The organism is Candidatus Defluviibacterium haderslevense, from assembly GCA_016712225.1.
Lineage (GTDB): Bacteria > Bacteroidota > Bacteroidia > Chitinophagales > Saprospiraceae > Vicinibacter > Vicinibacter haderslevensis.
In genome coordinates this window covers 3,511,344-4,434,089 of sequence record JADJRL010000003.1, presented here as the reverse complement: position 1 = coordinate 4,434,089, position 922,746 = coordinate 3,511,344, and the positions used below count along the sequence as shown (strand labels likewise).

Sequence of the window (922,746 nt, the reverse complement as noted above, 5' to 3'; positions counted from 1 at the left end):
AGTTCATTTCAAAATTGCTTTCCATTAATAGTAGAAGTAAGTGCTGGGAACGAATGATGAATACGAATAGTGAATCATCAAACAAACATGTGCAATTGCTTCTGTTACGCTGCAATATGCATACATGTGTCAAGAATAACCAAAATATAATTTACATATTTATATTGGTAATGCTTAAGTAAGGCGGTGACAAATGATAATACATATACACCCCTAAAAGTTTTTTAATATGAAAAAGTAATATATTAAATATGTACGTAATGAAAGATGTACCTATAGCTAGGTAGATTTACGTCAATTTGTAAAGTGGAGATTTTATTCTTTGTAACAGAAGCAATGATAGATTATTTCTCCGCTAATAGATAGAGTAAAAACTGTGCCAATTCTTAAGAATTCAATAATGATTCACTGTTATATGAAGGATATTTTTAAATGAATATATATAATATAGGTGGTGAATTGATTACAAATTTCAGATATATTTAATATATTCATTGCATTCTTGTATTTTTGCGAACTTATGCGGAATAGCTACTTTTTAAATAAGGATCAAACTCAATTATTGATATTGGCATTGCCTATTATTTTTGGTAATTTGTCTCAGATGATGCTTAATATCATTGATGCGTTAATGGTTGGTCAATTGGGTTATAAGGAACTTGCTGCATCTTCCTTAGTGAATAATATATTAGGCATTCCATTTGTAGCTTGCATTGGATTGACAACGGCTATTTCTCCAATTATTGCCGAATATAGGGGAAATATGAATCACAGTGCTAGTGGTCGATTTTTAAATAATGCTGTTTTTTCTGTGATTGTTATAAGTGTTTGTATAATATTTGGAATTCTTATTTTTGGAAATATTATATATGGATTAAGGCAAGATCCTGAAGTTGCTAGTTTAGGTAAGCCCTTTTTGAATTGGATGACCTGGTCTATACTACCTATGATTATCTATCTTTCAGTTAAACAATTTTATGATGGACTTGAACAAAATAGGTTTCCAATGATCGTTTCACTGGGTTCCATTTTTTTAAATACATTTTTAAATTATATTTTGGTATTTGGGCACTGGGGATTTCCGGCAATGGGCTTGGAGGGAAGTGGTATTGCGACTTTTATTACACGTTTAATCATGGTAATCGTATTACTGGTACATTTTTATCAATTTGTTCCATTTAAATCTTATGATATTTTTAATTGTAAATTATCAATTATGTTGATAAAAAAATTTTTAAAAATTTCTTTGCCGAGTAGTTGGCAATATACGAGTGAGATTGGAGCATTTGTTATTTTAGCAATTATTGTAGGTTGGTTTGGTGCTATTCAGCAAGCCGCACATCATATTGCAATTTCTATTGCTGCAGCTGCATTTATGATTTCTATGGGATTGTCAACGGCTGGTAGTATAAAAGTTGGACAGGCAATGGGGAGTGGTGATATATCATCGGCAAGGAAATTTGGTTTTAATGCATTGTTATTGGCTTTTTATTATGCAATATTTGTAGGGATTCTATTTGTTTTATTTCGAAATGTAATCCCTCAAGCTTTTACAAAAGAGCATGAAGTCATATGGATTGCTGGTCAGTTATTATTATTTGCAGCTGCATTCCAAATTTCTGATGCATTACAAGCTGTTGGTATTGGAATATTACGTGGAATGCAAGATGTTAAGCTACCTACTTTATATACCACACTAGCTTATTGGGGCATAGGGATTCCATTGGGTTACTTTTTGGCAAATACTTTGAAGTGGGAGGTATATGGTGTTTGGACGGGATTTATTGTATGCCTTACGGTTATGGCATTTTTACTTATAGCGCGGTTTAATAAAATTACACTCGGTTAAATAATGGAAGATTCCATTTGTAAAAATTTATTCTATGATTACTTTGTCAATATGCAAATCATTTCCATTTTTAGTCTGTAAAAAATAGATCCCTTTAGATAGAAATGTAAGATCAATATTTATGGATGTTTGATAAGTAGGATTAATGATCTTGTATTTAAGTTCTCCCAATACATTGAAGAAAAAAATTTCATGAATATTTTTGATATTACTTATTGTGAATTTTCCATGTGAAGGATTTGGTAAGATTGAAATTATTTTAGTTGCTGAATTTTTATTTGTATTTGTAGGAATGTGTCCAGATTTTCGTAATAGGAAAGCGCCAAAAGTTGGAAATGAAATAATTGGTTTTTGTTTTGAGCCAATTGCTTGAACAGCTGTATGGCCAATCATTGGAATAGTAATAGTTCCACTTCCATCATATGTTTTTGTAATTACGTCGTTATAATAATCTAAAGTATTTATAAGTTCGTATTGGTCCCCATTTTGAAGACCTGTGTTAGTAATGTTTACGGTTACTGAATTAGAGTTATCCCAATTATAAATGACAATATGTGATCGATCGGATTCATATTTATTTGGTAAAACAAAATAGCTTAATCCTGAAGTTGGTACAATGGGAATAAAATTATTTTGAGGATAATCTGCTTGTGTAAATCCCCATAGATATATGCCATAAACTGGTGGTATGCCTCCGATAATTTGATTGCCTTTTACTGAAGCATCAAAAATGGGTGTATTGTTGTGCCCTAGTCGGGTTTGACACATTAAGACATTACTATCCAATGTCATGTTTAATACACCATAATTGAGGCCAAAAGCATTAACCGATGGTCGGGGCATGGTTTGGTCAGCATAGGTGTAATTGTGCTTGATTACTGTGTTTCTTACTGGGTTGTTTTCACCATTTGCTACTACAAAAAAATTATGTGTTCTTGAATTATTGCCAACGCCACCTAAATTTTCAGAAGCAGCTCCACTATTAAATACGATGTTTCTTTGTATATCAAAATTACCTAAAGCTGCAGTTGTGGTTGTTTGCCAAACTTTTATTCCATAGCCGTAAGTATTAAAGATAATATTGTTGTGGATTAATTTGGTGCCGAAAGTATCATTTTGTAAATACATACCATGTCCATGGCCCTCTAAGTTTGTGCCGTTGAGCAGATTGTTTCCAATATGATAAATAATGCAACCATACGTCTCACTATTTTTTGCAGTCTTCCAACAATCTATGCCAGTACCTGTATCATGGATTATCATGTTAATGAATTTAATATTTTCAGCAGTGCATGTTATTCCACCGGGGATGTCATGGTTTCGGTCAGTCGAAGCTGTATTGGTTATTTCTAATCCCCAAAACCAAGTATAGCTACTATTTCCAAGGCCCACGTAAAGGCTATATAATAATTGGCCATCGATGGTTACACGTTCATTATTGTAATTTCTAAAAATAATGGGTGCATTTGCAGTGCCATTTGTTTTACAGTTAAAAGATGTTTGCGCATCATAGGTATTTGTATAAATGCCTCCTTTAAGCCAAACCGTATCTCCTGGATGTAATGCTGATGGATGATTTAAAGCAGTCTGGAAAGTCCAAGGATTACTGAAGCTACCGGTTCCAGTTATTTTTGCATTTGATGAAACATAAAAGCTTGAAGCTAGGAGCGGTGTTAGGCACATTGAAGTAGTAATAAGCAGGTATACTATTTTTGTCATATCAGGTTCAATATTTGTATGCATTTTTTAATTAGGCGCACCTCAGATTAATTTTAAACTAAGGTAATGAATACTTACTAAAAGTTTGAAAATACTATTGATTTTGTTTTATCATTACTTAAAAGGATGCAAAGTATAGTGTATTTTAAAGTTGTTATATTGATGAAATTTATTGGTCCTTAAAGTTAATGTAACCATAAAACAATAAAATAGTAAGAAAAAAAATTATGAAACAACTTTTAACTAAAGTTTAATCAATTATAACAAGTTTGTTGTTTGTGGAAATAATTTTATTGTCTTGTTTTAGGAGAATAAAATACAATCCAGTTTGTAAATTATCTCTATGAAAAGTAAATGTATGTCCAGAAATATGATTTATTTCCTTTACTTCTTGCCCATAAATATTGTTTATGCTTAAGGAAGCGTCGATTAATATTTCGTCTGAATGAATAGTTGTAATTGTAGAAAGAGGATTTGGGTAAATTTTTATTTCTGAATGTTTTACTGCTTTAGTACTTAATACAAAAGTGATACTGTTTTTAAATCTTGCTAAAACTATATTCCCCTGTGAGCTTGTTCCAAGACCAACAATTTTCTCATCATTTTGTTTAATAGTCAAAAATTTTCCATTTGATACTAATGTTGAAAGAAGAATGCCGTCATTATCAAATGTACTATCTAGGCTTCCATCTTTATTGTAACGTAGTAAGGAAATAAAACTTATTCCATAAGTGGAATTGTAACTATTACCTGACAAAATAATTTTATCGTCACTTAATATTGTCATTGAGTATGCATTATCATTACTCATACTTAGGTCTGTATATACCTTTCCATTGATGCCAAATGTGCTATCTAAGTTTCCATTTGAATTATACCGGACTAAAGCAAAATCATTATATGTATCAGGAGAAATAGTACAGCCTGCTACCAAAATTTTACCATCGTTTAAATAAACTACTGACTCTGTACCATCTCTATCATTTCCGATAGATGTAATAACTATTCCATTAATCCCAAAACTCTTGTCTAATGCACCATTAGTATTGAGACGAATTAATGTAAAATCAGAATGTAAACCAAAGGTAGTTCCTGCCACTAAAATTTTATTATCATCTTGAATAGTTAAAGAAGTAGTAAATGCAAATTCCATATTGAATAAAACAATTCCATCCTTTCCAAAAGTACTATCGAGGCTGCCATTCGTTTTATATCGTACTAATCCAATAAAATGATAGGGATTATTTGAAAGTAAACCGGTTATTACTATTTTACCATCATTTTGTATTCCTAAAGATTGTCCATATAAATTGTCCCCATTAATAGAAGTAATTACTTTCCCATTTATACCAAAGGTCGGATCCTGAATTCCATTTGTGTCATACCTGAAAATAATAATATGTGCTTCTGCAAAATCATTAATGTCAGTACCAACTGATATAATTTTACCATCCTTTTGAATTGCTAGAGAATTTGAAGATCCATGGGAATGCCATATTCTACCATCCTTTCCAAAAGTACTATCTATGGTGCCATTTGCATTGTATCGCAAAAGTACAAATCCACTAGTAAACTGATTATTTCCTGCCACTACAAATTTACCGTCGTTTTGTTTAACAATTGATGAACCAGCAAATTCTGTATTAATATATGTATAAACAACCCCATTTACACCAAAAGTAGAATCCAATGAACCATCCTGAGCTATTAAAGTAAATGGAAAGGCATAATGACAGGTAAGTATCAATATTGTTGCAAATAGTTGAATACTTGTTTTCATATTAGGCTTTGAAAAATGTACAGCTAAGATACCATTTATTTATGAGTATTTAACTTTATAATTTCACAGAATACAAACGCTTTTATAAACTGTTTTAGTTCAATCATAATAATATAAAAGTTAGGCCTTTAATGCCGCGGGACTTGATGCAACAAAAATCAAAAATATTTTAATCTAAACTAAAAATATAAACAATAAAGAGTGAAAAATGAAGTGACAATTTAATTTAAAATACTGAAAATCAATAATTTAATCAGGTCAAAGTGATCGGGGAAGGAATCGAACCCTCACCATCAGAGCCGAAATCTGATATTCTAATCCGTTGAACTACCCGACCAAATTCTTTTATTTTTCGAGGCTTTTTCACTAAATGAGTTAATAAAAATGCCTAACGTGCGGCAAAAGTAAGCATTCTTTATTAAATTTTCAAAAAAGATAAAATTCTTTATGATTTGATTTAATAAATAAAGTGTTTCGAGAGTATTCATCAAAAGTAATATTCTTGATTCAGGATATTGAATTTCATCATTTTGAATGTGAAGTATTAAACTTGTATTTATTGTATTAAAATAATGATTTTATTAATTAAAATGATTTGAATTAATTGAAATCTGATATAATTTTTTTTAAATGTTTCAGGTAAAATTTTAATCATCTATGTTATTTAGAGATAATAGTTTTCAAAACTTAAAATAGGATGATTTATTAATTAAATTTATTTCTTTTAAGTAATTTATTTTTTTGAATTTTAGACATGGAAGATTATATGAGAAAACCATTTTTAATGCTTTAAAAGTAGTTTGGATATTATATCGCACTAAATTTTATGCATTGGTTCTTTTGGCTTTTGTTGGTATCTTTTTTTGTTGGCTAAAGCCAAGTTACCAAGCAACTCGTGTTCATAAATGTCATTTGATTTTTTTTTCTTAAATTTGCAAAAAAATTAGGGAAGATGGAGTTTAAGCATCATGAAGTAGAAGAGCGGTGGAAGGCATACTGGATCCAGCATGGCACCAATAAAGTTGATAATGATTATTCAAAGCCCAAATATTATATTTTAGATATGTTTCCATACCCATCTGGATCTGGTCTGCATGTAGGGCATCCATTGGGTTATATTGCTTCGGATATTTTAGCACGATATTGGAAAATGAAAGGATATAATGTGTTGCATCCCATGGGTTTTGATGCATTTGGATTGCCTGCAGAACAATATGCTATACAGACAGGAATGCATCCTCGTCTATCAACAGAACTAAACATAGATCGATATCGGAAGCAACTCAACAATATTGGTATTAATTATGATTGGTCTAGAGAAGTAATTACCAGCGACCCTAATTATTATAAATGGACCCAATGGATTTTTATTCAATTGTTTAAATCTTATTATTGTACCATAGATCATAAAGCCAAACCAATTGAACAACTTATTTTACATTTTGAAAAATGGGGTAGTGAATCTTTGAACGCATTTACAAATGAACCTGTTCAATTTACTGCTAATGATTGGAAAAATAAATCAAATAAGGAGAGGGATGATATACTCATGAATTTTAGATTGGTATATCGCAAAAAAGGATTTGTGAATTGGTGTGAAGCATTAGGTACAGTACTTGCAAATGATGAGATCAAAGATGGTGTTTCTGAACGTGGTGGTCATCCTGTTGAGAAGAAGCCTATGATGCAATGGGCTATGAGAATTACGGCTTATGCTGAGCGATTATTAGCAGATTTAGATCATTTGCAATGGTCCGATTCATTAAAAGCTATGCAAAGAAATTGGATAGGAAAATCAGTTGGTGCACAAGTCCATTTCCAAGTCGAACATTTGAATGATTCCATTGAAGTATTTACAACAAGACCTGATACTATTTTTGGTGTTAGTTTTATTGTCCTGGCTCCTGAACATGAATTGGTCAAACGTATTACCACTTCAGAACAATTTGATGAGGTTGAACAATATCTATTATCTGTAACAAAAAAAACAGATCTCGAGCGACTTGCAGAAACTAAAATAGTAAATGGTGTTTTTTCCGGGTCTTATTGTATTCATCCTTTTTCTGGTAAGAGGATTCCAATCTGGATTGCAGAATATGTACTCATCGATTATGGGTCTGGAGCTATTATGGCTGTCCCAAGTCATGATTTAAGGGATCAGGCTTTTGCTTTAAAATTTGGCTTGCCATTATTACCAGTTTTAGATCAATCTGAATTTCCAAATGCTTCACCTGAAGAAAAAATGGGTATAATCATAAATTCTGATTTCTTGAATCAAATGAATGTTGCAGACGCAATTGATGCAGCCATTCTTCTAATTGAAGCCAAAAAAATAGGTAATCGAAAGTTGCAATATCGAATGCGAGATGCTAATTTTAGCCGCCAACGATATTGGGGAGAGCCATTTCCAGTTTATTTTGATTCGGAAGGTGTTTGTCACACTATTGATGAGTCTGAATTGCCATTGACACTACCAGAAATTGAAACCATAAAACCAGGCACTAATGGAAAATCTCCTATCGCAGATTGTGAAGAATGGGTGAATTATAGTCCAAATAAAATACGTGAAACAGACACCATGCCAGGATATGCTGGATCGAGTTGGTATTTTTTAAGATACATGGATCCGCATAATCAAGAAGCATTTGCAAGTAAAGAATCTTTGAATTATTGGCAAGATGTCGACTTCTATATTGGAGGAACAGAGCATGCTGTTGGCCATCTGATGTACTCCCGTTTTTGGCATAAATTTTTATATGATAGCGGTTATGTTCCAACAACAGAACCGTTTAAGAAATTGGTCAATCAAGGTATGATTCAAGGTGTTATTGAATCTATTTGTTTAATTAAAAATAGCCACCCACCTCATTTTATATCATCTGACATGTGTTCTGAATTTGAAATTGAGCAATTGGCTTTTATTCCGGTTCATGTCGATTTCGTTAGTAATTACGGCTCACCGGATTCACATCTTAGCGTTCAAGGGATACATAAATTTTGTTCTTGGTTAAGCGATTATAAAGATGCCATTTTTCAAAATACTTCCTTCCAAGGTAACCAAGATGTTTTGCCATCCGATTTTAAATTGAGCACTAAAAGTGAAGTAGGAAAAATGTCTAAACGATACCACAACGTTGTCAATCCTGATGATGTGGTTGACATGTATGGTGCAGATGTTTTTCGAATGTATGAAATGTTTCTTGGGCCTTTAGAAGATTCAAAACCTTGGGATACAAAAGGAATTACAGGTGTATCCGGATTTATTAAAAAATATTTTTCGTTGGTAGAAACGGTCATGCAAAATAATCATTCTAATTCCTCAGATCCAACTAAAGAAGAATTGATGGTATTACATACTTGTATTAAAAAGGTAAGTGCAGATATCGAACAAGTTTCATTTAATACTTCTGTAAGTGCCTTTATGATTTGTGTGAATGAGTTGCGCCGATTGAATTGCTCTAATAGACAAATATTAAAAACATTAAACGAATTATTGGCTCCATTCGCTCCTTTTATTACGGAAGAAGTTAATGCGATGTTAGGTGAACAAAGTTCTGTTCATCATTCGTCATATCCTATTGCAAATGAAGCCTATTTAGTTCGAGATACAGCCATGTACCCTGTGAGCGTCAATGGAAAAAAGAGATATGAATGGACTGTATCTAAATCCATTAGTGATGATGAGTTGAAGCAACAAGTATTGGAATTGGAGGAAATTAAAAAATGGATTGAAGGGCATGATATTAAGAAATTAATTTTTGTTCCGGGAGAGCGATCAATATTGTGATTTAGCTTTATCTAGTTTAGAAAACAAAAAACTCTTTGTTTTTGCATGCCACTTAACAATAAAAAAATTATACAAATGATCTGACGTTCTTTAAAGGTTTAATCCTACGTTTCTAGGAATGACTTTTTGTTCTTTTTTCATAAAAAAAAAGAACCAAAAATTCTAGCCTGAAAAGTCTAAGCTTTTTTAAATCCAACCCACCATCTTTCGATGTTCCTTCGCTTAATGAACTGTCGTTCATTACTTTGATAAATAATCAAAGTTCGCTCAGTCATACAGTTTTGAATTTTTACAATTTGATTACATTGTAACTTCCTCCATGCCTAAATATTTGGCTTCGAGGACTTCGCCAATTATTTAGGTTCACTTCACCAAATAACATCTCTATGTTATTTGGATCGTTCATCTTAAGGTCGATCCAAATTTCTATAACTACTTAATATTATATATTTTTCATCTAATTTAATTTGCGAACTTGCTCTGTGAATGATCATATTTTATTGAATTGTGCAAGAAGTTCTGATTTTAGTATTAATTATAACTTAGATGTAAAGTAGAAATTATAGAACTTGCTATATTAACAGTTTAATAGTGCAATATTTTCAATGCATATAGTGATAAGTTCATTACATCTTCCAAGTCAATCTGGCGCTTATATTTCTTGGTCCTTCCATTAATCCTGGTCTGATAGAGTAATCTTCATTCGTCAGATTATTGATGTTTATTTGGGCGGTTATTTTGCTGAATTGATATCCAATTCTAGTATCATATATTCTGTATCCAGTGTTGTGTTCATCGCGATATGATTTGATGCCTTTAAAGAAAGCTTCGCGTTCAAAAAGTTGATCTACAGCTATTGTATGGCTTGCATAATTGAAATTCACCCCTACAAAAAAGGAATGGTAATTGTATTCTATATCCATGCGGAATAGGTGCTTATTTCTATATTTCAAAATATTAATATTTGATGAAGATGCAAATGCATTCAGCTGAGCCCTTGTTGCACCAGAAGTTGCATTGATGGATAATTCTTTTCCAGTTAAATCCCATTCTTGAAAAAGGGGAATCAAATAGGTATATCCACCATTTACCAAAAATTTATGATGATTAACTTCTACAACTCCTTGTAAACTTAATTCAAGGCCTCTGATATAAGTATCACCAACATTTTGAGATTGAAATTTAGGAGCGAAGTTGACAAATATGAGTGAAAATTCCATCATGTCTTGATATTTTGAAGCAAACACGGATAGGTCTAATATGCCCTTGTAAAAGCCTAATTTAAATCCTTGCTTTATGCCTAATTCGTACGACTCTCCAAATTCAGATTTGAGATCAGGATTTGGAGTGATTTTTATAACACCAGCATTGGTTTCAATATATTTTTCTGCCAGCGTTGGGAATCTAAATCCTTGGCCCCAAGAACAACGTAAAAAGGTACTTTGTGCTAATTTTAAATTCGCTCCTAACCGATACACTGGACGATAATCAATACTTGGATTTTCTATAAGTTTATTGCCGACGAGTTGTGGCCCATTTAAACGATAATATTCGAATCGAATACCACCGCTAATGGTCAATCTATTAAATAATTTTTTTTCAACTTGCATATATGGTGCTAAATTCAAACTTCTGATTATGGTATCACTAAATAGTTTTGAATTGGTGTAGGAATAATTGCAAACCATCCCTGCAGAAAAATTGAATTGACTATGTTCAAATAGTTTATGAATTTGATAATCTAGAAACAAGTTTTCACTCTTATTGGATTGATTGTTGTCAGAACCATTTTCGATATGCATCCAACGGCTTAATAATTTGTGTTTGTAATGTTTTGAAGTAAAATATTGTAAACTTGGATCAACAGTAAATCTAAGTTTTTTAGAATGGCTAAAAGATGTGGTATCTCCTTCAAATAAACCTTTGTCTTTCCAGTAAAAATAACTGGAACTCATTCCTTGATTTAAATTAAGTCCTAATGAGACTAAAAAGCGGTCGTTTATCCTTCTGCGCACCAATGCATTGAATCTACCGAATTCATTATTGTGACCTTTGTTGTATCCCGTTTTATTGATGTAATATCCACCCAAATTATAATCCCAATTTCCAATTTTTTGTCGTCGAATGAAGGAGATGGCCAATTCACCCGGAGTGGTGTGTTCTGATCCTTCTTTTCCCCACCATTCGTTATTTGACTTAGGTTTGAAATAAATTTTTGGCATTAAACTGATAGCGGTATAGGGTTCAATGGATGGGTTTATTGTGCGAAAATGGATGACACCATTCATGGCTGCAGATCCATATAATGAAGATGCTGCTCCCTTCAAGATTTCTATTTGGCCAACTTGTTCCAATGGAATGTCATCCCAATTTGGAAAGCCTGCGTCAGGTTGTAAATAAGGCAAATCATCCATAATGAGCATCACCCGACTTCCTGCCCCATAACTAAATCCAGAACCACCTCTTATGTTAGCCTGACCATCGATGATTTGAACCCCTGGAACACGATCTAAGACTTGTTGTATTGAAGTGCTATTTAGTTTTTCCGGCGTATTAGGTTTAAGTACATCAATCGATATGGTTGATTCGCTTATGGGTACTTCATATTTGGAAGTACTGATGACAGCCGTTTGTAATATAATATTGGTTTCTTTTAGAGAAATATTGAGTATGATTTTGTCAGAGTCTAATACAGCAATTTTTTTTCTTACGATTTCATAGCCGGGATAAGTAAATAAGATTTCATGTGACCCTGAGGAAATTTCAAGCAGATAAGAGCCATCTGGTAAAGATGAAGTTCCTTGACTATTGATTTGTATGATCACACCACTCAGAGGCATACCATTAGCTGCATCGTTGATCATTCCTTGAATTGTTGCTTGTCCTTGTAGTTGTATCAAAAAAGAGCAAATAATAATGATGCAAATAAATATTTTTGTAGTTTTCATATGAATACTTCGATTGAATTCTCAATAAGCAGTAACTTGCGGTACAAAATAAATGATTTATGCGACAATTATACTGCTTTTTAATACTTTGTATCAGTTTTAATTTAAGTTATAGCCAAGTTTGCGTGCCTGATTCTATATACAGGGATTCTTCCGCTGGTGTCTATCCAAAGCCAATTACAGCAGACAGACCAAACGGTGGAATTTCAAAAAAGGCATGTATAAACAAACCTTATGATTTTACTATGACCGTAATTATTCCAGATACTTTAACTATACCTGGTATTCCTTTTCTAATCAATCTGGAATATGCTAAAATCAATCCAACTGGTGCTATTAGTAATTTGCCAGTAGGTATTAGTTATGAATGCAACCCCCCTGATTGTAAATTTCTTAAAAAAACCCAAGGATGTATTATATTAAAAGGGACGCCAACCAGTGCCAATACGCCCAAGGATTATAAGCCCATCATTATGCTTACCATGGGCACCTCCTTTGGTCCAATTGATATCAGTTATCCAGGTGCACAGTTTCCCGGCGAATATATCTTGACTTTATTAGATGAGTCCTGTAGTGTAGCTTCAAAAGATATATACTTAAAGAATAATGCTTGGTATCCAAATCCATGTGAAGGATTTTTATTCAATCCATCTAATCGTGTGGAACAGGTAAAATTAATTAATAGTCAGGGACAATTAGTTCAGCTAGAACATCAAATCAATGGTGGATTAGAATTTAATCATGCATTGCCAAATGGAGTATATTTATTAATGTGGCAAGATGGAGATTTAAAATTGTCACAAAGGATTATGTTGATTAGATAATCTCAAATAAATAGTAATCAGTTAATCCTTAATTAATTTATTTTACTATCTAAATTCTAATTCTTCAATGACGAATTCTTTCAGGTTGGCATTCATTTGATCAAGGATTTTATTTTTATTTAAGAGTAGCTCTTTTTTTAATACGGATGAGTTTATGTAGATACTTACTTTATTTTGTTTTACATAAATTTTAGTGGTGTGATCTTTGACCAATGAGCTGTAAAGTTGAAGCCAAACGGTTTCAATTTTCTTCATGGCCAATTTATCTTTAAAGGCAGTTTGTTCTGAAAATGCCTTGAGCACCTCTGAAATGGGTTGATCGTTATTTCGTTTCATGTAAAGCTAAATTACCATCATTGATTTGAAAAATTTGACTTTCTACAGATATTTTTTTGATCAATTGTTGGGCTCGATCTAAATGGGTGTCTGTGATAAAACATTGTCCTGTATGTTCTGCTTCAAGCAAAAATAGTAATTGTTGAACTCTAGCGCTATCCATTTTTGAAAATAAATCATCTAATATTAATATGGGTTTCTTTCCGGAGAATTGGAACAGAAATTTATATTGAGCTAATCTTAAAGCAAGCAAAAACGTTTTAATTTGGCCTTGTGAACCAAATTGTCTTAATGGCTTTTCATTGAAAAAGGGTTCTAATTGATCTTTATGGATCCCAGCATTAGTTCGTTGGGTATAAAAGTCTTTGTCCCTTTGTGTGGCCCATAAGATACCAAGATCCTGGCTGGCGTCAGATTCAAATGTTATAGTTGAACCTTGTTTGTTTTGACTGATTTTGTTAGAATAGGAAGCAAGCATTGGGCCAATGTCTTCAATAAATTGTTTTCGTTTGTTGTAAATGTATTGTGCTGCAATCAACAGACCTTGTTCATAAATTTCTAATAATTGATCATCTCGGCGGTTGGATTGTTTCATCAATTTCAAAGCAGCATTTCTTTGCTTTAAAATTCTATTATAAGTGTTTAAATGTTGAAGATATTCTGAATCAATTTGGACCAATGTTTGATCCATAAATTTTCTTCGATCATCGGAATGATGGATAAATGTAAAAACATCATCCGGCACTATCATTACTACTGGAATTTTACCAATATGTTCAGATGCCTTGGTATAAATTTTATCATCCCAACTCAGTTCTTTTATGGATTGAGGTTTGTATTTAATAATAAGTTGATGCGTTTTATCTTGGTTTATGAAATCGGCTTCCAATCTAAAAAAATCAGTATTGTGCTGAACTACTAATTTATCTGATGCCTGAAAAAAACTTTTGCTCAGACAGGCATAATAGATGGCGTCCATAATATTTGTTTTGCCAACACCATTATTTCCAATAATAAAGTTGAATCCTGGCCCAATGGTCAAGGAAAGATCAGAGATATTCTTGAATTGTAAAAGTTTTAGTCGACTTAAGTACATGATGATTTTAGAGAAGCTCAAATGTACAAGAATTGAGCTTTAATAGTTCAAAGAAATGCGCGTTTCTAATTCAGAATCAATACTTAGAAATATTTATTTGATTTCAGTCATAACATGATGTATTTTTGGGCTAAAATTGAGTTATGGCATCAACAGTAACGGCTAAGTCTCCAAAAATTAAGGCATCTATTGAATCTCAATACAGTAAAGAAACCTGGTTGAAATGGTATGAGACCATGCTGAGAATCAGAAAATTCGAAGAAAAAACCTTAATGATGTATTCATTGCAAAAAATAAGAGGTTTTTGTCATGTTTACATAGGTCAGGAAGCTATTGCTGCAGGATTGGTCACTGGGATTAAAACAGAAGATGCCTTGGTAACAGCGTATAGACAACATGGAATAGCTTTATCCAGAGGGCTTTCAGCTGCATCTTGTATGGCTGAATTATTCGGTAAAGAAACCGGATGTGTTAAAGGAAAAGGCGGATCAATGCATTTCTTTTCAAAGGAACACCGTTTTTTTGGTGGAAATGGAATAGTTGGAGCTCAGATACCTATTGGAACCGGTATTGCTTTTGCGGAAAAATATAGGGAAACCGGACTTTTATGCGTTACCATGTTTGGTGATGGTGCAGCACGACAAGGCGCTCTTTATGAATCATTTAACATGGCTATGCTATGGAAACTACCGGTGATTTATATCGTTGAAAATAATGGATATGCCATGGGGACTAGTGTGGATCGCACCAGTAATGTACACGAGTTATATAAGATTGGATTGGCTTTCGACATGCCTTCAGAATCGGTAGATGGAATGGATCCGGTTGCGGTTCATGAAGCTGTTTCAAAGGCAGCTTCTCATTGCAGGTCTGGATCTGGACCCTATTTCTTAGAAATTAAGACCTACAGGTATCGTGGGCACTCAGTATCAGATCCAGGCAATTATAGATCTAAAGAAGAGGTGGAGCATTACAAAACGCTGGATCCTGTATTGGTAACGGAATCACGTATTTTGGCACATAAAATCGCAACTCAGGATGAAATAGTAGCTATTCAAGAGGCTATTCAGCATGAAATAGATGATGCTGTTAAGTTTGCTGAAGAATCGGCATTTCCGGCACCTGAATCATTATATGATGATAATTATGTGCAGAAGGACTACCCGTATATCAAGGATTAATAAGACTAAGTACCAAATTAAAGGCTTATTTTATTAATATATGATGAAAACTAGTATATTATTGATGTTTTCATATTATTTTTGCACGGTTTTTTAAAAAAAGCATCAAATGGCAAAAGGATATAGACAAAGTACTCAAAGGAAAGGATCTGTTAATACGTCTACAAGTGGTGGAGATGATACCATTATAGATATTGCGGAAGTTAAGCACCAAGCAGAGAATTATTATGATAAACACAAAATGCTTATTTTAGGTGTTTTAGGAGGATTGGCTTTGGTTTTAGGTGGTTATATCGCGTATAAATATTTGTATATTGAACCTCAACAAAAAGAAGCATTAGAGCAAATGTATCAGGCAGAAATGATGTTTGAAAAAGATTCTTTCGAATTGGCTCTTAATAACCCGGGAGGAGGATTTTCCGGATTTAAGGACATCGTAGAGAATTTTGGTGCAACACCTGCCGGAAATTTAGCTCGATATTATGCAGGAATGTGTAATTTAAACATGGGCAATATGCCTGAAGCAAAAGCTTATTTTGAAGAATTTAAAGCCAGCGGAGAAGTAATGCCTATATTAAAGAATGGTGCATTAGGTGATATAAGTGCAGATTTAGCAGAGTTTGGTGCCGCCATTTCTTATTATGAAAAGGCTATTTCCGTGCGTAAAAATGATTTTTTGACTCCGGTTTATCTAAAGAAAATAGGTGTACTAAAAGAACAACAAGGTGATAAAGCTGGGGCACTTAAGGCTTATACTGAGATTAAAGAGAATTATCCTAACTCTCCGGACGGATCAAATATTGATCGGTTTATTATACGGGTCAAATAGAGACAAAGATGGCAGGTATACTTCCTTCTGCCAATTCAGAACTGGCTGTAATTCAGACTGGACATTTTGAAAAAACCAAGATAGGTATAGTGGTTTCTGAATGGAATAGCCCTATAACCAATGCATTGCAAGATGCATGTATGACCACATTAATCAACTTAGGCATACAGCAAAAGCATATTAAGCTACATAAAGTTCCAGGAGCTTACGAATTGCCATTAGCTGCAAAATGGTTGTTGGATCAATCCTATGTCCAAGGGGTAATTTGTCTGGGTTGTGTAATCAAGGGAGATACCAAACACGATGAATACATTAACCATGCTATTGCCAGTGGCATAATGAATTTATCCTTAAGCTATTCCAAACCGGTTGTTTTTGGGGTTTTGACAACTAAAAATAGAAAACAAGCAGAGGAACGCTCGGGTGGGAAATTAGGTAATAAGGGCGAAGAATCAGCTCTTGCTTTAATTAAGATGCTTCAATTGCATGAAAATATTGGAACCCCTTCTAACAAAAAAGCATAATATTTTTTCATAGTAGCATAATAGTATAGTACCTTTCAGATTATTCTAATGATATCCATATGATTCAATCGATACATATAATTGATGCGGGTAAATTTAAATTAGACGGTGGTGCAATGTTTGGTGTCGTACCAAAATCCATGTGGGGCAAGATGAATCCCCCGGATGAGAATAATATGTGTACATGGGGTTTGAGCTGTTTGTTGATCAGAACCCAAGATAGGAACATATTGGTTGACACCGGAATGGGAAATAAACAGGATGAGCGTTTTAGATCCCATTTTTCACCTCATGGTGATGGATCCATAGAAAAGTCACTAACTAACTTAGGACTTACTGTATCGGATATTACGGATGTCTTTTTAACGCATTTGCATTTTGATCATTGTGGAGGAGCAGTGGAGCGAACGATAGATGGTGTATTGCAACCAGCCTTTCCGAATGCAGTTTATTGGACCAATGAAAAACATTGGAATTGGGCCATGCAACCCAATGATCGGGAAAAAGCATCTTTTCTTAAAGAAAATTTTGTTCCCCTGTTAGAACACAACAAATTAAAATATATCGACTTTAGTCAGGATGTGATCGACTGGATAGAAGGAATAAAAATCCATTTTTTTTACGGACACACAGAAGCATTGATGGGGCTTGAATTTGAATATGTTGGCCAAACCTATTGGTATACTGCGGATTTAATTCCATCTTCTTATCATATTTCTTTACCATTTGTAATGGCTTATGATGTTAGACCATTGTTGACCTTGAAAGAAAAAGAATTTGTCCTTAATCAACTGGTTTCTAAAAATGGAATTTTAATTCTCGAGCACGATCCTCTGCATGATGCTTGCACAGTGAAGGTCAATGAATCTAAGAGGATCGTTTTGGATGATTATGTGGGGATAGGGTAGGCTATTATAATTTACTTATCAATTTGTTAAGCTTTAATTTATTTTTAGTAGAATACAATTCTAATTTCCAGTCATCATGAAATTCTTATCTACCTCGATTAATTAATTAAATAATTGAAACGTCAAATAGTATTCTTATTTTTGATTTTACAGGTTTTCCCTTTGCTCTTGCTGGCTTGAAAATCATTTTTTTAATTAAAGATGTACTTTCCAATCCAATAGTCATGAATCCTTCATTGGGTGTTATTTTTTTGACCTTCCCTTTTTTTGATATAGTCAATTGAAATTGCTCAAATCGGTCAGAATTAGGATTGTCTTTTATGAATTTAGGAGTAATATAACTTCTGGATAATTCGAGTTCATTAATACAAATAGGATAGGTTTGATTTTGAGGTAAACTATCTTTGTATATGAATTTATCAATATAAAAGTACTTAAACTTAACAATGCATTTAACAGAATCTGAGATTGTATAATTTTTAATAAACACTAATGTATCCATATCAAATAACATATCTGCTCGAATTTCTCCATTGGGATATCTAATTATAGACCTTCCATTAATTCTGCCATCCTTATATTCACTTTCATCGCCAAGTATTCCATTAATATATGTTTTTTGTATTCCATTCATCCGACAATTTGTATATGAATATTCATATTTCCACTTTCGGAATCCAATTTCGTTTTCATAATGCTTAAATCCATTTCCATTAATAATAGTTTGAATCCCTAATTCATTCCAATAGTTTAATATACAATCAATTTTTCTACTATAATCTTTTTGCTCTTTTATTTTTTCATCATTATAATACTTTTCAAATATTCCTGTTCTTTCAAAATCAATATTGTAATAGCCTTTTTCTTCTACTTTGCCATTCTTAAAATAGGATAAATAATTGAATACTTTTAATGCGTCGTCCCAGGTAAAGCATTGTTCAATTTGGCCATTGGAATAGTAATTATTTTCACTATTAAAAATATGATCATTTTCACGCTTAATGGTTTCGATTTTCATGCCATGCTCTATAAAAGAATAAGGAATGGAGTCTAAACAGGTTAACGATTGGCTATTTAATTTTTGAATGTGATAAGAAATTATTAATGCGCATATTGTTAAAATCTGTTTTAAATAGGTTAAAACAAGGTGTGTTGAATTTCGGAACTTAATGTTTTGCTTTTTATATGAAAAATTAAATTCATCAAAATTATCAATAGAATTGTATATGCCGAAATGCAATGTGTTATGCCCATAAGTGGCAGAGATATTGGATAATTGGCGTTGCATTTAATAATATTTTTTGGTTATTGTAAAGTATATATTATTAACTTAAAAAACCAAAATTAATACTTCAAAGACTTATTTCAACTTCAAATTTTCACTAATAATGACAAAGCAATAGGGCTAATTAAATCTTTTTATTGGCCTTATTTTATTATATTTTTCTAATAATTAAAATATAAATATATAATATTCAATATATTATATATTTAATATTAAACATATGTAAATAATTTTAAATATGTTTTTGGTAAGTTGTAAAATTGCACTGTTGTTTTTAGTGAAGTAAGTGCAGTTGAATCTAATACCATCATATGCATAATTTATTAAATAACTTTTATAATTCTGCTATTAAATCGATTAGGAAAATCGGTTTTGACATTATTTTTCAAGTTTATTTAATATTTAGTATCGAATTTCAAATTAGTTTTCCAAAAGCATATAATGTTGGTTTAAATACAGTAAAAATTTATAAAATCATTACTTTAAATTTGATCTGTTTGAACTCAAAAACATTATTAAAACACATTTATTTTACCCGAATTGAAGTTGTATACAACTTTGATAATGCTGAACAATTTATTTTAAGAAATCCTTCTAATTCGTATCTAAATAGTTTATGGAAGTATCAAATTTTAAAATATAAATGAGAGTGAGTAGAAAAGTCTGATTGTAATTTAGTATTCAGAATGATATATAATTATTAATCAAATGTTGAAGAAATGTTTAAGATAACGCAAAATTTTATACTAATTCAAGTAATATTTAAATTTTTATTATATGTCAAAAATAGCACATTTATTCACTTTTTTAATAATACCTTTTGTTAGTTTTGGTATTGCTTTTGAAGGACAATTAATAGTTGAAAACCATAATGAAATAAAGCCTGTCGATGCCTCAATTGTATGTATTGAGGGTTTGAAATTTATTGAAAATAAAGAGAAATTGGACCATAGTGGTGAAGTCGAAAATTCCAAAAGTAGTCTGATAGCCATTTCAGCACCATGTAATAAAAAGTCTGCTCTGGTCAATGGATTGTTTTATGATAATTTATCACCTACAAGAAATACTTCAGGTATATTATGCGGATTTACAACCACTGGAGCAACAGGTAATTTAACTGATGCAGACACTACAAATTTTGCAGGATTTACTATAACAGGTCTTGATTGTGCATTAGAGTATAGTGTCAAAGACTTAGATATTCCTGATACTTATCCAGCAGGATATTTTGCTGGATTCAAAGTTTCGTCTTTGAATTTGGTTTCTGGTTCAATTGATTCAAAAGTTAGAATAGAAACATATAATGATGGGTCATTTGTTGAAGGCAGGGATGTGGTAACTAGTTTATTAGGAATAGAAGCGAGTTTGATTGATGGCGCAGGTAATGCTACTTTGGGATTTGTCACAACTGGAGCTTTTGACGAAATAAGAATTAAATACACAACTTTAGTGGGTGTGCTTTTTTCAGGACAAGTGTATCATGCAGTAATAGAAAAATTCTGTCCAGGTCCTGCATTGAATTGCAATATCCAAAAACAATTAAACAATGACCAATTCCCAACAATAATAGAATTGGCGAGGACTGGCATATCAGGAGCGGTTTGCATTGGATGTTCAATAAATAATTCCGAGAATGTAATTTCTATGAGTACTAGTGATTCCGCTACAATCACTTTAACAGCTGCATTTGGAACCATAGCTTCGATTTCTGTAAAAGACGTGTTAAGAAATTACCCAGCTGGGACATTTGCAGGATTTAACATCAGAAATTTGAAATTGGTAGGTTTAGATGTGTTATCAGGAATAACTATTAGTACATATAAGGATAGCGTATTCCAGGAGAATTCAACGGTTGGTGGCACTTTGCTGTCTTTGAATTCAAGTTTATTAAATGGAACAGGTGAACAATTGGTTGGATTTGTAACCACTATGTCATTTGACGAGATTAAGTTTGAAATTACAAATTTATTAGGTGTTGCTAATGTAACACAAGTTTTCAGTGCTGTTGTTGATAGTTTTTGTGTAGGGCCTGTTCTGCCTTGTAATGAACCAGTGGCACTAACAGTTCCGGAATATCCTGTTTATGTTAATGGTGCACAAACTGGTATTTATGGAGGAGTATGCGTTGGCTGTAGTATAAACAATACAAATAATCTACTGGATAGTGATACCAGTAATTATGCAAGTATTGTTTTGTTATTGAATTCTGGAATTTCAGGAAGCATATCAGTTAAGGATGCATTAACTGATTATTCAGCTGGACATTTTGCTGGATTTGATATTTTAAATACAAATTTCTTAAGTGCATCCCTTTTAGATGCAATTAAAATCAAAACTTATTTGAATGGAGTTCCACGTGAATCCAAAACTGGTTTAACACAATTGTTATCAGTAAATAATTCATTGCTAACTAATGATGGCCGTCGCACTGTAGGCTTTATAACAAGTTTGTCCTTTGATGAGGTCACCATTGAACTAGATGCTGATATTTTAGGATTGGCTTTAGGCACAACCCGTGTTTATGGTGGAATATTTGAAGGCTTTTGTAATGTTGATTTAGAATGTAATAAAACGTACTGGTTGACGAGTCCAGAATTTCCAGTAATAATAGATGGGCAATTGACTGGAGTGAGTGGAGGAGTTTGCGTTGGATGTTCCGTTTCAGATGCTCCAAATGTAATATCAACTAGTAATTTGGATTATGGAAAAATAGTAACAACAGTAGGCGCATTAGGTGTGGGTTCAATAGCAGTTTTGGATGCGATAAAGACTTATCCACAAGGAAGTAGTGTAGGATTTACTATAGAAGATGAAAATGCCTTAGTGCAATTGGATTTATTTAATTCATTAACAATCTGTACGTACAATAATGGAATGCCGCAAGAGTGTAAGAGTGGGACAAATTTATTGGAACTAAGCTTGTTAGGAATATTTATAGGTCCGGGTCCTGGGATACATAACGTTGGTTTTAAGACTACTTTGCCTTATGATGAGATAAGAATATCTGCAGGAAGTTTGGTCAGTTTGATCAATAGAATAAGAGTTTATGGTGCCTTTGTAGATACTCGAGCTTCAAATGGAGACAGTTTAGTATGCTGTTATGCAGGTGAAGATATTTTTAATATTTGTGCAGGTCAGGATGTGTTGGTTACAGGAACACCAAATGGAGGAACATGGAGTCAACAAGTGGGAAATCCAGTTGGGGCAATAGTTGGACCAACTGTAAATGGGGTAGCTAGTGTAAGCTTTACAGGAATAGCAGTTGGAGTGTATAAATTTATATATGCAACAAGCACGTGTACAGATACGATGAGTATCACAGTAAATGCTAAACCCAATGCTGGTCCAGATCAAGATCTCAATTGTATCACTATTTTGCCTGGATTAATTGCATTTATGAATGCAAGTGGAACAGGATCTTGGTCTCCACAAGCAGGGAATCCAGGAACTGCTATAATTGTATTACCAAATTCACCTACGACAACAATAATTGCTTTTACCGCTTTTGGCACTTACCATTTTATTTGGACTAATTCTAATGGATGTAAAGATACAGTAGCCATAAATATAACCTCATTCTCCAGTGCAGGAATCGACATAGTTTTAAATTGCGTACCTATATTGGAAGATGCTATTGCAATTACTTCCACAGTAGGCCTAGGAATGTGGAGTGAACAAGCTGGCAACCCAGGTACTTCTACGATTACCTTACCCAATCTACCAATTACAACGATTACAGATTTTAGTGCAGAAGGCATTTACCATTATATTTGGACAAACATAACAGGATGTAAAGATACCATATCCATTACGATAACAAAACAAGCTACAGCAGGAATCGATATCACATTAAATTGTGTTCCAATAATTGAAGATGCCATTGCAATTACTGCAGCTGTAGGCATAGGAAGCTGGAGTGAGCAAGCAGGAAATCCTGGCACTTCGACCATTTTATTACCAAATTTACCAGTTACAACAATCACTGATTTTAGTGCTGAAGGAATGTATCATTACATCTGGACAACAGTTGGAGGATGCAAGGATACTATAACTATTACGATTACAAAACAAGCTATAGGAGGAATTGATATTACATTAAATTGTGTACCGATCTTGGAAGATGCCATTGCAATAACAGCAGCAGTAGGCATTGGAACATGGACTGCACAGGCTGGAAATCCTGGTACATCAACAATCACTTTACCAAATCTACCTGTAACAACGATAACTGATTTTAGTGCTGAAGGCACCTACTATTACATCTGGACAACAGTTGGCGGATGTAAGGATACGATATCTATTACGATAACAAAACAAGCCATCGCAGGAATCGATATCACATTAAATTGTGTTCCAATAATTGAAGATGCCATTGCTATAACAGCAGCGGTAGGCATAGGCACATGGACTGCACAGGCTGGAAATCCTGGCACATCAATAATCACTTTACCAAATCTACCCGTAACAACGATAACTGATTTTAGTGCTGAAGGTACCTACCATTACATCTGGACAACAGTTGGCGGATGCAAGGATACGATATCAATTACGATTACAAAACAAGCAATCGCAGGAATCGATATCATATTAAATTGTGTTCCAATAATTGAAGATGCTATTGCAATAACAGCAGCAGTAGGCATTGGAACATGGACTGCACAGGCTGGAAATCCTGGAACATCAACAATCACTTTACCAAATCTACCGGTTACAACGATAACCGATTTTAGTGCTGAAGGCACCTATCATTACATCTGGACAACAATTGGTGGATGCAAGGATACGATATCAATTACGATTACAAAACAAGCAATCGCAGGAATCGATATCACATTAAATTGTGTTCCAATAATTGAAGATGCCATTGCAATAACAGCTGCAATCGGCATAGGAACCTGGACTGCACAAGCTGGAAATCCCGGAACCTCAACAATCACATTACCAAATCTACCTGTTACAACGATTACCGATTTTAGTGCTGAAGGGATATATCATTACATCTGGACAACCGTTGGCGGATGCAAGGATACAATTAGTATAACAATTAGCCGCGCTGTTACCGGAATATCAGATGACTCGAATGTATGTGGAGGGCAATCTGCAAATTTAATTGGAACACCTGTCGGTGGCATCTGGAGTGAGCTTATTACAAATCCTTCAGGAGCGACATTAGGCGCTACCATTGGTGGAGTCGCGAATGTAAGTTTTGCTACAAGTGCAAATGGATTATACAATTTTAAATATACTTTTGGAACATGTTCTGACACAGTTGGAATTATTGCAACACCAAAGTCGAATGCTGGGAATGATCAGAATATTGGCACTCCAGTATTTCCTGGTGGAGTTGCATTAATGAATGGAAGTGGCATTGGAACTTGGAGTGCCTTAATTGGGAATCCCGGCACAGCCACAATTACAGATATAAATTCACCAACAACAACGATAACCAATTTTAGTGTCGCAGGAAGCTATGGATTTGTGTTTACGAATTCAGAGATCTGCTCAGACACTGCCATGGTTGTTGTATCATTAAAATTAATAGTGGAGATATGTAATAAAAAGTCTGCCTTGGTCAATGGATTAATTTATGATAATTTAGTACCGACTAGGCATAATTCAGGCATAGTTTGTGTTTTTACAACTACAGGAGCAACAAGTAATTTAACAGATCCGGATTCCACAAATTTTGCGGGATTTACCATAACTGGCCTTGGCTGTGCTGTTGAATACAGCGTTAAAGATATCGATATACCGGATACTTATCCTGCCGGATATTTTGCAGGATTTAAAATTTCATCTTTGAATTTGGTATCAGGATCAATTGGATCTAAAGTAAGAATAGAAACATACAATGATGGTGTATTTGTTGAAGGTCGTGATGTAGTAACAAGTCTAATTGGTATTGAAGCTAGTATTATTGATGGAGCAGGCAATGCAACTTTGGGTTTTATTACAACAGGTGATTTTGATGAAATAAGAATACAATATACAACTTTGGTTGGTGTATTATTTTCAGGACAAGTATACCATGCTGTTATAGAAAAATTTTGTCCTGGACCAGCACCAGATTGTAATATACAAACACAATTAAACAATGATGAATTTCCATCTGTAATTGAATTAGCTAGGACAGGGATTTCTGGAATTGCATGTATTGGTTGTTCGATCAACAATTCCGAGCATGTAATATCAATGAATACTAGTGATTTTGCAACAATCAACTTAACAGCTGCAATTGGTACAGTAGCATCTATTTCTGTAAAAGATGTACTCACGAATTATCCTGCTGGAACATTTGCAGGGTTCAACATCAAAAATTTGAAATTGGTGGGACTCGATTTATTATCTGGTATAACTATTAGAACATATAAAGATAGTGTATTGCAGGAAAGTTCTTCTGTTAGTACCTTGTTATCTTTGAATTCTAGTTTATTGAATGGTACTGGAGAGCAATTGGTAGGATTTGTAACAACTCAGTCATTTGACGAAATTAAGTTTGAGATTACAAATTTATTAGGTGTTTTGAATGTAACCCAAGTATACAGTGCTGTGATTGAAAAATTCTGCCCTGGACCGATGTTACCATGTAATGAACCAGTGGCTATAACAAGTCCTGTATATCCTGTATTTGTGAATGGGGTTCACACTGGGATAAATGGAATAGCTTGTATTGGATGCAGTGTGAACAATACAAATCATTTATTGGATAGTGATACGACCAACTATGCAAGTATAATTATGGTAGTAAATGTTGGAACTACAGGAAGCATATCGGTGAAAGATCAACTCACAGATTATAGTGCAGGGAATTTTGCAGGTTTTGATATTTTGAATACCAATATTCTAAATGCAACTTTGTTGGATGCAATAACTGTGCGAACTTATTTGGATGGTGTCTTGCGTGAAACAAAGACTGGTTTAACTCAATTGGTTTCCGTGAACAGTTCACTGATAACAAATGATGGTAGACGTACTGTAGGATTTGTAACTAATTTGACTTTTGATGAAGTGACGCTTGAATTAGATGCAGATATTTTAGGTGTTGAATTGGGAGTTACGAGAGTATATTCGGGAATATTGGAAGGCTTCTGTCCAGTTGATTTAGAATGTAATCAGACATATTGGTTGACGAGTCCAGAATTCCCGGTAATAATAGATGGACAATTGACAGGAATAAGTGGCGGAGTATGCGTAGGGTGCTCAGTTGCAAATGCACCAAATGTAATTACAGGAAGTAATACTGATTTTGGTAAGATAACAACAACAGTAGGAGCAATTGGAAAGGGATCCATTGCAGTTTTGAATCCTGTAATGACTTTTCCACAAGGAAGCAGTGTAGGATTTACTATAGAAGATGAAAATGCTTTAATACAATTAGATTTATTTAATTCACTAACTATCTGTACTTACAATAATGGGGTTCAACAAGAATGTAAGAGTGGAACAAATTTATTGGAACTAAGCTTATTAGGAATATTTATAGGTCCTGGTCCTGGAATCCATAATGTTGGCTTCAAGACTAGCTTGCCATATGATGAGGTAAGAATCTCAGCAGGAAGTTTAGTTAGTTTGATTAACAGGATCAGAGTATATGGAGCATTTGTTGATACCAGAGGCTCAAATGGTGATAGTTTAGTATGTTGTTTTGCAGGTGAAGATATAGTGAATGTTTGTGGTGGAGAAAATGTAGTCATTACAGGAACCCCAAATGGAGGAACGTGGAGTCAACAAATTGGAAATCCCGCTGGTGCGATTGTAGGTACTACCGTAAACGGAGTTTCTACGATCATTTTTACAGGAATTGCAATTGGTGTTTATCATTTCATTTATGCAACAAGTACATGTTCTGATACAATGAACATAACAGTAGATCCTAAACCAAATGCTGGTGTTAATCAAAATTTATCATGTATAACATTACCAGGAGGACTTGCAACGGTCATTGCAAATATCGCTGGAGTGTGGACAGCACAATCAGGTAATCCAGGTGCTGCTACAATAACAACAGTTAATTCTACTACAGCCAATATCACAAATTTCAATGCAGCTGGAGTCTATAATTTCATTTTTACTACTGCACTTGGATGTTCAGATACCTTAAGTGTTACAATAACTTCTAAACCTAGTGCGGGTATAGATATTAGCAATATTTGTGGTGGTCAAAATGTGACTTTGACAGGTTCACCATCTGGTGGAACTTGGACAGAACAAATTGGAAATCCACCAGGAGTAATACTTGATGGACTAGGTAACGGGGTTGCAAACGCTCATTTTGGAACAACTGCTTTTGGTACATATAATTTTATTTTTGAATTTGGCTCTTGCACGGATACATTAATAGTATCTGTGAATGCAAAACCAAATGCAGGATTAGATCAAACTATTTGTGCTATTATTCCCGGAGGTGCTGCTACTTTGAATAGCACGGGTGTAGGAACTTGGACTGCACAAACGGGCAATCCAGGAACAGCAAATATTGTTTCTCCATCATCAGCAATGACACAGGTTAATAATTTTAGTGCTCTTGGCATTTATCATTTTATTTATACTACCATAAATAATTGTTCTGATACTGTCACTATTACAGTGAATCAACAACCCGTTGGTTCAGGAAATTCACAAACAATTTGTAGTGGACTTAGTATAAACATAGTTTTAAATACTACAATACCTGGTACTACATTTACTTGGACTGCAATGCAATTATTTGGAGCTACAATCAACGGATATAGTAATTGTGGTGGGGCATGTAGTAACTCCATTGTACAGGCATTGACTAATACAAGTAATTCATCGCTTGGTGTTGTCAGATATACCGTTATTCCCACAGCGCCAAATGGCTGTGTTGGAAATTCATTCATAGTAGATGTGACGGTTAATCCTATACCAATAGTAAGTATTTCTAATACAGCTTCATGTATAGGATTAAACAATGGTACAGCACATGCCGAAGCAATTTTAGGTACTCCTGCATATACTTATTTGTGGAGTAATGGGTTGACAACAGCTGATGTAAATGGTTTGGCCCCTACGTCATACACAGTGACTGTGTCTGACGCAAATGGGTGCAGCAATACGGCATCCACGACCATTGTACAGCAAGGTATATCGTCCTTAACTGCAGTGGCCGGATCATGTAATTCGCAATCAAATAATTATGTTTTAAATGGATCCATTTCAATGTTGAATCCACCATCTACAGGTACATTGACAGTTAATGTTGGAGCCAACCAACAAGTATTTTTGCCGCCATTTACAAGTCCTCAAGCATATAGCCTTAATGGATTAATTGCTGATGGATTGAATCATGTAGTAACCGCAACTTTTAGTGATGGCTCTCAATGTAGTACATCAACTAATTTTATTGCTCCGGAAAATTGTATTTCTGGAATATCGCATATTAAATCATTCGTGTCGGCTACTCAGACCAATCCGTTTGAATATAACTTAGTATATAAAATTACGGTCAATAACAATGGTGCAGCAGGATCTTATGATTTGTCAGATTTCCCTGGATTTGATAATGATGTAATTATAAACAGTGCCTCATTTATTAGTGATGCAGCTGGTAATCCTGGTAATGCAATAATTGGTAATGGTCCTTGGATATTAGCTAATGATCAATTGATTGCTGCTAACAGCTCACAGATGTATACCATAACGATAAATGTAACGATTGATTTGACAGCAGGATCAGGAGGCGATGATGTTTACACAGCATGTGGTTCAACAATTCCTGGTACGCCTTCTCCTGGAGAAGGTTTGTATAACGCTTCATTTTTAGATTCAGATAATGATGGAATATCAGATGATACATTCTTTGTTTGTTCTGATCTTCCATATGTTGTCCATAATAAAACAATAGCCAGTATCATTCCACTTGGAAGCAATATGTATATTGTAAATTATAACATTGTGGTAAACAATCTTGGAGGAACTGTTACACATTATGACTTAATTGATCAACCAGGATTTGATGATGACTTTGTAATCAATACAAGCTCATATACCAGTGATGCTGCAGGAAATCCAGGTGGCAACTTACTTGGAAATGGTCCATGGGTATTAACGAATAATCAAAGTATTGGCATTGGGTCCATTCATACTTACAACTTAGCAGTTAAGCTTACATTAAACCTTACTGTTGGATCTGGAGGAAATAATATTTATACGCCTTGCGAAACATCCATTCCCGGAGATCCAAGTTCTGGTGAAGGTTTGTTTAATCAATCTTATATAACTACCGACAATGATGGAATAATCGACCAGACAGAAAAGGTTTGCGCAGATGTGCCTTATGTTATTAGTAGTAAATCTGTTTCTGGAATTACACCTTTAGGCGGTAATATGTATATGGTAAATTATGCTTTAAACGTAACTAATATTGGTGGAGCAATGGGTCAATATGATTTGGTTGATCAACCCGGTTTTGATGATGATATTACTATTGGTTCTGCAAATTATACTTCGGATGTACCTGGTAATCTTGGATCTGCATTAGTAGGATCAGGACCTTGGATACTTGCTAATAATCAGACAATACTATCTGGAATCACGCACCATTATAACATAATTGTTAAACTTACTTTTGATCTGAGTCCAATTAGTGGTGGAGATAATGTCTATACAAGTTGTGGATCTACTAATCCTGGTGGTGGCAATAATCATGTTGGATTATTTAATAAAATAGGTATTGATTTAAACAACGATGGAATTGCAGAAGATTCATCAACAACGTGCGCCGATTTACCTTACATAAGAAGTACAAAAATTGTAAACAGCATAAGCCCATTAGGTGGAAATATGTACAATGTGGTTTATAAAATAGTTGTTACAAATGTTGGTGGAGCCAATGGTCAATATGATCTTATGGATACTCCTGGATTTGATGATGACATTGCAATTGGAAATGCTTTTTATACTTCTAATGCACCTGGAAATGCAGGTAATATTCTTGCTCCGGTAGGTCCTTGGATTTTAGCAAATGATCAAACAATTAATGCAAATGTCGTACATACCTATTTTGTAACAGTAAAACTTACACTTGATCTAAGTGCTAATAGTGGTGGAAATAATATATATACTGCTTGTGGTCAACTTTCAATTCCAGGAGACTTATCATCTGGAGAAGGGATTTATAACAGAGCTAGCATAGATTCAAATAATGATGGTATTCCAGAAGAATCTGTAGAGACATGTGGTGATCTTCCTTATATTAAATCAAGTAAAGTCATTACAAGTATTACTCCGCTAGGAGGAGGAATGCATGCCATAAATTATCAAGTGAAAGTTCAAAATCTTGGTGGAGCAATTGGACAATATGACTTAAATGATGATCCAGGTTTAGATGATGATTTAATGATAAATACAGCATCCTACACTTCAAGTGTACCGGGAAATCCTGGAGGTGCATTAGCAGGTGCTGGTCCTTGGATCCTTGCAAATAATCAAACCATTGCAATTGGTGCAGTGCATGTTTATGATCTTACTATAAAAACTACCTTAGATCTTAGCCCAGGATCTGGCGGTGACAATGTTTATACGGCATGCGGTTCATCAAATCCAGCTGTTCCGCAATCAGGTGAAGGATTATATAATAAAGCAATCATAGATATCAATGATGATGGTGTCCCTGATGACACCAGTGTGGTTTGTAGCGATATAGATATCAATGTGACTGGACTTTTTGAAGGACGTGTATTTAATGATATCAATGGTAATGGAATTCAAAATATGGGTGACCCAGGTATAAATGGTGTGATCGTTTCTTTATATAATTGTAATGGCGTATTGATTAAAAAGGACACCACAGATATCAAAGGTGAATATCAGTTTGATGGATTAATCAGTGGTGATTATTTCTTGCGTTTTGATTATAGTCTAACGCCATACGCAGCAAACTATGCCTGGACTTTCCGTGACATTGGAGTAAATGATCTCATTGATAGTGATGTTGATGCATCTGGGATTACTATTTGTACGCATTTGGATATAGGTGAAAGAGAAGCCACAATAGATGCTGGTTTAGTTGAATTGGCATCTTATGGTGATTTTGTTTGGCACGATAGAAATGGTGATGGTATGCAATCATTTGGAGAAGAAGGAGTAAAGGGTGTGAATGTAATACTTTATGATGCCTCAACTCATCTAGTTGTAAAAACTACAAGCACAGATAATAATGGATTGTATTTATTTAATAAGTTAATGCCAATAGATTATTATGCAAAACTTACGCTTCCAAACGGTTGGATTGTTACAGATCCAAATCTAGGTCCAGATTTTAAAGACAGCGATGTAGATCATAGCAATGGAGTTGGAACTACTGCAACGACACATTTGAATCCTGGGGAAGATGATAGAACTTGGGACATTGGATTGCTTAAGTGTTCTATGATTAGTGGAAGGGTTTTCTTTGATGTAGATCTAGATGGCGTATTTGATCCAAATGAAAATGGAATTAACGGCTTGGATGTATTTTTAATCAATGCAATGACCGGTGCTACTGTATCGTCTACCCGTACACAAGTTACTCCAGGTACTCCTTCAGATGATGGCTTTTATAAATTTAGCTGTGTTAAACCAGGAATGTATTATGTGCGATTTGAAAGACCTGGACATTTAGCAGCTAGTGAAGCATATAGAGGTGGTAATCCAGATAAAGACTCTGATATTACTCATGAGTTTGGAATAAATACAACAAGTAAAATATCGATAAGCAGTGATAATATGTTCTTGAATATAGGTGCAGGATTCCAAATTAAAGCTACTATGGGTGATTATGTATGGTTAGATGGAAATAGTAATGGGCTACAGGATTCTGGCGAGCAGCCAATCGAAGGAGTCAAAGTTTATGCATATAAGCCAGATGGTACTTTAGTCTCTGAATCAAAAACTGAAAGCAATGGACAATACACTTTAGATGGAATAGCTCAAGGCGATTACTTTATTAAATTTGATGCGCCAACAAGTTACGGATTTACAGGGCCTCATGCAGGAAATGATGAAATTGACAATGATGTAGATGGAACAAATGGTTCTGGAACAACAAGAACATATCGAATACTTGCTGGTGACAACCAACCATCCATTGATGCAGGATTAATTTATCAAGTGCTTTCGTTAGAATGGTTAGGATTTGATGGTAAATACAATGGTGCTTTCACAGAATTAAATTGGAAAACAGGAGTTGAACTGAATAATGATTATTTTGAAGTGGAGCGAAGGCATGAATCTGAGAATAAATTTACTGTAATAGCAAAAGTAAGTGCAGATAAAGATCCAAGTCATACATCTCATGAATATACGCTTGATGATTATGATATCAATAAATCCCAAGTGTATTACTACAGGATTAAACAAGTGGATAGAAATGGAATCGGCGTTTACAGTAAAACAATCAGCGTTCGAGTTAATTCTAATAAAGACATGTACTTGAATATTTATCCTAATCCAACGGATGATTTATTGTACGTTGAATTAAGTATAGTGGCGGACAGTGAATTTGAAATCAAGATATTTGATGAATCGGGTAAAAATGTAATGACCATTCCCAATTTTGAATTTAGTAAAGATGGATTTTACAAGGAAACAATAAATACGAGTTTACTCATTCCTGGTCACTATAATTTACAAGTTAAAGATTCAAAAAATATTGTGAATAGACGATTTACCATTACGAGATAAAAATTGCATTTCTTTTTATTATACTATTAATTAGATTAAAAAACGCCAGTAGATAAAAGTATATACTGGCGTTTTATTTTTTATCCCAGAATTGTCATTAGGAATCAAAAATAAATGGAGCTTTTAAGTTAGTAATAAAACAACTGTAGCGATATCTCTTGTAAATTTCTTCTGCTTTATATAGACTTAAGGTACTTGATGTAGCCTTCTGCCTAGTGGGTAAGAATGGTAGGATAAATATCATTCTATTTGAAACTTGCCAATTTGGACTATTGCAGCTTGTGTCTGCAATTTCAATTCCAATATCGATATTTAAACAATTATATTGAATATTTCTAATGGCCGTCATTAGAAATTTATCCCATTGACGATTTTGAATTAAATAATTTTTAAAAAATAATAATAGATTTCTTATATTTACTGTAAATACCTGCCACTATGCAGCATTTTCACTTTAACAAACCAACATTCGTTACCTTAATCTATTTGCTTACTGTTATGTTAAGCAATCATTTGGCTTCGCAGCCCCGCCCATGTCGAAATGTATATGCAAGTCCCAACTGTGAAGATGCGCCTTTATTTTGTTCGCTTGATGAATTGAATGGGTTTTGGTGCAATACATTAAATGGCAATGGCTCTCTACCATGTGCAGACAATTGTTCCACTGGCAACCAAACTTCAGAAATAATAAGTTGGGTATCTTTCGTTTCCCAAGGGGGCGTTCAATCATTTACAGTGACAATTGGAAATTGTGCTTTTGCCTCGAATTTACCATATCCAACCGTTCGATGGGGGATTTGGGGTGATTGTTTATGTGGAGATCAAACTTTTTGTAGTAAGCCATGCATGGTAAGTACCTGGCCTCCAACAAACGTTAGTCAAACCTTTAAGGTGAATTTAAAACCATGCAAAAGATACTATTTATGGATTACCGGTTGCGATGGACAATATAACAATGATGGAGCGTGCAATTATACTATTAATACTTCTCCAGGAGGACGACCCGTTCTTCCGACTATAGATGATATTAATAACATAGCAAGTGGTATCATTGAACCCGTTTGTGAAGGAACATGCGATTATAGATTATTTGTAAACCCAAAAGGCTGTGAACCAAACTATGAATGGACACTCAATGATGTTGATCTTGGAAAGAATAGCAGTGAGATCATGTTGGATTTTCCAACGGAAGGTGATTTTAAAATCTGTGTCTCCACTTATATAGGAGATAAAAAAAATGGAACCATATGTTCTCGACAAGGACCGAAATGCGCTATTGTAAAAGTCAGACGTCTGTTGGATAGAGTAGGACCCAAAAGATATCTTTGTTACGAAATCATGAATGGAGGTAACTATAAATGGCATACTCAAACCATTATTGCTCCAGGGATTTACCGGGAAAGCTTAGCTGATAAAAATTGCTGCCCATTCGATTCAATAGTTGAATTTATTGGATTGCCGGAACCAACTACAGGTAAACATAATTTCATAAGCTGCGATAACCAGCCTTATATTGACTTGTTGGGTCGGAGTCATTCTCTTTGTAAGGATCATTTGTATGTTTTATTAAAAAAGACTACTGATCCTTTTAAATGCGATAGCTTCATTACGCTGACTGCTGTGGGAGTGTATGACTCCATTCATTGGGAAAGTAAATGTGTTGGCGGAAAAGTAGAATTGTCACCCAATTTCAACATTGCCAAAAAATGCCAATTTGGCGAAAGCTATTTATTTGAATACAAATGGTATAAGAAAAATGACAGTTTGAGAACTCCAATATCCACAAATGAACGGCTTATAGTTGATGCCGTTAATGAAGATTATTGTTTCGAAGTTAAAATAAAAGTATTCCTTGAAGATGACTCTGTTGTTTGTGTTAAAACATATTGCGATTCTATAAATGAAGCTGAATTTATAGACAATACAGAAGATATTAAATTGTCTTTTTGTGATTCTGCAATCATAAATGGACAGACCTATAAGCAATCTACCATTTTTACCCAGCAATTAAAAAATGTATTTGGCTGTGATAGTGTAATAGTTACAGATCTGAATATTATGAAAAGCAATTTGACAAACTTGAATTTTAGTGGCTGTGATTCAGTAACTGTAAATAATCAGTTATACACAAATAAGGGCATTTACAAGCAGAGACTAACGAATACATCAGGATGTGATAGCATCTTGAATCTGGATATCAGCATTGGGAAAAGCAGTCAAACAAATATTGTGCTAAGCAATTGCGATTCCATTGTGGTTGCTGGAAAAACATATACTATATCTGGAAACTATAATCTACTGTTACAAGGTTCCAGTGGTTGTGACAGTACAGTTAATTTAAATTTAAGTATTCCAAAAGGAAGCAGTGAGCGCTTTTCTTTCGATGCATGCGATTCTGTAAACTTCAATGGACAAACGTATAAGATAAGTGGTGACTACATTCAAGCCTTCAATAGTAGGAATGGCTGCGATAGTTTACTTCTGGTTCATGTCAACATTACTAAGAGTAATAATGCTCCATACATTTTGTCTTTATGCGATTCTGCTAATATTAATGGAACGAAATATTTTAAATCCGGCAACTATACTCAATTGCTTACAAGTGCCAATGGATGCGATAGTTTACTGAATATTGAATTAACTATTACTAAAAGTAATTCATCATTTTATAAATTTACTTCCTGTGACTCTGCTTTAATAAATGGTCAATGGTATTTGCAATCTGGAAACTATACTCAATTACTTCAAAATGCAAATCAATGCGATAGCACATTGAACATAGATTTAAATATTACAAAAAGTAGCACTGGAAATACGCTCAGTAGATCCTGTGATTCAGTAAAGATAAATGGTATAGGCTACAATCAAACCGGCATTTATCAACAAACTCTGACAAATTCAAATCAATGTGATAGTATATTAGTCATTGATTTTACACGCTTAAGTAAAAGTTATTCTGCTTTAAAATACAAATCTTGCGATTCAATTCTGGTTAATAATCAAGTTTATAAAAAGTCTGGTCAATACACTCAAATTCTTGCGAATACAAATCAATGTGATAGCGTATTGAATCTTGATATCACAATAGATAAAAGCAGAACAAGGGATATCAATGAAACGGCTTGTGATTCGGTTTTGGTGAATGGAAAAATGTATAATCAATCCGGAAAATTCACTCAAACACTTTCAAGTTCGGAAGGATGTGATAGCATATTAAATATTGATATTATAATACAGAAAAGCAGTCAAGCAGAAATCAGTCAAACGGATTGTGATGCCATTGTTATAAATAATCAAACGTATTCACAAACAGGGGACTACACACAACTTCTGAGAAATGCGAATCTCTGCGATAGTTTACTGACTATTCATTTTACACGATTGAACGCAAGTACATCTGAGCTGGCATTTACTTCTTGTGATTCTGCTTTGGTCAATGGAAAAACCTATTATCAATCCGGCAAATATTCACAATTACTAATTAATTCGAATGGATGTGATAGCACTCTAGGATTGGATTTAATCATTAAACCTGGCAATCCATCAACATTAGAAGCAGGAATTGATACCAGCATCTGCGAAGGTCAGATCATTCAACTGAATGGAATATTTTCGGGAGCTGCAAAATTTACATGGCAATCAAGTCATGGTAGTTTTGATAATCCAAATGGTATTACTACAAATTATTATCCAAATAGCATTGGCAATGAACGAATCTATTTAAGTGCTACTGATGATTGCAAGCAATGGTTAGATAGTCTTGCCATTCATGTTTTTCCAAGACAAATTGTTCATGTAACAGGAGATACAATTATTGATCCATGTAAAGAAATTACTTTTTCAGCTTCAGGTGGATCAAACTACATTTGGACTCCAGCATCATTGATTGATTGTCTCGATCCTCCCTGTAGCAAAGTAAAATTAAAATCCTTCGAGGAGACCCGTTTCACAATTACAACTGTAGGGCCTTGCGTAGTTCCTGCAAATTTAAATCTATCTTTATCACAAATTCAATCGGATATTTATATACCAAATGTATTTTCTCCAAATGGAGACAACATCAATGATTTATTCCTGCCTATTTTTAATTGCGATGCGGTTACTTTTTTCAATTTGCAAATTTATGATCGATGGGGCAACCTTTTATTCGAATCCCAAAACAAAGAAAAAGGCTGGAATGGTAAGTGTCAGGATGTGAATTTGAATCCGGGGGTTTATCCTTTTGTCATTCAATATGCATTACATGGTTCAGAGCGGAAGTTGAAGACAGGGGATATTACCTTAGTAAGATAGGGAAGTATACTTTGTCATATTTTTTTTATTGAAGTTATTGGATTTATGAATTTAAATTGTAAAATAAATATCAATTATATTGACTGGTCTGTAATTTTAGAATATCCCGGAATATTAAATAGGGTCTAATAAATTGGATAAAGAGTTCAACATCCACCATTCAAAGGTATAGCATAAATTATTTTACCTGAAACCGACAAATTGTATACCTTATTTTTTATTGTAGGAAGTACCAGTTTCCATGTTTTGCCTTTATCTGAAGATAATAGAATACCATCAGGATGACCACATATAAAGTTTTTTCCAACTTGTTTGATTGAAGCAATGAATGGGGTAGGAGTAAGGCCACTACCATCAATAGCTTGCCATGATACTCCTGCATCAGTAGATATTCTAACTCGTCTTGTTTTTGATGTGGTATTATAGGTGATGGCTGCAAATCCACCATCTATAACTTCAGTGGAAATCCCTACACCACCTTCCCTTATTACCCAATCCCAACTTTCGCCACCATTGATCGAACGTAAGATGCCTTGTTGTCCGCCAGCAATGATTATTCCGTTTGACTCTACCATGTTTAGCGCTATTCCATCTTCAAAAACATGTTTCCATGATTTACCTTTGTCTGTAGATTTGAAAATACCATTATCGCAACCAACGAATAAAGTTCCGGTTTGAGTTTCCAAAACAGTCCGAACCATTGAATTTGGCATTTGAATTGGAAGCCATAAACTTGAGCCATTTATTTTTTGAAAAAAATCACCTTCACTACTGCGACCATAGACTCTGGATTTACAAGTATAGATATCCTTAATATTGATCCCTAGGGAATATTCTTTTTCCCAATTTACTGGTGTAGAACCATTTTTGAAGTTATATAATTGGTAATTTGACAATAGAGATAAGGTTCCATTGTTGACAAAGAACGCTTTGTTTTTCAAATTACTGGGTAGACTGGCACTGATGTCATGCCAAGTTAATCCGTTATCTGTAGATTGATAGACGCTATTTGAACCTAGGTCAAAGTTCTTTTCGGTCGAGTTTTTTTTGGATTGAAAATCGGAGTTAAATAATGAATCTTGTGCCTGAATGTATTGACAAGTAACGAGAGATTGAAGTAATACTAACATTAGAATTTGGATTTTCATGTCTTTTTATTTTCTTGTGTGAATGAATAGTCACAAAATTAAGGGACTTCCAATTCGGTGCAGTAAATTAACTGTAAAAGGATGTAACAAAAATGTAAAAGTATGTATAATGCAAACAATGATTTGTCATATGAATCAAATCTTAGTTTAGTTTAACGCTATGTAGACTAAATCTATAGGATGAAATTAAATAAACTCATTTAATTTTTAAAACTAGACCAATCTTCCCCATTAGTATTTTCTAATGCCAAATCTAAACAAATTATTTATTACCCTTAATTAAATTGAATAATAAAACATCCAGTGGAATAATTTAATGCACTTCTATGGTTTTTTTCCTTTTATTATATTATAACTTGCCAGAAAGTAACCACGTCTATTCCACGTCTATTCCACGGCTTATCCACGTCTATTCCTCGGATATTGTCTTGTCCTAAAATAGCTATACAGGTTAATAAATAAATCTTAAAATGACTATGCAAATATAATTTTTAATCCTAAGTAAGGTATACAAGGTTTAAAAATAGTATTTATTATAGTTTTTCCACCTTTTGGGTAATGTTTCAAATTGTAGATGAGCTTGATCAGGAGTCAAATAATCACAACTTCCATGAGGCCTTAATTCATTGTAGGCTTTAATGGAATGTTTAACAAGATTATAAGTTTGATCAAATCCCAAATGAGTTTGATGAAGATTAAATTCAGTTTTGATAATACCATTTACTCTTTCTGCTAATGCATTTTCATAAGGATCTCCATTGTCAGTCATACTAATTTTAATATTATGTTGATAAAGTAAATGAACATATTGATGTGAACAATATTGAGAACCTCTATCCGAATGATGAATAATGGGATGGTCATAAATTCTATTATTTAATGCCATTCGTAAGGCCTCAACACACCCTTCTGCCTGTAAATCATTGCGAAAACAGTAACCAATAATTTTTCTGGAAAAAGCATCTGTAATCAAACTAAGATAGCCCCAATAGTTAGTTAATCTAATATAGGTAATATCACTTACCCAAACTTGTTCGGGTTTAGTTATAGTAATGTCTTTAATGAGATTGCAGTATTTTTTCATCCAGTGTTTTGAATCCGTAGTAATGGCTTTTCTTTTTCGTTGTCTAATCATTAATTTATATTCTGAAAGTAAATCAAAAAGATAATCTCTACCAATTTTTATATTGTGAGATTGAAGAGTTGGTTTTAGTAAATGAAATAATTTTCTTGTGCCCAGTCTGGGAAGTTGTTTTCTAATGGAAATAACTTCTTGAAGAATTATGTCATCACGGATACTAATTTTTTGCTTAGTCCATAAATGGTCATAAAAAGCATGTCTAGTTTTGCCAAACAGTTTGCAAAGCCTTCCGATCCCTATTTTAGGATTGTCTTGTTTTGTTTTAAGGACTGCTTGGCACCAGACTTTTTTCTAATATCAATGTTGAGTTGTTCTTCTGCAAGATCAATAAGTGTATTAAGAGCCTTGATTTTAAGCTCAGCTTCTTCTAAAGCCTTTTCCAAAGCTAGTTCGTTTGATCCAATATTTTTAGTTAGATTTTTAGACATCACTTGTCCATTTAACTCACAAAGTTGGTCATTTTCATTTTTAAATTGAATAATCCAATCTCTAATTAATTTACTGTTTTTAATCCCATATGCATCTTGAACTTCTTGGATGCTCATTCTTCCTTGCTCAATGGCACTTACAATAGTACGTTTTTGGAGCTTCGAATAGCTTTTCCGCTTGATATTGTTCTTGTAGTGAATTGATCCGTAATCTTTCATCCATCTATCAATAGATCTCTTTCCTAATCCATATTGGTCTTGCAATTCCTTCCGTGGGTGTCCGGATTCAATATCGCTAACGATCTTTAAGATTAAACGCTTGTCATATCGACCTTGCTTTTTCCTGGTTTGTGCATTAAATTCCTGATCCTTTTGTACCATAAACAGTTTTTTTGTGTATAGTTTTTTTAGGACGGGTCATATTTTTCAGTTAATCTCATTTTCGAGCTTTCCCAAGAATCTGACAAAGACACAAAGTATTGCTTACTGCATAAGTTTTTGAAATCTTATTTTATGAGTTTAGTTTATAGATTCGGGACCTATTGATTCTATAATAAAATGCTCAATTCTCTGCGTTTTAACTTATGCTATGGCATATTCTTCCTTTAATTTACTTAATTTTGACCAAATTTATAATTCATGAAAAAGGGTTTCATTTTTATTTATATTTGTATATTTTGTAATATGTCTTTTGCTCAAGTTCAGCAGTTAAGAGAATTTAAGGCAGAAGGACATACATTCAAAGAACTTTATCAAAAAGCCGATCAATTGATTCCAAAACATAAATTGGACAATCCAGAATTCCGCAAAGCCTTTAGAGAAGGAAAGCTGGATGGGGTTTTTCTTGATGATAAACGAGTTTCTCTGGAACGTTGGGCCTGGTACTGGCGCGATAGACTTAATGAAGATGGTTCTTTTGGTGACTTATCCAAACAATCAGAACTATATAATGCAATTGCAAATGGTCCTGGGAATTTGAGCCCACGTAATGCATTGGTCTGGAAACACGAAGGTCCAGTGCGCAATAGCGGAGGCTATTGGGGTATGGGTAGAACGACTCATATAGCCTTTCATCCCACACAACCGAATACTTGGTTCGTAGCCGCACCTAATGGTGGTGTATGGAAAACAACAAATAATGGAACTTCTTTTACCAGTTTAGGCGAAGCATTACCCATACAAAGAGTTGGAATTATACTTGTAGATCCTAAAAGTCCAAATACCATCTATATTTCATTAGGAGAGAAAGAGGGCTGGTGGCAGTATGGTATGGGTATTTATAAATCAACTAATGGTGGCGCTACCTGGACGCCAACAGGTCTGAATTGGAAATTAACAGACAATAAAGTGCTCTATGCTTTAGAAATGGATCCAGTTAATACAAATATACTGATTGCTGCAACCAATAATGGTATTTATAGAACAACAAATGGTGGTACTTCATGGGATAAATCCAGGACCGAAGATTTTTCAGATGTAAAATTTAAACCCAATAATTCAAATATAGTGTACGCAGCACGTAATGATTATTGGGGATCATGCGAGGTGTTTAAATCCTTGGATGGGGGAGTTACGTTTAATCAAATTTCAAATTTTGTAGAAGTAAAATCATCGATGCGGTTGGCTGTTACTCCTGCTGATCCCGAATTTCTAGGTGTTAATCGCTCCGTGGATGGTGTGCGTAAATTTGATTTATCGAAAAATTCAGGGTCAAGTTTTGAATTCATTGCTAACCTGCCCGAAAATGCAGTCATGGAATTTTCCCCAAATAATACGAATCTAATGTATTGTGGTGGTGTAGATATTCATAAATCTACAGATGGTGGGAGAACATGGAACCAGGCAACCATCTGGTACAATCGCGGTGATCTTCCTGAAGTGCATGCAGATCACCATTCGGTAGTGTATAATCCTTACAATAAAGATGAAATTTTTATTTGCTGTGATGGTGGTATTTATAAATACACCGAATCCACTAAATCATGGAAGGAGTTTCAAAATGGATTGCCCATCACTCAGTTTTATAAAATGGCTATTTCCACTACCAACCCTCCAGTATTAATTGGAGGTAGTCAAGACAATGGCGGATTTATTAGACGCGCTAATGGTTCATGGGGCAACACCAATGGTGGTGACGCAATGTGGCAATTGATTGATCCAACCAATGCAGCAATAGGCTATTCTGAATATTGGGGAGGTACTGCAGTTTATAGAACAACAAATGGATTTAATAATTTGACAGAAATCAATGGCAATATCCCTGGAAATCCACAAGGTCAATGGGTAACACCATTTACATTAAATCCAAAAAATCCAAGGACATTTATGATTGGTTATCATGAAGTTTTTATGAGTCCTGATCGGGGTAATACATTCAAGGCATTGAGTAATAATTTAACAGGAAGTGCGGATAATGATTTAAGAAATGTTGTAATTAATCCGGTTGATACGAATACCATTGCAGCCACTATTGGTAGTACTATTTATCTAACAAAAGATTATGGAGTAAATTGGGGCCGAATCAATATGATCACCAGTGCCGAAGTTACAGATCTTGAATTTCATCCTAAAGATACGAATCGACTTTGGGTAACTCGTGGTGGTTTTGGTGTATTGAAAGTAATGGAGTCCAAAGATCGTGGTAAGACCTGGACAAATATTACAAAGAATTTTGTAAACACACCTGTGCTGTGTATCAAATATGATGAAGCTTCTAATACTTTATTTGTAGGTACAGATATAGGTTTGTTTTATAGTGATGCCACCACAGTTAGCTGGCAATATTATGGTACTGGATTGCCCAATACTTCGGTAACAGATATTGAATTACATCAGACTTCTAGAAAAATGTATGTGTCTACATATGGAAGGGGATTCTATTCTATAGATTTACCAGATTGCTATCCTTCTACTTTAGCATTACAAACTAAAATTAATAATTCCTCTTTTATCTTGAAAGATAGTTTTAATGTTTGCTTTGGAGATCAAATCACAATAAAGAATCAAATTGATGGTATAAAAGGTACCTATAGATGGCGAGGTCCACAAGGGTTAGATACGACAATGACCAATATCAATGGCATTTCATTGGGGGTATTTAATTCGTTTTTGAAAACAGGCAATTATTCCTTACAATTTACTTCAGAGTTGGGATGCAGCAGAATAGATACAGTATATATTCGAGTTATTCAATTACCAACTACGGATATTAAATCTGATTTTGCGGAAATAGACTGTTCTCATCCCGAATTAAAATTGTCAAACGCTACCAGTTATCCCGGTTACCAATTTGAATGGTCATCCAATAACAAAAGTCTTAGTACTGATCCGGAATTGTTGATCAAAGATTCGGGAACTTATTTTTTAATAATAATTAACCCATTAGCAGCATGTATCAATTCAGATTCTATAGTCATCAAAAAAATTGATCCACCATCAATAAAAATTGAAACACAAGATGTGAAATGTTTTGGTGATTCATCGGGAGTGGTTTCAATTAATATAAAGGATGGTACACCCCCGTTTTCCATTAAGTCAAAATTTGATTTTATAAATCAATCCAATCAGGTTCCTAGTGGAAGCTATATCATTGAAATTGTAGATTCCAGAAAATGTACTTTTACAGATACAGTGGTCATAAATGAACCAACAGATTTTAATGTTTTAGCTTCCGTTTCTAATGCTCTGAATAACGATGGAGCGATTTCGTTAGTAGTGTCTGGGGCAACACCGCCTTACCGTTTTGAATGGTATCTCAACCAAGTTTTAATTAGTAAACAACAAGATTTAAAGGATCTCATACCAGGTACCTATCATTTGATTTTGAAGGATAGTGTAGATTGTGTGTATGAATTAGATGTAGAAGTAAAAAAATTAACTTCAGTAGTGGAATCCAAAATCGAATCCATACAGGTTTACCCAAATCCTAGTGAAGATTATTTTATTATCAATACGCATGATATTTCTCAAGACCAATTGGAGGTTGATTTGTTTAGTATAGATGGCCTAAAACAAAAAGTTGTATGTCAAAAGCAATCAGATCATGAAGTTAAATTACTTATGTCACATTTGAATAGTGGAACTTATGTGCTGGAAATTAAATTGGATTCACAGAGAAGAAAAATTCTTCTTGTATTGATCAAATAAATAATCTGTTCTAATTTAACGCAAGCATTTTTAGCAAAAACATTAATAGAAACATAATGAGGATATCTGCTGTAGTTTTGATTTTATTGGTTTGGTGCCAATCCATTTTTGCAGGAGAAGGCATGTGGTTGCCCATATTACTTCAATCCATGAATGAAAGTGAAATGCAATCCATGGGAATGAAAATTAAAGCTGAAGATATTTATAGTGTTAATAAGGGTTCATTAAAAGATGCGATCGTTCAATTTGGAGGAGGATGTACAGCAGAGATTATTTCATCGAAAGGGTTGTTATTAACAAATCATCATTGTGGTTATGGGTATATTCAATCTTATTCTTCTGTAGAACATAATTATATAAAGTATGGCTATTGGGCAATTAATGAAAAAAAAGAATGGCGTTGTAATGGTCTAACGGTAACGATGATTGTTAGAATGGAAGATGTTACCTTGGCTATGTTAGATGGAGTATTGCCAACTATGAATGAATCTGAACGTAAAATTAAAGTTGACCAAAATTTAATTAAAGTCAAATCTAGTATTTCCAAAGCAAGCTATGAAGATGTGATGATTAGACCTTTCTATAATGGAAATCAATATTTTGCTTTTGTTACGTTGACTTATAAGGATATTCGATTTGTTGGAAAGCCACCTGAATCTATAGGTGATTTTGGTGCAAATACGGATAATTTGGAATGGCCAAGACATACCGGGGATTTTTCTCTGTATCGCATTTATGCAGGTAAGGATAATTTACCGGCAGCGTATAGTGAAGATAATATTCCATATACTCCAAAATATTTTTTACCTATTTCTTTAGATGGCGTTGAAGAGGGAGATTTTACAATGCTCTTTGGGTTTCCAGGACGTACTAATGAATATTTAACAAAGGAGGGCGTTCGTCAAATAGCTAATATTCAGAATCCGGTTAGAATAGCTCTAAGAGATAGGGTCTTGAAAATTTTAGATAAATACATGCGCAGTAATGAAAAAACTAAAATTCAATACGCATCCAAATATGCTGGTAGTGCTAATGTTTGGAAAAAATGGAAAGGAGAAAGTCAAGGGATTAAAAATAAAAATGCGCTGGAAAAAAAAGATCAATGGGATAAATTATTTCAAGAGCGTGTAAACAATAATGAGACGTTTCAACCTTATAGAAATATTATCGGAGACTTAGAAGCATATTATACTCAATTGCAACCCATGACCTTAGCAAAAGAGTATTATGCAGAAGGGTTTCAAAGAAATACAGACTTGTACGCCGCTTATTCCAGAATAAAAAAATTAGCTGATACTTATGAAGGTAGAGGAAATGATTTGTTTGTTTCAGGGCGTGATGAAATGAAGAAGAATGCAGCTGTTTATTTTAAAGATGTAGATATTAACATTGAAAAGGAGGTATTATCAGGATTAATAGAGTTGGTAGTAAAAGGTGTAGAGCCTGAAGTTAGATTTCCTTATTTAATTCAACAACTGAAAACGTACAATAATAATTATGAAGCGTATGTAAATGATTTATATAATAAAAGTTGTTTTGCAACACCCGATAGTTTGGTAGTTTTATCAGAATTAGAATTTGTGCCCTGGATAACAAGAGTAAAGGCCGACCCTGTATGGAATCTTTATGAGGAACTGAATTATTTTTTAGTTTATGGTATTCAAAATCAAGCAGGACCTATTGAAGATGCCATTACTGCATTGCGAAGAAGGCATATGGAAGCAATTATTAAAGTATTTCCAGAAAAGAAATTTTATCCAGATGCAAATTCTACCTTAAGGGTATCCTACGGAAAAATTGAGGGCTATAGCCCGAAGGATGGAGTAAAGTATAATGCAAAAACATATTTAGATGGTGTCATGGAAAAATATATTCCTGGAGATTATGAATTCGATGTTGAACCAAAATTGATTAAGCTATATAAAGAAAAGGATTATGGTGTTTATGGTGAAAACGGCAAGATGCCGCTCGCTTTTATTTCATCTAGCCATACCACAGGAGGTAGTTCAGGCAGTCCGGCAATTGATGCTCATGGTAATCTCATCGGATTGAATTTTGATCGAAATTGGGAAGGAATGATGAGTGATATCAATTATGATGTTACGCTTTGTAGAAATATAATGGTTGATGCCAGGTATATTTTATTTATTATTGATAAGTTTGCTGGTGCAGGACAATTAATTCAAGAAATGAAATTAGCTCATCCTAAAGAAATGACTAAAGGTAAAAGGAAAAGGGGATAGTATTTTAATATGCAAAATATATTGTGTTAGATAAAACTAAAGAATAAAATATAGGCAAATTATGAAATCATGATTAAAGGGAGAGCAATTATCCTAGCGTTATTTTTTATTTTTTTGTTGGATGAAAATCCTGTTGTCTCGCAATGTGTTGGGCTAGATGCTGATGCAGGTGTTGACATGTTTACTTGCGATCCGAATTTACCGGTACAACTCAATGGCTCAGTTAGGGGCACAGCTATAAGAAACTATTGGACTCCTATGAATGGTGTGAGTGACCCTTATATACTTGATCCAGTTGTTACATTTAAAACACCAGGTATTTATAAATTCAAACTTACTTCTGAAGGGTTGAATGCTAAGAATTTAGTTGTCAATGGCGACTTTGAATCTGGTAATTCAGGATTTTCAAGTAATTATTCGTTTTTTAAATTGCCAGGATGGATTCCAACGGGAGCCTATGGGATTGACAATGATCCGGCACCATATTATGTTCCTGAGTTTGTTTCTTGTAGTGATCATACAACGGGATCTGGTAGAATGATGATTTTAAATGGATCAATGGTCGGAGGACTTAATTTTTGGTGTCAAATAATTATTGTAAAGCCTAACACTGACTATTATTTTGAATCTTTTTTTACCTCTATTTATCCTGAGGATCCCTCCACAATTCGAATTTCATTTAATGGAAATCCTATTCATACTGTTCAATTAGAAACTAATACTTGTGATTGGATGCAATATGCTACCTATTGGAATTCAGGAGCCGCTACAACTCTTACCATTTGTATGCAGGATATGAATGTTATTGGATGGGGAAATGATTTTGCAATGGATGATATTTCTTTGTATGAAAAGTGTATTGATGAAGATGAGGTATCCATCGAAGTTGTTGATTTAAAAGCTGTACTTGATATTCCAAACCCACCTAAATGTTCATCCCAGCCGTTTGACTTAAAAGGGATAGGATCATCTGTTGGACCTAAAATTAAATATGAATGGTCTAGTCTTGGAGGGAAAATTTTATTTAATAATGGAATTTCTGCTCAAGGCCTGGGCTCAGGTATTTACATACTTAAAGTAATTTATTCTAATGGTTTAACTTATTGTGAGAAGGAAGAGAGTATTGACTATATGAGTCCATATGTATTAGCTGGTAAAGTGTTTGGAGACAGTCTTTCAAATTGTCGATTGGATACGATACAATTGGATGCTAAAGTATTAACCGGAAATGGAGATTATACGTATCGATGGAGTCCGGATTCATTAATCCTATTGGGTCAAAATACGGAACGAATAAGAGTAGTTCAACCAGGTACTTATACGGTAACAGTAACTGATAAAACAACAGGTTGCGAATTGTTATTGGATTATGAAGTGAAGCAAGATACCTTGCATCCAATAGCAAGTGTACAGGGCGATACTTTAATCGATTGCACAAAGAATGCAGTGGCTTTAAATTCATTATTAACAGATACTTCCAGATATCAGCTTATTTGGACTAAACCCGATCAAACACAAATTAAAGATTCTGTAAAAATCAAAAGTAATTTATCTGGAAAATATACACTTACAGTAATAGATAAAAAGAATTATTGTCAGGATACCAGGGACTGGAATGTTAAAGTAGATTCCTTGTTTCCACAAATAGATTTGGGAACTGACCTCGTTATAGACTGTAAAAATAATGGTGTAAATATTATACCTACAGAAACATCCCAGACAGGAATGTTTGGATACTATTGGAATCTACCATCGGGGGCATTAGGGAAAGAGACTAATTTGCTTGATAAAATGAGTGTTCAATCAGGTCAGGTAATACTCAAAGTGATTAATGAACAAAACGGATGTGCTAGCTCAGATACTTTAGAGATTAAGGATGTAAGACAATTGCCAATCATAGATGCAGGAGTGAATGATTTATTGACATGCAAAATCAATTCCATCAATCTACAAGGAAGTGGACCAACAAATGCAAATACCATAATTCAGTGGTCAACAAATGGAGGAAATATAACATCGAATCCAAATAGTTATACACCCATCATAAATAAATCAGGTTGGTATATCATGACAGTGACCGATACCAGTAATTCCTGTAGTAGTTTGGATTCAGTATTTATTGATGAAAACAGAATTGCACCAGTAGCACAATTAGGCCCGGATTTAGTATTCAAATGTTCAGATACTTTGATCACGATAAACGCATCAGGATCAAGTCAGGGAAGTAACATCCAATACAACTGGACGAGTATAAACGGAACGATTAAACAAGGTCAGGGGACACAAAAAATTGAAGTATCATCATCAGGAGATTACAAATTGGAAGTCATAGACACAATCAATGGATGTAGAGATACAGCTTACATCAAAGTGACACCGGATCAAAACAGTCCGATAGCCAGTATTAGTAAACCAGATACCTTGACGTGTAAAGTGATAGAGATTACATTAAATGCAATGGCCCAATCACAAAGCGGCAACGCATTAAGTTATCAGTGGAAGGGTAGTGGTGGCGTAATACAAAATCCAACAACATTAAATCCTAAAGTAAACCAACCAGGAACGTATATCCTGGAAGTATTCGATCAGGTCAATGGATGTAGTACGCAGGTAGTGACTAATGTGATTTTGGATAATGAAATGCCCATGCCTAATGCAGGAAAAGATGAACTGTTGAATTGTAAGGTGACCCAAATCAATTTAGATGCATCGCAGTCCACAGCAAAGCATGGAATGAACTTCCAATGGTCGACAACTAATGGAAGTATAATAAGTAATCCAAATCAATCAAAAATAAATATACAATCACCGGGAATGTACATCATAGAAGTAACAGATTCTTATACAGGATGCTTGTCTACGGATACTGTTGAAGTCAAATCCGATGTACAAAAGCCAATAGCGAATATCTTAAATTCAGATACTGTGAATTGTCGAAATGCAACAGTCCAAATAAATGGAGTTGGATCAAGTATTGGAACCAGGATGCAATATCAATGGTCCAGTACTAATGGAAATATTCTATCAGACCCAAAACAATTAATCATTGATGTAGATCGAGCAGGAATGTATATTATTGAAGTATTGGATAGCGTAAATGGATGTGTATCTTATGATACCACACAAGTCTTCGAAGATAAATTGAAGCCCAATATTAGAATCGATAATCCAAAATTATTAACTTGCAAAACATTAAGTACAGATCTATCGTCCCAATTGAGTAATTTAAGTCCAAATCACACCATACAATGGTATACGAATAATGGACAAATTGTTAGTGGACCAAACACCCTAAATCCTAAAGTAAATCTCAAGGGAATCTATTTTATAAAAATAATAAATACAGAAAATGGATGTGAGACAATAGATTCCGTAACTGTAAGTCAAAATACAAATTACCCAACACAAGTTAATGCAGATGTGATTCAGCCTAAATGTCCGAATGAATCGGGAGCGCTGCAGATCAATGGTATCATTGGAGGCGAACCACCATTGAGTTATAATGTAGATTCAAAAATAAATGCCAATACATTTATAACCGGTCTTGGAGCAGGAAAACATGCATTGAAAATTGTAGATGTCAATGGCTGTGAATTGGATTACGATTTTGATATAGTAACGACCACTCCTATATCAGTAGATTTGATTCCAAGTGTAAAAATAAATGAAGGTGAAAGCTATGACATCATCCCAGTGTATTCAATACCAGATGATTCAATCCAATCTGTGAATTGGTCACCTTCGATACACTTAACATGTTCAGATTGTTTGTATCCAAAAGTCAATGGATTGAATACGACCACAACGTATGTAGTGACGTATACAAACAAAAATGGATGCTCTGCATCGGATCAAATCACTATAAGTGTCATCAAAAAAGGAATCTGGATACCGAATGTATTTAGTCCTAATGGGGATCAGGTGAACGATCATTTTTATCCGGTATTATCAGATGATTCTTATAAAGAAATAAAAAGCATGTCGATATATAATCGTTGGGGAGAACGGATATTTCTTAAAGAACATTTCCAATCGAATAATACTTTGGAAGGATGGGATGGCACAAATAGAGGAATCAAACTTAATCCAGATGTATTCATTTATGCTATCGAAGTAATTTGGAATTCCGGAGAAAGTGAAAAATTTGAAGGTGATTTTACACTAATAAAGTAACACTAGATTGAATTTTTCTTTTAGGTATTTTAGCAGGAGTATATGTTTTTTCGGTAATATTTTTGTAATATTGTAACCTATTGATTAATGTAGTTAGATATGCGGTTTAATAGAATTATTTATATCATTTTCTTATTTCATATATCAAGGTCAACATGTATTAGTCAATGTGTTGGATTAGATGCTGACGCAGGTCCAGATTTATTTACTTGCGATCCTAATATAATGGTTCAATTAAATGGGTCTGTTCAAGGAACTTATAAGAAATTTATGTGGGCCCCTTCAGTAGGATTAAGTAATGCCCAAGTTCTTGATCCAATGGTTACACTGAAAACTCCGGGCATATATAAATTTAAATTAATCGCTGAAGGTCTTTCTTCTAATAATTTAGTGGTTAATGGTGATTTTGAATCTCGTAATACAGGTTTTACATCAGGATATATTTATGGATTTCCTGGTTTTTTTGGATATGGTTATTATGGGGTAGGAACGAATCCTAATTTATATTGGAGTGGCTTTACTTCTTGTGGAGATCACACAACGGGAAGTAGTAATATGTTGATAGTAGATGGTTCTCAAACTGCCGGCACTAATGTTTGGTGCCAAACAATTCCTGTAACCATTGGTAAGACCTATCAATTTGAGTTTTATGTTCAGAGTATATATCCGCCTTCACCTTGTCAATTAAATATGACTATGAATGGGGTCAGTTTTGGAAATATTACTGGTGGTGCAGTTTGTGATTGGTTGAAATTTGAAGGATGTTTTACAGCAACAAGTGCTAGTGCTAAAATTTGTATCAGTGAAATGTCTGGTGTTGCCTCCGGTAATGACTTTGCAATCGATGATATCGCATTGTATGAAAAATGTATAGACGAAGATGAAGTGATTGTCGAGATTGTAGATTTAAAAGCTGTGCTTAATATTCCTATACGACCGAAGTGTTCATCGGAAGTATTCGATCTTGCAGGAATTGGATCCAGTACTGGTCCTAAAATCAGATATGAATGGTCTACTGATATTGGAAAAATCATATCGCAAAATGGGTTTAATGCCAAGGCAAAAGGATCAGGAACTTACACTTTAAAAGTGATCTACACCAATGGAACAGTAATATGTGAGAAAGAAGTAAGTGTGGATTATATGGCACCGGATGAATTGTTTGGCGAATTGAAAGGTTTGGGCATTTCAAATTGTCGATTGGATACCATACAATTGGATGCGAATGTGTTAACAGGAAGCGGAGATTATACCTATCGATGGAGTCCCGATTCATTAATCCTAATAGGTCAAAATACAGATCACGTAAAAGTAATCCAATCGGGTACCTATAACGTAACAGTTACTGATAAAACCACAGGATGCGAATTGATACTGGATTATGAAGTCATTCAAGATACCTTGCATCCAATAGCAAGTGTACAGGGCGATACCTTAATCGATTGCACAAAGAATGCAGTAGCCTTAAATTCCTTATTAACAGATACTTCCAGATACCAAGTCATATGGACTAAACCAGATCAAACACAAGTAAAAGATTCTGTAAAAATCAAAAGTAATTTATCTGGAAAATATACACTTACAGTAATTGATAAAAAGAATTATTGTCAGGATACCAGGGACTGGAATGTTACAGTAGACTCATTGTTTCCACAAATAGATTTGGGAACTGACTTAGTTATTGACTGTAAAAATAATGGTGTAAATATTATACCTACAGAAACATCCCAGACAGGAATGTTTGGATACTATTGGAATCTACCATCGGGGGCATTAAGGAAAGAGACTAATTTGCTTGATAAAATGAGTGTTCAATCAGGTCAGGTAATACTCAAAGTGATTAATGAAAAAAACGGATGTGCTAGCTCAGATACTTTAGAGATTAAGGATGTAAGACAATTGCCAATCATAGATGCAGGAGTGAATGATTTATTGACATGCAAAATCAATTCCTTCAATCTACAAGGAAGTGGACCAACAAATGCAAATACCATAATTCAGTGGACAACAAATGGAGGCAATATAACATCGAATCCAAAGAGTTATACACCCATCATAAATAAATCAGGTTGGTATATCATGACAGTGACCGATACCAGTAATTCCTGTAGTAGTTTGGATTCAGTATTTATAGATGAAAACAGAATTGCACCAGTAGCACAATTAGGCCCGGATTTAGTATTCAAATGTTCAGATACATTAATTACTATAAATGCAAATGGATCAAGTCAAGGAAACAATATACAATACAATTGGACGAGTATAAATGGAGCGATCAAAAAAGGTCAGGGAACCCAACAAATTGAAGTATCATCATCAGGAGATTACAAATTGGAAGTCATAGACACAATCAATGGATGCAGAGATACAGCCTCCATCAAAGTAACACCGGATCAAAACAGTCCGATAGCAAGTATTAGTAAGCCTGATACATTGACATGTAAAGTGATAGAGATAACATTAAACGCAATGGCCCAATCACAAAGTGGTAATTCATTAAGTTATCAGTGGAAGGGTAGTGGTGGCGCAATACAAAATCCCACTACATTGAATCCAAAAGTTACGCAACCAGGAACCTATACGTTGTATGTGTTAGATCAAGTGAATGGATGCAGTACACAAGTAGTAACTAATGTATTTTTGGATAATGTAGTGCCTATATCAAATGCAGGAAAAGATGAACTATTGAATTGTAAAATCACACAAATCGATTTGGATGCATCGCAGTTGACAGCAAAGCATGGAATGAACTTCCAATGGTCGACAACTAATGGAAGTATAATAAGTAATCCAAATCAATCAAAAATAAATATACAATCACCGGGAATGTACATCATAGAAGTAACAGATTCTTATACAGGATGCTTGTCTACTGATACTGTTGAAGTCAAATCCGATGTACAAAAACCAATAGCGAATATCAGTAATTCAGATACTTTGAATTGTCGAAATTCAACAGTCCAAATAAATGGAGTTGGATCAAGTATTGGAACTAGGATGCAATATAAATGGTCCAGTACTAATGGAAATATTCTATCAGACCCAAAACAATTAATCATTGATGTAGATCGAGCAGGAATGTATATCATAGAAGTTTTAGATAGTGTTAATGGTTGTGTGTCGTATGATACGATCCAAGTTATAGAAAATAAATTGAAACCCAATATCACAATCGATAATCCAAAATTATTAACGTGCAAAACATTAAGTACAGATCTATCGGCACAATTGAGTAATGTAAGTCCAAATCACACCATACAATGGTATACAAATAATGGACAAATTGTTAGCGGGCAAAACACCCTAAATCCTAAAGTAAATCTCAAGGGAATCTATTTTATAAAAATAATAAATACAGAAAATGGATGTGAGTCTATAGATTCCGTCACAGTAAGTCAAAATACAAATTACCCAACGCAAGTTAATGCAGAAGTGATTCAGCCTAAATGTCCGAATGAATCAGGAGCGTTGCAGATCAATGGTATCATTGGAGGCGAACCACCATTGAGTTATTATGTAGATTCAAAAATAAATGCCAATACATTTATAACCGGTCTTGTAGCAGGAAAACATGCATTAAAAATAGTAGATGCCAACGGTTGTGAATTGGACTATGATTTTGATATAGTAACGACCACTCCTATATCAGTAGATTTGATACCTAGTGTAAAAATAAATGAGGGTGAAAGTTATAACATCATTCCTGTGTATTCCATTCCAGATGATTCGATCCAATCTGTGAATTGGTCACCATCGATACACTTATCATGTTCAGATTGTTTATATCCGAAAGTTAATGGATTGAATACGACCACAACATATGTAGTTACTTACACCAACAAAAATGGATGCTCTGCATCGGATCAAATCACCATAAGTGTGATTAAAAAAGGGATCTGGATACCGAATGTATTTAGTCCTAATGGGGATCAGGTGAACGATCATTTTTATCCGGTATTATCAGATGATTCTTATAAAGAAATAAAAAGCATGTCTATATATAATCGTTGGGGAGAACGAATATTTCTAAAAGAACATTTCCAACCGAATAATACTTTGGAAGGGTGGGATGGAACCAGTAGAGGCCTTAAATTGAATCCGGATGTGTTTATTTATTCTATAGAGGTACTTTGGAATTCAGGTGAGACTGAAAAATTTCATGGGGATGTTACTTTAATAAAGTAGTTGGTTTAGTAACCATAATTTTCATCGAAACGATACAATTTGATATTTTCATAAATTCCTAATCATTAATGGATTGTGTTTTGTAATATTGTACCACATTTTTCAATATTACTCGATTATGCGTATTAAAATCCAGGTTTTTATATATATCATTTTATTCTTAAGTGTAAATAAGAGTAATTTATTTTCACAATGTGCGGGGTTAGACGCAGATGCCGGACCAGATTTGTTTACTTGTGATCCTAACATGATGGTTCAATTGATGGGATCAATTCAAGGAACTTATAAGAAATTTATGTGGACCCCTTCAGTAGGATTAAGTAATGCTCAAGTTCTTGATCCAATGGTCACTCAGAAATCTCCAGGTATTTATAAATTTAAATTGACAGCTGAAGGATTAACTTCAACCAACTTAGTAACTAATGGTGATTTTGAAAATGGAAATAGTGGATTTTCGTCTGAATATAATTTCGGAATCCCAGGAAGTCCTTTTGGACCTGATTGGTACGGCGTTGGGACTAATCCTCAAGCTTATAACTCTGGCTTTACTAATTGTGGTGATAATACTTCAGGGGGTGGCAATATGCTAATTGTTGATGGTTCTACAACACCAGGAAAAAAAGTTTGGTGTCAAACAGTTCCAGTAACTGTTGGAAAAACCTACCAATTGGAATTTTATAGCATGAGTGTATTTCCAGTAGCACCTGGTGTTATAAGTATTGTTGTTAATGGGACTAATATTGGAACAACCACTGTAAGTGGAATGTGTGATTGGGTAAAATTTGAAGCTTGTTTTGTCGCTACTTCAGGCTCAGCACAAATATGTTTAACAGAAGTTAGTGGAATTGGTTATGGTAATGATTTTGCAATCGATGACATCGCCTTATACGAAAAATGTATAGACGAAGATGAAGTGATCGTAGAGATCGTCGATTTGAAAGCAGTACTAAATATTCCGAAGCGCCCGAAGTGTTCATCGGAAGTATTCGATCTTGCAGGAATTGGATCCAGTACGGGCGCTAAAATCAGATATGAATGGTCTACTGATATTGGAAAAATCATATCGCAAAATGGGTTTAATGCCAAGGCAAAAGGGTCAGGAACTTACACTTTAAAAGTGATCTACACCAATGGAACAGTAATATGTGAGAAAGAAATAAGTGTAGATTATATGGCACCGGATGAATTGTTTGGCGAATTGAAAGGTTTAGGCATTTCAAATTGTCGATTGGATACGATTAATTTAGATGCGAATATATTAACCGGAAGTGGAGATTATACGTATCGATGGAGTCCAGATTCATTAATATTAATGGGTCAAAATACGGAACGAATAAAAGTAGTTCAACCGGGTACTTATACGGTAACGGTAACTGATAAAACAACAGGTTGTGAATTGTTATTGGATTATGAAGTGAAACAAGATACCTTGCATCCAATCGCAAGTGTACAAGGCGATACCTTAATCGATTGCACAAAGAATGCAGTGGCTTTAAATTCATTATTAACAGATACTTCCAGATATCAGTTTATTTGGACTAAACCAGATCAAACACAAATTAAAGATTCTGTAAAAATCAAAAGTAATTTATCTGGAAAATATACACTTACAGTAATCGATAAAAAGAATTATTGTCAGGACACCCGAGAATGGAATGTTACAGTGGACTCCTTGTTTCCACAAATAGATTTGGGAACTGACTTAGTCATTGACTGTAAAAATAATGGTGTAAATATTATACCTAAAGAAACATCTCAGATAGGTATGTTTGGTTATTACTGGAATCTGCCAACAGGTGCATTAAACAAAGAAACCAAACTACTTGATAAAATAAGTACACAATCAGGTCAGGTAATACTGAAAGTGATTAATGAACAAAACGGATGTGCTACCTCGGATACTTTAGAGATTAAGGATGTAAGGCAATTGCCAATCATAGATGCAGGAGTAAATGATTTATTGACTTGCAAGATAAATGCCAAAGTGCTAAACGGAAATGGACCAACCAATTCAAACACCATAATTCAATGGACAACGAATGGAGGAAATATAAGCTCGAATCCAAATATTTATACACCCATCATAAATAAATCAGGTTGGTATATCATGACAGTGACTGATACCAGTAATTCCTGTAGTAGTATAGATTCAGTATTTATTGATGAAAACAAAATAGCACCAGTAGCACAATTAGGCCCGGATTTAGTATTCAAATGTTCAGATACTTTGATCACGATAAACGCATCAGGATCAAGTCAGGGAAGTAACATCCAATACAACTGGTCGAGTATAAACGGAACGATCAAAAAAGGTCAGGGAACCCAACAAATCGATGTAACATCGTCTGGGAATTATACTTTAGAGGTGATCGATACAATCAATGGATGTAGAGATACCGCATCCATCAAAGTGACACCGGATCAAAACAGTCCGATAGCAAGTATTAGTAAACCAGATACCTTGACGTGTAAAGTGATAGAGATAACCTTAAACGCAATGGCCCAATCACAAAGCGGCAATGCATTAAGTTATCAATGGAAGAGTAGTGGTGGCGTAATACAAAATCCAACAACCTTAAATCCCAAAGTAAGTCAACCTGGAATGTATATCCTGGAAGTATTAGATCAGGTCAATGGTTGTAGTACTCAGGTAGTGACTAATGTGATTTTGGATAATGAACTGCCCATGCCTAATGCTGGAAAAGATGAACTGTTGAATTGTAAGGTGACCCAAATCAATTTAGATGCATCGAAGTCCACTGCAAAACACGGGACGATATTCAAATGGTCAACCACCAATGGAATCATAACTGGTAATCCAAATCAACCGAAAATAAATATACAATCACCGGGAATGTACATCATAGAAGTAACAGATAATTATACAGGATGCATATCAACAGATACCGTAGAAGTAAAATCCGATGTACAAAAGCCAATAGCGAATATCAGTAATTCTGATACTTTGAATTGTCGAAATGCAACAGTACAAATAAATGGATTGGGTTCCAGTATTGGGAATAGGATGCAATATAATTGGACAAGTACCAATGGAAATATTCTATCAGATCCAAAACAATTAATCATTGATGTAGATCGAGCAGGAATGTATATCATAGAAGTTTTAGATAGTGTTAATGGTTGTGTGTCGTATGATACGATCCAAGTAATAGAAAATAAATTGAAACCCATTATTACAATTGACAATCCAAAATTATTAACATGCAAAATATTAAGTACAGATCTATCGGCACAATTGAATAATGTAAGTCCAAATCATACCATACAATGGCATACAAATATTGGACAAATTGTTAGCGGGAAAAACACCCTAAATCCTAAAGTAAATCTCAAGGGAATCTATTATATAAAAATAATAAATACTGAAAATGGATGTGAGTCTACAGATTCGGTAACAGTAAGTCAAAATACAAATTACCCTACGCAAGTTAATGCAGATGTGATTCAACCTAAATGTCCGAATGAATCAGGAGCGTTGCAGATCAATGGTATAATTGGAGGCGAACCACCATTGAGTTATTATGTAGATTCAAAAATAAATGCCAATACATTTATAACCGGTCTTGTAGCAGGAAAACATGCATTGAAAATAGTAGATGCCAATGGCTGTGAATTGGATTATGATTTTGATATAGTAACAACCACGCACATATCAGTAGATTTGATCCCTAGTGTAAAAATAAATGAGGGTGAAAGTTATAACATCATTCCTGTGTATTCCATTCCTGATGATTCGATCCAATCTGTGAATTGGTCACCTTCGATACACTTATCATGTTCAGATTGTTTATATCCGAAAGTCAATGGATTAAATACCACTACAACGTATGTAGTGACTTACACCAACAAAAATGGATGTTCTGCTTCAGATCAAATCACTATAAGCGTCATCAAAAAAGGAATCTGGATACCGAATGTATTTAGTCCAAATGGGGATCAGGTGAACGATCATTTTTATCCGGTATTATCGGATGATTCTTATAAAGAAATAAAAAGCATGTCGATATATAATCGTTGGGGAGAACGGATATTTCTAAAAGAACATTTCCAGCCGAATAATACTTTGGAAGGGTGGGATGGAACCAATAGAGGTCTTAAATTGAATCCGGATGTATTTATTTATTCTATAGAAGTACTTTGGAATTCAGGTGAAACTGAAAAATTTCATGGTGATGTTACATTAATAAAGTAAAATTTGATTTAATTATATTTTTATTATTACGACGATGTTTAATTTATTAATTGCAATGATTTTAATAAATTTTTAAATTGATTAATACATTTAGATATGCAATTTAAAGTTATTGTTTTTATCATTTTATTGATAAGTATCACAAGGTCAGAATCATTTGGTCAATGTATTGGCTTAGATGCAGATGCTGGGCCTGATTTGTTTACTTGTGATCCAACAATGATGGTTCAATTGATGGGATCAATTCTAGGAACTTATAATAGATTGATGTGGACTCCTTCAGCAGGATTAAGCGATTCGAAGATCCTAGATCCAATGGTCACCCTTAAAACACCCGGCATTTATAAATTCAAATTAACTGCAGAAGGTCTTTCTACGAATAATTTAATTATAAACGGGGATTTTGAATCTGGAAATACAGGATTTAGTACAGGATATAATTTTTCTCCAGTAAATACAACTGAAGGTGAATATATCGTAACAGCTAATCCATCTACATGGAATGGTGGATTTTCACCATGTGGTGATCATACTTCCGGCGGTGGAAATATGCTTTTGTTGAATGGGCATCCGAATGCTGGAACCAATTGTTGGTGTCAAACTATTGCAACTGTACCAGGAAGAACTTATGAATTTTCTTTCTGGAGTCAATCCGTTGTGGCTTCTAATATTGCACAATTAGGTGTTAAACTAAATGGAAATGCAATTGGGTCTACAATAGCTGGTGGTCTATGTGCATGGGAACTTTTTACAGTAACATTCGTTGCTACATCTGCTTCTTCTCAACTGTGTATCGCTGAAACTTCAGGAATTAGAGGTGGAAATGACTTTGCACTTGATGATATCACATTATTTGAAAAATGTATAGATGAAGATGAAGTGATTGTAGAGATCGTCGATTTAAAAGCAGTACTAGATATTCCGAAGCGTCCGAAGTGTTCATCAGAAGTATTCGACCTTGCAGGAATTGGATCCAGTACGGGCCCTAAAATCAGATATGAATGGTCTACAGATATAGGAAAAATTATTTCACAAAATGGATTCAATGCAAAAGCAAAAGGGTCTGGAACATATACTTTGAAAGTAATCTATACCAATGGAACAATAATATGTGAGAAAGAAGTAAGTATAGATTACATGGCGCCAGATGAATTGTTTGGTGAAATGAAAGGAGTAGGAATTGCAAATTGTCGATTGGATACGATTAATTTAGATGCGAATGTATTAACCGGAAGTGGAGATTATACGTATCGATGGAGTCCTGATTCTTTAATCCTAATAGGTCAAAATACAGATCGCGTAAAAGTAATCCAACCGGGTATCTATAACGTAACAGTTACAGATAAAACCACAGGATGCGAATTGATACTGGATTATGAAGTCACGCAAGATACTTTGCACCCAAATGCAAGTGTAAAAGGCGATACCTTAATCGATTGCACAAAGAATGCAGTGGCTTTAAATTCATTGTTAACAGATACTTCCAGATATCAGTTCATATGGACTAAACCCGATCAAACACAAATAAAAGATTCTGTAAAAATCAAAAGTAATTTATCAGGAAAATATACACTTACAGTAATCGATAAAAAGAATTATTGTCAGGATACCAGAGACTGGTATGTTACAGTGGACTCCTTGGTTCCACAAATAGATTTGGGAACTGACTTAGTTATTGACTGTAAAAATAATGGTGTAAATATTATACCTACAGAAACATCCCAGACAGGAATGTTTGGATACTATTGGAATCTACCATCGGGGGCATTAGGGAAAGAGACTAATTTGCTTGATAAAATGAGTGTTCAATCAGGTCAGGTAATACTCAAAGTGATTAATGAACAAAACGGATGCGCTAGCTCAGATACTTTATTGATCAATGATGTCAGACAATTGCCAATCATTGATGCAGGAGTGAATGATTTATTGACATGCAAAATCAATTCGATAAATCTCCAAGGAAGTGGACCAACCAATGCAAATACTAAAATCAATTGGACAACGAATGGAGGAAATATAAGCTCGAATCCAAATAGTTATACACCCATCATAAATAAATCAGGTTGGTATATCATGACAGTGACTGATACCAGTAATTCCTGTAGTAGTATAGATTCAGTATTTATTGATGAAAACAGAATTGCGCCAGTAGCACAATTAGGCCCAGACTTAGTATTCAAATGTTCAGATACATTAATTACTATTAATGCAAATGGATCAAGTCAAGGAAACAATATCCAATACAACTGGTCGAGTATAAACGGAACGATCAAAAAAGGTCAAGGAACCCGACAAATTGAAGTATCATCATCAGGAGATTACAAATTGGAAGTCATTGATACAATTAATGGATGTAGAGATACCGCATCCATCAAAGTGACACCGGATCAAAACAGTCCGATAGCAAGTATTAATAAACCAGATACCTTGACGTGTAAAGTTATAGAGATTACCTTAAACGCAATGGCCCAATCACAAAGCGGCAATGCATTAAGTTATCAATGGAAGGGTAGTGGTGGCGTGATACAAAATCCAACAACATTAAATCCCAAAGTAGACCAACCAGGAACGTATATCCTGGAAGTATTCGATCAGGTCAATGGATGTAGTACGCAGGTAGTGACTAATGTGATTTTGGATAATGAAATGCCCATGCCTAATGCAGGAAAAGATGAACTGTTGAATTGTAAGGTGACCCAAATCAGTTTAGATGCATCGAAGTCCACTGCAAAGCATGGAATGAACTTCCAATGGTCGACTACTAATGGAAGTGTAATAAGTAATCCCAATCAAACAAAAATAAATATACAATCTCCTGGATTGTATATCATGGAAGTAACAGATTCTTATACAGGATGCTTGTCTACTGATACTGTTGAAGTTAAATCCGATGTACAAAAGCCAATTGCGAATATCTTGAATTCAGATACTTTGAATTGTCGAAATGCAACAGTACAAATAAATGGATTGGGTTCCAGTATTGGGAATAGGATGCAATATAATTGGACAAGTACCAATGGAAATATTCTATCAGATCCAAAACAATTAATCATTGATGTAGATCGAGCAGGAATGTATATCATAGAAGTTTTAGATAGTGTTAATGGTTGTGTGTCGTATGATACGATCCAAGTAATAGAAAATAAATTGAAACCCATTATTACAATTGACAATCCAAAATTATTAACATGCAAAATATTAAGTACAGATCTATCGGCACAATTGAATAATGTAAGTCCAAATTATACCATACAATGGCATACAAATAATGGACAAATTGTTAGCGGGCAAAACACCCTAAATCCTAAAGTAAATCTCAAGGGAATCTATTATTTAAAAATAATAAATACAGAAAATGGATGTGAGTCTATAGATTCGGTAACAGTAAGTCAAAATACAAATTACCCAACACAAGTTAATGCAGATGTGATTCAGCCTAAATGTCCAAATGAATCAGGAGTGCTGCAGATCAATGGAATTATTGGTGGCGAACCACCATTGAGTTATTATGTAGATTCAAAAATAAATGCCAATACATTTATAACCGGTCTTGTAGCAGGAAAACATGCATTAAAAATAGTAGATGCCAACGGTTGTGAATTGGACTATGATTTTGATATAGTAACGACCACTCCTATATCAGTAGATTTGATTCCTAGTGTAAAAATAAATGAGGGTGAAAGTTATAACATCATTCCTGTGTATTCCATTCCTGATGATTCGATCCAATCTGTGAATTGGTCACCTTCGATACACTTATCATGTTCAGATTGTTTATATCCGAAAGTCAATGGATTAAATACCACGACAACGTATGTAGTGACTTACACCAACAAAAATGGATGTTCTGCTTCAGATCAAATCACTATAAGCGTCATCAAAAAAGGAATCTGGATACCGAATATATTTAGCCCTAATGGGGATCAGGTGAACGATCATTTTTATCCGGTATTATCAGATGATTCTTACAAAGAAATAAAAAGCATGTCGATTTATAATCGTTGGGGAGAACGGATATTTTTAAAAGAACATTTCCAACCGAATAATACTTTGGAAGGATGGGATGGAACAAGTAGAGGTCTTAAATTGAATCCGGATGTGTTCATTTATTCAATTGAAGTTCTTTGGAATTCAGGTGAAACTGAAAAATTTCATGGGGATGTTACCTTGATCAAATAAACTTAAAATTATTTTATTTTGTTCGAAGTTGTATTTGAAGATCCATATATATTGATTGTAAACAAGCCGGCAGGACTCCAGGTGGAACCAGACAAAATGGGACATCCCAATTTATTTGATGAAGTATCCATTTACATCAATTCAAATAGTAAATCAAAACAAATTTTTCTTGCTCATAGGTTAGATAGATTAACGTGTGGATTGGTCATGTTCGCAAAGAAAAAGCAGGCCTTGCTTCTTTTGCAGGAACAATTTGTTTCAAGATCTATTGTTAAGAAATATTTCGCTTTCGTTGAAGGGCAATTAATACCTGAGATTTGTCATTGTGAACATTATATGATTAAAGATCTTAAAGAGTTCAGATCTCATGTCTTTAATGAAAACAGGAAAGGAACAAAGAAAGTGTCATTGTCTTATCAGGTTCTTGGATTTAGAAATAATTTATCTACTTTGGATATTGTACTTCATACAGGATTTTATCACCAAATAAGGGCTCAGCTGTCTCATTTAGGTTATCCCATATGGAATGATGTTCACTATGGCGGCAAAGTCCAAAGTAAGGAAGTTGCAATTGGCTTACAAGCATATGCTATTACATTTAAACATCCAATAAGTAATGAACAAATGACGATTGAGATTGAAAAAACTTATTTATTTTAATGCGGAAATATATTCAATGTTTTTAATCCATTTATTGAAAATAAAATACATAATTATTCTATGTCCATGTCCCATAGAAACAACCCATTTGTAACCGGATTTTATCCGGCGAAATAATTTATATTAGTTTGTACTTTTGCCAGGATTATCCATAATAATTGGAATTAAAATTATCTAAACAATCATTATATTAAATGTCAAAAAACAAATTAGAATACATCCATGGTTTTTCTGAAATAGAACAAGAACGATTGTTATTTCAAAATCAAGTATTAAGTCCTTTGATTTATGAAAACATTGATTTGAATCCATATAACAGAATTCTAGAAATAGGTTGCGGGGTGGGGGCCCAGATGATTGAAATGTTGAATCGATTTCCTCATATTCACATTACGGGTGTTGATATATCTGATGTACAAGTTGGCAAAGCTAGGTTGAATTTGCAACATTCAAATATTGATCCTTCAAAGTATGAATTGCATTGTATGGATATAACTCAAGCTCATGCATTGTCAAAAGAATTTGAAGCAGTCGTAATGATATGGGTTTTAGAACATGTTTCCAATGACCTAGAAATTTTGTCAGCGGCAAAGGATCATTTAATTCCCAATGGTCAGTTATTTTTAACCGAAGTTTATAACGACAGTCTTGGTTTTTTTCCACCACAGGATGACATCTTATTGCATTGGAATAAAATGAATGCGTTTCAAAAATCAATTGGAGGTAATGGAAATATAGGTATTGAATTGGGAAGCACGCTTAAGAAACTTAATTTTCGAAATATTGAAATTAAACCATATCCAATACTTTACGATACTACTAAACTTGAGCTTAGAACCGAATTTTTCGAATACTGGATTTCATTAATGGAAAGTGGTAGTAAGACCATGATAGAACTTAATAAAATCCAGTCATCTGAATGGGAAAATGTCAAAAATCAATTAATTCAAGTTTCCAGGAATGAAGAAGCAGTTTTCTTTTATAACTTTATCCAGGCATTTGCCTTCAAATAATGCTTCATTTTATTCTTCTTGTTTTTGTCTTACTAAAAGCACCCTTCCGTCTTCCAAAAAAGCATATCCTTCATCATAACAAAAGTAATAGGTTCTTCCTGTTTTTGTGGTGAAGCTATGGGTGTAATATTGCATATCGAAACCTTTTTTAAGTAATTGATCTTCGAACAATGTTATTTTTCCTGTTGTGTTGAGTTTTATTAGTAAGTCTCGATTTTTTTTAAGAATGGTGTTGATTTGTTTAATGATGGGGGCTTGTTTTTGTTTTTCAGCTTGATGGGATATGGCTCTGCAGTTGTCTGAACAAAATTTTTTGTCTCGACGACCCAGGAATGAGGTTCCGCAGATTGGGCAAAGCGTTTTTTTAGCGTGAAGCATAGTGTTTAATTGTGTTTACAAATTTACACCTAAAATGAATTATTTAGTCTGAATGTAAGGAATATTTAGTGGTGTAAAAATTAATTATCATGTTAAAGGATAGTAATTACGAGACTTGAATCAATTATTAATGTAAATATTCCACAATTTTATTTAATTTTACTTGAGTCATTCGTTTGGTTTTAAATCATTATTTTAGAATATGAATTTTATGAGATTACAAAAATACTTGGTTTTAATTTTCTTTTCTAGTATTAGCTTTCTAATGGCTCAAGGAGAACCTGAGGTATGGGTAGAAGTTGCCAGTTTACCCGCTTCTGCATCTAAACGTGCTGAATCAGGATCATTTACGATTAATGGCAAAGGATATATATTTGGTGGTACTGCAGCATATCCCAATTGGTTAAGTGATTGTTGGGAATATGATCCTGTGAATGATTCTTGGCGACAGATGGCAAGTATTCCGCTTATCGGTCCCAGAGAACCAGCTTTTTTTACAATTGGGAATAAAGGATATGCAGTTAGTGGATATTACGGTTCAGGTTCAAATTCTGCTATTTCAAAAAATGTGTTCGAATTTGATCCTGTTGCCAATACATGGACTAAAAAAGCTGATTTCGCAGGAAATGCCAGACGTGATGCTATAGGATTTTCAATTGGAAGTAAAGGATATGTTGGCACTGGAGCTATTTCAGGTGGCCAGATATCAGATCTTTGGGAATATGATCCAAGTGTAGATAAATGGACTAAAAAAGCAAATTTTCCTGGTAATATAAGGGATGCTGCATCCGCTTTTTCTATAGGTACTAAAGGTTATATTACACTAGGTAGATCGGCAACTATTACTTATAATGATTTATGGGAGTATGATCCTTCACTAGATGTTTGGACAAAGAAAGCAAATTTTCCTGGGGTGACGAGGTCTGAAGCAGTTTCATTCGTTATTTATAATGAAGCATATGTTGGTTCTGGTCATACGGGTGGGAAAAATGATTTTTGGGCATACAATCAATTCAGTGATACTTGGAGGCCCGTCACATCTTTACCTGGTCTTGAAAGGGTAGAAGCAGTTGGATTTGCAATTGGGGAATATGGTTATCTGGCCCAAGGTTATTCTGGCAGTTTGGGAACTCAAAAGGATTTTTGGAAATTTGTTGCATATCCTGTGAATAATCATGATGTAAAAGAATCCATTCATTTTATTGCTTACCCCAATCCTACGACTGGTAGAATGATTGTGGATCTTCAGTGTAAAGCTTGTAAGGAATATTCTGTTGATGTTTTGAATAATATTGGAGAACGTGTTTTGAGTTTGAGTGATCAACATACTTATGCCGATCTTGATCTGTCTTTTTTACCGGCTGGAATTTATTTTGTGCGGGTATATTATGATGGAGTTACAAATAGGTATGGTGAGGGTTTGAAAAAAATTATACTCAAATAGTATTATTTATTTTAAGTTCGGCTGAGGCAATATGCAGTAAGGGAGTGCGGTCTGCTTTCTTGTCCAACTAGGCCGAAGTTTAAGCTGTGCAGAATGCTTGATTTGCCAATGAAACGCTTATTGCATATAGCCTTTGTTTTGCTATCTTGTTTTATTTTCCAATAGTTCTAGACTCAGTTTAATGTGTCTGCCAATTCCTTCTTTAATTATTCCTATGATGGCTCACGTTTCCCGACGCCCCAATGCTGGAGCAAGTTTCCCGACGCTCCGGTCGGGATATTTGCAACTTGTGCCAATTACTATATAAAATTTTAATATTCATTTTTATTCCTAATTCATTGACTGTAGCCGTTATCTTACGTTTACTTACGGATCTTTTCGGATCTATACGGATAACATACGACTCTTTTTTGCACTGCCCCACATCTTTGCATCGACAATGTTGTCAATATCAAATTTTTTGTTTCACGTTTTAAATTTTAATCTTATGAACTCTTTAAGAAATTCAGTACAACTCATTGGACACTTAGGTAAGGATCCAGAAATAATAACCCTTGAGAAAGGTAAAAAATTAGCGCGGGTATCTATTGCAACAAATGAATCCTACACTTCGTCAAATGGCGAAAAAGTAAAAAACACTTCCTGGCACAATGTAGTGGCATGGGATAATAAAGCTGAATTCATGGACAAGTTCTTGAAGAAAGGAAACGAAGTAGCTCTCAAAGGTCGTTTGGCTCATCGCAGTTACGAAGACAAAACAGGAGTAACTAAATACATATCTGAGATTATCGTCAACGAAATCGTTAAGTTGGGCAAAGACGCTTAGAACTATTCTTTGAGTTTTATATGCTATCCAATCTTGTAGTCCGTTGTATTGCAGGATTGGTTAGATATTTGTAAATTTTGTTTAATTGAACTTTTATATAATAATGAGTAATTGATTAATCGCTAATCTGAGATAAATCAGCTTAGAAATACTATTTTCCAAATATCATGTTTACATATTTCAAAAAATAGTTATATTTGCGAAATTATTCAATTAAGTAAGTTGAAGAATTTGCGAAATTATTCAATTAAGTAAGTTGAAGAATTTGCGAAATATTATTTAGTAAACAATTAAAACAAATCATATGAAAAATTCAATTTTTGGTCTTTTCGTTTTTGCCTTATTCTTAACTCTAGGATCTTGTAAAAATGAAAGTAAACCTACTGAAACTCCAGCAGCTACAACAGAAACTCCAGCAGCTACTCCAGCAGCTACTCCTGCAGAGACACCAGCGACTACTCCAGCAGCAGGAGAAGTAACTCCACCACCTGCGGCTACAACACCTGAACCAGCTCAAAATGCAAAAGGCGTTTGGCACTTTACCTGTGCTAAAGGATGCGAAGGAGGAGCCGGTGCAGCAGGAAATTGTGCAAAATGCAATGGCCCTTTAAGTCACAACCAAGCATACCACCAACAATAAGATCATATCTTATCGATAATAAAAAGTCCAATCATTCATTTTGATTGGACTTTTTTTATTAATTTCATTTATGAAATATTATTTGTTTTGTTCAATCGTTATTTTAACCTCAATAGGACTGAGTTTTTCCGAATCGAATGCCCAAGATTTAATCCCTAATGGGAATTTTGAAGAACATTCAAAGTATAAAATTGATGAAAGAATAAAAGATCCATACTATCCTTGGACGATTCACTTATTAAGTCATTGGAAAAATAACTCATGGCAAGTTACTTATTGTAATGATTCAATAGGCACAACAATAAGTAAAAAAGATTACAATACAATAGGCAAAAATGACCAATGCAAACCTAGCGAGGGGAATGGGATGGTTCAATTTTTATACCAAAATCACTTACCTAGAAGTTCAGATAGATTTATTGGTGGTCAAAATTGGGGTTGGGGTGCTTACTTGACAAATTTACTCACCAATCCAATGAAAATCGGTTCTATTTATAAATTCAGCATGAAAGTTTATCTTCAGAAAAATGCCCAAAATCCTATCAATCTCGAGTCCCATATTGGGGTGTATTTTTCATTGGATCCTCCTGAGGAAATTAAAAATGATCTCATGCGCGTTCCTAAATTTTTTTATGATACGGTAAAAGTTAACGAATGGACAGAAATTGTTTTTTATCTGAAGGCTCAATGTCCATTAAAGTATGTAACGATTGGTGCATTTAAAGATGATAGGTTTCCTCAGAAACATAATATTAAGAATTTTTCTCATGATGATTATCCTTATTATTATATTGATGAAGTGTCTTTGATAGAATTGGATTCCAATGCAAAGTTAGATAGTATTGAAGTAACGCCATTCTGTAAATATTATAAGGAATTTGCAAAAAGAAATATCAGTGAAAGTAAATGGACATTTCATTTCGAATCCAATAAGAAGGAATTATCTAATGATGACCACCATAAATTGGATGCAATCTTTCAAGATAATCCATTGAATGCAACTTATTGCTATTTGATCAATGGGCATACAGATAATTCTGGAAATGAAAATGAATTGTTGTCTCAAGATAGAGCAATGAGTGTCAAGTATTATTTAATGGATAAATTTCAAATTCCTGAATTCAATTTATTTATTAATGCTTATGGAAGTAATAAACCCATTTCTGACAATAATACTAATGTTGGAAGAAAAGCTAACAGAAGGGTTGAACTGGTTAGATTAAATTTAGATGTAAGTTCAGCAATATATAGAAAAGCACTGATGAGTTTGAACCAAAATGATATTCCTACAGCAGTTTCATATTTTAATAAATGGTTAATTAGTGTTAATGATGAACGCGCTATTTTATTTTTATTTGATCCTCACCTTGAGAAGTTGAAGTATCATTCAAGTTATCAAGACATATTGAAAAAAATTAAGAAGAAATATTCAATATACAATAAATCAGATGAGGCTTTTTACTTAGATTCTATTTATTGCTTAGATCAAAAATACAGGACTTTGTGCTTTGACCTAAAGGAAAATATTGGATATGTAGAGAATGATGATACTTTGTATAAATGCTCTTATAATCTTAAGCTAGATTATTTTGAAACTTATGATGCTCAAGTGAAGAAATTAGTATTTCCTAAAGGAAATCAAGATACAAATTTTCCAAAAATCAGGGATGTCGGATCCAGAGCAGTTCAAGGACTTATTAATATTTTATCACATTCTAATGACACTTTGTTTATAGAAAAGTATCTTCCTTTAATTGAACAGAATTGTATGATCGGTGAGTCATATTGGCATAATTATGCTCTATTATATGATAAAGTATTAATGCTTAAAAATTTGCCTCAACTATATGGGACGCAATATACTTTTATTGACAAGGAGAAGAGAAAATTAAAATTGTATCCCGTCTTAGATTTAGATGAGACCAATCGATTGAGATCGAATTTCGGAATGGGAATAATTAATAATGCAGATGAAATTTATTATTTAAGGGAAGTTAAAGAGTAGATGGATTAGGCCAAATGATGTGGTTAGGTTCTCAATGTAACTTTTGAGATACGTATAGAATTGGATATTTTCAAATTTATAAATTATATTTTATAGATTAATTATTTTTATGTATTTTTACTTAAAGATATTAAGTTTAGAAAAATTTTACATTTGAAATCCTAAAATTAAAATTATTGCTTATGAAAACTGTAAATCTAAAAATTAGACATTTGGTTCTTTTCGTTGCTTTATTGTCATTTAGCGATGTAGTTCATAGTCAAGATTTTATAACCGAATGGACGTTTGATAAAGCGACGAATCAAATACATTTTAATGCTGAAACGACAGATACGGTGACCTATACCTGGAGCGCATTGCCTTCTGGTAATAAAGGAAGTGGAAGTTTTATTCAGACCACGCCCGGAGCCGTTACATTAATTAATGCAGATATCTTGCCAGGGGATACTGTAAATCTAATTATGAATCCTAATAAACTACGTCGTTTTTATATTGATAATGGTCCTGATACAGCAAATCTAATAAATGTAATTCAATGGGGTAGCGTATCTTGGACTAGCATGAATAGTGCTTTTAAAGGATGCGCTCATTTGAAAATTGACGCTAAAGATAACCCGGATTTATCGAATGTTGTTGATTTATCATTTATGTTTTCAGGGGCATCTTCATTTAATCAGGATATTGGCAACTGGAACACTGAAAACATAGAAATTATGGCCTGGATGTTCAATGGTGCAAGTTCTTTTAATCAAGAAATTGGAAGTTGGAATACATCGCATGTTCAAGATATGTCTTATATGTTCCATAGAGCCATCTCGTTTAATCAAAATATCGGAAATTGGAATACATTTATAGTCAGAGATATGTCCTACATGTTTTCAAATGCCAGTTCGTTTAATCAAGATATTGGAAATTGGAATACGTATACTGTGAAGTTAATGCATAGTATGTTTTCAAATGCAATATCCTTTAATAAAAATATTGGAAATTGGAATACTTCAAATGTCGAAAGAATGTCTGGAATGTTTTCCAATGCTAAAGCATTTAATCAAGATATTGGAAATTGGAATACAACTAATGTAATAACCATGCATTCTATGTTCGCGGATGCAATTAATTTTAATCAAGATATTGGAAGGTGGAATACCACAAATGTCATTGATATGACGAATTTGTTTTTGAGAGCAAGTTCTTTTAACCAAGATATAGGAAACTGGAACACAGAAAATGTAAATAAAATGATAAATATGTTTAATTCTGCCAGTTCATTTAATCAGGATATAGGTGGTTGGAATATTGTACAAGTGAGCACTATGGCATCTATGTTTAGACATGCAAAATCATTTAATCAAGATATTAGTAACTGGAATACTTCCAATGTAAAAGATATGTATGCCATGTTTTCTGGAGCCAGTGCTTTTAATCAAAATATTGGAAATTGGATTTTGCATCCTAAGGCGTCTTTATTATACTTATTTGATTCAACAAATTTGGATTGTATAAACTATTCAGCTACTCTTATTGGTTGGAGAACAAATAATCCGAATGTAAATCAAATGAACCTGGGAGTAAACGGTTTACTATATGGAAAAAATGCTGAAGATGCAAGAAATGCGCTCATCAATTCACAAGGATGGTACATAAAGGGCGACGCCCCAAGTGGTAATGATTGTGAGATTGTTGGTACGCATAATGAGGAAAGTATAACTAACATTTTTATTTATCCTAATCCTACATCTGGAATATTGAACATCGAAGATCACAATGGATCTATTTATTCAATTTCTGATTTAACAGGAAAGGTTGTTAACAGTGGAATAATTGCATTGAATACTGTATCGTTAGAATCCTTACCATCTGGTATGTATTATGTTACTTTAATCAATTCTAATTTTAAAAAAACAAACAAAGTTTTTAAGTATTAGAGATCATTTATAAGGGTATTCCCTAAGCTAGGCAAGTTTCCAACTTGTGCTGGTAACAAATTTATATTTTATATTTAATTGAAATAAGTTTTTATTAATATTAGTATCTTTACTAAAAGATTCAAGACATTTAAATTTTCATAATTAAATTACTTCATTTAAAGCAATGCTCATGAAAGCAGTAACTCTAAAAATTGGACATTTGGTTTTTCTTATTACTTTTTTATCACATAGCAATATTGTTCAAAGTCAGGACTTTATAACTCAATGGACTTTTGATAAAGCAACAAATCAAATACATTTTAATGCTGAAACCACAGATACTGTAACCTATACTTGGAGCGCATTGCCTTCTGGCAAAAATGGAAGTGGAATTTTTATTCAGACTACGGCAGGTCCTGTTACATTAAGCAATATAGATATATTAACTGGAGATACTATAAAGCTAAGTATGAATCCTTCTAAGCTAAGAAGGTTTTATATCGATAATGGACCAGATCAAACAAATCTGATAAATGTAATTCAATGGGGAAGTGTGCCATGGACAAGTATGAATAGTGTATTTAAGGGGTGTAGAAATTTGAATATTACTGCAAAGGATAAGCCAAATTTATTCAATGTGACTGATATGTCATATATGTTTGCAGTTGCAAATTCCTTTAATTCAGATATTGGCAATTGGAATGTAGAAAGTGTAACAGATATGTCTAATTTGTTCTTGGGAGCAATCTCATTTAACCAAAATATAGGAAACTGGAATACATCGAATGTAACTAATATGGTTTCTATGTTTGATGGAGCAAGCGCTTTTAATCAAGAAATTGGAAGCTGGAATACAGCAAATGTATTACAGATGAAATATATGTTCTATAATGCAAAATCATTTAATAAAGATATTGGAAGTTGGAATATAATAAAGGTGTCAAGTATGAGTAACATGTTCGTTAATGCAATCACATTTAATAAAGATATTGGAGCGTGGAATACTTCGAATGTGATTTCAATGGACCACATGTTTTCAGGGGCAAAATCATTTAATCAAGATATTCGTAATTGGAATATTTCTAATGTGACAACTATGGATCATATGTTCTATGGTGCTAAATCATTTAACCAAGATATTGGCAAATGGAAATTCAATTCTAATGTTTTTTTAAATAATATGCTTGATTCAACTGATATAGACTGTGAGAATTATTCTGCAATTCTAATTAATTGGCAATCCAATAATCCAAGTATCCAAAACAAACGATTAGGTGCAATTGGCTTAGAATATGGTATAAATGCAATTAATGCAAGAAAATTTATAATAGATTCACTTGGATGGACAATAAAGGGTGATTTACCTAGCGGTAGGGAATGTTTCGATAATATTAGTCAATATTTTACAACAAAATGGACATTTGCAAATGCATCGTCACAGATCAAATTTAATAGCTTATCAACACATTCTGTTAGATATACATGGGTTGCATCACCATCAGGCAATCATGGAAGTGGAAGTTTTAACCCTGAATTAAGTGGAGCTGTTACTCTAAATAACTTGAAAATAGAAGCTGGAGATACTGTAACTGTAAGTTTGCAACCTACATATTTGCAACGATTTTATTTTGTTAATAGTACTGACAATTTGAAATTAATAAGTGTAATTCAATGGGGAAATGTTCAATGGACAAGTATGGAAAATGCTTTTTATGGATGTTCTAATTTAATTTCTCTACCAAGTAATAGCCCAAATTTATCAAATGTTAAAAATTTGTCAAGGATGTTTTATAAAGCTAGCCTGTTTAATCAGGATATAGGAAAATGGAATACATCGAATGTGACAGACATGAGTTATATGTTTGCAGAAGTAGGTTCATATAATCAAAATATAGAAGGCTGGAATACATCGAATGTGACAGACATGGGATATATGTTTGCTGGAGCAAGTTCATTTAATGGAAATATAGGAGGCTGGAATACATCGAATGTTAAACATATGGGGTCTATGTTTGCTGGAGCTACCTCATTTAATCAAGATATCGGAAACTGGAATACAGAGAATTTACAAAATGCTCAATATATGTTTGCTAATGCAAGATCATTTAATCAAGATATCGGAAATTGGAATATTTCAAAATTGGCTTTTGTGAGTTCAATGTTTATGGGAGCAAGTTTATTTAATCAGGATATTGGAAGGTGGAATACAGAAAAGGTCCAGTGGATGGATAGGATGTTTTGGGGAGCAATCTCATTTAATCAGGATATCGGAAATTGGAATACTTCAAATGTAAATTATGTGAGTTATATGTTTGCAGGCGCTACATCTTTTAATAAGGATATTGGAAGATGGAATACAAAAAAAATCACGAAGATGGATCATATGTTTTCATGGGCTTCCTCATTTAATCAAGATATCGGACACTGGAATACAGAAAATTCGCAAGATATGAGTTATATGTTTGCTGGAGCTACCTCTTTTAATCAAGATATCGGAGATTGGAATACGGAAAATGTGCAAGATATGAGTTATATGTTTGAGGGAGCTAGCACATTTAACAAACATATTGGAGGTTGGAATACAATGCACGTTAAAAGTATGCAATCTATGTTTCAAAATGCAACTTTGTTTAATAAATTTATTGGTGGCTGGAATATTGAAAATGTTGTAAATTTGAGTTATATGTTTGAATTTGCTGACAAATTTAATCAAAATATCAGCACTTGGAAAACCGATAGTGTAACAAATATGTCATTTATGTTCAGCTATGCAAACAATTTTAACCAAGATATTGGGAAATGGAATACATCAACTGTAACAGATATGTCTGAAATGTTTTTTGGTGCAAGCTCATTTAATCAAGATATAGGTTACTGGAATACAGCTTTTGTAAAAGATATGTCTTATATGTTCAGCTATGCAGACCAATTTAATCAAGATATTGGTAAATGGATTTTAAGTCCAAATGTGAACTTAAGTAATATGCTTGACTCCTCTGGTCTGGATTGTTTCCACTACTCAGCTACATTAAATGGTTGGCAATCAAATAACCCAACGGTTAAAAACAGATTCCTTGGTGCAAGCGGCTTACAATATGGCGCAAATGCAGAAATTGCAAGGAATACTCTTGTTAATTCACAAGGGTGGACTATAAATGGCGACTCACCGAGTGGTAATGATTGTGCAACTGTAGGAACACATAATGAAGAAAGTATTTCACAAATATTTCTTTATCCTAATCCTACTTCTGGAATATTGAATATCGAAGATCACAATGGATCTTTTTATTCGATTTCTGATTTAACAGGAAAGGTTATTGTCAAAGGAATAATCACAATGAATACCATTTCATTAGAAATGTTACCTCTTGGGATATATTATCTTATTATAAACAATTCAGATTCTCCACAAACAATTAAAGTTTTTAAGTATTAGAAAGTGGAATAATTCTTTACAAGAAAATAATTCGTTTGTGAATTGATCTGATGAGGCATGAAACAGATTATTCACCAAAAGACTTGTTTTAAGATATACTAAGGTAGTTCTTATTACTCACCAATCACAGAATGGTATTGGTGCGAATGGTAAGAAATCGAACTTGAATGCGTAGAAATTAATTTGCTTTAATGACTTTAAAGACTTTGTGAAAATAATTCTTGTCAGTGTATTCAATAAAGTATATTCCATTGATCAAATGATCTACATTAATAAATATGTTGTTTCCTATTTTATCTAAAATATTGACGTTTTGAATTCTTCCAAGGTTATCAAAGATTCTAATCTTAGAATTAATGTTTACATTTTTTAGAGTTATACTTGAATGAATTGGGTTAGGGAAAATATTAACTAATTGATCTTCATTAATAGCATTAGAATTTACAACAGGCTTAACTGTAAATTTGGCTAATGTAATTGTATCATTGTAGGTTCCTATCGAATATATGGTATATGGTTCTGAATAAATAATATTATCAATATTTATGGGATAAAATTCTGGGTTTAATTTTTCAAAATCAGTATCAATAGTTCCATTTTTTGAATATTTGACAATTTTATTCCCCATAGGATAGGATATGTTTGTATAGATATTGTCATTTTTATCTATTGTTAAACATTGATTTGATGAATAATTATAATTAAAAATGGATCCATTGTTACCAAATGTATTATCAATCAAACCATTTTTAGTTACTTTATAAACATATGTAGATTTGGGTATGGATTCATTTGAAAAAGAAACAATTATTGAATTATCATGAAGAATTTTAATATTTCTCACTTGATATTGTTGTATCATTGAAGGATTAAATGAAAATAAATTTACAATTCCATTTGAACCAAAATTTGAATTGATTAAACCATCAAATTTTATATTTAGCAAGGAAATTGAATTTTCCAAATGAAGAACACCATAAATATTTTCCCCATCGCTTTCAACTGCTGCAATTGAACCAGTTCTTAAGAATTGAGTTGAATTTACAAAATTATTATGAAAAGTGGAATCAATTACCCCTTGTTCATTAATTTTTACAAATATGCTATTGGAGCCATTCTGTCCTGATAATATGTAATTATCATCTTTAAGGCGTTTAAAGCTTTGAAGTGAAAAACCAAAACTTTCTTTTAAAATCCCAATTCCCTTATTCAAAGTATCGAGTTCAGAATTTTCAAGTATTTTAATTATTTGTATATAGTGCTTTTTATCTTTTCCAATCAAAGATCTCATAAAATAAATATTGTTATTAGAATCAATGTCCATGCGTGGGTACTCACTAAAAATATCAAAAGGAGGCTTTATAATTACTGGATTATTGTGTAAGTTATTTTTTAGTATGCCATTTTGATCAAGATAGTTTATTGAATTATTAACTAAGTAAGCACCTGCATTTAAAACAATTGGCTCATTATTAGAATTTACTTTTAGATATCCAAATCCATAATCCGTAATAAAATTAACAATTCCATTTGTCCCAAAAGCTGAATCAAGTTGTATTTTTTGTGAATACAATGAATTCAAGGATGTTTGAATAACAACCAATAGTATTATATATTTCATAAAAATGATTTAGAAGTTAAAACTAACAGGATATATTATTATTTCCAAATTTTAATAATTAATCTTTACATTTATATAAAAATGTATTGCTATTTAAAATTTGAAATTTATTTGAAAAGGCACGAACTTAGCTTTTTGTAAATAATAAAAAATCATGTCAAAACACTCATATTCCTTCTACAACTTCCCAATCATTCCAATAATCTGCTCATTCATTTTTTCAATAGCCTCCGGAATTTTCCAGGATGATTTATCTCTGGGTTGGACATAATTGGATATACCTCGAATAGAAATAAATGGAATGTCCCACATTCGACAAGCATAGAATAGGGTAGCACCTTCCATGCTTTCTACATCAGCGGCATATTTATTTTTAATAGCGTCAATGGTTTTTTGTGTACCGGATACTTTATTGACAGTTAATCCAGTGCATTGTTTAAGTCCGGTTGTGTACTTGGTTTGTTTGTTGAGAATCCATCCTTCCGAAAATGGTATTCTGTTGCCATCCATCAATTCCATCTCCACGAGATCTGTGAACCCTCCATCTTGTTCTTCTACACCTAAGTCAGCCCAGCGTTCTTTAACAACTTCTACGACATCCCCAAGATTGAATTGATGATTATACGCCCCACTAAGGCCTCCATGGATCACCAAATCGTAAGTGGGAGCATCATGCAATTTGCCCATGCCAAAAGCCATCAAGGGACTCCCTACACCTGTTACAAAGGGATGAATACTATGTATCCCATTTGTAAATTCTGAAAAGGACTTGGTCTCGAAATGTTTTTCAAGATATTCCAAAGTAGGCATGAGTTCAAAGACTGTCGCTGAAACGAGTAAGATTTTCATAGACCTTAATTATTGTGGTTTAAAATAATCCTCCAATTTGGGCTTTTACAGATTCTATGATGCTTCCTAAGTCTTCCGGGGAATTGATAAAGTCTAGTTTGTCTCCATCTATAATGACAATAGGGCTGTGTTTGTATTCACTAATCCACTGATCGTACCGGGCATTTAATTTTTTCAAATAATCAAGACTCATGTTGCCTTCATAGTCTCGGCCTCGGGATTGAATATGGCCCACTAAGGTGGGTATGGATGCCTTGATATAGATCAGTAAATCGGGTGGTTGAATGGTGCTCATCATGATCGTGAAAAGTGTGAAGTAGTTTTCAAAATCACGACTGGTCATCAATCCCATTTCATGTAAGTTAGGAGCGAAAATATGGGCATCTTCATAAATGGTCCGATCCTGAATGACCGTTTTAGATCCTGAATGTATCGAAACCAATTGTTGAAATCTGGAATTCAAAAAATAAACCTGAAGATTGAATGCCCATCGCTGCATATCATAGTAGAAATCATTTAAATAGGGATTGTTGCTGGTATCTTCATAATGTACTTCCCAGTTGAAGTGTTTGGCTAAGGCCTCACATAAACTGGTTTTTCCGGCACCTATGTTTCCCGCTATGGCAATATGTTTTATCATGAGTTCCTAATTGTGGTATTTAAATGGCTGATTAACTTACCATTCAATCAACTACAAAACTTTGAGCTTTGTTATAATTTTGTCAAATATCTAAAATATCCGCTTACTTGCAGCTAAAGAACTAATTTTACTTTTATTTACGATGTATCATGGATGAAATTATTGAAGTAAAGAAACTCCAAAAGCGCTACCTGATGGGCGATGAAGTCATTGATGCCCTCAAATCAATTGATCTGAAAGTGCAGAAAAATGAATATCTCGCTTTAATGGGGCCTTCAGGTAGTGGGAAGTCAACCTTGATGAACCTCATCGGTTGCCTGGATAGTCCAACCTCTGGAGAATATATACTGCATGGAATTGATGTCAGCAAAATGAGTGATGGCGAATTAGCCGACGTTCGAAATAAAGAGATTGGCTTCGTATTTCAAACATTTAATCTTTTACCCAGAATGACAGCTCTGGAAAATGTCGCCTTACCTCTAGTCTACGCAGGGGTAAGTAAGGCTGATCGGGAGGAAAGGGCGAAAAAAGTATTGTTGGAAGTTGGCTTGGCCGACCGCATGACACATAAACCGAATGAACTTTCCGGGGGTCAACGTCAACGTGTGGCTATAGCCAGGGCATTAATTAATAATCCAGCAATTATTCTTGCTGATGAACCTACCGGAAACCTGGACTCAAAGACTTCCGAAGAAATTATGAATATTTTTAAGGAGATTCATAAGCGGGGCAATACCATAATTGTTGTAACGCACGAGCCTGACATAGCTGCTTTTGCTGATCGTATTGTGCGGCTGAAGGATGGATATATTGAGTCGGACCAAATTACCAAACCATCATGAAGATATATACCAAAACCGGAGATTCAGGTTCTACTTCACTCTTTGGCGGGAAACGGGTTTCTAAAGATGATTTAAGGATTTCAGCTTACGGAACTATTGATGAATTGAATGCCCATTTGGGACTACTGAATGCCCAAATAAGTGATCAACAAGTTCATAAAGAAGTTTTAAAGATCCAAAATGAACTGTTTGTTATTGGCTCCTACTTAGCTGCTGATCCTGCTAAACCGGGTCTGAAATTGCCCGTTTTTTCTGCTGAGGACATCGTTTTTTTGGAGCTCGCTATAGATCGTATGGAATCGATGTTGCCTCCACTACAGCACTTTATTTTGCCAGGTGGGTCCGTTTTAGTGGCTCAGGCTCATGTCTGTAGGACAGTTTGCCGTCGTGCGGAGCGATGTATGGTAGAACTTCATCATGCTGAACCCATTAATGATCAGTTAATGATTTATATCAATAGGCTTTCAGATTATTTATTTGTTTTGTCCCGTTACCTAGGTTTAGGATCAGATACTAAAGAAATTCCTTGGATTCCTAAGTCAATTAAATAGTTGGAATGTAGGCGCATTAGTCTTTTATTATACCCACAATATCAAAACTTCTTGCAATATTCAAGAAAATATGATCATTCATGGAGCTACCTCACAAATTAAACTCGGGAAAAATATATAATTTTAAGTAGTCATAGAAATTTGGATTGACCTTAAGGGATAAGCCGTAAAAAAAAGATGTAATGAAACCGTTAAAAATTCAAAACTGTATGAGCTCAACATAATGCTATAAAAAGAACAATAATGCTAGCTGGGCAAGTGTTAAGCTAAACAAATGAAAGAAGGCCAATAGCGAGTTTTTTGAATTTAGGTTTCATGGAATTATTTTAGGCTTAGACCTTACAGTCTAGAATTTTTGGTTCTTTTTTTTCATGAAAAAAGAACAAAAAGCTGCTAATTAAAACGAAATTAATATTTTAGAAGAATTTCATACTACCAAAATAATTTTTCAACCTCTTTTCTTCTGCGTATAGGTCAAGGAATTCAGAATATAGTGTAAGGCTTAAATTTCAAGGCTGTTACTCAGGCATCATTTGTTAGAAGTTTGCTCTTTGGATTGATCCTTATACGGACAATTCCTGCATCCTGAATGGCAACAATATCCTCTCTTGAGGTGAAAAGCTCTTGTAAACACAATAAATCCATCTTCAAGATAATAATCTTCAGATTCATTGATTTTATCTGAATCCATGTCTTTGATTATAGTCTAACAGATCTGGTTTTGCTATAAGATTCACTAAGCCAATATATCCCAAAATATAAACTGGTATAAAATAGTGTTCCCGCAAGTTCATTGCCAAAAAAAGGAATGGCTGCCCAATAGCAAGTCAATAATCCCATCAGATCTTTAGCGTATAAAGTATCAACAGTCCAAACCCCAAAATTACTGATTAGGAAAAATAACATGGAACTTAACAGACTCATGTTGATGATTTTAAATGGCTGGGATTCTAGTTGTGTAAATCTATTGGCTAGCAGAAATACAAGGATTAAGGGTACATATATCCATAGTGAACTGAGTTTAAACCAAATCATCGTCCCACTAAAAGGATTTAGGATGAAATTATTTAACAGCAAATCTGCAAAAAAATAGCATATCAGTAATAATGAACCAAATTTTATTTGTTTTAGGACAACTCCTCCGAATATAAACCCAGCTATGGCAGCCGTAAAATTAGGAGCGTGAGGCAGTAATCGTGAAATGATGATTCCGGACACGATAGCAATAATAATGGAGATTTCTTTTTTTGACATCATTTTGATTGAATTCAAATTAGCTAGACAAATAATACTGAAAAGCATTTACCTGCGTTTTCATACTTTTGTCGCTCAAATATAGGTGTAATCTCTAACATGTTTTTAGAAAAAGCGAAACAAGGAAATACAGGCTTGTTTTTTTATATATTGACGATATTGATCTGCTATCTTTCAGGGGTCACAGGAGCGGTCTTGGTTTATGGACTCATTGAAGTAGATACTGTGGATCGCAATCAGACTTTAATAGGATTGCTTTTTCCATTTGTTACTATCTTGGCTGGATTGTTATTATGTACCTTTTATCTGCATAAACGACCAATCCATTCATTGTTTAATGCTTTCAATGGATTTAGAACCAGTAGATTGTTTTTTGGATTTTTTACTTGGCTGGTTTTATGTGGTTTGTCAGATTTAGTGTACTATTATTTTTTAGGTGGGGCGTATCATTTACAATGGAATCCTACTGCTTTTTTGGTATTGTTGTTTGTTGCCTTAACCATGATATCCATTCAGTCATTGACTGAGGAAGTTTTATTCCGGTCTTATTTATTGTCTGGTTTAGCCTTGATCTTAAAGTATAGATATCTTGCTATAACGGTTTCTTCTTTGATGTTTGCTTTAATGCACATCGGTAATCCGGAGAACGAAAAATTTGGTTATGTTTTGATGTTCTTTTTTTATTTTGGTACAGCATTGATATTAGGTGTTATTGCAGTATTGGATGAGGGAATAGAGCAAACTATTGGCATACACATAGCTACTAATATTTATGGCGCGCTGTTCGTTAATTTTAATGATGCTGCACTTAAAACAGACTCACTTTTTATCATTGATAATCCAATGGGGATAAACATGGTGATACTAAATTTTATAAGTTTTTTTATCTATCTGATTTTATCTAAATTGTGTTTTAAACTCAAACCAATTTCTTTTATTTTTAAAAAAATAATATGATTTTTTCTTGCTTCAAACATCTTAACCTTGCTATATTTTTTTGTAGTTTTATATTGTTAGGCCAATCGCAATCTTATCGATGGCAACAAAGTGTAAAATATGAAATGAATATTGATTTTGATGACGCTAAACATCAATTCGACGGTTCACAAAAACTGCTTCTTCGAAACAATAGCCCAGATACCTTAACTACTTTGTATTATCATCTTTATTTTAATGCATTTCAACCGGGTAGCGATATGGATGTTAGATTTAGTAATCTTCCAGATCCGGATCCACGAGTAGCCAATCGTATTGGTAAATTGCAAGAATCTGAAATTGGATTTCATGAAATTAAATCTTTGAAGCAAGATAATAAGTCTGTTGATTGGACAATTATTGGATCAATTTTGAAGGTTGAATTGCATCATCCTATTTTTCCATTTGATTCTTCTGAAATGACTATGAAATTTTTCGCTCAGGTTCCTGTACAGATTCGCAGATCAGGTCGGATGAACAAAGAAGGTATAGATTATTCTATGTCACAATGGTATCCCCAATTATGCAATTATGATGAACACGGTTGGCATGCCAATCAATACTTGGGCGGAGAGTTTTATGCCCCATGGGGTGATTTTTTGGTTCGTATTCGAATGAATAAAAAATATACCATTGCTGCAACTGGTTATGCATTGAGTAGCTCAGATCCTCAGTATGTAAAATCAACTTTAAAAAATAATTCGCCGGACACGATATGGCAGTTTTATGCTCCAAAAGTTCATGATTTTGTATGGGCTGCGGATCCCGATTATGTTCATGATACGGTTCAGATTTCAAATAACAGAGTATTGCATTTTTATCACCAAGCGAATGAAAAATTTGATGAGGCTTGGAAATCTTTTCCATCCATAATGCGAGAAGCATTAACATTTATTGAAATGAAATTCGGACCTTATCCTTACAAATCGTATTCCTTTATTCAGGGTGGTGATGGAGGTATGGAATATCCTATGGCAACATTAATTACTGGCAACAGGCCCTTAATTAGTTTAGTTGGTGTTGGGGTTCACGAATTAATGCATACCTGGTTTCAAATGTTATTGGCGTCTAATGAAGGATTCTATCCATGGATGGATGAAGGATTCACTTCTTATGCACAACAGGAAGTTATGAATTATCTTTTTTCATTAAATCTGATTCCTGGATCTGTCAAGGTGGAAGATTCTCATTTAGTAACGGTTAAGAATTATATTAAATTTGTAACGGAAGAAGTTGAAGAACCACTTTCTACGCACGCTGATTTTTTTCAAACCACCAAAGCCTATCAATTTGCAGCATATTCCAAAGGCGCTATGTGTTTGCATCAATTGAGATATATTATTGGAGATCGATTGTTTGAACAAGGCATGTTGGATTATTATTATGCATGGCGTTTTAAACATCCCAATCCGGATGATTTTTTTAGAGTGATGGAAATGACCTCTGGACTGGAATTAGATTGGTTCAAAGATTATTTTGTGAATACGACTTATAAAATGGATTTTGCTGTCGATTCCGTATTGACCATTAAGGAAGGTAAATCAATCATTGTTTTATCCAGATTGGAGCCTTTTCCCATGCCGATAGACCTGGTTGTCACTTTGAAAAATGGCAAATTACTACATTTCAATATTCCCATAGATTTAATGCTTGGGCATAAAGAATTGGACAAGGGGGTAAAGATTTTGGATCCCTGGCATTGGGTAAGTCCTAAATATGCTTTTACAGTTAATGAGTCTCTTGAAGATATTCTTTCCGTTCAAATTGATCCCAAGCAAAAAATGCTGGATATCGATATTTCAAATAATAAATGGATGCCGGTAAAATGAAAATTTTGGATTAATTTAATGTCTTTTCAACTGGTTTATAGTATTGCACATATATAAAAATAAATTATATAAAAAAAATTAAGAAAATTATAAAATCAGGGTAAACCCTGACTATATTGTGCCTTCAAATCAAGCAAACGAAAAATAAATCATGTTAATTTTCAGTATCGTCATAGCTGTATTGACGTTCAGTGCAGCTTGTTCCGTGTGGCAAGGTAAAAGCTTCTATCGAAGAGGTTGAAAAGCCACTATTAACCAAAACTCAACTCAAAATGAACTCAAGGCAGCTTTCAATGGTTTACCTTGAGTTTTTTTATATAAAGCATGAAGTTAAATTCCAATTCCGCCCGATTGCCTACAAATTTTGGTTTGTTTGAAATCCATAGTTACTTGTTTAATCTTGCTGATCAACCCGATTTGGCTTTAGTTACCCATGATTTTAATCAAACGGAAAACGTTTTGATTCGTATACATTCAGAATGTCTTACTGGCGATGTATTTGGTTCTACAAGATGTGATTGTGGTTTTCAGCTGAACCAAAGCCTTATTGAAATTCAAAAAGCAGGTGGTATGCTGATTTATTTGCGCCAAGAAGGTAGAGGTATAGGTTTACATCATAAAATTTCAGCTTACAGATACCAAGATGATGGGATGGATACAGTAGAGGCTAATCAAGTTCTGGGTTATGAAGCAGATTTAAGAGATTATAGTCATGCAGTAAATATTCTAAATGAATTTAATATTAAAAGTGTCCGATTAATAACAAATAACCCTAACAAATCAAGCTTCCTAAAAAAACATGGAATTCTGGTATCTGAAATGATACCCATGATTAAGCCTAAGGATATTGAAAATGAATACTATTTGGATACGAAACGCGATAAACTAGGGCACATCTTACCAAAATCTCAGTTATGACGAAAGAAGCACTATCGGATGGATTTCTTTCATTAGTCAAAATCATGGATGAATTGCGGGAACAATGTCCCTGGGACAAAAAGCAAACTTTTCAGTCTTTGAGTTTATTGACCATAGAAGAAACCTATGAGTTGACCGATGCCATTTTAAGCAATAATCCGGAAGCAATAAAAGAGGAGTTGGGTGATGTTTTGCTTCATATTCTGTTTTATGCCCGGATGGCCAAAGAACAACAATGGTTCACCCTTGAAGAGGTCATGTCAACGATTTCAAAAAAATTGATCCATCGCCACCCTCATATTTATGGCGATGTCAAAGTAGTTGATGAAGAAGAGGTAAAGCGAAATTGGGAACAACTTAAACTTAAGGAGGGCAAAAAGGGTTTGTTGTCAGGCGTTCCCAAATCCCTTCCGGCCATGGTTAAGTCCTACCGATTGCAGGAAAAGACCAAGCAAGTTGGTTTTGAATGGGATCATATTGATCAGGTTTGGGCAAAAGTTGAGGAAGAAATTGCAGAACTAAAGTCTAATATTGACCAGGGAAGACCACAGGATGAAATAGAAGATGAATTTGGAGATGTTATTTTTTCATTAATCAATTATGGCAGATTTTTGAAGATCGATCCGGAAGCTGCTCTTGAGAAAGTCAACCGGAAGTTTATCTCACGTTTTGAATATATCGAAGCGAAAGCTCCTAAACCTTTGAATGACATGAGTTTAGAAGAAATGGATGCATTGTGGAATGAAGCTAAGCGCGTTAAAAAGGAAGAGAACCTTTAGATTTACTGTGTATTTTTTGATCCGAGCCCTGTAGGGGCGATATATTTTTTGTGACTGATAAAATCCGTCGATTAGAGAAAATTTTTATGCTTTTTTGCAACATTTTTGCCCGATTTTGCAAAAATGATGACAAAAAGAAAACGTTTTGTTATCAATGGAGTAGTTGAATTACTAATGCTACTAATTTTGGTAAAAATAATTAGTTATAAAAGAATAATTTGTTTGGAATCAAATAATTAGCTACTTTTGCGGCGCTAAAACTGATCTTAGTGATCACATTTGGTAAACTAACAACATATTTATGGCAAATTATTTAACAAAAGAAAAGACTTCTGAAATTTTTAATCAATACGGAGGTTCAGAAAAAAACACAGGATCAACTGAGGGTCAAATAGCCTTATTTACACACAGAATCCTTGCATTATCTGAACATTTAAGATCTAACCGTAAAGATTTTTCCTGTAAACGAACACTTCTTAATTTAGTAGGTAAACGTAAGCAATTATTGAATTATCTACACCGTAAGAACCTATCCCGTTATAAAGAGTTAATTGAACAATTAGGCTTAAGAAAGTAATTGCACTTCTGAATCTGATTTGATTTCATTCAATTTTACTTTTTGGCATATCAATTTCGATGCTTATTCCTTTTATTGGTTTTTTGCATAGAGTATTGACATTTTAAACATATTAAGAAAAAGTATTATATGGGTTTACAAACTCCGTTTTCCACTTCATTTTTACTTCCTGATGGTCGTGAAGTAACACTTGAGACTGGTAAATTAGGCACGCAGGCAGATGGTTCTGCAGTTGTTCGACTTGGCGATACAATGCTATTCGCCAGTGTGGTATCTGCTAAAGAAGCCAAACCAGGACAAAATTTCTTCCCCCTATCGGTAGATTATCAAGAAAAATTTGCTGCGGCTGGAAAAATTCCGGGCAATTTTTTTAGAAGAGAATCTAAATTGTCAGATTATGAGGTGTTGATATCAAGATTAGTGGATAGACCGATTCGACCTTTGTTTCCTGACCATTATCTGAATGAAACTCAAATCGTTATTTATTTATATTCCGGTGATGCTGAGACCATGCCGGATACTTTGGCAGCTTTAGCAGCATCTACAGCTTTAAGTTGTTCTAATATATTTTGGGAAGGTCCAATCTCTGAAGTCAGAGTTGCAAAAATAAATGGTGTTTTCAAGGTTAATCCAAACCGCTCTGAATTAGCAACTGCTGAGTTGAATATTATTGTCGCAGCTACCATGAAAAATTTAATGATGGTGGAAGGGGAAGGAGCTGAATGTTCTGAAGCGGATATGATCGAAGCCATTAAAATTGGTCATGAAGCTATAAAGGTGCAGTGTCAGGCACAATTAGATTTAGCGGCACAATTAGGCCCGAATGTACTGACAAAAAGAGTAATTACACCAGTTGAAGTTGATGAAGAATTAAAAGCTTTCGTTGCGAATTTTTGCACAGAAAGAATCAATCAAATAGCAAATCAATCTTTGGACAAGCATTCTCGAAAAGATGCTTTCGAATTAATTAATAAAGACTGTCAGGCTGCATTATTGGCTGAAAAAGGGGAAGAATATTTTGCTGAAAAAGGTAGTTCTGTAGCAACATATTTTGACAAATTAAAGAAATCATTGATTCGTCAAATGATGGTTAATACAGGTCATCGTCTTGATGGAAGGGCAACAACTGAAGTTAGACCTATCTGGACAGAAATTGATTATTTGCCAGCCACGCATGGATCTGCGATTTTCAATAGGGGTGAAACACAATCATTGACTTCAGTTACTTTAGGTACTAAAGATAATGAGATGATGATAGACAATGCCCTCGAGTTTTATAACGAGAAGTTTATTTTACATTATAATTTCCCGCCATTCTCTGTAGGTGAAGCAAAACCCATGAGAGGTCCGGGTCGTAGAGAAATTGGTCATGCTAATTTAGCAGGTCGCTCTATCAAAAAAATCATGCCAGTTAATTTTCCATACACAGTAAGAATTGTATCTGATATTCTAGAATCTAATGGTTCTTCGTCTATGGCTACGGTTTGTGCAGCCTCATTAGCACTCATGGATGCAGGTATTCCGATTAAGGCTGCTGCTTCAGGAATTGCGATGGGATTGATTGCTGAAGGTGGCAAAACAGCCATATTATCTGATATTCTAGGTGATGAAGACGCTTTGGGGGATATGGACTTCAAGATCACAGGTACGCGAAATGGTATTTGTGGTACACAAATGGATATGAAAATTGATGGTCTTTCTTATGAATTATTGGAACAAGCTTTCGAACAAGCTCGTTTGGGTAGAATTCATATTTTGGATCGTATGGATGCTACAATTAACACGGCAAGACCTGACTTTAAACCACATGCACCTAGAATAGTAGAAGTTATTATTGAAAAGAGTTTTATTGGTGCGATTATTGGTCCTGGTGGAAAAATCATCCAGGAAATGCAAGCGAAAACTGGAACCAAAATCAATATCGAAGAAGTTGGCGATAAAGGTGTAATCAACATTGCTAGTAATAATAAAGAAGCAATCGATGCTGCCGTGGCAATGATCAGCGCTATAGCATTTACGCCACAAGTTGGTGATGTTTATGATGCGAAAGTAGTTTCTATTTTTCCATATGGAGTTTTCGTAGATTTTATGGGCAAGAGTGGTTTGCTTCACGTAAGTGAAATTTCCAACACCAGAATAGAAAATATCGAAGACGTACTCAAGATTGGTGATATGGTCAAGGTAAAATTGATAGGTACCGATCCGAAAACGGGTAAATTTAGATTGTCCAGAAAGGTATTGTTGGATAAATAGATTTCACTTATCTGCTTACATTTCCAGGTATTGATCTAATTAGGTCTATTCTGAACTTTTTGATATCGTTCAGCATTATATTAGCACGTAAATCCAATTGTCGTGCGCCAGCTCAAAATCTCACAAAAAATAACGAATCGCGAAAGTGAAGCCTTGGAGCGTTATTTGTCTGATGTATCTCGTGAGCCCACCATAACTGCAGATGAAGAAGTTGCATTAGCCAAACAAATAAAACTAGGAAGTACAGTAGCTTTTGATCGCTTAGTTAAAGCGAATCTACGCTTTGTAGTTTCTGTTGCCAAACAATATCAGAACAATGGATTGACCTTGAATGACTTAATCAATGAAGGGAATATAGGCTTGCTGAAAGCCGCCAAAAGATTTGATGAGACTAAAGGATTTAAATTTATAACCTATGCTGTGTGGTGGATTCGACAATCCATTTTGCAAGCTGTTGTAGAAAATAGTAGGATGATTCGCCTTCCTCATAATAAGAGTCAATTAATCAAACAAATCAACCACGCCTTTCAAACTTTTCTTCAGGAAAATGACCGCGAGCCTACTAATGAAGAGTTGGCTGAATTATTCAATGTTGATGTTGATACTATAGCTTATGTGATTCAATCGGGATTGAGACATACCTCTTTGGATGAACCTATAGGGGATGAAGGAAATAGCGGTGTTGCCATTGATTTGATCGTAGATGAACACCAGCAAAGCCCTGATTTTCATCTCATGGATGAATCTCTGAAAAACGAGTTCAAAATCATCATGCGATCGCTAGCACCAAGAGAACGGGAAGTGATTTCAAAGTTGTATGGGATTAATGGGGAAGTGCCCAAGTCACTTGAAGAGGTAGCCTATGATTATTCTCTTTCCATAGAACGAACAAGACAGATTAGAGATTTAGCGATTAGAAGACTAAGACAAGCATTTAAGCGTTCTGATTTCAAACCAGACTATTAAATACAGTTAATATTTTAGATCATTGCCCAGTATGGGCAACCTTTTTTTGACGAATATTATTCGTCGTAAAATAAAATCTAATTTATTTTTGACGGAATTTTTGGTTCTTTTCAAAAATTATGAAAAAAATAATCTGTACATTATTTGAAATAAAGAGTTGAAAAATCTATACATTATATTTATTTTTAATGATTATAAATAACTTACATATCTTAGCCCTATGACAATGAGAAATTGTATTAGACTAATCGTCTATAGAATCCACGAAAAAGGCTTAGAAGTGTTCTTGCTTAAGCCTCAACAATCTAATGATAAATGGAGTTTGGTTGAATCTACAGTTCCGGTTGATCTGAGTATTCTGGAACTCTTGGATCAGGGAATTGAAATGGATATTCAGGATGCGGACGGCAGATATGTCCAGACCATAGCTATTGATGGAGATCGCCATGATATTCCTAGAATTCGGACCTTGATTCGTCAGGATGTAGGCATCGTTAAAGAAAAAATAAAACACTTAATTCCTGAAATAGCGGATGGAAGTTATGTAGCAGTAAAAGAGGCATTTAAAAAATTACTTCCACATGAATATGCTGCATTAAAAGAGTTGAAAGATATCGTCTTGGATAGAAACCTATTACAGAATATTTGATTGGATATTTGATTAAACTATGAATGCTCCTGAATCCTATTGCTTAGGTCACACACAATTTAAATTTAAGAATCAACAATCATTTTATCAAGGTAAAGTCAGGGATCGGTATGATTTAAATGATAAAATCATCATGATTACTTCTGATCGTATTTCGGCATTCGACGTAATACTTCCCAGACCCATCCCTTATAAAGGACAAGTGCTCAATCAGATAGCAGCACATTGCCTGAATGCAGTTCGGGACATATGTCCTGTGTGGTTAGAATCTTCACCGGATCCCAATGTGGCGATTGGAAAAAAATGTACGCCCATACCACTTGAAATTGTAGTTCGCGGTTATTTATCAGGTCATGCCTGGAGAACTTACAAATCGGGAAAACGAAGCTTGTGTGGTATAGAAATGCCATCCGGCTTAAGTGAGAGTGATCCTTTTCCAAAGCCTATTATTACCCCTACAACAAAGGCTGATGCCGGCCACGATCAGGACATCTCTTATGAAGAAATACTGGCCTCTCAATCTATAGAAAAAAGCGTTTTAGATCAGTTGTATGATTACGCATATAAACTCTTTCAACGAGGAAGCGATATGGCCGATGCCCATGGATTGATTTTGGTCGACACCAAATACGAATTTGGAATGATAGATGGAGTTATTTATTTAATGGACGAAATTCATACACCAGATAGTTCCCGTTATTTTATAAAAGAAGGTTATCAATCCCGACAAGATACCCATCAATCCCAAATTCAATTATCCAAAGAATTCGTCCGTGAATGGTTAATGAAACATGGATTTCAAGGCTTGGAAGATCAGATCATGCCAGAAATGCCCGATGCCTTCGTGTGGGAAATCAGCAATCGCTATATCCAGTTATATGAAAAAATCACTGGATTGGAATTTGTGAAACACCATGACATGGATGTAGCATCGAGAATTAAAAAGAATTTAGCGGAATACTTGATATGAACCTGAAACTCTAGAAAATTTCTGCCAGTTAATCACAAATTACTTGATTAAGGAATAGGAATTTAAGCAAGCTCCATCGCATATACATTAATCTTCCGCCCTGCCTCCAGATTGTCTTAGTTGGTATCAAACCTACCCAATGGCCGTAGATACGTGTGGGATACTTGTGCCTAACGTCATGGAAGGGAATTGTTATAATCTGCGGAATCCAAAATTTTTTATAATTCGCGATACGGATGCATAAAGTGTAATGGACGAATGTGAAGAGTAAAAATATTGGATTTTTGAGATTGATCTCCATTATTAAATATATTTATTAGGATTAATTATTTAAACCCAGAATTGTCAATAGGATTAATTTCTAATGACGGCCATTAGGAATATTGATAAATATATGATTGAATATCAATAACATATATAATAATTTGATTAATAAAAAAGTGTTAATTTGCGGTAAGAAAAAGTTACATTAAAACATGGATTTAAAAATTGATTTTACAGATAAAGAAATCAGCCCATGGTCTGGAGTATATCTACTAAAAAAGATGCTAGATAGAATGGAATTTGATGAGATCTTAAGTGCATTGAATTTACCAGAAACTGGATCAAATAGAGGGTATCACCCCCATCAATTAATCAAGCAATTTATTACAAGTGTTTGGTGTGGTGCAAATAAATTTGAGCATACAGAAGTCACACGTCAGGATGAAGTAATAAGGCAATTTTGGGGTTTTGATAAAATGGCTGGCCATAAATCATTTCAGCGATTTTTTTCAAAATTCGATCTGAGTAAAAATCAACAAGTATTTACACCACTTTATCAATGGTTTTTTAATAAATTACAATTTGACAATTTCACACTAGATGTAGACAGTACAATACACACAAGATATGGATCTCAAGAAGGGGCCAAAAAAGGATACAATCCAAAAAAAACCAGGCCGTTTGTCCCACCATCCATTAATGGCTTTTATAGCGGATTGCAAAATGGTAGCCAATTATTGGCAACGCAGCGGAGATGCCTATACTTCAAATAATATAGAATCTTTTTTAGATGATACGTTCGAAAAATTAGGAAAGAAGAAGATCGGATTATTTAGAGCTGACAGCGGCTTTTATGATAAAAAAGTATTTAACTATTTGGAGAAGAAGTCCATCAACTACATTATCGCAGCAAGAATGTATGCTCCTATCCAACATAACATTGCATCACATCATAATTGGTTAAAAATGGCCGATGGATTAGAAATAGCAGATACAAACTACAAGAGTCCAAATTGGCAAGATTCAAAAAGAATGATAATTATTCGACAGTATGTACCCACCAGGCCTAAAGCTACAGGAAGAACCCTAAGTCTATTTAAGGATGAAGGAATTTACAGGAAATATCGATACAGTTGTTTCATTACAAATTTGAATTTACCTGCTGAACAAATTTGGACACTGTATAGACAAAGAGCTGATGCAGAAAATAGAATAAAGGAATTAAAGTATGATTTTGGATCATCAAGTTTTAATGTAAATGGGTTTTACGCAACAGAAGCAGCTTTAAACTTTGTTATGATAGCTTACAATTTTATAAGTTTATTCAGGCAAGTTGTTCTTAATACAAAGGTGCACGAACAGATGAAAACCTTGCGATATAAAATATTTGCAATAGGAGGTTACATAATTCAAAAAGGAAATCAAAGAATTCTTAAACTTTCTTTAGCTATGAAAAGAAGAGAATGGTTTACAGGCCTTTGGATGAATACTAACAACTTAAAAGCTCCTTTCATTTTTGATTCCTAATGACAATTCTGGGTTAAATATAAATTAATTTCGAAAGATATAAATGAATCACATAAATCCCTTTCATCTTACAAATTCCAGTTAAGACCGCTTTTTAATTCGTAACTTCACATATGGATTGATAACTATGAAAGCACATTGGATTTTTTTTGTTATATTTTTAATTTATACTAATTTGCATTGCCAACGGTATGATTTTAATTGGGTATTTGGTTATGCTGGCGGGCAGGGAGACACCCGTTGGGGAACAAGCATCGTAGATTTTAATTCGGGAAACCCAATTGTTACATACCAAGACAAAGGGAGAATGTATATCTATGAAGCCAATGCATCAATTTCAAATAAATCTGGTGAATTACAATACTATACTAATGGATATGATGTTGAAGATGCTAGCTTTAAGAAAATCCAAGGAGCAACAGATTTAGGGATTAGATATTGGGATGGACTTCATGAACCGCAAGGCGTGATGTTTGTAAATAATCCTAATTCAGAATTTAGTGAATATTTATTTTACATTAATATTGTATTGAAGTCTCCTTATTTTTATGTTATGGATTTGAATTACTTACTTATTGATAATATTTCAAAAAAAACCATTAAGAAGGGCAATGTAATCCACGACACATTAAATAGTGGGTGTTTAACTGCATGTAAGCATGCAAATGGCAAGGATTATTGGATAATATTAAATAAGGAAAATACAAATTTATTTTATAAATTTATTTTAACTTCTGAAGGTATAATGTTAAAAGACACACAAAGTGTTGGTCCAAAAATAAAAGAAGGCTATGGGCAAGCTGTGTTTTCTCCTAATGGGGAATATTTTGCTTTGTTAGATGCTATAACATTTTCAGAAGGATTATACATAAATCTTTATAAATTTAATAGATGTAATGGTGAACTTGAATTTTTAAGAAGGGACAATTATCCAACTTCTAGTTTTTCTGGAATTAGCTTTTCACCAAATTCAAGATATTTGTATTATAGCGAACAAAAAAATTTATACCAAATTGATTTACAAAAGCAGGAATCTTTCATTAACTTAAATTTAATAGACACAATTGAAAGCCAAACGCAATGGGGTTCCCAATATAATCTTCATCAGCTAGGTCCAGACGGCAGAATTTATATATCAAATGCGTATAGTAATTTTGTAATGCATGTAATTAATAAACCTGATGAAAGTGGTAAAAATAGTTTGCCACGATCTAATAGTTTTGCTTTAAAAACACTTGGAGGGTATGGCATTCCTAATATGCCAAATTACCGTCTAGGACCGATAGACGGAAGTTTATGTGATACTTTAGGAATTGACAATATCCCATGGGCATGGTGGCGTCATGATCAGGATACCATAGATTATCTGAACTTCGAATTCACAGATCTAAGTGCATATGAAGTAACAGAATGGATTTGGAGCTTTGGAGATGGTATTTCATCTACAATTAAAAGTCCTATGCATAGATATACTAAGAATGGGATATATGAAGTATGCTTAATCGCTAAGAATTTGAATGGAGCGGATACATTGTGTAAAATATTAAAAGTCGGAACAACTTCTTCTAGGGATGAAATGGAAAACATAAAGATTGAAATTTTTCCAAACCCAAGCATGGATTATTTTGCAGTCAATGTAATCGATTATAATCCAGAAAAAATGTATCTCGAACTTGATGATTTAAATGGAACAAAAGTATTGTCACAAAGAATATATGAGGGTAGTAATGGGCTTGAAATTAAATTTCTTCCAAAAGGACTTTATTTTATAAGAATTATGGAACAAGGACATATTATTAAGAGTGAGAAGTTGGTGAAGATGTAGAACCCATCCCCGACCCTTCCCTTGGAAAGGGAAGGGAGTACTTCAGTACTAAAGTTACATTTTTTTAACTCATGATAGCAGAATAAAGGCTAAGGATATTATTCATTTAATAAAAGAATGAAAACAATGTTAATACTAACGTGAGCGGGTCCTCCCTTTTCAAGCTTGTTTAACTCAAAAAGGTGGGGCAGGATTTAGGTGGGTTATATTAGTACACTTTAATTGTTCAATCAGCTAACAAAGGGAGGGGAGTGCCTCAGTACTAAATTTTTATTTTTTCAACTCATGATAGCAGAATAAAAGCTAAGTCTATTATGCACTTATTAAAAGGATGAAAATAATTTTATATTAACGTGAGTGGGTCCTCCCTTTTCAAGGGAGGATTTAGGTGGGTTTTCTTTTCAACTAATAAATCTCGTTTATTCCCCAATCAACGAAATCCACCAATCAGCTTAATCTGTGGTCCCACAATGATTTTCTTAATGCTCCAATAAATTCTTGTCCTTGATGGATTCGGTGGCTTCTTTTGAAATGGCAGATTTAAGTAATTTCATGAATGATTTAGAATCGATTTGAAGTTCTACAGCAAGTTCTTCTACTTTAGTAATTCTACCGATGATACCTGATCCGGTTACTACTTGATCCCCTTTTTTTAAATTGTTTTGAAAGTTGGTTTGTTCCTTTTGTTTTTTGATTTGGGGTCTCAGAAAAAACAAATACATGATTCCGAAAATCAGTATCCAAGGGAGCAATTGCATGACTATATTCATAATATTTCTTTTTGAGTCTAGTGACTGTTTGATTTTAAATTGGGCTCAAAAATAGAACAAATCTAGGATAAAAACTTATTTCTTTCTTTTTTGAACATATCCATATATCTCCAATATGGTTTCAGTTGGAACTGTGTTGGCGACTATGGTTATGGGCTTTCTTTGTTCTCCCAGTTTCTCATGGGAATCAAATAGGATATTGATGATGCCTTTTTCTCCGGGTGAAATAAAGCCCTTAGGCCATGAAGGAAAGGTGCAGCCACAGGTAGAATGTACTTGATTGATAAGTAATCTTGTGGTTCCGGTATTGGTAAAATGGAAGTTATAGCTCACGGTATCACCTTCATAGATAGCACCAAAATGATAACTAAGCGTATCGAAGCTTATTTTAGCTTGAAGGCTTGTGTCATTCGGATGTTCTGCTGTTGCAGAGATGCGAATGGCGTCCATATATGGATTATCTTTGGGCTTTATAGGTTCTTCCTTTTTTGTATTGCAATTGGAGAGGACTAATAATAGAAAAAGATATCGGAGCTGTAACATATACCAAAATTATAACAATATTTCGACTTCATGCTGCCATCATATAAACTCTTAAACCATGTATTTATTATAGGAATGCCGGGCTCTGGAAAATCTACCCTGGCAAATCAGCTTTCATCAAGCTTTGGTCTTCCCATTATAGATATCGATGCGCTTATCGTTCAGGAAGAATCCCAATCCATTACTGAGCTTTGGAAAAATCAAGGAGCATTCTATTTTAGGCTTAAAGAGCGAATGGCATTGTTAAATGTACTTGCATCTGAACCCAAGATAGTAGCCACAGGAGGAGGCTTGCCATGCCATTTCAATAATTCCTTTTTAATAAGTAATTGTTTTTCAGTTTTATTGAGTGTGGAGGTGAATGAATTGGTACATAGGAATACCAAAACGAAAAATCCCTTATTCACAACGGAGCCGATGGAAGGACAAATATCAACTTTACTCAACAGACGGATGGTGTATTATGAAAGAGCTAATCACGTTTTGGTGGCAGAAGATAATTTGGATGTCCTCGCGAACAATTTTCTGAATTTATTATTAATAGATGGTATTCTACAATCAAACGTTTAATTTAAGTCTTTATGCATATTCATCATTGTGTTATCATCGGTTCTGGACCTGCGGGCTATACTGCAGCTATTTATGCTGCCAGAGCTAATATGAAGCCCTTATTGTTTACTGGAAGTGACCCAGGTGGTCAATTAATGATTACCACAGAAGTAGAGAATTACCCTGGATATCCCAATGGAGTTCAAGGACCTCAAATGATGGATGATTTTCTGAATCAGGCTAAAAGATTTGAGACGGAGATTAGAAATGAGATGATCACTGGAGTTGATTTTACCGGTCCTGTACATAAATTATGGACAGAATCAGGTGAAGTAATTCATACGCATACCGTGATTATTTCCTCAGGAGCTAGTGCGAAATGGTTAGGACTCCCAGCTGAAAAAAGACTCATGAATCTGGGTGTATCCGCATGTGCAGTTTGTGACGGATTTTTCTTCCGAGGAAAAGATGTAGCTATTGTTGGAGGAGGTGACACAGCAGCTGAGGAAGCCAGTTATTTGGCAAAATTATGCACTAAAGTTCATCTTTTAGTGCGCAAGGATCAAATGCGGGCTTCCAAAATTATGCAAGAAAGGGTGCTGAATAATCCAGTTATAGAGGTGCATTGGAATTCAGAAACCATAGATATCATTGGCGAGGATGCTGTAAAGCAAGTTTTGATTTCTAACGTAAAGACAGGTGAACAAACCACTCTGAATGTAGAGGCTTTTTTTGTTGCCATCGGTCACAAACCAAATTCTGATCCTTTCGTGGGATGGCTTGACTTAGATGATCAGGCATACATAAAAACTATACCAGGGACCACAAGGACTAATAGAGAGGGCGTTTTTGCTTCCGGTGATGTACAAGACAGAACGTATCGTCAAGCGGTTACAGCTGCAGGTTCTGGTTGTATGGCAGCATTAGATGCCGAACGATATCTAACGGATAAAGGAATCATCTAAAAAGAAACAATTCCTGTGTTTCTTTCTTGGTATTTGGATTTTTTATCATGGATTTGAGTTAAAACATATAAACCTATTTTTTTAAAATTGAACCCCATGAAAAAAATACCAATATTGAGAATTCTTGTTTTTTTAATAGTAAATTTTTGTGCACTTGGCTTAGGTGGAATGTTTACCGGAAGTGGTGTGGTTTCTGATTGGTATCAACAATTAAATCAAGCACCATGGACGCCGCCAGGTTGGGTCTTCGGGGTAGCGTGGACTTCGATCATGATTTGTTTTTCATTTTATATGGCTTTGCTTTGGGATGATTTAGCTAATCGTAAGATAAATATGGGTCTGTATTTAGCGCAATGGGTTTTGAATGTAATCTGGAATCCTATATTTTTTTATTATCATTTTACAGTTTTTGCACTGTTCATTATTTTGCTACTAACATTATTAATTGCTTTGATTTTGTACAAAAACATGGCTTTTATGAAATTGAAATCGATTTTAATCATGCCCTATTTAATTTGGTTGATTATTGCTACTTCATTGAATGCATATATTGTGTTCAATAATTGATGGCAAGATATATTTTTAATAAAGAGAATATTTATTTTAAGTATTTATATTTTTTAAACTTAAATATAACTATTCAAATACTAGTCCTGTAGGGACGATCAATGTTGCCGCGACGGATAAAATCCGTCGTATAAAGAAAATGCAATCAGTTTTTGGCGACATTTTTGCCTGATCTTTGCAAAAATGATGACAAAAACATACCGTAATTATTGTGATCTGAAAAGTTATATAAATTTTATAAAATATAAAAAAATAAAAATGAAATTTGAATCAATTGTAATGATATTCACCTTTAATGTATTAATGATGATGGGCCTTAGTGCTCAGTTAAATAAAGTTTCATATTCGGATTCTAAACAAAAATTAAATGGTTTGTCCGGAGTCCCAAAAAGTAATGGCAAGTCAAAGTCAGGAGTACTGATATTACCAGCCTGGATGGGAATTGATGATCATGCTCGTGATGTTGCCAAGCAATTATCGGATTTAGGATATTACACTTTTGTTGCAGATATTTATGGAGAGGGAAACTATCCGCAGAATCAAAAAGAAGCTGGCGAACGTGCTGGTTATTATAAAAATAATGTAGATGCATATATTAACAGAATACAGTTGGCTTTAGATCAATTGGTAAAATCTGGTGCGGATGCTTTTCAAATTGTTATAATAGGTTATTGCTTTGGAGGAACCGGAGCATTAAATGCCGCGCGAGAGAATCTAAAGGTAAAAGGTGTGGTAAGTTTTCATGGAGGACTTGGTAGAGATTTATCAAGAGTTGTGCATCCAATAAAACCAAAAGTATTGGTATGTCATGGTGCAAATGATTCCTTTGTCCCCGATGAACAAATTAAACAGTTTCAAAATGAAATGAAACAAGCAAATGCGGACTGGCAAATGATTTATTACGCAGATGCCGTTCATGCATTCACAGATCCTACCGCTGGAAGTGATCCATCGAAGGGTGTTGCTTATAATGAAAAAGCGGACAAAAGAAGTTGGAAGTTAATGTTACAATTTCTTGCTGAACTCTTCAATAAGTAGGTATCCATTTACATTTAACATCGTATAATTATTCCGTAAGTGAATATCTGAGAATGATCCCATCAGTTTAGCTCAGTGCAATTCAGTGTAATTTTCTCAGTGCAACTCTGTGTGATATTTTCTCAGCGCAACTCAGTGTAAAATTTCCTCAGTGTAACTCTGTGTGATATTTTCTCAGTGTAACTCTGTGTAATATATTCTCAGTATAACTCTGTGTAAAATTTCCCCAGTGTAACTCTGTGTTATATTTCCTCAGTGTTTCACTCTGTGATATTTCCTCAGTAACCTGTGTAATATTTTATCAGCGTAACGCTGTGTAATATTCCTATTAAAACGAATTGCCTAAAGTCACCTTAATAATGAATCATAACAGGCAATCTCATTTGAAGACCCTTATAGGATTTAATATCCTGCATCGATTTATAGTATGGATAATAACTTCCAAGTTGCTCTTTAATAATTGAATTACTAATGGAAGATTGAATTTCATCTTCATCTCCTTTAAATTTTTGTAAAATCTTTTGTATACCTTCCAACTGACTTGGAAATTCAGTAGTGCGATATTTATCTAATGATGCTAATCTAGCAGCGCATGCAATAGCATCTTCTAATTCTCCAATTTCATTGACCAAGCCCAATTCCTTGGCTTTGATACCATTCCATATTCGGCCTCTTGCTATTTTATGCACATCTTCTTTAGACATGTTACGACCAGATGAAACTACCTTAAGAAAAGCATCATAAGTATGATCTACATTTTCCTGTAGTACTCTGGCTTCTTCTGCTCCCCAATCTGTAGCAACGCTGAACATAGTGGATTTAGGCCCCGTGCCGACGGTATCGAAATCGATCCCAAATTTATCTTCTAATAGATTATTGAAATTGGGAATCATTGCAAATACACCAATAGAACCAGTCAATGTATGTTGACTCGCGAAAATAGAATCAGCATGGCAGGAAATATAATATCCTCCTGATGCTGCATAATCTCCCATACTGACAACAACGGGTTTGCCTTCAGCTTTAGCAAGATCTAATTCTTTTAGGATATCATCTGACATAAGTGCACTTCCTCCCGGAGAATTCACCCGAAGAACGATAGCTTTAATACTTTTATTCGCTCTGATATCACGAATGATTTTCAAATATTTTCTTCCAATGACACCTTCTTCGCCTTGTCCATCAGTGATATTTCCTTCAGCATAAATAACGGCAACTTTATTCTTAGCCGTATAATCTTTTTTCGGTCCACCTGTAGTGGAATAATAATCTTCTGGAGTTATATAATTAATTTTATCATCATTATTAAGACCCATTTTGTTCGACATATAGTTGATAACATCAATTTCATAAGCAAGGGAGTCGACCAACTTGTTGTCATAAGCTTTTTGGGGTGAATAAGATAGAAATTGGTTGAAATTATTTTTCAATACCTGATAATCTATATGCCTGCTTATGGCCACTTGTTGAGTATATAAATCGAATTGTTCATTTAAATATTCAGATAACTGCAATCTGTTTTCAGGACTCATTTTATTTAATCTAAATGGTTCTGTAGCTGATTTGAATTCACCTGCATAGTAGATATTGAATTTTACACCAATCTTATCCAACATATCTTTATAAAAAGGGATGGTGGCGCCAAAGCCTTTTAAATCTAAAAATCCTAGTGGATGTAAGTAAATTTTATCTGCAGTAGAAAGTAGGAAATAATTTTTGTGATCTATGTAATTAGAATAGGAAATAATGAATTTGCCGGATTGTTGAAATGCGACTAATGCGTCTCTGATGATTTTAAGTGTGGCATATCCATGGTTATTGATGTTGGACATCAAGTATATGCCTTTGATATTTGGATCCGTTATAGCTTGTCTAATAGTGTGTGCATAATCATGTACGCCTAAAACTTTTTTATCATCAAAGCTAAAACTTTGCATGGGTACATTATTGGTTTGTTCTGGAAGATTAGCCGGAATATTAATTTTTAGAACGGTATTATTAGTAACATGTACGCTCTTGCCCTGATCAAAATTGTTCATGGTCATGGACGAACCAATTAAGATTAATATCAGAATCCCGAAAATAACGGCTAGTAATGTTCCTAGACATGAAGCAAACATGAATTTGAAAAATGTTCTCATGATAATAGCTTGATTTTTAAATTAGAATAATATGCGTTGATGATGTAATCCAGGTTGGAATTTTTGAGTTAAGATTCTTTTGATTTCTTCATAATGCCTTGGATTATTGATGAAATCCAAATGTTCAGCATCAAGTACTAACACAGGAATAATGGTTTGGGTTTTGAAAAAATCAAAATAACTATTCTGGACTGCTTCCAGGTAATTAACATCCATATTCATCTCATATGAACGCCCTCTATCCGTTATATGTTGCTTTAAATTGTCAATGGGTCTGTGTAAATATAAAATTAAATCTGGTCTGGGGATTTGTTGACTTAGTGTATTAAATATTTTTTGGAACAGTTTGAATTCTTCAGCTTGTAGATTTTGTCTGGCAAACAACATGCTTTTGATTAATGAGTAATCAGCCAGGGAGAAGTCACTAAATAATTCATTTTGGGTCACTGTAGCTTGCAATTGTTTCTGCCTTTCAGTCAAAAAAAACAATTCAACGGTAAATGCATATCTGGCTGGATCCTTATAGAAGTATTCCAAAAATGGATTTTCAGCAAATTCTTCAAGTATCAAATTACAGGAAAAATCATTAGCAAGCATTTCGCATAAACTTGTTTTGCCGGCTCCTATATTACCTTCAACACAGATATATTTATATGGTATTTTAATCTTCATCGATAATGAATACGTCTAATGGGTCTTGACTTTCGTCATATAATTCTTCAATGGTTTTCTTAAATAGGGGATGTATTTTGTCGCTTGCTATTTCCATGAGTGGAATAAGGGCGAAATTACGCAAATGAAGTCGAGGATGAGGTATTTCGAGATGTGAATTTTTTATTGTTTTTCCTCCCCACATTAATATGTCTATATCGATCAGTCGAGGACCATTGATAATGCTATCTGTACGTCCCAATTGCTTTTCAATTCCCTTTAATTGTTCGAGCATCGTATTAGGCTCCAGGTTACTTGTGATGGCAACGGCTTGATTGATGAATGAATCTTGATCAGTATTTCCCCATGGTTCGGTCTCATAGCGGGATGATTTTCGCAATATTTTACCAATCTTCTGGTCTATCTGTAATAATGCTAAATCTAAATTTTTATGCTTGTCACCTAGATTTGAGCCAATAAGTAAATATATAGTTTCCTGAGCCATGAATGTTAAGGAGTAATGATGAATTTGAAAGTGTTGATGGCACCATCCTGATTGATATACAAATAGTAAACACCCGGTGGGATATGATTTAAATCAATATGAACAGGATCATTTCCCGAATGATTGTCCTTAATAAGATGCCCTTCAGTATTATAAATGTTCCAGTTTAAATGATTCGATTCCCGAATGTTTTGAATGGATAATACTTTTTGAAATAGCTTAATTTTTGGACTTTCATTTTTTGGTGCTTGGTTTGAATTGGGATTTTGATAGGTTAAATCAATGGAAGTAGCGTGTTCTGCACCAGCCAAATCAATCAAAGTAGCAATACTAGCTTTAATCACTGCTGACATAAAGTTTAGGTCAAGGTATTGGATTGAATCCCTTACGGTATGGTAATTCTTATTTCTAAAATTGGCCCCGTCCGTAATCATTAAAGCCGGAATATTCTTATCCCAAAAATTAGCATGATCACTGCGTCTTAAATCAGGGACGATGGTTCCTGTGCCTGGTACTTCCAGGGAAATTACTTTTAGGGAATTAACATGCGTTTGAGCAGCATTTTTAAAACTTGCAATCAGACTACTGGAATTCGTATTTCCAACATTGGTAATAAAATCACCTCTCCGTTGATTGTTAATGACTTCATTGTAAGCATCTGGAAATAATAGATTAAATCCTGCAGGCAAATCTTGAGTATTCGGTTTTTCGGTATAATATCCTATCATTTCAAAATTAATAACTGATTTAATAATATCTGATTTTCCAATTTGGTTATTCAGATAAATATTGGAACCAATGAGTCCGGCTTCTTCAAGATCAAAAAACAAATAGCGGATACTTCTTTTACATTCATAGGTTGAAAGTATTCTCAAAATTTCTAATACCCCGACGACACCTGAACCATTATCATCAGCTCCTGGTGCTTGATTATAGGTATCATAATGAGCATCCACAATATGAATTTGTTCAGGGTTTTGGTAACCCCACTTTGTTGCTTCAAAATTGATGCAAGAATATTGTGGAGTAGAGAATGCCAGTTCATTGGTTTGTAAATAAGCTTTAGATTGTGATTTAATATAGTCTCTGGATTTATTTAAAAAAATGGGGTCTGTTGTAACATTTCTTTTTCCTTGTAGCACATTCAATGTGCTATCTATTCTCTGTACATTGACTTGGTTTAATATATCGGCTATATTTAAAATCTCGCGATCGGATGCAGTTAAGTGGACTATGATTTCACTTGGCAATACATTCGGATCTACAAAATGTATCGTTAATTTTTTATTGTTTCCTATTGAAACTGGAAATCCAATGTCCCCTGTGATCATTTGGATGGGAATCTCAGCATATTTATTGGTGGTCGAGTTTGAGAACACCTTGCACTTAATCTCTAATTGAGCATTGTCAGTGTCTGAAACATCATATTGAACTTCCAATCCATCTCCGGATTTTATAACCAGACATTGGTTTAATTCTGGTAATTGATTTTGTGCGATAATATTCGACCAACAGATCGGTGCAAAGAAAAATAAAATATACTTTTTCATAAAAAAGCTTTTACAATGAATGAATTCTAATATGTTTTGGAAGATAATTTTTATACTTCCCTTGAATACATTTTACCCAACCAAGATTTGCATGCTGATAATGTACTATTTGCCAAATATCATCATTTATAGCTGCAGAGAAATGGTTATTCGCTCTAAGATAATCAATCGCTTCAAGTTTATTTAAAATTAAGGTAGGAATATTTTTTTTCAGCAAATAACTCATTGCTAATCCGTGATTTGGGAACCAATCCTTACCCTTATAATGTCCTAAAGGTATTCCGGCAAATAGGATTTTGACCTGAGATTGAGCCAAGCGGAAATATAGATCAGATATAGGAACAGGTAGGAGCCAATCATGTTCATGATTTTTAATGATATGATAGGGATCTGAAAAATCAATATAAGTTTGTACTATGTCGTTCTGATCGTGATTTAATAGATCTCTGGTGGTTAGTTTTTTATCTTCGATAGGCGACATCGTATTTTGAAGTATGCTAAAGGAAAAACCTTCACCTTTTATTCGATGCGGAAAACATTTGTAAGTAAATCCCTGATTGTATTCAAAGATTTTAATATCTGAAATAGCGTCCGTATTTATTGAGATTGATTTGTAATTTGGGTCTTTTAAAACTTCTTGAATCATCTCTTCATTCTCTAGCGTATTGTAGGTGCAAGTTGAATAGATAATATAACCACCAGGCTTAACTAATGATTTGGCTAAATTCAAAATTTCTCTTTGGCTGGTGGTGCATTGGTCAATTTTTTTTTCATTCCATTGTTTAATGGCATCGGGCTCTTTTCTAAACATTCCTTCTCCACTGCATGGCGCATCGATTAAAATGAGATCATATTGAATATGTGTTCTTAATAAATGATGTAGTTTGCCTGAAGTTACTATCGTGTTTGGGGATCCCCATCGTTCTATATTTTGTCTTAATATTTCACTTCTGAATGGATGAAATTCATGAGCATGAATGGTACAACTTGATGGAAGCAAGCCGCACAATAAGGTTGTTTTTCCGCCAGGCGCAGCACATAAATCAAGGACTTTGCTATCCTCATGAATAGGCAATTGTTTGATGATGTATTCCAACATCATAGATGATGATTCTTGGGCATAATAGTGTCCCGCATGAAAGTATGGGTCTAAGGTAAAAATGGGTTTAGTATCAAGATAATAGCCCATTTTGGTCCATGGGATGGGATTTTGAAGGTCGAATTCATGCTCTGGTTTATTAGGGTTCAACCGAATGCTGATAGGTGGTTTTTCTTGCATTGAAGCTGCAAAATCTTCATATTCTGCACCTAAAATGTCTTGCATTTGTTTAATGAACGGAAGTGGCAATTGAATCATTATCTAAACCTTTTTAATTCCGAAACGGTATTAAATAATGCATCAACTTTAGAATTTATTTGAGGATCACATTCCAGGGTGGGGGCGTGATGAGGTTTTATTCTGGCATCTATAATTAGGGATCCACGACATCCCCAATGTTTATATTCTGTAAATGAGTTTATACCATAAGTATCATGCGAAGGATTGCTGCGTGTAAAAGTTACCCACAAGAAATTATTTAAATCAGCAGTAGTAAATTGCGCATCATCTACTATCACAAGAAGTGGAAATTTTTTTAAATCCAGGTTTTCAATCTGTGAGATTAATTGATCTATTTCGGTTTTTGCAGAACGAGAATCCACAAATGATTTCATTTCTAATGCAAGTATTCCAGGTTGAACCAATTTTATTTTTTTGATTAATGTATTTACTTCACTAAATACAGAAAAATCAGAACTTAATTCTCTTTGAACATTTCGATTGCAGGCAACAACAAGCTTCGAACCTGCATTCCAGGTTCCACCTGAATAATCCAAAGTATCCATTGTGGTGTTGGTATAAAAATGTAGATCAAAACGCCAATCCACACGCCGCAAACAATAATCCAGAAAATCACTGATTTGATGAGTGGATAATGGTCTATCTGGTTCTTCAGTAGCGATAAATAAATACTTGGCTAGAGAAGTTTGACCTTTGCCTAAAATATGGTTTGCGAGGGTTAGAATTTCTTCAGGTTTTCGATCTCTAAACGGCATATAGCGTTCAGATCCAATAGCTAATAATAGGGGATGAACCCCAGCTGCATCAACAGCATGAATTTCTTTAATGCCAGGAAACTCTGCTTTCGTTATTTCATGAACCATTTTATGAATCAAATATCCGAAACCTGAATCTTCTTGAGGTGGTCGTCCTACTGCAGTAAAATGCCAGATGGCATCAGATTTGTGGTAAACGTTTTGAACATTCATCACTGGAAAGTCATGTGCCAGACTATAATACCCCAGATGATCTCCGAATGGGCCTTCAGATTTTAATTGTTGTTTGTTTACAATTCCTGTTATACAAAAATCAACTTCGCTTGGAATGAAAAAGCCATTTTTCCATGAATATTTGTAGGAACGATTTCCTAATAATCCTGAAAATAATATTTCGCTGAGACCTTCAGGAAGTGGGAATATAGATGCTAAAGTATATGCGGGCGGTCCACCTACACCAATACTAATTTTAAAAGGTTCATCACTATTTAAATACGCAGTATGATGTATGCCAATGCCACGATGCAATTGATAATGTAAGCCTATTTCTTCATTTTGGAGATAATCGTTTCCGGACAATTGTATTCTATACATGCCTACATTGGCTTCGGATAGTTTTTGAGAATTGGGAGGAAAACTAATGACTTGTGGTAAAGTAATAAAAGCGCCACCATCTTTAGGCCAGGAAATGATTTGAGGTAATTGAGATATTTGGCATTCATTAGAAATAACTGGATTTCGCAGAAAGGAAGTTTTTGGTAAGGCTTTTAGAATGTATGGAACACTACGAAGTGATTTAAATGGTGATTTAAAAAATTGAGTAGGGTCTATTTTTAATTGAATGAGATGTTCCATTTTTTTTAAAGCATCTCTAAAAATATACTCGCATCGTTCATTAGTTCCAAAAAGATTAGAACAAGCTTTAAATGGACTGTCCTTAACTCTTTCAAATAAAATTGCAGGACCCTTTTTTTGATATATCCTTCTATGAATTTCTGCCATTTCAAGATTAGGATCCACTTCTTGAGAAATTCTAAGAAGCATTCCTTTGGATTCTAAGTCATCAATACAAGATTTAAGATTTTTATAGGACATATTTTTTTTCGGTAGAATAATTTATTGACCGTTTCTTCCGTTTCGGTTAACCAGTGTTGCAGAGCCTTGTTGAGTCGACATCATAACGATATCTTGAATGTTAATATGTGCAGGTTGGCTTGCAATGAAATAAATGCTTGCAGCAACGTCGGCAGCTTTTAATGGAATAAAGTCATTGTAAATGGCAGCTTTGTTTTTATCTCCTTCGAATCGATTTATAGCAAATTCAGTTTCTTCTACATGTCCCGGACTAACCTGACTAACTCTAATATTATGGGTATATAAATCTTGTCTGATAGCTTTAGTTAGCGTGTCTACAGCAAATTTCGTTGCACAGTAAACATTCCCTTTGGGATAAACTTCTTTACCAGCTGTGGAACAAATATTTATAATATGTCCTGATTGAGATTTGACCATTTTTTTTGAAATCAATTTGGTCATATACAAAAGCCCTTTTACATTGGTGTCAATCATCGTATCCCAATGCGTAATGTTTCCATCCTGTATTGAATCTAAACCCAAAGCTAATCCGGCATTGTTAATGAGGATATCGATGTTATCAAAAGGACTGGGTATGGATGCTATGGCTTGTGAACAAGCTTCAAATTGTCTGATATCAAAATTTAATAACAATATTGGGATATGATATTGATCTTCCAACTCTTGTTTAAGTTGCGTTAATCGGTCCATTCTTCTACCACATAATATCAGTTGATATAATTGTGTCGAAGCAAAGTGTCTTGCAGTGGCTTTTCCTATTCCTGATGTTGCACCGGTAATTAGAATGGTTTTCACGATTTTTTATTTTTTAATTGTTGAATAGTCATTTTAAAATCTTCAACAAATGATGTGTACTGGCTTGTTGCAGGTCCATCAAATCCGGTATGAATTTTATAAATGACATTGTTTCGATCCAAAAATAGTAAAGTAGGGAAGCTCTTAATGCCATTTAATTGAGGTAAAGCTGCAGAAGCAGAATCTATATTTGCAACTCCGGCATGCAATATTTCATACGGAATATTCATGTTCTTTTTATAATGATCCAGTCTTTGATTTATTAATGTTTGTGTCGATTTACGTTCGAATGCTAAACATATAACAGCTATTTCCGGATCAGGATTTTTGGTCAAATAATCAACAATAAAATGGCTTTCATCTCTACAGTTGGGACACCACGTGCCTGTGATTTGAATTAATTTAATTTTATTTTTATAATTTGGATCAGTATTACTGATCAGTTCGTTTTTAGTATTTGGAAAGCTAAAAATAAATGGAACATTTGCTTTGGCTTGAGTTAGACTATCGGCATTTACAAGTTGAGCTTGATTTGTTTTTTTAGATGTAAATGTTGTTTTATAGTGTTTTCCTGAATAAAAATGACCGTTTATTTGATCATTATCTACCATGCCTTCAAACAAAAAAGCATGTGCTCCATCAAAAATCGAAAGCGATAATTTATGATCGCTCAATTCACCTGCTAAATATCCATAATCTCCTGTCTCTGTCCTAAAAGTTCCTTCGACTATATTTCCATGTTGAACGAATTCGCCGATTGCATTGTACTGATCACTGGAATCTTTAGCAAAAACGGTTTGCCATTGACCCGATATATCAATATTGGTTTTAACCGGAAGTTTTTCAAATCTATAATTGTGTCCGAATTTGGCACTAAATGGAATCGAATAATTTATTTTGTCATTAACGATAAAATGCCCATCCATTCTATTGTGTTCATAAATACCTTTTAAGACAGCATCGTATGGCGTCAAATGGATAACAAAAGTATCATTCCCTGTTTTAATATCGTGCCCAAATTCAATCTGATCAAATTTTATTTTATTCTGTCCATTGATGACTTCTATATAAAATTGATGTTCATTAACCATAGTTAATTCAAAAGTAAATGGAACTATCCTTTTTTTAGATTCCGGATAGGGATCTCTGGTTATTACTTCATCTATTCCTCTAGTTACAAAAGATTCTCTGGCATCTTCAAGAATAATCGTGCCACGCCAAACCCCGGGAGCAATGGTGTGGTTTTGTTGAGGAACACTTATACAAGAAGATATAATAATATGAATCCAAATTAGGAACATGAATTTCAATAATATAAAATTATTTTTGGTTGGCATTTGCTTTTTAATTGTAAAGTTAAAGGCTTATTGAATTGGAATTAATTATGGATTGTTCCCAAGGCTAACAAATGTTATATTGGCTTTGTTTCAAAGATTTTTTTTGAATTTAATATAGCGGTAGCTTGGAATGGCCAGGAATTTATGATGGTTTCATCCAGTTCTTCAAATTGAAAATGCCATTTTTTTAGTATAGATTTTGAAATAGTGGCTAATTGCTCAAGGGTTTGTATACCTTGATCATTTAACAGTAATGCTCTTGAATGATCAATGCCTTCAATGTAATATAATGGATTAAATGATTGATTTTTTTTCTGTATGGTTCCAAGCTTTTCATCTCCAATGACACTACCTATGATTTGTAGATGTTGATCTAAAATGGATTTCAATTCATTAAGAATTTCTTTTCCATAAAGTTCGCCAGGCAGACTTGTTTTAACTTGAGTTAGGTTTTCAGGCTGCTGATTAGAGATATCGGAAAGTTTTGAATTTGATGTAATTATTTTTTCATTTGAAGTAGGCGAAATGCTTGGTAATTCAAACTGGTTGACTAATTCATTAGCTTTGATTGGTTTAGATTCTAGATCATGTTTGAGTTGTTGATATCGGAGGTCTAACCATTCATATTTAGCTTTCCAATCCTCATAAGCTACTTTATACGTCTTTTCCTGAATTACCAGATTTTGAATATGTTCATCCAGACCCAATTTGTCTAGTCTGATTTGATCAAATTGAGTCTTTAATAGATTCTTTTCTGCAATAGCATTATTAAGCTCATTTGATTTCCTCCTTATATAAAAATAAGTTATTAAACCAGTGATGAGTACTAAAATAATAAATAGCACTTGCACGAATAAAATACCTTGTCCCATATATTGAGATTTATAGGACAAATCTACATATTATTTAATATATAATAAAATAATATATATAAATTAATGTAAATCTTTAGCCTCTTGGGTATTCTTTGTGATATTCGTACTTCAATATATCAAAACTTGTTACAATACCAACTAGTTCTCCGTTGTCCACCACAGGAATTGCATGAAATAAATGTTCCATAAATACTTCAGCAGCCGTTCCAATATGAAAATTTGATTCTACAGTGGCTATTCTTTTGGTCATTACATTACCAACTCTTGTATTAGGATAATCCTTGTGCTCTACATTAAGTTTAAAAAGATCATATGTCGTAACTAATCCGACTAATTTTTTTCCATCCACAACAGGTACGTGGTGTATTCTGTTATTGATCAGAATGTCTTTTACCTTTTGCAAGCTATCATCCTGATTAACAGTGATTAATTCCCTCGTCATGATTGAGGCGACCCTTTCATTCATCATAAATTTTCGTTTTTATTTGTTTTCAACATTAAGGTACAACTATTCTTAATAATCCATAGAAAAAATTATTTTTTCTAATATTTTTTCATCCACTATTGTGGGCATCGTTATTTTTAATTCAGGGCACGTAGCCATAGCTTTTTCTGCTGTTTTTAAAGCTCCTTCGTTCCTTGCCCATGCTCTTCTTGCTATCCCATTCATAACATCCCAATAGAGCATTTCTTGAATATTCGTTTCTGATTGGCTAGATCCATCAATGACCATGCCAAACCCACCATTTATGACATCCCCCCAACCAACTCCACCGCCATTATGGATAGACACCCATGTAGCGCCTCTAAAACTGTCACCAATGACATTCTGTATAGCCATATCTGCAGTAAATTTAGAGCCATCATATATATTGGATGTTTCCCGATAAGGGGAATCGGTACCCGAGACATCATGGTGATCCCGACCCAACACTATGGGGGCAGAAATTTGACCACTTTTTATGGATTCGTTAAATGCTTTTGCAATTTCAATTCTACCTGTAGTGTCAGCGTATAGGATTCTTGATTTGCTGCCTACAATGGGAAGATTTGATTCTGCAGTTTGAATCCATTTAAGATTGTCTTCATATTGAGCTTTTGTGTTTCCTTCTGATTTGAGTATTAATTGTTTTATTACACTTGCTGCAATATGGTCTGATTTCTGCAAATCGTCCAAATTACCTGACGTACAGACCCATCTAAAAGGTCCAAATCCGTAATCAAAACATAATGGCCCCATAATATCTTCTACGTATGATGGATACTTAAATGTTTCTTTCTGATCATCAAGCCATACGTCGGCACCAGCCAAAGAAGCTTCTTTTAAAAAAGCATTGCCGTAATCCCAGAAATACATCCCTTGTTGTGAAAGAAAATTGATCGCCCTTACATGCCTTCGTAATGAATGTTGAACTTCGCTAATAAATTTTATTTTATCAGCAATCATTAATGATTTAGCTTCTTCAAAAGTATAACCAACAGGACAGTATCCTAAATCATCAATGTTATGCAGCGAAGTCTGATCTGATCCCAATGCAATTTTTATATTTTTTTCTGCGGCATATTCCCAGACTTCAATGATATTACCATAATAAACATAACAGATTCCAGTGTCACTTATTGGGTAGGAAAGAGCAACTTTAAAGAGCTGTTCCAAATCGGTAAAGACATGTTCTTTTAAGATATATCCGTCCTGAATTCTTTGATTAATGGCATCTGGATCTACTTCCGCTATTATGCAACAAATTCCAGTGATCACAGCGGCAATAGCCTGTGCCCCTGACATGCCACCTAGTCCGGAAGTAATAAATAGGTTTCCATGCTGATCACCTATTTTTGACTGTAGTCTTCGCATGGCATTGAGTAAAGTAATTGTAGTGCCATGCACAATTCCTTGAGGGCCAATGTACATAAACGAGCCAGCAGTCATCTGACCATATTGGGTTACACCTAATGCATTGTATTTGTTCCAATCTGATTTTTTGCTATTATTTGGAATCATCATTCCATTTGTGATGACAACTCTGGGAGCATTCTTATGAGATGGGAAAAGACCCATTGCATGTCCTGAATATAAAACCAAGGTTTGATCTTCAGTCATCTCTGATAAATATTGCATACAAATCAGATATTGAGCCCAATTTTGGAACACAGCACCATTTCCTCCGTAGGTGATCAATTCATGTGGATACTTAGCAACTAAAGGATCTAGATTATTTTGAATCATGAGCATTATTGCTGCTGCCTGATTTGTTTGAACAGGATATTCAGAAATGGGTCTGGCATGCATAGCATATGTTGGTCTAAATCTGTACATATAGATCCTTCCAAACTTATTCAACTCGTCTAAAAATTCTGATGCAAGTTCTTCATGCCAATGATGAGGAAAATAGCGCAATGCATTTTTAATAGCAAGCTTTATTTCTTCATGGTTGAGTACACCCTTTAAGTTGCGTTTAGGAGCGTGTGGTACGAGGGTATCGTAGTTAGGTAATGGAGGAAATTCATTAGGAATCCCGTTTTTGATCTGTTCTTGAAAAGTTATTTCTCTTGTCATGGATTTATCTCTAAAAAATCATACAAACTTTTAATGGTCATTTGCTCAAGTGTAATTTTTTTAAGTTCTGTTTTTACCATAATTTCTTGTTCTTGATTTGGAAGTAAGTCAACAAAGTTTGGAAAAAAATCTACAGATGGACCGAGGTCAAAGAAAACTGATTTACAGAATGTATTAGCTGAAATAGTAAATTTATATTCATCATCTTTAAAGCTTGATGACTTAATTTGGTAATCTGGTTTTGTTAGTTTTAATTCTTTAAATTTTGCAAAGAAATGAACGGCTTGTCCGGTGGTTTTATTATATATCCACCGCATACTCAATAAGCTATTAAATTCATTATTTGGTGCTTGTATTTGTCGTTTGTCAAAGGTAAAAATCCGTTTCGATTGGTTGGTTTTAAGATTTACAGTAAAGGTGTCTTTTGTGAGGAATTTTCCCATAAAATCAATATGACTAATTTCGATTTGAGAAGTAATCGGAAATAGTAAATCAGAAGTAATAAAAACCTCTATTAAATCACCAGATTCTCTAGTGGTCATAATCACAGGTTGGTAGAGTTCTTTTACTTTGTGTTGCATGGCTTTCCAATGTCCGTAATAATCAATACCTGACCAACTAATTCCCGGCCAACAATCATTCAATTGCCAGTATAAAGTGCCCATGCAATAAGGCTTTGTTCTCCGATGAGCCTTAATAGCCAAGCCGATTCCTTCAGCTTGATTGATTTGGTTTAAATAAATTAAGTCTTCAAAAGATTTTGGTTTTGGTAAATCACGTTCTAAATATTTTTGAATTAATTGATTACCTCTTGGATGTTTTTGATGAGATAAAATCGATGGATTTTCCAGTGATAATTCACCCGACTCAACAAAGGTATGAATCGTGTGAATATTCGGTAAACTTTGAAATCCCATTTCACTCATAAACCGGGGAATTCTTTGTTCAAAAGATTCAAATGGCATTTCATCATGCCAAACCCCCCAATCATGTGCATCTCCTTCGTGTTTAAATCTTTTATCCCCTCGGCCAAATAAAGGTGAAGATTCCCAATAAGATTGATGATTGCTATAGGTTGTTACAATATTTGGTAATACTTGGTTAAAGATTTTTTGATAATGCTCCCAAAGCGTGGTTTTGGTTTGATGAGAAAGACCAGTTTGCCATCCCCAACGATGCCAGGCTTCATTGTTTTCATTATTTCCACACCAAAGTGCAAGACAAGGATATTTAGATAGTCTTCGAACCTGTTCTTCAGCTTCAATCTTTATGTTTTCTATAAATAATGCATCACCCGGGTACATCGCACAAGCATACATAAAATCCTGCCAAACCATGATGCCTAATTGATCACAGGTACTGTAAAAAGTATCTGATTCATAATTGCCACCACCCCAAATTCTAATCATATTGAAATGACATTCTTTGATATCATTTAATAGTCGGGTATGATCTTGATTTCGGGTTTGAAAAATATCCTGTGGAATATAATTTGATCCTTTTATAAAAATAGGTTTTCCATTGACTTGAAAATAAAAACCCTGACCCCATTTATCCTTTTTAGAAATGAGCTTAATTGTTCGAATTCCGGTACTATTTTCTTTATGAGTTAGGATGTTTTTTTGTTGGTTTTTTATTTGTACTTTTAATGCATAAAGATAAGATTCACCACTGCCGTTGGGCCACCACAACTTAGGATTGGGAATTTGGTGTTTTAGTTTAATATAGAAGGAACCTGCAGGAATATTTATTTTTTGACTAAATGATAATTGATCCAAAGTCCATTCTACTTGGTAGGTTTCTTCACGGTCTGAAATCCCGGTAAGACAAAGGTCAACGTCTGCATTTTGATGATGAATTGCCCGGGTCTGAATGGCGATATCCTCTAATTTAATGTGATTCCAAAATTGAATCGTTGGCGTTGACATGATTCCGCAACCAGGATATTTTGGTCCAAAGTCCCAGCCGAAATGGTATTGTGGTTTGCGGCTTGTAACGCGCATGTCGCCAGGTAAAGCAGCATCTAAATTTCTGTACAATGAATCAGCAATGACAGGTGCGGATTGAAAAACTATTTTTAATTCATTCTCAATGGGTTTGACGATTTTTTTAATGTCAAAAGTCCATGTTCTAAAGGCATTGTCAGTTTTTCCTAATAGGCTGTCATTCAGATATACTTCTGCATAAATATCAAGATCTTTGAATTGAATTTCGATGTGTTCATGTTGAATATCTTGAGGATTTAGATCGAAGGTATTCTTGAATACCCAGTTTTTTTTGCTGATCCAATCTAATTTGGCTTCGGCATTACCAAGAAATGGACTTTGAATGATATTTGATTGTTCGAGAATGGTGTAAATGCTATTAGGAATTTGACATTTAAGCCATGATTCATCATTAACAGATTGGTAGGTCCAATTTTTAGAAATAGGTATTGATAATTGAGCTTTAAGAGTATCCAAAACAAGCATGATCAGGAGTATTCGTATATAAATCTTACTTTGCTTCAATCTGGTGTGAATTTGACCTAAATCTGTTGACGGATCAAAGATAGTATTTAGAGTCGGTCTTTAAATTAAAAAGGCCTCCCAAATTGGAAAGCCTTTTGATATCATATTTTAAATATTAATTATTTGGTAGGTGCTACTACAGAGTTAGCATCACTTGAACCAGCGTTTGCTTGACCTTTAGCGCAAGATTTAGCTCCTTTTGAGCAACAAGCTTTACCACTTTTTGATGAACAAGATTTAGCAGTTGCGCTATTTTCAGAAGGTACATAATTTACGAATTTAGCAGTTGCTTCATCATAAGTAACAGCAGTTGAAGTACCATCTGCTGATTTTTTCATAAAACAAACTTTACCTGATTCTGCGCATACCTTTTTTTCTATTGAAGGATCTGCATCTGCAGCTTTTATTGCTGCTTCACTCATGTCACTAGATTTAACACATTGTTTCGAAGCAGAACCTTTTTTGCAACAAGATTGAGCATTAGATTGAGCAACAGTGAAAAGCAAGCCAAATGTTAAGAAAAGAAATAATTTTTTCATTTTTTATAGATTTTTAGTTAAGAATTCAAAGGTAGAACGTTTTTTTTGAATATTTTGTTTCTAATCTATATATTTAACGTATTTTTAAGACAGAATTAGTACGTATGAAATTGATTTACTGGGTTTTACCCATTTTAGGGTTGATTCTGGCACCATTTTTTAATTGTAAAAGCACCAAATCAAAAGTTAATTCTGGTATGGATTGGATTAAAATAGGAGATGGAGGTGGTTTTACAGGCAAGGAAACGGTTTATACGATTAGTACCCAAAATGGATCCATCGAAAGTGAAGGAAGATCTTTTAAAAAATTAAAATCTTCAGATATAAACCAGTGGATTAAGAATTTTTATTCCCTGGGAGTGGGCCAATTAAGCCTAAACGAACCTGGGAATAGATATCAATTTATAGAGGTAAATTTACAAGGAAAAACCCAAAAATTAGTTTGGAATCCTTCTGATCAAAATGTGCCAAAAGATATTCATTTAATTTATGACCATTTAAATCATTTAGTTCAAAAAGCATCAAAATGAAAAACCGATTATTATATTTTATTTTATTCATCAGTTTTGGATCAATAGCATATTCACAGTCACTTAAGGAAAAGATTGTTTTTTTCAATTATGATGTGCCAAAGAATCTTAATAAGCTAAATAAAGGATCATTTGACAGAAACTTGTATTCAAGACAGTTTCAGGATAATGCCACTTTAAATCATTTTAGTTTGCCAGCTCAAAAATTGAATGAATTCCGATATCAATTCAAGTCGATTGATGTCGATCAGGAGTCCGGTATTCCAACTCAGTTCGAAGGTATTGGACATTGGATTTCAAGATCTGCTGAAGTCAACAATGAAGCATCTTGTCAAATGTTAAAAGAATATTTGGGATTGACCCATATAGAATATTTGGGTTTTAATGTTTTGAATTCTGAAAAGGATGAATTGAATATTCAACATGTTTCATTGGTGCAAACTGCTTATGGTATCCCTATTCATGGAGCAGAATACCGTATGCACTTCTATCCTGATCAACGTGTGTTTGGTCATGGACGTGCATTTAATTTAGCACCTGGTAATCGAAATCCGGCGCTATCTGAAGACGATGCTGTTGAAATCATGAATCAATATTTTATAAAGAATGAAATTCATCAGGTGAATTCCAAAGCAATAAGTAATGTGCTAAAAGGGGGAATTTTAAAAAAAGAGATGTGCTATAAATTCAATGCAAAAACTGCGAAATGGGCATTGTGTTATTTTATCAATGTAATACCTAACCCTTCGCAACATTGGGATTTATATATCGATGCCATGACTGGCAAAGTCATTGAGTCGTATTCTAAAATTTGTAATGTTATGTCAGATGCATGTGGTGATTTGGCAAAATGTGTAAGCCCTATGGGTGCAGAAGTGGCTAATGCAACTGATTTGTCTAATACCACAAGAACCATAAATACCTGGAAGGAAGGAAATACGTATTACATGATTGATGGGTCTAGAGCTATGTTCAAACTCAGCGCTTCAAGTATGCCGGATGATCCCAATGGGGGAATCATGACCGTAAATGGTCAAAACAGATCGCCATCAAGTTCTAGTTTTGTTTTATCTCATATCAGTTCTTCGAATAACACTTGGTCTGATAAAACGGCTGTCTCCGCGCATTTCAATTCAGGAAAAGCATATGAATATTTTTTGAATACACATTCGAGGAATTCCATAAATGGCAGTGGTGGGACTATTTTATCTATAATTAATGTTGCTGATGATAATGGAAAGAGTATGGATAATGCTTTTTGGAATGGAGAAGCAATGTTCTATGGTAATGGAGCTCAGGCATTTACACCTTTAGCCAAGGCTTTGGATGTCGGTGGACATGAAATGTCTCATGGTGTTATTCAAAATACCGCTAACCTTATGTATCAAGGCGAATCCGGAGCACTGAATGAATCTTTTGCAGATATATTTGGAGCCATGATCGATCGGGATGATTGGAAAATGGGAGAGGATGTTGTAGTCAAAAGTTTTTTTCCTTCAGGTGCATTAAGGGATTTAAGTAATCCAAATAATGGCGGAACAAGTATCAATCAACCTTATTGGCAGCCTAAGCATGTCAATGAGAAGTATAAGGGCACACAAGATAATGGTGGGGTACATATCAATAGTGGAATTCCGAATTTTGCATTTTATTTATTTGTTCAAGAATTGAGGAAGAATAATCGAAGTGAAGAAGATGCAAAAAAAATCGCTGAAAAAGTTTTTTTTCATACACTTAAAAACTATTTGACCAGGTCTTCCCAATTTGTTGATTTGAGAATAGGCGTTGAGAAATGTGCCACAGATTTATTTGGTAATGTTCCGGATGTGTTGGCTTCAGCAAAAACTGCTTTTGACCAAGTAGGTATTCCGGGAACACCAAATGGTGGAGGTGGTACACAACCCAAAAAGGACCTGAGTATAAATCCAGGAAAGGAATTTTTAGTTTGTACAGATGCGAACAAAGATGGGGTCTATCTCTATGACTTTGTTAATACACCAACTCAAATATCTAGTACATCAATTATTTCAAAACCAAGTGTAACAGATGATGGTTCCGAAATTTATTTTGTTGCTAAAACCAACAAACTGCATATGTTGACATTTAATAAATCTACAGGTAAATATGTAGAAAGCATTTTAGATAATACAGCGGTGTATCGAAATGCCATTATATCCAAGGATGGCACTTTATTAGCCGCTTTATTAACCAAGGAGGAAAACATTATCCACGTTTATGATTTCTTATCAGATGAATGGAAGGATTTCACATTATATAATCCAACCTCAACTAGTTCAACAACCTCTGATGTCAGATACGCAGATTTTATGGATTTTGATCATTCCGGTCAAAATATTATATATGATGCATTTAATGTCATTAAAAGAGCAAATGGAAATGATTATGAATATTGGGATATTGGATCAATCAATGTTTTTAATTTGCCATTAGATAAATTCGGAACGGGTCAAGTAGATAAATTATTTACAGATTTACCTGAGAACACGAGCATTGGAAATCCTGTTTATTCTAAAAACAGTTTGGATGTCATCGCCTTTGATTACATTGAATCTGATTTATTTTCTTCGACTTATGCTCTTTTAGGTGCTAATATTGAAAAAGGGGATGTGGACGCTATTGCTGAAGATAGAAGTCAATTGGCATATCCAAGCTTTAGTGTTAAAGATAATCAAGTAGCTTTTGATAGTGAAGATAATCAAGGCGATCAGTCCATCAACACTAAGGGTTTAGCGGCTTCTAAAATTGTATCTTCTGGCAGTGAAAAAATACTATTAACAGGTGCTAAATGGGGAACTTGGTTCGCAAACGGGAAAAGAAATTTAATTAGAACTGCAGACATAAAGAGTCTTAATGAAATGAGCATTTATCCAAATCCTTTTGACCACGAATTTACACTTGGAATTAATTCTACAAAAGCTCAATGGATCCATGTGAACATATTAAGCCAGATGGGACAATTAATAGATTCTAAGAAAATACAATTGAAGGAAGGATTAAATGAAGAACGATTAGATTTATCTCGTTGTATTCAAGGAATATATCACCTTCAAATCGTCAACGCAGAAGGAAGTGTTAGTGCTAAATTGTTAAAACAGTAGTTTTGTGAATGGTTTTATGATTAAAAATAGATGATGCGGTAAATGGAATAATTTTTATGGAAGTCAATACCTAGGTACTATGAAAAAATATTATTTTTTTATTTGTCTTGTTTTGTGGATTGATCAAGTGGGTTCGTCACAAGCTTTTAAGGAGCCTGTTCAATTTTCGACTAATACTGTTTCTTTCCAACTTAAGAAGTTAACTAAAGGAAAGAAAGCAGTTAATGATTTGGTTCGTTCTTCAGAAACTATTTATAGAAATAATATTTTTTCAATAGATCAAAAAAAACTTAGTGAAGCAACATCTTCAGTAAAAATAATTTCCATAGATGCTGAATCAGGCATGCCAAGTCAGTTCGAAACGATTCTTCCATTCCAGATAAGAACCAATGATGATAAGGCAGCAAAATATGTTTCAATAATAAAAAACAGCGTTGGATTTGAAGATCAATCACCAAATGGATTTCAATTGATTAAAAATCAAATGGATGAATTGAAAACGGAGCACATTTCACTGATTCAAACATGGAATGGAATTCCGATGCATGGGGCAGAATATACTATGCATGTTTACCAAAACCAAACCGTCTATTGTCACGGTAGAGGTTCTACAAAAGGAGTTCGGCCAATAGAAATAGGGATATCGGAAGATGAAGCTATTGAACTCATTAGTTTGTTTTTTAAATCCAGACAAATTCATATAGACCAAATAAGTTCTGAACAGAAAGATCTGGCGGGTGAAATCTTAAAAAAGGAATTGTGTTTTTATTTTAATGTGAAGTGTCAAAAATGGGAACTCAGTTATTTTTTTGATATCATACCCAATCAAGGACATCATTGGGAAATTTATGTTGATGCATTAAATGGAAGTATTAAGGAATCCATTTCGAGAATTTGCTCTTTTTCAAATGCTAACCATTCAAGCTGTGAAGATGTTTCACCATGTGGATCAGAAATTGCAAGTGCCAATGATTTGTCAAGTATTCCCAGAGTTATTAATACTTGGAAGGAGGGGAGTTTATACTATTTGATTGATGCTTCGAAGCCCATGTTTAATGTTGTTGCTTCTCAAATGCCTGCAAAACCTATAGGCGCCATTGTTACCCAAAATGGCAATTTTAAACATCCTGAAAATCTAGGATTTAAATCCAGTGAAATCACTTCATTGAATAACAGTTGGTTGGATAAAGCAGCGGTCTCAGCCCATTATCACACTGGTATAGTTTATGATTATTATTTAAATATCCATAGTAGAAATTCATTAAATGATGACGGTGGAACCATAGTATCCTATGTCAATATATCCGATCAAGGTGGCCAACCCTTGGAGGATGCTTTTTGGAATGGTAAGGCTATGTATTATGGTAATGGAGGAACAGTATTAGCGGCTTTGGCAAAAGCCTTGGATGTATGTGGTCATGAAATTACACATGGTGTTATTCAATACACTGCCGGTCTGATCAATAAAGATGAGTCAGGCGCCATTAATGAATCCTTTGCAGATATTTTTGGAGTGATGATTGATCGTGAAGATTGGAAAATTGGTGAAGACATAGTAAAAAGTAGAGGAACTCCAACTGGGGCATTGCGGGATTTAAGTAACCCCAATAACGGAGGATCTAACTCCAATCAATTTTACTGGCAGCCTAAACACATGAATGAAAAAGTTCAAAATGATACCATAGACAACGGGCGGATTCATACCAATAGTGGTATACCAAGCTATGCTTTTTATTTGTTTGTACAGGAATTGAAAAAAAATAATCGATCTGAAGAAGAAGCAAAAGCTATAGCAGAAAAAATCTATTACAAAACATTAAAACATTATTTATCAAGATCAGCAAAATTTACCGATTTAAGAATTGCCCTGGAACGTTGTGTTTTTGATTTTTATGGAACAGTTCCTGATGTTTTAGCTTCAGTAAGAAAGGCTTTTGATATGGTCGGAATCTATAATCCGATTATTCCACCTAAAAAAGATCTGCCATTTAATCCGGGAAAAGAATTTGTAGTTTATACCAATGCAAATCAACAAGGAATTTATTTATATGACTTTAGTGGCGCGCCAAAGGAATTATCAACAACAGAAATAATTTCTAAACCAAGTGTTACGGATGATGGATCTGAAATTTATTTCGTGACAAAGAACAATACTTTAAATTTGTTGGAATTAGACAAACTATCAGGAAATTATCTAGAATACGTTATTGATGATCAACCCATGTATCGAAATGCTGTTATATCCAAGGATGGCTCTTTGTTGGCTGCTTTGAGCAATAAAGATGATCATATAATAAGAGTTTATGATTATATTAATAATAAATGGAATGAGTTTGATGTCATTCAAGCCACACCAAACACGAGCAACGTAATTGCACAATATGCTGATGCCATGGATTTTGATCACTCAGGTCAGTATATTATTTATGATGCATTAAATAAAGTTAGAAATGGAAATATTGAAACAGAATTTTGGGATATAAATACCATACATGTATTTGATCTGAGTTTAAATCATTTTGCAAATGGACAAATTGTAAAATTGTTTTCAAATCTTGAGGATAATACAAGTATTGGAAATCCAATATTTTCTAAAAACAATACCAGTGTTATAGCTTTTGATTACATGAAATCAACTGGAATAGGTTCATATCACTATTTGTATGCAGTTAACACAGCCTTAAGTGATGTAGGGATTATTTCAAAAATCAGAACCCGTGCTTGCATTCCTAGTTTTAGTATTAAAGATGACCAGATGCTTTATAATACTGATTTGGATCAAGAACTTCAATCCTTGTCAGTTGTGGCGTTAAATGATTCTAAATTGACTTCCAATGGATCTGAAAAGATATTATTGCCTAACGCAAAATGGGGTAGCTGGTTTGCTGTTGGAACTCGAAATTTAATAGTAAACAAGGATATTCAAAACTTGAGTAATTTAGAAATTAGTCCTAATCCATTTAATTCCAATGTAAGAATTCAAGTCAATTCAAATCAGGAACAAAAAATTCAAATACAAGTACTCAATCCACTTGGAGCCTTGGTATTTAAGCAAAACATAAAACTTAAGGAAGGATTGAATTCCAATTGGATTGATTTAAGTACACTTCATAGTGGTTTATATTCAATTCAGTTGGTTAATTCTATGGGTCAAATGAGTTCCAAGCTATTTAAATATTAATAGCGTTGCTTGAGGTGACATTTGATTAATCATACATTGACTGGCTAATTGATTTCAGTTGAATAGGGGTTCTGTCAGAAGTTCTTTTAAACCATCAGTCGCTTTTTTGGGAATGATTTTTAAGCTTTTAAATCTTGCTAATTCCGGTGTTAAAACGGGTTTTGGATCAATATAATAAATTGGCATAATGGATGGTAAATAGGCTACAAAACCTGCTGCGGGATATACTTGAAGCGAGCTGCCTACGATAACGCAAATATCAGCATCGATTGCGCTTTGGATGGCTAACTCCATCATCGGAACTTCTTCACCAAACCAAACTATATGAGGTCTCAATTGATGACCGAATTCATTGGTGTCTCCAAGTCGGATATCAGTTTTACAAGTATAAGTTTTAAAGTGATTATGTACACTTCTTGATTTAAGCAGTTCACCGTGTAAATGAATAACCTGTGTGCTTCCCGCTCGCTCATGAAGATCGTCTACATTCTGGGTGATGATTTGAATATTAAAACGGTCCTGGAGATTAGCAATGTCAATATGGGCTTGGTTAGGAAATGATTCCAATAATTGCCTTCTTCTTTGATTATAAAAATCTAGTACTAATTCGGGGTCAGCATGCCAACCTTGAATGGATGCTACCTTCATAACGTCATGGCCTTCCCATAGTCCATCTGCGTCTCTGAAGGTTTTTATACCACTTTCAGCACTCATGCCGGCTCCAGTAAAAAAGATAATTTTTTTTGGCATGAATTTTTTTGTAAATTGAAAAGGTTCTTACTAATGTAAATAGGCTAATGTATTATTGTTTCTTTTTGACCAAAATTATTCAACAAATTTAAGTGTTTTTGGATGAAAAGTTTGCCAGCTATGCCAATATTCTTGATAACATTTAATAGGTATAAGATTTGGAACAGAATCGGTAAGTGATTTTCCGGAAAAAAGATATTTTCTTTGCCCAAGTAATAAAGTATCCTGTTGAATGGATAGTAGTTGATTTTTAGTATTTAATATATAACTGGCAAAGCTATTTTTATCATCTGATAATACTAATGCAATTGGAATGTTGTTGAGATCATCTTGAATAATTTGTTTAGCTTGTAATTCGTTCCAATCATAGGCTTTAGACATTCCATTTATTTCAAGGCCTATGATCCATGATTTTTTTTCCCATGATTGACTGTCTCTTCGGGTTAATTTGCCTTTACGTGTTCCATTTTCATAATTACTTAAACTGTCATATTCTGCCTGGAATAAAGTATCGGGCTGCATGATCAGTGTTTGTGGATGAATAGTTATCCATTGATTCAAGGTCATTTGTTGACTTGGATATTCAGGCAAAAGCTTATGAATAGATGGGCCTGCAATAGCCTCACCTGTTGATTGACGCCACCAACTTTTGGTTCGACTGTCTTCAAACATAGCATTAAAATGGTCCATCCCAACCAATCTAAATTGATCATATTGTTGATCAACCATCGGCTCATAAACTCTACCTGTTCTGCAAACAGTACAATAAGTAATCATGAACTGCTTATCAGATAAAGTATCCCTAACTTGGTGGTGATACCCAAGGAATTGAATAGGGTATGCTTTGGCTATGTCCTTGTAAACTATTCCAATTATCAAGCGGTCTGATGGAATTTTATTATCTTCAACGGTCTTGAATTGAAGATTTTCAACTGGTAAAAACATATGATCTGCGGACATTTCAAAGTTGGTATAATAGATCATTGTACCAATAAGTAAGATTGATGCAAGCAATAAAATTTTTGATTGATTAAATGAATTATAAAGCCCAATGATGATCAATAATGAAAATAGGATTCTAAACCACCATCGCCATGAAAAAAGAAAATAAGCTACTTGAATGCTGTTGATTTCCTGGCTACCGGGAATTGGCATTATAAAATAAACATTTGCTATTTCAAACATTATAAGACCCAGGCATGCCCAATAAAATAATTTTTTCATGAATTTTGGTAGAATTTTTTGCTTTGTAAATATAGTATTTTTTTATTGAAAATGAATTGGGATTGACCTATTATAAATTTTGTCTTTTAGCTTGTGTTTAATTTTGCAAATGTCAGTAAGCTATTACTTGTTAGTGAGTAAATTATTTTAATTGACATTTAATGATGTGATTATTTTACAGCTAAAGAAATTTGTGGCATTATTATTGAACGATTAAATGATTCATCTTATTTGGGTTTGATTTTTAATTTATAAATATATACTAAATTCTCAATTATGAAATGGTTAACTTTTTTAATGTTTGTTTCCTTTATTGCGGAAAATGTAATATCACAAGATGTATGGAATATCAAGGCGATTGACCCACACGGTCGATTTATTGATGTGAAAGCTTTAGATAAGGCTGGCAAAATTTATGATGTCAAAGCCTTTGAAATGGATAATAGCTCGCAGTTCATGGATGTTAAAGCGATCAAAGATGGAAAAAAAATGGCCATCAAAGTACTAGTAAGTACTGATGTATTCGCTCCAGTTAAAGCTATTGGTGATAATGGTGAGATCTTTGATATCAAAGCGATTACAAAGGATAATATTCATTTGGATGTAAAAGGTGTGAGTTCTAATGGTAGTATTGTAAACATTAAAGCAGTAAGTCCTGATGGTGACTTTTATGGTATTAAAGCAATCTCAAAAGATGGTATACTTCATGATGTAAAGGGTATTAAATTTTCTAGTAATGACGTAGAATCGGTGCTTCATGGTGTAGAAATCAAGGCAAATATTAAAGCCCTTCCGCAAGCTCCAGGTCAAAGTGATGATTTTATTTGGCATATAAAAGCAGTGCATCCTGATGGGCAATTATGGGATATCAAAGCTATAGATGAAGCGGGAAAAATTTATGATGTAAAATCCCTAGAAGAGAATGGTAATATGCATGTAATGGATATCAAAGCTTTTGTTGGAAATAAAAAATTTCCAGTTAAAGTATTGGTGAGCTCAGACAAATATGCTCCTGTGAAAGCTATTGGTACTGATGGAAAAATTTATGATATAAAAGCCATATCTCCTGATAAAAAATTACTAGATGTGAAAGGTGTATCACAAGCCGGAAATTTGATCAGTATAAAAGCAATCAATGCGGATGGTTCATTTTTTGGTATAAAAGCTATTTCGCCTTCTGGTCAAATGTATGATGTGAAGGGAATCGCAATGGACGATGCATTTATGGTCAATGGTGTAAAAGTTAAAGCCCATGTTAAAGCATTGCCGCAAGAATAATTCAATTTATTGCTATTATAAAAAATGCTATACATTGTGTAGCATTTTTTTATTAACATACTAATAAAATGATATTGAATAATTAATGTTCGTTTTTTCCAATTTCTGTGAGTAAAAATAAATCATTTATTTTAGACAAAGTAGATATATCTGATTCTTTCTTTCAATAAAAGTATAGTGCAATACTTAAGCTGGTTTTGGTTTGCACATTTGGCCTTTTAAATTTGCTTTTTTGAAATCAAAACTTTTTAAATGTTTTGTTTTAATTTCATTATTTCCTTCAGTAATGATGAGAAATTGATTTGGTTTTATATTTTTAAATATTTGTTTTTTGCCCGTTTTTTGCCAAGTTATTTCTAATTCGTCGATGATTTCTGCCTGACCTAAACCTATTTCTCTTCGCAATGAAGTGGAACCAAAACTTCCACCAGAATTTACTGTGGAATAAATATTTCTTACAACGCCCTCATCTCTAAAACTAAATTTAAGTCTAGACCCGATAGCTGCTCGATTGGTCTCTGTACCGATCAATTGTATATTAATCCAATGATTGTTGTTTTGTCCTGGATTGAGGTAAAGAGAAGTATTAAATACATCACCAATATAGGCTCCTCCCATTTTAATAAAAATATCTTGGTCGCCGTCGTTGTCTAAATCGGATAATGCTACTGCATGTCCTTTTTGTAAATTTCCTACGCGACCTGCAACTGTTACATCTGCGAATGTACCATTACCCATATTTCTAAAAAGCCGATTTGGAGTCAATGCTCCATAATCTGGATTTCCAGTACCTAAATACATATCTAAATAACCATCATTATCTATATCTCCAAAATTTGCACCCATTGCAAATACAGATTTATTCAGATTTGCTGCTTTACTCTCATTTGTAAAAGTGCCGTCTTTATTGTTTTTATATAAATACATGACACTGGCTTGATTTGGAATATGCAAAGATTCAGTAGCAGCTGAATGTCCAACACTTTCGCCAAAATCATAACCACATACAAACAAATCCTCCCAGCCATCATTATTATAATCCCAAAACCAAGTTGGAAAAGTTTTTTTGAAATTATCTTCCAAGCCGGCAGTAGCTGTTGATTTAATGAACATTGGAATTCCATTTTTGGTGGCAATATTTTGTAATAGGATCTTCGCACCTCCGCAGGTAGAAATAAAAATATCTTCCCTGCCATCATTATTGTAATCTGCTGAACTTACACCTTTTACCATCGCACTAATTCTGCTTCCAGATATGAAACCAACTTCTTTAAAAGTACCATCTTGATTGTTTAGATATAATTCACTTGGGATTTGGCCAGTCTCATTTGTTGATTCATTTCCTATATATAAATCCAACCACCCATCTTTATTGAAGTCTCGCCAAACTCCTGTTTGGGTGGGATATTCTGAAGTTATTCCACTTTCAAAAGTTACATCGGTAAATGTATCATCACCATTATTGCGTATTAATGAATTGATTTGTCGACCAAACGGTCCCATCCAGCCTCCTCTAAGAACAAATATATCTAAGTAACCATCATTGTTATAATCTGTTTGTATTAGATTTAGTCCCCCGGAGAATCTAGCTAAATCTGATTTTTCAGAAAGATCTATAAAGCCCCCTTGGGTATCATTTTGAAAATAATGCATTTTGCGGTGAATATTCCAATCTGAAGTTATAATATCTAGATATCCATCATTATTAAAATCATCTATAATTTCTCCGCCCGCCATATCTCGAAGTGAAATACCCAAGTTTTGAGCTACATCATCAAATGGATTAATACTATAACCCGAATTGTCTTTATCAAGACCTGGAACCAACCATTCTTTGGGCACTCCAAATGGGTATTCTCCAATGGTCATATAGGCTAAGTTCATTAACCACATGGATTCATAATCTTTTGGATTCCTCTTTAGTAATGTTGCGTATATTTCAATTGCTTTTTTTGATCCTTGTTTATCCAAATGAATGCCATTGCCTTGAATCGGAACAATACATGATTCAGTAGAATGATTAGTGATGCAATTTTTTCTTTCACCTAATCTTAAATAGGAGAGTGCATAATTCTTGTAGAAAGCTTCTATGCCTGGTGCATTTAAATCTGGTATTTGTCGGTAAACATTTTCAAAGACCGCACATGCTTGTTCATCTTTTCCTAACTTCATCAAAATGTATCCAAGAATAAAAATAGATTGAAGTTGTCTTGCTGGATTCGATGGATCATTAGCTAATTGATTATAATATTCATATTCAGCTTCAGGACAAAAGTTATTGTCTTTACTGTATATTCTTTTACTTGTTTCTGTCAAATGTGCAATCATTTTGTCATTAATTGCTTTATTATCAGCACATGATCCACCGATCAAGAAGATAGTGATACAGAATAAACATATTTTATAATCAATTAACATACTGATTGTTTTATTTTATTTAATAAAATAAGTATCACTTATTTCGAATTTATCAGTATTCGAAATTATCCAACAGACTTATAAGTGCAAGTCTTTAAATAAAAATTAAGTGAAAATTGTTAATTGTAAATAATGGCATTGCAAAAGTATATTCAAGTATGCAGTTATTTATTTAAAGTATTTGAAGGAGTTGAATAAACTGATGAAAAGGACTAATTACTTGACGAATTAAGATTAGGGAAGGATCCAAATAAACATTGATTTGCCTTGAAATTTATATTTGTCTAACTATTTATTTAATGAATAGTTTTTTTAAAATATCAATGCAAATATCAATTTCAGCAATTGTATTCAAGTGAGAAAAAGAAAAACGAACGGATTTTCCTAAACTTCCTGGTCGAATGTATTCTATAACATGTGAAGATTTTTCAGTGCCTGAAGAGCATGCAGATCCTGCGGATACCGCAATGCCATGGATGTCAAGATTCATTAAAATAAGTTCTAAACCGGGTTGATTTTCAAAATAGACATTAAGTATTTTTGGATTGAATTGATGCTCATGTGTATTGAAAGAAATATTTAAATTGGAAGCTAATAATGATGTTCTGAAATATTGATTTAATTGCATTAAATGATTAAAGCGCTGATCTCTTTCGATTATACTTAATTCAAGTGCTTTTGCTAAGGCAGCAATTCCAATAATGTTTTCTGTGCCTGCCCGCAAATTTCTTTCTTGACTTCCTCCATAGAGTAAAGGCTTGGTAGCGACCGGATTTTTAATATAGACAAATCCTATTCCCTTGGGTCCAAAAAATTTATGCGCAGATCCTGAAATAAAATCAATTTGTAGGGTTTCTACATCAAGGTCATACAATCCAATACTTTGAACAGTATCTGAATGGAACAAGGCATTTTTAGATTTACATATGGTGCTGATTTCTTCTAATGATATAGTAGATCCAAGTTCATTATTTGTATGCATTAAACTCACCAGTACCGGATGTTGACATTGATCCAATTGGCGCTCAAGTTCTTGGATATCAATTAGGCCATGACCATTGGGTTTTAAATAAATGACTTGGACGTTATTTTCAGTGGCGTATTGGTTTATAGCATTTAAAACACATGAATGCTCAATGGGTGAACTAATGATTGTTTTAACGTGGTGATCCTTAATCGCAGATTTTATAATCATGTTGTTGGATTCTGTTCCACATGATGTAAAAAATACTTGCGCTGGAGAAGTATGTAAATAGTTACTTAGTATTCTTCTGCTTTCTTCAATTAAATTTTTTGCTGTCACCCCTTCACGATGTATAGAAGATGGGTTGCCATAGATGGTTCCTGCTATTTCATGAATGGTTTGTATGACTTCGGGAAGTAAAGGAGTTGTAGCTGCATTGTCAAAATAAATTCTTTGAGACACAATGAATATTTTATTGGATCAAATGATGAATGTGATGTTTGAGTTGGTTTGTTAATTTTTCAGCCTCCGAAATGGACTTAGCTTCACAATATATTCTAATTATCGGTTCTGTATTGGATTTTCTTAAATGGATCCATGCATGATCAAAATCTATTTTCAATCCATCGATGGTATTTAGTTCTTCATTTTTGTAATTCGATTTCAATAATTGCAAAACTTCATCATATGGCGTGTCTTGTTTTAATTGGATCTTATCTTTTATCATAGCATATTTAGGATAGCCAGATTTGAGTTCAGATAATGTTTTATTTTTCGTAACACAATTAGCCAGAACTAATGCAATGCCAACAAGTGAGTCCCTGCCATAATGTAAATCTGGAAGGATTACACCACCATTTCCTTCTCCGCCAATAATGGCATGTACTTCTTTCATTTTTTGAACTACATGTGCTTCTCCAACTGCTGATGCAAAATATTGACCTCCTTTCATAAGGGTCAAATCTCGTAATGCTCTTGAAGATGAAAGATTAGAAACCGTATTGCCTGCTTTTAAATCAAGCATGTAATCAGCAACGGTTACTAAAGTATACTCCTCTCCAAAATATTGACCTTTTTCGTCAACCAATGCAAGTCTGTCTACATCCGGGTCAACTGCAATTCCAATAGCTGAACTGTTAGCACATGCTGATAGTAGGTCTTGTAAATGTTCTGGCAAAGGTTCAGGATTATGATTGAAGTTTCCATCAGGTATTTCATTGATTAATTCATAGGTACAACCCAGAGCTTCAAAAAGTATGGGTAATGCAATAGCGCCACTAGAATTGATACAATCGGCCACTATATGAAAAGATCTTGATTTTATGGATTGAATTGGTAGAAAGGGAAGTTTTAAAATGGCAGTTACATGATCCTGAATAGCATTTTCGTAATGGCTTAATTGGCCCAGAGAGTCAACAGAAGCATAGTCTATTTGATCTTGTTGAATGATGTGCAACAACTGTTCGCCATCAGCAGCTGATAAAAACTCTCCTTTTTGGTTAAGCAGTTTTAAGGCATTCCATTGTTTTGGGTTGTGGCTTGCGGTTAAGATAATGCCTCCTTGAGCGCGGAGATGCACCACAGCCATTTCTACCGTTGGGGTAGTTGATAAATCTAAATCGATCACATGGACACCCATACTTTGCAAACAGGAACTAACCAATTTGGAAACCAATTGTCCGGATATTCGAGCATCCCTTCCTATGACGACTGTTGGCTGAGGGTATTGATTTTTAATCCATTGGCTGTATGCTGAACTGAACTTAACTATATCAGGCGGTGTCAAATTGTCTCCACTTACCCCACCAATAGTGCCCCTAACGCCTGAAACAGAAACAATTAAACTCATGTCGAATGCCTGATTAACCGCACAAATATATTAATTTCGCCATTTAATCTTTAATCAAATAGGATTATTATCAGAATATGGGTGAATGGTTTAAAACATGGTTCGATACTACGTATTATGATATATTATACGATGATCGAGATGAACTTGAAGCAGAGGAATTTATACAATATTTATTGAGGTATTTGAACCTTGATCAACAGGCTTTTGTATTAGATATTGGTTGTGGTACAGGAAGGCACGCTCTGGCTTTAGCTGAATACAGATTCGATGTTACGGGTATAGATCTTTCTCTGAATCGAATTGAAAAAGCACTAGTATATCAAAATGAACATTTGAATTTTTATCAACATGATATGCGTCATTTGTTTAGAATTAATTACTATGATGTAGTTTTTAATTTATTTACAAGTTTTGGATATTTTGAGTCCCCCAATGATGACCAAAAAGCTGCATTGAGTATGGCTTTAAATGTTAAAAATGGAGGTATTTTTGTTTTGGATTATTTGAATTCACATTATGTTGTAGATGGTTTGATTCATGAAGAGCATATAACCAAACAGAATATTCATTTTGATATTACAAAAAAACTTGTAAACAAAAGAGTAATTAAACAAATAGCTGTTTGTGATCATGATTCTTGTCAAATGTTTGAAGAGAGTGTTCGCTTGTATTCACTTGCTGAAATTGAGTTATTATTTGCGCCATGTCGACTTAAATTGACCCAAGTATTTGGGAATCATCAATTAGAGCCATATGATGCATTGAAATCGGAACGCATGATTTGTATATTTAAAAAAGATATCATTGACCTATGATCCAATATTTAAATTATTTGGATCATTCGTTATTTGAATGGATTCAATTAAATCTCAGAAATGAAACGCTAGATCCTGTTATTGCTTTATTTCGGGATAAATATTTTTGGTTTCCGTTGTATATATTTTTTTTTACATGGATTTTTTTTCATTATAGAGCCAATTTTTGGTACTGGATTTTTGCATTTGTTTTAACCATTGTAATTAGTGATCAGTTATGTAGTACCGTTTTAAAAAAATCATTTAAAAGGATTCGACCATGTAATGAAATTTATTTCAAAGAACATTTTAATCAGCCCATCGGTTGTGGTAGTGGATTTAGTATGCCTTCTTCACATGCTTCGAATCATATGGCCATAGCTATTTTATTTACTTTAGGTTTTGCAGATAGTATGAGACGAGTGAGATGGGTTTTGCCTTTATGGGCGTTGATTATAGGTTTTGCTCAAGTCTATGTTGGGGTGCATTTTCCATTTGATGTGATGGTTGGATTTACCATAGGATTGGTAATTGGTATAATGGTATATCTCCTGTTTAAAAGTAAATTGGGTAATGAAAAATCACTGGTGGATTAATCAATAAATTTTGATACTTTTTAGAGTATTAATTTTTGATGTTATAAGCCAATATTTATTTTGAAAATACGCTTATTCTGAATTATTCATAGTTTCTTTCTGAAATTATCAATTGGTCGAGGAGATTTGAATTATAAGTGTTGATTCCAATTTTATCAGATGAATATTTTACTTTAGAATGATTTAAAAACCGATGCATTATTGATTAATGTTTCATGACGGTTTTTACAAGCTATTAAAATGTATTCCTATTCCAGGTGAAATACCCAATACTGGATGCACTTCCATGGAAGCATCCAGATTAATTTTACTTCTCAAAATATAACCTAAGCCAAAGCTATATTGTCCATTATTCATAAACCCTGCCCGTATAAATAGATCATGAATAGGTCGGTATTCTAAGCCAAAATGACCTGTGATGGGTAATTGATTTATTTTATGCACTTCTGTTAAAACATTGAGTTGCGGGGATATTTCGTAATTAAATCCTAACTTAAATACACTTGGGAATGATTTCAATTTTGGCGATTGAATGGGAATCGGATTTTTGATAACTGTAGCTACGATCAATTTTGAAAACAATACAGATTGGATGCCTATTTCAGGAATGATGGTCCAGGAGTTTCCATGTTCCGGAAGATGTTGGTTCAAATAATGTAATCCAAGCCCAACTATTGAAGAGCCTGACAATTTTCTACCATAAGAAAATCCAATTAATAAATCATTTAAATCTGTTGATCCGTCATAGAGTATACTGGCACCGAATCCATCTTTTTGCGAGGTTTTATAATAAGCTGAAATTGAACCATAGTGAAGCTGGTCCACTAAAAAGTAAGATCTGTATTGGAGATCTGTGCCTTTTTTATGGAGTAATGCAAGATGGGCAGGGTTGTTATTAAATCCATACGGATTGACACTAGTAATACCTGTTTGGGACATCCCCCTTGATCTGGAATTTTGAGAATTGACAAAAACACTATGTTGTGCTTGGGTTTCTAGCACATAAAATACTAGAATAAAAAAGAGTAGATACCGGAATTGCAATGATTTAATTTTAAGGACTCAATATAGAACTTTTTAACATACAATCTAGTTTGATTTAACGTATTAATTGAATTAAATTTGCGCATACTAACTATACATGAAAGAAGCATTTATTGAACAAATCTCCAAAGCATATACATTTCAAGGATCTTCCATAATTCTTGGGTGCGGTATGTATGAGGGGCAAGTTGTTAAAGAGACTATTATCAAATTGCCTTTGCGAATGATGAATAGACACGGGCTTATAGCAGGAGCTACAGGTACCGGAAAAACAAAATCGCTGCAACTTATTGCGGAACAATTATCAAAACAAGGTATCCCAAGTGTACTATTGGATATTAAAGGCGATTTGAGTGGTATTGCTGAAGCCGGCACAGTGAATAGTAAAATCTCTGACCGACATGCTGCATTGGATATTCCTTGGAATCCGCAAGATAATTTTGTGGAGCTATTATCCATTTCGGATCAACCGGGAGTTCGGCTCAGAGCTACCATTTCTGAATTTGGACCAGTGCTTTTAGCTAAAATTTTGGGTTTGAATGATACCCAGGAAGGGGTAGTATCTCTGGTATTTAAATTCGCTGATGATAATGGCTTATTGTTGTTGGATCTTGAAGATTTCAAGAAAGTTCTATTATATGTAACCAATGAAGGTAAGGAAGCCATAGAAAAAGAGTTTGGGACAGTTTCTTCTGCATCAGTTGGAACCATATTGAGGAAGGTGATTGAATTGGAACAACAGGGAGCAGATCGTTTTTTTGGAGAACGAAGCTTTGAAGTAGAAGATTTGTGTAGGATCAATCGGCAGGGGCAAGGCGTAATCAGTATTTTAAGAGCAAGTGATATTCAAGACAAACCCAAGTTTTTTTCAACATTTATGCTTCAAATGTTGGCTGAGATTTATTCCAAATTTCCTGAAGCAGGTGATATTGAAAAGCCAAAACTGGTGTTTTTTATTGATGAAGCACACTTATTGTTTGAAGAAGCTACATCTGCTTTAGTTAACCAATTAGAAACGATTATCAAATTAATTCGGTCCAAAGGTGTAGGCTTGATTTTTGTGACTCAGAATCCAGGAGATATACCTGAAAGTATTTTAGGGCAATTAGGAATGAAAGTTCAGCATGCTTTAAGAGCTTTCACTGCAAATGACCGAAAAGCCATTAAATCTGCATCAGAGAATTATCCTGAATCGAATTTTTATAATACCAGCCAATTATTGACGGAATTAGGAATTGGAGAGGCCTTTGTCACAGCCTTGAATGAAAAAGGTATTCCTACAGCATTAGTTCAAGTTATGATGTGTGCACCGGCATCTCGAATGGATGTTTTGAAGGAAGGAGAGATGGCGAAAATTACCAAAGCTTCTGAAATTTATGAATATTATAATGAAGAAATAAACAGGGATAGTGCTGCCGAAATTTTAACCAAAAAAATCGAAGAAGCCATACAAGATGAAGAACAGATTGAAACCCGATCAGACACCAGTTCAAGACGACAAGAAAAAAGTACGATCGAAAAAATGATGAACAGCAGTGTGACCAGACAAGTTGGACGCACAGTGGCACGTGAACTTACTAGGGGATTATTGGGTATGTTCGGTATTAAAACCTCAACGCCGAGAAGGAAAAAAACGGGTTGGTTCTAAGATAAAACAAAAAAAGGCTAATCATTTGATTAGCCTTTTTAAATATCAATTTCTAAATGAGTATTACAATCTTAAAGTTACCCCAAGTCTAGCAGCAGACAATCCAACACCACCTTCTACGAAAGCTGCGAATTTGTCGCTGAAATACCATCTTGCTCCAACTTGTCCACCAAGTATTAAGCCACCATAGTCTTCTCCATCAATTCCAGTGTAACCGTCATAATCCACTTTTACCACATCGAATCCTAAAAATGCTCCTGCATATAAGTCAAGTTTTTCAGGAAGCGCACTAATGTGTTTACCCCAGTGATAATTACCTCTTGCACCAAATAAAATATGGGTATATCTCCATTTATAAAGGGAAGAATAACTGTATGTGTTTGTTCCAAAGCCAAAAATGGCACCTACTGAAATTTTTTCATGAATTCCAAGATCAAAAGATACAGAAACAGGTGGAATTGCCTGTGATCCATAATAATTAGTTCCGAAACCGATTCCAAAGCCCAATGCTTTGTCACCTTTTTCGAAATTCTGAGCAAATGAAGTCGTATTTAATAATACTACGAGCAACAGGGATGTAAGAATTTTAAATTTCATATACGTTAGTTTATTGAGTGAATTAAAAGCCAAAAATAGATAAAAAAATGATATTCAAACTTTTTCTATATGATTTTCCAATCGATTGGAGCAATTTTCTTGCTCTCGAGATAAATATTAGTAGCTGAAAAGTGATTATTTCCATAAAAACCACCCCGTGCCAATGGGGAAGGATGAGGACTCTCTAAAATAGCGTGTTTTTGAGGGTCAATTAAGTCTCTCTTAGATCGGGCATGGTTTCCCCATAAAAGAAATACTATGTTAGACTTTTGGTCATTGAGTAGGGTAATGACATGATTTGTAAAGTCCTTCCAGCCAATGTTTTGATGTGAATTGGGTTGGTTTTTCAAAACACTCAAACTGGTATTTAGTAACAGGACACCCTGTTTGGCCCAAGTGCTTAGGTCACCATGACTTGGAATAGGGATGTGTAAGTCCCGGTTAAGTTCTTTATAAATATTTCTTAGCGACGGTGGAATTTTTTGACCAATGGGGACTGAAAAAGCTAGGCCCATGGCCTGACCTGGTTGATGATAGGGGTCTTGACCAAGGATTACAACTTTAAGCTTATCGAATGGACACAAATTGAAAGCATTAAACATCAATTCTGATGGGGGATAAACCTCCAAGCCTTTTTGTCGGTCAACTTCTAATTGTATTAAGAGTCTTTTATAATAATCTTTTTCGAATTCATGGGCCAAGAATAAATTCCATTTAGGGTCAATGTGTGGTTTCATTTCTTATTTTTGCACAATATTTTGAAAAATTCATACAATTATCGTAATTTCAATGTTTAAAACAGTTAAACCATGTATAATAAAAAGATATTAGTCGTATTATGTTCCTTATTGAGTCTTGAATTCCTGACAGCCCAGCCTGTTACCATTTGGAACAAAATTTTTGGAGCCCCTCAGGCAGAATACAGTAACAATATTGGAATATTCGAAGATAGTTTATTGATATGTGTTGGAAAATCGAATTCAGCAGCTTTAGTCAATAAAGGGCTTAATGATGCAGCTATTGCAGTTATTAGACAAGACGGTACTTTAAAACATATCAAAACTTACGGTTCACCATCGGATGAATTTTTTACTTCATTTGTAACCATTCCTAATGGTTCCCAAATGTGTGCAGCGACCATTAGTGGTAAAGGAGGAGATGTTACTAATATAAATGGCTTTACAGATGTTTGGTTAGTAAATTACAATTCCAAAACGAATACTAAAAATTGGGAAAAGAATATCGGAGGCTCGAATAATGATCAGGTGAATGATATTTTTTACTTAGAGACTGGTAAGGTCATTTTTGCAGGAGCTACAAAGTCATTGGACAAAGACATTCCTGCAAATAAAGGAGGATTTGATGTTTTAGTTGGTACAGTAGATGAAGCAGGTGCAATTAATAAAATCCGAAATTTAGGCGGTAGCAAGGACGAATTTGCAAGGAGAATTTTAAGAGCAGATGGAGCTAATTTTTTTGTAGGAGGTGAATCGCTTTCATCTAATGAAGGTGATTTTATTGGATTAACGAATAAAGGAATGCGCGATATCTTTTTGTTTAAATTCAATCGCAATACCAATCAGGTTTTTACAGCCATGTACGGAGGGCCAGGTGACGATCTTTTTGGAGATATGGTTGCTCTGCCTGACGGAAGTGCTATCCTTTTCTTAAATGTAAATACTAAAGGTGGAGACATTGATACCATCAAAGGTGGTAAAGACATATTAATGTTGAATATAAAACCAGATGGAAAAATACTATCAAAACGAATCATTGGAGGAACTAAAGATGATGTTGCGGTTAAAGCCAGGCTCAATTCAAAAAATGAAATTATCTTGATGAGTACTTCTGGTTCATCTGATGGTGATTATAATGCCAATTACGGGGCAAATGATGTTGTGATCATGAAATTGGACCTGAGTGGTAATATATTATGGCAACAAAACTATGGTGGTAAAGGAGCTGAAACGGCATCTTCATTATGTTTAGATGCAGATGGTAGTATTTACTTTATGGCTACTAGCTTTAGTGTAACGAATGATTTGCCGACTACAAATGTTAATGCACCAGATTTCTGGACCATGAAAATATACGATTGCAGCCCTTTGGTAACTGATTATACAGCGAATGCTTGTTTGGGAGACACCTTAACCATTCGTGGTAAAAAATACTACAGCGGTTTTCAAAATGGAAGCGATACTTTGATAGCTGGTTCTTTCAGGGGATGTGATTCCATAGTTAATATATTTGTAAATTTCAATCTATTCAGTACGTTTGAGTTTCGGGATACTTTGTGTAACGAAGGCACCATTACGATTGAAGGACAGATTTTTGATAGAAACAAGCCTATTGGCCATATTGACTTAAAAAATGCTAATGTAAATGGATGTGACAGTATTATTAATGTGAATATACTCTTTGGAGATCCTATAGACATTCAAGATACGGTTTTGATATTAGACAATGGTAATGGGGTAGGTAGTATTAGATTGGTTCCTAAGGGCGGATTTCCACCTTACACTTATGTGTGGAGTAATGGCAAGGTTTCTAATCAAATCATCAATCTTAAATCTGCCGTGTACCGTGTCACGGTTACGGATAGTCGTTCTTGTGTACAGCAATTCGAATTCAAATTAGGTTCGACAGTAGCTACTTCGGATATATATTCAACTGAAACTATCGTGAATACAGATCAAAAGCACATCTATGTCGAAAGTAAGGAAAATATTGACCAGATAGAAGTCATGAATGCTGATGGAATAAGCTTATATAAGGTTAGACCAAATCAAACAAAATGTATTCTGAATAGAGATCAATACCCAGCGCAGATCCTTTTATTGCGAATTACGAATCATTCTGGTAAAACCAACGTGCATAAACTTATGAATTATTGATAGAATTCACTAAAAAAGTTATCTTTGCGCCTCGATTTTGAGATTAGGCACTAGTTATCTGATTATTCTCAGTTAAATAGGACGTATTTATCCTCAATATCGAAATAACAAAAAATGGTCTCGTAGCTCAGCTGGATAGAGCATCTGCCTTCTAAGCAGAGGGTCACAGGTTCGAATCCTGTCGGGATCACTTGAATATCAAGGAGTTATGAATTCATTTTCATGGCTCCTTTTTTATTTGCAAGCCATTTGCAAGCAAAACTTAGGAAATATTATTTATTTCCACTCTAATAAAATTTATTAATTTTGGCTTCATGGAAGTCATTTGTTTGTCTGATGAAGCTTTTTACGCTCTTATTGAGACAGTCATTGCTCGAATAAAAGAAAAGGAAAGTATCAAAGGAGATAAATGGATTTCTGATGAGGAAGCCATGTCAAAGCTTCGGATTAAAAGCAAGACAACTCTTCAAAAATTAAGAGATGAAGGAAAGATTCGATTCTCTCAACCTGAAAAGAAAATAATTCTCTATGATACCGATTCAATCGATGTATATTTGGAAAAACATTCAAAAGATACTTTCTGATGGAAATTAATGAAAAACAATTTATTGCTGGATTTAATAGTGGTTATCTCCTTACAAAATATGAACTCGACTTGCTAAATTCAATTCTAAAAAACATTAACCATGTTAATTCCTATATTTCTGGAATGACTTATGGGCAGAAGGAATATAAATTGGACTTTGATTCAGAAAAGTTAAAAGATTTAAAGCAATTAAGAATAACTAATAGGGATGAAAGAAGTTTATAGTATAACAATTATTGAGTTATTAACTTAAGTTAAATTTGATATTAACTTTTAATAAAAAATGAATAAGGAATATAATAGCCCAAATGAAGATAAAAGAAATATAAAATCTCCAATAAAGAGTTTTATTTCTAAAACTTCTATTACTATTGTTGGATCAGTTGTCGCAACAATAATTTTATATCTTCTTAAATTGCATCCACGTGTTTCAGATGACGCAAGTACGATTAATTATAACCAATTTGATGGTATAGTTAATAATTTTATTGATATTAAGACCATGGTCGATACTGGTTCTTTGATTAGGAGGCAAGTTGATAATAATAATTCTAAACCAATAAATGAAAGCTCAAAACAAAATTTTTCTAAAAAAGAATTTACAACAAATCTCGAGAAAAGTCCTGTTATTCATCAATACAATAAAAACATTCAGGCAAACAACAATAGTATTGGACCTGTCGAGAATTATGAAAAATATGTAAATGGCAATAGGGCTAAAGCATCGATAGCTGTGATCATTGTTGACGATACTAACAAGTTTTTATTATCACCATCAGAACAAATTGAGAATCTCTATAAGACTAAAAGTTATACCGTTTATACAAGGTTATTCAATAGTTCGTTCTTTGCAATTCCTGATTTTTCGGATTTGATAGGAGGTAATTATAAGGTGCTTGATAAATTTAATCTTTCGCGGTATACAAATTATATAGTAATTGGAAGTTTGCATTCAATATACCAACCAGGTCAATTAAATAGTTCAACCTTAATTTGCAATATTTCTATGAATGTAACAATTATTGATACATCGAATAACTCCATTTATCGAAATTTTCAAGTGCCAACAGTAATTGGAAATGGTGTTACTTCCGATCAAGCGTATGAGAAGGCACTTTTTAAATTGCTAAATATATACAATAGTGATTATTCAATAATTTAATAATAAAATATGTCAAAATTATTAATATTCTTAATTTTTATTTCACTTGCGTTGCCAAGTTTTGCCCAAAACAAATTTGATAATGCATTAAATGAAACAAGTATCGATTTGGCAACCAAACTAGCTTCAAAAGAAAAGAAGCGAGTAGTTGTTTTATATGTTACTGACATAAACAAAGCTAATACAATTGCGGGTAAATATATTGCGGACATTCTTTCAATCGGGATCGTAAACAATGTCGAAAATTTCCAAGTTTTTGATAGAGAGAATTTAAACAGCATTGTTGATGCTAATAAATTGATTGCAGAAGGTTATATTGATGTAGACAGAGCCAAAGAATTAGGTAAATTACTTGCCGTTGATGCAATTATAATTGGGAACTACACCGTATTAAGCAACACATTAAAGCTTACAGTAAAAGCTCTTGATGCTAATTCTGGCTTCGTTATAGCAGCTACAATGAAAGATTTACCTTTAAATGAGGATGCTGGCTCAATTTTGGGTATTAATATTAACTCATTGGATAATAACCAAAATCTAAATCTTGAAAATCGTGGCTTCAACAGACCACTTAATTCAAATGAACGGATTAATAATCCTGAAACTGTTTCAAAAGATTGCTATAGAATGAATTACGGAGACTTTTGTTTTGAAAATAAAACAGCAAAGAAATATACAGTTTTAATTTCGACAACAGGGCTAAGTGAAAGGGACATGAACAATGCCCCACAGATTACGTTAAATTCAGGCGAAACTCAATGTTTTTATAGCCTTCAAAGCGGTATATTTTATTATAGCGCTGAAAGAATGATGATTACACAAGACGATTTCACTTATGAGAACGCTAATAATAGATTTTCGACTGGACAGATTAATGTTGAAAAATGCAAATCAAAAACGTTTACAATTAAATAGTCTAGTGTGTAAATGCTCAACATCAAAGTCAAAAGTAAAATGCATAAATTACGCGATAAAGGCAGAATCAAATATACTCAACCTAAAAAGAAAATTATCCTTTATGAGCTAGAATCGATCTATGAATATCCTCAAAACATTCTAAAATACATTATAATGAAAATTGAAGAAAAGAAGTTAATTGAGGGGTTTAATGCTGGTAATTTGTTTAAACTTTATAAACAATCACTTATTATAAAGGTAATCAGGAACATATCTGAGCTAAATGGTTTTAGTATAGGTTTTATAAAGGAGAGGGATCTTAATAATTTTGATCTTCAATCATCAATAATTAATACTCTTAAGAAGAACATTATTCGGTCAAGTGACTGAAAGAAATAAAATAATTATATATTAATTCTCTAATTCATAAATAATTTTCAAATCAAACTTGTAAAATTCATCAACTAAAAAATAATAATAGAATAGAAATTATTTAATAAATATATACGTCTAATAAAGATAAATAAATTTTAGGTATGTCTGATGCACTTAAATATGTTGATAAACGTGGTGATTATTGGGGTTATTTGCCTGAACAAGTAGTTGATCTTAAAAATTTTTTTGAGATTCTTACCAGCTTGTATGGATTGCCAGAGATTTCGGAGGAACTTGTAATATTTTTTAAAGAGAACATTGGTGATGTACGATTAAGATTAACTAATGATTCACTTAAACTTATCAGAAAGCATAAACCACATGAATTTCAAGAAATAAACTTTGATAATGATGAATATTCAGCATCAATTAGTCTTAGAGATGCAGAAAATTTTATAAGAATTCTGGACAAATTAAATTTTTCAAAAGGTTTATTCTCAATTGGACAGAAACTTACATTTTCTGACAAAACAAGCATATTTCGAATAAGGCTTAATTCAGAGTTTGGCGATTTTTTCCAAATAAAATCTCTCATAGATGATCAGCCTCATTTGGATGCTTTAATTTATGTTTTAGAAAAATTAAATATCATTCCATGGACCAATGAAGAATACAACGAATATATTAATAAAACTTGGAAAAATAAGGAGAAGGAAAGTTTAATTAATGAAAATGGTTCTCTAAATTCTAAGATTAAAAATTTGTTAATAAAATATGAATATTCTAGTAGTAGTTCGAAATTTTTATTTGAGGAATCAATACAGGGGTTGGTTAGAATAAAAAGTAATGATTATTCTGATCTTGAAAGAATATTCAAAAAGATAACTAATGAAGAATTAGTTTCAGAACAACCTATCAACTATTCAAATGCTTTCACGATTAGTGCAAGTATTATAATACCACTTTATAAAAATATTCCATTAATAGTTCAGTGTCTGAATTCGATTTGCAGACAAGACTTAACTCCTAAGCAATTTAAGGCTATTGAAGTAATTATTGTAGATGATGGATCCCCAAGTTTAGACAATGAATTCGTTTTACAAGAATCTAAAAAAAGATTGGAAGATAAAGGTGTTGATGTTTTATTTCTTAGACATTCAAAAAATAAAGGTAGATCATTTGCCAGAAATGTCGGAGCAAAAGCAGCCAGAAATCAGGTTCTTATATTTATTGATTCAGATATCTGCTTAGATATAAATTTTATTAAAGAAACACTTGTCAGACATCAATTTATAGAAAACATTGCATTAGTATCATTTAAAGAGAATATAAATTTATTTGATTTGAGCTCAGCTGTTGGAAAACCAGATTTCAAAAAAGATTTTAGATATTCTATATTTCCTAAAAGAGATTGGGTTGGTCTATATCCAGTAATGGAGCAAAATGAAGTTAGATGTTTAGAGGCGACGGACAACTTTAAATCATTTGGATTTGGTAAAATTTTAGGTCCTTATGATCTGCCTTGCATGGTAGTTACCCATAACTTAAGTATAAATAAAAGTCATTTTATTAAAATTGGTGGCTTTGAGGAACAATTTGGTGTAAAATGGGGTTATGAAGATACTCTTTTTGGAGCTTGTCTTATTGCAATTGGTATTTATATTGTTCCTTTGCTTTCTACAGGAGTATTCCATATGGAGACAGAAAGTGAACGAATTAATGAAGTTAGAGAACGTAAAATTTCTGAATTACATGAAACAGTTAATATTTATAATAAAATAATACATCAAAAAGGTTATTTATATGCTTTTGAAAAATTACGACAAAAATAAATTAAATTTAATTACAGATAAATTATTTTCTAGAATTATTTATGATAAGTTTGATTTTATAGGAAATTTAAAATTGAAAAACATTGAAAGTTCACATATAAATTGTGTTAGAATGTTCGTTAAAAACGATATTACATATTATATAAAAATAGCAGATCCAAGATTTCCAGAGAATCATTATTATTCGGAAGTTTTAGGAATGAATCTTGCTAAAACTATAGGTGTTAAGGTTCCTAAGATTGTTTGTAAAGGCATATATTCTATTAACCCCAAAGAAAAGGTTTCATTTTTAATTACTGAAGCATTAAATGGAATTCCGCTAAAGTATTTTACTGATTTGAATATCGTAGATATATATAAAACCATTAAAATTATTTCCCTTTTGCACACAAACATGTCTCCAAATTTTGGTGTAATTAATAAAATTGATCAAGGATATATTAAACATAAAGACTACTTTCAATTTATTGAGGATGTATTCACATATGCTCTTAGTAAAAATAAATTTGAAGACTATAAAGATTTACGAAATGAAATTCACAGTTTACATAATATTGTTGGGAATATTATTTTCTTAAATCAAAATAATTTTCATTTTTCGCACAAAGATCTAAATGTTAAAAACATTTTGAAAGAAAATAGTGAAATTAGAATTATTGACTGGGAATGGGCATTGTATTTAGATAATGAAACTGATTATGCTGTATTTCTAAAATCTATATACTTTAATACTAAAAATAATTATTTATTTAAGTTGGGATTAAATCATATACTAAAACAAAATATTTGTTCTAAAGATAAATTATTTTTCCATATCGCTCGAGAAATAATATTTCAATTAGCCTTTACTGATATTATTCATAAATGTGAATTTCATAAATATTTAAGAATGAGTATAAAATTTTTTAAATTTAGCATAAAATACCATGAAGCAAATTGAAGTTGAATTAAGAGGTGAGCTCCCTAATAACAAAAATGATTTGATTCAGCGACTTTTGGCGCACTATCAATCAAGTTTTAAATCAAATGAATTAGTTATTTTTTTTAAATATAATCACGACTTTAGATTTAAAATTATAAACAATTCAGCTGAGTTTATTCTTAAAAGAAAAACCATAAAGAGTATTTCAAATCAGGAAGAATTAATTACTAAAATTAATATTGAAGAAAGTAAAGCATTTTTACAACAGTTATATTATTTAGGTTATGAAGAAGGTTTAATTTCCATTAGCAAAAGGATAATATTCAGAAATTTAGAAAGTGAATTTTGCCTAAAATTGGATACGCCAATAGGAGATTTTTTTGAAATTGAAAAAGTAATATCCAATAATGAATCAATTCAGAAAACTGAAGAATATTTAAAAAATCTTTTGAATAAATTTGGGTTATATAGTTGGAATGAAAATGAATATAATGCTATTCGCTCAAAATCTTTAGTGTCAATGGTTAAAGAAAAATTAATAAGTAATAATGAACTCAATCCTAAAATATCTCTTTTTATAGATAACCAAAAAATATATTTAGATAACTGATTTTAGTTTCTCTTAAATCATGTCATACTAAAAACTGAATTTCATCTAATATTATAGAATTTTTCATTACTCTGGCAACTGAATTGTATCTCCTATATTTAAAAAATTCAATTAAGAAATGGAATAAAGTTAACTTTAAAAGTTATAAATGTAGAGCCTGGAACTGGGTCATTTAAAGAATTCACATTAATTAAATATGATATTAAAAAGAGGATATAAAGAACAAATGAATTTAGTACAAATCTTGGTGACAATGTGTTAATCCAGTTTTATTCACAACTAATCCAAATGATTGAACAATAAAGCACTTTGTCATCTGCATTAATCTTACAGAAAAATCTAAACCTGAAGTGAGAATTAACGGAATTATTTCACTTGGAGCCACTACAATTTTTACACGTCAACCAACTGTTTTCAACAACAAAGATATTGAGCATTCAAATTTGTCGAGTACAGATAAAATTACAGAAAAGATTAAATAATCTGTTCTTGGGATTACAATTTTATAATATTGTCTTTAACCAAAGTTTATTTTAATCTGAGGGTTGATAAATTAAGACATATTAATTGATAATAATTTTTTACATAATTAATCTGATAAATAATACCAAACCAAAGCTAATGACAAAGCATCAAATATCGGCATATTATGACTCTCACTTTCCCATGTTTTCCGTTTTTTAGGTTTCCGCAATTCCAATTCCTTAAATTCAGTTAAAAGCACTTTTGATATCTCATATTTGGTGACCGCACCAAATTGCTCAAAAACATCTCTAACTTGATCCCTTGAATATTGAACAACCTTGAGTTTCTCTTCCGATGCAAGGACTATAATTTTATCAATCAGTCTCCGAACTCTCCTTCCTACTCGGGAAGCCTTTCCTTCTGGATCTTGGATTATTACAATAGATGGCCTAAGATATTCAAAAGACCTCTTAATTCGCTCAAGTACCTTTCTATTACTTATTGGATTAATCCGAACAGATCCATAATCTAGGAGTTTCCTAGGATTCTCTAAATATACAAAACCAAAACCATTAGCATTAGGGTACAATGCATAAACTATATTCTTCCTCTGTGTTGATTGAGTCATTGATTTATATAATTATTTAGTCTAATAATAATTTGTTCAAGAAATTTTATTCTAGGGGTATTCTTTAATGTGTTATTGCTTTTTTTTATCTCCAATATGAGCATTTGTATCCTTTCAGTGAGATGCTCCTTAATGAGTTCTGATTGTGGTTCATAGAATGATTCAATTGATAATTCAAATATGTGATGGTAATTCAGTAGGAATTCTATGTTTGGTTGTCTTTGACCTTTTTCATATCTGGAAATATTTGAGATTTCTTTTAGGCCAATTAGAAAACCCATATCGTTTTGAGTTAATGGCGATTTTTTGCGATACATCCTTAAATAATTTGATGGATGGGACATAAAATTAATGATTAGAAAATGATGAGCTTTCTAATGTTCTAACTTTAGTCTATATTGATTTCTATTCGTAGAGGGCAGAAATTGCCAAATTGGCAATTTTTTTTCGCCAGCTTCGATTTTAGTATGGATTCCAAGTGTTCGATTAGAACATTTCAGGAAACTTATTAGGTTGTATTATGCCAATATTATATCACTTTCATTTCCATTTGAGATATGGATTTTGACGCAAATTTGAAAGGGATTGCTAAAAGCAATCAAATGTAATGAAAGGGAAATTTGTTGTTGATTTTATTGGGTATTTTAGGATTGGTGGTTTAGTTACTCGATTTTGAAATTTTGAGTTATCCACAAGTGACTGTCTATTTCGCTATTTTCATGTATTTTTTACTTTTTTATATTAGAAAGATTATCTTAATTGGATTATTTATTTAAATTTGCAAATTAACTTTATAAAGAATGAATTATGCCTACAATAGCTAATATTAAATTAAAGAATCCAACATTTACAGGGATCAATAATCAATCAGTGAATTTTGACATTAATTTCACGAATGATGATCTTGACAAAGAATTTCTAATTTAAATATTGTATCAGTTGACAGAAAGTCATTCGGAAAAACCTTATTGGCAAGTACTTGAAGAAAAATCAATTGTTGCAACCGTACCAGTTCAGCATATGGAGATTCCGTCGAATATTAGCAAGAAAACACAATTTCATGCAGATCTTATTATTAAAGTTGAAGCGTTTATCAAAGTTATTGTTGCTACATCGGAAAAAATTATACTTCAATAAATTTAATGAAGTAAGTTCATTCTTTGTTAATATAATATCTCCGCAACAGACTTCAAAGAATTTGTCCTAAAAGGACTTGTATTTAATTTTGTTTCTTTTATTTTTGAATTCTTAGTTTTGTTATATGCACTATTTTGCCCAGGTGCTTGTCGCCAAGTGCACTGGTTGTTGTCATCATGTGCACAGGTTAGGGAAAAGAGCATTGTGTATTTGCCTTTTCTATCTTCCGACTTATGGAGGGAATTGCCATTTTGGCAAGAAATACATATTAATCCTTTGTTTACAAGCTTACTAATTGTACTTGATACAATTCTTCTAGATAAATTTGTTTTAAAGATGAATTGAATGATAGAGAGCCTGGCCTTACTTTTCCTAAATCCAGTCTTTAAATTGACCCACCCTGCTGTTTGGCGAAATTATTATGTGAACTATTTTTAGTAATGACAATTATAGGTTTGGTAAGTGTTTATCAAACAAGATATTTGGTACTTGTGTTGTTTGTTGATATATCATTGGATTGAGTCTTTGTTGAATTTTTCTAAGTATTCGATTTTGTCTGATATTCATTGCCCTATTTAGATTAATAATTCCATTTTAGCAATTTATATTTCATTTAATATTTTCTAAAGTGAAGCAAATATTATACAGTGAGTCTGTTGCGCAGTATATTAATTGACGTGCTTGAATAACAAATGGTTGTGTTTCATCAAGATTGCAGTTCTTGTATGCATCACTCAGATCATCTGAAGCTAAATGTGCATCAGAGATTCTAAGAGTATATATCCCCCATAGTGGACTCAGTAAATCGTGAGCAGTTTGGGGATCAATTTTAAGTGAAAGTAACTTTTCTAAGGAAATTAATTGACCCCATTTCTCCTCTTTAGTTGGCTTCACAATTTTTTTAATTTGTGCGGTGTCGATCCTTTCTCCTATAAAAAGATAAATGTCTTTGGCAAGTTGAAATAAACTGTTTTTATCATTCACACGAAATCGATGTATTCTTCCTATTAATGTTGTAACATCGGAATATTCTTTAAAGACCTTTATTCCGTAAAGTTTGAATAAGAATTCATTTACACATTCAGTTGCTTTATGTAAATAAGCTTCTGGAGGCAAGGTCTGGGCAGGTCTAGCTTCCATTTGAGACATAAGTAATTCAGCACTAACACCTCCTTCAGGAGAAATATTGTATCCTACCCAAATATTTTGTTGCCAATCAGGCAGTCTAGCCATATCAACTGCGAGAACATTTATTAATCCAATGGAATTTATACCAAAATGTATTTGACTACTTAAAAAACCAACTCTTCCAGTATCTTGCGTATACCATATAAGTTTTGAGCCTCTAACTCCAAGAATTGCATTTATGATGTTGGGCTTAAACCAGAGCCATCTACTGGTATTATCATCTAGAGTTTTTCTACTTTCCTTTTTTCCAGAATTATCAGTGATAAAAAATGCTGTTGGTTCTATTTCTTCATCTAGTACAATTGTACTTTTTTCTGCAGGTTCAATCCATTCGCGGCGCCAAAGTTCTCCTTCAATAATGAACAATTTTTTACCTTCAAATTTTCCCTCATATTCGCTTGTCTTTGTGCTATTCTCAGAAGGAAATTCAAGATTTGGAACATCTTCTTTGTAATCCACATCTGTCCGAGATATGTTTAACACTGCAAAACCTGAATCGAATAGATGACCGCCTTCATGAATTGTATTAACACTACCTTCCCATTTATCTAGTTCAAATACTTTAATACTTTCATCATTCCATTTTATATGATCTACATTCTCTAAAATCTGTTTTCTCGAGCGGTATGAACAAATATAAAGTGCCATTCCTCTTGCACTCAGGTAATCTTTAAGGTATTGAGCTTTTATTAAAATTTCTTGAACATACCCTTTCTCATCTCGATTAATTTTTATTACTTCGTCAAAACCAAAATCAATAGCTTTCCAAATATCTCCTTCTTGTTTTAATCCTAAAGCCACAAGTAAGTCAGGATTCAGAAACCAATCTGAACATACTTCAGTATTACCTCTTCCTTCCGTTACAAGATTTTCACCAACTATTCCATAATCTTTATTCCGATAAATATAACCAGGTGAGTAATTATCTCTAGCTCTGTCAGAATTATCAAAATATTCAGCATCGCTCCAGTCAAGGTTTTCTGCATTAACTTTTTGTGAAATTGGAACGGCAATTGTACGAAATGCAAAATATTCCTCTGTATAATCAACAAACCCAAAAACACCCTTTTTTACATCCATACTTTGAAATAGTGGTATCCATACCATCTTGTCGAAATAGCGCTTCTTTAGATCTGTCATTTCAAACCAATCTTGAGTCATTTTTTCCATATTACCTAAAGTTAAAAATAAATAGCGTAAATTACGATAATCTGCCAAAATAATTTAATTCCATTAATGGAATTAAAAGAATTCAAAATAGCAAATAGCAGGCTACTAATACAAGTCAAGCAAATTAAGTAAACTTACTTAGTATCTCCCCAACAGATTTCAATGAATTTGTCCTAAAAGGACTTTCCTTTAGTTTTGTTTTATTTAGTTTTGTATAGTTAGTTTTGTTATATGCAATATTTGCACAAGGTGTGATACTTTTCTGCATATGTTCTGGTACATTTTTGCACAAGTTAAGTGAGTATTTCAGGATAGGTTTACCTTGTCTTTCAGTATTTGAATTTAAGATATTGCCATTATGACAAGTTATGTTTATCAAGTTTTTCTTTTTGAGAATATCGAGAGCACTTGATACAGCTCTACGAGACAATCCAGTTTTTTGAATGAATTGAGAATGCGATATTCTATCAACTTCCTTACGAAGTCCAGTATATTTATCTCTCCATCCAAATGTTTGCCGAATTATTATCAATATCACTTTTAATTCTGCTCCAGAAAGTTCAGGAATTAGCCTGCCAAATACTTCATTTGGAACCTGAGTTGTATTACGATAGTACATCATTATTTAATTCTTGATTAATATCTGGTAAATCTTCGACCAATTTTAATATTAAGTCAAGCAATGATTGCATATTTGCTTTAAGCAATTCTAAATTTTCTTTTGAGGATTTAATTCTTGGATTATGGCTTTTACTGAGTTTATTATTCACATTTGCCATTTTGGCAATATTTATTCGAGGGGTGTATCGAGTTGGGTCACCATCAATAAAATTGTACCTTTTAGCCATCTCATAAAACGGAGATCGTATTGTAATCATTAGTTTTTTTTGATTAATTGATAATTTCGAGGTGATAATATTTAGTAATTTCTTTTTTTCTTCATGAATTCCAATTGAATATGTTTTTGTAAGGCTTTTAGCCAGTTCGATGTAATTTTTCGCTTTCTTAAAAATTAGCTCTTTTTCACCTAATATATTGCCTCTATTAATATTTATTGCCTTAGATTCAAGAAGTATTTTCTCTTTTTTTTCTTCAAACTGTATCTGATCAATAACACTTTCAATATAGGCATCAGTTAGTTTATCTAGTTTTTGAGATATTTTTGAATGTTGCATATTCAATGATTCTTCAATTCCAGTATGTACCTCTGACCAATTATTTTGCGCATTTAATAATAATTCATCCAGTATTGAATATTCTTCTGGTAATAATTGAATTTGATTGATGGTATTTTTAATTTCTTTTTCTACTATTTCTTCTCTAATTGATTTAGTTGAGCAATTCTTTGAATGACAGCGATAATAGATATTTCCTTTCTGTAATTCACCAATTAACGAATATGAACATTCTTCACATTTAATACTTCTTCGAAAGAGGAATTCGTGTTTAATGGTTCTTGAATTGGTTTTACCAGTCAGTACATTTTGTACTTGGGTAAATAGTGCTGGAGATATTAATGATTCATGATTTCCAGTATATGTCTTATCTTTTACTTTAATGATTCCAGCATAAAATGGGTTATTTAATATCTTTGACAATGTTGTAATTGAGATATTATGCCCAATTGGATTTTTAAGGCCTAGTTGTATCATTTTCTGGGTTAAAGTATGCAAACTGTATTTATTACTCGCATAAAGTAAAAATGCTTGTTTAATGAGTGGTCCTACAACCTTGTCGATAGTCTTTAACTTACCACCTCCATTATCATTGTATCCCATGGGTGCACGGAAAGGATAAAGTCCTTGTTTAAGTCGTCCATTAATTCCTTTCAAAGTTTCTTCTCTTAGATTTCTAATATAATCACTTGCAATTACGGCTTGTATATCGGCAGCCAATCTTCCACCTCTTGCATTCATATCTAAACTCTCATGAGCGAAGTGAATTTCAAATCCTTCATCAATCAAATCACCTAACAATCCCCAATCTTTTAAATTTCTTGCTCCTCTGTCTATTTTATGAATTATCACACCTCTTGATTTACCAGAGCGAATTAATTTCATCATTTTAGTAAATAGCGGTCTACCTTGTTTAGCAGCCGTTTCCTGTTCTTCAAACCATTCAATAATTTCCAATTGCTGTTTATCTGCATATCGAACTATCGCTTCTTTTTGTTCTTGAAGCGATACTCCTGTCCCTTGTTTAACTGTTGATACCCTTATATATCCAAATACTTTTTTCATAGCTAGATTAATATTAATCCATTCAATGGGAAAGGTCAAAGCCCCTTCCACCATTACTTTCTAATTCCAACCTATCAGCTATCTGTTTTACGACTATTAGATAGTCCAAGAAGTTTTGTTCTGCTTCTTCTAATTCGACCTTTGTTTTTCCTTTGCATAAATTACTAATAAATTGACTCACACTTTTTTCCTTTTTTTCTTCTAACATAATTTCAAGAATATATTTTTCCTCGAATTATCGTAGAGAGCATTTAATGTCATTTTGGCAATATCTACCCTCTACGATTTATATAATCAATCTCGTATCATTAAATAGTGAACAAAGACATTACATATTTTGCAAAAGTTGGATGGAGAAATGATCAAAGATTATTTGGTATAAAACAAGCTGATCGATTAATGCATACTTACATGATTGGCAAAACTGGTACTGGTAAATCAACATGTTTGGAGACTATGATCATGCAGGATATTGAACATGGTCGTGGTTGTTGTTTGCTTGATCCTCATGGCGATTTAGTAGAAAAAATTGCAAGGAATATTCCTGAACATCGAAAGAAGGATATAATTTATTTCAATATCCCTGATACAAATTTAAATTTGAGATATAATCCATTTAAGAAAGTTTCTTATGAAAAAAGGTCATTAGTTGCTTCAGGTATCTTAGATGTATTTTCAAAGTTATGGGATAGTGCGTGGGGAGTTAAACTAGAACATATCTTAAGGCATGCAATACTTACTTTACTGGATCAACCAGAAGCTACTATTGCAGACATATCAGAATTATTGCTTGATAAGGAATTTAGAAAAAATGCACTTAAGCATGTTAAAAGTGAAAGCGTTAAAAAGTTCTGGAAAAGAGAATTTCCTGAATATCAAAAATATGATCTATTACCAGTTATGAACAAGATAGGTGGAATGTTAGTCCATCCAGTTATTAAAAGAGTCTTGATTGAGAATACAGAGGAGGTTTCCCTTCGCAAAGCTATGGACGAAAAGAAAATTATTCTAGTCAATTTATCAAAAGGTCATGTAGGTGCGGATGTTGCTCACATCCTTGGTGCCCTTTTTATTACCTCTATAGCTTCGGCTGCATTTAGTCGTGTTGATATTGATGAAGAAAACAGAGTTCCTTTTATGGTTTACATGGATGAATTTCATAATTTCACTACTTTGTCTTTGGTAAACATGTTTTCCGAATTACGAAAGTTTAAAGTTGGTATGATACTCGCTCACCAATACATGCATCAACTTGATGAGGATATTAGACAAGCTGTACTTGGGAATATAGGCACAGTTATTTCCTTTAGAATTGGAACTGAAGATGCAAAACATATGGCGGAGGAAATGTTTCCTGAATTTGATGTTCAAGATTTTATTAATCTTCCTAATTACAAGATATATTTGAAGTTAATGATTGATGGACGGCCTAGTCGGCCTTTTAGTGCTCATACTATATCTATGTAAAAGTATCTACAATGAATGAAATATTATTAAAAGAAATTATAAAATCTCATTAAAATTGTGTAAATTTAAATTAAGTGCTTAATTCAAAAAACCAGTTTGAACCACAGAATTAAACTGAAACTAATTTTTTACTTGTGCAAAAGATTAACCGTAATTGTTAAATTTATTTTTTCGAATTAAAATCAGGACAATTACTCTTTTTTTTAATTTTAAATCCATTTAAAATTTTGAAATTATAACTCAACTCTAATCCGAAAGAAGATATGCCATCCAAAAATTGGTAATAAGTATTATTGTAAGAGTTCGTAAATGTTCGTTTATAATAATAAATTCCAAGATCAAAATTTTGGTATTTAAACCCAGTAGAAATTTTTAAACCTTTTTCATTAATTTTATTAGGAGGTGATTCTTCATTAAAATTGTCATTAATATTTATTATTTTCATATTCAAAATAAGGCTATATGACCTGGCGAAATTAACATACACTCTATTCCTCCACAAATAGCCAATTCCAATAGAATTTTCAAAATAATGATATTTAAAAATCAAATCGTGGAAACAACATGCACCAAGAAAATTCCCATGAATCTTTTTATTGTATGCAAACTTACTCATGTAGTTGAACAATACAGATTTGTATAATTTATGTTCGACTTTGATTCCGATGAAAGGATTTATGTGTGAGTATCCCTTTTTTTCAAATTTAATTATAAGTCCTCCTTGTGATGAAATAACTTTTTGAAAATCATAGCCCAAAATAGGACTAATATAAGTTTGAGCCCAATTATTATTAAGTGCTGTGGAAATATATATTAAAATTACCTTAATAATTTTTATAAAGAAGTTATTTATCATCGCCCTAAATTATAAACTTAATCCACTTTTATATACAAAAATTCAAATTAATGTATATATTTTTTTATTGTTTTAGATATTACTCCATGTTCATTTAAATAAATTATAAAACACCATCCAGAATACTCAATTTGATTTATATCAATTTCATTATTGAATGAATCATAAATTTGCCTACCTAATATATCAAATATTTTTACTCTATTTGTTTCATTTAATAATTGGTTAAAGGCTGTAGTATTTCTATAAAAATCATTACTCCCATTTGAATTAATAATTGTTTCATTATATGGATAATCACAATGTGGATCGTGTCCATCACAATCATTTATTTTTATTATTTGTTCGATATAACATGGTTTAATGCCGATGTTACACATAGTTGGGCAATGCAACCTTAACTTCAAATATTGGGGATAAAATGGATATTTAGGGATATCGGTGATTGATAAACATTGTCCTCCAATTTGACTATTTCCTTGCATTCCAACTGAACTACTATATTCTGTACTTTTTGGTCCAACAATTGTCCAATTATAAATTGCATTTAAAGGACCAGATCCACAAACACAGAATTCAAATTCATCAGATTCTTCACAAATTGGAATAATAGAATTTGCACACATTCCTAATGAACATTCAGGAATAATTCCGTTGTTATCTGCTAATCCGGTATGAATACATATTAGTTCCCAGGCTTGTGATACTGCTTTAAATTCATTAGAACATCTACCATATTTTTCCAAAACGTAACTTAATGTTGATTTCATTAGATCTTTATAGTCACTATTGTCATTTAGGTTCTTTAAAGATGAAAGTACAATTTTAATTGCCAAATCAATTCCTAACCCAGGTATAGTAGGATTTGTTTTTCCATGAGAAATGAGATAAAACCAATAACCTAAAGGTACTCCTCTATCGTGTGTATCACTTGCGTTTTCAACTTCTGTAAAACAATCCAAATTTGTATGTGGATGTGAAAGATCCCGATCAAAAACATTTCCTGCAGTATTGTCGTCATCTGCAATTATCCAATCAATATAACCTTGAGTCTTAGATTCAATGTATGTTCCAATCATATCGCTAATTCCTTCATGTAATGTACTACCTCCAGGTTTATTACTTGATAAAAATCTTCTTAAATAAATATGACACATTTCATGTGCAATAACATCAGGTGTTGCAGTTGTTCCTCCAATTCCACCTGTATTTCCTCCAACCAAAATTAATGTTAAGAATGGAAAACCAGGAAAGTTCTGAGCTGTAGCATCTTTGTATGCCTGTAATGTTCCTATTGTAAGAGAAGGAAAAAATGAGGACAATCCAAGATTGTCAAATTCTGGTAAGACTTTATTTCCAACATACAAAGCTTGATAGGCCAAGGATGTTGATGTTGATCCCCAACTAGTTTCAGTTGTAGTAATATAAGGTGCGGGGTTACCCCAACTGCGTGGATCGCCACTATTCCCGCTTGCAGGATTATCAAAATCTATGATTTTCAATTTCCGATCAGAACTCTCCAAAGAATTAAAAGTACCTGAAGTATAGTTATATAATTCTACATCGTGACCATAATTTATTGTATTCCCTGTTAAGTATTCATCGGTAAGAACTGATAATAATACTTGCCCTGAATGTGCGTCAATATATTCTCTTCTATTTCCAGAGTGATTGTAATCAATCCTCCAGACAAGTTTAAATTCACATTGACTGTCCAAATTATGTGTAATAATAAGCTCTGAATAATAAATAGTGTCAGCATTTATATTTTCAATTGCAGAAGATAATGATATTGTAGGATTTGTGTTTATACTAAACCCAGATAATATTCTAGGCGCTAATGAATATAATATATCACAAGGATTTGAAGGATCACCATTTTTATTTCGAATATAATTAACAGTAATTCCACCACCTACTACCAAAAGCCCTTTATAATATTCTTGGAATCTTGAATAATATCTAGAACTATCTTTATATTCGTCTTCAGAAAATTGTAATTGAAAACTAATATCTTCATCCAGTCCAAAAGTTGATATTATAGCGTCTAAACTGTCCATTTTAACTAAATCAGTGTATAGCGTTCCAAATTCAAAAGGAGCTATCAAATGACTATTGGTGAATAACATTGAGTCATTAATGAAAGAATTATAGTTTGGGCAATCGGATGAAATTGTAAAACTTGGGTCTTGTGCCTTAATTATATTACCTATCAAACATAATAATAGACAAAGTTTAGTTTTCATAAGTTTTAAATTTTAATTAGTGTTAATAAAAATATTTATATTGACAAAAATATTTAATTAATTAGATTAATTAAATATTTAGTAATTTTTAACAAAACTTTAACATTTAGTTTTAATTTTTTGCAATTGTATGTATTTTATTTAATTTTAAATTATTTTTTTTATGATATGAAAGGCATTAAAAGGATTACATTCCTAAATTAGAAGCGAATTAATAATTAATTTGAATTCTGCATAACTTTGAAGTAATAAACAAGATAAACGATATTTTCTAATTTGGATTTAAGTTCACTTCAATACCAAATCTTAGTTCTTGACTATCAATAACTAATATATAATTTCCTGGTTTAATATTTTTATCAAATAGTATTACTTCCTTATTCATTCCCAATTGTCTTACGTTAGAATCAACAAAACTTTGAATTTTTATACCACCTAAATCAAATAAGGAGATATTTAATATTTGATCTTTTGTTAAACAATATTCTAATATTGCTCTATTCTTACTTGGGTTCGGATAAAAATGAACATCATTCAATTGTACTTTTGTTTCAATTGTATTCACAATTTCTAACCCAGACATATATCTTGAGGTAGCAATTTCTCCTACTTTTGAACTATTTATTGAATTTCCAGCTACTAATATTTTGTTGTCTTTTTGTAATGTTATATCAAAACCTGCATCATCACCTCCAAAATCTGTTACAACTTTTCCATTATTTCCAAAACTCAAATCCAGTGAACCTGATGCATTATACCTTGCGAGTGCAAAATTATGATTAGGAGAATCTCCAACAAAACCGGCAATTACAATTTTCTGATCCTCTTGAATAGCTATAGAGTTAGAAACATTATTAAACAACGAGAAGTCGGTAACTACTTTTCCATTAAAGCCAAAAGTGTTGTCTAATGATCCGTCTGTGTTATATCTTAAAATACCAAAATCACTTCCTGTTGCATTTCTTATTCCAGCAACAATAAGTATTTTGTTATCCGATTGTAATGCTATCTTGTAGGCATATTCATCTTCACTATTGAAATCTGTTTGAACTTTACCATTTATTCCAAAGGAGTTGTCTAATGTACCATCAGAATTAAATCTTAACATATATACATCTGTGTTATTTCCTAATAAATAGCCACCTGAAATAATTTTGTTGTCAAACTGTTGAATAGCAAAACTTGGGTAATATCCATTTGGAACCTTTGCTGTAGCAATTCCTGAAGTGCCGAAACTTTGATCAATTGTCCCATCAGAATTATATCTAAATAAAGCACATTCAGTAGTAAAGGAAGGAGTACTAAAACTTATGCTTCCAGAAATAATAATTTTACCGTCTTTTTGAACAAGGATAGCTCTTGAGTCTTCACCTTTATGGATAAAACTACTTATTGATATCCCATTTGTTCCAAATGTAGAATCTAACGTACCATTTGTATTTAGTCTTACAATTCCAGCTTTGCGTTCGAAATTAGGCAAACTAACAATACCAGTCATAAGGATTTTACCATCTGGTTGCTGTGCTAAATCATAACAGAAATCATCTTTTCCATAGAAATCAATAATTAGTTTGCCATTTTGATTAAAACTTTCATCAAGTTCACCATTGTTCTTGCATCGAATGACAAAATAATCCCTTTTCGTCTTCGTTGATGTTGCAATACCTGAAATTAATATTTTTCCATCAGTTTGTGTTATAATAGAATTTGCCTCTAAACTCTGATTATCAATTGGAAAAATTGCTTTACCTGATCTATTAAAAGTTAAATCCAATTGCCCATGCTGAGAAAAAACTCTATAAATACTAAATATTATGATAAAAGAAGAGAATAAGTATTTCATAAAAAAAATAAATTGTTTACTTATATTAAATGTATAAATTATTGTTCTACAAATCTAATAAATAGTGCGATAATATCAAAATTTATTAACATTTTTCAAAGTAAATGGCTATGATATTCATTAAAACCCTTAATTGATTTAAAAATAAACAGAATTTTACCTCCATAAATTTAATGTAGGCACATCATGTATTATTTAAACCTTTGAAGGATTATTCTTTAATAATCCAATCTATGACTTCCGTTTTGCATCTATTTACAATTAACCAAAGGTTAAAGAATCGATTTTGTCTTTCAGCTCAAGTCATATAAAATATTAAGCCAAAGGTCAAATATTAACTTGAAAATGGCAAGACCTTTCGTACTAACGTAGGGAACTTTTAAACGAGCGTATGATTTTGACCCAAAATTTGAAGAAAAGCTCCAAATATTTTTGGCCAAAAAGGATCAAATTATGAGTATACAACTAACCAGAAATTGCCATTTTGGCAATTTCTGCCCTCTACATCAACATTCATTCATAAAATATAATGGTTTAGAAATATTCTTTAACAATCTAAACCAGTTTAAAATCAAAAATCTGAATGAATTCAATCCAACAAAGCAATCTTTGCAAGTTGCAGAAGTTAAAATCTCTTACCACAATCAATCCAAAGTATCGGATTATCCAAAAAAAATCAACAATTCCAAAGATGCGGAATTGATCCTTCGCAATAATTGGAGTGATGATATGGAACTACTCGAAGAATTTATGCCTAATTCCTAAACAGGGCCAACTCTATTTTGGCTGCAAAAGCTTCGACTAATATTAAGGTTTTTAAATTGATAAAGCTTAAAGTATGGTTGATACTCGTTCATCAATATATGCATCAACTTGATGAAGATATTAGGCAAGCTGTGCTATTGAATATTGGGACAGTTATTTCCTTTAGAATTGGAACCGAAGATGCAAAGCATATTGCTGAAGAAATGTTTCCTGAATTTGATGTTCAGGATCTTATTTATCTTCCAAATTACAAGATTTATTTGAAGTTAATGATTGATGGACGGTCTAGTCGGTCTTTTAGTGGGTTACAATTAGTTTAAATGATTTTTATACTCATGTTAATAATTCAATATAACAAAATTGAATCTTTTGTAATTTAAATAAATAAATTACCATTTCTTTCCAATATAATGATAATTATCATAACCTTAAAATTCTATTAATCGAATACCCATTTTCAAATTTAACTTTTAAAATAAATACTCCAGTATTAGGAATATATATCTTACCATTTATTGTAGTTCCATTTGATACTTTTTCTCCTTGCGTATTAAATAATTCAAAAGGTAAATCTTTTTCAATTCCTAGTATCTGTATTATATCTAATGTCGGATTTGGAACAATGCTCAATTTATTATCACCCAAATTAGTAGTATTAGTATATTGCCAAGTACTATCACAAGGATACGATTGAAAATTAATGACTTTATTAATTGATTTAAAACACCTCAGTTTTGTTACTAATCTTACTGGATCCTGAAGTCCATATCCTAAATGCAATCTTATTTCATATTCTGAAGCTCCAATATTTTTATAAACTATAAAATTTGCATCGTCTGGAAAAGAACCATTGTTTGCAATATGCAATATTTGTGTTGGAATAGTATCCGAATTTATGATGGTGTTATATACAGAGTCAACACTTACTTTAGCTATTTGTACATTTTTCCTAGATATATCATAATATTTAATTTCATATTCAGACGTAGATTTAAAATCATAATACATTTCAAAAGATTTTAAATATGCATCCCAAAAAAACATTTTACCATTTTCCTGATACATAGAATCTTGATTGTAGAAAACATAAATTTTCTTCCCATTTGAATTCAAAGTATCCATTATTTGACGGTTTGTAAATCTTATATAGGGTTCCCATGGATTACCCGAAGGCTCAACTGTTTCAAACGTCCATTGGTCTCCAATATTAAATTGATGTGAATCAAAAGGAATTGAAGGCCGTATTCTAATAATGGTATCACATGGATAATCATCAAGACAACCTGAAGAATCTACACGAATAAGCCATAAATGGTCTATTTCATTTTTTGTTGGATCAATAGCTGAGTTCTGCAAATTATTATAATAAACATCCCCACAAGCAATAAAATCTCCTGATTCAAGCTCAACTATTTTATTCAAACTTGATTCTCTAAATTGTCCATAAATAGAAATATCTAATAGTTCTTGTGGCATGCGGTAAATTCTTAACCATACGAGATTCCCCTCAGAATTTAAACGTACAATAAATCCATTATAAGTTGTTGAAATATCTCCTCCAAAAATCTTGCTATCAGAATTCTCTTTAACATTTCCAATTGCAACGATATCTCCATTTTTAGCTTCAATATAGTCTTGAATAGAGTATCTACGACCATCTGTATAAGGATTATTTGGAAGTACAATATTCCAATCCAATTCATCCATACTACTGTTTAATTTATTAATTCTACCTGTATTTTTAAAATCCCATCCTTTGGTAGGATGATCAACAGAACTAAAGTAATAACTATTTTCTTTGCTTACTAACAATCTATTGCCATGCTCCTTATAATCAAAAAATTGGAACGAATCTAATACTTCTCCATCAGGATTTATTTTAAGAATTTTAAAAGCTGGATCAGGTCCTATTCCTGCAGGAGGACTAAAATATAGAATAAAAGCAAGATTTCCATCTGGAGTAGATTGTAAGTCATTGCATACCAAATTAAAATTTCCCAAAGTAAAGGATTTTTCCCAAATGATCTCTTTAGTTTTTACTTTCATTTTAACTATCCTTGCTTCAGTTGTTGATTTTGATCCATTTTTAGGTAATAAAATTCCATTGAAATAAATTATTTCATCTTTAATTAAATAACCGTAATTAGTATAATACATATCAGGAGGTCCTGTTAACTTAAATTTTGAGATTAAATTTAAATCCATATCATATGTTAAAATGTCACACGTATTAGATATTGGATACATATTCCCTGAAACTATTAGATTAGAATCTAAAAATGAGATACATTCATTTCTACTATATGTAGAGAATGAGTCAATTACTGTTGCGTCTAATTTGATACCATCCAAGTTGAAAGTTGCCAACTTAGAGCAGTCTGAATATTCAGTAATGTAGTCACATAAAGTTGTGCTTCCTATTACTATTTTATTACCCAAGACCTTCATATCATTGGGAACATTAAATGGAGATTCTGGATCTAAATCAAATAATTTGCAATATGTTTTTTGTCCCCAATTTACATTTGAAAGGCTAATATTAAATATTAAAATAAGGAGTAATTTCATTTTATTAAATTTAAATTGTGCAACCAAAATTATCTTATTAATACAACTTTCTTTTTGGCTATTACTTCTTTGTCTCTAAATGCTTTAATGATATAAACTCCATTTTGCCAATCTCTTGTATCTAAAATAATTAAATTCGATTTTACTAAACTTGAATATACGATTTTATTATTTATATCTTGAATATTTATATTAAAATCTGATGCACCATTAATTTCTATTCTTAATTCTTGATTAAATGGACTTGGAATGCAATTAATTATTACTTCATTATTACCTGAATTATTTGAATGAGGATTTAGATATTGAGATGAATATATTGGAATCTCAGAACTTATAACTTCACCAGTAAGTGCATAATACAAAGCTTTAGCAAATGTTGAATTGGGGTGAGACTTAAGTGCAATTAATCTTACTGCATTAAGTTCAGATGAAGATGAATGATAAAATGGCCCGTATGGTATTCTATTTAAGTTAATATTTTGAATTATTTTGAAATCTTGCATCGCCTCAGAATTGATAGGTATTTGATTTATGTAATACCTTGCTGAATCAATATAATTTTGTTGAACATATGAACTAAACACAGAAATAATAGCATTGTCGCTTGCATTTCCATTATACAAATTTCTTGCATTTGTGTAATTTCCAGATTTTATATATCCTTCAAAGAGGCTTATTGTGACTCTATCTAAGCATCTACGATAAATTGCCAATTCGAATTCTTTCTGTTGCAAAGGCAAATTTGAATTTTGCAATATTTCTGCTATTTTATTATTTAGTGAATTAAATGAATTTAAATTTGAACTTGAATTTGATATCGGATAGCATTCATCTTGATATAAAGTATCTGGATTTCCTCCAAAATATAGTATTCCGCATGATGATAATGGAATACTTGATCCTCTATACTCTCGAATTACATTTGGATGTGCTAGAATAGCATCACGACAATCAATAAAATTATCATTGGGTTCAACATATTTAAATGCAAATGGACTTCCTCCTAATTCTTGAATAGGTGATGATGTATTTCCATGATGTGTAAAACAATTATTAGCAGGATTTACCCCATTGCTAATTATAGGAGAAACAGATCCATTTATGTATACATCCTTAAAAGTAGTACTAAAACAATTTTGAATAAAATTTAAATTAGAATTTGAACCAGATGTGAGTGTGCCTATGAAATTATCTGAAAATTTATTCATATTGATAATACCAGATCCAGGTCCATTTTCAAAACTAACCGAACCAATTGGTCCGTAGAATTCATTATTTAACATATTATAATTATTATTTCCATCATTTAGGGCATCTATATAATTTGTATGAAATGAATTTTCAAAAATTTTATTTATACCTAATATTGTTCCACGAGCATTGTACCCAATATTACTTCCATAAAAATCATTATGTTCAATTTGTGATGGTAATCCAGCAGATACATTATTAAATAGTATATCGTTTTCATTGCTTTTGAAAAAATTATTTATAATTTCAAAAGATCCAGCTTCTGAAACAATGCAACTACTAGACATCCCATTAAATATATTATCTGTTACTTCAATTCCTTGACAATTCCAATTTGTTATTCCCCATTTACCACCGTTCTGAACACATCCTCGTATATAACTAGTATTTGGCATAGGGCTCCAGGACATAAATTCAACCATTCGTCGACAATTATTAAATGTTGAATTTTCAGCATGTAAAATTCCATTGCCATAGTTGCCTGCTAAAGGCCAAGATTCAGGAGAAAACATGGAGACTGCTGCTTTAGATGTATTGTATATTCTTGCACTATTTTTTATTTCAACATCAAAATCAGTATTCCCGCCATAAACTATTATTCCTTTCCAAAAGTCACCACAGCCATTTGTTAAAGTACCGCCATCAACTATTAATTTAGCATGTGGTTTTACAATTATACTAGAATATTCACTGAAATAAACATCTGATGTTATCGTTAATGAAATTCCATCTTCAATAATTAAATCTCCAAATACACTAATTGGACCAGATATCGTTGCATTGCTTGAGACTCTTATTGCACATCCTTCATCTGATAATGCGTTACAATCTACAGCATTATGCAAATCTGTTGTAGCTAAATTTTTATGAATTGCATTTAATTTATCCTTAGGTATGAAATTTGAACGAGTAAATAGGGTCGACATTAATTGATTGCATGTGTTATCATGTAAAAAATCCATAAGATTATGACACATTTCATGCAATAACATTAATTTGTTTATATCAAAAGACCATCCCCACACTGTAGAAGGTGGCAAATGTGCATACTGTGGCCACCAAATGGCATGAAACTTTTGTCTAATTAAGTAATCCGAATATCTATTGGCTATAATATATGAGTTTTTACTTGCTTGACTATAATACGGCTTTGGATATGTGGAGCACCCTGTTGCAATTGGACCACATCCTGTTGTGCACGCAGGGTGATCGAGGTAATATTTTTCAAATCTATCAATGTAAGGAGCACTTGGTGTTGTTCCATTTGCAATATGAGTTTCAAGTAAACTAACTAATTCTCCATTTTCAATAAAGAAAAAATTGATTTCACCAAAATGACTTTGTTCAAAGGTTGTCATTGCCTCTTCTAATGAACTCCATGTGGTTCCAACTCTAGGACAAATATAACGATTTGGTTGAATTGAGCTTGAAAGTTGATCATCATTAGCTTTATCATACCAGTCATATGCTGAAGTATTAGGTAAAGTATGAGTGGTAAATTTAACTCTTATTTTTGAATCAAGAGGATAACCTACTGTAAAACAATTTGGATCTTGAATATTTGCTAAACTTAAATTCATGGCATTTTCCCAATCTGTCCATACTGTATTTGTGGGTGAAAATCCACCTGTCCCATCATCTCGAGTTAAAATGACAATATTGCATTTCAAAATTAAAGGTTCACAAACTGACTCACTAAAGAAATCAATTCCTGTAAAACTGGGCGAATTGGAAGCACCAATAGATGATAAAGCACAATCACTCTGACTATAACTTAGTGTATAGAAACTTAGAGTAATGAAGAATAAAATTAGAAATTTTTTCATATAAGTTATTTTAAATTGTTATATCTTTAAAATAGGAGACAAAATCAATATATAATATCGACTTAATTACCTAGAATGAAAATTCTTTATGATTATGGGGTTGTTCTAGTTCAAAGTTAAATAGATAATTTCAAACTGCCTAATTTTTCTTAATATATTTAAAATATTTTAAGAAGCATTTAAAATGTTAACAATTCAGACAAATTCAATAAATCAATTTAACTAAAGACCTTACTTAATATAAATATGCTGCTTTAAGAATTTAATAATTTTCATTTTTTAGATAAAAAAGATTTGAATTCTGAAATTAGTATTCCCAAATATACAATTAAATTTTGAGTTTGAGCCTTCACTCTAAGAAAATTCAGTGTAAACACCTATGAAATTCAGTGAAAACCCTTAGTCGATTTTTGAAGGACAAGAGTTTTCAAACACAAATTCAATTATTAATACATTAATGTAATATTCAAACCTTAAAAGGATTATTCTTTAATATTCCATTTTTTGGCTTTCTTTTTACATCTATTTACAATTTACTAAACGTTTAAGAATCTATTTTGTCTTTCAGCTCAGGTCATTTAAAATATTACGCCAAAGGTTAAATATTAACTTGAAAATGGCAAGACCTTTCGTACTAACGTAGGGAACTTTTAAACGAGCGTATGATTTTGACCCAAAATTTGAAGAAAAGCTCCAAATATTTTTGGCCAAAAAGTATCAAATTATGAGTATACAACTAACCAGAAATTGCCATTTTGGCAATTTCTGCCCTCTACGACAACATTCAATCTTAAAATATACTGGTTTGAAATATTCTTTAAAAATCTAAATCAGTTTAAAATGAAAAATTTGAAGGAATTAAGTCAACCAAAGCGATCTTGGTTAGTAGCTGAGGTTAAAATCTCCTACCACAACAAATCCAAAGCATCCGATTATCCAAAAATCAACACTTCAACTGAAGCTGAATTAATCCTCCGTAAAAATTGGAGTGATGATATGGAACTACTTGAAGAATTTAATGCCCTATTTCTCAACAGAGCAAATGGAGTAAAAGGATTCTTTCACCTGTCTCGAGGTGGAGTCTCAAACACTTATGTCGATCTCAAGATTCTTTTTTCCGCTGGATTAAAAGCATTAGCATCTGGTATCATCCTAGCTCACAACCACCCATCACGAAACTTAAAACCAAGTAAAGCAGATCTTGATTTAACCAAAAAGGTACTTGAAGCAGGAAAACTGCTTGATATCCAAATCATTGACCATTTGATATTAATACCCAATTCTGGTTATTATTCCTTCGCCGATGAAGGAACCCTGTAGTCCTATTTCTTAACCATTTAATTTAAGAATATGAAAACGGAACTAGAATCTGCTAGAAGCTCTGCTATTTCAAAAAATTTTGACCTTTACCGAGAAGTGACAAACAAAATCATTTCAATGCTTGAGCAAGGAGTAGCACCATGGAGAAGGACATGGAGTACGTATGGATTAGCGAAGAATTACATAACAGGACATTTATATACCGGTATTAACTTTATCCTAATGAATAATACCTTAGATCTAATCCCATATTTCCTAACTTTTAACCAAGTTCGAGAAATTGGTGGCAAATTGAAGAAAGGAGCTAAGGCAGAAAAAGTTATTTACTTTAATGTGTTGTATAAGGATAAAGATAATAGATCGATGAGTAGTGATGAAGCAACACACCTATATAATATAGGAGCAGAAGTTAAAGTATTGAAGTTCATTAAGTATTACAATGTGTTTAATATCTCCAATGTAGAAGGTATTGAATTAGAAATCTCGAAAATTCAGTTAAAGCCAAATGAGAAGATAGATAAGTGTGAATCCATTGTAGAGAATATGCCTAAATGCCCTGAGATAAAGCATATTGATAGTAAAGGTGCTTTCTATTCTTCTGGCCTGGATATCGTCAATATGCCTCAAATTGAACAGTTTGAATCAGCAGAAGCATATTACGCTACTTTATTTCATGAACTCATTCATTCAACTGGGCATGCTACAAGGTTAGCTAGAGTAGAAGTTATGAATCCTAATACTTTTGGAAGTAAAGCATATAGCAAAGAGGAGCTAGTTGCAGAAATGGGAGCTTCGTTTCTCAGTTCAAGTGTCCAGATTGACTTTGATAAAATCTTTGAAAACAATGTCGCTTATTTAGCTGGATGGCTTAAAGTACTGAAGGAGGACAGTAAATTCATTTTCAAGGTAGCCTCAGAGGCTCAAAAAGGCGTTGATTTCATTTTAAATCTGTAATTTGAGTTTTAAGTCATTTGTAAGTCCCTGCTTAGCTTTTTTAGCTTTGTAGGGATTTTTTATTTGGCTTAAAATTGGCATAATATTCTGCCAAAATAAAGTACATTATGTATTATAACTTGTTAATATATGACAATATGTCCTAAGCTTTTGAATGGCATATATTTTGAGTTGTTATATATAAATAATTTGTTTGGATGTAAGCCAAACTTTGAAACTATTTTGACTAACAAAGACTATTATGTAATTATTGGAATTATATTTCCAAAACCCACCATATAATTGAAGGATACATTTATATGGTTAAAAGGATTTTATTGTTATTTGGCTTTTCGACAATTGGGCTTGTCTACCCAATTTCAGATCCTTTTTTAAGAAGGTGCAAATGTATAGCATTTATATAAATATCAATAATTTATTTGAATGAATTTTTTTTGTTTATCCCGGCATTAATTATCTCTTGTCGTAAGAATTTATCGTTGAGATACATTTATTAATTTGTAAATTTTTATAATGGAAAACAAAATTTCATTTCCAAAGTATCAAATTCTGCATAGTAATAACAACCAGTATTATTGGTTGTTATGGGCAGTTAATGGTAGGGTTATTTTAAAAAGCAGTGAAACTTATGTAAGTAAGGCAAATTGCTTAGTGGGAATTGAAAGCAGTAAGAAAAATACTGCTGACAATAATTTCCAAAAAGATGTCGCTACCAATGGGCAATTCTATTTTCGACAAATTTCATCAGGAAATTATAAGGAATTAGGGAATAGTGAAATGTACAACACATCAACTGAAAGAAATGAAGGGATTCTTGCAGTTCAAAGGGATGCTCCTATTGCTAACGTTGAAGACAAAACACTTTAATTATGGCTAAAAATGGTAAAGTTGGTGATGGCCATAGAAATGGTCAAGTCAAGAACCGCACGCAAGTTTTGAATCCTAAAACAGATTTGATGGTCAAAAGAGACACAACGTCTGGTAAATTTATGGATGTTAAGACAACTGGGGGTAAATTCAAAGGAGTTAAAAAAGAATATCAATGAATTGTACCTACTTATTTTATAGCCAAACTGTCAGGCTTGAATTGATAGATTATTAACTTTAAAAATATTATAATGAAAAGAATTCAACCATTAAAGAATTCAATTGAATTTTGCAAAAGTGACTTTTGTGTAAAAGCAACTGGCACAAGTGCAGAGTTATTAACTGATGTTTTTATTTTTACTTTAGTTTGTATAAGTATTTCTAAACTTGCAAAACTAAACTAAACTAAGTCATTCTAGTTGGGGTGCATGTAAAATGCACCCCATATTTTGTTTTGAAGCAACAATAAAATGTATTTAGCTTCTATTATTAACTACTAAAAGTAACTCTTGGTTCAATATTAAAATTTCCATCGATTGCGTTTTCTAAAATAGTTTTCATCGAATAAACATATTCCGCTTCGCCAAATTCATTTGGTTTGTGATATATTTTCTGAAGTGTATTTAAATCCTCAATAGATAGCTTGATCTTTTTTGTTTCAGAGTGTGTTCCTTTATGGAGGATTGCTATTGGATTTGTTTGATATATCCTGACAGACTCTGGGGATAGACGATATATTGCCATTTCATGATACTTGAAAAAATGACATATAGTTAGCATTGACCCTACAAATCTTTCGAATTTTAACGGCCTAACCTCTTCATCGAGAAAAGCGCTTGAGCCGCTATAATAAATTTGCAAATAATCTTCATAACTACATTTATAATGTACACTAAAGAATCTTGCAACATAATAATCAGCTTCTATATCAATATGGAGCATCATTTGATTTTGATAGAAATCTCTTACTCTAACCGCATCTCGTTTATTAGGAATTCCATTAATATATACATGATAAGCTTCGTGAAGTAGTATCGTTACAAAATATTTAACTGAACACAGCTTTAAATAACTTAGATTAAAATGGAGTAATCCATCTTTATCAACTTGAAGAGTCTCGTCTAAAGAAATAGATTCAAAAGATATTTCAGGCAATTGTACAATACCTCTTAACTTCAAGGAGTCAAGCCAATTCAAAAATGCCTTAAACGCTGATGAAATTAATAACTGATCATCCTCAGTCACCTTATATTTCTTTATAATTGTTCAATCTCTCCTTTAAAAACATAGGAATTAATTTGTTTAAGCTGAAATTAACGATATATTATAGATCAAATTTAATAAATTTTTTACTTTTGGACAATAATTTTTGCTTTTAAACATTATATTTAAATAAATTATATATATAAGTGTCACAATTTTTGCTTTCTATGTGAAATTATAGTATATTTGTAGATGATATTTCTTCTTTGTAAATCTTTTAAACTCGTTAAAAAATGGAATCTTATGCTAAATTCCTTTCAATCCCAAAATTTGAAGTATTAAAAAATCGTAATGCTTCAAAGGACTTTGTTGAAAATCTACAAGACAGGTTTAAACACTTAATTGATGTTTCGAATGAGGAACTGGAAATTAATTGTCAATATTTTAATGGTGTAAACCATCGGCTTAAACCAATCAATACGGAATCTGGCGTTTTGTTTTCAGTTGAAAAAAATTCTAAGGTTTTGAAAAAATACGGTAAAATTGAAATTATAGTCGATGACAATGATTCTGTGACATTATCTTTTTTTTATTACAAAGACATTTATCACCCAACTCATTATGTGATAAGTCATTCACCTGTAGGCTTAGCTATTGTAGATATTATAGAAAATTTTTTATGGTATAGATTACTACCAAATAATAAGTTATCTAAAACTAAACAATTTCACGAAAGTGAGTGGTCAAATGATTCTGTAGAATATGCAAAATCAAATTCTATGGTATAAGTTAGTATCAGATTCCTTTTGTAATTTAATGATTGATATTTAATAATATTCCTGTTAAGTTCAAACTTTTCAGGAATTTTTTATTTCTTATTAAATAAATCTAACTTTATTTTTCCGGTATTGACTATTATAACCTTATCATCTGGCAAAATACCTAGTTCATCTTTTAGTTGAAAAAACATAGCAAGTCCACTTATACCACTTGGTTCATGTTTTATTTTGTGTTCAGTTGCAATCATAGATGCCAATTCTAAATAGGTAATTTTTTCACTTATATTATTTGGATTTACAATTTTTTCATTTTCATTTAATAATGCAATTTTGGAATTTTTTGAACAGACACCATGATCAAAATAAAAATCAAAATCGGAATTTGTAAATTTGTTATACTTTGCATAAAGCATCTTGTAATTGGTATTACTTTCGGCTGCTTTTGCTCCAATAAAACAGCATTTGCTTAGAATGTTCTTATTGCCGAAAAATCTTTTAGATGTTTTTGGTGACCGTAGTTCCATTTTATTTATCTCCAAAATATTTCTTAAGACTTCCCCTGAGCCAAATGGAACAAAACAATATGTTGGATTTAGATTCAATATTTCATAACTTAACCAATCATAAAATGTGTTTTTCTCAATCTCCTCACCATAAGTTAAATCAACACCTCCAGTTTGATTTTTTGTTAATTCAAGTATATTATCCGTACGCAATAAATTACTTTGCAAATCAGTCGGCCATAATTCGCAATTTGCATTTCTCATTGCTTCAACGATCTGTGAATCAACTAAATTTGGATCATAAAGTACTTTAAGGTTCGGAAACCCAAACTCACTCAATAGATTTTGAATACTCAGAGCTGCATTTCCATTTGAAATTAATGATAATCTAGGCAATCTTATTTTCTCACCTTTTTTCAGAGCATCCTCTAATTTGTTTTTGTAAAATAAATAGACTTCCCAAGCCATTCTATCTTTATGCACACCAGTAGGATTGATACTTTCATCCTTAATCCATACATTATTATATCCTTCAATTTGAACTGGAATTACATGTGTAGCTGGGAATGAAGGGTTGTTCCATGGAAATTCAGGAATTTCGGAATCATCTTCAAAGACTTGAATATATTTCTCTGTATACTCAGTATTATAAACATACTTAGAAAGTCCATTTAGTATATCTAATGATATTCCGATTGTTGGTTTTTCCCAAGTTTTAAGTCTTATAAATACTTGTTTATATAATGTAGAACTGTTTAATTGAATTCCAACAGTAGCAAAAATGTCAGTGCATAGCTTTTCGAAAAAAACTGGATATTTAGTGTTTTCAATGGTTAAGTTTGATTTTAATTCAAAATTGTAGGATGCCGAATGTAGAAGTTGCCTTAAATCAGCTGTTTGCACTTTCATATTATATTTAATTTATATGTAAAGTTAGAAAATTCTAAGCTAAATTAGAATTAATAATTTACAATTAAAAAAATATTTCTAAAAAAAATGTACAAAAAAATTGACAATTGTAAAATTTATGTTAATTTTGCTGTTGTGTAATCTCAATCAGTAATGTTCTGGTTACGAATCTAATCATAATAGAAAAAGAGCTTGGAAAAGTCCAAGCTCAATTATTATGCTTCGTAAAAATAAAGTTGTCACACCGTGGAAAGTATTGGCAACACACCAGAACGAAGCAGTTTATTTTAGCACAAATCTATGTTCATTAGCAACTAATTACTTTTAAGGTATTAAGTTGAGCTAAACTTTTTGCTTCATATTGATCGAATTATTTATATAAATTATTGTTTTAAATCACTAAATCAATATTAATATGAAAAAAATTATCGTTCAGAAGCTTTTCCGAAAGTTAGATCCTATTTTGTTAGCAACGCTACTTTGCCTACCCTCTAGCCAATTTATCAAATTCCATGCCACAGATCTATTTCCAAATTTTTTTCTTTTACCATTTTTTATTTGCTTTGTTTATATTAATAAATATTGGGGAGTTTCCCAAGAAATTTATCCAGAAATCTCAATAGATAATTTAAATTTTGATAATAACTATAATAAGGATTGTCCACAGCCCAGACTAGAAAAAATCTACCAACAATATTTTAACCTTGAATATCTGGTTAAGAATAAACCTTCACAGGAAAAACTCGATTGGATAAAATCTGAAATAAGCACTTCACTCGAAATAATACAAAATTTTATTGATATCAATCCATCTGACGTTGATTTCAATGAATTGCTTACAATATTCCTCGAACTGAGAAATAAAATATAACAGAATTAATTAATGGTTTGATATTGATTCATTGTGAGTCAATATCTATTCTTATTAAACCTATTACTATTCAGTAAACTTGAATTAAAAATTTTTTTATTACATCAAATAAATATATCTTATGACCACAAACAACTCTTTTCAATTTGGCATTCGTGTAAACGCACTTGAGAGCCATATTAAATCAGAAATCTCTAGAATTGGAGATAGAGCAAAACAAGACATGGATATTGCAGTATCCCAAAACTTAAATGACACATCTGTAATACTGAATTCAGTATCCACAGAGACAGAAGTACTAAAACAAGAAGTTAACAAAAACATTGATCCTGAAGTTGACAAAATTACTGAAGACATAAAGCAAACAAACTTAGAAGCTTTACAAAATGCAACTGACGAGCAGGTTGAGCAGACAAATAAGAAAATAAGTAGTGTCGAAGTAGATATACAGAGAACAAGACTTACTTATGATTGGAAAAAATACATATGGGTATTAGTTTCAATTGTAGCTTTATGTTCTATTGATGCGGGCTTAAACTATTCAAGTTTTCAAGTAATCATAGGCAGTCTACTTGGTGCAATTTTTTTATCCATAATCATAGCCAGTGGTCTTGCTGTTGCTTCACATACTATTGGTATGAAAATCCAAACTGCAAAGACTCCAAAACAAAAACGGTTTTGGTTCATAGGTGGATTAATTGGCGCTGGAATTGTTTTTCTTTTCCTAGGCATATTGAGACAAACATATATGGATGATTCAAGCTCATTTGGAAATAATCCGATCCTTTGGATGCTTTTCAATTTATTCTTCTATTGCATTGCCCTGTTGTTCGCTTCAACAAAACTTCCAACTAAAGAGCAATCAATGGAACATAGCCAATTAGAAGAAAAGAAAAATCAATTAATGCTTTTAAAGAATCAAAAAGAAGGACTGCTTACATTTTTACGATTAGAAGAAGAAAGAATTAATGAGCGAAAACAAATGCTAGAAGCTTTTAATAAATATAGAGATTCAATGATAATTCTGATTGATAAAGAAACAGAACGAATCCATGCTATGGCTATGAAAGAATTTGTATTGAAAAGTGGATCACATAAAATAAAGACATTGATTAACCCAATAAATCAAACCTCATGAAAATAGACAAATACATTTATGCACTGCTGATAATTTCAGCAGTGCTCTTTCTCTCCTGTAATCCAAAGCCAATCTCACAGGATATATCGATAGTTTTGGATCTAACCTCAGCAAATTTTTCACATATTTTGTTGAATGATTTTAATAAGAAATCAATTATTTCAAAAAATGTGAATAATTCAGAGACAGTGAGAATTCAAGGCATTACTGAGTTTGGATTCAATGAAGTAAAGTCCTTCATGCTTGATTCAGTATCGAGTGCTTTATTATCAAATGACTATGAAAGGAAGCATGATATTAAAAAATATTATTTCAATATAGATTCCGCATTATTAGAATTAAGCAAGAACAAGAAAGAAAGAGTTGGCTCTGTGATATTTAAAATAATTTCCGAAGAATTAAATATTCTTAGCAAATCAAAAGCTGATAAGAAAATGCTTATCATTAATACCGACCTCATGGAAAAATCATTCATTGATTACTATGATCAAGATATTTTCAATGAAATAGTAAATCAGCCAAAGCATATTCAAAATCTACTGATTGAAAAATATCATCTGAATAAATTAAACGGAATAGAAATTTACATAATATATAAGCCAATTGATAAAATGGACAGCGAAAGATTTGAAATTGTTTCTGACTTCTATAAATTATTCCTAGAATCATATGGTGCCCATGTAAGTATAGGTAGTAATTTATAGTGCTTGATATTAATCTAATCCTAAATACCTGAATATGAATAGAACTTCTACCCAAACAATATTTAATCTAATACGAACACTTGTAGTCACTTTTTTCAAATTGATGACAATGGCCTTTGCCCTATTATGTAAAGTTTCTGGAATGCTTTTACTTAAAACGGGAGAAACTATTGAAAAATTGATGACAAGATGATGAAGATAATAGGTGTAATATTTGAAGTCATATATTGGCTTTGTGCTGAAATAGCAACAGGACTGTTTGATTTTATTTCTTCTCTTGTTCAAATGAGTCGTAAAACAGAATTCAATGCTGACTTTATTTCTGTTGATAAAGTTTTACAAAATTCAGATACTGGATTTTGTCTTGATGGTGAAAATTGTCTTTCAATTTCTGAGAGCTATAAAAATGCAATTATTTTAGGTGGAAGCGGTTCAGGCAAAAGCTCTACTGTACTTATCAATAGCGCACTATTTATGGCTAAAGGAAATTCATCACTCATTTTCAATGATCCATCTCATGAAATCAGAATACTTGTAAGTGGCGCATTACAAAGTTATGGATATACCATTAAAGTAATAGACTATAGCAATGAAGCCTCAGAATGCTTTAATCCACTTCAAAGATGTATAACAATTTCGGATATTCAAAAATTAGCAACACTGCTAGTTCGCAATGCACTGGGTGAAGCCAAAGATCCATTTTGGAACAAGTCTGCTGAGAGTCTTTTATCCCTATTTATTCGATATCTGATATTCTATGGTGAACCAGAACATAGAAACTTATACAATGTCCTTCATCTGATAAATGTATTTGCTGGAAATCCTGAAAAAATAGACAAACTCATTGTTAAAACTCGAGATGATAAATTGTTATCCGAATATAAAGCATTTGTTGCATATGGCGACAAGACTCTCCTGTCTATTGTAGCTACAGCCAAAGCTTCTCTATCACTTTTCGCAGATGAAACAATAGCTAAGATTACATCCATTGATACAATTGATTTTGCAGAATTCCGCACTAAAAAGATTGCTTTGTTTATCAATAACTCCATTCCAACTATGCAATATTATAGCGGAATTTCATCACTGTTTTTCCAACAATTTATGAATAAAATATTAATTAGAATTCCAGATAAGCATGAAAATAATATTTTCTTTCTTTTAGATGAAGCAGGATCGATGTTTTTGCCTTCACTATCAACAATCATTTCTAATATCCGTAAATACAATAGTGGTATACTTTTGATCTATCAAGACTACCACATACTTGAACATATCTATGGTTCGTATGAAGCAAAAAACATTTCAGCCAATTGCTATGCAAAAGTGTATTTGCCAGGTCAACCGATTGAAACATGCAAGATTTTAGAAATGACGCTAGGTAAATTTGAATATGTGGATGAAAATGAGGTTCGCCATACTCGTCAATTAATGACCTCAGATGAAATTCGAATGAGCAATAAGGCAATTATTCTAATTGGCAACAAACCACCAATTCATGCAAAATTGTTTCCATATTACAAGAACCAAAAGTTGAAATTATTAACTGAAATTCTTCCATATATTCCAGACAATGTTCTTCCATATGATATTCCTCCTTTAATTCAATTTGAAGATGAAAAGAAAGGTTAACAAGGAGAATTCAATATACTCATATTTGCAAACAAATGGAGTTCTTGAAAAAGGAACGCATGAAGAAATTCAAAAGGTTCGGAGTGAATATTGGAGGGAGTATAAAAGAAAGTGGAGAGTTGCGAAAAGAAAAAAAGAAAAAGAATTCACCATCTCCTTTAATCCAGATGAATTAAAAGTTTTAACCTTCGAGTCTAAAAAGCATAAGTTAAGTAGAACTCAGTTTATCAAAGAAACGACATTCGCTTATATTAATAACTCTTTTATAGTTCCTGATTTGTTGGAAGTAAAAAGAATATCACAGATTCTTGCAATGACATACAATACAGTACAGGACATGTTTGATGCTAACAAATTAAATTTTGATTTGGGCCGAGATATAATGGACTCAATTAATAGACTGGAGCGAGAAATATTACCCTTACTTCACCATCCTAAAAACTTGGAAGAATATATTAAATTGCATATTGCTAAGGATGAAGTTAAGAAAGCTCAATTATTGGAATTCATAAACTCTCTATGATCCGTGATATTAAAAAATCTAACTCGTCGAAATAAAATTGGCCAATTAGTAAATTATATCCTTAAGCCTGAAAAGGATGAAAAATCAGAACCAATATTAAAGCATAATCTTCGATCTTGTTCTGCTATTGGCTGGACAAAGGAATTTGAATCCAATGATTCTTTACGATTATACAAAAGAAGTGATAATATTAAGCTCAATCATACGATTTTGTCTTTCTCAAACAAAGACATAGAACATATCAGTAAAGACCTACTTAAAGACATTTCGAAAAAATTCATTGAATTAAGAGGCAACGACAATTTATATCTAGCTTCGTCTCATCATGACAAGGATCATATTCATTTACATATTTTAATGTCTTCAACAAAATATATGACCGGAGAATCAAATAGAATTTCCAAAAAGGAATTCCATGAATTCAAACTTGCTTTAGATGCTTATCAAAAACAGAAATATCCTGAGCTTGTCCATAGCTTGCCTGAACATGGAAAACGATCTAAAGTCCAAAACCCAACAAAAGAATATCCGATTCAAATCGATAATGCTAAATTGTCTCAAAAAAACCAGATTTCAGATACAATTACAGAAATCTATAGCAAAGCCAATTCTAGTCAAGAATTCCTGTCTCAGCTCAAATTTGAAGGTTTAGAGCCCTATTATAGAGGTGGCTCACTGTATGGAGTTGAGGATCAAGGAAGGCACTACAGATTTAAGACTTTGGGGTTTGACATTAACAAACTGGATGAATTGGACAGGAAACAAAGTAAGGAGGATTCTGAATTACAAGAGCTTAGCGATCTTCGTGAATCCAAAAATTTAGAAAAAGAGGTTGAAGATGAACGAAGTATTGAAATTGAGAATGATGAGGAAACTGAGGATAATTCCGAAGATGATGAATATGATGGATTAGGTATTTAAGGGGTTCGGGTCTCCCGACAAGATAGCCTCTCGACATAGGCAGATTATAAATCGCCATGGCGATAGGCAATCTTGCAATCTTTACAACTCCACTTACTTGAACTTAGACTCCAAATTATAAATGAATATAATTTTTCAATTTAAATACACTAAATTAAGTATTATGAATTATTTAATTAGTATTGTTTTGAAAAACGATAAATGTTATATCTTTGGAAAATGAAAATCAAAAAATTAATTTTAGAAAATTTTAAACAATTTTCAAGTATTGAAATAGATTTTCCCGATTCTAATGTTGTGGTCTTGATTGGGAACAACGGTGCGGGAAAGACCACTTTACTTGATGCAATTTCCTTATGTTTTACGCATTTTACAGGCGAACTAATTTCAAATACTGAAGCATATGATATAGATTCTTGGTTTTTAACGGATTATATAACATTTGGCGCAAATTATAGTAAAGCAACTGTATTATTCAATCTTAACTTTCCACCAGAATCCCAGTTCTATGCATCTGAAGAACAGATCAATAGAATTTCGATAACTAAGGAAAGAAATAGCCCAGGTTTCAATTTTGAAAAAACACCAAAAAATTTTGTAAACAGGATAAAAGAAAGAATAATTAAAAGCAAACTATCAAATATCCCTATTTTAGCAAATTACAACGTTAACAGAACTTGCACTATTGAATTTTCTAAAAAAGCAGAAAAGAAAACATATGATGAAAAGTTAAATGCCTATCAAGGAGCTATGAATATTATTTTGCCTAGTTTTGATAGTTTTGAAAAATGGTTTATTAAGCAAGTTATTTCAGAAAATGCAACTAAAGTTGCAAAAAAGAATTTGGATTATAAACTGCAATCTCTTGAAAATGTCCGAAATGCATTTAACCGATTTATGAAAGAAATTGCACCAGAAATTTTTAGTGAATTGAGAATTGAAAGTGATTCAAATAATATAATTGATTTTTCTCAAGATATAATTGAAAATCTATACATAAATAAAAATTCGACTTCAATGAAAGTTAATTTGCTTTCATCGGGGGAACGAATGATTATTGGATTAGTTTGTGATATAGCACGAAGGTTGACTATTGCAAATGAAAATAGTGAAAATGCATTGGATGGACAAGGAATTGTACTAATAGATGAATTGGAATTGCATTTACACCCAAATTGGCAACGAACTATAGTATCAGCATTAACTTCAACTTTTATTAATATTCAATTTATTTTTACATCACATTCCCCATTAGTACTTTCTGGAATGAAAAGAGAGAATATAATAATGCTCAACAACGGTGAAATTATTCCATATGAAGAGCTACCAGATATTTACAGCGCAACTGCCGATGAAATTCTTGAGAAAATATTATTAGCAGAAAATGCTATAGATGATTATAGAATTCAAAAAAAAGAAATTGATGCCCTATTCAATAAATTAGATTTTATTAGTGCTGAAAAAAAATTAAATGAATTGAAATCAATAGTTAAATCTCTACCTCAATGGTTAAAAGATTATGAACAAAGAATTTCATTTGTAAAGTAATGAGAAACTTGGTTTTTGATTTGAATAAAGAGCCTGATTGTCTTAAAATATTAAGAAATAACAATTCATCATATGACGATTTAAAAGATGATTGTAGAGGTGAAGTATTAAGTATTTTGAAAAAATCCCAACAAAGCTATTGTGCTTATTGTGAAAAACAACTACAATATAATATTAATATTGAACACATAATTCCACAGTCTGTTGATCGAAGCAAAGTTTTAATGCTAGAAAATTATTTGGGAGTTTGTTCAGGGCATTTTTATCTTAACAAGATGCGTGGAACTAAAATTGATCATTGTGATAAGTCTAGACAAAGAGCAACGTTGCTTCACTTGAACCCAAAGATAAAGGCTGATATTGATCAAATATATTACGATGATGATGCTTCGATAATGTCAGCAAATATTAATTTTAATAATGATTTGAATACTCAATTAAATTTAAATTTTGATCAACTCAAACTCCAAAGACAAGATGTGTTTAATAATAATTTAAAGCAATTAATAAGTGTCAGCAGTACTATAAAGATGTCAAAGACTAAAGCATATTGTAGAGCTTTACGCAGTGCAAAATTAAGAACGACAGAATTTTCTGGATATCTTATTTTTAGATATAAAAAATTACTTATGAATTCAGTATCAGATAGTATAGGCAAAAGAATTTATGCATCGATTTTCTGTTTGTTAAATCGAATTTAAAAATGATATTTATTTTATTCTTTGTTAGATGAAAAACCAAAATTTAAGGTCAATAGAAGAAGTTCTTAATATTGAAACTGGTGAGTATATTGATGCTAATATTTTTTTCGGTTTGCCGATTGATGAGGTAAACCTTTTTCGTTCCGAATTGGATAGATCAATCCAGAACAAAAGAGAAAAATTATTCATTTGTCCGTTTTGTAGAGAAAAAATCAGAATCAGAGGAAAAAAATCATCTTTGGATAAAAAAAGAAGAAACATTCTACACTTTGCACATTTAAGAGATAGTCCAGAATGCCATATTAAGACAAATAATGGACTAACTAAGGAAGAAGTAGATATACATAAATATTATCTAGTTAAAGAAAGTTTGTTGCATAAGGATTTAAAGAAAAAAATTGCTGAATGTTTGGAATTAAATAAATCAATAAATAAAGGAGTATCTTCAATAGATATTGAAAGAGTAACCAAAAGTGAAATATCAAAAGAATGGAAGAGACCTGATGTACAAGCTCAGTATTTTAATAAAAAAATTGCAATTGAATTGCAACTTTCTACAACTTGGATAAGTGTAATTACTAAACGCCAAGAATTTTATCGAAATGAAGAAACATTCATTTTTTGGCTATTTCATAAATTTGATGAAAATGATAAAACAAGGTGGCAAACATACAACGATATAATTTTTACAAATCACCAAAATGCATTTATTTTTGACCTTGAGACATATGAATTATCAAAATTACATAATGATTTGATTTTTAAATGTTACTTCAAGGAATATTACATTGAAGCATCAAAATTAAGAGTTAAGTGGAGTAATAAAATAATTAATCTTTCAGATCTAACTTTCAATACTGACTTGCATAAAATTTATTACCATGATGCTAATACACAGAAGATTAAACTTAATCAAGAAATAGAAGAACTTGAGAAAAGCAAGGCAATTAAAATAGCTGAGTTAAGTGATGCAATTCAATTATTGGAAAATCAATTAATTGAATTTAGAAAAATTGAACTTGATATTACAGTACGAAGAATTAAACATGAAGATAAATTAAACCACTTGAATAGTATTGTTGGTTCTTTATCTAACTATACTAAAAGGGTAATAGATCATTTTGTTTATAATTCCAATTATAATCCATTTTCTGAATTCACAAATATTTATAACGATATAAAATTAGTTTTTTCCGATAATTGTTTAGAGTATTTTAAATCTTTAGATAATAGTAAAAATAAGCTTAAAAAAACACTCGAAGAATTGAATTTGATTAACTCCTTTGAAAAAATTGAGATTTCAAACAAAGTATATCAGTCTATTGATAATAAGAGTGATTGGAAATTTATAATTGACAATTTTGATCAAATTTCAATTCTCCACAAAAAATCTAGATCTGATTTATATGCCGAATTGGAGTTCAAGAAGTTTTTTAATAAATTTGAATTAGAGCCATATAAATGTTCTAAGAATTTTTTATTTTTAGTAACCATATCTGAAAATATAATAATCTAATAACTTATAAAGAGGATTTAGATATTTCAATTTCGGATCAAGAACAAAATATTAAGTCACTCAAATTAAAATTATCAAAAGATATCAATGACTTCATTCAAATTGAACTTATAACTACAAAGCACCAATTTCAAGAACTTTGTCTTGAATTGAAGATTATTGAAAATAATATTATTATGAAAACGTATGAAATAAATAGTATAAGGGAAAAAATCGGTTTAATAAAATTCTATAATTAAATTGAGCATATAAAATTATACTGAAATGTTATATATATGAATAATATAATTTCTTTTAATTTTAGAATGATGAGTGGATTTAAGTATACTATTTTTCATATAGAATATAAAATTTTCTACTAAATTATGAAAAAAAATCCAATTGTATTGATTAGTTACAGCCACGACAATCAAGTATACTCAACCAATTTATGTGCTTCATATGCATCTTTATTAATAAAATTAGATTGCTAACCACTATTGTGGTTAGCAAAGAATGTCTACATATCTTTTGAGCATAGTTCTAACTTATATCAAATAAACTTTTATTTTATAAATCAATAACCATTTCATGGTATTTATCAACTACATCATTTTCAAATGAATCCAAATATATTTGAGTAGTTTTTTCTGTATTATGGCCAAGTGACTCACTTATTACCGAAATAGGCACTCCAAGTTTTTTAGCACTTGTTGCATATGAATGTCTTGCTACATAGCTTGAGATCGAAGATTCAATTTCACATATTTTTCCTATTTCTTTTAGGCTTTTATTATATCGTCTAAGTTCATCACTTATTTGTTTTAGCTGGATTTTTGGATCAATTGACTTTACTACATTTAATATATATTCGTTATCTTTCTTTCCATTTCTATACTTGTCTATAATCTCAATTAATGGCTTTGATAGCGGAATAGAGTGAAGCTTTCCAGTCTTTTGCCTTTTATATTCAATCCTATCTTGAATTATGTTTTTGATTTTAAGCATAGCAATATCCACAAAAGAAGCTCCCATCAAATAGAAACTAATTAAAAAATAGTCTTTTGCTCTAGTTTGCCTCTGGGTTTTTGGTTCAAAATGGAGAATCTTTATTAAGTCTTCTCTACTAATAGCTCTTTTTCTTGTTTCTTCATGTTTAATAGGATAGTCCTTAAATGCATACATATCTTGAGTTAGTTTTTCAGTTTTAATTGCTTGATTAATTACTGCTCGTAATGTTCTTAATTTTATACCTAGTCCATTAATTGAATTACCTTTTGATAAATACCAGATTTCATACTTCTTTAGCCATCTATAATTGATTTGATTTAAAGGAAATTCCTTTTTTGAAACAAAATCAGAAATACTTCGAAGTAGAGTAGTGTAGACCTTTGCATTTCCAAATTTTTTAGCATCCTCCAAGTCCTTAATAATTAATGAAATGTAATGCAAAGTCAATGTTTCAGCACTTTTTTGAAGAATTAATTGTTTAATAACTGGAAATGATAATCGATCTAGTTTACCAGATTCTTGAAGTTCTAAAAGTTTATCAAGAATTCTACTTTTTTCTCTTTGTAAAAAGTTATTTAATCTAGTAACATTCCCCAATAATGTATATCTTGTCGAAATTTGTTGTTTCACTTCCAACCAATATGAAGCTTCAACATTAAATCCCGCTGATATATGAAAAGACTTTCTGTTAATGATTATCCTAAATTTAATAGGGTGTGCATTATTTGTCTTTATGCTTCTAGTATCCAGTACTATGGAAACACTATATTTGCTTTTACTCATATTAAAATTTGCAAGCCATTTGCAAGCAAATATACTATAAATATGGTTTATTTTGATGCTAACTAAACAATTTATTATTGATAACCAACTGTTTAAGATTATATTGATACATATTAACCCAATATTGTTAAGCCTTCTAAGCAGAGGGTCTCAGGTTCGAATCCTGACGGGATCACTTTTAAGCCTTGTAAGTCTTTGATTTACGGGGCTTTTTTCTTTTTGGGTCTCATTAGGGTCTCACTTTTGTAGAACTTTAATGAACTATAATAAACTGTATTTCAAAGGTAGGCATTGATTTTTTATTTTTTTTATATTTTCTAACACCTTTTTTTTCCTCTTTTCAATTTCTTTTGAGAATCTCCCCCTAGCTATTCCCCAACCCTACACCCCCTTGTTATCCTTGCAGTGAAAGTTTCCCTGCCCCTTTATTCAAAAGGTGATCTTTTAATTTCTTAATTTATTTTAAAATGGTAACAGTTTCAACTAATTCCATCAAGAAGAATGCTGTTGGAGAAGTTTTCATTGTTCTAGTTCTACTAGGGGATTTAGAATTCATTCATTCCAAAGAAGGTAGGCTATATGCTACAGTCAAAAAAGCTAACATTGCTTCTACGTTTTCTGAAGATGTAGCTAAAACCATGATCGGTAAGCAACTTCCTGGGTCTATAGACAAAAAGGAATATGAGCCTTATGATTATGTGGTTCCAGAGACAGGTAAGATCCTAGAGCTTAATTACAGGTGGGTTTATATCCCAGATAACAGGCAAGATGAGAACACTGTTATTTCTAACGCTGTGAGAGCAGATGTCAATTTATTTAGTACAAATGGTAGCTTGGTAGAAGCTTAACTGTTACCATTATTTGGAGGGTGTATTCAGTGATGTACGCCTTACTTTTTTTATGTTTGATTTACTTATACAGTGTTTCTTGCTTATGTCATTTTATTCTAAACAAGATCTTTATAGTATGTATTTAATCTTTTTTAATTAATCTGTTTAATATCAGCATTAGTGTAAGCCATTCAAATTCTCCACTAACTTTTATAATAGGGGAAGTTCCGGTTTCTTTATTTAATACAACACCATTGTCAATGGATTCAATAAATAATAATTTTGATAATGGTATTGATTTATTGCCAATAGTTCCAACAAAAATAACTTTACTATTAGTTACAAACAGTTGGCCTGAATCAATTAGTTTTATTTCATCCTTTGAAATGCTTTTTGGGCTTATACTTCCAACTTTGTACTTTAACCCTTTAAATACAGGTATGCTTAAACTTGGTCCATGATAATCAATTCTCTTGGTGATTTTTCTGTATTCATACCATTCTACTTTAGAAGTATAATAGCAGACTTCCTTACTTGCCAAATTAAGATCAACTTCTATTTTAGGTATTTCACTATTCTCTAGAGTCCAAAGATATTTCATCTTTTCAGTTGCTTCTTTAGATGCTTCACTCATCTGAATAGTGATATTTAAATTTCTGCTTAATGATTCAAATTCCTTGACTTCATCTGGAGATAATCTGTCATCACTAGTAATTTCTTTCCATTTATCTGTTAAATTTTTTGTTTTTATTTCCTCAGTTATTTTAAGTGATATTTCTTCAGGCAATTCTAAGTTCTTTATTATTGAATCTAAAAAAGATGCTTTTGAGTCTGTTAAGTTATCCTCTTTTAAAACAGTTTCCAATTTGATTCTGTATATATCTGCTGTTAATTCTAAATGTACATCTTTTACATCAGTCTCAATTAGGTTGAATAATGTTTTTATACTTCTTAGATCTCCTTTTTCTTGGTCAGAAAGTATTGAGTCATTTAGGTAAAATTTTAACAAATTTGTATATATACCAATCAATTCCTTTTTGTAATTTCGAGATAAGCTTAAACTATATTCACTTTCAATTCTATTTATATCTCCAATGCTAATGGCTGAAATAGGTTTACTAGCTAATAAGTTATTTAATTCTATCAAGGCATTGTTTGGACTTTTTGTCTTTAATAATTTTTGAAACAAATTATCTTTCTTTAATGGTTGTATTGTAAATGGATTGGTCATTGTATCAGTTATTTTATGTTAAAGATAATCCATTATTTAATTCCTACATATATGTTTAATATAATAGTTAGTATTTTTATATCTCCATGTTTCTTGTGTGTTCTTTTCCTGCAGGTGGCTCACATTTCCACTCATAGCACATCTGTTATATGGCATTCCTCAACTTCACTTACACAAAAACGTGTGCCATCTCGTTTGCAACGAGACCATGTCCTATAAGCCTCTCCTAAGCCAACGCATTTATAGAACATTTGTCACAGATTTTTGTAGGTAAGCTTGTTTCGTCATCCACAGCTTTCCTGTCTTTATAAGAGTTTTCATTCTTTCTTTCATGGTCTAGATTAGCTATACACATGCCTACCCATTTTATCTAGCCTCATTCTCTCTTTCATTTCAAACACTTATAAATCCACCGCTGCTTACTTGTTTTGGAGCTGGCAGCTGGGAGCCTCCCGCTGCACATAAGCTTATCTATTTAACCACCTCTGGTGGTATTTCTTTAAAGGTATGCTTGCTGATCACAGTGGCCAATGCTTTCTACCGTCAGTAGACGGTATCTCAGCCTTGACAGAAGGCTCCACCAGCTCTGTAGCCAGCTCTATTGCTGGGATAACAAATAAAATTGAGAAAGTGATTTCTTCTTTTATTAGGTTGCAAGTAACTGAGAACTCATTGTTTCGTACTCAACTAGTACTTATGTATTAGCTGTGGTTTATTCAATTTCTAGTACAATATCTGTTTGTCCACCTGCATCATCCCCTGGACAATTCCAATTAATATTTTCAAAAATAATTGTTGAACCTTTGGTTATCTTTTGAAGGGCAGTTTTAGAATTAGATGAGAGTTGCCATCCAGTTATTTCCTCTACATAAATTATTTCTTTATTACGCTCAATTCTGAAATTAAAGCCAAGAATTACACAAGCTTCACGCAACCAAGGACAATTTACTATTGGTTTGACGCCTCTTAATTGTTTAGCAACTTCTTTTTTAATCACTTTAGTGTCTGTTGGGACTAGTGTGTTAGCTAGACATTTGATATCAAGAGTGATTCGCTGAGAATAAAGTGTAAATACAATTGGTGCGTTTTTGCCATTGTAAATTGAAAGTCTATACTTTTTTTGCGAAGAAGGTAGAATGTTAAGTACACTATCTTTATACTTTGATGTGACCTCTGGAACTATATCATATTTCAAAGGATTACAATTGATATTGTTAAATCTAATCAGGTTATCAGTGCCTATATAAATGGTATCCCAATTAAATCCACAAATTGTGAAAGTTTGGGCATGTATACCTAAAGGAACAAGTATATATAGTAATAATAATTTTTTCATAATCTTTATATAATTTCAATAATTTCTAGTCTGTATAAATACTAGTAATTTCAATCTTGAACTTATGAGGTATTGCATAAAGTCATTTAACGCTATACTATTAGATTTAAGTATGGCATAAATTATTCTGGATTTAATAATCAGAATATTGTCCTGTATAAAAAAAAGGAGAATCTTGTATAGCAATATGTTAGTAATATTTTGAATTAGCCCTATATGAGCTTTATTTAGGCTACAATATATTAGCATATCTGTGAGATTAAATGAGCATATATACAAGTCTCAAAGTGGGTGTTTTTACTTCTCCTTAAGGTTAATTTTAAACTCATCAGAAGGCTTCTGTAGGCTTTCCAGAGCCATTTAAAGCTGGTTGTTTTGTTCTATTTTACTTCTCTAGAAGAAGGTGCTTCCAATTTATTATGCTCTGTTTCATGTTTGATTCTGGAGATATGATTTGTTATTAATTGATAACTTTAACTGTAGTTATTCCAATCACATCTGCAGAATCAAAGTATAACTGTAATCGTTTTCTTCTGTAGATACAGTTTTTGAGCTTTGGCCAACCAGTATTTATTTTTCATGCTTATATTCTATCTGCAGAACAAGCATTACTAAATTGATGGTGAGCGCAAGCGCAAGTTTATATATAGGTAAATTGCGTTTGAGGTCATGTTTTCAAGATTAGATGCTGTTAATGATATTATTTATGAAGCAATCAATCTATTCTCCTATTCCTTTTCTTGGAAGTAATTTTTTTATGTTTGATAGACATCATGCCCATCATAGAATTGTTTCATCATTACCTAATATGGAGTCGAATTCATAACTTAATATATTTAATAATTGTTTTGAAGCTTCTAAACTAAAATAGTATTTAAAGAAAGGAAGACTCGTTCCATTAGCTTTCCTTAATGGAGTTGGTTCATCCTTAATCATACTATATACAAAATCAAATTGTTTCATATTTCTACATATATTATCTATAGAACTATACCAATCTATATTATTTCCCAGAAATATAAAATTTTCTAATCCTTTTAATATATCTGGAGCTATTGACATATTATTTCGACTCAAAATAAATTTTATATTATTTGATAAAGAAATTATAGTTTTATAATATTGCACATAAACCTTTTCTCCACTTATTACATTGAGCATAGAAGGATTAAATAAATTGAATAACTTGTTATAATTTATGGTATAATTATTAATCCGTAATTTTTCCTTTTCAAATTCAATTATCTCAGGTACACTCATAGTGGAAGCATAAATACAATATTTTAAAAATTTTAGGTCGCCAAATAATAACGTTTTTATAAATAATGTATCTTTATATAATAGCTCATTTTTTATTTTTTTTTCAAATTCTGTTATTTTTGTTAAAAAATCTTCTGCCTCCAAATTTGGTAGATTCGTCCCACATAATTTTGAAATACGCATACATAATTTCTCAAAACATTCTGTACTATTTATTTCTGCTCCTTGATAAAAACTGATTGGTGAAGGCAATTGACCTGGTTTTAACCCTGAATGGCACAATGGAATCACTGGAATTCCTCTAATCCATCCTGCACCAGCTTCAAAATTAATCCAATGTCTTGTTATTGAAATGGGGCTGCAAATTAATAATATTAGATCTGCTGTTTCCATTGATTCTTTTATATTTTCTAACCATTTATCCCCAAGTTCAATACATCCCTTATGTGTTGATGAAAAAAAATTGATTTTGTCTTTAAATCTTTCTTTTAATATTTCAAGTATGGAGGTTGCAACAAATTCTTCTTCTGAAATATGTGATACAAATATGTTTTTTTTCACAATTCTTATTTTTTATTTTATGGGATCACTATACTTTCATTAGAATTACATTCTGCCTCTATAATATATGTTGTGTCAGTTTGTGGTCCACCATTGGTTCCTACCTGTAACACCCTTACATTTACAGCTCCTATAGGCATACTGTTGCTAAATAAACGGCTTTGCATGCTTTCTATGAAAAATCCATCTTTACCGTTAAAATAGATTGAGTACTTATTTTTAGTATTATTTGTTATAGATACATTTGCAGTTTGTTGCATTTGTATGGTAATAGCTGTAGTTATTCCTGCTTTCATAGTTGCTGATCGTATATCCAAATAATTGTTTGAACAACCGTCTATTGCACTAAAATAATACTTAATGCTATCTAAATTATTGAAGCTAACAATTCCTTTTTCATTTGTTTTATCTTTTGCAATTTCTGAAACATTTTCTAAATAATTTTGAATAAATTTATAAAGTTTAACATTAATTCCTGCTGCTGGAAAACCGTGTATATTCAGTACTGTTAATTCCAGTTTAGTCTTGTTCTCTTCCTCCTTGTTGCAACCTAGAAATCCAAGCATTATTATTAATCCATAGAGCACTCTCATAATTCAATATTTTAGCAGTTAGTTAATAAGCCAAAGTTATTTAAATTTTAATCATCTGAGTCACTTTAATAAAAGTCAATTTATTTTTATGGCATAATTCCAGTATTTTCTCATATTAAGGATTTAAAGGCAATAATTGAAAATATGGCTACTCAATGACAAAGAGCAATGACCCTTAGTCGCAGATGAATATTGACTGTACTTATTGGAAAATTAATGTTTCAGGGATTTGTCACCAGTTTGGGAGTCTTTATTTAAGGAATTTGGATTTGAAAGTGATGACATTTTACCGTTTTTCCATAATCTAGATCAAAAATTTAATTTGTCCTCAGTTTGGGAAGCTCTTTATAGGGAATTTAAAGTTGAAAGTGAGGACAATAGCTAGAACTGATGTATCTGGAGGAAAAAATCAAAATTTATAGTCTATGCCTTTTCCTGAAATATTCTGAAATTGAGACTTAAATATTGATTTAGGCAGGTTTAGGGCGAGAGAATACATGATTACTGTACTATACATAATGTTAGTAATATTTTAAAGTAGGAATTTGTTTTTATTAACTGGATAGCTTCAATCTTAATGTGAAAATTTCAATTCTGAAGCTAAAATTGAAGACCAAGAAGAATATACATTATTTTGGGTATTCAGGAATGCTCAATTTACATAATTCATAGCTTTATATAGCTATTTAAGTATTTTAAAGCTCTTGATGGTGCATTTATTTTAAATGGGTTTAATATGAATGGGTTGCATTTTATCCTTAATAATTGGCTTCTGTTAAGCTTTGTGATTTACGGGTTATTGGTATAAATTCATTCAATTTTAGTGAGGAGTTAATATATTTCCTGTTTCCAAGTATTGATTTTCTTCATAAATTTATTTTTTTTATACAATTTTTGGAGATTGACTTATATTTGGATTCAAAACTAATCAATCATGGGAAAATTTGTTATTTCAACTCGTAAAAATGGTGAATTCCAATTTAATTTAAAGGCTGGCAATGGTGAAGTTATCCTTACCAGTGAAGGCTATAAGGCAAAAAAAAGCTGTTTAAATGGCATTGAATCTGTAAGGAAGAATTCTCAGTTAGAAGCTAGATTTGATCTTAAGGCTGCTAAGAACGGTAAGCTGTACTTTAACCTTAAGGCTTCTAATGGCCAGATTATTGGTACTAGTGAGATGTATAATGATGAATCAGGGAGAAAGAATGGTATGTCTTCAGTAATGAAGAATGCACCTGGAGCTGATATTGAAAGTTAGTGTTCGATTATAGCGATTTTGCATCTGCTTCCTCATATTTGGATCATTTCTAGCTTAGAAATTTGATATGCAATAACTAGGACTGATACGATGATCCCACGGTTGCGGTATGCTTAGTTGGGGAAAACGTGGAAGCGAAACTATCCGTCGATAAAAACTAGCCAGCGAGAAAGACGCTTGCCTAACCAATTAAACCCCAATTTTGTATGACCGCGTGTTGGCACTTGTAATTTATTTTAACTTATATCCGATAGTGAAGCTAATTGAATATGTTTTTGAAGTTATCTTGCTTCCTCCTGTCGGAGCCACATCTGTCCAATCAACAACTTTTGTAAAATCCAAATAATAATCTGAACGTAATCCAAGCTGAAATTTAGATCTATTATACTTTATTCCACCTCCAACCAACAATCCATATGATTTATTCTCCAACCTATCATCTTTCTTAATAGGGTCAAATAGTTTACTATTATTTATTAAATAGCCAAATTGAGGACCAATCCCAACAAATGGAGTAAAAGTTTCTTTTATTTCATATTTTATGTCAACCATAGTATTTATTGAGAAATAGTCAAGAGTAGCTTTATCAATTAATGTTCCACTTGTCAATACTCCATTTTGGTCGTAAAGTTGAACTTCATCTTTACCTCCTTTTCTTATGAAACCAATATTACTTGAAAGATTAAAATATTTTTTGTCTAAATAATCTATTCCAGCTAAAATTGAATAGCCAATCAAAGTCTTATTATAAAGTGAACCAAAATTGGTTCCATTAAATTTCCAATCAAGCTGTGACAAAGAAGTGCCCGCTTGAAAATTGACAGTTTGTCCAAATGTAAAACTTGCAAAAAATAGTCCTGTTAAAATTAATCCTGTCTTTTTCATAGTGTATTTTAGTTTTATTATTAGTGCCAACATTTCGATTTAAGCATGTTTTACTTAAATCTTGCGTTTATTTCAATTATATAATTTACAGGGCAATTCATTATTGGTCCCATCAATATATTAAAAAAAATTTATATTTATACTCATTTACAAACTATCAAAAATTGATTTTGTATTGGATTGCAAGCAATTTCTATTGAATTACAAGCATTTCTAATTTCAACTCAAATTATTATAAATGTTAAGCCAAAGGTCAAATATTAACTTGAATTTGTCAAGACCTTTCGTACTAACGCAGGGAACTTTTAAACGAGCGTAAGATTTTGACCCAAAATTTGAAGAAAAGCCCCTAATAGTTTAGACCAAAAAGGATCAAATTATGAGTATACCCCTAACCTGAAATTGCAATTTTGGTAATTTCAAATGTTAATGCTGAAAGAATTCAGTCCAATAAAACAATCTTTTGAGAGTAAAATTTCTTTCATATCCAATGCAAAGCATCGGAATATCCATAAATCAGCACTTCAACTGAAGCTGAATTAAATTTTAGTTATATTATGGAACTACTTGAAGAATTTAATGCTAGATTCCTAAACAGTGATAATTGAATTAATTGATTCTTTCACTTGTCTAAGGGTAGGGGGTCTTACGCATATGTTGATCTTAAGATTCTTTTATCAGGGGTACTAAAAGTATAAGCTCCTGCCATGTTTCATTTCTAAAAATACTTTGACTTATATCAAGAAGTGACCAACAAAATCATTTCAACGCTTGATTATGGAGTTGCTCCCGGCGAGGGACATGGAGTGTCTTGAATTGGCTAAAAACTATGCAACTTAACAGCATTTGGATATTAAACAATCAAGAGGTCCACTAATTCCTGAGTAAGTTTGGGTAAAATTGCTATAAATTGAACTTTTGATTTGCTTGCTTATCAAGTTTTTGAATCTTATAATAATATTTATTAATTGCAAGCTGAATCGAATCCAAATAATCTTTAAGTTTAAAACACTTTATTTTAATGCCATCTGTATGCTTTCAAACGAATATTTTTCAACAGCATTTTTTTTACAATTGAATTTTTTACAATATTCTCAAACATTGTGCTTTCCTAGAACGCAAAAGGTTAAATAAAAGTTTTATAAAGCAATATTTAATAACAGACTGGATTTTGTGGTGATTGTCTTTCAGTACAATGTACTCAAAAGTATTTTACTTCACAAGAAATAGGAATTGTAACAATTTGTTATCTATTTTTTTAATCTTAAATTTGGTGAGTCTTTAATATTTATTTTTTTTGGATGATATATATTTATTGGAATGCCCAATCCGATTTCAAAGTTCCTCCGATGGTGAGGTTTAGTTGTATTCAAAGTATAATTTGGTCGGATGCTTAGCACTAAGTACTTTAGTAATTTAATTTCAAAGCCGAAGCCAAAATTTACTCCCATACTTACACTTTGAATTGTTTCTCTTGGCTTTTCGATAAATCTATGTATGTCTTCATATCCTATGAAAGTGTATTCTGTCCATTTATTAAGAGTAAGTCCAGAGCTAAAATAAAATTGACTATTTTTATCATGAACTAAATAATAGTTCCCTCTCAAAGTGTAAAACTCAAGATATCTGCTCAATATAGTATTATCCGGATAGATGATGTCTTGATAACTATTATCCGCTAAATTTAAATAATTATAAAATTCTCTACCCATTCCAAAGTCTAAAGAAAAATTTTCATTTTTGTTATATTTAACAATGAAATGGTACAAAATTTTACCTCTTTTATTTGACAAATCATTCGCTCGAAACCTCAAATAGTTATCATCTGTTTCATCTTCAAATAAACTTCCAATACTCTTTCCAATATATATATTTAAATTCCCAAATTGAGCGAATCCTTGAATGTTATAGATCAAAAGTAGATGTATAAAAATGACTAATTTCATGCAATTATTTTTTATTTCGTTTGAATATGGACTTTATTTTAACTTTATAAGTTGATGGAATATCTAAAGGCACACCCAATCCTACATACATACTTAAATTGTGTCGAGGTTCTTTATTAAAATAAAAATAAGAAATGGATGTTTTTGCATAAAGATATTTAAAAACTAACACCTTATATTCCAATCCAGTAATCAAGCTATAGTTTGATGTTTTGTTCTCACGCCAGATAGGTTCCCAAAAGTTTCCAGGCACTGCATAACCAATAAATTCAAGCTCTTCCATTTTTCTTTTTATAGGTCCAATAGATACAATATAATTAGATTTACGCTGTGTTTTAAAATGGTAATTCAATGTTAAGTATTCGTATTTACAAAACCTATATCCAATCAAACCTAGTTTATAAACAGATAATTTTGACCCCGCCCCTTTCGGATAATCATAATAAACAAATTTTGCTTCAAATTTTGAATAGGAAGTCGAAAGTCGTTTAATTGGATTTATTGTAATTGAATAGTTACTAATCAAATGATCTTTAATCCAAAAAGACTCGTTATGAATAGATACTTGATCTTTAGTAATTGATGTATTGACAGACCATCCAGCTTCAATATTTAAAATACCAAATTGGGCTGTCAAAGTATTGACACCCAATTTGGTAATAAATGTTAATAAAATTAAATATTTTATTTTCATCTTATAATTTTAAACGTCTCCTTAGTTTGATTATTAACCAGTATATAAATTCCATTTGGGAGATCATTAGAAATAGTTTCATTTACTTTTCCTTTTTCTATTGACTTGAATGATCTTATTAATTTGCCTTGTAGATTATAAAGCTCATAATGATTTGTAACTGCAACTTTTTCATTTTCAAGTTCAAATATAGAACTATAAGGATTATTAGAAATTACTTTGTTATCAATTTTTATTTCTTGACCTGGAATTCCCAGTCGTCTTTTTGGGCAACGAGGATCTCCATAACATTCTTCAAAGGATATTTGATGTGTATCACATTCTCCATTAGGTGTACATGCTCTTATACTTACAACATAAGGATTAAATGGTGGCACCCAAGAACCTAAATTATTAATACTGAAAAATTGATTCCTGTTGCCTGATATTGTATAATTCCATTCTATTGGAAAATTACTCCATGTTATATTTACCAACGGATCGTTACAATGGGCTGTAAAGGTAAGTGGTAAATCTAAATCATCAGTACATATTAATGAGCTTCCAGTAATATTAACACATGTAGGGGTAGGCGCTGGAAGGCCACAAGCAGACCATGCTAAAATGCATTGTCTTTCTTCATGAGAACATCTACCAAAAATTAACCTAGCTGCGAGATTTTCAAAATCTCTTGCTTCTGGATATGTGGTATTAACACCTATGAAATTAAATAAAGAAAACTGAGCAATTCTTGAAGCCGAACCAGTTCCAATTCCCTGCACATTAAATCCTAATTGAGTCCCACCTTGAGAAAGGAGAAAAAACCAAAAATTTTGCACTCCTGAATTGACATGTTGATCAAACCTTGTGTCAGTAGTCCAAAACGGGCCCAGATAAATAGATGGATGGCCTAAAGCATTTGGATTCGACATATTACGTACAATAAAATTACAATCTTCTCCAACTGTCCAAACTAGTGGCTGAACGCTCTGTTCTACCATATTTCCAAATATATCACTAAATGATTCATTCAAGGCTCCAGATTCTCCTTCATTTCCTTGTAATCCCGAGACTGCTTCAGTTACACCATGTGTGAATTCGTGACCAGCCACATCATTCGAAATAAGAATAGGTCCATTTTCTGAAACACTTCCGATTAATAATCTTTGTGTGCCTGGTATAAATGCTGCATTAATTCTGACCCATTCAGTTCTTACTTCTGTCCAATCACCTTGCCCATTCATTCCTCGATGTCCCCATGAATTTTGCCAATAATCCCATGCATTTGATACACACCAATGAGCTGTTGTCCCTCTTATATCAGATGCATCCCAATTATCGTCATTGTCTTTAAATAAATCGCCAAAGTTAGTTTGATCACCATTCCTTGTTTGGACAGATCTTCGATTATCTGATGCAACCGTCTCATGATACTGTTTAAATCCACCTCTCCATCGAGTATCAATTGTTCTAGTTCCATAGCCACTGGACAAAACTGCAGGACCATTGTGTGTAATTATATCTCTTTCTTTCAGCATACTACCTGTAAATGCATCAATATATATGTATTTATAAAAGGAAGGAAATAAAGATTCAATTCTTACTTTCCACACTAACTTATAGTTCTCAGGTACCTCATCTTCTGTGTCATTTTTAGCAATTAAAAGCTCAGGAACTGGAAAAGTTGTGTAGTTAGGATCTTCGTAAATTTCTCTGGCTTTTGACAAGAATTGTTCATCATAAAAACTAGGCATAATCGATCCAGAAAGCAGAATTGCCTGTTGAATTGAATTTTCAGAAGAAATTGTAGGGCTAGTATTAATATTTAAATTAGCAATAATTGTTGAGCTTAGCATTTGTAATCTACAATCCAAATAATGTTCTAAATATTCAGCATTTTCAACTTTGACCTCATTGTAATATTGCTCATATCGTTTATGAACCATACCTAGCACTTCATCTACATTAAATTTAGAAATCCTTAATTGATCTAGGACTCCCAATCCAATTGCATTTCTTTGTTGCTCCAGTATAAAACCCTCTCTTATATCTGAATTTTCACTAAAAATCACAATTCCCTGTTCAGTAACTGATTCTGAATTGTTTCTAATAAATGAATTTGTTAAACTAGTCAAGTTTGGATTTCTTTGATTTACATTTTGACAATTAATAGTGTGAATAAAGATTAATTGAAACAAAAATGGAAAACAGAGGAATTTCAATAATTTTGATCTAGTATTAGAGGAAATAAACTTTTTCATATTAAATCATTTTTTAAGAATTTCGTTGAAGAAGTTTTTGCAACTTCGAGCACAGTTCAACTCTGTGGCCTTCTTTCGCCTTTAGGCATTGGGTGCATTGTCTCATAATTTAGGTGGCGATTTCCGCATTAGTCCACCGCTATCTATTATCTCTATGAAAAACACTTCATCCAAAGTTCGATCTTTTAATTTTAACATTCATTTTTTATCAATATAATCATTATTGTTATATTTTGTTATGAATGTCAATGTGTAGATCACCTTTCCATATTTATAATTGATAGCATTTAGATTTATTCATATTTTGATTAAATCTTGCGTTTAATTCATGTGTTTTTTATTTGGACAGTTCTTCATTAATTCCTTCGATAAATTCGAGAAATATTATATTTATACTCTATAAAAATTGATTAAAAATTTATTTTTTTTATTTGATTATAATCATTTCTAATTTCAATTCAAATTATTTTAAAATATTAATCCAAAGGTCAAATATTAGGGTGAATTTGGCAAGGACTTTCGTACTAACGCAGGGAACTTTTAAACGAGCGTAGGATTTTGACCCAGAATTTGTAGAAAAGCTCCAAATTTTTTTGGCCTAGCTGGATCAAACTCTGAGTAAACTCCTAAACTAAATTTGTCATTTTGGCAAATTCTGCCTTCTGCAATTAGCTTCATTTATAAAATGCTGTGGTTTAGAATTATTCTTTAATCTTCTAAATCAATTTCAAATGTAAATGCTGAAAGAATTCAGCCCAATAAAACAATCTTGGCTAAGGGTTGAGATTAAAATTTCTTTCATATTCAATCCAAAGCATGGGAATATCCAAAAATCAGCACTTCAACTGAATCTGAATTAAAATTTAGTGATAATATGGAACTACTTGAAGAATTTAATGCCAAATACCTAAACACTGATAATTGAATTAATTGATTCTTTCACTTGTCTAAGGGTAGGGCATCTAACCCATATGTCGATCTTAAGATACATTTTTCAGGTGTACTAAAAGTATAAGCTCCTGCCATGTTCCTTTTCTAAAATAAAACTTTGGCTTATATCAAGAAGTGACCAACAATATCATTTAAATGCTAAAATAAGAAGGAGCTTTATGAAGAAGTGCTTTGTGTACATATTAATTATCTAAAAACCGCATAACAGGATTTGTATATACCTGAATTAGCTTTATACTAATGAACTAACCCACAAATGGGATAGAATCCATTAAATATGACCATTCGTATGGAGATATCCACTAGCATTAGTCCACGGCTATTCCACGGCTTATCCACGGCTATCCGACGGGCTTTGTCTTGTCCTAAAATAGCTATACAGGTTAATAAATAAATCCTAAAATGACTATGCAAATATAATTTTTAATCCTAAGTAAGGTATACAAGGTTTAAAAATAGTATTTATTATAGTTTTTCCACCTTTTGGGTAATGTTTCAAATTGCAGATGAGCTTGATCAGGAGTCAAATAATCATAACTTCCATGAGGCCTTAATTCATTGTAGGCTTTAATGGAATGTTTAACAAGATTATAAGTTTGATCAAATCCCAAATGAGTTTGATGAAGATTAAATTCAGTTTTGATAATACCATTTACTCTTTCCGCTAATGCATTTTCATAAGGATCTCCATTGTCAGTCATACTAATTTTAATATTATGTTGATTAAGTAAATGGACATATTGATGTGAACAATATTGAGAACCTCTATCCGAATGATGAATAATGGGATGGTCATAAATTCTATTATTTAATGCCATTCGTAAGGCCTCAACACACCCTTCTGCCTGTAAATCATTACGAAAACAGTAACCAATAATTTTTCTGGAAAAAGCATCTGTAATCAAACTGAGATAGCCCCAATAGTTAGTTAATCTAATATAGGTAATATCACTTACCCAAACTTGTTCGGGTTTAGTTATAGTAATGTCTTTAATGAGATTGCAGTATTTTTTCATCCAGTGTTTTGAATCCGTAGTAATGGCTTTTCTTTTTCGTTGTCTTATCATTAATTTGCATTCTGAAAGTAAATCAAATAGATAATCTCTACCAATTTTTATATTGTGAGATTGAAGAGTTGGTTTTAATAAATGAAATAATTTTCTTGTACCTAGCCTAGGAAGTTGTTTCCTAATGGAAATAACTTCTTGAAGAATTATATCATCACGAATACTAATTTTTTGCTTAGTCCACAAATGGTCATAAAAAGCATGTCTAGTTTTGCCAAACAGTTTGCAAAGCCTTCCGATCCCTATTTTAGGATTGTCTTGTTTTGTTTTAAGGACTGCTTGGCACCAGACTTTTTTCTAATATCAATGTTGAGTTGTTCTTCTGCAAGATCAATAAGTGTATTAAGAGCCTTGATTTTAAGCTCAGCTTCTTCTAGAGCCTTTTCCAAAGCTAGTTCGTTTGAGCCTATGTCTTGTCCTAAAATAGCTATACAGATTAATAAATAAATCCTAAAATAGCTAAACAGATTAATCAATAAATTCTAAGATTGCTTTATAAGTATATTGTCTATTCCAAGTCAAAACAGTTTCAAATGTTATCACTAGACCTAATATTCCTCTTTCGCGCTTGCCTGTCAAACCCAGTCAGGGAGGGTTTCTGTGTATTAAGTATTATCGAGCTTCACGACTTCATTACCCGGAAAAGCAGCAGTTACTTTCACTATAAGGATAGATATGGCTTGTTAAAATATCTTTGATGTGCGATTACTATTTCAACCTGTTAAACACGCTGGCAGGTTGGCCTTTTACCTTTCATTGCGAAATCCGAATGTACAATCTGGGATGATAAAATATTTTTTCTTGGGTGGCGACGAAATCTACAAGTCACTTGAATCGTGGCTTTATAATTTTTGGATAAGCACAAATGCCAAAAAACGTGTTATCACTGCTCTGATTTGGAGTTTCTCAATTTAACTCCATTAATTTTAAGCTCTCTAAATGAGAACAAATATTAGAAATGGGGATTTGCTCAGCTTTTATCCATTTTTAAATAATGGTGGACGTTTATTGATTGTCTAATCATTGTGGAACACACTTGACCCGCTTTGAGTATTCCAATAAATCTTCTGGAACTATTGGTATTTTGTTTTGATAGTAGATTTTGGAGTTGAATAAAATATAAAGAAAAGACAAAGTGATTTCTAGCTAAGCTGCAATTCAAAGCTTGAGATTAAAATCAAAACTGTTTTTTATTCTCCTTTCATTTTTTTACTTCAATATACCTGTTTTTTATTTCAATTCCATTGAGCCAAGCTTGTTTTAGAATGGTGTTATTCTTGCTTAGGTCAAATTCACAAATCAAAGTGTCAGTAATTGTTGAATTTAATTCGATTAATGTTGTTGATCTATTTTGTTCATAATAATTCGAAGGAAATACAGTTAGTATTTCCTTCGAATTTATATTTACGACAGAGAAAAAATTGGGATTATCAAGATTGCTTTTAAATGCATATTCATATTGATCACCATTTTTGAAATAAATCTTGATGTTTGATGAGTTAAATGATGCACTGGTGTTGATCAAATTATTTCCACTCGTGTCTTGATAATGTATTTTTACATCAATGTCAATTAAATCACAACAAACTTTTTGTTTATTGCAAGAAAATAAATATAGTCCTATAATTATAGGAATAACTAATTTAAGTTGATAAATTCTTCTTATCACTATATTAAGCATCAAATTTATTATGCGATTACACATGAGTATGTTAGCATTACGCTTTTCTAATTGATTAAATTGATATCAACTATTTTTATTCGAATTGATTAGTTGGTTCGTAAATTGGAATCAAATTTATTTCCAATGGGTTAAAATGACTGCAACTAATATTAATGACGCTAAATGATATCCTGTGTTAATTGCAAAGAGCTTCCATGATTTTTTTTCCCATACAGTTGCTCCTAATTCTCCGGGTAAATAAAATCCCAGCCAAGTGAAGATAGCAGCACTCATGGTATTTGCAATTATGCCTTGCTCTTTCATGCCGGGTACAAAATCCCAGGCTGCGATATTATGAGCAAAAACCCATGCAAATAGTATGTTTCCAATAAGCATAAAAGCCATGCCTTTGATCATTACTGAGTTATCCGGTTTTTCATTCGGGTCGTAGCCCATTTCATTGCCCCAAGCTTTGCCAAACAACGGCATGTACCAAAGAGCACCTAAAATAAAATTGGCCACTACTGCAATGGCAATGGCTGTCATGTTAATTTGTAATTCCATATAAAGTTGATTTTCGTCCTACTCATTTGGCTTTTCGGATTCGCCCCGCTTTTAAAATGGTCTCTGGACCCCATTTGTCATGACAATAATAATAAATTTGTATTAATTTAAGATTAATTTTTTTAGAGGGCCATCTATGTAATTCTGAATAACAATATTTGAGTAATTGAATCGATAGACTTGAATTTGATTTTCCTGATTATTATGTTGAGTTGGTTATATCTGGAAAAAAACCTAAAACAAATTGCCTAATTGTATTTTTATTATGCAGAATGAAAATATATATATTCCATTAGTTATACCAATGGTAAATCAATGCCTGAAGAATTGTGCTCTAATGATTGAATGATTTGTTCAAATATTTATAATTTTGGAATATGTGTATTCTTAGAATTTATTACCTCTATTTTTATAGGATTATTTTTCTAAGATTACTATTTTTCTAATAATTTCGGTTTGTTTTTCAGTTCTGATTTTTACATAATAAATGCCAGGAGACAAGTGACTATTTTTATTAATTAAATATCTTGATTTGCTGCCTGAAATAAATTCAGGTTGAATTACCTCTATATGTTGGCTAGTTAGATTGCCTATTTCAATTGGGTGTGCTTTAGGTCCAAAATGAATCATTTCAAGATATACTTCTGATGAAGATGGATTGGGATAAATAGTAACAACACCTTCATCAAGTAGGTCTTTCGAAGATGTCAAAGATTCGTCAGTAATATTTATTTCATCAATAAATAAATTGTTAGAACCTGCAACTTTCGGGTCACTCTTAAATAAGAACCTGAATTTGACACTTGGCTGGTTTTTAAAAATGGATTCAAAAGTATTCATCAGGATTAATTTTCTCCAATGTTGATTTGTAGTAGGGTAGAATGCTGTAGAATTAACTCCTCCGGTAAGTGAAGCCATGATTTGAGTATTATGCAGACCTAGGAAAATGTTCCATGTTTTACCGCAATCAAGGGTGTATTCCATTCTGAAAGAATCTGCTTGGTTTGCGTATTTTTTTGCATAGGCATAATAGAATGACATTCGTGGTTTATTATTCTGAGATAAATCATAAAAGGGTGTTTCTAAATAGGCTCTTTGGTCCGGATAAGTGCCACCAGCATGATTTAGAAAAACGCAATGATTCGTATTTTCTGCACCTATACTTGGTAATACTTCCCATCGAACATCGGATGCTTGATTTTGAAATCTGATAAAATCTGAAGGCATGATGCCATCTTCGAAGGAATACATTTGTGGTGCTTTCTTGCCGTTATTTCCATAGAAAACACGAATGAATTTTGAAATGCTGTCGATATTTTGAATTCCTGAAACGATAAGTTTAACTTCAAAGATCCCGGTATCAAGAAATCTTACGTTTATTATTGAATCTTTTGAAAATGAAGGTATGCCACCTTTGATAATCCAACTCAGGTCATTGATATTGTTTCCAGATTGGCTATTATTTTTGAAAGTGATGGACTCATCTTTACAAATGGATGAATAAGATGACAAAAAATCAGCTTTTGTCAAACAGGATAATTCTTCTTTAACGCCAGTTAATTTTAAATTGGCTTCACTAACCAATCGATTTCTTTTATTTAATCCTAATTCAATAGTCTTCTTCATGTAGGCAGCCTGACCGTTGGTAAACATTAATTTGCAGGGTGAATAATCCATGTAATTTTGAACGTTTTCTTCAATATTCGGATCACAAATTTTGGAATTATTGATGTTGCAACTCACAAAGCCTTTGGTGTCTGGAGTATCTTCTACATAATCATCACCACACGCCACCCCTGGTGCATTACTGATCCCCCAAATGTGAGGTAATCCAAACCAATGTCCAACCTCATGTGTCAACACTCTCGAGTTTGCAGAAGTGGCAGTTCCAATGCTGCCTACTAATCTGGATTCACATACTATGGCATCTGCATATTCAGGAATTCCAATGTCAGGTAAAAAGGTATATGCAGGTGCGATATTGATGCTTTTAACAATATAGAAATTCAAATATTTGTCAGGGGGCCATGTGTAAGTAAAATGATCTATGCTATCTGCATTCCAAAATGTTTTACTGGTTAAATGTCTTATGATTCCATTGGTGCAACGACCATCTGGATCAATCTTAGCCAGCACGAATTTAAATCCAACATTAGCAATATTATTTTGAAAGGCTGTAACAACATTTGAAGTGTCTTCATTTTGTTTTTGATAATCGCGATTCAAAATTCTGATTTGATCATATATTTGTTCATTACTTATATTTTCCGATCCGCCCAAATGTAGAATATGAAACACTACGGGGATAGTGATTGGCTCTGATAAGATCTTATCCTGATTTGAATTTTTGTTAAATTTTATGGACTCTTTGATTCGCTTGACTGACTCCTCGTATTTAAGTTTCATTTCAGGGTGATTAGAAAACCAGTTTGATAACACATGCTCCTGCCCACAAGGAAGTGGTGATTGTGCATTCAATGAAGTTGAATGGCATATTAACCATAAAGCTGTTATCCTCAATATAAAAAATCTGATCTTCATATTATTTATTTAGATTGCAAATTTAGATGCTATGCCCATGAACTATTTGTCCAATCCTGCTATTTTAAAATGCCTTTTATGTATTGCAAATAGAATCAGTTGTTTCGTAGACTTTGTTTATTGTAATTATTCAAGTCTGTTTTTGAGTATCTGTCATTTAATTAACTCGTTTATATTTATTCACCGAGAATTATCGATTATTCTTATAGGATTATCTACAGCAAGAGGGAAGTTTGGTAGGCATAATTCAGGTTAATGGTTTTTACTTTCTGTTATCAAAGTATCTACTAAAATAGAGATTCAAGTTTATATGTTATTCCGATTTATTGGTTTTATATCATCCCATCCAAATGTTAAATATTTGCCATTTTACCTTAAATCTTGAAGATCCTTTAATTTTAGTATTACTTTTAATATGAATTTAATTTTTATTTACTCAAAACCTATCATTATGACATCAAAATGGATACAATGTATTGTTTTATTTCTATTTATTTCTTTGAATGCTTTTAGTCAAATTACCTCTACTGAAGGATTTGAATCTAATAATTATCCCCCGGCAGGATGGAGTATTAAGGTAAATATTCCTGTTCCTGGTACTAATGTCTGGATAAGACAACCAGCCCCAACGACCAACCCAGTTACTACAGCTCATGGGGGTTCAGTGGTCTCTCGTTTTAGAAGTAGAAACGTAGCTGCCGGAACTAAACAATATTTAATTTCAAGACCAATCGATTATACCTCAAGAGATACACATTCAGCGAAGTTAGAATTTTATATGTATCGAGATAGTCTTTTCAAAGCCAATGTTGATAGTTTAACAGTTTGGGTGAGTCTTTTGGATTCTATTAATGCTGATGCAGTAAAACTAGGGACTGTAGCACGTAACCGTGGCATTGCAATACCTGATACCCAATCAGTAAATGCTTGGTATCATTTTTCTTATGATGTTCCTGATACTTTTACAGGAGCGCCCATTTACTTTATTTTTGAGGGAACCAGCCAAACGATTGTAGCTGGTCAGGGTTCAAACATGTATATTGACGATGTTTCTTTTGACGAATTTCCCCCTCTTTGTACTGGTCTCCCTGATGTTGGAGTAATAATTAACAATAATTCACTCATCTGTAATGGTGGTGGAAAAGCTACATTGCATCTCAGTAACCCAATTGATAGTTTTTCTGGTATAATCTATACCTGGGAAGAAACCAATGACACAACAGGTACCTGGACCTCAGTTGGTACCAATTCCAGTACATTGAACATACCGTCGATAACAGCTACGACATATTACAGATGTAATGTGCTGTGTACTAACTCTTCACTGTCTTATACAACACCGATTGATAGCATTATTGTGTTGGCTAATTTGTCTCCTGTTGTTTCTGTTACTCCTCGGACAGCATTCTTTTGTGCGGGCGGAAACGGCGTGCAATTAATTGCTACGGGAGCTCAATTCTATACTTGGTCTCCAACGACTGGACTAAGTGATTTTAACAAAGACACGGTAAATGCTGCACCTGCAATGAGTACACAGTATATTGTAACGGGTATTGATTCCTTTGGATGTAAAGATACTGCTGTTGCGAATGTTGCTGTAAATCCACTTCCTACCACCAATATTACTGCAAATCCAAATGACACTGTTTGTTTTGGAACCAAAGTAATCTTAACTGCTATTCCTTTTGGTGGTGGAGGAAATATTTATATGTGGAGCAATGGAGTAACTTCCAGAACGGATACTTTAATCGCTAGTCAAGATTCAATTTTATCAGTGAATGTAACGAGCGCAGCAGGATGTAGTAAAGCAGATACTATATCCATAGTTGTTTTGCCGCTTACAGTTTCAAATTTTGGATATTCGAATACCGTAAATACGTTTGATTTTCAAGATAGCTCAGTTGCTGTTGCAACTTGGAGCTGGGATTTTGGGGATGGAGATACCAGTAATTTACAAAATCCAACACACACTTATGATACACCTGGTATTTATAAAGTTACTCTGGTGATTAAAGGGCTTTATTGTAATAATGATACCATTTCTAAATTAGTAATGAGTGGACCTATTTGTCTTGATATTCCTGATGTTGGCCATATACTGAATTCAAATCCTATCGTATGTGAGGGTTCAAATATTACTTTGAATTTATCGGCACCCATTATTGGTTTGTCAGGTATTACCTATTCTTGGGAAAGGTCAGATACGGATTCCGGACCATGGCTCCCTATTGGTACGAATTCAATAAGCCTAGATGTTAGTTCATTATCAGCTACAACTTATTTTAGATGCCACACCAGTTGTGCATTTTCATCATTATCCTATACCACTCCGATTGATAGTATTATTGTTCTGCCAAATCCAATGGTTAGTACAAGTCCTTCAAGTGGATCCTTTTGTAAAGGTTCAGCAGGATTGACAGTGATTGCTTCTGGTGCAAATAGCTACTCGTGGACGCCATCCTCAGGATTGAGTGCAACAGTAGGAGATACAGTAGTTGCTACACCGGATTCAAGTATGATTTACATCATCACCGGAACTGGATTAAATGGATGTGTTGACACAGCTCATGTAAATATTACTGTGAGTCCGCTGCCGGCAACCAACATTACAGCATTTCCTAATGATACGATTTGTAATGGAACTCAAATCATTCTATCTGCACTTCCAGTTGGAGGTAATGGAAACACTTATTTATGGAGTAATGGAATTAGGTCTCGGAGAGATACAATTACACCCATATCAGCCGATACTACTTTTTCGGTTGTTGTAACGAATAATGCGGGTTGTACCAAGGCGGATACTATTTCTATTAGTACTTTAATTGCTGATTTTACTTATACCAATGTATTAAATACGTTTACTTTTACAGATGTTACGGTCCATGGAATTACATGGAGTTGGGAATTTGGAGATGGCAATATGAGTGCTTTGCAAAATCCTGTACATACTTTTCTTGTTCCAGGTACCTATACTGTGAAATTAATTGTAGCTAATGGTATTTGTAATGACACCATATCAAAAATGATTCGCGTTTCCCTTGATGGTGCTCATGATATCACAGGTAGCTTAAAACTGAAGTATTATCCGAATCCAGTGCATCATCAATTATACATTGAAGTAGAAGATCAGTTAATTGATAAAGTTATAATTAATAATCACATAGGTCAAAAAGTATTGAGTTATTCAAACGTAACAAAGAAAAATATGATTTCCTTTTCTACGGAATCACTTTCTAATGGAATGTATTTTACGGAATTATTGGTAAATGGCAATCGTTATATTTTTAAATTTGTAAAAGAATAGTAAGTTATAATTACACTTCAAAAGCAATTTTAAACTGAAATTCAAAAGTATCAAATTAGGCTAATTTTTTAAGCATCGCAGTTGACTTCTGCGATGCTTTTTTATTTTTATGCGAGAGCTATTCAAATTCCCGTCAGAAATACAATTTCTTTGCAGCAAGAATTATTATTTTTACTTAATATGATTTAGTGTTGCTAACTTTTAAAGAGTAATGATCCCAATGAATCATTAATTTTTGAATCGTTGTGACTGAATTAAGCATAATTCAGTCAATTGGTTGACGCAATTTTAATGAATTCCGTCAATTTAGTGACGGAATTCATTAAAAACACCTATTTATTGATCTTAACATCATTTCATTTGGTAATCGAAAGAGCATTTGAACAACCATAGCAAATCGAAATAGCTCATTCATAATTATTACAAGAGAAAATTATTTGGATTTTATAATTTAGTCGATTGATGTTTTAACTTTTATCTATTTATGCTTATATGTTTGTGCCGAATTAGTTATTTATGAATTTGATGATTAATATTTAATATCAGCGCAAATTATTTACTATGTGTGAATCTTACAATTCTCTTCCCGAATTATGTATGGTTTTCTCAAAATTCAAAAGGTATGTTTGCAGGATAATGATAAAATAGTAAAAGGTTTCCATCTAAATAGTTTTAAAAATTGTCATTAATATATGGGAAAACATATTCTAAAAATAGTTTCAATAAATAATGTTACACACGATGTGTTGCGAATGACCACCGACAAACCAGTAGGATTTGATTTTGTTCCGGGGCAGGCTGCCAATATTTCAATTAATAAAAGTGGTTGGTTAAATGAAGTAAGACCCTTTACATTTACGAACTTGCCAAATAAACATACTTTAGAGTTTACAATTAAGATTTATCCCAAACATAAAGGCGTTACTCAAGAGTTATTGAATTTACGAAGTGATGATGAGTTGGTTTTGCATAATGTTTTTGGGGCAATTACTTATAAAGGCGAAGGTGTATTTATAGCTGGAGGGGCAGGTGTTACTCCTTTTATTTCCATTTTTAGAAACCTTAAAGATATAAATGAGATCGGAAATAATAGGCTAGTATTTGCTAACAAAACCAAAGATGATATTATTCTTGAGGATCAATTTAAAGTTTTGCTTGGTGATGCTTTTATAAATATTTTGTCTGATGAACATGTTGATGGCTACTCCTTTGGAAGAATTACGGAAGAATTTCTGAAAGAGCGTGTGAATCATTTCAATCAATATTTTTATATATGTGGTCCCCCTAAAATGATTGAAGATGTAGAACATCAATTAATTCATTTGGGTGTGACAAGGAAACACATTTTAAAAGAAAAATTCTAAATTTAATAAATCATGTTAATAGAAAGAAGAGGTTTCAATTTAAACACTACGGTGAATGATTTTAATTTATTTTATGATGATTTAGGGGAGGGTCACATACCAATTATTTTTTTGCATGGTTATCCATTTGATAAATCAATGTGGCAAGCACAGCTCGAATTTTTTAAACCTTCAAATCGAGTAATTGCCTGTGACATTAGAGGGTTTGGTAAATCTAAAGATGAAAATTCACATTTAAGTATAGATTTGTTTACCGAAGATTTAATGGAGTTTATGAATCATTTAAGTATTGATAAAGCGATACTTTGTGGTTTGTCTATGGGGGGATATATTGCCTTGAATGCCATGAAAAAGTTTCCTGATCGCTTTGAAGCTTTAATATTATGTGACACGCAGTGTATTGCAGATACTGTAGATGTAAAAGAAAAAAGATATAAGCTTATTGATGAAATATTAGTTCAGGGAGCGACTAAATTCAATGACGCATTTATTAAGAGTGTTTTTCATACTGATTCTTTAAGCAATAAAAAAGAATTGGTTGATAGCTTAAGTACTGTAGTTAAATCCAATTCACAACACATTATAACGATGGGACTTACGGCTCTTGCTGAGCGTTCTGAGACATGTTCCGAGCTACATAAGATCATTGTTCCGACCTTAATAATTTGCGGTCGTGAAGATGCTGTAACTCCGTTAACTCAATCTGAATTTATGAATGAACATATTAAAGGATCAATACTTAAGATTATTGAAAGCGCTGGGCATGTATCTAATCTTGAACAACCTGTTGAATTTAACAAAAATATTCATGACTTCATGATGACTTTATAAGATCTCAAAGATCCACACTAAATGGAATTCCGGTGGGTGGTTCTTTTTAAGTACTCAATATCGTTGCTTATTGGAATTTGTTGAGGACATACATTTTCAAATGCAATTCTAAGCAGTTGTATTCAAAAAAATCTATTTTACTAAGGTTACATTTCCACGTTCAACATGCTTGTTTTTCAAAAGATCTGTCCATTCTACGATATAAACAAAAACATCTGGATTTAATGGTAGATTTCGAGAATATCCATTCCATCCAAAAGTTGGATCATTAGGTGGAAAATGGGATTTCTGAAAAAGTTTTTCGCCCCAGCGATCATAAATGCTAAATTGATCTATAATTTTTATTTCTGGACTAGAAAAGATGATTTCAAGGTCATTAATTCCATCTCCGTTTGGTGAAAAAACATTAGGGATAAATACATTTCCACTTCGTTTGATATTTAAAAGTAAAATTCTTATGGAATCACAACCTTCAATGGTTGTGAAGAATTCCTCATGTATTCCAGATTCATAATAAGTTTCCTTATTAACCGGCCAAATATAATTTTCTATAGCCTCGATGGTATCATATAACACGAACGATTGATCAATCTTTAGATATAATTGATCAATAGAATCACATCCGAATTGTGTTTGTAAATATCTTGTGAAAAGACCGCTATGAGTATATGTTATTCCATTAACCGGCCAAATATAAGAATCACAATTTTGAGTAGTGTCAATATTCAAATAGCTAGGATGAATGTATAGATATAAGGTCAGTATAGAATCACATCCTTCTGTAGTTGTGTTCTGAATATAGTAAGTGCCACTCTTTGTGTAAGTTATACCATTGATCCATTCATAACGATCACAAGCAGTCATGGTTTGTGAATGAAATGATCCTTTGTGAATGCTTAAGTTTAATATAAAAACAGAATCACAACCGGATATACTTTTTAAATGTTTCGAGTAGATACCGCTTTGCGTATAGGTCTGACCATCAATGGGCCAAGTGTATCGATCACAAGTTGTAATGTCTGAAGAAAATTGGTAAGTCTTATTTAAGGTTAATTGCAATGATAGTATTGAATCACAACCTAAGCTATTGGAAAGGGTATCAGAATAAAAACCACTTTCAATATATGTTTGTTTATTAACAGGCCATAAATATGAATTGCATTGTACTATGTTTGTATGTTGAAAATGTGTAGGAATGATAGTCAACCTGATAGTCAGAATGGAATCACAACCCAATACATTGACAAGTGTATCTGAATAAATGCCATTTTGTGTGTATGTTATACCATTTACAGGCCAAAAATATGAATCACAAGTTTGGATGATTGATTCTGTATTTTGTACAGTTGAAATATTTAGGTCAAGTGAGTATATGGAATCACAACCAAAGATATTAGAAAAAGTGTCATTATATATTCCGCTTTGTGTGTATGTCCTGCCATTAACCGGCCAGGTATATGATTCACACATTTGTATTTTTTCAACATGAAAGAAAGAAGGTGTTATCTTTAAATCCAAATTAAGTATAGAGTCACAACCAACGGAATTAATTAATGTATCAGAATATAGACCACTATAAATATAACTTTTTCCGGTAACCGGCCATATATACATTTCACAAGATTGGATTTGTTGTATTTGTGTGGTGCTCGATAAAATATTGAGATTGAGTTGAATGAACGAGTCACATCCATATACATTTTGTAAATGGGAAAAGTATAATCCATTTTTAGTGTAGGTTTGTCCATTTGCTGACCAGGTATAGGCATTGCAAATCGTTTTTGAAATGTATGTGGTGTCTTGATATTGTTTGGGTATCAAAGAAATTGAAAAGACTTCACTACAGCCGTAAAAATCAGATATTTCTACATTGTAAGTTCCTTCTGAAAGTCCAGTTACTATGGAATCAAAACTTTGAATAGGAGGTAGCCAATTGAATTTATAAGGTCCCATGCCTCCTCTTACTTGAAGATAAATGCTCCCATTTAAAGCATTAGGACAATCGGGTTGATTTATAACAAGACTGATATCCGGTTTTTGTAAATTAATGGAAATAGCATCAAGAAAGTTACCTACTGTGGCACCTCCGGCCGCGCTTACTGATTTAAATCGGAGCGTATAGTCGGTACTTCCTGTTTTTGGAAAAGTATAATTTACGGTATTATAAACCCAAGCATTGTTATCTGCAGTAAAGTTACCTAGATTTTGATAAGGCCCTCCAATAGGACCTATTTCAACACTCATAACATCAATCCCGGCTCTGCCGCGATGCGCGAATTTAATTTCAACGCTGCTTCCCAATGATGCTGAAAAATTTTGAAAAAGCGTAGACACCATATTGGCATTTAATTCTGCGAATTGATTTCCGGAAAAGGCAGGCACACCACCAAATCCGCTTCCCCAAATTTCAATTTGTTGATCAGAAGCTGTTGTGTTCCAGCATGAGACTAAATCTTGATGAAAAAAACCAAATTGTCCTGCATTTACAAATTTGTCATCTTCAAAGTCAGTGTTACATAAAAACGTACAAGGATTCAATGAAGGAGTAATATGGTTAGCATTTGCCACGTTCACAATCACCAAGGCAAAACATGAATAACTGATAAAATAACAAAAGATAATAGTTTTGATATTCATTTACTTCAATGTCCAATTGAAAGGATAAAAATACTCAAAAATTGAACTAATTAAGATATATAAATTTCCTATTTAATATTGGATTTCCATCAGCAAACCCAACTTACATTTGAATTATCACGGATCTGAGTTCTTTTGGTATCTAGTTATTTGAATATGCCTTAATTTATTGAAGCATCATTGTTATGTAAAACAATGATTCGAAATTCGAATTTTTATCTATTTTGGCATGTAAATATAGTCATATTCTAAATATAGAATTATAATTAAGTTAGCGATCAAATACAGTGAACTAGAGAATATTTTTCAATATTTCGGTCGATTTTCTGTCAGTAGTGAGATTAAGCACAAGTGGCTTATCTATCCTTAGACTCGTTACGAATTGCAGTTTGAGTGATTAAAGCTTTTGTAACAAATATGAATGATTGAAATTAATGAAGGGAATTTTATGACATATAAGGTATTGCGGGTATAACTTAATTTAATTTTTTCTAAAAATTTTATAATCTGCAATAAAGGTTCCAAAAGGTATTAACGAAGCGAATAGCGCCCAAAAGGTTATAGAGAGATGCCACTGGCGTTCCGATTTGACTATTAAAACCCAAATGCAGTACGCAATGAATAATATTCCATGAATAGTACCAATAATTAAGTTAGGCATGGGTAGGCTGTATATATATTTTAATGGCATTCCTATGCCAAGCAGTGCAATGTAACTAAGACCCTCCGAGAACCCAAGTAATCGAAGTCGAGTTAATTGTGTTTGATTCATATTGATTTTGATAATGTTGATATTAAATATGTTGATTACAACATGTAACTAGTTTTAATGTTTAATTGGAAGGATAGATCGGGTTTTAACTAGTGATGCTTTTGGTGCATTATTTTTTCAGTATATGCTAGTGCTATTGATGAAATTAGGAATACAACATGTATGATAATTTGTAAGGTAACTTGTTCCAAGTTTTTATTTTCAATGTTAATAAAGATTTGTAGTAAATGAATCCCAGAAACACCGACTAAAGAACCTGATAGTTTAACTTTTAATGTACCTGCATCAACTTTATTTAACCACTCTGGTTTATCAACTTCTTTTTCTAAATCCAGCCTGCTTACAAAAGTAGCATATCCCCCGATGATCACCATAATTAATAAATTGGCCACCATGGTTATGTCAACTAATGTTAAGATGCCTAGCATTAATGCGGTTTCTGTGATTTCTTCAATATGAACTATCAGATGAATTAATTCAACAAGAAACTTGTAAGTGTATAAGATACCACCAATGATGAGTCCAGCATAAAGGGGTGCTTGAAGCCATCTACTTGCAAAAATTATTTTTTCTAATGTGGTTTCGAGTTTGTTGCTCATGATGTTTTTGGTTTTAATTGATGATATGCTTTAATTAATATAATGCTTGTTAATATTACAATTGCGATTATAATATATTCTATATATTCAATAAGTTGTGGAAATTGATTGCCAAGGAAATAGCCCAAAGGAATTAACGTCCATACCCAAAGCACTGCACCCAGAATATTGTAGCCATTGAATTTCCAAAAGGGAATCTCTATGATTCCCGCAAATATTGGGGCAAATGTTCTGACTATTGGAAGAAATCTGCCGGTAACTAATGATAATCCGCCATATTTATTATAGAAATTTCTAGTAGTTTCTAAATGTTGTTGTTTGAAGAAGATGGAGTTGTTCTTCGTGAATAATTTTTTTCCTACATATTTTCCTGTACTATAACCAATAACATTACCAATAAAAGCTGCTAGGGTTGCAGATATAAGCAGTATAAACAGATTTACATCCAAATCTTTAGTTCCGCACAGCAGTCCTGCAGTAAATAACAGTGGATCTCCGGGAAGGAAAAACCCGAAAAAGAAACCAGTTTCAATGGTTATAATAATTAATAGTATACTAAGTCCACCATAATGGATTAGCTTTTCAGTGTCTGTTAATAAACTTAAATATTCAAGCATAGTTAGGCGTTTGGTGTTGATGTTTTATTATTGTTGGCTGGTATGAGCAATGACGCAAGAACACTTATTACTAATATACTAAGCACTGAAATAAGCGCATACATAATAGGAATTTTATAAACATCAGCTAACACCATTTTAAGTCCTATGAAGATGAGAATGCCGGCCAAGCCGTAATGGAGGAATCGAAACAATTTGATGATTCCTGCTAATGAAAAAAACAAGGATCTCAATCCTAGAATTGCAAAGGCATTTGATGTGAAGACTATAAAAGTATCTGTTGTAATTGCGAGAATGGCAGGAACAGAATCTACTGCAAAAATCACATCCGTGGTTTCGACTAAAATAAGAACCAAAAATAGGGGCGTAGCAAACCATTTTCCTGCTTGTTTTATAAAGAATTTACTACCTTCATTGTGATGAGCCACAGGAAAAAAGCGTTTGAAGAGATTGAGTATGGGATTTTTTTCTGGTTCTAATTTTTTATCGGATTGAAATAACATTTTTATTCCAGAAATGACCAATATACCTCCGAATAAATAAATCATCCAATGAAATTGATTGAGTAGAGCCACACCTGCAAAAATGAAGATAGCACGAAATATTAACGCACCTATTATACCCCAAAACAAAATTTTGTGTTGATATTTTGTAGGGACATGGAAATAGCCAAATATAAGAATAAACACAAATAAGTTATCTACACTTAAGGAAAGCTCAATGAGATAGCCTGTGAGAAATTCAACAGCCTTATCGGGTCCTTTCCATTGGTAGACGATCAGGTTGAAAATCATGGCTAATCCAATCCAAACTGTTGTCCAGAGTAATGATTTTTTAAAAGAAACATCTTGTGATTTTTTATTGAATAGTCCTAAGTCAAGGGCTAACATAGCTGCCATAAAGAGGAGAAAAAGTATCCAAAATATTGGTTCTGTGGTCATGTAAAGTTGATTATATCTTAATAATGTCGCAAAGATAGTAATATTATCTCAAATAATAGTATTACTATTACGTTAAATATTTATACTTTTGTAAAAATTTAACAAAAAAGCCTTATAGTACTTATGGATCTATCCATTCAAATTAAACTTAACAATAAACTTTTCCTGAGGAATCCGGAAGATACTGAGTTAGGAAGAGATATTCTAAAATTCAGTATAGTTCTTATTCATAGATTGGGTGTAGAGCATTTTACTTTTAAAAAGCTTGCTGAAGAAATAGGAACTACTGAAGCCAGTGTATATCGGTATTTTGAAAACAAGCATTTGCTTTTAGTGTATTTGGTCTCATGGTATTGGACATGGCTGGAATATCAAATCGTTTTTCAAACCAATAATATCATAAATCCTCACCAAAAGTTAAAAAAAATGATCCAAATTATTGGGTCTCATGTTGTTGATGACCAAAGTACAGCACATATCAATGAGTATTTATTGTACGAAATAGTCATGTCTGAAGGAATTAAAGCTTATATGACAAAGCACGTGAAAAGCGATAACGCGCACCAATTTTTTAAACCGTATAAAGATTTATGCAATCGAATTGCTGAGGTCATGTTATCATGCAACCCAAATTACAAATATCCTCATTCTTTGACAAGTACACTCATTGAATCAGCACATATTCAAAATTATTTTAGAATAAACCTGCCTTCATTAACTGATTTTGATCAACCAAATGATGCAACTCTAGTTATTGATTTTTTGGAAGATTTAGTGTTTAGAGCATTATTTGGATAAGTTTCATGACAAGCGTGTAAAGGAATCTTAGATACTTGAATATCTAAATATTATCTAAATTTGATGTAATGCAAACCAAACTTTATGAATTTCTTATATTATAGAATGAATTCCTTGATGTTTAAAACAAAGATTTTAATATTAGTATTTTTTTTTATTAGTATTCATATTGATTTGTTGCTTTCTCAGTCTCATTTTCTAGGTAGAATAGTTGATGATGCCAATCAATTTATTCCTTATGCTAAAGTTTCTTGGTTGGGTACAAATGTTCAGGAGGTAACGGATGTTAAGGGTGTGTTTTCTATTTCATATCCACCCGATACTTCGATGCTTTCGTATGTAATTGTTGTTTCTTATTTGGATCTTTTGGATACATTTGAATTTGATGATCTGCATTCATTTTGGACATTTCATTTAAATGCAAATGTGACCTTACAAGAAGTTACTATTTATGATAATAAAATTGGAGCTTATGTTTCTAGTCTTCAGCCTATCAAAACCGAAGTTATCAATAGAAATGAATTGAGAAAGGCTGCATGCTGTGATTTGGCCGGATGTTTTGAAACACAAAGTACGGTACAACCCCAAACCACGAACATCTTAACTAATACGAAAGAGCTTCGCATTCTTGGATTAAGTGGAGTGTATAATCAAGTTTTGGTAGATGGAATTCCAACTATACTTGGTTTAACTTATACTTATGGCATAAGTGCAATTCCTGGAAGCATAGTTGAAAATATTTGGGTTGTTAAAGGTGCCAATAGTGTGTTGCAAGGGTATGAGAATATGGTTGGACAAATTACGATATTTCCTCGTGAAGGCGGCACCGCTGAGCCGTTTACTGCTGATCTTTTAATCAATAGTTTTGGTGAGAAACATGTTAATGTCGGAGTTTCCATTTCAAATAACAGTTGGACAAATTATCTGGCAATCCATAGTTCTCAACCAGCTAATAAGATAGATAAAGATGATAATGATTTTTTAGATTTACCCTTACTAACTAGATATTCAATATATAATAAGTGGCGTTTTAGAAAGGAAAATGAAAATGGCTTTAGTACGTTTGTAGGATTTAGATTGGTAGATGAAAAACGTATTGGTGGACAATTATTCTATGACCCTGAATTAGATAGAGGAAGTACCAAGGCTTATGGTTTAATTACTCAATTTTTACAAACAGATATTTATACAAAGTCCGGTTATCGATTCAATGAGAATAAAAAAATTGTTTTGTACTTGAGTAGGGTTGTACATAATCAACAATCTTGGTTTGGGGTCGTGCGGTATCAGCCAAAACAAATTCATCAATATGCAAACCTGCAATATGAATATTTTTATGGCTCAAATAAGCGACAAGATTTAAAAGTAGGCACATCATTTAGATACATTGATGCAAAAGAAATCATATCTTTTTCATCGGATACAATTGATCGATCGTATAATGGTGTATATATTAAAAAGGAAATAATTCCTGGGGTATTTATTGAAAATATATTCAATTCAAAAAATTCAAAATTTACGGCAATTACAGGAATTAGAATGGATCATCTCAATCACAGGACATGGTATTTAACACCTCGAATTTTGCTCAAATATACTCCTGATAATAAGACAGATATTCGAGCATCTATAGGGACTGGATGGCGAACAGTAAGTTTGTTTGCGGAAAATATTAATGTATTAACCAGTAATCGAAATATTGTATTCAAAGAAACATTGAACCCTGAAAAATCAGTGAATTTGGGTTTGAGTGTTAATCAAAAATGGAAGATTGGAAAACTTGACTTTTCAGGTTCTGTTGATTTTTATCATACACAATTTCAAAATCAATTTTTTCCTGATTATGATACTAAACCTGACGTTGTCACCATTGCTAATTTTACGGGACCTTCAATTTCAAACGCTTTTCAAAGTGAAATATCATCAGAGCTAAATGATATGTTAAGTTTTAAGATTGCATACAACGCATTAGATGTTTATAGAAAAATCGAAGATCAGAAATTTGTATTGCCTTTTAATGCAAAACATCGTTTTTTATTAGTGTTGAGTTTCAAATCCAAATTACCACTGTGGCAAGTTGACTTAAATGTTCATACCTATGGTAAACAAAGATTACCTGAATCCAAATCTTTGCCATTTGAATTTCAGCAAATGGAATACTCTGATCCATTTTCAATTGTCAGTATACAGTACACACATAGTTTTAAAAATATTGAGGGTTTTGTTGGTTGTGAAAATATATTTGACTTCCGACAACAACATCCTATTATTGATCACCAAAGACCTTTTGGAAAATATTTTGATACTTCATTTGCATGGGGACCAACACGAGGAAGAGAGTTATATGTTGGCCTTAGGTTCAAAATTTTGAAGTAAGTGGGTTGATTAAATAAAAGTGTAACTTAATATTACTGATTTTTTGCAATCCAAAAATAATTTTTTAAATACAAAAAGCAAACAATTCAAACCTAACTGTCTGACAAATAAGTACACACAAAATGAGCTCTATTTTTTTGAGGGAGAACATTTAACTAATGTATCTAACAGAAATTATTTTTTCATTCTGTTACAGACATTAAGTTATTGACAAGTTATTGAACTTTTATTCTTGTTCAACGGTTTTAAGTTGAATTAGAAACCAAGAACAAATAAAGCAAACCGTACAAATTGAAGCGATTACCATAATTTCTTATTTTGAGTTAACGATACAAAGATATACATATTATTAATAATTGTAATATGTTTTTTTGAACTTTTTTTATTTTTATTTATTATTGGTATGATTTTAGTTGCTATTATTTTATAAACTCATATAAATCAAATTGTTATGAATAAGTTAATTTTTTTATTTTCTTTTTTGATGGTCATTAGTTTGACTGCACAAATCCAAACTCCTGCCCCAAGTCCAAGTTGTAAATTGGAACAAAAGCTTGGATTGGGTACTGTAACTGTAGAATATTCTAGACCAAGTGTTAAGAATAGAAAGATTTTTGGGGAGGTAGTTCCTTTTGATAAAATGTGGCGCACTGGCGCGAACGCAGCTACAAAAATTACTTTTTCGGATGATATGATCGTAGAAGGTAAGCAACTGTTAATGGGTACTTATGCATTATATACAGTTCCAGGTGAAGTGAGTTGGCAAGTAATATTTTATAAAGATTTTGCTCAATCTGGATTACCAAAAACCTACGATCCTACTAAAGTAGCTTTAACTGTTGATGTGGTTCCTGAATTATTAACGACCACGGTTGAATCATTTACAATAGACATTAACGATTTAAAACCGGATATGGCTTCACTAAATTTGTCATGGGAAAACACCTTAGTATCTGTTAAAATGAAAACAGAGATCGACATGAAAGTCCAAAAAAACATAGAGAAAGTTTTAGCTGGACCTACCTCAGACGACTACTATAGAGCTGCAAGTTATTACTCAGACAATAACAAAGATTTAAATCAGGCATTAGTGTGGATTCAAAAAGCAAATGCTATGGATGCTAAATTTTGGAAATTAAGAGTTGAATCTCTTATTTTAGGAAAGCTAGGAAGAAAAGCAGAGGCTATTGAGGCTGCTACGAAATCTAAAACACTTGCTGCGGCAGATGGTAACGAAGAATATGTCAAAATGAACAATGAGGCCATTGCCGAATGGAGTAGGTAACGGGTCAATATCAATGTAAGAAAAAATGGTCAAATAATCCAATGGATGCTTTGACCATTTTTTTTATATTTAATTTTATGATATAGACCAAATTCCAACATGGAATTCAATCTTGAAATTCAAATTAACTTATTTGGACAAATAACCTCTTAATGCGATTGCACCTCCAGATGTAAGTAATTCAACGCCTATATTTCCCTGGTTCAATGCAGTTATGGTCGAATCCGTAATAGTTATTTTAGTATTAAAAGGAGAATTTGGATTGTCAGCTATATTTTGAATTCGAATCGCACCATTATTATGTTCAATCAAATATGCCCGTACAATGGGAATACCTGAAAAATTGATGTTTAGATCCAGTTCATGATTTGATAAATTGGCCCTTATCTGTCCTGTTCCGGTAAATCCAACAAGTGGAGTTAAATCTCCTTGATAGGTATAGCTTTCATTGCCAGAATCATCTTTGTTACAAGAAATAAGCACTGCAGAAAGAGTTGTTACTGCTAAAACGAAATAAATCGTTTTAGTTAAAAATAGCTTTAACATAAATTAAATTTTTAAAGGGTTAAATAAAAGTGCTTGTAGAAATTGTAGAATGGAAATACAAATATAATTATTATAAAGCATTAAATGCCTTTTCATTGAATTTTTTATTTCAATGCTCTTAAGTAAAGATTAAACTTCCAATCCGAACCATAGTAGAACCCTCTTCTATGGCTAATTGAAAATCGCCTGACATACCCATAGATATTTCTGTAAATTCAGGATCTAATAAGTATGAAGCCTTGAGTATATTGAAATATTGTTTTAAAGTCTTGAATTCTTGTCTGGTAATGGATTGATTTTCTGTCAAAGATCCCATGCCCATAATGCCTTTAATTCGAATATGGGGTAATTCTTGCCAAAGGTGTAAATCCAACTCAGTTATTAACTGTTTGTAATCTAATCCAAATTTGCTTTCTTCCTGTGATAATTTAATCTGAATAAGGATGTCAATGCTTTTATTTAATTTAGAGGCTTCTTTACTTATTTGTTGAGCTAATGCTAAAGAATCTACAGATTGAATCAGAAATACAAAAGGTACAATGTCCTGAACTTTATTTTTTTGTAAATGACCAATAACGTGCCACCTGATATCTTTAGGTAATTGATCTTTTTTTATCAAGAGCTCTTGGATTCTGTTTTCACCAAAATCACGTTGTCCTTGATCGTAAATTTTGTTTATATTTTCTACAGTTTGAAATTTACTAACTACAATGAGTTTTACAGGAGCTGCTTGAGTCTTTTCAAGAATTTTTAGATAGGAATTCATTTAAATTTAAAAACAGATTTATTTAAGGTATGAAACATATGGTTCAATTAATAGTTCAATAGGATATGGATAGGCGCTTTCTAAAGTATTCAGTGCATTGATGAGTTTAAAATGGGTAAACAAATGTAATGTGCTGATTGAAACATAACTCTGTATGATTTTATGTTTGTTTATCAAATGTGCCCGCATAGTTCCTGCATGCAAAGGTGTTTTGGGTGTGATCCAATGTTTGCCATTCGTAAATACCAGATTGCTGAAATGGGAATCAGTCAATAAATTGTTCTTAATAATTATAAATTGTGAGTGAGGTTCTATCTGTCGGCGCCAGTAATCTAATTGATTTCGATCTGTGTATTTAAAATCGTAATTTATTTGATCATCGTTTATAAAATAGAATTGATCAAATTGAATAGGATTGTAATGTGAAATGTTTATCTCATAATTGTTTGAATTATAGTTTAATTTGAGTTTTTGTAATTGATCAAAATTGAATTCATCAGGAATTAAAATACTTCTCAATTCAATCGGTTTGGTACTTGGGTAATATTTTGCAAATGTGCGATTGATTCTATTTTGATGAAATGCTATTCGTTGAATGCTGCCATCTATCAGCGCCATGGATTCAAAAAATGGGTACATAAATTTTTTTTATTAATTCATGATATTCTTTTTCAGGATCTGACAGGGCAGTAATGCCTCCACCAGATTTGAAATACAATTGACCATTTTTAGATTCAATGTATCGAATCATTACAGCAGAATCGAATATTCCATGTTGAAAGGTTCCAAATATTCCAGTATAGTAACCCCGTGAATAGTTTTCTACCCTGTGGATAATATCAATGGTACTTTGTTTAGGTGCCCCGCAAATTGAACCTGCAGGGAGTAAGGCATCGATCAGGTCACCATAACAAGTTCGATACCTTTCTCTGACTAGACCGGTAATTTCTGAACTCATCTGGTAAATAGCACCCTTATTTGTTTTAATTAAATCCAAATATTTGAATCTGGATACGGTAACTTGATTTGCAATAATGCTCAGATCATTGCGCAGTAAATCAACAATAGTATGGTGTTCTGCATTTTCCTTTAAGTCATTTAAAAGAACTTCTTCGGCATGTTCAATTTCAGCATTGATGGTGCCTTTCATTGGATTGGTCTTAATCACATTATTTTCAATGTGTACAAATCGTTCCGGGGAGAACACTACAAAAGTATTGTTGACCCATAATTTATATTTCGCATCACTGTATTGGAATAGATCATTAAGTCCTAATGAACAATTTACTTGAGAAGCAAAGGTAAGATTGGTCAGAAACGTATTTCCGGCCTTTAATTCTTTTTGAATGGCTTCAAATGCAAGACAATAGGTTTCATAAGAGGGTGGTGTAAAATCGAATTTAAAAGGGATCTTTTCCTGATGTGTGGTATTTATTTCGTGAATACTGTATTGAATATAATTAGGATCTAATTCTGATAGCGGAATACAAAAACCCAATGTCTTGTCAAAATCCACCATAAACAGGTAATCTTCACCTTTTTTCTGAAGATAATTCATGGTTTTGATAACATTCAGATAGGGTTCCAACAAATGCATAGAACAAAAGTAATTTTTTGGTATTAATTTTCGCCTTTTAATCCATAATTCTTTTAACTAAGCAATGCACCAAAGGGTATTAATAATAGATCATCAAGATTCGTTTACTTATAACTTAGTGCAGTTGTTAGAAGAGTGTGGGGCAGAAGTGCGCGTTATTCATGACAAGCTAGACCTATTTGAAGTTTGTAAAGATTATACTAAAATTCTTTTTTCACCCGGTCCTGGCTTGCCACAAGATTATACTTTAATGCCACTTATTCTCAAGCATTTTGAACATAATAAACATATTTTAGGGATATGTCTTGGGCATCAGGCTATTGGATCATATTATGGCGCGGAACTTTATAATTTGAAACAGGTTCAACATGGGCAGTCTACACTTATCAATGTCTTAGATAGCAATACCCAATCTTTATATCAAGGATTGGAGCAACCTTTCTCAGGAGGATTGTATCACTCGTGGGCATTGACTTTGAAAGGTTCTGTGAATGATCTAATGATTACATGTTTATCCAACGACGGTGTAATAATGGGTATCAAGCACAAAAGGTTTGCTGTGGAAGGAATTCAGTTCCATCCTGAATCTTATAATACGCCGGGGGGTAAAAAAATAATTCACAATTGGTTGAAAATCTGATTAGGATCATGAGAAAAAGCGTTTTTTATTTCATATTTGGATTGATTTTATTCCAACAGCAATCCTCTTTAGCTCAATTATATGGTAGCATAAAAGATGCTGATGGTCAGGCTTTACCCTATGCTAGTATTTACATTCAAGGAACTACTATAGGAACTTTGGCCAATGAGAAAGGGCAGTATGAATTAGCCTTAAAGACCGGTTCAATTAAAATTGTCTATCAATATACTGGTTTTGAAAAATTAGTAAGAGAGGTCCAATATAATACAACTCCAGTGAAGCTTGATGTTGTCCTGAATGAAGCGATTTACAAATTAGGAGAAATTACGTTTTCTTCAAAGAAAGAAGATCCAGCATATGACATTATTCGTCGAACCATTGCTAATCGAAAGAAGTATGAACAATGGGATCATTCTTATACCTGCGAATCTTATACTAAGGGCTCGATGAGAATATTGAATGCACCAAATAAAATTTTGGGACAAAACATTGGGAATATGGATGGTAATTTGGATTCAAACCGCCAGGGAATTGTCTATTTATCAGAATCCATATCTGAAATTTCTTTTGAAAAGCCCAATACGATTAAAGAGGTTATGATCAGTTCAAAAGTTTCCGGAGATGATAATGGATTTTCGTTTAATCGGGCAGGAGCCTTGAATTTTAATTTGTATCAAAATGTCACACCCTTTTCAAAAGATATAATCTCTCCAATTTCAGATTATGCATTGAATCATTACAAATATAAATTGCTAGGTACTTATACCAATGAAAACAATCAATCAGTTCATAAAATTAGAATGATTCCTAAAATCAGAGAAGATGCTGTGTGGTCCGGAGATCTTTATATATTAGATCAAGCCTTTGTGATCTATAGTTTTAATGGATTTATTCGGGGCGCCCAAATTAAGCAAGCTTTGTTTGATACTATTTTTCTAAACCAAAATCACTTTTCAATTGGGAAGGATAGTTTTTGGAGGGTCCAAAATCAATTGTTTAAGTTTAAGGCTGAATTACTAGGAATAAGTCTTGAAGGGAATTTTAGTATCTTTTATAAGAATATACAAATAAATGATACACTTAGGATACAGAATAAAAATGAAACACTAGAGATACTTAAAGGCTCTAACTTTAAAAGTCAATTGTATTGGGATTCTATAAGGCCCATGCCTTTAACTAGCGATGAACAACTCGATTATTTAAAAAAAGATAGTTTAAAATTGATCAAAGCCTCAAAGCATTACTTGGATTCTACAGATCGGATATCCAATCAATTTAAATGGCTCAACCTGTTGATGGGTTATACTTATTCCAAAAGTTACAAACAACGATTTATAACCTATAAAAGCCCAATCAACTCACTTGCATTTAATCCGGTGCAAGGGACCAATCTCATGATTGCTTTAAGGCTATCTCAATATTTAGATAAAGATTTATGGTATCATAAATGGACTGGTGATCTTGATTTGAGTTATGGATTTGCTAATAAACGATTGAATGCTAAAGCATCTATTTATTATCGTTTTAATCCGTTCAAAAATATACAATTGCGGTGGGCTGGAGGTTCAGAATTATCAGAATTTAATTCTTATCAGAATGTTTCGAATTTGTATAATACTTTTTCATCATTGCTTAATAAAAAAAATGCCTTAAAATTATATCAACAAGATTTTATTCAATTTGACGCATCCAGAGATATAAATTATAGTATTCGAAGTCATTTTTCACTTTTTTATATAAACAGATCTTCAGTCTCGAATCAAAGTCAATACAGTTGGCTAAAAAAAGATGTAACTTATTCAACAAACCAAACCACTGAATATGGTCAAGAATTGTTGAAGATTAGTCATCGAAATCTAATTAAAGCTATCATCCGTTTTGACATCCAGCCTTATTCAAAAGTATGGAAAACACCAAATGGAATAACCAATTTGGGATCTGATTGGCCAAAAATCAATTTAAAGGCAACTTTAGGCTACTATGTGACGACTAAAGAACATTTTTTGAAATATGACATGAGTATAAGTCAACAAATTTCATGGAATAGATGGGGTGCGAGTTTGCTGACCTTAGCAGGATCTTTATTAGATTCCAAATCACCAATGGATGTTGTCGACCAATTGTATATAAATGGGAATGCCTTTGCTGTTTATTCGCTACCAGAATTGAATAATTACTTTTTAGGATGGGGTTTATACAGAATTATAGAACCTAAATATTTATTGACCTTTCATATAGAGCACGATTTTAAAGGAATATTGTTGGATCGGATACCTGGAATTAACCGATTAGGATGGGTTGAACACATTCGTTTTTCTGGCTTGGTCAGTAGTCATGAAAGCGGATTGCAAGAATTGAGTATAGGATTTGGTAATATAGGTTATGGGGCATTTAGATTTTTTCGATTGGATTGGGTCCAGGTTTTTGAAAATTTTAAAAATGGACCTTCTTATTTGAGATTTGGGATAAACCAGACCCTATCTGTAGGGAGATAATGTACTTTGAAATTTTTCAAAAAATGGCCTAATTTAGCATGGATTGAATATTAGAATTTGAAAATTTTTTCATGTCGGTTTGAAATAATGTTACTAAAAGGTTGATTATTAATATTTTACACTTAATAATTCAGTCACTTATTTAAACACATCATTTATAAAATTTTCGTACAACAGTCCATTATATTCCCTTATATTTGCGGAGTTTTTGCAAAAAATATATAAATAAAGAATTATGAGTGAGAAGGGAATTGTCAAGTTTGTTTTAATCGCGCTTGTTGCGGTATGTCTGTTCCAATTTATTTTTTACATACCGACCATGAAGTATGAAAGACAAGCTGATAGCTATGCCATTGAAAAGAGTGCCGGCATAGTTGATTTAGATTTGCGCTATACGGAGGAGAAAGCGGCTCGGGCGTATTTTTTGGATTCCATTTCTAGCGAGAAGATTTTCAGTATTCCCATGTTGAAGGAATATACTTATAATGACCTTAAAAAACAGCAACTTGGTCTAGGTTTGGACTTGAAAGGTGGTATGAGTAGTATGCTCCAAATTGATTTACAGGATTTTATGATTTCATTAGCAGGTAAGAGTCAAGATCCTGTTTTTAAAACAGCGTTAGCAGCAGCTAGTGAACGACAAAAGACCAGTCAATTGGATTTTATCAACTTATTTGCCGAAGAATTTAAAAAAGCAGGAAATGGCAAGAGTATGGCTTCCGTTTTTTCTAGGAGCCCTACATTAAAAGATAGAATTACCATTCAATCTTCTGATGCTGATGTTACTAGAATTATCAGAGAATTGGCAGATGAAACGGTTAATTTGACATTCAAACGTATTAAAGATCGTATTGATAAATTCGGTGCGACTCAACCAAATATATCTTTAGATAAAAAACGGGATATGATCCTGGTTGAATTGCCGGGTATTGACAATCCAGCTCGTGCCCGTAAATACCTTCAGGCAAGTGCCAAATTGGAGTTTTGGGACCTGTTCAGAATTAATGACCCGGGACTTATTGATGCCTTTGTAACAGCTGACAAGAAACTTAAATCTCTTGAATCCGGTGACACATCTGCAGTTAATAAAGAAGCATATACATTAAAAAATAGATATGATATAACCAGAGATAGTTTAGGAAATGCTATAGACTCTACATTAGCTGGTGTTGATACCATCAGAAATGCAGATCCATTTGCCGACAGAGGTCCATTGTTATCCCTGTTAAGTCTTAATGGAGGCTCTACAGCTAGTTATTCTCCTTCGGTTTTGGGTGTAGTTGAAAAAGGAAATAAAGACAAAGTTTTAGAATTATTGAGAAAACCCGAATTAAAATCTATATTTCCGAGTGATTTAGATTTTAGATTGTCAGCAGAACCATACTCTAATTATGAAACCAAGGAGGTAACCAATTCCTATGAACTTTATGGAATTAGAACTAAAGTGGGTTCAGATGGAGCAACCTTGGACGGCGCACGGATAATCAGATCTTCAGTCAGTCCTGATCCGGTAACAGGTCAAGTTACAGTTAATTTGGCTATGGACAATAGAGGATCTAAAATATGGGGTGAAATGACAACCCGTGCTGCTAATGATAACAATCGGCAAATTGCTATTGCATTGGATGACGAGATTGTATCTAGTCCACGTGTAATTAACCCAATTTTAGGAGGAAATACTCAAATTTCAGGTAATTTTACCATAGACGAAGCCAAGGATTTATCCAATATCCTACAGGTTGGTAAACTACCTGCAAAAACGCATATTGTACAAGAATCATTGATAGGGCCTTCATTAGGAAAGGAAAATATTGACAGATCATTATATTCCATTCTTGGGGGGTTCTTCTTAGTTCTCTTATTTATGGTGCTTTACTATACAGGAGGAGGATTTATTTCCATTTTAGCTTTAGGATTAAACATTGTATTTATACTTGCAACATTGGCATCATTTGGAACGGTATTAACGTTGCCAGGTATTGCCGGGGTTGTATTAACTATGGGTATGGCGGTTGATGCCAACATCATTATTTATGAACGTATTAAAGAGGAATTAGCTGAAGGACGAACTTATCTTCAGGCTATTGCTGAGGGATTTAAGCATTCACTTTCAGCTATTATAGATTCGCACGTTACGGCTTTACTATCTTCAATTGTGTTATTTTATTATGGTATTGGACCAGTAAAAGGATTTGCCTTGGTGTTAATTATAGGTATTATATTTTCTGTATTTACATCAGTTTTGGTTTCCAGGTTAATCATTGATTGGTGGATGAATAAAGGTAAGTCTATTTCGTTCGCATCTGAAATGACAAAAAGAGCATTTAAGAATTTTCATTTTGATTGGGTTGGAAATAGAAAGTATGCATATATTTTCTCTACCATTTTGACTATAATAGGATTTGTATCATTCTTTACCAGAGGATTCGAGTTGGGTGTAGAATTTAAAGGAGGATATTCTATTAACGTAGCCTTTGATCAGGATGTAGATCCGGAATTGCTCCGAAACGAATTAACCACTTCTTTTGAAGGTAACCCTATCGTAAAGAGTGTTGACACACGAAATACTTATAACATTACGACTTCATATTTAATTAATGATATATCACCCGATGTCAATGAAAAAGTTAAAGCAAAATTATTAGAAGGTATAAATAAGGCATTAAACAAGCAAGTTGAGTATGCTGATTTCACGAATCATGATGGCAAAGGAATTCATATAACTTCTTATTCTCAAGTAGGGCCTGTGATTGCAGATGATATCAAAAGCAGCTCATATAAAGCTTTAATATTGTCATTGCTTGTAATTTTTATTTATATTTTGCTCCGATTTAGAAAATGGCAATACAGTGCGGGAGCTATTATTGCATTGGTCCATGACACATTAGTCGTTTTAGCTTGTTTTTCACTATTTCATGGAATATTACCGTTCCCAATGGAAATTGATCAGGCTTTCATAGCTGCCTTGCTTACTGTTATAGGATATTCAATGAATGACACCGTTATCGTATTTGATAGAATCAGGGATTATCTGTCTAAAGATTCGCAAAAAAGTGAAAGGGAATTGATCAATGATGCTATTAATACAACCTTATCCAGAACAATTAATACTTCATTGGTTACCTTATTGACGATCATAATATTGTTCTTTTTCGGTGGAGCATCCATTAAAGGATTCGCTTTTGCATTAATCGTCGGAATAACTATTGGTACCTATTCTTCAATATTTGTTGCCACTCCGGTTATCGTCGATTTTGCAAAGAGTATGAGAATTAGGACTAAAAAAACTAAGGAAGCCATAACAAATAAACTTTCAAAATCTAAAGCAGTTTAGAAATTGTATATTTTTATATAAAAATGCTTTAAAAGAGTAATTCTTTTAAAGCATTTTTTATTAAAAGGTAACTATTCAGGTAAAAGTCCTGTAGGTACGATGAATTTTTTGCGACGGATAAAATCCGTTGTAAAATGAAAATATTTTTAGTTTTTGGCGGCTTGTGCCGTTCGAAGCAACGGTACATTTTTGCCTGATTTTTGCAAAAATGATGACAAAAACTTACAGTTCAAATTGGGAACTGAATAGTTACATTAAAAGACATTTTTTTGCGTTATAGTATAATGACTAAACGGCATTTTATTTGGGTCTCGTTAATTGCCTTGGTGTCTTGTATGAGTCAGAAAAAACTCAAATCAGGACAAGAAGCGTATGATGTGAAGCAATATTCACTCGCTATTTCTTTTTATAACAATGAATTTGAAACCGCCATTACTAAAAAATCCAAAGCAGGTATAGCTTTTCAATTAGGACAATGTTATTCCAAAATCAGTGATTCAGAGAACGAATTAATATGGTACAAGCGGGCTTATGATCTGGGATACGGTCTTCCGGCACTCGAAAAATATGCCTTCGCCTTAAAGCAGAATGAACAATACGATTATGCTATTGATGTCTTTAATGATTTAGCAGAAGAAGCTCAAGGTGGTTTAATATACAGGCGCGAAATTTCTATTTGCAAATTAGCTCAAAGTTGGAAAGAAAATAAGTCCAATCCTTTTATTTATAGAGTAAGGCCATTTGAATCATTAAATGAAACTGCTAATGATTTTGCAGCTGTTTATAGTCCTGCAGGTGACATCTATTTTAGTTCTGATCGATTTGGAACCAAAGGCAAAAAAAAATACAACTGGTCTGGTCAATTTTTTTCTGACCTCTTTATTCTGAATCGTGAATCTGAATCAGCCGATTTGGTTTCAATAAATAACATCAATACTCCTGATAATGAAGGTAGTTGTTCCCTTGTGAATAATGGTGAGAAATTATATTTTACCAGATGTAGTGATCCAGGAACGGGGGATTATTATTGCCAAATTTATTCTGCATTATTGCCTCAGAATGAAGAACCACAATTAATAGATTTAGGTAATTTTAAATGTAATAATGTAAATCCTGCAATTTATAAATCAGATTCCATTTTGATCTTTAGCTCCGATCGAGAAGGGGGTGAAGGTAAGTATGATTTGTATTTAGCCCAATGGATGGATGAACAATGGAGTAAGCCAGTAAATTTGGGATCATTGATTAATTCACAGGGTAATGAGAAATTCCCAACCTGGGATCATGATACCTTATATTTTTCTTCAGATTATTTAGCCGGTATGGGTGGTTTAGATCTATTTAAAACATGGAGAACCAAAGATGGTAAGTGGTCATCTCCGCAACATTTAGATTATCCAGTGAATAGTGGAGCGGACGATTTTAATTTTTCTAAAGATCCATTATTTAAATCTAATGATACCATTGTTCAATCAGGTATTTTTACCAGTAACAGAAATCAATCTCAAGGTGATGATATTTATAGTTTTCAGTATATAAAAAATCCAAATAGTGTATTCAATGTCCCCAATAAAAAGCTTGGTAAAATTAATATTGTTGCAACAATAACTTTTCTAAAAATCGAAACATACAAGACTGAAAACCTAAATAAAGAATTAGATTCGGTCCAATTGGAAATGACCAAGGATATGAAGGATTTCGTTTATTCTGGAAATAAAACTAAAATGATTTTTTATTTAAATCCGAATACCGATTACCAAATTAAGTGTTCACGACGTGGATATTTGAATCAAATATTGAGTTTTAGAACTCCTTTCTTGGATTCACTGGAGCGAGATACAACCATTAATTTAGATTATAAAGTAGTTTTGGTTCCTTTGATTATCGATAAAGAATTTGTTCTGGATAATGTATATTATGATTACGATAAATGGGATATAAGAGAAGATGCTAAGTTTGCCTTAGATCATCTATATGAGATACTTATTTCAAATCCAAAAATTAATATTGTAGTTGTGTCACATACAGATTGTCGAGGTGAAGATCAATATAATTTAAATTTAAGTCAAAAAAGAGCTCATTCTGTCGTTTCCTATTTGATCAGCAAAGGAATTCCCTCAAATAGACTTCAATCCAATGGAGTAGGTGAACTTGATCCAGCTATAAATTGCAATTGTAGTACCTGTACCGAAGAAGAACATCAAAAAAATAGAAGGACAACTTTTAGAATAAAATTATAGAAATTTTAAGTTTAGATTGTTTGATTTGTCTTTTGATACTTTCTGTAATTAAAGTGAAGCGGAAGATAGGCCCCTATAAACAAAAGAACCATTATGATTTGGCCGGTGAATAGATACCATGGCCAAGGTCCAAGATAGTCAAGTAAAGAAGCTGTTCTTGGTTTGTGCATGGTAAAGAAGTAATTCCCTCCGGATAGATAATTGGCAATAAAAGAAAAAACAACATAAACGTTTGCACCAATTATTGCATTGCGAATATCTTTCCAGTATACTTTCCATTTGAAAACCAACAAGCCATAGAATATCAGCATAACAAGGCCACAATGAACGGTCCAATATCTAAAATAAATAAAATGAGGAAAGGGTTCTTTTAATTCCGGAGTTAAAATAGCCTGCATGGTACCTACGAGTACCCAGAAATAGAGTATGCCAAAAAACCATCGTGACTTATAATATAATGCGAAAGGTAATACCAGTGTTAAAATATTACATAAGTGAAAAGGAAAATCTTCGGCAGGGTCAAATTGATTATTCCACATTTTGAAAAACATCCAGAATAGGACAAGTCCAGCCAGTACAAATGAAAAGTACAAAGCACTTTTATATTGTTTTTGATCATCCCATTTTTTGGCTAAATAGATCCAAATGCATGTTAGAATGGTGTAGAAGATTACAGGAATTAAATGGGCCGAGCCAAAAGCCTGAAATCCTTCCATATTGCCAAAATATCGGTCCATATCTGTAAACGTTGCTTGAATGGGTAGGTAAAAATAGGAATTATTATAAATATTTATAAAATTCTATTTTAAGGTCAAAGGTTTTACCAAGTCTTTAATTCTTGATTATTATCGTTTGCATATTTATATTAATGAGTTCGGGAAATGTAAGTTATAAACTAATGATTTTCATTTTGATAATAAACAGTTATTCAGGACTATTGAATATTTGTGTTTTATAAGTTTAATATTTGAGGTCCTTTTGGTTGAGGTTTCAATTCTTGATGCAAAATAGCTTGTACAATAGAGTTTAACCAACTTTTAACTATATTTGGCCGAATTATAGGGTATTTTTGGGTCTAATCCTTAAATTGTGATATGCAAAAATTGATCGTATTTTCTGTGTTTTTTTTGATGGTGGTACACAGTAATGCTAGTACAGATCCAAAGGCTTTAAAGATATTAACTCATGTTGATAAAAAGTATACACAATATAAAAGTTTAAAAATAGAATTTGATCTGGAAACTAAAGTTGCAGAAAGCAAACCAAAAAATGAAAAAGGCTCATTTGTTTATCAAGGAGATGCCTTCAAGATGATACTTCCACAACAGGAAATTTATTTTAATGGGTCAGTTCAATGGACTTATTTGGTTTCCCAAAAAGAAGTTCAAATTTCTAAGATTGAATCGGCAGAGAATCCTTTTCATCCTAAATATCTTGTCAAATTATATAAATCTGATCAGTACGAGTACCAGTTGATTTCAACAACCAAATCTGAAGCTGTTTTTGATTTTAAACCACTAGATAGAAAGGAGAGCGTTTTTAAAATAAAATTATATATTAATACCACTACAAATCAAATTACAAAAGTTCAATGGTTCGAAAAAAATGGATCAAATTCAACCATTAAAGTCAAGAGTAATACGGTGAATACTAAAATTCCCAATTCAGATTTTGAAATGAAAACTGATCAATTAAAAGGTATTCATATAGAAGATCTGAGGGAAGAATAAATCGATTTGTTATTAGTTATAAAGTGATTATTGAATTATGAGTATAAAATCAAATTTGATTCGAACAACAGCCAAAGTTGTTTGTAAACGTGAAGAGGTAATCGCAAATGCTCCGCAACGTTACCAACAAGAGATATTTAATAAATTAATGCTCAATGGTAAAAAAACAGTATTTGGTAAAGACCACTCTTTTTCAAAGATTAAATCAATAAAGGATTATCAAGAAGCTGTTCCTGTAAGAGATTATGAAGGACTGAGAACTTATTTTGATCGTGCTGCACATGGAGAAATGAATGTTTTATGGCCCGGTAAACCTAAATATTTAGCAAAAACGTCAGGAACAACATCTGGAACTAAATATATTCCAATAACTCAAGTGAGTGTTTCTAATCATATTAATAGCGCTAGAAACGCATTATTCTCTTACGTGTATCATGTACCTGAAACCAAAATTTTTGATGGAAAAATGTTATTTTTATCAGGGTCACCGGAATTGGAATTTACAAATGGAATAGCTACAGGTAGATTATCAGGTATCGTAAATCATGAAATTCCCGCTTGGTTTAAAGGAGCTAAACTGCCTGATTATAAATTGAATTGTATTGAACCCTGGGAATTGAAAGTAGAGAAAATAATTGAAGATTTATTGCCAAGAGATTTGCGCGCGATTAGTGGAATTCCGCCTTGGGTTCAAATGCTCTTTGAAAAATTGTTAGAGAAAACGGGTAAGAAAAATGTGTTAGAAGTTTTTCCAAATTTAGAATTATATATTCATGGTGGGGTTAATTATCAACCCTATGAAAGTCGGATGAATGATCTTATTGGAAAAAAAATTGCATTAATTGAAACGTATCCGGCGAGTGAAGGATTTATTGCCTATCAGGATAATCCATTTGTCGATGAAATGAGGCTGATCATTCAATCAGGTATTTTTTATGAGTTCATTCCTTTAAGTGAAGTTGGTTCGTCAAAACCATCGCGGCTTTTATTAAATGAAGTAGAACTTAATACTGATTATGCCATAGTATTAAGTAGTAACGCAGGTCTTTGGTCCTATATGCTTGGGGATTTGGTCAAATTCACATCATTAAAGCCTTATAAATTAAAAGTTTCCGGACGTGTGTCACAATACATTTCTGCTTTTGGTGAACATGTTATTGCTTCTGAGATAGAGGCTGCAATGGCTCATGCCCAAAAAATACATGGATTCTCTATAACTGAATTTTGCGTTGCCCCACACGTTAACCCTGACGATCAGGCTTTGGCGTATCATGAATGGTTTATTGAATTTGAGCATTTAGAAAATGAGATTTCAAAAATTGAAGAAACATTAAATGATGCATTGTGTAAGCGTAATTCTTATTATAAAGATTTAATTGTGGGTAAAATTCTCGACCGATTAAAAATAAGAGTGGTTAGAAAAGATGGATTTAAAGAATACATGATGTCTATAAATAAATACGGTGAACAATTCAAAGTTCAGCGTTTGAGTAATGATCGAAAAGTAGCTGTTGAGATGAAAAAAAAGTTACTATAAAATAATCAAGTTTTAAAAGATCAGATCCATTAAAACTGAGGACAAACAAATCCTTCATTGTCATAATCTCCAACCAACGAAAGACTAATCTCAAATGAATGTGAAGGTCGGCCATACTTGATGGCATCTCTTAATCCTATGTCATAATGCAAGCCTATTATGAAATTTTTGATTTCATATCCGGCCAATAATCCTAAATCTACAGGTAATATTGCAGAGGGTGTGTTGACGATTCTTAATGATACTCCTGCATGAATTGCTGTTTGTTTTACTGAATAATCGGCATGTCTGTAAGATGTGCCCACTTGTATGATTTGATGGGGTCCTTGACTGCTGATAAATAATTTTGGATATATCGTATTGTATTTATCGTAGATATAAGAAAGATTAGTAATGAAATTTAATTCTAAGGGTGCATTACTTTTTGTAGAGCCGTTGTAATTAATGTCTTCTATACTTTTAAATAAGGACCAATTCGGATTCAGCAAATACTGAGTGGATAGCCCTGTCTGAAGTATCCAATTGGGTTTAAGATTGGTATTGTATTGTATGCCGATTTTTAAATCCGAATAGGCATAAATATTTGGTGGAAGAATCTCATTAGTAGGTCTGTTATATAAGTTTAGACCATCAAATTGGTCCTCAAAATAAATGTTGTCATAACTTAAAGAGCGTTGTTGTACTCCAATGCCAAGGCCGCCTGTTAAGTAAGAATTTTTTATTTTATTGAGTCTTTTGTGATAAGCCAATGTGATATTGATTTCATTGGTATTCCAATCTACAATTTGTGCTCTATCGGTAATAAAATAGGCTCCCAGTCCTAGGTAGTCTGTATTTATATTTTTGTTTTTAATTCTAAATTTAATATCACCGGCTATGGCAAATGATCTGTAAGATTTATCACTAAAACCAATCCATTGATTTCTGTTGATGAGTCGAACCCGATAACTTCCGTTAAATGCTCCAGTAAAAGCCGGATTGTAGTAGGGTAGGAGGACCTGATATTGGGAAAAGGAAACATCTTGGGAATAACTATACTTCGTTAGAGCTATGAAAATACAAACAAAGAAAATTTTGGTAAATGTATGATAGCGTGACATGTTATTCTATTTTTAAAGTTGCAAGATAAGTGAATTTAACTCAGATTAAATGTGGTTTTTCATATTTTTGCATGGATGAAAATATATCGTGTTGTTTTGGCTACGGTTCAAGTGAGAAAAGAACCTTCGCATCGATCAGAATTGGTAAACCAATTATTATATGGTGAGTCTGTTCGTATTCTTCAGCATGAAAATGAATGGGCATATGTCGAATCCATACACGACGGGTATCAAGGATGGGTTGAAGATAAATATTCCTTAATCGAACATGCCAAAGAAAATATTGATTTTGTCATTTCACCATTTACCTATTTGGATACAGATTTGGAATCCAGTTATTTGCCTTTTGGGGCGTTAGTAAACCCTGAATTGATCAAAGACGAAGATGAATGGACCTACAGAATATCGAAGGAAAATCTAAGTATTGATGAAGCTTTAGCGCTGATTCAGACTGTTTTTTATGGGTGTCCATATTTGTGGGGTGGACGAACTATTTTCGGAATAGATTGCTCCGGACTAACCCAATTATTTGGCCGAATTATGGGCTATAAATGGCCTCGTGATGCCAGACAACAAGCTGAGATAGGTCATACTGAAGTATCATTAAATGAGTCTCTGCCGGGAGATTTGGCCTTTTTCTCAAATAGGGAAGGTCACATTACGCACGTAGGTATACTATTATCAACTGAAAGTATACTTCATGCCTCAGGTAAAGTTCGGATAGACTTTATTGATGAAAAAGGCATTTATAACATGGATACGGATACTATGACACACCCATTGCATTCCATTAAAAGATGGCAATAATTATAATGCTTTTATGATATCATATTTGGTTAAAACATGATATTGTCCTGAGGTGTCCTTTGTAATAACACCTGGGGTTTTTTCAGAAAAACATTTGTTGAGGAGATTTAATGGAAGATCCATAGAAACATTTGGCAAAGGTTCTGACATGATATGTCTAGCTTCTTTGTCAGCATTCTGCATCGGATTCTCTAAAATATAGGCAAGTATGGAGTTTTCAGATACGGTACCTATGACTTCACCGTTTTCCATGACCGGTAATTGAGAAATATCCCTTTGTTTCATAATATTCAGTACATCGCGAACTTTATCAGTTGCGTTTACGGAATAAAAAGACTTATCGTTTTTTGCTTCTACTAAATCCTGGACTTTCAATTCTCCTTCTAGAAAGCCACGTTCTCTCATCCAGTCATCATTGTAAATTTTAGCTAGATAGCGGCTTCCGTGATCGTGAAATATAATAACGACCACATCATCTTTGGTCAATTGGGCTTTTAATTGCAATAAACCAGCCATAGCTGAACCACCTGAAAATCCCAGCATAATGCCCTCTTCTTTGGCCAACCTTCTGGCTGTAAGGGCGGCATCTTTATCAGTTACTTTTTCAAATAAATCGATAAGAGACATATCTACATTTAAAGGAATGTTTTCTTTACCTATACCTTCTGTGAGGTAAGGGTAGATTTCATTTGGATCTATGACCCCAGTCTCTTTGAATTTTTTAAATACGGAGCCATAAGTATCAATACCCCAGATTTTAATATTTGGGTTTTGTTCTTTTAAATATTTTGCCGTTCCAGAAATAGTTCCTCCAGTGCCTACACCTACGACAAGGTGAGTGATTTTACCCTCAGTTTGTTTCCAGATTTCAGGTCCGGTACTTTCATAATGCGCTTGACTGTTCGATAAATTCCCATATTGATTGAACCAGAATGAGTTATTTATTTCTTTGCTTAATTTTTCAGCTACAGAATAATAGGACCTTGGGTCTTTAGATTCTACATTGGTAGGACAAACGATTACTTCAGCTCCCATTGCTTTAAGCATGTCTATTTTTTCTTTAGACTGCTTGTCATTGGTTGTAAATATGCATTTATAACCTCGGACACATCCTACTAGGGCCAATCCCATTCCGGTATTTCCACTTGTGCTCTCTATGATGGTTCCACCAGGTCTTAGAAATCCCTTAGCCTCTGCATCATCTACCATTTTTACAGCCATTCTATCCTTTATAGAGTGACCTGGATTAAAGGTTTCTACTTTCGCTAAAATAGTACCGGGAACACCTGACACTATTCGATTAAGTTTAATTAATGGGGTATTTCCTATGGTTTCTAAGATATTGTTGTAGTAGCTCATGTAGAATTTTGCGCAAATTTAACTAAATTTACTTGAGTCCGTAACGTATCTGAACAAAGAACCTTGAATTATTAGCCAATAATACATTGGCTACATCTTTAGATACCAGAACTTGAACATCTTTTGGGATGTTTTTGGGGATTCTGCCTATAACTTTTGCCATTACGGTTCGACCCAATATAGGGTTCGTAATCTCGATTAATGAGTTTCTCTTGGCTTTGGCGTGAAGAGCGAAATATCCACTTTCTCCTAGGTCTACTTCCGGGCACCAGGCTACTCCTCTTGAAGTTTTGGTTAAATCTATAGCTTTTCCGGTTGCCTCAGCAGGTATAGTCCCTTTATCTTCCAGTTGTGTTGAAATGGTGTCATTAAGGGTTTCATTCTCGCTTGGAAGCATTGTTGCTGTGGTTGTTTTAGTCGTATTGAGCCAACCAATTTGTACCATTTGGTCCTGGTGAATGTTATTGAGGTTAATATTATTTAAAGATTGAAGCTGCGATGGATGTATTTTAAGTTTGTTTTTCGCTAAGGCATAGACCGTTTCACCTTTTTGCATTTTATAAAAAATGGGAACTAGATTAGACGAAAGCCCGGTATTATTCAATTGGATCGTATTTGTTAGCGGAATTTTCAACCAAATGGACTCGGGTAAAGAATTTCGATTTAAATCCGGATTGGCTGCTAACAATTCTTGTTCTGTGATTTGATAATATTTGCATATTGCGTAAATGGATTGTTTTTTTATAACTTGATGCAGACTATATACTTTGTTTTGACTATCAAATGAGGCTAAGATAGGGGTTTGAGCTGTTAAAGATGCAGTAATAAGTAGACCTAGAATTAAGGGGGATAAAGCTTTCATAAGCATAATTTACTGCAAATATATTACATTTTTATTTAATATGTAATAAATAACCATTCTAACCTTTTATTATTAAAAAAATGGTCCTTTAAGACCTAATTACATTTTATTTCACTTTGTGATCGATTGATGGGTTTTTTAATTTGTTTTTGATTAGCTAAGTATTAGAACATCTTAACTCCCGCTGTTCATTTTTACATAGTTGAACGAATTAAAAAAGTATGTTATTGGCTAAGAAATATAAAATCAATTTCAAAATTTTATTTTTATATGTTTTTGGAGGTATTTTTGCTATAATATTAATAATTCTAAGGTGGTGTATTTCAATGCAAATGTATGTCACATCAGAAATTTTAAAAAATGAACCATAGACTATAAAAATATTCAGAATATGACAAAGCAAGTAATTACTGTAAAAATTCAAATACATGCTCCCGTTGAAAAAGTATGGTCCCATTGGACAGATCCTGAATGTATCAAATGCTGGAATCAAGCATCGGATGATTGGCATACCACCAAAGCTGAAAATGATTTAACGGTCGGTGGAAAATTTCTATCTCGAATGGAAGCTAAAGATGGAAGTTTTGGATTCGATTTTGAAGGCATTTATAATAGTATTGAGCCATTAAAGAAGATTGAATATACTTTATCGGATGGGCGGAAAGTGTTTATCAGTTTTGTGGGTGATCAGAAGTCAACGACCATTTTTGAATCTTTTGAAGCCGAAAATGAAAATTCTTTAGAATTGCAAGAGCTTGGATGGCAAGCTATCTTGAATCATTTTAAGCATTACACAGAAACGAATTAAATCAGCAATCATTGAGCTCAATAGGCTTAATTTATTTTCAAAATCAAGAAAGTAATTTAAATTGACAATTGTGGGAATATATCATCTTTTTAGATTTGTGAACTGTCTTAACTAGATAAGTCATAGGTCTGTAGGGGCGATCAATTTATTGCGACGGATAACATCCGTCGCGAAAAGGAAATTCATAAGGTTTTTGGCGACTTGTGCCGTTCGAAGCAACGGTACATTTTTGCTTGATTTTTGCAAAAATGATGAAAAAACTTAACGTACTTATTGTGATCTGAGTAGTTGTGATTTATATTAAATTTTTGAATTGATATTATTATAATTTTCAGGTTTTGTAAATAGCTAAAATCTAAAATTTCGAAATGGATAGTGTAACATTGTATATCAAAAGTTTCCCGGCTGAAGTTCAGGAAATTCTTACTGAAATTAGAGCACTAATAAAACATAAAGTGCCAGATGTGGTTGAAAGTATCTCCTATGGCATTCCTGCATATAAGACTAATGGGAAACCACTCATTTATTTTGCAGCATTTAAAAATCATATTGGATTGTATGCTACACCTCAGGGTCATGAACATTTCAAAAATGAATTATCAATCTATAAACAGGGAAAAGGTTCTGTTCAGTTTCCGCTTAACAAACCAATGCCTATGGATTTGATTGAGCGAATTATAGATTTTAAAGTATTGGCTAATCAAGAAATTGCAAAGCAAGTTAAGCGCAAGAAATCTTAAGTGTTTTATTGTGTTTTACTGTATTTTTAATAGCTTAAAATTGCTTCAAAACATGTTATTTCTAAAGTTTCCTCAAACACCTTTCGAGGTTTAGAAATTCATAACTCTTTGCACTATGCAAATTAGAAGAGTGATTTAAAATTATTTTGTTTTAGATATATTTCTGAAATATTAATTTCGGTATAATTAATAACTTTATGTTCTTTTTTCATGAAAAAAAAGAACCAAAAATTCTAGCCTGCCTGACTGACGTCAGTCAGGCAGGGCTGTAAGGTCTAAGCCTAAAATGATTTCATGAAACCTAAATTCAAAAAACTCGCATTTGTCTTTCTTTCTTTTTTTTGGCCTTACACTTGCTCAGCTCGCTTTTTCGTTCTTTTGTTTAATATTTTGTTGAGCTCATACAGTTTTGAATTTTTAACGGTTTCATTGCATCATTTTTTCACGGCTTATCCCTTAAGGCCGACTCAAATTTCTATGACTACTTTTAATTATCTATTTTTACTCGAATTTAATTTGCGAACTTAAACAACGGAAGAGTATATTTTCTTGAAAGAGCAAAGAGTTCTGTAATAAAAGATTTGAGTTTGTATTGAAAGGATTATGTAATAGTTAAAATAATTACTTATTTCATGACAAGGATATTACTTTTGTTTTGTTTAACGTAATTACTGATTTGTATATATGAAAATCCTAGCCATCATTCCAGCACGTCTCAATTCCAGCAGACTTCCTGAAAAATTGCTTAAAGACATTAACGGTAAATCGGTTATTGAACGCGTTTATAACCAAGTAATACAATGCCCTGAATTGAATGAAGTAATTGTTGCAGTAGATGATCATATAGTGTTTGATCATGTAGAGCGATTTGGTGGAAAGGCAATAATGACAGGGCTTCATCACGAATCAGGAACTGATCGTTGCGCTGAAGTAGCGCAACATTTGGATGATTTCACACATGTCATTAATATACAAGGGGATGAGCCATTTATTAATCCCAAAGATATTTCTACTTTAGCTCAATTGTTGCTTGACTCAACTATTCAAATTGGTACCTTGGTTTCTGCAATAGTTGATTTAGATGATTTAACCAATCCTAATGTGGTCAAAGTAATCAAAGATCTTCATGGAAAAGCTTTGTATTTTAGCAGAGCAGCTATACCTTATCAAAGAGACATTTCGACTAATAAAGTAAGTGTATTAAATGCGGCATTTAGACACATTGGAATTTATGGTTTTCAAAGAAATGTACTTATTGAAGTCTCGAAATTGAAGCCTAGTGCCTTGGAACAAATTGAAAAACTAGAGCAATTGAGATGGTTGGAAAATGCTTATTCCATATACACAGCAATTGTTGAAAAACGAAGTGGATTTAATTCGGGAATAGATACTTTAGAAGATCTGGAGCGTGCTCGATTATATGCAGAATTGAATGCATTGTAATTTTATATTAAACTACTTGGAGTAAAAGCTAATGGTAATAGGTCAGCACAAGAATTAAAGACCCATGTTTTTCTATCTGGATGTCCTAGAATGATTTGAATGGGTTGATGGTTATTGAATTCGAATTCTGACAATACCTGGCGACAGAGCCCGCATGGAGTAGGAGGTGTGTTATTGTCTTTTGATTGGTTTTGCACAACAATGGCAATACTTTTTATTTTTTCATTTGGGTGTAGTGCTCCTTTAGAAAAAAGTACATTTCGCTCAGCACAAATACCGCAAGGATAGGATGCATTTTCTTGATTGCATCCTACAATAGTGATGTTGTTTTCCAAAAGTAATGCAGCTCCAACTTTGAATTTTGAATAAGGTGCGTAAGCAAAATTCGTTACATCAAGTGCCTGAGCTAATAATTTTGACTGGTGACTTTCTAAATCTTTGCCCTGATCAAATGATTGGAAATGAATTTGCAAAATATGATCCATCATTAGATATTATTTTTTAACGATAAATTTTTGCATGATAGATTCTTTTGCTGTATTTAATTGGAGGTAGTAAATACCATTGTTTAAATCGGATGAAACACAAGGTATAAAATTGAGTCCATCTCCTAATGTAGCGGAAAATTGTTTAACTGTTAATCCTTGTAAGTCATTGACCTTAATGAGTATTGTGCCCTTCAACTGATTTAGATTATTGTATTCAATGGTAAAGTTCGAACTGGTTGCTGGATTGGGATAGATGTTTAAATTTACGGTACTTAAATACGGTGAACTCAATGATGTGACTGGTGAAATCGATTTTTGACCATTGGTATTTACATAAACAATTCTGTAATAAACTTCTGAAGTCGTATAATAGGAATCTACCAAAGAATAAAATTTGGCAGTAGCACTATTTTTGCTTGCGATTTTCATTCCAATGGAATCAAACTTGATAGCATTTAATGATCGCTCAATGATAAAATAATTTAAATTGGTTTCTGTTTTGGTGCTCCATTCTATGAGATTTGATTTTCCTATTCTTTTTGCTTTTAGATAGGATAATACTGTTGGAGGTTCCAAGCTAGCCAATTGAGTATTCATACCAACACCAATTCCTGAAAGTGTGGTGGTTTCAAATTCTCCTGAGAATACATCTGGTGAAATATTGTTGATGCTCCATTTGTCGGGTTCAATGGTTGTACTTTTTTGAAATTCTTTATATAAAGTTGAGCTTACACCATTGTGATTGGATTCAGGATTTGGGTTTCCAGGTTTGGCTATTGTGAAGAGTTTTACTAAATCTATGTTGTAATTTGGATTGGCTCCTTTTAAGTCTGCAAGGTCTATGGCGTTAAAATAAATTTTAAGTTTAACTGGATTGGTCACTGGTTTTGATGGTGTAATGGTCCAATATTTATTGATAACTGCAAAGGGATTTTTTGGATCGACATAAGCTGCAGTAATAATTGTTGGAGTGTTCGATCCAAATTTATTTGATGTATTTTCTGTTATCGTTAGACTGCCATCTAGTATTGATCCAATTTCCTGATTGTTTTTTTGAATAGATAGGAGTAAGATATCATCTGTTTCATCGATGGTATTATTATCAAAATAGTAATGGGTGTATATGCCATCAAAACATTCGACATTGGCTTTAATATTCATGTTTTTTGTTGCCAAAGATTTATTATTGGGTACATATTGTGTCAGACAAGTTGAGGCTTTTATTTTTTCACGGATTAGATTACCGGGCTCTATTCCAAAACCAAGTAGAAAGTCTATTCCAGGTTTACCAGCTTGGTGGCAGTAACTCATGATCGTACCTTTGATGGGTGCTGGACCAGGGCTGCAACTGCCTTCTACAGCATTGCAATTATCTATTGCTGTATTTTTGTTTGGCCCCCACACACATGCATGAGTATGTCGTGATCCGAAGATGTGTCCCAATTCATGAGTGATTGAAAATACATCCCAGGAATAGTTGGGGGAATCAGAATAAGTGCCATTAACATTGGTATATCCATAAGCGTAGGATTTATTGCAAAGTGTATTGATATATGCAATGCCACCTAACACTGCTTTGCCGCCTCTGGCGAATCCAGAAATGCAAAGTGCAATATTTCCTTTATTGTTCTTATACTTGTATCTGAAATGATCTAAATCTTCATTGGAACTTGTATGTGGAAATAAATCAGGACTTGTGTGTATGATGATTTCTGCAAGACTAATCTGAATGTCTTCTCTTTTGTATAATGAATGAACATTGTTGAAGACACCAATAATGTAATTGCTTACAAGTTGTGTGTTGCTATTGAATTTAAGATACAAATCATAATCTGCATGCAAGCTTATTGAAATTCTTTTGCAACTTTCTTTGGATCTGGAACTGATATTGATTTGATCTGCAATATAGTGTTTGATGTCATCTGTATTGCATAGATTGACGGCATCGTCATAAGCCATCTTGGATTCTTCTGAAATCGTGCATTCAATATTTTTTGACGATGAATTTAATTTAGGGATGATGGAGTAATTCACTTGATTCTCCATAAAGACAGTACCATAGATTTGATTTTTGAAAAGACTTATGCTTACAATTGACTGATTGGGATGATCTAATTTTCCTTTGTAATGGATTCCATGATCCAATTGGAGTGGGATTAAATTTTGATCATTTAAACTATAAATTTCAAAATTCGATTCTAAAAAATTGTATTCAGTCAACAATAATGTTTCGGAATGATTTGCGCTGAGAGGCAATGTTGTTTTAATTAATGGATCAAATTGATTGAGCCATTTATTTAATTGTTGGTTTGTAACTTTGACTTGGATTGAATTTTCAATAGGTCTTAACGATTGATCAGCTTCCACATATTTGAACAAAGATTTAGAGACGATTTTTTCTGATTGTTGCAATTGACCAATACCAAAAGGGTCTTGAATATTTTGAGCATTGAATGTTACTGCGAAACTCGTAAAAATGAAAATCAGAATTAGTTTTTTCATAAAATAAGTTTGTTTAAGGGGATATAATTTTTGATAGTTGGTGCGTAATTCTATTGTTACCTTTGCAAAAACAGTTATTTACACATTATATAAATATTTAATATGAATGATGTCAAACAAAAAGTATGCCAATTTCTGAAATTGGAGCTAGCAGTGAGATATAATGATAGTGAGATTGAAGAATTGACTAATTATATATTGAAAAGTGATGTTTTTAAGAGTAAATATTTGGTTTATTTGATAAATGATCGACCCATTCAAACAATATTTTCTCCAATAGTTTCTGAGATGTTAAAAGGAATACCCATTCAATACATTTTACATGAGGCCTATTTTATGGATTTGGTATTATATGTTGATGAATCCGTGCTTATTCCTAGACCGGAAACTGAAGAGCTGGTTTATTGGATCCAATCTGATCATAAGTATAAGACCAAAATGAACTTATGGGATGTTGGTACAGGAAGTGGTTGTATAGCTATACATTTAAAAAAATGCTTCCCGGAGTGGAGTATCACGGGTTTAGATATAGATTTTGACGCATTAAATGTAGCAAAAGGTAATGCCAATAAGTATGAAACGCAGATTGAATTTTTGGAGCTAGATTTTCTGAATTTCGACGCTACTGAATACCCGGAAATTAATATACTTGTTTCTAATCCTCCTTACATCGGACAGCACGAAAAGCATTGGATGTCAACAGGAACTTTATCATTCGAACCCTCTAAAGCTTTGTTTCCTATAGGCGATGATCATCTTGTTTTTTATAAACATTTAGCTGACTATGGTCAGAAAAAATTATCCCAATTTGGATACATCTATTGTGAACTCAATGAGTTTTATTCAGATCAGATTTATGAAATATTTAAACAATCAGGCTACCAAGATATTGAAGTAAAAATGGACCTGCAAGGTAAAGCCAGAATGTTGCGTTGTCGAAAAGTACGGAGTCATTAAATATTTATTATTTTGTATCGATGGGTTGTTGTTATAAAATAATAAATTCCTTTTGGTTTATTCAATAAAACATTATAAACTTCTTTAGCATACGCCATAGAAACTTGGCCTTGTAAATTGAATATCCTTCCATAATCATTTCCCATTAAAAATGTTTTGTTATACGCACATTCAAAAAGAAACATTTGCAATATTTTATTTTCTTTTATTTCTGTATTTGTTTGCGTTGGAGGTGTATTGATGAAATCAACTTTGAAAGCCCCATGTCCATGAGTAAACAGACCCATACGATGCTCTATTGGAATGTAAACGATATCATATACTTGAACTGCATCATAATCATCTGTATTGTAAGAATACCATTTTGCTCCTTCATCAAACGAAACAAATAATCCTAAATCGCATCCGACATAAATTTGATTGGTATTGGAAGGGTTGATGAAAATGGAATGAAAGGGAACATCCGGTAATTCATTACCAAGTGGTTGCCAATTTAATCCGCCGTTTATACTCTTATATACATGAGCATTACCAAACCCGGCAAGACAAGTATAAATAATGTGTTCGTCTTTTGGATTGATGGCAATATCTGTAATGTATTTATTAGGCAAATTCGATGTGATATTTCTCAATGTTTTTCCGCCATCGAAACTTTCTAAAAGTTCAACATGCTCATTATTATTTGGACCTGTCGATAGTAAAATATGCTGATCATTTGTTGGCGATATTTCAATAGTAAGTATTTGTGATTCATTTATGTTTGAAAGATATCGAACCCATTGATTTCCGTTATCTACACTTTTATAAATTTGGGTAGAAGCAGTATATATTAAGTTTTCATTGGTAGCGCTCATTTTTAGGGGAACAACAAAAGGGCCATTTGCACGATCATCTAATGCTGTATTCCAATTGATTCCGAAGTCTGTAGATTTTGAGAGAAATAAGTTTTGAGCGGAACAAAACATGATATTTGTGTCTGAATGATTGATAGCATTGGCAACTCCATCACCAAAATGAGTATTCCTCCATTCCTTTGAGCCTGTATAAATTGAACTGTGATTATCTTGTAATCCACCTATGGCTATATTCTTAAATTGTGAAGCAAAAGTTCCTGCATAAAATTGACTGCATGTATATCCACCGTTACTTGAATAAAAGGAATGGCTAAAATGATCAGATCTGTAGATTCCGCCGTCTGTTGCTAGATATATTTTATTCGGGTCTAAAGGATTCGAAACGATATCATGGAAATCAACATGCAGGTCCAATTTCTGCATATCCATTCGATTGAAATTATTTCCAGTGCCTCTTTCATCAAAAAACAAATCTACGCCACCAGCTAAAATTTGACTTGAGTCCGTGTCTTTAATATATAATCCTTTGGCATACCATCCTTGATAGGAGCTGATGCTGGGTATTCCGTTTATAAAAAGGGAATCAAAACTATTTCTACTTCGAAGAAAATAATGACTGTCGTAAGTGTCTGATAACAGAGCATACACCCTCTTAGGGTTGCTTTTATACATACCTAACATGATACGGCCCTTATAGGAATTAACAGAAGTTTCAAGTACTATTTTTGACCAACTGATTCCACCATCATGAGATTTATAAATGCCATAATCATCACAACCAAATCCGCCAACACCAACATAAACATTAAGTGGATCATGTGGATCTACCAACATATCCATACACATTTTCTTATCTAAAATCAATTGCCAGTTTGATCCGCCATTTATAGATTGATATACACCTTGTGTAGTTGCTGCATAAATAATGTTCGGATTTAATGGATCAAAATTAATTTTCCAAATACCTTGATTTTCTTGAGATGACCAATTTAATGTATGAGACCAGGTGTTTCCACCATCTACTGATTTTAAAATTCCAATACCCCATGATCCTCTCAATGTTCGTTCTTTTTTGCCGCCATCGGTTCCAACATAATTATATATTTCTCCGGTGCCTATTAATATTGTACTTGACTCTTTAGGATGCAGTGCTATGCAACTTACTGCAAGCACAGGGAAACCAGTTTTTATATGTTGCCAGGCATTTTTACCAAGTCCTCCTGAATTGGATTTCCAAAGTCCTCCTGAAGCTGACCCGGCCCAAATTTGATTGGTATCATGTGGATTTATGGCTAAGCATAATGTTCTACCACCAATATTATCAGGCCCAATGGATTCCCATTGTGCAACATTTCTAAAGGTTTGATTTATTTTCGGTAATAATTGGCTCTGTCTAAAGCCTTTATTATAAGCATCTTCTGGGAAATTATGATCGGGAAATGTATTGGATGTATTTTGAAAAATGAAACTTTTAAGTGCGCCTTTTATAATGTCTTTTTCGGGTTGTTTCGAACAACTCGATAGTAATAAAATAATCATTACAAAGAGAAAGGGTGATATGTTAGTATGTAAATACTTCATGATGGTCTAACCGCCTGTTCTTTTTGTGTTTTTGTAACCCATTTCTATCAGCATGCCAATAATTTTATTTACATGATCTCCTTGTATAATGATTTGGCCCTCTTTAACTGAGCCACCAACACCACACTTTTGTTTTAATTGTTTGGCTAAGTCATTCATTTTTTCTTCTGATAAATTTAATCCCATAATTTTTGTCGCAGACTTTCCGGCTTTAAGCTTGGTATCCAATTGCACCCTTACTACCTGTGCTTTTGGAGCAATTTCAGTTGCATCTTGTTCTTCTTCAAAAAAGGATTTAAAGGAATCATGAGTTGAGAAAATAAATCCCAGGTCATTGGTTATTTTTCTATTCTTGCTCATGTGTGTAGTGATTAAATAGTTTTTCCTTGTAAGGCGTCTTGGATGATTTGATCCATGGCAATATGTGCGATAGGTGTAGCAAATTCATTGAGTTGATTTAAGGCTGTCTGAATTTTATTTTTATCTTTCAAAGTGATCGTATCTTCAAGTGCGGCAATGAATAGCTTCATTTGTTCGATTTGATCTTCGCTCATTAAAGCTGCGTGATTTTTAATGAATTTTTGTGAATTGAGAATAATGGAATTGGCCTCATTAGTCACATCAATTAAGCCTTTCAACGCTTGATCTGATTGGGCGAATATGATCGATTCTTTAAGCATTTGTGCCATTTCTGCTTCAGGAATAGCAAATTGTGACTTGATGTCAATCGATTGAGTTAATCCTGATCGTAATTCTAGTGCTTTAACGGTTAAAATGCCATCTGCATCTATTAAAAACCGGACTTCAATTTTTGGAAAACCAGCTGGCATTGGAGGAATATTATTCAAAATGAATTCTGCCAATTTTCGATTATTTGCAACAAGTTCGCGTTCTCCCTGGTAGACAGCAATTTTTAAGTTGATCTGTCCATCTTTTGAAGTGGTATATTGTCTTGCCTGACTTATTGGAATTTTAGAATTTCTGGGAATGATTACGTCCATTAATCCTCCAAGGGTTTCAATTCCTAACGAAAGTGGATTGATGTCCAGTAGTAACAAGTCTTTTCTATTGCCTGCAAGGATATCTGCTTGGATGGCTGCACCCAAAGCAACCACTTCATCGGGGTTGATGGTATCATTGACTTTCATTTCAAAAAAATCAGCAACCCTTTTTTTAATATAAGGCATTTTTGTTGATCCGCCAACCATCAACACATCAGATAAATCGCTCTTTGAAAGTCCACTGTCCTTTAATGCTGCTATACACCCGTTTATTGTTTTGTCAATGATTTCAGAACAAGATTCCATGAGCTCCTGATTGGATAACTCCAAAGTAACATCATTCCACAATGAACTTGTTTGATTTTTGTTGGACAATTCAATTTTTGAATGTTCTGCGATAAGTCGCAATTCATTTATAAGTGATGGATCAGTAGGTATTGGAAAATCATATTTTTCAGACCAAAGCTTTATAATTTTTTGATCGATATCGTCACCACCTAAATAGGTATCGCCGTGTGTGGATAAAACTTCGAAAATGCCATTTTCAATTCTTAAAATAGAAATATCGAAAGTTCCTCCCCCTAAATCATAAACAACAATATTTTTTGTTTCATCCTTATTTAAGCCAATGCCATAGGCCAGACTCGCTGCTGTAGGTTCATTGACTATTCTTAAAACTTCAAGGCCCGCCAGTTTGCCTGCGTCTCTTGTAGCTTGCCTTTGAGCATCATTAAAATAGGCTGGGACTGTAATAACAGCTTTAGAAATGGGTTGATTGAGTTTTTTTTCGGCACGAGATTTTAGATAGCTCAAAATATAGGAGGATAATTCTATGGGCGAATAGAATTTGTCATTAACCTTGACTTTTATTACCTGGTCTTGTGACTGATCTGAAAGAGTATATCCAAAATTTTGTTTTCTATCATTCAGATCTAAATAGGATTTGCCAAGCAATCGTTTTACAGAATAAATTGTTGCCTGAGGATCTGATATGAGATTTTCTTTGGCCTTGTCTCCAATGACTAAATGACCGTTTTGATCGATATGAATAATGGAAGGCACCAATAAATGGCTGTTGTTGTCGTCTGTAAGTACTTCAGCCTGACCATTCTTTACTATGGCAATTAAACTGTTTGTGGTGCCTAAATCTATGCCCACGATGAGGTCATGTTCCTTTTTAACGGTTCCGGTTTTGAAATCAATGGCTATTTTACCCATGGTTAAGAGTAAACTAAAATTTCTGTTTATTGTTCTATGCCTATGTTAAACTGGAGTAAAAATAAGTCCAATTTATTATTTATTGTTTTGGCGGGTATTTTTATTACTAATGCGCTTATAGCAGAATTCATTGGAGTTAAAATTTTTTCGTTAGAGCGCACCTTGGGATTCGATCCATTAAATTTTACTATATTTGGTTCTAAAGGATTGTCTTTCAACCTAACAGCCGGTGTTTTGCTTTGGCCTGTTGTATTTGTAATGACGGATATAATCAATGAGTATTTTGGTACTAAGGGGGTTAAATTTTTATCTTATTTGACCTGTATTTTAATCTCTTATGCTTTTTTAATGGTGTTTTTTACGATTCATTTGGTGCCGGCTGATTTTTGGCCAAGTTCGCATTTGAAGCCTGGAGGTGAAGTTATAAATCCCGATGTTCTGAATTTGAATACTGCATTTCGTTTGATTTTTGGGCAGGGATTATGGATTGTAATAGGTTCATTAACAGCATTTTTATTAGGTCAGGTTATTGATGTTTATATTTTTCATCGAATTAAAGAACAAACAGGAGAACATAATATTTGGTTTAGGTCCACAGGTTCAACATTAATTTCACAATTTATTGATAGTTATGTAGTACTTTTTATTGCATTTTATATAGGAGCTGGTTGGTCACTGGCCCAGGTTTTAGCTATTGGCACGGTGAATTATATTTATAAATTTTGTGTCGCTATTGGTATGACGCCCATTATATATCTCATTCATGGTTGGATTGATCGTTTTCTAGGGCATGAATTGGCTGCAGAACTTAAACAAAAAGCAATGAGAATTAAATAATTCAATTTCATGAAAACAAAACAACTCACTGACACCATATTGATGATACGTCCAGCCCATTTTGGATATAATGAAGAGACAGCATTGAATAATACCTTCCAAAAGAAATCTGATGCAACATACGAACACATTTCTAATCTTGCCAAGGAAGAGTTTGATCGAATGGTGGGTGTATTAAGGAATGAAGGGATAGAGGTTGTGGTCATTGACGATACACCTAAGCCCATTAAACCTGATGCTGTGTTTCCAAATAATTGGATCAGCTTTCATGATGATGGTACCATTATGACTTATCCAATGAACGCTGTATCAAGAAGATTGGAAAGACGTGAAGATATCGTAGACTATTTCAATAAACACTTTAAGGTTTCAAGAAGACTTAGTTTGGAAATTTTTGAACCAAAAAATCAATTTTTGGAGGGAACTGGAAGCATGATATTAGATCGTTTAAACAAAATCGTTTATGCATGTTTAAGTCCAAGGACTAATATAGAAATGCTACAACATTTTTCATTGCTGATGGATTACAAAGTGTGTTTTTTTAAAGCTACAGACCAAAATGGAATAGATATTTATCATACTAATGTTTTAATGGCTTTAGGTGTTGATTTTGTAGTTTGTTGTATGCAAGCCATTGAACCTTCTAAAAAGGAAGAATTAGAATCTTTGTTTGAGGCGACCGGTAAAGAATTGGTAGATATTACGTTTGACCAGATGAATTCCTTTGCCGGGAATATGCTTCAATTATGTAATCATAAAGGTGATCCGATTTTGGTACTGTCCAGGACTGCTTATAATTCTTTAACCAAGGAACAATTGAGAATACTTAGTTCTAAAACCAAATTACTTCCCGTTGAAATACCTACCATAGAATCGATTGGAGGTGGAAGTGCCAGATGCATGATTGCAGAGGTTTTTCTGAAGAAATAAGTTTAATCCGGCTTTAAGTTTCAAATTGGCTCATATTTGTAATTAAACCTTGTTGTCTTTCAAGCTGAACTACCATTATATATCCATGCACCAGCGTGGTCATAGTTAAAATTGTATTTTATGGGATATTAAATTCTATGATCAAATGACTGTTTTTTATCATATTATTAAATTGTAAAATCTTATATTGCAACATAATTCATATATAAATTATTTTAATTTTGCCAACTATTATTCACTTACTATTTAAAAATCAATGATTTATGTTTAAACTAGTTTTACAAAAAAAATTACTAACAACTTGTTTTGTTATGTTGTTATTATGTTCCAATGTGATCTTGCAGGCTCAGGGAATCACTTCAAGTCAATTGTTGGGTCAAATTCTGGACAGCAAGGGCGAACCATTAGTAGCAGCATCTGTCAAAGCCATTCATGAGCCATCTGGAACCATTTATGGGGTTTATACTCGCGACGATGGGAGATATAACATCCCTAATATGCGAATTGGCGGTCCGTACAAGATCACCATCAGTTATATAGGATACCAAACTAAAACTGAAACCATTCAACAACTTTCTTTAGGTCAAAATTTTAGGCTTAATGCTACTTTGATTGAAGAAGCCATTTCATTAGGAGAAGTGGTCATTTCTGGTGCTAAAGATGAGTTGATGAATTCAGATCGCACTGGGGCAGCAACAAATATCAATAAAGCTGCTTTGGAATCGATGCCTACTATTGGTCGAAGCATCAATGATTTTGTTAGATTAACACCACAATCAAGATCTTCTTCTGTGGCATCTACTACAGGTTCAGGTGTTTCATTCGGTGGCCAGGATTCGAGATATAATAATTTAACTATAGATGGTTCTATATTCAATAACAATTTTGGGTTGTCTTCATCACCTGGTGGGCAAACCAATTCTACGCCTATATCACTAGATGCGATAGCTGAAATTCAAGTAAATTTAGCACCTTATGATGTAAGACAGGCAGGGTTTACAGGCGCAGGTATCAATGCCGTAACACGTTCAGGTACCAATAAAGTAGAAGGATCAGTTTTCTATAATTTCAGAAATCAAAGTATGGTTGGTAAAAATGCCGGAGCGAACCCTTTGATCATTACTGATTTTGATGTAAAACAAATAGGACTCAGACTTGGCGGTCCAATTATTAAAGATAAATTGTTTTGGTTTGTTAATTGGGAATCTGAACGAAGAGCCGACCCTACAACACTAACAGCATTTAGAGATAGTGCTTCAAGAAATTCTAATACTACGCGAGTTACTGCGAAAGACCTGGATGATATTTCTAAACTTGTAAAAGAGAAATGGGGTTATGAGACAGGTGGTTATGATAATTATGTGAATGAAACAAAAAGTGATAAAGGCTTATTCAAGTTAGATTATAATATTTCTAACGGGCATCGATTATCCTTTAGATATAATTTCTTAAAATCTACTAGAGATGTATTTATTAGTAATTCCGGTACAGTAACCAGTGGAAGTAATAGAAATAGTATTAATGCATTGAGTTATAAAAATTCAAATTACATTATCAATAATGATGTTCATTCATACATAGCTGAGTTAAACAGTATTTTTTCGAGTAGAGTTTCGAATTCATTTAGTGTAGGTTATACAGCTAATAGAGATTATAGATCGAGTAACAGTAGTGTTATTCCATTAATCGATATTTTAGATGGCAGTAACAATCAATACATAAGTTTGGGATATGAGCCATTTACTCCAAACAATACTTTGAATACTGATGTATCCCAGTTCCAGGATAATTTGACTTTTTATTTAAATAATCACACATTAACTGCAGGAGTTAATTACGAAACATTTGCATTCGATAATTTATTCACACCTACTTTTTATGGTCAATATGTATTTAACAATATTAATGATTTTAAAAATGCGCTTAACGGGGATAGTGTTGCATTAAGAAGATATGCATTGAATTATTCTGCATTGCCGAATCAGGAATTGCCATGGGCTACAACTAAAGTTCAAATGCCGGGCGCTTATCTTCAGGATGAAATATCTTTATTGAATAACAAACTTTCTTTGACAGTTGGAGTAAGAATAGATGTTCCAATTTTTGCGGAAACGGCATTGCGAAATGTGTTGGTGGATACGATGAAATTTAAAGATGAGAATGGTAATATTGTTAATTATGGAACAAATAAATTACCAAACAAACAATACATGTTCTCACCAAGATTAGGTTTTAATTACGATGTAATGGGTAATCGTAAATTACAAGTTCGTGGTGGAACAGGCGTATTTACAGGTCGTCCTCCTTTCGTATGGATTTCCAATGTTGTAGGGAATAATGGTGTTTTACAAGGAAGTATTACCCAGGATAATACCAATACCAGAAAATATAAATTTTCAAATGATGTCACAGCAAATATTCCTGCCAATGCAACGGCTTCACCATCTTACAACTTAGCATTAATTGATCAGGGCTTCAAGTTTCCTCAAGTGTGGCGAAATGATTTAGCATTTGATTTTTCACTTCCTCAAGGATTGATTTTAACCGTAGAAGGTATTTATTCAAAAACATTGAATAATATCTATTACATCAATGCTAATCAAGAATTATCAACAGGTAATTTTAGTGGTGATGATTCAAGACCTTATTTTCCTGGAATAGATAAATCATCTACTGCAAAAACAAATGCTTCCAGAATTTATGATAATATTTCTGATGCTACAGTATTAAAAAATACAGATAAAGGTTATTCATACAGTTTTACCACTAAACTTGAGAAACCTTTAACAAAGAATTGGTCAGCAATGGTTGCTTATAATTTAGCAGAAGCTAAAGATCTTACCTCTGCTGGATCCATTGCCTTAAATTCCTGGAGAGATAATAAATCGGTGAATGGAAATAATTTACCCGATTTGGCTTATTCAGAATTTGATCAAAAACACAGAATTATTGCAGGTCTATCTTATAAAGTAAATTATTTGAAAATTGCTTCTACTCAAATTTCATTATTTTTACAATCTGGAAATCAAAGCAGATTTAGTTTGTTTTATAGTGGTGATCAAAATGGAGATAATCAAAGTGGTAATGATTTAATGTATGTTCCAAACAAAGCTTCCGATTTAAGTTTCAATGATTTGATCAAAAAAATTGGATCTAAAGATTCTGTAATAGCTACTAAACAACAGCAAATTGACGCGTTCGAAAATTACATCAGCAATAACCCTTTCTTAAATGATAATAGAGGGAAAATAGTAGAAAGAAATGCCTTGTTATTGAAATGGTTGACAACGATCGATTTGTCTATAGTGCAAGAATTTGGAGTAAAAATTAGTGGAAGAGAACACAAGTTTCAAATTCGCGGTGATATATACAATTTTGGAAATTTGTTAAGCAAAGAATGGGGTGTAGGATATAGGATTAATACGAACTCACCTTTGAATGCTACTAATGTTAAAGATGCTGCAGGTAAACCGGTTTACACTTTTGGATCTGTTAGTTCCGCTAATGTATGGCAAAAACCATTGCCAATTGTTGAAAAAAGAGCAACATTAGATGATGTGTGGCAAGCACAAATTGGTTTAAGATATACTTTTTAGATAACTGCCTATAAATCTAAATATAAAAAGCTGGTCTAGAAATAGATCAGCTTTTTTTATTAGCGTAGCCAATATAATTTTGTGGAGTCAGGGATTTAAGTTCTAGTTTGATAGCATCATTTATTTCTAAGGTGTCAATGAATTGATGAAGTACATCCTTGGTTATACTACTGTTCCCGCGGGTTAAATGCTTTAGTGCTTCATACGGATTCGGATAAGATTCTCTTCGCAATATAGTTTGTATTGGTTCAGCTAAAACGATCCAATGATGGTTTAATTCATCATCAATCTTTGATTGGTTAACATCAAGTTTTTTTAGTCCGGATAGCATCGATTTAAGAGCAAGAAAAGTATGCCCAAATGGAATACCTATGTTGCGCAATACCGTGCTGTCAGTAAGATCCCGCTGTAACCTTGAGATGGGAAGTTTTTCTGCAAAATGAGAACACAAAGCTGATGATATTCCTAAATTGCCCTCTGCGTTTTCAAAATCTATAGGATTGACTTTGTGTGGCATAGCAGAAGACCCAATCTCTCCTTCCACTGGAATTTGTTTAAAATATTCCATGGAGATATACATCCAAATGTCTTTACAAAAATCTAATAATATGGTATTGATTCTGATGAGTTGATGAAACCACACAGCTAATTCATCATAATGGGCAATTTGCGTTGTGGTCTGTTGTCTAATGATCCCAAGTTTGTTTTTGAGAAAGTTGTCTGCCCATTGTGGCCAAGTTATTTGAGGATAAGCAGCATGGTGTGCATTAAAGTTTCCTGTTGCGCCACCAAATTTTCCTGAATAAGTACAATGTTCCAAAGTTTGGAATTGTAATTCAAGGCGTTCAACAAACACTAAAATTTCCTTGCCTAATGTTGTGGGACTGGCAGGTTGACCATGTGTTCGTGCAAGCATAGATAAACCGAGGGATTGTGTGCCAATGTCTTTAACCTTTGTTATGAGTTCTTTTAATATGGGTATTAATTCATTGGAGGTAGCATCTTTTAATAACATGGGAATCGCTGTGTTATTGATATCCTGCGATGTTAATGCAAAATGTATGTATTCTTTATATTGTCCCAAGCCTAATGATTCAATCTTTTCCTTTATAAAGTATTCTACTGCTTTGATATCATGTTTGGTTGTTCGTTCAATGTGTTGTATATGTTGTGCATCTTCTATGGTAAATTTTTCGTAAATAAGTTTAAGCTTTTCTACTTGTTCTACATTCAATTTTATAGGAAGTGAATCAATGGTTGATAGTTCAATGAAATATAATATTTCTACTTTAACTCGATATTGGAATAGTGCAAATTCCGAAAAATAGTTTCCTAATTCTTGTAACTTATTATGGTATCTACCATCAAGTGGGGAAATAGCTTTTAACATGATTTAATTTTATAATTGTTTTTGGAACTTAACAAAATAAGTTCTAAAAAACCAATAGATGAGAAGAATGTGTAAAATTCCAAAAACATCAAATCCAATCAGGTGATATGGAAAACCACCAGTTATAAATATATTATTTGCCTTTGGAGGGGTACAAATGTATATGTAATTTGAATTTAGAAAGTAATTGATAATACCTACAAAAAATAATAAAATATTACTGGCGACAAAAATAGTTTTCCAGGAATGTATTCTTGGAATTTCATTTAAAACAAAAACACCATAGAGTGGTGCAAATACAATAGCGCCATGGCTAACATAATAATCGATTAAAAAATAATTAGATAAACCATGAGTTAATTCAGGAGTGATCAGGCTGTAAAAAGCAGTAGGAAGGCCTAACATCAACAAGTACTCAAATAATATGGCTTTTGGATTGTAGAAATACAATATGACGATGAAGTAAGAAATATTGCAAAGTTGTAATGGCAATGAATCTACAAAAGTAAATTTTCCGGTAGCAATGATGAACGAATAATAAACGATTTCTCGAATCAAAAAAAAGTAAAACAGGATTGATCTGTATTTGTTTTCTCTTAATTTTAAACGAAAATTTAAACCAAGTTTGATTAAAAAAATAATGGCAAGGACGCTACCAATAAGTCCTGTCCACCATAGATTGGATAAAACCGGGATTACATAATGTTCATGCATATTGGAATATTCTTTTCATATCAAATTTTAGGAATCACTCTTGTCTCCGACAAAATAATGTTCTTTGTATCTAAACAGCACATTAAATGTAGTTAAACTTCCATAGATACGAGTTATATATTGTTGAAGGTTCACTTTTTCTTCATCAGTCAATTTGCTGGCATTTATTCTTTGTTCCATCACCCGAAGTCGATCACGGGTCATTACGATCTTATGAAAAAATGCATCTATCGGAATTTCTTTATCTTTAAGAGTAGGATCACCTGATCTCAAAATCATAACACCTTCTTTCCATTTGTCACCCAGAGGAACAACTTCAGTTACATCAGACCATGCACGTAAAATTTTAGCCAGTGATTTTTCAGCTTCATTGAAAGAGACCGTTTCAGTAGGTTGAATGCGATCAATAATTTCCCATAATGAATAATCCTTACCTACTAATTTAATTCCAAACTGGATAAAGCACACTCGATAAGCGACTACATCTATTTCAATAATAACTCCATCTCCAAATGCCGGATGCTTAACCCGAGAGCCGACACCCAATAATTGTTCTAATCCCATGTTTAAATATTTTTCTCAAATATAGTAATTCTTTAATTTATGGCAAGGGTATAAGCCATTTTAGCTTAAAGTTAGGATAGGGGCTGAAGAGAAAAATCCTAGGAAGGTTATTTTTATTGATTTTCCTGGCCGCATTTTAAATTATAGGAATCATTTAATGGCTCTAGTGATTTCTCTTTTACCGGGAGGCCCCTTTAAACTTTCTACTTGAAATCCAACCGATTTTAGTCTGCGTTTGAAGATCCCTTTGGCACAATAGGTTAGTAATAATCCTCCTGGTTTTAAAAGGTCATAGAGTTTCTTCAAAGAGTCTTCGAGCCATAATTCTGCTTGTGATTCGGGGGCGAATGCATCGAAGTATATGAGGTCAAACTTTGAAGAAGTATTGAATTCGCGCCAATCTAATTTCCTTTTTTCAATATTGAAAGAGTCTGATAATGTACTTCTTTGATTCCATTGAGCATGATGGAGTTGGTCAAAATAATATTTGCCATTGGGAAATGGGTGAATAATTGGATAATTCAATTGCGACCATGTGGATTCGGTAATTGGGTCAATCTCAATAACGGTATATTCTATAGCTATTTTTTCAGTTAGAGCAAACTCCAGGCTAAGCCATGCATTCAGGCCAGTGCCAAAGCCGAATTCGAAGACTGAAATAGGAATTCCATTTTTATTTATTGCTTGCAATCCATTTTCAATAAATACAACCTGGCTTTCTTTTAAAGCGCCATGGATGGAATGATAGGTAGTTTTTAGTATTGGATGAAGAAGGGTATGCGAGCCATCAGCGGTAATCGTTATTTCAGGTGATATCATTTAAGCTGGTTTCGTAGGCTTTATACTATTTGGACTTATTGGATAGCGATAATTCAGTGATACAAAAGGTTTGAGTACATTCTTCTTTGGCTATAAGTTTTTGATCAATACATTCAGGCTAAATTGAAATGGACTAGAGCATTCTATAAAATAAAAAACCAGCTTCAATTACTGAAGCCGGTTGTATTTTTATGCTATTTGTTTAGTCTTTCTTAGAAAATTAAAGCTATCACTTTTACAACAGCCACCACAATAGTGCTCATTGTATCTGCAATGCTGAAATCGTAAGGACAACCGTAACCACGATTGCATGAACTTAAGCCAATAAGTGCTACCAACACCAACATAAGTCCCGGAATAGATCTTTTTTGATTTTTCATATTATGCAGTTTAGATGTTAAAAAACAATATAACAACAAAACGAGACGCAAAAGTAATTTATTTTGCGAATTTAACCTATGTTTGAGTCAATTAATTGTTAATTATTATATGCCTTCAAAAATTCATTTAATTGCTATCGGCGGGAGTGTGATGCATAATATGGCTTTAGCCTTGGTTCGACAAGGTCATCAAATAACCGGATCTGATGATCAGATATTTGAACCGGCCAAATCCAGACTCGACAGAGTGGGCATTTTGCCTGATAAGGAAGGCTGGGATTCAAGTAAGATATGCTCAGATCTGGATGCAGTCATTCTCGGGATGCATGCCAAATCAGATAATCCTGAACTTATACACGCATTAGAACTTAAAATACCTGTTTATTCATTTCCGGCATATGTCAGCGAAATGTTCCACGGTAAATTAAAGGTCGTTGTTGCCGGGAGCCATGGAAAGACAACTACGACATCAATGATCATGCACGTATTAAAATCCTTGAATTTATCTTTTGACTTTTTAGTAGGAGCACAATTAGAAGGTTTTGATGAAATGGTTGCTTTTTCAGATGCGCCGTTGGCCATAATTGAAGGCGATGAATATTTGAGTTCGTGTTTGGATTTAAGACCTAAATTTCTTCACTATGCTCCTCAGATATTGATTATAACAGGGATCGCCTGGGATCATTATAACGTGTTTCCAACCTTGGAAAGCTATATCAAGTCTTTTTCAGATTTAATTCAGACCATGCCTGAAGGTGGTGCTTTAATTTATTTTCAAGGCGATCCTGAATTAGTCAAAATAGTAAAATTGTATGGTGGGCATTTGCGAACTTTCCCATATGGTGAAGCCAATCATATCAACAAAAATGGAACTACATTTTTAGTGTCGGAAACGGCATGTTATCCTTTGGAAATTTTTGGCAGACATAATTTGCAAAACATAGAAGCGGTTCGCCTGGTTTGTAATCTTTTAGAACAAAATGATGACCAGGTTTTTGCTGCAATGAGTTCATTTAAAGGAGCAAAAAGACGGCTTGAATTACTAGCACAATCTAAATCAAAAATAATTTATCAGGATTTTGCACATGCCCCCTCCAAAGTAAAGGCAACAGTTGAAGCAGTTCGTGAAAAATATCCTGATATAAGAATATTAGTGATACAGGAATTGCATACTTATAGCAGTTTAAATGAAATCTTTTTACCGCAATATATAGGAACTGCGAATGCTGCAGATGCTGTCTTAATTTATTTTGATCAGCGTGCACTGGAAATCAAAAGAATGCCACCATTATCATCGCAAATCATTAAAGATGCGTTCTCGCATCCCCAACTTTTTGTAGTGGATTCCAGCGATCAATTGGAAGTTGATATCTTGAAATTATCAAAAGATTATGAAGTGATTTTATTTTTGGGATCTGGAAATTTTGGAGGATTATCATTGAAAGATATTTCACAAAAAATAATTTCTGCAGTTTAATGTGTTTTTCTGGCTTCACCATTTACTGATTTATTGAGCCCTTTTAGACAAAGGGCCACATCCATTTCTGATAAATAGCGCCCTTTCAGGGCTTAGGATAGTATTAAGGATGTATTAAAGGGTTGCAAAATTGAAAGTTTTTATTGTTTGTTTAGAGGGCTTTCAATCCTAGATTATGGGATAATGGACATTAGTGGTGTTAAATTGTGTGAAAAAGCTTGATGGCATTAGCTTTAGGTTCTTTGCAAGATCATGTAAAAATAATTTGCTATTACAGTCCTAAAAGGGCTAAATATACTAACGAAGGGTGTCAGTCCATCAAACACAATGCGAAAATAGAAACAGCCCTGAAAGGGCGAATTATACTAATTAGTGCCCATGGAAAAAAAAGACTTTATGAACAAACTATAACTTCTGAAATTAAAATAACCCGGTTATATGTCCATCTTTATCAATATCGATGGATTCAGCTGCAGGGGTATCCGGTAAGCCCGGCATTCGCATCATTTCACCGGTAATAGGAACAATAAATCCAGCTCCTGCGGCTATTTCAATATCCCGAACAGTTAAAGTAAAATCTTTAGGTCGACCAATTAAATCTGGATTATCTGATAATGATTTTTGTGTTTTTGCCATACAAACAGGCAATTTATTTAAGCCCAGATTATTGATTCGTTTAATATCAGATTTTGCTTCAACAGAATATTCTAAACGCTTTGCACCATAAATTTTTGTAGCAATGGCATTGATTTTTTCTTCTACAGTGCTGTTCCAATCATAAGTAGGAATGAATGGGTTTGACCATTGATCTGCTATTTTAGCTACTTTTTCTGCTAACTCTATAGCTCCTTCGCCTCCTTTGGCCCATACTTCGGAGAAGACGGCCTCTACACCTAATGCTTCACATCGGTTCTTAATGACTGCAAGTTCTTCGTCTGTGTCTTTTACGAATCTGTTTATAGCAACTATTGCAGGGATTCCAAATTGTTGTGCATTCTCCAAGTGCTTTTCTAAATTAGCGCAACCTTTCTCTACTGCTTTTGCGTTTGGTTCGTTTAATAATTTCAATGATTGACCACCGTGATATTTTAATGCACGCACTGTAGCAACGATGACAACTGCGTTTGGTGAAAGACCTGCAGTTCGACATTTAATATTTAGAAATTTTTCTGCTCCCAGGTCAAATCCGAATCCCGCTTCAGTAACAACGTAATCTGATAAGGACATACCCATTTTGGTTGCAATGATGGAATTTGTTCCTTGTGCAATATTTGCAAACGGACCTCCATGAATTATGGCTGGATTGCCTTCAATGGTTTGAACTAAATTCGGGCGAATGGCATCTTTCATGAGGGTAGCCATAGCACCGTTAGCTTTAATATCTCTTGCATATATAGGTTTGCGATCCATGGTATATCCAATGAAAATATTACCCATTCTGGTTTTTAAATCCTCCAGATCTTTAGAAAGACATAGAATGGCCATGATTTCAGAAGCTGCGGTTATATCAAATCCTGTTTCTCTGGGGATTCCATTTCCAGTACCACCTAGACCGATGGTAATTTTTCTTAATGATCGGTCGTTCATATCCATTACCCGTTTCCAGGCTATGGTCCGCGGGTCTAGACCCAATCCGAATTTTTTATTTTGAATATTATTGTCAATTAGTGCGGCCAGCAAATTGTGGGCTTTTTCAATAGCGCCAAAATCGCCTGTGAAGTGTAGGTTGATGTCCTCCATGGGTAAGACCTGAGACCAACCTCCGCCTGTAGCTCCGCCTTTGATTCCAAATACCGGACCCAGAGAAGGTTCTCTTAGCACAACGGTCGTTTTTTTGCCAATTCTATTGAGACCTTCTGAAAGGCCTATCGATGTCGTCGTTTTTCCTTCACCTGCTGGAGTAGGGGAAATGGCTGAAACCAGAATGAGTTTGCATTGCTTGACTTTTTCCTCATTTATTAGTGATAAAGGCAATTTTGCTTTAAATTTGCCAAATAAATGAAGGTCATTCTCATCTATATTTAATTTGTTAGCAATTTTTACGATGTGCTGGGGTTGTACCGATTGGGCAATTTCTATATCTGAATTCATGGTTTAAACTAATTTTAAAGATATGTTACTTACAAAAATGACACCAATATTGATTTTGATATTTTTCATTTTCGATAATTGTAAAAATAAGGATGCAAATAACGTAAAAAGTACGCAATCCTCAATCCCATTTGTGGATTCTTTGAATTTAAAATATCCTGACGAAATCCATTTTAAGGATGTTAGACAATTGACCTTTGGTGGAAATAATGCCGAAGCTTATTGGAGTTCTGATGGTCAAAGGCTTTGTTTTCAATCAGATTATGCCAAATGGGGGGCGAGCTGTGATCAGATTTATTACTTTAACCCCTTTGTAGACGACTTAAAAGTTAATGCGCCTAATTATGTGTCTAAACGCGGTGGTAGAACGACTTGTTCCTATTTTTTGCCGGGTGATACTAGTATCATTTTTGCCTCTACACAAAATCAAGGTTCAGATTGTCCGGCAGCTCCTGAAAGAAAAAAGGGAGGAAAATACGTGTGGGCGGTTTTTGGTTCTTTTGATCTATTTGTTGCTGATTTAAAGGGCAACACCCGAATGCAGTTGACCAATAACGAGTATTATGATGCAGAAGCTACTGTGTCTCCTAAGGGTGACAAGATGGTATTTACCTCAGATAGGTCTGGAGATCTGGAATTGTATATTATGGATATAGATGGACGACATCAAAAGCAAATCACACATGAATTGGGTTATGATGGGGGAGCCTTCTTTTCTCCGGATGGCACCAAACTGGTGTTTCGGGCTTCAAGACCACAAACTGAAGAAGAAAAGAAAGAGTATAGAGATTTGTTGAGTCATGGTTTAGTACAGCCTACCAATATGGAAATATTTGTTTGCAATATAGATGGTTCGGATATGAAGCAAATTACGCATCTGGGTAAAGCAAACTGGGCACCCTTTTTTCATCCTTCCGGGCAAAAAATTATATTCTCATCCAATCATGCAGGAACACGAGGCTATGAATTCAATTTATATATGATCAACCTTGATGGTACGGGCTTAGAGCGGATTAGTCATGATAGTGTATTTGATGCATTTCCAATGTTTTCACCGGATGGAAAGCATCTTGTGTTTTCATCAAATAGAAACAATAATGGAACGCACGACACTAATTTATTTGTAGCGACTTGGCAGGATTAGTATTAGTTAACTGAGTAAATTGTCACCAAATAGTATGCCTTTCTTAGCATCATAGCTAGCAACGCCTGAATGGAGGTATAGTTCTTTTTTATAAGGATAGGCTCTGGCATCGACGATATATACTTTACAGCCAAGGGCTTTAGATAATTCTTTATTGGTATTCCGCCAGCAATGAGCCATTTCTTCTGTGGTCTCTTCGTAGGACTTCTTCCATTTTTTGGTAAACATAACTTCGAGGTAGATGATTCCGTTTTTGAAGTTTACCAATCGACTGCAAAGTCCATGATTGATTCGGTATACGACATCTGCACTTAATAAGTGCTTTCTATTGATTTCTGCTATGTTAAGATTCATGCCTTAGTTAGGGCATAAACTGTGCCATTTTCGAAAATCGAGCCTAAGTCACAAGATATAGAATTTATAAATATACAAATATAGTTTTGTAAATTATGTATTTTTTAAATATTTAGATTAAAAAATTATAATAATGCCAAATATTGAATTATTTTATTTCTTGAACTTGCAAACAAAAAAAATTATTTTACATATTAAAAATAAATTTAATATGTATATGATATCAGCATAAGATCTGAGATTTAATTCACCAGCATTTTACCAAAATATGATCTCTTAGAATTAGAGATTTGGTAGATGAGCAAGCCACTTGGAATTTCATGGATTCTAGAAGAAACTAGAATCCCATATTGACTTGGATTTTTCGAAATTATAGTACCTTGATAGCATAATGTTCCATTTAGAGTATAAAAATAAATTTGAGCATCATTTAGGTCGACTTCAGAATTAAATCTGAGCGAACCTAATTGATCCCCGTTGATCGGATTAGGTTGTGTAGTAATTTGGTTATAGTTTTGAATGCCAATGATATTGGTGTTTAGTTCGGGATCCACTGGGACATCATAAAACGTTAATGTGCCAACACCATTTAGATTTGTGATATAAGGTCCCTGGTAAACTAAAGCTGTATCTAAGTAATTGATCTCAGGTAAATAGGAAATGGTTTTTACTAAAGCGGGTGTGGTGAGTTTCGCAAAAAGTGTATCCTTATTAATTCTTAGCGATTTGATTTTTTTAGGTAAATGATCAAGGTACAAATAATCTTTAACGGAAATGTTATAAAGGCCAATTATGCTATCATTTTGAATCTTTAAGCCTTGATTATTGGGAGCAAACAAGAGTGCAATTTCGTCAAATTGTTTAGATGTATAATAGGCTTTTTGAATATTGGGAGCATCAATTTCAATACTTGGAGACATTCCATAAAAATCTCTGGCTACTAAATAATACATACGATCACCTAATGTTGCATACCCATCAAGGTTGTAATGACACCCATCATGCCCAGGCAAGGCCATTGTACTCATTAGGGAAATAAGGGGAAAAGATTCAGGTAGTTTTCTTTGAATATCGCGCACTTTATTATGATCTCCTGCGCCACATCCATGATGAATTTGGATTACATACACTTTTTTTATATTCGGATAATCCTGAAGCCAATCTTGATACAATGCCCTGAAGTTCTCAAAATATAAATTGGAACTATTGGATTCGCCTTGATACCAAAATATACCTTTTACATATTTTGATAAACCGGAGATCAACATCCTGTAATTCAAACTTCCATAAATGGAATTAGGCTCATAAGGTGTGATATCATTTCTTTGATGTTGTTCTATAGCAGTTCCACCAACACCACCATTCATAATGCAAATTGGAATTTGGAATGAATCAATGAGTTGATTCGCCATGAACATGCCCCATGCGCCAATATCTGGTCCACCGCCATATCCAGCGGCAGATGCAATTCTCCAAGCAGTGTCTGCTTTATTGAAAGAATAATTTTTTCCGAAAGTTCTGCAGTAAGTATTGTTAAGATTTGTGCCACCGAATATCGAATTGGATTGTCCTGTAATTATAAATACATCGCCACAAACGATGTGGTCAACGATTTTAATTAATGAGTCTTTTTTTTGTTGTAGTAAATGAATTTCCAATTTGTATTCATGTAGACCTGCTTCAATCATTGGATTAAAAATAATAGAAGCTTTGCCATTTAAGAATTGTAATGATTTTGTTGAATTAAAATAGGGGAGATTGTTTTTATAAATAGTACATTTTACGGAATCAAAGGGTATTTTATTTATAATGCCAGCGATTTTAATTATAGCTTGATTGTTTTGGTCCCTTGGTAATAACTCATAATTTTTTGGAATGATTGAAAAAGTAGAATCAACAAAACCTGGTTTATTGATTTTGTATTTGTTGAATAATTCATTTTCTAATGCTATACGTTCTTGACTTGAAATGATTCGATCGTATATCATAATTTCTGAAATATCGCCATTGAAAAAACAACATTTTTGATATGCAGAAAGAAAAATACTTGAGTCTAAGTTTTGGGGACAGTAGGCAGAGTCTGCAAATAGACTATTGACATAAAATTGACCTTGTTGATTTTGATTTCGATATTGTGCAATGATAATACTGGGTTCAATACCTGGATCAATAGATGATTTTACCTGGTTTGCAAAATCTCCATTATGTAACATCGTAGGTGTAGTTGTTCCAGCCATCCAAATGGTCCTTGAATTTCCGCCTACGATATTCTGTGATGGTCCAAATGCTTGACTAACGATTACAACGGTATAATCCTTAGAAACAGGAAATACAGAAGAAGCCTCCATGAAGGAATTAGATCCATTGAACCTTACAGCAGGCAGATTTCCTATTGAAGAAGGAATGTAAGTCGCTTGATTAGCTGCAACGTCCTGAAATGCTTTATATTGATTGTTTTTACTTTTCCATTCTGATATTTGATTTGCTGCATTTTGAGATATACCTACAGCCGCATCCAACCACAATATTGGATTCGGAGGGACTTGAGCTCCTATATGAGTGTTACTTAATAGAATTAATGATAGAATTTGGACCAAATAGGACTTCATGTATTCAATTTAGGCAACAAATTAATGATTTGTTGTAACTTTTGGTACAAGATTCCTTGTCAAATGGCTTTTCTGCTGGGTTAGATTCCAAGAAATGATTGAAATTCTAAAAAATCATATAGTTTAGCATGAACACCCAAATTCTTCCATGCACTCCGTATGAAGCTTCCCACAACTATCCCACAAGTATCCCACAAGTATGGGTAGGTTTGATACCAAGCATCCTGCAATCATCTACGATGTTAGGGTAGGCTTGATACCTATTATTTGCCAAGTTTCGCATAAGTTTATTCTACGTATCTCGTTATGAGGAGTTGATAAGTTGGGCTAGTACTCATCACCCAAGTCATCATGTTCAGGAAAGTGATAATAAAAAAAAGCTTCCCGAATATTTGGATTGCAATCATATTAATAAACGATTTTTCTTAGGTGAAAGTTGTTCAACCATTCTATTTTCGACTGATATTTTGTAGGCTGAGACTCCAGTATGCCAACGAAAATTAAACATATGTACTCTAGATTGTTACTTTTATTCGATAATTGAGTCCTCGTTGTTCAATGGACACCAACCTCTGCGGATTAGCACAGTTTGGCAGGGAATAGAAGTTTTCCAAGGTTTTGATACAGGTTCCTTGTCCGACTGCTATTTCGCAGGCGGAGATTCCAATAATCCTAGGAAATTAATCAAACTTAATTACTATAGATTGTTACTTTTGTTCGATAATTGAGTCTTCGTAGTTCAATAGATACCAGCCTGTGCGAAATAGCACAGTTTGTCAGGGAATAGAAGTTTCCTAAACTTTTGAAAGATAAATAAATTGTCCTCGTAGTTCAATGGATAGAATAGAAGTTTCCTAAACTTTTGATACAGGTTCGATTCCTGTCGAGGATACCATTAAGATATTAGCTCTTATCCAGGCAACACATAACTGGCAACAGTTTGCCTACTTTTTGGTCAGCCCATTACATTTATTAAGCATAATTTAGTGATTTCATTTTAAAAATTAGGCCTAATTTTCGTATTTAAATATTAATAATCGGTATAATTGTATATGATATTCATTAAAAGAATAGGAAAAACTAACGAATAATAAGGAGCAGTATTTTGGTTTTTCTCAAGAGAAATTAAAATATTGGCAATTGAGTAAGTTGAGCAAATTATTGCCTTGCATAAGTCGAAGGAATCATTCCTAATTTATCAAATAAATTTTGCTCACCAATAGTATCTTGAGTTGTTTCAAATCGTAACATTACTTTTTCTACAAGTACTGTTTTTGTTCTTAGGTATTTATTTTGAATTGGAAATATACTTATCAATTCATCTCGACTGAAATAATTCTCTATATATTTATTCATTAATATTGAAATATATGTTAAATTACTTGATTTACTTGAACTTAAAGAATCAGCCATCATATACAAATTTTCAAATTTATTCTTTTCGATTAACTGACTTCCATAGAATCTTGCTTGAATGTAATATCGTAAATAACAGCATATATTCATTTCAGCGTGCATGTCACTATAATCAGGCACACAATTATTCATGCAGTAATGTGAAAGTTTGACAAGTTTAAGTGAATCGCCGATTGAAAGCTTCTCAAACATATTAATGTCTAAATGATTAAGTTCATTTTTTAATTGATCTTGGCTGTAATTAGGTTTTTCATCGCAAGATGACATTCTAAAAGAAACAATTAATGCAAATTTAATTATAGATATATGCGCTTTCATTTTATATATTTTTTTTTCAAGGAGTACATTTAGTTGGTGCAGTAAGCTTCGCGTAATATCAAACGGACAAATTATCTTATCTTTTGTCATACATGTCAAGTAACGCTTCTATTTTATCAATTGAAGTTTGTAAAGTATTTAATGTCGGATTTGAGTTTTTAATCTCTAATTCTTTTAATTTTATTATTTCTTCTTTCAAAATATTTATGCCTTCCGAACATCTTTTATTCATTCTTTCATCGTAATTAATGCAATAATCTACGAAACTGATTAATATTATATAATAAAAAGAGTTCGGACTGCTTCTTAATTGATCGAGAATAAAATGTACAAGGTCTACTTTGTCATTATCTGATTTGCATGATCTTATTATGTTTTTAACTATAAATACCCCGTTTATTGTATCATTTTTATGTCGAGCAAATATTTCGTACCTATGTTTATTTGATGCATAGCATAAAGCTTGTTTTAATAAATTTTCTAGTTCATCATTTTTAGAAATTAAATCTTTATTATTCAATTCTAAAAGTAAAATTTCAATTCTCAAACTATCAGTATATATTGAATATTTTGAAGAAGCAATTAGTGAATGTAAAGCAGATTCAACTAAAATGCAAGAATTTCCTCCATGAGAAGTTGTAAAGGATTTGGCATCAGATAAAATTTGATTTTTTTGAGAAAAATTTTTAATATTTGTTAACAAGTTTTCTGATAAATCCTTTTTGAAGAAAAGTTTTTTAGATTCTTTTTGAATTTGAGCACATATATCATAATTCAAAGAATCAATTGTAAGCAAATCATTTAAAGTCTTTTCATAGGAATTTAAGCTATTTTTTGGAGTAATGCAAAATTGCAGTAGCGTACACAGCATGAGATAAATACATAATTTTTTCATTATTTCAAATTGTAGTCTAAATGAAATTTTGAAGAATTAACTGACCGATCTTTGTGATTAATTGACGTGGTTGGTAATTGATCAAGATATAACTTACGGTTTTGTTTTTATTTAAAGTTAGTATACTTCAAATTATCTTATTTAATCCTTAAAATCAGCATCATTTACTACATTGTTAGAAATTTTATCTAAAAATCAAGCACTTGTATCCAATTCCATTATTTATCCCTTCACAAACACCCTCCGCCAAATTTTGTTATCCACTGTTCGGATAACCAGAATATAGCAACCAGAAGGAAGTCCATTGGTGTCAATATTTAATTTGGTATCTGATAATATTGGATTGAAAGTATATGATGTTACGCCAGTGATGTCAGTAATTTGAATCGAATGAAGGTTTAAAGAGAAATCACTTATTTGAATTTGCAGTTCATCATGCACGGGATTGGTCAATAATTGAATTTGTGATTCAGTTAATTCAATATTTGCTGAGGGAGTACAGCTGGGATTTAAATTACAGAAAGTGCGTCTTGCTAAGGAGCAATCTAAAACAAAGGGGTTAGGCTTATTGTCCTGGTATTTAGCAATCATGTACGTTCTTGTCCATTCCAAGGAATCTACAGGATCCAATTGATGCCAATTGCACAAAGTGGGTCTCATGGATTCAAAAAAAACAGCATCAGATTGTAATTGATACATCGTGAAGAAATAAAAGATGGCTCGGGCTACATTTCCCTTATGATCTTCCCGTGGTTCGAATACAGAATTGATGCTCTCACTGTATTCATCAACGTCTTTGCTTGGTTTTAAGGTTAGATCTTGTGTTTTATAAAACCAATGATTTGTTTTTTTGTCATCGATGTCGCCAAATGGATAATTTAAACGAGCCTCATTAACTGCCGCTCGTGCCGGATACAAATGATGCATATCAGAACGAGCATTGCCTGTTTCTGCTCCTTTGCTTTGAGGAAAAGTATGTTCACAGTTGATACCATTAGCACTTCCGCTCTTAAAAATATAACCGATAGGGTCTGAACTGGAAGGGTCAACATAAAGACTGTGTTTGGAATAAACACAGGAAACGGTATCATGAACATTATAAATTTCAGTATACATTTTAACTCTGGCATTGGTATAATCAAGAACTACTGATGGTTTGTAATTGTCTATGAGTTTTGAAGTCAATATAAAGGAAGAGTCACCTGGAAAAAGAAACTGTGTTTTCCATTGTCCAATAATGGAATTGAAACTGACCAAGACTAAAAGGAAAATCAAGCACCTGTTTTTCATGTAGGCAAAGTTACTCATCTTCATAATATCTTATGTATTTTTGATCTTTATACTGATTTATGAATATTGAACAGTTTCTTGATTATGGTATGGGTAAGCCTTTTGTGACCCAGGACTTTCCTTTTGGTCCGGAAACTTTGGTGCTTAGAGTTCATGGCAAAATTTTTGCATTGACTGGCTTAGATGATGCAGAATTTAAAGTTAATTTGAAATGTGATCCGGATTGGGCGTTAGAATTGAGAAGTGAACACGATGAAATTCAACCTGGATACCATATGAATAAAAAACATTGGAATACCGTTCATTTTGATGGAACACTGGGAAATAAATTGCTGAAGGAACTGATTGATAAATCATATGATTTGGTCTATCAAAGTCTTCCAAAGTCATTAAAAGTTCCTCAATTATAATTGCATGGAGTCTTTTGATAGTATTGTGGTAGGCGGAGGACTTGCAGGGGCATTGCTGGCATTTAGTTTGGAACAGAAAGGTCATAAAGTGGTTTTGTATTCATTCCAACAAGAAGGTGAATCCACCCGAGTCAGTTCTGGATTGGTCAATCCTGTGACAGGAATGCGGTTTGTTAAAACCTGGAATATTGAAGTACTTCTGGATGAATTGGTTTCATTCTATCGCAATATAGAATCCATACTTGGTATTGAAATTCTATTTGAGACCGACATTGTGGTTCGGCTTGAGACAGCAGCTGAAGAAAATGCATGGCTTTCTCGTTCAGGTGAAGATGATTATAAGCAATGGATTAGTTCAGAAGATGTATCTGAAGAATTTAAACATGTTATGATTGATTCACTCAGCCATGGGATGGTAAGAAATGCATGGCGCGTAGATATCCAAGGTCTTATGAATGCTGTGAATCATTATCTTGAAGCTAAAGGAATCATAAGAAATGAAAAGTTCAATTACACGGAACTTCTAGCACATAATACAGGTTGGCTATATCAGAAATCTACTTATGGAGAGCACATTGTATTCTGTGAGGGTTTTAGAATTAATGAAAACCCTTTTTTTAATTGGCTACCTGTTTATCCCTTAAAGGGTGAGCATATCACTGTAACCATTAATGAGTTCGCCATAAAAGATGTTATACTTGGTCACTATACACTGATTCCATGGAAGAATGGAAGCTATTGGCTCGGTGCAAATTATCAGGTAAACGATATCCAAATGGGTGTAACATCTGCTGAAAAACAACTCCAAGAGGAATTTCTGCAACAAACCTTGACCAAACCATTCCGAACTATGCATCATGATTATGGCATTAGGCCTGCTTCCAGAGATCGTAGACCCATGGTAGGTGAACATCCCAGCTGGAAACAAATGTATGTCATGAATGGATTCGGAACCAAGGGAACTTCTTTGACCCCATATTGTGTTAGCCAACTTATTAATTCTATAATAGATCATTCGACCATTTCAACTGATATCGATATCAAACGTTTTGTTAAAAAAGGATACTATAAAAATAATTAGTCCACCTTATTATGTTTACTCTCAAAAGATCAACTCATGAAGATTTCTTTGCTATTGTCTTACTTTGCTTTTTTAGCTTTTTCAGTTTTTAATATGACCCCTAAACAAACCATCACAGACCGCAATTATCCTGAATATTTAAGTTATTGGAAAGAAGTCGAACAGTTTCATGCACAAGGCTTGATTGATGATGCTTTACTGAAAATAGAATTTATCTATAAGTTGGCTATACAAGATGTGAACCATCCACAGATTTATAAATGTTTGTTGAGTATAGAAGCACTACAGTTTCAAAAAGATGAAGCGGGACAGCAGGGAATTATTTTGAGATTGGAAAAAAGTCTAAAAGATTTAAAAGAACCTTCAGCGTCATTATTAAAATCTGTTTTAGGTCAATTGTATTTCAATTTCAATCAATATGGATATGGCAGAAATGCAAAAACAAACATAGTTGGTGAAGAACAAGACACTGCTGATATAAATACCTGGTCACCATCAAAGATGATTGCTAAAGCGAATGATTATTATCTCCAATCTATTCAAAATACGAGTTTAGACAAAGAGTCAATAAAAGATTATGACGCAATTTTACATTATCAAAAAGATAGTTTAATTCGTCCCAGTTTATATGATTTGTTATTGTATAGAGCGATTGATCATTTCAAAAATTCAACTACTCAATTAAGTGATTTTAATGTAAGTATACCCAAGGAGATTCAATTTGCAAATTTGAATGATTTCCTAAAGGCTGATGTCAAATCACACCAAGTATTTCTGTTGTATCAGGATGTCTTGAAAAAGAATAAAACGAACAATAATATCGAAGCATTAATAGATGCGAATTTGAATCGATTGAAATATGCTCATTCATTGAATGTTTCTAATTTAGATCAAGCATTGTATTTAAATGCATTGATGGATTGCTTTCAGGAACATAAAAAAAATGATGAAGCTGCACAGGTGCTCATTGAGATAGCTAATTATTATATGAGCATGGGTGTTCAAGAAATGAATAACTCATTAGGTGATCAAAAAACGAATTTATTAAAAGTAGATTCTATATGTAACGAATTAATTAAGCGTTATCCAAAATCAAATTGGCTCAGCCAGGCAAATTTGTTGATACAGAATATCCGAACTCAAAACCTAAAAGTATCCATTGAGGATGTTTATCTGATTCAAAAGCCCATTAAGTTTTTGTTGGCACATCGCAATATCTCTAAAGCCTTTTTTCGACTTTACAAAATGCCATTTCATAGTGTAAATGATTCCTATGAAGTTAATCAGGATAATTTGGAAGAACAATTGAAAAAATTTTCATTGGTTAAAGAATGGGAAGAAACTTGGCCTGGATCTAGTGATTTTATGGAGCACAGTGTGGAATTAAAAATGGATGGCCTTAAGTCAGGTCAATATTATTTGATGGTTAATAATTCGAAGGATATCACTTCGGCGAATATTTTACAGGGTGGGGCATTTCAAGTATCCAACTTAGCATCAATTAAATATCAAATGGATAATCAATTTGATAAAATCATTGTTGTCAATCGTGACAAAGGTGCTCCGATTAAAGGAGCTAAAGTTGTCTTTTTCGAATCGACCAATAGGGGGTACCGTTCTAGTCCTGATTACAAAATATTTGAAACAAAAATTACCGATGCAGATGGCATGGTACTGATACCTAGAAGAGAGCAATTGAGTTATTATGTTTCATTGAAAGATGATCTTTTGCTAACACAGGATTGGCTGTATAACATGAGATATCCCAATGATTCAAAGCCTACCGTCCAATATCAATTTTTCACGGACCGAAGTATTTATCGTCCAGGGCAAATTGTATATTTTAAAATATTGGCAACGATTAATGACAAGGATCAATTGCCCAAAATTAAAACAGCACAAAAATTTGTAGTTCAATTAATCAATCCCAATGGTCAGGAAGTTAGTAAAGTTAACTTGGTCACCAATGCATTTGGTAGTGCACAAGGAAGTTTTGTCTTGCCCAATTCCGGATTAAATGGATCTTTTAATTTGGTAGCAGATCAATACAGAGGGTCACAATCCATTCAGGTTGAAGAATACAAACGCCCCAATTTTGAAATCCTATTTGATACTTTGAAATCTGAACTCAAGTTGGGCCAAGTCCTTCATGTTACTGGAAAAGTTCAATCATACAATGGAATTCCTGTGGCTAATGCTGTAATAAAATATAGAATCAACAAGAGTTTATTTATGCCCTATTATCCATGTTGGAGCTATTATATGAGATTTCCTGAAGCTAAGGAACAAATTGATTTTGGACAAATAGTTGCAGATGAAGAAGGAAGGTTTGAAGTTTCATTTATTCCTAAAAATGATGACAATCCAAATCAATTGAAACCCATTCATCATTACAGTGTCGAAGTTGATGCCACAGATTTAAATGGTGAGACGCACAGTCAAAGTAAAGGGTTCGATATATCAGAACAGAGTATTTTTATTTCTACGAATTTGAAGCCCTATTTTTTAGATTCCAACTTGAAATCTATAGAAATTAAATTAAACAATATTGAACATATACCTATAACTGCAGACATCCATGTTAAATTATTTGCTTTGCAAGTGCCAAAAAATCATTTGCGATCTAGATATTGGGCAAAACCGGATGTAATGAAATATTCACAAGCAGAATTTAAGTCTTTTTTTCCAAATGATATTTATGATAAGGAAGATCAGATGGATCAATGGAAAGAAATAAGTACTGTTTTGGACCAAAATTTTAGTTCAGCATCTGTTTTCAAAATTGATTTCTTGAAGTTATTGAAACAAGGGGCTTATAAGATTATTATTGAAGCGACAAAAGAAAATGGAGCTATTGAAAAACTAACTGAATACACCATTGTGTATGATAAAAATTCAAAAAACAGTTCGTTGAAACCCTATGTGTTAAGCCAGCAAGAAATCTTAGAGCCCAATTCTAAAGCCCTGTTTACTGCTCTTTCAATGGATGAAGATTATCACATGTTAATCCAATATTCATCAAGATCTCACAATGAATTGAATTGGAAAAAGATCAGTAAAAATACTATGTATGAATATCCGATACAAGAAACAGATCGTGGAGGGGTTTTCTTAAATTCTGTATGTGTTTTTCAAAATCGAATCTATGAACAAAGCCTTCAAGTTAAAGTGCCTTGGTCTAATAAAGAATTAAACATCAAAAGTATTTCATTCAGAGATAAATTATTGCCTGGTCAACCTGAGGAATGGACTTTTGAAATTATGGATCGCAATAATAAAGCAAATCCAACTGAGTTTTTAGCATCTATGTATGATGCTTCATTGGATCAGATATTACCACACCAGTGGGGTGCGTATTATTGGCCAGATTTTTATATGAGATCTAATTTTGTGAGTTCGTCATTTCATGCATTAGACTTAAATTACCTGCGTTTTCAATTCAATCCTTCGGACCAAGGATCTTATATACATGGTTACAGCAGTTTGAATTTTTTTGGATTACCAATGTCTGATTTTTCACTAGTCATGATGGGAACTACAATGTATATGGATGGAGTACGTGCTAGTGGAGGAAAGCAGGCGTCCAGAAGCAAAGCTTCAGAAGCTGCACCTCAAGCAGAAGGTTCAACTATTCAATCAGATAAACTAAATAAAGATGTAGAACAAAATAATTCAACATCGGAAAAAGATCAAAATAGTTCTGAAGTTCAAATTAGAAAAAATTTAAACGAAACTGTTTTCTTTTATCCTCAATTGTATACCAAAGATGAGGGAAAAATAAGCTTTTCGTTTACCATGAATGAAGCCATGACCAAATGGAAGTTACAAATGTTTGCGCATACCGTTGATTTAAAATATGGTATTAAAACCTTGGATGTTATCACCCGGAAACCCATTCAGATTAAACCTTTCTATCCTCGTTTTTTTAGACAAGGCGATCAATTGGAATTGTCAGCAACGGTAAGTAATTTATCAGAAGAAGCTCAAAAGGGACAAACTCAAATCATGATATTGGATCCCAATACTATGGCCGATATTACATCTTCGTTTGTTAAATCAAATGTGAGTCAAAACTTCGATTTAAAAACCAATCAAACATCATCCTATAAATGGATCATTCAAATTCCAAAAGACGAATTACGTCCTCTTCTAGTTCGTTTTATAGCCAAAGGCAATACCCATTCTGATGGGGAAGAAACGATTATTCCTGTGATAACTAATCGAAAATTGATTACTGAATCATTACCACTCCCAGTTGGTTCTAAAGAACATAAATCATTTGTCTTCTTGCCATTACAAAAATTGAATTCAAGTTCTTCTGCTAGTCCTCATTCACTAACATTAGAATTTACTTCTCATCCGGTTTGGTATGCTATTCAGAACTTACCTTATATCATGGAGTATCCACTTGAATGCAGTGAGCAATTGATGAGTCGAATTTATGCCAATGCCATCGGTTCATATGTAATGCATCAATATCCTAAAGTGGCTTCTACGCTGAAACAAATTCAATTAGAAGGATCCAATAAATCTCCTTTGTTAAAAAATGAAGAACTTAAATCGGCATTAATTGAAGAAACACCTTGGGTACTTGCTGCACAAAGTGAATCTGAACAAATGAAGCGAGTGAGTTTGTTAATGGATTTAAATACAATGTCTCAGGGACTTGAATCAGCGCTGAGCAAGTTGGAATCTCGTCAAGAAGCAAATGGAAGCTGGAGTTGGTTTCCAGGAGGTAGATACGATTGGTATATTACACAACATATAGTTTTAGAAATAGCACATTTACAAAAGCTGGGTGCAATCCAAAAAAACAAAGAGCGATATGATGCTATGGTAAATCGTGCGAAACCTTTTTTAGAAACCATGATTAAACAACAATATGAACTTTTAGCAAAAGAAGTTAAAGCAGGTCGGACCACATGGGAAGACAATCATTTGGGGTATATGGAGTTGATGTTCTTATATTGTAAATCCTATTTTACAGATTGGAAATCAGATGATACTTTTCAAGCCATTCAAAATTATTATTTATTACAAATGAATAATTATTGGCATAGTAGTAATATTTATCATGAGGGAATTTGTGCATTGATTGCATCAAGAAATAATAAAAAAGATTTGGCCCAATTGATCACTAAATCATTATCACAACGTGCCATAAAAAATCCTGAGCTAGGCATGTATTGGAAAAATTCATGGTCCTATAATTGGTATGAGCTTCCGATAGAAACCCAATCCTTAATGGTAGAAGTATTTTATGAAATCACTAAAAATCAAAAGGAAGTTGATGCTCTTAAAGTGTGGTTGCTCAAAAATAAACAAACCCAGCATTGGGGTACTACAAAAGCTACAACTGCAGCTATTTATGCATTATTGGGATTTGGTCCAAATACTATAGAAGAAGCTACTCCAGTTGATGTTGTTATTGGAAATAAAAAAATAGAAGTCAGCAAAGTAGAATCAGGTAGTGGATATTTCAAAAAGCAATGGAATCCATCAGAGATCAATGCTTCAATGGCATCCATCCAAGTAAATAATCCAAACAAATCGATAGCTTGGGGAGCAGTATATTACCAGTATTTCGAAGACTTAGACAAAGTCAAAGTTTACAAAGAAACACCTTTGATTTTAGACAAGCAATTGTTTATTAAAGAAGATTCGAAAAAAGGTCCAGTATTAAAACCCATTATAGATCAAACCAAGATAAAAATAGGTGATAAAGTTACGGCCAGGATAATTATTAAAGTGGATCGTCCCATGGATTATGTTCATCTGAAAGTCATGCGAGCATCAGGTTTAGAACCCATAGTTCAACTGTCAGGATATCAGTGGGATGGAGGACTTGGGTATTACCGATCACCAAGAGATCTTGCAACAGATTTTTTCTTTAGCTATTTGCCTAAGGGCACGCATGTGTTGGAATACGATTTAAGGGCTTCCTTCAAGGGTGATTTTTCTGATGGGGTTTCTACAATTCAAAGTATGTATGCCCCTGAATTTGGATCACATAGTAAAGGGATAAGAATAATTATAGGAGAGTAAAATCCGTAATTTAATATTAACTAGATTACTCTAATGCCCAAACTTCGCTGTACAGCATGTTTTTGGTCTTCTTAAGGTCTTCGCGTGCTTTAATGATTTCCATTTGTTCGCCGAGGTCTAAGGTATCTTTAATTTGTTGATCTAAGCGTTTAATGACTTTATCGAATTTGCGGTATTTAAGATGCTTGATGAGTTTTTCAATTTCATTTGCTGAGAACGTTTGATCGGTGGCAGTTGTTGTAAGAAAAATACCATGTTTAGCAGCCCAGTTTTCACTGTAGACATAAGGTGAACTGGAAAGTTCTATAGCTAGGTGACTAACTTGTTTAGTGGGGTGGTTGATAAAATATTCAAGATTTATCGTAATGCCATCATTCAGTTTTTGATGCGTTTCATTAATGAGTAATGCATAAAATGAATTGTCAAAATATTCCAATACATCACTGATGTTTTCAATTAAAAAATGAGCTACAGTAAAATTTGTATCGCGCCATGGCGTGCCACCTTCGAGGACTAATATTTTTACAATCTCACGTTCTTGAATTTCGTCACCAGACGAAAAACTGAGTTGTAGTTCATCCTTAAATGAAATGACATGGTCCTGCTCCTGTACGATCATTTCATCACGATCCAGTGCTTGTCGTTTTTGTTGAAAAGCCTTTTGTTTAAGGTCTTCCTTAATGAGTTTATTGCAACTACTGATTAATGTTAATTCCGAAATGTCTAAAATTTGTGCAGCTTGTTGCATGTATAAACTTCGCTTTACGCCATCTTCTATTTTGGAGATTGTACCTACTATATCATTGATAGCTGTAGCTTTGGCAATAGGGTCATTTTTGGCTTCCTGTCGAAGTAAATTAATTTTGAAAATAATAAAATCTTTAACTTCTTTTTTTAGAAATTCTTGAAATCCATCATATCCTACTTTCCGAATAAAACTATCTGGATCATCTTGATCAGGTATCATTCCAATTTGAACATTGAGTCCTTCTTTGATGATAATATCAATACCTCTGACCGCTGCTTTAATTCCTGCAGAATCACCATCATAAAGTATTAGAATATTGTTGGTGTGTCGTTTTAAAATATGTGCCTGATCTTCTGTCAATGATGTACCCGAAGAAGCGACTACGTTTTCAATACCGGATTGAACCAAAGACATAACATCGGTATATCCTTCTACAAGTATACACTGATCGTTTTTGCGAATGGCATTTTTTGCAATGTTTAAACCAAATAATGTTTTGCTTTTTTTATATACTTCGCTTTCAGGGGAATTGATGTATTTTGCTACTTTGATCTCGGAGGACATAATTCGTCCAGCGAATCCCACTACTTTTCCACTTTGATTATGGATGGGGAACATCACCCGATTTCTAAAAAAATCTTTGTCTGAAGTAGAGGTAAGACCCAGTTTTTTGAGGAGGTCAGCGGAATACCCTTGAGCTATACAATGGTCTGTAAAGGCGCGGTAACCTTCACCAGCATAACCGATATTAAATTTTCTTAAAGTGGTCTCTAAAAATCCTCTTTCTTTAAAATAAGATAAGCCAATGCTCTTACCTAGTTCTGTGTTCCAAAGTTGGTCTTCATAATATTTAGCTGCAAATTCATTGATGATGTTTAAACCCTGAACCTCAAGCATTTCTTCCTTTGCTTCTTGGGAAATGGCCGTTTCTTCCAGTTCGATTTGGTATCTTTTAGCTAATTGTCGAATCGCTTCCGGAAAACTGTATTGTTCCGATTCCATAACAAATTGGACTGGTCCACCAGCCTTTCCGCAGCCAAAGCACTTATATATATTTTTACTGGGCGATACCGAAAAGGATGGTGTTTTTTCTTTGTGAAAAGGGCATAATCCGGTAAGATTGGAGCCTCTAGGCTTAAGATCTACATAGTCCCTGACCACATCCTCTATACGAGCTGCATCTAGTACTTTTTGGACAGAACTGTTTAATATCATATTTAGGCCTTGCGCTTAGCAAAGGTAATCGGTTTGAATGGTAATCAGGTAATCGGTTTGCATGGTTATCAGGTAAACGGTCTGAATGGTAATCGGTTTGGGAGGTAATCGGTTTGAATGGTAATCAGGTAATCGGTTTGAATGGTAATCATTTTAAAAGGTAATCGGTTTGCATGGTTATCAGGTAATCGGTCTGAATGGTAATCGGTTTGGGAGGTAATCGGTTTGAGAGGTATTCAGGAACTCGGTTTTGGAGAGAATCGGGCCAATGATAATCAAGGCTGTAATCTTTTAAGAGGGAATCGGTCAGAATGGTAATCTAATTCACTTTTCTAACCTTTGCCACTTTAATGTATAAAATTTCATAAATAAATTTAGTAAATTGCTAATTATTTATATCCTATTGGTATTAAATTATCAAAAAGCCAATTTGAACTTGATTGAGATAACTTGATCAGATTTTTTATTTTAATCAATATAATAAAAATTTAGATATTTGGGACTAAATAAACAGATTTTTGAATAGTTCTAAGTCCCAATTTGAAGTTGATCAAGAGATTTTTCACGCATTGCGGTCAGGAAATATGGAGGCTTTCGATCGAATTTATGATATGTATAGAAATGACTTTCTGAAATCTGCATCCTACAAATTTAAATTTGTCCCAAAGGAGGATATAATTGACGCATGGCAAGATACAGTTATTTCATTTTTTGAACAGATTAGATCTGATAGGTTAAGTTCGCTGAGTTGTAGTCTAAGGAGTTTTTTATTTCTGCTTGGTTTTAGATATATCATCAAGTATAAAAGACATTATGTCAAAGAATCTCCTACAGAGGATTTTGATGATATCTCAACAAAGGAAGTTTTACAAATCTCTATGGAAGGGGATGAACAATTTTTAGAAGAAAAGGAATTACTTCAAAAAGCAGTTGAGGAATTACCAGATCAAAGTCGAAGGATATTAAAACTAAGATATATTGAAGGTAAGACAATAGAAGAAATCATGAAACTAATGCAATACACTTCTGTGAATGCAGTAAGTGTAACATTGTCGAGAAATTTAAAGCGGCTTAAAGAAATTATTGATAATAAACAAGCCAGAGTATAAATGAATATAGATAAAATCGAACGGTATCTGGCGAAGAAAATGACTCCTGATGAGATTATTGAGTTTGAACTCAGAATGAGTGAGAATCCTCAGCTTAGGCAGGAGGTAAAAGAACTTGAAAAGGCTATTGAGGCACTCAGGTTCCATGAAAAATCAGTATTGAAATCAAGATTAAAACAATGGGAGCAACAAAAATTTGAAAATACTTCATCTGGTAGGCCTGTCAAATTATACATATATTTATTAGCTGGTCTTTTGCTTGTTTTGCTTGCACTAATTTGGAATTTCGTTGGAAATTATTATACAAATCATTCGCAAAATGTGATTCCAAATTATTATGAAGATTCCGTTTCAAAAGCTAGACCAGAAGAGATACATGATACAATGCAATTTAGAGAGAGGGCTATTCCTTTAGATTCTAACCTCCAAAACAAAAAGAACATACAAAGCACTGATGAATTATATGCTATGTATTTTGTGCCTTATACGGACGAATTACTGGAATCTGAATTTCGCGGCCAGGACGACGAAAAAACCGCTTTCGAAATGTTTCAGTTTTTGTATATTAATAAAAAATATCAGGAAGCGATTAATATATTTGATTCATTAGATCCGTCAGTGAAAGAGAATGACAATGTTTTATTTCTGAAGGCAAATGCTTTAATGGCAATCAATAAAATAGATGAAGCCACACTTCTGCTAGAAACAATAATTAAAAATAAGGAATCGAGAAATATCAAAGAGGCTTTATGGTTTTTGGGATTATGTTCCATATACAAAGGTGATCTGCAACTTGCAAAACATTATTTAAGTAATTCATTGCTTAAAGAAAATAAAACTGCAATCGAAGTATTGAAGAAAATTTCACATTAGATTTGTAAATTTGGTAAGTATGTATTTTGGAATTAAAAGTGTTATGATTCTATTCTTATTTTGTTTGTCTATCGCATTGCAAAGTCAGGTGAAAGATAATCTTGTATTCAAGAAAGAATTTGATAGTACTTGTGCTTTAGTTAAAACTTATTTAAGTAAAAAGGACTTTTCTAATGCAAACAAATTGTTGATTGAAAATGAATCTGCCGTAATATTAAAATTAGGTGATCTATCTGATTCTTATGGTGAACTTTGTTATTTGAGGGGAAAGTCAGAGATGTCATTAAATAACTATAAAAGCGCTCAAGAGTATTTCTTTAAAGCATTACCAATTGTCAGAAATGGAAAAGATTCATTAAGTTTTCAAGCCGTTCAATGTTTGAGTCTATTGGGGCAGGTTCTATTATTTGATGGACAAATAAACAAAGCAGAACCATATATAGTAGAGGCTTTAAATGTTTGTAAAAAAACATTTGGGGATAGTAATATTGAATATGGCAAATCCTTGAATAATCTAGCTACTTTTTATGCAAAAACGCAGAATTTTTCGAATGCAGAAAAGTACTATAATGAAAGTTTGAATTTTAGAGAAAAAATAGAAGGAAAGAATTCATTAGGTTATGCAGTTACACTCCGAAATTTAGGAGAGTTGTATTCAGAAACAGATAAGTTCGATCAGGCCTTAAATGCATTATTAGTTTCAAAAATGACTTTTGAATCATTGAATGCGAGTAATAAAATAGAGTATATTCTGACCTTGGCAGTATTGGCAAAAGTTTATGAAAGATCTGGCCAATATGATAAAGATGAATATTATTTATTAGAAGCATATGCGATTTATCAAAAAAATGAAGCTTTAAAAAAGAATAGAATGTATGGAAATACGTTAAACCAAATTGGTGTTTATTATTATAAAATTGGTTCTTTTGAAAAATCTTTGTTTTATTATAATGAAGCGATAAATTTTTATAAGAACAATTTTGGTCAGGAGAGTATTGAATATATGGGTGTTCTAAATAATATTGCTAGAATACATTCTGATTTGGGAAGATATGATTTGGCTGAAGAACAGTTTGCAGTTGTCTTGAATTTTTATGATAAACTATTAGGTACTGAAAATATATATTCTTTGGAAGCGCTTCAAAATCTTATTTTGGTAAAATTGAGACAAGGGAAAATTGATATACCAGATAGTGTCTTTCTAAATATTATTGAAGCTAATATTAAAATAAAAGGTAAAGATCATCATGAAATCGCGCAGTATTTAAGATTATATTCTGAGTTCAAATTGCTTAATGGTCATCATAAACAAGCTATTCATTTAGACACACAAGCTCTTAATTTGGTCACGAAATCTTTTGGATTAGGTAATCCAACCAGTAAGAGTATACTTATCAATTTGGCAAAATCATATTATGAAATTGATAGCTTTGAAAGGGCCGCATATTATTATTCGTCTGCAAGTAGCATTTATAAAAGGGAAATTGTTAATGCCTTGAGTTATATGTCAGATAGAGAGGCGTATGAGTTTACTAATAATCTGCGGAAAGATGATTTTAATTTTATGGATGCATTTGGAAAATATCAAACTCTGGATTATTTAATTGGAGAAGCATTTGATGATGCATTATTTTATAAAGGCAATTTGCTTAATGCTAGAATTCAAAAAAACCGAATTATATCAAGAGATTCATCAGCTAGCTCATTAAATGATGTTTATAAATCATTCAAAAGGTTACTTGCTGCAGAATATTCAAAGCCTTTGGCTGAGCGTAGAGATCTTGCTAGTTTAGAAAACAAAGCTAATGTTTCTGAAAAGGAATTAAGTAAACATCTCAATTTGAAAAACGATGCTTCTATTGACGTACATTGGAGCCAATTGCTTCGTAATCTAAAGCAAAATGAAGTGATTATTGAATTTATTGCCTATCCTTTGTACAATGATGGAAAAATATCTAATACTATCTGTTATGCTGCATTACTTATTAGACCTGATGACAAATTTCCTGTCTTCATTCCATTGTGTTCCGAAGAAAAATTAGAAGCGCAATTTGTAGTAAATTCTAAAAGAAGAATGGAGTACGTTTCAAAACTATACCAAAAACCTGATAATTTGTCAAGGCAACATGATAAGTATCTGTATAATCTGATTTGGAAGCCAATTGAGTCTTTGATAAAACCATATTCGACAGTATATTATTCTCCTATTGGTTTAATGCATAGGATAAATCTAAATGCAATTACACTTCCGGATAATTCATCTGTAATGGACCAATATAAGTTGGTGTTGTTAACTAGCACGCGTGAATTATTATCGCAAAGCGATGAATACGTTAGTAATACTAATGAAAGTATTCTATTTGGAGGTTTGCAGTATGATCTTAATGTCAACTCAACTAGTATTTCGGATACTATAGTTTATCAAATTGATTTAAGTACAAGAGGAGATTTTTCCTTTTTCCAAAATGATTCGAGTTTAAGAGTTGGGAAATGGAAATATCTTGAGGGAACTATTAATGAAGTTCAGAAAATTTCAACTGTGTTTGAAATGAATAACTTAAAATCTAATATTATTTCAGAGTTAAATGCCACTGAAGATTTCTTTAAATCTTTAGGTAGATCAACAACAAGAGCCAGCTCGCCAAGATTGATTCATTTAGCCACTCATGGATTTTTCTTCCCTGATCCAAAGAATATTAATCAATTTTCAATAGTCAATAATTCGAAACAAATAGTCTTTCAAAATGCAACTGATCCTATGATAAGATCAGGTTTAATAATGGCTGGGGCAAATTATGCTTGGCAAAATGGAAAGCCAGCATATCCAAACACAGATGATGGCATTTTGACAGCATATGAAATCAGCTTAATGGATCTCAGCAATACTGAGCTGGTTGTTCTCTCAGCTTGTGAAACAGGACTAGGTGATATAGCAGGAAATGAAGGTGTCTACGGATTACAGCGAGCATTTAAAATCGCTGGTGTAAAAAATATAATGATGTCGCTCTGGCAAGTTCCAGACAAACAAACATCCGAATTAATGCAACTTTTTTATATAAATTGGATCAAAGATAAACTTCCAATTTGTGATGCCTTATTAGAAGCACAAAACTCTTTGCGTAAAAAAGGCCTAGAACCATACTATTGGGCTGGATTTGTATTGGTAAATTAGAATTCCTTACTTTATGATATGCCACTCTATTTGATCAGCTCAGTAGCAACTGCTGTTAAAAATGGAATTGTTGATTTCCTTTTTCTCGAAATATTTCCTATTCATTGCTAAGATTGTTCTCCTCACAGGTATTTATTATTAAGAACGTAAAAGAGCCCAGATATAGCTTAAGGTTGTTTTCGAATGCAGAAAAGAACACAAATTTCATTGTTGGTCTCTTAAAATACTTAATTTATTATAAACTTAAATTTTTAAAATCATGAAACAAATTTCAGTAATATTCATTTTAGTGCTCTTGTTTGTTTATTCCGGGTTCTCTCAAGTGAAGAAAAAAGTAAGCACTAATCACCAAAAAGATATTAAAGCAAGCTCTACGTCGACTACTTCTGTATCTCAAGTGATTAATCTCAAAGAAATGGATTTTTCAAAAAATGCATTAGGAGTAATTCAAATTCCTGGTCTCAAAGATGGAAAATACAGACTTACCTATGCATCGGGAGGAGTTGCCTCTTTTTTAATTTCAAAAGGACAAATTTCATCACCTATAATGGAGAAAACTGACCCCAATCATGTTCCAAAGAAAACAAGTAGCTTACTTAAGCAGCAGGGAACATTTTCATACAGTTGTGATGGTCCTCTTTGTTCATGCCAAGGTGATGCTGATTGTAATAGAATGTTTACAGACAAAGATTGTATATTATCCTTTTGTGATACCGATAGGGGTACCTGTTATTGTCTTAAATAATTTTATTAATTATTAACCAAAGAAAAGTTATAGATATTAATATTGCTTCAAATCGATATAATTTGCACAAAATATTTTGACTGGAAAAGTCATAGATGTTTATTGATATAACGGATTTGTTCTGAAGGAATAAACTATTATTATATTTAACTTAATTATAATGTTTGAAGTGTTCGTTTTTGCTTTAATTATTTGGTGACTATGATTAAAATACTTTCGTAAGCAAACAGTTTTAATATAGAATTTTAGTTATAAAATATTTACTTGTAAGAAAGTAAATTGAAAATTTATCTAATATTTCATTTTACATGCTAAGATTATTCATCATTCTAGTATAATATATTAAAGAAAAGTGTTTGAATCCTTGTTAAATATATGCATATTAATAACCAACAGTATTTGTCCTAATTTTGTTTGAAAAATTCAATTCAATTAATCTATTTTATAACTTAATTTTTATTAATGATGTCTAGATTACTAATTTTTATTTTTGTTCTCATGTGTGGATTTGCTATTTCTGCACAAAACAAGAAAACACTCAGCTTTACCTATGATCCAAAAACAATGAAAGGGCAGAATAGTCTTGTCTATGCAGATGCAGATGTCAATATTTTTGCTAATGTTAAAAGCAATAAAATGGTTGACTTTTATGGATTCAATTTGAAGTCAAAAAGTAAATTTTCTATGGATATAGACGCTATGGATGAATCGGATAATGCAAAGAAAATGGGTAGATCTGTAGGAGGTATAAATTCAGCAGTAAAGACTTGTGTAGAATGTCCAATGGAACTTTGTCCTAATACTTGTACAGATCCAAGTGGAAAAAGTGTCAATTGCTGGTGTCAATCTGGACCGTGTAAACCTGTTATCTGTAAAGGTGGACTTAAAAAACAATAAATTGAAAATTAATAAAACTTTAATAAACAATAGTATGAAAGCAAATAATTTTATTTTCATTTTCATTTTTCAAATTGCTGTAACTCATATTGGAATTTCACAGAATAAATCTATCGAGTATAGCATAAATGATTCTCAATTTGAAGAGGGACAGAATTTGGTTACAAATTCCGAAAATATTAATTTCTATCTAACAGTAAAGAATAATAAGGTATCAAAAATTACTGGTTACAATTTGAAAACACTCAAAAGTATCAATGTGAGTTTTAAAGCAACTGATTTTATGGATGTTAGTTTGCCTGCTGCAAACGGTAGTACTGCAAAAACAAATAATGGGAGCGGAACAACTAAAAAGAGTGCCAAAAAAATAAGTAAACCAATGTGTATTGTTTGCGAGACATATCCTTGTGCTGAAGGAGGTAGCACTGGAGGACAGAGTGTTAATTTTTGTGTTAGGAACTGTGAATTGAAACCATGTACTAATTCTCAAAGGTAATATTTCTGATAGAATGTCGTAATAAATCTCAAATTAATTATTGAATAATGAAACATAAAATTGTATATTTTGCTATGATTTTTGGAATTCTGTTTCCATCCTTTAAAATTTCAAGTCAGCAAACCATTCGAGATAATATAAATTCACTTCCAACAAAAGACGGAACTTATCCTGTTTTCAGTGATAAGGGAAAAACAATGACTATTAGTGTGATTCTGCAGCAGGGTAAAATCAAATCTTTTGTCGCATTTGATATAAAAGGAAATGCATTACCAATTGAACTTATCCAAGGGAATATTATTAGCAATGGTGGTACTTTGGCAAAGCCTGTAAGTCCTGCGCCTAAAAAGAAAAAGCCATCTAAAAAGCCACCTCCGCCACCAACTGAAGATTATTGTGAGATCTGTGTGACCTTTACAGATGGTAAGAAAGCTTGTGAACCGATTGATTGTGCAACCATTGATTCCAAATGAATCTAAGAATAAACTATTTTTTATATGCTTTATCTTGCTTAATTATGAATCAAAATGTAATTGCTTTAGTTCTTTGTTTGTACATGTGTTTGGCAAATTTGAGTCTGCAAGCTCAGACTTTAACTAAATCAATCCTATATACAAAATCTTGCGATACTGTTTCAGTTGATAGCATGGTTTGTATAAAATGCAGTAATCCTGAACTGACTTTGAATTGTAAGAGATATGTTTGTGATTTTCAAAATCACTGTATTGAGTATCCGATAATTTTAGTCAATAAGCAAAAAAATATTAAAACACCTAAAATAGTACATACAAAGAAACTTTAATTTTTAATATTCTAAACAATTGATCCAATTAATTGAATTGTTTTATTCAAGTAATTAATTATATATTTTCAATTCAAATTTTTAAAAAACAAATCAAGTATTATGAAATTTACTTATTTATTTATTTTTATTTTTATTTCGCTTAATGCAAATTCACAAGTGGATAATTCAATTACACGATCTGGAAAAAAACTCAATTTGGTATCAAAAAAAGCAGTTGGATCAAATGCTACTATAGCAAAATATTGTGATACAAAAGGTGGAAATTGTCAAGAGATGTTGGTGACAAATAATAAAAAAAGTATTGCAATTCCTGTTACATCTGGACCAATATATAATTTACTTACAACTGGAAAAACAGCAAACTTCACTGGAATGACTAAGCATGTATCAACTAATAAAAAATTGACACAGTATTATACCATTTCTGGCAATACACAAACTATTGTTACCCCAATAAAAAAGTCATTTGTAATAAGTATATATCAATTTGGTGGAACTGGAAAAGGTAATGTTGGAATTGGAAATGTATTTAAACCCATTGGCCCAAACCAAGGTGCAGATGACTGTAAGTGTCTGCAATTATATGAAGAGTGTTATATAGATACCTCAATTGAACCAAAATCGTCAGAAAAAGATATAGATTATTTGTTGAGGGAAGTTTGTGATGATGCTTTTAAATATTGTAAAAATGAATGTGATAAAATTGTTATAGAAAATGTTCAAGTTATTGTTGTGGGTTTGAATGGTTCAACTCCAAATAGCTTTCAGATTGGGATAAAATAAGTGATCCTAATTAGGTATTTTTAGTTTACTAAATGGATTCATTTTAACTTGAATCTTTATTTTTATATTTAGATTTTTGTTTTAATGTGAAACAATTTAAAGTAAAATTTAAGCCAAAATTCTTTTAATTTATGCGAATTTATTTAGTAATTGTGAAAAAATTTGATTTGCATTTTTCAAATATTTTACTAATAGTAGTTATTGGATTGTGCAATAATTTTATTTTAAATGCACAATATCAACAAAATTTAGAAGCAAAAGGAGATGGTATCTTAATGCACGCTTTAGAATTTTCAATTCCAGTGTCTCCTGCTTTTGATTTGTTAGGCGTTAATCCTTGCTTAGTTCCAAAGCCATCCTTGGTTAGGAATTTTAAAGTGGATTGGTCTTTTAAGAGTTATGGTCTTTCTCCAAATTTAGCTTTGCAAACACAACCAATCAATGAATTGTATTTCAATACGCCAAAAAAATTGAAAGAATACCATAAAAAGTCAAGATTCGTAAAATTTATATCCACATTGGATCTTTCAATAGGTACTGTAGAGGGAAATAATAATTTGGAAACAAAACAAGTGAAATTGACAGATTCAGAAGGAAATGATTCTACAATATTTCTTGAGAGCAACTGGAAGATTAGAAGTTTTGCATATGCAATGAAAATTAACTTGTATAGAGAACAGGATCCATTAAATGAAAAGAAATTATTTTCAAGAATCCTTAAAGAATATGATGAGCACAAAGTTGATCTAAAGAATCAATTGAGAGAGCAGCAATCATTGATAAAGCAAGAAAAAGATTTTGAAAAGAAATTAGTCCTTCGTGAAGAAGTTAGAACATTAGAAGTGGAGTTGAATTCATTAGATAATGTTTATCTTGAGAGAATGCGAAATGTAGCAGATTTATATAGAGCTGAAAAATGGAATTCCAGCTATGTGGATATAGCATTTGGTCATTTGCTTGACTATGATAGCAGAGACTCCAGTTTATTTATGTTTAAAGATCTTAGGATAGTAAATACAAAATGGGCATTATGGTTAAATGCTAGTAAGGGAATTGGGAAAAACATATTAACTTCTGGAATATTACGATTTAGTAGTTCTGTTAATGAATTAGTGAATGAGCATATTGTTAGTTTAGACGTAGGTGCAAATTTAAGATATGGTAATCATCGCACCAATTTTTTCATAGAAGGATTTGTTCCCTTTTATTTTCAAGACCAAGAGTTTATTGATAATTTTAATATTTCGATTGGTGGTGATTGGAGATTTAGCAGAAACGTAATAATTAATTATGGAATGCGCACTTTGTTTAACAGTGCTTATAAATTAGAGAATATTATTCCAGTCGTAAGTATATCTTGCATGATGCGATAAATTTCTTTGACTCATTATTTAGTTCTAGACAAATTTTGATTAATTTTTAAATTACGCCAATTACCTTATGACCTTTTACCGATTTCCTTTTAGACTGATTAAATAATCACCCGATTACCTGCTCAACGATTACCTGACTCACTGACGTCTAACGACTGATGACTGAAATTTATTTCTTTTTCAAATTAAAGGTGTATCCGGTACCTATTTGAATATTAGTATTAAATTGAGCTGCTTTAGATATTTGATTGCCATCCCGATCTGTAAACATTAAGTTTGAGATATTAGTTAATCCGTAGTTATATCTCATGAAAAGGTTAAAGCCTCTGAAGTGGCCCTTAATGGAACCCAATAATCCAAAATCAAAAGTTTTGGTTAAATCCAATTCATTTGTAGATAACCATTCCAAATTCTTGTAATTCTGTGCCTCATTAATTTTAAATCCAAAATTTAAACCTAAGCCAACGCTAATATGTCTTTGAATTCTGTATTCTATCTGAGGTAGTAAATCAATATAGGTGTACCTATACTTATAATACGCCCCATTGCCATTATAGGTTACTGTATAACCTTTTTGAGAAAATTGGATATCAGTCAAAATTGATATTTTGGAATTTAGATGATATTCAGGTGTAATTCCAACAAAATAAAATAATGCTCTTGAAGGTGTGCTTGCATTAACTTTCACAAATCTTGTTGAAGGTAAGTTAATGCCACCGGAAAATCCTAAGGAAATTTGACCATCCACTTCTCGAAAAACAATAATAAATAATAGAATAATTAGGCATGCTTTGTTCATATAATTACTTTATTTTATTAGTGTTTGTGTTAAATCTTGATGAAGTTCTGTAAAATCCTAAACATCAAATACAGTAACTATACGACAATTTTAAAATTTTATTTTTAAAAGATAAAAATATTTATTAGCATTTTATTGATCAGTAAAATTGGACTATGTCTTTTGTATAATGAATATTGTCCTTGCATCTTTGGCTCCGATCGGCCATTATTTTATGATTAACTGCAAACAAAAGTTTTCTGTTTTACCCGATCACCCGATTACTCGATTACCCGATCACCCGATAACCATTCAAACCGATTACCCGATTACCTAATCACCGATTACTTACCAAATCGATCACCCAAATTCATTTCCACAAAATAGATAATTGACCAGATGCTTTGAGATAGTCTAGCCAATGCACCCACAATTGTTTTTTGCTCGTTTCATATTTAGCTTCAAGGGCTTGTAGATTTGCTTCTTCTAAATTTAGGTTTGAAGTAGATTCTTGTCCTTCTTCAACACGAGCTTGAAAGATAGCAATGGATTCTGAGAGCAATGTTATATTTTCCTTTTGGGTTACTAATTGTGTTTTAATATTTTCGATTTGTAGATTAGCTGTAATTAGATCCTTTGTATATTGTAAGGTTTTATTTTCTTTTTGTAGTTCGTATTGTTTGGATTGTAATTTTAATTGTTGTGTTTTGTTCTTTAAGTTTTCACCAAAAAGCAAAGGAACCATTACATCTAAACCTAAATAGCTTAGTCCAAACCAAGAATTTGCTGCTAGAGGATTGAATACATTTGTATATTGATTAGCGCCTAAGTATCCTTTAAAATTGACAGTTGGAATGTGTTTTGATTTTTCTGAATTGACTTGTAAATGGGTTAGTTGACTTTGTAATGTTAGCTGTTGCATTTCTGGTAATTGGTCAATTTGTATTGGCATGACTTTGGGTGAAATTGAATAATTAGTCGTGAATAATGTATCAATTTCAAAATCCCACTTATCCATATCTGTTGTGCCCATTAGAAAAAGTAAGTACACTTTATCTTCAATTAATTGTGAAATTCCATCTGATAATGATTGAACTGTATTGTTATGATTGACTTTGGATGTATTCAAGTCAGATTTCAATAAACGTTTTTCATCAAACTTATTTTTAAGTAATTTGTAGCTTACATAAGTTCTGCCTGTGTCTGCAATACATGATTTTATTTTTGCTTCCTGTAAGTAAATATCTATATAAGTTTGGGCTATATTATACGCTAATTCATATTCGGTTTGTTCTTGGGATAATACTGCAATTCGTTCTTTTAGTTTTGCTTCGTGGATTTGTTTTTGGATGGATACATTTATTAATGGTTGCAATGCTATTAGTCCTGCGGATTGTGTCCATTTAGTTCCAAATTGTACACTTTTGGTCGCATCAATAGGATAGTTGGGATTAAATATACCAATGGGTAAAATGGATGTTTGTAATATTGGATTATACATATATGTATATTCTGCTGATACTTGTGGCCAGTATTTTCGATACATGGCTTGTGTTTGTAAGTTACTAATATTAGCATCTAATTTTCCTGCACTAATATTTTTTTTGTTTGCAATTCCATTTTGAATGGCTTGAGGTAAGGTTATAATTCGTTGAGCGTGTACATTTAGGTTAGGCAACAACATGATTAGAATCATGAAAATTCCAATATTATGTTCAATTTTATTTAATTTAAATTTCATTCTATTTAAAAATACAAAGTGTTTATAAGTTAATATTTATATTTTTTCAAGTCTTCTATTCTTATGCTTTCATCTGAATACAGCTGCTGGTTCAACACTTCTGATTCTACTTAATGCAAATGAAGCACCGCTAAGCGAAATGAGACCAATTGTAACAACCATGGTTAATAATACTAATGGAGAAAATGAAAATATTAATCCTGAATTGGCAACCCCAATTCTAAATCCTTCTAATAATGCCAAGCCTATTAGAAATCCAACTACTGTAAATAACATAGCTTGAGTTAGAATTAGTTTGCTGATATATAGATTACCTGCTCCAATTGCTTTTAAAGTACCATAATCTTTTAAACGGTCTAGGGCGGAAGAATACATGGTTAATCCAATAATAAAAAATCCCGCAATCAAGGCAAAGATGATTAGTGTGCCAGTGCTTAATGCAATGCCGCTGCTAGCCAAGATCTTTTTTACAGAAGATGAAGCCAGTTTTTTAGATGTCCAGGCGCGTACTCCGAAAATATTTTGATTGATACTCGCTACCACTTGATCTAAATCTTTAAGATTTTCTACATTTACCAATACTGCGCTAATGTTTGTTGTGGCTTGATTTGAAAAAAATCTTGCTCTTTCTATGGTAGTTACACAAAAACTACTGCCAAATCCTCTGAATCCTTTCGTTTGTAAAACAAAAAAAGCGCGCTTACCATTGATCTCTAAATTTGTTCTCAAATCAATGTTGCCTCCTAAGTTTTTCTTTTCAAAATATTCAGCACTTACAGCGCCATCTAGTTGTAAATCGGATATATTTCCAGCCATTATTTTATCTTGACCAATCAATGCATTCATGTGATGTTCATCTACTCCCAATAAAGTTATTGCACCACTGGTCCCATTTTCATAATTGCAAGAGGCTCCTGTAATTAATAGTGGAAATGCTTCCTTGACTCCAGGTATACCTTGCACTGCCCTTAAGTTTCTAATGTCTAATTTTCCTAATTGATTCACATCATTGGTCTTACTGTCTACAACCCAAATATCAGCTTTAACATCAGTTGCGAGTGCTCCCATAAGACCTGATAGAAAAAAGAAAACACCTAATTGCTGGCCAATTAAAAAAGTACTGATGAGTATGCCAACAATGACACCAATACTTTTAGCTTTGTCAAACTTGATGAATTTCCAGGCAATCTTTAACATGGCTTATTTATTATTATTACTGGAAATATCAATAACACATTCCACTCTTGCGTTCAACAATAAATGATCAGGTTGATTCAGGAACATTTTTATGGTTCTAACTCTTCTGTCTTCCTTTTCCCCAGATTGGTCAGTAAACAAAGATTTCTTTTTTAAAAATGCATAAGTAAGATATATGGTTCCCGTTGATAAGGTATCTGATGAACCAACACTTCTGATCCACGCTTTTTGTCCAACAAATATTTTATCTGCATTTGATTCATCAATTTCACAAATTGCAATAGTTTTGCCTTCTGGACTAATTTGAGCTATGGATTCTTGAATGGATACAGATCCCCCAATCAAAACAGTTAACTCTAATATTCTTCCATTGATTGGAGACTTGATTATTTTTTGATCCCTTTCGAGTTGTGCAGTGTTTAATGCAGTTTTAGTTTCTTGCCATTTACTTTTAGAAACATTTACAGTAGCTTCTAATTTTTTTAGGTTGGCGATTAATGTTTTTAAATTTGTTGTAGCATCATCTACTGTTTGTTGTGTTTCTGCTCCCTTTGATAAAAGATTTTCTAGGCGTAGCAATTCTGATTTTGCATTACTGAGCTTTGTCTCAAATTCAGCAACACCGGCTTGATCAACTTTTATCTGTGAAGCTTGAGTGTTACGTTCATTATTCAATAATCTGATTTTTCCATCTTCTAATTGATGCTCCAATTCTAATATCATGCTTCCAACGCGAACCGTATCATTTTCTTTTTTATATATTTTTTGAACTATACCATTTACAGGCGATGACAATTGGATAATATCATTTTCAGGAATAATTTTTCCAACACCAACAACATAATTTGTGGTAGTGGTTTCTTTTATATTTAACATTACTTGTTGCTCTTGCTCAGATTTATTTTTGCAAGATGCAAGCAAAAGCATTATAATTATTGAAAATAAGATGTGTTTCATTGATTCATTTTATGTTAAAGCTATTTCTTCTTCCACGGGTTGGTCAGAAATTCCACCGTCCAACACATAAACTATTCTATCAGCAAAAGGTCGTAATCTGGTATCATGTGTAACTACAGCTACTGCTTTGCCTTGATTTGCCAATGCTTTCAATTCTCTCATAACTATGCCTGCACTAGCAAGGTCTAAAGACGCAGTGGGTTCGTCGCAAAGCATCATCTCCGGATTTGTGACTAAAGCACGTGCTATAGCAACACGTTGTTGTTGGCCACCACTAAGGTCGTTCGATAGATTCTTCATTCGATCACCCATTCCTACTTTCTCTAATGCAGTTATGGCTTTTGCTTTTAAATCCTTTTCACTAATGCCTTGAAGTATCAAGGGCATCATTACATTTTCTAAAGCAGTAAGTGGTGCTATCAAATTGAACCGTTGAAAAATAAATCCAATTTTATTTAATCGTAATTTAGCTAATTTACTTTCAGATAAATCGTTCACTTTTATGTCGTCTATCCATACTTCTCCAAAACTGGGATATATCACGCAACCGAATAGAGAAAGAAGTGTTGTTTTTCCAGAACCAGATGGACCGATAATAAGTAAAAGTTCGCCAGACATTAATTCAACTGAGCTTGCTTTTAAGGCTGTTATTGTTGTGTCACCTGCTTTGTATTCTTTACCAGCATTTATGACTTTAGCAACAATTTTGCCTTTTGGATAGGCATTATGAGATACTTGTGATATGGATTTAGTTGTCATTAGGTTAATTTATCCATTCGTATAGTAATATCGAAACATGTTTACTGTAAAAGTAACAATGCAGTAAACATTCGGTTCTTTAAATAATTTAATATTTAATGAATTTGGAGTAATACTGGTATTTTGAAATTGGGATAATCTGTATAGCCTTTTTCGTCATTAGAGTAGAATAACTCTGGTTTAAGATTTTGAGATAATTCATGATTATTTTCTAGCCTTTCTACCAAATCTGGATTATTAATAAATGGACGGCCAAAACCTACTAAATCACATAAGCCACTTTCAATATCAGCTTCTGCACTTTCTTTGTCATATCCTCCGCAAATTATGAGTGAGTTTTTAAAATTATTCCGGATTAATTTTTTAATTTCAATCGGTACAGTAGGCGCTCCCATAGCAGAATGATCTACAAGATGGATATAAGCTATTCCCATTTTATTGAGTTCTTTTGAAAGATAATCATAAGTGGCATCAATTTCAGGATAATTAGGCATATCACCTGCAACGCCATATGGTGATAAACGAATTCCTGTTTTATGTTTGCCTATGGCAAAGGATACAGCTGCTGCAACTTCTATAACAAATCGACAACGATTTTCTATATTGCCATCGTATTTGTCCGTGCGAACGTTGGTGTGAGGTGACAAAAATTCTTCAAGTAAATATCCATTGGCGCCATGCAGTTCAACACCATCAAATCCTGCTGACATTGCATTTTCTGCTGCTGTAACGTATTCTGCCTGAGTTGATAATATGTCTTCAGCGGTCATTTCTTTTGGAATAGGGTAGTCTTGCATTTGTTTGCTGTCAGTCCACATTTTGCCTTCAGCTTTTATGGCAGAAGGCGCCATGATTTGTGCTCCTGCTTGCATATTCAGAATATGGCTTATTCTTCCTGTGTGCATCAATTGTACGAATATTTTACCACCAGTATTATGGACTGCTGATGTCACTTTTTGCCAACCCAGAATTTGTTCTTCATTAAATATGCCAGGAATTCGGGCATAGCCTAAGCCATTTGGCGAAGGTGATGTCCCTTCAGTAATAATTAATCCAGCAGTGGCCCGTTGCTGATAATATTTTGCCATTAAATCATTAGGGATATTTCCGATGGCTCGGCAACGAGTCATAGGAGCCATTATGATTTTGTTTTTTAATGTTAATTCACCAACTTTTCCAAAAGTAAATAATTTGTATTTTTTCATTATATTTTTTTTATTAACCAAATATTTTGGTGAACAGTTTTATTTTTTATATGGCTTGACTTTAATCATTTTTATTTATATTCAAGTTCCTTCATTGTATTATATAATAAATCAGCAACAATCTTGATTGAAATTTGAAGGAAATGCTTCATAAATTGATCTCAATGATGAATAAATGTACGTGTTGGCACAAATGTGACAATCTTTTAATACTAAAACTTTATACAATAATTGATAAGCGTTATATCATTCACACTCGACCCAATTTAGGATAGCGTTTAGTTGCTAAATATTCTAAAATTAAATGTATTAAAATTAATCTAATCACCTGATCACCGATTACTGATCACCGATTACTGATCACCGATTACCTGATCACCGATTACCTGAATACGGATTACCTGAATACGGATTACCTGATCACCGATTACCTGATCACCGATTACCCAATCCCCAAAACATCCTTCATCCCATAACACCCTGTTTTACCTTGTAGCCATTCAGCAGCTAGAATGGCGCCCGAAGCAAATCCTTCTCTGGAATATGCATTGTGAGAAATTTCAATAATATCTTGTTTGCTTTCATAGGATACTTTGTGATAGCCTACAACATCTTCAGTCCTCTTTGCATCAATGTACAACGCTGAGTTTTGATTTGAATCTAAGGACCAAGAAGATAGATCAGTTCGAGTGGCCAAAATGTCTTTAGAGAGACTCAAAGCAGTTCCACTTGGTGAATCCTTCTTGTGAATATGATGAATTTCTGCAACTTTGGGTTTGTAATCGATTAGGGGGCTCATTAGGGTGGCAAGGTATCGATTAACAGCGAATAGTATATTTACTCCAATGCTAAAATTGGAGGCCCACAGGATCGCTCCATCGGTCATTCCGCGCAAAGTGAGCATTTCATCCCATTGATCTAACCATCCAGTCGTACCACACACTATGGGTACCTGATGTTCGAAACATATAGTAATATGCTCTAGGGCACAATCTGGACTAGAGAATTCAATGGCAACATCGCTATCTGACAGATAATCAGCTAGTTGGTTTCTATTTTTTGAACTAATTCGCCCTGTTATTATGTGCCCTTTCTGTATAGCTAAGGATTCTATGATTTGTCCCATTTTGCCATATCCAATTAAACATATTCTCATAATTTGTTGATATATAGTATTTTATATATTATTATTGCTTTTTGCAAAAATACTTATTTATGTTTACTTAATATTAATTAAAATAGATCTAAATTTGCGGCAACCCATGGACATAATCATTAACTAATAAATGATTGTGATATGGGATGGTTTACTCGCCTGAAAAAGGGCATTTCAACAACAACTAAGTCGAAAAAAGAAGCACCGGACGGATTATGGTATAAATGTCCGGAGTGTAATGAAACAACTACAAACATGAAGTTGGCTGATAATCTATACAAATGCCCAAAGTGTAATTATCATTCTAGAATTAGTTCAGATCAATATTTTGAGATCTTGTTCAATGGCAAATATGAATTATTGTTTGAAGAATTGACTTCTTATGATTTTTTGGAATTTACAGATCTCCAACCTTACAGTGATCGACTCATTGATGCTAAAAAGAAATCTGAAAAAAACGATTCTATTGCAGTCGCAATAGGTCAATTAAATAAAAAGCCTCTGGTTGTGGCTGCTATGGATTTTACCTTTATCGGTGGATCAATGGGAAGTGTAATGGGGGAGAAAATCAGTCGTGCCATAGATGTGGCCATTGAAGAACGTGCTGGATTTATGATTATTTCTAAATCTGGTGGCGCTCGTATGATGGAATCTGCATTTTCATTAATGCAAATGGCTAAAACATCTGCCAAATTGACCCTATTGGCTAAGAACAAATTACCTTATTTCTCATTTCTAACCGATCCCACAACAGGTGGTGTGACAGCTTCATTTGCTATGTTGGGTGATATTAATTTCTCAGAGCCTAAAGCCTTAATTGGTTTTGCAGGACCTAGGGTTGTTAAGGAAACCATTAAACGTGATTTGCCAGAAGGATTTCAGCGTTCGGAGTTTTTATTGGAAAACGGATTTCTTGATTTTATCATTGATCGAAAAGACCTACAGGAAACAATAGGTAATCTATTGGATATTTTTCCGGTAGAAGTTGAAGCATAGATGAATTGAATCCTTATTGGATGTAGTTTTTGTATTCTGTGAATAAGCTTATTGTATTTCACAATGCTTTTTTAAACAGGAGTGTCCTATTTCGCAGTTATTGCACACGATAAAAATGTTTTCTGCGAATTTTTGACTTACACTAGATCTTTTACCATTCACTTCAATTTCTATTAAATGGTCATAATTGTTTTTATCGATGACTTTAATACTACTGCTGATGCCTAAGCCCAATTTAACCACATATTGTAAAAAAGGGGCTGAAGTATCTTTTACAGCAATCATCTTACAGTAATGACCGATTTCAACTTCGGATAATCTTTTTTTAAACAGCGTTCGCATTTCTCCTTTAGCATTTGGAATGACTTCGCCGTGCGGATCAAACTCAGGAAAATTTAAAAATTCATCTAATTTGTTAATTAATTTATGAGATTTGATGTGTTCCAATTGTTCTGAAACTTCCTGAACTTCATCCCAGGTAAAGTCTAATTTTTCATATAGAAAGGTTTCCCAAAGTCTTTGTTTTCGCAAAACTTCAAGAGCATATTTTTTTCCTATTGCGCTCAGAGTTATTTTTCCATATTTTTCATAATGGATCATTTCCTTGTCTTTTAACTTTTTCAGCATGTCATTGACTGTGGCTGGTTTTAAGTTTAAGAATGATGCTAAATTATTAGTACCAACCTCAGATACTGCGTTGCCGTCCGTTGAAATAAGAAAGATAGACTTCAGATAATTTTCCTCTGTAAATGATAACATAAGGCAAAAATAAGAATATTTTTTAAAATATTGTTAGATTAGCCAAACTTTATTAATTTTGCGTCTATAAATAATATAGTTTGGTAACCAATATAACTCGTGTCATGCAATTTTATAGACTTTTAGTTGCTTGTTTACTGTGGACATGTTCACTTGCAGCACAGGATGATACTTTGAATCAAGCTCCATCACGACGTTTTGCACAAACTTCTATAAATGGTTATGGTGCCATGAATTATTATTATTTTAATTGGGATACAGATTCTTTGAAAAGGAATTCGATTGATAATGAACGTTTTATAATAGAACTTAGACACCAATGGTTGAATAAGATAGCGCTGAATGCTGAAATAGAATTTGAACATGGAGGAACGGGAGCTGAATTGGAATTCGATCGGTTTGAAGAGTTCGGTGAATTTGAGTTTGATATTACTAAAGGGGGAGAAGTCTTGTTGGAACAATTAAATCTTGAATTTTCGCTTAAAGAAAATTTTAAATTGAACATAGGAAGAATTAAAGTTCCATTTAGCTTGATGTTTAAAAAAGATGAACCTACAGATTATTTGACAGCCATCAATTCAGAAATGGAATCTCAGATCTTACCGGAGAATTGGACAGAAAATGGAATCGGTGTAACTGGAATATTAGGAAAGAGAAATAATCTTAAATATCATGTGAGTCTGGTAAATGGTTTGGATGGTAGTGCATTTAATTCTGCGAATTGGATCAAACGAGGTAATCAAAAACGTTTTGAGATGGTAAACGCTGAAAACTTTGCCCTTTGTCTTCGGTTGGATAATCAGGTTAATAAGAATTTGTTATATGGTTTTTCAATTTATGGTAGTAGAAGTACATCGGACAATAGACCAAAACCTGATTTAAAGCTTTCTACACCACTTCTAATTTATGAAGCTCATTTTTCTTATGATAAGCAGCCATTTTATTTAAGTTCTATGGTGCTTCATGGTTATTTAGGAAATTCCGAAGCATTGACCAATCAAAATAGGAATTTATCCAATAACTTAAATGTAAAAAGAACAGCTGTTGGTTCATCTGCTTTCGCTGTTTTTGGTGAATTTGGTATTACTATTTTTAACAAAAAGAATAATTGGATCAAAGAATCATCATCTCTTGTTGCTTATGGCCGATATGATTATTATGATACCATGTTTAAGACACAGGGAATGGTTTTTAATAATCCTAGATGGGAACGTCAATCTGCTACGATAGGAGTCGTGTATAAATTAATTCCTGAAGTTCAATTTAAATCACAATACACACTGCGCAAAGTTGGAGCCCCGCCAACATCCAATATAAATGGAGGTACGCTTGAACAAACAGTTGTTATTGGCTTTGCCTTTGAATTTTAACACATATATAATATTAATAAATCATGAAACGAATAAAAAATATTTTTCTCCTATTTTTAGTTGTTCTTATCGGAGTTAGTTGTGATGATAATGGGACATCTAATGTAAGTGCTGATTACAAACCTGTTTTGACCAATATTTCAAATGACGTAATTGTAAGTACATATTTAGAATTGTACAACACATCAAAAGCATTAGTGAATACTTTAAGTGTGTTGGAAACAAATCCTAACATTGCTAATTTAGAAGCAACACGTCAAGCATGGAGGGATGCACGCAGACCTTGGGAGCAATCTGAAGGTTTTCTATTTGGACCAGTAGATCAAAAAGGGATAGATCCATCAATTGACAGTTGGCCTGTTAATGAAACAGATCTCAATGCTGTTTTGAATAGTACCAATGTACTTACCAAATCTTATCTTGATGGTCTGGATGGTACACTCAAAGGATTCCATACGATTGAATATTTATTGTTTGGTTCCAATGGAAATAAAACTTTGAATGAATTTAATGCCAGACAATTTAATTATTTATTAGCAAGTGCGCAAAGTCTGCTCGGTTCTACAGAAGAACTTTATTTTAGTTGGGAAGAAAATCACGAAAATTTTGTTGCAAATCTGATTAATGCAGGAAGATCAAGTATTTATCCTTCACAAAAATCAGCATTACAAGAAATGGTCAATGGGATGATAGCTATAGCAGATGAAGTAGCAAATGGAAAAATTAATGATCCTTACAGTCAAAAAGATTTAACGCTGGAAGAAAGTCGATTTAGTGCCAATTCCAAAGCTGATTTTTCAGATAATATCAGGAGTATAAAGAATGCTTATTTGGGAACCTATAAAAATGCCATTGGAATAGGAATCAGTTCAATTGTAAAAGAAAAAAATAGTGCATTGGATATTAAAATGAAGCAACAATTAGAAGATGCAATTCATGGAATTGAATCCATTCAAGGAACGTTCACTTCAGCCATTTTTAATGCACCTCAAAGCGTCATTGATGCTCAACAAAAAGTAAGAAGTCTTCAGGAAGTTTTAGAAGCGGAAGTATTACCTTTAATATCTGGATTATAATTGAAAATTAAAATGAAGTATTTATTTGTATTTTTATTATTGACTTTTGTTTGGTCTGGTTGTACAGAAATTGAACCGGTTGAACCTGAACCAGATGAAGATATTCAATTAGGCGGAGAAACCAGTATCAATAATGTATTTATAAAAATATTTGAGCAACCAGCTCCGAATTTAAGCGCCACCGAAAAGGATTTGCATTTTAAAGCGGATGCGGCATTTGGTGCGATCTATGTCACAGCTCCTTCAACAATCCAATCCGGATTAGGTCCATTATTCAATCAAAACTCATGTGAAAGTTGTCATTTAGGTAATGGGAGATCCGCATTTCCAAATTCGGGAAATGACTTAAAGGGATTATTGTTCCGAGTCAGTATACCTGGAAAGGATGGTTTTGGAGGAAATTTACCGGTACCTCATTTTGGATTACAATTGCAAACCAAGGCAAGTTTTGGAAAACAAGTTGAAGTCCAAATGACGATACAGGAAGTAGAGGAGATTCAGCAATTCATTGATGGTTCTACCGTTAATTTGCGAAAACCTATTTATAAGATTGAAAGTTCATATTTACCTATTGATCCATCTATAGAAATATCACCTAGAATTGCTAATCCAATCATTGGTTTGGGCTTATTAGAAGCCATTAAAGAATCTGATATTCTTAAATTATCCGATGAAATGGATGTTGATCAAGATGGTATTTCGGGTAAAGCAAATTACGTTTGGGATATTCGAAAAAAAGAAAAAGCAATTGGACGGTTTGGCTGGAAAGCATCACAGCCTAATCTTTACCAACAGACGGCAGCAGCTTTTTCGGGAGATATGGGAATAACAAGTCCTGCATTTCCTGTTGAGAATTCTTTTGGGCAAATTCAATATGATAGTTTGTTTGATGACCATGAAATTGATGAAACTGTTTTGACTACAACTACTTTTTATACCCAATCTTTGGGAGTTCCAAGTCGAAGAAATTGGAACATGGAACAAGTGAAACAAGGCAAGAAATTGTTTTACGAAATCAAATGTACTGCTTGTCATCATCCCCAATTTTTTACAGGCGCTCATGAATTTCAATTTTTATCCAACCAAACCATTTTTCCTTATACGGATATGTTGTTGCATGATATGGGCGAAGGATTAGCAGACTACCGACCGGATTTTGAAGCTTCTGGAAGAGAGTGGCGAACACCTCCATTATGGGGTATAGGCTTAACTCAAATTGTTGGTGGACATACTCATTTTTTACATGATGGACGAGCTAGAAATTTACTTGAAGCTATCATGTGGCATGGTGGTGAGGCTGAGAAGAGTAAGAATCAATTTAAAGCACTTTCCAAATCAGAAAGAGATGCAGTCGTTGAATTTTTGAAAAGTTTGTAATTTTTGAATTGACCCAGCTTATAATTGTTCTTTATTAGTACTTAAGATCTTTATTTTACACTACTTATTTGGATTACACTTGGGTTTAAGAAGATTTAAACAATTGCCGATTGTTTATTATTTTTGAGCTTTATTAATCACTCTAGTAAATCTAAACATGAAGCATTTAGCATCTTTATTATTTCTATGTTTATTGAATATAGGCGTTAACCAAGCACAGGAATTGAATTTTAATTTTGAAAGGTGGCAGGAATTCTATTTATATGATGAACCGAAAGGTTATGAAACCTATAATTTTCAGAGCTATTTTGTAACTTTTGCGCCCAATGTAACAAAGATTCCCGGACCCATAGGATCTGCTATTCGATTAGAAAATAAAAGAGCCTTATTGGATTCTGCTGTTGTGCCGGGTGTTTTATATATAGGGGATCTGGCTCAGTTTCCTGCAGGTGGGATACCATTCAATGAAATTGCAGATAGTCTAACAGGTTATATCAGATTTGATATCAAGCCCGGAGATACAGCAATAATTGTTTTTGCCTATAAAAGATTAGGAATAACTCTTGGTTTTGATTTAATCCCGATCGCAGGGACCTTGGCTAATTTTACTAAGTTTACTGTTCCATTGACCAAGCCATTTTTTGCACCGGATTCCATAGTCTTTTTAATGACTTCAGGTAATACGAACAACCCCATTGAGGGGTCATTTGTAGAAGTGGATGAATTAAAATTTACTAATACGATTAAACAAGTACCAAATTCGAGTTTTGAAGATTGGGAATCCATTAGTTTTGAAGAACCTGAAGAATGGGCCACTGCTAATTTATTAACTACTTTATTGCGAACTAAAAATTCTGTTGTAAAAAGTACCGATGCTTCTGAAGGAGATTACAGTTTGTTATTGCAACCTGTTTATGTAAATAAATTGGGTTTAAATCGATTTTTTGGAGCTACTTATTTTGGCGAAACAGGAAGTGGGGTTCCGACTCCGATTCCTTATAAATCCAATAAATTTAATTACACATTTAGTTATAAATATTTACCTGAAGCAAATGATAGTGCATTAGTTATATTTAGAGGTTTTAGATTTAATACTCAAACACAAACACGTGAAACGCTTTTTGTAAAATTAGATCTATTGGCTGGTTCTCCTACTTTTAAAACAGTTTCTGGAAATGTCGGATTACTACCAGCTGAAATGGATTCTTTAATGATTGAAATTTATTCCGGAAATTATGTGAATGGATTGACTCCTAAATTGGGTAGTCAATTATGGATTGATAATATTAAAATTAATGAAGTAACCAATACATTCAATGGCAATAAGGAAAGTGGGATAAAAATATTGACAAATCCTGTATCATCAACTTTATCACTCCAAAACAACTCAGAAGATAATCCTGTGAGTCAAATAGAAATTTATAATCAACAATTCCAGAAGATAAAATCATCACAAATAAGTGAATCACAATCAAGCACTGTTGAAATTACCGTTCAATCACTTCCAGCATCCAATTATTTTTTGATGATCAAGCAAAAATCTGGCATTACAGTAAAAACATTTACTAAAATATAATAGGCATCAATGTTAAGTACAAAAATTGCAGGACTTGGGTATTATGTTCCAGAGCGAATCGTGACAAATGCCGATCTAGAGGGTGTTATGGATACCACTGATGCATGGATTCAAGAACGTACAGGCATACAGGAACGAAGGTATGGTAATCCACATACTGAGACTACGACTACCATGGGAGCAAGGGCAGCTGAAATTGCAATTGAACGTGCTGGCATTCAAAAGTCTGATATAGATTTTATAATATTTGCCACGCTGAGCCCGGATTATTTTTTTCCAGGTTGTGGTGTATTACTTCAAAGGGAAATGGGTATGACTTCACAAGAAGCCCCGGCTTTGGATATTAGAAATCAATGTTCAGGATTTTTGTATGGTTTATCTGTTGCAGATCAATTTATAAAAACGGGTCAATACAAAAATATTTTGTTGGTTGGTGCAGAAATGCATTCTATGGGATTAGATTTTACAACTCGTGGACGAAATGTCACCGTAATATTTGGAGACGGAGCAGGAGCTGCAATTTTGCAACCGTCTGAAGAATCAGGAAAGGGGATACTTACTACACATTTGCATGCCGATGGAACACATGCGGAAGAATTGGCATTTGTAAATCCCGGATGTCATGGAGGACATCATTTAGGCACAGAGCGATTTGGTTATCCTGATCAACCTTATGGCGGAATTTTTATGACGCAAAAAATGTGGGACGATCAGGATATTTTTCCCAATATGAATGGTCAGCTGGTTTTTAAAACAGCAGTTACAAAATTTCCACAAGTCATTCACGAAGCATTGGCAAAAACTAATTTAAAAACGAGTGATATTTCAATGTTAATTCCGCATCAGGCGAATCTTCGTATCAGTCAGTTTGTTCAAAGGCAATTGGGCTTAAATGATGATCAAGTTTGGAATAATATACAACGGTACGGCAATACAACAGCAGCCTCAATTCCCATTGCACTCACAGAAGCATGGGAAGCAGGCAAAGTGAATGAAGGTGACTTAATTTGTCTTGCAGCTTTTGGTAGTGGATTTACATGGGGATCAGCATTAATCAGATGGTAACAGCAGTAACTAAAGTAGATATTTTAGCCATTGGGGTGCATCCTGATGATGTTGAGCTTTCATGTTCAGGGACAATCCTTAAACACATTCAACTGGGATATACTGTTGGATTATTGGATTTGACTTTGGGAGAATTGGGTACACGTGGTACTAAAGAAATCAGGACTGCTGAAGCCAAATCCGCAGCTGAAAAAATGGGTGTTCAATTCAGATATCAACTTGATTTAGGAGATGCATTTATGCAATGGAATGAAGATACGCTTAGGCAAATCATTCCAATAATTAGAGCCGCAAGACCACGAATTGTACTTCTGAATGCAATTCACGATCGTCACCCGGATCACGGGAAATCATCTAAAATTGCTGCTGACGCTTGTTTCTTTTCAGGTTTGCGCATGATTAAAACCACTTTTCAAAATGCAGACCAAGAAGCCCACCGTCCCGAAGTTGTATATCATTATATTCAGGATCAGTATATTAAGCCTGATGTGATAGTCGATATCAGTGAATTTATTGACCAAAAAATGGAAGTCATAAAATGCTTTAAATCGCAATTTTATAATCCGGAATCTACTGAACCGGAATCAGCTATTTCAGGGGTAGATTTTTTGGAAGTCGTTTTATCTAAAGCTAGATTAGAAGGAAGGGCTATTGGTGTTTCATTTGGCGAAGGCTTTACTGTTGATAGGCCAATTGGTGCGGAACATTTATTTTTAGTGAAATAATTTACGAGTTAAACCATATCTCTGTTGCCCCATCATGATTGACACTAATTTGTAATTTTATTTTTGGTTCCAAGCTTATCATGTGTCTTATCTCTTGACGCAAAACACCTTCTCCTTTGCCGTGAATAATAAGAGCATTAGGTAATCTATTTCGAATACAATCATCTATAAATTGAGTAAAGCGTTCTTTTTGATATTGTAGGATTCGTGCAGGAATTGCATTGCTAAGATGAGGCGCTAAAACTTCAATATGTAAATCTATTTTTGCATTTTTATGATGAACGTTTACCTGTTTAGATTTATTTTTTAGATCTTCCTCAAAGGTCATTTGTTGAACAAATTCTTCTTCAGGTGCAAGTTCAAATTCGCTAATATGTTTTGTAAAAACTTGATTGTTGTATTTAAAAAGTATTCGCTCATTATCTTTTCTACCTTCAAAAGTACCAATTAAGTGGCCCTCAATTGTCATAATTCGTTCACCTATCCATAAGTCTTTAAGGTCTAACATATTTGATTTTAGATCTTGCAATATTAGTTTAATTTATTTAGAGTTAAAATTTAAACATCATAAGGAATTGATGTATTCTGTATTCTTTTATTATTGAATTACAAATGAACCTATTCCCAACCCTAATATCCGCTAACGCGTTCCATCACTTAAAGTGTTGTCACACTATATCGATCTCGAGTGAAGAACGAGAGGTTGAATAAAAGGTTAGAACCCATCCCCAACCCTAATATACGCTAACGCGTTCAATCACTTAAAGTGTTGACACACTTTATCCATCTCGAGTGAAGTCGAGATGGAATCGTTCATTCATCTTGAAAAGGGAAGGGAGTTAAATCATTACTAAAATTTTAACTACGTATACAAGTTATCCCAATCCTCTATGTAAAAAGTCCTCCCATTTCAAGCCTGTCCAGCTTGAAAAGATGGGAGAGAATTTAGGATATTTCTTTTTATTCGACCTCTGCATAAAAAGTCCTCCCTTTCCAAGGGAGGATTTAGGTGGGTTCTAATCTTTCGACCACCGAATAAAAAGTCCTCCCTTTTCAAGCTCGCCCAGCTTGAAAAGATGGGGCTTGTCCAGCTCATAGAGATGGAGGCCTGTCCAGCTCGTAGAGATGGAGGATTTAGGTGGTTTCTCCAAGGGAGCATTTAGGATATTTCTTTTTATTCGACCTCTGCATAAAAAGTCCTCCCTTTCCAAGGGAGGATTTAGGTGGGTTCAATCTTATAAAGTCCTCCCATTTCAAGCCTGTCCAGCTTGAAAAGATGGGAGAGCATTTAGGATATTTCTTTTTATTCGACCTCTGCATAAAAAGTCCTCCCTTTCCAAGGGAGGATTTAGGTGGGTTCAATCTTATAACGTCCTCCATTTTCAAGCCTGTCCAGCCTAAAAAGATGGGGCTTGTCCAGCTCATAGAGATGGAGGCCTGTCCAGCTCGTAGAGATGGAGGATTCAGGTGGGTTCTATTTATACAACACCAACTTATAAAGTCCACACTTTCCAAATAGTCATTATCCCAAGAAAATCCCTTTACTAAATATTGGTCTCTAATTTCTCCAATTTTTCTATCTTCGCAGCTTCAAATCGAAAATACATTGAAATTAGCAGTAATAAAAGAAACAAGGGAAGGCGAAAAGAGGGTTTCTCTTACTCCTCAGATTGTTAAGCAATTAGTGGGCAAAGGCTATGAAATTCTAGTAGAATCAGGAGCTGGTGACCTATCTTCATTTCAAGATAAGGATTATGTAACAGCTGGGGCTTCAATAGAACCTTCTAAGGCCACTCTTTTTGCTCAGGCAGATGTGGTGGTAAAGATTAACCCATTGACTCCAGAGGAAATCAAATCTTGCAAGCCATCAACCATTACTATGAGTTTGATGTACCATTTGACCAATACAGAAATGGTTGGTATGCTTGCTGCTCAGGGAGTTACATCATTCTCGATGGACGCCATTCCCAGGATTTCAAGAGCACAAAGCATGGACGTATTGAGTTCTCAATCCAATCTTGCTGGTTATAAGGCAGTTATTCTTGGTGCGGAGCATATGACCCGGATATTTCCACTGATGATGACCTCGGCTGGGACTATTACTCCTTCTAAAGTACTGATATTTGGAATAGGTGTGGCAGGGTTACAAGCCATTGCTACGGCCAAGAGATTAGGTGCTGTAGTTGAGGCTACAGATGTTAGACCTGAGACCAAAGAACAAGCTGAATCACTTGGAGCCAAGTTTATAACTGTTGCGGATGATGGAATTAAAACAGAAGGGGGATATGCCAAAGAAGTTACTCCTGAGTACCTGGCAAAGCAAAAAGAAGCAGTCAATAAATCATTGTTTCAAGCAGATCTGGTTATTACAACTGCCTTAGTTATGGGCAGAAAAGCACCTATTTTAATAACTGAGGAACAAGTGAAGCAAATGAAATTTGGTGCAGTGATTGTAGATATGGCTGTGGAACAAGGTGGAAATTGCGAATTAAGTGAATTGAATAAAGTGGTGGTAAAACATGGTGTTAAAATAGTTGGTATTGAAAATTTACCGTCATCATTAGCAACCAATGCTAGTGAGTTGTATGCTAAAAATGTAATGAACCTTTTGGTTCATCTTTCTGATAAATCCGGATTTAAATGGGATGTGGAAGAGGAAATTACAAAGGGTACTTTAATTGTTCATAATGGAAAAAATCTAAAATAAATCCAAGATGTTAGAATTTATTAGTGCAAATATTCAGATGATCTATCTCGTGATTCTGATGATTTTTGTAGGAATTGAATTGATATCGCATGTGCCATCGGTATTGCATACCCCCTTAATGTCAGGGGCCAATGCAATACATGGTGTGGTGATCATTGGAGCGATTATCGTAATGGGTCAAGCTGAAGGAACATTTAGCTTGGTCATGGGCTTTCTTGCTGTAGTGTTTGGAATGCTCAATGTTGTCGGAGGATTTGTCGTGACGGACAGAATGTTAGAAATGTTTAAGAAAAAGAAATGATGGCACATTTGCTTGAATTAATATATCTCATTGGGTCAGTAACCTTTATGGTTGGCCTTAAAATGTTGAGTAAACCGGATACGGCACGTCGCGGTAATCTGATCGCTGCTTTTGGAATGGGTATTGCCATTTTAGGCACAATATTTCTGTATAAGACGGCTGAAGGTGGTAATCTTGGAAACCTGATCTGGATTTTTGCTGCGTTAGTTGTTGGTGCGATAATTGGGGTAACGATGGCCAAGCGCGTGCAGATGACCGCTATGCCACAGATGGTTTCATTTTTCAATGGTATGGGTGGTGCTTGCGCTGCACTAATATCAATTATTGAATTTCAACATGTTGTGCATATGGGCTCAGCTCCTACGGCCAATCACATGTTGATTATATTAGCTGGATTAATAATAGGTTCTGTTTCCTTTTCAGGGAGTGTTGTGGCCTATGGAAAATTAGAAGGAAAAATAGACGATTTTAATATAAAGGGCCAACAGTTTTTAAACGTTGGTTTGGTTTTGGGAATTATAGTCTTAGCAGCGCTTATAATAATGGGCACGTTAAACGGAATTCCTTGGTTTTACATAGTATTGGCACTTTCAATTCTATATGGGCTTATTTTTGTTTTGCCCATCGGTGGAGCTGATATGCCTGTGGTCATTTCTCTGTTAAACTCATTTACAGGGGTTGCAGCTGCTTGTGGTGGATTCCTTTATGGTAATTATGTGATGTTAATAGGCGGTATCCTGGTTGGTTCTGCTGGGACTCTTTTAACAGTCGCAATGTGTAACGCCATGAATCGATCATTACTCAATGTATTGGTAGGTAATTTTGGTGGTGGTGCGACAGGAGATGCTGCAACTTCGGGTTCATTTGCTGGAAGTATTAAAGAAGTTAGTTTATCAGATGCCGCTATTTTATTAAAATATGCCAAAAAGGCTGTAATCGTGCCTGGGTACGGTCTTGCAGTGGCTCAGGCACAATATATATGTCACGAGTTAGAAGCTGTACTTGAAGAAGGTGGTGTCGTTGTAAAATATGCCATACACCCTGTTGCAGGTAGAATGCCTGGGCACATGAATGTCTTATTAGCAGAATCTAATGTAAGTTATGATAAATTGGTTGAAATGGAAGACATCAATCCGGAGTTTGGAACAACAGATGTAGTACTTGTTGTCGGAGCCAATGATGTTGTTAATCCTGCTGCTAAAACTGATCCTAACTCTCCAATCTATGGCATGCCTATACTTGAAGTTGAAGATGCCAAGAGCATTATTATCATGAAACGATCCATGAAGGCTGGTTATGCCGGTATTGAAAATGAATTATTTTACAAGCCAAAATCTTATATGCTTTTTGGTGATGCTAAAGATTCGTTGACCAAGTTGGTTAGTGAAGTGAAGAGTTTGTAAATGGGGCATTGGTGTAATTAATTAAGATTCACATTCAGAATCTTAAATTCATGTCAATGAACAACTAAATAAATAGTCATATTGCAAAATTATTGTTGATCATTTAGGATGTTAGACTTTTAAAATTAAACTATTTTCAATTTTACAAGATGTCTAATTTCAATAAATCAACCTTCGAAATTAGAATCTTATTTGGGCAGCTATTTATTATATTATTCCTCAACTTATATGCTTCAAAACTATTTGGTCAATATAAAATTGATACTTTTTCTTATCAATCCATGTCGTTTAGTGAGCGCTTAAATTACATTCATCAAATTCCATTTGGAAAAATGGATTCTGCTACTATAAGAACTATAACATCAACATTAATTCCTTGGAGTATTAGGAGTCATGATGCTAGAAGTTATTTTGCATCAAAATATTATTATTTTCAAGCCAGAGGCAAACTAAATTTGGATAAAGCTGAAATTTTGGCAGTTTTAGCTGAAATGGAAAATAAAGCAACAGACTTCAACTTGAAAATGGAAGAGGCTATTGCCAATCATTATTTTATTTTTGAAGCCTTTAATTTAAAACAGATTTCTCCTGAAGAAATGTATTCTGAAGCAATATTAGATGGATATTCTATTGAGCGAATTGGCATAGAAAATTTTAAAGATTATGATGTCGCTAGAATATGTTTTCACCTGGGTAAAATAATGTACAGTTTTGAGGATTTTGATAGATCTCTGAAATATTTATTAATTTCAGAAGAGTGGATGAAACCTAACATTGGTGCAACAGAAATTTATATATTGGTTCTCAATTATATTCAATCGATCTATCAAAAAAGAGAAGAATTTGAAAAAGCGATCAACTATGCTCAAAGAATTATAGAATTTTGTAAGTCTCATTATTCGGAAGATAGTTCATACGCAAGAGCTTGGCTGGGATTAGCATCCATAGATATGGCTGCTATGTGTATCAAACAAAATAAATATCAAGAAGCTGAAGTCTACGCAAATCAAGGGTATTCATGTGTATTTGATAATAAATTGCAATCCAATTTAATAGTAAGTGCTGAGTTTAGTGCTTTAATGGTACTTATTGATATCAATTTGGAAACTAGAGCTTTGGCTCAATCAAAAAGATTTTTGGAAAGGGCGCATTATTTGGATTGCTATTTGGATAATAGTGAAACCAGATATTTTGATCGAATTCGATTATTTGAACTAAATGCTAAGTATTGCGAATTGGTAAGAAATTTCGAATGTGCGGTGCACTATAATAATTTGGCAAAACCTTATAAGGACAGCTTAGAAAAGAGAAATAATATTCGTACTTTTAAGAATATTGAATTGCGATTGCTTTCGAATGATTTTCAAGAAAAAATTGATCTCATCCAGTCTGAAAAAAAATTGCAAAAATGGTTGATGTATTCAGTGTTTTGTATTCTAATCCTAATTTGTAGTTTATTTTATTTGAATTTTTTACGAAAAAACGCACATTTAAAGCAAATTGTTTCTTCATTTAATTCCACAAAAGCTGAATTAAGTCATTTTGTAAGCTTGGTTAAAGAAAAGTCAGAATTGACAGATGTTTTAAACTCGGAGCTAGAAAAGTATATTTCAGCTGACGAACGTAAAATAATAATTGAGACCTTATCCAGAAGTACCATCTTAAAGGATCAAGACTGGACTGAATTTCGTATACTTTTTGAAAGGGTGTATCCTGATTTTATTAAAGAAATTCAAGATCAGTATCCGGGGATCACCTTAGCCGAAACAAGAATTCTAGTATTGGATAAATTAAATATGACTACTCAGGAAATGGCGAATACACTTGGTGTGCAGAAGAATACCATTAATCAAACCTGGCTACGATTGAGAAAAAAGGACACCAAAAGCAATCATTTTGATTCTGAATTAGTTTAAATCATCTATTAAGGTTGGCCTTTCTAAATAAATTGCATATCATTTTATTAGAAGGCAAAAGCGATTATATTGAAATAATTCAAATATATTATTTCATAATATGTTGATGTGCAGTATTTTAAAGTAAAATAATTTTTTGTCACTTTATTGTCACCGCCCGTTTCGCTTGATAAAAGTATTTAATATGTAGTTTTAACCCATTAGATTTCAATTCTAGTTTTTAGAACATCAATTATGCAAATCTCAATTTTGCTGAAGCCAATTAAAACTTTTCTAATTTGAGTGCGTCTATAGATTTTCTTTTAGAATTTAGTTTTATAAGTCTATACTTATTAATTCACTTTCATGTTCCCCTTCATTTTTTAATGTTTTACCAATTTTCATTGAGCACACTAATATTGAAATTTGGTGATTGCTTTTACTTTCTAAATACATTTTAAACCAATCTCATAATGAAATCAATTTTATTTTATTCGCTTTGTATTATGTTTTTTATATGTGATTTTCATGCGGTTAGAGCAAACACATATGAGGTTATTAATGTAAATAACACGGGAGCCGGTTCATTTCGACAAGCTATTACTGATGCTAATGCTAATGCAGGCCCTGATAGTATAAATTTCAACATAGCAGGTACAGGACCATTTAGTATCGTACTTGCCTCAGCGTTGCCAAATATATCCGGACCCATAATCATAAATGGAACGACCCAACCTGGTTTTGTATCGGGAACACAAGCTACCTATGTTAAAGTTGGTTCAGCCTATACAGGTACTATTTTCTCGGCTATTAATGTAACCGGAATCACAATTAAAGGTCTTGATATTTCTTATCAAAGTGTGCGGAGCGGTGCGGGAATCAGCTTTAATACTTGTAGCCAAACTTTAATCATAGACAATTTTATAAGAAACCGGAATTCTGGAATTTCAATCAATGGCGGTCAGGATCATACCGTACAAAACAATGACCTATTAGCCACGAGTTCTGATTTTAATAATCCGGCTTTGTCTTTTTTGAATATTACGCCTGGAAATATTGCAAGTGGATTGGCGGTCAGTGGTAATAAGTTTGGAGGGAATGGTTTAACAGCTCTTAGGATCCAGAATATGAATAATGTATTGGTTGGTGATACCTCCGTAGTTGGAGCTAATGTTGTTCTTGAAGATAATAGCGGATTGACAGCAATGGGTGCAGCCGGTCATTACGTTTTATATTTTATAAACGTAAATAACATAACTGTTGACAATGTGGATGTTTCCTATTTGAGTGGAGGTCAAAATCAATCCATTGGTATTTACTTCCAAAATAATGTAACAAACTCCACGATTACAATTAAAAACTGTGATGTCAAAAATCGATGGGCAGGAATTCTTTGTGGCAATGGCAAAGACTATACCATAAAAAATAACAATGTTAAAGGTTCAGGAGAAGGTGGACAATATGCTATAGAATTAAGCAATCTGTCTGCAGCAGCGATACCTGGAGGAATATTGATGAGTGGAAATCAGTTTGGCTTTGGTACTGTGCATAGTCAAGGTGGATTAAAAATTTCCAATATGAATGATTTAATCATTGGAGATTCGATTACAGGTGTCCAAATAAAAATTGAAGACAATAGTGGCTTCAATACCGTTTTAGGAAATACTCCCAGTAACCGTGGCGCATTGTTTTTGAATCAGGTTTCCAATATTACCATTGACAATATTGATGCTTCATATTCATTGGGCGGTGCTGCAAATTCTTTTGGAATAAGAATAGATAATGGTGCTTCACATGGAAACATAGTCATAAAAAATTGTCTGATCAGGAACAGATATGCTGGCTTATACTGCAATGATGGAAAAGATTATACAGTGACAGGTAATGATCTCCGTGGCTCAGGATGGGATGATAATTATGCCTTAGTACTGAGCAGTATTGCTGAAGGTGCCATCTCAGGAGGTGTATTAGTACACACCAATTTATATGGTTATTATGCACCAACTAATGTACTTCAGACAGGTATTGGTTTGTATGTAGGCGGCATGAGTAATCTGACAATAGGAGATGCGAATACTGGAGTTCAAATTAAGATTGAAGACAACAGTGGTATGAATACATTCGGAAGCAATAGTGGAGATCGCAGAGGATTATTGTATCTCGACGATGTAAGTAATATAATCGTAGATGATCTAGATCTGTCCTATACCTTAGGTGGAATACAAAATGGCTTTGGTATTTTTGTCGAAAATGAATCATCACGTTCAAGTGGAATTTCAACGGCACACAAAAATGTGACTATAAAAAATTGTCTCATTAAAAACCGTGGAGCAGGAATCAGAGTTAGAGGCGGAAAGGATTATACCATTATTAATAATGACCTTCGTGGTTCAGGACATAATAATTATTGGGCTTTAGAATTGGGCAATATTCAACCAGGTAATATTCCTGGTGGTGTTTTGGTGCATTCCAATTTATTTGGTACTAATGTGGCTCAGGTAAGTAATGCCGGTGTTTACATAAATGCTATGAATGACCTTACCATTGGCGATGCTACAACTGGGGTCAACATAAAACTTGAGGATAATAGCGGATTAAATCAAATAGCTGGTTCTGATGTTGCTAATACTGGAGCACTATATCTGAATACTGTAAATAATATATTGGTGAATAGTTTAGACTGTTCCAAAGTTCCTACTGGTCAGGGTATTTCATGGGGAATTCGAGTTGCCAATAGCGCAACACTTGGAAACATTACCATTACGAATTGTCTTGCCGGCAATAGACAAAGAGGCATTTGGGTCGATAATGGGAAGGACTATACCATTACAAATAACAACATGATAGGTAGCGGAGGTGGAACTGCTGCATTTGAATTATCTAATATCATTCCTGGCACTATTCCTACAGGAATTATAGCTTCAGGTAATACTTTCGGTACACCAAACTTTAACAAAGGTGTTGTTATTTCCAATATTAGAAATCTGATCATTGGAGATGCTTCTATAACGGGTGCCAACATCGTTCTTGAAGATATCTGTGGATTGAATCAGTGTGTTGGTACAGATTATAATTCAAATGGCGCACTACTTCTATCTAATGTGGATAGTCTTACCATTGATAATGTTGATTGTTCCAAGGTAACGGCTGGTGCAAGTAATTCTTATGGTATTTATGTGAGCAATGGAGTAATGAATCAATCCGTTATTATTAAAAATTGCAAAGCAGATAATCGATATCGAGGAATTAATTGCAGAGGAGGGAAAGACTATACAGTACAGAATAATACCATTACAAATAGTGGATGGGATGGAGAAGCTAATGCCCTTGATTTTAGAGATGTTACTGCTGGTACACTTACTGGTGGTGTGCTGGTTAGTGGAAATACCTTCGGTAATGTTCCTATCACGAATTCGTTTGCCCGTGCAGCAGTCCGCTTTGATAATATGAGTGATCTAACCATTGGCGATGCTACTACTGGTGGAAACGTAAAACTGGAAGATGGAAATGGAATGACTGCTGTGGGATTCGATCAGAGTAGTACTTATTATGTGATGTATTTGAATAGTATAAAAAATTCTATAATTGACAATATTGAAATTTCATCTGCTTACACTTCGCCGGCACAACGTAATGGTGGAATCAGGATTTCAGGTAGTTATGGTAATGGATTTATAACTGTTAAAGATTGCAATATCCAAAATCGTCGACTTGGTCTTCTCATAGGTAACGGAAATGATTACACGGTAACAGGAAATAATTTTACTGGATCCGGTATTAGTAATAGTGAACCAGCAGTATACCTCGCCCACCTTCAAAAGTCTATGCTGGACGCTGGTATTGCTATGAGTAATAATACATTTGGAGGAACAAATGCCAATACTGCTCTCCGTGTAGAAAACATGTCAGATTTTACCATTGGAGATAATTCTGTAAGTGGTGCAGATATTGTTTTTGCAGATGGCGTTCTTTCTACTGTAGGGAATATTGCAAGCAGTGGCGAATATGTAATCTATGGAGCTCAATTGAATAATGTTACCATTGATAATGTGAATCTTAGCAGAAATGGCGCAACCCCATTTGGTCTAGGAATTGGAATGATTAATGGGATTGGAAATAAGAATAACAGTATCTTAAATTGTGGTATTGCTAATCGACGCACAGGAATTTATTGTTCTGGAGGTACGGATTATACCATACAGAATGATACCTTGACATCAAGCGGTATAGCTGCCACTGAACCAGCAATATATCTTAATGGTGTTACGGAAGGAAGTCTTCCTGGTGGAGTGGTAATGAGTGGAAATATTTTTGGAGGAACGAATACCAATGCTGCTATTCGTTTTGAAACCATGAAAAATGTAGTTGTAGGGGATGCAAGTGTTACTAACCGTACGGTAACAATTGAAGATGGAGCACTAGCAACAGTAGGAAATAATGCGAATAGTAATGAATCTGTAATCTATTTCTCTAATGTTTCCAATTCAACGGTTGATAATGTAGATTTCACCAGAACAGGATCAACCCAATATGGAATTGGATTACGAGTAGATAACAATATTAATTTTTATCCGTTTACTATTAAAAATAATACTTTTGGTACTAGACGAACCGGTATTTATGCAAATGTTGTTACAGGACTAACTATTGATAGTAATTTGGTAAATTCATGTGGAGCCGCTGCAACAGAACTTGCCATGTATTTATTGAATACAACTTTCTCAACTGGTAAGTCAATTCATCATAACACATTCAGCGGAACATTCACTCATGGATTGAGATTGGAGAATGTTAATGACGTAATCATTGGTGATAGCAGCGTGGTAAATGTGGAATTGCAGTTAGAGCCTTATTGTGGAATTAATAAAGCATCCACACGAGCGATTCATCTTGAAAATACCAACAGAGTTGACATCGAACAAGTGTCATTGTCACTGACTGGTACCACTTCTGGTACAGGATTGTATGTTGTCGGTGGATCTTATATGCGCGCTAGATCATTGACTGTACAAAAAAGAGTTGATGGTATTGATCTCGTTTCTGGAAATAATCATACCATTCAATGTAGTGATCTTTCACTCAACACTGATGCCCTACAACTTGCTGCTCCAGTTAGTAGTATGACCATTGAACAAAATAGTTTCACAGGCAATACGGCTTATGCTATCAATTCAGCAGCAACTGTAAAAGCAGAAAACAATTACTTCGGTGGTGCTGCCCCACCGGTGGGCACTCCCAATGGTGTCACCGCTTCTGTAGATGTTACACCTTATCTAACCACACCACCATCAGGGTGTCCGAGTTCAAGTTTCGCTGAAATTGAGCTTACGGGTAATCTTAATTTAATTGAGGATGGATCCTTGATTCCTTCAACGGCTAATTTCACCGATTTCAATTCCACAAAAATATCTGTTCCTGTAGTTAGGATATTTACAATTAACAATCGTGGAGTATTGCCGCTCAATATCACATCAATCAGTTTTAGCGGATCGGAGGCTATGGAATTTGTTGCAGGCGCATTAACACCTGTCAGCCCTATTCCAGCAGGAGATTCTGCAACTTTTACGGTTACATTTACTCCTACGGCAACGGGTGCGCGCAATGCCACCATGAATATTGCAAATGATGATTCAGATGAAGGTACATTCGATGTTGCAATAAAAGGAACTGGAAAAGCCGCATTGGTTGTAACAAAAATTGCAGATACAAATGATGGTGTTTGTGATGCTGATTGTTCACTGAGAGAAGCTATAACAGCTGCTAATAGCAATGCTGATGCAGATGTAATTGAATTTAATATTGGAGGTGGTGGAGCACAAACTATTGTTCAAACTCTTGGTGTATTTCCAACTATTACACAACCTCTGATGATCGATGGTTCAACCCAACCAGGTTGGGTTAGTGCTCCATTAATTACGATAAATCCAAACTCTAATATTACTAGTTTTAATGCAAGCAATGTCACAGGCCTAACCATAAAATATCTGGATATTTCCCGACCAGATGCAAATTACGATGGTACTGGAGTTGACCTAACAAGTTGTAATGAAGTTTTTATTCTCAATAATATTTTTAAAAACAGACATCGTGGAGTTTATTCAAATGGTGGCCGTGACCATACCATTAAAAATAATGATTTTAGAAGGACAGGTGTAAATAGTAATTTGCCTATAATTCATCTTAATGCTGTGAGTTCTAGGTTGTTGCCAAATTCCGTGGATATTAGTGGAAATTTGTATGGAGATGCTACAGGTAATAATAGAAGTGCTTTTGGGATTCGAATTGATAACATGAGTAACCTAATTATTGGCGATGCTTCAGTGGTTGCTGCGAATATTAAAATTGAGGATGGAAGCGGTTTTAATGCTACAAGTACAGGCGATAATTACGCGCTTTGGTTAAATAGTGTATCAAATATTACTATAGACAATCTGGACCTTACAGCTACGACTTACGGTTACCAAGGCTGGGGAATTAGAATTGATAATACAAGTGCAAACAAAAATATCACAATTAAAAATTGTAAAATCAACAATCGTTACAGTGCAATTTATTGTGGTTCTGGTAAGGATTACACGATACAGAATAATGATCTCCAGAATTGTGGAAATGATCAAACCAGACCAGCATTATGGTTGAATGGAATAACAGAAGATATTATACCTAAAGGTATCATTGCTAGTGGTAATTTATTTGGAACAGGTGTTTCTAGAATTGGCTTGCGGATTGATAATATGAGCAATTTATTGATTGGAAACCAAACCGTTGTAGGGGCAAATATCACACTTGAAGATGCAAGCGGAATGCGGGCGACTGGCAGAGATGGTGATTATTATTGTATCTATTTAATTGGTGTATCTAATACTACGATTGATAAAGTGGATTTGAATTCAACAATTGGATTTACTGGCTGGGGAATAAGGATTGAAAATACCTATAATCACAGCAACATCACTGTCAAAAATTGTAAAATAAACAACAGGTATTGTGCTATTTATTGTGGTTCAGGAAAAGATTATACCATAATAAATAATGATCTGACCAATTCAGGGAATGACAATTCGCGTCCAGCAATTTGGTTTAATAGTGTGCGGCCATTGAATATTCCTAAGGGAATGATAGCGAGCGGGAACCTCTTTGGTGGTACAAACGCGAGAACAGCATTGAGAGTAGATGGTGTAGATGGACTGGTGGTTGGTGATGCCTCAGTGGTTGGGGCTAACATTAAAATAGAAGATAACAGCGGAGCAAATAATATGAATTGTACTGATTTAACTGCTGTGTTGTACTTTTCCGGAGTCTCCAATTTGACTGTTGATAATGTGGATGTATCCAGAAGTTTCAGCGGAAGAGAGGGTACAGGTATTTATCTTGATAATAGTGGTAATGCCACCTATAAAAACTTTACCATAAAGAACTGTTTACTAAAACAACATCATGTTGGAATTTGGGTCAACGGTGGAAAAGATCTAACACTGACGAATAATGATTTTAGGTATTCCGGATATTATGAAGACCGACCAGCCCTTTATATCAATAGTGTTTCTGCTGGTTCACTTACTGGTGGCATATTAATGAGTGGTAATCTTTTTGGTGGATCATTTAATAGTTCTACATCCGAATTTGGAATTCGTTTCGACAACATGAGAGATCTCACTATTGGTGATGCTTCAGTTATGGGATGTAATATTACCATAGAAGATGGTAGTGGTTTGAATGAAGTCGGAGGTACTGATGTAAGCAACAGAGGTTGCATGAAAATGAATTCGGTTAGGAATATTATTATCGACAACGTAGATTTTTCAAAAGCTACCGGGGGACAAGCCAATTCATTTGGTTTGTATTTGAATGGTTGTTTGAATTCAGTTGTAAAAAACTGTAAAGGAGGTAATCGCTTTAAAGGTTTTCATTTTAATTCTGGAAGAGATTATACCGTATTTAATAATAATCTGACAGGATCTGGTCAATCCATATCCTACCCGGGATTATTTTTTGCAAATGTGCAAGGGCAAGCTATTCCAATTGGAATTAGCGCATATGGCAATACATTCGGAGGCTCTGCAGTGCGTACAGCATTGCGTGTTGATAATATGAAAGATTTAATTGTTGGTGACGCTTCAGTTAGTGGAGCACATATTGTTCTTGAAGATAATTGTGGTGTAAATAACTGTACCGCCACGGAAGGTAATAGTAACAGTCCTGTATTATATTTTACGGTAGTTTCAAATACGATCATAGATAATGTGGATGCTTCACGACCAAGTGGAAAAGACCGCAGTGGAATTTATATAAATAACAGTTCTATAAATTCAAATGTGACCGTCAGAAATTGTAATTTCAACAATTACTATCGTGGTATGTATATTACTGGAGGAAGAGATTATACGATTACAAATAATTCATTTCTTAATTCAGGTTATATTGCTGATCAACCTGCTATTTACTTATCGTATATTCAATCCAATAGTTTGCCAGGTGGCATCCTCATGAGTGGTAATACATTTGGTGGAACTAATGCATTAAGTGGTGTGCGTTTTGAACATATGCGCGATCTTATTATAGGTGATACTTCTGTAGTTGGCAGAAATATTACATTCGAAGATAATTGTGGACTCAACAACCATGCATATAATTCCAGTAGTAATGGTTATAATCTCATCCATCTGGTAAATGTTAATAATGCAACGATCGATAATGTTGATGTATCTCGTCCTGTTGGTGCAACGCCGGCTCAGGATTTAACAGGTATTAGAGTAGATAATAGTTCAGATTATGGTCCTGTAACTATAAAAAATTGTGATGCAAGAAGACATCGTTCAGGTATAATTTTATCGGGAGGACAAAATTATACAGTAAATAATAATGATCTCCGAGGTTGTGGATTTAATTCAGATGAACCAGCATTTTACATTAATAGTATTTCGCAACTTGATGCGTCTATTCCTATGGGATTGACAGCTAGTGGAAATAAGTTTGGTTCGGTAAATAGTATTAATATGAATTGTGGTATCCGACTTGAAAATATCGGTGGAATTAAGATTACCAACATTGCAGGTCCGGGAAATCACATAGTGGTAACAGCTGCAGATAGTCTTTACAGAGCTCTTGGAATTGCTGGTAATTTCCCTTCGACAATTATGCTTAGAAATACATCCGGAATAGTCATTGATAGTCTTAACTTAAATTTTACTGGTACTCAATCAGGAACTGGAATTTATTGTCATAATGATGGCGCTGGTCACTATGGAAATATCTTCAGTAATAATTTGATTAAGAATAGACGAATGGGAATTCGAATTAATAATGGATCAGATTATACCATCACAGGAAATGATTTTCAAACAACAGGAATTGCAGATGACGAACCCGCAATACGTTTGGAACATGTCGTTGAAGGTAACTTATCAGGTGGTGTTTCCATTAGTGGAAATAAATTCGGAGGTACCAATGCATTATATGGTTTGAAATTTGTAAACATGTCTAATCTAAAAATTTCTGACGGAACTTTTGGTGGTACAAATGTCAATCTTGGATTGTATGGTACGAATGGATTAAGCGAAGTTGCTGCTGGAACAGGTTATGTGTTGCATTTATCAAGCGTGTGTAATGCAGAAGTAAATTCATTAGATCTTTCACGCTCTGGTTCAACAAGACAGGGTACTGGTTTACGGTTGACAAGTGGAATGGGAAATACCATTCAAAAAATTTATGCGCAAGGTAGAGATAATGGATTGCAGGTAAGTGGAAGTGTTTCTGAAACGATCAAATGCAATACTTTTTATGATAATAATTTTGGTATGGATTTTATCAATTCAACGATTACAGGTTTAAGTTTAATCAATAATAGTATGATGTGTAATACTACTGCAATAAAATCTGCTGTTACAGGAACATTAAATGCAACAAGTAATTATTGGGGCGCTGCAAATGGTCCTACAAATCTAGGTGGTACTGGAAATGGATATACGGGAACAGTTAATGCAAATAGCTTTTTGACAGCACCGGATGCATGTGCTAACATAGTACCGAATACAGATGCATTTGGAAATAATGTACTCATTGAAGATGGTGATATAACACCTTCGATAAATGATGGAACACTGGTCTGTGGTATTCCAATTGGTCAAAATATCGTAACAAATTATACTATAAAAAATAATGGGGGAGGTATTATGAGATTGATAGGACCTAATCCGGTTACTGTCGTTCCTGTTACACATTTTACTGTAGATAGTCAGCCATCAGATTTGGAATTAGCACCAGGTGAATCGACAATTATTGGAATTAAGTTTGCGCCAACTGCTATTGGCCAACAAAATGCCGTAGTCAATGTAGCCAATAAATCATGTGACAATAATCCATATAATTTTACCATTCAAGGTAATGGTTGTAATCCATCCACTGCGGTTATGAGCAGAGATACTGCTATATGCATTGGCAAACCGGGTAGTGTAAAATTAACGATTACTGGAGGTACGGCACCATTTACAGTGACCTTATCAGATGGCAGCGTTCACACTTTAAATGCTAATGGTGTAAATTACATAACTAGGACGCCAGTCACTACAACTACATATTCCGTGACTAAAATATATGATGCTAATAATTGTTGTGCTGATTTCAGTGGTACATCAACAATTACAGTAAATACGTTACCAACTACTACCATTACTGTTGCTGAAACATCAGGCAATACAAACAACGATGGCATTTTATGTGCTGGTGCTTCTGCAACTTTAGATGCTGGAATATTTTCGTCATGGTTGTGGAATACTTCTGCAACGGACCAGTCCATCAGTGCAAATACAACGGGCACTTATACAGTAACTGTCACAGATGTTAATGGATGCACGGCTACTGATGATCAATTGATCACAGTAAATCCAAATCCAACTCCTAATATTTTGGTTACAGAAACTTCAGGTACAAATAATAATGATGGAATACTTTGCAGTGGTGATATGGCAACATTGGATGCAGGAACTTATACTGCTTATTTGTGGAGCACTAATGCTACAACACAAACCATTACTTCTACCTCTACTCAAAATTATATTGTTACGGTAACCAATACAAATGGATGTATAGGAACTGACAATCAAATGATCCAGGTTAATCCTTTACCAGCGGCATCTTTTAACAATGCTTTAATAGTGTGCCCGGGGACAACTACAGTTCAATTAGATATTAATATAACGGCTGGTAACGCACCATTTACAGTAATTCTTTCAGATGCAAGTTCACATACAGTTGTGAGTTCAGGGATTTCACAATTAGCTGTTTCCGTAAATGGAGGCCCTGGACAAAATACCTTTACCATTAGTTCAATTGTGGATGTTAACGGCTGTTCAGGTACAAGTAGTGGTGTTTCCACAGTTGATTTTGAATCTCTTGGTGAAATTGAACTCAGAGGAAATAACATAATAATTGTAGATGGAGATCCAAGTCCGGATCCTGATGACCACACTGATTTTGGTCAAACAACCTCAGCACCAATAACTCGAACATTTAAGATCAAAAATATTGGTAATTTAGATTTAGCATTGCAGTCTGGTGCTATTACGATCACAGGTACCAATGCTAGTTTGTTCACTTTAGGTAATATCACTTTGCCGGCAACTATTAATGGGCCTAATGGAATGCTAACATTTGATGTGACCTACACCCCAATCACCCCAGGTATACATACAGCAACAATAAATATTGTAAGTAGTGATTGTGATGAAAGCCCATTTGATTTTGCAATAAAAGGAGAATTTGTTTGCTCACCACCTTCAATTACTTCATGTCCAAATTCTACCATTATTGTTCCTAATGATGCAGGACTATGTAATGCAATTGTAAGTTATATTGTTACCGCAAATGGAACGCCTGCCCCAACTTATTCTTATGTATTTACAGGTGCTACAACGGGCAGTGGAAGTGGAACGGGTAGCAATTCTACATTTCTTAAAGGCAATACCTTAGTTACAGTTACTGCAACAAATCCGTGCGGAGCGCCAACTTGTATGTTTGCCATTACAGTTAATGATGCAGAAAAACCGGTTATAACTAGATTAGGAGCAGCGACTATTGAACTATGTAAAAATGATTCATACACAGATGCTGGAGCCACTGCATTTGACAATTGTGATGGTAACCTTACTTCGAATATATCAACAGTTAATCCAGTGAACACAGCCAATCCTGGTTAGGAAAAAATGGAGATGGTGTTGCCATAGATTCATGTCAATTGACAGTTAGATATACGAATAATTTTGTTCGGTTGACCGGAGGATGTAATAGGAATACAGGTAGTGCATTAGTTACTTTCACGGCTTCTGATGCCTGCGGAAATTCCGTTACGGCTCAAGCAACTGTTGCTGTTAGAGACATTGTTGCTCCTCAAATTACCTCACCTGCGAAGGATACAACCATTTTCTGTTCAGTAGCAAATGGTTCACCTGCTAATATTACTACTGCTAGAACGGCTTGGTTAAATGCAATGGGCAGATCTGTTTCTTTTGATCAGTGTGATGGCAAGACTAGAAATGCTGTTATTTTGCCACCGGCTCCTGACTTTACAAGTTCTACTTTAATGCGAACTATACAAGGCTGTGCAGCACCGCTTGTAACAGAAACTTGGATGTTCCAATATAGAGATTCATGCGGTAATCTAAGTGCCGGTACTATTGCTGAATTTAGAGTGCGTGATACCACTGCACCTGTTTGGTCTGTTAATCCTGCCAACATGATTGCTGAATGTGATAGAAACGGAAATCCACCTAATTTAAATGCATGGTTAGCTATAAATGGCGGCGGTGTATTGTTAGTGGATGATTGTAATGGAACAACTCGAATTGAACATGACTTAGTTAGACATTATGATAAATGTAGTAATACCGATAGTATGATTTATCGATTTACAGCATTTGACTGTTCAGGTAATTCAAGTTTTAGAGAAGCAACATTCTATATCAGAGATATCACAGCTCCGGTCATAGATCCAGCAAGCGGATATAATAAATTAACTTCATGTGATCAAAGTAATGCTGGCAATGATGATGATATTGTAGCGTGGTTAGATAGTTTTGGTGGTTTAAGAGCTACCGATGCATGTTCAGATGTCATTAACTGGAGACATAATTTTAGTGATACAAGATGGGTGAAAGGTTGTGGAGATACTAGAACACAGGCTGTAACTTTTACAGCAACTGATGATTGTGGTAATTTCGCCAATAGGACATTAACTGTTGGAACAGTGGATACCACTAAACCGGTATTCTTTAATTGCCCTAGACCTCCAATTGTAATAGCTGCTGAAACTTTCCATTGCGATGCTTATGTGAATTTCTCACCAATGGCAGCTTTCGATAATTGCAGTGTTCCAACAATAACCCAAATTGATAAAACGGGTTTAAAATCAGGTGATCGATTCCCTGTTGGAACTACCATTTTGGTTTTTGAAGCTAAAGATCCATGTGACAACAGAGACACTTGCTCTTTAAAAATTATAGTGAATGATTACTGGGATGTTCCTTCAATTACTTGTCCGGCAGCGTTGACTGTAAATACAGCAATTGATTCATGTGGAATATCGGTGATTTCTCCAAGCTTAAAGCCTACTAATGTTACAGATAATTGCCCATATACAACAGTTACCTATCAAATAAAAGATAGCACTGGTAAAGTGTTGAGTAGAGGATTTACAGATGCTTCAGGATCATTCTTCCCAGTTGGAAAAAATACAATAGATTATTGTGTTTATGATCAACCAATATTGCTCATATCTGAAGTAACGCAAATGTTTGGTGGAGCAACAACAGTGGGTAGAACCAATCCAGTTCCTGCATTTATTTCTGCTAATGTGGCACCTGCTGAACTTATTGACGGTGATTTTATTGAAATTACAAATTATGGTCCAACGGTAATTGATCTTACTTGTTTGTCTATTGAAATCGTTGATGCTGCCGGTACTGTTTGTACCTATGTATTGCCTCCGAAATTCCCATTAATGCCTATGCATTTCTTGGCTCCTGGAAGAGTGGCTACATTCCACGTGGGTGCTGGTACAGATTCTCCGGCTAATTTATTCTTTAACATGAATTGTACTCAAGTGGGTCCTAATGTGGGCAGAGGATATTCTTTGAAATTGAATGATAGAAATATTGATGTTGTAGCTACTAATGGATTCAATCCAGTTGGAAAAGGTTCTGCAGATCCAATTACATTGAACGATTGGAAAGGTGCATTAGGTCAACAATTATGTAGAGGTAGTTATTACAGAATCAGCCATTTTGATTCAAATTTATCTTCTGATTGGGAGTTAGCAACAAGTTGCATACCAGCTACGATCGGATCTTTGAATAAAGATCATAAGTTTGTTCCTTCAAATGGAGACACTGTAGCATTACAAAGTATTTTGGCTAATGTCAGATGTTGTTCATCTACAGTTACGGTATTAGATGTTCAGGCTCCTGAATGTGCTAAGTATGATACATTAACTTTCATTAACCCGACTAATCTAAATGTTCCATTTAATCAAGGCACTTGCTTTAAATCTACAATTACAGTTCCGAACAACTGTCTAGTTGGTGATTTTAGATTATTAAATTTAACTGGAAATTCCAGTGAGAATTTAGGAGATTGGAAAGTGACCCTGGTAAGTCCAAGTGGGACCAGAATTTTAATTTGGGATAACATTTGTCCTGCTGCAACAAGCTTTAATTTAAATGTAAGCGAATTAGCTGCAAAAGGTGGTGCAAATGGAAATATTACATCCGCACCTTGTGTACCAAATTTTGGAAATGGCGGTTTCTATAAAGCTCAAGAAACAATGAACTCTGTATACCATGAAAGATCAAATGGTATTTGGACTTTAGAATTAGAGGACAATTCTTGTTCAGCATCATTAATAACTAATGTATTGTCTAATTGGAGATTACAAATTTTATGTATTTCTCCTGCAGTACTTAGAGATACCATAGTGAATGCTGATTTTAGACAATGTCATAAAAAATTCTTGTGGTATCACCCTGTATTCAATGATAACTGTAAGGGAGGTACTATGGATGTTTCTTTTACAGGAATTACTCAGACTACCCCATGTGGAACTACATTAACGCCTTCAGATATTCCGGCAAATAAAAAGAATGTTCCAGCTGGTTCATGTGATTCCGTTTTATTATCTATTGGTACAACTAAGTTTACCTATATCTTAACGGACCGAAGTGGTAATACAGGAATGTGTATGTTCAGTGTTACAGTGAGAGATGTAAATGCCCCAGTTGTAACTGCTAATAAAGATATCACGATATCTTCTGATCCAGGAGATTGCGGTAAATTCTTTAACTTCCCAATCGATGCAAATGATAGTTGCGGTATAGATTCTATCTGGTCTGTTCCTGCTAATGGTTCATACTTCAAAGGAACAACTCGGGTTTGTGTTTATGCACGTGATAAGAGTTGTAATATTGATTCTTCTTGTTTCAATGTGACGGTGAATCCATACATACCTTCATCAGCTGAGTTGGTTTGTAATGATCAACTTAATTTGTCATTGGATCAAAACTGTTCTGCAGTGTTGAATGCAGATATGATTTTAGAAGGAGGAAATCATTATTGCTACAATGACTATATCATTACAGTTAAAGATGCAAGCACCAACGTGCCGCATCCTAATCGTTTCAACTATTCTGATGTTGGTAAGTGTTTTATTGTAACAGTCACAGATCCTAGATCAGGTAATTCATGTTGGGGCAAAGTATGCATTGAAGATAAACAAAAACCAAACATAGCTTGTCCTAGAGATACTATTGTTACATGTATTTCAACGATAGATCCTGATGATTTAGGAAGACCAACCTTGTTGACTTGTGAACAATCATATACATTTGAATATCACGATGACTTTACAGAATATGGTGAATGCGCATCGCCTTATGTAGCTGAAATTCAAAGAAATTGGATTGTAGTTGATGAATCAGGAAATTCGGATACTTGCATACAATATATCTACATCAGAAGATTAGATTTAGCGGATATCAAGTTTCCGAAAAATTATGATGATATAACTTATCCAAGTCTTGAATGTCAGGATAAAAAGTATGATAAGGATGTTTCACAACACATCACACCATATCCGGAATGTGTAGATGGTTATTTATTAGATTCTGCAATTTGGAAATCCTCAGGAGGTTTAATTCGCGTACCTAGAAAACTAGGTTGGAATTTCTTAACTTCTGGACCAAATGTTGGTCATCCATCACCATACCCAATCTATTATGATGCTCATCCACAATATTCTGGAAACAGATTGTGTTGGGGACCTGATCAAATCGTTAAGTGGGAGGGCACTGGTTATCCAACTATTGATGGTATTGATTTATCATTGAGAGGCAGATGCGCTATTTCCATGAAATATGTGGATGAAGTATATGAGGTATGTGAAAATAGTACGGATATCTTAAGAGAATGGAGTGTTAGAAATATGTGCTTACCAGTAATAGCTGGCGTGAATCCATTTAAGTTTATTCAAAATATTAAAGTATTGGATAAACGAGGTCCTGAAATTTCATACCCAGATACCTTGGTAATCACTACTGATAATAGCAGTACATGCAAAGCAACTTGGGTGGTTTCTCCACCATGGATTAAAGATAATTGTTCTGATTCGACTTATATCATTGTAAGAGCATGGGCAGGTACTGCAGTTCAATATCCGAATGGAACTTGGGCTGTGTTTAATTTACCTGTTGGAGTTCATAGAATGGAAATTGTTGCTAAAGACAAATGTGGAAATTCTACTGTTAAGAAAATTAGCTTATCCGTAGTTGATGGATTGCCTCCAGTTCCAATTTGCAGAACAAAAACTGTTGTTTCAGTTAATGGTAATTTGTCTCCGTCAGAAAATGGTGCAAAAATTTATGCTGAATCATTTGATGAAGGTTCATACGATAATTGCAGCCCACATGTATTCTTCAAAACCATACGTATGGCTGATTTACTAGGTACTAACAATGGAAGTACTCGTGATAATACAGTTTCTTGTGGTGGATCGAATGGTGATGATGACGCAACTCTTGTTGGTAATCAAGTTTATTTTGATGACTATACCAGATTCTGCTGCGAAGATGTTGGAAAAACAATAATGGTTGTATTGAGAGTTTTTGATGTAGATCCTGGAGCTGGTCCAATTAACCCAACATTAATGAATGCTGGCAGACCATTATTTGGTCACTTCTCAGATTGTATGATTGAGGTTGAAGTTCAAAATAAAGGAGTGCCTACTGTAATAGCACCACCAAATATGGTCGTTAGCTGTTGGTATTGGTTTGACATTGCTAAAGCTTCAGATCCAAATGATAGACAATTCGGACGTGTAGTGACTGACTTGAATACAAGAGAAAAAGTTAAAACTTCTGATATTGTTTGTCATAAATTCTGTGAAAGAAATCAATTAACAGGATATCCTGGATTCTTACAAACCAATCAAGTGCCTATGCCGGCACCAAATCAAGCCTGCGTATACTATAATCAATTGTTTGATTCTGCACATTGGGATCGTAAATATGAATTAGTATGGGGATTTGATGGTTATGCTTTAAGTGCTTGTGGAACTACACCGACTATAGTTGTAAATGATTTACGTGAATGTGGCCAAGGTCAAATCCAACGTATCATTACGGCGGTAGGACCGAACAACAGTAGGGTAAATGCGATTCAAACAATTTGGGTGGTAGATTGTGATCCATTCTTTATTGATCCATTAAATTGCAACGATCCAAGATATTCTGATATTCAGTGGCCAAATGGTGTTTGTAACCAAAATCCAATTGTGATTGATGGTTGTGGAGCGGACATTAGCCCTGAAAATCCACAACTGGGTAAACCAACAGTTGTGAATAATGCAGATGATAATTGTTCTTTGATTTCCATTGAACATTTTGATGAAACGTTTACTATTGAACCTGATGCATGCTTCAAAGTATTGCGTAAATGGGTTGTTATTGACTGGTGTCAGTATGATCCATTTATTGATCCGAATATTGGAAGATGGGAAGCTTTACAAATTATAAAAGTTCGTGATCAAGATAAACCTGTTGTAACATGCAATGTAGGTCCTTGTGAACCAGCATCTATAGATCCAACACTAAAAGTTTGTGTAGGTCATATTAGTTTAACTGCAACCGCTACAGATAACTGTACTCCTCTTGATTGGTTGTTCTGGGAATACAAAATAGATGCTTACAATGATGGTAAAGGTGTTCATGGTGGTTACGACTTTAGAGTGGGTACTTTAACTCAACGACAATATAATGCCGGAGATACTGTAGAATATAGCCATAATCCATTCGCTGATGATAATCACAATCCATTCAATGCAAGTGGTACTTATCCAATAGGTATTCATAAGATCAGATGGAACGTAGAAGATGGTTGTGGAAATATTGGTGTATGTGAGACCTTATTTGAAATAAAAGATTGTAAGGCACCAACTCCATATTGTATTACCGGGGTAATTACGGTTCCAATGCCTTCTTCCGGATGTGTAGATATTTGGGCTAAAGACTTAAATCTTGGGAGCTATGACAATTGCACACCAAAAGATAGTTTGAAATTCTATTTTGATGGTGATGAAAACAAACCAAGTATTAGGGTTTGTTGTGATGATTTTGTTAAAGCAGGACAAAATGATGAGTTAAGAGTCAATGTTGAAATGTGGGTTCAGGATGAGGAAGGCAACAAAGATTATTGTAAAACAGTAGTCATTGTTCAGGATAATCTAGACAGCTGTCTCAACACAGGATCTTTTGCAAGAATTGTAGGTAATTTAATGACAGAAGGAAATGAAGAGACTAAATCTGTTAAAGTACAATTAGAACGTAATGCCACTATGATGCGTGAAGTTTCTGGTAGTCCGTATAAGTTTGGTGATTTGGTTCTTAATGAAGCGTATACAGTTAAACCAATCCGAAATGATGATCATCTAAACGGTGTGAGTACTGCTGATATAGTTAAAATTCAAAAACATATCTTAGGTCAGGCACTCATTACAAGTCCATATAAGATGATTGCTGCAGATGTTAATGCATCAGGTACAGTAACTGCTTCCGATATTTCTGAAATCAGAAAACTAATCTTAGGTGTTATTCCTGATTTTGGCAAAGTACAATCATGGACCTTTGTTCCTGAAACATACACCTTTGTTGATCCAACCAAACCATTTAATGCACCTAGGACTGCTATTATAACTCCTGCTCTAGTTAAAGATTACAATCAAAACTTCATGGCTATTAAGATGGGTGATTTGACGGGTAATGCTAAAGCTGGATTAATAACCCCAACCATTAGGACTACAGGTGTCGTAAATCTTGAAATTGATGAAGCAGAAGTTGTTGCTGGAAACTATTATAAAATGGCCATCAGATCAAATGATTTTGCTAATATTGCCGGCTATCAATTTACTATGAACTTTGATCATGAAAGTCTCATTTTTGAAAAAGTTGAATCTGGAGTTCTCAATATGAACGAAACGAATGTAGCGAATATCCGTGATGGTATTTTAACAACAAGCTGGAACTCAAATACCGGTGTTACACACTCAAACGATGAAGTGTTATACACTGTTGTCTTTAAAGCAGTTCAAACTGGTAACATCAGTAAAATGATCACCATAACAAGTGATGTAACTCATGCTGAAGCTTATGACCAATTAGATCAGTTAAAAGATGTGAAGTTAGTTGTCAGAACAGATGAAGGAATTGTAGAAACTGGTATTTTCGAGTTATACCAAAATGAACCAAATCCATTTAGAACTGAATCTGTTATCGGGTATCGTTTACCTGAAGCAGCTGCTGTTAAATTAACCATTTATGATGTAGCTGGTAAAGTAGTTCGAGTTTATGAATTACAAGGTCAGAAGGGCTTAAATCATTTCAAAATACTTAAGAGTGAATTGAGTACATCTTCAATACTGTATTATCAACTTGATGCTGCTGATCATACTGCAACTAAACGTATGTTATTGGTGGATTAAACAAAAAATGAATATAATAGCAAATAAAGCCCTTCAGTAATTTATTGAAGGGCTTTATTTGTTTATTAGGCTTAGTGCAAAATATTTCGTCTTTGATTTGTTATTTTATAGTAACTTATTGATATGATTATCAAACTGAGCAGAATTTCATCTTATCCGGAATGCGGTTGATTAGTCCATCTTCCAAGAGTTTATCAGAAATAATTGTTAATAGAAGTAAATTAAATGTATTATCTATTATAAAAAATTAAATATGTTCTTAAATTTGAGCTTCAATTTTCAAACAAACTAATGGAAGCGTATCAGAATTTATTGCGGCATGTATACCAAAATGGTGTCGTGAAATCTGATAGAACAGGAGTGGGTACAAAAAGTGTATTTGGGTATCAAATGAAATTTGATCTAGCTCAAGGATTTCCTTTGGTCACCACAAAAAAACTACATCTAAAGTCCATTATTTATGAACTCCTATGGTTTTTAAAAGGAGATACCAATATTAGTTATTTGAATCAGAATGGGGTTACTATTTGGGATGAATGGGCTGATGACAATGGTGATTTAGGACCAGTCTATGGGCATCAATGGAGATCTTGGACGACTTCAACTGGAGCAGCAATAGATCAGATAAGTCAGGCAATCCAGCTCATTAAAACACAGCCTGATTCTCGTAGAATCATTATTTCAGCTTGGAATGTAGGTGATTTGCCAGAAATGGCATTAAGTCCTTGCCATTGTTTATTTCAATTTTATGTGAGTGAGGGCAAGTTGTCTTGCCAGTTATATCAACGTAGTGCCGATGTATTTTTAGGAGTTCCTTTTAATATTGCTTCTTATGCTCTTTTAACCATGATGATGGCTCATGTTTGCAACTTAGAACCAGGGGATTTTATACATTCTTTTGGAGACGTACATTTATATTTAAATCATTTGGAGCAAGCTGAAATTCAATTAAGCAGAAAACCTTATGCATTACCAAATTTAATTATAAACAAAGATAAAAAAGATATATTTAATTTTACTATTGAAGACTTTAACTTGATAAATTATACTTTTCATCCTTCAATAAAAGCACCTATTGCAGTTTAAACTTTAAGAAGATTTTAACTGTTTTGGATATATTGATTGGAATTTCGTTAAAATATTATTAAAATTTATTATAAATGATACGTAATAAAGTTTTGAAATTTAATTATTCAGGCTACTTTTGCACCGAAAGCGAGTATAAAAACTCTCAATCAAACGAAACAAATTTATATCCATCTATTTTTCAATACTTTATGAGCTGCAAAAGCGTTTTTAACATCATTGTTATCCTCTTATTACAGTCATTGGTTTTAATAGCTGCACCAAGTATTGATGCAGGTAAAGCCTCCTTCAAAAATAATTGTGCCAGCTGTCACAATAAAAATATGAAAGATAATCTAACTGGGCCTGCTCTAGCGGGAGTTGAAGCTAGATGGTCTGCTTTTCCAAAAACTGATTTGTATAGTTGGATTAGAAATTCTCAGGGTTTGATTGCAAAAGGACACCCAAGAGCCGTTGAACTCTATAATACTTATAACAAATTAGTAATGACAGCCTTTCCAGCTATTTCTGATGAAGAAATAGAAAGTATACTCTTATATATAGATTGTACTGCTAAAGGTACCTGTGGTCCAAAAGATGTGGCTGGAGCACCTGGCGCTGCAAACGCCAATGCATCAAACGGTTCTAGTTCTAATTTTTGGATGTATATGGTATTTGCAATACTTGCCATTTTAGCCATCTTTTTATGGAATATCATTACAGATTTAAATCATACTAGAAATAGGGTTGAAGGAGATACTGATTCCATTAGACCAAATTTTTGGAATATTTTAACTAATAAATCAGTAATAACTTTTGTATTATTTGGATTGGTATTATTTGGTGGTTATACAACCGTAAATAATGCTATTTCATTAGGAAGACAACAGAATTATGCACCAGATCAACCTATAAAATTTAGTCATCAAACTCATGCGGGTCTTCATAAGATTGACTGTAATTATTGCCATGATGGTGCACGCAGAAGTAAACAAAGTGTAATTCCAGGAGTAAGTACATGTATGAATTGTCATAAAGCAATTAAGAAAGGAACTAAATATGGTACAGCGGAAATAACAAAAATATTTGCTGCTATCGGATTTGATCCTTCTACGGATAAGTACATTGATAATTATGAAAAATTATCTAACGAAGACATCGAGAAAATCTATAAAAAATGGATGTCTGATGAAGCTAAAAAAGATACCAAAAGTGTAGTAGATGTTGATCAACAATGGAGTGATGTTGTCGGTTCATTAACCAACGAAAGCAAAAAAACAATCGCGGGACCAATAGAATGGATAAGAATACACAATCTTCCTGACCATGTTTATTTCAACCATTCACAACATGTGACTATTGGAAAAATAGAATGCCAAAAATGCCATGGTAAGGTTGAAGAAATGGATGTGTTAAGACAGTATTCGCCGTTGTCAATGGGTTGGTGTATCAATTGCCATCGCCAGACCGATGTTAAATTTCAAGATAATAAGTATTATGATAGTTATAAAACTTATCATGATGAGTTAAAAGCTGGAACGAGAAAATCAGTTAAAGTTTCAGATATAGGTGGTTTAGAATGTCAAAAGTGTCATTATTGATTTCAAGTGAAAGAAAATATGAAAACAAATAATAATCAAACCTGGATTAGCGATCGGGATTTATTAAACGATCCATTGTTGGTTGCAGAAGCGAATGCCGAAGTTTCACCAATTGCCTTAGAAGAAGTATTGGAAGACAATCGAATTTCAGAGTTGGCGACAAACCGACGAGACTTTCTCAAAGTATTAGGCTTTGGAATCAGTGCAGCAACAATAGCATCTTGCGAAATACCAGTAAAAAGAGCTATTCCTTATGTTATAGCACCGGATACTATAGTACAAGGTATTGCCAATTACTATGCATCATCAATAGTTAATGGTGGAGATTACTGTTCTGTCTTAGTCAAAACACGTGAAGGTAGACCAATAAAAATAGAAGGGAATGCTAGTTCTTCTGTTACTCGAGGCGGTACTTCAGCACGGGCTCAGGCTTCTGTATTGAGTTTATATGATATTAATAGAATTAAAAATCCTGCAAAGATAGTTGGAGGTAAATTAGAGGATATTTCTTGGCCAGAATTGGATAAAGAAGTGAGTAGTAATTTATCTGCAACTTCTAATATCCGAATCGTAAGCGGTACCATCATGAGCCCGACCATTAAAAGGGCAATTCAAGAATTTTGTGTTAAATTTCCATCTACAAAACACATCTCTTATGATGCTGTTTCCAGTGCAGCTTTACTTTTAGCTTCTGAACAATGTTTTGGGGAAAGAATTCTCCCAGATTATCGATTTGATATAGCGGAAATTATTGTTAGTTTCAATGCAGATTTTCTAGGTACTTGGATTTCGCCAATCGAATATGCGTCACAATATGCCAAGAGAAGAACTATCGATATGGCTAATCCATCCATGTCTAAGCATATTCAAGTCGAATCGCATATGTCATTATCTGGTTCAAATGCTGATAATAGAATCTTGGTTAAACCGTCTGAACAAGGAGCTGCCATAGCAAACTTATATAATTTTGTTGCAAGTAAAACTGGAGGAAGCGCTATTTCTGCTCCCAATATAAACGAAAAAGCTAAATCTGCATTGATGAAATTGGCAGACGCTTTAGTGGCGGCTAAAGGAAAATCCTTAATCGTTTGTGGAACTAATAATACGGCAGAACAATCCCTTGTATTCGGAATAAACCAATTACTTGGTAACATAGGAACTACAGTTAACTTTACAAATGGATCATATCAAAGACAAGGAAATGAAGCAGATTTGCTTCAATTAACTAAAGATATGTCAGCGGGTTCAGTTGATGCAGTCCTGTTCTGGAACGCTAACCCTTGTTATGATTTTCCAATGGCGAAAGAATTTACTGAAGGTTTAGCAAAGGTTAAATTGAAAGTAAGTCTTAATGCAATCTTGGATGAAACAACTGCACTGTGTACACATGCTGCTCCCGAACACCATAATTTAGAATCTTGGGGTGATGTTGAACCAAAAAGAGGAATGTACTCATTAATTCAACCAACAATAACACCTATTTTTAATACCAGACAAGGTGGCCATTCGTTGCTTGTTTGGTCGGATTCTGTAAATTTAAATAAATCGGCAGAACAGCCATTTTATGAATATTTGAAATCAACTTGGCAATCTACAATAATGCCAAAAACATCAAGTACCAATTTTCAAGAATTTTGGGATAAATCATTACATGATGGTATACTAGAAGTTAATTCTACTGCTGTTAATGCGCCATCTTATAAGTTAAATCCAGCTGATTTAGTAAACAATATTACTAAACCATCTTCTTCACCTTTAGAAATTTCATTTATCGAAAATCTAGGAGTAGGAGCGGGTCAATATGCTAACAATCCATGGTTACAGGAAATGGCTGATCCAATAACCCGTTGTTCTTGGGGAAATTATGTAGCTGTACCCGTAAGTTTCGATGGTGACAGAAGATTTACTGCTGCAAATAAAGTGAAGGAAAATGGTGAGTTGGTCAAAATAAACTTTGGTGGACAAAGTATAGAAGTTGGCGCAATCAAACAATTTGGTCAGATGAATGGAACTGCTTCCATTCCATTGGGCTACGGACGCACACAGTCAGGTGTTTGTGGTACAGGTATTGGGACTGATGTTTTTCCATTTATGAAATTAGATCAAAGCGGTTTGATTCAATATCATTCTGCCGAAGTAGAAATTTCTGATAGTTTAGGTGATATAGAAAAGCATTTCGCTTGTGTACAGCATCACCATACCCTTGGTGTAACAGCTATTGAAAAGAGTTCAGGTAACATGATTAATGCTGATGAAGCTGCACTAGTTGACGACGCATTTAAAGGCATGACTAAAGGATATCAGGGATCTTTAACAAAAAGATCCATCTTGCGTCATAGCAATTTAAAAGATATAAAAGAAAATGTTGAACACTTAAAAGAAGAGCGAGCAGAATTCCAAAAATTGAATTCCCATACTTTATATCCTGGGCATGATTATAAATATAATTCAGGTCATCACTGGGGAATGCACATTGATTTAAATGCATGCATTGGTTGTGGTTCTTGTGCTGTTGCTTGTATGGCAGAAAATAATGTGCCTGTTGTCGGTAAACATGAAGTATCAAGACATCATGAAATGACTTGGTTGAGAATCGATCGATATTATTATGGTGATGTTGAAAATCCAAATGTGGTATACCAACCATTAATGTGTCAACATTGTAATAATGCACCTTGTGAGAATGTTTGTCCAGTTAATGCCACGAACCATTCATCTGATGGGTTAAATCAGATGGCCTACAATAGATGTGTTGGAACTAGATATTGCGCAAATAACTGCCCTTATAAAGTTAGAAGATTTAACTGGTTTGATTTTACAGCAGCAGATTTATTTCCTGTTAACCAACACAATTTAGCTGGAGAAACAGACAAACCATATTACGCTGAAAATTTAGTACGTATGGTATTAAATCCTGATGTAACCGTTAGATCCCGTGGGGTTATAGAAAAATGTTCTTTCTGTATTCAAAGAATACAAGAAGGAAAATTATCAGCTAAAAAAGAACAACGTAGCTTAAATGATAATGATGTTAAAACAGCTTGTCAAACTGCATGTCCTACGGGTGCAATTACCTTTGGTGATATGAATAACAAATCAGGTAAGCTTGCTAATAAATTGGAAAATCCTTTGAATTACATAGTATTAGAAGAAATCAATGTTAAATCCGTGGTTAATTATACCATGAAAGTTAATAACAGAGACGAAACTCTAGACGCTTAAAATTAAATTGTATTACGAATGGCAGGAGGAATTGTTGCACCAGTTAGAAGACCTTTAGTAGAAGGTCACAAAACTTATCACCAGATAACGGAGGATTTGTGTTCACCCACAGAAAGAACGCCCACCAGAGCCTGGGTTATTGCCTTTATTGCGGCTGTTTCATTATTGGCTTATGGATTGTTTTGTATTTGTTGGACAATATGGATGGGGACAGGTACTTGGAATCTTAATCGTACGATAGGCTGGGGATATGATATCACCAATTTCGTTTGGTGGATTGGTATTGGTCATGCGGGAACACTTATTTCTGCGATTTTGATGCTTTTTCGCCAAAGATGGCGTACAGGTGTTAATAGAGCAGCAGAAGCGATGACCATATTTGCAGTAATTTGTGCAGCATTGTTTCCATTAATTCACGTAGGGCGTATTTGGGTGGTATTTTATTTTTTCCCTTACCCAAATACCAGAGGAGCTTTATGGCCTAATTTTAACTCTCCTTTATTGTGGGACGTGTTTGCAATATCTACATACTTTTCGGTTTCATTGTTGTTTTGGTATACTGGTTTAGTACCAGATTTTGCAACCATAAGAAATAGAGCAACTGGTCTTAGAAAAAGGATTTATAATTCATTGTCTTTTGGATGGACCGGATCTGCAAAACATTGGCAAAGATGGGAAGCTCTATCTTTAGTTTTGGCAGGTTTGTCAACACCACTTGTACTTTCAGTTCATACAATAGTTAGTTTTGACTTCGCTACTTCAGTAATACCTGGATGGCATACCACCATTTTTCCACCATATTTTGTTGCGGGGGCGATTTTTTCAGGATTTGCTATGGTTCAAACGCTTATGATCATGACTCGGAAAATATTAAAATTGGAAGAGTACATTACTTTAGAGCATATAGAATCAATGAATAAAGTTATTCTAGTAACAGGAACTATAGTTGGAGTTGCTTATTTAACAGAATTATTTATTGCTTGGTATTCTGGCTATGTTTACGAACAATTTGCATTCTTTAATAGAGCAATGGGTGTTTATTGGTGGGCCTATTTTGGAATGATGGCATGTAATGTTTTATCTCCTCAAATATTTTGGGTTAAACGTTTTAGACGTAGTGTATTAATTACATTTATTATGTCCATTTTTGTAAATATTGGAATGTGGTTCGAACGTTTTGTAATTATTGCAACTACATTAGCTCGTGATTATTTGCCTTCATCATGGTCCTATTATTATCCATCATGGGTTGAAATTGGAATTTTTGCAGGGACTATTGGATTGTTTTTTACTTTATACATGATTTTCACTAGGGTAGCTCCAGTGGTTGCAATTGCTGAAGTAAAACATATATTAAAAGTAGGAGGGGATCAATATATTGGTAAAAACGCTACTCATAAAGCTAGTAGTCACACGCATTCTGAAACGGACATTATTCACGAACATTAATTCATTTATTTAGGTATACAATATTTCCAATGAGACAATATAATAAAGAAGTTATTTACGGTATATACGGTGATGAAGAAGATTTACTTCACGCTGTCAGGAATGCTAAGAATAAACATCTAGAAATTATGGATGTATTTAGTCCTTTTCCGGTTCATGGAATGGATCAAGCTTTAGGATTAAGCGAATCTAGATTGCATTATGCAGGTTTTGTATATGGCATGATAGGAACTTTAACTGCTTTCCTGGGCATGAGTTGGATATTTACAAGAGATTGGCCCATTATTTTTGGTGGAAAACCACATTGGCCGGTACCAGCATTTATTCCGATCACATTTGAGCTTACGGTTTTATTTGCAGCATGGGGAATGACCATTACATTTTATACCATTTGTGGACTATGGCCAGGTGTAAGCAATCCTCAATTAGATTTAAGAACTACTGATGATAAATTTTGTCTGGCTTTTGATAAATCTGAAGTGTCAGAAAGCGAAGCAAAATCTTTCTTTCATGAAACTGGTGCTGAAGAAGTTAATAGTAAATCGATTTAAGCATGAAAACAATATTCTATATCATTTTTTCTCTCATGTTAGTTGTAGCAGCGATTTCATGCTCACCAGCAGATGGAAATAATTCCGGACATGAGTATATGCCAGATATGGCACATTCAGTTGCTTATGAAGCTAATGTAGATAATTATTACTACTATCATACTTGGGATAGTAAAGAAACGTATCATGAATTTAGTAAAGCGAGACAACCTGTTAATGGTACCATACCTAGAGGTATGAATAGTTATGCACCTTTAGATTCGATAAAGAATGCTGCCTATAATACAATGATGACAGGCGATGCTAGTAATATAGCCATCCGTACTCCAGTTAATGGACATGTCAATTATTACTATACAGATACTGAACCTGAGCGTATTCGTGCAACAAATGAAATAACCACTAACCCAGTTCCAATTTCAAGAGTTGGATTAGAAAGCGGAAAACAACTTTATGATATCTATTGTGCTACTTGTCATGGAACAGCAGGGGATGGAGCAGGATATTTAGTTAGAGATGATGGTGGAGTTTATCCAGCTCAACCAGCTAATTTTATAAAAGATGAATTTATTGCAACCACAGAAGGACGCTTTTATCATGCCATTATGTATGGTAGAAACGTAATGGGAGGATATTCTTCAAAGTTATCTTACAATGAACGTTGGAATGTAATACATTATATAAGATCATTACAGGCCAAGTCAAAAAATTTAGTCTATTCAGAAAAGGAAAATACATTTAGTGGTTCACAAGCAATTGCAGACGCAAAGAAAGCATTTGCAGCTTCAACTGCAGTGCCGGCAGTTCCTAAAACTAAATAAATGAATTTGATTTTTAAAAGAAAAATTTGAAACAAAGACATGAGTTCAATTCAATTACCATCAAGAGATAGATTAATCCTAAGCATAATGGGCGGGATTGGGATATTATCTTTCATCATTATTTTTATGAATGATGATGCAAACCATACCCGGGTATGGACTAATTTATTGCATAATACTGTATTTTTTACGTTAATTGCTTTGATGGCCATATTTTTTATCTGCATCAGTGTTACTGCATATGCCGGATGGAATGTGGTGTTTAGAAGAGTTTGGGATGCTATGTCGCAATTCTTGATAATAGGTTTAGTTTTAATGACAGTCATAGCTTTAGGTGTGTATTTTGGGTGGCATCATTTATACCACTGGGCTGATGATAAAGTGGTTGCAACTGATGAAATATTAAAAGGAAAATCAGGATTTTTAAATAAAAATTTCTACACTATTGGTGGGTTGGGAATTTTAGCTACATGGTTATTTTTTGCTCGAAAAATGAGAGCTTTAACCATAAGCGAAGATGATCATGGAAATGATAATTGGGCACACTATAATTCAATGAAAAAATATGCTGCAGCATTTTTACCTATAGCTGGTTTTTCAAGTGCCGCAGTTATTTGGTTGTGGGTCATGTCACTTGATGCACATTGGTACAGCACAATGTTCGCCTGGTATACAGCAGCGAGTTGTTTTGTAAGTATGATTGCATTGACTATTTTGTTTTTAATTTATTTAAAAAGTAAAGGTTATTACCAAAATGTTACGGCAGAACATTTTCATGATTTGGGTAAATTCATGTTTGCCTTTTCCATATTCTGGACCTACTTATGGTTTTCTCAATACATGTTAATTTGGTATGGTAATATTGGTGAAGAAACGGTTTATTTTCAAACGCGTATTCGGGATTATCCGGTATTGTTTTATGGAAATCTTGTAATGAATTTTGTATTACCATTTCTTATTCTTATGAGAAATGATACTAAACGAAAATATGGTTCATTGATTGTTGTTGCCATTATTGTTGTGCTAGGTCATTGGATGGATTTATTTCAAATGATCAAACCAGGTGTATTAGAAACGGCTGCTCATGAAATGGTCTCTCATGTAAGTGAAGGTGCAGCTCAAGCTACTACTGAAGGTCATCAAGCGGCTGCAGCAGTAGTTGAGCACGGAGGACACGAATCAACTTTTAAAGTTGGAAATAATATCCCTGGACTTCCAGAACTTGGATTACTTATTGGATTTTTAGCTTTGTTTTTTGGCAGTGCTTTACACTTTTTATCTAAAGCATCTTTAACTCCTAAGCGGGATCCTTTTTTGCAAGAAAGTTTACACCATCACGTATAATTTGATTTTAAAAATAGAAGAATGACAAGTTTAATTATCATATTATCTATAATCTTATTATTTGTAGTTTTAGTTCAAATCGCTAAAATCAATGAGATTACTACAGAATTACAAGGCGTTGAAGAGTCCTTGGTCAAAAGTTCCTTAATCAATTCACGTTGGTTGCTGATCTTTTGTGTTTTGTTTTTAGCTGGATTTACCTGGTGTTGTTTGCATTATGCAAATAAAATGTTAGGGTATGGTCCTCATACTTCTGCAAGTTTGCATGGTGGAAAAATTGATTCCATGTTTAATGTTACTGCATTTTTTACCATTATCGTTTTTGTGTTATGTCACATCGCACTCTTTTGGTTTGCTTACAAATACAGATATCAAAAAGGAAGAAAGACTTTATTTATTCCTCATGACAATCGTTTAGAAATGATCTGGACTGCAATACCAGCTTTTGTAATGGTTATCTTAGTAGTAAAAGGTTTGGTAGCGTGGAATGATATTATGGCCGATGTTACAACAGGAGAAGACTATATAGAAATAGAAGCAACTGCATCACAGTTTGCATGGAATTTAAGATATCCTGGTGCTGATAATAAGTTAGGTGTTAAAGATTTTAGATTAATTAAACCGGGTATCAATGACTTAGGTCAGGATTGGAATGATGAAAGAAATTTGGATGACTTTAATTCAGATGAATTGGTTATACCTAAAGGTAAAAAAATTAGAATTCGGATTATTGGAAAGGATGTATTGCATAATTTTTATTTACCTCACTTTAGAGTGAAGATGGATGCAGTTCCAGGAATTCCTACATACTTTGTTTTTACACCAATTAAATCTACGGAAGATTATCGTCAAGAATTAAGAAAGTATCCTGAATACAATGTGCCTTCTGATCCAACTGATCCAAACAGTGAACCTAAATGGAAAGTTTTCAATTACGAATTAGCTTGCGCTGAATTATGTGGAAAAGGACATTATAGTATGCGTCGTTTAGTGAAGGTAGTATCGCAAGAAGAATTTGACATTTGGAATAAAAAACAAAAGTCTTACTATCTTGGATCAATTAGAAATACTGATGAAGATCCATTCAAGGGTAAAGCAATAAGTTTAGAATTAAAATCTAAAGCTGCTGATTTGCAATTAGCTTTAAATAAAGCATTGGATACAACAAATCACAATGTTGCAGATCGCACATTGGCATTAGATAATATATATTTTGAATCTGGTTCTGCCAAATTGGATACTAATTCAAATTATGCACTTAATGTTTTAAAAGAGGCCTTCGTGAATTATCCAAATTTAAAAGTTGAAGTTAGCGGACACACAGATAATACAGGAGACCCAAATGCAAACTTAACACTTTCAATCCAAAGGGCTAATGCTGTTAAAGATTACTTAGTCACTATGGGTGTACAAGCTGATCGAATGGCATCATTAGGATTTGGAATTACAAAGCCTGTTGCAACAAATGAAACAGAGGAAGGTAAAGCAAAGAATAGACGAATCGAATTTAAGATTTTATCATTTTAAATAATCACTCATTATGTCATCACATAATACACATAGTACAGAAACAGATATCCTCATAGAAACAAAAGGATTTGATGATCACTTTCATGAACATCATGAAGGAGATAAATATCAAATGAATTTTATTTCTAAGTGGATCTTTAGTATGGATCACAAAATAATAGCCAGACAATTCCTTATGACTGGTATTTTTTGGGCTATAATTGGTGCAGGTATGTCTATTATCTTTAGACTACAACTTGGATTTCCAGATGCAAGTATCACTTGGTTAAAACCATTACTTGGACAATGGATTACAGTAAATGATGCCGGTGTTGGATCACTAGATCCAGAATTTTATTATGCTCTCGTGACAATGCACGGTACGATTATCGTATTTTTTGTGTTAACTGCAGGATTGAGTGGAACATTCAGTAATTTGTTAATACCTCTTCAAGTTGGAGCTCGGGATATGGCATCGCCATTCCTAAATATGCTTTCATATTGGTTCTTTTTTATGTCAAGTGTGGTGATGTTTTATTCATTGTTTTTGAGCACGGGTCCATTTTCTGGTGGTTGGACTGCTTATCCACCTTTAAGTGCATTGCCTCAGGCTTCTATTGGTTCTGGTACAGGTATGACTTTGTGGCTGGTTTCATTAGCACTTTTTGTTGTTTCAGTCTTACTTGGTGGGATTAATTATGTGACTACCGTTCTAAATCTTAGAACAAAGGGTATGAGTCTTTGGAGAATGCCTTTAACCATTTGGGCATTTTTGGTAACCGCTATTTTAGGGATACTATCATTTCCCGTTTTATTTTCAGGTTTTTTATTATTAATTTTTGATAGATCATTTGGAACTAGTTTTTATATTTCAGATATATTCATAAATGGACAGGCTTTGGATAGAATTGGAGGAAGCCCAATATTGTATCAACATATTTTTTGGTTTCTAGGACATCCAGAAGTTTATATTATCATCTTACCAGCTATGGGTATTGTTTCGGAAGTACTTTCAGTACATGCGAGGAAACCAATTTTTGGATATAAAGCGATGGTGTTTTCTATTTTGGCAATTGCGTTTTTGTCTTTTATTGTATGGGCGCACCATATGTTTATGTCAGGGGTCAATCCTTTTATTTCTAATTTCTTTGTCATATTTACACTGATAATTGCTGTTCCATCAGCCGTAAAAGTATTCAATTGGATTAGTACTTTATACGGTGGTAATGTTCGCTTAAATACTCCTATGTTGTTTTGCATTGGGTTTGTATCCATGTTTATATCTGGTGGTCTTACGGGTATCTTTTTAGGTAATTCTGCAATTGATATCCAACAACATGATACCTACTTCGTAGTAGCGCATTTTCATATAGTGATGGGAGTAGCTGCATTTTTTGGAATGTTTGCCGGTGTTTATAACTGGTTTCCTAGAATGTTTGGTCGATTTATGAATGAGACCTTGGGTAAAATCCATTTTTGGGTGACTTTAATAGGTGCATATGCTGTGTTTGGCCCGATGCACTTTTTAGGAATGGCAGGTGTTCCAAGGAGATATTATCGTTTTGATAATTTTGACGCCTTTTCAGATTTTGCAACTATGAATCAATTTATTACAGTTGCAGCAATTATTACTTTTTTAGCTCAGATTTTATTTGTTGTTAACTTTTTTTGGAGCATGTATAGAGGTAAAAAAATGACCACTCAAAATCCATATGGATCTAATGCTCTTGAATGGACTACACCTATTGAAGCTGGTCACGGGAACTGGCCAGGTAAAATTCCTACTGTAGAAAGATGGGCTTATGATTATGGTAAAGATGAACGTGAATTTGTTCAACAACACATTCCGTTAAGAGAAGGAGAAGAACATAGTAGTCATTAATATAATAATTTTATTATAATACAAATACAATTCATTTTAGATCTTATAAGTTAAAAGATATTAATTAAAAAAAAGGTGAATCAAATTAAATTAAGTGCTTTAGGATTAAAAGATGTTTTTCGGGACATCGGCATACTCGTTAAGTTTAAATTAAGCTTGATGGTAGTTTTTTCTAGTGTGGCTAGTTATTTGATTTTTGCTAAAGGTGATTTTCAATGGTCCGTGTTTAGTCTATTATTTGTAGGTGGATTATTCGTCACCTTTGCAGCAAATGCATTGAATCAAGGATTAGAAAGAGATTATGATAAATTGATGGAGCGTACGGTTAATAGGCCTATTGCAGATGGCAGAATGAGTCTTTCCATGGGCGTTTTAATTTCCGGAATCTTTTGTACATTAGGTGTTATTGCTTTGGCAGCAATAAGTACTGCCGCTGCAGCCCTTGGTATGTTTTCTTTTGTTCTATATGCATTCGTTTATACGCCATTAAAACGGTATTCTACTTTAGCAGTGCCTGTGGGAGCGATCCCTGGTGCACTTCCTACATTAATAGCAGGAGTAGCTGCACAGAACGGATTCACTATTGAAGCATTATGCCTTTTTGGGATTCAATATTTATGGCAATTTCCTCATTTTTGGGCGATTGCTTGGTTAGGGCATAAGGATTATATGGCTGCTGGTTTTAAGTTGGTAAAAGAAAACGCAGGCAAACCTGATCCATCCTATGGATTGTATTCTGCAGTTTATTCACTTGTAAGTATCGTTTTTTTATTACCTGGTCTTATTAATGGTAGCATACACTTGGCTATTTTAGGATTACTTGTTTTAACCATGATTGTTTATGCTTGGTTTGGATATCGATTATATATGAATAATGATCGCAATCATGCTCGGGCACTTATGTTTTGTTCCATATTTTATTTACCAATTGTTTTAATATTATTCATCATCAATAATATCGTTATATAACTTATGCCAGTTGTACAAATGTTTGACAAGACCCTTCCTCCAAATCGAATGCAGGCCATGCGTTTCGGATTATGGATTGCAATGGCTTCTATTTGTATGATGTTTGGTGCATTTACAAGTGCATATCTGGTTAGAAAACCTGTAGGAAATTGGTATGAATTTAAATTGCCGGTTGAATTTTTTTATAGTACTGTTTTGATTATGGTATCGTCCATTTTTATGGAGCTTTGCTATAGGAATTTTAAATCCGCACATGAAGCTAAATTCAAGAGTTATCTGATATTTACAACAATAACTGGTATTGGTTTTGTGGTGATGCAGATCATTGCATGGAAAACATTATTTGCTCAGGGTTTATCGATTGATTTAAATGTATCATGTTCCTTTTTATATCTAATCTCCGGAATGCATGCACTTCATGTTTTGGGAGGCTTAGCTGCTTTGATTATCGTATTTATAAATGCATTTTTAATACCATTTTCAGCTAATCCTTTACGTACTTTAAAAATAGATTTAGTTAGACAATATTGGCACTTTGTTGATTTTCTTTGGATTTATTTATTGGTTTTTTTAATCTTACAATAAGAAATATTAGAAGATAATGGCTTCAGATCATACTTTACAACACGACACACATGCACATGATATCGATCACCAAGGAGGTGATTGGTCAGGAGGAAAGGAACCTTTCAAAGCAAGTTATGGCAAACTCATGATGTGGTATTTTTTACTATCAGATGCGTTTACATTTTCTGCTTTTTTAATTGCTTATGGGACACTTAGATTCAGTATGCCTACTTGGCCTGTTCCAGATTTTGTGTTCTCTGGATTGCCTGGAGGGATTGAGCACCAACCCCTGATATTTGTGACGATTATGACTTTCGTATTGATTGTCAGCTCAGTTACAATGGTTAGAGCTGTACAGGAAGGTCATCGAGAAAATAAAAAAGGAATTATTTTTTGGATGTTTTTAACCATTTTGGGCGGATTAAGTTTTTTAGGTTGTCAGGCATGGGAATGGACGACTTTAATTAAGGGGGAGAATATGTCCATACATCATAATCCTTTTGGAACTCATACTGAAAATGGAGTATATTTAGAAGGTGATGGTCACGATATTAAAGCTGGTGATCCTGTAATTGCTGGAAAAACGTATTTAATACATACACATGACGGGCATTATAATCCATTAAAATATAAAACTGAAAGTGGTGAAGAGAAAGTGCAGCACATGGGACCAAAAGCGTTTGGAGCATTGTTCTTTTTTATTACCGGTTTTCATGGATTTCACGTTTTCAGCGGGGTTGTTTTTCTATTAATTATAATGTTGAATGTAGCTAGTGGCTTATATGTTAAAAGAAAGAATGGCTATGAAATGGTTGAGAAAATAGGACTCTATTGGCATTTTGTGGACCTAGTGTGGGTATTTGTATTTTTAGTATTTTATTTATTGTAAACTGTATTGAATTAGAGATCATGGGACATTTAAGTTACGAAGAAGGTAAAAAAGTTGTTTTTAAAGGACTTATTTTATTAGGTGTTATTACACTGATAGAAGTTTTTATTGCACTACTTGGAAAAGGATATATCGTTGATGGATTTCATTTGCCAGTTTGGTTGATGTACTTTTCAATGATCAGTTTAAGTTTGTATAAGGCTTATTTTATTGTGTATGAGTTCATGCATATGAAATATGAAGCACCTGGTTTGGTAAAAAGTGTTTTATTACCCACATTATTATTGATTTGGGCAGTTATTGCGTTTTTCTCTGAAGGCCGATTCTGGAAGAGAGAAAGAGCAATGATAAATGACAGACCTATAGCTGTATTCTCTGCTCCTATGAAACATGCTGATACGAAATCTGAAGAAACGCATATTAAAAAGGATGAACCTGAGATGCAAAGTAAGTTAGACACCACTTCATCTGAGATTATTAAAGAAGAACCAAAAACTCAAGAACAATCACAACATCATTAATGTTACTTGAGCATGTCTAACGTGTTTAAATTTGCTCTTGTTTTTATAATATTAATCGGGCTACCTACATTCGCGTATTATTATCTTCAAAAAGGTACTACCATGCGAAAAGAAGCCATGTTGGCCTTGAAACCAAAACAAGAAATAGGTCATTTTCAAGCAACAACAGAAACGGATTCCGTATTTTATTCTAACTCATTAGCCGGTAAGCGATGGTTGATTGCTGTTATTCCAACAGGTAATAATCGTGAGGTTCTAACGAATAAAATTCTTAATATTTATAAACAAACTGAAAAAGAATTCGATTTTAATCTTTTTACAATTGTCGGAATTCAGGAAGGTGAGTTGATGTATGAATTAAGTAAAAAATTCAAATGGCCTGATTCAAAGAAATGGATCAGAACTTATATGGCAAGTCAGCATGTTTTCCCGTTTGTAAATAGTGGGTTTAACATTCCCGAATCCTATCAAAACAAAGCATGTGTCCTATTAATAGATGAGCATAGTATGATTCGGAATTTCTATGACTTAAATGATGAAAAAGAGGTTAAACACCTGATCCAACAATTACCCGTTTTTTTAAGTTTAAAATAATAAATATGACAGATCAAGAATTAAGAATTAAACGACTTAATATCTTAGTTTACATTGTAAGTGCTGTTGTGCTCTTGCTGGTTATATTTATGCGAAAAATTCATTTGGATTTCGGTATTAGCTTTAAGTTTTTACCACCTTTATATTCTTTTATTAATGCTATTTGTGCAATTTGTTTGGTCATTGCATTTGTACATATTAAAAATCGAAGAATAGAACAACATCAATTTATGATGAAGATTGCGCTCACTTTGTCTACATTATTTTTAGCGGCCTATGTTTTGTATCATATAACTACACCAGATACTCACTATTGCAAAGAAGGAAATATTCGATATCTCTATTTTTTTATTTTAATAACTCATGTTGTTTTAGCTGCAGTTAGTTTTCCATTTGTATTGTTAACATTTGTAAGAGGGTTAACCGATCAGGTGGTCAATCATAAGAAATTAGCTAAATGGGTATTTCCAGTTTGGCTGTATGTATGTATTACTGGCCCTATCTGTTACTTAATGTTATATACCTGTTACACTTAAAATATTATAGGATGAAAATTTACAACCCAATTATTGTAATCATATTTCTTTTAGTTGTAGTTTTAATAACTCCAATGGATGCCCAATGTCCAATGTGTAAAATGGCTGCCGAATCCAATATGAAAAGTGGAGGTATGGCAGGACAAGGCTTGAATCAAGGGATACTTTATTTGCTTGCATTGCCATACCTCATTGTTGGAACGATGATTTATTTGTATCGTAAAAATAAAAAGGTGCTCAATCAAGATTAGAATTTATAGCTTAGACCAACACCAAAATTTAAAGCATAAGGTTTAGTTTGTATATTTAAAATGGGTTCATCAGATAAGTCGGTCAGTCCATGTTGATAGCTTGTATTTAAATGAATATTCATCTTATCCATTGGAATATCCAATCCTGCTTTAGCAATTAATCCAACGTCCCATCTATTAAATAAATCATTGTTCATATTCAAATCATACGTTCCTAAATTGAAGTCAATAAGGAAACGACCTCGAGTCTTGATATCTCCATCCAATGCATATGCTGCATAAGCACCAGCACTGAAAGATGCTTTAATGCGATCATTTCCAATCGAATAATTGGCCATTAAGGGCACTTCAACAAATTTAAATACGGGTATTGCAGTAACGCTTGCACCAAAATCAAGTCCATAGATTTTAAAACTTTCTTCAACTCGAACTTTGAAACCCGATGTCCTATAGTAAGCACCACTTTCAATTCCAAGTCCAGCATTACCATTGTACTTAAGATCTATACCTGCTTTAATCCCTGTGTATACTTTTGTGTTGGGAATTAGATTTCCATCACCTTGAATACCCATGTTAGAAATGGAAGGTCCTATTTCGCCTCCAATTTGTAATTGAGAATAAATGAATGGTATAGAACTCAAGAAAGAAAAAATAAAAACAAATGTCTTTTTCATAATTAAGGATTTTTATGATAAGACTTACTTTGCAAAATAAAATTAAATGGAGTATAGTTAAATTTGGGTTAATACCTAAAAAAACTAATTCAAAATTGTAATGCGATTTGTCATAACGAAAATAAATAGAATAAATGTTGATTGATGTGTGATTATTGTTTGCATCTTTAAAGGACTAAATAATCATAGATTTGTCTTAATTTGCAGCCTAGTTTTACTTTTATGCAAGTATTTAAATTTGGAGGTGCATCTGTGAAGGATGATGCGGGAATTAGAAATGTGGTTCAAATTATAAAAGATAAAGGAGGTGCAACACCTTTGGTCATTGTTGTTTCAGCAACTGGGAAAACCACCAACCAATTAGAGAAAGTCGTTGAAGCCAAGTTTATTGATATTTCTTTAGCGAATAGGCTGCTTCAAGAAATAAAAAGATCACATGAGAATATTGCTGAACAATTATTTGGGTCTACTCCAAACAATGTATTCCAAGAGATTAATGATCATATTGTCGAAGCAGAATGGATCATTGAGGAAACTCGAGAAATGGAATACGAGTATGTTTATGACCAAATTGTAAGCATTGGGGAACTTATATCGAGCAGACTTCTAGCTGCCTGGATGAGTCATCAAGAAATTGATGTAGAGTGGATCGATGCTCGAAACGTCGTTCAAACTGATGATACCTATCAGGAAGGTAGAATTGCATGGAATGAAACGACTTCAAAAATCAATGCTCAAATCAACCCAATCTTATCATCCGGTAAAATGGTTGTATCCCAGGGTTTTATTGGGTCTACAAAAGAAAACAATACAACCACCCTAGGTCGGGAAGGGTCAGATTATACGGCGGCCATTTTCTCAGCTGCTTTAAAAGCTGAAGCAATGGTCATTTGGAAAGATGTACCTGGGATATTAACTGCTGATCCGAATAAATTCGATAATGTTACAAAGTTGGATCGATTGTCCTATTCAGAAGCTATTGAAATGACTTATTATGGTGCAAAGGTTATTCATCCTAAAACCATACAACCACTGCAACAAAACAGTATTCCATTGTATGTCAAATCTTTTATAGATCCATCTGGAGAAGGAAGTCTCATTTCAGGCGATATAGATTTAGAATATCCACCCATTGTAGTATTAGAACCTAATCAAGCTTTAGTACATTTTGCCACTAGAGACTTGTCCTTTGTTGCTGAACACCACCTTGCTCATTTATTTGATTTGTTTCAAAAGCATCGTATTAAAGTGAATATGATGCGAAATACAGCAATTTCATTCTCTGTTTGTGTGACCAATGACAAACAACGAATTTCAAATCTTATTCAAGAAGTCCAACATGAATTCAAGGTTATCGTCGATCATGACTTAGAATTAATCACTGTGAGGCATTATCTAGATGCTATGCTTCCTAAATTACTAGCTGAAAAAATTGTTCTGTTAGAAGAGCGGATTCGCAAGACCCTTCAAATGGTGGTTAAAAGTGCACCTAATATTATTCCTAAATCTTTATGATTCCAACCCCTTGGACTATTAAGGGAATCGAGTAATACTCATTCAATAAATGTTACGAGTTCCAGTATTGATAAACAATCATTTATACGAATATGGTAGGTTGATGAGTATTAAATCAATCCAATTTAGTTCCCTAAAAAGGATTTTTTCAAAATAATTAAGATAATATTAAATATTTATTAAACCTTTGGTAAGATATGTAGTCCATTCATGGATTACTTTATTGATTAACAAATAATTCTAATTCTTATGGATAGAAGAAGTCTTCTGACAAGTTTTACTAGATTGGGTCAAACTGGAAATCTAGAAAAAAACACGGCGCTTCCCATCAATGGTGGTTTAAGCCCATATACTGGAACATGGAATTATGCTACGGCTGCACACCTTCTTCGCCGTGCAACATTCGGTCCTACACATGAAATGATCAATCAAGCCGTTTCTGACGGGTTGAACTTGACGATGACAAAATTATTTACCAAGACAGCTGAACCGGCACCTCCAGTTATTTATACTGATACTCCAGTGGATCCACACACTGCAAAAGGTGAGACTTGGGTTGATAAACCCTTTACACCAGGAGTTCAGGGCCTACAACAATTGTGGGATAATTCACTAAGAGCATGGATCTTAGAAAATATTTTCACTGAAGGGGTAAGTATAACTGAAAAAATGATGCTGTTCTGGCATAATCACTTTGTTATATCTGAAGTCTTTGATCCGCGATATAGTTATAATTATTTAAAGACCCTTCGTAAAAACGTCATTGGAGATTTTAGGCAAATGGCTAAAGATATAACTATTGATGCAGGCATGCTTGTTTATCTAAATGGTAATGTTAGTAATAAAAAGGCTCCTAATGAGAATTATGGGCGTGAGCTTATGGAGTTATTCACATTAGGCAAAGGAGCGTTAGCTGGACCTGGGGATTATACTACATATACTGAACAAGACGTATTGGCTATGGCAAAGGCATTGACTGGATGGACGATACGAGTAACTAGAAATGCAGACACAAGTGCTACCTATCAGGTTCAATATGTTGATAATTTGCATGATGTGTCCGATAAACAATTATCCGCAAGATTTTCCAATAAAGTCATTAAAAATGCAGGAATTAAAGAGTATGAAAATGTCATTGACATTTTATTCCAAAGACGAGAAACAGCAACCTTTATTTGTCGTAAATTATATCGATATTTTGTTTATTATAAAGTAGATGCAACAATAGAGAATGATATCGTCAATGGATTAGCTGATATTTTAATTGCAAATAATTTCGATATTTCAACTGCATTAAAAGCCTTGCTTGCAAGTGATCATTTTTATTCTATAGAAGCATTAGGATGTATGATTCGACCACCTTATGAATTTATTTTTAATACATTGAAGGGCATGCATTTTAAGACTTCAGCAGATTTGGAAACAAGATATCGACTTTTTCTTTCTGTTTTTAATAGCACAACCGGAATGCAACAAGTGTACTTTGATATTCCGAGTGTAGCTGGATGGACGCCTTATTATCAAGAACCTGGATTTCATGAGATCTGGATTAATTCTGTAACCTATCCATTGAGAGTGGCTTTTACCAATCAAGGTGTGAACAAACAAATAAGACCTAGAGGAGTAGCGGGAACTTATGGCTTGGATTTGGTAGAATACATATCTGGATTTTCAGATCCTGGAAATGTAACTAAATTATTAGCAGAAATAGTCGCTCACTTATTACCTCAACCTATTTATCAGAATCAATTAGATTACTTAAAAACCAAATTATTAGCAAATACCACAGAAGCCCAATGGACAGCTAGTTGGAATAATTATAAAGCCAATCCGAATAATGCTGCTGCCAGAACAGTCATTGATACCAGACTAAAACCTTTGTTTTTATCACTTTTGGCAATGCCAGAATATTATTTAAGTTAATCACCTTCTAAAATTTATTAAAAATGAAAAGGAGAACGTTTCTTCAAGCAACATCCCTGGCAACTGTGCCAGTACTTATAAATGGTATTCCTGTGAATGCTGTAGCTAGAAATTCATTTCTTGATTTTGTAAGTCCAGAAAATGATAAAATTTTAGTTCTGATACAAATGACGGGTGGTAATGATGGTTTAAATATGGTATTACCTTTGGACCAATATGCCAATTTGGATATTCAAAGAAATAAAATATTAATCAAAGAGTCTTTAGGTTTGAAATTAAGAGATGATTTAGCTTTGCATCCATCCATGACTGGCCTTCAATCTTTGTATTCAGATGGTAAGATGAAATTAATTCAATCCGTTGGCTATCCTAACCAAAACAGATCTCATTTTAGATCAACAGATATTTGGACTTCAGGGTCTCCAGCTGACCAAAATGTAACTACAGGATGGTTAGGCAGATACTATCAAGATAATCATAATGCATATCCTACTGGCTATCCTAATGGACAATATCCAGATCCTTTAGCTTTGACTATCGGTTCTTTGGTGTCCCAAACTTGTCAAGGTACAGTAGCTAATTTTAGTTTAGCCATTAATGATCCTGCAACATTAGCACAATTGCCGGAAGGGGCATTTGCTAGTACCATTCCAAATACAAATTATGGTAATGAATTGCGTTATGTCATGGAGACATTAAAACAAACTAATGATTATTCTGATGTAATTAAAGCAGCTAACGATAAAGCGGGGGGCAGTTTAGCTGCAACAGGTAATGCACTTTTAGATCGATTGAATGTAGTAGCTCAATTAATCAAAGGAGGAATGAAAACTAAAGTCTATGTGGTTACAATTGGTGGTTTTGATACACATTCCAACCAGTGTGATCCGGATGATCATGAATTAGGAGTTCAGGCAGATGTATTAAAACAATTATCAGATGCCATTAAATCTTTTCAGGATACAATGGACACTGCAGGGTTAGGCAAAAGGGTGTTGGGTATGACTTTTTCAGAATTTGGACGTCGGATAAAAGCAAATGATAGTACAGGAACTGATCATGGAACGGCAGCCCCACTATTCGTCTTTGGAAATTGCGTCAATAGCAACATATTGGGCAATAATCCTACGATCAATGCCACCGTTGGTAATGATGAAGGTGTAGCTATGCAATATGATTTCAGGTCTATTTATGCCTCGATATTAATAGATTGGTTTGATATTCCATCTACAACTGTGAGCCAATTTTTATTTAATGATTTTCAAAAATTACCCATCATTGAAGGATGTGCACCAACGGCAACAGAAGACTATGACAGAGATTTTTCATTATCATTTATGACTACTCCGAATCCAGCAGTTGATTTCACAGAGATTCAGTTTAATTCAAAAAATGAATATTTAAGAATTAGCCTTTTTGATGCTATTGGCTCTGAGATTAAGGTCATATATAATGGTAAAATTTCAGAAGGAAATCATAAATTAAGTATTGATACCCATCAATTGACTTCAGGGAACTATTTTGTGAGAATAGCCTCAAATTATGCTCAAAAGACAAAGTCATTTATGAAAATGTAATTATTGATTTAATTCAGTTCACATATACCTCAGCAATTATATGCTGAGGTTTTTTATTTTTGCAACCTAATTCAATATTATGGAGACACACAAAGCAAGTTTATTAATTTTAGCTGCAGGAATGGGGAGTCGTTACGGGGCGTTAAAGCAAATGGATGCTTTTGGACCTAATGGCGAAACCATTATTGATTATTCAATCTATGATGCTATTCAAGCTGGATTTACCAAAATTGTGTTTGTCATTAGGTCTTCATTTCAAGATGAATTTAAGGAACGAATGGAACAAAGATGGTTGGGTAAAATTGAAATGAATTATGTATGTCAGGAATTAGACAACATTCCAGAGCCATTTCAAGTTCCTGCAGATCGTGCCAAACCTTGGGGAACAGGGCATGCTGTTTGGGTTGCAAAAGATGTAATTGATGAGCCATTTGGTGTAATTAACGCGGACGATTATTATGGGCGTGAAGCATTAAAGTCACTTTATGATTTTTTGATTAGTAGTTCAGCAGGCGAATCTGTTTATGTAGTTATAGCCTATTTATTGAAGAATACCCTGTCTGACTTTGGAAAAGTAAATCGAGGTGTTTGTACTGTTGATGAAGATGGTTTTTTAAAATTTATAAAAGAATGCAAAGGCATTAGTATTAATGATCAAAATGAAATCTTTTATTCAGAATATGATAAAGTCATCCAATTATCGCCAGATACACCAGTATCAATGAATATGTGGGGCTTTCATCCGAATTATTTTCAGTGGGCAGAAGACTATTTTATAAAATTTCTATCAGACCGAATCTTTGAAGAAAATGCTGAATTTTATATTCCCGAATTAATTCAAGAATTAATGGATCGGGGTGAACTCAAGGTTGGTGTTTTGAAATCGCCATCAAAATGGTTTGGAGTAACTTATCAGGAAGACAAACCCATGGTACAGGAAGCATTTCGCCAAATGATTGCATCAAATTACTACCCTGAACAACTTAATTAATATATAATCAATAATTTGCCCTTTTTGAATTTGTTATTAACCAAGATTTTTAGACAGATTGACTTTTAAATTTAGTTTATAGTGTTAGTAGTAAATTATTAACTTACCTTTGTGTCCCGTAGCAATACTAAGTTAATCAATGGCAAAATATATTTTCGTTACGGGTGGCGTAACATCTTCATTAGGAAAAGGAATCGTTGGCGCCTCATTGGCCAAATTACTTCAAGCAAGAGGTTATAGAGTTACCATCCAAAAATTTGATCCTTACATCAATATCGATCCCGGTACCTTAAATCCATATGAACACGGGGAATGCTTTGTAACTGATGATGGAGCAGAGACCGATTTAGATTTAGGGCATTACGAACGTTTTTTGAATATTCCAACTTCTCAAGCCAATAATGTTACGACGGGTAGAATTTACCAAACAGTTATTAATAAAGAGAGGGCGGGGGACTATCTAGGAAAAACGGTCCAAGTCATCCCTCACATTACAGATGAAATAAAAAGAAGAATATCATTATTGGCAACAGATCAGTTTGATATCATTATTACTGAATTAGGAGGCACTGTGGGCGATATTGAGTCATTGCCTTACCTTGAGGCATTGAGGCAATATAAAATGGAGAAAGGGCCTGAAAACTGTGCTGTAGTGCATCTTACCTTAATTCCTTATCTGTCGGCAGCAAAAGAGTTAAAAACGAAGCCAACGCAACATTCTGTAAAAGAACTTCAAGAAGCAGGAATTCAACCAGATGTTCTGGTATGTAGAACAGAAAAACCGATAGGAGACGAAATTAGATCTAAACTTGCCTTGTTTTGCAATTTAAGACAGGAACAGGTCATTGAAGCTATTGATGCTGAGACCATTTACGATGTTCCATTGTTGATGCTCAAAGAAAGATTGGATTTAAGGGTAATGGAAAAACTCAATCTGAAGTCCAAAAACGAACCCGATCTTAAATCATGGAAAGTATTTCTAGGTCATTTAAAAAATCCAAGTGAAGAGGTTAGAATAGGACTTATAGGCAAATACAATGAATTACAAGACGCTTATAAATCTATATATGAATCTTTTGTACATGCAGGTGCTGCCAATGAATGTAAAATAGAAGTTGTTGCTATACATTCTGAAGATGTAGAGGATGAAAAAGATGTGAGCAAATTATTTAAAGAACTTGATGGTTTATTAGTTGCACCTGGATTTGGTGAACGAGGCATTGAAGGTAAAATTCAAGCAATTAGATACGCAAGAGAAAATAACATACCTTTTTTTGGGATTTGTTTAGGAATGCAGTGCGCGGTTGTCGAATTTGCAAGAAATGTACTCAAATTAAAAGAGGCGTCATCTTATGAGGTCAATCCTAAAACACCTTATCCGGTTATTGATATGATGCCTGATCAGAAGAAAATAAAAAACAAAGGAGGAACTATGAGATTAGGAGCCTATGCATGTGATTTAAAAGAACATACATTGGCCTATAAAGCTTATGGCAAACAGGTTATATCAGAGCGGCATCGTCATCGGTATGAATTTAATAATGAATATCTGACTCGAATGCAAGAAAAAGGCATGGTTGTTTCTGGAATGAATGTTGAAAAGAATTTAGTAGAAATTGTAGAACTGCCTAAGCATCCATGGTTTGTTGGAGTTCAATTTCATCCTGAATTAAAGAGTACGGTTGAAAATCCGCATCCGCTCTTTGTTGATTTTACCAAAGCATGTATCATCTACAAACATAAAAATGCTAATAAATAGTAGTGACTAAGCGTTGGAAAGTTATACTATCCGGAATTCTTGTAGCACTAGGATTTAAACATAAAACCAGTGCCCAGGAAATCTTACAAATCAAAGATCCGGTTCATCTAACGCGCTATATAAATTTTCCATCTCAATTTGTAACTGAAAGGAATTTAGACATATGGCTACCCCAATCTTATAATGGTAATGTAGATCAAAAGTATCCTGTGATTTATATGCAAGACGGCCAAAACTTATTTGACCCAAATGTATCCTATCATTCCAATCCATTGAGTTGTGATCAGGCATTGAATCGTCTTGTTTCTGAAAAAAAAATTAAGGAATGTATCGTGGTGGGAATTTGGAATACTGATTATCGTTATCGCGAATACAATCCGACTAAACCTTTTGAAATACTTGATAAAAAGTATAAAAGAAGAATAAGAAGAGAATATAATGGCAAGCCATTATCAGATGAATACTTAAAATTTATTGTATTTGAATTGAAACCCTATATTGACAGTACATATAGAACACTGTCAAGTGTTCAAAATACATTTATTGGTGGTGCAAGCATGGGTGGACTTATTTCGTTTTATGCATTAATGGAATATCCTGACGTGTTTGGAGGTGCCATGTGCATGTCCACACATTGGCCGTTAAGTGTCATGTTCGACAATAAACATTTTTTTAAGGGTATGATGCAATATGTACCTGAAAAAATGCCCATACTTAAAGATAAAAAAATTTATTTCGATCATGGTACAGAAAATCTGGATTCGTGGTATGCCCCATATCAAAAACAGATTGATCAGATGTTCGAATTATATCATAAAGATTCTGTGAATTATAAGTCTCTTGTTTTTCCTAAGGCTAGTCATAGTGAATTGGATTGGAGGAAGAGACTCGATATCCCATTGGAATTCCTCTTGAAATAATTAAAGGGTCTGATATATTAGATAAACCTGAATATACGATAATTCTTTGTTGAATACACGACTTCTAACACTTCTGTATGCCAATCTGCATCAATAGGTAAAATAATAAAATCAACCATTTGATTTTTATTTAAATACAATAATGTTTCATCGGATATTTTTTTAAATTGATTATTGGCTTTATTTTGTAAATCGATATGATTCCTTCGATCCGATAAATCAATATTATAAATTCGATGAATTCGGTCATACCAAGGAAATAAATATTGCGGGTGATGTGCTATAGCTTTGAAATCAACCCAACCGCTTCTTTCTGAATTCGTTTTAAAATAGGTAAAATCCGGCGGAACTACAAACAATGCATCTATTGGAGTATGTTCTTTGGCCCATAATCCTAAAAGTCTCTCTTCAGTTATTCTTGGATTATTAGCGTTGAATTTAAAAAATGCCATGATAATAATAATACTGTATAATCCTACAGTTAATCCAGGTAAAAAACGGAAGTAATGTTTTTTTGAATAGTAATTTTCAATCCATGCTCCTATTGAAATTAGTGAAAACCATTCAATCCAAATAGTAGATTTTAACCATTGAAATTTAAGTATGAATTCCGAATGAAATACAGTGGTTCCTATACAATATAAGATTAATAAAATTCCTTGTAATAGATAAAAATAAAATAGGACTTTATGTTTAGGATTCCAATACCACAAACCAAAAGCAACTAAAACAATATAAATCAATATGTCTAATATACCACAATATTCAATTAAAAAATGGTGACCAATTCTAAATTCGAGTATATCAAATAAAAAATGATCATGCGCATGGGGAGCTTGGGTGTAATAAAGTAGGATTAGATAAAATGGAAAGGTGACTATCGAATAAAGTAAAAAGGATTTATAAATAATCTTTGCTTTCGATTTAGTTTTTAGATGATGAATAAGTTTTGAACCAAACCACAAAATACTTAATTGCAAACCTACAATAGGATGGAAATAACTAGATGCAATTAGACAAATGGCAAACCAATAAAATTGATTGCTTAGTAGAAAATAAATAGCCCAAACACCAAAAGTCTTTGCAAATAGGGATGCTACTGGCATATTGTAGTAAATCTCATTATTACCTACAGAAGTATAAGGGCACACAAAAAATAGTGCTATTAAAACCCAAACTACAATCCAATTATGGGAAATAAATAATTTTACTACGTTATAGACACCGATGATCAAAAAACAAGTAAATAATGCATGAATGAGGAACATTATCCAGGGTGTTTTTGCACCTAAACTAGACAAAAATAATAGGCTGACTGTGCGTTCATGTAAAGGAATGGATTTGATATAATTCAAAAAAAAATCTTTGGGATAGAGCTCTGGTTGGTTCCATTGCTTGAGTGTTGGCAATATTTCTATTAAATCATTGCCGTCTCCTATATAATTCCAATATAATAATACCAATGGATAGATTAAGAATACTATCTTCAAATGGTCTAATAATTTTACTTTTGTGATCATTCTATATATATAGCTATTATGAAAAAATTATCGCTTCAAGAATTGAATAGGTTAAGTCCTGATGCTTTCAAAATAGCTCCAAAAATACCATTAATTTTGGCAGCAGACCAAATTCGTTCTGGACATAATGTAGGTTCATTATTTAGAATAGGCGACGCTTTTGGCATTGAACAAATCATTCTTGGAGGTTATACAGTCCAACCACCACATCCTGAAATTCAAAAAACAGCTATTGGCGCATCTGAAACGGTTGCCTGGTGTCATTTTGAAAGATTAGAAGAATTTTTAATGAACATGAAATTGCAGGGCTACATCATTATTGGTATTGAACAAACTTCGGATAGCATATCATTAAATCACTTTGAAGTTGAAATAGATAAAGCGTATATTCTCATTTTTGGAAATGAAGTTAATGGGATCTCTGAATCCGTATTGCAATGTGTAGATTATTGCATTGAAATTCCACAAAGAGGAACCAAGCATTCCATCAATGTTAGTGTAGCGGCAGGAATTGTTACCTGGCACTTTGCTAAGCGATTTTTGTGAAATCGAATAAATGGATTGACCAAAGATGGACTTGTTGTCGAATTTAATCATTATATTAAACTTAAAAAAAAAGGCTAGCATCCGCCTTGAAGATACTAGCCTTACATCGTAGTTTTAATATTCTATTCCTCTAAAAACAATTTGCCTGTATCAAAATAGGAACCATCTGAAATTTTAAAAAATATCATTCCAGCATGAATGTTACCTATTTTTTGTGGATCTATCTCCCATGATTGTAGTCCACTTTCAAAATGTTTTATAGTGCGATACATTTCTAGGCCTTGAAGATTTGAAAACTCTAAAATAACATCTGAGGCTATTGGTAAATTAAAATCAAAACGTAGTTTTTCATGTTTAATTGGATTTGGATAAACCCGTAATAAGTCAAGATGCCCAATAGTTTTATTTGACATAACAACAAATTTTACAATTTCTTGATTTTGAGCATGTATTATAGTTGCGTTAATATCTTTTAAGATTACGGATAAATCAATCGTTTGTAGTGCTTTGATTTTAATTACAATTTGTGTTGTTGATTGATTCGATTTATTAAAATAAATAATTCCATCCCTTACTGGATAACTTTGATAAGGATCCGATATTTCCAATAGCTCAAAATTTGAATTCGACTTAAAGGTTCCACCTGATATAGGTTTCTCAAATGTAATAGGTATGTTATAAGTCTTGTCATTTAAAAGCTTTTGATCTGTTACATAAGCAATTGCTGTAGATAGATTTCTAGAAACAACAGTTTCTGAATTGAAATTTTTATAAGTTTTGGACCCATCCAATTCTCCTATGCGTATTGCAATAAAATCAAGATTATTCATGGATTGATTCATGGATGATAGAGCAACTGATTCCGGATATGCGGGTTTTGAAGGATTGATTGGATCGGGAAAGATATATGATTTCGGTACAAAGCGCCAAAGTTTAGGAATGGCGTTTATGGTATTTGATCCATTCACCACACTATATAATAAATCAAAATCAGCATTGGAAATGATTCCATCACCGTTGATATCAGCAGCAATTCTCTTATAAGGTGAATTCCATTTTTCTACGCCCATAATATATCGAAGCAACACAATAACATCATTGATATCAATACCTTGAAAAGATTGATTTGTTTTGCTGGGTTGGAGAATATAAGGTCGATTTTTTTTCAAATCTAAAAAAGCATAAGAACCATCAGACCTATTCATCTTTTCATCATATATGGGTTGATGAATGGTGTCATATCTGACTGAAATTAAAGTATCTTTTTTCTGAATATAATAAACGGTGCCACTTGGGACTTTCAGTGTATCATATTTAATTTTAAAGACAGTATCTCTCTTCGTTACCACTGTAAATGAACTCATGTCAGCCAACTGTAATTTGACTTCTTCGATAAATTCTAAATTTTCCCGGTGTATAGTACCATTGACAGATAATGAACTTGGGTTTGTTGTTATACTATCTTTTCTTTTACAATTTGGGATTCTGGCATTATTGTTTTGAATTTCAATCATTGTTCTACAAAACGATTGATTGCCAAAGCTATCTGTTACCCACATTTCAATATCATTTTTCCCGAGTTGATCACAAGTAAATATTCTCGATCGATCATTCACATCTTTTGAAAATGAAAATCTAAGGTTTTTGTATCCACAAGGATGATATGATCCATGATCAACATCTTTTGCCCATACTTCAATCATCCCAACATCTACAGTCCCATCGCGATTGGTATCAATGGGCATTAAAGCAACGATAACACCAGTTAAACAATATGGGGTAGGAGGGATCTTGTTTTTTACTGTAACAGTAACTAAACATTTTAATTCTTTGCCACAACCATATTCTGCTATAAAATAAAATTGAGTTGTTCCCAATGGGTAAGTACCAGAAGCATTTGCTCCGCTAGATTTAGCGTATGGGGATGTATTTGTAATTTTATAAATGGCACCACATTTTGAAAAGGCTGTAGCTGAATCCAATTTAACAAAAGCTCCTTTACAATCCTGATTTGCATCAACAATAGTGTCTTTGGGACAATTTAATTTTGCGGTCGAGTCTTTTAAGACTAATTTGATGACCTGTGTATAAGTCCAAACACCTAACTGTGGTTTAGCATTTGGAACATATTGGCACCAATCGATGACTTTCCAGTCTCTCAGAATCTTCATGCAGCCATCTCCAACAGTAAACTTCATATCTTTATATGAATACATAGGTTGGCTACAAGACTTCTTATTAAAAGTAGGCACATTGTAATACTTTGGTAAAAGACTTGGATCCGCATTAGGATTACAACCTTCCAGTTCAAGCGAAAGAGGCCAATTAATATCGGCAAGACTAAAAGGTAATCCGTTGGATATAACTTTGATGGTCTGGGTACAAGTATGCATGATCCAATGAGGATCTTCATATTCCCACGTTCGTGTAATGGTGCCAATACCACAGGAATTGGTATTATAAATTACCGATTTAGGTGCGAGGGTATACTTTTTAATATAATTTTCCCACACCCAAGCCTTACCCCATTTGTCAAGATCTGACAAATCATCGTTACAATATACAGTTACAGAAGGAGGGCACTCCAAATTGTAACTCAATACAGTAGCGTGTAAGGTAAAAGTAATGCTTAAAAACAATACAATAGCAAAGTAAGCCCTTTGAAGAGCGGTAAACGTAGTTTTCATGTGCAGTTGTTTTAAAAATTAAACAATAACTGCGTTTGGGAATTTCTTTTGTGTAGTAGTCGAGCACAAATATATGAATATTTGTAATATGTAATGTATTATTTATAAATATTTTTTAAAAAATCCTACCATACATCTCCAAAAAAAATTGAATTAGAATACAAATCCAGTGATATCCCAATCTTCAATTTATCGATTGATTAATGTGATAATGGAATTGAATACATGTTTTAAATGATTCCTAAATCCAACTTGGGCACACTAAAAAGGATAATTCAATGCAAGATGGATGTTTTTATCTTTCCAAAGCCCTTTAATGCTTACTGGATTTGTAGGATAGTACAATCCATAATTACCGTTTTCATCTGGATATGGGTTGCGAAGTTTAAAGCCTATATCAATTCTAAAGAGAAAGTAAGATAAATCCATTCTTAGCCCGAATCCCGAACCCACGGCAATTTGTTTGTAGGCATATTTGCTCAAAGTCCCCAATTCTGAATCCTGGTTTTTATGAGGAAGCAACCAGATATTTCCGGCGTCCACAAAAAAAGCCCCTTTAAATATCCAAACCAAATCAAATCTAAATTCAATGTTCGCTTCTACTTTTACATCTCCGGCTGAATAATAGGTACCTGTCTGGTCAACTGTTCTAGAAATTGGATCTGCTCCTGGGCCTGGTTCTCGGATTCCCCAGGCTCTTAGACTTTGCGGTCCTCCAAGATAGAATTGTTTAATATAGGGTGTCGTTTTACTATTGCCATATGGAAAAACAACTCCTGCATTAAATCTTCCATTAATGGACGCACCACCTTTCAATGAATAATACCATCGTTGATCACCTTCCAGTTTGATAAACCTTGAAAACTCCAATTTCGACTCTGTATCAATTGGTGCGTTTTTCTTAAAAAGATTAGATATAGATTTAATTAAACTTACTTCCAATCCACTGGTCTCAATGCTGCCGATAAAAGTTGTATTATATCTCGGACTCTTTTTACTTTGGTAATAATATCTCAGATCGCCTAAAAAAAATGAGGTAAAAAGTCTTTGCCCAACAAAACTTTTTTGAAGAAATTGATTTTTTGAAATAATTGAATCAAATGCAGCAAATACTTTAGGAATATAATAGCTGACAATAAAAGTATTCATCGTAATTCGCTTTCTTCTATTGATATTAAAGTCATATGAGATTTTTGAATTAAGGGAATTGTAAGAATATAAAGAAGTTAAATTGACATAATCAAATCCAATGCTAAAGGCAGTTTTAGTTTCTGGTTCTAAAGGCATTTTAACCCATGGTTTTAAAAGAAATCTACTCCATTTATAGGTACGCGTGACTTCTAAAAAATCGGGTAAGGTTAATTCATTCGAATAACTAAAATTGACAGAATTGAATCGATTGATATTTAAAAAACTAATTTCTGTTCCAGCTTCCAATTTAGTATCAAAATTTTCTGCACCATGAAAAATATTTCTGTTTTTTAAATTGATAAAACCAGATATTCCAAATAGGTTTTGACCTGTAGTTTTTAAAGTAGTGTAACTTACATCAGTACCATAATCAAAAACCCAAAGTTTATGAGGTGTGAGATAAACGGATTGGTTTAATTTACTTGGGTCTGTACTGTCAACTTTTGACTCAATATTAATAAATTTAAAAAATCCCAATTTCGCAATTTTGGCATAAGACTCTTCTATATTTGATTTATTGTAAAGCTTACCGGGTCTAGCTCCAATTCTTTTGGCTATTACACTATTTCTAATGTAAAAAGGACTATTACGATCTAAAAATAATATAGAGTCATACAAAGTTGCATTAATGGCCTCATAATTTACGGGATAATAATCATTTAGTATTTGAATATTTTGGATCGTGTATTTTTTGTGTTCCGTTTTGTTTTCAGGATTAATAATATTTAAGTTAACATCTGCAAAATTTCCCATTGTATCAATGTCTAAATTTTGGATATACACAGGATTGAATTCTGCATAACCATGATTTAATAACAATTCGGAAATTCTTGATTTTTCACTTTGAAAAACATTAAAATCTAAAGGTGATCCTGGTTTTAGTAATGATTGATCGATGGTACTTTGAACTAAGGATAGCAAACTTGTGTCATCCGCACCAACTACCAAAGATTTTACATAATACCTGTTTTTAGGTTCTACCAAATACTGAACATTAGCTCTTTTTTTCTTGGTTTTAACAGTATTAGATACTTTAACATTAAAATAGCCTTTATTAAATAAGTAGTTATACATATTTTTCTCTGTGGCTTGTATGAGCAAAGTGTCCAATATTGCTGGTGGTTCAGATTGTTTTTGTAACGTTTTTCGAAGCCAAATTTTTTTATTTTTTCGAGCATTTAAATAGTAATAAAACCATTCCCGGTCAATAAAAAACAAATAATTCCTGTTGGGTTTTTGTTTATACAATGTACTCAATTCTTGAGTTAACGTAAGACGATCTTCAGATGATTGATACGCTTTTAAATCAATCTTGTTTTCCGCTAAAAGGACTTCATTAGCTTGCAAAAATTTTACTGAATTGCAAGAGCACAATATTCCTAGGAGCCCAAGAGAAAATATTAACTTAAATTTGAACCTTAAAATATACAAGAATTGATTAGCTATATGGATCATTATGCTTTCTAAAAATGAAATAAAGTGGATAAAGTCCCTTCATGACAAACAACAAAGATATAATGATCAAATGTTTGTTGCAGAAGGATCTAGGTTGGTGCTTGATTTGATTCGTTCAAAACCTAATGATTTGGTAAACTTATTGGCTACCAAATCCTGGATATTGAAAAATCAATCAAAAATAGCACCATTTTTGGACATAATCAAAGAAATTACTGAAAGTCAGTTCCAACAAATTTCAAAGTTAAGTTCTACAGAAGAGGTACTTGCTATCATGAAATTTCCTTCCTGGTCTGCATCTCATAGTCCAAATCCTGAAATTTCCTTGTTTTTAGATCAAATTCGTGATCCAGGAAATATGGGTACGATTATAAGGACAGCTGATTGGTTTGGAATAAGTACCATATATCTATCTCCAGGATGCGTAGATCCATTGAATAACAAAGTTATTCAGGCATCCATGTCCAGTGTCGTTAGGGTTAAAACCATAGAAATTGAAATCCAAAACCTAAAACAAAGTTTCGCTGAACATCAATTTCTAGGCGCTTCACTAAATGGCATATCTTACTTAGAAGTAGATTTAAAATTCCCAAAAATTATCTGCCTTGGAAATGAAGCTAATGGACTGTCATCTAATGTATTAGATCAATGCAATCAACTGATTAATATCCCTTCTAAAACACTGGGTGCAGAATCTTTAAATGTTGGTATTGCTGCAGGTATACTGATGGCCCATTTCATATGATTTCAATGGAGTAAAAGTTCGATTTCTTCAATTTGCTTAACTTTGATTCAATTATAATATATGAAAGCTTTGGTTTTAGAAGGAATCAATCAACCGATTGAGATTAGAAACATTGATAAACCCAATGTAGAAAAGGATTTTAGCCTAATAACCGTTAAAACAACAGGTTTGAATCACAGAGACCTGTGGATTACCAAGGGGCAATATGCTGGGCTTAAATTTCCAATTGTACTAGGTTCAGATGTCTGCGGGTTGCACCTTAATAATCGGGTGGTCATCAATCCAGCTTTTTTTTGGGGTGAAAATCTAAATGTACAATCCAAGCAATTCGAAATATTGGGCTTACCCCGTAACGGATCACTTTCTGAGTTTGTTTGTGTCCCAAATTCATCAATTTACCAAGCACCAAATCACCTAACCGATGAACAAGTAGCCGCCATTCCTTTAGCTGGATTGACGGCTTTCCGGGCCCTTGTTACTAAGACAAAACCGATCAAAGGAGAAAAAATTCTAATTACAGGAATAGGTGGCGGGGTAGCGTTATTTGTCTTACAATATGCTATCGCACTTGGACTCGAAGTGTATGTCAATTCTTCCAGTGATGAAAAAATACAAAAGGCTTTAAGCATAGGAGCTAAAGGCGGGGTCAATTATACTTCAATGGATTGGGATAAAAAACTCCAGGAAATGTGCAATGGAGTGGATATCATCGTTGATGGAGCTGCAGGCTCAGATTTCAATAAATTAGTTAAGGTGTGTAACCCTGCCGCAAGGATTTGTATTTACGGTGGAACTCAAGGTTTAATAGGAAACTTAATGCCTCAACAAATATTTTGGAAACAAATTTCAATATTTGGCTCTACCATGGGCAGTGATCAGGAATTTAGAGACATGTTAGATGTTATCAATACGTATAAAATTGTTCCGATAGTTGATTCTGTATATGCTTTTGAAGATGTAAATCAGGCACTATTGCGGATGTCAAAAGGTGATCAATTTGGTAAAATTATAATCAAAATTGCTGAATGATAAAAATTGGTATTTTATCAGACACGCATAGTTATTTGGATGATAAAATTTTTGAATATTTCAAAACATGTGACGAAATTTGGCATGCAGGTGATGTAGGTTCCTTACACATTGTCGATCAGCTAACAGCATTCAAACCTTGCAGAATGGTATTTGGTAATATCGATAATAAAGATATTCGAATATCAATACCAGAGTTCGAAATATTTCATATTGAAGAGGTCAAAGTAATGATTATTCATATTGCAGGTAAATTCGGGACCTATTCTCCTCAGGTCCAAGCTTTGCTTAAGGAACACAAACCACAACTTCTAGTCTGTGGGCATTCTCATATTTTAAAAATCGCTTACGACACCAAATGGCAATTACTATATTTGAATCCTGGAGCATTCGGGATTCATGGAATTCATACCGTTAGAACCTTATTGAGATTTAATATTCATGCAAAAGATATAAATGGTATGGAAATTATCGAGCGTCCAAGATCTATAAAAGTCTAATATGATCTTATTCATAAAACTATTAAATTGTTTATATCATACGTTGATTCGTTTTTTAAAACCAATGTGCGATCAAGATAATCGTTTAATCATTAAAAATGTTTAAATTTGGTGGACCAATTGGTAGAATGAAAAGTATTTAATGATATAAAATGTATGTTATATTTATTTGAATCTATCTTGCGATTTTAATCAACAAGCCTATTTATGAAATGCATTTTTTTACTTTTACTTTTATTTGTAGGTAACATGGCATTGAGTCAAATTCAACAAATAGAAAGATTAGACGGCAGTAATATTTCAACATTTAAAATTGACCAAATTGTTAAACGATTATTGGACAGTGCTAATGTGCATGGATTAAATCTTGCCATATTGAATCAAAACAAAAGGGTATACATTAAATCATATGGTTACAAAAACAAACCTAATAATGCCTTGTTGGACACCTCAACTATAGTTTATGGAGCTTCCTTCAGTAAGGGAGTCTTTGGTTTTCTTGTTATGAAACTTGTAGAAGAAAAGACACTTGATTTAGATATACCGTTGTATAAATATTTAAAAAAGCCCATTGCCGATTATGAATATTTTTCTGATTTGAAAAACGATGAGAGGTGGAAGTTAATAACAGCGCGAATGTGTTTAAGTCATACTACCGGTCTACCCAATGTTAGATGGTTTAACCCAATAACCGGAGAACAAGATACACTTGGTGTCATTAAAATTTACTTTACTCCAGGATTAAAATATGCCTATTCCGGTGAAGGATTCAAACTATTACAACTTGTGATCGAAGAAATTCATCAAAAGAATATTGAAGAGTTGGCACAAGAAATAATCTTTAAACCTTTCGAAATGACAAGAACGGGATATATTTGGCATACCTCCTTTGGTGATGATAATGTAGCAGTGGGACATTTGAATAATGGAGAAATAGATCTAAAAAGGAAACGCACTGAACCTGTAGCAGGTGGTTCTATGGTCACTACCATTTCGGATTATTCTAAATTTATTGAATCTTTGATGCAACATAAAGGACTTAACCATGACAGTTATGAAGAAATGTTTTCTCCTCAGATTGCCATCCATTCAAAGAGTCAATTTCCGCCTATATCTTATGATACAAATTCAGAAAATGATGCAATACACCTATCATATGGATTGGGCTGGGGTTTGCTTAAATGCCAATATGGTTTAGCATTTTTTAAAGAGGGTAATGGTGGTTCATGGAGAAATTATAATATTAATTTTATTGAGAAGGGTATATCCATTATTATTATGACCAATAGCGAAAATGGAGAGCATATTTTTCAAGAAATTATAGAGAACATAATAGCTGATACATGCATACCTTGGAAGTGGCATGGGTTTATTCCATATGATTCAACTCCAAGGTAAGTATATTTTTGTAAATAAATTTGTTTTATATTATTTAGTATTCTATGGCTATATTTATAAATGTGGTGGTATTTAAAATTATTTAATAACTTTCTGATTATAGAGCTATGTAAAACAAAAAGGTATTTTATATGTATTGGCATCATTTATTATTGATTGACATTGTATCATAATAAGGGTTTTATTTTATCCTATTCCAAGCTAATGGTTATTAGGCAGGTGCTTTATCAAATCGGGTTTAAGCAATAAAATTGATCTTATGATTCAGATCAATTATTTAACCCATTAAACTTTATAATTTTAATGATTAATAAATAATTTTTTAGCAAAAATATTTGGTTTCTAACTTTAGTCCTATTTTTGTATGGTTATTTTATCTTAAATCTATCTGATTCAATTTTCATAATAAAATAAAGAAATGAATAAGTCTCAAGCAATAGCTAATCGATTTCGAGAAGTCACATTAAATGGCACATGGATTGCCAATACAAATTTTAAACATCAACTGTCAAATTTGAATTGGGAAATTGCAACCACAAAATATGGATCATTAAATTCAATAGCCTTACTGGCACAACATATTCACTATTACATTAATGGCATAAAAAATGTTTTCCTAGGAGGTGATCTTGAAATCAAAGATAAGTTTAGTTTTGATTTCAAACCGATGGAATCTCAACTTGAATGGGAGGTATTTTTGAATAACTTTTGGCAAGATTCTGAAGAATTTGCTAGTTTAATTGAGCAAATGCCTGAGACAAAATTGGATGAGGTATTCATTGAAGCGAAATACGGATCATATCAAAGAAATATTGATGCTATGATTGAGCATAGTTATTATCATTTAGGACAAATCGTATTACTGCGAAAGTTGATTGATCCCGCTTTTAATAATACTAATTGAATATACGGTATAATTTTAATGATACGTTACAACAGATTTGTCATATAAAAATTATTCCTATAGGTTCATAGCCGAATGTAGGGCGAAGATTATTAGTTTATTCAGATACATAGTAGGATAATATGCATTGAATAATTCAAGCAACTATGGGTTGGATAAATTCATATATGCAATTGATTAATTATAGAATAATCCATTATGCACCTATAAAATTTGAAGAGGCCTAAATTTCAAGAACATTAAATTCACAAGCTATATTGAAAAATCCAGCATCAAATTTGAATATAATTTAGGAAATAGGTGTCGCATTAATTATGGTTAGAAGTCATGGTAAATGATGATGTATCTGGTCAAATTCCAAAATGCATTTCAGAAAAATCCATTAGTCTACCTGAAGACTGTGGTGACATTTATGGGTATACAGAGTTCCTAGGCAACATTTCAAATCCAAAACATGAAGAGTATGAATCTATTATTGATTGGCTTAAAGATGATTTCGATCCGAATTATTTTGATATGATAGAGATTAATTTGGCTTTGAGTTTAAAAGATTATGGTAGTAAGTGGAATGAATAATCTGATCGACATATTGTAACAAGTCCTATCATTATTACTTTTTTCTTTATCGTAGTCATCTTTAATTACCAAACCGCTCAATTAGTCAAATGCTCTTACAATAATTGCAATATAAATATAAAACTGAATGATATATATATTTAGGCAATCTGTTTGTTACAATTTGATTTATAGCTTCACAATACCATCTTTTTGGATTAATAAAATGTCTTATTTGTACATATAATTTAGACTTTTTCAATTTAATAAATATGGACTTTTACTTCCTAAGTCAAATGTCAATTTAAAAATATAAAATATGATGCAATGTATTTATTAACAACCAATGAATAAAAGCACAAAGAACTATTTATCTCTTATACAGCGACATTGCAATCCATTTTTTACGTGCCATTGTAGTCCTGTAAAAATGTTTGTGCCTGCATTAACCATTAGTATTCCATAATATGTATTTGTATCCGCTGCTTTAGTTGAAGTCCAGAAATGAGCAATCTCTCCTGCATAGATACTAGCACCATCTGTCTGTCTCCTGCCTCCTGGTTCTGCTGAAAATAAGCTAGGAGCAATTGAATCAAGTGTATTAGGACTTTTCCAATGAAGTGAATTGCTTTTTAATTTACCTCCTGCAATTGCATCACCTCCTAAATAATCAATTAACGTTTGCCATTCTCCTAAAGAAGGTATATGCCAACCATTAGGACATAGTTTACCAGTTTTTACTGCATTTCCATTATAAAGTGTAGTTATCTTGGAGCCTTTGTCATCATAGGCGTAACAAAATCCAGGTTCATCTTTTATCAAGTTCCAATTAAAATTATCTGGATAATATTTAACTTCAGGCAGTTTAACTTCTAAATCTGGGAACAACCAACATTGTGTGCCGATTACGATAATGCCATATTCTGAAGAATCTTGAGCTTTAACACTTCCAAAATTATCACATGGAATAACAGAGCCAAAAATGTATATGACTCCAGTTTTTTTGCATCCAGAAAAATCTGTAACATCAATATAGTAATATCCATTCAATCTAGTTCCTGAATATATACTGTCGGAAGAATTGCTATTTTGCCATTTATAACTATATGGTGGTAAACCACCGCTGGCATTTGCAAATAGAGTTGTGGTATCAGCAGAAACTCTAATACTTACTTCCAAATCACTAGTTAAACAAAGGTCTACTTTTTCTTTGCGACAATGAAAAAAACCTAATAAGAGTATTGCAAATAGTAAGCCTAATGGACTTGAAGATTTCATATTATTTATTTTTATTATCAAAAATAAATAAATAATATTAAAATATCCAAATTATTAGTGTATTATTTCAGCTTGGACAGAATTTTTGCTAGTTTAATAATAGACTAAGTAGACAACTAGAGATACACTTCACCTAAATGGTCTGATCAATTTCTAATTGATTAATTTATTAAGATATCGTTAAATGCGACTTAAACTTCTTGCATTAAGAATTAAATAAACCATCATACTGATTGTCATCCTTTTTGTTTTCTTCACGTACTGGTCTTGGTGAATCTAAATTAAACTTATTGGAGCGATCACCCATTAAGAGCAATTTACTTTTTTCATCATAGGATTGTAGCATCTTTAATCCTTCCTCTTCAAATACACCATTTTGCAAATCAACTGAATTCATAAAATTCTCAGACAATTCCATAAATCGTTCCATTTCGCCGACCTTACTTGCCACATCATCTGCAATATGTTCTAGGGCTTGGTCAAACATCATACGCTGATCAGCATTTCCGGTGATTACATTCATAGCTGATTTCATAGCACTATGAGAAGCCCTGATAGCCTTCCGCTCTTCCTCTTTAAGTTTTACCTGATCCTTAGTATCTTCTAACAAAATTTCAGAATTTTGATACATTTTAGTCAGCACCTTACTTAAGATGTCCATTTTACTCAATAAGTGAGTATATTTTTCATTGGTTTCCTGAAGTCTTGCTGCTTTACGGGTAGCCAATACCATCTGAGGTTCCAAATTCTGGTTTTTAGCTACCTGAGCCATTTTTAGATTGGTTTCTATTTCCTTTGAATTTTCAGTCACATTGGTTTGTAATTTGCGTATTTGTCCTTTTAATACACCAATTTGTTCACTCATTTTAGATAGATTATCCTGAAGGTCTTCGATATAGTTTTTTAATATCCCAATTGGATCAATAGTTACAAAAATTCCAGTGACCCATCGCATAATACTTTTATACATATAGCCTATCAAGGTTCTCATTTTTGGATCTAGCACCATATAAATGATGGCACCTAGCACAATTAACATTCCTGACAAATAGATCATATTTCCAGCTAAAGAAATGAGGTAGGGTAGGTATTTATATAAGATAGCGCCACCACCAATAAGTAAGCCAGCTAAAACTACGGTTCCAGTTACACCTTCGGGTTTACTCCAGAAAGATTTTGGTTTTTCTAAACCAGATCCAGGATTGATTATTGTTGACATAATTTATTTTTTTTATTTGAATGATCTATTTTGAAGTAAAGAAATATCATTTAAAATGTAGGATTTTATACGATTTATGGTATTGGTAAATTTGAGTTTTTTATTAGAATTTTTCAATTCATTTGATTCAATTTCACTTTGCATTAAGTCTATGCTTTTCCTGAGTTCTTGAAGTTCTAATTCAATATTTTTAACTTGTTCCTCGAGTTCTACAATTCGCTTAGAAGTTTGGCCTATTTCATGTTTCTTAGCTTCTACTTTTTCTTGATAATGATGAATAGTGGCTTGCCCAAATTTTTGCGCTTCTTCATCTAGTAATTGACTGAAAAATTGTGCAGAATTCCTTATATCATCTACAGTAACATTCATGGTTGAAGCCGTCATTAAAGTTGATTGAATTGCAGTTTCTTCATCAATTTTCAATGCGGTCATGCCTTTAATTGCCTGGCGATATTTAATATAATCGAATTTTTGAGAGCTCAATTTATTCAATTCCTCACTTATGATTTTGGCACTTTGGCTATCAATATCAGTACCTTCAAGGGAAAACATTTGATCAAGCATAATAGATTTCAGTATTAAATCGGGTGAAAGATAAGGACTAACTCTATTTTAGTGAATATATTATATATAAATTCTTAATCAACTGACTAAATGGGCTAAAAATCAGATAAAATCAACATCTGGTCCGAATGGATAGCGCATGAGGAACTGGATTGCTTTATCCAATTCAAACGATTCGAATATAACACTATAAATCATCTGGATAATGGGGACTCTTAATTGATAGGATTTTGCTAATTGGTATGCAATTCTAACGGTTCTAACACCTTCTACGACTTCGTCCATCGAATCAATGATATCCTTCATTTTTTCTCCACGTCCAAACCTCATCCCAAATGTAAAATTTCTACTTTTGTCACTTGTGGCAGTGGCTATCAGGTCCCCAATACCTGCTGTTCCTAAAAATGACCTGTGTGTAGCTCCAACGCATCTTCCGAGCTCTATCATTTCCCGGAGACCTCTAGTAATGAGCATAGCTTGAATATTCTTACCGAGACCTCTTCCTGCTAACATGCCAGAAGCTAAGGCAATTATATTTTTTAAAGCGCCTGCCATTTCGGCCCCAACTAAATCATATGAGCCAAAAACAAAAAAATATTTGCTGGTTAGGTATTCTGACCCAATTTTTATGACTTCATCATATTCACTTGCTATAACGCAAGCAGTTGGTTGGCCATCTAAAATTTCTTTATATAAATTTGGGCCAGCTAAACACCCAACCCTAACCACTTGAGACTCAGCACGAATAACTTCGCTCATAGTGTGTATATGCTTTCTGGAAATTTGGGTTTTACTTAATTCATTTAGTGATATATCAGAAATATCAAGTCCCTTTGTTCCATGTATCAATATATGTCCCGGAGTAAGATAAGGACTCATGGCTTGGATGGTTGATCTAAAAGATTCTGATGGCACCACCGGAAATATTAAACCACACTCGTGAATCAATTCATCAATGTGATCGGTAGCCTTTATTTTAGGGGATAATTTTATGTTGAGGTGGACATTTTCGTTGTTAATTCGGTCTACAACTTCCTTTTTTCTGGAAAATAAAAGGACCTCGCTATTATGTGCCAATAATGTGGCAATAGTAGTTCCAAAACTACCGGCACCTACTACTCCGACTTTAGCTTTTTTGTAATTCATAAGAAATGGGTTGCAAATGTACACTTTTAATGGCATTGAATCATTATTAAGTTGAATCTAAATGACGCACTTTCAGTAAATTACATTAAAATTGTTCGAATTAATTAAAATCTTCTATCTTAGCATCAATTAGTATTATTTTAATTTTAATTCAACTATGAGACCATTGGAGAACGATCACAATATTATTGTCAAGATATTTGTAAAAAGCAATTTACGAATTTTATACTTTGCTTGTTTGTTTCTATCAATTCTATTTTCCTGTCGAAAATCAGAACTTAGTTGGAATACTGAATTATTAACTCCGCTCTTAAAATCAAGTTTGTCATTTAAGGATATTGTTCAGGATTCTATTTTATCTATTGATTCTAGTCAGAACTTGACTTATGTTTTTGATAAAAAGTTGTATCATCTTTCTGTAGATTCACTATTTACATTTAGAGATACGGGATTAACGAAGTCTTATTCCCTTGATTCGCTTTCACTTTATAATGCAAACATTTCTTATCCGATTACATTAGGAGCCATTTGTTTGCAAGCTGGACTATTAGGTTTTCTTATTATTTCTCAGAATGGACAAAATATCGCAATTCCATCGATCCCGTCATTCAGTGCGCCAGTAGTACCTATTAGTGCTGACTCAATCTTTACAACAATGACATTAGCTACGGGTCAAATGGATATTTCATTTACAAATGGTTTACCCATTGATATTACCAATGTTGTTTTTGAATTAAGAAATCAATCAACCAATGAATTAATTGTTCAAGGAAATTTTCCACTTATTGCTTCCAATACCACGGAGACCAAATCCTACAATTTGGATGGTAAAACCCTGGAGGGAAAGCTTAATGCGCAATTAATCAGTTTTGGTTCACCTGGAAGTAATGGCATTCCTGTTTTAGTTGACACCTCAAATGCTATTCTTGCTAATATTAAAGTGTATAATCTCCATCCATCTATAGCAACTGCTCGCTGGCCACAACAAAATATAATTAACAAAACTCAGAATTTTTATTTAAAAACGATTGGAGTTGAATTAAAAGAATCCCGAATTAAATCTGGAAAACTCAGATTGAATTTAAAAAGCACTTTACAAGACTCAGTTAGATTTGCATATAAATTGCCCAGTGCAACAAAAAATGGTATTCCCTTTGAAGTTTACAAGACATTGGAACCAGCGCCACCTGGAGGACTGAGCATTTATTCCCGTGAATTTGATTTTTCAGGTTATCATCTTGATTTATCAGGACCCAATAATGATACATTTAATACTGCATCAAATACGTTTATCGCGGCAATCGATAGTACCGGACAATTAAAAACGCTCTCTTTAAGTGATAATTTTTTTGCTGAAATAGCTTTACTGGACATTAAACCGGAGTATGCTAGAGGATACTTAAATCAAACTAACTTTAATTATGGCCCGGCAAAAGTTGCATTGGAAGAATTTAATTCATTGAATGGAATGATTCAGTTTGACCAATTACAAATGGATATTACGGTTGAGAATAATATTGGTGCTTCTGCAGTTTTTAACATTGATCAATTGACATCTATTAATACTAAACAAAATAATGTTATAGATTTAACAAGTGCAATTATCAAAAATCCTTTATATATTAATAGAGCAAAGGATAACAACAAGTATCCACCAATAATTCCAGCCATTGAACGATTTAAGATCAATAGTCAAAATTCGAATATCAATGCATTCATCAATAATCTTCCGGATCAAATAGAATATGCCATTAGATTGCAAACCAATCCAAATGGGAATGAATTGGTACACAATGATTTTATTTACGATGGGAAACTACTTAATATAGATTTTCATTTGGAGGCGCCGTTGAATCTATCCATTAAAGGTTTACAATTATTAGATACTATAGATATCAATTTGAATCAAGTGGATTTGAGTCAAGTAGAAAAAGGCACTTTGAATTTAATTGCGAAAAATGGATTTCCGATAGATGCACGTATCATAATGTCTCTTTTGGATGAACATGGTATAAGCAAGTATATCCTTTTGGATGGAAATCAAATTATTAAAGCAGCCCCGATAAATTCAAATGGCAAGGTAGATCAAAAATTACAATCCATTATCCGAATTCCGATAGATCAGAAAGTCATTGAGCAATTGACTACATATAAACATATTAAAATCGATGCTATATTTGATACAAAACCAACATCAAGCAATGTAAAATTGTATTCTACCTATGACATTGATTTTATTTTAACTGGTGATTTTATATATCGTATAAAATGAGATATTTACTAATAACATTATTGTTTATTTACGCATATTCAACCTCAACTTCTCAGAATTTGAGTTTGTTGAATTACCAAACAAATGCCTTTAAAAATGTCATTGGAATCAAGACCGATTTTGCGGTTGGATCTAGTGACGTTTCTTGGGGTTTTACTAAAAAATTAATACAAGGAGGTGAAATATCAAAAGAGTTAAAGGATCGGGCATTTAATCAATTGTTAGATCTAAATTCAGGAGGGGGTTTATGGACTACTGGACTGTATTTTGGAAAACAGCGCAGTAATTATTTTGGTATTAAAAATTCTGATTGGCGCATTGGGATTAATCATATTGAGTATGCAGATGCAGTATTTTCTAAAGATTATTTTGGTTTGTTGTTTTTTGGAAATAAAAAATATGAAAATCAAGCTGCCAAATTAGATCAATTAAATTATAATTATTTAAGCTATAGTACTTTAGAAACAGGATTCATCAAAACCTGTCATAAGATTCGATTTGGAATAGACCTGGGTTTGGCAATTGGTCATAAGTCCATAGAAGTAGTTGGAAATAAAGGGTCCATTTTTACCGCTCAGGATGGGGAATTTGTGGATGTGGATTTGGATTTTACAACCAGCGTTACACCGAATCCTTTTACTTCAAAATCTATTAACGGAATTGGTGCAACATCAAATTTTTTATTGGGATTTCAACTATTAAACAATGGCTGGATTGATTTTCACATCAATAGATTAGGATTTGTTCGTTGGAATAAAAACACGATTCAATCCAAATTAGATACAACTACAAGAATTGAAGGAATTGAAGTTCAAAATCTTTTTGATTCCATTTATATAAACTTAAAATCATTTGAGGCGTATCAATCTGAATTTATACACAAATCTAACCAGCCTAGAACTGAAAAATTGCCATTGCAATTGGGAATTAAATTTACAAAAATTTTCTGGAATGATAAAATGTTATTTTTAGGAGAAGTAAATTATTTACCTTATTCAAATATATCGCCTTCATATGACTTGTATTTACATTTGAAGTTGAATTCACATTTTAGTGTTGGTGCCTCAACCGGAATTGGTGGATATAATACATTTAGAATGGGCTTAACTTCAGACCTATTAATTAATAAATCTTTTTTAATTCAATTATATACGCGATCCTTTTTCTGGGCAATACAAGAAAAAAACCCAACTTCATTTATAGTTGGAGCATCTATTCGCAAGTACTTTTAATAATTCTGTACATAAATCTTATTTTTATGTAACTTTTTAGAAATTGCATACAGGCATCTTTGTGTCGCTGTAAAAATTCAATGACTTTTTGAATTTACAGTAATAATACATGCGACTAATTTTAATTACTTTATTGTTGTTGATTACTATCTTAGAAGGAATTACTCAAGGAAATAGGGTTTTTTCTGGAGGAGAATTAGCAAATTACAGCATAATTGACATTTCATCCGTAAATGGAATTGCATGGTCCACTGAACGATCATCCCTACCTGGATATTTTAGTGCCTTTGATACGGCTAATTATATTGGATGTACAGATAGTGCAAATATCAACGGTTACATAAAAAAATATGGAAATCAATCCTTTATTTTTCCAATCGGAAGTGGAAATGATCTTAGAACTTTGGAAATGTCAAGTCCTTCAGTCTCAACAGACGCTTATGCATCTGCATGGATACTAGGGAATCCAAGTTTATATCTTGATCCAACCCAACCCAATGCTGGGCCACATAATATTAATTCTTTTGTTGCACCAATTGTAGTGGTAAGTCCAGATGGTCAATGGGATTGGCAAGTAGGTGCTTCTAGCAATTTAGGTCAAGGAACAACTGGGACAGGGATTGGACTTCGCATTACAGTTAGTATCCCCAATATGGTGTTATTTGCACAAACTTCATCTTTAAGATTAGTAGGATGGAACGGTATAGCATGGATAGATTTGAGTGGCGGGCCAACTGCAAGTAATAATATAGAAAATAGCACTTTGAGCGGCATTATGGTTGGAGGCATTACTGCAATTGCAATAGGAAGTGTCGAATTATTTCCTCCTTTAGCATTGAAATTAGTAGACTTTAGTTCTTCATCCAAACAATGTCAAACGGTCTTAAGTTGGACCACATTTAATGAAACGAATACTGAGCTTTTTAATGTTGAACAAAGTTTTGATGGTATTCATTTTACAAGAATTGAAACTGTCTTAGCTGCAAGAGGACCAAATGACAATTTTTACGAAATTACGATTGATCAACCAGCATATTTAGCATATTATCGATTGCATATAAAGGATACGGATGGTTCATTTTTTTATTCAGAAGTGATATCATCGCGTCGAGATTGCAATCTAAGAGAATATTTGTTGGTTTATCCAAATCCTATTGCACAACATGAGCGCCTCGTTTTAGATTTTGAAACGTATTACAGAGGCAAAGCTGAAGTTACTATATTTAATGCAATAGGGCAAAAAATTATAGTTACCCCAATTCAAATTATAAAGGCACACAACTTAATATGGACTGATTGTCAAAATCTATCCGCTGGTACTTATTTGCTTATTGTACTTACTTCGAGTGGAAACCAAATTGGTAAAACTCAAAAATTTATAGTACAATAATACTCAAAAAAATTGAATCAATGAAAGTATTAAAAATATTTATAACATCCGGTTTTATTGTTTTTTGCTTTGGAACTACATTGCTTTCTCAGATAAAAATAGGAGATAATCCTTCGTCAATAAATCGGAATTCAGTTTTAGAGATGGAGTCAAGAAACAAAGGATTGCGGTTGCCAAGAATCTCATTGATTGAAACTACAAATTCAATTCCACTAACGGAATTTGTAGAAGGAATGTTCATTTATAATGTAGCAACGCTCAACGATGTTTCCCCAGGTATATATTATTGTGATGGTTCTAAATGGCTTAAAGTCACCGCGTTGGGAAATGCCAACGATTCATGGAAACTAGATGGAAATATTGGAACGGATTCACTTAAACATTTTCTAGGAACTAAGGATCTAGCACCGTTGATTTTGAAGTCAAATAATACAGAACGAATGCGGATAACGGAAAATGGTTGGGTAGGAATTGGCACTGCTACTCCAAAAAGTGCATTACAAATACATGGTCAACTAATGATTGATAGTATATCAATCGGCGATATTAGAACTGATCAAATATTAGTAACCAGCGCCAGTGATGGGCGAATTAAAATGATCCCATCGAATTCTTTTCTTACGGGTATGCTCAAAAGTATCGAAACAGTATTGGCACAAAGTCAATCTGTATTCTATACTCCGGATACCATTTATGATCAAAGTAGAATTCAATTATTTAGAAATGGCGTTATGATTTCTTTTACTGTAAATAGCACCAATTCCATTATTTCAGAAGTCCCATGTACACAGGGAGATGAAGTTAGAATTCTACAATTAAAATAAGTATCAATTAATTAAAAAAACAAATAAATTAAAACAAAAAATTATGAAGAAGATTTTATTTTTCACCCTTTTTGCAATGACATTTAGCAGCGCCATTATGGCCCAAAAAGTTGCTACTAAAGTAATCGACAATAAAGGAACCATTAAATGGGTATTGGATAGTTCTACTGCAGTTATTACAAAATCTGATAGTACCATCTTGTATGTGACTCCAAGTCAGATGCGTGATACATTGGGTAAATTTGTTCGGTATACAGATACAGCATTAATTCTTTCATCCTATTTAAATGCTGCAAATAATGGATTAACTAAAACGGGTCATCTGGTACAATTAGGTGGAACTTTAATTCAACCTACTACAATTGCAACATCTGCGGCCAATTTCCTTGCAATTACGGGATTACAACCCGGCTCCAATACAACGGATAGTGTTATGGTTGTAAATCCAACAACTGGGCAAGTTAGATTTATTTCTGCTTCATCTCTTTTTAATTCACTAACATTTAGTAATGGTTTAACCAAAACGGGAAATCTTGTTGAACTGGGAGGCGCTTTGACGAAGCCAACAACGATTGCAACTGATGCAACAAATAATTTGAAAATTACAGGTTTGCAAAGTGGCAATTTAGCAACTGATAGTTTAGTTGTTTCAGCTGCAGATGGCACATTGAAAAGAGTGACTGCTGAATCTATTTTGCAAAGTGGAGATCAAAACTATACTGCAACAACTGGACAAGCAGTTTACGCTGTAACCAATATGCCTGGAACCGTTTCTAAAGTATGGGTATTTAGAAATGGAGCTAAACTTATTGTAACAACTGATTATACTACTTTGCCTGGAACTTGTACATTAACTCCGGCAATGTCAACTTTGGTTGTTGCTGGTGATATTATTGAAGTCCAATGGGTTAAATAATTCATAGATTTAAATTGCATTTTTGAATTTAATATAAACACCTTTAAATATTCAAGTTCAGCAACATATTTTGCAATAAAATATGTTGCTGAATTTACAATTAAAAGAAAATGAAAAATAAATATTTAATACTCATATTCCTTCTATTTATTGTAAAAACTAATGCCCAAATAGTCATCAATCCAAAAGGAACTAAGATATTAGTGGACACCAGCAAATGGGCCTTAAATGGAAATAAAATTTACAATAAAAATAGTGGAAATGTAGGAATTGGTACGACTAATCCCTTAACTCAATTTCATACTACCTTAGACGTGCGATTTGAAGGTATAGGTATTAATACAACGAATACAAAGGTCTTAACATCTGATGCTTTAGGCAATGTTACTACTAGAACATTTTCAAGTTTGTTAACTGGCAATGCAATAACTTCGATTAATGGATTAACCAATTCTGTACAAACTTTTGCAATAGGAACTGCTGGGAGTAATTTTAATATTTCATCCTCTGGTTCAATACATACATTTAATTTGCCGGATGCAAGCTCAATAAATAGAGGCGCATTGACTTTCGCAGATTGGAATACATTTAATGGAAAAGAAAATTCATTGACTTTTTCAACTGGTCTAACAAGAACTGCCAACACCATTACTGTTAATACCAGTCAAAACATAAATAGACTTTCCAATCTTACCACGAATGGTTTGATTAAAACTTCTGGAAGTATAGGAGATATATCGATTGCAACTGCAGGTACAGATTATTCAGCTGGTACAGCAGGTTTAGCTACTGGGATATTAAAATCTACGACTGGTACCGGCGCTTTAAGTATTGCAGTGGCTGCAGATTTTCCTATATTAAATCAAAATACTACGGGTAGTGCAGCGACACTAGCTACTCCTAGAAATATTCATGGTGGAAGTTTTAATGGAAGCGCAGACGTTACTAATATCATCAACTCTAACTTTGGTGGAACAGGCAATGGATTTACTAAATTTACTGGGCCCAATACAACAGAAAAAACATTTACATTACCTAATGCCAATGCATTAATTCTAACAGATAATGCAGCAGTAACTGCACCTCAAGGAGGAACAGGAATTACAAGTTATGTTATTGGTGATATCTTATATGCGAATAGTTCTACGAGTCTAAGTAGATTAGCAGATATAGCTACAGGAAATGTGTTATTGTCTGGCGGTGTATCAACTGCTCCGAGCTATGGTAAAGTAGGATTGACTACTCATATAAGCGGCGTTTTACCAATTATTAATGGTGGTACTAATTCTTCAACAGCATTAAATAATAATAGAATCATGGTTTCCTCAGGCGGTAGTATTGTGGAAGCTGCAGCTTTAACTAATGGCCAATTATTAATAGGTTCTACTGGTGCTTCTCCTATTGCAGCTACGTTATCAGCTGGTACTGGCATTGCGATTACAAATGCAGCCGGCTCAATTACTATTGCTAGTTCGATTTCAGTTATTAATCAAGCGACATCATTAGTAGATGCTATTACCACAAGTGCAACTGAAGTATTAATCCCTGGTATGACTATCACTCCAGGTGCTGGTGATTATTTAATTTTCTTTACTGGAGCAGTTGAAAATACTGGTTTTGGAGATCCAGTCACCATTTCAATTTATAGCAACGGAAGTCAAATAGCAGCTTCAGTAATTAAGTGCGAATCATTTGGTGGAATGTCAAACCCAATTGGTTCGAATGCTTATTTAACCAACTTAGGTGCAGGGCAGGCTATAGAAGTCAAGTGGAAAGTTTCTGGTGGGACAGGAACTTGTCATCAACGAACACTAATCGTCCAAAAAGTTAAATAGTTTTTCAAAACTCTACTTGAGGTATTGAGCTTTAAAAAGGAATTTAGAACAGATTATTTTTTAAAATCTGTTAACTTTATATCTTTCAATTTTTTATCTAATACTATTTCAAAATTTTTCAATTCTGCTGGACTGTGATGATTATCTGAAATGAATTTTCTTTTACCATATTCCTTTATCAAAATATTGGTATTGGGTAAGTCTGGAATGTTTTCTTTTATATCAATTGGGTAGTGATCGGATAAATTAAAAAAATCAATCTGATTCGCCGAAGATAATACTTCTGACCACCAAGTTTCAGATACTAGAGCATACCAAGTCCCTAATGGCTCTATATTATTATAACCCGTATAAATAACTATGCCATTAGTAAATAGGGTATAGGTAAATGAAGGACAAAATCCAAAACATGGGGCACGTTGATAATACAATAATGTATCTGTATTCATTGACATGGTATCATTAATTGTTAGCGAAGTTAGAAAGCGAGGAAGGGGTTTTGCTTTTTCTATAACTTCACTGTCATTTGCTGATTTAATAACTTTGGTTTTATTGTTGCAAAATACAAAAAATGAACATGATATCAAGATGAATATTATATTTTTCATAGATGTAATTATTTCTTGTTTTTAGCTTTTTCTTGTTGGATGCGTTGTTGCTCCTTCATCATCGTTTCCAATTTAGCTTGAAATCCACCTTTCTTTTTCGGTTTTGATTTATTCAATTCCAGCGTATCCCGAATTTTATCACTATCGAACAGATAATTTTTTCCAACAATAGTTTGAGCTATATTTAGCAAATTACTAAAAAACATATAACAAGTTAAACCAGCTGCAGTTTTATTAAACATGAACCAAAAAATGAATGGCATTAAATATTGCATGTACAACATTGCTGGATTTGCAGAGAAGTCCATAGTCTTCGAAGAATAATAAGTAAATATAACCGTGGAAATAACCCATAAAAATGCAAAAAGACTTAATGTATTACCAAAGAATGGTATGCTAAATGGAAGATATAGAAATTCATCATAAGACGTTAAATCAGCTGCCCATAGAAAAGATGCTTGCCTAAAGTCAATGGTCGCCGGGAAAAATCTATAAAGTGCAATCCATATTGGCATTTGTAATAATAATGGAAAACAGCCACCCAATGGATTTACGCCAAACTCATTATACATCTTCATGGTTTCCACTTGTTGCTGTTGTGCATCATCTTTATGCTTAGATTTCAGCTTTTCAATTTCAGGCTTTAATGCAGCCATTTTAGCTTGAGATTTCAGCATTTTATAAGCTAGTGGAAATACAAATAGTTTGACAATTAGGGTCATCAATAAGATGATCAAACCCATGCTACCAAAAAAGTTTTTCAAAAACAAAAACAAGGGTAGAATTAAATATCTGTTTATTGTTCCAAAAATGCTCCATCCATAAGGTATGATATCTTGAAGATTATTATTATATGCTTTTAATCTTGGATATTCATTGGGGCCAATATAGAATTGCATTTCGAAATTCTTAGCATTCAAATCATTAAATGGAATTGCGACCGTTGATTTTAATAATTTTAAGTCATCGCTATTTTCTGGTAGCATAACTGTTTCAAAAGTTCCTTGTTTGAATCCAGTTTTAGGAATCAATGAAGAATTAAAAAATTGATTGGAATGAGAGAACCATTCGATTGGTTTACCACTTAGTTCTTTTTTATCATCTTTTCTACATGAACAATAATCTGAATTTGTTTCTTTTGCTTTATAATATATAGAAGTATAAAACTTCTCATATTCATAATTTTTTTCTAATTTATCAAGATAATTTTCCCAATATAAAACCACATCATTATTGTTATTTAATCCTTCTAACCGAATGGAATAATTTAAATTGTAATTATCCGCAGACAAGGTATAATCTTGAGTAAATGCACCACCACCTGGAAGTTGAGCAGTTAAAGTTAGTTTAGTATCCGTATTTTGGATAACATCGAAATTCAAAGTGCTGGTGTGAATTTTTCCTTGATTACCTGATATTTCATAATCAAATTTATTTTTAGCATCTTCTAATAAGAACAAATCAATTTTTTCCTCTTTATGATTTTCCCCAACTTTAATTTTATGATAGTTATTTAACTTAACTCGCTTTATGGATCCACCTTTGTTGCTAAATGTAAACTCAGCTAGACTATTTTTTAAATAAATTTCTTTTTCAGGTACAACGATTTGGGCTGTACTATCAGTAGTTCTAATGGTATCTGTTGAATTCAAAACACTAGGTGCATCCTTGATTTGTTCTACCGGATTAACTGTTTTTACCAGTGCCATAGAATCTGCAAATCTTTTTTCATTAGCTTTCTCAACCATGGATGGTTTAAAGAAAAATTCACTCCAAAGCATGAGTATGGCAAAAATGAGTACAAAGCCTATGATATGATTACGTTCCATATTGATTCTATTCCATTTTATAGGCCGCAAATCTACAATATCCTTAGTGGATTGAGAAGATTATAAGTTTAGCAAAATGCTAATAATTGTTAAGATTAGACGAATTGAAATCTATAGTAATGAGATGGCTTCACAACTATCTACTAAATACTTGAATTTCAGAAATGTATATATATAATATAAATTTGAAGTATAAATTAAAATTAGACAAATGCATAATTAACTATGAAAAGCAGCTTGTAAAAGCTTTATTTATAGATTATGTATTTGAATATAAAGTGATAATAAATTAAATTAATTTATATATGAATAGATAAAATAAAATAAGGAACTTATCCACCCGTTAGCGGCAAGTTCCTCGACAGTAGTAGGTAAAATATTAAATTTTTGTAGTCGACTTTGATCATTGAACAAGTTAGTGCAAAAACTCCGACACCCGGGTATCGGAGCTAACCTTACCTATCACTACCTTAGGTTAATAACAGGTTGGCTTTTAAAATCCACACTTAAACAAATCAATTTTTTAACAACCCTAATGGTTATACTATATAGATCCATGTATCCTCTAAATTGCTGCCTGAGAAAAAAGATTTTTTTAGATTTTTTCTTGAATAATTATATATTTATTATATCAATTTATAATCACCTATAAATAAGTTAATTATGTAATTTTCTATTTGAGCCACCATTTAATACCTATATAAGGTTTTATTCCATTTAATGGAGCATAAACCTCAGAAGTCTCAAAATAGGCTGATGAGGTATTTTTACTATCTATAATAGCATGGTGTTGGGTGTAATTGGTCATATTTTCACATCCAAGATAAATCTCCCAATGCGGCTTCACATAATTGATCTGTGATTGTAAATGAAAAAATGGATTTGAAGTTTCTGAATAAAAAGCGCTCAATTGGCTTGGCAAGTACGTTTTATCGGGTAATCGCATTTTTCCAACAAAGTGGCCAGTAATATTAACGGACCAAATTTTATTATTTGACTCCCAATCTAACGAACCAAGTGCTCTCCAAGTGGGTACAAAAGGTTGAGTTCTATATCCTAGGTGGTAATTTGTTTTGGAGTTTATCCATTTACCTCCAAGTTTCAAACTAATACTTTTGATGATTGGAATTTTTATAGTTGCACCAATATGTGATGTTTTGGAATTGCCAGATAATTCATAAAAGCTGATATACTGTTTTTCAGGACGGTTATCATCTAAATCAAAAATAAGTTGCTTTTGAAAAGTAGTAATGTATGCATCTAGATTAATTTCAATTTCAGAATTGTTAATTAATGGCTTTCCAACGAGGTTAAGCCCATAATTCCATGAGGATTCATAGTTGGGTAAATCAGCTATATCAATGATTCTATTGTTTGCTAAATAATTCATATGATCAGAAAATATTCTATAGTGGCGATAACCACGGCCACCCGAAATTCTGCCTGTCCACCGGGTATTGAAATTAAATCTTGTACTGATCCGCGGCGACCAAAAAATGGTATTAGTGCTGATTTGTTCAATTCGTTGACTCAAAATGACGATCCACTTTTTTAATTCACTGTTTTCTATATCTCCATATTGAAATTGGTATTCAGCAAATAAACCTGGGATGATTTCCTTATAGTTGATTTTTTTATATTCCGATGAAAACAATTCTTCTGAAGCAATATTAATGGCTAGGGTAGGACCAATATTTAATTTGTGCATGCCTGTTTGATAAATATTCGTATACAACATTTGATACATAAATCGAGACTCTTTAGCGTTAAGTGATTTATGCTCTCCATAAGTATTATTCAAAGTTGAGTATGCCATATCGAAAATATTACCAATACTCTTATCTGGATTTGTAAATCCCAAATACCCCAAATTTCCACTAAAATTAAAATGATTCAACTTTTGTGTTACTTTATATGGATTGGGATTCGTTTTTAACTCACCACTACTTTTTTGATCCAGGATGCCCTGTACATTTAATTGGCATTCCCAATTTTTACTATAGAAGGTATTTCTCCATAATCCATTCAATCTCTTTTGATTGGGCTCGTCATAAAAATGGTCGTGATTATGATCCTTATTACTCGATGTTTGAGAACCATGCAGATAAAGACCAATGTGACTTTTTTTCGACCATGATTTATTAAGATGCAGATTTGATTCTATTCTACCGTGATAATCAGCATAGGCATTCGCATAGATTCTATGATCTTCATCAGGTTTTTTTAAGCTAATATTAATAGCGCCGGTCATACTTTGTGCACCATAAATAGCGGAACTCGCTCCTTTCAATATGTTTATTTGATTAAGCCAAGTCCCTGGAATTAAATCGTAACCTAATGAAGAAAGAATTCCAGTAAAAACGGGTCTATTTTCAACTAATTGCTGTGTATATAATCCTCTAAGTCCTAGGAATTGTATTTCTCTGTTTCCTGTTACTGCACTTGTAAAACTTAGATCTACTGCATTGCTTGTTTGAAAGCTTTCTGCGAGACTGCAACAAGCTGCCTTTCTAAACTCAGATGAATTCAGTGTTTCAACATTGGCAGGATTTAATAATGAAAAATGGTTAGAACTTCTATTTTGTGATATGGTAACTTCATTTAAAGTAATACCTTCAGTCAAAACCAGCTTAATGAAATTCTCATTTTTTGATAAGATGAATGTATCAGTAACAATTCCGGGATAAAATAACAAAAGAGTATCCTGATTAACAGTCCTATATAATACAAAAGAGCCATCTTCCTCAGTGGTTGTCCCATTATTTGTATTCAAAAAATAGATGGAGACCCCTTCTAAAGGATTGTTTTTTTGATTGTAAATAAAACCTGATAAAACTTGAGCATTGATATTAAAATGGATAGACAAAATAATACCTAAAAGAATAATACGTAACATTTAAAAAAAATTTAATGTAAATTAAATAAAAAATATAGATTAAAATTTCTTAAATGATCCTAACACAAAAATGAGGACATACGTATCCTACGTTCAAAACCAGAAATACTAAGGTTAATAGGGTTTAAACTAATTAATGTATTTTTTTCGACAACTTTGTTGAGTAAAAAAAATGGAGTTTGCCATGAAATGATTGCAATATCCAATTTAAGATGATCTTGTGGATTCGTAAAACCAATAGCTTTTGAAGAACTAAATGTTATTTCTTGTTTACTGCAAGTGCCTTTTTTAATTTTGGAGCTTTTAAGGCAAGATATTCCAATTTGTTTTGAGTTACCTACTTTATACCTTGTAAAGCATTTGTCTTTTTTTGGCAAAAAAGAAACAGTCGTTTTCTTTAAACAGCAGCAATAAGAACTAAATAGATTAACACCGATCTGAGCAACGAGAAGTTGAAAGATGACCAGAAAGATGAATGGTTTAGATTGCATAATTAACAATACATTTCATACGACCTCTTTAAAACGAAATTTAAAGCAAATTGTTCATTGTCATTAATTCTCTTTGTGCTAAACATTTCGCTATCTTTACTAGTATTAATTGGGTTTATGAAAAACATTCAAGTTGTTGATATTGAGGCTATTGAAAAAATGATCTATAATTGGAATCAAAATCACTCGAAGCAGTTTAGAAATGATAAAAGTATGATATCAAAGGATGTTCAAGAGTGTTTTCAAAATTGGATTGGATTAGAACCTTTTGAATTCTTCCAATATATTACCGCAGAAAAAATTATGGATAATTTGGGCTTGATTAATCAAGGACTTTTTCAAAATTCTAAAGAAAATTCTTCTCAAGCCCTATTGAATGAAACTTATTTTAGCTTAAAAAAAAATTCTAATCCGGTAAGTATTAAAAAAGGTATACAATTTGAACTTTCTTTTGAATTTTTTGATAGTCCTTTTGGTCGGATGCTTATAGTTTCATCTCTTGAAGGTATTTGCTATTTGCATTTTGTCCGTTCTGAAAAAAATTCACTTGAACAATTGAAATTGCAATTTCCAATGGCTCAATTTAAGGAACAGTCCAATAAATGGCATCATGATGTACAGCTGTTTATTTTCCTAAATCAAACACCAGAGAATATTATCCCATTACACATTCAAGGAACTCCTTTTCAATTTCAAGTGTGGAACCATTTACTTAAGATTCCTTTTGGGGCATTAAAGACCTATGGCATGATTTCAAACGAACTTAATAATCCCATGTCATCAAGAGCTGTTGGAAAGGCCGTTGGTTCTAATCCCATTGCCTTTATTATTCCATGTCATAGGGTAGTTCCGGCTTCGGGTATTATTGGCCATTATATGTGGGGCAAGGAGAAGAAACAGGCAATCATTGGATGGGAAATGCACCATTCTCAGATTCTTTCATAATTGTTAATACTATTTATTTTGGTTGTTTAATAGTTTCCTGATTATAGCATAAAATGAAGTTAATGACCTTGTTTGATACAGATCCACAATTTAATTTATTACCTAGCGATGGACTAGTGCGTTATTTTGGTAAAATTATTGATCAACAGCTATCTGATGGCTTTTATCATTATCTTTTAAATAAGATAGACTGGAAACAAGATGAAGCTATCATATTTGGCAAACACTTGTACACAAAAAGAAAAGCTGCCTGGTATGGTGACAAACCCTATGCTTATACGTATTCTAAAACTACCAAAGTAGCCTTGCCTTGGACTGCCGAATTACTTGAACTTAAACAGTTTGCAGAAAAAATTACAGGAATTAACTCTAATTCATGTTTATTAAACCTTTACCATAATGGAACTGAAGGTATGGCTTATCATAGTGATGACGAAGTTGCACTTGGACCAAGACCAGAAATTGCATCTTTCAGCTTTGGTGCCGAACGTAAATTTCTGTTCAAGCATAAACAAAATGGAGAACTTGTTTCAATGGTTTTAGAACATGGAAGTTTACTAACAATGGAAGGTGAAACTCAGAAATATTGGTTGCACCGATTACCACAGACCAAGAAAATAACAACACCTAGAATCAATTTAACCTTTAGAAAAATTTTTGATTAACCGTTCACTATTATTTATTTTAAAATAGTATTTCTCTTGTAACTAGTCAGGTAACAATAAGATAGGTTTGTTTTTGTCATCATTTTTGCAAAAAAATCAGGCAAAAATTTACCGTTGCTTCGAACGGCACAAGCCGCCAAAAACATTAAACTTTTAACCTATACGACGGATTTTATCCGTCACAAAAAATGGTTCGCCCATACTGGCTTATGACCTGAATAGTTACTTGCTGTTAAATATTTATTGCTTAATGAAGCTTTGTGTATGGACAATGCCATTTACTTTAGCTTGAATGAGATAAGTTCCGTTTGGTAAATTTCTGATATTGATGGAATTAGAAATGGTTCCATCTATTTTGGATTCTTTTAAAATGTTTCGAAGAACCTTGCCCTCCAAAGAAACGAGTTGCAATGAAACTTCACTTTTTTTGTCTAATTCAATTTGCATATAGAGTATGTCATTTGTTGGATTAGGAAATAATGAAAATGAAATTTTATATTCTGAACTTGTTAACTTAACATCTGATATTGTTTTTTGAATTGACCATGTCACTGTACTAAAATGTTTGGTAGAATGTTTATCTATGTTCAAAAAGTTTGTTGTGTCTTCACAAACCACACTTAAAGCATGAAGGCCAGGAGTAAGATTTTTTTGCTTGATTTGAATGGATTCTACATTGCTTTGTAGTGGTATCCCATCTAGTTTCCAATCTAATTTGAGTGTGTTAACATTAGGCTTCATCAACTTTAATAAATCGAAATGAAGTATCGAATCAGAACTATTGACCGTCAAATTTTCAGGAGCATAACTAACTATAGGATTAACAAGCCCATGAATTCGTTCTATTAATGCTTCTTTACAAACACTACAATACGAATAACCTAAACTTTGCATTTTACAATTTGTGCTAGGTTTGTACCATTGAGCAGAATTGCCTCCACAACAATGTTGGTAAATTCCAATACCATTAATGTTCATCCAATTTTTCCATTTAACCAATAAGGGATTGGTCTCTTTGGTCATATTTACACGTTCCCCTGCATACCCATCTCCTGCATAATATTCATCAGAAAGTGCAGCAAAGGAATGTCCAATTTCATGCGCATAAATTTCATTGCTGGCAGTATTTAAAGTTGTAGTCGCATAAGAACCTCCACTGCCACCATAATATGACGTATTGGCTAGAATACAAACTTGATCATAATTCGGGAAATTTTTTGATAACGTCATAGCAATATTAGTATAATTGGTTGGAACCACTAATCTATGGATGCTATTTGCATCAAAAGTGCAACCAAAATAGGTGTTTGGGTTTGTAATAGGAACTGAATTACCACAGTCAGGGGCCGTATTCGGATGCTTAGTACCAGTCTCTTGGGAAATTACTTTTATGGCAAATACATTGAAGTAGTTGTTATAGTTGGACCACGGAGATTGGCTAAATAAGTAATTGGATAATTTTTTTGCATCAAAAATAAAAGTATCGAGTTGGTTAGCGGTATAGCCATCACCTAAAATAACTATATTTATAAATTTAGAAATATCACCATTGTATTGTAAAGTATCGACTTTGAAATTTTGAGCATTGTTTGTTGAAAATATAGAATTAAATATGATCGAAAGTAAAATAATTTTTTTCATAATGATAATTTAATCGTGGAGAGTAATTTTTTGGATGATTGATTATGGTACTCACTTATTTTCAAAGTAGCATTTTGACCTATCCATTGTAATCTAATAAAAAATTCAGCTGTGTTTAATTTCAATTGTTTAGATTTTAATTGGTCATGTTCATCTACATATTCTATGTTTTTATATAAAGGATGTTCTATGAATATAGACTTGACTGATGTGTTCTGATCAAATAATTCAAATTGAAGTTTGGAATTCCAATTCGTAAATTCTTGAGTTTCTGGTTTAAATGAACCTGCTGAAAAGGTCTGATTTAGTAATTCAATCTTATTGCTATTACTCATTGAATCTTTGGATATTCTAAATGTAAGGAAACAAATGTTCGGGCTACTATTGTTAATTGTAATTTCCTTTTGGTGGCTTAACTTGTGCTGACAACAAACTGATGATAAAAGTAGAAAAGTAAGTAAAACAAAACTTCTAGCTAACATAAAATGATATCATCCAATAGCGTTCAAAATTGAACTAAATTTATGTAAATTTAATAGGAAAATTTCAGGTATGTTAGATTTGAATAATGTTTTTAGATAAAATTTGTTGATTGAAACAATTTACTAACTACAAAGCCAGAAAATGAATTAACCAAAGCCTTGATATTTCAATCTGTTAATTGGCTATCAATCAACTGATTCAAATCATCCATGAAAGTGATTTAAATCAGATCTTTCTATCAGAAACATTCTACCTTAGCCTAAAATTATGAATAACATGGATTATCAAGGAAAAAAAGTTGTTGGAGTTTGGATTGACCACAAACATGCTTATGTGATTGGAAACGCTGACAGTCAGCATGATGGAACGTATGATGTCTTACATAAAATAGAGGCCCCTCATATGACCGATCACAATAATAGTGAGAAAACACACCATACTAAGGAGACGATTCAACTGCATCATTTGTACAAAGATGTATCAAAGCATCTCGAATCCGCAGATGCGATTTACATCATTGGACCAGGTACGGCACAAGAAGAATTAAAGAACTATTTAAAAGAGAGCCAACATTTCAAAAATAAAGAAATTCAATTGGGGACAGCAGATCATTTAACAATGAACCAAATGGTGGCTCAAGTTCGCACACATTTCTATCATAATTAAAAGAATTAGTTAAAGAGACATCTAATCTTTTACTAATTCTCTTGAGATGACCAGTTTTTGAATTTCAGAGGTGCCTTCTCCGATGGTACACAATTTGGAGTCTCTGAAGAATTTTTCAACTGGGAAGTCCTTAGTGTATCCATATCCGCCAAACACTTGTATGGCATCAGTTGCGATTTGGACACAAATCTCAGAAGCATATAATTTGGCCATTGCAGATTCCTTCGACATTTTCTGATGGTTGTCTTTCATTTTACCTGCTTGGCGCGTCAAAAGCTCTGCGGCTTCAATTTTAACGGCCATATCTGCTAGTTTAAAACCAATGCCTTGAAATTGAGCGATGGGTTGACCAAATTGTTGCCTTTCTTTAGAATACTTAACTGCCGCTTCATAGGAGCCTTTTGCAATTCCTAAAGCTAAAGCCGCAATACTAATTCTTCCACCATCTAAAATTTTCATAGCTTGAATAAAACCATCTCCGACATTACCCAGAACTTGAGATTTAGGAATTCTACATTGATCAAAAATCATTTCGGCTGTCTCTGAGGCTCTCATTCCCAATTTGTTTTCTTTCTTGCCTCCAGAAAACCCGGGTGTGCCACGTTCTACTATAAATGCAGTCATTCCTCTACTGTCCAATAAATCACCCGTTCTAGCTATCACTACCGCAACATGACCTGAAATACCGTGTGTAATCCAGTTTTTTGTACCATTCAATATCCAAGAATCTCCATCCTCCTTGGCTACACATTGCATTCTGATGGCATCTGATCCCGTATTGGCTTCTGTAAGTCCCCAGGCTCCAATCCATTGTCCGCTAGCTAACAGTGGTAAATATTTTTGTTTCTGTTCTTCATTTCCAAAAGTCATAATATGGCCAGTACATAGGGAATTGTGTGCTGCTACCGATAATCCAATGGAACTGCATACTTTTGTAATCTCTTCAATTACAGTTATATATTCCTGATAGCCCAAACCCGATCCACCATATTTTTCAGGAACTAAAACGCCAAGGAAACCTTGTTTTCCTAAGTTGTGCATTAAATCCATTGGAAAATGCTGGGATTCATCCCATTCCATGACATGTGGTCTGATATTCGCTTCTGCAAATTGAGATGCACTTTGTCGGATTAGCTCTAGATTATCGGTCGAATGTATTGGCATTAGTATAGTTTGTGCAAATCTACAAAAACATTTTGTTTTCAAAAGCCTATACTAACAGTGCTCCAATACAAGACCAATCAAGTCATTCCAACTTTCTACTTTTCGATTCGATTGACTGAGCCTGATCCCATTTTGGAAGTATTCAATTTAGGGTCACCTATATAGTCAACATCTCCACTTCCTAATAATTGAACATTTAATTGTTCACTTACAGACAATCGAACATTACCTGATCCCATTAAGACAACGGTTGCATTCTTCGAAGAAGTATGTTCACAAGTAACGTCACCAGAGCCATTTAAATTGATATTCATGGATTCGCTACTACCTTCATTGATAATGTTTCCTGAGCCTAATAAATCAACATTAATATGGGATGAGTTAAATTTGGTAGAAATATCACCTGAACCTGTTAATTTGATGGCAACATTTGATTCTGCAAATTCATTTTGCATAACTACATTTCCGCTACCTAAGTATTCTATGCTACGTAATGTTGGACATTGGATAATAATTTTCACACTGTTATGGGAGTGATTTGTAATATTCTCTTTAGGTTCAATGACTAAAACAGAATCGATTACTTCGATTTTTGTTAAAGAAATTATTTGAGAATCCCCCTCCATAGTTAGGTTATTAGCACCATTAGTTATTTGTATTTCATAATCACCTAAAGCTTTTATACTGTGGTAATCAGCAAGGTTAATTGTTTTATTAATATCAGGTGCATTATGTTGTATTCTAATTAATGGGTTATTATAAATCTGGTTCTTACCATAAATCATAACGATAAGAATAGAAATTAAAATGGAGGCTAATCCTACTAATAATATTTTATTACTAATTTTCATTTGAATTGTTTTAATGGATAATTGAATAGTTGATTATATTTTTAATTGGAAATGGAAGTATACAATGCTTGCCATTCGGCTTCTGTAATACCTAACATCTTCATTTGGCGAATAGTTTCTGGTAATACTTCTCTTACAAATTCATTCTTTTTGATCTGCAGTGTTTTTTCAAAAGATTGCTCACAAAGAAAGAAACCAATGCCTCTTTTTTGGAATATAATTTCTTCATCTTGCAACCATTGATAGGTGCGTTGAACTGTATTTGGATTGACTTGCACTGTGGTAGCCATTTCTCTAACAGAAGGAATTCGATCACCATCGACAACTCTTTTTTTGAGTATATCTTCAAGTAAGACTTCGGCAATCTGCATATATATGGGTTGATGTTTTCTAAAGTCCATTATAGTTCTTTTTCTTTTAATTTAAAATACGAAACCGTTATAAAAAATACATATGTAACTAGGTATACTATCGATTTTACATAAACTGAATTGAATGCCTCAAACATTGGAAAATCCACATCTACATTTCTGCTGTTAAAACTCCAACCATCTATAACATCATAAAAAATGATCTTCATAGCGAACAATGAAAAAATACAAATTGCAAAGAATACAGCAACTAAGCCTGCACCCGTTTTTAAAATTGAATTTTTTGGCATCCAAACTGATCCTGCGAAAAATATGGATTGTGCTAAAGATAAACTCAATATAAATTTTACAATATCATTGATTGGAAAGTATGCATATGTTAGATTTTTGGTGCTTAATGCATTAATTACAAAAGTAAATGCATAGGAGTACAGTATATAGCATACGATAAAGAAAATGGGAATTAAGATTGAGACAATAGACCATTTCGAGAGAATTTTCTCTAATGTAGATGCGGGTAATGCTAAATATTGTTGTTTACTTGCCGGATTGATTAACTCAGAAAAGCTTATACTAGACCATATAATTCCCATAATGGCTACGGACATTACTAAAGAATCAATATTGATTGTATTATGCAAATTTGAGTTTGAAAACAATTGGACCAAGACACCGATACTCAAACCTCCAAATACACCTCCAATAGCATATAAAAAGGGTCTTTTGGCATGGTTGATTTCACGTTTTAATAAGATCATAAAACGTTTAGATGAAAAAATTATGGATTGATTAGACATGATTATTTTTTTTAATAATGGTAATAATTTATTTAGATAAACGACGCTTTAGAACTGTTTGAATTTCTTTTTTATTGATAAGTATAGCATTAAAAAGTATTTCAATATCAACATCGGATAATTCACCAGTTGTATTTTCTTTGATGGTTTGATAACCACCAGCTACACGTTCACAATAAATGAATCCTGTAGGTTCTGAAGATGTGTACTGCATTTCAAATACAAAAGCACTGGCTATTTCTTCAATAGAATATTGAAAAATCACCTGACCATTTTCAACGATGATTATAGGATCAATAAGATTAACCATATCTCGAACTTGGTGTGTTGATATGATGATCATCCGTTCATCTAGCATGGCTTCTGTCATAATTTTTCTAAATTGACTTTTAGATGGAATATCCAATCCATTAGTAGGCTCATCTAAAATTAAAATTTTAGAATTGGTTGCAACTGCAAAACACAAAAGCACTTTTTTCTTTTGACCGAATGAAAGTTTTTCCATGTTTAAACCACCTTCCAAACCAAAGTCGGTCAACATTTTAAAAAAACTGTCGTAATCAAATTTTGGATAAAATGGGGCATAAGTGTACAAATAGGTGAGGATACTCATATTTGGAATATTGGGCTCCTCCTGGACAAAATAGATGTCCGATAACATGTAAGGATGTCGATCTTCAGGATTATAACCCAACACATCGCAAGTACCCGATTTTGGATATACCAATCCATTGATGAGACGGAGTAGGGTAGTTTTACCAGCTCCATTTCGTCCTAATAAACCATAAATGTTACCCGGATGAAGCTCTAAATTTAGGTCTTCAAATAATGGTTTCTTTTTGTTGTAGTGAAAACTAACGTCTTGTAATTGTATCATTTTATATTGTTTTAGTGTATTACATAACTAATACAGTGCAAATGTAATATGCTAATTTTGAATTATGCAAACTATTTTTAATAAAAGTTAAACATATATATTTATAATATGCATAATAATATGTAATACAATTACTTAATTGTAATTTTATTTTAAAAATAATTTAATTTTTTTGAGGATTTAGATGATTTATATATGAAATAATGAAAATGAAATGTATTGTTGGTTAATAATTAAGCCCATTGTTGCAAAAACTCAGTAACCCGTTCATCAGTCCGGATGTCTTTCCAACTTAACTTTTGAGTGAGGTAAATACCATCCAGTGTTTTGCAACGACTTAACGCAACATAAACCTGTCCATTTTCAAATGCTCCTTTGCCAAGATCTATTATAACATGTTCGAATGTTTTGCCCTGACTCTTATGTATGGTAACAGCCCATGCTAATTTAACCGGTAATTGAGTAAAGGATCCAATGACATCTGTTTTTATTTCAGTGCCTTCCATAGTGTACCTTATAATTTCCCAAATTACAGGATGAATTTCTATTGCTTTATCTTGATTTTCAATTCTAACGATGATACTATTCTCCTTTAATTCCTCTATAATTCCTAAACTCCCATTTACAAAATTTTTCCCAGGATCGTTGCGCATCGTCATGATTTGTGCTCCTTGTTTCAACAACAAATGTTGATCGAGTGGATATTGGCTAGGTTTAATTAAACCTTCAATTTTTGCTGTATATATTTTCGAAGGGTGGTCTATTTCTTCTAATTTCTTCAGATTGATTTGTTGTGCAGCAGCATTAGTAGATGTAAGTGTAATGATTACATTGGATTGATCCGATGGGATGGGTACACAACGTTCATTGATTTCATCCAAAGTTTCATGATCCGCATCATTTAATCGTATTTCATTAAGAAGTTTAATAAATCGTTTGTCTTGTTGTCTGAAAATGTGACTGAGTTCTACCAATTGAAATGATTTTAATTCTTTCATAACATGGGCAGAAAAGAAATAGGGAGACTCATATTCTGTTTTAAAATAGCTTCTTTCTTCAGGACTACTGACTATGGGTGGAAGTTGATATAAATCGCCAATCCATAACATCGGAATACCACCAAATGGAATATTTTTATGTGTAGACAAACGCAGTATATGATCTATATGATCCAGCATGTCAGCTCGAACCATACTTATTTCGTCGATAATGATGCGATCGATTTTTTTCACCATAGATGAAGAAATAAGCTTATAATCCTTGGCTTGGATCCATCCTGGCGGAAATCTAAAAAAGGAATGTATCGTCTGTCCTCGAACATTTATAGCAGCAACTCCGGTCGGCGCCAAAATGATTAAATTATTCTGATGGAGCCTTTTATAAATATTCAACAAGGTCGACTTACCAGTTCCTGCTTTTCCGGTAAGAAACAAAACACCTGCATGGGTATGAATCTGATCTAGTACATCATGTTGTTCAGGATTCAGACTAAACACCAATTTATCCTCCAAACTATTTAGGTCATTATTTATGGGTATCGAGTCAGTTTGGTTCATACTAATTGCACAACTTGCTTTTGATCTACAATAATAAGACTATTTATTTCATATAAAGTTCATCAAAAATAAAAATGCATTTATTTACCACTGTACTACTTAATAAAATGACTCAAATTAATTCATCAAATAAATACATATAGAGATTACAGGTTGTATCTTTAGACTATGAGAAAATTAATATTTACAACAACAATAGCATTAGTATTCATGAATGTTACGATGACACAGATTACTGATTGGGAATCGCGTGGTATAGGTGGTGGAGGCGCCTTGTATAATCCATCATTTAATCCAATTGACCCCAGTGAGATATTTACTGTGTGTGATTTGGGAGCTGTATTTAAAACAACTAACAATGGTAATCTTTGGACTAATATTCCCTTTACGCAATTGGTAGGGTGGCATGAAAGTCAAATGATTTATTCCAATAATCAAACACGCTATATGATCAGTTCAGTTAATGAAGAGAATACTGCATTAACAAGCTTAGATGGGGGAGTTAGTTGGAAACCATTGAACAATTATCCACAAGCTAATACTGCCGTTTATTATATTAATTGCGATTATAATAAACCAAACAGATTGGTCATTTCTCACTATGATGGGCTCTATTTTTCATCTAATGGTGGGATGAGCTATACTACGATTAAATCAGCCAATGATTTATTTATAGGTGGTAGTGTTTTCTTTGGAGATACGATTATTGTTGCCACAGCAATTGGTCTGCAAGTATCTCAAAATGGGGGAAATAACTGGAAAGAAGTTTCATTAACTGGTCTACCATCGGGAGAACGAATCAAATCTTTTGCAGCTGCCCGGATCAATAATCAAATTCGATGTGCTATATTAACTTTTAATCAAGGTGATATTTATCCTGGTTACACACCTTCCGATGGATACCAAGGTTATGCAAAAGGAATTTACACTTTGGAAGGCATTTCTGGAACTTGGAAAAATGTAACCAACAACGTCAATTTATCATCTAATGATCCTATTTTTATAGGTATGGCGGAAAACGACCTTAATGTAATATATGCGGCTGGAGGAAGTGCATCAGGAGAACCTACAGTTTTGAAAAGCATTAATGCTGGACAATCCTGGACTAACACATTTATGACAAGCCAAAATAAAAACATCTCTACAGGTTGGTCTGGTGCTCAAGGTGACCGCGCATGGACCTATGGTGAGGCTGCATGGGGATTCAGTGTTGCTAAATGGAATAGCAACATAGCTGCAATGACTGACTTAGGATACATTCATACCACACAGAACGGTGGGTTAACCTGGGAGGCTAAATATGTTAATCCAAACTCATTGAATCCAATAAATATCAATACACCTAAACTTAAAAACTATAAAGGATGTGGTCTTGAAAATACAACCAGCTGGCAAATATTATGGGCGGATAGCAACACGATGCATGTTGGATTTTCTGATATTAACGGCATTTCGAGTAAAGACAAAGGTGAAACCTGGAGCATCATTAATGGCTTAAATTCAAATAGTGTTTACCGCCTTGTGAAACATACCAATGGAATTATTTATGCTGCGACTAGTAGTATTCATGATATGTATCAGACCACAAGAATTCAAGACGGAACCTTAGACAATGGGCGTGGAACTATTGCCATGAGCGCAGATAATGGCATTTCATTTACCCTAATGCATGATTTTAATAATCCGGTGGTATGGATTGCAACAGATCCAACTGATGATAACAGAATGTATGCTTCAGTTATTGATGGCTCAATTGGCGGTATTTATACCACAACTAACCTGAAGGCAGGAACTTCAAGCACCTGGACAAAACTACCCAATCCTCCAAGAACTCAAGGTCATCCATTTAACATAGTCGTTTTAAAAAATGGTGATTTAGTAGTTACATTTAGTGCGCATGCGAATTCAAATCGCAGTACATTTTATAATCGCAGTGGCGTGTTTTATAGCAAAGACAAGGGTCAGACCTGGATGGACAGAACGGATGTAAACATGCAATACTATACCAAAGACATCACCATTGATCCTTCTGATCCATCAGAAAGTACTTGGTATGCTACAGCATTTCAAGGATGGGCCAATACGCCAAGGGGCACCAATGGGCTATATAAAACCAAAGATAAAGGCATCACATGGACTCCTATTTTGAAGGATATGAATATTAATTCATGTACTATAAACCCTAAAAATACCAAAGAAATGTATGTCTGTTCAGAATCCAATGGATTGTTGGTATCATCAGACCACGCTGCTTTCAGTCCAATATTTAATCCGGTAAATTCCTACGTCTATCAGCATCCGGAGCGTATTTTTTTTAACCCCTATAATAATGAAATTTGGGCAACATCTTTCGGAAATGGGATTCGTAAAGGAATAGAAAAGATACAAACCGGAGTGTTTCAAAATGATGACAAATCTATTTCACTTAGTCTTTATCCTAATCCGGCACAAGATCAATTGAGCTTAACAAATTTAGGATCAGAAATAAATTATCGGATTATTGATTTATATGGGCATCTTTTGATTACAGGTTTTACGGTAAATCATTCATTATCAATATCCATGATTCCACCTGGCCTTTACTTTTTGCTAATAGACCATAAGGTCTTACGATTTGTTAAAAAATAATTTAAAAAGCAAAGATTAAATGAGCGAACAATCACTTAACTTGTCCCAAAATAAGGAATATGTCCAAGCATAATAAACCAAGTAAGTTTGCTGATAAACAACAAGAACGCAAATTTTTTATGATTCTAATAGGAGTAGCTGTTGTACTCATGGTATTGATGTATTTGTTGTATAAAAGTTCGAATTAAGAATAGCACTTCTTGAAATTAAACTTAGATTTAAAATATCCCAGTCCAACAGCATGGATTGATGCTGTTTTGGCTGATTTTAATGCCTTTCTACAAGATCATGCAGATTGTGAGCGCAAAGCTTCAGCAATGGCGATGAGCCTCGTTGCTAAATATCCGGATCGATTGGAAATTTTACCCGACCTGATTGATACCGCAATTGAAGAGTTGGAACATTTTAAATTGGTCTATGAGCTCATGCAATCCAGATCCATAGGACTGCAGCATCAAATCAAAGAGGATCCCTATATCAAAGCTTTAATGCAAAAGTTACACAGTGGTCGTGAAGAACGATTCTTGGATCATTTGCTCATAGGTTCCGTCTTTGAAACACGTGGTGCTGAAAGATTCAGACTTATTGAAGAGCATCTAACTGATCCAGAATATAAAAAATTCTACAAGATGCTATGGGTATCTGAAGCCAAACACGGCCATCTTTATGTAAAAATGGCTTTGAATTATTACCCTGAGTCCCAAGTTTACAAAAGATTGGAATGGTGGATGGAACAAGAGGCTGAGGTTGTAAAAAATTTAGAGATTAGAGCGGCACTGCATTAATTACTTAACTTTTTTGTCTACTATTTAAAGGCATTGTTTTGTCTTTTTTGGTATGGCGCTTACTACTTTACATCTGAAAAAAAAGCTCGCTTATTTGATGGAATGAGTTTAATTGATGAAGATATTTATCCATATTTATCAAAACAAATCCAACGTTTTTTTTAGGATTATTTTCTATTGAATCGATATTTTTTGCGAGTAGATTTTATTGCCTGCAATAATTTTAATACAATAAACTCCTCTAGCTAGATTCTTTAAGGCAATTTCTGTTTTATCGGCAATTAATTTTTGTTCAAATATTTTTTCTCCAAGCAAATTATAAATTTCCAAATCTCCTTTCGACACAATAATAAAATCTCCATTTGAAGGATTAGGATAAATGTAAATTTCTGAAAAAATATTATTATTTATTCCGGATACTGTTCCGTATTCATATTTCCCCATGTCGGGACTTAACCCATTAAAGCCATCACTAAATCCGGGAACGACCATTGCTTTATCGATTGCGGGGCTAGATGAAGAAAGATGAAAATCTAAATTCGGAATTGAAACAAATGCTGGATTTGTTACTACGGCATTCGCTTCTTGGGAAGTAGCAGCTGTAAAGGCAGATAATGAACTATAAGTTGTGCCATTCCAATAAAATAATTTCGAGGAATGTGTTGTGAATAAATTATCATAATCAAAGCTTACTGGATTAATGTTGCTTTGATTGTTAAGTGCATAATTAGCACCCATATAAATATTGTTGAGCGAAATAATATTATTCCAATTAGAATAATTCTTAAATAAGAATCCATCGCAAGCCGGAATATCAGAAAAACTGGTATTATGATAAAGAAATACCCAATCGGTAGTGAAAGATGAATTTACATTGAATTTAAAAGGATAGGGCGTATAAATACTGTTGGATTTCCATCCACTGGAATTTGAATTGACCAATAAATTTCTGAAGATATAAGAAGGGCCAATGGATAGTGGTGCTGCAGATATTCCGGCTAAATAATTAGTGATGACATTGTTATATACTCTAATATTTATTGCAACGCCATCTAATGAAATACCATCATCTCCAATTTCGTTCATGACATTATCATAAATATCTGTATTGCTCGAATATCCAGCATAATCTTCCGATCCAGGAGCCATAGCATCAAACATATCGGTAAAGGTATTATACCTATATACGTTTCCTTGATTTGGTAAATTACTAGTATAAACAGAAACTCCTCCGGCTTCATAATCTACGCCACCAGATTTCACGGCATCCCAGTTCATTTGTGATTTTGGAGATTCATTAAATGTGCAATGTTGAACGGTATTAAAATCAGCATTTCTTTTTAGGGCTACACCTATGTGTGTATGGTGAAAATCGCAAGAATCAACCATAACATAACTAGATGCATGAATATATAAAGCTCGAGGATAATCTCCATATCCATAATAACAAAATGATATACCTTTAATTACAATGTTTGATTGTTGATACATTTCAATTGCTTGAGTATATTTTGGAATAGTTACGTTATTACTGCCTGGATTAGAACCATCAGGAAAACGAACATAAAATGTTGTTCCATCATGATAAAAACCATTGGGTTCATTCCATTTTTTGTTTACTAAATCGTTTAAGTTTAAATAATGAAACATGTGTTTTCCATTTTGGTAGGCATGCAAAGGTTGTGCAGAGGAACTTGTCTTATAGACATTACTGGTAGCATTGTGAAGCACCCACCTAGGATTAAAAGCTGTATCAGTTCCATTTATAATAGGGTGGTGTCCAGGATAATTTCGAAGAGTGATAGGATTGTTTGTTGCACCCGATTTGCTCAAACTATAATCTCCTTCATAATACGTTCCATTTAATAAATAAACTGTTGTTCCTGCAACGTTTAATGTATTTAATGCTTTACCCAAAGTTCTAAAAGGAGCAGTAATGGTTGTTCCTGCATTGTTATCATTTCCGGCAACTGAATCAACATAATATACCAGAGTATTGACTTGAGTGTAAAAGCTATTTTTAGTTGTAGCTGTTGTTATTACATCTGCAAAATGATTCGATGTAATTTTAATATCATAAGCTGTGTTTTCTTCTAACTGAACAAGGCTTCCGCCAAACATCGTATTTGAAATTCGGACCAAAGGGTGGGCAAGAATATAGTTTGTGGCACTTTGTTTTTTAACATAAAGATTTGCAGTAGTGCCAGATAAAGGCGGTATTGAAAAAGACAGACTAACTCCAATATTATGGTAAGTGCTTATTGTTGAAACGGTTTGTGCAAACAAGCTCTTAATAATGATCAGAGGAAGTAAGAACAAACATTTTTTCATTTGATTTTAGATTTTGGGTTTACTAGCTTATAAATATAAAGAAAAAAGGCTCCTTCATCAAAACACTTGTTAGCGGTTTGTTGTTTTCTTACTGTTCAAAAATATTTGAATCAATTATGAATATTCATTCTAGTAATTATACTATCTAATGCCTTATTGAATCTGTCTGGTGCTTCAATCATAGGATAATGCCCAGTAGGTCCAACAAGGTATAATTTATAGGATATTTTAGACTCCATAAATTTGATTGTGTCTGTAGGATATTCACTGCTGTTGATAAGAAATAAGCTCCTGCTTACTGCCTTTAATTTTTCATTTAAAGGATACTCATCATTTCTTTCTGCGGTTTCGGCAGCGATAGCTGAATCGGCACTAATAAAATTATTAATTACTTTGGCTTTAATAGTGCTATCTGTTGATGGTGAAAACAAATATTTATGAGCTAACTCCCGAACAAATATTGTATAATTTGTTCTCAATTTTTTATACGTTTCTCTGAAACGTTCTTTGTCTGCTTCGGTATGAACGACCCCAAAATCTTTAAAATTGTCAACACCAACTATTCCTATAATTTTATCCGGATTTTTGAGAGCAGTTTCTACTATAATTGCTCCGCTCATTGAATGCCCAATCAGAATTACATTTTTGAGCTTTAATTCAGTCAAAATTTTTGAAATATCCTCCCCATATTTTTCAACTGACCAATCAGTTCTATTTCTGCCTGATTTTCCAAACCCTGGTAAATCAATGGTTACTACCCGACACCTTTTTTGAAAATATTCTACTTGGTCTTGCCAATATTCTTTATTTATTGCCCAGCCGTGTATAAATAGCAGGCAAGTGTCGCCATCTCCCAAATCCTGATAGGCAATCTTTACGCCTTCATTCTCTATCTCAATGTGCTCCTCTACTTTTTCTTTCTTAGAAACGTTCTTTCTACAGGAAAAAAGTATAAAAGTTAAAAGAGTCAAACTGGAAATTACAATTATTCGTTTCATAATTTATGTCATTTTGTTTCTTCTTTTGTCGTATTATAACCGATAATGTTTTTTCTCAAAAGGAAGGAAGTGAGTAGAAAGCAAATCAGATTAATGTCTTTCGAAAGATGAAGATAATAAAAAAGTTGAAAGCTTGCACTAAAGCCCTTATTTCTTTATAAAACATATTAGGCGTTCGTTGTTTTGTCCGCATATATTTGTCTTAATATTTTGGGTCAAAGTCAACCAACCATTCAATTCCAATCTTTAGAATTACACTATTAGAATTTAGGGCATTAATTCGCCATCTTTTCAATGATCAATTTTCTAAATCCTCCTAAGAGTGTGTGAAACAAATTACACTAAATTTTGTGTATTGGGTCTTTAGGCTCTAGTTTGTATCTTTGTTTTGTTGGCTAAAGCCAAGTTACCAAAAATACTCACAACTGCCATTTGATATACAAAAATTCAAGGCAATTCAATGAGTTATTCGGAATTTTGCTTATCTTCGATATTTCATAGAACCCACTATTATGAAGAATACGTTTTGTAGCAGAAGTCAGATATTGATCTTTATTCTATTGATAACATCTAAACCAATTGATATTTCTTCTCAAGGAATGTGGGAACCCATAACCAGTCCAGTTGCTTCTAATATTACGAATATGATAGGCACCAAAATTGGTGTTTTATTTATTGCTATGCCATATTCTGGAATTCAATATTCGCTTGACCATGGTGAGAGCTGGCAATTCAAAAACGAAGGTTTGAATGAATTTACGAAGACCATATTGATGGCTGCAGCAGAACAATCTGAAGTATATCTGGCCAATGAAAATAAGTTATATAAACTAAGTGACATCAAAGATGATTGGAAATTAACCAACTACTCTGGACCTAAAATCAGTAAATTGTATGCCGGAGTTCAAAACAAGCTTTTTTGTGTATCTGGCAAGCAAGTTTTTATGTCCAGTGATGGTGGAAGTTCATTTTCTTTGTATTTAACTTCTCCCATAATGTACGGAGAAATTACTGATTTTTCATACAATGGAAATGACCAGAATTTCTTTGTAGATGGAATGAACAAATCAACACTTTACAAGTTTAATGACTCTGGAATTCAACTGGATAGTTTAGCTCATTATACTAACACATTAACAAATTTAGTGTGGCACCCAAATGGAACCTTGTTTGTAAAGTCTGACTCTAAGAATAAAATATATAATGAATTGACTCATCAATTGGAAGATTACTTTCAATTTCCTCCTTCCACACAAAGAAGTTCAGGATATCTGCTTAAAGATGAGTATGATAACTTATTGAGTCAAAGTACACCCCCATATTTGTCAATAGATGGAGGCAATACATGGAGAGCTTTAGCTAATATTAAATGGCCACAAACATATTACGAATATAATTTTAATAAAAATATTTGCTTTTTAGATAAACAAATATTTATTAGTTCAAACGATTGTCAACTTCCTACTCTAGATAGATATGACCATTTTGATGCGGATCAAAATGATTTATCTGGTATAATTTCTTTGCCATCTGTTTTTTCTATAATCTCAGATACAACGGGAAATTTAATTGTATCAAAATGCCAATATCAGTATAACAAATTCAGTTTTTTTAATATTTTTAATCCTAAAATTAATAAATGGAATCCTTTAAAAGTAAATGGTGAAGATGTATTAGCCATTAAAAAAAGTTCTTTCAATAGATATTATGCAATTTGTATAAATAAGACCTACTATTCTGATGATTTTGGAACAACATGGGATACACTCAAAACTAAATTAAAAGGCTATCAATTAGATATAGTAATCTCTCCTTTAAAAGAATTGTTTTTTGTTGGTGCTCATGATGCAATTGGAAAATCTAATTCAGAGGGCTCGGATTTCAAATGGATTCAGACTGTTACTTGTTGTGATGGAATTATTACTCAAATGTTTTTCCATCCAAATGGTAGAATTTACTTAGTTTACAGTAATGAATATATGCTCTTTTCAGATGATCGAGGAGAAACTTTCAACAGTTATATTTCATTTGATTATTTTTCAGGCCCTAAAGAAATGAATGCAATAGGCGATATTTTTACTTTAGGACCAAGTCTTTATACTATTGACTATGATCTTAAAAAGCAAATTTACATTGATACTTTTGGTGTAGGATCAAAAATAGTTGGCATTGACAAAACAGACAAAGTTTTTGTTTACGATCCCAAAAAAGGACTTTTCCAATGCAATAAACAAGGTTGCAAACCTTTTGATATGACAGGATTACCATACCCGCATAGTTTTGTTAGAACCATTTACGAAGATGACCAACACTTTCTTTATGCGGGCATGTTAAATGATCAGATCTATAAATACTCCAAACCTTTTGCAACACAAACTGATCACATTGTACATTCTGATCAATCATATATAGTATATCCCAATCCGTTTTCTGGAAATGTACATTTAGCATTTGATGCATCAAGAGAAAAAAACAATCATATCATTATTGAAAATTTATCCGGTGTAGTTATTTTTGAAGCAATTTCCTTAAATTCAAATCTTAATATTGAAACCTCACTTTGGCCATCAGGAATTTATATTGTGCAAGTCAATAATAAGGAATTTAAGAAATTGGTAAAACTTTAATCATAAAAAGTTAAACGCATGAAAGCACTAATGATTATTCAACAGATATTTAACATTGCTATTTTTACATGTATAGGCATAATAAATACTCATGCACAAATCGTAGATGGTGGAAATGGCCATGCCATAGTTTTAGATTCGCTTGGTCAAGTTTGGACCATAGGTAGAAATGATTATGGCCAATTAGGGGATGGTTCATTAATCAATTCGAATATCCCACTAAAAGTAAAATATCTAAAATCTATTCAAGCCATTTCAAGAGGTTACGATCACAGTATAGCATTAGATTCTTCAGGGCAACTTTACTTATGGGGAAGAAATAATTATGGACAGTTAGGTTGTTCAGATGTATATGATCATTCAACACCTCAAAAGTTACAAAATCATGATCATTTTGTAGCTATAGAAGGTGGACATTGGCATACATTAGGATTAAAAGATGATGGCCTTGTATGGGCTTGGGGGCACAACTATTTTGGTGAGTTAGGCAATGGCAACAGAGAACATTGTCAATGGCCTGTCAATGTACTCCAAATTGAGGATTTTAAAATATCTCCATTGAATCATGTAAAAAAAATTGCAACCGTAGGTTATCATGGGTTAGCACTAAAAGAGGATGGTAGCGTATGGTCATGGGGGCCTAATGACTTCAATGAATTAGGCCATCCTTGCAAAGGAATTCAAACCTATGCCAATAAAATTGAATCTTTACCAACGATTGTTGACATTGCAGTTGGATGGCATCATTCTGTTGCCTTAGACAATTCAGGTAACATATGGGTTTGGGGCTCGGATCCAGCATTTCAATTTAAAGAAGAAACCAAAAAAATGTATGATCATCCGGTACCATTTACTGGACTTCCAAAAATGAAAAAAATTGCTTGCGGAAGTTGGCATTCCCTTGCCATTGATGAGCATGATCGACTTTGGACATGGGGAAAGAATCATTTTGGCATGTTAGGCACTGGCGATACCATCAGTTCATCTACTCCGGTTTTGGTTCCAGGCTTAAAAGATATTGTTGAAATTGGAGGCGGTTGTTTTCAATCCATCGCTATAGATAAGGCAAAACAAATATTTACCTTTGGAGATAATCCATCAGGACAATTAGGGAATGGAACCAATCGCAGATGTTTGAGTCCAATCTCTTTAGACATTATTGATGCATCACCGATCCAACATTTGACTTCAGCTACAATTAATGAGTCTAAGCATCAATTGAATAAGATTCAGCAATTATTCCAAAACTCAGCTTTATTTTTTCTGTTGTTAGGAAGTCTTATTTTAAATTTCTATTTTATTTTTAAAACTTGGAAAATACAAATTAGTTTAAGTCGACGTTAATGTAGCGTACAATTATGCTTCTAGAGCAATGCATACATTTCAATAGCAATATCAATATCAGAATTCCTTACTTAATGAAAGCTAAAAAATAGATATTAAAGTCATTTTTGCTTTTTGACATTGGGCTAAAATTGCTGTTATTTCAGATTATGCACAAAACATTAAAAGTTTACCTTGTAATAAATTGGATCTTACCGACTATTCTTGATCGAAGAATCTGGAATACATTTGTTTATAACGAAGCAAGCTGCCCATCCTAACTTATCCAAATGCATTAAAATAGTCAAGGATTAGAAAGCCTTCTTGAATACAAACAGTGACATACTGCAAACGATAAAGCTATATTTCTGAATCCATTCAAATTTGAATTAAAGAACTTAATAAATTCAAAACCAAAACAAATTACTATCTATGAAATATCAATCCAAAATTCTACATAACAAATATATCCAAAGTTATATGAATTTGAAACTTTATCAGGATTGACACATAATTTGCTCTGCTTTTTTAGATCTCAAGTTAGCCTGTGTTTTTATTTTAAATGTCTCTTTAAGTCTCTAGCGCTATGATGTATCATTAAGATATGAACTTCCTTTTCGCTAACTATCCTGTATAAAATTCTATAATTTCCTTCTTGCAATTCTCTTATTCTAGGGTTACCTAATTCTTCAACAATTATACCTAGCAATATTTGCTTTTTTAGAACTTGTGTACGCCTTTGAATTCTTTCAATCTGTAAATTAGTGTATCGTTTAGAGTCAATATTGATATAATTATAAATGTCCTTAAGATCATCTTTAGCTAATCTTAACCATTTTATTCGGACCATTTTGAGATGATAGTTTTAAGTTCTTCTTCGCTTATAGTAGCTTCTTTTTCCGACTCCAATATTCTATTTTCGAGCTTCTCTATAAAAATTAACCTATCAATTAGTTCGTCTATTGAAATATTTTCTGGAAAGGATTCTATCTGTGCTAACAATTTTTCCTTAGTAATCATAAAAATACTTTTATCTTCCGAAGATACAACTTTTATTAAATGGGAGTTAATTAGTATTTAACGCATGTATTAATAGCTATAATCTTGTTTAGTTAAAATGATTTCCATATTTAAATTCAATAAAATCATCATTTAAACATCTACTAAAAATAATGGTCACCTTCTAAAAACAGATTTTTTATTGTAGTTAATCCAAGTTTTCAAAATACTCATATTATATTAGTAATCCATAGCCCAAATTCACCATAAATGTACTAAATAGTAAAATTTAGATAATATTTACTCCTCTTTAGGCATAATAACATTGACTGCTTTTTCTCTTATCAATTGATTCAACAACATGAGTTCATTCGTCTTAATGGCTTCGAACTTTTTAATCTGAACATCCACCAATGCACTTGCTTCAATTCTGTATGCTTCAGCCTGATCTGTAGGCGGATATGATCCACTGTCATATAAAGCAATTAAATGGGCTAATTTATTGGTCAATTTTATGGGATAATTGATGGGATCCTGACCGCTTTTATTTTTTGTTTGGTAGAGTTCATTTTCGATTTTAGTCAATTGAATATTGATGGAATCTTTTAATTTAAATAATGTATCAGTAGCGGTAGTTTTTTCAACTCTGGATAATACATCATTCATTTGAGATCTGACATCTCGAATTTGGTAAATCGTCTTATGGGCATCATTGATTTTATCACGGACATTTTTTATAAAATCAAATTGTTTTTTTACATCAGCATCGGTAACTGGGTAAGACATATCTCGTTTGATTTCACAAACTGTTGAATCAAACAATTGCTTGGATTTAAAAATGATTTTGTATTGTCCTGGTGCTGCTTTAGGACCACTTAATGAAGACCACCATAATATCATATTGTCCAAAGATTTTGCAGCCGGATATTTATAATTTAATAGGACCAAATTACTGCCCGAAGTTAATTCTATAGAAGTAGATTTTTCATCAGGATAATTGGAAAAACGATTTACCGTATCTCTATTTTGATCCATCAGAAAAATACTTACAGTGTCCGTATCCATTACTGAATCTAAAAAGCAATACAACATAATTTCTGTGGGATGATTGATGCCTGAATTAGAAATTTTTTTATTCATACTTCCTTCAATACGATAAGTTGGTTTAGGAGGTAGAATAAAATTCTTTTTGACATTGACTTCAGGCAATCCATGACGCAGAGGTGTCAAATCATCCAGGGTCCAAATACTTCGTCCTTGTGTTGCTGCAATCAGTATGTCATCTTTAATACATAAATCTGTAATCGGAACTATGGGAAGATTCAATTGAAACGGAACCCAATTTTTACCATCACTCCAAGATACATACAAAGCACGTTCAGTACCGCAATACAGCAGACCTTTTTTCTTTGGATCGGCCCGTAATACTCTGGTAAAATGTTCCTCAGAAATTCCATTGGTTATTTTAGTCCACGTATTACCATAATCTTCAGTTTTGAATAAATAGGGTTTATAATCACCTGATTTATAGCTCGTAGCTGCTAGATAACATCCACCATCAATGAATGGATCCGGTTCGATGGAATTGATCATAGACCAATTGGGCAAAGTAGGGGGAGTAACTTGACTCCATGTTTTACCCCCATTTTTACTGACATGAACCAAGCCATCATCTGAACCAACCCAAAGCAAATCCTTTACTCTTGGCGATTCTGCTGCTGCGAAAATCGTACAATAGTATTCTACCGATGTATTGTCTTTGGTGATAGGACCTCCTGAAGCCATCAATTTACTGGAATCATTTTTTGTCAAATCAGGACTGATGACTTCCCACGATTGTCCTTCATTATGACTAACGTGTAAGTGATTTGATGCACAATACAATTTTTTTGGATCGTGAGGGGAGAAGAATATAGGGAAATTCCATTGAAATCTGTATTTCTGATCAATGGCTCCATAACCTATTGGATTATCAGGCCAGACATTAATATTTCGCTCCAAATCTCTTCTGTGATCGTATCTGGTTAACAAGCCACCATAACTTCCACCATAAACGATATCCGGGTCATTGGGATCTACTGCCATATGTCCGGATTCACCTCCGGCAGTACTTTCCCAATCTCTTGAGCTGATTTGATTTCCTTGCGTCCGATGTCGAATTCGAATGGTGCTATTATCTTGTTGCGCCGCATATATTCTAAAAGGAAAAGCATTATCTGTTGTTACTCTATAAAATTGCGCAGTAGGTTGATTGTTTAATGTAGACCAAGTGGTTCCTCCATTTTCAGAAATTTGTGCGCCACCATCATTTCCAACGATCATTCGTGATGAATTATTTGGATCTATCCATAAATCGTGATTATCACCATGATGATTTGAAATCGTTTTAAAACTTGCACCGGCATCAGAAGATTTGTGGAATGAAACATTTAATACATAAACAACATCTTCATTTTTAGGATCTGCATAAATTCGAGTGAAATACCAAGCACGTTGACGCAAGTCGCGACTATCATTAATTTTTTTCCATGTTAATCCTGCATCATCAGAGCGAAAAAGTCCACCCGATTCATGTTCAATCATTGCATATAATCGGTCATTATGGCTAGGGCAAACTGCGATACAAGAAATACCCCAAATTCCTTTCGGCAATCCCTTGTTTTTTCTTAAATCAACCCAGGAATCTCCACCATCCGTACTTTTCCAAATGGTTGAATGCCTACCTCCACTTGAAAGAGAGTAGGGTGTGCGTTGAATATTCCAGGATGTGGTATATATTATTTTGGGATTGACAGGATCTAGTATGAGATCAACGCAACCGGCACTGTCAGAAGGAAAGAGTACTCTCTTCCAATTGTTTCCACCATCAATAGATTTATAAATTCCTCTTTCTTGATTGGGTTTAAATAAATCTCCGATTGCAGCTAAATACACAATATCAGGATTTTTAGGATGAATTCTAATTCTTGAAATGTGTCTTGTATTTTTTAAACCTTTGAATTGCCATGTTTTTCCGGCATCATCACTTTTCCAAACGCCTTCACCGGGTGATACATTACCTCGCAATGTTTCTTCGCCGGTTCCGACATAAATAACATTAGGATCTGAATCTGACACTGAAACTGTCCCAATTGAACCACCAAAATATCCATCAGATATATTGTTCCAATTAACTCCTTTGTCAATCGTCTTCCATACACCTCCACCCGTTGAACCAAAATAATAAACATTGGGGTTACTTGGAACGCCTATGCTAGCACAAGATCTTCCGCCTCTAAAAGGTCCAATCAGTCTCCATTCCAATGCTTTGAAATAAGTTTCTATGGATGATTTCTTAATCTCGTTTTGTTGAGAATAAATTAAATGACAGCTTAAATAAAAAAATAGAATCGTAAACTTTTTCATAAAACAATTTAATGCGTAAAATATAATACTAGCCAACCTCCCAGATATCCTAATAAAGCGATCCAGCTTATCTTTTTCAAATACCAAATGAAATTTATTTTTTCCATACCCATAGCAGCTACTCCTGCAGCTGAACCAATAACAAGTATGCTACCACCAGTGCCTGCAGCGAAAGCGATTTCATGCCAAAACGCATGGTCTATTTCAAAAGAATACATCCCTAAACTAGCAGCAACTAAGGGTACATTATCTACAATTGCAGAAAGTAGACCCAATATAAAAGCTACAATTCCCGTATTACCAAACCACTGATCTAAATATAGAGCCATATGACTCAAGTGACCTAAAACTTCAAGCGCAGAAACGGCTGCAAGTATTCCAAAAAAGAATAAAATGCTCGGCATTTCAATTCTGGACAATGCATTTTTAATTGATAATTTTTTACCTAATTCTTCAGGAGGATATGTGCGATAATTTATTAAATCTGAAACTAACCAAATGACAGCTAAAGAAAACATCATCCCTAAATAAGGTGGCAAATGAGTTAACTGTTTAAATATGGGTACAAATATTAATCCTCCAATTCCAAAAAATAAAATGATCCTGCTGGATGGTAAATGCGGATGATCGCTTGGGTTTTGAGTAGCCTTCACTTTGCCTTTGAATACAGGCAAGAAATAGGCTATAGCCAAAGGAATTAAAATACAAATTAATGAAGGAACAATCAGATATTCAATTAACAATAATGTACTCACCTTATTATCAATCCACAACATGGTAGTAGTAACATCTCCAATAGGGGACCATGCTCCCCCAGCATTTGCAGCTATAATAACAAATGATGCATAATACAATCGGTCTTCTTGCGAAGAAACCAATTTGCGTATTATAGTTATCATTACAATAGTTGTCGTCAAATTATCTAAAATAGCGGACAAGAAAAAAGCAAAAAAAGAAATAATAACTAATAAGGAATATTTCGAAGTAGCTTTTATAAGGTCTGAAAGAATTTTAAATCCATGGTGTAAATCAATGAGCTCAACAATAGTCATAGCTCCAATTAAAAACAACAATATTTCAGCTATTTTACTTAAACTATGTGAGAGTCCGTTTTCTAGTGATGTGCCTCCCTCAAGGGGAAGATCTGAAATAGCTATTATACTCCAACACACGACACCAGCCATAAGGGCAGGAACCGATTTATCTAATTTTAATGGATGTTCGAATACAATTAAAATATAAGCAACTATAAAACAAATAATTACAGCTAATGACATGAGCAAAATTTAAGCCCGTAAAGTAGGAATAAAAAAGGAAGTTTTAAAATGGATTAATGACCTAATCAAATGGTAAGTATTAACATCAATTAGAATTTGAAAAATGTTAAAGCATGATCTTTTTAAGTTAATTTTGCACCTAGAAATGAAAAATATTAAAATTGGACACCTGGTTTTGCCTGAATTCCCTATACTCTTGGCACCAATGGAAGATGTCAGTGACCCGCCATTTAGAGCTTTATGTAAGAAGCAAGGCTGTGATTTGCTCTATACAGAGTTCATTTCTGTGGAAGGATTGATTCGCGATGCTGAAAAAAGTCTTCAAAAACTGGATATCTATGATGAAGAAAGGCCAATAGGGGTACAAATCTTCGGTGCAGAATTGGATTCAATGATGAAGGCAGCTGAAATCGTAGAGAAAGCAAATCCCGAAATATTGGACATCAATTATGGTTGTCCAGTCCAGAAAGTGGTTTGCAAATTAGCCGGTGCCGGGATTTTGAAGGATATTCCAAAAATGGTGAAATTGACCGAGGCCGTTGTAAAATCTACCCATTTACCAGTGACTGTTAAAACTAGACTCGGCTGGGATGAAAACAGTATTTTCATTGAAGATGTAGCAGAGAGATTACAAGATATAGGAATAAAGGCCCTAACCATTCATGCCCGGACAAGAGCCCAAATGTACAAAGGTCACTCTGATTGGTCATGGATTTCAAAAGTCAAGAACAATCCCAGAATCCATATTCCTATTTTTGGAAATGGCGACATAGATTCTCCACAAAAAGCCCTTGAATTCAAAAACAGGTATGATGTAGATGGCATTATGATTGGACGAGCCAGTATAGGCTATCCATGGATTTTCAGAGAAATTAAACATTACTTTTCAACGGGCGAATTATTACCACCACCAACCATACAGGAAAGAATGGAAGCAACTCGTCAGCATTTAAAACAATCTATAATTTGGAAAGGCGAAAAATTGGGTGTTCTCGAAATGCGCAGACACTATACCAATTACTTCAAAGCTTTACCAGGAATAAAAGAACATAGAGCAAAATTAGTAACTGAATCTAATCCTGAGGTTTTATTTGAATTGTTAGATATCATGGAAGAAGAATACACGAACATGACAATCCCAATTTTGGCATGAATCCACATGCACTGATTTTTGATCTTAATCCTTCAGAAAGGAAAATTTTCGAAATTGTATCTGATGCCGGAGATCGATTGGGAATACCTGTATATGCGATTGGCGGATTTGTTAGAGATCGCATAATTGGTCGGCCAAGTAAAGATATTGACATTGTTTGTCAGGGAGATGGGATCCTTTTGGCTCAAGAAGTAGCTGGTCAATTCAGACCTGTAGCTCGGGTTAATTTTTTCGAAAGATTTGGAACCGCAATGATCAAATATGAAGATATAGAGTTGGAATTTGTAGGCGCTCGTAAGGAATCCTACTCCCACGATTCAAGAAAACCACTTGTATCTCCAGGAACACTTCAGGATGATCAACTTCGTAGAGATTTTACGATAAATGCCATTTCCATAAGTCTTAATAAATCGAATTATGGCGAAATCATAGATCCCTTTCAAGGCTTGGATGATTTGGAGAAAAAAATATTAAGAACGCCTACTGATCCTGATATGACGTTCTCTGATGATCCATTAAGAATGTTGCGGGCCATTCGTTTTGCTTCACAACTACTTTATGAAATTGATGATCGAACATGGCAGGGTATTATTGATAATAAGGATCGTATCCGAATTGTATCTCAGGAACGAATAACGAATGAATTTGAAAAGATCATTTTAAGTCCGATTCCATCCATTGGATTTGATTTATTGTTTAAATCAGGATTATTGGATATCATATTTCCTGAATTCACGCTGCTGCATGGAGTAGCATATCAGGATGGCAAAGGCCATAAAGATAATTTTTATCATACCTTACAAGTCTTAGATAATTTAAGTGAGAAAACCGCTAATTTATGGTTGAGATGGTCTGCTATTTTGCATGATATCGCTAAACCACAAACGAAGCGATTTGACCCGGAAATAGGATGGACCTTTCATGGCCATGAAGCTCTTGGAGCTATAATGGTACCAAGAATTTTTAAGAAAATGCGATTACCACTGGATCATAAAATGAAATATGTTCAGAAGTTGGTCAGATTGCATTTAAGACCTATTGCTTTGACTCAAGAAGAAATTACGGATTCGGCATTAAGGCGATTGCTCTTTGATGCTGGTGAAGATATAGATGATTTGTTGATGTTGTGTGAGGCTGATATTACTTCTAAGAATCCAGAAAAAGTTAAAAAGTTTAGAAATAATTATAGTAAGGTTAGAGAAAAACTAGCTGAGGTAGAAGAAAATGATCGCATTAGAAATTGGCAACCCCCAATTACAGGAGAAATGATTATGACCCTTTTCAAGCTCAAACCGGGAAGGGAAGTGGGGATCCTAAAAAATACCATAAGAGAAGCCATTTTGGATGGTCTCATTCCAAATGATTATGATGCTGCATTAAATTTGCTTAAAGAAAAAGCTACTGAACTTGGTATCGTACAAGTTCACTCTTAATAACTATAAAATATCTAATTATTTAAGCGCTTTGTTCAGGTCCTTCGTTTTTTTGCTCTGGAGCTTTGGCTTTCTCACCATCTATTACATTTTGAACTTTATCCACAGTAGAAGCATATACTTCCTGGGCTTTATCAGCTACTTGTTCCATTTTTTCTTCTGCTTTAGCTGCTAAATCTGCAGTTTTTTCTGCAACTGTATGTCCTAAGTCTTTAGCTGCTTCCCAGCCTTCTTTAGCCATGTTTGTAGCAGTATGGTATGCCTCAGATTCTTTAACTTTTACTAGCGTTTCTTGAGCAGTTTCTTTAACTTCTTCAACGGCTTCCTCAGTCCATGCTTTAGCTTTCACTATTCCTTCAGCAGCTTTTTCACGCAACTCCGTTGTACTTTCTTTGATTTCCTCTTTAGCTTTGGTTGCTAATTCTTCTGCTTTATCCATTGCATTTTCAGTAGCATGTTTTGCAACACCAAAAATACTCGTAAACAACCTTCTTAAACTACCCATAATAAAAATTTATTTAATGTTAAATGATTTAATGCTTGACCCTTTTGTAACACTATTCCTCAGTTGGGAGTTCCAAAGGAGTAATGGTTTTTGATGATTGATTTGGAAGGTTTTCTGTTGGCTTCGTTAATGATTCTTGTTTTTTCAACCAAGCTTCTGCTTTATCAAAAAGTTCACCATGCTGTTCGCTTAGAGGCTTTCCAAAATCTACAGGTTGATCTGCTATACCATCCTGATCTTGATCTATTTTTTTTTCTTCTTGTTCGAGTATCTTAGCTTTTTCTACAGTAGTATTAACATAGTTCTCAATTTTTTCAAGTGTTTCACTTGCTTTTTCCTTTATTTGATCTCTGAATTCTTGGGTGTTTTCATCCAAAATATGAACTTTCTCTTTGACTGCATCCCAAATTGCGGTTCCTTGTTCAACTATTTCTTCGGAAGTGCCTTGAACAAAATCTTTCACCTTCTCTATAGTCTCATTAGGTCTAAATGAAGGTTCTTTATCATTAATACTTGTTTGATTTGTAGCATTATCATTTAATGAATTTGAATTTTCATTGTTGAATATCAACGATTTAGGTTCAGATTCTTGCATTTCAAAAGAATCTTTAGATTTAAATAAGGACTTGAGTTTATCCAAAAAATTTGACATCCGACAATTATTTACACAAAGATAGCTTAAGATAAATTAATAGTGCTTAGCATATATAAGAATATATTAAATTCATAATACGACAGAGTATGTAGAGCTTATAAATTGGGATTGAAAGATTAATATATAAAGGAACATCTTCATTGTGACTATATTTGCTCCAAATTAAAAACATATTGTAGTGGTGGAATTTAATAACAGACATTCTTTTTTTAAAGATCAAAACGATCATGCATTTACAGCTTTGGAGAAGGCGCACTTTATATCATTTGCACCCTATGCTTTTCAGGCATCCGTTTTATTGAGGGATTTTGATATTCTTAAAAAATTATATAAAAGTGATAAGGGATTGAGTTTTGCTGAGTTAATGCAAGATCTCAATATCAGTCACTATGGATTACGTGTATTAGTAGAAGCTGGAATAGGAATTGGTTTAATTCAAATTACTGATGATGTCTATACCATTACAAAAACGGGTGTCATGTTTATCAATGATCCAATGGTAAGAGTAAATACCAATTTTATGAGGGATATTTGTTACGAGGGATCATCAAAGTTGAAAGAAAGTATATTAAATGGCAAACCGGAAGGCTTGCCATATCTAGGAGAATGGAACACCATTTACGAAGGATTATCAAAATTGAATCCGCAACAAAAAACCAGTTGGTTTGAATTCGACAACTATTATTCGGATCTGGTTTTTCCGATTATCATGCCGTATCTATTTTCTTACCAACCCAAACATATACTAGATATTGGATGCAATACCGGAAAATTTTCAATAGAATGTTTGAAGCATAATGCTGAGGTCAATATGCATTTAATAGATTTGCCTGGACAAATTAAAATTGTAAAAAAAATATTAGAAGATCAGAACATATCAACAAGATATGAATTAATTGAACACAACATTCTAGATCAATCGCTTGATATTCCTGGAAAATATGATATCATATGGATGAGTCAATTTCTTGATTGCTTTTCGGATGATGAAATCATTGGCATACTTAAAAAATGTAAACTAGCACTAAATCCTAATGGAAAAATTATTATCAATGAGACTTTTTGGGATCAACAAAAATTTCATGCTGCCATGTATTCACTTCAAATGACTTCACTTTATTTTACGACTATGGCCAATGGAAACAGTCAGATGTATGACAGTCGGGTATTCATTAAGCTCATTGAAGAAGCAGGATTAAAATTGATAAAAGAAGAACATCAAATTGCTACGACACATTCGTTGTTAACGCTAAGCTTGTAATTCTTTTATTGCATTATTTTTGACTGAATAGTTGTCGTCAAAGAACTCCTTTTCAGAAGTAAACAAGAATAAATTATTATAGTTTGACTTTCTACTAAAATTTTAATTCACATCTTTAATATTAACTTTTTGTTCTTTTTTCTTGAAAAAAAAGAACCAAAAATTCAAGACTGTAAGGTCTAAGCCTAAAATGATTCCATGAAACCTAAATTCAAAAAACTCGCCATTGGCCTTGTTTCATTTCTTTAACTTAACACTTGCCCAGCTCGCATTATTGTTCTTTTTATAGCATTATGTTGTGCTCATACAGTTTTGAATTTTTAACGGTTTCATTACATCATTTTTTTACGGCTTATCCCTTAAGGTCAATCCAAATTTCTATGACTACTTCAAATTATATATTTTTCCCATAGTTTAATTTGCGAACTTGTTCCATGAATAATTATAATTTCTTGAATTGAGCAAGGAGTTCTGATCTTATTCTTTCATAAATTTAACTTTATCTCCAAGAAATGACACAATATAGATTCCAGATGATAAATGTTGAATATCTATGCTCTCATTTATAAAATTATAAATAGGTTTTGACAATACAACTTTCCCGGTCATATCCTGAATTTGCAGCATGCCGGAGAGTCCATTTTTGAGGCAATAAATATTTATATCATTTTTTCCAGGATTGGGATAAACATAAATTAAAGATGGTTTTGAATATAGATCTGTTGTATTTACATTTGGATTTGCTATATATTCGATCATATATTGTCCTTTAATATCAGCAATATTATTAAACTGTATAGATTGATCTAATAGATTCACCTTACTGGCATTCGCTATAAATTTCCAATTGTTCAGATGTTCGTTGGTGAGATCCCTTTGATATAGTTTTAAATATTGAGGTGCAAAACGATAGTCATTTAATGGAATTCCCGTATTGGTAAATATCATATTGCTGGCACTTTCTTTGGTTGTATTTCCAAAACTTCGGACAATATAATACTTTGAGTTCCACATACCTGTTGATTGCAGTACTGAATCTGGAGTGTTTAATAATTGAAAAGCATGCCACGTTGAATTTTGTTTGTTGACTGTAGATTGCTCAAGAGATAATTGAGGATAAGTAAAAAGATTTGTTCCTGTTTTTAATATTAATTGACTGCTATTTCCAGTACCAATCGGAGCAGTAGAAATCGATTTCGTTCCATCACTGTTTGAACCATGATATCCGCCAACCCGATTGTAAATCTCATTGTTGTTCGATTCATTAAATTGGTAATATCCAACTAATCCAGCTTCACCTTCAGGATGAATCAGATGCATGTTATCTCTAATTTCCACTTGGGAAAGTGATCGATTATAAATTTTCAATTCATCCATTTGTCCTTGAAAATTACCACACTGACCGCGAACTCCCGTTCCTACTTCCCAAGGTGTTTCTGAAAGATCAAAGTTTTTAAAATTTCCTTTGTAAGTCCATGATTCACCATCGCGATACAATCTAACAGAATCCGGATAAACGACCATGGCGACATGGATCCATTTCAGTGTGTCTAGATTAAAGCTTGAGGTTAATTGATATGGGACATCTTTCCAGAAAAAAGTTAGATTTCGAGTGCGCACATATCCTTGAAATGCAAATCCAAATCCAAAACCAACATTGCTATCCCAATTGGATAAAATTTGTGTAAAACAATCTTGTGGACTATTTAATTTTATCCATGCCATACAGGTGAAACCAGTTGCATTTTTTAATTCTGGAATGACTTTGAGTGTGGCATAATCATTAGATTTAGATAAATCCAATGATTTATTTGCAAAAGAATCTATGCTACATTCATTAGCAGAGATTTGAATCATTTTTGAAACTGTTTTTGTGGATTCACCCAATTTGTTTTTTATGGTTAATGCCACATCAAACGTTCCTTGTTTGCCAAAAACAACTTTAGGATTGCGAATGGTGGCGTCAGATACGTATTGCGCATTTTGAAAATTCCATTTCCAACTGCTCGCACTGTCTTTTGTAAAAACAGAATAATCATCAAAATAAAAGGTATCACGCACACAGCTACTCGTTAATCGATCGACAGTCGGTTGAGCAAGTGGTTTTGAATCTTCAAAAAATGGCACTTCCCAAACACCCATATTGCCACCGTTTAACAAAATTCCATCTCTATAAAAAGGTTTTAATGCCCTGGTGAAATGATTTACACCCAATCCTGAATTAAAATCCTCCCAATCCGCCATATTATTATTTCGATAATACATATGTCCATCATCAGCTGCCAAATAAATTCCACCATCAGTTCCATATTGCCAACACAAGTCATTGATACTTGCATTCATGATTTTAGATGTCGTCAGATTAATCCACGTCTTTCCGCCATCTTTACTTCTGAATACTTTATTGGCCGTATTACCTGTACGCAAACCTAAGACTAGATCGTTTTCATCAGTAGGACTCAGAACTATCTTATGCACTCTTCTTTGTCCTCCTGTGGTACCGTTTGGATGAGTAAGTACAGTGAATGATTTTCCACCATTTGTAGATTTATAAACCAAACCTTCACCTAACGAATTATTTCTGGTAGTTATATAAATAACATCCGGATTTGATCTTGAAATTTCAATCCATTCTACTTCATCATTCACATTTGGAGCGGTGTAAATCGTCTCATAACTGGCCCCGTTATTGTAACTCTTCATTAATTTGTTACCATTTCCGATATAAACGATTTCATAACAAATGGGAGACCATACCATTTGACTGTGTTCCATGGCATAATAAGATTCATTGGGCCATACTGAAGTTGGCAGGCCTGACCATTTCCAATTTGGACTATACTTTTCAGGCATTTGATAAGCTCCGATATCAGAAAAAAATACTTGTCTGCTGTTGATTGGATTTACATAACCTGTTGCAGATTCTGCGCCACCCATTCTGATGAATTTATTTTGATAGTTTTCATGCCATATGGTATTCCCATTATGATATCTACCTCCGACGAAAACCTTTTCATTCCATCCTGCATCGAATCCCCAAAAATCTGATCCATATAATCCTTTATTGAGTGAAACCGCATTTTTTGTATCGGTAAAAAAATCTGTAGAATAAGTCAGTCCACCGTCTGTTGCAATCCAGGCATCATTTCCAATTGAAATACAGGATTGTAAATCTGGATGTAAATTAAAAGAACCTCCATAACCACCGATTACTTTGAATGTTTTTCCACCATCACTAGATTTGTAAGTACTTCCTGTTCCAGTAATCAATTGGTCCGCATTGGTTTGCGAAGCCATTAATGCAAGGTCATAATAGCCCTGCCAATTATCCATTGGAAATTCTGGAGAATCAAAGCCAGTATAAGATCCTTTAGCCTGAATGGTCCAGGATTCGCCTTCATCATTGCTTCGCATTAAATAGGGTCCTTGAGTTTGGGTTAAAGAAATAGCATAAACTCTTTTAGGATCAGCTGCAGTTATTGCTAATCTTGCACCTCCATCAGCAAGGCCATGCCAACCGGAAACTCTACTTGTAAAACTTTGTCCAGAATTGGTGGACTTCCATACTTGGTATTGTTTTTTTGTTGGATCGTATTTCAAACAATAAACAATATTTGGTTTAGTAGGGTGTACTTTAATATCACAACTGGCATCCGTAAAAACTTGGGTCCACATAAGGCCATTGTCAATAGAACGAAACAAACCTTTAGTACTTGCTGCTAAAATGATATTGGTATTATTTTGTAGAACTAGAATTTCATAAAATTCAATGCCAGCATTGACATACACATTATTCCAAGTAGTCCCACCATCTGTTGTCCTTCTGATAGCACCGTTTGTACCAATGTAAATGGTATCAACAGATCTTGGATGAACTGCAATGGCTTCTGTTCCTAAAACATAAGGTAAGCCTATCTGTTGCCATTGCTTTCCTTTATTAAATGATTTAAAAATCCCCCCTGTTTCTGAAGATGCTACCAGAAAATTAGGATTGGATTTACACACATCAATACGATACACATTCACTTGCCAAGGGCAGGCCACTTGATTATTCTCCAAAAAATACGTTTCCATATCATAGGGTCGCCAAATGTTTGGAGCCTTTCTGGAATTAAATGCATGATTAAATTGGTGCTCTACAGATACAACATCTTTACCGACGATGAAGCCATCAGAATTGGTGTTCATTCGATTATTCATGATCAACCTTTTGTAAAATCTGGTATAATGATTTTTTTCAAACGGGTGACTTTGATAATATACTTTATATGCAGAATCAATTTGCAATAAGTTTAATGGCTCATTATAAAGTAAATGAGCCCATGAAGGCATATTGGGATCCTTTAAAGGTGTGTTTAATGGAAGTACATTTTGTCCATGTAATATTTGTAACACACCAAAGCAAAAACTAAGGATAGTCAATTTAAAAGAAAGCAAACTATTTCTGAAGATCATATGAATGGAATAAACTTTGAATGATGGCACAAAGGTAAGCTTTTCATGAATATCAAGGAATTCAATGCGCCCTGACCAATTGATTCTGCCAAGATAATCTAATTAGTATAAAAGCTTATGAATTAATGACTTAAAGTTTAGCAATAGTAAGTTGGAATACGTGGCATAAGATAGACATTATTAAATTTAAAATTATATAATATAAAAAAAGACCATATAATCATAAAAATTCAAAAAGAAACATCTACATTTGGGTAAACAAAACTTAAAATTATGGAAATGAATTGGTTAATTACTTTTATCGCTGCCCTGGTGCCGCTGGTAATTGGATTTGTGTGGTACAATCCCAAAGTTTTTGGAAATGCCTGGATGGCAGGATCCGGAATGACGGAAGAAAGTATGAAAGGGAATAACATGACCCTCGTTATGATCTTGTCCTTTGTATTTAGTTTCATGTTGGCTATTATTATGCATCCTATAGCCATTCATCAATTTGGTTTATTTTCTCTTTTAGAAAACCAACCAGGAATGCATGACAATCCGATTACGAATCCGGATTGGAATGCATTAATGCCAAAGTATGCAGACAATTTCAGAACGTTTAAACATGGTGTGTTACATGGAGTAATAGCTGCATTATTCTTTTTCTTGCCTACCTACGGCACGATGGCCTTATATGAGAGAAGAGGATTTAAGTATATTGCTATTAATGTAGGTTACTGGGCAGTAAGTCTTGGAATTATGGGTGGTTTAATCAGCCAGTTCAAATAGAATTATAATCCTGTTATATATTTAAAGCGGTCGTTCATTCAGTTGGCGGCCGCTTTTTTTTATCATAATGGAATTTAATATTGGACTTATTCACAATAAATATACCTATTGAATAATATTTTGTATTTTGAGAACCAAAACACATTTAATTTAAATAAATTATTTTGAAAATAATTGCTTCTATATTATTCTCTTTTGTATTTGCGAAGATACTATTGGGGCAAGGAATCTTTAATAAATATCAATATGATAATTATTGGAATCCAACATTTACAGGTATAAATACTTATAAAAATCAAATATGGACATTTGGATCTTTAACTAGAACCACTGATCATGTAAACGATTTGATGGTTAGTCAATTGGATAATAAGGGCAATTTGCTGGAATTTAATGTATTAAAAGATGATAGTACTTACCATTGGTTCAATGTTGGAATGGAAAGAATAAATAATGACTTATATACTATTACAAATGAACCTTATATTTCATCATGTTTAGTTAAATACAATACCATTTCATCAAGTTTTGAAAAATTGGCCACATATAAAAGTAAGGAAAAGGAAAATACATTCTATACTTGTCATGACTTTATTAAATTTGGAAATGAACACTTTATTATGAGCTCCGTAGACAACTCCAAATTAATTAATAATGGACTATCTTCGATACAAATTTCAAAAATCAGTACTTCTGGTATTAAATTATGGGAATTCCAATATAAAATTAATTATTTTAGTTGTTATCCAACTAAAATTAGAATATTAAAGGATTCTCAACTTATTATTTCATGTGTTGGGAATAAAGATGCTGAATTTAATCAAAATGATCGTAAATCAATAATCTCTTTTTTTATTCATTTAACTAAAGATGGGAAATTAATTAAAATAGTCACCGCACATAAAGTATATGCTAATATTAATGATTTTGTTTATCAAAGTGATGGAAGTTATATTTGTGCTGGAGCAGATACCGTTCATATCAGTTTAAAAAATTGGTATGCCGTTTGTCCAATTATTTTTAAATTAGATAGTTTAGGATATGAAATATGGAGTAAAGATATATCCGATAGAAAAATTAGTTCTCCAGGTCTTGAACAAATGGATTATGTCGAATATGATTCAGCTTCTGAGTTATTTGTAAGTGCTGGAATTGGCAAGTATCTAAATGATTATGGTCCTCAGAAAAGAATTAGGTTATTGAGTTGTATTGGGTTTAATAACAATGGGGATATTGTTTGGAATAGGGTCCTGAAGAACAATATAGGACAACTTCAGGATATTTGTTTTGGAATGGAATTATTAAATGGCAATGTCTGGGTAGTTGGGATTACTGGAATTTTTGATGAGGAAATTAATAATTATTACAATAGTGCTGTTCTTATTAAACTTAATATGGATGGTTGTGTAGAAGAAAATTGCATTGATACAAAAATTGATACAAGCATGTTGAGATTTACTTTTGGTCCCAATCCAATAAATAATGAAATGATTGTATATTCTAATGAGTTCGATGATATTAATTTTAAAATATATAGTCTTGAGGGAAAATTGAAATTAACCTATTTAATTCCTCCTTTTTCTTACCACAGAAGTATATCTACCACAGAACTGGATAACGGAATTTATATAATTGAAGCAATAAATACAAAAACAAATAGAAGGTTTATTGACAAGTTAATTGTACAAAATCAATAATCATTACATTAATTTGTAAATGATTTCATTTCTAATGCCAAAGCGAAGAGGCTAACAAAAGTGATAATATAATTATGAAATATATAATATCTGCTGTTCTATTATTGCTAATCTATTCATGCGTTAAGGATGCTACATTTGATGAGAATGGATTTTTTGGCGAAGGGCAAGCAAAATTAAATGGTAATGATTGGAAAGGAAAAACTGGTGTATTTAAATCTAGAAAATATTGTACACCCGATACATGTATTGGCATTTTAATATATAAATATAATGAATTTGGTGAACTTAGAGGCAAAATATTAATTGACTATGTTTCATTAAAAATTGGTAAATTTCAATTGAATCCAATAGAACCTTTTTATTTGGATACATTTAATAGAATTTCTTATTGTGAATTTACATCGGATGGAGATGTTGTAACAGGAACTTACATATTAAAAAATCCTAAACCGGATTATTATATTGAAATTACTGAACTCAATAAACAAAACGGTGATATTCGAGGAAGTTTTAGAGCTCAGGTTGTAAGGGATACCTCTTTTATAGGTAAATTTCCAGACACGATTAATATAGAAGATGGCAGTTTTTATGGTAGAATAAATTGGAGATAAATTCAAGTATTATAGTTTTTGAAAGTGTTATTCCAACTATCTTATTCTTTACAAGGGGTAGGTGAATACTAAATACAAATTGGTAGGAAAGTAAAAGTAGGATATGTGACTTTAATTCATTTATCAGAATATTCTCATATAAGAATTTTTAAATTAGATTAAAGAGCTTTATTTAAAGACTTAAAGAATATCCACCGCGTTACAGCTCAAGTTATCCATCAATAATTATTATCATAAACGTAGATTCTTTATGGGGGAGCAAATTCTTAATTAGTACGCTAGTGACTATAATATGCCAAACCCAATACTACTTTTTCCCAGCTAGTTTTCAGGACTATTCCACGACTATTCCACGAATTATCCAGGTCTGTGCGCTTCATACTGTCTTATCCTAAAATAGCTATACAGGTTAATAAATAAATTCTAAAATTCAGATGAAAATTTAATTTGTAATCCTAATTAAGGAATACAAGGATTTGTGCAAATATTCATGTAAACCTATAATATTTTGAAATTGCCTAAAAATTAGGCAATTATCTGGCATTGAACTCAATATTTAAGTATAAACTTGCGTTTAAAATAATACTGGAATTAACTTATTGTTAATAAATAGTTAAATGAGCTGAGTACCGAAATAAAATTCTATTTTAGCGGCGTTTTAATAACAAATACCATTTTTAATTTTAAAAATTTCAAAATGACAGATAAATTAGACAAAATCGATGTAAAAATCCTAAACATACTTCAGGAGAATAGTAAAATAACCAATCTGGAATTATCTAAAAAAATAGGACTTTCTCCGGCTCCAACCTTAGAACGGGTTAAAAAATTAGAACAAACTGGTGTCATCGAAAGCTATCACGCCAAAATCAATGCCCATAAAGTGAATTTAGCTATTAGTACCTTTATCCTGGTTAACATTGCCTGGAATAAGCCTAAAGCGCTGGATAATTTTATGGAGAAAATCAAAAAAATAGAAGAAATCGTTGAGTGCTTTATAATTACTGGTGATGCAGACGTACTCATGAAAGTGGTCACTAAGGATATGCAAACTTATGAGGCGCTTTTATTCAAAAAATTGTCCCAAATTGAAGAGGTTGAACGATTGAAGACTTTAATGAACTTATCTACAATCAAACAAAACAATCGCCTTCCTATTGAAGTAGGATAGTTCGTTTGGTCATAGAATAACTTCCCTTAAGATGCCAATGCCAAAAAGTGTTCTTTGGGAAATAGCAGGAGATCAGCACTATACCTCTTATTTATTAGGTACAATACATATTGAAGATATTGGCTTGGCGAGTATTAAACTTGCTATTGACCAATATTTATCTCAGGCAGACATCATTGGAACTGAAATTCATTTGTTGGAAGCCAAACAATTTAATTTACAAGATTATATCTTAATTGATCCTATTACAGATCAATCCATTTCTGATATTCATTGGGAAAAATTGGAACAACGATGCCTCAAATATTTAGGATTGGATATTTCGGGTTACAAACAGTATAAACCCTTAGTAATATTAAACATCATCTCCATTCATATACTGGCAAATAATGCCACGCACCAAGGACTTGATGAATGGATTTGGGAACAAGGTGAACGCAATCATAAAATTTGTATTGGACTGGAAGATCTTGTAACCCATTATAATTATTTGAATCAAATTCCTCTTCCGATACAGTATAAAATGTTATTGGATGCCAGTAAAAATATCACCAAACTAAAAAAACAATCCAAACAATTACTTGCTTCATATTTAAAACAAGACCTAACTACCATTTACAAGAAAAGTAAAAAAATGTTAGGCCAATACAGGCATTCATTTCTTTATGAACGCAATCAATCCATAACAGAACAAATCATCCATTGGAGCAAAACCGGATCTTTATTTGCAAGCTGTGGTGCGGGCCATTTGGGAGGTCATTACGGTATTATCAGTTTATTAAAACGATAGGGATTTAAAATAAAGCCCATTCAGATAAACTAATCTTTTTCTTTGCGGTTCTATTGGGGTTAACATTTCAATCCAATGAGACTTATTCTTATAAGTTTATTTTTAATTTTATCTTACTTTTCTTCTGCACAGTCTTTGATAACCATCAACGGTTATATCACCGAACAAAAATCTGGCGAAACATTAATCGGTGCTAATGTATATTTAAAAAGTGATCAAAGCGTAGGTACCATTTCCAATTATTATGGATTCTATTCTATTAAAATTCCAAAAGGCATTCACAAACTAGTGTATTCCTATGTTGGCTACACAACAAAAGAATTGGATTTAAATTTAACTCAGGATACAACGATAGATATGAAATTGTCTACTGGAGTATTAATGGAAGAAATTGTAATAACAGATGAGGAATTAAAAAAGAATGTTCAAAGCACAGAAATGGGTACCATTGAACTTGGCTTAGATAAAATCAAGAAATTACCCAGCCTCATGGGTGAAGTAGATCTTCTAAAATCGCTGCAATTATTACCTGGAGTTTCTTCAGCTACTGAAGGCACCGCGGGTCTATATATTCGAGGTGGCGGACCTGATCAAAATCTGGTACTGCTTGATGAAGCTGTAGTCTACAATACGGGACATATGTTAGGTTTTTTCAGCGTATTTAATTCTGATGCTATCAAAAATGTAACCCTAATCAAAGGCAGCATGCCCGCAGACTATGGAAGCAGAATTTCTTCGGTAATAGATGTTCAGATGAAGGAAGGTAATGATCAGGATTATGTTGTGGAAGGTGGAATCGGAATCATCTCTTCAAGATTAACTGTACAGGGTCCAATAAAAAAAGAGCAGGCTTCATTTATTTTTTCTGCCAGAAGAACTTATGCATTGGATATCGCCCAACCCTTTATAAATAAAACAAAATATGCAGGCACCAATTATTATTTTTATGATCTCAATGCTAAATTAAATTATAGAATATCACATAAGGATCGAATTTATTTAAGTGGCTATTTCGGAAGAGATGTTTTTACATTTTCAAGTCAAGAAAGAGGATTTTCCATATCATTACCTTATGGAAATGCTACTGGAACTGTAAGATGGAATCATATCATTAAAAATAACCTTTTTGCAAATGTTGCTTTCATTTCGAACAATTATAATTTCAACATCAATGGTGGGCAAGAAGAATTCGTTTTTAAATTAAATTCAGGCGTCAAAGATTATTCTGCTAAAATCGATTTTGATTATTACCCCAATACTAAACATCATATTAAAACAGGACTTAGGTATACTTATCATCAATTGCAACCCAATATCATTTATGGTACCAATGGCGAAGAAACCTTCACCTCAAAAGTTGAAACCAAATTCGGACATGAAAATGAAATTTACGTTTTAGATGATTGGAAAATCCGAAGACAATTGAGTCTTAATGTGGGTGTTCGATTATCTAATTTTATTCAAACCGGTCCCTATACTGATGAAGCCACTCAAAAAAAATATAATACAAATGATATCGTAACATCGTATATCGTCCCTGAGCCCAGGATTACATTCAACAAAGGCATCAATGAACAATCATCCATTAAGGGCGGTGTGAGTCTATCCAGTCAATATTTACACCTCGTAAGCAATTCAGGAAGTACACTACCTACGGATATTTGGGTGCCCAGTACGAAGAAAGTAAAACCGCAGATCGGCATTCAATATGCCATTGGATATTATATCAATTTATTCAATGACCAAGTTGAAACCTCCGTTGAAACCTATTATAAAGATCTGAGGAATCAATTGGATTATAGAGAAAGTTATGTTGAATCTTTTTCCTCAGAGATTGAAAATGAATTTGTCTTTGGAAAGGGGAGAGCATATGGCATTGAATTGTTTTTGAAAAAAAAGCGCGGCGATTTTAATGGATGGATCAGTTACACATTGTCCAGATCAGAAAGATGGTTTGATCAAATAGAACAGGGTCGAATATTTCCAACTGTATATGATCGACCTCATGATTTAGTTATAGTTGCAAATTATAATTTAAGTAAATACTGGCAAGTATCCGGTGCTTTTATTTATGCCACCGGACGGCGATATACGCCAATACAAAGTTTATTTATCATTGACAATAAACCCAATATTGAATACGGTCCAAGAAATAGTGCACGAATTGAAGACTATCACCGACTAGATGTTTCTTTTGTTTATGACAATGTAAGTAATCATAAAAAATCGTTTCATTCCAGTTGGGCAATCTCTATTTACAATATTTACAATCACAAGAATCCATTTTTCAGCTATACTGATTTTAGTTCCAATATATTGAATGGAAATGGTTCTGCAAAAGCAGTCAATGTTTCTATTTTTACCATAATTCCTTCGGTTACCTGGAATTTTTATTGGGATAGTAAATCAAAAAGTAAAAAGTATGAAGAAGAAAGTAAAAAGTGAAAAGTAAAAAGTAAAAAATGAAACGATATCTTTATATACTTCTGTTGTTGAATATGTCTTGTGAAGAAACCTTTATTCCGGTAACGAATGTAGAAGATGAAAAATATGTTGTAGAATCTTATCTTGAACTCAATGATCAAGCGATATTTCCGTATTTGATTTTGACTAAGTCTTTAGGGTTTTATTCTAATATAAATGCCAGTATACTCGAAAATTTATTCATTCATAATGCCATAGTTAATATTGAAACCAACCAACTTCAGTATCCATTGCAAGAAATCTGTCTAAACGATATTCCAAAAGCATTACAACAACAAATTGCTGATCGATTTGGATTAAACCTGGATAGCATAAGTGTCAATTTTTGTGTTTATATTGATATCAATGGACAAATACCATTACAGGTTGGAAATCAATACAAATTATCTGTAATAACCGGAACTGATACCCTTAGATCTACGACAACGATTCCTGGTTTTATTAAAATAGATTCTGTATGGTTTGATAAAATCCCAGGAACCCCAAATGATACTTTCCGCCAAATGTTTTGTTTCATTTCGGATAATCCATTAGTTATAGATTATTACCGATATTTTACCGGAACCCAACATGAGCCATTGATTCCCAATTTTTCTTCGGTTACAGATGATGCATTATTCAATGGTCAACAATTTAAATTTACGTTACAAAAAGCCCAAGCACCCGGAAGTGAATTCACAGCGACATCTGGATATTATAGAGTAGGGGACACAGTAATCGTTAAATGGTGTAATCTGGACAAGGAACATTTTGATTTTTGGAACACCCTGGAAGTCAGCAGGACGCGCCAAGGACCATTTGCTTCATATGTTCGGATTGATGGTAATATTACCAATGGATTAGGTATCTTTGGCGGTCAAATTTGTAAGAATTATCAACTTATTGTAAAATAATTATGTCAAAAACTTCAGATATTCATATTAAAGTACAACTTGATGCACAAAATGTACCGGAGGATATACAATGGATTGCAAAGGATGGTGGTGTAGATTCTTATTCCCAAGCTAAAGGCATCCTGATTTCTTTTTTTGAAAAAGAAAGTATGGATACTTTGAAACTAGATCTATGGACCAAGGAAATGCAAGTTCAGGAAATGGATCGCTTTATGTTTCAAACCTTGAAAGCCTTAAGTGAGACTTATTTAAAAGCAACTAATAATACTAAATTAGCAAGTGATTTTGGACATTTTGCCAATTATTTTGGAGAACAGACTCAAATTTTGCCCCCAACCAACTAAAAGTATATCTTCATAGAATCCGATTTAATGAAATTCGACGTTTTATGGTTTTGGGATGAAATCATTTACCCAAAATTAGAGGTTTAAATATTGTTCTTGTTTCCATTTTTCATATTCTTCCGGAGTGTTGATTCCATTCAAATTGATTTTATGATGTATTAACTTAATATCCTTATTTTTCAATACCGATATAGCAGATTTTTTGGAATTTAGATACTCTTGCTTAAGATCATCAAATATTTTTGGTTCATAGATGGTACACAATGGAAATGGAAAATCTGTCCCTAAAGTCAAGTAAGCTGTACCGTAAGAAGTCGGATCTCTTTGAGTTATGAGTGCTTCAATGTCTTCTTTTGTAATGTAAACCAAATCACATGCCACGACTAATAAGGCATGGTCAGGATGTTTAAGTATCGCACTATAGATTCCGCCCAATGGACCTTGATGAGATTCGACATCGATTAAAGTATTTGGCAGCTTATATTGATCTGCCTGGTGTGAATTGCAGGATATATAAATATTAGAACAATGTTTTTCCAAAACCCCCAACCACCAATTATAGACTGGAACAGTATCTTTAATAACACTAAGTTTGTCAAAACCCAATCGACTGCTTTTTCCGCCACATAAAATAAGTCCGGTTAGAGGAAGATATGAATTCATATCAAATGTTAAATCGTTGAATTCCAGAATAAATATTCACACTACCATCTTTTAAAAATCCTCCTAAACTCATACCAAAACTGTTTGCTAAATCTATAGCAAGGCTACTAGGAGCCCCAATAGCCAAGAGAGCCGGAACCCCAATCGTTAGGGCTTTTTGAATGAGTTCAAAACTTGCCCTGCCACTAACTAATAGGATATGTTCAGATGCAGGAACTAAATGATTTTCTAAGCAATACCCAATAAGTTTGTCCATCGCATTATGTCTACCAACATCCTCAGCAATAGTAATTAAATGACCACCAAAATCAAATAAAGCACATGCATGGATTCCGCCCGTTTGATCAAATAATTTCTGATTGCTTTTTAATACACTTGGTAATTTATAAATAGTATCTAAAGATATTTGCTTTTCTAAGCTTTTTAACAAAAAATGGCAATGAGTAACGGCTAAGTCAATGGTTGTTTTACCACAGACACCACAACTGGAGCTGGTATAGAAATGTCGGTTTAAATCTTTTACCCTATGGATTAAATGGGGTTTGATATGAACCACCACAGTTTGTTCTATAGTCTCTTCAGGAGTGCATGAAAATTTAAACTGAATATCATGAATGTCTGATACTGAGTCAATAATACCCTCTGAAAACAAAAATCCCAGGACTAAATATTTATCATGTCCTGGCGTTCTCATGGTAATGGAAATCGTTTTTAAGGTAGTATGATCTTTCTCATTATATTTGATAGCTATTTCCATTGGCTCTTCAATAGCCACGACATCCATTTTTTCAACAGAATGATTGCTATTTATTTTGAATATCTTTCGTTCGGTAAGGCCATCTAAAATTTCCATAAATTGTTACTTTATCTTAAAAATTGGGTTTGAAAAATTTTAATAAATGATCAAATATAAAAGCAAATAGAAAGTAAAAATAATCACAGTCTGTAATACCATCTATATCGTTAGTAGTACATTGAATCTTATTTAATACGATTTAGATTTCACCCATTAAAGTATCAAAATTACATGAATCAACATTAAATTTCATATGAATACTTAATCAGGAGTAAGTTCATAACAACTAATGACAGTCAAGGTTTTTAGTGCTGATTATGAACTAATTGTATGGATAATCAGAAATGCAATTAAAAATTAAACCGCATTTGAAATATGTTAACACATTCTATAGCCAACATAATGAAAAATTTTAAAAAGTATAATTAATTGAATATCAGCTAATAATTGTACTAATTAACCTTTATTATAACATCAATGAATAAATATTTATTTTTTATATATGTCAAATATTCATAAAAATACATATCTTTGACCTGAGGAACAATGCTTCCGTAACCAGATATCCCTGACCTACCCAATTTTCAATTCTAAGTCTATTTTTTTCATTAGCTGATAAACATGAAAACTATGTTTAAGAGATTTACTTTTTTTATTGCGATTGGTATTTGGGCAAATTTATCTGCCCAAGACTTACATTTTTCGCAGTTCTATTATAATACCCTAAATCTATCACCTGCCTTATCGGGCCAGTTTGATGGTAATCATCGGGTCACATTGAATGTAAGGAACCAGTGGTTGGCCGTGCCTGTCCCATATACTACGTTTAGTTTCCTCTATGATGCGAATACGGTATTGAGCAAGAATAAAGATGTTATAGGTTATGGAATTGGATTGGATTATGATCGTGCTGGAGATTCAAAATTGAGTTTGGCAAAATTAGTTGGTACAGTAAGTTATGCCATGACTGTGGGAAAAAGACATACGGTTGGCATAGGATTTAATCCGGCAATAGCACAAAGGCGATTAAGTGAAGGTGAATTGCGCTGGGATAATCAATGGACTGGTGACAAGTACGATCCCTCGATCAGTTCAAAAGAAACTTATACGCCAACCGGTACCTTCTTTTTTGATTTAGGAACATCTGTGATGTATCAATATACACTAAAACCGAGAACAAAAATTGGTGTGAATGGCTCACTTTACCATATTAATAGACCAAACCAGAGTTTTTATAGCAATTCCGGGATTAAAGAACAATTACCAATTCGATATTTGGGATTCATTGATTTAAGTGTTGGCGTTGGACAATATTTTGATGTACTCCTAGCAGGGATTTACCAAAGCCAGGATAAATATCAAGAGTTGGTTGGATCTGGTAGAATTAGACTATATCTAAATAAAACACCTGGAGCTGTTTTGAATTTGTTGCTTGGGTGTAATTGGCGTAGGGATGATGCACTAATACCTAACCTGGGTTTTGAGTGGAGAAACTGGTTAATAAGTGGAAGTTATGATATGAATACATCGCCATTTAAAAGTGTTACAACGAAAAGAGGTGGACCAGAATTGGCATTGCAGTACAATTACAAAGCTGTGAAAGCTTTAAAAATTAACAAAAAATGCCCTATTTATTAAATATTAAATGCGTTTTTGTGAAAAGAAATTATAAACTATTTTTTGTTCTAATGATCTTGGTACATCAGATTGGCATGGCCCAAAACTACCCAGGATTTTCAAAATATTGGGGACCTATCCATGAAGAATTCAACAAACAAAACTATTATGCAGCTTATGATCTAATATTACAAGCATTACCATACAAGCAACAGACGGATTCACTAACCTATCTTGCAGCTACTGCAACTAGAAAATTGAATGCCTATTCAAAATCAGAATCTTATTATAAAAGTTTACTAAAAACTGAATTAGAACAAAGACATCCTGATATTAATTTTTATTTAGCTGAAGTTCTTTATAGTCTAGGACGATATAGTGATGCTGAAGTTTATTACAATTCATACTTAGCTGCTGCAGAGGATACATCACCTGAAGTTGAAATTGCAAAAAAAAGATTGGTGCAACTCAAGTGGGCGAAAGAACATATAAAAATCAAAAATCCATTGCTTAAATTAAAAAAACTTGAAGAAGGAATAAACACTAAAGACAATGAATCAAGCCCAAAAATCATTGATGGCTCCGTTTATTATTCATCATTGAAATCAAGTGAATTTGAAAAAGGCAAACTCAAAAGTGAAATTTTAAAATTCAATGAGACGACAGTAGTTAAGGAACCCATAGATAGTGGAATCTTAGACCAAAATGTATTAATGGCTAATCCAAGTTTTTCTGAAGATCGAAAAATGTTTGTTTATAATATTTGTCGAGAAATGGAAGGCACGAGTGAATTGATATGCGATATTTATTTGAAAGTCAAAGAAGACTCATCTTGGAGTAAAGGCATTAAATTACCAGCAACGGTCAATTCCCCAAATTATACTTCTACTCATCCATTTATAACCAAAGAACCCGTAACAGAATTATATAAATTATATTTTACTAGCAATAGACCAAATGGAAAAGGGGGCTATGACATTTGGTCAACCTATGTAGATGAAAATGGGCAAACCACGGAATTGGAAAATGTGGATTTTGCCAATACGGAAGAAAACGAATTCGCACCTTTCTATTCTTCAAAAACTAAAACATTGTACTTTAGCAGTAATGGTTTTAATGGATTTGGTGGTCAGGATATTTTCAAATACAGTTGGAAGGGACAGGATTCATTAAAAGTAGTTAATTTAGGAGCATCAATAAACAGTAGTTATGATGATATACATTACTCAACGAACAATTTAGACACCAAAGCCTATATGGTTTCTAACAGGCCCGGATCTATTTATTTAGATGATGTAATGCAAGCTTGTTGTTATGACATTTATAAAGTAGGTATTACACCTGCGACGATAGAACTTTTTGTAACTACAAAGGATGCGTATGATTCGACTATGTTAGGTCAAGTCAAATTAAATTTATACGATATTACTGAAGGCGACAGTTTAGTTCAAGTAGTCACCGTAGACGAAAAATCAATTTCAAATTTCAAATTGATTGAAGGAAGGATGTATAAAATTATTGCTACCAAGGAAGCATACATTGGAGATTCTATAAACATTAGTACTATTGATTTACCTGATTTCAAACCCATTAAACGCGATGTATATTTAATTCAGAAAAAACAATTAAATGTATTGACTTTTGAAAGAACTACGAATGTGAATTTAAAAGGTGTCACGGTCCAACTGTGGAATACAGATCGCAATCAATTGATCAGAGAAGTCACAAACCCGGACAGTAATTTTTTTAATTTCGAATTACTTAAAGGAGTTAATTACAAATTAATTGCAACTAAAAACAAGTATGAATCTGCAGAAGCTATACTTTTAGCAAAAGACATTTCCGGTGAACTCATTATTAATAGAAAATTATTCTTAGAATTAACAGCGATCGCAGAATTGAGAAGATTACTCCCTATTAAATTATTTTTTGATAATGATCTTCCTGATCCTAGATCATCTTCTGATACAACAAATGTTTTATTTTCAAAAATCTACAATGATTATGTTGCCAAAAAAGGCAAATACATGTCTGAGTTTACGAGTAATCTAAAAGGACCGAAAAAGGATAAGGCAATTTTAGAAATTGACACTTTCTTCGAAAAAGATGTAAAACTAAATGGAGATAAATTACATCTATTTATGGACAAATTGTTAATTGTAGTCCAAGAAGGTCATTCGATAGATATTTTTCTAAAAGGTTATGCTTCTCCAAGAGCCAAATCGGACTATAATCAGTTGTTATCTTCGCGGAGGGTGAGTTCTATTCGCAATGAATTTAATGTATATCAAAATGCCGCATTTCAACCTTTTATCGTAAGTGAAAATTTAAAGATCAAACAAATTCCATTTGGTGAATCCCAATCAGGATCAGATGTTAGTGATAATCTGGAGGACGTAAGAAATTCGATTTATAATCTTAAGGCGGCATATGAACGGAGGGTTGAAATATTAGAAATTTTAAAAGGTGTAGATGATAAATAAAAAGGATAATATTCTTAAAGTGATGAATATGAAAAAGACATATAAATTTTTATTTCAGTTAATTTTATTTACTTTCTTTGTTTTTAGCTCTAAATCAGTCTACAGCAGTCATATTGTAGGTGGCGAAATGACTTATCGATGTTTAGGAATTACTAAAGATCAAGTAAAGATTCAGGTAAGATTTACTTTACGGCGGGATTGTTTCAATGGAAGTCCAGAAGCAGAATTTGACAGTATCGCTCATGTAGGAATATTTAATTCGAGTGGTAAAATACTACGTGAATTAGGTAAATATGGCGTAATACAAATGCCTTTTAACAAAGACGACACTTTAAATGAAATTCTAAAGACAGAATGCGAAGTGGTAGGAGGTGATGTATGCGTTCATACGACCACATACTTTGCTACTATTACTTTACCATTTAGATCAGGGGGGTATATATTTGCTTATCAGAGATGTTGCAGAAATAAAACCATTACTAATATTGTTGAACCAGAACTTCAAGGGGCTACATATTCACTTGTAGTTACTGAAGATGCACTTCGTTATTGTAACAGCAGTCCAACATTCGGGGAATGGCCTGCTATATATGTTTGCGGTGATAGGCCTATATCCTTTAATCATGCTTCAAAAGACTTAGAAGGTGATTCTCTAGTTTATACGCTATGTGAACCCTATTCAGGAGCTGATACGGCCAATGCTAAACCATCCACACCTCCAGGTCCACCTTATGCCCCAATAGTTTACAAAGCCCCATACAGTTTATTGAACTTACTCGGAGGATTTCCTGAATTAAGAATTGATCGATTTACAGGTTTATTAACCGGCCAACCAGATAAAGGCACCACTGGACAATTCCTTGTTGGTGTTTGTGTCAGTGAATATAGAAATGGAAGATTATTGTCACAAACTAGAAGGGATTTCCAGTATAATGTACGAATCTGCACTACAAATCCTGTTTCTACTTTTGAACCCGATCAAGATGTTTTGTGTCAAGGAGATCGAACCGTATTGTTTACAAACAAAAGTATAAATGCAAAAGAATTTACATGGTTTTTTGATTACCCTAATACCACTCCATTTGCTAAAGATACGAATCCAAGTTTTACTTTTCCAAAATCTGGTAAGTATACTGTAGCCTTAGTGTCAAGAAGGGCTAAGGATTGTATAGATACGTCATACAAAGATATTTATGTGTTTGATTCGACTCAATTAGGAGCTAATTTCGATATAGCATATGGTTCATGTGATGATTCTATAAACATTAGTTTGAAGAATAAATCATTTGATTCATTACTCAATATAGTCAAATGGGATTGGAATGCAACAGTGGGCGGAAAAGATTATCAATCAAATGATGTAGATCCAATTTTTAATTTTCCGGATACAGGTAAGTTGCATATCAAATTAATTGTGACATCTTCCGGAGGATGTTTAGATTCATTAGAAAAAGAAGTCTATGTCAATAGATTGAAACCTAATTTTCCAGCCTCATCAATACCCATTTGCATCGGAGAAAAAACGAAAATTATTTCAAATCCAGATAATCGGTTTAAATATACCTGGTCTCCGGGTGAAGGTTTAAGTTGTGTGGACTGCCCTGATCCTATAGCTAATCCAGACAGCACCAGGATGTATTATGTAACGGTTACGGATGGCCAATGTACTGAAATAGATTCTGTTACTATTAAGGTTTCAAAATTACTCGATATCGATATTCAAGCAGATTCAATTATTTGTAAAGATTCTGTTTCTTTAAGAGGAATAGGTGGTGTAGAACAAACCATTGAATGGTCCAATTTAAATGATTTTTCAAATATAATTCAGAGTGGGTCTTTTAATTTAAATACAGTAGTATTAGATAAACAAACATTCTATATCAGAGCGAAAAGTCAATTTAATTGCCCTGGAAATGATAGCATTACCATTACCAATAAAAAAGTAAAAACAAAATTAATCACCACGGATGTTAAGGCTTGTGAACAAGACACCTTTACATTAATTATAAATAATGAAGTACCAGAGCAAATGCTTGATTATCGTTGGACCCCGAGTACTTATATATTGTCTGGTCAAGGCACTACAACGATCAAAGGCTTAGTTCAAAAATGTGAAGACCAAACTTTTTATATTAATACTGAAAACGAATTCCAATGCAGAGCGAATGATACGGTACATGTCGATATCATTTGCAAACCTTTAGTGGATTTCGCAGTAGATAAAAACTGTGATAAAACACTAGTTAGTTTCATTAATCAAAGTGATAAGGGAAGTTATTTTTGGGATTTTGGAGACAACAATACAAGCACTGACAAAGATCCACTTCACGATTTTAAAAAAACGGGTAGATATCTTGTTACACTGAAAATTAAAGGTGAGTGTACCAACGAGATTACAAAAGTTATAGATGTTGGATTTATTAAAGTCAACCTTAATGATACCATTTTAAGTTGTAATGGTGAACCGGTCCACATCAATCCTAATCCAGATTTAAACTACAAGTATCAATGGTTTCCAGCCACAAATTTGGATGATGCCAATATTCCCAATCCTTTGGCTGATGTAGACACTACAACAACTTATAAAGTAAGAATCTCTGATCCTATTTTTTCGGACTGTTTTATTGAACGTGCAGTAACCATATTTGTACCACCAGCAATAGATTTAAAAATCAATAGTGATACCGTACTATGTTATTCAGATACGATAAACCTTCAGGCTACTACCAAATTTTCAACAAAAGTAGAATGGTATAATCGTGTTTTACAATTTTTAGGCGATGGATATCAATTAAAAAGACAAGTTTCTGATTCAGGATATATTTATGCTTATGCTACAGATCGGTATGGATGTTCAGAAAATGATTCATTTAAAGTGATTCCAATTAAAACCAAATATGATCCATTACTCCCTTTTGATTTGTGTCCAGGAGCCGATCGTACCATAGAATTTAAGACACTTAATAGCCACAGATACACTTTTAATTGGAGTCCAACAAAATACATTGTAACCGGTGAAAAAACCAATCGTATCATTGTAAAACCCGTTGACACGACTGTATTTTATGTTGATTTTGTGAATGAATATGGCTGCGCATACCGGGATAGTGTTCAAATTAATATCAGTAAATTTGATCCGCCACTCGTCGCATATGCAGAAGAAGATACCATTTATTTGGGACAATCTACTGTATTACACGTAAATAGAGATTACAAAAATTATAATTGGATTATTCCATATGGATTGAGTTGTACGGATTGTACAGATCCTATTGCAACTCCAGAAAATTCAATACTTTATTCTGTCGAGGCCGTCAACGAAGATGGTTGCGTAGAACGGACTGATGTAAGAGTCATTGTTATTAGACCTAAATGTGATGAATCTGACGTTTATATTTCAAACATCTTTTCACCTAACGGAGATAGACTTAATGATGAATTTAGAATTCGAAGTAACTTCCTCAAGGAAGTTGAAATGGTCATTTATGATCGGTGGGGTGAAAAAATATTTGAAACATTTGACCTTAATCATTGGTGGGATGGAACCTATAAAGGATCTCAATTACCTCCGGATGTGTATGCATATTACTTTAAAGTCAGGTGTGTAGACGACCAAACCTATTCTAAAAAGGGCAATGTTACAATAGTGAGATAATTTTGTAATAGAATGAGTTTTGTTTAATATATTTGTGATACCAAACTCATGAAATCAGACCTAATTTAGCAGGCCTGAAAACCGAAATATTAAGAACCTAATTCCTGCTGGAATGGTTTAGTTTTTATGTTTAACTTATGGTATTGACTGATATTCAGTCGATTGTATTTTGTTAACCTAAAACGACAACCTGTGATTAATCAAATTCGCTCTATTTTAGCATGTTGTATTGCTTATCTCTTCTTATTTGATACAACTAATGGTCAAGATATCCATCATTCCCAATTCTATACATCGCCTCTAAACGTAAATCCTGCTCTTACAGGGGTTTTCAATGGAGATTGGAGGGCAGCAGGTAATTTTCGAAGCCAATGGTTTGTTGATGATTTAGTTCAATACATGACTTTTACAGGATCTTTTGATAAACGTTTCTATCCTAAAAAATGGACCACTAAGGGTATGTGGAATGGGGGAGTCCTCTTCAATTATGACCAAGCAGGAGATTCAAAATTAAGTTTAGGTCATTTAGGGGTTAGTGTCTCCTATGCTTATCCAATCAATGTAAATAACATCCTTTCAATTGGTGGTTTAATTGGATTATCCCAACGAAAATTTGATCAGGAAAAACTAACATGGGATTCTCAATGGTCAGGAACTGGATTTGATCCAAGCAGGACGACTAATGAAAATTTCGACAATACATCTAACACCTTCGCCGATTTATCAGGTGGAATCAATTATCGATGGCAAAAATCACGCAGAACTAAAGTTGATTTAGGGGTTGCTGCTTATCATTTGAATAGACCAGATCAAAAGTTTTTTAATCAATCCGATGCTTCCAAACTTCCTATTAGACTAAACATAAACCTAACTCCAAGTATTAAACTGAGTTCAAAATTTGATTTATTGTTACATGGTCAATATCAAAATCAAAAACCATATCAAGAAACAGTAGTTGGCGGATATGGTAAATTCTATTTATCAACACAAAGAGGTAAAGAAGTTGCGCTACTCTTGGGAATTGCTGATAGATTAGGTGACGCTTTGATACCTAAAATTGCCGTGGAATATAATAGTTGGTATGCCGGAGTCAGTTTTGACATCAACACTTCTTCATTTAAAGAAGCAACCAATGGTCGTGGAGGACCTGAGTTTTCATTAATCTACACTTTTGCTAAATCTCGTCCTTTATCTCAATTAAAGGCTTGCCCTATTTTTTAATTTTTAGATCATAATCTCATGAAAAGAATTATAATACCTTTCATCATATTTTTTATAGTTGCAAGTTTATCGGCTCAAAACCCTAGTTTAAAATCCGTTTTAAGTACCGCAGAAAAATCCATGGCAGCAAAAAATTATTATGATGCTTTGGATAAATATCAGGAAGCTTTAAAATTTAATGCCGAGCAAATTGATTATCTATATAAGGCTGCCGAAGCCGCGCGATTACACGGAGCTTATAAAATTTCAAGCCAGTATTATGATCTGGTTTTAAAACATAGTGAAAATGGAAAATATCCATTGGCTGGTTTTTGGTTGGGTCAAGTCAAGCAATTTCAAGGAGACTACGAAAATGCTCAATTAGCTTATACCAGCTACAAAACAGAACATTCAGGAGAGGATCCATATTATACTGCACTTGCTGAAAAAGAAATCAAAGCGTGTGAATGGGCAAAGCAACAGGTTAAAAACCCTGTTAAAGGAACTACATTAACCAATATGGGCGAAAAGATCAATTCTCAATTTTCTGATTTTGCCCCTACACCTTTTATGGATGAGCTCTATTATTCTTCACTACGATTTGAAAACAAAGTAAATGTTAGCTTGCCAAAACGTAATTTGGGTGGACTTCTTCGCTCCAAGAAAGGGGAGGAGGGATTTCGATTTGCTGAAGAACAATTAAAATTCCCAGGAAAAACCGTAGCCAATTCCTCACTCAATTATAAAAATAACAAAGTATGTTTTACAGTTTGTGAAGATATCAATTACCATGACAAAAGATGCGATCTATACATGGCAACTGTTGACAAATCAGGTCTATGGCTAGACCCAATAAAACTACCAGAATTTATTAATATAGCTACTTCATCCCAAACACAACCTAACCTTACATATAACCCGGATTTAAAAAAAGAAATCCTTTATTATGCATCAAACAGAGAAGGTGGTAAAGGTGGATTTGATATTTGGTTTTCCATTATAGATGATGCTGGAAATTATTCTGAACCTGTAAATTTAACAGAAATAAATACAGCGCAAGATGATGTTACACCATTCTATTTTGCGAGTACCAAAACATTTTATTACAGTTCAAAAGGACATCTTGGACTTGGGGGATTGGATGTTTATAGTGCCAAGGCAACGGTTGATGGATGGACTATAAAAAATATGGGCGCTCCATTAAATTCAAGTTTTGATGATCTATATTTTATTAAAGCTCAAAATGGAACTGACAATTATCTTGCATCAAACAGAACAGGATCCATCTTTTTAGATGATGCCAATGAAGCTTGTTGTCTAGATGTTTACAAAGTGAGCATTTTACCATGTGAAATTAAGCTTATATCCATGGTATTCGATGCAGCTACTTTAGATACATTAAATGGAGCAACATTAAAACTTTATGATGTTAAAGAACCCAATTCCAATCCGGTCATCATTACGAAAGACACGTCCAATTTATTTGATTTTCCAATCAGTTGCGAAAAAGAATACAGAATTGAAGCATCTAAGCCTGGATATACGACTGAATCAATAACATTTCTAAGTGGCCGACCAGGTGAATTTACAGAAATTCTTAAAAAAATATATCTAAAGAGAGCTAAAATCCAATTAGATGCACTCACCTTTGACAAACAATCAGGAGATGAATTAAATGGAACAACGGTCATTTTATATGATCTTACAGATCCAAAAATTCCACCTGTTTCATTAACTAATCTCAGCACAAATTTATCCCAATTTGAAGTTGTCAATTGTCATGAATACAGATTAGTCGCTACAAAAACAGGTTATGCCAGTGTCATAAAAGATTTTAAAATTGATTGCAACCAGATTGATAAAGTAATTCAGAAATTGTATTTGGATAGAGAACTATATAGCATGTTGCCCTTAGCGCTATATTTTGATAATGACAGGCCAAACCCTTCCTCTTTATCTAAAACAACTTCTTTAACTTATACTCAAACCTATAATTCTTATTATTTAAGAAAAGGAATTTTCACACTTAAATTCAAAAAATTATTCAATAAACAAGAACAAGATAGTGCTGTAACAGCAATGGATAAATTCTTTGAAAAAGATGTAAAAGGCGGTAAAGAAAAACTAGATTTATTTTTAGGTATACTTGAATTAGAATTGGCAAAAGGAAAAAAATATGAAATTTTCTTAAAAGGATATGCTAGTCCTTTAGCCAATAGCGAATACAATTATATTTTAGGGCAAAGAAGAATTTATAGTGTTAAAAATGAATTTTCTAAATATAAAAATGGAAAATTGAAAAAGTATATCAAGACTGGCCAACTTAAAGTTACAGAAAAGTCGTTTGGCGAAGCTACCGCACCAGTTAACATCAGTGACAAAGTAAATGATGTTAAGTCTATTTATCACATAAATGCTTCAAAAGAGCGAAGAGTTGAAATCATAGAAATTAAAGAGTAAAATTTTTGAATGCTAAATTTATTAAAATTATGAATCATTTATTCCATAAAGTAAAAGTTAATTCAGCCAAAGTATTCAATCTTTTTACACTAATTATACTTTGCTGCTTTTCATCAACAGAAATTAGTGCCACCCATATTGTTGGAGGACAAATAAATTATAAATGTTTGGGTCATAATAATTACGAGATTACACTAACTATTCGTAGAGATTGTAAAAATGGTGCAGATAGTGTGTACTTTGACAATCCTGCAGTTTTCGGTGTATTTACAGGGGACAATCAACGAGCAATTCGTGTAGAAGATGAAGGGATCTTTAATATGGTATTTTCTAAAGATGACACCTTGAATGAACAAATCGATAATGTTTGTTTTGGAAAAAATTATGAAGTATGTGTTCATCAATCTGTTTATAAAAAAATTATTCATTTGCCTTTTGATGAACGTGGTTATATCATTGCATACCAAAGATGTTGTAGAAACGTTTCGCTTCAAAATATTATAGACCCTTTAGAAACCGGTGCTACTTATTCATTGAATATAACAGCTTCAGATATGCAAGTCTGTAATTCTAATCCAGTTTTTGGAAACTTTCCTCCTATTTATGCATGTGCAAATAAAAACTTTGAATTTGACCACAGCGCTATTGATATTGATGGTGATTCTTTAGTTTATTCCTTATGCAGACCAAATCTAGGTAAAACCAAACCTAATCCCCAAGGAATACCAGATAATCCTCCTTATGATTCCATTAATTGGCGATCACCATATTCAATAGATGATTTACTAAATGGAAATTCGGGTGGTGTACCCTTAAGAATTGATTCACGCACTGGAAAATTGACTGCAGTTCCAAATACATTAGGGCAATTTCTAGTAGGTATATGCGTCAGTGAATATAGAAATGGAAAGCTGCTATCATCTACAAAAAGAGATTTTGAAATGAACATCGTGCCATGTGGTGTCAGACCCATTGCATCATTTGAACGAACTACGGATAAATGTTCTGGGCTAAATCAATCTTTTAAAAACACAAGCACAAATGGAACCTCATTTGAATGGTATTTTGATTGGCCGAGAACCCAATTAAAATCTACATTGGAAAATCCTAATATCGTCTTCCCAAATAAAGGTACTTATGAAATTGTTTTTATTATAACTGATGGTTCTTGTACCGATACTGCCAGAGAAATTATTACTATAATTGATCCAGGATTAAAGGCAGATTTTACTTATAAAGTAAATTGTGCGAGTGGTTTATCGATTGAAATTAGTGATCAATCAAAAGCAAACGGCACTATTGTAAGTTATAATTATACCTTGAATGGCAGTATCCATAATTTGAGTTCAAATCAAAAAAATCCAGTATTTAATTTAACTGGAGATGATCAGATAACTATTAAATTAACTGTTACAGATGATAATGGGTGTACTGCAACAATTAGTAAAAACATTACAGTTAAGCAAATTGATGTGAAGCTTATTGGTAATGATACTACCATTTGTCTAGGTAATTCTATAAAATTAGTTAAGAACCCGGATCCCAGATTTACATATACTTGGAGTCCAACCACCGATTTAGATTTAACTATTCCAAGTAATCCGATCGCAAGTCCAAAAACAACGACAACCTATAAAGTCACTATAACAGATGGCTTGTGTAGTGTCGAACTTGAGATAACTGTGCATGTTCGCAATCTAGTAAATATCAAAGTAGTAGGAGATACTACAACTTGTGATGGAAAAATAATTCTTGTTGCATCATCTGATTCTACAAAACAATTTGAATGGTCATTAAATAGTAATTTTAATCCAATATTATCAACTAAGGATACATTAATTACAACAATTAAAGGCAACACGACCGTTTATGTTAGAGCAGGTAATAATTCTCAATGTAAAATTATTAAAGCAATACAGCTCATAGATCATAGTCTCAATTTAATTTATAATAGAGAGTTGACCATTTGTGCATTAGATACTTTTGAAGTTGAAATTCGTAATTCTGATCCCAATGACCAAATTGTAATTGCCTGGGACATTGATCCAATTATCATTCGTGGTGGCAACTCTTTGAAACCAATCATTTATTGTCCAACACCTGGTAGGTATGTATTGAGATTCACAGCTAGAAATCAATTCAATTGCATTCTTTCAGATTCAATAGTAATTACAGCAGTGACACCTCCGGATCCAGATTTTTCAATAGAATATGACTGTGGCAGTCTAACGGTCAAGGTAAAAACTTCCGGAAATAGAAAATTGGTATGGGACTTTGGAGATGGTAAAGGTAAGTCTACACAGGCGATGACAAGTTATACTTATGAAAAATCCGGGGTGTACAAAATTATGCTTACTATCGACAGTATTTGCATCAAATCTGCTATGAAAGAAATTACCGTCGCTGAAATAAATATTAGCCTCAAGGATAAAATTACGGCTTGTCATGGAATGCCTGTAAAATTAAATGAAGGTGGAAATCCAAATTATTCTTATAATTGGACACCAATAGATGGATTAGATGATCCTAAATCATATAACCCGACTGCAACAGTTAACAAAACAACAATTTACTATGTGGATGTGTCTGATCCTCGATTCCCGGGTTGCTCTAAAAAAGATAGTATCATAGTATTTGTACCTGATGAAATTGGTTTAACAGTTAATCCAGATACTATTTTATGTCAAATATCAAAAATAACTTTAACAGCGACTTCGAACTTTAACAATATCAAATATCAATGGTGTGATCAGGAAGGAAAACCAATTGGAGCAGGGCCAGTAGTCATTGTAGAACCTAAGTCAACGACTATTTATGTAGTTAAGGCCGTTGACACCAGTGAATGTGAAAGCAGAGATACGGTACACGTCACTTTATTTGAGTTAAAATCGACCCTGGAAGGTCCACAAATTATTTGTTTAGGTGATACCGGTATGATTATGGTTATCAATTCGTCAGGCTTTACTTATACCTATGATTGGGAACCTAAAGAAAAAATACTTGGTCCTACAAATGGTCCCATCATTAAAGTTAGTCCGAGTATTAATACGACATATACTGTTAAAATATCAAATGGTTTAGGTTGTGAATGGACGCTTTCACATACTATATTGGTTAACGACCCATCGAAAGATATATTTGCAACTGCTGATCCTGTTATGATTGTTCCTGGAGCTAAAACTCAATTAACTACAGTACAAAAACCTGGGTACAAATATAATTGGGCACCTGAACAATCCCTTTCTGATAAAACGATTTACAATCCGATAGCCATGCCAAACGAGACAACAACTTATACCGTTACAGTAACGGATGAGGCCGGTTGTACTGCAACTGCTAGTGTTACGGTCATGGTTAAAACTTGTGAAGAATCAGTCTTCATTCCTAATGCTTTTAGTCCAAATGGAGATCCTCATAACGCCACCTTTATGGTGCGGAGCAATTTTATAACAAAAATGGAATTGTTCATTTACAATAGATGGGGACAGGAAGTATTTCGAAGCAAGCAGCAAGAACCTGGATGGGATGGAACTTATAATGGTGATCGCTTAGGTCCAGATGTTTTTGGCTATTATGTCAAGTTTCAATGTTTTGAAAATATGGAATATCATAAAAAAGGAAACGTAACCATAGTTAAGTAATATTTGATTTTAACAAAAAAAATACATCGCCTCAATGAACAGTAGTATGATTCATTACGCGATGTATTTAATTGAAAAACTTTTGCTTCAAAAGTCTTTTACTTAAATTTCGTTAAGTTATCAACTTAACTTTTTGGTCATTGTAAATCCAATGAAAAGACCACATCCAGATAATAGAAATATTGTACCAGGAAAGGCAACATCATCATCCACCCCTAAAGAATAATGTAGAAATGAGGCTAAAAATATACCCAACCCAATAGCCATAAATAACAGTGCAATATTGATGATAAATATTTTCCACAATGGGGTAATTCGCTCTGAATTAGCTTTTGTGCTAGAATAAAAGATAGATGCATCAGCACCTTTTTCAATCAAGGCTATTCTCTCTTTATGCCTTGATGAAATAAACAAATAGAAAACCCCAAATATTACTAAGAGTAGTATTGGCATGATAATAACTTCTGATCCCATGATAAATTTGTTTGATTTTGTTAAAAATAAAAATGGTTGATACTTTCCAGAATAAGACTATAAATTGTATATCTTGGTTACACATGTTGGATAAAATAATATATTTTTTGTAACCAAATGATATCTTTAAGCGTCTAATTAACAAATGGAGCGAGAAATAGAAAAAATTTATATTCGACGAATTTTAGAAGGAGATATTGAAGTATTTTCGCTTTTGGTATCCAAATACCAAAATTTAGTTTTCACCATTTGTTCTAGAGTATTTGATAATAAAGAAGAAGCCGAAGACATTGCTCAGGAGTCCTTTATTAAATGTTATCAATCCTTGAAACAATTTAAAGGTGAATCCAAATTTAGTTCTTGGCTCTATACCATAACTTATAATACTTGTATGAATCATTTAAAGTATAAGAAAAGGCAAACATCCGTTGAAGATATAGCTAATGTTGCAGATCAAGATATCATCGAACAAGATCATATATTTGCAAAGTTGGAACAAAAAGAACAAACCAATCTAATTCAACAAGCCCTTTCTAAACTCGAACTAGATGAACAAATGATCATTCAATTATATTACTATGAGGAATTACCTATAAAAGAAATTTCAAATATTTTATCTTTGAAGATTGAAAACATTAAAATCAAACTTTTTAGGAGCCGAAAAAAACTATTTAATATTCTTAGTCTTCATTCACAATGTTCAACTTTGATTTATGAATAATAATATTCCAGACCCTTTAGATTCTTGGACCAGACAAACTATTAAAAAAGTAGCTTTGGAAAAACCATCTGCTGATTTTAATCAAAAAGTCATGTCAAAAGTCCTAAATCTGTCGACTAAATCTAATAAACCATTAATCAGCAATACATTATGGCTTATTCTTTCGGTTACTCTTACCATTATTATATATTTGGGTTCTCTATTAAAAACCACTAATTTGTTTTTCGGATCCCATTTTACAAATAATCATATCTCAAGATGGGTATTACAATTGTTTAATGATTGGAATTTATCCTCGACTTTAACATCCATTGTGGTATCCACAGGAATCATTCTAATTGTACAAATTATATATTTGAAACAATGGCACTCCAAAAAGTGGAATACTTTGACCTAAATATGAATGTTAAATATAAATCAACTGGTGAATTAGGTGTTAAAATAAATTTCTTTTAATTGATTAATTTGATAATAGAAGCCGAGTACAAATACCTTCGAATCTGGTATAATCTTCATATCCATTGAAGGGTTAATGTTATATTCCCCATTATCATCTTTAAACCCTATTATATTCGCTCCCGTATTTCCAAAAATATCTAGTTCATGCATAGATTTGTTTTTGTATTGATCTTTCAATTGATTAAAATTGATCTCTTCTATTCGGATATCTAAATTACCTGAGATGTAATCTATAAACTCCAAAACATCAGGTTTAGTCAATAAAATGGCCATATGTGTACCTCCAATTTTATCAGGAGATATCACATTATTTGCTCCGGCACGCTTTAATTTAGTGACTGCACTATCATTAGATGCTCTACTTACAATTTTTAATTTAGAATTTAACTCACGAGACGTAAGCACAACAAATACATTATCTGCATCCTCAGGCAACGTTGAAATCAATCCATATGCACGATGAATGCCAGCAGCTTCTAATACGCTATCTTCCGTTGAATCACCTTCTACAAAAAGTATATTATCAGACAGACTAAATTGCTCAATAATATTTTTGTCTTTTTCTACAACGACAAATTTTCGGTGACTTGATGCAAGTTGTTTACAAGCCTGTCGACCGTTTCGCCCAAAACCACAAATAATAACATGGTCAGATAATAAGCTAATTTCCTTTTTCACACGCAGATGTTTAAAATATATTCTAAATTCTCCTTCGATTATAAATGAAGTAACAACAGATAATGCGTAAACGTAAGTAATAACGCTTACAAAAATTAAAATAACTGTAAAGATTTTACCACTTTCGGTCAATGGTTTTACCTCACTGAATCCAACTGTAGTAATGGTGATCATGGTCATGTAAATAGCATCCAAAAAAGAATAATCTTCAATACAAACAAAGCCCCAGACGCCAATGATATAAACAATACTCAATAGTAGAATACCAATAACTAACCTTTTTAATACTCCATAAGATTTTAGCAATAAAATTAAATTATTCATATCGCACAAATTTATACTTTAAATTAGGGATTTCAAAATCGCTAACTAAAAATATCCCAAAACTAATTATTAGATTGAATCAAAATAAAATAATATATTATAATGAAATTGACAAATATCTATAATGCTTGACTCAAAAAGTCCTTTTCATAACATAAGACCTGAGCAATAATCTCAAAAAATAAGCAATAAATGATCTTTAACTTCATCCTATTGCTTCTATTCTTATATACTTTTAGTATTTTTACCAAATGAAACCTAATTCAAATTCTAGCTTTAAAACTTCCCTTCATTTATCAGAAAAACTTAATGAATTGGGGTTTGTTAAATCATTTAAGGAGGGTGATGTCATTTTAAATGAAAATGCATATATCAGATCCATACCTATAGTTCGTCAAGGCAATATTAAGGTAATGAGAACAGATGATGATGGCAGAGAATTACTATTATACTACATTAAACCCGGTGAAAGTTGCATCATGTCATTTTTAGGTGGTATACACCAAGATACCAGTAAAATCAAGGCAATTGCAGAAGAGGATTCTGAAATTTTGTTTATTCCAATTGAGAAAGTTAGCCTCCTGATAAAGGAATATCCAGAGTGGCTCGACTATATATTTCATTTATATCATAAAAGATTTGAGGAACTTTTGGACGTAGTTAATGCCGTCGCATTTCACAAATTAGATCAAAGACTATTTGACTACATACAAAATAAAAGCCAACTTTCAAAAAACAAAACATTATCCATTACACATGAACAATTAGCCCAAGAACTTGGAACGGCAAGAGTCGTGATCTCCCGACTCCTTAAACAAATGGAAAACGAAGGCATTATAACACTCGGAAGAAATAAAATTACCCTTGTGTAACAAAAGTTACAAATTTCAAAATTTAGAATATTTAATATTGTCTTATTATTAATTTCAAACAATATAACTATTTTAATTTTATGAAAGCAAACATGGGAAATTTGGATAAAGGGATTCGCATTACAATTGCGATAGTAATAGCCATTTTATATTTCACAAATATGATTTCTGGTTTAACCGCCACCATTTTATTGGGAATTGCCTTAATTTTTATTCTGACAAGTTTTATCAGTTTCTGCCCATTGTATTATCCTTTTGGTATTTCAACTAAGAAAAAGGAATAATTGCTGTATTTTTTAACGAAATCATAGTAGCATTTCAATCTACATCTTCTGATATAGATTGAAATGCTATTTTAATCAACTGACATTTAAGATATTATCCCTAAACTAGAGGAAAGAGGATTGTAGTCAGGTTATACTGGTTAGTAAATTTTTATAATCTTTAGACTGACCCACACTAGAATATCAACATTTTTATGGGATCTTCAAAAAAGTAAAAATAAATGTATGATATTATTCACACTACGTAACAAAAGTAGCAGAATCCGAATACATTGAATGATACCTTTGCATAACAAATGATTAAAAGTTATGAAAATCAAGCAGTTTGAAGATAAAAATTTAGCTCATTTTTCTTATGCTATATCTAATAATGGTTCAATGGCTATCATTGATCCTAGTAGAAACCCTGAAGAATACTTTGAATATGCAAAACAAAATAATGCAACAATTACTGCGGTAATTGAAACGCATCCTCATGCTGATTTTGTAAGTAGCCATTTGGAAATTTACAAATCTACAGGTGCTACCATATTTGTAAGTAAATTATTAGGTGCAGAATACCCTCATCAAACATTCGATGATGGGGATGTAATTCATTTAGGATCCATTCAATTAATTGCCATGAATACACCTGGACATTCTCCAGACAGTATTAGTATTTTAGCTAAAGATGAAAAGGGTAGGGAACATGCTATTTTTACCGGTGATACTTTGTTTATAGGGGATTGCGGAAGGCCAGACTTAAGAGAACAAGTTGGCAACATAACTGCAGCGCGCAAGCAACTAGCTGAACAAATGTATGAATCATTAAGACATAAAATAGTACCACTTCACAATGATGTAATCGTTTACCCTGCACATGGTTCCGGGAGTTTGTGCGGAAAGGCACTTAGCTCAGATAAGACAAGTACCATTGGTTTAGAAAAATTCACGAACTGGAGCTTACAAGACATGTCAAAAGAAACATTTATTGACACCTTGTTGGCCAACCAGCCTTTTATTCCAAAATATTTTCAATACAATGTAACTTTAAATAAAAAAGGTGCACCTGATTATCAATCAGGAATCTTAAATGTTAAAATTAGCAAGGTGGACACAAATCAAATTCCACATATCCATCTTGATCCAAACATTTTGATCATAGATACAAGACATCAGGTTGAGTTTAAAAAATCACATTTACAAAATGCCATAAATTTAATGAATGATGTGAAATTTGAAACATGGCTAGGAAGCATTGTAAATCCAATGGAACCCTTTTATTTAATAGGTGAAACAGAAGCTGATATCATTGAATTAATTGATAGAATAGCAAAAATTGGTTATGAAAACCAAATTCAAGAGGCCATAATTTTAAATTCTGGAAATTCCCAAATGCCGCTTTTTGAAAGTGACCGTTTAAAATCCAATGAAGATTCATTTACCATTGTTGATGTTCGGAATCAGGATGAAGTTATATCTAAAAAAATATTTACCAACGCAATCCATATTCCGCTCCATGAACTTAGAGAAAGGACCAATGAATTACCGACTCATAAACCCATCCTTGTACATTGTGCTGGAGGATATCGTAGTGCCGCAGGAAGCAGTATAATTGATTCAAACTTAGAATTACCATTTGGTGTATATGATTTAAGTGATGCTGTAAAATCTTATTAATATGAATTTTATCATTGAAAATAAAAACTCAATTATAGGCATATGTTGTGGTGCTGTCGTTGGCTTTCTATATTACTATTATATTGGTTGCGTCAGCGGTACATGTGCAATAACTTCAAAGCCATTAAACAGCTCCATATATGGCGCCGTAATGGGTGGATTATTTGTAAATATTTTTAAAAAAGAAAAATAAAAAATTGTATTATGAATATAGAAAAAATTATTTTAGAAAATCAGGGAACCATAGTTGACGTTAGATCCCCGGAGGAATTTTTAGGTGGTCATGTAGTAGGATCGATAAATATTCCCCTACAAGAGATTCCACAGAGAATCACTGAACTACAAGTTCTTTCTAAACCCTTAGTGCTTTGCTGCGCTTCAGGCAACCGAAGTGGTCAGGCCAATCGTTTTCTGGGTGAAGTAGGAATAGAGTGCTACAATGGAGGATCCTGGATGGATGTTAATTTTATTAAATCTAAAACAATCTAAACAAATTCTATGGAAGCTCAAGAACAAATCATTGCAATGCCAAGAATAGGGGATAAGGCTCCTGAATTTAGGGCAGTAACAACACAGGGCGAAATCAACTTTCCGATAGATTACAATGGTAAATGGGTTATACTTTTCAGTCATCCCGCGGATTTTACTCCTGTTTGCACTTCAGAATTTATGACCTTTGCAAAAATGGAACCAGAGTTTAATGCATTGAATTGTCAGCTAGTTGGACTATCTGTGGATGGTTTATATAGTCATATTGCATGGCTACGTACTATTAAAGAAAAAATTGAATACAAGGGAATGAAAAATATCGAAGTTAATTTTCCTTTGATTGAAGACATAACCATGAATATTTCTAGAAAATATGGAATGATTCAACCTGGAGAAAGTTCAACTAAAGCGGTTAGGGCAGTATTCTTTATTGATCCAAAAGGAATGATTAGAGCTCTAATCTATTATCCCTTATCATTAGGGAGAAATTTCGATGAGATAAAACGCGCCTTAATAGCCATGCAAACAGCGGATAAACATAGCATTGCTACACCAGCGGACTGGCGACCAGGCGATGATGTAATAATCCCTACAGCTGGGTCATGTGGTGTAGCCAAAGATCGAATGGAAAATCATAAAGAATTAACATGTCAGGATTGGTTTTTTTGTACAAAACCATTATTAAAAGAAAATATTTAAAACAAGAATATGATAAATACGATTAAAAAAATTCTAGGTATAGGACCAAAAGTTGATTATGCAGAGATGGTTAGAAATGGTGCCATCATTATAGATGTTAGAAGCAAAGGTGAATATGCACATGGTCATATTAAAGATTCGTTAAACATTCCAATAGATACACTATCAAGCCACTTAACCAAATTAAAGGCAAAAAATAAGCCGGTTATAACTTGTTGTGCATCCGGAACACGAAGTGCGTTTGCAAAAACATTATTGCAATCAAATGGATTCGCTCACGTATATAATGGTGGCAGCTGGAGTTCATTACAAAATAAGATAAGATGATTAAGCAATACTTATTTAGAAATTGGCATTTAATGCGTTGGCTTAGACTAAGTCTTGGTATTTTTATTGGAGTGCAAGCTTTTCAAACTCATGATTTATTATCTGGTGCAATAGCCCTATTTTTTTTATTTCAAGCGGTAACAAATACAGGATGCTGTGGTGTTAATCAGTGTAATATTCAAGATCAGACCAATTCATCACACCAAGAAGAAAAAATCATTTTCGAAGAAATAAAAAACAAATAAATATGGACAATCATAAATATAATACACAATTGAATTGGATAGCTGATCGACGAGGCATAATGTCATCGCCTGAATTAAATGAAAGCTTTGAAGTCGCAACCCCTCCCCAATTTCCAAAGGGAATGGAAGGCATTTGGTCTCCAGAACACTTATTAACAGCTGCTGTTAGTAGTTGTTTTATGACTACGTTTTTAGCCATAGCAGAAAATTCAAAACTTGCATTTGATCAATTTTCTTGTTCTGCATCTGGTAAATTAGAGCAAATAGAAGGCAAATATCTGATGACAGAAATTGTCCTTGAACCTATTTTAACGATTCCAATTGATACTAGTATTGAAAAAGCAGAAAGAATATTAATAAAATCAGAAGCTGCTTGCCTAATTTCAAATTCTATTAAATCTAAAGTCACATTAAAAATAAATATTAAACACTCTTAAATGTCAGTAAAATTTTCAGAAATTATTCAGAGCGAAACACCAACCTTGGTTGATTTTTTTGCGGAATGGTGTGGGCCGTGTAAAACATTAAAACCAATTCTTGAAGAGCTAAAATCAAAAATAGGAGACAAAGCAAGAATCATCAAAATTGATGTTGACAAGAATCAACACATTGCAAATTCATACAAAATCCAAGGTGTTCCTACTATGATACTCTTCCAAAATGGTGAAATTAAATGGAGACAATCTGGAGTTATTTCCGCCTATCAATTAAGCCAGATCATTGAAAAACACACTAACTAAGTTAAAACTTAATAAAAGTCTTTGCGAGATGTGAAGGAAATTTTTTTTAAATATTTATACTTTGGTATTTTCAAAAGTTATTAATAGTTGGACATTCTTTTGAACTATTTAATAATTTTAAGTTCATTTTTTGTAGTTTTACTTGATTTTTATTTCTATTCATTTGAGAAAAAGGGCCTTTTAAGTACCTGGTCTTATTAATAATTCTGAAATATTTGATCTAAATTAATGAATTAAAACATGCCCGAAAGTGTTCATCGTTACTTTATCATCAATAAACCTTCAAATGTTGTCTCTCAATTCATCAGTTCACACGATGTCAATTTGTTGGATAAAATTGATTATAAATTTCCTGTAGGAATTCACGCTATTGGCAGATTAGATAAACAATCAGAAGGATTACTCATCTTGACAACCAATAAAAAGGTTACTAAATTACTTTTCCAAGGTCCAATTCCCCATAAAAGAGTTTATTTAGTTCAAGTTAGAAATATAATGACTGATTCTAGCTTAGACAAATTAAGAAATGGAGTAGAAATACGCGTCAAAGGCGATCAGAAGTATACAACATCGAAATGTGAGGTAAATATTATTAAGGATCCTGAAAAAATATCCAAATTAGCTACCCCTATAGCTTCCTACATCCCTATAACCTGGCTAACCATTACTTTAACGGAGGGAAAGTTTCATCAAGTTAGAAAAATGATGAGCTCGATAGGGCATAGATGCAAAAGATTAATAAGGATATCCATTGAAGATCTATTAATGGATGATCTAGACCCGGGAGGTGTGCATGAATTCAATGAGGTCGATTTTTTTGAAAAATTAAAGATATTAGATTGGCAAAACCATTAATATGAATAGGCTAATCTACATAAAATCGATTAAATCATAACATAAAATTTCGTTTATCTTATGATAAAGCACATTTTCTACTCTATCAATACAAAATAATTAAACACTTTATCAAGAATATTACATTTGTACATAAATTTGCAGATGTACTTTTCGATTAATAGGGTTTATATATTTATCATTTTAGGGTTTTTGATTTCTTACAAAAGTATAGGGCAGGAAGTCTATAGACCGATACGTATTTCCGATGACATCCAATTTGATGGCCGTTTGGATGAAGACATTTGGAAACAAGTTACTCCATTGACAGACTTTATGCAAACTACTCCTACACCAGGTGCACCTCCAACTGAGAAAACGGAAGTGAGAATGGTTTATAATAATTTCTACTTATATGTTGGCTTTCGTTGCTATGATAGTTTTCCTACTCAATTAGTTCGATTCCTTATGAATCGGGATTTTGAATTGGGAAAGGATGACGGTATATCTGTACAGTTAGACACCTACAATGATAAATCCAATGCTGTACTGTTTGTTTCTAATTCACTTAATGGTAGATTTGATTCAGAAGTAACCAACAATGGAAATAGCATGAATAATGACTATAATAATTTTTGGGACGTCATATCAAAAATTGATAGTTTAGGTTATACCTGCGAATTTAAAATTCCATTTTCTTCACTTAGGTTTCAACAAAAGGATAATACAATCATGGGATTTCGTTTTGCAAGACTCATTAAGAGAAAAAATGAATTAATAACTTATCCAAAATGCGATTCTTCGCTAAAAAACCAATGGAATAATTGTAGTCAAGCGGCAACATTAATTTTTTCTAATTTAAAAACAAAGAAACCAGTTTACATAACACCTTATATTATTGCCAATTTTAATCAAGACCATACCCTAAATGAAGCAGGGACTAAATATGTTGCAAAAAATACTTTTTTTACTTCCAAAAAATATATTAAAAATGATGCAATTGATAAAATTTTAAGTAATATTGGTGCAGATCTCAAGTATGGAATAACAAAAAATTTTACATTAAATCTTACAATAAATACTGATTTTTCTCAAGCAGAAGTGGATAATCGCATTATCAATTTAAGCAAATATGCTGTCAACTTTCCTGAAAAAAGAAGTTTCTTTTTGGAATCGAAAAACCTGTTAAGCTATTCCATTGGGTCAAGCACTGCATTATTTAATTCACGTACAATCGGACTTCAAAATGGCACTATCATTCCTATAATTGCTGGCATTCGATTTACCGGAAAACAAAATGGATGGGCGATTGGTGCTTTAAATATGCAAACAAGTGAAGTTAGAGATCTAAATATTCCCGCCCAAAATTTTAGCGTTGCAAGATTAAGAAAATATTATGGAAGCAATGGTAGTTTTTGGGGTGGTATAATAACAAATCGAATATCGACTCAAAACTCAACAATATCAAACCAAACCCTTGCTGTAGATGCGGTTCATTTTTTTAATGACAAATGGTTACTCGGTTTTGGAGCTGTAAGTACATATGATTCTCTAGTCACTAAAGCCATTGACAAAAATACTTTTTTTAATATTTTCGCTTTTAAAAATGTTAATGTAGGATTTACCCACAGTTTAAATTTTGACCTTGTGGGAAATAAATTTTATCCAGCATTAGGCTTCAATCCCGAAAATGATTACGGTTCTATTTCAATCAGTAATGGCAGACGGTATAAAATTAGTGGAAATAAAAAAATTACATTTTGGTCTGTCAACTCAGATCTTCATTACAGATGGAAACAACTTTCACAATTAACAGAAACAAAATCTGCAAACATATCTCTTAGCTTAACTGGGAACAAAGGTTCTACTTTTGAATTCACACCAGCTGCTTATACAGAAGACCGATTGTTTAACAGTTGGCAATTGAACGATTACATTACAGTCCCATCCGGATATTATAAAATGTACACCTTGTATTCAGATTTATTTTTTGATCAATCTAAAGGTTATACTTTCGGATTATATACAAAATTTGGTGGATTCTACGGAGGAGCTTTAACTACGATTAATCCTTACTTTGATTATATAATAAATCGCTATCTTAGAGTTGGTTTAAAATATGAATATAATCATATTAAATTTCCTGAAAATTTTTCAACTTCAGATCATTCAATTTTTAATAGTAATTTGTTTTCATTAGATTTAAGTATTGTAAAATCCACCAAATTGTCCGTCAAAATGCTCGCCCAATATGATGACCAAAGTGCAACTTTCGGTGGAAATATAAGAGTCCGTTACAATCCAAAAGAGGGCACAGATTTATATATCGTTTACAACTCAACATTTAACGCAAATCGTCTGGAATCGAAGCCTATTTTGCCTTATATAGAACAACAAGGGGTTATTGTTAAATATTCACTTACATTTGGCTTATAAACACTGATCCTTGTAATTTTTTCTTTAATATTAGCTAGCCACCATGACGCCTAAAACTAATGAGCAAAAAGCCGTAAAATCCACCTATTTCAGTATAATTGGAAATACTTGTCTGGCCATAGTTAAAGGTTTGGCTGGGTATTTTGGAAATTCTTTTGCCTTAATAGCTGATGCCATAGAATCGACCACAGATATTTTTGCTTCCTTTTTAGTTTTATTTGGTATAAAATATTCCAATAGACCTGCAGATGAAAACCATCCGTATGGACATGGAAGAGCTGAGCCCTTAATAACTTTCTTAGTCGTTGGTTTCCTAATAACTTCAGCAACAGTAATTGCTTATGAGAGCATACTCAATATTAGAACTCCTCATGATTTACCTAAAGCATGGACGCTTATAGTCCTTGGATTCATTATTATTTGGAAAGAAATTTCATATAGAATAGTGATCAAAAACAGTAATGAAACCAATAGCTCTTCACTTAAGGCTGATGCCTGGCATCACAGAAGTGATGCCATAACTTCCGTAGCCGCATTCATTGGCATTTCAATAGCGCTTATACTAGGAAAAGGATATGAATCCGCTGATGATTGGGCTGCTTTATTTGCTTCCGGATTTATTTTTTATAATAGTTTCCTAATATTTAGACCAGCCTTAGGTGAAATCATGGATGAACATGTATATGATGATCTCATTTTTGAAATTAGAGAAGTATCACTTAAAGTTGATGGGATTATTAATACTGAAAAATGTTTTATTCGAAAAGCTGGTATGCAATATCATGTAGACCTTCATGCCATTGTAGATGCAAGAATAACAGTTAAAGAGGGACATGATATTGCACACAAACTTAAAGACCTATTGCGCGAAGAAATTCCTCAAATAGGGCATGTGTTAATACATATTGAGCCGAGTGAATAGGAGCGCAATATTCAACCCCCATTTTATTCAAACAACATATATTCATATTTTTGTAAAAAGCTTGAATTGTAAGTAAAAATCAAACCAAGCTGAAAAATTTAAAACTAATCTATTTATAATACTCAAAAGAAGGATTAGGTCTACCTATAAAACAAGATTTGGTATAACCATTTCGCTTAATTATCTGTAGTGCATTTCCGGCTTCTTCCATGGTAGAAAACATCTTCATCAAATGATTCCCTGATTCAATTCTAAACTGATTGGAACTCAATTTCTTTATCACTAATTTATTAGGATCGAAACTGAGACAATCTTCATCTTTATAGAAAAAAGATCCGTTGATCGGGTTAGTCATAAAAACATTTACTCCCTTTATTCCAGCAACAATATTGGTTAAGTCATTATTTGGCAAATAATTGTATGTTGTGCTACTTTGATAATTTTTACGATAATCATAAACACCAAACGGATCGATTAAATAGTATCTTTCCGGAACCATAACTTTTCCAACAAAACCACCATCAACTCTTACTGCAACAGCAAAATGTAAATGAGTATAACCGCCTTCCTGTAAAAATCCTAATTTATCACCTCGTTTAATAGTATCACCATCATTTAAATGGCTTTTAGAAGATGGATTTAAGTGTTGGTATATTGTAATAAACACTTTTCCTTTTGGTGTAGTGTGCAATAAAACTATTGGTTGTCCATCACTTGGATTACTTAACACAATCCCATCTGCTGCAGCTATAATATCAAAACCTTTTGACAAATCATCGGTTCTATCGAAATCAATAGCTGTATGATAATCTGATCCAGGTCCATCATTTCCCAAACGGATAAAAGCACTACGATCAGAAAGCGCTACTCTTTTGTCAGTGAATGGCAATGTTAGGTCAAATTTTTCACCTTGCAATGGATCAGAAAGAAATTGAGATAATTTTGATCCAATTGGGAGATTCTTCATTCTAGAATTTCCAGATTCTCTGTATACAAAAGGCTGTAAGTTAAAATTTACACCTCCCATTGTTAGGTTTACTGGATCGATAAGACTTTGACCCGGCGCTAAATGTGTTGTTGGATTGTCTCCTAATAATGTTGCTAATAAATTATAATTATCAGCTGCTTTAATTCTGCCAAATGCACTACCTGTAGAAATTGCTAAAACTTGATCCCTGCCTTCAATGTCTGTGACAAAATAATTTTGACTATAACAATATTGTATTGTTAATGAACAAATAAAAATTAGAACACTGTTTTTCATAAATTTATTTTTAATAATTAATTGGATTTTGTTTAATTTTTTCAAATTAAAAAGCTCGTTAGAAATTTCATAATATTTAAGATACTTACTAAATTTCTTACCTAAATTAAATGATTTAATAATCACAAGTGCTTCTATTTGTTTTTATTATTTTCTTTAAATAAAAATTCGGAAGCGTCATTGGATTAGGATTTTCTAATATGGTTACCTTTAAAAAAGGACATAAACCAGAAGTGGGTTCTAAGTCTCCACTATCTACTGTAATGTTAACAGTCAAAGTTTGTCGAGGAATTATTATAAGTGGTTTGTTACTAATTTTATAGTGATCATCTGATAAAAGCCCACTAAATATTTCGCTATATTCACTTGTCGATCTGTTAAAATCTGTTGTAGCTTGTGAAATAATTTCCTTTTCTGTTGTAATATAAATTTCGTCCAAATTCACTGAATTCTTCGTTTGATTTTGAACCTTAAAACGATAAGTTAATTTTAATCCTGAGATTTTGACTATTTGCAGATCCTTAAGTAGAATGTTAGGATAAATTCCTTGACCCCCGGAAAATGTTTCCTGGGCTTTTGCAAATGAATTATAAAATAAAAACATCAAACTTATTAAATAAAATGAAAATTTATTTTGCATAATATTATTAAACCTATTCATTAAAAAAAAAGAGCTAAAGACAATCTTTTGAACATACTTTATTAATTTAACAATTCATCTGATTGCACAACTTAATAATACAAAATGATGTGTGTTAAAATTTCCATCTATTCTAACACACATCATAATTTTAAAAAAAAATTAGTCCGCTTTCATAAAATTAATGGCTTCATTTGAAGACATGCTTCCAATAGTCATAGGAGACACTTTGCCATTGCTAATCAACATCGTTGATGGATAAGCAGAAATCTTATAGTCACGTATAACTTCAGGTGCCAAAGTACCATCGATGACCAGAATATTAACGTTTGCTGCAGCACTTTGCACCTCAGGCGACTTCAAGGTATAACTCATGGTTTTACAGGAAGGACAGTCGGGGTCCATAAAGACTACCATGGTTTTCTTGGTAGAACTTTTCAAATTGCTGGATAATTCTGTGCTACTGCCCATCACTTTTACTGAGGTATTGTTGAAAACCGTGCTAAAATCACCACGTGCCGGATTGACTACATTGGGATCTACTACTGGAGGTAATGAGGGTTGTATTCCCCCTTTAGATTTACAAAAAGTACCTCCAGATATAGTTGATGCAATCATTCCCCTTTTTGCACACTCTTTTCTTGCCAAATCCTCAGCTGACAAGGTTTGGGGACAGCCCACACTACTAACATTACCATCACCTGCTACATACATCTCACGAATATCACCTTTACACCCACCCCAAAGTCTAGCTGCATCCTCACAATCACTTGTTTTCCACCCATTATCATCACAATATTGTTTAAATCGCTTTAATCGTTCACAACCATTTTCCGAACCCATACCTGGAGGCATTGGTGTCGATTTGCCACCACCAGTCTTTGGTGGTGGATTTGCATTCTTTGCTGATCTGTTTGCGTCTTCAAGCGCTTTTTGTTGTGCCCTTAATTCTTTTAATGCAGCATCAGCTTGAGCCCCAACTGCATCTGAAGCTTCAGCTTCTTTTCCGGCTTCATATGACTTAACTCCTTCATAAAGAATTGCTCCAACTAAAACAGCTCCAACAATGACGAGTCCTGCAGCCGCAACTGTAGTTGCAACTCCTGCTCCAACAGTGGTGCCAGCTGTAGTTCCAGCAGCGCCAGCAGTGGTTCCTGCAGCTCCAGCTGTGGTTCCTGCAGCTCCAGCTGTAGCTCCAGTAGTTGTTCCAGCAGCTCCAGCAGTTGCACCCGCTGTGGAATTCGATACAGCAGCAGCTAAAGGTCTAAAAACTTTCATAGTAGTTTCAGCTGCTTTTGCAAGCCTTACTGGTAATGAAGAATGCATTCCCGCAGCACCTGCAGATTCAAATCCGGCAGCTGTTGCCTCAAGAGCTTCGCCAGATTGTATAACCTCAGCAACAGCTTCACCTGATGTAGCAGCATCATAAACCAAATTAACCATTGTTGCACCACCAGAAAATGGATCCATGGATACCAAACCACCAGAATTCAAATTTGAACCATTTGATCCACAGTTTTCAATCGCCTGGTCCAGCATAGATCTAGCTTTATCAATTCTTCCGGCACGCGCTGCATCACCAGTTTTGCCATTAAAAGGAGCTGTGAGGTCAGCATTTCTTGATGAAGAACATGCATTTAATACTGCTGCACCAGCATCAGCAGATTTTTTTTGACCAGCTGCATCTGTACTCTTAAAATCAGCACCTAAGTCATTTATTACGGCTACTTTGCTACCACATCCCCCAACAACCGCATTTTTTCCAGATACATCTTTTCCATCATACAATGCTGAAATATCTGCCAAAGCTTGTGTTAGATCTTCAGGAACCATAAATTTTCTAAAAATATCTACAAATGATTTTTTATCAAAAAACATAAATTTCTTATCATCAATTACATGATAGAATTTGCTCCATCTAATATCTACAGTTTTTCCATTATGTATGATCTTGTTCCGATCAGCAGAAATCTGACAATTAACCTTTCCATCAATATAGTATATGTATGACTCCATAAGATTATTCTTAAATACGATGTCTTTTATTAATGTTTCGTTGTCATATACCTTGGTAGGACCACATCTATTGCCTTTTTGAAAGTCTTCCTTTTTGATGATCCTTCCTTTGAAATCATAAGTTGTAATTTGTATGACTGGACCACATTGTAAATTGGTAATCAATTTACCCTCTTGATAAACTAAGCCGTTGGGATATTTAATTTTGAATTCTTTATCCTGAGCATGTAATACATTGCCCAAAATGAAAAATAAAAATGGATACAATAACTTAAGTAAGTTCATTGAGTTGTTTTTAAAAATTAAAGCATTTGTCTTCATTGGAAATTATTTATAACGATTTTAAAAATATTAATTGACAGAGGTTTTTTTAATGTGGATAACTAATAATTCATTTATACCTTCTCGCTTAAAAGAATGGATGTCGCCACTTGATGCCAAGTACTTATATAGCTGTCCATTTAAAGTGATGAACCCGGGAGTAGGTGCTGGATTGCGTCCTACGCCAAATTGTCCACTAATCGTTACCAATTGTGAAACACAAGTCACCGGGTTTCTAAGTGAAATATTTTTTTCTTTTAAACAACTGTTTCCTACTCGATCTGAAAGTATAAAAGATACATTTCCGGTAGCGGTCAAATTGTGTGTGTTTGTGAGAATTGCAGATGCAGTTAAGGGCATACTCCCAAGATTGTATTTCTGCAAACTGAATACCAGACCATTGGTCACAGGCGCAGTAGGTTTTATCCAATCCATATAAGTAGTCCATCTTGCACCAGGTGATTCATTACAAATAGCCGGAATCAATACTTGTCCAAAAAGTTTACTTTCAAAACTTGTCAGTAAAACCAAATGGAAACTAATCGCAAATAAATAAGTAATCCTTCTTCTAAATAATTTTTTCATAATTTTTTGTTTTACAATTTTTTATAAATCACTCTTTTAAATAGAATGGATTCAGGAATACCTTTCTATTTGAATTAAATTTCAATTTGTCTTTTTGAAACAAAAATTAATATTCTTTTATATTATTTGCTTCATCGGTTTCAAGCACTTTTTGAAATGCATCAATCACAATAGTATATTTTAAAGGGTCTGACCACATATATGGCTCCATTCTTACAAGATCAGCCTCTGATCTGGGTGTTATGATATTAATAAAAACATCCTGGTCTGGATTACAACCGAGTTTTCTATATAAACTTTTTTTAGATTTAGGTCGTATGTAAGTAAATAATTTCTCTTCCCCAGATGCTAAACCACTTAAAGTCTGACTCTGAAGTAGGGTATTGCTATCCTTCAATTGGATGGTAAAAGAAGTTGTAGTTGATTCCCCAATATTTTTAACACCCCATCTGATATCGGGCCAATTTACTTCTTGATATACCACAGGATTAGCAGTAGTGGGTGAAGCAATTTGTGCACGAACTAAATCAAGAGTGGTTCTGTTGGTACTAACTTTAGTAACATTATTACCTGAACAAACAGCAGCCACTCCTCCAAATTTTCTATTCAATCCGGCATCAACTAAATCTGGTCCAACAAAAGACAAAATTTTAAACGGCTGTGCAAATTTAAAGATTATTGGGTTGACTTGACAATGAGGTAATAAGTATTTTGTATTTAATTCATTCAAAGTAGATGTCGCCCCTTTTTTAAATTGAACCCGATATAAGGTAGATACTATGTAATTATTTACAATACTTCTATTATGAAAAGAGTCTACAAATTCAATATTTGAATTAGCAATGCTCAACATTTCAGTACCTTCTCCTGTAAGAAGCATTTGATAAATATTCCCTTCATATAGTGCATAATCAGAGACAGGGTTTCCATGATCCATTATATCTATCTTCCGAATAGTTGGTATAAGTGGAATTAGATTAAATGCAAAACTAAAAGTCTTAGTTTCCTGACCGAGTACATTTTTTCCAAAAAGGGTTATCGTGATATTATTTACGCTATGAAACATAGTACCAATTCTTATATGAATATCAACATAGGATTCACAGGGATTAAAAGTCATACCTTTTTTCGAACCTATTCTCAACTCTCTATTAGAATACAATTGATCAATTGGGGAACATGTTGCTTTTTCAACTAGATCTGCATATTTGCCATAAACCCTAATTGTAAATGAATCACGGTCAATTAAATTTGGCCTGTCATTTGGACCATAAGTCTTCCCACACATAGTCATCTTACAGATTACTTCTTCGGCAATCCCACTTTGTAAATATCCATAAAATGCAATTATAAAAAAACAGAGTCTATATAATCTAGAAGATTTTATCATAAATATTTTATTTTATAGAATTATTATTACATGTTAAATCAAAATCGGAGTATACACAAAAAATATCTACCAAATTATTCAACCCATATTTGGAATAATTACAATAGTTTTCAAAATACAATTGCTATTAAAGCCAAAATATAAATCTAATTCTATTCAAGGCTTTTGCTTCAAGCTTTTTCATCTCAAATTTAAATCAATCACATCTACACATGGATACAACTATATTTTTTACCCTTCCAACAGCACGCCCAGGCAATCCAACAGTAGCTTCTACATGTGATGCAGCCTCAAACAGAATCTCCAATTCATCTTCTGATCTAACCCTAATTATTTTACTGACCTTAAGTGAATATAATTCATTCTCGTCAACGACAATAGGTGCTTCAACTCTAGTTCTAATTGATCCAAACCCAGCAGAAAGTCTCCCTGTATATAATTCACCATTCGACATAAAATTGCCCGGTAACCCAATCCGTTTGACTTTTACTCTAGCTATTGATTCAGCGTCGGCTCCTATGAAAGAAATGCCAAAGACCTCTTCTTTGGTTTCCAAACGGCATGTTATTTTCAAATCAGCACAAGAAAATTCCTTAGGCACTTTCACTTTTAACAACTTAGAGAATCCTTGACCAAAACGTCCATTTGATACCTTTGTATCGACAATTATATTCCTACCTGACAAATCATTTCCACTTCTATCAAGTTCCATATTGTCCACCCCAATGGCAGTATTGCCAAAAAGAATTCCCATACTGGGTGGACCTGTGTATGATCCCAATACTAACTCATTAGCTTCATAATCTATGCACTTAGCTGGCTCATATGCTACAATATCATTAATATCAACCAAACCTTTTGATATAAGAAATGCTCCATTACCTATATCTATATTATAACCAAAACCCTTCAAGTAATCTGCCATTTTACCTGCGATCGCCTTCTCATTATAATTAGATTCAATTTTAGCTTGCTCAATTTGATTTTTGTATTTTGTATAAAATTCTTTAAGCAATTTCTCTACTTTAGACGGATCAGACTTAACTATATTTTCCCAACTAGCATTCATTTCTTTAAAAGATTTTGATTTTTGAATGGCTTTGTTCAATTTTGCATTCATTGAATTAGCATATTCTTGCGCCAACTTCAACTGTTCAAACATTTTTACTTCATCCACATCTTCTTTTTGGGCATAAACAAAAGAATTGCTCATAAAACAAAAACAAGCTAGCACAGTGCTAAAAATCCTTACATAAAATAGTAGATTCATTTTTAATAATTTAAATTTATTTTTAAAATAAAATACGATCCATAAGTACTATAAAAAAGTATTTATTGAAATTCAATTCATTCAAGCCATTAACACATTAAAATCATCTCATCATACAAGCTATTCCCGCTATGGGAGTAATTCTCTGAAATTTAATGGTCTCACTATAATCAACACGAATTCCATAAGACAGCATCACATTCCTGCTTAATCGCCAATCTCCTCCATAAGAAGTCGACAGGGCGTTAGCTTGGCTTAAATTAATGGTCTTGTTATCAAATATGGAATTATTATTAGATTTAGAATAAACTCCTTCTGCAAAAAAATTAAACTTAGGAGAACCATATCTAAAATTAATTCCGGCACTCAGAATATTTGTATTAAAGCCTGTAAAATCATCAGATATCATAACCGCTTTAATTAAAGAGGTGAGTAATATTTTTGGCCCGATTCCTATACTAAAATTGGCCCATCCTGCAATGCCCCTTCCCTTAAGATTAAGCTTAGAAAGCGTATCATTTGTATATGAATAAATTCTTCCAAAAGCTACATCAATAAAAGAAGCATTCCAATTTTTCTTGGCAAACGCTGAGGCAATATCCAAATTGTTGCGTTTCTGTTCGATATCCAAAAGATCAGATTCAAAATCTACTTCTTCAATCAGCGCTTTAATAGAATCTCTCTTTTCTTTTACTTTTTGTTTTTTTAAATCATTTTTAAGTACTTCAAGTTTTTCAGTTATTAGAACTCTTCGTTCATTAAATAAACTATCCGTTTTTTGAAAAAGAGAAGGATTTAATAAAGCATCTTTTTGCCGATATAAAGTAATCTTTGTAGCCCAAGATAATCTTCTCACAAGAGTCTCATCTTCTATTGTTCCCGCTGAAACATCTACTGTTGAAAGCATTTGCATCAGCTTAGATGCTTTTCGATATTTATCCAAGGAACTTCGATTATACAAGATTTCCCAAATTGGCTGAGCCTGAAGTGCGATGTTAGGTTTTAAGCGCCATGATTTAAATGACCAATCCACTTTAAAATCGCGAATGTTTCCAGGTCTAGCAACAAGTGCATTATTGACTCCAATAAGATCAAACGCAGGTGAAATGGGGATAGCAAATTCAGAGGCAATAGGAATATCTGAGGTAGTCCCCATTTGTGCCTTTGCAGTACCAATTATACACATTGTAAAAATAGCCCAACTAATTCTCAACTTATTCATTTCAGTCAATTCCAATTACCTAATAAAATGGTTTAATAATTTAAAAAGCCGATTAATCATGCTTTCTATAGAGATATTGTAGATTACTTTAAAAAATGTAAAGCATGAATCAAGTTTTTTTTAAAAAAAATAAATAGAATCAATGACAAACTTGATTTAAACACCATTATAAAGCATAATTAGGTTGATAATCAATCTATTAAGATGAGCATAATGTATCTAAATTGCTCTGAAAAAAAAACTAGGTATATACCCCAAATGATTGAATAAGTATAAAAGAAATATAATAAATGGACTAATCTTGGAATATTGAGAGCTGACTAAGTAAAAACCTTAAGTCATTATTTAGTTTAGGAAAAAAATTATTACCAAAAAATCTAAACAATAAAAGGATAGGGAATAGGGGATACAAACAAAAAAACAAACTAAGCTAAGCTAATCTCAATTTAAGTTTTGTTGCATCAATATAATGTTTGTGATTTTTATTATTTAAAATCCTTAGTAAGTTTTCATCAAATTGAACCTTACACGAAATACCACAGGCCAGTTGATTAAGCAATAGATACCATTCTATATGCTCTTTTTTTTCTATGTTTATTTCTCTTGCTAATGTATTTAAATAAAATTGACTAGACTTAGAATACTGAGCCATTCTAAAATATACATGAGCCTTAAAATAATCAACTTCACGATCTGGTGTTAATTTATTTAATATTGTAAGTGCTTTTCCAAATTCTTCATTATTGTATAGGAATTTGACTGAATCCATTGGGGCAACTATATCTTCACCCCTTAAATAAGCCATTTCCATTGGTTCAAAATAAAACTCCATGGCTATTTCTTCATAATTCAATCTCTTAACTGGGTGAGTGTTTGATGCTATTGGTTGCTCTGACTTTTCTGGTTTGCCTTCTCTTTGTATTGGCTCGATATTGGTTGGTTGTGAAGTATCTAAATTAATATTTTTTTGATTTTGAATAGAATCTGGGGTCGTATTAAAGTTTTGTGGTACAGTTGGAGCTATTTTATCTGTTGTCTTTTGATATAAAAAGTATAACAGTCCAAGAATAACTAAAATAATTCCTACAACTGAAATTTGGATTAATTTATTTGTATATCTATTGTTGTTTTGAACTTGTTTAATTTTATTTGAAAGACCAATATGTTTTAAATTAGAAATTAAAAGGGAAACACGATTAACTTCCTCTTGTAGTTGGGTATCATTTTGAAGTTTGGATTCAAAATCTCTACGTTCATCAACTTCCATTTCCCCGTTTATATATCTTTCAATATCTTCCATTTTCATATATTGATTTATATTTTAAAGACATCGTTACGAGTTTTTTCATACATTGGCTGCGGCTAACTCTCAGAGAATCTAAATTTGAAAAATGGGTTAATTTTTGTTCCACTTGTTCAACATCACTATAACCATCAATGTACTTAAATTGAATCAGTTGAGAACATGGCATCCCTAAATCATTGAGCATCTGTTGAACCAATAAACTCGTTTCCTTAAAATGAATACTTAAGTTGATTTCATCCTCAAACCATTGCATGGATTCTTCAAGTTCTATAGCTTTTATTGATTTCTTTGACCTGGACATGTTTAATATAAGGTTTTTACATATTCCAATCATATAAGTTTGAGGCGAAGCTTGGGCGGAGTCAAATTTACCTGACTGAATTTTGTCAATAAGCAATATCAAACCATCATGCAATACATCTGGTAAACTTTCATCACTTAAACCGATTTTTTTTATATAGTAAGCACAATTTTTTTCAACTTTCTTCAAAATATATTCAATTGCTGCAGTCTTTTCAAGTCTTAAGGCCTCAATAAGTATATCTGTATCATTATACTTATTTAGCAATAATTTGAAATTCAACATATATACTTGTGCTTAGAGCAATGCTCAGTCTTAATCAAGCATAAATGTACAACAATTAAATATTGTCGATATTTCAAAAATTGTAAAGAATAGCAACTTATAAATTCAGCTTACTTTCAATTAGCCAAGCCATTAAATAATTAATTTTTAAGTATAATATATTGCAAATGTAATAAAATACAAACTATGATATAAACAATAATTACATTTTACATAATTATAATAAAGTTAATTAATTATTTCCTTACAAGCATTTAAAGAAATTACTCACAAACCGCCTAAATTATTGGAACTCTTAATTGATCAGACAGTTCTTTATCATAATACATTACTCAACAAGGATAAACCCTGCCCATTGGTAAGGATCGAATCCCATTTCTCGCAATTCCTTTTGAGCACCTTGAAATGCCAGAGGAATGGATAATTTATCGACCAGCCATTTTTTATAGAACGTTGTCATAAGCAAGGATGTTTGTTTGTCAGGGACCTGCCATAAACTCATAATCAAATACTTGGCACCAGCAATTTTAAAGGCACGCTGCAAGCCATAAACACCTTCATTTCCTTGGATATCACCTAATCCTGTTTCACAAGCAGACAAAACAACTAATTCCGTATTGGATAGATCCATTTGACTTATTTCGTAAGCCGTCAATATTCCATCTTCTTTATCATTAGATGAATTCATTTTATTCCATGCAGCATTTCCTCCAGACATAATTAAGCCTGACCTCATCATGGGATGGTCTGAGGTTTTAAATACATTCGATTCTTGATTATTTAAAGATCCAAAAACCGTATTAACTTTTGGATCTGGAAAGAAATAACCGTGAGTAGCTATATGTAGCATTCTTGGTGAAGGCATTTTGTTCTTGCCAATACTTTTAATACTTTCTTCAGTAGCCGCAAATCCCTTAACTAATTTTACAGATACTTTTGCACTCTGCATAATTTTTTCAAGTGCATTCACTTCTCTTTCAGTCCCTAAAAGGTAAGCCCATGATCCCCCTCGCAAGGTAGATTCAATAGAATTAAAAGAAAACTCAGAAACAGATCGAGAAGCCATTGCCACATCATTCGATGTGGATTCCATTTTAGATAAAGTCGTATCTTTTTCAAAGTTAATTCCTCCATACAAAACAGCATCATTATTATTTATAATAATTTCGTTATCGTCCAATAACTTTCGAGTACTATTCAACTCAATATATTGATATCGGTCAGCTAATGTTTCTTCATTTGAAATAGGAACAGCATTTAAGTTAATGCGGTGAAGCAATCCACTAGGCGAAAAATAAATTTTATTTATTCCTTTCAATAGACCCTCTAATGGCTTCCAGATCAACTCATACATTGGCATTTGGTTACTTTCCTGATTAACTATTCCTCGATCTTGCATAGTATAAATCGCATTAACATAATCTGTCTTATTCTCACCTTTTGTTAAAAAAAATGAATTCAATTTACTTTCTTCAAACAATGGAAGAAAATAGGGCTTAGCTATATCTTTTGTAAGGATCATTGCTGCATAATAATTGCTATCTGATAATCCTTTAAGGGAATAATTGTAATAAATATATTCGATGCAGGCTTCATTTTGCCTAAGTTTATTTTGTATATCTTTCCAATTTAATTGTTGGAATCTATTTTGATAAGGTTGAACTGTTCTTCTCAAATCTTTCTCAAGTGCATTTGCTTTCATTTCTAAATCGACAACATAATTGCTATCTCGATCTGATTTTATTTTAGAATATTGTTGAGCCAAGCTTCGCAAATAGGATCTATGTAAATTAAATTTTTCAAAGGCACTTGAGTCTAAAGCAGCTAAAATTTTAGTATTTTCAACCATATCTGATAAAATTCCTTTATAGAATAAAATACTATTATAACATGTTTGAGAGATTGTATTTTCAGTAAAATTTCGAATTTCATTACTAATAGAAATATTATGAGCAATTGAAAACATAAAATTTTGTCTTCTGGAAAAAATACTTATATATTTTTGAAGTTCATTTTCAGATAGATGTTGAGTAGCCATCTTCACTAATGCTCGATCCAAGGTATCAAGTTCATTAAGATAAAAATTGCACCTATTAAAATCTTCTTTTAAAAAATACAAGTTAGCCAAATTAAATATTGCCTGAGTATATTCCAGATGTTGCTTCCCAAAAGCTCCTTCAATTTTATTTTTAGCCTTTTCAATTAATGGTTCGGCTTTTGAATATTCACCCAACTTCATGTATAAATTAGCCAAATTTTCTAATGCAGAGGCAAATTCTGGTCGATCAGCATTAAAAAGTTTTTCATGCAACTCAATAGACATTAAATAATGACTTTCTGCCTCATTATATCTCTTCAAATAGTAATAAACAGAACCTAAATTATTTAATAAATCTGCATAATCAGGATGATTTGTTTGTTTTACCGAATCTAATAAATATTTAGTTTCTAAATAATATTCTTCTGATTTAATAAAATCGCCCATTTTAGAATAAAGGATTGCTAAATTTTGAATCGTAGATACATAATTGACAGTAGTAATTCCAACAATTTTCTGTTTAATTGCTTTAGCTTCCAAAAAGTATTTTTCCGATTTTTCATAATTACCCAAATCCATATGTAGCATTGCCATGTTATTTAAATTTGCTGCATATTTTTCATTATCAACCCCAATATTTTTTTCAATTAAACTCAAATTTTCAAGAAAAAGCTGCTCAGCTTTATTAAATTTTCCTAATTTGTTATACATTAATGACAACTGCGTCAATGAATTGGAATAAAAGGGATGGTTAAGTGTCTTTATATTTACTTTGAAAATTTGAATTGCTTCTAATAGCAAAGGCTCGGCTTTCTCATAATAAGCCATATTGAAATAGAGTTTCGCCAGATTTATAAGATTTCCACAATATTCAACTGTTAATTTTCCACTTAGCTTCTCTCTAATGTCTTTAGCTTCCAAATAGTAGCGTTCCGCAACATCATACTTTCTGTTTTCCATATTAATTATCCCCAAATTATTGAGACAAAAGGTATAAAGTTTGTGATCTTTATTATTTGATAACTCTAAATTGTTCTTAGCTTCAATAATAAGCGGTTCAGCCAAAGTAAAATTATTCATTTTTCCATAAACAGTACCCAAATTGACGAGACTTATACAATAATCAATATGACTTTTTCCAAGTGCAACTTCACGAATGGATATTGCTAATTTATACCATCTTATGGTTTCATCTATATCTTTACTAAATAACTCTAATACTACAGCATGATTATTGCAACAAGCTCCATACTCTTTTGAATTTTTTCCAAATTTATCAAGTGCGATACTTTCGGCCAAGACAATAGTTTCAAATGCACTTTTTCCATCTTGCTTATCTCTATAAACCTTACAAAGCTTAATTAAACTATCCACTTGATTCATTGCAATTGAATCAATATTTTGTCCATTTGCCGAATTAATCAAGCACATTATCACAAATAGCAATATAATATTTGTTTTCATTAGGATATGATTTTAAGAAATAAAATTAATCTAAGTTACTTTACATGCAAACTTAACATATTCTCCTTAAGTATCTATTCCAAAATATTTATTTATAAAACTAGACGTGAATGTCATAGTATATCATACATTTCCCATCTTAAATTAGATCAGTCACCTATAGGAAAAATTGGAAAGTCAATCAATTACGTCTATACAGAGGTCTTGTCCCGTTGTAAAACGGGATCTCGCTGCCTTGTCCCGACCGCAGCATTGGGACTTGTCCCGACCGAAGCGTCGGGTAGGCTATTTTGTTAATCTTTTATCAGATTTCTTGAACTTCATGTCTTTGGCTTGGTGTGGCTTTTGTATATATGGCTTAATATTGTGAGTTCGTTCATTTTATTTACACCATTGCTCTTCCAAAGCCAACTGTATCTCTGTATGCTTGTGGTGAAATGTCGGCATTGTTTTTAAAAAATCTACTAAAATAATATTCGTCTATGTAGCCCAACTCATTGGCAATTTCTTTTACTGCTTTGTTGGTTAAATACAATTCTCTTTTGGCTTCAATAATTATTCTTTCGGAAATTAAATCGGTTAGTGTTTTATTAAAATGTGTTTTAGTAAGTTTTGCTAAAGCCTTTGCAGATATATTCAACAAGTCGGCATAATCACTAGCTGAATGCTTGGTCTTGAAATGAGTTTCAATATAATTTTTAAGGTTTTGAAGAATAAAAGGTTCTTTGTTTTCTGCAGGATTAATTTGAATTTCTGTTTGTTGTTCTGCTTTCAGTCGGGATGCAGTGATTAAAAATATTTTTAAATATGAAACCAATAATTCATATTGAGCCAATGCAGGATTTTGCATTTCAACTGTTATTTGTTCTAACAACATCTTAAAAGTACTGTTTGCATTTTCTTCAACAGTAACAAATGGTGGATTGTATATATTATTAAACAACACACCATTACAAGCTACCTCTTGATGATGCTTGTGTATGCAAAAAAAATCGGGATGAAAATTTATGACAATTCCATGTATTTGCTCATCTGCTTGGAACATAAAAGGCTGATAGGGCGAAAATGCGAATAAAGTATTTTGAACAAAATCGTATTCAGAAAAATCTGCCTTTGCTGTTCCTTTCCCATTTCTTATCCAAATCAATGAGTAATAATTCAGTCGCTGAATGTGATCGAAATGGCTGTTGTTGTTGAACGAAAAAACTTTAAAGGCTAAATTTCCTGTTTGAGGATTAATCAAAGTATAGGTCTCTGAACTCATCATTTATTTATAAGATTATTTCAATTTCCTATCTTTTTCATCAATAGCCAAATCATTGATACTTGCATATCTTTTTTGCATTAATCCATTCTCATTAAACTCCCAATTTTCATTGCCATATGCACGCCACCATTGCCCGTTTACATCTTGATACTCATATTCAAAACGTACCGCCATTCTGTTTTCACGAAATCCCCACAATTCTTTTTTGAGTTTGTAATGCAATTCTTTTTGCCATTTTCTTTTCAAAAAAGCTACGACTTCATCTCTGCCATTTATAAATTCTGTGCGATTTCGCCATTCGGTATTTATGGTATATGCTTTAGAAATTCTTTCTGGGTCTTGACTATTCCACGCATCTTCTGCCAATTGTACTTTTTGCAATGCGGTTTCCAATGTGAAGGGCGGAAGTGGTAATTTTTGTTCTATATTTTCCATTTTATCTATCTTTTTTTAAAAATGCGAACCAGCATAAATGCTGATTTGCAAAAGTATTAATTAAATTGATTGTGCTAAAGGGAAATCTACAGGAACTTTGGTAAGGTTGTGTAAATAATTCATAGCAGTTTTGTCGCTGACTTGTAGTATTAAATCCGCTAAATTTTCATTGGTATAGCCAGCTGCAAAAAATGCATCAATAATTACTTCACTTGCGTTACCTCTGTTTTTGGTAATATCAGAAGCCAATCCAACTAATGCGTTCAATTTGTTGTCCGATGATTTTCCATGTCTAATTTCGGATAATTGCTCATCGTTAAAACCATTCATTTTGCCCAAAACCAAATGGGCACTTTGGCAGTAAATACAACCATTTTCTTGGCTTACAATTAAGTTTACGGCTTCTTTTTCTTTGTTTGAAAGTGATGTTTTGGCATTTTGATAAGCCAAAAATCTTTCTAAACCATTTTTTGAGTAGGCAATAGTTGCATACAAATTTGGTACAAAGCCCAAAGCTTTGTTCAAATTGTCAAAAATAGCTTGATTGTTTTCTGAAACTTGTTCTCTTGTCGGAACTGTGAATGTTGTCATTTTTAATTTTTTTAAATTGCTTGTCGTTATTGACGATGCAAAGATGCGACAGCATTAAATCTTATAAAATGGATAAACAACGCAAATAGATGGACATTTTTTTGTTTTTTCTTAGTCCATTATTTTGAATGTACAACATCCTGGAATAAGTTGACTTATCTACTTTTTTGGAGTCAAGCCATATAAGGACTATGAAACGTTTGGCTTTACGAATGTGCCGCCCTGCGTTAGCTTTGAGCGTTGGCTTTTGGGCGGCATTATCGTAAAGCAGTTGATGGGGAGTATTATTTGTGTCAATGGGTTATCCAAATTCTACCATTTATCAATAATGCTAAACATGATGGGCATATATGAGAGGGATAGATTTCGTTTCGAATCATACAATGTTCACATCACATGAGTAAAACAGCATCAGCCTACATATTTATTCAATTGGACGGATATTCAAAAGATTGACCATGCAATTCTCCATATTACCAATGGTCAAAACAAAGTTTTGTTTGACTTTTAAACCGTTAGAAAACTCAGCTGGCTTCCAATTAGGCATTTTTGAAATTGCCGTAACCAGCATTTCGTCAATTTTTGTATCTTTTGATGGCAGTGCAACTTGAATATCCGTAATATGCCCCTGTTCGGTAATGGTAAATTTAATGGCAGTCAAATCATAACCCGTAAAACTTCCTGCTTCAATATTTACAATGCTATTTTTTTGCAGATATTGAATCAATTGCTTTGCGCCTGTGCTATAAACAGCATTTTTATCTGGCATGATAGTAACCTTGAAATCGTATTGCTTCACTGTGTTGTTTTTTAACGAATTGTTAGGTAGATACATTACGTTTACTGTAATATCGCTACGACGGTCTGCCAATCGTATCAGTTCTTTTTGCTCTTGATTCAAGACATCACTGATACCCGAAACCTTTGTTTGAGTGCCATTTTTATAGGCTGAAATTTCCACGAAAATATATTCTTTTACCCATGATGTGGGGTATCGTTTGTCCAAATCCGTAAGTGTGTTTATTTTATCCAATTTATTTTCTTGGATCGAAAAGAATGGTAGAACTTTGTTTATTTCAAATTTCAGATCATTCTGGGCAAAACTGTTGAAAGCGCATCCGATAGAGAGAAGCACTATGAGTAAAATCTGGTTCTTTTTCATATCTGAGTTTTTTAAAAGCATTAAGTGAACAAATTTATTCTGAAAAGTCAGTAATTCAGAGTGATTAATTGGTATTTTGATTGCTATTTTATTCATGTTTCGATAATTTATTAATTTATAGTTCTTAGTTACCGCCATCGTTTGTGTTTCTTCAGTGGTGCCTTCTCGAAGCCGCGTCCTGTCCCACGAAACTAAACGTTGAACGAGGATAAAACTTTATGTCAACTCGTCACAGCACCATTGCAGAAAGATTTTGTTGGCAGTAGTAGAGCCTTCTCCTTACTTGATTCGTAGCCCAATCCTTTGTCCCTCGTTAATAACCATCTTGAAGTTGGTCCGCTTTAGTCACTTCTTTCTTCTTTGTCAAGTAATTACGTTTTTGCAATTTGTCGTTATACTATTACTTGCGCCCCTCTTTACCTTTGAAGCCCGTGATGGTCTTTCCATCATAACGGTACACTCCACTCTCAGGTCCCATAGTTCCAAGCCAAATACTTCCATCGGTAGCTTCCAGAAGCCCTAATAGCGCTCCTTCTTTTACTAACATTATTTCAGTTACAGTAGGATTTTTATCGTACAAGAATTTTTGATCATAACGGGAAAGTGCCCAACCCCCATTGAATTTCACCTCACCAGTAGTCCAGATATTTCCCTTTTTATCTTCGATGATAGCATAAGCACCTCGCTGAGATACCTTCGTAAAGGTTCTGCCGTCATAGCGCCAAAGTCCATCAGCACCAAACCAAATATTGCCTTTTTTATCTTCAATTATTGACCAAACGTTGTTAAACTCTTTGCCATCGTTGTTCTTTAAAATGGTAAATTTTTTTCCCTTTTCTAATTCCCCATTCATGCGGGCATCATAAACGAACATATTTTCGCCTTGTCCACAAAACCAAAGCTTGCCAGTTTTGTCTTCAAGCAGTAAACGAATATTATTACTAGGAAATCCGTCTTTTGTGGTAAAGGTCCGAAAAAATTTCCCATTGTAACGGCTTGCTCCGAACCAGATATTACCGGCTCTTTCTTCATAAATATGAAGCGCTGAACTAAGGCCAGTACCATCCTTTGTTTTAAAAAGCTTAAAGTCTGTTTGTCCGGCAGGCTGGAAGTAAACTCCCGAATCCTGTGAAGCCAACCAGAGGTTTCCTTTTCTATCTTCCAACACATCCCAGAAGGTTGGCCACTCTATTTCACTTGTCATATTGGTAAAAGATGTTCCATCGTACTGATAAACACCAACATAAGAAGCAATTAATATATCCCCGTTTTTTGCTTGCCTTACCTTCCGAACCATACTCATCGGTACCTTCGAAGCAGCCGCCTCTTTAAGTTGAGGCTCGGTTAATCCTGATCTATGACTTCTGTTATTTTGTTTTGTTACGCTTGTTTGATTTTGTCCACAGAAAGTTGAGAGGATAAATATAAAGAGGAAACCAGGTATATTATTCATCATGATGGATTTAGTATTAACTCCAACAAAGATACCCATCAAAGCGCGCTGCTTTGGTAAAGCGACTGTAAAAAAATGTAACCGAAATGTAAAAATTGCTTAGAAATATTAATTCTCGGATATTGAAACTATGTCAAGGGTTGAACTTTAATTCTCACTTGTCCAGTGTTAACTTACTTTCTAGTCTAAGTTGTCCCGGAGCATTTAGTTGTTCCTTGTGAAAATATTTGTTAGTAGATGTTACTCGTTAGATGACCAAATTGTATTGGGCTCTATTACCGCCATCACAAAGGAAAGTTGATGCCGAACCTAAAAGCTAAGCTTTTAAAACATAAATTTGCAGCCATCAACTTTTGCCGATATTTCTTTATTTTTTGCATCGGCGAATCTTCGATGTTCTCGTCTGCCAGGCGAGAAAGCCGGTACTTGGAACAGGTATATAGGGAAAGGCTGTCATTTATTATTTCCAATTGATTGTTATTTATAATGCAATATTCTCTGGAAAGCCTAAAAATAATACTTAGCTTTTTGAATGCCCAATATTTTTTCAAAATAATCATATTTTGATGCATTTACTTGCATTTAGCAGACATGAGTATTCGGATTTAATGCTCCGAATATTAATTCTTTAGCATCGAATTTTTGCTTTATTAAGGGGTGGATCACATTGATCTGGATTAAGCAAGATGTGCAACAAAGTATTCATTGTTTCTCATAGAACGAGACAAGCTATCCTCCGGACGCAACGAATACTTAGCTGTTGTGTGCCGTTTTTTAGTCCGATATAATGTTTATATAAAAAAGGGTGATTCCTTGTCAATTTATTCGATTCATCCCTTTGATTATTCTATAGGGGGTTTTAAGAAAATTTTCTACAGTATTATTGAATTTATTTTTATAGTTAATTAAAGTTGAATGCCCTGAATTTGGCAATATCCATAAATTAGATTTTGGAATATTGTCTGCTATCTGCACAGTGTGTGAGGGGAGAATTATATCATGGTCGCCGCCTATTACAAGTGTCTGACATTTTATTGAATTCAATTGTGGTAATGTAATATTTGGCTCCTGGTAAACCAACTTCCAAACTTTTATCGCATTTTTTACTTCTGAGGTTTGGGGCAATTTGGATAATGAATCGAGTAGCACATCGGGAATTTCAAGCATATCAGGAGGAAAGGCTCTTGCGTCTATCCAGATATTGGCGCCTGTTACTACTAATTTATTTACTTTATCTGGATGATGAATGGCTAACAATAATCCATTGTTTCCGCCATCACTCCAGCCAATTACGTTACACGATTTGATATGAAGTTCATCCAATAGTCCATTGAAATCTTCAGCCATCATTTCATAACTTAAAGAATCACCGTTATCTACTGATTTTCCCTGTGCCCTGCTGTCAACTGCAATTACCTGGTAGCTTTTTGCGAAAAAGGGTATTTGACCAGAAAAATTATTTATTGAACCTCCATTTCCATGAATTAATAATAGCGGCTCACCTTTTCCATAGATCTCATAATACATTTTAAAACCTCGCACATTAGCATAATGTCCAGCTTTAGGGTTGTTTCCATAAATACTATTTTTAAATACGGGAGGATATTGTGAATAGCCTGAAAAAACTAACATAATTGCGAAGATGATCAATAATAGTTTCTTTGTCATTTGTTAATTGTTTAATTTATATTAAGCCATCTTTCTGTTTCGCTGTCAAAATTTTTACTATTGAGGTAAGACAGGGTTTAAAATGGCACACAACACAAAGGAAAGTTGATGCCGACCCCTAAAACCAAGCATTTGGAAAATAAATTTGCAGGCATCAACTTTTGCCGATATTTCTTTATTTTTTGCATCGGCGAATCTTCGATGTTCTCGTCCGCCAGGCGAGAAAGCCGGTAATTGGAACAGGCATATAGGGAAAGGCTGTCATTTATTATTTCCAATTGATCGTTATTTTTAAAGTAATGTTCTCTGGAAAGCCTAAAAATAATACTTTGTTTTTTGAATGATCAATATTTTTTCAAATAATCATATTTTGATGCATTTGCTTGCATTTAGCAGACATGAGTATTTGGATTTAATGCTCCAAATGCAAATTCTTTAGCATCAATTTTTTGCTCACTTTAAGGGGTGGGTCACCTTGCTCCGGATTTTGGCATCATTGACCACTCTAATTCCACTTTTTTATCAAAATTAGGGTGGGGCAGTTTACTCCGGATTTGTTGGGTCAATCTACTCCGGATTATGCATCCGAAGCAAGTCGATGAAGTGGAAGCATTAATGATTGATAATCTGGTATCATAATTTGTATATTGTTTCGTTACCTCAGTGCAATGACTTCAATTTTCATATATGGATAATAAGGTAGCGTTGAAAGTTTTTTGTCCACGTCCGCTTTGTCATTGGCCAATAATACCAAGTAAATTCCTGCGGTTTCGCCTTTTATGTATGAAGCCAAAAGTGTCCCATTGTCTTCCAATTCCTTTATTATTTCTTGCTCTCTTGGTAATAATTTCATTCTAGTTTCATTGTCTATGCCTTGTAAAAGGATGTCAATCATAAATTTATTCATTGTATCGTTTTTTATTTGTTGGCTTACTCTAATCGGTTTTCAGCTTTCTCCGTTTTTTAATTTGTCAAAGTTATTATTTTGCAGTCAATTTCAAGTTTGCACTTTCGTTTTTAAGCTGACGCATAACGTTTAGCACTGGCGACGGACGACCGCTAGGGAGTCTGTACGTCCAGTGCATTGTTATGTAATGTATTTTAATTTTATGAAGTAATTCATTTGCTTTAAGCTTCATCCAACATCATTACACTTAATTTCAAATGGATAGCATCCAATTTCTTTAAATCTTGGCAAAATTAAATTCAAATAATAAGAAAAATCAGTATTTCTCTCATATTCTTTGAGCTTATGTGCACCACCCGGACTTATCCAAATTTCATACATTTTATCATCGTTAAATGTGTTTTCTAGATTGTTAATTGACAGAATTATTCCTTCATCTAAAGTATCAACTGAGAAGGAAATTATGTTTACCTTATTCAGAATTTCTCTTTTATTAAATATTGGTTCAAGTTTATCAAACTCAATTTCTTTTGGAAGTATGTCAATATCTGTTTCATCTTCATAGAATGTATTAACAACACAGGAGTTAGATTTAATCCAGAATCCAATAAGAAATTTCTGAATCAGTTCATGTGATGTTTCAATATTGGTATATACTATTATGGTAATGTTTCTTGAGACTCCCATATTGTTTTATTTATATTACATAACACAAAGGAAAGTTGATGCCGACCCCTAAAACCAAGCATTTGGAAAATAAATTTGCAGGCATCAACTTTTTAAGTTGAATAGCTTGTCTCGTCAGTAAGGCGAGAAAGTCGTTACTTGGAACAGGTATATAGGGAAAGGCTGTCATTTATTATTTCCAATTGATTGTTATTTTTAAAGCAATATTCTCTGGAAAGCCTAAAAATAATACTTAGGTAGTTAAATTTTAAATATTTAAATGTAAAAATACTGTTGGCAACCATTTTTTAAGCCCTTAGGGGATAATAGGGATGATTCTGGACAATTATATTGCGATGTACTGTTTGTACAGTATGAGATGAAATGGGGGATATGGAGATGATTGTGTTGGAGATTTAAGACTGCAAGGAGATATAAACTTTAATATGAAATTATAATCTGGTTTAAAATCCTCATTAATAAATTCTATTGAACCACACTGCTCACACTTTAAAGAATCTAATTGAAGTAGTTGTGTAACAATTTCAAATATGGTTCTGATGGTTATACCATTTCGTTTCAATTTTAATGTTGTCTGTTTTTGTACAATTATATGAATGACTAATTCTGGTTTTATTTAATACTAAAGCACCTATTTAGAGATATCGCTGACTTGCCCTGACCAAAAGCGTCTTGACTTCTCCCGACCGAAGCGTCGGGATAGATCAGAAAGCCTATTTTGTTAATCTTTTACCAGAGTTCTTGATCTTCATGGCTTTGACTTGGCGCGTCTTTTGTATATACGGCTTAATTTTGGGCGCGGTTATTGATTTTGTTTTACTAATTCGATATTTTCATTATCAGTAATAACTATTGTATCGCCACCTGGAAACAATCTACTACCCTTTACACAACCTTCTTTATACACTAAAGTTATTGGATCAACAAATGTATATAGAATCGATTTGTAATTGTAATTGTATAATCCATCCGAACTTTTTGGGTAATTCTGGAATAATTTATCATTGTATTTAGGATTCATGGCATTAATTAAAGCTTTTTCAGCGTCTAAATAAATAGTTTCTTTATGCGGCATAGTTTTCCCCATGAAAAAATCCATCATTTCCTGACCCGAAGAGTCTTCACCGAATGACTTAATTTGTATATTATCTTCAAAAGTAAATAGTAATATTATCACTTCATGAGTCGGTAATGATCCAAATGTAAAAGGATATTCAAGCGAAAGAATGTCTTGTAGTTTTTCGTGTCCGGTAAGGCGTTTCCAAACACTTTGTTTTGTGGATTGCCCTACATAATGGACTCTATATTCTGTAAATTTATTTATATCTCCTTCTATTACTGCGTTTATTTGACGTGTCCAAAAATTATAGAGAAATTTATCAGGAGAAAACCAAATTAAAAAGTTATCATCAATATACTTATCTTCATATAATTTTATGCAATGAATATTACTTTTAGGTAGCGTTTTTGAATCAGTTATTTCAGAATTAGATCCCAAATAAATTAAGACTTCTTTATTTTTATTCGTCGCTATATTATTTTGAAATAATGGCAACTTGCATTGAAGTGAGATTGGATTATCAAATTGTCGTATTTCAAATTCCATTTCTAATTTATCATAATTAAAATTTATGTTATCAAAACGGATTTCAGGTCTTTGTGCTATAATATATAGACTACTACTTTCTATAATACTTTGAATGATTGGATCTTTCTTCAAAACTGCAAAATCATAATTACAGATTGGACAATATGCAAGTTTTAATTGATTTAAAATTGTTTTATTTTCCATTATAGATTATTCTGTTCACTATAAAATAATTTTTTTTAATTACGCCCAACACAAAGGAAAGTTGATGCCGACCCCTAAAACCAAGCACTTGGAAATTGGATTTACAGGCACCAACGTTTGTCGATAATTCTTTATTTTTTGCATCGGCGAATCTTCGATGTCAAGTCTCGTCCCCCAGGCGAGAAAGCAGTTACTTGAAACAGGTATACAGGGAAAGGCTGTCATTTATTATTTCCAATTGATTGTTATTTTTAGAGTAATATTCTCTGGAAAGCCTAAAAATAATACTTAGGTAGTTAAATTTTCAAAATTTAAATGTAAAAATACTGTTGGTAACCATTTTTTAAGCCATTATGGGATAAAGGGGATGATTCCGGACAATATTTTGTCATGAACTGTTTGCACAGTATGAGATGAAATGACAGAATATGGAGCTGATTGTTGTGGAGATTTAAGGCTGTAAGGAGATATAAACTTTAATATATAATTATAATCTAGTTTAAAATCCTCATTTGCAAATTCTATTGAACCACACCGCTCACACTTTAAAGAATCTAATTCGAGTAGGCGTGTAACAATTTCAAATATGGTCCTGATTGTTATATCATTTCGTTTCAATTTTAATGGTGTCTGTTTTTGTACAATTATATGAATGACTAATCTGGTTTTATTTAATACCAAATCACCTATACAGAGGTCTCGCTGACTGGTCTCGACTTAAGCGTCGGGACTTATCCTGACCAATAGTGTCGAGTGACTAGTCCCGACCGAAGCGTCAGGATAGATCAGGAAGCCTATTTTGTTAATCTTTTATTTGAGTCCTTGATCTTCATGTCTTTGACTTGGAGTGGCTTTTGTATATACTGATTAATTTTAGCAGTTGGGCATTTATTCATCATACTCTCTATTTGGCAAATTACTGTCGTCTATTTTAATTACTTGTGACATACTAGGTTTAGCACCTCCAAAATGATGTTTAGCAAGTCCAAGTTTTACTAAATATTTAATGCTTTTTAATTCGTCTTGGTTTACAAAATCAAAACGGTATTTTGTTCTTAATGCGTTTACTGTGTCGTACAAATAATAGGAATTCTTGTTGATAGAAGTTATATAGTTTTCAATTTGGATTTTCCAACCATTAGGTCTTTTGAAAATAATTAATAATGCTTGTTGATGTTTCATAAGTTCGTTTTTCTCGTCATTGAAGCAGTCATAAAACAAAGGTCCAATTTTAGGAGAATATAAGTCATCTTGAAAATAGCCAACGACATTTGTCGGCAATACTTGAACTATTGTATTCAATCGCTCTTCAAATGTTTCTCCAAAATTACCATCTAATTCAAAAGCTGCTCCTTGAAATGCCGCTTTACCTTTTATCGCCATAATTGGAGACAAAGCAAATAATACTTTCGCTAATTGCTTCCAAGAACTATAAATTTCAATTAGCAACTGCTTCTTTAATGCAGGATTTGAATAATCACTATTTCTTAATGCTGTCGATGATGCCTTTATTTGTTGCATTAAATTAACAAGAGAATAATCTTCAAATATTTTTTGAATAGATTGATTATAAGGTCGGATTTGATTATAAGATTTATCTAAAAATTGGTCTTTTACAGAATCAGGCAAATTTGAGGATAACACATTTTCCCCTATTTCATTTTGTATTTTTTCTATTTCATTTTCTGAAGGCTTCCATTTAGCATTGTTTAAAGGATTTATTTCACCTTTTATTCCAAGTTTCTCCTCAACAATTATTCTAGTTGAGACTATGTCTTCAAGGAGGATTTTCAATGCGTCATCTCTATTTCTATCTATGCCAGTGTAAAATTCAATTATTTCAGGGTAGGAAGAGTATTTCTTTGAACCAAAAATGTAGTTTTTGAAATCTTTGTCTATATGCATTCTTTTTGCACCGAAGTAATAAATCCAAAAAGTTGATTTAAACCGATACCTGTCGTAATCAAAAATAATAATATTGTTGTTGCTTAAAATTTCAAAAACTACTTCTATGTCCAGGTCAATATATTTTTCCTTGCAGAATTTTTTTAACTCTAAAATAAATTCATCTTTTTTGAATGTATAAATTTCACTCTTCAACATTATTTCACAATATCTACCCAAAACATATTCACAATCTTTTAAGTCAGGCATAGTTTTATACCTAGGAATTTCGCCTAAATCAAATAGAACAAATAATATCATTTCAATCATTTTTGTTCTATTTACTGGACTGTCGTCAAAATATTTTTCTGAAACTTTAAGAATAGTAATGATGTTGTAAGGAGTTCTATGTAGATTTAAACACTCCAATTCCTTGGTTATTTTATTTAAAACAGCATTCTCTTCCCCTATATTTTTTTCGGAATTATATTGCTTAACAATGTTTCTAATCTGATTTCTCGGTAGTGCAATTAGATGAAGCACATCAAAATCTTTGTCAATGAGTATTTCTTTCTCGTCTATAGTTTCATTCTCTTTTTTATTGATATATAATTGCTCGTCAATTGTATTTAAAACTATTATTCTAAGATTAGGATTAGCACCAATCAATCCTTTTAATTTTTTAAGAGATACTTTGTCGGTATTTAAAAATGAATCAAAAATGATACATTTTACATCTTCAATTTTTGGTCTAAAGAATTTACTTCATTTAATACAGATTTGTGAATAGTATGCGGTTTAGTTGATGAGTTGTCTAGGTAAATCCAAAGTTCATTGTTCTCCCAAGCTTCGCTTACAAGATGATGTCCTAAAGTTGTCAACCCAAATTGTGCTGGAGCATTTATAAAGTAGGACTTTTCTGAAAGTAGGATTTCTTCAATTAATACCCTATGACTAAAATTCTCATCAGGATTTTGGGAAAGTGTTCCTGTTCGACTGATAATTGGCTCAATCCAAATTTGAGGTTGCTCATCAAAACCTTTAAGTGAGTCATTAAAACGTTTTTTAAATACTTTCCTTAAAGCTTCTTTATTTATAAGTTGTTTTGCATTAGAAGGGGTTGCAGATTCCTTTTTATACTCCTCAATAAAATAACGTGTTATGTGCTTTCTTAATTTTTCTTCAAATTCAGAAACGCCATTGTAAAAACCATAGATTCCTTTTGGTTGTAATTTTTTTCTAAATTCTTCTATTTTTAGTAATTCAGAAGCATTTATTTCGCTCATTGATTGTGGTGGTTCCTCGTTGAAATAGAAAATTATTTCTAAATCATTTTTTTCTTTATACCTTTTAAATGCTTCATTAAATTCCTCTTCAGTACCTGAACCAGCTCTTGGTGTTGGTGAGCCAAATTTCTTGTTCATAATACCTATAAAGATTTCAAAACTTTCGCCAATTTGGTCAAATATTATTAACTGTCCATCTTTGTCTTTAATTGTTGGTCTTACGTCCTTTTCCCATTTTAGACTTTCAATTCTGAATTTATAAATTTCACCCAATCCAGAATTGATTTCCTCGAATATTTTGTCACACAATATTCTTTCTCTACCTGTGTCACTTGGCGATGCAATAAATGCTTTAAATATTTTTACGTCCATAGTTTATTTTGTCTGTTGTGATGTGTCGTTGCCTTGCTGCCAACGTATTTGAGATTGATGCAGGCAGAGCATTTTCGATAACTGCCAAAGGCAAAAACCTTAAGTCAAATTTACAACATTTTCTGGAATGAAAAATGAATTGCTCTGCTTGCATTAATCTCATGTTATGCCTTGTATTCTTTCAACCTACAGTAAGGCTGATAGAATTTAATTTCAAACTTACCTCCTTTATTGCTTTCATAACTTTTTCAGTTTGTGCTTCTGATGCTTTTTTTGTACCTGAAACATATTGTCTGAGTAAACCAGGATTTAGGTTTCCTGTTTTAGCCAATTGACTGATGTTTACTTCTGGAATCAAATCAAATACAGACTCTAAATCAACTTCAAATTTAAATTTATATCCTTTACTCAATATTTTTTTAAGGTCCGTATCTTCTTTTTGTGCAATATGGAGCATTTTTTCTAAATTTATTTTGACTTCTTGATATGTTTTACCACCAGCAACACAGCCATCTATCTCTTTAATATATGCAAAAAATGCATCTTTATTTCTTTCTATTATTGCTGTTAATTGTTTCATATTATTTTTTTAATCTTGCTTTTTTCAAAATACTAATTTCTGTACCCTTTGGTAAATCTCTAGATCCATGAAATGGAATTACTATGATTCCGGATATTGTTTCGTGTTTGTATATTTTATGACTACCAGTTTGTCTAACAAAATACCAACCTTTCGTTCCAATAAGCTTTTCAAGATCTAGGGCTTTCATAATACGAAGGTAGCATATTAGCTACTTATTTTCAAATATTATTATAATTTATTTTCTTTAAATATGAGGCATAACGTTTTGCGGCTTGGCGTAGTGGCGGATTTTTAGCACAAAAGTTCAATCGAAGAACTGCACTTGAACCTACCACAAAACTGTCATACGAAGCACTGAACCCGCCATTACGCCAAACCGCTGTTACCGGCTGGTGTTCTGTCGTCCGTCCGTTCAAACCATTGTCCCTGTTGAGTTTTGCCGTCATTGTCTGAGTCGTGTCGGGTTGTGCGGTTGCGTATTTTTTATTTTCAGAAGGGGAGGAGATTTTTTTTAATTACTCACTTAATAATTTTTTTTATTGGTGTTCGTGAATGCTTCGCATTTCAATTTTGTCTGGGCTGGAAAGGTGGAAGCTCTTTTGCAAGCTTTGGACTGTGCTTGGGCTTGTGCGGCTTGCAAATGTGCTTACACCTGTGCGTTGGCTTTTCATCTTTCTATTATTTCTTCGTTTGTTGAATCGTATTTGTAATAAATAATGTCGCCCGAAATTATGTAGTGAATTGCTTGTTCAATAATTGCTAACGGAGCAATAAACCATTCTCTTGGCGTGTGTCTGTTGCCGTCTTTGTCAAACACGTCAATGTTTAAGCAAGAGTTACCAAAGAAATTATGAAGCAGTTGTTCCAATTTCTGTGGGTTCATGTTGTAGCATTTATAAGCCATTACAATTCGCACGTCTGCCATTAAATAGGTCGGCTCTTGAAAAGCATTTTTCACTCTGTCCTCAACTGTTGTCTTGGAAAAACCAATTTTAAAAAGGTTGTGAATCTCTTTTATCTCTTTCTTGTCCGACTTTGATTTGAGTATGTAAATAAATCCTGCTTCTTCGTCTTCGTCTGTAATGTTGTTGAATTTATTGGTAAAGTCTTCGTTTGTTTGGTCTGCGTTTTCCGTTACAACTTGTCCATTGGCATAAAGTAATTTTTCAATTGAACGTTTCAGCATATTTGATTCTGTTCCGTTCTCGAAAATACATCTTGTCCGTCCGTCTTCTCTTACTCTTGTTCCGTCTGGTTTGTAATGTTCCTTTTTTGTGATTTCAATTTTCTCTACAAAAAATAAAATTCCGTTGTGAACGTAATATGCACCTTGTCTAAGGTTGCCAAGTTTAAATTCAATCAGTTTTCGTTTTCCTTCTTTCAGGTCTTTTTGAACTGCTTTAAAAATCTGTTCGTATTTGCCAAAGTCTTTGCAAGGTTTTCGTCTTGCAACAAAATCAGTTTCTGCTCTGCTTTTGTCGGTTGGCTTTATGTTTTTCAAGTCAAACAAACCTTCGGTTTCATCATCTAATAAACCCAAAGGGTCATTATCCATAATGTTGTCAATAGAAATGGGTTCTTTGGGTTCAATGCTTAATAGCCCATGAATGTCATGGCTTTTCAGCATTTCCGATTTGGTGGCGTTTACACGAATGGAGTTTAAACGTGAATACAATTGATGTTCCTGAATACCGTTGTCGTCTTTTGGTTCTCGTTTGTTTTGTTCAAAAAACTCGTTTATTTCTTGGAAAGAAGCCACAAGCCTTTCATCTTCATTCCTTGCAGGAGAAGTCGAAGGCTTTACGTTCAACAATCCTAACGGGTCGTTGTCCAATAATTCTTGTAGCTTTTTATCCTTGTCCACTTTGCTTTTTTCGTTTTAAATCTTTTAAATAAATGATGGCTTCTGCCATTCGTTTCTCCAATGGGTCAGATGATGTTACACTTGGTTCTCTTTTTTCTTTATCCATAAACGCTTTTACTTTATCAGGATATAAAAGCAAGGCTTCATCTAAAGTCATTTGAATTCTTGTAGATGCTATTACGTCTTGAATCACTTTCAAAACTTTCGTTGTAACATCTTTTGAAATTATTTCAAATGCTTTTTGGAATGGATTGATGCGGTCAATCAAATCAATGTGCAAATCATCAATATTTACAAACTTGTCTGCCATACGGATAAAGCGTTTGTCGCCTACTTCTTTTAATTCTCCGCTTTTCATAATAGAATCAACCACTACATGCTGACGAACTTCTTCCACTTCTTCGGCTGATAGTTCAGGATATTTTATTTGAATGATTTTCGGAATCAATACTTTGTTTATCACTTCGGGGTCAAGATTTCCCGGAATGGCTTTCAATACGGTATCGTCTTGTAAAATGGTTGCTTTTAAATCGTTCAAGTCTGATTCAATAATGTCTTTTACACGTTTTGAACTTGGTAATTTAAACCCTCTGATTTTTACTTCTCCTGCACCTGCTTTGTCGTCATCCGAAAGTTTTGTTTTGAATTTAAAATTGGGTGCAAGCACTTGTTCCATCAATAGCGAAGCGGTAATTGCTTTCAACATATTGTTTACTGAAAGTTTCACCAAATCGTCTGCTGCATCAGGTTGAGCAATCAGATTGGTAAATTGTGCATGAGTTTTATTGTTGCTGTCACGGGTGCATCGACCAATAATTTGAATTACTTCGGTCAATGAACCTCTGTAACCTACGGTTAAAGCATGTTCGCAAAAAGGCCAATCAAAACCTTCTTTTGCCATACCTAAAGCAATTATCAAATCCATGTCGTCCACGGTTTTGATGTTTCGCAAATAGGTAATTACTTTCTCTCGGTCTTTTGGATTATCATTTACTAAGTCGGCAACTTTGATTATTTTTTTATCGCTGTGCCGTTTTAAATGGATGATACCTGTGTCACTATCTACTTTTTTCACTTCACCAATGGCATCTAAAATCGTGTCCACTTCATTGTGTTTGTCTTTGGTGGATTCGCCTGAATTTACATTAGGAATATGAAGAATAGTTTTTTTCTTGGTGTCTAAAATTTCAAGAATGGCAGAAGTGTATTTGCCTTGATAAAAATGGTAGCCAATGCCCAACGATTTTAAATAGTTGTAGCCGTTTAATTGCTCGTAATAGTTGTAAGTTACTTTAGTAAACTTGGCTTCATCCGCTGGCAATAAAACTGGAACGCTGTCGCCTCTGAAATACGAGCCTGTCATGGCTACAATATGAGCCGTTGACTTTTCCATAATGCTGCGGAGCAATTCACCCAAACGGCTGTCGTTGTCTGCCGAAACATGGTGAAATTCATCTATGGCCAATAACACATTGTTAAATTTACTTTCGTCCAATTCTTCAAATGCAAAACGAAGTGTGGCATGGGTGCAAATCAAAATTTCTTCTTTGTTGTCAATGAATTTTTTGAAAGCCTGAACTTTACTTTTGCTTCCGTCCATGCCTGGGGTGCAAAGGTTGTAATCGTCATTGGGTTCCCAATTGGCGAAAAAGTTGTTTTCTTTTTTTAGGTCTGCTTTGGCAAACGAACCTGCAATAGACCTTTCGGGAACGGCAACAATTACTTTTTTTAAACCTTGTTTTCGGATTTTATCTAAAGCCAAAAACATCAATGCTCTTGATTTACCCGATGCTGGTGGAGCTTTAATCAATAAGTATTGACTTTTGCGTTCTTCGTAAGCTCTGGCTGCCATTGGTCGCATTCCGTTGGCTGTGTTTTTTACACTGTCGCCTGTTTGGTGATATTCTATTTTTACTATGTCAGGCATATTTATTTCTTTTTCTTTTTGGGTTTAGCTTCAATTTCAAACAAAGTGCCTTTGCTTTTTTCGTCTTCTATCATTTGCTCATATAGTTTGAATAAATACTCCAAACGTTCTTCGTCTGTTTCAAATGGTTTGGCTCGGTAGCAACTTTCAACAGCAAGGTCTAATTGATGGTGGGCTTCACGCAAACCATCAGGCATTTTGTCGGGGTCGTAAAGTTGTGCTAAGGTTTTTTCAGAATGATTTTCTCTTTCCTCTAATACTTTGTAAACATATTTTTCTAATTCCTTTTTTTGATTTTCTGTAATGTAAGGAAAAGGAAAGCTAAACCAGCACATGCCCACAGAGTAACGAATCCTTGTTTCTAAACGCCCTGCAAATATTTTGACCCAAAGCAGATGTATTTTAGAATTCAAAATACCAAAAATGTATGTATCTGGGTCGTATATAACTAATGCTGAATTTAGTATGATGTAGGTGTCATCAACGAAGCTAATCGGTATATATGTTCTTCGTTCTGAAGAAACAATAGGAATAACTATTTGGGTGCTTTTTGCTGTATTGAGCATGCAAAATTGATGCGGTCTATCAAGGCAAGCTTGTGCATTTTCTGCACCCTGCTTTCGAAATTCAATAACTTTATCGATTCTTTTTTTTATTGGAGGTATTGATAAAGCTAAAGGCTTATCTGCATTTGTTATCCATACACACCAATTTTGAATATCATTTATGAGTTCATCAGAGCCACTGACTTTCTTGAACAATTTACTTGAATTTGGATAGGTATTTACAATTTCAGTTTTTTCTATATCAGTGAATCGCAGATAGCCACTCTCTAATGGAATATTACCTTGATTCATGTCAGGGAGTTTACTTAATGGGTTTGTCCTTTTTTCAACAAAAATGTTTGGAGCATCAATTAAGTAAGCATTTATATTTAAAGCAGAATATTTTAATTCTTTTTCAAACAGATATTTAGGTTTATTACTCTTTTTTCTTAATCCAATAATTGAACAGTAAACACCTGCTTTGTCTTTGGCATTATTTGTCCAAGGGAAGTCTTTGTGGGCAAAGAAAATTTCAACATCATCAACTAAAAGAAATGGCCAAATATCATTTACTTGAGTTCCTTGACAAATGGAATTAGTAGAAACAAACGCAACATAAATATTGTCATCTAAATACTTCTTGGCTAAGTAAAACCAACAAGCTATATAATCTAAATTATTATACTTTTTAAACCCAGCAAAAACTGTTTTTGTATCCTCTTTTTGTTGTGCACTTTGAAGTTTACCTCCTAAGTAAGGTGGATTTCCCAAAATATAAATTTCATCCCCTTTCTCTTTCGGGCAAACTATTTCCCAATCCAAACGAGTTGCGTTGCCATGCACTATATTTCCTGTTTCGGTTAATGGCAAAGCAGGCTTGGTGCGTCCAAACTCTTTAAAGAAAACTTGGTTCATTTGGTGTTCTGCCAGCCACAAAGAAAGTATGGCAACTTCATGAGCAAAGTCGTCTAACTCTATTCCGTAAAAATTACCCAAACTAATATTGCTAAAAGCCAAACTGCCCATTGCTTTGAAAATATTCATTTCCAACTTTCGCAATTCCTTGTAAGCAATAATTAAAAAATTGCCACTGCCGCAGGCAGGGTCAAATATTTTAATGTTCCAAATTCGATGCAGTAATGCGTTTAGTTTTTTGTTGTTGCCTTTGGCTGCTTCAAATTCTTCGTAGAGTTCGTTCAAAAAAAGTGGTTCAATCACTTTCATAATGTTAGGCACACTCGTATAGTGCATTCCTAAACCGCCACGGTGTTCAGGCGTTATCACCGCCTGAATCATTGAACCAAAAATATCGGGATTGATGGCACTCCAATCCAATTCGCCACTGTCAATTACAGATTGTCGGCTTTTACGAGTAAATTTTGGTGCGGTGTGTTTGTTTCTAAAAAGTCCACCGTTTACATACGGAAAAGCAGTTAGGTAATTTGGTAAATTCTTTCTTTTGCTTTGCTCCGTATTCATTACCTCAAACAACTTGTCGAGGTAAGTATTTAGGTCGCTGCCGTCTTGTTGGGTGTGGCTTCCAACGCCCAATGTAAATTGCCCTTTGTCTAAAATGCCTGTGTCTTCTGCAAAAAAGCAAAACAACAAACGTGAAAGAAACACATTCAGATTATGAACTTCGGCTTGTGTTTTTATTGGGTTGTCTTTCTTAATGTCGTCATAGAGTTTTGCCATTTTTTCGGCAGCTCTAACATCAGCAGGATTTTCATTTTGGTGTTGTGCTTTCTCCATGCCCGCCCAAGGCAAAAAGAAATCAAAGTGTTTGGCAATGTCAGTGATAGCAATGTCTAAAGTGTCTTGCGTTTTGGTGTCAACCGCCAAAAGATTTTTGTAATCAGTTACTACCACAAAACGAGGTTCGTGTTTCACGGCTTTATTGTCTGCGGTTAGGTCGGCAATGAGTTCATGCAAGTCAACGCCTTTAACGGATTTAAAAAATAGTTTCTTTTTCCAAGCAATTTCACCGTCCACTTTAGAAAGGTTCAGTCCACCGTCTTTGATGCGTTTTATAGTTGCTTTCGGTTGTCCGTAAGCCAATAACAAATCATAAATGAAACTCTCTTTTTTAAAAGTCTTTATGAGTTGTTGTAAGTTATTTTCTATCTGGGCTATGTTCATTTATTTATGTCTTTTCGCTAAACAATTTAGCTCGTAAAGTTAATATTTAAGAGTCCGATTGTTGTCGGTGCGTTGGCAAAATTGGCTCTTTTGCAAGCTTGGGTTTGTGTGTCGGCTTGTGCGGCTTGCAAATGTGCCAATGTGCGGCTGGCTAAAATTGAATTAAAAAAAATGTGCGGTGGGGAAAATAAAAAATACAGAAGGGTCGGCAATGAGTGTCGGCTTACTCGTTGTCCGTTTGAAATATGGTCTGTATGTCTTTGGTCACCTGTCAAAATGGTTTACTTTTTTCTTGTTTATGTTGGTCTTTGTCTGCTGTGTCGTATCGTTTTACGCTTGCTGGTAACGGTTTGGCCCAACCCCCCCCTTTTGGGTAGGTGCTGTTAGGCGTCTGGCCTTCTTGTCCTGCTTGGTTAAAAGTCGTTGCGTAATACATTGTCAAGCTTGATTAATAAATTTGTTTCAATTTCTGAATGGTCTACCGAAGACCAAAATGGCACATCAACAATTTTGATTTTTATTTCCTCATTTTGATTTGATTTCTGAATTTTGAAAACGTAATCTTCTGCTAATTTTTCAGAAGTGTTCGGATAAATTAGAATTACTTTTTCTGTTCCTCTTCGATATGCATAACTAATCATTTGATACATATCTGTCTGAGAAACGCCTTTTTTATTGTCAGATGATTTTAAATCCCATCTAGGCTTATACTTTGTGTCGATAATTATTTTCTCTTTAGTCTTTTTATTTGTCAATAAAATGTCGTGTTGTAAGTTAAATGTTTTCGGATTTTGATGAAGATATAGTTCCGATTTTTGGGATTCAATTTCAAAGTCCTTGCTAAAATGGTCTTTTAGAAAACCCGAAATGAAATCTTCAAAAACATATTCCATCGGAAATAGCAAACTCCAATTTTTCATTTCATATTCAGCATGAGAATAAATCTGATTTTCAAGAATCATTCTACAGCATTGCATCACATCTTCATACTCGTCAAATAAAGTCGGTACTCTTATTTGATTCAGTTGATTTATTGTACAGGTTTGGTCTTCAACCTCGTCAAGTATATGAATGATTTCATGAAGTATTCTTTGCGTTTCAGGTATTGTCGTTTGTGTTAGTAGCAGTCGAACGCAATGTTTAATAATTCTATTGACTTTATTGTCGTAAACGAAAGGCTCATAATCACAATCAATAAATTGATGTCTGCCATAAGTTAGGCTTGTTGTGTATCTATTGAAATTAATTTTACCTCTTGGAGTCAATAACGCCTCTTCTACTTCCTCATAAGCAGAATAAGGCTTTGCGCTAACAGTTTCGTTGATTTGTTTCCCGATTAAATAAATAATCAATTCAGGGAATCGGTCGATTTCAAAGTTGTCTAGGAAAGATTGGTTAAAGGGGAATTTTATTTTTTTACAATAACTAAACCAAAAGAACAAATGCCTATGCATTAAATCCTTATTTGGATATTGCATATTTTGAAAAACCTTTGGATATATTTCTAAAGAATCATCATTGCAATTAATGAAGCCAACAAAATTATTTGCTTTAGCTTTTTCGCCATCAAAAGAAATAAAAGGTTGATAATTTGAGTTATTTACAATTTCTGTTTCTTGATTTTCATCAACCCAGAGGTTTTTATAATCTTGCCATAGAAAACGCAAGTAACCCTCAAGACCTTTTCTGTCTTTTACGGTAATCTCTTCGCCATATTCAAATAGAGTAAACATTAACTTATCGGTTGAATAATCCAATCGTATTTCTCAATGTCATATTTGATGCTCCACGAACTATTTTTAAATATTTCTTCGACTACTTCAGTTTTACCTGAAAAATATTCCATCAGAAGCGGAATAATTTTGTTCTTGATTATTTTGAATGTATCGAGACCCGTCATAAAATAGGCATGCCCAATTAGATAATCTGCTGATTTTTTACGAGAATATATTTCCTTGTTTATGTGTTTGAGAAAAACGCCATCACTCTCTTCCAACTTACTATAATCAGGGAAATATCCAATAAACTCAAAACGTCTTCTAAGTGCAATGTCGATAAGAGCAATTGATTTATCAGCGGTATTCATAGTACCAACAAGATATAGATTTGGCGGTACGCCAAATTCTTTATCTCCGTTTGGTAATGTAAGTCGTAATTCGTTTTTTGCATCAATTCTTTTGTCTTCTTCCAAAAGAGTGATTAATTCTCCAAAAACCTTAGAAATATTAGCACGATTAATTTCATCAATGATTAATACGAAATTTTTGAGTTTCTCTGTTTGTCCGTTCCCCACTGGCTTTCTTTTTTCTCGGATAAGCTTCGCTAGGGGATTATAATAAACGGAAAGTCCAGATGTAACCTCTTTAATACCTTCAACTACATCTTGAAGTGTTTGAATACTTAAAGTGTGTTGAGTACCGCCTGATGGCTTTGTAAAATGAATAGTTGTGTCGCTTACATCGGTGATTTTATATTTAAGACCAGAAACCATTGTGATTTCAATGCTTTCATTTTTTTCTTCAATTGGTTTAATGATTTCACTGAAAACTTGGTCAAAGGACTTGGCCAAGGCTGTTTGTTCTTTTGAAGCAAAATAATTCTCTCTTGCTTTTTTTGCTATCTCATAAAAAATTCCTCTGTAAGGTTTGAAGCGCAAATGTTCGAATTCAATATCAGGTCGTATTCCAACCATAAAGTCTTCGTAGGAATAGTTTTGATGAAATGTAACGAATTCTATTTGCCCTTCTTTTTTTAATTTGTCGAAGATTACTTTACTGTCTTCATGATTACTTTTAATTCCAGTAACAATTTCAACTGCTTTGTCAATGCTGTTGTAAGTCTTACCTGTTCCTGGAGGGCCAAATAAGATAATATTGTTCGGATGCTTTTGTAATTCCCCTTGCACCTTAATTTTTGTAGCACCTTCGGAAATAAACTCTACTCCAAAATGAGGCTCAAAAATATTTGTGTTTGCCTCTTCTATTTTATCAATCGTAATTTCTGTAAACGTGCTGTTGCCACTTGGATAAATAAACTCTTTGAATGATTTTAAAGGAGAAGGGTCAGGGTTTGTCGCTGATTTAATGTATTCAACTTCTCTATATATCCATCCATTTTCATCAGTTATATCTTCGGGAACATAGCCCCAAGAACCTGCTTTTACTTTTGCAATCGTAAATAACTCATTTCCGCCTATTGTAATGTAAACATAGTCGCCTTCTGTTAAATCATTTTTAAAGGCTTCGGCTTGTCCTTTTCCGGTGTTTTCATGAATTACTATCCATTGATTCTCTTTAAATACATCTCTTATACTTTCATTAGCTTTTGTTTTAAAGGAGCCATGCGATATTTTGTAAAGTCTTTTTTGATTAAGAGGAATAGTCAGTAATTTATCCTTTATCGGCTCATCATCGATTATCAAGTTTTTGTTGTCCGAATACAACTTTATCATCTCTTCAAAATCAAAATTTTCAGGAGACACTTCAATCGGACCTTTTAAATATGATTCGTCTGAATGTCTGTAAACACCGTACTTAATTGTTCCGTGATGAAAGTCAGCAAAAATTTGTAAGCCTGTCGATTGAGTTGCCTGTTTGTTATTGAATATTGCAAACCACAGTCTATCGCTTCCTTGTTGTCTTGCTCCTTGAAAGTCAAAGTATATGTGCTTTACTTTTCCATTTAAGTCAAGGCGATTGATTATTTCAGAAATAAAATCATCAATAAATTTCCTTATTGGATTGTGGCCGTAGAAAGTGATGATTGGAAAGAAAATCGAAAAATAGTTTTTGTAGGCACGATATTGATTCTCTTTTCCTGTCTTATGTTTAATAATGAAGCCTTCAAGTGTCGACAAGTCAAGTTTATTACCTTCTTTAAGAAATTTTAAAACGTCTTTTCTTAAGTCAACAATAACACCTGAACGTGAAGCGTAATAATCGGAAGCCTTTTGTAGTTCGTCCTGTGGGACTGAATTTAATTTTACTACTAAAGCATTATTGTCGGCATAAAGAGTTGCTATTTCTGTCGAAATTTCACAAACCTCCTTAACTCCTTTTTTAATTTCTTGTTCTGTCATATTGTCGGTTTATTTTCTGTCGTTGTCGGTCTCACAGGCTTGCGCCTAACATTTGGGTTCCCGAAAGTTCATTCGTGAGTTTCGTGAATATCGCTTATATGTTTTGGTACTTAAATCATTCATAATGAAATAGTTAATTTGCCATCTTGATCATTTATTTATTTAATATTAATAATATGACTATTCTAAATTAATAAGAAAATTCAATCTATTTAAAATATATCTATTGACATTCATAACATACATTGGATAGAATTGTATTTATAAATCCTTCTAAGCTTCAGAAACATGACCAACAAGATCAATACTAAATTACAATATATTTATAAATATCAGTTCTACCTTCTACATGACAAATATATCAAAACTTATCTGAATATATTGACATTCTTACAAAATAAATTTTTGTAAACTAATTAAGTGGGTAACTTATCTTTTGCTTCAACGCAAAAATGGGTTCCGAATCCAAAGTATACATTGGAATTCAAATTCTTATAGTGTGCTGTTTGTCTTTCTATTTAATTGGTTCATCTATAATAAGAACCAGTAATTCCCAACCCACCGCTGCTCTGCAGGTACTAATTCTTCCTTGGGTCATTTTTGTATTGCTGAATCAAGGGGTTTGTACATGTCTATCATACTTTTTTTACTCAAGAATTAAACTTTTTTTGGATTTTTTTAAAGAATATTTTGCCACGAGTACTCCACGAATATTCCACGAGTTATCCTAGTATAATTCGCATGCTTTCCACTTCTGGGATCTCTTCCTGATAATAATATTTACATATTCAAATTCGTTTTAGCACTGAGAGCAATATGTTTTTTGATCCTGATCAAAAAACATGGTATTTATTTTAACACTAAAAGTTTTTAAGTATGGGACGCCAAATCGGATTAATTAAAATCTCAGGTAAATTCAATGATTTGAGTTTTTACAAAAGCAAGGATGGGTACATCGTTCGCACCAAAGGAGGGGCCAGTAAGGCCCGTATCAAAAAAGATCCTGCATTCGCAAGAACTCGGGAGAATAATCAGGAGTTTGCAGAAATAAATCATTCGGGCAAATGGATTCGTACCTCATTTAGGAACATTACTGGCAATGAATCCGACGCTTTAGTGGTGAGTCGAATGGTGACGCAACTTTCTAAAGTGATAAAGTTGGATACCATTAATTTACGTGGATCTAGAAAAGTAGGGATGGGCTTATCTACTAATGAGGGTAAGAAATTATTGAAGGGATTTAATTTCAATATTGCATCCTTATTGAGTAAAGTGCTTAAAGCCAATTATCAAGTGGATAGTGCAAGTGGGGTGGTGCGTATTCCAGATTTCATACCGCAGCAGGATTTGGTTTGTCCAGCTTCTGCTACACATTGCAGGATTGAAAGTGCTTGGTCTGAAATTGATTTTGCATCGGGTGTGATTCATTCATCCATCAGTTCTGCGGTAACATTAGTCTTGGATCAAACTAAAACTAATGTGGTGTTAACTCCAGCGCAGGCACCGATAGGGTCAGGCATTTTATTTGTTGTATTAAAGGTGAGCTTTTTTCAGGAGATCAATGGGCAGGTGTATTCTTTGAATAATGGATCTCTCAATGCTATTGAAATCGTATCGGTGAGTTAGAGGGATTGATTTAAGATGGGTGAGGACTGGCAATTGGTTCGTATTTAATTTTACCTATTTGAATACCATTTGTTTTATAGATTCCTAAACATACACTTTGATCATTTCAATTAAGTCAGACAGCTAAAAGAAAAATTGAAATTCATTCATTTACATGACTTACGACCATTTTATAGGGTTGAAAATTAGGGCTTTTAATTAAATAAATACCGAAGCTCAAATCCGATATGTCAATATGTTGATAATAATGATATATCATTTCCTTACCATGAAGTATACCGTTTAAATCATATATTTCAATTGGAATAGGTAATTGAACACTTGGATCCAATTTCAAAAAGTGTTGCTTGGATTTGGATAGAACAACAATTTCTTGACAATAGAAATATTTTCAATAGCTGTCACATCACATTTACAAGGTATAGACTGTGTGCTGATGACAAGGTTGTCAAAATAACGTTCTTGTTGCACAGGAGAACCAGCATTCCAATAATTTTCAAAGAATACAGCATTAATATGCATATTAGCAGGATTGGAATTCCATGTGCTATGCCAATCCAGGGTAGTAGCTGATGCTTGTAAGGTGTCATTGATCCAAAATTCAAACACCCCGTTTTTTTGTCCGGGTGTATTCAATTTAACATGACCGACCACACAGAACCATCTACCTGCATTTCTTGTACTAAACATATCAATATTACCCGCTTTAAATCCCAACCATCGCAAATTATTGAAGTCATTGTATTTCGTAGATTTAAGTACACCATCAGTTCCAATGCCGCTAGCTGGATCCATTCCTAGGTATTCATCTTTAGTTCCACCGGACCAGAGATGAGCCATCATTCCTTGAGCCCAATTGCTATTTGCTAAACATAATGCTCTACTTAATTTTGCAGGACCTCCACCAATCCAACCTGCTTGAGCCATTACATCCATCCGCCAATAGATTTCATCAAAGTTTTGAGTAGGTTGTGCAGCATATTTGCCTATATAAGTATCGGGAGTTTTGCCAAAAGATTTAGATAAGGATCCAGCTCCGACCTCACCTTGTTGCCATTTCACACGCATACCCCTAGAATGATCTCGACCCACCTGATCCATTTTAATAAAATCTCCTGATTGTCATTATATTCAAAATACTTTTGATTTAATGGTGTAGCATCTTCAAAATCATCACACCAAATAGTACCTTTTGGCGCGTTTTTACAATTAAAGCATTGACTATGGCCTGGAATTATTTGCAAACCAAAAGCAATGATCAAGACCAAACTTATTATGAATAAGAAATTCAATTTAAACATAATGTATTTATTTAGCTTATTGCGTAACTTAATAAACAAAGATAGTTAATATCGCCTTGATAGTTGACCAAAATTAATATAAGTTCACATCTAAAAATAAATTTGAATAATGAAGCAACAACTTTGCAGCATCCGTAATCAACATACTATATTGCATTTAATAAATACTAGTATGATAGATTCATTTTAATTACAAATGAAAATAATTAAAAAATGAATTGCCACTAAAGTATAATTAAACAATGTATTAATCCAGCAAATTCATCATTAATGTAATCCATAAAAGCATTGAAATTATTACAATTACATCAAATAACCACTTGACCATAATTCAAAATGAAATCATCATCAATTCTATTTTTTGATCACCATTTTCTCATTCATTGAAGCATCTTATGCTCAACAAAATAAATGGCAATTATGGACCACTGGCTTACCTCAGGGTACTTTTCCTAAATTAGCCATTGCAAAAAATCATGATATATATTACGGACTTGTTGGGACATCATCACCTAAAGGTATTATCTATAAATCCAACACCTTACTTGCAAGTGGTCATTTTGAAGCACTGCCTATAATCCCAATTCAAAAAGCATTACAAATAATATTCAGGAAATCATCTGCAATGATAATAATGAACCAATAGTAGGAATATTCAGAAGCGGTATCTCTGAACCGTTTATTTTTAAATATAATTTTTCTAATAATTCATGGTTGCCTGTTAATGTAGATTATCCTCCTGTCCTAGGTGCATTCTGTATGGCAAAATCACCTAATGGAAATATATGGGTTGGTGCGAAATGGTCCTATATATACAAGAGCACAGATCAAGGAAATTCTTTTAAGAAAATTGATGAAACGGCTATCGTCAAAAATAATTATCCCTGCTATTATCCAACTTGGGGTGGGGCACCTTCAGATGGTGCCATCTATAGTGTTAACGTAGATCAAAAAAGGAAGATTATACGCAGGAACCGAAGGCGCTGGAATTATATATTCAGATGATGATGGAACGAGTTTTCATCCTGCAGATTATTTTGCCTGCCAATCACAAGATGCTACCCTAAAGGATAGTTTGAGCCCCATGAAAGCATTATCTTATACTGGAAATCTTGGCGCATTGGGCTTCACAAAAAACGACGACTTGATATTTAATGGCACCAATTTATGGGCGTTCAATTGGAAACAATCTTTAGGTTTTGCTGATATGGATCAACACAAAGTTTATGAAGTGAATGGCTTTTTACCATATCTTATCACTGCAGGATTGCAAGTAACCAAAATAGTAACCACAGATAACGGACATATTTATCTTCACTCAGGCAGTAATTCATCAACTCCTAAGGATAGTGTTGGCATTTACACTTCATTAGATGGAATCAACTGGCATCTTTTTAATGATGGAATATCAAGTGTAATTAATGGTCAATCTCAAGGCGCCCTTGCTGTCGATGGAAATACTGTATTTTTGCTACACTGATGGAAAAATTTGGAAATATGAATCTTCTACAACAACGTCTATTCACCATCAAACAATAGAAAATAATATCAAAATATTCCCAAATCCTGCCAGTACAAAATTATACTTTGATAACCCATTCGATCACAAAGTGATTTCGATTTACAATTCTAATGCTAGTTTGGCACAAGTGTCGACTATTAACAATCAACAAATAGATATCAGTACTTTGTCAAATGGTTTATTTTATTTTAAAATCAATAGTGAAAATAAAATATGGGTTGGCAAATTTATAAAACAGAATTTATAAAATTAGCCATATCTAAACCACAAAAATGAATCATTAATTTATTATAGTAAAGCAAGTTTATGGGAATGTTAAAATTATATTCAGGACCTTTTGGAAAATCAGAAGTATTACACTTACTTCGCAGAACAATGTTTGGTGTAAGCAAAGCCGATCTCCATTTTTTCATGAGTAAAACGCTTAGTGAATCACTTGATATTCTCATCAATACCAAACCCACGACTCCAAATCCACCACTTAGAACTTATTACAATAATACAGATCCATCAAAAGATACTTTTGATAAAATTAATAATAACGGTACTATTGAAACTATTGTAAACTGGGGCGAAACCTGGGTTGACAAACCTGTACAAACTAATTTTTTAGCCAGTTCCAATAGTGCGCGAAGACTCAATTTAAAACAATGGTGGACCGGCTTACAGATACATCAAGACAGAAGTGTCTATGAAAAATGATTATGTTCTATCAAACCCTGTTGGTAACGGAAGATGCAACTCTTGAAAATGCACATATGATGTATGCTACTCAATCGCTCTACAGAAAATATGCATTCGGAAATTACAAACAACTCGTAAAAGATATTACGCTTGATCCCGGTATGCTCCGATATTTAAATGGTGAAAAAAATACTAAAGCTGCACCAGATGAAAATTTTGCTAGAGAATTACAAGAACTTTTTTGTGTTGGCAAGGGCCAAGGTTCTGGATATACGGAGGAAGATGTCAAATCAGCAGCAAGAGTATTGACAGGTTGGTATGTTATTGAACGAGGAAATGTCAATGGTGTCCAAATGAATATTTTACCTAAAAAAGGCATTTAATAAAAATAATCATGACAATGGCGTAAAAACGTTTTCACCATTCTATAATAACCTTACCATTTCACCGGATAGATCTATAACAGATCCAACGCCCTTTGATACCATAGAAGAAAAGCTAGCTTTTTGGAAATCGATCAAATGATTGAAATGATTTTTGCTACTGATGAAGTATCCAAATATGTTTGTCGAAGATTATGGAACTATTTTGGATATTACGACATCACACCTGAAATTGAAGCTGAACTTATCGAACCACTAGCAGAAATCTTTAGACAAAATGTCAATGATCCAGATCAAATGCGGTATGTCATTCACGCCCTTTTTAGTTCAGAAGTATTCTTTAAAAATGAGCACAAAGGTTGCATGGTTAAAAGTCCTATAGAGTTTACAGTCGGCATGATCAGACAACTGGATTATCCAACACCTAAATCCATCCAATTAGAGGCACAATATTATTTTTGGAATATCATTCGTACTCATATTTTCAATCAAGGCCAAGATATTAATGACCCACCAAATGTTGCAGGATGGCCGGCCTATTATCAATCACCATCGTTTCATGAAATATGGATAGATACATCAACTTATCCAATTCGGTTAGGATCCATATCTGCCATATCAAGATCTAATTTTGCATTACCAAAAACAAATACTTACGATGGTGCTAATAGTCCATCTTATGGATACATTACCAAAATGGATTATATTAATAAGGAATTTATAGCTGATCCGAATACAACGGATCCGGTATCCAGAAAGGTGCCTTCCATGCTTCAAGACTTAATACAATATTTAATGAGTTCTGCAGAATTTCAATTATGTTAATCCCAATATATTAATTCAATTATTCCAAATATATGAAAAGAAGATCTTTTATCCAATCCGTACCCATTGCTATTGGAGGAATGACTGTGAATGCATATGCCAACAGTCCATTGTTGTCTGTCTTAAATTCATCATTAGAAGAAACTGATCGGATTTTGTTAATTGTACAAATGATTGGAGGGAATGATGGTCTTAATACTGTAATTCCACTAGATCAATATAGTGCTTTGTCAAAATCAACAGTCCGTCAAAATATATTAATACCTGAAGATAAAGTTCTTAAATTAAAAGGAACCAATAATGCTACTGGATTGCATCCTTCTTTAAACCGATTATACGATTTGTTTAACAACAACAAATTAAGCATCATACAAAGTGTGGGCTATCCTAAATTTAGTTATTCCCATTTCAGAGCCACAGATATTTGGATGACTGGAGCTGATACGAATGAATATTTAAATTCGGGTTGGGCTGGAAGATACTTAGCTAATGAATTTCCTAATTATCCCGTTGGATTTCCAAATCCCTCAATTCCTGATCCATTAGCTATAAGAATAGGAGGCAATGTCGTATTAGCATTACAAAATCAAGGAGTCCCAATGGGAATATCAATATTCAATACCAATGACCCTTTTAATCTTACAAACAGCATACTTTCAGATCCAACACCAAATAACTATTTAGGAAAAGAACTAGCTTATGTAAGAGAAGTACAGCGCCAAACAGACAAATTTGGAGACGCCGTACAAGCGGCAGGATTTAAAGGTAAAAATGCATCTTCTATATATCCAAAATTATCTACAGATCCAGGATACGCTCTTGGAAATCAATTAGCCATAATCGCTCGATTAATTCATGGTGGTATTAAGACTAGAATTTTCTTTGTACACACAGATGGTTTTGATACACATTCTGGACAAGTGAGTTCTTCTGATCATACCATAGGTACACATGCGAATTTATTAAAAGGTGTTTCTGATGCTATTGGTGCATTTATGGACGATGCCAAATTATTGGGATTTGAAGATAGAATAGCTGGAATGACATTTTCAGAATTCGGAAGAAGAATCATTTCCAATGCTTCTGGAGGAACAGATCATGGTGCTGCACAACCGATTTTCTTATTTGGAGGTAAAGTTGTACCCGGAGTTGTTGGATCGAACCCAATCATAGACCCAAATTCTAATGTCAATTCTAATTTGCCTATGCAATATGATTTTCGTTCTGTTTATGCATCCATTTTAGCTGATTGGTTTTGTGTGCAGCAACCCGATTTGGATCAAATACAATTACGAAATTATCAACGATTGCCTGTTTTTGATCCTGGTAATTGCATACCGACATCTATACACGAAGAACACAGAAAGTTAGGTGAAAATTTAGTGTATGCTTATCCCAATCCATTTGTTCAATCTACTAAAATCAAATTTGAAACAAAAGGTGGACATACTTTAGTACAAATAATAAATAACAGTGGTTCCGTAATTAAGACATTAATTGATCAGAATCTTGATGCGGAAAATATGATGTGGATTGTAATCTTGAAGATTCACCATCTGGAATTTATTATGTTCGGCTACAAAACATGGTATTGCAACAAGTGAAATCTATAATGAAAGTTAATGGTTAATGCTAATTGCAAATATTATTATTTATAAAATTCTGATTTTAAACTGAGATACACTGAGCCCTCACTGAGTTACACAGAGTTTTAATAGATAAATTTCTCAGTGTAGCTCAGTGCGGCCTCCTCTTCCTCAGTGTAATTTATATTTCTTACACAGAGATTCACTGAGTTCACAAGGAGTTACACAGAGTTTTAAGAGATAAATTTCTCAGTGCAACTCTGTGTGGCCTCTTATTCCTCCGTTAAATAAATTGCTTACACTGAGATACGCTGAGCTCTCACCGAGTTACACAGCGTTTTAAGAGATAAATTTCTCAGTGGAACTCTGTGTGGCCTCTTCTTCCTCAGTGTAATAAATTGCTTACACTGAGATACACAGACTCTCTCTGAGTTACACAGAGTTTAAGAGATAAATTTCTCAGTGCAACTCTGTGTGGACTCTTCTTCCTCTGTGTAATGTAAATTACTTACACAGAGATACACTGAGCGCTCACAGAGTTTCAAGAGATAAATTTCTCAGTGCAACTCTGTGTGGCCTCTTCTTCCGCAGTGTAAAAAAAAATTAAATTGAGATTCTCTGAGGCTTATTATTCCTTAGTGCGTTATAAATTCAATCCTTCCTACACTACCTAAGTATATAGAAATTCAAAAAATAAGTAAACTTATTCTATTCTTTTTACTTTTGTAAATGAATACTGCGAACAAGTACTATTTATCAACACTAGGAATACTCCTATTACTTCTGATATTTTATTTCATAAATCCTTTAAACCTTGAAATAAAAGCATTAAAAGTAATTGTAGTTGGGCTCTTCATGATTAGCTTATGGATTTTGGAATGGATTCCAATGCCTGTGGTTGCATTAATTCCATTATTTGTTTTTCCAATTTGGAATATTGAAAGTATTCAAGATATTTCAAAACACTATGCAGATCCCATTATATTTTTATTCATGGGCGGATTTTTTCTGGCCTTAGCCATTGAAAAATGGAATCTACACCAAAGAATTGCATTGAATATTCTAAAAAAAACAGGAGGCAATGGAAATCAAATCTTGTTAGGTTTTATGATTTCCACTTTTGTAATAAGTATGTGGATTAGTAATACTGCTACAACAATGATGATGTTCCCCATTGCATTATCAGTACTAAAAGTGATGAGTAGAAATTATGATAAATCAACACTAGGTAATTTCTCAACAGCCATCTTGTTGAGTATTGCATATGCTTCGAATATAGGTGGCCTTTCTACAATTATTGGAACTCCTCCAAATACAGCCTATGTGGGATTTATGGCTGATCATATGAATATTAATATTTCATTTTTCCAATGGTTTCTTTTTTTGTTTTCCTTTAGCTGTGCTTATTTTAATAGCACTTTATCTTGCCTTTACCAAATGGCTATTTCCAAATGATATTAAAGCAAATGCCAAAACAGATTCATTTATAAGCTCGAAATTATTGGATTTAGGTCCATGGACAAAAGCTGAAAAGAGAGTTTTTATTGTTTTTATATGTACCGCAACATTATGGATGACTAAAGATTTAATCGTAAATCTTTTATCCATTCCGATTAATGATACAATAATTGCAATTATGGGGGCATTTGCATTATTTTGTTTACCGTCAGGAATGAAACCAAATACAAATTCAGAAATTAATGTAGATGAAGAAGAAAATGTAAATCATTTTAATAATATTCTGAACTGGAAAGATACTAGTAAAATGGCCTGGGGGATCTTGCTTATGTTCGGTGGAGGATTGGCATTAGCTAAAGCCATGGAGAACGCTGGTGTAATGAAAATGATAGGAGAGGGTATATCCAATTATGCGCCAGACAACCGATTCCTACTTATCATGTTGGTTGCTACGGTTTCGATCTTTTAAGTGAAGTCATGAGCAATATCGCTCAGGTCATTGTAATGGCGCCCATCTTAGCATCATTAGCCATAGCATTACAAATTCCTCCCATTATACTGGGAATTCCAATGACTCTTGCAGCCAGTTGCGCAGGGATGTTGCCTATGGGGACACCACCAAATGCGATAGCCTATTCAAGTGGCTTGATCCCATTAAAATCAATGCTCCGTGCTGGATTAGTTTTAAATTTGTTTAGTATTGTAATCATAAGTCTATTCAGCTATTTTATTATGGACTTTATTTTTTTAAAGTAAAATTCCATTGTAGCGCATCATTCGTTTTACTTCTATATTAAATTCTTTTCTTTTCAATCATTACCTCGATTTCATCTTTGTAATTTTTACCAATTGGCAATTGTTTAATTTGGTCTTTTTCCAAGACTTCTATGGTATTACCTATGATGGCTTTAATGCGATTCAGATTTACAATATAGGACCGATGAGCTCTGATAAAAAGCTCCACAGGTAATTTTTCTTCAAGACTTTTCATGGTTTGAAGCGTTATGATTCTACTTTGATCCGTATGAATTAGCACATAATCTTTCAAGCCTTCAATGTAAATAATTTCAGAAAAATTAATTTTAATGAGTTTCTTATCTGCTTTTACAAAAATATAATCCAGTGATTTTGAATATTCCTTTGAAGACATGGAAGGTTCATATCTAACAACAACTTTATTCACGGCTTTAATAAATCGATCCAATGAAATGGGTTTCAATAAATAATCCAAAGCATTAAGTTCAAACCCCTGAACAGCAAATTCTGGATATGCAGTAGTGAAAATGATTTGTGGAGGATCCTTAAGCGATTTTAAGAAATCAGTTCCAAGCATCATGGGCATTTCAATATCCAAAAACATGAGATCTATATCTTCAGTTCTCAGTACTTCATTTGCCTCTAGTGCATTTGAACATTTGGCTATCAAATTCATATTGGGCATTTTCATGATATAAGCCTCTAGAATTTCGATCGCCAAGGGTTCATCATCAACAATAATGGTTCGGATCATAAAGTTTATTTATTTGTTGTAATATTTAATTGAATTTCATAAGCATCAGGCAAACTATTTATCTCTAATTGGTGCGTTTTTGGATAAATAAGTTCAAGTCTTTTTTTAACATTAACTAAACCTATTCCTCCTACTTTTCTGGCATGTCCATGCCCGGGCAAGTGATCAGACTTTGAATTTTTAACGATGAACTGAATTTCCTGATCTGTAATCAAAAATTGAATATCAATAAAAGCATTGTTCAAACTTGTTTTAATACCATGTTTAAAACTATTTTCTATAAATGGAATAAATAACAATGGAGCTACTCGTGTACTTTGACATTCGCCTTCTATAGAAATATTGATTTCTGCATTTTTACTTAAACGAATTTTCTCTAATTCAATATAATTTTTTATGTATTGAATCTCTTTTTCTAATGGCACTTCCTTTTCATTACACTCGTATAGCATATATCGCATCATGTCAGATAATTTCAACACGACATCGGGAGCATCATCAGATTTTTTTAGTGTTAGTGCATATAAATTATTTAAGGTATTAAACAGAAAATGTGGGTTGATTTGATTTTTTAAAAATTGCAATTCAGTTTGTACATTTTTTGTAATGAGTTCCTTTTTTTCTTTTTGCACGGTCAACCAATCCAAAGGAATTCTAACCAATGATGAAATAGCAGCTAAAACAATCATACTGATGTAGTGGAATTTAGCGTCTGTAATCCAATTTGGACACAAAAGATCCCCGTAACAAAAATGTGTATTAAACCAAATTTTTATGGGTGTAAGCACAATCCCAAGTCCTAACAATGAAGACGTATAGATAATCATGGATTGACTTTGCATGAGCCAGGGCAACAAAAATCTCAGATTGACATTGACTAAAACTATATAAAAACAAGTGTTGATTAAGGTCCAAGAAACGTCTTTGGAATAGCTCCATTCTTTTGGACTAAAATACAACCAAATGGAAATAAAAATCAACCAAAACAGAACTTGAGCTGAAATCCAGCTAATGCTGTTCGTTGGTAATAATTCAATCGATTTCTTATTCTTAAACACGGACGAAAAATAAGCCTAAAAATTACAAAATCTATAGTTTTTCGATATAATGCGAATTTACATGGACTAAAATATATTTCTATCTAATATTGTTAAACATATTGAATTGGAATATCGTTTGCTTAGTGAAATTGGATACTGACGCAAAATGAAAGAAAACCAAACATTAAAAAATGAAGCCTTATCTTCTTACTTTGAGTTGATTATCAAAGGAGTAGGCGAGGATTCAACTAGAGAAGGGCTTGAAAAAACACCACTAAGAGCTGCTAAGGCCTTGGAATTTTTTACACAAGGTTATAGCCAGGATGCTATAGAAGTTTTGAATTCCGCCATTTTTAAAGAAAAATTTAATGAAATGGTTTTAGTCAAGGATATTGAGCTCTATTCATTGTGTGAACATCATATGTTACCATTTTTTGGAAAAGCTCACATTGCATATATTCCGAATGGCAAAATCGTTGGACTGAGTAAATTGCCCCGTGTGGTGGACATCTTCGCTCGCCGACTTCAAGTTCAGGAGCGACTTACTCATGAAATCATCAATTGTATCCAAAATACCCTAAATCCTTATGGCGTAGCCGTTGTAATTGAAGCCAGACATATGTGTATGATGATGCGTGGCGTCCAAAAACAAAATAGTATGACTACAACCTCTGCTTTTACCGGAGTTTTTAAGACCTTTGAGACTCGGAATGAATTTTTGAACTTAATCAAGTAGCCAATTTTATGAAACATATAGCTTATATATTCCCAGGTCAGGCTAGTCAATTTGTGGGAATGGGTAAAGACTTGTATATTAAAAGTGATGAAGCAGCAGCGTTATTCGAGAAAGCCAATGAGATTTTAGGCTTTAGAATCAGTGATATCATGATTGAAGGTACTGAAGAAGAACTTAAACAAACAAACATCACACAACCATCAGTATTCCTTCACTCCATCATCAAATTTAAAACTACTTCTATTGACCAACCTCCATTTGCGATAGCTGGTCATTCATTAGGTGAATTTTCGGCATTGGTTGCAGCCGAAGTCTTAAGTTTTGAAGATGGTCTAAACTTAGTACAAATAAGAGCTTCTGCCATGCAAGAGGCTTGTGAAAACAATCCTGGATCTATGGCAGCCATTGTAGGTCTTGATGATGCACAAATAGAACAAGTTTGTCATTCCATTACAGATCATGTGGTCATTCCTGCAAATTATAATTGTCCGGGTCAATTGGTCATTTCAGGAAGTTTGGAAGGATTGAAAATAGCTGAACAAAAATTAATAGAAGCTGGTGCTAAACGAGTGATTGTCTTAAATGTTGGAGGTGCTTTTCATTCACCATTAATGGAATCAGCAAGAGTTAACCTTGAAGAAGCCATTTCAAAAACGACTTTCAATACTCCTATTTGTCCCATTTATCAAAATGTAGATGCCAAACCACACACTCATCCTGACATGATTAAAATGAATTTAATCAGACAACTTACCGCGCCAGTACTTTGGACACAAACCATGAATCATATGATTCAAGATGGAACTTTATCTTTCATCGAGGTTGGTGGAAATGGTACCGTATTATCCGGATTTTTGAAGCGAATTGATCGCAATTTTCCAATAATCAGTTTATGAGCTCAGATCAACCAGACCAAATACAAATTGAAAATGGTTCCCTTCTAGTCGCGGAGCCCTTTATGTTAGATCCCAATTTCAAAAGGGCAGTGGTTTTGATCGTAGATTACTCTCCGACTGATGGATCCATTGGATTCATTTTAAACCGGTCTACTCCATTAAAACTAAGTGAATTAATTGAAGATATCGATGATTTTGATGCACCGGTTTTTTATGGTGGTCCGGTAGCTGAGAACACCTTACATTTTCTGCATAATGTTGGGTCATTAATAGAAGAATCCGTGAAAATTGCTCCTGGAGTATACTGGGGTGGACATTTTGAGTCATTGAAATTTTTAATCAATCAAAAATTAATTCAAATAGAAAACATAAGATTTTTCATGGGTTATAGTGGCTGGGACAGCCAACAATTACAACAAGAAATTAAAGAACCTTCATGGTTTATTGATCAAATTGATCCAAATTATATTTTTAAATCCAAGCCTGAACATTTGTGGAAGGAAATCCTTGAAAAAAAAGGAGATCATTACAGCGCCATAAGTCAAATGGATGGCGATTATATTTTTAATTAACATTATATTTATATATTTTGATTCGAGTACAAAACCTAGTATTAAGATTTGGAGAAAGAGCTATCTTCAATAATATTTCATTTACGGTAACTCCTGGTGAAAAACTTGCCATTACTGGTAGAAATGGATCAGGAAAATCAACTTTGCTTAAAGTGCTTTCCGAAGCCATTAAACCGGATGAAGGGCTTGTAGAAAAACCTAAGGATGTAAAAGTAGGTTATCTTGAACAAGAGCTACCCACTGACAAAGGATTTACAGTTCGTGAAGAAATCATGTCATCTTTGGTAGAAATCAATGCCCTCCATGAGGAACTAAAACATTGCGAAGATCAACTTTCGAATCCAAACTTGGAAGAGAAAAAGTTAATGTACTATATTGAACTCATGGAAGACATCCATCATAGAATGGATTACATGAATGCTGATAAAATCGAAGGTGAAATTGAAAAAATTCTAATTGGCCTTGGTTTTAAAAGTACTGACTTCGAAAGAAAAACACATGAATTCTCTGGTGGCTGGAGAATGCGGCTTGAATTAGCAAAACTATTGTTGTCAAGACCAAATGTAATGTTACTCGATGAGCCAAATAACCATTTGGACATCTTATCCATTCAATGGTTAGAGAAGTATTTATTAACCTATGAAGGTAGTGTCATATTGATTTCTCACGATTTAATGTTTGTAGATCGTATCGCTAAGCGAATCATTGAAGTAGATCGTGGTAAATTGTATGATTTTGTCGGAAGCTATTCCGCTTTCATAGATTACAAAAAAGAAAGACGTGACATTGAACTCAGTGAATTCAAATCACAACAGAAATTAATCCAACACAAAGAAGTCCTTATTGATAAATTTCGTGCTAAGGCGAGCAAAGCAAGTTTCGCTAAATCATTGCAGTCTGAATTGGCCCGTATGGATGTCATAGAAGCACCAGATGAAGAACAATCATCTATAAGGCTTAGATTCCAACCTTCACATCCTGGTGGAAGAATGGTCATAGAAGCTCGCGAATTAACAAAATCGTATGGCGATTTAATGGTATTGAACAATATCGAATTCTTTATTGAGCGCGGGGAGAAATTAAGTTTTATTGGTCAAAATGGTCAAGGTAAAAGTACTTTAGTTAAACTTATAAGTCAGGTTGAACCACCAACACATGGCGTCATTAATTTAGGTCATCAAGTGAAAATTGGATATTTCGCACAAGAACATACCGAATTAATGGATCCAAATCAGACCATACTTGAAGTCATAGAAAGTGTAAGTCTTCCTTCTGTAAGACCATTGATCAGAAATATTCTTGGGGGCCTTGCCTTCGGAGGAGACGATGTTGAAAAACGTATCAGAGTTCTAAGTGGGGGAGAAAAGTCTCGAGTTCGACTTGCTTCACTGTTGGTTCAAGAACATAATTTTTTAATTCTGGATGAGCCCACTCACCATCTGGATATCTCTTCCAAAGAATCATTAAAAGAAGCTATAAAAAACTATAAAGGAACCGTTATAGTTGTTTCCCATGATCGTGAATTTTTAAGAGGCCTGGCTGAAAAAACTTGTTTCTTTGCAGATCAAAAAGTTCGAATATTTGAAGGTGATATCGATTATTTTTTAGAAAAAACGAATACCGAATCGTTATTGCAATCATTTGAAAAATCCAATAACACTGCAACAGTTGCTGCTGTTAAGCAATCAGAACCAGCACCAAATATCGATCCGGAAGAGAAGAAAAAAGCTGCAAAAAAATCGGCATTCTTGAGAAAGACATTGAAAGGTTAGAGACTAAAAAGAAAGAAATAGAAATACAAATGGGTGTTCCCGGATTTTTCGAACAATCAAATAGTTCAAATATTTTAAAGGAATACGAACTCCTCAAAAGCCAAATAGCTACTCACGTAAAAGAATGGGAACAATTAGTTGAAATGGTATAGCCTTAGAAATGGTATAACTAAGCTTCGACATTCATAAAAATAAAAAAGACTTCTTACAAATGTAGGAAGTCTTTCTTTTAGAGGAATTAAGATAAACCTAAATAAAAATATATTTTCAAACGAAAAACCAAATTTAGTCCTAAAAATTAATTTCCATGAAGGACTACCAGCAATATTCATTGTTAGAACAAATTAATGTTTATTACTTTTTTAGAAAGTGCAAACAACCAAGTGTTCAAAATTCAAAATAGTATAAAAAATCCCTTTTTTATTAACCAAAACCTATTCTCATGCTGGTAGTCCTACAATGGATCCCATTTTTCAATATTCAAATCAAGCTGCCAAATTTTTTAACGTTTTAATCAATTTGACCTTACAAAGATGAGACCTTTTATTAGGCTGTACATCGTAGAAAACACCCATTTTTATAAATTAGGGGTTTTCCCTGAGTTTTGGAATGTTACCAAATTGAAATTTCATGCCCTTAATGTTTGATATCGGTGCATTTTCTATATAAAATAGACTCAAATAATGCAACAAATACAATGCTTTCAAGCTAATTGGCCTAAAATCCAAAAGACGCTTTTACAACTCTGAATAAAGCTTTGTCAGTTAAGTACAACATCAAAATTCACGTAGAATTTGAGATCAAATTTTAGTTAAAATGGAATTGCCTGATTTAAATATTTGACAATATTACCAGAACTTGGACTGGGGCCATCACGACTCACTAGTTGGCCTTTTTGGTTAAAAATTAAGTAGGTAGGAAATTTCAAAATTTTATATTCTTTAAATAAACGGGAAGACTGTTTTTGGTTTAAAAAATAATGATCGCCACCAAGTAGAAGATCTTGAATCACTTTTTGCCAATTCTCAGGTTTAGAATTACAACATAGGTATACGAAAGCAATATTCTTTTGAGCCATATTTTGCTGTAATGACTTTGAATAAGGAATTTCCGCAATACAACCATAACAAGCCGTTGCCCAAACATCAACATAAACCAATCTGCCTTCGTACTTATTATAAATTAAGCAAGGTAATAATTCATCATTCGTATCCAAGGATACATCATGCATCGTTAATTTGCCTGCAGAAGACTTGCTAGCAGAACTATCGATGGAATTTATGGTATTTCCAGCCAAAGTAGGGATCGAGATATTCTTATGGTCATGATTGTTACAATAACAAAAAAACAAAACACATAATAAACATATAAGTCGGATTCTTCTCATTCGCATAATTCCAAATTATACCAAGCTATTTCTAATCTAATATACGTTCCAAATGATGATGGTCAATCCCAAAATATGATTTGATATCAATAATTTTTTGTTTGATCGCAGCTTGGTTGGATTCCTTTTGTACATTTTTTTTACCAACTATCATAACATTTTTATGGGTATGTGCATCAGAAATAAATTCAATAACTTTAGTAGTATACCCAAAATATTCTAAAATCAATGCACGAATTCCATCAGTCACCATTTCTGCTTCGCGCTCCATAAATATTCCATGTTTCAAAAGGAAATCAAGGTCATTACTCACATTATTTTTATTAATTTCTTTGCGAATCTGTTTGTGACAACAAGGCGCTACAACTATTAGATCGGCATGAGCTTTTATTCCCTTTGCAATCGCATCATCAGTTGCCGTATCACAAGCATGCAGGGCGATTAAAACATTTATCTCAGGGATATCAAACGCCTCGATAGACCCTTGTTTAAATTGCAATCCAGTATAAGTTGAATCATGTGCAATTTGATTACAGAGATCTACCAGATCCTTCCTCAGTTCTACGCCAACAACTTCAGATGGTCTTTTTAGGATATGATTTAAATAATCATAAATGGCAAAAGTTAAATAACCTTTGCCGCAACCCATATCTACAACTTGAATTACTTCATGATTTGGAAGTTCTTTCAACAAAGTGCTTAAGATTTCAATGTAATGATTGATTTGCTTGTATTTATCCTGAGCTGACTTATAAACATGACCATTCTGGTCCGTAATATTTAATTGTTTTAAATACAATTGCTGGCTTGCTTCAATGATCCTTTTTTTCGACTTATCATGGTTCATGCTAGGCAATGTATTTTGACTGGGATTGGTCTTTTCCAAATCCCAACGCCCACCTTTCATAAAACTAAGCTGGATATCAAAATCGAGTGTTAATACCCGTATCAGCCTAAACCCTTCTACTTTTACCAGACCTTCGATCCATTGGATAGATTCAGCTAGCGTATAATTTTTTACTATATCTTTAGTTGCATATTGATACGTAAAACTAAGAACATATTCATTTTTAACTAAAGCCTTTCTTATATTTATTCGCTTGAGATTAGCCTCCGTTCCTTTATAATGACTAAGATGAATGGCAATTAATGAGTGCTTGTTAAAACTCTGCTGAATATATTGTAAAATTTGATCTAAATTTTGAATCATATTTATAATTGATAGTAACACCTTTTAAGTAATAGGGTAACACTTAATTTTTGACTAAGTTAATTAAAAACGCATATTTCAGAAAATTAAAAAATATCTAAATCACCAAAGAAAAACTGAAATTTAGTTTCATACAATGATATGTCTTCCGCTAAAGACTTTGACTTAATCATGAAATTCAGTTTATGTTTAAAGGAAAATTCAAATAATGGAGTTGATGGTTCATCATTTATTTGAATTCTAAATAAGCCGAAAAACAATTGCTGCGAACAATACCTTTTACAATGTTTAATCATTTGTGGGAAATGCTTTCTATCGATTGTTATCAAATCCATCAAAATCATAAATGAAAAGCCATATTTTTTTATTGGCTTTAAAAATGCATACCCCAAGAGTTCACCACGATCTTCAATCTCAAGTATGCGAAGTTCTTTTTTAGTATAGCATTTGTAACGCCATAACAAATAATCCATTGATTTGTCTAAAGCATAGTCCAATTGTGTGAATTGCAATTTTTGAATTAAAGAAACATGATCCAAAATTTTGTAAGTCTGCTTTGAAAAGAAATTGGACAAGCTAAACAAACTTAATATAATTACAGGATTGTCACACTTCCTATAACCGAATTTTTGTTCAAATATTGGAGCGCTCCTTTTATTTGGGAAAGCAAATAAGTATTGAACATTATATTTATCTAAACTAATCTCTTCTGTTTTCCAATACAAATCACGAAAGTAGCCTTTGCCCCTTGATGAAAGTGCAATATACTCATTTTGCGGCATCCCTATGAGTAATCGTTTACGATTAAACCAAAAATGGTAATGATTGATTGTCGCAAATCCTTGTAATTGTTCATTTATAGTTACTTTCCAAAAAGTATAACTACTTGTTGGATTTTCAAAATACCAATGCTTTATGAATGCCTTAGATAAGCGGGGATTTCCATCAATCTCTTGAGCTAAATGACTAATGGTATCCAGATCAGATGCTGCTATTTCCGCAAATTCAATATTGTCTTTCAAAGCATTCATTTATTGTTGTGAACGAGCACATTCTGCCATAGTACAACTAGAAAATTGGTATGTAACATTTAAATACTGATAATGCTTTAAGATGGATTCTAAAAATTTAAAATTAGCTTGCTGATGAATTCCAAAATTATGCGGATGCCACCATAGATGAAAGGTCAAATTGTTTTTAGCTGCATGAGTCATAGAAGATAATATTCTTTGAAGACGCATGGATTCAATCCAAGATAAAGATGGGGTATAGGGTCTAAGAAAACGGCTAGCCTGAATATTCTTTATCGAGTCATGCTTTGACCTAATTCTTTCATAACAATGATGCCCTGTAATATTTATATAATGGTCCAATAGACGAATTCCCTTTTTAATCCAAAGAAATGTTTTATTTACATCAGCTTGATAAATCCAATGATTAGGATTTCCTCTATAACATTGTATCCCTAATTCTTCACATAGATTTACGTATGCCTTATTATATTGGTTTCTGGGAAACACAATAGATGTAATGTTGACTTGATATTCCGATGCTATTTTTAAAGCAGCTTCCAGATCATAAAAAAAATCTGTAGCTTGTTGCCCAGGTTCTAAACAGTAATAATGCGAAAAGGTATGCGTAGCAATTTCATGTTGTGAATGATTTTTAATAAGTTGGATCAATTCCGGAGCAAAATAGTATGCCTGTGTCAAATCATCATCCTTCATTTTTTCAATTTGATTTATATATGGAGACAGCTTCTTGTTTTTATATTGAGGCAATGTCTTTGGAAGATGTTCTAATAATTCTTTTTTATTGTGACAAAAAAGAAATCCAACTATTGCAAAAGTAGCTTTAATTTGATATTGGTCAAATAAATACAATAGTTTTGGAATTACAGATTGTACACCCAATATATTACTTTGATAAGCATCAATTGATTTAGAATCTGTGACACCCCAATAAAGTTCAAAGTCCAGTGATATAACCATCTTTCCGCCTCCCATCTTTCTTGAAATTAATTATCGAAACTTTATTGTTAAATGGTTTGATTGTCTTTGAGAATAAATTTTAGCAAACTTAAAATGAACAAAATAAAAATGGTCATCTAATTTTAGAAAATGTTGCAATCCAATATTAGAAATGTAATCATTCATCTGTTTTAATTATCTAAATCCTTCCTTAAGCATAAAAATAGATATCGCAAGGGTAGGAATTACGTGAAAAACAGCAAGCAGCATACTGGACATAAGATTTGCTGATGTCATTTGTCCTTGACTATTTAGCATAATACTGTCTAATACAATTCTCCCCACTGAATAACTGGCCCACACTATAAATATCCAATTGATCCAAAAATTAAATTTCAATAATATACCTGGCATCTCAGTTGCACTAATCTCGAAATATAAAAACACGCCGATAATAAAACACATAAAACCAAAACTAATGAAATTCATAAATACAATTTTAATAATAACATAAACGCTCTATATTTATCTAATGCCAATTGGTACTTTTACCACTAAACAATACAACCCCTAGCCATAGTAAATAGGGTAGTGCAATGAGCAATGGAATCGAACAGACCATAATAGCCATGGTGCCTTTTTCATGATTCTTCAAATATAAACTTATAATGATTATCAACAACATGACCATTAACAAAGATGCCCAAATTCCAATCTGCCTTGTTCCCGGACTGGAATTTCTTCCAAACATCATTAAAAGAAATTCTTGGTGTCCAAAAAGCAAAATAAGGATATCTACAAGCCAGATGATCCAAAATAAAATAAGTGAAGTTTTAGACATAGAATTTACTTTTTATCTTGGTATGAATTAATGAATTGAACACGAGTGCATGGTCTGCTAAAAGCATATTTAATTTCTCCAAAAAATATTAGTTTACAATTTGAATTTTCTTGATTTCATTTCCTTTAGCGCTTTCCAATCTTATGAAATAGGTTCCTGATTTGAGTGGAATTCCATTATTGCCTTTAGCATTCCACTTGATATCCACATCACCTTGTTTCAATAACCCTTGATATATTTCAAAAATTTTATTTCCTGAGAGATCATACAATGATAAATTTCCTTTTTGAGTTTCATTTATCTTCAAGTTTATAATAGCTTTATCATGTATTGGATTTGGATAAATCTGCATAACCCCCGAATTATTACCAACATCTTCAAGATAAGTAGGAATACCAAGATCGAATTTGTACATTGACCTACCATATGTTGCAGCCACAAGCATTCGAGTTGGATGATGAAGTGTGAGGTCTGTAATGGGTACGTTAGGTAGTGAATCGCCCAAAATAGACCATATTCCGGTACTTGAACCTTTATATACTCCAACATCACTAGCAACATAAAGCGTTGAATGATCAATCGGATCAATAACAATATCATTCAGTGGGGCTTCAGGCAGATTCCCTGATAAATCCATCCAGTTTATACCACCATCTATGGTTTTATAAAGATGTGATAGGTATTCGTTTTTTCTAAAACCTGATAATGTAATATATGCAATGGAAGGATTCTGAAAATCCACAGCAATTCTTGTTACCCATCTGACGGGTAAATTGGTTGATATTTTTTTCCAATTCAAACCTCCATCTGTTGTTTTCCAAACATTGCCATCATCTGTTCCAGCGTAAATAACTGAACTATTTCCAGGAGCTACTGCTATACAAGTCAATGTACCAATATTATTGCCTCCATTGCCATTGGTCAAATCAGGGCTGATTACATTCCAAGTCACAGCACGATCTATAGATTTATACATTTTATTCGTTCCATAATAAAGTATCTGAGGATTACTTGGATCAAACACTACAGGTGTATTCCAATTGGTTCGGTCAGAAGTATTAATCCCTGTTTTAGCTTTTTTAAAATTAGTTCCTCCGTCAACAGATTTAGACAATTCACCATACTGACTTTCTGCATAGATATATGAATTATTTATGGGATCAACAAGCACAACAAGACCATCTCCACCAATGATGTCATACCAATCATTAGATTTTCCTGTTGTCGTTCTAATGACATTATTGTCCTGAGCACCTCCGTAATACCGATTTGGATTTTTAAAATCAACATCGCAGGTATAAAATTGGGTAATTGGTAATTGATTCATATGGGTCCAATTGATCCCTGCATTTTGGGAAATAAAAAGCCCGCCATCGTTGCCTAATACTACAAAATTTGAATTTTTTGGATGAACATAAATACTGTGATGATCCACATGGATATTAGCCCCAATTTCCCGCCAAGTCAACCCACCATCAGTAGACTTATGCAACTCATAACCTATGGCAAAAATAATATTTGGATCTTTTGGATCCACACTAATTCTTCCGAACCACCAACCATAGGATGCAAACAAATTACTCAGGCTTGAATCATTAACTCGGGCCCAACTGGTTCCCCCGTTAATTGTTTTATATATCCCTGTAAAATATCCTATTTTATCAGAATAAATGGCATAAAGCACATCCGGATTAGATTCAGAAATAGCCAATCCGATTCTACCTGAGTTGGTGGTTGAAATGGGCAAACCATTGTTGTGTAATTTCCAAGTAGTCCCTCCATCTAAAGATTGATATATATTACAAGATTTTCCTCCATAAGTTCTCCTATTTAATGTCCGCACTCGCTCCCACATGGCAGCATACAAAATATTTGGATTCTTAGGGTTTATTACAAGATCAATTCCTCCTGTTGAATCAGAAACATAAAGTACTTTTTCCCAATGTGCACCACCATCAATAGTTCTAAAAACACCTCGTTCAGAAGAATTTCCATATAGATCACCCATCCCGGCCACAAATACATTTTGCACATTTTTAGGATTGATTACAATACGACCCGTATTTCTAATCTTCTCTAAGCCAACATAAGTCCAAGAGTTACCTGCATCTATCGACTTAAAAACACCTGAGCCATCATAAGTAGTTGAACCACCACCCGCATTGGCTTCACCTGTGCCCACATAAATAACTTTAGGATCTGAAGACGCAACGGCTAAATCACCAATCGAAAGACTGGATTCATTATCAAATATAGGTAACCAACTGGTTCCTGCATTGGAGCTCTTGAATACACCACCAGTTGCTGTTCCAGCATAAATGGTTTGTACATCAGAAGCATGCATTTCAACATCCGTAATTCTACCACCAATATTAACAGGCCCAATAAACTCCCAACTTTTAAGCGGACTGTTGGCTCTATAGTTTTGTCTAAATTGTTTAGCCTGAGTTAATGCTACTTTATAAGCCTCGTAATTGATGTTATCAAATGGGAATGCCCGTTGTTGATAAAACCAATCGGCAGGGTAGTGTTCTGCGGTATTTTCTTTAGGTTTAGAAATCGTTCTTGCAAACCAAAAAATGCCTACTGAAACAATAATTACAAAAAAGCAAAGATAATATTGAGAATAATTGAATTTCATGAGTCAAATTTAGCCAAATATATAAGATATATTGTTATAATTATTTTGAAGCGTATGAGTAAATATTGAATAAATGCACTCAATCCATGAAATTATCAATTCCAAATAATATATTGCACGAAAATTTGAATAACATTTGAACCCATTTTAAATAATATTATAATTAAGTGGCCAAAAAAATCAGTATAATGAATAAAACCTTCTCCATAATTGGCTTCATTTTATTCAGCTACACATGCTATGGTCAGGAGTTAACCTTGTCAAGTTGCAATGATTTAAAATTATTTAAATCAGGATCAATCTATGAAGTGGTACTTGCCGAAAGTCGAAAAACTAAAGCTAGGAGTTCTAGAACATTAATTGGAACATTAAATTCAGTAAACTCTGATAGCATAAAATTTGATGTAATACAATTAAAAACAAAAACAATCTCAGAAAATACAAATATCATAGGAGTCATTCAATATAATAATAACGATTTACAAATGACTATATCTCCAAATGAAATTTATTATTTAAAAAATTATAAATCACATCATAATAGAACCCAGAAAAATACACTTAGAATAGTTGGTAGTTTGTTTATGATATCCAGCATGGCCACCTTTCTAAATTCGATAATCGTCAGTCATGATGCAAGTAGAAATAAATTATTTATATCAGGGGGCATCCAAAGTGGAATAGGTTTGAGTTTAATTATTTTAGGTACTTCCAAGCGATACTTATTTAAGGACACAAAAAAAACTTGGACGATTTACCAATAAATGTATTGCATACCTTAATGATTATAGACTATGAGTAATCCTAAAAAAGAGGAAGGTTTAAAACGCGAAGTTGATGTAGCTGGGCTTACTTTAACCATAGTCAACGGTACTATCGGCGCTGGGATCTTTGCATTACCTGCTATTATAAGTATAGCATTAGGTGCTTTTGGTATTTTTAGTTATTTGTTTTGCAGTATCATGATGGCCGCTATCCTGTTGTGTTATGCTGAAATAGGAAGTCGTATAACAACAAGTGGAGGCTCATATGCTTATGTTGAGGCTGCGTTCGGAACATTTCCAGGTTATATCATTAATTGGTTATATTTTTTTGGTTGGAGTGTCTTGGGAAGTGCTGCGTTGATGAATATAATTGCTGATTCTATGGCTACCATGTTTCCCATTTTTTATAATTCACTGGCACGAGCTTGTTTCTTTTTTATCATCATAGGATTCATAGTATTGGTCAATATTCGTGGCGTCAAACAAGGCGTTAATTTTATTAAATGGATCACGATCATTAAACTATTTCCATTATTCGCTATTATTCTATTTGGTTTTAGTAAGGTGGAGGCAAGTAATCTATATTGGAACGAATTACCATCATTAAAAACCTTTAGTAACACTGCGCTCTTATTATTTTTTGCATTCGCAGGTTTTGAAACATCACTCAGTGTTAGTGGCGAAATAAAAAATCCAACAAGAACCGTACCCTTAGGTATTTTATTTGGAGGTTCAATAGTTTTCATTATTTATGTGTTGATTCAAACAGTGGCACAAGGTGTAATAGGGTTACAAATGGAAGCATTTAAAGCAGCTCCACTAGCAGCAGTTGCGGGACAGTTGATTGGTCCGATAGGCGGAACAATCTTATTGATAACTGCCATCATATCGACTTTTGGAAATGTCAGTGCCGATGTGTTATCAACACCTAGGTTATTATTTGCTGGTGCGAATGATGGTATATTTCCAAAATTCCTAACTAAAATTCACGCCAAATTTTTCACACCACATATTGCTGTAATTACATATGCAAGTTTGATTTTCCTTTTCTCTATAACTGGTGGATTCAAACAATTGGCCAGTCTGGCGAGTGGCGCTATTTTAATTGTATATCTTTCTGTTATATTAGCGGCTATTAAGTTAAGGAGTAATCCAAATGAAGATAATAATAAAAAATTTAAAACACCCGGAGGGCTCATCATACCCTTTATTGGTATTGCCAGTATTATTTGGTTGTTGACAAGTTTAAGTACAATAGAGATGATATCCATCGCGATTTTCATAGCATTAACTTGTGTGAGCTTTCTAATGATTAAACAAATTCAAAAGAAATAAATTAAATTTTAAAATTATGGGGTTTTAAAATTACAAAAAACTTAATGCTTGATATAAAATTAAAAGGAATGATCATTAGGGAAGCACGTGTAGATGATATCGACCAATATATGCTAGTAAGGATGGCCGTAAAGGAGAACATCTTAAGCAATCCTACATTGGTCACTCGGAAAGATAATGAAGATTATTTAACACAATTTGGCAAGGGCTGGGTTTGTGAAATAGATCAGCGAATTGTTGGATTTGCCATTGTTGGTTTAAAACAACACAATATTTGGGCCTTATTTGTGCATCCGGACTTTGAAGGTCAAGGAATAGGTAGACAGCTTCACGACATTATGCTCGACTGGTATTTTGATCAAACGCAAGAAGCTGTTTGGTTAGGAACCTCGCCCAATACAAGAGCCGAACAATTTTATAGAAAATCCGGCTGGGAAGAAATTGGAGTGCATGGGAAAGGGGAGATTAAGTTTGAAATGACTTATGATCGTTGGATTAATAGAATATGATTAATTCTTTTCCTAAAATAAATTAATTAACTTTGAAGAACAATTTGTTTATACATTCTTGATTCCAGTTTTATTCAAATGAATTTATGACCTTATACGATCCAAATATTAAAGAAATTTCATGGCAATCTGTAGTCCGTCAATTATTTATTATGGGATTAATGATCATGATTTATTACTTAACTGGATTTTCTAAGCCATTTATTTATGGCTGTGCCACATACACTCTATTATCTTTTATACTTAGAACCGTTGTTCCTCAAAGTCATAATAAAGGAGTGAGACTTATTAAAAAAGAAAAATATGATGATGCTATTCAATGCTTTCAAATGAGCATCAATTTTTTTAATAAAAATAAATTACTTGACAAATTTGGCTTCATATTTTTGTTAAATTCATCAACAATGACCTACGAAGAAATGGGAGTTTGCAATATAATATATTGTTTGTGTCAGTCAGGTGAGAGAACAAGAGGTGCTGAAATGTATCGGCAATTAATTAAAGATTTACCCAATATAAAGAAATATATATCCTCTAATTTGACTGCAACTAAAGTTAATCTTGAATTATATCAATCTGATTCAATTGAAATTATAGATTCTTTGAATAATACTATCAATGAATCCATTGAAAGAAAAATAGAAGGTGATCTATTTGACACTATTGACGAAGCGCTACAAGTAAGGCCTGAAATTTCGAAAGTAGATTTTTACAGACTCCATGCCATGGAATTTAATTGGATCATTTTAGAACCAATATCGCAGATGGTAACTGACTATAATGAAAGACATACGAAAATATTAATAGATTCAATTAAAATAATTTCAGCTGAACAAAAGTTATTATACTTTTGGTGGTATCTGGATGGCCAAGTAGGTAATGGCGGATTCAGTCAATTTATATATAATGGATATGACCGCTACTTTCCAACAATATTAAATGGTTTAAAATTATTACCTAACCAAAGTTATTACAATTTAGTTAAAAGCGTATATAATTACTATTTAAATTCTGATTTACACAATTTCGATAGAAACAACTTAAACTATTTTGAAGATAAATTTTATGAAAATAGTATATTATCATTGGCAGATTCTAAGTACTACAAACTTAGTAAACAATTATATTCAGACATTGAAGAATTCATTAGACTCAATCAATCAAAATTTATTCAGCCAATTGATGAAGATTTTTCAGGCATTGCTGAATATAGAAAGGGAGAAATTTATGAAACTTTAGAAGTAAAAAATGGAATTGCTAATGGGCAATATAATAAATATGAGAATGGAATTATTATTGAAGATATCACATATGCCGATGGTCAAATAAAAAGGGAAAAAATGTATATCAATGGATTGCTTTCAACTGATTATTATATGGATGAAACAGATTTAAATTTAAAGCATTCTTTTGAATATTATCCGAATGGCAATTTAAAACAATATAGAAAGCAATTAGTATCTGACGAACATAATAGTAATCTTATTTTTGAAGATGTATATCATGAAAATAAAATTATAAAATCTGAACATCGATTAGATAATAATAATGTCATTCACATTAAAAAATATTTTACATCCGGAAAAATTAGAAGTTATAGAAAACTGTATAATAGATATGATCCAAACGTAGAAAGATATGATGAATTTATAATATGCTATAATGAAAATGGAAAACAAATACTATTTGAAGGAAATGGAATTTTCGAAGATTTACATGAATATGAATATGGCAAAACTTTCTATAAACATATATATGTATGCAAAAATTATTTAGCACATGGAAAATCTAAACTCTATAAAAATGGAAAATTAAGTTTAGTATCAAACTATATAAATGGCTTTGAAGATGGAATAACCATTGATTATAATGAAGATGGAAAAGAAGAACAAAGAAGGGTCATGAAAAATGGAAAAATGATAAAAAGAATTGAAAGTTAAAAGCAAAATATTTAAGAAAAAATGATACCACCCATGTTGAACTTTAAATATTTAATTATAAATTTCCTTGTTCTTTTGTCATATTCCGTATTTGGTCAAGAACAAAGCAGAATCTATGTCATGCTTAACTCATATATTGAAAAATTAAAGGCCAACAACATAACAGATATAGGGTATTTTAATGAATCTTGTGCTGGATATTATAGAAACAGAAGAGATTGTGACGATTATGTTATCTATGAAGAAACATTTTTATTTTGGCGAACAGGTAATCAAACTTTTGTGAAGAAATTTGATAGTTGCTTTGAATATGATGACCTATTAGTTACAGATACCTGTTTTTTTGAATATTACAATGCCAATAGAATTGATATTAAGAATGATGCAATAAAACAAATGGAAACTATGATCATTGAAGGGAAGGATACTTTGTATTACATTTCGCTTGTAGATCATACTTGCAAAAGAATTATTTCTATTTTCGATCAATTGGATAATATTGTAAAATACTCAAATGACTATGATTTGGAAAAGAAAAATATTCACTACATATACAATCATAATCTAAAACTAGTGACTTGGGAAAAACAAATTAAAAGATTGACATCAAAATTAAATAGTGAATTCAAAAGAATTAATTAATCAAATGCCTCAGATATTTTATATGATTTAGTAATTATCTGTTGAAGTACACAAGTCGATTTTTCAACATTCAAAGGATAGGGACTGGCTTGAAAATAGTATGTTAACAACAAAAATGTCTCTTTTCAACTCTTTATAAAACAAAGACCTAATATTATATAGCAGCTTAATTATAGCAGTAATCCTAAAAATCTCTAAATTGATATTAATTTTTATGTTTTATTAATATCCATTTGTATATTGTGGTTCATTCATTACCATATTATAAATCAAGCCAAATAAAATCAAGCCAATATGAAAAATAAGAAAATTAAATTCATCCCATCCGCATCCATTTATGCCCTAATTCTACTTTTAATAGTCGTTTGTTCCACTGGACTTTTAGCTCAATCAGGTAATACCTTTGTTGGCTCAAATGTCTTTACTGGCGGTGTAGGTCTTGGAACGGTTATAGCCGTCATTCTATCTTGGTCAAGAAATCAATCCATTTTATGGGCGATATTTCATGGCATTTTGAACTGGATATATGTCATATATTACGCTATTACTCGAGAAAAGAACTAATTTTGACTTAGTCAAGTTTCGATATTAAATTAAAGGAGGTTTACAAGATTTAAAATCACAATAACATGGAACAAAACAACAACCCCACTCAAGAAACCTTAGACCAATGGCACAGTGATCCTGCAAATTGGAAATTAGGCATTTTCTATTATAATAAACAGGACAAAAGACTCTTTCCACCCAAGAGAATCAAGCAACTGGGTTCTACCGTCAATTTCGCCAATCCTAAGTCTATCATGGCACTAATGGTATTAGTGGCTGTTATTTGGATGGTGATCAAATTTTATAAATCAATGTGAATATAATGAAAAATTTCTTGACTTTAATATTAACAACATTCCTATGGAGTGCTTGTGAAAAAACAATTGAACCAAAAGTTATTCCTCCAGATTACTTGATTGGATCCTGGATCAATCCTATTGAATCGGATTCAACCTATACATTTACCAAAGCCAATGAGTTAAAAAACCAAGAATATGGGATTACTTTTAATCCAAAACCATCCTTTATTGAAAGAAAAAATGTAAGTTGGTGTGCCACTCATCCAATTTACTATGGAGATTTTAACGGATCCTGGTCTAAATTGGGAACAACTATAGATATAAAAGTCCCTTTTTGGGGAGGTATTGCTGAATATCAATGGGAATTAGTCTCGGTTGATCAAAATACTTTGACCATTCATGTATTGAAAGAAGATTATCATCGATAATTCAAATCACTTATTAGTATCATTTTTCTTCATGTAACAACCCTAATGCAAAGGAAAATACCAATAATATATTCCATACTGATATTTTTTGCCAATCAGTTTTTGTTTGCACAAGAAATCAAAGTGGTGATTGTTGATTCCTCCGGACAAAGAGATTCAGTTGTATTTGGTTTCAATCCAAATTCAAAAATAGGGGAGGACCCTAATTTAGGAGAAATTAACTTGCATGGCACACCCATGAAACCATTTGAGATTAGAATAATCCAAAGAGATTCTTCAAGTTATTTTAACTGTGATTCAAATTACATTCCCAGAAGAGAAATTTATGCCAGCAATTTCGATTCTAAAATTAATATCAAACCCTTTGACCTTAACAATATTCAATCAAGAACTTTTGAAATAATAATTAAAAGTAAAAACTTAGCGAAAATATCATTTTCAAGTGAGTTGATAGATTTGGGCCTAGGAACAGATTATGAATTATGCCATGATACTTGCAGTGCATGTGTAATCATGGAAATACTTCAATCCACAAAAGAATTTGATCTAATGTCGTTTAACCCTAGATTAATACAATTGCAAAAAATCAAACTCATTTCACAGAACATTAATACAGCTACTAAACTTGAAAAAATTTCTAACAATTACAAGGTGTATCCAATTCCTGCAAAGAATTACTTTTGGGTAGATAATCCTGAATTGGATATTTTGCAAATTGAGGTCTTTGATCTTTTTGGGAGAAGTGTTATAAGAAAAGTTAGCAATAACAATGAGTCTGCTATTAAAATTGCAATTAATGATATTATTAATGGGTCCTATTTAATTAAAATACGAACCAGAAAAGAAACTATAATCAGACAATTAATAGTAGCGAATTAATTATATCAATAATGTTTTTAGAAAATATATAAAATTTGAGGAAATGACTCATTAAATGCAGTTTGTTATACAATGGATGAAAAACAACTAGAAACATTTCTATTTAATTATTTTAAGATAAGTATAGCCACACATCACTGTATCAACATATCTTTTATCATTTGGCTCTTTTTCAAAACCGGTTAATTGGAGTATTCTAATATTCAGTATACCAACAGGCACAGAATATTTCATTGTCTTTTCAGCTCCTCCATTGATTGTAAAAGGAATATTTCCAGTTACTTCAACGTAATAAGAATCTTTTGTCATGTTGCTAAAAGAATAATGTGTTGTTTCGCTTAATTGTGTCGTAATATAGTACTAAACTCCAATTTTCAATGGCCCTGAAGAAATAACCCCCAATTTATTACTTAGGCACTCTGAAATAATAGTAAAAAAATATTCATGATCTGATAAATTCTCAATGTTCACAGTTCCATTTGAATCAGTAAAATAAATAGTAGCATTACTTTCATTTTTCCAATTTTCAATTGATGAATAAAAAAATACAAAAGCGTGAGGTATATTAGCACCGAATGGATCAACCGTCGTAATGGTCAATTTAGTAGGGTTTGTTATATAATCTTCACTATCATTATTACATGACAAGAGGAATAATAATATTAGACAAATACCTGTAATTTTTATTATATTAAATATATTTCTATTGTTTTCGAACATTCCACTCAATAAAATAATTAACGAAAATCTACTGTTGTTATTTCACCACATTTAACAATTGCATAAATTGTCGTATCCCTAGGCACTATTTTAATACCAGTTTTTTGCACAAATCTTAGTTTATGTTCTCCTACACTAACAGTATTTAGAAATTTTACAGAATATCCTTTAGGCAAAAATTCAAAACCTAAACCATATGATTCAAAATAATACTGATCTTTTGTTAAATTATTAACTATTAGTGTGGATTGCTCAAACATTGTAATCCCAATGTTTATTGTATTAATAGTTACATCAGTAAGATCAATAAAATTTTGCCTTCCATAATTATTTAAACATCCTGAATTTATCAATACAAAATACCTTCTTTGTGACAAATCCTGAATTAATAATTGACCGTAAGTATCAGTTTTGCCTTCATATACAGCATTCAAATCATAATGTTGATCGTAATAATTTAAATACAATTTCACTTTCGCGTCAGAAACTGGCACAAGCCTGTTTATTGCTAAAGAGGTGATAGGATCAATTGCTGTTATTTTCAAATTTATAGTATTTGAATTATCATCTTTGTTACAAGATGTTAAGGCAATAAAAAAGAATAAATTGAATAAGTATTTCATATGTTATATTAATCCAACATTGACATCAATACAAATATAGCAATAAAAGATTCAAAATAGCTTACAATTACTATTTATTTAATAAATATTTCGAAAATCCAAAATAATATCCATACAAAGCTTCTCAGAAAATATTTTATCAAAAACGTTGTGTCAATCGAATAATAATCTGGAGGGCTACAAGACCCAAGAATATAATAACTAATATACATGTAACTAAACTTTGATTCTCCTTTGAGATCCAATCTTACAACGAACAAAAATAAGATCTATCCTAATTATAAAATAACAAATGACCCATCATAAATAGGGTCAAAGGGGGAGAATCAAGTCATAATTTTGGTACCGTCATCGATGTGGTCCCTATTATAAATGGTAATGCAGACTGGAATACTGACTGGAATATCATAGCCAAAATAGGGAAGGAGTTAGGGTTCTCCTGTGGAGGGGATTGGAAATTCCTCAAAGATAAACCACATTTTGAAATGAATTTTGGCCACAGCTTAGCCGAACTAAGATCTAGATATAATCAAGGGCTTATAAGAGACAGATACGTCATTCTAACAGCCTAAAGGAAGCGATTTTTGTAGTTTAGTCATCCACTTAAGGCCTTGGTAGAAATACCAGGTTTTTTTTTATTTGGAAAATGTTTATATTGTGACTTGCAAAATAAAATCTTTATATGGTCCAAGATGTAATTGATTCTTTTAAAAGTAACTTTAAACAAAAAGTCACAAATCCTTTTTTTGGAACTTTAATATTGATTTGGATTTTTAAACATTGGGTAGTTTTTTATGCAATTTTTAACTTCGACCAAGACTATACACTTGAAAATAAAATCAATTATATAAATAGTAATTTAAAAATTGATGATTTAGCAATTAATATTTTATTAGATGTTGGTTTGACTTTTCTTGTTATTTTCGTTTCATATGTATTGATCAATATTTCCAGATTAATAGTTAACTTTTTTGAAAAAATAATCACACCATGGATTTACAAGTTAACCGATAAGTCAAGTATTGTTTTAAAAAGTGAATATGATAAACAAGTATCTTTATTTTCTGATTTTAAAGAAAGATTTAATACTGAAAGAGATAAACGATTAAAAGCCGAAATCCATATTCAAGAATTAGAAAAAGGCTTACTTGATTTAAATATTCAAATTAATCAAATGCATGATTCCCAAATTCAAATAAACCAAGAAAAAAGTAAGTTTCAATTAATTGTAAAACAAATTAATCAACAAGGTTTATTTAGTGAAATTGATTCAATGATAGATATTATTGAAAGCAAAACAGATATAGCAACAATTAATGATTCTTTAAAATTTTTTACCAAATTAAATTTAATAAGAAAGTTACCTTCCGCCAAACCAAATTCAACTCGCATTGAATTTACGGAAACAGGACGAAAATTCAAAGAATACTATATTGACAATTATATATTAAATAAACCTTCAGAAATTCAATCTTAATAACTAAGTGTAAGCCATTTATTTACGATCTAAATTTAGATTCATTAGTTAATTTAGCAATTATGCTTTAAAATGAAGATAGTTATACCATAGTTTAACATCATCCTTAAATTGCGGAGCTTTCAGAATAATTTCATTTACAAATTCTTCATTTGTATAAGCAATATTTTGATGAGATCTAGAAATAACTATGAGATTATTTAATTGATGCACATTAATATCATAATTATTGTGTTTATTTATTTCAATCTTCAACGTCTCAATAAGCAATTCTAGATATTCATCCTTTGATTTAAAAATTTCATAAAATGGTCTTCGTTGAGTTACTTTTGAATTGGGTAAAGATAAAGATTTTAGTGTTCTAAGTTTTGGCATAATTTTGTCTTGTTGTAACACAAAGTTAGTAATATTTTCATTAATTAATTTAAGAAGCCAATTAACGTTTACAAAATGTAAACGCTTTGTTTTGGGATATTATTAGATCATAAATATTAATATATATTTAATACTTTCATACGTTAATATATCAAGAATAGTGTAACCAAATTCCCTTTCTATATATCAAAACGCAAATTGACTATTTCGACTAGTTACCCCCAATTCAAAACAGAAGCTCTTGAAAATCTTACAGAAATGTATGTATCGAGCTGTACTAATTCTATAGAAGTTTTGGCCCCAGAGCAGGAGTGCAAAGCGAAATTTTACCTTTATTTGTGCAAACTCCTTCAGAAATCGTACAAATAACACTACGACGACCTTCTACCTATAGAGTTTTTTTTTATCCTTTGAAATAGGTTAGGATCTCATGTTGAGAGTACTATTTTAACCTCTTTGAATTGCACTTAAGTCTAACCTTACTTGTGATTAAGTTTTTCTCGAATTCTTTCAAATTCTTAAACTCCACGATAAGTAATGGTTATCAGATATCAGATTGGTTAATAATTTTTTGGAAATCCCATAATTAAGAACTGGTATATTACAAGAGCCTTCCTTGGAGTATAAGTTGCTATTTAACATCGATAAATTTCGATACTCTTGTCCCATAATTTATATTATGTTAAGTTGCGTTTAGACCATCTGTAGGGCCTTTCCTTACATTATAGTCAAAACTAAACGTTCATTAACTGAATCCTTAGTTCTCATTTGCCCTATCAGATGTGGCTCTATTTGGTTTTCATTTAATATCGTTTCAAATGTCTGTTTTGATAATGGATCTATTGCAATCAACAATCCTCCGCTGGTTTGTGGGTCAGCTAAAAGTTTAAACCATTCAGAATTTCCAAGTGCCACTTTATGACCATATGATTTCCAGTTTCGATGAGTTCCGCCTGGAACAGCTCCCTGCTGTATATAGTCCAAAACACAAGGATCCAAAACGGGCAACTTAACATAATGTAATAAAGCATTTAAATTCGAGGCTTCACACATTTCTATAAGATGTCCACACAAACCAAAACCTGTGACGTCTGTAATGGAATGAACAAAAGGTTTGCTGCCCAATATTGCACCTATGGAATTGAGTTTCAGCATGGATGTTTTTGCAATATCCTCATGCCCTTCAGATAATAATGATTTTTTTTCTGCGGTAGTTAAAACTCCAACACCAAGTCCTTTGGTCAAGTAAATCAAATCTCCATCTTTGGCCCCTGCATTCGTTTTTAAATCTGAAATCTTAACTTTACCTGTGACTGCTAATCCAAATATCGGTTCGCCAGTATCAATACTGTGTCCGCCAGCCAATGGAATTCCTGCTTCTTTGCAGATAGATCGAGCTCCTTCAATAACTTGTGCCGCAATTTCGGGTCCTAACTTATCTACCGGCCATCCTAGAATTGCAACAGCTAAAATAGGTGTTCCACCCATCGCATAAACATCACTGATGGCATTGACTGAAGCTATCCTTCCAAAATCAAATGGATCATCTACTATGGGCATAAAAAAATCAGTGGTACTAATGATAGCCGTACCATCTTTTAAGTCCAAAACCGCGGCATCATCTTTATGTTCATATCCCACTAATAAATCGGGATGATGTGGATGATTCTTTGAAGCCAGAATTTGATCTAAGATGGCGGGTGAAATCTTACATCCACAACCAGCACCATGACTATATTGGGTAAGTCTAATTGTTTCTTTGTTCATATTCTTTTGAATTGATAAATTGTATTAATTCGTCTGCAATATCCTCATTTGTTTTAGATTTCAAATTAAAAACAATGGGTGGTACAAGCTTTGGCAACTTAAAACTGTAATCATAACACGAATCATAATATTTTAGTGCAATGGCTGCAGCATCACGGTACTTAAGTTCATGAATAAAATCCAGAGCTTTTTTTGTATCGGCAGGACCTATTCTTTTTTGAATTTTATTAAATGATAATATCAATTGATCATTGTTATTCAACTGGTAATTTTTTATCAGATGATCAAGTCTGGTTTCAAAATCTATATCAATATGAATGATTATGGATGCTTTCATTTTACTCCACATAGATTCCGGAATAAAATTTTTTCCAATATTCTTACTTTCATTCTCTATCCAAATGGGTTTTGAAATATCCATTTTTAATACTTCAAAAAATATATCATTCTCAAATTGCTCATTTACTTTTTGGTCACGCTCCCCTATCCATCCGAATGCTGATCCTTTATGATGTGCCAAAGCTTCAAGGTCAATGACTTGTTGTCCTTTGTCTTTTAAATGTGATAATATAGCTGTTTTTGCAGATCCTGTGCGCCCTCCTAAAATAATGAATTGCATAGCGGGATTTGAACACAATGAATTGGCATACTGCCTGAATGCTTTATATCCACCACTTAACAATTGCACATGAAATCCAGCTAAATCCAATAACCACGCTAAACTATTGCTTCGTTTTCCACCGCGCCAACAATAGATGCCGACTTTTCTTGAAGGGGCTATTTTCTTTACCGCCACAACCATGTCATGCATCTTAGGTCCAATAATTTGAAGACCTCTAAGGAGTGCCTGTTCCGGATTTATTTTTTTATAAATGGTACCAACTTCACTGCGCTCTTCGTCATTAAATAATGGAAAAGAAATTGCACCTTCAATGTGACCTTTTTTATACTCAGATGGCGATCGTACATCCAGCAATGGAATGTTTGATTCCAAAACTGCAATTAATTCTTCCGGTTTAAAATAACTTATAGACATCTTGGCTTTCAAAAATTAATACGACCACTCATCAATATAACGAACAATTATTTTTGATAAATTATAAGCGTCAGACAATGCTCGATGAGCTTCTCCTTCAAATTCAAGATTTAATAATTTAAGGGTTTTAGCTAAGCCATTAGGTTTTGAAATATTACGTCTCGAATGATACTGAGATTTTACATCTACATAAGGTCTAAACCATGAAACATCATACCTGTGAATATCACTATCTGATTCTATCATCATAAGATCTTTACTACCCCAAGCACAAAAAACATAATCCTGATCCGGAATTTCTGCCCATTCCATAAATTCATCGAATACTTTCGGAAAAGATTTAGCAATATCAACATCTGATTGTTGTATTGAAGTTAAATGCCTACAATATACACTCAGCGTAGGATTCAATACAGGCTTTATAAATTTTGAAAAAGTTTTTTCAATTTCTCCATAAGGATTAACAATGCATGCACCAATTTCAATAATTTCACTTCTATGCTGTTGTGGATTAATATCCCAACAGGTGGCTTCTAAATCAAATACTAAAAATTTCATGAGTGTATTTAGGTATTAATCGGCAAGTTCTTCTTGAACCAATGAGATATGATCCCAAATAATCATGTCCTCTAATTTAAGATGGCTTAATTTATTATGATAAAATAATAAACTTAAAAAATCTTCACTGATAAGTCGTTTGAATTGATCAATAACTAAAGGACGTTTTATATGATAAATTCCTAAATTCCTGATCCCATCTTCTATGACCACATCCAAATCTTGAGTTAACAATTCAGGAAGGATCAATTTTTCTTCTTGATTAAGTTTTATTAATAACGCTATCACTTCTTTACACAATTGTTTAAAGGCACGTTTCGGGAAAGCAAATTCTTCTTCAGGTAATTGAACTAAACTGTAAATATCTTGCCCTGGATTCATTCGAATGAGTAATTGAAATGCACAATAAGCTACTAAATGCGCTGGAAGTATATAATTAGATTTATTAAATTGCTCAACAATTTTTTCGCCCAATTCTTTAGTATAAATACTTTCACGTTGAGAATCAATTACAAAATCACCCTGCCGAATAAAGTAATCTTTCAAATCTATAATTTTACCGCTATGGCCTATGCTTTCTGCTTTATCTGTCAAATAATTTCCGAACACATCCATAGGTTTTCCAAAACTCATATAAACATGTGATCCTTTAGTAAGGAATCTGCGAATGAAACTAAAATATTGTCCTATTGAACTTGCACGATCACGAGCTGTGTATTTCTCTTGACCCGTTGATTTTAAGTGCTGCAAAATCAAAGATCTGGCTTCTAAAACACTTTCATAAGTTAATACCACTGGGACTAAAACAATTTTTCTGGATTCATTATTTTCAATTAATTGCCTTTGAGCTAACAATAAGGAATTCAATAATCCCAATTTTAATTTGTTTTCTATTTCGCCAGATCGTGAACGTGTGCCACCTGGAAAAAATATAGTGTGCACACCGCGCATTACAGATAATTTGGAATAACTAGAGAGTGTTTGTAAATAAATGAGATTCTTCTTTCTTCTATCGACTCGATAAGCACCAAGACGATTCATAAAAAAACCAAAAAATTCCGAATCATACAAGTTCAATCCAGCGCCGTATGAAAAAGCCGGAAGTCCCGTAATCGAATCTATCATATACCCTACAAGAATGGAATCTAAATTACTGGAATGGGTAGGCACCATGACTATGGTATGATCTTTAGATAATAATCTCAATTGATCAATTTCTCCATTAATTCGCATTACAGAGAGCAACTGTTCTCTTTTCTTCGCCGTAGACTTAAAGAATGATTTACCCAGTGGATAAAACATGGTATGAAAAAATAATGTAAGCAATTTGCGTGCGAACAAAAAGGTTTTATGATTGAATTGCCCTGTAATCTCAATAGTATAGCGTTTAATTAATCTCGATACGGATTCCATGTTGCGATCCGTCTTATTTGAGAATTGATGATTATCATTGTATTCATTTTGCAATTTCCTAAAAAACTGCATTTCATTTGGAGGATCCGCCTTCCAGGGATTTGATTTGATTCTTTGTTTTTCTTGATATATGGTTTTAGCTAATGTTTGATCTAAATCTTCCGGTGAATATTTACTAAAAAACTGAATGACATCGTTGCTTACTTTCTTTATAAATGAATCGCGATCTTGACTGAATTTATAAATAGGCCAATCTTCCAGATTTGGCAACAAATGTGGATATTTCTTGATATTGGGTTCATTGGACATGCCTATTGAATTTTGATTAACGCACCAAATTTATAAAAAATAAATCATATGAATCTTGCCAAGTCTATAATACAAAACCAACTTAAGACAATTATACTTAATTATACTACAATTACAAATTATAATATATAAAATTTAAATTTCAAACAAACTTATACAAATAGAATTATTGATTTATACAAATATCCAATACTTCAAATATAGCCTCCTTCCCTATTGTTTTTTCGACGCTGGTTAGGATTATTGGTGGTAAATTATCCCAGGTCTCGAGTAATTTTTTTTGATAGGTGTCTAGATTTTTTTGGAGTTCCATTTTTTTACATTTATCAGATTTAGTAAAAAGTATAGTAAATGGAATTTCATGTTCTCCGAAGTATCCAATTTTCTCAAGATCAATCACTTGTGGCGGTACTGAAATATCTACCAATAGAAAAACATTCATTAAGTTCTCTCGCTGAACTAAATATTTATTTATTTGACCTTGCCACTTTTCATGAATGGATTTAGATACTTTAGCATATCCGTACCCAGGCAAATCCATAATATTATAGCTTTTATTATTGACCTGGAACAAATTAAATTGCTGAGTTTTACCCGGCATGGATGATATTCTAGCTAAATCCTTACGGTTCATAAGGTAATTGATCATAGAACTTTTTCCTACGTTCGATCTCCCCCAAAAACAAAATTCAGGAACGGCTGACTTTGGAACTTGGTCAAACTTAGGAAATGATCCATAAAATTCGACATCATGTATGACCATAGGAACGTTAAGCTAATCTTAATATGATAAAAAAATAGAATATAACTTGCTGAATAACCGTTATTTTACATAAAAGTTCTAATTATGGTTCGATTTCTTTTAACCTCAGCTGTTTGTTTATGCTTGTTAATGCCTTTGAGCGCTCAACTTTCAGGCGGGCTATTATTGGGTATTTCAAGCGTTTCCATCAAGCCTAAAACCTTTATTTATAAAGACGAATTAGGCAAAGACGCTGTTAGTTTTGGCTTCAAAAAGGCCAATTATGGATACCATTTTGGAGGATTCCTCAGATATCAGGCTAAAAGCTTTTTTATTCAACCCGAAGTCGTTTTCAATTCAAATACAACAACATTTACCTATAAAGTTCTTCAAGCGCCATTCAATGCTGATTCACTTCTTACAGAACGATATCAACGATTGGATATTCCCGTATTGCTAGGTATTAAAGTTGGGATATTAAGAATTGGAGCTGGACCTGTAGCCCATATTTTTATTAATAACAAATCGGAACTAAGAGATATTAAAGGCTATGATGACAAATTTAAATCGGCCACTTTTGGATATCAGATAGGCATTGGTTTTGACATCCAACGTATTTCTTTTGATCTTCGCCATGAAGGAAATTTTACGCATTTTGGCGACCATATCACCATTGACAATCACACCTTTGATTTTGATAAAGGCGAGTCTAGATTAATGGCTACACTCGGATTTAAATTTTAAGAAGGCAATTTAATTCTTGGATCGAACCACCGATATAATATATCCGTGATCATGTTAATTCCTACAAAAATAATGATCGCAAATATACATGTTCCCAATATTAAAGGGACATCATATTGATTGATTGCTGTAATCGTCAACATTCCCAGTCCTTTGTAATTGAACACATATTCCACAAAAAATGCTCCGGTTAATAAGGACGCAAACCAACTACTAATTGTAGTCAAAATTGGATTGATTGCATTCGGCAATATGTGTTTAATCATCAACAACCATGGTCTGATCCCTTTAGAACGTGCGGTTCTAATATAATCAGCACTGATCACATCCAATAAAGAGGCTCGAGTCATTTGACAAATCATAGCCACGGGTCTAATGCCCAATGCCAGAGCAGGTAAAATAACATTCGCCCACCTTAATTCAACATTGCCAAAATCATCAAATTCATATAAACTGCCTTGAATGGGCAAATGAGTAAAATGCCCTAAAACAAATGCAAAGATTACGCTTACTACTATAGCGGAAATATAACTTGGTATCGCATATCCCAAAGTACAAAACGCAAGTATATAACGATCTATAGCTGTATTGTAATTAAATGAACAAACGGCTCCTAAACTCATGCCAATCAAAACAGAGAGGACTATTGCAATAAAAGATAAAATTAATGTTGATGGCAATGCATCAGTAATTAAATTCCATACAGATACTGAAGAAGCATAGGATTTCCTGAAATATGGTTTCTTCAATATAACAAGTTTTTCCTGTCCCTTATATACGCTTACATAGCTATAATCTTCTAAGCGTAGGTCGCTAATGTTCAAAAATTGAATCGGGGACAAATCTTCGAAATATTTAAAGACTTGGACGGATAAAGGTTGATCTAAAAAATATTTCTTCTTATATAATGAAACGGTAGTTTCATCTGAACGCTGTCCAAAACTTAATCGAGCAGGATCCACTGGTGCCATATAAATAATGGTACAAATAATACCAGATATCACCAATATAGCAATTAAACCAAGAAAAAGCCGCTTTAATATGAAAACAACCAAGAATATGAATTTTGATACAATGATATTTAAATTTATTGATATCATACCATTAATAAATGCAAACAATAGCTCCTATCTTTGCAAAAAACCGGAAATTCTTAGTGAAACCATTTAATGTAAAAATAGAACACCTTAATCCCACTCAATTTCAAGAATTTAGGAAATCGGATTTAGAATATTGGCAGTCGCCAGAATTGTTTATTAACTGGATAAACAATCTTCCTGACCTAGATCATATACTCGAACAGATTGAATTGAAAAAAACGAATTTCAAAAACAGATCTCAACTCGTTGATATGCTCCTTCAGCAATATTCTGGTTTTTCTGACACAGACCCAATTTTTAATCAAATAAACAGGTTGTCATCAAACAACACCTACACCATCTTGTGCGCGCATCAGCCTTGCCTATTAGGTGGTCCATTATTTTGGTGGTATAAAATTGCGAATACGATTAAATTAGCTTCGATCCTCAAGAATAAATTTCCAGAATACTCCTTCGTACCCATTTATTATTCAGGAAATGAAGATCATGATTTTGAAGAAGTCAATCATTTTTCTGTATTTCAACAAAATATTCAATGGGTTTCTGAGGAGACTGGCGCAGTAGGCAGATTTAAAACAGATGGCTTAAAATCAGTTTTTGAAACTTTAAAGAATTTATTTGGAAACGACCCCGAATCACTGCACATAATTAATCAATTTACTTTACAAGCAGCAGACTGTAAAACTTACAAAGATTTTTACAGACATTTTGTACATCAGATTTTTGGAGCTCAGGGTCTGATTTATTTTGATCCAGATGATGCATCTGCCAAATCATTGATTAAAGATATTTTGAAAGCAGAATGCTTGAATCAATTGATCGTAAAACATACAGAACAAACGATACAGGAATTAACTAAAATCAATTACCCAATTCAAGCAGCACCACGTCCTATTAATTTATTTTACTTAAAAGATCAATACAGAGAAAGACTCCTCTTTGAAAATGATTTATATGTTACTGTAGATTCTAAATACAAATGGTCTAAGGAAGAATTGATTAAGGAGATAGACCATCATCCGGAATATTTTAGCCCTAATGTATTGGTACGTCCTTTGTACCAAGAAACCCTTTTTCCAAATATCATGTTTGTTGGAGGTGGCGCTGAAATTTCTTATTGGATGGAATTGAAGCAAGTTTTTAATTCTATGAATCTGACCTATCCATTATTACATCGCAGAATCTCAGGATGGATCATTCCCGCAAATATTCAATCAAAAATTAATAAATCCATTTTAAAATATTCTGATTTTACTCAATCTGCTATCGCCTTAGAAAAACAATATTTAGAATCGACCTCTACCCTACCTTCAGCAATAAAAAATGTAGAAAATGAATTACACAAAGTACTCCAACAGTATGCTGTTTTAAGTAATACCATCAACGATTCTACCCATGCTTCGACCCTCGCAGAAATAGCTCGTATAGAAAAACTAACTGAAGGACTAAAGCATAAAATAATTAAGGCTGAAAAACAAAAATTTGATGAACAACTCCAAAAAATAATTAAAATTAAAGAACAACTATTTCCAAACAACGGACTACAAGAAAGAAATCAGTCAGGTATTCAATATTATTTACAATATGGAAAATCTTTCATTGATGAACTTATTGATGCAATAGAATTCAACAATAAAGAAGTTATAATTTTTTTGGAAGATTAGATTAATAATTCATTGCACGAATCAAAAATAATGGAACATATGCTAGAGCTTGTTTTCAAACTAAATTCAGGTAATATGTGATCTTAATGAGTTGACATTGAAATTTTGATCGGCCTTAAGATGAACGAACCATAAGACATAGAGATGTCTTATGGTGAAGTGAACCTAAATAATTGGCGAAGTCCTCGAAGCCAATTATTTAGGCATGGAGGAAGTTACAATGCAATCAAATTGTAAAAATTCAAAACTGTTTGAGCTCAACATAACGATTAAAAAAAGAACAGAAATGCTAGCTGAGCAAGTGTGATGACAAGCAAAAAAAACAAGGTAATTGGCGAGTTTTTTGAATTTAGGTTTCATGCAATCATTTTAGGCTTAGACCTTACAGCCTAGAATTTTTGGTTCTTTTTTTTCATGAAAAAAGAACAAAAAGTTGATCTTAGAAACGGATAATTAAAACAATAAGTGAATATGTATCAACCAAAACGCCTTTTTGGTCACTTATTTATTTTGCATAGAAAAAGGATTTATGAAATTGTTTCTAATGTGTTAAAATATCAAACAAAATCAAGTCTTCCTTTCTTTCTTTTTAGCTGCAGGAAACAAAATATTATTAAGTATCAATCGGTAGCCGGGAGAATTGGGATGCAGATTTAAATCTGTCGGAGGATCTCCAACATGATGTTGGTAATCTTCAGGATCATGTCCAGCATAAAACGTCCAGGTACCAAAGCCTAAAGTTCCATGAATATAACGCACTTCATCAGCTGCCTTGTTATCTCCAAGAATGAGCACATCAGATTTTACATTTTCTCGTCTAAAAGCTGTGGTCTGACCCATAAATCCCTTAACAGTTCTCGTATGATTTTGGGTTAACATCGTGGGAATTGGATCCCATTTAGCTGAAAAATCAAATAAATTAAAATAGTCTTGCTCAGGAAGTACTTTTCTTCCCGAACTATTATCTATAGTTGAGAATTCATAAACCATTGGATCTCTGATTAAACTAAAATCTTTAAAAGCAAAAGTATTTGAAAAATTCAATTTGCTATTCGCATTAGGATCATCTGCATCTCCATCAAAATAATTAGCACAAATATCAACACCTTCTGCCGCTAAAGCTATATCATAGGAATCTGTTGCAGAACACATGGCAAACATAAAACCTCCTCCAGATACGAAGTTTTTTATGGCTTTACTTACAGCTAATTTCAATTGAGATACTTTACTGAATCCCAGCTCTTTCGCCAATCTCTCCTGTCTTGATTGATTCTCCTTATACCACGCCTGGCCACTATACCCTGCATAAAACCGCCCATACTGTCCTGTAAAATCCTCATGATGAAGGTGTAACCAATCATACTTTGCTAACAGTCCATTTACGATTTCCTTATCATATATTTTATCAAATGGTATTTCAGCATAAGTCAAGGCCATAGTTACAGCATCGTCCCAAGGCTGAATCCGCTCCCCCTTTTCATTGAACTCAGGGGTGTATACAGCTAATCGGGGGGCTTTCTCCAACTTCATAACTTCCTGATTGATCTCAGGGTTATTAATCTCGGCTCTAATGCGATTAAATTCACCATCAGAAATGAGTTCATACGTTATACCTCTGGTAAGACACTCTTTTTCAAAAGTTTTGGTATAAATAAAAGCGAATGACCCACCCCTGTAATTAAGTAGCCAAAATGCCTCAATGTTTTGATTTATAACCCAATATGTCATACCATAAGCCTTCAAATGATTAATCTGCTTCAAATCCATTGGTAGTAGTAAATAGGATGATTTTGCAGACAAAGCCATGATGAGGAAGCTAAATAGTAAGATTATTTTTTTCATTGTTAGGTAACTAATTCGTTATATGAATGGAGTGCGAATATATAATTTTTTATAAGTCCCCTAAAACTTGAACTAAGTTGAATAAAATGCATTTAATTTGAGACTCAATAGCAATTTTATGATATTTGCACGACTCTATAACGAAAAATGAATCAAATTAGTTTTCAATATCCGACCTATTACTTGTTGTTTTGCTTATTAGTAGCCATTGTAGCAGTAGCTAATTTATATTACAAAACTACTTTATTTTCTGACCGACCTTATTGGTATAAAGTGACTTTGGCCCTTCTAAGAGGCCTCAGCGTTTTTATGTTGTGCTTTTTATTATTAAATCCACTTTTCAGAAAGTATGAGACCGAAATAAAAAAACCAATTTTAGCTATAGCTGTAGATCATTCTGAATCTATGGTTTTTAGAGATAGTACATGGACAAAGACGTTTGAAGCAGATAGAACAAAACTCATTTCTGATTTATCAGATAAATACGAAGTTATGAGCTATCAATTTGGAGATCAAGTTCTTAATAAAGATTTCCCTGTTAATTATTCTGGAAAAAGAACCAATGTGAATGATGTGCTTGATGTCATTCAAGACCAAACAGATCCGCAATATCTAAAAGGGATTGTAATCGCATCTGATGGCATCTTCAATTCAGGCAAAAATCCCTTATATCATTCAATAGTTAAAACGATTCCTTTTTATACTGTTTTACATGGGGACACCACTCAGGAGAAAGATTTATCCATTCAAAGAGAATATCATAATGACATTATTTATAGTGGTGATAAATTTTCGATGGAAATAGACTTACAAGCTTGGCAGTGTGCTTCTAATTCCAATACCCTTACCATACAAAAACTAGAAAACGAAACATGGAGATCTGTATATGAGTCAAATGACAAAATAGATAATGATCAATATTTTCTAACCAAAGAAATTATATTAGATGCACCAACTCCTGGAATTTTTAAATATCGGATAAATTGTAAACCTATATCGGGAGAGCGCAACTTAAAAAACAATTCTAAAGAATTTTATATTGAAGTTTTAGATGCTAAGAAAAAAGTACTTATCTATGCTCTATCACCGCACCCTGATATTTCTGCAATCAAAGATGCTTTGCAATCCAATAAAAACTATGAAGTAAAAATAGCATTTAATGGAGAAACCATACAAAATATTGAATCCTATAGTTTTGTAATATTCCATCAATTACCTGGCCCAGGATCCAACATAACAGGCATGATTTCCAAGCTAGATGCATTAAAATTACCGCGCATGTTTATCATCGGGAATCAAACAGATATAATTACATTCAATAATTCTCAAAATATAATAAAAATACTGGGAAACAACAAAAACTTGAACGATGCACAGGCACTCGTAGTACCTAATTTTAATGCATTTATATTATCTGAAAATTTAATCAACCACTTATCCCAATATCCTCCCCTATCTGTTCCTTTTGGTAATTATAATGTAGATCCTACTGCCAACTATTTATTATATCAAAAAATTGGAAAAATCGATACTAAATATCCCTTATGGATATTTAATGAAGCCTCCGGGATTAAAACCTCCGTTTTATGCGGAGAAGGCATTTGGAAATGGCGTCTAAATGAATACGTACAATCCAATTCATTTGAACCCTTCAATGAATTGATTTCAAAATCATTTCAATACGCTTCTATAAAAGAAGATAAGCGAAAATTTAAGGTTAATCAAAGCAAAAGACTATTTGACGAATCAGAGCCTATAATCTTTAATGCTGATTTATACAACGATAATTACGAACGAATCAATACGCCCGACATTGCTATGAAAATCCTTTCTAATGATAAAAAATCATATGAATTTGTATTTGGCAAAAAGGACAATTATTATGAACTAAATGCTGGATCCTTGCCATCGGGTGAATATAAATATATCGCTTCAGTTACCTGGAATGGAAAGCCTTTGACAGCAGAAGGAAAATTCGGCATTCAACAAACGAATATAGAGACCTCAAACCTTGTAGCTAATCATAATGTTCTGCGTAATCTTGCAGAAAAAATGGAAGGGATTAGTGTTTATAAAAACCAATTGCAACAATTAACTGACCATCTGTTAAATAAATCTCAAAACAAACCTATACTTTTTCAAACTATTGAAACCAAACCATTAATTGATCGCAAATGGTATTTAGTAATCTTGTTCTTATGTTTGAGTTTAGAATGGTTTCTTAGAAGATATTGGGGTAGTTATTAAAAAAATATAAACAATTATTTTTTTAGAATCTTAGGAGTTCCAAAATCTTGTACCCAGTAATCGCCTTTTTTAGTAATTGCCATTTCGCTATAATTTCCCATAAGATTCTGACAATGCGAGGGGCTTTCTATCCATGCTTGCAAGACTTCAGCTGGCGTGTCATACCCTTGGGCCACATTCTCTGCAAAAGACCTCCACGAATATCCTGCTTTTTCTAATCGCTGTTGTGTCCTGGCCCCATTTTTACTCCGATGTGTTAAAATTTTATTTTTATAAATGTATTCAGCGTGGGCTTGACTGGCTATTTCTAATTGTTTATTCCATACCAATGGAGGTAATTTAGAATATTTCACACCATTGCACTTGCATCCAATTCTCCTTTTTTCATTAATGAGATTCAAAAATTCGGATTGATAATTTTGTAATCCTAAATTTGAAGGATCTGAAAATACTAATATGACGAACAAAAACAAATGGGACATTTACATATTTTGAATACTAACGAAACAAATTATTTTATCCATATGAAGTTGGATTAATGCTTCATTAATCATTTGTTAAAATTTAAAAATAACGGGACATCTCAGTCACAAAATTTTGAGCAGCCTGAAACACATCATCTTTGAAAGATTTTTTTAATTCGGGGTAAATGATTGATCTAGATACGTTGATTAATAAACCTTCATTGTGATTCCTTCCGGCTTGAATAACTTGATGTAAATCACCTCCCTGGCTACCTATTCCAGGTATTAGTAGAAAATGATCCGGACAAATTTTTCTTATTTTTGTCAAATATTCAGGATGCGTTGCCCCCACCACAAACATAATTTGATTGGACTGTTTGATTTTTACAAAGGTTTGTAAAACCGATTCAAATAACAATTCACCCGTACTAAGTTCTTTCAATTCGAAATCAGCACTTCCAGGATTAGAAGTTAAGGCTAAAACAACTGACCATTTATTATGATAACTAAGAAAGGGTTCCAGCGAATCTACACCCATGTAGGGATGCAATGTAACTGCATCAACTTGTAACCGGTCAAAATAATATTCTGCATACTTTTTTGATGTATTTCCAATATCTGCACGCTTAGCATCTGCGATTAATAAGCATTCATTTGGAATTATATTAACCAATTGTTCCAATTGTTCCCAACCGCTTGGCCCTAAAGCTTCAAAAAATGCAATATTAATTTTGTAAGCCACAGCCAAATGATGGGTAACTTCAATGATGTCTTTACAAAACTCGAGAAAAGGTTGCTTACCATTTAAATAATGATTTGGCAATTTTTCCAAATCAGGATCCAATCCAACACATAGAAAAGATTTCTTTTGTCGAATCTGCTCACATAAATAGGCACTATCTTTTACTAACATGAATGATATGATTATGCTTGTTCTACTTTTTTTGTAGGCGCCAACGTCAGGTTACGCAATTCCACTTTCTTGTGAAGGGCAATGGCCATGGATTCAAACAATGCAGGATAAATGTCATGTTCATCCAACTCAAAAGCAAGGCCTTCATCCGATCGTTGTCTCATTTTTTCTATCAATGGAACTTGACCTATGAGTGAAGAATGTGTAATATGAGCCAATCGCTGCCCCCCATTTTGTCCAAAAATAAAATACTTCTTATCTGGTTGGTCCAGTGGTTGAAACCATGACATATTCTCAATAACTCCCAAGATGGGCACTTTAATTTGCTCCATTGAAAACATATTAGCCGCTTTTATCGCATCAATGATAGCTACTTCCTGTGGCGTGGTTACCATTACGACCCCAGTTAAAGGAACTGTTTGAACTAAAGTCAATTGAACATCCCCTGTGCCAGGCGGTAAATCTATGATCAGATAATCCAATTCCGGCCACTGGGCATCTTGAAAAAACTGCTTGATAATTGCAGCTAACCTGGGACCTCTCAACACTACTGCCTGATCCGCTTCAATAATATTACCCAATGATAATACCGGCAAACCCTGAACTAATATAGGGATTAATTGATGTTTTCCATCAATGAGTTGAACCTGAGGTTTATCCTTTTTAATTCCAAACATCGTGGGCAAAGATGGTCCGTACAGATCAGCATCAAGGATCCCCGTTTTATAACCTAATCTGCTTAAAGCTATGGCCAAGTTAACAGCGACCGTAGATTTTCCCACGCCACCTTTCCCTGAAGCTACGGCTACAAAATTTTTTATTTGTGGCAGTAATGCATTAGGGGCTTCACTATAGGCTGTTTGATTAACAAAATGAGCATGGATCTCATGATCTGCAAAATTTTTAGTAAGACTATCTTGAATATCTTGAAATAAAATATCTTTTTTGTCGTAATTATTGGCTGGGAGATATACTTTTAAATGGATGTTTTTACCCTCCACATGGATATCCCGAATCATTCGGAGATGAATTAAATCTTTACCGGTATTGGGCTCAATGACCTTTGACAAAATTTCTATAATTTGTTCTACTATATTATCCATCAACTTGTTAATTAATGCACAAATGTAATCTCATCGGCTCATAAAGAGTGGAAGGAACGAAAAATTATTAATTTTGTCCAATTATTTTATGAGAGTACTTAGACTAAATGTTGATACTTTACCTGATTTCGATCATAGCGTCATAACCGTTGGGGCTTTTGATGGCATGCACTTAGGACATCAGGATCTTATATTAAGACTATGCCATGAAGCGAAAAAGGTAAATGGTCCATCCATTTTGATTACTTTCGACCCACATCCAAGGCAAATTCTAGATACCAGTGATACTAGAATCAAATTACTAACTACCCTTGACGAAAAAATCGAAATATTAAAAGAAACAGAATTAGATTATTTAGTAATCATTCCATTTACCTATGATTTTTCCCAATTATTACCTGAAGAATATATTGAAAATATTTTAATCAAGAAATTTAAACCTCATAGTTTCATCATTGGATATGATCATACATTTGGCATCAATGGAACTGGTAATATTGATTTGTTGAAACAATATCACAAAAATGGTTTATTTAATTTAATCGAAATTCCTAAAAAAGAGATCGACGACATTAAAATAAGCTCAACATTGGTTAGACAATCCATTTCAAATAATGATTACAAGGAAGCTTTAAATTTATTGGGTCATCCTTTTTGGTTTAATGGAAAAGTAGGCACCGGACAACAATTAGGCACAAAAATTGGATTTCCAACCGCCAATCTCATTTTAAATGATCCTGACAAAATAATACCCAATCCTGGAATATATTCAGCAATTGCAACTGTTGAGGACCGCAGGTATGACGGCATGCTTTACATTGGAAACCGACCAACTATTGGAGACCATTTAAAACAAACCATTGAAATACATCTTTTAGATTTTAGAGAAAATGTTTATTCTCTTCAATTAAAAATTGAAGTTATCGAATTCATTAGAAAAGATCAAAAATTTGATTCTATAGATGAAATGATTTGGCAAATTAAAGAAGATGAAAAACAAATAAAAAAAAGCTTAACCTTATTCCATTTAACAGAAGCCAATTTTAAAAAAAATCCTTCAGTTGCTGTTGTCATTTTAAATTATAATGGGGCTCATTTTTTGAATAATTATCTCCAATCCATTATTACCCATACACCCAACTATGCCACAATTTATGTGATTGATAATGCATCTACTGATGATAGCATCCTACTTTTAAAACAAAAATATCCTGAAATTAAAAGGATTATTCTACATAAAAACTACGGATATGCTGAAGGATATAATAAAGGCTTGGCCCAAATCACAGCAGATTATTTCGTTTTAATCAATTCAGATATTCAAGTTTCTGATGATTGGTTAAGTCCACTCATTCAACGAATTCAATCTGATCCTTTTAACATGGCTGTCCAACCGAAAATATTAGCATTGAATGATCCTCAATCATTCGAATATGCCGGTGCAGCAGGTGGTCTTATGGATGCATTAGGCTATACTTTTTCTTACGGTAGAATGTTAAATAAAGTTGAAAAGGATTTAGGGCAATATCAAAAAGCTACGCCAATTTTTTGGGCAAGCGGTGCGGCATTTATCATCAATGCCAATATGTTCAAGTCCATTGGCGGTTTTGATGGTGACTATTTTGCACATCAGGAAGAAATTGATTTATGTTGGCGAATTCAAAGGGCAGGTGGAAAAATATGGTACGAACCCAATTCTAAAGTTTACCATCTTGGTGGTGGCACCTTGGATTATAATAACCCAAGAAAATTATTTCTCAATTTTAGAAACAATTTGGCTACTATTTTTAAAAATAGTTCATGGCCAATATTAATTATATTACTTCCTGTTAGGTTTGTCATTGACTTTTTGATCAGTTTGAAGTATTTATTATCAGGGAATATTATGTTATTTCTTAAAGTCTTAGAGGCTTATATCATTTCTATTCTGTCTACTTTATATCTTCTTCATAAAAAAGATCATTACAATAGTAAGATAATCAGGTCTACTGTAAATGAAGTTAAATTATCAGGAAGATTAAAGGGATCTTTATTTATTCACTATTACTTATTTGGAAATCAGAAATCATCAGACATTCCAAAACATTACATTGACTAAATTTATTAATGGCAATACCTGTAATATACGAAGATGATCACTTTATAGTGATCAATAAAAATGCTGGTTTATTAAGCATTCCAGATCGTTTTGATGCTTTAAAAGAAAATGCATATGACTTATTATCAAAACACTATGAATCGCTTTATACCGTACATCGCATTGATAAAGATACCAGTGGACTAATGATTTTTGCAAAGGAGGCAGACTCACATAAAATCCTTAATGATGCTTTCGAACAACACCAAATACAAAAAACTTATTTGGCATTAACCGAATCTCAACCTTTAGAAGATTCAGGTCGAATTGAATTAGCTATAGCTCATTCCATCTCCCACCCTGGCAAAATGGTAATTCACAATAAAGGAAAACAATCGACAACGGATTTCAAAGTTATAACCAGATGGAAACAATTTAGCTTGTTGGAACTGAGTCCATTAACTGGTAGAACCCATCAAATTAGAATTCATTTGATGCACATAGGTTGTCCCATTATTTGTGACCCAATATATGGCATCAGAAATCAATTCAGTATTGCTGACATTAAACGTCACTCCAAATTGGCAAAAAATGATGAACAATTCAGACCATTAATTGAAAGAACCGCCCTACATGCTTTTGGACTCAAGTTTAATTTATTTGGCAAATCACATCAATTTGAAATCGAACCTCCAAAAGACTTTAGGGCCTGTATTCAGCAGCTGAATAAATGGCAATCCATATAAAAATACGTATTTGTTTTTTTTATATAAATAAATTGCTTAATCTTGCACCATCATCCTATGACTTCTCCGAAGATTCCTGCACTACATTTTACTTAATACTAATTGATTTATGATAAAAGTTGTTATCGCAGATGATCATACTATGTTCGTTGACGGAATAGAATCCATCCTAAAAAATGAAACAAATATTAAGGTGGTAGATCGTTGTTTTAATGGAAAGAAAGTTTTTGATATTTTAAAAAAGAAGGCTGTAGATGTGTTATTACTCGACATAAACCTTCCAGAACTTAATGGAATTCAAGTCGCTCAGCGGATCCAAAAAGAGTATCCTCAAGTCAAAATTCTCGCTTTATCCATGTACAACGAAGAAAGTTTTGTAACTGAAATTTTAAAAAGTGGCGCTCTTGGGTATGTTTTAAAAAATACTGATCGAATTGAATTAATTAAAGCTATTGAAACAGTGGCTTCGGGCCAAACCTATTTCAGTGCAGAAGTCACTGAAACCATAATGGGTCGTCTTCGCAAGAAAAACACCCAAAAGAAAAAAAACAATATCCTTTTACCAAAAATATCCAGAAGGGAACGCGAAGTCTTAACTTTAATAGTCAAAGAACACACAACACAAGAAATTGCTGAACGACTTTTTATCAGTCTAAAAACGGTTGAATCCCACCGCAGTAGCTTAATATCCAAATTAAATGTTCGAAATACAGCAGGATTAGTCCGGGCAACCATAGAATATCACTTATTGGACTAAAAAATCAAGGTTTACCCTGATGTTTTGCCAAAAAGTACGTTGTACTTTTGGCTTTATAATCCATGAATAAGAAGAACTTTATAAAGGGTCTGGTATTTAGTCTTGCCATTTTTGTAGTAAAATTGCATGGTCAGGGCAATTTTTTTTCAATCAATAGCCCGCAAGAAGAAGCTAACGCCATTATTGATTCTACATTAAGCCAAATTGATACATGCATTAAATTGCATCAATACGCCCAGGCTATTATTCCGATTTTTCAGTTAATCGAATATTATAATGATACTGAGGATTATCTGCACATGCATCAGTATCGATTTTTACTTGCAAGAATATATTTTATCTTAGGTTGGTACCAAAAAGCATTAGCCAACCTTGAATATTGCCAGGTTTATTTTCGCCAAAATGAACGCAAAGTAGACTTGGTTAGAACCTACCATTTCTTGTCATTGGTTTATTATAAATTACAAAATCAAGAGATGGCAAGTTATTTCTTGGGTCAATGTGAATTAGAAAACCCTGACAAAAACAATCCATTATGTGTCCATGAACACATGATGCTTAATGCAGTAATAAAAATTGGATTGAATGATAGTCTTAGCAAATTTGATTTATCAAAAGTTATAAAATTTGCTAAAACAAATGCCATTGTTGATCTTCAATTTCAATCTTATATGTTTCTGGGCGACTATTATAAAGCCAGAAACAACCCCATTCAAGCTTGTATTGCATATAGCAAAAGTCATGAACTGACCTTAGAAATGGGCTATCTGGAAGATATTAAAAAACTCGATATGAGTTTATATGATTGTCTTAAAGCCCAAGACAAACATGAGGAATCTTCCAATTATCTGCTTCATTATATTGCAGTCAATGATTCATTAAACACCCTTAAACATAATGAAAATCTAAATAAGAATATTGCAAAATATGAACAAAAAGAGTTGCGTGAAGAGCGAATTGATCTGGCCAAAAACCAAAGATTATTTGAGTTAAAATCCAGAAGATCCAATTTTACACTATATAGCCTTTTGTTTAGTATTGGCGCAATTCTTATTGGTGGATATTTGGTTATTTTATTTTACCAACAAAAATTAAATGCCACTAATATCATTCATAAACAAAATGAACAAATCAACCAACAAAAAATAAAAGAGCTTGAAAGTACGCTTCATCTGCAAACCATGGAATCGATGATTACAGGTCAAGAAGATGAACGTGAACGGATTGCAAAAGATCTGCACGACAGCCTTGGCGGCCTATTATCAACCATCAAACTCCGATTTGATAAACTTGAATCAGATGCAAAATACAATGGTGAAAACAATGAATTTAATAAGGTTCATGAACTCATTGACATCGCTTGTAGTGAAGTAAGAAATATAGCGCATGATCTAAAACCAGGAGCATTGGAAGAGCTCGGATTAATCGAAGCCGTGAGCGACTTGCTGAATAGAAACAACCGAGAGAAAGGTCCTGAAATTATCTTTCAACATTATGGATTTGACTTTGGAAAAAACATAGATTCCTCAGCCGCTCTACAAATTTATAGGATCATACAGGAGTTAATTAATAATTCTATTAAACACGCAAACGCTCAAGAAATACTCGTCCAATTAAGCCTTTCTGATGATATCTTAGAAATCATTGTTGAAGATGATGGTCATGGCTATAATGAATTAAATATAAAAAAAGGTATGGGACTTGAAAATATTAAATCAAGGGTCAAATATCTCAAGGGCGATATTTCAGTAAGTTCAGATGCCGATAAAGGCACTTCTACATTAATTCATATTCCGATTGGCTAATTGGAATCAAGCATTAACCATCATTCAATTAGTTGACAAATCTAATTCTAATAATAAGGAAGTTATAGATTCTAACTCAATAATTTTGCAATTATACCAATGCAATTAAGCCAATTCGAATGAATTAATATAAAAACAAAATTGTAAGCAAATTTAAATCAAAGGCCAAGTTCATATAATTGAACTATTGGTCAACTACTCTTCTTCATTATCATCATAAAAAATCGGATCCAACATAGGCAAGCCAATCCAAATACTCTCCTCTTGACTTACTGACATCATGCGCATGAATCCACCTGATGATTTTGCTATTTGTTCAGCATAAGATATGTAACTATTATATAACTGAGATGCTACTGAAATGGGTAACTTTGGAAGTATGTAATTTAATTTACTTAATTCCCCGCTTAAAACCTTGTTCCGGGCTTCAGTTTCTTTAGGTAAAGAAGCAATAAGTGCATCCAGTTTCATTCTAAAATCCTGTTCCAACTGCTGAAACAATGGTTTTAGATCAAAATGATGCGCATAGGCTCTTATTTTGACAATTTTTTCAGCCCATTCTTTTTCGGTTAGATCAATTGTTCCATCAGCACCTGAAATCAGTACAGCTATGGCTGGAAAGGCATCTATAATAAGTTGCAACTCTTGCGAACTCAATGACTTAAATACAGAACTAACATTCATTGTGTAATCATTTAGAACTCAAATGTACTAAAAGCTTTGTTTTGTACCAATCAAAAATTAAAAAAACAAATATAAAATATACTCATACGACGAAGCTGCTAATATCTTTGTGGCAAAACCAGCTTGTGTCTGAACAACATTTATTATTTGAGACTACTACAGTTACGCCCTTAATGGAACAATACAATTCATTAAAGGCCAAACACCCCGACGCTATTTTACTATATAGAGTGGGTGATTTTTATGAAACATTTGGGAGTGATGCTATTACCACTTCCGAAGTATTAGGAATAGTGCTTACAAAACGAAATAATGGTGGCTCAACCATTGAACTAGCAGGTTTTCCTTTCCATGCTTTAGATGCCTATTTACCTAAATTAGTTAAAGCTGGATATCGAGTTGCCATTTGTGAGCAACTTGAGAAACCAAGTAAAGGTAAAAAAATTGTAAAAAGAGGCATTACAGATGTAATAACTCCAGGAGTTACCCTCGACAATAAATTATTAGACCAAAAAAGGAATAATTTTCTTGGAGCCGTTTTTGTTGGCGACATGAATCATATAGGTGTTTCATTTGTAGATATTTCAACAGGGGAATTCTATCTTGCAGAAGGCCAACAAGAGTATATAAATAAACTGCTCCAAAATTTTCAGCCATCAGAGATACTTTATTCACGGTCCAAAAAATTGATATTTGATCAATTGTTTTCAGAACAATATTATGCCTATGCTTTGGAAGATTGGATATTTACATCTGAATATACTACAAAAAAATTACTACACCATTTTCAGGTTAGCAATTTAAAAGGATTCGGAATTGAAAATCAAATATTTGGACAAATTGCTGCTGGCGCCATTTTACATTATCTCGAATCCACTGAAAATCACAATCCAAAACATCTATCGCAAATTAGTAGACTGATCAATGAAGATTTTGTTTGGATGGATCGGTTTACCATTAGAAATTTAGAATTGGTTGAACCTTTACACCTTGAAGGAAAATCATTAATCCAAGTCTTGGATGAGACGTTCACAGCTATGGGTTCTAGATTACTTAGAAAATGGATACTTATGCCTTTGTTGGATATTAAAAAAATCCAACAAAGACTGGATGCCGTAAGCACCATTAATTCAAATCAAGACCTAAGTGATTTAATAAAAGAAAAATTAAAATCATTTGGCGATCTGGAACGATTGGTTTCAAAAATTCCGTTACGTAGAATCAACCCAAGAGAGCTGATTCATATTCAAAATACTTTAAGTCGTATCAATCCAATTAAAACGACTCTGTACCACCAAACCGATCCTTTATTGAAAGGATTGGCTGATAGATTAGATTTGTGTTCCGATTTATACGCTAAAATTGAATCCCAATTATTGCCTGAAGCCCCTAATGCTATAAATAAAGGTGGAATTTTTAAAGATGGGTGGAACTCAGAATTGGATGAGTTAAGATATGTCCTAAAAAACAGTAAAGACTTATTACTGGATATCCAAAAACAAGAAGTGATCAATACAGGAATTACGAACTTAAAAATAGGATATAATTCAGTATTTGGTTACTTCCTTGAGGTCACCAATAAATATAAAAATCAAGGATTAATTCCTGATCACTGGGTTCGCAAACAAACCATGTCCACTGGCGAACGATATGTGACTGATGAATTAAAGAAATTAGAATCAAAAATACTTGGAGCCGAAGAACGAATCCTCACCATAGAAGAAGAATTATTCAACCAATTAGTTAATGACCTTCAAGAATACATGCTTCCATTACAACAAAATGCACATGTCATTGCAAGTTTGGATTGTTTATTAAGTTTCTCAATTACTGCTACAAAATACAATTACAACAAGCCTGAAATTCATGATGGTTTTAGTATAGAAATTATTGAAGGGCGCCATCCTGTTATCGAACGACAGTTGCCCGAAGGAGAATTTTATATTCCCAATGATTTATATCTAGATCAAGACACACAACAGATACTGATGATTACCGGTCCAAATATGTCAGGGAAATCAGCCATCCTCAGACAAACTGCGGTGATTTGTCTCATGACTCAAATAGGTTCTTTTGTTCCTGTATCAAAAGCTTCCATTGGATTAATAGATAGATTATATACTCGTGTAGGAGCTAGCGACAATATTTCATCCGGCGAATCAACCTTCATGGTTGAAATGAATGAAACAGCCTCAATATTGAATAACTTATCTGAAAGATCATTGATTCTTCTTGACGAAATCGGAAGAGGCACAAGCACTTACGATGGAATATCTATTGCCTGGTCCATTGCAGAATATATTCATCAACATCAGAACAAAAGAGCAAAAACACTTTTTGCAACGCACTATCATGAATTGAATGAATTATCTACATTATATCCAAGAATAAAAAACTTTCATGTTGCAACACAAGAAATTAATAAGAAAGTTATTTTTTTACGAAAATTAATTCCGGGTGGAAGTGAGCATTCATTTGGAATTCATGTGGCAAAAATGGCAGGCATGCCGGAAGAAATTATTCGAAGAGCAGAAATGATCTTAATTGAATTGGAGGCACAACGTTCCCAAAGTTCTTCTGAGGCAAATATAAAATCCAACTTGACAACATTTGAAATCAAATCCACCACATCCCAAAGTGAACAAGAACATTGGATTTTAGATCAACTTAAACACATCGACATACAAACCATGTCTCCTGTTGAATGCTTGATGAAGCTTTTGGAATGGAAAGCAAAATTGTAAATAAATTTTAATATTACACAAAAAAAAAAGGAAGTGCTTCATAATGAAGCACTTCCTAGCTAAACCGATTAATTAACAATGATTATTTTGATAGGATCATCTTCTTGGTACTTACTAATGAAGATGTTTCTAAAGTATAATAGAATACACCATTTCCACTAGCAAAATCATTTTTATCTAATGCGATGACATTCAAACCTGAATGGGCATCAATTTGCTTGATCAACAATAATTTTCCTGATATGTCATGAATTTTCAAGAAAACACGCTCAGAAGCAGGAGATTGAAACGCAATGTTTGTTTTCTCAGAGAATGGATTTGGTGTATTTTGATATAATTCAAACTTAGCCAAACTTTGATGTGAGGTTCTTTCTCGCAATTGTATATTCAATACATCCAATTCTTGAGTATAAGCTTCAGTAGCTAAAAATTCTGAAGACAAATTAAATACTTCGCTAGCATTCACTGCTCCCATTTTAGATTTCACAACGATATAAAATAAAGGTGCTGAACTAGTTGTAACTCCTTGATTTGAATTCCAACTCATATGTATCATTCCTTTTTGAACATCTGTCAATCCAAGATTGGATTCATTCATGGTCATTGCTCCAGAAGTAATTTTAATAAACTCTACTTGATTTTGATTAAAAGTCCAACTCATTTGAAATCCAACAATGGTATTATTCCATTTACCATATACCGGAATGGCAATTTCTGAAGCAGCTTCTAGGTCTTTATTTTCCAATTCGAAGAAAATATTTCCAGCTGTACGGGTTTGAGAAGCTAGTGCTAAGTTTGTTTTTGCAGAAGCATTTAAGTCACCAATTTTAACAGCTATAAAATCATTTTCTTTCATTTCACCTTGCAAATTATCAATGTGAATTTTTTCATCCCAACCATTATTCATCCAAGGATTATTATTATCTTGAAATTCAAATTTCTTATTAATAAATCTCCAAGATTTTTGTTCGTTTTTAAATGTATTGGTAACACCTAATATTAATTTTCGCAATTCTACAATATCTGCAGCGGTTATTGATTTTGAATTATTCACATCTGCAGCTATATATTTAAGCGGAGTATTAAACTTACTTAATCCAAGTATATGTTTTTGAATAACAACGATATCTGCTGTTGTAATACCATTTAAAGCATCATCATTTTTTGCTGGCACCAAGTCATAAGCCTCCCCTTCTGCAAGATCAATAAATGAATAATTTCCTTCGTCCGGTGTATTCAAATCCCCTAGTTTACTTGTAGTCTTTATTAAATCAATTGTAGCATTTTTCAAAGGCGCATTAGTAGGTGCATAAACCAATCCAGATACCATTCCTCCACTTAATTTGTTAGGACAAATATTTCCTGAATTGTCTTGAAGTGTTAGCTTAGTTATACAAAAATCTTGCAATCCTTCTTCATCTGTTACATACATCCTTATCGTGGTATCCCTTGAAACACCATTAGGTATATCTGAACACTTAAATGTTCTTGTTGTATCATTTACATTTGATGTAAATGAGAATCTAAGTTTTGATCTAGGAGTACAATTATCTGAACTTGCACTATTTGGATTTGTATTTTCATCAAAATCCTTAGCTTTAACTGTAACCATACCATTCGTTGCCATAACAACAGTGATTAATCCAGTTCTACATACCGGACTAGGTACTTTACAATCTCTGATTTGGAATATTTGGTCTCCGGTAGCTGTGTTACCACAAGCATCCGTCACGGACCAACGAACTCTATGAGTACCCGTTCTATAAGTTCCTGATGCTACTTTACCAGTACCATTAACATCAATTGAATTATTATTATCAAAATCAATCGCAAATGTCCATTTTAATAAAGTCGAATCAGTACAATCATCAGTTGCCTCCCCAAATAGACTTACATAAGCACTACATGTATTATCATCTGCACACAAATCTTTTCGTGTAGTTGTAGCAGTTGTTAATGTCGGTTTAACCTTATTTTCAACTTTTATTAATTGATCTTTGGTCCACACACCATTTGAATTATTTGAATTCACATCATAAAGACACCAATCTATAACTCTCCAGTGACGGATTATCTTTATACAAAATCCTTCAACACTAAAGAATTTCTCATCATCGTATCCTGCAATAATGTTTGCACATGGTTTTGCTGGCCAGGTTGGTTTACCCGTAATATCCGGATTAGCATCAGCCAAAATACATCCATTTATAGTAATTTCATTTGGAAATGTAATCTGATTTAATGTCAACGGATTTGGGTCAATTATAGTTATAATTTGGTCACAAAGATCAAATCGTCCACCTGCATCTTGCGCTCTCCAATGTCTGGTGATGATTCCTGTTTTGCATCTAAATCCAGTAGAATCATCTTTGTAATTAATGGTTACATTAGAACAGTTATCTGTAGCTGTAGCTCTGCCCATAATTGTCAAATCATAAATATCAGTGGTACAACCAACTGTTTTATTAGATGGACAAGTAATTTTTGGTGCAATTTTATCTTGAACAGTAACAGACACCATACACTCATTATAATTACCTGATTTATCTATAACTCTAAGAACGACCATGATAGGACTTAGATTAACATCTTCACAACAGAATGTTACTGAATTTCCAAAACTTGTACTACCCAAAACATTACAGTTATCAGACACTCTTCTAACTATTATAGAATCTAAAGCACAATTATCAAAACTTCCTTCATTAAATGAATTCGCAAAAACTTTCGCAGTTCCGCTATCACCAAGAGTTACAACTGTGTGTTCATCACAAACAGCAACTGGATCCAAATTATCTTCTATAATAACTTCAACTGTACATTTTGTTGAATTACCACAAGCATCTGTTACTGTATATCTTACCCAAGATGTATCCGCTGGCAATCCTGAAATTCTTACTTTGCCATTTGCTAGATAAGTCACCCCTTCTGTTCTAAAATCACCATCTTCAGGTGTACCATCAGGTCCAGCCTTCTTATAGGATACAGCAAGCGTTGTACTAGAACAATCAAAAATATTAGTAGGACCATTTACAACAGCGGTACCACTACATGAATAATAATCCATTGGGAAAACAATATAGTTTTCAGAACATGAAATAACAGGAGCTTTAGTATCCTCTACTTTTATTAACTGGTTGCATTCAATATATCTACCAGAACACCAATCAAAAATTTTCCAATTTCTAAATATTTTAAATGAACTTCCACAAACTGGAATTTTTAAATCTCTATAAGTCACAGCTAAATGATCGCAATTCACATTTGTTGGGAATCCAGTACCCTTCCAAATTAAAACACCATTTGAATTGTAGTAATCATAAGGTGATGGATTACCATTATCTAAAGCATTCCATCCAGCAGGATATGGTCCTGAAGCAGGTTCAATGGAATCACATTTTAAATATGGATTTTGGATTCCATCATAACTTAATGGGCATCTTACGCTATCCAAACTTCCTTGTTGTACAATGATTGTTTCATTGCAATTTGTTGCATTCCCTTTACAATCTTTAGCAGTCCAATATCTTACAGTTGATGCATAAACAGGCTGGTTACATCCAAATTTAGTATACACATCAGTATAACATAATTCAACTGCACAACATAAGTCAAAGCCAGTTACAGAATAACAATTTTCTTTCCCAGGGATAGCGACAACTGTTGCAGTAATAGGCACAGGAAATCCAATTCTTGGATTCAATGGAGATGCATCTTCATCACATCTTACAGTATCAGGTATGGTACTACATAATAATGAAGGAATATATTTATCTTCGATATTAATATATCCCCAACAAGCAATACCAGAACATAAATGCTTTACATAAACACGTAATTTTTTTCCAAGATGTGAATAATTAACAATATCATTTGGCACAACGGAACCATCTACATTGTATACTATAACATCATAAGAATCATCAGGATATTCATTACCTTCTATCATAGTAGATGGAGTAATTAACGCCTGACAATTGCCATCCAGTGATACGTTTACCAAATCATCACAAGCTAATGATAGGTCACCTTCGATAACAACTTGTCTTATTAATGAAGTGTTCGTTAGGATATCTAATGCACGAATAAAAAATATTCCTGCGGAACTACCCCAATTAACTGTAACAGAAGTTGTTGTAGAAGAAGCAATAGTTCCACCTCCTAATACAGTAAAGGTCCATGGATTAGCTCCTGGTGTTGTGACATCATAGATAACACTTGTAGCACTTCTACAAACACTGGTGTCAGTGCCAAAACGTGCAACTAAAGTTTGGGCGGACATTACATTGCCCATGAATAAACAAACCAACACTAATATTATGTTTGAATTTGTTTTTGAAATCATCTTATTCATAAGATATTTTTTAATTTGTATTAATTGTCTCATGTTAATTCTATTTTCTTGATGCTAATTAATTTAGTTTAAAATCGGTTTAGTAAGGGATTAAACCGGAAACTCAAGAGTTTCCGGTTATGCCCAATTATCCAAGAACCGTTTATCGTATAACTACCATTTTACGTGTAGCAATAAATTCCTTTGTATCTAATTGATAATACAATACACCCGATTGAGATGGATTAATATTAACCTCTGCAGAATTAACTCCTTTCTTTCCAGTCAAATAATTCGATTCAATGAGCTTACCAGACAAATCAAAAATGCTTAATTTAACTGATTCATCGGCTGGCAATCGATAATAAATCGTTGTTTTACCACTGAAAGGATTTGGAATATTTTGATATAATTCATAAGTAGCACTGCTTGCTTTTTTATTTCTAAGCAATAATGTAATGTTAGCATCGGTACTGTTAGTATAGAATTCAGGAGCCATGTTTTGTGCATGTAACTGAATTACATTTGGATTTAACTCACCATTTATTTTACCAGTAAACACCAAATAGAATAAAGGCTCAGTATGTACTATATTGGTTTCTACATTTGTGCTCCATGACATTCTGATACTTCCATTATTAGCTTTGTAATTCGATTGATCCATAACAATTTGACTAGATTCAATTCTTTCAAATGATAATACATTCGCATCAAAACCTAATTCAAGTTGCATCCCTTCAACTTCATTCCAAGAAGTAGAAGTATAAAATGGAATTCTTATTTCTTGATCTAATTGAACTGGAGATAATTCCATTTCAAATCCACAAATTTCGTTTGTACGCTGACCAGCATGATTCAATGAACCTGTATTAGCCTCTCCTGTCACATCACCAATCTTTACCGCTACAAAATTATTTTCAAGCATTGGTTTAGACATTTGATTTATTTTAATAAAATTCGGAAAATCAAATGGGTTAGAAGGATCAAATTTAAATCCAGCATCTACAAATGTCCATGATGGGCTATTTTGAAAAGTTGGAGTTACGCCTAAAATTAATTTTCTAATATCAGAAATATCTTTAGCGGTAATAGATTTTGAAATATTTACATCAGCCGCTATTAATTTATATGGATCTGTTAAAGACTCAATTCCTAAGATATGTTTTTGAATTTTTACAATATCTTTTGTTGAAACACCTTTTAAATGATCTGTATTTAATAAAGGTTTGATGACATAATCAGTTTGCATTGTCAAATTTTCAAAAGCATAAGTTCCATTATTGGTAGTCACGCTTTCTCGCATTTCACTGTTCACAAGGTTTTGGCATTGTACAGGTACTAAATCTGCAATATTATTATTTGAGACATAGATTAAACCTGACACCATACCACTTGATAAATTGTCCGGACAAGCATTCTGATTATCTTGAACAATTAGTTTCGTATGACACAAATCAAAATTATTTTCCTTATCAAATACATACATATCAACATCAAATGTATCAACCCGGCCATTATCCAAATCAGCACAACGAATAACCTTGAAGCTATCTGCTATATTTGAAGTAAATGAATATCTCAATAATTCATTTGGAGTGCAATTATCTGTACTTGCAAGGTTAAAATCTTTAGCCCAAATAGTTACTTGTCCATTATTTGGCATGATAACCGTTACAATTCCTGTTAAACAATATGGCGTAGGTAATTTACAATCATGAACGGTTTGCAAATAAGTACAGGTAGATTTATTTCCACATTGATCGCTTACTGTAAATGTTATTCTATGAGTTCCAGCTGTTAAATTTGTATTTGGTAAAAATGATCTGCTAGAACCGGTTTGATCTATCGTTCCATTATTATCTCGATCTAATTGATACGTCCATATCAATTCATCCTGCATAGTACAATCATCAGTTGCTGATGCAGTAAATCGAATTTGTACATTACAATTTTCTCTTATACATGAATCACGATCTGCACATGAACTTGTAAAAGTTGGCGCTTGGGTATTGTTTATTTTAATCACTTGTGTATGATACCATAATCCAACTCCTTCGACTGGATTTCGCACATCATATGTGCACCAATCTATAACAGTCCACTTTCTTAATATTTTAAAACAAACTCCTTCAACATAATTAAAAGTCAAATCTGTTGAATTAGCTATAATTTGATTACAATGATCTTGGTTTGCAAAAACCGGCTTACCAGTTATACTTGTTGAAGTAGAATTGTTACATCCTACAAGGGTGATATCTGCTGGCCAAGTTATATCTGCACCTTTAAATGGTCTAATATCACGAACTGTAATGACTTGGAAACATGAGTCTTTTCGACCTCCTGGATCTGTAGCAATAAACCATCTTTTGATTGTTCCTACATTACATGCAGTCAAATTATTTTCTACTCTTGTAGAGATCACAACTGAACAGTTGTCTGTTGCAGTAGCATTTCCAAAAACATTTAAATTACTTATATCTGTTTCACAATTTACAACAGTATCTCTTGGGCATGAAATATGTGGTGGTAATTTATCTTGAACAATTACATCTACCATACACTCGCTTGAATTATTTGCCTTATCAATAACTTGTAATACGATTCGAATTGGACTAGCCAAGACATCTTCACAACAGAAAGAAACACTATCAGCAAAATTTGTACTACCACAAGAACTTGGATTCATACGTCTTGCTCTAAATCTTCCCATAGCACAATTATCAAAACTTCCTTGATCAAAAGTTGATGCAGGAACAGTAGCTCTAACTGATCCACTTCCACCGTTAGTTGTTAATGCTACAACAGTCTTTTGTTGACAAACAGCATTAGGAGGTGTTTTATCTTCTACTTTAATGTCAAATGAACCTTCCGTACAATTTCCACAACCGTCACAAACTCTGTAATAAATCCAGTTACAACCCAATGGCATATTATCAACTCGATATCGACCATCTGCTAATTTGGTTACATTGTGGGTATCCCCTGCACCAAATGCAGGATTGCAATTATTTGGATCTGTTGCAGCTAAATGTCTTACTGTATATGTCCATCCGGAGCAATTCTCCAAAACATAGGGTGTATTAACATTATTTACAGTATTTGGCAATAAGTTTTCCGGAACAGGGACAATATATGATCCCGCACAACTGTGCGTTTCTGTACTAATTGTAATTGTAGCAGGCGGAATGAAAGCCGGAGCTCTATCATCAACCACTTTAATTAATTGTATAAAATTCAGACGATTATTTGGGTCACACCAATCGATAATCAACCATCTACGTAATAATTTAAATGTACCAGGACAAACTCTTAATGTATCATCACTAAAATCATATTGAATATTACCACAAAGTATACCACTAGGCTTACCAGTACCTGTTGCTGTTGTATCCGGATTTCCATTTGGAAATTTAGTCCAACTGCCATTGCATTGAAGTGCAGGTAAATTTCCTGGCTGTCCATCATAATGTCTAGGTAAAACTATATCAGCAATAGTTCCTCTTTGAAGATCTATGGTATCAATACAACACGTTTCGTATCCACCAGGATCTTTAGCGCACCATTTTCTGTATACGGTAGCACTTAAAACGCTGTTGGAACAATCATACTTAACTATACTATCCTTGAAGGTTAATGTTACACTACCACAAGCATCTAATCCTGTAACTACATATGGATAAACTGAAAGATTAATAAATGCTGGATTAACAGGAAATCCAAATGAAACAGGATTTAAATTGGTAGCACAACTAAAAGTATCCCTAACCTTACAATTTAAAACTGGTGGCGTTTTATCTTCTAATAAGATATTACCCCAACATGAATTATTACAAACAATATTACGAACGTTAACTTTTAATTTTTTACCTATAAAACTTTTGTTCAAAGGCATAGTAACTAATACATTGTTATAATACAACGTAACTTGAAAGAATCCAAGATTAGCACAAACAGAAGACTCTCCTTCCAATATCATTGCAGAAAGAATTTCAGCTTCACAAAAACTGTTAACTGATACTTGAACTTGGTTGTTACAAGCCAACTGACAATTACTCCAACAATCAGGTAATGCAACAGCATTTGAATTAGAAGGAGGTGTAGCCACAGGTAGTATATTAGTTACAATTGCTGTGTTGTTTAGCACACCTGGTGCTCCAGCAGCTCTAGGATTAACCTGCACTGTTAAATGGTAAATCACAGTATCGTTTTGAAAAAGTACTGCACCCCCAATTGCCGTTAGTAAATTAGGATCAACGGCCGTACCTGTGTATCCTGTGTTGACAATTCCACCATTTGCAGTCGGCGAAACATATGCAATCACTGGAAATCCAACAACAGAAACAAATGCTGTACCTAGATTAGCAACTGAGGCTAAATCTTCTGATACATTTACACCTGTTGCAATAGCACAATTGCTGTTCACAACCATGATACGGTAAGTGACATCAATATTACCAGGAATATTACTGGTTGCAGGCGCCACACCAAGTAAAGATTTAGTCACAGTAAAACACTGTGCATTTAAACTTCCATGAAGTGGTAGAAAAAGTAAAACTAAAGCAAGTAACTTGATACTTGATAGCACATTTATGCTATTTTGAGATCGAGTAAGTTGCTTTTTTTGTAATAAATTGCTCATCTTGAATAATTTAATATTTGTAATAATTATGTTCATTTCTTGAGTTTTTAAATTGACAATTTCTGAGATCCTCAAACGGTTCTTTTGAGTAATCACAATGGATAATTTTAACTACGGGGGGTAGATTTATATAAGGGGATATCAAATGGATCCAATACTGAGTCGAAATATTTCAACTCAGTATTAGATCCCAATCTCTACTCAATTAATATCATTTTGCGAATGGCCCTATGATTATTGGTTTCTAAGCGATAATAAAGTATGCCACTAGCTTGTAATTCTTTCTTACTGATTTCAATATTATTCAAACCAGCTTTGTATTGTTTCGATAATTCCTTCAAGATCTTTCCATTCACATCGTAAACTCTAAGATTAGCTACAGCGTCTTCAGGTAATTGGAATGAAATTTTTGTAACGGAACTAAAAGGATTTGGCTCATTTTGATATAAATAGAATCCATTATTTGAATTCGTTGCATTCCCACCATAAGATGCCCTAATATTCATCTCATTTCCTTCTATATCATATGCTTCAGATTTGTAACTATCTGTTCCTAAAGCTAAATGCTCACTTACTATTCCTTTCTTAAGTCCATTGAATACAAGACTAAATAATGGTTTATTACACAACACTCCTGTGGCATAATCCCAACTCAATCTAATTTTACCTTGAGAAACATAAGTATAATTAACATTCTGTTCATGGATATTAAGTTGTCCTGATTTTATTTCAACAAAATGCAATACCTCTGGGTCAAAAACAATTTCCATTTGCAAACCAGAAATAGTATTTGCTTCTAAATCACTGAATGGAACTTCTATTAATTGTCCTTCAACAAAAGACAGATCTTTTAGGTCAATAAACATATCTGCATTAGTTCTTGAAGTACTAACTGTTAATTGATTAGCTTTAGCATTACCATTTACATCACCCACTTTCACAGCTATAAAATTGTTCTCTAACATATCAGAACTCAATTTATCTATTTGCACAACCTCTTGTAAAGGCCAAGGAGATTTTTGATCTTGAAATTGTTGAGAAGCATTAATAAATCTCCATGATTTTTTTAATGGCAATTCATTGGTTACTCCTAAGATCAGCTTTCTTAAATCCGAAATATCCTTAGCTGTTATTGTTTTAGAGTCGTTTACATCTGCAGCTATAATTTTGTAAGCTGAATTCAAGGTAGATATTCCTAAAATATGCTTTTGTATTAATACTATGTCTTGCGTAGAAACACCATTTAAAGGATCATCATTCTTCTCAGCGTTTATCGTATAGTTTTCACTTAAAGGAATAGCAGGAAATGCATATTTACCATCTTTTTGAGTCATGTGATATTTCGGCATTGATGGCATATTTCCATTAATTGAAACCATAGCTTGTTCAAGATTAGCATTGTTTGATGTTGATAATGTACCTGCAACTAAACTAGAAGTTCCACCTCCAGTAATATTATCAGGACATGCATTTCCCAATCCATCTTGTATTGTTATTTTTGTATCACAGTAATCTTGATTTCCTTCTAAGTCAGTAACGTATATTCTAACATCGAACGTTTTAGAAATACCATCAGTAATCTGGGAGCATACATAAGTTTGTGATGTGTTAAAAACATTTGAAGAGAATGAATATCTCAATTGATTACTTGGTGTACAATTATCCTTACTGTCAAGGTTTAAATCACTTGCCCAAACAGTCACCGATCCACTTGATGGCATTATTACTGTAATAATACCAGTTCTACAATATGGCGTTGGCTGTTTTGCATCTCTGATCTTGAAGGTATATGTACAAGATGTTTCATTTCCACATTGATCTGCTACAGTCCAGGTAATTTTATGTGTTCCACCAGGATAAGTTCCAGTAGCATTATTTGTGAAGCCGTTAATATCTATCGAATTATTATTAAATAAATCAATTTTATAAGACCAAACCAAATCTTCTGGATGGGTACAATCATCTGTAGCAGTTGCAACTAAAGCAGCAAATCCATTACATTCAGGTGATTGGCTATCGAATACCTGATTACTACATGAACTTGTGATCGTTGGTGCAACAGAATTTTTAACTTTAATAATCTGAGTATATGTCCAACGTCCAGCACCTGTATTAATGTTAAAGTTACACCAGTCAACTACGGTCCATTTACGCAATATTTTATAACAAACTCCTTCTACTATATTAAAGGTTTGATCTTCAAAAGTTGAAAGGATGTTTGAACAAGGAACATTAGATGGCCATCTAGGTGCACCAGTTCGAGCCGTATCAGAAGATGTTAAACAACCTTCAATAATGACATCACCAGGCCAGACTATTGACAACCCTTTGTAAGGAGTAAAGTTTATTACAGAAATATTTTGGACACATGTTTGGGTAGGATTAAATTCATCTCTAAAGGTATATACTCTGGATATATTTCCTACTCCACATGCATTTACAGTATTAGATATTGATGAATCAACAGTTAGGGTACAATCTTCTATAACTAAACCATCCAATCCCCATAAATAAGGTTGAGGCACGTTTAAAGTATTCCTGATATCGTTCAATAAAATTTGTTTCCGATCAGATTGATTACGTCTGTATGTTCCAAATACATTTAAGTTTGAATAATCAAATCCACAACTTACTGTTATATTTGGAAGACAAGTAATTACTGGTGGCTTTTTATCTTGTACCGTAACTTGTACCATACATTCATTTGTATTTCCAGCTTTATCTCTAACTTGTAGAATTACAACTATTGGGTTGTTCGGAATATCTGTACAACAGAATTTCACAAAATTTCCAAACACTGAATTTCCTTCAGGACCAAAACAGTTTGAAGTTGGATTCATACGTCTAACTTTGAATGAATCTAATGCACAATTATCATGTGATCCATCATCAAAGGATGAAGCAAATACTTTAGCTATTCCTTCATCAGAAAGCGTTACTACAGTTTCAAAATGACATACTGGAGTAGGTTTGGTTTTTTCAGCAACAAATATCTCTGTTGAACATTCTGTTGAATTTCCACAAGCATCTGTTCCAATAAACAAAACCCAAGAAAGACCAACCGGTAAATTTGCAACATGATACGATCCATCCGCATTTAATGTTATTCCATCGCGAACAGCAGCAATAGAAGTGGGTCTTACTGTAGTATCTTCTACTCCTCTCTTTACTAAGACATCCCATGTCACACTAGAACATTCTCCTGCCAATATAGTAGGCACTTTGATATCAGCCCATCCTTCACATGAATTTATAGCAGTAGAAACTGTTTGTCTGGAGGCACATACTAACAATGGACCTCTCTTATCCAAAATTTTTAATATTTGGGTACATGTCGCAGTCGTTCCTGTACACCAGTCAGCAATTAACCATTCTCTAAGAATTTTATAACTACCTTGACATACATTCAATCTAAGATCTGTATAAGTATAATTAATATTCCTACAACCTATTCCAGTAGGATAACCCGTTACGTTTGGATGTGGGTAACCATTCGCATCTCTCTCAATAGTGGTATCACATGGTATTGCAAAATGAGATATATCATCCCAATTAGGTGGACAGATTAAACCTAGAGTTGTACCAGCTCGAACCAATATAGTATCAGAACATGTGATCTGATTACCATATGAATCATTAGCTGTCCAATCCCGGAAAATCGTATCAATATACGTTACTGCAGGAGGACAAACAACTTGAATTTTTCTATCATTGTATTTAAATGTGGTTGGTCCACAATTATCATAAAAAGATGAATTACTAGTATAAGTCCTTGGTTGACCAACAACTGGAGTTGGATTTGGAGCTCCAACTGGTTTAGGAAATCCAAGTACTTCTGGGGTTGTAGGCGTTCCACAATCTACAATATAAGTCTTACAATTCAATATAGGTTTCAATTTGTCCTCTATACGAAGTACACCCCAACAAGAATTTCCTGAACATCTGTGAATTGCAGAAACTTCAAGAAACTTACCAAGATAAGCTCTTGACACTAAAGGACTACCTGGAATGGTAACCTTAGTTATTTGGTCTCTGATGACTACATCATAATCCAAATAATTATAGGTATTTCCCTCTAGAACCATATCTGGCGTAACTCTTGCCACACATAGTTCGTCTAATGATACATTGATGGTATCATTACAATTAGCTTGTGGTGCAAAAAGGGCCCCTACGCGCACATTAAAAGTTTGTGTGGCACACGGGATTGCAGCAGATACTGGAATCAATACCAAATTAAAACTTACATCTCCCGGTGTAGAATAAGTAATAGTTAAGTTTGCACCTACTAAATTGTAATTAGCTGTTCCTGTTAATGGAACAATCGAATAATTATAACCCGTAATAGCGGTGTTATCATAATTCGTAATAAAATAGGTACTCACCTGACCCTGACAAGCAATTGTAGGGATAGGTGTAGAGAAATTCGCAGGACATTGTGCCTGGAGTTTTCCGAGCACAAGTGCAAAGGAAAAAACAATCAAGGATAGAGCTCCTCGAATAGCTTTGTGTTTGGTTAATTGTGTAAAACTTAGTTTCTTCATAAAACGCTTAGTTTAAAAAATTCGTTTATGCCAAAATCATCTACACCCTTTGCTGGCAACAAAGAATCAGGGGGGGTATGAATACTTTGGGGAGTATTAATGACTATGATATACACTAGAATTACTTAAAATATTCTGATGAATACCACAATGCATCTTGGCATATAAAGGCAACTTATGTTCCAAAAAAAAATCAAAAAATGGTAAAAATGATTGAAAATTACAATATGAACAGATTATATATTTTCATCATACATTATCACATGAATTTAAGTAAAATACAATTTAGCTTTTATCAGTATTAATAAAAAAAATTTATGTAAGAAATTTTAACCCAATTTCAAATGATCAAAAAAACATTCAAATTTTCATACATTTCTTAAAATTTTAGACATTTTTACCCTATCCCCGACTCAAATATTACGCTAAGGACATAAATCCACTCAATGAATCCACTGCATGTTATATTACAAAATTAACAAATATTAAAATAAATCAAATAGCTCATTATCAATAGCTTATATTAAATTGCTTTCAAAAGGTTTCTTTTCCTAATAATTCCAATCATCCAATTGGATAAGAAATCAATTATATTAAAATATAAAATTTGGAATTTTAGGTGTATTTTGACTCATTTCAGAATGATATTTTGTTTTACAACTAAAACTATTTGAATTTTAAGGCGTTAATTGAAGGTTTTATAAAGCAAAAAAATCATCTTGATGAAAAATGTTATTTCGATTACCCTGTTTATCTTATTAACCATCGTTGGAGCATGCAAAAAGCCAGAAACCACCGTTGATCCAAAAGAAAAATTACAACAACTTAAAGCTCAAATTCAAGAGCTCAATACCCAAGTTAAACAATTAGAAATTGAAATTTCTAAAACAGATACTAGTTTTGTCAAAACCTCCAAGGCAAAGAAAGTAACTATAGATTCAGCTAGAAAACAAGATTTCAAACACTTCATTGAAACTCAAGGCATTGTTGATGCCGCTCAGAATGTCTTAGCAGCACCTCAAATGCCCGGTCTGATAACAAAAATTTATGTGAAAGAAGGTGACCGTGTTCTTGCAGGTCAAATATTAGCTCAAATGGATGGTGCTACTATGAAACAAGGTATTGAAGAAATAAAAACAGCAATAGCCATGGCCAATACCATGTTTGATAAACAAAAATCACTATGGGAACAAAACATAGGAAGTGAATCACAATTTTTACAAGCTAAAAATCAAAAAGAACAACTAGAACAAAAATTAAAAACACTTCAAAGTCAATTGTCCATGACTAACATTAAGTCACCAGTCAATGGTATTGTTGATGAAATCAAAGTAAAAATTGGTGAAATCGCATCTCCAGGTTTTGCAGGGATCCGTGTGGTTAATAATTCCAATTTAATGATTAAAGCTAGACTAAGTGATCAGTTTGCGAGTAAAGTAAAAAAAGGAGATAAAGTTTCATTGTACTTTCCTGACTTAGACAAAGAACTCTCCAGTGCATTAAGTTATGTAGGTCAAACCGTTAATGCAAGTAGTCGCACAATAAATGTCGAAGCGAAACTTCCTCCTGCAAAGGAAAAATTTATTACCAATCAAATAGTCAAACTTAAAATTAATGATGGCATTCAAAAATCTGTAATTGTAGTACCGTCAAATGTTATTCAAAAAAGTATTAATGGCGAAGATTACATATTGGTTGTTGAAAACAAAAATGGTATTATGTATGCCAGAAAACAAATCATCAAAACAGGTCAACAATACAATGGCCAAACGGTGATATTAGAAGGATTAAAATCAGGTGACAATTATATTACTTTAGGATATACTGAAATTGTAGATGGACAGACCATACAGAATTAAGTTTATTTTCCTCAATTGATTACAAAAAAAAGTTATGGATCTCAAAAATATTAAGGAATTAAGATTCACTTCATGGTGTATCAAAAATTCAACAGCAATTTATATTTTCACCGCGATTATCTGTATTGCTGGTTTAGTTGCATATAATAAGACTCCCAAAGAATTATTTCCAGATATTGTAATTCCTACAGTATCCGTTGCAACGATTTATCCAGGCGCAACCCCACAGGATATAGAAAACTTAATTTCTAAACCCATTGAAAAACAAATAAAATCAATCAATGGTGTTAAAAAAGTTACCAGTAATTCTATCTCCGATTTTTCAATGGTTATTGCAGAATTCAATACAGATATTGATCCTAAATTATGCAAACAGAGAGTTTCAGATGCCGTTGATAAAGCAAAAAAAGATTTACCTACAGATTTAAAACAAGATCCTCAAGTTCAAGAATTTGATTTTAGTGAGCTCCCCATAATGAACATCAATATTGCAGGCGATTTTCCACTAGACCGCATAAAGAATTTTGCAGAACAACTCAAGGATAAAATTGAATCCAATAAAGAAATAACCAGAGTAGATATTGTCGGAGGTGTTGATCGAGAAATTCAAGTCAATGTTGATTTATATCGAATGAATGCAATTGGAATTACATTTAATGATATCGAAGGTGCCATTCAAAGGCAAAATTTAAATATTTCAGGTGGAGAATTAAACATCCAAAATCTGCGTAGAAATATTAGAATAACGGGTGAATTCCAGAATCCAAAAGACATTGAAAACATTATAGTTAGATCATTCTTAGGTAATCAGATTTACATTAAAGATATTGCTGAAGTCAAAGATGACTTTAAAGAAAAACAAGATTTTGCACGACTAGATAATAAAGCGGTTGTCACATTAAATGTTGTGAAACGAAGTGGTGAAAATCTAATCCATGCCACTGACAAAATTTATGAAATCATTGAAGATTTCAAACAAAATAAATTTCCCGATGGATTAACTATAAAAGTAACTGGCGACACCTCAGATAACACTAGGGTCCAATTACACGACTTAATAAATACTGTAATTCTAGGTTTTATTTTTGTTGTATTTGTTCTCATGTTTTTCATGGGTTTTACAAATGCTTTTTTTGTTGGATTAGCAGTCCCACTATCTTGTTTAGTCGCTTTTTTAATAATGCCTATTCTGGGTATGTCTATGAACGTTATCGTATTGTTTTCCTTGTTATTAGCACTTGGGATTATCGTAGATGACGCTATTGTAGTTATTGAGAATACCCATCGTATTTACAACAAATATAAACAATTCACCATTCAACAAGCTGCTAAATATGCAGCTGGAGAAGTATTTATTCCCGTTTTAACTGGTACTTTAACATCTTTAATGCCATTTGTACCTCTTTTGTTTTGGCCCGGAATTATAGGTAAATTCATGAGCAATCTTCCTGTTACTCTTATTATTACCTTGGGTGCTTCAATGTTTGTTGCTTTTGTTATGAATCCAGTTTTTGCAGTCAGTTTTATGAAGCGGGATGATGAAACCAAAAAATCACAACTTCAGGATTATACTAAAATTTTTATATTTTTTATATGTCTTGCAATTCTAGGGTACTTTAAAATTGGAAACGGCCTAGGAAATTTTGCTATCTTAGCTATTGTGTTAATCCTACTATATCATTTTCTTTTCGAAAAATTAATTCACCTATTTCAAACCAAAATTTGGCCGAGAGTTATTAATGCTTATAAAAAAATCTTACGTTTCTTTATTAAAGGATACAGACCTATTTTTATTGTTATTTCTGTGTTTTTGTTATTAATTGTCACTTGGGTAATTTATATAGCAACTAATCCATCTATAGAAACGTTTCCAGATGGCGAACCAAATTTTGCTTTTGTCTATTGTAAAATGCCAATGGGTACTGATGCAACAATGACCGATTCAATTACACGCGTTATTGAAGATCGTGTATACAAAGTCATTGGTAAAGACAATCCAATTGTAACATCCGTTATTACAAATGTGGGATTAGGTGCGGGAGATCCTCAAAATCCAGATCGTGTTCCAACTCCTCATAAGAGTAAAGTTACTGTAGCATTCAAAAGATTTGCTGAACGTAATGGTAAGTCAACAGCACAAGTTTTAAAAGATATTAAAACAGAATTTGAAGATGGAATCGCAGGCGCTGAATTAAAAATAGAAAAGGAAAATGGTGGACCACCAGTAGGAAAACCAGTTAATATGGAAATCTCTGGAGATGATTTTGATGTACTTGATAAATTATCCAAACAAATAAAATCTAAAATAGAAGAAGAGAATATTTTTGGCTTAGATGGCTTAAGTTCAGACTTCCAAATTAGCAAACCTGAAATAATTGTTGACTTAGATGAAGAGAAAGCTCAACGCGAAGGCATTAGTTTGGCCCAAATTGCAACCGAAATAAGAACAGCACTATTCGGCAAAGAGGTTTCAAAATTTAGAGATAAAAACGATGATGCTCCAATTCAATTAAGACTCAAAGAAGTAGATCGAAACCAAATCGAAAAACTACTTCAAATGAATATTTCCTTTATGGATATGGCATCTGGACAGTTTAAACAAGTACCAATTTCAACTTTAGCCAGCATTCGTTATGGAAATTCAATAAGCAGCATCAATCGAAAAAATCAAAAAAGATTAATCACATTATCTTCTGATGTCGTGCCAGGCAGTAATCCCAATGGTGTAGTTGCTTCTGTTCAAGAAGTGGTTAAGCAGATGGATATTCCAGAAGGATATGAAGTTTCTTTTACAGGCGAATTGGAGCAACAAAAGGAAACCATGGATTTCTTAAGCACGGCATTTGGAGCAGCGTTAGCATTAATGTTCCTAATACTTGTTACTCAATTTAACTCTTTTGTAAAACCATTCATAATTTTTAGTACGGTTCTATTCTCTTTAATAGGCATAGCAATGGGTTTTGGGTTATTCAAAATGACATTAAGTGTTGTTATGACGGGTGTTGGTGTTTTTGCTTTAGCAGGTATTGTTGTAAGAAATGGTATTCTTTTACTTGAATTCATTGATGAGCTCAGAGAGCGCGGTCTATCGGTGGAAGAAGCTGTAATAGAAGGCGGTACAACTCGTATGACACCCGTGATTCTAACCGCTATCTCTGCCATTCTGGGCTTGATTCCTCTGGCTATAGGTGTAAACATGGATTTTGGCACTTTACTCTCAGAATTTGATCCGAAATTTTATTTAGGAGGTGACAATGTTGCATTTTGGGGACCATTAGCCTGGACTATAATTTATGGTCTAATCGTTTCTACATTCCTAACATTATTAATTGTTCCAACAATGTATATTTTAGGATATAAAACAAGAAATTGGTTTCGTCGTAAATTTGGTATTACTGTTTAATTGATTTGTAGTTTCAATGAATCGAAATTTATATTTTTCAAAATGGATAGTTTCAATATTCTTTTTGGCTAGTACGTTATATTTTTTTAAAACCTCTCTTGAAAGAAAAGAGGGTATTAAATCAGAAAATATTATAACGACTTTACCACATAGGGATACATTAAGTTCAAAGATTCAACCAGAAGAAAACCCAAATAACATTCCAGATGAAGTATATAGCACTTTAGAATATATTTTAAAATACCAAAAACCACCTGATGGGTATGTTGGGGGAAGAAAATTTTATAATCGGGAAAAGAAATTGCCTCTTAAAGATTTTACTGGACAAATATTGAGTTATAAAGAATGGGATATCCATCCTAAGTCTTCTCATAAAAACAGAGGTGCTGAAAGAATCATTACAGACTCTAACTTAAACGCCTATTATACTAAAGACCATTACAAAACATTTATTAAAATCAAAATATGAACCCACGATTTATACTCGTTCCTTCCATAGATGACATCCCGAAAATCAGACCTAAAAATGCTTTCTATGCACATTTGGATGGTGCCGACTGCCCCACTAGTTTAGCACTCCATCAACAACTCAAACAAATATTCGAATTACCAGAATATTTTGGAGATAATATGGACGCACTCTACGATTGTTTATTAGATTTGGAATGGATCGTTGAAGATAATGTTATTCTAGTTATCGAACATCCTGATCAACTCTTAATCGAACATGAAGAAAATGATCCGGATTTAATCTCTGATGTCTTGATTTTATTTGATGAAGTGGCCGAAGGTTGGCAACTATATGATGGAGAAGAATTTACTCCAAAAAATTTTAAAATCATAATGGTAGCCTCTAGCAAAATGAAACTACTTTTGGAGGAAAATGAAATAGAATATGAACTTGTTTCCTCAACCAAATGATGTTTATTAGTTGATCGAATCAAATATTATAGTCAATCCAAATGAAACCTAAAATCCTAATTATATATTACAGTCAAACAGGTCAAACAAAACGAATTGCTACCGAATTATTTAAAGATTCAGATCACTTATTTGAAATTGAATATGAAGAAATCAGACCTCTGAAACCCTTTCCCTTCCCATGGAATAGCTATGCTTTTTTTGATTGTATGCCGGAAACGGTATTAATGGAGCCCTGTACTTTGAATTTGCCGTCACTATTGGATAAACATTATGATATAGTGATAATAGCTTATCAACCTTGGTTTTTATCACCATCACTACCCGTATCTTCTTTTCTTCAACTCCCTGAAGTAAAAAAGTTTTTAATTAACAAAAAAGTGATAACATTAATTGGATGTCGCAATATGTGGATCAACGCACAAGAAAAAATGAAACAATTACTAATTACTTCCAATGCTCAATTAATAGGAAACATAGTATTGGAAGATAAATCTCCGAATTTAATTTCCGTATTAACCATTATGCGTTGGATGTTTAAGGGACAAAAAGAAGCCTCTGGACTGCTACCTGTAGCTGGTATAAGAGAATATGAATTCAATAACTTAAAAAGATTTCAATCCATCATCCATCGTGCAGTTACAACATCAAATTACACTCATTTACAAAATGATATTATAGCAAATGATGGTGTAAACATTAAACCGTCACTCATTTTATTGGAAAAAAGGGGTAATAAATCTTTCAATTTTTTTGCTCGTTTTATCAAACAAAAAGGAAACATGGGTGATATTCAACGAAAACCCAGAGTTATACTTTATAAGTACTTATTGATTATCATTCTGTTTATCTTATCACCTATCAGTTCATTAATCGCTAAGATAGTCTCTATAATCAATAAAAAAAGTTTAAATACTGAAATAAAATATTTTCAACATGTATCTGCTAAATAATTATATTTTTGTAAATTATTACAAAATATGTGATTAGCAAAATTTAAATATTTAAAAAATTTAGAATTGGTGAACCAAAACGTCTATATAACAAGAGCATCCAAATTTTTACCAAATTTGCCGATAAGTAATGACCAAATGGAACTTTACCTTGGCATGATCGAAGGAAAACCCTCTAAAGCTCGACCTATTGTATTAAGAAGCAATGGCATTATAAATAGATATTATGCAATAACTAAAGACGGAATAAGCACTCACACCAATGCCCAACTCTCCTCGGCAGCTATAAAAAATCTGTTTACAGAAACCAACGACTGGGCCGAAGTAGAATTATTAGCCGCTGGCACCACAAGTCCTGATCAATTACTCCCCTCCCATGCAGCCATGGTCCATGGTGAATTGAATCATAACTCAATGGAAATCCATTCCGTAACCGGCGCTTGTTGTGCAGGGATTCAAGCTCTTAAATATGCTTATTTATCTATCCTTTCAGGGCAAATAAATTGTGCAGTTTCTTGCGGATCAGAAAAATTATCGACCTGGATGTTGTTTTCAAAATTTCAAGCAGAACATGACAAACATCACGAATTACACAACAATCCAATTCTGGCCTTTGAAAAAGAGTTTCTGCGATGGATGTTGAGTGATGGAGCTTCAGCTTTTCTACTAAAAAATAAACCTGAACCCAATAAAATTAATTTAAAAATTGATTGGATCGATATACGATCATATGCTAACGAAATGGAAACATGTATGTTTGCCGGAGCAACAAAAAATGCAGATGGTTCACTTACTGGATTTAGTGATTTAAATCCAAATAATTGGCATGAAGATCATGTCTTTTCACTTAAACAAGATGTTAGATTATTAGGCATGAACATTGTCAAATATGGTGGACAGTTTTTAGAAGAAATAATAAAAAGAAGACAAATCAATATCCAGGATTATCATTATTTCTTGCCACATCTTTCCTCTGAATTTTTTAGAGATAAAATAAAACAAAATCTAGCCGAACACCAAATTGATATTCCAAATTCAAAATGGTTTACAAATTTAAGTCAAGTTGGAAATGTGGGTTCCGCTTCAATGTATTTAATGATTGAAGAATTACTTAATACCAATAAGCTTAAAATTGGTGAAAAAATATTAATCATGGTACCTGAAAGTGCAAGATTTTCATATGCTTTTGCTTCATTAACAGTTGTTTAATTGAATGAAAAAAAATGACGTTCCACAAGATGATGAAAATTTACTTGAAGGTAAATTCGGCAAGGTAAATTATGCACTCGATGATCAAGGAAATTATATTCAGGTTACAAGTAAAGGTTGGGAACCGGAAAACATTGCATTAAAACAAGCTTGGCAAGAAATAAACAGCGAACTTGAAGATATTCACAATAAAATTAAAACCGGAGCATTAAGTCCTATTGCTTATTTTATGAACAAAAACATGATGGATATTAATATCCTCGCATCTGCATTGAATAAATGGCAGTGGCAAGTAAAAAGACATTTGAAACCCGATCATTTTAAATCATTAGATCAAGCCATGTTAGCCAAATATGCTAAAGTTTTTAATATTACGATTGATGAACTTAAAAATTTTAAATAAGCAAGTTTATCATAATGAATGAAATAAATATTCCCTTCCACCATCATCAATCAGCACATTGCGAAAGTGGAGTAACATCCAATCTATTATATCATTATGGCTTAAACGTTTCAGAACCTCTTACCTTTGGCATTGGTTCAGGTTTGTTTTTTGCCCACATCCCATTCATAAAAGTCAACGGTATTCCCGCTACAACCTATCGGGTCTGGCCTGGACAAATTTTTAAAAAATGCATGAGTCGGCTTGATATTAGTTATACTATGAAAAGCTTTAGGACTGAAAAAGATGCATTTGACACACTTGATCAACTATTAGAACAACAAATTCCAGTTGGGATGCTTACAAGTGTATTTTATTTACCATACTTACCTCAAGCATTTAGGTTTAGATTTAATGCGCACAATATTGTGGTTTTTGGAAAAGTAGGCAATTCGTATTTGGTTAGTGATCCGGTAATGGATTATACCACTACAATTTCTAAAGAAGACCTCACTTTAGCAAGATTTGCAAAAGGTGTTCCAGAACCTAATGGTAAGATTTATTATATCAATAAAATACCTTCTCAAATTAATATTGAATCTGCTATATTTAAAGGTATTAAACAAACATCTTCATGGATGACGAAAATTGTCATCCCAATATTTGGAGCAAAAGGAATTTCATATTTGGCCAATAAACTCATACAATATCCAAATAAATATGATCAAAGAAAAACAATCCAATATTTAGGCAACATCATTAGAATGCAAGAAGAAATTGGAACAGGTGGTGCAGGTTTTCGATTTATGTATGCTGCCTTTTTGCAAGAAGCATCTAAAATTTTGAATCGAACTGAATTATCAGACACTTCAAAGCGATTAACTGCAATTGGCGATTTATGGAGAAATTTTGCGTATGAGAGTGGCAAGATATGTAAACAAAGAAGTACAGAACTTGCTACTTTTAATGAATTAGCTGCTCTTCTAAAAGATATTTCAAAGCAGGAGTTAACATTATTCAATGAACTTTTCAAATTTAAATTAAAGTGACTCCTGCAATTCATGTCAATCAACTTTGCAAACGATTTAATGGTCAAACCCTAAATGCCGTTGATCATATCTCTTTTGATATACAACAAGGGGAAATTTTTGGACTCCTAGGACCGAATGGAGCAGGTAAAACTACAACCATTAACATGTTATGTGGATTGATCCATATGGATTCAGGTGATATTATAATCAATGGCTACAACTTATCTCAATTGGATCAGATAAAATTGCAAACAGGATTTGTTCCACAACAAAATGCCTTATTCCCGAAATTGACCGCCTTCGAAAATTTATATTATTTTGCAGCATTATATAATATTAAAAAAAATCAAGCTATCGAAAGAATTAATGATTTGCTTAAGTGTTTTGAACTTCATCAACATGCTGCAAAATTGACTAATACTTTTTCAGGTGGAATGAAAAGAAGACTTAATTTGATTGCTGCCCTAATACATAATCCAAAAATATTAATTCTCGACGAACCAACCTCTGGTGTAGATGTCCAATCAAGATCCATGATTATTGACTATTTAAAATCATATGCCCGTCAAGGCAATACGGTATTATACACTTCACATTTACTCGACGAAGCTCAACAATTATGCTCCTATATTGGCATCATTGATCATGGCCGAATGGTGATTCAGGGTCAACCTGAACAGTTGATTTCAGATCTTGGTAATTCGTCAAGATTAGATGATTTATTTATTCATTATACCGGCCATCAAGTACGGGATTGAAGTACAGACAAAAATATAAAATATTGATTAGGAGGATTTTTGTTACAATGATTAAAGAATGGATCTTACTTTCTAGAGATCGGGTTGGATTATTATTTTTATTTCTAATGCCGTTAATATTGGTTGTGGTAATGGCTCTTTTACAAGATGCTCCCTTCAAGGACTATCAGGATTTAAAATTTGAGGTTTTATTTTTAGATCATGACAAAGACTTACTTGGTGATCAAATAAAAAAAGGATTAATTGCAAATAAACAATTTATCATCGTAGATTCACTTCATCAAAAATCATTAACTGAGGAACAACTATCAAAACAAATCAATTCAGGATCTTATAAAATTGGAATAATCATTCCTACACAAGCAAGTCTTAGTATTAAAAAAATGGCTTCAAAATCTGCTACAAAAATCATGGAAGGCCTTGGCGTAAGTATAGAAGCTGAAGATTTATCCAATATACCCGATAGCGCAAATGTTGAATTGTTATTTGATCCGGCAACAAAACAGTCCTTTAGATCAGCATTAACCTATGCATTGGAAAAAATAATTAATCAAAGTCAAATGCAGATGATGATAAATTATCTAACTCAATCTGAAGACACTACTTCTAATATCGTAGATGTGAAAGCTATGCAAGCCATTCGTATTACAACTTTTGAAAAAGATAATTCTAGTAAAAATTTGACCATTTCCAATTCAGTTCAACATAATGTTCCAGCATGGAGCATTTTTGCGATATTTTTTATCCTCATACCAATTGCAGGGTCCATGATTGAAGAACGTGAGAATGGTATAAAATTAAGGATGCATCTTATTCCAGGCAATTATACTCATTTGTTGATTGGCAAAATCACAGCATTCATGGTAGTGAATGTCCTACAATTTACGAGTATGTTATGGGTAGGCATATACTTAATGCCCTATTTTGGTTTACCTTCACTCCAACTTGGTTTTTTTGCCCCAACCATGATGCTATTGGTAGCAATTTCTTTTGCTGCCTCTTCTTTTGCTGTTTTAATAGGCAATTTGTTCCATACCCAGAACCAGGCTTTATCTTTTGGAGCAATTATCATCGTATTAATGTCCGCGATTGGGGGCATTTGGATACCAGTGGAAGTGATGCCACCCTTTTTACAAAAGTTGTCCTATTTATCACCCTTACAATGGTCACTAAATGGCATTAATGATATATTTTTGCGCCACGGCTCTTGGAGTGATGTTATGTTAGAAGTCATTTTATTAATGGGATTTTCAATAATTTGCTTAATAATTACATTTTTTTTCAGATCAAAATATATTTCATAATTCTTAAAATAATTCAATGGCTACCGAAACTTTCAAAACACAATTAAAGCAAGATATTATTACTGCATTAAATTTACCAGATATTGCACCTGAAGATATTAAAAATGATGAAGCTCTATTTGGAGAAGGCTTAGGATTAGACAGTATTGATTCATTAGAATTGGTTGTCATGTTGGAACGCAAATATGAAATCAAATTTGAAGATCCCAGAGAAGCTAGAAAAGTTTTAATTTCTGTAAATGCAATCGCAGATTATATTGATTTGATTAAGCATAAATAAATGATACCTCGTGTTGCCATAACCGGTTATGGTATAATTTCAAGTATTGGAAATAATAAAGCAATTACTGAAAATTCATTAATCAATTCTAATTCAGGATTAAGACAAACTCAGTATATAGATACTATATATCAAAATGTTTTCCCATTTGGAGAAGTACCCTATACCAATGAAGAATTATTCCAATTAGCCCAAATAAAAAAACAAATACATTTAGATCGCACGAGTCTTTTAGGAATTATTGCCTTTAATGAATGCATTCAACATGCTAATATATCTACCTTTAACAACAATGCAGTCTTCTATAATGCAACGACCGTTAGTGGATTGTGTGAAGTAGAAAACCAGTATTTAGATCTAATAGATCACAATCAAACTTCAAAATTAGCTACCGATCAATTCAATTTGGAATGTGCAATTTGTACAGAAAGAATCATAGAAGAAGTTGAATTCCCTGGTTTAGCTACAACTTTAAGCACTGCATGTTCTTCCTCTGCGAATGCTATTATTATGGGAGCAAGAAATATAGAACTTGAAATTTCTGAAATGGCAATATGTGGAGGAACTGATGCACTTTCAAAGTTTACAATTAATGGTTTCAATTCTCTGAAAAACATGGACCCCAATCCTTGTGCACCATTCGATGAAAATCGCAATGGGTTGAACCTGGGAGAAGGAGCCGCATATCTTGTTCTTGAATCAGAATTCGCTGCCCTAAAACGGAATGCAACAATTTATGGCTATCTTAAAGGTTATGCAAACATCAGTGAATCTTATCACGCTACCGCACCATCTCCACAAGGAATTGGAGCCCAAATGGCTATGCAAAAAGCATTAGAAAAAGCTAAATTGCAACCTAAAGAAATACATTACATAAATGCTCACGGGACAGCGACAATAAACAATGATTTGGCAGAAGCAAATGCAATTAATAACTTATTTCATAACGTCCCGGTGAGTTCAACAAAACCTTATACCGGTCATACTTTAGCAGCGGCGGGAAGTATTGAAGCAGTTATTTCATTAATGAGTATCAAATTACAAACTCTGTTTCCAACTTTGAACTTCAAAACGCCCATGCAGGATGTGGATTTTATACCTATACAAAACCTTATTACTAAAAAAATCGAACATGTTATGAGCAATTCTTTTGGATTTAGTGGCAGCAATTCAACATTAATTTTTAGCAAATCTTAATGAAAGCTTACATTAAATCTATTTCTTGTATCTCAGCTCAAAATTCATTTCCAAATAGTGAATTGGATATGTTAATTCTTAATTCTACAGCTATAAAACATGCCATAGAGCCAAATTATAAAGACTACGTTAATGCTGGTAATATCCGAAGATTAAATCGCATAATTAAAATGGCATTCGTTACAGCAATCGATGCAGTATCACGAGCCAATATTTTGAAGCCAGATGCCATCATTAGTGGGACAGGAAAAGGCAGTTTAACAGATACTGAAAAATTCTTAATGAATTTATTTCAAGACCACGAACGTTTATTAAATCCAGTGAATTTTATCAATGCAACTTATAATGCCCTGAATGGTCTCATCGGGGTTCAGTATCAATTAAGTTCCTATTGCAATATGTTTGTTCATCGCGGATTGTCATGTTATTCTGCAATAAGTGACGCCATGCTTTTATTGAATGAAGATCAAAGTCAAAATATTCTCATCAATGTCTATGATGAAATCACTCCCGATCATTATTTTATAAAGAGCAGACTTGAATATTGGAAGTCTGACCCTTGTGAAGATCGTGAATTATTAAAATCAACCTCTCATGGAACTACGGCAGGTGAAGGCGCTACATCCATGATTTTATCATCAAATAAAGATGTGACAACCAATCAGGTTTGCTTTGAATTACTCGGAGCAGATAATAAAGCATCCACTACAACCATTTCAAAAGATTTGTTAACTTTTATCCAAACGCATAAACCTGACTTAATTCTTTGTGGGTATAATGGAGACATCAGATTTAAAGAATATGTTTCAACATTACAAGAGGAATACAAAATTCCAGTTTTAAGTTGGAAACCCCTCTCTGGTGAATTTGAGACCGCAGATGGTTTTGGAATTTGGTTTGGACACAGCATATTAAAAAAAGGTTTTCTGGATGATAAATATGGTTTTCTACAGGTAAATCAAACCCACTCTCAAGCAGAATTCAAGAAAAAAATAGAGCGCATTTTAATTTACAATCATTTTTTTGGAAAAGATCATGTCTTGTATTTTATGACACTGGAAACCATCTATTGAAATTCTATTTCTTATCAAATCTTTTCTCATACTTTGAATTTCAAAATATAAAAAACGATCATAAAGATGATTGAAGTAGATACACCAATAAAAGTACATATGTCTATTTATGGTTATTAAATTAAGAACACGCTCAATTCACAAATACTACACCTTTCTTTAATATCTCAAATAAAATCAAAAACTCTAATTGGACTGAACAATATTATTGAATCGAAATTATTACACTATGCATTATTTTGTAATTTACAAACCTTTTGGCTACTTATCACAATTCACTCCAGAAAAAGATGGGGATCTTACCTTAAAAGATTTATATCCTTTTCCCACAGATGTATATCCTGTAGGTCGGTTAGATAAAGACAGTGAAGGCTTATTACTCTTAACCGATGATGTAACCATGAATCATTTAATCTTAAGTCCTGATCAAAAATGGTCCAAAGTTTATTGGGTTCAATTAGAAGGATCCATTACGGACTCAGCCATCAACAAATTATCAACATCTGTTTCCATTCGCATAAATGGGAAAATATATAATACTAAGCCAAGTATCGTTCATTCTATAAACGGGGAACCGAATTTGCCAGAACGATTCCCTCCAATACGATTTCGTAAGTCTTTGCCTACGTCTTGGATTGAGATTACTATAACTGAAGGAAAAAATCGCCAAATTCGTAAGATGTGTGCTTCGGTAGGTTTTCCTGTTTTACGAATAGTAAGGGTTAAAATAGGGAAAATTAAACTCAACGGAATGGCACCAGGTGAGGTTATTCTCTTAAAAAATAAATTTTTGTAAGATTTTTGGCTTCCAGATATATGCTTTTTGTCTATGAATGATCATACTTCATCCAATTTGAAGGTTCGACCTCACATTTTGGTTTATCTTTGTGACTAATTAAAAATCTAAACGTGTCTATACTCATATTTTTTATTGCTAGTTATTTATTCCTTTGTCTGACTTTAAGTTGGTTGTTTCCAAAAATGGGTATTGAAGCCATAAAAGCTTGGATCCCGGGTGTGAATTTCGCAGAATGGTGTCAAGCTGTTGGCCTTAAAAAATCACATGCCCTTTGGCTTTTATTCCCAATAGTAAATATTTTTATCATTGCTGGCATGAGTGTTGATTTAGTGCGGTCTTTCAGAAAAATGGATTTTTGGCACTCAGCACTTGCTGTAATTTATCCGCCAGCAATGTTTGCATTAATTGCAAAAAATCCTCAAGATCATTTTGTGGAACCCGCCAATTCTAAGGAAAAAGAATATTTAGCCCAACTTCATGCTGCACAAAAAGCAAATGAGGTTTCCAAGGTTGAACGTCTTCAGAAAAACAGTCCTTATGCTAAGTCGATCGGCCGAGAATGGATAGAATCTATTGTTTTTGCAGTTTTTGCTGCTGCTTTCCTACGTATGTTTATTTTAGAAGCCTATGTTATTCCTACACCTTCAATGGAAGGCTCATTAAAAGTTGGTGATTTCTTATTGGTCAGCAAGGTTCATTATGGTATAAGAACACCCATGACGGTTGCAATGCTGCCTTTGTTACACAATACGGTCCCTGTAATTGGTGGAGAATCATATTTTTCTAAACCATCTCTACCCTATTATCGTTTGCCTGCCCTGACCCCTGTCAAAAGAAATGATCCCTTTGTATTCAATTGGCCCGTTGGGGACAGCGTCTATTTAGGCAAAACAAGATCTTGGGCTGCATTTCAAATTGTTACTAGCGAATATGCAAAAAATGACTGTAAAGGCGCAAAGTTGATCGTTAGACCTGTTGACAAAAAAGATCATTATATCAAACGCTGTGTTGGAATGCCCGGTGATAGTGTTCAAGTAATTGATAGACAATTATATATCAATGGAAAACCAGGAGAAAACCCTACGCATATGGAATATATGTATGCAGTAAGATCAACGAGTACCAAAATCAATTTAAAAAAACTTGCAGACTGGGGTATAAATATTTACGATCCTTCTGCAAATTCTGGATACTTTTTTCTAGATCAAGACCAGTATAATAAAGTAAAATCCATGGGTAGTGATATAGAAATTACTCCAGTACCAATGACTGACCCTTCAGTTTTCCCATCCAATCAAACAAAATGGAATTTTGATAATTATGGTCCCATTTGGATTCCTGCTAAAGGAGCAACAGTAGCCTTAAATTTGGAAAATCTACCTTTGTTTTCACGTTGTATCAGCGTATACGAACATAATACTTTAGTAGTTGAAAATGGCCAAATTATAATTAATGGTCAGCCTTCAACAACTTATACCTTCCAACAAAATTATTATTGGGCTATGGGTGATAATAGACATAATTCTGAAGATTCACGTGCTTGGGGTTATGTTCCAGAAGATCACATAGTAGGAAAACCTTTAGTAATTTGGTTTAGTTTGAAAAATGCCAGCTTAAAAGAAGGAATCAATTGGAAGAGAATATTCACTTCTGCAAATGCAAATTAATTCTGTTTATCGATGAATAAGTTAATCCACTATTTGACATTATCGTTTGTATTTATTTTGGCATTTGGAATGAACTTATCGAGTCAAGTACCAATAACCCAAATGTATAGTGCTTATATAGAAAACCCCAGAGATACAGTTTGGGAAATTCGCAATATAAATTATCTCACTGCTTTTAATCCAAAAAATTACAACAGCCAACCATTCCAGCTTTCAGAGTCTACTTTTCTAGCTAGCATCAGAACAGGCAAATCGGATAAAAACCAGATTTATGAATTTCATTTAAACGATTCGACATACAACAAGTTAATTGAAAACAAAGGATATAATTATTCTCCAAGAATCCATCCAAAAAACAATAATCAAATCACCTGTGTGCATGTTCCGGAATCGGATAGCACAATTCAACAATTAATTGCATATAATAAAATCACTGGAAAGGAAGAGAAAAAAATTCTTCAGCAACAAGGAAAAATAGGATATTACAGATATTGGAAAGATACTAAATGGATTTGTTTTATTGTTGATGATATCAATGTCTTAGCTATTTGCGATGAGAATTCAACAAGTCGAAAAGTATTTGCTTCAAACATAGGTAGGGCATTTGAACTTCTCAACCAAGATGAATTGCTTTTTGTTCATAAAATATTGGATGATACATGGTTATTAAAAAAATATAATATCACACAGGAGAAATTAACGATGATTGCACTTATGCCTAAAGGAGTTGAGGATTTTTATTTGATGAATTCTGGACAAATCATTTGTGCTCAAAATTCCAAATTATTGATGTTATCACCAACTGATAAAAGATGGATTGAAATAGCAGATTTAAAAAGCTTGGGCATACAGAACATCAATCGGTTAACCATTAATAATCATCAACTTATTTTTGTTTCTACTAAACCATAATGGAATATTGTGAATATATTCATAGATCAATTAGGTAGAAAAGTCAAAATCAAATCAAATCCGAAACGTATTATTTCTCTTGTTCCATCTATTACTCATTTGCTTTATGATTTAAACCTTGAAAGCGAGGTTGTCGGAATTACAAAATTTTGCATCGAACCTGAACATTTCTTATCAACAAAAAAAATCATTGGTGGTACAAAAAATCCAAAAATAGACAGCATACTTGCACTCAACCCTGACCTGATCATTGCAAATAAAGAAGAAAATCGCATTGAAGACATTATTACTTTGGAAAGCAAGGTGCCCGTTTGGGTCAGTGATGTGAAATGCATGTCAGATAATTTGGATTTTATTTCAAAGATCGGATTGTGTTGTAATCGAGAATCTGAGGCATTCCATTTAATACAAAAAATTCAACTAGGTATCAATGATTTAAAATGTAATCAATCTCATTCAAAAAGACCTTCCATCGTATATTTAATTTGGAAGAATCCTTATATGTCAGTCGGTCAAAATACATTTATTCATGACATGCTTGAATTAACGGGTTTTAAAAATACATTTATTAATAAGTTAAGGTACCCGGTAACCTCAAAAGATGAAATCCATAAACTTAACCCTGATTTTATTTTTCTTTCTTCAGAACCGTACCCTTTTAAACAGTCAGAATTTGAAGAATTTAAGCCATTTAAAACAATTTTAGTTGATGGGATGGCGTTTTCCTGGTTTGGCAGTTACGTAATCAAATCTTTTTCGTATTTTGGAGCCCTTAATAAACAGATTAACCCCGCTTTATGAATAAATTTGGAATACTATTTCTATTAGCTTTGTGGTCCAATATTTTACTCATTGCCCAGATACCACATGAGTACATAGTCAAATGTCATAATTTAGCTTCCCTTGAATTTGGATTCGATATTTCAAGATCTAAACACGATTGGACTATCCAAAAAATATCTAGTCTTGATCCTATCTATCTAGTTCGATTTGCAGATTACTTTTCAACTCAAGAAGAAGATCAAATCCTTAAAAACAATAAAGCGATTACCATCTATCAAAAAAATTTCAAATTGAATGAAAGATCATGTAAACCAAATGATCCTGAATATTCCAAACAATGGAATTTAGTCAAAATGCAAATAGAAGATATTTGGTGCTTCAAAAATGATGGTGTTAGCCCTTTAGGTGATACCATTGTTATTGGCGTTATAGATGAAGGGTTTGACTATACCCTAACAGATTTAAAACGAAATATTTTTATTAATAAATTTGAAATTCCTGATAACGGAATTGATGATGACAATAATGATTATATTGATGATTATTATGGATTCAACCCATTATCCTTTAATCCTGGAGATGAACATAATTTAAAAAATCATGGAACAAATATTGCTGGTTTGGTTGGCGCAATTGGGAACAATAAAATAGGTGTCTCCGGAACGAATCAAAATATTAAAATGCTAATTTGTGATGCAGCAAATGATGCCTCTTTGATTACTTGCTATTCCTATTTCTATAAAATGAAAGATGAATATCTCAAATCCGAAGGAAAAAAAGGTGCTTATGTTATTGCTTCTACAATTTCATTAGGTTATGATACCGACTTTGTGGATGATCATCCTCTTATTTGTCCCCTTTATGATAAATTGGGAAATATAGGAATTCTAAACGTTTGTGCCACTGTAAACAGACCTGATCATGATGTAAGCATACTAGGTGATATCCCCTCTCTTTGCCCTAGTCTTCACTTAATAGCTGTTACCAATACGGATAAAAACGATCAAAAAGTGCTTGACGCTGGCTTTAGCAAAGAATTTATAGATATCGGAGCAAGCGGAGAAAATGTTACAGTTATGGGTTTGGGAGGAACGATACGAGAAGAAAGTGGTTGTTCCTTGTCTGCACCTCAGGTTGGTGGTACCATTGCATTATTAAATCAGTTTTGTCCAAAATTCAATGCCCTTTCTAAATCAAACCCAAAACAAGCATCCTTATTAATGAGACAGTTTATTTTGGAATGCGGTGATGAGAATGCCAGTCTCAATGGTATTACTACCAGTGGACGCAGGATGAACGCATTAAAATCATTAAAATGCCTGGATGCATATTGCCAGGATAGTAAACGGGATACATTTGCACTAACCATTAAACCTAATCCAGTTTATGATGATCTCAATTTGGATATACAACTCGAAGCTTTTGGAAATTATTCAATTAAAGTCTGTAATATACTCGGGCAATGGATTTTTGATCAAAGTTATGTCAATCAACCGGGTCAATCATCTGGTTTAAAAATCAATACAAATGGCTGGATTTCAGGAGTTTACTTTGTTGTTTTAGAATTTGAGGAGAAAAAAATAAGCCAGGCTATATTAAAATTATAAATATCTCATACAATTTTTGTTAAAAGCTTGTATCTTTGCGGACTCAAATTTTTGAGGCTCCGTAGCTTAACTGAATAGAGCACCTGACTACGGATCAGGAGGTTTCAGGTTTGAATCCTGACGGAGTCACGAAGGTGTTATAAAAAAAAGAAGAATTATGTCTAAAGTATGTGAATTATCTGGAACAAGACCAATGTTTGGGAACAAAGTATCCCACTCAAATCATAAGACAAAAAGAAGATTTAATCCGAATCTTCAGAAGAAAACATTCTTCATGCCAGAAACAAATGAATGGATTGAATTAAAAATCACAGCTAAAACCCTTAGGACTATTGACAAACTAGGGCTTTACGATTACATGAAGAAAATAGCCAAAAAGGCAAATGCTTAATTAGTTAAATTAAAATCAAATGGCAAAGAAAAGTAAAGGTAATAGAAACCAAATTATACTGGAATGCACAGAGCACAAAGCTTCTGGTATGCCTGGAACTTCAAGGTATATTACCGAAAAAAATCGAAAAAATACTCCTGATCGTCTTGAACTTAAAAAATTCAATGCTGTTCTTAGAAAATATACAATTCACAAAGAAATTAAATAATCATGGCTAAAATATCTAAAAACGCGAAAGTTGCGCAACGGGGAGCAAATGCAGGTTCTGGTCGTGACTTTGTAAAAGTCATCAAATCAATAAAAGATCCGGTAACCGGAAAGTATACTTACAAGCAATTAATGGTTCATAAAGATAAGGTGAAAGACTTTTTTGAGCAATCAAAATAAAGATCTTAAAAATATAAAACTTTTAATGAGAAGTTCATTTAACGGGCTTCTCATTTTTTATTTATGTAAGCAACTTCAATATGGGTTTTTTTGATCGATTTTTCAATAAAGAAAAAAAACAAGATCTGGACAAAGGTCTTGAAAAAACTAAAACAGGTTTTTTTGAAAAAATATCAAAAGCCATAGCAGGAAAATCAACAGTGGATGTTGAAATTCTTGATGACCTCGAACAAATTTTAATCACATCTGATGTAGGACTTGAAACTACAATTAAAATTATTAACCGAATTGAAGCTAGAGTTGCTGTTGATAAATATCTAAATGCAGCTGAATTAAGCACTATCCTGAGGGATGAGATCAGCAACTTGCTTTTAGAAAACAATACGCAAGATTTAGAAGACTTTGACACTGATGGACACAAGCCTCAAATCATCTTAGTTGTTGGGGTCAATGGTGTAGGAAAGACTACTTCCATTGGAAAATTAGCATATCAATTCACCTTAAAAGGTAAAAAAGTTATGATAGCAGCTGGTGACACATTTAGAGCAGCTGCTGAAGATCAATTAAAAATTTGGGCCGATCGAGTTGGTTGTTCGTTTTTTACAAAAGGTATGGGCGCTGATCCTTCAGCTGTAGCTTATGAAGCAACCCAAAAAGCGATTCAGGAGCAGGTTGATGTTTGCATAATTGATACAGCAGGGCGATTGCATACCAAATTAAATTTAATGAATGAATTAAGTAAAATTAATCGTTCAATCGATAAATCACTTCCAGGAGCACCACATGAAGTTCTTTTAGTTCTTGATGCCACAACAGGGCAAAATGCATTTGAACAGTGTAGACATTTTACTGAAACATCCCATGTTACTGGATTAATTCTAACTAAACTAGATGGGACTGCTCGTGGTGGAGTTGCACTTGGGATTTCAGACCAATTCAAAATCCCAATTAAGTACATCGGCGTGGGCGAATCTATTGACAAGCTTCAAGTTTTTAATAGAAAAGCATTTATCGATTCTTTGTTTACGAAATCTGATTCGTCACTCTGATTTTTTATTTACATTTCTATCAACAAAAGTTGCAGATATTCGTCTATCATTTTTTGAATTTCAACATATTAATCGCACCTAGATTAAATGTGTAACTCGTTTTAACTTACTAAGTGAAGTATTGCTGTTTCTCAAGTACTATGACTTAGCATTCATTACATTTTAAATGTATTTAAAAGTCAATTTTGTCATCCTACAAATAATGACCGTATCAAAATCTTAGAATTACCAATTGTTAAAATTTATAGATAATAAAGGAATTTATATACCTTTACTTCAATGTGTTTAAATCGCAAAAATTAACAGTTTTAACATGGGTAAAATTTACTATTTTTTTATTATTTTATTTATCGGAGTTCTTTTTTTAAATAATGCATCCAATCCACCAAATGGATATACCGGAGCTCCTGGTGATGGATTGTGTTCTAATTGTCATACTCAAGGTTCAAGTGGTAATTTAAGCGGTAGTGTCGATATTATAGGCTTGCCCTCAACGATTACACCCAACACGGATTATTCAATTACTCTAAGGATTAACAATACTACTTCCCCACTTACGGATGCAGATCGGGGCGGGTTCCAATTAGTAGTCCTAGATCAGAACAATACAAAAGTCGGTACTTTAAAAACCCCTGGGAGTAGCACTACTATAACACCATCTGGGGGCCGTGATTACTGGGAGCATAATCCAGCAGTATTATTTAATGGGAATTCAAGCATTACCTATACAGTTGTATGGAGGTCCCCGGGTGCAACTGGACAAACCGTTACCATGTATGCCGCATCTATGATGGCCGATAAAAATGGCACCACAAATGACAATGACTTATTGTTGACAAGTCAAGCTTCTGGAACCCTTCCTCAGGCACCTAACGTAACAGCCACCATCACTCAAATGAAAAACCCTACTTGTTATGGTTTTACAAATGGCACAATGACTGTAACAGCCTCTAATGGCACTCCTCCATATGCTTATGCATGGACTAATGGCCAGACAACAGCTATGGCAACCAATTTAGGAGCCGGTGTACATACTGTAACCGTTTCAGATGCCAACTTAACGATGATGGTTGTTAGCGGCACATTGACAGAACCTAAAATAATAGAAATAACAGGAACAGGTAAATTTTTAACGACCTGCCCGAAAGGTAGTGATGGAAATATTACTGTTAGTGTAACAGGTGGAACTGCACCATACACATACAAATGGTTTAACGGAAACACAACTAAAACGATATCCAATTTAAGAGCTGGGGACTATGTGGTAACCATTACCGATATGGCTATGTGCACACAAACTCAATCATTCACCATTACAGAACCTTTTGATTTTGTCATTTTTAGCAATATTTTGAAATCGCCAGCTTGTATTTTAGACAACACCGGTTCAATCAAATTAGAAGCTACAGGTGCAACAGCACCATATACTTATTTATGGTCATCCGGAGAAACTACTTTTCAAATAAATAATAAAAAAGCAGCTAGCTACACCTGTACAATTACAGATAACTTAGGGTGCAAAATAAACAACACAACTAAATTGACAGTTAAAGACAGTATTTTTCCTACTATTGACACCACCCCATTGACTTTATATTTAAACACAGCTGGAAAAACTGTTTTGACACAATCCAAAATAAAATTGAGGGTTTTTGATAATTGCGATACAGGGTTGGTAATCATTACTTCACAGGATAGTTTCACTTGTTCACAATTAGGAACTCAACTGATTAATACTCAAGTGACTGATTTATTTGGAAATAAAACAATAGGACAATTAAAGGTAAATATTATGGATACGATTGCACCAGTAATTATTACTTGGCGTGATTCATTCAGTTATCGATGCAATATTATTGTACCACAAGTTATCGCTACTGACAATTGTGGGTTTGCAGAATTAAAACAAATTTCTGGTCCAACAAAAGATGATTATTTTCCAAATGGTAGAAGCGAATCCATCTTTAATGCGAAAGATTTAAGCAATAATTCCAGCACTAAGTCATATACTGTAACTATAGAAAATCCACTTAGTTTATCTTATGATAGTATTCTATTTGATTACTGTACAGGCAAAAATGCAAATTTTAATTTACTACTTAAATCAAAATTGAAGGATACCTTTTCATTGATCAAAAATAATATTTGGCAAGGAGTTTATGACACTACGACTACATTGCATTTTGATCATTTTCAACCATCAGATAGTATTATATTCATTCAAGACGCGTTTAGATGCAAAGCTGAACAAATTATACGTTTTGAATATCCAGACCCAGTTATAAGTCTTCTTAAAGCGAATATCACGAATGCTACATCTTGCAATGCTAATGATGGAAAAATCGAATTGGAATTCAAAGGAAATCCGGTATCAGGTGCTTGGTATGATGCAGCAAAAAATAAATTATCAAACCAATCAAACAACCAATTTAAAGTTGGTGATTACTTTTTCATAGCATCAGACAAACCAGAGGGCGATACCACAGCTTGTACTTTTGAATTTGGCCCATTTTCAGTAAACTGTATTGTTTCAAACAATAATTATATTCAAAACGATATTCAAGTCTATCCTAATCCAATCAGAGAATTGCTGCGTATTAAATCAGACCATAAATTATTTGGATATGAAATATATAATATTTCAGGCTTGTCTTTGATCAAGGATAATTTTATAAATAATGAGTATCTAATATCTACTGAAATGTTTCCAAATGGAGTATATCTACTTAAAATCAATACACTCAATGGATTTATTATGAAACGAATATTGATTTACAAATAAGAATAAGTAAATATTTTTCAGAAAAAGATTCTCATCTTTGCATTTTAAAATGCAAAGATGAATGATAATCTGTATATGATATAAATGTATTTTCGTCTGAATACTTAGCTCTTGGCAATCTTTTTTTATTTTTAATTGTATACAATTAAATGTACTTAATTTCAGTTATTTGACATTTGCTAAATCCTGCAAATGATATACTAAATTTGATCATTTTACGAGACAATAAATAGGAAACTGATCACTGAACTTCTATTTTAAATATTGAGCATATTTGTATAACGCTTCATCAGCTTATCAACCTTTCCTGCTGTTTACAAAAAAAACAAATTAACTTTGGATTGATAATAAATATTCTCTCCTACTCAAACTTGAAATTTTTTAAATAAAATTAATCTACCAATTTATACTATATTTGGTTGTCATTTATTCAATAATTCTAAAAAATCAATAATATGTCCACTTCACTTCGCGATCTAGAACCAAAAGAACTATGGAATCATTTTGCCGATTTAAATGCTGTTCCCCGACCATCAAAAAAGGAAGAGCGGGTTATTGAATTTATGATACAATTTGGCAAAAAATTGGGCCTTGAAACTTTCAAAGATGAAATAGGGAATGTCATTATTAAAAAACCTGCCACCAAAGGCCTGGAGCATAAGAAAACAATAGTATTACAAAGCCATTTAGACATGGTGCATCAAAAAAATGCTAATACGATTTTCGATTTTAATACCCAGGGAATTGAAATGATCGTGGATGGCGATTGGGTGAAAGCTAAAGGAACAACTCTAGGCGCAGACAATGGCATTGGTGTGGCAACAATAATGAGCCTACTTGAATCGGAAAAAATTCCACATCCAGCTATTGAAGCTTTATTTACTATTGATGAAGAGACCGGAATGACAGGAGCTTTGAATTTGAAGGGAGGTATATTAAAAGGAAGTATCTTGTTAAATCTAGACACTGAGGATGACAATGAATTAACGATAGGTTGCGCAGGGGGAATCGATGTTACTGCTTCTGGCAAATATGAACAAATACCTCCAAGTCCAAATGGTATCTCTTTGATACTTCATATCAAGGGTTTGACAGGTGGCCATTCAGGAATGGATATCTATAAAGGCAGAGGCAATGCAAATAAATTAATGAATCGCATTTTATCATCAGCTTGGGATCAATTCGGGGTTCAAATTAATTTTATCGATGGTGGCAGTTTAAGGAACGCAATACCCCGTGAATCAACTGCTGGAATTGTGGTATCAAAAAATAACGAAACCGAATTTAAAAATTTCATACTGTTTATAGAAAAAGAATTACAAGCTGAACACCAAACCACAGATCCAAACCTTTGCCTCCAAATTGAAAATTCAGCTGATTTGACTTTAGTATTTAAGGAAGATTTCCAATCTAAATTGCTGAATAGTCTATATGCCTGTCCTAACGGTATTTATCGTATGAGTCCTGATATACTCCATCTCGTACAATCCTCAAATAATCTGGCCAGAGTTTTGGTTAAAGATGGACTATATACAATACAATGCTTAACTCGAAGTTCAGTAGATACAGAAAAAATGGACTTAGCAATGGCCTTAAAATATACTTTTAAGCTTATGGATGCTAAAATTGATTTTAGCGGCTCATATCCTGGGTGGACACCTAAACCAGAAGCTACAATTGTTCAATTGATGAGTACGTTATACAAGGAGATGAATGCTGATAATGCATTGGTTAGTGCTTGTCATGCTGGCTTAGAATGTGGTATTTTAGGATCCAATTATCCGAACATGGAAATGATATCTTTCGGACCCAATATTCGTGGAGCCCATTCGCCTGATGAAAAAGTGCAGATAAGTTCAGTTCAAAAATTTTGGAACTTTTTTCTTGAAGTGTTAAATAGAATCCCGGACAATCCTCATATCATTAATTCCTGATTATTTTAGAAAAACTTACTGGTTCGTTTAGTGTTTATTAATGTATAAATCAAGATCACAAAATCCGACAAATGGAAAAAACATACGAAAAAGCCGAAGAACTCATCACAAATATAAAATCTTATATCAATCTTAGAATAGATGGATTGAAATTAGAGATTGCAGAGAAAACTGCTGAAATTGTTACCAATTTAATTGTTAGTTCTGTTGTTTTTATCGTATTTTTATTGTTCATAGTATTTGCTAGCATTGCATTAGCATTTGGCTTGGGCGAATGGTTAGAAAAACCATGGCTGGGCTTTTTAATAGTTTCATGTGGATACATGTTCATTGGCATAATTACCATGTTGCTTAAGGACAAATTAATCAAATTCCCTTTAATGAATGGTTTAATAAAACAATTTTATAAAAATGAAGAGGCAGATTAATAATTTATCTGAATTGCTAATTGAAAAATCAAGAATAAGCCAACAGCAAAATGAATTAGAAAAGCTTATTTCCACCAATTGGAATGAATTAAAAGTAAACTTGCGACCAGAAAATCTAATTATGGATTCCATTCATTCCCTGATAAAAACCAAAACAGAAGAAGATCAAAAATCCGATCTTTTTCTTAAAACACTTCTTAAATATAGCCTAAGCGGCGCAGTCAAATGGATTGTAGAACTGGTTGGTGAAAAATTAATTCATTTATTTAATAAAAAACCAACTGATTCTAATGATAAGAACGCAGAGTAGAATTCATTTATATTTGGAATAATTATTATATCCATTAAGCACTTAAACTATTTTCCCTTATCAAGGTCTAATGCGATAAATTTACTTAAATGAAAAATAAATTAACAATACTATACTTTCTCATTTCATCCTTATCATATGTTTATGCCCAAAAGATCTATTTTCCACCCATAAGCAACAATGCCTTTTGGGACACGATATCGCCAACCTCACTTGGTTGGTGTGTCGACGAAATTGAACCTTTATATAGTTTCCTATCGCGAGAAAACACAAAAGGATTTATAGTCTTGAAAGATGGAAAAATTGTTTTAGAAAAGTATTTTGGATCTTTTACAAAAGATAGCATTTGGTATTGGGCTTCAGCAGGTAAAACTATTACTTCATTTCTTGTTGGTAAAGCTCAGGAAGAAAAATTTTTATCTATAGATGACCCGTCTTCAAAATTTCAAGGATTATCATGGACCACATGTAGCCCTGAACAAGAAGCTAAAATTAAGATCCGAAATCAATTAACAATGACTACAGGATTAGATGATGGCATACCGGACAACCATTGTTTAATGGATACTTGCCTACAATGTTTAACTGATGCGGGCTCCAGATGGGCATATCATAATGCACCGTATACATTATTAGAAAAAGTTCTAGTAAATGCAACCAAACAAAATATTAATACCTATACCCAATCTAGACTTTTGACAAAAACGGGAATGACTGGTCTTTGGTATACAATTGATTTTGATAATGTGTTTTTTAGTAAAGTTAGAAGTATGGCAAGATTTGGTCTATTAATTCAGAATAAATGCATTTGGAACAATGATACATTGCTTTATGACAGTGAATATCTGAATCAAATGGTTAACACATCTCAAAATATTAATCTTTCGTACGGATATCTTTGGTGGCTCAATGGTAAAGCATCCTACATGGTTCCAACTTTACAAACCAAATTCAAGGGTTCTTATGCACCAAATGCTCCCTCTGATATGTATGCAGGTATAGGAAAAAATGGACAATTGGTATGCATATCTCCATCTCAAGGCATCGTCTTGGTCCGAATGGGAAATACTCCAAGCACACTTGGTGAAGTGCCTACCATATTCTGTAATCAAATATGGCAAAAATTAAATGCCGTAATGTGCAGTACAACATATACTAAAAATGAAAACTTAAACAATTCATTAAGTATTTTTCCAAATCCTGCACACACAGAAATCAATATTCTAAATCAAGTTGATCATAAAAATGAAATTGATATTTTTGACTTGCTAGGAAATTTTAAATTGAAAATATTGAATCAAAATAAAATTGATGTTTCATCTTTAGCATCAGGCACCTATTTAATTAAAATAAAAACGCCCCAACAAACGATCACACAAAAATGGATTAAAATATAGATTGCTAAATTCTGCTTGAATTAAACCCATTTACACGGTTATTTAACATTCACCCAATTTTACTCATGCAACCATGCTTCTCACGTAAAAGATATTTCTCAATAAAGAATACCTAATTTTTTATATATAAAATGCAGTAACCAGGCTGGACCAATTAACAAGAATTGAATATCTTTTAAAAAAGATGGTTTTTTTCCTTCAATGTGATGCCCAATAAACTGTCCAATCCAAGCAAGTGTAAAAACAATTAAATAAATAAATAAAGAATTCCAACCTTTAAATTCACAATATTGAATTAATATCGAGTTTCCATAAATCATCACACCTGCAACAATAATAAATCCTAAGGCCAATGGTATAGAAAGCCTAAAATAATAGCTTATAGCAATTATCATAACTATGTAAGACCAGTTATCTAATGCAAGGAATGAAAATGGATATGGTATCAATCCGACTATTCCTAATAATGTAAAAAATATGATAGGCACACAAAACCAATGTATCCATTTATTGGTTTGATTCTGATGGCTTTCGCCATATTGATTTAATAATTGATCAATTCGACGCATTGGATTTGGATTAAAGTTCTAAAAGCTAAGTTAAGCTTTATCTTGAATTTTACTCCAACTATCTTTTAAAGAAATGGTACGATTAAATATGAGTTGTTCAGGAGTAGACGAGGTGTCTAAACAAAAATATCCCTTTCTCATAAATTGATAGCGATCTTCTTTTTGTGCAAATTTCATATCCGGTTCCATTCGTACATGATCTAATACGATTAACGAATTTGGATTTATATAATCTTTAAAATCACCTTCCTCACTTAATGGATTGGGTACCGTGAATAATCGATCATAAAGATTGACCTTCGCAGTAATGGAATGACTAACTTCAACCCAGTGTATTGTTGTTTTAACTTTTAATCCGGATTGATCATGTCCACTTTTACTCTCCGGGAAATAAGAGCATTTTAAATAATCAATTTGACCTGAAGAATTTTTGATAACTTCATCACAACGAATAATATATGCTGACTTCAACCTAACCATTGACCCTGGACTTAATCTAAAATATTTTGGAATGGGCACCTCCATAAAATCCTCTGATTCAATGTATAATTCGGCACCAAAAGGGATCTTTCGAGTACCCAATTCAGGTTTTTCCGGATTTATTTCTAATTCCAACCATTCTATTTCATTCTTAGGGTAATTCGACAATACAATTTTAATTGGATCCAAAACAGCCATCACACGATTTGACTTTTTATTCAAATCTTCACGAATTACATTTTCCAATCTTGAAAATTCAATGACGTGTTCTCTTCTTGCGACACCAACATCAATTGCAAAATTCCTGATAGCTTCAGCCGTATATCCTCTCCTTCTCATCCCACTAATCGTTGACATCCTTGGATCATCCCAAGCAGACACAAATCCCTCATTTACAAGTTGCATAAGTTTACGCTTACTCATCACAGTATACTCCAAATTTAATCTTGCAAACTCAATTTGTTGTGAAGGAAAAATAGAAAGCGATTCAATAAACCAATTATACAATGGCCGGTGATTTTCAAATTCCAATGTACAAATTGAATGGGTTATTCCTTCAATTGCATCACTTTGACCATGCGCAAAATCATACATTGGATAAATACACCATGTATTTCCGGTCCTGTGATGTGGTGTATACAATATACGATATAGGATAGGATCTCTCATGTGCATATTTGGAGACGACATATCAATTTTAGCTCTCAACACTTTTTCTCCTTCTTTAAATTTTCCACCTCTCATTCCCTCAAACAATTCTAAATTTTCACTTACAGAACGACTACGGAATGGACTTAGAGTTCCTGGTTCGGTTGGTGTGCCTTTCATTTGACTGATCACATCAGCACTTGAATCATCAACATAAGCTTTTCCTGCTTTTATCAATTGAATCGCAAAATCATAGAGTTGAGGAAAATAATCTGAGGCATAGTACTCTCTTGATTCCCAATCAAATCCCAACCATTTAATGTCATATTTAATGGAATCAATGTATTCAATTTCTTCTGTAACTGGATTGGTATCATCAAAGCGCAAATTGGTCTTCCCATTATATTTTTGAGCCAAACCAAAATTCAAACAAATGGATTTTGCATGTCCTATATGCAAGTAACCATTTGGTTCAGGTGGAAATCTTGTTAAAATCCTACCACTGTGCTTGCCATTTTTGATATCCTCTTCTACTATTTCTTCGATGAAATTTAAATGTTTAATTACTTCTTCTGACATTGGAATAATTTTTAGTTTACATACGTTCAGGCATTTCTATTCCTAAACACAACATACCATGTTCTAAATATTTACTTATTAATTCACATAAAGCTAAACGCCAAACGATTAAATTTTGACTTTCAGCTTTTAGTATGCGATAATCATGATAATATCGGTGAAAATCTTTTGCTAAGGTGTAGAGAAAATTAGCTAAGTGTGATGGATCAAATTGCCTAGCTGACTCTTGTAGTATATCCGGATAACTCATACATAAAATCAACAAATCCTTCTCGGAAGTATTAATTTCATCAGGTATCTGAAGTACAGGAACTGCCCCGGACTTTCTTAATATGGATTTAATCCTAACAAATGCATTAACAATATAAGGACCCGTATGACCTTGCATATCTACGGATTCTTTTGGATCAAAAATCATTCTCTTCTTAGGATGCACTTTAAGAATAAAATATTTGAGTGCCGCCATTCCAATTTTAGAAATCAATTGATTTAATTCCTCCTTTGATAAATCCACAAGCTCTCCCCTTTCTTCTGCTGATTGACTTGCTTCAAGAATAACTTCATCAATGAGATCATCAGCATCAACTACAGTTCCTTCGCGGGATTTCATTTTACCTGTTGGCAAGTCCACCATTCCATAAGACAAATGATACATCCCTGATGCATATGGAACTTCAAGTTTTTTTAAGGTCTCAAAAAGTGCTTTAAAATGATAGTCCTGCTCATCAGCAACAACATGCAAATAGTGATCAGCATGATATGCCTCATGCCTTAACGCAGCGGTACCTAGGTCTTGAGTAATATAAACTGAAGTTCCATCAGCCCTCAATAATAGCTTTTTGTCAAGACCTCGATCTGAAAGATCTACCCAAATTGAATGATCATCTTCTTTATAAAAAACGTTTTTGTTTAGTCCTAATTGCAAGATATCTTTCCCTAATAGATAGGTTTGCGATTCATAATAATAACTATCAAATGAAATATTTAATTTTTTAAAAGTCTCTTCAAATCCCTTATAAACCCATTGGTTCATTTTATTCCATAATTGAATGACATCATGATCATTGGCTTCCCAACCAATTAATAATTTTTTGGCAGCACTTCCTAAGGAACTATACGTATTAAAATATTCGTTTTTAAATCTAACAAAAAAATCTACTTTAGATTCATCTACTTTCTTTTTGCTGTCATAAATAGTAATTGCCGTATCTGTTGCTTGCCAATTTTGATATTCCGCTTTAAATTTTGTCTCGAATAAAACATAATAATCCCCAACAAAGTGATCGCTTTTTATATGTGTTGATTCTGGTGTTGCCCCATTAGCAAATGTTGACCAGGCCAACATACTTTTACAGATAGCAATTCCCCGATCATTTACAATCTGCGTAGTATTTACATGATGACCTATTGCATTCAATATTTTATAAACTGACCACCCCAATAAGATGTTCCTAATGTGACCTAAATGCAACGGCTTATTTGTATTTGGAGAACAATATTCAATTAAGTATTTTTCTGTTTCCTTTACTTTAATTTGATTAGAAATGGTTTGTGCTCCCAAATTGGACATAACATCTATCCAAAATTCATTGGGAAGAGAAAAATTAAAAAATCCCTTAATGATATTATATGATGATATGACCTTTTTCTGAATCAATCCGGCTCCAATGATTTCACCTAATTCCTCAGGTTTTGATCCTGTTTTTTTTATTAGTGGAAATAGAACAAATGTAAAATCTCCTTCAAACTCTTTTTTGCATGGCGTTAAATGAATATCTTGAACTTGAAGTTCAATAGAAAATTGTTCATTAACTATTTGTGCAATTAACTTAGATATATGGTTTGTGTGTAACATGATTTAATTTAAGAAAAAATAAATCCGATTTAATGAAGTTCGCTTTTTTAATCATCCAATTTAAGAACCTCCAAAAATGCTTTTTGGGGCACCTCAACGGAACCAATTTGACGCATCTTTTTCTTGCCTTCTTTCTGTTTCTCCAATAACTTTCTTTTTCTAGAAATATCTCCACCATAACATTTAGCAGTCACGTCTTTTCTAAGTGCAGAAATAGTTTCACGGGAAATAATTTTAGCTCCAATTGCTGCTTGAATAGCAATTACAAATTGATGTGGAGGTAATAGTTCTTTTAACTTCTTACACATTTTGCGTCCCACGGCATCCGCCTTAGAACGATGCACCAATGATGTTAGAGCGTCCACATTATCTCCATTCAATTTAACATCTAATTTTATTAAATCAGATTTGCGGTAATCGATCGGATGATAATCAAAAGATGCATATCCTTTTGTGGTTGATTTTAATCGATCATAAAAATCAAAAACGATTTCAGCCAGTGGCATTTCAAAACTTAATTCAACACGTTCTGTAGTTAGATAATGTTGTTTAGTTAGTACCCCTCTTTTATCCATACATAACTTGATTATCGTTCCTATATAATCAGGCTTTGTAATAATTTGAGCCTTGATGTAAGGTTCTTCGACATATTCTAAAAGATTAGGTTCTGGCAAATCGTTTGGCGTATTTATTTTTAAAACTACTCCAGCTGTGGTTTTAGCAATGTAAGACACGTTTGGAATAGTAGTAATTACCTCTTGATTGAATTCTCTTGATAATCGCTCTTGAATAATTTCTAAATGGAGCATACCTAAAAATCCACATCTAAACCCAAAACCCAAAGCTATAGATGTCTCTGGTTCATAAACCAAAGAAGAGTCGTTTAATTGCAATTTCTCTAAACTATCCCTTAGATCTTCAAAATGCTCATTTTCTATCGGGTAAATACCCGCAAATACCATAGGTTTCACATCTTCAAAACCATGTATTGCTTCTGCACATGGAGCAGATGCAAGTGTAACAGTATCTCCTACTTTAACTTCTTTAGCATCTTTAATTCCAGTAATTAGGTATCCAACATCACCACATTGGGCCAATGGCTGAGGAATTAAAGTCATTTGTAAATACCCAACCTCTTCTGCAGTATATTCTTTACCTGTATTAAAGAATCTAATTTTATCTCCTTTCTTAAGCTTACCATTTAATATTCTAAAATAAACAATAATACCTCTGAATGAATTAAATACTGAATCAAATACTAATGCCTGCAGTGGGGCATCCGGATCACCTTTAGGTGGCGGGATTTTACTAACGATGGCATCCATAATATTTTGAACGCCTTGTCCGGTTTTGCCACTAGCCAATATAATATCTTGTCTGTCACATCCTATTAGATCGATAATTTGATCCGATACTTCATCGATCATGGCATTATCCATATCTATTTTATTTAAAATAGGTATGATTTCCAAATTGTGATCTATAGCTAAATACAAATTAGATATGGTTTGAGCTTGAATGCCTTGTGTGGCATCGACAAGCAAAAGAGCACCTTCACAAGCTGCAATAGAACGGCTAACTTCATATGAAAAATCGACATGGCCGGGAGTATCAATTAAATTAAATATGTATTTTTGACCGTCAGGTGCATTATATCTTAGTTGAATAGCATGAGCCTTTATCGTAATTCCCCGTTCCCGCTCCAAATCCATATCATCTAAAGCTTGACTTTGCATATCTCTTTCAGCTATGGTTTTTGTAAATTCCAATAATCGATCAGACAAAGTACTTTTACCATGATCGATATGTGCTATTACACAAAAGTTCCTTATATTTTGCATGTATTCTTTTCCTGTTTAAAGTGCAAAAATACCTAAGCTACAACGCTTAGCGTAATTTAGTTTAAGATTTATTCAATTTATTAAAATTCAGAAAAATGAAAAGCCCTAATTATGCTTGACTTTTTCAAGGAATTCCTCAAGTAAAACAGATTGTTTGTTGACTATTTCTTTTAACTGTTCAAACTCATCTGGCAAGCTACTTGATTTATGATTAACCGGGTCTAAAGATGTAGACACCTTGGCTCTAACTTGCCATATTTCTTTAATATCTGCTACCCTTACTGCATAAGACAAAAATTCTGCATTATCTGAATGTAATAGTAACATTCTTTCTGTTCTCAATTTATTGCTTATTCGTTTAACAACCACATCATGTGTTGTAACGATTACATAAATGTTATTTTCTTTCAAATGGGATTCCCATAAACATTGATGTAAATAACTACTGATGACCATATCGTTGGGATTAATTACAGGCATCATACTCTCACCTGAAATATCGAATGACCGCATGGTACCATCCGTTTTAAACTTAAGGTTAGGCAATGAATAATAAGGCAACTGGCTTACAAAAACAGGATCACTAAAACCAGAACAATACCCAGCTTGTGCAGAAACAGGCACATGAACAATCTGTTCCACCTGCTCGACATCTGTAACAATAGTCAATATATTGGAATCTGCCATTTGATTTTGTATTAAAAACATTGGACCGTTTCCAGTAAATAAAAAACCAGGATTAATATGATATTCCGCTATGGCTTTTTGGATGAGGTCTATTCCCACTTCTCTTTTTTGTTGAACAATTTGATTAAAAGATTGGGCCAAATAATCCAGAGAATTAGCAAATTGCCTAGCTGATCTAACTCGCTTACTATCAATTAAACTAGTAAAGCATTGCATAAATCTTTGTGTTACAACGCTATTCATATTATCGTATATTCTATTTATTAATATGTAAAGATATACATATTATTATATATATAGATATTTATAATATTAATTTTTATAAAAAAAGTGCGAAATATTAATATTTCGCACTTTTCAATTTGCCCATTTGGTCAAACTAATTCTTAATAAACCTTTCGTTGGTTATTATCCTTTTGCTTGGATCAACAATAATGATATTATATATCCCAGCTCCCAATTCATGAACTGGTAATTGAATGGATTGGTTACTATTTAGAGCTTTTGTAATTGACTTCACTAATTGTCCTGACTCATTATAAAGTAATATAGAATAGTTTCCTTCCCATATCTCAATGGTTTGTAAACTCAAAATGTTATTTACCGGATTAGCAAGAATTTGTATTTGATGACTGATATCATTGACATCCTTAGACTTTACACCAAGGTCATTTGGCTTATATTGGATTTGGGAAATCTTGTTAGTTGAGTCAACCGATGCTATGGCTATGTATCCCTTCGCATCATTGCTTCTAAATCCATAAGAAATAGTATTTGTATTTTGGACAAAATCACCTAATTGGTTTCCTATCAATTGTGTAATATCAATCCAAGTAAATACCTTAGCTTCAATAGTTGTTTTTGTTGAGGTTGTCAACTTTTCTCGCAATACATTCCACGACTTGGCTGGTAGGTTCAATGTCCCTGTGCCATCCACTAATACATTTACTGTGGTAGTTGTTTTGATTCTAATAGAATCGACTGGCAAACCCATTAATAATGAATCTGGAATAAAGTCAGCTGGCAAAGTAATAACTGCATCAGTTTTGTATGTAGATACGTCCAAAAAATTTAAAGGAGTTTTTAAAAGAATGGCTGGTTTAGAATATGCTGAAGAACCACCTATAGGAAAAGGACCGCCTAATTGCAGATTATAACCCAATTCCTCTACCCTGTCTAATGAAATCTTTAAAAAAACTTCTCGTTGACCTTGACGTATATAGGCGTTTGCAGTTGGAAAATCAGACGCACCCGTACTAGTGTTGACATTTCTGTACACTTCCGATCTTCGTCCATTGGATTGTACATTTGTAAAATCCCATGTTTGATTTACACCGCCGGGACTCATGTTGGTATTCTCAATGAATGTGTCAATCGCATATGCAAATGAATCACCCACTACAGGTAATACCCTATTGGTCACTGTGTTTTGGGCTTGAACTGAAAAAGAAAATAAAATAAAAAATAGGTAGATTTTATTCATAATTAAAATTACATTTTAATGATTAATAGATTGTAAAGATACAAAGTTAAAGTATTCTCCTTGTTTATTAATTAATTCATCATGAGTGCCTTGCTCAACAATTCTTCCATCCTGAATAACTATAATTTTATCTACTTTTTTAATAGTAGATAATCTGTGAGCAATAATAATAGCTGTACGGTTTTCTAAAACATGTTCCATCGCCTCTTGGACTATCATTTCAGATGCAGAATCAAGTGCTGAAGTAGCTTCATCCAAAATTAAAATGGCAGGATTTCTTAAGATAGCACGTGCCAAGGTTAATCGTTGTCTTTGACCACCACTCAATTTGGAGCCTCTATCACCAATATTATAATCCAATCCTCTGTTCCCTTCACGTACAAAATCAGAAGCATAAGCTGTATCCAATATAGTCCAAATCATTTCGTCTGAATATGTTTTAGACCCGAATTCAATATTTCTTCTGATACTGTCATTAAATAATATGGGCTCTTGGGTAACCATACCCATCAACGATCTAAGATCACTGATTTTTATATCTTTTATATCGACTCCATCAATTGTAATTGATCCTTTTGAAACATCATAAAATCGAGCTAACAAATCTACTAGAGTTGATTTACCTGAACCTGACGAACCTACAATTGCAATTTTCTCACCTTTCTTCAAACTAAAATGGATATCATCTAAAACCTTTATATTCGAATTAGCATATTGAAATGAAACTCCTTTAAATTCAATTTGATTATCAAAACTTACCTTGCTTATTGCATTCGGTTTGTCATAAATACTAACTTTCATGTTCAACACTTCATTGATCCGATCAAGTGCAGCAACACCTTTTTGAACATTGAAATAGGAGGCTGAAATTCCTTTAGAAGGTTCGATAACATTGAAAAAAGCATAAAGGAATGCAAGAAATGTTGAAGCTTGAATCTGTGATGAAAACACCAAACTGGCCCCATATGCTAAAAGTATGCAAACGATCACAATCCCTAAGAATTCAGACATTGGTGGTGCCAATTCCCTTCGACGATTAATTTCTATCAGTAATTTTCTATATTTCTCCAGTATTGCATTAAATCGATCTTTGATATATGATTCTGCTCCAAAAACTTTTACCACTCTTAGCCCACCAAGACTTTCTTCTTGCAATGATATTAGATCACCAAATTCTTCTTGGGCATTTAATGATTTCTTTTTTAAAGTTCTGGAAATTCCACCTATTACAAATGAAGTCCCAATTAATAATAACACGACAAATAAAGTCAAAGATGGACTCGTGTATAACATAAAACTAATGCTACCTACGATAATCAAAGGATCTTTTACCCACGACTCCAATGTAGATAATAAAGTCCATTCTACTTCATGTACATCCGCTGTCATTCTTGCAATTAAATCTCCTTTACGTTCATCTGAAAAATAAGACATTGGAAGATCAATCATTTTTGCAAATAACTTGCTTCTCGTATCACGAACTAATGAAGCTCTGACAGGAGTCATAAAGTATATCGCAAAATATCTGAAAACATTTTTAAAAAAAAATACAGCAGCAATTCCCACACAAATCCACATAACAGCAGTAGATTTATCTTGACCTGCTATCCATGAACTAAAATGATATTTTAGTTCGTCTATCATACCACTTATACCATTAACATTCAAAGGCTTTTCGACGACTTTGTATTCTTGTTGAAATAGCATTTCAAACAATGGAATAATCGCAGGAATTGAAATAATTGTAAAAAGTGCTGTAAAAATATAACAAACAAAATGTAAAATTACATTTGTTCTATATTGCTTTAGTTGAGTTACGTATAACAAAAATTGCTTCATAAATTAATTCATATACAATTTGTGTTACCTAAAATTAATGATTTCAATTCACGTTCCCAGAATTAACTTTCTGGTTCTAGTTTAAAAGTATTCAAAAATCCAGTGTGAAAATCGCCCCTTCTAAAAGCTTCATTGCGCATCAATTGCTTGTGAAACGGCAGGGTTGTTTTTATTCCCTCAATGATAAATTCATCTAATGCACGTTCCATTTTAGTAATACATTCCTCACGTGTCTGTGCTTTACAAATTAATTTAGCAATCATTGAATCATAATAAGGCGGAACCGTGTATCCTGAATATACATGTGTATCTACACGAACTCCATGACCTTTTGATGTATGCAAAGTTGTTATTTTTCCTGGACTTGGTCTGAAATCATTATAAGGATCTTCGGCATTAATTCTCACTTCTATGGCATGCATGGTAGGAACATAATTTTTTCCAGAAATTGGAATACCTGCTGCAACTTTAATTTGTTCCTTTATTAAATCGTGGTCTATAACTTCTTCTGTTACCGGATGTTCAACCTGAATTCTTGTATTCATTTCCATGAAATAAAAATTACGATATTTATCCACTAAAAATTCTACAGTTCCCACTCCTTCATAATTGATAGAAGTCCCAGCCTTAATTGCTGCTGCTCCCATTTTTTCTCTCAATTCAGGAGTCATGAATGGCGAGGGACTCTCTTCTACAAGTTTTTGATGTCTCCTTTGAATGGAACAATCTCTTTCAGATAAATGGGCGACTTTACCAAACTGGTCACCCACTAATTGAAATTCAATATGTCTAGGTTCCTCAATATACTTCTCCATATACATCCCATCATTCCCAAAAGCTGCTTTTGCCTCTTGACGTGCATTATTCCACATGTCTTCGAAATCCTCCTCCTTTGAAACAATTCTCATCCCCTTACCACCACCACCGGCGGTTGCTTTTAGAATAACAGGATATCCAATATCAGATGCTATTTTCTTACCTTGTTTAATATCTTTTAATAAACCATCAGATCCGGGAACTACCGGTACACCTGCTTTGATCATAGTCTCTTTAGCTGTAACCTTATCACCCATACTCCGAATTTGGTCTGGTGTTGGGCCAATAAACTTTATACCATATTGTGTACAAATTTCTGCAAATTCTGCATTTTCCGCTAAAAACCCATAACCTGGATGCACCGCATCAGCATTGGTTATTTCCAATGCAGCCATAATTCTTGGAATACTTAAATAGGATAATGAAGATGCCGGAGGACCTATACAAACCGCCTCATCAGCAAATCTAACATGTAAGCTCTCTCTATCAGCTGTAGAATAAATAGCTACAGTTTTTATTCCCATTTCCTTGCAGGTACGAATGATGCGTAATGCAATTTCACCTCGATTGGCAATCAATATTTTTTGGAACATTCGAAATTGGTATTTTATTGATTAGACTATGGCTCAACTAAAAATAATACTTGGTCATATTCCACAGGCGAAGCATCTTCAACCATTATTTTAACGATAGTACCAGAAATTTCACTTTCAATCTCATTAAATAATTTCATAGCTTCTATAATGCATACTGGATTACCAGAAGAAACCTGATCTCCAATTTTAACATAAGGCCCTTTATCTGGACCTGAAGATCTGTAGAATGTCCCAACCATTGGAGATCTAATTTCCAATAGTTTTTTTGCAGTATCTACTGACACAACAGCAGCTTGTGGCTCTTCAAAAGATTGATTTTTTTGAACTACAGGTGCTTGTATAGGAGGCGGTGGCAAGGGATGTCCGTAATTTGGGACTTTCATCTCAACATGTTGCACCGCTTTGCCTGTTTTAATATTTAATTCGAAATCTCCATTCTTTACTTTGAATGATGCAAGATCAGATTTACTGATCATCCGAATGAGTTCTTGGATCTCTTTAAAGTTCATTGGCCTATTTTTTTACGCGTTCAATATACTCTCTTGTTCTTGTATCAACTTTGATTAATTCACCCTGTTCAATAAATAAAGGTACTTTAATTTCTGCACCTGTTTCAATTGTGGCTAATTTTAATGCATTAGTTGCCGTATTTCCTTTAGCACCCGGCTCAGTATAGGTCACCTCAACTACCATATGTTGTGGTAATTCAGCCATTAAAGGTAAATTTTTGGCTGCATGATATAAGACTTCAATTTCCATCCCTTCTTTTAAAAACTCTGGATTTTCGATCAGACTTTCATTAATGGATTCTTGCTCGAAATTTTCTGTATTCATAAAGTTATACCCAGCATCATCTTTGTAAAGATATTGAACTTTTCGTCTTTCCACACGAACTTCATTAATGGTATGTCCAGCAACAAAAGTATTCTCAATTACCTTTCCAGATGTCATACTTTTTAACCTAGTTCTAACAAAAGCGTTCCCCTTTCCAGGTTTTACATGTTGAAATTCAACAATGACAAAAATATCATTATTATAATCCATGCACATTCCATTTCTAATATCTGAAGTATTTGCCATTCTATTTTTATTTCCTGTTTTCTAAAATTTAGTGCAAATATAGAAACTAACACCCAAAAAAAAAGGAATCCAATTCGTATTGGATTCCTTTTTCTCAATTCACTATTATTTATCTTGGTATTAAATTAAACTCTGTTCTCCGATTTAGAAAACGCCCATTTTCAGTTTTATTATCTGCTATGGGTTGAGTTGCACCATATCCGGTGTAACTTAATCTATTCGCCAACATACCTTTAGATATAATGTATTCATAACATACCTTTGCCCTTTTTTCGGATAATTCGAGGTTAAACGGTGCACTTCCTGTATTATCCGTATGACCTCCAATTGCTAAATTGTAGTCAGGATATTTCTTTAATATTATTGTGATCTTGTCTAAAATTTTAAAAGATTCTTCCTTCAGCGTAGACCTTCCCAAGTCAAACTGGACGGCTCTCATTGCAAAATCTAATACTTCTTTATCCTTTTTTTCAATGACTGGACAGCCTTTATTCGACTTAGGGCCCGCAGCATTCGGACAATCATCTAGTTTATCTTGAACACCATCCCCATCTGTATCAGGACAACCTTTAAATTGTGATAAACCAGCTGTAAATGGACACTCATCTTGCTCATCAATAATTCCGTCATTGTCAGCATCTTTCTTTGTTTCCGGACAGCCCCCTTTAGCTTTTAAACCTGGAACATCAGGGCATCTATCGTCTTTATCAGAAACGCCATCTCCATCACTATCAGGACATCCATTTAAATTGGTTAATCCAGCTTTATCTGGACAATGATCTTCTTTGTCTGGTATCCCGTCTCCATCTCTATCAGATTCAGGGCAACCCTTATTAGAAACTAGACCTTTTAAATTAGGACATTCATCTTTATTATCGGGAACATTATCTTCATCCGTATCTGGGCACCCGTTAAATAACTTTAAACCAAAAATTTCAGGACATTCATCTTCAAGGTCCGAAATTCCATCCTTATCCGTATCAGGGCAACCAGAAAATATTGCCAAACCAGCTATACTTGGACATAAATCTAGATCATCTGTAATACCGTCCCCATCAGAATCCATGATTTCTTTTTCAATTTTTGGTGCTTGACCCTTTATATTTCCAAACATGTAAATAAATCCAACGCTATGTTGAAAATGATTTTCCCAATTAATCACCGGCAGTCTATAATCGGATTGCCAATTCATATAGACTTGTGGATGTACCATAAAGTTTACTCCAAGTCCCATTGGAACTTGTAATGCAATTTCTTTGTCTTTTGGCAACAAAACTTGAATTCCAGCAATTACATAAGGGTTAATCCATTTGGGCCCTTTAAACAAGTGATAATGAACCTGCCCTCCAAATGAAAATAATGGAAATTTTAATGCATTAATGGTACTATCCTGATAAACACTTATTCCAATTGGTGTCAATAAAGATAGTTTAGTTCCAAAGTTTCTAATATAACCAATTTCAAAACCATCTCTATAACTTTTAAAACCAGCAAAGTCCCCTTCTCTAAAAGTATTGTAATCAATAAATGTTTTTCTAGCAAACACACCTTGTTTCAATGATGTTACTTGCGCATCTGAACGCAGTTGTATAACAACCAACAAGCCAAAAATCACTATTAAATGTTTCATATACTGCTACTTATAAATTAATAGTTACAAAGATAAGTCAAATTTTTAAATATACATTAAGAATTTTTACTATGTAATAGGCCATTTTCCAGCATTCAATTATTCTCTAATCATAAATATTAATTGGATATAAGCCTTGTTAGTTGTATAAAAAGTTATAACCCATTTTTCATTGATGTCATGAGTTACAAGAAATTTGTCAGATAGAAAATAAAAAACGACTTCTCTGTGTAGTTATAAAAATGAGAGAATAATCATAAATAAAGTCATTGTTACTTGGAATAGAAAAACATATAACTAAAAGAACATTCTATTTAATGGAAGAACTTTTACAATGCACAAAATACTTTTCAATCAAAGAGCGCTAATCGTTAATCACCTGCTTCGAACTCGGGAAATATGATCTTTTGTCTTTAATCATGGAATCCAATTTCATAATCTATTAAACATGCATACAGCTCTGGAAAAGGATTAGATAATTCGTAATGGAGTTAAAAAAAATGGAGTTACTAATTAGCAACTCCATTTTATTATGTTTTAAAGAAATTGAAAGTTTATACTTCAACTACTTCATTCTTTTTTGGCACTGATTTGACGAGCATTTCTTTATAAATTTTTTGTCCTGTACCTGCTGGTATTTTCTTACCGATAATAACATTCTCTTTAAGTCCTGATAAATCATCAGATTTAGCTGCTATTGCTGCAGAACTTAATACTTTGGTTGTTTCCTGGAATGACGCAGCTGAAATCCAACTGCTTGTTCCTAATGAAGCTCTTGTAATACCAAGCAACAATGAACTTGAAGTTGCTGCTATTGCATCTCTAAATTCAACTAGTTTTTTATCATTTCTCTTTAAGAATGAGTTTTCTTCTTTGAGTTGACGAACCGTTACAACTTGACCACGTTTGAGTTTAACCGAATCTCCAGCTTCTGTAACAACTTTTTTGTCAAAAATCTGATCATTTTCTAACACAAAAGTCCATTTATCAACTGGTTCTCCTTCAAGTAATGTAGTATCACCTGGATCTTCAATTTGAACCCATCGCATCATTTGCCTAACGATTACCTCAATATGTTTATCATTAATATTGATACCTTGAGATCGATACACCTCCTGAACTCCATTCACTAAGTAAGACTGTACTGCAAACAAACCTTTAATTTGAAGTATATCCCGTGGTGCAATCGTACCATCTGATAGAGGAATACCAGCTCTTACAAAATCTCCTTCCTGAACTAAAATATGTTTAGATAAACCAATTAGATATTTTCTACGTTGGCCTGTTTTTTCATCTTCAACAAAAATTTCACGGTTTCCACGTTTGATTTTACCATAGATAACGATACCATCTATTTCAGAAACTACAGCTGGGTTAGAAGGATTACGTGCTTCAAATAATTCTGTTACACGCGGTAAACCACCTGTGATATCCGAAACTTTACTTACATTTCTTGGTATTTTTCCAATTTTCTGACCTGCAGATATCTCACTATTGTCTTCAATACTTATATAAGCTCCTACCGGCAATGCATAATTTTTAAGCTCTTCTCCCGAAGCACTCAAAATGGACATTGTAGGCATTTTCTTCTTATTCTTACTTTCTATAATAATTTTTTCAGAATAACCCGTTTGATCATCTCTTTCTACTCGATATGTAACACCTTCTTCGATGGAATCAAACTTAACGATACCCGAAAATTCAGAAATAATCAATGCATTAAATGGATCCCAAGTACAGAAAATTTCTCCTTTGGTTACTTTCTGTCCTTCCTTAACCAGTAGCGTTGAACCATATGGAACGTGTGCACTTGTAAGTAATTTTTTAGTGTCTGAATCCAACACCCTAATTTCACCAGATCGTGACAATACAATGAATGATTTTACACCACCCTCGTTAGATTCAGCATATTTAACACCATCAAATTCAATAATTCCATCAAATTTAGCATTCACCTCTGATTCGGCTTTAGATACAGCGGCAACCCCACCCACGTGGAATGTACGTAAGGTTAATTGAGTTCCTGGTTCCCCGATACTTTGAGCAGAAATGATTCCAACTGCATCACCCGTCTCAGCAATACGCCCTGTTGCTAAATTCTTACCATAACATTTAGTGCATACACCTTTGCGTGATTCACAGGTAAGTACTGAACGGATTGTTACCGCTTCAACACCTGCTTTTTCAATATAATTTGCAATTCTATCATCGATATATTCACCAGCTGCAATGATAATTTCATCAGTGTTTGGATCCAATACATTGTGTAATGTAAAACGGCTTTGGATTCTGGAAGCAAGATTTTCAATTACCTTATCATTATCAACCAAAGCTGTAGTATCAATACCTCTCAAAGTATTGCAATCTAATTCAGATATGACTACATCCTGAGATACATCCACCAATCTTCTTGTTAAATAACCTGCATCAGCTGTTTTTAAGGCAGTATCGGCAAGACCTTTTCGCGCACCGTGAGTGGATATGAAATATTCCAATACTGAAAGTCCATCCTGAAAATTTGACAAGATTGGGTTTTCAATAATTGCACTTCCAGTATCTCCTGATTTTCTTGGTTTCGCCATCAAGCCCCTAAGTCCACATAACTGTTTAATTTGTTGTTTTGAACCACGTGCTCCAGAGTGTAGCATCATATATACTGAATTGAAGCCACCTTTATGTGCAGCCAATTCTTTCATCAAATTATCTGTAATACGATTATCGGCATATGTCCAACGGTCAATGATCTGGTTATAACGCTCATTGTTTGTAATTAAACCCATGTTGTAATTATCCCAAATCTCATCAACTTCTTTTTGGGCATCAACCAACGTTTTTTGCTTTATTGAAGGCGTAATTAGATCTCCCAAATTGAATGATAAACCTGCCTTAAATGCATAATAAAAACCCATATCCTTAATATCATCCAAAAATTTTGCAGTTACTGCAAAATTGGTCCGGAGAATAGTTTCCGCAATAAATTGCTTAAGGTTTTTCTTGGTCATTAATTCGTTAACGAATGGCACGCTAACAGGTACTGCTTCATTAAATAATACCCGACCAACAGTTGTTTTAATAATCTTTTGCTCAAGATCTCCGGCCTCATTCTCTACTCTTGCTTTTACTTTTAATGGATCGTGTAATCCAATTTTACCTTCATTAAAAGCAATGATAACTTCTTCAGCACTATAAAATGTAGCTAATTTGACCTCTTTCTCAGTGATTCTTTCTTTAGTTAAATAATACAATCCCAAAACCATGTCTTGTGACGGCAGAGTAACTGGTGATCCATCCTGAGGATTCAACATGTTATGTGGAGCTAACATCAGAAGTTGAGCCTCCAATATGGAAGCATTGGACAATGGTACATGCACTGCCATTTGGTCACCGTCAAAATCCGCATTAAACGCACCACAAACAAGTGGATGCAATTGTATCGCTTTACCTTCGACAAGTGTTGGCTGGAAAGCCTGAATTGATAGTCTGTGTAATGTTGGGGCACGGTTAAGAAGAACCGGATGTCCTTTTAATATATTTTCTAAGATATCCCAAATGATCGGATCCTTTCTGTCTACTAGTTTTTTAGCAGATTTTACAGTTTTGACTACCCCTCTTTCGATTAATTTTCGAATGATGAAAGGTTTGAACAATTCTGCTGCCATTCCTTTAGGTAATCCACACTCATGCAATTTCAATGTAGGACCAACTACGATAACTGACCGTCCACTATAATCGACACGTTTACCCAATAGATTTTGTCTAAAACGTCCTTGCTTTCCTTTTAGGATATCACTTAAAGACTTTAATGCTCTACCACCTTCAGCTTTAACAGCATTTGATTTTCTGGAATTATCAAACAATGAATCAACAGCTTCTTGAAGCATCCGCTTTTCATTTCTAAGGATTACTTCAGGGGCTTTAATTTCTAATAATCGTTTTAATCTATTATTTCTAATAATTACTCTACGATATAAATCATTCAAATCCGAGCTTGCAAATCGACCACCATCTAATGGGACCAACGGTCTTAATTCAGGTGGAATTACTGGAAGATATTGAATAATCATCCATTCTGGTTTCGAATTCTTATTAGATACCCCATCTCTGAATGCTTCAACGACACGAAGACGTTTTAAAGCCTCAGATTTTCTTTGTTGGGAAGATTCATTAGATGCTTGATGTCGTAATTCAAATGATAAATCATCTAACTGTATTCGTTGCAATAAATCAAAAATGGATTCTGCACCCATCTTCGCAACAAATTTATTTGGATCTTTATCATCCAACATTTGATTTTCCTTAGGAAGCGTTTCTAAAACTTCAAAATACTCTTCCTCAGTTAATAAATCCAAAACATTTCTTCCTTGAGCCAATCCGGGTTGTATGACAACAAAACGCTCATAGTATATGATCGATTCAAGTTTTTTTGATGACAAGCCTAATAAATATCCTATTTTGTTGGGCAAGGATTTAAAAAACCAAATATGAACTACAGGAACAACTAATTTAATGTGTCCCATTCGCTCTCTACGAACTTTCTTCTCTGTTACTTCAACACCACATCGATCACAAACGATTCCCTTGTATCGGATACGTTTATATTTTCCACAATAACATTCATAATCTTTTACTGGACCAAATATTCTTTCGCAAAATAAACCGTCTCTTTCTGGTTTATAAGAACGATAGTTAATGGTTTCAGGCTTTAATATTTCACCAAAAGAACGTTCAAGAATTTCATCCGGAGATGATAAACTTATAGTGATTCTTTCAAATTCTTGATCTTGTTTAAATATTTTATTTTTGAATGACATGGGCTTTCTTTTTTTAGTTAAGATTCAAATTTAACATCTAATACTAATCCTCTAAGTTCGTGTATTAATACATTAAATGATTCAGGAATATTTGGTTCAGGTAAATTATCACCTTTCACAATGGCTTCGTACGTCTTAGCACGACCAATAATATCATCTGATTTCAATGTTAATAATTCACGTAAAATATTCGCAGCACCAAATGCTTCTAGTGCCCATACTTCCATCTCACCAAAACGTTGACCTCCAAATTGAGCTTTACCTCCGAGTGGTTGTTGTGTAATTAATGAATATGGTCCTATTGACCTAGCGTGCATTTTATCATCTACCATGTGTGACAATTTCAACATGTAAATAACACCTACAGTCGCTTGTTGATGAAAACGATCTCCACTCTCACCATCAACCAAATAGGATTGCCCAAATGCTGGCAACTCTGCTTGTTTAACATAAGCATCGATATCCTGGATAGTTGCACCATCAAAAATTGGAGTAGCAAATTTCATCCCCAATTTTTTACCTGCCCATCCTAATACAGTTTCGAAAATTTGTCCTAAGTTCATCCGTGAAGGCACACCCAATGGATTCAACACAATATCAACTGGTGTTCCATCCTCTAAGAAAGGCATGTCTTCTACTCTAACTATTCTGGAAACAATTCCTTTATTACCATGACGACCTGCAAGCTTATCTCCAACTTTAAGTTTTCTCTTTTTAGCAATATACACTTTTGCTAATTTCAATACACCAGATGGTAATTCATCACCAATACTAATGTTGAATTTTTCACGCTTGAACTTTCCTACTTCTTCACTTACTTTAATATTATAGTTATGAAGTAGTAATGCGATTAATTTATTCTTTTCCTCGTCTTTAGTCCAATTCGCATAATCAACTTTTACAAAATCGACTTTCTTCAATGAAGCGTTAGTATATTTGGTACCTTTTCCGATGAGTTCTTCACCATAGATACTCTTAACTCCGGCACTTACTTGATCTTTAATTATTTTCAATAATTTATCAATCAAAATAATTCTCAACTCATTGAGTGATACGTTGTGCTTATCATCTAATCGTTGTAATAAATCCTTTTCTTGAACTTTTTGGAATTTATCTTTTTTCGCACGAGCATAAAGTTGCTTATCAATTACAACACCTTCTATAGATGGTGGAACTTTAAGTGAAGCATCCTTTACATCACCTGCCTTATCTCCGAATATTGCACGTAATAATTTTTCTTCAGGAGTTGGATCGGTTTCACCCTTAGGTGTAATTTTACCAATAAGAATATCTCCCTCTGCAACATTTGCACCTATTCGAATGATACCATTTTCATCCAAATCTTTTGTAGCTTCTTCACTAACGTTTGGTATATCATTGGTTAATTCTTCTTCACCAAGTTTAGTATCTCTAACTTCTAATTCAAAGCTTTCAATATGTATAGATGTAAAAACATCTTCTTGCAATACACGTTCTGACAATACAATCGCATCTTCGAAGTTATAACCTTTCCAAGGCATGAATGCAACTTGCAAATTGGTACCTAATGCCAATTCCCCTGATTCGGTAGCATAACCTTCACTCAAAATGGTACCTAATGAAACTCGATCGCCTTTCATGACGATTGGTTTCAAATTAATACATGTTGCCTGGTTGGTACGTGCAAACTTTGTTAACGGATATTCTTTGATATTATCTTCAAAAGATACGAGTTGATCTTCTTCAGTTCTATCATATCTAATAACTATTTTTTTAGCATCAACATATTCAACTACACCATCTCCCTCTGCGTTAATCAACATCCGAGAATCTAATGCCACTTTGCCTTCCAACCCGGTTCCTACAATTGGTGATTGTGGTCGAATTAAAGGAACAGCTTGACGCTGCATGTTAGATCCCATCAAAGCACGGTTAGCATCATCATTTTCCAAGAATGGAATTAATGAAGCTGAAACCCCTACAATTTGGTTAGGCGCAACATCCATGAACTCAAGTTCATTAGGTTCAAGAACCGGAAATTCTCCATGTTCTCTTCCTTTTAATTTATCAATTTGGAATTCACCTTTTGTGTTTAAAGGGACATTTGCTTGTGCAATTTTTGCATAATCTTCTTCTTCTGCAGACAAAAATCTAATACCTGCATTGATATTTACTTTTCCGCTATCTACTTTCCAATAAGGAGTTTCTAAGAAACCCATCCCATTTACCCTAGCGTGAACACATAATGTTGATATCAATCCAATATTAGGACCTTCCGGTGTTTCAATAGTACAAAGCCTTCCATAATGTGAGTAATGTACGTCCCTTACCTCAAATCCTGCACGCTCTCTAGATAAACCACCTGGCCCTAGCGCTGAAATTCTTCGCTTGTGTGTAATTTCAGATAAAGGATTGGTTTGATCTAAGAATTGTGAAAGTTGACTTGTACCAAAAAACGAATTAATAACAGAAGAAAGCGTTCTTGCATTAATTAAATCAATGGGTGTAAAAACTTCGTTATCACGAACGTTCATTCTTTCACGAATGGTTCTTGCCATTCTTGCAAGTCCAACCCCAAATTGAGCAAACAACTGTTCTCCAACAGTCTTTACACGTCTATTAGATAAGTGATCAATATCGTCTAACTCTGCTTTTTGATTGATCAAAGAAACCAGATATTTAACAATTGCAATGATGTCTTCTTTGGTTAAGACCAAAACAGAATCTGGAGTACCTTGATTCAATTTCTTATTGATCTTATATCGACCAACATTTCCTAAATTATATCTCTTGTCCGAGAAAAATAATTTATCAATGATCCCTCTCGCTGTTTCTTCATCTGGAGGATCACTTCCTCTTAATTGTCGATAAATATGTGTAACCGCTTCGATTTCTGAACTAGAAGGATCTTTTTGTAAAGTATTATATATAATGGAGTAATCCTCCTCTATGTCTTCTTTTTGTAAAATAATGGTATCAACTCCTGAACTTTGTACATGCTGAATATTTTCTTCATCAAGCATAGTATCCCGCTCAAGGATGATTTCATTACGCTCAAGAGTTACTAATTCACCAGTATCTTCATCAACAAAGTCTTCAGTCCATCTACGTAATACTCGAGCTGCAAGTTTTCGTCCTATGGCTTTCTTTAATTCTTTAGCAGTTGCTTTAATTTCTTCAGATAAGTTAAATAAATTTAGAATTTCTTTATCTGTATCAAAGCCTATGGCTCTTAATAATGTTGTAACCGGGAATTTCTTTTTTCTATCAATGTAAGCATACATGACCATATTAATGTCTGTAGCAAATTCCATCCAGGCTCCTTTGAAAGGTATTACCCGGGCTGAAAAAATCTTAGTTCCATTAGGGTGATAAGATTGACTAAAAAATACTCCTGGAGATCTATGCAATTGAGAAACCACAACACGTTCAGCTCCATTGATTACGAATGTACCTTTTGTAGTCATATAAGGTATATTCCCTAGGAATACATCTTGCTCTATAGTTTTAAAATCTACGTGTTCTACATCATTACACGATAATCTTAAACGAGCTTTTAATGGAACACTATAAGTCAATCCACGTTGAACGCATTCACTTATATCATAACGTGGTGGGTCAACATAATAATCCAAAAATTCCAAAACAAAAATGCTTCTGGCATCTGATATTGGAAAATTTTCCTTAAATACTTTAAATAAACCTTCATTTGCTCTTTTATCAGGTGTAGTTTCAAGCTGAAAAAATTCAATGAATGACTTAAGTTGAATCTCCAAAAAATCTGGGTAATCAGTTTTGAGAGGAGCTTTAGCAAAACTGTGTCGAGTAATTGTCTTTTTGTTTATTATACTAGAAGCCATGTATTTATAAATTTAAACAGAGCATATGCTCGTTGTAAAATTCAAATTTCACCTAAAACACTAAAAGGCTTAGATCATATATCTTGATATATGACCTAAGCCAAAGAATATGATTTCTTTCTTTATCGAAAGGCATATTCAAAATTCGGATATTCGTTATTTGATTTCTATTTCTGCTCCAGCAGCAGTTAATGCATCTTTTAACGAATTTGCTTCCTCTTTTGAAACACCTTGTTTTAATACAGCTGGTGCACCATCCACTAAGTCTTTAGCTTCTTTCAAACCTAAATTAAGAATGTTTTTAACTTCTTTAATGACATTTAGCTTATTAGCGCCTCCTGACTTTAAGAATACATCAAACTCAGTTTTTTCAGCAGCAGCAGCTCCACCACCATCATTTGAAGGGGCAGCAGCAACAGCTACAGCAGCAGCAGCTGGTTCAATTCCGTATTGATCTTTTAAAACTGAAGCTAGTTCGTTAACCTCTTTGATTGTTAAGTTTACTAGTTGTTCAGCTAAAGCATTTACATCAACCATGATTTTAAATTTTTTTTTGTCGTTGTGATTAAATAATATTTATTGCGTAAAGCTTGGAAGCCATATTTATGCTTGTGCTTCCCCTCTTTCTTGAAGGGTTTTAACCAATCCTGCGATCGTAGATCCTCCGGATTTCAATGCACCGATTACTCGAGTTGCAGGAGATTGTAATATCATAATAACCTCTCCAAGTAACTCCTCTTTTGATTTTAATTTAACCAAGATCTTAATTTGGTCATCACCAAAAAATACATCAGAATCTATGTAAGCCGCTTTTAATATCGGTCTTTCATTGGTTTTTCTAAATTCTTCCAACAAATGAGCAGGAGCCTTTGCATTGTCAGTGAATAATATCGAAGTTGGTCCAACTAAAGATTTATATATTGGCGCATAGACGCTATCATTTTCTAATCCTTCTAAGGCTTTTTTTGCAAGGGTATTTTTAACCACATGCATCTCAATTCCTTTATCAAAACAAAGTCTTCTAAATTGGTTGATTTTCTCAACACTTAATGTAGAAGAATCAGTAATATAAAAAAACTGTGAGTTAGAAAATTTATCTTTTAGTGTTTGTATTTGTATTGTTTTTTCTTCGCGAGTCATCTTAATAATTTTTAAAAATTAACGAACTACTTTAGGATCTATCTTAATTCCAGGACTCATTGTTGATGCCATAGAAATAGATTTAAAATAAGCACCTTTTGCAGATGAAGGCTTTAACTTATTGATAGCATGTAAAAATTCTTCAGCGTTCTCTTTTAATTTGATTGCAGAAAATGAAACACGACCAACTGAAGCATGGATTATACCAAATTTATCAACCCTGAATGCAATTTTACCACCCTTAACCTCATTCACAGCAGAAGCTATATCCATAGTTACTGTACCTGTTTTAGGGTTAGGCATGAGTCCTCTTGGCCCTAGTATACGACCAATTTTTCCAAGTTTAGCCATTACAGTAGGCATTGCTATTATGACATCTATATCAGTCCATCCACCTTCTATCTTTTGGATATATTCATCAAGACCTACATAATCTGCACCAACATTTTTTGCTTCCGCTTCTTTTTCAGGAGTACATAGGACCAGTACTCGTTTTGTTTTTCCTGTACCGTTTGGTAAGGTTACAGTTCCTCTGATAGCTTGATCAGGTTTTCTTGGATCTACACCAAGTCGAACATGTAAATCAACTGAAGCGTCAAATTTAGTTGTATTGGCTTCTTTTACAACTGAACAAGCTTCTTCCAACAAATAATATTTGGTCGATGTGACCAATTCATTTGCTTTCTTTCTTTTTTTAGATACTTTTGACATATAAAAAAATTTTAGGTTCTAACGCCAAATGTTTTTTTTGGCTCCCTGTATGAAATAATAATTATGCCCAAGGGGCTGTACCTGAAACGGTTAGTCCCATACTTCTTGCAGTACCGGCAACCATTTTCATTGCAGATTCCAATGTAAATGCATTTAAATCTACCATTTTAATTTTTGCAATTTCTTCTATTTGAGACCAACTCACTGATCCAACTTTTTTTCTATTTGGTTCAGGTGAGCCTTTTGCTACTTTTGACAATTCCAATAATTGGATCGCAGCAGGTGGCGTTTTAACAACAAATTCAAAAGACTTATCTTTATAAACGGTAATAACTACTGGAAGCAATTTTCCAGGAGTATCTTGTGTTTTAGCATTAAATCGTTTACAAAACTCCATGATGTTAACACCTTTGGAACCAAGTGCTGGACCAACAGGCGGAGCTGGATTTGCTGCACCACCCTTCACTTGTAATTTGATAAACGTTTCGATTTCCTTAGCCATATCCTAATATTTAATTATTTTTTTCGACTTGCATGAAGTTCAATTCAACTTCAGTGCCTCGTCCAAATATTTTTACAATTACTTTTAATTTTTTCTTTTCTTCATTTACTTCTTTCACATCGCCGATAAAATCATTGAAAGGACCATCAATTATTTTTACTGTTTCACCAGCTATAAATGGTTCAATCATGGTCTCTCCGGCATCTTGAGAATCGTCCACTTTTCCAAGCATTCTATTAGCTTCTACTTGGGTCATTGGGATTGGATTGTTTTTTCCCAAAAAATGGATGACATCTGGCATATTACTTAAGTGTTGAACGATTTCACCACTAAATTTGGATGGAAATGCTTCAACTAACAAATAACCAGGGAGGATATTTCGCTCCATGATTACTTTTTTGCTGTTCCTGATTTTGTACACCTTTTCAGAAGGTACAATTATTTGTGGAACTATATCAGCCCATCCAGATCTCAAGATGTCCGCAATTAGTCGTTCACGAATTTTCTTTTCCTTTCCGCTAATTACTCTTAATGAGTACCATCTTGTTTCATCTGCCATAATTCAAATGGATATTTATTATAGATTATAAATGAATCCCAAAGCAGTATTGGCAATCAAATCCATTGCTAATATCACCAAAGCTATAATTACAGATGCAATAATTACCACTCTCGCGCTATCAAGTAAATTAGGCCAAGTAGGCCAGGTTACTTTTTCGAGAAGTTCACTGTAACTCTCTTTTAAATATAATAAGAATTTATCCATAGTTAATCATTTGCACGGGCAGAAGGACTTGAACCCTCAGCCTACGGTTTTGGAGACCGTCGCTCTGCCAGTTGAGCTATGCCCGTAAATCACGCAGTTAGTATTAACCAACTGCGTGATAAACAAGATTTTTAATTATTCAATTATTTCTGTTACTTGTCCCGCACCTACTGTACGACCACCTTCACGAATCGCGAAACGAAGACCTTTCTCCATTGCTATTGGATTCAATAAAGCTACTGTTAAAGAAGTATTATCACCAGGCATGATCATCTCAACGCCATCAGGTAATTGACACTCTCCAGTTACGTCAGTTGTACGGAAATAAAATTGTGGTCGGTAACCTTTAAAGAAAGGTGTGTGACGTCCACCTTCATCTTTAGAAAGTACGTAAACTTCGCATTTGAATTTCATGTGAGGTTTAACGGAGTTTGGTGCACAGATAACCATACCTCTCTTAATATCATCTTTTTCAAGACCTCTTAATAAGATACCAGCGTTATCACCTGCTTCTCCACGATCCAATAATTTACGGAACATCTCAACTCCAGTACAAGTCGAAGTCAATGGTTTTTCTCCTGGTTTCATCATACCAACAAGTTCAACACTTTCTCCTACTTTGATTACTCCTCTTTCAATTCTACCTGTTGCTACTGTACCACGACCTGTAATCGAGAATACGTCTTCAACCGGCATTAAGAAAGGTTTGTCAATCAACCTTACTGGTTCAGGTATTTGTTCGTCTACTGCATCCATTAATGCTTGAATTGAAGCTTTTCCTGTAGCATCTCCTTCAAGTGCTTTTAAGGCAGAACCTCTAATTACAGCAGCATTATTGCCATCGAATTGATATTTATCCAATAATTCACGAACTTCCATTTCTACAAGTTCTAGCATTTCCGGATCATCAACTAAATCCACTTTATTCATAAAAACGACTACCTTAGGCACACCAACCTGACGAGCCAAAAGTATATGCTCTCTAGTTTGTGGCATAGGTCCATCAGTAGCAGCAACCACAAGAATTGCACCATCCATTTGTGCAGCTCCCGTAACCATGTTCTTAACATAGTCAGCGTGACCTGGACAGTCTACGTGTGCATAATGTCTTTTTTGCGTTTCATACTCTACGTGAGCCGTGTTAATCGTGATACCTCTCTCTTTTTCTTCAGGAGCGTTATCAATTGAATCATAATCTTTCTTCTTAGCCAATCCCTGATCTGCAAGAACAGAAGTGATAGCTGAAGTTAAAGTTGTTTTACCATGGTCAACGTGGCCGATTGTACCAATGTTGACGTGGGGTTTTGCCCGGTTGTATGTTTCCTTTGCCATAGGTAACTATGTTTAAAAATTTGTTTATTAGTTATTGAATAAAAAAAATCTGTGTTGAGCCAATGAAGGGAATTGAACCCTTGACCCCTTCCTTACCATGGAAGTGCTCTACCCCTGAGCTACATCGGCTTATGAGCTAGGCAAATTGGAATGTACCAATTTTTGTTCCCTTCATTTTATGTTAGAATGATTACGTTTAATCGTTCTATTTGTAATTCTTAAAGATATAAAACATTCTATGCTCTAAAATTTAGAGCGGGAGACGAGACTCGAACCCGCGACCCTCAGCTTGGAAGGCTGATGCTCTACCAACTGAGCTACTCCCGCATATTTCATTTTATGCTGATCGATATCACTTCATAAATTGTTTTTGACAATCAATTTTGCAATATCATCCTTTGGCAGAATTTATATCTTTTCAATTTCAACGTTTTGAAATTACTTTACTTTCTACGTGTTCCTTCAATCTAAATTGTAAGGCTTTGGATCTTCGAAACTAAGATTCGAAAACTCCCTCTGTGGGGGTAATTGGATTCGAACCCATTCAGTCAAAGACACCAGATTTACAGTCTGGCCCGGCTCTCCCACTCCGGCGTACCCCCTCACAAAAAAGAAATTACTCTTTTAAGAGCCAGTGGACGGACTCGAACCCCCGACCGGCTGATTACAAGTCAGCTGCTCTACCAACTGAGCTACACTGGCTTTTGGCTCTCTTAAAAACTAGGCACACTTCTCTACCCCTTTTAAAACGAGCTGCAAAGATATAATTAATTTTTATTCTAAGATAAAAAAAATTAAAAATAACAAATTATTGCTTTTCCTGAATTTTACTTTTATACTTAAGTATCTGTCTTTTAATACTTTGTAATGTTTCAAATAATGCTCTTTCAAAACTTTTGTTTCTGCTTTTTGCAACAACAGCTCGTCCGGGGAGGTTTATTAGGATTTCAACGATCTTATCCTGGATCTTACCGACTTTTTCTAAGGTGAGCACAACCTTGGCTTCAATAGTGCTTTTAGCCAAAAAATGATCAAGCGTGCTTAATTTTTCTTCAATAAACTGAATTAACTTTAAATCAGCGTCAAAATGTACAGATTGAATTCTAGTCACCATATGTTGAAGTTTTTAGTTACTATTAATAAAATCATGATTGGATGGATTTAGGATGTGCTTTGATGTAGATATCCCGAAGCTGTTCTATAGCATTATGAGTATAAATTTGAGTAGCGGTTAATGTTGAATGACCTAAAAGGGATTTGATAGCAAAGATATCTGCGCCATGATCCATCATATGAGTAGCGAAACTGTGCCTTAAAACGTGGGGGCTTTTCTTTTTTGAAACACTTACAGTAGATAGATATTTGTGTACGATTCTATGAATCAATCTTGGGTATGCGGGTTTGCCTTCTTTAGTTAAAATAAGTTGACTCTTGTCGTTTGCCCCTAAGCCTTTACACATATCTAAATAACGCACAATTAGCAATTGTAGTTCTTTTCCTATCGGAATTATTCGTTCTTTTTTACCTTTTCCGATGACCTTAATTTGTTGTTTGGCAAGATTGATCCGATTATAGCTTAGTTCGAGCAACTCTGCCCTTCTCATTCCTGTCTGATACAACAGAAAAACAACCAATTGATCGCGTACTAATTCAAATGTCTGGTCTTGATCTTTTGATTCAAATGATAATGCATTAATTTCTTTCTCCTGAATGATTACCGGTAAGCGCTTTTTTATTTTAGGAGAAATGATCTTGCGCATTGGATTGGGAAGTCCGGCGTTTATTTTTTGACTAAACTTAAAAAAGGACTTTAGGGTCGCAATCTTTCGACAAATAGTTTTTGTTGATAACTGGCTTTCTGATAATGAGGCTAGCCAAGATCTAATATGCAAATGAGATATTTTTGCAAGATCTTTTAGATCGTAAGTATTCAATATGAATTGTTGGAATTGACTTAAGTCTAATGCATAAGAACTAACCGTATGAGGTGAGTATCTTTTTTCACTTGAAATATAACGTAAAAACGATTGTATCTCTAACATAGCACAAGATTGGTGCTAAGATACAACGAACAAACAAATTATATATTATAAAATATTATAATTCGTTTTTAGCAACATATAACTCGCGGTATTGTGCTTTAAGAACTTCAGAACGTCTTTCGATCGATGGCTTAGTAAAATGTTTTCTACGACGTAACTCTTTTAAAGTACCAGTTTGTTCGAATTTCTTCTTGTACTTTTTAAGTGCTCTATCTATTGATTCTGAATCTCTTACATCAATTATTAGCATATAATATTTAAAATTTTGAGCCGCAAAGATAAGTAATAATATGATATTAGCTCATCTAGATTTAATTTATATTTAAAAAAACCAATTAAATAGCCCAAAATAGATCGTTTTGCTTAAAAAACTCACTGCAGTTGTTTCAAATACATCGGAATGACATTCTCTAATCCATAATAAAGTGCATCGCAGATTATGGCATGTCCTATAGAGACTTCCAATAAATTCGATATGCCATTCTTATAAAATTTTAAATTGTCTAAGTTTAAATCGTGACCTGCATTAACGCCCAATTTGTATTGATCGGCCATTGCGGCTGTTTCAATGTGATTTTGTATAGCTCCAACAGGATCAAGATAAAAATCATGGGCAAAGCTACCTGTATAAAGTTCTATTCGATCAGTTCCTGTTTCTGCAGCAGATTCAACCATACTCGGATCCGGATTGAGAAAAAGGGATACTCTAATTCCTTCACTTTTAAGTTGCCGAACTATACCTTTTAAAAACTGAGTTTCTAATTTCGTGTTCCATCCGGAATTAGATGTTAATACACCTGGAGGATCTGGTACCAAAGTACATTGATCCGGATGATTATCCAATACCAATCGCATGAATTCAGCTGATGGATACCCTTCTATATTAAATTCGGTAGTTACTACTTTTTTTAAAAGAGGAATATCCGCGAATTTAACATGCCTTTCATCCGGTCTTGGATGTACAGTTATGCCTTGAGCACCAAATGCTTCACAATCTTTGGCTACTTGCAATAAATCAGGTAAATTCGCCCCTCGGGAATTTCGAATCAATGCAATTTTATTAATATTTACGCTTAATCTGGTCATTTTACAAATAATGAACAAAAGTACACTTTATCAATTAATCCTGCTCTTGCTATTCTTTTTAACAGGTTTAGTTGCTTTTAATTTGTTACTTTTTGTTGTGGCTCTATTTCATGGGCATTCATTCGAACAATTGATGTCACACCCAGACTTACTCATAAAATCCTTTAAAGGCCAACAACTTCTGGTCATCCAATTATTAAGTCATGTTTTTTCATTAATACTTCCTGCTTTTCTAATGACGAGGTTTGTTCCAGATATTCGAAATCAGTTGACTACTGGTCTTATACAAAGTCAAACCTTTTGGAAAACTGTATTGTTTTTTATATGTCTGCTACCATTGGTGTCATGGTCAGCTCAACTCAATCAAATGATACCCTTACCAGAATGGATGACGAAGACAGAATCTCAGCTAACTGATTTAATTAAAGACATGTTGGCCATGAATTCTATAGGTGATTTTATTCTTGCCCTCATTACTATTGCTATTATTCCTGCCATCAGCGAGGAATGGATTTTTCGAGGTATCATACAAAAGATGGCACTAAAAATAAGCCCTAATAAAATATATGGAATTGTTTTAACAGCCATTATATTTTCATCTTTTCATATGCAGTTTGAAGGTTTTTTACCGCGTTTCTTTTTAGGTTTGGGCCTTGGTTATGTTTACTATATAACGGGTCATTTATTTTATTCCATGTTTCTACATTTCTTATTTAATGGTGCAAATGTTTTGATGGTATATATCAATGGCCCAGAAACATTAGATCAACTAGACCATGTTCCAAATTCTCCTTTGTTATGGATATCCGGATTAGTTTCGTTATTCATTTCATTATATCTTGGATATAAAATGTATGCACAAAAAGCCTTAGTCAATGCTTAAAAGAACTATTACAGGATTAAGCATGGCTGCTGTTATGATCTATGCACTTTTGACTTCAATAACAACTGCCTTATTGTTATTAAGTGTTATTTTAGTTTTTAGTGCTGTAGAATGGAACCGTCATTTTAACTTTTCAGCTCCTAAACTAAAGGGTCTTTACTTTTTTATTACGATCATTCTATTGTGTACTGTTCTTGGTATAATAGTATACAGCAACCCATTCCTTCCAATTCATTCCCTTTATGGAATATTAAGTCATGCTGCAAGTGTATTCATTCTGTATGTTTGTTACCAAATATTTATAAAAAACAAATCTCCTTTATCCTTTTGCAACAGCATTTTTGCGTACGCCTACTTATTATTACCGATAGTCATAGCAGCTTTATTTCTTGTAGATCAATTTGAGCTTCATCGATGGTGGATATTTACATTAATATTTATGAATTGGGGTAATGACACCATGGCTTATTTGATTGGTCGTCCTTTTGGAAAAACACCTTTAGCTCCCAAAATATCACCTAAAAAAACAGTTGAAGGCACTATCGGAGGGGTATTCGGTTGTCTTTTAGGTGCATGGATTATGAACACTTATTTTGTGGCCAATCCCCTACCTCTAAGTTTATTGATTTTACTTGCAGTAATGATTAGTATTGTTGGATCTTTAGGCGATCTTTTTGAATCTGCATTGAAACGGAGTATTGATATTAAAGATAGTGGTTCGATATTACCTGGCCATGGTGGTTTTCTAGACAGATTTGATAGTTTTTATTTTATAATACCTGTTGGTGTTTTACTTTTATATATTTTTGAAACCTATTATTTATGATACACAAAGAAGGATATTCCTGGATACTGATTTCTCTGATTGCCTATATCGTTATTGTAATTGGATTAAATTATACTGGCACTTGGTTGGTCTGGCCAATAAGTATTATACTTGGTATTTTGTTTCTGATTATTGTGAATTTTTTTAGAAATCCAAATCGTAAATTACTTGAAATTAATGATCAAAAAATCATTGCTCCTGCCGATGGCAAAGTCGTTGTCATTGAAAAAACCTTTGAATCAGAATATTTCAAAGATGAACGTATTCAGGTTTCTATTTTTATGAATCCACTTAATGTTCATGTGAATCGATATCCTATATCCGGAGTGGTTTCCTATTCACAATATCATAAGGGCAAATATTTGGTAGCATGGCACCCAAAAGCCTCTACAGAAAATGAACGTACTACAGTGGTTATAAAACGCAAAGACGGAACAGAAATCTTAATGCGACAAATAGCCGGTGCTCTGGCCAAGCGCATCTGTTGTTATTCAAAAGCTGGCGATACGGCCACACAAGGAGATGACATGGGCTTTATAAAATTTGGATCAAGAGTAGATTTATATCTTCCATTAGGCACCAACATCAGTGTAAGTTTGGAACAAAAAGTACAGGGCAATATTGATGTTATTGGAATTCTAAATTCATAAAAAAAGATTTGAGTTTTGTCAACTCAAATCTTTTTACTCATTAGTTAATCAGCAACTGAAGATTAAAAAGGATCTACATTATCTTCAATGACCATAACAAAGGTACCTGATGTACAGGTGACATAGGCCTTATTAATCATTCCTTCTAACACCACAGATATTGACCCGCTGTCTCCACCTGATACACTAAAAGTATAGGATCGGTCAGCTATCTTAACCACTGTAATGTTGGCACTCATCACATTATAATGGGCAGCTAATCCTGAGCGGATAGGTTCTCCAAATCCTAATACTTTAGCCACGCTAGTGGGTTGATCAAAAGTGCTATAGGAAGCGTCAACAGTAGTCATTCCAAATCCAAGGAACAACACGAATAAAAAAAATAATTTGTACATATAAACAATTTTAAAAGTAAAAAAATCATTTTAGTTGGTTTTTCAAAATGATTAATTCCATATACAAAAGAACAAAAATAAATTACTAAAATTTCACAAATTGATTAATTTTTTTAATTAAATACTAAAAATGGGTGTTTACCCTTACTTTTATAATGGTTTACCCTGATACGGCAATATTTTAATTTATAAGGGTTTTCCACTAATTTTAGAACACTTTACTAATTCAAGAAAACAGGATCACGCAATTGCTAATTAATTAGACTTCGACAAAGCTTCATTTACACCTTTACAAATTCAATCCTGGATTATTGAACAAACGCTGACTATTCTCCAAAGAATTGAACGTCAGTTCATTAATTAATAGAACACTAAAGCTGGAAGAAATTTAAGATGTATAGTTATTTTAGGATTTATTTAGTGACCTGTATAGCTATTTTAGGACAAGACAAAATCGTGGAGTAGTCGTGGATAATCCGTGGAAAAGTCGTGATGAAGTCGTGGGATTATCCTCATCCATAACGAGATGAGTTGTAGAATTTGTCTCGTCCCAGACGAGATGAATTGAACTTTAAATATCGGGTAACTTATAATGAATCTAACACCCCAAAATGAACGTTAGACCCAAACTGCAAGACGCCAATTTCAGAATTCTTTGCCATTTGATTAAAAAGGTTCATCCTTCAACTTAGCTCGTTAATTAAATTTGAGGTGAACGAACCTAATAATGTCGTCTTACCGAAGAGATCATTTGGTGAAGTAAACCTAAATAATTAGCGGAGTTTTTGAAGCTAATTATTTGGGCATGTAGGAAGATGCTATGAAAATTGAATGAAAAACTCAAAACTGTATGCCTGAAACAACTTTGATTATTTATCAAAGTAATGAACGAACGTTCATTAAGTAATGGAACGCTAAAGCTAGAAGAAATTTAAGCTGTATAGCTCTTTTAGGACAAGGTAAAAATAAATAAGCCGCTTTGTGGCGGCTCATTTATCTAACAATAATCAGAATAAAACTGGTTATATATAAAAAACAGGGATTATTTCATGATTTCGATCTTCTTCGTAATAGGTCCTAGTATGGTTTCGGCCTTAATGAGATAAAGTCCGTTATTCAAACCTTCCAGAGAAATCATATTATGCTTAGGATCGATATTTTTATTCGATTGGATTAATCTGCCGTCCATAGACAGAATACTGTAACTCACGAGAGAATTCCTACCATTAAGGTGTAAATTAATCATATCTGAAGTTGGATTCGGATACACCAATAATTTAGATGCATCGAGCACCGGCTTTTGATTTTTATGGGCTCTCTTCAACTTAATAATTGCAGTCTTGTCTTCAAGTTGCTGCATCTCTCCTGCGCCATTCTGAATCACTATATTCTTAAAGTAGAACGGAACTTCATAGATGCCATCATCATCTCTAAAAATATCAAGATTATCTTCAATTACAAATACAATTACTTCAGTTCCACCTTGTCCACTAGCTTTAAGGGCATTGGCCCGGGCAAAGCCTGATTCCAAACGTCCAACCCAAGGAATTTTATACATATTCAAGGTAGCGGCATTATTCGCAAACCATCCACGTTCGTAAAAATCTATACCCAAAGTACCTTCAACCACTGCATTCGTGTTATAATCCAGATTGTAGGTATATCCACTTAAGTTGATGACAGGATATTGGCTATCTCCTAATTGCACTTCAATCATGGCGACATCACCTGATTCTGCTTCAGGGGTTAACACTTCTAAATTAAAAGGAAAATCTCCTCTGGAGTAGACCCCTTGAGGTACTAGGGAATGGGTTTGATGATAATTTTCTGATATGGCTAAAGTATCAGCGGAACTGATGGTGCTATCTCCATTGGTATCAGCATTCTTAAGATTTACCGATCTGCCAGATAATTGTTCAGACCAGTTATTGGCTTTGTGGGAACGAAAATCACTATTCTGGTAAGTTCTAGATGGTCCGGTTTTACCAATTTGGTAAGCAACATGAAGCATATCTTTCATATCAACTATCCCATCATAATCCACGTCTCCTGGCCAAACACAATCGCCAACACACTGTTTGTCACAATTTTTAGTCTCATAAAACACATCCACTTCACATTTCAAAGTGAAACATCTATTGCTCCCGGCAATACAGTAATTGACTTCAAAAGTATCTAGATACGTCGTATTGTATTTGGGATAAAATATCAGTTGATTAAAGCCTATAACATCTTGCGTACAAGAGTTGTTATACTTGACGTGCACCGTATCCCATCCTGGATAAAATTTAACAGAATCACTGGAAGCCGAGAAATTATACACATCGACCGGCACGGCATAACTTAAAACCAAAGGGGTATTTTTTGGGGTAGCAAATTTATAGTCCAAATCCCTCGGTTGTTGATCACCTATAAAAAGGGTCACTTTTGCTTTCTCACAGATACCTTGTGGACATACCTTATAAGTAAAAGACTGCTCGCCGGAATAATTATTTTCAGGTGTAAATTTAAACAAACCATGATTATCCAACTTCACCAAAGTACCCTTATTAGGTCCTAAATCAAGTAATATATTATACTTCTCAACGATACTTTGAACATCATTCAAGGACACATTGAAAGTAATCTCTTTATTGACTGGTGTAAAAAATACATCCGGAACTATGATAGAATTGGGTTCTGCTTGGGCATAAACACTCATACATACCAATCGGGTCATCCCATTCAGGCTCAAGAGAAACGTATCTTTACCGTTATAATTGCTGAAAGGCTTATAGACCACTGAAGCTGCTTCAATTTCTACATAACCATGATCCGCATTATTGGAGATGGTGAATCCTGAATACGGGAGGGTAATCTGAACAGATACATCCTCAGGTGTTCCTATATTAATAGTATCCGAATTGGGAATATTCGTAGTATCAACTATGTACACTTTTATACTTGCGGTCTGACACAATCCAAAACTATCACATACTTTGTATTGAATACTAGCCGGTCCATCATAACCCGGTTTAGCACTAAACTGTATAATGGAATCATTCAACTTCGATACATTGATTAAGGAATTCACTAAAGCACACTCACCACTTAGATGAATAGGATTAGGACCAGTAACTGAAGTATAATCATTTAACAGGGGATTAATGGTCTGATTCGTTTGATCTTTGTAAATACTAATAAAATCGTTAACCGGCTCAAGATAGGAATTAGCCATCGTGTATACATACGACTTATATTTGATCAATCCGGAAACATCAGAAGCCGTTTTGTATTCCACAACAACCGTATCATTTCCAAGAAATCCATTATCAGGAGTATATAAAATATCGTATTTGGAGGATCCTATTTTAGTAAAAGTTAAGGTTCCATGTGAAGCAGAATCGATAACTGTAGGAAAATAGCAAGGATCGACCCTTTTAGTAACAGTGGCGTCCTTCAGAATTTTGACACTTTCGTAAATCCCCTGCCCTTGAACATCATAGCCCAAAGCAATACAAAAACAGCAAACGAGGAAAGACAATATTCTCAAAATTCCATTGTTTAACATGTGCAAATTTAGAACAACAAAACGTATTTGAGAAATATATATTCATATTTTTTTATTTAATATAACAACTATTTTCAATATGTTATGTAAAGTATTTATAATAAATAGTATATATATTACGTATATTTATAATATCATTAAAAATGGGGGTAAACCCTGAGTTTTTGTTTGTCCAAATTCTAGTTGACACCTAAAATGCCTTTATATGTTTCGTATATTAACTAAACCTATTATCTAAAACGTCTATAATCAACACTTTTTGAATAAAACAAGGAATAAAACAACATTTCAACACACATTTGATCCTAACTTCCTACATTTGTAGGTTTCAATGACATCAAATGAAAGATACCAAAGTATATCATTTTCTTAGCGGTTTAACTAAAACGGAGCTCAATCGACTTTCTAAATATTTGGAATCTCCATATTTTAACCGAAATGAAATACTCCTAACCATCTATTACCAATTGGAACAACATTTTAGAAACAACTCTTCCACTGAGTTGACAACAACCGGTATTTGGAATCAGATCTATCCTCAAACACCCTACCATGGTGATCGATTTCGAAAACTATGCTCTGAATTGATGGATCTTTGTGAGTCTTTTTTAGCTCAACAAGTATACGATAACAATCCTTTACATAAAGCAAATTATCTACTTCAAGCTATCCACCACAAACAAATTGAACGCATGTATACCAGCGCAACTAATAGCGCGAGAAATCTTTCTAAAAGACAATTTTTTAAACCGGCCTCATATTATTACTATCTCTATGAAATCGAAAAAAACCTGTATAAATTAGAAAATGTTGAGTTAAACAGAGCGAGTAAAAAAAACATTGAGAAAATTAATCTGGAGAAAATCGTATCCAATCTGGATTATTTTTACATTTCCGAAAAGCTTAAATATTATTGCTCTTTGCTTAGTTGGAATAAGATAATTGCACTTGATAAAAATTTGCTCTTCATCCAAGAAATTATCCAAATAGCGCGATCTGCAGAATTCATTGATATCCCTCCCATTGCTATCTATCTTAAAATTCAAGATACTTTAATCGATTCTGAAAATGAAAATCACTATTTTGAACTTAAGCATTTGATTGAGAAATACATTGATTTATTTCCTTTAGATGAGGCTAAAGATATTATGGATAATGCTATAAATTATTCAATTCAACGAATAAATAAGAAAGATTCAACCTACTTAAAAGAGCTATTTGAATTATATCAAAAATCAATTGATTCTGAAATAATAATTGTTAACGATGAGATAACTCCTTGGACTTTTAAAAATATTATTTCAACTGCATTAAGACTAAATGAATATAACTGGACACAAAATTTTATTAACCAATACGGCGATAAAATAAATAAATTATATCAACAAAATGCTGTAAATTTTGGACTTGCAATGGTGTTCTTTTCTAAAAAGGAATTTGGAAAGACAATTTCATTATTGAATAAACTCGAATATGATGAGATCTATTTTAGTTTAGATGCAAAAGTACTAATATTATCCACATATTATGAACTAGATGAATTCATGGTCTTAAGTTCATTTTTTGAAAGTTTTAAAAACTATTTAACCAGAAACAAAAATGTCTCACAATCGAATAAAATACGGTATCTCAATTTAATTAAATACACTAAGAAGTTAGTTGAATCTTCACAATATTCTAAGATAAAATTGCTAAAACTTAAAGAAGATATTAAAGCCGATTCATCCTATGGAAAAAATTGGTTATTGGAAAAAGTGGATGAATTAATTGCAATAGCTAAACCTGAAAAAGTTAAGAATTAAGTTAGTAATAGTTAGTAAAAATTCTTGCTGAAATCGATGCCAAAACACTAACTCAAAGTTCCAAAATAAAACAATTTGAATTTTTAAATGTCTTTAGAGTAAATACTCCGTAATATTTAAACTTGTATTATGATCCATAACCATCCAGAAAGCAGAATTAGAGTTCGTTTTAAAGACTGTGACCCATTGGGACATTTATACAATACCCGATTTCTGGAGTATATGTTGGAAGCTCGGGAGGACCATATTATGGAATACTACAGCTTAAATCTTGAAGATTATGCCATTCAGCATGGACGTGCTTGGGTCGTTGCTGCACATCAGATAGCTTATTACAAGGAAGCCAAACGCAATGAATATGTAAGAATCAAATCGGCCATGGTGTACTATGATGAAAAATCGATCATCAATGAATATCAGATGTGGGATGACAACATGGAACAACTTAAAGCACTCATGTGGACCACGTTTTTGCACATTGACCTAAAACTAAAAAAAGTAAGTCCTCACGATGCTAAAATGATGGAACAATTGAAAGATATACACTTAGAAATTGAGGAAACCGATTTCGCAAAACGATCTCTTTCTTTACGTAATAAAAAAACTATTGAGATCGAAAAGACTTAAAATATTTATCTGCATCCTGGCTTAACCGATCTTGATAAGAAGAAAAATATTGCAGTGTAACCAAATGATTTCGAAATGGAATCACCGCCATCTTAACTATAGAACTATCTTCGCCATACCTCAATAAAAAAAGCTTTGAAGAAATGTTCGAGAATGAAGTCTCAGAACTATACATGAGTGTTCCTTGCAATTGTGATAAGATCTGATCCTGAATGGTTTGGCTAATATATAAACCAGTAGAATCAGCCGCATCATCGAAATTAAATTCTGATGGGTATTCTGTGTGATTTACAATAAAAATTTGTGAATGCGCTCCTTCCCCTTGACTGTAGGTATAAGATTTAATTTTGATTTGGCCTATATCCGTCATGGCACTGTCAAACTTGAACAAAGGCTTATTGGGAATGGCCACTGTAAAATGTGCAGTCTTATCTTCGATAATATACCACTCAAAACTACTCCAAAGACCAATTAACAAAACCAAGAAGAATTTCATGCCTAATAAACGACAAAATATCAACTTAAGTATCTTGAAGTTGATTCAGTTTTGTTTGATTCAGGCTTCCATGTATTAAATCCCTTAGGCTTTCCCTTGCATTATAACACATTCAATTCATCCATTTAAACCCTAAAAAAGACCATAACATTTTAAAATATTTCAAATCAACAAGCGGTTGATTATCTTTGCACAAAATCTGTACATATGAAATTTGATATCTTGGTAATCGGCTCAGGTCCTGGAGGTTATGTTGCGGCCATTCGAGCAGCTCAATTAGGTAAACAAGTTGGAATCATCGAACGGGAATCCTTAGGTGGCATCTGTTTAAATTGGGGTTGTATTCCTACCAAGGCACTATTAAAATCAGCTCAGGTTTTTGAATATATCAATCATGCTGGGGATTATGGTATCACAGTTGGTGATGCTAAAGCTGATTTTGGCCAGATCATAAAACGCAGTAGAGGTGTTGCCGATGGCATGAGCAAAGGCATACAATTCTTAATGAAAAAGAATAAGATTCAGGTCATCATGGGATCAGCAAAATTAACAAAAAACAAATCTGTTGATGTGACAGATGCAGAAGGAAAAGTCACCAACTATACAGCTGATCATATCATCCTAGCCACTGGTGGAAGAGCTAAACAATTACCTAATTTACCAATAGATGGGGTCCAGGTTATAGAATATCGTAAAGCTATGAGTATGGATCATTTACCTAAGCGCATGGTTGTAGTTGGTGCGGGCGCTATTGGTGTTGAATTTGCCTATTTTTATAAAAGCCTGGGCACAGAAGTAACATTAATAGAATTCATGGAACAAGGGTTGGTACCTAGAGAAGATGCTGATATCAGTAAAGAATTAACAAAAATATTTAAAAAGAAAGGCATAGCCGTATATGGCAATACAGCCGTAGAAAAAATAGAAAAAACTAAAACAGGAATTCAGGTATTTGCAAAAGATCGAAAAGACGGTAAGGAAGTTCTGGTTGAATGTGATGTGGTCTTATCCGCTGCAGGCGTTGCACCAAATCTTGAAAATTTAGGTCTTGAAGAATTGGGTATACAATTAGAAAAAGGGCTCGTTAAAGTAGATCCCTATTATAAAACCAACGTTGCCGGTATTTATGCAATTGGTGATATTGTTCCCGGGCCTGCTCTAGCGCATGTCGCCAGTGCTGAAGGAATAACTTGTGTTGAAGCAATATGCAATCACAACCCTGAACCTATTGATTATGACAACATCCCGGGTTGTACCTATTGCTCTCCTGAAATAGCTTCTGTAGGTTATACAGAAGCCGCTGCATTAGCCGCAGGATATGAATTAAAAATAGGAAAATTTCCATTTTCTGCATCAGGAAAAGCCAGCGCCGCAGGAGCAAAAGATGGTTTTGTAAAAGTAATCTTTGACAAAAAATATGGTGCATTTCTTGGTGCGCATATGATAGGCATGAATGTTACTGAAATGATTGCAGAAGTAGTGGTGGCTCGAAAATTAGAAACCACAGGGCATGAGATCATTAAATCCATTCATCCCCACCCTACTATGTCAGAAGCTATTATGGAAGCAGCTGCAGCAGCATATGGAGAAGTCATACATTTATAATTATCTCATCACAGTAACGTCACCTGATAAAACAAAAGCCTTTCCGGATAAGTCTTTAAATTTAATGAGATAAACATAAACGCCAGGATTAACCGGCTGGTTTTTGGAATACCCATTCCAGGCACCATTCTGAGAATTAGGCTCTCCATGAGTACTCTCAAAAATCCTGCCGCCCCAACGATCATAAATTTGCAGTACATCAATAACCCGAACACTGGAATCGCTGATTAAATTAAAATAATCATTGATTTGATCTCCATTTGGTGAAAAAACATTGGGCACATTGAAATGTTGTTTGGCAATGACAACGACAGCATATTGATAAATACACCCTTCTTTTGTCACGAGTTGTGCCACATATTCATTTGTTCCAGCCTGGGCTACAATTTTAGTACTAGGACATACATTACATGAATTATCCGATACTGGAGTCCATTGAAATTGAGAAGAAGTATCTATTGACAACTGATCAAAATGCAATAAAATGGAATCTCCAACAGTAGCGTAAATGGTATCAGATGGATAAATTATTTCTCCATCATTTACATTATTTAGATTAAATTCTTTTGAATATTTACAGAGATTGGCATCGAATATTTCCAACAAATATTTTCCTGAAGACAGTGCAGTGGATTTACTTAATTCCAAAGGAGTTGATACACCATTTAAAAAGAAATTTAAAGGATCTTTTCCTCCACTAAGCTTATTTATTTGGACCATATTCGTTGTTCCACGCGAACAAATGCCATCCTCTGTTAAAATATTAAAGCAAAAACATTCAGGTGAAGCAAGACTAAACTGTTTAGTTATAACACATGAATGTGCATCTGTTATGGTAACAGAATATTGCCCGCTTTTCAATTGATTCAATTCAGAATTTATAGATCCAGTATTCCAATGATAGCGATATGGCGCAGTACCCCCATTAATAACTAGATTGATTTTGCCTGTGCTATCTCCTTCACATAAAATTCCTTGTATGCTATCCTGAACTTGTAATGATTTATAAAAATCTAACTTGATTTGAACTGTTGAATCACAATTATACTTATTTTTTAATTGTAACTGATAATTTCCTGCTTGATTGAACTGATTACCATTTACCATTAAAATTCCTCCAGGACACAAGACCGTATCCAATGTTGTATTCGATGTTTTATTAACCGTTAAATCCAATTGTATCAGACTATCGCATCCATTCTTATTCAATAAATTCGCGAAATAAGTTCCAGACCTGGTGTAACTATTTCCATTAAAAAAATAGGCATCACCTTCACATATTTGTTGAATTAACTGATTTGTTGTTTTAGGTAAAACACTAAGATTCAGTAAGACCAAACTATCACACCGATGATGATTGGTTAGTAAAACCTGATACTTTCCCGTTTGAGAAAAGGTTTGTTTTTCTACTTGAAACATTTCACCTTCACAAATCGAAGTGTCAATTATTGTAGTTGATGCATTATAAAATTTAAGATTTAAAAAATAAACACTATCACAGCCATTTATTGTTGATAAATTAACTACATAACTGCCACTTGTATTAAAAGATTCATTTCCGATGTTATAGGTACTTCCAATACAGAGTGCAGTATCTATGTAGGTAAAATAATCAGGATAGTGGTACAATGACAAGTAAATGATACTATCACAACCATCAGATTTAGCAAGAGTGATTTGATAATTTCCATCTTTAAAATATGCATTTCCTTGAATCCAGAGCGAATCACTTTGACAAATACCGATATTCATGTCCTGTTGAACCGCTTGATTTACGATTAAATGAATATTCAATATACTATCGCAGCCTTTGGATGATTTATTGTAAATCGAAAAGCGACCCGGTTGGTCAAATACTTGTGAACCGATGATTAATTGTTGTCCTTCACAAATGCTTGTATCGAGTTGTTGAATTACATTTTTAATTACCGATAAATTGATTTCGTAAATACTGTCACAACCTTCTGTAGAAACAAGATTCACCCGATACATACCGGATTGAGTTAAACTTTGACCCAATAGATCCAATGTTTGACCTTCACAAATTGAAGTATCAAGAAATCCAAATTTAGGAGTCACAACCTGCAAATTCAATTCAACTAATGAATCACATCCTTCTTCATTTTTGAAAGGGATCAAATAAACACCTGATGTATTGAATTGCTGATTACCAATGGCAACAGAACTCCCTTCACAAATGATACTATCTATATGCATCATGGTAGTATCAACCCGATAATTATATCGATTACTGAGTTCACAATCTTTTCCATCAAAAGCTCTAACCATATATTCACCCTCCTGCCCTTTTGGAATTTGATAATTTAGACTGGTTGCTCCAATAATGGCAACTCCATCTTTATACCATTGATACGTAATTCGTTTCACCGCAGATGCAGGTGTGACCAATTGAACCGTATCTTTGCAAGGATTTCCATTTATATCTATAGTTAGAGCATCAAATTTTGAAGACTCTTCAAGGATCAATTCATCTAGCCAATAGTAATAATTTCCATCCGTAACGGCACAAGCTGGTCCTAGTGCAATGGCCTCAACTTTTACATTGGGTCTTAATTTAACAACCGTTTTAATCCATTTATTCGTGCCGGAAACACTTATTCTTGTCATTTCAAACCAACCAGGGTATTGGGTAGGACACTGGCGTCCATTCATACCTCCGAAAGGTAGACTTGCGCAATTTGAAGTTCCAAAAATTGCCATATTCAATGTTCTTCGGGGCCCCCAAGTATTTCCTCTAGTTCCAAATCCCACCCAAAAAGTCAGCGTATAATCAACACCCGGTAACAAGGGCGAATTAAAACAAGCTCCAATGTATTCTTTATAGATCCCAAAACCGGGATAATCTCTAATATCCAAAAACCCAACATATCCATTTCCAGCTGGTAATGGTTGTGGGGGCTTACCTCTTTGCGGATCATCTTTATAGCCACAGGTATTATAATAATCGGAGGTAGCAACAGAAGCTTGAATCCAATTCTTGGAACAATTCAATTGTGCCAAACCAGTCGGGCAACAAACATATTCTTCAAAGGAAGGATTTGGGATTAATGATGAAGGGATCAGTAAAGTATCTTTAATTCCCTTACATTTACAATCGGGATCAATTAAATCTATCAATCCATCGCCATCATCATCCAAAGCGTTATCACAGATTTCCGGAGCCATATAACAACTTGGACTTGTTAATGATGTTAATACACTTAAGAAACAGGTATAGAAAAAAAGCACTGAAGTATAAATTTGTTTTGACTAAATTATGGTGAATATAGGAAGATAATGCCGATAAAGTTCTATTTTGCATAATTATATACATATTATAAAAATTATAATTATATATATAATTACTAAACAATTATTTATATATTATGAAACCTATATATACAATTGGCTTACTTGTAGTATCCAATCTCTTTATGACTTTAGCTTGGTATGGTCATTTGAAAATAAAATCATTGGGCTGGTTTTCTTCTTTAGGACTTTTTTCCATCATTATTTTATCTTGGGGTCTAGCCTTTTTTGAATATTTAGCTCAAGTTCCAGCCAATAAATATGGTTATATAGAAAATGGTGGAACATTTAACCTATTCCAATTAAAAATCATTCAAGAGGTAATAACATTAATTACTTTTACTGCATTCACCCTTATTTTTTTTAAAACAGAGCAATTTAAACTAAATCATGTCTTAAGTTTTATTTGCTTAGTGTTTGCTGTATATTTTGCATTTAAAAAATAACCCATTGGAATTGCCTATTTCACAATTTGCAGAAGTCATTATTCCTTTATTTACTGAAGGCACTTTCAGCTATTCGATTCCTGAGCATTTCAAGGATAAAATCAAACCTGGAATGCGCGTGGAAGTTGAATTTGGTAAAAGCAAACATTACAGTGCCATTGTAAAAAAATTATCTGATACAACAACCTGGGAAAAAACAAAGCCCATCTTAGATATACTCGATCAAGACATCATTATTTCACCACAACAATTTGCATTCTGGGACTGGATCAGTTCCTACTATTTGTGTAGTTTAGGAGATGTCATGGCAGCTGCTCTCCCTTCAAGTCTGAAACTAGCCAGTGAAACAAAAATCCTAGGCATTTCAGAATTAAATTATTCAGAACACGAATTATCAGATGAAGAATATTTAATTTTAGAAGCACTTGAGATCAGACATGAATTAACTATACAAGATATTCGGAACATACTGCAAAAAAAAACAATCCTAAAAATTGTCAAAAAAATGTTAGACAGAGGTCTTCTTGTCTTACATGAACAGTTGCAAGTACAAGCTGAAATTCCAATGATCAAATGGATTAAACTTCATGATAACTTAAATACTGACCCGAATAAATTAAATGAAGTTTTATTACAAGTTCAAAAAAACGTCCAGCAATCAAGAGCGTTGTTGACTTATATAAAAGAAAGAAAAAACCGAACCTGGATCAAGCAAAAAGAACTCCAGCAAATTAGTGGTTGTGCATCTCAGGTATTCACATCTTTAGTTGTTAAAAACATTTTCGAAGAAAAAGTCTTGGAAAAATATCAATATCCGGAATTAGAATCTATTGAAGACACACTTTTATTATCGGATATTCAAAAAGAAACCATCAGTGAAATAAAAAATCAATGGAATGATAAGAATATCGTATTGTTGAAAGGCATTACTGGCAGTGGCAAAACACAAATCTATTTACAACTTATAAAAGAAACCATAGCTTCAGGAAAACAAGTACTTTATTTGGTACCTGAAATTGCTTTAACTACACAATTGGTAATGCGGCTTAGACAATTTTTAGGAGATCAGTTAGTAGAATATCATTCCGGACTCAGTCCAAAAAATCGACTGGCCATTTGGGATGCAACTCAAAAAGGTCATCCGATTATTATAGGAGCCAGAAGTGCTATCTTCTTACCATTTAAACAACTTGGACTTATAGTTATTGATGAAGAGCATGATTCTTCATTCAAGCAGAATGATCCGAACCCGCGATACAATGCCAGAGACGCTGCGTTGATATTGGCTCAAGATCACAATGCTAAAATCATTCTAGGATCAGCAACACCTTCAGTAGAATCATATTATAACGCACTGCAAGGCAGATATGGATTAGTACAAATAAATCAACGATATGGAGATAGTCAACTTCCCCTAATCAAATTGATTTCACTTAAAGAAGCTAGCCAATTTGGAAGAATGAAAGAAAATTTCTCAGAAGAAATGATTGTAGAAATGAAATCTCAATTAGAACATGGCAAACAAATCATTATTTTTAGAAACAGAAGAGGTTATAGTCCATTAATCAAATGCACCAATTGTCAATGGGAGGCCATGTGTGATCAGTGTGATATTCATCTTACCTTACATAAATACCAAAACAGATTAAAATGTCACGTTTGTGGAATAAAAAAACCAATTCCAACTAAATGTCCACAATGCGATCAATTCACCATACAATCCGTGGGTTTTGGAACAGAAAAAATTGAAGAAGAAATTAAAGAACTTTTTCCAGACCATATTGTAAAAAGATTTGATGCAGACACTGCCAGATCAAAAAACCTTCAAAGAGAAATTATTGAAGCGTTCCAAGATAAAGAAATACATATTCTGATAGGAACTCAAATGATAACAAAAGGTTTTGATTTTGATCATGTTGGGTTAGTGGGTATACTTCAAGCTGATCAAATGTTATTCTATCCAAATTTTAGGGCTCAGGAAAGAACTTTTCAACTACTAACTCAGGTTAGTGGAAGATCAGGAAGAAGAGATGAAATCGGAAAAGTATTAATTCAAGGATATTCATTGCATCATGAGGTCATCAAAGACGTAGTGAATCATGATTACGAACGCTTTTATTCAAGAGAAATCGAAGAGCGCAGGCATTTCTTCTACCCTCCTATTGTCCGATTCATAAGAATAGAAATTAGACATGCTAAAATAATCATTGTAGAACAGGCTGCAGAGAAATTATGCAACAAATTGAGAATTACTCTTGGCAAAAGAATCCTTGGTCCTGCAGAACCCATTGTATCTCGAATAAAAGGTGCTTATGCCAGAGAACTTTATGTAAAATTGGAACGAAAACAAAAAATGATTGAAAATGCTAAATTTCTTATCAAAAAATACAGTCAAGAATTGAAAAATGAAACCGGGTGGAGTGCACTGAGGATCATTATAGATGTTGATCCTTATTGATGAGTGTGATTATTCAGATTATTCTTTAACAATTCTAAGTTTAGTAATATTTGATCTTTAGTACTTTCTATGCGCAATATTTCTTCTTGTTCTTTTATTAAAAGTTGATCAAAAGCACTAAAATTTAGGTCTATTTTTTGCTTAATATTCATTACATATGCTTCTAACTTAGAACGAATTTCATGTTCCAATTTAATTCTAGCTGAATCAATTTCCTGATCGAATTGATTCATGATTTTTCTTTTATTAAATCCGAGGGTTACCCCAGCAAATAAAAAACCAATAGTGGTTAAAACACCACCAGTAATATCAAATATTGCACCATGCGTCAACGCTGTAATCATGGTACCAACGATGGCAATACCTGTACCAGTTGTAACATTGGGACCCAAGCTCGAACTTTCTTTGATTAAGCCTTTGCTATAATAATTTTCAGAATTATTCAAGAAGGACTGAAAAGTTTCTTGAAGATCTCTCATAACATCAGCTCTACGATCGGCTATATCGGTAAAAATTTCAAGATCATTTTTAAGTATGGTTTTACTATTCCTAATCTTTAATGAAACGATTTGTCCCATTTGCTGTATTGAATCTGAAATATCCTTTACCGTATGCTGTAACTTAGATTCAAGAGCTTGATTTAAGGAAATTTCAAAGTGTTGATTAAATTCTTGAAGCCATTTTTGTAAAGAAAGAGATTTATTAAATAATCCGCTTATTCCTCTTTTCAAAACGGATAAAAATGCAAGTCCTTTGTCTAATTCTAAACGTTTTAACCCAGTTGCTTTATCATATGCTCCAATTGTATTTTCAATAAGTACATTTATATTATTCTTTGAAATACGCTCATGTTCATCTAATGTTTTTTGAATATCTTTTCGAAACTCAACATCGTATTCATATTGATCTTTTCTAATTAAAATTCCTTTGGATAATTTCTCAATTATTTGATGACAAGTATCAATATTATTTAATAATTTCAGTAATGCTGCTTTACCACCGGTAATATGATTTCTAATATATTCTCTTAATGGCGCAAAACCACTTTCATTATGTAATCCTTCTTGCTCGAGCTTTGCAGAAACACAAAATATTAAAGCATCATCTAAACCTTGGGATTTTGCAAAATCTCTTAATCCTTTTACGTTAATCGTCAAATCATTTTCATTCAATAAATCTTTTTGTTGCAAAACAAAAATTATTTTTTTTCGCCATTCTTCATTAATAAACTTAAATAAATCCCAGGCTGATTGTCGGTAGGGATTTTTGGCTTCAAATACAAAAACAATTAAGTCTGAAACAGGAATGAATTTTTCAGTAATTTCTTGGTGATGGCCAATTATGGTGTTGGTCCCTGGAGTATCCACAATTGCAATCTCCTTCAGGATTTCTTCATTGTATGTAATCCGCTTTAAAACTGGACTAAGCGCAACTTCGGTATGCTCAGGTCCGTAAATTATTTGCTGGATGGTATCTGTCATGGGCGAAGGTGCCACTTTACAAATATCTGTCTTGGAATTTAATAGTGCATTAATAAAACTACTTTTACCAACCTTAACCTCACCCACTACCACAAACATAAATGGTTCTTGAACTCTTAATCTCAAATCACTTACGATTTGATCTAATCCTTCATGTTTGATTTCAATAGTTAATTCATGTAAACTCTTTATTATTTCATCCAATCGGGCCTTAGGAACTTGAAAATCATTGACAAGTAAAGAATTGAGCATTTCAAAACAAGTTAAGTGCGATTAAAATAATGGTAACTAGGACTACCAAAGCATCCAAAAAAACTACATATAACGCATTTGCATAATTAGTTTTTCAGTCCATTCAGGCAAATATTGATGTTCCAAATCCTGGACTTTTTTAGCTAATTTTTCGGCAGTGTCCTTTTTTTCAACATTGCATTTAGCTTGAAAAATGATCTTACCTTTATCAAACATTTCATTTACATAATGAATTGTAATACCCGATTCGCTTTCCCCAGCAGATAAAACGGCCTGGTGGACTTGAAGACCATACATGCCTTTTCCACCAAACTTAGGAAGTAGAGCAGGATGAATATTGATCATTTTATAATCATAAAGCTTCACCAAAAAAGGCGGCATTAATAGTAGAAATCCAGCTAAAACGATAAAATCAATATCGTATAAATTCATCAAAGAAGTCATGTAGCTATTATTCGCAAGGAGGGACTTATTCACTACAGAAAATGGAATGTCATTCTCTTCTGCCAAACTAATTACATTCGCCTTAGACGAATTAGTAATTATAAGTGCGACTTGAATATGCTCATTATTTTTAAAATATTTAATTAATTGAGCTGCATTGGTGCCATTACCTGAGGCAAAAATGGCAATTTTCTTTTTCTTCATAACATCAATTGGTGTCTAAATGATTGAATTATTTTAAAACATTATATGAACTTGAATTTGCCGGATCCAAATTAGTCATTGCGATATATACCCGCGATTTTTCATTGGATGGGCTTGGCACAAATATATCTCTAATTTCACCTGATTTAGCATTAATAAATAATTGAACTAAATAAGAATTTGGCAGTTGGCGCTCCACTTCAACAATCGTTTCCAATAACTCAATCATTTTTGGACGTTGAACGAGTACATCTTTTGAAAATTTGTCCAAACACAATCGATGATACTCATAATATGCTCTTCTAAATGGTTTTAAGGTCGGGTTTGTTAGATTATCCATTAAAGAATAGCGATTATTTTTTTTCTTAGATTGGAGGGTCCAACTTTTATCATAAGATTTCACATTTTGGGGCATTTTGTCAATCATATTTCTAAGAATGTTAATATATGGGTCACCTCCCTCTAAGGCAAAACTATCATAATCCAAAGCCAAGATAAAATAAGCGTAAAAAGTTAATATGCTAGACAAATTATCAAAATAATTTTCTTTACTATTCTCTAAAGGTTTAAAGGGATCAAAAGTGATTGGCACATCTTTTTCAACAAGAACAAATAATTGGGTTTCATAAGCTGATTGAAATACAGGCCTGGAAGCTTGTACAGAAAAATCACATGAAAAAACATTCCCTCCTTTGTCTTCCCTAATTGTTATTTGAAAATTACATTTGATCCTTTCGTTAAATTCAAAGCGATCGTTGGTCCATTTTGTGTTATTGAGGAACTCTTTAACCCCATTTTCTAATTTTTGAACCACAGATTTGTCACTTGTAGTAAGATTGGGTGCTTGTACTTTTACTATGGCATTTAATTCTTGTGCTTGATTTTTGTAACTAATCAAACTAGAAATAAAAATAAAGAGTACTCTTAGGTTCATTCTCATGTTAATGTTTTAATTTAAGCATTTCATTCAATATATCTTTAGCCGCATCTCTTTTTGATTTCAGCTCGAAAGATATTAATTCTCCAGCTTTTTTTAATATAGAAATTTTGTTTGTGTCATGACCAAAAGCTGCCCCTGGATCTTTAGGCGAATTGATAACGATCATATCCATATTTTTCTTATCCAATTTGATCTGAGCATTTTCGATAATATTCGTTGTTTCTAAAGCAAATCCAATCAATTTTTGGTCGCTCTTTTTATTTTTACCTATAAAAGAAGCAATATCAGGTGTTGGGACCAATTTCAACTGATTATTGAAGTTGGATTTTTTAATTTTTTCATCAGCAATGAATTCTGGTTTAAAGTCAGCAACTGCCGCAGCTAGAATAAAATAATCCATGGATTTATATAGTTTTTCGACTTCGAGCATCATATTGTCTGCTGATATAATTCTATGGATATGTAGATTAGTCGAAGACGTAACTGGCTCTTCGCTGGGACCTAATATTAACCAAACTTCGGCGCCTCTTTTAACTGCTTCTTCAGCAAGGCGAATCCCCATTTTTCCGGAAGATGCGTTTGAAATAAATCGAACTGGATCAATAGCTTCGTGAGTTGGTCCGGCCGTAATCAAAATTTTTTGGCCTGATAATTCATAATTTTGATCAAAAAAAGAAATGACATGAGAGTGTATCTGGTCAGGTTCAGCCAGTCGTCCGGGTCCAGACAAACCAGAGGCTAATGGGCCATCTTCTACCGGAATGATAAAATGACCGCGGTTTACTAAAACTTGTAAATTATCTTGAGTTGCTGGATGTTGCCACATATCTAAATCCATAGCCGGAGAAATCATAACAGGGCATTTGGCAGATAAATAAATGGCTGTTAATAAATTATCGACCATACCACATCTAAATTTGGCGATGGTATGAGCACTTGCTGGAGCAATTAAAATAAGATCTGCCCAAAGTCCCAATTCAACGTGATTCTGCCATTCTTGATCATTCTGTAAATCTGTATAAACTGGTTTATTAGAGAGGGTTGAGAAACTCAACTCACCAACAAAATCATGTGCATTTTTAGTAAGAATAACTTGAACTTCAGCACCTGCCTTAGTTAATAATCGTAAAAGCAATAAGGATTTATAAGCTGCAATACTTCCAGTTACCCCTAATAATATTTTCCGCCCTTGCAGTGTATTCATAATCAGAGGCACGACTTTTGAAATTACTAATTATTCGGCATCTTCTTGTTCAGGATCAATAATAGTATGTTCAATTTGACCATTAAGAAATTCATCTATGGCAATAAGAACAGGATTTGGAAGCTTTTCATAGAATTTTGAAATTTCTATTTGCTCTTTATTCTCATGAACCTCTTCAATTGTATCAGAATGAGAGGCAAATTCTTCTAGTTTGTCGTGAAGTTCAACTTTTAAGTCATTAGACAGTTGATTAGCTCGTTTAGCAATCACATTGATCGTTTCGTAAATGTTATGCGTCATTTCGGCCAAAGCTTTTACATCTCTTGCCTGGACATTTGGATTAATTCCCTGAACTTGCGTTTTGATATCTGTCATATAATGGATTATTAGATTTTGATAATGCTTGTTTTCTTATTTCTTTAATGTCTTGTACAAATTTTCCAGAGGGGTATTTCTTTAAAAATTGATTGGTAAGTTCAACTGTACTTAAAAATCGCTCTTTTTGTTTTTCAAAAATACTGTTTACTGCCCATTCATAATTAGCTTTTGCCTTTAAAAATCGAATTTCTCTGTGATTTTTAGTTTCTGGAAAATCGACCATTAAGTTATCTAAAGTTGTCAAACAGGCTTGATAACTTTTTACATTATAATACAATTTGCCTTGCTCAAATGCTTTTGTCTCAAGCTTACTGCGCAGTTCGTCAATCTTCTCATTACAATCCTTAACCCGAGAGGATTCGGGAAATTCATTAACAAAGCTCTGGAAACCTTCAATAGCTTTTTCCGTACCACTCTGATCCAGTTTATAATTTGGAGATGTCTTGTATATCGCATAATTCGACATAAAAAGCGCCTCTTCCCTCTTCGGACTATTGACAAAAGTATTGGAGAAATTCTTAAATAAATGAGACGACAGCTCAAATTCGGAAAGATAATAATGGCAATAAGCAAAGTTAAAATAAATATCTTCAGATTCTTTTTGACCTTTAAATGAGCTTATAATCAATTCATATAAGGTTTGAGCCTTAAGATAGTTTTTCTTGGCATAATACTGATTAGCGGCTTTTAATACCAATGGGGCATCACCACTTGTCCTGATTTTGTCATAAGACGACTTACAACTTTGGCTAAATAAAGCTAAAACAAGGAGGAACTTTAGTAAATTATTCATTTTGAAGTGCAAAGATACGGTGAAATAACGAGTTTTTGTAAAACTTGTTGTTATAATGGTGTCAAGTCACTAAAATCATAAATAATTCAAAAGAATGTAGTATTCCCGTTCCGTTTGGAGCAAAAAATCCTATATATCCTTAATGAAAGTCTACTTTTTTAAAGATTCTAACCTTGCTTTAATTTCATTGGATTTATCGAACTTGCCTTTTTTAGCATAAATCTCTTTGAGGGCAATTAAAGTGTTCACATCCTTATTGTCGAATTTATCTGCTTGTTCAAAATAGGGCAAGGCTTTATCAAAATAAGCTTCCATTTCAGCTTGTTTTTCCTTGTATTTCTTGGTGCCTGCGCTAGAATAATCATTAGATAATTTATTTGCTTCTTTGGAAACAATGGCAGCATAATTATAATAAAGCGCTCCTATACTATAAAGAGCTACAACATTCGAAGGTTCCTTATCCAAAGCTTCCTGATAATACTTTAAACTTTCATTAAAATATTCCTGAGCTTTAACCATATCGCCTTTTTCCCACTCCTTTTGACACATGTTATCATAAACATTACCCAGGGTCGTTTTAATGGACATATTATTTGGCTCTTTAGCAACAGCCAATTTGAGCTTATCGATAAGTTCATTCAGTTTACCTTTCTTTAAGAAACTATTGATTTCCGCAAACAGTAAATTGGAATCATCTGGATATAATGTTCTACCCTTTTGCAAATAAGATTCAGCTTGTACTGTATCTGATGTGGAAAATATCTTATAGAGACTTTCATAAATTACAGGACCAGCTCCAGAAGAATCGGTATAATTTGCCTTTTCCAAATCAACTAGATATGATTTGGCTTCATCGTATTTTTTATCGGTAAGGGCACAAACAGCAATAATATATTTTTGCTTATTGATATCATCCTGAGATTCGAAAATTGGTTTCTCATTTGCTTCTTTCAACAAGGTATTTATTTTTAAAACGGCAGCAAATTGTTTAAATGCTGAATAAAATTCCTGATTATTATAAGCTCCGGACGCAAAATTGTTAAGGTATTGTGATGTTTCTCTTAAGCTATTAAGAACGTCTTTTATTTCATATGATTTAACGGCCAATGATTTGGCTTTGGACAATGATTCAAAAGCAGTTAAAGCTGCATCAGGATTTTCAAGTTTTGCTTTAGCACTAAGCACCAACTTGATATTATCTATTGAAGCTAATTCGTTATAAATATTTCCTTTAGTATAATGTGTTTTAAAGAGATTAGAAACTGATGTATCTTCTGCAACAGCATCTATTAATTTTCTTGCTTCAATTAATTTCTCTTTATTTGATTTTGTATCGAGTAGGTATAAACCTAATAAGCGGTCTGCTTTTTTTACATCCTTGGCTGGATCTTGCGCATTGATCATTGATAATGTCATTACGCCTAAAATAAAACTACAAATTATGTTTTTCATTTTTTATGAATTTATTGAACTAAACTTTAAAATTTCATAAATAATTCCATCATGATAGATTCTTAACGTTAAGTATACCTTAAAATTATTCCTCTTCATGCAATCCTTCTCCATTATCAGTAATATCTGAATCTAATAGATTTTCATCAATGATCGGCTCGATAACTTCGGCTTCTTCCTCTTTCTTTACAATGGCTACATCACCTATTTGGTCATTTTCATCTAATCTAATGAGTCTTACTCCTTGGGTTGCCCGACCCATAATTCTGAGGCTGTCAATATGCATCCGAATGGTTACACCATTATTTGTGGTGATCATTAAATCATCAGAATCGTGAACTAATTTAATAGCTATCAATTGACCCGTTTTATCAGTTACTTGGATCGTTTTAACACCTTTACCACCCCTGTTTGTGACACGATAGTCATTAATTTCAGAACGCTTTCCATTACCTTTCTCAGAAACAACTAAAATGTTAGCATCCTTATCATTTGGATCTACACAGACCATACCTACTACATAATCATTACCTGATGCATCTAAGGTTATTCCCCTAACACCAGCTGCATTTCTACCCATGGCACGAACCGTAGATTCTGGAAAACGGATGGCTCTTCCCGTTCTGTTGGCAATAATTATTTCATTCTTCCCATTAGTCAATCTTGCCTCCATGAGTTGATCATTTTCATTAATACTTATGGCAATAATACCATTGGTTCTTGGCCGGCTAAAATCCTTTACACTACTTTTTTTAATGGTTCCTTTTTTGGTACATAAGACGATGAAGTTATTGTTCTGATATTCTTCATCTGATAAATTTTCAATATTAATATATGCCCTTACTTTATCTTCTTTCGGCAGCATGATAATATTTTGGATGGCTCTACCTAATGATGTTTTATTAGCTTCTGGAATTTCATAGACTCTCAACCAAAAACATTTACCCAATTCTGTAAATAGCAATAAATAATTATGGTTGCTTGCAATAAACATGTGTTCGATGAAGTCTTCATCCTTAGTTTTGCTACCAATTGAACCACGACCACCTCTGGTTTGAGTTCTATATTCAGAAGTTTTTGTTCGTTTAATATAACCTTGATGTGAAATGGTTACAACCACTTCATCATTTGCGATCATATCTTCCATATTAATCTCCCCCTCAGCTATAGTAATTTCTGTACGACGATCGTCACCAAATCTTTGTTTGATCTCTGTAAGTTCATTGACAATAATTTCTCTTTGTAATAATTCATCACCTAAAATAGCATCTAAGCGCTTGATTTCAAGCATCAATTCATCATATTCCTCTTTGATTTTATCCCTTTCCAGTCCGGTTAATTTTTGGAGTCGCATATCCAAAATAGCCTTAGATTGAATTTCGCTTAACTGAAAAGTAGACATTAAACCTTGTTTTGCATCTTCAACCGTTCGAGAAGCTCTAATTAAAGCTATAACCTCATCTAAGTGATCCAGTGCAATCAATAAACCTTCAAGTATGTGCGCTTTTTCTCTTGCTTGTTTAAGAAGATATTGTGTTTTTCTTACAATTACCTCAAGTCTGAATTTGATAAATTCACGCAATATATCCTTAAGACCTAAGGTCATTGGTCTTCCTCTTACCAAGGCTATATTATTAATTCCATATGAATTTTGAAGTAAGGTATATTTATATAAATTACTTAATACAACATTGGAAATTGCATCCTTTTTAATCTCAATAACAATCCGCATTCCGGTTCTATCCGATTCATCACGCACATCATGAATTCCGGTAATACGCTCTTCATTGACTAATTCAGCAATTTTTTCAATTAAAAATGCTTTATTTACCTGATAAGGTATTTCTGTGATAATGATGGCTTCTCTATTATCAATAATTTCTATTTCCGCTCTACCGCGGACTACTACTTTTCCTCTCCCAGTCTCATAAGCTTCTCTAATTCCACCAACGCCGTAAATAATTCCACCCGTTGGCATATCAGGAGCTGGTATATGAGTCATCAATTCATCCAAAGAAATTTCAGGGTTATTTACCATTGCAACGGTAGCATCAACAACTTCGCGTAAATTATGGGGCAACATATTGGTGGCCATCCCAACAGCGATTCCTGATGAGCCGTTTAATAACAAATTAGGCAATCTCGCAGGTAGAACAACTGGTTCTTCCAGAGAATCATCAAAATTCAATCTAAAATCGACTGTATCTTTATCAATGTCTTCTAACATTTCGTCAGAAATCCTTGCCAAACGCACCTCAGTATAGCGCATTGCTGCCGGGCTGTCTCCATCCATTGAGCCAAAGTTACCCTGTCCATCAACTAGTGGATATCGCATGGACCAATCCTGAGCCATACGAACCATTGCATCATAAACAGAACTATCCCCATGCGGATGATACTTACCCAACACCTCCCCTACAATTCTTGCAGACTTTTTGTAGGCCTTGTTATAGCGCATACCCAACTCATGCATCCCAAACATTACTCTCCTATGAACGGGTTTCAATCCATCCCTAACATCAGGTAAAGCTCTCGCAACAATAACAGACATAGAATAATCTATATAAGCAGTCTGTAACTGTTGTTCAATATTAATTGGGATAATTTTATCTAGCTCTTCCATAGTTTCTATAAGTCAAATTAAGCCCGCAAAAGTAAACAAAATATGTCGTAAAAAATAAAAAAAATCTAAATATAAATATTATATTAAATACTGATATACAAATCATTATACATATATATTTTTAATAATTATAACTTATTCATTTTAAATCAAATTGAGCCAATTATCTTTGCATTTAAATTTAAATTTTGAATCAAGTAAAACCCTATACCAATACGCCTGACTCCAAAAAATTACAGGTGACTAAGATGTTTAATAAGATTGCTCCTGTTTATGATTTTATGAATCGATTTCTATCTTTAGGAATAGATGCCAGTTGGCGTAAGAAAACGATTCTCGAAATACCAAAATCTCAAGAACCACTGAATCTTCTGGACGTTGCAACCGGAACAGGTGCATTAGCATTCCAAATTAGTAACCAATACCCAAATTATAATATCAAGGGAATTGATATTTCAGAAGGTATGTTAGCCCTTGGTCAGGCAAGAATTATTAAGGAGGGTTTGAGTAAAAATATTGAATTTCTGGTGGGTGATGCGGAACAAATACCTTTTCCAAACGATTTTTTCGACGTAGTTACGGCAGCTTTTGGGGTTCGAAATTTCGAGCATTTAGAGTTGGGATTAAAGGAGATACACCGAATTTTAAAGTCAAATGGTAAAATGGTCATTTTGGAATTTACAAAACCTAGAGGTTTTATTTTTAAGCCATTATTTCAACTTTATTTTAGATATATTTTACCCGTAGTCGGTAAATATTTTTCAAAAGATCCTGATGCTTATAAGTATTTATTTGAATCGGTACAACAGTTTCCGGATTATGAACGTTTTACTGCCAAACTACAAGAAGCTGGTTTTAAAAATTGTAATTTTCAAGTTTTGACTTTTGGAATATGTTGTATATACACTGCAGAAAAATAATATTTAATATTTTATTCACTTTGAGTTTTCTTTCGCTCTACGGCCAAGGAAGAATGAACAATATCAATTATGATGGTCTCAAGAAAAAAAATCATTATTTTGGATTGACATTAGGATATAACTATTCAAGTTTTAAAATTGAGCATTCTAAAAGATTAATTGATAATTCAACATTTAAAATAAATGAAGGCATTGGAAATCCCGGACTTACATTAAGTGTTATCACTAATTTTAAACTAGGTGAATACTTTGATTATAGATTATTGCCATCTATCTCGCTTGGGTATCGAAAATTAACATATGCGCCAACAAATGGTGGCCCTCTACAAGAAGATTTATTAGAATCCGTATTTGGCGAAATCCCAATGTTGATTCGATATACTTCTGCACCGTATAGAGATAAAAAAATGTTTATTTTGGGTGGAGTGAAATATGCTTATGATTTTGCTTCGAACAGTCGTTCAGATAAATCCAGATTTGATATCGTACGCATATCTCCCCATGATTTTCAATTTGAAATTGGTGCTGGATTACAATTCTTTCTTCCTTTTTTCATCTTCACTCCAGAGATTAAGTTTTCACATGGTTTGAACAATTTGCTCATATATGACGGCAAGCTCATTGAGTCGACTATAATCGATAAATTATATTCTAAAACCTGGACTATTTCATTTCACTTTGAAGGTTAGTCCATTGTTGAGCCGCTATAAACATATCATCAAAAAAACTTAAAAAATGATGTTCGAAAATTTCGAACTGGTCTGTAAACACTTGAACTGATTGGTTAAAATCAACTTCAAATGTTGCTTTTCGATTCATTCTTGTCATGACATCTTGAATTCCTTCAATCGATTTATATTGATTCAGCCACAATCCATTAACCATTCGTTCCGTAATAAATTTTGCTTTGTCAGGAAAAAAATTCAATTGAGAAAGTAGTAATTGATAAATGTGATCTGCAAATTCATCATAATCTTTATCAACATATCTATTCCAATTTTTAAAAAGCAAATGATCTAATAAAATATCAGCTGCCACCGGAGCATATTTATGAACCGCAGGTCTTAACATCGAAACTATTTTTTTTTACATGTGGATGTTCATCTGTAGATTTATCAATCCACAAATGCATTTTGACACCATCTATAAAAGTAGCATGCAATAACTTTTCTTCCTTTTTAGTAATTAAATCTAAAATATAATTGCCCACCATTAACTCTCTATTCGGATAAGACAATACAAAATGAGCCAAAAAATTCATAACACAAAATAACACAAATCAAAGCAATTGAGAGCAATTTCATTAGAATGTATACCTTTGCGCCTCGAAAAAATACGAATATGGGACTTCAATGTGGAATTGTAGGTTTACCAAATGTAGGTAAATCAACTTTATTTAATGCACTAACCTCGGCAGGGGCCTTAGCAGCTAATTACCCATTTGCTACTAAAGATCCCAATATTGGGGTAATCACAGTACCTGATAGCCGATTAGACGCATTGGCAGCCATAGTAAACCCTCAAAGAGTACAACCCACGACGGTGGATATTGTAGATATAGCTGGATTGATTAAAGGAGCTTCAAAAGGGGAAGGACTAGGGAACCAATTTTTAGCTAATATTCGAGAAGTTGATGCCATCATTCACGTAGTAAGAGCTTTTGATGATGATAATGTCGTTCATGTTGATGGCTCAATTGATCCAGTCAGAGACAAAGAAATTGTGGATACTGAATTAATATTAAAAGACATTGAGACCGTAGAAAAAAGACTTGATCGATTAAGAAAACAATCTAAGACGGGTGATAAAGAAATTTTGAGAGAATTAGAGTTTGGTGATCAATTGTTGAAGCATTTAGAATCTGGAAAAACCGCACGTTCATTTATTCGAGATGAAGAAACGGCATTATATATCAAAAACAGCCTAATCTTAACTGGAAAACCAGTACTATATGTGTGTAATGTTGATGAATCCTCTATTCATACCGGCAATCATCATACTCAGAAATTCATTGAATTTGTTAAACCAGAAAACGCCCAGGTATTGTTAATTTCAGCAGGAATAGAAGCTGAGATTACAGAATTACCAGAAGAGGACAGAGCTGGTTTTTTTAGCGATCTTGGACTTACAGAACCGGGTACTTTTAAAATTAGCCGTGCAGCCTACAATTTATTAGAACTCATCACATATTTCACTGCCGGTGTTAAAGAAGTTCGTGCTTGGACGATTAAAAAAGGTATGAAAGCCCCTCAAGCAGCTGGAGTGATACATACTGATTTTGAAAAAGGTTTTATTCGTGCGGAAGTTATTCATTATGATGATTACATACACTATAAATCCGAGTCAGCAGTAAAATCAGCAGGCAAAATGAATACAGAAGGCAAAGAATACATCGTCCAAGATGGGGATGTTATGCACTTCTTGTTTAACGTATAATGGACTTCCCATAAATATTAAACAAAAAACCGAATCCATAATCAAATGAATTCGGTTTTTTATTTTTACAAATAGCAGGAATAAGCCTATGGGAATATTCCTAGACTAGCATAATCATTAGATATTTTTTCAAGGGCAACAACGAAAGCAGCGTTACGCAAACTGCCAATATTGTCTCGTTGGCTATATGTATGCCAGATTTCTTTAAATGACATAACCATTGTTTCTTCTAAGCCAGATCGAACTAAATCAATTTCATCAGCGCCTTGTGTCAATATTTCTTTCTCTCTGTCCCCTATTGTCTTACCGGTTAATTGCTCTATAGTACCTACCAATTTAGCATACATGTTTGAATCAAATCGTTTCTCCATTCGTCCAAAACGCATATGCGAAAGATTTTTCAACCATTCAAAATAGGACACTGTTACCCCACCCGCATTTAGATACATATCGGGAACAACCATAACTCCATTCTTTAGTAAAATCTCTTCAGCACCAGCAGATACTGGTCCATTTGCTGCTTCTCCAATTATTTTGGCTTTAATTTTAGCTGCATTTTCAACTGTAATTTGATTTTCTAATGCTGCAGGGATAAGGATATCACAATCTAAATAGAGGGCCGCATCTCTAGCTTCAAGTGTAGTTGACCCAGGAAAGTTAAGAATTGAGCCCGTTTCCTTTCTAAAAGCTAAAAGTTGCTCCATATCTATACCATCAGCTTTATATATAGATCCTTCAAATTCCGCAACACCAACTATGGTAATGCCGCCTTCTTTTTGCATAATAGTGCCCGTAAAAGAACCAACATTTCCAAGACCTTGAATCACAACTTTTTTACCCGCCAATCCAACGGTTAATCCCAGTTTATCCATTGCTGCTTTCGTATCACAAAGCTCTCTAAGTCCGTAAAACACACCTCTACCTGTTGCTTCATTGCGTCCCTGGATTCCATTTTGATTAACCGGTTTACCTGTAACACAGCCCGCAGCATCAATTTCGCCACCCTTAAAAGTCACATAAGTATCTAATATCCAAGCCATTTCTCTAGGTCCTGTCCCATAATCCGGTGCAGGTACATCTATACCGGGACCTATAAAATTTTTACGGATCAATTCAGTAGTATATCTTCTTGTAATTCGTTCCAATTGGTCTTCCTTATACTCCCAAGGATTGATTTTAACTCCTCCTTTAGCACCTCCAAATGGTACATCAACGATGGCACATTTGTAAGTCATTAATGCCGCTAGTGCTTCAACTTCTTCTCTATTGACATGCTGACTGTATCTTATACCGCCTTTAGTTGGAAGTCGATGATGGCTATGTTGCGCCCTATAAGCTTCTATTACATGAATTTCATTATCGATTCTGACTGGAAAACGAATTTCATAAACAGCATTACACGCCTTTATTTGCGCTAATATTCCTTTTGGAATAGTTGTGCAAGCAGCTGCTTTATCAAAATTTCTATTTACGCTATCTAAAAAAGAGCCTTCTGATTCTTTACTCATTATTAATTTTATTTTCTAGGTTAATTATTTTTCGTTGAAGAAATATCAAAAATAGTACAATACCAATAAAAACAACCAAAATGACGCCAAAAACCACATTGATCTTACCCGAATTTCGCATAAAGTCAAGATTTTCAGCATTAACGATAAATGGCGTAAACACTAAAATAAGTAGATAAAATAAAATTTGTTTTGACTTCATATATTCGAGGTGTAAAGTTGAATTGAAATTTTAGAATTCAGAAATATTTTAAGAATTATTATCTTTTTCATCGAATTTTAATTGAATACGATCCAATCTATACAACAAACTGGCCATCCAACAGCCAAGGCATATAAACCCAATGACTGAAGGATAAAAAACAAGTCTAAGAGCGTTATCCATATCTTCTGCTCCAAATGCAGGATTACCGCCATTTCCAGGATGAAGACTATCTGTTAGTCTTGGCAATACAAAAATCAAAGGAACTACAGCTACCAAAGCAAAAATATTATAAGCTCCTGATATTCTGGCTTTTCTATCTTCATCATCTATTGAAGCTCGAAGTATTAAGTAGGCAAAATATATTAAAAGACTAATAGCAGCCATATTTAATTTTATATCCTTTGTCCACCATGTGCCCCAAGTATATCTTGCCCACAATGCTCCGGTTAAACATCCAAGAACTCCAAAAAAAATGGCAGTACGCACCAATGCAAATGCTTTTAAGTCATAGTCTTTAACATTGGTTTTCAGATATTTAAATGAGAAATATACACTCATAAATAATAACCAAAACATGGTAAACCATAAAGAAACATGAAAAAAAGTATTTCTAATTGTTTCGTGTAGAATGTTACGGTAAGGAAACCAATATTTATGCAAATTGCTAAATACAGGTTTTTGTGCCAATGTCCAAGATAATACTCCAGCCTGATAGTCTATACTGTCCTGGTGAATAATAATCCTGGATGGTAAAACTGTCGTTCCATCATGGTCGGAAGTTAAAATAAAGGTAAATTGGGCTAATTTATTGGAATCCGGAAAGTATTTAGGTATATTAAAAATTACATTTAGACTATTATCGGAAGTCACATTGATCTTTGAACTTGGGATTAAGAATTGGTCTGAGTGTTTAATATAAGCTAAAAGATTACCCTTGGTGTAAAACGTATTATAACCTTCAACATGAATATTAATTTCATTACCCGATTCAAATCGAGATGGTGAAATTTCAAAAATACCTGGCTTTAATGGTGTTAATATACCTCTAACCAAAACATAGATAATAAATACGACACCTAATATTTTCCACCAATTATGATAAACAGTCATGAATCTTTAATTTTTCCAAGTGTAAGGTAATAATATAATGACCAATGCCAATGAGATCAAATCAATAGCTAGCATGGGTTGAAAATTTGAAATACAATCCTTTATTGCATTACCTTCTAAAAATCTAAGTCCGATACTATAAGATAGACCAAATGAGGGAAATGATAAAGGCAAAGTTAATATGGTCAATAAAATGGTTCTGTTTTGTCCTAAAGCTGCTAAAAAAGCACCAAAAGTCATAATTACAGCCAATCCAAAATTTAATATGATAAACAGAACCATCCAGTTAAACCAGGAATGTATAGTAACAGGGATTAATATTAAGAAAATACAAAAAAGCAATACAGATAGCACTGTCAGCAGAAAAAAACTAAAAATTACTTTGGCCAAAAATAACTGAACAGGGCTTACCATTTGATGTAAATAGGACTTATACCTAATGGCATCTTCTTCGAATAAACGAGATCCGATAAAAAAGCTTAAAAAAAGTAATACAAGCCAAAATAACAAATTCCAAGTCTCTAAAATAGGACTGCCAACAAAAAAATAGATCAAATAGGCCACCCCTAATAAAAAAGCCAATAGCCCGGATATCTGATATAGGCTCCGCCATTCAAAAAGAAGGTCTTTACGGATAAGTGCAATTAATATTTTCATTTAATGCCGCAAAGTTAAACATTGAAAATCAATTAAATACATTAAATAAAATCTTAATTTATAAAATTATGTTTAACTTCATATTACATATTACGAAATAATGTTATATTTGCACTAAAATGAATTCAAATGCATGTGATCAAAGTGTGTTTAGCTTTTACTTTTAGCCTTTGGCTATTCTCTCTAACGGCTCAAAAGCAAAAAACCAGTTATATCGAAGTAGCAGCTCAAAAAGGACAAGGGGTCTTTGCATTACTTCGATCCTATCAGTTATTGGGTCAAAGCTCAAATATTGATTTATTCTATGAAATAAATGGTCTTCAAAAAAATACACCATTAACAAAAGGTAAAAAATATTATTTACCGCTGGTCCAAATTGAGTTTGATAAAAAAAGTATAAGATCAAGTACTAAAATAAAAGATTATGACCTTGCTAAAGAAATCGAAAGTTATAATGAAGATTTAGTTAAATCGGGGCTTAAAAAGAAAAGCTATAAGCAAGATTTTGAATTATGGGTCCCACAGTTTTATTTGGATCAGCCAAACACAATTAATTTGGTTAATCAAAAACCAACTCAACTGAAATCTGAATTTTCTTCGAAGAAGACTACATCACATATAGATACCATTGCAAATATTGCCGTAAAAAGTAAAAAAATTACTGAAGACAAATTAGTCTCAGACACTAAATTAAAAGATAAGGAGGATTCTGATACTAAGATGACTGATTATGATCAATTTGCAAAAAAAGTATCCAATAAGTCAGTTGATGTTGCTCTATTTGGTCCTAATAAAAGGAATGTTCCTATCGAATCAAATAAACTACACAATCAAATATTCTACATAGTCCCCGGACATGGAGGACCGGACCCGGGTGCAATAGCAAAGGATGTATTTGGAGATCATGATATTTGTGAAGATGAATATGCATATGATGTTAGTCTACGTCTAGCGAGAAATTTAATCTCTGAAGGCGCTACTGTTTATGTCATCGTTCAAGATAAAAATGATGGAATCAGAGACGATAAATATTTAGAATGTGATACTGATGAAAAAGCTATGGGCACTTATGAAATGCCAATTAGTCAAAAAAAGAGATTACGTCAAGGCATGCAATATGTTAACCAATTGTACCTCAAACACAAATTAGAGGGTATTCAAAATCAATGGATGATATCTATTCATATTGACTCACAACCTGAAGAATCTCGTCAAGATGTATTCTTCTATTATCAATCTGAAAGTAAAAAAAGCAAAAAAAAGGCTAAAAAACTCCAAGAAGTCTTTTCTGAGAAATATGGAAAGTATCAAGGGCGAGATTACAATGGCACCGTTAGTTCAAGGCCACTATTTGTAATGCGAGCTTCGGACCCAGAACCCGTTTATGTTGAATTAGCTAATATAAGAAACAAAAAAGACAGAGAACGAATCATACTTCCACAAAATCGCCAAATTCTTGCAGACTGGCTGATGGAAGGTTTTCTAAAATAGAAAAGTCGCCTTTAAATAACAAGCATTTATTTCTTTTTAAAGGGATTCCAATCTTTTACTTTTTCTTTAATTTGATCAGTTTCTTTCTTTCCACCGTCTTTTAAGATCTTATCAGCATTTTTGCCTAGCTTATCATTTAAAACTTCTTTGCCTTTGTTCACCAAATTTGAATCTATATGTTTAGATGCTTCAGTTCCCAATTTGTCTAAGGCTTTTTGTTTTTCCTCATCAGCTTTTCGAATGGCAATATTGCGCAAACTGTCTTCAAGTTTTTTTGCTTCTTCCAAGGCCTTTTGTTTAGCCTTATCCAATTCTTGATCGGCTCGTTTTATGATTGAATCTTTGGCTTTATCAACTGCTTGGTTAACCAGTTCCGAACCACTATTTTCAATACTTTCCCCATCCGCATTCAATAATTTAAAACTAAATTTAGGATCAGTGTATAAGCCACTCAGGTTCACCAAAACATTTATATGAGATCCTGTTTCGATATTAACGCCTGCCTTATTAGCCAGGCTTTTTAAATAGGATAATCCTGTTTCTGCAGAAGCACCAATTGCATTATTATTAATTTTATTTCGAGGTATCCGAAATTTAAAATCGAAATCCATAGGTCCAGAAAGTTTTGAAGTTCCCAGGACTTTCATATCTATGTCATTCCATGTTTTACTCATCTCTTTCAAGCTAACGACACCATTTTCAATGGAGAACCAATTTTTAGTATTTTTTAAATTTAAACTTTTAAGATCATCAAATTTTAATTTTTGGGCAATGAGTTCAATTGGTTTGTAATTCTTTATTGCACCTTCTAAGGTTTCAATAATTCCAGATAGATTAAGCTGGTCTAAATTCGGACTTAAATCCTTATTCAAAGATCCTGAACACACAAAAGAAGAATTAAAAAAGCCTTCAATAAATTTTATGACTGGAGCCAGTTTTTGAACACTTACGATAGACTCAAAGGCTTTACCAAATTGAATTTTTTTCAAATCATATTTTAAGTCAAATTTTGGTTTGTTGGAATCCTCCGTATTAAATATACCTGCCAAATTCATTTGACCTCCCAAAGCACTAGATGTTAGATCTCTAAATTGAATTTCATCTTGTACAATTTGCAGATTCCCTTTAAAATTATTGAGTACTAACTTGTCATAACTTAATGTTCCAAAAGAAAAATTGATTCCAAAATCCATTGCATCCGGCACTTTAAATGGAGCAGTATCAACAACTGCTGTTTGATTTTTTGAATCAACAATAGAAGAACCAGAATCCATAAATTTAGTCAGATTAAATTGCTCACCTGTAATTCGAATATCCCCTTTTAAGGTTTTATTTTGATATACCCATGACATTGGCCCATCAATTATTCCATTGCATTGAATTACATTTTGGTTGATGGTCATTTTTAACTGATTTAAATTCAACTTATCTTTTATATAATCAAGCTGAACATTTGAATCATCCATTACGTACGTATCATAAATTATTCTTTGGTAAGAACCCAATGCACTAATATTTAATCTTTTACATAAATTAAGCACAAAAAAAGAACTATCAACAAGTTCCGAATTAGAGGCACTTGAAGCCTCAGGTTCTAACCATTCATTTGCATCAAAAACATTTCCTTTTAATTGAACATTACTTTTAATTTCCCCTTCACCCATCAACAAAGTCAAGGGATTTTCGATATATCCTTTCAAATTAATATCTGATCTACCTAATTCAATTTGAGCATTGCTGATATTGCATAGTTTTGGATTAAATTCAAGATTCATCGTTGGAATCGCCACTCTTGGCATAGTTAAATCTTTGTAAATCAAATTTGAAATGACAAAATCACCCTTTAGAGCGATATTTTCAAAATCACCTGCTTCAACTTGTTTTTTTCTAAAATCAAATGAAAGATCAGTACTAATCAATCCAGACAAATCAACACCCTTATCCAAAGGCATAAATTGTTTATAATCATTTAAATCTATATTGGCTTTAATATTGCCCATCACATGAGCATTGTCGACGATATCTTCAAAATGCAAAGTCCCTTTTACAGGTTTGTCATTAAGCAATAGACTAAATGGATTCAAATCAACGGTTAATTTGGAAAGATCAGGACCAATATTTTTAGAACTCATATTTAAGTTAAATGATGAAAGCTTAACTGGCATACTAGGGTACTGAATTCCGCCGTTGGTCACACTACATACAAAATCCCAAGAAGGAAAAATATTTGAATTCTGGTTTAATATACCATTTATATTGGCATTGATCAAGAAACTACCCTCAGACTTAACATCTTGATAATTTTTTATAAATGCTTTAGGAATTAATGAGAAAAGGTCTTTAAATTGAGTTCCAGGGCTATTAAGTTTTAAATCCATTTCAATACTTTGCTCCTCCTTAACTTGAATATATCCTAGTAATGATAATTTGAGCGCATTCAAAGCCAACTCATTCTCTTTAAGATCAATCCGATTCTTTGAAGCATCATATATTAAGTTCAAATTTGAATTCAAATTAACATGATTTAAAAATGCAATTCCAGTTGAAACGAAATCTAAACTATCAATAGTTGTTTTAGCATTGATATCAAATATGTCATTCATTATTGAACATTTCCCATCATTGTTGAGGCCAACAATTTTCAAAGACATATCCATTTGCTTATCAATATAAATGATCCTTGAATTTTTAACTTCATATCGATCCAATTTAAAATTTACTGGTTTTGTATCTGAATTATTGGAAGCAGGTTGTTTGTTTTTTAAAATATCATAATTGGCTACTCCGTTTGCATCAATATAACCTTGAATATCAGCATCATACAAATACAACGATTTAACAACTAGGGATTCAGACTTAGATATAATATTCCAAAAGTCGAAAGAAAGACTTAATTCACTTGCTTTAAACACGTTTAATGTATCCCCAGTAGCATAAGACACAACGCTTGGTTTTTTAAGACTTAGGGTTAGCCTAGGGAAATGGGTAAAAATGGATAAAGATGCGTCTTCAAAATCAAATAAACCATTTAGGTTCTGATTTATTGAAGTTTTAATTTTAGAACTTATTTCCTTTTTAAACAAGACGGGGACCAGAAAGCCAAGGATTAAAAGAATTAATAATAGTCCTCCAAGTAACTTTAGGCCGGTTTTTAGGTTAAATGTCATTTTTCGAAATTTGATTTTTAAACGAAAATAAAAGTAAAATATTGATCTTCTTAACTATATAAAGTCAAATTTCAACAAATTGGTTTAATTTTCGGCGATGAATCTACTACAGGTAAAAGATTTAAGCATATCATTCTTACAAGAAGGAAATCGCATAGACGCTGTACGGCATGTAAATTTTGAAATCCTCAAAGGTGAAACTATAGGATTGGTTGGAGAATCAGGCTCAGGCAAAACAGTTACTGCCATGAGTATAATGAAGCTTTTATCCCCTAATGCCCAATACCTTTCCGGACAAATATTATGGCAGGGAGAAGATAAAGATTTTATGCTGATGAGTGAGCCGGAAATTAGGCCTTACCGTGGTGCCGAAGTATCCATTATATTTCAGGAACCGATGTCCGCCCTTAACCCGGTATTGACTTGTGGGTATCAACTTGGAGAAGCATTGTTAGCTCATAACAAATGTAATAAGGGAGACATTCAATCTATTGCAGAATCATGGTTTACTAAAGTGGGTTTGCAAGACCCTACAAGGATTTTTCGCTCATATCCTCATCAACTTTCGGGTGGTCAATTGCAAAGAATTTTAATTGCTATTGCTTTATGTTGTCATCCAAAACTTGTAATTGCTGATGAGCCAACTACCGCTTTAGATGTCAGTATTCAAAAATTGATCCTAGACTTATTAAAGAAGTTAAAGGACGAAATGGACTTAACCTTACTTTTTATATCACATGACCTTGGTCTTGTAAAAAGTATTTGCGACCGAGTTATTGTAATGCAAAATGGAAAAATAGTTGAACAAAATTCGAGCGCCCAAATATTTTCAAATCCTCAACAACCATATACTCAAGGATTAATCAATTGCAGACCACCCTTAAAACTAAAATTAAAGAGATTACCAACGGTACAAGATTTTTTGGATGGCAAAACTAAAGAATTTTGGTTTGACCAAACTAAGTTGATCCATTCAGTCGATCAAGATAGACACATGGATGAATTACATAATCAAGTTCCTTTGCTTACCGTAGATCAATTAAGCACTCGTTTTGTAAAATCAAGAACATGGTTAGGAAAACCAAAAACATGGTTTGAGGCCGTTAAAAAAGCTCAATTTGAAATCTATCCCGGGGAAGTGCTAGGTCTAGTTGGGGAGTCTGGTAGTGGAAAATCTAGTCTAGGTAAAAGTATATTAGGGTTATTAGAAACACATGAAGGATCCGTAACATATAAAGAAAAAAACCTCTTAACATTGAGCCCATCTGATTGGCGCCCTTTAAGGAAAGATTTGCAAATCATTTTCCAAGACCCCTACTCTGCTTTAAACCCTAGAAAAAAAATTGGATCGGCTATTATTGAACCCATGCAAGTCCATCAAATACATAATAACTCGAAAACAAGAAAAGAAAAAGCAATTGAAATTCTTGAAATAGTAGGCTTGAAGGCAGATCATTATGAAAGATATCCGCATCAGTTTTCAGGAGGACAAAAACAAAGGATTTGTATAGCAAGAGCATTAACCTTATCACCGAAATTTATTGTTTGTGATGAATCGGTATCTGCTCTTGATGTTTCTATTCAGGCACAAATTCTTAATTTATTTCAAGATTTAAAAGAAAGATTTAAACTAAGCTATTTATTTATAAGTCATGATTTCTCTGTTGTAAATTTTATGGCAGACCGAATATTGGTAATGAAAGATGGATTAATTATCGAGGAAGGAAAATCTTATGAAGTAATTAATCAACCTAAAACAGCATATACACAAAAGCTAATAGAAGCAATACCTAAATAAGTTAAGACATTATTACAAACTTTGAAGATATAATTAACATTCTGAATACAACGAATAGTAATTACATCAATACATTTCAAACTAACATTTAAGAAATGTAATTATTAACTTAATTTCGTTTCACTTATATGAAGCATTCGATCTTCTAATTCCTGAACTAGGGAAATATATTTGTCGGAACGTTTCAACTCTCGATTTCTGATCAATGGAAGATCGACAACCATTTTGTGAGCAATATTTGAAGGTTGCGATTTAAGAATATAAATTTCATCAGACAAATAAACTGCCTCATTGATATCGTGTGTAACAAAAACTATGGTGGAATGAAATTTATTCCAAAGAGCAAGTAGCAATTCTTGCATTTGCAACCTCGTTTTAATATCCAACGCTCCAAATGGTTCATCCATAAGAAGAATTTCCGGATTGGTTAACAAACTTCTAGCGATGGCAATTCTTTGTAATTGTCCACCTGACAAATTTGGATACTGTGCAAATTTTTTTTCATGGCCAGCAAGACCAACCAATTCAATCATCTCCATCGCCTTTTCATTCCGAATTTTTTCGGAAAGACCTTTATATTGTAAACCAATGGCAACATTATCAATAACGGTCATCCAAGGAAATGAGGAATACTGTTGGAATACCATACCAACATGATCTTGGTCTGTTCTTAATTTTTCGTGAACGAAAACTTCGCCTGAAGTAGGCTGTTGCAATCCAGCTATATATCTTAAAATGGTAGATTTCCCACAACCCGACATACCCAATAAAGAAATGAATTGACCTTGAGCTGGTTTATCGACAATAACTAAATTAAAATCTTTTATAGTCATAGTCTTACCACCATCATATGTTTGATTTATATTTCTTAATTCAATTATTTTAGGTAAATCCGATTTAGAAAATAAACTCATAGAATTTAAGCTTGCTTTAATTTAAAATAGCTGTAAAGGATTATTAAAAATCCAATGGCAGTCAAGGTAATAGCCACATTCAATAAAAATGATAAACCCAATACATTAGTTGAGATAAGACCTAAACAAATGGACCCAAGAATCATAAACAAACCTAATTTGGCTTCGAAAGTACCAGGTAATTCCATACTTGTATATTTATTAGGGTGAAGAATTCTATCTATCCATCCAAATATTTTATCTTGCAGCAAACCGATTAATGTAATCACCACCAACAAGGCAAAAACTCTATCAATTTGTCCTTGTCTAGCTTTGGTATAAATCAAAGAACCAATTCCAGATTCTTTATTAAGCAATTCAGCTATAATAATATAGGTCCAAGAAATCGCAGTCAATACTCTAATATCATCAATGAGTTTACTCATCACTGCCGGAAAAAAAACATGTTTTATCTGTTGGAACCTAGAAGCGCCCAAGGTAAATGCTGTCTGAGCATAGACATCTTCGACTTCAGAAATCCTTTGCACAACTACAGGTATTAAATAAACCAAAATTCCTACAGTCAGAAAACCAATTTTCATTAAATCTCCAAGACCAAACCAAATAATAAACAAACCTGTCAAAGCTGATAATGGCAAATATCTTAATGCATCTACTTGCTTACTGAACAAACCCTTAAAAATTGGAAAAAGTCCGATAATAAATCCAATGGGGATGGCTAAAAATATAGCCCAAAAATAGCCTTGAATATTGAGCCAAACAGAATGTGTTGTGTTCAGGACTAATTTGTCCTTAAAATATAAATCCTTAAATGCGAAAAGCACTTTATCAGGTCTTGGCAAAATCGGATATACTTTTTCAAATCTCGTGGCCGAGACATAATTTATAGAATCTAATTTTAAAATAGAATCCCTAGATACAGCTTGAATAGAATCTAAAGAAGATGGTAATATCGAATGATAATTTTCTACAATTGGCTTGTTAGTTGAAAACAACTCTGCCAAAATCCACCAAAATGTTATGGTAATAAATAATCCCAAAATGGTAAAAACCCAAGATGATTGTTCATCTAAATTACCTCTCAATTTAAACCATTGTTTTATCATTAAACTTATTCTCCAATTAATTCAAAATCGGTTCGGCGATTTTTTGCCCTACCTTCTTCTGTATCATTAGTTGCAATGGACTTATTGGGACCATTTCCTATAACCACAAATCTATTACGTGACATTTTATGGGTATTCACTAAATAATCTACCACGGATTGAGCTCTTTTTTTAGAAAGCAAAATATTAGATGCTTCGCTACCAACATTATCTGTATTTCCTTCAATACGTATTCTTGAATTTGAGAAACCTTTAGCTATCTCAACAAATTCTTTATCAATTATATATTTTGAATTTTCATCCAATAAGAATTCTCCGGTTCTGAAACTAATGGATACATGCTTAGTTGCAATGGCTTCTTTTGTTTTAGCTTCATTCTCATTTGCTTTGGTGAAAACTTTTTGACCTTCTCCTGCATGTTCCGTACCAGTTAACGCCGTAGCACTTTTTATAGCATCTGAATAGAATATGGTTCGCCAAGATGGAATTTTTCCTTCTGCATATCCTAAACCTTTATATAAACTGGTCATTCTAGAATACAATTGTTCTGCTGAAACACCTTTATAATCAGCATTTAAGCCAAAGAAGTTTAAATTATCTCCGTGGGTACATAATCTAACATTATTGATAGCACCTAAAGCGTCCTCTTCAGAAAAACCTGTTAGCCCTTCCGCCAATATTTTAGCTGCTTTTTTCTTATTTGTTTCGCTAGCATTAATTTCAGCTGCTCCAATCATCCAACCTTGATATAATTTTTGAACTTTCTCTTGATTTTTTTCAAGCCAAGCCCGTTTTGCAATAAACGCGTCAGCAATTATATTAGAAGCCGAACGTGTACTCTCTAAAATGCGTGCCCCTGGCACGTCTTTTAGACAGGCCACATCATCTGGACTCCAAACTACTGCTGCATCAACTTGTTGAGATTTAAAGACTTGTGCTGCATCAATGGCACTACCCTGTTTAATAATTTCTACATCACTCGCCTTCAACCCTCCAGCTTCAAGCATCCAAAGTAAAAATGAATGAGATGGTGTCATTTCAGCAACAGCAATTTTTTTTCCTTTTAGGTCTGCGACTGAATTTATACCACGACGGACTACAATCGCATCTCCACCTCTGGACCAATCTGCTTGAAAAACAACAACAGGATCATAATCAGCCAAACCTGCTATCTCAGTTGGCAAGGCATCAATCGTACACCATAATAAATTTACGGCATCTTTCTTCCATGCTTCACGAGAGACCGGCACATCATCCAGAATTTTGAATTCGACCGGAAATCCATATTCCTTCAGAAATCGAGATTGGCTATTAGCCTTGAAGCCTTCATTAAAATATTGGCCGCCAATATATCCGCCCCAAGTAACTACACCAACATTTATAGCCTCCTTAGACAAAGGTCCTGAAGACTCTTCATCACGAGTAGGATTTGAATTATTTGAACCTACTTCCTGACTTTTTTCTTTTAAACCCTTACCAAATGAAGTATTATTCAACACATATCTGCCCAAAAAGAAAATACCAGCTAAAATGGCCAAAGTCATTAAAAACTTAGAAAAGGGAGTCAATCTTGAGGTCATATTTTTATTAGTTTAGAAACAAATGGAAATGTACATAAAAAATCATTACTTGTCATTAAAGAAATCATCGTATGGATTTTGTCGGTCCACACTTTGACGTTCAGGAACTACTTCTTGTAAATCTAATGGTTTATCATCTTTTATTAGGAGGGCTTTATCACTTCCCAGTAATTTTGAAACACCTTGTTTTTCCCATTGTTCAAGCATTTTTATCCCTTCTTCTTCAAAAACTCCATTTTGTAAATCAACCGAAGACATGAAATTTTCAGATAATTCCATAAACTGTTCCATTTCACCAACTTTTAAACTAACATCGTCAGCCATTGCTTCCAAGGCTTCATCAAAAAGCGCCCGTTGGTCTTTATCTCCAGAAATAACGCTCATTGCTGATCTCATTGCTGAATGACTGGCGTGAATAGCTGCTCTTTCCTGACCCTTAATTTTAACTTGATCAGAAATATCCTCTGCCATTATTTCAGAATTTTCATACATTCTGTTCAACACTTTATATAGAATTTCCATTTTTCTATACAAATCCTCTAATTTAAAATTAGATTCTTTTAATCTCCCAGCTTGTCTAGATTTTAGAACCATAACCGATTCTTGCTGAACCTGTTGGGCCTGTTTCGCTTGATCAAGACTTGTATTAATCTGTTTACTATTATTATAAATTTGCTCTTTAAGTAAATGCATTTGAGATCTCAACTTTGTAATTTGTTTGTTCATTTTACCCAAGTTATCTTTTAAGTCCTCAACATAAGATTTAAGAATACCAATAGGATCAATCTTTACAAACAAACTCGTAATCCAACGCATAGCACTCTTGTACATATACCATATTAGGGTCCTGGCTTTTGGATCCAAAGCAATATAAATCAAAGCTCCTAAAATGATCAGCATCCCAGCTAAATATAAAGTGTTAGATAGCATGCCAATTAAAACGGGCAAAAACTTATACAATAAAAAGCCCCCACCAGCAATTATCCCACTTAAGATTAATCCACCCGTAACTCCCTCTGGCCTTGACCAAAAACTTTTCTGCTTAAACTGTGATTCCATATACTACAACAAATGTGATATTTATTTTAAATACGATTCCATTTTTTCGACATCCTTCCGAATTTGGTCGACAACCGTTAAATAACTTTGCTTAAAATGTGCTTTGTTGGTGTCAACTTTAGATTTTGATTGTTCCAATTCCATTTTTATCTTACCCAATCTTGTTTCATGTTGACTAAGCTCATTTTCTAGTGATTTCAATTGAGCTGATTTTTGCTCAATCAGTAAAACTAATTGTTTAGATTCGGCTTCTTTGGAAGCAACTTGCTGACTTAAATAATTATTTGCAGATTGATTGAAATTTGTTTCTTCAACCTCCAAAATGGATAAATACTTTTTTGCAGAATCAATTAAGGTATTTGGTTGAACATTCATGGCTTGAGCTGCAGCAAAAGCTGTTTTAAATTGTGTTGGCTCATCCATTGATTGTAATTTTGCAACGGATTGAACAGCCTTTCGATATTCCAGATAATCAAAGCCCGACTGATTGTTTTTCTCTAGGACTTGAGACAGTAATTCAATAAATTTTTCTGAAGAAGAACCAATTACACTAGGATTCGAAGATAAATCAGAATTGACAGAGTTCGGTGCTGAACCTGGAACAGATGGATTTAATGAATCATCTTGATTACTCTCCGTTTTGTCGGGGACAATGAATATAGATTTAAGTTTGTCAAATATAGGCATAATAAGCTTATTTTATGATTAAGAACTGGATTGTTAACCCAACACAAAAGTGCAAGTAAAATATGATATTTTAGTTAAGCAATTCTAAATATTTACCAGCTATTGATAAAGCTTAATATCTAAATGATTATAACCACATGGCAATTTATCCTTATTCCAAAGATAGAGTTTCAATTTATGGGCCCCACCTTGAATCGGAAGGCTAGGAACCTTAACACTAAAAGTTTGTCTTGTCTCCTCTGGCTTCATTTGAAGCCCTTCCCAATATAGCGTACTGTCCTTTGAATCAACTGCCTGAACAACAAACAAGCATGATGAATTCATTACATTAGACAACTCTAAATCAAGCTGTATTAAAATGGATTGATGATTTATCTCTATATCTTTTGAAATTTCAACAAATTCATCGTTACTCACATGCTTAGAATCATTATATAATACTTTATAATCTTTCTTACCTATTCCATTAAAATAATCCTTTGGTGGCAATATTTTATTAAATTGGCATGTATACCGGCACATTAATTGGAAACAATTTAGTTTATTTATCATTGAATCCTTTACAACTGCATCATCAAAAGGAATTAAATTGAAATTTGAATCTACTTTTGCTAATTGAGATTTGTTAGCCAAGAATATACCATTATCAAATAAGTCAATTATTTCCCTGTTGTCATTCATAAAGGCTATTGTTTTATGATCTTTGTACCTGGGTTCAAAGCGTAATTTATGACCAATTGCGGCACTATTTTCAGGTATATTAATACCATAATCGCGAGACAGATAACTCAATAATGTTTCATAAAGATCAAGGTGTGATCCAACTTCATGAAAAGTTTGGGGTTGCTTTAACAAGGGTGAATACATCAATAAAGGAACGTGATACCTCCACAAAGAATTCTCAATTGGGATTTCTGTCATGGGGTGATCTCCTGTAAGAATAAAAATCGTATTAGCAAACTCTGGTAATTGCTGATAAGCATAAATAAAATTTCTCAATGCATCATCCAAAAACATTAATGACAAATATTGTTGTTTATATTTTTCAAAATGCAACTTGTACGGTGAATTCACTGGAATCAAATCCATAAATCGCTGTTGATATGTTGATTCATCTGCAATCTGAAATGGCGCATGCGAAGAACCTGTAAAATAAACGTCCAATCGGGTATTATAACCTTGCTTCTTAACTACTTGAATGGATTGTTCAAATAGATCTTTATCATTATAACCCCAAAAGAATTTATCCTGGCCTACTATAATTTTTTGGAATCTCTGATCAAAACTATCTTTATCAAAAATGCACTTGGCATTACTGTATTTAAATAATGCGTCTGTGTTATGAAACCATGCACCTTGCCCAATAAAATATGTGCTTGAATAATGATTGGGATTCAACACATTCATTAAAGTATGATGCAATGGCAATTGATCCAAAAACATAAATCCACGCTCCCCGTATGGAAGCGATCCAGTCAAACTTGGAACTGCCGCAAAAGATCGTTCTCCCACTGTAAAAAATCGATCCCAATATAAACTTTGAAATTTCAAACTATCCAAAAATGGCATTAGATTAATTCCTTTATAGTTTGAAATAAATTTATCACCCAATCCTTCGATTATTAGAATACAAATATTTGGCGATTTACCTGAATGTATAAAATATTTACCCATGGTATTGAAAGTATCCATTTTATGCAAAAGAGGATAAGAATTGGTGATGTTATCAGGTCTCGGAAAAATGGCCTGGAATGTTGATCCTATCCCAACCATCTTTGATAATTCATCAGATCCATTTAAAAAGTAAGAGAATGAATTCCGGTAAAAAAACACAGATTTATTCATAGAAATCTGATGCTTAAAAAGCTTTCCTTTATATACAATCAAAAAAGAAATTCCAATTAAACTTAAAATTAATATCCATTTAACATTCAATATAGAGTTGAAAAAAATTCGTTTTTTCTTAAAATATAAAATAAGCAAGATCGGTAATAAAAATTGAATGAATACTAATACTACAGATTGATTGGATGAACTTATTGCTGAAAATATTTCTTTCTTCGGGTAACTATAAACAAATGTATCTAAAGGTCGCAATCCATAGAAAAAATATTGCAAAATAAGTACATTAAGAATTGAGTAACACCCTACTATTAGAGAGATTATTAGATCCAATGACTTATTTCCAATAAAATAAACTATTAGTAAGAAAAATATTAAAGGAGAAGCAAGCATAATATCTTTAAAACTTCCGGACCATTCTTTACTGGCCAAATCAGGAACATCATGCAATTGATTTAAAAGAATAAACTCGTTCAACCTAAAATACAACAACAGAGCTAAAATCATCCATACAGTCCATACCCCTTGTTGTATCTTACTAAAAACAGGATCCATTCCAAAATATTTGACTAAAGATAATTAAGAAATATCAAAGTTAAATATTCAATTTTCAAATGAATTTCAAGAACCAAATATTATTTTATCATTCCAATTGGGAATAAAATAAAATATAGAAATTAAGGTTGATCATGGGATAATCAGTTGTATTTGATATTAAAAGTTCTTATAAGCACGTCTTATTTTAACGAGAGCCACTGTTCTGCCCATCGCCTTCTTCTTTCTTCAAGTCATCATTTAGATTACCTTTTCTCTTTTTCTTTTGAGGGCCACCAAATTCCATCTTTCCAAAGCGATAGTCCAAACTAGCGCGAATACCCCACCCTTCGACCTTATTATCAGCTACATAGGAAAATTGAGAAGAAGAAAATTCGGTTTTTAAATTCATTTTGGGGTGAAAAGGGTTATCAATACCAATACTAATGCCGCCCTTTTTCTTCCACAAATCTCTTCGCACCCCCACATTATACACAAACCAAGTAGCTTGCTTTCCCTGAGTGGTTAATTTCGGTGAATTAATTAATCCGAATAAAGTAATACCCCAAACTGGAGTTACATTAACATTAGCAAATCCATTTAAACTAAAATTATAGGCACTGCTTTTCACTCCAACAAATTGTTCACTAACAATTTTCTGATAATAAATATTAAGTGTTGAGTTTAAAATAATCTTTCCAAGTTTAAAAATACCTCCATTTATACTCACTCCACTAGAATAATTCGTTGCCAAATTATTGTAGGTCGAATTAATGATTCCCAATGAATCTATATACCTATAATTGTCAATTAAATCATTAGTAATTTTGTGATAAACACTAATATTAACGTTATTGAAATTTTTTGAATAACCATAAGTTGCTTCAAAGGATTCAGTAATTTCAGGTTTTAATTCAGGATTTCCAAAACTAATATTAGTAGGGTCATTATAATTTATGTAAGGATTTAAATAAAACATACTTGGCCGTTGAATTCTTCTTGAATAGGAAAGCTTCATCGTAGTATTTTTCTTTAACACATAAGATAAAAGTCCTGAAGGTACCCAAGTAGCATAATCATTACCAAAACTTGTTTCATTCTGAACATCACCATCTATAAATGTATGTTCATATCTTATTCCTGCTCGACCCGTTAAATTTTTAATTATTGGAAATGTAATCTGAGTATAACCTGCAGCAACATTCTGTCCATAAATAAAATAATTATTCCTGGTGTTATCTCTTAATAATAGATCGGTACCAATATTCAATGTATCATAGTAAATATCACTATCCACATTTCTTAAAATGGTTTTCGCACCAATTTCTAAGTTAATATCTTTTTTTACAGGATGCAAATAATCGGCAGCAAAAATAAGTTCTCGATTGTTGCTTAGATTTGGACTTAATTCCCGGTAAGTAAGAATACTATTTTCATTAAATTCGTCTGAAGTATAGTCATTTTTTCTATTGCTATAGGAATATTGTGATGACAATGAAAATTCTCGGTCTGAATCTTTACTAAAGGTCTTTTTATAATCTAAATTCACATCCGCACCAACCGTTCTATTTAAAGCATCGCTCACTCTTCTAAAATCAAAAGGAACCGAATCCTTCGAAACGCCAGTGAAGGTAGTTAAGGTATTATCATTGGCAAATAAATTAATGGGAGTTCGTAATGAAAGTGTCAAGCTATTTTTATCATTAATGTCATAATCCATTCCAACTTGAGTATATAATCCACCACCAATATTACTTGATTCGCCTTCCTGCCTCACTACAGAATTAATTGCAGACAACTGATTGGTTCGATCAATAATTGAAGTTCCTTTACCTCGCCACATATGCCCTCCAATATTGGCACTAAAACCAATGTTATTAGCTCGTGAAGATAAATTCAATCCTAAAAAATTACTTCTTGTTCCTGCGCTCAAATTAAAAGAGCCACTAGTTCCACGTACTTTTTTAGTCTTGGTTATAATATTAATGATACCGGCTGAACCTTCTGCATCATATTTTGCACCTGGCTGAGTGATTACTTCTACTTTTTGAATAACATCTGCAGGAATCATTTTCATCGCGTCCGGAACACTGCCAGCCATAATGGAAGAAGGCTTCCCATTAATTAATATTTTAATGTTGGTACTACCTCGCAATGAGACATTACCTTCCATATCAACTGTAAGCAATGGAGTTTTACGAAGCACATCAGCTGCATTTCCACCTTTAGAAGTTATATCTCGCTCTGCATTGTATACTATACGATCAATTTTATTTTCAATAAGTTCTTTTTCGCCAGTTACAATAACTTCATCTAAATTTAAACTTAAAGAACTCAATTCAATCTTACCTAAATTATGATCAATGGTTTCCTTATTTATTTTGTATGGCCCAAGAATTTTAGATCGATAGCCCAAAAAACTTACCACTACTTCATACTTCATACCTTTTAATTCCTTAAAAATGAATTTTCCATTGTCAGAAGTTAGTTGTCCATCCTTTTCTATATCCTCAAGCGCTTCTCTTAGAACAATATTAGCATAGGCTAATGGTTCTTTTGAAATGGAATCTATGACTTGACCGTAAATTTTGCCAATACCAGGAACTTGATTCATTCCTATACCTCCAACTTGTGCATTTGAAGAAAAACCTAAGCAATACAATATAATAAAAACAGAAATAGATCTCATGAATATAATATTTATATTTATTTGCAAAGATCTAATAATAAACTATTGTCGATTATCATATTCTATAAATAGGTTACAATAATCGACAAATAGTCATTAAATCATCTTCAATTAAATGCCACTCCCCCGTTTAAGAACAAAATATGAACTATTTTTTTGGATAAGCTGGTGGAGGTGGTTCTTTATAAGACTTATTTTTCATTGCTGCTAAAATCACTTCAATAGCTTTATCAAGCTGTGCATCTTCTCCATTGAATGTTTTATAAGGGTCAAGATCTACAACTATATCCGGATCAACACCATGACCTTCTATTTCCCATTTGGTACCATCAGTATTGTATCTAGCAAATTCCGGTCTATTTAAATATCCTCCATCAACTAAAGGCAAACTTCCTCTAATTCCAACTACTCCACCCCAAGTTCTTTTTCCAATGATTGGACCTAAATTATGTTTTCTAAACCTATATGCAAAGATGTCACCATCACTAGCGGACCACTCATCAACTAGGGCAACCTTAGGTCCAATAATTTGTTCATTTGGTTCAAAAGCAGGCATACTGTTTCTCATCAATGTAACTTGAACCGGCTCTCTTCTAAGACGTTCAATAATATGCGGAGAGACATTACCTCCTCCATTTCCACGGTCATCAACGATTAAAGCCTCTTTACTTAATTGAGCATAAAAATGTTTTACGAATTCATTAAGACCTTCACTCCCCATATTAGGAATATGAAGATAGCCTACCCTCCCATTGGTGGCTTTATTTACTTTTTCATAATTTTCTTCTACCCAATTATAATAAATTAACTTTTGTTCATCATTAGTTGGCACTACGGTTACAACTCTGGATCCATCTTCGGAAGGTTTGGAATTCAAAGTCAACTTAACTTGTTTGTCAGCCGTTGCGATCAATAACTGATTGATGTTGACAACATCACTTGTTTTTGTGCCATTAATTGCAATGATATAATCACCTTCTTTAGCATTAACTCCTATTTCAGTCAATGGCGATCTAGTAACTCGATCCCAATTTTGTCCTTTAAAAATTTTTGTAATTTTATAATAGCCGGAAGGATCTTTAGCTAAACGGGCACCCAAAAGGCCCATATTTACACGATCAGCTTTAACATAATCTCCACCACCTACATATGCGTGACCAATATTAAGCTCTCCTATAAGTTCACCAATAATGTAGGTTAAATCTTGTCTTTGATTAACAAATGGGAGCAATGTTGCATAATTTTTTTTGAGGCCTTCCCAATCTACTCCATGCATATTTGGATCATAGAAAAAATCACGCATTTGTCGCCAACATTCATAATAAATCTGATTCCATTCTGCTTTACGATCTACCATGACTTTCATATCTGATAGATTCAATGGTGTCTCAAGATTTACTTTTCCAGTTGGAATATCTAAAATATAATAATTGCTGTTTGATGAGGTCATCATCTTTTTATTATCTGCACTAAATGAGTAACCAGACAAGTCTCCTATTTCAGTTTCTTTTTGTGCCACTAAATCATAGAAATACATTTTATTTTTATTTCCCATTGAAGATTTAAAATAATAAATTTTATCTCCTATGGAGGAAATTCCAAAATAATTTCCTGCACTTCCTGGAATTTCACCAATTCGTCCTGCAATTTGGTCAAAGTCTATATTTTTTGAAGATTCTACAGTCTTTTTATCTTCTGTTTTTTTAGAATCATCTTTTTTATCTTCTTTCTTTTCTTCCTTCTTTTCTTCTTTAACCGCAACTTCATCTGATTTTGGTTCAAATGGATTCTTTACATCATTTCTTAAAGTCAAATAATAAATCTTTGCTAAATCAAAATAAGCATAATTCCACTCGACAAAATTGTAAGATGGTGCAAAAGTTCGTTGGGACACAAAATATAAATATTTACCATCAGAACTAAAGCTCGGGCTATAAGAATCAAACCATGAATCAGTTACCGGATAATTTTTCTTTTCAGCTAATGAATAAACATTAATCACTGAATTTCCTTTACGAATTGGATTGGTGTAAGTTAAATATTTACTGTCCGGAGACCAGTTAAAATCTGTAATCTCACCAACTGGATTTGCAATAACCAATGTAGATTCTTTAGAAGTAATATCAACATAATAAACTTCTTGTTTTCGATTACTATAAGCTACTTTTTTAGAATCCGGCGACCAACTTAGTCCGTACTTGTAATTATCACTTTTGCGAGTTAATTGTGCAGGCTTTGAGTTTCCCATTGGATCAACAATATATACTTCATCTTCACCTGTTGCATCAGAAATATAAGCGATATTTTTTCCATCAGGAGACCAAGTAGCTGAGCGTTCGTGTACTCCAGATGTGTTGGTCAAATTTCTGATAACACCATTTTTTACAGGAACTGTAAATATATCACCACGAGCAATAAACACGGCTCTATTTCCATCCGAACCTAATTCCCAATTTTCAATATTTTCTTTAGCAGAAACATATTTATTTCTACCTATAGCAAAATCTTCTTGCAGGGTAATGTTTACTTTTTCAAATTTATCTGTCTTAAGATCCAGTTTATAAATGTAACCACCATTTTCAAAAACAAGGTATTGATCTCCGATAGAAGGAAATTTAACATCAAAATCTTTAAATGTTGTTATTTTTTTTGTTGTTTTTGAAATTAAATCATAACAAAAAATATTCATTCGAGCATCTCTATCAGATATATAATAAATTTTGTTTCCTGACCACATTGGAATGATATCTTGTGCATCATTATCTGTTATTTTAATCGTTTGGTGGGTATTAAAATCATATATCCAAATTTCATCAGCTTGACCACCGCGATAACGTTTCCAGGTTCTAAATTCACGAAAAACTCTGTTATAGGCAATTTTTGATTTATCGGGTGAATAACTACAAAAACCGCCTTGAGGAAATGGCAATTGCTCGAGGGGAGCACCATTTGTTTTTGCTAAAAATAATTGTCCTTTCCAATCATTCCAATCGGTGCTGCGTGTTCTCAAAACGAGAGATTCATTATCTCTCCAAGTCATGCATATATTATTGGGCCCCATCCGATCAGAAACATCATCTCTATTTAAAGTAGGAGTATAAGTAATTCTTGAAGGAATTCCTCCTTCGGAAGGGATGGTATAAATTTCACTATTTCCATCATACTGTCCTGTAAATGCAATCGTTTTTCCATCCGGTGAGAATCTTGCAAAAATTTCCTGACCATTATGATTGGTAAGCTTCCTAGCTACACCACCTGAAGTATTTACGGTATATAAATCTCCAGTATAAGAGAAAACTATCCGATTATCGTGGCTTGTAGGAAACCTCAAAAGCCTTGCTTCCTGAGCTAAAAGATTGAATGTCAATGACAAAAAGAAAAGAATGGTTATTTGTTTCATATTTTTTTGTTTATAAGACGCAATTCTACGGATCTTTTGGAATATTTAGAAATTTTCTACGAACTATTTCGTACAATAATCATTTTAAATGATTCAATTACGGTATAAATCTTTCTTCTATCTTTGGATTTTTAATGATAAAATAACAATATTTAGATCATGGATTTATTTAGTAAGATTATTGATAACATGGGACCGTTGGGTAAATATGCCGATGACTCTAATGGATATTTCATGTTTCCCAAACTAGAAGGTGAAATTTCTAATCGCATGAGATTCAACGGAAAAGAAATGATTATTTGGAGTTTAAATAATTATTTAGGCCTAGCCAATCACCCTGAGGTCAGAAAAGCCGATACTGAAGCAGCCGCTCAATATGGGTTGGCCTACCCTATGGGTGCCAGAATGATGAGTGGAGATACTAAATATCATGAACAATTAGAACAAGAATTGGCATCATTCGTAAATAAGAAAGCAGGATATCTCCTTAATTTTGGATATCAAGGTATTCAATCCATCATCGATGCTTTACTTGATCGCCACGATGTTGTAGTCTATGATAGTGAAAGTCATGCGAGTATTATAGATGGTGTCCGATTACATTTAGGTAAGCGTTTTGCTTTTGTTCACAACGACATCAGTAGTTTAGAAAAAAATCTTGAGCGAGCGACTCGATTAGTATCAGAAACTGGTGGTTCCATTTTAGTGATTACCGAAGGTGTGTTTGGAATGCGTGGAGATCAAGGCAAACTTAAAGAAATAGTTGCATTGAAATCAAAATATGAATTCAGATTACTTGTTGATGATGCGCATGGATTTGGAACTTTAGGCAAAACTGGTGCTGGTGCTGGTGAAGAACAAGGTGTGCAAAACGACATCGATCTTTACTTTTCTACATTTGCAAAATCAATGGCTAGCATTGGGGCATTTATCGCTTCTGACGAAGCTGTAATTAAATATTTAAAATACAATATGCGTTCTCAGATATTTGCAAAATCCTTACCTATGCCAATAGTCTTAGGCAATATCAAGCGATTAGAATTATTAAGAACAAAACCTGAATTAAAAGAAAAGTTATGGAGTAATGTCACCCAACTTCAAAATGGTCTAAAAGCGAATGGATTTGAAATAGGAGAAACAAATACCTGTGTAACTCCAGTTTATTTAAAAGGAAGTGTTGAAGAGGCCACTCAAATTGTAATGGATTTACGCAAAAACTACAGTGTATTTTGTTCCATAGTCGTATATCCTGTAATTCCTAAAGGCATGATAATTCTTAGGCTAATACCTACAGCTATGCATACTTCAGAAGATATACAACAAAGTTTAAAAGCATTTGCTGAGGTACGAGATAAATTGGTTACCGGACAATATCAATCCCAATTTGCGGTTGCCCATTAATTTTTTGTAAACAGTTATTCAAATAGAACCATTGTCTAAATACTTCAATAATAAAATAGTTTGGATCACTGGAGCTTCATCAGGTATTGGTCAAGCACTTGCTATTGAGCTATCTAAAAAAGATACATTTTTAATTTTGACAGGGCGAGATCAAGAAAGATTAGAATCCACACAAAGACAATTAAAGGATCCCAATAAATCCAAAATTATCATCCTAGATCTGGTTAATACCTGGCAATTGGAAATTTGCACACAATCAATTCTTAAGGAGTTTGGCCATATAGATATCCTGATTAATAATGCGGGCGTTTCACAGCGATCAAAAATTGTGGATACATCTATGAATGTTTACAGAGAATTAATGGAAGTCAATTATTTCGGATTAATCAATTTGACAAAACTCCTATTGCCCAACATGTTAACCAAAGGATCTGGTCAAATTGTTGTCATAAGCAGTGTAGCTGGAAAAATAGGAGCCCCTTTAAGATCCGGATATAGTGCCGCAAAACATGCACTACATGGTTTTTTTGATTGCTTACGAGCTGAACATTCTAAGGACAATATAAAGGTAAATATAATTTGCCCGGGTTATACAAAAACCAATATCGCTTCAAACGCTTTGATTGGAAATGGTGCTAAATTCACTCAAACGGATGACGAAATTTCAAAAGGCATGGATCCAAACATATTAGCAGCTAAGATCATTAAAGCTGTTGAACATAATACCTTTGAAAGTTATTTTGGAGGAAAAGAGATAAAAGCTATCTATTTAAAAAGGTTTTTTCCAAAATTATTACAAAAGTTATTAATCAAAAGAAATCAATAACTTAAATATAAAATCATAAATGGATTCATATTATATTAGTGGAATTCAACAAATAGGTTGTGGTAACCAATCCGTATATGACACCTGGGAGTGGTATCGTAAACATTTAGGTATGGACATACCTGTCTTTAATGATGCTGGTCCTGCAAAATTAATGACAAAATATACCGGGGGTGAGGTATGTGACCGCCACGCTATACTAGCTATGAATTTTGCTGGTGGAGGAGGATTTGAGTTTTGGCAGTTTACGTCTAGGACACCTCAAGATTCTAGCTTTAATATTCAATTTGGTGATCTTGGTATTATGTGTCCCAAAATAAAAACACCATCTATTCAAGATTCATATGATTATTTTAAAAAAAATCAGCTTAATATAGTTTCTGAAATCCATACCAAACCATTTGGAATTCCACATTTTTTTGCAAAGGACCCATGGGGCAACTGGATCGAAATATCTGAATCCAAAGATATGTATTCATCGCCAATTGGACATACAGGTGGAATCGTTGGTGTAACATTAGGCGTTAAAGATATTGCTTCTCAACTCGTATTATTCAGAGATATATTAGGATACGATACCATATTAAGTGAGACTTTTGATTACAATGAAGATGTAAAGTCATTTAATGATGAATCCAATCAATTTCACAGAGTATTGTTAACCCATAGTAAAAAACGTATAGGACCATTTAGTGAACTTTTAGGACCTTCGATTATCGAACTTGTTTCCAATACTTCAAGATCTGGTAAACGAATTTTTGAAAATCGATATTGGGGTGATTTAGGATATATACATTTATGTTTTGACAATATAAATATGGATGAATTGCAGCAGAAATGCAATGCATTAAATTATCCATTTACGGTTGACACATCCGGAGCTTTTGATATGGGTGAGGCAGCAGGCCGTTTTGCTTACATTGAAACTGAAGATGGGATATTAATAGAATTTGTAGAAACATTTAAAATTCCTATTCTTAAAAAAATAGGCTGGTATTTGAATTTGAAAAATTTCAATAGAGCAAAAGCCTTACCAAAATTTCTCCTTAAAACATTAACCTGGAGTAGGAAAACAAAAGATGTAACAAAATAATTTGCTTATTTTAAAACACCTAACTCCTTTCCTACTTTAGTGAATGCAGCAACAGCCTGATCCAAGTGTGAAATTTCATGAGCTGCAGATACCTGTACACGAATTCTAGCCTTTCCTTGGGCAACAACAGGATAAAAGAAACCTATCACATAAATTCCTTCTTTCAAAAGAGATGCTGCAAATTGTTGAGCAAGCGGAGCTTCATATAACATAACAGGTACTATAGGATGATCACCTGGAATGATATTAAAACCAGCTTCTGTCATTTTATTACGGAAGTATTTGGTATTGGACTCTAATTTATCTCGCAAAGTTGATGAATTGCTCAATAAATCAATAACTCTAATGGATGCTCCAACTATAGAAGGCGCCACTGTATTCGAAAACAAATAAGGCCTGGATCTTTGTCTTAATAAATCTATAATTTCTTTACGCGCAGCTGTAAAACCACCTGATGCACCACCAAGCGCTTTACCTAATGTTCCAGTTATAATATCAACACGCCCCATAACATTCCGATACTCATGAGTTCCCCTACCGGTAGCTCCTAAAAAACCAGTTGCATGACATTCATCAATCATAACCATAGCCTGATATTGATCCGCTAGATCACATATTTTATCTAATTGTGCAATGGTCCCATCCATTGAAAAGGCTCCGTCTGTAACTATGAGTATTCTTCTCGAACCGGAAGCATCTTTTAATTGTTGCTCCAAATCAGACATATCATTGTGTTTATACCGAAAGCGTTTGGCTTTACAAAGACGAATGCCATCTATAATGGAAGCGTGGTTCAATTCATCAGAAATGATAGCATCATCCTCTTGAAGTAATGGTTCAAAAATGCCACCATTAGCATCAAAGGCAGCTGCATACAATATGGTATCCTCCATTCCTAAAAATGTGGAAATTTTTTGTTCCAACTCTTTATGGATATCTTGAGTACCACAAATAAAACGGACGGATGACATTCCATATCCATGTGAGTCAATGGCAGCTTTTGCAGCCTCAATTACTTCCGGATGAGATGATAAACCCAAATAATTATTGGCACAAAAATTTAAAACTTCAGCAGTTTCGGTGGTTCTGATAACAGGACCTTGTGGAGATATAATGATTCGTTCTTTCTTAAATAAACCTGCATCCTTTATAGCTTGCAATTCACTTTGCAATGATTCTTGAGTTTTGCCGTACATAACTTTTTCAATTAGAACGCAAAGGTAAATAAATATTAAACTTCACACTACACAATCCCAAAATGCTTAGGACTAATTCTTTGACCTGTATAATACTTTTTTGTCCAATAATGCCTGAGTAAGTGTACTCATTTTTGGGTCGTAATATAATTTCATTCCATTTAAAGGATTTGAATCATCAAACAAGATTTGATTTACATCATAAATTAAAGGCTTGGTCCCACTAATCTTATTTGTAGACTTAGACACTATTTTATTTAATACCATACATTGATTGCCAGAATCCTTTCTAAAATAAAATTGGAAATTATCCTTTGAATTTCTTGAAGTTTTCATTTTTCCATTAAACATACTTTTATGTTTACGTACATAACGATTAAAATTAATAAAATCGACTTTAGGTTTTTGTAAAGAATCTCGACCCTCAGACACAAAATAGTAAATCCTGGCACGTTCGTATTCCCAAGAAGAAGCGTATGTAGGATTAAATTTTTCAGACAATTTTTCAGACAAAAAAAAGTAAAGTGTATCTAAACTGATATCGTTTTCTTTTCCAACCATAATTTCAAAAAATCTAAATCTTTGATACCCTATAGGATACTCCAAACAAGAATCGCAATGGTAATTCAATGCAATGGACTGAATATTCTGTGTTTCCATTAAACATTCTGAATATATGGCTACATATGCTCTTACATCATAAATTTTTTTACCTATTAACTCTGATTTTTCATCTAATATTTGATTTATAGGTGTTCTGTCACTTAAGGTATTGTCTTCTACTAATCCAATAGGATTGTATTCTGAATCATTAAAATATCTAATCGCACAATTAGAACAAAAGATACTTAAGGCAAGCAGTAAAACGAAATGAAAATTAATCTTTAACATATATACTGGTATTATAAGTTGCTCCAAAAAACAATCGAGTATCATCTCTGTTTGGGTGTAATATATACCCACCTGACGCATGAATTAAGTCTTGAAATCCAAATATTCTTCTTGATTTTTTAGTGCGTTCTACTAAAGAACCGATCACTCCAAATTCTAATGAAACCGGATATAATTCAGCCCAAGAGAATCGCATGGTGTAAGCCGAAGAATTATAACTTGAAGGTAGTGTTTGCTTAGTTGTTGGCGATTTGGATAATGAATATTCAGGAATATTTGCGCCTAGAATATTTGACAATTCATAAACTAAAGGTGAATAACCCGTGAATTGATCAAATGTAAATTCAAAATAATTAAATCCCAGATTTGCCCGATTTGTTTTCTTAGCATGAACATAAATGCCGCCACTACCGGTCCACCAACGATCAAAATTATCTCCCGAACCAATGTGTTCAATACCAGGACCACCATCGTTGCAATAATTTAGAGTCAATGCGTCAAATAGTGTTACATTAATTGCACCGACCGATTGGTTACGATGATGATTATTGATCAAAAAATTTCCGCTTAGCGACAAAGCATAATTAAAATCATGACGTAAATCATAGGCAGGAGAATTCCCCAAGGTTCGCAAATACTTCATATGATCTGTATGTTTTAATCCAACACCGGCAGTAAAACTATTTAAAAAATCTATTTGGATGTCGTTTTCTAAAGGATCCTGACTATTTCCGAGACTCTTGTTATAAATACTGATGGTTGGTCCATAGGCTAATATCCAGTTCGGACTATTTACATTGAGCATTCCTGAAACAAATACTTTAATACCTGTCTGACCTTTGAATTGATTCTTGACAAAATCCCTATTACTTAACAGTCCTCTATACAGATCGATATTTGCTCCAATTCGGACTTCATAATTGAAAATATCTTTAACTGAATTTTCTTGAGCAAATAATAATCCCGAATTCAGTCCTGATAGAACAAAAATTATAGGTATTAACCAAGTTGTTCTATTTCTCTTATAACAATATAATTTCATACGGTTGTTTTTTGATCCATAAAAGCCATCAATACAAATATTTACAATACATCCAATCTTTTACAAGATATAAATTTAATTCAAAAGATTATCAAGTTGAACCTTTCAATCTAGATTAAATTAAAATTTAGGCACAAATATGCTCATGTATTTACATATCCAACAAGGGTGTTTTTCCCTATTTATTAAGTGATTTCACCCTTTGTACTAAAGATGAATTCGAACTTAATAATGGAATTATTTATCGGGTTTTAGTTGGGCGCAAGTTGCACCTGTGTAAATCGGAGTATCGGAAAACTTGACCAACAAGGAAAAATAAATCAAACAAACAGTTTACAATTGTAAATTCTACAACTTATTGCCAATCCTTATCAAAAAGCTTAACTTTGCATCAACGGTTCAGCAAGTGCTAAATCTTAAAGCACTCGTAAGATCAGTCATTTATATAAACAATTCAGAAATATGTACACATACAAAATTCATTTACACAAGGAGCCTGAAGGTGGGTATACTGTTTTAGTCCCTGCATTGCCTGGCTGTATCACTTATGGTGAAGATGTGGACGAAGCTATCTCTATGGCTAAAGAAGCTATTGAATTGTATATTGAAGAGTTGCAGGAAAGAGGCGTAGCTATACCTGACGATAGCAAGAAATATTTATTGAATTTTCGTTGGGCACAAGTTAGCAACTTGACGCCAGCAGGGGCCAGCAGGGGAACCCTAAACACCTAATTAAAATTTTAGAACAACATGGCTATATTTTCAAACGTTCCAAAGGCTCTCACCATTTGTTTTACAATCCTATTACTAACATAACCGTTATTGTACCTTTACACGGTGGCAAAGACATGAAAAAAGGAACATTCCTTGCCATACTTAAACAGGCAGGACTAGATAAAAATGATTTTGCCTAAAATATATTTTGCTTATTTAGAAACTGATTTTTAGATTTTTTTTGATGACTACAATTGAAAATGTTAAACTTAAATTATTTGCAATCCTTAATGAAGAATACTTTATGTCATGGTTGAGCATTCATTTGGATCGAATTGAAAATTTACTGAAATAAATTTAAATTTTATATTTGTTGGGCACAAGTTGGAGACTTGATACCAGCTAGTGGAAATAAATTTAACTTATATATTTTCGTTGGGCACAAGTTGCAAACTGACGCTACCAGGGAAAAATACCAGGAAAAAATTGGAAGAAAAAATGAAATATCTATTTTTATTACTTAGCATAATTGTAAATATTAGATTGAACTGTCAAGAAAACATTAACTTAATAAAAAAATTAAAAGCTGAATTAAACGTATCTAATTCTTTTGAAGATTTAAAATATTTTTATGGAATTTCAGATGTTTCAATAAACGGTAAATTGGATTCTATCTTTGCAAAAAAGAATCATCCAGATCCAATAATAATAAATCAAATTTGTCAAGAAATTAGAATTAAATGCAATTATTCCGATTTTACAGAGTTGAAAATAATTTTATCAATTTATGATAGTTTATTTAGATTAGATTGGAATCGGGACATTTCTGGTCAATATAGAAATCTACATGGCTCAGAGAATGTTCTTCAAAATTTAATTAAAAATTTATTTGTTATACAACTTAAAGAATTGTATCCCGAGACAAATAAACAATATGAATTTTTGAAGTATGCATATCATTTACAAATATATAATAAAATATACAAAAACGATTCAGCATTAATAAAACTATCAATGGGCAATACCTATTATTCATTAATAGAAAGTTTTAAAGACTATGGAAATTATTATTCATTCAATAAGTTAGACATTAAATCCATTTTAAATGAAAATATGGAAACATATGAACCATTTTATGTAAATGATATAGTAAATAGCAAAGGAGTTGCATATGATTCTCTATTTCTTTATGATAATCAAACTAACATTACACTTTTTTCTTTTTTTGTTGATGCAGGAGATTATTTTAATTTTAATAAGTCTAGTCGATACAAGTCAGCAATATTTACCAATATCGATAATTTTAATTGTTATAATTTTAGTTGGATAACTCTTGGGTTTCAGCTTGACACAATTGATGTTGCATTTTTAGAGTATTTATTCAAAAGAGATGGTATTAAAAAATATTGCTGTGACTTAAATAATTTAAATTGGTTTTCAGCTCTTACCCTTACGCCCAACGGCAAAAACATTGGATTACTTTTTTTAATTCAGGAATATTATAATAAAAAAAATACTAAAGTTAAAAAATTATTTTACATTGAATTGTGCAAGTTAGTTCCAAGCAAATCCACTATTGATTTTTTAAAAGAAATTTTAAAAAAAAGCAAAGATATGGATATATTAAAAATGACAAAACATGTTTTGCTAGAATTATATAGTAATGGAAATACTTATAATTATGAAATGCTAAAAAAAATGCAAAAAGAATTAGGTATTACTACTGATAAATAATTATCAAGATATACATCTTTATTCATTTTTAATTATAGTTTTGATACTGATAGTTAGCTGATCAAAATGTTATTATTTGCAAATTTGTTTCCACGTAATTTTTATCAATACTATAGGGGAGACTTGATGCCAGCTAGGAAATATTTATTGAATTTTCATTGGGCACAAGTTAGAAACTTGACGCCAGCAAGGGAAATATTTATTGAATTTTCGTTGGGCACAAGTTAGAAACTTGACGCCAGCAGGGCCAACTAGGAATAAAATTATTACCAGATTCACTAGAAGTTCAACAATTAAGTCTTGAGCTCACTATATATTCCAATACTATTAAAATAATGTATACCCTCAAGAACTTCACTTTCTCTAAAAGATATAAATTGGCACTTTATTTTTGAATTTTTATCTTCGATAGCAAAATAGCTCCTTTCTCTTGAATACCTAGACCGGTAAATTATAATTGATTTGATTTCATTGAGTGGATAAGTTGTGCTTGGCAAAATTGCATAATCAAAAATAAGCTTATCATTGCTCACATAGCACCTATATGCAATTTCTTCCAGCATAACAAACCCAATAACTCCAGCAAAAATCAAAATTATTGACATTATTATACTAGAATCATATATTGCATATATTAGAAACACAGCAAATAAAAGATAAATAATCCAACTTACTGTTACAGCATTTTTACTTTCAAATATTGCTATTTCTTCATTCATGCTTTTAATATTTATAAATATAAAATAGTTTAACTTCTTCTCTTCAAATTTCTAAATAATCTTATCATAAACATATTTTAGATCATTAAAGCGAGCTGGTAAATTTAAAAGATTTTCTCTGATGAAAATATTAAAACTAACCCAGTTATGAACATTAATATTGCAGCTCCAATTGATCTTATGTTTGTAATATAATCATTACCTCCATCCCTAGAATTTATACCCAATTTAAAAAGTTTGAAACTAAAATACATTAGGATTATACCTATAATTTTTTCAAATATAATACAATTCATTTCCTTTCTTTTCTTCAATTAGTTTTTCTATTGTGAACTCAGAAATTTTATTTATTTTACTCATTTCACTTGATACTAAAGTAATTGTTAATTACAGATTCAATTCCTAGACCATCATTTCTTGTAGTATTCTGAACAGCTTTAGTTTATTTTTATTATTCAAATTTGGAGCTTGGTTATCGGAAAGTTGACAAGAGCATAAATTATAAGTTAAGTCAGTCACAATATACTGCCTTGTTGGTAGCAAAAGTAATATTTATCGGATTTTCGTAAGGCACAAGTTAGAAAATTGACGCCATCAGAGATATAAAACTTGCATATTCAATGTATTTGCTTTAAACTATCAAGTCCTATTTTTATCATTTGTTTTAAAAGGTATTCTTTGTCTTCTCCATCAATATTCTTTTTAATTAAGTTGTATGAGCTTGGATTATTAGGATTAAAAGTAATGTTTTTATCCTTAGTCGAATCTGAAAATACCTCAGCAAAATAATAAGTTCCTTGCATATCATAATAGTACCTTGTTTTTAAAATGCCTGATCTTTCATAAAACTCCTCACCCACACCAATTTTAATACCTGATTTATAAGTAATTATTGATTTAAGAATATTACTCGGATAAAAATAATAACATTTGCCATCTAATTGACCTTTATCGTTAAACATTAATTTCGAATCAATCGTCCCAGAATCTGTAAAATAAATTATATCTGTTCTATTATTATTAAGCATTGTCTTTAAAGCTAATAATCGCTGGAGACTATCAAATACTATTTCTTGATATTTATTTTTTCCAACATTTTTAATATAATGAATTTCTGAATTAATAAATTTTGTTTTAAGAATATTATTATTAGTATCCTTTAAACATCCAGAGATTAAAATTAACAAAACTAATTTTTTCATAAATTATTTCTTTTTTATTTCATCAGAATTAAAACTAATTTTTCTACCTCTGCCATCTGCTTCAAAAATTAATCTAGAAGAATTTGTATCTCTTATTGGATAAAAAAGTGTTATTTCTAATTTATCTAACTTCTTCGCATTTTTATTTTGCTACCCAATCCAGAAAAACTACCACTAGCTTCAGAAACATAAGTTCTATAATCTAGAATTTCTTCACTTTGCCTTCCCAACTCATTTAGATCCTTAGGATCCAACCACCTCCAAACAGAAGCCAGCAGGTTAGTTATTCCTACTCCTACAATTCCTTTTCTTCTTGATTTTTCAATAGCGCAAATCATTTGTAGTATTCGACATGATGATTTATTTGAATTTTTAGAAATATTAGTAACGTTTTATTATCAAATTCATAAAGTTAGTACAAATCCTCATCCTACAAATATCATAATAATTGGTAATATCTTCTGAGATTAATAATTTGTTTACATTTGATTTTCATTAATCAATCAATATCTACAAAATGGATAATGTTAATAAACCGGAACTAAGTTTTTGGCAAATTTGGAATATGAGTTTTGGATTTCTAGGAATTCAATTCGGTTGGGGACTTCAGATGGCAAATATGAGTTCCATATATCGATACCTAGGCGCTTCAGGGGATCAGATACCATTGCTTTGGCTGGCAGCACCAATGACTGGATTGCTAGTGCAACCCATCATTGGCTATATGTCAGACCATACCTGGAATAGATTTGGAAGAAGAAAACCCTATTTTTTAGTTGGAGCCATTTTATCAAGTTTAGCTTTACTTGCAATGCCCAATTGTTCTGCATTATGGATGGCTGCTGGGTTATTATGGATTTTAGATGCATCGATAAACATAAGCATGGAACCGTTCAGAGCCTTCGTCTCAGATATGTTGCCTAAAAAACAACAAGCTGCAGGATTCACCATGCAAAGTTTTTTCATTGGTTTAGGCGCTGTTATAGCATCCTCCATGCCTTGGATTTTTACTCATGTTATGGGTTTAACCGACACCAATGACCAAGCTATTCCTGAGACCGTTAGATATTCTTTTTATATCGGGGCATTAGTTTTTATTGGGGCCATACTTTATACCATTTTAACAACCAAGGAATATCCACCAATAGAATCTTCAATTCAAAGCCCAGAAAAAAAATCTGCCTTACAAAAAACCATAGATGGATTTATTGATATTATAAATAATATTAAGACCATGCCTTCAGTCATGTCTAAAATTGCGTTGGTTCAATTTTTTTCATGGATGGGTTTATTTCTCATGTGGTTCTATTTTGGAGACGCTGTGGCAACTCATGTATTTGGGGCACAAAGTCCTCAAGATCCATTATATAAAGAAGGTGCTGCTTGGGGTGGACTTATGTTTGGATTCTATTCATTAATAACTTTTTTATTTGCCTTTATATTGAACCAATTGGCAAAGAAAATTTCAAATTCAAAAGCTCACATGATTTGTTTGTTAGCAGGAGGCATTGGATTAATGTCTGTGCTTTTTATTCAAAATAAATATGGCTTGCTTATTACTATGACGGGAGTAGGTATAGCATGGACCAGTATATTATCAATGCCATATGCGATTTTTGCACCACATTTACCGAATAATAAAATTGGTGTATACATGGGTATTTTTAATTTCTTTATTGTCATTCCTGAAATCATTGCTGCTCTTGGTTTCGGTTGGTTTATGAAACATGTTCTAGATTCCAATAGTCTTTATGCTGTTGTTTTAGGCGGAGCTTTTATGTGCGTTGCTGCATTACTTTGCTTGAGAATAAAGGCTGAATAGTATACAAATTACAAAAAAAAAGCGAACCCATTTTAGGTTCGCTTTTTTATTAATTCTTTAATAATTTATTACTCATTAATTTACACTACCTGTATTAGCTTTAAAGTCCAAAGTAATGGTATGACTTCCAGCAGTCACATTTACTCTAGTTTGATCATTACCAGTTCCTCTATATTCTATCTTTCCATTAAGAACCATAAATTCAGATTGCCACCAGTCACATTTCAATGTTGAAGCTGCAACATGAAATCTTAAATCACCAGCTAATAAAGCTTTAGTAAGGCTCACTGAAGATGCATCTGAATTGAATTTATTTTCTGCTTTAGCAGGGTCATATCCTCCAAAACAATCACCAATTCCATAGACAGCGGCAGGAACCACTTCAATAGTTTCATCCTTTAGATTGACCACAACTAAATAAAAGCCAGCTGCAGCAGGAACATCTACGTTATCACTACCTTTTGCAAAAACACCATTGGTGGCGGAACCTGTTTTACCAAAATCGCCTTTCCATTCTCTGCCAGGAGCAAATTTGAATGCACCAGTTCCTTCCGTTTTAACAATTTTCCAAAATAATTCTGGGTGACTATGCACAGGCACCATTGGCAAATCGATTGTTGCCCAATCCCAACCACCTACTCCATCACCAATCATATACAGTTTTTCAGGATACTGAGCTAAAGTAGGTCCTTCACCAGTTTTTTCTTGAGTAGCTGTAAATCCTTTACCTACTTCATATGTTAATGTGAATTTGTAAATAGCATATACGGTATTAGAAATATTATCTCCACCTGCAACTAATGCATTAACAGCACCACCTAAATTAGTATTTACAGAAACTCCTTTTTTATTAAATCCAACATCTGTGGTTTTGTCAAAGAAAATTTTCCAACCATTAGAATATCTAAACTTCCAGTCATTTTTTAACATCAACACATCACTTACTTCAAAAACCATTTTGTTCAAATTAAATGCAGCAATCATAGGTGTATTAGTAGACCAACCTCCAGGAGTAGCACCTCCAATCACACCATACTTCACTCTAGCAATGGCAACTTTTTTAAGAACTAAGTCGACAATAACATGATACAATCCATCTTCCGGCACAACGAAAGGAGCTGTTGTCTCCACAAGATTACCTTTCCATAATCCTTCTTTTGGTTCATCGACATCTAAATTAGCAGAATCGACTTTTGCAAAATCTGTTCCAGCGCCATAAGTTGTTTTGGTTGCACCAGAAACTTGCACAATATTAAATCCGCCTGAGCCAGCTTTTACGGGAATGTAAAGTTCTAAAAGCGATTCACGTGGCACAGCAACTTCCGCGTTAAGCACTTCATTTCGTGTTTTCACCATCAATGCAGCAGTTTTAAAATCAGTAAAGCCGGTAGCGGGTCCCTTTACATAAATACCATCTTCTGTAGTTGGTGTAACAGTTCCATCATCATCTTTATCACAACTTATTGTAAAGAGAGAGGTCATAATTAAAGCAATGAACAATAATGTTCTAAATTTTGATTCTAAGAAAAACAATTTCATCATTTAAAAATTTTATAGTTATGAATAATTTTATAAACCTAAATTAGGATTAGCATCAATGGCCCATTGTGGAATTGGAAATGTACTTTGATCTGTTGAACTCGCTTTTTTCTCCCACCACGGATCGTTGAATTTCTTAAATCGAATTAAATCTTGTCTTCTATGTCCCTCGCAAAACATTTCTCTTCCGCGTTCTGCTAGTATCATAGTCAAATTAGTTCCAGACCAAGATGAAACACCTGACCTAACACGTACCATATTGACAAATTGATCCCCATTAAGTCCTTGACGTATTCTCGCTTCTGCTTTCATTAATAAAATGTCAGCATATCTAAATAATGGAAAATCATTATTTAAATTTTCATCAGTGCCTGGTTCAATTTCATATTTACCCACGCGCGCTCCTGACATTCTAATTTCATCTAATTTATAAGATGCATCCATTACAAGAGCAGGAATTCTGGGTTTTATAATGAGATTAGAACCTGCCGTCAAATCTACTAGAATCTGACCTCCGGAGGTATATTGTTGTCCTACTATAAATCCCTTCTTTCGCAGATCATCATCCGTAAATGTATTATAATGTTGTTCTGTTACTGCACAACCATTCCATGGACCTACAAGCATATCAAACGTCTGATTGCTTAAATAATGTAAGGTCCTCATATGCAATCGAAAGCCTTTCAAACTTTTTGAATCAAAAGGAATGGTAAAAATATTTTCAATTGAATTTTCATTCTTTGCTATAAACGGTAATAATGGTTTTGATTCCAAATTATAAACTCCCAATTGGATGATACTGTCACAATAATTCTCTGCTAAATTCCATTGAGGTTTACCTGTATATATCTCTGCATTCAAATATAATTTTGCTAATATAGAATAAGCCAAACCTTTTGAAACAGCATACTTTTTGGTACTTACTGCCAGATACGGTACGCTTTCCTTAAGATCAGCAATTAGATTATTATAAATGGTTTCTCGTGGTGTTTTTTTGGGTTGAGATTCTGCCGTGTAAAAAGAAGTGACGTAAGGAACATTTCCATAATTATCAATCAATAAATAATAATAAAACGCTCTTAGAGTTTTTAACTTCGCAATATTAATTTTTGCAGCTTCAACTGTGGCAAAAGGTAATAATTCATCTATTGCTTTGTTGGCTTCAAATACGCCATCATACATATGCGCCCACATTGAATTTACCGCATCAACATTATTATTCCAGTCATGTTGATACAATACACGCCATTTACCACCATCTTCCCAATCGGTTAACCTTACTGGAAAAACCAACTCGTCACTTGTAACTTCTTGGGCTAAAAACCACCATCCCGCATCATCAATTAAATCAGCCAACTCCTTATATGTAGGAATAATATTTAATGCTGCCTGAGCTTCGTTTTCAGGAAATTCACTCTCAGGAATTTTATCAAATATTTTTTCATCCAATTTTGTGCAAGACAAAAGAAAAAATATGGATAAACAAAAGAATATTTTTTTCATAAACATTTTATTTCAAAAATAACACTGATATAAATTTTTTAAAAAGTAGCATTTAATCCCAAAGTAATACTTCTAGTTTTAGGATAAACATCATATTGATCTCTTCCAAATTCTACACCACCATAACTCAACTCCGGATCAAGTCCTTTATATCGGGTAAGTGTTAATAAATTGGAACCCGCAACATAAATCCTGAATCCTTTGAGATATTTGGATTTACTTAATCCAAAATTATAACCCACAGTTACATTATCTATTTTAAGAAAAGTCCCGTCCTCCAAATAATAATCACTTAGTATAGGGGAACTTGTCAACCCTCTATCATATTCATCTAAAGCTTCTTCTAAAACATTCAAAGTAGGCAAATCAGAAGGATTACTAAATACCAATCTCGTAACATTTAATACATCAAATCCAACTACTGCACGCATAGCAATACTTGCATCTAAATGCGCTCCGAATTTTAAATAGTTTGACCAACCTAAACTAAAATCAGGCTGAGCATGGCCTACTTCACGTCTTTCCGCCTTAGACACATCACGTGTTACACCTCCAGCCTTAGTATAAAATAAAAATTTTCCATCATCCGAAAGTCCTGCATATTCAGGTAGAAAGAATGTACCAATTTCAAATCCCGGTCGAATGACTTGTGAATAATTTTCTCCGCCTACTAATCCGCGACCTGAAACATAAAGTGTTTTAATTTCATCCAAATCATACTTGTCGTTTGCTAATTTTTTGGTCTTTTGATTGTTTTTTGAAAAAGTAAACGTTGTTTTCCAATCCAATTTTTTTCGATCTATCACAATACCAAAAAGTGAAACTTCTACCCCATTATTTGTTATTTGACCTGCGTTGGCATAAATGAACCTATTTTTATTTGGAGGCACTGGTAATTCATAATTGTATATTAAATCAGATGTGGTCTTTCGATAATATTCCAATGAACCTGAAAGTCTGTTTTTCAAAATTCCAAAATCTAAGCCAATATTAAACTCTGCATTTTCCTCCCATTTTAAGTCAGGATTGGCATTAACACCACCATTATTTTGAAATGATATCACTTTATTACCTGATTCAGGGTCTATCGCCGTACCTGCCGGGATATAAAATATAGCGTCTACATTTGTAGGAATATTCTGATTTCCTGCAATACCGTATCCAATTCTTAATTTCAAGTCATCAAAAAAGTGCACAGAATTCATAAAGGATTCCCCCATAATATTCCAAGCTATTGATGCAGATGGAAACCATCCCCATTCATTATTTTTTCCAAATTTAGACGATCCATCTCGACGCATTGTCGCTGTTAAATAATACTTTTTATTGAAATCATAAACGAGTCTTCCAAAAAATGAGGCTTGTAAAAATTCATTTTTATAAGACCCAATACTTCCAGGTTCTAAATTAATTAATGCTCCTAAATTATATGATTTAAGATAATCAGAAAGTGCTTCTTTCCCTTGTGCAAAAAAACCATCATAAGAATCTTTTTGATAGGAATGTCCACCTAGGATATTGAAACTATGTTTGTTTCTATAATTCAAGTCATAATTCAAGGTCGTTTCAATCAACTGGCTACTTCCATTATTATATGTCCTTTTTGCAAAACCTTTAGTGGTATTTGAAGCTGCATAACTTGGTTCGAAATAAAAACTTGTAGAGTCATTCCTAGTATATGCACCATTAACTCCTAAAACCAAATGATCTAAAAGTTTTAATCTAACATTCAAATTACCAAAAAATCGTTTTGCATCCCGTTCATTTTGAGTCTCATTAATGATTGCCACAGGATTAAAATATTGAAATGAACGATCTGTTTCAAAGTAAGTTCCATCTGCATTATAAATTGGATCTGTAGGACTTCTTCTGAAAGCTTGATACAGTACATTTGTGGGAGAAATTCCATTACCATAATTTACAAAATCACTATGCTCTATTGCGCCACCAATTCCAGCAAAAACGGTAAGTCTATCTTTCAATCCGCTCTGAGTAAATTGCAAACGACCAATTGTTCTCTGTTTACCTGATCCATCCAAAACACCTTTGATATTTAAATTTGACAATGAAGCTCTGTAACTAGAATGATGATCTGAACCAGAAAAAGCTAATGAATGGTCTTGGGTAAATCCCGTACGAAATATGGCATCTTGCCAGTCAATATTCGCTCCATTATCAATATAGGTTTTACCCGTTTTTGTTGCAAAATCTCTCATTTGACCGCTGTTCAGGAAATTAAGTTTTTTAGATACCTGATCATATGCATATTGGCCACTATACTCTACTTTATGAACCTTCTCATCACTTTTAGATAATCCACTGTTTTTTGTTTTGATTATAATGACTCCATTTGAACCCCTTGAACCATAAATAGCTGTCGATGAAGCATCTTTTAATACATTGTAAGATTCGATATCATTACTTGCGATGGTTGTAGGGTCAACACCAGGCACTCCATCAATAACATACAATGGACCAGTCCCTGAAGTCAGTCCAGCTGCACCCCGAATGTTTACAGTAAAGCCTGAATTAGGATCACCTCCTTGTTTTGAAATGGTAACACCAGCTACTTTTCCCTGAAGTCCTTGAATGGGGTCGCTAAGACCACCAATATTCAACTCATTTGAATTGACAGACATTACCGCGCCTGTTTTATCTGATTTTTTCTGTGAACCGTACCCAATTAATATTACCTCATCCAACAATTTCCCAGGAATTAAATGAATACTAAAAAAGCTTTGACTAACAACTGGCATTTGTATGGTTTCATATCCAGTATATGAAAATAGTATTTCATCTGATTCATTTGTAGACTGAATCGTAAAATTTCCTTCGAAATCTGTTACGACAACTGCATTGGATTTAACCAACTTAACGATTGTTCCAACTAATGCTTCTTGCGTTTTTGAATCCATCACTTTCCCGCTCAGCAATTTCTGCGAGTGAATGGTAGAAAAACTAAGAAATATTAAAAATAAAAAGGATAAGATGGTAGGTCTTTGATTCATCTGGCAGCACATTAAAATCAACAATAAAATAATATAAAAGTAACAAAATTTTAACAAATAACAAGGCAAAAGGTTAGCCTCAACGAAATTAAATATTCTCGATGATTATAATTTACATTTCAATAATTACAACTAATTGAATATCAATTTTTTAGAAATAACTTTATCATTCTCCAATAAGATTTTAATAAAATATATTCCTCTTGGATATCCATGATTTATTAGTATTCTGTGATCAATAATTTCATTGCGGTCTTTAGAACACAATATTCGACCTTGAACATCATATAAAAATACTTTTATTATCGGAGTAATGGTATTTATATAGATAAAATCTTCTACCGGGTTAGGGAATATACCAATTTGATCAATATTCGGATGTGGTTCTATCGAAATAAAACTTCTATTATCAATATAATATTTAAATTGACCTGGATTAAATTTCACTTGAATATTGGTATCAGAAATGTTCAAACTGTCTCCAGTAACAAGATCATACCAAGTCCCAAGGTGTTGAAAATTACCAGATGCGGTAGTTGTATTAACATCAAAGTTTCCTATCAAATTAACGTTCAATGAATCAGACGTAAATTGTAATCGTTTAAGTAATCCTTCCCCAATTTGAGTAGTAAATTTTGCTTTAGTCACTATTTGACTCTTACTTTTAAATTGATTAATGAGTTGGATTAATTTATAAATAGCAAGTCGATTTTCTATAGTTGTATATTCCCACATGATAGGCTTTGGATCTAGGCGACAATTTGTATTGACTGATCCATTGGTACAAGTATTAATCGAAAAGTCATAGCCCAGTTCACCAAATTGCCAGACCATTTTTGGACCTGGTATGGAAAAATAAAATGCATTGACTAACAATTGCCGATTGAGTGCTGTATTCAATTCTTTAATTTGGTATTGCCCTGAGCCATTTCCATATTGCAAATTTTTATACATCAATCGTTCCTCATCATGACTTTCCATATATGAAACCAAATGGTTTTTACTCCATCCCCTACTAGTGTGAAGACTTGAACTTAAATCATTTTGGTCATAACCCATTGTTACTTGATTAAAAACATAATTCGCATTACCCCATAACAACATACCATATTCTGCTAATTCTTTTTCTTCCTGGTTTGCAGCAAAATGTTCAAGTATCACATAAGCTTTGGAATCTATAAACCAAATCCAATCCGCATAATTTTTTAATATACTAATTCTTGATGCATCATATTGCCCCCAAAGATCTACATTTGAACCTGAATTTTTTTGAGTAAACCCCTTAGATAAATCAAATCTAAATCCATCGATTTTAAATTCTTCCATCCAATATTTCAATACTTGCTTTACAAAGTTTTGAGTATAAATACTTTCATGATTAAAATCATACCCAACATTATAAGGGTGCTTAGCTATCGAATTTAAATAAGGACTATTTTGAGTTGGTGTATTATTGCTTTTATCCCAGTACATTGTTGCTAATGGACTTTGACCAAAGGCATGATTAAATACCACATCTAATACAACAGTAATCCCAAGACTATGTGCTGAATCAATCATTGTTTTAAAAGATTGTTTGGAACCATAGTATTTATCCAAAGCCATATGAAATGAAGGATTATATCCCCATGATTGATTTCCTTCAAATTCATTAACCGGCATTAATTCTATTGCATTTACACCTAATTCCTTTAAATATAATAATCGTTCTGTGATCGCATTAAAGGTATGCTTTTGATCAAAATCCCGAATTAATAACTCATATACAAAAAGCTGGTCATTTGCAGGACGTTTAATATCATTATGAGTCCAATTAAAATCCGATGAAGTAGAATTTAATACACTTACAAAACCTGTAGTTTTTCCATATGGATATTTGGGAATGCTAGGATAAATTGTTGAATCAATTCCTGAATCATTATTAGGGTCTAAGACTAAAGTACTTAAAGGATCTGCAATGCGAATATGACCATCAATTAGATATTGAATCATATGATCAAATCCAGGTTTTACTGGCAAAATATCTATCCAATACAAGTCTCCTTTAATGTTTCGCTTCATTAAATATTTCTGATCCATTAAAAAATTAATAAAATCTCCCAGAACAAAAACACTATTTTTATACGGCGCAACTAAGGCAAGTCTTATTGAATTTTCAGTTAAAAAAGTAATACCTGGTTGTGTTCCGATAGGAGGATCTTCAATTGGAGTATTGACATCAACAATAAATCGAAATCGATGAATTCTACTTTCAGTTCCACTGATACATTCTATTCTAATATCGTACTGTCCATTTGACTGTGCAGTAATATCGAAGTTTAGTTTATTAATGTTTGAACTGTCGACTAATAAAATATCGTTTTGAAATATTTTAATTTCCGCATTCTTGGAACATGCTATTTGAATTGGAATTAAATCATTTTTCTGAACCAATAAAAATGGAACATCAGGATTAATTAATATACTTTCAAATCCTGAATCGACTTTTGACAAGTCGTAATAAATATCTGCTCCACTTGCATCTCTACCAACAATGCTTCCACTTACATTACGAAAAACAAAAGCCAGTTTATTGACTTTTTCTCCATCCGGGATTTTATAAAATGACTTTATGTGCAATCTAATTTGATAGCGGTTATTTCCCAGTGACTGCATCAGAAGCCTTGGGTCATTTGTTGCCCAAGCACCTTGTACGAACTTCCAATCCGTTCCACTTACACTTTGATCGGCAATAAGACCTGTGTGTACATACACCGGACCATTAAAGTTTTTCAATGCTGCGTTTCCCTGACTTGCATCAAATAGTATTACTACCGTATCATTTACAGTTGGAAAAACAGGATCAACTAATATAACTTGACTGTTTCCTAAAAAAGGTACGAATATGCAGGCAAGAACTAATGCAATAAAATTGCAAATTAACTTATGTTTACTTAAACAGTTTACAAAAATCAATTGGATTTTTATCCCAATCTTGTTTAGCCCCATTTCATTAAATAAAGTATAACAGTCCATTTATTTAAGACCTAATAAAAATCCTATGGTGAAATTTGCATCCCAATCAAATACGAAATTTTTACAAGATGTTTCATCATATATAGCCTTATAAATATTCAATCCAGCTTTTTGTTTTTCTCCTGTAGATTTATAATCTAATGGCGCTTTTAAAACAGTGTATCTTTCTTTTCCATTTCTGCTTTGTTTGGCTAATTCAAACGGGATACCACCCATAATGAAACAAGTGCCTCTATTATTTCCTGACACCTTGCCTACTGTTTTTCTTACATCATCATATACTTGCTGATCAGAAATAGACTTCTGAAAATATTTGGCTCCATGAGATTCAAGAGCTTGAATGGCACTTCCAGTTTTCCACGAAATTTTAGTATTTCCAGAGCCTATATCAACCATGAAAGAATTTTGTTCAAAAGACGGAGGCATAATGCAATTTAATCCGTAAGTGCCCTCTTGTTGAGGCGTAACTTCATTTACATAATAATTTAAAGCTTTGAGTCCATTAGATATTTTAACGACGCTAGGTTCTGATTTAGCACCAGAACTCACCACAAAATGAATATCTTTTCCTGGCACACCAAAATCCAACATTCCTCTTATATAATTTTTAAGTCCTGTCCTTATATCATCGTCTGTTGCCATATTTTCATAAACTAAACTAGATCCAAACTCAGCTTTTTCCAATTTCCAATTTTTCTGTTGATCAACCCGTATAATAAAAGAATTGAAACCTGAGGCACCCAATTCAACAACTCCTTTTAGTTTTCCATTCATAGGTTCAGCAGGAACATAGCTAAAAGTACTGGCAGCATTAGATAAAGGAACGTTAGAAGCATTTGGATCTGATGAAGTGGTAGCTCCACCTTTATTTTCATTCATTTGTTCACCACCAACTTGACCTTCAGCAGGTGTTGTATTTTCAGTAGGCTCTACCTTATTCCCAAATTTTTCTTCGAGCTGAGGCTTGCATTGTCGATATCCAAAAAACAAAGCAGCCAAAATAAACATCACAATTAAGAATCTAGAAAAAGCTGTTAATTTCATATATAAAGATTTTAATAATAAGTTAAAATATAAAGGAATTAATTAATCTGTAAAAATAGATTTTTTTTTAATAGTAAGTGGTTAAAACTTGGATTCAATGACTGTGCTAGGCATAAATTTATAATATGAATACTATATTTATTATATGATCATTTATAAGCATATATTAAAACAATAGTTCCCTGAACTTGTTTTAAGGTCAAAATCTAGACATGAGAGTCATTACGATATTAAGTTGTTTTTTACTCAATTATTATGCAACGGCTCAATTTGGCAAAATCCAAGGGTATGTGTTAAATAGTACTGATAATGAGGCTATTCCATTTGCAAATGTACAAATTCAAGGTACAGAAATAGGTACAATGACCAATGAACTTGGTTATTTTGAAATAAATAATTTACAATCGACTATTTATAACATTAAAATCTGGGCTTTGGGGTATAATGAAATGATTCTATCAGAGATCCAGGTCACCAATAACAAGCCGGTTAAACTTAATATCCAATTAACGGAGTCCATATTAAATTTACAAGAAATTCTTATCCAATCTAATGCTTTTCAAAAATCAGAAGAAAGCCCTCTTTCACTTAGAGTAATTAGTGTAACTGAGATTAATAGAAATCCAGGATCCAATAGAGATATTTCAAAAGTGGTACAATCACTCCCTGGAGTTACAAGCACAGCGGCATTTAGGAATGATCTGATCATTCGTGGTGGAGCGCCAAATGAAAATCGTTTTTACCTGGATGATGTGGAGGTACCCAATATAAACCATTTTGCAACCCAAGGCTCCTCAGGTGGTCCTGTGGGCATGATCAATGTTGCTTTTATCCGTGAAGTAGAATTTCTAAGTAGTGCCTTTCCTGCTAACAGAGGAAATGCGCTATCATCTGTTTTTGATTTTAAACAAAGAGATGGTCGTGATGACCGTATGGGATTTTCTGGAACTTTGGGAGCAAGCGACATTGGTTTAAGTTTAGAAGGTCCCATAGGCAAGAAAACAACTTACCTCATTTCTGCAAGAAGATCCTATTTACAATTTTTATTTAAAGTTTTAGAATTACCATTTTTACCCATTTACAATGATTTTCAAATAAAATTAAAACATAAATTCAATAAAAAAAATGAAATAACTTTCATTGGCCTAGGAGCTTATGATGATTTTGAACTCAATGAAGAAGCCAACCAAACTGAAAGTCAACAATACATCCTTAATTATCTACCCATAAGCAAACAATGGAATTATACCAATGGCATTGTTTATAAACATTACAATAAAAATGGATACTATACCTTTGTCATAAGTAGAAATATGCTCAACAATCATGCTCAAAAATTTCAAAACAATGATGAGTCGAAATTAGAAAATAAAATACTGGATTACACTTCTCAGGAGATTGAAAATAAATTAAGGATAGAAAAAACACAAAGAAATGGAACCCATAAAATTACTTATGGTTTTACTGCTGAACAAATCAAATACAATAATCAAACGTACAACAGAATATATTCATCTCAACAAGTCGTTGAATTAAATTATGATTCAAAAATAGTATTTTACAAATATGGAATATTTGGGCAATACAGTAAAAAATCACTACACGAAAAATTAACTTCTTCTATTGGTTTAAGATTTGATGGTAATTCATATAGTAAAGAAATGTCTAACCCATTCACACAAATTTCACCTCGAATATCATTCTCTTACCAAATCAAAAAAAATATAGATCTCAATGCAAATACTGGAATATACTACCAACTTCCTCCATATACAATACTTGGTTACAAAGACAACAATGCAATATTTGTAAATCGTCAAAATGGAATTAAATACATCAGAGCCAATCATTATGTTCTGGGATTGGCATATAGGCCTTCTTCAAAGTCACAATTAACAGTTGAAGGATTTCTAAAGCAATATCATAATTATCCCATACTGTTAAAGGATAGTATAACACTAGCAAATCTCGGTGGTGATTTTGGTATCATTGGAAATGAACCGGCCTCACCTTTTGCTAAAGGAAAAAGTTATGGATTGGAATTAATGTATCAACAAAAATTAATCAAAGGATTTTATGGAATCATGTCTCTTACTTTTGCCATGAGTCAATTTGAAGATAAAAATCATTCATACATTCCTTCGGCATGGGACAGCCGCTCGATATTTAATATGACTGCTGGAAAAAGATTTAGGAGAAATTGGGAAATAGGTATTAATTGGAGATTCCAATCCGGACTCCCCTATACGCCCAATTTGACTGAATCTAATTTAAAGCTAGCGTGGGACATTAATGGAAAGGCATTGTTAGATTATAATCAAATCAATTCATTAAGAAACCAAGCTATAAATCAAATAGATTTCCGCGTTGATAAAAAATGGTTTTTCAAACAATGGAATTTAAATTTATATTTGGATGTAGAAAATGTAACCGGAAGTTCCATCTCTAGCAAAACACTTATTTTAGATCGACCTTTAGACAATAACAATCAACCTATAGGTGGCCCAATCATTGAAAACCCAAATGATCCCTTATCAGAACAAAGATACAAAGTAAAAGAAATCAAAGACAATATTGGAGTTAGATTACCAAGCATTGGTATCACTATTGAATTCTAATAAATTATCATACCTTTGTTGAAATATTTTTAGCAAAAAAATCCTAATGAAGTACCGAAACATTTTATATAATAATTACTACTCAACTCAAGCCGGACAATTAACCACCAAATCTATCCAATTAAAATTTGAAGAAGAAACCAAAGTTTTTATTGCAGAAATAATTCCCATAATAAACAAAAATAAATCCATCAAAATATTAGACTTAGGCTGTGGTACGGGCTCATTTATAAAGGCACTTAAAATAAGTGGTTACGAACGAATAGAAGGTATTGATATTTCAAGTGAGCAAGTATCTATTGCAAATCAAATGGGCTTAACAGAGGTAAAAATCGGTGACATCGTAGCCTTTTTAAAACTTTCAAAATCAAAATATGATTTAATTTCTTGCATGGATATTATTGAGCACTTTACAAAAGATGAATTGGTAGAACTTCTTGATTTAATAAAACTAAATTTAAATGATACTGGAACAATCATTGCCAGAACACCTAATATGGATGCTCCTTATGCTAGTCTATATGCGAATGGTGATTTTACCCATGAGAATTATTTGAATACCCAATCAGCTGTTCAATTATTTAAAAGCATCGGATATCATAACATAAAAATTTATCCAAGTTATATTCTTGTCAATGGTTTCCTGAAAGAATTTATTAGAAAAATAATATGGAGTATAATAAAACTAAAAATCAAAATAATGATATTTTCTACAGGGCGCTCATCAAAACATATGTCATTGACTCCAAATTTAATTATAGTTGCTCAGAACTAATTTCTAGATTGGTTCTATTGATATTCTTAATATCATAACTGATTATTATACTAATCAAAATCCAAAATATAACTGCTGCCTTATCTGTATCCAAATAATTATTCATAAAGCCATGTACAAAATAGGTAATCAATCCACATCCTGCTGTTGAAATAATGATTTTGGATGACTTTTCATGAGCTAATAGATAAACCTTAAAGAGGTAATAAAAAACCATTATAAACATCATTAAAAATATCAACAAACCAATAACGCCTGTTTCTGCAAGGGGCCCTAAATACTCACTATGAGCATTACCTACATCCCCAAAATTAGTACTTATTTCAGTATAATTGGCACTAAGCTGGAATGGAGCATAATTAAACATATAGGTCCCAGGCCCCCATCCAAAAAAAGGTTTTTCTTGCCACATATCGATAGCACATGACCATCTATTAATTCGTTCCAAATTGGAAGCATCTGAGCTAATATTTGTTATCGATTCTACATTTTCAACTAGATCATCTGAACTAGCAACTTTATTTTGACCTAAACTATCAAGAATGGAACTAAGATTAAAAAGTCCAATTACTATGAGTCCTACTATGATACCAAACAAAGTAGAAAACCTAAATTTGAATTTTAATAATAAATACAATAAAACGGCAGGTACAACACTAACCCAAGCAGCTCTTGAATAGGTAAATATTAAACAAATGATTAAAATCACAGAAATAATGATAAAAACATTCTTACGAATTACATCTAAATTAAAATAACTTCTTAAACCAAAAGAAATGGGTATAGCTAAGGCTAAAATAGCACCTAAGATAGCATGATCCTTAAAAAAGGGTTGCATAGTCCATTGAGATGGTTTATCTTCAAAATTGAATCCAGCTAAATGAATAATATTATAAAGTGCAACAATGGCTATTCCACAAATAAATAAAGTAAGAAACGAAACAATGTTTTGTTCTTTTTTGAAATAAAAATGTGCTAAAAAATACGATGGTACGATAAACCAAATTTTCGCAATGACAAACTTAAGTGAAACGATCATGTCAACACTCGTAATCGTAGTTATCATCAACCAAAAAATATAAAAATAAATAAGAATCGAAAAAGGATGTGTAAATATTTTAGTATTAATGTTTTTTTCAGACACTAAATAATATACAAATATTAATACCAACAAAAACAACATGGGTTCTGTTGGAATTGATAAACTAAGATGACCTAAATCGACATCATTAGGATTAATGGACAAAGGCACTAGAAAAGCCAAACTATAAAAGACTACGTCAGGCTTAAATAAAAACACTATTGAAGCAAATAAAATAATAGGAAATAAAAAGAAATAGTAGACATCAAAATAAACTAGCCCAACAGATAAGCATGTAAAAAAAATACAAATCCAAAAGACTATTCTATTCTTTTTATCAAATAGCAATTCTATCACAAGTCAAGTTGTTTTTTTATTTCTGGCATTTTTTCTTTCAATATTAACATGCTGATTGAAAGAAACATGGCTGAAATTAAACTTACCAAAACCAATAACCATCTCACCGGAAAATACTTTCGTTCTGCGGGAACAGCAGCATCAACAATAAACTTCTGAGAAAACTGTGTTTCTGCATCTGCCCTAGCCTGAGTAAGGAATTTATTAATCAGCATGAGCGTACCATCTTCATTGTCAAAATTGCGTTCCGTACGGTCAAAATCCTCACCAAATCTTATATTAGCATCAACTAATTGTTTCAAGTGTACTCTTTCGCTGGGACTAGATTGTGCATATGCTTGAATTAAGTACCCTCTTTGAAATTGACTCATGACGCCTTTGATAGAAAAGGTATCCATTAATTTTTTTAAAGAGTCAATAACCAAATTTTGTTTTCTTTGACTAAGCTCCAAATTATTGATTAAATCATTTGCCCTATTTTTTACAACTTCATACTTAATAGTATCGAAATATGCGGTGATCGAATTAGCAATATCTGCAGCCATTTTAGGGTCCCTATCTACTACTGTAATATCTATGGAATTAAATTTATTTCGTTTGATAGAAACATTGGAAGAATACATTTTCAAAACAAAGGTTCTAGCCTGAGCATCCTTTTTATCAAACTTGTAATGTTTGTAAAGATCATGTTTCTCTATAACCCGATCACTCAATCGATCAGAATTCAATATTTCAATAGCTTGCTCTGCTTCACCTGTTTCTCCAAAATCCGCAATTGTACCTCTACGTAATGCAGTCTCATTAACCGGAGCCTGCGATAATTTTACCGGGAAGATTGTAGTTTTTGATTTGTAATACTCGGGAATAATATAAGAAACCAATGAAGCACTAATAATAGTCCCTATAGCTATAAGACTCAACAACTTACGATTTATCCAAGTAATCTTAATCAATTCATTAAAACGAAGTAACTCCATTGTTCTATTTATAGATGATAAATATTGAAACGCTCTTTGACCAGCTTTATTCTGTATAGTTCGAAAAAACGCTGCAAAGCTAAAAAATATTTCATACTTGAACTAATGAGCAGGAATTGCCAACAAAATAAGGACTTTTAATTCTTTTGGAGGTCATTAAATAGCTGCTCTAATTCAGGATAGTGCTGATATGTATGACTTGGCTTAATGTTAGCTTCAATGATCTGAATACGCTCCTCAGTCAATGGATGAGTGCTAAAAAAAGAGGATTGAAGTTGATTATCTGTATGTGTACTTTTCAAAATATTGAATAGATCCAGTAGTCCTTGAGGATTAATATTTCTCTCTAGCATTAGCCTTAATCCTTCTTGATCGGACTCTAATTCAAATGACCTGGAATAACTCAGGTTCTTAATATTATTAGCCTGTTCTACAAAAATTGCAGCTATTCCAGTTAAATCACCAAATATCAATGAGATCATAAGATAAGAAGAAACGGTCTGATAGATCGTTTTTAAACTATGTTGCTTTTCGATGTGAGCTAATTCATGGCCTAGTAATCCAACCAATTCTTGATATGAACACATGCGATCCAAAATTCCCTTATAAACAACGATATGCCCACCTGGCATAGCGAATGCATTAATGATTGAGTCATTCACAACGTACAATTTGATGGGATAGACTGAAGAAATATTTAAGGAATCAAAGAATTGATTTAAAATAATGGATTTATTTACATCTTCCTGTTCATTTGCTAAGAATTGCTGTATAGCGCTGTCTCCCATTTTAATTTCCCATTCCTTAGGTGTTCGATTGGCTGCCCATTGGTTCAATGAAGGTAATGCGTAAAAATAACTGAACCCCAGCAGAAGAACAAAACCTATTAATATCGAAAAGATACCCAACAAAGAAGTATTACTTTTTAAATTAGATTTTTGATTAAATAGCGATGATGCTGAGACCTTAGACCTTATGCATTCAATATCTTCACTTTGATTACACTCCAGATATTCAAATGGATCTTTATTTCCATATCGAAGAATTAAATGATCCTCTTTATACGTAGCTAATTGAACTTTTGAAACATCCCAAATAATTGCCTCAAAGGTATCAGGATGTAAAAATGAAATTTGATGATCCTGAATATTAAGATTAATGATTCGAGGTGAAGGTTTTATTCCAAAATAATATTTTGCACTAACTGTAACCGGATTTCCATTCATGACTTCAGAACTATTTAGAAATGAATATTTTTATTCATTATGGGGCTTTTTGGTTCGAGTTATTGTTTGAACTACTTTAGCTTTTTTCTTTTTTTCAATATTTTCCTGCTTTCTAAGATCAATGTATTTTTGAATTAATTTCTCTTCTTCTAGGGGTTGTTTAACTATAGTCCGGTAAAAAGATCTAATTAATAAATCAATCATATCATCAGTGTAAGTAACTCCTTTTGTCCTATAATAATGACTCAACCTACTACCTTCATCAAAGCCCCAATTAATCTGCATCCACCTGCCTAAACTAAAATGCAATTTACTGGCTATGGTATCTTCTTTGGTCGTTTTGATTTTTTCTCTTGCTACAGAGTCTGATAGTCTTAATAGCTCATTCATCGCATCATTGGTGTTCATTGGTATATAAACATCAGCAATTCGGGTCTTTTGAATTCTTTCATTATAGATCTTGCGTTGAAGTGCAGTATCTGTAGCCTGAGACCACAAATTTTTACAACTGAATAGGAGTAACAAAACAATAATACCTCTTACCATGTTTTTTTATTGTTGAACGAATGACTATACGAATCTATTATTTGATCATGAAAGAACCCAAATCCTTCCCTTTTGTTGAAATCTGCTTAATATATGGGTTAATTCTTGCATTCTTGTTTGTATTTAATGATTATGTTGCTTTTTTTCTAAGTGTTTTGATCATATTAGTTAATTTCTCCATAATAGTTATTAGTTGGATTGCAGAAAAACTGGATCGATCTAAAATTCCTTCCTGGTACTTTCCGCTATTATGGACTTTGATCATGATCTCCATCGTCAGCTTGGTAGTTTTTGGAAGTATATATGGATTTCATTTTGACTGGATGAAATAAATATATTAATATTTAAAAATTTTACACTTATTTAGGCAGACTCCCCGTGGGGATAAATTTCAAAGAAACTGAATTCATGCAATACCTCAGACCCGTGGGCGCCGGACCATCATCAAATACATGGCCTAAATGACCTTTGCACCGACTACAAACAATTTCTTTTCTAATCATACCGTATGTATCATCCACGATTTCTGAAACTAAGTCATTTCGTATAGGTTTAAAAAAACTTGGCCAGCCGGTTCCAGATTCAAATTTTGTAGCTGAGCTGAACAGAGGTAATTGACAAGCGTTACATAGATATATACCTGTCTGATGATTATCCCAAAGCTTACCCGTAAAAGACCTTTCCGTACCTTTTTCACGCATAACGTAATAACTTTCTTCAGATAATTTTTTTCGCCATTCTTCATCTGTCAACGTGATGGGTTCAATATGTTGTGGAATTACAATTGTAGTGTCAATATTGGCATCGTCCTTTACCGATTTCTGAACGGACGATTTCTGACAAGAACAAGAACATCCACTTAAAAATAATCCCACAATGTAAAGCAAATAATTAATCCTCATTTTGTAATTTTTTATCTTGTTTTATAGCTAGTGAAACAATTTTTTTAATTAATCCAAGAACGGTCATAAAAATTAAATATACGATTGAAAATACAACCAATATCCATGAATACGTTTTGGCATCAAAAACAGATACTTTGGTAATCCATTGGCTTAATAAACAAGTTGCCACTACTAATACAATATAACTGTATATGGAGTTCCTAAAGTATGTGGTGATATTTTCATTGTTAAAACCAAAAATACAATTAAATAATATATAGAATAGCATCATTGCCGTACCGACCAACCAAATATCCATTGGATCAAATGCATACCACCTAAGCAAGTGACCAAAATACAATCCAAAAAAAATGACCAGTATCAATCCAAACACAATAGCAGCCTGCACCATTGGTGTCACTTCTCGTTGATAAATGGATGTTTTACTCATTTAATTCAAACTACTTCTCCAATTAAATCAAAATGTGTTGAGTCGCGAATAATCACATCAACAAAATCCCCTATTCTAACGTATTGCTTTGCGGAAATCAATACTTCATTGTCGACTTCCGGACTATCTCCTTCTGTTCGTCCAATAAAATATTCTCCTTCAACCCGATCTATGATTATTTTATACTTTTTACCTCGTTTTTTTTCATTTAATTCATAAGAAATGTCTTCCTGAATTTGCATTAATCGTTGAGCCCGATATTCCTTAAGTTCTGCAGATACTGAATCTACAAGATCATGTGCTGATGTATCCTCTTCATGGGAATATTGAAAAACACCTAAACGATCAAACTTGTGTTCTTTAATAAACTCACATAACTCTTCGAAATCCTCTTCTGTTTCACCCGGAAAACCTACCAACATGGTAGTTCTCAAACTTATATCAGGGATGATTTGTCGGATGGATTGTATTAATTCAACAGTTTCTTTTTTATTTATTTGGCGCTTCATTGCTAATAACATCCGATCAGTAGCATGTTGAAGTGGGATATCTAAATAATTACACACCTTAGATTGTTTGTTCATGGTATGAATAACATCTAGTGGAAATTTAGAGGGATAAGAATAATGCAAACGAATCCATTCAATCCCCTCTACTTCACAAAGTTGGTCCAACAATTCTGACAAAGCCCTTCTTTTATACAAATCTAAACCATAATATGTTAATTCCTGAGCTATAAGAATCAGCTCTTTTACTCCGTTTTTAGCAAAGTTCTGAGCTTGTTTAACCAATTGATCTATTTCTACTGAAACATGTTTGCCCCGCATCAAGGGTATGGCACAAAAAGAACAAGTTCTATTACAACCTTCTGAAATTTTCAAATAAGCAAAATGACTAGGGGTACTGGTTAATCTTTCACCGATAAGCTCATACTTATAATCAGCATTTAATCGTGCCAAAAGTGTGGGCATTTCCATAGTTCCAAAATAACCATCAACTTCAGGGATTTCTACTTCCAGGTTGTCTTTGTATCTATGTGACAGACACCCAGTCACCAATAATTTAGAAATCTTTCCTTCTTTCCTCAAAGCTGCATAATGGAGAATTGTATCTATGGATTCTTCCTTAGCCCGATCGATGAATCCACACGTATTTATAATGATAATGTCCGCCAGTTTGCTATGATCCGGATTGTGCTCTACATGATATTCATTGTGATCAAGCTGGGTCATTAATTGTTCTGAATCAACTAGATTTTTGGAACATCCTAATGTAATCAATTGTACTTTTTCCTTTCGGTAATTCTTAGCCTTCAATATAAAAATTATTGTGCAAAGATAATGAAGCTTCGTAGCTTGCGTTAATAAGTTATGAAACAATTCTCCATATTAGCCTTAACACTCCTATTCATTCAAACATCGTCTGGTCAAATTGGCCTCGAATTAGCTACTACTCACCATAATTTGAATAGTGAAGCATCGAATCCTGTTTCTGGAAATAATTTAGATGATGCCTATCAATCTTTTGAATTGGGGATTAATTATTGGTTGAGACTTAAAAATTATCGCCTGGAGTTTTTACCTGGTGTCAAACTTGGCTTTGGTCAAAATAAAGTTGCAATTGACAATATCCAAGACCTTAAGTTTAATGAATTAACGGCTCAAATTAATGTAACTACCCAGATTTACCCATTTAGCTTTAAAGATGATTGCAACTGCCCAACCTTTAAAAAGACGGGTAATTTCTTCACAAAGGGCTTCCATTTCATTATTCAGCCTGCTTACATATTTTCACATCGTTCATTTACCCCTGAAACGGAGGCCTATTTAAACAATCAGCACCTCTTTGCCATCGGCCTTGGTGCTGGTATAGATTTTGGATTATCCAAATTATGGACGCTTTCTCCATCTGTAATATTTGCTCCTGTTTTTGGCGACCATTATTTATCACAGGAAGTTGATGGTTCCCGAACAAACTTTACACACCACGCATTATCCATCGGACTTAAACTCATGTACCGCCGAGATTATAAAAAACGATATTAGTTGGGGGCAAATATTTATAATTTATTAGATTTAAAATTCGTATAACACATTCTCTTTCAAATTATTACAATAATATTTTCCTGGAACTTTATAAGGTTGAATCCAAATTTGAAGTAAATATTAAATTTGTAAAAAAAAATCGGAGTAAGCTTGCAAACATCTTGCCCTAAATGGAGCTTTTTAGATTAGAGATTGAAGCTAACCCAACGATTGTTGATTTATATTTTTGAACACCCCTAAAAAGGTATAAATTTAATTTAAATGGGATAAACAGATAAATGAGTACAAACTTACATTTAGCCCTGAAAGGGCTCTATATCCTAGCGATGGGTGCAAACCCATCGATTGTAATTTTTATTTCTAAACAGCCCTGAAAGGGCGTAATTTAATCTATATAGAACAAACAGATAAATGAGTACAAATTTACATTTAGCCCTGAAAGGGCTAAATGTATTAGCGATGGATGTAAACCCATCACTTGTAATTTTTATTTTAAAACAGCCCTGGAAGGGCGTAATTTAATTCATATGGGCCAGTCACTCGTAAAAAACTACTTACATATCATTTTTAGCACAAAGCACAGACAAGCTTTAATTCACCCACCATTTAATGTAGAACTTCATGCTTATTTAGGAGGAATTTGCAATGCATTAGAGTCTCAGGTTATAATCAGTGGGGGCTATACCGATCATGTTCATATACTTTGTTTGTTGTCAAAAAAAATTGCTCTAACTAAGCTGATTGAAAATTTAAAATCCAATTCTTCAAAATGGATGAAAACTAAAGATGTTTCCTTGAAAAATTTTTATTGGCAAGATGGGTATGGCGCTTTTTCAGTGAATCCTTATGAAGTTGATCATGTAATTGCATACATTAAGAACCAGTATGAACATCATGAAAAAATTACTTTTCAGGATGAATATAGATTATTTCTTACTAAATATAAAGTTGAATATGATGAACGTTACATTTGGGACTAACTATTTCGCCCTTTCAGGGCTTAAAAATCCGACGCTACTGATTTCAAAGGGCTGCACCCTTTGTTGATTAATTTCGCCCTTTCAGGGCTATTCGCCATTTAAACTAAGAAATTCGTTACACACTAAATTGATTTTTGACCTTATCTTTCAGGTCTATACGCTATTTAAACTAAGGAATTCGCTACCCATTTTAGGCAATTTTAAACCTTACCTTTCAGGGCTATCCGCGATTTAAACTAAGAAATTCGTTACCCATTAAGTTGATTTTTGAAGTTATCTTTCAAGTCTATACGATATTTAAAATAAGGAATCACATATCCATCTTAGGCGATTTTAGACCTTTCCTTTCAGGGCTATCCGCGATTTAAACTAAGAAATTCGTCACCCACTAAGTTGATTTTTGACCTTATCTTTCAGGTCTATACGCTATTTAAACTAAGGAATTCGCTACCCATTTTAGGCGATTTTAGACCTTACCTTTCAGGGCTATCCGCGATTTAAACTAAGAAATTCGTCACCCACTAAATTGATTTTTGACCTTATCTTTTAGGTCTATACGCTATTTAAACTAAGGAATTCGCTACCCATTTTAGGCAATTGTAAACCTTACCTTTCAGGGCTATGCGCGATTTAAACTAAGAAATTCGTTACCCAGTAAGTTGATTTTTGACCTTATCTTTCCGGGATATACGCTATTTAAACTAAGGAATCCCATACCCATCTTAGGCGATTTTAGATCTTACCTTTCAAGGCTATGCGCGATTTTAACTAAGAAATTCGTTACCCACTAAGTTGATTTTTGACCTTATCTTTCAGGGATATTTATATTTTAAACAAAATAAGGAGAAGATTAGCAATTCATGTGCTTTATTAATCAATAATTTGGGATTAATGAATTATTATCCTTTTGTAAAAATCATTGAAAGTTGATGGACATTATTGATTTTCCAGTTTTTTAGATAAAACCGTATCTCGCATTCCATTCTTAAAATCTACTAATATCTGATCCAATATAGGATCTGAAATAGCGAGAATCTCAGCTGCTAAAATGCCGGCATTTTTGGCACCATTAAGTGCTACAGTAGCGACTGGCACGCCATTTGGCATTTGCAATATGGATAAAAGCGAATCCCACCCATCTATAGAATTAGATGATTTAATAGGAACTCCTATCACGGGTAATGTAGTCAAGGAGGCAATCATCCCAGGCAAATGCGCTGCGCCACCCGCTCCGGCTATTATAATTTTAATACCTCGTGATTTGGCTGATTTTGCATAGTCCACCATATACTCAGGAGTTCTATGAGCAGATACCACTTTCAATTCAAACGGGACATTACATTCCTTTAAAAAATGAGCGGCTTCCTGCATGATCCCAAAATCACTATCTGAACCCATTATAATCCCTACTATCGGTGTTATCATGAAATTACTTTTATTGTATTTGATACAAAATTTGCCTTTCGTCTACATTCATCCAAATCTATGCCAGTTACAGTTATATGTCCCATTTTTCGAAATGGCTTGGTTTCTAATTTGCCATACAAGTGTATATGTACTCCATCTAATTCTAAACAAGATTCCATACCTTGATACCTTACCGGGCCACTATAGTCCTTTTCACCAATAAGGTTGATCATTATTGCTGCCCGATCCCCATAAGTGCAGCCTAAAGGCAATCCGGAAATAGCTCTGATGTGATTTGCAAATTGACTTGTTGCACCATTATCCAAAGTGTGATGTCCACTATTATGTGGTCTTGGAGCCATTTCATTAATCCAGATGGTTCCATCTTTATTCACAAACATTTCCACTGCCAATAAACCAACTATTCCTAATTCATTGGCTAACCGAAATGCGAGGGATTCAGCTTGTGACTCCAATTCAGCGCTTAATCCAGCGGGACAATTAAGAAATTCAACTAAATTGGCTGTTGGGTGAAAATCCATGGAAACCCCAGGATAAGTTTTACAATCTCCTTGACTATTCCGGATAGCTATAATGCTGATCTCAGTCTGTATATCAGCAAGTTGTTCAATCACAGAAGGTCCTGGAAGCAAAAGATCTAAATTGGATTTGTTTTTAATAATAGAAACCCCTTTACCATCATAACCTCCTGTTCGAGTTTTTTGAACAAAAGGATAATTGATCGAACCCTCATCCATTTTAAGCTGGATCTCCTGAGCGTCATGGATTAACAAAAAAGGTGCAGTAGGATATCCATGTTCTAAAAAGTATTGCTTTTGCAAGCCTTTATCTTGAATCATTTGCAAAATATGTGGCTGCGGAAATACCTTTTTTCCAGACCGTTCTAAATCAAAAAGTGCCTGAAGATTAACATGTTCTAATTCAATGGTAATGATGTCATAGTTTTTCCCGAATCGCATTACCGTATCGTAATCGTTAAAATCACCTTCGACAAATAAAGGTGAAACTTTTCCTGCTGGAAAATCCTTACTTTTGTCAAGAAATGTTAATTCAATGTCTAATTTGGAGGCTTCCTGTGCCAACATTTTGCCAAGTTGGCCACCACCCAAAACACCAATTCGTAAGTCAGAAGGCTTAAAAGACATAGTTAATTTTTTGAATAATGATCATTAAAATTCAATGCAAAACTAATCACAATGCTAAATCGGACGATAATAAAAAACAGCATTCTCGTAAATGAAGGAAAAAGCTTTGAATCTGACCTTTTGATATGTGAGGGTCGAATTGAAAGAATTGACCGAGATATAAGTCATCCGGAAGCCTATATTATAGAGGCTGATGGATTAAATTTGATACCAGGATGTATCGATGATCAGGTTCATTTCAGAGATCCCGGATTGACCCATAAAGCAGATATTGCAACTGAATCAAGAGCTGCAGTGGCTGGAGGGATAACATCTTTTATGGAAATGCCTAATACGATACCAAATACTTTAACAAAAGCACTTCTTGAAGCTAAATATCTGATAGCAGAAAAAAAATCTGTTGCCAATTATTCCTTCTATATGGGTGTCTCGCATGACAATTTAGACGAAATATTGAGCGTGAATTATTCCAATGTCTGTGGGATTAAAGTATTTATGGGCTCTTCAACAGGAGGCATGTTGGTAGACGATCCTCACATCCTTGAATCCCTGTTTTCCAAGGCACCTACATTGATTGCCACACATTGCGAAGATGAAAAAACTATTAAACATAACTTAGCTCTTTTTGAAAAACAATTTAATGGGAGTCTCACTGCTGATCAACACCCTAACATTAGAAGCAGGGAGGCTTGTCTACTGTCTTCTTCCTTTGCAGTTTCATTGGCTAAAAAGCACAATACGAGACTTCATATTTTGCACATTAGCACTGCTGATGAATTAAGTTTATTTGAAAATATAACAGCATTAGCAGATAAGAAGATAACCTCAGAAGCATGTGTTCATCATTTATTTTTTGATGATACCAGCTATCCTACTTTAGGAAATAAAATCAAATGCAATCCTGCTATTAAAACACCAGTAGATCGAAAAGCACTATGCCAAGGATTAACAGACGGAATACTGGATGTGGTTGCCACTGACCATGCACCCCATACTTTGGACGAAAAATCACAACCTTACCTTTCTGCTCCTTCAGGATTACCCTTAGTTCAACATGCATTGCCTATGATGATAACCCTAGGTGTTGAAAATCATTGGGACCTGCCCTTTATAGTGCAAAAAATGGCACACAATCCCGCTATTTGCTTCCAAATAGCAAATCGCGGATTTCTTCGTGAAGGATATTTTGCGGATCTTGTAATTTTGGATCCACATCAGGTTCAAAACATTAAGGCAGCGCAATTGTATTATAAATGTGGTTGGTCACCTTTGGAAACTTATGATCTCAGAGGAAAGATTGTTAAAACTTTTGTCAATGGACATTTGGTATACGACAATGATCACATTGTTGCTGAACAAACAGGAATGAGAATGAATTTTGACAGAAAATAAATTTCATGATCACTAGGATGCAATAAAGATTAAAATATTCAATGCATGTGGACTATTAAATCCAAACAAGCGTTATTTGTTTACTTAACACCATGAATTAATGAGATTTTATACTATATACTTTTCTTTAATTTTATCAACCATAGGCACAAGCTTACACAGTCAACCTTTGGAACGAAAAGACATACCCTTTTTTGTCAATAGTCGCCAACTTAAATATCCGATGACCGGAGGCATCAATAATGCCCAAGTAAATCAAGGTGATTTAAATTTTGATGGCATTTTAGATCTTTTGGTTTTTGACAAAAATGGAAATGTATTAATGCCATTCATTTTTAATGGAAAAACGGGAAAATATAATTTCCAACCCGAAATGGGAAGGCAATTTCCTAGAGTACTTGATTGGGTGATCCTAAAAGATTACAACAAGGATGGTATCATCGACATGTTTTCAAGTTCATTTAATACACAAGGACCGGCAGGCATTGAAGTTTATAAAGGCACTAATGTAAATGGTTTCTTGCAATTTCAAATAGCAAGTATTGGCAAGGAAAAATACAATATCTTATACTGGCCTACAGGTGGAAATCAGTATACTCAAATACCTGTAGATTATATTGATTATCCATCCATTGATGATATCGACCAGGATGGTGATCTGGACATCCTTACTTTTACAAGTGGTGGAAGTTACGTTCAATGGTTTAAAAATATTTCAAAGGAAAGAGGCTGGTCATTAGATTCACTTCAATTTATTTTACAAGATGAATGTTATGGCCGCTTTGTTGAGAATGGATTGTCGTCTGAAATCAAATTAAGTCCTACTTCAGATTCTTGTGCCAGTTACTTTACAATACCAAACAATCAAATCCGACATAGTGGATCGACTATTTTAAGTTGTGATTTAAATGGTGACCCGTTGCGAGATTTATTGATTGGCGACGTGTCCAATAATGCGATGATCGGACTTTTCAATGGAGGTTCATCTACAACAGCCTGGATGAACAAAGAGGATAACACATGGCCTTCCAATAGCACACCCATTAATATGAATAAATTTAATTCAGCTTTCGAAGTTGATTTTAATTTAGATGGCCATTTGGATATACTTGTCGCCCCTAACCAAAGATATCAATCAGAGAATATTAATAATCTTTGGTATTATCAAAACAAACCTATCAATACCAAACCAAACTTCACTTTAACTCAAAAGAATTTACTCATTGAGGATATGTTGGATTTTGGATCTGCTGCTCATCCATGTTTTGTAGATTACAATCAAGATGGTTTGACTGATTTATTAATCGGAACCGAAGGATTTTATTCACTCAACAATAGCAGAGATCCAAGACTTGTGTTATTCAAAAACATTGGTTCAATTAAATCACCACAATATGAATTGGTGGATAGCAATTATATAAATTTCAAACAGTTCGGAGAAGGCATTAACGGAACTTCAAATTTTACTCCAAGTTTTGGGGATTTAGATGGAGATGGCGATCTGGATATGCTCACAGGTGAATCGCAGGGTGGATTTTTCTATTCTGAAAACATCGCGGGACCAGGAAAAGAATTTGTATTTAAACAAGCCATTTACGATTATTTTCAATTGTCTGCACGCTCTTATAGTGTTCCCTATTTAGTAGATCTGAATCGGGATGGATTAACGGACATTGTAGCAGGATCTTTGTTGAGTAACAATGATATCAACCGGGTACCATGTGGAAGTTTTTATTACTTTCAAAATCAAGGAACTAAAAACTCACCATTATTTGATCCGGATTATTATAACAGTCCAAACACCAATTGCCTGGGAAATATTATTTTACAAGGAGTTGGATCCAAGGTTTATTCCGCCCCAATGTTTTACGATGCTAATGGAAAGTACCTAATGTTCTCAGGTGGCTTATTAGGTGAGACTTCTGTATTTAGTCACATTGAAGGAAATTTATATAATAAGTTTACAATAGAATATTTAAATTATGGTCAATTACGTGAAGGTGAAAACACTCATTTGAGCGTTGCAGATATAGATGATGATGGTGTTTTGGACATGGTTGTGGGCAATCAGCGTGGTGGCTTTTCTATATTCTCTACTACTTATAAAACGGATGGCACCATAGTTAGTTCTAACGATGTTCATAACAATGAATTTAAAATATACCCTAATCCTGCTCAACATACGATAACATTTGAATGTGATCAAAATACTACTAGCGGAATATTAAAGATTATAGACTTAAATGGCGCAGTGATATCCTCCATTGCTATCAATGACTTAAATAAAAAAACGCTAGATGTAAGCAATTTTAAAAGTGGGTGTTATGTGATAAAATTTCAAAGTGGAACGCAATTTTTAGTTTCTAAATTTATTAAAATTTAGTTCACGTCAGTGAATTCAGAACTCCTATACCCTTTACAAAATTGACAAGCATTAAAAAGATCACTTTGGTTACTTGACATTTTTCTAAAATATTTATTTTCATTTTAATTAGAAACTTTTTGTTCTTTTTTCATGAAAAAAAAGAACCAAAAATTCTAGACTGTAAGGTCTAAGCCTAAAATGATTCCATGAAACCTAAATTCAAAAAACTCGCCAATGGCCATGTTTCTTTTGTTTAGCATAACACTTGCCCAGCTCGCATTATTGTTCTTTTTTTAGCATTATGTTGGGCTCATACAGTTTTGAATTTTTAACGGTTTCATTACATCATTTTTTAACGGCTTACCCCTTAAGGTCGATCCAAATTTCTATGACTACATATTATTAGCTACTGCCCTTCAAAATTAATTTGTGAATTATCTCTACACATGTTAATATATTCTTGATCAAGTTCAGTAGTTCTCCAACTTTAAATCAAATTAAACATAAGCAAACAACTTTCATCAACAAAATAGTATCGTAGGTGATTTTATACTTTCGAATACCTTTAACGGAACCCAATAAAAAATAAATCAGAAGTAGATTAATCAATAATTGAGAAACCATTTTATTTCTATCCAGGCACAGAAACTTCCACATCAAAACATCCAAAATAATTATTATAGAACTGCCCACCAAAATGATAAAAGTGGAATGTTGTTTTGACAAAATCGTTGAAGCCGTTATATGTTTCGACTTCAAATCTACATCATAGTCAATTTCATCAAATCGCATGGAGATTAAAAAAATAAACACAAAAACTTCCATGGTCAGTATTACCAATATGGGATTAACATCCTTGAATGAAATGAAAATCCATGGCATCAATACCCATACCAGAGCTACTAAAACATTTTTAAGAAATGGAATCTGACGGAGATTCAAATACTGATGTGGAATACCATACAATAATGCTAAAGTAAATTCCAACATAAGCAAGTTTGAATTTAAATCTGCCCATTTAAAATTCCAATATATCAGAACACAAATACATACACCAATAACCAATGGTAAGGATAAAAAGAATGAGTTAAATTTCCTGACATTGGGATTATATATTTGGAGGTAATAATAGTAGCTAAAAACCAGAAAAAAAATAAAAAGCAATTGTTCCTTGCCAAGAAATCCTTTTTGTGTGGAATAATAAATCCCATAACACAATAACAGACCAATCAAACCATAAAATAATACAAGACCAACAGAGCCAATAATTCTCATGAAACTATTTGTATGTTGATGGATTGAAAATGATATTCAATCAATGTACAAAAAACTCAAAAGTGGAAATTCAAACCCATAGAAATCAAATCATCTTCCTGTTTGAACAGATCATTAGAAAGGTTGAAACTATGCATAACCTGCAATTGAAATTTGATTTTTTCAGATCCTACTCGAACTGTCAGTGCAGGTTCAATTAAAAAATTAATTCGATTGGCTTTTAAATACTCAGTTTGATCTGCATTGTCAAAAATCAAACTTCCTTTATAATTGCCATAATTCAAACTGCTAAATCTGGATGAAAAAATGACAGAATAATATTTTTCATTAAAGCCTAATATGGGTTGTATAGTATATCGATTTAATAAAGCAGAAATTTTACCGGTTGTGTTCGGATTTGCAGTCAAAGTCGTCGGAAAGTGATTCTCCATTCCGCCAATACCAAATAGCGCATAGGTTTCAAAAATAATTCGCTCTCTAATGGGTTTATAATAGCCCAAACCCAACTCAAATAATTTGCCTCCTCCTCCATTGCCATTATCCAAATCTCTTGGAACATAAAAAGCTGTATTGGCTTGAAGCGTAAATTTTGAACTTAAACCGTATGCACCTTGAATTTCAACTTGATTTGCATTACCAGCAATACTTAGATTGACCTGACCTTTTTCCCCAATCATGGGAACATTTTGTGTATTTGGAACATAAAAAGTAGGATTGCAAGACATCCCAAAAACAAAAATAAAAACCAAAATCGAAAGACTATAGATATTTTTCATATGTATAAATTATTATCAAATATACATAACAATTCAAGTATGAGCCATTTAAGGGAGATTAATTTGTAGGAACAGATATAATCCTTTGCATTTGGTAACTTTTTACGGTTCTTGACCGCTAATATCGATCTACATTATCAAATTTAATTTCTTTACACTAAAACTTTTTTTAGAAACAGAGCATCATTCTTAGCCCTGAAAGGGCGAAATAAAACAACAAAGGGTGAAGCCCTTTGAACCAACCTCAAACTCATCTTTTAGCCCTGAAAGGGCGAAATCATTAACCCTATAGAACCTCCATTTTCCTACCCCAATGGTTTAAAAGTAATAATGAAAAATCACCTTGAAAAGTCATTCTTTGTATTAACAGGCATTATATCTAAAGTGGCACATAGCAAATTACACCCTTTCAGGGCTTATCCATAAATTCTATTACTTACCGATGGGTTGGCACCCATCATTGATTTATTTGACCCCTTCAGGGCCATAAGTTTGTATTTATTTATAAGCAAAGAATAGATATCTAAAAGTATTTCAAACTTTTCTTTGGATCAATGGCCAAGAGCACCTCATAGATGAGCTTTATCACATGCTCGATATCTGCCTTATGAGCTGATTCTACAGTCGTATGCATATATCTCAATGGAAGTGAAATCAAAACCGAAGGCACACCACCATTCGAATATGCAAATGCATCAGTGTCTGTACCTGTGCTTCTTGAAGCTGCTGATCTTTGGATTGGAATTTCTTTTTCTGCAGCAGTTTTAACAACTAGTTTTTGTAAGGTATTATGTACTGCAGGGGCATAACAAATCACCGGACCACTACCACATTTAATACTACCCTGCTCTTTGGTTTTCACCATGGGTGTGTGGGTATCATGGGTAACATCGGTTACAATGGCTATATTGGGCTTGATGGTCTCAGCAATCATCTCTGCACCTCTGAGTCCAATTTCTTCCTGTACAGAATTGACTATATATAAAGAAAATGGAAGCTTGACTTTGTTTTTCTTTAAGAGTCTGGCTACTTCTGCAATACAAAAACCACCCATTCTATTGTCCAAAGCCCGACCAACATAAAAGGTATCGTTTAATTTCATTAAAGTATCTTCATAGGTGATTACTTGACCGACATGGATCCCCATTTTTTCTACTTCTTCTTTGTCCTTCGCACCTACATCAATAAAAATATTTTCAATCGTAGCTGTCATGTTGGTATCAATGCCTTTACGCATATGAATGGCTGGCCAACCAAATATCCCTTTCACAAAACCTTTTTCGGTATGTATATTGACTCTTTTTGAAGGTGCGATAGACTGATCCGATCCGCCATTTCTGATAACATAAATATATCCGTCATCTGTGATGTAATTTACCATCCATGAAATTTCATCTGAATGGCCTTCTATGATGACTTTGAAATCCTTCCCAGGATTTACGACAGAATATAACGTACCGTAGTAATCTAAATGCCATTCATCAACATAATCTTTGATGTAATCCAGCCAAATTTTTTGACCTGAAGCCTCATGACCAGTTGGAGAAGCATTATTTAAATATTCAAAGAGAAACTCTTCTGACTTTTTATTAATAATTGACATAATTTAAAGTATTAATTATGGTTAAGAAATTGATCTGACCATAATTTCGGATTAATGTTCCAAGAACTTAATTGATCATATTCAAGGGAAGTAATGTCATTCCTATACAAAGCTCGTTCCAAAAGTGTCGGAAAGTCCGTTAAAGTGCGAAATGGGATATTATTTTCTTTAAATTTTTCATTCGCAGATAAAAAACCGTACTGAAAAATGGCTAAAACGCCTGCTACTTTGATTTCATTCTCCTGAAGCGCATGAACGGCTTCTAAAGAACTTCCACCCGTAGATATGAGATCTTCAATAACTAAAACAGTACTATTTTCAGGCAATTTACCTTCGATTAGGTTTTTCATACCATGTTCCTTGGGTTTATTTCGAACATAACAATAGGGCAAATCTAATCGATCAGCTAAATAGGCACCCCAGGCAATACCTGCTGTAGCAACACCTGCAATAGCATTGATACCGTCAAAACAACTACTTTCCCGAACCAAGGCCAATATCAACTCCTTTCTGGCTGCAGGATATGATAAAATAAGCCTATTATCACAATAAATGGGACTTCTTAACCCAGATGCCCAAGTAAAAGGATTAGGTGCATTTAATTTAATTGCGTTTATTTGCAGCAATCTATCAGCGATGTTTTTAGCCAAACTCATTTAAATCTATGTCAAAAGAGCGTCAAAAGTACGAAATTTATATAAATGACCGACTTCTAATCTTAATGTCTGAAACAGAATTATCGACCATTTCAACTGATCAAAAAAGCTTGATCATGCCTTACAAGGGCCTTAAAAAAAGTCTTTTTCAATATATGGAAATACTCGAAAAATCAAGCAGATTCGAACAAGTCATCCTTTTTGCGGCCGATTTGGGTTTAATGTATGATGATCTAAAGAGCTTGTTGAACTGGGTGCCAGCAGCAGGAGGAATCATCCATAATCAGGAAAAAAAAATTCTGATGATTTTTCGTAAGGGTCTTTGGGATCTTCCTAAAGGTAAGTTAGATCCTAATGAAGATTTCCCAACTGCAGGATTGAGGGAATGTCAGGAAGAAACAGGTCTTAATGCACTCCAACTCAAATCCAAAGCTGGAACCACATGGCATATCTATAGGGACAAAAAAGGAATCAGATGTCTTAAAAAAACCAAATGGTATCATTTGAATTTGGTTAAAGACCAAATTCCTGTTCCCCAAGCAGAAGAAAACATAACCGACATTCAATGGTTTACTATTGAAGATGCCAGACGATTAAGTCCGATACACAAAAGTGTAACTGTCTTATTAAATAAAATCTAAGTTTGATTTGAAATGAAACCAAAGGTCATCCCGTTTGAAAAATTTGAAGGTGCTGGAAATGATTTTATCATTTTTGATTTTTTTGAATTTGAATTTATTGATCTTAATGAACAAGCAGTATTAGAACGTATGTGTGATCGACATTTTGGTATTGGTGCGGATGGCATCATTGCTGTTTGTCAAGATCCGAAATTTGATTTCAGAATGAAATACTTAAATTCAGACGGCCGATTTTCGACTTTTTGTGGAAATGGGAGTCGTTGTGCAGTATTATATGTATGCACCAAACTAAACAAAACTAAACTTCATTTTATTGCTGCTGATGGCGAGCATACAGGTGAACTCAAAGGCAATGAAGTAAGAATAAAAATGTCAGATATAGATCAATTGACATCAACACCATTCGGACCATTTGTCCAAAGTGGTTCCCCTCATATCATGGTTGAAGTCAATGATCCTTTCCATTACAACATCTACGAAGAGGGAAAAAAAATAAGAAATGCATTCTCTCCTGAAGGTTCCAATGTGAATTTTATAGAATGGAAGGACGATCAACTTTGGATTGCCACCTATGAACGCGGCGTCGAAAATGAAACTCTGGCTTGCGGGACCGGAATTACCGCGGCAGCCTACTATCAGGCCATACAATTGAAACTGCAAGGTTATGTTTCTATTCCTGTTATTTCAAAAGGAGGACAGTTAAAAGTTGAGTTAAATCTACAGGGTCAAAAAGCAACAGATATTTATCTTACGGGACCAGCTCATGAGGTATTTTCAGGGTTTTATAAAATATAAGACAATTCATATTTAAACCCAATGCAAATCAAATTTTTATTATATGGATTGAATGATTTGATGCCAAATATTTCATTTATCTAATTTCAGAGTATTTGGGTCAATTAAGTAATTCAAGACCTTGGATCTAATTTGATCATTTAAATCTTGAAACAATTCATTAAATAAAATAACACCTGAATGAGTTCTAAGTCCTGCATCGACTGTTCTGTTTCCATGACCATTTTTAGTATCCTCATTTTTTAATTGACTCAAACACTTCACAATGGAATTAAAAGGTAATGAAGTGGGCATGTTTTTTTTCTTCAGAAAATAATAGATTTCTTTACTAGATTTAATGACTTTAATAAATTCATTAATGTGCTCTCTTGTTTTTTGAAAGCATGGATCATTATGAATTTTTTCTGGAGCAGTTCCTGATTTACGTCGAAACAAATCACCGTCCTGAGTTTTATAAAAAATGATGTTACCTACAGCTCCTGTAACCCGAATGAGTCCAGTTTGATATCCCATAATATTTAATGTTATTGATATAATAACGAAAAAAGTCTAATATTTATTGGAATATAAGACTTGAAAAAAAAGAAATTGATGCATTAGAACTGCACTTTATTGAAGAATGCAAGGTCCAATCATCATGAATAGAATCGTTGTACCAAAAGAGTTGATAGAGGATACCAAACCTACCCCATAGTCGTGGTTACTTGTGGGTAAGGTGTGCCTAACTTCATGGAAGATTTTGGGACAATGATCAATAATGATTAATGGTTAATGATCAATGGTTAATCAAATAATGATAAATGGTTAATGAATTAAAAATTAACCATTAATAATTATCACTAAAATATCTCCGTACCAGCAAAATGAAACGCACCCTCAATGGCTGCATTTTCATTAGAATCAGATCCGTGGATGGCGTTCTCTCCTATACTTTTAGCATAAAGCGCTCTGATTGTTCCAGGAGCAGCTTGGGCCGGGTTGGTCGCACCAATTAAGGTTCTGAAGCTTTCTACGGCATTTTCTTTCTCTAGGATTGCAGCTACTATTGGACCTCGGGACATAAATTCAACCAATTCGCCATAAAAGGGACGCTCGCTATGCACGGCATAGAATTCTTTGGCCTTTTCAATAGATAATTTGGTATATTTCATGGCAACAATTTTAAATCCTGCTGCACAGATCTTATCTAAAATTGCACCTATGTGTCCGGCTTCAACACCATCAGGCTTGATCATTGTAAATGTTCTATTATTGGTCATATTTCTTAAATTATTCGCAAAACTAATGATTGAATAGTTCATATCTACTCACCTTAACAAACCATTCAATATTATTTTGAAGAATTTTTTAGACTTTTGCAGAATTATATGGAAGGAATCTCAGAATTAAGCGCTTTACTTGAATTTCCAAAACAAATAGCCATCATTTCACATAGAAATCCTGATGGTGATGCTCTGGGTTCCAGCCTGGCTCTGAGTCTGTATTTACAATCTGCAGGACATTCGGTGAGAGTTCTCATGCCAAGTGACTACCCTATTAATTTCGAATGGATGCCTCAATCCGAAGAAATCATCATTTTCGATACCAACCAGGTTCTTGCCGAAAAATCAGTTAAAGAAGCCGAAATCATATTTTGCCTGGATTTCAATTCTTTAGAACGCATAGATAAGTTAGGACTAATTGTACTTTCCTCTACAGCAGCAAAAATCATGGTGGATCATCATCTGGATCCGGAACCTTTCGCTGATATCATTTTTAGCCGTGAATCTTCCAGTTCAACTGCTGAAATCATTTATGAAATTCTAATTGCCTTAGGGGCTAAAAAACCATTATCAAAATTGGTGATTGACTGCCTCTATACAGGTATTATGACGGATACAGGGTCTTTTCATCATGCTACTTCCACTAATGTTTTCAAAATTTGTGGTGAATTAAAAGAGCAAGGCTTAGACGACACTAGAATACAAGAATTAGTTCACAACAGCCAACCCGATAAATATTTAAAATTATTAGGGCATTGTTTACACAATCGCCTGGAATTATATCCTGAATCAAAATTTGGCCTTATTTATTTGACTCGGGAAGATTATAGAAATTATGATATTCAGCGGGGTGACACTGAAGGTATCATTAATTATTTGATGATGCTAAAAAGTGTTCATGTAGGCGCTTTAGTAACAAATCAACCTTCCATCATAAAATTGTCATTGCGTTCTAAAGGTGATTTTTCTGTTCAACGCATATGTAAAGAACATTTCAATGGTGGCGGGCATCGCAATGCATCAGGAGGATCTTCAAAACAAACTTTAGAAGAAACCATAAACAAACTTAAGGAAGTAGTTCCTAAATATATGTTCGTAAATCAATAATTTATTAATAAACAAAAAAATGAAAGCAAATTTTTTTTACATGTTGTGTTTCCTCATCGTAGGAACTTGGGCTTGCAAAAATGCAGGTTCATCAAAAATATCTATCAATGGACATAAATATACCCTCACTAAAGATGAGCCGGGTGTAAATGCCAAAGAGGGAGATTATGTTTATTTCAAATACAAAGTAAGAGCTAAGGATTCTGTTGTATTTAACTCTGAGGTACAAACTCCAGTTGTGAAATTCAAGATGCCAAAAATTGAAAAATCAGATCCAAAAGCATCTCAACCTATTATGGAGATTTTGGCCAATATGTCTAAAGGCGATGAAGGTACCATTACACATGTAATTGACGAAGAGTTAAAAAAACAAATTGGTATGCCAGGTGTCAATGAATTGTTTTATGATGTAGTATTGGTAGATGTTAAGAGTGAAGAAGAATTCAATAAGGAAAAAGCGGAAGAAGATAAAGTGCTTCAAGAAAAAATAGCAAGTTCTCAAGCTTTGGTTGCAGATATCGATAAAAATATTAAACAAACCATCCTTGATTTTAAAACAGGAAAAAATAAAGCAGATGTAGTAACTACTGCTTCCGGATTAAAATACATCATTCACCAAGCTGGTACAGGTGAGAAACCAAATTCAGGACAAATGGTCGGAGTGAATTATTATGGTACGCTTATGGATGGAACCAGATTTGATGATTCATGGTCTAGAGGACAAGATTTCAGTTTCCCTGTTGGACAAAGTCAAGTTATTAAAGGTTGGGATGAAGGTGTTATGAATTTCCCAGTTGGAACAAAAGCTACATTGTTCATTCCTTATGCATTAGCATACGGAGAAGCTGGTTCCCCTCCTACTATTCCGGCTAAATCGGATTTAGTATTCTATATAGAAGTCAATAGCATTAAGTAATATTTCAAATTTACAATCCTCCAAAATAGTGATATTTTGGAGGACTTTTTTTTTATTATCATTTTAAAATCACCATTTAATGACATTAGATCAGTTAAAAGAGCTTAAAGATCGGCTCGGTGAATTAAGGAGGTTTCTTTGACATCGATAACCGACTTTTAGACTTACAAGAAAAAGAACAACAAACCCTAAATCCTGAATTTTGGGCTAGTGGCCATCTTGCTGAAATGGTCATGAAGGATATTAAATCTCACAAAAACTGGATTTCTTCCTTCCTAAAAACACAATCCGCTTTAGATGATTTAGATGTACTTCTGGAATTCTTCGATCTGGGAGAAGCTACTGAAACCGAATTGGATCAAAAATATGCTGAATGCCTTCAATTAATTGAAGATCTAGAATTTCACTCTACCTTAAATAAACCTGAAGATGAATTAAGCTGTCTGGTTGAAATCAATTCAGGTGCTGGCGGAACGGAATCCTGTGATTGGTCCGCTATGCTCTATCGAATGTATCAAATGTGGGCAGAAAAAAGTGGCTATAAAGTCACTGTATTAAATTACCAACAAGGAGATATCGCAGGTATTAAGTCTGCAGAAATTGAAATTGCCGGAGATTTTGCATACGGTATGCTGAAAGGTGAGAATGGCGTTCACCGCCTGGTTCGTATTAGTCCATTTAATGCTCAAGGTAAAAGAATGACTTCATTCTCTTCCGTATTTGTCCATCCATTAGTAGACGATCGCATTGAAATCGTTATCAATCCTGCTGATCTTGATTGGGATACTTTTAGATCAAGTGGCGCCGGTGGCCAACACGTTAATAAAACGGAATCTGCAGTTCGCGTAAGACACCTACCCAGTGGGCTGGTTGTAGAATGCCAACAAGAAAGATCACAACATATGAATCGGGAAAAAGCACTGCAAATGCTGAAGTCGCGACTTTATGAACGTGAACTCCAAAGACAATTTGAGGAAAAAGAAAAAGTAGAATCCACTAAAATGAAAAATGAATGGGGTTCCCAAATACGGAGTTATGTACTCGATGATCGGCGGGTCAAGGACCACAGAACCGGATATCAAACAGGCAATACAGATGCTGTTCTTAATGGCAATCTGGATGATTTTTTGAAAGCTTATTTGATGCATAAAACGGTTGGAACTTCTGAAATTAATGAGGAATAATAGCAATAGCTTGTGGTCAATTTTGTTTGATGTTTACAATATCCAACTCCACCATTTTTATTCCTAAAAATGAATAACTTTTAAATTCAGAACTCCAGTGCAGTTCAAAAATTTATTTGTATTCGATTACTTTGATCGAAATTAAATTCAAAGAATTAGTAATAACATTTAGTAGTCATAGAAATTTGGACTGGCCTTAAGATGAACGAACAGAATGATCTCGTCATACCGACGAGATCATTCTGTGAAGTGAACCTAAATAATTGGCGAAGTCCTTGTAGCCAATAATTTAGGCATGGAGGAAGATGCATTGAAAACAAATTAGAATTTTTGGTTTCCCTCAGCCTGATACAGGCTTCAGTTCATTCGTTAATTTGTGATTTTGGATCACAAATTTCTTGCTTGGGCAAGATCACTCAATCATGTTTCATGAAAAAGAACAAAAAGTTTATAATTAAAACGAAAATAAAATTTTTAGATGGATGTCAAACTTAATTATTTAACCAGTTTTTCTATTTTATGTTGGACAAGGCACTCTGAACATCAAATATTCTCATTATTTGATTTTATAAAATTTGCTATAACCATACTTATACTAGTATTTCTTACGTTTAATCAATAATTTTCAGGAAAAGAAATCCATTATATTAGACGTTCTATATGGAGATCTAATTACCTCTAACATTAGATATTAGAGCCTATTCAAAGGTTATTTTAAGGATTTTAACCAAAATGGACGCTCTATTTGGACTTAAGTTTATGTTATAGCATACATATTACATTAATTAATCATATATTTGCTAACTATTTAATTAGGTATGAAGCACTACTTTCAAATAAGCATTTTTATACTCATTGCAAGTCAAGTTTTTGGTCAAGCTCCAAAGTTTAGTAACGACTTTCTAAATATTGGGGTTGGTTCACGTGGAATGGCAATGGCAGGCGCTGTGACTGCATCTACGGATCATATTAATGCAGCTTATTGGAATCCTGCAGGCCTGGTTAACATATCTGCAAATTTTCAAGTAGGCGCTCAACATGCGGAATGGTATTCCGGGATTGGCAATTATGATTATATAGGATTTGGTAAAAAATTAGATGCTGAAGGGAAGTCGTTTGGAGCAATTAGCGCCATTAGAATGGGTATAGACAATATTCCCAATACCCTCCGATTAATTGGCCCTGATGGAAGTGTGGATTATTCCAGAATACAATCTTTTAGTGTGGTTGATTATGGTTTCTTGGTGTCATATGGAAGAAAACTTAAAAATGAAGCTTGGAATGTGGGATTAAATGCCAAAATCATTCATCGGTCTTTTGGTTCTTTCGCTAAAGCATGGGGCGTTGGATTCGATGTAGGTGTTTTGTATCACAAAAACAAAATCAGATTTAGTATCGTCGGCAAGGATATTACAAGTACCTATAATGCTTATAAATTTACTTTTTCTGATGAGGAGAAAGCTGTATTACAAGCTACTGATAATACTATTCCAGTCAGTTCAGTGGAATATACACTACCCAAACTAAATTTTGGTTTTAACTATACATTTACACTGACTCCAAAAATCGGATTAAGCACTGAACTGGATTTGGATTGTTCAACAAATGGAACGAAAGCATCCTTAATAGGCTCTGACAAATTTAATGCAGAACCAAAAATCGGAATTGAATTGGATTATAACAAAAAAATATTTTTGAGATTAGGATCTAATAATTTTCAAAGTGAATTATTAAATGATGGAACAGGAAAAGAACAATTTACGTTCCAACCGACCGGAGGATTAGGTCTCCGTATAGGAAAAATAGGATTAGATTATGCCTTAACCAATATCGGAAATGTAGGTGTTGGTTTGTATTCGCATTTTTTCTCTGTTAGTTTAGATTTTTAAGTGTTTTAAATTATATTTAGGAGTTAGGTAAAATAATCCATATGTCTTCTCATCCGAAGTTTATTATATCTTAATTGTGTCGAGTAAAATTATTTTTGTTCTAATTTATATTGTTTTACTATTTCATTTTACACATTGCAAATCCCCGGACACAGCTAATCCATGTTCCAATTTTGAACTCCAGGAATTAATAAAGCAGGTATCCAAATCAAAATCACTGGAAGAATTTATACTCCCCGAATCATCTGATTTTGAAAACATTCCACAAGACACTAGCAATCCCATTTCAGTACAAAAAATTAAATTAGGGCAATTTCTTTTTTTTGATCCTGCCATTTCTTTTAACCCTAAATGCACTCCAGCTGCAGGGACTTTTTCTTGTGCAACCTGTCATTTTGCAGAAGCCGGATTTCAGGCAGGTATTCGACAATCTATTGCAGGAGGTGGCAGAGGATTCGGATTTAATAGGCAAAAACATCCACTCTGCGACTCTTCTGAAATGGATGTTCAAATGATACGAACCCCAAGTATAGTCAATTGCGCTTATCAGGAAGTCCAATTATGGAGCGGTAAGTTTGGCGCAACAGGTCCTAATTTTGGAACAGATTCATTATGGCCAAAAGGTAGTTTTATCGAATTGAATCGCTTGGGAATGCAAGGTGTCGAAACACAAGCAAGAGTAGCATTAGAAGCTCATGGAATGCGCATGAGCCCCAAATTAGTCAGCGAAACAGAATATCAAGCCCTGTTTGATTCTGCTTTTATTAGAACCGATGCTAATCTAAAATACCGAAGAATAAGTATGGCTAAAGCTATTGCCGCTTATGAAAGGATCGTGCTTACGAATAAAGCACCCTTTCAATATTGGTTAAGAGGCGATACTAATACACTTACAGCACAACAAGTAAATGGAGCGGCCCTTTTTTTTGGAAAAGGGAAATGTGTACAATGCCATAATGGCCCAGCATTGAACTCAATGAATTTTTATGCCTTGGGAATGAATGACATGGAAGGCAAAGATGTCGTTCAAAAAGATTCCATCAATGATATTCCCTTAGGGAGGGGCGCTTTTACTAAAAAAGAAGACGACATGTATTGTTTTAAAGTGCCACAATTATATAATCTTAAAGATGTTCGTTTCTTAGGACATGGAGGTAATTTTTCCAATGTTCGTGAAGTCATTGAATATAAAAACAAAGCAATCTCACAAAATATTAAAGTACCCCAAAAGCAGATTTCCAATTTATTTGTTGAACTCAAACTTACAGTTAAAGAGATAAATGCATTAACCGATTTTATCGAAAATGCACTCCACGATCCGGATCTTAAAAGATATCAACCAACATATGTTCCTTCAGGATTTTGTTTTCCGAATAACGATAAGTTAAGTAAAGAACAAATGAATTGCAATGCTAAACAAAAAATATTTGAATAGTCTATGAGGGACAAAAAAATAGTCATTGTTGCCACATCAGAGTTTGTTTTTGACCAACGTCTCATTCGTATAGCCCAGTCATTTTATAATAAAAATTTTCATGTTACTTTAATTACACAAAACAAATCCAATCAGAAATATGATTCATTGCCTTATGAATTCAAATTGATAAATACTTTTTTCAAAAGATCATTTTTATTCTATGCTGAATACAATCTTCGGATATTCATCAAGATGTTATTTTTAAAATTTGACTCCATTTATACATGCGACGCAGATACTTTATTGGCATCTTCAATCCTTAAATCCATAAAAGGAAAAAAATTAATCTTCGATGCCCACGAATATTTTGAGGAGAGTCCTGAAATTATAGGTCATACTTATAAGCAATGGTTTTGGACTCAAATATTAAAATTCGGAATCAAACGTGCTGATGTATGCATTACCGTTTCGAAAAGTCTTGGCAAGATTTACGAACAAAAATATAAAAAACCTTTCATCATAATAAGGAATTTGCCATATCCTACCCTACCCTCCAATAAAGTAATGAATATCAATAACATCATTTGGTACCAAGGTGTATTGAATGTGGGAAGAGGTTTAGAACACATGATAGAAGCCATGATTCATTTACCAGAATATAGATTTTATCTGGCAGGAGATGGGGACATTAGTTCTAAACTCAAAAAGCTAGTTGTTGATTTAAATCTCACAGATCGTGTAATATTCCTCGGTAAATTAAGTCCAAGTCAATTAAATATTGAAAACCAAAAAGTATGGATCGGAATAAATCTACTGGATCACACAAGTCTGAATTACTATTATTCCTTGGCCAACAAAACCTTTGATTATATACAAGCTGAAATACCTGCCATTCATATGTCATTTCCTGAATATGAAGATGTAATGAATCAATATCATGTTGGAATATGTATACCGGATTTAAATATTCCGACGATTGTAAATGCCGTCCGCTTTTTTGAATCAAAAGATAATTACGCAGCCACGCTGCACGCTATCAGAAAAGCTAAAGCAGAACTTATTTGGGTCAAAGAAGAACCTAAATTAATTGCATTATTACAATAATTTCTATTTAGTATCCAGTTCTAAAACATAATGTATAAACTAATGTAAAAATAATACTGGTGTCATTTATTCTTTAATGAATTCAACTGTTTTTATTAACAAAGAATAATTAAGGTTCCGCTTATTCCTTTATCCATTTTCCTGAACTAATAAGTACTTTTTCTCTGTATAAACTATAAGTGTACATTCCAGAAGGTAAGAAATTCAAATTTATCGAATTGTGATTAGATTGATTCTGAGATGAAAATACAGTCTTTCCTTGAAGATCAATGATGTCGACTCTGTAATCACTTCCTGAGTCATCAATGACATCGAATTTAAAGCTCCCAGGCGATGGATTAGGATAGATCATAGCCTCCCAATTAATATGCTTCTCATCACCTGTACTCGTGACATTTCCATCAGCATCTACTTTTAGAAGATAAGCCTCATATTTTGGGTACACATGCGGTGTAATAGTGCTAAACCAACCACCAACCAAACAGCCATCATCTGCAGTGGGCAAAATTTTAAATAAAGAATAGTAATTATCTAATGCAAATACTTTCTTCCATTTAACATTCAGATTTGAATCCAGTTTAGTAATGAATATCGCACTAGAATCAAAAGGAAATAATGAAGTGCCGGAAGTGCCGGCCGTATAAATACTGTTTCTGTTAAAATAGGCTATAGATCCATTCCAGGCACAAAAATCATCCGTAGTGTCATTTCTGTCTAACACGCTTTTAATTGCTTTGAAATTCTTATCAATAAACCACAAATGAAGATCTGCGGTAAATTCCCATGAGATTGAAGCCATTAAATACTTTTTTTCCGACCATTTAAGCAAAGTAGTAGAATTAGTTGAAATATAATATCTAGGAGGATCGCTAATAAAACTGTCAATACTCAAAACATTTAAATTCCGATCTAAAATATATAAATTATCTCCAAATGCCATATATTTAGAGTTATCAAGTGAACTTGAAATAGTATGTGGACCAATACCCTGTGTTCTTTCTCGTTGTCTAGTTGTTTTTATCAAGTCTCCATTACTATTGATCATCACATATTCTGTAGCTGAGGTTTTTTTATCTTGATGATCTAATGTTAACATTACAATCAAAGTATCATTGATCAATTGCGAATAACTATTTGGGATAGCAAATTCAGGATAATTCAAACTAAAACTGTCTACAATATTAAAGTTAAGATCACATTTCAATAAAATAAAATCCATATTATAAAACACTGGCTTGCTGTAATGAAAACTAGTTATGAAATAATTATCCTTGACTCTAAAAATATTTTTTGCATAATAGTTATATTGCGATGATATAAGTATTTTTTCAGTTATTTTTTTTCCATAAGGGTCAATTTTCATTATTTTAATTTGAGCATATTCTGAACTATCGTAAAAATGTAGATCATCATAAGATTCAACTAGTGCATTATAATTTCCATCGGAGTCTAATACAATATCATATAAAAGATCGCAACGATTTGAATGATTTATGAATTCCCATGAAGTGTTTTGAGTGAAACTATTTTGAATAAAACTAAACAAAAAAATTGAAATGTATATTAAATTATTCATATGTATATAATAAAATATCAAGAGTACAAAGTAATTGTACTCTTGATATGAGTTAATAAAAATTAAATTATCTAGGAAAAGCTACCTCATCTTTTTCACCATAATACACCTTTCCATACCATTCTTGAATAAAATGTATATTATATTGGTCTAAATTATAAAATCGACCTCTATAATCAAATGTAATATGTCCAAAAAACTTGCCCATAGGAACAACTGTTGGTACTATATCATTTTCCAATCTGGATAGATAATAAGCCATCTCATATGCACTAGTATTGGAATCATAATAATCAATACAATATACTGTTTGATCCGTAAATTGTGGGCAATCTGGAGTCGAACCTTGATTTAAACATTGATTTGAAAAACAACATTCAACATACCATAGATAATAATCTAGAATAAAGTCTCCTGTCGGTGTGGGATCACTTGGATTATAAGCATAAGGTGAATGCAAATCATAAAAACTAATATTATATAGATAATAACCTGGACCCTCATTTAAATTCCAATTGGCATATTTCGCAAGTTGTTTTGGAGCACTTGAACTATTTGAACTGGCACATTTATTTATCCTGGCATCCCAATCATCCCCAGATCCAAAGGCTTTAGGTGAGAATGGATAGGATCCTAGTGTGGTGGATACTACGCTGGTAACAATATATTCTACAGATCCAGAACTTAAATTGTATTCCTCCAGATCATATAGCTTGGGTACATGAGTTACATATTCGCCAATACTTTCATTATGCTCATCAATAAACTCTAAAACAGCATTATAAAAGTCAGTCGCATCGGATTCGGTTATTACATGATTCGTTATTGGTACTGAAAATGTGTCCACCCATACACTAGCATCATCCGCCACTCGACCTGGGTCTGTGTAATCATAATTTAGCGTTAGTTCTACATCGTCAAGCAACTCTTCTGGTGTGAATTCTTCATCATCTCTGTCCTGCAGAGCGCCTGAGTTGCTTTTCATTTTCTCTTTAAAATTTTCTACAATCATCTTATGATCTTTCTTATCACCTTTGTTTAAAGAAATATCAGTTTGTGGTTTTTGACATCCAGTAATGCCAATGAGAAGGGCTAATATTACCCCCCCCTAGTAAATTCCTAAAACATTTAAAATTACTCATAACTTTGCGATTTTAGTTAATAACATCATTAACTACTACAAACATACGAATAATATTCTCTAATTCACAAACTTTAACATATTAAAATTTTAATTATATTTTACTTCGGAAAAAAAATAAGACTTTGCAAAAAAATCAAATCTCATCACCAACGTCTTTATAAATTAGACAATAGATACTTTGGTGAATGTACTCAGAATCAATACTCCTCAAATGGCAACCCACAATATAATAACTTTATCTTAAAGTCAATGTTAGCCTAGAATTAAGTTCATAATTCTTATAAATCCATGGAATTCAAATTAAATGTGGAGAATTACATATAGTTTTTAATAAGTATTTAACAGAAGAATCATTACATCAGAATATAATCATTTAGTGTATCTTTGATCAGCTATGCCTAAATCATTTATAATTAAATTCAAAAACAGAATACATTAAGCCAATAATCACTTCCTAAGATCTAATTTAGAAACTAAATTATTGGACTTATTAAAATTGATGTTAGAAGAAATTGATCAATTGTCAATGAAATACTGACACAATACTTGCAAACTCTTCAGGATCCAAACTGGCTCCACCTACTAGAAAACCGTCAATGTCATTTTGAAAAGCTAGAATTCCAGCGTTTTTGGCTTTAACACTTCCGCCATACAAAATAGACATTGAATGTGCTAAGTCAGACCCAAATTGCTGGAAAATCGTATTTCGTATAAAGAGATGCATAGCCTGGGCCTCTTCTGGAGATGCAGTCTTTCCAGTTCCTATAGCCCAAATCGGTTCATAGGCAATAGATAATTTGGTTAATTCTGATAATTCAAAATCAAATAAATCAGAACTCAATTGCTTTAAAACATAATCCTCATGGTTTCCAGCCTCCCTCATTGAATCCGGCTCCCCACAACAATAAACTACTTGTAATCCGGCATTAAATGCAGCCCTAATTTTAGCTTTAATGGATAGATTTTCATAGGGACCCAATTCCCGGCGTTCACTATGCCCTAATATAACATAGGAAACGCCCAAATCTGCAAGCATTAAGGCTGAAATCTCACCTGTATAAGCTCCTGAGGTTTTGTCATGACAATTCTGGGCTCCAAGGAAAATATTATCTTTTATTAAATCCCTTAAGGGGTATAAGTGAGTATAAGGTGGGCATATAATAATGTCAGAAGAGGCTTTAGGGCACAAATCAATTATTTTTTCAACTACATCATGTGCCTGATGTGGCATGAGGTTCATTTTCCAGTTAGCAATTACCTTTGGGGTTTTAATATTCATGTAACTTAATGTATTTTTGTAAATCCAAAAGTAATACGTTCCATGTTTTAATCGCATTATTTACGAATAAATATCTACTCATATGGCAAAACATGCTAAAGTAATTTTAATCCAACATAAAAACGGTCATTGCTATATATTAAGTTTAGCGTACAGATGAAAAAATAAGTTTCATTTCAACCGCATCGATTTACATTTTATATAATTACCTATCACATGCCAAATACAACCATACCAAACGAATATATAGATCGAGATATAAGCTGGTTAGATTTCAACTATCGTGTTTTGCAAGAAGCAAAAGACAATAACGTTCCGCTAATGGAACGTATTAAATTTCTAGCCATCTATTCCTCCAATCTGGGTGAGTTTTTTAGGATCAGAGTAGCCCACCATCGTAATATCAAACGACTTGGAAAAAAGACAAAAAGTGAATTAGACTATGACCCCAATCGATTATTGAAAAAATTATACAAAATTGCGAATGATCAGCTAAAGGAATTCAATAATATCTTTGATGAACAGATCATTCCACAATTAAAAAAAGAAAACATCTTCATCTTATCCCACAGAGAACTCAACAAATCACAAGAAATATTCCTGGACGACTATTTTAAAGAGAATTTATTACCGTATGTACAACCCGTACTATTAGTCGAAAAACGCATAAAGCCGTTTCTCAATAATTCGGAACTCTATCTGACTATAATTCTAAAGCCAAAAGATCAGGTTGACTCTGCAACCCAATATGGTATTGTTAAAATTCCATCCGATCATTTAAGCAGATTTATTGAGATCCCATCAGAACCCAACCACCACAACATTATTTTATTGGATGAAATCGTAAGATATTCTTTGAAATGGTTATTTCCAGGATACACCATTATACATTCTTATTCGATTAAAGTAACTCGTGATGCAGAATTATATATTGAAGATGAATTTAGTGGTGACTTAATGGCTAAAATTAAAAAGAGTCTTTCTAAAAGAAACATCGGACCGGCATCAAGATTGGTTTATGACGATGCTATGCCTAAAGAAATGCTTAATTATTTTCTTTCATTATTAGAAATTCAAAAAACCGACCTTACCCCTGAAGGGCGTTATCATAATAATTTTGATTTTTTCTATTTTCCGGATTTTAGATTAAAACATTTAAGAAACAAACACCTAAAAGCCCTTCCCTACTTACCCTTCAAAAAACATGAATCAATATTTGATGCACTGGATGAACAAGATCACTTATTGTATTTTCCATATCATGAATACGAACCGGTGATTCGCTTTTTTGAAGATGCTGTAAAAGATCAAAATGTAACTCAAATTAAGATAACACAATATAGAGTTGCTAAGAAATCAAGAATCATGGAAGCTCTGATTGCTGCAGCAGCTCAGGGAAAAAGTGTTTTTGTATTTATAGAAGTTAAAGCAAGATTTGACGAAGCCGCTAATTTAGCTTGGGGTGAAGAAATGGAAAAAAAAGGTGTCAAAGTTCGATACAGTTTTCCGGGTCTTAAGGTTCACGCCAAAACAGCCATAGTCACCAGAAGAGTTGATGGGGAAACTAAACATTATGCCTACTTAAGTACCGGAAATTTTCATGAACAAACGGCCAAAATATATTGTGATTTTGGATTTTTTACATCAGAAGATAAATTAACGCTTGAAATTAACCGGGTCTTTAGCTTTCTTGAAAACACCAAACTACCACATAGTTCATTTAAGCATTTATTAGTTGGTCAATTTAATATGAATGATGAATTAAAAGGACTGATTGAATTTGAAAAAGAACAGGCCCTAGCCAACAAAAAAGCTAAAATAATATTGAAATTAAACAATCTTCAGGATACTGAAATGATTGATTTACTCTACGATGCAAGTCAAGCCGGAGTAGAAATACAACTCATTACCAGAGGTATAAATTGTTTAATCCCCAAAAAACCTGGACTCAGTGATAACATCACAGGTATAAGCATTGTAGATAGATATTTGGAACATGGCAGGGTCTATTATTTCTACCATGATGGTGAAGAAAAAATATTTCTATCTTCAGCAGATTGGATGGTTAGAAATTTGCATTTTCGAATTGAAATTGCATTTCCCATATATGCAGAACCATTAAAAAAACAAGTCATGGATATTCTTGAATTACAATTAAATGATAATGTCAAATCTAGATCCATCAATTACCTAGAGACCAATCAATACATCAGTAACGTCCATAGAAAAAAAATCAGATCACAAATAGAAACTTACAAATATTTTAAAGAACTCAACGAATCACCAAATGAAAAATAAAATCATCCTGTTCTATGTTCCTTGTGATCTAAAAAAAACAGCCCAAAATCTAGCAAAAAAAACACTGCATGCGAAACTTGCAGCATGTGCACAAATATTCCCGGTTCAATCCCTTTATTTATGGGACAACAAAGTAACCGACACTAGTGAATTTGTATTGATTTTAAAAACTTTAAAATCCAAGGTGAAACCATTAAAAAAACTTCTTGAATCTATACACCCATATGAAACTCCGGCGATTTTAACTACCGTCATGGATGTCAACAAAGCTTACTATCAATGGATGATGGAAAGTTTGGAAAGTGAATAACATCAATTACGAATTACGGGAACAATTACGAATTACGAAAAACAATTACGAATTTTCAATTACGAATTACGGGCGTGAAATCAATTACGAATTACGGGATGAAAAACAATTTCGAATTTTCAATTACGAATTACGAGCGTGAAATCAATTACGAATTACGGGATGAAAAACAATTTCGAATTACTTACTAAAATAGATTTACCATTAAAATACTATTAAAGATCTTTCGCTGTATATGTAGCTTATAGAATAAAGTGTATCTTTGTATAAAATATTTAAAATGAGTACAATTATTATCAAATCTGATAAGCAAAGCAGTAAAATATTGGCTGAGTTGGCAATAAAATTGGGTGGAAATGTTGTGGGCATTAATGATTCACAGTTTGAAGACATTAAATTGGGAATTCTAATGAATAAGGAAAAAACAGGAAAATTAGTCTCAAGAGATCTCGTTTTTAAAAAATTAAAAAGCAAATGATTGTTGAATTTGATAAATCGTTTGTTAAATGGTTGGCTAAAATAAAAGATAATGATACACTCCAAAGATTTGAAAATGCAATATTGAAAATATATCAAAACTTAAAAGGGGTTGAAAAAAATAATAGGATTCAAAAAATATTTTCGAATTCGCTTTGGAGATTATCGAATAGGATTTGAAAAAAAAGTGAAAATTAAATAATTTTAATAATCATTGTCCATCGAAGTGAAATATATAAAATATTTCCATAAAAATGAACAAACTATTGTCTTATACGATCATCCCATCTCGCATGGTATAAATCAGTTCTGTTCTATTGGCAATCGCAGGATCATGTGTAACGATTAACATGGTCATTTGAAATTCTTTTTTTAGTTCCAACAACATGCTTAAAATCTCTTGTGCATTGTCATGATCCAGATTCCCTGTTGGTTCATCTGCAAACAGAATTTTAGGTTGATTAATTAATGCCCTGGCTAATGCTACTCTTTGTTGCTCGCCACCGGACAATTGACTGGGTTTATGATCCAATCTGCTTCCCAATCCCAAAAAATCCAATAAAGACTTACCCTTCTCCATAACTCTGGACTCAGACTTCTTCGCGATCAATCCGGGTAAAATAGCATTTTCCAAAGCCGTAAGTTCAGGCAAAAGATGGTGAAATTGAAAAATAAAGCCAATATGTTCATTTCTAAATTTGGCTAAGCCGGATTCATTCAGACTAAAAACATCTACACCATCTAATATGACTCGTCCCTTATCGGGCTTATCAAGTGTGCCCAGAATATGCAATAAGGTACTTTTTCCGGCTCCTGACGAACCTACGATGCTGACCAGACTGCCTTTTTCAATCCTTAGGCTAACACCTTTAAGAATTTGTAAATTTTGATACTTTTTATCTATTTGATCACAATAAATCATCTACTTTAATCGTATTTTAAGAAAATATTAACAATTTGGGTTTAGGAACACAAATATTGGTTTTGATTTTGATAGACTAGAATAAATGGCTAATTTTGCGTCCTTTAGAAGTTTTCTTCTAAAAAACGATGCAATTTAGGTCTTGAAAACGTTATTTTATGGATAAGTTTAGGTTTTTAAGTTTTAAAACAAAAAATTCAAGACTTAGATAAGCTTTAGTAAGTGAATTTATGAAGATACTTCAGTTGTGTAAAAAATTTCCCTATCCGTTAAAAGACGGTGAAGCTATAGCAATTAATCAAATGAGTCTGGCATTGCATAATCTGGGATGCGAAATGAGCTTATTGACTATGAACACCAGCAGACATCACTTTAACTTTTCAGGTGAATTACCTACTGAGTGTTTGCATTATAAATTTATTAAATCTGTAGAGGTTGACAATCAAATCAATGCCTTTGGGGCTTTAAAAAACCTTTTTAGTAGTGATTCTTACCATATTTCCAGATTTATATCTACATCTTTTGCCAACCAACTCATCCAAATACTTAAGGAAAACAAATACGATATCATTCAATTGGAAACTTTATATCTAGCTCCTTACCTAGATATAATTAAGGAACATTCAAATGCTTTGATCGTCATGCGAGCTCATAATATTGAGCATGAAATTTGGGATAGAATTACAGATCAGATTAAGTTTATTCCAAAAAAAATCTATTTGTCTTATCTAGCCAAAAAATTAAAGCGCTTCGAAGTTGAAACATTAAACAACTATGATTTTCTCGTTGCAATTACTGATCGTGATCTTAAAAAATTTAGAGAGCTGGGCTACAAAAATGGGTGTATCTCATCTCCTGTTGGCCTTGATTTGAATCAATATAATATAACACCTCAGCCAAATAACCAATTGAGTTTATGCTTTATTGGATCCTTAGATTGGATGCCTAATAGCTCCGGTTTAAATTGGTTTATATCTGAGGCATGGCCAGAAATTAATCAGTTATTCCCAAATCTTAAATTTCATTTTACCGGACGTGGTGCCGATGAAAGTTATTCCAAATTAAATCAACCGAATATCATTTTCCATCAAAATACAAATGACGCCAAAGCATTTATCAATAGTCATCCCATTATGATAGTCCCTCTGTTTGCCGGATCCGGTATTAGAGTTAAAATATTGGAAGGCATGGCATTGGGAAAGGTAATTATTACAACACGAATTGGATTAGAAGGCATACCGGCTATAGACCGAAAACATGTATTAATAGCTGATACTAAAGAAGAAATGATTGAAGCTATACAATACTGTTATGCACATTATGATGAATTACATGAGATTGGTCAGGCTGCAAGATCCTTGGTGAAAAATAAATTCGACGGTACTGTTCTAGCAGGTCAATTGATATCTGCGTTTCAACAAGCTATTAAGCAACATGCATCATAAGCTGTACTTGATAAGTATTAATTTTTAAGATGACTGATCTTCTAGAAGTCATTTTTTGGCTTAGCATGTTACTTTTTTTACATAGTTACTTCTTCTACCCTATTAGTTTAATTTTGATCCATTTTTTTATACGGAGAAAATCAAACGCGTCTAATGATTCATACTTCCCAATGGTATCAAGTATTACCAGTGTATATAATGAGGCGTCCGTCATTCAAAAAAAAATAGAAACCCTTTTATCATCCAATTACCCAAAAGACAAATTAACTATTTATATCGGTTCTGATGCTTCGTCAGATGAATCCAACGCGGTTATAGCAGAATTGGCTAAAGACAATCCACAAATTAAGTTTTTTCCTTATACAGAAAGACGAGGCAAGTCTTCTGTAATTAATGATTTAATGAAAGAAGCCTTCCTTTCAAATCCAAAAGCTCCAAACCACATTGTATTATTTACAGATGCTAATGTGATGTTGCAAGAAAATACAATATTCAATTTATGCCAACACTATATAGACCCAAGCATTAGTTTGGTAGACAGCTGTATTGTACCTATTGGCATCAAAGATGATGGCATTTCAAGATCTGAAAAAGCTTACATGAATTATGAAATTTTTATCAAACATAAAGAAAGTTCTATTTGGGGAAATATGATGGGTGCTTTTGGTGGTTGTTTTACCATTAGGTCGACGGAAGTGGTTGACGTTCCACCCAATTTTATAGTTGATGATTTCTTCTTAAGCATGATCGTACTGGAAAAAAATAAAAAATCAATCAATGATTTAAAAGCAATATGCACCGAAGGAATTCCTAATATTTTGCCCGAAGAATTCAAGCGAAAAGTTAGAATTTCCTCGGGAAATTATCAAAACCTGGTACGCTTCAGGAAATTTTTATACTCACCACCTTTCAGCAGATGGTACTGCTTTTTATCTCATAAAGTATTAAGATGGATTGGTCCCTTTATACTCATTGCTGCACTGGGAAGTTGCCTTTTGCTCAGTTTAAGCCATAATTATTTATATCAAGTTATAAGCTGGATCTTATGTTTCATTGTGATAGGCATACCAAGCATAGATCTGATATTACAAAAAAATAATTTGCATGTTAAGCCCATAAGGAATGTAAGATATTTCATCAGCATGAACATTGCTCTGTTAAAAGGGTTTTTTATATATTTAAAAGGCATTCGCAAAAGTTCGTGGGAGCCGCCAAAACGAAGTTTATAATATATGTTAAGTTCTATCGAATCAGCTATAAAAGACATCAAAGAAGGAAAATTAATCATTGTAGTGGATAATGAAGATCGCGAGAATGAAGGAGATTTTATCTGTGCTGCAGAAACCATAACTCCGGATATAGTCAATTTCATGGCAACCCAAGGTCGTGGGTTGATCTGTGCGCCTTTGGAGGAAACCAGAGCTGATGAACTCAATTTACCCTTAATGGTAAGGTCCAATACGGCTTTACATGAGACTGCATTTACCGTTTCAATCGATCTTATCGGCCATGGATGTTCTACCGGTATTTCTACATATGATAGAGCTTTGACTATAAAAGCATTAACTGATCAGAATATGGTTGGCAGTGATTTTGCAAGACCCGGACATATATTTCCGCTTAGGGCTAAATCAGGTGGCGTCCTCCAACGAACCGGACACACAGAGGCAACCATTGACTTGGCCAGAATGGCTGGTTTAAAGCCGGTTGGAGCCCTCGTTGAGATTTTAAATGAGGATGGTAGCATGGCCAGAATGCCCCAACTCCTCCAAAAAGCAAAACAATTCGATCTGAAAATCATATCCATTAGTGATTTGGTAGCTTACCGATTACAAAGCGAACGTCTTGTAAAATTAGACCAACAATGGACTCATATGATGAGTTTTGGTCCAATCGAAATCATCCAATACAGTCAGTATAACTCCAACGACAAACATATTGCATTCGTAAAAGGAAATATCAATTCAAATAATAAAACACAAGTCCGGGTCCAGTATTGTGATGCCATGTCAGAACTTATTGATCTATTTATTCATGGTTCTTCATCCAAATTAAAAAGAGCCTTGGATATTATATCAAAAGCGGAATCAGGTGTATTGCTTTTAATAACCAATAACCAAAAAGAGCCACAAGCGCTTGACAACATCATACATTCTAAAATTGAAATTCCAAAACAAGAACAAGACCTTAGAGAAATTGGTATTGGTGCACAGATACTGAAAGATCTGGGCATTCGGACGATGAGCTTAATAACCAATAACCCCAGGAAAAATATAGCTTTGAATGGGTATGGCTTGGATGTGGAAGATTATATTGCTTTTTAAGTTCAATGCAGTTTTAGTTTTAAATATTTACTAATTGTATATTCTACTTTAACATGAGTAGATGAATTAACATTCTGTCTATTTGTTTCAATTCAAATCACGCTTTTAAACAACTAATTATTAAAACCCTAAGAATTTAAAATCTGGGTGATATGGTATTTTTCTAAGGTTCGAAATAAATTCAACTTCTTTTTCCAATTACCAACTTTTAGATTCTAACGAGGATATTTTAATCTTATAAAGACTTTATCAATTAACTTTTAATATTGAAAGCAGCCCTGAATACCTTGGGAATTAAAGACCACAACCAATTTGAACCTTACCAAAAAACTATGGAGTTAAATCTTTAATAAAAGATCCTAATTGTTTTCATTAAAAAAAAGTATTATCTTGCAAACTAAACACCTAAAATTAATTCATATGAAAAAGTTTGCCCTTATTTCAATTCTAAGTTTATGCTTTTTATACAGTCTTAAATCCCAAGAATGGGAAAAATTCCCAGGCCCAAGTGCATCAGACATCGTTTCAGCCAAAATCAATAATACTGGGATGATAGTCTTAGTTTCATACTATAAGGAAGTTTGGCTATCGATTGATGAAGGGGTGAATTGGGAAAACATAAGCGCTGGACTCAATTCCAATATTGTTTGGAGAAATCGCAAAATCTATACTTCAGCTTCTGGGGATTTCTATATTATTCTTAATGATGAGCTCTACGCTTTAGATTTAACAACGAAAGTATGGAAAAAACTAAATATTGGATCCAGCCCAGTTGAACATATTTTGTTTGCGACTTCAGGTGATATTTACTATTCTAGCGGTAAAAAATTATACAGATCAACTGACAAAGGGTTAAATTTTTATACCTTATTTACTACTTCAGACAATATCACAAATATTGTTGATGGCGGCGCTAACAAAAAGTATTATACTACTAAAACAAGTTCAAGTAAAACAGAATTATATAGCTGCAAAGATGACGGCACAACTAGAACACAAATCCATTCTACTATGCCAGGCAATTTGCTCTATTATCAATTATCATCCGGCGTATTTTTATCCATAAGAGAAAATGGATTTTTCCGTTCTTTAGATGGAAAAAGTTGGACTTATATCTCAATTATCAACTCTGGCACTTTCGACCTCATGGAAATTATCTTTCCAAAAGATAATAGTATATTATGCATTACCAATCTTGGAATATTTAAATCAATTGATAATGGCATCAATTGGAATATTGTGCCATTGAATCTTGGTAATTTTTCTAAATATGATGAACTGGTAACATCAATTTCTGAAACTAATACACTTCTTGTTCAGCATGTTTATAACATGCGATTAATAAAAAATTTGTCATCTTTAAAATACATAACTTATCCGGGAAACAATGCAAGTCTTGATATCATACAATCATCCACTAAAGGTGATTTATTAATCAATAACTACGATGGAGATTTTATCAGTAAAGATCTTGGAAAAACCTGGGAGCGATTGGCAGACATTGCAGATTCTAGATATATACTCACTAAAGAGGGCACATACTTTATTTTAGGGCCAGTTATCAAGTACAGTGATGACCAAACCGTAAGCTGGAAGACTATAAAATCTCCCAAGACTAAAGAGTCTACAATCTCTGTAAATGATAAAAATCACTTAATGATTAAAACTATTGATCAATTATACATTTCGTTAGACCTTGGAATAAACTGGTTGACAATCCGTCTACCAGTGGGTATGAACATCATCAATTTATCAAATAATGACATTATTTATGGCCTTTCTGATGATCTTAACATTTGGTATTCTATGGACTTTGGCATAACATGGAACAAAGTGACTACCTCACCAAATTCGAATATAAATCAAGTTAGTTTATCCAATAATAATGTGCTATATTGGAATGAAGGTCAAAATGCTTTTTATAGTTTTGATTTTGGCAATACAAAATTCAGAATAGTTGATAGCTATTACAAACCTGACTTAGAAGACTATTTGATTAGATTAAAAGACAAGAAGGTTTTTATTTTTAATATTTTTAATAATAATTCTTTGGAAATATCAACATCAGAAATACCAGATAGAAACAGGAATTCTTTGTTTTATGGCCAAAGAAGTGAAGATGGTTACATTTATTTAACTGGAGATAACAGTGGCGTTTTTAAAAGCAGAAGACAAAGATTATTAACTAATGCCGTTTGTTATTCAAGCACGTATAAAGATGTAGACAATAATTGTCAACTCAACAATAATTTGGATACTGTATCTTCAATGTCCTTAAAATTCATCAATACCCAAACAGCAGATGAATGGAGTACCCGTTCTAATGAACGTGGCCAATTTCATATTGGCTTAGACAGTGGAACGTATAATATAAAACTAAATGAAAATATAAATTTATGGGAAGAATGTAATTTCCCCTCAAGCTTTACAGTTAGAGCAAATGAAAAACTTCTGCTCAGTGAATTACTGATTAGACCTAAAGCCTTATGCACTATTCTAAATCTCGATATTGCCGCAGGAAGGTACCGAAGATGCTTTGATAATAATTCCCTAATTATAACCATTAAAAATTCTGGAACAATAGATGCAATCAACCAAATCCTGGACATTGAAGTTGATCCGTTTTGGGAAAATATAAGATCATCTATACCCATTTCTTCCAAAGTGAATAATAATATTCAATTTATTATTCCCAAAATAACATCAAATGGCGAAGTTCAGATTGAATTAATCTTTACCATTGCTTGTAATTCCAGATTAGGCCAAACACATTGCATTAATGCTACTCTTCAAGAAACTAAAAACTGTGAATCCCTTCAGCAGAATACCATTAAAAATACCTTCTGCCAACAAAACAGGGGGTCTTATGACCCCAATGACAAACAAGCATTTGTTAAAGGTCAAACGTTAACTGACTTTACCACGCCTAATTCTGTTTTAGAATATTTAATTAGATTTCAAAACACAGGAACTGATACAGCATTCAACGTAACTATTAAAGACCAATTAGATCCAAATCTTGATTGGAAAAGTTTTAAAATAACTTCTTCAAGTCATCGCTATACATATGATTTGGATAAGAATGGTCAACTCACTTTTTCATTTAGAAATATATTTTTACCGGACAGTAATATTCATGAAATGGGTTCTCATGGATTTATCAAGTACCAAATCCAACAGAAGAATAACCTTCCAGCCAATTCGATTATTAAAAACACAGCTTCCATTTATTTTGATTTCAATGAACCCGTTTTAACCAATACAGTAAACTTAAAACTTTTAATTTCTACTCAATCGAATGATATAGATAATAAAATATTTTTAACGGCTGTTCCCAATCCATTCATGGAATCAACAACCATTGTTTTTCCCAAGCAAATCGAAAATGAAAACAAAACCATTTGGGTTTATAATTTAGACGGGAAACTTTTATCTAAATTATATTCAAATAATAGTACCTTATTAATTAAAAAGGACAATTTAAATTCTCAAATACTTCTTGTTAAAGTTATTTCAGAATCTGGCAAATCCGGAATAATCAAATTGATTCCAATGAATTAGGTAAATTATATAAGTTTAGATTTTTGGATTTTTATTAAACCGGAGATAATGCACAAATACAATGATCAAGGCAATTTAACTTTTAACTGCATTTTTGTTTCATTTTGTTGTATTGTCTTCATAAAGGGTGATATTCAATTCAAACAAGATAAATACATGCTAACAATGAGTTAAAAATATCCTCAATTCACCATTCAAATATAATACTATGAGATTGATTTTAGTCTTAACGATCATATTCTTTAACCTAATCCAAGAATTACCTGGTCAACTTTATATTAATGAGGTCTGCTCAAAAAATTCGAATAATTTAAAAGATGAAAATGGTGAATACTCCGATTGGATTGAACTTCATAACGCTGGAAATGATGAAATAGACTTACAGGAATATTATGTTTCTGATGATAAAAATGATTTATATAAATGGAATTTTCCAAATCAAACCATACTTAAATCAAAATCGTTTATTATCCTCTATGCGGATTCAAAAAACAATACTAACATCCTATTTCATACCAATTTTAAACTGAGTTCTACCGGAGAGACGCTTTATCTGACCAAGAACCAATCTTTAGTACAAACATTTCCATTTCCTGAAATTCCGGAGAATCAATCTTACGGCAATGCATCAGACAATCCTAATATTACAAGCTGTTTTCGAACCGTATCTCCAGGTAATACCAATGAATACAGCGACCAAAATCCTTCGTGTTCTGTGAGTAAAATTAACTTAAACTACCCTTCAGGATTCTATGACCATCCATTGATATTGAGCATAGTAGAACATTCAATTCAAGACTCCATTTTTTATACCACTGATGGCACTATTCCAAATCTACTTTCCAATGTGTACCATGAAAATATCCACGTATCAAAAACAAGTGTGTTAACATTAATTATAAAATATAAAAATCAAAGCTGGTCTAAGCCAAGTTTTCATTCGTATTTTATTAGTGAGCAGAAACATTTGCCTGTAATTTCTATCATCATCGATCCAAAAGATTTATTTAGTGATTCCATAGGCATTTATGTCAATGGCCCGAATGCTTCAACGGAATATCCATATTATGGTGCGAATTTTTGGCAAAACTGGACACGCCCCATGCATGTTTATTTTTTTGATAGCTCAAATGCATTAACAATTGAAGGTGATTTTAATACTGAGATTCATGGTGGAAAAGCTACCAGAACTCAACCTATGAAAGCCTTGCGAATTCTGGATATACCCGATAATGACATAAAATATCTAGATTATTCTTTTTTTAGAAACAAACCTGCTACTGCATTTAAACATTTGGTGTTGAGAAATTTCGGCAGTGATTTTAATCATGGTATGATGCGAGATGGATTGGTTCACACCATTGGACTCGATGCTGGTTTGAACATTGACATGAATGGGTTTCAACCTGTGCTGGTATACATTAATGGTGAATTCTGGGGAATACACGAGTTGAGAGAAAAAATTGATAATACCTATTTGTTATCCAATTATAAGTTAGATGAAGGCTGCTGCGATTTTCTTGAAGAGCATAATGCAATTATTTCTGGAGACAGTCTTGCATTTAATGCATTACATTCTTACATCATGTCCAATGACCTTACTCAATCCGAGACCTATGATTACGTCAAATCCCAATTCGATGTCCTTAGTTTTTGCGATTATACCATCCTGGAAACTTATTTTAATAATGCTGATTGGCCTAATAATAATATCAAATACTGGAAACCTAGAACAAGCGGAAAATGGCGATACGTCATGTTTGACCTAGACGCTTCATTACACGCTTATGGTTGGACTGCACCAGAACAGGATTACCTTCAGTTATTATTAAATGCTGATAAGTATTCAGAAAATATTCATGTACAAATCTTAAAAAAATTATTGACCAATCCCGAGTTTAAAAAATATTTTATAAACAGATATGCTGATCTAATAAATACCACTTTATTGCCTGATCAAGTCAATTCCAAAATAGATTATATCACTCAATTGGAATTGCCATATCTACAAGATCATTTTAATAAGTGGCCAACAGGGAACATCAATCAATGGAAATCTGAAATAGAACAATCTATAAAACCCTATATCGAAGATAAACCTAAGATCCAACGAACAGGAATATTGAATGAATTTAAATTAAATAAACTAGCCCGGATAACCCTAGATGCTAATCCACAGGATCACATTGAAATCCTCTTAAACTCATTGAAATTAAATCATTTCCCATGGGAAGGAATTTATTTTGATGGCAATCCGATAACAATAGAAGTTGATGCTTCAAATCGTTTTGAATTTGATCATTGGGAAATTAATGACACCCTGATAAGTTATCAGTATCCATTGGACATCAATATGAATTCAGATCTCAAAATAAAATTAATCACAAAACCAAAAAAATCCGCTACTCCATTTGTGGTTTACCCAAATCCAGTAATAGATGCAATGAATCTTGAACTATATTCTGAAAAGAATGGATTCATTGATATTGAAATTACAAATGTGTTGGGTCAATTGGTCTATCAAAGATTGAACTTTCCAATTTTGAAGTATTGGAATTATATTCAGATTCGAGACTTTCCAAAGCATTCAAAAATATACTTTATAAAATCATCAGGAGCCATCAATGCATCTCAAATGATATTTCAGGCTCATTAAAAATAAATCTTCTTGAGACTGGGATGCTTTTTTATATATTGATTGATAATTCCATTCGTCTCTATATTACCACGGAACGATTTAAGCGATTCTTTTAATACTTCAGGTTGTTCATAAGAAATATCTTTATCTAAATATCCAATTGCATTACAAAATCCGTTTTCAATAACAAATACAGACACTTCGGATTCACTGCGTCCTTTATCATATAAAATAAAATTGCGTTGAAAAAATCGGTTGATTTTTTGGTGCATGATTTCAAATCTTTCATTATACGATTCCTTTGTCTCTTGTCCGGCACAGGCACCCAAACAAATTCCAATCTGGTATCGATAACATGGCAATTGTTCATTTTTTTTCAATGAATTAACCTGTTCACATAGATGATATTCATGAATAAGATAATCTAAATATTCAGAAGCTTTTTTTTGACTTGAAAACAATTGTACAACGTCAGCTTTTTCATCCAGCCACTCTTTGTGTTTAATAAGATATTGAAAATACCCTAAATCATTCAGTGTTCTATACATTGCATACTGATCCTTACTTGATCTTTGGGCGCGATTGATCTCCGGGCCGTATTTTTTTATTTCACTGGATTCTAATAATTGCGCCATTAATTCACTTCCAGTTAACGTATATTCTATACGATGCACTTGCCGTAACATTTTGGACACTTTATATCCGGTCTCACTAAAATGCTGATAAATTCGCTCTCGAATATTGATACTTTTTCCAATGTAAACATAGTCACCTGCTTCATTGCACATGTAGTACACCCCCACTTCATCCGGTATAGCATCTACATCTTCCCGCTTCAGACTTCCAGGCAATTTTGCATCTTTAACATTACTCACCAATTGATTCATAAAATCTGTCGCATGATCATTGGCGTGCAAGATTAAATGAAATAATTTACTAGTGGCCATTGCATCCTGGTATGCCCTGTGGCGATCTGTAACTTCAATATTGAAATGCTTAATTAAATTGCCTAAAGCATAAGATTTTAATCCTGGAAAATGTTTGCGGCTCAATTGAACCGTGCACAGTTTTTTTCTTGAAAATGAATATCCCAATGCACTAAATTCTTCTTTGACAAAAGAATAATCGAATTGAACATTATGAGCTACAAAAATAGCGTCATGTGTTATTTCAAGAATTTTTTTTGCAACTTCATAAAATTTAGGTGCTTGTTCCACCATCTCATTGGTGATCCCTGTAATTCGGGTAATTTCAAATGGAATTGAAGTTTCCGGATTGATTAAACTCTCAAACTGATCTACTATTTGACCATTTTGATAAATTAGAATTGCAATTTCAGTAATTTTGCCCTGTTTAAACTGAATGCCAGTTGTCTCAATATCTATAATTGCAAATCGTGTCATGATCTATAAAATAATGCTCATCCCTTTACTCCAATTGCTTGTTTTACCACCATTTTATGGTTGTTCGCCCAAAGTTAATACAGTGTCTACTATTCCTTCTGATAATGCAAGTTTTTCAATAAAAGACACTACTATTTTACCCGGGGCTTATCAAATCAAGGAATATTTACCCCTCCTTCAACGCAAGCGTGTCGGATTGGTGATTAATCAAACTTCCATGATTGGCAATACTTCATTATTAGATAGTTTGCTTCATTTAGGAGTAGATGTTAAGAAAATATTTATACCAGAACATGGCTTCAGGGGAACCGATTCCAATGGTGCTACTATATCTAATTCTACCGATCAAAAAACGGGTTTACCGCTCATTTCATTATATGGAAAAAACAAAAAACCAAAATCTACAGACCTTGAAGGTTTAGACCTCATTATATTTGATATCCAGGATGTTGGTGTTAGGTTTTACACTTACATCAGCACATTACATTATATCCTTGAATCTTGTGCTGAAAACAATATGGAAATATTGGTCTTAGACCGACCAAACCCAAATGGATTTTATATCGATGGCCCGGTGTTAGATACTCAATTCAGATCCTTTATTGGGATGCACCCAATACCAATAGTATATGGACTAACGATTGGGGAATTAAGTAAAATGATTCAAGGAGAAGAATGGATAAACAAGGCTAAATCACTAAAGTTAAAAGTCATTCAATGTCAAAACTACAGCCATAGTTCTCATTATATATTACCCATAGCCCCATCACCGAATTTACCGAATCAATTATCAATACTTTTGTACCCAAGTCTTTGTCTATTGGAAGGAACTACGGTAAGTTTAGGACGAGGGACACCATATCCCTTTCAATTATATGGACATCCAGAATTTACTAAGGGAGACACTGCATTTACTCCCAAAGAAAATATAGGTGCCAAAGATCCACCATTCAATGGAATTTCTTGTATAGGATTTAGTTTGACAACCACTTCAATAACATCATGCTATCAATCAAAAAAAATAAACCTAAAACCTATATTGAATGCTAAGCAATGTTTAAAAGGAGGGTCATTGTTTTTTCTAAAAAATAATTTCATCCATAAACTTGCCGGAACACAAGATTTAAAAAATCAAATAGAAGAAAACTGGTCTGAAGAAAAAATCAGACAATCATGGCGGGAAAAATTAAATCAATATAAAGCTAAACGAATGAAGTATCTAATTTATCCAGAGTAACCTTACCAAAGCAAAATCCTAAAACTCAAATTTGAATCGCATATTAATTTCTAATTTAATCTTTGTTGCACCCCACCGGATTCAATCGTTACGTTGCCACATTCTTTCTTGGTGGCATTCGGATTAGGCTTAAATTTAAATTGCTTCATAAGTTCACTGGCTTCGCGCACAAACTTTATCTCTTTTGTAGTGGACTTTGCTGAATTGAATGATTGGTATGTGATTTCGCCCTCACGGTTGATACAAACAAGAAATACAACTTTCTGTTGAGTGGCACTGGCTAATTTTTTTAGGTCAGGTGAATATATTCTAGCTCTTTTTAAATCACCTATTTCTTCTTGGTTTACTCCAATTCCTTCGTCAGCACCTGTGCCTGCACTTTCACCTCCTCCTGTTCCTCCACCACCGCCAATTCCTAATCCCCCTGTTGCACCTATATTCGTGTTTCCTGCACCCTGACCTGCTCCTGTTCCTATACCAGATCCTCCAGATCCTGGTTGGTCATTATCTTCGGATGACGTATATGTTGTCGAGGTAGAGGAGGTAGGCGTAGATTTAGCTTCTTGAAAACTAGTACTTGTTGTATTTTGTCTTGTTGTAAAATTTATTTTTGGTGGTGATGGTAATTTCACGACATCTGGTTCAGAATTCGTAAGAATAGGTGTAGCCGCTAGTGAAGAAGGAATTTTTTCTACTTGAACAGGTTCAACTTTATTATCAGCGATTTCTTCTGATTGATGTGATTGATCTCCATTTCCCAATGATCCCCCTGCTTTAGTTTCCAAACCTTCCTGCCCTTTACTTCCACTAGCGTTTTCATATTTTTTAATACTTTCTCGTGGAATAAATTCTACCAAACTCAGGTATGGTGGTGATTCAGGGTTTTCAGGAACTGCAATTTCAAATTTGTAGTAAACGACGAGTAGCAGCAATAAAGTTATGATAATCGCTGAATAAATTTTGGATTTAATGCTATTTCTTTGTTCGGTTAAATAATAGCTAAATGATATTGTTCTCATCTATTAATTAATTTATTACTCAAAGTACGTATAAATATGTCGAATTATTATGATACTCCTTTTTAATATTAATATTTATTCCTGACTTATCTACTTTGGCAACATTACTAAAGTTGAAAGTTGGAAATCGAAGATATAAGTTGGAAAAAATACATACTTATTGCACTTAATAGGGTAAGTCATCAGACAAGTTTAAAAAATGAAACTTTATTTTTTATAAAAAATGACTTCACCCATAAACTGGCAGGAACATAAGGTTTAAAAAATCAAATAGAACAATTCTGGCCCGAAGAAAATTTTAGACATTTCTGGAAAGAAAAAATAATCTGTACAAAGCCAAACACAAGAAACACTAAATATATCTGGATTAACTTAAAAAAAGCAAATCACAAATTCAATTTTGTATTGCTAAACCATTTCTATTTTAATTTTTGCAAGACTCCACCTGATGCAATAGTTACAGTACCACATTCTTTTCTAGCTGCACTTGGATTAGGCTTGAATTTGAATTGCTTCATGAGTCCCATGGCCTCGCGAACAAACTTGATCTCCTTGGTTGAAGATAATTTAGAATTGAATCCATTATAAGTTATATCTCCCTCACGATTGATACAAATATTAAACACTACTTTTTGTTGGGTAGCACTAGCTAATTTTTTTAAGTCTGGAGAGTATATCCTAGCTCTTTTTAAGACCCCGATAGCTTCAAAGTCTACCCCAGTTCCTTCTCCTGTACCAGCTCCAGTTCCAGCACCTGCTCCTCCTCCTGTTCCGCCGCCTCCTCCTGTTCCAGATCCGCCACCTGCGCCATCTCCAGCACCTGTGTTCGCATCTCCAGCACCTTGACCCGCTCCAGATCCAGTACCTGAACCTCCAGATCCTGGATGGTCATCATCACCGGATGAAGTATGAGTTGTGGTTGTAGATGGGGTTGGAGTAGATTTTGTTTCAGGGACACTCGTTGTAGTTGTACTTGGCGAAGTTGGTTTTGTTGTAGGATTTATTTTTGGTGGTGATGGTAATTTTACGATATCGGGTTCAGAATTGGTTAGAATTGGGGTTGATGCTGGTGAAGAAGGAATTTTTTCAACAGGCGTGGTTTCTACTTTCTTTTCAGCAACAGGTTCTGATTCAGGTTCTGGTGTCTGTTCCGCATTGCCCTGGGATCCACCCTCTAAAGTTTCCAATCCCTCTTGTCCTTTACTACCACCTGCATTTTCATATTTTTTGATGCTTTCCTGAGGTATGAACTCAATCAAACTCAGGTAAGGTGGTGCCTCAAGATCTTCGGGAACGACAATGTCAAATTTGTAAAAAAAGACAAGTAACAGTAATAGTGATATGATAATTGCCGAATAAATTTTGGCCTTTATGCTGTTTCTTTGCTCTGTTAAGTGATAGCTAAATGAAATTGGTCTCATCAGTCAAATGAATTATTAGTCAAAGTACGTATAAAAAGCTCGAATTATTATGATATCCCATTTAAAATATTAATAATTTTTATTATTTGTTTGCAAAATATATACCAAAATGATACCTCCAAACAGCATCAGACCCTTAACTGTTGTCGAAAAGAGAAATCCCAAATCATCCAAAGGCTTTAAAAAGGTCAAAGAAACACCCACCAGGCTCAGTATAATCGACAATAAAGAAATGACAAACAACAAAAAACCCAATAATAAACCTGCAGCTCGCTTATCCATATTATTCTTTTGTGCAAAATTACTTTAATATTGCCATCTACTTAAAAGAATAACGCCCTACCTTTAGGATTCCATATATGATTCCCAAAATTAAAATCATAGAGTGCCCAAGAGATGCCATGCAAGGCATCCATCGTTTTATTGATACCAGTATTAAACTTAAGTATTTAGACCAATTGCTGAATGTTGGGTTTGATACCATAGACTTTGGAAGCTTTGTTTCACCTAAGGCTATTCCCCAAATGCGGGATACTCATGAGCTCATTCAAAAATTAAATTTGAACAAACGCCCAACATCGCTTCTAGCCATTATAGCCAATCTTCGAGGAGCTATAGAAGCCTCAAAATATGATACCATTTCTTATTTAGGTTACCCATTTAGCGTATCAGAAACCTTTCAAGTGCGCAATACCAATAGTTCTATTGAAGAGTCTTTTGAAACCGTTAAACATATTCAGGATATTGCTGTAAAGTCAGACAAGAAACTGATTGTCTATCTTTCTATGGCTTTTGGAAATCCTTATGGCGATCCATGGAATGCAGAAATAGTGTCCTATTGGGCTGATCAATTGATTCCCATTGGCTGTAATATCATAGCTTTATCAGATACTATCGGAATAGCAACACCTGAAAGTATTCATTATTTATTTTCTCACCTCATTCCAGCTTATCCGCAAATTGAATTTGGAGCCCATTTGCATACTGTTCCTTCTCTATGGCAAGAAAAAATTGAAGCCGCCTACAAAGCTGGATGTATTAGATACGATGGCGCTATTAAGGGGTATGGCGGTTGCCCTATGGCCAAGGATGATTTGACAGGAAATATGCCTACTGAACACTTAATTTCATTTTTCAACGAATTAGGTGCTGATACAGGAATCAACATGAATCAATTTGAAAAAGCAATGCTTTATAGTAATGAAGTCTTCTTATGAAAAGTACAACTCTTGCATTTTGTCAAATAGAATATGCGTCTCCGGAATATGATGATAGTCTGCGATTAAGATATCGAATTTTAAGAGCCCCTTTAGGTTTGGATTATACTGAAGAACAAATTATTGAAGAATGGGACTCTTACCATTTTGGACTTTACGATCAAAATCAGTTCTTAAAAGCCTGCCTTACTTTTAAAGCTATTGATGAACATACCTTAAAAATGCGGCAAGTGGTTGTAGATCAAGACGTTCAAGGTCAGGGTTTAGGCAAAATATTAGTAAGCCAAGCAGAACATTGGGCTCTAATTCAAGGATTTAAGAACATAGAATTACATGCCAGAGACACTGCAGTTCCATTTTATCTTTCAATGAATTATTTGGCTGCAGGAGCTCCATTTGTTGAAGTTGGAATAGCACATCAAAAAATGGAAAAACATATTTCTCAGCAGATAGCACTTTAAAAAAAAATCCCATCTTACGAATAAGACAGGATTTTCAATAGTTTGGTTTTAACAGATACTTTTAGTATTCGGTTTTGTTTTCTACAGGATAAATTACTATTTGCAAATGCTGTGCCAGAAATTCAAAATTCAAAACACTAAATCCTATTTTTTACCATTTGAATTGCCTTAATAATGATACTTTTGTCCCAGCCAAAGCTTTTCAATTAATGATAAATCGCTATGATTCACTGGGTGTGTCCGCATCGAAAGATGAAATTCACGATGCTATAAAAGAACTTGACAAAGGCCTCTTTCCAAATGCATTTTGTAAAATTTTACCTGATTTAGTTGCCAAAGATTCTTCGTATTGCAATATTATTCATGCGGATACAGCTGGATCCAAAACCAGTCTGGCTTATTTGTATTGGAAAGAAACGGGCGACCTATCCGTCTGGAAAAATATTGCTCAGGATGCATTGGTCATGAATATAGATGATATGGCCTGCGTAGGCGCTTACACTGATATTGTTATCTCATCAACAATTGGTAGAAACAAACATCTCATACCTAAAGAAATAATAAAAACACTGATCGCTTCAAGTAATGATATTCTACAACAATTAACCTCGTATGGTATTTCTATAATCTCAGGTGGTGGAGAGACTGCAGATGTTGGAGATATAGTAAGAACTATTGATGTTGGCATTACAGCTTTTTCAAGAATGCCTCAAGAAAAAGTTATTCCAATCAATATCAAGCCCGGATCGGTTATTGTAGGTTTCGCATCTTTTGGCCAAACAACTTATGAAAACAAATACAATAGCGGTATCGGCTCCAATGGACTAACGGCCGCAAGACATGATGTACTTAATAAACACTATCTTCAACATTATCCGGAATCATGTTCCCCTGAAACTTTAGACGAATATAAATATACAGGGCGATATAGACTAACAGATCAATATCTACACAAAGACAAAAATTATATCGTAGGTGATCTTCTCTTATCCCCTACTCGTACCTATTTACCCATTCTAAAAGAAATTATAGATCAACACCGATCGCAAATTCAGGGAATTATACATTGCACCGGGGGCGCTCAAACCAAAGTGAAAAAATTCATTAATAAAGTAAAAATTATAAAAAATACTCTATTTGAATTACCACCCGTCTTTGAGTTAATTCGAGAATGTACTTTATGCTCAGATCATGAAATGTATCAAGTTTATAACATGGGACATCGATTGGAAATATACACTGACGAAAAAACAGCTATTCAAATGACTGACATTGCAGCCAAATTTAATTTGGATGCAAAAATAATTGGACATGTAGAATCCTCTGAAAACGAAGATATCCAGATTGAATCATTTATGGGAACATTCAACTATTAGTCATGGCAACTGGTCCCAACAAAGCAGTATTACTCAAATATGTACTCCAAGATTGTACACCTGAAGAAATTATCTTTGTAGAATCCTGGATCAAGAATGATGCTGAAATAAAAAAACAAGTAGATCAATTAAAACTATTATACCAAACTGATAAAGAAACAAATCAAGCAGCATATCAAGAACATGCTCCCACAAATAGTGAAACGGATTCAAAATCATTTATTGGTTGGATTGGAATCATCGGTGTATTTATTTTAATTTTTATATTGTTATTTCTGTTTTATTTTTTAAAACGATAAATTATTGTGTTTAGCATACTTGAAAAAAAAGTAATGCAAGTGAATCCAAATACATTTGAAGATCTTGCACTAGAAGTATTCCGTTTTCAAGCTAGAGAAAATCTAATCTTCCATAAATACTTGCAATTATTAAAAATAAAAGTTGCGGACATTAATACTATTTCACAAATCCCTTTTCTTCCGGTCTCATGTTACAAATATCACAGGATTACAAGTGGTAATTGGAAAGAAGAAGATACTTTTTATTCCTCTGGAACAACAGGAATGCTCAAGTCTAAGCATTTGGTAAAATCACTTGCTTGGTATGAAAACGTCATTTTAAAAGATTTTAATGAAGCTTTTAATCATTCATCAAACTATCAGTTCTTTGGCTTGCTGCCCGGATATGTAGACAATCCGAATTCTTCATTAATTTGTATGATCCATCTGCTTATGAAGAAAAGTAAACAAAATGCCGGTAACTCTTTTTATAAAGATGATTTTCAAAAACTCTTTGTTGATTTGACACATGCGGTTCAATCTCAACAGCAAGTCATACTTTTTGGTGTAAGCTTTGCATTATATGACTTTGCAAAACAATATGTACTAAATGCTCCAAATTTAATCATCATAGAGACCGGAGGTCTTAAGTCTTCGAAACGACAATTTACAAAAATTGAAATTATTGAAACCTTGAATAAATCATTTCCAAGCTCCAAGATATTTTCAGAATATGGCATGACAGAAATGATGTCTCAGGCATATAGTCCAAACGGAATACATTATAATCGATCAACAACTATGGATGTCATCATTTCTGCTCCGGATGATCACAAAGAAATTATGAATGCTAATAAACGTGGACGAGTCAATATCATAGATCTGGGGAATCTTCACACTTGCTCTTTTCTCCAAACCGGAGACCTGGGTATAAAGTTAAATGCATCCCAATTTCAAATATTAGGAAGATTAGATGATGAAGAAATCAGAGGTTGTAATATGTTATTGGAATAAAATATTTACCATTAATTTCCGTGAGCATTACGTTGTTCCGTGAATTTTTGGAGTAAAGATCTCGTTTGCGTTCTTATTTTATTCTTCATCATAGGCGTCCAACCCAATAAATATCCAGGCAATCCAAATGCCTGTTGGGTCCATGTCCATAAATTAAAAACATCGTGATGTTCAAGAATCAATCCATCCTTAAACTTAAATGATGCTTGAATTTTATTGATTATTTTTCGAGGAGGATTCCCAAACATATAGCTAGCTTGCCAATTCACGGAACCTGAAGTTTCGTTTGCTTTTACATCAGTATATTGAATATGGATACCACTCTTATTGCGACTCAGTAACATCCGCCACATATTTCGAACTTCTTCCCCTTGCAATGTTCCAAATGCCGGATCACTAAATGTAACTTGATCGTGGTATAAAGATGCCATAGTTTCTGCATCACCAACAGCGAAAGCATTGTAAAAAGATGCAATGATTTGTTCATTTGAAGGGTTCATCCTATATGCATTTTTAATTTGACAAATTATTTCTTAGAATTAAATTGTATGCTTTACCGAAATTTCAATAAATATTATAAATTTTATTTCTCTTTAAAAAAAGGATGCTTCATCTGTTCCCAAAAGCTTGTTGGATATTTTTCAATTTCATCAAAACCCAATACAACATCTGCATTTCGTTTTGGTATATAGTTCGTCTTGAATAAATAATCCCATAAACTTAAACTTATGCCATAATTTACACCATAGGTTCCGGCAGGTAATTGTTTGGCATGATGCCATAAATGCATAACTGGATTATTGAGTAAATATTTGAAGGGCCCATAAGTTAGATTCAAATTAGCATGATTCAAATGACCAATACTCAAAGCGATCATATGGACTATAAAGAAATCTTCAATACTGACACCGATCATCGCCAATGGAATGTATTGACAGGTTTTATATATTATGGTTTCCATCCAGTGAAATCTCAGATGAGCAGCAAATCCCATTTCTTCAACACTGTGGTGTACTTTGTGAAATTTCCACATCCAGGGAACTCTATGTAACATACGATGAACATTCCATTGTATAAAATCAGCAATGATAAAAATAATGACATACTGAACCCATTTTGGAAATTCATACAATTGTACTGCAACCATATTAGTCAAACCGAATGCATGTAAAACTTGATTCCAAAGTTCAACACCGACATTGGATAATGCATTATATAACACTAATGAAAAAAGGAAAAAATTAAAAAAAACATAAAATAAATCCAACCAAAAATCTTTGCGAAATAAAGCCTGATTTTTGCGCCAAGGAAAAATAATCTCTAATAACCATGTAAATAAAGAAAGCAACACCAAGCCATAAAAATAATTTTCATACCAAGGCTTGTATTCGTATGAAAATAATATTTCGTTTTTTAGGTAATTCCAATAACCAATATAGGATTCTTGAATCAGGTGAAAAATGGAGTTTAGATCCATGGTACTAATAATTTAATAATTCTTCAATACTCAACTTCACTTTATCAACATTCAAAATCATCTCTTGTTCTAAAATGCTATTCAAAGGAATGGCTGGTAAATTCTTTGATCCAATGGTTTTAACAGGAGCATCCAAATATTCAAAACAATGTTCGCTAATCAATCCGGCTAGAGCCAATGCGAAACTATTATCAATGGTTTCTTCAGTAACAACGAGGCATCTTCCCAATTTCTTTACCTCATTAAAAATGGTATTCCTATCTAAAGGCACTAAGGTCCTTAGATCTACAATAGTAATTCTCCCGACATATGATTTAGATGCATTCAATGCCCAATGCACACCCATACCGTAAGTAATAATACATAAACTAGATGCTTCTTTATCAGTAGCTTCTAACACCACTTTAGCACTTCCCAATGGCACTATATAATCTTCATCAGGCATAACTACTTTCGCAGCTTCAGTTCCAGGTACTTTGCTCCAATACAAACCCTTATGTTCGAAAACTACGACCGGATTAGGGTCATAATATGCTGCTTTCATCAATCCTTTAAGATCAGCACCATTTGATGGATAGACTACTTTAATTCCTTTGATATTACAAACTACGGATTCGACACTGGATGAATGATAAGGTCCTCCACTTCCATAAGCACCTATCGGCACTCTTAATATCATACTCACAGGATATTTCCCATTCGTAAGATAACATGAGCGAGCAACCTCAGTAAACAATTGGTTCAATCCCGGCCAAATATAATCTGCAAACTGTACCTCTACAATCGGTTTTAAACCCACAGCAGACATACCAACCGTACTACCCACAATGAAAGCTTCCTGGATGGGTGTGTTGAATACCCTATGATCGCCAAATTTTTGAGCCAAGGTTGCTGCCTCTCTAAATACTCCACCCAATCGCTTCCCAACATCCTGGCCATAAAAAATACATTCAGGATGTTTTCTCATCAATTCTTCAACAGCAAATAAAGCACAATCAACCATAACTTTCTCTTCAGAAGTATCCGGATGCCTTATTCCACTTTCTTCAACAATGTGGGTTGGAGCAAAATCATGAGTATACAAATCCTCAGGTCTTGGATCTTCAGCATTTCGGGCTCGATCAAAATCAAGTTCAACTAATTTATTCGCATCAGATTCTATACTTAAAATATGATCATTTGAAATATTATTTTTAGCAAGTAAACTTATTAATTTTTCATATGGATCACGTTGCATTTGACTTTCCAAATCATCTCTGTACCATTCCTTTCTTACACCTGATGTGTGATGATTCAATAAAGGAACTTTTGCATGAAGAAGAAAAGGTTTCCGATCTTTCCTCATTTTATTGATAATATGCTCTATGGTTTGGTATGATAATTCGAAATCAGTTCCATCAATAGATGCACTTTCAATACCTGGAAAACCCTTGATATAATCGATTGCATTTCCACTACGAATTTCACTACTATGAGCGGAAATATCCCAGTCGTTATCTTGAACTAAATAAAGAATTGGCAATTGCTTCAATGAAGCCATATGAAATGCTTCAGCGACCTCACCTTCTGTAATGGATGCATCTCCTAGTGAACATACAACGATTGGCTTGAGATCTTGAACAGTTTCAAAATTCATCAACTCCTTATACTGAATTCCCATGGCAATTCCAGTAGTAGGGATAGCTTGCATACCTGTTGCAGAAGATTGGTGCGGAATTTTTGGCTTGTCTGTATCTCTCAGACTTGGATGACTGTAATAAGTTCTCCCGCCTGAAAATGGATCATCCCGCTTGGCCATAAGTTGCAACATCAGATCATAGGGCTTCATTCCTATAGCAAGCAAAAGGCTATCGTCCCTATAATATGCTGACAAATAATCCTGTGGTAAAAGTTGGAGACCCATTGCAATCTGAACTGCTTCATGACCTCTTGATGTAGCATGAACATATTTTGAAGCAAACTTAAAATTCGCTTCATATATTTCAGTCATTGCCTTAGCTGTTGCAATCAATGAGAAGGCTTTAGTTAAGGTTTTATGATTCATATGACATTCTTTAAAAGATGTTGGATTAAGCGCGCAAAGTTCACTATAATTATTGACTTATAAGTGTAAAATATGTGCATGAGACAAAAGACTATTTTGCACCTCCATTCATATTGTTTTACTTTATAATACTATTCAAACACTACAAATAACCATGGAAATGGAAAAGAAATAGCAAAATGTAATAAAATAAAAATGGCTCAATGATAATACCTCAATTTCCAATATAAAATCAAAAATTGCACATTAACAATACTCAAAATCCTTGATCGTTGGATTAAATTAAACAACCACTAACATTTAGAATAAATTTTGATATTTATCTAAAACAATTGATCCGATTTACCATTTAAAAGGATGAATTCAAATAAATGTCAAAATTAAATGCTCCATTTACGATAATTTAACAACTTATTTGCCTATCCAGAAAAATTTAGAAAAAAATGCTCAATTAAATGACTACCTTGCATCATATTTCTAAAAGAACCTACCCATTCATTTCTATTATTTTCAAAATTATTTTTTATTTACATGCAATTTCAAGATCTACACATCATTGATCCTATTCTTAAATCATTAGAAGAAGAAGGCTACTCGATTCCAACACCCATTCAATTAAAAGCTATTCCAATTGGACTTCAAGGCACCGATTTATTGGCATGTGCCCAAACAGGAACCGGTAAAACTGCAGCATTTGCTATACCGATTTTACAGTTGTTAAGTCAATCTCCCCATAATTTAAAAAAACGTTCCATCAGAAGCCTTATCATTACTCCAACTCGTGAATTGGCGATACAGATCAATGAAAGTTTCAAATCATATGGCAGACATTTGCCATTAAGAAGTACTGTAATATTTGGCGGTGTTAATCAGGGCCAACAAACAGAAGCATTGAGAAATGGAGTTGATATTTTAATAGCTACTCCTGGACGACTTATAGACCTAATGAATCAAGGACATCTGACCTTACAACATGTAGAAATCTTAGTCTTAGATGAAGCAGACCGTATGTTAGATATGGGTTTTATCAACGATGTAAAAAAAATCATAGCCAGTGTACCTAAAAAAAGACAAACTTTGTTTTTTTCTGCAACCATGCCTGATGAAATTGTTAAATTATCATCAAACATATTACATAAACCTATAAAAATAGAAGTCACACCGGTTTCTTCAACTGCTGACACCATTCAACAATTTATTTATTTTGTTGATAAAGGAAATAAAAATAAGCTGCTCATTGAAATACTAAAAAACAAAGACATCAAGACTGTATTGGTTTTCACCAGAACGAAACATGGTGCTGACAAAGTGGTCAAAGTTTTACATACGAACAATATTAAAGCTGAAGCCATTCATGGTAATAAAGCCCAAAACGCCAGACAACGGGCATTAACTAATTTCAAAGCTCAAACAACCAGAGTGTTAGTTGCAACAGACATTGCTGCAAGAGGAATCGATGTCGATGATTTAGAATATGTAATCAATTATGAAATTCCTAACATATCAGAAACTTATGTACATAGAATTGGAAGAACCGGTAGAGCAGGAGCTAAAGGAACGGCATATTCGTTTTGTGACGCAGAAGAAAAACCTTTTTTAAAAGATATTGAAAAATTAATTTCTAAAAAACTTCCAGTTATCGAAAATCATCCTTTTCCTTTATTAATTCATAATCCGGTAAAAGCTGCACCTGTACAAAGACCCCCACGTAAAAAAGTTGACGAACAAGGAAAACCCATAGATCGCAGACTGAATCGTCAAAAAAGAGATAAAAGGAGATATGGAAATTCGATAGTTGCCAATAAATAAAACAGGCAATTTTCAATAAATTTCATAAATACACTGGATTAATGCATACTACCGGCACGCAGTCCAATGTCTGCCATGACTTGAGCTTCATAATCCAGAAATTCTTGCCAGCGCTTCCATGTTTTTTCTTTACCCAAGTAGCGTTCTGCTAAATTTAAAAATAAACGATAATGTCCCGCCTCAGAAATGACAAACTGATGATAGAAATCTCTTAGATTTTGTTCTTTTAATTCGAGTGAAAGCAATCTAAATCTTTCGCAACTTCTAGCTTCAATGACTGCACTTAATAATAACAAATCTAATAAACGCTCATCGCGACTTCCACCCTTTTTAACAAATTTCAAAAGCTCTGTTACATAAATATCTTTTCTTTGAAATCCAAGCTTCAAATTCCTATTCTCTAGTTCTTTTACAACCATTTTGAAATGTTCCCATTCCTCCGCAACCACTTCAGAAACTTGTTGCACTAATTCCTTTTTGTCAGGAAACAATTGAATTAAACTAATACCTGCACTTGCAGCTTTTTGTTCACAAAATGCATGATCCGTCAAAATTTCTTCTAGGGACATTGCAGCTAAATTAGCCCACCTTGGATCAGTAGGTAAGTGCAATCCAAGGGTTGTTAATTCTTTTTCCTGATGCATGCCATTAATTTTTGAAAAGCGTCTATATGATAAATGTCATATGTTTCAATTCCAGCATCCCAAATGAAAGTAATGTTATTCAGATCTTTTGATTTCAATTTTTTAATTTGCTCCTTATTTAACGCACATTGAATTTTGTAAATTGTATTTCCAGATTTTGCTTCCAATTGACCATTTGAAGTGGCATTGCTATTTAAATAAATGTACTCATCATTTAAAAAACTCAATTTAATGGGATTGCCTGAATCCATATTTCCATATATCTTTAATGCTTGTGGGGAAGTGAATATTAATCGCATTTCTAGATAGTACGTTTTTCTGGACTTGAGCATTCGGGCATCTATTGTTAGAAATTCTTTGTCTTTAAAAAAACGTTCCAATTTACTATCTGTATAACTTAAAAGATTTATGTATTTAGTAGCAAAGACAGAACCATCCTGATTGGCTTCCAATTCGCATTGAAAAGCTTCTGAATAATCATAAACATCAACATTCAAACTTCTGGGAATATTTAAATTCTCTTTTTTAGAAATTTTATATTCAGCATGATCCAGCTTTTTAATTCTTTGTTGCGCATTTTTTTGAAATTTCAATTGATCTTCAATAGATTGATAAGGCAATTGATGTACTTCTGTCAACAATAATTTAAAATCATTTAATCGAGAAAGTTCTTGATCATTTGCTGATTTCAATTGCTCTATTTGCTTGTTTAGTTTTCTAGTTTCCTTTTGATCTGAAGTATATCTTTTTTTTTCTTCTTCGATATATTCCATTTTATCTTTTCCATCCTGAATTCTGGTATTAATTTCAAGAATTTTAGCATTAACTAGCTTATTAAAATCCGGTATAGTATCCTTAAACTCTCTTATTAACTGTATGCAATTATGGGCATAATTGTCACGTTGACAACAAAAGCAAATCAATAAAAATATAAATAACCGCATGAATTACCCTAAATAGATGAAAAAGGTCGGCAAAAATACAAAATTTAACTAACATAAAAGCCTACAATCCCAGTCATTACCTACCCCATGCTTCAGACTGGAGGGCTTGATATTATCCTTTTGAATCAAAATCAAAGGATTTTCAAAACCTTAACAATTCCCATATAGTATGACTATATTAAAAACCGTTTAAAAGATGCAATTATATATTATCGACAAAGGCAATAATTCAATACGCTCAATCGTTCGCCTCATTTAATAATAAATTGAAATAATATTAGTTCAAAACATTATTTTTGCGGCGATTTCAAGCTTGTGAGGTCAATTGTACCAAGCCTGGATACCCCTGAATTCGTTATTTTTTTTCCTGCTAAATACACAAAAACATATGATAGACTATATCCATTCAAACAAACAAAGATTTCTAGATGAACTCATTGAATTATTAAAGATTCCATCTGTTAGTGCGGATACCAAACACAATGAGGACACGGCCCGCTGTGCAGAGGCTGTCAAAACAGCTTTATTAAAGGCTGGCTGCACCCATGCTGAAATTTGCCCAACTAAGGGTCACCCCATAGTATATGCACACAAAATATTAGATCCCAACCTACCGACCATCCTGACTTATGGACATTACGATGTCCAGCCTCCTGATCCATTGGATTTATGGACTAGTGGTCCTTTTGAACCAGTAGTGAAGGATGATAAAATTTACGCCAGAGGAGCTTGTGATGACAAAGGTCAAGTCTACATGCATGTTAAAGCTTTAGAAACCATGTTGGCTACTAATAACTTGTGCTGTAATGTCAAGTATATCATTGAGGGAGAAGAAGAGGTAGGAAGTTCTAATTTGGGAAGCTTTTTGGAAGAAAATAAAGAAAAACTTAAAGCGGATATCGTATTGGTAAGTGATACATCCATGATTAGTATGGAAAACCCATCCATAGAAACAGGACTAAGGGGATTGGCATATATGGAAGTAGAAGTAACTGGCCCTAATCGGGATTTGCATTCCGGAGTTTATGGAGGAGCTGTAGCTAATCCAATTACTATTTTGGCTCAGATGATCTCAGGCATGCATGACGAGAATAATCATATCACCATTCCGGGGTTCTATGATAGTGTAATAGAACTTACAGAAGCCGAAAGAACTGATTTAAATAAAGCACCTTTCGTTTTAGATCAGTATAAAAAAGATCTTGAAATCAATGAAGTTTGGGGTGAGAAAAATTTCACTACATTGGAAAGGACTGGAATTCGTCCAACCCTGGAGCTAAATGGCATATGGGGTGGATATACTGGGGAAGGCGCAAAAACAGTTTTGCCTTCTAAAGCCTATGCCAAAATTTCAATGCGCTTGGTTCCTAATCAAAAATCACACGAAACGGCTCAATTATTTACTAAATATATAGAGCAAATAGCTCCACCATATGTAAAGGTAAAAGTTACCGAACTTCATGGAGGGGAACCAGTTGTTACTCCAACCAATAGTGCCGCTTATCAAGCTGCTGCTGATGCCATAGAAACGACATTTGGTAAAAAACCGATTCCTACCCGAGGCGGCGGTAGTATTCCTATTATAGCATTATTCGAAAGGATATTAGGCTTAAAAACAGTTCTCATGGGTTTTGGCTTGGATTCAGACAACATTCATTCACCAAACGAACATTTTGGTTTATTTAATTTCTATAAAGGAATAGAGACGATTCCAATTTTTCATAAAAACTTTTCAACCATTAAAAACAATCATTAACATGTTAAAACATTTTATTTTATTCACCTGTGGATGCTTTTTAATCAATACTGCATCTGCACAAAATCAACAATTAAAGATGGATTCATTGAGTTACAGCATTGGCGTATTATTTGGAACTACACTTAAACAACAAGGATTTACTAAAATCTCTGCACCAGATGTAGTTGAGGCATTAGAAGCCATTTTTGCAGATAAGAAAACTAGCATTTCAATAAAAGATGCATCAGAAATTTATTCTAAAGCTGCACAAGAAAACGCTATCAAAGCAGAAGCTGAGAATGCAAAATTGGCAGGTCCAATAAAAGAAGAAGGTGAAGCTTTTCTTCTTGCTAATAGTAAAAAACCCGGAGTCACTACCCTTCCTAGTGGTTTACAATACGAAGTTATAAAAATGGGAACTGGTCCAAAACCAACAGCTTCAAGTACCGTAAAAACACATTATCATGGAACACTGATTAATGGTAAAGTATTTGATAGTTCAGTAGAAAGAAATGAACCCATTTCCTTTCCATTAAACGGTGTCATCAAAGGCTGGACCGAAGGATTACAACTTATGCCGGTAGGATCAAAATTCAGATTTTTCATACCCTACTCTTTAGCCTATGGAGAACGTGGTGCAGGTGCAGACATCAAGCCGTTTTCAGCTTTAATATTTGAAGTAGAGTTACTAGGAATAGAATAATACAAAGTAAATTTAAATTTTCAATAAAAATATCTGACCTTGTAACTCTTGGTCAGATATTTTTATATTAGTGTAAGACTTATATCTTGATTTTAAAATTGGAATGAAAATAGATATCATATCGTTATTGCCTGCCCTACTTGAAGGACCTTTAAATCATTCAATAATTCAAAGAGCTCAGACCAAGGGATTATTAGAAATAAATATTATTGATCTTAAATCTTTTGGGCTTAACGCTTATAGACAAGTTGATGATTACGCTTTCGGAGGCGGTGCAGGAATGGTCATGTTAATAGAGCCATTGGTCAACTGCATAGAAGCATTACAAAAAACTACCCAATATGATGAAGTCATATATTTAAGTCCAGATGGTCAGACCTTAAATCAACAAATGGCTAATTCCTTAAGCCTTAAACAAAATTTACTTTTAATATGCGGTCATTATAAGGGCATTGATCAAAGAGTTCGCGACCATTGGATTACCATCGAAATCAGCATCGGTGATTATGTACTCAGTGGTGGTGAATTAGCTGCTATGGTATTAACAGATGCAATTGGAAGATTGATTCCCGGTGTACTCAATGATGAAACGTCAGCATTGACAGATTCATTTCAAGATGATATGTTAGCACCACCAGTTTACAGTCGCCCCGCTTCCTTCAGAGGTTATGAAGTGCCTGACATATTGTTGAGCGGTCATCAGGCTAAAATTGATGAGTGGCGATTCGAACAAGCCTTGGAACGCACCAAAAATCGCAGACCGGATCTTTTAAAAGATTAAACTTTGGACAATATCTTAATACACTCTTCTCGTATCTTCCATATTTCTTCCATTGAATAAGAAATTTCCCGATGTTCATTTAACCAATTCGATAAAAAGTTCTGATGTCTTGCTATTTTATAATCTGAAATTTGATGAGGAGCGATCTCAAATTCATCTAGTAGGTCAACTATAAATTTCTTTTCTAAAAATGAAACACCTGTAAAGTCTAATATTTTATGATTGTATTTAAGATAACAATGGGCTTCAGGGATATAACTTAAATGGTAGTTTTCTAAACATGAACTTATCTGTGGCGTATTGAATGGATTCATTCGAAAGATACCTACGATTAATTGCAATTCATTTACGTTGTTTTCAATAGCTAAGGTCTTCAATAATGCGTGTTTAGTGCTACATGTACCACCACCATCCTCAAATACACAAAGTACATTATCTTTAAATACATTACGTTTATATGGTAAATTACAAATATATTGAGCAGCTTCCTGGAAAGTTAATATCCCTAAATGTCTAAATGAAGAGGATATCAGTGCATCTGAAAGGATTTTAAAGTTCAATTCATGCATTTCAAAATGATTAATACAAGTAGAAATCAATAAGCATATAAACATTCTTCAAATTGGATTTGTTTAAAGGTCATCATTTAATCCTTGTAAAACATCGACCATGAATAATAATTATCTAGATAGTGTTAGACAACAATTCGAATACTACAAATTACTTGGAGAGAAAACATTTGAACAAGTCACTGACGAGGCATTATTTTGGCAATACAACGAAGAAAGCAACAGCATAGCCACTATAGTTCACCATTTAAATGGTAACATGCTATCACGCTGGACTGATTTCTTGGAATCTGATGGGGAAAAAACATGGCGAAACAGAGATGAGGAATTTGAAAACAATATTCATACTCGGCAAGAAATGCAAGACTTATGGGACAAAGGATGGTCCTGTTTATTTAATGCGTTAAATTCGCTCACGGAAGCTGATCTGGATCGGATCATCTACATTAGAAATCAAGGGCATACCGTACTTGAAGCGTTAAATCGACAATTGGCTCACTACCCGTATCATATAGGTCAAATCATATATATTGGTAAAATGGCAGCAAATGAACATTGGAATTCATTATCAATTCCGAGAAGCCAATCTGGGTCATACAATCAAAACAAATTTTCGCACGATAAAAAAATAGAACATTTTACCAAAGAAGTGCTTGACCAAAAATAAATCTAACAATGATATCACATTTGTAATTAACTTTATAACCATGATTTATTAAGAAAATTCTTCCATTGTATAACTGATTTTTTATCTTTCAAATATTTTTAAGAATCAAAAGACGAATTTATATCTTTGAAAAAACCAATCCATCCAAAGAAATTTTTACCCACTTTAACTTACGAAGGTGGTGATAAAAAATTATTTCAATTCATCACCAATCATTTAAAGTATCCTCTTGAAGCCATCGAAAATAAAATCGAAGGTACTGTCATTGTAAAATATGAAATCAACTACAAAGGACATATTACACAAACTAAAGTCATTTCTGGAATTGGTTATGGTTGTGATGAAGAAGCAGAGCGCGTCGTTCGTTTATTAGAATTTAAAGTTAGCAAAAGTAGGGATTTGAAATTCAAATTTTATAAAACGATACAGATCCATTTTAAATCACCAAATACCCCAATCGAACAGTCCATTCAAACAACATATACTTACACCATTGAACCTAGCAAAACAACAAACGAACCTCCATCCTATCATTATACGATTATAACATAATAAATTTAAGCATTTACCAATTATTCAAAGAAATAAAGTAAAACTTTGAGTTTCTTTTTGAACTAAATAAAATGCTTGCACTTTAACCATTTTACAAACTAGAGTCCTTTAAATTTAATTGGTTTTTCCGAATATAAAATTCAGTTGCCCATATCGCTAAAACAAGAACCAAAATTTGGGTTAACAAACCTACCTGATCTGTACGTGCGATTGCTTCAGCTGATGATCCTTCAGGTTGTTTTAATATCCAAATGGCGTTGGAATTTTCTCCTTGCATACCAAACACCTGTTGTCCAATATTAAGTGCAACATGTATGCCAGTTGGCAATGCAATCCCACGAGAAACGATAGCCCCTAATCCAAAAACAAAAGCCCATATTGCAGGTCCAAGAAAAGCAATGGAAATATTCCATCCTTGAACAATATGATAGGATGCAAAAGCAATAGCAACAAACCACTGTGTCAATCTAAATCCATACCGATGATTCAGTTCCAAAAATGGATAAGATCTGAATGCGATTTCCTCCATAAGAGCCAATGGAATAATAGCTAACATCCAAAATAATTGAGCGATATTCCATTTATTAATTGAAGCAACCAATTCAATGTCCGAAAACAAAACCAAAAGTCCAATTATGAATAATAATAAAATAACTCCGATAACCAAACCCATAGAAAAATTCAATAGTGTATTTCGTTTCCAAACTAAATTATAATCTCGAAAAGACTTTCCTTCCCACTTAACAAACACCCAGGTAATTCCAATTGCTGCAATAGTTCCAAAAATACCATATATAAAGCGTTCCCATTGAGTCGGAAATATTGGACAAATAAATACGCCGATTAGAAAAAGAGAAAACAAAAATAGAATCCAAAAAAGTAGACTTTTCAGGATTGGACTAAAATGGATCCATTTTATTTGATTAAATTTTAAAGTCATTTTTCCATTTAAAATGTAAATTAGATAGTCAATTTTCTTAAAATGATACAAATTTAACTCAAAAGTTGGAATAATTTAACCAATCCTCAAAGTTACTTTCAGATAACTACCAATAGCAAATACTTACACAATAAATAAGGACAAACAATATGTACACACGTACCAAAAAATACTAAAATACCATGTCAATAAAAGTAGAATCGACAATCAAAGTTTGGTAAAAGTCAAATGGCATTAAATGCAAATCTGTTTGAAGCCTAAATTCAATTAATCGACCTCTATAAAAATCCAATCTATAATTTGGCAAGAAAGTGTCAATATCTGAAAGCTTCAAATTAGGCAAAATTGGTAAATGGATGATTTTATTCACTAGTGTATTTAAATTACTAGAATCTTTAATTGTTTTTAATTCTGAATCATAAACAAGGTTAACAATTTTACCCTTAAGTTTATAAGGCTTAATTGTACTAATTTTAACAGAATCCATATTTAAAATCCTTGAAACATGCAATAGTTTGTTTGTATTATATGTATTCCATTCGTGAGATTTCACATATTCTAAATATTTATTCTTAATATTCACTAGTTCCTTACAATTAGGCTCCATTCCATAAAAGCTACAAGATTTAATTATGCTATCCCTTAAAAGGAAAGCCATTTTTGATGGAGAATCTCCATCCAACCTGATCTTAGCTTCTTGAATAAAAGTATCGTTCAATACAACTTTTATCTCCTCTTTTATATCTTGAAATAAAACTTCATTCTTTAAATAATTTGTTGCTAATCTATATTCCATTTTCTTGAAAGGCGGGTAGAATTCTTGGGATCCAATGACTTGAAAAATGATTATTGAGTCGGATTTGATAAATAATTCAATCCTTGAAGAATCAGTGTATGCTTGTATTTGAATTTCATCAAAATTATTTATTTGCTTCGTAAAACATGATTGCAAGATTAAAAGTAAAAACCAATACTTCATAATATATTTAACATTTAGTTATTGCAGAAATCATTATCACAAACCATTTTACAACAAATAAAAAACTTCTTGTAAATAAATAGTACAGTGCAAACAAGATAAAATAAATAAAAATAATTCTATTGAAGGTAGCCATATTGCTATCAAAATCATTGTCAAATAATCATAAAATAAGTATTTCGACGAACATCATTCGTCGATATACTATGTAAAAATATCAAAATTTGGTAATCATATCCATTATTTTATTTATAACTTGATATTATTCATGTTGTTCTTATTATAACTACATAAATTAGAACTTCATCATTGAGCATTTTTATGACTTATTAAAATTAGTTAAGATTTAAAGCAGCGTTTCTAATTATTCGAGTGTCTCATCATTAATAAAATACTTAATTATGAAACATTTTTACTGCATTATCCTTTTTGGTCTCTTATTTACAAATACATTAAAAGCCCAATGTTTTATTCCAGGTTCTGAGGATTGTCCAACGGCAACTTTGCTCATGTCACCAGAAGAATTGAACGGGAATTGGTGTTCTACTTATTCTTCAAAAGCTTCAGGAGCAATACCATTATGTCCACACGGTGGAGGACCTCATAATACCTTGTGGTGGTCATTTGTTTCAGGTGGAGGACCTGTCACGATAACGATTGATCTTAATAATCTCACAGTCAACGGTACAGGGATCCAATTTGGCATATGGACCAATTGTGAATTCAATCAATCTGTACACTGTGAACCTAATTGTGTTGGACCAGTTCATAGAGTTATTAATTTAGTTACAGAACCTTGCCAAACATATTATTTATTTACAGATGGCTGCTCAGGGGATGAAGGAGATGTGATTTTTTCAGTTGAAGGAGGCAATGGCACATGTGAAACTGGTGAGATTTCTGAAATCAATGCAGAACCAAGTAAAAAAATTAATGTTTGTGCCAATGTGTCGAATGAATTTTTTGCATCAGAAATTAAACGTCCCAATTTACATTATGAATGGACTTTAAATAAACAAAAACTACAAAGTAAGACTCGAAAAATAAATCATAAGTTTGTAACTCCAGGGACCTATACACTCTGTGTAGAAGCCGTTCTTGAAGCTTCAAATGGACAAAGCTATGCAAGGTCTAATCAGCAATGTAGCCAGGTTATTGTCAATCCATCTGGTGATGTTCGAGATAATAATAATTTCTTATGTCATGAACAAGTGGACCCAAATCCTTATAAGTGGTATGATCAAGACATAACGCAAAGTGGGTTATACCGAAGCAAACAAATCAGTCCTGAAGGCTGTGAAATCGTCAAGGTTGCTTCAATACAAGTAAGCGATAAGCCAGATGCTATTGCTCAATTTTACATTGGCAATCATGATAAAGATTATTATAAAAACACAGAAGGAAAATTAATCAAAGAGTGCAATAATTATTACGAATATCATTCACGAGGCAAGCAACAATGCGATGATTATTACAACGTATATCAATTCATTCCTTCATTCTCAACAAAATTAGAACGCACATGTAAGAATAATAAATTATTTTATAAAGTAATTGTTGAAAATAACTCTTGCTCCCCTAATAAAGATTATTCCATTAAATATAATTACATTCTTAAGGATCTAATCAATACATCAGCACCTACAATTAAATCTGATGACTTATTGGAGATAAAAATTAAGTCTGATTATGAATTATTTCTGGAATGTGAAATTGTTTATGGAACAGAATATAAATTGTTGACCTTCGATATGGGTAAAGAATTAATAGATGAGAGTTTGTACTTACCGAATGCAGGTAAAGACGTCTCAACAAGTCGCTTATTTACCAATTTAAATGCAACCAATGGGCCAAGTGGAACATGGAAAAAAATATCAGGACCAGGTAATCTAAGTTTTGAGAATGTAAATAATCCTCAATCCAAAGTTACCGCTTCTGTAAAAGGTACTTATCTGGCCGAATGGAGCATACAAATTGCAGATTGCAAATATGCTGATGAAATTAAATTAAATTTTGGTCAATTGGAAACTGAGAGACCGAAGACCAAACCAAAGATTATAAAAATGGATGGTGGCCAACAAATACGTGTAGTGCCCTCAGGTAGCACATTTCAACTTGATGAATCAATTAAACTTCTTCCTCCTTATAATTGTCAATGGATAAGCGTAGATGGTCGCATTATAGGTCGATTTACTGTTCAGCAATTGAAATCTGAAATACAGGCTCCACAAACTTCAGGCATGTATATTCTTCTTATTGATTCGAATGGCAATTCTGAAAAAATAAAATATCAGGTTACGAAATAATGAGATACCAATAAAACCAACACAAGCCAAATATGAATTTTCAATCTTTATGTTTGATTATTTATATTTGGCTTACTATTTTTAATTGAGTTATGTTATAAATTCTTCAAACATAAATGATGATTTATAGTAACTATAACAGAACAAACAATGATATTAAATTGAACATAATGTCCATTACTATCCAATATTATCATTTCATTTTCTCTGGAAAATATTTAGCTATCAATGCTTCCCATTCGGGCAGGCTTCGTAGATAAGCAAGATCAGGGTCTTCCTGAAGTCCGTTGTAATCCTTGAATCCATTTTTGAAAGCTTCATACAAATATTCAAATGCTTTATCTTTCTTCTTTTGAATGGACAACAAGCAAACCATGTTGATTTGTGCGTTGAGGTTACGTGAATCATTTTTTATTGCTTTATCAAACGCCATTTCAGCATCTTCATATTGATTAAGAATAGCATAAACCAACCCTAAAGTCCCCCAAACATTTGATTGTAAAGGGTCTAGTTTTAAAGATTTTTTTAAGATGATTTCAGCCTCAGCAAATCTTTTCATTTTCTTTAACAACAAACCATAATTTCCATAAACTTCCGGTTGCGTTGAATCTAATGTTAAAGCCTTATTAATCATTAATTCAGCATCGTCATATCTATTTAATTTTTGATAAAGTGAAGAAATATTTAAATAAGGTACTGACTGAATCGAATCAGCTAGGATCGCCTTTTTATAACACTGCTCAGCTTTTACTAACTCATTTTTTAAATTCCAATAATCTCCATAGGCTTGCCATACCATTACGGAATTAGAATCTATACTTACTGCTTCTTCCAAAAAAGGAACTGCATTATCTATAGATTTTGGAATTCTACTAAAAAGTACCGCAGTAGTATAGCAAGGTAATAGCCATGAGCGCTGTAGTTCCATAGCTTTACGCGCATAAAAAATGGCAGAGTCGAGTTGCAAATAGCAATACCCATATATTAAACTTTTCTGCCAATATACGTGAGGCAAATCTGATTGCCATTGAAGTGAAAGATCAAACAAAGCCATAGCCTTTTGACCTTCCACTTTATTAGCATTGCGATTAGATAAATTGGAAAGGTAACCTTCAAAAAAATACTTTCTTGATTGTAAGGACTTATACATATAATGATTACTCCCTAAAAGCTCCATAGCTCGTTCAAGATAACGTGGATAAACTCCATATTTATTAACTCTTGATTTAACAGATAGACTCATTTGTTTGATATCCATTCCAATCCAATTATTCATAACCTGTTGGGATTCGTCTTGTAAGACTGCAGCATAATTTCTTCGCATGGTAGAATGTAATCTGTCTAATTCTGCCACTTTAATTAATTGCTCATAATAGAAATCAGCACAATCATTTTTAGGTTCTAATAGTGTTTTATTTTTTAAAGCGCTTTTGAAATGTTGATACATTACCAATATTGAAGAATCCAATCCTTTAAGCACTTCTTCTTCGATTCCTTTTGAATCAATTGAACTAAACAATTGATATTGATTGCCTTTTCCTGACTTTATGGAGGACAATAATTCTGAATCAACAGTTGCCAATCTTTCTGTACGATTACCAATAATCATGGGCACTTGACTTATGGGCACAACTTCATTGGTAACATGGTCTTCTAAGTATCGCCCCATTTCCTGAAGCGTAACTAATTGATCATTATTGCTATCTGCGAAACCATATAATCCTTCAACCAAATGAAAAGAAAATGCGCCACGGCCACCACCCCATTGTTCTCCTTCAATGCTGTATTCATTAGGTTGACAAGACATAATTTTTACTTCATTGGCATATTGCTTAGCAAGATTAGAGGCTGTAGCATGAGCACCTCCAACTGAACTGCCTGCTAAAACTCCCGAATGACACGCATCCGTAATAACAACCACTTTAGCTTTGTTCTGTATAGATAGCGTAGAAATAACTTCTTGAAGCATGGGTAAGGCAAATGCCCCTCCTGCCATATATACATGTGCCGGAGAATCCCAACATAAGAGAAACCCGGGCTGGGTCAAACTTTTTTTCTCCACATCCCCATGACCTGAGAAATAGATTATGGCCTGATCACCTTCCTTACAAACTTCCCATAACCAGTCTAAGGCATTGGCAAATTGAGCCATTGTTGCCTGTTGATTAATCAACACTTTTAGGTGGTCTTCATCAAGCCTCCCTCCGGCATTTGATCTTAGGTAGTTCGCAAATACTTCGGCATCCTTATCTGCATATCGCAAATCGGGTATGGAGGGGTTTTGATAATCCGAAATGCCAATAACTACGGCATATGTAGATGAATTTAGAGTGGATGATTTTGAAGATAGTATGGGAGACGCACCTTTAGCTTGTGCATCGAGTTTGCTAACAATTCCAATTGATAAAACAAATAAAAACAATTGTTTAATTCCCATAAATATTTCATTATTGACTTCAGATGAGTTCTTGTCGATTTAAGTAGGACTAAAGGCATCCTACCAAACATTTCATCGCCAATTTTCACCAGTTGACCACTATTTACTAAAAAGACCCTTTATAACCGATGACTTTCGACTGACGACTAATAAGTGGAGCTGCAGGGATACTGACACACATTTCATGTGGTCACTATGCCGCCTAAAGCCAATGGCATGCTGACGTGCATTCCATGCGGTCACCATGCCGACCATTAGCGTCGGCATTCGAACCATTAACCAGTGGAGCTGCAGGGATGCTGACGCGCATTCCATGCGGTCATCATGCCGACCGTTAGCGTCGGCATTCGCACCATTAACCAGTGGAGCTGCAGGGATTCGAACCCTGGTCCAGAGAAAGTACCAAACCGCTTTCTACATGCTTAGTGATATCTTTGATTGTCGGAACTTGAGGAGGTAATATCACGACCTTTCAAGTTCGTATTCCCTTAATTTCGTTCGCCGCCCGGGACTTACTTTGAACTAGACCGAAGTTTTATGATGTGCAGCCAGTACCTATCGGACGTCAATTCTGGGGCACAAAGGCGTCTTAATCTCTAAGATTAGGCAGCCAAGGCAAAAGATGTATTGCCAGTTGTAATTCGATATCCATTTTTAACGTAGTGAGCTATCATCCTACGGCATGCTTACTGAATGACCGCGTTTCCTGTCGATTCCATTCAGCCCCTATACTTTTATAAGTTGAACGATATAACTATTCTGAGTGCTATAAAGTTTCACAAATTGGAAAAACTTTTTCACAACCCTAATTGCCTCTATCAAAAGCTCTTGAATAAAACGGCCCTAATCATAAAAAAATAGCTGTAATGTTTTTAAAAATAAAATAGATCTTTAGACAAATTTTAGATTTATGTGGCGAGTTGCCTTATTATTGATTTTCGCACTTATTATCATTCCTATTTTTAGCTATTACTTTGATGCACCGATTGTTGAGCCTCAATTAAGCAGTTTAAAATATTTATTCTGTTCAATGCTTATTGTGGCCGGCATTTGCTTTTTAGTCGGTGAGTTGACCGGTAATGTTAGTCAGGTCGATAAAATCTGGAGCATAGTACCCATATTTTATGCCTTTAAAGTTTTCATGGACTCGGGTTATCACCCAAGATTGGGCCTGATGTTTATCTTGGTATTAATTTGGGGCGTACGACTTACTTACAACTTTTCCAGACGGGGTGCCTACCACTGGATTCCATGGAAAGGGGAAGAAGACTATCGATGGCGTGTTTTGCGACAAAAACCAGGCTTGAATACGACTTGGGGATGGCGGCTTTTTAATTTATTCTTTATATGCTTGTATCAGAATACTTTGATACTCTTATTTACGCTTCCAACGATAGTGGCGTGGCAAGGTGATAATACTTTAAATTGGATTGATATTATTGCAGCTATTGGGATGTTTACTTTTATTATAATCGAAACTATTGCAGACCAGCAGCAGTATAACTTTCAAACCACAAAACATCAATTCATAAATAACAATCAGATTGTTCCAAGTCCTTATGATGATGGCTTCTGCAAACAAGGCTTATGGGCTAAAATGAGACACCCCAATTATTTATCAGAACAAGTTATCTGGATTTGCTTTTATTTATTTTCTGTGGCAGCTACAGACAGGTGGTTGAATTGGTCTGCTGTAGGGTGTATTTTGTTGTTACTTTTATTTAAAGGAAGCTCAGACTTTAGTGAAGATATTTCGTTAACTAAATATCCAAAATATAAAGATTATCAAAAAAGTACACCGCGTTTTATTCCGAAATTTTGGTAAAATTAGAATTCTTTGCCTTACTCCAACCAGATAATTGTTAAAAAAAGAGATTGTAATTATCTGAAATTTTCCTAAAGATTAAAATTCGATTCTAATAAAAACTTTTTGTTCTTTTTTCATGAAACATGATTGAGTGATCTTGCCTCAGCAAGAAATTTGTGATCCAAAATCACAAATTAACGAATGAACCGAAGCCTGTATCAGGCTGAGGGAAACCAAAAATTCTAATTTGTTTCTAATGCAGCTTCCTCCATGCCTAAATAATTGGCTTCGAAGACTACGCCAATTATTTAGGTTCACTTCACCAAAAGACATATTTAAGTCTTTTGGTTCGTTCATCCTTTAAGGCCGGTTAAAATTTCTACTACTACTTATAATTATCGATTATTACTTGAATTAATTTTAGAATCTTCTCTATCGCATTTCTAATAATCTTGAACAAGGCGAGGAGCTGTTAAACTTAAATAAGGAATTTATCCAATATAGATTGACTTTGAATATCACATGATTGTTTGCGGCCAAATAATTTATATCTGTTTCTTGCTACCCATTTATAAATAGCATCCCGAATGGTTAGTGGCATAGCCAGTAATATTTTTCCCATTACAGCATAAGTACCACCAAGCTGTAATAATACCTGCCCTGCCCCATCGCTGTACATGTAATATTCATGATCTTTTACATAAATAAAGGAATCGTGGAGGATTGAATCTATTCCAAATTTATTAAGCATTTTACTTCCAGTTTGACTTGTAATGTGAGCGAATTTAAAGTCATTCTTTTTATCAACTCGAATCAAAAATTGAACGATTGCATCGCAGTAATTGCACACTCCATCATATAAAATAACATGTTTTAATTCTTCAGTGTCTGCAATCATAAATAAGGAACAGACGAACTGAGCATTGGTTTAATTCATCATATATGGAAAACATTAAAACTTGGTACTCACGCCTAAATGCAAACTGATGGGTTTAAATGTAATTGCACTCAAATTGTTCCCATTAGTATATATACCATTGCCATAAATGGATTTATTATTAAATAAATTCACGAAATCATAACTTAAGCTTCCATCTAAATAGGTATTTTTAAATAATTTATATCGTCCTCCTAATGCCATTGATAGTTTTGGTTGAGAATAATTATAGCTTGTTCTATAGTTCTTTTGAAATTCAATAAAATTTGTTTTGCGGCCATTGATAACCTTAGTTTCTTTCAAATGCCCTTCAACACTTAATTGCTCTTGGTTGATAATAAATCCTAATGCCAAATTTCCAAATAGTTCAAATTTTTGAGTCAAACTAAATCCAAACTCAAGCGGCAATTGAATGGCGTATTGTCGGTAAGTATTATAAGTATCATATGTTTGGCTACCTAAGAATACTGTAGAGTCATATAAGGTAGGATCGCTTTTGATTATTGTCATGGTATCAGAACGAATAAATTTACCTTTTGTAAAATTTGAAACTCCATTCCTATATTTAATTTTATAAAAGTTTAAATAGGTACCATAGCCAATGTAAAATTTATTATGAATACTAACTTGATTCATTAATCCAATATCATAACCTATTGAATATTTATAATCTGTATTTACCTTATAAGTACTCTCATATCGTTTGTAAACAGAGAATGTATCACTTTCAAAATCGAACTCAGAAATCTCACCAGCAACTACCCTGTTTTTATTTAAAGCATGCTGAAGATTACCTCCAAAATAAACCTGTGTCTTCCTTTGTCCCACCACAATGTTGGGCATGAAGACAGAAGAAGAAAAAATTACAAAAAGAATTAAAAAAGCGGACGTTGTGTAGAATCTAGGGTTCATCATATTAAAAGTTTGGTGTTAAATAATAAAAGTTCAATTCAAATATAACAGTAAAATATTGTATTTATTATTTTAACATTAAATATTTTTACTCAGTCTCCAATTTGGTTATATCACTTATATCATGGCAAACCTCAATAATATCAATCTCGAATTTGTCTATTTAACCAAAACGTTTAAGCTAGAAACCGAATAAGCCCCAAAATACCCCAAAGCATTGTCTGACCAATTGGAAATGGGATTAGCAGGAGCCGCACTGCTGTTGCCATCACTCACTATCAACAACAAAGTGTTAAAGTAATCGAAGGTTTTTTTGTCAATGGATAATAGGTATACTTCTACAACATCACCCAATTTAAATTCTCTGGTAAAAATAGGGATTCGAATTTTATTACCATTGGTTAAGCGATCGTCAAAGACTAATATTTGATTACCTTCGGAAGATGGGATACCATTGACCACACTTTTAATTTGATAATAATTGACTTCATCTTTAGGATCCGTAAAATTACAAAACAAGGTAAATAAACTATCCTTGTCCTCGCCACCAAAAGGATTAGGCGGATTTTTTTCAACGGAAACAGAATCTAATACTACCGACTTAGGCAAGTAACTTGATGCCGTAAATGTTTTACCTTCAGTTTGTATGGTAAGTTTATAATCGGTATTATTTAGTGCAGCATATTGGTTAAGTGTATAATAACCATTATTCTCATTATTTAATAACAATTCACCGCCCTGTTCTGTAGATAATTTAATGATTGCATCTTTAATGGGTGTTGGAGCTTCAGTGCTAAAATAATTTCCGGTCTTGGTAGCCCGAACTTTAAAATCATGAGTACCTTCTTCAAGGGCAGCTTCAAAAACAAATTGTGGTGCCGATTCATTCAAATTTATATCGATAACTTGTTGACAAGAAAACATTCCAACCATCGCAATTGCGAAAAATAAATATCTATTGATCATGATTATTTGAATTTAAAATTATAAGTCACAGAAGGAATGATTTTAAATAAAGCCGTTCTTAAAGCTTCTGTTTTTTCAGGATTATCTTCGTTCTGTTGAAAGGTGATCGTGTATGCATTTTCTCTGGCATAAGCATTATAAACGGATACATTCCAACTTCCTTCATATCGTTTGCGTGGTTTCCCTAAAAAGGTAACTCCAACATCTAAGCGATGATAATTAGGATATCTGTAGCCATTTCTTTCTGTATAATAGGGAACCTGGATCTGATCAATGGTATATTTTCCGGATGGAAATGTTGCGGCATCACCGGTATTAAAAACCCAGTTTGCAGAAACCGTAATCCGATTGGTTAAATTATAAATACCAACAATGGCTACATCATGAATTCGATCCTGACGTGCCGGATAATAATCACCATGATTAATATCGCTGAATTTTCTAAGTGATCGCGACAAGGTATAACTAATCCAACCGGTAAGTTTTCCTTTAGATTTCTTTACATAAAATTCTGCACCATAAGCGATACCTTTTCCATAGGTTAATGCGCCTTCATACTCTGCATTAAATATTAGATCAGCTCCGTTACGATAATCGATTTGATTGCCTAAGTTCTTGTAGTAAGTTTCGAATGAACATTCATACTTATTATCTAGAAAATTTCTAAAATATCCTAATGATACCTGATCAACTACTTGTGGTTTCACATTATTACTGCTCGGCACCCAAAGATCTGTTGGCGAAGATGTTGTGGAATTCGACAACAAATGCATGTATTGATTATTTCGAGTATATCCTGCTTTAATGGATTGTGCGGGATCAATTTCATACTTCACAGAAAGACGTGGTTCTAGTCCACCATAATATTTAATGGTTTTTCCTTTTGCATATTTAGTTTCAGAAGTTTTATTTCCAAGCTCATCAAAAGTGTATGCTGTGCCTTTTCCAACATAATCAAACAGCGAATATCTTAAGCCATATTGGACACCAATGCGTTCATTCACTTTCCAATCATTTTGAACATAAAGCCCTCCTTCGTATGCGAATTTATTTTCAGTAGTTGAATTATCAAAACTGCTATTGACACCTGCTTCAAGTGAAGTAGGAAGAAAAGTATGATGTATTGCATTAAAACCATACTTGATGGTATTTTTTGAATTCGGAAAATAACTAAAATCTTGTTTCAAGTTCCAATCCTGAATAGAAGCTTTTACTTTAAACTCTACATCATCGGTACCAATTTTAAATTGATAATCGAAATTGCTAAATATAAGTGAAGTGTTGGAAAACAATTGATCACTGAATAAATGATTCCAACGCAAAGTCCCTGTATAATTTCCCCAGTCCAAACCAAAGCCAGTTACACCCAAAACATCTCTACCAAAATATCCAGATAAAAACAATCGGTCTTTATTACTGATTTTATAATTTGCTTTTGCATTTAAATCATAGAAATACAATCTTGCATCATTGATGGTTGTATCTTTTGATAATTTGAGAAATAAATCTGCATAAGTCCTGCGACCCGAAACGATGAAAGAGCCTTCATCTTTTTGTATAGGTGCTTCAACGGTAAGACGTGAAGAAATTAATCCAATACCACCAGATGCATTTAATTTTTTATTATTTCCATCTTTCATTTTTATATCCAGTACAGAGGAACCACGACCGCCGTATTCTGCGGGCATCGAACCCTTATAAAGAGTTACATCCTTTAATGCATCAGAATTAAACACGGAGAAGAATCCCAGAAGATGCGATGCATTATAGACAGGAGCCTCATCTAACAATATTAGATTCTGATCAATGGCACCACCGCGAACATAGAAGCCTGCATTCCCATCTCCTGCGGATTTAACACCGGGCGTTAGTTGTAAGGTTTTGATGATATCTTTTTCACCAAATATTACTGGAATATTTTCAATGGCTTTAGGATCCAACTTAACTACGGACATTTCATTCTTGGAAACATTTTTATTTTCCTTTTCAGATTTAACAACCACCTCTTCCAATAATTTAGATTCAGGTGTTAACTCTTTACTTATTTTTAGATCATGATCGAGTACGATCGTTTCTTCCACTGTCAAATATCCAATATATTGAAACCTTATTACATAGTTTCCTTTTGGCAAAGTCAAAGAATAAAAACCATAGGTATTTGTTGACGCACCAATGGTCGTTTTATCTTTCAAAAGCACTGACGCACCAATTAAATCTTCACCATTGGATGCATCTTTCAGTGTACCACTAATCGTAAAGTTTTGTGCATGGACCAAAGTGAATTGAAACAACAATAAACAAAAAATGAGAATAGCTTTAACAAATTTAATTTTCATATACATTACAGGATTAGAAATAAGGATGCATATAGTAAGTTAGCAAAACGATTGAATCAAGATAATGTTTCATGAATGTTAAAAAATAAAATATTTTTATTAATTTTTTAACATGATGTTTGTGGTGTTCATTTAACTTTATGACGCTTGGTAAAGACTTAGATAATTATCACCCTATTTTTTTTATAAAATCACACTATCTTTAAACTTTAAATCAACATATGAATTTTAAAAACGCTTTTTCCACTGCAGCAGAACGATTTATGAGTTACTGTAGGATAGACACACAATCCGATCCTTTTTCTTCTACATTTCCATCTTCTGACAATCAAAAAGATCTATCCAATGCCTTATTGGAAGAATTAATAGCAGCAGACATCCAATGCGAACTTGACGAATGGGGTTATGTCTATGCTTCATTACCTTCCAATACGACCAAAGAAGTCCCAGCAATATGTTTTTGCTCACATGTGGATACCGCTCCCGATTGTAGTGGAAAAGATGTTAAACCCATCCTGCATAAAAACTATTCCGGTCAAGATATCGTTCTACCGGATGACCCAAGTATTATCATTTCAACTTCTGATTTTCCAATTCTCAATACAAAATTAGGTGAGGACATCATTACCGCTTCCGGTTTAACGCTTTTGGGAGCTGACGACAAGGCAGGAGTATGTGCGATTATGGAAGCTGCCATCTACTTAAAACAACATCCCGAAATCTTGCATGGGGAAATCTCGCTACTGTTTACACCAGATGAAGAAATCGGTCATGGCGTAGACAAGGTGAATTTAGAAAAAGTGAGCGCTAAGGCTGCCTATACCCTTGATGGTGGAGAATTAGGAAGCCTGGAAGACGAGACCTTCTCAGCGGATGCCTGCACCATTCACATAACGGGTGTTTCCAGTCACCCAGGGTACGCCAAAGGAAAAATGGAAAATGCGATTAAAATAGCGAGTGAGATCGTAGCTCAATTACCCAAAGATCGCTTGAGTCCCGAATCCACAAGTTCTTACGAAGGCTTCGTTCATCCCACGAAAATCGAAGGTAATCTGGAGTCCGCCAAACTTGAATTCATCATCAGAGATTTTGAAACTGCCAAATTAAATCAGCACGTTGCTGAATTGAATTCGATATGCTCTAAAGTCTTAACCCAATACCCTAATTCCAAATATGAACTCACCCAAAAAGAACAATATCGAAACATGAAGGAAATTCTTGCCCTTCGACCCGAAATCGCAGATTATGCCGCCCAAGCTATTGAAGAAGCCGGCATCCCATTATTGCGAGGCAAAATTCGAGGTGGTACAGACGGCAGCAGATTATCTTTCATGGGTCTACCCTGCCCGAATCTATTCGCCGGCGAACATGGCATTCATTCCAAAAAAGAATGGGTCTCCGTACAGGATATGCATAAGGCGGCAGAGGTTATCGTGCGACTTTGTACGATATGGGAACAACGGAGTTGATTGGTAATAGTTCTTTTTTAGGACACTAAGACTAAACACGAAACGATAAATCACCGAATTACTTGAATTGCGAAAGAAAGATTTTATTTTATAATTTTTGAAGGGATCAACTTATCTTTGAGTAATACCATAGAAAACATAAAATAAATCACACTATTGTAAAATACAAAATTTAATAAAATGACCCGAGCTAAGTTACTAAACAATCTAAGTAATCTAATTAATTCTATTGAAGATGTGGAGTTATTGCAATCATTATATGATATGTTGAAAAGACACAAATCATCCAAACCTGGAGAATTGTGGAATTCTCTTACTCAAGAACAAAAAGATGAAGTTCTTAAGGCATATGATGAATCGGATGATGAAGAATCTTTGATACCAATGGATGAAATTTTCAAGCCTAAATGTTCTTATCTTCAAAAAACAGATCCAAACTTTGATCTATGGAATTTCAACGTATCAAAGAGAAGCGGACTAAACTTTTAGAATAACAAGAAAAAGAAAACCTCAACATATTGGTTTGTGTTGACATAACTAGAATATATAAGAAGTGTGTATAAGATGACGCTTTGCAGCTACAAGCAGTTGGCGATTTCGGAGACGAAAACTGTCTGCCAGTAGCGAACTTGATGCGCAGCACAAATGTGTATTTAACCACTAAACAGCCAACTTCTTGCAAATGCTGTACTGCGTAGTATTTTTTGACTTATCATTCTTTTTTATGTTTAGTCACCACCACAACCACCACAGCTACTGCAGGAACTGCCACAGCTACTGCCACATGAAGCACCACAGTTACCACTATTGTTATTGTTTTTGTCTATGTAGTTTACTAATGGCACAAATGATGTTGTCAAAACTGCTGTGCCCAATAAAAAATATGTCCATTGCCAATTGTCATCAATTTGTCTTGTTGGTAAAATATCGTATTTGTATAAGTTTGGAATTGTAGTTGTTGAAATTTGTTTTGTTAGTCTTTGTAAAAAAACAAATGTGATAATTGCTAAAACAAGTGTCACTATTACAATTTGAATTACAGGCTTGTCTCTTAAAATTCCTGTTACAATTCTTGTAAAACAAAGTAAAATAAGAAAGTTCAAGATTGCAAAATTTGCATAGAATAAAAAGCCAAACATCTTAGACTTGTTGAAATACTTTCCAAAAGCGTCCATACTGTTTGGAATGTTCCAAAAGACTGGTTTTGTTGATAATTTTCTCAAAAGTTTAGGGTAATACGTTGTTCCTAATTCCGCCAATGCAGAAGTTACTTGAAGTTGTGAATTATTAATATTAGCATTACCTTTTGCAACTTCAATACTATCGTTTTCATTTATTTTGATCGTACCATTATCAACTAATTCATTTACTGTTCCATTTATAACGTTTGAAAGTTTTTGTGTTTTCAAATACACAAGTTCAAATGGTTGTAGATTATAAATAAAGGATGTTTCGTCAAAACCTGAAACAATATTTTTGAGTTTTGATCTGTTGTAAAATTCAAGTACTAAAAATGTAACAAGTGTCAAAGCACTAAAACCGTAAATAAAATAGGGATTGTTTATTTGAACATAAATTGGTTTTAATAAAAAGTAAGCTGGAACTGTTAAACAAATAAAGGCAAGTACTCCAAAGATTAGAAATGTTCTCAACTTGAACTTTGCCTTTTCAAGATTTAAACTTTCAAACATATCATTGTATGTCCAAATGTTTTTAGGTTGTTTGCCAAAATCTCTTTCGTAAAACTTTATTGTTCTTTCTTTTGCTTTTTTAAACTTTTCAAATTCTTCTCTGGTGTGAGTAGAAGGAATATGTTGAATTTGTTTACCAAGTATGTTGCAAAAGTCTTGATAAGATTGAGTGAAAATCAAATGTTGATGCCAAACATTATCAATTATTTTAGAAGGCGAAACCATAAATTCTGAAGTTGCCGCTAAATACATAAATTTCTTATATTCTATAATTGCTTGGTCTGCAAATTCTCTTGTCCAAAAATTCTCGTTTGCAAGTCTTGTTGAAAATCCATATTCACTTGGTGGATTGTCAAAGTCAAATGCTAATATTTTGTTCCAAAGTTCTTGGTTCATATTGTCTTATTGATAGTCTCTGAATATTACGCTCAGCAGTTGGCACTGGAAATGGAAGACTTTTAGGAAGTCTCTTCGCTATTCCAGTGTTAATGGCAGTCCTTTTTCTGTGTATTTTTAAAGTCTTCCAATGTTTTTTTTAGATAGTCCAAATAATTTTGTTTATCTTTCAAATACATTTCTGTTAATTCATTTCGAACTTCTCTCATGAATTCAACTGCATGAAATTCTTTAACTATGTGTTCACTCTTTTCCATAGGTAAGTTCTTTAGGTCATATTGTTTCAATTATGGAATATCCATATTTTAGGTTTATTGAGTAATATTGCCTTATTCTTAAAAAATTTACCATATAATTTAAATTCTAACTTACTCAGCTGTCAACTTTTAAAACAGTTACAAAACAAATATGTTGAGCATCAGTAGAAAGTTTCCATGTCTAATGATGTAAAAGCAGTTAGTTCTTGGTCATGTCTATAATCATTAATCATTGATAAAGCTGCTTTCTCTAATTTATCCTCCTCAGTATCATAAAGTGTGTTAATAACCATCTCAATAATTTTTAGCCTACTCTATTTTGGTAGTTTTTTAAAACTGGTAACAATTTCTGATGTTAACATCATTCAAAGATATATTTAATTAATAAACTAAACAATCTTTTGATTTAAAAATTGTGCTATACACTACCCTTTTTATGCAACTTTTGAATGGCTTAAATGGCATTAAATATATTGCACCTTAAATTTTAAGCCTATATGGGGAATATATCGAATCGAACTCAGAGACATCAACGATCGTGGTATTTGTCAATAATTAGTAGAATTAGAAATTAGGATCGACCTTAAGGGATAAGCCGTTAAAAAATGATGGAATGAAACCGTTAAAAATTCAAAACTGTATGAGCTCAACACAATGCTAAAAAAAGGAACATAAATGCGAGCTGGGCAAGTGTTAAGCTAAACAAAAGAAATATGGCCTAAAGCGAGTTTTTTGAATTTAGGTTTCATGCAATCATTTTAGGCTTAGACCTTACAGTCTTGAATTTTTGGTTCTTTTTTTTCAAGAAAAAAGAACAAAGAATTATTAATTATAACGAAAATTAATATTTGAGAATAATGTAAAACCATTAAAAGGAAGTTGCATTGAAAACAAAATGTAAAAATTCAAAACTGTTTGAGCCCAACACAATGCAAAAAACAAGAACATAAATGCGAGCTGGGCAAGTGTCAGGCTAAATAAAAGACAGAAGGCCAAAGGCGAGTTTTTTGAATTTAGGTTTCATGAAATCATTTTAGGCTTAGACCTTACAGTCCTGCCTGACTGAAATCAGTCAGGCAGGCTAGAATTTTGGTTTCCCTCAGCCTGATACAGGCTTCGGTTCATTCGTTAATTTGTGATTTTGGATCACAAATTTCTTGCTAAGGCAAGATCACTCAATCATGTTTCAAGAAAAAAGAACAAAGAATTAGTCCCAGGAACGTGTATATAAAACCTTCGCCCCACAATGAAATTTTAACTCACTGACACAATTTCAATAGCATTCAACCCTCCATTATTCAAAGAATACACCACCCCATTGATCTCCTGAAAAAAGCTCACTTTTAATACAACAAATAAAATACCTACCCCTGTCGGTACCTGCACAGGAGATAACACCACATTACTTATAGTTTGATCCATGACTAATGAAACTATAGGACTAATGGATGAATGTATCGCTCCAGATGCAAAATCAATTTCAGACCAGGCACTTTCAATCCTGCAATGAGTCGCTGAAGCAGGACAAACCAAATCTTGCTTAGGTATGAAATCCGGAATACGCACCACCCCACTTGCACTATCCACTAGATATTTGGATTTAAAAACTTTACTCAATAAGGACTCTTTATTGAAATTAAATCCCTTCAATAATTTCTTACCCTCCATTGTAGATAAACCCATCCCAACTTTTCTAGATCCACGCAGATTAATGGTATCCAACTTTATCACTTTAGAAAGCTGCGTCACCATTCGACTTACAACTAAAGCATCTGATTCATTAGCTGTAATGTTTCTAAAGGATGTGCGAATCCATTTACCTGAATGATTTACTTCTGCAAACTCTTGATTATTCTCCCGAGTTCTAGCGAAGGCAGGATCTGTTTTGATTCGGGCTTTACTGGATCCTCCTTTGGTGCGAACGATGTACCCATCTTTACTTTTGTAAAAACTCAGATCATTGAATTTACCTGAGATTTTGATTAATCCGATTTGGCGTCCCATACTTAAAAAATTATAGTGTTAAAATAATTACCATGTTTTTTGATCAGGATCAAAAAACATTTTGCTCTCATTACTTAAACGAATTTGAATATGTAAATATTATTGTCAGGGAGAAATCCCAGTAGCGGAACATATGCGAATTATACGAGGATAAGTCGTGGAATAGTCGTGGAGTAATCGTGGTGAAATATTCTTTAAAAAATACAAAAAATGTTTAATTACTTGGTAAAAAAGAATAATTGTCCTATACAAAACCCTGGATTCAGCAATTCAAAAATGACCCTAGGAAGAATTAGAACATTCTGATCTGAGTTGGCTGGGAATTATTGGTTTCTATTATAGATCATTTCTTTTAAAAGGAAGCTATTCAGTCCGCTAGAAGAATTTGAATTCCAATTCATACAATAGATTCGGAACCAATTCTTGGCTTGATACAAAAGATTAGTTACCCACTGAATTAGTTTACAAAAATTTATTTTGTAAGAATGTCTTTACCTATAGATAAGTTTTGATATATTTGTCATGTAAAAGGTAGAACTGCAATTTATACATAGAAGGTAATTTATTTTAGATCATGTTTCTGAAGGTTAGAAGGATTTAAAAAATACAATTCTATCATTCGTATGTGATGAATGTCATGGATATATCTTAAATAGATTGAATTTTCTAATTAATTTAGAATAGTCAAACTATTTAAATTAAAAAATAAAAGATCAAGATTGTAAATTAACTATTTCATTATGAATGATTTAATTACCAAATTATATAAGCGATATTCAAGAAACTCTCAAATGAACTTTTGGGAACCCAAATGTTATAAGCAATTTTGAGAACTGATGTTCTGGAGAACTGAAAATAAAATAGAACCTAAGAAAAATTTCCACTTGGAAATTGAAGAGTATTATAATGGAGTTTCAAATAATGAAATTCCAAAAGAACTTTTGACTGAAATAATTGAGAAAGTAACGGACAAAATTTATGATGATTATAAAAGGTTTTGGGAGCAATATCCAAAATCAAGAAAGCGATATTCAAAATTAAAGTTATAGGATTTAAAGCATCCTTTTGTTTATTATTTGATAACTGATTTATTGAGAAAAAAGAAGTTAGTCGAATATAGACACTTTTCAAAAATATTGTTTGGAAAGAATGACGCCGAATTAGACGAATATGAAAAAGGAAAGTATGATTACGAAACAAAATAAAACTGCTTACAACAGCCGTTTCTCGCAATTGCGAATTTTGTTGTAAGTTCATGTTTGCGTTTCGCAAGAATTTTTATCTTTAACGGAAAATAAAAAGTTCCGAGGTTCGCAACTGACGAGAAGCGACGGAACGTTATCAGGTATGAAAAAGAAAAGAATATTTTTAATCCTTGTTTTAGTAATCATTCTCAATCATGTTCAGGCTGCGATATTTCCAACATTGTCTATTGTGGAATTGTCCATAAAATCAGATAAAGTAATGGAGGTAAAATACTTGTCGAACTCCAATGGCATTTATAAGTTTTGTGGTCATGAAATAAACTCCAACAAACCTTTCTTGGATACATTTGAAATAAATGGTCTTGAGAGAATATATTCCACAGGAACAGATGAATTTCAAAGGAAAACCGTTGGTTTTGAGCAGGCCGAGTCCATAATGGTTTATATTAGTGTTGATAAAGAAGGAAAATACAATGCTACTTTCTCTGGATTTCGCCTATTGGTAAGCGGTAAAATATTAGTACCATTTCAGTATAAAATTCCTGGAAAGTTTACTTTTTCTCCACTAAATGATACGATGTCATGGAGTAATTTGAAGCAAAGAATTGAATCTGTGGATAATAGAATTCGTGCTATACAAGAAATTAGAAATCTCCACGATTCTGTTGTTCGAAATCAATTGCTTTTTCAATGGCTAGCCGCAAATAGACAGGAGTTTGGTAAACGATGTGGATTAAATGAGGATTGCGGTTGGGGCTCCATAGAATATGACATTTTCAAGAGGATCACTGAAGCGAATATTTCCAAAGACACATGGCTCGCAAGCAAACTCTTCCGAGAAGTTAGGTTTCCAATTGAAGTAGACTGGATTGGGTATACCGGCATTTTGGATGACTATGGTAGAAAATCCTTTGCTACCTATTCTGATATCGATTTCTTAACATCTACTGCTCTCAATGAATTAAACTTAACAATAGATCGAAAGCAGGCACTTTCCTTTTTAGTTGGAGCTTGTAGGAAAGTATATGAAAATAACTACCCAATTCCTTCAGCATCTATACTTAAATTTCAAAAAGCAAAGCAAAAGGAAATTAGAGATAAAATTATACCTCTACTGTCAAATGAAAACTTTAAATTATTTGCATTTAAAATTGTGAGTGCGCTTTCAAACCCAATGGATGGTATTCTAGAGCATCGTATTGATCTCGAGGCCCTGCAGTTAATAAAGAGAATTTACTTAAATGAAGTTCCATCGGAATATAGGAGTAATCTGGCATATTTTATTGTACATAATTCCACGCAAGAAGAATGGAAAGAATTTGTGGGTAACGATTTAAGAATATTCATGGATTTATATCAAGTATATGTTGATACAACAAAGCTGACCTTGTCATTTGGAATTAATTATAATTATGGAAAAGAGACAATCAAAGAGGTCCCTCTTATAATCATTGAGAACATGGTTAATGGAAATGGAGTATATAAGGAATTGGCATTAAATATAAGGTTGCCATATGAATCATGGAAAGGGGTTGAGTATTTGAAAGTAGATATCTCCGGTTTTAAGGCCGGTACATACAAAGTGTATTTAATTGGAAAAGCAGGTGAAAATAGTGAGGGATTCTGGAAATCTGAATATGGAACATTCCAATTGAATTGAACAAATCCTGATAACATAAGCTACCCACTAGCAGGTTCACGAATATAAAGAATGAAAGATGTATCTTTGAAATCTAGTTACCTGGAACAAGACCATTACTCAATGATCCTGCCAGTGGGTAGCCTAGACCGTTAGTCACATTATGAAAATACTTATTTTTTGTTTGTTATCCTTAAATAGTTGCTTAATTAAAGCGAATTTCCAACTTGGAGATACACTATATAATTGGAATTATTCAGGAGCGTACTTGAGAAATGATCCAACATTAAACTCAAAAATATTATGTAAAATTCCTTTTGGTAAATTTATCATTTTAGATAGTATAACTATTGCAAAATCTAACATTAAAATATTGGACACAGGAATTTACAATAAAATTCAATTGGTTTATAATGAAAGATGGTACAAGATAAAGTATGATTCTATTTCAGGATATGTAAATAAAATAAACTTTTTAAAATTAGAACCAGACACCACATTTAAAGACGGATTCGAATACTTTTTATATAAAAACAGATCATCAGATATTTTTGATACAATTTGTATTCAAAATAAGTTTAAGGATTATAAAAATTGTTTATTTGAACCTAGATTATTAAATAATTATAGATATAAATATACAAGTGGTGAGTTTTTTAATATTGAAGTATTTATACCAAACATAGATTTATATGAAGTATTTACAATTATAAAATTCTATACTCAAAAATTTGCTATAAAGGATAACTCAAACTTGCAAGATCTGATTTCTGTTTGGAAATCAACAGATAAAAATCTAAACTTTGACATAGAGGGATCTTGCCACTACTTTCTTTTAAAAGTTAAAGAAGGAGTAAAAATATCTTATTATTGTGCTTGTTAGATCACACTGTGCATAACATGAGTACTCTCCATATCGATTAAGGCTTATTTTTGATCTAAAGCTTAATTCTTAAAAAATGTCTTATATTTGGCATTCGTCAGAAACGTTATGGGAAGAATCTCCAGACGTTGTGCGCCAAAAAAACTTTATGAAATCATTTATAATGTTTTCATTATTCTTATTAAAGCCAACAATGCCGTTTGGACTATCACTTCTATAATAATAAAAGAACTGCATACTTTTCATATTTTAAAATATGGCTTGCTGCACATTTATTTTACCTTACCGCGCCTGCTCCGATTGAAGCATAGTGCTTACAACAGATCTCACACAATCCTCCCCTTTATCGCTTTCACCACCGCTTCCGATTTGGAATGAACCTGCAACTTTTTATAAATGTTTTTGATGTGACCATTTACCGTTTCGGGACTGATAAAACAGGTTGCACCAATCAACTTATAGCTCATTCCTTGTACGAGATATTTTAAAACTTCTTTCTCCCTATCCGAAAGGTCAAAATCATTCAGTATTTCTGCCGATGGTTTATGTTTTACCATCTTCAAGACTTTCCTTGCTATGCTTGGTGTCATTGGAGAACCGCCTTCATAAACTTCTTTAATCGCATCAAGCATTAGTACTGGTGGAGTGCTTTTTAAAATATACCCTTCTGCCCCGTTACAAATGGACTGAAATATTTTATCGTTGTCATCAAAAATGGTCTCCATCAGGATCTTGACTTCAGGAAATTTTTCTTTCGCGATGAGAACCGCCTCAATACCAGATATGCCTGGCATTTCAATATCCATAAGAATAACGTCAGGGTTTGTTTGCCTGATATCATTTACAATGTTGGTGCAGTTGGCAAACGCTCCGGCACATTCAAATCCCGGAGTTCCATTTATAAGCTGGAACAATCCCTCACGTAAATTTCGGTTATCTTCAAAAATAATTACCCTCAATGTTTTCATGCTTTAAAAATTAGTTCAATGTTTGTTCCGCTTCCCTTTTCTGATTCTATTTTCAATTGCGCCTTCATTTCTTCAGCACGGGCTTTCATGTTGAGCAATCCGTTTCCTTTTGAAGTTTGTGCAACATCAAACCCGATTCCGTTATCCCGAACGGCTAATTTTACTAAGGCGTTTTCACTTGTTAGGGTAATAGATGCACGCGTAGCTTGTGAGTATTTTACAAGATTGTTAAGCGTTTCTTTAAAAATCAGGTAAAAATTTCTTCTTGATTCCAGGGAAAGTTTTGTCTCATCTAAACTTTCATCTGCCTGAAAAGTGTGTTCAATATTTTTTGCCTTTAGCAAGTTGTAAGCAAGTGTGCCCATGCGTGAAATGATATTTTCAAAGGTGTCATTCTTTGGATTGATAGTCCAGACAATATCGCTCATCACCTCAATTATTTTTCTTGATGCCTCTCCAATCTGTTCCAGTTCATCAACCACAGCCGGAGATTTTTGTTTTGCCACTTCGCTGTAAACCGAAATACTGTTTAAGGTAGAGCCGACATCATCGTGAAGGTCGCTTGCAATTTTGTTACGGATGTTTTGTAGCTTCAACTTGCTCGCTGCTCGGAAGTTGTTATAAATGAAATAAGAAAGCAGCAACAACATAACAAGACCCCCAATCAAAAAGTTCTTAAGTAGTTTTTGTCTTTTAATTTCTACATCTGCTACGGCCATTTGCTTGTCATATTCGGCTTTCGTGGCAGATTCCTTTTTTTCAAACTCATAATTCATTTCATTACGGGTTATTTCCTTGCTTTTCTCAATATTAAAAAGGGTATCCTTTAATACCATTGCTTTTTTGTAATGCTCCAGTGCGAGCTTGTATCTGCCAGTGGTATCGTAAAGATGAGATAGTGATTCTTCAGATTGCCTTAAAAAATCCATATCGCCAATGCTGTCATATATAGCAATTGCTTTTTTCAGATACTCTTCTGCTTCTGCGAACTTTCCTGTTTCAGTATAAACACATCCGATGCGGCTTAGATGTATTGCAATTCCATTTTTATCTCCGAGTTCTTCCGCAATCTTCAATGCGTTGAAAGAATAGTCCAGTGCTTTGGGATAATTCTTCTGTACATGATAGACAAATCCAATGTTGCCGAGATGTGCTGAAATTCCATTTCTATTTCCAAGTTCTTCCGCAATCTTCAATGCCTTGAAAAAATAATCCAGTGCTTTGGGTTTATCGCCTTGTTCAGAATAGACACTTCCGATGTTGGCGAGACATGTTTCAATTCCTTGTTTATTTCCGAATTCTTCATGCATTTTTAATGCCTTGAAATAATTGTCCAATGCTTTGGGATATTCCTTTTGTTTCCAATAGACAACTCCGATGTTGCCGAGCCACATTGCAATTCCATTTTTATTTCCGATTTTTTCATTCATTTTCAATGCCTCGAAATAATAATCCAGTGCTTTGGTATAATTGCTTTGGTAATAATAGGCATTTCCAATGTTGCCGAGATGTATGGCAATTCCCATTTTATCGGCAAGTTCTTCAAGCATTTTCAATCCCTTGAAATAATAATCCAATGCTTTGGGATAATCGGCTTGGTGCATATAGCTATTTCCGATGTTGCCGAGAGATTTTGCAACTCCTGATTTATCGGCAAGTTCTTCTCTGAGTGCTAATGCTTTAAAATTGTTTTCCAGGGAAGAAGGATAATTTCCCTTTAAAAAATACGCCAGCGCAATTATGTGATAAGAATCAGCAATGTGTTTTTTGCTTGTTGCTTTTTCGGAAAGTGATAATGCTTGATTGCCAAGTATCATGGCAGTATCGGGGTTGGAATACATCAGCTCCCGGCCGAGGTTGTAGAGGTGATTTACTTTGTTCGTGTCCTCCTTTGCCGTTTTCAAAAGATTCATCAACGAGTCAATTTTCTGTTGTTTCTGCGCCTGAGCAGCATTAAATAAAACTCCGCACAGTAATAAGACGGAAATAAGACGGAGAAAATTTTTCATATCCTTTGCTTCAATTAATAGAGGGCTTAAAAATTTTGTAATAAAAACATTGCAAATGTAAGCTATTCAAATTTCATCTGTAACCCCTTGAATATGGTGTTTTATTCTATTTGCATCAGCAAAACACCTAGTTTCTGGCATTGCTATGCTATATTTTTTGCTTCACCTTTGTCCCGATCAAATAAACAATAATTTATTCTAACAATTTTAAAAAACAAATTAATATGAAAAAGCAATTACAAATTTGGATTAGGCAACAAAAATCCATTTTCCTCATGCTGGCATTTTTGTTGGCTGGAGGTCTGAAGCTGACCGCTCAGAATGAGGCGTATTATGAAATCCATGATACGCGATTCAATAAAAGCATTATAGCCGGCAATACCAATAATGTCTACGATGCTTATGTCTATCATTACAATGCTATTGGTAGGGATAACGCTCTATGGACGTTTGTTTCCCAAGGCGGGGGTTATTATCAGATCATCGATAAAAAATTTGGTAAAGCACTTAAAGGGCAACCCAACGGGTACAATGCACGTCATGAAGATAAAACAAATACGGATGAGTTTTTATGGAAACTGGAGGATGTAAGCGGACGAGGTGTTGAATTCACGATATTTAACAAAAAGTATAACAATTATCTGACGGTTACTTTGGATGAGGCGTATTATAATGAAAATATTTATAATCAAAGTGATATGAGTCAATGGAAGGTTTGGCGTCTTGTAAGGCGAAGTGGTTTGGGACCTATTCCAAAAGATAAAAATGGTAAGGAAATTCAAAGCGAGTCAGAAACTGTTTTTTCAACTAATAATAATGTATCTAAGTTTACCATCTATGGACTACCAAAAAGGCTATGTGATGAGCATTTAGGAATAGGAAATACAGTGTATCAAGGAATTCCTACTAATCCGGCCCGGCCTACTGACAAGGTGTTTATGAACAGCTTCCCTCAGATAGAGTATGGGGCAATGAATCAAACACAGGATCTTTCTGGAAAAAGTAAAGCCTACAAGCTTACTATCTATGCCAGATCAAGCGCTAAACTAAACAACACCAACAATTTCGTTGACCTGGTAGATCCTTTCAATAATGTCTGGCAAGGGAAGAAGGAAAGAGATTCACTCAAACTTACTTCAATCAATTCAACCTTATATCGCGGGGAATATATTATGAGTACTGGTGATTCACTCCAATATGGAACAACAACCATGTTGGCCAGATTTTTTTTCCAAGAACAAAATATTAATAATGGAACTCCTATTAATAATGTTTATCTACAGATGCCATTTGTGGTTTCCGGTATTGTTGATTACGCTGTACCCATACTTGGATATACCACTGAACCCCAAATTCCTTACCTTGTCTTGCATGACCCTCCAGGCGATGGCAGTACCAGTTCCTTCAGCCAAACTAAAACGATATGCAGAGAATTTGAAAACTCTTATTCAACTGATCAATCACATGAAGCACATGCCAAGGTTAAGATAGGTGTTGCAGGTAGTGTGGGACTTATTGTGACCACAAATTTTGAATTTTCTGTCGAATTTGGTGTTGGCTTAACTGCAGGTGACCTTGTAGTCAAAACGAATGATCATGGAACTTGTGTAAGCACCAACGAAGGATTTTCCACTTCCGATCTCGATCCAAGTATTGCGGATAGGGCAGATGTTTTTATAGGCTATGGGTATGACTTGAATTATGGAAAATATAGAGTGGTAGATTTTATTCCTGATTCCTGTAAAGCAGTCACGCATGAAAGACTTATTTATTCACTTAAAGGTTCAGGCCAGAATGCATACAGAAAATTTGTGCTAACGGAGGGTGGCATACAGAATGATATAGACATTCAAAAATCTATAATGGATAATGTCAACTTGGATCAGAGAACCAGGGCCAATGCGCTACACCAGTATAACGCATGGAAACGAGTGCTGGCCGCCAATGACAGTATCATCGCAAATGCAACGGAAGTCATCGGCAGTCCTCTAATTTTTAACGGGGGTGGACAAGGAACAGATTGGTCTGAAGCCATTTCAGTCACGCAATCAAGCACATTAAATACAGAGCATTATCTCTCAGCCACTGCTGGGTTGGAAACTGTTCTCGAATTCGGTGGAGGCGGAGTTTCCTTTGGATATAATTTCAATACTGAAAAACGCTATGGCGCCACTCAAACACAGTCAGGTGAAGAGGCGAAGGTTGTCGCTTACCACTTAAGTGATAACGAAAGCGGTGACTTCTTTAAAATGGATGTATTGAGGGACGGGAGATATGGAACACCCTTGTTTAGAGTGGCGGATGGTTCAAAAACCAGTTGTCCTTACCAAGGTGGATATCAGCGAGATCAGCCAAATTTGAAAATCGATGGTCAAACAAAAAATAACATTCTGCTGGAGAATATACCTGTCGGAACTTTAGCATCATTCAAAGTTGATTTATGCAATGATTCAAATGAACCACGCACCTATGCAATAAGCCTGGGAGGAATGAACCCAGGTGGGGCAACTATTAGAATAGGCGGAGTCAATATAGGTCAGAGTTCATATAACCAATCAGTGCCTGCAAAGAGTTGTCTCGAAGATTATGTGGTCACAGTAGAGATGAATCCTAGTGTATTCAAATACCCGAATCTGCAAATTGATATGGGTCCTGAATGCGATGGAGCTATCAGTTCCAGTATTTTCGCTTCAGTCTATTTTGGTACCACTTCAGTCAATGAAGAAAATAGCCCTGTTAAACAATTAAGTGTTTTTCCAAATCCAACATCAGGAGAATTAAATGTTGCTTTCATGTTGAAACAATCTGCAGATATTCATTTTGAATTAATTGATATGTTAGGCAACCGATCCATATTAGCAGCAGATGAAAATTATGCAGCGGGTGAAAGACAAAAGACATTCAATGTGGCTGCATTGCCTTCTGGAATCTATCAACTGGTCATCAAAACGGATCAAACTGTCATCAGTAGAAAAGTGATCGTTCAGCATTGATCAGCGGATCAAAAGTGAGCATGAAAAATCAATAAAGGAATAATTGATTTAATGTTCCTAAACTAAGCACCTTTTCGGGGAGACCCGTGAAGGTGCTTTTTTTATTAAATAAGTTACATGAACTTTTCCTAGGTGTTTTTTGCATTTAGAAACAAAAAAAATGGTATTTTCACACTCTGACATTATGTGTAACTTTATGAGACAACTGCTAACAATATTAATCGGACTCTTTTGGACAGTTTCTTCTTATGCTGACTGTCGAGGAGAAAGGTTAAATGTTTTTCCTGCGGGACAAACAACTAAACAAAACTCAATACTTGTTCTTGACGGTACTTTTGGACAGGAGAAAGAATTAAATTTACTAAACCAATAGACAAATATAAAATGAATCAAAAATAAAAGATATCCTAAACGAAGTTCAAGCAAACCAGTTAAAATCCTTAGTTTTATACATGGCGGTGATTAATGAATTTCCGTCTGAAATTTTGACCTTTCACTAACGCGGTGCCTGATACACAAGCTTGTGCTAAATAACAATTCGCCACCTAAATACTATAATACTTATGAAATTCAGATTATTTACCATCTGCCTGCTGCTAGTCAGCTTCAATTCAAACACCTTTTCCCAAATCAATTGGCAACACACCAACGGCCCTGAAGGCGGAGTTATCTTGACCATTTACGATGATGGAGAATACGCCTTTGTTGCCGATGAAAATCATTTTTTCAGAACCCGCGATGGGTTAAGCTGGGAACAACTACCCTTTGGAAACATTTGGCCCCTGGCTACTTCGCCCACCAAACTAGCTGGCGGGCAAGGATACGGGTATAATTATGGCCCCGGTTCGGACATCAAGTTTATCGTAAGTTATGATCACGGCAGCAGCTGGATTGAAGGAGCCATGCCCCCCAGCACCCATACCTCTTTTTCCAGCATCGCGGTTTGCTCGCATGGCGTTTACGTGCCCGATGGTTACAGCGGCAACATATTCAGAACGCAGGACGATGGACTCACATGGGACTCAATACCTGCTCCCGGTTTGTATTGTTACGATGCATGGGCCTTTGAAGATAGATTGTATGTCGAATGGCATTCCAAGTACTGGCGGCTGTCTTTGAACGGAACCGATTGGGAATTGGTGTCGCCTGCATTTGGCAATGGCGATTACCCTTTTACTATGTTCGCTTCCGATTCCCTCTTGTTTTTTGCTACCGAAAACAACCTTTGGTGTACCAGTAATTCCGGAGGCACTTGGACCAAAACGCCAATACAGTATCACAACAGCTCGGACAAATTTTGCAAAATCGGAGATCGGGTGTATAAAAGCGGCGGGCAAACAGGCATTATGTACACGGATGATTTTGGACATAGTTGGCATGATTTGCCCATCCCCAATGGTTATTACTCCTTTGACCTGGCGACAGCAGGAGGACAATTGTTGTGCGGCACTTACAATCAGGGAGTGTTGCGGTATGATGCCCCCAACCAAAAGCTTATTCCATCAAATAAAGGGCTTACTTCAGCCGCAGTGTATAACCTGGATTCCGGCAACGGGCAATTATGGGCTGCTTGTGGCACCGGCGTGTTCGCCTACGATCTGGCTCAGGAAATATGGGTTGACAAAGCACCTTTACCGATGCCTGGTAATTATTTTGAAAACGTAGCAGTCAGTCCAGCTGGAAAAATAATGGCCAGCGAAATAAACGAAAACCGTATTTACCTGTCTGTAAATGAAGGCGCTTCCTGGGATACCATTTTACCCTCCAATCCGGCAAATGGGACGATTATCCATATTGATAAATTATTTTGGATAGGAGAAAATATATTGATCAAGGCTGAATGGGATGAGGATGCCTTGTCTACCGACCTTGGCAAAACCTGGAAATTTGGTAATTTTCCCGATGAAATTGTCTTTTTCGCCGGCCGGTATTATGGGCTTACCTGGCGCGGCGAGCTCGTTTCAAGCGACGACTTTGGCCAAAGCTGGCAACCGGAGATTGGCCCTAAAGTTTCTTACCCAAGGTCACTTTATGCCACCGATGATAAACTATTTGTACTGAGTGAAGACGCCGCATATAGAAACCAAATCCACAGCACCTCCAATGTAGTCAACTGGACCTATTCCAGTGAAGGGCTCCCACAGATGGATATTAATGGACCTACTGACAATCACTATAGTGGTAAGATTTGGCACAAAGGCGACAGATACTATCTGCATCAACCCTCCATAGGTTTTTTCACCTCCCTCGATACCTGCAAAACCTGGCTCCCAGTAGAACGATATACCTATGGCGTCATGCATGTTGCAGACACCACCTTTTTTCGCGGCAGTTTTGGCGGCGGAGTTTCCAAAACGGGTTTGCCGCAAAACTATGGCGCAAGCTCTACGGGCCATGTGTACAAAGACGATAACAACAATGGCATATGGGAACCCAATGAAGCCGCATTGCCCAATCTACAGGTGGGCATCAAAGAACCAGGTGCCTGGTATCCATATTGGTTTGTCTACACTGCATCAGATGGCAGGTATTCGATTGGCAGTACGGCCGGCAGCATCGATACAATTCGGTTGCGAGTTCCGTCAGCCTATGTAGAAAACATCAATCCACCGCAACACGTGATAAGCAATTCGGGCAATGACCGCAATTTTGGCGTTCATTTCACAGCAGACATCACCGATGTTTCCATTACCGGCTATTTTGCAGGACGGCCGAGGCCTGGGTTTCCACTTGGCGCTTATATAATCTACAATAATGAAGGAACCATAACTGCCGGCGGCGCAATCTCTGTCAAACTCGACCCGAAATTCAAGTTCATCAGTTCCGACCCGCCTCCTTCCGCTATCATTGGAAGCGATAGCCTGATTTGGGATATCAGCTCCATCTCCCTTTGGAGCCAGGAGTCGATTCATATCAACGGAAAGGTGGATTCGACCGCAGTTATTGGCAGTCTCTTTAAAATGAGCGGGCACATCGAGCCAAATTTGTCCGATTTTATGTCTGTTAATAACCATTTCATGCGCTCGGACACCGTGGTTGGCTCTTATGATCCGAATGAAAAACGAGTTGAACCGGCAAGTGGACTTACCTCAACCGAAATCGCAGAAGGAAAAGAGCTGGTATACACCGTTCAGTTTCAAAACACAGGCAATTTCCAGGCCGACCGTGTCCGTATCACGGATCAGCTGGATACGGCTTTTGATGCCAGTACACTGCGCCTGGTGGCGTCAAGCCACCCGATCTCCTCATTTCGCCTGCTCCCCGGCAATTTACTGGAAGTCATCTTCGAACCAATCGCATTACCGGATAGCAACAGCAACGAATCGGCTAGCCACGGTTTTGTTTCCTTTGGTATCCAACGCAATAAAGCATTCAATGCGAGCTATAAAATCCGAAACACAGCCTCTATTTATTTCGATTTCAACGAGCCGGTGATTACCAATACGGTTATTACACTACTAGCAATGCCCATTGTATCCAGCTATGAGCCTAAAACAATGGATACTAAATATCCTAGTCTTATGATTTCGCCCAATCCAACGACAAAGGATTTTGTTGTAGATACCCGTGGAAGGTTGTCGGGTCATGGAGATATTGTGCTGATCAACGCGCAAGGAAAAATTTGTCTTTCCCTGCAAGCCACCGACTTGTCAAACCCTATAAATTTGACAATCAGCGGCTTAATCGATGGAGCTTACATAGTTCGTGCTTCAGGCAAACAAGGGATTTTATTTGGGAAGCTGGTGATTTCGCGCTAATAAGTAGCATGATCTGTCAGCGCCAATTATTTACTTTTGGCTGCTGAGTGTTTGGCGAGGCCAATCCGTTGACTATAATAATATTCTATACTTAGTTTAAAGAATCTGGAAGAATCTGGAAGAAAATGAAAGAGAGCTTAGATACTACTATTGAATCTTTTGATCCTACTGACCACACCTTCTTGGAGCAAAAACTTATAACCGAGAAAAGGAAACTTAATAATGTTGTCTTGCCTACAATACTTATTTCGTTTATACTACCTATTATACCAAGAAATAGAAAAACAATGATTGAAACTATGGATTATTCAACTGCAGTTTTATCAATACTTATTGTGTTTTCTTTGATTTTTGCTCACCTATATTACGACACAATCGTTAAACTAAAGAGGGAACTTCAATCAAAGAGAAAGGTCGTGTACTTGGCTGTAGTTAAAAAGAAGGAAAAATCTCTTTTAAAGAAGAAAACCCATTCTGTAGTAGCACCAATAGCCGATAATGTATACAATAAAGTAATCATTAGAGAGAATGACTACGAACGTTTACAAGTTGGAGATAAAATATTACTTGAATATTCACTTCTAACAAAAACATTTATAAAATATAGGCTTATTTAATAACGATCATTAAAAGTACTACAGCCAACAGCTAAGTATTCGTTGCGTCCGGAGGACGAACAATGAATACTTAGTTGTTAGGGGTTGTAATTTAAGACACCTAAACTGACATTAAAACAACTTTTTAAAAATTTATAAAATGAACAAAAGATCCTATTTACTTTTCCAAGGTTGGAGTTATGCAGTAGTGGTAATCGTTCTTATATTAATATTTTCATTTCAAAAAATTGACAATTTTGGTATCATTTTCGGAATTGCCTTCCTTTCTTTTCTATCATACAGGTCTTATTCTTGTTTTAAAGAACTTAAAGTTACAAGTGAAGGTGAAAGAGTTTTTGCACCTTCCATAGACTCAACGACAAATGAAAAAATATCATTTTATCAAAGAATGCTTTTGCTAGGTATTCCTGCATTTATAATTTTATCAATTTGGATATACTTTGACTTGAGTAAAATAGAAAATGGAACAGTTCAGTCAGTTAGCTTATGGGAACCAATTTCTATGCTTTATAACTTAGGGGGATATTGGCCCGCAGTATTAGGGACACCTTTACTTGGATTATTAACAGTGACGTTACTTATAAAAAAACTAATAGAGCTTAAAAATATCGAATAAAAAAATTTAAGATGAATATATAATGTTAAAATTAAACAATTGAAAATACTATTTACAATTTTATTAAGCATCCTTATTATTAAATCAGTGGATTGTCAAAGTTCGCCTGTCATTTTTAACTATGATTCAATTTTAAGTAATAATTCGGAGCTATATTACAAACTTACTATGATCAACACCTATAATAGATTGGCTAAATTATTTGGATATTTTGACACGATTTCGATCATACAAATTAAAAATGAATTTATTTACCTTTATAAGGATGTATCAATATCTGATTTTAAATCAAGTAATTCCAATAAACAAACACCATTAACAATAGACTACAGCGTTTCTCATGGATCTACATTTCTTTTTACAAAAAGCATAATTTCACCTATTGAAACCAGAGAAATAACATACCATCATGATTTAGGTAATGCATCAATTGGATTCATAAAATTAAGTAATTATAAATTTGAAGTTCTGAATGGAAGATATGAAGAAAGAAAAGCCGATGGCACAAAAGTCATGGAGGGTAGTTATTGCCAAATAGATAGTATCTATTCAATAATACAAGAAGAATTTGATCCAGAAACATATGAGTCTACACTAATAGAATACAAGAGAATTAAATATCCTATTAAAATAGGGGTTTGGAAATTGTATAATGATGATGGCAAGATAATTAAAAAAGAAGAATTTGAATTTTGCAAAAAATAGTGTTCTCGACTAGGCTAATAAAATCTAGGTTGTATTTTGATAAAAGAGTGGAATTAGAATGATTAATGATTCCAATATCAGGATCAAGGTGGCCCACCCCTTAAAGTGAGCAAAAAATTGATGCTAAAGTATTTGAAATTGGAGCATTAAATCCAAATACTCATGTCTGCTAAATGCAAGCAAATGCATCAAAACAAGATTATTTTTAAAATATATTAATAATTTCAAAAACAAAGTATTACTTTTAGATTTCACATGAAAGCAAGTATCCATAACTACAGCACACTAACAGCAAACTAAGCAAATACTAATGAAAGTTTCTTCAATTATTTATATTCAATTTACCAACTTTATCATCTGGCGGACGAGACAAGCTGTTCAAATTGACATCGAAGATTCGCTAATTCAAAAAATAAAGAAATATCTTCAAAATTTAATACATCCATTTTATTTTTAATTTATGTAAGAATCGACTTTCCTTTAAGCAGAACAAGGATATGAAAAACACGATAATTCTCTTAATTTTTAGTATTCAACTAATTGGATGTGTTAAAAAGCAATTTATACCAGATATAACATTTATTAAAATCGGTCGGTCTGAAACTTTAACTACATCTGATTCTTTAAAATTTGGTTCCGCATTTTATATACAAACAGATTTTCAACAGGATTCAATGTACATCAAAATAAACGTTCAACCTCAGGATATTGATTCCATAGACTTTATATGGCCCTTGATTACTCTAAAGGCAAAAATGATGGATAAGTTGAAGAATGCCTGCCTAAAATTTGTAGATTATTCTATACAATTGCCCAATGGAAATCTTCCTAATGCATACTTCGAAGAACCTGTAATTTATAATGGAGGCGCTTACCTCATATATTATAAAGACAGTATTGGAGTTGAACATTATTTTTGCTATGTTTTGAAAGATCTTAGTCCTGAAACTCAACATCTTCATTATTTATTTATGGATTATTGTCAACTAATTGGATTGAGCAAGAGTTATGAAAGGAAATTTACTATAAATTCAGATTCAATTGCTAGAACTTTAAGTTTTAAAAAAAACATGAAATGTTTTACACCTCTGGCTGAAATAAAAAAACATCACCCTATTTACAAATTTATACCTAAAGCCGATTAATTTCATATTCTAGTGCTTATTGACCTACCAAATCCGGAGTAAAAAGACCCACCCTAATTTTGTTAAAAAAGAGGAATTAGAATGGTCAATGATACTAAAATCCAGAGCATGGTGACCCACGCCTTAAAGTTAGCAAAAATTAATGCTAAAAGATTTGTATTTGAAGCATTAATTCCAAATACTCTTGTCATCTAAACGAAAGCAAATGCATCAAATTTAGATTATTTTTAAAAAACATTGATCATTCAAAAACAAAGTATTATTTTTAGGTTCCATTTGGAAATAAGTGTCAATAAATACAGCAAACTAATAAATTAATAATGAAAGTCTTTTCATTTATTTATGCTTCTTTATCCTGCTTTCTCGCCTTGCGGTTAAGGCGAGTTGTTCAACTTGGCATCAAAGATTCGCCGATTCAAAAAATAAAAACATATCTGCAAAAGTTGATGCCTGCAATATTATGTTTCAGAAGCTTAGCCTTTAGGGTCGACATCAACTTTCCTTTGTGTTAAGTGCAAGTGGCGGACATTATGCATGACAAAAAATTATTGGCAATTTTATGGATGACAAATTCAAAATAGACCTTAGACCATCTCTAAACAGAGCTAAAAAATTTACCAAGAGGGTTGCTCTTGACAATGTGACAATTAATTTACCTTTTGTAAGTCTTGTTTTATCGCCAACAAAACAAGACAAAAAATCGCTAAAAGCGTATATTTTTTGTTTTGATAAGTTTTACGAAGCTAATTCATAAAAATTAAATGAATACATTACGATATAGTTTTCTGCTAATACTGCTCATGTTAAGATTAAAGACATTTTGTCAAAATACGGTTCCGCAACACTTAAATGTGAAGGAAAAAATAGGTTGGATACCATTTGATAAAAGCCTAGACAATTCAAACTTCAAGGTATGCGATGAATTGAATATTGAGGAGTATTACCAGGTCAACCCATCATACGGAGAAGGGATGCCTAGTATCAGGAAATACATCTCTTCCCACCAAAAGGAACTGGAAGAACTCTGTGAAAAAGACGGGTATGTAATTTCACGATTTGTGATTAATTGCCAGGGGCAAACCGATCGTTACAGGACTAAATTCATGTCATTGAATTATACAGATGAAAATTCCGTAAACGCTGAGTTGCAGAAAAAAATTATCCAATTGACGCGTAACATGGGGAATTGGTCCCCCGGTAAATACGAAGGTAAAACGTACGATTGTTATCAGCATCTTAAATTTCTTTTTAAAAATTCCCAACTAGTTGATATTTTGTTTTAAATGATTAAAAAATATTACATAACGTGGGTAAACCTTTTTGCAATGAGTATATCTTTTATGATATCCTGTAAAGGGCCAGCACAAAATAAACAGACTATAGAAATAACACAGAAGTTACTGGACTCTCTGTCCGCATACCCTCAAGTTTCAATTCAAAGCGATTTGTATTATAAATTGGTTTTGGAAAAATATCCCAATACGCAAGAAGCATATATGAGCCGTTCGGTTGCTTATAACAAAGGGGGCGAACATGCAACCGGTTTTGCTATGCTAAATAGGGCTGTGGAATTAGCCCCCATTGAAAACCTTGGCTATCGTGCTTTTGTAAAACTGTATATGATGCACGATTATGAAGGAGCCTTGCAGGATTGCCTGCGATTTGATTCATTAAGCTCTTATTCCAAACCTGGAGTATGGGGCGAGGATATGGACATGGTGATCGGTTTGTGCTACCTGCAATTAAATGATTTTCAGAATGCCCGCATACGGTTCACAAATTCAATAAACTGGGTCACACAAAAAATTGGAAAAGAATGGAATTCGCCACGAGTTTTTTTGTATCTCGGAATTAACCTTAATAAAGAAAAAGAATATTCACAAGCCACTCAGGTTTTCGATGAATTAATTCGACTCAACCCAAATTATTCTGAAGCTTATTATTATAAAGCGAAATGTTATAGCTTGCGAAAAGATTTAAAAAATGCCGCCGCAACTTTAGAAAAATGCAAACAAGTTTTTAAAAAGTATAGTGCTGAAAAAAATGTTTATTTTGAATTGCCCTATCAAATCTATCCATCCATGCTATCCGATTTATCTAAACCTTTTTGAATCATCCACAGATATTTAAAAAATTTAATAATGAAAGTCTTTTCCTTTATTTATGTTCCATTTACCAAGTTTCTTACCTTTAGAACTATACTAACTGTTCACCTTTAATTAGAATATTCGCAATGCAAATCATAAATAAAAATCAAGTTGCCCTTTCAAGGATAGCAACCGTAATTATTTTCCTTGCTTTAATTCGGTGTAACTCCGAACCATTTAGGTTGGACTATTACGGCACAACTGTATTAACTTTTGAAGCAATTAAACCATTTCTGATAGGTGCCTTGATAACTGCAGTGGCTCTATTCTCAATGACCATTCTTTCATACTTTGCCAAGCACAAATTAATTATTGCCATTTCAATTTTGACCACTATTTTATTGTTGGTCATGAAAAAAATCTATCTTTGACAATCCTAAATTTTGGTCACACTTCACAAGTTCGTTAGAGATTTTATGCGGTCACTGGTCATTTAATAATAAACTCTTCAACAAAAATTAAATGGAAGTTATCATCATTTCAGTTACGGCTTTTATCGTAGCCATTCTCACATTCTTTTCGGGCTTCGGACTAGGAACAATTCTCACTCCGGTATTTATGATTTTCTTTCCGGTTGACTTGGCAATCGGGCTGACAGGTATTGTTCACTTCTTTAACAACATGTTCAAATTGTTTTTAGTCGGACGGAAATCTAATAAAGAAGTTTTATTGCGTTTTGGTATCCCTGCTGTTATCGCAGCCATTGTTGGTTCATGGCTGCTGCTCAACATTACCGACCTCAAACCGCTTTTCGTTTACGAGGCCTTTGGAAAAACTTTTGAAGTGTATCCAATAAAGTTTATCATCTCCATTTTGCTTATCATCTTCGCAAGCATTGACCTCATTCCATATTTCAACAAGTTGCAATTCGGCAAAGACAAACTTCCCATCGGTGGCGCATTGAGTGGTTTCTTCGGAGGACTTTCAGGAAATCAGGGAGCATTGCGAAGTGCATTTCTAATCAAAGCTGGACTTTCCAAAGAAGCATTTATTGCAACAGCAGTTGTAGTTTCTACTTTTGTTGACTTCACACGTTTGAGTGTATACGCAACACGATTTACCAAAGCAGGACTTAGCGATAATTTGACTTTGGTAGTTTGTGCGACACTCTCTGCAATTGCAGGGGCATACATCGGCAACAAACTTTTGAAGAAAGTAACCTTGAGATTTTTGCAAGTAACCATTGCTATAATGCTAATCATAATTTCACTTGCTTTGGGTGCAGGACTAATATGACAACGACAAACACGGTGCCCAGAAAAAGAACAGTTGTAACAAATAAGAATTCCTATTCAAATAGCCGAGGCAAGCTTTTGGGTCCGGCGGATAGTCTGTCTTGTCCTAAGAGAAACAATGAATACTTTGGTGCAAAGCTTGACTTGTAAAGAAGATAAGGACATCTGTATGGACACTGTAAAATCCGGAGGATATTGACCCACTTTGATTTTGATAAAAGAGAAGAAATCAATTGAGCAATATTTCTAAAATAAAGAGGCATAGTGCCCCTCCCTTTATAGAAAGTAAAATTGATGTAAATGAAATTATATTTGGGAAATTAAATGCAAAAACTCCTACCAGCAATCCTATTGCAAATTCAACAAACTAAGAATATTTTCAAAAATATTTAGGATTTATCCGACAAAGTATTATTTTTAGCCTTCACATGGAAAAACACTATAAATATTTCACTAAATTGGACATAAACCATAAAAGACTTTCACTATTTACCATTTATATATATATTCACTTGCTCGTGTGTCGGGTTAGACAGGTCGTACAACATAGGAAGTTGATGGCAGCAATTATATGTTTCAGGAGCTTGGCTTTAAAGAAAGCAATCACCTTACCTTTTTGGTAGTCACCTTGAACTTAATATGAAAGTAATTATCAACATACTGTCTTCAATAATATTCTTTTATTGTTTTATTATCTTAATTTATTCGGCTGGATTTAACATTAAAGAACTCGTATTACAAATAAATATATTTACTTTAATACTTTTAATAATTTTGTTCTTTCCAATTGTTACTTCTTTGATCTTATTTCTATTTAAGAGAAATGATTCGACCTTTCAAAAATTCACAATATTAAATTTAATTCTATCATTAATTTTAGTATTTATTATTGACAGGCAATGGAATTTTAAATATTTAAATGATGATATTAAGATTGTTTCAAGTTATAGGAGCGGCATGCCTAAAGAAATTAAATATTTTAATTATCGCCATTATAGCGATCAAATAGTTTTGAAATATTATGAAAATGGGAACATTAGCTACAAAGTAAACTTTCTAAACGGAGTAAAATCAGGGATAGAAACTTATATAAATGAAAACACTTCATTAAATAAAATTAATGATTACACCAATGGTGTATTGATCAGAACAATCGAATATGAAAATCAAAATTATGGTTTGTCTACCGAATTAAAAAGTGATTTAGAAAACTTAAATGTCGGAATTGATACTAAGATATTAAATGATCTAATTAATTCTCTTAATGTATGTACACTCCCAAATAGAACAGAGATAAAATATTTCGAAAATGGAAAAGTGAAGAGCAAGCAATTTTATAATAGAACATCAGAAGTTAGTAAATATCATGAATATTACAATAATGGAACATTAAAAGAAGAAGGAATAAAAAGCAAATTTGATAAATTTGGGGAGTGGAAATATTACAATCATAAGGGTAAAATTGACTCTATTGAGAAATATGACACCACAGGTATTCTTATAAAGAAAATAATCAATTGACCAGTTTGTGGTAATCGTCAAAAAAATTCGCTATAATATTCATTTTAAAATTTGCACCTTTGTAATGAAAAAATAATGAAAAGATAACATCAGAATTACTAAAAACTTTGAAGAGTTATTAGACATTAAATATGGAAAAATCGGTACTGAAAAACGTGCTAATTTTGAAGAAAAAGCATAGTATTTTGTGATTAGCGAAATGCAAAAAGAGGCACAAAAAGAAGCAAATTTGACATAGGTTACACTTGAAAATAATTGTCTCTTAACACAGCACACTAAGAAATTAATCATGAATAAACATTTAATATTATTGCTATTTCTATATACTACATTAACGGCGGTATCTCAACCTACAAAGTTGATAACCAATAAATATAGTGGAATTAATCAGATATCTGAGAACTATAGTGTTTTAAAGTCAGATCGAATAACAAAGCATGGACCTTATATCACCTATTTTCGAGCCACAAAAGAGGAAATAAATGATATTAAAAAGGGATACATAAAATTACACCATTTCATTAAAATGAAAGGAAATTACATCAACGGCAAAAAGGATGGCGAATGGATTGAGTATTCCAAACCATCTGTTTTTAAATCTCAAGGAAACTATAATGATGACAAAAAGGTCGGAATCTGGCTTTCATCAAAGGAAGGAGGAAGTGTCATTGAAAAATATGATTATGATCATCAAATAAAAATCAAACCCATTATAAAAGTAGAAATACGCTATCCAGCAAAAGCAAGAGATGCTGGTATTGAGGGCCATGTAAAAATATTATATCATGTAAATAGTGATTGTTCCATTTCTAATTTTGAAATTATACAATCAGTATCCAATGAATGCGATAAGGAAGCTCTTTCCAAGCTCATTAAATTTGGAGAGCTATCAAAAAAATACAGTATAGAGCCAATTTGTAAAGAATCCATCGATACATTTAAAGTAAATTTTAGACTCAAAGAATGAACATAAAACTCGCAAAGCAAAAAACATTGAATCCAAAGCAATCCCGCCAGGAAGTTCAACCATTTTCTTATGGTTTTACTATTTAAATTCAATTAATTCATTACTTTTGGCAGTAACAAAATACGGGTACTTCTTAGATGCCTGACCCTTGAATGTAATTTTATTTGACGAAACAATAACATTGAAACAATGAATGATAGCACGATAGACAGTTTGCGAGAGGCCTTAAAACATTCGCCTGACAACACTCCATTAAGACTTTTATTAGCAGACACTTTACTTAATTTGAATAGACTTGAAGAAGCCGAAAAAGAATATTCAACCCTTCTTAAAATCTCGAATGACCACAAAGCTAAAATTGGTCTTGCTACAGTTTTTTTCAAGAAAGGAAGCTATTCAGCTTGTAATGTTGTTTTAGAGGAAGTAATTGACACTGGGACAAATGAATTAAGCGCTTACACACTTTATGCAAAAGCACTTTTAAAAGAAAATTCAATATCAAAAGCAATTGATGCTTACAAAAAAGCCCTAACGATTGACCCAAATTACTTTGATGAATATCTTGACAACCAATTGCGACAAAGAGGAAACAATGAAGTTGTAGATATAGAAGAAGAAATTGACACCCGCTTCTTACAAAAACCAAAAATCAATTTTAGTGATGTTGGAGGCATGGAAGCTGTAAAAAAAGAAATAGACCTAAAAATTATAAAACCACTACTCCACCCTGAACTTTATAAAGCCTATGGGAAAAAAATCGGTGGCGGAATTTTGCTCTATGGACCACCGGGCTGTGGTAAAACATTTATTGCCAAAGCAACTGCCGGACAAGTAAATGCTAAATTTATTAGTATTAGTTTAAACGATATTTTAGATATGTGGATTGGCAGTAGTGAAAAAAATCTTCATGAAATATTTGAATTAGCAAGACACAATACGCCATGTGTTTTATTCATTGATGAAATTGATGCCTTAGGTGCAAGTAGAAGTGATATGAAACAGTCAAGTGGCAGACACTTAATCAATCAATTTTTACAAGAGCTTGATGGAATCGATAGCACAAATGAAGGTGTATTAATTATTGGTGCAACAAATACACCGTGGAATTTGGATCCCGCTTTTAGACGACCGGGAAGATTTGACAGAATTGTATTTGTTCCGCCACCTGATGTAAACACAAGAGCATCCATTTTAAACTTAAAACTCGAGAATAAACCGACAGGAAATATTGATATATCATCCATTGCCTCGAAATCCGAAAATTATTCAGGTGCAGACATTGATGCCATTATTGATATTGCAATTGAACAAAAACTTGAATCTTCATTTAGTGATGGCATACCTAAACCACTTGAAACCAGCGACTTGTTGTCAGCATTGAAAAGACATAAACCCAGCACTCAAGAGTGGTTTTCAACAGCAAAAAATTTTGCAATGTTTGCAAACGATTCAGGACTTTATGACGACATTCTAACTTACTTGAAAATAAAAAAATAACATGACAGAAGACCACAGACTTTCCAAAGTTGAAATTCTTATTCAACAAAAAAAATTCGTAGAAGCAGAAAAAATCCTTTCCGACTTATTAACAGCGGATTCAAACAATATTTATATTTTGACTTTGCTTGCAGAGGTCAACTTACAACAAGACAAATTTGATAAAGCGAGCAATATTATTGACAATGCAATCGGGCTATCGCCAGACAATGCGTATTTATTCTATATCAAATCTCGCATAGCAATACAGCAAGACTCATTGAGTGAGGCAGAAAAAAATATAAGTCAAGCGATAGAACTTGACCCTAATGAGGCCGACTACTTTGCATTACTTGCTAATATTAAGCTAAGTCGTAAACAGTTCGAAGAAGCACTTGAATCTGCAGACCAGGCATTGGAGATCGATGCTGAAAACTTATTGGCACTTAACACAAGAAGTACGGCTTTAAACAAACTTAATCGTAGTGAAGAATCATTTGCTACTATTGAAGGCGCATTGCGCGAAGATCCTAATAATGCTTTCACACATACAAACTATGGGTGGGGCTTACTTGAAAAAGGAGATCACAAAAAAGCATTGGAACATTTCAAAGAAGCATTAACGAACGATCCAACTTTCAATTATGCCCAAATGGGTATGCTTGAAGCTTTGAAAGCCACAAACCCAGTTTATAGGCTATTCCTGAAATATTCCTTTTGGATGAGCAATCTGACTGCAAAATATCAGTGGGGTGTAATAATTGGTTTTTATTTTGGTTTTAAAATATTAAAAACAATTGCTCGTCATAATGAAAATCTACAACCCTATTTAATGCCTTTAATTGGGGCTCTAGCTTTAATTGCGTTTTCAACATGGGTTATCGCTCCAATAAGTAATTTATTTCTTCGGTTCAACAAATACGGACAATTGCTCCTAAATGAAAAAGAGAAAATGAGTTCAAACTTTGTAGCTATAAGCTTTGGTGCTTTTCTTATTGGAATAATATTATACTTTGTTTTACAAGACGAAAAAATGTTGACCATTGCAGGATTTGGTTTTGCCATGATGTTACCTTTTGGAACTATGTTTTCTCCTTCTAAAAACAAATATGGCCTTTTAATTTACACCATTGCTTTGGCAGTAGTGGGCTTGATTGCTATCATTATGACTATTGCAAGTAGTGAAATGGATAACCCAATGTGGCTTGTCTTCATTTTTGGGTTTGTAGCATTTCAATGGGTAGCAAATTATATGGTAATTAAAGAGGACAACCGATAATGATTTATAGAAATAACTACAATTGATAGTGAAGTATTCCTCGTCAAATAGCCGAGGTAGGCTGTTGTGTCCTAGAGGGCAGCCTGTCTCGTTCATTTAGAATTAATGAATAAATTGGTGCAGAGCTAACTTCATAATCAAGGATAGGACAGCACTATAAGTGTAGCCAAACAATTTTATGCTTATTGGGAAATTACATAAATCCTGAGGATGGTAACAACCAAAATCCTGAACATAGTGACCCACTACCTAAAATGAGTAAAAGATTGAACTTAAAGAATTTGTGCATGTAGCAATAAATCCAAATACTCCTGACAGCTAAACGAAAGAAATCGAGTCAAATTAAAATTATTTTTATTAAAATTGATCATTCAAAAAACTAAGTAGTATTTTTAGGTTTCACTGTAAATATTTCACAATGCAACATTTTCAAAAACTTCTCAATCCATCACAACACTATTATTAATATTTAATTTAAAAACATTGCTATCTTTAAAGCCCTAAACATAAATCATTTGAATATGAAACTGGTATATGCCCCTTCATTAAGTATGCTTCTAAAGAAATTACTATTAATTTTTATTCTATTATTTACGTCAGAATTTGCTAAAGCAGGATGGAATCAAGTTAATATTGGTATCAATGACCACTTTAACAGTGTGCTTTTTATGAGCTCAACTCATGGTTTAATTGCTGGAAACCACGGAATATACTTTACTACAACTGGAGGGGGTACTGCAAGTGATTGGACACGTTTTACTTTTACAAATGATCCTTCATATTTAGAACTTTATAATAACTGCCAATTCAAAAAAATAGCTGTCTATTCTGATTATACTGTATACATTTGTGGAACAGATACTGTAAATAAAAGAGCTATTATCTTTAAGCTAGATTTATCCAATTTAAGATATTCGTTTGCCTATGTTGGGCCAAAAAACAGTTCTCTGAATGCATTAGCAATAATAAACAGTTACCTATTTGCAGTTGGGAATAATGGGCTTGTGTTAACTTCCTCAAATTTTACTGATTTCACCAAAGTTGAAACAGGATTGTCCAATAACTTATTTTCCGTATATCCAAAAACAATTAGGATATATGGTATAGCCGGCGATGGTGTTTTTATATTAATTATTGCAAATCAAACAGTTTACAAATATCCAGACGACTCAATTAGAGTTTTAAGCTACAATCAAGCTTCGGACAAATTCTTAGCATTTGGGAACAAGCATATTCGATACGAAAATTATGGAGCGACAAGAAAAGAATTCACAAACTACGATTTTGCACCTCTTTATGCAACCTCCGCTTGTAATATTGGACAAAACTATTATGTATCAACCAATCACGGTATTTATTACCAAAATGGACCTTTAAGTGAAATTTTAGAATATATGCCAAGTTCGAATAATCTTAGTTTGAACGATGTATATTTTTATGGATTTGAAAAAGGATATGCCGTTGGCAATAATGGAGTATTTATTAAAACTACAGATTCTGGTGGGGGAAGTAAACCCTTTGCGACATCTAATGTCATCCCAAATTGCAAGGACACGATAACAACGCTACATGGTTCAAGCGGAACAGGAACCTGGTGCAAATGGCTATTAAACAATAAACTTATTGCATCTTCATGTAGCATTAATTATGTTTTTGAAACAGCAGGTCAATTTAATCTTGACTACATAGTAACAAATAGTTTCAATTTGTCAGATACTGCCTCCAAAAGCATCATTGTGGTTGATCCTCCTCAAATAAATTTGCCTGTTACTATATCCGATAGCATTTTATGTAAAAATCAGACCATTCAAATAACAATTCAAAATACTCAAAAAGATTTCACTTACATATTGAAAAAGAAGAATAGTGGCTCTTCTTACGGAAGTGGTTTTGGCAATGGAGGGACTATGACCTTCAATAGCAACTTATTAGATAGCGCTGGTTATTATTATATAACTGTACGAAGTAATTTTAGTCATTGCGAAAAGTATTTTACTGACAGTATTAAATTACAGTCTGAAAAAACTAAAGTATCTTTCAATTATGATCTCATCAATGCGTTTCCGAATGAAAATGTAAATTTTTATTCCAAATCGCATGATGCCCAAAATTATTATTGGTCTTTTCAAAATAACTCAAATGTTTTATCTTCCAATGATCCTAACCCTACAGGGATACGTTTTGCTGATACTGGACAAATAGTGGTAACTCTCATTGCTGAAAGTGTTAATCACTGTTTTGACACAATTATAGCAAATGGCCCCTACGTGTGCAAAGAACCAAACGTCGAAGACACTTGTTGGGCAGAGGCGTTTATTGGAGAAGATCCACTTTGGGATGGGAGGGGATATCATCAAATTAGTCAGTCCTGTTTATCCAAAGACGATTATTTATTAATATGTGGCAATTATAGTGATCATGTTTTTCGTTCAAGGTATGGAAAAAAAATCAATACTCCGAAGGGAAAAGTAGGCTCATATATAACAAAATATTCTCCCAGCGGCACAATAAAGTGGTTAAATTCTATTCAAATGCCTAACACCAATTCTTCAGATATGAAATCAACAATCTATTCAGTAACAACAGACAAATATGGAAATATTTATGTGACAGGGTCGGTTTATGATTTAAGTCAAAATGTATATTATTATCAAAATAATGGAGACTCAATATTGATTTCAAATATTAAATATCATAATTCGTATGTAGACAAGACATTTATCCTTAAACTTGATTCTTTAGGTCATTATATCTGGCACGCAGAATTGTTTAACATTATTTCAATTTATTTAAAAGCCGACTCCAATGGAAATTTATTGGCTTATGGTATAAGTGGAAAATCTCCGTCTTCTACTATAATTTATAGACAAAATGGATTTACCGACTCTTGTTTTGCTTTCACCAATAAAAAAATTGATCAAATAGGTTATTCCTTACAAAATTATGTTCTTAGGATAAACGAAAATGGATCTCTAAAATGGTTCACTTTCATAAGTAAAGAACACAATGAAGGACTAATAGATGCAGAAATGGATAGTTTCGGCAACATCTACATAACGGGTACCTATGACATCAAAACTACATTTTTCTCAACAAATGGCGATTCAGTTAATATAAAAAGAGAAGATAACGAATCTAGTAGGCGAATGTATGTTGTAAAATATAATGATGTGGGAGTGCTACAATGGCAGGTAAGAGCTAGAATAATTAATAACTTAAGTTATGATACTGATGTAATAACGCCATATAAAATTCAAATTGATCCAAATGGAACCTGTTATATCTTAGGACATACATCTTTTTTCAACTATCGATATCAAGAATATATGAAGGTGATTAATGCTGACATGAGTATTACCATTCCACGGAGATATGGTTCCTTTTTTTTGATGAAATTATCTCCATCAGGTATAGCACAATGGATTACTGGAAATTCATATTCAAATTATGGTGACGGTTCAGCATTTGAGCTCAAAGGCAGCCAATTATATTTAATAAATACCCTTCATGGTTATAATAATTCCGCTTGGTCGGGATATTATTATTCTGCAAATTTCCAAGACAGCATTTACGTACCCAATATTAATTACGGAGATTTTTTAGTGGCTAATTATGATACTTCAGGAGCACTTCATTGGATTAGTTTAGGAGGAAACACATTACCCACTGGTTATCTTCACAATTTAGTCCCTACTTCCATTTCTACCAATACTTATGGGCATCATTTTATTACAGGAACAACCCATGGTGGAACCGAACCTGCTATTTTATTTGGAGACACTGTGTCAATAAATAGATATGATGCTTTTTTTTCTAAAATGGGAGTCTCCGGATGTGAAACTACTTTAGTAAACAATACAGAAATTAATATTCCTACGACCAGCAAGCAAGCTAGTCTAATAATTTATCCTAATCCAGCCACCAACACTTTACACATAAGTGGTATCAGGCCCAAATCGATTGTTAAAATATATGATGTATTAGGCCACCTTATAATCGAAAAAGAATCAGAGTATAATATGACTCTTAATACAAGTCAACTCTCGGAAGGTATTTACACAATCATTGCACAAAGCAATAATAGTAGGTCAATAAATAAAGTGGTTATTACGAAATAAATTACCATATCCGTACAATCGACAAGCTTACATTTTTAGAAGTTTAATGTGAAATTAGTGACATAAAAATACAAAATGAAATAGTTGATGCATTTTGTTTTCAACTTGGAATAAATCGCACATATGCACCTACCACTTACATAAGATCTAGAACTCTGATGAAAGAACAAAATAAGCTTCCTGATCTCTCAATGATTATTCTAATGCATCTGGACAAGTTTGAATATGCAGCTTGCCTCGATATATAAAGTTCCAAAAAATTACTAAGAATGTTTAGTTCTTAATACATCTCCGATGAGTTCAAATCTGGATGTTATGCAAACAGTTTAAAAGCATATTAAATCATTCATTTAATTTACTCAAAGTAATATACTCGAATTAGCGATTCATATTTAAGTAAACTAATTTATAATCAAAGCTGGAGGCTTGATATCCAACCGCACATTACACACATTTTCAAAACAATCAAGATTGGAGTTCATCCTTTTAATTTTCGCTCGACGATTATTTTATAACTCCTCCCTAAAGGAAGAGAAATGTCGTCAATTTCAATTTCTTGTGCATTGTAAGAAGTAATCATGTTGCTATTAACGATATAGGATTTATGGATACGAATAAAGTCTTCTTGCGTCAGTATTTTTTCTATTTCACCGATCTGAAATTTAGTAACGAAGATCCGCTTACTGGTATGAATTCGCACATAATCTTTCAAACTTTCAATATAAAGGATATCATCCTCAAATACCTTCACTTGTTTTTTCTCTACGTTAAAAAAATGATGTACCCTTTGGCGAATCTCGCTGTGTACTTCCGATGAAACTTTTTTGTGCTTGTCGAATACCTTATTTACAGCCTGCAAAAAACGGCTGAACTCAATTGGCTTTAGCAGATAATCTATAACATTGAGATTAAAGCCTTCTAGAGCGTATTGATGATAGGCCGTAGTAAGTACAATATCATATTTATCAGGAATGGTTTTTATAAAATCAATTCCGTTAATTTTCGGTAAATTAATATCGAGAAAAATAAGATCAATTTTTTCACAACGCAATTTCTCCATTGCTTCAAATACATTTTCGCAAGTACCTTTAAGCTTTAGCCCGGGAACCTGATGGATGTAATCACTAATTACATCGGCTGCCAGAGATTCATCCTCTACTATCAAACAATTCAAATCCTGCATATGATGCTAAGTTAATCCGCAAATTTACTACGAAGTGATTATCTTTTTCAAAATGAACAAATGAATAATCTCTGTACAGCAGTTCGAGTTGTCTGCGGAGGTTTGGCAAACCTATTCCTTCTTCACCATTTGATTGAACAGATGAACCTTCAATAGGATTTATTACGCTTACATCAAGCGAATTTTGAATCAATGTAATATTGAATAGGATTTCTGAAGTCCCAGAACCATTTCCGTGCTTAAATGCATTTTCAATAAGTGGAAAAAGTATTAGTGGTGTTACTTGCGTGGAGCTGTTCTCAATATGCTTTTCCATTTTCACCTGTAATCTTTTTCCAAAACGAAGTTGCTGCAGCTCTATAAAATCATCAATAATTTTTATCTCTTCTTCTATAGGAACCGTTATTTTTCCAGTTTCATAAATCATATAGCGAAGAATTTTTGACAGCTTCATAACAGTATCAGGCGTTGAAGCAGATTGTGCTCTCGAAAGCGAGTAAATGCTGTTGAGCATATTAAACAAAAAGTGAGGATTGATTTGCGATTTAAGATGCAGCATTTCTGATTGTAGTTTTTCTTGTATAAGCGCTTTTTCATTTTTGATAGCATTTATCCGCAACCGGAATAATTTAATAGCTGCAGCGATTCCAACCACCTGCAATATATCGAAAATCGAATAAAATAATCGTGCTGTAAACTCAAGGGTGGTAAACGTCTGCGGCTTATTGAATGTAACATAAGGCCATATTACAAAATGTATCATGACACGATAAGCCAACACAAAAAAACACATTGCAACAAAAGCTTCAATAAACAGCATGAACTTACCCGGTTGTTTCAACCATCTTGGAATCAGTGAATATAAAACATAATAAACTGCAGGTATTTTAATTAATAATAAGAGTAGTTGGCTCAACGCTGTCTTATTGAATAAATCAAGTGAAGGGTTAATGTTATTGGAACTGGAAAGGTATAGCCCAGTAAAGAGATTGATACTGAAATAAACCATCCAGAATAAAATGTGTAACCAAACGCTCTTATTCATTATCACACTGTAAATATCCAGAATAAAAATTACAAAAGCTTAAAAAAAATAGGAACGGCAGATTGCTACATACAAACAGTAAATTTAACCAAATGTAAGGTGTACGTATCTTAAATGCTGTTTTGTGGGTATCGGAATATGTTGTTTAGATACTTTTGAAAATAGAACATATTATTCTGAATAGATTTGCTTAAACAAAATTATGCAACATGAAAATAAGTCACCATTATATTTTCGTTTCCAAACAAATTCTCATTATTTTATTTAGCCATCTAATGGTTAATGCAACATTTGCGCAAACATTTACAAAGATTACTTCTGGTCCGTTTGTGACCTCTGATGGCGACTCGCGCAGTGTAAACTGGGTTGATGTAAATGGTGACGGATTTATAGATTGTATGATTACGAATGGTCCAACGGAAGGGCAAGACAATTTTCTATATATCAACAACGGCACCGGAGGGTTTACTGCTCTAACGGGCGATACCATTGTTAAGGACAATAAACCTTCGGATGGAGCAACATGGGCTGATAGTGACAATGATGGCGATTTAGATTGTTTTGTAGTAAACTGGTATAACACAAAAAATCTATTCTATAATAATACCAGAGTTGGTGCATTTACTCAAACTCAAAATGCTGTTGAAACCAGCGGTGGTTATTGTGAAACAGGATCGTGGGGCGATTATGACAATGATGGCTTGCTCGATTTATACGTTACCCGAAGTGGTGGCACCTTAGCCACAAATAAAAATTTGCTTTTTCATAATGAAGGAGGCAATGTATTTACAAAAGTGCTGACAGGCACGCCAGTTACAGATGCCTTTATTTCTCGAAGTGTTAACTGGACAGACATTGACAGCGATGGCGACCTTGATTTGTTTGTAACAAATGAAAAAGATCAAAATGAAAATTTATATCGCAATGATGGTGCAGGGGTATTTACTAAACTTACAAATGGTCCACTATTAAATGATGGAGGGAAAACAATGAGCAGCAATTGGGGTGATTATGATAATGATGGCGACCTTGATGTGTTTCTCGCTAACGATCAGGGAAATGATGGGCTTTTCAGAAATGATGGTCAATTTAATTTTACAAAAATCACTTCCGATACAGTTTCAAATTGCGGTGGAAATTCGTTTAGCTCGGCTTGGTCAGATATAGATAATGACGGTGACATAGATTTATATGTAACCAATTCATTTGGGACAACAACGCTTTGGCCTAATTTCCTTTTTCTAAATAATGGCAATGGTTCATTTACGAGAGTGGGAAACACCGCACCTGCAACTGATTTAGATTGGTCTTATGGTTGCGCTTTTGGTGATTATGACAATGACGGCTTTGAGGATCTAGCAGTAGCTACCTGCAGGTATAACTCGGTTGACCGTCCTGATTTACTTTATCACAATGATGGCAATTCAAATAACTGGGTCACGATAAAGCTTGTTGGCACTACAACAAATAAATCTGCTGTAGGAACTAAAATAAGAGTAAAAGCAAACATTAACGGCAATCCGGTTTGGCAGATGAGAGAACTATCTGCACAAACTTCATATTGCGGGCAAAATGATTTGCGTCCACATTTTGGTTTAGGTAATGCTACAAATATTGATTCAATAAAGCTAGAATGGCTGAATGGCACTGTTGAATATTATACCGATATTACCACGAATCAATTTATTACAATTGTTCAAGGAAAGGGTATTACCGGTATAAATAATGAGAGCCTTTTAAAAATAAATGATGTGTTAATTTATCCTAATCCAGCATCAACTAAGATAAACATAATAATACCAGATGAATACCGGAATGAAAACTTTGTTAGCTTTATATATGATCAAAACGGCAAATTAATTTACTCATCAAATAATGAAAAGGAAATTGATATTAACGGGTTAACCATAGGCACATATACAATAAAGGTTAAAGTTGGTAAAAGCTATAATACTCAAACTATCATAAAACTTTGATAACATAATTTTGAGACTTTAAATTTTAACAATACTACCTCAATCGATTTACTTTCATTTTATAAAAAAATAAAATACCATTGAATCATGGATTAAATTAATTTTACAAACACGGATGTAAGTCTTTTTCCTAATCCATTTTTTTCGAGATAACTTTGTATAGGGACAAAATTTTAACAAATGCAACCGTGACAGTTGACAAATGGTAGTTTCCGACTGAACAGGGCTTTTATTTAATTGACTTAAACAATCAAGATATTAGAATAATTAAAAAGACACAATATGAGAGATTAGATATCTATAGGGTCAATGTTTAAAAAGTAGTGGAACAATTTAAATAAATAATTAAAACAGCACAGATGAAAAACCTATGCCAATACAGTTTGTCGAGAATACGAATTATTGCCAGTCTTATTATTTTGAGCATTACAACAGAGGCATGTGAAAAGACTGAGCCAGCTTTTCAACCTCCAATAGTAATAGTCAACCCGAGTGATTCTACCAAAAGCATACTCTTTGTCGGAAACAGCCTCACCTATTACAATGACTTGCCTGGCTTGGTTTCCAAGCTTGGAAAAGATAGTGGCATAGTAATCAAGACTGAAATGGTAGCTTATCCAAATTATGCACTTGAGGATCATTGGAATGATGGGCAGATACAAACACTTATTGCAACAAAAAAATATGATTTTGTAGTAGTGCAGCAGGGTCCTTCTTCGCAGGCCGAGGGTCGGGAAATATTGCTCGATTACGGGGCAAGAATTAAAAATCTATGCATACCACATAATACCAAACTGGCTTTTTTTATGGTATGGCCTACTTTTGCAAACTTTCAAACTTTTGATGGGGTAATAAAAAATTATACTGATGCAGCTGTGACAACCAATTCACTGTTATGTCCGGTTGGTACAGCATGGAAGGAACATTTTTTAGCAACCGGTGATTATTCTTATTACGGGCCTGACAAATTTCATCCATCCCAAAAGGGAAGCGAAAATGCAGCGCTGATAATATTTAAAACTTTAATTAAGAAATAATGAAATTTATTTCTTTTTAAATAATAATAATATTGTTTTAGATTTGGAGTGCTTTTTTCGACCCCCATCAAATATAATACAATATGGATATACTGTTGATAAGGGTATCAAATTAAAGGAAAAGGATTTTAAAAGGTAATTGTAGTTATGGGTATTTGAATATCCCGAATATGAAAAAGTATATGAAAAATGCAAAAAAGTATATCACTAAAAACAATTAAATAATCAAGGTCTTTTCCTTTATTGATGTTCCATTAACCAGAGTTCTCGCTTTACGAACAAGACAAACTGTTCGACTTGAAATCGACCTTGCAACTGTCCAAATAACCAAGAAACTTAGGTCAAAATCCTTAGTCTTAGATTTTTATTATCTTAGCCTGAAAAATATAGTGAACAGAGTCTACTTATCTATAAGCTTTATGAACACAAAATAAAAAAAATTACATTCTATGGACGATAGTGAATTAAATAGCCTTCAATTAACTATTATTGATTCAAGCCTCTATATTAAATTTAGGCCATTGAGGTACACACTTTATGTTGTTTGTTTTTTATTATTTTTTTTATTTTTTCGTCCAAAGTCAAGAACTTCCGATCACGTTAACCCTAGTGTAATAGAACTTTTTAATCTAAACCCAAGGATTTTTTTTGCTGCTTTTATTTTCTTTGTAATCATTGCAGGAGTATTATACGCATATACAAAGAATTACAAACGAAAAGGCACATTAGAAATTTCTTCAGATTATTTACGAATTACATCAAACGATGGGATTTCAAATTTTTATCCAATTAATGAAATTGAAAATTTCAAGATTTCGAGAGGCTCAACTTTGCATTATGCTCATAAAGAAACAGTACCTCCTGAAACAAATGACAGCTGGCTTTTTTTTAAACACAATTCAATTGAGCACAAATATGAATTCATGATATCTTGTAAAAATGAAAATACAAGATTTGAAGAAATGGTTCAAATTCTTAGAAAAAAATATGCTAAATTTTACTACGAATCCATTTAGTAAAATACAATCGTCAATTAAAAACTGATTTAATAATTACCCAAGATGATAAAAATAGACAACCCAGCATTTAACTACGACAAATACGGAAATAAATATTCAACTTATAGACAAACAGATGAACGCATAGCGGAATATATTTATAAACAATTGGAGGACGCTAAAACAATTCTTAATGTTGGTGCTGGTGCCGGATCCTATGAACCACCTGATAAATACATTATCGCAGTAGAACCTTCATCAGCCATGCGTGAACAACGAATGAAGTATCAAAAAGTTCCGGCTATTATCGCATCTGCTGACCAGCTTCCATTTGATGACAACTCCTTTGATGCTGCAATGGCAATGATCACCATTCATCATTGGCCGGATATAGAAAAAGGGCTGCAAGAATTAAGAAGAGTTGCAAGACAGCAAGTCATCGTCATGACCTTTGACCCGGATCAACTTGATCAATTTTGGAATGCAGCATATTTTCCTAAAGTTATTGAAGTTGAAAAAGCACGCTATCCAACCATTGATTTTATTAAAAGGGGGCTTGGTGGCAATTGCAAGGTTATTCCTATACCCATCCCCTTAGACTGTAAAGATGGCTTTCAGGAGGCCTTTTATGGCAGACCTGAGGCGTTTTTGGAACCTGAAGTAAGATTATCCCAATCTGCCTGGGGTTTTATCCCAAACGAAGTACAGGCAGAACTTGTGGAACGATTAAAAATGGATTTGGAAAACGGGAATTGGGATAGAAAATATGGTCATTTTAGAACACAAGCCTATTTTACTTGTGCCTTAAGACTTATAGTTTCAACTCCTTAATAAAATAATCGTTGATAAAAATCATCGTGTTTTTAAATTCGGTTTGATGTTAAAAATAATCCAGTGGATCCCTAAAAGCTCAAACAACAGACACAAACATCATTTTATACAGAAATATTGAATCTTTTGAAAATTTAGTATTATTTTCAGACAATTAATCAACTTTTTTATTGTTGTAATAAAACCTTTTAATCGTTCCTCAAAGTATAGAGGTTCTTAAATAATAACTATTAAAATTCTCCAATGATGACAACATTAAAAAATATTTCTACATCCGCTTTAATTGTACTAGCCTCATTGTACCATGCAAGTGGACAAAGTAATGCACTAGCTGATACCTATCTGCAGCAAGCAATCGAATTTAGGAAAACCATGAAACCTGACAGTGCCATAGTTTATTATGAAAAAGCATCTGCCGAATTCAATAAACAAGGGAACATTGAAAAATTAATAGACTCATATAATCAAATAGGAATTATTTTAACGAGGCAAGATCAATATGAACTTGCTAAAACCTATTTAAATAAGGCTTTATCAACGGGACTTTCAACACTTGATGCAAATAATCTGGACATTGCAACGACGTATATTAGCTTGGGCGTCATTTATAATGCGGAAGAAAATTACGAACAGTCCTTAATTTACCATTACAAAGCGCTCAACATTAGATTAATTAAACTTGGAGCAAACCATGCCGACGTGGCAACGAGTTATGGCAACATAGGCAATGTCCATCGCAACAATAAAGATTATGATCTATCCATTGATGCACATTTAAAGGCACTATCGATCAGGGAAAAAGTCTTTGGACCAAACAGCGCAGAAATTATTGAATCTTATGTAGGCCTTGGGAATACCTATAGAGAGTCTAAAGAATTTGATACTGCATTGGAATATTTTGAAAAAGCATTAAAAAATAAAATCATTCAACGCGGTGAGGAACATAAGGATTTGGTAAAATTTTATAAATACATCAGCGATGTGTGCTATTTGAAAGGAGACCAATTGAAAGGTGACGAATATAAAACCAAATACAAAGAAATCGAACAGAAATCACAATAACATAGCTATTTTATAATAATGGTAACTGATACCAGTGTCGTTAAGAAAAATGAAATGAGTATTAATAAGTAATCCAAGTTTTGATTTTTAAAATTTAATTTACAGAATTTGAATTCAGTAAATCAAATTGAGTATACAGTAAACCCATCCCCAACCTTTCCCTTGAAAATGGAAGAGAGCAAGTTTCAATTTTGGCAATAGTTAATGGATTTCCCTCAATTTTCATTTTATTTAGTTAAATCAATTACTTGAACTGTTGATTAACTTTGAATTTTTAAATTGAAAAGTACGAACTAATTATTGAATCAAGTTGAAATTAGAAATTTATATCTAAAGCGATTTATTCACTTTAATTTGATAAACTACCCTATTCAATATCAACCAATTCTTAAAATAATATTGCGACTTATAAACCCAAAAACCATGAAGTCATAATTTCAATAACCCTTGAAATAATTATTAGTCATGGCGTATAAAAACAAAAATCAGTATTAAATTTGTGATGCTAACTTCTAAAAAGCTTCTAATATTCAAAAAAACATAAAAATTATAATGAACTTGTTTGATATTCTGCCACCATATGTATTATCAATACTGGCTTTTGCCGGTACCTACTGTTTGATTTTTGCTTATTACAAGCAATATCATGTGCAGATTGTTATGAAATATGGCTATGAAACAACCGGGACTGTAGTTGACACTTACAAAGACCCATGGAATAAAGAATCGGTTTGTTTAGTGGTAGATTATATTGCGAAGACTGGAACTGGAGGAATATTCAAATATTACTCAAATGGTTATCCACTACCCTGCCCTTATGAAATTGGTCAGGAAGTAAAAATCTGGATTAAACCCGATAAACTTAGGTCAACAGGAAGGGCAGCATTAGAGGATGAACAACCCGGCAAATTGCCTATTATTTTATTCAGTTGTGGCCTTGTTATGTGTCTTATGAGCTATCCTGAAATTATTCGCCGTATATTTAATTTATTGCTAAATAATGTAACTGTTTAGGTCTTAGCCCTGTAGGGGCGACCCATATTTTGCGACGGATAAAATCCGTCGTACAAGTTAAAAGTTTAATGTTTTTGGCGGCATTTTTGCCTGATTTTTTGCAAAAATGATGACAAAAACAAACCTATTTTATTGTTACCTGAATAGTGTCTAAAAAATACAAAAATTTATTTTTTTGACTTGGCATTTTACTGTGAAATTGAAATTAGATTTAGAAAAGAAAGTACTAAGTAATGGAAAGTGAGATAAATAATGTTTTAACATTTCATACAAGCACAACATTTAAAAAAATGGAAGCAAAAGGAATAAAATACGAATTCAATGCAATGCCTTGGAAATACTCAGGTCCTGCTGGTTGGGTATTTGTTTCCCTTCCCGATCAAATGTCTAAAGAAATTAGAGATACTTTCAAGAACGAAGAAGAAGGTTGGGGACGACTTAAGGCAATAGCAAAATTAGGTAATACGGAATGGCAAACCGCCATATGGTTTGACTCAAAAATGAACACTTATTTATTACCCTTGAAATCTGAAATTAGAAAAAAAGAAAAAATAGATCTAGGTGAAATTCTAAATCTGACGATATGGATATAAGCATATAGAAATTTATCTTTTGATTTAATTAAAAGACCCAGTTTGAATCAAGATTCTAGACGCTCCAGATGGAACAAGTGCAATCTGTACCCAAACGATAATTAAAAAGATTACTTCTTCTTAACAGTAGTTGCTTTCGCCTTCGCTGTCACTTTAGGTTTAGCCGCAGCTTTTGGCTTGGCTGTTGTGGTCTTCGCTTTAGCTGCGGATTTTGCCCGTACTTTCTTTTCAAAAGCTCCAGGAATTTGGGCTTCGATCATCTTTTTAAAATCATCAATTCCCATGGTTGCAGCAATCTCAGAAGTCACTTTTTGATCATTGAATTTTGGAATGGGTAGTATTTTTTTACCAAATTTAATATATGGTCCCCATCGTCCATTTTCTACACTTATTTTTTCATCAACCCAATTATGAATATATCGATTTGACTCTTTAACTTCTTTCGCATCTATTAATGGAATGGCTTCTTCCATGGTTATGGTATCTAAATTAATCCGCCTTGGTACATTGATAAACATACCATTCCACTTGATGAAAGGGCCGAATCTTCCTTTTCCTTTTGTGATTGGAAGCTCTTTATAATATCCCATAGGAGCATCTTCTGCTTGCTTACCTTGAATTAATTCAATGGCAGATTCCAAACTTAATTCCAAAGGATCCATGCCTCTCGGTATAGAAATAAATTGTTCACCAAATTTGACATATGGACCAAATCGACCTGCGCCTATAATTACGGGTTGTCCTTCATGTTGTCCAAGATCTTTTGGAAGCTTGAATAAATCCATGGCTTCTTCGAAAGTGATGGTCTCCATGTTTTGACCTTGTCGAAGATTGGCATATCGGGGTTTTTCATTTTCATCCAGTTCATCAATATCACCGATCTGAACTACAGGACCAAAACGGGTTAACTGTACGATCAATTTCCGCCCTGACACTGGATCAAGCCCCAGATCTCTGCGTCCACGTGCTCGCTCACCTTCTTCCATGACTTTAGCGACACCTTTGTGAAATGGCCAATAAAACTCATCGATCATTTTCACCCAATTGCGCTTACCATCTGCTATTTCATCAAAATCTTTTTCAATTTCTGCTGTAAATCCATAGTTCATGATTTCTCCAAAATGATTGGACAAGTAATCGGTAACGATCATTCCAATATCAGTTGGATATAATACATTTTTTGTGGCACCCGTGTTTTCTGTTTCTTTGCTCGATTTGATTTTGCCATCTTGCAATGTCAACATATTGTATTCTCTGATCACCCCTTCCCTGGATTCTTTGACAACGTATCCGCGTTCTATCTCCATGATTTTACTAATGGTCGGAGCATACGTAGATGGTCGACCAATTCCCAACTCTTCCAGTTTTTTAATCAAACCTGCTTCAGTATAACGAGCCGCTGATCTGGTAAATCGCTCTGTAGCTGTAATGACTTTATTCGGTAATTTGTCATTCACCTTAAGTGGCGGCAACATTCCAGCTTGTTCATCATCTTCCTCATCAGAAGATTCAATGTATAATTTCAAAAATCCATCAAACAACAATACTTCACCTTCAGCAACAAAATGGAATTGTTTGTTTTTAGAAATACCAATATTAACTTCTGTTTTCTCTAATTCCGCTGGCGACATTTGTGAAGCCATGGCACGCTTCCATATTAATTCATAGAGTTTTTGTTGATCTGTAGTGTCTCCGGCATTCCTAATATTCATATATGTAGGACGTATGGCTTCGTGGGCCTCCTGAGCATTACTATTCTTGGTTTTATATTGTCTTGTGTTTACATATTTTTCTCCAAACAAATGGTTGATTTCATCTGCCATGGACTGCAATGCGCCTACACTTAAACTGGTAGAATCTGTACGCATATAAGTAATATGGCCTTCTTCATAGAGCTTTTGTGCAGCTGACATGGTTCGATTCACCCCAAATCCCATTTTACGGCTGGCTTCTTGTTGAAGGGTTGATGTTGTAAAAGGAGGTGCCGGATATCTTTTTACAGGTTTAACTTCAATATTCTCTACTTTGTATTCTGATCCAATACACGACTCGAGGAATTGCTGCGCGTCCTTGTTCGTGTCGAACCGACTATTTAATGTAGCCTTTAATAACACATCCTGATTATCTTTTTTTACCAAGAAAGTACCATCCACTTTGTAATAAGCCGAACTATTAAAGTCCTGGATTTCTCGTTCACGATCTACTACTAACTTAACAGCTACAGATTGTACGCGACCTGCGGAGAGTTTATTTTTGACCTTTCGCCACAATACTTCTGATAATTCGAATCCTACCAATCTGTCCAGTACCCTTCTTGCTTGTTGGGCATTGACCAAATCAAGATCCACAGTTCTTGGGGCTTTGACCGCAGCTTGAATAGCTGTCTTTGTTATTTCTCTAAATACAATACGCTTAACGACTTTTGGATCTAGACCCAATACTTCACACAAATGCCACGATATGGCTTCTCCTTCTCGGTCCTCATCCGTCGCTAACCACACTTCATCTACTTTATTTACCCAATCCTTTAACTCCTTGACTACCTTAAGTTTATCTGGCGAAACGATGTAGCTTGGCTGAAATTCATGTTCAATATCTATTCCCTTTGATCCTTTCTCAAGATCTCTGATATGGCCATATGAAGACTTCACTTTGAATTCATTACCTAAGAATTTTTCAATCGTTTTCGCTTTTGCTGGTGACTCTACTATGAGGAGTTTATTAGCCATATTTTGGATACTGGTATTTAAAAATTGCGGCAAAGCTACATATTTTTATCAAATCAAAGTTTTTCTATATGGAATCACACTTGAAGATCAACTCATTAGACATAAAAAATCAGGTAAAACCCTTAGAAATACCGAAGTGAAAAACAAATTAATCCAAATTTAGAAGATAAATTTTTTTTTCATTCGGCATTACACCTAAATATATTGAACTAAAGTATAAATCACAATGGTGTAACATTTACTTCAACACGTCAACCTTTATCATGGATGAATGTCCTAAATCGTCCATAATCATAAAAATATGGACTCCTTTTGAAGGATTAATACTGATTTGATGCTGACCCTTCGTCTCTCCAATATAAGTTTCATCCATGAACCATTGAACAGTGGCCAGAGGATCACGATGTGTAGCTTTAAATACCACATCTCGCTCTTGGTTTTTCAAATCTATGGGCGTCACTATTTGGGCACCCTTATCAGGATAAATAAATGCTAATGGGCTCGATCCGTTGATTTGATTCGTTAAACAATCGAATCTGTAAGCTGGAATTTGAGGTAATTCAGGATGCCCTAATTTGTAAAAATATTCAATGGTCGGAGGCAACATATAAAAACTGGAATCAATGATATACTGTTCACAAGTTCTATATACTTGATATTGACCTAAAGTATCTAGATGCAAGGTTTCATGAAAGGGACATTGTTTTGATTTTAGGCAAGGAGTTGGAACAAATAAAGAATCAATGTCTTTACAATTTGGATTAGGCAAAAATCCAGATTGACGACAAAGACCTGTAAACTTCAAATCATCATATGGAATTTCAAGCTCCTTGGTATTCGGCAAAGCTTCCATAATATCAAACATTAATGGTGCCGCAACATGCGCACCTATTAATCCGGGTCTTGACATTCCATTCGAATTTCCAACCCAAACAACTACGGTGTATTGCGGTGTTATACCAACACACCAGGCATCTTTATATCCAAATGATGTACCGGTTTTCCATGCGATACCATGATTGTTTTTTTTACCATCGGATAAAGAGCTACCACTCATGGTATTAAACATATTGTAAATGGATCCAACAGAAAATACCGGTGGAGCTTGAGTTCTATCTATACCATTTTTTTGTTCTCCTAATAAAATGGACAATTGATAAGAATCAATATCGGGATAGGTGTTTTTTGTGTTAGCAAATTGGTTATTGGTGTTAGCTAGATAAGAGTACGCCCATGCTAAATCTTTCATGTTGATCTCAGCCCCTCCTAATATTAATGACAATCCATAATCATCAGCAGGGCGAAACAAATTAGAAAATTTAAGTTTCTTCAAGATTAAATAAAAAGCTGGTATGCCATAATCTTTTAACAACAAAACACTCGGAACATTTAAGGATTTTTGAATGACATCTATGCCACTTGCTAATCCCTGATATTGACGTGAAAAATTCTCTGCACGAAATCCATTGATTAAAATGGGTATATCAGGAATGACTGAACATGGGGTTATTAAACCTCGATCCATTGCAGCTGCATACAATAATGGCTTCAGGATACTACCGGAACTTCTTGGGGTATTCACCATATCTACCATTGTGTTTGCAGTCTGTTTTGCCGAATCACTATCCGTTGAATTTCCTAAATAAGAAATAATTTCTCCCGTATTGTTATCAACTACCAAAACGGCAAGATTATGAATCTCATTCTGCAAAAGTTGCTTATGAACATCTCTTGATTTTTGTATTACATCATTCTGTATGCGATCATCAATAGTTGAATTAAAAATATATTTCTTAGGATATTTTTGAATTAAATATTCCAACAAATGAGGTGCACTTTTCGGTAGTGGATTAGGCTTATCCGGTAAGGGCTCTAATAATGCCAATTCATATTCTTCTGAAGATATAATTTTTTTATGTTGTAATTTGTTCAATAATTGATCACGCTTTATTTTGAGCAAACTTCTATTTCGATTAACATGTAACATGGATGGTTGATTAGGTAAGACCGCTAGCAATGAAGCTTCTGCCCAGCTCAGATCCAATACATCCTTACTGTAATATCTCCACATTGCAGATTCTATTCCTACTACATTCGAACCGTAAGGAGCTAATTGAGAATAGAAAAACAAAATCTTCTTTTTAGAATACAAAAATTCAAGTCCTGTTGCCAGCCATGATTCAATGATTTTATTGATTATCGTACGTTGATTGGTCTTTAAAGCTAAACGCACCACTTGCATAGTGATCGTACTACCTCCGCTGACAATTTTTCGCCTTGTAATATTCTTATACAATGCCTGTATTATTGCTATTGGATCGATACCTAAATGATAAAAAAATCGTTTATCTTCGAACACAGTTACTGCTTGAATATAAGACTCTGGCAATGCTTGCCTCACTGGAAATCGCCATTGCCCATCCTTAGCAACTTTTGCTCCCAATAGTACACCATTTCGATCATAGAGCACCGGAGAATAACTTACTTCATCAAATAAATAATGAGCACCAATAATGGAACCAAACCACAATAGAAAAAATCCTATAATGACAATTTTCAACAAACTCATTTATTGAGTAAGCTATTTACTCGGACTTATGCGCACACTACCACTTCTAACCCTTGCATATGCGGTTGGATCATACATAGCAGAACAATACATTTCCGGTGCCAGATAAGTCCCGGCATAGACAGCTGTTAAAGGAATACTGACATTAAGAACTTCACTGGTATTCAAATTAAAATAATGCATAATTCGATCATCTCTAAAATCTTGATATGCTATTTTATTATGGATTGAATTAAGACCGCCAATTCTTGAATTATTGATTTCAAATCCAGATGGAAAAACAGTCGTCAATGCTAAATTGTGCAAAGCCCCCAACGACCCATCATGAGAAACCCTTATCTGCGCTTCAACATCAGCACCTGCAATAAGTTTATCCAAATCGACTGGCTTCCCATTCTTGTCCACATATGACACTTGAATTTTAATCACTTTGGAAATATTTGTTTCTGCAACACTGACAGATTTTCCACTTTGAATAATATCAACAGAAACAGCTATTGAAGAATTATTAGTAAAATGAAATACTTGTGATTCCTCCGACTTAAAATCTACATCATAAACAGAATATTTGCTGCTAATATCTTTTTTATCACCGTTCCACTCGTAACTAAATTTCATTTCGGAACTAGCTTTATTGAAACTATTAATTTTAGAAGCAGCTAGTAACAACATTCCCATTTCTTGAGTTGATAAATAAGAACGGTTTGTAATACGTTTACTTATTTTACTTAATATTTTTGAAGCATCAGATCGACGATCTAATCCGGTAAGAACTAATGCTATAATAGCTTCATCTCTATTGTTGGAACCATATGAAATATAATCATCTCTATATACACCTATTGTTTCCTTCAATCCTGAAATGATTTTAGTTGCAATATCTTTTTTGTCACCCAATGCATAAGCTCCTGCTAAACACCAAGTCGTCATATCACTTCTACCATCCAATGCATTTAAACGATTCATAGCACTCCAATCGGGCTTCCCATAAAGCGATAGAGTATAAAGTCTATAAGCATGAATAAATTCGTAATCATTATAATCATAATATTGTGATTTGTTTTTATACAAGTCACGTGAATAATTTCGAGCTAATTTTGATTGATATGCATACCATGATTTCAACATGTCTTCTGGTACTTGGTAGGCATTATTCTTCGCTTCAATTAAAAAATGTCCAACATATGAACTGGCATAATCAGAAGCTTCATTATCTCCTGGCCAATATGAAAATCCACCATCTCTTAATTGAAAGGATTGCAACTTATTAATTGCTTGTTGAACATGATCGGCAGCATGTTTCTTCTGATCTAAAGTCAATTCCATAAACTGATTTAAAAACAATTGAGGAAAGGCAGCAGAGGTTGTTTGCTCAACACATCCATGTGGATATTGTAGTAATTGATCAATATAACTTGAGACTTTTAAACCAGCTAAACTTGATACACTCATCTTGACTTTTCTAGTACCTTCCATGCCATAAGGTTGGATTTTTTCATTTATTGTAGCACCTGGTTCCAGCCAATAAGATTTGACTTCTTGTGTAATTGGATTGGGATTATCTACAAAAAAAGTTACCTTATTTTGGGCTTGAAATGAACCACTTTTTACAACCGCTTCTACACTACTCGCTCCTATTTTCGAATTGGCTTTGGCATTAAAATATATGGTTTGATCACCAGGTCGATTAAAAGAAATCGTTCTTGAACGGTCACCAACAATTTCTATTTGACCTGATGTCTTTAAGCTTACCTCTACATTTTTAATATTGTTTTCAGAAACAAAAACAGTTACCGGAACTTGCAATACATCATTAATTGCTACAACTCGAGGAAAAGTCAATTGTGTCATTAACTCTTTTTTCACAGGAACCGTTTTCTCTGAAGAACCGTATGCTTCTGTATTATTTGATATGAGCATAACTCTGACAGATCCTACATAATTTGAAATGGTAAACTTGTGTTTGCGTTTTTCGCCGGACTTTAATATTTGTGGTTCTGTTTTTAACACTACCGGTTTGAATCGTTGCAATTTCGCAATGTTTTCCGTCGACATTGCCTGATCACCACCAATGCTAAACATTTTTGAAAATCCTTCGCCCAATTCACCTATTATTTGATCATAATTATCCCATGTCATCAACGTTAATGCTTCCTTCTGAAATAAATCTGAATAAGGATTTGGTGTTGTAAATCTTGTCAATCCCAATAAGCCTTCATCAACTATAAAAAGTTGATATGCCATGGTCCTATTGGATTGTTCACTGACTTCAACTTCAAAGGATTCCTCGGGCCTGAACAAATCCGAACAAGAGATGACTGGATTTAATTTAAGTGATTTGTCTTCAACTTTGATCGATATCACACCATACATTCTCAATGGAAGATCATTCTTCAATCCACTTGCTGGTTGAATGAAACTAACATCAAGATAGACATTGGGCATCATTTCCTTGGTAATGTCTAATTCAAAAAATGTTCTTTCTTTACTAGCTCCAACTTGATAATGTTTTAAAATTCTATTCTCCCGAATTACAGAAATAATATAATTCCCTTGTGACGCTCCGGGTAAAGAGATAACAGCTTTTTCCCCTACTTGATACTCAGGTTTATCAGATGTAAAATTCAAAATAGAAATAAACTCTTTTGACTTATCATTTTCATCATATGGATAACCGGTATAAAAATAATCTCCCGCAGAATAATCATTTTGGGTGTTCGTCGCTTTGATAAAATACCGACCATAATTTTTTAAATTATAAACCACTGTAGCGATACCGTTTTGATCCGTTGTTACTTTTTTAGACTCTATTAATTTTCTAAAATCATTGTGTGAATATTGTCCACTGTAATTCCTGACTTCATACCACCATTCCCATCTAACATCATATAAGTCTATGGTCAATGTTCTATTCGCTACAGGTTTACCCGTAGAAGATAAAGCCACAAATTGCACACTTTGATCTTCGTTCAAATTGAGTCTATTACCATAGTCAGAATGCGGCATCTTAACACCCACATATTCATTGAATGGCGAAATTTCCTTTACGTAATAATCTGTACTCATATCCCCTCCCGGGTCAAACACCCTTGAAGTAAATGTGCAAGCTACTTTCCCATTTAACAACTCTTTATCCAGGTTTTGATAATTAATAGTAGTTTGACCATTTGCATCCAAGGTTCCTTCAAAAAGTGTAGCTGTTCCTGAAACATGGCTTTTCTCAGGATCTAAAAACACGTAGTCTGTAAATGTTTTGAATTTAGGTGATACAACAGAATAAGTTAAATCAACTTTTGCTTTCATTTTAGATGCTGGATTTCCAAATAACCAACTAGCAGTCAATGTACCCCCATTGTTGGATTCACTATTCAAATCATCTTTAAGGACCCAATCTACTTTGAAACGATTGGGTTTTATGGTTTCGATATTTAATCTTTTTTCAAAAACTGAAAGCCCAACTGTTATCGTTGCAGTATATGCTCCAGTTATAGCATCATATCGCGTAGGTATCTTAAATGAATACAATCCAAACAAATGATTTGACATCCACTCTGAATACACAACCTGGCCTTTAGGGTTTTTAACTTTTAATTGAATTGGAAATGTCTCTGGAATAGCTATATCTTTTTGAGCTAATATACAATTTAAATAAATGGTATCTCCTGGTCGCCATACACCTCTTTCTGTATAGATTGATGCCTTCATTCCGGACTTAGATTTTATTCCACTGACATCGAACTCACTTAAAGATAAAGAGGTACCTTCGTTCAATTTTAAGTAAGCAAAGTTTTTACCATTTTTAGCAACTACATATCTTGCTTGCTGTTTCATATCAGGCATCACGATACCCTTCCCATCCGTTTTTGAGGTGCCTAATATTTGTAATTGATTATCATAAAAAATAACTTCACTTCCAGACACTGGTTTACCATCTAAGATGTTGTTGACCATAACAAAAGACTGTCCGCCATCTGCAGATGTTTTTGCAATCATGGCAATATTTGAAGCCAATAAAATTCTTCTTGCAAAATTTTGTGCACAATAATATGAAGGACAGCAAGGATCATCATTATTATAACAATACTCTTCACTTGGATCTCGATCATATTCATAATTTCCCCATGGACTCCAAATGGATTTAAATTCTTCAGTACCGGAAAAATCATCATAAGAATTCATGGTAAGCTCTTTTTTTTCCTTAGCACATGTATAATTGGAATACTGTGGTTTAAATGCTATTCTGATTTCATACATGGCTCCCGGTTCAGGTTCGATCATTTTCCTCAAATCCAATCCATACCGCTTCCAGGTGTTTCTATTGGAACCTTGACCTTCATTATCAAGTATCAAAGTTTGTTGATGAATGATTCTTCCTAATTTAACCATATTATATACATCATCCTGATATTCCGAATGCATATTATACAATACATTATTCGAAAATATTTTAAATATTTCAATATCTACTTTATTTAAATTGATGGCTTCAAAAGAATACCTAACATCATCTACATAGGGCAAGATATTTCCATCTGATACAAATCTTACTTTAGGTTTTTCCTCATTGAAATTAAATTGATATTCAAATTGAGTTCCCAAAGGAATACCTTTTTCACTTGAAAGTTTTGAATCAAGAATAAGGGACCCAGCTGAGCTTAGCCATGAATCTGAAAGATTAATGAGTAATAAATCATTTTCCCTTTTAACATCAAATTTAGCTGAATCGGGTTTGATTAAAACTAAACCATTTAAGTCTTGATTCTGATTCAAAGGATCAGAAAAATAAACTTGTAACATTTTACCATTATTGGTCCCATCATCCACCCCGGTTACTGTAAAGGAACCTTTTGCCGGCACTGTGAATAATTGCTGCTGTTTATTCGCTTTAAACTCTGGTTTTTCATACCAAATCACTTCTAATGGATAAGATGTTGTACTTCTTTCAATATTGGTAAATGAAATTAAATACTCATTACTAACATTTGGTCTGCTTGTAATTGATGTTTGAATTTTGTTGTTCCCTTCGTTTTTTAATTCAAAAATTGCATTGAGTTCAGCTTCACTTATTGGATCTGTTGTGTTGATTACGCCTTCCAATTTCATACGATCGACTTGGCTTGGATCATACCTCAAGAAGCCTAAATTTACATTCACTTCAATTGGAGCAAAAATAACATCAAACTTTAAAGTTTGGATAGAATCGGGAATCTCTTTAAAAATCTTTTTAAGATTTACTTCAACCTTATAGACTTGATCCGAAACAATATTTTTTTGATCTGGAATAAAAAGCAATGTAAATTCATTTTGCCACTTTATTTCTCCGGCTAAATGAGGTGAAAGGCTAACGATATCATTGGTTACTGCATTATTGATTTGATCCTCCTTTACAGCTGGTCTATTAAATAATATCTTTATGGGCTCAGATCGTTTAATAGCATTAGCTGTAAAACCATTTACATATTCTTTATAAGCATAAGGATTACTTTTAATATCCGTAGTTTTAGTTTTACCACAACCAATGCTAATGATAACAAAGATGTACAACCAAAATAATTGACTCACTTGATTCAGTATTTTCATATTTTATATTTGAGAAATTTTCAACATCATTTCAATAAATAAATCTTCAGGATTAACATTATGTACATCTACACCCTTAGATTTTAAATCATACTCCTTTAAGATGTGGATAGCCTGCAGAATGGATTCATTATTATAGTTTTTTGCTGCTTCCCTGTATTCCTTTACAAAAGTCGCAAAAGGAATTTTAAGCAATGCCATTAACTCAGCATCAGATTTTTGAATATTCGTTTTAGTCAACCAAATTTTTACGAAGTGATTAAATAAAGTTACTATAGTTGGAATCAATGGGTTGTTCTTAATGTAAATGGCCATATTTCTAGCTATCAGATACATTTTTCTTTTATCTCTTGAAGAAATAACTTTTGTCAATTCATAAATATTATACTCCTTACTAATACCAATTTGATCCGTTATGATGTCTATGGTAATTTTTTCATTGGGTTTAATATTTACTTTTAACTTCTGAAGTTCATTATCAATTTGACTGAGATCATTTCCTATATATTCGGCCATCAATGTTGCAGCCTCAGGTTCCAATTTCAGTTGATATCTGGAAGCTTGACTCGTAATGAATGATGGTAAATGATTGTCATAAATGGCTTTTGATTCAAAATAGACCGTTTTTTCTTTTACGGTTTTAACCCAAGCCGATCTACCATCCGGCTTTTTGTTTTTGTAGGCTATAATTAGTGTAGTAGTTGGGACTGGAGTTTTAAAATAGGAATCCATGACTTCCCAATCCTTAATATCCTGTGCTTCTTTAACCAATATGAGTTTTCTGTCTCCCATAAATGGAAACTGTCTGCAGGATTCCAAAATTAATTTTATGGGCGTATCCTTCCCATAGACCACTTGCAAATTAAAATCTCGTTGTTCCAAAGGAACCAAAGATTGTTCTGCTTCATCCATAATACTATCAATAAAATAAGGTTCTTCACCAGTTAAAAAATAAATGGGTTTGGCTTGACCTTTAGATATATCTTTTAAAATTTCATTATAATCCATGTACTTCCTTTCTTAACGCTTCTAGTCCGTAAAATTAACCTTCCAAACCGTATCTTCGCACTTTCTTTTAGAATTCTTATGAATAAAAAACTTATTTTAATAACCAATGATGATGGCATTTTGGCACCAGGCCTTAAAGCCTTAGTAAATATTGCTAAAAAACATGGTGAAGTGGTTGTGGTAGCTCCTAATTCTCCCCAATCAGGTATGGGTCACGCGATTACCATAAATCATCCATTGAGACTACACAAAATTGAGGCGTTCGAAGGTATTGAAGCATATGAATGTACCGGCACACCGGTGGATTGCGTTAAATTAGCAAAAAATGTCTTGCTAAAAGACCGCAGCATCGATCTATGTGTCTCAGGTATTAACCATGGATCCAATGCATCAATCAATATTATTTACTCAGGAACTATGTCAGCAGCTATGGAAGCATCCATGGAACAAATTCCATCCATTGGATTTTCATTAATGGATTTCGCTTTTGATGCTGATTTTGGACCTTGTTCCGAATTTGTTGATTATATCATTGAGTCAGTTCTAAAAAATGGTATAAAAAATGGAAATCTACTGAATGTAAATATTCCTAAACTGGCAAAAAATGAAATTAAAGGAATTAAAGTTTGCCGACAGGGCGAAGGAACTTGGGTAGAAGAATTCAAAGAAGGAAAAGATCCCAGAAATGAAACTTACTACTGGCTTACAGGACAATTTAAATGTGAAGATGAAGGAAATGACACTGATTTATGGGCCCTGGAAAACGGATATATAAGTATTGTACCATCTGGCCATGATCTGACTATATATCCTGCACTAAAAACCAATACCCACCTCGAAAAATAATTACTATGCGATTTCAACCAAATAGCAAATATAATTCGGTTTTAACTGGCATTATAGTTGGCCTTTTATTGCCTTTTATAGGTTATGCTATACTTCTACTTATTTATGACCAGATCGACACCTGGATATTAGAAAATTCAGAAGGTGTACAAGGAGATTTTAGAGAAAGAACCATAGGTCTCATTGCCATTATACTCAATGTATTGCCACTCCAATACTTTTATAAAAAATATTGGGATAATGCTATGCGAGGCATCGTGTTTCCTACTTTAATATTTGTTGGTTTATGGATGTACTTGTATGGTTTTGAATTATTAAATTTATAATGTCTAAAAAAATTTACATTATAGCAGGTGAAGCCTCGGGTGATCTTTATGGTTCTCAATTGGTGTCCGCCGCTAATAAAATAAACCCAAACATCATTTGGCAAGGTTGGGGAGGCGAAAAACTCAAATCTGAAAAAGTAAATATTGATGTTCGATATGAAGATGCGAACTTTATGGGATTCATTGAAGTGGCCAAAAATATTTTAAAAATATTAAGTCTATTTCGCCTTACCAAAAAGAAAATAATAGCATTTAAACCAGATGCTATTTTACTCATTGATTATCCGGGATTCAATTTAAGGATGGCTAAATGGGCTAAGAATAGAAACATCCCGGTTTATTTTTTTATCGCACCTCAAGTCTGGGCGTGGAAAGAAAGCAGAGTTGAAACTATCAGAAACTGCATTACCAAATTATTCATCATATTGCCATTTGAAAAAAAATATTTTGAAGACCATCATGTAAAAGCTTTTTATTTCGGTCATCCTCTAATGAATATCATCCAAAATAGAATTCAGGATACGAATTTTAAAACATCACAAAATTTCACCAACAAGCCCATATTAGCACTACTTTCCGGCAGTAGATTGCAAGAGATTGAAATCATGCTTCCCGTTTTTCTAGAAGCCGCAAAACAAAAAAGCAATTACCAAATTGCCATTGCAGGATTAATTCAACATAAACATGTTTATGAAAAATGGTGCCATAAGTTATCGGTGGATTGCCATATTATTTTCAACAACACCTATTCATTGCTTCAAATCGCAGATCTTGCTTTGGTAACTTCAGGAACAGCCACTCTGGAGACCGGTTTATTTGGCGTGCCTCAAATCGTTTGTTACAAAGGAAATGCATTGTCCTATCAAATTGCAAAAAGACTTATAAAAGTTAAATATATAAGCCTTGTTAATTTGATTATGGATAAACAAATTGTTCCAGAATTAATTCAAGACGACATGAATTCCACCCGGATTTTAGAAGAAATATTAAAACTAGAGCAAGCCAATTATAAATCCGATATGCAAAACAATTATAAATTTCTTCATCAAAAATTATATTTCCCGGATACATTTGAACGCATAGCTCAAGAATTATTAAAAGATATATAGCTTATTGGTAAACCTGACTACCGAGTTTCAATTAAAAATGTAAGTTGATTCAATAATTTTTGATTATTCATGTTATCATTCCATTTATTATACTTATTTGACAGATAAATAAAAATCCAATCCATTAACTAGATAATGTTCAATAAAGCTTAACTTTGCTATAAAGCTGGCTATACATTTTAATCTGGAAGCTAAGCCTGTGGCATGAAACAAGTTTTAATACTATTTATTGTTTTCTTCATACATCCGAACCTTTGGTCTCAATGCATCCCACCCTATACTTTAAACATTACAGATGCACCCGTATTATGCAGCTTAAGCCAACTCAATGGTATGACATGCTCGCTTGTTCCCTTCTCAAATTTTGGAAAATGCACTTTATGTAAAAATCAATTTGCAAAAAATATTAGTTGGTGGTCATTTATTGCTGAAGGTGGACCTGCAACTATAACTATAAATGTTGGAAACTGCACTAGAGGTAATGCCATGATGGCAGGATTAAATGAATCAGAAGAATGTGGTAATAATCCATTATGTGAAACAGCATTCTCACAAGGTCAAATTAGATTAAACTCAAACCTAGTAGCCTGCAAAATATATTACCTATGGGTTAGTGGATATCCGGATGAAGCTGATTGTGAATTTACAGTTAGCACAACTGGAAAAATTAATGCCCCCCCTGTCCCAACATTAAATAACATTAACAATTCAACAAACAAAATAATATCCATTTGCGAAGGAGTATGTGAATTTCCAATTTTTGTAACGCCCAAAGGCAGTGGCTGTATTACAGAATACTCATGGACTTTAAACGGTGAGGATTTATTCATCAAAGCAAATAATTTGATTTTAGATTTTCCAAATTCAGGTAACTTTCAAATTTGTGCTACAGGATATATTGGCTCCCCTGAAAAAAATATTTGTCAAACCATTGGACCAGAATGTGCAACAATAGCGGTAAGAAAATTAAATCAAAAAACCGGACCTGACAGATATCTTTGTTCAGAGTTGATTCCTTATGAATGGCACGATCAGCTGATATTAAAAAATTCAGTTTATACAGCTCATTTGACTCAGAAAAATTGTTGCCCTTATGACTCAGTTGTAAGATTTATTATTTTACCCAAACCTATACCTGCTGAAATAATTCATATAGGTCAATCAAATTCAGAATACTTCATAGATCCAATTACAAAAATAAAATACGATTATTGTCAATCAAAGAACACCATAGATTTACCCAATGTTACAAAGCCCTACCAATGTGATAGTTCCTATTTATTGACGACTTACTTTCTAAACCTTAGTTCGGACATCAAACTTGAATGTCATGAAGATTATAAAGAACTGAAATTTAATGTTAAAAACTCAAGTCCATCATGTGGTATTGAACCCATACTTGATTACCAATATCATTGGTATTTAAAATCAGATACTTTAAAACATAGTATTGGAACTAATGAATATTTACGTGTTGAAAAAAATGAGGATTATTGCATAACACTTTCAGTCAATGTCAAAATTGAACAAGCAATAAAAAAATTCACTTTTGATTATTGTGAACAACTTACAGAAATCACATCAGATTTATCAGGAGGAACGCTAACTTATGACAAATCCTCAGCCTGCATTAATGGAGAGTCCCTGTTTAGAATTTTACTTCCAAATCAAGAAACAAAAAAATCATATCTCTGGAAAGTTACCAATGGCGACATCATTTCTCCATTACCTGACTCAAGCGATCAAATTCAAGTTAAGTGGCATGGTGCAGAACAAAATTTTGGTGAAGTTTGTGTCGTCGCAAATCAACTTTGTGAAATCTCTCCATTGTATTGTCAAAAAGTATTTTTTAGATCCATCATTGAGCCATTAGCCTGCAATAAAAACATTCAAAAAGGACTTAATGGGTCATTAATTGGAACAGCTCATTCTGGAACCTGGCAATTAATTAAAGGTCCTGGTATTGCCATTTTCGAAACTCCAAATAAATTTGTTACTACTGTACAAGTATCTAAATATGGTATTTATCATTTCAAATGGTCCTATGTTGAAAATGAATGTATTCACATTGGCATAACAAGCATTTTATTTTCAAGAAAATAACAAACTTAGATATGAGTTTTTGGAAAAGAATTACCGGACAATATAAAAACAGAACTGAGGATATTCATAACCTACAATCGGAATTAGATCTTAGCGCACTAGAGCAGGAAGAAATTGGACTAATCAACCAATTAAAATCATTTGAGTTATTCAAAGATGGCTCAAACCATAAATGCGAAAATCTATTAATAAAAAAAGAATTAATTGGGAACCAATTTTTATTCGATCATTCTTTCATGATTCATCATGGCAAATCAGCATCACACTACAATCAATCCGTCTTTTTCTTTGATTCAAAAGAACTAACACTTCCTCAATTTTACCTAAGACCAGAACATTTTGGTGATAAAATGTTATCATGGTTCGGCTGGAAAGATATTAATTTTAGTACGCACCCTGAATTTTCAGATCGATTCAAATTAACAGGGGAATATGAAGAAATTATCAGGTATTATTTTGATGAAAAAGTATTGAACTTTCTCAATCATCAAAAAAATATTTATATCGAAGGGATGAATTATTACTTAATCATATACACTTTTAACGAATTAATTAAGCCGTCAGACTATCCCTTATTTACCAAATTTTGCAGGATGATGTATGCTTTATTTTTACATCGATCAAAAACAAGTGAAGAAGACTTTACAGTAACAGCAAGCAATTAAATCTCCCTATTTTGATAAAAAATCTTGACTGAATTTTGCATCTGATGGTTTCATTTTTCCACTGACGACCAATCTAAATTCTCTTCGTACAGCAGCCTCATCAAACAATTTTTTTTCTGCTTCGGTTTCAGGTATTGCCTGAGGTATCATCTTCGGCTTCATGGTTCGCTCATCCAAGGCCACAAACGTAAAAAATGCTTGATTTGATTTGCGGGCAGTATGTTGTAAGATTCCTTTAGTAAACACCTCAATAAAAATCTCTAGCGAGGTGTGAAATGTTCTTGATACACATGCTTTAATGGTTACTATATCGCCCAATTTAATAGGCTCCTGAAATGTAATGTGATCTACCGATACGGTTACTACATAAGCTCCACAGTGCTGACTAGCACAAATAGCTGATGCTATATCCATCCACCGCATTAAGTTTCCACCCATTAAATTTCCCAAAGCATTTGTATCATTTGGCATGACCAATTCATTCATTTCAGTTCTTGAATCAGCTATTTTTCGAGATTCCAATTCCATGTTTTATACTTTTTGTACTTGTTCCAAACAAACTTGACAAATGATGAATAAAAATTTCCTTAACTTGTTCAAATTCGATGGGTTTTCCTAATTCTTTTTCCATAGAAGTTACGGATTTATCTTCAGCTTCAATCCCGCATGGAATGATATAATCAAAATAATTGAGATCGGTATTTACATTTAAAGCCAAACCATGCAATGTCACCCATCTACTTAAATGAACGCCGATGGCACATATTTTTCTTGGCTTTGTAGATTCTATATCTACCCAAACACCCGTAAAATCTTTTATGCGACCTCCCTTAATACCAAAATCACCAATCGTCATTATGACGGCCTCCTCTAAATATCTAACGTATTTATGCACATCAGTGAAAAATTGGTCTAAATCCAAAATAGGATACGCAACTAACTGACCCGGACCATGGTAAGTGATGTCTCCCCCTCGATTGATCTTTTGAAATTGTGCTTCAATGTGACCTAAGTCATCTTGTTTCAATTTCAAATGTTCTTGCTTCCCAGAAGTTCCTAAGGTAAAAACGTGGGGATGTTGAACTAGAATCAAGGTATTATTGACAGGTTGGTGGTCTAAATCCAATTGCCTTTTTTGACTTATCAAGCTTTTATGGTAATAGGATTGCAATTCAAAAGCCTCATTGTAGGACATAAACCCAAGATCCAATACATCCAAAGTTCTAATCAAAATGTTAAGATTTGTGGATTTTTAAATAAAATGGAATAAATCCTCATAAAAATAGTAAATTTGAATTTGAAAAACAATGCAATGAAAAAGTTTTTATTTATCCTGTTGATATCTCCAGCCCTTCTATTCGGCGCTAAAGCACCAGATTTTACGATTACAGATTACAACAATAAAGTGCATAAATTGTATGCAGATTATCTGGATAAAAACAAAGTAGTTGTATTAAAGTTGTTTTTTGTGGATTGCCCACCATGCAATGCTGCTGCACCAGCGTTTCAACAAGCTAATCTTAAGTGGGGCAATGGAGCTAATCGTGTTCAATTCCTGGAATTAAGTACTCAAACTTGGGATAATAATGCGGATGTTAAGGGATATTCTGCGAAACATAGCATCACTTTTCCTGGAGCAGCCAGTGATGGTGGTGCTTTGGAAGCTACTGCACCCTATAAAAATTCGCAATTTGGCACTTATTATGGCACCCCTACTTATATAGTTATTTCACCCAACGGTGAAGTCAATTATAATGTACGCTTTTATTCCAATGAACCTGTTCCATTAGATTCTGCTATTACACAAGCATTAAGGGTAACTGTAGGAGGCACAGGAGGTGGTGGCGATACCCGATGCAAAGATTCCTTTGGAGTTAAAATTACTTCGAAATTAAAGCCGGATCATGTTTACTTTAGAGATATTCTTTATTCAGGTAATCCCGAATATGATATTCCATCCGGTCAATACAATTGTGAGTTCTATTTTCCACCCATCCGGGATGGATACTATGTAATACCTGAAAAAAACCAAATAGGCAATATTTTCGATGGTGTTTCTACGGCTGACATAGTCCTCATTCAAAAACACATTCTCGGCCAAAAGAAACTGAATGATTTGCAATTCGCTTTAGCAGATGTAAACAAAACATTATCCGTAACCGCTTCAGATATTATTGAAATAAGAAAATTGATTTTAGGGGTCACCAATAAATTTGCAAAAGTAAATGCTATTTATACGGTCCAAAACAATCCAAGTGCCTATACCGGAATTATTTCAAATCGGGCAAAAATAAACGATATACTAAGTAATAAATCTTCTAATGAATTTGGCGTAGGCCATTATGGAGACATAACTGCCGCCAATTCTTTTGCAGATGAATTCATTGACTCCAGATCAAGCTGTGCTGTTGATTTTAGCATTAGAATTACAAAATCTTCCACAGGCTATAAATATGTTTTATATCCAACTGAAGACATAAAGGGTGTACTTGCTTTTCAATTTGGACTGAAGGAAAATTTTGCAGCTATTTCAAATATAAATCTGAAAAATATTCCTGGTTTTTCTCCATCAAATTTTTATGTAAATAGCGATAAAAATGAACTCAGATTAATTTGGGATGACCCAAGTGCATTAGGTGAACACTTTATAAGTAAGGAAGGGCTGATTTCATTTAACTCACCAAGGTTACTTAATCCTAAAGAAAGCGAGAACATACAATCTGAAATTACATTTATTGATGGAGGTAGTATAGAAGCATGCGACATCCGATTTCACATTATCAATGATGCGGTCACCAAAAAAACTAAAATCAAATTAATTCCATCCCCAGAATCAGTACTTTTAACATCGGATGATGTTATTGAAGAAATTAGTGTAGTGAATCACCAAGGTACTTTTTTAATAAACCTTAAACCAAATGATAATAGTGTTGAAATTCCAACACAACATTTATTAAATGGAGTATACTTTATTAAAGCTATAAGAGCAAATGGCGAAAACGAAATCTTGAAATTTATCAAAATTTAATATAGATTTTAAATTTAATTTTTCTCATTTACAGTTTCAAGTTTTAACAAATTCAGTGCATTCCCCTCAAGATTTTGAATGTTTTGCTGACTAAACCAAGCTACTTGATCATAGAATAAGAATATAACAGGAGCTTCTTCTATTATAATTCTATCCATATCTTGAAATATTTTTTTTCGTTTATCCATATCAATTTCTACTATAGCTCTATCATATAGCCTATCAAAAGATTCATTTTTAAATCTGGTATAATTAGGAGGAGCTGGATTTTTACTATAAAAAACGGTCATAAAACTCTCTTCATCGGGATAATCAGCGACCCAGGATGCACGAAAAAAAGAAAGACTACCGTTTCGCATTTTTTCTCTTAATGTAGCGGTCTCCAATAATTCAATCTTTGCTAATATACCTATTTCTTGCCACTGCCTGACAACATAAGTTACTATATCTGCATAATCTTTGTTTGTGTAAATGATCATTTCTTTTTGATTCAATGGCATTTGATCATACTTGGCTTCAGCTAATAATGCTTTAGCTTTTTGCGGATCATAATGATAGCCTTTCACCAGTTTAGGATCAAAGCCGGGCAAGCCTTTTGGTATAAATCCACTATTTGCTTCCGTACCAATTCCTAATCGAAATGTTTTCAACATAGAACTTCGATCCACTGCATAATTTAAAGCTTGTCGGATAAGTTTATTGTTTAATGCATGATTCTTGTCTAACGCTTTGAGATTAATCCCAAAATATTCTGTATTCAAATAATCTGATCGGTAAAACTTAAATTTATCAACAAATTCCGCTCTTAATCGCCCATCATTAGTTAAAATCTGATATCCAAACGAGGATTGAACTCCAGAAAAAAAATCTATTCCATGTTTTAAAAATTCTAAATATGCGGTATTTCGGTCTTCAATAAAACTAACCCTTATTCCCTCCAATTCAGGAATTCCCGATTTATAATAATGATTGTTTTTGATTAAGAATATACCTTGCCGATCAATCCATTTTTTTAATATAAATGGTCCTGTTCCAACTTCATGCTCTCTAAAAAGATCCCCATAATAAGCTATGGCCTCCTTTGGCAATACACTGCAATATTGCATGGTTAACATAGTGAGTAACGGCGAAAATGGCGCTTTTAAATAAATTCTAAAAAGCGTATCACCTATTGATTCAAATGGATGCTTAGAATCAACTTTATCGGCAAATATCCAACTACCCGGCGCACTTAATTTGGGATCTAATAATCGACTGAAACTAAATACAACGTCAGCAGACGTCAGTTTTCTAGTGCTGTCACCTCCAAAACACTTATCCTTATGAAAATAGACATCATCCCGAATCTTAAATTCATAAACCCTTCCAGAATCTAAAATATTCCAATTGGTAGCCAGCTCAGGAACAACTTGCATAGAATCATTTAAATCAACCAATTGATTGTATAAATGATCTACAATCCAAATATTATTTTGAGTTTTTGCAAAAGCAGGATCTATGGAAGTAACTGGATTGGGTTGATTGTAGTGAAATACCCGAGGCTTATTACCCCGATCATATGAACAAGAATTACATACGATCATTAGAATACTCAGTAATACTAGATTAACAATTTGCTTTAAAAAAACTAAATTCATTGGGTATTAAATCGGTTAAACGCTCGAATATAGCTATTTTGGAATTAGGAGTATATATTTATGATTCATTAACTCGGTAATTTTATACAACATTTAAATTCTTTAATTAATGAACTGATTAGTAATCCGATTTGATTAGGCATTTGATTAACTTTAAAGCATAACCTTGCAGTGTGTCGGGTCTAAATATAAAATGACTTAAATATAAAAGTAAAGCTTGAATGACCAAGATATCAATCTATACAGTTCACCAGATTATGGTTTTAGCCCTGCATAAATCATATCAAACCACTATTTTCAGCTATAAATGATTAGTTTTGCGTAAATTTTAACTATGTTGATTAAATATTTAGGTCATTCCTGCTTTTGGATTGAATTTGGGGAAAAAAGACTTTTAATAGACCCCTTTATTGCAGGAAATCCTATGGCTTCTAATATCAATCAAAATGATCTGGAAGTGGACTATATGTTGATTACACATGGACATGGTGACCATATTGGTGATGCCATTGACATTGGTCAAAGAACTAAAGCTATCGCCATAGCAAACTTTGAAGTTCAGAATTGGCTTGTAGCACAAGGAATTAGAGCTTATGCAATGAATCTTGGAGGTAAATTTAAATTTGATTTTGGAACGGTAAAAATGGTTTCTGCTATTCATTCAAGCGTCCTTCCAGATGGCTCAAACGGCGGTAATCCAGGAGGTTTTGTTGTGTGGAATGAATCACAAAGCTTTTATATAGCTGGAGACACTGCTTTAACCTATGATATGAAATTAATTCCTTTAACCTGTCCCCCATTAACATTCGCCATTTTACCTTTGGGAGATGTTTTTACTATGGGATATGAAGATGCAATAATTGCCAGTCAATGGATCAATTGTGATTTGATTATAGGCTGCCATTTTGATACCTTTGAACCCATACGAATTGATCACAAAAAAGCTCAGGAAGCATTTGCTCAAGCTGGAAAAAAATTGATCTTACCAGAAATCGGACAAGTTATTAACCTTTAATACTAATGGGAAAAATCATAGCTATAGCCAACCAAAAAGGTGGTGTTGGAAAAACAACAACCTCTATTAATTTAGCAGCTTGTTTGGCCATTCTTGAACATAAAATATTATTGGTAGATGCTGACCCACAAGCTAACAGTACTTCGGGTTCTGGAGGAGACTTAAATGATTTTGAAATTAGCTTATATGATTGCATGATTAATGGTGCAGACCCTAAATTAGCAATTATAGAAACAACAACTCCTAATCTTTTTTTACTGCCGTCCACCATAGATTTGGTTGGAGCTGATATTGAATTGGTCAACATGGAATCCAGAGAGTTTGTAATGAAAGGCGTATTAGATAAAATTAGAGATCAATTTGATTATATTTTTATTGATTGCCTTCCCTCCTTAGGACTCATGACCATAAATGCATTAGTAGCTGCTGATTCGGTTATCATACCTGTGCAAAGCGAATTGTTTGCATTAGAAGGTTTGTCAAAAATTAAAAATACAATTGAATTGGTTAAGGATAGTTTAAATCCGTCATTAAAAGTTGAAGGTGTGTTGTTATCCATGTTCGATAAGAGATTGAGAATGTCTACAATGATTGTTAAAGATTTAAAAGAAAACATCAAGCTTCCCGTATTTGATACCATCATTCACAGAAATTCAAAAATAACAGAAGCCCCATTGGTAAAAAAACCAGTAGTTCTATATGACGCTGCCAGTAAGGGAAGTTTTAATTTTTTAAATTTTGCTCAAGAATTTTTAAATAAGCAAAGTAAAAAAACACATCATGAGTCAAAAAAATGAATTAGGTAAAGGCCTTAAAGCCCTCCTATCTAATATTAATAAAGAGGATAAAAAATCTAAACCGGAACAATCCACTCCAGAGGAGCCCATGGTTTCATCTGTAGCCCTTATACCCCTCCAGCAAATTATTGCCAATCCAGATCAACCAAGAAATACTTTTGAAAAAGAATCATTGGATGAATTAGCATTGTCAATAAAAACTTATGGTTTAATACAACCTATAACCATAAGATCGTTTGGTAAAAATCAATATCAAATCATATCTGGAGAAAGAAGATTTCGAGCTGCCCAATTAGAAGGACTTAAAGAAATTCCAGCTTATATCAGATCTGCGAATGATCTTGAAGTACTCCAAATGGCATTAGTTGAAAATATCCAAAGAGAAGATCTCAGTCCAATTGAAATTGCCATTTCATATCAACGGTTAATGGAAGAATGCAATCTGACCCAAGAACAGTTGTCTGATCGAGTTGGTAAGAAACGCAGTACCATAAGTAATTACACAAGATTACTGAAATTACCTCCAGAAGTTCAAAATTCATTGAAAGCAAAAACACTCAGTATGGGCCATGCTCGGGTGATAGCTGGAGTTGAAGATCTTTTACTCCAAACTCAACTTTACAAAGAAATCCAAACTAAAGAGCTTTCAGTTAGAGAATCTGAAAAAATAGCACAATCATATATAAAATCAAAAGGAAGAAGATCAATCACCCCTAAATCAGATCCAAATATTATGATCAAAAGTATTGAAGATCGAATTGCTGGAATTCTTGGAACCAAAGTAGTTATAAACCGCAAGAGCACGGGAGAAGGCCAAATAATTATTAAATTTAATAATGACAAAGCATTCAATGATATTATAGATAGAATTGAAGAATAATGTTTGCAAAAATAACAACACTACTTTTTATATTATTTTTCTTAGTCTATGGTATTCAGAGCTATGGACAAGACACGATCCGTACTCAATCTCCTGTTGAAACAACTAAAGTAGATACAAACCAAGCCTTATCAGCCAAGGAGCAAAAAACACCTCGAACTTTCGGTAAAATATTTAAAGGCAAACCTGGCAGAGCATTAATTTATTCATTCATTCTTCCCGGGGCAGGTCAAGTATATAATAGAAAATACTGGAAACTTCCACTCGTCTATGGAGCCTTAGGAGGCATAGGGTATTCCATATATTTTAATCGAGATCAATATAAACGCTTTGACGATGCATTTAGGATGCGTGTAGATCTGGGTAATGATTCAAAAGATGAATTTCAAAATATATTGCCGCTACAAGGTATCAACAGCTATAGAAAATTCTATGACAAAAATCTACAAAGAAGTTACCTCGGACTTGGCCTGGTTTATTTACTCATTGGTGTAGATGCATTTGTAGATAGGCATTTATTGGAGTTTGATATCAACGAGAACCTAAGCTTACATTTATATCCAGAATTTCAAAAGCAATCATCACAAATTAAATTTATGATTGCTTTTAAATAAGTATTACATCCATCCCAATAATTTAGCAAATTTCATCATTTCAGATTGGTTTGAAATTTTGAGCTTGCCCGTAAGGATCGCCATCATTGGATTCAAATCTCCTTTCAATACTTTTTTAAAATTATCATTTGTAGCCTTTATCGTACAATTAGGTTCTCCAACAAACCCATCAGTAACCTTGACTTCACCGTTTGTAATAGAAATACTAACCTGACCCCCACCTTCTCCTTCTAAGTCAAAATGAAATATGGTATTCATTCCTTCTAGAGACTTTGAATTAATTTTCTCTGGCAAATTCATTAGAAATTCTTTAGATGTCATTTTATAGTTTTTAGTAGTAAATAAATATAAATCATTTTTGTTGATCAATTTGTTTGACTTATAAAGCTTAGCCGGAATCTATTACAAATTTACACAATGCATTCCATTTAGATCAGTTTATAAGCAATGACCTCTTTGTATATATTAAATGATCTAATTTAAAAACATTACGTCTCTTTTAAATTATATTACAAAGAAGCACTTTAAGTCCAAATCTTGCACTTATACTACAATTAAGAAAGAAGAAAGTTAAATAACACGACAGAAAAAATAATTTTTCAACACCTATTTAGCCCATTGTAAAAGAAACAGATGGTAAAATTCTTTAAAAAGCTTTTGAATTCTTTCAAACAATTTTATTAAAAACTAATCCATATTATTTATAAAAATTCATATATTTTTGATCAATAATTTCAAACAACAAAGCTGTCTAATTGACCCTTTGGTTTTAAAATAGATATCATGAGAATTATATTCATGGGGACTCCAGAATTTGCAGTTCCAACTTTAGAATTACTACATAAACATCATGAAATCATTGCTGTAATAACTGCTCCTGATAAAATTGGAGGCCGGGGGCATCAATTATTACAATCAGATGTTAAAAAATGGGCGCTTCAACATCAACTAAAAATACTCCAGCCAAAAAATCTAAAGAGCAAAACCTTTCTTCAAGAATTGAAGCACCTAAATGCTGACCTCCAAATTGTAGTTGCATTTAGAATGCTACCCGAAGAAGTGTGGTCTTCCACAAAATTCGGAACCTATAACTTGCATGGGTCTTTGCTCCCTAAGTATCGAGGTGCCGCACCGATTCAACGCGCCATTATGGCCGGTGAAAACTCAACAGGGGTAACTGTTTTTAAACTTAAACATGATATTGATACCGGCGATATACTCATCCAGGAAAAAATTCCAATTCATCCTGATGAAAATTGCGGTGAACTATATGATAGGATGAAAATTGTAGGAGCCAAACTCGTACTCGAGGCCGTAGATCTTATAGAACATAACCAAGTTCATTTTACTAAACAAATTGATGAATTGGCATGCCCTGCACCAAAAATATTAGCCCAGGATTTAGAAATAAATTGGTTGCAACCATCGAAAAAAATTCACAATCAAATTCGCGCTTTAAGTCCTTATCCCGGTGCTGTAACCCATTATTTAGGAAAATCATATAAGATATTTAAATCAAATATTTCATCTGAACGATCTTCTAATTTATCAGGACAATGGATAATAAATAAACACAGTTTAACTATAGGAACATTGGACTTCATGTTAGATATACTAGAAATTCAGATGGAAGGAAAAAGAAGGATGAATATTCAGGAATTTCTTAATGGTTGGAAACCATAAATTCATCATCCTTCCATTGATAAAAGTATACCCACATATCTAAAATTGAAAAAGCATTGTATGCATTAAACACAATTCAAAATCATTAGGTTTCTTCAACAATCCAATCTTATTCAAATAAAAAAGGCACCAATTCATTGATGCCTTTTTTTTTATATCGTTTAATTATCTTTAATTAATACCCAGATTTTTTATCTTCATCTGTACCATTATCTGTTTTTACTTTTCCTGTTTTTCTCATTCTTTTCTTATGACAATCTCCCGCTTCGGGACCTTCAGGTCTTGCCATATCTGTATCTTCAGGCTTACTTACTCTAAATTCTACTCTTCTATTTATGTAATGGTTACTTGCATCTTTACCAAAAGGTGATTGCTCTCCGCCATACATCAGTACAAACCTTTCTCTAGGTATATTGTAATTAGATACCAAGTATTCAATTGAAGCTTTTGCCCTATTATAAGACAAAACATTATTATAACCATTCGAATTTCGAACATCGGTATGTCCAAAAGCTGTAACTTTTAAATCCGGGTGAGATAACATTACGGTAGCTACATGGTGAAGCTGAGTATAATATTGAGGTTTGACACAATATTCATCAAGATTGAAATGCACCATTGGTAGAAACCAATCCGGATTACAACATCCATTCTTACCTGCTGCATTACCGCCAGGTCCTCCAGATCCTCCTGAACCTCCAGGTCCTCCAATTCCAGCAGCACCCATTTTCTGATCAACGATTCGATTCACATCATCTTCAGTTATCTTAGGTTGAACTGGAATTTGAGCTATCCCTTTTTCGTTAACTGGATAGCCTGGGGCAGAATATGGCTCTTCATCTTTATAATCAGCCTGCCCATCATTATCACTATCTAAAGTAATACCTCTTGTATCAACCGGAGCACCAGCTGGTGTTTCTTGCTCTTGATCTAACAAATCAATCACACCATCTTGGTCGGAATCATTTAAATCAAATTTTGGTCTTTGTTTTAATTCAGCTATATCTGAAAAAACAGCATCCAATGGATTAATCCAATATAAAGGTTCTACTTTCTTCTTAAAATTACCAAGATTGATACCCAATCTCAAATTAGTATAATGACCAATATCATTATTATTTGTTTGGTCAACATCTGTTCTCCAATGGATACCATCCAAATAGTCATTATCTGAACTGATTAACTCGTGCTCCAACGAAATATTAAATCGCTTATTGATCTTCCTTGAAACGCCAACCGCTGCATTAAATCCAAAATGAACATTAATATCATCTCCGATTCTAAAAATACCTCTTTTCTTGTATGCAGTTGTTTCATAAGTACCATCATAGACGTCTCTTAAACCAGCCTTAATATCTTTACGGCCTTGACGTGTGTTAAAATCAAGTTGACTATAATTAATTTGGCCAAGCAGATTCGAATAAATATTACCACTTCCATCCCTTAAATCCAATTTAGTAATATTATGATCCCCACTGATTCCTAGTACTAAATACCAATTCCATTTATTTGATTCCTTATGAAATAACAAATTTCCTATATTCAAAACGCCTTGAATGGATGCGTTGAAATAATGTGTTTTGTAAGATGGGAACCATGGATTATTCCTGTTGTATCCATTAAATACATCTCTTAACTCACCATCTGGTTCTTTATAGAAAGGCTCCGGTTCTAAAGACGAACCATAAGGCTGGGTTTCTAATCCTTTGGTCAAACCATATAAAGCATCTAATCGTATTGAAAAAGCATAATGTACTGCTCTCCTCAGGTGTAATCCACACCCAAATCCTGCAAGTGGTTGTCTTGGATCAACATCTCCATCAATTAAAAAATGCCCAAAATGAATTCCCCCTTCCCACATATTCTTCGGTTTAGCTGGATATTTAGCTTTACCTGATTTCCATAAGGCATTTTGATCCGTTGCAATTGTTACATTCTCAGCAGGGACAACAGTTAATGTTGTATCTGTTTGAGCATAGCTGTGTTGGTGCAGTGCAACAGCTACTAATATGGTTATAAATGACTTATTAAACATAATAATCGTATTATTATAGTAACAATTGAGTGAAAGTACTCTTGCAAAGTTATGCAAAAATCTAGCCACTTTTACTAGCATTATAAATATAATTTTTAACAAATACATAATTATTTGTCCTTCAATACATTAGCAAATTCTACTGTATGAATTCTTGCAAGGCTCTAGCGGTGATGCGATTGGGACTTTTTGCATTGCCTTCAATAAGACGCATGGCGTTATATATCGTATTTGACACATCTTGAAAAATACGTTCTTCAGACAACTCCTGATTGGGTTGCATTAAAAAATTAAAAGCTCTGGCCATTCCACAATTCGCTATAAAATCTGGTATTAACCCTATATGTTCATCAGCATATTGTGAACAATCACCAAAAATGATTTGATCTTCAATAAATGGAACATTAGCTCCACAAGAAATGAGTTTTGTGCCAGATGCAATTAAGGATTTAATGTTCTCAATACTGACTATCCTTGAAGCTGCCGCAGGTATGAAAATTTCTGCACCATAATCCCAAACTTTCCTTTGAACTTCTTCATGATCAATAATATGATCACTCTGTAATTCATTTCCATTTTTTGATAAAAATAAGTTTCTAACATCCTCAAAACTAAACCCTTCACGATTGAAAACGCCACCATTTCTATCTGTAATAGCTACGATTTTTGCCCCTAGTTTTGACAGATAAAAACCAGCAGCAGAAGCCACATTCCCCCACCCTTGAATCAATACTGTTTTTCCCTTTAGGTCCTCCTCCTTTACGATATGATAATAATGCTTGACTGATTCTGCAACTCCATATCCAGTAATCATATCTGCAACATTAAATTTCCCCTCACCATGATCGGGTGAAAATTGATCCGATTTGACCGGCATTTTACAACCCAGATCAAGTTGATTCAAAATAATCTGTTTCTTATTATAATCATATTTAAAATGACCACTAAGCACACCTTCTTGTGGATGTATAATGCCTAATGATTCGGTAATGGGAAACACATCCTTAACCTCATCAACATTTAGATCTCCACCTGTTCCATAATAACTCTTTAATATAGGCGAAATGGCCTCAAACCATCTTCTCAAAACCTCGTTTTTTCTTGGATCTTGTGGATCAAAACTAATTCCAGATTTGGCACCACCTATTGCCGGCCCACAAACACTGAATTTAACTTCCATGACTTTGGCAAGTGAAACAACTTCATCTTTGGTTAGTCCTTTTCTCATTCTAGTTCCACCTCCAGCGGCTCCTCCTTTTAAAGAGTTAATAACCAACCACCCCTTAGCTTCAGAATTTGGGTCACTCCATTCAAATACTATTTCTGGCGATTTTTGAAGGTAGGATGCTAATAATTGATACATACTTTTACTGCTTATTATTTGGACAAAATTAAGCTCTTAAGATCAATTATTCAGAAAACTTATTAATTTCATATTAAATTAATTAATAATATGTATTTTTGTGAAAAATATTCCTATATGTTACCAGAATTTCTTCCTAGTTCCTCATTGTTTGCAGATTCTAAATGGACCCCTGTCCATTTTAATAAACATGAAAAAATGCATGATCTGGAATTACAGAAATATGAAATAGCGCTAATAGGCGTAAATCCAGTACTATCAGATTTATTTAGAGATAAATTTTATTCATTATCATTAGATCATTTTAGAAAACTCACAATTGTTGATCTGGGAAACTTAAAGGACGTTTCTGACAGCAATGTTGCAGCCACAGTAATGTACTTAATGGATTTGAAAATCATTCCCATTTTAATTGGTTCTAGGCACTCACATTTTACTCAATTGCATCTTCAATGCAGTCAAGTTTTAATGCCGCACAGGTTTGCCTTAGTTTCAGATAATATGTCAAAGATTGACGATTTACTAATATCTCATAGTATGTTTCTCAAAGAATTTTATAGCATAGGCGTACAAAGACATTTACAATCTTCTGATTCACTTCATTCCATTTCTAAAATTCTATATCTTTCAGAGTTTAGAAAAAAACTATCCAATATTGAACCCTTCACAAGAAATGTTGATGCAGCTTTTTTTGATCTTAATGCAATTCGCCACAGTGATTTCAGTGCTAGCTACAACAGTAATCCCAGTGGACTTTTTTCAGAAGAAGCATCATCAATTTGTAAATATTTTGGCTCAGGGGACAAAACAAAAGCACTATTTATCTCCTCTTGGAAAACAGAACAAGATGTATCTGGTACCAGTGAATTATTAATTGCTCAAATGGTTTGGTATTTTATAGAAGGTTACGGACTTAAAAAAACAGATCACTCAAATCACAAAAAAAATCTAACTCAATATATTGTTGAAATCAAGAATACCGGAATACAAATTAATTTTTACAAATCAGAAATTAGTGGCAAATGGTGGTTTGAAGAACCCATTATTGACATGGACCATTCGAACGTATTAATACCATGCACATATGATGAATATTTAAATACTGTACAAGAACAGGTACCGGATAGAATTTTAGAATATCTAAATTAACAAAGATTCCAACTTTGCAGACCGTGAACCTTTAACAAGAATGGTTTTTCCTGTAGGTGAATTTTCAGAAAGCCATGATTTACATTCTTCAACATTTGAAAAATATAACATATTTGAACTTAATTTAAAAGAAAAATACGAGGGACCAATTAATATTATTTTTTGAAAAGGTTTATTTATAAGCAAATTAAAAACTTTCTGATGCTCTGATTCACTGTCAACTCCCAATTCTGCCATTTTACCAATTATGATCCACTTTTCCTCCCCAGGCCATTGATTAAACATTTTAATTGCAGCTTCCATTGAACTTGGATTAGCATTATATGCATCTAAAATAATATCATTACTTTTCCATTTTAAAAGCTGAGTTCGCATATTAGAAGGAACATATTCAATTAATGATCTATTTATATGTTCCGGTTCTATTTTAAAATAATTAGCTATAGAAATGGCTGCAATTACATTTTGATAATTATGTTCGCCAAAAATAGTTGCATTATAATGAGTTTCATTTGCTGAGTTTATTTGCATTAATGAAATGGTCGGGATATACTGAATTGGCTTAAAGCTATAATTTAAATGGTTTTGAAGATCTCCAAAACTTACATGATTCTTTTCAGAAATAAATTTTGATGCAAGCTGAGCGTCATTTAAATTGTAAAAAGAAACTCCTTGATGTTCATCTAAATAATCAAACAATTCCATTTTAGTTTTTAGAACACCTTGAAGGTTGCCAAAACCATCCAAGTGCGCCTTGCCAATACTTGTTATTAATCCAAAATCAGGATTGCTCAATGTACACAAAAAAGCAATTTCACCCACATGGTTAGCGCCCATTTCAAGAATCAAAAAATCATGCTTGCTTTTTAATTTAAGTAAAGTAAGCGGTACACCAATGTGATTATTTAAATTTCCTTCTGTTGCTAAGACCTCATAGGTAGTTTCAAACACTTTTAAAAGCAACTCCTTGGTGGTTGTCTTTCCATTGGATCCAGTTATTGCAATAATTTTTGCTTTCATCCTGGATCTATGATACTGCGCTAATCGCTGCAGCGTAATCAATGCATCATCAACCGGAACTACTCTTGCATCTTGAGATTCATAATCTTCACAAATAACAAAAGAAGCACCTAATTCTAGCGCCTTGGCAACGAATTCATTACCATTATAATGAGGTCCTTTCAATGCAAAGAACACATCTCCAGTCACCAATAATCGGGTATCTGTACTTACCCGATCTAACTTAGTTTCTAACTTACTATATATGTCGCTAATTTCCATAATTACAAAAAATCCCCATAGGTATTACCTATGAGGATTATATTTTCAGATCTTATTTTAATAAAATTAATTTCTTTTCTTTTTCTTAAATTCCAATCCACCAGCATCATGATTTCCTTCAGGACCTCCCGTTCTAGTCATTGCGCATCTAAATCCAATACTTCGGTCAGATTTGTCTTCATCTTTAAATCTTCTTGCTCCTGGAGACAACCAAAATAATCTATCTGACCAAGATCCTCCTTTAATAACTCTGGATTTTTTACTAACTAAAGATGTCTTACCATAGTTATATTCAACAGCTTCATCATCATCATCCATGAAGTCTTTAACCTCTCCTTTGTTGTAATTCTCTCTATCTGTAACTGCAGAATCTGAAACCACCTGATATTTAAGCGAACCAAGACTGTCTTTTTCTACCGGATTTCCAGATTCATCAAGTATTAATTCCTTAAATTCATTACCTCTGAATGGATTCAAATCTTGGTTTTCTACATCTCTTAAAGTAGTAGATGTCAATGGACGATAAACATCTTCAACCCATTCGGATACATTTCCTGCCATATTATACAGCCCAAAATCGTTTGGATAGTATTTCTTAACTGGTCCAGGAATATGTGAATGGTCATTAAGTTTACCAGCCATACCCATATAATCTCCTTCAGCTTTCTTGAAATTGGCTAAGATGGAACCCATATTCTTATCTCTCTTCTTATACCTTGCAGTATTGCTATCCCAAGGATATATTCTTCTATCTGTAATTAACTCATCTTTATTTGCAGATTGCTTTCCGATTAATGCTAAAGCAGCATACTCCCACTCTGCTTCTGTAGGCAATCTGTATTCAGGAAGTAATATCCCATCTTCGAATCTTACAGGACGTTCTCCACCGGTTTGTAAATCAGGTAAATTTTTTCGTACATTGCCAGTATATTGACCAGCTAAGTAAGACTTAGTATCAAAATTTTCAGCATCAACTTGCTCTGGATTTTGATTCAATACTCCTTTAGCGATTAATATTTCCTCATTAACTCTATCCGTTCTCCACTTACAATAGTTTTTAGCCTGTAACCAGCTAACACCCACTACTGGATATTCGTCGTAAGATGGAAATCTAAAATAGGTTTCAACAAATGGTTCATTGTAAGCTAGTTCCTCTCGCCATACCAAGGTATCAGGAAGTGCCTTTTTAAACACATCTGGATAAGACTTATAGACTCTATTAAGCCAATACAAATATTCCCTGTAATTAATATTGGAAATTTCAGTTTCGTCCATATAAAATGATGAAACTGTAACACGTCTTGGAATATTATTCCATTCGTAGGTAACGTCTTCTTCCGTCAGACCCATCGTAAAGGTTCCCCCTTCAATAAGTACTAAATTCGGACCAGTGGGTTGCCCCTCATAATCGACCTTCTCAAAACCCCCGTATTTAGGGTCATTGTACTTCCAACCTGTTGCGGAAGATTTTTCACTATTGCGTTTACTGCATGAGCTTACTATTAGTAAAAGCCCTACCAGAAAAACCACTGAATTTACTTTGGTTTTCATCCTACTACTGTCTTTTAATTTTTAGGAAAACAAAATTAGTTAAATATTTATTGTGCTAGTATATATTTTTTTAAAAATTTATCGAAAAGCATCAAAACAGTCACTAATATTCTTCTTTTCTTTAGTAACTGACTCAAAATTGAATAATAAACTCAACTCATGACTACCCCCTAAACCAATTCCTAATGAAGAAGTGGTGTAATCAAAACTATAAGTTAACTTCCAAAAATCTTTTCTAAATCCTAAGGTACCTATAACAGCATCACCATTATGACGGGCTATCCGATACCAAATTCCGGCAAAAACTGTGCTAAACTGGTATTGAGTACCTAAATTTACTTGAAAAAACTGTGCCTGTTTTGTTAAAATCACTCCTGGACTTAAAATTTTCTTATATTTTCCAAGTCTTTTATCAATTCTCCATTCAAAACCCGAGTGAACTGTAAATCTTAATGGTAGACCATTATATCCGTCACTATTAGAAGTCAAGATTCCAATTTTTGGGGAGTTGATGTGCTTCGTTGCCACTCCTATATAAAAGGTAGGCGAATAATACATCATCCCAACTCCAGCATCAAAATAATTCAAATTCGTTTTAGCAGGCCTGATTTCTTTGGAAATAATAGGAACACCCCCACCAGTAATTAAACCGAACTCAGGGTCAAGTTGATCTCCAAAAGTAAATTTATCCCAATTGTAGTTTATATTCACTAATCCCAATTCAACACCACCTTTAATATAATGTCCTTTTTTAGTTAATGGTACTCGATAGCTATAGATGACATTTGACTTAATGGTCTTGATCAATCCATCCCCTGCATCATCTGCAAGTAAAGTAAAGCCAAGCCCACTCTTAAATGTTTTGAAATACTGATCATAAGATAATAGGTAAGTAGTATAGCTTTTAAACTGTTGCTCAATGAATGGCCATTGATTCCTGTAATTAATTCCGATTCTTGGCGACCTTCCTAGTCCGGCAAAAGCAGGATTTACTTCTAAGGGCGCTGCATAAAATTGACTAAAAACCGGATCTTGAGCGTAAATATTACAAAAACTAGTTGCCCAAATTAAAAAAATACATATAAACTTAAATAAGTTAAATCCTAACATCTTAACAATAACTATATTTAACGCTCGTTTATTATTCAAATCACCTAATCTTATAAGGACAAATTTACTTTATCAATCCTTGTTTATGAAACTTAATTTTTTTAGTCTAATCCTGTTTACTCCAATATTACTATTAAGCCAGCAACATTGGAACGTCAAAGATAATGTAAAATGGGAGATTCCAATTGGTACAAATGGTGATTTAATTCAACACCCAAAATCCTCAATTCCATTCGAAGGCGCTGTTCGCTCCAATTTAGATCCACAGAAATTTCTCTATCGGAAAGAATTTCCGGTAAATGGCCCTGGTTCAATAACAGCAACCTTACTTTCCTTTGATGAAGAAACTTATAACCTTACTACCCTTTTTAAAGATATTCGCTATTCAAGCGAATATCAATTAAAATCCGGGATATCCAAAGAAAGGTCAACCTATACAGCTTGGATCGAATTAACTCCAATTAGAATGAATCCATCGGGCCAATTCCACCGAATACTTAATGTGGAATTCGATTTAAATTTTATACCAAATTTTGCACCTCCTCAATTACCACCCTTTACTAAAAATTCAGTTCTTGAATCGGGTCAAATATTCAAAATAAGTGTTTCCAGAAAGGGTATTTATAAAATTGATAAAAATTACTTGGAAAAAAATTTAAAAATTAATGTTGCTAATATTGATCCTCGTAATATACATATATATGGCAATGGAGGACAAAAATTACCTGAATCTAATGATCAATACAGAGAAGATGATTTAGTAGAAAATGCTATCTATATTGCGGGAGAATCAGACCAGATATTTAATGATCAGGATTATATACTTTTTTATGCCACTGGACCTGATATTCAAACCTATGATGCTGGTTTAAACGATTATTCTTATATAAAAAATCCATATAGCCAAAAATCTTATTTTTATATTAAAATAAATGACAAACCTGGTAAACGGATATCTGAAAAACCCGAACAATTTAATCCAAGTTTTACAACAAATCAAAGTTTAGAAACCATACACCATCAAAAGGAATTAACAAATATTATTGCTGGTGACCAATGCAATCATGGCACCGGTCAACAATGGTTTGGAGAAGAATTAAGTAATAGCCGAGAATTGGATTTCGGAACAGAGTTTTCTTTTCCTGAATTAGATCCAACAAAAGCAGCAAAAGTAAGTTGCGTATTTGCAACAAGAGCAACTCAAGGAACACAACTTATTATCAATATTAACGATAGCAAAATTGTTAAAAATTTATCACCCATATCCTCTTATCAATGCACTTACAAATTTGCAGAAAACAATAGCATAAAATCAGACATTAAGTTAAATAGTTCCGCCACTAAAGTAAACATAAAATTTCCTATATCCTCAAGTGATTCTGAAGGTTGGTTAGATTGGTTCCAAATCACTTCCTGGAAAAATTTAATATGGAATGGGGTTCCTATGTATGTACTTAATCCAGAGGCAAGTTCATATCAAACCACAGCTTATACGATTAATAATGCGAATACTTCTCTCACAACTTGGGATGTAACGCAACCCTTAAATATTTCAAGCGTAAAAAATAACACAATAAATAATACCTTAACTTTTGTGGATGAAAGCTTCCAAAAAAACAATCAATATATAGTTTTCAATGCCGCAACTTCAAATGCACAACCAGATTTTAATGGACCGGTTGAAAATCAAAATTTGCATATGTTGGATAATCTTGATTTTGTTATTATTTATCATGCATCACTTAAAGTTGAAGCGCTAAGACTTTTGAAACACAGAGAACAATTTTCGTCTTTGGTTGGAGTCGCAGTAGATATTGATCAAGTTTATAATGAATTTAGTTCTGGAACAAAGGATCCTACTTCTGTTAGAGATTTTGCGAGAATGCTTTATTCGCGAAATACACGATTCAAATATCTTACATTATTTGGTTCAGCTAGTTATGACTACAGATATTTAAATACTAAAAATAAAGATTTAAATTTAGTTCCTACCTATGAGACCCCAGAATCATTAGATCCTATTTATGGATTTCCTTCTGATGATTATTTTGGATTGTTGGACAATGGAGAAGGAGAAAATTTAAATGGAAAACTAGATATAGCAGTTGGCCGGATTATAAGTAGAACAATCGATGAAGCGCGAATCATGGTAGATAAAATCATTCGCTATGATACTGATCCGTTGACCCTTGGAGATTGGAGATTAAACAATTTATTTACGGCTGATGATGAAGACGGAAACACCCATTTTTATGATATGGATAGAATCGCTATCTTCAATCAAGAAAAAAACAAAAACATCAACCAACAAAAAGTTTACTTAGATGCTTATGAACAAGTGAGCACACCTGGAGGTGAACGATATCCCGAAGTAACCAAAGCGATAAATGATGCCATCTTTCAAGGGAACTTTGTTTATGCATATATGGGCCATGGAGGACCTACAGGATTGGCCCAAGAACGAGTTCTACAAGAACCCGATATTAAAGTATGGGACAACATTTACAAAATGCCCTTAATGATTACTGCTACTTGTACTTTTACTAGTTTTGATGATCCAAGTATTACCAGTGCTGGCAATTTAACTTTGCTCAATAAAGGTGGTGTCATTGGACTTTTTTCAACAGTTCGTCCTGTATATGCAGATGCCAATTATATTTTAACAAGAGATGTTTTTGATCAATTATATAATATAGAAAATGGCAAACATCTTACCATGGGTGAAATTTTAACAAGAGCAAAAAATAAGAATGGCTCAAGTGAAAACACAAGAAAATTTATGCTCTTTGGTGATCCTAGTCAAACCTTAGCATACCCCAAACTTGAAAATGAAATTTTAAGCATAAATGATAAACCGCTATCCCAATCTCCAGATACTCTAAGAGCACTTCAAACCGTAAAAGTAAAAGGTCGTGTAATACAGCCTGGAGGTAATATAGTAAGTGATTTCAATGGCATACTCAATGCAACTATATTCGATAAAGAAATAACTCTGAAAACCAGAAGGAATGATCCAGGCAGTAATGTTTCCTCTTTTAATATACAAAAAAATATCATTTTCAAAGGATCTACGGAAGTAAAAGATGGTATTTGGGAATTTTCATTTATCATTCCAAAAGATATAAACTATTCATTTGGAGCTGGCAAAATCAGTCTGTATGCTTCAAATCTGAAAGATTTAGACGCAGCAGGATATACCGATCATTTCATTGTCGGTGGTTTCAAATCTGACACTTTGTTAAATGACCAACCACCAGTTGTGAATTTATTTATGAATAATGATCAGTTTGCCAATGGTGGAATCACTGATGAAAATCCAAAAATCTTTGCAAAGATTAGTGATGATTTAGGGATTAATATCACAGGCAACAGTATTGGACATGATTTAACTGCAATTATTGACCAAAATTCTCAATCACCTATAATATTGAATAATTATTTTAAATCTAAACTGAATGATTTTAAATCAGGTGAGGTGACTTATCCGTTAAAAAATCTGGCATCGGGTAAACATACATTGACTGTAACTGCCTGGGATATTTCCAACAAAATGGGAAGTGCTAATATAGAATTTAATGTATTAAACAAAGACGCAGTGAGTATAGATCGAATATATAACTATCCAAATCCTTTTTCAAAACATACCCAATTCCAGTTTGAAACCAATTGGACCGGTATTCCTTTAGAAATTAATATTTATATCCAAACGATCACCGGGAAATTAGTAAAGACCATTACCAAACGCATTACACCAGATGGATATAGAATTACTAACCTTGATTGGGACGGAAAGGATGATTTTGGATCTGATCTTGCTAATGGTGTGTATGTATATCAAATCAAAATCAATGGTGAATTAGATGGTGAAATCATTAAAAAACAAAGCAAAATTGAAAAATTATTGATATTGAAGTAATAAATATATAAAAACTTACGATAAGTAGATAGCCAAGTTATAAAACACATAATAATTATTTCTAATATATCAAAATATCTTACTTTTGCACAAATTTAAATTTATGCGTCAATTAATCATATTGCTTATTTTTTCATTTACAATGGTCACAGTTCAAAGTCAGACATGGGATCCATATAAACACTGTATTATAAACGCAAGCACAGGTGAGTGTGTTCCTAATACCATATTAACGGCGCTCCCTTTTCTAAGAATTAATCCTGATGCACGTTCAGGTGCATTAGGCGATGCAGGACTTGCTATCAGCCCTGATCCTAACGCTATGCATTATAATGCAGCCCGATTAGCCTTTGCTGAAAATAATTTTGCTGTTTCTGCTACTTTTTCTCCGTGGTTGAGAAATTTAGGCATAGATGATATTTACTTGTTGTATTTATCCTCCTATTTAAAAATCGATAAATATCAAACTGCCGGTCTTGCCATTCGATACTTTTCACTTGGTAAAATAGAATTCAGAGATGAGAACGGAAATGATCAGGGCACAGGCGAGCCCAATGAATTTGAATTTGTTGGTGCCTATTCACGTAAACTCTCCGAAAAACTATCAGCTAGCCTTAGTGCTAAGTTCGTCTATTCTAATTTAGCCACAGGCCGATCCGTTGGTGCAAATAATATCACTCCAGCAAAATCATTTGCAGCAGACATAGGCGTTTATTATAAAACCAAAATGGGTGCCAGTGGTCGTAGAAATTATCTAAGCCTTGGAGCTGCAGTTACTAACATTGGATCAAAAGTTACCTATATCAAAGGATTAGTAAAAGATGTCATCCCTACCAATCTAGGTATCGGTGCGAATTATGAAATGAATTTTGATGATTTTAATTCAATCAACCTCATCTTAGACATTAATAAATTTTTGGTCCCAACACCTATACCACCAGGTAATCCAGATTATGATATTTCTCCTCAAGATACTATAGCTGATTACCGCCAAAAGCCTTTATTTTCAGGAATTTTTGGCTCATTTGCAGATGCACCAGGAGGTGCAAGAGAAGAGCTCCAAGAGCTTATGTATTCTCTTGGAATAGAATACTGGTATGATAAACAATTTGCTGTTAGAGCTGGATACTTTCACGAGAATAGTTTAAAGGGAAATAGACAATATTTGACCTTGGGTTGTGGATTTAAATACAATGTATTTGGAATGAATTTATCCTATCTAGTGCCTACTAATAACACCAGAAGCCCCTTAGCGAATACGATTAGGTTCTCTTTATTGTTTGATATGGCTGCATTTAATTCGGCTCAATAATAAAAACTCTAACTGCTTGGATTGAATTTATCATTCAAACAGTTAGAGTAAAAAAGTCGTTACTATAAGCCGGATTCTGTAATTCATAAATGAACCTTCTATCATTTATCTAGGTCTATTGTCACCAATAAACTCAATCTGCCTACCCTCCTGCGTGCTTAAAGCAATATAGAAGCATATACAATTCCAAAGGAATTCACAGGTTTATTTGGCATTTCAACTCACAAGGTTTATCCAATATTCCGATTACTCGTAATATTTGTGTGCTCTTACCACACATTTTCACCCTTACCCCGTCGAAACGGGGCGGTTATTCTCTGTGACCCTATCTGTCTCACTCTCGAGAGCCCACCTATTAAGTGGTGTGATGCTTCGTGTTGTCCAGACTTTCCTCGTACTCAAAATAAATACGCGATAGAACATAACGACCTCCAAAGGTAATAGAATTACTTAATTTGCTGACAAAACATACATTATAATAAAAGATAATGTATAATAACTTAACTTTATGCTGTGTTTTTAGATCACGTACATATTACGAATGCGAAATCATGGTTCAGTATCTGGATCATTGCATTTCTAATATTGATTTTAGGAAAACTCTATGAACAATATTATTTAGAATTTGATCATGATAATGGTCATATCATTCAAAAACAATGCGTAGAAAAAATTAATAAAATAGATCTAAAACTAAAAGAACTCAATTCAAAAATATCCAACAGACTTCAAGCGAATCAATCGAATCATGATCTTTCTTTTATCATAGACAAAGAAATCAAGGCCACTCCAAATCTAAAAAATAGCTATATCATTCTTTGTGAACAAAATCAATTAACGTATTGGAATAAACCAAACATTTATTTTGACAAAAATTGGTGTCCCTGCATGGACCAAGGCATAAAAGGGATTTTTGAGCATCAGGGAAATTATTTTTATGGCATCAATCAGACGATTGATGTTCCAGGAATAAATGCTTGCTTCTTTCTATACGAACCCATATTAGAAAATTCAAATTCAGAAGAACCACTTTTAATTACAGATGAAAAAGTTGCACCAGACCAATTAAAAATCAGTAATAAATCTAATGAAACTTTAGGCTATTTAAACAATGCCGGCACTGAATTATATTATATCTATGCCAATATTTTAATTATCATCTATTTACTTTTACTTTTCATCTTATATTATCCGTTTTATCATTTTACTAAATTATTTTTTATAAATAATAAAACACAATGGGCCTATCTTTCTCTTATCCTTGGAATCATACTAACCTTGAGTTTATCACAATGGATTGTCCAGAAATATAATTTCTTTGATAGTATTTTAACCAAATCATTAATAACAACAAGTTTTGTAAAATACTCCCTTTTTGAATTCATCATTATATCATATATCATTTTTCAAATCGTTTATATTTTTCACAAATATATTACATTCGAAAAACTACCTGCAAATCATAGCCGAACACTGAATTATATTATCCCTATTTTAAATAATGGAGCTGTCATTTTAACCTTAGTGGCGTATTGTGCAACATTTAAAGCAGTTTTTGTTAACTCTTCCTACTTTTTTAATTTAGATGAAAGCATTTTCTTTAAGAGTGAAAATTATATTTTACTCATATGCTTACTACTCATACTCATTGCACTTTTTTTAATTTCTCATAAACTATGTCAAAGTACAAATAGCTATAACCACTCTTTAAAAACTAAAATGATATTATACCTTATTAGTGTAGTGTTATTTTTTCCTATTGTATATAAATTCAATTTAGACATTTCTCTTTTTTCATTTTTCATTGCTACATCAATTATCATTTGGCTACAGGACTATTTTGTAGAATACAAACAAAATAACATACTGTGGCTTATTTCCTGGATCATGATTATTAGTTTTTTGACTTCAGGCTTGATTTTTCATTATCAGAATATTAAAAAGCGAACTGAAAAAGAGAAACTGGTCAACGAAATAAGCGATATCAAATACTCCAATGTTGACACCTTGGGTATTAGTAATTCAATAGGAATTTACAACTTGATTAATGCGAGCAATAAATATAATTATGAATTATATATTTATGAAAACGAACAACTAAAATACGGAACATCCTTCAACAAACCTGATGTATATAGATGCAAGGAAGCTTTAGGTAAAAAAAATCAGACCATTTTACAATATGATGGTAAAGAATTATTAATTAAAGCCATTAAACCTGGGTTTACTATTATATTATCTCATGCGATACCCAATTTGATTAAAGCCATATCGCTATTTTCCTACCTATTTACTATGCTCATTATATTTGCATATCTCATTAGTTTAATCAATCAGAATTATGATATACTTCCCGAAGGCCTGCAAGTGCAATTAGTAGATAAACCATCTTTAAGGAATAGGATACAATTTTATGTTATTCTCGGTATCGTCATCAGTTTTTTAACGATTGCGATTGTGACTGTATATTTTACTAAACAATCTGAACAAAAAATTGCTGAAGAATCACTATTTAATAAATTAAAATATTTAAGTTCATTTTTAGAGTCTACCATTACGTCAAGTCCAGATGTCGAAACCGCATTTTTGATTACTGAAAATCAAATTAAATCAACTTCATCACTTTTTGATTACAACATTGAATTGTATGACAACAAAGGATTCCAAAAAACAATTTTTAAGAATACTTCAACTGGTTCTGATAGTCGAATAAAATTATGCGATCCTGAATTTTATTTTTACTTTCCAAGTTCACTTGAAGATATAATCATCCGTACTGGTGATCGTTCGAATTCAAAATTAAAAATCAGTGCCTTCAAAAATATTTTCCTGAATAACCAAAGGTTGGCTACTATCGAAATGTCATCTTTTATTTCTATTGAAAAAAACAAAGAAAATCGCCTTGCTAATCTAATCAATACATTATTAAATATCTATGTTTTTTTATTTCTCATCGCAGCCAGTTTAGCTACCTTATTAGCAAATTCCATAACTTCTCCACTGGAAGTCCTCAGTGAAAAATTGAAACAAATTCGAATTGGAAAGCGCAATGAACTATTGGAGTGGTCAGGTCAAGATGAAATCGGAGATTTGATACAAGATTATAATAGAATGGTCAGTCAATTAGATGAAAGTGCATCTCTATTGGCAAAATCTGAAAGAGATTCTGCATGGAAGGAAATGGCAAAACAAGTAGCTCATGAAATAAAGAACCCATTAACTCCAATGAAATTAAGCATTCAATATTTGCAGCAATACATAAAGAGTGGCGCTCAAGATGTAAGTGCGATGGTAGTTAGAGTCAGCGAAACATTACTGGAACAAATAGATGGGCTTACAAAAATTGCAACCGAGTTTTCAAATTTTGGGACTATGCCTAAAGCTGAAAATGAAAAAATATTAATTAATGATTTGATCTCTCTGGTACACGATCTTTTTAGAAAAAGAGATGACATCGACATTTATTTAGTGGTGCCCATTGATGAATTTTATGTGTATTGTGATAAAAACCAGATCATTCGGGTATTAAATAATATTATTAATAATGCCATACAAGCAATACCGGAGCATAGAAGAGGCAAAATAGATATCGAATTAAAAAGAAAAAACATGTTTGCCCAAATTTGTATCAAAGACAATGGGATAGGCATTTCTGCTGAAATGAAGGACAAAGTATTCCTTCCAAATTTCACCACTAAGAACTCTGGGACAGGTTTAGGTTTAGCTATGTGCCAACAAATTATCGAGTCTCAAAATGGCAAAATCTACTTTGAATCAAATATCCAAATAGGTACACAATTCTTTATTGAAATACCACTCATGCGAAGCGAGGAAGAATTAAAATAATAGCACCAAATTAAACCATTATACCTCTTAAATGTTTTTTTGACGAAATACTTATTATGGCTCCATGGCTAATACATTGTTTGATTGTGATCACTTCTTTCTTTGGTATGGAATTCATAGCCTGGTTTACCCATAAATTTATTATGCACGGTTTATTATGGTCCTGGCATGAAGATCATCATAAACCACACCAATTAAAAACTGGTTTTTGGGAAAAAAATGATCGCTTTTTTCTTGTTTTTGCAATTCCAAGTATGATATGCTATATTTTGGGAACCTTGTATTACCAACAGTACCAATGGCTATTGTATATAGGAATTGGGATTTCTATTTATGGTGTTGCCTATTTTCTAGTTCATGATGTATATATTCACAGAAGGTTTTCATGGTTTAAGCATATTGATAATACTTATTCAAAAGCTATACTAAGAGCTCATGGTGCTCATCATTTAAAACAGACTAAAGAAAATTGCGAATCCTTTGGTATGTTATTGGTTAATTTTAAGTATCTCAAAAGAAATCGAACTTAGCCAAATCAAATTATTTCTTTACTTAACCGGAGTGACATATTGTATTTTAAATCTTCTGCAATAGACTTCTAAACTATCCATTCCCATTTCTAATCGTCTTTTATTCACATTGAATTCGTCCTCAATTGGATAAAGCGTGTGTTTTCCATCCTTTCTACTGGTGATGATTTGACTTCCGTAAATTTGGTTTTCTTTTTTAAAGTATTTAATTCTATCAATGAGTAATGCCAAATTTTCTTTCTCCAATTCATTTGCATTTACTGCTTGCTCTATTATTGGATAATATTTTTCTAAAACCGGCAAATCACCGTGTTGAATTATGATAAAAGGAACGTTGCATAATTTGATCCCAACTTTGGATTTGCCAGGATATCCGTGTATTCTGATTACTGAATCTATTTTAGTTAAATGAATAGAATCCGTTTCTTTTAATTTTTTAAATAATATTGCTCTTTCTTTCTTGGATGAAATAGTTAGTAATTGATTTCTAGGTTCTTGATCTGCTTTCTTAATGATGGCTAATTCATTCATTAAAGTGGTATCAAGCAGTGTGGTTAATTGAACTTGACTATAGATAACATCAAAAAAGCACAGAAATGCAACAATACATATTGTCGAATTTCGATTCAAAACACATGAGCTAATCATTTTTCCAAAACTTCTCTCATTGTGCGCCCTATGTGGGCTGGAGATTGAACTACATGTATACCACATTCAGCCATGATTTTCATCTTAGCAGCAGCTGTATCATCTTTACCGCCAATTATAGCACCTGCATGACCCATTTTTCTACCGGCGGGCGCAGTTTGACCGGCGATAAATCCAACAACAGGCTTAGTGCCATAATCTTTAATCCACAAAGCAGCTTCTGCTTCCATACTTCCCCCGATTTCGCCAATCATAATGATGCCTTCAGTCTCAAAATCTGCCATTAACATTTGTACTGCTTCCAAAGTAGTAGTGCCTGGTATAGGATCTCCCCCAATCCCAATACATGTAGATTGACCTAATCCTTCCTTGGTAACCTGATCAACTGCTTCATATGTTAAAGTTCCCGATCTGGATACAATACCTATCGATCCCTTCTTATGTATAAAACCTGGCATTATCCCTACTTTAGCTTCGTCTGGTGTGATGACTCCCGGACAGTTAGGCCCAATTAAGCGGCAAGGATAATTTTTTAAATAGGATTTTACTTTGATCATATCTTGTACTGGAACGCCTTCTGTAATGCATATAATTACAGAAATTCCTGCATCTGCAGCTTCCATTATAGCGTCAGCAGCAAATTGTGGTGGCACAAATATAATTGAAGTGTCGGCTTTAAGTTCATTAACTGCATCGAAAACGGTATTAAAAACGGGTAAGTTGAGATGTAGCTCTCCACCTTTACCTGGTGTTACTCCTCCTACAACCGCTGTGCCGTATGCAATCATTTGTTCAGCATGAAATGTTCCTTCCTTCCCTGTAAATCCTTGAACAATTATTCTAGAATTTCTATTGACTAATACACTCATTATTTCTTAATAATCTTTTTTGTTTCGATGATAAATACATCTTCATCTAAACGTGACATAAAATACTTTTCCCTAGCAAACCGCTCATAATTTTGTTCCAAATCAAACTTATCCTGTTTGGCTTCAGCAATCAAATGAATGTAATTGGCCTTTTGATCTTGCATATTCAATAAGGTTGAATATATTTTGTACTGAATACGCAAATTGTATTTATCAAAAAAACATAAAAAAATCAAAAAAGCTACGATAGTTACCAAAGATTTATTCTTCCATGCTAGCAGAGGAAGTTTAAAAGGTATTGATTTTAATCTATTTTTCATAAAAACAAGAATAATAGGCAAATATACATATAATTTATTTTTCAAGTAATATTTTGCCATAATATTCGGCTTGCTCACCCAATTCCTCTTCTATTCTTAATAACTGATTATACTTGGACATTCGATCAGATCTGGATAAAGATCCGGTTTTTATTTGACCAGTGGACAATCCAACTGCTAAATCAGCAATAATATGATCTTCCGTCTCTCCAGACCGGTGACTCATTACTGTAGTATATTTATTCCTTTGAGCCAATTGAACTGCATCTATAGTTTCACTCAATGTTCCAATTTGGTTCACTTTAATGAGCACAGAATTGGCCACCTTCATATCAATTCCTTGACGAATACGCTTAGAATTTGTAACAAATAAATCGTCGCCAACCAATTGAATTTTATCAGAAAGCTTACTTGTCAATAATTGCCAACCTGTCCAATCATCTTCAGCCAAACCATCTTCAATGGAGAAAATTGGATATTGATTAGCCCAATCAGACCAAAACTCAACCATTTCATGAGAACTCTTTGATTTTAATCCCGATTTTTCAAAATGATATAATTGATCCTTTTCATTATACATATCAGAAACTGCAGCATCAATTGCTAGAAAAATGTCCTTTCCAGCTCGATACCCCGCTTTAACTACAGCTTCTAAGAGTAATTCAATGGCCTCATCATTGGATCTCAAATTAGGTGCGAAACCACCTTCATCTCCTACATTAGTGGACAGATTTTTAGACTTAAGCAGACTTTTTAAATGTTGGAATATTTCTGTCCCCATTTGCATTGCATGCGTAAAACTTGAAGCACCCAATGGCATAATCATAAATTCCTGGAAATCAAGTTTATTATCAGCGTGCATCCCGCCATTGATAACATTCATCATTGGAACGGGCATAAGAAATGTATTAGCTCCTCCAATATATCTATAAAGTGGTAAATCAGCTTCAATAGCTGCTGCACGAGCACAAGCTAGCGAAACGCCTAAAATAGCATTAGCTCCGAATCTCATTTTATTTTCAGTGCCATCAGCATAAATCATCAATTGATCTATATATCGTTGATCTTTTACTTCTGCACCGATTAATATCTCTCCAATTTCTTCTTCAACATTTGAACATGCTGTTAGAACACCCTTGCCTAAATAAAATGAAGCATCATTATCCCTTAATTCAATGGCTTCGTGCTTACCGGTTGAAGCCCCTGAAGGCACTGCAGCCCTCCCAATAGTGCCTAATGATGTAATAACATCGACTTCAATAGTTGGAAAACCCCTACTATCAAATATTTGCCTTGCAATAATATCAATAATTTCACTCATGTTTATAAATTAATTGGTACCTATCGATTGTTGTATTGAATCTGAAAACTGCCTAAATAAATATCTAGAATCATGCGGGCCCGGGCCAGCTTCAGGATGGTATTGAACGCTAAAGACTGGATTTGTTTTGTGGCGAATTCCTTCCACAGAATGATCATTCAAATTTATATGAGTCAATTCAATTGTACCACTTTGCTTATTAACTTGTTCCATATCTAATGAAAAACCATGATTTTGACTGGTTATTTCACTCAAACCTGTTTGTAAGTTCTTAACCGGATGGTTTATTCCTCTATGTCCGTGAAACATTTTTATAGTTGAAATACCCATAGCTAATCCAAGTAATTGATGCCCCAAACAAATTCCAAAAACTGGTTTTTTTGATTCTAAAATCAATTTTGCTGTTTGTATGGCATAATCCATAGGTGCTGGATCACCCGGTCCATTTGAAAGGAAATAAGCATCCGGATTCCAATTATTAATTTCCACAAAAGCCGTATGGGCCGGAAATACTCTAATATTGTAGTCGTATTTTGCCAATTGAACCAAAATACTTTTTTTAATACCAAAATCCAAAACTGCAATTTTTATTTTCGCATTAGGATTACCAACATCATAAATAACATTTGTAGATACCTTGGAGGCCAATTCAAGTCCATTCATATTTGGAACCTTCGATAGATATGCCCTCAAAGTTGGCATGTCAGAAGAATCTGTTGCTACTAATGCATTCATCGCACCATGAGATCTGATATGTCTAACTATGGCTCTAGTATCAACATCATAGATAGCGGCTATATTTAATTTTGATAAAAATTGTTGTAATGAATCGTCAGCAAGACTGCGGTTATATTGACTTGAAAAATTTCTACAAACCAATCCAACAATATGGATTTTGTCTGATTCTGATTCATTTACTTGAGTTCCATAATTTCCAATATGAACGTTAGTCATTACCATCAATTGTCCGTAATAACTAGGATCTGTAAATATCTCCTGATATCCCGTCATTCCAGTATTAAAACAGATTTCACCCCCTGAAATACCAATGGCGCCAGCTCCTTTGCCATAAAAAATAGTTCCATCTTCTAGAAGTAATATGGCAGGACTTGATGTGTTTTTATACATTCAAAGAAATTATATTAATTTTTCGCAAATATATGAAATATATAAAAATTAATGATGTATTAAGTCAAATTAAGCTCAATTAAAATATCAAATTGATCCCACAAGGCAAAAAAAAAGCGGCTTAAAGCCGCTTTTTTCTATTTATTTTCTTCACTTGAAGATTCACTTGTTTCACCTACATTAGGTTCCGTTGCATCCTCAGTTTTAGCTTTTTTACTTGATCTACGAGTTCTTCGTTTAGTTACTAACTCAGGTGATGTTGCTTTAGAGGCAGAGACCATGATATCATTATAATCTACCAATTCAATCATCGCCATTTCTGCACCATCACCTTTTCTAAATCCCGTTCTTATAACACGAGTATAACCACCCGGTCTTGACGCAATTTTAGGCGCTACTTCACCAAACAATTCTGCTACCGTTTCTTTATTGCCCAAATAACTAAAAACTACTCTTCTTGAGTGTGTTGAATTATCCTTTGATTTTGTAATTAAAGGCTCAACATATACTCTAAGTGCTTTTGCTTTAGCTACTGTGGTATTAATTCGCTTATATTTTATTAAAGCTCCAGCTAAGTTGCGTAACAAAGCAGTCCTATGTCCTTTTTTACGACTTAGATGATTGAACTTTTTTCCATGTCTCATGACCTATAGATTTAATCTAAATTAATTAATTTATTATTCTTCGTCAAGTTTATACTTTGACAAATCCATTCCAAAACTCAAATTCTTGGTTGTCAATAATTCTTCTATTTCAACTAATGACTTCTTACCAAAATTTCTAAATTTCAATAATTCATGTGTGTCATATTTTACCATTTCACCTAATGAATTAATTTTTGCAGCTTTTAAACAATTGTATGCTCTAACTGACAGATCCAAATCCTCCAAAGGTGTTTTCAATAGTTTGCGCATGTGTAATACATGTTCATCAACTATTGTATCCACTTTCCTTACTGCATCTTCAAAAGTAATATTCTCATCCGTTATGAGTAATAAGTGTTGGATTAATATTCTAGAAGCTTCTTTTACTGCATCTTCTGGATGAATTGTTCCATCAGTTTTAACTTCAAGTAAAAGTTTTTCATAATCCGTTTTTTGACCAACCCGAGTATTTGAAATACTGTAAGATACTTTCTTGATTGGGGTATAAATAGCATCAACTGGAATTACACCAATCGGTAAATCTTTAGTTGTGTTTTCATCAGCTGGAACATAACCTCGTCCTTTAGTGATGGTAAGTTCTATTTCCAAATTCACAAAAGGCTCCATATGACAGATGATCTGATCAGGATTTGTGACATGAAATACATTTGTAAAATTTTCAATTTCACCTGCTCTAAATACATCTTTACCACTTATGGTCATATATATTTTTTCCTCCTTAATGTCATCCTTAGGAAGCTTACTTTTCAGCCTTATTTGTTTTAAATTCAAGATGATTTCAATGACATCTTCAATCACACCACGAATGGTAGAAAACTCATGTTCTACTCCTGCAATTCTAACATGTGTAATCGCAAATCCTTCTAATGAGGATAATAAAATTCTCCTTAACGAATTACCAATAGTCTGTCCAAAACCAGGCTCTAATGGTTTAAACTCAAAAGAACCATCAAATTCGGTTGCTTTTTGTAGAATAATTTTATCCGGTTTTTGAAAATTTAATATACTCATATGGTAAAAATAATGATTAAGAAAAAAATTATTTAGAATAAAGCTCAACAATCAATTGCTCATTGATGTTTTCGGGAACTTGATCGCGAGATGGAAATTGAATAAATTTTCCTTCCATTTTGTCACTATTCCATTCTAGCCATGGAAATTTCCTGGTATCTGTTTTTTTGGCAACTTGATGTTTGATATTATCCAATCCTTGAGAACTATCCCGAACACCTAAAACATCACCTGGTTTTAACCTGTATGATGGAATATTTACAACTTTACCATTCACAATCACATGTCTATGTGAAACCAATTGTCTTGCACCTTTTCTTGTTGAAGAAATGCCTAAACGATATACGGTATTATCCAATCTGGCTTCCAAAAATTGGAATAAAACTTCACCAGTAACACCTGATTTTTTGTGGGCATCATGGAAAATATTTCTAAATTGGCGTTCTAACACACCATAAGTATACTTTGCTTTTTGTTTTTCAAGCAACTGCAAAGCATAATCCGATTTTTGTTTTTTCCGTTTAGATGGACCATGTTGTCCTGGAGCATATTTCTTTTTTTCAAAATATTTATCATAACCAGTCAATGACTGTCCGAATGCTCTAGATTTTTTAGTAACGGGGCCTGTATATCTTGCCATAATTTTTACGCTTTCTAATTTTAAACTCTTCTATGTTTAGGTGGTCTACATCCATTGTGAGGAATTGGAGTTAAGTCTGTAATTTTTAGAACTTTAATTCCACAAGCATCAATGGCTCTAATGGCAGCTTCTCGTCCTGAACCAGGTCCTTTGACGAAAACTTCAGCAGATCTCATTCCAGCACTGTAAGCAACAGCTGCTGCATCATTAGCAGATAGTTGAGCAGCATATGGTGTGTTCTTTTTAGAACCTTTAAATCCTGCCTTACCAGCACTTGCCCAACTTACAACTTCTCCTGCACGATTACAAAGTGAAATGATTATATTATTAAAAGAAGCTTGGATGTGAACAACTCCATCAGCATCAACCTTGACTTTTCTTTTTTTAACTTTTTTACCTTTAGCCATTTTTGTAATGTATTAATATGCTTTAGATTAATGATTATTTAGTTGCTTTCTTTTTATTTGCAACTGTCTTACGTTTTCCTTTACGGGTTCTTGCATTTGTTTTTGTTCGTTGACCTCTAACTGGTAAACCTCTACGATGACGTATACCTCTATAACAAGCAATATCCATAAGACGTTTGATACTCAATTGAACTTCAGAACGCAATTCACCTTCTACCTTAATATCATCTTGAATAACTTTTGCGATAGATTGAATTTGGTCGTTGGACCATTCATTGACTTTAATACTTTCATCAATATTCAATTTTTCTAATATTCCTTTGGCAGTTGTTCTACCAATTCCAAAAATATACGTGAGGCCTATTACGCCTCTTTTATTTCTTGGAAGATCTATACCTGCTATACGAGCCATATTTATTTAGGTTTAAGGTTTAGCCTTGACGTTGTTTAAATTTAGGATTCTTTTTGTTAATAATATAAAGCCGACCTTTTCGACGAACAAACTTGCAATCCACAGTTCTTTTCTTTATTGATGCACGAACTTTCATATATTTAAATTATTTATATCTATAAGTAATTCTACCCCTGGACAAATCATAAGGACTCATTTCAACTGAAACTTTATCCCCAGGCAGAATTCGAATGTAATTCATCCTCATTTTACCCGAAATTGTCGCAATAATCAAATGATCATTTTGCAATCTGACCCGAAACATGGCATTCGATAAAGCTTCTTCGATTATTCCATCTTGCTGGATCAGGTTTTTTTTGGTCATCTTTTATTTTTCGGAGTGCAAATATCTAATTATTTTAATTAATATTTTAATAAATCTTCATTATTTTTCATACTGTCCTTAATAAATGAGTGATCTGACAAAATATCGGCCTGATTTTTGCGAATTGCGATAGAATGTTCAAAATGAGCAGACACTTTTCGGTCAACTGTCACAACAGTCCACCCATCTTTTAACTGCTTGACCCTTCTGGTTCCTAAATTAATCATTGGTTCAATGGCAATGACCATTCCTTCTTTAAGCAAAATGCCATTCCCTGCTTTTCCATAATTTGGAACATCCGGACTTTCGTGTAATTTTCTTCCTAAGCCATGACCTACTAATTCTTTTACAACACCATAATGATGTTTGACTTCTGTGTGATTCTGTATAGCATGTCCAATATCCCCTACTCGATTCCCAGCAATTGCTTTACCGATACCCAGGTATAAGGATTCTTCAGTAACTTTTAGTAAGTTGATTTTCTCTTCAGGGACTTCACCTAAAGCAAAAGTATATGCGGCATCACCATAAAATTCATTCATTAAGACACCACAATCAATGGATACAATATCTCCAGATTGAAATGGAATATCATTAGGAATACCATGTACAACAGCTTCATTAAGAGAAATACATAGTGTAGACGGAAAATGATTATATCCTTTAAATCCAGGTACCCCTTGATGGTCTCGGATAAACTCTTCAGCTCTTCTATCTAAAACTTTTCCCGTAACACCTATCTTGAGTAAGTTTGCAACCTCTGCAAGAGTTTTACAAACGAGGATACAACTTTGACGGATCAATTCAATTTCATCCTCTTTTTTGAGGTATATCATCTATTCTTGATCATAAAATTTAACCCGAAATAGGACCTATACCTTGTCCTGTACGTCCCTCAATACGACCTGATTTAACTAATCCGTCATATTTCCTCATTAATAAATAGGATTCAATTTGTGCTAAGGTATCTAATACAACTCCGACTAAAATGAGGATTGAAGAACCACCAAAAAATCTGGCAAAGTCTTGATTTACTCCAAATAGCACGGCTATTGCGGGTAAAATTGTGATAAATCCTAAAAATATTGAACCTGGTAAGGTTATTCTTGTCGTTGTTGTGTCAATATATTCTTCTGTATCTAAACCTGGTTTGACCCCTGGAATAAACGCATTATTTCTTTTCAAATATTCAGCATAATTCTGAGGATTAACGATAAGTGCTGTATAAACATAAGTGAATCCAACCACTAATACAAAGGTTATGAAATTATGCCAAAATCCATAAGGTTCAGTAAGTGTTCTCATCAGTCCTGAAGTACCTAAAGATGGATCACCCATTACATATTGGGCAGCAGTTAATGGCAAAAACATGATTGCCTGAGCAAAAATTATTGGCATTACACCCGCAGCATTTACTTTCAGTGGAATATAATCTCTATCCGTCTGCACGGGCATAGAACCACTACCTCTACCAACCATTCGTTTTGCAAATTGTATAGGTATTTTTCTAACACCTTGAACAATTAAGATAGAAGCAATAATAGTTAAAAACAGAATAACCAATTCCAGAATGAATAAAATCAAACCATTATTGGATAATTGTGACTGTAATTCGAAAGTAAATGCACTTGGTAAAGCAGAAATAATACCGATCATGATAATCATGGATACTCCATTTCCAATTCCTCGATCTGTAATTCGTTCTCCCAACCACATCGCGAATATAGTTCCGGTAGCAAGTATGATACTATTAGAAAACCAAAATATAAAAGGACTCAATGTTGGGTCAACGGCACCAATAGATTGAATATATGTTAAATATCCTCCACCCTGAACTAATGTAATAAAAACTGTTAAAATCCTGGTAAACTGATTGAGTTTTCTTCTACCAGATTCACCTTCTTTCTGTTGTAATCTTTGAAAATAAGGAACAGCAAAGCCTAATAGTTGAATAATGATAGAAGATGTAATATAAGGCATAATACCTAAAGCAAAAATGGAAGCCTTGTTAAAAGCTCCACCTGTATAGGTATTAATTAACCCAAATAAACTATTACTATTATTTGAAGCGTTTTCAAGTACAGATGGCACAACACCAGGAAGTACTATAAACGAACCAAGGCGGAATACCGCTAATAGAGCTATTGTAAAAAGAATTTTATCACGCAATTCTTTTATACTCCATATATTTTTAAATGTCTCGAAAAAATTTTTCATATTGGTTTTTATATGATCTCAACTGAACCCCCTGCGGCATTAATTTTATCAGTAGCTGTAATGGAACAAGCTTGAACTTTAACAGACAATTTAGTATTTATTTCACCTCGTCCTAATATTTTAACTTTATCACTTAGTTTGCAAATACCTAAATTTACAAAAGTAGTTTGATCGATAGTTGTCAAATTATGTTTAGCAGCTACCTCTGACAACTGATCTAGGTTCATCACATAGTATTCAATTCTTGAAATGTTTTTAAAACCAACTTTAGGTAGTCGCCTGTGCATTGGAGTTTGTCCACCTTCAAAGCCTCGTTTTACTTTATTTCCAGATCTTGATTTGGCTCCTTTATGCCCTTTTGTAGCAGTACCGCCATGTCCAGAACCTTCTCCTCTAGCTATACGTTTATCCTTATGCGTTGCGCCTTTTGCTGGCTTTAGATTATATAATTCCATGAATTAGAATTTTTCAATTGTTACAAGATGCTTAACTTTCTCCACCATTCCAAGAATTTGAGGAGTCACTTCATGTTCTACACAATCACGAACACGTTTTAAACCTAATGCCGCTACAGTTTGCTTTTGTCTTGCGCTGCATTTTATGATACCCTTAATTTGTGTAATTTTAATTTTGCTCATACTAAAATACTTTAATTATTGACCCCTTCAAAAACTTTTTTAACATCGATTTTTCTCGATTTAGCAACCTCATAAGGACTTCTGATCTTAGACAATGCATCAATAGTTGCCTTCACAACATTATGTGCATTTGACGAACCGTTTGATTTTGCTAACACATTATGTACTCCGGCAATATCTAATACTGCTCTCATTGCTCCTCCGGCAATAACACCGGTACCATCAGAAGCCGGCTTGATCAATACTTTACCAGCACCGAACTTACCTTTTTGTTCATGAGCAATAGTCCCTTTACTGATATGAACCTTCACTAAATTCTTTTTAGCATCATCAACAGCTTTTGAAATGGCATCAGCTACTTCACGAGCTTTACCTAGCCCATGTCCTACTGTTCCGTTTCCATCTCCTACCACAACCAATGCAGAAAAGCTAAAAGTTCTACCACCTTTAGTAACTTTGGCAACACGATTTAATACGACCAATTTATCTTTTAGTTCTGTTTCGCTTGCTTTTACTCTACCAACGTTTGTTTTTGTCATGTCTTTTTTCTAACGTTTATTATTATTAAAATATCAATCCACCTTCACGGGCACTTTCTGCAAGTGCTTTGATTCTACCATGAAAGAGATAACCATTTCTATCAAATACGATAGAAGAAATATTATTAGAAATTGCTTTTTCAGCTATTGCTTTACCTACCGCTTTAGCTTGATCAATTTTATGCATTTTTCCTAAATCCAAACTTTTAGAAGACACTGATAATACGGTGTGTCCCTTAGCATCATCAATCAATTGACAATAAATTGATTTATTGCTTCTAAATACAGTTAATCTAGGTCGAGATTCAGATCCACTTATTTTCTTTCGGATACTGTATTTTATTTTTTGTCTCTTAGAAGATTTTGTTGCTATCATTTTTTAATCTTTAATTCATTATTTCTTACCAGCAGACTTACCAGCTTTTCTTCTGATAATTTCGCCAACAAATTTAATACCCTTACCCTTAAATGGTTCTGGTTTTTTGAATGCTCTAATTTTAGCACATATTTGACCTAAAAGTTGTTTATCAGAACCTTTTAGGATGATTTTTGGATTTTGTCCTTTTTCAGTTAATGTAGCTACATTAACTTCGTCAGGAATATAAAACATAATAGGGTGAGAATATCCAACGGACAATTCCAACAAATTACCAACATTAGAAACCCTGTAACCTACCCCAACTAATTCCATTTCTTTTGTAAATCCTGTAGAAACACCAGTCACTAAATTAGAAACCAATGATCGAGTTAAGCCATGCATGGATTTGTGTCTTTTTTGTTCAGTTGGTCTCGTTATTGTTATAACACCACCATCAATATCGACACCCATATCCGGGTCAATGACTTGCGTTAAAGTTCCATTGGGTCCTTTCGCAGTTAAAGTATTTTTATTTAATTTAATTTCTACCCCTGCTGGTAATGAAATTAACTTTTTTCCTATACGAGACATAAATAATTACTTAAAATTAACAAACATAACATAAAACCTCTCCTCCGATATGTTGCTTGCGTGCATCCTTATCAGTCATAATTCCTTTAGAGGTTGAAATCAATGAAATCCCTAATCCATTTATTATTTTAGGTAGTTCTTCAGCACCTTTATAAATACGTCGTCCTGGTTTACTTACTCTAATAAGTTCACGTATCACAGGTAATCTGCTGATCGGATCATATTTTAGTGCGATTTTTATTTCACCTTGCTTATTTTCAGTTTCTACAAACGTATATTTTAGAATATATCCATTTTTGTAGAGTATTTCTGTCAAAGTTTTTTTCTCATTTGATGCAGGAATATCTACTACACGATGCCCAGCTTGTTGAGCATTTCGAATTCTTGTAAGATAATCTGCGATTGGATCAGTAACTGCCATAATCTAATTTATTTATATAATTATTACCAACTTGATTTTGTAACACCTGGAATTTTACCATCCAAAGCCATTAATCTAAAAACGTATCTTGAAATTCCAAAACGTCTAATATAACCTCTTGGTCTTCCAGTAAGTTGACATCTATTTTTTAGTCTTACTTTGGAACTATTTTTTGGTAGTTTATCCAAAGCTTCGAAATCACCTTCTTTTTTAAGTTTGGCTCTAAGGTCAGCATATTTAGCGACCATTTTTTCGCGCTTATTTTGCCTTGCTATAATTGATTTTTTTGACATAATTGATTAGTTCTTAGCGTTTTTGAAAGGTAAGCCCAATTCTTTTAATAAAGTCATTGCTTCAGCATCCGTTTTTGCAGTAGTTACAAAACTGATATCCATACCTGAAATTTTATTTATTTTATCTAAATCTATTTCGGGAAAGATAATTTGTTCAGTAATACCCATAGTATAATTTCCTCTGCCGTCAAAACTGTTATCATTGATACCTCTAAAGTCACGTACACGAGGTAATGAAACAGAAATGAATCGGTCTAAAAATTCATACATCCTATTGGATCTAAGAGTAACTTTTACTCCAATGGCTTGCTCCTCTCTTAATTTGAAATTTGAAATTGCATTTCTAGACATAGTAGCCACTGGTTTTTGACCAGTTATTATGCTTAATTCACCAATAGCAATGTCAATTAATTTCTTGTCTTGTGTGGCGGCTCCAATACCTTGGTTAAGACATATTTTAACCAATCGTGGGACCTCCATTATGGAAGAATACTTGTACTTCTCCATTAAAATCGGAATAACCTGTTCCCGATAAAAACTCTGTAATCTTGGTACGTAACTCATTATTTAATGATTTCTCCTGATTTTTTTGAATATCTAACTTTATTACCCTTATCCATTTTATAACCAACGCGAGTTGGAACTCCTGATTTTGGGTCTAGCAATGAAAGGTTGGAAATAGGTAATGGTGCAGACATTTCAATGATTCCACCTGGATTGTTATTGGTTGGCTTCATATGCTTTTTAACAATATTAACGCCTTCAATAACAGCACGATTAGAATCAACTATGACAGCAGTCACTGTTCCTTTTTTTCCTTTCTGGGATCCAGAAATTACCTGAACTGAATCACCTTTTTTTATTTTTAATTTCATAACTTCTAGTATTAAAAAAATTATACAACTTCTGGAGCTAATGAAACAATTCTCATATAATCCTTTTCACGGAGTTCTCTTGCTACCGGACCAAAAATCCGTGTACCTCTTGGCTCATCAGACGCTGATAATAATACTACAGCATTATCATCAAAACGAATATAAGATCCATCTCTACGTTTTACTTCTTTAGCCGTACGAACTATAACAGCTTTTGAAACAGTTCCTTTCTTAACACCACCCGGAGATGCAGACTTAACAGAAACAATTATTTTATCTCCTAACGAAGCATATCTTCTTGCTGTTCCTCCTAAAACCCGAATACACAACACTTCTTTTGCACCACTATTATCTGCTACTCTTAACCGACTTTCTTGCTGTATCATAAATTATATTATTTATAAATTATTCACCTTTTTTAATGATCTCTACGAGTCTCCAACATTTATTTTTACTTAATGGTCTTGTCTCCATTATGCGAACTAAGTCACCTATTCCACATTCATTATTTTCGTCGTGTGCAAAGTACTTTTTTGATTTCTTTACATACTTTCCATACTTAGAATGCAATAAGCTACGCTGAATAGTCACAGCAATGGTTTTTTCCATTTTGTTGCTACTTACAATTCCAACTTTTTGTTTTCGAAGATTTCTTTCCATCATGGATATTATTTAATACTTCAGTTTTTGTTAATAATTATTGTGTAATGTTTGCTGAAGCCAAATGACGTTTTCTAATTTCAGTGGACATTTGAGCAATTTCCTTTCTCAATTTTGATATTTGTGTAGGGTCAGACAGACCTTTAACTTTATGTTCAAATTTCAATTTTTGATGTCTGGTTTGCGCATCTTTAAGATCATCTTGTAATGTCTTTTCATTCATATTGATGAAATCACTATATTTTCTTAATCCCATAATAATCAATTTTAATGAGTCACTAAATTTTGAAATTCTCTTCGCACTACCATTTTAGTCAAAACTGGCAATTTTTGTGCTGCCAATTTGAAGGCTTCAACAGCAACTTCGTATGGTATTCCATCCATTTCAAACATTATTGTACCTGGTTTAACTATGGCTACATAATGATCTAATGAACCTTTACCTTTACCCATACGTACTTCGGCTGGTTTTGCTGTAATTGGTTTATCCGGAAAAATTCGTATCCAAACATTTCCTTCCCTTTTCATATGTCTTGTCATCGCAATACGAGCTGCCTCGATTTGGCGATCTGTAATTCGGCTGGAATCCAATGATTTTAGTCCAAATGTTCCAAAGGCAATGGTGTGTCCTCTATGGGCCTCACCCTTATTTCTACCTTTTTGCTGCCTTCTATATTTTATGCGTTTCGGCTGTAACATATTTTGATTTTATATTGCTTTTTTCAAAAAGAGTTGCAAAATTACAACATTTTATGATACTATTATCTTCTTTTATCACGTCTTACATCTCCACGTCCTTCTCCCCTACGATCTCCGCGACCTTCGCCTCCTCCTCGGGATTCATTACGTCCTTCATTTCTATTATCACTTCTACCCTCATAACCACCTTTGGATGGTTTGGTTTCCTTTTTAGTTAGGCCTACAAGTGGTGATAAATCACGTTTTGTAAATACCTCTCCTTTACAAATCCAAACCTTGATACCAATTTTACCATATACTGTTTGGGCTTCTTTATTGGCATAATCTATGTCTGCCCGGAATGTATGCAATGGTGTTCTTCCTTCTTTATATTCTTCAGAACGTGCCATTTCAGCTCCATTTAATCGGCCAGAAATTCTGATCTTAACACCTTCTGCTCCTGCTCTCATGGTTGATTGAATAGCCATTTTAATAGCTCTTCTAAAATTTATTCTAGACTCAATTTGCTTTGCAACAGAATCTCCAACAATTGCAGCATCAAGCTCAGGTTTTCTTATTTCAATGATATTAATTTGAACATCCTGATTTGTCAATTTCTTTAATTCTTCACGAACTCTATCTACTTCTGTACCACCTTTTCCTATTATTATACCTGGTCTTGAGGTTTGGATAGATATAGTGATACGTCTTAATGTTCGTTCAATAATTATTCGGGCAATACCACCTTTCGGGATACGAGCAAAAAGGTAGATTCTGATTTTTTCATCTTCTACGACTTTTTGTGCCATATTTTTTCCACCAAACCAGTTGGATTCCCATCCTCTGATAATTCCTAAGCGATTGCCTATTGGATTTGCTTTCTGACCCATAATTATTTAATGTTCAAATTTTGGTTTTCGATATTTTTTGTTGCAACGATTAACGTAACATGATTTCGACGCTTTCTAATTCTATGAGCCCTACCATGAGGAGCCGGTTGAAATCGTTTTATCATTGTACCCCCATCAACGAAAGCAGTTTTTACAAACAATTCATGATTATCGGCTTCACCTTCACCATGTTTTTGTTCCCAGTTATTAATTGCTGACAACAACAATTTCTCTAACCATTGAGATGCTTCCTTTTTAGTAAATTTCAATATGCTCAAGGCTTGATTTACTTTCTTGCCTCGGATTAAATCCACCACAAGTCTCATCTTACGTGGGGACATCGGACAATTTCTTAATTTAGCTACAGCTTCCATATTTTATTAAACTTATTCAGTTTTTAATGCATTTTAGCGATTACCTGCATGGCCTTTATAAGTCCGAGTAGGTGAAAATTCTCCTAATTTATGTCCCACCATATTTTCAGACACATAAACTGGAATAAAAGATTTACCATTATGAACAGCTATAGTTTCCCCAACCATATCAGGTATGATCATTGAAGCTCTGCTCCATGTCTTTATAACTGATTTCTTATTGGTTTCCTTTGCTTTCTGAACCTTTACTATCAACGAGTGATGAATATAGGGTCCTTTTTTTAATGATCTTGCCATTGGTTAATATACTATGGTTTTAAAATATTAAAATTTTATTTGGACTTACGTTTTGTAATAATTAAAGTGTCTGAATGCTTATGTGGACTTCTTGTCTTGAGTCCTTTTGCAAACTGACCAGATCTTGACCTAGGTTGACCTCCGGAAGATCGGCCTTCACCTCCACCCATCGGGTGATCTACTGGGTTCATGGCTACACCTCGTACTCTTGATTTCCAACCCATCCATCTATATCGCCCAGCCTTTCCAATAGCTTCCAAACTATGATCAGGATTTGATGTGGAACCAATTGTAGCTCTACAAGAAACCAATACCCGTCTAATTTCACCAGAAGGCATTTTTATAGAAGCATATTTATCCTCTTTACCCATCATCACAGCAGAGGTACCAGCACTTCTTACCATAGCAGCACCTTGACCTGGATGTAGTTCGACAGAATGAATATTAGATCCTAGAGGAACTTCAGATAATGGTAAAGAATTACCAATTTCTGGAGCAGAACCCGGTCCACTTAATACCTTAGTTCCTACCTTCAACCCCTGTGGAGCGATGATATATCTTTTTTCTCCATCAGCATAATGCAACAAAGCAATAAAAGCAGTTCTGTTTGGATCATACTCAATTGAATGAACTGTTGCTGGTATACCATCTTTATCTCGGTTAAAATCGATAACTCTATATTTTTTCTTGTGCCCCCCTCCACGATTTCTTATGGTCATTCTACCCTGGTTATTTCTACCACCAGAAGAATGTTTAGAAGAAATCAAAGATTTTTCAGGAGTTGCAGTCGTCAACTCTTCAAAGGTATTTGCAATTCTAAAACGCGTTCCCGGAGTTACCGGATTAAATTTTCTAACTCCCATGAAGTTTAATTTTGATCTTCAGTAAAAATGTTAATTTCATCACCTGCTGCCAAAGAAACGATAGCCTTTTTATAATTTGGCTTCTTTCCTTTTAAAACTGCGGTCTTTGTATTTCTAGTTACTGCTTTTCCAGCAACCAATAGTGTATTCACAGATTCTACAGAGACATTATAAGTAGCTTCAATTGATTTTTGAATTTCAATTTTATTACTATCACGATGTACAATAAAAGTGTATTTATTACTTTTTTTGGAAAGCTTTTCAGCTTTTTCTGTGATCACTGGACGGATTAAAATTTGTTTTTTCATGATCCAATTAATTAGCTTAAAGTTTCTTTAATTTTATCAATACTTGATTCAGTCAAAAGTAAAGTTTGACAATTAAGTATCTGATAGGTATTCAGATCTTTAGCAATTTGCAAAGATGTTTTTGGAATATTTCTACCTGCCATATAAAACATTTCATTGTACTCTGGAGTAACAACTAAAATTTTATTATTGTGCAATTCAAGGTTCTTCAATATGTTATAAAACTCCTTAGTTTTTGGTGTTTCAAAAGAGAAATCCTCTACAACTTTTATTTTACCGTTAGTAGCCAATTGGGAAAGAGCCGATTTACGAGCAATAGTCTTAACTTTCTTATTTAGCTTTTGAGTATAATCTCTTGGATGAGGACCGAATGCACGACCACCACCTTTAAACATAGGGTTTTTCAATGAACCAGCTCTTGCTCCTCCAGTACCTTTTTGTCTTTTGAATTTCTTAGTCGTTCTATGAACATCACCGCGTTCTGTTGAGTCAGCTGTTCCTTGACGTTGATTAGCCAAATATTCTTTAACTGCTAAGTAAAGGACATGTTGATTGGGCTCAACACCAAAAATAGAATCAGGTAGTTCGATAGACCTTCCTGTACTTTTTCCATTCGTATTTAAGATATCTATGTTCATGATGTCTTACTTTTTTCTATGATTACAATTGAACCCTTATGACCAGGTATAGCACCAATGATCAATATCAAATTCTTTTCTTCCATAATTTTAGCAATCTTCAAATTGCGTATTTTTACTTTATCAACACCATCTTGCCCTGCCATTCGTAAACCCTTGACAACTTTAGATGGATAAGAGGAAGCACCAATTGAACCTGGAGCACGACCTCTATTATGTTGACCGTGGGTAGCATTTTGAACACCGCCGAAACCATGTCTCTTTACTACACCTTGAAATCCTTTTCCTTTTGATGTACCTGTTGCATGTACTGTATCGCCTTCTTTAAACAATTCAGTTATTGAAATGGTGTCACCCAGTACTTTCGCCAAAGGAATACCACCAAATTCAAGTGATTTCTTTTTAGGTACTGTATTGGCTTTCAAAAAGTGTCCAGTATAAGCTTTGTTAGCACTTTTTGCTCTTTTGTCACCGTAAGACAACTGTAATGCAGAATAGCCATCACTTTCTTCTGTCTTAACTTGTGTAACAACGTTTGGAGATGCTTGTACAACTGTGCAGGCAATAGCTTTACCATCAGCTGCATAGATGCTTGTCATCCCGATTTTTGTTCCGATTATTCCATTCACGGTAAAAAATTTTATTTGTTAATTCTAAACGCAACCCATCAATAATGATAGATTGATTTAAAAATAATGTTGTTTTATTCTAATAAAAAAATTAGGACAATTTGACCTGAATATCAACGCCGCTTGGTAATTCGAGTTTTGACAACGCATCGACCGTTTTCGGGGTCGGCGTGTAAATCTCAATTAAGCGTTTGTGGGTCCGAAGTTGAAACTGCTCACGAGCTTTTTTATTTACGTGCGGTGAACGCAAGACGGTAAATATTTCCTTCTCAGTGGGCAGCGGAATCGGACCAGCAACAACTGCACCGCTATTGCGAACAGTTTTGACAATCTTCTCCGTACTTTTATCAACCAAATTATGGTCATAAGAGCGGAGCTTTATCCGAATTTTTTGATTCATGCCTATTTTTATTTATTATATTATTTATACTAAACTTTTACATTTCCTTTTGCTTTCGCAACGATTTCTTCTGATATATTCTTTGGAACAGGAGAATAATGAGAGAATTCCATTGTTGAACTCGCCCTTCCGGAAGTAATCGTACGCAATTGCGTAACATATCCAAACATTTCAGAAAGAGGAACATCTGCCTGTATTGCTACTGCATTTCCCATTCTTGGTTCCTGACCTTTTGGCAAACCTCTTCTTCTATTCAAATCTCCAATTACCGGACCAACATTTTCTTCTGGTGTAATAACTTCCAGCTTCATTATGGGTTCCAATATTTGTGGTGCTGTTTTTGGAGCTGCTTCTCTGAATCCTTCTTTAGCACACAATTCGAATGCCTGTGGTTTAGAGTCTACTGCGTGCATTGATCCATCATACACACGAATTTTCATGTTTTCAATATTGTATCCGGCTAAAATTCCTTGATTCATCATGGAATCAAAACCCTTAGTTATTGATGGTAAATATGATTTATCAATAGAACCTCCGAATATATCCCAAACAAATTGCATTCTAGTCTTACCACTTTTGAATTCATCGCTATTCAAAAATTCTTCATCAGCAGGACCTATACTGAAAGCTATATCAGCAAATAAACCTGAACCACCAGTTTGTTTCTTAAGTTTCTCTCTATGTTCAACAGTTCTCGTCAAAGACTCTTTATAATTTACTTGTGGTGCTCCTTGATTACACTCAACATTAAATTCTCTACGTAAACGATCAACAATAATTTCTAAGTGCAACTCCCCCATTCCGCTAATGATGGTTTGGCCAGTGTTTTCATCTGTAAATACTCTGAAAGTTGGATCCTCTTCAGCTAATTTCGCTAAAGACATTCCTAATCTATCCTGATCTTTTTGAGTCTTAGGCTCAATGGCTATACTAATAACTGGTTCAGGAAAATTCATGGCTTCCAATAAGATTGGATTCGCTTCATCACAAAGTGTATCACCTGTTTTGATATCTTTAAATCCAACTGCTGCAGCAATATCTCCTGCTTCTATATAATCTATTGACTTTCTGTCATTTGCATGCATCAAGAAAAGCCTAGAAATTCGCTCTTTGTCAATACTAATTCTGTCTTTATCAGACCTAACTTTTGTAACATACGATCCTGCATCTAGTCTTCCGGAGTAAACTCTAATAAACACAAGTCGACCTACAAATGGATCTGTTGCTACTTTAAAAGCAAGTGCTGAAAATGGTTCATCTGCAGATGGTTTTCTCAATAACTCCTCATCTGTTTTAGGGTGAGTTCCTTTAACCGCATCCACATCAAGCGGACTTGGCAAGAAAGCACACACTGCATCTAAAACCGCCTGAACACCTTTATTTTTAAAAGCTGATCCACACATCATAGGAACAAACTTCATATCGCACACCGCTGAACGAATGGCGTTAATCATCTCCTGTTCTGTGATGGTTTCAGGTGCCTCAAAGAATTTAACCATTAAATCATCATCATATTCAGCAATATTTTCAATCAATTGCTGACGATATTCGTGCACTGTACTTTTTAAATCTTCTGGAATAGGAATTTCTTTATAGGACATTCCTCTTGATGCTTCATCCCAAACCATTGCGGTATTGGTAATCAGATCAACAACTCCAATAAAATGTTCTTCAGCCCCAATTGGAACTTGAAGTGGCACTGCATTAGAACCCAACATTTTTTTAACTTGATTCACAACCATAATGAAATCAGCACCTTGCCGATCCATTTTGTTAACAAATCCTAATCTTGGTACTTTATAATTGTCTGCAAGTCTCCAGTTGGTTTCAGATTGAGGTTCTACCCCATCAACAGCTGAAAAAAGGAAAACAAGACCGTCTAAAACGCGTAATGAACGATTTACCTCAACCGTAAAGTCAACGTGTCCCGGAGTATCTATAATATTGATAATATATTCAGAATTTTTCCATTTCCAAAACGTCTGGGTAGCCGCAGAAGTAATGGTAATACCACGCTCCTGTTCTTGTGCCATCCAGTCCATTGTAGCAGCTCCATCGTGAACCTCACCAATTTTATGGGTCATCCCAGTATAATACAATATACGTTCTGTTGTGGTTGTTTTGCCAGCATCGATGTGAGCTGCAATTCCTATATTCCTTAAGTATTTTAAATCCTTTGCCATTTTTAATTCCTAGATGTTATGCTCTAAAATGGGCAAAAGCTCTATTCGATTCTGCCATTTTGTGTGTATCTTCTTTTTTCTTAACTGCTGCTCCTTCATTTTTTGATGCCGCAATGACTTCAGAAGCTAATTTCTCAGCCATTCCTTTACCTGCTCTGGAACGAGAATATTTAATTAACCATTTTATACCTATAGAAAGCTTACGAGCAGGTCTCATTTCCTGAGGAATCTGGAAAGTAGCCCCACCAATACGCTTAGGTCGAACTTCTATATGCGGCATTACATTAGCAATAGCTTTTTTCCAAACTTCATGTGGGTTTTCAGACATTTTTGCCTCCACTTGATCCATTGCATCATAAAATATATTGTAGGCAGTACTTTTCTTTCCTTGCCATAATAAATTATTTACAAATTGTGTTACCAACACATCTCCAAATCTAGGATCTGGTTGAAGAATTCGTTTCTTTGGTTTACTTTTTCTCATTTTATAAAAGAGCTAAAATCTATATAAATTTATTTTTTAGGACGTTTCGTTCCGTATTTTGATCTACTTTGCTTTCTATTATTAACCCCAGCTGTATCTAAGGCACCTCTTACGATGGTATACCTTACACCCGGTAAGTCTTTAACCCGACCACCTCTCACTAATACTATGGAGTGTTCTTGTAAATTATGACCTTCACCTGGAATATAGCAAATAACTTCAGTACCGTTAGTTAACCTAACTTTTGCTACTTTTCTTAAAGCTGAATTTGGTTTCTTTGGTGTAGTCGTATATACCCGAGTACATACTCCACGCTTCTGAGGATTGGATTGAAGAGCTCTTGATTTGCTCTTATTTACCACTTTTTCCCTTCCTTTTCGGATCAACTGATTAATAGTAGGCATATTATATAGTACTGTTTCTTTTTTTTGTTAAACTTATTTTGTTCAAAATCAATCCTTTATGGGCACACCTATTCCATAAGGAGACGCAAAGGTAATATACTTTCATATAATCACAAAATCAGATCAACTATTTTATTTATAGATTTGCACCTTAACAAACCATTTAGATATGAAAGTGCCAGTATTTATTAGAAAAGCCAGCATTCAGGACGCTAAAATAATTTTTAATCTTGTTATGGAACTGGCCATTTATGAAAATTCTCCACTGGAAGTCCATACCTCGGAACTCGATTTTCATAAGGGATTGGATGAAGGACTATTTTACGCAATTTTGGCAGTGGATGAACATCAACAAGTCTTAGGAATGGCCTTATATCAAAACTATTTTTCAACCTGGAATGGGAAAGCTCTATACCTCGAAGATCTAATCGTCAGGGAGCCGTTTAGGAGATATGGGATAGGAACATTGCTGTTCGAAGCTTTTCTGAAAGAAGCAAGGTTAGTTGGGGCAAAAATTGTGAAGTGGCAGGTTTTAGATTGGAACGAATTAGCTAAAGGATTTTATAGAAAATATAACACTAAATTCTATCCGGGATGGGAAAATGGGGTTATATATTTACATCAAAATATTTAAACATCTTTGCAGTCATACAGTTACTTCCTTTAATATTTAAGCCAAAAATATGCAGCATTAATGAAACATAGATTTAAGATCAGGTCTGCACATACTAATAAACCTTCTTCCAAATGGAGAAAAGACTATATAACTCTAATTTATTTAACTTTAATATTCGTTGTTGTCCTAAGAATTTATGAATATGTAACTGCTTTAGTCCTCTTTCGCCCAGCCAAATTATTCAAATCAGAACTATTTGGATTAGGAATGGATCTTTTACTTTGTTTAGGTATTTTTGCAATTTTCGCTCCCATTTATAAATGGCTAAACCATTTTAAAAGGAGAGTTGGGCCAAAATTATTTGAAACTATCGTCTTTTTTCTAATTGTTTGCCACCTATTAATTATTGAATATTTTTTCTATCAACTCAAACCACTAGATATATTTTTATTTAGTCATGATGCCAGTGAAATGGCTTTTTCCATCAATACTTCCGGTATTACCTTTTATAGAATCATCAGTGCTTTGATCGTTTCTATTGGTTCCTGGACCATACTTGGTTATTATTTTAGGCAATATCCCTTCAATATTTTGCCATTAAACAAAATACTATATGGTGGAATAATCAGCCTTATAGCTTTTGTTTTAATCAACTTGTATGCTCGCTTACCTGTGGCAGTTGACTTATTCAATAATAAATCTTACTTTTTTTATAAAAACGTCTTTAAATCAAGTACTTCAAAATTCTTTGCACCGCCTTTAGAAGAACTCTCCTTGAAATTTCAACATGAATTTCCTGGGCCTGAATACATCGACCCGGAATATCCCTTTCTTCATAAATTCAAAGCCGTTGATTCTTTAAGTGCCTATTTGAATTTAGAAAATACCCCGCCAAATGTAGTCATCCTTTTAACAGAAAGTCTTTCAGAATACTTTATCCACCCAATTAGAGGGATTCATTTTATGCCATTTTTGGATAGTTTGTCCAAAGTTAGTTTGTTTTGGCCCAATTTTTTTTCTTTAGGAGAGCGTTCATTTGCTGCAAACCCATGCTTAACAGCTGCTGTACCTTACGGAGAAAGTGGTTTTACATTGATGCAAATATACCCCTATCATTTTTCCTTAATGAATGTTCTGAAGGAAAATAATTATCGAAATACTTTCTATTATAGTCAGGGTTCATGGTTTCACAACAAGGAACATTATTATAAATTCAACAATATTGACAGAATTATTGACAAGAATTCATTTGACCCCGACTTCACAAAAGTTAATGTGGGCGAAGAACAACATTTCTGGGGATACAATGACATTGATTTTTTTGATCAATATTTACGGTATACCGACAGTATCCAGCGTGTTAAAAGGTTGGATGTCCTCTTCACCGGAACGAGTCACTCACCTTTTATTGTAAGTGATCCGGAATACTATAATAAGCGCTTCAAACAAGATCTTGAGAAAATTACTGATATTGAAGATATTAAACATTTTGAAAAACATAAACGATTCTATTTGACACTCTACAATGTAGATGATGCTTATAGAAAATTATTTTACAAATACCAACAAAGAGCTGATTATGAAAATACACTCTTTTTTATCACAGGTGATCATCAAATGTCAGAACTTCCTATTGCCAACGATATTGAAAAATACAGAGTTCCATTTATCGTTTTTTCTCCAAAATTAAAAAAACCTCAAGAATTTAAAGCCCTAAGTACGCACCAAGATTTATATGAAACGTTACTTTCCTTTTTTAAACTGAAATATAATTTCAACGTTCCAGAATTTTCAACCTCTCTTGGATCCAAAATTACATTTGATACTGCTTTCAATGGAAATCGAGATATCGTATTTATGAATGACAATCGTCAATTGGTAGATTACTATTCTAATGGATATTATTTATCAGATGAGAATTATCTTTTTAAATTATATCCAGATATGGATTTAAAGGAAATATATGATAAAAATAAATTAGACGAAATGCGAAAGAAATTGAGTATATATCGTGCTGCAAGTCTAAATGCCTCCTTGAATTTCAAACTCATGCCGGACGCCTTATTTTTTAATTTCACACAACAACACATTTATTTTAATGAATATAGACAAGACACCATAAAATCAAATGACCTTTCTAAAAATATCTGCTCCATTTCTTCGATACAAAATCAACCCGTTTATGCGGATATATCACTCCATTGTTTGAGCGAACCTGAAGCATTTCCAAATCTTAAAATTAAATGGATGACAAATTGTGATAGTACTTTGGAGGAAATTAATTTGAATTATCCTTTAGATAAAATAAACTATCAATTTCACTTAAAACTTAACCCTCCAATTACTAGTGACAGCACCTTGAAATTTGAAATAAAACTCATAAACAGAAATAATTCTGAATATCAATTTTCACATCTTAAATGTTTGGTCTATAATGTCAACAAATAAATCTTAATTCTATATTTGATATACATCTGTATTGCCTTTTTTTGAATTTATTCCAAACTGAATGATGCTGCTGAATACAATCACAATACAACAAGAAATAACATTATACCAAAGAAATCCAATGTCACTGTAATAAAACAAAACGATTGTCACGATCTGAGCACAGCACGCTGCTACAAATACAGCTGACCCTTTGATCCACTTGAACATAAAAGCAACAAGAAAAATCCCTAACACACTTCCATAGAATAGAGATCCAATGATATTAATAAATTGAATCAAATTCTCAAATAAATTAGCTACAAATGCAAAGCTAATAGCAATCAATCCCCACCCCATTGTGAATATCTTTGAAAAGTATACATCAGATTTACCTGATTCTTGATTAGCAAACAATCGTTTGTAGATATCTACAGTTGTTGTTCCAGCTAATGCATTCAACTCTGCTGAAATACTTGACATCGCAGCACACAGAATAACTGCAATTAATAATCCTATAAATCCAACAGGCAAAAAATGAAGTATGTAATACAAGAAAATATAATCCTTATCGTTTGACTCCAGGTCTTTATATTCACTCTTAACATGTTGCTGAAATTCATTTCTTAAATTATTTTGGGCTACATTCAGAGATTTTAATTCAAGTTCTGAAGAAACTGAAAATGAACTTAACAGATCCATTCTTTTATCATGAATAGAATCCAAAGAAGATTGCCACAACTTAAATTGATCAGGTTCATATTTTGCCACAATATCATTAGTTTTGGTATTGTACGACAATGGTGTTTTTTGAAATTGAAAAAATACGAATAACAACACACCACACATCAAGATAAAAATCTGCATCGGAATTTTAAGTAAGCCGTTCATTATTAAACCTAATCGACTTTCGGATATATTTTTACCACCAAGGTAACGTTGAACTTGTGATTGGTCGGTACCAAAATAAGCTAATGCTAAAAAAAAACCACCTGTAATTCCAGCCCAAAAATTATATCGATTATTAAAATCTAAATGAAAGTCAACACCATTCATTTTATTATTCCAACCTGCAATTTGCAACGCATTATGAAGGCTAATTTGAGGAGGAAATGAATAAATCAAGTATCCAAATATAAAAGCCATTCCTAAAAATATAACGGTGACTTGTTGAAGTTGCGTTACAGTTACTGCTTTGGCGCCTCCTGAAATCGTATAAATAATGACTATAATACCAGTTATAACATGTGTCCATTGAAGATTCCATCCAAATACTAAAGAAAGTATAATGGATGGAGCATATAGCGTAACACCCGCAGCTAAACCACGCTGAATTAGAAAAATCATGGCTGCGAAAATCCTTGTTTTCAAATCAAATCTCTGCTCTAAATATTCATATGCAGTATATACCTTGAGTCTGTAAAAAACAGGAATAAAGACAATACATATTACAAACATTGCAATTGGTAAACCAAAATAGAACTGAACAAAACGCAAGCCATCAGAAAAGCCTTGTCCTGTGGTCGAAATAAAAGTAATAGCACTTGCCTGAGTGGCCATTACGGCTAATCCAACTTTCCACCAAGGTGAAGTTCTGTCCCCAAGTATAAATTCGTCGAGATTCGATTGTCTTCTGCTTTTTAGCATTCCATAAATAAAAATGAAAAGCAAGGTTCCACACAAAACGATCCAATCAATCCAACTCATATTACACAGAATAAACCTTAGCTAAAACAAAAAGAAATCCAATGACAATGATCAACCCTAAAAACAAAAAGATATAATACTTTTTAAAATCTCTTTGATCTTCCATTAATATGAAATGATATTACTGAATAATCGATAGGCTCCAGGTACACCTGCAGGCAATTGGCGAAACCACGCCAAAGGAGTATAAATGATATAACCCTTTCCTTCCTTATGACATAAAATGCCACTTTTCAGAGGCTTTTCATCCGGATCATTCATTGATAATAATTCCTCATAGGTATTGTCATAGGTACTCGGAAAATACAAACCTCGTTCTTGGACCCAATCATTGAAATCACTGGACTCAATTTTATTTGGTTGATGAAATACAGGATGTTTTGCTATTAAGATCCGAACTTCTGCTTTTTCATTAGTGACACGATCCCTGGAAATCTTAAATTCTCCAGGTACAAAGTTCTGAGTCACCAATTCATGAGCTGTATTATATTGAAAAATAACTTTACCTCCATTTTTTGCAAAATTTATTATAAATTCTTTGCAATTCGTCAAATCTTCCTGATTATTTAAGGCTCTGATTCCAAACACCAACACATCATAGTTTTTGTTATTCACGAAATTCAGATTCGATGAAGGAATAACATCTACTTTGTATCCCATTTTGATCAAAGCCTCGTCAATATAATCTCCGGCGCCATTAATATAAGCTATACGTTTCTGTTTAATTTTTAAATCAAGAGCACTCACTTTAATTTTTGAAGGAATCAATACATTTTGCCAGGGGATGTGATTGTATTTTATTGTTGAATGTGTAAATAATTTTTCGCCATTATTAAATATTTTAATTTCTTCAAGTCTGTTGTTTTTAGTGAGTGATTTAACTTTAATTTGAATTTTAAATTCACCGCTTGAATCAATGAAATGATACGGAATTGTACTAGGTTCTACTACAATTCCTTCAGGTGCTTCAAAACTGATAATACCTTTTTGTTGTCTTACGTTTGATTTAATGGTAAAACTAAAATCTGCATTTTTTCCTTGTGGCACTAAAACTAAAGGATCGAAGGGTTTGATAATTAATGCAGGAATGATATCCAGGGGTTGACGGATTTCACCTAGGACCGGGTCATCATTTTTAAAAATGATCGGTTTAGAAATGGAGTAAGGAATTTCGTTAATTAAAACATTAAACTGGATTCTTAATTTACGATCCGACTCTGGCAATATACTTGTTTTCGGATGATCAAAGGTATATACTGCATTTCCTCGACCATTAAAAAGCCAGAAAGGCGCAGTAGATTCTGCTTGAGGAATCGTTATCGTAGCTGACCAATAATTAGCTTTATTGTTCACCAATTGAGAATTAAATGTAGTGTCTAATACCATAGGTTGTACGACAATACTTTGGAGTTTAATGTTGGTCTGAGACCTATGAATGATTTCAGTATTCAATTTAATCGTTGCACCGCTTGAAAGTACTTGTTTGTCAACAAATCCTTCCGTATATAATCCAGCACATTGGAATATGATTTCTTGTATATCTTTAAGTTTAATATCTCTCCAATGACCAGGAGAAAGTTCAGCAATATATTTTTCAGCTTTTTGTAATAATGGGATACTTTTTGAAGGTACATTAACATCAAATTCAACAATTACTTGATCAATAATCTTTTGAATATTACCACCACCGTTAACTCGATTCCAGGTAAAATCTAAACCATCAAATGGAGACTGCTCTCTTGGATTCTTTTTTTGATCAATACGTTCAAAATATTCCATAGAAACTCCTCTGGAGCTGTTTATACCAAAGCCCTGTGATTTGTGCATGCTTCTACTCAATGCAGCGATCTCATTATTGGAATAGCCTAATGCAGGAAAATACGTGCCTACATCTAATGAATATAAATCGGACTTGTCTGCTGCATCAAACTTTTCTTTTGAGCCCCAAAAAAAATAAGACGTGTTAAAAAAAAGTCTACTAACTGTAACGGGCTCTAAATCCGATAAAGTCTGATTCATAAATAATCCACTTGACGATTTCTCAAACGCCTCTTTAGCTAAAATGGCAGAAGCAGTGTGATGTCCATGGGTTTTTCCACTTGTTCTATAATCGAACCTGGAAATAATAACATCAGGTTTAAATGTTCGAATGACCCGCATTACATCTAATAATATGGAATCTTTATTCCATATCGAAAATGTTTCTTCAGCATTTTTTGAATATCCAAAATCATTTGCTCTTGTAAAATATTGAATTCCACCATCAATTTTTCTGGCTTGCAATAATTCATTGGTTCTAATAACTCCTAAAAATTCATCTAATTCAGAGCCAATTAAATTCTGACCTCCATCTCCCCTAGTTAATGATACATAGGCCGTACGTAGTTTTTGGTCTTTAGACAGATTACTGATTAACCTGGTATTTTCATCATCAGGATGCGCAGCAACATAAAGAACTGAACCTAAAACATTTAATTTTTTTATTTTTTCAAGAAGTTCAGATGCTGGTTGTGCATTAATGGTTCCTAAATAGCAAATCATCAATAATGCTGGTAAAAATAATCTCATAAAATAAATTTAATTACTAAGGTTAATAAATGCAAATTGTTCAGCCTTAGAAGTAAACAAATCATTAGAATTTTCATTTACTATGTAACTCAATAGAAAACATTGAATATTAGTCCTGCCATTTCGAATCCAAATCATCGTAAAATCCTTGTTTTAGGCCCTTGTAGCGCTGAATCCCCTGAACAGCTAGAAGCATTGATGAATGCAACAACTCCATTAAATCCTGATTTAATTCGAGCCGGGGTTTGGAAACCAAGGACCAGGCCCGGACACTTCCAGGGCAGAGGAGCAGAGGCATTGAAATGGTTGGTTGAAATAAGAGACAAATACAACATTCCAGTATGTACTGAGGTAGCCAATGCTGAACACGTGGAAGCTTGTTTGAAAGCTGGTATAGATGTATTATGGATTGGAGCCCGTACGACCGTTAATCCGTTCTATGTTCAGGAAATTGCAGATGCATTAAAAGGCACGGCTATACCCATAATGATAAAAAACCCACTCAATCCGGATCTTCATCTTTGGATTGGTGCCATAGAACGCATTTATAAGGCTGGGATACATCAAATAAGTGCCATCCATAGAGGATTTTCATTCTATGGTAATTCCATTTATAGAAATGTCCCGAGATGGCAAATTCCAATAGAACTTAGAAGGGTTCTTCCGGAAATTCAATTAATTGCCGACATCAGTCACATTAGTGGAAGCCCTAAGCATTTATTGGAAATTGCTCAAATAGCCATGGACCTTAATTTTGATGGTATTATGGCAGAGCTACATCCCAATCCTTCAGAAGCATTGAGTGATGCAGACCAACAAGTTACTCCAAGCTATTTTAAAGAACATATATTAGATCGACTAATACAACGCTCCATTCATTCCCACGATGAAAAATTCAATCATCAAATCATACATTTCCGAAATCAAATCAATGAAATCGATCATCAACTGATTGAGCTTTTATCTGCCCGAATGACTTTGGCTGAACAAATTGGAGCAGAGAAAAAAAATGCAGGCATTGCCATCTTTCAACCTCAACGCTGGGATGAAATTATAAAACGTTTATCTCATCTTGCTGACGAAAAAAACTTAAGTCAGGAATTTATTTTTTCTTTAATAGAAGCCATTCATATCGAATCGATACAGCATCAAAGTAAGAAAATGAATGAATGAATTTAATTAATACTAACTCAGTAAATTACTACAAATCAAAATTCTCATTTCTTAAAAACTATACCCAAAAGAAACACCTCCATAAAGTGGCCAGAAGAAAAACTCTTCAGTTTCAACGTTAGTGAAAATATCTCTTGTTTTTTGAACACCGAAAACAGGATTGATTGAAGCTCTAAAATTAAAACCACCCTCAACAGCTTGTCTTCTCATTCCTAAGTTAAGAACTCCAAGTAGTTTTCCTGTCGAATATTCATTATCGTCAAAATCAAAAACAAATCCATTAGCTAAAAAGAATCCGCTTGAGGAATAAACTACATTTCCTCCTAATTCAAAAAACATATTTTTTCTACCTACTAAATAATTCAAACCTATCGGCAAACTAAAACGATCATTTTCATTGAATTTATAGCCACCTATACCAATACGCATCCCTAAACCATCAATTTGATTTCCAAATCGAAAATCATAGTTAACACTCAATGACATACCAGGTCCCAATAATTCTGCAAAAACAACATGGCGCGGTATTTTTGAATTTTTGGTATCATTTTGGGCAACAAGAACACTACTTTCTAAACAAATAGCTAAAAAAAGGAGCATGGATAAAATAGAATTTCTCATAATATTTAATTTTTTTGTTTAACAAATGTAAACAATCTACTCGTAATTAGCGAGCTATTTTTATTAAAACTTCAAACTTACATCTTAGAAAGGGCATAATTTAAATCAGCAATAATATCCTCTGGTGCTTCTAATCCTACCGACAGCCGTATCAAGGTATCCGTAATGCCATATTGCATCCTAATATTCTTATCTATTTTAACATGCGACGATGAAGCAGGATGTAATATCATAGTATCTGTCTCCCCTAAGGTTGGAACCATGGCACATAATTCTAAAGCATCCATAAGTGTAATGGCGTCTTCATAAGTACCTTTGATATCAAAACTAATCAATGCTCCAAATCCATTCATTTGACGACAAGCCAAACTATGATCTCTATGGCTCGTAAGACCGGGATAATTGACGGTAGCTATTTTATCATGGGAATCAAGGAACTGTGCAATTTCAAGCGCATTGTCACTTTGTGTTTTCATTCGGATAGATAAGGTTTTAAGTCCCAAATAAATTAACCAGGCTTCAAAAGGACTTGCATTGCACCCTATTAACTTATAGAATTCCCAAATTTTGCCTTTTATAAGTGCTTTGTCCGATCCCACAACTACACCACCCATTGAGGCTCCATGCCCGTGAAGAAATTTGGTTGTGGAATGAATAACTAAATCCGCACCTAGACTCAAGGGACGTTGAATATATGGGGTACAAAAAGTATTATCAACAATCACCAAAACTCCATAAGTTTTTGCAACATCACTAACCATTTGGATATCAATACAACTCAAAGTGGGATTAGCGGGTGTTTCAATATATATCACCTTGTTTTGAGCATATTTTTGCAACATGGCAATTATAGCCTCCTTGCTGCTAAAATCAACAAACTGTATGTCAATATTACTTTGACCAAAAACCTTTTTGAATAATTCAGTGGTCCCTCCATACAAATTCCCTTGGGTAATTATTACATCTCCTGGCTTTAACAAACTTTGAATAACCAAATGTACAGCCGACTGTCCTGAACTGGTCAATAAGCCATATGCTTCCTTCCCTGTTCCAAAAGCTTCTAAATCAGCAATTTTTTGCGCCACGGCTTCTACCGTAGGATTACCATAACGACTGTATACATGGGTACCGGGCTGCTGTTGGAAACTATTTATACTCTCTATACTCGTTTCGAATTCAAATCCTGCTGTGGCATATATGGGTAGTTGATGAGGTTTCGTTGTTTTGGGATCATTAACACCTTTTGCGCAAAGGGTTGCGAAGTGTTTTATAGCTTTGCGGTTCATAATCATAATTTTGTGCCAAAATTACATCCTGCAGACCAAACCATATGCATACCATGAATGAAGATCAAAATGAAATAGCTGAAGACAACGAATACGAGATCATGCAATTTGTTATTGATCCTAAACAAGGGACCATGCGCTTGGATCAATATCTCACCGATCGAATTCCTAAAGTATCCCGAAATAAAATTCAAAATGCTATAACTGCCGGAATGATAACCCTTAATTCCAAGCCTGTTAAATCCAATTACAAAATAAGGCCCGGGGATATATGCGATGTTATTTTTCCAAAATTTCATGATAGTGATGATATTATTGCAGAAGATATTCCATTAGATATACTTTATGAAGATGATCATATTATGTTGGTCAATAAAAAGCCAGGCATGGTTGTACATCCGGCAGGTGGCCATAGCAATGGAACTTTAGTCAATGCTTTAGCAGGTTATTTTGGTAAACAAAGAACTGAAACAAGTGCTCCGCCAAGTCGCGAACGATATGGATTAGTACACCGCATCGACAAAGAGACATCCGGAATATTGATTATTGCAAAAACAGACTTTGCGCATGTCCATTTATCCAAACAATTTTTTGATCACACTATTGAACGAGAATACATGGCTCTTGTTTGGGGTGAACCATTACCAAATATTGGAACAATAACAGGAAATATTGGGCGTGATCCTCATAACCGACATAAAATGTTCTTATTCTCAGATGGACTTCAAGGGAAACACGCTATAACTCATTATGAATTGATTGAATCCTTTTACTTTGTCAGTCTCATTAAATGCAAATTAGAAACCGGAAGAACCCATCAGATACGCATTCATCTAAAACATCATGGTCATCCTTTATTTAATGACGAGCGATATGGTGGCGACAGCATTTTAAAAGGAACTGTCTTTACAAAATATAAACAGTTTATTCAAAATTGTTATAAAATGGTACCCCGGTTTGCATTACATGCAAGAAGCCTTGGATTTATTCACCCACATACAAATGAAAAAATGTTTTTCGAAATCCCACCTCCGGATGATTTTACACAATTAGTTGAGAAATGGCGCCACTATGTAAGCCATAGAAAAGAACAACTGGTGGATAATAATGAAGTTTGGGAAGACTAATTTGAAAAATTGATGGTCAAGTCTAATGTACAATAAATGAATATGGAATCAGCAATTAATTTTTTTAATAAACTGAAACAAAAAGTTGATGAATATTCAACATCTGAAATAGAAGTATTTCACACCGCATTCCAAAAAAATCAATGGTTTACATTGGAAGAGATTCATCGTATGTTGAATGCTATTTCGAACAGGTACTTGGATTCTGATTCATTAAGAACATGGTTATCCCAATACAATCTTACTCAAATCACTAAAATAAAAACCATTGCAATCATTTCTGCAGGCAATATACCATTGGTTTCATTTCAGGATTTACTTTGTGTATTAGTATGTGGATACAAGGCTCAAGTTAAACTTTCAGAAAAAGATACGGTCCTTTACCATTGGATTAAAGACCTGATTCAGGATTGTGATCCATCGATAGCGAGTCGCATTGAATTCACAGAACGAATTCATGATTATGATGCTGTAATTGCTACTGGAAGTGATTTAGCAGCGAATCATTTCAAACATTATTTTCAAAAAAAACCAAATATCATTCGAGGTCATCGCAATAGTATTGCCATTTTAAATGGGGATGAAACTGAATTTGATTTCATTGAATTGGGAAAAGATATTTTTTACTATTACGGGCTCGGTTGTAGAAATGTAAGTAAAATTTATGTGCCTTTTAATTATGATTTTTCTCCATTATTAAAAACCTTAGACAGCCATTATTCTTATGTTAGAAATCACACTAAATTTCAGAATAATTATGATTTTCAATTAGCCATTTCGTTAATAAATCCAGTACATTTTTTACAAGGCGAAACTATATTATTCATTGAAAACACACAATTGGGGTCTCCACTTGCCACTATCCATTTTGAGTACTATTTAGATGAAGAAGATCTTAAGCATAAGATTGCTGAACATGCAAACAAATTACAATGCATTGTATCCAATAAAAACTTAGATTTCATACTTGTTACCCCTTTCGGCACATCACAATTACCAGGCCTTCTTGATTATCCGGATGAAATGGACATCATGAATTTCTTAATTTCACTTCAACAAGAATATGTCGATTAAAAAAGAAAAAGCGAAACACATTAGTGAAATTTTGGAGTTGCTTTTTCCGGAGGTACCGATTCCATTAATGCACAAGGATCCTTACACGCTGCTAATAGCTGTTTTATTATCGGCACAGTGCACAGATGAACGAGTCAATAAAATAACTCCTATACTATTTAAAATGGCGTCCAATCCATTTGATATGATTCAACATAGTATGGAAGAGATACAAGATATCATAAGGCCTTGTGGGCTATCTCCTGCTAAATCCAAAGCTATCTATCAATTGTCATCCATTCTTGTAACAGAATATAACGGCATTGTACCAAATCAATTCAACCAACTAGAAGCATTACCTGGAGTAGGCCATAAGACAGCTTCTGTAGTTATGTCTCAGGCTTTTGGTGTTCCTGCTTTTCCTGTGGATACTCACATCCACAGATTGGCTTATCGATGGGGATTAAGTACAGGTAAAAATGTAACCCAAACTGAAAAAGACCTTAAAAAATTATTCCCCGAATCTCTGTGGAATAAATTGCATTTACAGATTATATATTTTGGACGTACCTATTGTCCCGCAAGAGGGCACATAAAGGAACAATGTCCGATTTGTAAAATATATGGACGAAAAAGTATGGATAGTTAAGATCATATCAATCTAAACCAAAACACAACATATCGGTTATTCTTTAAAATAGTTTTATGCGCTTTCTAATACCTTCATTATTGTTTCTCCTAATTGTAACTTCTTGTAAGGACAAAAAACTTCCAATATTAGGAAATCGATACTTCGAATTAGGCGATACAGTATATGCAAAAGTTCCAGATTTCGATTACATGAATCAGGATAGCCAAATGGTTAGTTTAAAATCATTGCAAGGCAACATCTTATTAGCCACATTTTTCTTTACATCTTGTCAAACGATTTGCCCAAAAGTCATGCGAAGCATGATGCGACTCGAAGAAACATTTAAAGGAGATAGTCAATTAGCTTATATATGTTTTAGTTTGGATCACAGAAAAGACACCATCCCTAGATTAAAACAATATAAATCAAAATTAGGTGTACAAAATAATAATTTTCATCTATTAAGAGGAAACGAATACAATGATACTAAAAATATTGCCAATGGATTTTTAAGTACAGCAATGGATGATCCTACAGCACCTGGTGGAATAGATCATAGTGGCTGGATACTTTTAGTAGATACTGCCCATCACATCAGATCTTTTTCTCTTGGCACTGATGAAAAGGACGTAAACCGATTTATTGACGATATCAAATTATTACAACATGAGATGGGTAGGCATTAACGTTATTTTTTTAATGATCATATCATGTACTTATTCTACGGAACAGTTCAAAGAGGGCAAGCGATTGTTTGATATACATTGTAGTGGTTGTCATGGGCATGAAGCAGAAGGATTAAATCAATTATATCCTTCTTTAAAAGATACTACATTTATTTATAGTGTAAAAAATCAATTGCCTTGCATCATTAGAAAAGGAATTCATAATGCAGAGACATTTACTTATAAGACCAGACATGGAGATATGGAAATGCCTGAAAATAATATTTTAAATGCTATTCAGATTTGCAATATTTTAAATTATGCTAATTCACAATGGTGGCATTCAGAACCCTATGCTCTAAAAGACATAGAACTTATTTTAAAAAACTGTAAATAGTTGTGATCCCCTTTCTAAAAATGAAAGGCTACTAATATTGAAGGCAAGATCGGTAACTGATTCACTCTTCTATTTTCCACTACGTTATAATAAAAAA

726 protein-coding genes, 9 tRNA genes, 2 other RNA genes and 1 pseudogene (1 of these 738 cut by a window edge) are annotated in these 922,746 nt (G+C 33.4%); 372 read left to right on the top strand and 366 right to left on the bottom strand.

The features are described from left to right. Positions 1-520: 520 nt before the first annotated feature. Positions 521-1,849 (top strand): MATE family efflux transporter, encoded by a 1,329-nt coding sequence (locus IPK88_17320; GenBank protein ID MBK8245190.1) that lies wholly within the window; start codon positions 521-523, stop codon positions 1,847-1,849. A gap of 27 nt (positions 1,850-1,876) precedes the next feature. Here the strand turns inward: IPK88_17320 and IPK88_17315 are convergent, their stop codons facing one another. The 3 genes from IPK88_17315 to IPK88_17305 all read right to left on the bottom strand — a co-directional run bounded on the left by IPK88_17315 (position 1,877) and on the right by IPK88_17305 (position 5,685). After that, the gene (locus IPK88_17315) at positions 1,877-3,592 is read right to left on the bottom strand and encodes a T9SS type A sorting domain-containing protein (protein MBK8245189.1); all 1,716 of its coding nucleotides are present in this window, start codon (positions 3,590-3,592) and stop codon (positions 1,877-1,879) included. Positions 3,593-3,818: 226 nt separating this feature from the next. After that, positions 3,819-5,348 carry a T9SS type A sorting domain-containing protein gene (locus IPK88_17310; GenBank protein MBK8245188.1) on the bottom strand — a complete coding sequence of 510 codons (1,530 nt, stop codon included), beginning with the start codon at positions 5,346-5,348 and terminating at the stop codon, positions 3,819-3,821. Between the two features lie 264 nt (positions 5,349-5,612). Next, a tRNA-Arg gene (locus tag IPK88_17305) sits at positions 5,613-5,685 on the bottom strand. Positions 5,686-6,300: 615 nt separating this feature from the next. Between IPK88_17305 and IPK88_17300 the strand changes: the two genes are divergently transcribed. Then, positions 6,301-9,135 (top strand): leucine--tRNA ligase, encoded by a 2,835-nt coding sequence (locus tag IPK88_17300; GenBank protein MBK8245187.1) that lies wholly within the window; start codon positions 6,301-6,303, stop codon positions 9,133-9,135. A 626-nt stretch (positions 9,136-9,761) separates the two neighbouring features. On the opposite strand, the gene IPK88_17295 is transcribed toward IPK88_17300, so the two are convergent. Next, positions 9,762-12,083, bottom strand: a complete 2,322-nt coding sequence (locus tag IPK88_17295) for a TonB-dependent receptor (protein MBK8245186.1) — start codon at positions 12,081-12,083, stop codon at positions 9,762-9,764. A 59-nt stretch (positions 12,084-12,142) separates the two neighbouring features. Between IPK88_17295 and IPK88_17290 the strand changes: the two genes are divergently transcribed. Beyond that, on the top strand, positions 12,143-12,907 hold the full coding sequence (locus IPK88_17290) for a T9SS type A sorting domain-containing protein (GenBank protein ID MBK8245185.1): 765 nt from the start codon (positions 12,143-12,145) through the stop codon (positions 12,905-12,907). A 45-nt stretch (positions 12,908-12,952) separates the two neighbouring features. Here IPK88_17290 and IPK88_17285 read toward each other — a convergent pair whose 3' ends face one another. Then, on the bottom strand, positions 12,953-13,243 hold the full coding sequence (locus IPK88_17285) for a DUF721 domain-containing protein (protein ID MBK8245184.1): 291 nt from the start codon (positions 13,241-13,243) through the stop codon (positions 12,953-12,955). Then, positions 13,230-14,339: a DNA replication and repair protein RecF gene (gene recF / locus IPK88_17280; protein MBK8245183.1), complete on the bottom strand. Its 1,110-nt coding sequence runs from the start codon at positions 14,337-14,339 to the stop codon at positions 13,230-13,232. The genes IPK88_17285 and recF overlap by 14 nt, the downstream gene beginning before the upstream one ends. 143 nt (positions 14,340-14,482) lie before the next feature. On the opposite strand from recF, the gene pdhA reads away from it, so the two are divergent. The 4 genes from pdhA to IPK88_17260 all read left to right on the top strand — a co-directional run bounded on the left by pdhA (position 14,483) and on the right by IPK88_17260 (position 17,781). Then, positions 14,483-15,520 carry a pyruvate dehydrogenase (acetyl-transferring) E1 component subunit alpha gene (gene pdhA, locus IPK88_17275; protein ID MBK8245182.1) on the top strand — a complete coding sequence of 346 codons (1,038 nt, stop codon included), beginning with the start codon at positions 14,483-14,485 and terminating at the stop codon, positions 15,518-15,520. 109 nt (positions 15,521-15,629) lie between these two features. After that, positions 15,630-16,349, top strand: coding sequence for a tetratricopeptide repeat protein (locus IPK88_17270; protein MBK8245181.1), 720 nt, complete (start codon positions 15,630-15,632; stop codon positions 16,347-16,349). A gap of 8 nt (positions 16,350-16,357) precedes the next feature. After that, a complete protein-coding gene (locus tag IPK88_17265) occupies positions 16,358-16,873 on the top strand; it encodes a 6,7-dimethyl-8-ribityllumazine synthase (GenBank protein MBK8245180.1) in 516 nt (171 codons plus the stop codon). A gap of 59 nt (positions 16,874-16,932) precedes the next feature. Next, on the top strand, positions 16,933-17,781 hold the full coding sequence (locus IPK88_17260) for an MBL fold metallo-hydrolase (protein MBK8245179.1): 849 nt from the start codon (positions 16,933-16,935) through the stop codon (positions 17,779-17,781). Between the two features lie 106 nt (positions 17,782-17,887). Here the strand turns inward: IPK88_17260 and IPK88_17255 are convergent, their stop codons facing one another. After that, the gene (locus IPK88_17255; protein MBK8245178.1) at positions 17,888-19,069 is read right to left on the bottom strand and encodes a hypothetical protein; all 1,182 of its coding nucleotides are present in this window, start codon (positions 19,067-19,069) and stop codon (positions 17,888-17,890) included. A gap of 774 nt (positions 19,070-19,843) precedes the next feature. On the opposite strand from IPK88_17255, the gene IPK88_17250 reads away from it, so the two are divergent. Beyond that, positions 19,844-32,749 (top strand): T9SS type A sorting domain-containing protein, encoded by a 12,906-nt coding sequence (locus IPK88_17250; protein ID MBK8245177.1) that lies wholly within the window; start codon positions 19,844-19,846, stop codon positions 32,747-32,749. 97 nt (positions 32,750-32,846) lie between these two features. On the opposite strand, the gene IPK88_17245 is transcribed toward IPK88_17250, so the two are convergent. Beyond that, positions 32,847-33,098 carry a hypothetical protein gene (locus IPK88_17245; GenBank protein MBK8245176.1) on the bottom strand — a complete coding sequence of 84 codons (252 nt, stop codon included), beginning with the start codon at positions 33,096-33,098 and terminating at the stop codon, positions 32,847-32,849. Between the two features lie 89 nt (positions 33,099-33,187). Here IPK88_17245 and IPK88_17240 point away from each other — a divergent pair, with 89 nt between their 5' ends. Further along, positions 33,188-37,042 (top strand): gliding motility-associated C-terminal domain-containing protein, encoded by a 3,855-nt coding sequence (locus tag IPK88_17240; GenBank protein ID MBK8245175.1) that lies wholly within the window; start codon positions 33,188-33,190, stop codon positions 37,040-37,042. Positions 37,043-37,188: 146 nt separating this feature from the next. On the opposite strand, the gene IPK88_17235 is transcribed toward IPK88_17240, so the two are convergent. The 3 genes from IPK88_17235 to IPK88_17225 form a co-directional block, all read right to left on the bottom strand. Continuing rightward, positions 37,189-38,190, bottom strand: coding sequence for an exo-alpha-sialidase (locus IPK88_17235; protein MBK8245174.1), 1,002 nt, complete (start codon positions 38,188-38,190; stop codon positions 37,189-37,191). Between the two features lie 517 nt (positions 38,191-38,707). Then, positions 38,708-39,571 carry an IS3 family transposase gene (locus IPK88_17230; protein ID MBK8245173.1) on the bottom strand — a complete coding sequence of 288 codons (864 nt, stop codon included), beginning with the start codon at positions 39,569-39,571 and terminating at the stop codon, positions 38,708-38,710. Further along, a complete protein-coding gene (locus tag IPK88_17225) occupies positions 39,568-40,140 on the bottom strand; it encodes a transposase (protein MBK8245172.1) in 573 nt (190 codons plus the stop codon). The genes IPK88_17230 and IPK88_17225 overlap by 4 nt, the downstream gene beginning before the upstream one ends. A gap of 258 nt (positions 40,141-40,398) precedes the next feature. Here IPK88_17225 and IPK88_17220 point away from each other — a divergent pair, with 258 nt between their 5' ends. The 8 genes from IPK88_17220 to IPK88_17185 all read left to right on the top strand — a co-directional run bounded on the left by IPK88_17220 (position 40,399) and on the right by IPK88_17185 (position 64,571). Then, positions 40,399-43,905, top strand: a complete 3,507-nt coding sequence (locus IPK88_17220) for a T9SS type A sorting domain-containing protein (GenBank protein ID MBK8245171.1) — start codon at positions 40,399-40,401, stop codon at positions 43,903-43,905. A gap of 56 nt (positions 43,906-43,961) precedes the next feature. Then, positions 43,962-46,148, top strand: coding sequence for a S46 family peptidase (locus IPK88_17215; GenBank protein MBK8245170.1), 2,187 nt, complete (start codon positions 43,962-43,964; stop codon positions 46,146-46,148). Between the two features lie 69 nt (positions 46,149-46,217). After that, positions 46,218-50,321 carry a gliding motility-associated C-terminal domain-containing protein gene (locus IPK88_17210; GenBank protein ID MBK8245169.1) on the top strand — a complete coding sequence of 1,368 codons (4,104 nt, stop codon included), beginning with the start codon at positions 46,218-46,220 and terminating at the stop codon, positions 50,319-50,321. 99 nt (positions 50,322-50,420) lie between these two features. Then, positions 50,421-54,506, top strand: coding sequence for a gliding motility-associated C-terminal domain-containing protein (locus tag IPK88_17205; GenBank protein MBK8245168.1), 4,086 nt, complete (start codon positions 50,421-50,423; stop codon positions 54,504-54,506). 118 nt (positions 54,507-54,624) lie between these two features. Continuing rightward, positions 54,625-58,719 carry a gliding motility-associated C-terminal domain-containing protein gene (locus tag IPK88_17200; GenBank protein ID MBK8245167.1) on the top strand — a complete coding sequence of 1,365 codons (4,095 nt, stop codon included), beginning with the start codon at positions 54,625-54,627 and terminating at the stop codon, positions 58,717-58,719. A gap of 96 nt (positions 58,720-58,815) precedes the next feature. Then, the gene (locus tag IPK88_17195; GenBank protein MBK8245166.1) at positions 58,816-62,898 is read left to right on the top strand and encodes a gliding motility-associated C-terminal domain-containing protein; all 4,083 of its coding nucleotides are present in this window, start codon (positions 58,816-58,818) and stop codon (positions 62,896-62,898) included. Positions 62,899-62,916: 18 nt separating this feature from the next. After that, positions 62,917-63,558, top strand: coding sequence for an RluA family pseudouridine synthase (locus IPK88_17190; GenBank protein MBK8245165.1), 642 nt, complete (start codon positions 62,917-62,919; stop codon positions 63,556-63,558). A 194-nt stretch (positions 63,559-63,752) separates the two neighbouring features. After that, a complete protein-coding gene (locus IPK88_17185; GenBank protein MBK8245164.1) occupies positions 63,753-64,571 on the top strand; it encodes a methyltransferase domain-containing protein in 819 nt (272 codons plus the stop codon). 9 nt (positions 64,572-64,580) lie between these two features. Here the strand turns inward: IPK88_17185 and IPK88_17180 are convergent, their stop codons facing one another. Continuing rightward, the gene (locus IPK88_17180) at positions 64,581-64,949 is read right to left on the bottom strand and encodes a hypothetical protein (GenBank protein MBK8245163.1); all 369 of its coding nucleotides are present in this window, start codon (positions 64,947-64,949) and stop codon (positions 64,581-64,583) included. Between the two features lie 211 nt (positions 64,950-65,160). Between IPK88_17180 and IPK88_17175 the strand changes: the two genes are divergently transcribed. The 6 genes from IPK88_17175 to IPK88_17150 all read left to right on the top strand — a co-directional run bounded on the left by IPK88_17175 (position 65,161) and on the right by IPK88_17150 (position 75,207). After that, complete coding sequence (locus tag IPK88_17175; protein ID MBK8245162.1) at positions 65,161-66,393, top strand: T9SS type A sorting domain-containing protein; 1,233 nt, start codon at positions 65,161-65,163, stop codon at positions 66,391-66,393. Positions 66,394-66,880: 487 nt separating this feature from the next. Next, entirely contained in the window at positions 66,881-67,219 is a 339-nt protein-coding gene (locus IPK88_17170) for a single-stranded DNA-binding protein (GenBank protein ID MBK8245161.1), read from the top strand. A 304-nt stretch (positions 67,220-67,523) separates the two neighbouring features. Further along, positions 67,524-67,859 carry a hypothetical protein gene (locus IPK88_17165; protein ID MBK8245160.1) on the top strand — a complete coding sequence of 112 codons (336 nt, stop codon included), beginning with the start codon at positions 67,524-67,526 and terminating at the stop codon, positions 67,857-67,859. Between the two features lie 70 nt (positions 67,860-67,929). Then, positions 67,930-69,864, top strand: a complete 1,935-nt coding sequence (locus IPK88_17160) for an OmpA family protein (protein MBK8245159.1) — start codon at positions 67,930-67,932, stop codon at positions 69,862-69,864. 182 nt (positions 69,865-70,046) lie between these two features. Continuing rightward, positions 70,047-71,789 carry a BspA family leucine-rich repeat surface protein gene (locus IPK88_17155; protein ID MBK8245158.1) on the top strand — a complete coding sequence of 581 codons (1,743 nt, stop codon included), beginning with the start codon at positions 70,047-70,049 and terminating at the stop codon, positions 71,787-71,789. 172 nt (positions 71,790-71,961) lie between these two features. Then, a complete protein-coding gene (locus IPK88_17150) occupies positions 71,962-75,207 on the top strand; it encodes a BspA family leucine-rich repeat surface protein (GenBank protein MBK8245157.1) in 3,246 nt (1,081 codons plus the stop codon). A 178-nt stretch (positions 75,208-75,385) separates the two neighbouring features. On the opposite strand, the gene IPK88_17145 is transcribed toward IPK88_17150, so the two are convergent. The 3 genes from IPK88_17145 to IPK88_17135 all read right to left on the bottom strand — a co-directional run bounded on the left by IPK88_17145 (position 75,386) and on the right by IPK88_17135 (position 78,317). Next, the gene (locus IPK88_17145; protein ID MBK8245156.1) at positions 75,386-76,828 is read right to left on the bottom strand and encodes a T9SS type A sorting domain-containing protein; all 1,443 of its coding nucleotides are present in this window, start codon (positions 76,826-76,828) and stop codon (positions 75,386-75,388) included. A 177-nt stretch (positions 76,829-77,005) separates the two neighbouring features. Then, positions 77,006-77,677 carry a futalosine hydrolase gene (gene mqnB / locus IPK88_17140; GenBank protein ID MBK8245155.1) on the bottom strand — a complete coding sequence of 224 codons (672 nt, stop codon included), beginning with the start codon at positions 77,675-77,677 and terminating at the stop codon, positions 77,006-77,008. Positions 77,678-77,696: 19 nt separating this feature from the next. Next, positions 77,697-78,317 carry a deoxynucleoside kinase gene (locus IPK88_17135; GenBank protein MBK8245154.1) on the bottom strand — a complete coding sequence of 207 codons (621 nt, stop codon included), beginning with the start codon at positions 78,315-78,317 and terminating at the stop codon, positions 77,697-77,699. 158 nt (positions 78,318-78,475) lie between these two features. Between IPK88_17135 and IPK88_17130 the strand changes: the two genes are divergently transcribed. Together IPK88_17130 and IPK88_17125 are read left to right on the top strand one after the other, a co-directional pair. Further along, on the top strand, positions 78,476-79,159 hold the full coding sequence (locus tag IPK88_17130) for an ABC transporter ATP-binding protein (GenBank protein ID MBK8245153.1): 684 nt from the start codon (positions 78,476-78,478) through the stop codon (positions 79,157-79,159). After that, the gene (locus IPK88_17125; GenBank protein ID MBK8245152.1) at positions 79,156-79,710 is read left to right on the top strand and encodes a cob(I)yrinic acid a,c-diamide adenosyltransferase; all 555 of its coding nucleotides are present in this window, start codon (positions 79,156-79,158) and stop codon (positions 79,708-79,710) included. The genes IPK88_17130 and IPK88_17125 overlap by 4 nt, the downstream gene beginning before the upstream one ends. A 529-nt stretch (positions 79,711-80,239) precedes the next feature. Here IPK88_17125 and IPK88_17120 read toward each other — a convergent pair. Continuing rightward, a complete protein-coding gene (locus tag IPK88_17120; protein MBK8245151.1) occupies positions 80,240-80,401 on the bottom strand; it encodes a hypothetical protein in 162 nt (53 codons plus the stop codon). Positions 80,402-80,409: 8 nt separating this feature from the next. Then, a complete protein-coding gene (locus IPK88_17115) occupies positions 80,410-80,967 on the bottom strand; it encodes a hypothetical protein (protein MBK8245150.1) in 558 nt (185 codons plus the stop codon). A 96-nt stretch (positions 80,968-81,063) separates the two neighbouring features. On the opposite strand from IPK88_17115, the gene IPK88_17110 reads away from it, so the two are divergent. The 12 genes from IPK88_17110 (at position 81,064) to IPK88_17055 (ending at position 94,496) form a co-directional block, all read left to right on the top strand. Next, entirely contained in the window at positions 81,064-81,921 is an 858-nt protein-coding gene (locus IPK88_17110; protein ID MBK8245149.1) for a CPBP family intramembrane metalloprotease, read from the top strand. Continuing rightward, the gene (locus IPK88_17105) at positions 81,918-83,768 is read left to right on the top strand and encodes a M1 family metallopeptidase (GenBank protein ID MBK8245148.1); all 1,851 of its coding nucleotides are present in this window, start codon (positions 81,918-81,920) and stop codon (positions 83,766-83,768) included. Before IPK88_17110 ends, IPK88_17105 begins: the two co-directional genes overlap by 4 nt. A 324-nt stretch (positions 83,769-84,092) precedes the next feature. Then, a complete protein-coding gene (ribA, locus tag IPK88_17100) occupies positions 84,093-84,686 on the top strand; it encodes a GTP cyclohydrolase II (GenBank protein MBK8245147.1) in 594 nt (197 codons plus the stop codon). Next, complete coding sequence (gene mazG / locus IPK88_17095; protein MBK8245146.1) at positions 84,683-85,465, top strand: nucleoside triphosphate pyrophosphohydrolase; 783 nt, start codon at positions 84,683-84,685, stop codon at positions 85,463-85,465. The genes ribA and mazG overlap by 4 nt, the downstream gene beginning before the upstream one ends. 301 nt (positions 85,466-85,766) lie before the next feature. Continuing rightward, positions 85,767-86,042 carry a 30S ribosomal protein S15 gene (gene rpsO, locus IPK88_17090; protein MBK8245145.1) on the top strand — a complete coding sequence of 92 codons (276 nt, stop codon included), beginning with the start codon at positions 85,767-85,769 and terminating at the stop codon, positions 86,040-86,042. Between the two features lie 129 nt (positions 86,043-86,171). Beyond that, a complete protein-coding gene (gene pnp / locus IPK88_17085; protein ID MBK8245144.1) occupies positions 86,172-88,295 on the top strand; it encodes a polyribonucleotide nucleotidyltransferase in 2,124 nt (707 codons plus the stop codon). A 102-nt stretch (positions 88,296-88,397) separates the two neighbouring features. Beyond that, the gene (locus tag IPK88_17080; GenBank protein ID MBK8245143.1) at positions 88,398-89,261 is read left to right on the top strand and encodes an RNA polymerase sigma factor RpoD/SigA; all 864 of its coding nucleotides are present in this window, start codon (positions 88,398-88,400) and stop codon (positions 89,259-89,261) included. 226 nt (positions 89,262-89,487) lie between these two features. Beyond that, the gene (locus IPK88_17075; protein MBK8245142.1) at positions 89,488-89,910 is read left to right on the top strand and encodes a hypothetical protein; all 423 of its coding nucleotides are present in this window, start codon (positions 89,488-89,490) and stop codon (positions 89,908-89,910) included. A 19-nt stretch (positions 89,911-89,929) separates the two neighbouring features. Then, entirely contained in the window at positions 89,930-90,880 is a 951-nt protein-coding gene (locus tag IPK88_17070; protein MBK8245141.1) for a phosphoribosylaminoimidazolesuccinocarboxamide synthase, read from the top strand. A 476-nt stretch (positions 90,881-91,356) separates the two neighbouring features. Continuing rightward, a complete protein-coding gene (locus IPK88_17065; protein MBK8245140.1) occupies positions 91,357-91,917 on the top strand; it encodes a transposase in 561 nt (186 codons plus the stop codon). Further along, positions 91,826-92,671: a transposase gene (locus IPK88_17060; GenBank protein ID MBK8245139.1), complete on the top strand. Its 846-nt coding sequence runs from the start codon at positions 91,826-91,828 to the stop codon at positions 92,669-92,671. The genes IPK88_17065 and IPK88_17060 overlap by 92 nt, the downstream gene beginning before the upstream one ends. Before the next feature lie 127 nt (positions 92,672-92,798). Next, entirely contained in the window at positions 92,799-94,496 is a 1,698-nt protein-coding gene (locus tag IPK88_17055; protein ID MBK8245138.1) for a T9SS type A sorting domain-containing protein, read from the top strand. A gap of 479 nt (positions 94,497-94,975) precedes the next feature. On the opposite strand, the gene yajC is transcribed toward IPK88_17055, so the two are convergent. Together yajC and IPK88_17045 are read right to left on the bottom strand one after the other, a co-directional pair. After that, a complete protein-coding gene (yajC, locus tag IPK88_17050) occupies positions 94,976-95,266 on the bottom strand; it encodes a preprotein translocase subunit YajC (GenBank protein ID MBK8245137.1) in 291 nt (96 codons plus the stop codon). 75 nt (positions 95,267-95,341) lie between these two features. Further along, a complete protein-coding gene (locus tag IPK88_17045; GenBank protein ID MBK8245136.1) occupies positions 95,342-95,809 on the bottom strand; it encodes a DUF1573 domain-containing protein in 468 nt (155 codons plus the stop codon). A 30-nt stretch (positions 95,810-95,839) separates the two neighbouring features. On the opposite strand from IPK88_17045, the gene IPK88_17040 reads away from it, so the two are divergent. The 4 genes from IPK88_17040 to IPK88_17025 all read left to right on the top strand — a co-directional run bounded on the left by IPK88_17040 (position 95,840) and on the right by IPK88_17025 (position 98,928). Continuing rightward, complete coding sequence (locus IPK88_17040) at positions 95,840-96,379, top strand: shikimate kinase (protein MBK8245135.1); 540 nt, start codon at positions 95,840-95,842, stop codon at positions 96,377-96,379. Positions 96,380-96,390: 11 nt separating this feature from the next. Next, entirely contained in the window at positions 96,391-97,323 is a 933-nt protein-coding gene (gene trxB / locus IPK88_17035) for a thioredoxin-disulfide reductase (protein MBK8245134.1), read from the top strand. A gap of 96 nt (positions 97,324-97,419) precedes the next feature. After that, positions 97,420-97,890 (top strand): tryptophan-rich sensory protein, encoded by a 471-nt coding sequence (locus IPK88_17030; protein MBK8245133.1) that lies wholly within the window; start codon positions 97,420-97,422, stop codon positions 97,888-97,890. A 258-nt stretch (positions 97,891-98,148) separates the two neighbouring features. Beyond that, complete coding sequence (locus tag IPK88_17025; protein ID MBK8245132.1) at positions 98,149-98,928, top strand: dienelactone hydrolase family protein; 780 nt, start codon at positions 98,149-98,151, stop codon at positions 98,926-98,928. Positions 98,929-99,281: 353 nt separating this feature from the next. Here the strand turns inward: IPK88_17025 and sppA are convergent, their stop codons facing one another. The 13 genes from sppA to IPK88_16960 form a co-directional block, all read right to left on the bottom strand. Further along, positions 99,282-101,069: a signal peptide peptidase SppA gene (sppA, locus tag IPK88_17020; protein MBK8245131.1), complete on the bottom strand. Its 1,788-nt coding sequence runs from the start codon at positions 101,067-101,069 to the stop codon at positions 99,282-99,284. 21 nt (positions 101,070-101,090) lie between these two features. Continuing rightward, positions 101,091-101,741 carry a deoxynucleoside kinase gene (locus IPK88_17015; protein MBK8245130.1) on the bottom strand — a complete coding sequence of 217 codons (651 nt, stop codon included), beginning with the start codon at positions 101,739-101,741 and terminating at the stop codon, positions 101,091-101,093. Then, positions 101,731-102,225 (bottom strand): 2-amino-4-hydroxy-6-hydroxymethyldihydropteridine diphosphokinase, encoded by a 495-nt coding sequence (gene folK / locus IPK88_17010; protein MBK8245129.1) that lies wholly within the window; start codon positions 102,223-102,225, stop codon positions 101,731-101,733. Before folK ends, IPK88_17015 begins: the two co-directional genes overlap by 11 nt. A gap of 5 nt (positions 102,226-102,230) precedes the next feature. Then, positions 102,231-103,775 carry a M28 family peptidase gene (locus tag IPK88_17005; GenBank protein ID MBK8245128.1) on the bottom strand — a complete coding sequence of 515 codons (1,545 nt, stop codon included), beginning with the start codon at positions 103,773-103,775 and terminating at the stop codon, positions 102,231-102,233. 10 nt (positions 103,776-103,785) lie between these two features. Next, positions 103,786-105,132 (bottom strand): hypothetical protein, encoded by a 1,347-nt coding sequence (locus IPK88_17000; protein MBK8245127.1) that lies wholly within the window; start codon positions 105,130-105,132, stop codon positions 103,786-103,788. Further along, entirely contained in the window at positions 105,132-106,964 is a 1,833-nt protein-coding gene (locus tag IPK88_16995; GenBank protein MBK8245126.1) for a UbiD family decarboxylase, read from the bottom strand. The genes IPK88_17000 and IPK88_16995 overlap by 1 nt, the downstream gene beginning before the upstream one ends. A gap of 21 nt (positions 106,965-106,985) precedes the next feature. Next, positions 106,986-107,762: an SDR family NAD(P)-dependent oxidoreductase gene (locus tag IPK88_16990; GenBank protein ID MBK8245125.1), complete on the bottom strand. Its 777-nt coding sequence runs from the start codon at positions 107,760-107,762 to the stop codon at positions 106,986-106,988. Then, positions 107,756-109,060, bottom strand: a complete 1,305-nt coding sequence (locus IPK88_16985; protein MBK8245124.1) for a TlpA family protein disulfide reductase — start codon at positions 109,058-109,060, stop codon at positions 107,756-107,758. Before IPK88_16985 ends, IPK88_16990 begins: the two co-directional genes overlap by 7 nt. A 110-nt stretch (positions 109,061-109,170) precedes the next feature. After that, positions 109,171-109,968 (bottom strand): hypothetical protein, encoded by a 798-nt coding sequence (locus IPK88_16980; protein ID MBK8245123.1) that lies wholly within the window; start codon positions 109,966-109,968, stop codon positions 109,171-109,173. 76 nt (positions 109,969-110,044) lie between these two features. Next, complete coding sequence (locus IPK88_16975) at positions 110,045-110,437, bottom strand: CBS domain-containing protein (GenBank protein ID MBK8245122.1); 393 nt, start codon at positions 110,435-110,437, stop codon at positions 110,045-110,047. A 48-nt stretch (positions 110,438-110,485) separates the two neighbouring features. Further along, positions 110,486-112,528, bottom strand: a complete 2,043-nt coding sequence (locus IPK88_16970; GenBank protein ID MBK8245121.1) for a urocanate hydratase — start codon at positions 112,526-112,528, stop codon at positions 110,486-110,488. Continuing rightward, positions 112,525-115,038, bottom strand: a complete 2,514-nt coding sequence (locus tag IPK88_16965; protein MBK8245120.1) for a glycoside hydrolase family 2 protein — start codon at positions 115,036-115,038, stop codon at positions 112,525-112,527. Before IPK88_16965 ends, IPK88_16970 begins: the two co-directional genes overlap by 4 nt. Before the next feature lie 119 nt (positions 115,039-115,157). Next, positions 115,158-115,577: a hypothetical protein gene (locus IPK88_16960; protein ID MBK8245119.1), complete on the bottom strand. Its 420-nt coding sequence runs from the start codon at positions 115,575-115,577 to the stop codon at positions 115,158-115,160. Between the two features lie 104 nt (positions 115,578-115,681). Between IPK88_16960 and IPK88_16955 the strand changes: the two genes are divergently transcribed. The 3 genes from IPK88_16955 (at position 115,682) to IPK88_16945 (ending at position 122,407) form a co-directional block, all read left to right on the top strand. Next, positions 115,682-116,107 (top strand): hypothetical protein, encoded by a 426-nt coding sequence (locus IPK88_16955; GenBank protein MBK8245118.1) that lies wholly within the window; start codon positions 115,682-115,684, stop codon positions 116,105-116,107. Then, entirely contained in the window at positions 116,104-119,226 is a 3,123-nt protein-coding gene (locus IPK88_16950) for a M4 family metallopeptidase (protein MBK8245117.1), read from the top strand. Before IPK88_16955 ends, IPK88_16950 begins: the two co-directional genes overlap by 4 nt. A gap of 79 nt (positions 119,227-119,305) precedes the next feature. Continuing rightward, complete coding sequence (locus IPK88_16945; GenBank protein MBK8245116.1) at positions 119,306-122,407, top strand: M4 family metallopeptidase; 3,102 nt, start codon at positions 119,306-119,308, stop codon at positions 122,405-122,407. 54 nt (positions 122,408-122,461) lie between these two features. Here the strand turns inward: IPK88_16945 and IPK88_16940 are convergent, their stop codons facing one another. Beyond that, positions 122,462-123,157: an NAD-dependent deacylase gene (locus IPK88_16940; protein MBK8245115.1), complete on the bottom strand. Its 696-nt coding sequence runs from the start codon at positions 123,155-123,157 to the stop codon at positions 122,462-122,464. Between the two features lie 75 nt (positions 123,158-123,232). Then, positions 123,233-124,381, bottom strand: coding sequence for a DUF3179 domain-containing protein (locus IPK88_16935; protein ID MBK8245114.1), 1,149 nt, complete (start codon positions 124,379-124,381; stop codon positions 123,233-123,235). Between the two features lie 276 nt (positions 124,382-124,657). Between IPK88_16935 and IPK88_16930 the strand changes: the two genes are divergently transcribed. Continuing rightward, the gene (locus IPK88_16930) at positions 124,658-125,659 is read left to right on the top strand and encodes a hypothetical protein (protein MBK8245113.1); all 1,002 of its coding nucleotides are present in this window, start codon (positions 124,658-124,660) and stop codon (positions 125,657-125,659) included. 186 nt (positions 125,660-125,845) lie between these two features. Here IPK88_16930 and IPK88_16925 read toward each other — a convergent pair whose 3' ends face one another. The 3 genes from IPK88_16925 to glmM all read right to left on the bottom strand — a co-directional run bounded on the left by IPK88_16925 (position 125,846) and on the right by glmM (position 130,890). After that, positions 125,846-128,077, bottom strand: a complete 2,232-nt coding sequence (locus tag IPK88_16925) for a VCBS repeat-containing protein (GenBank protein ID MBK8245112.1) — start codon at positions 128,075-128,077, stop codon at positions 125,846-125,848. Between the two features lie 292 nt (positions 128,078-128,369). Continuing rightward, positions 128,370-129,503, bottom strand: a complete 1,134-nt coding sequence (locus IPK88_16920; GenBank protein MBK8245111.1) for a cysteine desulfurase — start codon at positions 129,501-129,503, stop codon at positions 128,370-128,372. 10 nt (positions 129,504-129,513) lie between these two features. Beyond that, positions 129,514-130,890, bottom strand: coding sequence for a phosphoglucosamine mutase (glmM, locus tag IPK88_16915; GenBank protein MBK8245110.1), 1,377 nt, complete (start codon positions 130,888-130,890; stop codon positions 129,514-129,516). A 77-nt stretch (positions 130,891-130,967) separates the two neighbouring features. Between glmM and IPK88_16910 the strand changes: the two genes are divergently transcribed. Together IPK88_16910 and IPK88_16905 are read left to right on the top strand one after the other, a co-directional pair. Further along, on the top strand, positions 130,968-131,708 hold the full coding sequence (locus IPK88_16910; GenBank protein MBK8245109.1) for a methyltransferase domain-containing protein: 741 nt from the start codon (positions 130,968-130,970) through the stop codon (positions 131,706-131,708). Beyond that, a complete protein-coding gene (locus IPK88_16905; protein ID MBK8245108.1) occupies positions 131,705-132,283 on the top strand; it encodes a phosphatase PAP2 family protein in 579 nt (192 codons plus the stop codon). Before IPK88_16910 ends, IPK88_16905 begins: the two co-directional genes overlap by 4 nt. Positions 132,284-132,508: 225 nt before the next feature. On the opposite strand, the gene IPK88_16900 is transcribed toward IPK88_16905, so the two are convergent. Further along, on the bottom strand, positions 132,509-133,222 hold the full coding sequence (locus IPK88_16900; GenBank protein ID MBK8245107.1) for a hypothetical protein: 714 nt from the start codon (positions 133,220-133,222) through the stop codon (positions 132,509-132,511). 202 nt (positions 133,223-133,424) lie between these two features. On the opposite strand from IPK88_16900, the gene IPK88_16895 reads away from it, so the two are divergent. Then, positions 133,425-134,975: a DUF853 family protein gene (locus IPK88_16895; protein MBK8245106.1), complete on the top strand. Its 1,551-nt coding sequence runs from the start codon at positions 133,425-133,427 to the stop codon at positions 134,973-134,975. A 63-nt stretch (positions 134,976-135,038) separates the two neighbouring features. Here IPK88_16895 and IPK88_16890 read toward each other — a convergent pair whose 3' ends face one another. Then, on the bottom strand, positions 135,039-135,572 hold the full coding sequence (locus IPK88_16890) for a hypothetical protein (GenBank protein ID MBK8245105.1): 534 nt from the start codon (positions 135,570-135,572) through the stop codon (positions 135,039-135,041). Between the two features lie 65 nt (positions 135,573-135,637). After that, positions 135,638-136,309 (bottom strand): uracil-DNA glycosylase, encoded by a 672-nt coding sequence (gene ung, locus IPK88_16885; GenBank protein MBK8245104.1) that lies wholly within the window; start codon positions 136,307-136,309, stop codon positions 135,638-135,640. Between the two features lie 72 nt (positions 136,310-136,381). Between ung and IPK88_16880 the strand changes: the two genes are divergently transcribed. The 9 genes from IPK88_16880 (at position 136,382) to IPK88_16840 (ending at position 144,850) form a co-directional block, all read left to right on the top strand. Then, entirely contained in the window at positions 136,382-138,466 is a 2,085-nt protein-coding gene (locus tag IPK88_16880) for a SprB repeat-containing protein (protein MBK8245103.1), read from the top strand. A 116-nt stretch (positions 138,467-138,582) separates the two neighbouring features. Next, positions 138,583-138,656 (top strand) — tRNA-Arg (locus tag IPK88_16875). A 124-nt stretch (positions 138,657-138,780) separates the two neighbouring features. After that, positions 138,781-139,050 (top strand): helix-turn-helix domain-containing protein, encoded by a 270-nt coding sequence (locus IPK88_16870; GenBank protein MBK8245102.1) that lies wholly within the window; start codon positions 138,781-138,783, stop codon positions 139,048-139,050. Continuing rightward, positions 139,050-139,277 (top strand): hypothetical protein, encoded by a 228-nt coding sequence (locus tag IPK88_16865; GenBank protein MBK8245101.1) that lies wholly within the window; start codon positions 139,050-139,052, stop codon positions 139,275-139,277. The genes IPK88_16870 and IPK88_16865 overlap by 1 nt, the downstream gene beginning before the upstream one ends. Before the next feature lie 58 nt (positions 139,278-139,335). Then, a complete protein-coding gene (locus IPK88_16860; GenBank protein MBK8245100.1) occupies positions 139,336-140,214 on the top strand; it encodes a hypothetical protein in 879 nt (292 codons plus the stop codon). Positions 140,215-140,223: 9 nt separating this feature from the next. Continuing rightward, complete coding sequence (locus tag IPK88_16855; protein MBK8245099.1) at positions 140,224-141,129, top strand: hypothetical protein; 906 nt, start codon at positions 140,224-140,226, stop codon at positions 141,127-141,129. Positions 141,130-141,647: 518 nt separating this feature from the next. Then, the gene (locus tag IPK88_16850; protein MBK8245098.1) at positions 141,648-143,318 is read left to right on the top strand and encodes a glycosyltransferase; all 1,671 of its coding nucleotides are present in this window, start codon (positions 141,648-141,650) and stop codon (positions 143,316-143,318) included. Then, complete coding sequence (locus IPK88_16845) at positions 143,290-144,258, top strand: hypothetical protein (GenBank protein MBK8245097.1); 969 nt, start codon at positions 143,290-143,292, stop codon at positions 144,256-144,258. Before IPK88_16850 ends, IPK88_16845 begins: the two co-directional genes overlap by 29 nt. Continuing rightward, positions 144,245-144,850 carry a hypothetical protein gene (locus IPK88_16840; GenBank protein ID MBK8245096.1) on the top strand — a complete coding sequence of 202 codons (606 nt, stop codon included), beginning with the start codon at positions 144,245-144,247 and terminating at the stop codon, positions 144,848-144,850. The genes IPK88_16845 and IPK88_16840 overlap by 14 nt, the downstream gene beginning before the upstream one ends. A gap of 589 nt (positions 144,851-145,439) precedes the next feature. On the opposite strand, the gene IPK88_16835 is transcribed toward IPK88_16840, so the two are convergent. Together IPK88_16835 and IPK88_16830 are read right to left on the bottom strand one after the other, a co-directional pair. Beyond that, positions 145,440-145,943, bottom strand: coding sequence for a hypothetical protein (locus tag IPK88_16835; protein ID MBK8245095.1), 504 nt, complete (start codon positions 145,941-145,943; stop codon positions 145,440-145,442). Next, a complete protein-coding gene (locus IPK88_16830) occupies positions 145,940-146,287 on the bottom strand; it encodes a helix-turn-helix transcriptional regulator (protein MBK8245094.1) in 348 nt (115 codons plus the stop codon). The genes IPK88_16835 and IPK88_16830 overlap by 4 nt, the downstream gene beginning before the upstream one ends. 595 nt (positions 146,288-146,882) lie before the next feature. Here IPK88_16830 and IPK88_16825 point away from each other — a divergent pair. Then, the gene (locus tag IPK88_16825; protein ID MBK8245093.1) at positions 146,883-147,080 is read left to right on the top strand and encodes a hypothetical protein; all 198 of its coding nucleotides are present in this window, start codon (positions 146,883-146,885) and stop codon (positions 147,078-147,080) included. A 609-nt stretch (positions 147,081-147,689) separates the two neighbouring features. Here IPK88_16825 and IPK88_16820 read toward each other — a convergent pair. The 4 genes from IPK88_16820 to IPK88_16805 all read right to left on the bottom strand — a co-directional run bounded on the left by IPK88_16820 (position 147,690) and on the right by IPK88_16805 (position 151,886). Continuing rightward, complete coding sequence (locus IPK88_16820) at positions 147,690-149,438, bottom strand: hypothetical protein (GenBank protein ID MBK8245092.1); 1,749 nt, start codon at positions 149,436-149,438, stop codon at positions 147,690-147,692. A 124-nt stretch (positions 149,439-149,562) separates the two neighbouring features. After that, entirely contained in the window at positions 149,563-150,060 is a 498-nt protein-coding gene (locus IPK88_16815) for a replication protein (GenBank protein ID MBK8245091.1), read from the bottom strand. Beyond that, positions 150,044-151,678: a recombinase family protein gene (locus IPK88_16810; GenBank protein MBK8245090.1), complete on the bottom strand. Its 1,635-nt coding sequence runs from the start codon at positions 151,676-151,678 to the stop codon at positions 150,044-150,046. Before IPK88_16810 ends, IPK88_16815 begins: the two co-directional genes overlap by 17 nt. A gap of 22 nt (positions 151,679-151,700) precedes the next feature. Next, positions 151,701-151,886, bottom strand: a complete 186-nt coding sequence (locus tag IPK88_16805) for a hypothetical protein (protein ID MBK8245089.1) — start codon at positions 151,884-151,886, stop codon at positions 151,701-151,703. A gap of 107 nt (positions 151,887-151,993) precedes the next feature. On the opposite strand from IPK88_16805, the gene IPK88_16800 reads away from it, so the two are divergent. Next, positions 151,994-153,145 (top strand): type IV secretion system DNA-binding domain-containing protein, encoded by a 1,152-nt coding sequence (locus tag IPK88_16800; GenBank protein MBK8245088.1) that lies wholly within the window; start codon positions 151,994-151,996, stop codon positions 153,143-153,145. A 163-nt stretch (positions 153,146-153,308) separates the two neighbouring features. Here the strand turns inward: IPK88_16800 and IPK88_16795 are convergent, their stop codons facing one another. The 3 genes from IPK88_16795 to IPK88_16785 all read right to left on the bottom strand — a co-directional run bounded on the left by IPK88_16795 (position 153,309) and on the right by IPK88_16785 (position 158,090). Then, positions 153,309-154,001: a hypothetical protein gene (locus IPK88_16795; GenBank protein ID MBK8245087.1), complete on the bottom strand. Its 693-nt coding sequence runs from the start codon at positions 153,999-154,001 to the stop codon at positions 153,309-153,311. A 47-nt stretch (positions 154,002-154,048) separates the two neighbouring features. Next, positions 154,049-156,247 (bottom strand): M4 family metallopeptidase, encoded by a 2,199-nt coding sequence (locus IPK88_16790; protein ID MBK8245086.1) that lies wholly within the window; start codon positions 156,245-156,247, stop codon positions 154,049-154,051. Between the two features lie 271 nt (positions 156,248-156,518). Further along, complete coding sequence (locus IPK88_16785; GenBank protein ID MBK8245085.1) at positions 156,519-158,090, bottom strand: hypothetical protein; 1,572 nt, start codon at positions 158,088-158,090, stop codon at positions 156,519-156,521. Positions 158,091-158,543: 453 nt separating this feature from the next. Here IPK88_16785 and IPK88_16780 point away from each other — a divergent pair, with 453 nt between their 5' ends. Beyond that, positions 158,544-158,855, top strand: a complete 312-nt coding sequence (locus IPK88_16780; protein ID MBK8245084.1) for a hypothetical protein — start codon at positions 158,544-158,546, stop codon at positions 158,853-158,855. 56 nt (positions 158,856-158,911) lie between these two features. Next, positions 158,912-159,175 (top strand): hypothetical protein, encoded by a 264-nt coding sequence (locus IPK88_16775; protein MBK8245083.1) that lies wholly within the window; start codon positions 158,912-158,914, stop codon positions 159,173-159,175. Positions 159,176-159,275: 100 nt separating this feature from the next. Here the strand turns inward: IPK88_16775 and IPK88_16770 are convergent, their stop codons facing one another. Together IPK88_16770 and IPK88_16765 are read right to left on the bottom strand one after the other, a co-directional pair. Beyond that, positions 159,276-161,423, bottom strand: a complete 2,148-nt coding sequence (locus IPK88_16770) for a hypothetical protein (protein ID MBK8245082.1) — start codon at positions 161,421-161,423, stop codon at positions 159,276-159,278. Positions 161,424-161,452: 29 nt separating this feature from the next. Then, positions 161,453-164,503 carry a hypothetical protein gene (locus IPK88_16765; protein MBK8245081.1) on the bottom strand — a complete coding sequence of 1,017 codons (3,051 nt, stop codon included), beginning with the start codon at positions 164,501-164,503 and terminating at the stop codon, positions 161,453-161,455. Between the two features lie 840 nt (positions 164,504-165,343). On the opposite strand from IPK88_16765, the gene IPK88_16760 reads away from it, so the two are divergent. From IPK88_16760 to IPK88_16740, 5 genes are all read left to right on the top strand, one after another. Further along, positions 165,344-165,823 carry a JAB domain-containing protein gene (locus IPK88_16760; protein ID MBK8245080.1) on the top strand — a complete coding sequence of 160 codons (480 nt, stop codon included), beginning with the start codon at positions 165,344-165,346 and terminating at the stop codon, positions 165,821-165,823. Positions 165,824-165,853: 30 nt separating this feature from the next. After that, positions 165,854-166,777, top strand: coding sequence for a DUF1738 domain-containing protein (locus IPK88_16755; protein MBK8245079.1), 924 nt, complete (start codon positions 165,854-165,856; stop codon positions 166,775-166,777). A gap of 513 nt (positions 166,778-167,290) precedes the next feature. Continuing rightward, positions 167,291-167,644, top strand: a complete 354-nt coding sequence (locus IPK88_16750) for a YegP family protein (protein MBK8245078.1) — start codon at positions 167,291-167,293, stop codon at positions 167,642-167,644. A 2-nt stretch (positions 167,645-167,646) separates the two neighbouring features. Beyond that, positions 167,647-167,823 carry a hypothetical protein gene (locus tag IPK88_16745; GenBank protein ID MBK8245077.1) on the top strand — a complete coding sequence of 59 codons (177 nt, stop codon included), beginning with the start codon at positions 167,647-167,649 and terminating at the stop codon, positions 167,821-167,823. A gap of 72 nt (positions 167,824-167,895) precedes the next feature. Further along, positions 167,896-168,048 carry a hypothetical protein gene (locus IPK88_16740; protein MBK8245076.1) on the top strand — a complete coding sequence of 51 codons (153 nt, stop codon included), beginning with the start codon at positions 167,896-167,898 and terminating at the stop codon, positions 168,046-168,048. 85 nt (positions 168,049-168,133) lie between these two features. Here the strand turns inward: IPK88_16740 and IPK88_16735 are convergent, their stop codons facing one another. After that, the gene (locus tag IPK88_16735) at positions 168,134-168,889 is read right to left on the bottom strand and encodes a hypothetical protein (GenBank protein MBK8245075.1); all 756 of its coding nucleotides are present in this window, start codon (positions 168,887-168,889) and stop codon (positions 168,134-168,136) included. A gap of 251 nt (positions 168,890-169,140) precedes the next feature. Here IPK88_16735 and IPK88_16730 point away from each other — a divergent pair, with 251 nt between their 5' ends. Then, complete coding sequence (locus IPK88_16730) at positions 169,141-169,635, top strand: hypothetical protein (protein ID MBK8245074.1); 495 nt, start codon at positions 169,141-169,143, stop codon at positions 169,633-169,635. Positions 169,636-169,715: 80 nt separating this feature from the next. Here IPK88_16730 and IPK88_16725 read toward each other — a convergent pair whose 3' ends face one another. Then, positions 169,716-171,038 carry a hypothetical protein gene (locus IPK88_16725; protein MBK8245073.1) on the bottom strand — a complete coding sequence of 441 codons (1,323 nt, stop codon included), beginning with the start codon at positions 171,036-171,038 and terminating at the stop codon, positions 169,716-169,718. Positions 171,039-171,453: 415 nt separating this feature from the next. On the opposite strand from IPK88_16725, the gene IPK88_16720 reads away from it, so the two are divergent. From IPK88_16720 to IPK88_16680, 9 genes are all read left to right on the top strand, one after another. Beyond that, positions 171,454-171,909 (top strand): hypothetical protein, encoded by a 456-nt coding sequence (locus IPK88_16720; GenBank protein MBK8245072.1) that lies wholly within the window; start codon positions 171,454-171,456, stop codon positions 171,907-171,909. A 121-nt stretch (positions 171,910-172,030) separates the two neighbouring features. Beyond that, positions 172,031-173,047, top strand: coding sequence for a hypothetical protein (locus tag IPK88_16715; GenBank protein ID MBK8245071.1), 1,017 nt, complete (start codon positions 172,031-172,033; stop codon positions 173,045-173,047). Further along, entirely contained in the window at positions 173,044-173,751 is a 708-nt protein-coding gene (locus IPK88_16710) for a hypothetical protein (GenBank protein MBK8245070.1), read from the top strand. The genes IPK88_16715 and IPK88_16710 overlap by 4 nt, the downstream gene beginning before the upstream one ends. Before the next feature lie 189 nt (positions 173,752-173,940). Next, complete coding sequence (locus tag IPK88_16705) at positions 173,941-175,383, top strand: type IV secretory system conjugative DNA transfer family protein (protein ID MBK8245069.1); 1,443 nt, start codon at positions 173,941-173,943, stop codon at positions 175,381-175,383. Continuing rightward, positions 175,367-175,906: a hypothetical protein gene (locus IPK88_16700; GenBank protein ID MBK8245068.1), complete on the top strand. Its 540-nt coding sequence runs from the start codon at positions 175,367-175,369 to the stop codon at positions 175,904-175,906. The genes IPK88_16705 and IPK88_16700 overlap by 17 nt, the downstream gene beginning before the upstream one ends. Positions 175,907-175,909: 3 nt before the next feature. After that, on the top strand, positions 175,910-176,827 hold the full coding sequence (locus tag IPK88_16695; GenBank protein ID MBK8245067.1) for a relaxase/mobilization nuclease domain-containing protein: 918 nt from the start codon (positions 175,910-175,912) through the stop codon (positions 176,825-176,827). A gap of 219 nt (positions 176,828-177,046) precedes the next feature. Then, the gene (locus IPK88_16690; GenBank protein ID MBK8245066.1) at positions 177,047-178,375 is read left to right on the top strand and encodes an AAA family ATPase; all 1,329 of its coding nucleotides are present in this window, start codon (positions 177,047-177,049) and stop codon (positions 178,373-178,375) included. Beyond that, positions 178,375-179,076 carry a hypothetical protein gene (locus tag IPK88_16685; GenBank protein ID MBK8245065.1) on the top strand — a complete coding sequence of 234 codons (702 nt, stop codon included), beginning with the start codon at positions 178,375-178,377 and terminating at the stop codon, positions 179,074-179,076. Before IPK88_16690 ends, IPK88_16685 begins: the two co-directional genes overlap by 1 nt. Before the next feature lie 28 nt (positions 179,077-179,104). Next, the gene (locus IPK88_16680) at positions 179,105-180,592 is read left to right on the top strand and encodes a hypothetical protein (GenBank protein ID MBK8245064.1); all 1,488 of its coding nucleotides are present in this window, start codon (positions 179,105-179,107) and stop codon (positions 180,590-180,592) included. Between the two features lie 549 nt (positions 180,593-181,141). Here IPK88_16680 and IPK88_16675 read toward each other — a convergent pair. After that, positions 181,142-182,365 (bottom strand): site-specific integrase, encoded by a 1,224-nt coding sequence (locus IPK88_16675; GenBank protein MBK8245063.1) that lies wholly within the window; start codon positions 182,363-182,365, stop codon positions 181,142-181,144. 467 nt (positions 182,366-182,832) lie between these two features. On the opposite strand from IPK88_16675, the gene IPK88_16670 reads away from it, so the two are divergent. After that, entirely contained in the window at positions 182,833-183,213 is a 381-nt protein-coding gene (locus tag IPK88_16670; GenBank protein MBK8245062.1) for a hypothetical protein, read from the top strand. Between the two features lie 124 nt (positions 183,214-183,337). Here IPK88_16670 and IPK88_16665 read toward each other — a convergent pair whose 3' ends face one another. From IPK88_16665 to IPK88_16650, 4 genes are all read right to left on the bottom strand, one after another. Continuing rightward, entirely contained in the window at positions 183,338-184,426 is a 1,089-nt protein-coding gene (locus IPK88_16665; protein MBK8245061.1) for a hypothetical protein, read from the bottom strand. A gap of 712 nt (positions 184,427-185,138) precedes the next feature. After that, positions 185,139-185,762, bottom strand: coding sequence for a hypothetical protein (locus tag IPK88_16660; GenBank protein ID MBK8245060.1), 624 nt, complete (start codon positions 185,760-185,762; stop codon positions 185,139-185,141). 780 nt (positions 185,763-186,542) lie between these two features. Further along, positions 186,543-187,583, bottom strand: coding sequence for a toll/interleukin-1 receptor domain-containing protein (locus tag IPK88_16655; protein MBK8245059.1), 1,041 nt, complete (start codon positions 187,581-187,583; stop codon positions 186,543-186,545). 17 nt (positions 187,584-187,600) lie between these two features. Further along, a complete protein-coding gene (locus IPK88_16650; GenBank protein ID MBK8245058.1) occupies positions 187,601-188,176 on the bottom strand; it encodes a hypothetical protein in 576 nt (191 codons plus the stop codon). A 934-nt stretch (positions 188,177-189,110) separates the two neighbouring features. Between IPK88_16650 and IPK88_16645 the strand changes: the two genes are divergently transcribed. Next, positions 189,111-189,434 carry a YegP family protein gene (locus IPK88_16645; GenBank protein MBK8245057.1) on the top strand — a complete coding sequence of 108 codons (324 nt, stop codon included), beginning with the start codon at positions 189,111-189,113 and terminating at the stop codon, positions 189,432-189,434. A 231-nt stretch (positions 189,435-189,665) separates the two neighbouring features. Here IPK88_16645 and IPK88_16640 read toward each other — a convergent pair whose 3' ends face one another. The 9 genes from IPK88_16640 to IPK88_16600 all read right to left on the bottom strand — a co-directional run bounded on the left by IPK88_16640 (position 189,666) and on the right by IPK88_16600 (position 201,985). Beyond that, entirely contained in the window at positions 189,666-190,319 is a 654-nt protein-coding gene (locus IPK88_16640) for an outer membrane beta-barrel protein (protein ID MBK8245056.1), read from the bottom strand. Positions 190,320-191,569: 1,250 nt separating this feature from the next. Beyond that, the gene (locus tag IPK88_16635) at positions 191,570-192,265 is read right to left on the bottom strand and encodes a hypothetical protein (GenBank protein MBK8245055.1); all 696 of its coding nucleotides are present in this window, start codon (positions 192,263-192,265) and stop codon (positions 191,570-191,572) included. A 4-nt stretch (positions 192,266-192,269) separates the two neighbouring features. Beyond that, the gene (locus tag IPK88_16630; GenBank protein ID MBK8245054.1) at positions 192,270-192,959 is read right to left on the bottom strand and encodes a hypothetical protein; all 690 of its coding nucleotides are present in this window, start codon (positions 192,957-192,959) and stop codon (positions 192,270-192,272) included. Then, positions 192,956-195,199, bottom strand: a complete 2,244-nt coding sequence (locus IPK88_16625) for a M4 family metallopeptidase (protein ID MBK8245053.1) — start codon at positions 195,197-195,199, stop codon at positions 192,956-192,958. Before IPK88_16625 ends, IPK88_16630 begins: the two co-directional genes overlap by 4 nt. Before the next feature lie 1,400 nt (positions 195,200-196,599). Then, positions 196,600-197,463, bottom strand: coding sequence for an IS3 family transposase (locus IPK88_16620; GenBank protein ID MBK8245052.1), 864 nt, complete (start codon positions 197,461-197,463; stop codon positions 196,600-196,602). After that, entirely contained in the window at positions 197,460-197,606 is a 147-nt protein-coding gene (locus tag IPK88_16615) for a hypothetical protein (protein MBK8245051.1), read from the bottom strand. The genes IPK88_16620 and IPK88_16615 overlap by 4 nt, the downstream gene beginning before the upstream one ends. An 812-nt stretch (positions 197,607-198,418) precedes the next feature. Further along, on the bottom strand, positions 198,419-198,898 hold the full coding sequence (locus IPK88_16610) for a hypothetical protein (GenBank protein MBK8245050.1): 480 nt from the start codon (positions 198,896-198,898) through the stop codon (positions 198,419-198,421). Between the two features lie 117 nt (positions 198,899-199,015). Further along, positions 199,016-199,444, bottom strand: a complete 429-nt coding sequence (locus tag IPK88_16605) for a DUF1761 domain-containing protein (GenBank protein ID MBK8245049.1) — start codon at positions 199,442-199,444, stop codon at positions 199,016-199,018. A gap of 417 nt (positions 199,445-199,861) precedes the next feature. Next, positions 199,862-201,985 carry a T9SS type A sorting domain-containing protein gene (locus IPK88_16600; protein ID MBK8245048.1) on the bottom strand — a complete coding sequence of 708 codons (2,124 nt, stop codon included), beginning with the start codon at positions 201,983-201,985 and terminating at the stop codon, positions 199,862-199,864. 451 nt (positions 201,986-202,436) lie between these two features. Here IPK88_16600 and IPK88_16595 point away from each other — a divergent pair, with 451 nt between their 5' ends. The 3 genes from IPK88_16595 (at position 202,437) to IPK88_16585 (ending at position 207,484) form a co-directional block, all read left to right on the top strand. Next, positions 202,437-205,289, top strand: a complete 2,853-nt coding sequence (locus tag IPK88_16595; protein ID MBK8245047.1) for a PKD domain-containing protein — start codon at positions 202,437-202,439, stop codon at positions 205,287-205,289. A 692-nt stretch (positions 205,290-205,981) separates the two neighbouring features. Continuing rightward, a complete protein-coding gene (locus IPK88_16590) occupies positions 205,982-206,653 on the top strand; it encodes a flavodoxin reductase (protein ID MBK8245046.1) in 672 nt (223 codons plus the stop codon). Between the two features lie 18 nt (positions 206,654-206,671). Further along, the gene (locus tag IPK88_16585) at positions 206,672-207,484 is read left to right on the top strand and encodes an alpha/beta hydrolase (GenBank protein MBK8245045.1); all 813 of its coding nucleotides are present in this window, start codon (positions 206,672-206,674) and stop codon (positions 207,482-207,484) included. 132 nt (positions 207,485-207,616) lie between these two features. Here the strand turns inward: IPK88_16585 and IPK88_16580 are convergent, their stop codons facing one another. The 5 genes from IPK88_16580 to IPK88_16560 all read right to left on the bottom strand — a co-directional run bounded on the left by IPK88_16580 (position 207,617) and on the right by IPK88_16560 (position 213,050). After that, positions 207,617-210,121, bottom strand: coding sequence for a gliding motility-associated C-terminal domain-containing protein (locus IPK88_16580; GenBank protein MBK8245044.1), 2,505 nt, complete (start codon positions 210,119-210,121; stop codon positions 207,617-207,619). A gap of 481 nt (positions 210,122-210,602) precedes the next feature. After that, the gene (locus IPK88_16575) at positions 210,603-210,893 is read right to left on the bottom strand and encodes a DUF3817 domain-containing protein (GenBank protein ID MBK8245043.1); all 291 of its coding nucleotides are present in this window, start codon (positions 210,891-210,893) and stop codon (positions 210,603-210,605) included. A gap of 89 nt (positions 210,894-210,982) precedes the next feature. Next, positions 210,983-211,492, bottom strand: a complete 510-nt coding sequence (locus IPK88_16570) for a TIGR00645 family protein (protein ID MBK8245042.1) — start codon at positions 211,490-211,492, stop codon at positions 210,983-210,985. Continuing rightward, positions 211,489-212,109, bottom strand: coding sequence for a VTT domain-containing protein (locus IPK88_16565; GenBank protein ID MBK8245041.1), 621 nt, complete (start codon positions 212,107-212,109; stop codon positions 211,489-211,491). Before IPK88_16565 ends, IPK88_16570 begins: the two co-directional genes overlap by 4 nt. 2 nt (positions 212,110-212,111) lie before the next feature. Continuing rightward, on the bottom strand, positions 212,112-213,050 hold the full coding sequence (locus IPK88_16560; protein MBK8245040.1) for a TerC family protein: 939 nt from the start codon (positions 213,048-213,050) through the stop codon (positions 212,112-212,114). A gap of 123 nt (positions 213,051-213,173) precedes the next feature. On the opposite strand from IPK88_16560, the gene IPK88_16555 reads away from it, so the two are divergent. From IPK88_16555 to IPK88_16545, 3 genes are all read left to right on the top strand, one after another. Continuing rightward, on the top strand, positions 213,174-213,848 hold the full coding sequence (locus tag IPK88_16555; protein ID MBK8245039.1) for a TetR/AcrR family transcriptional regulator: 675 nt from the start codon (positions 213,174-213,176) through the stop codon (positions 213,846-213,848). Positions 213,849-213,932: 84 nt separating this feature from the next. After that, complete coding sequence (locus IPK88_16550) at positions 213,933-216,224, top strand: TonB-dependent receptor plug domain-containing protein (protein ID MBK8245038.1); 2,292 nt, start codon at positions 213,933-213,935, stop codon at positions 216,222-216,224. A gap of 451 nt (positions 216,225-216,675) precedes the next feature. Further along, positions 216,676-217,509: a DUF2911 domain-containing protein gene (locus IPK88_16545; GenBank protein MBK8245037.1), complete on the top strand. Its 834-nt coding sequence runs from the start codon at positions 216,676-216,678 to the stop codon at positions 217,507-217,509. 129 nt (positions 217,510-217,638) lie between these two features. On the opposite strand, the gene IPK88_16540 is transcribed toward IPK88_16545, so the two are convergent. The 4 genes from IPK88_16540 to IPK88_16525 form a co-directional block, all read right to left on the bottom strand. Further along, complete coding sequence (locus tag IPK88_16540; GenBank protein ID MBK8245036.1) at positions 217,639-218,055, bottom strand: hypothetical protein; 417 nt, start codon at positions 218,053-218,055, stop codon at positions 217,639-217,641. Between the two features lie 118 nt (positions 218,056-218,173). Further along, entirely contained in the window at positions 218,174-218,821 is a 648-nt protein-coding gene (locus IPK88_16535; protein MBK8245035.1) for a YggS family pyridoxal phosphate-dependent enzyme, read from the bottom strand. Between the two features lie 18 nt (positions 218,822-218,839). Beyond that, positions 218,840-219,460 (bottom strand): aminotransferase class IV, encoded by a 621-nt coding sequence (locus IPK88_16530; GenBank protein ID MBK8245034.1) that lies wholly within the window; start codon positions 219,458-219,460, stop codon positions 218,840-218,842. Continuing rightward, a complete protein-coding gene (locus IPK88_16525; GenBank protein ID MBK8245033.1) occupies positions 219,444-220,418 on the bottom strand; it encodes an aminodeoxychorismate synthase component I in 975 nt (324 codons plus the stop codon). The genes IPK88_16530 and IPK88_16525 overlap by 17 nt, the downstream gene beginning before the upstream one ends. A gap of 64 nt (positions 220,419-220,482) precedes the next feature. Here IPK88_16525 and IPK88_16520 point away from each other — a divergent pair, with 64 nt between their 5' ends. From IPK88_16520 to IPK88_16505, 4 genes are all read left to right on the top strand, one after another. Then, the gene (locus tag IPK88_16520) at positions 220,483-221,058 is read left to right on the top strand and encodes an aminodeoxychorismate/anthranilate synthase component II (protein MBK8245032.1); all 576 of its coding nucleotides are present in this window, start codon (positions 220,483-220,485) and stop codon (positions 221,056-221,058) included. Positions 221,059-221,066: 8 nt separating this feature from the next. After that, positions 221,067-223,553 carry a carboxypeptidase-like regulatory domain-containing protein gene (locus IPK88_16515; GenBank protein ID MBK8245031.1) on the top strand — a complete coding sequence of 829 codons (2,487 nt, stop codon included), beginning with the start codon at positions 221,067-221,069 and terminating at the stop codon, positions 223,551-223,553. A 235-nt stretch (positions 223,554-223,788) separates the two neighbouring features. Further along, positions 223,789-226,887, top strand: coding sequence for a protein translocase subunit SecDF (gene secDF, locus IPK88_16510; GenBank protein MBK8245030.1), 3,099 nt, complete (start codon positions 223,789-223,791; stop codon positions 226,885-226,887). Between the two features lie 269 nt (positions 226,888-227,156). After that, positions 227,157-229,127: an OmpA family protein gene (locus IPK88_16505; protein ID MBK8245029.1), complete on the top strand. Its 1,971-nt coding sequence runs from the start codon at positions 227,157-227,159 to the stop codon at positions 229,125-229,127. Between the two features lie 11 nt (positions 229,128-229,138). Here IPK88_16505 and IPK88_16500 read toward each other — a convergent pair whose 3' ends face one another. Continuing rightward, complete coding sequence (locus IPK88_16500) at positions 229,139-229,864, bottom strand: TIGR02206 family membrane protein (protein ID MBK8245028.1); 726 nt, start codon at positions 229,862-229,864, stop codon at positions 229,139-229,141. Between the two features lie 357 nt (positions 229,865-230,221). Here IPK88_16500 and IPK88_16495 point away from each other — a divergent pair, with 357 nt between their 5' ends. Together IPK88_16495 and IPK88_16490 are read left to right on the top strand one after the other, a co-directional pair. Next, entirely contained in the window at positions 230,222-230,857 is a 636-nt protein-coding gene (locus IPK88_16495; GenBank protein MBK8245027.1) for an outer membrane lipoprotein carrier protein LolA, read from the top strand. 37 nt (positions 230,858-230,894) lie between these two features. Next, on the top strand, positions 230,895-232,394 hold the full coding sequence (locus IPK88_16490; GenBank protein MBK8245026.1) for a GH3 auxin-responsive promoter family protein: 1,500 nt from the start codon (positions 230,895-230,897) through the stop codon (positions 232,392-232,394). Between the two features lie 29 nt (positions 232,395-232,423). Here IPK88_16490 and IPK88_16485 read toward each other — a convergent pair whose 3' ends face one another. After that, entirely contained in the window at positions 232,424-233,494 is a 1,071-nt protein-coding gene (locus IPK88_16485; protein ID MBK8245025.1) for a PorP/SprF family type IX secretion system membrane protein, read from the bottom strand. A gap of 75 nt (positions 233,495-233,569) precedes the next feature. Here IPK88_16485 and IPK88_16480 point away from each other — a divergent pair, with 75 nt between their 5' ends. Continuing rightward, on the top strand, positions 233,570-234,301 hold the full coding sequence (locus IPK88_16480) for a C40 family peptidase (GenBank protein MBK8245024.1): 732 nt from the start codon (positions 233,570-233,572) through the stop codon (positions 234,299-234,301). Here IPK88_16480 and IPK88_16475 read toward each other — a convergent pair whose 3' ends face one another. Both IPK88_16475 and IPK88_16470 read right to left on the bottom strand, forming a co-directional pair. Continuing rightward, on the bottom strand, positions 234,302-235,660 hold the full coding sequence (locus tag IPK88_16475) for a pyridoxal-phosphate dependent enzyme (protein MBK8245023.1): 1,359 nt from the start codon (positions 235,658-235,660) through the stop codon (positions 234,302-234,304). A 28-nt stretch (positions 235,661-235,688) separates the two neighbouring features. Further along, the gene (locus IPK88_16470; GenBank protein MBK8245022.1) at positions 235,689-236,522 is read right to left on the bottom strand and encodes a LysM peptidoglycan-binding domain-containing protein; all 834 of its coding nucleotides are present in this window, start codon (positions 236,520-236,522) and stop codon (positions 235,689-235,691) included. 391 nt (positions 236,523-236,913) lie between these two features. Here IPK88_16470 and IPK88_16465 point away from each other — a divergent pair, with 391 nt between their 5' ends. From IPK88_16465 to kdsB, 3 genes are all read left to right on the top strand, one after another. Next, complete coding sequence (locus IPK88_16465) at positions 236,914-237,330, top strand: SRPBCC domain-containing protein (protein MBK8245021.1); 417 nt, start codon at positions 236,914-236,916, stop codon at positions 237,328-237,330. Between the two features lie 368 nt (positions 237,331-237,698). After that, positions 237,699-238,070 carry a DUF1801 domain-containing protein gene (locus IPK88_16460; protein ID MBK8245020.1) on the top strand — a complete coding sequence of 124 codons (372 nt, stop codon included), beginning with the start codon at positions 237,699-237,701 and terminating at the stop codon, positions 238,068-238,070. Between the two features lie 684 nt (positions 238,071-238,754). Beyond that, a complete protein-coding gene (kdsB, locus tag IPK88_16455; GenBank protein MBK8245019.1) occupies positions 238,755-239,513 on the top strand; it encodes a 3-deoxy-manno-octulosonate cytidylyltransferase in 759 nt (252 codons plus the stop codon). A gap of 2 nt (positions 239,514-239,515) precedes the next feature. On the opposite strand, the gene IPK88_16450 is transcribed toward kdsB, so the two are convergent. Both IPK88_16450 and IPK88_16445 read right to left on the bottom strand, forming a co-directional pair. Next, a complete protein-coding gene (locus IPK88_16450; protein MBK8245018.1) occupies positions 239,516-240,001 on the bottom strand; it encodes a cytidine deaminase in 486 nt (161 codons plus the stop codon). A 6-nt stretch (positions 240,002-240,007) separates the two neighbouring features. Continuing rightward, positions 240,008-242,503 carry a T9SS type A sorting domain-containing protein gene (locus IPK88_16445; GenBank protein ID MBK8245017.1) on the bottom strand — a complete coding sequence of 832 codons (2,496 nt, stop codon included), beginning with the start codon at positions 242,501-242,503 and terminating at the stop codon, positions 240,008-240,010. A gap of 102 nt (positions 242,504-242,605) precedes the next feature. On the opposite strand from IPK88_16445, the gene prmC reads away from it, so the two are divergent. Next, complete coding sequence (gene prmC / locus IPK88_16440; GenBank protein MBK8245016.1) at positions 242,606-243,460, top strand: peptide chain release factor N(5)-glutamine methyltransferase; 855 nt, start codon at positions 242,606-242,608, stop codon at positions 243,458-243,460. Here prmC and IPK88_16435 read toward each other — a convergent pair. From IPK88_16435 to hscA, 3 genes are read right to left on the bottom strand one after another with little or no spacing between them, the layout of a single operon-like run. Then, positions 243,457-245,895 carry a hypothetical protein gene (locus IPK88_16435; GenBank protein MBK8245015.1) on the bottom strand — a complete coding sequence of 813 codons (2,439 nt, stop codon included), beginning with the start codon at positions 245,893-245,895 and terminating at the stop codon, positions 243,457-243,459. The two genes, prmC and IPK88_16435, sit on opposite strands and share 4 nt — an antisense overlap. Positions 245,896-245,901: 6 nt before the next feature. Continuing rightward, complete coding sequence (locus IPK88_16430) at positions 245,902-246,255, bottom strand: translation initiation factor (protein MBK8245014.1); 354 nt, start codon at positions 246,253-246,255, stop codon at positions 245,902-245,904. Between the two features lie 11 nt (positions 246,256-246,266). Next, positions 246,267-248,114, bottom strand: coding sequence for a Fe-S protein assembly chaperone HscA (gene hscA, locus IPK88_16425; GenBank protein ID MBK8245013.1), 1,848 nt, complete (start codon positions 248,112-248,114; stop codon positions 246,267-246,269). Positions 248,115-248,156: 42 nt separating this feature from the next. On the opposite strand from hscA, the gene IPK88_16420 reads away from it, so the two are divergent. The 3 genes from IPK88_16420 to IPK88_16410 all read left to right on the top strand — a co-directional run bounded on the left by IPK88_16420 (position 248,157) and on the right by IPK88_16410 (position 253,477). Then, entirely contained in the window at positions 248,157-248,951 is a 795-nt protein-coding gene (locus IPK88_16420; GenBank protein ID MBK8245012.1) for a queuosine precursor transporter, read from the top strand. A gap of 9 nt (positions 248,952-248,960) precedes the next feature. After that, positions 248,961-249,881: an amidinotransferase gene (locus tag IPK88_16415; protein MBK8245011.1), complete on the top strand. Its 921-nt coding sequence runs from the start codon at positions 248,961-248,963 to the stop codon at positions 249,879-249,881. 311 nt (positions 249,882-250,192) lie between these two features. Continuing rightward, a complete protein-coding gene (locus IPK88_16410; GenBank protein ID MBK8245010.1) occupies positions 250,193-253,477 on the top strand; it encodes a TonB-dependent receptor in 3,285 nt (1,094 codons plus the stop codon). Positions 253,478-253,523: 46 nt separating this feature from the next. On the opposite strand, the gene purB is transcribed toward IPK88_16410, so the two are convergent. The 5 genes from purB to IPK88_16385 form a co-directional block, all read right to left on the bottom strand. Beyond that, positions 253,524-254,867 carry an adenylosuccinate lyase gene (gene purB, locus IPK88_16405; protein MBK8245009.1) on the bottom strand — a complete coding sequence of 448 codons (1,344 nt, stop codon included), beginning with the start codon at positions 254,865-254,867 and terminating at the stop codon, positions 253,524-253,526. 9 nt (positions 254,868-254,876) lie between these two features. Further along, positions 254,877-255,581, bottom strand: coding sequence for a TIGR02206 family membrane protein (locus IPK88_16400; GenBank protein MBK8245008.1), 705 nt, complete (start codon positions 255,579-255,581; stop codon positions 254,877-254,879). A gap of 27 nt (positions 255,582-255,608) precedes the next feature. After that, positions 255,609-256,145, bottom strand: coding sequence for a hypothetical protein (locus IPK88_16395; protein ID MBK8245007.1), 537 nt, complete (start codon positions 256,143-256,145; stop codon positions 255,609-255,611). A 150-nt stretch (positions 256,146-256,295) separates the two neighbouring features. Continuing rightward, positions 256,296-256,961 carry a tRNA (5-methylaminomethyl-2-thiouridine)(34)-methyltransferase MnmD gene (gene mnmD / locus IPK88_16390; protein MBK8245006.1) on the bottom strand — a complete coding sequence of 222 codons (666 nt, stop codon included), beginning with the start codon at positions 256,959-256,961 and terminating at the stop codon, positions 256,296-256,298. Positions 256,962-257,176: 215 nt separating this feature from the next. Continuing rightward, the gene (locus tag IPK88_16385) at positions 257,177-257,344 is read right to left on the bottom strand and encodes a hypothetical protein (protein MBK8245005.1); all 168 of its coding nucleotides are present in this window, start codon (positions 257,342-257,344) and stop codon (positions 257,177-257,179) included. A gap of 109 nt (positions 257,345-257,453) precedes the next feature. Between IPK88_16385 and IPK88_16380 the strand changes: the two genes are divergently transcribed. After that, positions 257,454-258,821, top strand: coding sequence for a peptidoglycan synthetase (locus tag IPK88_16380; GenBank protein ID MBK8245004.1), 1,368 nt, complete (start codon positions 257,454-257,456; stop codon positions 258,819-258,821). 420 nt (positions 258,822-259,241) lie between these two features. Here the strand turns inward: IPK88_16380 and IPK88_16375 are convergent, their stop codons facing one another. Continuing rightward, positions 259,242-260,912 carry a formate--tetrahydrofolate ligase gene (locus IPK88_16375; protein MBK8245003.1) on the bottom strand — a complete coding sequence of 557 codons (1,671 nt, stop codon included), beginning with the start codon at positions 260,910-260,912 and terminating at the stop codon, positions 259,242-259,244. A 37-nt stretch (positions 260,913-260,949) separates the two neighbouring features. On the opposite strand from IPK88_16375, the gene IPK88_16370 reads away from it, so the two are divergent. Next, entirely contained in the window at positions 260,950-262,056 is a 1,107-nt protein-coding gene (locus IPK88_16370; protein ID MBK8245002.1) for a PD40 domain-containing protein, read from the top strand. A 6-nt stretch (positions 262,057-262,062) separates the two neighbouring features. Here the strand turns inward: IPK88_16370 and IPK88_16365 are convergent, their stop codons facing one another. Both IPK88_16365 and IPK88_16360 read right to left on the bottom strand, forming a co-directional pair. Next, entirely contained in the window at positions 262,063-262,410 is a 348-nt protein-coding gene (locus IPK88_16365; protein ID MBK8245001.1) for a hypothetical protein, read from the bottom strand. A 242-nt stretch (positions 262,411-262,652) separates the two neighbouring features. Further along, positions 262,653-265,019 (bottom strand): hypothetical protein, encoded by a 2,367-nt coding sequence (locus tag IPK88_16360; protein ID MBK8245000.1) that lies wholly within the window; start codon positions 265,017-265,019, stop codon positions 262,653-262,655. Positions 265,020-265,839: 820 nt separating this feature from the next. Here IPK88_16360 and IPK88_16355 point away from each other — a divergent pair. Then, positions 265,840-265,914 (top strand) — tRNA-Arg (locus IPK88_16355). Between the two features lie 263 nt (positions 265,915-266,177). Here IPK88_16355 and IPK88_16350 read toward each other — a convergent pair. The 3 genes from IPK88_16350 to IPK88_16340 form a co-directional block, all read right to left on the bottom strand. Next, positions 266,178-266,753, bottom strand: coding sequence for a hypothetical protein (locus tag IPK88_16350; protein MBK8244999.1), 576 nt, complete (start codon positions 266,751-266,753; stop codon positions 266,178-266,180). A gap of 76 nt (positions 266,754-266,829) precedes the next feature. Then, entirely contained in the window at positions 266,830-267,648 is an 819-nt protein-coding gene (locus IPK88_16345; protein MBK8244998.1) for a hypothetical protein, read from the bottom strand. A 222-nt stretch (positions 267,649-267,870) separates the two neighbouring features. Beyond that, complete coding sequence (locus IPK88_16340; GenBank protein ID MBK8244997.1) at positions 267,871-268,938, bottom strand: endonuclease; 1,068 nt, start codon at positions 268,936-268,938, stop codon at positions 267,871-267,873. A 59-nt stretch (positions 268,939-268,997) separates the two neighbouring features. On the opposite strand from IPK88_16340, the gene IPK88_16335 reads away from it, so the two are divergent. The 3 genes from IPK88_16335 to IPK88_16325 are packed head-to-tail and all read left to right on the top strand — an operon-like array spanning position 268,998 to position 276,474. Then, positions 268,998-269,348 (top strand): MmcQ/YjbR family DNA-binding protein, encoded by a 351-nt coding sequence (locus IPK88_16335; GenBank protein ID MBK8244996.1) that lies wholly within the window; start codon positions 268,998-269,000, stop codon positions 269,346-269,348. Positions 269,349-269,352: 4 nt separating this feature from the next. Further along, positions 269,353-270,429: an FAD-binding oxidoreductase gene (locus IPK88_16330; GenBank protein MBK8244995.1), complete on the top strand. Its 1,077-nt coding sequence runs from the start codon at positions 269,353-269,355 to the stop codon at positions 270,427-270,429. Positions 270,430-270,465: 36 nt separating this feature from the next. After that, positions 270,466-276,474 (top strand): hypothetical protein, encoded by a 6,009-nt coding sequence (locus IPK88_16325; protein MBK8244994.1) that lies wholly within the window; start codon positions 270,466-270,468, stop codon positions 276,472-276,474. Between the two features lie 25 nt (positions 276,475-276,499). Here the strand turns inward: IPK88_16325 and IPK88_16320 are convergent, their stop codons facing one another. Further along, positions 276,500-278,437 (bottom strand): DNA primase, encoded by a 1,938-nt coding sequence (locus tag IPK88_16320; protein ID MBK8244993.1) that lies wholly within the window; start codon positions 278,435-278,437, stop codon positions 276,500-276,502. A 518-nt stretch (positions 278,438-278,955) separates the two neighbouring features. Between IPK88_16320 and IPK88_16315 the strand changes: the two genes are divergently transcribed. From IPK88_16315 to IPK88_16275, 9 genes are all read left to right on the top strand, one after another. Continuing rightward, entirely contained in the window at positions 278,956-279,546 is a 591-nt protein-coding gene (locus IPK88_16315; protein MBK8244992.1) for a sigma-70 family RNA polymerase sigma factor, read from the top strand. Further along, positions 279,547-280,419: a tetratricopeptide repeat protein gene (locus IPK88_16310; protein ID MBK8244991.1), complete on the top strand. Its 873-nt coding sequence runs from the start codon at positions 279,547-279,549 to the stop codon at positions 280,417-280,419. It abuts the gene before it with no gap. 19 nt (positions 280,420-280,438) lie between these two features. Then, entirely contained in the window at positions 280,439-283,591 is a 3,153-nt protein-coding gene (locus IPK88_16305; GenBank protein ID MBK8244990.1) for a CHAT domain-containing protein, read from the top strand. 259 nt (positions 283,592-283,850) lie between these two features. Continuing rightward, positions 283,851-284,336 (top strand): hypothetical protein, encoded by a 486-nt coding sequence (locus IPK88_16300; GenBank protein ID MBK8244989.1) that lies wholly within the window; start codon positions 283,851-283,853, stop codon positions 284,334-284,336. A 465-nt stretch (positions 284,337-284,801) separates the two neighbouring features. Then, positions 284,802-285,233, top strand: coding sequence for a hypothetical protein (locus tag IPK88_16295; GenBank protein ID MBK8244988.1), 432 nt, complete (start codon positions 284,802-284,804; stop codon positions 285,231-285,233). A gap of 34 nt (positions 285,234-285,267) precedes the next feature. Continuing rightward, positions 285,268-285,729, top strand: a complete 462-nt coding sequence (locus IPK88_16290; GenBank protein MBK8244987.1) for a hypothetical protein — start codon at positions 285,268-285,270, stop codon at positions 285,727-285,729. A gap of 47 nt (positions 285,730-285,776) precedes the next feature. After that, on the top strand, positions 285,777-286,202 hold the full coding sequence (locus IPK88_16285) for a hypothetical protein (protein ID MBK8244986.1): 426 nt from the start codon (positions 285,777-285,779) through the stop codon (positions 286,200-286,202). A gap of 431 nt (positions 286,203-286,633) precedes the next feature. After that, entirely contained in the window at positions 286,634-287,317 is a 684-nt protein-coding gene (locus IPK88_16280; protein ID MBK8244985.1) for a hypothetical protein, read from the top strand. A gap of 152 nt (positions 287,318-287,469) precedes the next feature. Next, positions 287,470-288,690: a hypothetical protein gene (locus IPK88_16275; GenBank protein ID MBK8244984.1), complete on the top strand. Its 1,221-nt coding sequence runs from the start codon at positions 287,470-287,472 to the stop codon at positions 288,688-288,690. Between the two features lie 169 nt (positions 288,691-288,859). On the opposite strand, the gene IPK88_16270 is transcribed toward IPK88_16275, so the two are convergent. The 7 genes from IPK88_16270 to dapB form a co-directional block, all read right to left on the bottom strand. After that, on the bottom strand, positions 288,860-289,489 hold the full coding sequence (locus IPK88_16270) for a PorT family protein (protein MBK8244983.1): 630 nt from the start codon (positions 289,487-289,489) through the stop codon (positions 288,860-288,862). A 349-nt stretch (positions 289,490-289,838) separates the two neighbouring features. Then, positions 289,839-291,209 (bottom strand): TolC family protein, encoded by a 1,371-nt coding sequence (locus tag IPK88_16265; protein MBK8244982.1) that lies wholly within the window; start codon positions 291,207-291,209, stop codon positions 289,839-289,841. Between the two features lie 69 nt (positions 291,210-291,278). Then, complete coding sequence (locus IPK88_16260; protein MBK8244981.1) at positions 291,279-292,406, bottom strand: FtsX-like permease family protein; 1,128 nt, start codon at positions 292,404-292,406, stop codon at positions 291,279-291,281. Positions 292,407-292,409: 3 nt separating this feature from the next. Further along, on the bottom strand, positions 292,410-293,363 hold the full coding sequence (locus IPK88_16255; protein ID MBK8244980.1) for an HlyD family efflux transporter periplasmic adaptor subunit: 954 nt from the start codon (positions 293,361-293,363) through the stop codon (positions 292,410-292,412). A 9-nt stretch (positions 293,364-293,372) separates the two neighbouring features. Further along, positions 293,373-294,122 carry an ABC transporter ATP-binding protein gene (locus IPK88_16250; protein MBK8244979.1) on the bottom strand — a complete coding sequence of 250 codons (750 nt, stop codon included), beginning with the start codon at positions 294,120-294,122 and terminating at the stop codon, positions 293,373-293,375. 95 nt (positions 294,123-294,217) lie between these two features. Then, positions 294,218-295,327 carry an alkene reductase gene (locus IPK88_16245; GenBank protein MBK8244978.1) on the bottom strand — a complete coding sequence of 370 codons (1,110 nt, stop codon included), beginning with the start codon at positions 295,325-295,327 and terminating at the stop codon, positions 294,218-294,220. Between the two features lie 442 nt (positions 295,328-295,769). Further along, positions 295,770-296,483: a 4-hydroxy-tetrahydrodipicolinate reductase gene (dapB, locus tag IPK88_16240; GenBank protein ID MBK8244977.1), complete on the bottom strand. Its 714-nt coding sequence runs from the start codon at positions 296,481-296,483 to the stop codon at positions 295,770-295,772. Between the two features lie 141 nt (positions 296,484-296,624). Here dapB and IPK88_16235 point away from each other — a divergent pair, with 141 nt between their 5' ends. Beyond that, entirely contained in the window at positions 296,625-297,479 is an 855-nt protein-coding gene (locus IPK88_16235) for an acetyl-CoA carboxylase carboxyltransferase subunit beta (GenBank protein ID MBK8244976.1), read from the top strand. 48 nt (positions 297,480-297,527) lie between these two features. On the opposite strand, the gene IPK88_16230 is transcribed toward IPK88_16235, so the two are convergent. Beyond that, the gene (locus tag IPK88_16230; GenBank protein MBK8244975.1) at positions 297,528-298,238 is read right to left on the bottom strand and encodes a metal-dependent transcriptional regulator; all 711 of its coding nucleotides are present in this window, start codon (positions 298,236-298,238) and stop codon (positions 297,528-297,530) included. Between the two features lie 104 nt (positions 298,239-298,342). Here IPK88_16230 and IPK88_16225 point away from each other — a divergent pair, with 104 nt between their 5' ends. The 6 genes from IPK88_16225 to bshB1 all read left to right on the top strand — a co-directional run bounded on the left by IPK88_16225 (position 298,343) and on the right by bshB1 (position 305,427). Then, positions 298,343-299,608, top strand: coding sequence for an autotransporter outer membrane beta-barrel domain-containing protein (locus IPK88_16225; protein ID MBK8244974.1), 1,266 nt, complete (start codon positions 298,343-298,345; stop codon positions 299,606-299,608). 23 nt (positions 299,609-299,631) lie between these two features. Further along, entirely contained in the window at positions 299,632-300,684 is a 1,053-nt protein-coding gene (locus tag IPK88_16220) for an imelysin (protein MBK8244973.1), read from the top strand. A gap of 12 nt (positions 300,685-300,696) precedes the next feature. Then, positions 300,697-302,061, top strand: coding sequence for a c-type cytochrome (locus IPK88_16215; GenBank protein ID MBK8244972.1), 1,365 nt, complete (start codon positions 300,697-300,699; stop codon positions 302,059-302,061). 157 nt (positions 302,062-302,218) lie between these two features. Continuing rightward, complete coding sequence (locus tag IPK88_16210; GenBank protein ID MBK8244971.1) at positions 302,219-303,637, top strand: hypothetical protein; 1,419 nt, start codon at positions 302,219-302,221, stop codon at positions 303,635-303,637. A 9-nt stretch (positions 303,638-303,646) separates the two neighbouring features. Next, positions 303,647-304,702 (top strand): ketoacyl-ACP synthase III, encoded by a 1,056-nt coding sequence (locus IPK88_16205; protein ID MBK8244970.1) that lies wholly within the window; start codon positions 303,647-303,649, stop codon positions 304,700-304,702. After that, positions 304,696-305,427, top strand: coding sequence for a bacillithiol biosynthesis deacetylase BshB1 (bshB1, locus tag IPK88_16200; GenBank protein MBK8244969.1), 732 nt, complete (start codon positions 304,696-304,698; stop codon positions 305,425-305,427). The genes IPK88_16205 and bshB1 overlap by 7 nt, the downstream gene beginning before the upstream one ends. Position 305,428: 1 nt before the next feature. Here bshB1 and IPK88_16195 read toward each other — a convergent pair whose 3' ends face one another. Together IPK88_16195 and IPK88_16190 are read right to left on the bottom strand one after the other, a co-directional pair. Further along, complete coding sequence (locus IPK88_16195; GenBank protein ID MBK8244968.1) at positions 305,429-305,935, bottom strand: Smr/MutS family protein; 507 nt, start codon at positions 305,933-305,935, stop codon at positions 305,429-305,431. A gap of 626 nt (positions 305,936-306,561) precedes the next feature. Next, a complete protein-coding gene (locus IPK88_16190; protein ID MBK8244967.1) occupies positions 306,562-306,852 on the bottom strand; it encodes a hypothetical protein in 291 nt (96 codons plus the stop codon). A 181-nt stretch (positions 306,853-307,033) separates the two neighbouring features. Here IPK88_16190 and IPK88_16185 point away from each other — a divergent pair, with 181 nt between their 5' ends. The 22 genes from IPK88_16185 (at position 307,034) to IPK88_16080 (ending at position 349,521) form a co-directional block, all read left to right on the top strand. Further along, a complete protein-coding gene (locus IPK88_16185; GenBank protein MBK8244966.1) occupies positions 307,034-308,134 on the top strand; it encodes a Re/Si-specific NAD(P)(+) transhydrogenase subunit alpha in 1,101 nt (366 codons plus the stop codon). A 7-nt stretch (positions 308,135-308,141) separates the two neighbouring features. Continuing rightward, a complete protein-coding gene (locus tag IPK88_16180) occupies positions 308,142-308,435 on the top strand; it encodes an NAD(P) transhydrogenase subunit alpha (GenBank protein MBK8244965.1) in 294 nt (97 codons plus the stop codon). Next, the gene (locus tag IPK88_16175) at positions 308,432-309,838 is read left to right on the top strand and encodes an NAD(P)(+) transhydrogenase (Re/Si-specific) subunit beta (GenBank protein MBK8244964.1); all 1,407 of its coding nucleotides are present in this window, start codon (positions 308,432-308,434) and stop codon (positions 309,836-309,838) included. The genes IPK88_16180 and IPK88_16175 overlap by 4 nt, the downstream gene beginning before the upstream one ends. A 149-nt stretch (positions 309,839-309,987) precedes the next feature. Beyond that, entirely contained in the window at positions 309,988-311,754 is a 1,767-nt protein-coding gene (locus IPK88_16170; GenBank protein ID MBK8244963.1) for a hypothetical protein, read from the top strand. A gap of 452 nt (positions 311,755-312,206) precedes the next feature. After that, positions 312,207-323,927, top strand: coding sequence for a choice-of-anchor D domain-containing protein (locus tag IPK88_16165; protein MBK8244962.1), 11,721 nt, complete (start codon positions 312,207-312,209; stop codon positions 323,925-323,927). A 38-nt stretch (positions 323,928-323,965) separates the two neighbouring features. Continuing rightward, positions 323,966-331,750: an HYR domain-containing protein gene (locus IPK88_16160; protein ID MBK8244961.1), complete on the top strand. Its 7,785-nt coding sequence runs from the start codon at positions 323,966-323,968 to the stop codon at positions 331,748-331,750. 291 nt (positions 331,751-332,041) lie between these two features. Next, the gene (locus tag IPK88_16155) at positions 332,042-332,836 is read left to right on the top strand and encodes a thymidylate synthase (GenBank protein MBK8244960.1); all 795 of its coding nucleotides are present in this window, start codon (positions 332,042-332,044) and stop codon (positions 332,834-332,836) included. A gap of 191 nt (positions 332,837-333,027) precedes the next feature. Next, positions 333,028-334,416: a c-type cytochrome gene (locus IPK88_16150; protein ID MBK8244959.1), complete on the top strand. Its 1,389-nt coding sequence runs from the start codon at positions 333,028-333,030 to the stop codon at positions 334,414-334,416. 18 nt (positions 334,417-334,434) lie between these two features. Continuing rightward, positions 334,435-337,638, top strand: coding sequence for a 4Fe-4S dicluster domain-containing protein (locus IPK88_16145; protein ID MBK8244958.1), 3,204 nt, complete (start codon positions 334,435-334,437; stop codon positions 337,636-337,638). Between the two features lie 18 nt (positions 337,639-337,656). Beyond that, entirely contained in the window at positions 337,657-339,087 is a 1,431-nt protein-coding gene (gene nrfD / locus IPK88_16140) for a polysulfide reductase NrfD (GenBank protein ID MBK8244957.1), read from the top strand. Between the two features lie 29 nt (positions 339,088-339,116). Further along, positions 339,117-339,638, top strand: coding sequence for a DUF3341 domain-containing protein (locus IPK88_16135; GenBank protein MBK8244956.1), 522 nt, complete (start codon positions 339,117-339,119; stop codon positions 339,636-339,638). Between the two features lie 2 nt (positions 339,639-339,640). Further along, a complete protein-coding gene (locus IPK88_16130) occupies positions 339,641-340,459 on the top strand; it encodes a cytochrome c (protein ID MBK8244955.1) in 819 nt (272 codons plus the stop codon). 39 nt (positions 340,460-340,498) lie between these two features. After that, the gene (locus IPK88_16125) at positions 340,499-341,803 is read left to right on the top strand and encodes a hypothetical protein (protein ID MBK8244954.1); all 1,305 of its coding nucleotides are present in this window, start codon (positions 340,499-340,501) and stop codon (positions 341,801-341,803) included. 21 nt (positions 341,804-341,824) lie between these two features. Beyond that, the gene (locus IPK88_16120) at positions 341,825-343,330 is read left to right on the top strand and encodes an OmpA family protein (protein MBK8244953.1); all 1,506 of its coding nucleotides are present in this window, start codon (positions 341,825-341,827) and stop codon (positions 343,328-343,330) included. Between the two features lie 13 nt (positions 343,331-343,343). Beyond that, the gene (locus IPK88_16115; GenBank protein ID MBK8244952.1) at positions 343,344-345,194 is read left to right on the top strand and encodes a cbb3-type cytochrome c oxidase subunit I; all 1,851 of its coding nucleotides are present in this window, start codon (positions 343,344-343,346) and stop codon (positions 345,192-345,194) included. 75 nt (positions 345,195-345,269) lie between these two features. Next, positions 345,270-346,163 carry a protoheme IX farnesyltransferase gene (locus IPK88_16110; protein MBK8244951.1) on the top strand — a complete coding sequence of 298 codons (894 nt, stop codon included), beginning with the start codon at positions 345,270-345,272 and terminating at the stop codon, positions 346,161-346,163. 3 nt (positions 346,164-346,166) lie between these two features. After that, positions 346,167-346,748 (top strand): cytochrome c oxidase subunit 3, encoded by a 582-nt coding sequence (locus IPK88_16105; GenBank protein MBK8244950.1) that lies wholly within the window; start codon positions 346,167-346,169, stop codon positions 346,746-346,748. A 16-nt stretch (positions 346,749-346,764) separates the two neighbouring features. Then, complete coding sequence (locus IPK88_16100) at positions 346,765-347,619, top strand: cytochrome c oxidase subunit 3 (protein ID MBK8244949.1); 855 nt, start codon at positions 346,765-346,767, stop codon at positions 347,617-347,619. A 20-nt stretch (positions 347,620-347,639) separates the two neighbouring features. Further along, positions 347,640-348,140 carry a cytochrome C oxidase subunit IV family protein gene (locus IPK88_16095; GenBank protein MBK8244948.1) on the top strand — a complete coding sequence of 167 codons (501 nt, stop codon included), beginning with the start codon at positions 347,640-347,642 and terminating at the stop codon, positions 348,138-348,140. A gap of 102 nt (positions 348,141-348,242) precedes the next feature. Then, positions 348,243-348,734 carry a hypothetical protein gene (locus tag IPK88_16090; protein ID MBK8244947.1) on the top strand — a complete coding sequence of 164 codons (492 nt, stop codon included), beginning with the start codon at positions 348,243-348,245 and terminating at the stop codon, positions 348,732-348,734. Positions 348,735-348,739: 5 nt separating this feature from the next. Continuing rightward, positions 348,740-349,270, top strand: coding sequence for a DUF420 domain-containing protein (locus IPK88_16085; protein ID MBK8244946.1), 531 nt, complete (start codon positions 348,740-348,742; stop codon positions 349,268-349,270). An 11-nt stretch (positions 349,271-349,281) separates the two neighbouring features. After that, positions 349,282-349,521, top strand: a complete 240-nt coding sequence (locus tag IPK88_16080) for a hypothetical protein (protein MBK8244945.1) — start codon at positions 349,282-349,284, stop codon at positions 349,519-349,521. Here the strand turns inward: IPK88_16080 and IPK88_16075 are convergent. Then, complete coding sequence (locus IPK88_16075) at positions 349,518-350,195, bottom strand: PorT family protein (GenBank protein MBK8244944.1); 678 nt, start codon at positions 350,193-350,195, stop codon at positions 349,518-349,520. The genes IPK88_16080 and IPK88_16075 overlap by 4 nt on opposite strands. A gap of 222 nt (positions 350,196-350,417) precedes the next feature. On the opposite strand from IPK88_16075, the gene IPK88_16070 reads away from it, so the two are divergent. From IPK88_16070 to IPK88_16045, 6 genes are all read left to right on the top strand, one after another. Beyond that, positions 350,418-351,710 carry an aspartate kinase gene (locus tag IPK88_16070; GenBank protein ID MBK8244943.1) on the top strand — a complete coding sequence of 431 codons (1,293 nt, stop codon included), beginning with the start codon at positions 350,418-350,420 and terminating at the stop codon, positions 351,708-351,710. A 249-nt stretch (positions 351,711-351,959) separates the two neighbouring features. Beyond that, complete coding sequence (locus IPK88_16065) at positions 351,960-353,633, top strand: DUF1800 domain-containing protein (protein ID MBK8244942.1); 1,674 nt, start codon at positions 351,960-351,962, stop codon at positions 353,631-353,633. Positions 353,634-353,656: 23 nt separating this feature from the next. Then, a complete protein-coding gene (locus IPK88_16060; protein MBK8244941.1) occupies positions 353,657-355,210 on the top strand; it encodes a DUF1501 domain-containing protein in 1,554 nt (517 codons plus the stop codon). Between the two features lie 79 nt (positions 355,211-355,289). Continuing rightward, complete coding sequence (locus IPK88_16055; GenBank protein ID MBK8244940.1) at positions 355,290-356,201, top strand: nucleotidyltransferase; 912 nt, start codon at positions 355,290-355,292, stop codon at positions 356,199-356,201. A gap of 139 nt (positions 356,202-356,340) precedes the next feature. Next, complete coding sequence (locus tag IPK88_16050; protein MBK8244939.1) at positions 356,341-357,960, top strand: CTP synthase; 1,620 nt, start codon at positions 356,341-356,343, stop codon at positions 357,958-357,960. 2 nt (positions 357,961-357,962) lie between these two features. After that, complete coding sequence (locus tag IPK88_16045) at positions 357,963-358,880, top strand: esterase family protein (protein MBK8244938.1); 918 nt, start codon at positions 357,963-357,965, stop codon at positions 358,878-358,880. A 17-nt stretch (positions 358,881-358,897) separates the two neighbouring features. Here IPK88_16045 and IPK88_16040 read toward each other — a convergent pair whose 3' ends face one another. Then, positions 358,898-360,400: a hypothetical protein gene (locus tag IPK88_16040; protein MBK8244937.1), complete on the bottom strand. Its 1,503-nt coding sequence runs from the start codon at positions 360,398-360,400 to the stop codon at positions 358,898-358,900. 18 nt (positions 360,401-360,418) lie between these two features. On the opposite strand from IPK88_16040, the gene IPK88_16035 reads away from it, so the two are divergent. Continuing rightward, on the top strand, positions 360,419-360,946 hold the full coding sequence (locus IPK88_16035) for a TrmH family RNA methyltransferase (protein MBK8244936.1): 528 nt from the start codon (positions 360,419-360,421) through the stop codon (positions 360,944-360,946). 122 nt (positions 360,947-361,068) lie between these two features. Here the strand turns inward: IPK88_16035 and IPK88_16030 are convergent, their stop codons facing one another. Together IPK88_16030 and IPK88_16025 are read right to left on the bottom strand one after the other, a co-directional pair. Further along, entirely contained in the window at positions 361,069-363,633 is a 2,565-nt protein-coding gene (locus IPK88_16030) for a dockerin type I repeat-containing protein (protein ID MBK8244935.1), read from the bottom strand. Between the two features lie 261 nt (positions 363,634-363,894). After that, positions 363,895-366,171 carry a BamA/TamA family outer membrane protein gene (locus IPK88_16025; protein ID MBK8244934.1) on the bottom strand — a complete coding sequence of 759 codons (2,277 nt, stop codon included), beginning with the start codon at positions 366,169-366,171 and terminating at the stop codon, positions 363,895-363,897. A gap of 109 nt (positions 366,172-366,280) precedes the next feature. Between IPK88_16025 and IPK88_16020 the strand changes: the two genes are divergently transcribed. The 6 genes from IPK88_16020 to IPK88_15995 all read left to right on the top strand — a co-directional run bounded on the left by IPK88_16020 (position 366,281) and on the right by IPK88_15995 (position 371,431). Continuing rightward, positions 366,281-367,024, top strand: coding sequence for an RNA methyltransferase (locus IPK88_16020; protein MBK8244933.1), 744 nt, complete (start codon positions 366,281-366,283; stop codon positions 367,022-367,024). Between the two features lie 60 nt (positions 367,025-367,084). Continuing rightward, positions 367,085-368,053 (top strand): zinc-binding dehydrogenase, encoded by a 969-nt coding sequence (locus IPK88_16015; GenBank protein MBK8244932.1) that lies wholly within the window; start codon positions 367,085-367,087, stop codon positions 368,051-368,053. Next, positions 368,050-368,553 (top strand): metallophosphoesterase family protein, encoded by a 504-nt coding sequence (locus IPK88_16010; protein MBK8244931.1) that lies wholly within the window; start codon positions 368,050-368,052, stop codon positions 368,551-368,553. The genes IPK88_16015 and IPK88_16010 overlap by 4 nt, the downstream gene beginning before the upstream one ends. A gap of 249 nt (positions 368,554-368,802) precedes the next feature. Next, positions 368,803-369,951: a beta-lactamase family protein gene (locus IPK88_16005; GenBank protein MBK8244930.1), complete on the top strand. Its 1,149-nt coding sequence runs from the start codon at positions 368,803-368,805 to the stop codon at positions 369,949-369,951. A gap of 418 nt (positions 369,952-370,369) precedes the next feature. Beyond that, entirely contained in the window at positions 370,370-370,855 is a 486-nt protein-coding gene (locus IPK88_16000) for a DUF1572 family protein (protein ID MBK8244929.1), read from the top strand. A gap of 327 nt (positions 370,856-371,182) precedes the next feature. Further along, the gene (locus tag IPK88_15995; protein MBK8244928.1) at positions 371,183-371,431 is read left to right on the top strand and encodes a hypothetical protein; all 249 of its coding nucleotides are present in this window, start codon (positions 371,183-371,185) and stop codon (positions 371,429-371,431) included. Between the two features lie 345 nt (positions 371,432-371,776). On the opposite strand, the gene IPK88_15990 is transcribed toward IPK88_15995, so the two are convergent. The 4 genes from IPK88_15990 to IPK88_15975 all read right to left on the bottom strand — a co-directional run bounded on the left by IPK88_15990 (position 371,777) and on the right by IPK88_15975 (position 375,617). Next, entirely contained in the window at positions 371,777-372,688 is a 912-nt protein-coding gene (locus tag IPK88_15990; GenBank protein MBK8244927.1) for a fibrobacter succinogenes major paralogous domain-containing protein, read from the bottom strand. A 205-nt stretch (positions 372,689-372,893) separates the two neighbouring features. Further along, positions 372,894-373,907 carry a hypothetical protein gene (locus tag IPK88_15985; GenBank protein ID MBK8244926.1) on the bottom strand — a complete coding sequence of 338 codons (1,014 nt, stop codon included), beginning with the start codon at positions 373,905-373,907 and terminating at the stop codon, positions 372,894-372,896. A gap of 12 nt (positions 373,908-373,919) precedes the next feature. After that, positions 373,920-374,471 carry a hypothetical protein gene (locus IPK88_15980; GenBank protein ID MBK8244925.1) on the bottom strand — a complete coding sequence of 184 codons (552 nt, stop codon included), beginning with the start codon at positions 374,469-374,471 and terminating at the stop codon, positions 373,920-373,922. Between the two features lie 102 nt (positions 374,472-374,573). Next, positions 374,574-375,617 carry an NAD(P)-dependent glycerol-3-phosphate dehydrogenase gene (locus IPK88_15975; protein ID MBK8244924.1) on the bottom strand — a complete coding sequence of 348 codons (1,044 nt, stop codon included), beginning with the start codon at positions 375,615-375,617 and terminating at the stop codon, positions 374,574-374,576. A 157-nt stretch (positions 375,618-375,774) separates the two neighbouring features. Here IPK88_15975 and IPK88_15970 point away from each other — a divergent pair, with 157 nt between their 5' ends. From IPK88_15970 to IPK88_15945, 6 genes are all read left to right on the top strand, one after another. Continuing rightward, positions 375,775-377,889 (top strand): hypothetical protein, encoded by a 2,115-nt coding sequence (locus IPK88_15970; protein ID MBK8244923.1) that lies wholly within the window; start codon positions 375,775-375,777, stop codon positions 377,887-377,889. Beyond that, the gene (locus IPK88_15965; GenBank protein ID MBK8244922.1) at positions 377,886-379,121 is read left to right on the top strand and encodes a hypothetical protein; all 1,236 of its coding nucleotides are present in this window, start codon (positions 377,886-377,888) and stop codon (positions 379,119-379,121) included. Before IPK88_15970 ends, IPK88_15965 begins: the two co-directional genes overlap by 4 nt. A 109-nt stretch (positions 379,122-379,230) precedes the next feature. Then, entirely contained in the window at positions 379,231-380,511 is a 1,281-nt protein-coding gene (locus IPK88_15960; protein MBK8244921.1) for a T9SS type A sorting domain-containing protein, read from the top strand. A 20-nt stretch (positions 380,512-380,531) separates the two neighbouring features. After that, positions 380,532-381,335 carry a hypothetical protein gene (locus tag IPK88_15955; protein ID MBK8244920.1) on the top strand — a complete coding sequence of 268 codons (804 nt, stop codon included), beginning with the start codon at positions 380,532-380,534 and terminating at the stop codon, positions 381,333-381,335. A 43-nt stretch (positions 381,336-381,378) separates the two neighbouring features. After that, complete coding sequence (locus IPK88_15950; GenBank protein ID MBK8244919.1) at positions 381,379-382,251, top strand: hypothetical protein; 873 nt, start codon at positions 381,379-381,381, stop codon at positions 382,249-382,251. Positions 382,252-382,361: 110 nt separating this feature from the next. Continuing rightward, on the top strand, positions 382,362-384,086 hold the full coding sequence (locus IPK88_15945; protein MBK8244918.1) for a hypothetical protein: 1,725 nt from the start codon (positions 382,362-382,364) through the stop codon (positions 384,084-384,086). Between the two features lie 53 nt (positions 384,087-384,139). Here IPK88_15945 and IPK88_15940 read toward each other — a convergent pair whose 3' ends face one another. The 4 genes from IPK88_15940 to IPK88_15925 form a co-directional block, all read right to left on the bottom strand. Next, positions 384,140-384,694, bottom strand: coding sequence for a hypothetical protein (locus IPK88_15940; GenBank protein MBK8244917.1), 555 nt, complete (start codon positions 384,692-384,694; stop codon positions 384,140-384,142). Between the two features lie 8 nt (positions 384,695-384,702). Continuing rightward, positions 384,703-386,523: a membrane protein insertase YidC gene (gene yidC / locus IPK88_15935; protein MBK8244916.1), complete on the bottom strand. Its 1,821-nt coding sequence runs from the start codon at positions 386,521-386,523 to the stop codon at positions 384,703-384,705. 673 nt (positions 386,524-387,196) lie between these two features. Continuing rightward, positions 387,197-389,419 (bottom strand): carboxypeptidase-like regulatory domain-containing protein, encoded by a 2,223-nt coding sequence (locus IPK88_15930; GenBank protein ID MBK8244915.1) that lies wholly within the window; start codon positions 389,417-389,419, stop codon positions 387,197-387,199. 59 nt (positions 389,420-389,478) lie between these two features. After that, positions 389,479-389,910: a hypothetical protein gene (locus IPK88_15925; GenBank protein MBK8244914.1), complete on the bottom strand. Its 432-nt coding sequence runs from the start codon at positions 389,908-389,910 to the stop codon at positions 389,479-389,481. A gap of 117 nt (positions 389,911-390,027) precedes the next feature. Here IPK88_15925 and IPK88_15920 point away from each other — a divergent pair, with 117 nt between their 5' ends. Together IPK88_15920 and IPK88_15915 are read left to right on the top strand one after the other, a co-directional pair. Then, positions 390,028-390,855, top strand: coding sequence for a methylated-DNA--[protein]-cysteine S-methyltransferase (locus tag IPK88_15920; GenBank protein MBK8244913.1), 828 nt, complete (start codon positions 390,028-390,030; stop codon positions 390,853-390,855). 62 nt (positions 390,856-390,917) lie between these two features. Further along, the gene (locus IPK88_15915) at positions 390,918-391,520 is read left to right on the top strand and encodes an alpha-ketoglutarate-dependent dioxygenase AlkB (protein ID MBK8244912.1); all 603 of its coding nucleotides are present in this window, start codon (positions 390,918-390,920) and stop codon (positions 391,518-391,520) included. A 240-nt stretch (positions 391,521-391,760) separates the two neighbouring features. On the opposite strand, the gene IPK88_15910 is transcribed toward IPK88_15915, so the two are convergent. Together IPK88_15910 and IPK88_15905 are read right to left on the bottom strand one after the other, a co-directional pair. Further along, positions 391,761-393,161: a T9SS type A sorting domain-containing protein gene (locus IPK88_15910; GenBank protein ID MBK8244911.1), complete on the bottom strand. Its 1,401-nt coding sequence runs from the start codon at positions 393,159-393,161 to the stop codon at positions 391,761-391,763. After that, positions 393,158-393,496, bottom strand: a complete 339-nt coding sequence (locus IPK88_15905; GenBank protein ID MBK8244910.1) for a hypothetical protein — start codon at positions 393,494-393,496, stop codon at positions 393,158-393,160. Before IPK88_15905 ends, IPK88_15910 begins: the two co-directional genes overlap by 4 nt. Before the next feature lie 415 nt (positions 393,497-393,911). On the opposite strand from IPK88_15905, the gene IPK88_15900 reads away from it, so the two are divergent. Beyond that, positions 393,912-394,310 (top strand): hypothetical protein, encoded by a 399-nt coding sequence (locus IPK88_15900; GenBank protein MBK8244909.1) that lies wholly within the window; start codon positions 393,912-393,914, stop codon positions 394,308-394,310. A 21-nt stretch (positions 394,311-394,331) separates the two neighbouring features. On the opposite strand, the gene IPK88_15895 is transcribed toward IPK88_15900, so the two are convergent. The 6 genes from IPK88_15895 to IPK88_15870 all read right to left on the bottom strand — a co-directional run bounded on the left by IPK88_15895 (position 394,332) and on the right by IPK88_15870 (position 399,926). Further along, the gene (locus IPK88_15895; protein MBK8244908.1) at positions 394,332-395,474 is read right to left on the bottom strand and encodes an acyl-CoA dehydrogenase family protein; all 1,143 of its coding nucleotides are present in this window, start codon (positions 395,472-395,474) and stop codon (positions 394,332-394,334) included. A 95-nt stretch (positions 395,475-395,569) separates the two neighbouring features. Then, complete coding sequence (locus tag IPK88_15890; protein ID MBK8244907.1) at positions 395,570-396,325, bottom strand: DUF2807 domain-containing protein; 756 nt, start codon at positions 396,323-396,325, stop codon at positions 395,570-395,572. Between the two features lie 41 nt (positions 396,326-396,366). Then, positions 396,367-396,726, bottom strand: coding sequence for a GntR family transcriptional regulator (locus IPK88_15885; GenBank protein ID MBK8244906.1), 360 nt, complete (start codon positions 396,724-396,726; stop codon positions 396,367-396,369). After that, positions 396,726-397,493 (bottom strand): hypothetical protein, encoded by a 768-nt coding sequence (locus IPK88_15880; GenBank protein ID MBK8244905.1) that lies wholly within the window; start codon positions 397,491-397,493, stop codon positions 396,726-396,728. Before IPK88_15880 ends, IPK88_15885 begins: the two co-directional genes overlap by 1 nt. A gap of 28 nt (positions 397,494-397,521) precedes the next feature. Further along, positions 397,522-398,370: an ABC transporter ATP-binding protein gene (locus IPK88_15875; GenBank protein MBK8244904.1), complete on the bottom strand. Its 849-nt coding sequence runs from the start codon at positions 398,368-398,370 to the stop codon at positions 397,522-397,524. 233 nt (positions 398,371-398,603) lie between these two features. Next, positions 398,604-399,926, bottom strand: a complete 1,323-nt coding sequence (locus IPK88_15870; protein ID MBK8244903.1) for an AAA family ATPase — start codon at positions 399,924-399,926, stop codon at positions 398,604-398,606. 168 nt (positions 399,927-400,094) lie between these two features. On the opposite strand from IPK88_15870, the gene IPK88_15865 reads away from it, so the two are divergent. Both IPK88_15865 and IPK88_15860 read left to right on the top strand, forming a co-directional pair. Further along, positions 400,095-402,554: a T9SS type A sorting domain-containing protein gene (locus IPK88_15865; protein MBK8244902.1), complete on the top strand. Its 2,460-nt coding sequence runs from the start codon at positions 400,095-400,097 to the stop codon at positions 402,552-402,554. Between the two features lie 200 nt (positions 402,555-402,754). After that, a complete protein-coding gene (locus IPK88_15860) occupies positions 402,755-403,339 on the top strand; it encodes a tRNA-(ms[2]io[6]A)-hydroxylase (protein MBK8244901.1) in 585 nt (194 codons plus the stop codon). A gap of 174 nt (positions 403,340-403,513) precedes the next feature. Here the strand turns inward: IPK88_15860 and IPK88_15855 are convergent, their stop codons facing one another. Beyond that, positions 403,514-405,670: a T9SS type A sorting domain-containing protein gene (locus IPK88_15855; protein MBK8244900.1), complete on the bottom strand. Its 2,157-nt coding sequence runs from the start codon at positions 405,668-405,670 to the stop codon at positions 403,514-403,516. A gap of 110 nt (positions 405,671-405,780) precedes the next feature. After that, complete coding sequence (locus IPK88_15850) at positions 405,781-406,668, bottom strand: alpha/beta hydrolase (protein MBK8244899.1); 888 nt, start codon at positions 406,666-406,668, stop codon at positions 405,781-405,783. Between the two features lie 512 nt (positions 406,669-407,180). Between IPK88_15850 and IPK88_15845 the strand changes: the two genes are divergently transcribed. Both IPK88_15845 and IPK88_15840 read left to right on the top strand, forming a co-directional pair. Further along, a complete protein-coding gene (locus IPK88_15845; GenBank protein ID MBK8244898.1) occupies positions 407,181-409,295 on the top strand; it encodes a T9SS type A sorting domain-containing protein in 2,115 nt (704 codons plus the stop codon). An 18-nt stretch (positions 409,296-409,313) separates the two neighbouring features. After that, positions 409,314-410,639: a hypothetical protein gene (locus IPK88_15840; GenBank protein MBK8244897.1), complete on the top strand. Its 1,326-nt coding sequence runs from the start codon at positions 409,314-409,316 to the stop codon at positions 410,637-410,639. Positions 410,640-411,171: 532 nt separating this feature from the next. Here IPK88_15840 and IPK88_15835 read toward each other — a convergent pair. The 4 genes from IPK88_15835 to nhaD all read right to left on the bottom strand — a co-directional run bounded on the left by IPK88_15835 (position 411,172) and on the right by nhaD (position 416,299). Further along, a complete protein-coding gene (locus tag IPK88_15835; GenBank protein ID MBK8244896.1) occupies positions 411,172-411,468 on the bottom strand; it encodes a type II toxin-antitoxin system RelE/ParE family toxin in 297 nt (98 codons plus the stop codon). Continuing rightward, complete coding sequence (locus IPK88_15830) at positions 411,456-411,638, bottom strand: hypothetical protein (GenBank protein ID MBK8244895.1); 183 nt, start codon at positions 411,636-411,638, stop codon at positions 411,456-411,458. Before IPK88_15830 ends, IPK88_15835 begins: the two co-directional genes overlap by 13 nt. A 279-nt stretch (positions 411,639-411,917) precedes the next feature. Then, positions 411,918-415,022: a glycosyl hydrolase gene (locus tag IPK88_15825; GenBank protein MBK8244894.1), complete on the bottom strand. Its 3,105-nt coding sequence runs from the start codon at positions 415,020-415,022 to the stop codon at positions 411,918-411,920. Between the two features lie 8 nt (positions 415,023-415,030). Then, on the bottom strand, positions 415,031-416,299 hold the full coding sequence (gene nhaD / locus IPK88_15820) for a sodium:proton antiporter NhaD (protein ID MBK8244893.1): 1,269 nt from the start codon (positions 416,297-416,299) through the stop codon (positions 415,031-415,033). Positions 416,300-416,444: 145 nt separating this feature from the next. On the opposite strand from nhaD, the gene dusB reads away from it, so the two are divergent. Both dusB and IPK88_15810 read left to right on the top strand, forming a co-directional pair. Continuing rightward, positions 416,445-417,452 carry a tRNA dihydrouridine synthase DusB gene (dusB, locus tag IPK88_15815; protein ID MBK8244892.1) on the top strand — a complete coding sequence of 336 codons (1,008 nt, stop codon included), beginning with the start codon at positions 416,445-416,447 and terminating at the stop codon, positions 417,450-417,452. Next, positions 417,449-418,885 carry an HD domain-containing protein gene (locus IPK88_15810; protein ID MBK8244891.1) on the top strand — a complete coding sequence of 479 codons (1,437 nt, stop codon included), beginning with the start codon at positions 417,449-417,451 and terminating at the stop codon, positions 418,883-418,885. The genes dusB and IPK88_15810 overlap by 4 nt, the downstream gene beginning before the upstream one ends. A 22-nt stretch (positions 418,886-418,907) precedes the next feature. Here IPK88_15810 and IPK88_15805 read toward each other — a convergent pair whose 3' ends face one another. Both IPK88_15805 and IPK88_15800 read right to left on the bottom strand, forming a co-directional pair. Continuing rightward, a complete protein-coding gene (locus IPK88_15805) occupies positions 418,908-419,390 on the bottom strand; it encodes a hypothetical protein (GenBank protein MBK8244890.1) in 483 nt (160 codons plus the stop codon). 52 nt (positions 419,391-419,442) lie between these two features. Beyond that, positions 419,443-420,042, bottom strand: coding sequence for a YtxH domain-containing protein (locus IPK88_15800; protein MBK8244889.1), 600 nt, complete (start codon positions 420,040-420,042; stop codon positions 419,443-419,445). A gap of 181 nt (positions 420,043-420,223) precedes the next feature. On the opposite strand from IPK88_15800, the gene IPK88_15795 reads away from it, so the two are divergent. Beyond that, positions 420,224-421,306 carry a class I SAM-dependent methyltransferase gene (locus IPK88_15795; protein ID MBK8244888.1) on the top strand — a complete coding sequence of 361 codons (1,083 nt, stop codon included), beginning with the start codon at positions 420,224-420,226 and terminating at the stop codon, positions 421,304-421,306. Positions 421,307-421,783: 477 nt separating this feature from the next. Here IPK88_15795 and IPK88_15790 read toward each other — a convergent pair whose 3' ends face one another. After that, on the bottom strand, positions 421,784-425,761 hold the full coding sequence (locus IPK88_15790; protein ID MBK8244887.1) for a T9SS type A sorting domain-containing protein: 3,978 nt from the start codon (positions 425,759-425,761) through the stop codon (positions 421,784-421,786). A 273-nt stretch (positions 425,762-426,034) separates the two neighbouring features. Here IPK88_15790 and IPK88_15785 point away from each other — a divergent pair, with 273 nt between their 5' ends. The 8 genes from IPK88_15785 to gldC all read left to right on the top strand — a co-directional run bounded on the left by IPK88_15785 (position 426,035) and on the right by gldC (position 434,525). Beyond that, positions 426,035-426,532, top strand: a complete 498-nt coding sequence (locus tag IPK88_15785; GenBank protein ID MBK8244886.1) for a DUF1761 domain-containing protein — start codon at positions 426,035-426,037, stop codon at positions 426,530-426,532. Between the two features lie 164 nt (positions 426,533-426,696). After that, positions 426,697-428,229: a T9SS type A sorting domain-containing protein gene (locus tag IPK88_15780; GenBank protein ID MBK8244885.1), complete on the top strand. Its 1,533-nt coding sequence runs from the start codon at positions 426,697-426,699 to the stop codon at positions 428,227-428,229. A 74-nt stretch (positions 428,230-428,303) separates the two neighbouring features. Further along, positions 428,304-428,843, top strand: a complete 540-nt coding sequence (locus IPK88_15775) for a hypothetical protein (GenBank protein ID MBK8244884.1) — start codon at positions 428,304-428,306, stop codon at positions 428,841-428,843. Between the two features lie 697 nt (positions 428,844-429,540). After that, positions 429,541-430,014 carry an Lrp/AsnC family transcriptional regulator gene (locus tag IPK88_15770; GenBank protein MBK8244883.1) on the top strand — a complete coding sequence of 158 codons (474 nt, stop codon included), beginning with the start codon at positions 429,541-429,543 and terminating at the stop codon, positions 430,012-430,014. Positions 430,015-430,045: 31 nt separating this feature from the next. Beyond that, the gene (locus IPK88_15765; GenBank protein ID MBK8244882.1) at positions 430,046-430,804 is read left to right on the top strand and encodes a TraB/GumN family protein; all 759 of its coding nucleotides are present in this window, start codon (positions 430,046-430,048) and stop codon (positions 430,802-430,804) included. A gap of 75 nt (positions 430,805-430,879) precedes the next feature. Then, on the top strand, positions 430,880-433,249 hold the full coding sequence (locus IPK88_15760; GenBank protein ID MBK8244881.1) for a TonB-dependent receptor: 2,370 nt from the start codon (positions 430,880-430,882) through the stop codon (positions 433,247-433,249). Positions 433,250-433,266: 17 nt separating this feature from the next. Then, entirely contained in the window at positions 433,267-434,181 is a 915-nt protein-coding gene (locus IPK88_15755) for a DUF4249 family protein (protein ID MBK8244880.1), read from the top strand. A 2-nt stretch (positions 434,182-434,183) separates the two neighbouring features. Beyond that, the gene (gene gldC / locus IPK88_15750; protein MBK8244879.1) at positions 434,184-434,525 is read left to right on the top strand and encodes a gliding motility protein GldC; all 342 of its coding nucleotides are present in this window, start codon (positions 434,184-434,186) and stop codon (positions 434,523-434,525) included. A gap of 75 nt (positions 434,526-434,600) precedes the next feature. Here the strand turns inward: gldC and IPK88_15745 are convergent, their stop codons facing one another. Both IPK88_15745 and fdhD read right to left on the bottom strand, forming a co-directional pair. Beyond that, entirely contained in the window at positions 434,601-435,188 is a 588-nt protein-coding gene (locus IPK88_15745) for an NTP transferase domain-containing protein (protein ID MBK8244878.1), read from the bottom strand. A gap of 1 nt (position 435,189) precedes the next feature. Then, complete coding sequence (gene fdhD, locus IPK88_15740; GenBank protein MBK8244877.1) at positions 435,190-436,041, bottom strand: formate dehydrogenase accessory sulfurtransferase FdhD; 852 nt, start codon at positions 436,039-436,041, stop codon at positions 435,190-435,192. Between the two features lie 573 nt (positions 436,042-436,614). Between fdhD and IPK88_15735 the strand changes: the two genes are divergently transcribed. The 6 genes from IPK88_15735 (at position 436,615) to IPK88_15710 (ending at position 451,040) form a co-directional block, all read left to right on the top strand. Continuing rightward, the gene (locus tag IPK88_15735; GenBank protein ID MBK8244876.1) at positions 436,615-437,622 is read left to right on the top strand and encodes a PorP/SprF family type IX secretion system membrane protein; all 1,008 of its coding nucleotides are present in this window, start codon (positions 436,615-436,617) and stop codon (positions 437,620-437,622) included. 17 nt (positions 437,623-437,639) lie between these two features. Continuing rightward, entirely contained in the window at positions 437,640-440,084 is a 2,445-nt protein-coding gene (locus IPK88_15730; GenBank protein ID MBK8244875.1) for a PD40 domain-containing protein, read from the top strand. A 28-nt stretch (positions 440,085-440,112) separates the two neighbouring features. Beyond that, entirely contained in the window at positions 440,113-443,739 is a 3,627-nt protein-coding gene (locus tag IPK88_15725) for a gliding motility-associated C-terminal domain-containing protein (GenBank protein ID MBK8244874.1), read from the top strand. Between the two features lie 192 nt (positions 443,740-443,931). Continuing rightward, positions 443,932-444,960 (top strand): PorP/SprF family type IX secretion system membrane protein, encoded by a 1,029-nt coding sequence (locus IPK88_15720; protein ID MBK8244873.1) that lies wholly within the window; start codon positions 443,932-443,934, stop codon positions 444,958-444,960. Positions 444,961-444,978: 18 nt separating this feature from the next. Beyond that, positions 444,979-447,399, top strand: coding sequence for a hypothetical protein (locus IPK88_15715; GenBank protein MBK8244872.1), 2,421 nt, complete (start codon positions 444,979-444,981; stop codon positions 447,397-447,399). A gap of 29 nt (positions 447,400-447,428) precedes the next feature. After that, the gene (locus IPK88_15710; GenBank protein MBK8244871.1) at positions 447,429-451,040 is read left to right on the top strand and encodes a gliding motility-associated C-terminal domain-containing protein; all 3,612 of its coding nucleotides are present in this window, start codon (positions 447,429-447,431) and stop codon (positions 451,038-451,040) included. Positions 451,041-451,160: 120 nt separating this feature from the next. Here IPK88_15710 and IPK88_15705 read toward each other — a convergent pair whose 3' ends face one another. Beyond that, on the bottom strand, positions 451,161-451,514 hold the full coding sequence (locus IPK88_15705) for a hypothetical protein (GenBank protein MBK8244870.1): 354 nt from the start codon (positions 451,512-451,514) through the stop codon (positions 451,161-451,163). A 145-nt stretch (positions 451,515-451,659) separates the two neighbouring features. Here IPK88_15705 and IPK88_15700 point away from each other — a divergent pair, with 145 nt between their 5' ends. Both IPK88_15700 and IPK88_15695 read left to right on the top strand, forming a co-directional pair. After that, entirely contained in the window at positions 451,660-452,235 is a 576-nt protein-coding gene (locus IPK88_15700) for an RNA polymerase sigma factor (protein MBK8244869.1), read from the top strand. After that, positions 452,228-452,632: a hypothetical protein gene (locus IPK88_15695; protein MBK8244868.1), complete on the top strand. Its 405-nt coding sequence runs from the start codon at positions 452,228-452,230 to the stop codon at positions 452,630-452,632. The genes IPK88_15700 and IPK88_15695 overlap by 8 nt, the downstream gene beginning before the upstream one ends. 32 nt (positions 452,633-452,664) lie before the next feature. On the opposite strand, the gene IPK88_15690 is transcribed toward IPK88_15695, so the two are convergent. Beyond that, a complete protein-coding gene (locus IPK88_15690) occupies positions 452,665-453,696 on the bottom strand; it encodes an NAD-binding protein (GenBank protein MBK8244867.1) in 1,032 nt (343 codons plus the stop codon). 251 nt (positions 453,697-453,947) lie between these two features. Here IPK88_15690 and IPK88_15685 point away from each other — a divergent pair, with 251 nt between their 5' ends. The 13 genes from IPK88_15685 (at position 453,948) to IPK88_15625 (ending at position 463,203) form a co-directional block, all read left to right on the top strand. Next, the gene (locus tag IPK88_15685) at positions 453,948-454,568 is read left to right on the top strand and encodes a Crp/Fnr family transcriptional regulator (GenBank protein ID MBK8244866.1); all 621 of its coding nucleotides are present in this window, start codon (positions 453,948-453,950) and stop codon (positions 454,566-454,568) included. A gap of 80 nt (positions 454,569-454,648) precedes the next feature. Next, positions 454,649-454,852 (top strand): DUF2892 domain-containing protein, encoded by a 204-nt coding sequence (locus tag IPK88_15680; protein ID MBK8244865.1) that lies wholly within the window; start codon positions 454,649-454,651, stop codon positions 454,850-454,852. A 309-nt stretch (positions 454,853-455,161) separates the two neighbouring features. Then, positions 455,162-456,511 (top strand): MBL fold metallo-hydrolase, encoded by a 1,350-nt coding sequence (locus IPK88_15675; protein MBK8244864.1) that lies wholly within the window; start codon positions 455,162-455,164, stop codon positions 456,509-456,511. A 1-nt stretch (position 456,512) separates the two neighbouring features. Beyond that, entirely contained in the window at positions 456,513-456,704 is a 192-nt protein-coding gene (locus IPK88_15670; protein ID MBK8244863.1) for a hypothetical protein, read from the top strand. A gap of 11 nt (positions 456,705-456,715) precedes the next feature. Then, positions 456,716-457,000, top strand: a complete 285-nt coding sequence (locus tag IPK88_15665; GenBank protein MBK8244862.1) for a rhodanese-like domain-containing protein — start codon at positions 456,716-456,718, stop codon at positions 456,998-457,000. Positions 457,001-457,009: 9 nt separating this feature from the next. Beyond that, positions 457,010-457,699 carry a peroxiredoxin gene (locus IPK88_15660; GenBank protein ID MBK8244861.1) on the top strand — a complete coding sequence of 230 codons (690 nt, stop codon included), beginning with the start codon at positions 457,010-457,012 and terminating at the stop codon, positions 457,697-457,699. Between the two features lie 9 nt (positions 457,700-457,708). Continuing rightward, positions 457,709-458,026, top strand: a complete 318-nt coding sequence (locus IPK88_15655) for a rhodanese-like domain-containing protein (protein ID MBK8244860.1) — start codon at positions 457,709-457,711, stop codon at positions 458,024-458,026. Then, positions 458,026-458,271 carry a hypothetical protein gene (locus IPK88_15650; GenBank protein MBK8244859.1) on the top strand — a complete coding sequence of 82 codons (246 nt, stop codon included), beginning with the start codon at positions 458,026-458,028 and terminating at the stop codon, positions 458,269-458,271. The genes IPK88_15655 and IPK88_15650 overlap by 1 nt, the downstream gene beginning before the upstream one ends. A 2-nt stretch (positions 458,272-458,273) precedes the next feature. Continuing rightward, a complete protein-coding gene (locus IPK88_15645) occupies positions 458,274-458,708 on the top strand; it encodes an OsmC family protein (protein MBK8244858.1) in 435 nt (144 codons plus the stop codon). Beyond that, on the top strand, positions 458,709-459,011 hold the full coding sequence (gene trxA / locus IPK88_15640) for a thioredoxin (GenBank protein MBK8244857.1): 303 nt from the start codon (positions 458,709-458,711) through the stop codon (positions 459,009-459,011). Positions 459,012-459,251: 240 nt separating this feature from the next. Beyond that, a complete protein-coding gene (locus tag IPK88_15635; GenBank protein MBK8244856.1) occupies positions 459,252-459,866 on the top strand; it encodes a pseudouridine synthase in 615 nt (204 codons plus the stop codon). A 192-nt stretch (positions 459,867-460,058) separates the two neighbouring features. After that, positions 460,059-462,281: a carbohydrate binding family 9 domain-containing protein gene (locus tag IPK88_15630; protein ID MBK8244855.1), complete on the top strand. Its 2,223-nt coding sequence runs from the start codon at positions 460,059-460,061 to the stop codon at positions 462,279-462,281. Positions 462,282-462,324: 43 nt separating this feature from the next. Beyond that, complete coding sequence (locus tag IPK88_15625) at positions 462,325-463,203, top strand: cation transporter (protein MBK8244854.1); 879 nt, start codon at positions 462,325-462,327, stop codon at positions 463,201-463,203. A 109-nt stretch (positions 463,204-463,312) separates the two neighbouring features. Here the strand turns inward: IPK88_15625 and IPK88_15620 are convergent, their stop codons facing one another. From IPK88_15620 to IPK88_15485, 28 genes are all read right to left on the bottom strand, one after another. Next, complete coding sequence (locus IPK88_15620; GenBank protein MBK8244853.1) at positions 463,313-464,467, bottom strand: M23 family metallopeptidase; 1,155 nt, start codon at positions 464,465-464,467, stop codon at positions 463,313-463,315. A 115-nt stretch (positions 464,468-464,582) separates the two neighbouring features. Then, entirely contained in the window at positions 464,583-465,107 is a 525-nt protein-coding gene (locus IPK88_15615; GenBank protein MBK8244852.1) for a hypothetical protein, read from the bottom strand. Positions 465,108-465,269: 162 nt separating this feature from the next. Then, positions 465,270-467,408 carry a hypothetical protein gene (locus IPK88_15610; GenBank protein MBK8244851.1) on the bottom strand — a complete coding sequence of 713 codons (2,139 nt, stop codon included), beginning with the start codon at positions 467,406-467,408 and terminating at the stop codon, positions 465,270-465,272. Between the two features lie 66 nt (positions 467,409-467,474). Continuing rightward, a complete protein-coding gene (locus tag IPK88_15605; protein ID MBK8244850.1) occupies positions 467,475-468,029 on the bottom strand; it encodes a hypothetical protein in 555 nt (184 codons plus the stop codon). A 106-nt stretch (positions 468,030-468,135) separates the two neighbouring features. Next, the gene (locus tag IPK88_15600; protein MBK8244849.1) at positions 468,136-469,419 is read right to left on the bottom strand and encodes a hypothetical protein; all 1,284 of its coding nucleotides are present in this window, start codon (positions 469,417-469,419) and stop codon (positions 468,136-468,138) included. A 196-nt stretch (positions 469,420-469,615) separates the two neighbouring features. Next, positions 469,616-470,689: a hypothetical protein gene (locus IPK88_15595; GenBank protein MBK8244848.1), complete on the bottom strand. Its 1,074-nt coding sequence runs from the start codon at positions 470,687-470,689 to the stop codon at positions 469,616-469,618. Between the two features lie 103 nt (positions 470,690-470,792). Next, positions 470,793-471,911, bottom strand: a complete 1,119-nt coding sequence (locus IPK88_15590; GenBank protein MBK8244847.1) for a hypothetical protein — start codon at positions 471,909-471,911, stop codon at positions 470,793-470,795. A 430-nt stretch (positions 471,912-472,341) separates the two neighbouring features. After that, the gene (locus IPK88_15585; GenBank protein MBK8244846.1) at positions 472,342-473,211 is read right to left on the bottom strand and encodes a hypothetical protein; all 870 of its coding nucleotides are present in this window, start codon (positions 473,209-473,211) and stop codon (positions 472,342-472,344) included. Continuing rightward, a complete protein-coding gene (locus IPK88_15580) occupies positions 473,198-473,803 on the bottom strand; it encodes a sigma-70 family RNA polymerase sigma factor (GenBank protein ID MBK8244845.1) in 606 nt (201 codons plus the stop codon). Before IPK88_15580 ends, IPK88_15585 begins: the two co-directional genes overlap by 14 nt. Before the next feature lie 328 nt (positions 473,804-474,131). Beyond that, positions 474,132-477,305 (bottom strand): CHAT domain-containing protein, encoded by a 3,174-nt coding sequence (locus IPK88_15575; protein MBK8244844.1) that lies wholly within the window; start codon positions 477,303-477,305, stop codon positions 474,132-474,134. Between the two features lie 385 nt (positions 477,306-477,690). Then, positions 477,691-478,572: a helix-turn-helix domain-containing protein gene (locus IPK88_15570; GenBank protein MBK8244843.1), complete on the bottom strand. Its 882-nt coding sequence runs from the start codon at positions 478,570-478,572 to the stop codon at positions 477,691-477,693. Between the two features lie 12 nt (positions 478,573-478,584). Then, positions 478,585-479,007: a nuclear transport factor 2 family protein gene (locus IPK88_15565; protein ID MBK8244842.1), complete on the bottom strand. Its 423-nt coding sequence runs from the start codon at positions 479,005-479,007 to the stop codon at positions 478,585-478,587. A gap of 60 nt (positions 479,008-479,067) precedes the next feature. Beyond that, the gene (locus IPK88_15560; GenBank protein MBK8244841.1) at positions 479,068-479,598 is read right to left on the bottom strand and encodes a carboxymuconolactone decarboxylase family protein; all 531 of its coding nucleotides are present in this window, start codon (positions 479,596-479,598) and stop codon (positions 479,068-479,070) included. 424 nt (positions 479,599-480,022) lie between these two features. Continuing rightward, positions 480,023-480,856, bottom strand: coding sequence for an energy transducer TonB (locus IPK88_15555; GenBank protein ID MBK8244840.1), 834 nt, complete (start codon positions 480,854-480,856; stop codon positions 480,023-480,025). Positions 480,857-481,160: 304 nt separating this feature from the next. Beyond that, positions 481,161-482,213 carry a histidine kinase gene (locus IPK88_15550; protein ID MBK8244839.1) on the bottom strand — a complete coding sequence of 351 codons (1,053 nt, stop codon included), beginning with the start codon at positions 482,211-482,213 and terminating at the stop codon, positions 481,161-481,163. Between the two features lie 816 nt (positions 482,214-483,029). Further along, positions 483,030-483,881 carry an alpha/beta hydrolase gene (locus IPK88_15545; protein ID MBK8244838.1) on the bottom strand — a complete coding sequence of 284 codons (852 nt, stop codon included), beginning with the start codon at positions 483,879-483,881 and terminating at the stop codon, positions 483,030-483,032. A 655-nt stretch (positions 483,882-484,536) separates the two neighbouring features. Beyond that, the gene (locus IPK88_15540) at positions 484,537-484,788 is read right to left on the bottom strand and encodes a hypothetical protein (protein MBK8244837.1); all 252 of its coding nucleotides are present in this window, start codon (positions 484,786-484,788) and stop codon (positions 484,537-484,539) included. 228 nt (positions 484,789-485,016) lie between these two features. Further along, complete coding sequence (locus IPK88_15535) at positions 485,017-485,475, bottom strand: hypothetical protein (GenBank protein ID MBK8244836.1); 459 nt, start codon at positions 485,473-485,475, stop codon at positions 485,017-485,019. Between the two features lie 802 nt (positions 485,476-486,277). Beyond that, on the bottom strand, positions 486,278-487,267 hold the full coding sequence (locus IPK88_15530; GenBank protein ID MBK8244835.1) for a hypothetical protein: 990 nt from the start codon (positions 487,265-487,267) through the stop codon (positions 486,278-486,280). An 888-nt stretch (positions 487,268-488,155) separates the two neighbouring features. Continuing rightward, positions 488,156-489,820 carry a hypothetical protein gene (locus IPK88_15525; GenBank protein MBK8244834.1) on the bottom strand — a complete coding sequence of 555 codons (1,665 nt, stop codon included), beginning with the start codon at positions 489,818-489,820 and terminating at the stop codon, positions 488,156-488,158. Positions 489,821-489,882: 62 nt separating this feature from the next. Next, the gene (locus tag IPK88_15520) at positions 489,883-490,710 is read right to left on the bottom strand and encodes a hypothetical protein (GenBank protein ID MBK8244833.1); all 828 of its coding nucleotides are present in this window, start codon (positions 490,708-490,710) and stop codon (positions 489,883-489,885) included. A 280-nt stretch (positions 490,711-490,990) separates the two neighbouring features. Next, positions 490,991-491,389 carry a type II toxin-antitoxin system HicB family antitoxin gene (locus IPK88_15515; GenBank protein MBK8244832.1) on the bottom strand — a complete coding sequence of 133 codons (399 nt, stop codon included), beginning with the start codon at positions 491,387-491,389 and terminating at the stop codon, positions 490,991-490,993. A gap of 1 nt (position 491,390) precedes the next feature. Beyond that, positions 491,391-491,579, bottom strand: a complete 189-nt coding sequence (locus IPK88_15510) for a type II toxin-antitoxin system HicA family toxin (protein MBK8244831.1) — start codon at positions 491,577-491,579, stop codon at positions 491,391-491,393. Between the two features lie 480 nt (positions 491,580-492,059). Next, positions 492,060-493,256, bottom strand: coding sequence for a GIY-YIG nuclease family protein (locus IPK88_15505; GenBank protein MBK8244830.1), 1,197 nt, complete (start codon positions 493,254-493,256; stop codon positions 492,060-492,062). Next, positions 493,243-495,183 carry a DEAD/DEAH box helicase family protein gene (locus IPK88_15500; GenBank protein MBK8244829.1) on the bottom strand — a complete coding sequence of 647 codons (1,941 nt, stop codon included), beginning with the start codon at positions 495,181-495,183 and terminating at the stop codon, positions 493,243-493,245. Before IPK88_15500 ends, IPK88_15505 begins: the two co-directional genes overlap by 14 nt. Before the next feature lie 2 nt (positions 495,184-495,185). Further along, positions 495,186-497,867: a class I SAM-dependent DNA methyltransferase gene (locus IPK88_15495; GenBank protein MBK8244828.1), complete on the bottom strand. Its 2,682-nt coding sequence runs from the start codon at positions 497,865-497,867 to the stop codon at positions 495,186-495,188. A 413-nt stretch (positions 497,868-498,280) separates the two neighbouring features. Beyond that, positions 498,281-499,600, bottom strand: a complete 1,320-nt coding sequence (locus IPK88_15490) for a hypothetical protein (GenBank protein MBK8244827.1) — start codon at positions 499,598-499,600, stop codon at positions 498,281-498,283. After that, complete coding sequence (locus tag IPK88_15485; GenBank protein MBK8244826.1) at positions 499,600-501,318, bottom strand: AAA family ATPase; 1,719 nt, start codon at positions 501,316-501,318, stop codon at positions 499,600-499,602. Before IPK88_15485 ends, IPK88_15490 begins: the two co-directional genes overlap by 1 nt. A 1,503-nt stretch (positions 501,319-502,821) precedes the next feature. Here IPK88_15485 and IPK88_15480 point away from each other — a divergent pair. Further along, positions 502,822-503,571, top strand: a complete 750-nt coding sequence (locus tag IPK88_15480; protein MBK8244825.1) for a hypothetical protein — start codon at positions 502,822-502,824, stop codon at positions 503,569-503,571. Between the two features lie 142 nt (positions 503,572-503,713). Here the strand turns inward: IPK88_15480 and IPK88_15475 are convergent, their stop codons facing one another. The 3 genes from IPK88_15475 to IPK88_15465 are packed head-to-tail and all read right to left on the bottom strand — an operon-like array spanning position 503,714 to position 504,872. Next, on the bottom strand, positions 503,714-503,908 hold the full coding sequence (locus IPK88_15475; GenBank protein MBK8244824.1) for a hypothetical protein: 195 nt from the start codon (positions 503,906-503,908) through the stop codon (positions 503,714-503,716). Beyond that, entirely contained in the window at positions 503,905-504,663 is a 759-nt protein-coding gene (locus IPK88_15470) for a hypothetical protein (protein ID MBK8244823.1), read from the bottom strand. Before IPK88_15470 ends, IPK88_15475 begins: the two co-directional genes overlap by 4 nt. Beyond that, positions 504,630-504,872: a hypothetical protein gene (locus IPK88_15465; GenBank protein MBK8244822.1), complete on the bottom strand. Its 243-nt coding sequence runs from the start codon at positions 504,870-504,872 to the stop codon at positions 504,630-504,632. Before IPK88_15465 ends, IPK88_15470 begins: the two co-directional genes overlap by 34 nt. Before the next feature lie 361 nt (positions 504,873-505,233). Between IPK88_15465 and IPK88_15460 the strand changes: the two genes are divergently transcribed. The 11 genes from IPK88_15460 to IPK88_15410 all read left to right on the top strand — a co-directional run bounded on the left by IPK88_15460 (position 505,234) and on the right by IPK88_15410 (position 512,086). Further along, complete coding sequence (locus IPK88_15460; GenBank protein MBK8244821.1) at positions 505,234-505,518, top strand: hypothetical protein; 285 nt, start codon at positions 505,234-505,236, stop codon at positions 505,516-505,518. A 68-nt stretch (positions 505,519-505,586) separates the two neighbouring features. Further along, positions 505,587-505,877, top strand: coding sequence for a hypothetical protein (locus IPK88_15455; protein MBK8244820.1), 291 nt, complete (start codon positions 505,587-505,589; stop codon positions 505,875-505,877). A 79-nt stretch (positions 505,878-505,956) separates the two neighbouring features. Beyond that, a complete protein-coding gene (locus tag IPK88_15450) occupies positions 505,957-506,352 on the top strand; it encodes a hypothetical protein (GenBank protein MBK8244819.1) in 396 nt (131 codons plus the stop codon). Next, positions 506,324-506,641 (top strand): T9SS type A sorting domain-containing protein, encoded by a 318-nt coding sequence (locus tag IPK88_15445; protein ID MBK8244818.1) that lies wholly within the window; start codon positions 506,324-506,326, stop codon positions 506,639-506,641. Before IPK88_15450 ends, IPK88_15445 begins: the two co-directional genes overlap by 29 nt. Before the next feature lie 65 nt (positions 506,642-506,706). Further along, positions 506,707-507,096, top strand: a complete 390-nt coding sequence (locus IPK88_15440; GenBank protein ID MBK8244817.1) for a hypothetical protein — start codon at positions 506,707-506,709, stop codon at positions 507,094-507,096. 2 nt (positions 507,097-507,098) lie between these two features. Further along, entirely contained in the window at positions 507,099-507,461 is a 363-nt protein-coding gene (locus tag IPK88_15435; protein ID MBK8244816.1) for a DUF1800 family protein, read from the top strand. Positions 507,462-507,608: 147 nt separating this feature from the next. Next, positions 507,609-508,286, top strand: a complete 678-nt coding sequence (locus IPK88_15430) for a DUF1800 family protein (GenBank protein MBK8244815.1) — start codon at positions 507,609-507,611, stop codon at positions 508,284-508,286. A 32-nt stretch (positions 508,287-508,318) separates the two neighbouring features. Continuing rightward, positions 508,319-509,890 carry a DUF1501 domain-containing protein gene (locus tag IPK88_15425; GenBank protein ID MBK8244814.1) on the top strand — a complete coding sequence of 524 codons (1,572 nt, stop codon included), beginning with the start codon at positions 508,319-508,321 and terminating at the stop codon, positions 509,888-509,890. Between the two features lie 711 nt (positions 509,891-510,601). Beyond that, entirely contained in the window at positions 510,602-511,327 is a 726-nt protein-coding gene (locus tag IPK88_15420; protein ID MBK8244813.1) for an anion permease, read from the top strand. Next, positions 511,272-511,799, top strand: a complete 528-nt coding sequence (locus tag IPK88_15415) for an anion permease (protein MBK8244812.1) — start codon at positions 511,272-511,274, stop codon at positions 511,797-511,799. Before IPK88_15420 ends, IPK88_15415 begins: the two co-directional genes overlap by 56 nt. Positions 511,800-511,807: 8 nt before the next feature. Beyond that, a complete protein-coding gene (locus tag IPK88_15410; GenBank protein MBK8244811.1) occupies positions 511,808-512,086 on the top strand; it encodes an anion permease in 279 nt (92 codons plus the stop codon). Between the two features lie 37 nt (positions 512,087-512,123). Here the strand turns inward: IPK88_15410 and IPK88_15405 are convergent, their stop codons facing one another. Then, on the bottom strand, positions 512,124-512,840 hold the full coding sequence (locus IPK88_15405; protein MBK8244810.1) for a response regulator transcription factor: 717 nt from the start codon (positions 512,838-512,840) through the stop codon (positions 512,124-512,126). Between the two features lie 5 nt (positions 512,841-512,845). Next, positions 512,846-513,898: a sensor histidine kinase gene (locus tag IPK88_15400; GenBank protein ID MBK8244809.1), complete on the bottom strand. Its 1,053-nt coding sequence runs from the start codon at positions 513,896-513,898 to the stop codon at positions 512,846-512,848. A gap of 148 nt (positions 513,899-514,046) precedes the next feature. Between IPK88_15400 and folE the strand changes: the two genes are divergently transcribed. The 5 genes from folE to IPK88_15375 are packed head-to-tail and all read left to right on the top strand — an operon-like array spanning position 514,047 to position 518,008. Next, a complete protein-coding gene (folE, locus tag IPK88_15395) occupies positions 514,047-514,616 on the top strand; it encodes a GTP cyclohydrolase I FolE (protein ID MBK8244808.1) in 570 nt (189 codons plus the stop codon). A gap of 8 nt (positions 514,617-514,624) precedes the next feature. Next, positions 514,625-515,512, top strand: a complete 888-nt coding sequence (gene fabD / locus IPK88_15390) for an ACP S-malonyltransferase (protein ID MBK8244807.1) — start codon at positions 514,625-514,627, stop codon at positions 515,510-515,512. Beyond that, complete coding sequence (locus tag IPK88_15385; protein MBK8244806.1) at positions 515,509-516,084, top strand: YqgE/AlgH family protein; 576 nt, start codon at positions 515,509-515,511, stop codon at positions 516,082-516,084. The genes fabD and IPK88_15385 overlap by 4 nt, the downstream gene beginning before the upstream one ends. Positions 516,085-516,101: 17 nt before the next feature. Next, positions 516,102-517,856, top strand: coding sequence for an ABC-F family ATP-binding cassette domain-containing protein (locus IPK88_15380; GenBank protein MBK8244805.1), 1,755 nt, complete (start codon positions 516,102-516,104; stop codon positions 517,854-517,856). Further along, positions 517,769-518,008 (top strand): hypothetical protein, encoded by a 240-nt coding sequence (locus tag IPK88_15375; GenBank protein ID MBK8244804.1) that lies wholly within the window; start codon positions 517,769-517,771, stop codon positions 518,006-518,008. Before IPK88_15380 ends, IPK88_15375 begins: the two co-directional genes overlap by 88 nt. Positions 518,009-518,667: 659 nt before the next feature. Here the strand turns inward: IPK88_15375 and IPK88_15370 are convergent. The 7 genes from IPK88_15370 to IPK88_15340 form a co-directional block, all read right to left on the bottom strand. After that, positions 518,668-519,243 (bottom strand): TlpA family protein disulfide reductase, encoded by a 576-nt coding sequence (locus IPK88_15370; GenBank protein MBK8244803.1) that lies wholly within the window; start codon positions 519,241-519,243, stop codon positions 518,668-518,670. Between the two features lie 31 nt (positions 519,244-519,274). After that, the gene (locus IPK88_15365) at positions 519,275-520,453 is read right to left on the bottom strand and encodes an SAM-dependent methyltransferase (GenBank protein MBK8244802.1); all 1,179 of its coding nucleotides are present in this window, start codon (positions 520,451-520,453) and stop codon (positions 519,275-519,277) included. 86 nt (positions 520,454-520,539) lie between these two features. Further along, positions 520,540-521,475 carry a hypothetical protein gene (locus IPK88_15360; GenBank protein MBK8244801.1) on the bottom strand — a complete coding sequence of 312 codons (936 nt, stop codon included), beginning with the start codon at positions 521,473-521,475 and terminating at the stop codon, positions 520,540-520,542. Between the two features lie 9 nt (positions 521,476-521,484). Further along, entirely contained in the window at positions 521,485-522,459 is a 975-nt protein-coding gene (locus IPK88_15355; protein MBK8244800.1) for a polysaccharide deacetylase family protein, read from the bottom strand. 159 nt (positions 522,460-522,618) lie between these two features. Beyond that, the gene (locus IPK88_15350; GenBank protein MBK8244799.1) at positions 522,619-522,912 is read right to left on the bottom strand and encodes a hypothetical protein; all 294 of its coding nucleotides are present in this window, start codon (positions 522,910-522,912) and stop codon (positions 522,619-522,621) included. 40 nt (positions 522,913-522,952) lie between these two features. After that, positions 522,953-523,264, bottom strand: a complete 312-nt coding sequence (locus tag IPK88_15345) for a hypothetical protein (GenBank protein MBK8244798.1) — start codon at positions 523,262-523,264, stop codon at positions 522,953-522,955. A gap of 88 nt (positions 523,265-523,352) precedes the next feature. Continuing rightward, the gene (locus IPK88_15340) at positions 523,353-525,905 is read right to left on the bottom strand and encodes a T9SS type A sorting domain-containing protein (GenBank protein MBK8244797.1); all 2,553 of its coding nucleotides are present in this window, start codon (positions 525,903-525,905) and stop codon (positions 523,353-523,355) included. Positions 525,906-526,093: 188 nt separating this feature from the next. Here IPK88_15340 and IPK88_15335 point away from each other — a divergent pair, with 188 nt between their 5' ends. The 9 genes from IPK88_15335 to IPK88_15295 all read left to right on the top strand — a co-directional run bounded on the left by IPK88_15335 (position 526,094) and on the right by IPK88_15295 (position 533,247). After that, positions 526,094-526,669 (top strand): hypothetical protein, encoded by a 576-nt coding sequence (locus IPK88_15335; GenBank protein MBK8244796.1) that lies wholly within the window; start codon positions 526,094-526,096, stop codon positions 526,667-526,669. Positions 526,670-526,699: 30 nt separating this feature from the next. After that, positions 526,700-528,004: an amino acid permease gene (locus IPK88_15330; GenBank protein ID MBK8244795.1), complete on the top strand. Its 1,305-nt coding sequence runs from the start codon at positions 526,700-526,702 to the stop codon at positions 528,002-528,004. A 68-nt stretch (positions 528,005-528,072) separates the two neighbouring features. Beyond that, positions 528,073-528,513: a GNAT family N-acetyltransferase gene (locus IPK88_15325; protein ID MBK8244794.1), complete on the top strand. Its 441-nt coding sequence runs from the start codon at positions 528,073-528,075 to the stop codon at positions 528,511-528,513. An 86-nt stretch (positions 528,514-528,599) separates the two neighbouring features. Continuing rightward, positions 528,600-530,453, top strand: coding sequence for a DUF4375 domain-containing protein (locus IPK88_15320; GenBank protein MBK8244793.1), 1,854 nt, complete (start codon positions 528,600-528,602; stop codon positions 530,451-530,453). 120 nt (positions 530,454-530,573) lie between these two features. Beyond that, entirely contained in the window at positions 530,574-531,095 is a 522-nt protein-coding gene (locus IPK88_15315; GenBank protein MBK8244792.1) for a hypothetical protein, read from the top strand. 294 nt (positions 531,096-531,389) lie between these two features. Further along, positions 531,390-531,659, top strand: a complete 270-nt coding sequence (locus IPK88_15310) for a hypothetical protein (protein ID MBK8244791.1) — start codon at positions 531,390-531,392, stop codon at positions 531,657-531,659. A 65-nt stretch (positions 531,660-531,724) separates the two neighbouring features. Continuing rightward, entirely contained in the window at positions 531,725-531,958 is a 234-nt protein-coding gene (locus tag IPK88_15305) for a hypothetical protein (protein MBK8244790.1), read from the top strand. 5 nt (positions 531,959-531,963) lie between these two features. Further along, on the top strand, positions 531,964-532,368 hold the full coding sequence (locus tag IPK88_15300; protein MBK8244789.1) for a hypothetical protein: 405 nt from the start codon (positions 531,964-531,966) through the stop codon (positions 532,366-532,368). A 45-nt stretch (positions 532,369-532,413) separates the two neighbouring features. After that, complete coding sequence (locus IPK88_15295; protein ID MBK8244788.1) at positions 532,414-533,247, top strand: T9SS type A sorting domain-containing protein; 834 nt, start codon at positions 532,414-532,416, stop codon at positions 533,245-533,247. Positions 533,248-533,346: 99 nt separating this feature from the next. On the opposite strand, the gene IPK88_15290 is transcribed toward IPK88_15295, so the two are convergent. The 3 genes from IPK88_15290 to IPK88_15280 are packed head-to-tail and all read right to left on the bottom strand — an operon-like array spanning position 533,347 to position 534,512. Then, positions 533,347-533,556, bottom strand: coding sequence for a hypothetical protein (locus tag IPK88_15290; GenBank protein MBK8244787.1), 210 nt, complete (start codon positions 533,554-533,556; stop codon positions 533,347-533,349). A gap of 51 nt (positions 533,557-533,607) precedes the next feature. Beyond that, positions 533,608-533,967 carry a hypothetical protein gene (locus IPK88_15285; protein ID MBK8244786.1) on the bottom strand — a complete coding sequence of 120 codons (360 nt, stop codon included), beginning with the start codon at positions 533,965-533,967 and terminating at the stop codon, positions 533,608-533,610. Positions 533,968-533,984: 17 nt separating this feature from the next. Beyond that, complete coding sequence (locus IPK88_15280) at positions 533,985-534,512, bottom strand: hypothetical protein (GenBank protein ID MBK8244785.1); 528 nt, start codon at positions 534,510-534,512, stop codon at positions 533,985-533,987. Between the two features lie 377 nt (positions 534,513-534,889). Between IPK88_15280 and IPK88_15275 the strand changes: the two genes are divergently transcribed. Then, entirely contained in the window at positions 534,890-535,162 is a 273-nt protein-coding gene (locus IPK88_15275; GenBank protein ID MBK8244784.1) for a M15 family metallopeptidase, read from the top strand. A gap of 188 nt (positions 535,163-535,350) precedes the next feature. Beyond that, entirely contained in the window at positions 535,351-536,067 is a 717-nt protein-coding gene (locus tag IPK88_15270) for a hypothetical protein (GenBank protein MBK8244783.1), read from the top strand. Between the two features lie 60 nt (positions 536,068-536,127). Here the strand turns inward: IPK88_15270 and IPK88_15265 are convergent, their stop codons facing one another. From IPK88_15265 to ysxC, 6 genes are all read right to left on the bottom strand, one after another. Continuing rightward, positions 536,128-536,442, bottom strand: coding sequence for a hypothetical protein (locus tag IPK88_15265; protein ID MBK8244782.1), 315 nt, complete (start codon positions 536,440-536,442; stop codon positions 536,128-536,130). Between the two features lie 717 nt (positions 536,443-537,159). After that, on the bottom strand, positions 537,160-538,209 hold the full coding sequence (gene selD, locus IPK88_15260; GenBank protein MBK8244781.1) for a selenide, water dikinase SelD: 1,050 nt from the start codon (positions 538,207-538,209) through the stop codon (positions 537,160-537,162). After that, entirely contained in the window at positions 538,190-539,245 is a 1,056-nt protein-coding gene (gene mnmH, locus IPK88_15255) for a tRNA 2-selenouridine(34) synthase MnmH (protein MBK8244780.1), read from the bottom strand. The genes selD and mnmH overlap by 20 nt, the downstream gene beginning before the upstream one ends. A gap of 15 nt (positions 539,246-539,260) precedes the next feature. Further along, entirely contained in the window at positions 539,261-539,803 is a 543-nt protein-coding gene (locus IPK88_15250) for an exonuclease domain-containing protein (protein MBK8244779.1), read from the bottom strand. Positions 539,804-539,818: 15 nt separating this feature from the next. Next, a complete protein-coding gene (locus IPK88_15245; protein MBK8244778.1) occupies positions 539,819-541,525 on the bottom strand; it encodes a 1-acyl-sn-glycerol-3-phosphate acyltransferase in 1,707 nt (568 codons plus the stop codon). Positions 541,526-541,691: 166 nt separating this feature from the next. Continuing rightward, on the bottom strand, positions 541,692-542,288 hold the full coding sequence (gene ysxC / locus IPK88_15240; GenBank protein ID MBK8244777.1) for a ribosome biogenesis GTP-binding protein YsxC: 597 nt from the start codon (positions 542,286-542,288) through the stop codon (positions 541,692-541,694). Positions 542,289-542,372: 84 nt separating this feature from the next. Between ysxC and IPK88_15235 the strand changes: the two genes are divergently transcribed. Then, positions 542,373-543,011, top strand: a complete 639-nt coding sequence (locus tag IPK88_15235) for an outer membrane beta-barrel protein (protein MBK8244776.1) — start codon at positions 542,373-542,375, stop codon at positions 543,009-543,011. On the opposite strand, the gene IPK88_15230 is transcribed toward IPK88_15235, so the two are convergent. Beyond that, positions 543,008-544,066: an ABC transporter permease gene (locus IPK88_15230; GenBank protein ID MBK8244775.1), complete on the bottom strand. Its 1,059-nt coding sequence runs from the start codon at positions 544,064-544,066 to the stop codon at positions 543,008-543,010. The two genes, IPK88_15235 and IPK88_15230, sit on opposite strands and share 4 nt — an antisense overlap. 56 nt (positions 544,067-544,122) lie before the next feature. Here IPK88_15230 and bshC point away from each other — a divergent pair, with 56 nt between their 5' ends. Further along, on the top strand, positions 544,123-545,775 hold the full coding sequence (bshC, locus tag IPK88_15225; protein MBK8244774.1) for a bacillithiol biosynthesis cysteine-adding enzyme BshC: 1,653 nt from the start codon (positions 544,123-544,125) through the stop codon (positions 545,773-545,775). A 567-nt stretch (positions 545,776-546,342) separates the two neighbouring features. Here bshC and IPK88_15220 read toward each other — a convergent pair. Further along, positions 546,343-547,617, bottom strand: a complete 1,275-nt coding sequence (locus IPK88_15220) for an asparagine synthetase B (protein MBK8244773.1) — start codon at positions 547,615-547,617, stop codon at positions 546,343-546,345. Positions 547,618-547,764: 147 nt separating this feature from the next. Between IPK88_15220 and IPK88_15215 the strand changes: the two genes are divergently transcribed. Then, positions 547,765-549,864, top strand: a complete 2,100-nt coding sequence (locus IPK88_15215) for a hypothetical protein (protein ID MBK8244772.1) — start codon at positions 547,765-547,767, stop codon at positions 549,862-549,864. 14 nt (positions 549,865-549,878) lie between these two features. Here the strand turns inward: IPK88_15215 and IPK88_15210 are convergent, their stop codons facing one another. The 3 genes from IPK88_15210 to IPK88_15200 all read right to left on the bottom strand — a co-directional run bounded on the left by IPK88_15210 (position 549,879) and on the right by IPK88_15200 (position 552,344). Further along, the gene (locus IPK88_15210; GenBank protein MBK8244771.1) at positions 549,879-550,346 is read right to left on the bottom strand and encodes a CAP domain-containing protein; all 468 of its coding nucleotides are present in this window, start codon (positions 550,344-550,346) and stop codon (positions 549,879-549,881) included. An 82-nt stretch (positions 550,347-550,428) separates the two neighbouring features. Next, positions 550,429-551,241, bottom strand: coding sequence for an orotidine-5'-phosphate decarboxylase (pyrF, locus tag IPK88_15205; GenBank protein MBK8244770.1), 813 nt, complete (start codon positions 551,239-551,241; stop codon positions 550,429-550,431). A gap of 11 nt (positions 551,242-551,252) precedes the next feature. Next, positions 551,253-552,344, bottom strand: coding sequence for an Mrp/NBP35 family ATP-binding protein (locus IPK88_15200; protein MBK8244769.1), 1,092 nt, complete (start codon positions 552,342-552,344; stop codon positions 551,253-551,255). Between the two features lie 88 nt (positions 552,345-552,432). Here IPK88_15200 and IPK88_15195 point away from each other — a divergent pair, with 88 nt between their 5' ends. The 4 genes from IPK88_15195 to IPK88_15180 all read left to right on the top strand — a co-directional run bounded on the left by IPK88_15195 (position 552,433) and on the right by IPK88_15180 (position 557,729). After that, on the top strand, positions 552,433-554,442 hold the full coding sequence (locus tag IPK88_15195) for a bifunctional riboflavin kinase/FAD synthetase (GenBank protein ID MBK8244768.1): 2,010 nt from the start codon (positions 552,433-552,435) through the stop codon (positions 554,440-554,442). Positions 554,443-554,450: 8 nt separating this feature from the next. Beyond that, positions 554,451-555,167, top strand: a complete 717-nt coding sequence (locus IPK88_15190) for an RluA family pseudouridine synthase (GenBank protein MBK8244767.1) — start codon at positions 554,451-554,453, stop codon at positions 555,165-555,167. A gap of 109 nt (positions 555,168-555,276) precedes the next feature. Then, positions 555,277-555,924: a response regulator transcription factor gene (locus IPK88_15185; protein MBK8244766.1), complete on the top strand. Its 648-nt coding sequence runs from the start codon at positions 555,277-555,279 to the stop codon at positions 555,922-555,924. 62 nt (positions 555,925-555,986) lie between these two features. Then, positions 555,987-557,729, top strand: coding sequence for a sensor histidine kinase (locus tag IPK88_15180; protein MBK8244765.1), 1,743 nt, complete (start codon positions 555,987-555,989; stop codon positions 557,727-557,729). Between the two features lie 195 nt (positions 557,730-557,924). On the opposite strand, the gene IPK88_15175 is transcribed toward IPK88_15180, so the two are convergent. Next, on the bottom strand, positions 557,925-558,413 hold the full coding sequence (locus IPK88_15175) for a hypothetical protein (GenBank protein MBK8244764.1): 489 nt from the start codon (positions 558,411-558,413) through the stop codon (positions 557,925-557,927). A 173-nt stretch (positions 558,414-558,586) separates the two neighbouring features. Between IPK88_15175 and mutS the strand changes: the two genes are divergently transcribed. Beyond that, on the top strand, positions 558,587-561,157 hold the full coding sequence (mutS, locus tag IPK88_15170; protein MBK8244763.1) for a DNA mismatch repair protein MutS: 2,571 nt from the start codon (positions 558,587-558,589) through the stop codon (positions 561,155-561,157). Between the two features lie 82 nt (positions 561,158-561,239). Here the strand turns inward: mutS and IPK88_15165 are convergent, their stop codons facing one another. The 3 genes from IPK88_15165 to IPK88_15155 form a co-directional block, all read right to left on the bottom strand. Further along, positions 561,240-565,511: a T9SS type A sorting domain-containing protein gene (locus IPK88_15165; GenBank protein MBK8244762.1), complete on the bottom strand. Its 4,272-nt coding sequence runs from the start codon at positions 565,509-565,511 to the stop codon at positions 561,240-561,242. A gap of 142 nt (positions 565,512-565,653) precedes the next feature. After that, a complete protein-coding gene (locus IPK88_15160) occupies positions 565,654-570,129 on the bottom strand; it encodes a T9SS type A sorting domain-containing protein (protein MBK8244761.1) in 4,476 nt (1,491 codons plus the stop codon). 197 nt (positions 570,130-570,326) lie between these two features. After that, the gene (locus IPK88_15155) at positions 570,327-574,673 is read right to left on the bottom strand and encodes a T9SS type A sorting domain-containing protein (GenBank protein MBK8244760.1); all 4,347 of its coding nucleotides are present in this window, start codon (positions 574,671-574,673) and stop codon (positions 570,327-570,329) included. A 722-nt stretch (positions 574,674-575,395) separates the two neighbouring features. Between IPK88_15155 and IPK88_15150 the strand changes: the two genes are divergently transcribed. The 28 genes from IPK88_15150 to IPK88_15015 all read left to right on the top strand — a co-directional run bounded on the left by IPK88_15150 (position 575,396) and on the right by IPK88_15015 (position 603,489). After that, positions 575,396-576,532, top strand: coding sequence for an efflux RND transporter periplasmic adaptor subunit (locus tag IPK88_15150; GenBank protein ID MBK8244759.1), 1,137 nt, complete (start codon positions 575,396-575,398; stop codon positions 576,530-576,532). A gap of 34 nt (positions 576,533-576,566) precedes the next feature. Further along, positions 576,567-579,935 (top strand): efflux RND transporter permease subunit, encoded by a 3,369-nt coding sequence (locus tag IPK88_15145; GenBank protein MBK8244758.1) that lies wholly within the window; start codon positions 576,567-576,569, stop codon positions 579,933-579,935. Between the two features lie 16 nt (positions 579,936-579,951). Further along, positions 579,952-580,404 carry a hypothetical protein gene (locus IPK88_15140; GenBank protein ID MBK8244757.1) on the top strand — a complete coding sequence of 151 codons (453 nt, stop codon included), beginning with the start codon at positions 579,952-579,954 and terminating at the stop codon, positions 580,402-580,404. Further along, positions 580,401-580,856 (top strand): barstar family protein, encoded by a 456-nt coding sequence (locus IPK88_15135; protein MBK8244756.1) that lies wholly within the window; start codon positions 580,401-580,403, stop codon positions 580,854-580,856. The genes IPK88_15140 and IPK88_15135 overlap by 4 nt, the downstream gene beginning before the upstream one ends. 41 nt (positions 580,857-580,897) lie before the next feature. Next, positions 580,898-581,809: a dialkylresorcinol condensing enzyme DarA gene (locus tag IPK88_15130; protein ID MBK8244755.1), complete on the top strand. Its 912-nt coding sequence runs from the start codon at positions 580,898-580,900 to the stop codon at positions 581,807-581,809. A 69-nt stretch (positions 581,810-581,878) separates the two neighbouring features. Continuing rightward, entirely contained in the window at positions 581,879-583,018 is a 1,140-nt protein-coding gene (locus IPK88_15125) for a beta-ketoacyl-ACP synthase III (protein MBK8244754.1), read from the top strand. Between the two features lie 4 nt (positions 583,019-583,022). Continuing rightward, on the top strand, positions 583,023-583,421 hold the full coding sequence (locus tag IPK88_15120; protein ID MBK8244753.1) for a hypothetical protein: 399 nt from the start codon (positions 583,023-583,025) through the stop codon (positions 583,419-583,421). Between the two features lie 23 nt (positions 583,422-583,444). Further along, a complete protein-coding gene (locus IPK88_15115) occupies positions 583,445-584,449 on the top strand; it encodes a BtrH N-terminal domain-containing protein (GenBank protein ID MBK8244752.1) in 1,005 nt (334 codons plus the stop codon). Positions 584,450-584,457: 8 nt separating this feature from the next. Next, on the top strand, positions 584,458-585,189 hold the full coding sequence (locus IPK88_15110; protein MBK8244751.1) for an ABC transporter ATP-binding protein: 732 nt from the start codon (positions 584,458-584,460) through the stop codon (positions 585,187-585,189). Between the two features lie 47 nt (positions 585,190-585,236). Then, positions 585,237-586,493 (top strand): ABC transporter permease, encoded by a 1,257-nt coding sequence (locus IPK88_15105; GenBank protein ID MBK8244750.1) that lies wholly within the window; start codon positions 585,237-585,239, stop codon positions 586,491-586,493. A gap of 16 nt (positions 586,494-586,509) precedes the next feature. Next, positions 586,510-586,773, top strand: a complete 264-nt coding sequence (locus IPK88_15100) for an acyl carrier protein (GenBank protein MBK8244749.1) — start codon at positions 586,510-586,512, stop codon at positions 586,771-586,773. Next, a complete protein-coding gene (locus IPK88_15095) occupies positions 586,774-587,970 on the top strand; it encodes a beta-ketoacyl-[acyl-carrier-protein] synthase family protein (protein ID MBK8244748.1) in 1,197 nt (398 codons plus the stop codon). Further along, the gene (locus IPK88_15090) at positions 587,970-589,043 is read left to right on the top strand and encodes a beta-ketoacyl synthase chain length factor (GenBank protein ID MBK8244747.1); all 1,074 of its coding nucleotides are present in this window, start codon (positions 587,970-587,972) and stop codon (positions 589,041-589,043) included. Before IPK88_15095 ends, IPK88_15090 begins: the two co-directional genes overlap by 1 nt. A gap of 229 nt (positions 589,044-589,272) precedes the next feature. After that, on the top strand, positions 589,273-589,839 hold the full coding sequence (locus IPK88_15085; GenBank protein MBK8244746.1) for a pseudouridine synthase: 567 nt from the start codon (positions 589,273-589,275) through the stop codon (positions 589,837-589,839). A gap of 185 nt (positions 589,840-590,024) precedes the next feature. Continuing rightward, positions 590,025-591,509 (top strand): signal peptidase I, encoded by a 1,485-nt coding sequence (lepB, locus tag IPK88_15080; protein MBK8244745.1) that lies wholly within the window; start codon positions 590,025-590,027, stop codon positions 591,507-591,509. A gap of 12 nt (positions 591,510-591,521) precedes the next feature. Beyond that, entirely contained in the window at positions 591,522-592,421 is a 900-nt protein-coding gene (locus tag IPK88_15075) for a hypothetical protein (protein MBK8244744.1), read from the top strand. A gap of 6 nt (positions 592,422-592,427) precedes the next feature. Beyond that, positions 592,428-593,222 carry an ABC transporter substrate-binding protein gene (locus IPK88_15070; protein MBK8244743.1) on the top strand — a complete coding sequence of 265 codons (795 nt, stop codon included), beginning with the start codon at positions 592,428-592,430 and terminating at the stop codon, positions 593,220-593,222. Beyond that, positions 593,219-594,811, top strand: coding sequence for a S8 family peptidase (locus IPK88_15065; protein ID MBK8244742.1), 1,593 nt, complete (start codon positions 593,219-593,221; stop codon positions 594,809-594,811). Before IPK88_15070 ends, IPK88_15065 begins: the two co-directional genes overlap by 4 nt. 55 nt (positions 594,812-594,866) lie before the next feature. Further along, a tRNA-Arg gene (locus IPK88_15060) sits at positions 594,867-594,940 on the top strand. A gap of 28 nt (positions 594,941-594,968) precedes the next feature. Next, positions 594,969-595,202 (top strand): 50S ribosomal protein L28, encoded by a 234-nt coding sequence (rpmB, locus tag IPK88_15055; GenBank protein ID MBK8244741.1) that lies wholly within the window; start codon positions 594,969-594,971, stop codon positions 595,200-595,202. Between the two features lie 19 nt (positions 595,203-595,221). Beyond that, a complete protein-coding gene (gene rpmG, locus IPK88_15050) occupies positions 595,222-595,410 on the top strand; it encodes a 50S ribosomal protein L33 (protein ID MBK8244740.1) in 189 nt (62 codons plus the stop codon). A 2-nt stretch (positions 595,411-595,412) separates the two neighbouring features. Beyond that, positions 595,413-595,589 carry a DUF4295 family protein gene (locus tag IPK88_15045; protein ID MBK8244739.1) on the top strand — a complete coding sequence of 59 codons (177 nt, stop codon included), beginning with the start codon at positions 595,413-595,415 and terminating at the stop codon, positions 595,587-595,589. Between the two features lie 80 nt (positions 595,590-595,669). Then, positions 595,670-596,638 (top strand): signal recognition particle-docking protein FtsY, encoded by a 969-nt coding sequence (gene ftsY / locus IPK88_15040; GenBank protein MBK8244738.1) that lies wholly within the window; start codon positions 595,670-595,672, stop codon positions 596,636-596,638. Positions 596,639-596,951: 313 nt separating this feature from the next. Next, positions 596,952-599,420 carry a T9SS type A sorting domain-containing protein gene (locus IPK88_15035; GenBank protein ID MBK8244737.1) on the top strand — a complete coding sequence of 823 codons (2,469 nt, stop codon included), beginning with the start codon at positions 596,952-596,954 and terminating at the stop codon, positions 599,418-599,420. Positions 599,421-599,875: 455 nt separating this feature from the next. Then, positions 599,876-601,354, top strand: a complete 1,479-nt coding sequence (locus IPK88_15030; GenBank protein MBK8244736.1) for an aminoacyl-histidine dipeptidase — start codon at positions 599,876-599,878, stop codon at positions 601,352-601,354. Positions 601,355-601,425: 71 nt separating this feature from the next. Next, positions 601,426-601,782 (top strand): phage holin family protein, encoded by a 357-nt coding sequence (locus IPK88_15025; GenBank protein MBK8244735.1) that lies wholly within the window; start codon positions 601,426-601,428, stop codon positions 601,780-601,782. After that, positions 601,766-602,092, top strand: a complete 327-nt coding sequence (locus IPK88_15020) for a hypothetical protein (protein MBK8244734.1) — start codon at positions 601,766-601,768, stop codon at positions 602,090-602,092. The genes IPK88_15025 and IPK88_15020 overlap by 17 nt, the downstream gene beginning before the upstream one ends. Before the next feature lie 89 nt (positions 602,093-602,181). After that, entirely contained in the window at positions 602,182-603,489 is a 1,308-nt protein-coding gene (locus tag IPK88_15015) for a serine hydrolase (GenBank protein ID MBK8244733.1), read from the top strand. A 98-nt stretch (positions 603,490-603,587) separates the two neighbouring features. Here IPK88_15015 and IPK88_15010 read toward each other — a convergent pair whose 3' ends face one another. From IPK88_15010 to IPK88_14870, 29 genes are all read right to left on the bottom strand, one after another. Continuing rightward, positions 603,588-604,058 carry a DUF962 domain-containing protein gene (locus IPK88_15010; GenBank protein ID MBK8244732.1) on the bottom strand — a complete coding sequence of 157 codons (471 nt, stop codon included), beginning with the start codon at positions 604,056-604,058 and terminating at the stop codon, positions 603,588-603,590. A gap of 30 nt (positions 604,059-604,088) precedes the next feature. Beyond that, positions 604,089-605,765 (bottom strand): glutamine--tRNA ligase/YqeY domain fusion protein, encoded by a 1,677-nt coding sequence (locus IPK88_15005; GenBank protein MBK8244731.1) that lies wholly within the window; start codon positions 605,763-605,765, stop codon positions 604,089-604,091. A gap of 16 nt (positions 605,766-605,781) precedes the next feature. Then, complete coding sequence (locus tag IPK88_15000) at positions 605,782-607,620, bottom strand: arginine--tRNA ligase (GenBank protein ID MBK8244730.1); 1,839 nt, start codon at positions 607,618-607,620, stop codon at positions 605,782-605,784. A gap of 47 nt (positions 607,621-607,667) precedes the next feature. Next, a complete protein-coding gene (lepA, locus tag IPK88_14995; protein MBK8244729.1) occupies positions 607,668-609,461 on the bottom strand; it encodes an elongation factor 4 in 1,794 nt (597 codons plus the stop codon). 105 nt (positions 609,462-609,566) lie between these two features. After that, positions 609,567-610,391: a helix-turn-helix transcriptional regulator gene (locus IPK88_14990; protein ID MBK8244728.1), complete on the bottom strand. Its 825-nt coding sequence runs from the start codon at positions 610,389-610,391 to the stop codon at positions 609,567-609,569. Between the two features lie 136 nt (positions 610,392-610,527). Beyond that, positions 610,528-611,631 carry a T9SS type A sorting domain-containing protein gene (locus IPK88_14985; GenBank protein MBK8244727.1) on the bottom strand — a complete coding sequence of 368 codons (1,104 nt, stop codon included), beginning with the start codon at positions 611,629-611,631 and terminating at the stop codon, positions 610,528-610,530. A 15-nt stretch (positions 611,632-611,646) separates the two neighbouring features. Continuing rightward, positions 611,647-613,470, bottom strand: coding sequence for an ABC transporter ATP-binding protein (locus IPK88_14980; protein MBK8244726.1), 1,824 nt, complete (start codon positions 613,468-613,470; stop codon positions 611,647-611,649). Between the two features lie 62 nt (positions 613,471-613,532). Then, a complete protein-coding gene (gene accC, locus IPK88_14975) occupies positions 613,533-614,879 on the bottom strand; it encodes an acetyl-CoA carboxylase biotin carboxylase subunit (GenBank protein ID MBK8244725.1) in 1,347 nt (448 codons plus the stop codon). A gap of 26 nt (positions 614,880-614,905) precedes the next feature. Then, on the bottom strand, positions 614,906-615,391 hold the full coding sequence (accB, locus tag IPK88_14970) for an acetyl-CoA carboxylase biotin carboxyl carrier protein (protein ID MBK8244724.1): 486 nt from the start codon (positions 615,389-615,391) through the stop codon (positions 614,906-614,908). A 4-nt stretch (positions 615,392-615,395) separates the two neighbouring features. Next, positions 615,396-615,962: an elongation factor P gene (efp, locus tag IPK88_14965; GenBank protein ID MBK8244723.1), complete on the bottom strand. Its 567-nt coding sequence runs from the start codon at positions 615,960-615,962 to the stop codon at positions 615,396-615,398. A gap of 109 nt (positions 615,963-616,071) precedes the next feature. Next, complete coding sequence (locus IPK88_14960) at positions 616,072-617,592, bottom strand: OmpA family protein (protein ID MBK8244722.1); 1,521 nt, start codon at positions 617,590-617,592, stop codon at positions 616,072-616,074. Between the two features lie 554 nt (positions 617,593-618,146). Beyond that, complete coding sequence (rpoC, locus tag IPK88_14955) at positions 618,147-622,403, bottom strand: DNA-directed RNA polymerase subunit beta' (GenBank protein ID MBK8244721.1); 4,257 nt, start codon at positions 622,401-622,403, stop codon at positions 618,147-618,149. 17 nt (positions 622,404-622,420) lie between these two features. After that, complete coding sequence (gene rpoB, locus IPK88_14950) at positions 622,421-626,242, bottom strand: DNA-directed RNA polymerase subunit beta (protein MBK8244720.1); 3,822 nt, start codon at positions 626,240-626,242, stop codon at positions 622,421-622,423. Between the two features lie 156 nt (positions 626,243-626,398). After that, entirely contained in the window at positions 626,399-626,779 is a 381-nt protein-coding gene (gene rplL / locus IPK88_14945; protein ID MBK8244719.1) for a 50S ribosomal protein L7/L12, read from the bottom strand. 66 nt (positions 626,780-626,845) lie between these two features. Further along, entirely contained in the window at positions 626,846-627,382 is a 537-nt protein-coding gene (locus tag IPK88_14940; protein MBK8244718.1) for a 50S ribosomal protein L10, read from the bottom strand. Between the two features lie 18 nt (positions 627,383-627,400). Beyond that, positions 627,401-628,093 (bottom strand): 50S ribosomal protein L1, encoded by a 693-nt coding sequence (locus IPK88_14935; GenBank protein MBK8244717.1) that lies wholly within the window; start codon positions 628,091-628,093, stop codon positions 627,401-627,403. A gap of 61 nt (positions 628,094-628,154) precedes the next feature. Next, entirely contained in the window at positions 628,155-628,595 is a 441-nt protein-coding gene (gene rplK, locus IPK88_14930) for a 50S ribosomal protein L11 (protein MBK8244716.1), read from the bottom strand. A 10-nt stretch (positions 628,596-628,605) separates the two neighbouring features. Next, complete coding sequence (gene nusG, locus IPK88_14925; GenBank protein MBK8244715.1) at positions 628,606-629,154, bottom strand: transcription termination/antitermination factor NusG; 549 nt, start codon at positions 629,152-629,154, stop codon at positions 628,606-628,608. Between the two features lie 18 nt (positions 629,155-629,172). Next, positions 629,173-629,361, bottom strand: coding sequence for a preprotein translocase subunit SecE (gene secE / locus IPK88_14920; protein MBK8244714.1), 189 nt, complete (start codon positions 629,359-629,361; stop codon positions 629,173-629,175). Between the two features lie 13 nt (positions 629,362-629,374). Continuing rightward, positions 629,375-629,447 (bottom strand) — tRNA-Trp (locus tag IPK88_14915). A 49-nt stretch (positions 629,448-629,496) separates the two neighbouring features. Beyond that, positions 629,497-630,693: an elongation factor Tu gene (gene tuf, locus IPK88_14910; GenBank protein ID MBK8244713.1), complete on the bottom strand. Its 1,197-nt coding sequence runs from the start codon at positions 630,691-630,693 to the stop codon at positions 629,497-629,499. 57 nt (positions 630,694-630,750) lie between these two features. Continuing rightward, positions 630,751-630,822 (bottom strand) — tRNA-Thr (locus IPK88_14905). A gap of 125 nt (positions 630,823-630,947) precedes the next feature. Continuing rightward, positions 630,948-631,020: transfer RNA gene (locus IPK88_14900), tRNA-Gly, on the bottom strand. Between the two features lie 192 nt (positions 631,021-631,212). Further along, a tRNA-Tyr gene (locus tag IPK88_14895) sits at positions 631,213-631,295 on the bottom strand. 27 nt (positions 631,296-631,322) lie between these two features. Then, positions 631,323-631,395, bottom strand: a tRNA-Thr gene (locus IPK88_14890). Between the two features lie 106 nt (positions 631,396-631,501). Next, complete coding sequence (raiA, locus tag IPK88_14885; GenBank protein ID MBK8244712.1) at positions 631,502-631,807, bottom strand: ribosome-associated translation inhibitor RaiA; 306 nt, start codon at positions 631,805-631,807, stop codon at positions 631,502-631,504. Positions 631,808-631,838: 31 nt separating this feature from the next. Next, the gene (locus IPK88_14880) at positions 631,839-632,735 is read right to left on the bottom strand and encodes a tyrosine-type recombinase/integrase (GenBank protein ID MBK8244711.1); all 897 of its coding nucleotides are present in this window, start codon (positions 632,733-632,735) and stop codon (positions 631,839-631,841) included. A gap of 55 nt (positions 632,736-632,790) precedes the next feature. Further along, positions 632,791-632,985, bottom strand: a complete 195-nt coding sequence (locus IPK88_14875) for a 30S ribosomal protein S21 (protein ID MBK8244710.1) — start codon at positions 632,983-632,985, stop codon at positions 632,791-632,793. A gap of 122 nt (positions 632,986-633,107) precedes the next feature. Next, positions 633,108-633,821: a pyridoxine 5'-phosphate synthase gene (locus IPK88_14870; GenBank protein ID MBK8244709.1), complete on the bottom strand. Its 714-nt coding sequence runs from the start codon at positions 633,819-633,821 to the stop codon at positions 633,108-633,110. A 10-nt stretch (positions 633,822-633,831) separates the two neighbouring features. Here IPK88_14870 and IPK88_14865 point away from each other — a divergent pair, with 10 nt between their 5' ends. From IPK88_14865 to IPK88_14855, 3 genes are read left to right on the top strand one after another with little or no spacing between them, the layout of a single operon-like run. Next, positions 633,832-634,704, top strand: a complete 873-nt coding sequence (locus IPK88_14865) for a CPBP family intramembrane metalloprotease (GenBank protein MBK8244708.1) — start codon at positions 633,832-633,834, stop codon at positions 634,702-634,704. After that, on the top strand, positions 634,697-635,530 hold the full coding sequence (locus IPK88_14860) for a phosphatidate cytidylyltransferase (protein ID MBK8244707.1): 834 nt from the start codon (positions 634,697-634,699) through the stop codon (positions 635,528-635,530). The genes IPK88_14865 and IPK88_14860 overlap by 8 nt, the downstream gene beginning before the upstream one ends. Next, on the top strand, positions 635,527-636,180 hold the full coding sequence (locus tag IPK88_14855; protein MBK8244706.1) for a phosphatidylserine decarboxylase family protein: 654 nt from the start codon (positions 635,527-635,529) through the stop codon (positions 636,178-636,180). The genes IPK88_14860 and IPK88_14855 overlap by 4 nt, the downstream gene beginning before the upstream one ends. A 62-nt stretch (positions 636,181-636,242) precedes the next feature. On the opposite strand, the gene IPK88_14850 is transcribed toward IPK88_14855, so the two are convergent. Beyond that, the gene (locus tag IPK88_14850) at positions 636,243-636,575 is read right to left on the bottom strand and encodes a hypothetical protein (protein MBK8244705.1); all 333 of its coding nucleotides are present in this window, start codon (positions 636,573-636,575) and stop codon (positions 636,243-636,245) included. Between the two features lie 1,042 nt (positions 636,576-637,617). Continuing rightward, positions 637,618-640,107: a T9SS type A sorting domain-containing protein gene (locus tag IPK88_14845; GenBank protein MBK8244704.1), complete on the bottom strand. Its 2,490-nt coding sequence runs from the start codon at positions 640,105-640,107 to the stop codon at positions 637,618-637,620. 359 nt (positions 640,108-640,466) lie between these two features. On the opposite strand from IPK88_14845, the gene IPK88_14840 reads away from it, so the two are divergent. After that, complete coding sequence (locus IPK88_14840; GenBank protein ID MBK8244703.1) at positions 640,467-641,927, top strand: hypothetical protein; 1,461 nt, start codon at positions 640,467-640,469, stop codon at positions 641,925-641,927. A 129-nt stretch (positions 641,928-642,056) separates the two neighbouring features. Further along, on the top strand, positions 642,057-642,554 hold the full coding sequence (locus IPK88_14835; GenBank protein ID MBK8244702.1) for an acyl-CoA thioesterase: 498 nt from the start codon (positions 642,057-642,059) through the stop codon (positions 642,552-642,554). Here the strand turns inward: IPK88_14835 and IPK88_14830 are convergent. Then, positions 642,532-643,050, bottom strand: coding sequence for a hypothetical protein (locus IPK88_14830; GenBank protein ID MBK8244701.1), 519 nt, complete (start codon positions 643,048-643,050; stop codon positions 642,532-642,534). The genes IPK88_14835 and IPK88_14830 overlap by 23 nt on opposite strands. 207 nt (positions 643,051-643,257) lie before the next feature. Here IPK88_14830 and lpdA point away from each other — a divergent pair, with 207 nt between their 5' ends. Continuing rightward, positions 643,258-644,655, top strand: a complete 1,398-nt coding sequence (lpdA, locus tag IPK88_14825) for a dihydrolipoyl dehydrogenase (protein MBK8244700.1) — start codon at positions 643,258-643,260, stop codon at positions 644,653-644,655. Here the strand turns inward: lpdA and IPK88_14820 are convergent, their stop codons facing one another. Next, entirely contained in the window at positions 644,656-647,841 is a 3,186-nt protein-coding gene (locus tag IPK88_14820) for a gliding motility-associated C-terminal domain-containing protein (GenBank protein ID MBK8244699.1), read from the bottom strand. 200 nt (positions 647,842-648,041) lie between these two features. On the opposite strand from IPK88_14820, the gene IPK88_14815 reads away from it, so the two are divergent. Then, the gene (locus tag IPK88_14815) at positions 648,042-648,410 is read left to right on the top strand and encodes a DMT family protein (GenBank protein MBK8244698.1); all 369 of its coding nucleotides are present in this window, start codon (positions 648,042-648,044) and stop codon (positions 648,408-648,410) included. Between the two features lie 4 nt (positions 648,411-648,414). Beyond that, complete coding sequence (gene priA / locus IPK88_14810) at positions 648,415-650,868, top strand: primosomal protein N' (protein MBK8244697.1); 2,454 nt, start codon at positions 648,415-648,417, stop codon at positions 650,866-650,868. Here the strand turns inward: priA and IPK88_14805 are convergent. The 8 genes from IPK88_14805 to gyrA form a co-directional block, all read right to left on the bottom strand. After that, positions 650,862-652,601, bottom strand: a complete 1,740-nt coding sequence (locus tag IPK88_14805; GenBank protein MBK8244696.1) for a dynamin family protein — start codon at positions 652,599-652,601, stop codon at positions 650,862-650,864. The two genes, priA and IPK88_14805, sit on opposite strands and share 7 nt — an antisense overlap. A 63-nt stretch (positions 652,602-652,664) precedes the next feature. Then, positions 652,665-653,249, bottom strand: a complete 585-nt coding sequence (locus IPK88_14800; protein ID MBK8244695.1) for a phosphoribosylglycinamide formyltransferase — start codon at positions 653,247-653,249, stop codon at positions 652,665-652,667. 28 nt (positions 653,250-653,277) lie between these two features. Further along, positions 653,278-654,189 carry a DUF4835 family protein gene (locus IPK88_14795; GenBank protein ID MBK8244694.1) on the bottom strand — a complete coding sequence of 304 codons (912 nt, stop codon included), beginning with the start codon at positions 654,187-654,189 and terminating at the stop codon, positions 653,278-653,280. Position 654,190: 1 nt separating this feature from the next. Continuing rightward, on the bottom strand, positions 654,191-655,393 hold the full coding sequence (gene coaBC / locus IPK88_14790; GenBank protein MBK8244693.1) for a bifunctional phosphopantothenoylcysteine decarboxylase/phosphopantothenate--cysteine ligase CoaBC: 1,203 nt from the start codon (positions 655,391-655,393) through the stop codon (positions 654,191-654,193). A gap of 30 nt (positions 655,394-655,423) precedes the next feature. Next, a complete protein-coding gene (locus IPK88_14785) occupies positions 655,424-655,768 on the bottom strand; it encodes a DNA-directed RNA polymerase subunit omega (protein ID MBK8244692.1) in 345 nt (114 codons plus the stop codon). Beyond that, complete coding sequence (gene bamD, locus IPK88_14780; protein ID MBK8244691.1) at positions 655,734-656,564, bottom strand: outer membrane protein assembly factor BamD; 831 nt, start codon at positions 656,562-656,564, stop codon at positions 655,734-655,736. The genes IPK88_14785 and bamD overlap by 35 nt, the downstream gene beginning before the upstream one ends. 150 nt (positions 656,565-656,714) lie before the next feature. Next, positions 656,715-658,016, bottom strand: a complete 1,302-nt coding sequence (locus tag IPK88_14775; GenBank protein MBK8244690.1) for a hypothetical protein — start codon at positions 658,014-658,016, stop codon at positions 656,715-656,717. Between the two features lie 85 nt (positions 658,017-658,101). Beyond that, complete coding sequence (gene gyrA, locus IPK88_14770; protein ID MBK8244689.1) at positions 658,102-660,639, bottom strand: DNA gyrase subunit A; 2,538 nt, start codon at positions 660,637-660,639, stop codon at positions 658,102-658,104. Between the two features lie 185 nt (positions 660,640-660,824). Here gyrA and ubiE point away from each other — a divergent pair, with 185 nt between their 5' ends. Continuing rightward, positions 660,825-661,559: a bifunctional demethylmenaquinone methyltransferase/2-methoxy-6-polyprenyl-1,4-benzoquinol methylase UbiE gene (gene ubiE, locus IPK88_14765; protein ID MBK8244688.1), complete on the top strand. Its 735-nt coding sequence runs from the start codon at positions 660,825-660,827 to the stop codon at positions 661,557-661,559. A gap of 20 nt (positions 661,560-661,579) precedes the next feature. Next, positions 661,580-662,248 carry a PorT family protein gene (locus IPK88_14760; GenBank protein MBK8244687.1) on the top strand — a complete coding sequence of 223 codons (669 nt, stop codon included), beginning with the start codon at positions 661,580-661,582 and terminating at the stop codon, positions 662,246-662,248. On the opposite strand, the gene IPK88_14755 is transcribed toward IPK88_14760, so the two are convergent. Both IPK88_14755 and IPK88_14750 read right to left on the bottom strand, forming a co-directional pair. After that, positions 662,223-662,630, bottom strand: coding sequence for a DUF479 domain-containing protein (locus tag IPK88_14755; GenBank protein MBK8244686.1), 408 nt, complete (start codon positions 662,628-662,630; stop codon positions 662,223-662,225). The two genes, IPK88_14760 and IPK88_14755, sit on opposite strands and share 26 nt — an antisense overlap. Beyond that, a complete protein-coding gene (locus tag IPK88_14750) occupies positions 662,608-662,820 on the bottom strand; it encodes a hypothetical protein (GenBank protein ID MBK8244685.1) in 213 nt (70 codons plus the stop codon). Before IPK88_14750 ends, IPK88_14755 begins: the two co-directional genes overlap by 23 nt. An 80-nt stretch (positions 662,821-662,900) precedes the next feature. On the opposite strand from IPK88_14750, the gene ychF reads away from it, so the two are divergent. Beyond that, positions 662,901-663,995, top strand: coding sequence for a redox-regulated ATPase YchF (gene ychF, locus IPK88_14745; GenBank protein MBK8244684.1), 1,095 nt, complete (start codon positions 662,901-662,903; stop codon positions 663,993-663,995). Between the two features lie 86 nt (positions 663,996-664,081). Here the strand turns inward: ychF and IPK88_14740 are convergent, their stop codons facing one another. The 3 genes from IPK88_14740 to IPK88_14730 all read right to left on the bottom strand — a co-directional run bounded on the left by IPK88_14740 (position 664,082) and on the right by IPK88_14730 (position 667,475). Further along, complete coding sequence (locus IPK88_14740) at positions 664,082-665,503, bottom strand: Glu/Leu/Phe/Val dehydrogenase (protein ID MBK8244683.1); 1,422 nt, start codon at positions 665,501-665,503, stop codon at positions 664,082-664,084. Between the two features lie 250 nt (positions 665,504-665,753). Beyond that, positions 665,754-666,818 (bottom strand): cytochrome c biogenesis protein CcsA, encoded by a 1,065-nt coding sequence (gene ccsA, locus IPK88_14735; protein ID MBK8244682.1) that lies wholly within the window; start codon positions 666,816-666,818, stop codon positions 665,754-665,756. A gap of 6 nt (positions 666,819-666,824) precedes the next feature. Beyond that, complete coding sequence (locus IPK88_14730) at positions 666,825-667,475, bottom strand: heme exporter protein CcmB (protein ID MBK8244681.1); 651 nt, start codon at positions 667,473-667,475, stop codon at positions 666,825-666,827. A 129-nt stretch (positions 667,476-667,604) separates the two neighbouring features. Here IPK88_14730 and IPK88_14725 point away from each other — a divergent pair, with 129 nt between their 5' ends. Continuing rightward, entirely contained in the window at positions 667,605-668,966 is a 1,362-nt protein-coding gene (locus IPK88_14725; protein MBK8244680.1) for an N-acetylmuramoyl-L-alanine amidase, read from the top strand. 26 nt (positions 668,967-668,992) lie between these two features. Here IPK88_14725 and IPK88_14720 read toward each other — a convergent pair whose 3' ends face one another. Next, on the bottom strand, positions 668,993-672,133 hold the full coding sequence (locus tag IPK88_14720) for a hypothetical protein (GenBank protein ID MBK8244679.1): 3,141 nt from the start codon (positions 672,131-672,133) through the stop codon (positions 668,993-668,995). Between the two features lie 97 nt (positions 672,134-672,230). Here IPK88_14720 and IPK88_14715 point away from each other — a divergent pair, with 97 nt between their 5' ends. Next, entirely contained in the window at positions 672,231-673,931 is a 1,701-nt protein-coding gene (locus IPK88_14715) for an ABC transporter ATP-binding protein (GenBank protein MBK8244678.1), read from the top strand. A gap of 104 nt (positions 673,932-674,035) precedes the next feature. On the opposite strand, the gene IPK88_14710 is transcribed toward IPK88_14715, so the two are convergent. The 8 genes from IPK88_14710 to IPK88_14675 form a co-directional block, all read right to left on the bottom strand. Then, on the bottom strand, positions 674,036-674,845 hold the full coding sequence (locus tag IPK88_14710) for an ABC transporter ATP-binding protein (GenBank protein ID MBK8244677.1): 810 nt from the start codon (positions 674,843-674,845) through the stop codon (positions 674,036-674,038). Positions 674,846-674,850: 5 nt separating this feature from the next. Next, the gene (locus IPK88_14705; GenBank protein MBK8244676.1) at positions 674,851-675,951 is read right to left on the bottom strand and encodes an ABC transporter permease subunit; all 1,101 of its coding nucleotides are present in this window, start codon (positions 675,949-675,951) and stop codon (positions 674,851-674,853) included. 5 nt (positions 675,952-675,956) lie between these two features. Continuing rightward, on the bottom strand, positions 675,957-677,531 hold the full coding sequence (locus IPK88_14700) for an OmpA family protein (GenBank protein MBK8244675.1): 1,575 nt from the start codon (positions 677,529-677,531) through the stop codon (positions 675,957-675,959). 45 nt (positions 677,532-677,576) lie between these two features. Next, complete coding sequence (locus tag IPK88_14695) at positions 677,577-678,590, bottom strand: hypothetical protein (protein ID MBK8244674.1); 1,014 nt, start codon at positions 678,588-678,590, stop codon at positions 677,577-677,579. A 21-nt stretch (positions 678,591-678,611) separates the two neighbouring features. Next, positions 678,612-679,277: a hypothetical protein gene (locus IPK88_14690; GenBank protein MBK8244673.1), complete on the bottom strand. Its 666-nt coding sequence runs from the start codon at positions 679,275-679,277 to the stop codon at positions 678,612-678,614. Between the two features lie 99 nt (positions 679,278-679,376). Next, a complete protein-coding gene (locus IPK88_14685) occupies positions 679,377-681,674 on the bottom strand; it encodes an LTA synthase family protein (GenBank protein ID MBK8244672.1) in 2,298 nt (765 codons plus the stop codon). Positions 681,675-681,861: 187 nt separating this feature from the next. After that, entirely contained in the window at positions 681,862-684,342 is a 2,481-nt protein-coding gene (locus IPK88_14680) for a TonB-dependent receptor (protein ID MBK8244671.1), read from the bottom strand. A 148-nt stretch (positions 684,343-684,490) separates the two neighbouring features. Then, positions 684,491-687,742, bottom strand: coding sequence for a PD40 domain-containing protein (locus IPK88_14675; GenBank protein ID MBK8244670.1), 3,252 nt, complete (start codon positions 687,740-687,742; stop codon positions 684,491-684,493). A 159-nt stretch (positions 687,743-687,901) separates the two neighbouring features. Here IPK88_14675 and IPK88_14670 point away from each other — a divergent pair, with 159 nt between their 5' ends. Genes IPK88_14670 through IPK88_14660 form a run of 3 tightly spaced genes read left to right on the top strand, consistent with a single transcriptional unit; the run spans position 687,902 to position 691,062 of the window. Beyond that, a complete protein-coding gene (locus IPK88_14670) occupies positions 687,902-689,143 on the top strand; it encodes an aminotransferase class I/II-fold pyridoxal phosphate-dependent enzyme (GenBank protein ID MBK8244669.1) in 1,242 nt (413 codons plus the stop codon). 31 nt (positions 689,144-689,174) lie between these two features. After that, entirely contained in the window at positions 689,175-689,969 is a 795-nt protein-coding gene (locus tag IPK88_14665; GenBank protein ID MBK8244668.1) for an SDR family oxidoreductase, read from the top strand. A gap of 19 nt (positions 689,970-689,988) precedes the next feature. Beyond that, positions 689,989-691,062 (top strand): VOC family protein, encoded by a 1,074-nt coding sequence (locus IPK88_14660; GenBank protein MBK8244667.1) that lies wholly within the window; start codon positions 689,989-689,991, stop codon positions 691,060-691,062. A 5-nt stretch (positions 691,063-691,067) separates the two neighbouring features. On the opposite strand, the gene kbl is transcribed toward IPK88_14660, so the two are convergent. From kbl to IPK88_14645, 3 genes are all read right to left on the bottom strand, one after another. After that, the gene (gene kbl, locus IPK88_14655) at positions 691,068-692,258 is read right to left on the bottom strand and encodes a glycine C-acetyltransferase (GenBank protein ID MBK8244666.1); all 1,191 of its coding nucleotides are present in this window, start codon (positions 692,256-692,258) and stop codon (positions 691,068-691,070) included. A 72-nt stretch (positions 692,259-692,330) separates the two neighbouring features. After that, positions 692,331-693,149, bottom strand: a complete 819-nt coding sequence (locus IPK88_14650; GenBank protein ID MBK8244665.1) for a hypothetical protein — start codon at positions 693,147-693,149, stop codon at positions 692,331-692,333. Continuing rightward, a complete protein-coding gene (locus IPK88_14645; GenBank protein MBK8244664.1) occupies positions 693,136-694,191 on the bottom strand; it encodes a hypothetical protein in 1,056 nt (351 codons plus the stop codon). The genes IPK88_14650 and IPK88_14645 overlap by 14 nt, the downstream gene beginning before the upstream one ends. Before the next feature lie 462 nt (positions 694,192-694,653). Between IPK88_14645 and IPK88_14640 the strand changes: the two genes are divergently transcribed. From IPK88_14640 to IPK88_14630, 3 genes are all read left to right on the top strand, one after another. After that, complete coding sequence (locus tag IPK88_14640) at positions 694,654-694,923, top strand: type II toxin-antitoxin system HicB family antitoxin (GenBank protein MBK8244663.1); 270 nt, start codon at positions 694,654-694,656, stop codon at positions 694,921-694,923. Further along, the gene (locus tag IPK88_14635; protein MBK8244662.1) at positions 694,923-695,105 is read left to right on the top strand and encodes a type II toxin-antitoxin system HicA family toxin; all 183 of its coding nucleotides are present in this window, start codon (positions 694,923-694,925) and stop codon (positions 695,103-695,105) included. Before IPK88_14640 ends, IPK88_14635 begins: the two co-directional genes overlap by 1 nt. 298 nt (positions 695,106-695,403) lie before the next feature. Continuing rightward, positions 695,404-696,639, top strand: a complete 1,236-nt coding sequence (locus IPK88_14630) for a hypothetical protein (protein ID MBK8244661.1) — start codon at positions 695,404-695,406, stop codon at positions 696,637-696,639. A 293-nt stretch (positions 696,640-696,932) separates the two neighbouring features. Here the strand turns inward: IPK88_14630 and IPK88_14625 are convergent, their stop codons facing one another. The 3 genes from IPK88_14625 to IPK88_14615 all read right to left on the bottom strand — a co-directional run bounded on the left by IPK88_14625 (position 696,933) and on the right by IPK88_14615 (position 698,898). Then, positions 696,933-697,358, bottom strand: coding sequence for a hypothetical protein (locus tag IPK88_14625; protein MBK8244660.1), 426 nt, complete (start codon positions 697,356-697,358; stop codon positions 696,933-696,935). Between the two features lie 617 nt (positions 697,359-697,975). Then, the gene (locus IPK88_14620; GenBank protein MBK8244659.1) at positions 697,976-698,560 is read right to left on the bottom strand and encodes a hypothetical protein; all 585 of its coding nucleotides are present in this window, start codon (positions 698,558-698,560) and stop codon (positions 697,976-697,978) included. A gap of 125 nt (positions 698,561-698,685) precedes the next feature. Next, positions 698,686-698,898, bottom strand: a complete 213-nt coding sequence (locus IPK88_14615; protein ID MBK8244658.1) for a hypothetical protein — start codon at positions 698,896-698,898, stop codon at positions 698,686-698,688. Positions 698,899-699,077: 179 nt separating this feature from the next. Between IPK88_14615 and IPK88_14610 the strand changes: the two genes are divergently transcribed. Then, positions 699,078-700,382 carry an MFS transporter gene (locus IPK88_14610; protein ID MBK8244657.1) on the top strand — a complete coding sequence of 435 codons (1,305 nt, stop codon included), beginning with the start codon at positions 699,078-699,080 and terminating at the stop codon, positions 700,380-700,382. Between the two features lie 75 nt (positions 700,383-700,457). Here the strand turns inward: IPK88_14610 and IPK88_14605 are convergent, their stop codons facing one another. The 5 genes from IPK88_14605 to IPK88_14585 form a co-directional block, all read right to left on the bottom strand. Further along, positions 700,458-701,864 (bottom strand): SusF/SusE family outer membrane protein, encoded by a 1,407-nt coding sequence (locus IPK88_14605; GenBank protein MBK8244656.1) that lies wholly within the window; start codon positions 701,862-701,864, stop codon positions 700,458-700,460. A gap of 87 nt (positions 701,865-701,951) precedes the next feature. Beyond that, positions 701,952-703,424 carry a RagB/SusD family nutrient uptake outer membrane protein gene (locus tag IPK88_14600; GenBank protein ID MBK8244655.1) on the bottom strand — a complete coding sequence of 491 codons (1,473 nt, stop codon included), beginning with the start codon at positions 703,422-703,424 and terminating at the stop codon, positions 701,952-701,954. A gap of 38 nt (positions 703,425-703,462) precedes the next feature. Further along, complete coding sequence (locus tag IPK88_14595) at positions 703,463-706,432, bottom strand: SusC/RagA family TonB-linked outer membrane protein (protein MBK8244654.1); 2,970 nt, start codon at positions 706,430-706,432, stop codon at positions 703,463-703,465. Positions 706,433-706,564: 132 nt separating this feature from the next. Beyond that, complete coding sequence (locus tag IPK88_14590) at positions 706,565-709,447, bottom strand: T9SS type A sorting domain-containing protein (GenBank protein ID MBK8244653.1); 2,883 nt, start codon at positions 709,445-709,447, stop codon at positions 706,565-706,567. Further along, positions 709,448-710,491 carry a hypothetical protein gene (locus tag IPK88_14585; protein ID MBK8244652.1) on the bottom strand — a complete coding sequence of 348 codons (1,044 nt, stop codon included), beginning with the start codon at positions 710,489-710,491 and terminating at the stop codon, positions 709,448-709,450. Positions 710,492-710,703: 212 nt separating this feature from the next. Here IPK88_14585 and IPK88_14580 point away from each other — a divergent pair, with 212 nt between their 5' ends. Beyond that, positions 710,704-713,109: a TonB-dependent receptor gene (locus IPK88_14580; GenBank protein MBK8244651.1), complete on the top strand. Its 2,406-nt coding sequence runs from the start codon at positions 710,704-710,706 to the stop codon at positions 713,107-713,109. Between the two features lie 46 nt (positions 713,110-713,155). After that, positions 713,156-713,884 (top strand): class I SAM-dependent methyltransferase, encoded by a 729-nt coding sequence (locus IPK88_14575; protein MBK8244650.1) that lies wholly within the window; start codon positions 713,156-713,158, stop codon positions 713,882-713,884. Here the strand turns inward: IPK88_14575 and IPK88_14570 are convergent. The 4 genes from IPK88_14570 to IPK88_14555 all read right to left on the bottom strand — a co-directional run bounded on the left by IPK88_14570 (position 713,865) and on the right by IPK88_14555 (position 718,071). Further along, positions 713,865-715,322, bottom strand: a complete 1,458-nt coding sequence (locus tag IPK88_14570; GenBank protein MBK8244649.1) for an O-antigen ligase family protein — start codon at positions 715,320-715,322, stop codon at positions 713,865-713,867. The genes IPK88_14575 and IPK88_14570 overlap by 20 nt on opposite strands. Next, positions 715,319-716,299: a hypothetical protein gene (locus IPK88_14565; protein ID MBK8244648.1), complete on the bottom strand. Its 981-nt coding sequence runs from the start codon at positions 716,297-716,299 to the stop codon at positions 715,319-715,321. The genes IPK88_14570 and IPK88_14565 overlap by 4 nt, the downstream gene beginning before the upstream one ends. A 137-nt stretch (positions 716,300-716,436) precedes the next feature. After that, a complete protein-coding gene (locus IPK88_14560) occupies positions 716,437-717,525 on the bottom strand; it encodes a M48 family metallopeptidase (GenBank protein ID MBK8244647.1) in 1,089 nt (362 codons plus the stop codon). 30 nt (positions 717,526-717,555) lie between these two features. Further along, on the bottom strand, positions 717,556-718,071 hold the full coding sequence (locus IPK88_14555; protein MBK8244646.1) for a hypothetical protein: 516 nt from the start codon (positions 718,069-718,071) through the stop codon (positions 717,556-717,558). Positions 718,072-718,118: 47 nt separating this feature from the next. Here IPK88_14555 and IPK88_14550 point away from each other — a divergent pair, with 47 nt between their 5' ends. After that, positions 718,119-718,403 (top strand): hypothetical protein, encoded by a 285-nt coding sequence (locus IPK88_14550; protein MBK8244645.1) that lies wholly within the window; start codon positions 718,119-718,121, stop codon positions 718,401-718,403. A gap of 27 nt (positions 718,404-718,430) precedes the next feature. Here IPK88_14550 and msrB read toward each other — a convergent pair whose 3' ends face one another. Genes msrB through rimO form a run of 3 tightly spaced genes read right to left on the bottom strand, consistent with a single transcriptional unit; the run spans position 718,431 to position 720,722 of the window. Continuing rightward, positions 718,431-718,973 (bottom strand): peptide-methionine (R)-S-oxide reductase MsrB, encoded by a 543-nt coding sequence (gene msrB, locus IPK88_14545; protein MBK8244644.1) that lies wholly within the window; start codon positions 718,971-718,973, stop codon positions 718,431-718,433. Further along, a complete protein-coding gene (locus tag IPK88_14540; protein MBK8244643.1) occupies positions 718,963-719,406 on the bottom strand; it encodes a hypothetical protein in 444 nt (147 codons plus the stop codon). Before IPK88_14540 ends, msrB begins: the two co-directional genes overlap by 11 nt. A gap of 5 nt (positions 719,407-719,411) precedes the next feature. Further along, the gene (gene rimO / locus IPK88_14535) at positions 719,412-720,722 is read right to left on the bottom strand and encodes a 30S ribosomal protein S12 methylthiotransferase RimO (GenBank protein MBK8244642.1); all 1,311 of its coding nucleotides are present in this window, start codon (positions 720,720-720,722) and stop codon (positions 719,412-719,414) included. A 54-nt stretch (positions 720,723-720,776) separates the two neighbouring features. On the opposite strand from rimO, the gene IPK88_14530 reads away from it, so the two are divergent. Beyond that, entirely contained in the window at positions 720,777-721,451 is a 675-nt protein-coding gene (locus IPK88_14530; GenBank protein ID MBK8244641.1) for a hypothetical protein, read from the top strand. A 527-nt stretch (positions 721,452-721,978) separates the two neighbouring features. Then, the gene (gene tnpA / locus IPK88_14525; GenBank protein MBK8244640.1) at positions 721,979-722,431 is read left to right on the top strand and encodes an IS200/IS605 family transposase; all 453 of its coding nucleotides are present in this window, start codon (positions 721,979-721,981) and stop codon (positions 722,429-722,431) included. Positions 722,432-723,367: 936 nt separating this feature from the next. Here tnpA and purE read toward each other — a convergent pair. Next, on the bottom strand, positions 723,368-723,856 hold the full coding sequence (gene purE, locus IPK88_14520; protein MBK8244639.1) for a 5-(carboxyamino)imidazole ribonucleotide mutase: 489 nt from the start codon (positions 723,854-723,856) through the stop codon (positions 723,368-723,370). After that, positions 723,853-725,004: a 5-(carboxyamino)imidazole ribonucleotide synthase gene (locus tag IPK88_14515; protein MBK8244638.1), complete on the bottom strand. Its 1,152-nt coding sequence runs from the start codon at positions 725,002-725,004 to the stop codon at positions 723,853-723,855. Before IPK88_14515 ends, purE begins: the two co-directional genes overlap by 4 nt. Before the next feature lie 51 nt (positions 725,005-725,055). Here IPK88_14515 and IPK88_14510 point away from each other — a divergent pair, with 51 nt between their 5' ends. After that, on the top strand, positions 725,056-726,396 hold the full coding sequence (locus IPK88_14510) for a dihydroorotase (protein ID MBK8244637.1): 1,341 nt from the start codon (positions 725,056-725,058) through the stop codon (positions 726,394-726,396). A 100-nt stretch (positions 726,397-726,496) separates the two neighbouring features. Next, entirely contained in the window at positions 726,497-728,779 is a 2,283-nt protein-coding gene (locus IPK88_14505; protein ID MBK8244636.1) for a T9SS type A sorting domain-containing protein, read from the top strand. A 474-nt stretch (positions 728,780-729,253) separates the two neighbouring features. Here IPK88_14505 and IPK88_14500 read toward each other — a convergent pair whose 3' ends face one another. From IPK88_14500 to IPK88_14485, 4 genes are all read right to left on the bottom strand, one after another. Next, a complete protein-coding gene (locus tag IPK88_14500) occupies positions 729,254-730,036 on the bottom strand; it encodes a hypothetical protein (GenBank protein MBK8244635.1) in 783 nt (260 codons plus the stop codon). Positions 730,037-730,092: 56 nt separating this feature from the next. Further along, positions 730,093-730,812: a hypothetical protein gene (locus IPK88_14495; GenBank protein MBK8244634.1), complete on the bottom strand. Its 720-nt coding sequence runs from the start codon at positions 730,810-730,812 to the stop codon at positions 730,093-730,095. Between the two features lie 523 nt (positions 730,813-731,335). After that, complete coding sequence (locus IPK88_14490; protein MBK8244633.1) at positions 731,336-732,415, bottom strand: M42 family metallopeptidase; 1,080 nt, start codon at positions 732,413-732,415, stop codon at positions 731,336-731,338. Positions 732,416-732,426: 11 nt separating this feature from the next. Continuing rightward, positions 732,427-733,071, bottom strand: a complete 645-nt coding sequence (locus tag IPK88_14485) for an orotate phosphoribosyltransferase (GenBank protein MBK8244632.1) — start codon at positions 733,069-733,071, stop codon at positions 732,427-732,429. Positions 733,072-733,079: 8 nt separating this feature from the next. On the opposite strand from IPK88_14485, the gene IPK88_14480 reads away from it, so the two are divergent. Continuing rightward, a complete protein-coding gene (locus tag IPK88_14480) occupies positions 733,080-733,712 on the top strand; it encodes an NUDIX domain-containing protein (GenBank protein ID MBK8244631.1) in 633 nt (210 codons plus the stop codon). Positions 733,713-733,724: 12 nt separating this feature from the next. Then, on the top strand, positions 733,725-734,507 hold the full coding sequence (dapF, locus tag IPK88_14475; protein MBK8244630.1) for a diaminopimelate epimerase: 783 nt from the start codon (positions 733,725-733,727) through the stop codon (positions 734,505-734,507). 72 nt (positions 734,508-734,579) lie between these two features. On the opposite strand, the gene IPK88_14470 is transcribed toward dapF, so the two are convergent. Both IPK88_14470 and IPK88_14465 read right to left on the bottom strand, forming a co-directional pair. After that, complete coding sequence (locus IPK88_14470) at positions 734,580-735,020, bottom strand: hypothetical protein (GenBank protein ID MBK8244629.1); 441 nt, start codon at positions 735,018-735,020, stop codon at positions 734,580-734,582. A gap of 326 nt (positions 735,021-735,346) precedes the next feature. Continuing rightward, positions 735,347-735,766, bottom strand: coding sequence for a nucleoside-diphosphate kinase (locus tag IPK88_14465; GenBank protein ID MBK8244628.1), 420 nt, complete (start codon positions 735,764-735,766; stop codon positions 735,347-735,349). 108 nt (positions 735,767-735,874) lie between these two features. Here IPK88_14465 and IPK88_14460 point away from each other — a divergent pair, with 108 nt between their 5' ends. From IPK88_14460 to IPK88_14435, 6 genes are all read left to right on the top strand, one after another. Next, positions 735,875-736,876, top strand: a complete 1,002-nt coding sequence (locus tag IPK88_14460; GenBank protein MBK8244627.1) for a bifunctional oligoribonuclease/PAP phosphatase NrnA — start codon at positions 735,875-735,877, stop codon at positions 736,874-736,876. A 19-nt stretch (positions 736,877-736,895) separates the two neighbouring features. Next, a complete protein-coding gene (locus tag IPK88_14455) occupies positions 736,896-737,792 on the top strand; it encodes an FKBP-type peptidyl-prolyl cis-trans isomerase (GenBank protein ID MBK8244626.1) in 897 nt (298 codons plus the stop codon). A gap of 79 nt (positions 737,793-737,871) precedes the next feature. After that, a protein-coding gene (gene prfB, locus IPK88_14450) for a peptide chain release factor 2 (GenBank protein ID MBK8244625.1) occupies positions 737,872-738,976 on the top strand; the annotation gives its coding sequence in 2 pieces (ribosomal slippage) (positions 737,872-737,919 and positions 737,921-738,976; 1,104 coding nt in all). An 818-nt stretch (positions 738,977-739,794) separates the two neighbouring features. After that, positions 739,795-740,865 carry a PorV/PorQ family protein gene (locus IPK88_14445; protein ID MBK8244624.1) on the top strand — a complete coding sequence of 357 codons (1,071 nt, stop codon included), beginning with the start codon at positions 739,795-739,797 and terminating at the stop codon, positions 740,863-740,865. Positions 740,866-740,941: 76 nt separating this feature from the next. Then, on the top strand, positions 740,942-742,300 hold the full coding sequence (locus tag IPK88_14440) for a cytochrome-c peroxidase (protein ID MBK8244623.1): 1,359 nt from the start codon (positions 740,942-740,944) through the stop codon (positions 742,298-742,300). 3 nt (positions 742,301-742,303) lie between these two features. Further along, positions 742,304-743,386 (top strand): glycosyltransferase, encoded by a 1,083-nt coding sequence (locus tag IPK88_14435; GenBank protein ID MBK8244622.1) that lies wholly within the window; start codon positions 742,304-742,306, stop codon positions 743,384-743,386. A gap of 121 nt (positions 743,387-743,507) precedes the next feature. Here the strand turns inward: IPK88_14435 and IPK88_14430 are convergent, their stop codons facing one another. The 3 genes from IPK88_14430 to IPK88_14420 form a co-directional block, all read right to left on the bottom strand. Then, positions 743,508-744,962, bottom strand: coding sequence for a T9SS type A sorting domain-containing protein (locus IPK88_14430; protein ID MBK8244621.1), 1,455 nt, complete (start codon positions 744,960-744,962; stop codon positions 743,508-743,510). 67 nt (positions 744,963-745,029) lie between these two features. Beyond that, positions 745,030-745,947 carry a hypothetical protein gene (locus IPK88_14425; GenBank protein MBK8244620.1) on the bottom strand — a complete coding sequence of 306 codons (918 nt, stop codon included), beginning with the start codon at positions 745,945-745,947 and terminating at the stop codon, positions 745,030-745,032. A 682-nt stretch (positions 745,948-746,629) separates the two neighbouring features. Then, positions 746,630-747,385, bottom strand: coding sequence for a triose-phosphate isomerase (locus tag IPK88_14420; protein ID MBK8244619.1), 756 nt, complete (start codon positions 747,383-747,385; stop codon positions 746,630-746,632). A gap of 216 nt (positions 747,386-747,601) precedes the next feature. On the opposite strand from IPK88_14420, the gene ppk1 reads away from it, so the two are divergent. The 3 genes from ppk1 to IPK88_14405 all read left to right on the top strand — a co-directional run bounded on the left by ppk1 (position 747,602) and on the right by IPK88_14405 (position 750,471). After that, positions 747,602-749,683 carry a polyphosphate kinase 1 gene (ppk1, locus tag IPK88_14415; GenBank protein ID MBK8244618.1) on the top strand — a complete coding sequence of 694 codons (2,082 nt, stop codon included), beginning with the start codon at positions 747,602-747,604 and terminating at the stop codon, positions 749,681-749,683. Continuing rightward, the gene (locus IPK88_14410; protein ID MBK8244617.1) at positions 749,673-749,993 is read left to right on the top strand and encodes a divalent-cation tolerance protein CutA; all 321 of its coding nucleotides are present in this window, start codon (positions 749,673-749,675) and stop codon (positions 749,991-749,993) included. The genes ppk1 and IPK88_14410 overlap by 11 nt, the downstream gene beginning before the upstream one ends. A 280-nt stretch (positions 749,994-750,273) precedes the next feature. Then, positions 750,274-750,471 (top strand): hypothetical protein, encoded by a 198-nt coding sequence (locus IPK88_14405; protein MBK8244616.1) that lies wholly within the window; start codon positions 750,274-750,276, stop codon positions 750,469-750,471. A gap of 270 nt (positions 750,472-750,741) precedes the next feature. Here IPK88_14405 and IPK88_14400 read toward each other — a convergent pair whose 3' ends face one another. Beyond that, on the bottom strand, positions 750,742-751,392 hold the full coding sequence (locus tag IPK88_14400) for an ABC transporter ATP-binding protein (GenBank protein ID MBK8244615.1): 651 nt from the start codon (positions 751,390-751,392) through the stop codon (positions 750,742-750,744). Positions 751,393-751,622: 230 nt separating this feature from the next. Between IPK88_14400 and IPK88_14395 the strand changes: the two genes are divergently transcribed. The 5 genes from IPK88_14395 (at position 751,623) to IPK88_14375 (ending at position 761,378) form a co-directional block, all read left to right on the top strand. Then, the gene (locus tag IPK88_14395) at positions 751,623-752,837 is read left to right on the top strand and encodes a glycosyltransferase family 4 protein (GenBank protein ID MBK8244614.1); all 1,215 of its coding nucleotides are present in this window, start codon (positions 751,623-751,625) and stop codon (positions 752,835-752,837) included. Positions 752,838-753,007: 170 nt separating this feature from the next. Continuing rightward, positions 753,008-754,066, top strand: coding sequence for a glycosyltransferase (locus tag IPK88_14390; GenBank protein ID MBK8244613.1), 1,059 nt, complete (start codon positions 753,008-753,010; stop codon positions 754,064-754,066). 3 nt (positions 754,067-754,069) lie between these two features. Next, positions 754,070-755,161 (top strand): 3,4-dihydroxy-2-butanone-4-phosphate synthase, encoded by a 1,092-nt coding sequence (gene ribB / locus IPK88_14385; protein ID MBK8244612.1) that lies wholly within the window; start codon positions 754,070-754,072, stop codon positions 755,159-755,161. 420 nt (positions 755,162-755,581) lie between these two features. Further along, complete coding sequence (locus IPK88_14380) at positions 755,582-758,722, top strand: hypothetical protein (GenBank protein MBK8244611.1); 3,141 nt, start codon at positions 755,582-755,584, stop codon at positions 758,720-758,722. A gap of 208 nt (positions 758,723-758,930) precedes the next feature. After that, positions 758,931-761,378: a CotH kinase family protein gene (locus tag IPK88_14375; GenBank protein MBK8244610.1), complete on the top strand. Its 2,448-nt coding sequence runs from the start codon at positions 758,931-758,933 to the stop codon at positions 761,376-761,378. Here IPK88_14375 and IPK88_14370 read toward each other — a convergent pair. Then, a complete protein-coding gene (locus IPK88_14370; protein MBK8244609.1) occupies positions 761,375-762,763 on the bottom strand; it encodes a GIY-YIG nuclease family protein in 1,389 nt (462 codons plus the stop codon). The genes IPK88_14375 and IPK88_14370 overlap by 4 nt on opposite strands. On the opposite strand from IPK88_14370, the gene IPK88_14365 reads away from it, so the two are divergent. Next, the gene (locus IPK88_14365) at positions 762,762-764,000 is read left to right on the top strand and encodes a DUF1343 domain-containing protein (GenBank protein ID MBK8244608.1); all 1,239 of its coding nucleotides are present in this window, start codon (positions 762,762-762,764) and stop codon (positions 763,998-764,000) included. The genes IPK88_14370 and IPK88_14365 overlap by 2 nt on opposite strands. A gap of 50 nt (positions 764,001-764,050) precedes the next feature. On the opposite strand, the gene IPK88_14360 is transcribed toward IPK88_14365, so the two are convergent. The 3 genes from IPK88_14360 to IPK88_14350 all read right to left on the bottom strand — a co-directional run bounded on the left by IPK88_14360 (position 764,051) and on the right by IPK88_14350 (position 766,722). Further along, complete coding sequence (locus IPK88_14360; protein MBK8244607.1) at positions 764,051-765,019, bottom strand: hypothetical protein; 969 nt, start codon at positions 765,017-765,019, stop codon at positions 764,051-764,053. A gap of 419 nt (positions 765,020-765,438) precedes the next feature. Beyond that, the gene (locus IPK88_14355) at positions 765,439-766,440 is read right to left on the bottom strand and encodes a hypothetical protein (protein ID MBK8244606.1); all 1,002 of its coding nucleotides are present in this window, start codon (positions 766,438-766,440) and stop codon (positions 765,439-765,441) included. Positions 766,441-766,509: 69 nt separating this feature from the next. Then, positions 766,510-766,722, bottom strand: coding sequence for a hypothetical protein (locus IPK88_14350; protein ID MBK8244605.1), 213 nt, complete (start codon positions 766,720-766,722; stop codon positions 766,510-766,512). A gap of 77 nt (positions 766,723-766,799) precedes the next feature. Between IPK88_14350 and IPK88_14345 the strand changes: the two genes are divergently transcribed. The 5 genes from IPK88_14345 (at position 766,800) to IPK88_14325 (ending at position 770,786) form a co-directional block, all read left to right on the top strand. Further along, on the top strand, positions 766,800-767,657 hold the full coding sequence (locus IPK88_14345) for a hydroxymethylglutaryl-CoA lyase (protein ID MBK8244604.1): 858 nt from the start codon (positions 766,800-766,802) through the stop codon (positions 767,655-767,657). Beyond that, positions 767,654-768,118: a GNAT family N-acetyltransferase gene (locus IPK88_14340; GenBank protein MBK8244603.1), complete on the top strand. Its 465-nt coding sequence runs from the start codon at positions 767,654-767,656 to the stop codon at positions 768,116-768,118. The genes IPK88_14345 and IPK88_14340 overlap by 4 nt, the downstream gene beginning before the upstream one ends. A gap of 209 nt (positions 768,119-768,327) precedes the next feature. After that, complete coding sequence (locus tag IPK88_14335) at positions 768,328-769,494, top strand: phosphoribosylformylglycinamidine cyclo-ligase (protein ID MBK8244602.1); 1,167 nt, start codon at positions 768,328-768,330, stop codon at positions 769,492-769,494. A 2-nt stretch (positions 769,495-769,496) separates the two neighbouring features. Further along, positions 769,497-769,793 (top strand): hypothetical protein, encoded by a 297-nt coding sequence (locus tag IPK88_14330; protein ID MBK8244601.1) that lies wholly within the window; start codon positions 769,497-769,499, stop codon positions 769,791-769,793. 6 nt (positions 769,794-769,799) lie between these two features. Continuing rightward, positions 769,800-770,786, top strand: a complete 987-nt coding sequence (locus IPK88_14325; protein MBK8244600.1) for an acyl transferase — start codon at positions 769,800-769,802, stop codon at positions 770,784-770,786. A gap of 11 nt (positions 770,787-770,797) precedes the next feature. Here IPK88_14325 and IPK88_14320 read toward each other — a convergent pair whose 3' ends face one another. From IPK88_14320 to IPK88_14310, 3 genes are all read right to left on the bottom strand, one after another. Next, positions 770,798-771,286: a nuclear transport factor 2 family protein gene (locus IPK88_14320; protein ID MBK8244599.1), complete on the bottom strand. Its 489-nt coding sequence runs from the start codon at positions 771,284-771,286 to the stop codon at positions 770,798-770,800. Between the two features lie 83 nt (positions 771,287-771,369). Continuing rightward, positions 771,370-772,263 carry a sterol desaturase family protein gene (locus IPK88_14315; GenBank protein ID MBK8244598.1) on the bottom strand — a complete coding sequence of 298 codons (894 nt, stop codon included), beginning with the start codon at positions 772,261-772,263 and terminating at the stop codon, positions 771,370-771,372. Between the two features lie 4 nt (positions 772,264-772,267). Further along, the gene (locus IPK88_14310) at positions 772,268-774,307 is read right to left on the bottom strand and encodes a tungsten formylmethanofuran dehydrogenase (protein ID MBK8244597.1); all 2,040 of its coding nucleotides are present in this window, start codon (positions 774,305-774,307) and stop codon (positions 772,268-772,270) included. 531 nt (positions 774,308-774,838) lie between these two features. Here IPK88_14310 and IPK88_14305 point away from each other — a divergent pair. Continuing rightward, the gene (locus IPK88_14305) at positions 774,839-776,116 is read left to right on the top strand and encodes a DEAD/DEAH box helicase (protein ID MBK8244596.1); all 1,278 of its coding nucleotides are present in this window, start codon (positions 774,839-774,841) and stop codon (positions 776,114-776,116) included. Between the two features lie 38 nt (positions 776,117-776,154). Here IPK88_14305 and IPK88_14300 read toward each other — a convergent pair whose 3' ends face one another. Both IPK88_14300 and IPK88_14295 read right to left on the bottom strand, forming a co-directional pair. Continuing rightward, positions 776,155-776,760, bottom strand: coding sequence for a tRNA-(ms[2]io[6]A)-hydroxylase (locus tag IPK88_14300; GenBank protein MBK8244595.1), 606 nt, complete (start codon positions 776,758-776,760; stop codon positions 776,155-776,157). Beyond that, positions 776,739-777,704, bottom strand: coding sequence for a hypothetical protein (locus IPK88_14295; protein MBK8244594.1), 966 nt, complete (start codon positions 777,702-777,704; stop codon positions 776,739-776,741). The genes IPK88_14300 and IPK88_14295 overlap by 22 nt, the downstream gene beginning before the upstream one ends. A gap of 388 nt (positions 777,705-778,092) precedes the next feature. Between IPK88_14295 and IPK88_14290 the strand changes: the two genes are divergently transcribed. The 3 genes from IPK88_14290 (at position 778,093) to trmD (ending at position 780,926) form a co-directional block, all read left to right on the top strand. After that, positions 778,093-779,460 carry a dipeptidase gene (locus IPK88_14290; protein ID MBK8244593.1) on the top strand — a complete coding sequence of 456 codons (1,368 nt, stop codon included), beginning with the start codon at positions 778,093-778,095 and terminating at the stop codon, positions 779,458-779,460. 79 nt (positions 779,461-779,539) lie between these two features. After that, positions 779,540-780,145: an FKBP-type peptidyl-prolyl cis-trans isomerase gene (locus tag IPK88_14285; GenBank protein MBK8244592.1), complete on the top strand. Its 606-nt coding sequence runs from the start codon at positions 779,540-779,542 to the stop codon at positions 780,143-780,145. A gap of 103 nt (positions 780,146-780,248) precedes the next feature. Beyond that, positions 780,249-780,926, top strand: a complete 678-nt coding sequence (gene trmD, locus IPK88_14280; protein ID MBK8244591.1) for a tRNA (guanosine(37)-N1)-methyltransferase TrmD — start codon at positions 780,249-780,251, stop codon at positions 780,924-780,926. Here the strand turns inward: trmD and IPK88_14275 are convergent. After that, entirely contained in the window at positions 780,923-781,495 is a 573-nt protein-coding gene (locus IPK88_14275; GenBank protein ID MBK8244590.1) for a hypothetical protein, read from the bottom strand. The genes trmD and IPK88_14275 overlap by 4 nt on opposite strands. 100 nt (positions 781,496-781,595) lie before the next feature. On the opposite strand from IPK88_14275, the gene IPK88_14270 reads away from it, so the two are divergent. Together IPK88_14270 and IPK88_14265 are read left to right on the top strand one after the other, a co-directional pair. Continuing rightward, on the top strand, positions 781,596-782,162 hold the full coding sequence (locus IPK88_14270; GenBank protein ID MBK8244589.1) for a DUF1572 family protein: 567 nt from the start codon (positions 781,596-781,598) through the stop codon (positions 782,160-782,162). Positions 782,163-782,288: 126 nt separating this feature from the next. Then, the gene (locus tag IPK88_14265; GenBank protein MBK8244588.1) at positions 782,289-782,714 is read left to right on the top strand and encodes a TonB family protein; all 426 of its coding nucleotides are present in this window, start codon (positions 782,289-782,291) and stop codon (positions 782,712-782,714) included. Positions 782,715-782,805: 91 nt separating this feature from the next. Here IPK88_14265 and IPK88_14260 read toward each other — a convergent pair whose 3' ends face one another. Together IPK88_14260 and IPK88_14255 are read right to left on the bottom strand one after the other, a co-directional pair. Then, on the bottom strand, positions 782,806-783,654 hold the full coding sequence (locus IPK88_14260) for a CPBP family intramembrane metalloprotease (protein ID MBK8244587.1): 849 nt from the start codon (positions 783,652-783,654) through the stop codon (positions 782,806-782,808). 172 nt (positions 783,655-783,826) lie between these two features. Then, positions 783,827-784,633: a hypothetical protein gene (locus tag IPK88_14255; protein ID MBK8244586.1), complete on the bottom strand. Its 807-nt coding sequence runs from the start codon at positions 784,631-784,633 to the stop codon at positions 783,827-783,829. 401 nt (positions 784,634-785,034) lie between these two features. Between IPK88_14255 and IPK88_14250 the strand changes: the two genes are divergently transcribed. After that, the gene (locus IPK88_14250) at positions 785,035-786,939 is read left to right on the top strand and encodes a hypothetical protein (GenBank protein MBK8244585.1); all 1,905 of its coding nucleotides are present in this window, start codon (positions 785,035-785,037) and stop codon (positions 786,937-786,939) included. A 193-nt stretch (positions 786,940-787,132) separates the two neighbouring features. Here IPK88_14250 and IPK88_14245 read toward each other — a convergent pair whose 3' ends face one another. Next, positions 787,133-789,376 carry a caspase family protein gene (locus tag IPK88_14245; protein MBK8244584.1) on the bottom strand — a complete coding sequence of 748 codons (2,244 nt, stop codon included), beginning with the start codon at positions 789,374-789,376 and terminating at the stop codon, positions 787,133-787,135. 360 nt (positions 789,377-789,736) lie between these two features. After that, positions 789,737-790,103, bottom strand: a transfer-messenger RNA (tmRNA) gene (gene ssrA / locus IPK88_14240). A gap of 183 nt (positions 790,104-790,286) precedes the next feature. Between ssrA and IPK88_14235 the strand changes: the two genes are divergently transcribed. Further along, the gene (locus IPK88_14235) at positions 790,287-791,201 is read left to right on the top strand and encodes a DUF1295 domain-containing protein (protein ID MBK8244583.1); all 915 of its coding nucleotides are present in this window, start codon (positions 790,287-790,289) and stop codon (positions 791,199-791,201) included. Between the two features lie 460 nt (positions 791,202-791,661). Here IPK88_14235 and IPK88_14230 read toward each other — a convergent pair whose 3' ends face one another. The 4 genes from IPK88_14230 to IPK88_14215 all read right to left on the bottom strand — a co-directional run bounded on the left by IPK88_14230 (position 791,662) and on the right by IPK88_14215 (position 796,334). Continuing rightward, positions 791,662-792,081, bottom strand: a complete 420-nt coding sequence (locus tag IPK88_14230; protein MBK8244582.1) for a DUF393 domain-containing protein — start codon at positions 792,079-792,081, stop codon at positions 791,662-791,664. 54 nt (positions 792,082-792,135) lie between these two features. Then, positions 792,136-793,035: a hypothetical protein gene (locus IPK88_14225; protein MBK8244581.1), complete on the bottom strand. Its 900-nt coding sequence runs from the start codon at positions 793,033-793,035 to the stop codon at positions 792,136-792,138. Between the two features lie 156 nt (positions 793,036-793,191). Then, on the bottom strand, positions 793,192-793,998 hold the full coding sequence (locus tag IPK88_14220; protein MBK8244580.1) for a DUF4249 domain-containing protein: 807 nt from the start codon (positions 793,996-793,998) through the stop codon (positions 793,192-793,194). Positions 793,999-794,000: 2 nt separating this feature from the next. Continuing rightward, positions 794,001-796,334: a TonB-dependent receptor gene (locus IPK88_14215; protein MBK8244579.1), complete on the bottom strand. Its 2,334-nt coding sequence runs from the start codon at positions 796,332-796,334 to the stop codon at positions 794,001-794,003. Between the two features lie 221 nt (positions 796,335-796,555). On the opposite strand from IPK88_14215, the gene pepT reads away from it, so the two are divergent. Then, positions 796,556-797,803, top strand: coding sequence for a peptidase T (gene pepT / locus IPK88_14210; GenBank protein ID MBK8244578.1), 1,248 nt, complete (start codon positions 796,556-796,558; stop codon positions 797,801-797,803). Between the two features lie 180 nt (positions 797,804-797,983). Continuing rightward, on the top strand, positions 797,984-798,292 hold the full coding sequence (locus IPK88_14205; GenBank protein MBK8244577.1) for a hypothetical protein: 309 nt from the start codon (positions 797,984-797,986) through the stop codon (positions 798,290-798,292). A gap of 239 nt (positions 798,293-798,531) precedes the next feature. Here IPK88_14205 and IPK88_14200 read toward each other — a convergent pair whose 3' ends face one another. The 3 genes from IPK88_14200 to IPK88_14190 all read right to left on the bottom strand — a co-directional run bounded on the left by IPK88_14200 (position 798,532) and on the right by IPK88_14190 (position 802,151). Then, complete coding sequence (locus IPK88_14200) at positions 798,532-799,890, bottom strand: hypothetical protein (GenBank protein ID MBK8244576.1); 1,359 nt, start codon at positions 799,888-799,890, stop codon at positions 798,532-798,534. Between the two features lie 89 nt (positions 799,891-799,979). Beyond that, positions 799,980-800,147, bottom strand: a complete 168-nt coding sequence (locus IPK88_14195; protein ID MBK8244575.1) for a hypothetical protein — start codon at positions 800,145-800,147, stop codon at positions 799,980-799,982. Positions 800,148-801,401: 1,254 nt separating this feature from the next. Then, the gene (locus IPK88_14190) at positions 801,402-802,151 is read right to left on the bottom strand and encodes a hypothetical protein (GenBank protein ID MBK8244574.1); all 750 of its coding nucleotides are present in this window, start codon (positions 802,149-802,151) and stop codon (positions 801,402-801,404) included. 836 nt (positions 802,152-802,987) lie between these two features. Here IPK88_14190 and IPK88_14185 point away from each other — a divergent pair. The 3 genes from IPK88_14185 (at position 802,988) to IPK88_14175 (ending at position 805,878) form a co-directional block, all read left to right on the top strand. Then, complete coding sequence (locus IPK88_14185; protein ID MBK8244573.1) at positions 802,988-803,200, top strand: hypothetical protein; 213 nt, start codon at positions 802,988-802,990, stop codon at positions 803,198-803,200. Positions 803,201-803,498: 298 nt separating this feature from the next. Then, complete coding sequence (locus IPK88_14180) at positions 803,499-805,016, top strand: hypothetical protein (GenBank protein ID MBK8244572.1); 1,518 nt, start codon at positions 803,499-803,501, stop codon at positions 805,014-805,016. Between the two features lie 142 nt (positions 805,017-805,158). After that, positions 805,159-805,878: an SH3 domain-containing protein gene (locus IPK88_14175; GenBank protein MBK8244571.1), complete on the top strand. Its 720-nt coding sequence runs from the start codon at positions 805,159-805,161 to the stop codon at positions 805,876-805,878. A gap of 326 nt (positions 805,879-806,204) precedes the next feature. Here IPK88_14175 and IPK88_14170 read toward each other — a convergent pair whose 3' ends face one another. Together IPK88_14170 and IPK88_14165 are read right to left on the bottom strand one after the other, a co-directional pair. Then, on the bottom strand, positions 806,205-806,846 hold the full coding sequence (locus IPK88_14170; GenBank protein ID MBK8244570.1) for a response regulator transcription factor: 642 nt from the start codon (positions 806,844-806,846) through the stop codon (positions 806,205-806,207). After that, positions 806,843-808,855: a tetratricopeptide repeat protein gene (locus tag IPK88_14165; GenBank protein MBK8244569.1), complete on the bottom strand. Its 2,013-nt coding sequence runs from the start codon at positions 808,853-808,855 to the stop codon at positions 806,843-806,845. The genes IPK88_14170 and IPK88_14165 overlap by 4 nt, the downstream gene beginning before the upstream one ends. A 224-nt stretch (positions 808,856-809,079) precedes the next feature. Here IPK88_14165 and IPK88_14160 point away from each other — a divergent pair, with 224 nt between their 5' ends. The 9 genes from IPK88_14160 (at position 809,080) to IPK88_14120 (ending at position 820,800) form a co-directional block, all read left to right on the top strand. Beyond that, on the top strand, positions 809,080-811,848 hold the full coding sequence (locus IPK88_14160; GenBank protein ID MBK8244568.1) for a T9SS type A sorting domain-containing protein: 2,769 nt from the start codon (positions 809,080-809,082) through the stop codon (positions 811,846-811,848). Positions 811,849-812,044: 196 nt separating this feature from the next. Beyond that, positions 812,045-812,221, top strand: a complete 177-nt coding sequence (locus IPK88_14155; protein ID MBK8244567.1) for a hypothetical protein — start codon at positions 812,045-812,047, stop codon at positions 812,219-812,221. Between the two features lie 190 nt (positions 812,222-812,411). Next, the gene (locus tag IPK88_14150) at positions 812,412-815,606 is read left to right on the top strand and encodes a T9SS type A sorting domain-containing protein (GenBank protein ID MBK8244566.1); all 3,195 of its coding nucleotides are present in this window, start codon (positions 812,412-812,414) and stop codon (positions 815,604-815,606) included. A gap of 125 nt (positions 815,607-815,731) precedes the next feature. Continuing rightward, positions 815,732-816,223 (top strand): hypothetical protein, encoded by a 492-nt coding sequence (locus IPK88_14145; GenBank protein ID MBK8244565.1) that lies wholly within the window; start codon positions 815,732-815,734, stop codon positions 816,221-816,223. A gap of 139 nt (positions 816,224-816,362) precedes the next feature. Continuing rightward, positions 816,363-816,839, top strand: a complete 477-nt coding sequence (locus IPK88_14140; protein MBK8244564.1) for a hypothetical protein — start codon at positions 816,363-816,365, stop codon at positions 816,837-816,839. A gap of 39 nt (positions 816,840-816,878) precedes the next feature. Next, a complete protein-coding gene (locus IPK88_14135) occupies positions 816,879-817,544 on the top strand; it encodes a hypothetical protein (GenBank protein MBK8244563.1) in 666 nt (221 codons plus the stop codon). Positions 817,545-818,041: 497 nt separating this feature from the next. Next, positions 818,042-818,689: a hypothetical protein gene (locus tag IPK88_14130; protein MBK8244562.1), complete on the top strand. Its 648-nt coding sequence runs from the start codon at positions 818,042-818,044 to the stop codon at positions 818,687-818,689. A 761-nt stretch (positions 818,690-819,450) separates the two neighbouring features. Further along, complete coding sequence (locus IPK88_14125; GenBank protein MBK8244561.1) at positions 819,451-819,972, top strand: hypothetical protein; 522 nt, start codon at positions 819,451-819,453, stop codon at positions 819,970-819,972. 42 nt (positions 819,973-820,014) lie between these two features. Then, positions 820,015-820,800, top strand: a complete 786-nt coding sequence (locus IPK88_14120) for a tetratricopeptide repeat protein (GenBank protein MBK8244560.1) — start codon at positions 820,015-820,017, stop codon at positions 820,798-820,800. 226 nt (positions 820,801-821,026) lie between these two features. Here the strand turns inward: IPK88_14120 and IPK88_14115 are convergent, their stop codons facing one another. Then, complete coding sequence (locus IPK88_14115) at positions 821,027-821,188, bottom strand: hypothetical protein (protein ID MBK8244559.1); 162 nt, start codon at positions 821,186-821,188, stop codon at positions 821,027-821,029. A gap of 110 nt (positions 821,189-821,298) precedes the next feature. On the opposite strand from IPK88_14115, the gene IPK88_14110 reads away from it, so the two are divergent. From IPK88_14110 to IPK88_14085, 6 genes are all read left to right on the top strand, one after another. Then, a complete protein-coding gene (locus IPK88_14110) occupies positions 821,299-822,072 on the top strand; it encodes a sulfite exporter TauE/SafE family protein (protein MBK8244558.1) in 774 nt (257 codons plus the stop codon). Positions 822,073-823,028: 956 nt separating this feature from the next. Continuing rightward, complete coding sequence (locus tag IPK88_14105) at positions 823,029-823,592, top strand: hypothetical protein (protein ID MBK8244557.1); 564 nt, start codon at positions 823,029-823,031, stop codon at positions 823,590-823,592. Between the two features lie 289 nt (positions 823,593-823,881). Then, positions 823,882-824,559, top strand: a complete 678-nt coding sequence (locus tag IPK88_14100) for an energy transducer TonB (protein ID MBK8244556.1) — start codon at positions 823,882-823,884, stop codon at positions 824,557-824,559. Positions 824,560-824,748: 189 nt separating this feature from the next. Next, positions 824,749-826,056 carry an AAA family ATPase gene (locus IPK88_14095; GenBank protein ID MBK8244555.1) on the top strand — a complete coding sequence of 436 codons (1,308 nt, stop codon included), beginning with the start codon at positions 824,749-824,751 and terminating at the stop codon, positions 826,054-826,056. A gap of 1 nt (position 826,057) precedes the next feature. After that, positions 826,058-827,314, top strand: a complete 1,257-nt coding sequence (locus IPK88_14090) for a tetratricopeptide repeat protein (protein ID MBK8244554.1) — start codon at positions 826,058-826,060, stop codon at positions 827,312-827,314. A gap of 521 nt (positions 827,315-827,835) precedes the next feature. After that, the gene (locus IPK88_14085; GenBank protein MBK8244553.1) at positions 827,836-831,432 is read left to right on the top strand and encodes a T9SS type A sorting domain-containing protein; all 3,597 of its coding nucleotides are present in this window, start codon (positions 827,836-827,838) and stop codon (positions 831,430-831,432) included. Positions 831,433-831,910: 478 nt separating this feature from the next. Here the strand turns inward: IPK88_14085 and IPK88_14080 are convergent, their stop codons facing one another. Together IPK88_14080 and IPK88_14075 are read right to left on the bottom strand one after the other, a co-directional pair. Beyond that, positions 831,911-832,615, bottom strand: a complete 705-nt coding sequence (locus IPK88_14080) for a response regulator transcription factor (protein ID MBK8244552.1) — start codon at positions 832,613-832,615, stop codon at positions 831,911-831,913. Continuing rightward, positions 832,581-833,660, bottom strand: a complete 1,080-nt coding sequence (locus IPK88_14075) for a histidine kinase (protein ID MBK8244551.1) — start codon at positions 833,658-833,660, stop codon at positions 832,581-832,583. The genes IPK88_14080 and IPK88_14075 overlap by 35 nt, the downstream gene beginning before the upstream one ends. Positions 833,661-833,869: 209 nt before the next feature. On the opposite strand from IPK88_14075, the gene IPK88_14070 reads away from it, so the two are divergent. From IPK88_14070 to IPK88_14040, 7 genes are all read left to right on the top strand, one after another. Next, complete coding sequence (locus tag IPK88_14070; protein MBK8244550.1) at positions 833,870-835,636, top strand: VCBS repeat-containing protein; 1,767 nt, start codon at positions 833,870-833,872, stop codon at positions 835,634-835,636. 359 nt (positions 835,637-835,995) lie between these two features. Beyond that, complete coding sequence (locus tag IPK88_14065; protein MBK8244549.1) at positions 835,996-836,673, top strand: SGNH/GDSL hydrolase family protein; 678 nt, start codon at positions 835,996-835,998, stop codon at positions 836,671-836,673. 449 nt (positions 836,674-837,122) lie between these two features. After that, positions 837,123-837,689: a hypothetical protein gene (locus IPK88_14060; GenBank protein MBK8244548.1), complete on the top strand. Its 567-nt coding sequence runs from the start codon at positions 837,123-837,125 to the stop codon at positions 837,687-837,689. Positions 837,690-837,734: 45 nt separating this feature from the next. Beyond that, a complete protein-coding gene (locus IPK88_14055) occupies positions 837,735-838,502 on the top strand; it encodes a class I SAM-dependent methyltransferase (protein ID MBK8244547.1) in 768 nt (255 codons plus the stop codon). Positions 838,503-838,745: 243 nt separating this feature from the next. Next, positions 838,746-839,564: a tetratricopeptide repeat protein gene (locus tag IPK88_14050; protein MBK8244546.1), complete on the top strand. Its 819-nt coding sequence runs from the start codon at positions 838,746-838,748 to the stop codon at positions 839,562-839,564. A 552-nt stretch (positions 839,565-840,116) separates the two neighbouring features. Beyond that, a complete protein-coding gene (locus tag IPK88_14045; protein ID MBK8244545.1) occupies positions 840,117-840,578 on the top strand; it encodes a hypothetical protein in 462 nt (153 codons plus the stop codon). Positions 840,579-840,868: 290 nt separating this feature from the next. After that, a complete protein-coding gene (locus IPK88_14040; GenBank protein ID MBK8244544.1) occupies positions 840,869-841,171 on the top strand; it encodes a DUF1905 domain-containing protein in 303 nt (100 codons plus the stop codon). A 110-nt stretch (positions 841,172-841,281) separates the two neighbouring features. Here the strand turns inward: IPK88_14040 and topA are convergent, their stop codons facing one another. The 4 genes from topA to holA all read right to left on the bottom strand — a co-directional run bounded on the left by topA (position 841,282) and on the right by holA (position 853,057). Further along, a complete protein-coding gene (topA, locus tag IPK88_14035; GenBank protein ID MBK8244543.1) occupies positions 841,282-843,900 on the bottom strand; it encodes a type I DNA topoisomerase in 2,619 nt (872 codons plus the stop codon). Between the two features lie 238 nt (positions 843,901-844,138). Further along, entirely contained in the window at positions 844,139-846,469 is a 2,331-nt protein-coding gene (gene pbpC / locus IPK88_14030; GenBank protein ID MBK8244542.1) for a penicillin-binding protein 1C, read from the bottom strand. A 12-nt stretch (positions 846,470-846,481) separates the two neighbouring features. Further along, entirely contained in the window at positions 846,482-852,049 is a 5,568-nt protein-coding gene (locus IPK88_14025) for a hypothetical protein (GenBank protein MBK8244541.1), read from the bottom strand. Between the two features lie 3 nt (positions 852,050-852,052). Further along, positions 852,053-853,057 (bottom strand): DNA polymerase III subunit delta, encoded by a 1,005-nt coding sequence (holA, locus tag IPK88_14020; protein MBK8244540.1) that lies wholly within the window; start codon positions 853,055-853,057, stop codon positions 852,053-852,055. Positions 853,058-853,135: 78 nt separating this feature from the next. Here holA and surE point away from each other — a divergent pair, with 78 nt between their 5' ends. The 5 genes from surE (at position 853,136) to IPK88_13995 (ending at position 858,106) form a co-directional block, all read left to right on the top strand. Then, positions 853,136-853,903, top strand: coding sequence for a 5'/3'-nucleotidase SurE (gene surE / locus IPK88_14015; GenBank protein MBK8244539.1), 768 nt, complete (start codon positions 853,136-853,138; stop codon positions 853,901-853,903). 5 nt (positions 853,904-853,908) lie between these two features. Beyond that, positions 853,909-854,229 (top strand): hypothetical protein, encoded by a 321-nt coding sequence (locus IPK88_14010; GenBank protein ID MBK8244538.1) that lies wholly within the window; start codon positions 853,909-853,911, stop codon positions 854,227-854,229. Further along, positions 854,229-855,338, top strand: coding sequence for a lipid-A-disaccharide synthase (gene lpxB, locus IPK88_14005; protein ID MBK8244537.1), 1,110 nt, complete (start codon positions 854,229-854,231; stop codon positions 855,336-855,338). Before IPK88_14010 ends, lpxB begins: the two co-directional genes overlap by 1 nt. 204 nt (positions 855,339-855,542) lie before the next feature. After that, entirely contained in the window at positions 855,543-857,441 is a 1,899-nt protein-coding gene (locus tag IPK88_14000) for a hypothetical protein (GenBank protein ID MBK8244536.1), read from the top strand. Positions 857,442-857,452: 11 nt separating this feature from the next. Then, positions 857,453-858,106: a hypothetical protein gene (locus tag IPK88_13995; protein MBK8244535.1), complete on the top strand. Its 654-nt coding sequence runs from the start codon at positions 857,453-857,455 to the stop codon at positions 858,104-858,106. 6 nt (positions 858,107-858,112) lie between these two features. On the opposite strand, the gene IPK88_13990 is transcribed toward IPK88_13995, so the two are convergent. Both IPK88_13990 and lipB read right to left on the bottom strand, forming a co-directional pair. Then, a complete protein-coding gene (locus IPK88_13990) occupies positions 858,113-858,634 on the bottom strand; it encodes an acyl-CoA thioesterase (protein ID MBK8244534.1) in 522 nt (173 codons plus the stop codon). Then, positions 858,606-859,301: a lipoyl(octanoyl) transferase LipB gene (lipB, locus tag IPK88_13985; protein ID MBK8244533.1), complete on the bottom strand. Its 696-nt coding sequence runs from the start codon at positions 859,299-859,301 to the stop codon at positions 858,606-858,608. The genes IPK88_13990 and lipB overlap by 29 nt, the downstream gene beginning before the upstream one ends. Positions 859,302-859,418: 117 nt before the next feature. On the opposite strand from lipB, the gene IPK88_13980 reads away from it, so the two are divergent. After that, entirely contained in the window at positions 859,419-861,134 is a 1,716-nt protein-coding gene (locus IPK88_13980) for a redoxin domain-containing protein (protein ID MBK8244532.1), read from the top strand. Positions 861,135-861,148: 14 nt separating this feature from the next. Here IPK88_13980 and IPK88_13975 read toward each other — a convergent pair whose 3' ends face one another. Next, positions 861,149-862,771 carry an ABC transporter substrate-binding protein gene (locus tag IPK88_13975; protein MBK8244531.1) on the bottom strand — a complete coding sequence of 541 codons (1,623 nt, stop codon included), beginning with the start codon at positions 862,769-862,771 and terminating at the stop codon, positions 861,149-861,151. Positions 862,772-863,105: 334 nt separating this feature from the next. Here IPK88_13975 and IPK88_13970 point away from each other — a divergent pair, with 334 nt between their 5' ends. From IPK88_13970 to IPK88_13955, 4 genes are read left to right on the top strand one after another with little or no spacing between them, the layout of a single operon-like run. After that, entirely contained in the window at positions 863,106-863,786 is a 681-nt protein-coding gene (locus IPK88_13970; GenBank protein ID MBK8244530.1) for a metal-dependent hydrolase, read from the top strand. A gap of 5 nt (positions 863,787-863,791) precedes the next feature. Beyond that, the gene (locus tag IPK88_13965; protein ID MBK8244529.1) at positions 863,792-864,583 is read left to right on the top strand and encodes a ParA family protein; all 792 of its coding nucleotides are present in this window, start codon (positions 863,792-863,794) and stop codon (positions 864,581-864,583) included. Beyond that, positions 864,567-865,463 (top strand): ParB/RepB/Spo0J family partition protein, encoded by an 897-nt coding sequence (locus IPK88_13960; protein ID MBK8244528.1) that lies wholly within the window; start codon positions 864,567-864,569, stop codon positions 865,461-865,463. Before IPK88_13965 ends, IPK88_13960 begins: the two co-directional genes overlap by 17 nt. Continuing rightward, the gene (locus IPK88_13955) at positions 865,463-866,077 is read left to right on the top strand and encodes a hypothetical protein (GenBank protein MBK8244527.1); all 615 of its coding nucleotides are present in this window, start codon (positions 865,463-865,465) and stop codon (positions 866,075-866,077) included. Before IPK88_13960 ends, IPK88_13955 begins: the two co-directional genes overlap by 1 nt. Before the next feature lie 3 nt (positions 866,078-866,080). On the opposite strand, the gene IPK88_13950 is transcribed toward IPK88_13955, so the two are convergent. After that, the gene (locus IPK88_13950) at positions 866,081-866,398 is read right to left on the bottom strand and encodes an SCP2 sterol-binding domain-containing protein (GenBank protein ID MBK8244526.1); all 318 of its coding nucleotides are present in this window, start codon (positions 866,396-866,398) and stop codon (positions 866,081-866,083) included. A 462-nt stretch (positions 866,399-866,860) separates the two neighbouring features. Here IPK88_13950 and IPK88_13945 point away from each other — a divergent pair, with 462 nt between their 5' ends. Further along, positions 866,861-867,760, top strand: a complete 900-nt coding sequence (locus IPK88_13945) for a methionyl-tRNA formyltransferase (protein MBK8244525.1) — start codon at positions 866,861-866,863, stop codon at positions 867,758-867,760. 175 nt (positions 867,761-867,935) lie between these two features. Here the strand turns inward: IPK88_13945 and IPK88_13940 are convergent, their stop codons facing one another. After that, a complete protein-coding gene (locus IPK88_13940; GenBank protein ID MBK8244524.1) occupies positions 867,936-869,795 on the bottom strand; it encodes an OmpA family protein in 1,860 nt (619 codons plus the stop codon). A gap of 139 nt (positions 869,796-869,934) precedes the next feature. Beyond that, positions 869,935-871,158 (bottom strand): Glu/Leu/Phe/Val dehydrogenase, encoded by a 1,224-nt coding sequence (locus tag IPK88_13935; GenBank protein ID MBK8244523.1) that lies wholly within the window; start codon positions 871,156-871,158, stop codon positions 869,935-869,937. Between the two features lie 117 nt (positions 871,159-871,275). Here IPK88_13935 and IPK88_13930 point away from each other — a divergent pair, with 117 nt between their 5' ends. Beyond that, positions 871,276-872,307 (top strand): hypothetical protein, encoded by a 1,032-nt coding sequence (locus IPK88_13930; protein ID MBK8244522.1) that lies wholly within the window; start codon positions 871,276-871,278, stop codon positions 872,305-872,307. On the opposite strand, the gene IPK88_13925 is transcribed toward IPK88_13930, so the two are convergent. From IPK88_13925 to IPK88_13915, 3 genes are all read right to left on the bottom strand, one after another. Continuing rightward, positions 872,299-873,588, bottom strand: coding sequence for a UDP-N-acetylmuramoyl-tripeptide--D-alanyl-D-alanine ligase (locus IPK88_13925; protein MBK8244521.1), 1,290 nt, complete (start codon positions 873,586-873,588; stop codon positions 872,299-872,301). The two genes, IPK88_13930 and IPK88_13925, sit on opposite strands and share 9 nt — an antisense overlap. A 66-nt stretch (positions 873,589-873,654) precedes the next feature. After that, a complete protein-coding gene (locus tag IPK88_13920; GenBank protein ID MBK8244520.1) occupies positions 873,655-875,139 on the bottom strand; it encodes an SUMF1/EgtB/PvdO family nonheme iron enzyme in 1,485 nt (494 codons plus the stop codon). A gap of 78 nt (positions 875,140-875,217) precedes the next feature. Beyond that, positions 875,218-876,288, bottom strand: a complete 1,071-nt coding sequence (locus tag IPK88_13915; protein ID MBK8244519.1) for a PorP/SprF family type IX secretion system membrane protein — start codon at positions 876,286-876,288, stop codon at positions 875,218-875,220. Positions 876,289-876,334: 46 nt separating this feature from the next. On the opposite strand from IPK88_13915, the gene porU reads away from it, so the two are divergent. Beyond that, positions 876,335-880,165 carry a type IX secretion system sortase PorU gene (gene porU / locus IPK88_13910; protein ID MBK8244518.1) on the top strand — a complete coding sequence of 1,277 codons (3,831 nt, stop codon included), beginning with the start codon at positions 876,335-876,337 and terminating at the stop codon, positions 880,163-880,165. A gap of 103 nt (positions 880,166-880,268) precedes the next feature. Continuing rightward, positions 880,269-881,477 (top strand): type IX secretion system outer membrane channel protein PorV, encoded by a 1,209-nt coding sequence (porV, locus tag IPK88_13905; protein MBK8244517.1) that lies wholly within the window; start codon positions 880,269-880,271, stop codon positions 881,475-881,477. Between the two features lie 49 nt (positions 881,478-881,526). Here porV and rnpB read toward each other — a convergent pair. After that, an RNA gene (rnpB, locus tag IPK88_13900) (RNase P RNA component class A) lies at positions 881,527-881,908 on the bottom strand. An 82-nt stretch (positions 881,909-881,990) separates the two neighbouring features. On the opposite strand from rnpB, the gene IPK88_13895 reads away from it, so the two are divergent. Together IPK88_13895 and IPK88_13890 are read left to right on the top strand one after the other, a co-directional pair. Then, positions 881,991-885,323 (top strand): HAMP domain-containing histidine kinase, encoded by a 3,333-nt coding sequence (locus tag IPK88_13895; GenBank protein ID MBK8244516.1) that lies wholly within the window; start codon positions 881,991-881,993, stop codon positions 885,321-885,323. Between the two features lie 56 nt (positions 885,324-885,379). Further along, on the top strand, positions 885,380-885,853 hold the full coding sequence (locus IPK88_13890; protein ID MBK8244515.1) for a sterol desaturase family protein: 474 nt from the start codon (positions 885,380-885,382) through the stop codon (positions 885,851-885,853). 18 nt (positions 885,854-885,871) lie between these two features. Here the strand turns inward: IPK88_13890 and IPK88_13885 are convergent, their stop codons facing one another. From IPK88_13885 to IPK88_13700, 38 genes are all read right to left on the bottom strand, one after another. Next, the gene (locus IPK88_13885) at positions 885,872-886,483 is read right to left on the bottom strand and encodes a hypothetical protein (protein MBK8244514.1); all 612 of its coding nucleotides are present in this window, start codon (positions 886,481-886,483) and stop codon (positions 885,872-885,874) included. Positions 886,484-886,497: 14 nt separating this feature from the next. Beyond that, entirely contained in the window at positions 886,498-887,370 is an 873-nt protein-coding gene (sucD, locus tag IPK88_13880; protein MBK8244513.1) for a succinate--CoA ligase subunit alpha, read from the bottom strand. Next, entirely contained in the window at positions 887,370-887,690 is a 321-nt protein-coding gene (locus tag IPK88_13875) for a septum formation initiator family protein (protein MBK8244512.1), read from the bottom strand. Before IPK88_13875 ends, sucD begins: the two co-directional genes overlap by 1 nt. A gap of 34 nt (positions 887,691-887,724) precedes the next feature. After that, positions 887,725-889,011, bottom strand: coding sequence for a phosphopyruvate hydratase (gene eno, locus IPK88_13870; GenBank protein MBK8244511.1), 1,287 nt, complete (start codon positions 889,009-889,011; stop codon positions 887,725-887,727). 9 nt (positions 889,012-889,020) lie between these two features. Beyond that, positions 889,021-890,139, bottom strand: coding sequence for a glutamine-hydrolyzing carbamoyl-phosphate synthase small subunit (gene carA / locus IPK88_13865; protein ID MBK8244510.1), 1,119 nt, complete (start codon positions 890,137-890,139; stop codon positions 889,021-889,023). Positions 890,140-890,276: 137 nt separating this feature from the next. Continuing rightward, positions 890,277-890,783, bottom strand: coding sequence for a 50S ribosomal protein L17 (gene rplQ / locus IPK88_13860; protein MBK8244509.1), 507 nt, complete (start codon positions 890,781-890,783; stop codon positions 890,277-890,279). Positions 890,784-890,816: 33 nt separating this feature from the next. Next, positions 890,817-891,815, bottom strand: coding sequence for a DNA-directed RNA polymerase subunit alpha (locus tag IPK88_13855; GenBank protein ID MBK8244508.1), 999 nt, complete (start codon positions 891,813-891,815; stop codon positions 890,817-890,819). 28 nt (positions 891,816-891,843) lie between these two features. After that, positions 891,844-892,455 (bottom strand): 30S ribosomal protein S4, encoded by a 612-nt coding sequence (gene rpsD, locus IPK88_13850; protein MBK8244507.1) that lies wholly within the window; start codon positions 892,453-892,455, stop codon positions 891,844-891,846. 20 nt (positions 892,456-892,475) lie between these two features. After that, positions 892,476-892,862: a 30S ribosomal protein S11 gene (rpsK, locus tag IPK88_13845; protein MBK8244506.1), complete on the bottom strand. Its 387-nt coding sequence runs from the start codon at positions 892,860-892,862 to the stop codon at positions 892,476-892,478. Positions 892,863-892,896: 34 nt separating this feature from the next. After that, positions 892,897-893,274 carry a 30S ribosomal protein S13 gene (gene rpsM / locus IPK88_13840; protein MBK8244505.1) on the bottom strand — a complete coding sequence of 126 codons (378 nt, stop codon included), beginning with the start codon at positions 893,272-893,274 and terminating at the stop codon, positions 892,897-892,899. A 19-nt stretch (positions 893,275-893,293) separates the two neighbouring features. Continuing rightward, the gene (gene rpmJ, locus IPK88_13835) at positions 893,294-893,410 is read right to left on the bottom strand and encodes a 50S ribosomal protein L36 (GenBank protein ID MBK8244504.1); all 117 of its coding nucleotides are present in this window, start codon (positions 893,408-893,410) and stop codon (positions 893,294-893,296) included. 9 nt (positions 893,411-893,419) lie between these two features. Then, positions 893,420-893,638: a translation initiation factor IF-1 gene (gene infA, locus IPK88_13830; GenBank protein ID MBK8244503.1), complete on the bottom strand. Its 219-nt coding sequence runs from the start codon at positions 893,636-893,638 to the stop codon at positions 893,420-893,422. Between the two features lie 38 nt (positions 893,639-893,676). Continuing rightward, complete coding sequence (gene map, locus IPK88_13825) at positions 893,677-894,474, bottom strand: type I methionyl aminopeptidase (GenBank protein MBK8244502.1); 798 nt, start codon at positions 894,472-894,474, stop codon at positions 893,677-893,679. Between the two features lie 19 nt (positions 894,475-894,493). Next, a complete protein-coding gene (gene secY / locus IPK88_13820) occupies positions 894,494-895,855 on the bottom strand; it encodes a preprotein translocase subunit SecY (protein MBK8244501.1) in 1,362 nt (453 codons plus the stop codon). Between the two features lie 8 nt (positions 895,856-895,863). After that, positions 895,864-896,310 carry a 50S ribosomal protein L15 gene (rplO, locus tag IPK88_13815; GenBank protein MBK8244500.1) on the bottom strand — a complete coding sequence of 149 codons (447 nt, stop codon included), beginning with the start codon at positions 896,308-896,310 and terminating at the stop codon, positions 895,864-895,866. Positions 896,311-896,313: 3 nt separating this feature from the next. Further along, positions 896,314-896,493 carry a 50S ribosomal protein L30 gene (gene rpmD / locus IPK88_13810; GenBank protein MBK8244499.1) on the bottom strand — a complete coding sequence of 60 codons (180 nt, stop codon included), beginning with the start codon at positions 896,491-896,493 and terminating at the stop codon, positions 896,314-896,316. 11 nt (positions 896,494-896,504) lie between these two features. Then, positions 896,505-897,032, bottom strand: a complete 528-nt coding sequence (gene rpsE / locus IPK88_13805; protein MBK8244498.1) for a 30S ribosomal protein S5 — start codon at positions 897,030-897,032, stop codon at positions 896,505-896,507. 25 nt (positions 897,033-897,057) lie between these two features. Then, on the bottom strand, positions 897,058-897,408 hold the full coding sequence (locus IPK88_13800; GenBank protein ID MBK8244497.1) for a 50S ribosomal protein L18: 351 nt from the start codon (positions 897,406-897,408) through the stop codon (positions 897,058-897,060). Between the two features lie 18 nt (positions 897,409-897,426). Beyond that, a complete protein-coding gene (gene rplF, locus IPK88_13795) occupies positions 897,427-897,981 on the bottom strand; it encodes a 50S ribosomal protein L6 (GenBank protein MBK8244496.1) in 555 nt (184 codons plus the stop codon). A 16-nt stretch (positions 897,982-897,997) separates the two neighbouring features. Continuing rightward, positions 897,998-898,402 carry a 30S ribosomal protein S8 gene (gene rpsH, locus IPK88_13790; protein ID MBK8244495.1) on the bottom strand — a complete coding sequence of 135 codons (405 nt, stop codon included), beginning with the start codon at positions 898,400-898,402 and terminating at the stop codon, positions 897,998-898,000. 23 nt (positions 898,403-898,425) lie between these two features. Continuing rightward, entirely contained in the window at positions 898,426-898,695 is a 270-nt protein-coding gene (gene rpsN, locus IPK88_13785; protein MBK8244494.1) for a 30S ribosomal protein S14, read from the bottom strand. A gap of 6 nt (positions 898,696-898,701) precedes the next feature. After that, the gene (rplE, locus tag IPK88_13780; GenBank protein MBK8244493.1) at positions 898,702-899,259 is read right to left on the bottom strand and encodes a 50S ribosomal protein L5; all 558 of its coding nucleotides are present in this window, start codon (positions 899,257-899,259) and stop codon (positions 898,702-898,704) included. Further along, on the bottom strand, positions 899,259-899,570 hold the full coding sequence (rplX, locus tag IPK88_13775; GenBank protein ID MBK8244492.1) for a 50S ribosomal protein L24: 312 nt from the start codon (positions 899,568-899,570) through the stop codon (positions 899,259-899,261). Before rplX ends, rplE begins: the two co-directional genes overlap by 1 nt. Positions 899,571-899,590: 20 nt before the next feature. Beyond that, complete coding sequence (gene rplN, locus IPK88_13770) at positions 899,591-899,956, bottom strand: 50S ribosomal protein L14 (GenBank protein ID MBK8244491.1); 366 nt, start codon at positions 899,954-899,956, stop codon at positions 899,591-899,593. 19 nt (positions 899,957-899,975) lie between these two features. Further along, entirely contained in the window at positions 899,976-900,233 is a 258-nt protein-coding gene (gene rpsQ, locus IPK88_13765) for a 30S ribosomal protein S17 (GenBank protein ID MBK8244490.1), read from the bottom strand. 34 nt (positions 900,234-900,267) lie between these two features. Further along, positions 900,268-900,486, bottom strand: coding sequence for a 50S ribosomal protein L29 (rpmC, locus tag IPK88_13760; protein MBK8244489.1), 219 nt, complete (start codon positions 900,484-900,486; stop codon positions 900,268-900,270). An 11-nt stretch (positions 900,487-900,497) separates the two neighbouring features. After that, positions 900,498-900,929: a 50S ribosomal protein L16 gene (rplP, locus tag IPK88_13755; GenBank protein ID MBK8244488.1), complete on the bottom strand. Its 432-nt coding sequence runs from the start codon at positions 900,927-900,929 to the stop codon at positions 900,498-900,500. A 62-nt stretch (positions 900,930-900,991) separates the two neighbouring features. Then, the gene (rpsC, locus tag IPK88_13750; GenBank protein MBK8244487.1) at positions 900,992-901,798 is read right to left on the bottom strand and encodes a 30S ribosomal protein S3; all 807 of its coding nucleotides are present in this window, start codon (positions 901,796-901,798) and stop codon (positions 900,992-900,994) included. Between the two features lie 2 nt (positions 901,799-901,800). Further along, positions 901,801-902,172 (bottom strand): 50S ribosomal protein L22, encoded by a 372-nt coding sequence (gene rplV, locus IPK88_13745; protein ID MBK8244486.1) that lies wholly within the window; start codon positions 902,170-902,172, stop codon positions 901,801-901,803. A gap of 33 nt (positions 902,173-902,205) precedes the next feature. Next, positions 902,206-902,469: a 30S ribosomal protein S19 gene (rpsS, locus tag IPK88_13740; protein ID MBK8244485.1), complete on the bottom strand. Its 264-nt coding sequence runs from the start codon at positions 902,467-902,469 to the stop codon at positions 902,206-902,208. A 35-nt stretch (positions 902,470-902,504) separates the two neighbouring features. After that, positions 902,505-903,332 carry a 50S ribosomal protein L2 gene (gene rplB / locus IPK88_13735; GenBank protein ID MBK8244484.1) on the bottom strand — a complete coding sequence of 276 codons (828 nt, stop codon included), beginning with the start codon at positions 903,330-903,332 and terminating at the stop codon, positions 902,505-902,507. A gap of 5 nt (positions 903,333-903,337) precedes the next feature. Next, complete coding sequence (rplW, locus tag IPK88_13730) at positions 903,338-903,640, bottom strand: 50S ribosomal protein L23 (GenBank protein MBK8244483.1); 303 nt, start codon at positions 903,638-903,640, stop codon at positions 903,338-903,340. An 11-nt stretch (positions 903,641-903,651) separates the two neighbouring features. Then, positions 903,652-904,278, bottom strand: a complete 627-nt coding sequence (gene rplD / locus IPK88_13725) for a 50S ribosomal protein L4 (GenBank protein MBK8244482.1) — start codon at positions 904,276-904,278, stop codon at positions 903,652-903,654. Further along, complete coding sequence (rplC, locus tag IPK88_13720; protein MBK8244481.1) at positions 904,275-904,907, bottom strand: 50S ribosomal protein L3; 633 nt, start codon at positions 904,905-904,907, stop codon at positions 904,275-904,277. The genes rplD and rplC overlap by 4 nt, the downstream gene beginning before the upstream one ends. A 91-nt stretch (positions 904,908-904,998) precedes the next feature. Then, on the bottom strand, positions 904,999-905,307 hold the full coding sequence (gene rpsJ, locus IPK88_13715; GenBank protein ID MBK8244480.1) for a 30S ribosomal protein S10: 309 nt from the start codon (positions 905,305-905,307) through the stop codon (positions 904,999-905,001). Between the two features lie 29 nt (positions 905,308-905,336). Next, on the bottom strand, positions 905,337-907,490 hold the full coding sequence (gene fusA / locus IPK88_13710) for an elongation factor G (protein ID MBK8244479.1): 2,154 nt from the start codon (positions 907,488-907,490) through the stop codon (positions 905,337-905,339). A 16-nt stretch (positions 907,491-907,506) separates the two neighbouring features. Continuing rightward, a complete protein-coding gene (gene rpsG, locus IPK88_13705) occupies positions 907,507-907,974 on the bottom strand; it encodes a 30S ribosomal protein S7 (protein ID MBK8244478.1) in 468 nt (155 codons plus the stop codon). 29 nt (positions 907,975-908,003) lie between these two features. Beyond that, positions 908,004-908,378: a 30S ribosomal protein S12 gene (locus tag IPK88_13700; protein MBK8244477.1), complete on the bottom strand. Its 375-nt coding sequence runs from the start codon at positions 908,376-908,378 to the stop codon at positions 908,004-908,006. Between the two features lie 169 nt (positions 908,379-908,547). On the opposite strand from IPK88_13700, the gene IPK88_13695 reads away from it, so the two are divergent. Both IPK88_13695 and IPK88_13690 read left to right on the top strand, forming a co-directional pair. Further along, the gene (locus tag IPK88_13695) at positions 908,548-909,012 is read left to right on the top strand and encodes a GNAT family N-acetyltransferase (GenBank protein ID MBK8244476.1); all 465 of its coding nucleotides are present in this window, start codon (positions 908,548-908,550) and stop codon (positions 909,010-909,012) included. A 60-nt stretch (positions 909,013-909,072) separates the two neighbouring features. After that, positions 909,073-911,442 carry a sulfatase-like hydrolase/transferase gene (locus IPK88_13690; protein MBK8244475.1) on the top strand — a complete coding sequence of 790 codons (2,370 nt, stop codon included), beginning with the start codon at positions 909,073-909,075 and terminating at the stop codon, positions 911,440-911,442. 9 nt (positions 911,443-911,451) lie between these two features. On the opposite strand, the gene IPK88_13685 is transcribed toward IPK88_13690, so the two are convergent. Further along, on the bottom strand, positions 911,452-913,128 hold the full coding sequence (locus IPK88_13685) for a sodium:solute symporter (protein MBK8244474.1): 1,677 nt from the start codon (positions 913,126-913,128) through the stop codon (positions 911,452-911,454). Between the two features lie 105 nt (positions 913,129-913,233). Further along, positions 913,234-915,696 carry a PIG-L family deacetylase gene (locus tag IPK88_13680; GenBank protein MBK8244473.1) on the bottom strand — a complete coding sequence of 821 codons (2,463 nt, stop codon included), beginning with the start codon at positions 915,694-915,696 and terminating at the stop codon, positions 913,234-913,236. Positions 915,697-915,834: 138 nt separating this feature from the next. Here IPK88_13680 and IPK88_13675 point away from each other — a divergent pair. Further along, positions 915,835-916,869: pseudogene (locus tag IPK88_13675) on the top strand (bifunctional 3-deoxy-7-phosphoheptulonate synthase/chorismate mutase type II). Positions 916,870-916,920: 51 nt separating this feature from the next. On the opposite strand, the gene IPK88_13670 reads toward IPK88_13675, so the two are convergent. Both IPK88_13670 and IPK88_13665 read right to left on the bottom strand, forming a co-directional pair. Further along, the gene (locus IPK88_13670) at positions 916,921-917,490 is read right to left on the bottom strand and encodes a hypothetical protein (GenBank protein ID MBK8244472.1); all 570 of its coding nucleotides are present in this window, start codon (positions 917,488-917,490) and stop codon (positions 916,921-916,923) included. Between the two features lie 77 nt (positions 917,491-917,567). Next, positions 917,568-918,776, bottom strand: a complete 1,209-nt coding sequence (locus tag IPK88_13665) for an aminotransferase class I/II-fold pyridoxal phosphate-dependent enzyme (protein MBK8244471.1) — start codon at positions 918,774-918,776, stop codon at positions 917,568-917,570. Positions 918,777-918,877: 101 nt separating this feature from the next. Here IPK88_13665 and IPK88_13660 point away from each other — a divergent pair, with 101 nt between their 5' ends. From IPK88_13660 to IPK88_13640, 5 genes are read left to right on the top strand one after another with little or no spacing between them, the layout of a single operon-like run. After that, positions 918,878-919,903 (top strand): RluA family pseudouridine synthase, encoded by a 1,026-nt coding sequence (locus IPK88_13660; protein ID MBK8244470.1) that lies wholly within the window; start codon positions 918,878-918,880, stop codon positions 919,901-919,903. A 42-nt stretch (positions 919,904-919,945) separates the two neighbouring features. Then, entirely contained in the window at positions 919,946-920,977 is a 1,032-nt protein-coding gene (locus IPK88_13655; GenBank protein MBK8244469.1) for an acyl-CoA reductase, read from the top strand. Further along, the gene (gene nth, locus IPK88_13650; protein MBK8244468.1) at positions 920,967-921,605 is read left to right on the top strand and encodes an endonuclease III; all 639 of its coding nucleotides are present in this window, start codon (positions 920,967-920,969) and stop codon (positions 921,603-921,605) included. The genes IPK88_13655 and nth overlap by 11 nt, the downstream gene beginning before the upstream one ends. A 56-nt stretch (positions 921,606-921,661) precedes the next feature. Next, a complete protein-coding gene (locus IPK88_13645) occupies positions 921,662-922,273 on the top strand; it encodes an SCO family protein (GenBank protein ID MBK8244467.1) in 612 nt (203 codons plus the stop codon). After that, positions 922,254-922,649 carry a c-type cytochrome gene (locus IPK88_13640; GenBank protein MBK8244466.1) on the top strand — a complete coding sequence of 132 codons (396 nt, stop codon included), beginning with the start codon at positions 922,254-922,256 and terminating at the stop codon, positions 922,647-922,649. The genes IPK88_13645 and IPK88_13640 overlap by 20 nt, the downstream gene beginning before the upstream one ends. Positions 922,650-922,663: 14 nt before the next feature. Here the strand turns inward: IPK88_13640 and IPK88_13635 are convergent, their stop codons facing one another. After that, positions 922,664-922,746, bottom strand: partial view of a TonB-dependent receptor gene (locus tag IPK88_13635; GenBank protein MBK8244465.1) — the end only. The gene runs 2,146 nt beyond the window's last position; 83 of the gene's 2,229 nt are visible here — the last part of the coding sequence; its start codon lies beyond the right edge, outside the window — the gene reads right to left on this strand; it ends in the stop codon at positions 922,664-922,666.

Bases quoted from the DNA above. Each gene is read 5' to 3' on its own strand.
- IPK88_17320 (MBK8245190.1), top strand. From the start codon at position 521: ATGCGGAATAGCTACTTTTTAAATAAGGATCAAACTCAATTATTGATA.
- IPK88_17315 (MBK8245189.1), bottom strand. From the start codon at position 3,592: ATGCATACAAATATTGAACCTGATATGACAAAAATAGTATACCTGCTT.
- IPK88_17310 (MBK8245188.1), bottom strand. From the start codon at position 5,348: ATGAAAACAAGTATTCAACTATTTGCAACAATATTGATACTTACCTGT.
- IPK88_17300 (MBK8245187.1), top strand. From the start codon at position 6,301: ATGGAGTTTAAGCATCATGAAGTAGAAGAGCGGTGGAAGGCATACTGG.
- IPK88_17295 (MBK8245186.1), bottom strand. From the start codon at position 12,083: ATGAAAACTACAAAAATATTTATTTGCATCATTATTATTTGCTCTTTT.
- IPK88_17290 (MBK8245185.1), top strand. From the start codon at position 12,143: ATGCGACAATTATACTGCTTTTTAATACTTTGTATCAGTTTTAATTTA.
- IPK88_17285 (MBK8245184.1), bottom strand. From the start codon at position 13,243: ATGAAACGAAATAACGATCAACCCATTTCAGAGGTGCTCAAGGCATTT.
- recF (MBK8245183.1), bottom strand. From the start codon at position 14,339: ATGTACTTAAGTCGACTAAAACTTTTACAATTCAAGAATATCTCTGAT.
- pdhA (MBK8245182.1), top strand. From the start codon at position 14,483: ATGGCATCAACAGTAACGGCTAAGTCTCCAAAAATTAAGGCATCTATT.
- IPK88_17270 (MBK8245181.1), top strand. From the start codon at position 15,630: ATGGCAAAAGGATATAGACAAAGTACTCAAAGGAAAGGATCTGTTAAT.
- IPK88_17265 (MBK8245180.1), top strand. From the start codon at position 16,358: ATGGCAGGTATACTTCCTTCTGCCAATTCAGAACTGGCTGTAATTCAG.
- IPK88_17260 (MBK8245179.1), top strand. From the start codon at position 16,933: ATGATTCAATCGATACATATAATTGATGCGGGTAAATTTAAATTAGAC.
- IPK88_17255 (MBK8245178.1), bottom strand. From the start codon at position 19,069: ATGCAACGCCAATTATCCAATATCTCTGCCACTTATGGGCATAACACA.
- IPK88_17250 (MBK8245177.1), top strand. From the start codon at position 19,844: ATGTCAAAAATAGCACATTTATTCACTTTTTTAATAATACCTTTTGTT.
- IPK88_17245 (MBK8245176.1), bottom strand. From the start codon at position 33,098: ATGACGGCCATTAGAAATATTCAATATAATTGTTTAAATATCGATATT.
- IPK88_17240 (MBK8245175.1), top strand. From the start codon at position 33,188: ATGCAGCATTTTCACTTTAACAAACCAACATTCGTTACCTTAATCTAT.
- IPK88_17235 (MBK8245174.1), bottom strand. From the start codon at position 38,190: ATGAAAATCCAAATTCTAATGTTAGTATTACTTCAATCTCTCGTTACT.
- IPK88_17225 (MBK8245172.1), bottom strand. From the start codon at position 40,140: ATGGTACAAAAGGATCAGGAATTTAATGCACAAACCAGGAAAAAGCAA.
- IPK88_17220 (MBK8245171.1), top strand. From the start codon at position 40,399: ATGAAAAAGGGTTTCATTTTTATTTATATTTGTATATTTTGTAATATG.
- IPK88_17215 (MBK8245170.1), top strand. From the start codon at position 43,962: ATGAGGATATCTGCTGTAGTTTTGATTTTATTGGTTTGGTGCCAATCC.
- IPK88_17210 (MBK8245169.1), top strand. From the start codon at position 46,218: ATGATTAAAGGGAGAGCAATTATCCTAGCGTTATTTTTTATTTTTTTG.
- IPK88_17205 (MBK8245168.1), top strand. From the start codon at position 50,421: ATGCGGTTTAATAGAATTATTTATATCATTTTCTTATTTCATATATCA.
- IPK88_17200 (MBK8245167.1), top strand. From the start codon at position 54,625: ATGCGTATTAAAATCCAGGTTTTTATATATATCATTTTATTCTTAAGT.
- IPK88_17195 (MBK8245166.1), top strand. From the start codon at position 58,816: ATGCAATTTAAAGTTATTGTTTTTATCATTTTATTGATAAGTATCACA.
- IPK88_17185 (MBK8245164.1), top strand. From the start codon at position 63,753: ATGTCAAAAAACAAATTAGAATACATCCATGGTTTTTCTGAAATAGAA.
- IPK88_17180 (MBK8245163.1), bottom strand. From the start codon at position 64,949: ATGCTTCACGCTAAAAAAACGCTTTGCCCAATCTGCGGAACCTCATTC.
- IPK88_17175 (MBK8245162.1), top strand. From the start codon at position 65,161: ATGAGATTACAAAAATACTTGGTTTTAATTTTCTTTTCTAGTATTAGC.
- IPK88_17170 (MBK8245161.1), top strand. From the start codon at position 66,881: ATGAACTCTTTAAGAAATTCAGTACAACTCATTGGACACTTAGGTAAG.
- IPK88_17165 (MBK8245160.1), top strand. From the start codon at position 67,524: ATGAAAAATTCAATTTTTGGTCTTTTCGTTTTTGCCTTATTCTTAACT.
- IPK88_17160 (MBK8245159.1), top strand. From the start codon at position 67,930: ATGAAATATTATTTGTTTTGTTCAATCGTTATTTTAACCTCAATAGGA.
- IPK88_17155 (MBK8245158.1), top strand. From the start codon at position 70,047: ATGAAAACTGTAAATCTAAAAATTAGACATTTGGTTCTTTTCGTTGCT.
- IPK88_17150 (MBK8245157.1), top strand. From the start codon at position 71,962: ATGAAAGCAGTAACTCTAAAAATTGGACATTTGGTTTTTCTTATTACT.
- IPK88_17145 (MBK8245156.1), bottom strand. From the start codon at position 76,828: ATGAAATATATAATACTATTGGTTGTTATTCAAACATCCTTGAATTCA.
- mqnB (MBK8245155.1), bottom strand. From the start codon at position 77,677: ATGAAAATCTTACTCGTTTCAGCGACAGTCTTTGAACTCATGCCTACT.
- IPK88_17135 (MBK8245154.1), bottom strand. From the start codon at position 78,317: ATGATAAAACATATTGCCATAGCGGGAAACATAGGTGCCGGAAAAACC.
- IPK88_17125 (MBK8245152.1), top strand. From the start codon at position 79,156: ATGAAGATATATACCAAAACCGGAGATTCAGGTTCTACTTCACTCTTT.
- IPK88_17120 (MBK8245151.1), bottom strand. From the start codon at position 80,401: ATGGATTCAGATAAAATCAATGAATCTGAAGATTATTATCTTGAAGAT.
- IPK88_17115 (MBK8245150.1), bottom strand. From the start codon at position 80,967: ATGATGTCAAAAAAAGAAATCTCCATTATTATTGCTATCGTGTCCGGA.
- IPK88_17110 (MBK8245149.1), top strand. From the start codon at position 81,064: ATGTTTTTAGAAAAAGCGAAACAAGGAAATACAGGCTTGTTTTTTTAT.
- IPK88_17105 (MBK8245148.1), top strand. From the start codon at position 81,918: ATGATTTTTTCTTGCTTCAAACATCTTAACCTTGCTATATTTTTTTGT.
- ribA (MBK8245147.1), top strand. From the start codon at position 84,093: ATGAAGTTAAATTCCAATTCCGCCCGATTGCCTACAAATTTTGGTTTG.
- mazG (MBK8245146.1), top strand. From the start codon at position 84,683: ATGACGAAAGAAGCACTATCGGATGGATTTCTTTCATTAGTCAAAATC.
- rpsO (MBK8245145.1), top strand. From the start codon at position 85,767: ATGGCAAATTATTTAACAAAAGAAAAGACTTCTGAAATTTTTAATCAA.
- pnp (MBK8245144.1), top strand. From the start codon at position 86,172: ATGGGTTTACAAACTCCGTTTTCCACTTCATTTTTACTTCCTGATGGT.
- IPK88_17075 (MBK8245142.1), top strand. From the start codon at position 89,488: ATGAGAAATTGTATTAGACTAATCGTCTATAGAATCCACGAAAAAGGC.
- IPK88_17070 (MBK8245141.1), top strand. From the start codon at position 89,930: ATGAATGCTCCTGAATCCTATTGCTTAGGTCACACACAATTTAAATTT.
- IPK88_17065 (MBK8245140.1), top strand. From the start codon at position 91,357: ATGGATTTAAAAATTGATTTTACAGATAAAGAAATCAGCCCATGGTCT.
- IPK88_17055 (MBK8245138.1), top strand. From the start codon at position 92,799: ATGAAAGCACATTGGATTTTTTTTGTTATATTTTTAATTTATACTAAT.
- yajC (MBK8245137.1), bottom strand. From the start codon at position 95,266: ATGAATATAGTCATGCAATTGCTCCCTTGGATACTGATTTTCGGAATC.
- IPK88_17045 (MBK8245136.1), bottom strand. From the start codon at position 95,809: ATGTTACAGCTCCGATATCTTTTTCTATTATTAGTCCTCTCCAATTGC.
- IPK88_17040 (MBK8245135.1), top strand. From the start codon at position 95,840: ATGCTGCCATCATATAAACTCTTAAACCATGTATTTATTATAGGAATG.
- trxB (MBK8245134.1), top strand. From the start codon at position 96,391: ATGCATATTCATCATTGTGTTATCATCGGTTCTGGACCTGCGGGCTAT.
- IPK88_17030 (MBK8245133.1), top strand. From the start codon at position 97,420: ATGAAAAAAATACCAATATTGAGAATTCTTGTTTTTTTAATAGTAAAT.
- IPK88_17025 (MBK8245132.1), top strand. From the start codon at position 98,149: ATGAAATTTGAATCAATTGTAATGATATTCACCTTTAATGTATTAATG.
- sppA (MBK8245131.1), bottom strand. From the start codon at position 101,069: ATGAGAACATTTTTCAAATTCATGTTTGCTTCATGTCTAGGAACATTA.
- IPK88_17015 (MBK8245130.1), bottom strand. From the start codon at position 101,741: ATGAAGATTAAAATACCATATAAATATATCTGTGTTGAAGGTAATATA.
- folK (MBK8245129.1), bottom strand. From the start codon at position 102,225: ATGGCTCAGGAAACTATATATTTACTTATTGGCTCAAATCTAGGTGAC.
- IPK88_17005 (MBK8245128.1), bottom strand. From the start codon at position 103,775: ATGAAAAAGTATATTTTATTTTTCTTTGCACCGATCTGTTGGTCGAAT.
- IPK88_17000 (MBK8245127.1), bottom strand. From the start codon at position 105,132: ATGATTCAATTGCCACTTCCGTTCATTAAACAAATGCAAGACATTTTA.
- IPK88_16995 (MBK8245126.1), bottom strand. From the start codon at position 106,964: ATGTCCTATAAAAATCTTAAATCTTGTATTGATGACTTAGAATCCAAA.
- IPK88_16985 (MBK8245124.1), bottom strand. From the start codon at position 109,060: ATGTTCCTAATTTGGATTCATATTATTATATCTTCTTGTATAAGTGTT.
- IPK88_16980 (MBK8245123.1), bottom strand. From the start codon at position 109,968: ATGGGACAAGGTATTTTATTCGTGCAAGTGCTATTTATTATTTTAGTA.
- IPK88_16975 (MBK8245122.1), bottom strand. From the start codon at position 110,437: ATGAATGAAAGGGTCGCCTCAATCATGACGAGGGAATTAATCACTGTT.
- IPK88_16970 (MBK8245121.1), bottom strand. From the start codon at position 112,528: ATGACAAGAGAAATAACTTTTCAAGAACAGATCAAAAACGGGATTCCT.
- IPK88_16960 (MBK8245119.1), bottom strand. From the start codon at position 115,577: ATGAAAAAATTATTTCTTTTCTTAACATTTGGCTTGCTTTTCACTGTT.
- IPK88_16955 (MBK8245118.1), top strand. From the start codon at position 115,682: ATGAAATTGATTTACTGGGTTTTACCCATTTTAGGGTTGATTCTGGCA.
- IPK88_16950 (MBK8245117.1), top strand. From the start codon at position 116,104: ATGAAAAACCGATTATTATATTTTATTTTATTCATCAGTTTTGGATCA.
- IPK88_16945 (MBK8245116.1), top strand. From the start codon at position 119,306: ATGAAAAAATATTATTTTTTTATTTGTCTTGTTTTGTGGATTGATCAA.
- IPK88_16940 (MBK8245115.1), bottom strand. From the start codon at position 123,157: ATGCCAAAAAAAATTATCTTTTTTACTGGAGCCGGCATGAGTGCTGAA.
- IPK88_16935 (MBK8245114.1), bottom strand. From the start codon at position 124,381: ATGAAAAAATTATTTTATTGGGCATGCCTGGGTCTTATAATGTTTGAA.
- IPK88_16930 (MBK8245113.1), top strand. From the start codon at position 124,658: ATGAAATGGTTAACTTTTTTAATGTTTGTTTCCTTTATTGCGGAAAAT.
- IPK88_16925 (MBK8245112.1), bottom strand. From the start codon at position 128,077: ATGTTAATTGATTATAAAATATGTTTATTCTGTATCACTATCTTCTTG.
- glmM (MBK8245110.1), bottom strand. From the start codon at position 130,890: ATGAGTTTAATTGTTTCTGTTTCAGGCGTTAGGGGCACTATTGGTGGG.
- IPK88_16910 (MBK8245109.1), top strand. From the start codon at position 130,968: ATGGGTGAATGGTTTAAAACATGGTTCGATACTACGTATTATGATATA.
- IPK88_16905 (MBK8245108.1), top strand. From the start codon at position 131,705: ATGATCCAATATTTAAATTATTTGGATCATTCGTTATTTGAATGGATT.
- IPK88_16900 (MBK8245107.1), bottom strand. From the start codon at position 133,222: ATGTCCCAAACAGGTATTACTAGTGTCAATCCGTATGGATTTAATAAC.
- IPK88_16895 (MBK8245106.1), top strand. From the start codon at position 133,425: ATGAAAGAAGCATTTATTGAACAAATCTCCAAAGCATATACATTTCAA.
- IPK88_16890 (MBK8245105.1), bottom strand. From the start codon at position 135,572: ATGAAATTTAAAATTCTTACATCCCTGTTGCTCGTAGTATTATTAAAT.
- ung (MBK8245104.1), bottom strand. From the start codon at position 136,309: ATGAAACCACACATTGACCCTAAATGGAATTTATTCTTGGCCCATGAA.
- IPK88_16880 (MBK8245103.1), top strand. From the start codon at position 136,382: ATGTATAATAAAAAGATATTAGTCGTATTATGTTCCTTATTGAGTCTT.
- IPK88_16870 (MBK8245102.1), top strand. From the start codon at position 138,781: ATGGAAGTCATTTGTTTGTCTGATGAAGCTTTTTACGCTCTTATTGAG.
- IPK88_16865 (MBK8245101.1), top strand. From the start codon at position 139,050: ATGGAAATTAATGAAAAACAATTTATTGCTGGATTTAATAGTGGTTAT.
- IPK88_16860 (MBK8245100.1), top strand. From the start codon at position 139,336: ATGAATAAGGAATATAATAGCCCAAATGAAGATAAAAGAAATATAAAA.
- IPK88_16855 (MBK8245099.1), top strand. From the start codon at position 140,224: ATGTCAAAATTATTAATATTCTTAATTTTTATTTCACTTGCGTTGCCA.
- IPK88_16850 (MBK8245098.1), top strand. From the start codon at position 141,648: ATGTCTGATGCACTTAAATATGTTGATAAACGTGGTGATTATTGGGGT.
- IPK88_16845 (MBK8245097.1), top strand. From the start codon at position 143,290: ATGCTTTTGAAAAATTACGACAAAAATAAATTAAATTTAATTACAGAT.
- IPK88_16840 (MBK8245096.1), top strand. From the start codon at position 144,245: ATGAAGCAAATTGAAGTTGAATTAAGAGGTGAGCTCCCTAATAACAAA.
- IPK88_16835 (MBK8245095.1), bottom strand. From the start codon at position 145,943: ATGACTCAATCAACACAGAGGAAGAATATAGTTTATGCATTGTACCCT.
- IPK88_16830 (MBK8245094.1), bottom strand. From the start codon at position 146,287: ATGTCCCATCCATCAAATTATTTAAGGATGTATCGCAAAAAATCGCCA.
- IPK88_16820 (MBK8245092.1), bottom strand. From the start codon at position 149,438: ATGGAAAAAATGACTCAAGATTGGTTTGAAATGACAGATCTAAAGAAG.
- IPK88_16815 (MBK8245091.1), bottom strand. From the start codon at position 150,060: ATGATGTACTATCGTAATACAACTCAGGTTCCAAATGAAGTATTTGGC.
- IPK88_16810 (MBK8245090.1), bottom strand. From the start codon at position 151,678: ATGAAAAAAGTATTTGGATATATAAGGGTATCAACAGTTAAACAAGGG.
- IPK88_16805 (MBK8245089.1), bottom strand. From the start codon at position 151,886: ATGTTAGAAGAAAAAAAGGAAAAAAGTGTGAGTCAATTTATTAGTAAT.
- IPK88_16795 (MBK8245087.1), bottom strand. From the start codon at position 154,001: ATGATAAATAACTTCTTTATAAAAATTATTAAGGTAATTTTAATATAT.
- IPK88_16790 (MBK8245086.1), bottom strand. From the start codon at position 156,247: ATGAAAACTAAACTTTGTCTATTATTATGTTTGATAGGTAATATAATT.
- IPK88_16785 (MBK8245085.1), bottom strand. From the start codon at position 158,090: ATGAAATACTTATTCTCTTCTTTTATCATAATATTTAGTATTTATAGA.
- IPK88_16780 (MBK8245084.1), top strand. From the start codon at position 158,544: ATGAGTATACAACTAACCAGAAATTGCCATTTTGGCAATTTCTGCCCT.
- IPK88_16770 (MBK8245082.1), bottom strand. From the start codon at position 161,423: ATGAAATTACTCCTTATTTTAATATTTAATATTAGCCTTTCAAATGTA.
- IPK88_16765 (MBK8245081.1), bottom strand. From the start codon at position 164,503: ATGAAAAAATTTCTAATTTTATTCTTCATTACTCTAAGTTTCTATACA.
- IPK88_16760 (MBK8245080.1), top strand. From the start codon at position 165,344: ATGAAAAATTTGAAGGAATTAAGTCAACCAAAGCGATCTTGGTTAGTA.
- IPK88_16755 (MBK8245079.1), top strand. From the start codon at position 165,854: ATGAAAACGGAACTAGAATCTGCTAGAAGCTCTGCTATTTCAAAAAAT.
- IPK88_16750 (MBK8245078.1), top strand. From the start codon at position 167,291: ATGGAAAACAAAATTTCATTTCCAAAGTATCAAATTCTGCATAGTAAT.
- IPK88_16745 (MBK8245077.1), top strand. From the start codon at position 167,647: ATGGCTAAAAATGGTAAAGTTGGTGATGGCCATAGAAATGGTCAAGTC.
- IPK88_16740 (MBK8245076.1), top strand. From the start codon at position 167,896: ATGAAAAGAATTCAACCATTAAAGAATTCAATTGAATTTTGCAAAAGT.
- IPK88_16730 (MBK8245074.1), top strand. From the start codon at position 169,141: ATGGAATCTTATGCTAAATTCCTTTCAATCCCAAAATTTGAAGTATTA.
- IPK88_16725 (MBK8245073.1), bottom strand. From the start codon at position 171,038: ATGAAAGTGCAAACAGCTGATTTAAGGCAACTTCTACATTCGGCATCC.
- IPK88_16720 (MBK8245072.1), top strand. From the start codon at position 171,454: ATGAAAAAAATTATCGTTCAGAAGCTTTTCCGAAAGTTAGATCCTATT.
- IPK88_16715 (MBK8245071.1), top strand. From the start codon at position 172,031: ATGACCACAAACAACTCTTTTCAATTTGGCATTCGTGTAAACGCACTT.
- IPK88_16710 (MBK8245070.1), top strand. From the start codon at position 173,044: ATGAAAATAGACAAATACATTTATGCACTGCTGATAATTTCAGCAGTG.
- IPK88_16705 (MBK8245069.1), top strand. From the start codon at position 173,941: ATGATGAAGATAATAGGTGTAATATTTGAAGTCATATATTGGCTTTGT.
- IPK88_16700 (MBK8245068.1), top strand. From the start codon at position 175,367: ATGAAAAGAAAGGTTAACAAGGAGAATTCAATATACTCATATTTGCAA.
- IPK88_16690 (MBK8245066.1), top strand. From the start codon at position 177,047: ATGAAAATCAAAAAATTAATTTTAGAAAATTTTAAACAATTTTCAAGT.
- IPK88_16685 (MBK8245065.1), top strand. From the start codon at position 178,375: ATGAGAAACTTGGTTTTTGATTTGAATAAAGAGCCTGATTGTCTTAAA.
- IPK88_16680 (MBK8245064.1), top strand. From the start codon at position 179,105: ATGAAAAACCAAAATTTAAGGTCAATAGAAGAAGTTCTTAATATTGAA.
- IPK88_16675 (MBK8245063.1), bottom strand. From the start codon at position 182,365: ATGAGTAAAAGCAAATATAGTGTTTCCATAGTACTGGATACTAGAAGC.
- IPK88_16670 (MBK8245062.1), top strand. From the start codon at position 182,833: ATGGTAACAGTTTCAACTAATTCCATCAAGAAGAATGCTGTTGGAGAA.
- IPK88_16665 (MBK8245061.1), bottom strand. From the start codon at position 184,426: ATGACCAATCCATTTACAATACAACCATTAAAGAAAGATAATTTGTTT.
- IPK88_16660 (MBK8245060.1), bottom strand. From the start codon at position 185,762: ATGAAAAAATTATTATTACTATATATACTTGTTCCTTTAGGTATACAT.
- IPK88_16650 (MBK8245058.1), bottom strand. From the start codon at position 188,176: ATGAGAGTGCTCTATGGATTAATAATAATGCTTGGATTTCTAGGTTGC.
- IPK88_16645 (MBK8245057.1), top strand. From the start codon at position 189,111: ATGGGAAAATTTGTTATTTCAACTCGTAAAAATGGTGAATTCCAATTT.
- IPK88_16640 (MBK8245056.1), bottom strand. From the start codon at position 190,319: ATGAAAAAGACAGGATTAATTTTAACAGGACTATTTTTTGCAAGTTTT.
- IPK88_16635 (MBK8245055.1), bottom strand. From the start codon at position 192,265: ATGAAATTAGTCATTTTTATACATCTACTTTTGATCTATAACATTCAA.
- IPK88_16630 (MBK8245054.1), bottom strand. From the start codon at position 192,959: ATGAAAATAAAATATTTAATTTTATTAACATTTATTACCAAATTGGGT.
- IPK88_16625 (MBK8245053.1), bottom strand. From the start codon at position 195,199: ATGAAAAAGTTTATTTCCTCTAATACTAGATCAAAATTATTGAAATTC.
- IPK88_16610 (MBK8245050.1), bottom strand. From the start codon at position 198,898: ATGCTTAATATAGTGATAAGAAGAATTTATCAACTTAAATTAGTTATT.
- IPK88_16605 (MBK8245049.1), bottom strand. From the start codon at position 199,444: ATGGAATTACAAATTAACATGACAGCCATTGCCATTGCAGTAGTGGCC.
- IPK88_16600 (MBK8245048.1), bottom strand. From the start codon at position 201,985: ATGAAGATCAGATTTTTTATATTGAGGATAACAGCTTTATGGTTAATA.
- IPK88_16595 (MBK8245047.1), top strand. From the start codon at position 202,437: ATGACATCAAAATGGATACAATGTATTGTTTTATTTCTATTTATTTCT.
- IPK88_16590 (MBK8245046.1), top strand. From the start codon at position 205,982: ATGGGAAAACATATTCTAAAAATAGTTTCAATAAATAATGTTACACAC.
- IPK88_16580 (MBK8245044.1), bottom strand. From the start codon at position 210,121: ATGAATATCAAAACTATTATCTTTTGTTATTTTATCAGTTATTCATGT.
- IPK88_16575 (MBK8245043.1), bottom strand. From the start codon at position 210,893: ATGAATCAAACACAATTAACTCGACTTCGATTACTTGGGTTCTCGGAG.
- IPK88_16570 (MBK8245042.1), bottom strand. From the start codon at position 211,492: ATGAGCAACAAACTCGAAACCACATTAGAAAAAATAATTTTTGCAAGT.
- IPK88_16565 (MBK8245041.1), bottom strand. From the start codon at position 212,109: ATGCTTGAATATTTAAGTTTATTAACAGACACTGAAAAGCTAATCCAT.
- IPK88_16560 (MBK8245040.1), bottom strand. From the start codon at position 213,050: ATGACCACAGAACCAATATTTTGGATACTTTTTCTCCTCTTTATGGCA.
- IPK88_16555 (MBK8245039.1), top strand. From the start codon at position 213,174: ATGGATCTATCCATTCAAATTAAACTTAACAATAAACTTTTCCTGAGG.
- IPK88_16550 (MBK8245038.1), top strand. From the start codon at position 213,933: ATGAATTTCTTATATTATAGAATGAATTCCTTGATGTTTAAAACAAAG.
- IPK88_16545 (MBK8245037.1), top strand. From the start codon at position 216,676: ATGAATAAGTTAATTTTTTTATTTTCTTTTTTGATGGTCATTAGTTTG.
- IPK88_16540 (MBK8245036.1), bottom strand. From the start codon at position 218,055: ATGTTAAAGCTATTTTTAACTAAAACGATTTATTTCGTTTTAGCAGTA.
- IPK88_16535 (MBK8245035.1), bottom strand. From the start codon at position 218,821: ATGAATTCCTATCTAAAAATTCTTGAAAAGACTCAAGCAGCTCCTGTA.
- IPK88_16530 (MBK8245034.1), bottom strand. From the start codon at position 219,460: ATGTACCCATTTTTTGAATCCATGGCGCTGATAGATGGCAGCATTCAA.
- IPK88_16525 (MBK8245033.1), bottom strand. From the start codon at position 220,418: ATGCATTTGTTGGAACCCTATCTGAATGTTATCAAAACCATGAATTAT.
- IPK88_16520 (MBK8245032.1), top strand. From the start codon at position 220,483: ATGCACCAAAGGGTATTAATAATAGATCATCAAGATTCGTTTACTTAT.
- IPK88_16515 (MBK8245031.1), top strand. From the start codon at position 221,067: ATGAGAAAAAGCGTTTTTTATTTCATATTTGGATTGATTTTATTCCAA.
- secDF (MBK8245030.1), top strand. From the start codon at position 223,789: ATGAGTGAGAAGGGAATTGTCAAGTTTGTTTTAATCGCGCTTGTTGCG.
- IPK88_16500 (MBK8245028.1), bottom strand. From the start codon at position 229,864: ATGGACCGATATTTTGGCAATATGGAAGGATTTCAGGCTTTTGGCTCG.
- IPK88_16495 (MBK8245027.1), top strand. From the start codon at position 230,222: ATGCAAAAATTGATCGTATTTTCTGTGTTTTTTTTGATGGTGGTACAC.
- IPK88_16490 (MBK8245026.1), top strand. From the start codon at position 230,895: ATGAGTATAAAATCAAATTTGATTCGAACAACAGCCAAAGTTGTTTGT.
- IPK88_16485 (MBK8245025.1), bottom strand. From the start codon at position 233,494: ATGTCACGCTATCATACATTTACCAAAATTTTCTTTGTTTGTATTTTC.
- IPK88_16480 (MBK8245024.1), top strand. From the start codon at position 233,570: ATGAAAATATATCGTGTTGTTTTGGCTACGGTTCAAGTGAGAAAAGAA.
- IPK88_16475 (MBK8245023.1), bottom strand. From the start codon at position 235,660: ATGAGCTACTACAACAATATCTTAGAAACCATAGGAAATACCCCATTA.
- IPK88_16470 (MBK8245022.1), bottom strand. From the start codon at position 236,522: ATGAAAGCTTTATCCCCCTTAATTCTAGGTCTACTTATTACTGCATCT.
- IPK88_16465 (MBK8245021.1), top strand. From the start codon at position 236,914: ATGACAAAGCAAGTAATTACTGTAAAAATTCAAATACATGCTCCCGTT.
- IPK88_16460 (MBK8245020.1), top strand. From the start codon at position 237,699: ATGGATAGTGTAACATTGTATATCAAAAGTTTCCCGGCTGAAGTTCAG.
- kdsB (MBK8245019.1), top strand. From the start codon at position 238,755: ATGAAAATCCTAGCCATCATTCCAGCACGTCTCAATTCCAGCAGACTT.
- IPK88_16450 (MBK8245018.1), bottom strand. From the start codon at position 240,001: ATGATGGATCATATTTTGCAAATTCATTTCCAATCATTTGATCAGGGC.
- IPK88_16445 (MBK8245017.1), bottom strand. From the start codon at position 242,503: ATGAAAAAACTAATTCTGATTTTCATTTTTACGAGTTTCGCAGTAACA.
- prmC (MBK8245016.1), top strand. From the start codon at position 242,606: ATGAATGATGTCAAACAAAAAGTATGCCAATTTCTGAAATTGGAGCTA.
- IPK88_16435 (MBK8245015.1), bottom strand. From the start codon at position 245,895: ATGAAGTATTTACATACTAACATATCACCCTTTCTCTTTGTAATGATT.
- IPK88_16430 (MBK8245014.1), bottom strand. From the start codon at position 246,255: ATGAGCAAGAATAGAAAAATAACCAATGACCTGGGATTTATTTTCTCA.
- hscA (MBK8245013.1), bottom strand. From the start codon at position 248,114: ATGGGTAAAATAGCCATTGATTTCAAAACCGGAACCGTTAAAAAGGAA.
- IPK88_16420 (MBK8245012.1), top strand. From the start codon at position 248,157: ATGTTAAACTGGAGTAAAAATAAGTCCAATTTATTATTTATTGTTTTG.
- IPK88_16415 (MBK8245011.1), top strand. From the start codon at position 248,961: ATGAAAACAAAACAACTCACTGACACCATATTGATGATACGTCCAGCC.
- IPK88_16410 (MBK8245010.1), top strand. From the start codon at position 250,193: ATGTTGTTATTATGTTCCAATGTGATCTTGCAGGCTCAGGGAATCACT.
- purB (MBK8245009.1), bottom strand. From the start codon at position 254,867: ATGTTAAAAGCTATTTCCCCACTTGATGGTAGATACCATAATAAGTTA.
- IPK88_16400 (MBK8245008.1), bottom strand. From the start codon at position 255,581: ATGCATGAACATTATGTAATCCCGGTTTTATCCAATCTATGGTGGACA.
- IPK88_16395 (MBK8245007.1), bottom strand. From the start codon at position 256,145: ATGGGATTAGAACAATTATTGGGTGTCGGCTCTCGGGTTAAGCATCCG.
- IPK88_16385 (MBK8245005.1), bottom strand. From the start codon at position 257,344: ATGAAAAATCAAAAAAGATCTATTCCGGGACTTATGTTGGTGTTGGTA.
- IPK88_16380 (MBK8245004.1), top strand. From the start codon at position 257,454: ATGCCTTCAAAAATTCATTTAATTGCTATCGGCGGGAGTGTGATGCAT.
- IPK88_16375 (MBK8245003.1), bottom strand. From the start codon at position 260,912: ATGAATTCAGATATAGAAATTGCCCAATCGGTACAACCCCAGCACATC.
- IPK88_16370 (MBK8245002.1), top strand. From the start codon at position 260,950: ATGACACCAATATTGATTTTGATATTTTTCATTTTCGATAATTGTAAA.
- IPK88_16365 (MBK8245001.1), bottom strand. From the start codon at position 262,410: ATGAATCTTAACATAGCAGAAATCAATAGAAAGCACTTATTAAGTGCA.
- IPK88_16360 (MBK8245000.1), bottom strand. From the start codon at position 265,019: ATGAAGTCCTATTTGGTCCAAATTCTATCATTAATTCTATTAAGTAAC.
- IPK88_16350 (MBK8244999.1), bottom strand. From the start codon at position 266,753: ATGAAAGCGCATATATCTATAATTAAATTTGCATTAATTGTTTCTTTT.
- IPK88_16345 (MBK8244998.1), bottom strand. From the start codon at position 267,648: ATGAAAAAATTATGTATTTATCTCATGCTGTGTACGCTACTGCAATTT.
- IPK88_16340 (MBK8244997.1), bottom strand. From the start codon at position 268,938: ATGAAAAACAGGTGCTTGATTTTCCTTTTAGTCTTGGTCAGTTTCAAT.
- IPK88_16335 (MBK8244996.1), top strand. From the start codon at position 268,998: ATGAATATTGAACAGTTTCTTGATTATGGTATGGGTAAGCCTTTTGTG.
- IPK88_16330 (MBK8244995.1), top strand. From the start codon at position 269,353: ATGGAGTCTTTTGATAGTATTGTGGTAGGCGGAGGACTTGCAGGGGCA.
- IPK88_16325 (MBK8244994.1), top strand. From the start codon at position 270,466: ATGAAGATTTCTTTGCTATTGTCTTACTTTGCTTTTTTAGCTTTTTCA.
- IPK88_16320 (MBK8244993.1), bottom strand. From the start codon at position 278,437: ATGATATTAAACAGTTCTGTCCAAAAAGTACTAGATGCAGCTCGTATA.
- IPK88_16310 (MBK8244991.1), top strand. From the start codon at position 279,547: ATGAATATAGATAAAATCGAACGGTATCTGGCGAAGAAAATGACTCCT.
- IPK88_16305 (MBK8244990.1), top strand. From the start codon at position 280,439: ATGTATTTTGGAATTAAAAGTGTTATGATTCTATTCTTATTTTGTTTG.
- IPK88_16300 (MBK8244989.1), top strand. From the start codon at position 283,851: ATGAAACAAATTTCAGTAATATTCATTTTAGTGCTCTTGTTTGTTTAT.
- IPK88_16295 (MBK8244988.1), top strand. From the start codon at position 284,802: ATGTCTAGATTACTAATTTTTATTTTTGTTCTCATGTGTGGATTTGCT.
- IPK88_16290 (MBK8244987.1), top strand. From the start codon at position 285,268: ATGAAAGCAAATAATTTTATTTTCATTTTCATTTTTCAAATTGCTGTA.
- IPK88_16285 (MBK8244986.1), top strand. From the start codon at position 285,777: ATGAAACATAAAATTGTATATTTTGCTATGATTTTTGGAATTCTGTTT.
- IPK88_16280 (MBK8244985.1), top strand. From the start codon at position 286,634: ATGAAATTTACTTATTTATTTATTTTTATTTTTATTTCGCTTAATGCA.
- IPK88_16270 (MBK8244983.1), bottom strand. From the start codon at position 289,489: ATGAACAAAGCATGCCTAATTATTCTATTATTTATTATTGTTTTTCGA.
- IPK88_16265 (MBK8244982.1), bottom strand. From the start codon at position 291,209: ATGAAATTTAAATTAAATAAAATTGAACATAATATTGGAATTTTCATG.
- IPK88_16260 (MBK8244981.1), bottom strand. From the start codon at position 292,406: ATGTTAAAGATTGCCTGGAAATTCATCAAGTTTGACAAAGCTAAAAGT.
- IPK88_16255 (MBK8244980.1), bottom strand. From the start codon at position 293,363: ATGAAACACATCTTATTTTCAATAATTATAATGCTTTTGCTTGCATCT.
- IPK88_16250 (MBK8244979.1), bottom strand. From the start codon at position 294,122: ATGACAACTAAATCCATATCACAAGTATCTCATAATGCCTATCCAAAA.
- IPK88_16245 (MBK8244978.1), bottom strand. From the start codon at position 295,327: ATGAAAAAATACAAATTATTTACTTTTGGAAAAGTTGGTGAATTAACA.
- dapB (MBK8244977.1), bottom strand. From the start codon at position 296,483: ATGAGAATATGTTTAATTGGATATGGCAAAATGGGACAAATCATAGAA.
- IPK88_16235 (MBK8244976.1), top strand. From the start codon at position 296,625: ATGGGATGGTTTACTCGCCTGAAAAAGGGCATTTCAACAACAACTAAG.
- IPK88_16230 (MBK8244975.1), bottom strand. From the start codon at position 298,238: ATGTTATCATTTACAGAGGAAAATTATCTGAAGTCTATCTTTCTTATT.
- IPK88_16225 (MBK8244974.1), top strand. From the start codon at position 298,343: ATGCAATTTTATAGACTTTTAGTTGCTTGTTTACTGTGGACATGTTCA.
- IPK88_16220 (MBK8244973.1), top strand. From the start codon at position 299,632: ATGAAACGAATAAAAAATATTTTTCTCCTATTTTTAGTTGTTCTTATC.
- IPK88_16215 (MBK8244972.1), top strand. From the start codon at position 300,697: ATGAAGTATTTATTTGTATTTTTATTATTGACTTTTGTTTGGTCTGGT.
- IPK88_16210 (MBK8244971.1), top strand. From the start codon at position 302,219: ATGAAGCATTTAGCATCTTTATTATTTCTATGTTTATTGAATATAGGC.
- IPK88_16205 (MBK8244970.1), top strand. From the start codon at position 303,647: ATGTTAAGTACAAAAATTGCAGGACTTGGGTATTATGTTCCAGAGCGA.
- bshB1 (MBK8244969.1), top strand. From the start codon at position 304,696: ATGGTAACAGCAGTAACTAAAGTAGATATTTTAGCCATTGGGGTGCAT.
- IPK88_16195 (MBK8244968.1), bottom strand. From the start codon at position 305,935: ATGTTAGACCTTAAAGACTTATGGATAGGTGAACGAATTATGACAATT.
- IPK88_16190 (MBK8244967.1), bottom strand. From the start codon at position 306,852: ATGAGCTGGACAAGCCCCATCTTTTTAGGCTGGACAGGCTTGAAAATG.
- IPK88_16180 (MBK8244965.1), top strand. From the start codon at position 308,142: ATGTTAGAATTTATTAGTGCAAATATTCAGATGATCTATCTCGTGATT.
- IPK88_16175 (MBK8244964.1), top strand. From the start codon at position 308,432: ATGATGGCACATTTGCTTGAATTAATATATCTCATTGGGTCAGTAACC.
- IPK88_16170 (MBK8244963.1), top strand. From the start codon at position 309,988: ATGTCTAATTTCAATAAATCAACCTTCGAAATTAGAATCTTATTTGGG.
- IPK88_16165 (MBK8244962.1), top strand. From the start codon at position 312,207: ATGAAATCAATTTTATTTTATTCGCTTTGTATTATGTTTTTTATATGT.
- IPK88_16155 (MBK8244960.1), top strand. From the start codon at position 332,042: ATGGAAGCGTATCAGAATTTATTGCGGCATGTATACCAAAATGGTGTC.
- IPK88_16150 (MBK8244959.1), top strand. From the start codon at position 333,028: ATGAGCTGCAAAAGCGTTTTTAACATCATTGTTATCCTCTTATTACAG.
- IPK88_16145 (MBK8244958.1), top strand. From the start codon at position 334,435: ATGAAAACAAATAATAATCAAACCTGGATTAGCGATCGGGATTTATTA.
- nrfD (MBK8244957.1), top strand. From the start codon at position 337,657: ATGGCAGGAGGAATTGTTGCACCAGTTAGAAGACCTTTAGTAGAAGGT.
- IPK88_16135 (MBK8244956.1), top strand. From the start codon at position 339,117: ATGAGACAATATAATAAAGAAGTTATTTACGGTATATACGGTGATGAA.
- IPK88_16130 (MBK8244955.1), top strand. From the start codon at position 339,641: ATGAAAACAATATTCTATATCATTTTTTCTCTCATGTTAGTTGTAGCA.
- IPK88_16125 (MBK8244954.1), top strand. From the start codon at position 340,499: ATGAGTTCAATTCAATTACCATCAAGAGATAGATTAATCCTAAGCATA.
- IPK88_16120 (MBK8244953.1), top strand. From the start codon at position 341,825: ATGACAAGTTTAATTATCATATTATCTATAATCTTATTATTTGTAGTT.
- IPK88_16115 (MBK8244952.1), top strand. From the start codon at position 343,344: ATGTCATCACATAATACACATAGTACAGAAACAGATATCCTCATAGAA.
- IPK88_16105 (MBK8244950.1), top strand. From the start codon at position 346,167: ATGCCAGTTGTACAAATGTTTGACAAGACCCTTCCTCCAAATCGAATG.
- IPK88_16100 (MBK8244949.1), top strand. From the start codon at position 346,765: ATGGCTTCAGATCATACTTTACAACACGACACACATGCACATGATATC.
- IPK88_16095 (MBK8244948.1), top strand. From the start codon at position 347,640: ATGGGACATTTAAGTTACGAAGAAGGTAAAAAAGTTGTTTTTAAAGGA.
- IPK88_16090 (MBK8244947.1), top strand. From the start codon at position 348,243: ATGCGAAAAGAAGCCATGTTGGCCTTGAAACCAAAACAAGAAATAGGT.
- IPK88_16085 (MBK8244946.1), top strand. From the start codon at position 348,740: ATGACAGATCAAGAATTAAGAATTAAACGACTTAATATCTTAGTTTAC.
- IPK88_16080 (MBK8244945.1), top strand. From the start codon at position 349,282: ATGAAAATTTACAACCCAATTATTGTAATCATATTTCTTTTAGTTGTA.
- IPK88_16075 (MBK8244944.1), bottom strand. From the start codon at position 350,195: ATGAAAAAGACATTTGTTTTTATTTTTTCTTTCTTGAGTTCTATACCA.
- IPK88_16070 (MBK8244943.1), top strand. From the start codon at position 350,418: ATGCAAGTATTTAAATTTGGAGGTGCATCTGTGAAGGATGATGCGGGA.
- IPK88_16065 (MBK8244942.1), top strand. From the start codon at position 351,960: ATGGATAGAAGAAGTCTTCTGACAAGTTTTACTAGATTGGGTCAAACT.
- IPK88_16060 (MBK8244941.1), top strand. From the start codon at position 353,657: ATGAAAAGGAGAACGTTTCTTCAAGCAACATCCCTGGCAACTGTGCCA.
- IPK88_16055 (MBK8244940.1), top strand. From the start codon at position 355,290: ATGGAGACACACAAAGCAAGTTTATTAATTTTAGCTGCAGGAATGGGG.
- IPK88_16050 (MBK8244939.1), top strand. From the start codon at position 356,341: ATGGCAAAATATATTTTCGTTACGGGTGGCGTAACATCTTCATTAGGA.
- IPK88_16040 (MBK8244937.1), bottom strand. From the start codon at position 360,400: ATGATCACAAAAGTAAAATTATTAGACCATTTGAAGATAGTATTCTTA.
- IPK88_16035 (MBK8244936.1), top strand. From the start codon at position 360,419: ATGAAAAAATTATCGCTTCAAGAATTGAATAGGTTAAGTCCTGATGCT.
- IPK88_16030 (MBK8244935.1), bottom strand. From the start codon at position 363,633: ATGAAAACTACGTTTACCGCTCTTCAAAGGGCTTACTTTGCTATTGTA.
- IPK88_16020 (MBK8244933.1), top strand. From the start codon at position 366,281: ATGCTTTCTAAAAATGAAATAAAGTGGATAAAGTCCCTTCATGACAAA.
- IPK88_16015 (MBK8244932.1), top strand. From the start codon at position 367,085: ATGAAAGCTTTGGTTTTAGAAGGAATCAATCAACCGATTGAGATTAGA.
- IPK88_16010 (MBK8244931.1), top strand. From the start codon at position 368,050: ATGATAAAAATTGGTATTTTATCAGACACGCATAGTTATTTGGATGAT.
- IPK88_16005 (MBK8244930.1), top strand. From the start codon at position 368,803: ATGGCATTGAGTCAAATTCAACAAATAGAAAGATTAGACGGCAGTAAT.
- IPK88_16000 (MBK8244929.1), top strand. From the start codon at position 370,370: ATGAATAAGTCTCAAGCAATAGCTAATCGATTTCGAGAAGTCACATTA.
- IPK88_15995 (MBK8244928.1), top strand. From the start codon at position 371,183: ATGGTAAATGATGATGTATCTGGTCAAATTCCAAAATGCATTTCAGAA.
- IPK88_15990 (MBK8244927.1), bottom strand. From the start codon at position 372,688: ATGAAATCTTCAAGTCCATTAGGCTTACTATTTGCAATACTCTTATTA.
- IPK88_15985 (MBK8244926.1), bottom strand. From the start codon at position 373,907: ATGTCAACAATAATCAATCCTGGATCTGGTTTAGAAAAACCAAAATCT.
- IPK88_15980 (MBK8244925.1), bottom strand. From the start codon at position 374,471: ATGCTTGATCAAATGTTTTCCCTTGAAGGTACTGATATTGATAGCCAA.
- IPK88_15975 (MBK8244924.1), bottom strand. From the start codon at position 375,617: ATGAATTACAAAAAAGCTAAAGTCGGAGTAGTAGGTGCCGGTAGTTTT.
- IPK88_15970 (MBK8244923.1), top strand. From the start codon at position 375,775: ATGAGACCATTGGAGAACGATCACAATATTATTGTCAAGATATTTGTA.
- IPK88_15965 (MBK8244922.1), top strand. From the start codon at position 377,886: ATGAGATATTTACTAATAACATTATTGTTTATTTACGCATATTCAACC.
- IPK88_15960 (MBK8244921.1), top strand. From the start codon at position 379,231: ATGCGACTAATTTTAATTACTTTATTGTTGTTGATTACTATCTTAGAA.
- IPK88_15955 (MBK8244920.1), top strand. From the start codon at position 380,532: ATGAAAGTATTAAAAATATTTATAACATCCGGTTTTATTGTTTTTTGC.
- IPK88_15950 (MBK8244919.1), top strand. From the start codon at position 381,379: ATGAAGAAGATTTTATTTTTCACCCTTTTTGCAATGACATTTAGCAGC.
- IPK88_15945 (MBK8244918.1), top strand. From the start codon at position 382,362: ATGAAAAATAAATATTTAATACTCATATTCCTTCTATTTATTGTAAAA.
- IPK88_15940 (MBK8244917.1), bottom strand. From the start codon at position 384,694: ATGAAAAATATAATATTCATCTTGATATCATGTTCATTTTTTGTATTT.
- yidC (MBK8244916.1), bottom strand. From the start codon at position 386,523: ATGGAACGTAATCATATCATAGGCTTTGTACTCATTTTTGCCATACTC.
- IPK88_15930 (MBK8244915.1), bottom strand. From the start codon at position 389,419: ATGTTACGTATTATTCTTTTAGGTATTATTTTGTCTATCCATTTTAAT.
- IPK88_15925 (MBK8244914.1), bottom strand. From the start codon at position 389,910: ATGCAATCTAAACCATTCATCTTTCTGGTCATCTTTCAACTTCTCGTT.
- IPK88_15920 (MBK8244913.1), top strand. From the start codon at position 390,028: ATGAAAAACATTCAAGTTGTTGATATTGAGGCTATTGAAAAAATGATC.
- IPK88_15915 (MBK8244912.1), top strand. From the start codon at position 390,918: ATGACCTTGTTTGATACAGATCCACAATTTAATTTATTACCTAGCGAT.
- IPK88_15910 (MBK8244911.1), bottom strand. From the start codon at position 393,161: ATGAAAAAAATTATTTTACTTTCGATCATATTTAATTCTATATTTTCA.
- IPK88_15905 (MBK8244910.1), bottom strand. From the start codon at position 393,496: ATGAGTAATAGCAATAAGATTGAATTACTAAATCAGACCTTTTCAGCA.
- IPK88_15900 (MBK8244909.1), top strand. From the start codon at position 393,912: ATGAATAACATGGATTATCAAGGAAAAAAAGTTGTTGGAGTTTGGATT.
- IPK88_15895 (MBK8244908.1), bottom strand. From the start codon at position 395,474: ATGCCAATACATTCGACCGATAATCTAGAGCTAATCCGACAAAGTGCA.
- IPK88_15890 (MBK8244907.1), bottom strand. From the start codon at position 396,325: ATGAAAATTAGTAATAAAATATTATTAGTAGGATTAGCCTCCATTTTA.
- IPK88_15885 (MBK8244906.1), bottom strand. From the start codon at position 396,726: ATGGACTTTAGAAAACATCAACCCATATATATGCAGATTGCCGAAGTC.
- IPK88_15880 (MBK8244905.1), bottom strand. From the start codon at position 397,493: ATGTCTAATCAATCCATAATTTTTTCATCTAAACGTTTTATGATCTTA.
- IPK88_15875 (MBK8244904.1), bottom strand. From the start codon at position 398,370: ATGATACAATTACAAGACGTTAGTTTTCACTACAACAAAAAGAAACCA.
- IPK88_15870 (MBK8244903.1), bottom strand. From the start codon at position 399,926: ATGAACCAAACTGACTCGATACCCATAAATAATGACCTAAATAGTTTG.
- IPK88_15865 (MBK8244902.1), top strand. From the start codon at position 400,095: ATGAGAAAATTAATATTTACAACAACAATAGCATTAGTATTCATGAAT.
- IPK88_15855 (MBK8244900.1), bottom strand. From the start codon at position 405,670: ATGAAAAAATGTTTGTTCTTACTTCCTCTGATCATTATTAAGAGCTTG.
- IPK88_15850 (MBK8244899.1), bottom strand. From the start codon at position 406,668: ATGAAACGAATAATTGTAATTTCCAGTTTGACTCTTTTAACTTTTATA.
- IPK88_15845 (MBK8244898.1), top strand. From the start codon at position 407,181: ATGAAGAATACGTTTTGTAGCAGAAGTCAGATATTGATCTTTATTCTA.
- IPK88_15840 (MBK8244897.1), top strand. From the start codon at position 409,314: ATGAAAGCACTAATGATTATTCAACAGATATTTAACATTGCTATTTTT.
- IPK88_15835 (MBK8244896.1), bottom strand. From the start codon at position 411,468: ATGGTCCGAATAAAATGGTTAAGATTAGCTAAAGATGATCTTAAGGAC.
- IPK88_15830 (MBK8244895.1), bottom strand. From the start codon at position 411,638: ATGATTACTAAGGAAAAATTGTTAGCACAGATAGAATCCTTTCCAGAA.
- IPK88_15825 (MBK8244894.1), bottom strand. From the start codon at position 415,022: ATGAAAAAGTTTACGATTCTATTTTTTTATTTAAGCTGTCATTTAATT.
- nhaD (MBK8244893.1), bottom strand. From the start codon at position 416,299: ATGTCATTAGCTGTAATTATTTGTTTTATAGTTGCTTATATTTTAATT.
- dusB (MBK8244892.1), top strand. From the start codon at position 416,445: ATGAAAAATATTAAAATTGGACACCTGGTTTTGCCTGAATTCCCTATA.
- IPK88_15810 (MBK8244891.1), top strand. From the start codon at position 417,449: ATGAATCCACATGCACTGATTTTTGATCTTAATCCTTCAGAAAGGAAA.
- IPK88_15805 (MBK8244890.1), bottom strand. From the start codon at position 419,390: ATGGGTAGTTTAAGAAGGTTGTTTACGAGTATTTTTGGTGTTGCAAAA.
- IPK88_15800 (MBK8244889.1), bottom strand. From the start codon at position 420,042: ATGTCAAATTTTTTGGATAAACTCAAGTCCTTATTTAAATCTAAAGAT.
- IPK88_15790 (MBK8244887.1), bottom strand. From the start codon at position 425,761: ATGATCTTCAGAAATAGTTTGCTTTCTTTTAAATTGACTATCCTTAGT.
- IPK88_15785 (MBK8244886.1), top strand. From the start codon at position 426,035: ATGGAAATGAATTGGTTAATTACTTTTATCGCTGCCCTGGTGCCGCTG.
- IPK88_15775 (MBK8244884.1), top strand. From the start codon at position 428,304: ATGAAATATATAATATCTGCTGTTCTATTATTGCTAATCTATTCATGC.
- IPK88_15770 (MBK8244883.1), top strand. From the start codon at position 429,541: ATGACAGATAAATTAGACAAAATCGATGTAAAAATCCTAAACATACTT.
- IPK88_15765 (MBK8244882.1), top strand. From the start codon at position 430,046: ATGCCAATGCCAAAAAGTGTTCTTTGGGAAATAGCAGGAGATCAGCAC.
- IPK88_15760 (MBK8244881.1), top strand. From the start codon at position 430,880: ATGAGACTTATTCTTATAAGTTTATTTTTAATTTTATCTTACTTTTCT.
- IPK88_15755 (MBK8244880.1), top strand. From the start codon at position 433,267: ATGAAACGATATCTTTATATACTTCTGTTGTTGAATATGTCTTGTGAA.
- gldC (MBK8244879.1), top strand. From the start codon at position 434,184: ATGTCAAAAACTTCAGATATTCATATTAAAGTACAACTTGATGCACAA.
- IPK88_15745 (MBK8244878.1), bottom strand. From the start codon at position 435,188: ATGAATTCATATCTTCCTCTAACCGGACTTATTTTATGTGGCGGAAAA.
- fdhD (MBK8244877.1), bottom strand. From the start codon at position 436,041: ATGGAAATTTTAGATGGCCTTACCGAACGAAAGATATTCAAAATAAAT.
- IPK88_15735 (MBK8244876.1), top strand. From the start codon at position 436,615: ATGTTTAAGAGATTTACTTTTTTTATTGCGATTGGTATTTGGGCAAAT.
- IPK88_15725 (MBK8244874.1), top strand. From the start codon at position 440,113: ATGAAAAAGACATATAAATTTTTATTTCAGTTAATTTTATTTACTTTC.
- IPK88_15715 (MBK8244872.1), top strand. From the start codon at position 444,979: ATGAAAAGAATTATAATACCTTTCATCATATTTTTTATAGTTGCAAGT.
- IPK88_15710 (MBK8244871.1), top strand. From the start codon at position 447,429: ATGAATCATTTATTCCATAAAGTAAAAGTTAATTCAGCCAAAGTATTC.
- IPK88_15705 (MBK8244870.1), bottom strand. From the start codon at position 451,514: ATGGGATCAGAAGTTATTATCATGCCAATACTACTCTTAGTAATATTT.
- IPK88_15700 (MBK8244869.1), top strand. From the start codon at position 451,660: ATGGAGCGAGAAATAGAAAAAATTTATATTCGACGAATTTTAGAAGGA.
- IPK88_15695 (MBK8244868.1), top strand. From the start codon at position 452,228: ATGAATAATAATATTCCAGACCCTTTAGATTCTTGGACCAGACAAACT.
- IPK88_15690 (MBK8244867.1), bottom strand. From the start codon at position 453,696: ATGAATAATTTAATTTTATTGCTAAAATCTTATGGAGTATTAAAAAGG.
- IPK88_15685 (MBK8244866.1), top strand. From the start codon at position 453,948: ATGAAACCTAATTCAAATTCTAGCTTTAAAACTTCCCTTCATTTATCA.
- IPK88_15680 (MBK8244865.1), top strand. From the start codon at position 454,649: ATGAAAGCAAACATGGGAAATTTGGATAAAGGGATTCGCATTACAATT.
- IPK88_15675 (MBK8244864.1), top strand. From the start codon at position 455,162: ATGAAAATCAAGCAGTTTGAAGATAAAAATTTAGCTCATTTTTCTTAT.
- IPK88_15670 (MBK8244863.1), top strand. From the start codon at position 456,513: ATGAATTTTATCATTGAAAATAAAAACTCAATTATAGGCATATGTTGT.
- IPK88_15665 (MBK8244862.1), top strand. From the start codon at position 456,716: ATGAATATAGAAAAAATTATTTTAGAAAATCAGGGAACCATAGTTGAC.
- IPK88_15660 (MBK8244861.1), top strand. From the start codon at position 457,010: ATGGAAGCTCAAGAACAAATCATTGCAATGCCAAGAATAGGGGATAAG.
- IPK88_15655 (MBK8244860.1), top strand. From the start codon at position 457,709: ATGATAAATACGATTAAAAAAATTCTAGGTATAGGACCAAAAGTTGAT.
- IPK88_15645 (MBK8244858.1), top strand. From the start codon at position 458,274: ATGGACAATCATAAATATAATACACAATTGAATTGGATAGCTGATCGA.
- trxA (MBK8244857.1), top strand. From the start codon at position 458,709: ATGTCAGTAAAATTTTCAGAAATTATTCAGAGCGAAACACCAACCTTG.
- IPK88_15635 (MBK8244856.1), top strand. From the start codon at position 459,252: ATGCCCGAAAGTGTTCATCGTTACTTTATCATCAATAAACCTTCAAAT.
- IPK88_15625 (MBK8244854.1), top strand. From the start codon at position 462,325: ATGACGCCTAAAACTAATGAGCAAAAAGCCGTAAAATCCACCTATTTC.
- IPK88_15620 (MBK8244853.1), bottom strand. From the start codon at position 464,467: ATGAAAAACAGTGTTCTAATTTTTATTTGTTCATTAACAATACAATAT.
- IPK88_15615 (MBK8244852.1), bottom strand. From the start codon at position 465,107: ATGCAAAATAAATTTTCATTTTATTTAATAAGTTTGATGTTTTTATTT.
- IPK88_15610 (MBK8244851.1), bottom strand. From the start codon at position 467,408: ATGAACTTACTTAAGTTATTGTATCCATTTTTATTTTTCATTTTGGGC.
- IPK88_15605 (MBK8244850.1), bottom strand. From the start codon at position 468,029: ATGAAAAAATTATTTAGAAGAAGGATTACTTATTTATTTGCGATTAGT.
- IPK88_15600 (MBK8244849.1), bottom strand. From the start codon at position 469,419: ATGATAAAATCTTCTAGATTATATAGACTCTGTTTTTTTATAATTGCA.
- IPK88_15595 (MBK8244848.1), bottom strand. From the start codon at position 470,689: ATGAATCTACTATTTTATGTAAGGATTTTTAGCACTGTGCTAGCTTGT.
- IPK88_15590 (MBK8244847.1), bottom strand. From the start codon at position 471,911: ATGAATAAGTTGAGAATTAGTTGGGCTATTTTTACAATGTGTATAATT.
- IPK88_15585 (MBK8244846.1), bottom strand. From the start codon at position 473,211: ATGGAAGATATTGAAAGATATATAAACGGGGAAATGGAAGTTGATGAA.
- IPK88_15580 (MBK8244845.1), bottom strand. From the start codon at position 473,803: ATGTTGAATTTCAAATTATTGCTAAATAAGTATAATGATACAGATATA.
- IPK88_15575 (MBK8244844.1), bottom strand. From the start codon at position 477,305: ATGAAAACAAATATTATATTGCTATTTGTGATAATGTGCTTGATTAAT.
- IPK88_15570 (MBK8244843.1), bottom strand. From the start codon at position 478,572: ATGATGAGTTCAGAGACCTATACTTTGATTAATCCTCAAACAGGAAAT.
- IPK88_15565 (MBK8244842.1), bottom strand. From the start codon at position 479,007: ATGGAAAATATAGAACAAAAATTACCACTTCCGCCCTTCACATTGGAA.
- IPK88_15560 (MBK8244841.1), bottom strand. From the start codon at position 479,598: ATGACAACATTCACAGTTCCGACAAGAGAACAAGTTTCAGAAAACAAT.
- IPK88_15555 (MBK8244840.1), bottom strand. From the start codon at position 480,856: ATGAATAAAATAGCAATCAAAATACCAATTAATCACTCTGAATTACTG.
- IPK88_15550 (MBK8244839.1), bottom strand. From the start codon at position 482,213: ATGAATAATATACCTGGTTTCCTCTTTATATTTATCCTCTCAACTTTC.
- IPK88_15545 (MBK8244838.1), bottom strand. From the start codon at position 483,881: ATGACAAAGAAACTATTATTGATCATCTTCGCAATTATGTTAGTTTTT.
- IPK88_15540 (MBK8244837.1), bottom strand. From the start codon at position 484,788: ATGAATAAATTTATGATTGACATCCTTTTACAAGGCATAGACAATGAA.
- IPK88_15535 (MBK8244836.1), bottom strand. From the start codon at position 485,475: ATGGGAGTCTCAAGAAACATTACCATAATAGTATATACCAATATTGAA.
- IPK88_15530 (MBK8244835.1), bottom strand. From the start codon at position 487,267: ATGGAAAATAAAACAATTTTAAATCAATTAAAACTTGCATATTGTCCA.
- IPK88_15515 (MBK8244832.1), bottom strand. From the start codon at position 491,389: ATGAAACAATTAACAGCAATAATAGAAAGAAATAAAGATGCATTTTTT.
- IPK88_15510 (MBK8244831.1), bottom strand. From the start codon at position 491,579: ATGAAAGCCCTAGATCTTGAAAAGCTTATTGGAACGAAAGGTTGGTAT.
- IPK88_15500 (MBK8244829.1), bottom strand. From the start codon at position 495,183: ATGCCTGACATAGTAAAAATAGAATATCACCAAACAGGCGACAGTGTA.
- IPK88_15495 (MBK8244828.1), bottom strand. From the start codon at position 497,867: ATGAACATAGCCCAGATAGAAAATAACTTACAACAACTCATAAAGACT.
- IPK88_15490 (MBK8244827.1), bottom strand. From the start codon at position 499,600: ATGTTTACTCTATTTGAATATGGCGAAGAGATTACCGTAAAAGACAGA.
- IPK88_15485 (MBK8244826.1), bottom strand. From the start codon at position 501,318: ATGATAAAGTTGTATTCGGACAACAAAAACTTGATAATCGATGATGAG.
- IPK88_15480 (MBK8244825.1), top strand. From the start codon at position 502,822: ATGGGACGCCAAATCGGATTAATTAAAATCTCAGGTAAATTCAATGAT.
- IPK88_15465 (MBK8244822.1), bottom strand. From the start codon at position 504,872: ATGTTTAAATTGAATTTCTTATTCATAATAAGTTTGGTCTTGATCATT.
- IPK88_15450 (MBK8244819.1), top strand. From the start codon at position 505,957: ATGAAAGCATTATCTTATACTGGAAATCTTGGCGCATTGGGCTTCACA.
- IPK88_15445 (MBK8244818.1), top strand. From the start codon at position 506,324: ATGGAAATACTGTATTTTTGCTACACTGATGGAAAAATTTGGAAATAT.
- IPK88_15440 (MBK8244817.1), top strand. From the start codon at position 506,707: ATGTTAAAATTATATTCAGGACCTTTTGGAAAATCAGAAGTATTACAC.
- IPK88_15435 (MBK8244816.1), top strand. From the start codon at position 507,099: ATGTTCTATCAAACCCTGTTGGTAACGGAAGATGCAACTCTTGAAAAT.
- IPK88_15430 (MBK8244815.1), top strand. From the start codon at position 507,609: ATGATTTTTGCTACTGATGAAGTATCCAAATATGTTTGTCGAAGATTA.
- IPK88_15425 (MBK8244814.1), top strand. From the start codon at position 508,319: ATGAAAAGAAGATCTTTTATCCAATCCGTACCCATTGCTATTGGAGGA.
- IPK88_15420 (MBK8244813.1), top strand. From the start codon at position 510,602: ATGAATACTGCGAACAAGTACTATTTATCAACACTAGGAATACTCCTA.
- IPK88_15410 (MBK8244811.1), top strand. From the start codon at position 511,808: ATGAGCAATATCGCTCAGGTCATTGTAATGGCGCCCATCTTAGCATCA.
- IPK88_15405 (MBK8244810.1), bottom strand. From the start codon at position 512,840: ATGATCCGAACCATTATTGTTGATGATGAACCCTTGGCGATCGAAATT.
- folE (MBK8244808.1), top strand. From the start codon at position 514,047: ATGAAAGAAAACCAAACATTAAAAAATGAAGCCTTATCTTCTTACTTT.
- fabD (MBK8244807.1), top strand. From the start codon at position 514,625: ATGAAACATATAGCTTATATATTCCCAGGTCAGGCTAGTCAATTTGTG.
- IPK88_15385 (MBK8244806.1), top strand. From the start codon at position 515,509: ATGAGCTCAGATCAACCAGACCAAATACAAATTGAAAATGGTTCCCTT.
- IPK88_15370 (MBK8244803.1), bottom strand. From the start codon at position 519,243: ATGAGAAGAATCCGACTTATATGTTTATTATGTGTTTTGTTTTTTTGT.
- IPK88_15365 (MBK8244802.1), bottom strand. From the start codon at position 520,453: ATGATTCAAAATTTAGATCAAATTTTACAATATATTCAGCAGAGTTTT.
- IPK88_15355 (MBK8244800.1), bottom strand. From the start codon at position 522,459: ATGGGAGGCGGAAAGATGGTTATATCACTGGACTTTGAACTTTATTGG.
- IPK88_15350 (MBK8244799.1), bottom strand. From the start codon at position 522,912: ATGAATTTCATTAGTTTTGGTTTTATGTGTTTTATTATCGGCGTGTTT.
- IPK88_15345 (MBK8244798.1), bottom strand. From the start codon at position 523,264: ATGTCTAAAACTTCACTTATTTTATTTTGGATCATCTGGCTTGTAGAT.
- IPK88_15340 (MBK8244797.1), bottom strand. From the start codon at position 525,905: ATGAAATTCAATTATTCTCAATATTATCTTTGCTTTTTTGTAATTATT.
- IPK88_15335 (MBK8244796.1), top strand. From the start codon at position 526,094: ATGAATAAAACCTTCTCCATAATTGGCTTCATTTTATTCAGCTACACA.
- IPK88_15330 (MBK8244795.1), top strand. From the start codon at position 526,700: ATGAGTAATCCTAAAAAAGAGGAAGGTTTAAAACGCGAAGTTGATGTA.
- IPK88_15325 (MBK8244794.1), top strand. From the start codon at position 528,073: ATGATCATTAGGGAAGCACGTGTAGATGATATCGACCAATATATGCTA.
- IPK88_15320 (MBK8244793.1), top strand. From the start codon at position 528,600: ATGACCTTATACGATCCAAATATTAAAGAAATTTCATGGCAATCTGTA.
- IPK88_15315 (MBK8244792.1), top strand. From the start codon at position 530,574: ATGCTTAACTCATATATTGAAAAATTAAAGGCCAACAACATAACAGAT.
- IPK88_15310 (MBK8244791.1), top strand. From the start codon at position 531,390: ATGAAAAATAAGAAAATTAAATTCATCCCATCCGCATCCATTTATGCC.
- IPK88_15305 (MBK8244790.1), top strand. From the start codon at position 531,725: ATGGAACAAAACAACAACCCCACTCAAGAAACCTTAGACCAATGGCAC.
- IPK88_15300 (MBK8244789.1), top strand. From the start codon at position 531,964: ATGAAAAATTTCTTGACTTTAATATTAACAACATTCCTATGGAGTGCT.
- IPK88_15295 (MBK8244788.1), top strand. From the start codon at position 532,414: ATGCAAAGGAAAATACCAATAATATATTCCATACTGATATTTTTTGCC.
- IPK88_15290 (MBK8244787.1), bottom strand. From the start codon at position 533,556: ATGACAAAAGATTCTTATTACGTTGAAGTAACTGGAAATATTCCTTTT.
- IPK88_15285 (MBK8244786.1), bottom strand. From the start codon at position 533,967: ATGTTCGAAAACAATAGAAATATATTTAATATAATAAAAATTACAGGT.
- IPK88_15265 (MBK8244782.1), bottom strand. From the start codon at position 536,442: ATGCCAAAACTTAGAACACTAAAATCTTTATCTTTACCCAATTCAAAA.
- selD (MBK8244781.1), bottom strand. From the start codon at position 538,209: ATGAACAAAGAAACAATTAGACTTACCCAATATAGTCATGGTGCTGGT.
- mnmH (MBK8244780.1), bottom strand. From the start codon at position 539,245: ATGTCTATAAGTTATTTTAAACCGGAAGAATTAATTGCAGTTTTGGAA.
- IPK88_15250 (MBK8244779.1), bottom strand. From the start codon at position 539,803: ATGAAATTTTTAGTATTTGATTTAGAAGCCACCTGTTGGGATATTAAT.
- IPK88_15245 (MBK8244778.1), bottom strand. From the start codon at position 541,525: ATGTCCAATGAACCCAATATCAAGAAATATCCACATTTGTTGCCAAAT.
- ysxC (MBK8244777.1), bottom strand. From the start codon at position 542,288: ATGGTCATACATGATGTCGAATTTTATGGATCATTTCCTAAGTTTGAC.
- IPK88_15235 (MBK8244776.1), top strand. From the start codon at position 542,373: ATGGTTCGATTTCTTTTAACCTCAGCTGTTTGTTTATGCTTGTTAATG.
- bshC (MBK8244774.1), top strand. From the start codon at position 544,123: ATGCAAACAATAGCTCCTATCTTTGCAAAAAACCGGAAATTCTTAGTG.
- IPK88_15220 (MBK8244773.1), bottom strand. From the start codon at position 547,617: ATGAAAAAAATAATCTTACTATTTAGCTTCCTCATCATGGCTTTGTCT.
- IPK88_15215 (MBK8244772.1), top strand. From the start codon at position 547,765: ATGAATCAAATTAGTTTTCAATATCCGACCTATTACTTGTTGTTTTGC.
- IPK88_15210 (MBK8244771.1), bottom strand. From the start codon at position 550,346: ATGTCCCATTTGTTTTTGTTCGTCATATTAGTATTTTCAGATCCTTCA.
- pyrF (MBK8244770.1), bottom strand. From the start codon at position 551,241: ATGTTAGTAAAAGATAGTGCCTATTTATGTGAGCAGATTCGACAAAAG.
- IPK88_15200 (MBK8244769.1), bottom strand. From the start codon at position 552,344: ATGGATAATATAGTAGAACAAATTATAGAAATTTTGTCAAAGGTCATT.
- IPK88_15195 (MBK8244768.1), top strand. From the start codon at position 552,433: ATGAGAGTACTTAGACTAAATGTTGATACTTTACCTGATTTCGATCAT.
- IPK88_15190 (MBK8244767.1), top strand. From the start codon at position 554,451: ATGGCAATACCTGTAATATACGAAGATGATCACTTTATAGTGATCAAT.
- IPK88_15185 (MBK8244766.1), top strand. From the start codon at position 555,277: ATGATAAAAGTTGTTATCGCAGATGATCATACTATGTTCGTTGACGGA.
- IPK88_15180 (MBK8244765.1), top strand. From the start codon at position 555,987: ATGAATAAGAAGAACTTTATAAAGGGTCTGGTATTTAGTCTTGCCATT.
- IPK88_15175 (MBK8244764.1), bottom strand. From the start codon at position 558,413: ATGAATGTTAGTTCTGTATTTAAGTCATTGAGTTCGCAAGAGTTGCAA.
- mutS (MBK8244763.1), top strand. From the start codon at position 558,587: ATGGAACAATACAATTCATTAAAGGCCAAACACCCCGACGCTATTTTA.
- IPK88_15165 (MBK8244762.1), bottom strand. From the start codon at position 565,511: ATGAATAAGATGATTTCAAAAACAAATTCAAACATAATATTAGTGTTG.
- IPK88_15160 (MBK8244761.1), bottom strand. From the start codon at position 570,129: ATGAGCAATTTATTACAAAAAAAGCAACTTACTCGATCTCAAAATAGC.
- IPK88_15155 (MBK8244760.1), bottom strand. From the start codon at position 574,673: ATGAAGAAACTAAGTTTTACACAATTAACCAAACACAAAGCTATTCGA.
- IPK88_15150 (MBK8244759.1), top strand. From the start codon at position 575,396: ATGAAAAATGTTATTTCGATTACCCTGTTTATCTTATTAACCATCGTT.
- IPK88_15145 (MBK8244758.1), top strand. From the start codon at position 576,567: ATGGATCTCAAAAATATTAAGGAATTAAGATTCACTTCATGGTGTATC.
- IPK88_15140 (MBK8244757.1), top strand. From the start codon at position 579,952: ATGAATCGAAATTTATATTTTTCAAAATGGATAGTTTCAATATTCTTT.
- IPK88_15135 (MBK8244756.1), top strand. From the start codon at position 580,401: ATGAACCCACGATTTATACTCGTTCCTTCCATAGATGACATCCCGAAA.
- IPK88_15130 (MBK8244755.1), top strand. From the start codon at position 580,898: ATGAAACCTAAAATCCTAATTATATATTACAGTCAAACAGGTCAAACA.
- IPK88_15120 (MBK8244753.1), top strand. From the start codon at position 583,023: ATGAAAAAAAATGACGTTCCACAAGATGATGAAAATTTACTTGAAGGT.
- IPK88_15105 (MBK8244750.1), top strand. From the start codon at position 585,237: ATGATTAAAGAATGGATCTTACTTTCTAGAGATCGGGTTGGATTATTA.
- IPK88_15100 (MBK8244749.1), top strand. From the start codon at position 586,510: ATGGCTACCGAAACTTTCAAAACACAATTAAAGCAAGATATTATTACT.
- IPK88_15095 (MBK8244748.1), top strand. From the start codon at position 586,774: ATGATACCTCGTGTTGCCATAACCGGTTATGGTATAATTTCAAGTATT.
- IPK88_15090 (MBK8244747.1), top strand. From the start codon at position 587,970: ATGAAAGCTTACATTAAATCTATTTCTTGTATCTCAGCTCAAAATTCA.
- IPK88_15085 (MBK8244746.1), top strand. From the start codon at position 589,273: ATGCATTATTTTGTAATTTACAAACCTTTTGGCTACTTATCACAATTC.
- lepB (MBK8244745.1), top strand. From the start codon at position 590,025: ATGGGTATTGAAGCCATAAAAGCTTGGATCCCGGGTGTGAATTTCGCA.
- IPK88_15075 (MBK8244744.1), top strand. From the start codon at position 591,522: ATGAATAAGTTAATCCACTATTTGACATTATCGTTTGTATTTATTTTG.
- IPK88_15065 (MBK8244742.1), top strand. From the start codon at position 593,219: ATGAATAAATTTGGAATACTATTTCTATTAGCTTTGTGGTCCAATATT.
- rpmB (MBK8244741.1), top strand. From the start codon at position 594,969: ATGTCTAAAGTATGTGAATTATCTGGAACAAGACCAATGTTTGGGAAC.
- rpmG (MBK8244740.1), top strand. From the start codon at position 595,222: ATGGCAAAGAAAAGTAAAGGTAATAGAAACCAAATTATACTGGAATGC.
- IPK88_15045 (MBK8244739.1), top strand. From the start codon at position 595,413: ATGGCTAAAATATCTAAAAACGCGAAAGTTGCGCAACGGGGAGCAAAT.
- ftsY (MBK8244738.1), top strand. From the start codon at position 595,670: ATGGGTTTTTTTGATCGATTTTTCAATAAAGAAAAAAAACAAGATCTG.
- IPK88_15035 (MBK8244737.1), top strand. From the start codon at position 596,952: ATGGGTAAAATTTACTATTTTTTTATTATTTTATTTATCGGAGTTCTT.
- IPK88_15030 (MBK8244736.1), top strand. From the start codon at position 599,876: ATGTCCACTTCACTTCGCGATCTAGAACCAAAAGAACTATGGAATCAT.
- IPK88_15025 (MBK8244735.1), top strand. From the start codon at position 601,426: ATGGAAAAAACATACGAAAAAGCCGAAGAACTCATCACAAATATAAAA.
- IPK88_15020 (MBK8244734.1), top strand. From the start codon at position 601,766: ATGAAGAGGCAGATTAATAATTTATCTGAATTGCTAATTGAAAAATCA.
- IPK88_15015 (MBK8244733.1), top strand. From the start codon at position 602,182: ATGAAAAATAAATTAACAATACTATACTTTCTCATTTCATCCTTATCA.
- IPK88_15010 (MBK8244732.1), bottom strand. From the start codon at position 604,058: ATGCGTCGAATTGATCAATTATTAAATCAATATGGCGAAAGCCATCAG.
- IPK88_15005 (MBK8244731.1), bottom strand. From the start codon at position 605,765: ATGTCAGAAGAAGTAATTAAACATTTAAATTTCATCGAAGAAATAGTA.
- IPK88_15000 (MBK8244730.1), bottom strand. From the start codon at position 607,620: ATGTTACACACAAACCATATATCTAAGTTAATTGCACAAATAGTTAAT.
- lepA (MBK8244729.1), bottom strand. From the start codon at position 609,461: ATGCAAAATATAAGGAACTTTTGTGTAATAGCACATATCGATCATGGT.
- IPK88_14990 (MBK8244728.1), bottom strand. From the start codon at position 610,391: ATGAATAGCGTTGTAACACAAAGATTTATGCAATGCTTTACTAGTTTA.
- IPK88_14985 (MBK8244727.1), bottom strand. From the start codon at position 611,631: ATGAATAAAATCTACCTATTTTTTATTTTATTTTCTTTTTCAGTTCAA.
- IPK88_14980 (MBK8244726.1), bottom strand. From the start codon at position 613,470: ATGAAGCAATTTTTGTTATACGTAACTCAACTAAAGCAATATAGAACA.
- accC (MBK8244725.1), bottom strand. From the start codon at position 614,879: ATGTTCCAAAAAATATTGATTGCCAATCGAGGTGAAATTGCATTACGC.
- accB (MBK8244724.1), bottom strand. From the start codon at position 615,391: ATGAACTTTAAAGAGATCCAAGAACTCATTCGGATGATCAGTAAATCT.
- efp (MBK8244723.1), bottom strand. From the start codon at position 615,962: ATGGCAAATACTTCAGATATTAGAAATGGAATGTGCATGGATTATAAT.
- IPK88_14960 (MBK8244722.1), bottom strand. From the start codon at position 617,592: ATGAAACATTTAATAGTGATTTTTGGCTTGTTGGTTGTTATACAACTG.
- rpoC (MBK8244721.1), bottom strand. From the start codon at position 622,403: ATGTCATTCAAAAATAAAATATTTAAACAAGATCAAGAATTTGAAAGA.
- rpoB (MBK8244720.1), bottom strand. From the start codon at position 626,242: ATGGCTTCTAGTATAATAAACAAAAAGACAATTACTCGACACAGTTTT.
- rplL (MBK8244719.1), bottom strand. From the start codon at position 626,779: ATGGTTGATGTAAATGCTTTAGCTGAACAACTAGTAAACTTAACAATC.
- IPK88_14940 (MBK8244718.1), bottom strand. From the start codon at position 627,382: ATGACTCGCGAAGAAAAAACAATACAAATACAAACACTAAAAGATAAA.
- IPK88_14935 (MBK8244717.1), bottom strand. From the start codon at position 628,093: ATGTCAAAAGTATCTAAAAAAAGAAAGAAAGCAAATGAATTGGTCACA.
- rplK (MBK8244716.1), bottom strand. From the start codon at position 628,595: ATGGCTAAGGAAATCGAAACGTTTATCAAATTACAAGTGAAGGGTGGT.
- nusG (MBK8244715.1), bottom strand. From the start codon at position 629,154: ATGGCAGATGAAACAAGATGGTACTCATTAAGAGTAATTAGCGGAAAG.
- secE (MBK8244714.1), bottom strand. From the start codon at position 629,361: ATGGATAAATTCTTATTATATTTAAAAGAGAGTTACAGTGAACTTCTC.
- tuf (MBK8244713.1), bottom strand. From the start codon at position 630,693: ATGGCAAAGGAAACATACAACCGGGCAAAACCCCACGTCAACATTGGT.
- raiA (MBK8244712.1), bottom strand. From the start codon at position 631,807: ATGGTGACTAGAATTCAATCTGTACATTTTGACGCTGATTTAAAGTTA.
- IPK88_14880 (MBK8244711.1), bottom strand. From the start codon at position 632,735: ATGTTAGAGATACAATCGTTTTTACGTTATATTTCAAGTGAAAAAAGA.
- IPK88_14875 (MBK8244710.1), bottom strand. From the start codon at position 632,985: ATGCTAATAATTGATGTAAGAGATTCAGAATCAATAGATAGAGCACTT.
- IPK88_14870 (MBK8244709.1), bottom strand. From the start codon at position 633,821: ATGACCAGATTAAGCGTAAATATTAATAAAATTGCATTGATTCGAAAT.
- IPK88_14865 (MBK8244708.1), top strand. From the start codon at position 633,832: ATGAACAAAAGTACACTTTATCAATTAATCCTGCTCTTGCTATTCTTT.
- IPK88_14860 (MBK8244707.1), top strand. From the start codon at position 634,697: ATGCTTAAAAGAACTATTACAGGATTAAGCATGGCTGCTGTTATGATC.
- IPK88_14855 (MBK8244706.1), top strand. From the start codon at position 635,527: ATGATACACAAAGAAGGATATTCCTGGATACTGATTTCTCTGATTGCC.
- IPK88_14850 (MBK8244705.1), bottom strand. From the start codon at position 636,575: ATGTACAAATTATTTTTTTTATTCGTGTTGTTCCTTGGATTTGGAATG.
- IPK88_14840 (MBK8244703.1), top strand. From the start codon at position 640,467: ATGAAAGATACCAAAGTATATCATTTTCTTAGCGGTTTAACTAAAACG.
- IPK88_14835 (MBK8244702.1), top strand. From the start codon at position 642,057: ATGATCCATAACCATCCAGAAAGCAGAATTAGAGTTCGTTTTAAAGAC.
- IPK88_14830 (MBK8244701.1), bottom strand. From the start codon at position 643,050: ATGAAATTCTTCTTGGTTTTGTTAATTGGTCTTTGGAGTAGTTTTGAG.
- lpdA (MBK8244700.1), top strand. From the start codon at position 643,258: ATGAAATTTGATATCTTGGTAATCGGCTCAGGTCCTGGAGGTTATGTT.
- IPK88_14820 (MBK8244699.1), bottom strand. From the start codon at position 647,841: ATGGCTCCGGAAATCTGTGATAACGCTTTGGATGATGATGGCGATGGA.
- IPK88_14815 (MBK8244698.1), top strand. From the start codon at position 648,042: ATGAAACCTATATATACAATTGGCTTACTTGTAGTATCCAATCTCTTT.
- IPK88_14805 (MBK8244696.1), bottom strand. From the start codon at position 652,601: ATGCTCAATTCTTTACTTGTCAATGATTTTCAAGTTCCTAAGGCCCGA.
- IPK88_14800 (MBK8244695.1), bottom strand. From the start codon at position 653,249: ATGAAGAAAAAGAAAATTGCCATTTTTGCCTCAGGTAATGGCACCAAT.
- IPK88_14795 (MBK8244694.1), bottom strand. From the start codon at position 654,189: ATGAGAATGAACCTAAGAGTACTCTTTATTTTTATTTCTAGTTTGATT.
- coaBC (MBK8244693.1), bottom strand. From the start codon at position 655,393: ATGAATACACTGCAAGGGCGGAAAATATTATTAGGGGTAACTGGAAGT.
- IPK88_14785 (MBK8244692.1), bottom strand. From the start codon at position 655,768: ATGACAGATATCAAAACGCAAGTTCAGGGAATTAATCCAAATGTCCAG.
- bamD (MBK8244691.1), bottom strand. From the start codon at position 656,564: ATGAATAATTTACTAAAGTTCCTCCTTGTTTTAGCTTTATTTAGCCAA.
- IPK88_14775 (MBK8244690.1), bottom strand. From the start codon at position 658,016: ATGAAAAACATAATTTGTAGTTTTATTTTAGGCGTAATGACATTATCA.
- gyrA (MBK8244689.1), bottom strand. From the start codon at position 660,639: ATGGAAGAGCTAGATAAAATTATCCCAATTAATATTGAACAACAGTTA.
- IPK88_14755 (MBK8244686.1), bottom strand. From the start codon at position 662,630: ATGTTAAGACCTGCGGTTCATAAATATGCTCCGGTGGCAGCTGATATT.
- IPK88_14750 (MBK8244685.1), bottom strand. From the start codon at position 662,820: ATGAATTTTTTGGCTCATTTTGTATTGTCTTATCCGAATAGAGAGTTA.
- ychF (MBK8244684.1), top strand. From the start codon at position 662,901: ATGGGACTTCAATGTGGAATTGTAGGTTTACCAAATGTAGGTAAATCA.
- IPK88_14740 (MBK8244683.1), bottom strand. From the start codon at position 665,503: ATGAGTAAAGAATCAGAAGGCTCTTTTTTAGATAGCGTAAATAGAAAT.
- ccsA (MBK8244682.1), bottom strand. From the start codon at position 666,818: ATGACTGTTTATCATAATTGGTGGAAAATATTAGGTGTCGTATTTATT.
- IPK88_14730 (MBK8244681.1), bottom strand. From the start codon at position 667,475: ATGAAAATATTAATTGCACTTATCCGTAAAGACCTTCTTTTTGAATGG.
- IPK88_14725 (MBK8244680.1), top strand. From the start codon at position 667,605: ATGCATGTGATCAAAGTGTGTTTAGCTTTTACTTTTAGCCTTTGGCTA.
- IPK88_14720 (MBK8244679.1), bottom strand. From the start codon at position 672,133: ATGACATTTAACCTAAAAACCGGCCTAAAGTTACTTGGAGGACTATTA.
- IPK88_14715 (MBK8244678.1), top strand. From the start codon at position 672,231: ATGAATCTACTACAGGTAAAAGATTTAAGCATATCATTCTTACAAGAA.
- IPK88_14710 (MBK8244677.1), bottom strand. From the start codon at position 674,845: ATGAGTTTATTTTCTAAATCGGATTTACCTAAAATAATTGAATTAAGA.
- IPK88_14705 (MBK8244676.1), bottom strand. From the start codon at position 675,951: ATGATAAAACAATGGTTTAAATTGAGAGGTAATTTAGATGAACAATCA.
- IPK88_14700 (MBK8244675.1), bottom strand. From the start codon at position 677,531: ATGACCTCAAGATTGACTCCCTTTTCTAAGTTTTTAATGACTTTGGCC.
- IPK88_14695 (MBK8244674.1), bottom strand. From the start codon at position 678,590: ATGGAATCACAGTTTAAGCAGAAAAGTTTTTGGTCAAGGCCAGAGGGA.
- IPK88_14690 (MBK8244673.1), bottom strand. From the start codon at position 679,277: ATGCCTATATTTGACAAACTTAAATCTATATTCATTGTCCCCGACAAA.
- IPK88_14685 (MBK8244672.1), bottom strand. From the start codon at position 681,674: ATGGATCCTGTTTTTAGTAAGATACAACAAGGGGTATGGACTGTATGG.
- IPK88_14680 (MBK8244671.1), bottom strand. From the start codon at position 684,342: ATGAGATCTATTTCTGTTTTTATTATATTGTATTGCTTAGGTTTTTCT.
- IPK88_14675 (MBK8244670.1), bottom strand. From the start codon at position 687,742: ATGAAACAAATAACCATTCTTTTCTTTTTGTCATTGACATTCAATCTT.
- IPK88_14670 (MBK8244669.1), top strand. From the start codon at position 687,902: ATGGATTTATTTAGTAAGATTATTGATAACATGGGACCGTTGGGTAAA.
- IPK88_14660 (MBK8244667.1), top strand. From the start codon at position 689,989: ATGGATTCATATTATATTAGTGGAATTCAACAAATAGGTTGTGGTAAC.
- kbl (MBK8244666.1), bottom strand. From the start codon at position 692,258: ATGTACGGCAAAACTCAAGAATCATTGCAAAGTGAATTGCAAGCTATA.
- IPK88_14650 (MBK8244665.1), bottom strand. From the start codon at position 693,149: ATGTTAAAGATTAATTTTCATTTCGTTTTACTGCTTGCCTTAAGTATC.
- IPK88_14645 (MBK8244664.1), bottom strand. From the start codon at position 694,191: ATGAAATTATATTGTTATAAGAGAAATAGAACAACTTGGTTAATACCT.
- IPK88_14640 (MBK8244663.1), top strand. From the start codon at position 694,654: ATGTACACATACAAAATTCATTTACACAAGGAGCCTGAAGGTGGGTAT.
- IPK88_14630 (MBK8244661.1), top strand. From the start codon at position 695,404: ATGAAATATCTATTTTTATTACTTAGCATAATTGTAAATATTAGATTG.
- IPK88_14625 (MBK8244660.1), bottom strand. From the start codon at position 697,358: ATGAATGAAGAAATAGCAATATTTGAAAGTAAAAATGCTGTAACAGTA.
- IPK88_14620 (MBK8244659.1), bottom strand. From the start codon at position 698,560: ATGAAAAAATTAGTTTTGTTAATTTTAATCTCTGGATGTTTAAAGGAT.
- IPK88_14615 (MBK8244658.1), bottom strand. From the start codon at position 698,898: ATGATTTGCGCTATTGAAAAATCAAGAAGAAAAGGAATTGTAGGAGTA.
- IPK88_14610 (MBK8244657.1), top strand. From the start codon at position 699,078: ATGGATAATGTTAATAAACCGGAACTAAGTTTTTGGCAAATTTGGAAT.
- IPK88_14605 (MBK8244656.1), bottom strand. From the start codon at position 701,864: ATGACCTCTCTCTTTACAATAAGTTGTGATAAAGATGATGATGGAACT.
- IPK88_14600 (MBK8244655.1), bottom strand. From the start codon at position 703,424: ATGAAAAAAATATTCTTTTGTTTATCCATATTTTTTCTTTTGTCTTGC.
- IPK88_14595 (MBK8244654.1), bottom strand. From the start codon at position 706,432: ATGAATCAAAGACCTACCATCTTATCCTTTTTATTTTTAATATTTCTT.
- IPK88_14590 (MBK8244653.1), bottom strand. From the start codon at position 709,447: ATGGACTGTTATACTTTATTTAATGAAATGGGGCTAAACAAGATTGGG.
- IPK88_14585 (MBK8244652.1), bottom strand. From the start codon at position 710,491: ATGAAATTAACAGCTTTTTCTAGATTCTTAATTGTGATGTTTATTTTG.
- IPK88_14580 (MBK8244651.1), top strand. From the start codon at position 710,704: ATGAGAGTCATTACGATATTAAGTTGTTTTTTACTCAATTATTATGCA.
- IPK88_14575 (MBK8244650.1), top strand. From the start codon at position 713,156: ATGAAGTACCGAAACATTTTATATAATAATTACTACTCAACTCAAGCC.
- IPK88_14565 (MBK8244648.1), bottom strand. From the start codon at position 716,299: ATGGAGTTACTTCGTTTTAATGAATTGATTAAGATTACTTGGATAAAT.
- IPK88_14560 (MBK8244647.1), bottom strand. From the start codon at position 717,525: ATGAATGGAAATCCGGTTACAGTTAGTGCAAAATATTATTTTGGAATA.
- IPK88_14555 (MBK8244646.1), bottom strand. From the start codon at position 718,071: ATGGTAAGAGGTATTATTGTTTTGTTACTCCTATTCAGTTGTAAAAAT.
- IPK88_14550 (MBK8244645.1), top strand. From the start codon at position 718,119: ATGAAAGAACCCAAATCCTTCCCTTTTGTTGAAATCTGCTTAATATAT.
- msrB (MBK8244644.1), bottom strand. From the start codon at position 718,973: ATGAGGATTAATTATTTGCTTTACATTGTGGGATTATTTTTAAGTGGA.
- IPK88_14540 (MBK8244643.1), bottom strand. From the start codon at position 719,406: ATGAGTAAAACATCCATTTATCAACGAGAAGTGACACCAATGGTGCAG.
- IPK88_14530 (MBK8244641.1), top strand. From the start codon at position 720,777: ATGAAACAATTCTCCATATTAGCCTTAACACTCCTATTCATTCAAACA.
- tnpA (MBK8244640.1), top strand. From the start codon at position 721,979: ATGGGCCAGTCACTCGTAAAAAACTACTTACATATCATTTTTAGCACA.
- purE (MBK8244639.1), bottom strand. From the start codon at position 723,856: ATGATAACACCGATAGTAGGGATTATAATGGGTTCAGATAGTGATTTT.
- IPK88_14515 (MBK8244638.1), bottom strand. From the start codon at position 725,004: ATGTCTTTTAAGCCTTCTGACTTACGAATTGGTGTTTTGGGTGGTGGC.
- IPK88_14510 (MBK8244637.1), top strand. From the start codon at position 725,056: ATGCTAAATCGGACGATAATAAAAAACAGCATTCTCGTAAATGAAGGA.
- IPK88_14505 (MBK8244636.1), top strand. From the start codon at position 726,497: ATGAGATTTTATACTATATACTTTTCTTTAATTTTATCAACCATAGGC.
- IPK88_14500 (MBK8244635.1), bottom strand. From the start codon at position 730,036: ATGAGAATTATTGGCTCTGTTGGTCTTGTATTATTTTATGGTTTGATT.
- IPK88_14495 (MBK8244634.1), bottom strand. From the start codon at position 730,812: ATGAAAAATATCTATAGTCTTTCGATTTTGGTTTTTATTTTTGTTTTT.
- IPK88_14490 (MBK8244633.1), bottom strand. From the start codon at position 732,415: ATGTCAATTATTAATAAAAAGTCAGAAGAGTTTCTCTTTGAATATTTA.
- IPK88_14485 (MBK8244632.1), bottom strand. From the start codon at position 733,071: ATGAGTTTGGCTAAAAACATCGCTGATAGATTGCTGCAAATAAACGCA.
- IPK88_14480 (MBK8244631.1), top strand. From the start codon at position 733,080: ATGTCAAAAGAGCGTCAAAAGTACGAAATTTATATAAATGACCGACTT.
- dapF (MBK8244630.1), top strand. From the start codon at position 733,725: ATGAAACCAAAGGTCATCCCGTTTGAAAAATTTGAAGGTGCTGGAAAT.
- IPK88_14470 (MBK8244629.1), bottom strand. From the start codon at position 735,020: ATGGGATATCAAACTGGACTCATTCGGGTTACAGGAGCTGTAGGTAAC.
- IPK88_14465 (MBK8244628.1), bottom strand. From the start codon at position 735,766: ATGACCAATAATAGAACATTTACAATGATCAAGCCTGATGGTGTTGAA.
- IPK88_14460 (MBK8244627.1), top strand. From the start codon at position 735,875: ATGGAAGGAATCTCAGAATTAAGCGCTTTACTTGAATTTCCAAAACAA.
- IPK88_14455 (MBK8244626.1), top strand. From the start codon at position 736,896: ATGAAAGCAAATTTTTTTTACATGTTGTGTTTCCTCATCGTAGGAACT.
- IPK88_14445 (MBK8244624.1), top strand. From the start codon at position 739,795: ATGAAGCACTACTTTCAAATAAGCATTTTTATACTCATTGCAAGTCAA.
- IPK88_14435 (MBK8244622.1), top strand. From the start codon at position 742,304: ATGAGGGACAAAAAAATAGTCATTGTTGCCACATCAGAGTTTGTTTTT.
- IPK88_14430 (MBK8244621.1), bottom strand. From the start codon at position 744,962: ATGAATAATTTAATATACATTTCAATTTTTTTGTTTAGTTTTATTCAA.
- IPK88_14425 (MBK8244620.1), bottom strand. From the start codon at position 745,947: ATGAAAAGCAACTCAGGCGCTCTGCAGGACAGAGATGATGAAGAATTC.
- IPK88_14420 (MBK8244619.1), bottom strand. From the start codon at position 747,385: ATGAATATTAAAACCCCAAAGGTAATTGCTAACTGGAAAATGAACCTC.
- ppk1 (MBK8244618.1), top strand. From the start codon at position 747,602: ATGCCAAATACAACCATACCAAACGAATATATAGATCGAGATATAAGC.
- IPK88_14410 (MBK8244617.1), top strand. From the start codon at position 749,673: ATGAAAAATAAAATCATCCTGTTCTATGTTCCTTGTGATCTAAAAAAA.
- IPK88_14405 (MBK8244616.1), top strand. From the start codon at position 750,274: ATGAGTACAATTATTATCAAATCTGATAAGCAAAGCAGTAAAATATTG.
- IPK88_14400 (MBK8244615.1), bottom strand. From the start codon at position 751,392: ATGATTTATTGTGATCAAATAGATAAAAAGTATCAAAATTTACAAATT.
- IPK88_14395 (MBK8244614.1), top strand. From the start codon at position 751,623: ATGAAGATACTTCAGTTGTGTAAAAAATTTCCCTATCCGTTAAAAGAC.
- IPK88_14390 (MBK8244613.1), top strand. From the start codon at position 753,008: ATGGTATCAAGTATTACCAGTGTATATAATGAGGCGTCCGTCATTCAA.
- ribB (MBK8244612.1), top strand. From the start codon at position 754,070: ATGTTAAGTTCTATCGAATCAGCTATAAAAGACATCAAAGAAGGAAAA.
- IPK88_14380 (MBK8244611.1), top strand. From the start codon at position 755,582: ATGAAAAAGTTTGCCCTTATTTCAATTCTAAGTTTATGCTTTTTATAC.
- IPK88_14375 (MBK8244610.1), top strand. From the start codon at position 758,931: ATGAGATTGATTTTAGTCTTAACGATCATATTCTTTAACCTAATCCAA.
- IPK88_14365 (MBK8244608.1), top strand. From the start codon at position 762,762: ATGATCTATAAAATAATGCTCATCCCTTTACTCCAATTGCTTGTTTTA.
- IPK88_14370 (MBK8244609.1), bottom strand. From the start codon at position 762,763: ATGACACGATTTGCAATTATAGATATTGAGACAACTGGCATTCAGTTT.
- IPK88_14360 (MBK8244607.1), bottom strand. From the start codon at position 765,019: ATGAGAACAATATCATTTAGCTATTATTTAACCGAACAAAGAAATAGC.
- IPK88_14355 (MBK8244606.1), bottom strand. From the start codon at position 766,440: ATGAGACCAATTTCATTTAGCTATCACTTAACAGAGCAAAGAAACAGC.
- IPK88_14350 (MBK8244605.1), bottom strand. From the start codon at position 766,722: ATGGATAAGCGAGCTGCAGGTTTATTATTGGGTTTTTTGTTGTTTGTC.
- IPK88_14345 (MBK8244604.1), top strand. From the start codon at position 766,800: ATGATTCCCAAAATTAAAATCATAGAGTGCCCAAGAGATGCCATGCAA.
- IPK88_14340 (MBK8244603.1), top strand. From the start codon at position 767,654: ATGAAAAGTACAACTCTTGCATTTTGTCAAATAGAATATGCGTCTCCG.
- IPK88_14335 (MBK8244602.1), top strand. From the start codon at position 768,328: ATGATAAATCGCTATGATTCACTGGGTGTGTCCGCATCGAAAGATGAA.
- IPK88_14330 (MBK8244601.1), top strand. From the start codon at position 769,497: ATGGCAACTGGTCCCAACAAAGCAGTATTACTCAAATATGTACTCCAA.
- IPK88_14320 (MBK8244599.1), bottom strand. From the start codon at position 771,286: ATGAACCCTTCAAATGAACAAATCATTGCATCTTTTTACAATGCTTTC.
- IPK88_14315 (MBK8244598.1), bottom strand. From the start codon at position 772,263: ATGGATCTAAACTCCATTTTTCACCTGATTCAAGAATCCTATATTGGT.
- IPK88_14310 (MBK8244597.1), bottom strand. From the start codon at position 774,307: ATGAATCATAAAACCTTAACTAAAGCCTTCTCATTGATTGCAACAGCT.
- IPK88_14305 (MBK8244596.1), top strand. From the start codon at position 774,839: ATGCAATTTCAAGATCTACACATCATTGATCCTATTCTTAAATCATTA.
- IPK88_14300 (MBK8244595.1), bottom strand. From the start codon at position 776,760: ATGCATCAGGAAAAAGAATTAACAACCCTTGGATTGCACTTACCTACT.
- IPK88_14295 (MBK8244594.1), bottom strand. From the start codon at position 777,704: ATGCGGTTATTTATATTTTTATTGATTTGCTTTTGTTGTCAACGTGAC.
- IPK88_14290 (MBK8244593.1), top strand. From the start codon at position 778,093: ATGATAGACTATATCCATTCAAACAAACAAAGATTTCTAGATGAACTC.
- IPK88_14285 (MBK8244592.1), top strand. From the start codon at position 779,540: ATGGATTCATTGAGTTACAGCATTGGCGTATTATTTGGAACTACACTT.
- trmD (MBK8244591.1), top strand. From the start codon at position 780,249: ATGAAAATAGATATCATATCGTTATTGCCTGCCCTACTTGAAGGACCT.
- IPK88_14275 (MBK8244590.1), bottom strand. From the start codon at position 781,495: ATGCATGAATTGAACTTTAAAATCCTTTCAGATGCACTGATATCCTCT.
- IPK88_14270 (MBK8244589.1), top strand. From the start codon at position 781,596: ATGAATAATAATTATCTAGATAGTGTTAGACAACAATTCGAATACTAC.
- IPK88_14260 (MBK8244587.1), bottom strand. From the start codon at position 783,654: ATGACTTTAAAATTTAATCAAATAAAATGGATCCATTTTAGTCCAATC.
- IPK88_14255 (MBK8244586.1), bottom strand. From the start codon at position 784,633: ATGAAGTATTGGTTTTTACTTTTAATCTTGCAATCATGTTTTACGAAG.
- IPK88_14250 (MBK8244585.1), top strand. From the start codon at position 785,035: ATGAAACATTTTTACTGCATTATCCTTTTTGGTCTCTTATTTACAAAT.
- IPK88_14245 (MBK8244584.1), bottom strand. From the start codon at position 789,376: ATGGGAATTAAACAATTGTTTTTATTTGTTTTATCAATTGGAATTGTT.
- IPK88_14235 (MBK8244583.1), top strand. From the start codon at position 790,287: ATGTGGCGAGTTGCCTTATTATTGATTTTCGCACTTATTATCATTCCT.
- IPK88_14230 (MBK8244582.1), bottom strand. From the start codon at position 792,081: ATGATTGCAGACACTGAAGAATTAAAACATGTTATTTTATATGATGGA.
- IPK88_14225 (MBK8244581.1), bottom strand. From the start codon at position 793,035: ATGATGAACCCTAGATTCTACACAACGTCCGCTTTTTTAATTCTTTTT.
- IPK88_14220 (MBK8244580.1), bottom strand. From the start codon at position 793,998: ATGATCAATAGATATTTATTTTTCGCAATTGCGATGGTTGGAATGTTT.
- IPK88_14215 (MBK8244579.1), bottom strand. From the start codon at position 796,334: ATGAAAATTAAATTTGTTAAAGCTATTCTCATTTTTTGTTTATTGTTG.
- pepT (MBK8244578.1), top strand. From the start codon at position 796,556: ATGAATTTTAAAAACGCTTTTTCCACTGCAGCAGAACGATTTATGAGT.
- IPK88_14205 (MBK8244577.1), top strand. From the start codon at position 797,984: ATGACCCGAGCTAAGTTACTAAACAATCTAAGTAATCTAATTAATTCT.
- IPK88_14200 (MBK8244576.1), bottom strand. From the start codon at position 799,890: ATGAACCAAGAACTTTGGAACAAAATATTAGCATTTGACTTTGACAAT.
- IPK88_14195 (MBK8244575.1), bottom strand. From the start codon at position 800,147: ATGGAAAAGAGTGAACACATAGTTAAAGAATTTCATGCAGTTGAATTC.
- IPK88_14190 (MBK8244574.1), bottom strand. From the start codon at position 802,151: ATGGGACGCCAAATCGGATTAATCAAAATCTCAGGTAAATTCAATGAT.
- IPK88_14185 (MBK8244573.1), top strand. From the start codon at position 802,988: ATGTTCTGGAGAACTGAAAATAAAATAGAACCTAAGAAAAATTTCCAC.
- IPK88_14180 (MBK8244572.1), top strand. From the start codon at position 803,499: ATGAAAAAGAAAAGAATATTTTTAATCCTTGTTTTAGTAATCATTCTC.
- IPK88_14175 (MBK8244571.1), top strand. From the start codon at position 805,159: ATGAAAATACTTATTTTTTGTTTGTTATCCTTAAATAGTTGCTTAATT.
- IPK88_14170 (MBK8244570.1), bottom strand. From the start codon at position 806,846: ATGAAAACATTGAGGGTAATTATTTTTGAAGATAACCGAAATTTACGT.
- IPK88_14165 (MBK8244569.1), bottom strand. From the start codon at position 808,855: ATGAAAAATTTTCTCCGTCTTATTTCCGTCTTATTACTGTGCGGAGTT.
- IPK88_14160 (MBK8244568.1), top strand. From the start codon at position 809,080: ATGAAAAAGCAATTACAAATTTGGATTAGGCAACAAAAATCCATTTTC.
- IPK88_14155 (MBK8244567.1), top strand. From the start codon at position 812,045: ATGAGACAACTGCTAACAATATTAATCGGACTCTTTTGGACAGTTTCT.
- IPK88_14150 (MBK8244566.1), top strand. From the start codon at position 812,412: ATGAAATTCAGATTATTTACCATCTGCCTGCTGCTAGTCAGCTTCAAT.
- IPK88_14145 (MBK8244565.1), top strand. From the start codon at position 815,732: ATGAAAGAGAGCTTAGATACTACTATTGAATCTTTTGATCCTACTGAC.
- IPK88_14140 (MBK8244564.1), top strand. From the start codon at position 816,363: ATGAACAAAAGATCCTATTTACTTTTCCAAGGTTGGAGTTATGCAGTA.
- IPK88_14130 (MBK8244562.1), top strand. From the start codon at position 818,042: ATGAAAAACACGATAATTCTCTTAATTTTTAGTATTCAACTAATTGGA.
- IPK88_14125 (MBK8244561.1), top strand. From the start codon at position 819,451: ATGAATACATTACGATATAGTTTTCTGCTAATACTGCTCATGTTAAGA.
- IPK88_14120 (MBK8244560.1), top strand. From the start codon at position 820,015: ATGAGTATATCTTTTATGATATCCTGTAAAGGGCCAGCACAAAATAAA.
- IPK88_14115 (MBK8244559.1), bottom strand. From the start codon at position 821,188: ATGACCAACAATAAAATAGTGGTCAAAATTGAAATGGCAATAATTAAT.
- IPK88_14110 (MBK8244558.1), top strand. From the start codon at position 821,299: ATGGAAGTTATCATCATTTCAGTTACGGCTTTTATCGTAGCCATTCTC.
- IPK88_14105 (MBK8244557.1), top strand. From the start codon at position 823,029: ATGCCTAAAGAAATTAAATATTTTAATTATCGCCATTATAGCGATCAA.
- IPK88_14100 (MBK8244556.1), top strand. From the start codon at position 823,882: ATGAATAAACATTTAATATTATTGCTATTTCTATATACTACATTAACG.
- IPK88_14095 (MBK8244555.1), top strand. From the start codon at position 824,749: ATGAATGATAGCACGATAGACAGTTTGCGAGAGGCCTTAAAACATTCG.
- IPK88_14090 (MBK8244554.1), top strand. From the start codon at position 826,058: ATGACAGAAGACCACAGACTTTCCAAAGTTGAAATTCTTATTCAACAA.
- IPK88_14085 (MBK8244553.1), top strand. From the start codon at position 827,836: ATGAAACTGGTATATGCCCCTTCATTAAGTATGCTTCTAAAGAAATTA.
- IPK88_14080 (MBK8244552.1), bottom strand. From the start codon at position 832,615: ATGCAGGATTTGAATTGTTTGATAGTAGAGGATGAATCTCTGGCAGCC.
- IPK88_14075 (MBK8244551.1), bottom strand. From the start codon at position 833,660: ATGAATAAGAGCGTTTGGTTACACATTTTATTCTGGATGGTTTATTTC.
- IPK88_14070 (MBK8244550.1), top strand. From the start codon at position 833,870: ATGAAAATAAGTCACCATTATATTTTCGTTTCCAAACAAATTCTCATT.
- IPK88_14065 (MBK8244549.1), top strand. From the start codon at position 835,996: ATGAAAAACCTATGCCAATACAGTTTGTCGAGAATACGAATTATTGCC.
- IPK88_14060 (MBK8244548.1), top strand. From the start codon at position 837,123: ATGGACGATAGTGAATTAAATAGCCTTCAATTAACTATTATTGATTCA.
- IPK88_14055 (MBK8244547.1), top strand. From the start codon at position 837,735: ATGATAAAAATAGACAACCCAGCATTTAACTACGACAAATACGGAAAT.
- IPK88_14050 (MBK8244546.1), top strand. From the start codon at position 838,746: ATGATGACAACATTAAAAAATATTTCTACATCCGCTTTAATTGTACTA.
- IPK88_14045 (MBK8244545.1), top strand. From the start codon at position 840,117: ATGAACTTGTTTGATATTCTGCCACCATATGTATTATCAATACTGGCT.
- IPK88_14040 (MBK8244544.1), top strand. From the start codon at position 840,869: ATGGAAGCAAAAGGAATAAAATACGAATTCAATGCAATGCCTTGGAAA.
- topA (MBK8244543.1), bottom strand. From the start codon at position 843,900: ATGGCTAATAAACTCCTCATAGTAGAGTCACCAGCAAAAGCGAAAACG.
- pbpC (MBK8244542.1), bottom strand. From the start codon at position 846,469: ATGAGTTTGTTGAAAATTGTCATTATAGGATTTTTTCTATTGTGGTTT.
- IPK88_14025 (MBK8244541.1), bottom strand. From the start codon at position 852,049: ATGAAAATACTGAATCAAGTGAGTCAATTATTTTGGTTGTACATCTTT.
- holA (MBK8244540.1), bottom strand. From the start codon at position 853,057: ATGGATTATAATGAAATTTTAAAAGATATATCTAAAGGTCAAGCCAAA.
- surE (MBK8244539.1), top strand. From the start codon at position 853,136: ATGAATAAAAAACTTATTTTAATAACCAATGATGATGGCATTTTGGCA.
- IPK88_14010 (MBK8244538.1), top strand. From the start codon at position 853,909: ATGCGATTTCAACCAAATAGCAAATATAATTCGGTTTTAACTGGCATT.
- lpxB (MBK8244537.1), top strand. From the start codon at position 854,229: ATGTCTAAAAAAATTTACATTATAGCAGGTGAAGCCTCGGGTGATCTT.
- IPK88_14000 (MBK8244536.1), top strand. From the start codon at position 855,543: ATGAAACAAGTTTTAATACTATTTATTGTTTTCTTCATACATCCGAAC.
- IPK88_13995 (MBK8244535.1), top strand. From the start codon at position 857,453: ATGAGTTTTTGGAAAAGAATTACCGGACAATATAAAAACAGAACTGAG.
- IPK88_13990 (MBK8244534.1), bottom strand. From the start codon at position 858,634: ATGGAATTGGAATCTCGAAAAATAGCTGATTCAAGAACTGAAATGAAT.
- lipB (MBK8244533.1), bottom strand. From the start codon at position 859,301: ATGTCCTACAATGAGGCTTTTGAATTGCAATCCTATTACCATAAAAGC.
- IPK88_13980 (MBK8244532.1), top strand. From the start codon at position 859,419: ATGAAAAAGTTTTTATTTATCCTGTTGATATCTCCAGCCCTTCTATTC.
- IPK88_13975 (MBK8244531.1), bottom strand. From the start codon at position 862,771: ATGAATTTAGTTTTTTTAAAGCAAATTGTTAATCTAGTATTACTGAGT.
- IPK88_13970 (MBK8244530.1), top strand. From the start codon at position 863,106: ATGTTGATTAAATATTTAGGTCATTCCTGCTTTTGGATTGAATTTGGG.
- IPK88_13965 (MBK8244529.1), top strand. From the start codon at position 863,792: ATGGGAAAAATCATAGCTATAGCCAACCAAAAAGGTGGTGTTGGAAAA.
- IPK88_13960 (MBK8244528.1), top strand. From the start codon at position 864,567: ATGAGTCAAAAAAATGAATTAGGTAAAGGCCTTAAAGCCCTCCTATCT.
- IPK88_13955 (MBK8244527.1), top strand. From the start codon at position 865,463: ATGTTTGCAAAAATAACAACACTACTTTTTATATTATTTTTCTTAGTC.
- IPK88_13950 (MBK8244526.1), bottom strand. From the start codon at position 866,398: ATGACATCTAAAGAATTTCTAATGAATTTGCCAGAGAAAATTAATTCA.
- IPK88_13945 (MBK8244525.1), top strand. From the start codon at position 866,861: ATGAGAATTATATTCATGGGGACTCCAGAATTTGCAGTTCCAACTTTA.
- IPK88_13940 (MBK8244524.1), bottom strand. From the start codon at position 869,795: ATGTTTAATAAGTCATTTATAACCATATTAGTAGCTGTTGCACTGCAC.
- IPK88_13935 (MBK8244523.1), bottom strand. From the start codon at position 871,158: ATGTATCAATTATTAGCATCCTACCTTCAAAAATCGCCAGAAATAGTA.
- IPK88_13930 (MBK8244522.1), top strand. From the start codon at position 871,276: ATGTTACCAGAATTTCTTCCTAGTTCCTCATTGTTTGCAGATTCTAAA.
- IPK88_13925 (MBK8244521.1), bottom strand. From the start codon at position 873,588: ATGGAAATTAGCGACATATATAGTAAGTTAGAAACTAAGTTAGATCGG.
- IPK88_13920 (MBK8244520.1), bottom strand. From the start codon at position 875,139: ATGAAAACCAAAGTAAATTCAGTGGTTTTTCTGGTAGGGCTTTTACTA.
- porU (MBK8244518.1), top strand. From the start codon at position 876,335: ATGAAACTTAATTTTTTTAGTCTAATCCTGTTTACTCCAATATTACTA.
- porV (MBK8244517.1), top strand. From the start codon at position 880,269: ATGCGTCAATTAATCATATTGCTTATTTTTTCATTTACAATGGTCACA.
- IPK88_13890 (MBK8244515.1), top strand. From the start codon at position 885,380: ATGGCTCCATGGCTAATACATTGTTTGATTGTGATCACTTCTTTCTTT.
- sucD (MBK8244513.1), bottom strand. From the start codon at position 887,370: ATGAGTGTATTAGTCAATAGAAATTCTAGAATAATTGTTCAAGGATTT.
- IPK88_13875 (MBK8244512.1), bottom strand. From the start codon at position 887,690: ATGAAAAATAGATTAAAATCAATACCTTTTAAACTTCCTCTGCTAGCA.
- eno (MBK8244511.1), bottom strand. From the start codon at position 889,011: ATGAGTGAAATTATTGATATTATTGCAAGGCAAATATTTGATAGTAGG.
- carA (MBK8244510.1), bottom strand. From the start codon at position 890,139: ATGTATAAAAACACATCAAGTCCTGCCATATTACTTCTAGAAGATGGA.
- rplQ (MBK8244509.1), bottom strand. From the start codon at position 890,783: ATGAGACATGGAAAAAAGTTCAATCATCTAAGTCGTAAAAAAGGACAT.
- IPK88_13855 (MBK8244508.1), bottom strand. From the start codon at position 891,815: ATGAGTATATTAAATTTTCAAAAACCGGATAAAATTATTCTACAAAAA.
- rpsD (MBK8244507.1), bottom strand. From the start codon at position 892,455: ATGGCAAGATATACAGGCCCCGTTACTAAAAAATCTAGAGCATTCGGA.
- rpsK (MBK8244506.1), bottom strand. From the start codon at position 892,862: ATGGCTAAAGGTAAAAAAGTTAAAAAAAGAAAAGTCAAGGTTGATGCT.
- rpsM (MBK8244505.1), bottom strand. From the start codon at position 893,274: ATGGCTCGTATAGCAGGTATAGATCTTCCAAGAAATAAAAGAGGCGTA.
- rpmJ (MBK8244504.1), bottom strand. From the start codon at position 893,410: ATGAAAGTTCGTGCATCAATAAAGAAAAGAACTGTGGATTGCAAGTTT.
- infA (MBK8244503.1), bottom strand. From the start codon at position 893,638: ATGACCAAAAAAAACCTGATCCAGCAAGATGGAATAATCGAAGAAGCT.
- map (MBK8244502.1), bottom strand. From the start codon at position 894,474: ATGATATACCTCAAAAAAGAGGATGAAATTGAATTGATCCGTCAAAGT.
- secY (MBK8244501.1), bottom strand. From the start codon at position 895,855: ATGAAAAATTTTTTCGAGACATTTAAAAATATATGGAGTATAAAAGAA.
- rplO (MBK8244500.1), bottom strand. From the start codon at position 896,310: ATGGAATTATATAATCTAAAGCCAGCAAAAGGCGCAACGCATAAGGAT.
- rpmD (MBK8244499.1), bottom strand. From the start codon at position 896,493: ATGAGCAAAATTAAAATTACACAAATTAAGGGTATCATAAAATGCAGC.
- rpsE (MBK8244498.1), bottom strand. From the start codon at position 897,032: ATGACAAAAACAAACGTTGGTAGAGTAAAAGCAAGCGAAACAGAACTA.
- IPK88_13800 (MBK8244497.1), bottom strand. From the start codon at position 897,408: ATGATAGCAACAAAATCTTCTAAGAGACAAAAAATAAAATACAGTATC.
- rplF (MBK8244496.1), bottom strand. From the start codon at position 897,981: ATGTCTCGTATAGGAAAAAAGTTAATTTCATTACCAGCAGGGGTAGAA.
- rpsH (MBK8244495.1), bottom strand. From the start codon at position 898,402: ATGGCAGTTACTGATCCAATCGCAGATTATCTTACAAGAATTCGAAAT.
- rpsN (MBK8244494.1), bottom strand. From the start codon at position 898,695: ATGTCAAAAAAATCAATTATAGCAAGGCAAAATAAGCGCGAAAAAATG.
- rplE (MBK8244493.1), bottom strand. From the start codon at position 899,259: ATGAGTTACGTACCAAGATTACAGAGTTTTTATCGGGAACAGGTTATT.
- rplX (MBK8244492.1), bottom strand. From the start codon at position 899,570: ATGAAATTAAAAATAAAAAAAGGTGATTCAGTTCAGGTAATTTCTGGA.
- rplN (MBK8244491.1), bottom strand. From the start codon at position 899,956: ATGATACAGCAAGAAAGTCGGTTAAGAGTAGCAGATAATAGTGGTGCA.
- rpsQ (MBK8244490.1), bottom strand. From the start codon at position 900,233: ATGATGGAAAGAAATCTTCGAAAACAAAAAGTTGGAATTGTAAGTAGC.
- rpmC (MBK8244489.1), bottom strand. From the start codon at position 900,486: ATGGGATTAAGAAAATATAGTGATTTCATCAATATGAATGAAAAGACA.
- rplP (MBK8244488.1), bottom strand. From the start codon at position 900,929: ATGTTACAGCCGAAACGCATAAAATATAGAAGGCAGCAAAAAGGTAGA.
- rpsC (MBK8244487.1), bottom strand. From the start codon at position 901,798: ATGGGTCAGAAAGCAAATCCAATAGGCAATCGCTTAGGAATTATCAGA.
- rplV (MBK8244486.1), bottom strand. From the start codon at position 902,172: ATGGAAGCTGTAGCTAAATTAAGAAATTGTCCGATGTCCCCACGTAAG.
- rpsS (MBK8244485.1), bottom strand. From the start codon at position 902,469: ATGGCAAGATCATTAAAAAAAGGACCCTATATTCATCACTCGTTGATA.
- rplB (MBK8244484.1), bottom strand. From the start codon at position 903,332: ATGGGAGTTAGAAAATTTAATCCGGTAACTCCGGGAACGCGTTTTAGA.
- rplW (MBK8244483.1), bottom strand. From the start codon at position 903,640: ATGAAAAAACAAATTTTAATCCGTCCAGTGATCACAGAAAAAGCTGAA.
- rplD (MBK8244482.1), bottom strand. From the start codon at position 904,278: ATGAACATAGATATCTTAAATACGAATGGAAAAAGTACAGGAAGGTCT.
- rpsJ (MBK8244480.1), bottom strand. From the start codon at position 905,307: ATGAATCAAAAAATTCGGATAAAGCTCCGCTCTTATGACCATAATTTG.
- fusA (MBK8244479.1), bottom strand. From the start codon at position 907,490: ATGGCAAAGGATTTAAAATACTTAAGGAATATAGGAATTGCAGCTCAC.
- rpsG (MBK8244478.1), bottom strand. From the start codon at position 907,974: ATGAGAAAAAGTAAACCAAAGAAACGAATTCTTCAACCAGATCCTAGA.
- IPK88_13700 (MBK8244477.1), bottom strand. From the start codon at position 908,378: ATGCCTACTATTAATCAGTTGATCCGAAAAGGAAGGGAAAAAGTGGTA.
- IPK88_13695 (MBK8244476.1), top strand. From the start codon at position 908,548: ATGAAAGTGCCAGTATTTATTAGAAAAGCCAGCATTCAGGACGCTAAA.
- IPK88_13690 (MBK8244475.1), top strand. From the start codon at position 909,073: ATGAAACATAGATTTAAGATCAGGTCTGCACATACTAATAAACCTTCT.
- IPK88_13685 (MBK8244474.1), bottom strand. From the start codon at position 913,128: ATGAGTTGGATTGATTGGATCGTTTTGTGTGGAACCTTGCTTTTCATT.
- IPK88_13680 (MBK8244473.1), bottom strand. From the start codon at position 915,696: ATGAGATTATTTTTACCAGCATTATTGATGATTTGCTATTTAGGAACC.
- IPK88_13670 (MBK8244472.1), bottom strand. From the start codon at position 917,490: ATGAGAAATTCTATTTTATCCATGCTCCTTTTTTTAGCTATTTGTTTA.
- IPK88_13665 (MBK8244471.1), bottom strand. From the start codon at position 918,776: ATGAACCGCAAAGCTATAAAACACTTCGCAACCCTTTGCGCAAAAGGT.
- IPK88_13660 (MBK8244470.1), top strand. From the start codon at position 918,878: ATGCAATTTGTTATTGATCCTAAACAAGGGACCATGCGCTTGGATCAA.
- IPK88_13655 (MBK8244469.1), top strand. From the start codon at position 919,946: ATGGAATCAGCAATTAATTTTTTTAATAAACTGAAACAAAAAGTTGAT.
- nth (MBK8244468.1), top strand. From the start codon at position 920,967: ATGTCGATTAAAAAAGAAAAAGCGAAACACATTAGTGAAATTTTGGAG.
- IPK88_13645 (MBK8244467.1), top strand. From the start codon at position 921,662: ATGCGCTTTCTAATACCTTCATTATTGTTTCTCCTAATTGTAACTTCT.
- IPK88_13640 (MBK8244466.1), top strand. From the start codon at position 922,254: ATGAGATGGGTAGGCATTAACGTTATTTTTTTAATGATCATATCATGT.